Source organism: Sphingomonas sp. BK481 (genome assembly GCF_014194875.1).
GTDB lineage: Bacteria > Pseudomonadota > Alphaproteobacteria > Sphingomonadales > Sphingomonadaceae > Sphingomonas > Sphingomonas aerolata.
Genome location: NZ_JACIAP010000001.1, coordinates 171548 through 842500, shown reverse-complemented (window position 1 = coordinate 842500; position 670953 = coordinate 171548). Strand labels below are relative to the sequence as shown.

The following is a 670953-nucleotide window of genomic DNA, read 5'->3' as shown; positions in this document are numbered from 1 at the left end:
CGCTGTGCCGGCTGGGTCAGACGGGCCAGCTCCTGGTTTGCCGTGGTCTCGCGTGCCTGGATCGCCTGAGCCTGGCTCTGAAGCGACGCCGCATTCGGGGTCGGCGCGCGCTGCGCGGTCTGGAAGGCGGTCACGAGCGGCTGGAGTTCGCGTGCGATCGCCTGGCGGCGGGTCTCGGCCTGGTCGAGCTGTGCCTTGTAGGTCGTCTCGATCTGCCCACGCGCGGTGGTCCAGGCCTTGGAGCCTGCGATCGCGCCCTGCGGGTCGGCGACCGCGATACCAGAAACCTGGGCCTGCGCCGGTGCGACGATCGCCGCCGGTGCGAGCACGGCTGCGGCGAGAAGAAGCGTCTTGAACGTCGTCATCAGAACTGTGTCCCTACGTTGAAAGTAATAAGCTTGGGGTCATCACCCGGCTGCGTCAGGATCGCCTTGGCAAGATCGATACGCAGCGGGCCGAACGGCGAATTCCAGTTCACGCCGATACCCACCGACAGACGGGGCCGCGGCGAATTGCCAAGGAAGGTCTCCTTGAACGGCGCAATCGCGCTGGTCGCAATGACATTGGCCTCGGCACCCGCGCAGGCGCCGCCGAGCGTATCAGAATAGCCCGTCTGACACGTCGTCGCCCGCTGCGCCGTTTCGGTCGCGCCGGTCGGCGTGTAGGTGTTGAAATAGAGCTGGCGGCCTGCGCTGTCGAACAGCGGCGTGTTGATCGGCAACACGGTGACATTGCCGGCCGCGTCGACCGACGTTGGGAAAACCGCGGTTGGCAATGGCTTGGTGATGCCGAACAGGCTGCCGATCTGCGCGTAGATGGTCGGGCGAAGCCCCAGTTCGCGCGCGCCAGAGCCCAGCGGAATCTCGATTTCGGCACGAGCCAGATAATAAGCCCGGCCGCCGAGCGCGTCGTCGACGATCTGATTGCGATCGGTCACCACGGTCTGCGTACCATCGGCCGCAGTGACATATTGCTGGCGCAGGACCCGCGGACCGACGCCGCGAATGTCGAAACCACGGAATTGCGGCTCGCCGAGATAGAAGCGGTCGGTGATACGGACGCGATCGACGCCTTCGCCACGGCTCTTCTCAAGCGAGTGGATATAGCCGCCCTCGGCGATGATCGAGCCGATAAAGCCGCTGCCGAGGTTCCAGAACTTCGATCCTTCGGCGCGCGTACGGATATACTTCACGTCGCCGCCCAGACCGGCAAAGTCCTGGCTGAACGAGAAGCGCTGCCCGGCGGTCGGGCGCAAACGGCTGTTCAGCGTATCGTAGATCAGCGAATAGCCGATCGACGACGTCCAGCGATTGCCGAGTGCTTCACAGAGGTAGCGCCCGGCCTTGAGCGGGTCGCAGACGCCGTTGGTGAAATAGGAGGCCTGATCGAGGCCGACCTCGTCATAGGACAGGCCGTAGCGGCCCGACAGCGACCAGAACTCGGTCAGCGGCACACCGGCACGGATCTGGAAACCCGTCGAGACCTGTGAATAGGTCGTCTGGCGATCGTTGCCGACATAGTTGAACGAATTGTAATCACGCCGGAATATGTCGCCGCCGAGCGCGATGTTCTTGTCGAACAGATAGGGCTCGGTGAAGCCAAGCTCGATCGACTTGGAATAGCTCGAATAGTTCACGCCGGCGCGCAGTTCCTGGCCCTTGCCGCGGAAATTGCGCTGCGTGATGTTCGCCTGGATGATGAACCGCTCGAGGCTCGAATAGCCCGCCGACAGCTGCAATTCGCCCGTCGAGCGCTCTTCCAGATTGGTTTCAAGGATGACGCGGTCAGGCGCGGAGCCTGGCGTCTGCTTGATTTCCATCTTGTCCTGGAAATAGCCGAGCGAGTTGATGCGATCCTGCGAGCGCTTCACCTGGAAGCTGTTGAACGCGTCGCCCTCGGCAAGACGGATCTCGCGACGCACGACCTTGTCCTGCGTCTGCGAATTGCCGTTGATCTCGACCCGCTCGACATAGGTGCGCTTGGCTTCGGCGATGTTGAAGTTGATACCCATGGTCAGGGTATCGACGTCCTTCTGGAACTCCGGGTTCACCTCGGTGAACGCATAGCCGAAGAGGCCCGCGGTCTGGCTCAAATTGTCGACCGAATCCTCGACGAGCTTCGCGTTATACCACTCGCCCTTCTTGAGCGGCAGCGTCGAGGCGAGCTTCTTGTTGTCGAAATCGCGGATCTGGCTGTCGACGGTGACGTCACCGAATTTGTAGCGCTTGCCCTCCTCCACCACGTACGTGATGATGAAGTCCTTCTTGTCCGGCGTCAGCTCGGCGACCGCGGACGTTACGCGGAAATCGGCATAGCCCTCAGTCAGGTAGAACTGGCGCAGCTTCTGCTGGTCGTAGCTCAGACGATCCTGGTCATAGCTGGTCGCCGAGGACAGGAGGCGGAAAAGCCGTGCCTGCTTGGTCGCCATCTGGCCGCGGATCTTGTCGTCCGAGAACACCTCGTTGCCGAGGATGTTTATCTGGCGGACCTTGGACTTCGGCCCTTCGCTGATCTCGAACACGACATCGACGCGGTTCTGGTCGAGATTGACCATCTTCGGATCGACCACCGCGGCGAAGCGGCCCTGCCGGCGATAGAGCTCGATGATCCGCGCGATGTCCTGACGGACGGCGGTGCGCGTGAAGATCTGCCGCGGCGCGAGCTTGATCTCCTTGGTGATCTTGTCCGCCTTGAGCGCCTTGTTGCCCTCGAGGATCACGCGGTTGATGATCGGATTCTCGCGGATGCGCAGGACGATATTGCCGTCCTCAACCCCGGCGATCGAGTAATCCGCGAACAGGTCGCTCGCCTGCAGGTCCTTGAGCGCCTGGTCGAGCGTTTCCGCCGTGTACGGGATGCCGACACGGAGCTTGGTGTAGCTCAATACGGTCTCGGGCTCGATGCGCTGCGAGCCTTCGACACGCAAAGTCTTGATCAGAGTCTGGGATACAGGCGCCGCTACGGGCGTTGTAGGAGCAGATGCAGGGGCAGCCGCCTGTGCACGTGGCGGACCGGATCGTGCCTGCGCAGCGGGGGCTGAACCCGCAGGCGCAACCTGTGCCCAGACCGGCACGCCGGACAGCATCGTACCTGCCAGGAGCAGGGCGCCGTTACGCGCCAAAGTGTAACCGTTGATTGCTGTCACCAAACCCACCCCAAGAAACTTGCATACGCAAGGGCGCGCCCGCCCTGCCCTAACCGCGTCAGCCGATCAAGCCGGCCAGATTCTTCCACAACCCGAAATTGCCGAGATCGTTGAAGGTCACGAGAAGCATCAGTGCGAGGATCGCCGCAAGACCGCCGCGATACGCCCATTCCTGAACGTCGGGACCGACGGGCTTTCGTCGGACTGCCTCTATCGCATAAAATAGCAAATGTCCGCCATCAAGCATCGGCACTGGCAGCAGGTTGATGAACCCCAGATTGATGGACACCAACGCAATCAGAAAGACATAGGCATCGAGGCCGAGCGACATCTGCTCACCCGAGACCTTGGCGATACTGAGCGGTCCGCCTAGCTCCTTGACGGAGCGACGGCCCGAAATCACCTGGCCCAGCGTCTCGACCATCATCGAGACGATCTCGCCGGTCCGCTTCACCGCGACGGCCGGTGCTTCGAGCAAGCCGACGCGAACGACGATGGGTTTGCCACCGGCGATCCCGAGCCGGCCGATCCGATATTCATTCCCGAACCGGTCGCGCTGTAGCTCGGTACCGATCACGACATCGCGCGACACCAGTCGTCCATCACGCAGTACATCAATGCGGGTGCGCTCTCCCGCACGGATGCGGGCGTAGCGTGCCATGTCGTCGAAGGTTTCGACCGAACGCCCGCCCAGCGCGGTGACCCGGTCGCCCTGTTGCAGACCAGCGAGTGCCGCCGCGCTCCCGGGAACGGTCGCCCCGATCACCGGCGGCATCCGGACGTCGCCATAGGCGAGCGCGAATCCGGCGAGGATGACGATCGCGACGACGAAATTGACCACCGGGCCTGCAGCAACGACGATCGCGCGCTGCCAAACCGGTTTCGACTGGAATGTCCGCTGGCGTTCCTCGGCGGGCAAGGCGAGCCACTCGGCGGAGGGCTGGCTTGCGGGGGTCATGTCCCCGGCGAATTTCACATAACCACCAAGCGGCAGCCAGCCGAATTTCCAGCGGGTGCCGCGACGATCCGTAAAGCCGGCGATCTCGCGTCCGAACCCGATCGCAAAGGCGTCGGCCTTGATCCCGAATATCCGTCCAGCGAGATAATGGCCCATCTCGTGGACGAACACGAGCGGTCCGATGACGAGCATAAAGGACAGGATCGTCAGCGGGATACCGGGCGTTTCGATCAAACCACGCAGTCCTTCACACGCTCGTTCGCAAGACGCCGCGCCTCGGCGTCGATGGCCAGAACGGCATCGACGCTGTCCGGTGCGGCCGGATCGTAGCGTATCAGCGTATCCTCCACGATTGCGGCAATTTCGAGGAAGCCGATCCGGCGGTTGAGAAAGGCGTCGACCGCGACCTCGTTCGCCGCGTTGAGGATCGCCGGGCGCCCCCCGCCCGCGTCCAGTGCTTCGCGCGCCAGCCGCAATGCGGGAAACCGGACCGGATCGGGCGCCGCGAAATCGAGTCGGCCGATGCTGACGAGATCGAGCGGCGCCATCGGTGTCGCCATCCGGTCGGGCCAGGCCAGGGTATGCGCGATCGGCGTGCGCATGTCGGGCGGGCCGAGCTGCGCGAGAACCGAGCCATCGACATAGTCGACCAGGCTGTGGATCACCGACTGCGCATGGATGACGATCTCGATCCGGTCGGGTGCGATCGGGAACAGCCGGGCGGCCTCGATCAGTTCGAGGCCCTTGTTCATCATCGTCGCCGAATCGACCGAAATCTTGGCGCCCATCGACCAGTTGGGATGCTTGACAGCCTGTTCGAGCGTCACGCCGCGCATCTGATCGGTCGTCCAGTCGCGGAAGGGCCCGCCGCTGCACGTCAAGATGATCCGCCGTATGCCTTCGGGCCGCGCTGCATCAAAGCATTGGAAAATCGCGTTATGCTCGGAATCCGCCGGGAGCAGGGTCGCCCCGGACCGCGCAGCTGCGCGCAAGATGACGTCGCCCGCGGAGACCAGCGGTTCCTTGTTCGCGATGACGACCGTGCCGCCCTGCTCGATTGCCGACAGGACGGGCTTGAGGCCCGCACAGCCGACGATCGCGCCCATCGTCCAGTCGGCGCCCGATGCGGCGGCCTCGGCGATCGCGTCAGGGCCGCCGCCGGCGCGGACACCCGTTCCCGCCAGTGCCGCCTGCAACTCTGGCAGGCACTGCTCGTCGGCAACCACCGCGAATTCGGCGCGGGTCCGGATCGCGGCCGCGGCGAGCCGCGCGACGTCACAATTTGCGGTCAGCGCGACGACGCGAAAACGATCGGGCTCGCGTTCGACGAGATCGAGCGTCGACGTACCGACCGACCCGGTCGCACCGAGAATCGTGACGCTTTTCATGAGTATAAGCTCGGCAACATGATGAGTAACGCCGCGACGGGGGCGACCGGGACGAGCCCATCGAGACGGTCCATCACGCCGCCATGCCCGGGCAGCGTATTGCCGCTGTCCTTGACGCCTGCGACGCGCTTCAACCAGCTTTCGTACAGGTCCCCCATCTGCGCCAGCGCCGCGAGAAACGGCGTGGCGAGCGCGAGGTGGAACGGCAGCGCATATTCGACGTGAAGGATCGCCGCGACGATGCCCGCGAGCACCACGCCGCCAATCAGGCCCGACCAGGTCTTGTTCGGGCTGATCACGGGTGCAAGCTTGGGTCCGCCGAGTGAGCGTCCGGTGAAGAACGCGCCGATATCGCACGCCCATACCAGCGACAGCGCCCAAAGCGTCAGGAGGACGCCGTCCTCCTGACGCCGGATGATCATCAGCGCGAGCACGGGCAGCCCGCAATAGATAATTCCGAGCGCCAGCGGAGGCTTACGCGTGGTGATGACAACGAAGAACGCCGCCCCGGCAAGCAGGCCGAGCGTGAAGAAGTCGTGCACGACGAGGATCAGCGAGGCCGGCGCCATCAGCGCGAGCGGCACGGATAGCGCGAACTGCGTCATGCGCCTGGTTTTCGCGTCGGCGCCCTGCAGCATCGCCCATTCGGCCATCATGAACAGCGCCGCCACCACGCCAAGGAGCCAGAAGGCGATGCCGCCCAGCGTCAGCGCGATGCTCGCGACGACGATCATGCCGACGCTGGCGATCATCCGGAGCTTGAGGTTGGACGGTGTGCGAAGCGCCTGATCGGGGGCCCGTTCGGGATCGGTAAGCGTCACAGCCCACCGTAGCGGCGTTGCCGCACGCCAAAGGCCGCAACGGCCTCGGCCAGCGCGTCGCCGTCGAAATCGGGCCAGAGCGTGTCGACGAACAGCAGTTCGGCATAAGCCGCCTGCCACAACAAAAAATTCGACAGGCGCTGTTCGCCCGAGGTGCGGATCATCAGGTCCAGCGGGGGAAGATCACGCGTGTCGAGTTCGCCCTCGACCATCGCCGCGTCGATGCTCGCCGGATCGAGCACCCCGTCGCGCGCGCGTTCCGCCAGGCGGCGGGCGGCGAGCACGAGTTCGGCATGAGCGCCATAGTTGAGCGCGATCGCGAGCAGCGGACCGGTATTGGCCGCGGTCCGCGCGATCGCATCGTCGACCATCGCGACCAGATCGGGCGAAAAGGCACGATAGTCGCCGATAACGCGCAGACGGACATTCTCGCGCGTCAGCTCGTCGAGATCGCTGCGGATGAAATGCCGCAGCAAGCCCATGAGATCGCTGACCTCTTCCGCGGGGCGGCGCCAGTTCTCGGAGGAGAACGCATAGAGCGTCAGCGCCTCGATCCCCATCGCACGCGCCGCGCGGGTAACGTTTCGCACCGCATCGACGCCCGCCTTGTGGCCGGCAAAGCGGGGGAGGAAGCGCTTCTTCGCCCACCGCCCATTGCCGTCCATGATGATCGCGACATGACGCGGCACCGCGCCGCCCCCAGGAACGGCGACGAGCGACGCAGCCTGGGAGGCTCCGGCCGAAGCAGCGCCAAGCGGCCTCACTTGCCCAGGATTTCCTTTTCCTTGGCGCCCGCGGTCGCGTCGAGATCGGCGATCGTGCTGTCGGTGAGCTTCTGCACCTCGACTTCGTGACGCTTGCGCTCGTCCTCGCCGAATACGCCCTTCTTCTCGTCGACCTTCAGCGAATCCATCCCATCGCGGCGGACGTTACGGACTGCAATGCGGGCCTTTTCAGCATATTGGCCGGCGAGCTTGGCGAGTTCCTTGCGACGCTCTTCGGTCAGATCGGGAATCGGCAGACGCAGCGTCTGACCGTCGACGATCGGGTTGAGACCCAGCCCGGCGGAGCGGATCGCCTTGTCGGTCGGGCCGACATTCGACTTGTCCCAGACCTGCACCGACAGCATCCGCGGCTCAGGCGCCGACACGGTCGCGACCTGGTTGAGCGGCATCGACGAGCCGTAGACCGTGACCATCACCGGATCGAGCAGCGCGGTCGACGCGCGGCCGGTGCGAAGCCCGGCCAGATCATGCTTCAGCGCTTCGACGGCACCCGCCATGCGGCGTTCCAGGTCGCTCTTGTCATACGCTGCCATCTTAACTCTCCTGCTCGTTCTGGACGATCGTCGACACGCCATCACCCGCCAGGACCGCGGCAAGATTACCAGGTTCGCGGATGTTGAAGACGACGATCGGGATATCGTTGTCGCGGCACAGAGCGATCGCGCTCGCGTCCATGACCTTGAGGTCCTCGGACAGCACCGTGCTGTACGAGATCGTCTCGTAGCGCGTTGCGTCCGGGTCCTTTTTCGGATCAGCGCTGTAGACGCCGTCGACCGACGTGCCCTTGAACAGCGCGTCGCACTTCATCTCGGCAGCACGCAGCGCGGCGCCCGAATCGGTGGTGAAATAGGGGCTGCCGACACCGGCGGCGAAGATCACGACACGGCCCTTTTCAAGGTGCCGTTCGGCGCGACGCCGGATGAAGGGTTCGCAGACGCTCGCCATCGGGATCGCCGACTGGACTCGCGTGTCGATGCCGATCTGCTCGAGCGCGTTCTGCACCGCGAGCGCGTTCATCACGGTCGCGAGCATGCCCATATAATCGGCAGTCGCGCGCTCGAAGCCCTTGGCGGCGGCGGCAAGGCCACGGAAGATGTTGCCACCCCCGACGACGATGCAGATCTCATAGCCCTTGGCGCGGACGTCGGCGATCTCGCCGGCGACACGTGCGGTGACGGTGGGGTCGATCGAAAGACCGGCTGGTCCCATCAGGACTTCGCCCGACAGTTTGAGCAAAATGCGTTTGAAGCGCGGAGGCGTCATAAATCTCGAATTGTGATTGGCGGGGCGGCGCGGACCTTAGGCGGCGAGGCCGGGGATGTGAAGCGCTGCGACGTGCCTGTGTGGACTCTGAGCGGTCAGGAGACGGAAAATCGTCGACCGCAGGAGGGCGCGCGAGAGGAAAATGCCGTCATTTCCGCGGAGACGGAGGCCCGGAAGGGGGTGGCGTCGCGAGCGAACACCAACCGCGAAGGGTCTGGATCCCCGCCTGCGCGGGGATGACGGAGTAGTACGCGGTTACTCCGCGATCCTTCTCCCCTCGGGGAGACGGTGGACCGGCGGGGCCGGATGAGGGGCGTGAGGTTCGAGACCTCACAACTCCCCTCACCCTTCCCACGGCCGAGGGGCCGTGGGCCCCTTCCCTCTCCCCGGACGGGAGAGGGAGGGCGTTGTTACGCCTGCGGAACGCCCGAGGCGGCAGCGACTTCGGCGGCGAAGTCGGACTGTTCCTTCTCGATGCCTTCGCCGAGCTGGAAGCGGACATAGTCCACCAGCTTGATCTCGGCGCCCGCGTCCTTGCCGGCCTTGGCGACGACGTCGGAGATCTTGGTCTTGCCGTCCATCACGAACAGCTGGCTGACCAGAGCATGCTCCTTGCGGTACTTGGCGATGCCGCCTTCGACCATCTTGGCAATGATATCAGCAGGCTTGCCCGATTCGGCGGCCTTCTCGGTCGCGATCGCGCGCTCACGCTCGATCTCGGCTTCGTCGAGATCGGCCTCGTTCAGCGCCTTCGGGAACGCCGCTGCGATGTGCATCGCGAGCTGCTTGCCGAGCGTCTGGAGCACCTCGTCAGACGCCTCCGACTCGAGCGCGACGAGCACGCCGATCTTGCCGAGGCCCGGCGATGCCGCGTTGTGGATGTACGGAACGACCGCACCCTTGCTGACTTCGAGCGTGCGCGAACGGCGCAGCGACTGGTTCTCGCCGATCGTCGCGACGTTGTTCGTCAGGACTTCCTCGACGGTCTTGCCCGATGGCATCGGCTGCGTCTTGAGCGAGTCGATGTCGCCGCCGGTGGCGAGCGCGATCTGCGTCACGTCACGGACAAACGACTGGAACTGATCGTTCTTTGCGACGAAGTCGGTTTCCGAGTTGACCTCGACCGCAGCACCCTTGGTGCCCGAAACGGCGACGCCGACCAGGCCCTCGGCCGCGGTGCGGCTGGACTTCTTGGCGGCGGCGGCGAGACCCTTGGTCCGCAGCCAGTCCATCGCCTGCTCCATGTCGCCGGCGTTCTCGCTGAGCGCCTTCTTGCAGTCCATCATGCCCGCGCCGCTCTTTTCGCGCAGATCCTTGACCATTGCTGCCGTGATATCAGCCATGTCCGTAAATCCTCTTTAGTCTGAATGTAGTTGCGGGCGAGGTAAGGCCAGATGCCCTACCCCGCCCGCATGACGGTTCGGCGACGACGCTTATGCGTCGATCTGGCGCTCACCCTCGGCCGCGAACTCTGCGGCGGTCTCGGCATTCGCCGCAACCTGCGTCGTGTCGGCGGTCGGCTCGACGGTCGGCTCGGCGATCGCCTCTTCCTTCGGCGGCTCGACCATCGCACCGATGTCGGCACCGGTCCGGCGCTGCTGCTCCTGGCCACCACGAGTCGCTGCGATTGCAATGGCTTCGCAGTAGAGGCGGATGGCGCGCGCGGCGTCGTCGTTCGCGGGCACCGGGAAGGCGATGCCGTCCGGCGAGACGTTCGAATCGAGGATCGCGACGACGGGAATACCCAGCGTGTTGGCTTCCTTGATCGCCAGCTCTTCCTTGTTCGCGTCGATCACGAACATCACGTCGGGAATGCCGCCCATGTCGCGGATGCCGCCGAGCGAAAGCTCGAGCTTGTCCTTCTCGCGGGTGAGCTGGAGCACTTCCTTCTTGGTCAGGCCGACGGTGTCACCCGACAGCATTTCTTCGAGCGTCTTCAGACGCTTGATCGAACCCGAGATGGTCTTCCAGTTGGTGAGCATGCCGCCCAGCCAGCGATGGTTGACGAAATGCTGGCCTGCGCGACGGGCGGCGTCGGCGACGGGCTCCTGCGCCTGGCGCTTGGTGCCGACGAACAGGACCTTGCCACCGCCGGCGACGGCCGACGAGACGAATTCGAGCGCGCGCGCAAAGAGCGGCACGGTCTGCGAAAGGTCGAGGATGTGGACGCCGTTGCGGTCACCGAAGATGTAAGGCTTCATCTTGGGGTTCCAGCGATGCGTCTGGTGACCAAAATGTGCGCCCGTTTCAATGAGCTGCTGCATCGAGACGACTGGTGCCGCCATAGGATATGTCCTTCCGGTTGTGCCTCTGGGAAGCGGATGACGTGCCGGCCGAATGACCGAAACGCACCGGGCTATGATGCCTCCCATGCGGGGTTAGAGGCGCGGCCCTTAGCCGGGGACCGCGCCAAATGCAACGGCTTACCGCCGACTTGACAAAAGAACGCAATAAGAACATAACGGGGCCAGAACAGAACAGAGGTTCGACTCGGCGCAGAATCACCCCGGAACGGCGGTGATCCAAATGCGACGAAAGGAACGATGTTTTCGACCGGGTGTTGCGAACCTTAACACAATGTTCGCATTTGCAGGGAAGGCGAGCGGGAAGATGAGCGGGATGATGATAGTGAGCTTCATGGTGTTCTCGGGGTCGTTCGCAGTCGCGACCGCGGTGATCCTGACGTCGATCGCACCGCAATGGTCGCGCATCGTCAGCCTGGCATCGGGCAATGTCGAGCCGGCCTTCGCCCCGCTGCAGACGCTCGCGCGCGCCGAGCGCCGGATCGCGGTCCGCCGCTGGTCTTCGACCGGCATGCCGCAGCCGTCGCAGCGCTGGAATGCCGCCGCCTGAACTTTGGCGGTTTGACCTGGGCGCCTGATCGACAGGCGCCTTATTGATCCGCGGGCGTGGCCGGCTTTGTGGATTACACGGGGTCCGCCTGGCGATCGCCCGCCCCGGGCCAGCAGTCCCGGGGCTCGATCGGCCGGATCAGAGACCCGGTTTGTTGGATGTTTCGCCGCTACGGACGCCCGCGCGCTGACGGCGGACCCTGGCATAGCTGGCGATGCTAAACGGCATCGACACAATATACAGAAGGCAGATGAGACTGAGCGTGTGCCAGGGAGCGCTGACGAGCGCGGCACCGAGCAGTACGACGAGCGCGATCGCCTCGAACCGGACGTTGCGACGCAGCTTGAGCGAACTCCACGACCAGGTCGCGACGCTCGACACCATCAGCAGCGCGACGAACGCGATCCAGGGTGCAACGATATAGGGCGAGGCGAAGAACGGTTCGTCGGTCCAGAACCAGAAGAACATCGGCATGAGCGCGAGCCCTGCCCCGGCGGGCGCGGGCACACCGGTCAGGAAGCCCGCGGATTTGTGCGGCTGATGGCTCTCGTCGATCTTGGCGTTGAAGCGGGCGAGCCGGAGCGCGCAGAATACGGCGAAGATCAGCGCGCAGATCCAGCCCATTCGGGGCAGCGCGGCGAGCGACCAGAGATAGACGATCAGTGCAGGCGCGACGCCGAAGGAGATCGCATCGGACAGCGAATCGAGTTCCGCGCCAAACCGGCTCTCGCCGTGGAGCATGCGCGCGATCCGGCCGTCGAGCCCGTCGAGCACGCCCGCGACCATGATCATCGCGACCGCGCTTTCCCATTGGCCGCCGATCGCGAACCGGACGCCGCTGAGGCCCGAGCAGAGGGCAAGTGCGGTGACCGCGTTGGGTGCGACCGCGCGGAGCGGCAGACCGCGGCGCGGCCGGCGCGCCCGCATCGCGCGGCCCGCCGCCTGCGACTCGTCCGCGCGGTTCGCGGATCCGTAAGGCGTCCCGTCCCGATCGTTCACCGGACCATCATTCAAAGGACCATCATGCTCTGGTCGATCATTCGAAGGACCATCGATCGCAGGACCATCGATCACTGCGCAATGCCGCCGACGGGCACGCCGCCGACACGGCCGAGCACGGTCTCGCCGGCGATGCTGCGCTGGCCGAGACAGACCTGGGGGACGACATGATCGGGAAGATAGACGTCGACGCGGCTGCCGAATCGGATGAGCCCGATCCGCTGGCCGACCGCGACCATGTCACCCGCCTTGACGAAGCCCAGGATGCGGCGCGCGACGAGCCCGGCGATCTGGGTGAAGCCGATCCGCATGCCGTTGCGATCCTCGACCACGAAATGCTGGCGCTCATTTTCCTCGGACGCCTTGTCGAGATCGGCGTTGAGGAACTTGCCCGAGATATAGACGACCTGGCGGATCGTGCCCGCGATCGGCGTGCGGTTGATGTGCACGTCGAACACCGACATGAAGATCGACACGCGCACCAGCGGTGCGTCGCCAAGACCATTCTCCCCGGCGAGTTCGCGCGGGATGGGGACGCGCTGGATCATCGTGATCAGCCCGTCGGCGGGGGCGACGATCAGCCCCTCGCCCTGCGGCGTGGTGCGAACGGGGTCACGGAAAAAGGTCGCGACCCAGATCACGACGCCGACCATCGGCCAGAACAGCACATGGCTGAGCATCGTCAGCAGCAATGTTATGCCGGTCGCGATGGCGACGTATTTATAGCCTTCCGGATGGACTGCGGGAAATCGCCATTTGACCGTGGAGGTCGTGACGGGCGGCTTGTCGAGCGATGCCATAGCGTGCGGGTCTATCCGTGCCGGACGCGCGATACAACGATGAACAGCCTTTTCCCGACAGGACCGTGGGTTGCGCAAGGTTGCTCGAGGTTGCCTCGGGCGACATTCGGCAGTCGATCGGGGCGCGCCCGACGGTTGATCGGCGGGGCCGGCTCCCCTAGACGCTCCCCCAACCCCCTCCCCCGAAGGACGATATATGGCGAAGATCAAGGTTAAGAATCCGATCGTGGAGATCGACGGCGACGAGATGACCCGGATCATCTGGGAATGGATCCGCGAGCGCCTGATCAAGCCGTATCTCGACATCCAGCTCGATTATTACGATCTCGGCGTCGAGCATCGCGACGCGACCGACGACCAGGTGACGATCGACAGCGCGCTCGCCACGCAGAAGCACGGCGTCGCGGTCAAGTGCGCGACGATCACGCCCGACGAGCAGCGCGTGACCGAATTCGGCCTGAAGAAGATGTGGAAGTCGCCGAACGGCACGATCCGCAACATCCTGGGCGGGACGATCTTCCGCGAGCCGATCGTGATCAAGAACGTCCCCCGCCTGATCCCGGGCTGGACCCACCCGATCGTCGTCGGCCGCCATGCGTTCGGCGACCAGTATCGCGCGACCGATTTCCTCGTCCCCGGCCCCGGCAAGCTGCGACTGGTGTTCGAAGGCGATGACGGCGCGACGATCGACCGCGAAGTGTTCCAGTTCCCGTCGGCGGGCGTCGCGATGGCGATGTACAATCTCGACGACTCGATCCGCGATTTCGCGCGCGCGTCGATGCATTACGGGCTGAACCTGAAATGGCCGGTGTACCTGTCGACCAAGAACACGATCCTGAAGGCCTATGACGGCCGCTTCAAGGACCTCTTCGCCGAGGTTTTCGAAAGCGAATTCAAGGACAAGTTCAAGGAAGCGGGCATCGTCTACGAGCATCGCCTGATCGACGACATGGTCGCATCGGCGCTGAAGTGGAACGGCGAGTTCGTGTGGGCGTGCAAGAACTATGACGGCGACGTCCAGTCGGACCAGGTCGCACAGGGCTTCGGCTCGCTGGGTCTGATGACCTCGATCCTGCTGACTCCGGACGGCAAGACCGTCGAGGCCGAAGCCGCGCACGGCACGGTCACGCGTCACTTCCGCATGCACGAGCAGGGCAAGGCGACCTCGACCAACCCGATCGCGTCGATCTTCGCCTGGACCGGTGGTCTCAAGTATCGCGGCAAGTTCGACGACACGCCCGACGTGACGAAGTTCGCCGAGACGCTCGAGCGCGTCTGCGTCCAGACGGTCGAGAACGGCCACATGACCAAGGATCTCGCGATCCTGATCGGGCCGGACCAGCCTTGGATGACGACCGAGCAGTTCTTCGAGCAGGTCCGCTCGAACCTCGAAGCCGAAATGGCCAACTGGGCGTGACGCACGGCCCCTCCCGGAAACGGGAGGGGCCTTTTTTTTTGGGTACGGGTTGCGTGGTGGCGGCCTTCCGTGACGCCGCGCGCTCGCGGCTCTGCGAGGCTCGGCCGGCCCGGCGTCCACGGCCCGCCCGGCTCGCCGACTCCCCTGCTTTAGCTTTCCGGTCCTGCCCCTCTCCGCCGTCAGCCTGACGGAAGTCAGGACCCAGGGTTACGCGCGCCGCGCTGCTTGGCTCTGGATCCTGACTTTCGTCAGGATGACGGTTGGGGGGTGGGGCGTGGGAAGCTCCGGACGGGCGCTGCTTGGCTTGCACAGCTTCGGTCCGCGCTGGTCAATCGCTGCTTGCTCCCGCCCCGCCCCGCCCCGGCCCCGCCCTGCGCCCCGCCGCCGCCGTCATCCTGACGGAAGTCAGGATCCAGGGTTACGGGCGCTGCGCTGCTTGGCTCTGGGTCCTGACTTTCGTCAGGATGACGGATTGGGGTGGGGTTGATGTTCCGTGCCCGGCATTGCCCGGCTCGGCTCGGCTCGGCCCAGCGCAGCCCGGCTCGCCCCCCCCCCCCCCCCCCGCGCCGCCGCTCTCAGGAGGGCGAACCGCGCGGGGGGTGGGGCGGTATTATTCCCTGACGAATCGGGGAGGCGTCGCCTAAGGTCGGGGGATGGCATTACGGCTCGACAATCAGGGTTTCAGCGACACACTCGTCATTCTCGGGGCGGCGGGGCTGGTGATCCCGGCGTTTGCGCGGTTCAGGGTCAGTCCGGTGATCGGGTTCATCCTGGTCGGGCTGCTGGTCGGGCCGGCGGGGCTGGGTTCGCTCACCGGGGCGGTGCCGTGGCTCTATTACCTGACGATCTCCAACCCCGAGGCGATTGAGCCGTTCGCCGAGTTCGGGATCATCCTGCTGCTGTTCTCGATCGGGCTCGAATTGTCGTTCCGACGGCTCTGGTCGATGAAGCGGCTGGTGTTCGGAACGGGAGCGGCCGAGCTGATCGGGTCGGCGATGATCATCGCGGTCGCGCTGCATTTCATCGGGCAAGGCTGGGCGGGCGCGATCGGGCTGGGCTTCGCGCTGGCGCTGTCGTCGACCGCGCTGGTGCTGCCGCTGGTCGGGACGACCGGCGCGGTCGGGCGCGGGGCGTTTGCGATGCTGCTGTTCGAGGATCTGGCGCTGGTGCCGCTGATCTTCGTGCTGGGCGCGCTCGCCCCGACCGCGACCGCGGACGGGTGGAGCAACCTCGCAGGCGTCGCGCTGCGCGGCGCGGCCACGGTGGTGGCGATGTATGTCGGCGGGCGGCTGATCCTGCCGCGGCTGTTCGGGCAGGCGGCGCGGACCAAGAGCCCCGAACTGTTCCTGGCGGCGTCGCTGCTGGTGGTGATCGTGGCGAGCGTCGCGACGACCGCGGCGGGGCTGTCGCCGATCGTCGGCGCGCTGCTCGCCGGGCTGCTGATCGCGGAAACCGAATATCACAGCGAGGTCGAGGTGATCACCGCGCCGTTCAAGGGGCTGGCGCTGGGCGTGTTCCTGATCACGGTGGGGATGAGCCTCGACCTGCGGCTGATCGCGCAGAACTGGCCGTCGCTGCTGCTCGCGGTGACGGGGGTGGTGGCGACCAAGGCGGTGGTGACGTTCCTGTTCCTGCGCGTCGCCAATTCGCGGCGCGGGGTGGCGGCGGAGACCGGGCTGCTGATGGGGAGCCCGTCCGAGACGACGCTGATCGTGCTGGCGACCGCGGCGCAGGCGCAGCTGATCCTGCCGTCGACCGCGAGCTTCTGGCAGACGGTGACCGCGATCGGGCTGACGATCACGCCGCTGCTGGCGAAGCTCGGCCGCACCGTGTCGCGTCAGCTCGAGAGCCGGTCGACCGCGGATGCGGGCGATGTCGAGATCGACGAGGAGGGTCCGGGGACGGTGGTGATCGGCTTCGGCCGGGTCGGGCGGATGGTCGCGGACATGCTCGCAGTGCACGGCCAGCGCTATGTCGCGGTCGAGGCGGATATCGATTCGGTCGAGGCCGCGCGGGCGCAGGGGCATCCGGTGCTGTTCGGCGACGTCGCGCGGCCCGAGCTGGTCGACCGGCTGAAGCTGGATACCGCCAAGGCGCTGATCCTGACGATGGACGACCCGGTGCTGACGGTGCGGCTGGCGCGGCGGGTGCGGTTGCTGGCGCCCAATTTGCCGATCGTCGCGCGCGCCCGCGATACCGCGCATGCCGCCGAGCTGTACCGCGCAGGCGTGACCGATGCGGTGCCGGAGACGCTGGAGAGCTCGCTGCAGCTGGCGGAGGCGGTGCTGGTCGACCTGGGCGTCGCGATGGGGCCGGTGATCGCGTCGATCCACGAGAAGCGCGACGAACTGCGGCAGGAGATCAAGGCGGCGGCGGACATGCTGGTCGAGCCGCGGGTCCGCAAGGCGAAGCGGACGCCGCGGAAGGTCTAGCGCGGGGCGTCAGGCGGGCGTCAGCGTGAAGTCCTTGAAGCGTTCGCGCAGTGCGGTCTTCAGGAGTTTGCCCGTCGCGGTGTGGGGCAGTTCGTCGACGAAGACGATCGCGTCGGGGAGCCACCATTTGGCGACGTGCTGCGCCAGGTGATCGCGGATCGCGGTGTCGGTGACGGTGCTGCCGGGTTTGCGGACGACGATCAGCAGCGGGCGCTCGTCCCATTTGGGGTGGTGGATGCCGATCGCGGCGGCCTCCGCGACGCCGGGGCAGCCGATCGCGGCGTTTTCGAGATCGACCGAGCTGATCCATTCACCGCCCGACTTGATGACGTCCTTCGACCGGTCGGTAATTTGCATCGTGCCGTCGGTGTGGAGCATCGCGACGTCGCCGGTGTCGAACCAGCCCTCCGCATCGACCGCGTCGCTGTCCGCGCCGAAATAGCGCTGCACCACCCAGGGGCCGCGGACCTGGAGCGAGCCGGCGATCGAGCCGTCGCGCGGCAGCACCTGCCCCTGATCGTCGATGATGCGCAGTTCGATGCCGAAGGGGACGCTGCCCTGTTTGGTGACGAGATCGAGCTTCTCGTCATGCGTCATCATGTCCCAGTGCGGCGGCGCGAAGCCCGCGGTGCCGATCGGCGAGGTCTCGGTCATGCCCCAGAGATGCTTGACCGACGCGCCCATGGTCATGATCCGGTCGATCATCGCGCGCGGTGCCGCGGCGCCGCCGATCGTCACCAGCTTCAGATGCTCGGGCGCCTCGCCAGTCGCGTCGATATGCCCGAACAGCGCGAGCCAGACGGTCGGCACGCCCGCCGAATGCGTGACATGCTCCTGGTTCATCAGCCGGCACAGCACGCCGGGATCGTTGATCGCCGAATAGACGACCTTTGCCCCCGACAGCGCGCAGGCGAAGGGCAGCCCCCAGGCGGCGGCGTGGAACATCGGCACGACGGGCAGCACGACCGCGCTGGGGGACAGATCGAACACCCAGGGCGCGACCTCCGCCATCGCGTGGATCAGCGTCGAGCGGTGCGTGTAGAGCACGCCCTTAGGATTGCCGGTGGTGCCGCTGGTATAGCAGAGCATGCACGGATCACGCTCCGGCCCCTCGACCCAGGCATAGTCGCCATCCTGTTCGTCGAGCAGCGCGCGGAAGCCGTCGGGGCCGAGATCGTCGAAACAGACATAGTGGCGGATGCTGGACCATTGGCCGCGCAGCCGGTCGACGATGGGCTGGAACGCCTTGTCGTAGAGCATCACGCGGTCTTCGGCGTGGTTGGCGATATAGACGAGCTGTTCGTCGAACAGCCGCGGGTTGATTGTGTGGATCACCCCGCCCATCCCGATCGTGCCATACCAGGCGATCAGGTGGTGCGCGTGGTTCATCGCCAGCGTCGCGACCCGGTCGCCCGGACGGACGCCAAGCTTCTCAAGAGCTTGCGCGAGCTTCTTCGCGTCGCGTGCGATCCCGGACCAGTCGGTGCGGGTCTCGCGGCCGTCCGCCCAGTAGCTGACGATCTCGCGACGCCCATGCTCGCGCGCGGCATGGTCGATCAGCCGAGGGACGCGAAGCTCGAAGTCCTGCATTCCACCCAGCATTCCCGCTCTCCCAAGCTGTTATCCGACGAGAGCCAGCCGCGTTTCCGAGGTCTTGAGCTCCACCTTTGTCACACCGTGCAACGACTCGATGTGCTCTGCAAGCTCGCCGTCGAGCAGGAAATCGCGGCCGAGCAGGATGCTGACCTCGCCGTCGGGGAGCATCGCGCGGACGCGCACCTCACCGCGCGCGCCGCGGTGATCGGCGAGCAAGGACGCGAGCCCGGCGAAGGCGGCCATGTCCGAAATGGTCACGACGACCTGGAAGCGCGCGATGTTGGCGAGCCCCTCGAACGGCTGGATCCGCTTGATGCTGACGCGCGGCGTGTCCTCGCCGGGCTTGCGGTCGAGCTCGACGGTGATGAGGCCGCATCCGCCCGCCTTGGCGGCGTCTTCCAGATCCTTCGAGACCTGATCGTCGAAGCAGGTCGCCATGAACTGGCCGCTGGCGTCCGAGCATTGCGCCATCATAAAGCGCTTGCCGCGCGCGGAGGTGCGATAGCGCGCATCCTCGACCAGCACCGCCATCGTCGCGCCGGCGCGGCTGCCGTCGTCGGGAATGTTGAGCTCCGACAAGGCGGTATAGGCGCGCGCGCCGTGGCTGTTGGCGATGTGGCGGTGGCGGTCGACCGGGTGCGCGGAGAAGTAGAAGCCGAACGCCTCCTTCTCCTGGTCCATGCGCTGACTGAGCGTCCAGCGCACCGACGGCGGCAGCTTGATCGCGTCGCCCGCGGGTTCCGCGTCGCCGAACAGACCGCCCTGCCCGCTGGTCTTGGCGGCGTGGGTGCGTGCGGCGATCGCGAGGATCGTCTCGGCGGTGGCGTGGATCCCGGCGCGGTTGGGCTCGAACCCGTCAAACGCACCCGCGGCGGCGAGCGTCTCAAGCTGGCGCTTGTTGAGCAGGCGCGGGTCGACGCGCTTGGCGAGATCGTCGAGCCCGGCGAACGGGCCGTTCTGGACGCGCTCGACGATGAGCTTCTCCATCGCGCCTTCGCCCACGCTCTTCAGCGCGCCGAGCGCATAGCGGACCGCCAGATTGTTTCCCCGCGAAGGCGGGGACCCAGTCTGGGCACCCGCCTTCGCGGGTGAACAGTCTTCTTCCTCGGTGTCGGGCAGCACCTCGACGTCGAACTCGGCCTGGCTCGCATTGATGCAGGGCGGCAGCGTGGCGATGCCCAGACGGCGCATGTCGTCGGTGAAGATCGCGAGCTTGTCGGTCTGGTGCAGGTCGTAGCACATCGAGGCGGCGAAGAATTCGTGCGGGTGGTGCGCCTTCAACCACGCCGTCTGGTAGGCGAGCAGCGCATAGGCGGCGGCGTGGCTCTTGTTGAAGCCGTAGCCCGCAAACTTGTCGATCAAATCGAACAGCTCGTTCGCCTTGGCCTTCGGGATATTGTTCACCTTGGCGCAGCCTTCGACGAAGATCGCGCGCTGCGCGTCCATCTCGGCCTTGATCTTCTTGCCCATCGCGCGGCGCAGCAGATCGGCGCCGCCGAGCGAGAAGCCCGCGAGGATCTGCGCGGCCTGCATGACCTGTTCCTGGTAGACGAAGATCCCGTAGGTCTCCGACAGGATCGATTCGAGCGCAGGGTGCGGATATTCGATCGTCTCGGTGCCGTTCTTGCGGCGGCCGAACGACGGGATATTGTCCATCGGGCCCGGTCGGTAGAGCGAGACGAGCGCGATGATGTCGCCGAAGTTGGACGGGCGGACCGCGGACAGCGTGCGGCGCATGCCCTCCGATTCGAGCTGGAACACGCCGACCGTGTCGCCCTTCTGGAGCAGCGCGTAGACGCCGGCATCGTCCCATTCGAGCGCGTCGAGATCGACCTTGATCCCGCGTTTGGCGAGCAGCTGCACGCCCTTCTGGAGCACCGAGAGCGTCTTGAGGCCGAGAAAGTCGAACTTCACGAGGCCCGCACCCTCGACATATTTCATGTCGAACTGCGTGACGGGCATGTCCGAGCGCGGATCGCGGTAGAGGGGGACGAGCTGGGCGAGCGGCCGGTCGCCGATCACCACGCCGGCCGCGTGCGTCGACGAGTGGCGCGGCAGCCCCTCCAGCTTCATCGCCAGATCGAGCAGCTTTCGCACGCCATTGTCGTTGGCATATTCCTTGGCCAGCTCGCCGACGCCGTTCAGCGCGCGCTCGAGCGTCCAGGGATCGGTCGGGTGGTTGGGGACGAGCTTCGCCAGCCGGTCGATCTGGCCATAGCTCATCTGCAGCACGCGGCCGGTATCCTTCAGCACCGCGCGCGCCTTCAGCTTACCGAAGGTGATGATCTGCGCGACCTGATCGCGGCCGTATTTCTCCTGGACGTAGCGGATCACCTCGCCGCGGCGGGTTTCGCAGAAGTCGATGTCGAAATCGGGCATCGACACGCGTTCGGGGTTCAGGAAGCGCTCGAACAGCAGCCCCAGCTTGATCGGGTCGAGATCGGTGATGGTCAGCGCCCAGGCGACGACCGAGCCTGCGCCCGAGCCACGGCCCGGACCGACCGGAATGTCGTGATCCTTCGCCCATTTGATGAAGTCGGCGACGATCAGGAAATAGCCGGGAAAGCCCATCTGGACGATCACGTCGACCTCGAAGGCGAGCCGCGCGCGATAGACGTCGCGCCAGCCGTCCTCGGCCTCTCCGTGGAGCTCGGTGATACGCGCGAGACGCGCCTCGAGCCCGGCCTCGGCATCGTCGCGGAGCAGTTTCGCCTCGCCCTCGATATCGCCGGCGAGGCTGGGGAGGATCGGCTTGCGGTAGGGCGCCATCACCGCGCAGCGCTGCGCGACGACGAGCGTGTTGGCGATCGCCTCGGGCAGGTCGGCGAACATTTCGTGCATCACCGGCGCGGGCTTCATCCACGCTTCGGGGCAGCTGCGGATGCGGTCCTCGGTCTCGACATAGGTCGAATGCGCGATGCAGAGCATGGCGTCGTGCGCGTCGCCGAACGCGCTTTCGGTGAAGCAGCACGGGTTGGTCGCGACGAGCGGCAGGTTGCGCTCATAGGCGATGTCGATCAGCGCGTCCTCGGCGGCGATCTCGGTCGCGTCGCCGCGGCGCGACAGCTCGATATAGAGGCGGTCGCCGAACAGGTGCTGGAGGCGGTCGAGATAGGCGCGGGCGCGGTCGGGCTGGCCCTCCGCGAACAGCCGCGCGAGACCGCCCTCGCCGCCTGCGGTCAGCGCGATCAGCCCGTCGGCATGGCGTTCGAGCGCGGCGAAATCGACATGCGCGGGCATTTCGATCGGGCGGTCGAGATGCGCCATCGACACGAGCGCGCAGAGGTTGTCATAGCCCTTCGCGTTCTGGGCGTAGAGCGCGATCCAGTCGAACGGGGTGGCGATGCCGTCGGGCATGTCGGGGCGGCTGAGCCCGAGCATCACGCCGATGACCGGCTGGACGCCGTCCTTCTTGGCGGCGTCCGAATAGGCCATCGCCGCGTAGAGGCCGTTGCGGTCGGTCAGCGCGGCGGCGGGGAAGCCGAGCGCGCGCGCCTGCTTGGCGATCGCCTTGGGATCGATCGCGCCGTCGAGCATGGTGTAGCAGGAAAAGACGCGGAGCGGGACGTAACCGGAATGCATGGGTGAGAGGTAGGCGTTGCGGCGTGATTCGACCAGACGCGATGGCGTGGGGTGCGGGTTGGGACGCGATGAGTTGAGTCTGTGTGTGTGGGTTTTTGGTTCGAGGCTGTTCTCCCGCGAAGGCGGGAGTCCAGTCTGGGCCCCCGCCTTCGCGGGGGAACAGTCTTGGGGTGAGGGTGCTGCCTACAAATACCACCCCGGCGGAGGCCGGGGCCCAGGTGGGAAGGCCTGAGTAACCGAGCGCTGCGGTCGATCAGCGACGTCCCCCAACTGGGCCCCGGCCTTCGCCGGGGTGGTCCGGAAGGGGGCGGGAGTCCGGGCTGGGTCCCTGCCCTTGCGGGGGATCAGTCTTTTGGTGCGGGTGCTGCCCAAAACTACCACCCCGGCGGAGGCCGGGGCCCTGTTGGGGGACGTTGCTAACTGATGTCTGCGCTTCGTTACTGCGACCTTTCCAACTGGGCCCCGGCCTTCGCCGGGGTGGTCCGGAAGGGGAGCGGGACGCCGGGCTGGGCCCCCGCCTTCGCGGGGGAACATCCTTGTGATGCAGGTGCTGCCCAAAACTACCACCCCGGCGGAGGCCGGGGCCCAGTTGGGGGACGTTGCTGACTGAGGTCTGCGCTTCGTTACTGCGGCCTTTCCAACTGGGCCCCGGCCTTCGCCGGGGTGGTGCCAGTGGGGCCGGTGGTAGTGCGCGTTAGAGCAGCTTTTCGATGTCGGTGCGGATGTCGGCGGGTTTGGTGGTGGGGGCGTAGCGGTCGACGACCTTGCCCGCGCGGTCGATCAGGAATTTGGTGAAGTTCCATTTGATCGCCTTCGACCCCAGCACGCCGGGGGCGTCCGATTTGAGGCGGTCGAACAGCGGGTCCGCCTCGCCGCCGTTGACGTCGACTTTCGCAAAGACGGGGAAGGTCACGTCGTAGGTGAGCGTGCAGAAATTCGCGATCTCGGCGGCGTCGCCGGGTTCCTGCGCGCCGAACTGGTTGCAGGGGAAGGCCAGCACCTCGAACCCGCGATCGGCATAGTCGCGGTGGAGCGCCTCGAGCCCCTCATATTGCGGGGTGAAGCCGCATTTGGAGGCGGTGTTGACGATCAGCAGCACCTTGCCGGCATAGGCCGCGAGCGACGCGGGGGTGCCGTTGGCGGCCTTCACGGTGAAGTCGGTGATGGTCATGCGCGGTCCTCGTGTCGGGCGAGCAGATAGGTCAGGTTCTGACGGACGCCCGGCCATTCGTGCGCCAAAATGCTGTAGACGATGGTGTCGCGCAAGCGGCCGTCGGCCATCACCTGATGCCCGCGCAGCACGCCGTCGCGTTTCGCGCCGAGCCGCTCGATCGCGGCCTGTGAGCGCTTGTTGATGCTGTCGGTGCGGATCTGGACGCATTCGCAGCCGAGCGTGTCGAAGGCGTGGGCGAGCAGCATCCGCTTCGCCTCGGTGTTGACGCCGGTGCGCTGGACCGCGGTGGCGTAGAAGGTGCCGCCGATCTCGAGCCGCCGGTTCGCCGCGCTCATCCGCATGAAGCGGGTGCTGCCGCGGACGATGCCGTCCACCACCACCGCGAAGACCCGCGCGCGGCCAAAGTCCTGCTGCTCGAACGCCGCCGCGAGCCAGCGGTCGGGCGCCTTCATCAGCGCGACATTGGCGTAGAACAGGTCCCACAGGTCGTCCGCCGAAGCAGCGGCAACGAGCGCGTCCTTGTCCTGCGCGACCAGCGGGCGGAGCGTGACGTGACGCCCGACGAGCGTCGGTGTCGCGTCCCAGCTCAAGCCAGCCGGCCCTCGTGCAGCCGGAACACGCGGTCCATCCGCGCGGCGAGCCGTTCGTTGTGAGTCGCGACCAGCGCGGCGGTGCCCTGTTCCCGGACCAGCCGGACGAATTCGGCGAAGACGATGTCGGCGGTATGCTCGTCGAGATTGCCGGTCGGCTCGTCCGCCAGCACCAGCGCGGGCTTGTTGGCGAGCGCGCGGGCTACCGCGACACGCTGCTGCTCGCCCCCTGAGAGCTGACTGGGGCGGTGCGTGAGGCGGTGGCCGAGCCCGAGCTGGGTCAGGAGTTCGGCCGCACGCGCATCCGCCTGCGCGCGCGTCGCACCGTGGACGAGCTGCGGCAGGACGACATTCTCGGTCGCGTTGAAATCGGGGAGGAGGTGATGGAACTGATAGACGAAGCCGAGGCTGTCGCGGCGTACCACGGTGCGCTCGTGCGCGTTGAGCTTCGACGCCTCGGTGCCGGCGATCTTGATCGATCCCTGGAAGCCACCTTCGAGCAGCCCGACCGCCTGGAGCAGGGTCGACTTGCCCGAGCCCGAGGGGCCGAGCAGCGCGACGATCTCGCCCGGTGCGATTCCGAGGTCGATGCCGCGCAGCACGTCGATCGTCGCGCCGCCCTGTGTGAAGCTTTTGGTCAGACCGCTGGTCTGCAGGACATAGTCGTACGCCTGCGCGCTGCGCCGCTCGATCGGAAGGCCATTATTCATAACGCAGCACCTGCACGGGGTCGGTACTCGCCGCCTTCCAGGCCGGATAGAGCGTGGCGAGGAAGCTGAAGATCAGCGCCATCAGCGCGATCACGATGATCTCGACCGGATCGGTCTTCGACGGGAGTTCGGTCAGATAGCGGATCGAGGGATCCCAGAGATTCTGGCCCGTCACGAGCTGGACGAAGTTCACCACGCCCTGCCGGTAGAACAGGAAGACGAAGCCGAGCCCGAGCCCGGCGAGCGTGCCGAGTGCGCCGATCGTCGTACCGACGACGATGAAGATCCGCATCAGCCCGCCGCGCGTCGCGCCCATCGTCCGGAGGATCGCGATGTCGCGCGTCTTGGCGCGGACCAGCATGATCAGCGACGACAGGATGTTGAACACCGCGACAAGGATGATGATCGACAGCACGGTGAACATCGCGACGCGTTCGACCGCCAAGGCCTCGAACAGCTGGGCGTTCATCGTCCGCCAGTCCTGGATGACCGCGCGGCCGCCGATCTTCTCGGCGAGCGGCCGCAGGATCTCGCCGACCTTGTCCGCATCGACGGTCTTCAGTTCGACCATGCCCGCGGCGTCGCCCATCAGGAGGAGCGTCTGCGCATCCTCGATGGGCATGATGATATACGCCTTGTCATAGTCGTAGACGCCGATCTCGAAGATCGCGCCGACCTTGTAGCTGACGATGCGCGGCACGGTGCCGAACGGCGTGGTTTGCCCCTGTGGGCTGAACAGCGAGATGTCCGAGCCGACCTGCGCGCCGAGCGACTCGGCGAGCCGCGAGCCGATCGCGATCCGGCCGGACCCTTGCGTGATAGACTGGAGCGACCCCATCAGCACCTTGTCCTGGATCGTCGAGTTGCGGCGGATGTCGTCGACGCGCATGCCGCGGACCAGCACCGCCTCCGCGCGGCCGTTATAGGTGGCGGCGAGCGGCTGTTCGATCAGCGGTACCGCGCTGGTAACGCCGGGGGTGGCGCGCGCCTGTGCGACGATCTCGCGCCAGTCGGGCATCCGGCCGCCGAGCGGCTGGACCACCGCATGGCCGTTGAGCCCGACGATCTTGTCGAACAGCTCGGCGCGGAAACCGTTCATCACGCTCATCACGATGACGAGCGCGGCGACGCCGAGCATGACGGCGACCAGGCTGATCGAGGCGACGAGGAAGATGAACGCCTCGCCCTTGCCCGGCAGCAAATAGCGCCGGGCGATCATCCGTTCATAGCGTGACAGGATCATGGGTGCGGGGGTTCGATCGTTAGAAGAGATGTCCATCGGCTCTAGGACGCGGCCCCGCGCGAGGCAACCATGGCCGCGTCTGGATTGGTCTGTTGCGGATTCGACACAGCCCCCTGCCAATCGTGTGGCGCGCCCCGCAAACAGGGTGACAAACACCACGCAATTACTTAGCAAAAACCTCGCTGAGACACAGGCAACGGCCGTGGTTCGGGGAATGCTTTGACGCCGCACCGAAGGTGCAGAGCGGAAGCGACAAAATGGGGGCTGACGAGCGATCGTCACGCAGGCGCCCGGATCGGAAACGGTCCGGGCGTTTGCTTGTCCGGGCCATTTTCCTTACAACGAATACACTATTCGCCGTTCCCGGAACCCCCGAAGTGCAACAGGCACCGGACGAAGAGTGGGAGCTTCCAATTCTCACCCTTCGCCCGGATCTCTCTTTATAGCAGATAGAGTAGAGCAGCGTTTGTGAACCGTATCAGAACGAGCGCGAGATCGTGACGCCGTAGGTGCGCGGATCGCCCGGCTGGCCGACGACCAGCCCCGTGCTGCCCGATTGCAGCGCGAGCAATTCGTAATAATCCTTGGCGAAGACGTTGCGGACCCAGCCGAAGACGTTCAGCCGGTCCTCGCCGCGGAACCCCAGCCGGACATTGCCGAGCGCATAGCCCTTGATGTCCGTATAGGCCGAGGCGGACGGGTTGGACGAGAAGGTCGAGCGGTAGCTGCCGTCATAGCCCAGATACACCTGGCCATCGAGACCGCCGATCCGTGCGGGCAGGTCATATACCGCGCCGTAGGAAAAGGCCCATTTCGAGATGCCGGGCAGACGCTGGCCCGAGATGTCGCAGTTTGCGGGGCTGATCCCGCCCGGGGTCCCTGCGGGGCTTGGGCTCTGGCCCGCGGTCGCGGTGGTGCCGCCCGACAGCTCGGGCGGGCATGGCGCATCGACGAAGCGGACATATTTGGCGTCGGTATAGGCGCCGTTGACGTAGAGGTTGAAGCGCGCGGTCGGCCGGAACGCCGAGTCGAATTCGAACCCGCGCGTCCGCACCTTGCCCGCATTGGCAAGATAGCCGCGCAGCACGCCCAGCTGGCCGTTGGTGACGGTGGCCTGGTAGTCGTTGATCTCGGTCCAGAAGCCCGCGAGGTTGAGCGTCACGCGGCGGTCGAGAAACTGCGTCTTGAGGCCGAGTTCGTAATGGTTGACCGTCTCGGGCTTGACCGTCGCCGAGGCGAGAATCGGGTTGTTCGCGCCGTCGAGCGGGAGCCCGGACAGGTTGATGCCGCCCGATTTGTAGCTGCGCGCATAGGTCGCATAGGCGTGGATGTCGGGCGCGACGTCATAGGCGAGCGTGGCGTCGCCCGACACGTTCCAGTCGTCGAAGGCGGGGGTGTAGACCTGGGGCGCGAGCGTGCTGCACCGGTCGCGGGTCACCGAACTGGCCGCCTGCGCGGTGGTCGAACAGTTGAGCACCGCCCCTGCCCCCGCCCCCGTCCCTGTCGTCACGACCGAGACATAGGAGCCGGTCTTCTTGTCGTAATTGACGCGCAGGCCGGGGGCAAAGGACAGATTGTCGGCAATGTGCCACGTCACCTTGCCGAACCCGGCCGCCGACGTGTTCTTGAAGCCGATCGTGTTGGTCGCGGTCAGGCCGTCGAGCACCGCGGGGTTGGATGCGTTCGCGCTGGTCGGGTTGAGCAGATAGCGGCTGGCGGCGGCGCCCTGGACCTGAAGCCCCTGCGTGTCGATCGTCTGGTGGAAGTAGAATAGCCCGGCGACGTAATCGACCGTGTTGCGGCCGTTCGACGAGAGGCGGACCTCCTGGCTGACCTGTTCCTGCTGCGACGGGTTGGCGGAGACCGAGGTGATCGGCAGGCCGATGAAGTCGCGGTCGTTCGACGGCTTCCAGTCCCAGATGCGCCATGCCGAGACCGAGGTCAGCGACACGGGTCCGAGATCCCATTCGGCGAGCAGTGCGGCGCCGCCGAGTTCCTGCCGCGCACGCAGCGGGGTGTCGAGATCGGTCACGCGGTCGAACGCGTCGCGTGACGGCGGGGTGTAGTTGAGCGCGGCGGCGAGCGCGTCATATTGCCGCGACACGGGCCGCTGCGTGGTGCCGACGCGTGCGAAGATCTGCGCGCAACAATCGGGGTTCTGGTGATTATAGTCGCCCGACAGCGTGAGATCGAGATTGCCGGTCGCGTGCCAGAAGAGCTGGCCGCGCAGGCTCTGATTGTCCTGCGCGTTGACGTCCTTGCCGGTGCGGAGATTGCGGATCGTACCGTCGCGCCGGGTGATCGACGAGGACAGCCGGATCGCGAGCCGGTCGTCGACGAGCGGGCCCGACACCGACGCCTTGGCCTGGACGAAGCGGAGATTGCCGGTGGTGAGCTCGATCCGCGCCTCGGGGGTGAAGCTGGGCTTGCGCGTGTAGATGTTGATCGCGCCCGCGGTGGTGTTCTTGCCGTAGAGCGTACCCTGTGGCCCACGCAGGATCTCGATCCGTTCGGTGTCGGTGAAGTCGAACGTCGCCGACGCGATGCGGCTGTAATAGACCTGGTCGACATAGATGCCGACGCCCTGTTCGATGCCGTCATTGGTGAGCCCGAACGGCGCGCCGAGCCCGCGGATGTTCGCGGCGGAGTTGCGCGGGTTGGTCGAGTAGAATTGCAGCGTCGGCTGAAGCTGCGTGATGCGGTTGACGTTGTACGCGCCGGTGTCGGCGATCGCCTGGCCGCCGATCACCGACATCGCGATCGGCACGCTCTGGATCGTCTCGGCGCGGCGGCGTGCGTTGACGACGATGTCTCCCCCGCCCTGCTGTGCCGCGCCGAGTCGGCCGGTGTCGCGCTGTGTGTCCTGCGGCGCGGGCGCGGCCTGATCGGCGGGTGCCGGCAGCGGTGATGCGGCCGCCTGTGCGGCGACCAGCATCGCGAAAATATGGGCCATGATCGTCTCCCTTGAACCTTGGCGCTTAAAGTCCATTGATTTGGTGGGAGTTCAATCGGGAACGGCTTTGCGGGGGCAAAGCTGCGCTATCGGGGCCCCGGAAAAAATCTTGGCGGGGCGATCTTGAAGCGTCTGGCCGGCTTACCAGATCACTGCCGCACGGCGCCTGATGGGCCGTGCGCCCGGGCCGCGCACAGGCGGGCCAGGGCTGATGTTGGATTGCTCAAGACGAGGATTTGACCATGCGACTCGACCTTACCCCCTATCGCCGCTCGACCGTCGGGTTCGACCGGCTGTTCGACATGATCGAGACGAACGCGCGCGCCGCGACGTCCGACAATTACCCGCCGTTCAACCTTGAGCGGATCGCGCAGGACCGTTACCGCATCACGCTGGCGATCGCCGGCTTCTCGCGCGACGAGATCGCGATCACCGCGCAGCAGAACCTGCTGCTGGTCGCGGGCAAGAAGGAGGAGCGCGCGCCCGAGGGCCAGCTGCTCCATGTCGGCATCGCCAACCGCTCGTTCGAGCGGCGCTTCGAGCTGGCGGACTTCGTGCTGGTGGAGGATGCGCGGCTGAACGACGGGCTGCTGGTGATCGACCTGGTCCGCGAAGTGCCCGAGGCGATGAAGCCGAAGAGCATCGCGATCAAGACCGGCGCGCCGCTGGCTGCGGTCGATACGGTTGCTGTCGATCAGGCTGCCTGATTTTTGGTCAGCGCGGTGGGGCGTCCGGATCCTTGGGTCCGGGCGCCTTTTTTGTGTCCGGGGTTCGGAGGGTAGAAGAATTTGTTCGCGCGGAGGCGCGGAGGCGCGGAGGCGCGGAGATTTTCCTGGCCGCGTCGCGGCCCTCATGAATTCCTGCGCGAACCAGAGTGAGGCTGGCGGCGATAGGCCACGAATGCACTCCGCGTCTCCGCGTCTCCGCGTGAACCACTTCTTCTGTTCGGACTGTGCGGAGGGGGTTTTTGTTCGCGCGAAGGCGCGAAGGCGCTAAGATTTTAAGTCCCTTTGCGCCTTTGCGCCTTCGCGTGATCGATATTTCTCTTTGGCGGGCGCCCGTGAGGGCGCCCGGTCGGGTCAGACGAGGCGGCTCTGTTTGACCGCGGCTTCGATGAAGCTGGCGAACAGGGGGTGTGGGTCGAAGGGTTTGCTTTTCAGTTCGGGGTGGAACTGGACGCCGACGAACCAGGGATGGTCGGGACGCTCGACGATCTCAGGCAGGGTGCCGTCGGGCGACATGCCCGAAAAGACCAGACCGCCCTGTTCGAGCACGTCCTTGTAGCCCGTATTCACCTCGTAGCGGTGACGATGGCGTTCCGAGATGTCGGTGCCGCCATAGATCGCCGCGACGACGCTGTTGCCGTCGAGCTTGGCGTCATAGGCGCCGAGCCGCATCGTGCCGCCGAGATCGCCCTCGGCCGCGCGCGTCTCGAGACCCTCGCGGCCCATCCATTCGGTGATCATGCCGACCACCGGCTTGTCGGTCGGGCCGAATTCGGTCGACGAGGCGTCGGGCACGCCGCCGAGACCGCGCGCGCCCTCGACGCAGGCCATCTGCATCCCGAAGCAGATCCCGAAATAGGGGATCTTGCGTTCGCGTGCGAACTTGACCGAGGCGATCTTGCCCTCCGCGCCGCGTTCGCCAAACGCACCGGGGACGAGGATCGCGTCGCAGGGCTCGAGCTGGCCGGCGATGTCGCTTTCGGCATTCTCGAACAGCTCGGCGTCGATCCAGCGGACGTTGACCTTGACGCGGTTGGCGATGCCGCCATGGACCAGCGCCTCGTTGAGCGACTTGTAGGCGTCCTGCAGCCCGACATATTTGCCGACCACGCCGATCGTGACCTCGCCCTGCGGATTGGTCAGCCGGTCCATGATCTCGGTCCAGCGCGACAGGTCGGGCGCGGCGGCGGGTTCGATCCCGAACGCGCGTAGCACCTCGATATCGAGGCCCTCGCCGTGATACTGGAGCGGCACCGCATAGATGCTCTTCGCGTCGAGCGCGGGGATGACCGCGCTGGCGGGGACGTTGCAGAACAGCGCGATCTTCGCGCGCTCCGACGGCGGCAGCGGGTGTTCGCAGCGGCAGACGAGCACGTCGGGCTGGACGCCGAGTGCGGCGAGTTCGCGGACCGAATGCTGGGTCGGCTTGGTCTTCAGCTCGCCCGCGGCGGCGATATAGGGGACCAAGGTCACGTGGATGCTGATTGCCTTGCCGCGCCCTTCCTCGTTCTTCAGCTGGCGAATCGCCTCGATGAAGGGGAGCGATTCGATGTCGCCGACGGTGCCGCCGATCTCGCAGAGCACGAAGTCGACATCGTCGGTCTCGGCGCGCGCGAACGCCTTGATCGCGTCGGTGACGTGCGGGATGACCTGCACCGTCGCGCCGAGATAGTCGCCGCGGCGTTCGCGGGCGATGATCTGCTGATAGATGCGGCCGGAGGTGACGTTGTCCGACTGGCGCGAGGGCACGCCGGTGAAGCGTTCATAGTGACCGAGGTCAAGATCGGTCTCGGCGCCGTCGTCGGTCACATAGACCTCGCCGTGCTGATAGGGCGACATCGTGCCGGGATCGACGTTCAGATACGGATCGAACTTCCGGATCCTGACGCTGTAGCCGCGTGCCTGGAGGAGGGCGGCAAGCGATGCCGCCATGAGACCTTTACCGAGCGACGATACCACGCCCCCGGTGATGAAAATGTACCGAGCCATGGGAAGAGTCTCGTAGCGTGTGTTGGGGACGAACGACAAGCGCCCGCGGATCACGCAGGGCGCTTTTGTCGGCGAATGGAGTGTTTAGCGGGCGAGCGGGACCGCGCCATTGTCGGCAGGCGCCGGTGCGGCGGCGCCAGCATTCTCTGCACCACCGGCGAACGGTGCCGCATCGCCCTTGGGCTCCGCGGTCGGAACCGCGGTGGCGGCGGCCGCCGGAGTGCGGGCGAGCGACGTGTCGATGTCGGTGCTGCGGTGATTCGCCGCGAGGATCGCGAGCAGGATCGAGAACAGCACGAACATCGTCCCGAGCACGCCGGTTGCGCGCGTCAGGAAATCGGCGGCGCCGCGGGCCGACATCAGCCCCGAGGGACTGCCGCCCATGCCCAGACCGCCGCCTTCCGACCGCTGCATGAGGATCACGGTGACGAGGGCGGCCGCGATGATCGCGTGGATGACAAGCAGGAAGGCGAACATTGCGCGGAAAACCCCGGAACTTTTACGAAGCCGCGCACATAGGCGAGCCGGCGGCAACGATCAACCGCATCCCGGGCTCCGGATATCGCACACGACACCGAAACACACGGAAACAAGCCGTGCGGGCGGGCGTTGTGACAGCGTAATGACGTTCCTTAACGGGACGTAGACCCTGAAATTCAGATGGCGGATCAACGCTGTGGCATCAATGGCAGTCAATACTCTATCGACGTGGATGACGGCTCTGGTCGATTATGTCCGTTCGGGTGAACCGGATCTGACCAATCGCCAGATGGCGCTTTTGCTGCTCGTCTATCTCAAACCCGGCCCGCATACGGTGCGCGGTCTGGCGCGTGCACTGAACGTATCGAAGCCGGTCGTCACGCGCGCCTTGAACAGATTGGGTGCCCTCGGCTATCTGCGCCGGCAACGCGACGATAGCGACAAGCGCAACATCTTCGTCGCGCGGACGAGTGAAGGGGCAGATTTTCTTGAAGAATTCGGGCAGTTCATCGGCGATAACGACGCCGCGCCCCGCGCCGCGACAGCCTGACGGCGTCATTCAGCCGCGTGATTCTGCCGACTCGCGTCGCCAGAGTTTCGCGCTGACCGGGCGTTCGGTCGATCTCGACCTGCGCACGCACGCGGTCCGCCGCGACATTGCCGACATCCGCCTCGCCGAGCATGTCTTTGCGCCGCATTATGCGGTGCCGATGATCCGGCTGGTCGCGCGCACCGCGACGCTGCGCGCGGGCCGTGACACGGCGAGCGAGACGGTCACCGCGCTGGCGGTCGGCGACACGATCGAAGTGCTCGAGATTGCGGGATCGTCCGCCTGGGGCGTCGCGCAGCCGCATGGGCTGGTCGGCTATGTCGAGATCGACGCGCTCGACCTGCCGGACGGCAAGGCGGTGGCGGCATGACCGCGACGGTCTTCATCGACGGTGCGGCGGGCACCACCGGGCTCGAGATCCGCGACCGGCTCGCCGGGCGGTCCGACATACAGATCGCCTTGCTCGACGAGGCGAACCGCAAGGATCCCGCGGCGCGGCGCGCGGCGCTCAACGATGCCGATTTCGTCATCCTGTGCCTGCCCGACGATGCCGCACGCGAAGCGGTCGCGCTGATCGACAATGACCGGACGCGGGTGATCGACGCATCGAGCGCGCACCGCGTGGCGCCGGGCTGGACCTATGGGTTCGCCGAGCTGCCGGGTCAGGCGGCGCGGATCGCCACGGCGACGCGCGTGTCCAACCCCGGCTGCTATCCGACCGGTTTCCTCGCGCTCGTCGCGCCGCTGGTCGCGGCCGGGCTGCTGCCGGCGGGCCACCCGCTGAGCGTCAACGCGACATCGGGCTATTCGGGCGGCGGCAAGGCGATGATCGCCGAGTTCGAGGGGGCCGGCGCCACCCCGACCGCGTTCCGCGCCTATGCGCTGGGCCTCGCGCACAAGCATATCGCCGAGATGACGCAGCACGCCGCGCTGACGCATGCGCCGATCTTCGCGCCCGCGGTCGCCAACACCTATCGCGGGATGGTCGTCGAGGTGCCGTTGCACCTTCATGCCCTGCCCGGCCGGCCGACGCTGGCGGCGGTCGAGGACGTGCTGCGGCAGGCCTATGACGGCGCGGCGCTCGTGACCGTGGCGGCGGGCGATGCGGCGGCGATCGCGATCGAGGAAAATGCCGGAACCGACCGGTTGACGTTGCGCGTCTGCGGCAACGATGCGACCGGTCATGCGCGGCTGGTCGCGACACTCGACAATCTGGGCAAGGGCGCCGGCGGCGCCGCGGTCCAGAACCTCAACATCATGGCCGGGGTCGACCCGGTCGCCGGTCTGGTTTCGTAAGACCGACTGACCCAGGAGCTCTCATGCACCGTAATCCCGTAGCCAAGCTGCTCCTGTTCGGCGCGACCGGCGATCTCGCGCAGCGGATGCTGTTGCCCTCGCTCTATGGCCTGCACGCCGACGGGCTGCTGCCCGAGGGGCTGACGATCACCGGCGCGGCGCGTCACGATCATGACGACGCGGCGTATCGCACCTTCGCGAGAGCCGCGCTCGACGAGTATCTGAAAGACGATCGCAAGGATGCGGGGACGATCGACGCGTTCCTCGAGCGCGTGCATTACCAGCCGACCGACCTGTCCGATCCGGCGAGCTTCCAGCCGCTGGCGGACAAGATCGGCGACATTTCGGGCGGGCTCGCCATCTATCTGTCGACCGCGCCGTCGCTGTTCGAATCGGCGATCGAGGGGCTGCACAAGGTCGGGCTGGCGGGCGAGACGGTCCGGGTCGGGCTCGAGAAGCCGCTGGGCTATGACCTGCCGACGAGCCGCGAGATCAACGACGCGGTCGCCAAGGCGTTTCCCGAGAACCGGACCTACCGGATCGATCATTATCTGGGCAAGGAAACCGTCCAGAACATCCTGGCGCTGCGCTTCGGCAACTCGTTCTTCGAGCCGGTGTGGAATGCGCAAGGCATCGACAACGTCCAGATCACGATCTCCGAGACGGTCGGGCTGGAAGAACGCGCGGGCTATTACGAGAGCGCGGGCGCGCTGCGCGACATGGTCCAGAACCATATCCTGCAACTGCTCGCGCTGATCGCGATGGAGCCGCCGGCGCGGTTCGAGGGCACCGACGTCCGCGACGAGAAGTCGAAGGTGTTCCGCTCGCTCCGGCTGATCAAGCCCGAGGAGGCGCCGCACGTCACCGTGACCGGGCAATATGCCGAGGGCGCGGTCAACGGGAAGTTCGTGAAGAGCTATTCGGAGGAGCTCGGCCAAACGTCGACCACCGAGACGTTCGTCGCGATCAAGGCGCATGTCGACAACTGGCGCTGGCAGGGCGTGCCCTTCTACCTGCGCACCGGCAAGCGGATGGCGGCACGCGGCAGCGAGATCGCGATCCAGTTCAAGGCGGTGCCGCATTCGATGTTCGCAGGGCGCGGCGGGCTGCTCCAGCCCAACATGCTGATCATCCGCCTGCAGCCCGAAGAGCATGTCCAGCTGCTGGTGATGGCGAAGGAGCCGGGTCTCGACCGTGAGGGCGTGCGGCTGCGCGAGGTGCCGCTGAACCTCAGCCTCGACGCCGAGTTTGCGGGTACGCGCCGGCGCATCGCCTATGAGCGGCTGCTGCTCGACCTGATCGAGGGCGACCAGACATTGTTCGTGCGGCGCGACGAGGTCGAGGCGCAGTGGACCTGGATCGATGCGATCCGCGAGGGCTGGAAAGCGAACGGAATGAAGCCCAAAAGCTATCCGTCGGGCAGCTGGGGCCCGTCCGCCGCGATCGCGCTGACCGAGCGCGACGGCGTGACCTGGCAGGACGACTGAGCATGTTTTCCTCCGTTCGTCCCGAGTAGCCGTCGAGCTTGTCGAGATGGCGTATCGAGGGATCGGCCCGGTTGTGGCATTGTACCTCGATACGGGCTCTCGACTTCGCTCGATCCCTACTCGGCACGAACGGGACTGGTTGGTAGGAACGGGCCGCTGAGTAGGAACGGGACTGCTGGGTGCGAACGGGACTGGCGGACACGACCTGAACTGTTGGGCACGAACACTAATTTCTAAGTGAGTTTGAGCATATGACCGAAATCGAATGGTGGGATTACGAGGACACCGAGGAGCTCGCAGCCGCGGTTGCCGGCGACATCCAGTTCGTCATCGAGAGCGCGCTCGACGCGCGCGGCTCGGCGGTGATCGCGCTGGCGGGCGGCAAGACGCCGATGGCGGCGTATGAGAAGCTCGCCCAGGCCAAGCTCGACTGGAAGAAGGTTACGATCATCCCCGGCGACGAGCGGATCGTGAAACTGGGCGATCCGATGTCGAACGTCACCGCGCTCGCCAAGATCTTCCTGCCCAAGGGTGCGCGGGTAAAGCCGATCGTTCCCGATGCGATCTCCGACTACAAGGCCGCTGGTCGTTCGGCGGATGCGCTGATGCAGGACCTGCACTGGCCGCTCGACTTCTGTCTGCTCGGCATGGGTACCGACGGCCATACCGCGTCGATCTTCCCCGGCCCCGATTTCGACGAGGCGCTGAGCGGTCCCAAGGAACGCCGCGCGGTTGGCGTGATGCCCGAGCCGCTGCCGCCCGAGGCGCCGGTCGCGCGCGTCACCCTGTCCGCGGCGGCGATCGCTTCGTCCAAGGCGCTGATGATCATGATCACCGGCGAGGAGAAGAAGACGCTGCTCGAACAGGCGATCGAGCAGGGTCCGTCGTCCAAATATCCGATCGGGCGCGTGCTGGCCGAGGTCGAGCTGCCCGTCGACATCCACTGGGCCGCCTGAGATGCTGAACGCCGTCGTCTCCGCGGTCACCGACCGGATCATCGAACGGTCGCGCGACAGCCGCGCCGCCTATCTCGCGCTGATCGACCGCGAGGGCGAGGCGCAGGTGCGCCGGCCGTCGCTGGGCTGCGCGAACCTCGCGCATGCCTATGCGGGGACCGAGGAGGACCGCGATGCGATGAAGGCCGATGCCGGCATGAACATCGGCATCGTGACGGCGTATAACGACATGCTGTCGGCGCATGCGGTCTATTACCGCTATCCCGAACTGATGAAGGTCTGGGCGCGCGAGGCCGGCGCGACCGCGCAGGTCGCGGGCGGCGTGCCGGCGATGTGCGACGGCGTGACGCAGGGCTATCCGGGGATGGAGCTGTCGCTGTTCAGCCGCGACACGATCGCGCTGAGCACGGCGATCGCGCTGAGCCACGGCACGTTCGAGGGCGCGGCATTGCTCGGCATCTGCGACAAGATCGTGCCGGGGCTGCTGATGGGCGCGCTGCGCTTCGGGCATCTGCCGATGGTGCTGATACCGGGTGGGCCGATGCCGACCGGGCTGCCCAACAAGGCCAAGGCCGCGGTGCGCGAGAAGTTCGCCGAAGGGCTGGTCGGGCGCGAGGAGCTGCTCGAGGCGGAGATCGGCGCCTATCATTCGAAGGGCACCTGCACCTTCTACGGCACCGCCAATACCAACCAGATGATGATGGAGGTCATGGGCCTCCACATGCCGGGCGCGGCGTTCGTCAATCCAGGTACCAAGCTGCGCCAGGAACTGACGCGCGCGGCGGTCCATAGGCTCGCGAAGATCGGCGCGCGCGGCGACGATTACCGGCCGCTCGGCCGCTGCGTCGACGAGCGCGCGATCGTCAATGCGGCGGTCGGCCTGCTCGCGACGGGCGGCTCGACGAACCATCTGCTCCACGTTCCCGCGATCGCGCGTGCGGCGGGGATCGTGATCGACTGGGAGGATTTCGATCGCCTGTCGGCGGCGGTGCCGCTGATCGCGCGCGTCTATCCCAACGGCTCGGCCGATGTGAACGCGTTCGAGGCGGCGGGCGGCATGCCCTATGTGATCCGCGAACTACTGGGCGAAGGGCTGCTCCACGGCGACATCATGACGATCGGCGGGCAGGATCTGTCGGCCTATGCCAAGACCGCGGTCGTCGCGGACGGCGCGCTCGAATGGCGCGACACGCCCGACAGCGGTGACGAGACGATCCTGCGCCCCGCCACCGCGCCGTTCTCGGCGGATGGGGGGATGCGGATCCTCGCGGGCAATATCGGCCGCGCGTGCATCAAGGTGTCCGCGGTCGAGCGCGATCGCTGGATCGTCGAGGCGCCCGCAATGGTGTTCGACGACCAGCTCGACGTGATCGAGGCGTTCAAGCGCGGCGAGCTGGAAAAGGACGTCGTCGTCGTCGTCCGCTTCCAGGGGCCGCGCGCCAACGGCATGCCCGAGCTGCACAAGCTGACCCCGCCGCTGGGCGTGCTGCAGAATCGCGGATTCAAGGTGGCGCTCGTCACCGATGGGCGCATGTCGGGTGCGAGCGGCAAGGTGCCGTGCGCGATCCATTGCTCGCCGGAAGCACTGCTCGACGGCGCGATCGGGCTGATCCGCGACGGCGACATGATCCGCGTCGATGCGGTCAACGGCACGCTGGAAGCGCTGGTCGATGCGGACGTATGGGCGACGCGCGAGATGGTGACGCTGCCGCCCGCGGTCAGCGGCATGGGTCGCGAGCTGTTCGGCATGTTCCGCGGACTGGCCGACGAGGCCGAAAAGGGCGCGTCGGCGATGCTGGCGGGCGCGGGGCTGTAGAGCCCGCGCCTACCGTTCGTTCCGGGCGATGTCCTTCGACGTCGCCCAGGACGAACGGCGATAAGAGATCAAGGATCGGGAGAGACCAATGGAAATCGTAGCGGCAGATATCGGCGGGACGCATGCGCGCTTTGCGATTGCCGAGGTCGAGAATGGCCGCGTCGTCAAGCTGGGCGAGCCGGTGACGATGAAGACCGCCGACCACGCGTCGCTGCAGACCGCCTATCAGGCGTTCGAGGCGGGGCTGGGACGGCCCCTGCCCCGCGCGCTGGGCATCGCGGTCGCGTCGCCGGTCGCCAACGACGTGATCCGGCTGACCAACAATCCGTGGATCATCCGCAAGTCGTTGATCACCGAGCGGCTGAACGCGGACCAGTGGGTCGTCGTCAATGATTTCGGCGCGGTCGGCCATGCCGTCGCGCAGGTTCCCGACAGCGACTTCATCCATCTGTGCGGCCCCGACACGCCGCTGCCGTCCGAGGGGATCACGACGATCTGCGGGCCGGGCACCGGCCTGGGCGTCGCGCAGCTGCTGCGGCACCGCGACCGGTACCAGGTGCTGGAGACCGAGGGCGGTCACATGGACTTTGCGCCGCTCGACGGGATCGAGGATGCGCTGCTCAAGCGGCTGCGCAAGACCTTTACGCGGGTCTCCGCCGAGCGCGTCGTCGCCGGGCCGGGGATCGTCGCGATCTACGAGACGCTGGCCGAGATGGAGGGGCGTTCGGTACCCAGCCGCGACGACCGGACGATCTGGACCGAGGCGATCGACGGCACCGATTCGATCGCGCTCGCAGCGCTCGACCGCTTCTGCCTCGCGCTCGGCGCGGTGGCGGGCGATCTCGCGCTCGCGCAGGGTGCCAAGGCGGTGGTGATCGCGGGCGGGCTCGGCTTCCGGATCAAGGACCGCCTGGTCCGCTCGGGCTTCGACCAGCGCTTCGTCGCCAAGGGCCGGTTCCAGACGATGATGGCGGCGATGCCCGTCAAGCTGATCACCCATCCCCAGCCCGGCCTGTTCGGCGCCGCGGCTGCCTTCGCACAGGAACACACGCAATGACCGCAACCATCGCAGACATCATGCAGACCAGCGCCGTCATCCCGGTGCTGGTGATCGAGGACGCGGCGCTGGCCCGTCCGCTCGCCGAGGCACTGGTCGCGGGCGGGCTGCGGGTGCTCGAGGTGACGCTGCGCACCGGCGCCGCGCTCGAGGCGATCGCCGAGATGAAGAAGGTCGAGGGCGCGATCGTCGGTGCGGGCACCGTCGTCAACACGCGCCAGTTTGCCGAGGTGATGGACGCGGGCGCCGAGTTCATCGTCTCGCCGGGCCTGACCGAGCGGCTCGCGACGCCGATCATCGAGAGCGGTGTGCCGTTCCTGCCCGGCATCGCCAATGCGGCGGACATCATGACCGGGCTCGACCTCGGCCTCACGCATTTCAAGTTCTTCCCGGCGGAGGCGAGCGGTGGGCTGAAGGCGCTGAAGGCGCTGGCGGCGCCGTTCTACCAGGCGCGGTTCTGCCCGACCGGCGGGATCACCGAGGCCAGCGCGCCCGAGTGGCTCGCGTTCAAGCCGGTGCTGTGCGTCGGCGGGAGCTGGGTGACCGGCGGCACGATGGCCGAGATCGAGATGAAGGCGCGCGCGGCCAACGCGCTGCGGGGGTAAGGATCGGACGTGCGGCACTGGTGCCCACGTCCCCCCCTTCCCGTTCGTGCCGAGTAGAGACCGAGTAGCCCCGATGGGGCGTATCGAGGGCTCGTATCGAAGCACCGCTTATCCGAAGAGGGGGTATCGACGGAGGGGGCCCGTGCGCCAATTGTCCCTCGATACGCCGCTTCGACTTCGCTCAGCAGCTACTCGGGACGAACGGGGTGGCTGAGCGACCCGGCGCCATGCTGTCAGGCGCCGAAGGGGCGATTACATCTCGCCGCGGGCCTTGCGGATTGCGTACCATTTGCGGACGTTGGCGTTGTGCTGGTCGAGCGTGTCGGCGAACACATGGCCGCCGGTGCCGTCCGCGACGAAATACAGCGCCTTGGTCTGCGCCGGGTCGAGCACCGCGTCGATCGAGGCGCGGCTGGGATTGGCGATCGGGCCGAGCGGCAGGCCAGGGCTGGCATAAGTGTTGTAGCCGTTCTTCGCCTGCAGTTCGGAGCGCAGGATGCGACGGCCGAGCGGGCGGCCCTTGGTGATCGGGTAGATGACGGTCGGATCCGCCTGGAGCGGCATGCCGACGCGCAGACGGTTGCCGTAAACCGCGGCGACCATGCGACGCTCGGACGGCTTGCCGGTTTCCTTCTCGACGATCGAGGCGAGGATGATCGCCTGTTCGGGGGTCGCCACCGCGATGCCCGGCTTGCGCGCCGCCCAGGCCTTGGCAAGGTACGCCGTCATCGCCGACTGCATCTGCGCGACGACCGTGGCGCGCGTGTCGCCGCGTTCGAACGCATAGCTGTCGGGCAGGATCGAGCCTTCGGCGGGGACGGGCACGGTGCCGGTCAGGCCGTCGGCCTTCATCAGCGCGTCGTGGACGAGGACCGAGGGATAGCCTTCGGGGACCGCGACGAGCCGCTGGACGACCTTGCCGCCCTGCATCAGTTTCAGGATGTCGGACGGGCTGGCCTGCGCGGGGATGCGGTATTCGCCCGCCTTGATCGGATCGCCCGAGCCGAAGATGCGGGCGTAGAGGCGGAAGCGGCTGGCGGAGCGGATCGCGCCGGCCTTTTCGAGCTCGGTCGCGGCGGCGGCGAGGCTCGACCCTTGCGCGACCTGGACGGTGAGCGTGCGCGCGGCCGGGCCGGCGCCGCCCCAGCCCTGGACGACGAGGAACAGCGCGACGATCGCCACGAGGGCGAGGATCACTCCGAAACAGCCGACCTTGCGCATTAACGTTCCCCGGCGGAGGCCGGGGCCCAGTTGGGCGAACGGCTCGCTTCTATCGATAGACCATTCCAACTGGACCCCGGCCTTCGCCGGGGCACAGCGGTTACTTTACCAGCGTCATCACCAGCGAGGCGTTGGTGCCGCCGAAGCCGAACGAGTTGTTCAGCACCGCGCGGACTTCGCGCTTCTTGGCGACGTGCGGCACGAGGTCGACGCCGATGCAGCTGTCGCTCGGATTGTCGAGGTTGAGCGTCGGCGGCACGATCTGGTCGCGCAGCGCGAGGATGCAGAAGATGCTCTCGACCGCGCCCGCGCCGCCGAGCAGATGGCCGATCGCCGACTTGGTCGACGACATCGACAGGCCCGAGATCGCATCGCCGAACAGCCGGCGGACCGCGCCGAGTTCGAGCTCGTCGCCCATCGGCGTCGAGGTGCCGTGCGCGTTGATGTAGTCGATGTCCTCGAGCTTGAGGCCCGACTTCTTGATCGCCATCTGCATCGAACGGAACGCGCCGTCGCCTTCGGGATGCGGTGCGGTGACATGGTACGCGTCGCCCGACAGGCCATAGCCGATCACCTCGGCATAGATCTTCGCGCCGCGCGCCTTGGCGTGTTCATATTCCTCGAGCACGAGCACGCCCGCGCCCTCGCCCATCACGAAGCCGTCGCGGTCCTTGTCATAGGGACGCGAGGCCTTTTCGGGCGAATCGTTGAAGTTGGTCGACAGCGCGCGCGCCTGGGCGAAGCCGGCGATGCCGAGCGGGCAGACGGTGCCCTCCGCGCCGCCCGCGAGCATCACGTCGGCATCGTCCATCGCGATCATCCGCGCGGCGTCGCCGATCGCATGCGCGCCGGTCGAGCAGGCGGTGACGACCGCGTGGTTGGGTCCGCGCAGACCATATTTGATCGAGACCTGACCCGAGATCAGGTTGATCAGGCGGCCGTGGACGAAGTGCGGCGAGACGCGGCGCGGCCCCTTGGTGTGGAGGACGATCGATTCGCTCTCGATGCCCGGCAGGCCGCCGATGCCCGAGCCGATCGACACGCCCGCACGCCAGCTTTCCTCGACCGTCATCTCGGTCAGGCCGGCGTCTTCGAGCGCCTGGCCCGCGGCGTCGATGCCGTAGATGATGAAGGGATCGACCTGGCGCTGGACCTTGTGGTCGACGCGCTTGGCGGGATCGAAGCCATATTCATGGTCTGCGGGCTTCACCTCGCAGGCGATGCGACAGACCTGGTCCGACGCATCGAACCGGGTGATCGGGCCCGCCCCCGACTTGCCGGCGAGAATGTTCGCCCAAGCCGTTTCAACATCGGCCCCCAGGGGGGTGACCAGGCCTAGCCCGGTTACGACGACACGCCGCATGACCTCAAACTCCACATGCTTCCAAAACGAAACGGCTCCCCGCCCTCTTAGCCCAAGGACGGGGAGCCGCTCAGATCATAGCCACCAGGGCAAGCCCGACGGATCGGACCTCAAGCCCTGATCAGGCCTTGTGCTCGTCGATATAGGTGATCGCGTCCTTGACGGTCGCGATCTTCTCGGCCGCGTCGTCAGGGATCTCGACGCCGAATTCTTCTTCGAACGCCATGACCAGCTCGACGATGTCGAGGCTGTCGGCACCCAGATCGTCGATGAAGCTCGCATCTTCGGTCACCTTGTCGGCTTCGACGCCGAGATGCTCGACGACGATCTTCTTCACGCGGTCTGCGGTCTCGCTCATGTTCGTTCCCTCTATCTTTGGGGGTTTTTACCAGTTCCTGAACGCCCGTAGAACGGGGTCCGTTTCGTGGCAAGGGTCAGTTCATCGCCTTGCCGGGTCGCTTTGCGCGATTACGCGCGAAAACCGGGCGTTAGCCCGGCTCATGCCGCGGATCCGTGACGTCAGATCATCGCCATCCCGCCATTCACGTGCAGCGTCTGCCCGGTGACATAGCCCGCCTCGCGGCTGGCGAGATAGACGATCGCCGCGCCGATGTCCGCGCCCTCGCCCAGCCGGCCGGCCGGAATCTTCGTCGTCAGCGCGGTCTTCTGTGCGTCGGGAAGCGCGTCGGTCATCGGCGAGGTGATGAAGCCGGGGGCGACGCAGTTGACGGTGATGCCGCGGCTGGCGAGCTCCTGCGCCATCGATTTCGACATGCCGATCAGCCCCGCCTTCGACGCGGCGTAATTGGCCTGGCCGGGATTGCCGGTGACGCCGACGATCGAGGTGACCGAGATCATCCGGCCGAAGCGCGCCTTCATCATCGGCTTGGCGGCGGCGCGCATCAGGCGGAACGCAGCCTCGAGGTTGACGCGGATGACGCTGTCCCACTCGTCGTCCTTCATCCGCATCGCGAGATTGTCGCGGGTGACGCCGGCATTGTTGACGAGGATGTCGATCTTGCCGAGCTTTTCGACCGCCTGGGGGACGAGCGCGTCGACCGCGGCGGGGTCGGACAGGTCGCACGGCAGCGCGACATGATCGCCGCCGAGGGTGGCGAGGAAGGCGTCGAGCTTGGCGGCGTTGGAGCCGGATATGGCGAGGCGCGCGCCCTGTGCGGCGAGGGCCCGGGCGATCTCGGACCCGATCCCGCCCGATGCGCCGGTGACGAGGGCGGTCATGCCTGTGAGGTCGAACATTCTAACTCCGATTCTAGATTGGTTCGCGCAGAGACGCGGAGGACGCAGAGGGGCGGTGGTTGTTGACGAGGCGGCGGACGCCCTCTTTCAGGGTAGCGCCGCCGAAGTTGATGAGCAGCCCGACGGGCTGTCTGGTCAATCTGAGATAGGTCAGCAGTTGCTTTGCGTGCACGGGGAGAAGGCGCTCGACCGATTTGATCTCGACGACCAAGCGGTCGTCAACAAGAAGATCGATCCGAAATGCGGCCTCGAAGTGCAAGCCTTCGAACGCGATGTCGATCGGCCGCTGGCGAACCACAGGATAGCCCATCGTCGCCAGCCGACCGGCAAGCACCGCTTCGTAGACGCTTTCGAGCAGGCCCGGCCCAAGATCACGATGCAGTCGCAGAGCGACATCCAGGACATCGCCGCTGACCACATCGATATCTTTCATGGGCTCTGCGTCCTCTGCGCCTCTGCGCGAAATCTACAGTAGCTTAATCAACGCCTCGATGTCGTCCATCGTGATGACGCTGGTGGTTTCGGCGTCGGGGGCGGTGCGTTTTACCATGGGGGCGAGGACCTTGCCGCCGAATTCGACGAAGTGGCCGACGCCCGCCGCGTGCATCGCCAAGACCGATTCGCGCCAGCGGACCATGCCGGTGACCTGCTGGACGAGCAGGTGGCGGATCGCGCCGGGGTTGGCGACGGCGACCGCGTCGACATTGGCGAAGACGGGGACGAGCGGCGCGCGGAGGTCGGCGTCGAGGAGGGCGGCTTCCATCGCCTCGGCGGCGGGCTGCATCAGCGGGCAGTGGAACGGCGCGGAGACCGGGAGCAGGACCGCGCGCTTGGCACCGAGATCCTTGGCGAGGCCGATCGCCTTCTCGATCGCGAGGCGGTGGCCCGAGATCACGACCTGCGACGGGTCATTGTCGTTGGCGACGGTGCAGACCAGCTCGGCCCCGCCCTCGGCGAGGATCGAATCGACCGCGGCGCCCGCGATCAGCTGCGCCTTTTCGAGGTCGGTGCCGAGCAGTGCGGCCATCGCGCCCTCGCCCACCGGCACCGCCGCCTGCATCGCCCGGCCGCGCAGCTTCAGCAGCCGCGCGGTGGTCGACAGGTCGAGCGCGCCCGCGGCGCAGAGCGCGGTATATTCGCCGAGGCTGTGCCCTGCGACATAATCGGCCTTGTCGGCGAGGCGCAGACCGCCCTCCTTCTCGGCGACGCGCAGCGTGGCGATCGCGTTCGCCATGATCGCGGGCTGCGCATTCTCGGTGAGGAGGAGGTCGTCGGCCGGCCCCTCGCTCATCAGCCGGAACAGATTCTGGCCGAGCGCCTCGTCGACTTCGGCGAAGACCTCGCGCGCGGTGGCGCTGGCATCGGCGAGCGCCTTGCCCATGCCGACAGACTGGCTCCCCTGGCCGGGGAAGATGAACGCGCGCATGACCTCTCCTCTTTGAAGCGGGCGGACTAGAAAGGTGTGGCCCGAGTTGCAACCGCGCGAACCTGAACGAACCCGCCGGGCTTGCGACAAAATGCGACCAATTCGCGACCCCGGCGACAAGCGCCTGCGACAAGCGGCCCCCAGATTATGGAGGACGCCGCAGCATCGGCGCCGTGTTTCAACGGGAGAGTATCATGAAGAAGTTCATCCTCAGCGCGCTTGCCGCCACCCTCGTCGCCAGCCCGCTGCTGGCCGCCGCTCCGGCCGAGGCGCAGCAGCGCCGCGAAGTGACCACCGTGCGCCAGAACAACAATGGCCGCACCGTCGTCACCAAGCGGACCACCGTCCGCCCGAACCAGTATCGCAATTTCCGCACCGGCCAGCGGTTCGACCGCCGCTATGCGCAGAACTACCGGGTGATCACGACCTACCGCAACTATCGCCTCGCCGCCCCGCCGCGTGGCAGCCAGTGGGTCCGTTCGGGTCGTGACGCGCTGCTGGTCAACGGCCGTGGCAATGTGGTCCAGGTGCGGGGTGGCGCGTTCCGGTAAGGTCCGGGCCTCCATTACATCTTCATCCTGAGATGAGCGCCGTCCTCGATATACCCCGTCATCCTGACGAAAGTCAGGATCCAGGGTCAGACAGGGCGGCGCTCCGTTACTCTGGATCCTGACTTTCGTCAGGATGACGGAGGAGGGAGCGGATGACGGAAGGGGTTGGGAAGACGGACGGACACCTTGCCTTTCCCCGCCAATCGGGTAAGGGCCATCGCAACCGGGGTGAGGGATTCGCGTCTCTTGCCCCGGTTTGCATTCTAGACGACAGCCGGAGGGGTGCACGCATGGGGCGTGTATCAGCGATCGGCCAAGACGAAGGACAAGACATGGCTCTTTACGAGCACGTGTTCCTTGCGCGCCAGGATCTGGCACAGGCGCAGGTGGACGCTCTGGCGGAAATCGCCACCAAGATCGTGAACGACAACGAAGGTCGGGTCGTAAAGACCGAGAACTGGGGCCTGCGTTCGCTGGCGTACAAGATCGCCAAGAACCGCAAGGCGCACTATGTGATGCTCGAGATCGATGCCCCGGGCAACGTGATCGCAGAGCTGGAGCGCCAGACGCAGATCAACGAAGACATCATCCGTTACATGACGGTCAAGGTCGACACGCTCGAAGAGGGCCCGACCGTGATGATGCGCAAGTCGGACCGCGACCGTGAGCGTCGTGGCGACCGCGAAGGTGGCCGTGAAGGCCGTCCCGACCGCGGCGATCGTCCGGACCGTGGTCCCCGTCGTGACCGCGAAGAGGGAGCTGAATAATCATGGCACGTCCATTCTTCCGCCGCCGCAAGAGCTGCCCGTTCTCTGCCAAAGACGCTCCCCGGATTGACTATAAGGACGTCCGGTTGCTGCAGGGCTTCGTGTCCGAGCGTGGCAAGATCGTCCCGTCGCGTATCACTTCGGTGGCCGCAAAGAAGCAGCGCGAACTGGCCCAGGCCATCAAGCGTGCGCGTCATCTGGGCCTGCTGCCCTACATCGTTAAGTAAGGAGCGCCCCCATGGACGTCATTCTGCTTGAGCGCGTCGAAAAGCTCGGCGCCATCGGCGACGTGGTGAAGGTCAAGGACGGCTATGCCCGTAACTTCCTTCTCCCGAACAAGAAGGCGCTTCGTTCGAACGAAGCCAACCGCAAGGTTTTCGAAGCGAACCGTGCGCGGATCGAGTCGGACAACGCATCGCGCCGTGCCGATGCCGAGACCGAAGCGAAGACCTTCACCGACGCGAGCGTGACCCTGATCCGTCAGGCGTCGAACACCGGTCAGCTCTACGGCTCGGTCGCGGTTCGCGATCTGGTCGATGCGCTGGTGGCCGATGGTCACAAGGTCGGCAAGTCGGCGATCGTGCTCGACAAGCCGATCAAGGCGATCGGCGTGTACACCGTCAAGGTTGCACTCCACCCCGAGGTGTCGGTGTCCGTCAAGGTCAACGTCGCCCGGTCGCCGGAAGAAGCCGAGATGCAGGCTCAGGGCGTCGACGTCATGTCGTCGATGTTCGAGCGTGACGAGGCTGGCTTCGTCGAGGATTACGATCCGAACGCAGAGCCCGGCGCGACCGCCGAAGCCCCGCGCGACCAGGAGGAAGAGGCACAGGGCTAACCCCCTCGCCTTTCCTGGCCGACACGAAAAAGGCCCGTCCGGAGCGATCCGGGCGGGCCTTTTTCATGTCTGCGGCAGGAACGCCAGCGGTTCAGGGGCAGGTGACGCAAGCGCCGGCCATCGCGGCGAGGGGGACGAGCGCGAAGATGACGGGGAGGATCTGTTTCATGGCCGGCGAACTCTATGAAAAGGGACGCGGCGATAATGCCCAAGGCCAGCGAAAGGTTGCGGGCAGATGAACCGCGCGGCGCGGCGAACCGGCGGCATTCACCCCGCCCCCTGCTCCACCGCAGAAGACGCACATTCTGGCCAAAATCGATTGTCAGCGCGCGATTGTGATCGCTGAGTGCAGGTTCCAGTTTTTGGAAAGGTTAAGAAAATGCGTACGAGTCTCCAGAAATATCCGACGGTTGCCCTCCTGCTGATCGGGTCGATCGGGCTGGGCGGTTGCGCCACCAAGGGCTTTGTCCGCGAGCAGATCGCGACCGTCAACACGCGCATCGACGGCATGGACGGCCGCCTGCGGACCGTCGAGGGCACGTCGGGCGAGGCGCTGACCCAGGCCCAGGCCGCAGCCGGCCAGGCGCAGCAGAACGGCCAGAGGATCGACCAGATCAACGGTCGCGTCGACGGCATGGAGCAGAAGATGCAGCAGCAGATGCAGCAGCGCCAGCGCAAGCCGCGCGGCTGAGCCTGACCCTGCTCCATGCCAATACCCGGGACGGCTTTCGCCGCGCAGGATCGCCATCGTGAGAGGATCTTGCGCGTGAGAGGGCCGTTATCGGGACGGTACCGGGCGGCGGCGCTTGCCGGCCTGGCGCTGGCGCTCGTCGCCGCGCCGGTGCCGCTGGCGGCCGCTGCCGGCGCCAAGGTCGCCGCGAAGTCTGGTGGCAAGGCCGCTGGCAAGACGCGCGCGAAGCCGCGGCGCGGGGTAGCGGTGGCTGCCCCGGTCGTGCCGCTCGCGCTGCCGCTGCTGTCGCCGGCCGCGGACCAGATCGTCGCCTGGGTCTCGGCGGCGAAGGACAATGCCGGCCTGCCCTATGCGGTGATCGACAAGCAGGCGGCGTCGCTGCTGCTGTTCGATGCGAAGGGCGCATATGTCGGGCAGACGCCGGTGCTGCTCGGCGTCGGGATCGGGGACGATTCGTCACCGGGCGTCGGCGCGAAGGATCTGGCCGAGATCGGCCCCGCCGAGCGGACCACGCCCGCGGGCCGGTTCGTCACGAAGTTCGGGCGCGCGTTCGGACGCCAGTCTGTGCTGTGGGTCGACTATGCCAATTCGGTCGCGATCCATGCGGTGATCACGACCCACAAGAAGGAACGCCGGGTCGAGCGGCTGGTGTCGCCGAGCCCGGAGGACAACCGGATCAGCTTTGGCTGCATCAATGTCGGCAGCAAATTCTATACCGGCCAGCTGAGCCCGCTGTTCCGCCGCAAGGGCGGCGTGGTGTATATCCTGCCCGAGAGCCGCACGCTCGACGACGTGTTTCCGCGGGCGCGGCTGCTGCCCTATCTGAAGCCGACGCCGGTCGCGGCGACCCCTGGCGCGGAAAGCGAACCGACATGATCCTGCTCTGGCTCGCTGCGGTGGCCGCCGCCCCCGCCCCCACTCCTGCCCGCACCCCCGCTCGCGCCGACCGCCCCGTGGTGGTGAGCGCGCTGACCACCGAGGACCTGATCGCGCAGTGCCGCGGCAAGGATGCGGACCCCGCGCCGAGCTTCTGCACGGGCTATATCCTCGGCGCGTTCGACACGCTGTCGATGGCGCGCGAGATCTGCCCGTCGGCGACCAAGGGCTCGACGATCGACGCGGTGGCGACGACGCGCAAATATCTGCGCACCAAGGGCAAGAAGGCGAAGGCCGCGCCGATCTTCGTGGTCCGCGACGCGCTGCGCCGGTCCTTTGCGTGCGAGCGGAACGCCAAACGCTAGCCTGTCCGCCGTACCGGTAGTGGTACGGCCCTCGCACAATCCGCCGAAGTGCCACCCGCGACGATTCGTCGGCGGGCGGCCTGCCAATGTGCGGCGCCACGGTGAATGGCGATGGCTCTCGATAACCGAAATAGTGCCTATTCTGAACATGCTCGCAACATTCGTATGAAGAGGTCATATTTGGGTATTGTCATATAAGTCAGAATGGAGAATTCATGTCTCCGGAACCGGACCAAGCGCGATCGCGCAGCCGGACAAGGGGGCCTTCATGAACTTCAGACACACCACGTCCTATATTGCACTTGCCGGATCGCTGTTGCTGACGGCGATCCCCGCTGTGGCGCAGACCGCGACGGACAGCCCGGCGACGCCGGCCCAGGCCAAGGTCGAGGCCGATGCGCAGACCGCGTTCGCCGCGGGCGAGACGGCCAAGACCGTGTCCGACGACCTGATCGTCGTCACCGGATCGCGGATCCAGCGGCCCAACATGACATCGGCCGCGCCGATCACCTCGGTCACCGCGCAGGACATCCGCGCACAGGCGGCGATCACCGTCGAGGACGTGCTCAACCGCCTGCCGCAGGTGTCGCCCGACAGCCAGCAGACCTATCAGGATTCGGACGGCCGCCAGCGGATCAAGCTGCGCAGCCTCGGCTTCGAGCGGACGCTGGTGCTCGTCGACGGCAAGCGGCTGGGCACGCAGAACGGCCAGGACGTCGGCATCATCCCGCCCTCGCTGCTCGAACGCGTCGACGTGCTGACCGGCGGCGCGTCGTCGGTCTATGGATCGGACGCGGTCGCGGGCGTGGTGAACTTCATCCTGAAGAAGGATTTCGAGGGGATCCAGCTCGACGGCAATTACAGCTTCTACAATCACGAGAACAAGGACACGATCGTGTCGCCGCTGGCGCGCGCGAACGCGTTCGAGGCGCCGCGCGGGCTGACCAATGACGGCGGCCGGTCCGACGTCACGCTGACCGCGGGCACCAAGCTGTTCGACGGCGCGCTGCGCGTGTCGGGCTTCGTCAATTACCGCCAGGCCAATGACGTCCCCTATGACGCGCGGTCGAGCTCGGCTTGCCAGCTGGTCCAGACCGGCAAGGACGGCCCGCTGTCCTGCTCGCTGTCGACCTATTCGCCGAGCGGCTATATCTCGCCGCGCAGCGGGGCGAACAGCGGCGTCGGCTATGTCAACGATCCCGCCGGCACGCGGACGTTCGTGCCCTACGGCGCAGGCGCGGGCAACGCGGCCAACCCCTATGACGGCTATTCCTACCAGCGCGAATTCGAACGCTATACCGCCGGCGGCTTCGTCAGCGCGAAGATCGCGCCCGAGCTCGAGCTCTATGGTTCGGGGATCTGGTTCCGCGACAGGTCGGTGAACCCCTATCCGACGCGCGTCTACAGCTACACCGCCTATGGCGACACGCCGTACCAGGTGAACTGCAACAACCCGTTCCTGTCGACGTCGCAGGCCAGCACGATCTGCGGTGCGCAGGCGGGGACGTCGGCGCTCGCGCCGCTCGACGTGCGCTATCGCTTCAACGACCTGCCCTTCTCGCCCGACGTCTATCTGAACAAGGGGATCCGCGCGACCGCGGGGATCCGCGGCACCGTCGGCGAGGCGTGGACCTATGATCTGGGCGGCGTGTTCTCGCGCAACCAGCAGGACATCACCTTCGGCAATTTCGCCGATTTCGACCGGGTGAACCGCTCGCTCAACGTCGTCAGCGTCAACGGCACGCCGACCTGCGCGGCGACCGTGTCGGGGGTCGACCCGGCCTGTGTCCCGTTCAACGCGTTCAGCGCAGGGACGCTCGGCGGACCGCTCGCCGATTACCTCTTCACCGCGCGCAGCGGCACCTCGACCGGCGTCGCCAAATTGTGGGACATCGTGTCGTCGGTGACCGGCGACCTCGGCAAATACGGGATCACCTCGCCCTTTGCGAACCAGGGCGTCGCGATCGCGCTGGGCGGCGAATATCGCAAGGACAGCTATGCCTCGTCCGCCGATGCGATCTACCGCGAGCAGAATGGCGGCGAAGATTTCAACCTGAGCCAGGACGTGTGGGAATCGAACATCGAGGTCCAGGCGCCGCTGATCGAGGAGCGCCGCTTCGCGCATCTGCTGCAGGTCACGGGCGGCTATCGTGTGTCGAAATACAGCAGCAATCCCAAGACCTTCAACACATGGAAGCTCGAGGGCACCTATGCCCCGGTCAGCGACCTGACGTTCCGCGCATCGTTCAACAAGGCGCAGCGCGCGCCGACTGTTTTCGAGATCCGTCAGGCGACCGCGATCAACTATAGCCGGCAGGGCGGATCGCAGAACGACTTCTGCGCCCCCGTGCCGCGCCAGATCGCGGATCCCGCCAATCCCGGCCGCACGATCACCACGACCACGCCGATCGCCTCGCGCGAGGTGTGTGCGGCGACCGGGCTGTCCGACGCACTCTATGGCAGCGCGACCCTGCTGTGCCCGAACGACCAGTGCACGGTGCGATCGGGCGGGTTCACCGCGGATCCGGAAACCGCCTATACCCAGACCTATGGCCTGGTCGTGAAGCCGAGCTTCCTGCGCGGGCTGGTCTTCTCGGTCGATCGCTACCGGATCAAGATCAACAACTCGCTCGGCTATAACGACGACAGCTATTACACCGATGGCTGCCAGCGTTCGAACGGCGATCCGTTCTTCTGCTCGGGGATCGTCCGTCAGCCCGGCACCGGCATCCTCTACGCCGCCGCCGCGAACAACCCGACCAGCGGCTTCATCCGCGCGGGCACGACCAATTATTATTTCTCGATCGCGCGCGGCTGGGACTTCCAGAGCCAGTATACGCTGGGTCTGGGCGGGGTCGGCAAGATCGACTGGAACTTCAACGGGTCGCTGACCACCTTTGCCGGCGGGCAGGATTCGCCGCTCCAGCCCAAGCGCAATTGTGCGGGCTATTATGGCAATGGCTGCGGCCAGCTGCTGCCGAAATGGTCGCACGGGCTGCGGACGACCTATACGACGAGCGACGGCATCTTCAGCACCTCGTTCAACTGGCGCTATGTCGGGTCGCTGACGAGTGCGGACAATTCGGGCGATCCGGCGATCGGCGGCACGCCCGACCGCGCGCGGACGACCTTCTACAGGATCGCGCCGGTGAATTATTTCGACCTGGCGCTGACCTTCGCCGTGTCGCGCGATTTCTCGCTCCGGCTGATCGCGAACAACCTGCTCGACAAGACGCCGCCGATCCTGGCGAATTCCTATGACATCAGCCTGGCGCGCAGCAACACGATCCCCGCGCGCTACGACGCGCTGGGCCGCAACCTCGCGGTCGGGGCGACCGTGCGGTTCTGATCGAACCGGGGCGTATCGGGGGGGCTCGTCGTTCGCGACGGGCCCCCTTTTTTTGGTGCGGGAGCCAGCGACGTCCGTCCGTCGCGTCGCGCTCAAGACGCGTTAAGATCCGCGTGCGAGGCGCCGGCATTTTCGACGTCATGACGCAAACGGAACAAGACTGCGTCGAGAGTGTTCGAACCTGTTGTAAGTACAGGGAGAGTTAAATGTCAGATTATCGGGGCGGCGAGCCAATTCGTCAGAAGAGCGGCGCAGGCAAGACGATCGTCATCGTCCTTGTCGTCATTGCGGCCATCGTCGGTGTCCTCTTTGCGACCGGGTTCTGGAGCGCCAACGTGAAGGAAGGTTCGCTTCCGGAGGTCTCCGTCAAGGGCGGTGACATGCCGAATGTCGATCTCGACTCGAAGGCAGTCGTCGTCGGCACGAAAAAGACCGAAGTCGAGGTCCCCAAGGTCAAGACCGAGACCGAAACGGTCGACGTGCCCACCGTGGGCGTCAAGGACAATGGCGAGAAGTAAGACTTCGCCTGACGTCACGAGCCCTCACCTGACGGTGGGGGCTTTTTTTTTGTGACGCGACGCGGATGTAAGGGCGTTATCGCCGGGCACCGGGCACCGGGCACCGGGCAGCCGGTGTCAACGGCTCAACTTGGTGGAAACTCGACTTTCAGCCTACAAAGCGAGCATGAGAATCCTCATGCCGAGAAGGTGCAAAGCCGGCAGTGCGAGCGCAGTGACGAAGCGCCATTTCGTCAATCGGCGATAGCAGAGAAAGCCCGCCGTCACAGCAGCGACGAGCATGACAGGCTGAGCGAGCAAGAACAATACCAGCGCCCACGCGCCGACGGACTGTCCACCGTCCATCGCCATCGGCGAAACTAACGCGAGCATTGCCGCTCGACCCAATAGAGTGCCAGACAGCAGCGATGCCGCGAGCGGAAGCATACGCGTCACGGTAATTGCCAGATGTTTTGCCGGGCATGAACGCTCCTTTGCTTCCAACCCCGCTAAGCTTCGAATGTCTGCAATTGTGCGAAGGTGTAAGTGTCAGCTTAATCCACCTGCCAAGGTAACCTGTTGCGAACAACGTTGGCAATGGCCATGGACGACGCTCGCAGTAGATAGCACTCCTGCCACGAAAGTGTTGAAGTATCTCGTCGAATCAAAATATGCAGGAGCACAAAGAATTCGACCCTAAAACATAACCTATGTTATGCATTATGCGCTTTATCCATGTCGCATAAGCCTTGAAGTACACCTGAAAGGCGTATTTTCCATAAATCGTAGTATCAATAGTTAATTGTCGATCCTCGGATCAAACTTAATAATAGTCCTGAGCAGCCTGCTTTATTACATGCCGATGCGTTCGGCAGGCGGTTCTGCTGGGGGGGGGTACCGTGAGCAGTGCCTGTCGAACACCATCGTTGGTCAAAGCTCTTGTATTTACGATAATCACGAACGGGAGTGTGGGGGGCTGCGGGAGACGGCGCCCACCCCCACGCCGCACGGTTTACTTGCGGCCGAACAGTTTCTCGATGTCGCCGTGCGCGAGTTTTACCCAGGTGGGGCGGCCGTGGTTGCATTGGCCCGAATGGGGGGTGATCTCCATTTCGCGCAGCAGCGCGTTCATCTCGGGGACCGAGAGGATGCGGCCGGCGCGGACCGAGCCGTGGCAGGCCATGGTGCCCGCGACCGCGTCGAGCCGTTCCTTCAGCGACAGCGCCTCGTCGAACGCGGCGAGTTCGTCGGCGAGGTCGGTGACGAGGCCCCTGGGATCGCTCTGGCCGAGCAGCGCGGGTGTCGCGCGGACCAGCATCGCGCGCGCGCCGAAGCGTTCGAGGTCGAGCCCGAAGTCTGACAGTTCGGCGGCGCGCGCCTCGAGCCGGTCGCAGGCGGGTTCGTCGAGTTCGACGACCTCGGGGATCAGCAGCGCCTGGCTCGCGACCGTGCCGCCGGCGAGCGCGGCGCGCATCCGTTCGAGGACGAGGCGTTCATGCGCGGCATGCTGGTCGACGAGGACGAGACCGTCCTCTGCCTCGGCGACGATATAGGTCTTGGCGACCTGGCCGCGCGCGACGCCCATCGGGAAGGATGAGGTTTGCGGCGGGGGTGCCCAGGCGGGTTCGGCTCTTGCCTGTGGGGGCGCGGCGAAGAAGGTGGGGCGGGTGTCGTTGACGCTGGCGTAGCTGCGGGATTCCAGCGGTAGCCTTTGGGGCGTGCCCTCACCTTCCCACCCGCTTTGCGGGCGGGCCCCTTCCTCTCCCCCGGGGGGAGAGGAGTTTTCTGGCTGCCACATCGACAGGGCGGACTCGGATGCGCGCTGGCTGCGGTGGCCGGCGGCGTCGAGGGCGCGGCGCAGGCCCGAGACGATCAGGCCGCGGACCATTGCCGGGTCGCGGAAGCGGACCTCGGTCTTGGCGGGGTGGACGTTGACGTCGACCTGGTCGGTGGGGACGTCGAGGAACAGCGCGACGACCGCGTGCCGGTCGCGCGGGAGCATCTCGGCATAGGCGCCGCGGATCGCGCCCATCAGCAGCCGGTCCTTAACCGGCCGGCCGTTGACGAACAGATACTGGTGATCGGCAATGCCGCGATTGTAGGTCGGCAGGCTGGCGACCCCGCCGAGCACGAGCATGCCCGAGTCGACCGGCCGTTCGAGATCGATCGTGACCGCATTGTCGGCGAGCGCGCGATCGGTGAGCGTCGCGACCCGGCCCGGCCGGTCCTCGACCTGCGTCGCCGCCAGCGTGCGGCGGCCGTCATGCTCGATCGTGAAGCCGATATCGGGTCGCGCCATCGCCAGCCGGCGGACGACGTCGAGACAGGCGGCATATTCGGCGCGCGGCGAGCGGAGGAACTTGCGGCGGGCGGGGACGCGCGCGAACAGATCCTCGACCACGACGCGCGTGCCGGGGGGCAGCGCGGCGGGCCCCTCGCGCTCGACCCGGCCATTGTCGACGATCCGCGACCAGCCTTCGGCCCCCCTCACCCGGCTCTCGATCGTCAGCCGTGCGACGCTGGCGATCGAGGGCAGCGCCTCGCCGCGAAAGCCGAGCGTCACGACCGATTCGATGATCTCGTCGGGCATCTTCGAGGTCGCGTGCCGTTCGAGCGCGAGCATCATGTCGGCGGGCGTCATGCCGCATCCGTCGTCGGCGACTTCGATGCGCGATGTGCCGCCTTCGACGAGGAGAATCGCGATGCGTCCGGCGCCCGCGTCGATGGCGTTCTCGACTAACTCCTTCAACGCGCTGGCGGGTCTTTCCACCACTTCACCGGCGGCGATACGATTGACGAGATGCTCGGGGAGACGCCGTATTGACATGGGTTTGCGTCTAGACCAAGCGACGGCATCCCGCGACCCGCAAACGCCCGCTTATTAGGCACCCGGTGCTCGAAAACACCGGCGGGGCCCGCGAGATGATGTGCGAAATGCCGCCCGTCCGGCGGCCAGGATTACGGGACCCTGATTGAATGGCCTTCTACTCGCGTTTCTTCAAGTTCATGTCGCACGACATGGCGATCGACCTCGGCACCGCGAACACGGTTGTCTATGTCCGTGGCCGCGGCATCGTCCTGAACGAGCCGTCGGTGGTCGCGGTCGAGACGATCAACGGCATCAAGCGCGTAAAGGCGGTCGGTGACGACGCGAAGCTGATGATGGGCAAGACCCCGGGCAATATCGAGGCGATCCGCCCGCTGCGCGACGGCGTGATCGCGGACATCGACGTCGCCGAGCAGATGATCAAATATTTCATCCAGAAGGTGCACGGCCCGCGCCGCTTCGCCCGCTGGCCCGAAATCGTGATCTGCGTGCCGTCGGGGTCGACCAAGGTCGAGCGCCGCGCGATCCGCGACGCCGCGTCGAACGCGGGCGCGAGCACGGTGTGGCTGATCGAGGAGCCGATGGCGGCCGCGATCGGTGCTGACATGCCCGTGACCGAGCCGATCGGCAGCATGGTCGTCGACATCGGCGGCGGCACGACCGAGGTCGCGGTGCTGAGCTTGCGCGGTCTGGCCTATACGACGTCGGTCCGCGTCGGCGGCGACAAGATGGACGAGGCGATCGTCAGCTATGTCCGCCGCAACCACAATCTGCTGATCGGCGAAGCGACCGCCGAGCGGATCAAGCAGGAGGTCGGCATCGCCAAGCCGCCGGTCGACGGCATCGGCACGATCATCCACATCAAGGGTCGCGACCTGGTCAACGGCGTGCCCAAGGAAATCCAGATCAACCAGGGCCAGATCGCCGAGGCGCTGAGCGAGCCCGTCGCGACGATCGTCGAGGGCGTTCGCGTCGCGCTGGAGAACACCGCGCCCGAGCTGGCCGCGGACATCGTCGACCAGGGCATCGTCCTGACCGGCGGCGGCGCGCTGCTGCAGGGGCTGGACGAGGTGCTGCGCGACGAGACCGGGCTGCCGGTGACGGTCGCCGAGGACCCGCTGACCTGCGTCGCGCTGGGCACCGGTCGCGCGCTCGAGGACCCGCTGTTCCGCGGCGTGCTGATGAGCGGCTGAGAAGCGTGTAGGTGGGAAACGGGTCAGTGGAAATCGCATCGACCGAGTCGCGGGGATAGGGCCCCGGACCCGGCGATGCCCGAGAACGAGGGGACAGGCGCATGGCGCCAGCCCGCGACCGCCGGACGGGGTTTTCCCGACGGCGTCAATATGGGGTGTTCGTAGGCTATGTGCTCGCCATCGCCGGTGCGGTGGTGGGCGCAGCGTTGCTCGTCGTCTCGACCTTCAACCCGCCCGCCTTTGCCGGCGCACGCATGGGCGTGGCGGGCCTCACCGCACCGGTCTCGTCGGGTCTCGCCTGGGTCGTGGGCGGGGTCGCCGCGGTGCCCGAGGCGATCGGAACCTATTTCTTCGTCCGCCAGGAAAATGTCGCGCTGCGCCGCGAGCGCGACCAGACGCGCGCGCTGCTGATGCGTGCGCGGACGATCGCCTATGACAATCGCCGGCTGCGGTCGCTGCTGAAGGTCCGCGACCGGATCGCCGAACCGGTCGTCACCGCGCGACTGGTGAGTTCGAGCGCGTCGAGCGGGCGCCGCTTTGCGCTGCTCAACGCGGGCCGCTGGAGCGGGGTGCGGCCGGGCATGGCGGTGCGCGGCCCCGACGGGCTGGTCGGGCGCGTCGTCGAGACCGGCCCCAATGCGGCGCGGGTGATGCTGCTGACCGACGGCGACAGCATCGTGCCGATCCGCCGGACGCGCGACGGCCTGCCCGCGATCGCGGTCGGGCGCGGCGACGGCATGCTCGACGTCCGGTCGGTCAACGCGACCAACGTCAAGTTCAATGCGGGCGACCTGTTCGTCACGTCGGGCGTCGGCGGGCTGTATTCGCCCGGCATCCCGGTCGCGCGGGTGATGACCGCGGGGGCGGATTCGGTGATGGCGCGGACCTTCGCCAATCCCGACACCTTCGATTTCGCGGTGGTCGAGCCCGGCTTCATGCCGGTGCCGCCGCCGCGCGCCCTTGCGCCCTCCGACAATAGCGCCAAGTGACTGCCAAACCACCCTATCCCGTCTTCCCCCAAATGATCGACCAGCCGTGACCACCCGCAACAGCGTCGACTATAAGCCATTCGAACCGAAGGTCGCAGGCGGCCGGGCGCGGGCGATCCCGTGGCTGACCGTCATGGCGGGATCGCTGATGACGATCGTGCCGCTGATCGCGACGATCCCGATCCTGCCGCCGTTCGGGTTCGTCATGCTGCTCGCATGGCGGCTGCTCGCCCGTTACGCGCTGCGCCCCTGGGCGGCGGCGCCGCTCGGGCTGTTCGACGACCTGCTCAGCGGACAGCCGCTGGGCAGCGCGGTGCTGCTCTGGTCGCTCGCGTTCGTGGCGATCGACATGATCGAGCAGCGGCTGGTGTACCGCGATTTCTGGCAGGACTGGCTGATCGCGAGCGGCGGGATCGCGTGCTGCGTGATCGGCGGGCGATTTCTGGGCGTACGGGTCGGCACGCATGTCGACACCGTGCTATTGGCGCAGATCGTGATCACCATGATGCTCTTCCCGCTGGCGGCGCGGATCGTCGCGACGATCGAACGACGCAGGGTCCAGGAATGAGGCGGGTTTCCGAATGAGACGGCCGCCGCGTGTCGTGACCGAGATGTCGCAAGCCTATAGTTTCTCGCGTCGTGCCTGGATGCTGGGCGCGGTGCAGGGTGGCGTCGGGCTGATGCTGGCCGGGCGGATGGCATGGCTGTCGATCGCGCAGAACGAACGCTACACGATGCTGTCCGAGAGCAACCGCGTGAACATGACGCTGTTGCCGCCGCGGCGCGGCTGGATCGTCGACCGCCACGGCGTGCCGATCGCGAACAACCGCACCGATTTCCGCGTCGACATCATCCCCGACCGGCTGCGCGACAAGGAGCGCGTGCTGCCGCTGCTCGGCCGCATCCTCCAGCTGCCGCCCGAGGAGATCGAGCGGATCGCGATCGACCTCGACCATGCCGCCGGGTTCCAGCCCGTCCAGGTTGCGGAAAATCTCGACTGGGAGCGGTTCGCCGCGGTCAGCGTGCGGCTTCCCGAGCTGCCCGGCGTCGCGCCGACGCGCGGCTTTGCGCGCAACTATCCCGCGGGCGCCGCGGTCGCGCATCTGACCGGCTATGTCGGCGTGCCCAATGCCGAACAGTACAAGAAGACGCGCGATCCGCTGCTCGTCACCCCCGGCTTCAAGCTCGGCAAGGACGGGCTCGAGAAGATGCTCGAACCCGCGCTGCGCGGCGAGGCGGGCGCGAAGCGGGTCGAGGTCACCGCGCGCGGCAAGCTGGTCGCCGAGCTCGCGACCAAGCCCGACGTGCCGGGCAAGACCGCGCGGCTGACGATCGACGCGGGGCTGCAGGAATATGCCGCGCGCCGGCTGGGCACCAATTCGGGCTCGGTGGTCGTCATCGACTGTCGCACCGGCGAGATGCTCGCGATGGTGTCGATGCCCGCCTACGACCCCAACAGCTTTTCGGACGGGATCAGCCATCTCGAATGGCAGATGCTGAGCGACGACGATCACGTGCCGCTGATGAACAAGGTCACGCAGGGGCTGTATCCGCCGGGCTCGACGGTCAAGCCGATGAACGGGCTGGCGCTGCTCCATGCCGGCGTCCCGGCCGACGCGCGGGTCAATTGTTCGGGCGCGATGCGGCTGGGGACGAGCGTGTTCCATTGCCACAAGCGCGGCGGGCACGGGCCGCTCGACCTCAAGAACGCGATCATGCAGAGCTGCGACATCTATTTCTACGAGATGGCGCGACGGGTCGGCTATGCCGCGATCGCGCCGATCGCGCGGACGCTGGGCATGGGGCAGAAGTTCGACCTGCCCTTTTCGACGCAGCGGTTCGGGACGATGCCCGACCCCGACTGGAAGCTCACCAAGTACAAGCGGCCCTGGACGGTCGCGGATTCGCTCAACGCGTCGATCGGCCAGGGCTATGTGCTCGCCAACCCGCTCCAGCTGGCGGTAATGGCGGCGCGGATCGCGTCGGGCCGCGACCTGCAGCCGAGCATCCTCGCCAGCCAGGTCCACCGCGACGCGCCCGCGCTGGCGATCGATTCGGAAAATCTGGCGCGGGTGCGCGAGGCGATGTTCGGCGTGATCAACCAGGGCGGCACCGGCGGCGCGGCCAAGCTGCTGATCCCGGGCGTCGCGATCGCGGGCAAGACCGGCACCGCGCAGGTCCGCCGCATCACCATGGCGGAGCGGCGGTCGGGCGTGCTCAAGAACGGCCAGCTGCCGTTCAAGCTGCGCGACCATGCGCTGTTCATCGGCTTCGCGCCCGCGGACAACCCGCGCTACGCGCTCGCCGTGGTGCTCGAGCATAATGGGCATACGGTGCGCAACCTCGACACGCCGATGATCGGGCGCGACATCATGACCTACATGCTCGACCGCGAGCGGGCGCTGAAGTCGCTTGCCGAGGTCGAACCGACCTGGGGCGGCGACATTAAGACGCGGATGGCGGCGACCGCGGCGAGCTATCGCGCGGCGCAGAGCGCCCCGCCCGCCGCGATCGCGACCAAGACCGACGCGACCGTGCCGAGCGACGCCCCGGCGGTCGAGAACGCCACCGACGTCGCCAACCGGACCCAGGCGGATCTGGCGACCGCGGGCGGCGGGGTCGCGGAAGACGGAACCACGGAGCGCGGCCAATGACATCGCGGATCATCCCCGAACAGCTTGCCACCCTGCCCTGGCGGACCTTGCTGCTGGTCACGGCGATCGGGACCTTCGGGCTGGTCGTGCTCTATTCGGCAGCGGGCGGCTCGCTACGCCCCTGGACGCTGCCGCAGGGCATCCGCTTCTTCATCCTCCTGGCCGGCTCGGTCGTGCTCTCGCGCATCCCCGAGCGCGTCTGGAAGGCGGCGGCGTGGCCGACCTATGGTGCGCTCGTCCTCGCACTGGTGCTGGTCGAACTGCTGGGTGCGGTGCGCGGGGGCAGCCAGCGCTGGCTCGACCTCGGCTTCATCCGGCTGCAGCCGTCCGAACTGATGAAGCCGGCGATCGTGCTCGCCTGTGCGCGCTTCTACGACATGCTGCCGCCCAACGAGACGCGGCGGTTCGCGGCCGTCTGGCCCGCCGCGGTGCTGATCGGCATCCCCGCGGCGATCGTGATGAAACAGCCCGATCTGGGCACCGCGCTGATGATCTGCGCGGGTGGCGCGACGGTGATGTTCCTGGCGGGCATTCCGCTGAGGCTGTTCGTCGGCGGCGCAGTCGCCGCGTCGGTCGCGATCCCGCTCGCGATCAACTTCGCGCTGCACGATTATCAGCGCAACCGCATCCTGATCTTCCTCGATCCCGAAAGCGATCCGCTGGGCACCGGCTATCATATCAGCCAGTCGAAGATCGCGATCGGATCGGGCGGCCTGTGGGGCAAGGGGTTCCTCAACGGCACGCAGAGCCATCTCGACTATCTCCCCGAGGGGCATACCGACTTCGTCTTCGCGACGATGGCGGAGGAATGGGGGCTGGTCGGCGGCTGCCTGCTGATCCTCGCCTTCCTGCTGGTGATCCGCTGGGGGATCGAGGTCGGCCAGCGCGCGCAGTCGCGGTTCGCGCGGCTGGCCGCCGCCGGGCTCGCCACGACGATCTTCTTCTATGTCGCGATCAACCTGATGATGGTGATGGGCCTCGCCCCCGTGGTGGGCATCCCGCTGCCGCTGTTCAGCTATGGCGGGTCGTCGCAGATGACCGTGCTGCTGTGCCTGGGGATATTGATGTCGATCGACCGGGAAAATCGCAAGACGACCCGCTGGTAAGCAGAAAAAGACAGCAATTTGGACGAAAGGGGGTTGCGGCCCCCGATGAGTCTGCTAACAGCGCGCCTCCAGCAGCGGGGCGCCACACCAGGGCGCCACTCAAAACCGCCCCGGAATGGACGCATAGCTCAGTTGGTAGAGCAGCTGACTCTTAATCAGCGGGTCCTTGGTTCGAGCCCAAGTGCGTCCACCATTCTCCACCGCAGAAAACAAACGTTTTTCACTGCGGCGGAGTCATGTCTGTTCGACATGGTCTGATCTGTCTTCCGACAGCTTATCTCCCAATTGGATGATATGCGCCCGCCGCGCGGCCGCGATCTTTCGCGACTGTTCGCGATCGGCTCGCTGCAGGTTCGCATGACGTTGAGCATTGCGTGACCGGAGATCGGCCGTACGGTCGGGTTGGCCGTCTTGGACTGTATAAGGGGGCCTGCTCGCCTAGCTAAGCCCCTGCCCGCGCGATCGCGCGGCACCCGGCGCCTCTGGCATCCTTGGAGCCGAATACGTCCCAGACGCGCCGGCAGCGGTCGCTCGGACTAGGTCATTGGGCCGCAGTCCCTGCCCGTCCCAGCTGGGGCGGCATCATGACGAGCAGGGAACCCTTGCGGGGAGGCGAGGCCTCATCTGCCGGGTGAGGCTTTGTGGTTAAGAAATGGTTAACGCCGTGGATCGTGGCGTCGTTTGTTCGCACGGCGACACTGGTCGACGGCCGCGTCACCTCGGCACGGATCGACTTCGGTGATGTCCCGACCATGACGGGACAGATGATATGGAGCGATAGGCTCTTGCACATCGCTCATCGGCCCCGCCTCGCAGGTGGTCGCAAGCATGCGTTGTTATTCGGCAACCGCGATGGTTGAACCGCTTCTACGGCTCACCATCGCTGACCTTGCCGACCTCTCAGCTGTGCCCCTGACGCCTGTCGCCAGTGAATACCGAGCTCGACTTTGACTTAGATATAGGCCGGCGTCGTACCATGGCCCTGGTATTTTTCGCCTTTCACGCTGCTGCGATTGAACATGCCGAGATCTCGGTTGCCCGCCTTCACACTGCTCGGCATCCGCTGGCAGTAACCACGATCCTGGTTTGCTGATCCAGCACCATGTGGTGTCGAGGCCTTATCGCGCATCGTGAACTCCTATTAACCCTATTGTTTAACTCTTTTCACAATCGCGTTAATTGCGACGTAACTGAGTTCGTGAGAGTCCAAGAATTGAGCGGCGCATTGGTTCCGACCGAAAATTCCGGTAAATTTAGCGAGCAACCAAAGTACCATAGTGCCCTTGGTGCCGTGATACCCAGAGCCGAGGACGCGGCGAGCCCGACAAGGCCGAAAGGTCGCAACGACCGCCTGTTCGGGCAGGCCGAGCATGCAGCGATCGACCCGGGGACAAATTTTCGCGTGATCGTGCTGGTCGACGCGGCCGCGTTCCAGGCACGAAAGTCGCGGTGGATTCCGTCGGCCGAGGCGCTAGGCTGCGCGTGATCACAGGGAGACGTGCCGTGATACGGACCTTGGCCGCTATTGGTCTTGCGATGGCCGTTCCAGCGACAGCGCAGCACACGCGCTCACTGGGGAACGGCACTTCGCCACCCGCGTCAATCGATCAACTGGCCTGGCTGGCAGGCAGCTGGGTCGGCACGGGAATGGGCTCCGACGTGACGGAAACCTACTCCGCGCCGCTGGGAGGCCGGATCACGGGCCATTTCGCGATGGCAGACGGCAAGGGCGGCGTATCGTTTACCGAACTCGTGGATTACGTCCCGCTCCGGGGATCGCTGGCCTATCGGGTTCGTCACTTCAGCCCGGACATGACGGGCTGGGAAGATGGGACGGGCAAGCCCGTAATCTTCCCGCTGGTGGCGGTAGAGAAGGATCGATGGTTTTTCGACGGCATGACGATCGAACGCACGAGCCCGAGCGCGCTCACCATGTGGGTAAGGATCACCGAAAAGGGCACGACGAACGAGGTTCCCTTCAGACTGGTCCGGACGCGCTCGTTGGTTCGATAGGTTAGCGGGATTGGTGGCAAGGTGTCCACGATGTGAATTTGACCGATGTCTGCATTGGGGTCGGAAGCGAAATGGCCGGAGTTGGTGGTTAGCTGACGTAGGTGGAGCGCTAGGACAAGCCTCAGTTTCAGTATGAACGAACCTTTTAGCGGTAAGGACTGTTAACCGCGTCAACGGATGTAACTCCCCAACGCGACCAGCCGATCGACAAATTGGCGTCCCGCAAAGCGATATATACTACATAAATATAAATATCCGTGGTACGGCTGACTATCGTTACCGATCATGCCGCGAGCAGGATGACGACCGAGAGCCGGGATAGCTTTCGCTTGCAGTCCAGGGCGAGCGATGAAAGCAATCTCAGCGACATTTGTCGCGCCGACGCAGCAAATACTTTATGTCAGCTTCAGCACGGTCCCCGGCGACGGAGCCGACCTTGCCGGTATTCTAGAACAGTCTCGGCATAACAACGCGCTAGATGGCATCACAGGGCTTCTGTGGTCCGATGGGGTGCACTTCCTTCAAGTGATAGAAGGCCCCCCTGAAAGCGTGACAGCTGCCTTCGCTCGCATCCGCGCCGACAGTCGGCACCATCATCTTCGCCTGCTTAGGGATTGTGTGATACCGCTACGCGAGTTCGGTTCCTGGACTATGGTTCATCGGCGTGCTGGAGATTCTGCCGATCTGTACGACGCTAGGATGCGACGACTGATGTTGGAAACTTCGGAGCCGATTAGGCAGCATTTTCTGGTTTTGATTGCGGGAAAAACCGAACCGGCTCTTGAAGCAGCCCGATCACAACCAGAGGCTCGTCCCTTATTGCCGCGCGCGATCTGATTATCATTGCTGCTGCCAACTGGGCTTGGCGACGGACTTATGCTTCCGATATTGCCCACGTGAACGACCGCAAGTGGGCGGAAGCGGACAAGCAGGCCGGCATGATCCATCTCTGGATTCGGCTGACCCTATTACGGCCTGCCTGTGCATCGATGAGCCCCGTCGCGGCATAGGCTGCTTGCCGATCACGAGTTGCTGTGGACTGTGATCGGCCGCGGCGGCGGGGGGCTCTGCCGCCACGGAGGGCAACGGCGCGCAATCAGTCGCGACGGCGGCGTGTCAATTTTCTCAGCTGGGCTTGATTGAGTTCCCGGGTTCGCTTGCGATCGGCGATCAACGCCCGCCGAAGCGCTGCACCGTGCAAAGGCTGTGCAATCCACCTTGAAGCGCGCGCGCGAGCAGGCCGCACCTTACGTTTCGCGGCTGAAAGCCTCCGTGCCTTTTTGGGCATTGGCGGTCGAGCCTGGCTCGACGCGGCATTGGCCTTTTGCGCCACCGGAATGTTGCCACCTTCAGCTGGAACTGCGGTCGAGATAGCGGCTGGCTGCGGCGTAACAGGCGGTGCGATGGGGGCTTTTGGGGTTTGGGCGACGGGAGCCTTGACCAGGGCCGGGCGGGGATCTGCCTGGCGGGTGTAATAGGCTGCGCCAACCGTGCTCATGATCCCCAGAACGACCGCGGCGATCGCCGAATATCGTGCCGTACGGATGCTTCGTTGGTTACGGGCCGTGAGGACCGAGAAACGCTTGTCGATGTCCTGACGCTGGTTTGCGAGCGCCCAGAGCGCCGCGTTGCTCCCGATCCGTGCGCCGTAGTGCGAACCCGGAATCGTGCTCGCGGCGACCAGATATTCCCGATCGGCTGGCTCGATCACCGGCGGTTGCAGGGGAGGATCGTCGGGGAGTGTTTCCGCAGACCGGGTTGCCGTTGAGGGAGATTCGCTGCTTGCCATGGAAACGCTACGTATCAGATTGCATTAGGTTTTATGCAGCCAATCGGTCCCGACATAGCACACCGACGCCTATACTCCCCGGATGGCAGGCCGGGTCCTGCTTCAGGCCGCGATCGATCCTCGTGGCGCGGGGCCATTCGGTCGCGACGCCTGGGGCTTGGGCGCGGTGGCGGCCATATAGCCGACCAGCATCCACAAGGGGGCGGCGACCTTCATCGAGAAGATCGCGGTGCCGCCGATCATCATGTTGGCGAAGAGATAGACCGCCGTCGCCCAGGCGCAGCGCTTCGAGGCGGTGTCCGTCGCGCGCTGGCCAAGCGAGAAGAACAGCCAGATCGCGATCAGCCCGAAGATCGAACTCGACGCGGTGACATAGCCGAAGCCGGTGTCCATCAGATGTCGGGCCTTCATCGCATTCGCGCCGAATATGGTCGGAATGTCGAGCTTGCGCAGCGCCTCGGTCGTGATGCCCAGCCGGCCGATCAGATCGTCGGTATGCGTCACATTGTCGCCGACGGCGAGAAACGCCAGCAGGACCAGGACCGGTGCGATCAGGAGGGTGAACCACCGCGATAGATGGGGAAATATGAAATATCCCATCATCGTCACCACCGCCAGCGCCGACGAGGTCCGCGTGTTGTTCGAGAGCAGGATCAGCAGGATCGTCGCCACCATCGTCGTCCGGATGGCGACGCTCAACCGCCCCCATGTGGCGACAAGGAACACGCAGAGGATACCGGCGAAGTTCGCGTTCGAAACCTGTTCGAGGAAAACCGACGAGGTCCGCGCGCCCGAAAACACCCCGAAGGAAAAGCGCGATTCGAACCCCGCCGCGTTGTTGAACAGGCCGGTCTCGTTGAACTCGCTCACCTCCATGCCGCGCGTCGCCGCATAGTAGTTGCCCGGCTGGAACACCGACACATAGGCGGTCGGGAAGGCGATCTCGAAGATCAGCACCGTCAGGGTGATGATCGTCAGCACCGCAAAGGCGAGATGAACCTGGGGAAAGCTGCACCGACGACCGAGCAGGAAGAAGGACGCGATGATCGCGACGTTGCGAAAGGCATCGGGGAACACCGCATCGCTCGCGAGCGACGTGAACACCGCAAGGAGCGCAAAGAGGTAGAGCAAGGCGATCGCCGGAGCGTCTTCGCCGTCAGGACGGCGCTTGAGCAGCGCCAGCCCCATCGCGCCGCCGAGCAGCAGCCCCTCCATCGCGATCGGCGCCGCGGACGTGAGGCCCTTCACATGCGCGCTGATGATCGCGAGCATCGCATTGTACAGGCTGGCGGAGACGACGAGCGTGACCGCGAGGATCCCGAACCTTTGATCGCTGATCAGCGCCTTGCCGCCGGATGGCGCCGCCGTCTTGGGCCGCGCCCTGACCCCGGTGATAGGTTGTGAAGTCTTCATGGTGTCACCGTTTGCAGTTGGTGCGGATGATCGAGGCCGACGCGTTGTTGGAGGAACATTCTACGGCCGCGCGTCGATGGCCAGCCCTAAATCCCGGCTCAGGATGTGCCGAGTTCGGCGGCGGCGGGCGGCTTGCGGCCACCGCGCAGCAGTCTGTTCACGCCCTTGAGCAGCGGGAGTTCGATGATCCGGTGAACGACGATCCCGGCGACGCTGCTGACGACGAGCGCGAGGATGACGAAGACGGCACCGTTCGCCATGCCCAGATCGAGACCGACGACATGGGCCGCGACGCGGGTGCCCGCGATCACGAAGATATGGCTGAGATAGATGCTGTAGGACGCGTCGCCGAGCAGGGACAGTTTCGGCAGGTCGGGCAAATGGCCCGAGATCTCGATCTGCAGCGCCGCGCAGAGCAGAACGACCGCCGGTATGCCAAGGACAATGAATTGCGAGATGGATGGCCTTTCAAGATCCATCCAGAACAGCAGGACGAACGCGCCAAGCCCTGCCACCGCCCAGATGCCGGGCGACAGGCGCGGAAGACGGCGGATCGTACACGCCAGAACAATCCCCGCGAGAAATTCGGCGAGGCGGTCCGTACCATAGAAGGCCGCGGTCGTCCCGGAGAGCCACGTCTTGGCCGATACGTACACGAGCGCCAGCAGCACGGCGACGAACAGGGGCCTGAGCGTCTGCCTGACGGCCAGCGCGCACGCAAACACCGCGTAGAACATCATCTCGGTATTGAGCGTCCAGCCCGGAACGATGACCGGGGTCAGGACCTCCGCATTGGTCGCGGCAACGGCCGGGTTCCACCAGGGGAGAAACAGGAGCGAGAAGCCGAGATGCGGAAGGTCGAACTTGGTCGACCGCAACAGATCGCCGAAGAACAGCGCGACCATCGCGGCGAATATCGTCAGGACCCAGTAGAGCGGCGCGATCCGGATCAGGCGCTTGACCAGGAAGTCGCCAATGCCGACCTTGCGGTCCCTGGTCGTCCACCACATGACGAACCCGCTCAGGACGAAAAAGATATCGACGCCGAACGATCCAGACATGGGAAGTTCGCGAATATTCGCCACCTGCTCGACTTGTACGACCGCGTGGAAATAGACGACGGCCAGTGCAGCGATACCGCGCAGATATTGCAAGGACGACAGGTGCATCCCGGATTTTGGTACGGAGGTCACTGATTGTCCGCCTTACAGTTTAAACAGGTTTACGGGCCCTGCGGCACGCGACCGGTGCTGCAGGACAGGATATTCGACTATTATACGCGTCGATTTCGGCATCTGACGGGGTACAACCTCAGAGTCATAGGGTGCTCGTCGAACCACGTCGGCGGTTCAGCGTCATGTCGACGGGCTTAAAACCGCATTATCAGATAGATAGAGGGCATATCTGACCGCACGCTGGTCCCCATCCGGTATCGTGAGCGGGCTTCTGGCATAGAATGGCGCTGACTTCCACGGGATTCCCGGCGTCGGCGCGACCCGGAATGGCACTGACCGCGGCGGACAGGCATGTCGTCGCATCAAAGCATTTGGTTACCGGGCGATTCACTTTGCCGATGATCTCGGCCATGCTCATGCCGAACACGCGTCACCTGTGTCACACGACATGACGGCATCTGTCGAACTCTGCCAGTAAGTGTGACGCTCTCGATAATTATTCGGCGCCAACGTCTTGTTGCGGAAGAAAAATTTAACACAAATTGGCTATTTGAAGGATCACACTGTGCTTCACATCGAGAGCACGGCATTCCATCCAAACCTCGTAGGTGAAGTAAGATGATTCTTCCTCGTGTCATCGCCGCTGCCACGGCCCTGCTGTCCTTCGCCACGGCCGCCGAGGCAGCGCCGCGGTTCGGCGTCAATCTCGCGGGATGTTCGTTCGTCGCGAACGGCGCCCTGTGCCCGACCGTGGCCGACGTCGCCTGGTACGTCGACAAGGCCGGGTTTCGCAGCATCCGCCTGCCGTTCAACGGCAGCCAGATGAATGACCCCGTCGTCCTCCAGCGGGTGGTCGACGTCGTCAAGGCGGCCAGCGCGCGCAACGTGCCCGTGATCCTCGACCGCCATGACTATAAATGGCCGACGCCGGCGGAGCAGATCGCATTCTGGCTGCCGATCCTGCGCAAGCTCGACAATTCCGAAATGGTCATGATCGACCTGATGAACGAGCCGCGCTTCTTCACCGATCCCGTGGTGACGAACGACTGGATGCAATGGGTTCGCGATACCAACCAGATCGTCGCAGGCATTCGCAAGGCGGGGTTCAAGCACCGCATCCTCGTCGAGTGGCCACAATGGTCCGCGTCATTCCGGTTCGACAAGAACGAACCGGCCAGCCGGGACTGCGAGAGCGCGGCGTGCGCGATCGATCGCTCGGGCGGCCTCATCGATCCGCTGAACCGCATCATCCTGTCGCCGCATCGCTATTTCGACACCGGCTCCAGCGGTACTAATGCGGAGTGCGTCAGCGAACCGGCGGGCGACGGCGGACTGAAGATCTTCGCCGCCGCTGCGCGGAAGCGGGGCTATCGGGCGATCCTGGGCGAATATGCACTGGGAAGCTCGAAGGGGCTGCCCGCATCCTGCACCGCGATCGCGGCGAACGTCGTCAAGTCGATCAAGACCGACAGCGACGTCTGGCTCGATGCGATGGCCTGGGGTGGCGGTCGCGCGTGGACGGAATCCTATTTCTTCAAGATCGAACCGACCAAGGGCACGCGGGAATCGGTGCCAGTGGCGGCCTATACGAAGATGATCGCGGGACAGTAAGCCGCGGGGGCCCCTCCCTCACAGGCGCGACGTGAAGGGCCGTATTCCGGCTCTTCACGCCCCTACCGGCCGACCTGCATCAGGATGGCGTCGGAGGGGAGCAGCTTGTCGAGGAAGGGCAGCAGCGCGGCGCCGATGACCGGTGCGTCGGCGGCGAGCGCGCCGCGGATGATCGTGGTCATCGGGGGCTGTACGGTGACCGCCAACGCGCCGGCGAGGCGGGCGATCAGGCGGTCGAGCAGCGCGGTGTCGAGCCGGCCGCCGATGACGATGGCGTCGGGATCGATCAGACAGGTGATATTGATCAGCGGTGCAATCAGCGCCTTGGCGGCGAGATCGACCCAGCGTTCGAGCACGCGGTCGGTCTGCGGATCGGCGGGCCGGATGTCCTTCTGGCTTTCGACATCGAGGCCGGCGTCCTTCAGCATCTGCAGCAGCGCCGAGATCGAGACGATGTCCTGCACGACCGCGCCCGGCGCCGGGTTGGTCGCGTCGGGCAGCAATCCCAGTTCGGCGCTGCGCTTGTTCGCGCCCTCGACGAAATGGCGGTCGATCATCAACCCGCCGCCGAGCCCGGAATTGATCAGGATATAGAAGAAGCTCGCCAGCGGTGACCCCGCCCCCGCCTGCGCCTCGCCGATCGCCGCCGCGGCGGCGTCGTTCTCGATCACGGTCGGCCAGGGCATGACCGGGGCGAGCAGCGCGGGGATCGAGAGGCCCGCCCAGCGATCATAATCCGACGGCCGCCCGGGCAGCGTGATGACGCCCAGGTCATTGGGCACCGCGACCCCGACGCCGATCACGCGGTCGCGTCCGATCCCGGCCTCCGCGAGCAGCGATTCGAGGTTGTGCGCGACGAACGCAACGACGTCCTCGGGCATCGCAAAGGCGATATCCTGCGCGATCCGGCTGCGCACCTGACCCGCCAGATCGAGCACGACCAGCGTCAGGTGATCACGATCGATGTTGAGGCCGATCGCGACGCATCCCAGCGGCTCGATCGTCAGCTGGATCGCGGGCTGGCCGCGCGGGCCCTGAAGGCGGCCGACCTCCTTCACCAGACCCGCGTCGATCAGGCGGCGCGTGATGTTGGCGATCGTCGGCGCGGTGAGCCCGGTCGTCCGGCTCAGCTCGACACGGCTGGTCTCCGGGCTGAGCCGGATGGCCTGCAAAACCACGCGTTGATTATAGTCGCTCGCACGCGCCAGGTTCGTGCCCGACAACGACACTGCGAGGCGCGCACCGCGCGCTTCCCGTATCGGTTTGTCCATCGTGATATGCCCCTCCGACGTATTCTTACACGTCCGGCGAAAGAAAAGTCGATGGGCCCGGCCGGGCTCATCGATCCGCCCGGGCCCTATCACGCGCCACCCCGCTGCAACCGCATGGAAAACCGACCGCGTGAAAGAAAATTAAATTTCTTAATCTGCTTGCGCCCCGGTACGTCGCCCCCTAGCCTCGACCCCAGCACATCAGGTCGCGCCTCCGTTCAATGGTGCGACAGTATCTTGCCGGCAATCCCGACGAGGACGCCGGCCACGGACGTGTATTGGAGAGGCGCATTGGCAGCATCACGAGGCATCGCCTGCAAGGACACCGGGCGATTAGCGGAGCGTGTACGAAGGAATGTTCTTCCCGGACTTGCGTGTCCGGAGATGTCGGCCGCATGATAGGGGTGTCATCTACCGCACTACTTCGCCGCGACATGCTGAAGGCCGGCGCTGCGGCGCTGTGCACGGCAGCGGCGACGCCCGCGTTCGGGGGCGCGGCGGCGGCGCCCGTCGCTGGCGGCGCCCGGCCGCCGCGCGATCAGCGTCGCTTCGTCAGCCTGGCGGTCGAGCAGGAGATCGTGCGGGTGAAGGCGAGGATCGCGGATCCCGCGCTGCGCCATCTGTTCGAGACCTGTTATCCCAACACGCTCGACACGACGGTCCGGTTGGGGATCGTCGACGGCAAGCCGGACGGGTTCGTCATCACCGGCGATATCGAGGCGATGTGGCTGCGCGACAGCTCGGCGCAGATGCAGACCTATGTCCATCTCTGCCGCCGCGACCCGGCGTTGCGCCGCCTGTTCCACGGCGTCATCCAGCGCCAGGCGCGATGCATCCTGATCGACTCCTACGCCAATGCCTTCATGGCGGATCCGCAGGCCAAGTCGAACCTGGGCGCGATCGACGACCTGACCGAGATGCGCGCGGGCGTTGCCGAACGCAAATGGGAGCTCGATTCGCTCTGCTATCCGATGCGGCTCGCCTATGGATATTGGAGCGAGACGCGCGATACCGCGCCTTTCGACGCGCTCTGGGCCAAGGCGATGGCGCGGGCGGTGGCGACGATGCGCGAGCAGCAGCGCAAGACCGATGACGGCCCGTACCGGTTCGAGCGCGTCAATCGCCACGCGACCGAAACGCTGATGCTGAAAGGCGTCGGTGCGCCGACACGCAAGGTCGGGCTGATCCATTCGATGTTCCGCCCCTCGGACGATGCCTGCACGCTGCCCTTCCTGATCCCGTCGAATCTGTTCGCGGTGTCGGCGCTGCGGATGCTCGCCAAGGTTCATGTCGAGGCGCGGCACGACAGCGCGGCGGCGGCCGAGTGCGTCGCGCTCGCCGACGAGGTCGACGCGGCGCTGCGCACGCATGGCCGGATGGCGGATCGCGCAAGCGGCACGGGCGGCACGGGCACGGGCACGGGCACGGGCACGGGCACGGGCACGGGCGGAGACGTCTGGGCGTTCGAGGTGGACGGGTTCGGCAATGCGATCTTCATGGACGATGCGAACGTGCCGAGCCTGTCGGCGCTGCCGCTGCTCGGCGCCGCGTCGCGCACCGATCCGCTGTACCGTCGGACCCGGGCGGCCGCCTGGAGTGCGCGCAACCCGTATTTCTTCACCGGCAGCGCGGCGGACGGAATCGGCGGCCCGCACAAGGGGCTGGGCATGATCTGGCCGATGTCGATCATCGTCCGCGCGATGACCAGCGACGACGATGCGGAAATCCGGCAATGCCTGCGCTGGCTCAAGACCACCGACGCGGGCACCGGCTTCATCCACGAATCGTTCGACAAGGATGACCCCAAACGCTTCTCGCGGCCCTGGTTCGCCTGGGCGAACGGGCTGTTCGGCGACCTGATCCTCGATCTCGAGCGGCGCCGCCCCGCCCTGCTGCGCGAGACCTTCTGATTCCCCCGACCGTCCTACCTTTAGGAGACCACCGCGTGATCCGCGCCACCCGTCGCGAGCTGCTTGCCGGCTCGACCCTTGCCGCGTTCGGCACGGCCCTTCCCCTTGCCGCACGCGCGCAGTCGCCGGCAGTCACCAGGCCCGACCTGTTCATCGGCACGGGCGGTCATGGCCATACCTTCCCCGGCGCGACCCTGCCGTTCGGGATGGTCCAGCTTTCGCCGGATACCAACAATCATGGCTGGGATGCCTGGCCGAGCAAGTTCACGAAACACAGCATCGCGAGCATCCCCTACAAGAACGGCAAGGGCGATATCGTCGGCGAACTGGCCGCCGCATGCCGGCGGCAGGGGCTGAAGTTCGGGATCTACCTGTCGCCCTGGGATCGCAACCATCCGGACTATGGCCGCCCCGAATACATCACCTTCTTCCGCAACCAGCTGCGCGAGCTGCTGACGCAATACGGGCCGATCTACGAGGTGTTCTTCGACGGCGCGAACGGCGGCGATGGCTATTATGGCGGTGCGCGCGAAGTGCGGAAGATCGACGCGGTCCCCTATTATGACTGGCCGTCGATCATCGCCTTCGTCCACGCGCTGCAGCCGATGGCCTGCACCTTCGATCCAGTCGGCGCGGACCTGCGCTGGGTCGGCAACGAGGAGGGCGAAGCCGGCGACCCGTGCTGGGCGACGATGGACGACAAGGGGTTCACCGAGGAAAAGGGCAATGCCGGCGTTCGCGGCGGTGCAATCTGATGGCCGGCCGAGGCGGATGTCTCGACCCGCTATGGCTGGTTCTGGCACGCCTATGAGGACGGGCAGAGCCGCAGCCTCGCCAATCTGATGAAGATCTATTTCGAGACGGTCGGGCGCAGTGCCGGGCTGTTGCTCAACCTGGCCCCGGATACGCGCGGGCTGGTGACCGACGAGGATGTCGCGAACCTGACCGCGTTCGGCACGGCGATGCGCGCGATGTACGCCACCGACCTGAGCAAGGGTGCGATCGCCTCTGCGAGCAGCGTGCGCGCCGGGCATGACGCGGCGCTGGTGCTCGACGGCAATCCCGAAAGCTTCTGGGTCAGCGCCGATCGGGCGCCGGTCCCGACGCTGACGCTCGACCTTAAACAGCCAAGGCTGTTCGATGTCGTCAGGCTGGCGGAGCATCTGCCGCTCGGGTTGCGCGTCGACCGGTTCGCGATCGACGCGCAGGGCCCGACCGGCTGGACCGAAATCGCCAGCAAGCAGGGCATCGGATCGCAGCGGCTGATCCGGCTCGACGCGCCGATCACCGCGCGGCGGGTCAGGCTGCGGATCACCGCAGCCGCCGCGGCGCCGGCGATCACCGAATTCGGCGTGTATCTCGCGCCCGTGCTGCTCGATCCGCCGCACATCGTCCGCGACCGCGAGGGCGTGGTCACGCTGACCAGCGATTCCCCCGGGCTGGCGATCGCCTACACCACCGACGGCAGCGTGCCGACGATCGCATCGCCGCGCTACACGGCGCCGTTCGCGATGCGCGATGCGGGGATCGTCCAGGCGATCAGCATCCACGCGGCCAAGGGTGCGGTCAGCAGCGTGGGGCGTCGCAACTTCGACATCCGCAAGAGCGACTGGAAGATCCTGCGGGCGAGCGCGCCGCGGGCCGAGCTGCTGATCGACGAGAAGAACCGCACCGACTGGGTCGCGCCGCTGACCGGTGCGGACGGCAAGCCCTGTTCGGTGACGATCGATCTCGGGCGCAGCGTCGAGCTGCGCGGGTTCGTGCTGAAGCCCGGCTGGCACGCGCCGCAGGGGGCCGGCGACCCCGCCGCCTGGCGCGTACGCATCGGCGACGACCCGGGGCTGGCCGACGCGCCGCAGGAGCAGGGCGAGTTCTCGAACATCGCTGCCAACCAGGCGCCGCAGCGCCTCGCCTTCGCGCGGCCGCACCGTGGCCGCTACATCGAGATCGCCTTCACCCGGACCGCCAAGGGCGAGACGCGGCTGGCCATCGCGGAGCTCGGGGTATTGACGCAGTAGACCGGTCGCGGCGCGGCGTGTGATGGCGAGTAACCAAAAGCTAAGTCTTTGTTGTTTAACATAGCGCAATGTTCATATCGCTTACTGCGCGGATCGTCGCGATCGGCCTCATCGTGGTCCTGGCACTGGGGTCGCTGGCTGGGCTGCTCGCCGACGCCTCGTACCAGGCCAGCCAGAGCTTCCAATGGGCCGCCCATTCCGCGCAGGTCATCGAGACGACCGAGGCGGCGCTGAACGATCTGCGCGAGGCCGAGTCGGGCCAGCGCGGGTTCGTCATCACGCGGGATCCGGCCTATGCGCGGTCCTTCGCCAAACGCCTGGACAGCGCCGCCCGGACCATCGCGCGGGTTGCGGGCCAGACCCGCGACAACCCGCGCCAGCATGCCCGTGCGCGGGAAATGGCATTGCTGATGAAGGAGCGGTCCGCCTTTCTGCGCCAGCCACTCGACCTTGCCCGCCGGGGCAATTTTGCGGGAGCGGTCACGATCATCGCCAGCGGCCGTGGTCGCGACCTGATGGATGCGATCAGCGTGCGCGGGGAGGCCTTTCTCGAAGAGGAACGCGCGTTGCAGACCACGCGACAGGATGCGGCGGCGCAGCGCCTGCGTCGCGGCAAGCGGCTTGCCATCTTCGGCGCGATCGCCGTCGCGCTGATCGTCATCGGCGGCTTTACCTTGCTGGTGCAAGGTATCCGCCGCCCGCTGGAAACCATGTTGCGCGCGATGACCGCGCTGGGCAGCGGGGACGAGCAGACACGGATCGATACCGCGATGGGATCGCGCGAATTCAACCGCCTCGCGATCGGCTATAATGCGATGGCCGACCGGCTGGAGGGCGCGGTTTCCGATCGGGGCACGAGCGAGCGCCAGCTGCAGGTCGTCAACGCCGAGCTCGAGCGCAATACCAAGACGCTGCGCGAACGCGGCGACGTGATCGAGCTGCTCGGCGGCATGGCGCATCGCATGCAGGCCGCACGCACCGACGACGAGCTGGCCCAGATCATCCGGGTGTTCGTACCGCAGGTCCTGCCCGATATTCCCGGCGCGCTGTACGCGCACAACAACTCGCGCAACTGCCTGGTCCCGGTCGCCAGCTGGGGAGACATCGTCGTGCCGGACGACGGCTTCGCGCCGGAGCGGTGCTGGGCACTGCGCCGTGGCCAGAGCCATTCGGTCGTGGATCCGCGCCGCGACATCGTCTGCGCGCATGTCGCCGAGGGCGAGGTCTATCACTGCGAACCGCTGCTCGCGGGCGGCGAGGTCATCGGCGTGCTCTATCTGCGCGGCCGGATCGAGGCCGAGAACCGCTTTCGGATGAACGTGCTGACCGAGAACATTGCCTCGGCGCTGGTCAACCATCGCCTGCAGCGGTCGCTGCGCGAACAGACGATCCGCGATCCGCTGACCAGCCTGTTCAATCGCCGCTACATGGAGGAGGCGCTCAAGCTGGAGATCGCCCGCGCCTCGCGGTCGGGCAATCCGCTCAGCCTGGTCATGTGCGACGTCGATCACTTCAAGCGGTTCAACGACGAGTTCGGTCACGACGCGGGGGACGCGGTGCTCCAGCAGGTCGCGGCCGAGATGCGCAGCCGGTTCCGCGACGGCGATGTCGTCTGTCGCTTCGGCGGCGAGGAGTTCACCATCATCGCGCCGGGCACGACCGCCGAGGCGCTGGCCAAGCGTGTCGATATCGTCCGGCAGGCGATCTCCGAGATCGCCGTCCGCCACGGCAACCGCGCACTGGGATCGACCAGCATGTCGTTCGGCATCGCGACCTGGACGGACATCATGGACCGGGAGGGCGCGACGCTGATCCAGGCGGCGGACATGGCGCTGTATCAATCCAAGCGCGACGGCCGCAACCGCGCGACGATCAGCGCGCTCGCGGCCTGATCAGGGCGCTCCGGAGATCGATATCCTCCGCCGTACCGGGCGGTGTCAGAAGAGCTTGCGCAGGCCCAGCCTGACGGACCGGCCGACCGGATCGATATACGCCGCCTGGAACCGGTTCGGCGTCCGCCCGAGCCGATCGCGAACCGCGATACGGTCGTTGAGCAGGTTTTCGACCGTCAGCTGCAGCGTCATGTTGCTTGCCCAGGGACGTTTGATGATCTGGTCGACCTTGAGCGAGCTATAGGGCACCAGCCAGGTCCGACCTGAAAAGCGCAGATCCGACGCCGCCAGGTCGCTGCGGATCCGGGTCGGCCCCTGCAGACGGCCGAACACGCCGATGCTCGCAGCCCCGAGCGATCCGCTGAGGTTCAGCTCGGTTTCCCAGCGCGGTCGTCCGCCGGTGCCGGTCAGCGTATCGCCATCGAGGAGATCGAGTGCCGGCCCCCCGCTCCGCAACAACAGGCGATCGTCGAGCCGCCACGTCGTGGTCATCGACATGTTGAGGTGCGGCCGGGGCCGGGGTGGCGCCGGCGGTGGCACATCCTTCGCGGCAATGCCGACGGGCGGCGTCAGCGGCGCAGGCGCACGCCCGATCGGCGTCGACAGGCTGATCGTCGCCTGCACCTTCGTTTCGCGTTCGCGGGCGATGTTGACCGGCCGCAGATCGGCGCTGACGAGCTGTCCTGTTGCATCACGCTGGAACGCCCCGGCAAATGCGGTCTGGAAGGCCGGGGTGGCGCTGCCCAGCGTCGCGGTCTGATTGTCGATGCGCGTCTGGAGATAGTTGAGCGTGAGCCGCAGATCGCGGGCCTTGATCGGCGACACGGCGACACCCAGCGTGACGAGCCGCCGGCGTTCCGGGTCGAGCGCGGGATTGCCGCCGGCGATCGTCGTGACGAGCACGCTGGTGCCGGTGGTGAAATCGAAAAACGGCGTGTTCGGGGTGGTCACCGTCGGGTTGGTCAGCAGCGCGATCGCTGGTGGGGTCTGCGCGGCATTGACCGAGGCGATCAGCTGGACCGGCCGCACCGGCGACCATGTCAGGCCGTAGTTGGAACTGAGCAGCCGGCCGTAATCGGACACGTCCGAGACGCCGATCATGCCGTTGACCGACAGCTGTCCGAGAAACGCGAGAACGTCCTGATTGGCAGAGGCGATCGGCAGATCCGCGTTGACGCTGGCCCCACCCGTGGTGCGCGTCAGATCGAGCGTCGTGTCGCGCAAGCCCGGCAGGCTGCCCGAACTGCTCGACCGGGCATAATCCCCCGAGAGCGTGATCTGCGCGTCGCCGGCCGGCAACCGGACCAGCGGGCCGTTCGCGACCGCCTTTGTCAGCAATGTGCCGGTAACGGTCCGGCTGCGATCGGCCAGCCGAAGCGCCGCCGCCTCGGGACTTACGCGCGCCAACGGATCGCCCCCCGCATCGATCGCGGCCTGCAGATCGTCGATCGGCACGCCGCGTTCGGACCGCGCCACCCCCTGCACCCGGTCATAGCTGGTCGTGACGTTCCACCCCCAGCGCCGGATGCTGCCCTGGACCATGCCCGATCCATGCAGCGTCAGGCTGGTGCTCCGCTGCCGGAGCACCGCATCGGGCAGGTAGCGATAGAGCAGGACATCGTCCGCAAAGGGGAGCGCACCGCGTCCTCCCGGCACGCTCAGCAGCGCGGGCGCCAGACCATTCACGCCGATGTTACGCTGCGCCTCCATCGACAGGTTGAGCGATCCGCTCATCGTCCGCCCGATCGGCGCCGCGAGCGTTCCGTCGACCGAAATCCTGTCGCTGCGCTGCTGGAGCGAGCGATAACGCCCGATATCGGTGACCGCGGGCGCGCCGGCGCCGGCGGCATAGCCCGCCAGAGTGTCGCGCCCCGCCGGGTCGTCCGGTACGGCGGCGATCGTGACCGGGGCCCCGACGAGCGCATCGAGCGCGGGATCGATACTGGCCCCGCCTATTCCCGTGACGGTGCCGCCAAGCGCATAGAGCGTGTCCGGATCGGGCAGGATCGCGCGTTCGCTCTGCAGGATCGGGTTGAGCCGAAGATGCGACAGCGTCAGCGTCGTGCGGCGCGGCCCGTCGATCCGCGCGGCGGTCACCTCGGCATAGCTTGTCTCGCCCCCGCCTTCGGTCGTGACCCCCGTGGCCTGCTGGTAGGTGACCGCGCGAAACCGCTTCTTGGTGATGAAGTTCATCACCCGGACGGTGGCCGGAAACCCGAAGCGTGCGGCCTCGGACTCGGGCAGGACCTCGATCTTCTCCATCGCCTCCTGCGGCAGGCTGTAGAGTTCGTTCATGCTCGACATGCGTCGACCATTGAGCAGATAGACCGGATCGCCGCCGCTCGCCGACGTCGTCAGTGGTTTTAGGCGTTCGAGCAGCGTCTTGAGATCGGTCGCACCCAGCGACTGGATCCCGGCCTGATCGAGGGTTGCGGTCGGATCGATCGCCCCGACCGCGCTGCCCGCGCTCCGCTGGCCCGTGATGACGATGTCGTCGCCCGACGCCGATGCCGGCACGGGGATCGTCTGCGTCGATCCGGCCGCGGGAGAGACCACGCCGCCCCCGAGGCAGACGAGGATCGACGGGTACAGGCGGACCGGCGCGTGAACCCTCACGAACGGCGGATCGGGATGGCGGGGGGATCGATCATCGTCACACTCTCACGCAGGGGCGAGATCGAGTGGAGCGGTATTATATGTCGGGAATAGGGCGGCTTGTGAAAGCAGGCAGGGCAGAATGCCTGAAGGCAGCGCGGTCACGCCGCGGATCTTGGCGTCGGGACGCGATCCGGCGCATCGCCGGCATGGGATGACGCAAGACTATTGCCTATCGTCCGGGCCGGATTACGCTTCGTAATCGTAGCGCGAGACTGCGAGTCGGAGATCGATGGTCGCGCGCTGCCGCAGGTCTATCCGAGGTGATCCGCTATGGCCGTCAGGGACAAGGCTTCGATCGATACCCAGCATGCCGTGATCGTCGTGATCCGGGGCGATCCCGTCCCCGACACGGCGGTGCCGACGATCGAACTGGATCTCGCGAAATTTCAGAGCGGTCGCTGGGCGTTGCAGCTCGACGCGGCATTTGCCCGGCGCGAGGAGCCGGCGGTGATCCTGGCGCAGGGGGTCGCCTGTCTGGCCGTCGCTTGGTGGGCGCAATTGTCGCCGCGCAGCTATCTGCAGGCGATCGAGGGCGCGGTCCTGCTGTCGCCGCTGTCGGTCGGCTTCGGTCAGGAAGCGATCGCGGCGGCGGCGCGACCCGGGCCGACGACCCGCCTGCCCTTCCCGTCGGTCGTCGCCTGTGCCCCGGGTCCGTTCATCGACCGGGTGCTGGCGCTGGCCGATCGCTGGGGCAGTCATTTCGTCGAGCGCGGATCGATCGCCGCACCGGCGCCGACGACGCGCACCGCCACCCCGACCGAGGACGAGGCCCGGCTGATCGCGCTGCTCCCGCTGCTCGAGCACCGGGTGCCGGGCGATGCGTTCACGCCCGGCCCCAGCCCCGCACGGCGCCTCCGCCGGCCCGCCGCGATCGACTGAGCGCGCCTGCCGTCGGCGCTGCGCCGCGAGGCCCGCCCCTCCCCACCCCCCGGTCGGCATCGTCGCCACGCTGACGAGCGCGCCGCAAGCGTGCCTCGTCGAGATCGCGCAGGTCGATCCCGCGGATCCATTGAAGCGACGGTCGGCGCCGGCGCCGTTCGCTAAACCCAGGCTTGATCGGGCCAAAGCCGCTATCGATGGCGGTTGGCGCGTCGGCGTGGCAGAGGGCGCGCTTAATTCATCCGAGGCTTCATGACCGATCTCGCCGTCCTTTACGAACATCCCGCCTGGTTCGTGCCGCTGTTCGCGGCGCTCGATGCGCGCGGCGTCGAGTTCTCGCGCACCACGCCGGACGGGTTCTGGAACCCCGCGGACCAGACTGCGCCGGCGCGCGTCGTGTTCAACCGGATCGCGATGTCGAGCTTCCTGCGCAGCGACGAGCATCCGATCTTTGACACGATGGCGATGCTCGATCACTGGCGCCGCACCGGCGCGCGCGTGATCAACGGCGCCGACGTGCTCGCGATCGACGCCTCCAAGGCGCGGCAATTGTCGCTGATCGCGTCGCTCGGGCTCGCGATTCCCGAGACGCGCGTCGTCCACCGCGCCGCCGACGTCGTCGGCGCGGCCCAAACGCTGCGCTTCCCGCTGGTCGTGAAGGCCAATATCGGTGGATCGGGCGCGGGGATCATCCGCTTCGACAGCCTCGACGAACTCCGCGCCGCGGTCACCGACGATGGCCTGCCGAGCAGCGTCGACGGCGTGTTGCTGGTGCAGGAATATGTCCCCGTCCGGGGTGGCGCGATCACCCGGATCGAGACGCTCGACCGCAAGTTCCTCTACGCGATCGAGGTCGCGGGCGGCGGCGCGTTCGATCTCTGCCCCGCGGATGCATGCGTCGTGCCCGGCTCGGGCATCAAGATGGCCGCGGTCGAGCCGTCGCAGGTGCTGAAGGATGCCGCCGAGGCGATCGCGCGCGCGGTCGATCTCGATGTCGGCGGGGTCGAGGTGATGATCGACGACCGCGATGGCATCGCGCGCTTCTACGACATCAACGCGCTGTCCAATTTCGTCGCCAGGCCGCTCGACGTCCTCGGCTGGGATCCGCATGACCGGCTCGTCGATTACCTGATCGAACAGATTGGGAAGACTCGTTGATGCGCTATGGATACTGGACTCCGGTTTTCGGCGGCTGGCTTCGCAACGTCCCCGACGAGGGGATGGAGGCGAGCTGGGCCTATACCAAGGCGCTGACTCAGAATGCGGAGCGCTGGGGCTATGACCTGACGCTGATCGCCGAACTGAACCTCAACGACATCAAGGGAATCGAACAGCCCGCGCTCGATGCGTGGTCGACCGCGGCGGCGCTGGCGGCGGTGACCGACAGCATCGAGCTGATGGTCGCGGTGCGCCCGAACTTCCACCACCCGGCGCTGTTCGCCAAGGCGGCGGCCAATATTGACCGGATCTCGGGCGGGCGGCTCGCGCTCAACGTCGTGTCGTCCTGGTGGGCGGACGAGGCGAAGCAATATGGCCTCCAGTTCGACCAGCATGACGATCGCTATGCGCGGACCGACGAATGGCTCTCCGTCGTCGACGGGTTGTGGACGCAGGACCGGTTCGACTTTGCCGGGCAGTTCTACACCACCGAGCAGGCGATCTGTTCGCCCAAGCCCGCCAAGCGCCCGACGGTCTATGCCGGCGGCGAGAGCGAGAAGGCGAAGGCGATGATCGCGGCCAAGTGCGACGCCTATGTCATGCACGGCGACCCGGCCGACGCGATCGCGCCGAAGATCGCCGACATGGCGGCACGACGCGAAGCCGCGGGCGGTGCGCCGATGCAGTACGGCATGGCCGCCTATGCGATCGTCCGCGACAGCGAGGCGGAGGCGAAGCGCGAACTCGAGCGCATCACCAGCGTCACCGAACTGCCCGCGGGCTATGCCAATTTCGACCAGTGGCTGTCGGGCACACAGCTCGAACGCGAGCTGAAGATCCAGGAATATTCGGTCTCGAACCGCGGGCTGCGCCCCAATCTGGTCGGCACGCCCGAACAGCTGAAGGAGCGGATCGCGGAATATGAGGCCGCCGGGCTCGACCTGCTGCTGCTCCAGATGAGCCCGCAGGCCGAGGAAATGGAGCGGTTCGCGGTGCAGGTCATGGGGTCCGCATGATCCGCCTGCGCGACGTTTCCAAAACCTACCCGGCGAGCGATGCAGCCGCGCTCGACGGCGTGTCGCTGGAGATCCCGGCGCGCGGCGTGTTCGGGGTGATCGGTCAGTCGGGCGCGGGCAAGTCGACGCTGATCCGGCTGATCAACGCGCTCGAACGGCCGACGTCGGGGCGCGTCGAGGTCGACGGCATCGACGTCGCAAGCCTGTCGGCGGCGGAGCTGCGCGCGCTCCGGCGGCGGATCGGCATGATCTTCCAGAATTTCGGGTTGCTCTCCTCGCGGACGGTCGCGGCGAACGTCGCCTTCCCGCTGGTGCTCGCGGGCGTCGCAAAGGCAACGCGCGAGAGCAAGGTCGCCGCCTTGCTCGACCGGGTCGGCCTGTCCGATCACGCCGCCAAATACCCCGCCCAGCTGTCCGGCGGCCAGAAGCAGCGCGTCGGCATCGCCCGCGCGCTCGCCACCGATCCCGACATCCTGCTGTGCGACGAGGCGACGAGCGCGCTCGACCCTGAAACCACGCGCTCGGTGCTGACGCTGCTACGCGACCTCAACCGCGACCTCGGGCTGACGATCGTCCTGATCACGCACGAGATGGACGTCGTCCGCTACGTCTGCGACCGCGTCGCGGTGCTGGAACGCGGCCAGGTCGTCGAGACCGGCACCGTCACCGACATCTTTGCCAACGCCGAGCATCCGGCGACCCGGCGCATGCTCCAATCCCTCTCTCATCGGGAACGGGACGGCGCCGCGTCTTTTGCGGAATAAGAGCAGATGCGATGATCATAACCAGCCCCGCCCTGAAGGTCCTGAGATCCACCCCAAGGCCGTCATCCCCGCGCAGGCGGGGATCCAGACCCGCAACCTCGGCGATCCGATCGAAGCGTCTGCCAGTCTGGGTTCCCGCCTCCTCGGGAATGACGGCCAGGATGCGTCGTGTCGCGCGCCTGCCGCTTACTGGCTTGCCGATCTCCCCAACAGGTAACGGCTGATGACCTTCTTCGAAAATGTCGACTGGTCCGATATCGGCCAGGCGTGCCTCGACACGCTCATCATGCTCAGCGGGTCGCTGGTGCTGACGATACTGCTCGGCCTGCCCCTCGGCGTGCTGCTGTATCTGACCGGCAAGGGGCGGCTGATCGAGAACCGGCTTGCCAATGGCGCGCTCGGGATCGCCGTCAACATCCTGCGCTCGGTGCCGTTCATCATCCTGCTGATCGTGATGATCCCGCTGACCGTGCTGCTGGTCGGCACGTCGCTGGGCGTCGCGGGCGCGATCCCGCCGCTCGTCGTCGGGGCCGCGCCCTTCTACGCACGCCTCGTCGAGGGATCGCTGAAGGAGATCGATCGGACGACGATCGAGGCGGTGCAGGCAATGGGCGCGACGACCCGCCAGATCGTCACGCGCGCGCTGATCCCCGAGGCGATGCCGGGGCTGATCTCCGGCGCCACCGTCACCGCGGTCGCGCTCGTCTCGTTCACCGCGATGGCCGGCGTGGTCGGCGCGGGCGGGCTCGGCGATCTCGCGATCCGCTTCGGCTATCAGCGGTTCCAGACCGACGTGATGGTCGTCACCGTCGTCCTGCTGGTCGTCCTCGTCCAGATCATCCAATATGCCGGCGACGCGCTCGCCCGCCACTTTACCCGCCGCTAGGAAATGCCATGAACCGCCGCACTCTGCTCGCCTCGCTCTCGCTGCTCGCGCTCGCCGCATGCGGTGGCGCCAAGACGGATGACGGCACGGCGCTGACCATCGCCGCGACCGCGGTGCCGCATGCCGAGATCCTCGAATCGATCAAGCCGGCGCTCGCCAAGCAGGGTGTCGATCTGAAGATCCGCGTCTTCAACGATTATGTGCAGCCCAATCTGCAGGTCGAGCAGAAGCAGATCGACGTCAGCTATTTCGAGACCAAGCCCTATCTCGACGAGTTCAACGCCTCGCGCGGGACGCATCTGGTTCCCTATGCGGGCGTCCATGTCGAGCCGCTGGGCGCCTATTCGCGCAAGTGGAAGACGATCGCGCAGGTCCCGAACGGCGCGACCGTCGCGATCCCGAACGAGCCGAGCAATGGCGGCCGCGCGCTGCTGCTGCTGCAGAAGGCCGGGCTGATCACGCTGAAGAACCCGACCAACCCGCTGTCGAGCCTCAACGACATCGCGACCAACCCCAAGACCCTCAAGTTCAAGGAGCTGGAGGGCGCGACCCTGCCCCGCACGCTCGGCGAGGTCGATCTGGCGCTGATCAACACCAACTATGCGCTCGACGCGAAGCTCAACCCGGTGCGCGACGCGCTCGCGATCGAGGACAAGAACAGCCCCTATGTCAATTTCGTCGTCGGCCTGCCCGGTGGCGACAAGGATCCGCGCGTCGTCAAGCTGATCGCCGCGCTGCGAAGCCCCGAGACGCGGCGCTTCATCGCCGACCGTTATGCGGGCGCGGTGCTGCCGGCGTTCTGAGCCGCGGTGACGAACGGATCGCTGCACGTCATCCGCCCGGGCGCGTCGACCCGCCCCGAGACACGGCGGCGATAGGTCGGCGCGGTCGCCGCCGTGATCGTGACGTCGTACCAGCCATGGCTGTTGCGGAGCGGCCAGCGGTAGCGCGCGTCGACCAGCCTGGTCGTCAGCGCCGCTGCCCCAACGCGTTCGACGTGCGCGACCAGTCCGTGCGCGCGGTGTCCGGCGGGTAGCACTAACGCCAGCTCGGTCGGTGTCGTGCGCCAGACGAGCTGCGACATCAACGCCGGGTCATTGCGATGCCCCGTGAAATGCCGGTGGAAGCCGTTCGGGCCTAGCACCCAGAGATCATAGCGGCCCTCCGCGTCGAATCCCCATTGCCCGTCGAGCGTGCGCCCGGGCTCGACCGTGAAGCGGCGGGGCGGCTGGTCCAGGCCCCTGCGGTCATAGACGTGGAAGACCGCGGCCTGCGTGCCCTCGGTGGTGAAGTACAGCCGGATCGCGTCACCCGTGATCGTCTCGCCGACGCGCAGCGCATAGGGCAGCGGGCGGGACCGGCGGATGCCGGGCTCCTGCCACGGGAGTGACTCACCCAGTGGTGCCTGCGGGCTCGGCTGCCGGGGGATCGCCGCGGCGCGTGCGGCATCGGCGCGTGGATCGGGCATCGCCGCGAAGGGCGCGACGTCGGCGGCGGTGAAATCGAACGCCGAGGTCAGGTCGCCGCAGACCGCGCGGCGCCACGGCGCGATATTGGGCTCGTGGACATCGAAGCGCCGTTCGAGGAAGCGGATCACCGAACTGTGGTCGAACACCTGCGAATTGACCCACCCGCCGCGGCTCCACGGCGAGACGACGTACATCGGCACGTGCGGCCCCAGGCCATAGGCGCGGCCGCGATAGGCGGGGAGGTCGAGTGCCGCATCGCCCTTGCTCGGGTGGCGGTGATAGCTGCCGGTCAGGTCGACCGTCGATCCGCCGAGCAGCGTGCCGTCGGCAGCGCGCGACGGCGGCGCGGGCGGCGGGACATGATCGAAGAAGCCGTCATTCTCGTCGAACATGACGAACAAGGCGGTCCGCGCCCAGATTTTCGGGTCCGCGGTGAGCGCGTCGAGCAGCTCGGCGGTATAGGCCGCACCCTGTGCCGGGCTCGACGGACCGGGATGCTCGGATCCCTTCGCGGTGGCGATGACGTACGAAACCTGCGGCAGTCGCCCGGCCAGCACGTCGGTACGCAGCGCGTCGAGCCCGCGCGTCGCCAGCGCCCGATCGCGCAGCTCCGCGTCGCCAGCCGCATGATGCGCCGCGCGGAAGGCGGCGAACCCGACCAGCGGGTTGTCGGTGAAATTGTCCGCCATGTCCTGATAGATGCGCCAGTCGACCCCCTTGGCCTGCAACCGCTCGACGACCGTGGTCCAGCGATAGGGGTCGGGATCGCCGCCATCCTCCGGGAAACTGTCATGCGAATTGCCGATCGCCGGACCGCCCTGCGTGCCGCCGGGATCGTTGGTGCCGCTCCACAGGAGCAGCCGGTTGGTGTTGGTCCCCGTCTGCACCGAACAGTGATAGGCGTCGCACAGCGTGAACGCCTCGGCGAGCGCGAACTGGAACGGCAGGTCCTCGCGCCGGTAATGCCCCATCGCGCGCTGGCTCTTCGCCTCGGGCCAGTGCGCCATCCGCCCCTCGTCCCAGCCGCGCTGCGCGTCGGGCCAGCTGTGCGGCGTTCCCTCCATCCGCATCAGGTCGAAATTGGTGCGGGTGGCGAGATGGAAGGGCAGCACGGTCCGCGCGCCGCCCGGTGCCGTCCGGTCGCGCTGATACCAGACCGGCGCCGCCGCCCCGCCCGCAGACGGTGCGGGCACGGGGATCGGCAACCGGTCGGCAAAGCCGCGGACGCCGCGCAACGTGCCGAAATAATGATCGAACCCGCGATTTTCCTGCATCAGGATGACGACATGCTCGACATCCATGATCGAGCCCGTCTTCACATCGGGCGCAATCGCCGCCGCACGCGCGATCGCCGCAGGAAACGCGGACAGCGCGGCCCCGGTGACGCCTGCACCGAGCAGTGTACGACGGGAGACATCGGTCATCGGGGCAACCCACAGGAGGAGCGCATGGTCCGCAAACGCCCGCGGACCATGCCCGGTTCAGATCAGACGTCGAGCGACAGCGGCGACGGCGTGTTCATCCAGGATCGCTAAAGCCGACAGGTTGCACGAGCGTGACATGCGATCGTCGACGATGTCCGTAACAGGTCCTCTGCTGGTCAGCGGCCGAAGCCATCGCGGCCCTGTCCGCGCCGACGTCTGCGCGCGGCATGGACGGCGTCGACCGTGTGGCTGTGCCCGCGGCGTTCCGCCCGGACCATCTGCCCGACGCGTTTGCCGTGGATCATCAGCGGCAACCCGAGCAGCGCGAGCGGGAAGAAGAGGAGCATCAACGGTGATCCGTCGACCGCCATGCACAGCGCACAGGAGACGGCCATCAGCGCGAAGCCGCCCGCTTTCCATTGCAGGTCGCGCCGCGTCATGCCGCCTGCCTCCGCACGAGCGTTGCGACGGGATCGGCGATCACGAGCGTGCCGGCGGCCGCCAGCAGCCGCGCGATGCCGCCGTCCTGGTCGTGGCACAGCACGATGTCGGCGGGGAAATCGGCTTCGCGGGCGAGCACCTGCGCCAGACCGCCAACTTCGAAGTCGAGCCCGATCGCGGGATCGTGCAGCCGCGCTGCGGCGGCGCGGGCGCGACCGATCAGCGCCGGCGCATCGTCGACGCCCTGCCCCTCGATCGCGGTGAAGCCGAGCGCGCGGGCGTAACGCACGGTCTCGATCAGCAGCGTCCCGCATGCGCAGTCGGCATCGACGATCCGGATCGCGTGGCGATGCCGTTCGCGCAGATCGGCGAGCGCCGCCGCGATATGCGGCCAGCGCGGATCGCGCGTCGCGCGGCGTGCGCAGGCTCGGGTCATGGTGGCGGGCATGTCCGTCTTCGCTTCAGCCGTGGCGCCGCGTGCCGGGGTCACACGCCCGTGGCCCGCCTTGTTCTGGCCGAGAGGAATGACGCGCCCGCGTGCGCGGGGCTCCGGCGTGGGTTCAGACGACATGTTCGCGCTTTTGCCTGTGTGATCGGGCGTCCAGGCGCCCGCAAACCCGAATTACGAACCGCGGCATAGGGATTCGAGAGCGATTCCCCGAAACCCCATAGTGGCGCCATAGTGGGCGCAACGGCTCGTCGCATTTCAGTGCGTGGTCGCTGGCGTGGCGCGGACGCGGGGCCGCCAGCGCTCGCTGACCGCGATACCGTCGAACAGGTGATGCCCGAGTAGCACCATGACACTGCCCGCGCTCGCCCCCAGAAAGCCGATCGCGGCGAGCGCGAAGGCCAACGCACCCGCGGCGTAAGGGGAAAGCGCGAGGGCGGACAGCCGCCACACGGCGATGTACGCCATTGCGCAGAGGAGAAGTCCCACCGCGCGCAGACCAAGATCCGCGCGCCGCGAACGATGCCACGCTGCCATGCCACTCTCCTTGTCGTGGCCCTCCAGCTATCGGCCGCGGCATAGCAATTCGAGAGCGATCCCGGCCTTTTGCGTAGCGGGGGCATAGGGTTGGGCAGTTTTATCGCATGCGGCGGCCGCCGCGGGGGCCCCGGAAGGGGGTGTCTGCCCGCGCAGTTTGTGCGTACACCCCCGGCATGAACCGACCCGAAATCCTGATCCCCGCCCCCATGCTGCCGAGCGTCGTCGACGCGCTGGGCGAGCGGTTCGTCGTGCACCAGCTATGGGAGCAGGAAGACCCCGACGCGTTCCTTGCGACGGTGGCGCCGCGCATCCGCGGGCTTGCGGCGAGTTCGCTCGCGGGGCGGATCGACGCGTCCTGGTATGACCGGCTGCCCGCGCTCGAAATCGTCGCCAATTTCGGCGTGGGCTATGACGGGATCGACGCGGACGCCGCCGCGGCGCGCGGGATCGTCGTGACCAATACCCCCGGCGTGCTCGACGAGGAGGTCGCCGATCTGACCATCGGGCTGCTGCTGGCGACGCTGCGCGGAATCCCGCAGGCCGATCGCCATGTCCGCGACGGCGCCTGGGCGGAAAAGTCGTTTCCGCTGTCGCCGAGCCTGCGCGGACGGCGGATCGGGATCCTGGGGCTTGGCGCGATCGGCAAGGCGGTGGGGCGGCGGCTCGCGGCGTTCGACGTGCCGATCGCCTATCACGGCCGGTCGCGACAGGCGGATATCGGCTATGACTATTACGACACGCCGGTCGCGCTGGCGGCAGCGTGCGACGTGCTGATCGCGATCGTGCCCGGCGGTCAGGGGACGCAGCATCTGGTCGACGCCGCGGTCCTCGAGGCGCTGGGCGCGCAGGGCGTGTTCATCAACGTCGCTCGCGGCAGCGTCGTCGATCAGGACGCGCTGATCGCGGCGTTGCAGCAGGGCACGATCCTCGCCGCCGGGCTCGACGTCTATGAAGACGAGCCCAATGTCCCCGCCAGCCTGCGCGCGCTGCCGAACACGGTGCTGCTGCCGCATATCGGTTCGGCGTCGAAGCGGACGCGCGCGGCGATGGGCGGGCTGGTCGTCGACAATCTGCGCGCGTGGTTCGAGACCGGCCGCGCGCTCACCCCCGTCGCGGAAACGCCCAACCCCGGCTGAGCCCTGTCACCGCCGCACGTCGGCGGGTGCCCCGGTGAAGTCGGCCAGATCGGTCAGCGTCGTCCGGCTGTGATCGCCCGCGGTGCCGTGTTTGAGCGCGGCGAGCGCGAGGCCGCGGCGCGCGGCCGCTTCGCACCCGTCGTCGAGGCAGGAGAGCACGCCCGCGGCGAACGCGTCGCCGGTGCCGATCCGGTCGACGATCTGCGTGACGAGTATCGTCTCGGTCTCGAACGCGTCGTCGCGGCGATCGACGCGCGCAGACAGGGCGTGCGTATCGGCATCGATCACGCGGCGCGCGGTCGAGGCGATGCAGGCGAGCGTCGGAAACCGCGCGAACGCGGCCTCGCACGCGCGACGCCGCGCGTCCGGCGTGTCGCCGGCATGGTCCTCGCCGAGCAGCAGCGAGATGTCGCGGTGACTGCCGAACAGCAGGTCCGCACCGTCGACGTGATCGACCAGCACGCCTTGCGGATCGGCGCACCAGCGCGCCCACATGCTCGCGCGGAAATTGCCGTCGAACGAGACCCTGACCCCCGCCGCCCGCGCCGCCGCGATCGCATCGAGCGACAGCTGCGCGGCACCCGGACCGATTGCGGCAATGATCCCCGACAGATGCAGCCAGCCGACGCCGTCCAGCATCGCGGGCCAGTCATAGGCGCTCGACGGGGTCGCGGCGAAACTGCTGTGGAGGCGGTCGTAGACGATCTGCGCGCCGCGCGACCCGCTTGGCGGCGAGAGGAAATACAGGCCGAGCCGACCGTCCGCGCGCACCACCCGCGAGACGTCGACGCCCGCAGCGCGGACCGAGTCGAGCGCCGCATTGCCGATCAGGCCGTGCGGCAGCGTCGTGACGACCGCGGCGGGCACGTCGATCCGCGCGAGCGCGACCGCGACGTTCGCCTCCGCGCCGCCGAAATGCGCGTCGAGCCGAGCGTCCTGGAACAGATGCCCGCGGTCGGGCGCGGCGAGCCGCAACAGCATCTCGCCGAAACACAGTATCGTACCGGTCATGCGACGGGCTCTCCGATGGCGCCGCGCAGCGCGGCCTCTGGCCCCTGCGCCTGCCACGTTACCACCGCATCGCCCAGCGCCGCGTGGTCGAAATCGGCGGGGAATATGCCGAGCTCACCGACGAACCGCGCGACGACCTGCCGCGCGTCGCCCGCGGCGTCCGCCCAGATCGCGGCGTAGCGATCCCGCAGCGGATCATCGGCCATGGCGGGCGCGTGGGCGGTGTAGGCGATCCACGCGGCGAGGCTGAGGCGATGGCGCGGACTGTCGAGCCCATGCGCCTGCCGCTCGGCGACGGTCGCGATCCAGCGTTGCGGGAGCTTCTGCGATCCGTCCATCGCGATCTGATCGAGCCGGTGGTGAAGATCGGCATTGGCGAAGCGGTCGAGGATCGCGTCGATATACGCCGCGGGATCGAGCCCTGCCGCCGCGGTCAGGCTCGGCACCGCCTCCTCCTGCATCTGCGCGATCGCGAACGCGCGCAGCGCCGGGTCGGCGATCGCCTCATGGACGAAGGCGTGGCCAAGTTGCAGCCCGACATAGGCGAGCGTCGAATGGCTGGCGTTCAACAGCCGCAGCTTGGCGAGTTCGAACGGCGCGACGTCGTCGACGATCTGCGCCCCCGCCGCCTCCCAGCGCGGACGCGGGCCGGCGAAGCGGTCCTCGATCACCCATTGCCGAAACGGTTCGGTGACCAGCGCGGCGGCGTCGTCGACCCCGATCGCGGTCGCGACGCCCGCGCGGTCGGCCTCGGTCGAGGCGGGCACGATCCGGTCGACCATCGTATCGGGCGCGGTCACGTGCGCACGCACCCAGCCGGCCAGATCCGCATCGCGACGCTCGACGAACGCGAGCAGCAGGCGCATCAACAGCGCGCCATTGCCCGACAGATTGTCGCACGACACCAGCGTCAGCCCCCCTGCCCCCGCGCCGCGCCGCCGATCGAGCGCAGCCGCCAGAAAGCCGAAGATCGTCCGCGGCACGCCGCCGCCCAGGTCGTGCGCGATCGCCGGATCGTCGACGAGCAGCGCGCCGGTCGCCGGATGCCGGTAATAGCCCTTTTCGGTGACGGTCAGCGTCACGACCCGAGTCTCAGGATCGGCGAGCGCGGCGGTCACCGCGTCGGGATCCTCCGCGGCGACCAGCAGCGTGTCGATCACGTCGATCAGCCGGGTCGCGCTGGCGCCGTTCGACCGTTCGGTCACGGTGTAGAGCCCGTCCTGCGGGGCGAGCGTATCGCGCACCTGCGGTGAGCGCAGCGACACGCCGGTGATCCGCCAGCCCGCGTCCGGCGTCGACGCATCCTGCGTATAGACCGCCTGATGCGCGCGGTGGAACGCGCCGATCCCGAGATGGACGATCCGCCCGACCGTGACCGCCGAGGATGCCGGCTGCGTCACGTCAGAGGCGAGCGCGGATCGCGTGGCCCTGGACAGCCTCACAGCCGGTATGCCTTGCGGACCAGATCGCTCGTCAGTTCGCGCGCGAGCTCCGCTGCCTCCCAATCCTCCAGCCGGTGCTCGGCGACCAGCCGCGCGAGATAGCCGCAGTCGATGCGGCGCGCGACGTCGTGCCGCGCCGGGATCGACAGGAAGGCGCGCGTGTCGTCGTTGAAGCCGACGGTGTTGTAGAAGCCCGCGGTCTCGGTGGTCATCTCGCGGAACCGCCACATCCCCTCCGGACTGTCGTGGAACCACCAGGCTGGCCCCAGCTTCAGGCACGGATAATGCCCCGCCAGCGGTGCCAGCTCGCGCGCATAGACCGTCTCGTCGAGCGTGAAGAGGATGATCGACAGCGCGGTCGAGGTCCCGAACCGGTCGAGCAGCGGCTTGAGGGCGTGGACATAGTCGGTGCGCCCGGGAATGTCCGCGCCCTTGTCGCGGCCATGGCTGGCGAACAGCCCGGCATTGTGGTTGCGGACCGAGCCCGGATGGATCTGCATGACCATGCCGTCCTCGACGCTCATCGCGGCCATCTCCGTCAGCATCTGCGCGCGGAAGAGCTCGGCGTCGGCCGCGGTCCAGTCGTCACCGGTGATGCGCGCGAACAGCGCCTCGCATTCGGGGGTCGACAGGTTCGCGGTCGCTGCAGTCGGATGGCCGTGATCGGTCGCGGTGGCGCCCGCCGCGCGGAAATCGGCGCGGCGCTTGCGGTGTGCGGCCAGATAGCCCTGCCAGCCATAGACGTCCTCGCCGGTCAGTTCGCCGAACCGGCGAAGCGCGCCGGCGAATTGCTCGTGCTCGACATCGATCACGCCGTCGGGGCGATAGGTGGTGACGACGCGGCCGTTCCACCCGCTCTCGCGGATCCGGTGATGCGCGTCGAGGCTGTCATGCGCGCCTTCGGTGGTGGCGAGGAAATCGATCCGGAACCGGTCGAACAGTGCGCGCGGACAGAACGCCGCGGTCGCGAGCTTTTCGCCGATCGTGTCGAAATACAGGTCCGCGGTCGCCGGCTCGAACGCGAAGTCGAACCCGAACACCTCGGCGAAGACATGGTCGAGCCACATCCGCGACGGCGTGCCGCGGAACAGCGCATAATGATCGGCGAGCAGCCGCCACGCCGCGCGCGGATCGGCGCTCCGCGTACCGTCGCGGCGCGGGATCGTCAGCGCGTCCAGATCGACGCCCTGGCTGTAGAGCATGCGGAACAGATAATGGTCGGGCGCGAGCAGCAGCGACGTCGCGTCGGTCCAGTTGGCATTGTCGGCGAACCAGGTCGGATCGGTATGACCGTGCGGGCTGACGATCGGCAGGTCGGCGATCTCCGCATAGAGCGTGCGGGCGATCGCGCGGGTCGTCGGATCGGCGGGGAACAGCCGGTCGGGATGAAGCTCGAGAGGACGGGTCATGCAAGGGCTCCTGCCGCAAAGGCGATACCGCGTTCAAGTCCGCGCAGTTCGGCGAGCCCGCGCATCCGGCCGAGCAGCGAATAGCCGGGATTGGTCGTGCGCGTCAGGTCGTCGAGCATCTGATGACCGTGGTCGGGGCGCATCGGGATGCTGCGCCCTTCGCGGACCGACAGCCGGTGGACCGCCGCCATGACCGCCGCCATCCCGGCGTCGCCCTCCAGATGATCGGCCTCGTGGAATGCGCCATCGGCCTCGCGCTGGACCGAACGCAGGTGCAGGAAGCCGATCCGCGAGCCGAGCCGGTCGACCATGCCGGGCAGGTCGTTGTCAGCGCGCACGCCGAACGACCCGGTACACAGGCACAGCCCGTTCGAGACGTTGGGCACGCGGGTGAACAGATCGGTCACGTCGGCCTCGGTGCTGACGACGCGCGGCAGGCCGAAGATCGGAAACGGCGGATCGTCGGGGTGGACGACCAGCGCGATGCCGAGCTCGTCGGCGAGCGGGCACACCGCCTCGAGGAACGCGACATGGTTGTCGCGCAGCCGCGCGGCGTCGATGGCGTCGTAGCGGCCGATCGCCTCGAGGAACGCGGCCGAGGTGAAGCCCTCCTCGCTGCCCGGCAGCCCCGCGAGGATCGTCCGTTCGAGATCCGCGCGCGCCGCCGTGTCCATGCCGGCAAAGCGCGCCGCCGCCGCGTCGCGAACCGCGGGCGCATAGCTCTGCTCCGCGCCCGGCCGCTGCAGCATGAACAGGTCATAGGCGGCCACCACGATCGCCTCGAACCGCAGCGCGCGCGATCCGTCGGGCAGTTCCCAGGCGAGATCGGTCCGCGTCCAGTCGAGCAACGGCATGAAATTATAGGTGACGACGCGAATGCCGCACGCCGCGAGGTTGCGCAGGCTCTCGCGGTAAGCGTCGATCAACCGGTCCCATTCGCCCGAGCGGGTCTTGATGCCCTCATCGACCGGCAGGCTTTCGACCACCGTCCAGTCGAGCCCGGCGTCGCGCACCATCTGCTTGCGCGCGGCGATCGCCTCGCGCGTCCAGACCTCGCCGTTCGGGACCTCGTGCAGCGCGGTCACCACCTCGGTCGCGCCGGATTGCCGGATGCTGTCCAGCCGCACCGGATCGTTCGGCCCGAACCAGCGCATCGTCTGCGTCATCAACACACTCGTCATCCTCTTAAACCCTCAACCCCGTGCGCGGCGTAGCGCGCAGCAAACTCCACAAGACGACCGCCGCGAGCAGATCGAGCGCCGCCAACGCCGCGAACAGCGGGTCATATCCCCACGCATCCGCGCTCTGCCCGATCAGCAGCGTGAACAGCATCCCGCCGACCCAGGCCGACGTCCCCGCCATCCCGGTCGCGGTGCCGACCGTCCGGCTGTCGAACATGTCGGAACACAGCGTCACCAGCGCGCCGCTCAGCATCTGGTGCGCGAAGCCGCCGATGCAGAACAGGATGATCGCGACACCGGGCGAGTCCGCAAGACCGATGCACGCCGGCCCGATCATGCACAGCGCGCCGATCGTCATCGTGATCTTGCGCGACGCGACCAGCGGCACGCCGTGCTTCATCAGCCAGCTCGGCAACACGCCCGCGGCCAGGCTGCCGAAATCGGCGGCGAGGAACGGCATCCACGCCCATAAGGCGATACTCTTCAGATCGAGCTTCCACACCGACACCAGATAGAGCGGGATGAAGAAGTTGAACGTCTGCCACGCCGGTTCGGCCAGGAATTTCGGGACCGCGATTCCCCAGAAGCTGCGGCTGCGCAACAGGTCGCCGCGCGTCGCGGGCTTGGCGGTGACGTCCTCGCCGCGGGTCTCGATGATCGCGGCGCGCTCGTCCTCGCTCAGCGCGGGATGATCGGCGGGGCTGCGATAGCCCCAATACCACAGGAACGCCCAGACGAGGCTCAGCCCGCCGGTCACGATGAACGCCGCCTGCCAGTTCCAGGCGAGGATACAGAAGGCGACGAGCGGCGGGGCGATCATGTTGCCGACGCTGGTGCCCATCTGGAACACGCTGGTCGCCAGCGACCGCTCACGCGGGGGGAACCATTCGGACACCGTCTTGGCGCCCGCGGGGATCGCCGCCGCCTCGCTCGCGCCGAGCAGCGCGCGGAACAGCGCGAGGCTCGGCCAGCCGGTCGCCAGCGCATGCGCCATGTTGGCGAGCGCCCAGCCGACCGCGAACAGGAAGAAGCCGAGCCGCGTGCCGAGCAGGTCGAGAACGCTGCCCGCGACGGTCTGCATCACCGTGTAGCTGGCCTGGAACGCCAGAACGACCCAGCTGTAATCCTCGGTCGACATGCCGAATTCGGTCTTCAGCTGCGGTGCGGCCACCGACAGGGTCGAGCGCGCGAGATAGTTGAGGATCGTCCCCAGCGTCACCAGCGCGATCAGCCGCCAGCGCAGCGGCACGCTGCGCCAGCCGCGCCGCGGGTTGCCCGGCGCGCTCATCGCGTGATCTCGATGCCGGACACGATCGCGTCGCCCTTGATCGGCACGAATTTCAGGTCGAGCATGCCGTCGGTGACGCCCACGACGATCCGCCGCGTGACGCGCGTCAGCGGCGCGCCCGCGACCGCGGCGATATCCAGCGCGGCGACCGCGCGCTTGCCGTTGGCGACGACGTCGAACTGTCGTGCGCCGGCTGCGAGCGCGGGTTCGACGAAGCTCAGCTCGACCGTGTAGCGCCCGTTGGCGAGCGGTACGCGGTAGCCGAACCGGCCTTCGCGGTAGGTTTCGGCGACGGCGCCTTCTGGCGTCCCTGCAACGACCTTTTTCTCGGGGCGCGGACCATAGCCCGAATAGGCGTTGATATCGCCGAAACTGCCGCCGTCGAAGAACGCGTCCGAGCCATAACGCTTGCCCGCAATCTCCGGTGCGACCAGCGCGCCGCTGTCGATCCGGATCGAGCGCGCGGCCTCCGGCGCCACCCGCCATTCGATCGCGTCGTCGACCGCCCCGGTCGGGAAGAGGCCGCGCGCGACGACCCGGTTCGCCCCAGCCGCCAGCGCGACGTTCGACCAGGCGCAGATCATCTGCGGACAGGCGCTCAGCGTGCCGACGACGCGGTCGTTGACCAGCAGGTCGGTGCGCGGCGCGTTGCTGTACACCCGGACGTCGGCGACCGGATAGGCGCGGTCGACATAGCGTCGCCCGGCGACGTGCACGGTCGGCGTCGCGGTCCAGTTCGCCTTGTAGAAATAATAGGCGTCCTTGCGGATCTTCCGGTCGTAGGTGACCAGCCCCTTGGTGTTGATGTCGATCGCATCGCCCTCGCGCCGGACGGTCGTCGCGAAGTCGAACGAATTCCACAGCCATGTCCCCCAGAGATAGGGTTTGGCGGACAGCGTCGCCCAGGCAGTTTCGTGGATATAGCTCTCATACTCCTCGGGCTGGTTGCGCCCGCGCTGGTCGACCTTGCCGCCGAGCGGGTTGTCGGTGTGGATCGTCGTCGCGCCGCCCGCGCCATATTCGGTCACCGACACCGGCTGGTTCGGGCGCAGCGCGCGGAGCGAGTCGAGATGCTTGCCGAGATCGCCGGGCTGTCCGTAATACCAGCCGAAATAGCGGTTGGCCCCGCCGAGATCGGCGGCCTCCGCGGTGATCGGAATGTCCGCGGAGCCGAGCAGCCGGCCTTCGCAACAGGTCGCCAGCGCGGTCGCGCGGGACGGATCCTCGCTTTTCGCCAGCGCGTTCAGTTCGCGCAGCAGCGGCAGCGGATCGGGCGCGGGCGTATCCTTGCTGGTGGTGATGAACGCCGGCAGCGACTTGCCGAAATCGACCTCGTTCGCGATGCCCCAGTTGAACACCGACGCATGGTTGCCATTCTGCCGGATCAGCTCGCGCAGCTGCTGGCGCGCATCGTCGCGCAGCCCGGCAGTCGCGACCGCATCGTCACCCCAGGTCCAGCGCGACACGAGCGGGATCTCGTCCCACAGCACCATGCCGTAGCGGTCGGCGAGGTCGTGGATCACCTGGCCGTGCTGATAATGCGTCAGCCGGATGCTGTTCACCCCCATTTCGCGCATGATCGCGACATCCTGCTCGATATCCGCAGGCGCGGTCGCCCAGCCCTTGCCCTCGCGATCCTGGTGATAGCCGACGCCCTGGAGCCGCAGCGGCTTGCCGTTGAGCAGGAAGCCGCGGGCCGGGTCGGCGCGCATCTCGCGAATGCCGAACGCCTGCTCGACCCGGTCGAGCACCGCGCCGGACGGCGTCGCGATCTCGACCACCAGACGGTGCAGATACGGATCGGCGACCCCATTCCACAGATGCGGCGTCGCGACCGACAGCGTCTCCACGCTTTCGGAAGCGCTGTCGGCGCGCAGGGGGATGCGGCGGGTTCCGGTCGCGACCGTCTTGCCGCCCGCGTCGATCAGCCTGACCACCGCGTTGACCGCCTGCGCCTTCGTGCCGTCGTTCCGGATCCTCACGCGCACGGCGACCTTCGCCATCGCCGCGTCGATCGAGCTGGTCGTCGCGAAGATCCCGCTGCCACCGGCATCGAGCATGTCGACATGGACCGCGTTCGTGACGATCAAGCTGACCGGACGATACAGTCCGCCATGAACGAAGAAATCGCCCGCGAGCGGCAGGATGTCCGCGGTCGACGACCCCTGCGCCGGTTGCGTATTGTCGACCTTGACCAGCAGCGTGTTCGCCTGCCCGGCGCGGAGCGCGCGCGTGGCATCGAGCCGGAAGCGTGAAAACCCGCCCTTGTGCCCGCCGATCCGCTGGCCGTTGAGCCAGACCTCGGCAGTGCGGCTCGCCGCGTCGAACTGGAGCCAGGCGCGCTGACCTGCGTCCATGGCGGGCGGGGTGAAGGTCATGCGGTACCAGCCGACGCCCTGATATTTGTCGACCGACTCGGCACGGTTCAGATGGGTCTGGGGGTCGGGCATGTAATAGCCGACGCGGTTCCAGGTGTGCGGTACGCTGACCCGCTCCCAGGATCCGGGGGCCTGCGCCGCCTGCGCCGGATCGACGTCGCCGCCGCGCTGGAACTCCCAGCCCTGCGCCAGGGGGACGACCGATCGCTCGCTCTGTGCGGCAGCGGGCGCGGCCATGACGGCGATGACGGCCGCCGCGACATATCTGGTCTGCATAACCCTCTCCCTGATCTTTTTTTGGCAGCTTAATTCCTGACAATTGGCCTGACCAGTTAATTTTTGGGTTTGGCTTGGTTTTTGGACGGTTTTTGGAAGGTCGGGTTACAAGGTGGCGCGTCTCTGATGCCCCCGGCCATCTGCGTGTCAGGACAATAAGGCTGTCGCGGCTTGGCATGTGATCGGGTTTGCCGCCGTCCGGTAAGGCAGGTCGCGCGTCCAGCATCAGCCGGTGCACGAACCTATTTTTTGATTCAGATCAAGAACAGAGATCAACGTTAAGAGAAAGGTAACGGAATCGGGGTATATTTTAGTTGTATTCGAAGGACTAAGCCATCGCGGCCGTTCGTTTTATACAACGATCGACCTTCTTCTCATCAAGACCTTCGCCACCGACATTGCCGCATCAGCGGCTCTTCCGACGCCTTGCTACTACGACTCCCGCTGCTGCGGATGGGAGGCTCGTAGCGTCCATCCGCGGTGACTTTCGAGGTATATCCAATGACGTCGATCCTTCGGGCAGCCGCGTGTGCGGCGGTGAGTATGGCTGCGCTCATGGCAGGCGGCGGGGCCGCGCAGGCACAGGTGCCGGTCGGTGCCGGTGGCCAGCTGCAGCAGATCCCGCCCCTGCCGCTGACCGATACGCCCGATCCCGAGCTCGGCCTGACGCGCAAGACGCCGGTCGCGATCCCGGCCGCGGGCGGACCCTCGGCCCGCGTGGATGCGATCCGCGTCACCGGCGCCACGCTGTTCCCCGAAGCGACGCTGGTCGCCGCGACGGGGTTCGCGCCTGGTGCGACGCTCGATCTCGCAGGTCTGAAGACGCTCGCGGCGCGGATCACCGACTATTATACCAGCCGCGGCTATTTCGTCGCGCAGGCCTATCTGCCCGCGCAGGACGTGCAGAGCGGGACGGTGACGATCGCGGTCGTCGAGGGTCGCCTCGGCGCGATCGGGCTGCGCAACGAATCCCGCCTGGCCGACAGCGTCGCGAACGGCATGCTCGACGGGCTCGAGGTCGGTGATCCGGTCGCGGTCGCGCCGATCGAACGCCGGCTACTGATGCTGTCCGACCTGCCCGGCGTGCGCGTGCGCTCGACGCTGAGCCCCGGCACCGCGGTCGGCACGTCGGACCTGCTGGTCGACATCACCCCGGGCCGCAGCATCACGGGCAGCGTCGAGGCCGACAATGCGGGCAACCGCTATACCGGCGCCTACCGCGTCGGCGGGTCGGTCAACTGGAACAACCCGACCGGCTCGGGCGACGTGCTCGGCTTGCGCGCGCTGACGTCCTTCTCGGGGCTCGCTTATGGCCGCGCCTCTTATCAGGCACCGATCGGCAAGGTCACGCTCGGCGTCGCCTATGCGCATCTCGACTATGAACTCGGCAAGGAATTCGACAGCCTCGACGGCAGCGGCAATGCCGAGATCGCCAGCGTCTATGCCAGCTACCCGCTGATCCGGTCGCGCGACAGCAACCTGTACGTGACGGTGGCGGGCGATGCGAAATGGTTCGACGACCGGTTCGGGATCGTCGACACGGTCACCTATCGCCGTGCGCAGGTCGTCACCGGGGGCCTCAGCGGCGACTCGCACGACACGCTGCTCGGCGGCGGCTGGAACGCCTATTCGCTGAGCGTCTCGGTCGGCACGCTCGATATTCGCGGTGCCTATGAACGGTCGGTCGACGCGCTGACCGCGCGCACCGATGGGCGCTACGGCAAGATGCAGTTCAGCCTGGCGCGGCTGCAGACGATCAGCGGGCCGGTCTCGGTGTTCGGCTCGGTCCGCGGGCAGGTCGCGTTCAACAATCTCGACATCTCAGAGAAGATGGAGCTGGGCGGCGCCTATGCGGTGCGCGCCTATCCCGAGGGCGAGGCCTATGGCGACCAGGGCTATGTCGCGACCGCCGAGGCGCGGCTCGCGCTGCCGCGGGTCATCCCGGGCGCGCTGCAGCTGTTCGCCTTCGTCGATGTCGGCGAGGTCGATTATGTGAAGCGGCGCTATTTCGACGGGTCGAACCATGCGGTCCGCAGCGCCTATGGCGCGGGCGCGACCTGGACCGCGCCATACGACGTCGTGCTGCGCGCGACCTATGCACGCAAGCTGGGCAGCGCCGACGCGACCGCCGCCCCCGACCGGTCCGGCCGCGCCTGGTTCCAGATCGCCAAGAGCTTCTGACGCCCGCGCGCGTCAGCGACCAGCACCGACATTTCGCGGCCATCCGCCGCCACCCGAGGATACCGCCCATGACCCCGATCCCCGCATCGATCCGCCATCGCCCTACTGCCCCCTCCACCTCCCCGACGCGTCAGCGCCGCGGCGGGCTGTTCGGCACGACCGGACTCGCGCGGTTCGCGTGGCTGATCGGCATCAGCCTTGCCGGCACGGTCGCCGCGCGCCCCGCCACGGCGCAGACGCTGCCGACCGGGGGCGAGGTGGCCGCGGGCCAGGCGAGCATCGCGACGCGCGGGCCGGCGATGACGGTCACGCAGACCAGCGACCGCGCGGTGCTGAACTGGCAGTCCTTCTCGATCGGCAAGGGCGCGAGCGTGACCTTCGACCAGCCGGGCACGAGCTCGGTCGCGCTCAACCGCGTCGTCGGGTCGGACCCGTCGTCGATCCTTGGCAACCTCTCGTCCAACGGCAAGGTCTTCCTGGTCAACGGCAACGGCATCGTGTTCGGCAAGACCGCTAGCGTGAACGTCGGCGGGCTGGTCGCATCGACGCTGAACATCAGCGATGCGGATTTCATGGCCGGCCAGTCGCGCTTTGCCGGGACCAGCACCGCGGGCGTCCAGAATGACGGCACGATCACCGCCAAGGGCGGCTATGTCGCGCTGCTCGGCGCCCAGGTCGGCAACAGCGGCGTGATCCGCGCCAATTTCGGCACGGTCGTGCTGGCGGCAGGCGAGGCGATCACGCTCGACGTCGCGGGCGACGGACTGCTCAACGTCGCGGTCGACAAGGGCGCGGTGGGCGCGCTGGTCCGCAATGGCGGGCTGATCCGCGCGGATGGCGGCAAGGTCGTGATGACCGCGCAGGGCGCAGGCGACCTGCTCCACACCGCGGTCAACAACAGCGGCATCATCGAGGCGCGGACGCTGCAGAACCGCAGCGGCACCATCCTGCTGCTCGGCGACATGCAGACCGGCACCACCAATCTCAGCGGCACGCTCGATGCGAGCGCACCGGTCGGCGGCAATGGCGGCTTCATCGAAACGTCGGCGGCGACCGTCAACATCGCCGATGGGGCCAAGGTCTCGACGCTGGCGCGGACCGGCACGACCGGCACTTGGCTGATCGATCCGCAGGATTATGTGATCGGCGCAGGCGGCAACATCTCGGGCTCGACGCTGTCGGCGCAGCTCGTGACGACCAGCATCACGATCAGCACGCTGCCCGCGGCGGGCGACACGACGACGGGCAATGGCGACATCTTCGTCAACGACGCGGTCGCGTGGACCGCGTCGGGCGTGCCGACGACGCTGACGTTGAACGCGTTTCGCGACGTGGTCATCAACGCGCCGATCAGCGCGACCAACGGCAACATCGTCGCCTGCTGCGGCCGCGACGTGAACGTCAACGCCGACCTGACGACGGTCAATGGCAGCATCCTGCTCAACGCCGGGCGCAACGTGAACGTCTATCATGCGATCACGACGACCGACGGCAACATCGCGCTGTGCGCGGGGCATGACGTGATGATCGACGCCGCCGTCACGCTGACGCGCGGCACGACGATCCCGGCGCAGAGCCTGGGCCTGCCGGTCGGGCTGACGCTGATCGCAGGCGCGGACGGCACCGGACCGGGCGTCAACGGCGGCACGATCGTGTTCTCCGCGCTGTCGCCGCCGACCACGGTGACCGCAGCGCCGGTGTCGATCAACTACAACCCGGTTTCGTATACCACGCCGACCGACTTCTCGAGCGAGTTCGTGCTGACCGAGGGTGCGGTGATCGCGCAGCGGATGCTGGTCTTCCCGTCCGCGCAGAAGGTCGCGGACGGCACCAATGCGGCGGTACTGAGCGGGTTCAATGCGTCGGACACGTCGGGGCTGCCGAGCGGCGTCGCCCTGGTCGCGGGGACGGACGCAACGGCGACGTTCGACAGCGCGGACGCCGGGGCGGGCATCGGTGTCAGCTATAGCGGCTATACGCTGACCGGCGCGAATGCGGACCAATATGCGCTGGCGGGATCGTGCTGCACGGCGGGCTTCCGGACCACCGGGACGATCACGGCTGCTCCGGCGCCAGCGCCAGCGCCTGCGCCTGCTCCGGCGCCGTCGCCTGCCCCTTCGCCAGCCCCGTCGCCAGCACCCGCGCCCGCGCCGTCGCCAGCCCCCTCGCCTTCGCCGACGCCGGTACTGACGCCGACGCCGACGCCGACGCCGACACCGGTGATCGTGACCGTCCTGCCGACCGCGACGCGGCCGTTCCTCGAGGTGCCACCGGTCCAGGTCCGACGGCCGAACGTGCCGGTCGGGACGGTAGTCGATGGCGGCGTGAGCGTGCCGCCGGAAGGTCCGGGACCATTCCCGATCCCCCCGGCCCCCGTGACGCCGGCACCTGTGACGCCGCCGACGCAATCGTCGCTGGGGGAGCTGACGCAACCCGTGCCGCGGACGCCCGTCGTCCCGGTCTATCCGCGCAAGCAGGCGCGCCACTGATATGGCAGGCTTCGGGTCGCGAACAGCGCGGCGCGCGGTGCTGGTCGCGGTCGCCCTAGCGGCTGGGGTCGCGTCCGCCGCCGGCGCGCAGCCAGTCGCGGCCGGCACATCGGCGACCGCGCGTTTCGGGACGGCCGCCGCTTCCCGCGATGCCCGCGACACGGTCGACTGGGTGATGCAGTCGCGCGACAACCAGGCCCTGCCGTTCGTCGTGATCGACAAGGTGAACGCGGTGGTCTTCGCGTTCGATGGCGCGGGGGTGCTGCGCGGCACGGCGCCCGCGCTGCTTGGGCTCGCCCGCGGTGACGACAGCGTACCGGGGATCGGCCAGCGCAAGCTCGCGACGATCACGCCCGCCGAGCGGACCACGCCCGCCGGCCGGTTCCAGGCGTCGATCGGCGCCGATTTCGAGCAGGATATCCTGTGGATCGACTATGCCGCCGCGCTGTCGCTGCACCGCGTCATCGCCGGCCGCCGAGTCGACGACCGCGCCGGCCGGCTGGCCTCGGCGACGCCGCAGGACAACCGGATCTCCTATGGCTGCGTCAACGTTCCCGCGCGCTTCTATGACGGGGTGATCAAGCCGCTGTTCACGGGCACTGTCGGGATCGTCTATATCCTGCCCGAGACCCGGCCGCTGCGCAGCGTCTTTGCGATGACGGCGGCGTCGTCAGCGCCGGACGCCGTGCCTCACTGACCCCAGGGGCGCTCGCGATACCATTTGGTCAGCACATATTTGACCCCCTGCTCGACCGGCATGCCCTGATGCACCGACCCCGGGTTCGGCGCGCCATAGTCGTCCATGTTGTTCCAGATCACCAGATTGCCCGCCTTCGGCGCGATGATCACGTCCGCTGTCGGAAAATTGGTCCGGCCTCCCGCCTCCGGTTCGTTCAGGAACGTCATCGCCGACCAGGTCCGCTGCCCGCCGACCGCAATTTGGTCCTGCCAGTAGAGCTGGCTGGTATCGAAGAAGTCGTGATGCGGCTTGAACTCCTGCCCGACCGCATAACGCTGGCCCTGCAGCGCCTCGCCATAGCGCGGTTCCAGCCCGGTCAGCGCGTCCAGCCGTGTCTCGACCGCGGTGACCGCGTCGGGCCCGGCATAGAGGTAACAGGTCTCGCTGGTCCGGTAGGCGGGACGCGGATCGTCGGCGACGACCGGCGACGGCACGCGGTCGGCATCGATCAGCGCGATCAGCGTCGCGCACACGTCGAGCGGCAGGAAATTGCGGACGATATACAACTCGATACCGGATGCCGGAATGCGGACCGCGCCGGGATAGCACAGGATCTGCTCACGGACCTGTGCCGCGGACTCGGCGCGCGCGAGCGCCTCGACCGGGCCGTCGCGTCGGTCGGCGGCGGAAAGTGGCGATGCGGCGGACGGAACGGCGACCATGGGCACTCCAGACTGTCGGGCGCGTCGGTGGCGGACCGGCGGTCCGGCCCCGTGGCCAGACCATCACATAGATCAAGCCGTACAGGCGCAAAAGCCGTTTCACCGCCGAATTCGGCCGCAATGCTCGATACTTGTCCGCGGAGAAGGCGAAATCCGGGTGCGACTTAATCGCGTGACGATCGTTGAGCCGCCAATCCCAAAGGAGACGAATGATGAGCAACGACACCGATGTGTCCGTCCTGAACGGCCTGATCAAGACGACCCTCGACAGCATGAAGGGCTATGAGGACGCGGCCAAGGACGCCGAGAGCACGCAGTATGCGACGATGTTCGCCGACTTCGCGCGCGATCGTGCCCAGGTCGCGACGAACCTGCAGGCGCAGGTCCGCGCACTCGGCAGCGAGCCCGAGATGGATTCGAGCATGCTCGCCGCAGCGCATCGCACCTTCATGGACCTGAAGCAGGCGCTGACCGGCAAGGACGACAAGGCGATCATCCTCGAGGTCGAGCGTGGCGAGGACCACATCAAGGCCAAGTATGAGGACGCGATGAAGGACGGCCAGCTGTCGCCCGCATCGCTCGACGCGGTCACCAAGGGCTATGCCTCGGTCCGCGAAGGCCATGACAAGATGAGCGCGCTCAAGCACAGCCTCACCTGATCCGAAGGGGCGACCGGTTTCGACCGGTCGCCCCTTTTTTTGCGCGCTATCCTGCCGCCTTGCGCAGGATCCGCGACAGGTCCTCGACCGAATAGGGCTTGTGCAGCAGCTCGAACCCGTCGGTACCGTCTTGTGCCAGCACGTTGCTGTAGCCCGACGTCAGCACCACCGGCAGTCCAGGATGCGACGCCCGGATCGCCTTGGCCAGATCGATGCCGTTCATGCCCGGCATCACGACATCCGAAAACACGATGTCGAAGCGCGCCGCGTCCTCGCCCAGCACCGCCAGCGCCTCCTGCGCATCCGCCGCCCAGACCGTCACATAACCGAGCTCGGCAAGCGACTGGGTCGTGAACGTGCCGACGTCCTTGTTGTCCTCGACCACCAGCACGCAGGTGCCATGGCCGTCCGCCAGCCCCTCCGGGACCGCCCCCGGCAGGTTCGCGGTGCGCTCTTCCGCGCGTGGCAAATAGAGCGTGAAGACCGTGCCGCAGCCGACTTCGCTCTCGACGATGATGTCGCCATCGGACTGTTTGGCAAAGCCGAACACCTGGCTGAGCCCAAGGCCGGTGCCCTGCCCGACCCCCTTGGTCGTGAAGAACGGCTCGAAGATCCGCTCGAGCTTTTCGGGCGGGATGCCCGACCCCGTATCGCGCATCGAGATCGCGACGAACTGCCCCTCGACCGCCGGATGTGAGCGCACCGCCGGGATCATCGTGGCGGTCCGCAGCGCGATGTCGATCCGCCCCGCGCCGTCCATCGCGTCGCGCGCATTGACCGCCATGTTAACCAGGGCGGTGTCGAGCTGGCTCGGGTCGACATTGGTGAAGCAGGGCGTGTCGGGCACATCGATCGCGATCGTGATGCGCGATCCGGTCAGCGTGCCGAGCATGTCGGCGATGCTGCCGAGACTCTGGCCGACGTCGATCACCTCGGGCTGGAGCGCCTGCCGCCGCGCGAAGGCGAGCAACTGCCCGGTCAGCTTGGCGGCGCGATCGGCGGTGTCCGAGATCGCGTCGATGTAACGCTCGCGCCGTTCGGGCGGGAGGTCGGGGCGTTTGAGCAGGTCGGTCGCCGACCGGATCACGGTGAGCAGGTTGTTGAAGTCGTGCGCGACACCACCGGTCAGCTGGCCCACCGCCTCCATCTTCTGCGACTGGCGCAGCGCATCCTCGGCGGTCTGCAACTCGCTCGTTCGCGCGATGACCTGCTGTTCGAGCGACGCCGCGAGCGCGGCGAGCGCCTGCTCGGTGCGACGGCGTTCGGTGGCGATGCGGGTCCGATCCGCGACCTCGCGCGCGAACGCGACCTCGTCCGCGCGCCAGTGCCGCGCCCAGCCGCTGGCGAGATACAGCATCGCCACGATCCGGCCGTTTTCGGTGATCGGCATGTTGATGATCGCGCGGGCCTGCACCGCCTCGAGCGCGGCACTCGTCGCGTAGGTCCGCGGGTCGGCGCGCGCATCGGTCACACAGACCTCCTCGCCGCGCTTGAGGTCGTCGATATAGGTGCCGAAGTCGCGCAACCTGAACGTGCCCGAAAGCTGGTCGACCCCTGGCGCGGTCCAGTCGCTGTGCACCGTCACGGTCTCGGCGTCCGGATCGATCTCGCCATAGCCGGTCCGGCTGAGGTCGATCGTCCGGCCGATGATCTGGACGGCCTGGTAGGAGATGTCGTCGGGACAGTCGGTGTCGCGGAACATGTCGCCCAGCTCGACCAGCGCCGCGCGCATCATCTCGCCGCGGCGCTGGTCGGTGATGTCGGTCGACACGCCCGCGATCCGCAGCGCCTCGCCGGTGGCGGAATAAAAGGGCTGTCCGCGCGATCCGATCCACCGCAGTTCGCCGTCCTGGCGGTAGATGCGGTAGACGACCTCGTAATCCGTCCCCTCCTCGACGCAGCGCCGGACCTCGGCGACGCTCAGCGCGCGATCGTCGGGATGGATAGCGGCCAGCCGGTCGTCATAGGAAAACGGCGCGTCCGTAGGCCGGCCGAAAATCTCCTTGCAGGTATCCGATGCGGTCAGCCGCTTCGTTGCGATCTCGAGGCTCCAGGTCCCGAACCGCGCGGCCTTGAGCGTGAAGGCGAGCTCGCGCTCATGCTCCTGCTGCTGCCGCAACCGGTCGGTCAATTCCGCCATCAGCGAGGCGTTGCTGCTCTCAAGTCCCTTAAGCCGCTCACGCTCGAGCGTCACGTCGACCTGGCTGGCGAAGAAATAGGCGAGCACGCCGTGCGTGTCGAAGACCGGCGCCATCAGCAGCCGGTTCCAGAACGTCTCACCGTCCCTGCGGTGGTTCTGGATCTCGATCTCGATCGATTCGACCCGGCGAACCGCGTCGCGGATCCGGTCGATCGTCGCGGGATCGGTTTCCGGCCCCTGGAGGAACCGGCAGTTGCGCCCGAGTATGTCCTCGCGCGGATAGCCGGTGAGCCGGCAGAACGCGTCGTTGGCGAACACGATCGGATTGTCGGGCAGGCGCGGATCGGTGATGATCATCGGCATCCGCGTCGCCCGCACCGCGGCGACGAACGGGTCGGTGCCGAGGTCCTGCCCGATCAGCTCGGCGGCGATTCGCTCGGCGTCGGCCGTCAACGGACGAGCGCCGGGGTCGGCGCGGTCGGGTGTATCGTTCAAGACCGTCTACTCGCCCTTTGCACTAAGTCGCTGATATCTAGGCTACGCGCAAAGACACCGCAACGCCGGGCTGGCGTGACGAATAATCGAGATCAATATGCGACGAAGGGCGGCCGCGTGATGCGGCCGCCCCTCCCCTCATCAGCGCACCGAACCGCGGCGCACCATGTTGACGATCGCGAGCAGGATCACCGCACCGACCAGCGAGATCAGGATCGACTGGATGTTGAGCGCGCCGTCCATGATCGAGGCGCCACCGATGAGCGGCGTGATCAGGAAGCCTGCGAGCAACGCGCCGACAATGCCGACGACGATGTTGAGGAAAACGCCCTGCTGTGCGTCGGTCCGCATGATCATGCTGGCGACCCAGCCGATGAGTCCGCCGACGACGAGAAGGATGATGAGGTTCATGATGAGGCTCCTGTTGATACTGGTACAGGCTGCTCAACGGACCGGGTGCGGCGAACGTTCAGTTCCGCCGCGTATAGTGCTTTGCGACATTGGTGCAGGGATACTAGTCCGGTTGGTAGGTCGGGTCTGACCGTGACGGAACCGGTCGTGCGCTCCAGCGCTGAGGAGGCATGACCAGTACCCCCGGCAAGCCGCTGCATGCGCCCACCCTGCACCATCTCGAACAGCTCATGGCCGGATTGCTCGAAGGGGTGATCCTGATCGACCCGACCGGCGTGATCCTGAGCGCCAACCCCGCTGCGCTCAAGATGCACGGCGTCCGCGGCGTCGGCGAGCTGGGTGCGACCGCGGACGATTATGCCGCGCGGTTCGCCCTGCGCTACCGCGACGGGCGCAAGGTACCGCGGCGCGAATATCCGCTGCTCCGGCTGCTCGCGGGCGAGAGCTTTCCCGACCTGATCGTCGAGGTCACGCCGCGCGACGCGGACGAACCATGCTGGGTCCATCAGGTCCGCGACATCGTCATGGACGAGGATGGTGGCGAGCCCGACTGCCTCGCGCTGGTGATCAGCGACGTGTCCGAGCGGTTCGACGCGGAGGACCGGTTCGAGGCGATGTTCCATGCCAATCCCGCCCCCGCGCTGATCATCCGCATCGCCGACCAGCGGTTCGTCCTGGTCAATCAGGGGTTTCTCGACCTGTCGGGCTATGACCGCGACGCGATCATCGGCAAGACGCTGTTCGATTTCGACTTTCTTGCCGATGTCGAGCGCAAGGCGTTCGTCAAGGCGTGCGTCGCGCGCGGTGAGGTCGTGCCACAGCTCGAGGCGGAGCTGCCGCTCGCGGGCGGCGACACCACGCTGGTCATCCTGGCGGGGCAGCCGATCGAGGTCGGCAACCGCGACTGCCTGTTGTTCACCTTCGCCGACCTCGAACCGCGGCGGCGCGCGGAACATGCGCTGAAGGCGAGCGAGCGGCATTTCGCCGCGGTCTTCGAGATGGCGCCGGTGGCGATGGTCGTGACCCAGACCGACGACAATCGCATCCTGCAGGTGAACGCGGCGTTCAAGACGCTGACCGGCTATGACGATCGCGCGGTGATCGGCCGGGTCGCCGACGATTTGCAATTGTGGAACGATGCGGGCCAGCGCGAACAGCTGGAAACCGAGATCCGCGCGCAGGGCGGGTTCCGCGGACAGGACGTCCGCCTGCTCCACAAGAATGGCGAGGCGCTCGACTGTCTCGCCTCCGCCGAAAACATGCGGATCGACGGCGATGCCTGCGTGCTCTGGCTTTATCAGGATATTACCGCGCGGCGGCGCGGCGAGCTCGAGCTGGTCGAGGCGATCGAGGCGGTGATGAAGGACGCCAACTGGCTCGGCCGCTCGATCATGGACAAGCTGGCGACGCTGCGGAACCCGCGCCCCGGCGCCGCCTCGGACGCGCCGCTGCTCGATCTCAGCAAGCGCGAGCGCGAGGTGCTCGAGCTGATCTGCCAGGATCTCGACGATGCCGCGATCGCCAAGCGGCTCGAATTGTCACGCAACACCGTGCGCAACCATGTCGCGCGACTTTATGCCAAGATCGGCGTCAACCGGCGCAGCGCCGCGGTGGTCTGGGCGCATGAACGGGGGGTCGGCGCCTGAGACGGCGTGCGCCGCCCCGAAGGGCGGCGCACGCCGGTGGTCAGGCAGACTGCGGAATGATGCTGATCATCGCGTCCTCGCTCGGCTCCTTGGCGGGCTTGAGCTTGAGCGCCTGATCCGCGGTCACGTGCCGCGTGCGCGTCGCGGGCTCGAGCGTCACGGTCTCGCCCGTCTCGAGCGACCGCTCGACCGCTGCCAGCACGCGCATGTCGAACAGGCCCTCCTGCCCGTCGGCTTCGGGATGACGGTCGTTCAGGATGCAGTCGGAGAAATACTGCGTCTCGTTGCCGAACTGCTCGACCGGATCGAACGCATGCGTCTTCTCCTTGCCGTCCGCGGTGCGCTCGACATAGGTGATGCCGGTCGTCGGCCCGAACATGAAGGCGGGCGCGGCATGGATGCTCGCCTTGGTGCCGACCAGCTCGAACCCCTCGGACGAGGCGGTCGCATAGCTGACGGTGAATTGCGCGATACGATCGTCGGCAAATTTCAGCGTCACCGCGACGGTGTCGTGGAAGTTGAAGCCGCGACCCGGGGTCTTCGTCCCGACCGCATGCACCGCGATCGGCTCCTGCCCGAACAGGTTGCGCACCGCGTTCAGCGGATAGGTGCCCATGTCGGGGACGGGCCCGCCCCAATAGCCGTTATGCCCGCGCGAATTCTCCTCGCGGACATTCTGCATGAAGGTCGACGAGAAGGCGCGCAGGTCGCCGAATTCGCCCGCCCGCGCGCGCGTGATCATCTCGACCGTGCCGGGTTCGTGATGCAGCCGGTAGGCGATCATCAGCTTGGCGCCGCCCTTCTTCTCGGCGGCGATGATCTGCTCGGCCTCCGCGACGCTCGACGCCATCGGCTTTTCAAGCAGGACATGGATGCCCGCCTCGAGCGCGGGGACGGCATATTGCATGTGCAGGAAATTGGGCGTCGCGATATAGACCGCATCGATCTCGCCCGAGGCCAGCAGCTCGCCATATTGCGCATAGGAATAGGCCTTGAGCTTGTAGAGCTTGGCCAGCTTGTCCGCCTTGACCGGGTCGCCGGTGACCAGTGCGGTCATTTCCGAATTATTGGTCCGCGCGATCCCCGGCATGAACGCCTGCTGCGAAATCTGCCCGCCGCCGACGACGGCGTAGCGCACCTTCTTGGTAAGTCCGAACATGACAGTCTCCGTACGTCAGTGGTGATGGAATGAGGCTGGCAACTCCGCGCGACGCGGTTTTGTTGCACCGCACCCTGCGCGACGAAGTTGGCGAGCGAGGTCGTTACGCAGGCGCGCGGATTATCTGCCGACGGTCTTGGGCGAACCGCCAGCGCGCGCGTTATCCTGTCGGCCATTTGCGGTCAGAGGACTGATAGTGCTGAAGTTTCTAGTGGCCGAAAGCGAAACACCCGAACAGCGCGATGCCCGCCGCGAGCATGCGGGAAAGAGTTCGGGCGAGACCTATGCGGCGACGCTCGAACAGCTCCGGCCCGATGCGCAGATCACGATCGTCGCACCCGCGGACGACGACGCGCGCGTGCTTGCACCGGCCGAGATCGGCGATTTCGACGCGGTGTTCGTCACCGGCTCGCCGCTCCACGTCTATGACGACTCGCCCGAGGTGCAGCGCCAGCTCGCCTTCATGCGTGCGGTGTTCGCCTCGGGGACGCCGTCGTTCGGCTCGTGCGCGGGGCTGCAGCTCGCGGTTGCCGCAGCAGGGGGCACCGTCCGCAAGATGCCACGGACGATGGAGGCCGGGATCGCGCGCCGGATCACGCGGACGCAGGCGGGGCGCGATCACCCGCTGCTCGCCGGCCGCACGGAGAGCTGGGACGCACCCGCGATCCACGGCGACGAGGTCGAGCGGCTGCCCGACGACGCGACCTTGCTCGCGAGCAACGCGGTCACCACGATCCAGGCGGCCGAGATCCGCCATGACGGCGGGATTTTCTGGGGCGTGCAATATCACCCCGAACTGGCCCCGCGCGAGATCGCGATCGCGCTCCGCCGCCAGGCGAGCAGCCTGATCGAGGCGGGGCTCGCCGAGCGCGAGGCCGATGTCGAACAGCGCGCCGCGCAGCTCGATGCGCTGCACGACGATCCCGACCGCCGGTCGCTGCTCTGGCTGCTCGGCGTCGGCGAGGATTTCGCGCAGGAAGCGGGTCGGCGGCTCGAACTCACCAATTTCCTGACGCACCTGGTCGAACGGGGCGACTGACCCCTGCCCTTGCATTCTCACGCCGCGCCCACATCTGCCGTAGCGTAAGCAGCGCGATCTCCGGGGGGATCGCGCGCCGAACGGGGAATGGGGCGGATGTACGATCAACTGGCCGAGAGCGTCATGCTCGAGAGCGACAATGGCGACGTGCGGGCGATCCTCGAAAAGGTCGCGGCGCTGACCGGCATGGGGTTCGTCGCGGTCGCGCGAGTCACCGACACGCGCTGGATCGCCTGCCAGGTGCTCGACCAGATCGATTTCGGCATGTCGCCCGGCGACGAGCTGCGGATCTCGACGACGATCTGCGACGACATCCGGCAATCGGGCAAGGCCGTCGTCATCGACGACGTGTCGACCAACGACCGCTGGCTGACGCACCCCGCGCCGTCGCTCTATGGCTTCAAGAGCTATGTCTCCTTCCCGATCACGCTCGCCGACGGATCGTTCTACGGCACGCTGTGCGCGATCGATCCGCGCCCGCGCCAGCTGAGCGGGCGCGAGACCGCCGCGGCGCTGGCGGGGTTCGCCGCGGAAGTCGGCGCGGTGCTGTCGCGGAACGTGCCCGCGGGCTGAGCAGGCGGGATCACCGCAGACCGAGCCAGTGTCGCGCCGCCGTCCAGTCGCGCAGCACCAGCCGCTCGACGACCAGCACCAGCAGCATCGACACGCCGAGCAGCGGCAGTGCGAGACCCAGCAGGACCAGCAGCGCCACGAACCCCGCCGCCACGCGCGGTCGCGGCCGCGCGGGCGGTGCGCCCAGCGTGTCGGCGGGCCGACGCCGCCACCACAGCACGACGCTGCTGACCGACACCAGCGCCAGCCCGATCGCGGTCAGCAGACCGAGCAGCTGGTTCGCCCAGCCGAACAGCTGTCCCTCATGCGCGGCGACGCCGTAACCGACGATCCGGTCGATCAGCCGGCGCTGCGCGAAATCCTTGCGCGTCAGGATCGCGCCCGTAGCGCCGTCGAGCGTCAGGTCGGTGCGCAGCGGCCGGTTCGCGGTATCGGACTTGGCGGTCCAGGGCTGGCCCATGCCCGTCGGCGGCGCGATCAGGACCGGCGGCGCGAGCGCGAGCGGGCGCAGCGTCGCGATCAGCCGGTCGAGCGGCACGTCCGAGACCGCGGGATGCGCCATCGTCATCCCGCCATGTTCGGCATGCGCGCCCACCATCGCGCGGGTACCGGCATCGGCGGCACCGCGCGCGCGAAGTTCCGCGGCCTGCCCCGCCGACCAGTCCTGCCTGACCACCCGTCCCTCGGCGACCGTCCGGATCGCCTTCAGGTAACTCCCCCAGCTTGCGGCCCAGGGCAGCCCCGATATGAGCAATGCGAGCGCGAAGACCGATACCCAGAGCCCGGTGACGCCGTGCAGGTCGCGCCAGAACCGCCGCCCGCCGGCGCGCAGCCGCGGATAGACCACTCCCGCCAACCCGCTGCCGCGCGGCCACCACAGGACCAGCCCCGACAGGATCATGACGATCGCCCAGGAGGCGGCGAGCTCAACCAGATAAGAGCCGGGCGTACCGATCAGCAACTCACCGTGAAGCCGGAAGATGATCCGCATCAGCCGGCTGTCCTCGTCGACGCTGTGGAGGATCGCGAGCGTGTTCGGATGGACATAGACGCGCGTCTCGGTGGTGCCGGCGCCGACGATCACCTGCACCGCCTCGTCGGGACGCTCGGGCAGCTGATAGCGGTGGAGCACCGATCCGGGCACCGCGCGCACCGCCGCATCGGCCTGACGCGCCGCCGAGGCGCGCGCGCCGTCCAGCGGGAGATGCGTATAGGGCCGATCGATCAGCGCCTCGATCTGCGGGCGGAACAGGTAGATCGAGCCGGTGACCGACAGCCACAGCACGAACGGAAGACAGAACAGCCCGGCATAGAAATGCCAGCGCCAGATCGTCGGATAGCCCGGCCAGCCACGGCCGGGGCCGGGTCCGCCCGAACGTGCGGAAGCGGCGGAATGTGGAGCGGTCGCGCGCATCAGAACCGCGCCTTCACGCCGGCATACACGGTGCGCGGGACACCGGCATAGATCGACCCGGTCGCGGCGCTCAGCACGGCCGCCGGATTCTGCTGACCGGTCGCCGCGTTCAGACTGTTCGCGATCACCGAGGCCGAGCCGACATAGGTCGTGTCGAACAGGTTCTGCACCGACGCGAACAGCCGTAATCGCGACCACACCCCCTCCCCCCTTGGCGGATCATAATGGAGGTTGAGATTGGCGAGCGTATAGCCCGCCACGCTCAGCAAATTGCCGTTGTCGATCGCATAGCGATCACGGTGGGTCAGCTCGACGAACCCGCCCAGCCCCGCCACCGCGCCGCCCGGCTGGTCATAGCCGAGCCGGACGTTGACGAAGGTCGGGATGACGCCGGGGATGCGGTTGCCCGCGCGGTCGAACGTCGCCGACACCGCACCCGAGGTCAGCCGCTCGACGAACTCGGTATAGTGGTGGTCGTTATAGCTGTAGCTGGCATCGATCCGCGCGCCCGGCAGCAGCGCGGGCAGCGGCGTCCAGCTGAGGCCGAGCTCAACGCCGCGGTGCACCGAGCGCGGCGCGTTGGTCGTATAGGCGAGCAGGTTGACGCCCGCCGACTGGCTGACCTGTTCGTTGCGGAACCATTCGTAATAGCCCGTCACCTCCGCCTTCAGATTGGTCCCGAGCGCGACTTCGGCGCCAAGGTCGATCCCGGTGTTGCGCTGGGTCTTTAGCGTCACATTGTTGCCCGGCACCCCTGCCGCGGTCACGAACAGCGCGCCGGCCTGCGGGATGCCATAGCCGGTGCCGACGCGCGCGTGCAGCCGGACCGCGTCGATCGCCTGCCAGACGAGCGAGGCCTCGGGCGCGACGTTCCAGAAATGGCGCTCGGCGGGGATCACGCTCAGCACCGGGTTCGCGCCGAGCGGATAGGCATAGCCGGTCTGCGTCACGCCGATGATCGATCGCTCCGCGCCGATGCCCGCGATGAACTGGAGCCGCGACGTCAGGCCTAGCTCCGCGCGCGCGCGGGCGCCCAGGTTGCGGACGTCACCGAACACCGTCTGGGTCGGCGCGCCGATCCCGTCGCGGCCCGCGGGTGTCTTGTTGAAGCTGTAGCTCTGGTTATCGAGGTAATTGTAGAACACGCCGACAAAGCTGGTCGCCGCCATCCCGAACAGCGTGCCGCGATGCGTGACGTCGCTGGTGATGTTGTAGCTGTCGAGCGTCCCCTTGAACGGCGTCGCGCTCGTCGGCTGGTTGACGACGCGGCTGTCGAACGTCGCCTGGGTCCGCCACGTCGCGGTCGTGCTCAGGTCATGTTCGTAGCGGGTGCCGACGATCGTCCGGCGATCGTTGCGTGCGAGGTCGGCCTCGGCCGCGGTCTGTGCGATCCGCGCGCCGTTGACGCCGTTGGCGAGCACCGAGATCGTCCCGCAACCCGGCGCCGCGCCGACTCGCGTCGCGCAGCCGCGCTGATAGGGATTGGCGCGATACTGATCGAGCGAGAGCCGCGTCGACAGCGCGAATTCACCCTCGTTGTAGATGACCTTCGCGGTCAGCCGGTCGCGGTCCGAGATCGCATAGGTCGCCAGCGCGTTGATCGTGCCGGTCTCGTACCCCGTATGGCCTGTCGACCCGTTCGCGCGGACGAAGGAGCCGAACAGCGCATAGTCGAAATCCGCGCCGGCATCGCCGATCGTCGCATGGACATTGGCATAGCCGTCGCTGCCCGTGTCGATGCCGATCTCGGCGCCGTCGATGTCGCGGCCGCGCCGGGTGCGGAAATTGACCGCGCCACCGATCGCGTAATTGCCATAGCGTGCGGAGGACGGCCCGCGGACCACGTCGACCGCGCCGTAAGCATGCGGATCGGTCAGGTCGAACCGCGCCAGCCCGTCGGGCTGGGTGACGGGGAAGTCATCCTCGAACACCTGGATGTTGCGCGCGCCGAAGCTGTTGCGCGCGTTCGAGCCGCGGATCGACACGCCGACGTCGCGCGGGCCGTTGCCCTGGATGACGACGACGCCGGGCGACAGCTTGACGATGTCGGCGATCGTCGTCGCGGGGGTGTTGCGGAACGCGGCGTCGTCGATCGTCGTGACGGTCTGCCCGGTCACGCGCGTCGTCAGCGACAGCGCGTTGCCGGTGACGATGATATCGTCGCCGTCGATCGCCACGGCGGCGGTGCGCCGCGGCGCCTCCGCCGGGCTGCTCGGTTCGTCGAGGCGGCGCAGTTCGGCATCGATCGCGGCACGATCGCGGAGCAGCGCCGCGCGCCGGGCTGCGATATCGGCATTCTGGGCGGCAGGGAGAGGCGCAGCCGCGATCGGCGCGGCACAGGCGATCGCGGAGATCGCCGCCATGAGATGGCATCGGGACATGAAGAATTCCTGGTCGGACGCAGCCGGATCCCGTCGGGACCGGGTCGTATAGGGGTCGCGGGCAGCCGCCACCGGCCCGCGCTTCGGCGGACAGGGTCGGCATCGCATCGGGTCACCGCGCGGCCCGTTCGGGGCATCGCGCCGGCAACCGGTCAACCGCGGACCGGGGGACCTCGCAAGGGGGGACGCAGAAACTCGGGTGCGCGCGCGACGACCGGGGTCGCGACGCGGAAGACGGTGGCGATGACGAACGCGATTGCCAGCGCGAGCAGCACCGGATCGGCCGCGGCCAGCCCCGCCGTCGTCAGGCCGGAAAAGGCGCAGGGCATCTCGCGGCCCGCATGCTGAGTCTTCTCCGGGTCATGCGTCATACCCGGCATTGCCGCATGCGTCGTCTGCGACGTCGCCGTCGCAAGGGGGGAAGGCCCCGCTCCGGCACATAACTGGATAGTGAGTACGCCGTTCGCCACGACCGGCATGAACCCGCCGGGGACGAGGATCTTCATCGCCAGCGCGACCACGACCAGCCATGCGGCAAGCGCAGGATGATCGCGGAGCAGGCGGCGAAGCGGTGTCACGCGCCTGTCGTAGCGAGTCGGTGCGGATCTGTCGCCGGTCGGCGCGGCGGTCGGGCCATCCGCTTGTCCCGCCGCTGGACTCCCTGCTTCCCGCGGCTCGGCGATCCGCGCGCAGTCGCCGCCGCGCGGCGCATCGCCGGTCCAGCTGAGCCGGTAGCGGACGAGCAGCCCGTCATGATCGGACAGCTTCGGGCTGCCCGGCGCGCCATCGAACATCGCGCGGACCGCGACCGGCACGATCCGGACGCGCGTGCCCTGCGCGAAGAACTGGAGATCCTGCGTGTCGAGCCACGGCGCGTCGCCGTCCCAGGACAGCGACACCGCACAGGCCGCGCGCGCCTGGCAATATTCGTGCACCAGCCCGAACGGGTGATGCAGCCGGAAATCGTCGAACCGCGCGGGCGAGCGGCGCATGTTGAAGTCGCCGCCCAGGATCATCGGCCGCGACGGCGTGCGGCGCGCGGCGAGAAACGCCTCGAGCTCGCGGGTCTGCGCGCGGTGCGCGGCGCGGTGCCGCGCGGGCGCGACCTTCGACGCCTTGCGCGCATTCATGTGCGTGTTTGCGATGTCTATTCCTTCGGGAACGCCGGGCACCGCGAGTGTCGCCAGCACCACGCCCTTGTTCGACAGACAGTCGAACCCCGCACAGGCCCGGCGCGAATAGGGATCGCGCGCGACGCCGGTAATCGCGAAGCGGCTGGCGATGACCAGCCCCGAGCTCATCAGCCTCACGCCCAGCTCGCCCTTGGCCAGCCGGGCACGCCCGGGCAGCCGGTCGTCCTGCGAATAGACGCTGCGCCGCGTCCGCGACGGTCCGCTCGCGAGCGACGGATAGCCCGTGGCGACCACCCCGCGCACCGCCGCGCGCGAAAAGACTTCCTGGAACAGCACGACGTCGGGGGCGGTCCCGGCCGCGCGCAGATCGCGCAGGACCCGCCCGATCGCCGCGAGATCGCGCCCGCGCCCCGACCGCGCGGGCCATTGCAGCCCCTCGATATTATAGGTCAGCACGTCGATCGTCGTGCTGCGTTCGCCCGATGCCGCGATCTGGATCGCAGGCGGCCCGCCGCCCTCCCCGGCGTCGACGCCGCCACAGGGCAGCGTCCGGAACCGCGGCAAGCTGCCGCACCCTGCGAGGCCGAGCGTGAGCGCGACCCCCAGCAGGATGCGGCCTGGAATCACCTACCAGCTCAGCCCGGCGCGGGCGTAGAGATAGCGGCCGTTGAAGCCGAACGGCGAGTAATAGGGGAAGCCGATCACGCCGGTCGTGTTGTTCTGCGTGACGGTCGCATCGGGATAGACGTCGAACAGGTTGCTGACGCCCAGTCCGAGCTGCGCCCCCCTGGTCGCCTGGTAGCGCAACTCGACATCGGTGATGACGTGCTTGCCGCTGTGCACGTCCGCGGCGGGCGTCGTCCCCGGCTGGTTGACGTCGCCATAATAGGTGACGCGGGCAAGCGCGCCGAGCTGGTCGAGCGACCAGTCGATCGACCCGGTGACCTTCTCGCCCGGCGTGCCGTCCTCCAGCGTCAGGATCCGGCTGCGCGCGAACAGCGTCGGTGCAGGGTCGAGCGTCGAGGTCGAGGTCGGGACGCGGGTCACCTTGCCGTCGTTGATGTTGCCCGCCACCGTCAGGTCGAAATTGCCCGCCGCCACGGTCCGCACGCGGTAATGCGCGACCGCGTCGATGCCCTTGGTGGTCGAGGCGAGCCCGTTGATGAAGAACCGCGCCGCGGTCGCGCCCGATCCGGCAAGCAGCCCGGCGATCTGCGCATTGACCTCGGGGGACTGGCTCGTCGCGGTGGTGATGTTCTCCGACAGGCCGATCTGGTTGCGGATGTGGATGCGATAGGCGTCGACGGTCAGGTCGAACCCGCCGAACCGCAGCACCGTGCCGAGCGACAGGTTGGTCGATTTCTCGGGCTCGAGCGGCAGCCCGCCGAGCCGCGCCGCGACCGGGCTGACCGAGGGGAAAGTGCCGGTCTGGATCGGTGCGCCATTCTGGATCACGGTCGAGATCGAGGTGAAATATTGCTGCTGCAGCGCGGGCGCACGGAAGCCGGTCGAGGCCGTTCCGCGCACCGCAATCCAGGGTGCGACGTCATAACGTGCGGAGATCTTGCCCGTCCCGGTCGAGCCGAAATCGGAATAATCCTCGCCGCGCCCCGCCAGCCCGATCAGCAGCGCGTCGGTCACCTGCGCCTCGAGATCGAGATAGGCGCTGAAGTTGCGGCGGTTGCGGTCGACGACATTGTCGGTCGAGAAGCCGCCAAACCCCTGCGCCCCCACCGCCGCGCCCGCGACCGCGCCCGTCACGGGCGTGGTGTAGGAGGCGCGTTCGCCAGCCTGGATCTCGAAACTCTCGCGCCGCGCCTCGAGCCCGAAGGCAACGTTGAGCCCCTGCAGCACGTCGAGCTTGCGGTTGACGTCGAGCCCGGCGACCAGCTGGCCATAGATCAGCGCGCCGTCGGAAAAGTCCTGCGGCGTCGCGGCGCCATAGGCATAGTTGGCGGAATTGAGCGTGCGGAAACCGATCTTGTTGCGGCCATAGCTGACGTTCAGGTCGACGCTCCAGTCCGCGACCTCGCCCTTGATCCCGACCGCCGAATTGATGTCGCGCGACTTGGTATTGATCAGCGGCAGGAAGCCGTCGGGATAGCCGGCCAGCGCGGTCGTCGCGCTCGCCAGCCGCGGGAAGGCCGCGCTGCGCGTGTCGCGGTCCTGATAGCCGAACCAGCCATAGAGGCCCCAGCTGCCCGTCAGCGTCGTGCCGGCATTGGCAAAGACGCTATATTGCTCGACCTGCGGATCACCGAACCGTCCGGTGACGCGGGTCGGAGTGACGCGCGGATCGAAATCGGCGCGATTGGTCGCCTGGCGGTTCAGATATTCGCCCGACAGCGTCAGGAATCCGTCCTCGCCAAAGCCCAGCCCCTGCCAGCCCGAGACCGTCACGGCATGCTCGCCGGTCGTGCTGCGGCTGCCGCGCGCGGTATCGATGTCGGTGTTGTAGAAGCCGTAATTGACCGTCGCGCCGCCGCCCGAGCGGGCTTCGCGCAGCCGCAGGTTGACGACGCCCGCGATCGCATCGGACCCATATTGCGCCGATGCACCGTCGCGCAGCACCTCGATCCGGTCGAGCGCGACGGTCGGGATGGTGTTTAGATCGACCGCCGCCGAGCCGCGGCCGACCGAACCGCCGATGTTGAGCAGCGCCGCGGTATGCCCGCGCACGCCGTTGATCAGCACCAGCGTCTGGTCGGGCGACAGGCCGCGCAGCGTCGCCGGACGGATCGCATCGGTGCCGTCGACCGCGGAGGCGCGCGGGAAGTCGATCGACGGGGCGATCGCCGACAGCGCGGCGCCGAGCTCGGTCGTGCCCTGGCGCTGGAGCGACGCGCCGCTCAGCACGTCGACCGGCGACACGCTGTCGAGCCGCGACCGGCCGACCGCGCGCGTCCCCGTGACGATGATCTCGTCCTGCGCGACCGGCGCTGCGCCGTCAGGACCTGCGGCGGCAGGCGCATCCTGCGCGGCCTCGGCCGTTACTGGCGCGAGTTGCGCGTCGGCCTGCGCCGCGGCGAAGGCGAGGGTCGAGGCGGCCAGCGCCAGCGCGGTACGATAGGCAGTCATGTCGAAGTCCCTGTTGGCGATCGTTCTGGGACGATCTTTCGCGTGCACGAAGATGCACAACGCATTCACCCGGCCCGATAGGTCCCAAGCGACTGTGCGATAAGTGAAAAGAATGCGCGACCGGATGCGCGGGCTGCAACGGGGCATCACGGCCGCGACATCGAACCGTCACCGTAACGACGCGGCCACGTCACGGATCTGGTTAATGGATCCCCCGAGGCTGCGCCGTCGCGGCCAAGGGGACGCTTCATGAACCATCTCTCCACCTTGCTCACGGGCGTCGCCACGGTCACGCTCGGGATCGGCCTTGCGGTCACGGCACCCGCCGCCGCGCAGACCGCGGGCGATCCCGCGACGCTACCGGTCGCGACGCCCGCCGCCGACGCGCCGCCGGGTGACGAGATCGTGGTGCTCGGCTTTGGCGAGAGCCGCCAGGTGCAGAGCGTGACCGCCGCCGATCTCTCGCGGCTGACGCCGGGGTCGAGCCCCTTGAAGGCGATCGAGAAGCTGCCGGGCGTCAATTTCCAGGCCGCCGATCCGTTCGGCGCCTATGAATGGGCGGTCCGGATCTCGCTGCGCGGGTTCAACCAGAACCAGCTCGGCTTCACGCTCGACGGCGTCCCGCTCGGCGACATGAGCTATGGCAACGTCAACGGCCTGCACATCAGCCGCGCGATCATCTCGGAAAACGTCGCGCGCACCGACGTGGCGCAGGGCGCGGGCGCGCTCGGCACCGCCTCGACCAGCAATCTGGGCGGTACGATCGAGTTCTTCAGCGACAAACCGCGCGACACGCTGAACGTCACCGGCGGCGGCACCTATGGGTCGAACGACACCTATCGCGGCTTCGCGCGGATCGACAGCGGCGATCTCGGCGGCGGGCTGAAGGGCTATCTGAGCTACGGCTTTCTGACCACCGACAAGTGGAAGGGTGCGGGCGTCCAGCGCCAGCATCAGGCGAACGGCAAGATCGTCAAGGATCTGGGCAGCCTCGGCAGCCTGTCAGCGTTCGTCAACTTCTCCGACCGGAGGGAGCAGGATTACCAGGATCTGAGCTACGACATCATTCGCCGCCGCGGGCTGGGCAACGACAATATCGCCGACAATTATCCGCTCGCGCTGCAGATCGCAAAGGTCGCGCAGAACCAGGCGGCAGCAGCGGCGGGTGCGGCGCAGCCCTGGGCGGGCGTCGGCACCGCGTTTCCGGCCGGGATCGGCACGGTCGATGACGTCTATTTCGACGCCGCGGGCGTCCGTCGCGATTATCTGGGCGGGGTCACGTTCGACGCCAACCTCACCCCCGGGCTGACGCTCAGGACCACCGGCTATTATCACGACAACAAGGGCCAGGGATCGTGGATCACGCCCTATTCGCCGACGCCGGCCGGCGCCGCCAATGCCGATGGCACACCGATCGCCGCCGCCAGCCCGCTCGGCTTCCGTACCACCGAATATGCGATCAAGCGCGGCGGAGCGCTCAGCAACCTGGCCTATGAAACCGGCGCGAACACGCTCGAACTCGGCGGCTGGTATGAAAGCAATACCTTCACCCAGGCGCGCCGCTTCTACAGCATGACCGATACCGCGACGCCGAACCGCGACGTGCTGAAGTTCCAGGACAATCCCTATGCGACGCAGTGGGACGGCAAATACACCACCGACACGATCCAGTATCATGTCGGCGACACGCTCCGCCTCGCCGACGATCGGCTGACCCTCAACGCCGGGTGGAAGGGCTTCACCGTCACCAACCGTGCGATCATGCTGCCCGCGACGACCTCGCCGCTCGCGGTCGGGCGGATCTCCGCCAAGGACTGGTTCCAGCCCCAGGCCGGGCTGCTCTTCAAGCTCGCGCCAGGCACCGAGCTGTTCGCGGACTATAAGGAAAACGTCCGCGCCTATGTCTCGTCGGCGACGACCGGGCCGTTCTCGACCACGCAGGCCGGGTTCAACGCGATCCGCGACCGGCTGAAGCCCGAACGGTCGAAGACCGCGGAGGGCGGGCTGCGGTTCCGCCAGGGCCCAGTCCAGGCGTCGGCGGTCGGCTATTATATCGACTTCTCGAACCGGCTGCTCGGCTTTGCCAATGGCGCAGGGATCATCGGCAACCCGGCGACGCTCAACAATGTCGGCAGCGTCCGGACCTATGGCGCGGAGGTCGCGCTGACCTACCGCGTGTTCACGCCGCTGTCGCTGTTCGCGAGCTACTCGTACAACAACTCGCAATATGCCGACGACGTGCTCGACGCGCGCGGCGCCGTGCTGGTCGCGACCGACGGCGAGACCGCGGTCGACAGCCCCGAGCACATGGTCAAGGGCGAGATCGTGTTCGAACAGTCGGGCGTCACCGCGCGGGTCGGCGCGGACTATATGAGCAAGCGCTACTTCACCTATCTGAACGACCAGTCGGTGCCGGGCCGCGTGCTCGTCGACGCCAGCATCGGCTACCGCTTCGAGGGGGACGGCCCGCTCCACGGCGTCTCGATCGAGGGCAGCGTCACCAACCTGACCGACAAGGGCTATATCTCGACGATCGGCTCGAACGGCTTCACCGCGAGCGGCGACAACCAGACGCTGCTGGCCGGTGCCCCGCGCCAGGTGTTCGTGTCGCTGAAGAAGGGGTTCTGACGCACGGGCCGGATCGGGACTTGGGCGCCCCGATCCGGCCTTTGCTATTAGAACGTCGCGGACAGCCCCGCGAACGCGGTCACGCTGTCGCGGTCGTCGCGCAGCGCATAGCCCGCGACGCCCGCGCGCAGCGACAGCGCGCCGGCAACCTGTCCGTCGACCCCCATCGCATAGCTCATGTAATTGCGATCGGCGCGTTCGACGCTGCTGGTGAAGCGGATCGGCGCGCCGGTCGGGGTCATCGTCAGGGTGCGGGGATCGTCGTCGAACTCGCGCTCATAGCCTGCCCGCACGAACACGCGGACCGGCTCCCCCGGCAGCGACCGCACGACCGCGCCGAACCGGCCCGTCAGGCTCTCGATCTGCTGCCGGCCGAACGCCGCCGCGGTTGACAGCCCGCCCGCCTCGGCATAGCCCGCCAGCCGGACGCGGTCATATTGCACCGCCAGATCGGGTCCGAAGGCGAGGCCGCCGGTGCGGACCAGATCGAGCGCGCCGGTGATCCGGCCCGCGACGTAATTGCCGTCGGTTTCGCCGTCATGCGTGCGGATCGTCGGCCCGAGCTGCACGCTGCGCCGGATCTGGCGATAGTCGATCTCGCCATAGCTGCCGTCCGCCAGCAGCCGGACCGGCCCCAGTTCGCCGCGCGCATAGCCGCTCGCGGACCAGGCGCGCGGCTTGTAGCGTCCCGCGCCGTTCTGGAAATCGCCCGTCCCGTCCGAATAGGCGCCCGCGATCCCGACGCCCGAGGCCGCGCCGATCGCGAGGTCCGCACCCAGCGTCCCGCTGAAGCCCCGCTCGGTGATGCCGACGCGCTGCGCCGAGTTGCCACTCGCGTAATAATGATAGGCCGCCCCGCCGAACACCGACAGCGCGCGACCGTCACGCTGCGACCCGCCGCGTTCGGGCCCTTCGAGCAGATCACGTTGCGCGCGGAACATCGCCTGCGCGGCATAGCCGAGCCCCGCGATCTGCTCGGGCGCCTGGACGAGGCTGGCGATCGCCTGCCCCTGGATCCGCTGCGTGATGCCCGCGGGGTGGACGCTGTCGGCGAGGATATAGGTCTCGTTGGCATTCGGCGTGACGAGCGTCGCGCGCGTACAGGCGAGCGACGAGGGCACGGTGCACGCGACCCCGGTGATGTTGGTGTAGCCATAGGTCGCCGGGCTCGTCACCAGTTCGTTGAACAGCCGGTCGGTATCGAAATACAGCGCGTTGACGTTCGCCGCCGCGAGCGCTGCCGCATAGGTCCGGTTGAACAGCGCGAGCCCCGCCGCGCCGCCGGTCTGCACCGCGAGCGTCACGATCCGCTGCGCGCCTGCGCCCTGCAGCCGGCTGACCTGCGTGGCGAGCTCGGTCGCGGCGGTGGTCAGGATCGCGTTGTTAATGCTGCCGCCGGCCTGGAACGCGAAATAGTCGTTGCCGCCGCCCTGCACATAGACGAGGTCGCGCGGCCCGAACGTGCCGCCCGCGCCGAGGAAGTTGGTGATCTGAGTCGTGATCGGGATCGACAGCGCGTTCGCCGCGGTCACGCGCGCACCGCCGACCGCATAATTGGTCCCGCCCTGGCCATAGACCGGGGTCAGCGGCAGCCCGAGCCGCGCCGCGACAACTTCGGGGGCGACCGGATCGGGGTTGGTCGTGAAGCTGCCCGCGTCGCGCGGCAGCCGTGGGTCGAGCGTCAGATAATAGCCCCCATCGGCCAGGCTGTCGCCGAACACGACCATGCGGTTGACCGGCGCGGCGGCGGCGGTCGCGCCACTCGCGGTCTGGGCCTGCGCGGGGGATGCGATCGCCAGGGTCGTGCCCAGCAGCGCCGCAACGGCGGACGTCGTTTTCATAGATCCTCTCCTGTGCGGCAAGGGGTCGTTGCCCCCTGCTCTGGCACTGTCGTGGATCTGTCACATTGTGACGTCAAGCCGTCTCGCGCGGGGTGTCAGCCGTCGAGCTGTGCGCGCGTCGTCGCGCCGACGCGCATCCCGGTGACGCTGACGACCAGCGTCTCCATCTGCGCCTCGACGAACCCCGCCGCGAGGAAGGCGCGGATCTCGGTCATCGGCAGCGCGAAGCCGCGCCGCCACGCATAGACCGCCATCCGCCGCAGTGCCTCGAGCCGCGGATCGGCGAGCTGCGACCGGCTGCCCAGTCCGAACAGCCCGCCCATCGCGCGCGACACCGCACTCGGGCTCGCGAGACTGCGCAGCGTGTCGCGCTTGGCGAGCGCGATGACGCTCCATTCGAGCGCGGAAAACCCCGCCGTCTCGTCGGCGGCGTCACCTGCGAGATCGACCACCAGATCGGCGGCCAGATCCGCAGCGAGGTTCGCGGCCGGATTTACCGGCGCGGCGGCTGCAACCCGCGCGGTGTTGCGCGTGCCACAGGGTGCGGCGAAATGCGTGTCAAGGTCGAGATAGGCCATGAATATCCCCTTTCGGATCGGGCAGCACCGGACCTGCGTCGATGGAGGGTCCATCGGCACGGCATGGGGCAGCGCGGGTGCGGTCGTGGTGACAGTGTCGTTCCGACGTCGGAGCAACCTTCGATACCGAGCGGTATACAAACCGATCGACCCGAACGTCAACAGCCTTCTGTACCGGTCGGTAGTTTTTTATGCGTCGGGGTTCCCCGCCGCCCCGCCGAGAAAATCTACTGAGCGACATCAATTTCCCGGGTGGCTGACGACGAGCCGTCGCTGTGTTGCGACGAACCGCCCGGCGCCCGCCGGCTCCCCGCCAGACTGACGCGTTGGGACAGCATCTTTGGACAGGAGAACGGACATGTCGCAGTCCCCTACCGACCATACCGACGACGCGCCCCCGACGACCTGGAAGAAGGGCGACCCGATCGCCGCCGAGGGCCTGCCGACCACGACCGGGGACAGCATCGTCGGCCGCACGGTGACGATCAATCGCCCGGCGGCCGAGCTGTTCGCCTATTTCCGCGACTTCACCAACCTGCCGCGCTTCATGGAAAACGTCGTGTCGATCACCCCGATCGACGCCACGCGGTCGCACTGGGTGGTCAAGGCGCCCGCGGGCCGCACGGTCGAATGGGATGCGGTCGTGACCGACGAGACGCCCGACCGGGTGATCGCCTGGACCTCCGAACCCGGCGCCGATGTCGCCAACAGCGGCCGGGTCGAGTTTCGCGACGCGGGCGCGCGCGGCACCGTCGTCACCGCGACGATCGTCTATGATCCGCCCGCCGGCATCGTCGGCAAGATCGTCGCCAAGATGTTCCAGCGCGAACCCGCAATCCAGGCGCGCCGCGACCTGCGCCGGTTCAAGCAACTGATGGAGACCGGCGAGATCGCAACCGCCGCCTTCACCCGCAAACAGCATGACGAGGAGTTCGCCTGATGCGCGCATTGGCATGGCATGGCCGCCACGACGTCCGCGTCGACACGGTCGACGACCCCGAGATCCTCAACCCGCGCGACTGCATCATCAAGGTGACGTCGACCGCGATCTGCGGCTCGGACCTGCATCTCTATGACGGCTATATCCCGACGATGCAGGCGGGCGATATTCTCGGCCACGAATTCATGGGCGAGGTCGTCGAGACCGGTCCCAAGTCGACGCTGAAGAAGGGGCAGCGCGTCGTCGTGCCGTTCACGATCGCGTGCGGCAGCTGCTATCACTGCGGCAAGCATCAATATTCCGCGTGCGACAACGGCCTGCCCGCGGACAATCAGGACATCGCGCAGGAGCTGTACGGCCAGCCGATGAGCGGGCTGTTCGGCTATAGCCACATGACCGGCGGCTATGCGGGCGGCCAGGCGGAATATGTCCGCGTGCCGTTCAGCGACGTCGGCCCGATCGTCATCCCCGACGGGATCGAGGACGACAAGGTGCTGTTCCTCTCCGACATCCTGCCGACCGGCTGGCAGGCGGCGGAGAATGCGCAGATCGAGCCCGGCGACACCGTCGCGGTCTGGGGCTGCGGCCCGGTCGGGCTGTTCGCGGTTCAGTCGGCATTCCTGATGGGTGCCGAGCGCGTGATCGCGATCGACCATTTCCCCAAGCGTCTCGCGCTCGCCAAACGGTTCGGCGCGGAGACGATCAACTTCGAGGAAAGCGCGGTCTATGAGGCGCTGATGGCTATGACCGGCGGGATCGGTCCCGATGCGGTGATCGACAGCGTCGGGCTGGAGGCGCACGGCTTCTTCGTCGACAACGTCATCGACCAGATCAAGAAGTCGACCTTCCTCGGCACCGACCGCGCGCATGCGATCCGCCAGGCGATCATCGCGTGCCGCAAGGGCGGCCGCGTCTCGATGCCCGCGGTCTATGGCGGGCTCGTCGACAAGTTTCCGCTCGGCGCGTTCATGGAAAAGGGGCTGACGCTCAAGACCGGCCAGACGCACGTTCAGCATTACATGCCCGCGCTGCTCAACGCGATCCTCGAAGAGAAGATCGACACGACCTTCCTCATCTCGCACCGGATGGATCTCGAGGAGGCGCCGCAGGGCTACAAGATGTTCCACGACGATCAGAACGAAGTGACCAAGGTCGTGCTCAAGCCCGGCTTCAACTGAGAGGATATCGACCCATGGCTACAGCATCACCACACGGCAAATTCGCCGTCATCACCGGCGCCTCGACGGGCATCGGTTTCGAACTCGCGACGATCGCGGCGCAGGACGGCTATGACATCCTCGTCGTCGCGGACGAGGCGCTGATCGAGGCGGCGGCGGCCGACTTCCGCCAGTTCGGGACCACGGTAACGGCGCTCGAGGCTGACCTGTCGACCACCGACGGCGTCGACGCGCTGCTCGCCGCGACCAACGGGCGCCAGATCGACATAGTGTGCGCCAATGCCGGTCGCGGTCTGGGACACGGTTTCCTCGATCAGAGCGTCGCCGACTGGCGCGCGGTGATCGACACCAACATCATGGGCACGCTGTATCTGGTACAGAAGGTGCTGCCCGCGATGGTCGCGCGCAACGATGGCAAGCTGCTCGTGACCGGATCGGTCGCGGGCTATATCCCCGGCGCGTTCCAGGCAGTGTATAACGGGTCGAAGGCGTTCATCGACAGCTTCACCGAAGCGCTCCGCAACGAGATCAAGGATGCGGACGGCGTCACGCTGACCACGCTGATGCCGGGGCCCGTCGACACCGAATTCTTCGACCGCGCCGACATGAACGACACCGATGTCGGCACCGATCCCAACAAGCGCTCGCCTGCCGATGTCGCGCGCGATGGCTGGGACGCATTGATGGCAGGCAAGGGCTCGGTGTTCTCGGGCTGGATGACCAAGCTGCAGGGCGTGATCGCCAATGCAGTCCCCGGCTCGGTCCTCGCCGAGCAGCATCGCAAGATGGCCGAACCCGGCAGCGCGAAGGACTGATCGCCGCCTGACAGAACGCGGCGGGCTTCGGTCCGCCGCGTCGTTTGCCACGATAAAGATTGGCATGGTACGTCGGGGCCACAGTCAGGAGCCATCTTACCGTGCCCGATCAGCCACCGCCGTCCGACACCGTCCCCCCGCCGCTCCCGCTCGACGAGCAGCTCTGCTTTTCGCTCTACGCCGCGACGATCGCGATCAACCGCGCGTACAAGCCGATGCTCGACCAGCTCGGCATCACTTATCCGCAATTCCTCGTGCTCCAGACGCTGCACGAGGCGGAGGATGGCCGGACGATCGGTGCGATCGCCGAACGGCTCGCGCTCGAGCCCAGCACGATCACCCCGCTCGCCAAACGGCTGGAGGCGGCGGGGCTGGTCACGCGGCTGCGCAACCCGGCGGACGAGCGGCAGATGCATGTCCGACTCACCCCGGCGGGCCGGACCTGCTGGGCGGGTACGGGGTGCCTCGGGCCGATGATCGTCGACCGCAGCGGGATGACGCCCGACCGGCTGCGCGCACTCAACGCCGAAGTCACCGCGCTGCGCCGCGCGCTCGGCGATCCGGATAGCGCAGGACGCTAGCCCCCCGCCGCCAGACCCGCCGACGTGCAATGCCGACGATGCTTTCCCATATAGGTCAGGCACCTGACACGATCGGGGCACGAACGGAGACGAAGCATGGCAGGCGGCTGGACGCGCGATGGCGCGGTGCAGGATCAGATCGACGATACCGTGATGGATGCGGTGATGGCGGCGCGTGCGCGGATGCCGGTCGGCGAAAGCGAGGAACAGTGCATCGCCTGCGGCGACGACATTCCGGAAGGGCGGCGTCAGGCCGTGCCGGGCGTACGGACATGCATCGCCTGCCAGAGCGGTCGCGATCGCCCCGCGGCCTCGCTGTTCAACCGCCGCGGCAGCAAGGACAGCCAGCTTCGCTGATGCGGAGGGTGATGGGGGATCGCGTGCCGCCTGGGTCGGCGCTAGGGGTGACGCCATGCTGACGACGACCGCGCTGCAACCGCTGGCCCACGACCTCGACGAAACCACGCCCGATTTCGTCGTGATCGACGTCGAGACAGCCTGCGCGCGCGTCAGCAGCATCTGTCAGGTCGGGATCGTCGGCTTCCGGAACGGTGCCGAGGTCTTCGCCTATGAGACGCTGGTCGATCCGCGCGACGAGTTCCACGCGTTCAACACGCGGATCCACGGCATCGCCGCGCATCATGTCGTCGGCCAGCCGAGCTTTGCCGACATCCATGCGACGGTGACCGCGCATCTGTCGGGGCGAACGACGGTCGCGCATTCCTATTTCGACAAGGGCGCGCTCGCCGCCGCGTGCCGCGTGCACGATCGCCCGGCGATCGAGACGACCTGGCTCGACAGCGTGCGCGTCGCCAAGCGTGCCTGGCCCGATCTGGCGAACCACAAGCTCGGGCAGCTCGCGCGCTATCTGGGGATCGAGCATCGCCACCACGACGCGCTGAGCGATGCGCGCGCCGCAGGCTGGGTGATCGTCAAGGCGATCGACCATACCGGGCTGACGCTCGCCGACTGGCTCGCCCCGCCGCGCGTCGCCGGCCCCGCCCCCGCCGCGGCGCTCGACGGGCCGTTGCGCGGCGAACGGATCGCGCTGCTCGGCCAGCCCCGCGACGGGCCGCTCGCGCACCGTGTCGCCGCGCTCGGCGCGCGGGTGATGACGTCGGTCGGCGCGACGACGACGATCCTGCTCGTCGCCGGCCCCGATCCGCAGTCGCGCGCGCTGCGCACGCATCCCGCCCGGCTGAAGGCGGAGGCCTATCGTCGCGACGGTGGCGCGATCCGCATCCTGGGCGAGGCCGATCTCGACGCGCTGCTCCACCGCGTCTGACGTCGGGACGTGCCGGGGATCGGGTAAAGCTTCCGACATCGCATGCGGCTGTTTGGTCCGCTCGGCCGTTGGGGGCGCGAACATCAGGAGTTTGACGATGAAGGCCATGACGCTGCGATCGCCCGCGGGACTTGACACGCTGCAGAGCGAAGACCGTGCGGATCCGGGCGTGCCGGGCGCGGGAATGATCCGTGTCGCGCTGCACGGCAGTTCGCTCAACTACCATGATCTGGGCGTCGTCACCGGCCGGATGCCGACCGAGGACGGCCGCATCCCGCTGTCCGACGGCGCCGGCGTGGTTGAGAGCATCGGCGACGGCGTGACCGAATTCGCGGTCGGCGATCAGGTCGTGTCGTGCTTCTTCCCCGACTGGCAGACCGGCACGCCGACGATCGGCGATTTCTCGCGGACGCCCGGCGACGGCATCGACGGCTTTGCTCAGCACCATGTCGTCCTGCCCGCGACCGCGTTCACGCACACGCCGAAGGGCTATGACGCGGTCGAGGCGGCGACGATCACCACCGCCGGACTGACCGCGTGGCGCGCGCTCGTCGTCGACGGCAAGCTGAAGGCGGGCGACACCGTGCTGCTGCTCGGCACCGGCGGCGTCTCGATCTGGGCGTTGCAGATCGCCAAGGCGATGGGCGCACGGGTCGCGATCACCTCGTCATCGGATGAGAAGCTCGACCGCGCGCGCGCGCTCGGCGCCGATTTCACGCTCAACTACCGCGACGAGGCCGACTGGGGGCGCAAGGTCGCCGACTGGACCAGCGGGCGCGGCGTCGACCATGTCGTCGAGGTCGGCGGCCCGGGCACGCTGGCGCAGTCGATCACCGCGGTCCGTGTCGGCGGGCACATCTCGCTGATCGGCGTGCTGACCGGCAACAGCGGCGAGGTTCCGACCGCGGCTCTGATGGGCAAGCAGGCGCGGCTCCAGGGCCTGATCGTCGGCAGTCGTCAGGAACAGCAGGAGTTCGTCCGCGCGATCGACGCGACCGGGATCAAGCCGGTGGTCGACCGCCGCTTCCCGCTCGACCAGCTTGCCGAGGCGTTCGCGCTGCAGCAGAGCGGCGCGCATTTCGGCAAGATCGGCGTCGAATGGTAAGCGCAGCGATCGGGTAATTACCCCCGGCGCGGCGGGATCGCTGCCGCGCCGGTCAGCCGCGGCGGGCGGTAGTCGAGCGCGGCATAACCCGTGCTCGGATACCGGACCTTGGACGGCCGACCCTCCCCGCGCATCCGCCGGTCCGCCTCGTCCCAGCCGGGCAGATCGGCGGTCTCGGTGGTCCAGTGGGCGATGCTCGCTTCGTCACACCAGTGCATCAGCTTCGGCATCGCCTTCAGATGCGACCCGTCGATAATATAGCGCTTCATATCCGCGGCATCGCGCCAGACCGTCATCGTCCAGAAGGTCAGTGCACGGTCGCGCAGGATGGCCCCGGTAAGATACCCGTCGGCACGCCGCACCTGCGCAGTGGTCCTCAGCGCATCGAGCGCGAACAGCGGCACGAACCGCAGCGCGCGCAACCGAAGCCGGGTGATGCTGACAAAGGCCATGCGCGACACCTACGCCTGCCCGCAACGCCCAGCAACTTCGCGATCGGCCCTGCGCGGCGGAGCGATGCGCGTGTTGGTTCGTTCGACCCGCATATCCCCCCTAAACTACACCCAGGACACGAGATTATGAGCGATCCCCGCAGCAGCGCCCCCACGTCCTTTCCGAACGAACCGCAGCAGCCGAGCCCCGGTCTCGAGGTCGAGATGCGCACCAAGCCCGATCATGGCGAGGACAGCTATGTCGGCAAGGGGCTGCTGAAAGACCGCGTCGCTCTGATCACCGGCGGCGATTCGGGCATCGGTCGCGCGGTCGCGATCGCCTATGCGCGCGAAGGCGCCGACGTCGCGATCTCCTATCTCGCCGAGGAACAGGCCGATGCCGACGAGACCAAGGCCTGGGTCGAGAAGGCCGGCCGCCGCTGCATCCAGCTGCCCGGCGACATTCGCGACCGCGATCACTGCGCGGCGCTGGTCGAGCGCACCGTCGCGGATCTCGGCAAGCTTGACATCCTCGTCAACAACGCCGCCGCGCAGACGATGAACGAAACGCTCGACGATATCGACGACGACGAGATGCAGGATGCGTTCTCCGCCAATGTCTTCGCGATGATCCGCCTTGCCAAGGCAGCGGTGCCGCACATGAAGCCGGGCGCCGCGATCGTGAATTCGACCAGCGTACAGGCGAAGATCGCGACCGAGAACATGATCGTCTATTCGACCACCAAGGGCGCGATCGCGAGCCTGACGATCGGACTGTCCAACCTGCTCGCCCCCAAGGGCATCCGCGTCAACTGCGTCGCGCCCGGCCCTGTCTGGACGCCGATCCAGCCGATCGCCAAGGGCGGTGACGAGCTCGAGACGCTCGGCCAGAACACGCCGCTTGGCCGCGCGGGCCAGCCGGGCGAGCTCGCCCCGGCCTATGTCCTGCTCGCCTCGGACGAGGGCAGCTACATGTCGGGCGCGCTGCTGCCGGTGACGGGCGGCATGCCGATGCTGTGAGCGCCCGCCCCGCGCTGCACTTTGTCGGGTTTCGCGGCGACGAATACAGCGCCGCGCTGCGCATCTTCGGCCCGCCGGATTTCATCCATATCGGATGGGACCGGTGGGCCCGGCAGGAGGTGATGCCGGGCGACATCGCCGTCTTCGCACGCGGCACCGCCGACGACGAACCGTCATTCTACAGCGTCCCCGATCTCCGCGAGCGCTGACGCTGCTCCCCCGATTTCTCCAGAACAAAGATCCTTCCATGTCAGACCCCAGCGTCACGACCGACTATTCCGCGCGCGATTCGCGGATCGCGATCAACACCTTCACGACGGTGCTGCGCCGACCGCAGGTCCCGCACGAGGTCTTCGCGACCTATTGGCGCGACGTTCACGGACCGCTCTGCTCGCGCATTCCCGGGCTCGGCTGGTACGTCCAGATGCATCTCGATCGCGCGCAGGACGCGCATCTCTGGCCGGCGATCGACGGGATCGCGCCGTTCGACGACTATGTGCTCGATGGCGGGGTCGAGATCGGCTTTGCCAGCGCCGCGGATCAGGAGATTTTCAACGCCGCCTGCCCGATCCTGTTCGCCGACGAACAGAACATGTTCGCCGCGACCGTCGCCTATGCGCTGCCGCAGGGCTCGCGGACGCTGGTCGACCGGATCGCCAATCCGGTGCCCAATGGCGGGGAGAGCATCGACCGGCTGCACGTCCATTTCGGGATCGGCGACATCGATGCCGCCGGGTTTGCGGGCTTCATGACGCAGTTCGCCGAGACGCTCGCTGCCGACCCCGCGGTGCTGAAGCTGCGGCTGCATCTGCCCGAGCGCTACGACAATGCGGACCCCGCGCCGCCCGCGCCCGACGTCGCGCACAGCGTGCCGCCCGAGCGTGAACAGGTCGCGATCCTCGAATTCGCCTTCGAGACGCCGATGACCCGCCGCCGCTTCTTCGCCTCGGACCGCTTCACCGCCACGATCGACGGACAGAAGGCGCATATCGGCCATGTCGCGGCGTTCGCGGTCAGCGGGGTCTATACCTATGTCCGCGACGGCGAGCTGACCGTCGCGGGCCTGCGCGGCAGCCGCCCTGCGCAGCTGATCGAGCGGCTGGGCGCCGCCAACCAGGTGCAGGACGACGTCCGCAAGCTGCTGCTGACCGGGGCGCTCTGACCGCCAGCCCCCGACTATTGGGCGTCAGTGCGCGAGGAAGACGGGGATCGGGCTGCTGGTCAGCATGGTCCGCGTCACCCCGTCGAACAGCGCTTCGGTAAAGCGCAGATGCCCGAACCCGCCCATCACGACATAGCCGTACTGCCCGCTCGCGGCGGCGGCGAGCAGCTGTTTGGGCGCGCCGCCGGGCTGGACCTCGATCCGGCGGATGACGGGGTGGATGTCGTAGCGCGACAGATAGGTGGCGGCGTCCTCGATCGGCGACGCCATCGCCCCGTCGTCGACCGAGAACAGCGTGACCTGGTCGGCGAGCCTGAGCATCGGCACCGCCGCGCGCAGCGCCGCCGCAGCGCAGGGCGACCCGTCCCATGCAACCAGTGCGGTCGCCAGATCGATCCCCCGGGACTCGCCCGGCACCGCGAGCACCGGCTTGCCCGACTTGACGATCAGCTCGCTCGCGGTGCGGCGCATGTCGATCACCGACGAGTTTTCGAGCCGGCGGTTGAGGACGATGACGTCGGCGAGCGCCGCGGCGCGGACGATGCACGCCGCCGCCTCCCCGGTCGCATCGACCCAGTTCCACGCGACATCCTCGCGCGCGAACCGAGCCTCGAGCGTCACCTTGTTGGCGCGCTCGCGCGTCGTTTCGTCGGCCAGCACCGCCGCCATCGCATAGCCGGCCTCGCTATAGTCGTTGCCCAGGATCGGCGGGATATAGGTCACGTCGAGACAGGTGATATGCCCCGTCAGCGCACGCCCGAGATCGAGCGCGGCCTGGAGCCGGGCCTCCTGGCCCTCGTCGTCATGCGCCAGCACCAGAATGTTTTTCATCGGACGCCTTTCGGGTTGGATACAGCGCTATTGCTAGGCTGCCCGGCGGGCGCGTGTTATTGCGGTTTATACGGATCCGCCCCGGGTTGCGGGGTCGCGGGCCGCTCGGTGAACTCGCGCTCGACGATCGTGATGCGCGCGACCATCGCGACGAAGAAGGCGGTCGACCAGCCGAGCAGGATCACGCCATTGGCGCCTTCGATCGCGCCGACGATCCGCCACGATTCCCCGAGCAGCACGTCGCCATACCCGATCGTCGTATAGGTCGCGGTGGAGAAATACAGCGCGGTGCCGAAATCGGCGAGCGCGCCGGTCCCGCTGTACAGCAGCGCATAGGCCCAGATCTCGATCCCGTGGACCACGAACAGCGCGGTCGCGGCGCCGACGATCCCGATCACGTCATGCCAGCGCCGCCGCACCCCGGTCCTGCGCCCCTGCCGCCGGATCACCAGCAACAGCCCGGCCAGCCCGGCAAGATGGACCAGGATGGTGGCCAGCACCATGCCCGTCGCCACCGCGAGCTGGACGAAGAGGTTCATCGGCCCAGCGTAGGGCGGCCGCCTGCGGTTTCCCATGCGGGTATCTACCTAGACCGGCCCCGGTGCAGGCGGGATGAACACTGTACGCCGATGGCGGCGCGGCGTAGAACCGGACGACCGGGGAGACAGCAGATGACGGCACGACGCGATGGCGCACGGCGCTACAATTTGGGCGCGATCGCGTTCCACTGGATCATCGCAGCGCTGGTCTTCATCCAGCTCTATGTCGGCTGGACCTTTGCCGACATGCCGCGCGGCGACCTGCGCACCGGCTGGTTCGACTGGCACAAGACGCTCGGCTTCACGATCCTGCTGCTCAGCATCGCCCGGCTGATCTGGCGGATCGCCAATCCGCCGCCGCCCTTCCCCGCTGCACTCCAGACCTGGGAACGCGTGCTCGCCCGCGCCAACCACGCGGTGTTCTACATCATCCTGATCGGCCTGCCCGCGACCGGGTGGATGTATCTGTCGACGGGCAAGCCCGCGCTGACCAGCAGCACCACCTCGCTCATCGGCGGCTTGAGCTGGCCGTTCATCCCCGGCCTGCCGCGCGGCGCGCATGAGGGGTTCGAAGAGGCGCACGGCCTGCTCGTCTGGCTGACCTGCGCGCTGCTCGTCCTGCATGTCGGCGCCGCGCTGAAGCACCAGTTCGTCGACCGTATCGGCAACCGGATGCTGCCGTCGGGGGCGCGGGGCGACAGCTGACCGCCGCCCCGCCGCCTCAGCGGCGCGGCATCCGTGCCGCGGTCGCCTCGATCTCGACGAGGTAATTGGGGCCTGCGAGTGCTGCGACCTGCACCGTCGACCGCGCGACCGTATTGGGGTTGTCCGCGCTCCCGAAGAACTGCTTGAAGCCGTCGTTCATGCCGGCAAAGTCCATCTTGCCGTCGCCGCGCTTCGGATCCGCGGTAACGAACACCGTCAGCTTGTAGACATCGGCCATCGTATAGCCATGCTCGGCCAGGATCGCCTTGATCTTCGTGAAAATGCTGACCGTCTGCGTCCTGGTGTCGCCGAACGACTCGACGCCGGTGACCGGTTTCGACGGATCGATCGGCGCGGCGAGCTGCCCCGACAGCACCAGCGTTTCCGCACCGGCGGGGATCGTCACGCTCTGCAGGATCAGCGACGGCCCCGGCCCCGGATTGGCGTGGCGGACGATCTGCGCGGAGGCCGAAGTCGCAAGCATCGTCGCCGCGGCGATGCTCACCCCCAGACCGGCACGGGTCAGTCTGCGCGAGACGCGGTTCACGATCGGTCGCACTGGCATGGTCGTCTCTCCCAAAAATTCGGTGGTCCCGCGCGTCAGGACGCGTCGGGGGTGTGAAGCGCTTTGGTCATCGGCACGAACGGAACCGCGATCCCGTCCGCGTCGACGGTGATCCCGGGCTCCGCGACGAAGCCGTGGCTTTCGTAGAAGGGAACCCCCGACAACGTCGCCATCAGCGCAAGCTTGTCGAAGCCCGCCTTCCGCGCGGCAGCCTCGCTCGCCGCCATGATCGCCGATCCCACCCCGCGCCGCGCAAAGCCGGGGGCGGTGAACATCGCACGGATCCGCGCCGCATCCTGCCCCGGTACCAGCAGAGCGGCGGACCGGTCGGCATAGCGGTCGCCGCCGAACAGCGTGGCGAAGCGGCTCCACCCGCCGCACCCCGCCAGCGCGCCGTCGATCTCCGCGACCAGATAGCTGCCGTCGTCGACCAGATCGGTATCGACCCCGAAGATCGTCCGGATCGCACTCGCCAGCGCGTCGGGCGCGTAGAAGCCCTGCCCCAAAGTTGCCGCCGACGTCGCGATCAGCTGCTCCAGCGCGGGGACATCCTCCCGCCGTGCCGCCCGGATCGTCACCCCGCCCGTCGTCGTCCCGCTCATTATCACGCCGATCACGCCGCCACCCGGTCCGGCCGCGCACCCAGATCAGCCCGCTGCAGCCCCGCGATCGCGGCGATCGCGTGATGCGCGGACTGGACCGCGCCTTCCTGCCATCCCGGCGTCTGGCTCAGCGCGGCGCTGGCAAAGACGGTGCGGCCCGCGGGCTGGCACAACAGACGATAGCCTTCGGTATCGATATCACCCTCCTGATGTCCCGCCATCCCGACGAACCAGTTCGGCCACGGCCCCAGGCTGTACGGAATCTTGTTCCAGTTCACCGCGACGCCGTTGACCAGATCCTTGCCGTGCCCCGGGTGCAGCCGCTCGACCGCCGCGCGCGCCCGCTCGACCTGGTCGGCGATCGGCAGCTTCGCAAAGCCCTCCGCCCGCTCCCCCGAGGTGTAGCAGGCCAGCAGCATCCCGCGCGGACTGAACAGACCCGCGCTCGGATACCAGATCAGCGACGTCTCGCCGCCGACGAACGAGATGCCGCCATAGATCTGGTCCTGTTCCCAGAAGCGCGGCGAATCGAATGCGACTTTGTTCGAATGGTCGTACACCACGCCAGCAATCGCCTGCGCGACGGGCTTGGCGAAGTCGCAGTCGACCTTGGCGAGCACCGGAAAGGGAATCGTGCAGACCGAGAAATCGGCGCGCGCGATCCGGCCCGCGCCCGTCTTGGTATCGCGCCAGGCGATCTCGACGCCATCGGGGCGGTTGCGAATCCGCGTCACGTCCGCGCCGCGCACCACCTTGCGGGTCAGCGCGCGCTCGAACCCCGCGGGGATCCGGTCCATCCCGCCGACCGGCTGGAACATCGTCGCCTGCATATAGACATTGTCCTCGAACAGCATCGCCGGCAGCTGTTCGTTGGCGAGCAGCCGGTCGAGCGGCATCGGCGCGGGCGGTCGTGCGAAGACGCCGACGCCCGCATCGGGAAACGCCTGGAACCCCGATCGCAACGTCCCTGCGAAATGCCCCGTCGCGTCGAGATCGCCGTACGTCTTGAGGAACGGCAGCAGCGCCTGCTTGTCCGCCGCGCTCAGGCTCTGGTCGAGCGCGCCCTGGTTCACCGCCTTCATCAGCAGTTCGGCGACATGCCCGCGCGTGTCGTTGATCGCGGTGCGCATCCGCACCTTGTCGCCCTTCTGCCCCATCAGGAAGGCGCTGCGGCTCGAATTGATCTCGACCTCGAGCGGAACGCCGAGCTTGCCGCAATAGCCGAGGATGCGGTGGTGGAAGCTCGGCAGCCGCGCCGGCCCGGCATTGAAATAGGCGCCGTCGGAGAAGCGCGCGACCTGGTCCGCCTCACCGTCCATCACGATCCGGTCGCCGTCGCGCACCGTCCAGTTACGCCCGCCGACCCGGTCGCGCGCCTCGAGCACGGTGACGTCGAACCCCGCCTGCTGCAGTTCATAGGCGGCGACCAGCCCGGCGATGCCCGCCCCCAGCACGATCACCGACCGCCCCTTGCCAAAGCCGGCGGGCAGATCGGGCATCGGCGCCGCCGCCGCGACATTGCCCGCGATCCCCAGCGCCTCCATCGCGCCGAAGGTCGCGGCCGCGCCGCCCGCCATGCCGATATGCTGTAGGATCGATCGCCGCGTGATCATCTGTGAGTCCGCCCCGTTTGCGCGGCATGGCCGCGCGTCCCCTGGAAAGTCGCTCACCTTCGCGTCGTCCGTCCTGTTGGCTCGGATCCGCGGCACACTCCCCCGGCGACCGGCGCGTTGCCCGCACCAGCTCGTTATCGTTCGTCCCTGCGTTTTGTTATGACCCCATGACACCCCAATTGAATCGATCGCGCAAGCAGTTTTTGTCCTGTTTCGCGCGCATCCCGGTGCTATTGTTGCGCGCAAGGAGATTGCTGTATTCCAATCCATCGAACCGCCGCCGCGCGGTGCCGGTCCGTCCAACATGCACGGCGCAGGCCGGGGCAATCGGCAGAGCCCGCGGCAACCCGCACCCGCCATCCCGCGTTAAGCCCGCGCACATGATCAAGGTCGCCAGCTATAATATCCACAAGGGCATCGGTCTCGACCGCCGCCGGAACCCCGAACGCGTGGTCGAGGTGCTGCGTGAGATCGACGCCGACGTCATCGCGCTGCAGGAGGCGGATCGCCGGTTCGGCACACGCGCCTGCGTGCTGCCCTATCACCTGCTCGAGGAGCATAGCGACTGGAAGCCGATCCCCGTCAGCCTCAGTGCGCTCAGCATGGGGTGGCACGGCAATGTCGTGCTGGTGCGCAAGTCGGCGGTGATCGTCGACAGCGAGGCGATCCACCTGCCCTCGCTCGAGCCGCGCGGCGCGGTGATGGCCGACGTGCGGACCGCGGGCGGGATGATCCGCGTCGTCGGCATGCATCTCGACCTGTCGGGGCTGTGGCGACGGCGTCAGGCGGCGGCGGTGCTCGCGCATGTCGACGCCTGTGCGACCCGACACCCTACCGTGCTGATGGGCGATCTCAACGAATGGAGCGCGGGGTCGGGCTGCCTGCGCGACTTCGGCCGCGACTTCGCGTTTGCCGATACCGGCGCGAGCTTCCATTCGCGCCGCGCGATCGCCCGGCTCGACCGGATCATGGCGTCGCGCGACCTGCGCATCGCCACCTGCGGCGTGCACAGCAGCCCCGCCGCGCGCAAGGCGTCGGATCACTTGCCGATCTGGGCAACGCTGGAACCCGCATGACGCGGACCGGCGCCGTCAGCCCCCCTGTACGCAAACTTCGCTGCCCGGTCGGGGGCTGAGAAGGTGCGCGAGAAGGAACTTCGCCTCGCGCTGGTCTGCTATGGCGGGATCAGCCTGGCCGTCTACATGCACGGCATCACCAAGGAGATCTGGCATCTCGTCCGCGCGAGCCACGGCCATCATGCCGGTGGCGACCGCGGGACCGGCAGTCAGGCGGTGTACCGCGACCTGCTCGACGAGATCGAGGCGCAGGGTGCGCTCAAGGTCCGCGTGCTCGCCGACATCATTGCCGGTGCCAGCGCGGGCGGGATCAACGGCATCTTCCTCGCCCAGGCGATCGCGACCGGGCAGAGCCTCGATCCGCTCACCGATCTCTGGCTGAGCTCGGCCGATGTCGAGGCGCTGATCGATCCCCATGCCGCGCCGCATTCGCGCTTCTCGAAGGCCTGGGCCCTGCCGCTCGCCTGGATGGCGGCGGGGCGCAGCGCGGACAAGGTCCAGACGCTCGACGACACGACGCGCGAGGAGGTGAAGGCCAAGCTGTCGCATTTCGTCCGCTCGCGCTGGTTCGAGCCCCCGTTCGGCGGCGCGACCTTTACCGGGCTGCTGCTCGACGCGTTCGACGCGATGGCCGCCAGCGAGCGCGGGCCGCGACTGTTGCCGCCGGGCCAGCCGCTCGACCTGTTCGTGACGGTGACCGATTTCACCGGCCATCCCGAACGGCTCAAACTCAATTCGCCGCCCGAGGTGGTCGAGACCGAGCACCGCGTCGTCGTCGACTTTTCCGATCATGGCGCGCCGACCGACAGCCTGGCGAACATCCCCGAACTCGCCTTTGCCGCACGCGCGACCTCGAGCTTTCCGGGTGCCTTCCCACCGTTCATGGTCGCCGAGCTCGACGGCGTGCTCGCCGATCGCAAGACGTCCTGGGCGGCGCGCGATGCCTTCCTCAAGCGCATCCTGCCCCGCCAGTCGGCGACCAACGGCGCGGATCAGGTCGTGCTGATCGACGGGTCGGTGCTCGCCAACGCGCCGTTCCGCCCCGCGATCGACGCGCTGAAGGAACGCCCCGCGCGCCGCCAGATCGACCGCCGCTTCGTCTATATCGATCCGTCGCCGGGGATGAAGTTCCGCCTCCCGCCACAGAATGGCACGCCCGGCTTCTTCCAGACGATCATCGGCGCGATCAGCGAATTGCCGCGCCAGCAGCCGATCCGCGACAATCTCGACGCGATCGCCGCGCGCTCGGCGCAGATCGACCGGATGCGCGCGATCATCGATGCGATCCGCCCCGATGTCGAGGCGGAGGTCGAGCAGCTGTTCGGGCATACGCTGTTCCTCAACAGCCCGACCGCGGCGCGGCTCGCCAACTGGCGTGCGCGTGCGCAGAAGGCCGCGGCGGCCAGCGCGGGCTATGGCTATGCCGCCTATGGCCATCTGAAGGTCGCAGGCGTGGTCGAGACGCTGACCTCGCTGCTGTTCCATGCCGGCGGCGAACCCGGGCCGCAGCGCTGGGACCGGATCCGCGCGGCGATCGCGACCGCGGTGACGGCGAGCGGCGCCGAGGAGATCGGCGCGGCGCATGGCGGCGGCGCGAGCCCCGCGACGATCGCGTTCCTGCGACGCTTCGATCTCGGCTTCCGGATCCGCCGGCTGCGCCTGATGGCACGCCGCCTGACGGTGCTCGAGGCCGAGGTCGAGGAGGTCGCACTCGCGCCGATCCGCGACGCGATCTATGCGTCGCTGTCGGACTATCTCGAATGCCAGCGGACCGATGCGCATGCCGCGCTGCGCCGCGAGGTCCGCACGCTGCGCGACGACGCGAAGCCGCTGCTCGACGCATTGGCCGCCTCGCTCGACCTCAACCGCCGCGACGCCGAGACCGATGTACGGCTCGCGGAGGCGTTCGTCGCGCTCGACCGGCCGGTGCGCCGCTCGATGCTGCTCGCCTATCTCGGCTTCCCCTATTTCGACACCGCGACACTGCCGCTGCTGCAGGGTGAGGGGCTCGACGAATTCGATCCCATCAAGGTCGACCGGATCGCCCCCGACGACGCGGTCGCGATTCGCTCGGGCGGGGCGGAGGCGACGCTGAAAGGGATCCAGTTCAACAGCTTCGGTGCGTTCTTCAGCCGCGCCTACCGGGAGAACGACTATCTCTGGGGCCGGCTGCACGGTGCCGAACGGATGATCGACATCACCGTCTCGACGTTGCCCCCGTCGGTGCGGATGAAGCCGGGGCGCGTCGCCGCGATCAAGCGCGCCGCGTTCCTCGCCATCCTCGACGAGGAGGAGGAACGGCTGACCGCGGTGCCCGGCCTGTTCGCGGATCTGCGCCGCGAGATCGGCTGAAACGCACCGTTCGTGACCGCAGGCCCGGTCCGGAACGGGGTTAAGTTGGCGCAAGGCTGGCCAAAAGCGGACGGCGGCTTTACCCCCGGGCGGATGCAAGGGGATAAGTCATGCAGTTCCTGAAGATCCTGTTCTGGTGCCTGCTGGCGTTCATCGCCGCAGTCTTCACCATCGCCAACTGGGCGACCGTGCCGATCCGGCTCTGGGGCGGCCTGATCGCCGACGTGAATCTGCCGATGCTGTTGCTGGTCACGTTCCTGATCGGGTTCCTGCCGACCTTGCTCTACAATCTCGCGATGCGCTGGCGCCTGCGTCAGCGGCTCGCGACCGCGGAGCGGACGATCCTCGATCTGCGCGCCGCGCAGGCCGTGCCGCCGGTGGCCTATCCGACACCGTCCTACCCGACCCCGTCCTACACCGAGGAACCGGCCATCGCGCCGACCATCCCGCCCGCCGCCGCGCCGACCGCGGTTCCGCCAGGAGTCGCGTGATGAGCAGCCCGATCTATGTCGCGATCGACACCCCCGATCTGGCCCGCGCCAGGGCGATCGCCGGGCGCGTCCGCCACCATGTCGGCGGGATCAAGCTCGGTCTCGAATTCTTCTGCGCGCACGGCCAGCCCGGCGTGCATGCGATGGCCGAGTTCGAGCTGCCGATCTTCCTCGACCTCAAGCTGCACGACATTCCCAATACCGTCGCCAAGGCGGTGCAGGCACTCGGCGGGCTCGCCCCCGCGATCCTGACCGTCCATGCCAGCGGCGGCCGCGCGATGCTCGAGGATGCGAAGGCCGCCGCGCCGGTCGGGACCAAGGTCATCGCGGTGACGATGCTGACCAGCCTCGATGCCGCCGATCTCACCGCCACCGGGATCACCGGCAGCGCGCATGACCATGTCGCACGGCTGACCGAACTGGCGCGCGACTCCGGGGTCGACGGCATCGTCTGCTCGGGCGCCGAAGTCGCCGCGGCCAAGGCGATCTGGCCCAGGGGGTTCTTCGTCGTGCCCGGCGTCCGCCCGCCCGACGGCCATGTCGGCGACCAGAAGCGCGTCGTCACCCCGCGCGCGGCGCTCGACGCCGGCGCCTCGATCCTCGTGGTCGGTCGCCCGATCACCCAGGCCGAAGACCCCGACACCGCCGCCCGCGCGATCGCCGCGACGCTCTGACCCCCACCGTCCACCGTCGTTCTGACCCTCTACCCCCGTCATCCTGACGAAAGTCAGGATCCAGAGTAAAAAACGCTGGCGGCCGTGGCTCTGGATCCTGACGTTCGTCAGGATGACGGACGGTTTGCGGGACAGGTTCACGCCGCCTCCGCCGAAAGGCACCGAAGGAACACCATGACTACCGCCAAGATTTGCGGCCTCTCGACCCCCGCGACGCTCGACGCCGCGATCCGGCACGGGGCGAGCCATGTCGGCTTCGTCTCCTTCCCCGCCTCGCCGCGCCACGTGACCTTCGACAAGGCCGCCGAACTCGCCGCGCGCGTGCCCGGCCATGTCGCCAAAGTCGGCGTGTTCGTCGATCCCGAGGACGAGATGCTCGAACAGGCGATCGCATCCGCGGCCCTCGACGTGCTGCAGCTCCACAAGGTCACGCCCGCACGCGCCGCCGCGATCCGCGCGCGGTTCGGGATCGAGCTATGGGTCGCCGTCGGGGTGCGCACGCGCGGCGATCTCGACGGTGCGCACACGTTCGTCGGTGTCGCCGATCGCATCCTCTACGACGCGAAAACCCCCGATTCGGCCGCGCTGCCCGGCGGGATGGGGCTGCGCTTCGACTGGGACCTGCTCGACGGGTTCCGGCATCCGCTGCGCTGGGCGCTGTCGGGCGGGCTCGACCCGGCGAATGTCGCCGAGGCGATCCGCAGGACCGGCGCCGAACTGGTCGACGTGTCCTCGGGGGTGGAGAGCGAACCCGGCACGAAGGACGAAGCCAGGATCGCGGCATTTCTGAAGGCAGTCGCTGCGCTCTAGCACCACCCCGGCGAAGGCCGGGGCCCAGTTGGGGACGGTGCATTGCCGGGTCCTGCCCGTCACCACGACCTTCCCGACTGGACCCCGGCCTTCGCCGGGGTGGTGCGTATCAGAAACGCTAGGGGTGACAGCGTTTTCCGAAATGCTAAAGCGCTCCGCATGAACGCTCCCAATTCCTACCGCGCCCAGCCCGACGAACGCGGCCATTTCGGCGATTTCGGCGGCCGTTACGTCGCCGAGACGCTGATGCCGCTCGTCCTCGAACTCGACGAGGCGTACCGCGCCGCCAAGGCCGACCCTGCGTTCAAGGCGCAGTTCGACGACCTGCTCGAACATTATGTCGGCCGCCCGAGCCCGCTCTACTACGCCGAACGCCTCACCGAGGCCCTGCGCGAGTCCGCTCCCGAGGGCATGGGCGCGCAGATCTGGTTCAAGCGCGACGAGCTCAACCACACCGGCGCGCACAAGATCAACAACTGCATCGGCCAGATCCTGCTCGCGATCCGGATGGGCAAGACGCGGATCATCGCGGAGACCGGCGCGGGCCAGCACGGCGTTGCGACCGCGACCGTCTGCGCGCGCTTCGGCCTGCCTTGCGTGATCTACATGGGCGCCAAGGACGTCGAGCGTCAGGCGCCCAACGTGTTCCGCATGAAGCTGCTCGGCGCCGAGGTCCGCCCCGTCACCAGCGGCGCGCACACGCTGAAGGACGCGATGAACGAGGGGATGCGTGACTGGGTCGCCAACGTCCACGACACCTTCTACATCATCGGCACCGCGGCCGGCCCGCATCCCTATCCGGAGATGGTCCGCGATTTCCAGAGCGTGATCGGCACCGAGGCGCGCGCGCAGATGCTTGACCGCGTCGGCCGCCTGCCCGACCTGCTCGTCGCCGCGATCGGTGGCGGATCGAACGCGATCGGGCTGTTCCACCCGTTCCTCGACGATGCCGATGTCGCGATGCTCGGCGTCGAGGCGGCGGGCCACGGGCTCGACAAGCAGCATGCGGCGAGTCTTGCGGGCGGCTTCCCCGGCGTGCTCCACGGCAACAAGACCTATCTGCTGCAGGACGAGGACGGCCAGATCACCGAGGCGCATTCGATCTCGGCGGGGCTCGACTATCCGGGCATCGGCCCCGAGCATGCCTGGCTGCGCGACATCGGCCGCGTCGACTATGACAGCGCGACCGATCAGGAGGCGCTCGACGCGTTCCAGCTGCTCTGCCGGACCGAGGGCATCATCCCCGCGCTCGAACCATCGCATGCCATCGCCACAGTGACCAGGAAGGCGCGCACGATGCGGCAGGACCAGATCATCCTGGCGAACCTGTGCGGCCGCGGCGACAAGGACATCTTCACCGTCGCCGAAGCGCTCGGGGTGGCGATTTGAGCCGCCTCGCCGCCACCTTCGCGCGTACCGCGGCCGAGAACCGCGCCGCGCTCGTCGCGTTCGTCACCGCGGGCGATCCCTCGACCGCCGCGACGCCGGCGATCCTCGATGCGCTCGTCGCGGGCGGCGCCGATGCGATAGAGCTCGGCATGCCGTTCACCGATCCGATGGCCGATGGCCCCGCGATCCAGGCCGCCAATATCCGCAGCCTCGCGCAGGGGACGCGCACCGCGGACATTCTCGCGATCGCCACCGCCTTCCGCGCGCGCCATCCCGAGACGCCGCTGGTGCTGATGGGCTATGGCAACCCGATGCTGCGGCGCGGCGCGGACTGGTTCGCGCAGGCCGCGGCGGCGGCGGGGGTCGACGGCGTGATCTGCGTCGACGTACCGCCCGAGGAGGATGATGCGCTTGGGCCCCAGCTGCGCGCCGCCGGGATCGACCTGATCCGCCTCGCCACCCCGACCACCGACGCGGCGCGGCTGCCGACCGTGCTCGATGGTGCGAGCGGGTTCCTCTATTACGTCTCGGTCGCGGGCATCACCGGGCTGCAACAGGCGCAGCAATCCTCGATCGAGGACGCGGTCGCGCGGCTGAAATCGCAGACCGACATCCCGGTCGCGGTCGGCTTCGGCATCCGCACGCCCGAACAGGCGGCGAACGTCGCGCGCGTCGCCGACGGCGTCGTGGTCGGCTCGGCGATCGTCGAGCTGGTCGCCCAGCACGGCACCGCTGCCGCGGAACCCGTCCGCGCCTATATCACGTCTCTCGCCGATGCCGTCGCGTCGGCCCGAAAGGAAATTCGCATGGAGATCGGGGCATGAGCTGGCTCAACAGCGTCCGCAACGTCCTGCCGTTCGTCGCCAAGCGCGAGACGCCCGAAAATCTCTGGCACAAGTGCAAGGGCTGCGGGCAGATGGTCTTCACCAAGGAGCTGGAGGAAAATCTCCACGTCTGCCCGAAATGCGACCATCACGACCGCATCGGCCCGAAGATCCGCTTCGCGCAGCTATTCGACGAAGGCAGCTGCAGCGAGCTGCCCGCGCCGCCGGTGCCCGAGGATCCGCTCAAGTTCCGCGACCAGAAGCGCTACACCGATCGCCTGAAGGCCGCACGGACCGACAACAGCGAGCGTGACGCGCTCGTCAATGCCCGCGGTGCGATCGACGGCCACCGCGTCGTCGTCGGCGTGCAGGATTTCGGCTTCATGGGCGGATCGATGGGCCTCGCGGTCGGCGAAGCCTTCGTCCGCGGCGTTGAGGCGGCGATCGAGGACCGCGTGCCCTATGTGATCTTCACCGCCAGCGGCGGCGCACGCATGCAGGAGGGTATCCTCAGCCTGATGCAGATGCCGCGCAGCACCGTCGCGATCCAGATGCTCCACGACGCCGGCCTGCCCTATATCGTCGTGCTGACCGATCCGACCTCGGGCGGCGTGATGGCGGCCTATGCGATGCTCGGCGACGTCCAGATCGCCGAACCCAAGGCGACACTAGCGTTCACCGGCCGCCGCGTGATCGAGAGCACGATCCGCGAGAAGCTGCCCGAGGATTTCCAGACGTCGGAATATTATCTCGAACACGGGATGATCGACATGGTCGTCCACCGGAAAGACCTGCGCGAACAGCTCGGCACCGTCATCGGCTATCTGAGCGCCCGCGAAGCGGCGTAACCTACCCCCTCTCCCCTCGGGGGAGAGGGTCGGGGTGAGGGGCAGCCCAGCACTGCTGCGCCCGGAACCGCCCCTCACCCCAAGCCCTCTCCCCGAGGGGAGAGGGAGTTAGAAGAATGCCCGACCACGCCACCTCCTCCTCCCCCGCCGTCCAGGCGCAGCTCGACCGGCTGACCACGCTGTCGCCCGGCGCCGACATCCTCGGCCTCGAGCGCATCACCGCGTTGCTGGCGCGGCTCGGCGATCCGCATCGGTCGCTGCCGCCGGTGTTCCATGTCGCGGGCACCAACGGCAAGGGATCGACCTGCGCGTTCCTGCGCGCCGCGATCGAGGCGGCGGGGCTCGACGTCCACGTCTATTCGAGCCCGCACCTCGTCCGCTTCAACGAACGCATCCGCCTTGCCGGCCGGCTGATCGAGGACGACGCGCTCGCCGCGCTGCTGTCCGAGGTGCTCGACCACGCCGCGGACCTGCAGGCGAGCTTCTTCGAGGTCACCACCGCCGCCGCCTTCCTCGCCTTCGCGCGCACGCCCGCCGCGGCGACGATCGTCGAGGTCGGGCTGGGCGGCCGGCTCGACGCGACCAACGTCATCCCGAACCCCGTCGTCACCGGCATCGCCGCGCTCGGGATCGACCATCAGGCGTTTCTCGGCGACACGCTGCTCGCCATCGCGGGCGAGAAGGCGGGCATCGCCAAGCGCGGCGTGCCGCTGGTGACGATGGACTATGCCCGCCCGCTGCGCGCGCGGATCGCGGGAATCGCCGAGGCGGCGGGCGCCCCCGTCCTCGCGCGCGGCACCGCCTGGACGAGCGAGACGACGCGCACGGCGATGCGCTACACCGATGCGGACGGCACGCTCGTCACCAACCGCCCGCGGCTGGTCGGCCTGCACCAGTCGCGCAATCTCGCGCTCGCGATCGCGATGCTGCGGCATCAGTCGGCGCTCGCCATCCCAGAGGCGGCGATGCGCGCCGCCGCGGACGCCGCGCACTGGCCCGCGCGGATGCAGCGGCTGTCCCATGGCCCGCTCCACGCACGGTTGCCCGCGGGCAGCGACCTATGGCTCGACGGCGCGCACAATCCCAATGCCGCACAGCCGGTCGCGCGCGTGCTGCGGACGCTGGCGGCAGGCCGTCCCGCGACGCTCGTACTCGGCATGCTCGCGAACAAGGATGCCGAGGCGGTGCTCGACATTCTCGGCCCGCAGGTCGGCCACGTCGTCGCGCTTCCCGTCCCGGGTCATGCTCACCACGCCCCCGACGCGCTGGCGGCGATCGCCCGCCGCGCCGGGTGCAGCGCGGAGACCGCCGCGACCCCCGCCGAGGCGCTCGTCCGCATCGCCGCGCAGGGTGACGCGCCGCAGTTCGTGCTGATCGCGGGTTCGCTCTACCTCGCGGGCGAAGTGCTCGCAGGCAACGACGAGCTGCCGCACTGATCCCTTATTGCTATTGACTATCAATAACGAACAAGCGACCTTGGTCTTGTAACCACGGAGTCGCGTATATGACCGATGCCAACCGCTTTGCCGGCACGACGCTTGCCAGCATGACGACGGTGCTGCCGCATCCGCTGCCGTCGTGCGAGAATGCGCGGATCGCGCTGTTCGCGATGCGGCGGATGGGCGCGAACGGGCTTGGCGACGCGCGCGCCGCGCACACGCTGTTCACCGCGTTCGGACAGGGTTTCCGCCGGCCGCTGATCCTGATGCGCGCGCTGATGGCCGATCTGGCGGGCAGCGCGGCGGGGACGATCGCGATCGCGCCGTGCTGCTGCGCGCGGATGACGCCCGCGGAGGCGGCGCTGCTGTCGATCCTCGCGCGCGTCGAGACCGCGCCTGACACCGCGCGGCTGCTGATGACCGACCTGCTCGGCGTCCGCCGCGTCGACGGCGTCCTCACCAGCGCCGCCGCAGTCGCCGCCGCCTTCGCGGACGAGGGGCGCCCGGTTACGAGTTGAACCGGGTCACGCGCCGGGGTCAGTCCGCCCCGGCCGCGATCGCCGGGTCGCGCCGCACGCTTTCGACGACGAACCCCTGACGCCACAGGATCCACAGCAGCACGAGCCCTGGCACCGCGACGACCATCGTCAGCATCCAGAAGCCGGGCCAGCCCAGCGCGTTGGCGGCATAGCCCGCGGGTGCCGCCAGCCACGTCCGCCCGACCGCCGCGAACGACGACAGCAGCGCGAACTGAGTCGCGGTATAGGCAAGGTTGGATAGGCCCGAGAGATAGGTGACGAACACCGTCAGCCCGATCCCGCTCGTCACCTGCTCGGTCGCGACCGCGATCGTCAGCCAGGTGTTCGAATGCCCGTGCCAGGCGAGGATGACGAACATGAAGTTGCTGAGCATCATCAGCATGCCCGACACGAACAGCGCGCGGCCGAGGCCCAGCCACGCCATGAACGGCGCGCCCAGCGCGGTTCCGACGATCAGCCCCCAGAACCCGACCAGCTTGTTGATCGCGATGAATTCGGTGTCGCTGAACCCCAGCTCGACGATCATGGGGTTGAGCATGCCCTGCCCCATCGCATCGCCCAGCTTGTAGATCAGCACGAACAGCAGGATCAGCACCGCGCCGCGACGCTGGAAGAATTCGCGGAACGGCCCGATGATCGTATCCTCGAGCCAGCGCCCGCGCGACGCCTGATCTTGCGATGCCAGCACCCGGTCATGCAGTCCGCGCCCCGCCCAGAGCGCCGCGAGTGCGCCGGGAATGACGCAGAAGGCGGTCAGTCCATAGCCCATCGCCCAGCCGAGCCCGAGCCCTTCGGACGAGGCGATCGCGATCGTGCCGACCCCCGCCGCCAGATTGCCGAGCCGATAGCCGAACTGGTTGTTCGCGGTCCCGTGCGGCAATTCGTCTTCGGGCAGGATCTCGATCCGGTAGGCGTCGATCACGATATCCTGAGTCGCGCCGAGGAACGCGGTCACGATCGCCCAGAAGGCGAACACCCCGAGATGCTCCTGCGGCGCGCTGAACCCCAGCATCCAGACCGAACCGAACAGCAGCGCTTGGACGAAGAACAGCCACGCGCGACGCTGTCCGACCCAAGCCGTCAGCACCGGGATCTGGAACCGGTCGATGAACGGCGCCCAGAGAAATTTCAGCGTGTACGGGGTCGTCAGGCCGATCGCGAAGCCGATCGTCTTCTTGTCGATCCCGACCTTCGACAGCCAATAGCCCATCGTCCCCAGCAACAGCGCGAGCGGAAAGCCGCTCGATATCCCCAGCAGCAGCGCCGCGATCGGCCGGGGCCGCAGATAGGGGGCCATGGTGGCGAGCAGGGATCGGCGCGGAACGGCTGTACTGGACATGGCGCGACCATAGCGGGCTGTCGACGCGAGGGAAGGCGGAAGACGTCGCCGCTTCGCCTTGGTCGCGACGAAGCTAAACGCGCCCCGTCAGACGGGCGCGCTGAACAGCCGCAGGCCCGAGGGCAGCTTCTTCGGCTCGCTCCCCGCCATCCGCGCCTCGATCGCCGCGATCGCGGCGAGCAGGTCGCGCTGCGAATAGGGTTTGGAGAGACAGCCCGCGGCCAGCGTCGTCGCCTCGACCGGGCAGTTGCCCGTGACGAACAGCACCGGCACCCCGCGTTCCAGGGCCGCACGCGCCACGTCGAGCCCCGATCCGTCACTCAGGCTGACATCGGCCAGGATGAGGTCAATCGCGGACTCGCTTTCGATCACCGCCAGTGCATCGCTGACCCGGTCGACCGTCGCGACCACGGTGAATTTCGATTCGGTCAGGAAATATTCGGTGTCGAACGCGACCAGCGGTTCGTCCTCGACGACCAGCAAGCGGATGATCAGCCGCTTCTTCTTTCCGAACAGCATCGACATCACGCCCCTTCGCGCAACGAATGGTCGTTACGCCCATGCGACATAACGCACCGCACCACGAAGGGTCGCAAATATTTTCGCGCTGCACCCCGATCCATAGTATCAGCCGCGCCATGACGACTTCAAAAGACGATAACCCGACTGCCAGCCCGTCGAACGACGCGCCTGCAACAGCCCCCGCAGCCCCCATCAAGGGCGACCGCATCGCCAAACTACTCGCCCGCGCGGGCGTCGCGTCGCGCCGCGACATCGAACGGATGATCGCCGAGGGGCGCGTCGCGCTCAACGGCACCACGCTCGACACGCCGGCGACGATCCTGCGCAACCTTGCCGGCGTCACCGTCGACGGCGATCCGGTCGAGGCGCCCAGCGCGGCACGGCTGTTCCTCTATCACAAGCCGACCGGGCTGCTCGTCACCGAGCGCGATCCCGCGGGCCGGACGACGATCTACGACCGCCTGCCGCGCGAACTGCCGCGACTCGTTCCCGTCGGCCGGCTCGATCTCAACACCGAGGGGCTGTTGCTGATGACCACCGACGGTGGCCTCAAGCGCCAGCTCGAGCTCCCCGCGACCGGCGTCGAGCGCGCCTATCGCGCCCGCGCCTATGGCAACATCACCCAGCCGCAGCTCGAGGAGCTGATCGAGGGGATCGAGATCGAGGGCGTCCGCTACGGCTCGATCAACGCCAATATCGAACGCCGCACCGGCGCGAACGTCTGGATCGAGATGATCCTGACCGAGGGCAAGAACCGCGAAGTCCGCCGCGTGCTCGAACATCTGGGCCTCCAGGTCTCGCGCCTGATCCGCACCCGCTACGGTCCGTTCGTGCTCGGTGATCTCGCCCCCGGCCAGATCGGCGAAGTGCTCCAGCACGACGTCGTCGCCTTCCAGAAGGAGCTCGCGCGCGGCAAGCCCGAGGGTCCCGGCGCGCGTCCGAACATCGGCATCAGCGCCAGCGCCGGCGCGGGTGCGGGGATCGGTGCCAAGTCGCCCCAGCGTGGCGCCAACGCCCCCCGCCCCGCCCCCTCGGCCCGGCCAGCGCCCGCCACACGCCAGCCCGCGCGCAGCCCCTATGCGGCGCCCGCAAGCTCGGGCTTCTCAAGCGGGGCAGCGCCGGTCGACCGTGCCGCACGGCCCGCCCGCCCGGCCCGGCCCGAGCGCATCCGCCCGACCGCGGCGATGGTCCGCGGCGACGTCACCGATCCCTGGGCCAAGCCCGATGCGCGCGGCGGCAATCGCGCGGCTGCGACGCATCACGCCCAGCCGACCGGCGCCGGCACCGGTCGCCCGACCTATCGCCAGGAGCGCGCGGATCGCGGCGAGGAGCTGAGCACCAGCCCCAAGATCAAGCATTTCCGCGCCGCCAAGCCGCCCCGCGACCGCGCCGCCCCGACCCGCGTCGGCGGCGGCGGTAGCGGGGGCGGTAGCGGGGGCACGACAGCCCCGCGCCGCCCCGACTCGCCCCAGCGCCAGGACCAGCGCCAGGACCAGCAACGCGGCTTCCGCCCCCAGGCGGACGATTCCCGGATGCGGACCGGTCTCGACAAGCGCGCCGCGCGCAGTGCCGCCGGTCGCCCCGGTGCGGATCCCCGCCCGCCGCGCGACGCCGCACCGCGCCCCGAACGCGGCAGCCGTCCGCCCGCGCCCGGCAAGGGACCATCAGGGGGGCGCGGTCACCCGCCCCGCGCACCACGCGGAGGTAAACGCTGATGCGGATCATCGCAGGCCAGTATCGCGGTCGCCAGATCGTCGCGCCCAAGGGTGACGCGACCCGCCCGACCGCCGATCGCATGCGCGAGGCGCTGTTCTCGATGCTGACCAGCCGGGTCGGCAGTTTCGAAGGCCTCGCGGTCGCCGATCTCTTCGCGGGCTCGGGCGCGCTCGGGATCGAGGCCTTGTCGCGCGGCGCGGCTTCGTGCCTGTTCGTCGAACAGGACAAGCCCGCGCTCGATGCGCTGAAGGCCAATCTCGCCAAGCTCGGCATTCGCGGCGACGTCCGCGCGACCTCGGTGATGGCGATGGGCCCCGCGCCCGCGCCGCTCGACATCATCCTGATGGATCCGCCCTATGACACCGGGGCAGGGCTCGTCGCGCTCGACAAGCTTGCCCGGCTCGGATGGACCAGCCCGGCGACGTGGATCAGCCTGGAGACGGCCAAGGCGGAGGTCGTCGAACTGCCGGGCTTCGAGGTCGACGCCACGCGCGTCCATGGCAAGGCGCGGCTGACGCTGCTGCGGCCCGCCTGACGTAACGGTCTCCCGCGCAAGCGGGAGACCCCGTCCTATACGGTGGCGCGGCGCCCGACGATCAGCAGCCCGCCAAGGCTCAGCACCCCCGCGGCCATCAGATACACCCCGACCAGCCCAAGCCCGCGCGGCGCGAGCGCCTCCGCCACGATCGGCGCGAGCGCGCCGCCGAGCACGCCGCCAAGGTTGAACGTCATCGACACGCCCGTATAGCGCACCCCCGCCGGAAACAGGCTCGGCAGCCACCCGCCGAGCGGGCCATAGGCGAACCCCATCACGAACAGCGCGCCCGACAGCCAGAGCGACACCGTGACCAGCGATCCCGACCCCAGCATCGGCCCCATCAGCGCCCCGACGACGATACAGCCCGCAAACCCGATGCTGAGCATCCGCGCCGCCGAATAGCGATCGGCCAGCACGCTCGCGAGGATCACCCCCGCCGCCAGGAACCAGATCGCGACCAGCTCGACGCCAAGGAACGCCTCGCGCGAATAGCCGAGCGTCTTGGTGCCGTAGCCGAGCGCGAACGCGGTCGCGAGATAGAAGAGCGCAAAACACGCGATCACCCCGAACGTCCCCGCCAGCGTTGCGCGCAGATGCCGCGTCAGCAGCTCGGCGATCGGGACGCGCGGGATCGCCTCGGTCTTCTCCGCTTCCAGAAACGCGGGCGTCTCGGTCAGCTTCAGCCGCACCCACAGCCCCAGCCCGACCAGCACTGCGCTGACCAGGAACGGGATCCGCCATCCCCAGGCAAGGAACTGCGCCTCGTCGAGGACCAGCCCGATGATCAGGAACAGTCCGTTGGCGGCGAGAAATCCGACCGGCGCGCCGAGCGGCGGGAACATCCCGAACGTGTTGCGCCGGTGCGGCGGCGCATTCTCGACCGCGAGCAGTGCAGCCCCACCCCATTCGCCGCCCAGCCCCAGCCCCTGCCCCAGCCGCATCAGGCAGAGCAGCGCCGGCGCCCACCAGCCGACCTGCGCATAGGTTGGCAGGAACGCGATCGCGACGGTCGATCCGCCCATCAGCAGCAGCGACGCGACCAGGGTCGACTTGCGCCCGACCCGGTCGCCGAAATGCCCGAACAGCACCGCGCCCACCGGTCGCGCGACGAACGCCAGCCCGAATGTCGCATAGCTCAGCAACAGCTGCGCCGACGCCGACTGGCCCGCGAAGAACAGCGGCCCGAACACGAGCGCCGCGGCGGTCGCGTAGATGTAGAAGTCGTAGAATTCGACCGCGGTGCCCACCAGGCTGGCGGCGAGGATGCGGCGGCTGGACCTAAGCGTGCTCATGCCGCGTGCATCGCCGCCCGCCGCCGCCCCGTCAATCGCGCGCTCGGCTTTAGCGCCCCAAGGCGTGCGCCACCCCGAGCAGCATCCAGTACAGCCCGCCCGACAACAGCATCGCGACCGGCAGCGTCATGATCCACGCCAGCCCCATGTTCACCAGCGTCCGCCGCTGCAGCCCGCCGCCATTGGCGACGCTCGAACCGGCGATCCCCGACGACAGGATATGCGTCGTTGACACGGGCAGCCCGAACCGGTCCGCCATCAGGATCGTCGCCGCCGCGACCAGCTCCGCCGACGCGCCCATGCCATAGGTCAGATGCGACTTGCCGATCCGTTCGCCGACGGTGACGACGATCCGCTTCCACCCGACCATCGTGCCGAGCCCGAGCGCAAGCGCGACCGTGACCTTCACCCAGATCGGGATGTAGCGCGTGCCCTGCTCGAGCCCGCCGCCATAGGTTTTCAGCTCCGTGATCTCCTGCGCGGTAAAGCGCGCCTGCGCGGTCTTGTCCGCCGCGACCAGCTTGGTCGTGTCGAGGACGAGGTACATGTCGTTGCGCAGGTTGGACGTCGCCGCCGCGGGCACCTTGCCGAGCGAGCCATAGCCCTCGATCCGGCGGGTGACGTCGTTCGACAGCGTGGCGAGTGCGCCATAGACGACGGGCTCGGCGACCTGCTTGGATTTCAGCGCGGTGGTGACGCGCGCGCGCGCGGCCTCGACCGTCGAAGGCGTGCCGTCGGCATGTGCAGCAAAGGCCGACGACGCCGCGCGGGCGCTCTGGACGAACGCCGGCGTCGCGCTTTCGGGCATCGTCCGGTTCAGCGCATAGGCGGTCGGCGCGCAGCCGATCAGGATGAGCATGATCAGCCCCATCCCCTTCTGGCCGTCATTGCTGCCATGCGCGAAGCTGACCGCGGTGCAGGTGCCGATCAGCAGCGCACGGATCCCGCGCGGCGGCGGCGTATTGCTCTCGGGCGCCTCGAACAGCTTGCGATCGGTCGAGAACGCCTTCATCACCAGCAGCATCAGCAGCGCGCCGACAAAGCCGACCACCGGGCTGAACGCGAGCGCGGAGAGCACCTTGGTCACCTGCGCCATGTCGACGCCCGACGTGCCGTCCGCGCCGCCGTTGATCAGCTGGTTGGCGAGCCCGACGCCGAGGATCGAGCCGATCAGCGCATGGCTCGACGAATTGGGCAGCCCGACCGCCCAGGTCGCGAGGTTCCACAGGATCGCCGCGAGCAGCAGTGCGAAGATCATCGCGAACCCGCCGGCGCTGCCGACGTTGAGGATCAGGTCGACCGGCAGCAGCGTGATGATCGAATAGGCGACCGCACCCGACGACGTCATCACGCCGACGAAGTTGAAGAAGCCCGACCAGACCACCGCGAGCGGCGCGGGCATCGAATGCGTGTAGATGACCGTCGCGACCGCATTGGCGGTGTCGTGGAAGCCGTTGACGAATTCGAACCCGAGCGCGATCAGCAGCGCGAGCCCGAGGAACGCGAACGCACCGACGGCGAGCGTCTCGCCGACCTGCGCGGTATCGGTGGCGATGCTGAACCCCGCATAGGCGAGCCCCCCCAGCAATATTGCCAGAAAGATCCAGCGCCCGGCCGGATGCAGATCATGATCGAGCCGCGGTCCGCTGCGCGGTGCGCGGTCGATCGCGTCGACCGTTAATGGGGAAGTAGCCATGATCGCGCAGTCGGCCCTAACGATTACAACTTTATGACAACGCGATGCATCGCCGCGCGGCGATACCAGAATGACACAGTGACGAACCCCACACAGAGCGCAACCGCCCATGATCCTCCCCCGCCAGGGGGAGGTGGCAGGCACAGCCTGACGGAGGGGGAGGACCGCCGCACCTGATAAAGCGGTCCTCCTTCAATCGCGCATCGGATCGAGCGCGAAGACGCTACCCCGTCACCGCCCCGCGAGACTCGCGAGCTGCGTCCCGTTGCGCTCCAGCAACGCGGCTGTCTGCACCGTGGCGTCCTGCATCATTTCCGCGCGGCACCGGCGCGACTCGGCAAAGGCATTCAGCCCGCCGGTCCGCGGGGCGCAGGTCCGGTTGACCGCCGACTGCACGCGACGCGCGAGCACACGCCGCCCGGCGTCGCTGGCCAAGTCTAGCCCGGCATGCGAGACACGGATCGAGACGGGGTCGCGCACCGGATCGGCGGCAGCGCCGGTCGCAAAAAGGCACGCGGAAGCGATCGCCGCCGAAGCGACGCTGTGGAGGATCTTCATGATGACGTCCTTTGCTGGTCCTGCGGTCCGCAGGCACACCGCCTGCGCGCGACTAAGCCTGACCGTCGGGAGGACCGTCTCTGCGCGGCCTCTCCGACGAAGACCCTCGTCGCTGCGCACGCCCTACGCCCGGATCGTTACGCTCCCGCGACGGTTTGGCGACGGTTCGTCGGTCGCCCCGCGATTTCGATTCCCCCCTCCCGGATGGCGACCGAACGCGCGCTCACATCCCCGGATAGCGCGCGAATTCGGGCAGGCTCGCCAGGTCCGCCATCCACGCCAGCCGCTCCGCGACCTGGATTTGCGCGCCCGGTGCGACCGACTCGGGATCGTCGAGCGTGCACGACTGGATGTCGATGATCCCCGGCAGCGCGACCGGGTTGGTGTAGAACAGGCCCGTCCCGCACGTCCCGCAAAACTGCCGCCGCCCGTGCTCGGACGACGCATAGGTCACCGGATCGCCCGAAATCATCACCTGCTCGGTCCTGAACGCGATCCAGCCGACCATCGGCGCGCCTGCGCTGCGGCGGCAATCCTCACAGTGGCACAGCGCATGATGCGCCGCCTCGCCCGTCGCGACATAGTGGATCGCTCCGCAGTGGCATCGTCCCGACAACATGCACGCCTCCTGTTGATATTCTCGATTTGTTCCACACATCGCTGCGCCGTGCAAGCCTTAGCCGCTTGCCCGATCGCGCCCCGTTCCCTACCTGTTCACCGGTGAACCAGATCGCCCATCCGTCCGACGCAAACCGCCAGCCGCCCTATCTCCGCGGCCTCAACGATCCCCAGCGCGAGGCGGTGCTGACCACCGACGGCCCCGTCCTGATCATCGCCGGCGCGGGCACCGGCAAGACCGCGGCGCTGACCGCGCGACTCGCGCATCTGATCTTCACCAAGAAGGCGTGGCCGTCGGAGATCCTCAGCGTCACCTTCACCAACAAGGCCGCACGCGAGATGCGCGAGCGCGTCGGGCGCCTCGTCGGCGACGCGGTCGAGGGGATGCCGTGGCTCGGCACCTTCCACGCGATCGCCGCCAAGATGCTGCGCCGCCATGCCGAACTCGTCGGGCTCCAGTCGAACTTCACGATCCTCGATACCGACGACCAGTTGCGGTTGCTCAAGCAGCTCATCCTCGCCGCCGATATCGACGAAAAGCGCTTCCCGACGCGCAGCCTTGCCGGGCTGATCGACCAGTGGAAGAACAAGGGCCTCGTCCCCGCCGATATCGATGCGGGCGAGAGCGAGCGCTACGCCAACGGCCGCGGCGGCGAGCTGTACGAGCAATATCAGACCCGGCTGCGCGCGCTCAACGCCTGCGATTTCGGCGACCTGCTGCTCCACATGCTCGTCATCCTGAAGACGCACCGCGACGTGCTCGCCCAGTATCAGCAGCGCTTCGAATACATCATGGTCGACGAGTATCAGGACACCAACTCGTCGCAATATCTCTGGCTGCGGCTGCTCGCGCAGGAACGCAAGAACATCGCCTGTGTCGGCGACGACGACCAGTCCATCTATTCGTGGCGCGGCGCGCAGGTCGAGAACATCCTGAAGTTCGAACGCGACTTTCCCGGCGCGAAGGTCATCCGCCTCGAACAGAATTACCGCAGCACGCCGCACATCCTCGGCGCCGCCTCGGGCGTGATCGCCAACAATGGCGGCCGCCTAGGTAAGCAGCTCTGGACCGAGCTCGATGTCGGCGAGAAGGTCAAGGTCATCGGCGTCTGGGACGGCCCCGAGGAAGCGCGCCGCGTCGGCGAGGAAATCGAGAGCGTCCGTCGCACGGGCAAGAGCCTCGACGAGGTTGCGATCCTCGTCCGCGCGCAGCACCAGACGCGCGAGTTCGAGGACCGCTTCATCGCGATCGGCATGCCGTACAAGATCGTCGGCGGCTTCCGCTTCTACGAACGCGCCGAGATCCGCGACGCGCTCGCCTATCTCCGCGTCGTCAACCAGCCCGCGGACGACCTCGCCTTCGAACGCATCGTCAACGTCCCCAAGCGCGGCCTCGGCGACAAGGCGGTCGCGCGCATCCACCAGCTCGCGCGCGCCACCGGCACCCCGCTGACCACCGCCGCCGCGCGCATCCTCGACACCGACGAGCTGACCGGCGCTGCAAAGAAGTCGCTCGGCCGCCTCGTCGGCGACATCGCGCGCTGGCGCGACATGGCGACCAGCCTGCCCCACGCCGAACTCGCACGGCAGCTGCTCGACGAGAGCGGCTACACCGCGATGTACCAGGCCGAGAAATCGGTCGAGGCCACGGGCCGGCTCGAGAATCTGAGCGAACTCGTCCGCGCGATGGAGGAGTATGATTCGCTCGGCGCATTCCTCGAACATGTCTCGCTCGTCATGGACAATGAGGGCGGCGCGCAGGATCCGCAGGTCACGATCATGACGATCCACGCCGCCAAGGGCCTCGAATACGACACCGTCTTCTGCGTCGGCTGGGAGGAAGGGCTGTTCCCCTCGCAGCGCTCGCTCGACGAGGGCGGCGTCAAGAGTCTCGAGGAGGAACGTCGCCTCGCCTATGTCGCGATCACCCGCGCGCGTCGCCTCGCCGTCATTCTCCACGCCGCCAATCGCCGCATCTACGGCCAGTGGAATTCGTCGATCCCCTCGCGTTTCGTCGCCGAACTGCCCGACGAGCATACCGACACCGAGACGACGATGTCGGGCGGCGCGAGCCTGTGGCAGGCGAACTGGTCCGACCGCGCCGACCCGTTCGCCGACGTCGCACGCGGCACCGGCCGCGGCCCCGGCTGGCAGCGCGCGGCCACGCCCGGCGGCGGCTTCTCGACCAAACCCGCCCGCGTCGTCGAAAGCCGGTCCAGCGCGATCAGCCTCGGCAACAAGGGTCGCGACGATCTTTCCCCCGGCCAGCGCGTGTTCCACCAGAAGTTCGGCTATGGCGCGATCGCCGAGATCGAGGGCAACAAGCTCGAGATCGACTTCGAACAGGCCGGCCGCAAGCGCGTCATGGACAGCTTCGTCACGATCACGCCGTAGGACGACCGGTCGGCGCCAACCTGTACGGGAGCCGACAACCCCGTTCAGGAACGATGCCGAACCAGGATCGTATCGTCCTTCCAGCCCGATCTCGGGCAAGAGGACACCCCATGAAGTTTACGAATCTCATCGCCGCCGGGCTCGCTTTCGCCACGCTCGGCCTCGGCGTGGCCGCGCCCGCCGAAGCCCAGCGCGATCGGGGCCATAGCCAGCAGTATCGCGACAACGATCATCGAGGTGATCACCGTGCCGATCGTCGCGACTATCGCCGCAACGACCATCGCGGTCGCCACGACGGCCGCCGCTTCCGCGGCCGCGACAATGACCGCCGCAACTGGAACAACAATCGCCGCTGCCGCACCGAATGGCGCAACCATCGTCGCGTCCAGATCTGTCGTTGACGAAAGCCGGGTGGCGGCGCGATGTCGCCACCCGTTACCGGGACACCTCACCGGGACACCCCCCCGTGCCACCCAACCGTGAAAGGATTTCGATCATGAAGCGTTCTCTCGGCCTCGCGACGATGATCGCCGCGACCTGCCTGTCCGCCGCCGCACCCGCCGTCGCGCAGACCAGTGCCGACAACGCCCGTTTCGCCGCCGCCCAGGCGCGCCTCGACAGCGAATTGCAGATCTTCCGCGAGGAATTCGATCGCTACCAGTCGCTGCGCGGCAATCGTGGCGGCAGCTATGTTCCGCCGGCGCCGCAGGGCGGCTATCGCCAGGCGCCCGACCGGTATGAGGGCGGCTATCCCGACGAGCGCGACGAGGGCAATTACGACCCGGCTCGCGACTATCGCGTCGGCCCCAATTATCAGGAGCGCACCCTGTCCGCCAACGACCGCGTCTATGCGGGGCAGGACGGCCGCTATTACTGCAAGCGCAACGACGGCACGACCGGGCTGATCATCGGCGCGGCAGGTGGCGGCATCCTCGGCAACGTGATCGACGGCGGCCGCTCGCGGATCGTCGGTTCGCTGCTGGGCGCGGCCGCGGGCGGCCTCGCCGGCCGCGCGGTCGAGCAGAACAACAGCCAGATCCGCTGCCGCTGAGGCGGCCGCTCACCGCAGTCGTATGTTCCCCCGCGAAGGCGGGGGCCCAGGGTTACCCGCCACAGCGCCCGTAACCCTGGGCTCCCGCCTTCGCGGGAGAACAACAGGCGTAAGTCCTACTTCGCCGGCCCCATCAGCTTCTGCGCGAAATAGGTCATCTGCAGCGCCTGCATCCGCGCCCCCTGCTCGATGTCCGCATCGCCCGAATGCCCGCCCGCGGTATCCTCGTAGAACAGATACGGCAGGCCATATTCCTTCAGCCGCGCGGCGAACTTGCGCGCATGCTGCGGCCCGACCCGGTCGTCCTTGGTCGTCGTCCAGATATAGGGCTCGGGGTAAGCCCCGCCGCGCTTGATGTTCTGATAGGGCGAGATCGTCTCGAGAAACGCCTTCTCCGCAGGAATCTTCACCGACCCATATTCGTCGACCCAGGACGCACCCGCGGCGATCTGTTCGTAACGGATCATGTCGAGCAGCGGCACCTGGATCGTCACCGCCTTCCACAGATCGGGATGCTGGTTGAATTCGACCCCCATCAGCAGCCCGCCATTCGACCCGCCATAGATGCCGAGCGTCGCCGGGCTGGTCAGCTTGCGCGCGATCAGGTCCTGCCCGACCGCGGCGAAATCGTCATAGATGATCTGCCGCTTGGTCTTGCGCCCGGCATCATGCCATTTCGGTCCGAACTCACCGCCGCCGCGGATATTGGCAAGCACGAAGCTGCCCCCGCGCTCGAGCCACAGCTTGCCCATCACCCCCGAATAATAGGGCGTCATCGACGATTCGAACCCGCCATAGGCGGTCATGATCGTTGGCGTCGTCCCGTCGAGCGGCACGTCCTTCCGGTGGACGATGAAATAGGGGATCTTCGTCCCGTCGGTCGAGACCGCCTCGAACTGCTCGACGACGTCGCGCGACGCGTCGAACTTCGCAGGCAGCGCCTTGATCTGCTTGGGCACGCCGCCAGGCCCCGCATCGAGCGTCCACAAGGTCGTCGGCGCGAGGAAGCCCGTCACCTGCACGAACAGCGCGTTGCTGCGATCGGTCGTGCTCGCGACGTCGACCGAGGCATTGTCGGGCAGCGCGACCGCGCGCGACGTCCAGCCCCCCTTGCCGTGCGTGAACACCATCGCCCGGCCGCGGACATTGTCATAGACGCTGGCGACCACGTGATCGCGCGTCACCGACACGCCGTCGACCGACTGGCGATCGGTCGGCGCGAAGACCAGGGTCGGCGTGAACTTGCCCTTGCGCAGCTCGGCGAGCGGTGCCGAGGCGATCGCGCCGGCGGGGATCTGCCCCCAAGCCTCGCTGGTCGAGAAGATCACCTGCCCGTCGACCATGCCTGAGGGAAAGACGCGGTCGGGAACGTCGAGCTTCACCAGCCCGGCCGGCGTGACGACATGCTTCTCGCCGCCGAAAAAGGTCGGGCGTCGCTGGATCATCGTCACGCGGTTGCCCTGCCCGTCGGTCATCACGCTGGCATAGGTGCCGAGCTGGTCCGACGCCTCGCCGCGGAAGATCTCGCGCGCGGCGCTCAGCGGCTGGCCGCGCTTCACCTCCTTGACGACGAACGGATAGCCCGACGCGGTCATCGACCCCGCACCCCAGTCGCGCGCGACCAGCAGCGTGTCCTTGTCGACCCAGCTCGCGCCCTGCTTCGACGTCGACAGCGTAAAGCCGTTCGCAACGAACTGCCCGGTCTGCAGATCGAATTCGCGGTAGGACACCGCATCCTCGCCGCCCTCGGACAGCGAGACGAGGCACAGCCGCTCGTCGGGCTGGAGGCAGGTCGCGCCCTTCCACACCCATTTCTTGCCCTCGGCCTTACTCAGCGCATCGAGGTCGAGCGCGGTCGTCCAGGCAGGATCGGCCTGCGCGTAGCCCGCCTCGCTCGTCCAGCGCCAAATGCCCTGCGGATGCTCGGCATCGCGCCAGAAATTGTAGATCCGGCCAAAGCGCTGGTCGGGCATCGGTATCCGGTCCTTCGCCGCCGCGATTGCCAGCGCCTCGGCATAGAAGCTCTTGTAGCGCGGATCGTTCTGCAACCGGGGAAGCGTCTTGGCATTCTCCGCCTCGACCCAGGCGAGCGGCTTGGCGCCATCCTTGTCCTCGAGCCAGATATAGGGGTCGGCGGCGGTGTCCGCGGCCGGGGTTTGGGTCGGGGCAGGCTTTGTGTTCGTCATCGGTGCGACTTGGGCGAGCGCACTGCCCGCCGCAAGGCCGGCGCCGCCCGTCAATATCGTCGCCGCAAGCGCAGCCGTAAGAACCCGCATCGTCCATTTCCCCGAATAGCTTGGCGTCATTCATGACGGTGTCTATCGCGGTCTGCAATGCAGTCCGACCAGACAACGGCCTTGGATGGCCTTCCCAAGCCCCGCCGCTTCCTCGCGATCGCCGCCATCTCGGCGGGCACCGCGCTGACCATCATCGACGGCGGCGTCGCCAATGTCGCGCTGCCGACGATCGCACGCGACCTCGGCGTCGACAGCAGTGCGGTGGTGACCGTCGTCACCGTCTATCAGCTGATCCTGGCGATGGCGCTGCTCCCCTTTTCGGGGCTCGGCGACCGGATCGGGCTGAAGCGCATGTATCAATATGGCCAGCTCGTCTTCACCGTCGCGACCCTGCTCTGCTTCTTCGCCAAGAGCCTGCCCTTCCTGCTCGTCGTCCGCGCCGCCCAGGCGCTCGGCGCGGCAGCCGCGCTCAGCGTATCGTCCGCGCTGATCCGCTCGATCTACCCCTCGCAGCAGCTGGGCCGCGGCCTCGGCATCAATTCGGTGGTGGTATCGAGTTCGGCGGCGCTCGCGCCGACGCTGGGCGGGCTGGTCCTCGCGGTCGCGCCCTGGCCTTGGGTCTTTGCCAGCGCGGTGCCGTTCGCGATCCTCAGCCTGGTCCTCGGGCGTGCCCTGCCCGATCCAAGCCCGCGGAGCGAACCGTTCGACGTGCTCGGCGCGGTCATGTGCGCGGCGATGATCGGGCTCGTCATCGGCGGGTCGGAGACCGCGGTGCACGGCGACAGCCCGGTCGTCTCGGCGGCGATCGTGCTGACAGGGGTGGCGATCGGCTGGATCTTCGTCCGGCGCGAACGCGGCGAGACCAAGCCGATTCTGCCGATCGACCTGCTCGCGCGCCCCGTCCTCGCGCTGTCCGCGATCGGCGCCTACACCGCCTTCATCGCGCAGATGACGCTGCTGCTGTCGACGCCGTTCCGGCTGACCCAGGCCTACGGCTTTTCCGCGGCGGAGGTCGGTGCCGCGATCGCGCCCTGGCCGCTCGCCAACATGGTCGTGGCGCCGCTGTCCGGATGGCTGTCTGATCGCTATCCCGCCGGGCTGCTCGGCGGCATCGGCATGGCCGTCTCGATCGCCGCGCTGCTGCTGCTCGCGTTCATGCCCGCCGATCCGAGCTATTTCGCGATCGCCTGGCGGATGGCGCTCTGCGGCTCGGGGTTCGGGATGTTCATGGCGCCGAATGCGCGGCTGATCATCGGCTCGGCCCCGCGCGAGCGCGCCGCCGCCGCCGGGGGCCTGATCTCGACGGTCCGGCTGGTCGGCCAGACCACCGGCGCCACCGTGGTCGCAGCGCTGCTCGCCATCGGGGTCGGCGCGGGCACGACACCGCCGCTGGTCGCCGCCGGCATGGCGCTGGTCGCGGGCCTGTGCAGCGTGTCGCGCCTGCGACCCTCGATCCGCAACCCGCCGATCGACGAGACCCGCGACGTTCAGCCGGCCGCGCAGGCGCGCTAGCCGCCGCCTCCCGTTCAGAACGCCGCGATCGGCCTCGCCTCGCCCAGCATCGCCTGCCGGACCAGCGGGATCGGTGGCCCGCCATAGCGCAGCAGCCGGTCGTGGAACGCCTTCCACGCACGCCGCCCGCCCCGGCCCGCGGTCCAGTCCTCGCGCAGCCGGCGGATCATCAGCTTGCCCATCGTGTAGTTGAGATAGGCCGGATCATAGGTCCCGCGCAGCGCCTGTTGCCGCGCATTGCCCTCGTCCTGGTAACATTGATCGACGAACAGCGTGAACGCCTCGGCCTGGGTCATGCCGCGCGCATGCATCCCGATCGCGGCGAGGAACCGGCAGTCGCGCAGCAGCGCGTTCGACAGCTGGCCGATATGGATGTCCGCGCGGCCGCCGCCCAGCCCCGCCTCCCACATCATCTCCTCGGCATAATGCGCCCAGCCCTCGGCATAGCCATAGCCGACGAACACCCGCCCGATCAGCGACGGCACGCGATTGGCGTGGAGGAAATGGACGAAATGCCCGGGCATCGCCTCGTGGATCGAGGTGAAGAGCAGGTCTGCCTTGCCCGGCACGAACGCATCCCGCACCGCTGGCGTCCAGCGCGGATCGGGGGGCGAGATGTAATAGACCGACGGCACACCGCGATCGAACGGACCCGGCGGATCGATATAGGCGAGGTTCTGCCGGCTATAGGGCGGGCTCTCCTCGACCAGCGCCTGTTCGCTGCCGGCGAGCGTCAGCAAGTCGTGCCGGACGATGAACGCGCGCAGCATCGGGATCTGGCGGCGCGCCTCGGCGACCGGTCCGTCGACCGGCTTGTCCGCATTCACCTGCGCCAGACAGTCGCGGACCGTCAGGCCGAACGCGAACCGGGCACAGGCCGCGGCGAGCGCGCGCTGGTTGCGCGCCAGATCGGCCCGCCCCGCCGCCTCGAGCGTCGCGATCGGCGTGTCGACCCCTTCGGTCTCGCGCAGCATCTTCGCGAACAGCGCGGGCCCCAGCGCGAACGACCGTGTCGCGCCCGGCCGCTGCGTCTCGACCCAGAGCGCCAGGTCGCGCATCGCCTCCGACGCGGTCATCGCCGCATCGGCGAGCTCGCGCTGCAGCCCCTCGTCCGCGACCCCGGCGAACGCCTTGACCGAATCGTCCATGTAATAGGACGCAAAGCCGCGGAACGCATTGGCGGCATAGTCGACATGGCTGATCGGCATCGGCGTCGCGAGGTTCTGCTGGATCTGCAGCGTCGCCGCCGGGATCCGGCGCAGCAGCGCGATCAGCGCGCGCATCCGCCGGACCGGGTCGGCATAGGCGCGCACGACATAGACATTGGGGTCGAGCCCGCCCGCGACATACCAGGCCGGATTGCGATGCGGCGCGTCCGCCGCCTCGAGCCAGAACAGCTTGTCGCGCGCCACCATCACCAGATAGTCTCGCTCGAACCGCTGCTCGGGGCTGAGCGTCGCCGTCTCGAACCGCCCCGCCGCCGCGATCGACCGGTGCAGGAACGCCGCCTGCCGACCCAGCCCTTGCGCGCTCCAGTCGGGCAGCCCGCCATCATGCTCATGCCGCCCCTGATAGACCGCAAAGGCCGGGTCGAGGGCGAACCACGTCGCGACGAACCGGTCGCGAAACGCAGTCCACGCATCGGGCGCGATCGCAGCGACGGGGGGGGTGACGGGCGTGGCGGCGACGCGGTCCCGCGTCTGCGGATCGTCGGGCGTACAGCTGCCCAGCGCCAGCAGCAGCGCCGCCGTCCTCGCCGGGAACCTCGTCCGCATCAATCTCCCCCCTCACGCCGTAGCGTGCCCGCAATGCTGCCAGCGGAATCGCGCGGACGCCAGAGTTGGAACGGCCAATAGCCCGGACCGTTGACGTAAGGACTTTGGCGACAACCCCGGAGATTGACATGCCCTTCATTAAAACCCGAGACGGCACAGACATTTACGTCAAGGACTGGGGCAGCGGACGGCCCGTCATCCTCACGCATGGCTGGCCATTAAATGCCGACAGCTGGGATGCGCAGGCGATGGCGCTGGCCGAAGCGGGGTTCCGCGCGATTGCCTATGACCGCCGCGGCTTCGGCCGGTCGGGCCAGCCCTGGTCGGGCTATGACTATGATACGCTGACCGACGATCTCGCCGATGTCATGGCCGCGACCGGCGCGACCGAGGATGCGACGCTCGTCGGCTTCTCGATGGGCGGCGGCGAGGTCGCCCGCTACATGAGCCGCCACGACGGCAAGGGCGTGATCGCGGCCGGGCTGATCGCCTCGGTCGTGCCCTATATGCTCAAGACCGACGACAATCCGCACGGTGTCCCCGAGGCGACGCTCGCCAGCATCGGCGCCGGGATCAAGGAGGATCGCCCCGCCTTCTTCCGCACCTTCCTGCAGCAGTTCTTGGGCGTCGGGTTCATCACCTCGCCGGTCAGCGACGAGATGGTCGACTGGGTCTGGGGTCTGGCGATGCAGGCGGGGCTGCGCCCGACGCTCGCCTGTGCCGAGTCGTTCGGCCATACTGACTTCCGCGCCGATCTCGCCGCGTTCCGCGTGCCGACGCTGATTGTCCACGGCACCGCCGACAAGACCGTCCCGATCGACGCCACCGGCCGCGCCGCGGCCAAGGGCATCGCGGGTTCGCAGCTGGTCGAATATGACGGCGCCCCGCACGGGCTGACGCTCACCGAAAGCGACCGCTTCACGCAGGACCTGCTGCGCTTCCTCGGCCGGTAACCCCAACCGTCATCCTGACGAAAGTCAGGATCCAGAGCCGCTGGCGGATCCGTCCGTGGCTCTGGATCCTGGATCAGGTCCAGGATGACGGCCCGGTCAGTTCCCCAGCGGCACGATCACCTCGTCCGGGTGCGCGACGTTCAGCTCCTTGCGGACCATCTCGTCGACCATGTCCGGATTGGCATGGTCCGGGTTGAGCAGCGCCACCCGGTTCTTGAGCACCTCGCGCTTGCGGTCGAGCACGGCATAGTCCCGCTCCCGCTTCGCCAGCTGCCGCTTGTAGTCGCCGTACGCGAACATCCCGTTCGGCCCGAGCACGGCATAGGCGCCGAAGAACGCCATCAGCGTCAGCCCCAGCGCAGGCCAGGCGGCCTTGCGCATCGTCCGCCGCAATTTGGTGCTCTTCGTCGTGCTCGTCGTGCGCGCCATGCCGTCCTCCGGGTCTTAGCCTATCAGCCGCCGATCAGGATGTCGCGACCCGCATAGCGTGCCGCGTCGCCCAGCTCTTCCTCGATCCGGATCAGCTGGTTGTACTTGGCGAGCCGGTCCGACCGCGCAAGGCTGCCCGTCTTGATCTGCCCGCAATTGGTCGCGACGGCGAGGTCGGCGATCGTCGAATCCTCGGTCTCGCCCGAGCGATGCGACATCACCGCGGTGTACTTGGCGCGCTGTGCCATCGACACGGCTTCCAGCGTCTCGGTCAGCGTGCCGATCTGGTTGACCTTCACCAGCAACGAATTGGCATAGCCGCCCTCGATCCCGCGCTTCAGCCGCTTCGGGTTGGTCACGAACAGATCGTCGCCGACCAGCTGGACCTTGTCGCCGATCAGGTCGGTCAGCGTCTTCCAGCCCTCCCAGTCGTCCTCGCCCATGCCGTCCTCGATCGAGAAGATCGGATAGCGGCGCGTCAGGTCGGCCAGATACTCGGCCATCTCGGCGCTCTCGAGGATCTTCCCCTCGCCCGAAATGTCGTACTTGCCGTTCTTGTAGAACTCGGTCGCGGCGCAATCGAGCGCGAGCATCACGTCCTCGCCGGGCTTGTAGCCGGCCTTCTCGATGCTCGACATGATGAAGTCGAGCGCCTCGGTCGTGCTGCCGATGTTCGGCGCGAAACCGCCCTCGTCGCCGACGCTGGTCGACAGGCCCTTCGCGCTCAGGCCCTTCTTCAGCGTGTGGAAGATCTCCGAGCCGCAGCGCACCGCCTCGAGGATGTTCGACGCGCCGACCGGCACGATCATGAATTCCTGGAAATCGATCGGGTTGTCGGCATGCTCGCCGCCATTGATGATGTTCATCATCGGCACCGGCAGCAGGTGCGCCTGGACGCCGCCGACATAGCGGTACAGCGGCAGGCCGCGCGCTTCGGCGGCGGCCTTGGCCGCGGCCAGGCTGACGCCCAGGATCGCGTTCGCGCCCAGCCGTGCCTTGTTCTCGGTGCCGTCGAGCTCGATCATCGCGCGGTCGAGGTCCGACTGGTCCTCCGCGTCCATGCCCAGCACCGTGTCGGTGATCTCGTCATTGACCGCGTCGACCGCGCTGTCGACGCCCTTGCCGCCCCAGCGCGTGGCGTCGCCGTCGCGCTTCTCGACCGCCTCGTGCGCACCGGTCGAGGCGCCCGACGGCACCGCGGCGCGGCCGAAGCTGCCATCCTCGAGCAGGACGTCGACCTCGATCGTCGGATTGCCCCGGCTATCGAGGATCTGGCGGGCGTGAATGTCGATGATTGCGGTCACGTAACGATGCTCCTACAAATCCCCAAGCTGGTCGATCGCCCGGGACGTTCGCGCTGCCTCTACCGCCTCGCGTCATATCGGGCAATCGGGCCGACTAGGGGAACCGTGCCTGCGCACCGGTGTTGAGGGCGTAGCATTTCGAAAGGGACGACCATGGCCGATACCGACGCACAGCCGATGACCACAGGCGATGTCGCCGCCGCCGGCACTGCCACCACCGCAGAGCCGCTGAAGGGCGGCGTCACGCGGCTCGACGACGCCGCTGACACCACCGGCACCAAGGCGACCGAGGCCAAGCAGGTGATCAAGGACAATGCCAGCAAATATGGCCAGCAGGCCGCCGACAAGGCGCGTCTGTTCGCCGAGGACGGCAAGGCCCGCGCCGGAACCGCGCTCGAGCAGGTCGCACAGTTGCTGACCGACGCCGCGGCGCAGGTCGATGACAAGCTCGGCGCGCAATATGGCGGCTATGCCCGCAGCGCCGCCGACAGCGTCTCGGGCTTCGCCGAGCAGGTCCGCGCCAAGGATATCGACGCGCTGGTCGACGACGTCACTGCGCTCGTCCGCAAGTCGCCCGCCGTCGCGGTCGGTGCGGCCGCGGCCCTCGGCTTCGTCATAGCACGACTGGTCCAGTCGGGCATCGATGCAAACCCGAAGGACTGACGTCTTGGCGGATCCCATCCCCTTGGCGCTCGATGGTGAGGAAAGCCTGACCGCGGTCGTCGGCCGTCTGGCCGGCGAGACGCGCGCGCTCGCGACCGCGGAAATCGCAGTGTACAAGGCAAAGTTCGGCGAGACGGCAACGGCGTACAAATCGGCGGCGATGTTCTTCGCCATTGCCGGGGTGTTGGCGCTGGCCGCGTTGATCGCACTTCTGGTCGGTGCGATCTTGACGCTGGCGACGCTGGTGGGGCCAGGATGGGCGACGGCCATCGTCGTCCTTGTCGTGCTGGCGATTGCCGGCGCGCTCGCGATGGTCGGCAAGTCGAAGCTCAAGCCCGAAAGCGAGCCCGCCACATGACATCCGCCAAAGTCGCCGCCGCAGAGATCGAAGCGGCCCTCGCCCGCCAGCGCGTCATGATGACGATCGGGCAGTTGCAGGACCGCCTCAATCCGCGTCGGCTGGCGCTCAACGCGAGCCGCGACGTTGCCGATGTCGGCACCGCCGCGCTCAATGCCAGTGTCGAGACGGTACGCCGCAACCCCGGTCCCGCCGCGGGCGCTGCAGCTGTGGCGGGACTGTTTCTCGCCCGTCACCGCATCGTCGGACTGTTTCGCCGCGGGCGCTGATCGCGCCCCAACCATATTGTCCCGGCCGCGTCCCGATGGCGCCGCCGGAAATCAGAAGGACCGTCCCATGACCGACGCCCACACCAAGATCGAAAACGCCGAACATCGTCTGCGCGAGGGTCTCGATACCGTCCGTGACACCGCCGCAAAGGTCTATCACGACGCCGGCGATAAGGCCGCCGAGGCGCTCGACGCCTCGAAGGAAACCGCGCGTCGCACCGTCAACAGCCTCGAATCCAACCCGCTCGGCATTCTCGTCGGCGGTCTGGTCGTCGGTGCGCTCGCGGGTGTGCTGATCCCGCGCTCGGCGCGTGAGAAGTCGTTGCTCGCGCCGCTCGGCAAGCGTCTCGGTGAGACCGCGATCGCCGCCACCGCCGCCGCCAAGGCGGCCGGCCAGTCGGAGCTCGGCGAGCTCGGCCTTACCAAGGACAATGCCCGTGGCCAGGCCAAGGGTCTCGTCGAGGGAATCGTCAAGGCGCTGACCACCGCGGGTACCGCAGGTGCGAAGGCCGTTTCGCAAAAGACCCCCGGCTAAAGGACCGGTCCGCAAAGGGTTCAAAGCGCGGGTCGAACACGCTAGGGCGTCTGCAACCCCCATTCCAAGGACAGCAGCGCATGAGCAAGCTTCATCTCGTATTCGGCGGCCGCGTCAGCGACCCGCGCACCCTGGATTTCAACGACCTCAGCAAGATCGAATTCGTCGGCGTATTCCCCGACTATGCCAGCGCCGAAAAGGCCTGGCGTGCTGCAGCGCAGCGCACGGTCGACGATGCCGAGATGAAGTTCGTTGTCGTGCACCTCCATCGCATGCTCGAGCCGAACCTGACGGGCACGGTCGGCGGCTGAACGCTTCTCGTCGGAGGCGTTCTATACGCCTCCGATGGCATCGGCATCCGAACGCAACGCTGCCATCCTTTCCACCGTCATCCTGACGAAAGTCAGGATCCAGAGCCACAGGCAACACGGCCCGCAACCCTGGATCCTGACTTTCGTCAGGATGACGGGAATGTTTGAGGCGACTGCAACACGCGAACCGCCAGCACCAAGCCCCTCAGGCCGTCCGGTACCGCCACAACAGCAACGGCCGCGCGAGCACCAGCCCCGCTAGAAACCCGCCGATATGCGCGCCGACCGCGATCGAGCCATTGGCCCCGACCGACGCGCCGAACCCCGCGACCCCCATCATCAGCTGGATACCGATCCACGCCGCGGCCAGCCATAGCACGTGTACGACCCCCGCCGGCACCGGCCCGATCGCGCGCGCGCGTCGCTCACCATAGAGCAGCGCATAGGCGCCCACGACCGCCGAGATCGCGCCGCTGGCGCCGACCATCGGTGCGATCGATCGGGGATCGAGCACCCATTGCCCGGCTGCCGCGAAATACGCGCCGACGATGTAGAGGACGACGATCTGGGCGGTACCGATCGCGCGCTCGACGAACTGTCCGCAATAGACCAGCATGACGAGGTTGAGCGCGAGATGCGCCCAGCCGCCATGGAGCAGCGCCGCGGTCAGCGGCGTCGCCCAGGCGGGGATCGCGAAGTCGTGACCGCCCGCCATGCCGAACTCGGTCAGCCGGAGCGGGATGAAGCCCGCATTCACCACCCAATAGGGCAGCGCGCCGGTCACCAGCAAAAGCCCCGAGATCACGACCGTCACGATCGTGATGATCGCCGTCGCCCGCGTCTCGAAAAATGTCATGATGCCTAGATGAACTCGATCTTGGAGACGACGTAATAGCGCTCGCCGGCGGGCACCGTGACCTCGACCTCTTCGTCGAGCTTGCGCCCGATCAGCCCGCGGCCCAGCGGCGAGTTGTACGAGATGCGGCCGGTCTTGGCGTTCGCCTCGGTCTGGCCGACGATCTGGTACTTCACCGGCTTGTCATTCTCGTCGAGCAGCGTGACGGTCGCGCCGAACACGACCTTGTCGCCCGAAAGCTCCTTGGGGTCGATGATCTGCGCGCGGCTCAGCTTGTCCTCGATGTCCGAGATCGAGGCCTCGACCTGGCCCTGACGCTCCTTGGCGGCGTGATATTCGGCGTTTTCCGACAGGTCGCCATGCGCCCGCGCTTCCTCGATCGCATCGACGATCGTCGGGCGTTCGGCCTTGAGGCGCTTCAGATCCGCGGACAGCGTCTCATAGCCCTCTTGCAGCATTGGCATCTTTTCGACGGTCGCCATATCTCGTCCCCAATTCATTACCCAACGCAAGCCGTTACGCGGCCCGCTCACACATCACGCTCTCATGTCGGGATCAGTTGTGCGACTGCGAATAATAGGATTGCAAGGGCCGTACTTCAAGGCTGTGCGTCGAAAGCTTCGCGATCGCCTTGGCCGCCTCGAGCGACGCGGGGGCGGTCGTGAAGTAGGGAATCCGCTGGCCGAGCGCGGACGCGCGGATCGGCTGCGAGTCCTTCAGGCTCTGCCACCCCTCGGTCGTGTTGAAGATCAGCGCGATGTCGCCGTCCTTGATCCGGTCGACGATATGCGGCCGCCCCTGTGCGACCTTGTTGACCGTTTCCACCGGCAGGCCGGCGCGGGCGAGATGTTCCCCGGTGCCCCCGGTCGCGACGATCGAGAAGCCGGTGTCGACCAGCGCCTTGACCGCCTCGACGATCATCGCCTTGTCGCTGTCCTTCACGCTGACGAAGACGCTGCCCTTGGTCGGCAGGATCGTCCCCGCCCCCAGCTGCGCCTTGGCAAACGCGATCGTGAAATCGGGATCAATTCCCATGACTTCGCCGGTAGACTTCATCTCGGGTGACAGCACGGGATCGACGCCGGGGAACTTGTTGAAGGGGAACACCGCCTCCTTCACCGCATAATAATCGATGTGCCGGTCGATCTTTGGCAGGTCCTTCAGCTGCTCGCCCGCCATTACGCGCGCGGCGATCTTGGCGATCGGCGCGCCGATCGCCTTGGCGACGAACGGCACGGTCCGCGACGCGCGCGGGTTGACCTCGATGAGGTAGACCAGCCCGTCCTTCACCGCGAACTGGATGTTCATCAGCCCGACGACCGACAGCGCGTGCGCCAGCGCCACCGTCTGCCGCTCGATCTCGGCGACGATCTCCGCCGACAGCGAATAAGGCGGGATCGAGCAGGCGCTATCGCCCGAATGGACGCCCGCCTCCTCGATATGCTGCAAGACGCCCGCGACGACGACATCGGTCCCGTCGCAGATCGCGTCGACATCGACCTCGATCGCATCGCGCAGATACTGGTCGATCAGCACCGGCGAGTCGCCCGACACCTGCACCGCGGTCGCGATGTAATGCTCGAGCTGCCCCAGCGTGTCGACGATCTCCATCGCGCGGCCACCGAGCACATAGCTCGGCCGCATCAGCACCGGATAGCCGATCCGCTCGGCCGCCGCGACCGCCTCGTCGCGGCTGCGCGCAAGCCCGTTGGCAGGCTGGAGCAGACCCAGCTTGGTGATCAGCGCCGCGAACCGCTCGCGGTCCTCCGCCAGATCGATCGCATCGGGCGTCGTCCCCAGGATCGGGATCCCGGCCGCTTCGAGCGCACGCGCGAGGTTCAGCGGCGTCTGCCCGCCAAACTGCACGATCACGCCAACCAGCTCGCCCTTCGACGCCTCGACATGCAGGATCTCGAGCACGTCCTCGGCGGTCAGCGGCTCGAAATACAGCCGGTCGCTGGTGTCGTAATCGGTCGACACGGTCTCCGGGTTGCAGTTGACCATGATCGTCTCATAGCCCGCATCGGCGAGCGCGAAGCACGCATGGCAGCAGCAATAATCGAACTCGATCCCCTGCCCGATCCGGTTCGGCCCGCCGCCGAGAATGACGATCTTCTTCCGGTCGGTCGGCGCGGACTCGTTTTCGGGCTCGCCGAAGCTCGGCGCCTCATAGGTCGAGTACATATACGGCGTCTTGGCGTCGAATTCCGCCGCACAGGTATCGATCCGCTTGAACACCGGCCGCACGCCGAGCTTCAGGCGATGCTGACGCACCTCCTCCTCGGTCACGCCGCCGGTCATCGCCTTGACGACCTCGTGGATCAGCCCCGACCCGCGCGCGATCCCGCGGTTCATGCCGCGCAGATTGGCGGATTGCAGCGCGAGCCAGGCGAGCCGCTTGTCGCTGAACCCCATGCTCTTCAGACGCCGCATGCCCGTCGCGTCGATCGGCAGCCCGTCCTTCATCACCTCGGCCTCGGCCGCGATGATCTCGGCGATCCGCTCGAGGAACCACGGATCATACTTGGCGATCGCGTGCACCTCGGCGACGCTGAAGCCCTCGCGCAACGCCTGCGCGGCGACCAGCAGCCGGTCGGGGGTCGCGACGGCCAGCGCCGCCTCGATCTCTGCGCGCGGCGCGCCGACCAGATGGTCGACCTGGTTGAAGCCCGACAGCCCGGTCTCGAGCCCGCGCAGCGCCTTCTGCATCGATTCATGGATGTTGCGGCCGATCGCCATCACCTCGCCGACCGACTTCATCGCAGTGCCGAGCGTGCTCGACGCACCCTTGAACTTCTCGAACGCGAAGCGCGGGATCTTGGTGACGACATAGTCGATCGTCGGCTCGAAGCTCGCGGGCGTCGCGCCGGTGATGTCGTTCTCGATCTCGTCGAGCGTGTAGCCGACCGCGAGCTTGGCCGCGACCTTGGCGATCGGGAAGCCCGTCGCCTTCGACGCCAGCGCCGACGAGCGCGACACCCGCGGGTTCATCTCGATGACGACCAGCCGGCCATCCTTCGGATTCACTGCGAACTGGACGTTCGAACCGCCTGTTTCGACACCGATTTCCCGCAGCACCGCGATCGATGCATTGCGCATGATCTGGTATTCCTTGTCGGTCAGCGTCAGCGCCGGCGCGACCGTGATCGAGTCGCCGGTATGGACGCCCATCGGATCGACATTCTCGATCGAGCAGATGATGATCGCGTTGTCCTTGCGGTCGCGCACCACCTCCATCTCGTACTCTTTCCAGCCGAGCAGCGATTCCTCGATCAGCACCTCGGTGGTCGGCGACAGGTCGAGCCCGTTGCGGACGATCGCGATGAACTCCTCGCGATTATACGCGATGCCGCCGCCCGATCCGCCCATCGTGAAGCTCGGCCGGATGATCGACGGAAGCCCCGTCTTTTCAAGCCCTTCCAGCGCTTCCTCGACAGTATGTGCGATCGCCGAGCGCGCGCTTTCCAGCCCGATCCGGTCCATCGCGTCGCGGAACTTCAGCCGGTCCTCCGCCATGTCGATCGCATCGGCATCCGCGCCGATCATCGTCACGCCGAACTTCTCGAGCGTACCATCATGGAACAGCGCGAGCGCGGTGTTGAGCGCGGTCTGCCCGCCCATCGTCGGCAGGATCGCGTCAGGCCGCTCCTTCTCGATGATCTTGGCGACGATCGCGGGCGTGATCGGCTCGACATAGGTCGCGTCGGCCAGCTCGGGATCGGTCATGATCGTCGCGGGGTTCGAATTGACGAGGACGATGCGATAACCCTCCTCCTTCAACGCCTTGATCGCCTGCGTGCCCGAATAATCGAACTCGCACGCCTGGCCGATGACGATGGGTCCTGCGCCGATGACGAGGATCGAGGTGATGTCGGTGCGTTTTGGCATTATTTCTTTTCGCTCTCGGGGAGGGCTTCGTTTCCAATGAAACCGAGGTTCATCGGAAACCTAGATTTCCGTAGCTGTGCGAGAAGACAATCGACCTTCTCGTACTTTGCGTTTCGCGCGGGCTTGAAGCGAATTTCGTCGCCGCCGGCGTGCTTCAGCCACTTTTGTGGCGTGCGGCATTCAGTCGACATTGCATCAAGCTGGGCTTGATCCGGATGCGCTATTTCTGGCGTACCAGACGTCGCAACCTGCATCGCAATGACGAGCGCCAGCAGCATATCATTTATCACCCAGCGATGAGACAAACCGCTCAAACAGATACAGGCTGTCCTGCGGCCCCGGGCTCGCCTCGGGGTGATACTGCACCGAAAACGCCGGCTTGTCGGTCAGCTCGAGACCCGCATTCGACCCGTCGAACAGCGAGACATGCGTCTCGCGGACGTTCGCCGGCAGGCTGTCGCGCTCGACCGAGAAGCCGTGGTTCATGCTGGTGATCTCGACCGCGCCGTCGGACAGGCGCTTGACCGGATGGTTGGCGCCGCGGTGGCCCTGGAACATCTTGGTCGTGGTCGCGCCGACCGCGAGGCCGAGCAGCTGGTGGCCGAGACAAATGCCGAACAGCGGCTTGCCCGTCTCGAGCAGCTCGCGGATCACCGGCACGGCATATTCGGCGGTCGCGGCGGGATCGCCCGGGCCGTTCGACAGGAAGATGCCGTCGGGCGCGAGCGCCATCACCTCGTCATAGCTCGCGGTGGCGGGCACGACGGACACCTTCGCGCCGGCGGCGACGAGGTTGCGGAAGATGTTGCGCTTCGAGCCATAGTCGATCGCGACGACATGCGGGCGGGCCGCGCTCGCGACGGGGGCATCGCCTTCGCTCGACCCGGACGATTGGGGCGACGCATCCCCTTCCCCGTTCGTGCTGAGCGCAGTCGAAGCACCGCTCTCCCCATACCCAAACCCAAGCCGCCACGTGCCGCCCGGCGCCTGATCGCCCCAGCCATAATGCATCTCGGTCGACACGCCCTTGGCGAGGTCCATCCCCTCGAGCCCGGGCCAGCCCCGCGCCATCGCCAGCAGCGCGGCGACGTCGAACTCGCCGCTCGCCGAATGCGCGATCACGCCGTTGGGCGCGCCGCCGACGCGGATCCGCCGCGTCAGCGCGCGCGTGTCGATCCCCGACAGGCCGATCCGCGCATGCCGCTTCATCCAGCCATCGAGTCCCTCGACCGCGCGGAAGCTGGACGGCTGCGTCACGTCCTCGCGGACGATGATGCCCAGCGCGTGCGGGTCGTCCGCCTCGATATCGTCGGGGTTCGCGCCGACATTGCCGATATGCGGGAACGTGAAGCAGATCATCTGCCCGGCGAAGGACGGATCGGTCAGCACCTCCTGGTATCCGGTCATCGCGGTGTGGAAGCACACTTCGCCGACCGCCTCGCCCTCGGCGCCGAACCCGCGCCCCCAGATCACGTCGCCATTGGCAAGCACGAGCACGCCGGTCGCGCCGGCGGGCTTTGCCGAAGACATGGGTGTAGGCTGGGCGTCGGCCATCAGGCTGGGCACTCTCTTTACGTTGACGATGTCGCTAAGTGGTGTCCGCTAAGGCCGGCGTGCCGCAGCGTCAATCTGTTAAACCTTGGCTCGACGCGCTATCGCGTCCGGCTATCCCGAACCGCCTGAAAGACCCGTATATGATTCGCGACGACATCAAGGCCGCGCAGCTCACCGCGATGAAGGCCGGCGACAAGGAGAGCCGCAACGCCATCTCGTTGATCCAGGCCGCAATCAAGAACCGCGACATCGAGGCGCGGACCGGCAAGGCGCCCGAAAGCGACGACGCGCTGGTGATCGAAGTACTGCAGAAGATGGTCAAGCAGCGCCGCGAGTCGATCGAAATGTTTTCGAACGGCGGCCGCCAGGAACTCGCCGACGCCGAGGCCGCCGAGGTTGCGGTGATCGAACGATTCCTGCCCGCGCAGATGAACGAGGCGGAAACGACGGCCGCGATCCTCAAGATCAAGGACGAGCTCGGCGCGACCGGCATGAAGGACATGGGCCGCGTCATGGCCGAACTGAAAGCCCGCCATGCGAGCGAACTGGACATGAGCAAGGCGAGCGGGCTGGTTAAGGCGGCGCTGTCTTAAGAAGATTTGTTCGCGCGGAGGCGCGGAGGCGCGGAGGTGTTGCGCTCGCCGGGAGCGGGCGAACACCACTATCGCCGCGAAGCGGCAGGCTGGATCGACATTTGCGCTGACGCGCAGCATTAGCCCCGGACGCACCCCCTCCGCGCCTCCGCGCCTCCGCGCGAACAAACCCTGCTTCTTCTCCTCTTCGGATTGCAGGTATCACCCCAACAGTGATACCGAGCTATACTCGCGCGCATGGCCCTGACCCCGCAATTTCTGGACGAGCTGCGCGGCCGTACGTCGCTGTCGGCGCTGATCGGCAAGACCACCAAGCTCACCAAGGCCGGGCGTGAGCACAAGGGCTGCTGCCCGTTCCATAACGAGAAGACGCCCAGCTTCTACGTCAACGACGACAAGGGCTTCTACCACTGCTTCGGCTGTTCCGCGCATGGCGACGCGATCAAGTGGATGACCGACCAGCGCGGCCTGCCGTTCATGGACGCGGTCAAGGAACTCGCCCAGGCCGCCGGGCTCGACATGCCCGCGATGGACCGCCAGTCCGCCGCCAAGGCCGAACGCGCCAAGGGCCTGCACGAGGTCATGTCCGACGCCGCCGACTGGTTCGTCGAGCAGCTGAACGGCCTCGCGGGCAACGACGCCCGCGCCCTCCTCGACCGCCGCGGCATCACCCCCGAGACCGCACGCGCATTCGGCATGGGGTTCGCGCCCGACAGCCGCGGCAAGCTCAAGACCGCGCTGAAGACCTACGGCGACCCGATGCTCGTCGAATCGGGCATGCTGATCAACGTCGAGGGCAAGGACCCGTATGACCGGTTCCGCGGCCGGCTGATGATCCCGATCCGCGATCCGCGCGGCCGGACGATAGCGTTCGGCGGGCGCGTGCTCGACGGCGGTGAGCCCAAATATCTCAACTCCCCCGACACCCCGCTCTTCGACAAGGGCCGCACGCTCTACAATCTAGACCGCGCCGCCCCCGCGTCGCGCAAGTCGGGCCGCGTGCTGGTGGTCGAGGGCTATATGGACGTCATCGCGCTCGCCCAGGCCGGCTTTGGCGAAGCGGTCGCCCCGCTCGGCACCGCGCTGACCGAGGCACAGCTCGAACGGCTGTGGCGGATGGTCGACGTCCCCCTCCTCTGCTTCGACGGCGACTCTGCCGGCCAGAAGGCCGCGCTCAGGGCCGCACACCGCGCGCTCCCCCTGCTCGCCCCCGGCCGCAGCCTCGCCTTCGTGACGCTCCCGCAGGGCCAGGACCCCGACGATCTCGTCCGCGCGGGCGGCCCCGGCGCGTTCGAGGCGCTGCTGAAGGCCCCCGAACCGCTCGTCGACCGCCTCTGGGCGTCCGAAGTCGCCGCCGAGGCGCTCGACACCCCCGAACAGCGCGCCGGCCTCAAGCGCCGCCTCCACGAGCTTGCCGAGGGCATCGGCGATCCGTCGGTGAAGCAGGAATATCAGTCCGAGTTCAAGGACCGCTTCTACAAGCACTTCAAACCCGTCCGCGCGCCCTTCGTCCCCCGCGGCGAACGCCCCAAGGGCGGGTGGAAGCCCCCCTCCGCGCCGGTCACCGAAGACGCAAAGGCCTTCCTCGCCACGGGAATCGACCGCGTGCTCGCAAAAGCCGTGCTCGCCGGGCTGATCCGCCATCCGGTCGAGATCGCCCGCCACATGGAGGTGCTCGGCCCGCTCCAGCTCATCGACGGCGCGCTCGGCCGGCTGTTCGAGGCGGTCGTGGATGTTGCACTTGAGGACCAGAAGCTTGATAGCGGCCGCTTGCTCACCATATTGGCGAGGTCCGGTTTCAATTCAGTCGCGAGTGACCTGTTGCGAGCCGATACGATGCCCTACTCGTTCACGCAGACCACGGCCGATCCCGCCCGCGTCCGCGCCGACCTAGACGAGGCGATCGCGATCATGGTCGCGCGTCCCGAGGTCGATGCGGCGCTCAAACAGGCGACCGCGGCGATGCAGACGCACTTCACCGAAGATGCGTTCGAACGACAAGTGGCAATGGTAAGAGAGAAACAGGCGTTGGAAGTCCGACTTGCAAATCTTGTACAGTCGAACGAAGACGCCCGAGCGTTGGGTACCGAGGGCGATTGATGGCTAAGGCGAACATGGCGGAACCCGCCGAGACGAACGACACCGGCGATGCGCCACTGATCGACATGAACGATGCGTCGATCAAGAAGGTCATCGCGCGCGCCAAGAAGCGTGGCTACATCACCTATGATCAGCTCAACGAGGCCTTGCCGCAGGGCGAGATGTCGTCCGACCAGATCGAGGACATCAGCGCCGCGCTGAGCGAGATGGGCATCAACATCGTCGACAATGACGAAGCCGGCGAGGAAGGCGAGGCCGAGCCCGCCAAGGACGACGACGACGAGCCCGAGGCCGCCGACGCCGAAGCCGACACAGGCCCCGCGATCGAGAAGAAGAAGGAGACCGTCGATCGCACCGACGATCCGGTCCGCATGTATCTTCGCGAGATGGGCGCGGTCGAACTGCTCAGCCGCGAGGGCGAGATCGCGATCGCCAAGCGGATCGAGGCGGGTCGCGACACGATGATCCTGGGTCTGTGCGAATCGCCGATCACCTTCAACGCGATCATCGACTGGTCGACCGCGCTCAACGAGGGCACGATGCAGCTGCGCGAGATCATGGATCTCGACGCGATGCTCTCGAAGGACCCCGCCCCCGAGGCGATGACCGAGGACGGCGAGGCCGACGACGGCGAGATCAGCGAGAAGAACGCCGGTCCCTCGTTCAAGGAAGAGGCCGAGCCCGAAGAGCCGTCCGCCGACGAGGATGAGGACGGCGAGCGCCGCGCCCCGCGCGCGTCGGACGACGAGGAGGAGGACAACACCCTCAGCCTCGCGCAGATGGAGGAACAGCTCAAGCCGATCGCGCTCGAGCGCTTCGCCAACATCACCGCGCTCTACAAGAAGTTCAGCAAGATCCAGCAAGCCCGTGTCGACGCGATGGGCATCGGCGGCGATTTCTCCGCGGCCGACGAGCGCAAGTATCAGAAGCTGCGCGAGGAACTGACGGCCGAGGTCGAGAGCGTCCAGTTCCACAACGCCAAGATCGAATATCTCGTCGATCAGCTCTATGCCTATAACCGCCGCCTGACCGCGCTGGGCGGCCAGATGCTGCGCCTCGCCGAGCGCCACAAGGTGCCGCGCAAGGACTTCCTCGATCGCTATATCGGTCACGAGATCGACGAGAACTGGCTGGCGACGGTCAACAAGGTCGACAAGAAGTGGACCGCGTTCGTCGCCAACGAGAGCGAGGCGGTCGAACGCATCCGCGCCGAGATCGCCGACATCACGCAGCAGACCGGCATGGCGCTCACCGAGTTCCGCCGGATCGTCAACATGGTCCAGAAGGGCGAGCGCGAGGCGCGTATCGCCAAGAAGGAAATGGTCGAGGCGAACCTGCGTCTCGTGATCTCGATCGCCAAGAAGTACACGAACCGCGGTCTTCAGTTCCTGGATCTCATCCAGGAGGGCAATATTGGCCTGATGAAGGCGGTCGACAAGTTCGAGTATCGCCGCGGCTACAAGTTCAGCACCTATGCGACCTGGTGGATCCGCCAGGCGATCACCCGCTCGATCGCCGACCAGGCGCGCACGATCCGCATCCCGGTCCACATGATCGAGACGATCAACAAGCTGGTCCGCACCAGCCGCCAGTTCCTTCACGAGCAGGGCCGCGAGCCCACGCCCGAGGAAATGGCCGAGCGCCTCTCCATGCCGCTCGAGAAGGTCCGCAAGGTGATGAAGATCGCCAAGGAGCCGATCAGCCTCGAAACGCCGATCGGCGACGAGGAGGATTCGCACCTCGGCGACTTCATCGAGGACAAGAACGCGATCATCCCCGTCGATGCCGCGATCCAGGCCAACCTCAAGGAAACCGTCACGCGCGTGCTGGCGAGCCTCACCCCGCGTGAGGAACGCGTGCTGCGCATGCGCTTCGGCATCGGCATGAACACCGATCACACGCTCGAGGAAGTCGGTCAGCAGTTCAGCGTGACCCGCGAGCGCATCCGCCAGATCGAGGCGAAGGCGCTGCGCAAGCTGAAGCATCCGAGCCGCAGTCGGAAAATGCGGAGCTTCCTCGACCAGTAAGGGTTGCGGAATTTCTGAGCGAACGAAGGGGCCGCGGTGGAAACACCGCGGCCTTTTTCGTTCTACGACAACTTGCATGCAGCAATACGTGCCCGCCGCTGAGTGCTAATGTCGCTACGCCCAGCGTGCCAACATACGTCAGAAGCTCGTTAGGCTGTTCTGGACACCGCCAATGGCGGATCGCTTGGCAACTGTGACACGTCATGCAGGGATGGAGAACCACGCGCGATAATGCAGGTCGCGCTAGGCGTGTCATAATCGCCTGAGGCTGGGACCGGGCATACGGAGTAAAACCCGCTCACTCTTGTCAGAATTGCCCTCTCGCATATTTTTAGCGAAAATGGGTCGTAGGGGCTTGCATTCTTCGGAACGCCTAGAATGCGGGAAATCATGAGGCTAGCTTTATGCCTTATGTCCGCTGGAATGTTCGCAACGACCGTGCTCTAGGTCTAAAAAGCTAACTGTTAGCCTATCGTGTTGCTAATTGTGCGCAAGGTGCTAGAACCTATGTATGGACGCAGAGACAGTGATTCGCGCCGAGATTGCGCAGCTTGAGGCTTCGCCGATTGTCATTCGGCTGCATGCCTTGGCGGCTGCTCTTGACGCTCTGACGCAAGCGAGTGCCCCGGATAATCAGCCGACGAAACCAATCGCAGTAATCCGTAAGCGGTCGGGATTGCCGAAGTCCTGGACTAGGGCACTGAATCTTTTGCCAAGTGACGGTATTGCGTTTGCAGATTACCGTGAACGGTATGGCAAAGACCGAGGAACTCCCATCGCGGAAGGCTCGTTTGCAGCTCAGCTTAGTAAGATGAAGGGGGCAAATCTGATCCACAAACGTGGCGATCGTTGGTTTGCCGGGCCTCTAGCGAATGAAACGGGGGCCGACTTGCAGGCCGAAACCCCCGGATCATCTGAGCCCTCCGATAAGGAGACCGCAAATGCGGATATTATTAATTAGTTGAGCCTCAAGGCTTCCGGGGGAAACAGGTACCAGCCTGCCAACCTCGCAGCCCCGTTGGGGAGCAACCATAGCTATCATCACTCTAACGCCGGGCGTCCGCAAGACGCTCGGCTTCTTCGTATATGGCAGAGACATAATGATTAGGCAAACGCATATAACTTGCCCGAGCTAGTACAAAGGGCTAACACAACGGTCCCGGCGCCGAAATAAAAAGCCTTTCTTTATCAGTCGTTAGCGGGTTTGCCGGGGCTTCCCCTCGGCTCCACCGATACAGCCTTGCGAAGCGACAACTGCGGTCGAAACCAATTCGGAATACCGCTAAAGCCCCGCCATGCCCCGCCTGATCCTCTTCAACAAACCCTACGACGTCCTCAGCCAGTTCACCGACGCGAAGTCGCCGACGCCGCGCGCGACGCTGTCGCAGTTCGTCGAGGTACCCAGCGTATATCCGGCGGGGCGGCTCGATCGGGACAGCGAGGGGCTGTTGCTGCTGACCGACGACGGCCGCCTCCAGGCGCGGATCGCGGATCCGAAGTTCAAGCTGGCCAAGACCTATCTCGTGCAGGTCGAGGGCGAGGCGGGCGAGGCCGCGCTCGATGCCTTGCGCGACGGCGTCGTGCTGAAGGACGGCCCCACCCGCCCCGCCGCGGTCGAACAGATCGACGCACCCGACCTCTGGCCGCGCGTACCGCCAATCCGCGTGCGCGCGAGCATCCCCGATTGCTGGCTGAGGATCACGATCCGCGAAGGCCGCAACCGCCAGGTCCGCCGGATGACCGCGGCGATCGGCCACCCGACGCTCCGCCTCGTCCGCTGGAGCATCGGCGACTGGACCCTGGCGGATCTCGCCCCCGGCCGCTGGCGCGACGCCTGACCCGGCCCCGCGCCGCCCGCCTCAACACCACGGCCCACGATCCACACAGACCACCACCCCACCCACACCGTCATCCTGACGAACGTCAGGATCCAGGGCCACAAGCGCCGCCGCCCCTCCCACGCCGTCATCCTGACGAAAGTCAGGACCCAGGGCCAAAAGGGCTGCCACCCCACCCACACCGTCATCCTGACGAAAGTCAGGATCCAGGGTCACGAGGGCGGCCCTCCATGGCGCTCGTCACCGCCACGCCGCTGTAAGGAACGCTGCTGGCCTTATCGCGGCAAAAGGCGCAGCCTGCCCGCATGGCCTGGTCTGATCCAGCCTCGACTCGCACCCCCGCCGCCGCGGTCGCCGGGTCATGCCCGACAGGGGGTCGTCACCCCCGCGCGAAAAAACGCGCTATCGTCTCAACATTCGCAACATTCGCGGTCCCCGCCCCCGCCCCTGCTGTCCCCAGACGCCGGACGACAGGCACGAAAAAGGGCGCGGGGACCATCGCCCCCGCGCCCTCGATCGCGTCTCGCAGGATCCGATTACTCGGCGGCTGCGGTGCCCTTGGCGGGGCGCATGTCGCGACGCTCGGCGATACGCGCTGCCTTGCCGGTGCGGCCACGCAGGTAATACAGCTTGGCGCGACGCACGGCGCCCTTGCGAACGACTTCGATCGAATCGACGTTCGGCGAGTAGAGCGGGAAGACGCGCTCGACGCCCTCGCCGAAGCTCATCTTGCGCACGGTGAAGTTGCTGCCCATGCCCTTGTTCGAGCGCGCGATGCACACGCCCTCATAGTTCTGAATACGGGTGCGCTCGCCTTCGACGACCTTCACGCCGACCTTCAGCGTATCGCCGGGGCGGAAATCGGGGATCGTCTTGTTGGCCAGGAACTTCGCGATGTTCTCGGCTTCGATCGTCTGCAACAGGTTCATAGTCAGTCCTCGTGTCGCCGCGCGCCAGAGGGCGACTGGACCCGAGCGCCCTCATGGCGCTCCCAAAGGTCCGGTCGCCGTGACCGTGTATCGATCTCCGCGCGGCGTTTGCGCCATGCGTCGATCTTCGCATGATCCCCCGATCGCAGCACCTGCGGGATCGTGCGCCCTTCCCATATCTGAGGTCGGGTATAATGCGGATATTCGAGGAGCCCCGCTTCGAAGCTCTCGTCATCCCCACTAGAAGCCGCGCCCATTACGCCGGGCAGCAGCCGAATGCAAGCATCGAGCAGCACCAGCGCCCCCATCTCGCCGCCCGACAGGATATAGTCGCCGATCGACACCTCCTCGATCGCGCGCGCCTCGAACAGGCGCTCGTCGAACCCCTCGAACCGCCCGCACAGCACGGTGACGCCGGGGCCCTTGGCGAGTTCACGGACGCGCTCCTGCGTCAGCGGCCTGCCGCGCGGCGTCATCGCCAGCACCGGCCGCCCGTCCGCGACACTGTCGATCGCCGCGGCGACCACGTCCGCGCGGAGCACCATGCCCGCGCCGCCACCCGCCGGCGTGTCGTCGACCGAGCGATGCTTGTCGGTCGCAAAGTCGCGCAGCTGGACGGGCTCGCATGACCACCGCCCCTCCCCCAGCGCCCGCCCGGCCAGCGACGTCCCGAGCGGCCCGGGGAACATCTCGGGGTACAGCGTCACGATCGTCGCCGCCCAGGGCAGCTCGCCCGCCGCCAGCCGCGCCAGCCGCGCCTCCTCCTGCGCCGCGGCGAGGATTTGGGGCACGACATCGGCGGGAAATTCACACCCCCGCGCCTTCAGCCATTTCAGGCGTGCAAGAAAAGCGTCGGCGCTGTCCTCGACATATTCCGCCTCCACCCCGCACCGTTCGACCGCAGACTCGGCGACCTGCGCGACATACCGGTGCACCCCGTCCGCGGTGTGCGACGCATAGGCGTGGAGATCGCCTTCCGACCAACGACAATAGCTCATGCCGCACGCCGCTATCACTCCCGCGCCCGGCTTGCGATAGCGATCGAGCGTTTCGCCACCGGAACGGATTCGCCGCGCCGCGCTTATAGCGGGATGGACGATTGCATCATCATCGGCGCCGGCCCGGCAGGCCTCACCGCCGCGATCTATCTCGCGCGGTTCCACCTCTCGATCCGGCTGTTCGACTGCGGCAGCAGCCGCGCCGCGCTGATCCCCTGCACGCATAACCACGCCGGCTACCCCGAAGGCATCCGCGGCACCGACCTCCTCGCCCGGATGTTGGCCCAGGCCGAGACCTACGGGGCGGTACGCGAGGCCGCGCGCGTCGATGCGATCGAGGTGGACGACGACGGCTTCACCGTCCGCCTCGGCGACCGCGCCGCCCGAGCGCGCAGCGTCCTGCTGGCCACGGGCGTCGTCAACAACCGCCCCGCCATGCCCGACGCGCTCCATGATAAAGCCCTGGAGGCGGGGCTTCTCCGCTACTGCCCGATCTGCGACGGCTATGAGGTCACCGACAAGCGCGTCGGCGTGATCGGCACCGGCGACCACGGCATGCGCGAGGCGCTGTTCCTGCGCGGCTACACCGCCGACGTCACCCTGATCGCCCCGGACGGCGGCCATGATCTCGATCCCGCCTGCGAGGCAGCGCTCGACGACGCCGGCATCGTTCGCGTCGGCGGCCCTTGCGGCGACTACGCGATCGAAGACGGGCGGTTCGCGCTCGACACGGTCGATGGGCGATTGTCGTTCGACAGCGTCTATCCGGCGTTAGGCTCGGTGATCCGGTCGGAACTCGCGGTCGCCGCCGGCGCACGTGCGACGGACGAAGGCTGTCTCGAAGTCGACGACCACCAGCGCACCTCGATCCCGGGGCTGTTCGCGGCGGGCGATGTCGTGAAGGGGCTCGACCAGATCAGCCACGCGATGGGCGAAGCCGGGGTTGCCGCAACGACCATCCGCAACATGCTGTCGGAGCAGCGCCCGATCCGGCGCTGACTTCGGATGTATCCCAGCGAAGGCGGGGATCCCGCCTTCGTGAGCGAGCAATAAGTTCGAAGCAACTATTCGGTAGCGAAGGACGCCTCGACCACGAGTCGCTCGGCATCCCACTCTGGAACCGCCTCAACGCGCATCGGCACCATGAACCGCTTAGCAGTCGGCCGTTCGATCTCGATCACGTCGCCCGCACCGAAATTATCGATTGCGACAACGCGTCCGATCGACTCACCATCGGTAGAGACGACGGGGAGCCCGATCAGGTCGGTGTGGTAATATTCGCCATCCTCGAGCGGTGGCAACGACGATCGCGGCACCGTCAATTCGGTCCCGCGCATCGCTTCTGCAGCGTTCCGATCGGCGACCTCGGCAAAGCGAGCGATCGTGCCGTTGTTGCCAGGGCGCGCCGACTTGAGCGTCAGCGTACCGTCGTTGAAACTCTTATAGCCCGACATGGTCTCGGCAAAGACCTTCAGCCGCACCTCGCCGCCGATGCCGTGCGCGCCGATCACGACGGCGAGCGTGACCTTATCCCTGCGCGGAGCCGGTATCGGGTCCAGGGGTGTCGTCGGCGCCTTCTGCGGGGTCGTCGGCGGAGACGCCTTCATTGCTGGCATCTTCGATGTCCTCGGGTGCGGGGGCTGTTCTGGGATCTGGATCGGGGGTCATCATGCGCTCCTTGTGGGTGATGGACCGACAAAGAACGCATGAACCGCCATTCGGGTGCGGACATCGCCCACCCCAAGCCGTCATCCTAGGCTAGACCCAGGATCCAGACCCGAGGACGCTGCCGTCCCTGGCTCTGGATCCCAGCCTTCGCTGGGATGACGAGGAAGACGATCTTACGAAGCGGCTTCTTCGGTCTCAGCGGCAGGTGCCTCCGCGTCGGCAGCAGGTGCCGCCTTTGCAGCCGCTTCTGCCTCGGCAGCTTCGGCCGCCTTGGTCGCACGCTCTTCAGCGCGCTCGGTGGCCTTCTCGCCGGGCTTGCCCTTGTTGGGGTTGTTGCGTGCCGAACGCTCGAGAACGCCTGCTGCGTCGAGGAAGCGGGCAACGCGGTCGGTCGGCTGCGCGCCGACGCTCAGCCAATGCTTCGCGCGATCGGCGTCGAGCTGCACGCGCTGCTCGTTGTCCTTGGCGAGGAGCGGGTTGTAGTTGCCGATCTTCTCGATGAAGCGGCCATCACGCGGGCTGCGCGCGTCGGCGACGACGATCTTGTAATAAGGACGCTTCTTGGAGCCGCCACGTGCGAGACGAATGTTGATTGCCATGATATTTTCCTTCGTTTTCTAATATTTCGCCCGGCAAACGCCGGGGTAATGGGGTTAAGTAAGAGGTTATTTCTTCTTTAGAAAATCGTCGAAGCCCGCAGGCAGCTGCGGCATCTTCCCGCCCAGGCCCGGTAGGCCACCCCCGGAATTGCCCCCAGGGAGCCCACCTGCGCCGGCCTTATTGAGCATATCGCCCATCTGCGGCCCGCCGATCGCGTTACCGATTCCGCCGAGACCGCCGCCCATGCCGCCCTTGCCGAGCATCGCCATCATGCCCTTCATGCCGCCCATCTTCTTGATCTTCTTCATGGCGGTCGACATTTCGAGATGCATCTTGAGCAGCTTGTTGACCTCCTGCACCGTGGTGCCGGAGCCCTTGGCGATGCGGATCTTGCGCTTGGCGTTGATCAGCTCGGGCTTGGCGCGCTCCTTGATGGTCATGGAACCAATCATCGCATCCATGTGGACGAGAACTTTCTCACCGCCGACCGAAGCGACCGCGCCCTGTGCCTTCTTCATGCCGGGGATCATCCCCGCCAGCGCACCGAGCCCGCCCATCCGCTGCATCTGCGCCAGCTGAGCACGCAGGTCGTTCATGTCGAACTGACCCTTGGCCATCTTGGCCGCCATCCGCTCGGCGTCTTCGGCCTGGATCGACTCCGCGGCGCGCTCGACGAGGCTGACGACGTCGCCCATGCCGAGGATCCGCCCGGCGACCCGCTCGGGATGGAACGCCTCGAGCGCATCGAGCTTCTCGCCGGTACCCGCAAACTTGATCGGCTTGCCGGTGACCGCACGCATCGACAGCGCCGCACCGCCGCGCGCATCGCCGTCCATACGGGTCAGCACGATACCCGTCAGCGGCACCTGGTCGGAGAAGTTCTGCGCGACGTTGACCGCATCCTGACCCGTCAGCGAATCGACGACGAGAAGGATCTCGGCCGGGTTCGCGACGTCGGCAACCGCCTTCATCTCGTCCATCAGCGCCTGGTCGACATGGAGGCGACCCGCGGTGTCGAGCATCAGGACGTCGAAGCCCTGCAGCTTGGCCGCCTGCATCGCGCGCCGTGCGATATCGACCGGCTGCTGGCCGGTGACGATCGGCAAGGTCGCAACCGAAATCTGCGTGCCGAGCGTCGCGAGCTGTTCCTGCGCGTTCGGGCGGTTGACGTCGAGCGACGCCATCAGCACCTTCTTGCGATCACGCCCACCCGGCCCTGCCGACAGCCGCTTGGCGATCTTGGCGGTGGTGGTCGTCTTACCCGAGCCCTGAAGCCCAACCATCATGATGATCGCGGGCGGCGTGACGCCCAGATCGAGCTCGGACGCATCCGCGCCCAGCATCTCGACCAGAGCATCGCTGACGATCTTGACGACCTGCTGCCCCGGCGTGACCGAGCGCAGGACGTTCTGGCCGATCGCCTTCTCGGTCGCCTTCTCGACGAACTCGCGCGCGACGGGCAGCGCGACGTCGGCTTCGAGCAGCGCGACGCGTACCTCGCGCATTGCCGCGCGCACGTCCGCTTCGGTCAGCGCACCCCGGCCGCGCAGGCGGTCGAAGACGCCGCCAAGACGATCGCTCAGGCTTTCGAACATCGAGACACTCCCAATCACCATTACCGGACACATGACGACGTCCAACGCAAAAGCGCCGGCGGGCGAAACCTCGCCGGCCAGCGTGCATCCTTGGATGCTCGTCACATGTGCCCCGTAACGGAACGTGGCGTGCTGCTTACGCGACCCGGGCCGCCGACGCAAGCGGCCCGTCCGTCGATGCGCTGCGACGGCGTCCAACGTCAGAGCCCCTCCCCGCCATATTGGACGGATCGACGCTCTTAACCGGTCCTACACTTATGCTATGTCATATGTGTGTCCGCCCCGACCTCACAGGCGATCCAGCCCATGACCGCACCGCCGGCGGCGACCCGTTCGCCCCGCACCATCAACCGGGAATTCGTCACCGGCGCCGTGACCGGGGCTGCAGCGTTGATGCTCGTCGGTACCGGCGGCGCCGTTCTGGTCGGCATCTTTGCCCGTCTGACGGGACGCAGTTCCGGTATCGACCAAGGTCTGGTTGTCGCCGTGCTGCTCAATGTCGCGCTGTTGCTGTTTGGCTGCCTGCGCTATCGCGCGCTCACTGCCGAGCTCAACGAGGCGACCGATGCGGGTCATCGCGCCCGCGTTCTGGCACAGCGGGATTCGCTGACCGGATTCCTCAATCGCCGCAGTCTGTCCGAAGACGGCGCGACCCTGTTCGGCAGCGCGAGACGCCGGGGCAAGGTGGTGGCGATGCTCACGATCGACGTCGACTTCTTCAAGAGCGTCAACGACATGCACGGCTATGCCGTCGGCGACCAAGTGCTCGTCCATGTCGCGGAGACGATCGCGGCCATCGCCCCCACATCAAGCCTTCTGGCACGCCTGGGCGCGGACGAGTTTGCCTGCGCCTTCGTCTTCGATCCGGCGCATCAAGGGGTGGCAGATCGGATCGCGGAGCGTCTCGTCACCGGCTTCGCGCGGCCCTTCCGTGCGAACGGCGTCGACATTCACGCCACCGTGTCGATCGGCGTCGCCCGCTCGGACGCAGACTGTGCCTCGATCGACGCACTGTTGCGGAACGCGGACATCGCCCTCCATGCGGCCAAGACGGCGGGCCGCAATCGCCACGTCTGGTTCAACACCGCGATGGAGCAATCGCTGCAGGTGCGCGGTGAACTCGAATCCGGACTTCGCCTCGCGGTCGCCGCGCAGGACATCATCCCCTATTTCGAGCAGCAGGTGGACCTTGCCACGGGGCTTACCACCGGGTTCGAGGTTCTGGCGCGCTGGGACCATCCCACGCGCGGGATGATCCCCCCGGACGTCTTCATCCCCATCGCCGAGGAGATCGGTGTCATCGGTGATCTATCGCTGTCTCTCATGCGTCAGGCCTGCACCGCGGCACGCGACTGGGATTCGGCGCTGACGCTGTCGATCAACATTTCACCGGTCCAGCTGCGCGACGCGTGGCTGGCGCAAAAGATCATCAAGACGCTGGTCGAGACGGGCTTTCCCGCCAGCCGGCTCGAGATCGAGGTTACCGAAAGCGCGCTGTTCGACAATCTGGCGCTTGCCCAGTCGATCGTCGGCAGCTTGAAGAATCAGGGCATCCGACTGGCGCTCGACGATTTCGGCACCGGGTTTTCCAGCCTTGCGCATCTGCGCGCGCTGCCGTTCGACCGTATCAAGATCGACCACAGCTTCGTCGCGTCGATCCTCGACAATGCGGAGAGCATGGCGATCGTCAACACGATCGTCCGGCTTGGCGACAGCCTGAACCTGCCGGTCACCGCCGAGGGCATCGAGGATGCCGCGGTCGAGGAGCGGCTACGCGCGCTCGGCTGCGCCAAGGGACAAGGCTATCTCTACGGTCGCCCCATGAACGCCGCACAGTTGCGCCGGCTGCTCGCCGAACAGCGCCTGCTCGCACACCAGCCCGATGGCGACTTCCCCCCGGTCCGCGGCATAGCGCCACGACTCGCAGGCTGACCGCGGCCCCGCCGCAGCCTGACCACGGACGTGCCGACTGCCGAGCCTCCATCCTTACTCCAGCCCGGCGCTGCAAGCCGTGGACTTTGCCCCCCGCCCCTCCTAGATCGCGCATCATGCCGTCTGCCCCGCTGCCAGAGGTCGTCAGCCTCGGCTGCCGTCTCAACATCGCCGAAAGCGAGACCATCCGCGCGCTCGTCGCCGGGCGGGACATGGTCGTGGTCAACAGCTGCGCCGTCACGAACGCGGCGGTGAAGGCGACGCGGGTTGCGATCCGCCGGGCGCGGCGCGATCGCCCGGATGCGCAGATTGTCGTCACCGGATGCGCAGCGCAGATCGACCCGAGTGCCTTCGCGGCAATGCCCGAGGTCGATCGCGTGATCGGCAATGCCGACAAGCTCTCCCCAGCCGCATGGGCCACGCTCGCACCGGTGGTCGTCAGCGACATCATGCAGGTTCGCGAAACCGCGCCGCATCTGGCCGCGAGCTTTTCGGCGCATGCCCGCGCCTTTGTCGAGGTCCAGAATGGCTGCGATCATCGCTGCACCTTCTGCGCGATCCCGTTCGGACGCGGACCAAGCCGCTCGGTCCCCGCAGGCGCAGTCGTCGACCGGATTGCCGGGCTGGTCGATGCAGGACACCGCGAGATCGTGCTGACCGGCGTCGACCTGACCAGCTATGGCCCCGATCTTCCCGGCGCCCCCACGCTCGGCCAGCTTGTCGAGCGCATTCTGCATGCGGTGCCGCGGCTCGAACGGCTCCGTCTGTCGTCGCTCGACGGCATAGAGATCGACGACCGGCTCTTCGCGCTTCTGACGACCGAGCCCCGCATCATGCCGCACGTCCACCTCTCGCTCCAGGCGGGCGACGACATGGTGTTGAAACGGATGAAGCGGCGTCATTCGCGCGCCGAGAGCGTGGCGCTCGTCCAGCGGCTCAAGACCGCCCGTCCCGACATCGCGATCGGCGCGGACCTGATCGCCGGGTTTCCGACCGAGGACGAGGCGATGTTCCAGAACACGCATGCGCTGATCGCTGACTGCGACATCGTCCATTCGCACATCTTCCCCTATTCACCGCGGGCCGGCACACCCGCCGCCCGGATGCCGCAGGTCGAGCCCGAGATCCGCCGCCGACGCGCCGCGATCCTCCGCGAGACGGGCCAGGCCGTTCACGCGGCATGGTTGCAGACGCTGGTCGGAACGACCCAGGATCTGCTGGTCGAACGTCCGGGCGACCGCGGCCATGTCGGAAATTTCGCAGAAGTCCTGCTGGACGCGCCGGCGGCACCGGGCGACATCCTTCGAATCACGATCACCGGCGTTCTGGGCGAGCGCCTGAGCGCAACACGGGAATCCCTATGAGCACCACCCCAAGCTGGCACGACAAACTCATCGGCGGCTTCAAGCGTACCTCTGACCGGCTCGTCGGCAATCTCGCGGGCCTCAGCGGCGCGCGGCTCGACGATGCGACGCTCGACGAGATCGAGGAGGCGCTGATCGCATCGGACCTCGGTCCCGAAACCGCCGGCCGCATCCGCCATCGGCTCGCCGAGGGGAGTTTCGAGCGCAACATGGAAGAGCTCGGCATCCGCGTCATCGTCGCGGAAGAGGTCGAAAAGGTCCTCGCCAAGGTCGCCAAGCCGCTCGAGATCGACGCCTTCCCACGCCCGCAGGTTATCCTGGTGATTGGCGTCAACGGGTCGGGCAAGACGACCACCATCGCCAAGCTCGCGCATCTGCTGATGGAACAGGATTACGGCGTCATGCTGGCGGCAGGCGACACGTTCCGCGCCGCTGCGATCGGCCAGTTGCGGACCTGGGCCGAGCGCGTCGGCGTGCCGATCGTCACCGGACCGGAAGGCGGCGACGCAGCGGGCGTCGTCTGGGATGCGGTAAAGAAGGCGACCGAGACGGGGATCGACGTGCTGATCGTCGACACCGCGGGCCGCCTGCAGAACAAGCGCGAACTGATGGACGAGCTCGCCAAGATCCGTCGCGTGCTCGGCCGTATCAATCCCGAGAGCCCGCACGACATCGTCCTCGTCCTCGATGCAACGACGGGGCAGAATGCGCTCCAGCAGATCGAGGTCTTCAAGGAGGTGGCGGGCGTGACCGGCGTCGTGATGACCAAGCTCGACGGCACCGCACGCGGCGGCGTGCTGGTCGCAGCGGCGGAGAAATACGGCCTGCCGATCCACGCGATCGGTATCGGCGAAGGCATGACGGACCTGCGCCCGTTCGACGCAAACGAGGTCAGCCGGATCATCGCGGGCGTCGAAAGCGTCCGAAAATAACACGCCGCCCCGCTCTCCGGTCTTACCGCAATCCCTGGATACAATAGTGACCAAGCCCCCCCTGTCCCCCGGCCTGCGCATGGCGATCGATTATGGTCCGCTCGCGATCTTCTTCGCGGTGAACTTCCTCACCCCCGGCGCACCGATCGCGCGCGTGGTCACCGCGACGACCGCGTTCATCGTCGCGACGATCGTCGCGATGATCGTCTCGAAGGTAAAGGCGGGCCATATCTCGCCGATGCTGTGGATGTCGGGTGCGCTGATCGTCGTATTCGGTGGCCTGACGATCTATTTCCATGACCAGCGCTTTATCCAGATGAAGCCCACAATCATCTACGCGATGTTCGCCGCCATCCTGACCTTCGGGCTGGTGACCCGGCGCCCGCTGCTTCAGGCGCTGCTGGGCACCGCCTATCCAGGACTGACGGCCGAGGGCTGGCGCAAGCTCACGCGAAACTGGACCGTGTTCTTCGTGTTCATGGCGGTGTTGAACGAAATCGTCTGGCGCAACACCACGTGGGATTTCTGGGTCGGCTTCAAGCTCTGGGGCGCGATCCCGATGACGTTGATCTTCGCCTTTGCCAACATTCCAATGCTGCTCAAGCATGGATTGCAAACGGGCGACAAGGCCGTCACCGACCTGCCGCCCGAAGGGTAATCCTTTTCCGTCATCCCGGCCAACCCGGGATGACGGTAACGGGATCGGCTCAGCCAGCGACCTTCGCGTAGCGCTCGCCGACCACATCCCAGTTCACAATATCCCACCACGCCTTCAGATAGCCCGGACGATCATTCTTGTACGTCAGGTAATAGGCGTGCTCCCAGACGTCGTTGCCGAGCAGCGGCGTACCGGGCTCCTTGGCATCGTCCATCAACGGGTTGTCCTGATTCGGCGTGCTCGTGACTTTCAGCTTGCCGCTGTCATCGGCGATCAGCCATGCCCAGCCCGACCCGAACTGCCCTGCCCCCTTAGTGTTGAACTCTTCCTTGAGCTTGTCGAGGCTGCCGAAATCGCGATCGATCGCCTCGGCGAGCTTGCCCGACGGCGCCTGGCCGGTCTTGGCGGCCATCGTCTTCCAGAAGAAATCGTGGTTCCAGAAACCGCCGCCATTGTTGCGCACGAGCGGCGGCTGCGACGAGATCATGCCGAGAATGTCCTCGATCGACTTGCCCGCAAGCGCGGAGTCCTTCTCGACGCCCTCGTTCAGCTTGGCCGTGTACGCCGCGTGATGCTTGTCGTGATGAAACTTCATCGTTTCCTGATCGATCACGGGCTCGAGCGCGTCATAGGCGTAAGGCAGCGGGGGAAGTTCGAAAGCCATCAGGAGTCTCCTCAAAGACAATGGGTGAATGGGGTCGGACGTCAAACGCCCGCGGCCCCCAAATGGTCCCCGGACGGTCGTTACACAAGCGGACCGGACGTCGATCAGCCGCCGGCGTGCAACAGCTCGTGCCGCTTCAGGGCATGCCGCAGCTGATCATAGCTGAGCCCGAGCGCCTCGGCGGTAGCGCGCTGGTTGAAGCGATGCTCGGCCAGCGCACGCGACAGCAGGTCGCGCTCGAACCGGGACACGCGCGACTTGAAATCCGACGGCCCGTCCTCGCATGCGACGACTGGATCGTCGGCGTTATCCTCTGCAGCGTTACCAGTCGCGCCGGCAGACGGCGATGCTGCGGCTTGTGGCAGGACGGGCTTGCGGTCCGCAGCGCCCGGCCTGTGCGGCGACTGGAACGGATCGATCTCGATTGCATCGATCGGCCCCTCATGCTCCCAGCGATAGACCGCGCGTTCGACGACGTTGCGCAGTTCGCGGACATTGCCCGGCCAGTCATAGTCCGCCAGCGCAGCGCGTGCCGAGGGTCCGAACCCCTCCCACCGCTCGCGCCCGAGCTCGGACGCCATCCGGCGACCGAAGTGATCCGCCAGCACCATCACGTCACCGACGCGCGCGCGCAGCGGCGGCAGCGTGACGACCTCGAATGACAACCGATCGAGAAGATCGGCGCGAAATTCATGCCGCATCACCTTGTCGGGCAGATGCTCGTTCGTCGCAGCCACGATCCGGACGTCGACGCGCAGCGGCCGCGATGAGCCGATCCGGGTGATCTCGCCATATTCGACGGCGCGCAGCAATCGGTCCTGCGCCGCCATCGACAGCGTGCCCAGCTCGTCAAGGAACAGGGTGCCGCCATGTGCCTCCTCGAACCGCCCGACCCGTGCCTTGGTCGCACCGGTGAACGCGCCGGCCTCATGTCCGAACAATTCGGCCTCGATCAGCGTCTCGGGCAGCGCGGCGCAGTTCATGATCACGAGTGGCTGGTCCCAGCGCGGGCTCAGCCGGTGGAGTCGCTCGGCGACCAGTTCCTTGCCCGTACCGCGTTCCCCAATCACGAGCACCGGTCGGTCGAGCGCCGCCGCGCGCGACGCACGTTCAAGCGCTCCCATGAACGCGCCGGACTGGCCGATGACCTGCGTTATTCTCTCCATTGCCAAAGTGTGGCGGAAATTCCCAACGCATAGCAAGGAACAATCTGCGCGCTCGACGCCCTGCTGGCACAACCGCATGATTTCCGGGCTTTTCTAAAACTGGCACGACTGATGCAAAGCTTTGGACAACCCGCCCAAAGGCGGAACCAACCATCGCCTCAAAGGGGACACATCATGATCAAGACCGACATCGTCCGCACCGTCGCCACGCTCGCCTGCACCTTCGTCGTCAGCGCCACCTTCATTCTCGCGGCGGTGGCGCCCGCGCATCAGGCGCCCGCTACGCGACACACCGCAATCGTGGCATAAGGTTTGTCCGCCGCACGAAGACCCCTGGAGTAGAATTTACATGGGCATTTTTTCCCGCACCCGCGACATCGTCGCCGCCAACTTCGCCGACCTCATCGAGAAGGCGGAGGATCCGGCCAAGATGATCCGGATGATCATCCTGGAAATGGAAGAAACGCTGGTCGAGGTTCGCGCCTCCGCCGCGCGTACCATCGCGGACCAGAAGGAGATGCGCCGCCATATCGCCAAGCTGGAACAGCTCCAGGAAAACTGGACCGAGAAGGCCGAGCTCGCGCTGAGCAAGGACCGGGAGGATCTTGCCAAGGCTGCACTGGTCGAACGCCAGAAGGCGTCCGACATGGCCGAGCAGCTCAAGGCGGAAGTCGGCGTCCTCGACGACGCGCTCAGCGCCTCCGAGGCGGACATCGCCAAGCTGCAGACCAAGCTGCGCGAGGCGCGGACCAAGCAGAATGCGGTGCAGACGCGGCTGGAAAGCGCGAACAACCGCACCCGGCTTCGTGAAATGTATAACGGTCCGAAGACTCACGAGGCTTTCAGCCGCTTCGACATTCTCGACCGCCGCGTCGACGAGGCCGAGGGTCGCGCCGACGCGATGGGGCTCGGTGTCGTCAAGACGCTTGAGGAGGAGATTGCCGAGCTGCGCAGCAACGACAAGGTCGATGCCCAGCTCGCCGCGCTCAAGGCCCGCCTGAAGAAGGACGACTGAAATGGATTTCGAAGGACTCGTCGCCATTCTCGGCGCGCTCGTCGGGCTGCCCTGGCTGATCCTGCATTATGTCACCAAGTGGAAGACCGCACCCAAGATCACCGATGAGGACGAACGACTGCTCGACGAGATGCAGCTCCTCGCCCGCCGGCTCGAGGACCGGGTGCTGACGGTCGAGCGGATCATCGCCGCCGATAATCCCGACTGGAAGCCGGGGCTCGGCACCAGCCAGTCGTCCTATCTGTCCGATCGCCAGGCTGACCGCCCGATCGACTCCCGCTTTGAACGCAACATGGATCGGAGGAACTGAAATGTCCGCCAGCCGCACCCAGTTCTACCTCGACAAGCAGAACGCCAAATGGAAGGGCGTCTGCGCGGGGATCGCCGACTATACCGGGATCGATGTACTCATCGTCCGCGTCTCGGTCGTCCTGCTGACGCTGGCCGGGGGCTTTCCCTGGACGCTGATCGCCTATTGGCTGGTCGCGTGGATGGGACAGCCAAAGCCGTTCGGACTGTACGAAACGCCCGACGACGCGAAGTTCTGGCAGGGCGTCCGCTCGAACCCGAAGCGCTCGACCGCAGAGGTCCGCAGCAAGTTCCGCGACATCGACCGTCGTCTCGCCGACATCGAGACGCACTATACCAGCCGGAGCAGCAGCAGCCTCGCGGCAGAGATCGACAGCCTGCGCTGAGACGCGGCGTAGACGGGGAGAATGACGATGAATTGGGGTGGACCGGGTTTCGTCGTCGCGATCATCGCGATCACGACGATGGGATGGGTGATCAACAACTGGATCCGCGCAAAGCACGGCTATGCCCTGGAGGACGAATGGAGCGGGAAGACGCACCGGGTCGACCCGAACGACGCCCGCAAGTTGGAACTGCTTTCCGGCGAAAACGAGCGCCTGACCGGCCAGGTCTCCCGTCTCGAAGAGCGAATCGCTGTTCTTGAGCGCATCGCCACCGATCCCGCGGAGCGGACCGCCCGCGAGATCGAGGCTCTCCGCCTCCAGCCAAGATAGAGGACGCCGCCATGATCAGCCCCCTGCTCATTCCCATTCTCGGCATATCCTGCGGCCTGCTCGCGATCTTCGGCGGCGTCTTCGTCAAGCCCTGGTTCGCCTATCGGCAGCGCCGGATGGAAATCGATGCCCAGCTCGTCGCCGAAAAGTCGGCGCAATATGCGGCACAGAATGAACGTCTCGAACAGCGCGTGAGGGTGCTGGAACGGATCGTCACTGACCGCGGGATCGGCCTGGCGGACGAGATCGACCTGCTCCGCGACGAGCGCCCCCTAAACTAGACCCGTATTCAGGAGCTGACCGATGAATCCCTTCACGATGGTCGTCTGTATCGTTTTGATCGTGGCGGTCTCCCGCGTGCTCCGGGCGCGATACCAGGCGCAAGGATCGCTTTCCGCCCCGGCGGATACCGCCGACACGCTGCGACTGCGCGACGAGGTGCGCCAGATGAAGGAGCGCATCCAGGTGCTCGAACGCGTCATCACCGACAACCACAAGAGCGTCGATCTCGACCGAGAGATCGAGCGGCTCCGCGACCGCTAGGAGGAGGCGGACATGACCGAACCGAACGTCTATATCACGCTCGCGCTGACCGGCCTGGTGGCGCTCGCGATGATCGTCACCGCGGGACTCGCCGGCTGGCGCGGCTGGCTGTCGCTCAGGCGCCTGGAGCTCGACCAGGCGCACGACACCGGCCTGCCCGTGGCGGTGTCGACCGGTGCGCGCATCGAGATCGCAGACCTGAAGGAACGCATCAAGAAGCTGGAGGCGATCGCCGCCGGGGTTGACCTGTAGCGCGGCAATCGTGTCCCGCGACACGCGCAGCGGTTGCGGGCGAGATGACGCGGGAGTACCGCGACGCCATGCCCAAGCTAGCCGATATCCATGAGGAATATGACTTCCTCGAACCCGACGACCGCTACCGCCTGCTGATCGACCTCGGACGCGATCTCGAACCCATGCCCGATGTGCTGAAGACGGATTCGACACTGGTTCGCGGCTGCTCGGCATCAGTATGGGTCTATCCGATGAAGACCGACGACGGCCGGCTTCATTTCCTCGCGGATTCGAACGCCGCGATCACCAAGGGTATCATCGCGCTCGTCCTGCAAGCGGTGCAGGACCAACCGCCGGCGGCGATCGTCGCGACCGACATCGGTGCGGAACTGGCGCCGTTCGATCTCGGCAAGCAACTCAGTTCGAACCGGACGCAGGGAATCCCGAACATGATCGCGTTGATCCGCGAGACCGCCGAACGCTACGCCAGCTAGGCGGCCTTGAGGCCGTCTTCCACCCGGGGAGGGGACGGCGGAACGGCATCACCCCCGCGCAGCGTCGTTACGATCTCGCCAACGTCGGCGCCGGCGGGGACCAGCATCCATCGGTCGGACCTGGCCGCATCAATCATCACGACCGCATTCTTGGGGCATACCCCAAGACATTTGACTTCGACCACGCCGCGGTCAGCCTTGCGGCCTTTCTTAAACCCGAGCTCGGCGCGCAACAGCTTGGCGAGCGGCGTGCGGCGCTTGTCGCCGAACCCGCCCGCGAGCTTCTTCGAACATTTGCCGCAGACCAGCACGCTGCCCTGCCAGCGGCTCGCCAGCACGCGGATCACGCCGGCTTCCACGTCCGTGCATCCTCTGCTGCGCGCAAGACCTCGTAAGCGGCCTGGACACCCTGGAACCGCGTTGCTGCGTCCTTGTCGCCCGGACGCACATCGGGGTGATTGGCCTTGGCCATCCGCCGCCACGCGGCACGGACATCCTCGAACGTCGCATCGGGTTCGAGCTGCAATACCTCGAGCGCACGCATCTCGTCGCGCGACCGACTGCCGTCGCCCGATCCCGCCCAGGCATAATGCTTCGGATCCGCATAGCCGTCCGCAGTGCGCGACTCCGCCGCCTCGCGCTCGGCGGCTTCCTCGGCGCTTAGACCTTCGAAGTAATTCCAGCCGCGATTATACTCGCCCGCATGCGTCATGCAGAAATACCAGCGGTCCGGGCTGTTGGGCGATTTCGGCGCCGGGCAATTGCCGGGTTCGTTGCAGCCGTGCCGGTCGCACAATCGAACCGTCACCGCCTCGCTGCTAGAGCCATAGCCGCGCCACCGCGGAAATCCCCAATCGGGTGTTCGTGTCGTGCTTCGCGCCATAGCCGTTCGAGATAGGCGTCCCCACCGACAACGCAACCGCGTACCGCACCGCCAAACGATCAAGCCACGCGGCCGCACCTGCGGCCGGGACCGACATTGCGCCTTGAGTCAGGAGGCGTTCATCGCCTAATGAACATGAATAAATTGTCATCTGGCATAGGGTAAAGCGTCTGCTCCGGGCGCATCCCGGCCGACGTCGCGGCGACAGGAGCCCTGGTGCAAACTCTCATTCCGAAGCTAAGCACGTGGCGGGCCGATCTGCCCGCGTCGATCGTGGTCGCCCTTGTCGCCCTGCCCCTGTGTCTGGGTGTTGCGCTTGCGTCAGGTGCGCCGCTGTTCGCAGGCGTCATCGCCGGAATCGTCGGCGGCATCGCTGTTGGGCTATTCTCGAAATCGCCGCTGTCGGTCAGCGGACCGGCTGCGGGCCTGACGGTAATCGTCCTTGCGGCGATCGAAAGCATGCCGAGCTACCAGATGTTCCTGATGGCCGTCGTGCTGGCGGGCGTGCTTCAGATCGGGTTTTCGCTGACGCGCGCGGGTATCCTCAGCGAATTTGTCCCCTCCTCGGTGATCACCGGGATGCTGGCCGCGATCGGCCTGATCCTTATCCTCAAGCAGATTCCGCACGCGGTCGGCTTCGACCGTGAGGCCGAGGGGATCTTCGAATTCTCCACCGCCAACGGCGTCAACACCTTCTCGCGAATCATCGACAGCCTGAGCGCGAGCGTGACCCCCGGTGCGATCCTGATTGCCGGGATCAGCCTGGCATTCCTGTTCTGGTGGGACGGCGCGAAACCGAAGAATGGCCCGCTCCGGTTTGTCCCCGGCCCGCTCGTCGTCGTCCTGATCGGCGTGCTCGGCAACGCGCTGCTGGGCGCGGTCAAGCCTGATTGGCAGCTCCAGGCGACACATCTCGTCCAGGTACCCGTCACGCAGAAGCTTTCCGAATTTCCCACGCTGTTCACGCTCCCGGACTTTTCCGGCATCAGCATGGGCATCGTCTGGACAACTGCGGTCACGCTCGCAATCGTCGCGAGCTTGGAGTCGCTGCTCAGCGTGAAAGCGGTCGACGAGATCGATCCGCGCCGTCGCTCCACCGACAAGAACTGGGAGTTGCTCGCGCAGGGCGGGGGTAACATCCTGTCGGGCATGATCGGCGGGCTTCCCGTCACGTCGGTGATCGTCCGATCGTCGGCCAATGTCGACGCCAAGGCGGAGAGCAAGCTTTCGACCATGCTCCACGGCTTCTGGCTGCTGATCAGCGTTGCACTGATCCCGTCGCTGCTGAACCTGATCCCGCTCTCCGCGCTTGCCGCGGTGCTGATCGCGACCGGTTACAAGCTGACCAAGCCGAAGCTGTTTCTGGAACGCTACAAGCAGGGCTGGACGCAGTTCATCCCCTTCGTCGTCACAGTCGGCGCGATCCTGTTCACCGATTTGCTCGAGGGCATCGTGATTGGCATCGTAGTCGGCTTCGTGTTCGTCATTGCACGCAACTTCCGTACCGCGATCACCTTTGCCTGCGATGGCGACGACTGCCTCGTCCGCGCGCGCCGCAACCTGTATTTCATCCACAAATATGAATTGCAGAAGTCGCTGAACCGCGTGCCCGACAATACGCAGGTGCTGATCGACCTGTCGTCGACCAGTTATGTCGACCTCGACAATATCGACATCATCAACGCGTTCATCAAAGGCGCGGAATATCGCGGCATCACCGTCAGCCTGCGCGGCGATATCGCCGGCAAGCGTGCCGCGTTGATCAACGCGCCATCGAGCGAGGTTCTGTACACATGAGACGCTACAAACAATTGCTGCTCGCCAACAAGGCCTGGGTTGCAGAGCATACCGACGAAAATCCCGACTTCTTCAGCCGCCAGACGGTCGGTCAGAAGCCGGAATTCCTGTGGATCGGCTGCTCGGATAGCCGCGTCAGCCCCGAACAGATGACGATGACTCAGCCGGGCGGGATGTTCATCCACCGCAACATCGCCAACCTCGTCAACGATCACGACCTGAACCTGATGTCGGTGCTGCAATATGCGGTCGATGTGCTGAAGGTGAAGCATGTCATCGTCTGCGGCCATCACGGTTGCGGCGGCATCATGGGGACGCTGCAAGGTGGCCTGGACGGTCCCGTCGACGAGTGGCTCGACACTGCGCGCGAAGTGCTGCGCGATCACCGCGACGAGATCGATGCGCAGCCTACCGAAGAGGCCAAGGTCAATCGCTTCGTCGAGGTTAACGTCCGCGACCAGCTCGTTCGCCTCGCGCGTACCAAGACGGTGCAGGATGCATTCGCCAAGGGCCAAGAACTGGCGCTCCACGGCTGGGTGTACGACATGCGCGACGGCCACATCAAACCGCTGATGGAGATCGCCGCCGATACGGTTCTCGACGAGATCGGCCGGCCGGAGAAGGTGCTGGTGTGACGTCAGTCCCTCCCCCTACGGGGAGGGCAGAATCATCCCGGCATCTTGAACCGGACATTCTGGGAAAGCCCGCCGCAGCCGACACCGCCATCGGGGCGAAACGTCTTCGTATATCGGGCGCCCGCGACGGTCTGTGTGCCGGCCTTGGTGAAAACGAACGGCGGATAGCTGAGCACGGCGCGCTCGTTCAGCACCTTGCCGTCCGGCCCCACATCGAACTGTGTCCGGGTCCAGCCTTCAAATCCCCAGATGCGGGCCTCATCCGGGAACGTGCCGCCGGCCGAAAGGAATCGGGGCGGGGCATCGAGGATCGCGCACTGGCTGGCCGCCAGCCCCGACCGGTCGAACGTGGCACGTGCCGCCACCGGATCCCCCGCCTGCTGCTGTAGCGACGCCAGCCGGATCAGCGCACCGACACGCATCGGGTCGTTCGCTGCCAAACCCTTGTCGTCCGCGACCGCCTGTAACGGCGCCACACGCCGGCTTCGGCTTCTGGTCGAGTCCGCTATGAGCAGTTGCAGCGCCGATCGCGCTTGCGGATCCTGCGCATAACCGGGCTTCGACAGCAGCGGCGTGATAGCGCGGGCATAGGCACCCTGCTTCCAGCTATCAGCACTTTCAGTCTCACGCACACGGATGTCGAGCGGGAGCAGCGCGATCGGCGGGGCGCCGTTTGCCTGAGCAATAGCGAACGCCCGCTGCGCCAGCTCATGCGCCTCCTCACGACCCACGACCGCATTGCCGACGAGCTGGTACAAGGGTGGCAGCGTGGCGAGCGATGTCGGCCCCGACTTGCCCTCCGCCGCCGCGAGTGCGGCACGTTGCCCGACGATGGCGGCGGCATCCGCGCCACGTTCGCGTACCGGTATCGAAAACCCCTTGGACTCGAGCCAGGCCGCCATGTCCGCGTCGAGAAACTTGGTGATCGACGGCCGCTCGAACGCGGTCGAGCAGCGCATCTCGACGCGGATATTGTAGCGGAAGAACGCGGGAAAGGACTTGGTCTGCTCGGGCGTCCATGACCAGTCGCGGACGGCACGCGCAAATTCGAGCGCCACCGCGCCACCGCCTGCGGCATAGATGGGCGAGACGCCGCGTACCACGCCGTCATTGTCGATCGTGAATTCGACGACCGCCATGTCCGCAGGCCTCAGATCGGCCTCGCCACCGCAGGCGGGTACCTCCATCTGTACCGCCGGATCAAACTCCCCCTTGCTCAACCGGCCCGCGCCGGTCATCGCCATGTACCGGCGGGCCTCTTCGCTCTTGCCCGCCAACAGTGACGCGATCGCCGCATCTGACCGCGCGGAAACGTCGCGCGAATCGGTCTGCGACGTCATCCCGCCATAAAATTTGACCGCCTCAACCGCTTGCGTCCGCGCCTGTTCATACTGCCCCCGGTTCAGCGCCAGGATCGCGCGCCGCCGCGCGATCAGAGCCTTTACATCCGCATCGGCAGGCGCCGTCCGGACGAGCGCATCGACCTTCGCAAGGGCTGCATCCGCGGCGGCGGGATCAGTAAACGTCGTCGTGTCAGCTAGGGACAACAGCGCCGCGACCTTCAGCGACGCTCCGTCCGCCGCAGCGGCGGCGCTCGCAAACGAAACGCTCGCCCCCGCATAATCGAGCGCATTCTGCGCAATGAGGCCCAGATCAAAATAGGCCCGCCACCGATCCTCGGCGAGCGTCGCGTCGCTTGCAGGCAACAGGGCAAGGCCGTCGCGTGCCGCGGTCACCGCATCGTCTGAGCGATCGAGCTTGAACAGTGCCGCACTCTTGCGGATCAGCGCAATGCCCCGGCTCCGCGATCCCGGCTTAGTTCGTGCTTCAAGCGTCGTCCAGGCCGCAAGCGCAGCGGTACTGTCGCCCTTCGCATCCAGCGCCGCGGCCGCTTCGAAATCCTGCTGCACCGTGGTTGCGGGCCCCTGTGCCGCGACCTGCGCAGCGATCGCCGCCATCACGATGCCTGCACCCATCAGTCCTGCCCGGTCGATACGCATCACATCCCCCACGTCTTTCGGGCAGTCTGCATGCGATCAGGCGAGGATGCCAGAGGGTCTGTAAGCCGGGTTCTGTCCATTTCCGACCCTTCGGTCGAAAGTTGGGCGACCATTCCTCTAGGACGACGGTTGCCCGCCGCCTCAAGCAATCAACCCGGGTGACGAGCCGGAACGAAGCCCATGTGCCACCCCTATTCGATCTTGCTCCCGGTGGGGTTTGCCGTGCCGCCCCTGTTGCCAGGCGCGCGGTGCGCTCTTACCGCACCCTTTCACTCTGACCGCCCCGGCTTGCGCCGAGGGTTGGCCGTCTGCTCTCTGTGGCACTGTCCCTGGGGTCACCCCCGCCGGGCGTTACCCGGCACCGTCGTTCCGCGGAGCCCGGACTTTCCTCGCGGATGCCATTACAACACCCCCGCGGCCGCCCGACCCTCTGGCGCGCCGATCCCTAGTCGTCACCCATCGGTTTGGGAAGCAGCAAAGCGAGCAGGATGCACCGGCATTCCGCATCGATCTCGCCGTCCACCAGCTCGGGGCGGAACCGGCGCTGGAACGCCATGATCGCCGCCATCCGGTTCTCCACGTCATAGCCGAACCGTTCGAGCGCAAGGCAGAACCCGCCCTCCGTCCAGCCGGGATCCATCAGATTCTTGGTCGGCCGCGGCAGAGCGAGCCGGCGTCGCGCCAGTTCGTGCCACGGGAACAACTCGCCGGGATCGCGCTTGCGCGTCGGCGCGATGTCGGAATGACCGACAATGTTACCCCGCGTGATCTCGTGGCGGTCCTTGATCTGCGCCACCAACGGCAGCAGCGCGGCGATCTGTTCGGGCGGGAACGGGCGATAGCCGAACTCATGCCCCGGATTGACGATCTCGATCCCGACGCTTGCCGAATTGACGTCCTCGATCCCGCGCCAGTGCGATCGTCCGGCATGCCAGGCGCGTTTGTCCTCGGCGACCATCTGCAGGACGGTCCCGTCCTCCTCGATCAGATAATGCGCCGACACCTTCGCGTCCGGATCGCGCAGGCGGGCGATCGCGGACGGGCCATCCTGCATGCCAGTATAGTGCAATACGATCATGCTGACAGGCAGCGTTCGGTCGTCGAAATTCGGTGACGGCGTCTCGATGATCGTCAAGCCAGCTTCCCCTCCAGCCGGTCCGCACGTGCGGTCCGGATCGTGACGATCGCGACGCCGAGCATCGCAACGCCTCCGCCTGCAAGCATCAATAGCGTCAACGGGTTGCCGAAGTAATAGGCCGCGGCGAACACAGAGATAATTGGTGCGGCGAGCGTCATCGGCGTGACCACGCTGACTGAATGACGCTGCAACAGCCACGACATCGAGCCCTGGCCGATCACCGTCGATCCGATCGCGGAAAACGCCACCCAGCCGACCGTGCGAAGTGGCAGGTCGGGGATCGCGCGCATCGCTACGGGCTCGGTGATCATCGCGACGACCGCCATTACGAGGCTACCCATCAGCCCGACCCAGGCATAGATCGTCAGGACCGGCACGCCGACGAGCCGCCGCTGGATCAGCGACGTAATCGCCCAGATCAGGCTTGCCAACGCCGTCAGCGCAAGACCCGCGCCCTCGCGCGCCGCCGACGGATCGAAGACCAGCAGTACCACTCCCAGGATCGACAGGCCGATCCCCAGCATCCGGGGCCAGTGGATCCGTTCGCGAAAGACGACGATCGCGAGCAGCAGCGCGAACGGGACGCCAAGTTGGCCGGCGATCGCCAAAGCGCCGATATTCGTCGCGACCGACAGCGACAGATTAATCACGAGATAGAAGATGCCGCCCGACAACAGTCCGAGCAGCGCCAGCGTCGCGGTCCGTCCCGGCACCAGCCGGAACCAGCTCGCGCAGACCGCAAACACGATGACCTGGCGCAGGAACCCGGCCGTCATCGGCGCGATTTCCGTCACCGCCATCTTCACGGCAATGATGTTGAGCCCCCACAGAACGTTCATCACGACGACGATCGCAAAGTCCCGCAGGCCAAACCGATGCGTCGCGGGAGGTGCGGCTTGGATCGTCATCCCCCAACGCTTGCCGGGATCGTGCCGCGATGTAAACTGCCGCAGCACTCTATCGCGGGATCAGGACCCGGGCGCGGGAAACCGTGGATCACCAGTGGTTGACGACGGCGTTTCGTAGAAGCCGCGATAGCGCTGGCTGGGCTCGAACAAAGGGGTCTGCCCGCTCACCGTCTCCCCCGCGCCCATGACGAACAGGCCGCCGGGCCGCAGCGCCCGTGCGATCGTCGAGAACACCCGCAATTTCGTCTCCACCGTCAGGTACAACAGGACATTGCGGCACAGGACCAGGTCGAAACGTCCTGCGGGCGCCGCATCGGACACGAGATTCACGCGCCGGAACGTGACAAGCTTTACCAGCTCTGGCTTGGCGACCCAGTCCGCGCCGACACCGTCGAACCACCGCATCATCCGACGGATCGGCAACCCACGCTGAATTTCGAACTGCGTGAAACGCCCCGACCGTGCGCGGGCGATTGCGGCACTCGAAACGTCGGTCGCGATGATGTCCGGAACCGGCGCACCGGTCGTCTCGTGCCGCTCGGCGAACAACATGGCCAGCGACAGCGGCTCCTGCCCGGTCGAACATCCCGCGCACCAGATCCGGATGCGATGACCGGCGGTCTCGGCATCCGCGATCGCCGCGACGAGGTGCTCGAAGACCTGCGCGTCCCGGTAGAAGGACGTTTCCTGGTTTAGTAGCGCATCGACGATATGCTCGCCGATCTCCCGATCCTTTCCGGCCAGCAACTGCGTAACCAGCTCGTCAAGGCTGCCGAGCTGGCGTTCACGCAACAGCGGCTTGAGCGCTGTATCGAGGCGCCAGGAGCGATAGGCCGCGATCTGCTGCCCCGTCCGCGCTTCCAGCAGCGCGGTCAGCACGTCGATCGTCGCCTGGGAGGCCGCCGGGGCCGGTGAGGACGACGGAGCCGCGGTCGGCATGCTCCGCCCGCGCAACGCTGACGCGCCCATCATGGACGACGATGCGACGCGATGAGCCGCCCGATCGCCTCGGGGGGCAGTATCGCCGCAGCAACACCCGACGACACGACTGCGCCCGGCATGCCCCAGACGACCGACGTCGTCTGATCCTGAGCGACCACGCTGCCGCCGGCGTCGTGGACCTGTCGCGCCCCCTCCGCACCGTCGCGGCCCATGCCGCTCAGCATGATAGCCAGCGCGCGCGCGCCAAAGACTTGGGCGACCGATCCCAGCATCGGATCGACCGAGGGCAGGCAGCCGCTGCCGACGACGCCCTGCCTGAGGCGGATCGCTGCGCCGCCGTCGCTCAGCCGCACGCAGGTCATGTGGGCGTCGCCGGGGGCGATGAACAGGCGGCCGGGGCGGATCCGCAGGCGGTCGGTCGCGACGTCGCACGGCCGGCCGGACAGGACCGTGAGTTGTGCCGCGAAATACGGCATGAACGACGCGGGCAAATGTTGCGTGATCAGGATCGGCAGCTGGAACGTGGCGGGCAACTCACGCAGCAACTGGCTCAGCGCGTGGATCCCGCCGGTCGATGCACCGATCGCGACGATGTCATAGGCGTCGCCGGCCGCGAAGGAACGGCCCTGATCCGCAGCACCCCGGCCGCACAGCGGCTCAACCGCGGCCGTGACGTTGCGCGCGCTTCGCAGTCCCGACGCGCGGGTAGGCACGATCGAGGTCGGGGCTTCGCACAGGCGTTCGAGCTTTTCGACCAGTGCGGTTGCAAAGCGGCCAGACATGCCGCTGGCGCCCGGCTTCACCAGCGTTTCCGCCGCCCCAAGCGCGAGCGCCTGGACCGCGGCCGCACCGCCCTCATCGGCGGAGGAGGACACGATCAGGATCTTGGCACCCTGCCCCGCGGCGATGAGGTCCGGCAGCGCGGTCAGCCCATCGACCCCCGGCATTTCGATATCGAGCAGGACGAAATCGACCTCGGCGGAGCGCAGGAACTCAAGTGCGGCTCCCGCATTGGCGACCGCGCCGACGACGGTGAACTGCGCGCTCGCGTCGATCAGCCGCGCCATCACCGCGCGGGCGACCACCGAATCATCGACGATCAGGACACGCGCGACGGCGGACAATGGCGACCGCGGCAGCGGCGGAAGGGGCAGCGAGGCGGCCACGGCGTCGTAAGACCCGCTCAGGCCATGCCGACGATTTGCAACTTCGATGCGAGGGTTTCGCGATCGAACGGCTTCATGACATATTCGTCGGCGCCAGCCTCGATCGCCGCGCGGATATAGGCCATGCCGTTCTCGGTCGTGCAGAAGACGACCTTGGGACGCTGCGTGATATCGCTGTCGCGCAGCGCTCGCAGGAAATCCATGCCGCTCATGACGGGCATGTTCCAGTCGAGCAGGATGACGTCCGGAACCGACTCCAGACAGCACTGGAGCGCCTCCTGACCGTCACATGCCTCGCGAACGGTAAAATCAAGCGTTTCGAGGATGTGACGCGCGACCTTGCGGATCACCTTCGAATCATCAACGACAAGACAGGTCTTCATGGAAAGCCTTCCGGGGTGATCATGGCGCCCGCCTTAGCTGGCAAAGCGTAAGCACCGGGTTAAGCGCGCGCGAGTTGGCCGCTGTTCAGGCGACGAGCGCGGGCAAGGACGACGGAACCACCGCGGCTAGGTCCAGCACCAGCATCGGCTCGCCATCGCGATCGACCAGCCCCGACGCCGCCGCCGCCCAGCCGTGGTTGAGCGCCAGCCCCGACGACAGCGGCAACCGCTCGAACGGCGCGACATCCTCGAGCGAGTCGACCAGGATCGCATAGTCATGCCCGTCGACCTGCGTGATGACTGCCCGCCTGGCGGTTTCGGGCGTCGGCGCGAGCCCCAGTGCAGTGCCGGTATCGATCACCGTCACGACCCGGCTGCGAAGCGCGGTCAGCCCGCGGATCGCCGCCTCCGCCTGCGGCACAGCGACGACATCACCGATATCGACGACCGAACCGACCTGTTCTGCCGGAATCGCGACGCCGCGCCCGGCGATATGCGCGATCAGAAACAATTCCATCAGCGCGCTCCCCCACTCGTCACGGCGCGAATATACGGTGCTGAATCCCCTTGTAGCGCGCCGGCCTGCGCCGCAACCCGCCGCGCGAGTTCCTCGATCAGGGCCGGACGGTCATAGCGATAGATGCTGTGGTCCTGCGCACCTGTACCCTCCCGATTACGGCGCAGCGTGACGATCGGAGCGGCGACCGCCTCGACCGGTCCATCCTCCATCGCTAGCGCGACCGCAGGCGTCTCGCCCGCGGCGAGGCGTGTCACACACCGATAGCCCGACGCCTCGAGCGCGGGTTTGAGGAACGTCTCCATCCACCCGCTGCTGTCGCTCTGCAACAGGCAGACCGGGCGCGAGGCGCGCCGGACCGGCTCGCCCGCGAACAACGCGTGCGGATCGATCAGCTCGACCTGCTCACCGCCGATGATCACGACGCCCGCGATCGGCCCGCCGCCATTAGCCGGCGCCATTTCGGGCGGCAATTCGACGATCTCGATCGCCTCCGCGATCGCATAGGCCATCTCGCTATCGCCATCGGTCAGACGGAGGACGGCGACCTCTTCCCGGTCGCCGATCGTGCCGACCGAATGCAACGGCACGATCGCCCCGCCGATGGCGAGACGCAGCGCGCCCGCCGTAAAGCTGATCGCCGACGTCGCCACCGGTTCGACCCGGTCGATCACCGCCAGCGCGATCACGCGGCGCTTGCCGTCCAGATCGTCGAACAGCAGCGCCTGTACGCCGGCAACGCTGTCCGCCGCCACCTCGTCGTGCGCGACCGCGAGGGCGGAAAACCGCAGCCCCGCGACATGCGCGATCCCCGCTCCGTCGAGCAGCAGCATCGGCAGGCCGCTGTCGGGCAGCGTCTGGCCGGCGTAGACGCCGGTCGCCATCACGTGCGGCGAGGCGGGTTTGACGACCAGTTCCTCCGCGTCGAGCACATCGTCGACGCCGAGCGCATAATCGCCTTCGCGGGTCGACACGATCACGAGCGTGCCCGGGTCATGGTCGCCCAGCCCGAACAGCGCGGCCAGCGAGACCAGCGGCATCCGCCGTCCCCGGACCGCGACGGCAGATGCATCTCCGATCGTGTCGATCCGCACCTGCGTTCCACGGACCCTGACGATCTCCTCGATCGACTGCCGCGCCAGCGCGAAACGCTGCGTCCCGACGCTGACGATGATCGTCGACAGGATCGACAGCGTCAGCGGCACGTGAATGACGATCCGCAGACCCCGGCCGGGCATGTTGCACAGTGCGATGCGTCCGCCGATATGCTCGATATTGGCGCGCACGACATCCATGCCGACGCCGCGTCCCGAGACTGTCGTGACCGTGTCGCGGCTCGACAGTCCCGCTTCGAATACGAGATCGAGCTTTGCGTCCTCATCCATCGCGCCGATCTGCGCTTCCGTACGCACGGCCTGGTCCTTGGCCTTGTTGACGATCCGCGCGACGTCGATGCCACGTCCGTCGTCGCTGATCTCGATGAGGATCTGGTTGCCCGACTGGCGTGCGGACACGACAAGTCGCCCCGTCGCGGGCTTGCCCGCGGCCAGACGGTCGGCCGGCGACTCGATCCCGTGGTCGACGGCGTTGCGGATGATATGTGCCAGCGGATCGCGAATCAGCTCGATCAGCTCACGGTCAAGCTCGACGTCAGAACCCTCGATCACCAGGTTGACCGCCTTGCCCAGGTCCGCGCTGGTATCGCGGACCATGCGCGGCAGCGCCGAGAACAGCGCATCGATCTTCTGCATCCGGGTCCGCGTCACCGTGTCTCGCATATCGGCGACGGTCAGCGAAAGCCGTTCGAGCGCAGCTTCGACATGCGGATCGCTGACGTTATCTCGCAATCGCCGCGCCAGTTCGTTGCGCGCAAGCACCATGTCGGACATGCCGCTCATCATCCGGTCGAGCAGATCGACGTTCAGACGGACACTGCGGCTGCTGGCCCGCACGGTTGCGACATGTACGGGCACGGCCGCCGGCGCGGCGTCCTCCGCCAGCGCCGTGATCAGCAACTCCTCGCTTGCATCGTCCAGCGCTGCGCCGGCATCGATCGCCTCGACGATCTCGCCGATCCGGTCGACGATCGCGAGCACGGCATTCACCAGCGCGGTGTCGGGCACGCGCTTGTTGTCCCGAACCGCCGCAAGCACGTCTTCAGCGGCGTGGCTGAGCCGGGCCAGCCGGGGGATGTCCAGAAACCCACAGCTGCCCTTCACCGTGTGAACGAAGCGGAAGATTGCGTCGAGCCGCGCGCGATCCGTCGGCGCCGCCTCCCAGGCGACAATCTCGCCCGACAGTGCCTCCAGCGTCTCGCGCGTCTCGGCTATGAATTCCTGTAGAAGATCGTCCATGCGGGCCCCGGAACGCGTGCGTCGGGCCCGTCATGACGAACAGGGGTTAAGGCCGCGTTAGGATCGCTCCTCCCCCGCCGCACCACCGTATACAGCCGTGTTATCGCGCGTTGAACACGGCACCGAAGATCATGACGCCGTCGGACGGTTCGAAGATCTGCATGCTGCCCCCGTTCTCGGCGACGAGCGTGTGCACCATAAAGGCGGCGGCCGCGCGCGGCGTTACCGCCGTGTCGCCAGGACCGTCGACCAGCGTCCGACGAATCTCGGGGTCCAGGACGAGCCGCGGCCCCTCGACCTTCACGACCACCTCGAGATGGCCGGCATTGTCCTCGCCGCCAATCTCCATCCGGCCGCCACGCACCAGCGATTCGCCGCCGATCAGCACCAGGTTGAGCAGGACCTTGATCGCCGCCTTGGGCATCGTTTCCTCGTCCACGAGCCAGGCGAGCTCGATCCGCTTGTTCTCGGCGATCAGCCCTTCAATCGCGGACTTGGCCTCGCGGGTTGCGACCTCCTCGCCAAATCCTCCCGCAGCGCCGAAGGCCAAGCGAAAGAATTTGAGCTTGCTCGCCGATGCGCGTGCGCTGTCCGCCAACAGCTCCATGCACCGCGCACGCATTGCCGGATCGGTTTCGTCTGCCAGCAGTTCGAGCCCGTTGTTGAGCGCGCCGACCGGCGACAGCAGGTCGTGACACAAACGCGAACACAACAGGCTGGCAAAATCGACCGGGCTGACAGTCATGAATATCCTCTCGAAAACATGTGCCGTTCTGACCTCGCCACGATTGGCTGGCAAGCGGCAAGGCGCATCGTTGGCGCTTCGCGCTTTATGCTCCGCGGATCACGTCAAATCAGCACAATGGCAACCTCGGCAAATGCGCCGGGGGCATGAGAGCGCCAAGCGCGGGCTTGCCTGCCGCCGATGATCAGCCAGATCGCTCCGTCGCCCATCGCCTGCGCGGCGTCGCGCGGCGACGGCACGGGGTTGCCCGTGGGATGCGAGTGGTAATGACCGATGACCGCTGGGCCGCCGTGGCGCGCGCGACGATGCGCGGCCAGCAGCGCTGCAGGATCGATTTCGAAGCTGTGGGCGGGATGGTCCGCGACGTTCTCGCAAGGCTCTGCCGTCGCGATGGCACCCGGCGTACCGAAGAGCAGTCCGCAAACCTCCTCCGCCGGCGATGCCGCCGCCCGTGCAAGCATCCGATCGAGGACGCCGCTTGAAATCTCAACGCTCATCGCCACATCGCTATCGCATGGACCGGGGGGTTGCCACGATTGAAGCGAGAATCGCCGCGGCGGCCGATGGATGGCGTCTGGACCGCGCGCTCGCGGATGCCGTCCCGACGATGTCGCGCGAACGTCTGAAAACGTTGATCGCCGCTGGCGCGGTATCGCAGGCAGGTCAGCCCTGGCGTGATTCGTCAAAAAAGGCGTCTGCCGGTCAGACCTTCGCGATCGCCGTGCCGCCACCGACGCCGCTGCATAACGAGGCGCAGGACATCCCGCTCGTCATCGCCTATGAAGACGAGCATCTGATCGTCGTCGACAAGCAGGCGGGTCTGGTCGTGCATCCCGCAGCGGGCAATTTCGACGGCACGCTCGTCAACGCGCTGCTTCACCATTGCGCGGGCAATCTTTCGGGGATCGGCGGGGTCGCCCGTCCGGGCATCGTCCACCGGATCGACAAGGATACCTCTGGGTTGATGATCGCGGCGAAGAGCGACCGCGCGCATGAGGGACTTGCCAAGCAGTTCCACGATCACAGTATCGACCGTCGTTACCGCGCGATCGTCGGCGGGATCCCGCGCCCTTCCTCGGGGACCGTCGATGCCCCGCTGGCGCGCAGTCCGCAAAACCGGAAGAAGATCGCGATCGTCCAAGGCGGCAAACGCGCCGTCACGCATTTCACGACGCTGCAACCGCTTCGCGATGCCGCGCTGGTCGAGTGCCGGCTCGAAACGGGGCGCACGCATCAGGTGCGCGTCCACATGGCCTCGATCGGGCACGCCTTGCTCGGCGACCCGGTCTACGGTAGAAACCGGCCCGGTCAGAAGACGCTGCTCGAAACGCTTGGTTTCCGCCGTCAGGCCTTGCACGCCGCGTATCTCGGGTTCATCCATCCTATAAATAGTAACGCTTTGGCGTTCGAAAGCAGGATGCCTGCGGACATGCAGGAACTGTTCAGCGAGCTTCACGTATAGATATCGGACCCTGCCGCAGTGCGGTATGGTTTCGCAGAAAGGGAAGACTACCATGGCAGCCCGCTCCAACGTTCCAGCGACGATACCTGCGCTCGGCAGCGAGGCGGGTCTCAATCGCTATCTCGCCGAGATTAAGAAATTCCCCATCCTGCAACCCGAGCAGGAATATATGCTCGCCAAGCGGTTCCAGGAGCATGGCGACACCGATGCTGCGGCGCAGCTGGTGACGTCGCATCTCCGTCTCGTGGCGAAGATCGCCATGGGCTATCGTGGCTACGGCCTGCCCACCTCCGAGCTGATCTCTGAGGGCAATATCGGCCTGATGCAGGGCGTGAAGAAATTCGAACCGGAGCGCGGCTTCCGCCTCGCGACTTATGCGATGTGGTGGATCCGCGCGTCGATCCAGGAATATATCCTGCGCAGCTGGTCGCTCGTGAAGATGGGCACCACCGCAGCGCAGAAAAAGCTGTTCTTCAATCTGCGCCGGATGAAGAGCCGCCTCGACGCGTTCGAGGACGGTGATCTGCGCCCCGAGCACGTGACGAAGATCGCCACCGATCTCGGTGTGGCCGAGACCGACGTCGTCAGCATGAACCGACGCATGGCGATGGGTGGTGACACCTCGCTCAACGTGCCGATGCGCGAGGACGGCGAAGGCCAGTGGCAGGATTGGCTGCAGGACGACGCACCGCTCCAGGACAAGATCGTCGCCGACGCACAGGAGGCCGACGTCCGCCACTCGATGCTGGTTTCCGCGATGGACGACCTCAACGATCGTGAACAGCATATCCTGACCGAACGCCGCTTGACGGACGATCCCAAGACACTCGAGGAATTGTCTCAGGTCTATGGCGTCTCGCGCGAGCGAGTCCGCCAGATCGAAGTTCGCGCGTTCGAGAAGCTGCAAAAGGCTATGATGCGCATCGCTGGCGAAAAGCGCCTGCTCGCCGCCTGACGTGCGCACCGTCGTCATCGGCGGCGGTGCGGCCGGTATTGCGGCGGCGCGGACGCTCCATGACGCCGCGCATGATGTGTTGCTGGTCGAGGCGAGCGACCGCCTTGGTGGTCGGGCGCATAGTCTTTCGATAGACGCGTTATTGAGCCGCGAGGGCAGTGAGGCAGAGGCGAATCCTGTCCCTGCGGGTTCTAATGTGGATGCCGGTTGCGGGTGGCTCCACTCTGCGCAGCGCAACCCATGGACCGCGATTGCGGAGCTTTCGGGTTTCAGCGTCGACCGGTCGGACGCGAACTGGCGCACGCAATGGCGTAACCTCAGTTTTTCACCCGAAGAGCAGGCGTCTTCGTCTACCGCCTATCAGGAATGGAACGCCCGCGCATTGGCGGCAGTCAACGGTCCCGACCGCGCCCTGTCCGAGTTTGTCGGTGTGAACGATCCGTGGCGGCCGAGGATTGACGCGATCTCCGGCTATGCGAATGGCGCGAACCTGTCGCAGGTGTCCCTCCATGACTGGGCCGCGTATGAAAATGCGGCGTCGGACGATAATTGGACCGTGAAGCAAGGCTATGGCACGCTGGTCGCCAGCCACGCCGCTGGTCTTCCGATCCGCCTCACTACGCCGGTCACCCGTATCGACCATGGCGGTCGGCGGATCAGCCTCGATACGCCGTCCGGGACGATCGACGCGGATCATGTCATCGTCTGCGTGCCCACCACCGTGCTGGCCAGGTCGCAGATCAGGTTCGACCCGCCCTTGCCTGACAAGCATGCCGCCGCCGCCGACCTCCCACTCGGTCTGGCGGACAAGGTGTTCCTGCATGTCGATCGACCGGAATGGCCGGCGAATGCGCATCTCGTCGGCAACCCCTATGCCGCGTGCACCGCCAGCCACCGCCTGTCGCCGTTCGGCTGGCCGATCGTCGAAAGCTTCTTCGGCGGCGACTGCGCGGAGATGCTGGAGGATGGCGACGCCGCGGCGTTCGCGATCGATGAGCTGGTTGCCCTGCTCGGCAGCGACTGGCGCCGCCGCTTCACGCCGCTTGTCGCAACCCGCTGGCGCCACGTACCCTGGATCGGAGGCAGCTATAGCCATGCGCGGATCGGGTGCGCGGGCCAGCGTGCGGTGCTCGCCGAGCCGGTCGACGGCCGGATCTTCTTCGCCGGCGAGGCCTGCCACCCCGAGGATTTCTCTACGGCGCACGGCGCATATGAAACCGGCGTCGCGGCGGCGCGGGCGATCATTGGCGGGGACGCGGCGATCGCATAAGGAGCGGCGATGGGCCTTATCCGCATCCTCGCCAAATTCGCGTTCGTCTTCGTCGTCGTGACGGTCGCCTGGGTCGGCCTGTACCGGTTCGTCCCGCCGCCCTTCACCTTCACGATGATGGGCGACCTACTGTCCGGCCATACGGTGACGAAGGACTGGATGCCGTTGTCGGAGATGGATCCCGACATGGCGCGCGCCGCGATTGCGGGCGAGGATTCGGGGTTCTGTTCGCACAGCGGCTTCGACTTCAAGGCGATCGCCGGGGCTGCGGCGCGCAATGCGCAGGGCGGGCGGATCCGCGGCGGGTCGACGATCAGCCAGCAGACCGCGAAGAATGCGTTCCTGTTCCAGGGGGGCGGCTATATCCGCAAGGCGTTCGAGGCGTATTTCACCGTTCTGATCGAGACGCTGTGGCCGAAGCGGCGGATCATGGAGGTGTATCTCAACATCGCCGAGACGGGGATCGGCACCTATGGCGCCAATGCCGGGGCGATCCGGTATTTCAACCACGATGCGTCGCGGCTGTCGGCGACCGAGGCGGGGCGGATCGCGGCGGTGTTGCCGCTGCCGAAGAAGCGGGCGGCGATCGCGCCGCGCGGTTTCGTCCGCCGCCACGGCAACACGCTGTCGCGCCGCGTCTCGACGGTCCGCACCCAGGGGCTCGACGGCTGCCTCCGCTAGGAGCCGGCAGCCGCCGCACCCGGCCGATCAGAACGGCAGCTTGAAGCCTGGCGGGAGCTGCAGGCCGCTGGTCATCTTGGACATTTCGGTGCCCGACACCGCATCGGCCTTGGCGCGGGCATCGTTGAACGCCGCGGTCAGCAGATCCTCGAGCATCTGCTTCTCGCCGACCTGCATCAGCGAATCGTCGATCGCGATGCCGATGATCCGGCCCTTGGCGGACGCCTTGACCTTGACCAGCCCGCCGCCCGACGCGCCCTCGACCTCGATCGTGTCGAGATTGGCCTGTGCCTTTTCGAGCTCGGTCTGGACATTCTGCGCCATGGCGAGGATTTCGTCGATATTCTTCATGCGTTGCTCCTTTGACCTGGCCACGATTCAAGCTTGGCGTCGGGAAACGCTGCCACCGCGGCCTTCATGATGGGGGATTCGAGAATGGCCTGCTTCACCGCCTCGTCGGCGGCGTCCTGCGCCTCGCGCAGCGTCGGTTCGCCCGGCGCGTCGACGATCGACACCTTCCAGGCGGTCCGCGTGACCGACTTCAGCAGTGTGCCCAGTTCCGCCAGCGTGTCGGCCGAGACCGGCCGGCTGCCGGAGAGCGCGAATTCGGGCGGCGCATAGGAGACGATCCGCGCGCCGTGGCGGAGCCGCGCGGCGATCGCCAGCCCGCCCGAATCGTCGAGCAGATCGACCAGAGCCGCGAAGGTCGGCGGCAGGATCGGTCCGGTGTCGACGGGTGTCGGCGCAGCGGACGCCCCCGCCCCGGCCCAGGGCGGTGCCTCGCCGGAGGATGCGGGAGCGGGCGCCGGTGCCTGCGTCGACGCGGTGGCCGCAGCTGCGGGTGGCGGACCGCCGGCGAGCTGCCGCGCGAGTTCGCCGGGATCGGGCAGCGTCGATGCGTAAATCGTCCGCAGCAGCGCCATTTCCGCCGCCTCGATCGGCAACACAGCCTTGGCGACCTCGTCATGGCCCTTGAGGAACAGCTGCCAGAGGCGATGCAGCGCGGGGTAGGACAGGTTGGCCGCCCACTCCTCGCGCGCGGCGCGCTCCTCCGCGGGCTGCGCGGCGTCGGCCGGCGTCCCGACCTTGGTCAGCGTGATGCCGTGGACGGTTTCGAGCAGCGACCGGAGCACCGACAGCGGATCGACGCCATAGTCATATTGCCGCCGCAGCGAGGCGAGCGCCCCCGCCCCGTCACCCGCCAGGATCAGGGCAAGCAGGTCGCGCACTGCGCCGCGATCGGACAGGCCGAGCATCTGCCGCACCGCATCCGCGGTGACGCCGCCACCTTCGAGCCCGGCATGCGCGATCGCCTGGTCGAGGATCGACAGGCCGTCGCGCGCCGACCCTTCCGCGGCGCGCGCGATCAGCATCAGCGCCTCGGGCTCGGCGACGACGCCTTCCTCGGTCGACACCCAGGCAAAGTGCTTGGCGAGCTGTTCGGCGGAAATACGGCGCAGGTCGAAGCGCTGGCAGCGCGACAGGACCGTCACCGGCACCTTGTTCACTTCGGTCGTCGCGAACAGGAACTTCACATGCGCGGGCGGTTCCTCCAGCGTCTTCAGAAGCGCGTTGAACGCGTTCTTCGACAGCATGTGGACTTCGTCGATGATGTAGATCTTGAAGCGCGCGGTGACCGCCGAATAGCGCGACGCGTCGATGATCTCGCGGACGTCGTCGACGCCGGTATGGCTGGCGGCGTCCATCTCGATCACGTCGATATGGCGGCCCTCGGCGATCGCGCGGCAGGGTTCGCAGACGCCGCACGGGTCGATCGTCGGACCGCCCTGCCCGTCCGGACCGATGCAGTTGAGTGCCTTGGCGATCAGGCGCGCGGTCGACGTCTTGCCGACCCCGCGGACCCCGGTCATCAGAAAGGCGTGCGCCAGCCGGTCGCGCTTGATCGCGTTGCCGAGCGTCTGGACCATCGCGTCCTGCCCGATGAGCTCGGAAAAGGTCTGCGGGCGGTATTTGCGCGCGAGCACGCGGTACGCGACATCCGCCTTAGCAGCCGGCTGTGGCGGTTCGCCCAGGTCGAAGGAATCTGACATTGCGGTCGTCATAGCGGCTGTCGGGTCCGGTGTCGAAGGGCATGGCCGGGACCGCGAATGTTGCGAATGTTGAGACGATAGCGCGATTCAACATTGGGCGTCGGGTCGACATCGGGCGTCGTCGCGGTGCAGCCCGAGGTCGGGGTGCGGCCGTTCGGGACGGCGTATCGGGGGCCGGAACTGGGAACGATCTGGGCCATGGTGCGGCGTACCACAAACGCGGGCAGATTTACAGCGAAATGGAACGTTTCGGGAACGTCTTTGTGAAAGCTGTTCTTAATCAAGGGTTTGGTGTGAAGGTAGGGGCGCCACGGCGAAGCCGTGTCGTCAGACGGCGCTGTGCGCCGCTGGCCGCGCGAACATTTGCCTGCAAATGTTCGCGGTGGGAGCCGGGACGACCCGGGGCGAAATCGTTGTGGCTGCTTCCTTCCGGATCTGACCAAGTTGGCGACGACCCCGTCCGCCCGACTCCCGCTGCGCATATGGCGGGGTCGGACGGGATGATCAAGCCGCTTTACGGCCTGATCCTGGGGAAGGCCCGTTCTTAGCGGTTGACGCGAACCGTGCGGCAGACGCGCTGGCGATGATGGTTGCGGACCACGTTGCGGCAGACCTGGCGCGTGCGCGTACGATGACGGACGCCGGGGCGGTTGTCGTTGTGACGGACGACGGTCCGCTCATGGACGACGGTGCGCTGTGCGGATGCCTCGGCGGCGAAGCCGACGGGCGCGAGGCCGGTGAGCGCAACGAGACCGGCGGCGGCGAGGGTAAACAACTTCATGGAAAGTCTCCTGAGCGGTCTGGATTCGCGTGAATCCCATAACCTATGTTAGCAAACTCACGCCACCTCATTACGGTTCCGTATCAACGACGGAAACAGCGGCGAACCGGGCCGTAATAGCCGCGCTGGATCCGGCACACGACGCGCGAGCGGCCATAGCCACGCGGCCCGCCATAGCCGTAATGCGCGCGATAGCCGCCGTGGTGCCCGCGATAGCCGCCGCGATATCCATCCCGGTACCCGCCGCGGTACCCGCCCCGGTAGCCGCCATCCCGATAGCCGTCATAGCGATGGCGCGGGCCATGCCAGCCGCGGTCATGATGCCCGCCGCCGCGCGGCCCGTCCCAGCCGTAACGCTGTGCGTCCGCGGGGGCCGCGGCAACGAGGGTACCGGCGGCCAAGGCGCCGGCGGCGAAGAAAGCGATGATCCTCATGAGAGCTACTCCACTCGAGCCCCGGGCAGCGGGGCTGTATCAATGCCCCGTATACTGGGGCGGTGGAGGCTTGATCGCCGAACCGCCGTGGCTCGACGCTGAACCGGCCGTTGTCATTCTGTAAGGTTCGCCCGGTCGGTCATCCGGGGATGCGCACCGTCAGTCCGTCGAGCGCCTCGGTCAGGCGGATCTGGCAGGCGAGCCGGCTGGTCCGGGTCGCGTCGGGGGCGAGATCGAGCATGTCCTCCTCGTCCGCGCTCGCCGGCGGCAACCGGGCGACATCGGCGGCGTCGACGATGACATGGCAGGTCGCGCAGGCAAGCTGGCCCTCGCACGTGCCCTCGAGCGGCTGGCCGTCCGCCTGCGCGGCGTCGAGCAGCCGGTCGCCGGGGGTGGCGACGACGCTGCGGATGCTGCCGTCGCGGGCGATGAAGTGGACGATCATGGCCATTGCCCTTCCGCGGCGGCCGCGATCGCGTCGATCGCGGCGGCGAGGTCTGTTTCGGTGGCGTAGCGGCCGAAGCCGAGGCGGATGCTCGACCGGGCCTGGGTCTCGGTCAGGCCGATCGCTCGCAGGACGTGGCTCGACCGCCCCGACCCGCTCGCACAGGCGGACCCTGCGGAAAAGGCGATGTCGCGCAGGTCGGACATCAGCCGGTTCACGTCGAGCCCCTCGCGGCGGATGTTGAGATTGCCGTGATAGCGCGGGTCGGTGGCGCCGTTGATCGTCCAGCCGGGGCCGAGCCGGTCGCGCGCGAGCGACCAGAGGCGGTCGACATGCGCGGCGTCCTGATCCCTGCGGTCGGCCATCAGCTGCGCAGCGATACCGAAGCCGGCGCACAGGGCGGGCGACAGCGTGCCCGAACGGCCGGGCGCTTCCTGCCCGCCGCCGTGGAGCAGCGGGGCGAGCGTGACGCCGTCGCGGATCCACAGCGCGCCGATGCCCTTGGGGCCGTGGATCTTGTGCGCGGAGATGGCGATCAGGTCGACGGTGTCGGGGATCGCTACGCGGCCATAGCCTTGCACCGCGTCGCAGAGCAGCAGCGCGCCGGCGGCGTGCGCGGCATCGGCGAGCGCGGCGATCGGCTGGATCACGCCGATCTCGTTGTTGACGAGCATCGCCGCGACGAGGCCTGCGCGGGACGGGACGCTATCAACGATCCCGTCTGCGCCGACGGGGAGGATCGTGACGTCGCGGCCGCGCGCCGCTTCCGCCGCGGCGGTGTCGAGGACGGCGGCGTGTTCGGTGGCGAGCGTCGTGATCGGGCCGGTCGTGCCCTTGATCGCCCAGTTGAGCGCCTCGGTCGCGCCGCTGGTGAAGGCGACGCGGCCGCCGGGGGGGAGCAGTGCCGCGACTTGGTCGCGCGCGAATTCGACGGCGGCCTTCGCGCGGCGGCCTTCGCGGTGGGGCGAATGCGGGTTGGCGTGCTGCGATTCGAGCCAGGGGAGCATCGCGGCCAGCGCCTCGGGCGCGAGCGGGGTGGTCGCCTGGTAATCGAGATAGCTCATGCCGCCGCCCTGATGTCGCGGGCGATGCGAGTCCAGGCCTCGGCGAAGCGCGCGACGTCGTCGGCGGTCGTGGTCCAGCCGAAGCTGACGCGGACGACCTGCGCGGCGGCGGCGGCGGGATAGCCCATCGCGGCGAGGACATGGCTTGCCCGCATGCTGCCCGACGAACAGGCGCTGCCCGCCGAGACCGCGAACCCGGCCATGTCGAGGCGGATCAGCTGCGCCGCCGCGCCGACGCCGGGCATGCGGTAGGAGGCGATGGTCGGGATGCGGGGGCTGGCCTGCGCGACGATCTCGCCCCCATGTGCGAGGATCGCGGCGTCGAGTTCGGCGCGCAGCTCGGCGAGTGGCGCGAACCAGTCGCGCGGGGCTTCGAGTGCGGCGGCGAAGCCGAGCGCGCCGGGGAGATTCTCGGTTCCGCCGCGATAGCCGCGCTCCTGCCCGCCGGTCGGATCGAGCAGGCCGAGGTCGCGGACGAGCAGCGCGCCGATCCCGGGCGGGCCGCCGAGCTTGTGCGCGGAGACGATGATCATGTCGGCGTCGGGGAGCGGGAGCTTGCCGGCGGTCTGCGCGCAGTCGGCGATGCGCGGGCTGGCGGTTGCGGGCTGGAGCACGCCGGTCTCGCTGTTGGCGGACTGGAGCGCGGTCCAGTCCCGCCCCTCGGTCCTGACGATGCCGCCCGCATCGACGTCGAGCATGACCGGGCGGTCCGCCGCGCGCAGGACCGCGTCATGCTCGACCGCGGCCACGCCGATGCCCGGCCGGCCGCGTAGCGCGAGGCTTGCGGATTCGCTCGCGCCGCTGGTCAGGATCACGTGGTGCGGCCAGCCGAGCGCCTGCGCGATCCGCCGCCGCGCACCCTCCAGCGCCGCCCGCGCCGCCCGCCCCTCGGCATGCGGCGAGGACGGGTTCGCCCAGCGCGCCATGCCCTCCATCACCGCCGCGACCGCCTCCGGACGCATCGGCGTCGTGGCGGCGTGATCGAGGTAGATGCGGGGTTCGTTACGGGACAGGGTCGGTTCCAATTGCGAAAAGGGGTGCATTACCTATATAGCGCGCATCGTCCGGCACTCCACCCGAGTGCGTATCCCAGCTCGCGAGTGCCCATGCCAGAAGTCATTTTTCCCGGTCCCGAAGGCCGTCTCGAAGGTCGTTTTGCGCCGGGTCCGCGCCCGCGCGCGCCCGTTGCGATGATCCTCCACCCGCATCCGTCGGCGGGCGGCACGATGAACAACGCGATCGTGCAGCAGCTCTACAAGACCTTCCAGCGGCGCGGCTTTGCGACGCTGCGGTTCAACTTCCGCGGGGTCGGCAAGAGCCAGGGCGTGTTCGACAACGGCGTCGGCGAGCTCTCCGATGCGGCGAGCGCGCTCGACTGGGTGCAGAGCTTCCATCCCGAGGCGCAGACGACGTGGATCGCAGGCGTCAGCTTCGGCGCGTGGATCGGCATGCAGCTGCTGATGCGCCGACCCGAAATCCGCGGCTTCATCTCGATCGCGCCGCCGGCGAACCTGTACGACTTCACGTTTCTGGCCCCCTGCCCGTCGAGCGGGATCATCATCCAGGGCGAGGGTGACGAGGTCGCGACGCCGGGGGCTACGCAGAAGCTGGTCGACAAGCTGCGCACGCAGAAGCACATCACGATCCATCACGACACGATCCCGAAGGCGAACCACTTCTTCGAGCACGAGATGCCCGAGCTGATGGGGTCGGTGGACAAGTATCTCGACATGCGGCTGGATCCGAATTCGCCGATCCGGTGAGTCCCTTCCCTTCTCCCCTCGGGGGAGAAGGTGGCGCGCAAGCGCCGGATGAGGGCACGTTGGGGAGCCTTGCGCTTCACCACGTGCCCTCACCCTCCCACCGCTGCGCGGCGGGCCCCTCCCTCTCCCCCGAGGGGAGAGGGTTAGAGGGTCCAGATTGCTACGTTGGCTAGCAGTACCGCGGCCATCACGAGCATGAGTATGCCTTTGCGGCGGTCGTGGTTCTTCACGATCAGCGTGATGCCGCCGATCAGGCAGGCGAACATGCCGAGCATGGCGATGGCGGGCGCGGCGGCGGCGATGCCGGTCAATGCGGCGGTCATGCTGCCAGCACCGCGGCATAGGCGGCGCGGTCGACATTGCCGCCTGACAGGATGACGAGCAGCCCGGGCTCGGGATGCACCTTGCCCGCCAGCAGCGCCGCGAGCGCGACTGCGCCGCCGGGTTCGATCACCAGCCGCAGCCGCTCCGCCGCCCAGCGCTGCGCCGCCGCGGTCTCCGCTTCGCTGACCGCGACGCCGGTCGCATCGCGCCGCGACAGGACGTCGAAGGTCAGCGGCGACACGCGCTGCGTCTGAAGCGAATCGCACGCGGTCGGCGGCGGGTTCGGCCCGACCGGCTCGATCCACGACGCTTCGAGGGACCGCCGCATGTCGTCCCACCCCTCGGGCTCGACCACCGTGATCGCCGCGTCCTTGACCGCGAGCGCGACCCCCGCCGCAAGCCCGCCGCCACCGCACGGGACGACGATGCGCGACGGCGACCCCAGCCCCAGCGCCGCCATCTGCGCATGCGCCTCGATCCCCGCGCTGCCCTGCCCCTCGATGATCCACGGATCGTCGAAGCTCGGCACCAGAGTCGCGCCGCGCGCCTTGGCGAGCCGTGCGGCGATCGCCTCGCGGCTCTCGGTCGCGCGGTCATAGGCGACGACCTCCGCGCCGAGCGCCAGCGTCGCGTCGCGCTTCGTCCGCGGGGCGTCCGACGGCATGACGATCGTCGCGGCGATGCCGAGTCGCCGCGCCGCCCAAGCCACACCCTGGGCGTGATTGCCCGACGAGAAGGCGACGACGCCGCGCGCCCGCGTGGCCTCGGGAATCGCGGTCAGCCGATGCCAGGCGCCGCGAATCTTGAACGCGCCGACCGGCTGCAGCGATTCCGCCTTGAACGCGACCGCTATCCCCCGGATTTCGGCCACGAACAGCGGCGTCGGCGGCAGGATGCGCGCGATCTTCTCTGCCGCGTCACGGACACCGGCCCGTGTCGGCTGTCGCAAAATCGTCACACGTCGTCTCCTGTGGTGCAGATGCTATTTACATGGGGGGCGTGCGCCCCTAAATCGCGCTTCCGCTGCCCCATGGGACTTCCAACCGCAAGGCAGTGTTTTCGTAATTTGTCTCAGGACATTGGAGGTCCCTTGAATTGGTCAAGCATCATATCGCGCTGGGGTTAGCGAAAGCCCATTCGACCGCCGACACTCCCCTCATCGGGGGCGGCATCGACATCGCTAAGGGGCGCCCGGTCAATCCGGTCACGCTCGTTCGTCCGCACGCTGCTGCGCGCGCCGCTCGGTTCTTCGTCGAGAAATTCCCGGGCCGCTCGATGTATGCGGTGAAGGCGAATCCATCTCCCGAACTCCTGCAGATCCTGTGGGACAATGGCATCACGCATTACGACGTGGCGTCGATCGCCGAAGTGCGCCTGGTCGCGCGGACGCTGCCTGAGGCGACCCTGTGCTTCATGCACCCGGTCAAGGCCGAGGAAGCGATCGCCGAGGCGTATTTCACGCACGGTGTCCGCACCTTCAGCCTCGACAGCCTGGAAGAGCTGGACAAGGTCGTGCGCGCCACCCGCGAAGCTACCGACCTGACGCTGTGCGTCCGGCTGCGCGTGTCGTCCGAGCATTCGAAGCTGAGCCTCGCGTCGAAGTTCGGTGCCGCACCGCATGAAGCCAAGGAGCTGCTGTTCGCGGCCCGCCAGGCAGCAGACGCGCTCGGCATCTGCTTCCATGTCGGCAGCCAGGCGATGACGCCCGAGGCCTATTCGAACGCGATGGAGCGTGTCCGCGCGGCGATCGTCGAGGCGGCGGTCACGGTCGACGTGATCGACGTCGGCGGCGGCTTCCCGTCCTCCTATCCGGGGATGGAGCCTCCTCCGCTCGAGCGTTTCTTCGAGACGATCCACCGTGCGTTCGAATCGCTGCCCGTCAGCTATTCGTCCGAGCTGTGGTGCGAGCCCGGCCGGGCGCTGTGCGCGGAATATTCGTCGATCATCGTACGTGTCGAAAAGCGCCGCGGGACCGAGCTGTACATCAACGACGGCGCCTATGGCGCGCTGTTCGATGCGGCGCATATCGGCTGGCGCTTCCCGGTCGAGCTGCTCCGCGAGCCGGACAGCCGTGCCAAGGACATGGAGTTCAGCTTCTATGGTCCGACGTGCGACGACATGGATCACATGGCCGGGCCGTTCCTGCTGCCCGCCGACATCCAGGCCGGCGACTATATCGAGATCGGCATGCTCGGCGCATACGGCTCGGCGATGCGGACCGCGTTCAACGGGTTCGGATCGGACGAGACGGTGATCGTCACCGACGAACCTATGGTCTCGCTGTACGACGAACGGTACCAGGACCTCGCGTCCAACGTCGTCACGCTGTAACCACTACCTATTATTTCTACCGTCATTCCCGCGCAGGCGGGAATCCATAAACGCTATCGGCGCGGCTCCACCTGCCCCCGAGTTTATGGATCCCCGCCTGCGCGGGGATGACGACGTTTGAGGATGATGACCATGACCGAAGACACCCGCATCGACGCGCAGCGCAAGGCTGAGCTCCTGTCCACCACCGTCGAGCATATCGACATCACCAGCTTCGACGCGCGGCCGATCGTCGACGCGATGAAGAAGATGTCGTTCACCAGCCGCGACCTCGGCCGTGCGACCGACATCTACAACCAGATGCTCGCCGACAAGGACTGCACGATCTTCCTCGTGATCGCGGGCTCGACGAGCGCCGGTGGTTGCATGGATCTCTATGCCGAGCTGCTGCGCAACAACATGATCGACGGCATCGTCGCGACCGGCGCGACGATCGTCGACATGGATTTCTTCGAGGGCCTCGGCCACAAGCATTATCAGGCGCTCGAAGTGCCGCACGACGACGTGCTGCGCTCGCTGATGATCGACCGGATCTACGACACCTATATCGACGAGGAAGAGCTCCAGCACGTCGACCACACGATCTTCGAGATCGCCGAGACGCTGGAACCCCGCCCCTATTCGAGCCGCGAGTTCATCCGCGAGATGGGCAAGTATCTGGTCGAGCACGGCAAGAAGGACAACAGCCTCGTCAAGCTCGCCTATGAGCATGACGTGCCGATCTTCTGCCCGGCGTTCGTCGACAGCTCGGCAGGCTTCGGTCTGGTCAAGCACCAGGTCGATGCCGCGAAGGCGGGCAAGCCGTACATGGTCCTCGACGCGATCGCCGACTTCCGCGAGCTCACCGAGATCAAGATCAAGGCGGGCACCACCGGCCTGCTGATGATCGGCGGCGGCGTGCCGAAGAACTTCATCCAGGACACCGTCGTCTGCGCCGAGATTCTCGGCCACGACGACGTCCAGGTCCACAAGTACGCGGTGCAGATCACGGTCGCCGACGTGCGCGATGGTGCGTGCTCGTCGTCGACGCTGCAGGAGGCGGCGTCGTGGGGCAAGGTCAACACCGGCATCGAGCAGATGGTGTTCGCCGAAGCGGGTTCGGTCATGCCGCTGCTCGCATCGGACGCCTATCACCGCGGCCTGTGGAAGGACCGTCCGGTCCGCAAGTGGGGCGCGAGCTTCGACAAGGCCTGAGGCGGGCGCGCTGATCCTCCCCTGCAAGGGGGAGGATTCCGCGATTGCTCCCGATGCGTGATTGATGCAGCCTCCCCCGGGGAACCGGGGGAGGCTTTTTCATGCATGACGACCTGATCCACAGCGAAATCCTCCGGCCGATGGTCGCGCTGATCGCCTGGACGCTGGTGATGCTGCTCTGGATGCTGGCGACCCGGCTGCCCGCGATGAAGGCGGCGGGGGTCGACCTCAGCCAGCTCGTCGGCACCCGCGCCGCCGATGCGGACCGCTCGCTGCCCGCGAGTGCGCAGTGGAAGGCGCACAACTACAACCATCTGATGGAACAGCCGACACTGTTCTACGCGGTGTGTGCGGTGCTCGCGCTCAGCCATACCGGCGACGGGGTCAACGCGTGGATCGCCTGGGCCTATGTCGGCTTGCGGATCGCGCACAGCATCGCGCAGGCGACGACGAACCGGGTGCAGACGCGGTTCATCCTGTTCCTGCTGTCGAGCCTCGCGCTGATCGCGCTCACGCTGCACGCGGCGATGGCGGTATTCTGACGGGACCATTGCCGGCGATGCGTGTCGATCGCCCCTTCCCCTGCGCAATCGGGATCGGCTAGCTACCGCGCCATGACCTTCGACCGCCGAACCTTGCTCGCCCTGCCGCTCGCTGCCGGGATCGCCCCCGCCGCCCTGCTCTCCGACGCCGCCGGCCAGTCCGCGACGAACGGGAGCGCCAGTCGAGGCGCGCGGCTCGCCGGCGATCCGGTCTGGCCGCCCGCCGAGCGCTTTGCGCTGTGGCCCGGCATTCCGGCAGGCGCGCCGACCCCGCTGCCGCGCCCGCGCCCGATGATCACCGGACGCCCGGGCGGCTACCGCGACGTGCAGATGCGCGGCGTCGTCCAGCCCGAGGTCGGCGTGTTCCGCGCCGCCCGCCCCGATGGCCGTGCAGTGCTGGTCTGCCCCGGTGGCGGCTATTCGATCACCTCGCTGCGCAACGAGGGGATCGACGTCGCGCGGGTGCTGAACGGCTTCGGCATCACGGTGTTCGTGCTCAGCTACCGGATGCCGGGCGAAGGCTGGGCGGACCGCGCCAACGTGCCACTGTCCGACGTGCAGCGCGCGATGCGGCTGATCCGCGCCAATGCGCGGCGCTATGCGATCAACCCCGAGACGCTGGGCGTGCTCGGCTTCTCGGCGGGCGGGCATCTCGCCGGGTCGCTCGAGATCCATCATGGGCTCGAGGTCTATCGCCCGGTCGATGCCGCGGACCGGCTGTCGGCGCGGCCCGCCTTTGCCGGGCTGATGTACGCGGTGTCGAACATGGATCCGGGGCGCAGCCATGGCGGCTCGCGGGCGCAGCTGCTCGGCCCCAATCCCGATCCGGCAATGCAGGCGCGCTATGCGATCGACCGCAATCTGCGCAGCGGCGACGCGCCGTTGTTCCTGGTCCATGCCGAGGATGACGACACGGTGCCGGTCGCCAACAGCCTCGACATGCTTGCCGCCGCGCGGCGCGTCGACATTCCGGTCGAGGCGCATATCCTGCGGCGTGGGCGCCACGGGTTCGGCACCCGCCTGCCCGCGAGTTCGCCGGGTTCGCTCTGGCCGCAGCTGTTCGACCGCTGGATGCGCGAGGCGATCGGGCCCGAAGCGCCGCTCTGACGGCGGGTGTGTGTGCCCCCTCCGTTCGCCCTGAGCGAAGTCGAAGGGCAGGCCGCGAACGCTGGCGCCGGGCCTAGCCGAACACCCGCTTCAGCGACCGTTCGAGCATCATCAGCTGCCACAGCGTGCGGCCATGCTCGGCGCGCCCGCCGCGATGTGCCTCGGCGAGCGCGGTGATCGCGGCCATGTCGAACCAGCCCGTCTCGGCGAGCATCCGCGATGATCCCAGCGCGCTCGCCTCGCCCGCCAGCGCGCCGCGGAACCAGGCGCTGATCGGCGTCACGAAGCCCATTTTCGGGCGGTAGAGGATTTCTTTGGGCAGATAGGGCTCCATCGCCTTCTTCATCAGCCATTTGCCCTCGCCGTGGCGCAGCCGCATGCCGACGGGCAAGGTCGCGCAGAACTCGACCAGCCGGTGATCGAGCAGCGGTTCGCGCGCCTCGAGCCCGACCGCCATGCTGGTGCGGTCGACCTTCGTCAGGATGTCGCCGGGCAGCCAGTGCTTGAGATCGGCATATTGCGCGCGGTCGATCGCGTCGCGCGCGGGGGCGGCGGCCATCGTCGCGACATAGCGTTCCTCCGCGCGGTAGCCGCCCAGCGCGGCCTGCGCCGCGCCCGAGAACAGCCGCGCGCGGACCTCTGGCGTCGTGACGCCGACCGAGCGGGCATAGGCCTCGCCCCCGCCTGCCGCGAGCGCGAGCAGGGTCGACTTGGCGCGGAACGGTCGCGGTGCCCAGTCGGCCTTGGGGTAATGCCGGCCGAGCGCGCCGAATATCTGCGTCCTGAGATGCGCGGGGAGCATGCCGCGCACGCGCTCCTCCGCCGCCTGGAAGCGGTAGCGCCTGTAGCCTGCCAGCGCCTCGTCCGCGCCGTCGCCCGACAGCGCGACCGTCACCCGCTCGCGGGCCAGCGCGCAGACCTGATAGGTGGCGAGCGCGGATCCGTCGGCGAACGGCTCGTCGAACGCGGCGACCAAAGTGTCGATCAGCGCGAAATCGTCGGGATCGACCACGCGCTCGGCATGATCGGTCGCGAAGCGGCGTGCGATCGTCGTCGCATGGCCGCGCTCGTCATGCCCCGCCTCGTCGAAGCCGATCGTGCAGGTGCGGACCGCGCGCGGGCTCGCCTCTGCCATCAGCGCGACCACCGCCGAGCTGTCGACCCCGCCCGACAGGAACGCGCCGAGCGGCACGTCCGCGACCATCCGCGACCGCACGCCCGCGCGCATACGCTCGACCAGTTCCTCGCCCAGCGCCCTGGTCGAGCCGGTCGCGCGGTTGGAGAAATCGACGTCCCACCAGCGGCGCGGCGCGGGCATGCCGCGCCCGCGCTCGATCAGCAGGAAATGCCCGGCCGCGAGCTTCTTCACGCCTGCGACCAGGCAGGCGTCGTCGGGGACATAGCCGAGCGCCATGTAATCCTCGACCGCGGACAGATCGGGCGCGCGCCGCACCAGCGGGTTGGCGAGCAGGCCCTTCAGTTCGGAGGCAAACGCCACCGACCCGTCCGCCAGTTCGACATAATGAAGCGGCTTCACCCCCAGCCGGTCGCGCGCGAGGAACAGCGCGCGGGCGCCGGCGTCGTGGATCGCGAAGGCGAACATGCCGTTCAGCCGGTCGAGCATCGACGGCCCCCAGGCGCGCCAGCCGTGCAGCAGCACCTCGGTATCGCCTTTGGTCCGGAACCGCGCGCCGCCCGCGATCAGGTCGGCGCGAAGCTCGGCGAAATTGTAGATCTCGCCATTATAGCTGATCGTCAGCTCGCCGTCGGACATCGGCTGTGGCGAGCCTTCGAGGTCGATGATCGACAGCCGGCGATGCCCCAGCCCGACGCCCGGCGCGGTCCAGATGCCGTCGCCATCGGGACCGCGATGCGCGAGCGCGGCGATCATCGCCTGGATGCGGTTCGGATCGACCGGCTTTGGCGTGCCCGGGTGGAAGATCCCGGCAATCCCGCACATTCAGCGCAGGCCCGCGGCGTGATCGGCGATCGTGCCGACCGGTCCGAGCGCGGCGAGGAAGCGCGCCATCGGTCGCGGATCGCCGCCCTCGACCGACAGGTGCACCGCAACCGCGCGCTGCGGTCCGCCGAACAGCCGCGCCTTCATCGTCTCGATCTTCACGATCATCCCGTCATCGGTGGTAGCATCGCCGACCCGGTACCACGTCGCGACGATGCGCTCCACGGGTCCCGGCGCGGTAATCCGCATCGCCGAACCGCGTGCACCCGCTCCGTCCGCGACCGGGGGCAGGTCCGCGACGCGGACCCAGCGATCCTCCTCGCGCAGCACACCCGTGCCGAACGCAATCAGCTCGTGCCCGTCGCCCTGCCGCCCGAACACCGCGACCGCCATGTCGACGGTCGCGCCCGAGGCGTCGGCATAGCGGCCGAACAGATAATGGTCCGCACCCGGATACCAGGGCATCCACGGCGCGCGGACGCTGACATCGACGCGGTGCCAGCCCGGCACGTCGGGCAGCGTGATCTGCGCGGGCAGCGCCTGCCGCCGCCCGGCGACCGCCGCACTCCACGCGGGAAACGCCGATGCCACCGCCAGCACGAGCAGCGTGATGACGGCGAGATCGCCACGATAGCGCGGGACCGCCTGCAGCTGCGCAGGATCGAAGGCGGGATCGTCGGGCGCGCGGTCGAACCAGCGCCAGCCGATCGCCAGCACCGCCGCCATGACGAGCGCGAAGAACAGCCAGCCATAGACGATATGATCGATCCCCGTTGCCGCCTCGACCGAGGTCAGCTCGGCGGCCCAGATCGTCCCGAACGCACGAAACCCGTTGGCGACGACCGGCACGACGACCGACACGGCGAGGAACACCGCGCGCCGCCGCCACGACACGAAGCAGACATTGGCAACCAGCACCCCGAACGCGACCATCGCGATCACGAACTTGGCGCCCGAGCACGCCTCCGCCACCTCGAAATAATAGCGGCCGGCATGGATCAGCACGCCGTCGACGACCGCGGGCACGCCGACCAGATGCAGCAGCGGCATGACGATCGCGACTGTCACCGCCTGCAACGGCGGCTCGATCCCCTCGCCGAAGGGCACGAGGAACAGCGCATAGCCGAGCGGAAACAGCAGCCCGCGCACGACGTTGGGGCCGAGGATCGCGACGACCGCGCCCTGCAGCATCAGCACCAGCCCGAGGTGCCGCGCGAGATTGACCGAGGCCGCGTCGCCCATCAGCCACCCTGCCCCGCCGACCGCGACCAGCGCCAGCCCCGGCCACCAGCCGACCGGCGTCAGCTGCGCGAGCGCGCCACGCCGCTGCCACACCAGCCAAGCGATCACCGGGGCGATGAACAGACAATGCCCGAAGGTCGTGCTGGTCCACCAGATCGTCGTCAGATCGGCGACGTCGCGGCGGAACAGCGCGAGCAGCAGGATCGCCGCGATGCCGAGCGCAAGCAGATGCCGGGGCCAGGACGTCGCGGGGCGATCGGTCACGATGGGGTCCGGCCGCTGCCCTCGACTCCGAACAGCGCATCGAGCGGCGCGAGCCGCGCGTCCCAGCCATAGCGTCGCAGGACCTGCGCGCGCGCGGCCCGCCCGAGGTCTGCCGCGTCGGCGGGCGCTTCGAGCAGCGCGAGGACCTGCGCGGCGAATTCGCTCGCGTCCGCCGCGACGCGGATCGTGCCGGCGTGGTCGATGCCCTCCGCTGCCGCCGCCGAGGCGACGACCGGCCGCGCCATCGCCATCGCTTCCAGCACCTTGTTCTGAATGCCGCGGGCGAGTTTCAGCGGGGCGACGCAGACATCGGCTGCGGCAAGCCAGCCGCGTACGTCGTCGACCGCGCCGGTGACGATCACCGCGTCGCCTGCCAGCGCCTGCACTGCGGGGGTTGGGGCGCGGCCGACGATCGCGAACCGGGCTGTCGGGTGGCGCGTGCGGATCCGGGGGAGGATGTCGCGGGCGAACCAGGTCACGGCGTCGATATTGGGGCGGTAGTCCATCTGGCCGGTGAAGACGATCAGTGGGTCTGCGTGGGCCGCACTCTGTACCGCCTTACTCTTTACCGCCCCGGCGGAGGCCGGGGTCCAGTTGGGGGACGTTGATGGCGACGGACTGTCCGCCGTTACTGCGACCTTTCCAACTGGGCCCCGGCCTTCGCCGGGGTGGTGGGATGGGGGTGCGGCCTGCCCAGACTTGCCAGCCTGCCCAACCTTCCCCGCCGGGTCGAACGTCGTTGAATCGATGCCGTTCTCGACCGCGAGGATGCGTCCGGTCGCGCCGCCGGTGCGAAACAAGGCGACCTCGGCTTCGCTGACGAACAGGCTGGCGGAGACCCTCGCCGCAACCCCCCGCTCGAACGCCCCGAGCAGCCGTGCCTCGCGGCGCATCATCCAGCGCATCGGGCCGCGGGAGTCGTCCGCGAAGCCTGCGAACTTGGCGGAGTCCATGTCGACGAAATCCATGACCACGGGTGGCCCGTCAGCGGGGAGGTACTGCGCCATCTGACCCGAGAAACAGTAGATGCCGTCGACGGATGGCCGAATGCGTTCGACCGCGGCCTGCATGGCGGGAGCGGCGAACGCCGTCAGCGATACCGGCTTGCGGGTGGCCAGCGCCTCGAGTCCGGCGCGCGCCTGCGACTTGCCGCGTGGCAGGATCGTGCAGCTCGCCAGCATGTCCGTGAAGGCCGCAGGCGGATCGAGGTCCGCCGCGTCGTCGGCAAACGCGACGAGATGGACGCGCATGCGTGCGCTGAGATAACGGAGGACGTGGAAGCTGCGGATCTTGTCGCCGCGATCGGGCGGGAACGGCACGCGGTGCGCCAGGAACAGCAGATCGCTCACCCCAGACCCCGGGAGATCCACGGCCCGGCGAGATTGGCCGCCCAGAGCGGCATCTTCTTCCAGCTGCGCACCATCAGCGCATATCTGGGGTTGAGCGGATTGACCTCGCGCGCGGGCCCGTCGCTGCGCTTCGCATAAAGCCGCGGCACGGGCGTGAAGCCCCAGTTCTTCTTGAACGCGGCCGCGCCGGTGCCGGTCTTCGACCGTCCGAAATCAAACCGCGTGCAGCCGCGCGCGCGGGCATGCGCCATCAGCGCGAAATACATCCGGTCGTTCGCGCGAAGGCCGCGCGCTGCCTCGGTCCCGCCGCCCCAATAGGGATAGACCGTCCCGCGGTGATAGAGGCTGAGCACGCTCGCGACCGCGCGGCCGCGGTGGCGGACGGTCAGCACGTCGGCATCCATCGTCTCGACGACCGAGCGGAACAGCCGCGCGGGAAAGACCGGCGTCCCCAGATTGCGCACCGATTCGGCATAGACGCGATAATGCTCGGCGAGCATTGCGCGGTCGCGGCCGGTCGCGATGTCGAGATCGAGGCCGAGCGCGCGCCGCACCTCGGCGCGCTGCTTGCGCGGGATGGCGAGGAGCTCCGCATCGTCATCCGCCGCCAGATCGCGCGCGAACCCCAGATAGCTGTCCGCATCGCTGTCCCACCCCGCGGGCACCGCGCCACCGCGAAGCTCGACCGACGGGCAACCGAGCCGCTGCGCCAGATCCCAGGCCGCCGCCGCGAGCGGCTCGACCGCGGCGTCGCCGAGCACGCCGCCATCGACCGCGAACCCCGCCGAGACGAGCGCACGCCCGAACAGCGGCGATCGCATCTCGGTCAGCGGCAGCACGCCGGTGATCGTGCCGCCCCGCTCCGCGACCAGATAGCGTGCGCGCTGGCCGCAACCGCGCGCGACCGTGATGCTCCACGCGGGCAGGTGGAACGGCGTCGCCGCCGCCGTCGCATCGACGAACGCCGCGATCCGCGCGCGCTCGTCCGCGTCGGCGAGATCCGCCTCGCGCACGGTGGCCGTCGTCACCGCAGCCGACCCGCCTCGACCGCGACCGCGGCATCGACGCGGCCCCAGTCATGCCGGCCGAGCAGCCCGCGCAGCTTGCCCGCCATCGCGCCAAGCCGCGAATAATGCCGGATCTTCGAGCGCAAGGGCGCCGCCGCGACTCGCGGCTGGGCGGGGTCGATCTCCCAGGGGTGGAAATAGAACATCGCCGGGTGGTCGGCGGCATTCACCTGCCGGACCGCGAAATCCATCAGCGCGGCGGGCAGCAGCCGGAAGAACCCGCCCCCCGTGGCGACGCGGCGCGTGCCGAACTGCGCGACGGTGACGGGCACTTCGAGCAATACGCTGTCGGCCAGCGGGCGGAAGGCGAAGCGCGGTGCGTCGCGCCAGCCATAATGGTCGTGCGCGAGCGGTGCGACGCTCGACGAATAGGAATAGTCCTCTTCCGCCAGCACGGCGTGCGCCCAGGGCGTGCGCTGGTCGATCGAGAAGCTCGGCGCGCGGTAGCCCGTGACACGCTGTCCCGCCGCATCCTCGATCGCCGCGCGTGCACGCGCGAGGTCGGCGCGGAACATCGCTGCATCCATCGTGAAGACGCGCTGGTGATCCCAGCCATGGCTCGCGATCTCGTGCCCGGCATCGACGATCCGGCGGATCAATGCGGGATAGCGGTGCGCGACCCAGCCGAGCGTGAAGAAGGTCGCGTGCACACCGCTTTCGGCGAACAGCGCGAGCACCGCATCGGTATTCGCCTCGACGCGCGGCTGGAGGCCGTCCCAGTCGGCCTTGTCGATCACCGTCTCGAACGCGCCGACTTGAAACCAGTCCTCGACATCGACCGACATGCCGTTGCGGATCGGGCCGGCCGTTACCGCCGTCGTCACCGGATCACGCCGCGTCGTGCCAGTGCGACGCGCCGCGGATCGGCTTGTAATCGGGCCTGGGCTCGTCACCCTCGACCCACTCGACGAGCAAGGTCAGGACGCGGCGCAGTGCCTGGTCCTGCTGCTCGACACGCGCCTCGAGCATCGCAAGCCGGTCGAGGACCGCCGGGTCGGTGGCGGGGTCGGTGGCGGGGTCGGGCGTGGCGCGGGGCTTTGCCGTGGGTTCGGCGGCGGGTTCGGGGGCAGGCTCGGGCGCGGGCGTCGTCGCGAGTGTCGGCAGGTCCGCGGTCAGGTCGCTCTGCACGGCGCGGACGACGGCGCCGTCGATGACGCGCAGATCCTCGATCGCGGCATAGAGCATGACGCGGCCCGCCAGCATGTTCAGGCGGCGGGGGATGCCGTCCGACCCGTCGAACAGCGCGGCGACCGCGTCGTCGGTGAACGCCGGATTGCCCTCCCAGCCGACCACCGACAGGCGGTGCGCGATATAGTCGGCGACCTCGTGCGGCTCCATCGGGTCGAGATGGTGGATCGCGATCACCCGCTGGCGCAACTGTTCGAGCCCGTCGGAGCCGTGGAGCCGGTCACGGAATTCGGGCTGGCCGAGCAGCAGGATCTGCAGCAGCGCGTGCCCGGCGGTCTGGAAGTTGGACAGCATCCGCAGTTCCTCGAGCGCGGACACGGGCAGCGCCTGCGCCTCGTCGACGATCAGCAGCGTGCGCTTGCCGGTCCGCGCGACGGCGTGCAGCCCGCGTTCGATCGCGGTGAGCAGCTGCGCCTTTTCGAGCCCCGCCGGGTCGACACCGAGCGCGGTCGCGACGATCCGCAGCAGGTCGCTTGCCTCGATCGCGGTCGACACCAGCCGGATCGCGTTCAGGCTCTGATGGTCGATCGTGTCCATCAGATGCCCGACCAGCGTGGTCTTGCCCGCGCCGATATCGCCGGTCATGACGATGAAGCCCTCACCCTGCGCCAGGCCATAGCCGAGATACGCCATCGCCTTGCGGTGCGTCCCCGATTCGAACCAGAATCGGGGGTCCGGGGTGAGCTGGAACGGGCGTCCCGTCAGTCCGTAATGTTCGTCGTACATCTGCCAAATATCCTAGAACTGATACCGTGCACCGAGCAGCGCCTGTGCGGACCAGTCGCTGTCGAAGTCGCCGACCTTGAAGCTGTATAACCCGAGCGACGCGGTCGTGCCGAGCCGTCCGAAATTACGGTAATAGGTGCCGGTCGCGCCATAGGACCAGACCCCGCCATCGCCCGCGGTGACGAAACCGCCGCCGAGCTGGCTGTCGAAATAGTTCACGAACGCGGTCGCATTGATCCCCGATACCGAAGACAGCGACCGCGCGAAATAGAGCTGGCCGTAATAGCTCTCGTCCTCGAGGCCCGTGACGACGAGGCCGGGCGCGCCGCGCGGCGCGAAGAGCCGGCGATTGGCATAGCCGATCCCGCCGCCAAAGGTCGTCCGCCCGCGCGTCGCGACGAGCACCGCGTCGATCCCGCGCGCACGGTAGCTCGAGGTGGAGATCGACTGGAACACGTCGTCGAGGCACCCGCCCGGCGCCGCGCCGGTCGCGCCGAACACGCAGCCGTTGAACTGCTGCGCAAAGCCCTGGTTGGGCGCGAGGAAGCTCGTCGGCAGGTTGGCGAGGCCGGTGCGCAGCTGGCGGCCGAAGGTCTGCACGCCGTCATAGACGTTGACCGCGACGCCGACGTCCTTCGACGCCTGGTAGGTCGCGGTGCCGGTGAAGCTGAGCGAGCCATAGCGTTCGCCGATCCGTGCCTCGACCGAGGTCCGCCGGTTCGGCCGCCAGATCACGCCCGCGTCGTAATAGAGCCCGTCGGTGCGATAGGCGATGCGGCGCGGCGATCCCGGCGCGGTCCGGAACCGGCCGTCGCGGTCGAGCACGGGGACGCCCGCGGCATCGACCAGCGCATCCTTCTGGCTCGTCTCGATCCGTTCATAGCCGAGGCCCGCGGTCAGCGCGACATAGGGCGACACCGGCAGCACCGCGTCGCCGCGGCCGAAATAGCCCTGGTAGCGCTGGCTGAGCTGACCCGCGGTCTCGCGGTCGAACCCCGCGCTCGCGGTCAGCCCGACCGGCAGCAGCGTGCCCGGCCGGAAGCCCGCGCTGGCAGTCGCGGTGTGGCCGATCGAATCGTCATAATAATCGAGCCGCTGCCCGCCGGTCGCCGCGGTGCCGAAGGTCGGGGTCTCGACCTTGGTATAGCCCAGCCGGTAGTTCGCGTTGAGCGCGACGTCGCCCGCCTGCGCGGCGAAATTCGGGCCGCCATAGACGGCATAGACCTGCGCGATGTTCGACACGTTGCCGACCAGCACGCCGGGCGCGGCGCCGCGAATGTCCGAGCGCGATCGCGTGGCGATCCCGCCTGCTTCCAGCGAGACGTTGCGCGTCAGCTGCGCCTCGACCCGCGCGAGACCCGAATGGATGTCGGTGTCGCCGATATCGTCGTCATAGGCGAAGCGGCGTTCGTAGCGATAGCTGACCTGCCCGTTGATCCGCGCGGTCGACACCGCGGCGTCGACGCCGGCGGCGAGCGAGGTGTAGGTGAGCACGTCGCCGCCGCCGAGATCCGCGGTGAGGATCTGCGTCGCCTCGATATAGGGCCGGACGACGACGCGCCGGGCGCCCTGCCCGCTACCGGACGCGGAGTCGGACTGGGCAAGCGCGGGCCCTGCGACGAACAGCGCCGCCGCGCCGCCGAGGATCAGGCGGACGTCGTTCACCGCGCGCCGCCTTGCTCGTAATAGCTGCCGAACCGCGCGCCGCCGGGGACGAACGACACCGCGTTGAGCACCAGCTGGATATGCTCGCAGCTGTCGAGCCGGTTGACCGCGGCGCGGACCTCGCTTTCGGGCGTATGATCGGCGCGGACGACGAGCATGACCTGCCCGACCAGCATCGCGAGCACGCCCGCGGGCGACGCGGCGAGCGCGGGCGGCGAATCGAAGATCACGATGCGCCGCGGATCCGCCGCGAGCAGCCGCGCGAGCACCGCACGGGTCCGCGCGCTCGCGAGCAGCTCGGTATCCATCGTCGTCCGGTCGCCCGCGGGCAGGATCGAGAGATGCGGCACGTCGGTGCGGATCACCAGCGTCTCGACGTCGATGCTCGTATCGGCCAGCGCATCGAGCAGGCCGGGACCATCGTCGAGCCCGAGCTGCCGCAGCACGTCGGGCTTGGCGACATCGGCATCGACCAGCAGCACCTCGGTATCGCGCTCTGCCGCGATCGAGAGTGCGAGGTTGATCGCGCAGAAGGTCTTGCCGTCGTTCGGGCGTGCCGAGCAGACGAGAATCGTGCGCGCCTTGTCGGGCACCGCGCTGGCCTCGATCTGCGCGCGCGTGATCAGCAGTTGCCGCTTGATGAGGCGGAACTCCTCCGCCAGCGGACCGACCGGCGCGCCGGGCACCATCATGCCGTTCGCCGCCAGCATCCCGCGATCGATCATCGCCGTGTCGCTGGCGACAAACGGCATATGAAACTCGTCAGGCAATTCCTGCCCGATCGGCGCGCGAAGCTCGGGCGGGATCGCGAGGAAGGTCGCATCGTCGGAGTCCGACGCGTCGGCTTCGAACGCCGCAACGGGCCCGGCGGCAGGCTCAGGCGCGCGTGCCGGTTCGACCGGCGGCACCGGCGGCCGGGCCCGCACGTGCTGGTTGAAGTCATAGACCGTGGCGGCGCGTTCGAGCAGCGACGGCGCGCGTGGCGGCTCGCCGCTGGCTTCGTGCGATTCGGGGATCTTGCTACGCATGGTCACGTCCTCAGGCCGCCAGGCCACGCTGCAGAATCTCGACGCCCAGCAGCAGTACATAGGCGGCGCCGAGCGCTGCCGTGCCGCCGAGGAACATCCGGAACTGCTTGGCGCGCAGCTCGGACTGGGTGCGCGTCACGACTTCGCCGATCGACCCGATCACCGGCATTCCCGCGACGCGTTCGAGCCGGGCGCTGGTAGCGAACGTGCCGCGAAGCTGACCGAGCAGGAACGCGCCGCCGATCCCGGCACCGAGCCCGGCGATCAGTACGCCGGTCAGCAGCAGCATCCGGTTCGGTGCGCTCGGCTTTTGCGGCGTGGTCGGCGGGTCGATCACGCTGAACTTGACGCGATCGGTCTGCGACTGCGCCTGGCCGCGGAGCGCGATCTGTTCGCGCTGGGTCAGCAGCTGGTCATACTGGTCCTTCAGCACCTGATAATCGCGGTCGATCGCGCCCTGTTCGGCGGCGACGGTCGGATCCTCGGAGAGCTTGGCGTTGAGCTGGTCGAGATCGCCCTGCAGCTGCGCGCGCCGGATCCGGAGCGACGCGACCGCCGCCTGCTTGTCCGCCATCATCGCCTGCAGCGAGACATAGAGCGGATTGGGCGACGAGCCCGCGCCGCTGCCCCCCGACAGCGGTTCGCCCCGCGCTGCCGCGGTCGCCTGGGCGAGCTGCGCGCGCAGCGCGACAACGTCGGGATGGCTTTCGGTATAGCCCCGCGCACGGGCATCGGCGAGCTGCCCCTGGATCGCCGCCAGCCGGACGCGTGCGGGTCCGGCCGCACCGGCGACGCCGCCGCTGCCCGCGACCGTCAGCGCGACGCCGGCCATCTGGCCCTGCACCGCGGCCAGCCCCGATTGCGCCGCGGCGAGATCGCCATCGACCTGTGCCATCTGCGACCGCGCGGCGCCAATCCGGTCGGCGACCGACCCGGTGCCGGGCAGCGCGCCGAGATAGCGGTTCTGGAAGTCGGCGCGCTTGGCCTCCGCGTCCTGCAGCTGCTTCTGCCGCTGCGCCAGTTGCTTGTCGAGAAAGCTGAGGCTCTGGCTGGTGCTCGTCCGGTCGCCCGCCAGATTGCCCTCGACGAAGATGTCGATCAGCTTCTGCGTGATCGTCCGCGCGAGCTTGGGACTCGCCGCGGTCGTCGCGATCTCGAACAGATTGTCCTGCGCCGACGTCACCTTGATCGACTGGGCGAGGCTGGCGACGCGGTCGGCGACGTCGCGGTCGCTGGCGACCGTGTTGGCAAGGTCGGTGCCGCGCACGACCTTCTCCAGATTGACCGCGGAGGTCAGCGTCTGGCGGATCGTGTCGATGTCGGTGCGGCTCGAGGCCGACGGCTGGTCCATACTCGCGGGCAGCAGGTTCTGCATCTGGACGAAGACGCGCGCGCGCGATTCATAGCGGCTCGGAATCTGCGATACGAACAGCCAGCCGAGGACGCACACGCCCCACGCGATCGCGAGCGCGAGCCACCGCCGCGTCCAGATCGCGTGCAGCGCGACCCGCGCCTCGTCATAGATGCCGTTCATACCGCCACGCCTCAGAACATCGATTCGGGGATGATGATGACGTCACCGGGCTCAAGCCTGACATTGGCGGACGAATCGCCCTTTTTCAACAGGTTCGAGATTTGCAGCGAGAACTCGCTCTGCTTGCCGCTCGCCCGGTCGTAGCGCACCAGCCGCGCCTTGTTGCCCGCCGCATACTGGCTGAGCCCGCCGACCGCGATCATCGCGTCGAGCAGCGTCATATTGGCGCGATAGGGGATCGAGGCGGGCTTTTCGGTCGCGCCGACGATGCGGACCTGCTGGCTGTAGGTGCCGCTGAAATTCTCGACGATCACCGAGACGATCGGGTTTTTGACATATTCGCCGAGCGCCTTCTTCATGTCGTCGGCGAGCTGGGCGGGCGTCTTGCCCACCGCGGACATGTCGTTGACCAGCGGCGTCGTGATCCGGCCGTCGGGGCGGACCTGGACCTTCGACGACAGTTCGGGATTGCGCCAGACGAAGATGTTGAGCTGATCGAGCGGGCCGATCACATATTCCTCGCCCGGCAGCTCCTTGTTCGCGACATAGGCCGCGGGCGGCAGTTCGGGCGGACCGCCGGTGCTGCTGCAGGCGGCCAGCGACGACGCGGCGAGCCCCAGCGTGAACAGGGAACGGGAAACGGGTCCGGAACGCATGGGCACTGATCTCCTGGCGCCATCCCGGCAACGGGTGTCCGATGGCCGGTTAAACTCGCACGGGCTATGCAGGGAAACAGGTGAAGATAGCGTTTAGGAGCGCCCCGCAACCCCGCCCGCCGCCACGCTCATGGCTGGGGTTGGACTGAAGTAACGATCTCGAGCGCGGGTGGATGCCCGAGAAACGCCGCCGGGCTCGCGCTGGCGCCGTATGCGCCCGCCATGAAGATCGCGATCAGGTCCCCGGGCACGACCGGCGGCAGCGCGACGCGGTCGCCGAGCCGGTCGAGCGGGGTGCACAGCGGTCCCACGACCGACACTGCGTCCGCCGCCGCCGCCTCCCCCATCCGCGCGGCGACCGCGATCGGATAGTTGCGCCGGACGACGGTGCCGAAATTGCCGCTCGCCGCGAGCTGATGGTTGAGCCCGCCATCGACCACCACGAAGACTTCGCCCTGGCTCTGCTTCACGTCGATCACGCGGGTCAGGTACACGCCGGCTTCGGCGACCAGCCACCGCCCGAGCTCGATCGCGAACCGGGTGTCGCGCAGCACCGCCGCGCGTGTCTCGAGTGCCGCGTGCAGCGCCGCACCTACCCGCTCGACGTCGAGCGCGACGTCGTTGGCGAAATAGGGGACGCCGAACCCGCCGCCCAGATTGACCAGCGGCGGCGCGACGCCCGCCGCGTCGGCGAGCCGCGCGGCGAGGTCGAGCGTCGCGGCCTGCGTCTCGATGATCGCGCCCGCGTCGAGCGCCTGGCTGCCCGCATAGATGTGGAACCCGCGCCAGTCCGCGCCCGCCGCGACGATGGCGCGGACCAGCGCCGCGGCACGCTCCGCATCGACCCCGAAGGGCGAGGCGCGGCCGCCCATCCGCATCCCCGATCCGCGCAGTTCGATATCGGGGTTCACGCGCACCGCCATTTGCGGCGCGATGCCGAGCCGCGCGCCGATCGCGAAGCCGCGCGTGGCCTCGCCCTCCGATTCGACGTTCAACGTCGCGCCCGCGCGGATCGCCGCGGCGAGTTCGTCGTCGCGCTTGCCGGGGCCGGCAAAGCTGATCGCATGTGCCGGCTTGACCGCCAGCGCCATGCCGAGCTCGCCTGCCGACGCGACGTCGAGCCCGTCGACCAGCGGCGCGACCGCCGCGAGCAAGTCCGAATGCGGGTTCGCCTTGATCGCATAATGCAGGTCGATCGCGGGCATCGCTGTGCGGAACCGCGCGATCCGCGCCGCGACGATGGCGCTGTCATAGACGAACAGCGGCGTGTCGCCGGCCTGCGCGATCCAGTCTGCCGCGGACCGCCCGCCGATCGTCAGCGCGCCCGACTGGTGCGCATATTCGGGCGGCAACGCCCCCATCGGCTTCATCATGCCTGTCCCTGTTCCTGTGCCGACGACCATGCCCGGACCTCGGCTGCGATCGCGGACCGGTCGAGCTTGCCGTTGGCGTTGCGCGGCAGCGCGTCGCGCCACAGATAGCCGGCGGGCTGCATGAAGCTCGGCAGCGTGGTGCGCAACCGGGTCCTGAGCGCGGGCTCGTCCGCCGCGCCGCCTGCGAGCATCACGACGATCGCCTGCCCCAGCCGCGGATCGGCCACGCCGACCGCGACCGCCTCGCGGGCTTCGTTGCCGGCGAGTACCGCCTCCTCGACCTCGAGCGGGCTGATCCGGTTGCCCGCGCTCTTGATCATCTCGTCGTCGCGGCCGACGAAGCGGAGCAGCCCGTCCGCGCCCTCGACCACCGTGTCGCCCGACCAGACCGCCATGCCGTTGCCGTCGGGCGCGGGGCGGAAGCGCTGCGCCGTCCGCTCGGCATCGCGCCAATAACCCTGCGCGACCAGCGGGCCGGCATGGACCAGCTCGCCCGGTTCGCCCGGCGCGGCGCGGGTGCCGTCGGGCCGGATCACCGACACCTGCGCGAACGGGATCGCACGGCCCATCGCATCGGGATGCGCGTCGATCAGCGACGGGTCGAGATAGGTCGAGCGGAACGCCTCGGTCAGCCCGTACATCGCGTAGATATCCGCGCCGGCGAACCGCGCACGCAGCCCCGCGACGAGCCGCGGGGTCAGCGCGCCCCCCGAATTGGTCAGCCGCCGCAGCCGCGCCGCGGTCTCCGCCGGCCAGTCCGCCTCGAGCAGCTGCACCCAGAGCGGCGGCACGCCGGCGAGCGTCGTCGCGCCGACCCGCTCGACCGCCTTCACGACGTCGCGCGCGACCATATAGTCGATCGGCGCGACCGCGGCGCCCGCCGCCCAGGTCGAGAAGAGCTGGTTCTGGCCGTAATCGAACGACAGCGGCAGCACGCCCAGCACCCGGTCGTCGCGCGTGAGCCTCAGATAGTGCGCGACCGACACCGCGCCGAGCGCCAGATTGGCATGGCTCAGCATCACCCCCTTGGGGTGCCCGGTCGAGCCCGAGGTGTAGAGGATCGCGGCGAGCGTGGCCGGATCCGCATCGGACGGGCCCGGGCCGCCCTCGCGCTGCAGGTCGAGCGCCGCCTCGTCGACGACTGTGCAGTCCGCGGGCACGTCGCCCGGCTCGAGCGTCGCCGCGCGCGCGCCCTGCGTCACCAGCAGCGCAGCACCGCTGTCGGCGAGGATATGCGCAACCTGCGCGCGTCGCAGCAGCGGGTTGACCGGCACATGGACCAGCCCCGCACGCGCTGCCGCGAGCGGCATCACGCAGGCGACCCGCGTCTTGGGCAGCCAGGTCGCGACGCGCTCACCCTTCGCCAACCCCTGCCCCGCCAGCCAACCCGCGAGCGCGGCGACCGCGGTTTCGAGGTCGTGGAACGTCATCGTCCCTGCGCGGTCGATCAGCGCAACGTCGTCGGCTGCGCCGCGCGACGTCAGGTGATCGATCGGAAACGGGACGGGGTCGGGCGGGGTCATGGGTCCTCCATAGCGCCAAGCCGTTGCCGAATTCACCCCCACAGGCTAGCGGGGCCCGGTTCGCAACGGTTCAGGCGATGCTCGTGATCTTCGAAGGTACTTCCCAGGTTGAAACGACGGTCCGCGCCGTCCTTGCCGACATCCTTGGCCTTAGCGCCGAGCGAGTCGCGGCATTCACCGACGACACGCCGTTGTTCGGCGCGCTCCCCGAACTCGATTCGATGGCGGTGGCAAGCGTGCTGACCGAGCTCGAGGACCGGCTCGGCATCCTGATCGAGGATGACGAGATCGACGGCGAGATGCTCGAGACGTTCGGCGCGCTCGTCCAGTTTGCGGCGCGCAAGGCGCTGGTCTAGCCTCGGCCGGGATGACCGGCCCCCGCTTCGATCGCTATGACTGGGCCGGCGGGCGCGAGACGATGCTGCGCTTCGGCCCCGATGCCGGACCGCTGGTCGTCGCGGTGCTGCCGCTGTTCGAGGAGGCGAACCGCACGCGCGCGTTCCTCGTCGCGATGCTGCGCGCGCTGGCGGGGCGCGGGATCGGCAGCATCTTGCCCGACCTGCCCGGTACCGGCGAGAGTGTGGTCGAGACGCGCGACCTGCGGTTGGCCGACCTGCGCCAGGCGTTTGCCGCGCTTGTCGGGACGCTCGACGTGCCGGTTTACGCGGTCACGATTCGGAGTGGTGCGCTCGTCGATTGCAACGCCAGTCTTGCCGGGCGGTGGCGGCTCGCACCGCAGGCGGGTGATGACCTGCTGCGCGACCTGAAACGGATCCGCGCCGCGTCGACGATGCCCGACGAGGGTGCGTATGCAGGCAACAGCCTGACCGAGGCGCTGCTCGCCGATCTGCGCGACGCGGTGCCTTACGACGCGTCGCGAACGGTTCGACTCGAGAGCGACCCGCGCTCGGCGGATGCGCGCTATCCCGGCGCGCCGCTGTGGCGACGGTCGGAGCCGGGGACCGATGCGGCGCTCGCGCAGGCGCTCGCCGCCGATGTCGCCGGGTGGATCGCGACATGCGGCGGCTGATCGCGGTCCCCTGCGAGGGCGAGACGCTGGTCGCGACGCTCGACGAGGCGGCGGGCGCGACCGGGGTGCTGATCGTGTCGGGCGGCAACGAGATCCGCAGCGGCGCGCACCGCGGCATGGCGATGCTCGCGCGGCGGCTGGCGGCGGGGGGCACGCCGGTGTTCCGCTACGACCGCCGCGGCATCGGCGATTCGAGCGGCGAGAATGGCGGCTTTCTGTCGGCGCAGGCCGATCTGGTCGCCGCCGCCGCCGCGTTCCGCGCCGCTGCGCCGCACGTCACGCGGCTGGTGGGGTTCGGCAATTGCGACGCCGCGAGCGCGCTCGCGCTGTTCGGCGGGGCGGCGGGGATCGACCGGCTACTCCTCGCCAACCCCTGGGTGATCGCGCCGACCGACGACCTGCCCCCTGCCGCCGCGATCCGCGCGCGCTATGCGGCGCGGCTGCGTGATCCGGCCGCGTGGCTCAGCCTGCTCCGCGGCGGGATCAATCTGCGCAAGCTGGTCCGGGGTCTGGTGAGGCTGTGGCGCGGGTCGGGGGAGGTCGAGGGCGACCTTGCGAGCCGGGTCTGCGGCGCGATCGACGGCTGGGCGGATCGCGTCGTCATTCTGCTCGCGACAGGGGATGCGACCGCGCAGGTGTTTGCGGCACGCTACCGCGGCGCGGCGCGGATCGTGCGACTGGCTACCGGTTCGCACAGCTTCGCCGGGACCGCGAATGCCGGTGCGTTGGAGGCGGCGCTCAGGGACGTGATCGACGGCACTGAGGATGCACAGGTCCCCGCCTCTCCCACTTCGTCATCCTGACGAACGTCAGGACCCAGGGTTACGGGCGGTGCCGTTCCTGGCTCTGGATCCTGACTTTCGTCAGGATGACGGAAGGTGTGAGGGATAGCGGCTCGACCCCTCACGTCATCCTGACTAAAGTCAGGATCCAGGGTTACGGGCGACGCCGTCCTTGGCTCTGGGTCCTGACTTTCGTCAGGATGACGAGAGGGTGTGAGGGGGCGAGAGCACGCTCCCCCATCATGCGAACGAGGGGGCGTGAATCGGACGCACGCCCCCCGCGCTTACTCCGCGGCTTCGGCCAGTTCCGCGAATTCCGCCGCCGCCAGGAACCGCTCGGCGTCGAGGGCGGCCATGCAGCCCGTGCCTGCCGCGGTCACCGCCTGGCGGTAGACCTTGTCGGCAACGTCGCCGCACGCGAACACGCCCTCGACGCTGGTACGCGTCGAGCCGGTCTCGACCGAGATATAGCCGTCCGAATCGAGATCGATATGCCCGCGGAACAGCTCGGTCGCGGGGTGGTGGCCGATCGCGACGAAGCCGCCATCGACCGCGAGGCGCGAGCGTTCGCCCGTCACCGTATCCTCGAGTTCGAGCGCGACGAGCCCGGCATTGCCGCCGCCGTCGACGAATTCGCGGACTTCCTTGTTCCACAGCACGGTCACGCCCTTGTGCGCGAACAGCCGCTCCTGGAGGATCTTCTCCGAGCGCAGCGAATCGCGGCGGTGGATCAGCGTCACGTCGGGCGAATGGTTGGTGAGGTACAGCGCCTCCTCGACCGCGGTGTTGCCGCCGCCGATCACCGCGACCTTCTTGCCGCGGTAGAAGAAGCCGTCGCAGGTCGCACAGGCGCTGACGCCCTTGCCCTTCATCGGCTCCTCGCTGTCGATGCCGAGCCACTTCGCCTGCGCGCCGGTCGCGATGACGAGCGTCTCGCCCTCATACACGTCGCCGCTGTCGCCGGTCAGGCGGAACGGGCGGCTGCTGACATCGACCTTGACGATCGTGTCCCACATCATCCGCGTGCCGACATGCTCGGCCTGCGCCTGCATCTGCTCCATCAGCCACGGGCCCTGGATGACGTCCTTGAAGCCGGGATAATTCTCGACATCGGTGGTGGTGGTCAGCTGGCCGCCGGGCTGGATCCCCTGGACGACGATCGGCGCCATCCCGGCGCGCGCGCCATAGATCGCGGCCGACAGCCCGGCAGGCCCGGAACCGAGAATGAGCATGCGGGTCGTGTGCGTCGTCATCGTGATATCCTTGGAGTTTCGGATCCCATCTAGGCGATGGAGCATGCGATTTGAACCATCGCCACCGCAATCGGCGTGCATCGTTTGCCGCCCCGCTTCGTTGGAAGGCAAAAGCGGAGAGACGTATGAGCGACGACCGGACCATCGAGATCGAAGACTATACCGCACCCGCCGGCGGCTGGGGGTCGATGAAATCGCTCGTGGAGATATCCGCGCGCGAAAAGATCGGCCCCGAGGCGTTGCGCGAACTCACGCGGCAGAACAAGCCCGAGGGCTTTGCGTGCGTCAGCTGCGCCTGGGGCAAGCCCGCGCATCCGCATACCGCCGAATTCTGCGAGAATGGCGCGAAGGCGACTGCGTGGGAGCTGACCTCCTACCGCGTGACGCCGGCCTTCTTTCAGGAGCATACGGTCACCGAGCTGCTCGGCTGGAAGGATTTCGATCTCGAACAGGCCGGTCGCCTGACGCATCCGCTGAAATATGACGCCGCGACCGACAAATATGCCGCGTGCAGCTGGGACGAGGCGTTCGCCGGGATCGGCGCGAAGCTCAAGACCTATGACCCGACCAAGGTGATCTTCTACGCTTCGGGTCGCGCGAGCCTCGAGACCTCGTACATGTACAGCCTCATGGCGCGGATGTACGGCAGCCAGAACCTGCCCGACAGCTCGAACATGTGTCACGAGACGACCTCGGTAGGGCTGAAGTCGGCAATCGGCTCGGCGGTCGGGACGATCCACCTCTCGGATTACGAGAAGTGCGACGCGATCTTCTATTTCGGGCAGAATCCGGGCGTGAACAGCCCGCGCTTCCTTCACCCGCTGCGCGATTGCGCCAAGCGCGGCGTCGAGATCGTCGTGTTCAATCCGCTGAAGGAGCGCGGTCTGGAGAAATTCCAGGATCCGCAGAATCCGCTGGAGATGGTCACCGGCAAGTCGACGCCGATCGCCTCGCAATATCACCAGGTGAAGACCGGCGGCGACGTCGGCGCGCTGATGGGGATGTGCAAATATCTGATCGAGGCCGATGATCGCGCGCGCGAACTCAACACGCTGCGCATCCTCGACCACGCCTTCCTCGCCGAGCACACCACCGGGTTCGAGGCGTTCGCGGACGTCGCGCGCGGCACTGACTGGGCGACGATCGAACATGAGAGTGGGTTGTCGCGCGTCGAGATCGAATCGGCCGCGAAGGTCTATGCCAAGTCGAAGGCGGTCATCGCGGTATACGGCATGGGGCTGACCCAGCATGTCGGCGGGATCGACAACGTCCACATGCTCGTCAACCTGATGCTGCTGCGCGGGAATATCGGCAAGCCCGGCGCGGGCATGGGCCCGGTCCGCGGCCATTCGAACGTCCAGGGGCAGCGCACCGTCGGCATCACTGAAAAGCCCGAGCTCGCCCCGCTCGACAAGCTTGCCGAGCAATATGGCTTCGAGCCGCCGCGCGAGCTCGGCTGGGACACGGTCGCGTCGTGCGAGGCGGTCCTCGAGGGCGAGGCGCAGGCATTCATCGGGCTGGGCGGCAATTTCGTCCGCGCGATCCCCGACCATGCCCGGATGGAGCCGGCGTGGCGCGGGATCGATCTGACGGTGCACATCGCCACCAAGCTCAACCGTTCGCACCTGCTGCCCGGCAAGACCTGCTATCTGCTGCCCTGCCTCGGCCGGATCGAGACCGACATGCAGGGCACCGGGCCGCAGAGCGTGTCGGTCGAGGATTCGTTCAGCCAGATCTATGGCTCGAAGGGCAAGGCGACGCCGGCCGCGGAGACGTTGCTGTCCGAGCCGGCGATCCTCGCGGGTATCGCCAAGGCGACGCTGGCGCCCAATCCGAAGCTCGACTGGGATGCGTGGGTGCGCGACTATGCGCGGATCCGCGATGCGATCGCCGAGACCTATCCGGACATGTTCTCCGACTTCAACGCCAAGATGTTCACCCCCGGCGGCTTCTGGAAGGGCGTGCCGGCGGCGCACCGCGAATGGCTGACCGAGAGCGGCAAGGCGGAGATCAACGTCCCCCACTCGCTCAACGTCACCGGTTTCGAGGAGAGCGAGGGGCGGTTCCGGCTGATGACGCTGCGGTCGAACGATCAGTTCAACACCACAGTCTATGGCTATCACGACCGGTTCCGCGGCGTGAAGGGCACGCGCGACATCGTCTTCATGAACCGCAGCGACATGCTGCGCATGGGGCTGACCGATGGTGACGACGTCGATCTGGTCGGCGATGCGGGCGACAATGCCGACCGCCGCTTCAACAAGCTGCGCGTCGTCGAATATTCGATTCCGGAAGGGTGCGTCGGGGCCTATTACCCCGAGTGCAACCTGCTGATGCCGGTCGCGCACCATGCGCGCGAAAGCCATGTGCCTGCCGCCAAGTCGGTGCCGGTGCGGATCGAGAAGACGCGCTGAGCACGCCCAGGATCCTCGGCGTCGTCCTGGCGGGCGGGCGATCGTCGCGGTTCGGGTCGGACAAGGCGCAGGCGCTGCTCGCCGGCCGTCGGCTCGCCGACCACGCCTGTGCGCTGCTGCGGCCACATGTCGATGACGCGGTGGTCGCGGGCCGGGATGGCCTGATCCGCGACCTGCCGGGGCCCGATCTGGGGCCGCTGGGGGGCATAGCGGGGGCGCTGCACCATGCGGCGGGTCTGGGCTACACCTCCGTCCTCACGATCGCCTGCGACGTGCCCGTGCTGCCTGACGGGCTGCTGGCGGCGCTCGCCCGCCGCGCGCCCGCCTTCTGCCCCGACGCGCCCGTGCTGGGGCATTGGGAGACCGCGTCCGCCGCTGCGCTGATCGCGCATATCGAATCGTCGCCGCGCCGCTCGGTACGCGGCTGGGCCGAGGCGATCGGCGCCTTGCCGATCCCTGCGCATGGGGTCATCCCGAACATCAACACCCCCGAGGACATGGCCGCGCTGTGACGACTGCCCGTACCGAAGCGATCACCATCCTGCGCCCCGACGCCGTCGCGGCGGGCACGCGCGCGATCGCGATCGAGGTGCCCGTCGCGATCGAGATCGACGGCCTGGGCTATGCGGTGATGATGATGACGCCCGCCGACCTGCCCGCCTTCACCACCGGGTTCCTGCTGACCGAGCGGCTCGCCGACAGCGCCGACGACGTCCGCGACATCGACGTGTTCGAGGCGGAGGCGGGCTGGATCGTCCGGGTCGGCCTGTCGGAGCGGTGCAGGGGGCGGATCCACGACCGCGTCCGCCACCGGACCAGCGACACGAGCTGCGGGCTGTGCGGCATCTCAGGGCTCGAACAGCTGCGCAAGCCGGTGGCGGGCACCCCGCCCCGCCCCGACGTGCCCGTCACCGCGATCTTCGCCGCGCTGGCCGGGCTGCGCGCGCATCAGCCGCTCAACGCCGCGACGGGGGCGATCCATGCCGCCGCCGCCTGCGACCGGTCGGGAGCCGTGCTGGCCGCCTATGAGGATGTCGGGCGCCACAATGCGCTCGACAAGCTCGTCGGCGGGCTGGCGATCCGGTCGACCGAGCCGCCCGCCTTCATCCTCGTCACGTCGCGGATCAGCTTCGAGATGGTCGACAAGGCGCTGGTCGCGGGCGTGGCGATGCTGGTCGGGATTTCCGCGCCCACAAGTCTCGCGATCGATCACGCGCGCGCGCACGGCCTGACGCTGCTGGCGCTCGCCCGCAGCGACGCGATCCTGGTCGTCAACGACCCGTTCGGTGTGTTTGAAAATGGTAGCGAAGGAGGGACTTGAACCCCCGACCCCAGGATTATGATTCCCGTGCTCTAACCAACTGAGCTACTTCGCCGTACCGTCTGCGGGGAAGCATTCTTCCCTGCGAGGCGCGGCCTATAGGAAGCGGATTCGAGGCGGTCAAGCAAACATGTGGCGGGAAATCGCTTCCCAGGGCCCGCCGCGATACCACCAGGCGCCGAGCCCGGCGATTTCGACGTCCCGCGCCGCGAAGTCGCGCTGCAGATTGCCGAGCAGCAGCCTGGCGACCGACGGGTTGACCTTGTTCTGGATCGTGACGTGCGGACGCCAGCCGCCCGCGTCCTGCGGCGTCAGCATCCCCGTGAACGCATCCGCCAGCCGCGCGCGGATCCCGACCAGCTCGGGCGATTCGATCCGGTAGGCGACACCGCGCCCCAGCGACATCAGCCCGCCGATCCGCGCCCGCGGCGCCGGCAGCCCGCGCGTCTCCTGGTTCAGCCGGTGCTTGAGCTCGTCGAGGCCCGAGGGCGGCAAATGGTGGAACAGCGTCAGGTGCGAATCGAGCTGGTTGCGCTCGGGCGGGAAATGCTCGCGCCGCAGCGCGTCGAAGAACGCGGTGTCCTGGCGGCCGAACAGCGCGGTGACGATGATCGGGGCGACTTCGGTCGTGCTAGCCATCATGCAGATACCTCCCCGGCGCAGGCCGGGGTCCAGTTGGAAAGGTTGATGTAACTTCGTGTGACGTCCGCCATCGACGTTTCCCAACTGGGCCCCGGCCTCCGCCGGGGAGGTGCGGGGTGCCGACCGACTGAGATCAAATCTCGATCTGGCTGCCGAGCTCGACGACGCGGTTGGTTGGCAGGCGGAAGAATTCCATCGCGCTTTCGGCGTTACGGAGCATCCACGCGAACAGCTTTTCGCGCCAGAGCATCATCCCGGGCTTGTCCGAGGCGAGCAGCGTCTGGCGCGAGAGGAAGAAGCTGGTGTCCATCATCTTGAAGTCCGCGCCGCAGCTGTGCACCTGGCGCAGCGCGGCGGGGACGTCGGCATCCTCCATGAAGCCGTAGCGCAGGATCAGACGATGGAAGCCGTCGCCCAGCTCGTCGCGCACCGCACGATCGTGCGCGGGCCAATAGGGCTGGCCGACGATCTTGACGGTCAGCAGGATGACGCGCTCGTGCAGCACCTTGTTGTGCTTGAGGTTGTGGAGCAACGCATGCGGCACGCCGTCGGAGGTCGAGGTCATGAACACCGCGGTCCCCGGCACGCGCGACGCGGAGTTCGCCGCCGAGCCGATGAACACCTTGATCGGCATCGCCGCCTCGCGCATCCGGTCGATCATCAGCTGCCGCCCCTTCGACCAGGTCGTGAGGAAGGTGAAGATGATGAGGCCGATCAGCAGCGGGAACCAGCCGCCATCGGGCACCTTGGTCAGGTTCGCGGCCAGATAGGCGCCGTCGACCAGGAAGAAGATCGCCAGCAACGGGATCGCGGCGATCTTCGGCCAGTTCCACAGCCGGAACAGCACCACGCCGAGCAGGCAGGTGTCGATCAGCATCGCCCCCGTCACCGCGATGCCGTAAGCGCTGGTCAGGTTCGACGAAGTGCGGAAGAACAGCACCAGCAGGATCACCATCACCATCAGCGCGCCGTTGACCAGCGGGATGTAGATCTGGCCCGCGGTAGCGGCACTGGTGTGCTCGATCCGCAGCCGCGGGATGAAGCCGAGCTGGATCGCCTGCTGCGTGACCGAGAACGCGCCCGAGATCACCGCCTGCGACGCGATCACCGCGGCCATTGTCGCGAGCAGGACGAGCGGCAGCTGGAGGCTTTCGGGGGCGAGATTATAGAACGGGCTGACGAGCGCCGCCTGCCCGTCGCGGAACAGCAGCGCGCCCTGCCCCATGTAATTGAGGATCAGCGCGGGCAGGACGAAGAACAGCCAGGAGATGCCGATCGGCCTGCGGCCGAAATGCCCCATGTCCGCATAGAGCGCCTCCGCGCCGGTGACCGCGAGCACGACCGAGCCGAGCGCAAGGAAGGCGCGGGTCGGATCGATCAGGAAGAACTCGACCGCATAATGCGGGGAAAAGGCCCAGAGCACGCCCGGCGTCTGGATGATGCTGAGGATGCCGAGCACCGCGATGACGCTGAAATACACCAGCATGATCGGCCCGAACACCATGCCGATGCGCGCGGTGCCGCTCTTCTGAACCCAGAATAGCGCGATCAGGATCGCGATCACGATTGGCAGGACTAGCCCGGCAAAGCTCGGCGCGGCGACCGCGAGCCCCTCGACCGCGGACAGCACCGACACCGCGGGGGTGATCATGCTGTCGCCGTAGAAGAGCGCGGTCGCGAAGACGCCGAGCAGGATGATCCCCTTGCTCCAGCGCCGCGTCTTGGTCTTGCCCGAGACGAGCGCGAGCAGCGCGAGGCTGCCGCCCTCGCCCTTGTTGTCGGCACGCATGATGATGATGACGTATTTCACCGTCACGACGATCATCATCGACCAGAACATCAGACTGATGACGCCCATGATGTGCGCCGAATCGAGCGCGAGCTTGTGGTGCCCGGCGAACGTCTCGCGGAATGCGTAGAGCGGGCTCGTGCCGATATCGCCGAAGACGATGCCGATCGCGCCAAAGGCGAGTTTCAGCATGCCGTCCGCATGATGGTGGCCGGTATCCGGATCGAGACCGGCGGGGGGCACGGTCGAGGCCGCGGCTGTGGGATCGACGCTCACTGGACGGTGAATCGACCCGGAAGTGCAGCAATCATCATCGAAATTCCGATTTCACCCTGTGCCCCAAGCTGGCGCATTTAGCATGGGGGTTAGAGAGCGGCAACGCCGCCGCCGGCAACGTGGATTAACCGGGGCTGATCATGCCGCTTCGCCTGTTTGCGGCAGGAGGCTATCAGTAACGGGCGTTGCCGTGCGTGGTCCTGGGTTCCTGCATACGCAGGAAGACGTCAGCGCGTGACGACTTCGCGAATCACGAAATGCGAGGCCAGCCGCGTGACGCCCGGCAGTTGCGACAGCGTCTCGCGGTGGATGCGTTCGAACGTCTCGCCGCGCCGGAGCTCGACGTGGAGCATGTAATCCGCCTCGCCGCTCATCAGGAAGCATTGCACGACCTGCGGACAGCTCACGATCTCCGCCTCGAACGCCGCCATCGTCTCCTTGCGCTGGTCGCGCAGCGTGACGTTGACCAGGACGATGCTCGGATCGCCGCGCGCCGCGCGCGACAGGACCGCGCGATAGCCGGTGATCGCACCGCTCTCGCGCAGCTGCGCGACGCGGCGATGTGCGGCGCTCGGCGACAGGCCCACCGCCTCGCCCAGCTCGGCGCTCGTCAGGTCAGAATTGGCCGCCAGCAGGTCCAGGATCCTGCGCTCGATCGCGATACTCACAATTTTCCTGCTTCGTCGTCTCTGAGTGCAATATTCTCCCAGATTTGATAGGGCAGCGGGACGGCTTTGCGAACCCTTCCCGGTCGATGCGCGCTACACTGCGGTCAAAGATAATGGAGTGGAAATGATGCGCGTCGGTGTTCCCAAGGAAATCAAGAATCACGAATATCGTGTCGGCCTGACCCCGCCGTCGGTCGCCGAGCTGGTCGCCGCGGGCCATGAGGTCGTCGTCGAGACCCAGGCCGGGTCGGGCATCGACTTCGAGGACCAGGATTATGTCGACGCGGGCGCGACGATCCTGCCGACCGCCGCCGCGGTGTTCGCCGCCGCCGACATGATCGTGAAGGTCAAGGAGCCGCAGCCGGTCGAGATCGCGATGCTCGAACCGCGCCACCTGCTCTTCACCTATCTCCACCTCGCCGCGGACAAGCCGCAGGCCGAAGGCCTGATGAAGTCGGGCGCGACCTGCATCGCGTACGAGACCGTCACCGATCATCGCCGCGGCCTGCCGCTGCTGAAGCCGATGTCCGAGGTCGCGGGCCGCATGTCGGTGCAGGTCGGCGCGCATTATCTCGAAAAGGAACAGGGCGGTCGCGGCGTCCTGCTCGGCGGCGTGCCCGGCGTGGCACCGGCCAAGGTCGCGATCCTCGGCGGCGGCGTGTCGGGCGTCAACGCCGCGCAGATGGCGGTCGGCATGCGCGCCGACGTGACGATCTACGACATTTCGAACGATCGCCTCGCCGAGCTCGACATGTTCTTCTCGAGTCAGATCAAGACCGCCTATGCGTCGAAGGCGGCGATCGCGGCGGCGGTGAAGAACGCGCATCTCGTCATCGGCGCGGTGCTCGTCCCCGGCGCGGCAGCCCCCAAGCTCGTCACGCGCGAGATGCTCAAGACGATGAAGCGCGGCTCGGTGCTGGTCGACATCGCGATCGACCAGGGTGGCTGTTTCGAGACGAGCCATGCGACCACGCACGAGGACCCGGTGTTCGAGGTCGACGGCGTGATCCATTACTGCGTCGCCAACATGCCCGGCGCGGTCGCGCGCACCTCGGCGTTCGCGCTCAACAACGCGACGCTGCCGTTCGCGCTGAAGCTCGCCAATCTGGGCGCAGAGGCCGCGATGAAGGCCGACCCGCATCTCGCCAACGGGCTGAACGTCTACAAGGGCAAGATCGCGTACAAGGCGGTCGCGGATGATCTGGGTTTACCTTACGAAGCTTGGTCGAATTAAGCGGGAACGGATGCGGAACACGGGGGTTGGACAGGCGAAAGGAATTTCACAATGTCCGACACCCCGAACCCCAAGTCCGAGCCCTTTTCGAACGCCGAGAAGGATCCGCACGACTGGACGACCGGCGACGAGAAGATGACCGGCGCACAGGCCAGCTATCTGAAGACGCTGTCCGAAGAGGCGCATGAGGAATTCGACGAGTCGCTGTCGAAGGCCGATGCCTCGCTCAAGATCGACGAGCTCCAGGGCAAGACCGGCCGCGGCCAGTAAGCCCTTTTGCGGCACGGAACGGGACCCAGGATCCCCGGCACCACGCCGGACGATCCGGGTCCCGTTTTGCGTCGGTGTTCAGCTCGCCGGTGCGGCATCCTGTGCTGCCATGACCTGATCGAGCAGCGCGAGGCGGACCGCGATCTCGTCGTGATAGGACACGCTTTTCGGCGTCAGCGCGAGCGCCCGCGCCCAATAGGGTCGTCCCGCCGCGAAATTGCCCGACCGGACATAGGCGAGGCCAAGGAAGAAGGGCGGCGCCGGGTGGCGCGGTGCGATCCGCATCGCCTGCTGGAACGCGAACAGCGCCGGGGGCGAGACCTGATCGCCGTCGTGTGCGGCCAGCGCATTGGCAAGCCCGGTCCACAGGACGAGGCTTTTCGGCGCGACGCGGATCCCGCCGAGCAGGACCTTCACCGCGGCGCGACGCTCACCGATCCGCGTCATCGCATCCGCCGCGACCAGATAGGCGGCGGCACCGGTATAGCGTTCGAGCATCTTGTCGCGCAGCTCGATCATCGACCCGTCATCGGGCGTGATCGTCGTGCCCGTCACGACCGGATGCCCGGCACGCTCGGGCTCACCCTGCAACGCATAGCCCGCCGCGCCGAGCATCAGCGCGGCGGCGACCATCGACCAGAGCAGCCGGTCGACCCTCAGCACCGCCAGCAGCGCGAACGCCCCGACCGCGATGATTCCGAGCCAGAGCCAGCCCATCAGCGCGTCCTCCGGCGAAAACTCGACCGCGCGATCCATCCGCCGATCGCCAGCAGCGCGATCGGCGCCAGCCATAGCGGCCAGGTCAGCCCCGACAGCGGCGGGTCATAGGTGACATAATCGCCATAGCGCGACACCAGCCAGTCGCGGACCGAGGCGGGCGTCTCGCCGCGTGCGATCCGTTCGCGGACCAGCGCGCGCATGTCCGCGGCCATGTCGGCATCGCTGTCGGCGATCGACTGGCCCTGGCAGACGAGGCAGCGCAGCGTCTCCATCAGCGCCTTGGCGGAGGCTTCCTTGGCGGGGTCGGCGAGCTGGACATTGGCGTAATGCGCGGGCGGCGTGACGGGCTGCGCGACGGCGGGGGCGGGGGCGGTGCAGAACAGCAACGCGGCGACCGTCGCGCCTGCCGCTAGCGCGAGGCTTGACCGCCCGCTCATCGCGCTTCCCTGACGGCCTGGACGATCTCGCCGATATTGTCCTCGCGGATGTCGCCGATGATCTGTTTCACGACGATCCCGCGGCCGTCGACCACGAAGGTTTCGGGCACGCCCGACGAGCCGAGCGCGAGCTGGACCCGGCTCGCGGTGTCGCTGCCGATCCGCGCATAGGGATCGCCGTTGCGGCGCAGGAAGCCGGCGATCGCGGGCGTGGTGTCGCGGATCGCGATCGCGTCGATCGGGATGCCCATCGTCTTCAGCCGCATCAGATGCGGGGCCTCGGCGATGCAGGGCACGCACCAGCTCGCGAACACGTTGAGCAGCCGCGGCTGACCGCCCTTGAACGAAGCGCTGGTCAGCCCCGGCTTGCCCGGCACCATCGCGGGCAGCGCGAAATCGGGCAGTGGCTTGCCGACCATCGCCGACCGCACGACCTTGTCCGCCGGCCGGAACAGCCCGCTCGCGACCACCGCGAACAGCAAGGCGAAGATTGCCAGCGGCGCCCAGAGCACGAACCGCTTCATGCCCAGGCCGCCCGGACCGCGCTGCGCCGTTCGCGACGCAGCCGCCCGACCAGCGACAGCGCGCCGCCCAGCGCGATCAGCACGCCGCCGAACCAGATCAGCGTCACGAACGGCTTCCACCACAGCCGCAGCTGCCACCGCCCCTGCCCGTCGGGCTGGCCGAGTACGGTATAGAGCTGGCCGTCGAGCGCGGTCAGGATCGCCGATTCATTGGTGCTGGTCGGCGGATTGGCGAAGAAGCGAAGCTGCGGATGGAGCCGCGTGCTGTCATCGCCGCGCGTCGCGGTCAGCTGCGCCTCGAGCGCGGACCAGTTCTCGCCGATCACCGGCGAGATCCCGTCGAGCGTAACGCTGTAGGGCCCCACGCGCGCTGCTTCGCCTGCGCGCACCGCGACCAACGTTTCCTTGGTAAAGGCGCTGTCCGACGCCATGCCGGCCAGGCTGACCGCGATGCCGAGATGCGAGAGGACCATGCCATAGGTGAACATCGGCGTGCGCCGGAGATTGCGCTTCCACAAGGGGGCGACGCTGGCGACCGCGAGGCCTGCGGCAAGGCTGAGCCCTGCCCAGGGCAGCACGCCCGGCCAGACGAACAGCAGCGCGACCGCCGCCACTATGGTGGCCGCGATCGGCAGCGCGACCCGGCCGACGACCGCCCTCGCCTCGTCACGACGCCAGCGCAGCAGCGGCCCGACCGCCATCACCGCGACCAGCAATAGCGCGATCGGTCCTGCGGCCTTGTTGAAGAAGGGCGGGCCCACCGACAGCTGCACGCCGAAGCTCGCCGCGACGATCGGATAGAGCGTGCCGATCAGGACGATGCCGAGGATCACCGACAGCAGCAGGTTGTTCGCGACCAGCCCGCCCTCGCGGCTGACCGGATCGAAGGTCGTGCCTGCGCGCACGGTGCCGATCCGCGCGGCGAACAACGCGAGCGCGCCGCCGATATAGATGGCGAGCAACGCGAGGATGAACGCGCCGCGCTCCGGATCGACCGCAAAGGCGTGGACGCTGGTCAGGATGCCCGAGCGCACCAGGAACGTGCCGATCATCGACATCGAGAAGGCGACCACCGCAAGCATGATCGTCCAGGCGCGCAAACCGTCGCGCGTCGCCAGCACGGTCACCGAATGGAGCAGCGCGGTCGCCGCGAGCCACGGCATCAGCGACGCGTTCTCGACCGGATCCCAGAACCACCAGCCGCCCCAGCCGAGCTCGTAATAGGCCCAGTAGCTCCCCGCGGTGATGCCGAGCGTGAGGAAGATCCACGCGATCAGCACCCAGGGGCGCATCGCTTTGGCGAAGCCCGGCCCGACGTCCCGCGTGACCAGCGCACCGACCGCGAACGAGAAGGCGACCGAAAGCCCGACATAGCCGGTGTAGAGCGTCGGCGGGTGGAACGCCAAGCCGGGGTCCTGGAGCAGCGGGTTGAGCCCGAGCCCGTCGGGTGCCGCCGGGGTCAGCCGCGCGAACGGATTGGAGGAGAAGAGCAGGAACGCATAGAAACCGAGCGCGATCGTCGCCTGCGCACCGAGCGTCGCGACCAAAGTGCGTTCGGGCAGCGACCGTTCGAAGATCGCGACCGCGCCGCCTGCCAGCCCCAGGATCGTCACCCAGAGCAGCATCGACCCCTCGTGATTGCCCCAAGCGCCGGCGAACTTGTAGAGCCACGGCTTGGCCGAATGGCTGTTCTCGACGACCAGCTTCACCGACATGTCGGACTCGAGGAACAGCTTGATCAGCAGCGCCATCGCCAGCGCGGCGAGCACGCCCTGAACGATCGCCACCGGCCGCACTGCCGCGGCAACGTCGTCGCGGCCGCGCGCGATCCCGATCACCGCCATCGCGAGTTGCAGCGCCGCCAGCGCGCCGGCGAGCCAGAGCGCCGCGAGTCCGGCTTCGGCGATCATGAACCGCGGTCCGGTGCGAGCGTCTTGGTCTCGTGCATCTTGCCCGCCATTTCAGGCGGCATGTATTTCTCGTCATGCTTGGCGAGCAGGTTGGACGCGACGAAGCGGCCGTCGGGCTGGAACTGCCCCTCGGCGACGACCCCCGATTTCTCGCGGAACAGGTTCGGGACGATTCCGGCGAAGACGACGGGCGTGGTCGCGGCGCCGTCGGTGACGGTGAAGTGGACGGTGACGCCGTCCGCGGCGCGCTTGACCGATCCGTCCGCGACCATCCCGCCGAGCCGGACCGCGCGGCCGAGCGGCAGCCCGTCGCGCTTCACGTCGGAGGGCGCGTAGAAGAACGACGCCTGGTCCTTCAGCGCGGACAGAGCGAGCAACCCCGCGACGACGACCGCGCCGAGTGCCAACAGGGCGAGGGTGAGCCGCTGATGCTTGGCCTTCATCGCTCCGCCTTCCGCATCGCCAGATAGCTGAGCAGCGCGACGACGGCGCCGCCGCCCAGCGTCACGGCATAGGCGGCAATCACGAACGGCCAGGCGGTCATGCGCGCACCTTCACGCGCTGGCCATCCGACGCATCCGCGCCTCGGCCTTGGCGGTGGCGAGCAGGGTCCGCATCCGCATCAGCACGATGCCGGCGAAGACGAAGGTGAAGCCCGCGAGCATGATCGGCAGCGGCCAGAGGATCGCGCCATCGATCGTCGACTTGGTCAGCCCGATGCTCGGCCCCTGGTGCAGCGTGTTCCACCAGATCACCGAATAGCGGATGATCGGCAGCAGCACCGATCCGGCCACGCCGTAGAGCGCGGGCACGCGCCCGTCGCCGCCGCGGTCCGCATCCGCCTTCGCCAGCGCCATATAGCCAAGATAGACGAAGAACAGCAGCAGCATCGAGGTCAGCCGCCCGTCCCATTGCCACCACGTCCCCCAGGTCGGCCGTCCCCAGATCGAGCCGGTCATCAGGCACAAAGCCGCAAACACCGCGCCGGGCAGCGCGATCGCGCGCGCGGCGATACCGGCCAGCGGGTGACGCCAGACGAGCAGCATGATGCTGGAAATCGCGATCCCGCTCCAACCGCCCATGCCGAGCCAGGCGGCGGGAACATGGATATAGAGGATCCGCACCGTCTCGCCCTGCAGATAGTCGGGTGGGGTCTGCGTCAGTCCCGCCCAGCAGCCCAGCGCGATAAGAGCGACGCCCGCCCAGAACAGCGCAGGCGTCAGCGGCCTGGCGATCTTCAGGAAGCGCGCGGGATTGGCAAGGGCGTGCAGGGTGGCCACTGGGTGTTACCACTATGGCAAGTCGTGACGGACTTAAAGCCCCTCTCCCCACGTGGGGAGAGGGAGCGGGCCGCCGTGTCACCGTCCCCGCGAAAGGGAGAAGGATTTAGCGGCCGATCAGGCGCTTTGCGATCGAATCGGCGACGTCGGACGACGGTTCGCCGCTGCGGTCGCTCTCGTCCCAGACCTGGATCAGCCGCTCGGGGATGCGTGCGATCCGGGCCTTCACTTCGGCTTCGTCACCCTGGCCGAGATATTCGAGCCCGACGTTGATGATGCCGCCCGCATTGATCACGTAATCCGGCGCATAGAGGATGCCGCGTGCGTGCAGCCGCGCGCCGTCCTCGCGGACGCTGAGCTGGTTGTTCGCGCCGCCCGCGACGACCTTGGCCTTGAGCGCGGCGATCGACATTTCGGTCAGGATCGCACCCAGCGCGTTCGGGCTGAAGATGTCTGTGTCGGTCGTCAGGATCGCCTCGGCGGGGACTGCTGTCGCGCCGAGCTCGCCCGCCAGCGCCTGCGCACGGCCCTCATCGACGTCTGCGAGCGTCAGCACCGCGCCGTCCCTGGCGAGCAGCCGGGCGAGCCCGCCGCCGACCGAGCCGACGCCCTGGATCGCAACGCGCACGCCCTTCATGTCGGTCGCGCCGAGCCCGCGCTGCGCCGCCGCCTTGACGCCCAGATAGATGCCGAGCGCGGTGTACGGCCCCGGATCGCCGCCCGCCGCGCCACTCGCGACCGGCAGGCCCGAGACGTAGCGCGTCTGGGTCGCGATCACCTTCATGCGCTCTTCGGACATGCCGACGTCCTCGGCGGTCACGTAGCGGCCGCCAAGCGATTCGACTGCGCGGCCGAACGCCTCGAGCTGTTCGGTGGTGATCACGTCGCCGGGCTTGGCCGCGAGGACGACGCCCTTGCCGCCGCCCAGCTCGAGCCCGGCCATCGCGTTCTTGAAGCTCATGCCGCGCGACAGGCGCAGCGCGTCGGTCACCGCGCGGCCATTGTCCGCATAACGCCAGAAGCGCGTGCCGCCCGCTGCGGGGCCGAGCTTGGTCGAATGCAGCGCGATGACGGCGCGGAGACCCGAAACCGGATCGGTGAAGACGTGAACGCCCTCATGGTCGTCGAAATCGGGAAGGTCCCAAACCGCTGTCATCGCCGGCTCCATCAGGAAGAAGAAAATTGCTTAAACCTGAAATATTATTTTCCGGCCGGTTTTACCAGCACAAAGCGGCGCAAGGCCAAGCAGTTGGGAAAATAATGGGGCGACCGACGGGACTTGAACCCGCAACATCCGGCATCACAAGCCGACGCTCTAACCAATTGAACTACGATCGCCGCGAAGGCCCGTGCCCCTAAGCGGGCTGTTCGGGTCCGTCAAGCGCCGCGATCATGCGCGGCGTCGAATGTCGTCAAAAACTGCCTTCGATCGCCTGGCTATAGCCGCCTGCCCCGCGCACGAAGCCGATCGATTCGAGCCGCTGCTGGACGATCGGGTCGGTCGGTTGCAGCGTCAGCACCGCGCGGTAGCGGCCCGTGCCGTCGATCCGCAGCGTGATGCCCTCGGTCCCCGCCTGGCTGGCGAGCGGCACGATGAGCGCGTCGCCCTCGCATTTGGGCGTCCCGCTGACCGACTGGGGCAGCGTGATCCCCGCGACCTCGCCGCCCAGCGTCGCGCGCACCCGCCCCTCGGCACGCTCGCACTGGCCGTCGGCAAACCGCACGGTCACGCCGTCGAGATCGAGCGTGGTGACCGGTACCGGCGCGAACACCGCGCCGGTCGGGATCGTCGCGGTCAGATCATCGACGCCGAACCCGTGCCGGCTGACGCTCGCCGACCCGCGCAGCGGCCGCGGATCGGTCTCGGGGCCGGCCAGCACGATCCGCGCGCGCCCCGCGAGCAGCGGCAAGGGCGCGAGCCGGGCATGGAGGTCGCCGAGCGACAACTCGCCGAACCGCGCATCGGTCAGCGTCGCGCCCCAGATCGTGCCCGTCACCCGGCGCGCGACGAGGCCCGCATCCTCGATCCCGACCCAGCCAAGCGCAGCGCGCATCGGCAGGAATACGATTAGCGCGAGCAGCAGCATGCCGCCGAACATCGCGGTCGGGCCGGTCCGCAACCGGATCCGCGTGACGCGGCGTGCGCCGACGCCCACGAAGCGTGCGCTGTCGCTCATGCGGCGCGCGCCTTCAACGTCATCGTCACGCTCACGGTACGGTCACCCTTGTCGGTCATGGTCAGTGCGTCGACCAGGATGCCCGCGCGCTCGAGCCGCGCCAGCCACGCGGTCAGCGCGCCCGGCCGCGCCGACGGCATCACGATCCGCACCCGGTCCGCGCCCTCCTGGTCGAGGCTGGTGATCGCGAACCCCGCGAGGTCCGCCTGGGTCCGCACGATCGCATCGAGCGATCCGGTCAGCGGCGTGGGCCGCGATCGCTGCGCGTCGCGGAGCAGCGCGACCATCGCCTGCGTCTCGCCGAGCCGGGTCACCGCGCTCGCATGGCGTTCGCGCGCACTCGACAGACCGTCGCCGACCGGCCGGATCACCGCGCCCCAGAGCAGCGTCAGCACCGCGAGCGCCGCCATCACCAGCAACAGCCGCCTCTCGCGCAGCGATCGCCCCTCGAACCAGTGCCGCAACCCGGTCATGCGCCCTCGCTCCCGCCTGCACGGCCCGCCGTGATCGTGAATTCGCCCGACACGCGCCCCGCCGCCGCCTGGAAGACGCCCGCCTGAACCGCAAAGCCGGCACGCTCGAGCGCACTCCTGAGATCGGTCGCCAGCGCCTCGCGCTCGACGGCGACGCCCAGTCGGACGGTCCCGTTCGGCTGGAAGTCGAGCGCGGTGATCTCGCTGCCCGGCGTCGCCTGGACCACGGCGAAGATCGTGGCGGTGGTCGTGCTGAAGCCCAGACCCGGCCCGCGCACGCGCGACAGCCGTTCGCCAAGCTGGCGCCCGGCATCGTTCACCGTCTCGCCGCGTGGCAGGCCCGAGCGGGCGACCTGTTCGGTCTGCGCCTCGATCATGTCCGCACCGAAGCTGTATTTCGCGATCCGGACCAGCGTGATCGCCAGCGTCACCGCGAGGATCAGCCCCGACAGCACCGCTAGCCGCCGGATCAGCGCCCAGTCGAGCGCGAATCGCCGCCGCCGCGCGAACATCCCCTGCCGCAGGTCGAGCGGCCATGTCGCAACCGCCGCCGCCAGCGCCGCCTCGAGCGCGGCGGGCTCGACGGCCACGGGCGGCGTGTCGCCCGTCACCAGCGCGGTCAGCCCCGGTTCGTCGGCAAATCCGGTCGACGTCCCGCGCACGACGGGGTCGCCGGCAAGCTCGGCGCGGACATAGCCCTCGTCCGGGCGCGGCAGCAGCATCGGCGCAGGGAGCATCGCGACCGGATCGACGCCGGCCGCCGCGAGCATCCGCAGCCAGCCCTGCATCGCCTCGATCCCGACCACGCCGATCGGCCGGTCGCCCTGCCCCTCGTCCCCGACCGCGACATGGAGTTCACCGAGCGGCGCCGCGCTCGCCTCTGCCGCGAGCAGCCGGGCGGCGGCGGTCGCCTGCGCGGCGCTGCGCGACGGTAGTTCGGCCCAGTGCAAGGTCACCGCCTCCGCCGGCGCCACCGCGATGACGCCCGTGTCCGCGCCGAGGTCACTTCGCTCATCGGCGGTCGGGATCCCCTCGCCCTGCGCGACGATGCGCTGGTCGGCGATCCGCATCCAGCGAAAGCCGGTCACGCCGGAGGGAAGGAACAGGAGCGTGGTCATGATGGCTCGCCCCATTGCCGCGATACGAGCCGCGCGGGAAGCGTCGTCGCGTCCATCAGTGCCTGTTCCTGCAAAACCGTCGTCCCCACCGTCACGTCGATATCGAGCGTGAACCATTTCGACACCACTGCCGTCCCCCGTTCGCCATCCGCATTGGAATTGCCCTGCAACGCCGCGCTCTTGAAGAACACGTCGGTGGTCGCGACCCCTTGCGGCGGGCGTTGCAGGATCATCTGGCGCGCACCCGCGATCGACATCGTGTCGGGAAACAGCATCGCCAGGATCGGCGCCTGTTCGGGGAGCAGCGTGTTGACGTTGATCGGCGCGGCCTGCGCGACCGGCAGTGTACAGATCCACGGCCTGAGCGTCGCATAGATTTGCGGCGTCATGCCGACCACCGCGCGGAGTTCGCTCGGGTCGGTCATCAGCGTGCCGGCGGTGCGATAGGGCGTCTCACGGTTCAGATAGGCGCCGTCCTCCGCGCCCATCGCCTGCTGGTCCTGATCGCTGTCGATCCAGTCGGCGGCGCCCGCGGCGATCTGTTCGCCGACCTGCGCGGGGATGTCGAGCAGCCGCATCAACCGGACGAATTGCGGCCGCATCAGCGGGTCGGTGACATAGGCGCCGGCGCGGCCGCTCACCAGGCTGTTGAGATTGAAGCAGTTCCCCCCGTCGCGCACGCGCGCGGTCGCAAAGCCGCCGCCGGGCAGCGGCATCCCGAACGGCTTGCCGCTCCAGTCGCCCTGCAACGTCACGCGTTTGACATTGGGGCCCAGCATCGCGTCGATCCGCGTCAGCGCCAGCGTCTCGGCGGCCAGCGCATAGGCGCGGGCCTGCTCGCCCGCCGCGGCATTGCCCGCCAGCCGCGTCGACAGCCGCAGCTTCTCGAGCGCCGCCCCCGCCATCACCGCGACGATCGCGACGAGCATGAGGACGGTCAGCAGCGCGGCGCCTCTTTCCTGCTCAGGGGGCTTCATTCTGGACCTCCCGCGCGGGCGGGGCATAGCCCGATCCGACGAGGAACAGCTGGCGATAGACCAGGCCGTCGGTGCGCTGGACGCTCAGCTCCATCGCCTCGGGCAAGGGCACGCCCTGCACGCCGTCCCAGCGGTCGCTCCACGCGCCGCCGAGCCGGTAGCGCAGCCGGACCTGGCGGACATTGGGCAGCAGCACGGCAGGCGGCAGCGGCGGCGCGCCGTCGACCATTGGATAGGCGATCCGCTGCAGCGCGCCGTCCGCGACCCGGTAGGCGACCTTCTGCGTGTTCGACCGCGCTGCGCCGTCGATATTGGTCCAGCCACCGCGGACGAGGCGGAGCATCGGCGCGACGTCCGACCCGCTCTCGCCGACGAAGGCGGGCAAGGGTGCGCCGGATTCGTCGCGCGTGCCCCGCAGCGCCGCCTGGCCGAGATCGGCGGACAGGATCGACATCGTCCGCGTCAGCGCGCCGAGATCGTCGAGCTTCGTCCCCGTCGCACTCTGCGCCTTAACGCTGAACGACAGGATCGCCACCCCCGCCGCCGCGATCATGCCGAAGATCAGCAGCGAAACCATCACCTCGACCAGTGTGAAGCCGTGTTCGGCGGAACGCCTCACGGGGGTGAAGCCGTCTTCGGCGGAGCGCCTGCCCACTCCGTCATCCCGGGCTCGACCCGGGACCCAGAGCCCAGCAGCGCCGCGCCCGCAACCCTGGGTCCCGGCGTTCGCCGGGATGACGGCAAGAGAGATCACGCCCCCACCCACCCCGTCGTCTCCGACCCGATCCGGGACATCGAGCCCAGCAGCGCACCGCCCGGTCATGACGTCGTCACCGTCGTCGCGGACTGGCGCGGGGCGGGGCGGATCATCGTGAGGCGGCCGAGCACCGCGCCGCCGCGATCCGCGACCGCCACGTCGATCCGCAAGACGGACGAGCCGCCCATCGCGCGCACCGACCGCGTCCAGGCCCAGCGGCGCCCGCCATTCGTCTCGGCGCCGGTCACGGTCCCCGCGGTCGGCGGCTGCGCCTGCGTCACTGCGTCGATCGCGACGTTGCGCGCGACCATCTGCGCGACCAGCGTGTCGTCGAGGATCGACGCGCCGCGGATCGTCGCACTCTCCAGCCGGACGAGCGCCATCGCCGCCAGGCTGAACACGGCCAGTGCGACCATGATTTCGATCAGCGTGAACCCGCGATCGGTTTCGGTGCGCATCGGCGTGCAAATATGAGGATCAGCGCGCATCGGCGCGCACGGTGCCATCGGCGTCGATCGTCACGGTCGCGTTCGCCCCGCCACGGCTGAGCGTCACGACGGCGGGCCGGTCGACCAGCCCGGTCGGGTCGAAGGTCACGCGGACGCGGCCGCTCATGTCGCCGATCACCGCGCGCGTGCCGTCGTTCCAGCGTTCGACGCGCATCGGTTTCTCGCTGATCGGCGTCCAGCCGCCCGCGAGCCGCTGGTCGAAGCCATAGCCGCCGCCGGTGATCCAGACGCTGACCGGGCGTGCCTCGACGATCGCCGAATCATGCGCCGCACGCGTCCGCGCCGCGAACCGCGTCGCCTCGTCGAACACGCGGCCGCGCGGATCGGGCATCACAAAGACCGCCACCGCCGATGCGAGCCCTATGATCGTCACCACGACCATCAGCTCGACCAGCGTGAAGCCGTGTTCGGCGCTAAGCCGGGACCTACTGCCAGCTGCCAATATCGGCATCGATCCCCTCGCCGCCTTCCTTGCCATCGGCGCCGAAGGTCCAGACGTCGGCCTCGCCATGCGTGCCCGGCGAGGCATAGAGATACGGGCGACCCCAGGGATCGTTCGGCAGCTTCTTGAGATAGCCGCCACGCTGGTGGCGCGACGGATCGGTCAGCCCGGCGGGCGCGGTGACGAGTGCGTTCAGCCCCTGCGACGTGTTGGGGAAGGTCATGTTCTGGAGCTTGTAGAGCTCCAGCCCGCCCTCGATCTGCGCGATATCCGCCTTCGCCTTCTGGATCCGCGCGGTATCGCCCGAGGGCAGCACGTTGAGCGCAACGATCGTCGCCAGCAGGCCGATGATCACGATCACCACCATCAGCTCGACGAGCGTGAAGCCCGCTTCACGACGCTTCTTCTTCTCTTCCGGACGCATACAAAACCTCATTGGCCTGCCAGCGTGTTGAGCTGGAGGATCGGGAGCAGGATGGATAGCACGATCGTCGCGACGATGCCGCCCATCACGACGATGATCAGCGGTTCGAGCAGCGACAGGGCGGTGGCGGTGAAGCGGTCGAATTCGCGTTCGAGATAGTCGGCGGCGCGCTCGAGCATCTCGTCGAGCCGCCCCGCCGCCTCGCCCGACGCGGCGAGATAGGTCAGCAGCGGCGGGAACACGCCCGCGCGCCGCATCGCCGCGGACAGGCTGCCGCCGCCGCGGATCGCGTCGACGATCTGGTCCGACGCGAGCCGCAGCCGACGGTTGTGGATCGTGCTCGCGGTCAGGTTGAGCCCGTCGAGCAGCGGCAGGCGGCTCGCGACCATCGTCCCCAGCGTCCGCGCCATCCGCGCCGCATGAAGGTCACGCAGCAGTCGCCCGAGCATCGGGATCCTGAGCAGCCAGCTGTCGAAGGCGAGCCGGAAGCCCGGATCCTTCAGCGCGCGCCACAGGATCAGCCCCAACAGCAGCAGGACCAGCGCGATCACCCACCAATAGCCGACGAGGAACGCCGAGAACGCCATCACCATCCGCGTCAGCAGCGGCAGCTCCTGCCCGACCGTGTCGAACTGTTCGACCACCTGCGGCACGACGAACATCATCAGCGCGGTGACCACCCCCATCGCGACGAGCGCGAGGATCGACGGATAGGCGAGCGCGGTGATCAGCTTGCCGCGGATCTCCGCCTGGCGTTCGAGCAAAGCCGCGAGCCGGTCGAGGATCGTCGGCAGCGACCCCGAACTCTCGCCGGCCGCGACCATCGCACGGTAGAGCGGCGGGAAGCTCTTGGGCTCGCGCGCCATCGCATCCGCCAGCCGCCGGCCCTCGACGACGCCCGCATGAACGTGCTGGACGATCGCGCGGACGCTGTCCTGCTCGGTCTGGCGCGTGATCGTGCGCAGCGATTCCTCGAGCGGCGACACGCGGTTGAGCGTGGCGAGCTGGCGCGTGAACAAGGTCAGGTTCTTGCCCGACATCTTGGGCTTGCCGAGCTGCAACCCGAACAGCGGCCGTCCCTTGGTCGCCTGCGGCGGCGCGCCCGGGCTGATCTTGACGACGTAGAATTTGCGCGCGTCGAGCGTTGCGCGCGCGAGGTCGATGTCCGCCGCGGCGATATGGCCGCGGCGCTCGGCGCCCTTGGTGTCGATCGCGACATAGTCGAAATCAGCCATGCGGGTTGCCCGGGTGCCGCATTATCCCGTTCGTTTCGAGCGAAGTCGAGAAACCACTGTCCGCGCGTGTGGCGCCGATTTCTCGACTGCGCTCGAAACGAACGGAGGTTTGAAGCAGCATCATGCCGCCGCCACCTCGACGACTTCGGTCGTGTCGCGGCGCGAGACGCGGACCGCTTCCTCCGCCGTGGTCTGTCCCGACAGGACGAGCTCACGCGCCGACTGCGCCAGGTTCGGCGACTTGGCAAAGGCATGCGCGGTGATGTCGGATTCGGCGCCGTCGGTGTTGATCAGGCGACGAATCGTGTCGTCGATGCGGACCGCCTCGAAAACGCCGATCCGGCCCTTGTAGCCGGTCTGGTTGCAGTCGTCGCAGCCCTGCGCGACGTAGACCACCGCGTCCGGCGCGATGCCGAGCAGCGGTGCGACCGTGTCCGATGCGGGTACCGCCTTGCGACAGGTCGGGCACAGCCGCCGCACCAGCCGCTGCGCGATCACCGCGCGGAGCGTCGAGGCGAGCAGGAAGCTTTCGACCTTCATGTCGCGCATTCGCGTGATCGCGCCGATCGCGTCGTTGGTATGGACGGTCGACAGGACGAGATGCCCGGTCAGCGACGCCTGCACCGCGATCTCGGCGGTCTCGCGGTCGCGGATTTCGCCGACCATCACGACGTCGGGATCCTGGCGCAGGATCGCGCGCAGCCCCGCCGCAAACGTCAGCCCGACCTTGGGATTGACCTGGGTTTGTCCTACCCCGTCGACCGCGTACTCGACCGGATCCTCGACCGTCAGGATGTTGCGGCTGCCGTCGTTGAGCAGGCGCAGTGCGGCGTAGAGCGAGGTCGTCTTGCCCGAGCCGGTCGGCCCGGTGACGAGGATGATACCGTTCGGTTCGCTCAGCGCCTCGTTGAGCAGCGCGAACAGAGCGGGCGGGAGGCCCAGCGCCTCGAGGTCTATCCCCGCATTCTCCTTGTCGAGGATACGCAGCACGACGCGTTCGCCCGCCCGGCTCGGCAGCGTCGAGACGCGGACGTCGAGCAGCTTGCCGCCGAGCGTCAGGCCCATGCGGCCATCCTGCGGCACGCGCCGCTCGGCGATGTCGAGCCGCGCCATCACCTTGATACGGCTGACGACGACCGGCGCGACATTCGGCGGCATGCGCAACGTCTCGCGCAGCACGCCGTCGATGCGCATCCGGACGACGAGCCCGGTCTCGTACGGCTCGATATGGATGTCCGACACGCCGTTGCGCGCGGCGTCGGCGATGATCCCGTTGATCAGCCGGATCGCGGGCGCATCGTCGGCGGTGTCGAGCAGATCCTCCGCGGTCGGCATGTCGCCCGCGAGCAGATCGAGCTCGTCGCCCATCCCGACCGCGGCGAGCGCGTTGGCCTGACCGTCCATCGCATAGACGTTGGACAGCAGCCGGTCGAACGCGGGCGCCTCGACCGTGCCGATCGTGAACGGGCGGCCGAGATAGCGGCGCAGTTCGAGCAGCACCTTCGGGTCCGCGCCCGCGCGCATCGCGATCGTGAGCGGCGAATCGGGGTCGGTGTGGTCGACGACGACCCCGAACTTGCGTGCGAAGGCGTAGGGGATCGTGATCTGGGGGAGCGCGACCACAAGCCCCTCCCCTTCAGGGGAGGGGTTGGGGTGGGGCGATGCCACAAGCGCCGCGATTGCTGGGACAGGCCCCACCCCCAACCCCTCCCCTGAAGGGGAGGGGCTAAGGGCGCCCAGTTCATGCCCCTCGCGGATGATCATTTCTTCACCGGCCGGAAGACCGTGCTCGTGCTGCGCACCGGCACCGCGATCCGCGGATCCTCGATGCTGCCGGGGATCGGTCCCGACGGGATCGGCGGCGCCGCGCCCATGTAATCGCGCACCAGCTGATCGATCGACGGCTCGCGCTCGGGCTCGGCGAGCCCCTGCTGCAACCGCAGATAGCCATAACGCTGTTCGGTGATCCGCCGGCTGTCGCCCGCGGTGCGCAGGATCGTCGGGCGGATGAAGATCATCAGGTTGGTCTTCGACCGCTGCTTCGCCTTCGACGTGAACAGGTGCCCGAGCACCGGCAGGTCGCCAAGCAGCGGGATCTTCTCGATCGTGCGGCGTTCGTTGTCGTCGAGCAGGCCGCTGATCACCGCGATCTGGCCGTCGTCGACGGTCCGCACGGTCTCGACCTCGCGCTTGTTGAGGATCAGGTCGCTATTGTCGCTCGACACCGGCCCGGCGATCGAGCTGACCTCGAGCCGGAGGTTGAGCTTGACCGTCCCGCTCGAATTCACCTGCGGCCGCACGGTCAGCTCGATGCCGACATTCTGGCGTTGCGTGGTGCGGAACGCGTTGTCGAAATTGTTGCTGAGCGCCTGCCCCGTAGTGATCGGGATCTCCTGCCCGACCAGGCTGTGCGCCTCCTGGTTGTCGAGCGTGACGAGGTGCGGGACCTGGAGCAGGTTCGACGTCGTGTCGCTCTTCACCGCGTTGATGATCGCGCCAAAGAAGGTGCTGCCGATCTTGCCGCCGAAGCCTCCAAACCCGCCGGTCGCGGCGAGGATCGAGCTGATCGCCGATTGCTGAAGCGTGTCGGCGGCGCTGCTGGTGTTCTTCGTCACCGTCGTGCTGCCGTCGGTGTTCGTCGTCGTCGTGGTCGAGGTGTTGAGCTGTGTCGCGCCGATCGCACCTGCGATCTGCAGGATGTTCGGCGCGGAATTGGAGAAGGTCGACGCGCCGAACGCGCCGCCGCTTGGATCCCCGACGATGAACTGTGCACCCAGCGTCCGTGCGGTCGTGTCCGAGACCTCGGCGACGATCGCCTCGACCAGCACCTGTTCGCGGCGCGTGTCGAGCTGGCGGACCACCTCGGCGAGCTGACGCTGGATCTCGGCAGGCGCGGCGATGACGATCGCGTTCGCGCCGATGAAGCGCGTGACGACCGCGGCGGTGCGGCCGCCCGCGGCGGTGATCGCGGGCTGGCCCGATCCCGATCCCGCCGATCCGCCGCTCGCCTGGACCGGCTGGCTCACCTGCGCCTGCTGGGTGCCGCCAAAGCCCGATCCGCCGCCATTGCTGCCGCCGCTGCTGTTCGCGCCGAAATTGGAGCGCGACAGCGGCTGGCTGCTCGGCTGGGTCGGGGTCTGGCCGACCAGTTCCTGCAGCACCGGCAGCAATTGTTCGGCATCGGCGTTTTCGAGGAACACGACCTTGATCTCGGTGCCGTTGCGCGCCTTCTGGTCGAGGTCGGCGGCGACCTGTGCCAGTCGCGCGACCGTGGTCGGATCACCGCGCAGCGCGACCGCGTTCGATCCCTCGACCGCGACCACCGACGCGGTCGGTCCCGATCCCGCGCCGCCGCCCTGCGCGCCGCCCGGGGCCCCGCCGGTGCCGATCAGGCCCTGCAGCGCGGTCGCGATGTCGCGCGCGCTCGCATTCTTGAGCGCGACGACGCGCGTCGACAAGGTGTCGGTGTCGACCCGGCGAATGACCTCGCGGATGCGGCGGATATTGTCGGCGAAATCGACCACCACCAGGCTGTTGCCGCCGCGGTTCGCGGTGACCGACCCCTGCGCGCTGACCAGCGGCCGGACGGTGTCGACCGCACTCGCCGCGTCGGTCGCGCGCAGGCGGATGATCTCGGTGACATAGCTGTTGCGCGCCGCGCCCGCGACGCCGATCCGGCTCGGCTGCGACGCCGCATTGTCGAGCGGCTGGACGCGGAACGCCCCGTTCGAGGTCGGCACCGCGACCAGCCCGTTGGCGCGCAGCGTGGACAGGAACACCTCGAAATATTCGGACCGGCTGAGCGGCCGGTCGGTGACGACGGTCACCTTGCCCGACACCCGGTTGTCGATGATGAAGGTGCGCCCCGTGACCTTGGCGGCATCGGCGATGAACGCGCGGATATCTGCGTCGCGGACGTTGAGCGTCGTCTGCGCGCGCGCTTCCGCCGCCAGCGTCAGCGCCAGCACCGGAGCAAGGACCGAGGCGAAAACCAGATTCTTCATTGCAGCCTTGGTCTTGGAAAGGGGAAGGGAAGCGAGAGTCATGCCGGAGATCATTGCGGGGGTGCGATCGTGATGGCGAGCGGCAGCGTGTCCTTGCCGCGTTCGACGGTGATGGGCACGTTGCCGCCCTGCGCGAAGTCGGCGGCGATGCGGTCGAGATCACCCGGCCCGGTGACGGGACGCCCGCCGATCGAGGTGACGATGTCGCCGTCGCGCAGCCCCGCCTGGCGGAAGGCGTTGCCCGAGCCCTGCGACCGGACCGTCAGCCCGCTGACGCGGCCGCCGTCAATCCGCGGGATGAAGCCGATCTCGCTGCGCAACTGGCCGATCGGGATGCCCGCGCCGCCCGGCGGGGGCGCCGCGCCCGGCGCTGCGCCGGTCGGCGACACCGGCGCGACCGCGTCGGACTGGTCGAGGAACAGGTCCTCGTCGACGCCGCCGCGATCGATCGTGACATGGTCGAACGCGACCGCCTTCAGCCGAACGCCGGGCTGGATCTCCTCGCCGACGACGATGCTGGTCTGGACATTGTCCGCGCCCGCGATGATCGCCGAGCTCCGGCCCGTCGCATCGTCGATCCGCGTCCCGAACAGCGTCAGCTGCAGCGCGGTGACCGTCGCGGGCCCGGCACCGGCGGGCGCACCCAGCCGGAAGAACGGATCGAAGCTGCGCAGGATGTCGCCATTCGCCCCCGCGGGTGCGATCGCCGCCGGGCGCCACGCGCCGAGCGGCGTCACCGGCGCCACCGCGACCCAGATCAGCCGCGCACATTGCACCGCCAGCCCCGCCATCAGCGCGAGCTCGGCGGCGGAATATACCGTGATCACGGGCAGCCGCCGCAGGATACGGCGCGCACGTGCGTCGATCGTCAATCGCATGAGCGAACCCCCTCCCGACGCGGTGCCGCCGCCATTGGCGCCCCCAATGGCGCTAGGCATGCCATGTTACAGTTACGCGTCAATCTGGCGATAGATTTATGCCGCGCTGGCGCAAGCGCTGATTGCCCGGCAAAACAGCATCATGGTCACCCCCTCCACCGACACGCCGCCCGCCCCCTCTCCGGTCTCGCTCGGCAGCGGCCTGCCCGCCGAGCCGGTCGTCGCGCGGCTGACCGCGGCCCCGGGCGTCCAGCGCGTGCCGAGCCCCAAGCTGACGCTGTTCCTCAACCGCGGCTTCCTGTCGCCTGCGCTGTGCGCCGCGCTGCTCGAACGGATCGACGCCGTCCGCCGCCCGTCGACGATTTCCGATTCGAACGGTGATGCGAGCTATCGTACGAGCGAGACGGGCGACCTCGACCCCGCCGATCCGGTGGTGATCGATGTCGAGGCGCGGATCGCCGCGCTGACCGGGCTCGACGGCCTTTATGGCGAACCGCTCCAGGGGCAGCGTTATGCGATCGGGCAGGAGTTCAAGGGCCATACCGATTATTTCGAGCCGACCGGTGTCGACTATGACCGCTATTGCAGCGTCGCGGGCAATCGCACCTGGACCGTGATGGTCTATCTCAACCAGCCCGAGGCGGGCGGCGCGACGCGGTTCAAGGCGATCGACAAGATCGTCCAGCCCGAGACCGGCAAACTGCTCGCCTGGAACAACCGCCGGCCCGACGGAACGCCCAACCCCGCGACGCTCCACCACGGCATGAAGGTCCGTAGCGGCGTCAAATACGTCATCACGAAATGGTACCGCGAGCGCCCCTGGGGGTAACCGTCCCCTACCCCGATACCCAGGATGCAGAGCCACGCAGCGGTCCGCCCGTGACCCTGGGTCCCGGCCTTCGCCGGGATGACGAAGAGGGTGTACGCCACGCTGCCACCCCCCGGCTCAGCCCGCCGCCCGACCTCAGAACGTCGTGCTCAGCCCCAGCGTGAACACCCGGCCAAGATTGTAGCGGTTGATGAACACCTGCGCGCCATTGTCGAAGGTCTGGCCTTCCTGGAACCGCGTGCCGGTCAGGTTGCGCGCTTCGGCCTTCAGCTCCCATTTGCCGCCGACGAGTTCGAAGCCCTGCCGTGCGACCAGGTCGAGGCGGATGCCGGGCTTTTCGATGATGTCGGGCTGGAAGCCGACGCCGCTGAGGTTCGACGGGCCGCGGTTGGTCACGCGGTTGCTGGCATAGTTGAACAGCAGCGTGATCGCCGACAGCGACGCCGTATCCTCGAGACCGACCTGGACGTTGACCAGATGATCCGACTGGCCGGTCAGCGACGCGCCGTCGCGGAACTGGAGCGAGGCCGGACCGAAGCCCGCCTGGCACCCGCCGAGCGTCTGGTTGAGCACGTTCGGGACGCAGCTATTGTCCGCGGTGATCGACGACTTCGAATAGGTGTAGTTGGCGATGAACAGCGCACGCCGCGTCGCAAAGAAGTCCGAGTTGAGGAAATCGAGGTCGAAATATTTCTGGAGCTCGACCTCCGCGCCATACAGCGTGGCCTCGGGCAGGTTGGTGAAGCCGGTCTGCAGCCGGTCGTCCGCGCCGGTGTAGAAGCCGACCTGCTCGACCGGGTTCTTGATCTCCTTGTAGAAGCCGCCGAGCGTAAAGCGCTGGTCGCGCGCGAAGAACCACTCGTAGCGGCCCTCGAGATTGTAGAGTTCCGAGTCCTTCAGCAGTGGGTTGCCGAAGAACAGACGATCCGATTCGGGATCGCGGAACTGCTGCGGCGCGAGCTCGCGGAACTGCGGGCGCGAGATCGTCTTCGATGCGCTTGCGCGCAGCTGCATGTTGTTCGCGAAGTTGTAGGTGAGCGTCGCGGCGGGCAGGAAATAATCGTTCTTCAACCGCGTCGTCGTCGTACCGATCGGCGTCACCTGCTCCTCGGCGGTCTCGTAGCGGACGCCGATCGTCGCGCGGACGCCGTCGGTCGCCTCGGCCTCGGCCTGGACATAGCCCGCATGGATGCGCAGCGACGCATCATAGGCATAGGCGCCGAGCGGCGTGCTGAACTGCAGCTGGATCTGGTTCGCGTTGAGCGAATCGATCCCGAGCAGATAGTCGGGACGCAGCAGGTTGTACGGATAGCCCGGCGCGGTGCCGCCGCCCGCGGCGGTCTGATAGTTGAACTGGAGGCGCGTCGAATTGCGCTTCGTGTCCGAGTAGAAATAGCCGGTCGACAGCGTCATCGGCCGCTCGGTGTCGAGCTTGTACGACAGGTCGCCCTGCCCGGTGTAGAGATCCTCGTTCAGTTCGCTGAAGATGATCGATGCGAACGGCGTGAAGCGCTGGGTCACCTGGTACGCGCCGTTGCACTGCGCGCCGTCCGAGCCATTGGGCGCCTCGACGCTGATCGGCAGGCCGGTCGTGGTGGTCGCCGAGCACAGATAGTCGAACTGCCGCTCGTACGGCGCGTTGCGCTTCGAATTGGCATAGGCGCCGCGCGCGTCGAATTTCAGCGCGTCGGTCAGCTTGAACTCGCCGACCAGCTGGCTCTCGAACAGCTGGCGTTCGAACCAGTTGGTGTTCTGCTGGAAACGCAGCCCGCTCGAATTGTTGTAGACGGTCGCCGACGATCCGCGCGCCTGCTTCAGCGTGTCGTGGATATAGACGGTAGTCGAGCGGATCGTGTTCGGGCCGAACTCGTAACCGAGCCCGATCAGCGCGTTGGTGACGATCCGGTTGTCGGTCAGCAGCGTCTGGAAATCGTTGCGCAGCGTGCCGTCGGTCGACACCGAATCCTGCTGCGTCGACGAGCGCGTGCGGAAGGTGTTGCTCGCGCTCAGCGATGCGATGATGCCCAGCCGGTCCGAGCCGAAGTCGAACACCGATCCGCCGCTCAGCTCGCCCGACCAGTTGGCCGGCAGCTGGTTGTTGCGCTGGAGCAGCGTGGTGTTCGCATTGGTCAGCTGCGCGACCTGATCGGTCGGGATGATCCCGGTGCCGCCGGGCGCGTTCTTGATGAAGGCAGGCACCTTGCGCGCGCCGTCGTCGAAGCCGATCCAGTCCGCATCGCCGCCATAATAGGTATAGCCGAGCTCGCTGGTCGTCACGGTGTCGGCGGAGATCGACCCGCCGATGCTCAGGAAGTTCTTCTCGGGGATCGCCTTGGTCGTGAGGTTGATCACGCCGCCGCCGAATTCGCCGGGATAGTTCACCGAATAGGTCTTCTGGACCAGCGCCGAGCCGACGATCGCGGTCGGGAAGATGTCGAGCGGAACCGAGCGGCGGAGCGGCTCTGGACTCGGCAAGGGCGAACCGTTGAGCAGCGACGACGAATAGCGATCGCCGAGGCCGCGGACATAGACGAAGCCGCCGCCGACCACGCTGAGGCCGGTGACGCGCGTCAGTGCGCCGGCGATGTCGCCCTCGCCCGTCCGTGCAATGTCGGCGCTCGACAGCACCGAGACGATCTGTGCGGTCGCGCGCACGGTGTTCGGGATGTTGCGCCCGACGACGACGATGTCCTCGCCCGCCGCGGCGTCATAGCCGGGGCTCGACACCTCGACGCCGGCTTCGGGTGCGGCCTGCGGCGTGGCCTGCTGTGTGGTCTGCTCTTGGGCCGTCGTGCCCGGCGTCGCGGCATTGGTCTGGTCCGCCTCGGCCTGCGGCGTTGCGGCGGGCCGCGGCGGTGCGGCCGGCGCGGGCGCGGTCTGCGCAAGCGCAGCGGGCGCGACCAGCGTCGAGGTGAGGAGGAGCAGTGTTCCGTAGGCGCGGCGCTTGCACATGGCCTGTAATCCCGATTCGTAAAGTCATAGGCGAATGCCGGGACGGTCCCCCAAGGACCGCCCCGGCATCACGGCGCATTCAAATGGCGCCCGCCTCAGCGGCCCTGGCAGGCGAAGTAGACCGAGCTGAACGCGGGCGGTCCGACGTCCTGCAGCGCGGCATCCGCCGGCCGGACCGTGGTGCGGCCGCCCGTCGTCTGTTCGCCCGCGATCATGTTGACGCAGGCGACGTTGGCCGGGGTCTTCACCACGCCGTTGACGAAGGTCATGTCCGCACCACCACGCAGGCGGATCGCGGCCGGGGCCAGCGCGGTCTGGATGAAGGTGAAGTTGGCGTAGCGGCCGAACGTGCGCGGCAGCAGGTCCTCGGCATTGTTCGAATCGATCTCGGTCGAGAAGGAGTCGGCGGTCGCCCCGAGCGTGCGCTGGGCGGCGATCATGAACTGGATGAAGCCGCGATAGCCATTGTCGATATCGAAGCCGTCATCGTCCGCGCCGGTGATCGCGATATACTTCAGGTTGCTCGTGCCGCCGAAGATCTCGATGCCGTCATCCGCCGAATTGTGGCTCTGGATGTGGTTGAGCGTGGTGCCCGAGCCGGTACCGCCGAGCGTCAGGCCCTGCAGCTCGTTGCCGTCGCTGATCGCGATGCCGCTGTAGCGGATCTGGACGTACTGCATCGTGCCGCTGCTGTCGGCGGCCGTCGGGCCGCCATAGAAGCGCCCGGTGACACCCTCGATCGCCTGCTGGCAGGTCGTGCTGCTGCCGGCGGCATTGTTCGGGCCGGTGCCGGTGGCGCAGACCGCGACCGGTGCGCGGCCGAGCATGACGATCCCGCCCCACTGGCCCTGCGTCGCGTCGCTGACGCCGTTCGACGCCAGGTTCTGCTGCGAGGTGAAGACGATCGGCGCGGTGGCGGTGCCGACCGCGTTGATCTTCGACCCGCGGTTGACGATCAGCAGGTCGTTGGTCGTCTCGCTCGAATCCGCGGCGATCACGACGCCGGCCTCGATGTTGAGGATCGCGCCATTGTCCGCACCGGTCGTGCCGACATCGGTGCCGATCTCGGTCTGGCCGCGCAGGCGATAGAAGACGCCGGCGATCTTCGGCAACGTCAGCGTGCCGCTGATCACGGTCGGCAGGCGGCAGGCGCGGAACGTCGCGACCAGACCGTCATCGGTCGTGCCGGTCGGGCAGACGCTCGTCGCGGTGACCGCGCCGACCGAAGGCACCGCGGTGCAACGTGCGCCCGAGCCGCCGAATTCGGCCGAGGTCGAGTTGCAGGTCCAGCCCTGGAACGCGGTGTCGGTCGGGCCGTTGAGCGCGCCGACGAAGTTGGTGCTGGTGAAGAAGCTGTTGAGCGTCGACGGATCCATCGGCGTGGTGAGCGACGTCGCCGAGGTCGGATACAGGCCGTTCAGCCCGGTGCTGACGCCGCTGACATTGTTGTTCGTGCCGGCGTTGACGACCGCGAGCTGCTCGTCAGGCGTGATCGTGATGGTGTTGACCGTGGTCGGGGCGGCGAACTGCGCCGCAGTGATCGCGCTGGGCGTCGGCGTCGGCGTGGGGGTCGGCGTCGGCGTCGGCGTCGCGGGGGGGATCACGATGGTCCCCGCACCCGGCGACGCGACGCTGTCCGCGCCTCCGCATGCCGACAGCGCCGCGCAGGCGGTGCTGGTCAGCAGGATAAGGCCGATGCGCTTGAAGCTGGTCATTCACGGAACTCCCGGTCGATCATTGATTGCGTGGATCGACTCGGGTCCCCCTGCCGATCTCTCAACGGCGGTTAGGCGGCGTAGATGACAGCGAGATGCGGTTTCGATGACGGCTGAGTGACGGCGGTGTTTCAGCAATGTGACACCGGGGCCGCGAGGTACGCGCCGAGCCGGGGCGGGACGACGACGGACGGCATCGCGGGGACCCGGGGTGCATCACCCCGCTTTCGCTGCGCGGCACAATGATTTAAGGGGCACGGACGCTAGCAAGGCCCTTATCCGGGCAATCCCGCGGATTTCACCGCGATTACAGGAATTTTCGACGAGTATGGCCTCTTTCAAGGACCCCGGTTTTCAGGAACGTACCGCCTCTGCGAACGACGCGAAGCTGAAGGCGCTCGAGAAACTGCGCGCCAAGCCTGCGATCGATCCGGCGGTCGCCGCCGAGCGCGCCGCCGCCCGCGCCGCCAAGGAGGAGGCCGAGCGCGCCAAGCGCCAGGCCAAGCGCGACGCCGAAGATGAGGCCAAGGCCGCCAAGAAGGCCGCAGCTGCCGAAGCCGCAGCCCGTGCGCTCGAAGCCGAAGCCAAGTCGCAAATGTCCGACGCGGACAAGAAGGCGCTCCGCGACGCCAAATATGCGGCGCGCAAAGCCAAGAAGAAGTGAGGAAACGGCCGGGGGATTCCCCGGCCTTTTTCTTTTGTGCCGCCGGGATTTTCGGTCGGCGCTTCGCCACACCGTCATCCTGACGAACGTCAGGACCCAGAGCCACACGCACCACCGCCTGCAACTCTGGATCCTGGATCAAGTCCAGGATGACGAAGGCGGGTAACGCTTACCCCACACACATCGTCATCCTGACGGAAGTCACGATCCAGAGCCACGAACGCCAACGGGCGTGACCCTGGGTCCCGGATCAAGTCCGGGATGACGGACGGGGGAGAAGCCCCCCCCGCCCTCAGGCTGCGAGCGCGTCCTGCTCTTCGGGCGCGAGCCGGATCATGTAGTCGAACGCCGCCAGCGCCGCCTTCGAGCCTTCGCCCATCGCGATCACGATCTGCTTGAACGGCACGGTCGTCACGTCGCCGCCCGCAAACACGCCGGGGATCGACGTCTCGCCGCGGTGATCGACCTCGATCTCGCCGCGCATCGTCAGCGCGACCGTGTCGGTCAGCCATTCGGTGTTCGGCACCAGCCCGATCTGGACGAAGATCCCCTCGAGCTCGACCTGATGCAGCGTGTCGTGGTTGCGATCCTTGTAGCTGAGCCCCGTCACCTGCTTGCCGTCGCCGAGCACCTCGGTGGTCATCGCCGAGGTGACGACCTTGACGTTGGGCAGGCTGGCGAGCTTGCGCTGGAGCACCGCATCCGCGCGCAGGTCGCTGTCGAACTCGATCAGCGTGACGTGCGCGACGAGCCCCGCCAGGTCGATCGCCGCCTCGACACCGCTATTGCCGCCGCCGATCACCGCGACGCGCTTGCCCTTGAACAGCGGGCCGTCGCAATGCGGGCAATAGGTCACGCCCTTGTTGCGATACGCTTCCTCGCCCGGCACGTTCATCTGGCGCCAGCGCGCACCGGTCGACAGGATCACGGTCCGCGCCTTCAGCGACGCGCCGCTCGCAAGCTGCACCTCGTGCAGGCCGCCGACCTGCGCTGCCGGGATCAGCTTGCTCGCGGTCTGCAGGTTCATCACGTCGACGCCATATTCGGCGACATGCTGCTCCATGTGCGCGACGAGCTTGGGCCCCTCGGTATGCGCGACCGAGATGAAATTCTCGATCGACATAGTGTCGAGCACCTGACCGCCGAAGCGCTCGGCGGCGATGCCGGTGCGGATGCCCTTTCGCGCAGCGTAGATCGCCGCTGCCGCGCCGGCGGGGCCGCCACCGACGACGAGCACGTCGAACGGATCCTTGCCCGCGATCTTCTCCGCCGCGCGCGCGGTGCTGCCCGTGTCGAGCTTCGCGACGACCTGCTCGACGCTCATCCGGCCTTGCGCGAACGGCTCGCCGTTGAGGAAGATCGCCGGCACCGACAGGATGTTGCGGTTCGTGACCTCGTCCTGGAACACGCCGCCCTCGATCGCGACATGGCTGATCCGCGGGTTGATCACGCTCATCAGGTTCAGCGCCTGGACCACCTCGGGGCAGTTCTGGCAGCTGAGCGAGAAATAGGTCTCGAACGCGAAATCGCCGTCGAGCCCACGGACCTGCTCGATCACCTCCTGCGTCAGCTTGGACGGATGCCCGCCGACCTGGAGCAGCGCGAGGACGAGCGACGTGAACTCATGCCCCATCGGGATGCCGGCGAAGCGCACGCCGATATCGGTCCCGGCGCGGCGGATCATGAAGGACGGGCGGCGCTTGTCGTCGTCCTTGCGGACCATCGTCACCGAATCGGACAGCGCCGCGATCTCGGTCAGCAGGCCCTCAAGCTCTCGCGACTTGGCGCCGTCGTCGAGCGAGGCGACGAGTTCGATCGGCTGGACGATGTTCGCCAGATAGGTCTTGAGCTGCGCGGTAAGGTTCACATCGAGCACGGACGCTCTCCTGTCTGGTGAAAGGGACGCGCGGCGGGCTGCCGTCGCGAAATTCGTCACCCCGGACCGGGTCCGGGGTCCACCATGCCGCACGACATCGGGGCGTCATGCGGCAGGATGGCTGCCAGACCGAAGTCCGGCAGGCCGGGGAAGGAGCGAACCCCTCCCCCTTTGGTGACGAAGCCGGGCGACCGGCTCCGTCAGTGGCTCAGATCTTGCCGACGAGATCGAGCGACGGGGCGAGCGTGGTCTCACCCTCTTCCCACTTGGCGGGGCAGACCTCACCAGGGTGCGCTGCGATATACTGTGCGGCCTTGACCTTGCGCAGCAGCTCCATCGCGTTGCGGCCGACGCCTTCCGAGGTGATTTCCATGAGCTGGATCACGCCCTGCGGATCGACGACGAAGGTGCCACGATCGGCCAGGCCCTGGCCTTCGCGCATCACGTCGAAGTTGCGCGTGATGGTGCCCGACGGATCGCCCAGCATCGTGTAATCGATCTTGCCGATCGCCGGCGACGTGTCGTGCCAGGCCTTGTGCGAGAAGTGGGTGTCGGTCGACACGCTGTAGACCTCGACGCCCATCTTCTGGAACGCGGCATAATTGTCGGCCAGATCCTCGAGCTCGGTCGGGCAGACGAACGTGAAATCGGCCGGGTAGAAGAAGAAGACCGCCCACTTGCCCGTGACGTCGGCGTCCGACACCTCGATGAACTTGCCCTGGCGATAGGCCTGGGTGGTGAACGGCTTCAGCTGGGTGCCGATGATCGACATGGGGTAGCTCCTCAAATTTGTGCGACGCATCATATATGGGATGCTGCGGCGCAGCGTGAAATGCAGAATGCCGATCTAGTACATTCACGCAGTCGATCACAGAGCCGCCAAAGATCGACTAAGACACTGAAACTACCCCGAAAACAGAAACGCCGGCCCGCTCGCAATGGAGAGGACCGGCGTAAATCTGGTGGGCGCGACAGGGATTGAACCTGTGACCCCACCCGTGTGAAGGGTGTGCTCTACCGCTGAGCTACGCGCCCGAAACTGGTTCGGAAGCGGGCCTTTAAGCGCGGCGTGCCGCGCTGTCCAGCCCTGTCGGTCACGATCGGTCGATCAGTTGACCGAATCCTTCAGCCCCTTGCCCGCCTTGAACTTGGGCTGGGTCGACGCCTTGATCGTCATCGGCTCGCCAGTGCGCGGGTTGCGTCCCGTCGAGGCCTTGCGCTTCGAGACCGAGAAGGTGCCGAACCCGACCAGCCGGACTTCCTCGCCCTTTTTCAGCGCGGCCGAAATCGCGTCGAAAACGGCTTCGACGGCCTTGACCGCATCGCCCTTGACCAGCCCCGACGTGTCCGCGACCGTCGCGATCAGTTCCTGCTTGTTCATACAGTTAATCCCCCAAACAAATACCGAATCGGCAGCGATGGAATCGCGGCGCCAATTTCCAGGCAGTAACGCGGCGGTATCGTCTGCTGTCAAACGAAACCGCCGCGCGACGCTCTAACCGCGCGGTTCGGTAACGGCCATCGTGACGCGGCGAAATACCGCGCCGGATGCGCTCAGTGGTGAAGACCGCCCCCGACCGGCGGGATCGGCGCGGGCGGCAAGGCCGCCAGTTCGTCCGCATCGGTCCACTCGATCGCCTCGAGCGGCTCGGTCAGGGCAAGCCGCAACACCTCGTCGACATGGCTGACGGGGATGATCTTCAGCCCCTCCTTGATGTTCGCCGGGGTGTCCGCGAGGTCCTTTTCATTCTCCTGCGGGATGAGCACGGTGGTGATCCCGCCGCGCAGCGCCGCAAGCAGCTTTTCCTTCAGCCCGCCGATCGGCAGCACGCGGCCGCGCAGCGTCACCTCGCCGGTCATCGCCACCTCGCGCCGGACCGGCACGCCGGTCATCGTCGAGACGATCGACGTGACGATCCCGACACCCGCCGACGGCCCATCCTTGGGCGTCGCGCCTTCGGGCAGATGGATGTGGATGTCCTTGCGGTTGAACAGCGACGGCTTGATGCCATAGCTCGGCGCGCGCGCCTTGACGTAGCTGAACGCGGTCTCGATCGACTCCTTCATCACGTCGCCGAGCGTGCCCGTCAGCTTCGCTGCGCCCTTGCCCGACACGGTGACGCTTTCGATCGTCAGCAATTCGCCGCCGACCTCGGTCCAGGCGAGCCCGGTGACCGCGCCGATCTGGTTCTCCGTCTCGGACAGGCCGTGGCGATATTTCTGCACGCCCGCGAATTCTGCGATGTTCTCAGGCGTGATCGTCACGCTCGTCGCCTTGCCCTCGAGGATCCGACGCAGCGCCTTGCGCGCCAGCTTGGCGATCTCGCGCTCGAGCGTCCGCACGCCCGCCTCGCGGGTATATTGCTGGATCAGCGCGCGCAGGCCCTCCTGCGTCAGGATGAACTCGCCGTCCTTCAGGCCATGCGCCTCGATCTGCTTGGCGATCAGATGCCGCTCGGCGATCTCGACCTTCTCGTCCTCGGTATAGCCCTCGAGACGGATGATCTCCATCCGGTCGAGCAGCGCCTGCGGCAGGTTGAGCGTGTTCGCGGTCGTCACGAACATCACGTCCGACAGATCGAGGTCGATCTCGAGGTAATGATCCTGGAACTTGCCGTTCTGCTCGGGGTCGAGCACCTCGAGCAGCGCCGACGCCGGATCGCCACGGAAATCCTGGCCGAGCTTGTCGATCTCGTCGAGCAGGAACAGCGGGTTCGACGCCCCCGCCTTTTTCAGGTTGGTAACGATCTTGCCCGGTAGCGAGCCGATATAGGTGCGGCGATGCCCGCGGATCTCCGCTTCGTCGCGCACGCCGCCGAGCGACTGGCGGATGAACTCGCGGCCGGTCGCCTTGGCGATCGACTTGCCGAGCGAGGTCTTGCCGACACCCGGCGGGCCGACGAGGCACAGGATCGGCCCCTTCAGCTTGTTGGTGCGTGCTTGGACGGCAAGATATTCGATAATCCGGTCCTTGACCTTCTCGAGTGCATAATGATCCTCGTCGAGCACCGCCTGTGCCGCCGAGATGTCCTTCTTGATCTTCGACTTCTTGCCCCAAGGGAGCCCCAGCAGAACGTCGAGATAGTTGCGCACGACGGTCGCCTCGGCGCTCATCGGTGCCATCGTCTTCAGCTTCTTGAGCTCGGCGGTCGCCTTGGAGCGCGCTTCCTTGCTCATCTTGAGCGTCGCGATCTTCTGCGTCAGCTCGGCGATCTCGTCGCCTTCACCCTCGTCGCCCTCGTTGCCGAGTTCGCGCTGGATCGCCTTCAGCTGCTCGTTCAGATAATATTCGCGCTGCGTCTTCTCCATCTGGCGCTTAACGCGGCTCTTGATCTTCTTCTCGACCTGCAGGACGCCGAGTTCGCCCTCCATCGCCGCAAACGCCATTTCGAGGCGCTTGGCGGGGTCGGTCTGCATCAGCATCGCCTGCTTGTCGGCGACCTTGATCTGGATGTTGGCAACGACGGCATCGGACAGCCGGGCGGCCTCGGTGATCTCGGACAGCTGGGTCGCGGTCTCGGCGGGCAGCTTGCGATTGAGCTTGGCGTAATTCTCGAACTGGTCAACGACCGAGCGCATCAGCGCCGCGATCTCGGGACCCTCGACCTCGGCATCGGCCACCGTCGCGACTTCGGCGGTGAGGAAATCACCGCTCTCGTCGAGCGTCTCGAGCGTCGCGCGGACCTTGCCCTCGACCAGCACGCGTACCGTGCCGTCGGGCAGTTTCAGCAGCTGGAGCACGGTCGCGGTCACGCCCATCGTATAGAGATCGTCGCGCGCGGGATCATCCTCGGCCGGGTCGAGCTGCGCGACCAGGAATATCTCCTTTTCTGCCGCCATCGCCGCCTCGAGCGCCGCGACCGATTTCTCGCGGCCGACGAACAGCGGAACGATCATGTGCGGAAACACGACGATGTCGCGCAACGGAAGAACGGGATAGTGGGTCATGCAAGCTCCGGTACCGGACCGAACAAGGTCGGCGTCAGCTCATTATATGGTGAGGATGGCGGATCCATCAATCGCCGGGCTACGTAATCGCCGAACCGCCCCCACACGCGGTCCGGGACTCCGTCACACCGTGCCGCCCTATCACGGGTGCGCCTATCGCTCTTGTATCGATCCGACCGCCGCGCAACAACGCGCCGCATGATCCCGCGCCTCCTCCTCGCCGCCAGCTGCACCGCGCTGCTCGCCATCCCCCCCGTCTCAGCGCAGCTGCCGCGCAAGGGCGAGCCCGCGATCACCGCGCAGACGCAGCGTTCGGGGGGCGTGCTCACCCCCGAACAGACCGCGCTGCAGTTCGACCATGCCGACCTCGCCTTCGAGGTGCTGCCCGATGCGCAGCGGCTGAACGGCGTCGCGACGCTGCGCTTCACCGCGCGGGCGCCGGTCGCGCGGTTGCCGATCGATCTCGACCGCAACCTGCCGGTGACCGCCATCGCGATCGACGGCGTCGCGCTGCCCGCTTCCGCCTGGACCAATCCGGAAGGGCGGCTGACCATCACCCTGCCCCGGCCGGTGCCGGCGGGCGGCAAGGTGACTGCGACGATCACTTATGGGGGCACGCCGCATGTCGCGGTAAAGGCGCCGTGGGACGACGGCATGGTCTGGTCGAAGACGCCCGACGGGCGCACCTGGTTCGCGACCACGGCGGAGGGCTATGGCTGCGACCTGTTCTGGCCGTGCCTCGATTTTCCGACCGGCGAGCCTGCGCTGGTCGATCTTCACATCACCGTGCCCAAGGGGCTGAAGGCGCCGTCGAACGGCGTGCTGGTCGGCGTCGACACGTTCGCCGACGGCCGCACCACCTGGAACTGGCGCGCCAAGCACCCCAACACGTACGGCATCGCGCTGAATGTCGGGCCGTATGAGGAGGTCCGCGGCTCCTACAAGAGCCGCTTCGGCAACAGCATTCCAATGTTCTACTGGTATCTGCCGGGCGAGAAGCCGCAGGCGGAGAAGCTGTTCGCCGAATTCGCCCCGACGCTCGACTTTTTCGAGAGCGTGATCGGCCCCTACCCGTTCGGCGACGAGAAGCTGGGCGTCGTCGAGACCCCGCACAAGGGCATGGAGCACCAGACGATCAACGCGTACGGCAACGACTATGCCAAGGCGCCCGAGGGGTTCGACTGGCTGTTCCAGCACGAGTTCGCGCATGAATGGTTCGGCAACCAGCTGACCGCCGCCAACTGGGACGATTACTGGCTGCACGAGGGCTATGGTACCTATATGCAGCCGCTCTATGGCCAGTGGCGCGAGGGGCGCGCGCGCTATGCGACGATGCTGCAGGGTGAGCGTGCATCGATCATGAACCGCATGCCGATGACCCAGCAGCGGATCACCACCGAGGAGGAGGTGTATGAGCTCGACAAGGGCGGCGCCGGGCAGGACATCTACAACAAGGGGTCGTGGATGCTGCACACGCTGCGCAACCTGATCGGCGACACCGCCTTTTTCGACGTGACGCGCCGCGCGGTCTATGGCCGCCCCGATCCGAAGCCCGGCAACTTCACCCCCCGCTTCGGCTCGACAAAGGAGTATGAGGCGATCGTCCGCCGCGTCACCGGCAAGGATTATGGCTGGTTCTTCGACGTGTATCTCCGCCAGGCGGCACTGCCCGAGCTGATCGAGACACGCACCGGCACCACGCTGACGCTGGCGTGGAAGGTGCCGGGCAATGGCCGCTTCCCGCTGCCGGTCGAGGTGCAGATCGACGGCAAGACGCGGACGCTGCCGATGACGACGGGCACCGCGACGCTTGCCGTGCCGAAGGGCGCGCATGTCGTGATCGACCCCGATGCGCTGGTCCTGCGCCGGAGCATCGCCCTCGAGGCGGTGGCCGCATGGAAATCCGCACAGGCAGCGAAGGCGAAACCGCAATGACCGACGCACCCCCGGTCCCCCTCGAAGGCGGGGGCCCAGGAGCCACAAGCGTCGGCGCGCCTGACCCTGGGCTTCTGCGTGCGCAGGAGAACCTGTGGCCCGCCCGCGCCGCGGAAATGGCGGCGATCTTCATGGTCGGCGACGGGCTGCTCGGATTGCTCCAGCCTAGCCGCCACGTCGATCTGTGGAAGGACGACGCGCTCGGCACCGAGGCGCTGGTCCATCCGTTCGTCGACCGCCCGGGCCGCCGCCGCCTCTATGCCGTCGTCCAGATCGCCGCGGGCCTCGCGCTCGCGGCCCGGCAACGCGCGCGCTGACGCGGCCGGCGGCGCAGCCGGCGCGCGGTCTCAGGGGAGCGTGAAGCTGGTCGTCGTGATCCGGTGGAGCGTCGTCACCGGCCCGCGCGGCAGGCTGTGCTCGGTCATATCCTTGGCGGCGGCGGACAGGAGATAGCGGCCCCTCTCGACGAGCGGCGGCGTGATCGCACCCGCGGCGTCGGTGACCAGTTCGGTCGAGACGCGCGTCGGCGAGATCAGCGTGACCTTCGCGCCCGCGACCGGCTTCCCCTCGCGCGTCAGGACGAAGCGCGTCCCGTTCGCGGTCGCGGGTGCGATCTCGAACGGCAATTTGGTACGCGGATCGGCACGACCGGCGCGCGCATAATAGATGATGCCCTCGCGCTTGCCCGGATCACCCCAGGGCGCGAACACGTCGTCGTCCCAGACATGCACGTCGCCCGCGGGTAGCTGCGCCTCGAGGAACCCGGCCTTGCGGACAAGCGCCGCTGCGGCGGGCGCGACGATTCGCGGCGTCTTCAGATTGGCGAATTCGGGATCGCCGCCCGCGGGCATCGGTTCGGCGGGCTCGCCGAGATAGATCCGCGCGGGTCCTGCCCCGTCGCGCTCGACCCACACTTCATGCGCATCCGCCGCGCCTGCTGCCATCAGCGCGAGCATCGCTGCGCCCATCCATGCCGTCTTCACATCCGCTCTCCCGCTTATTGGGTCGAAACCCGCTGAAGTGATGCTAATGCAAGTCACTCGCGGATACCACCCCAGCCGTCATCCTGAAGAAAGTCAGGATGACGGAGTGGGTGATGGATAAGCGCCCCTAGGGCACGACCGTCGTGAACAGATAGGCGGCGAAGATCACGAGGTGGAGGACGCCCTGCAGCACGGTCGTGCGTCCGGTGCCGAGCGACAGCGTCGCCACGAAAAGCGACAGCGCGAGCAGCGTCATCCCCTTGGCGTCGATCCCCAGTGCAAGCGGCAGGTCGAGCACGAGCGAGACGATCGCGACGCTCGGGATCGTCAGCCCGATCGTCGCCAGCGCAGAGCCCAATGCAAGATTGAGGCTGGTCTGCAACCGGTTGCGCCGCGCCGCCTTGTACGCGGCGAGGCTCTCGGGTGCGAGCACCAGCGCGGCGATCACCACCCCGACGACGGCGAGCGGCAGGCCTGCGCCGAGCACGGCGGCCTCGATCGTCGGCGACAGCGTCTTGGCAAGCAGGACGACCGACACCAGTGCGGCGAGCAGCATGCCGAACGCGATCCCCGTCGCGCGCTGCGATGGCGGCGCGGCATGTGCGTGCGTCTCGAGGTCCTCGGCGGAGGGCAGGAAATAGTCGCGGTGACGGACCGTCTGGACCAGCACGAACGTACCGTAGAGCACCAGCGAGACGATCGCGACGAACACCAGCTGCGACGGCGCATAGGTCGGCCCGGTCGTCGACGAGGTGTAGTTGGGCAGGATGAGCGAGAGAACCGACATCGCCGCCAGCACGCCCAGCGCGGCGCTCATCCCCTTCAACGTGAAACGCTGTTCGTGATGCCGCACCGCGCCCGCGAGTAGGCAGAGCCCGATGATGAAGTTGAGGATGATCATGATCGCGGCGAACACCGTGTCGCGCGCGAGCGCCGCGGCGTCGCCGGCATCCGACAGCATCAGCGACACGATCAGCGACACCTCGATCACCGTCACCGCGATCGCGAGCACGAGCGTGCCGAACGGCTCGCCGACCTTATGCGCGATGACCTCGGCATGGTGAACCGCGGCGAGCACGCTGGCGATCAGCACCACGATCGCCGCCGCCGTCCCGATCGACCCCATCTTGGCGAGGCCGAAGAGCACCGCGACGAGCCCCAAGCCGGGTGCGATCAGCGTCCAGACCGGCAATGCCAGCCGGTCCGGCATCGTCTCCACCACCGTTACCTTCGGTTGTTCAGCCACTTCGATCGTCATGCGGTCTCCCTCGTTGCACTAAGACAACGAATGCCCGACGCCCCGATAAGGGTCCGTCCCGCTGACGATCCACCGCCCACGCGGCCGCGAACGCACGCCCCGTCATCCTCACGTTCGTCAGGATGACGGACAATGAAGCGCCTTCCCGGAACAAAAAAAAGGGCGCCGATCGCTCGACGCCCCTTCCTCACCGGTATCGCCGCGGATCAGGCCGCGTCGCCGGCCTTCTTCTTCTCGGCATAGACGCGGATCGGTTCCTTGCGGCCCTCGATCACGTCCTTGTCGATCATCACCTCGTCGACGCCGTCCATGCCGGGCAGGTCGAACATCGTGTCGAGCAGGATGCTCTCGAGGATCGAGCGTAGCCCGCGTGCACCGGTCTTGCGCTCGATGCCCTTCTTGGCGACCGAGACGAGCGCGTCGTCGGTAAAGCCGAGCGCGACGTCCTCCATCTCGAACAGCTTCTGGTACTGCTTGACCAGCGCGTTCTTCGGCTCCTTCAGGATCTTCACCAGCGCGTCGACGTCGAGATCCTCGAGCGTTGCGATCACCGGCAGACGACCGACGAACTCGGGGATGAGCCCAAACTTGAGCAGATCCTCTGGCTCGACCGACTTCAGCGTCTCGCCGGTCTTGCGCTCGTCAGGTCCAGCGACATAGGCGCCGAAGCCGATCGACTTGCCCTGAAGGCGATCGCCGATGATCTTTTCGAGACCCGAAAATGCACCGCCGCAGATGAACAGGATGTTGGTTGTGTCCACCTGCAGGAATTCCTGCTGCGGATGCTTGCGACCACCCTGCGGCGGAACGCTCGCGGTCGTGCCTTCCATCAGCTTGAGCAGTGCCTGCTGAACGCCCTCGCCCGACACGTCGCGCGTGATCGAGGGATTCTCTGCCTTGCGGCTGATCTTGTCGATCTCGTCGATATAGACGATCCCGCGCTGCGCCCGCTCGACGTTATAGTCCGACGCCTGGAGCAGCTTGAGGATGATGTTCTCGACATCCTCACCGACATAGCCGGCCTCGGTCAGCGTCGTCGCATCGGCCATCGTGAACGGCACGTCGAGGATGCGGGCGAGCGTCTGTGCGAGCAGCGTCTTGCCGCAACCCGTCGGCCCGACGAGCAGGATGTTCGACTTGGACAGCTCGACATCGGCACCCTTGGCGCCGTGGTTGAGCCGCTTGTAGTGATTGTGCACCGCCACCGACAGGACGCGCTTGGCGCGCTTCTGGCCGATCACATAATCGTCGAGGACGTCGCAGATCTCCTGCGGAGTCGGTACGCCGCCGTCCTTCTTGGACACCAGCGCCGACTTCGTTTCCTCACGGATGATGTCGTTGCATAGCTCGACGCACTCGTCGCAGATGAAGACCGTCGGCCCGGCGATCAGCTTGCGCACCTCGTGCTGCGACTTGCCGCAGAACGAGCAATAGAGGGTGCTCTTCGAGTCGCCACCGCTCAGCTTCGTCATTCAATCACCTCTCGCGCATGTCGGTGCGCGTGCCGTTTCCGGGGCGGTCATCGTAACGCACCCCGGATATCCTACAATCAAATAAACCCGCCAGGCTTACGATTCGCCTTATGCAGGTTTCGCCGCGTCGTCCGCGGGGGCGGGACGCTTGTCGAAAACCTCGTCGACCAGACCGAAATCCTTCGCCTCGTTCGCCTCAAGGAAGGTGTCGCGGTCCATCCGGCGTTCGATTTCCTCGATCGGCTGACCGGTATACTGCGAATAGAGCTCGTTCATCCGCTTGCGGATGCGCAGGATCTCGCGCGCCTGGATCTCAATGTCGCTCGCCATGCCCTGTGCACCGCCCGATGGCTGATGGATCATGATACGCGCGTTGGTCATCGCGACGCGCATGCCGGGTTCACCGCTCGCGAGCAGGAAGCTGCCCATCGAGGCGGCCTGGCCGATGCACACCGTGCCGACGCGGGGACGAATATACCGCATCGTGTCATGGATCGCCATGCCCGCCGTGACGACACCGCCCGGCGAGTTGATGTACATGAAAATGTCCTTCTTCGGGTTCTCGGACTCGAGGAAGAGGAGCTGGGCAGTGATCAGCGAGGCCATGCCGTCCTCGACGCCGCCCGTCACGAAGATGATGCGCTCGCGGAGCAGGCGCGAGAAGATGTCGAACGAGCGCTCACCGCGGTTCGACTGCTCGATAACGATGGGAACAAGGCCTGCTTGCGTCTGCTGCAGGCCGAGCCCGGCGCTGGCCAACGGGCTCGCGAAATCGCCGGTCTCGAACGGATTGTGCATGGAAATCTCTCTTATGCCCCAGTGAACCGCCAACATCGGCGCTCGCACGGGGGAGTTCAAGCCCTGCTACCCGTCAGGAGAACCACCTACCCCCCGCCCCTCCCGAGAGCGGGAGTCAGACGCCAGGCGCGGGGTAGGCCAGGTAGGCGAGCCGCCGAACCTCGCGGCGGCCGCGGACGACCGTGTCGAGGATCAGCCCCGTAAAGACGTTCAGCGCGGCAAAGATGCCGAGCCCGGTGATCAGGATCGCGGTCGGGAAGCGCGGCACCTGATGGATTTCGAGATAGGTCAGCACCAGCGGGATGCCGAGCAACAGCGCGAGCAGCGCGAACGCTCCGCCGATCGCGCCGAAGAACCACAAGGGCCGCTCGATCCGGTACAGCGTCATGATCGTCCGCAGGATCCGCCAGCCGTCGCCGTACGTGCTCAGCTTCGATTCGGACCCCTCGGGGCGCGCGAAATACGGCGTCTCGACCTCGCCGATCGGCATCTTGAGTTCGAGCGCGTGGACGCTGATCTCGGTCTCGATCTCGAACCCCGCCGACAGCGACGGAAAGCTCTTCACGAACCGCCGCGAGAAGACGCGGTAGCCCGACAGGATGTCGGTGAAGCTGCGCCCGAAGAGCCGTGCGAGCATGCCCGTGAGCAGCGCGTTGCCGAACCGGTGCCCGCGGCGATAGCTTTCCTGGACCTGGCTGATCCGCGAACCGACGACCATGTCGAGCTGCTCGTCGAGCACGCGCGCGACCAGCGCCGGCGCGGATGCCGCGTCATAGGTCGCGTCGCCGTCCGCCATCACATAGATATCGGCATCAATATCCGCGAACATCCGCCGGACGACCGCGCCCTTGCCCTGGATCCGTTCGGTCCGGACGACGGCACCGGCTGCACGGGCGACCGCGACCGTGCGGTCGGCGCTGTTGTTATCGTAGACGTAGATCGTCGCGCTCGGCAGCGCGGCACGGAACCCCGCCACGGTCTGCGCGATCGCGGCCTCTTCGTTGTAGCAGGGCAGCAGGACGGCGATTCTCGGTTCGGTCATGCCCTGCCCTGTACAGTCGAAGACGGCGTAACGATCAACGCGTCTTCCAATCAACGCAAATCCCCGGCGGCGGCAGGGGCCCAGTTGGGGAAGGTCCATAACGAAGCTTTGCGCGCCGTCACAGCAACCTTTCCAACTGGACCCCGGCCTCCGCCGGGGAAGTGGCCCGAAAACGGGGGGAGTGCCTCAGCGACGAGGCACTCCGATCGGCTTACGCCTCGGTCTTGGTCGCCGCCTTCTTGGCGCGCGGCTTCTTGGCCGGAGCGTCCGCAGCTTCGGTGCCCTCGGCATTTTTAGCCGCGACCGGCGACGATTCCGTCACCGCCGTCTCGGCCTCGACCGGAGCCGCCTTCTTCTTGGCGGGAGCCTTCTTGGCAGGCTTGGCCTCGTCCGCGGCGTCCGAAGCGGGCGCCTCGTCCGTCACCGCTGCGTCGTCGGCAGGCGCTGCCTTCTTCTTGGCGGCAGCCTTCTTCTTCGGCTTGTGGTTGTCGTGGTCATGCACGTGCGTGCCGCTGGCGAAACCATCCTCGCTCTCGATCGCAGCTTCCAGCTCCTCGCGGGTGGCTTCGCGGTCGGTGATCTCGGCCTTTTCGAACAGGAAGTCGACGACCTTGTCCTCGTACAGCGGGGCGCGCAGCTGGGCAGCGGCCATCGGCTCGGACTGGACATACTGCATGAACTGCTGACGCTGCTCGGCGGGATACTGCTGCGCAGCCTGTGCCAGCAGACGCTGCATTTCCTGGTTGGAAACCTCGACGCCATTCGCCTGGCCGATCTCGGACAGGAGCAGGCCTAGGCGCACGCGACGCTCGGCGATCTTGCGGTAATCGTCGCGCTCGCCTTCCATCTCGGCCATTGCGGCCTCGGGATCGGCTTCGTGCGTGGCTTCGTGCTGGAGCTGCGACCAGATCTGGTTGAACTCGGCTTCCACCATCGACGGCGGAACCTCAAAGTCATGACCCTCGGCAAGCTGGTCGAGCAGCTTGCGCTTCATGTGCGTGCGCGTGAGCCCGTTATGCTCTTGCTCGATCTGACCCTTGAGCAGGCCCGAAAGCTGCTCGAGGCTCTCGAGACCCAGCGACTTGGCGAGATCCTCGTCGATCTTGCTCTCGCCCGCGGTCTTCACCGACTTGACGGTGATGTCGAACGTCGCCGGCTGACCCGCGAGCGACTTCTCCTGATACTCCTCGGGGAAGGTCACGTTCAGGACCTTCTCCTCGCCGGTCTTCACGCCGACGAGCTGATCCTCGAAACCGGGGATCAGACGCCCGGCACCGAGCTCGACGCCCATGTCGGTGCCCGTGCCGCCGTCGAACGCGACGCCATCGGCGGTCTTGCCGACAAAATCGACGGTGACGAGATCGCCCATCGCCGCGACATAATCGTCAGCGGCGTCGTCCCACTTCTTCTGCTGGTCGGCGAACTTCTGGAGCTGCTCGGTGACCGCCTCGTCGGCGACGGGCACGGTCAGGCGCTCGAGCTTCAGGCCGTCGATCGCGGGTGAGGGGACCTGCGGCAGGACCTCCATCTCGACCTTGACGACTGCGTCCTTGCCGAGGTCATAGCCGTCTTCCAGCTCGACCGAAGGCTGCATCGCGGGACGCAGCTGCTTTTCGGCGACGAGGCTCTGCACGCCTTCCTGGATCGCGGCGTTCAGCGCGTCCTGCGTCAGCGCGGGGCCGTGCATCTTGCGGATGAGGTTTGCCGGCACCTTGCCCGGACGGAAGCCCGGCATCTTCATCTGCGGCGCGAGGCGCTTCAGCTCGACATCGACCTTCGAATCGATATCCTTCGCAGTGATGGTGAGGGTGTAGGCGCGCTTGAGGCCCTCGTTCAACGTCTCGACAGTCTGCATGTCCGGCCTTTGTCTAAAAGAGCATTCGGGAAAAATTCATCTGGCGGTCGCCCCGCCAGTGCGGCGGAGTGGTGCGGGCGAAGGGACTCGAACCCCCACATCTTGCGATGGCAGGACCTAAACCTGCTGCGTCTACCAGTTCCGCCACGCCCGCACAGGACATCGCCGTAGCGGGCGCGTCTATACCAACGTTGTATCCCGGGGCAAGCACGCAAGGTAAGTCGGTGGGCAACTCGATACGATCGTGCGCGTTGATGCAGAAGAAGGAGAGAGCATCATGGCTACCCAACCCCCAGCAGAATTCCCGACGCCCTCGTCGCCTGCCGAGCCGACGACGCCGCCGCCGGAGTTCAATCCGCCCGCGCCGGACATCGACGTTCCCGATCCGGGCGCGCCCTCGACCGATCCCGCCCCCATCCAGCCAGAGTTCTGATCATGGCCGATCCCCATGCGGGCACCAATCCCGAAACCCGCCCCGAGGACCGTGACGCGGATACGCGCAGCGACATCGAGCAGGCGGTGCAGTCGCGCTCCGACGCGGTCGAACGCGGCGAAGGCGGCGACGAGCCCGAGACGTTCACCAAGACGGGCATGCCCAACGGCGTCGGCGGCACCGGCGGCGTCATCAAGAACCAGGATTCGGACGCGCAATAAGCCGCACCGGTCAGCAACCATAAATGCGGGGGTGGATAGCACAGGCTGTCCACCCCCTTCTTGCAGGAACCGCCCATTTCCACGCCCGCCAGCACCCCGCTTTTCGGGCTGCTCCCCGACCTGGCCCAGCATCAGACGCTGTACGTGGCACTCGGGGTCGCGGTGCTGGTCTTCGTCCTTGCGCAGCGGATCCCGATCCTCCGGACGGTCGTCAATCTGGTGATGACGCTGGCGCTGGTCGGCCTGCTCTTCGTCGCGATCGGCCAGCGCAGCCAGTTCGATCCCTATCTCGGCAAGATCGCCAAGCTGCTGCGGATCGAGGACCAGACGGTCGTCGGTGGCGAGGTGCGGATCCGCATGTCCCCCGACGGCCATTTCTGGGCGCGGGCGCGGATCGACGGGGTCGAGCGCCGGTTGCTGATCGACAGCGGTGCGACGATCACCGCGATTTCGACGAAGACGGCCGACGCCGCGGGGATCGATGCGCGGACGAGCGTGGTGCCGATCGTGCTTCAGACCGCCAATGGTGCGATTCCCGCGCAGTCGGGCCGGATCGGCGAATTGAAGCTCGGCGCGATCGTCGCGCGCGACCTTCAGGTCGTGGTGTCGCCCGCGTTCGGCGATACCAACGTGCTGGGGATGAACTTCCTGTCGCGACTCGCATCGTGGCGGGTCGAGGAGAATGTGCTGATCCTGGTGCCGCACCATCCGCAGAAGGTGGCGGCGTAGCGCTTCCGATCTGGGCTCATGCTCTCGCCCCTAGCCTCCCAATTATTACCACCACCCCGGCGAAGGCCGGGGTCCAGTTGGGAGGTCGAGGTAACGGAACGCACCGCCTGATCAGCGACGTTTGCCAACTGGACCCCGGCCTTCGCCGGGGTGGTGCCGAGGGGGAAGTTACTCACTAGTTCCTCGTTCCCCCGCGGAGGCGGGGGCCCAAGAGTCCAGCAGCGTCGCGCGCGGGTACCCTAGACTCCCGCCTTCGCGGGAGAACAGAGGCCGGCAGAACAGGGCTTACGGCGCCACCGACTCCCCGAGCGCGGTCTTCAGCACCTCGTTCACCACCGCCGGGTTGGCCTTGCCCCCCATCGCCTTCATCGTCTGGCCGACGAAGAACCCGAACAGCTTGTCCTTGCCGCCGCGGTAATCCGCGACCTTGTCGGCATTCGCGGCCATCACCTCGGCGATGACCTTCTCGATCGCGCCGGTGTCGCTGGTCTGCTTCAGCCCGCGATCCTCGACGACCTTGGCCGCGCCGTCGCCGGTCTCGAGCATCACCTCGAACACCTGCTTGGCAAGGCTGCCCGACAGCGTGCCGTCGGCGATCAGCCCGAGCAGTTCGGCTGCCTGCGCCGGCGACACCGGCGAGTTGGCGATGTCCCTGCCCGTCCGGTTGAGCGCACCGAACAGCTCCGACGTCGTCCAGTTCGCCGCCGCCGCCGGCTTCACGCCCGCATCGAGCAGCGCATCGAACCAGCGCGCCGCCTCGACCTCGGCGGTCAGCACGGTCGCATGATAGGCGGTGATGCCGAGCGCCTCATAGCGCGCGCGCTTCGCGTCGGGCAGTTCGGGCAGCGACGCCCGGCATTCCTCGAGGAAGGCGTCGTCGAGCACCAGCGGCAACAGATCCGGATCGGGGAAGTAGCGGTAATCATGCGCGTCTTCCTTCGACCGCATCGACCGAGTCTCGTTGCGATCGGGATCGTAGAGCCGCGTCTCCTGGACGATCTTGCCACCGGCCTCGAGCACCTCCACCTGGCGCCTGGCCTCCTGCTCGACCACCGCCATCACGAAGCGCACCGAATTGACGTTCTTCGTCTCGGTCCGCGTGCCGAGTTCGTCGCCGGGCTTGCGCACGCTGACATTGACGTCGGCGCGCATCGAGCCCTCTTCCATGTTGCCGTCGCACGATCCGACATAGCGCAGGATCGACCGCAACTTGCGCAGATACGCCCCCGTTTCCGCGGGCGATGCGAGATCGGGCTTCGATACGATCTCCATCAGCGCGACGCCCGAGCGATTGAGATCGACATAGGACTGGGTCGGATGCTGATCGTGCATCAGCTTGCCCGCATCCTGCTCGACATGGATGCGCTCGACGCCGATCCGCTTGCCCGCGGCATCGGGGTTCTTCTCGTCGAGGCTGATGTCGATCGCGCCTTCGCCGACGATCGGATGATAAAGCTGGCTGATCTGATAGCCCTGCGGCAGATCGGCGTAGAAATAATTCTTCCGGTCGAACCGCGACCATTTGTTGATCTGCGCCTCGATCGCCATGCCGGTGCGCACCGCCTGGCGGATGCATTCGCGGTTTGGCACCGGCAGCATGCCGGGCATCGCCGCGTCGACGAGGCTGACCTGCGTGTTGGGCTCAGCCCCGAACGCAGTCGCCGCGCCCGAGAACAGCTTGGCGTTCGACGTCACCTGCGCATGGACTTCGAGGCCGATCACGACCTCCCACTCGCCCGTGTCGCCCTGAATGCGATAGTCGCTCATATCCGGTTCCGATGATGAATATAGTTGATCGCGGTCAGTGCCGCGTTGCTGCCGAGCAGGCCGACCACCCAGCACGCCGAAAGAATACGCAGGATCGCGCCCTCGAAACCGAGCACCAGCGCCTCGTGATGCGCAGCCGCGGCGGCACCGCCGGCCAGCACCAAGAACACCGCGCCCAGCCGGTAATCGCCGCGCAGGATCACGCTGTTGCCGACGCACAGGCACAGGATGAACACCGCGAGCCCGAGAAAGAAGCGCGCGAGCACGGCGTGATCGAACGGCCGGTTGTCGATCTCGGTCAACGACACGCCGACATAGGCGCTGAGGATCGCCCCGAACGCGACGTTGAGCGCGTTCTGCGCCTCGCGCAGCACGGCGACGTTGCGCGTGACGAAGGCGCGATCGGTTACCACCACGCCTCGGGCCGGGCGGTGAACCCCGCCCGCTGCTCGATCGCAAGCCCGGCGTTCAGCACGCCTTGCTCGTCGAGCGGCTTGCCGATGATCTGAAGCCCAAGCGGCAGGCCCTGCTTGTCGAGACCACCCGGCACCGACATTGCCGGCAGACCCGCGAGCGACGACGGCACGGTGAAGACGTCGTTCAGATACATCGCGATCGGATCGGCCGACTTCTCGCCAAGCGCGAACGCCGCCGAGGGTGCGGTCGGCGTGAGCAGGACGTCGCACGTCTCCCACGCCTTTTCGAAATCGCGCGCGATCAGCGTCCGGATCTTCTGCGCCTGCGTGTAATAGGCGTCGTAGTAGCCGGCCGAGAGCACATAGGTGCCGATCATGATGCGGCGCTTCACCTCGGGGCCAAAGCCGTCCGCGCGGGTTGCGGCGTACATGTCCTGCAATCCCGAGCCCGCGGGCAGGTCGCGGATGCCGTAGCGCACGCCGTCATAGCGCGCGAGGTTCGACGACGCCTCGGCCGGCGCGATGATGTAATAGGCGGGCAACGCGTATTTGGTGTGCGGGAGCGAGACCTCGACGATCGTCGCGCCGGCATCCTTCAGCCAGTCGATGCCCTTCTGCCAGAGCGCCTCGATCTCCTCGGGCATGTTCTCGACGCGGTATTCCTTGGGAATCCCGACGCGCAGGCCCGCGAGGCTGGCCGACAGGCCGGCTTCCCACTTGGGCACGGCGAGCTGGAGCGAGGTGCCGTCCTTCGAATCGAACCCGGCCATCGCCTCGAGCAGGATCGCGCAGTCGCGGACGTCACGCGCCATCGGCCCCGCCTGGTCAAGCGACGAGGCGAACGCGATCGTCCCCCAGCGCGAGCAGCGGCCATAGGTCGGCTTGATGCCGCTGATGCCGGTGAAGGCGGCGGGCTGGCGGATCGAGCCGCCGGTGTCGGTGCCGGTCGCGCCGGGGCACAGCCGCGCGGCGACCGCCGACGAGGAGCCACCCGACGACCCGCCGGGTGCGAGCGCGGCGTTGCCGCCGTCGTTGCGCTTCCAGGGGCTGATCACGTTGCCAAACGCGGAGGTCTCGTTCGACGATCCCATCGCGAACTGGTCCATGTTCAGCTTGCCGAGCATTCCCGCGCCCGCATCCCACAGATTCTGCGAGACGGTCGACTCATAGGTCGGCGTGAAGCCTTCGAGGATATGGCTCGCCGCGGTCGTCGTGACGCCCTTGGTGCAGAACAGGTCCTTCATGCCGATCGGCACGCCGGCCAGCGGCTTGAGCGTCTCGCCGGCGGCGCGTGCGGTATCCGCGGCGGTGGCGGCGGCGATCGCATGGTCGGGCGTCTCGACCAGGAACGCGTTGAGCGCCTTTGCCTGGCTCACCTTGACGATGAACGCGTCGGCGACGTCGCGCGCCGAAAAGCTGCCGTCGCGCACGCCGTCGCGGATGCCGGCGATGCCGAGATCGGTAAGGTCGGTCATTATTCGATCACCTTGGGCACGGCGAAGAAGCCGTGCTCTGCCACGGGGGCGTTGGCCAGGACCTGCTCGCGGATGTTGCCGCCGGTCAGCGGATCAGCGTTGACGACGTCGTCGCGCAGCCGCAGCGTGTTGGGGATGACGGCGGTCATCGGCTCGACGCCGGTCGTATCGACCTCGCCCAGCATCTCGATCCAGCCAAGGATGTTTCCGAGTTCCGGCGCCATGCGGGCGGCGTCCTCGTCGGTGATCGCGATGCGCGCAAGGCTCGCGATCCGCTTCACGGTTGCAGTATCTACGGACATGGCGCTCGGCTAGCACCGCGCGACGCGGCGGCGCAACACCCTTCGTGTTCCCCCGCGGAAACGCACCCGTTGCAACCGCGCCGCGCATGCGGCACGGGGACGCCACCGCCTGCACGGAAGGTCCCGCTTGGCCCGCAAGTTTCTCTATTTCGTCACCGCGATGATCGTCCTCGCGATCGCCGCGCTGCTCGCCTATCGCCTGTACGGGACCGAGCTGATGCGGATCGCGATGGTCCCGAGCGAGACGTTCCAGGCGCAACGCAAGGCGCCGGCGAACATCTATGCGCGCAAGATCCTGTGGCTCGCGCGTCCCGACCGTCCCGGCAACCCCGCGCTCTGGACACCCGAGGGCTACGCACCCGGCACCCCGGGAACGGGCGCGGCGATCTTCTTCATCCACCCGACCTCGTATATCAGCCGCGACCACTGGAACGCGCCGATCGACGATCCCGAGACCAATGCCCGTGCCGAACTGTTCCTGCGCGGTCAGGCGAGCGCGTTCAACGGCGCGGGCGACATCTGGGCACCGCGCTATCGCCAGGCGACGTTCGGCGCGTTCCTGACCAGCGAGGCTGACAGCGAACGCGCGCTCGCGCTTGCGTACGGCGACGTCACCGCCGCGTTCGACCGGGTCCTCAAGGAAGCCGGCCCGACCCGCCCGATCATCCTCGCCGGACACAGCCAGGGCGCGCTTCACCTCACCCGGCTGCTGCGCGACCGGATCGCGACCGACCCGAAACTGAAGGCGCGGATCGTCGCCGCCTATGTTGTCGGCTGGCCGGTTTCGCGCGTCACCGACCTGCCGCGGATGGGTCTGGCCGAATGCCGCAGCGACGATCAGACCGGCTGCATCCTGTCATGGGAAAGCTTCGCCGAGCCCGCCGATCCGTCGCTCGTCGTCGAAACCTATGACCGGACCACGGGGTTCGACGGGCAGCCGCGCAAGGGCACGCCGATGATCTGCACCAACCCGCTGACCGGCACCGCCGATGCCAGCGCGCCCGCGACCGCCAATCTCGGCACGCTCGTACCCTCCGCCGACCTGTCGAGCGCGACGCTGTCGGTCGGCAACGTGCCCGCGCGCTGCGGCGACCGGGGTATCCTGCTGATCGGTGAGGGCCCCGATCTCGGGCCTTACGTGCTCCCCGGGAACAACTACCACGTGTACGACTATCCGCTGTTCTGGGCGAATGTGCGCGCGGACGCCAACCGCCGTCTTGCGGCGTTCACGCGATGATCACGCTTTCCCCCGCGCAGTTTCGCGATGCGCTCCCGAATGGCGGGCGGCTGATCGGCCTCGACGTCGGCACCAAGACGATCGGCACCGCGCTGTGCGATGCCGGCTGGAGCTTCGCGAGCCCCGCGCTGCTGATCCGCCGCACCAAGTTCCAGAAGGACAAGGCCGCGCTCGCCGAGATGATCGCGGCGCAGAAGGTCGTCGGGCTCGTCATCGGCCTGCCGATCAACCTCGACGGCAGCGAAAGCCCACGCTCGCAATCGACGCGGGCGTTCGCGCAGAACCTGAAGGACATGGGGTTGCCGATCCTGCTGCAGGACGAACGCTGGTCGACCGTCGCGGTCACGCGCACGCTGATCGAACAGGACGCCAGCCGCGCCAAGCGCGCCGAGCTGGTCGACAAGATGGCAGCGGCCTATATCCTTCAGGGCGCGATCGACGCGCTGGTGACTGCGCAGATCTAGCGCGTTAACCGTGTCTTTGGAGGTTCCGTGGAAAAGCGGGCTGATGCCAAGGTCGACGATCACGCGACAGGACGCCCCGCCTCCCGGATCATGGTGGTCGACGCCGTGGTTCGCCGTGCTGATCAGCCTGACGCTCGCGGTGCCGCTGCTCCAGCCGGCGGTTGCGCCATTGATTGACATTTACGGGCATCTGGCGCGCTTCGCCATCGACGCCCGGATCGATAGCTCGCCCTATTTTCATCATTGGTTCGCAGTTCAGTGGCGCCTGTCGGGCAATCTCGGCATGGACCTGCTCGTCGCTGCGGCCGAACCCTTGCTTGACGTGGTCGAGACGACGAAGATCGCCTTGATCGCGGCGGCGGTGATGACCGCGGCGGGTATGCTTGCCGTCGCGAAGGAAGCGCATGGGAGGATTCCGCCCAGCGCGTTCTTCGCGATTCCGCTGACCTTTGGCATGCCGTTCCAATATGGCTTTCTCAACTACACGCTCTCGATCGCCTTCGCCTTTCCGCTGATCGTGCTGTGGATGCGGCTGGGTCGCGGCCGCCGCTATCGCCTGCGCACGGCGGTATTCCTGCCGCTTGGGCTGCTCCTGTGGGTGACGCACGTCGCCGGCTGGGGTGCATTCTGCGTCGCGGTGTTCGCGATCGAGCTGGTGACCGCGCGTCGCGACGGTCGAGGCTGGCCGCGCGCGATCTGGAGCGCCGGGCTTGCGTGCCTGCCGCTCGCCGTCCCGATCGTCATCATGCTGGCGCAGTCCGGCACGGCATCGGCAGGTGTCGCCCAGTGGTTTTCCTGGTTGCTCAAGCTGTTCTTTGTCGCCGCCATATTGCGCGACCAGCATCTCGGCTTCGACATCGCCAGCGTGATGCTGCTCTATGGCCTCGTGCTCTGCGGGTTGCGGGGCGCCGGGTTTCGGATGGAAGCGCGCCTGGCCTGCGCCTCGGGGCTGTTGTTCTGCGTGTTCCTGCTGATGCCGGGAATGGTCATGGGATCGTCGTTCACCGACATGCGGCTGCTGCCCTGTGCGCTAGCCCTCGCGATCCTGTCGCTGTCGCCGACCACGACGAACCACCGGCACCTGACCATGATCGCGATTGCAGCGCTCGCCTTTCTCGGCACCCGGCTGGCGGTTCAGACCGTCAGCTGGGCGCGCCTCGAGGATCGCCTCCAGGACCAGCTTGCCGCGATCGACCATATCCCGAGCGGCAGCCGGGTCGTCGCGCTGGCTGATCTGCCGTGCGAGGCGCAATGGACCAGTCGCCGCATGGATCATCTGGGGATGATGGCGATCGTCCGCCGCGATGCGTTCGTCAACGGGCTCTGGGACATCCCGTCCTCGCAGTTGCGCATCCATCGGCCCGAGGCCGGCGGCTTCGTCTATGCCGGCAGCCAGGCGCTCTTTGCCCCCGGCTGCCGTTATGACGAAGGCTATGATCTGCAACGCGCGCTGGCCACGATTGCGTACGCCGCATTCGACTTCGTCTGGCTGATCGATACGCCCCGCGTGAAATGGCCGACCGACGCCCGGCTGCGCCTGGTATGGTCGACCGATCGCGGCGCCTTGTACCGGATTGTCCACCGCGCATCCGAATAGCGTCGGATCGAGGGCATCCGCCACGCTGACCGCAAAGCCAAACCTTGCCCCCGCCGCCGCAGCCCACTACCCAGCGCGCTTGATGCAACGTTCAGACCACCGCCCCGCCACCCTCATCGAGGGCGGCGCCGTCTTCCCGCACCGGCACCTGACCGGGATCGACGGGCTTCAGCCGCACGAGATCGCGTTCCTGCTCGACGAGGCCGAAACCTGGGTCGAGGCGAACCGCACCCATGCGACGCCCGACAAGCGGCTCGCCGGGCTCACGCAGATCAACGCGTTCTTCGAGAACAGCACGCGAACCTTGTTGTCGTTCGAGATCGCGGGCAAGCGGCTCGGCGCCGACGTCGTTAACATGCACGCCGCGCAGTCGAGCGTGAAGAAGGGCGAGACGCTGATCGACACCGCAATGACGCTGAACGCAATGCGCGCCGACGTCATCGTCATCCGCCACATGGCGAGCGGTGCGGTGCGGCTGATCGCCGACAAGGTCGACTGCCCCGTCCTGAACGCAGGCGACGGCCGCCACGAACATCCGACCCAGGCGCTGCTCGACGCGCTGACGATCCGCCGCCGCCGCGGGTCGATCGCGGGGCAGCGCGTCGTGATCTGCGGCGACGTGCTGCACAGCCGCGTCGCACGCTCGAACATCCTCGCACTCACCGCGCTCGCCGCCGAGGTCCGGGTCTGCGCACCGTCGACGCTGATGCCCGCCGCCATCCACAAGATGGGGGTCACCCCGTTCACCGATTTCGATGCCGCGCTGGAGGGCGCCGACGTGGTCATGATGCTGCGCCTGCAGAACGAGCGGATGGACGGCGCGTACGTGCCCTCCACGCGTGAATACCGGATGCGCTACGGCCTGACGCTCGAACGGCTCGCGCGCGCGGCGTCCGATGCGCTGGTGATGCACCCCGGGCCGATGAACCGCGGCGTCGAGATCGATTCGGCGGTCGCCGACCATGCCCGCTCGGCGATCACCGAGCAGGTCGAAATGGGCGTCGCGGTCCGCATGGCGTGCCTCGACGTACTGACCCGCCGGGCGCGCGGCGTGGAGGGCTGGGCATGATCCTCGCGCTCACCAATGCGACGCTCGTCTGCCCGGTCGGCGGGATCACCAAGGGCAATCTCCTGATCCGCGACGGCGTCGTCGTCGCGACCGGGCTGGTCGAGATCCCCGCCGATGCGCAGACGATCGACTGCGCGGGCAAGACGCTCGCCCCCGGCATCGTCGATCTGGGCGTGGCGCGGATCGACCGCGCCGCGTTCCGCGCAGGCGGGATCGTCCGCGTCGGGCTGATGCCCGACCAGTCGCCGGTGCTGGACGATCCCGGCATCGTCCAGCGCGCCGCGCTGATCGGCAAGCCCGACCTGTGGATCCACCCGATTGCCGCCGCGACGCAGGCGCTGGCCGGGCATGACCTTGCCGAGATGGCGGTCTGCCTGTCGGCGGGCGCGCGCGCGGTCGGCACCGGCAAGGGCTGGATCGCCGACAGCGGGGTCATGCACCGCGTACTCGCCTATGCGCGCGACCTCGACATCGCGGTCGTCACGCATGCCGAGGATGGCGGATTGACCGCGGGCGCCGTCGCGACCGCGGGCGAGACCGCGACCCGGCTCGGCCTGCCCGCCGCCCCCGCGATAGCCGAGGCGCTCGCGATCGCGCGCGACCTGATGCTGGCCGAGGACACCGGTGCGCGGCTTCACATCCGCCAGGTGACGACCGCCGCGGGCTTCGACCTGATCCGTGCTGCGAAGCGCCGCGGTGTGGCGGTGACCTGCGGCATCACGCCCGCGCATCTCCATTTGTCCGATATCGCGGTCAGCGACTTCCGCAGCTTCGCGCATCTCTCGCCGCCGCTCAGGAGCGAATCGGATCGCCAGGCGGCGCTGGCGGCGGTCGCCGACGGCACGATCGACGTGATCTGCTCCGCGCATGATCCGCGCGGGCCCGAGGAAAAGCGCCTGCCCTTCGCCGATTCGAGCGCCGGAATGGCGGGCGCCGAGACGCTGCTGCCGCTCGCGCTGATGCTGGTGCGCGACGAACGGGTCACGCTGTCGGGGCTGTTCGCGCTGCTGAGCCGCAACCCGGCCGCGGTGCTCGGGCTCGACACCGGGACGCTCGAGGTCGGCAAGCCCGCCGATCTGCTGCTGTTCGACGCTCAGGCGCCGTGGCAGATCACCGGCGACGCGTTCGCCGCCAGCGCGAACAACACGCCGTTCGACGGCCTGCCGGTGCAGGGCAAGGTACTGCGCGTCTGGAAAGGCGGCCGCGAGATCTGACGGGCATCGTGCGTCGGAGCCCGCCTGTCATTCAGCGGGTCGCGACCTCGACGCCGCCGCCACGCAGCCAAAGCGCCATCTGGTCGCCGGCGCCCTGTCGCACGAAACAGGCGCCACCGGTCGCGCGGTAGCGCCGGCACACCTGATTGGCCTCGTCGCGGCCGAACCCGCCGACCGACAGGCGGTAATAGGCCTCGCCGTTCGTCCTGAACGCCATGCCGTTGGGCTGGCGGCCGGAGAAGCCGTCGAAGCGACGCGTGGCCTGGCTCCAGGCGGCCCTCGCGACGCCGGCATTGTCATAGGCGCCGATCTGGACATACCAGTCGCCCGTCCCCGCCGGGATCGCGCGCACGCCGCGTTGCGCTCGCGCGGCGAGCACGGCGCCCTCGCTGCGGCTGGCGAGCATCGTCGGCATGCCGCCGGGCAGGGCCTGAACGACCTCGCGCGGCGCGGCGAAGGTGATCCTCGCCGGGGCCAGAGCCGATCCCGCTTCGGCCAGCGCGACGGGACGCGCGCTGCGTTCGACCGCGGCCAGCGCCTCGATCGGCGAGACCGTCGGCATGAGCGGTGCGCGGTTGAGCGCGAGCGCGGCGGGCTGGCCGGGATCGGCGACCGCGCGCACGCCGAGCAGGCCGGCGACCTGATCATATGACGTCGTCGGCTGTGCGAAACGGGCCCATTGTTCGAGCCTTGCATCGACCTCGGTCGGCGCGAGATCGGCGGCCGCAACGACCCGCGCGGCCTGCCACTGGCCCGCCAGCGCGAGCGCGAGCGCCAGGTTCTGCCGGGCCTTGGCATTGCTTTCGGACGAGCGTGCGACCTCGGTCAGCAGCCCGATCGCGCCGCCTGCATCGCCCGCCAGCGCCAGCGCGAGGCCACGATCGCTCGGCGGTATGATCGATGCGTTGCGTTCGAGCGTCTGCCGCGCGCCCTGCGTGTCGCCACCGGCGATCTGCGTCAGCGCCAGGTTGAGCGCCGCCTTCCCGTCCGCCGGCGACAACGCCAGCACATCGGCAAACCCCTGCCGCGCCGAGGTGAACCGCCCCGCCTGGAGATAGCCCTGTGCGAGCAGCAGCCGATACGCCGCCGATTGCGGCATCATCGCCACCGCCGCCTCGGCAAAATAGACCGCGGCGCCGCCATCGTGCCGGGCCAGCGCAACCTCTGCCCGATGCGCGTTCACCGCGCCCGCCTTGGCCTCGAGATCAGCGTTGCGATCGCTCGCCGAGGCGAGACCGCGGCCCGTCTCGCCCGCACTGCACCCGACCATCGTGCCACCCAAAACAAGGGCCGACAGCCCCATCGAAAGAAGGATTCGCGTCGTCATCGGCTATGATCCCACCGGTTCATTTCGGGGCCCTGGTCACGGGAAGCTGCGCAACGAGCGCGTCGACCTCGGGCAGATTTTGAAGAAAGGCATCGAGCGCGAGCGTCACCAGGTGTTGCGACGAATGCCGCGTCATTGCACTCGCGAGTCGAAGCCGGACATGACGATCGCTGTCGAGGCGGAGCGTGAAGGCGGCCTTGCCGGTGCGCGTTCTGGTTGCGCTCTCGCGCGCGATCCGGCGTGCGGTCGCTAGCGTCACCGACGTCACAAGAGCGGCATCATCCTCAACTGGCACGACCGTGGCCGTACCGAGCGCGAGCGGTCGCATCGCCGGGCGGGCGTCGCCCTTGCGCGCCAGCAGCGACGCCGACAGCGAGCCCAGCGGCTTCGGCACGTCGGCCGATTCCGGATGCGGCTGAACGGGCGGGCGGGCGGGCATCGCGCTCATCCGACCACCCGCCGGCCGAAGCCCGGCGCGGGCCCGCGCTGCCCGAACCCCGCGCCTGCATTGGGCACGCTGAACACCGTGCGCCGGAAATTCTTTTCGAGCCGGTCGGTGACATAGGTCCAGAGCGCTTCGATCTCCGCCGCGGACTTGCCCTTGGGATCGACCTCCATGACCGTGCGGCCGTCGATCATCGAAGCGGCGAAATCGGTGCGCTGGTGGATCGTCATCGGCGCGACGGTGCCGTGCTGAGAGAGCGCGACGATCGCCTCGGCCGTGATCCGCGCCTTGGGGGTCGCTGCATTGACGACGAAGATCAGCGGCTTGCCCGCGCGATCGCACAGATCGACGGTTGCGCCGACCGCGCGCAGGTCATGCGGGCTCGGCCGGGTCGGGACGACGATCAGCTCGGCGATCTGGATCACCGTCTGGATCGCGACCGTGATCGACGGCGGCGTGTCGATCACCGCCAGTTTGAACCCCTGCTGGCGAAGAATTTCGAGATCGGCGGCGAGCCGCGCGACCGTGGTCTGCGCCAGCGCCGGCGCCTCCGCCTCGCGTTCGTTCCACCAGTCGGTCAGCGACGCTTGCGGATCGATATCGATCAGCACGACCGGCCCCTGCCCGGCGCGCTCCGCCTGGACCGCGAGATGCCCGGACAGAGTCGTCTTTCCCGACCCGCCTTTTTGCGATGCCATCGCCAGAACGCGCATAAGCCCCCTTACGTCTCGTCAACCAAGGCCCGCGATGCCATGCCAGCGGATAAGAAGCGGTTAACGCGTGGTTCCCACGCCGTTACGACAACGTGCCGCGCCCCCGCACCCGACCGGCGCACGGCTTAACCCGATCTTTGCCTTCGCCGGGCTATCGCGACATGACGATCATCATTTGGCTTTAACGAGGTACTCGATGCGCAACCTGATTCTGGGCGCGGCGGCGACGGTAGCGGCGCTGGGCGCGGTGCCGGCCGCGGCGGACGTGAAGGCCGGCGTCGATGCCTGGAGCCGCGGCGACTATGCGTCCGCGATCGACCAGTGGCGTCCGCTCGCGATCGCGGGTGACGCCGATGCGCAGTTCAATCTCGCCCAGGCCTATAAGCTCGGCCGCGGCGTCACGCTCGACCCCGCGCTCGCCGAAAGCTGGTTCCGCAAGGCGGCGCTGCAGGGTCATGTCCAGGCGCAGGACAATTACGGCCTCGCGCTGTTCCAGGCCAACAAGAAGGCGGACGCGCTGCCCTGGCTCGAAAAGTCGGTGGCGCGCGGCGAACCGCGGACGCAGCTCGTGCTCGGGACGATGTTGTTCAACGGCGACGCGGTCCCCCGCGACTATCCGCGCGCCTATGCGCTGATGTCGCGCGCGAGCACGTCGGGATTGCAGTCGGCCTCGCAGACGCTGGCGCAGATGGACCAGTATATCTCCCCCGAAGACCGCCAGCGCGGCACGGCGCTCGCCGAACGCTATGCCGCGCAGGAAAAGATCGCGCGGTCGGGCCTGTCGTCCGCGTCGCCACCGCCGATCTCGGCCACCGGCCCTGCCAGGCCCGCTCCCCAGCCCGCTCCCCGGCCGGTGACGCCGGTCGCGCGCACCACGGTCCCCGCCTCATCCGTGTCCCCCGCGCCGGTGCCCCCGCGCGCTGCGCCGGAGCGTGCTGCCTCGCAAGCCGCGACCAGACCCGCACCGGTCACCCCGCCCCGGCTCGCGTCCGCGCCCAAGCCGGCGCCGAAGCCCGTGCCGAAGCCAGCAGCGAAGCCGGTGGCCGGGTCGGGGAAATGGCGGATCCAGCTTGGCGCGTTCCGCGATCGCGGCAATGCCGAGACGCTGTGGGGCAAGGTCAGGGGCAGGCTGGGCGGCGCGCAGCCCAGCTATGTCGCGGCGGGACCGGTGACGCGGCTGCAGGCGGGCGGGTTCGCCAGCCGGGCGGACGCGACGCGCGCCTGCGCCGCGTCAGGCCAGCCCTGCGTCATCGTCGCCCCGTGACGCATCCTGACACGCCCGGCGTTCAGCCGCGCCGGCTCGGAATCCAGCTCGTGTCGCGTTCCGGACTTTGCGGCAACGCGGCGAGGACCGCCAGCGCGTCGCGGTCGTCGATCGTGATGACCCCGCGCCGCCACGTCGCGATCCCCGAGGTCCGCAGCTGGCGCAGCGTCCGGTTGACATAGACCGGGGTCAGCCCGGTCATGTCGCCGATATCCTCCTGCGTCAGCGGCACCGGCACGACATTCTCGATCGTCGGGTCGTTGCGCCGCAGCCGGGTGCGCAGTTCGAGGATCAGCGCGGCGATCCGACTCGCCGCGCTGGTCCGCCCGATCGACGCCAGCCGCTCCATCAACACGACGCGCTCCTGCTGCGAGACGAGGAACAGCAAGGCCGCGAGCCGCGGGTTGCTGCTGAACACCTGCCCGATCGCCGCGGTCTCGATCACGCCGAGCTTCGCCGCCGAGACCGCTTCGATCGTGTCGCACGCGGTCGGGGCGGCAAGGCTCGGCATCCCGACCAGATCGCCGGGCAGATGAACCTTGACGATCTGCCGCGCGCTCTCGCCGACGATGATGCTGCACGCGACCCAGCCGCTCAGCAGCATATAGACCTGCGGGTCGGGCGAGCCTTGCATCCGCAGGGTATCACCACGCTTCAAACCGATCGTCGGCCCGGCGAGCCGGCGGAAGGTATCAATGTCGTCGTCATCCGCACAGGTGAACGCCTTGAAGCGCTCATAATCCCAGCCAGCATCCATTCGTATCAGCCAATCAATCGCAAGTCTTTGGCATCGACCCCTAATTTTTGGATACAGCTTAGCAAGCCGGGATATGGCGCAGTGGCTTAACCTGGATTACCAAAGAGGGACTCGGTGGCTGGAAACGCGCTTGACGGCGCTCATTCGGTCACCCAGGCGGCGCGCGGCAGGCCCTGGGCGTAGAGCAGAGCGGTCAGATCGCCATGGTCGATCCGTGCCGCCGCCGCTGCCGCGACGATCGGTTTGGCATGATAGGCGACGCCCAGCCCCGCCGCCTCGATCATCGCCAAGTCGTTGGCGCCGTCGCCGACCGCGAGCGACTCTTCGACCGCGATCCCGTGCTCGGCCAGCGCGGCGTGCAGCGTCGCCAGCTTGGTGTGCGACCCGACGATCGGCCGCGCGACCCGCCCCGTCAGCGTGCCGTCGGCAATCTCCAGCACGTTGGCGATCGCGACGTCGAAGCCGATCGTCCGCGCCACCGGCTCGGCAAAGCGCGTGAAGCCGCCCGACACGAGCACCGCCTTCGCGCCGCGCGCGCGCATCGTCCGTACCAGCGCCTGCGCACCCGGCATGATCGTGACCCGTTCGGCGAGGCAGCGTTCGATGTCACTCTCCGCCAGCCCCGCGAGCAGCGCGACGCGCGCATCGAGTGCCGCCTCGAAATCGAGCTCACCGCGCATCGCGCGCTCGGTGATCTCGGCGATCTGCGGCTTTATTCCCGCATAGTCGGCGAGCTCGTCGATGCACTCGACGGTGATCATCGTCGAATCCATGTCCGCAATCAGCAGCGCCTTGGTCCGGGTCAGGCTCGGCTGCACGACCACATCGGTCTTGCCGAACGCCCCCTCGAGCGCGGTCCGCGCCGCGTCGGGCGCCATGCCGAAGATCAGGTCGGCGGCGTCGCCCTCATCGATCCAGCCGCTCGCACCCGGCGCGCAGCCCGCATCGCGGAGCCGGTCCATCGCGGTCGAAATATCGCCTGCGGTCAGCGTGCCCGAGGCTATAAGCGTTGCCGTGAACATCAATAATCTCCCGAAGGTCGCGCTCATCGCAGGGCCGACCGCGAGCGGCAAGTCCGCGCTCGCGCTCGCCATCGCCGACGCGCACAGCGGCGTCGTCATCAACGCCGATTCGGCGCAGGTCTATGCCGATCTCCGCATCCTCACCGCGCGTCCTTCGGCCGAAGAGGAAGCGAGCGCCCCGCACCGCCTGTTCGGCCATGTCGACGCCGCCGACGCGACCTATTCCGCCGCGCGCTGGGCCGCCGAGGCGACGCGCGCAATCGACGAGGTGGTCGCGGAGCGCAGACTGCCGATCCTGGTCGGCGGCACCGGGCTCTATATCCGCACGCTGCTCGACGGCATTGCCCCCGTCCCCGCGATCGACCCCGATCTGCGCGAGCAGGTCCGCGCGCTCCCCGTCGCCGAGGCGCATGCCGCGCTCGCTTTGCTCGACCCGCGCGCCGCCGCGCGGCTCAACGCCGCCGACACCACGCGCGTCGCGCGCGCGCTGGAGGTGGTCCGCGGCACAGGCCGCACGCTCGCCGACTGGCAGACCGAACGGGTGGGTGGGATCGGCGACCGTCTCGATGTCCGCGCGCTGATCCTGATCCCCGACCGCGACTGGCTGAACGCGCGCATCGACCAGCGCTTCGCCGAGATGACCAAGACCAGCCAAGCGGAAGTCACCGCACTCCTCGCCCGCACCGACATCCCGCAGGACGCGCCGATCCGCCGCGCGATCGGCGTTCCCGAGATCGCCGCGCTCGTGCGCGGAGAGATGTCGAAAACCGACGCGATCGCGGCCGGATCGCTCGCCACGCGGCGCTATGCCAAGCGGCAATATACCTGGCTTCGCCACCAACCGCCGGCCGCCTGGACGCGCACGGACGCGCTCGATTTTTCAACGCGCTTGCAGCAATTTGAAACTATATTGCTAAAATGATGTTTGACACGCATCTTTTATATCGGTAGCCGCCCCCTCCACGAGGCGCTAAAGGCGGCGCATTCGAAAGGATTTTGACGTGATGACCGAGAAGAGTGGAGCCGATATCCTGATCGAGGCGCTGTGCGATCTCGGCGTGGAGGTCGTGTTCGGCTATCCGGGTGGTGCCGTGCTGCCGATCTACGACGCGCTGTTTCGCAGCGGCCGGATCAAGCACATCCTGGTGCGCCACGAACAGGCGGCGACGCATGCGGCGGAGGGCTATGCCCGCTCGACCGGCAAGCCCGGCGTGGTGCTCGTCACCTCGGGGCCCGGCGCGACCAATGCGGTCACCGGGATCACCGATGCGCTGATGGATTCGATTCCGATGGTGGTGATCACCGGCCAGGTGCCGACCGCGCTGATCGGCACCGACGCGTTCCAGGAGGCCGATACCGTCGGCATCACGCGCCATTGTTCGAAGCATAATTATCTCGTGAAGGACCCGGCCAAGCTCGGCGGGGTGATCCACGAGGCATTCCACATCGCCACCTCGGGTCGTCCGGGGCCGGTGGTCGTCGACATCCCCAAGGACGTGCAGGTCGCGACCGCGCGCTATGCGAAGCCCGGCCCGATCCAGCACAAGACCTATCGCCCGCAGGTGAAGGCCGACCAGAGCCAGATCGAGCAGCTGGTGGACATGCTCGCTGCGGCCGAACGCCCGATCCTGTATACCGGCGGCGGCATCATCAACTCAGGGCCGGCCGCGAGCCAGTTGCTGTGCGAGCTCGTCCGCATCACCGGCGCACCGGTGACGTCGACGCTGATGGGTCTCGGCGCCTATCCCGCGAGCGGCGAGCAGTGGCTCGGCATGCTCGGGATGCATGGCACCTACGAGGCCAACATGGCGATGAACCAGGCCGACCTCGTCGTCGCGCTCGGCAGCCGGTTCGACGACCGCGTGACCGGACGGCTCGACGCGTTCAGCCCGAATTCGCGGAAAGTGCACATCGACATCGATCGCTCGTCGGTGAACAAGACGGTGCGCGTCGATCTCGGGATCATCGCGGACGTCGGCCATGCGCTCGAGGACATGGTGCGGATCTGGAAGAGCCGTCAGCATCCCAAGCCCGACACCACCGACTGGCAGCGGCGGATCGCCGGCTGGCGTGCGGTCAAGTGCCTCGACTTCCCCGAGAACGACCCGAACGAGATCATGCCGCAGCGCGCGATCCGGGCGCTGTTCGACGCGACCAAGGCACGCAACCCGATCATCACGACCGAGGTCGGCCAGCACCAGATGTGGGCCGCACAGCATTTCGGCTTCGAAAAGCCGAACAAATGGCTGACCAGCGGCGGTCTCGGCACGATGGGCTATGGCCTGCCTGCCGCGATCGGCGCGCAGCTCGGCAACCCGAACGCGCTGGTGATCGACATCGCCGGCGAGGCGTCGATCCAGATGAACATCCAGGAGCTGGCGACTGCCACCCAATACCGGTTGCCGGTGAAGATCTTCATCCTCAACAACCAGTATATGGGCATGGTCCGCCAGTGGCAGGAGCTCACCTATGAGAGCCGCTACGCCGAGAGCTATTCGGACTCGCTGCCCGATTTCATCCGGTTGGGCGAGGCTTATGGCTGGAAGGGCATCCTGATCGAGACGCGCGACCAGCTCGACAGCGGGATTGCGGAGATGCTGGCCCATGACGGCCCGGTGATCGTCGATTGCCGCGTGTCGCAGCTGACCAACTGCTTCCCGATGATCCCGAGCGGTGCTGCGCATACCGACATGATCCTGCAGGCGAACGAAGTGTCGGGCACGATGGACGACGAAGCGAAGGCACTGGTTTGATGCATATTTCCCAGGAAAAGGCCGAGCGGCACACGCTCGCCGTGATCGTCGACAATGAACCGGGCATCCTCGCCCGGATCGCCGGCCTGTTCACCGCGCGCGGCTATAATATCGAGAGCCTGACCGTGTCGGAGATCACCGCCGACAAGGCGGTCAGCCGGATCACGATCGTCACCAGCGCGTCGCCCGCGACGATGGAGCAGATCCTCGCACAGCTCGACCGGCTCGTCCCCGTCCACAAGGTCACCGACCTGACCGCGCAGGGTGCGCACGTCGAGCGCGAGCTGGCGCTGGTCAAGGTGCGCGGCACCGGCGACCACCGGATCGAGGCGCTGCGCCTGGCCGACGTCTACCGCGCGCGCGTGGTCGATGCGACGACGTCGAGCTTCGTGTTCGAGGTGACCGGCGGGATCGACAAGATCGACAAGTTCGTCGAACTCATGAGCGAAGTCGGCCTGATCGAAGTCGCCCGCACCGGCATCGTCGCGATCGCCCGCGGCAAAGAGCCGGCGTAAGTTTACCCCGTCATCCCGACGCAAGTCGGGACACAGAACCACGAACGGCGCCGCCTGGAACCCTGGGTTCCGGCGTTCGCCGGAATGACGAAAGAAGGAAGAATACCATGCGTGTCTATTACGATCGCGACGCCGACCTGAACCTGATCACCGACAAGAAGATCGCGATCGTCGGTTACGGCTCGCAGGGCCATGCGCACGCGCAGAACCTGCGCGATTCGGGCGTCAAGGACGTCGCGATCGCGCTGCGCGAGGGCTCGCCGACCGCCAAGAAGGCGATCGAGGCGGGTTTCGCGGTCAAGTCGAACGCCGAGGCGGCGGCCTGGGCCGACATCGTCATGATCCTCGCGCCCGACGAGCATCAGGCCGCGATCTATGCGACCGACCTGCACGACAATCTGAAGCAGGGTGCGACGATCGCGTTCGCACACGGCCTGAACGTCCATTTCGGCCTGATCGAGCCGCGCGCCGATCTCGACGTCATCATGATCGCGCCCAAGGGCCCCGGCCACACCGTGCGCAGCGAATATGTCCGCGGCGGCGGCGTCCCCTGCCTGATCGCGATCGATCAGGACAAGTCGGGCAACGCACACGACATCGCGCTCGCTTATGCGTCGGGCGTGGGCGGCGGTCGCTCGGGCATCATCGAGACCAATTTCCGCGAGGAATGCGAGACCGATCTGTTCGGCGAGCAGGCCGTGCTCTGCGGCGGCATCACCCACCTGATCCAGGCCGGGTTCGAGACGCTGACCGAAGCCGGCTACGCCCCCGAAATGGCCTATTTCGAGTGCCTGCACGAGACCAAGCTGATCGTCGACCTGCTCTATGAGGGCGGGATCGCCAACATGCGCTATTCGATCTCCAACACCGCCGAATATGGCGACATCACCACGGGTCCGCGGATCATCACCGACGAGACGAAGAAGGAAATGAAGCGCGTGCTGGCCGACATCCAGTCGGGGCGCTTCGTAAAGAACTTCATCCTCGACAACCGTGCGGGGCAGCCCGAGCTGAAGGCGGCGCGCAAGCAGGCGCTGGCGCATCCGATCGAGAAAATCGGCAGCGAGCTGCGCGGCATGATGCCGTGGATCGGGAAGAACGCGCTGGTGGATCGCGAGCGCAACTAAGCGCGAGCGCGGCCGGCACGACGGAGCCCGCCCATAGGGCGCGGCTTCGCCGGGGCCGACGTTCGGGCGTGGGGAGCGGGCTTCCGTTTGTCCCCTGCACGAAGCGACCTCACCCCGGCGAAGGCCGGGGCCTAGTTGGAAAGGCCGGAGTAACGAAGCGCCGTCTTGCGTTACCACCGTCCCCCAACTGGACCCCGGCCTTCGCCGGGGTGGTGGCACTTGAAGTAAGCGCGCCCCTCCCCCAGTCCCCGTTCCCCCGCGAAGGCGGGGGTCCAGGGTCTCGGGCAGTGTCCGTGGTTTAGCTGGGCCCCCGCGTCCGCGGGGGAACAGGCTCCCCCCCACCGACCCAAATCCGAAACACAGCGTTGGCATAACGTCATTTGACGCGCTCCCTCCGCTCGGCCAGCATCGCGCGTTCAACAGGAGACCCCGCATGCGCCTAGCCCTAGCCACCATCCTCGCCCTCACCGCCGCTCCCGTATTGGCGCAGACCGCCGCAGTCCCCGGCGCCCCCGTCAAGGCGCGCGTCGCCGCCGGCACCTATGCGGTCGATGCCAACCACACCCAGGTGACATGGCAGCTCAACCATATGGGCTTCTCGATGCTCGAGGGGCAGCTCGGCGCGTCGGGTGGCAGCATCACGATCGATCCGGCCAAGCCGAACGCGACCAAGGTCGAGGTCAATTTCGCGATCGACCAGCTGTCGGTGACGTCCGCACCATTCGCGGGCCATCTGAAGTCGAAGGACTTCTTCGACGCCGCAACCTACCCGACCGCCAAGTTCGTTTCGACCAAGGTCGTCGCGACCGGCGATAAGGCGACCATCACCGGTGATCTCACGCTCAAGGGCGTCACCAAGCCGGTCGTGCTGCAGGCGACGTTCGTCGGTGCGGGCGCGAACCCGATGAACAAGAAGCTGAACTTCGGCTTCCGCGCGACGACCTCGATCAAGCGCAGCGATTTCAACATCGGCGCCTATGCCCCCGTCGTGTCGGACAAGGTCGACCTGACGATCAACGCGGCATTCGCTGCGCAATAATAGGTACGCCGACCCTATCGCGCTGGACATTTACCGTGTCCGCGCGATAGGGAAGACGCAATGTCTCACGGTCGCCTCCTGCTGCTTCGACTTACGCGCCCTTAGGCGCGCCGATCGTTTGCGTGGTGGCCAGCCCCCGCGCCTCGCGCCTAAGGGCTGACCCGAACGCTCCCGATCACGAGAGACACGAGCCATGCTGCGCGACCCATCGACCAAATACCGACCCTTCCCGCAAATCGACCTGCCCGACCGCCAATGGCCGTCGAAGACGATCGTCAAGCCGCCACGCTGGCTGTCGACCGATCTTCGCGACGGCAATCAGGCGCTGATCGACCCGATGGATGCCGAGAAGAAGACTCGCTTCTTCGACTTGCTCTGCAAGGTCGGGCTGAAGGAGATCGAGGTCGGCTTCCCGAGCGCGGGCGCGACCGAATTCGATTTCATCTCAGGCCTGGTGAAAACCGGCCGCATCCCCGACGACGTGTCGATCCAGGTGCTGACGCAGTCTCGCCGCGACCTGATCGAGACGAGCTTTGCCAGCCTCGTCGGTGCGAAGACCGCGATCGTCCACCTCTACAATGCGGTCAGTCCCGCCTGGCGCAAGATCGTGTTCGGGATGGATCGCGCGCAGGTGAAGCAGATCGCGATCGACGGCGCCAAGGTGCTGCGTGACGAGGCCGCCAAGCAGCCGGGCGTCCGCTGGCAGTTCGAATATTCCCCTGAGACCTTCTCGACCGCCGAGCTCGAGTTCAGCCTTGAGGTCTGCGAGGCGGTGATGGACGTCCTGATGCCGACGCCCGATAATCCGATCATCTTCAACCTGCCCGCCACCGTCGAGTGCGCGACGCCGAACATCTATGCCGACCAGATCGAATGGTTCGGGCGCAATATTCGCAACCGCGATTCCGTCGCGATCAGCTTGCACACGCACAACGACCGCGGCACCGGCGTCGCAGCCGCCGAACTCGGCATGATGGCGGGCGCGGACCGGGTCGAGGGCTGCCTGCTCGGCAATGGCGAGCGCACCGGCAATTGCGATCTCGTGACCGTCGCGCTCAACATGTACACGCAAGGCGTCGATCCGAAGCTCGACCTGTCGGACATCGACGGCGTCGTGAACACGGTCAACTACTGCACCAACATCCCCGTCCATCCGCGCACACCCTACGCGGGCGACCTTGTCTTCACGGCGTTTTCTGGCAGCCATCAGGATGCGATCAAGAAGGGGTTCGCCGCGCAGGAGGCGAAGAACGACACATTGTGGGAGGTGCCGTACCTCCCGATCGACCCCGCCGATCTCGGCCGCAGCTACGAGGCGGTGATCCGCGTCAACTCGCAATCGGGCAAGGGCGGCGTCGCCTGGGTGATCGAGCAGGACAAGGGGCTGAAGCTGCCCAAGCGTCTCCAGGCCGATTTCAGCCGTCATGTGCAGGCCTATGCCGACGAGACGAGCCGCGAACTGAATGCGGCAGATATCTGGCAGTTGTTCGAGCGGACCTATTTGCCGCACGCCGACGACCGCGTGGAGTTGCGCGACTATGAGGAAAGCGGCACCGCGGGGCAGCGCGTCTTCATCGGCCGCGTCGCGATCGATGGCGAGGAACGGTCGATCTCGGGGCGCGGTAACGGGCTGATCTCGGGCGTGATCGCGGCGATCGCGGAGTCGACCGGGCCGACGCTCGATGTGGTGGATTATAACGAGCATGCGATCGGCCATGGTGCGGACGCGCAGGCGGCCGCCTATGTCGAATGCCGGACCGCGGCGGGCAAGACGGTGTTCGGTGTCGGCATGGACACCGACATCGCCACCGCCTCGGTTCGCGCCGTCCTCAGCGCCGCCAACCGCGCCTGACACCCAGAAGAACGGCCACCGGCAGGGCCGGTGGCCGTTCTTTCAGGCGAGCTTCGCCAGCAGCGCCTGTGCCGCCTTTTCCGACGATGCGGGGTTCTGCCCGGTGATCAGCAGGCCGTCCTCGACGACATGCACGCCCCAGTCGGCGGTCTTCGAATAATTTCCGCCCTGCTGCGCGAGCATGTCCTCGACAAGGAACGGCACGATATCGCTGAGCCCGACCGCCGCCTCTTCGCTATTGGTGAAGCCGGTGACCGTCTTCCCCTTCACCAGTGGCGAGCCATCGGCCGCCTTCACGTCGCGCAGCACGCCGGGCGCATGACAGACCAGCGCGACGGGCTTGCCCGCGCCGATGGTCGTCTCGATCAGCGCGATAGACGCCGGGTCGTTGGCGAGATCCCAGAGCGGACCGTGACCGCCTGGATAGAACACCGCGTCGAAGTCGGCGATCTTCATCTCGGACAGTTTCCGCGTGTCGGCGAGCGCAGCCGTCGCTTCCGCGTCGCCCTCGAACCGGCGCGTCGCATCGGTCTGCGCATCGGGCTTCGCGCTGCTCGGATCGAGCGGCGGCTGGCCACCGGCCGGCGAGGCGAGCGTGATGGACGCGCCGGCATCCTTGAACACATAATAGGGTGCGGCAAGCTCTTCGAGCCAGAACCCGGTCTTGCGGCCGGTATCGCCGAGATCGGCATGCGAGGTGAGGACGACGAGAATGTTCACCATAAGTCTCCGAATGAGGGGGTTATGGGCAGGGAACGAGCCGGCGCCGGGATCGGCGCCGCTCGCGGGCACCGAATGCGCCCGGTCGTGGGACTATCGCTTCGACTAGATCGCGCGTTCGCGCACGATCCGGCACCCGATCGCGGCGTCGGGGTAGATGTCGGTCTTCATCGTCTCGACCTCGACCCGCCGCACCCGCGCGTCACCCAGGCACAGCGCCGCGATCGCCTCGCACAGCGTCTCCTGCAACGCGAACGGACGCTCCGCCGCCATCGCCAGGATTCCGGCGCGGACGAAGTCGTAATCGAGCACCTCGCCGATCTCATCCTCGCCAAGCGGTCCCGGATACACGACCGTCATCTCGACCGAGACGACCACGCGCTGCGGTGCCACCTCGTGCGGATAAATGCCCAGCCGCATCATCACCTCGAGCCCGTCGAGGATCGTCGTGAACTCAGCCATTGCGCTCCCCATGATGCCGGTCGAACATCACGTCGCCGTCGCGCGCCAGAAACCGCTGCCCGCAATCGACGAACAGGTTCTGCCCGGTCACGCCCTTCGCACCCAGCAACCACGCGACCGCATCGGCGACCGCCCCCGCCCCGACCGGGCGCTGGAGCAGGTTGTCGCTCGCCACTGCCTCGAATTCCGCGTCGGTCTGGTCCCCGCTCTTCAGCGTCAGCCCCGGCGAGACCGCGTTGACGCTGATCCGGGGGCCCAGCGCCTGCGCCAGCATCACCGTCGCCCCCTCCAGCGCGATCTTGCCGCAGCTATAGGAGAAGAAGTCGGGATTGAGGTTCGCCACCTTTTGGTCGAGCAGATTGACGATCGCGCCGTCACGGACATCCTCCTGCGATGCCAGCGCCGAGGCGAGCAGCACCGGCGCGCCGCAGTTGATCGCGGCCAGCTCGGTGAACAGCACCGGGTCGACCGTGGGCGGCCGATCGAACGCGAACTTCGATGCGCAGTTGACCAGCCCGTCGATCGGACCGCCGATCGCGCCCCGCGCCGCCGCGAACAGATCGCCGACCCCGCCCAGATCGCTCAGATCGCCCTCGACCGCCGCCGCACGGCCACCGATAGCGACGATCTCGTCGACCAGCGCATCGGCTTCCTCGGGCGAATGCCCCTGATGCACGACCACCGCATGCCCGTCCGCCGCCAGCCGCCGGACGATCGCGGCGCCCAAGCGCTTCGCCCCGCCGGTGACCAGGACGTTTCGGATCATGCGCGCGCGCCCATCAGCGACAGCACCTCCTTGCGGCTGCGCTCATCCTCGCGGAACACGCCCATCATCCGGCTGGTGACCATCGTCACCCCCGGCGTCCGCACGCCGCGCGCGGCCATGCAGGCATGCGTCGCCTCGATCACGACCGCGACGCCCTGCGGCTTCAGCTGCTCCCAGATGCAGTCGGCCACTTCCGCGGTCAGCCGCTCCTGCACCTGCAACCGGCGGGCAAAGCCGTGCAGCACGCGCGCCAGCTTCGAGATGCCGACGACATGGTTGCGCGGCAGATAGGCGATGTGCGCCTTGCCGATGATCGGCGCCATGTGATGCTCGCAGTGCGACTGGAACGGGATATCCTTCAGCAGGACGATCTCGTCATAGCCGCCGACCTCCTCGAACACGCGTTCGAGATGTCGCGCCGGATCGTCGCCATAGCCCGCGCAATACTCCTTCCACGCGCGCGCGACCCGGCGCGGGGTGTCGACCAGCCCTTCGCGCGTCGGATCGTCGCCGGTCCAGCGGATCAGCGTCCGGATCGCCGCCTCGACCTCCTGCGGAACGATCAGCTTGCCATCCGGGCCCACGGCCGGCTCGGCATCGGCAAAAGGCGTTTCGGCGATCATCACAGCGCTCCATCATTCCGCCGCAGGCCGGCGTGCAAGGTCCTCGGTCCGAAAGCCCGACCGAGGTATCATAATATCGACAATATCGCAGCGGACTCCCGTCCGCCGCGCGCCATGCGGCCGTCCGCGACCCGAACACAAGGGCCGCATCATATCGCTTGCGGTACGGCGTGTCAGGCGCGCCGCAGCCGTTCCGCATGCCACGCGACATGATCCGGCATGAAGGTCGATATGAAATTATAGCTATGGTCGTATCCCGGCTGCATCCGCAACGTCAGGTCGATCCCCGCCGCCGCGCACGCCTCCGCCAGCAGCGCCGGCTTCAGCTGTTCGTCGAGGAAGCCGTCCGCCTCCCCCTGATCGACGAGGATGTCGGCGACCCGTGCGCCATCGGCGATCAGCGCACAGGCGTCGTACGCACGCCAGTCGGCACGGTCCGGCCCGAGATACCCCGTCAGCGCCTTCTCACCCCAGGGGCAGTGCAGCGGCGCGACGATCGGCGCGAAGGCCGACACGCTGCGGAACCGGTCGGGATTGCGCAGCGCGATCGTCAGCGCGCCGTGCCCGCCCATCGAGTGCCCGGTGATCCCCTGCCGCGTCATGTCCGCCATCGGAAACTCCGCCGCGATCAGCGCGGGGAGTTCGTCCTCGACATAGCGCTTCATGTTGAAGTTCGCCGCCCAGGGCTGCTCGGTCGCATCGACGTAGAAACCCGCGCCCTGGCCGAAATCATAGGCGTCGTCGTCGGGAACCCCCTCGCCGCGCGGGCTTGTGTCGGGGGCGATCAGAATCACGCCGTGCTCGGCGCAGGCGCGCCGATACTCGCCCTTGTCCATGACATTGGCATGCGTGCAGGTCAGCCCCGACAGGAACCACAGCACCGGCAAGCGCGCGTCCGGCGCGTGCGGCGGGACATAGACCGCAAAGGTCATGTCGGTGCCGGTTGCGGTCGACGCGTGGCGGTAGACGCCCTGCGTGCCGCCGAACGCCGTGCTGGTCGATAGCGTCTCCATCATGCGACCCGGTGAGTGGCGCAGAGCTTGTTGCCCGACGGGTCGCGCAGATACGCCAGATACAGGGTGCGACCCGCGGTGCCGTGCCGCACGCCGGGCGGATCCTCGCAGGCGGTGCCGCCATGCGCGAGCCCCGCGGCATGCCAGGCGTCCGCCGCCTCGGGCGAGGCCGCGACGAACCCCATCGTGCTGCCATTGCCGTGGGTGGCCGGCTGCCCGTCGATCGGCGGTGTGACGAGGAAGCGGCCGCCGGCGTGCGCGTACACGATCCGGCCCCATTCATCGATCACGCCTTCGGGCACGCCGAGCGCGCCCAGCGCGGCGTCGTAGAACGCCTTCGACGCCGCGATATCGTTGGCACCCAACATGATGTGGCTGAACATGTTTCCCTCCCTCAATAGATCACGACGGAGCGAATGCTCTCGCCGGCGTGCATCAGGTCGAACCCCTTGTTGATCTCGTCGAGGGACAGGCGGTGCGTGATCATCGGGTCGATCTCGATCTTGCCGTCCATATACCAGTCGACGATCTTGGGCGTGTCCGTACGTCCACGCGCACCGCCGAACGCGGTCCCGCGCCAGTTGCGCCCGGTGACGAGCTGGAACGGCCGCGTGCTGATCTCCTTGCCCGCCTCGGCCACGCCGATCACGATCGAGGTGCCCCAGCCGCGATGACAGGCCTCGAGCGCCTGGCGCATGACGGTCGTGTTGCCGGTCGCGTCGAACGTGTAATCCGCGCCGCCGTCGGTCAGGGCGACGATATGCTGGACGATGTCGCCCACATCCTTTGGGTTGGCGAAATGCGTCATGCCGAAGCGGCGACCCCATTCCTCGCGGTCGGGATTGATGTCGACGCCGACGATCATCCCTGCACCCGCCAGTCGCGCACCCTGGATCACGTTCAGCCCGATCCCGCCGAGCCCGAAGACCACGACCGTATCGCCGGGCTGGACCTTCGCGGTGTGGACGACCGCGCCGACGCCCGTCGTCACGCCGCAACCGACATAGCAGGACGTGTCGAACGGCGCGTCGGGGCGGATCTTGGCCAGTGCGATCTCGGGCAGCACGGTGAAGTTCGAAAAGGTCGAGCAGCCCATGTAATGGAAGATCGGCTGGCCCTTGTAGCTGAACCGCGTCGTGCCGTCGGGCATCAACCCCTTCCCTTGCGTCGCGCGGATCGCGGTGCACAGGTTGGTCTTCTGGCTCAGGCACGACTTACACTGGCGGCATTCGGGGGTGTAGAGCGGGATGACATGATCGCCGACCGCGACGCTGGTGACGCCCGCGCCGATCTCGCGGACGATGCCCGCCCCTTCATGCCCCAGCACGCTCGGGAAAAGGCCTTCCGAATCAAGTCCGTCGAGCGTGTAGGCATCGGTGTGACAGATGCCCGTGGCCATGATTTCGACCAGAACTTCGCCGGATTTGGGTCCCTCGAGGTCGAGCTCGACGATCTCGAGCGGTTTTTTCGCCTCGAAGGCTACGGCGGCGCGGGTCTTCATGCATGGGTCTCCTTGGTGGCGCATCAGATGAACCGCAGCCCCTGGGTCTGCAACCGCGGATCATGCAACAAAACCCGCACCTCTGCGCTTGATCGTTGAATATCAAGGAGATGGTGTGATGAAGGATCCGAAAAAGGGCGACGAGGTCACCTGGAAATCCCCCGGCGGCACCGCGCACGGCACGGTCGAAAAGAAGCAGACCAGCGACACGACGATCAAGGGCCATACCGTCCGCGCGTCCAAGGACGAGCCGCAATTCATCGTAAAGAGTGACAATGGCGGCAAGGCAGCGCACAAGGCGGGCGCGCTCAACAAGGCGTGACCACGCGTGCAGTGCCTAACGCACGCATGCGAACAGGAAGGAATGCTTATGGCTACAGCTCCCAAGACCGGCGGCATCCACGCCCCCGTCCAGCCCTCTCCCGAGCTCGGCGAGATCGTCGGTAACGACAAGCTCCCGCGCAGCGAAGTGATCAGCAAGGTCTGGGTCTATATCAAGGCCCACAATCTGCAGAACCCTGAGAACAAGCGCGAGATCCTCGCCGACGAGAAGCTGAAGAAGGTCTTCGGCCGTGACAAGTGCACCATGTTCGAGATGAACAAGTACATCTCGCAGCACGTCAAGGCCTAAGCCTGACCGGGACGCCAGGCGACGTTGCCACCTCCGCGGAGGGGTCAACGTCGCCTGATTGCTCCTGACCCCTCGCGACCCGGCCGCGCCAGACGACAACCCCTGTCGCCGGCCAATCTACATCCCTGACGAATGTCGCGATGCCCGCAGGCGGCGGATCGCTTGATAATGTCGGTGGTGGTGACCCCGAGTGGATTTGAACCACTGGCCCCCAGATTAGGAATCTGGTGCTCTATCCGGCTGAGCTACGGGGCCACGCACGCGACGTCCATACTAGCCCCATTCCCGTCGGTCCAGACTGCGCGCGTCCGCCGACGCAGGTGATTATGACAGCCAGACCCAAACCTGAGCAACGCGGCTGCAAGGCGGGCGAACGCTGAACCGCGGACCTGCGCCCTGCCAAAACGGGCTAGGCCGCCGAAAAGGCGCATCATCCAAACCACCTATGCAACTGTTAACAAACGCATTACAGTTTTGTGACGGAGGCAAATGGGGCCGTGATGAAAACGATGATCGCCACGGCTGCAAGACCCATGCTGATCGGCCTGGGAGTCATTTTGGCGATCGACCTTGTAGTACTCGGGATGTTCCTGCGCTGGGCCTATGTCGAGCACGCGAATGTGACGGAGAGCATGCTCTATGGTCAGCTGCTCTACTCGTCCGTCGATGGATCGCTGATGGAGATCTGGGGATATCTCAAGGAACTGACGATCATCGGCCTCGCGCTTTATGCGTTTCTCCACGCGAAGGAGCTTTTCTACGCTGCCTACGCGTTCCTGTTTCTGGTGGTACTCGCGGACGACTCGCTGCGGCTTCACGAGCATATCGGCGCGGTGCTTTCCCAGTACGCCGTGATTGGACCTCATGGCGAAGTTCTTGCAATAGCAATCTTGTGCGGCATCCCCTTTGCGCTGACCCTGTTGGGCATGGGCAGGCTTGCCCGCGATCGCATGGCCCCCGCGCTCATGCTGCTCACCGGCTTCTGCGTCACCGCGTTCTTCGCCGTGGTCGTCGACAAGCTTCATGAGATGCTGATCGGCCCCGGGCATTTTCAGACGATCAGCACGCTCGTCGAAGATGGCGGCGAACTGATAAGTCTGACGCTCATCCTGGCCATATGGGGGATTTTCGGCCGCATTATCGTACCGCACGTGACGGGTGGCATGATGCCGCACGATGCGCTTGAGGTTGCTTAGCGACAACTGAGCCGCTCCACGTCGCTGACGCCGGGACACCGCCGCCTGTCGCCAATCGCGCGATTTTTCGTGACGCAGCGTGGATTTGACCTGTCCCGTCTTGACCTTGGTTAGCTGCCTGCGGTGTCTTGCAATTCGAGCGGACGTCCGCTTAAGGCCCGTAAAGTACGCATTTGGCGGCTCAATCCAGGACTTCGAAGATGCCAAACAGCGTTTCGCCGACGAGCGCAGTTCAGATGAATATGCCCGAGATCTGCGTCGTGATCCCGGCTTATCGTGCGGCTCAGTTCATCGGCAAGGCGATCGACTCCGCCCTGTCCCAGACCGACGTCGCGCTCGAAGTGATCGTCGTCGACGATCATTGTCCGGATGACACGCACGCAGCCGTGACTGCGCGCTATGGTGATGTCCCAAACCTCTCGGTGATCCGGCTCGACCGGAACGGCGGCCCATCGGCGGCGCGCAATGCGGGATTTGCGGCGGCTCGGGCGCCCTGGATCGCCGTGCTCGATGCCGATGACGCATTCGAACCCGGCCGGTTGCGGCACCTCCTCGACGTAGCCGGTGCGTTTGCCGCCGATATGGTGGCGGACAATGTGCGTTTTCTGGACGAGGCCCAGGCGGCGTTGAGCCCGCCACAAATCCGCGCGATCCGGTCCGACACCGAGATTGACCGCCACGCCTTCGTTGCGGCGGCCCGGCCGTTCAACCAGGACATGGACTATGGTTTGCTCAAACCGATGTTCCGCCGTCAGTTTCTCGAAGACCATGCCATTCGCTATGATCCGGCCATCCGCCATGGTGAAGACTTCAAGATGTATTTCGATGCCATGCTGTGCGGGGCAAAGTTCGTCATCACCCCGCAGCCCGGCTATGTCTGGACGCTGCGCACATCGGGCAAAAGCCAGACGACCGTCGATTATTCGGCGCAGATCGCGATGAGCGCATCGCTGGCGAAACGCTCCGACGTTGCCGACGACGGCAAGCTGGTCGCGCTTTTGCTCGATCGCCAACAGGCGCTTGGCCGGCTCGAGACCTTGAACGGATTTCGCCACGCGGTGCAGTCGGGCAAGCGCGGCCAGGCAATCCGCCTGTTCCTGGGACATCCCTTCATCGCGCAGCAATATGCCGGCCGCGCGATCAGGAAGGTCGCGCGACTTATCCGCTAGCGCCGCCGCGCATCGCGTGCGCGCACGCCCCCCGCAGTATACTTCGCAACGACAGTGATAGAGTGAGCCCGAGACGATGCGTATGCGCAAGTCAATTGGATGGATGGCCGGTTCGCAGGCAATATATTTCATACTCCAGCTGGTCAGCTCGGTCGTATTGGCACGCATCCTCACCCCGTACGAGGTCGGCATCTTCGCCGTCGCCTTTGCGGCCAGTGGACTGATCTCCATCATTCAGTCGCTCGGATTGAACAATTATCTCATCCGCGAGAAGAATCTCACGGCAGAATTGTCGTCGACCGTCTTCAGCATCAATCTCGGCGTCGCAATCGTCCTGGCCTTCATCATTGCCGGGTTCGGCCTGGTCAGCGGTGCGGTCTTCAACGAGCCTGCCGTCCGGCCCGTGTTGTTCTGTCTGGCGATAATCCCGATCATCACGGCCGCCGGCTTCATGCCCCTGACGTTGCTCGAGCGTGACGGCGATTTCAAAGCCGTGTCGATCATCAAGATGCTGGCGACGGCGTCGGGCACGATCGCCACCGTGGCCTTCGCGGTCGCGGGCCAGAGCTATATGAGCTTTGCCTATGGCCAGATCATCGCCGCCTTGATCAGCACCGCGATGGCGATCGGCCTCGCGCCGCATCATGCCAGGGTCAGGGTCGGGTTCGACAACTGGCGCGACGTGCATCGGTTCAGCATCAACGTGCTCGCCACGCTGGGCATTTCCCGCGTCTTTTCGCGGTTGCAGGATATGGCGCTCGGCCGCTTGCTGGGGTTGGCCGCGCTTGGCTTATATTCCAGGTCCGGCAACATTTTCAGCATGTTGTGGGACAGCGTGTTCCTGGTGATCTGCCGCATCATGTTCGTCGATTTTGCCGCGGGGATCCGCGCCGGCTTGCCGATCGGGCCGCGCTATCAGAACGCGCTGGCCCTGTTCACCGCGCTGATGTGGCCGACTTTCCTGGGGCTTGGCGTGCTGTCGGGGCCGTTCGTGCTGCTCATCTATGGCGCGAAATGGGTTTCGATCGCGATGTGCCTGTCGATCCTGTGCGTCGTCGGCGTGTTCAACACCGCCATCGCGATGGCGTGGGATCTGTTCATCATCGCCGACGAAACCGGCCGTCAGGCACGCTTCGAGTTCGTGCGCAGCATCGTCGGCTTCGTCGTATTTTCGGCAGCCTGCTTCATCAGCATCGAGGCTGCAGCGCTGGCGAAGGTCATCGATGCGATTTTTGCCTGCGTGCTCTACATGCCGCATATCCGCCGGATCACGGACAGCCAGTACCGGGACATGTTCGCCATCTATCTGCGCAGCGGGATCGCAACCAGCGCCGCGATCGCGCCGGCGATCATCGTCATGGCCTGGCATGGCTGGGCCGCGACGACGCCGCTGGTCCCGATCGTCCTGGCCGTCGGCATCGGCATCGCCCTGTGGGGCATCGCGCTGCGGCTGCTGAAGCATCCGTTGTTCTTCGAGATCAAGTCGGCGCTGAAACCAGTGCTCGCGCGCGTTACGGGGTAAGGCCGGGCGACCCCATCTTCAGTTGATCGTATCGGGTGGCGTGACCGGGAGCGGCAGCGGCAGCACGGCGACACCGTCCTCGACCAGCACCCTGGCCTCGGCGAGGCTGGCCTGGCCGTGGATCGGTTCGGCAACCTCGTCGCCCAGGTGCATCGCGCGCGCGCGATCCGCAAAGGCGCCGCCGACCCACCGCGATGACGCGAGCAGTTCGGCCTGTTTCGATGCCAGCATCGTCATCATCGCCTTCATCCGCGCGGGCGTCGGGGCGTCGGGCACGCGGTTGCCCTTGCCCGAGACGGCCGGCGCCATCACCGCCTTCGCCACCTCTGCATCGCCGCAGAGCGGGCATTCGACCTGTCGCGCTGCGCGCTGTGCCTCATAGGCCGCGCTCGAGCCGAACCACGCCTCGAACACATGCCCGGTGCCGCATTTCAGGTCGAAGACGATCACCGGATCACGGTCACGGGAGGGATCGGCCGCCGATGATCGAGCGCCGGGATCCGCGCGCGGACGTCCGCCACGCTGTCGGGATTGATCTCGGCATAACCAAGACCCGCCGCCTCACCCATGTCGAGCACGACCGTGCCCCAGGGATCGATCACCAGCGAATGGCCATAGGTCGCGCGACCATCGGCGTGGACGCCGGTCTGCGCCGCAGCGACGACGTACGCCGCCGATTCGATCGCCCGGGCGCGGAGCAGGACATGCCAATGCGCGGCCCCCGTCGGCCTGGTGAACGCCGCCGGAACCGAAAGGACCGTCGCACCGGCATCGCTCAATGCGCGGTACAGATCGGAAAATCTCAGGTCATAACAGATCGATGCGCCCAGCATTCCGATCGGCGTCTGCGTGACGATCGCCGCGTCACCCGCCGCATAGGCGGCAGATTCACGCCAGCTTTCTCCCGTCGGCAGGTCGACATCGAAGAGATGGAGCTTGTCGTAGCGCGCGCGGATACTGCCCGCCGGATCGATCACGAACCCGCGATTGGCAAACCGCCCGTCTGCCCGGCGGACGGCGAGCGAGCCGAGATGCACCCAGATCCCCGCCTCGGCCGCAGCGGCGCAGACTCGCGCGAGCACAGGATCGTCGGCCTCGGCCACGATCAATGCGGTGGCCCGCGCGCGATCGCGGTCGATCAGACCCGACATTTCCGGGGTGAACAGCATCACCGCGCCCTGCCCTGCCGCCGACCGGATCGCAGCGACCAGCGTTGCAGCATTGACCGCGGGATCGATCCCGCTGGTCATCTGCAGAAGCGCGATGCGGGGCATCAGGCCAGGAGCGGGTCGAGCCCACCCCGGGCATCGAGCGCTGCAAGGTCGTCCGACCCGCCGATATGCTTCCCGTCGATGAACACCTGCGGCATGGTCATGCGACCACCCGAGCGCTCGACCATCTCCTTCTTCTTCGGCCCGCCCATTGTCACGTCGAACGTTTCCGGTTCGACGCCCTTGGCGGCAAGGAGCTTCATCGCCCGCGTGCAATAGGGGCAGAATTGCTTGATGTAGATTTCAACTTTAGCCATTGTTTTCAGGTGTGGTCTGACCGCGCGCTTGTCAATAATCGGTGTCGTCCAGAACACGTGCCCAGCACAGGATCGTCACCGATTCCGCCCCCGCCGCGAGCAGCGTGGCCGTGCACGCCGCGCTCGTCGCGCCGCTCGCATAGATGTCGTCGATCAGCACGACCGCCCTGCCGCGCAGCCGGGCGCGCCCGCCCGCCGCGACGGCGAAGGCGCCCGCCACGGCCTTGCCGCGCTGACGCCTGCCGAGCCCGCGCAGCACGGTCGTCTGCCGAGTCCGGACGAGGACATTCAGGTCGGCGGGCACGGTCGACAGGCTCGCGAGTGTCGTGGCGATGAGCGCCGCCTGGTTGAACCCGCGCGACCAGAGCCGCCAGCGGTGCAGCGGCACCGGCACGATCAGCGCTGCCTGCTCGGGCATGAGCCGGTGCATGGCGCGTGCCATCGTGGCGGCGAACGCGGTTCGGCCGCCATATTTCAGCCGCAGCGCCAGGCCGCGCGCAACCGGTCCATAGGCGACCGCGGCGCGGACGCCTGCGTGACGCGGCGGCTGGGTGAGGCACACGGCGCACAATGCGCCGTCGCCGCGATCATGCGCAAAGGGCCGGTTGCACGCGGCACACCAGGGCGGACCGAGAAAGTGCAGGCCGTTCCAGCAGCTTGCGCAGAACCGGTGGTCCGCCGCCACCGGACTGCCGCAGCCGGGGCAGCGCGGCGGCAGCGCCAGCCGGATCACCGCGCCAATCGGATCGAGCAACCGCATCCGCCCTTGTCGTCAAAGCATGCAGACGGCACAAGCGCGGCGTGCAGATCCCAGACCCCAGCCAAGGCAGCGCCCCGGAAATCTTCGACCGGGTCGCCCGCCGCCAGCGCCGCGACCGCGCGCGTGCCGCCTATGCCGACGCGGATTTCGTGCGCGCGACGATGCTCGACGGGATCGCCGAGCGGCTCGATGCGGTGACGCGGGACTTTGCCGACATTCTCGATCTCGGATGTTTCGACGGCGCGTTCGTCGCGCCCCCGGGAGCACGGGTCGTACGCTGCGATGCGGGCCATGGCTTTGCCGCGCACGCGGGCGGCGTTCAGGCCGACGAGGACCGGCTGCCCTTTGCCGACGCATCGTTCGACCTCGTCGTCAGCGCGGGCGTGCTCGACCAGGTCAACGATCTGCCCGGCGCGCTGTCGCTGATCCGCCGCGTGCTGCGCCCGGATGGACTGTTCCTCGGCGCGTTCGTCGGGGCGGGGAGCCTGCCGTCGCTCCGCCAGGCGTTGCGGGTGGCGGAGGCGGAGCGACCCGCCGCGCGGCTGCATCCGCAGATCGACGTCCGTTCGGCGGGCGATCTGCTGATGCGCGCGGGCTTCGCGCTGCCGGTGGCGGACATCGAGACTCTGAACGTCGGCTACCGCGATGTCGGGCGACTGCTCGGCGATCTTCGCGGGATGGCGGCGACGAACGTACTCGCGGGGCGCAGCGCGCTCGGTCGTCAGGCGCTGGCGGGGCTCGCACAGGCCTTTGCCGATCTCGCCGACGCGGACGGGCGGACCGCTGAGCGGTTCGAGATCATCTTCCTCACCGGCTGGTCGCCCGCCCCGTCACAGCCCAAGCCGGCGCGACGCGGCAGCGGTACCGCCTCGCTCAGCGATGCGCTGCGGACCCGGCCACGCGACCCGGCCTGAGCCTAACGGGCGGGGTCGGCCGCTCGGCGACCCAGACCGAACGGGATGCGCAGCGTGACCACCGCCCCGGATCCGGTTGCCCCCGGCAGCGTGCTCTGGACCGCATGGACCTTGCCCGTCCCGCCGCCCGGCAGCCGGAACGTCATCGGCGCGTCGGGCGCGTTGACCGGCGGCGTGGGGAGCCGTGCAAGACGCTGGTCGGTCGGCCGGCCACAGACGACGATCTCGCCACCGGGCGGCGTCACGGGACAGGGGGTCGCCGCCCGAGCGACCGGGGGGCGAAGTTCGAGCGGCAGCGGGGGGCCGGCGACGGCCTGCAGTCCGATCAGCACCGCGATCATCTAGAACCTCCGCGCCACCCCCGCATATAGCCGCGCGTCGGGGGTATCATGGGTCAAGCCCGCCGCCCCGAAAATGTCAAACTGAAGATCGTCGCGGACCATCCAGGCGAGCGACAGCGCAGCCAGTGCCTGGGTGCTGCGGCCGGCCGGGTCATCGTCGCGCAGCGCCTGCAGCTCGGCGTTCAGCGTCACCGCCTTGTCGAGCGTGAAGGCGAGGCCGACCGCGCTGCTATAGGCCAGGTGCCGGCCACGCCCGTCATCGTCGACCGCGGCATCGACTTCGGGTGTCAGGTCGAGCGACACCGTGTCGGACATTTCGAATGTCACCGGCAGCAGCAACCCGCTGCCCCAGTCGCCATCACCGACCGGCGAACGGCCGACGGGAAGCGTCACGAACGGCAGGACGGCGATCGACAGGCCCTTGCCGTCGGAATGGCTCAGGCTGGCCTTCATGCTCAGTGACACGTCGCCGATACGGTCCGCGACGTCGATCCCCGTTGCGTCGCGCGTCCGGTCATGGCCGAACGGCGTCCATCCCACCCGTGCCTCGACCGTGTCGCTGACCCCGACCCGGACCAGCGTATCGGCGATCAGGACACTGTCCTCGCGCGAGCCCGCCCCGTCGTCGCGCGTCCAGTCGGCAAGCGCAGTTTCGACCGAGACGCGGCCTTTTTCCATGGTGCAGGCGGGCGTGTCGATCCCTGGACGTTCAGGGCAATAGTCCCGCTCCTGCGCGCGAACCTGGGTCGAACAGGCCAATAGCAGCGTCGCCAGCACACCCGCGGCAAGCCGTGTCGCAGGCCGCCCCGCCGATGCGTTCATCGCAGGCGGACCCAGGTCGGGGCATGATCGCTCGCCTTCTCGCGGCCGCGATAGGCCTTGTCGACACCGGCATCGATCATCCGGTCGGCCGCCTGCGGGCTGAGCAGCAGGTGATCGATGCGGAAGCCCGCGTCGCGCTGCCACGCACCCGCCTGATAATCCCAGAAGGTCCACACGCCTCCCTTGGGGAACTGCGTCCGAAGGGCATCGGTCCAGCCCTGCCCTAGCAACGCGCGATAGGCGCTGCGGCTTTCGGGCTGCATCAACGCATCGTCCTGCATCCGCGACACCGAAAACGTGTCGTCGTCATTCGCGATCACGTTGTAATCGCCCGCGAGGATGGCGGGTACCTCCTCGGCCAGCAGCACGCGTGCTCGCGCCGCAAGCCGCGTCATCCAGCGCAGCTTATAGTCGAACTTCGGGCCGGGCTGCGGATTGCCATTGGGCAGATACAGCGCGGCGATCGTCAGTCCGTCGACCTCTGCCTCGATATAGCGGCTGTGCTCGTCCTCGGGCTCGCCTTCGAGGCCGCGCTGCCGGAGTCTGGGGGTCTGGCCCTTGGCGAGGATCGCCACGCCGTTCCAGGCCTTTTGCCCATGCCAGACAACACCGTACCCCGCCGCCTCGATCTCCGCGGCCGGGAACGTTTCGTCGCTGGTCTTGAGTTCCTGCAAACAGACGATCTCGGGCTGCTCTTCGGCAAGATATTCGAGCAGCCGCGGGAGACGGGCCTTGATCCCGTTGATATTGTACGTGACGATCTTCACCGGGCGTCAGACCGAAAAGCTCGAGCCGCAACCGCAGCCCGAGGCTGCATTGGGATTCTCCACGCGGAACGCCGCGCCGGCGAGCGACTCGACATAGTCGACCGCGCAACCGCGGACGAGATCGATGCTGACGCTGTCGACGACCAGCCGGACGCCGTCGCGTTCGGCGACCACGTCATCCGCCTCGGCCGCATCGGCGAAACCGAACTTGTACTGGAACCCCGAACAGCCACCGCCATCGACCGAAAGGCGCAGGATCGCGGGCTTGCCCTGTCGGGCAGCAATTGCGGCGACGCGCGCCGCGGCGGAGGGGGTCAGGATGATGTCGGGAGCCAGGGTTGCCATTGTCCCGAGATAGGCGGTCCCGCTATCCGCGGCAACCTCGCCCTGCCGCGGAGGACCGCGGACCGGGCTTGATAGAAAACCGTGCGATTCAGTCCTGCGCCGCCGGACCGTCGGTCGACACCGGGATCGCACCGACCGAGCGATCCTGCGCGGCGAGGAGGTAGTCGGCGGTCGTGAGGAACGGGATCGGGTTCACGGCATGACCGTCGATCCGAACTTCATAATGAAGATGCGGGCCGGTCGAGCGACCGGTCGAGCCCATCAGCGCGATCAGCTGGCCGCGCGTCACGCGGGCATTGTCGCCGACGAGGATCTTCGAGAGATGGCCGTACCGGGTCGCGATGCCCTTGCCGTGATTGAGCTCGACGAGATTGCCATAGCCGCCCTGACGACCGGCATGCGAGACGATGCCGTCAGCCGTGGCGTAGATCGGCGTTCCGACCGGACCCGGAATGTCGACGCCGGCATGCATCGCAGCGGTTCCGCGGAACGGATCCGAACGTATGCCGAAATTGCTGGTGAACGACAGCAGATGAACCGGCTGGACCGAAGGGATCGCGATCACCCCCTGCTGCAGCGTATCGAGCTTCTTCCAGGTCTGGAACAGCGTGCGGAACTGGGCGTCGGCGCGGACATCGGCCAGCGCCTCGGGGCTGTCGGCAGCGACCAGCGGTCCGCCCATGGCGGCCTGCTTGCTGGCTTGAGTGCGCTTGGCGGCAGCAGCAACGCGTTCGGGACGCAGGCCGAGCTTGCGTACGGTGTCGGTGGTGTCGGCATAGCGCTGATCGAGAACCGTCTGCGCCGCGTCGGCGAGAACGCGCTGGCGGCCCTCGACCTTGACCAGCGGCTTGACGACATCGGCGGCCAGCGCGTCGGGCGCAGGGTCGATCGCCAGCGTCGCCAGCGCCATCGCCTTCGTGTCGCCCTTGCCGGTCAGGGCGGCGGTGATCAGCTGCTGGCGCTGTTCGACGCGGGCGGCATGCGCTGCGGCGGTCTCGCGAATGGTCGCGACGCGCGCTTGCATCTGACCGATGCGGCGCTCCATCTGCGCGACCTGGAGTTCGGAATTGGGTGCGGCAACGACGCCGGTCGCGGCTGCGGCGCCATAGGCTGCCTGCGCGGCACCATAGCCGGAAAAGCCGAGCGTTACGGCGCTGAGTGCCGCCATCGCGGCCTGCTTGCGGCTGCCCAGGCGAACCCGGCGGACCGAGTGGCCGTCGTGAACCGTCAGGTCCCGCGCGGCGAAGAGCGTCTTGATACGAAAGGCTGCGCGGTTGGCTAAGGCTGCAGCGGAAACGGTGATATCGACCATTGGTCCCCGACAAAAAACAGGAGCCGGATCGCAAACGGGCCCGGCGCCAAGACTCTGTCCTGAACCGCAGCCCCTCCGCGTCCCAGACAAGTCAGGATGTGTGCCGATTTGACCCACTTCGGCAAGAGCTGCGCCGCTAACTTGGGGTGGACCGGGACGCGCGTGCGTTGAGCCGTTGAAACCAAATGGTACCGGTAAAAAGGAATCGCCTCGCCAGGGGACGCCGCGCCCTGCCCCGTGGAACGGTCTTTATTGCGGGGTCAGCGCCTTGGCGGCGGCAAGAACGGCTTCGGCATGGCCGGGGACACGGACCTTGCGCCACGATGTCGCCAGTCGGCCGTCCGCGTCGAACAGGAAGGTCGCGCGCTCGATTCCCATATATTTGCGGCCGTACATCGCCTTCTCGACCCAGACTCCGAAGCCCTCGCAGACCGTGCCATCGACGTCGGTCGCCAGCGAGACGGTCAATCCGTGCTTGGCGCTAAACTTGGCATGCGCGGCAGGTCCATCCTTCGACACGCCGAGCACACCGACCCCGATCTCCGCGAAGGCCGACTCGAGCGTGGAAAAATCCTGCGCCTCGCGCGTGCAGCCGGCGGTATCGTCCTTGGGATAGAAATAGACGACCAGCGGCCGCGCCAGCGTCGTCAGCGCAACGGCCGTGCCATCGGGCATCGTCACCGCGACGTCCGGGATCATCGCACCGTCATCCATCCTGCTCTCCTGTCAGTTCGTGCCAGAACGCGGTCACCTGTTGCCGGACCTCGGCAAGGCCCGCAAGAACCGCAGGCCAGTCGTGCAGCCCGAGCGCGCGCGCGATCAACGCCTGGGTCGGCGGGCCGGGCGGCGCCGCGTCGGGCGCGACGAGCCGCAGCGTCACGAGCAGCCGCGTCAGGATATCATGCGCGGCGAGCATCGTCGCGGGCATCCGCCCTTCGGCGACGAGCTGCGCGATCGCACGCCCCAGATTGGCATCGAAGCCGCTGCGCTCAACGAGTTGTACGACATGCGTCGCGAATTCGAGATCGACCAGACCACCCGGCAGAAGCTTCGCGTCGAGCGGCCCCTTGGCGGGCTTGTGCGCGGCCATGTCGGCGCGCATCCGCGTCGCATCGCCGACCACGTCGCGCTCGGCCCGCGCGCCGGTCAGGACATCGGCGATCACCGCGGACAGCGCCGCTCTGGCGGGTGCGGATCCGAAGACCGGCCGCGCCCTGGTCAGCGCCATATGCTCCCACGTCCAGGCTTCCTCATGCTGATAGCGTGCGAAGCTGTCGAGCGTCACGACCAACGGCCCCTGCGCGCCCGATGGCCGCAACCGCGTATCGATCTGATAGAGCGGCCCGGCCGCGGTCGCGACCGACAAGGCCGCGGTCACGCGTTGCGCCAGCCGGTTGTAGTAGAGCGTCGCGCCAAGCGGCTTGGCGCCATCCGATTCGGCGGTGAAATCGCCGGTGAAAAGGTAGACGAGGTCAAGATCGGACGCATGCGTCAGCATCGCGCCGCCCATCCGGCCGAGCGCGAGGATCACGAGCTCGCTGCCCGGTACCTGGCCATGGACCTCGGCAAAGCCGCGGATCGTCGCCTCCGCCAGTACCGCGATCGCCGCCTCCGCGACGCGCGCATAGCCCGCCGCGACGTCGAGCGGATCCGACGTCCCGGCGACAATCTGCGCACCCAGCGCAAAGCGCAGTTCGCCGACCACGCGCCGGACGTGATCGAGCCGCCCCTGATAATCGAGCCCCGCCTCGCCCGCGCGCATCCGGTCGATCAGCGCGTCGAGCGCCGCGACCGGGGCGAGCGCGGTCGCATCGATCAGCCCGTCGAGAAGCGCGGGGCGCCGCGCCAGATCCTCCGCCAGCGTCGGCGCGTGGCTCAGGATCGCCGCGAGCAGCGTGGCGAGTGCCGGCCGCGCTTCGAGCAGTCGGAATACGTTGATCGCGCTCGGCAGGCGCTCGAGCATCGAATCGAGTCTCAGCATCGCGGCCTGCGGCTCGGGCGCGGCGGCGAGCGCCGGGACGAGCGTCGGCAGGACCGCCTCGAGCGCCGCCTGCGCGGCACTGCTGCGCAGCGCGGGATAGGCCCCTGCCCGCCACGCGGCGATCCGCTGGCGCGCGGGTTCGGGTTCGGCAAACCCCGCCTCTGCCAGCTCGGCGTCGAGCCGCGTCGGATCATGCGAAAGCCCGGACGGCGCGCCATCGTCGAGCGCGTCGTAGATCCGCCCGGTCGCCGCCACATGCGGGGCGAGCAGCGCCAGCAACGCCGCGCTGCCGTCTAGCCCGTGTAGCCACGCCACCCGCTCGAGCGCATCGCCGGTCGGCAAGGCATGCGTCTGCCGGTCGTCGATCATCTGCACCCGGTGCTCGATCGTCCGCAGCAGCGTATAGCTGTCGATCAGCGCGCGCGCCTGGTCCGCGTCGATCCACCCCGCCTCCGCCAGCCGCGCAAGCGCGACGCGGGTGGCCGGCGCGCGGAGCGCGGGATCGCGACCGCCATGGATCAACTGATGGATCTGCGCGAAGAATTCGGCTTCGCGGATCCCGCCGCGGCCGCGCTTCAGATCATAGCCCGGCCCGAAGGCCTGACCTTGCGCATGATGATCGCGGATCCGTCGCGAGATGCCGCGAATCTCGCCGATCGCACCGAAATCGAGCGCGCGCCGCCAGACGAACGGGCGGACCGTGTCGAGGAACTGCCTGCCGAGCGCGATGTCGCCCGCCGCGGCGCGCGCCCTGATAAATGCGGCGCGCTCCCAGGGGAGCGCTTGCGCCTCGTAATAGCTGATCGCCGCATCGATCGGCAGCGCGATCGGCGTGATCTCGGGAGACGGCCGCAGGCGGAGGTCGACGCGCAGGACATAGCCGTCGCCGTCGCGTGCCTGAAGCAGTTCGACGACGCGCTTGCCGATCCGCACGGCGGCGGCTTCGGGTTCCTCGCGCGGGCGCAACGGCAGCGTTGCCGGATCGTAGATCAGGATCGGATCGATATCCGACGAGTAATTGAGTTCGCCGCTCCCCTGCTTACCGAGCGCGATCGCGGCGAACCCACACGCTTCGGCGCCGGGTGTGCGTTCTTCGATCGCGGTGCGGATCGCCGTGTCGAGCGCGTGGTCGGCAAACCGGGTGAGCTGCTGCGTCACGGCGCTGAGATCGAACACCCCCGCGAGGTCACCTATCGCGACCCTCAGCGCGAGCGCACGCCGTTCGAGGCGGAGGCGTCGTGCGACCGGCATGTCGAGATCGAGCGAAGCCGGGTCCGGATCCAGTCGCCCCTCCGCCAGCGCAGCGGCAAGGACAGGCTCGCGGTCGAGGAGCATGGCGAGGAAGGGGGACCAGCGTCGCGCGCGCTGCGTTGCGGCGATGATGTCCGACGCCCGATGCGCGTTATCCATGCCCCACCCCACAATTCTTTTATAAAGTCAAGCCAGGGTAGCAACAAAAGCTCTTGAGGCTCGTTGACCCTGCATGACCCATCTGCACCCGACCATCCGCCGTGACCAGACCGATCATCTGGTCGTTCGCGCGCCTCGCAAGACGGATGCGATCGGACAGTCGCTGCGCGGTGCGTTCGATCGTGATTCCGGAATGCCTGACGTGTTCATGTCGCTGCTGCGAGAACTCGACACCATGTCGCCGCGACCGCACTGATCAAAACGCCAGCCGCGGCGTGATTTCAACGCCCGCGGCTCAGTTCCTCGACATCGCCCATAATCGAATCGAGTGCCGTCTTCGTCGTATCGGTCTCATGATCGCGACGCGACGGCAGCGATCCATCCGTCAGAATGGTTTCAAGCGCGACACGGCCACGTGCGACGCGGCTCTTGATCGTCCCGACCGCCACGTTGCAGATTTCCGCTGCCTCTTCATAGGCAAACCCGCCCGCGCCGACGAGGATCAACGCCTCGCGCTGCGGCTGGGGCAAATGCATCAATGCGCGCTGCATATCTCCCAGCTCGACATGCCGGTCCTGGCTCGCGGGTGCTGCAAGGATACGATCAGCCACCAGATCGTCCCACTCGCCCTTGAAGCGGGCGCGGCGCATCTGTGACAGATAGAGGTTGCGCAGGATGATGAACGTCCAGGCGCGCATGTTCGTACCGGCCTGGAAGCGCAGCCGCGCGGCCCACGCCTTCAGCAGCGTCTCCTGCACCAGGTCGTCCGCAAGGTCGCGGCTGCCCGACAACGAACGCCCGAACGCACGGAGGTGCGGAATCACCTGGGCAAGCTGGACCTTGAACTCGGCATCGGAAAGCGAGACGTGCTCAACGGGCGCGACCTGAGGCTCGGCGCCGTCGACTTCGTCGTCACGCTGGGCGGGCTGTACCATGAAATTCCGATCGTTCCCGAATGACGACCGCCGCCCAGAGGACGGCGATCTTAAGCATACGGACCGGCATCAACCGGTCCGCCACGCCACGCATATGCTATCGAATGACAAGAAATGCAAAAATGGCGATAACCAGGACCAGTGATATCACAAGGATATAGCGGGTCATATGCGGTGTTGCGCCGGCGCGGGCGTCTTCGCCGGCGACGTGGATCTGCTCTTTTGGGTCAACCATGAGACTGAAACCCCCGAACGCCGTTTTGGGTCCGTAACTATCAAAAACTTGATGCCGGCGTTGCTGACGATATCGTCGACGGCAACCCCGGCCCAAGTCTAGCGGCGCATCAGGCGCCGGGAACGGTCGTCTGATCGAAGAACAGTGCCTGGCTGATTGCCGCCTTCACTGTCGAGCGCTGGAACGGCTTGGTGATCAGGAAGGTGGGCTCGGGACGTTCACCGGTCAGGAGACGTTCGGGGAACGCGGTGATGAAGATCACGGGAACCTCGAATTCGGCCAGGATGTCCTTGACCGCGTCGATACCCGAACTGTCGTCTGCCAGCTGAATATCGGCGAGCACGAGACCCGGACGCTCTTCCATCGCAAGGGCCACGGCCTCGTCGCGGGTCACCGCGACACCGGTCACGTCATGACCCAGGTCGCGCACGATCGTCTCGATATCCATCGCGATGATCGGCTCGTCCTCGATGATCAGGACGCGCGCGCGGGTCTGACCTTCGATTTCCGCCAGTGCTGCGGCGACGAGCTCTTCGACCTCGTTCGCATCGACGTCGATCAGATACGCCGCGTCCTCGGGCGTGAAACCCTCCATTGCGGTCAGCAGCAGCGCCTGACGCGAGAGCGGAGTCATCCGCGACATACGTGCGCGGGCAACTGCGGCATGGCCGTCGGTGTCGCCGACGCCCTCGTCGCCCATCTCGTCATAATTCGCCGACGACCAGATTGCCTGGAACATCCGATAGAGACCGAGACGCGGATCGACATCCTTCGGGAATTCATCTGGCGCCGCGACGATCGCCTCGAGCGTCGCGCGAACATATTTGTCGCCATGACTCTGGCTGCCGGTCAGGGCCCGGCCGTAGCGCCGCAGAAAGGGAAGATGCGGTGCGAGTTGCTGTCCAAGCGACATGGGTATTGGTAACTCCCTGATCGTTACGCCGGCCCGGTGAGGACGACGATACTAGAATATGACGCGACCGACCGATTGCCAGACCCTCGGAACCTTTTGGCCCGACGCCCACGACAATATCGATTTTTCGCTCGAACAGGGAACTAACGAGAGGCTATTTGGTTTCACGGACAATCACCGCGAGTGTATGACGCAGGTCTAGCTGTGTCATGTGCCGCCCGCGGCCTATGGTAAACATCATCTTACGTGCGTCGTGCAGGGGGAAATTTTGAGTTTGGGCCACGACACGCAGAACGAAACTCCCGCCGGCACTCCCGCCGGCAAGGGCACCGGCAAGCCGCGCGACACGGCCCGCGATCGGCAGATGGGAACGGCATTGCGGTCGGTCTATCAGCAGACCGTCGAGGAAGCCGTTCCTGACGAGTTTCTGGCGCTGCTCGGCAAGTTGGACTGAGGGCGGGCCGCATGGCCTCGCCAACCGGTTCCGTGAGCAAATCCGGCACCCCGTCACCTGCCGTCCCGGGCTCCACAGAGACTCCGACCGACACCAGCTCCGTTGACGCCGATGCGACAGCGGCTCGTCCACCGTCGCAGATCGCCACCGCGATCGGGCGTCTCCCCACCGGGGCCAAGCTTTTCCTGATCCTCAGCGCAGCGCTTCTGCCGCTCGCGCTGATCGCGATCTTCGCCACGTTGCAGACGACGCGTGTCGCCGATGCGGAAGCCCGTGCACGGTTGCGGGTCGCTGCGGCAGAAAGCGCACGATCGATCGCCATCGAACTGATCGGTGACATGACCGCGTTGCGCGTCGCGGTGAACGCGCTGGGCTTCGACCCGGCCGATGCGCCGAGCTGCGCCCGCGCACAGGGCGTGTTCGCGCAGCAGGCCTCCTCGGGTACGCGCTTCGTCATCACCGACCGCGCCGGCCGCGTGTTGTGCGGGCGCGCGCTGCCCGAAGCCGTCGCGCTGGATTCGACCAGCAATCCCGTTGCCGCCGCGATCGTCCCGAACCGCGGCCTGGTCCTCGCGATCACCGGCCCCGGCGGCGAGACGTCGGCACGCGCCTATTTCCCACAACCCTTCCTCGAACGGATCGGCCGGCCGTCCAACCAGACCCTGGAATTCAACAGTGCGCTGATGCTCGGACAGGACGCGCTGCTCCTCGAATCGATCGACGACGAGGCACCGCTCGACCGGCTGGAGACGATGCGTACGGACCTTGGCGTCGCGGGCCTTGCGCTGCGCACCAGCATCCGCAGCGCACCGATTACCTCGTCGCTGATAATCGCGCTGCTGTTGCCGCTGCTGATGTGGGCGGCGGCAGCGGGGATCGGCTGGTTCGTCGTCGACCGCCTGCTGATCCGTCCCTTGCGGCAATTGCGCGCCGCGGTCGCTGCGTTCACGCCGGGCGAGGTCATTGATACCGGCACCGTCCGCACCATACCCGCGCAGGAGATCCGCGAGCTCGGCGATACGTTCCAGGTCATCAGCCGGACCGTGGCGGCGCACGAAGCGGGCCTGGCGGCCGGGCTCGTGCGACAGACCAAGCTGACGCGCGAAGTGCATCACCGGGTGAAGAACAACCTGCAGGTGATCTCCAGCCTGATCAACTTCCACGCCCGCAGTGCACGCAGCGCCGACGCGACCGAGGCCTATTCGTCGATCCAGCGCCGGGTCGACGCGCTGGCGGTCGTGCACCGCAATCACTTCGCCGAGCTCGAGGAAAATCGCGGGCTCAACATGCGCACGATGCTCGGCGAGCTGTCCGCCAACATCCGCGCCACCGCCCCCGATCGCTTGCATGGTCTCGGCATCACGCTCGACGTCGCTCCGTTCCTCGTCAATCAGGACGTCGCCGTCGCGGTCGCGTTCCTTGCGACCGAAACGATCGAGCTGGCGATGACCTGCGATCCTTCGGCACAGATCCGCGTATCGATCCAGCCCGGCGCCACGCCCGACCGCGCAGTGCTCCGCGTCGTCTCGCGGGCGCTCATCGAGAGCGACGCGCTCCGCGAGGCAGCAACGCGCTATGGCCGTGTAATGGAAGGCCTTTCACGCCAGTTGCGCTCAGCGCTCCATCATGACCCGCTGGTCGGCGCGTATGAGATCGCCTTTGCCGTCATCGGGCGCGATTGAGCACGACGAAACACCTCGTCGAAAAAAACTTGAAAACGGCAGGAACCACCTTTCCCGAACGCCGTTCTATAGTTCGGATAGCGACTTTATGCCCCCCCGCTCTCGCTATCCAAGTGACAGGCCCGGAAGCATCACCCTCCCCCCCCCGGTGACGCTTCCGGGCCTTTATCATTCCAAATCAGATGCATGCCTGGTTGCACCAACGGAACGAAACCCGCGCCCGTACATTTCTCCCCTCGGTGGCATTCAAGCCCTTCTAGGAGGAAGTATTATGCGTAAGTTGGTTGGATTGGCCGTTGTGGCCAGCGCGCTCATCGTGTCGGCATGCAACACCGTCGAAGGCGCTGGCAAGGACGTGAGCTCGGCCGGCCGCACCGTGGCGAAGACCGCGAGCGACGCCAAGTAAGCCTTTGCGCTTGAGATACGAAAACGGGGCCCGGTGCAGCTGCACCGGGCCCCGTTTTTACATCTGGCGCCGATCGCTCAGTGCGTTTCGGCGATATCGGTAGAGTCCGACGTCTCATCCTGCGCCTTGGCCTTCGCCCGGCTGCGCTCGGTGAACCAGATGCCGATCAGCGCGAATTCGTAAAGGATCGTCAGCGGGATCGCGAGCAGCAGCTGCGACCCGATATCCGGGGGCGTCAGGACCGCAGCAATCGCGAACGCAGCGACGATGGCATAGCGGCGCGCGCCGACCAGCTGCTTGCGGGTAACGATCCCGGCGCGCTCGAGCAGCATCAGCAGCACGGGCAGCAGGAAGGCGATGCCGAAACCGAACAGGAACTGCATCGTGAACGACAGGTAGTTGCCGATCGCCGGCAGCGCCTCGCGCTTCACGCCGCCGACCACGCCGTCGAACCCCAGCAGGAAGTGGAGCGCCATCGGGATCGCGACATAATAGGCCATGGCCGCGCCCGTGAGGAACAGCACGGGGGTTGCGAGGATGAACGGCAGGAGCGCGTTCTTCTCCTTCTTGTACAGGCCGGGGGCGACGAACTGCCACAGCTGGTTCGCTATAACCGGGAAGGACAGCATCATCGCCGCGAAGAACGCGACCTTCACCTGAACGAAGAACGCCTCGAACACCTCGGTGTAGATCACCGTATCCTGCCCCGCCGCAAGGAGCGGGTGGACGAGGAAGCCGAAGATATCCTCGGCGAAATACATCGCCACGGCGAACGTCACGACCAGCGCGGCGATGCAATAGAGCAGCCGCCGCCGCAACTCGATCAGATGGTCGAGCAAGGGGGCCCGGCTTTCGTCGATCTCACTCATGACGCTATGCTCTCGGCAGTCTGGAAGTCGGTCACGACGACGCTACGTCGGACTTGCCCGTCCGCGCGTCGGACGGCGTGGCAGCCGGTACGGCGTGTTCGTGCCGATCCTGCCCGGGTGTCACGTCGACGCTGTCCCGGTGATCCGGGGCCGGCGCTTCGATATCGAGGCCAACCGACGCCGGCCTATCAGACGCCGGGAGCACGACGGGCTTCTCGACCATCACGGGTTCGGACGACGGCAGATCGTGATGGATGTCGGGTTCGGGCGAATGGACGATCTGCGCGGTGTCGGTCGGCGGGTGCTCACGCATGATCCGCTCGTTCTCCGACGCCCAGCGCTTTTCCATTTCCTCGAGCTCCGCCTCGCGGACCATCGAGTCGAAGCCCGACCGGAATTGCCGCGCGACGCCGCGCGCCTTGCCGACCCAATAGCCGACGACGCGCATCGCCTTGGGCAGGTCCTTCGGACCGATCACGACAAGCGCGACGAACGCCACGAGCAGGAATTCGGACGGAGCGATATCGAACATTCAGGCGCGCCTATCTGGACCCGTCGAGTCTGGGAACGTCAAGCGCGGCTCAGCGGTCTTCGCGGACGCGATTGCCATCGCGATCGAACGCCGGATCGGCGGTCTTCTGAGCTTCGATACGCGCGGATGGCTTGGCCGGCGTCTCGTCGTCAGGCTCGGCCATGCCCTTCTTGAAGTTCTTAACGCCCTTGGCAACGTCGCCCATCAGGCTGGAAAACCGACCGCCGCCCAGAAGGAGGATCGCGACGACCGCAAGAACGAGCAGATGGATCGGGCTGAATCCGCCCATGACAATTCTCCTGAAAACCTGCCTCTATCTAGGCGTCATCGTCACGCTTTGCCACAGTGCTTTCATGGCTGCCGCGATCTGTACGGTCCTCGACGTCGACATCGACCGGATCGAGCAGCCCCGCAGCACGCAGATCGTCGATCCCCGGCAGGTCGCGACGGGTCTTGAGCCCGAAATGCACCAGGAACGCGGCGGTCGTGGCATAGAGCAGCGGCCGCCCCGGAACCTCGCGCCGCCCCGCGGGCCGGACCCAGTCCGCCTCCATCAGCACGTCGAGCACCCCTTTGGAGATCTGGACGCCGCGGATCGCCTCGATCTCGGCGCGGGTGACGGGCTCGTGATAGGCGATGATCGCCAGCGTCTCGATCCCCGCCCTGCTCAGTCGCCGCGGCTCTTCGGATTCGCGACGCAGCACATGGGCAAGATCGGGCGCGGTCTGGAACTGCCAGCGATCGCCGCGCCGGACGATCCCGAAGCCGCGGCCGGCATAGTCCTCGACCAGCACCTCGATCGCGGCGCGGACGTCGCGCGCCGTCGCGATCGCCCCGACATGCGCGCGGATCGCATCGAGCGTCAGTGGCGCGTCGGCGGCGAACAGCACCGCCTCGACCGCGCGGACGAACGCATCGGGCCGCGTCATGCCGGCGTGGCGCGCAGATAGAGCGGGGCAAAGGGCGCCGCCTGCCGCAGCTCGACACGCCCCTGCCGCGCCAGTTCGAGCGCCGCGACGAAGCTCGATGCGAGAGCCGAGCGACGAAACCGCTCCGCGCCGGGCACGATCGCGGATGCAGGCAGGAACGCCTCGATCCTGCTCCAGTCGAGCCGCTCGCCGACCATCATCGACACGCGCTCGAGCGCCGCCTCCAGCGTCATGACCGCGCGGTCCACCACCACGTGCATCACCGGCCGGGTGCGCCCCGATACACGCCCATAGGCCGCGATCAGGTCGAAGATCTCCGCCGTCCAGACCGCCTTGCGGACCGTCCGCAGCCCCTCGGGCGCGCCGCGAACGAACACGTCGCGCCCCGTCCGGTCGCACGCCATCAACCGCGCCCCCGCCTCGCGCATCGCGTCGAGCCGCTCGAGACGGTGCTGGAGACGGCGCGCGAGGTCATCCGGATCGGGCTCGACCGACGGATCGCGGGGCAACAGCAATGCCGATTTCAGATAGGCCAGCCACGCTGCCATCACGAGATAATCCGCGGCGAGTTCGAGTTTGAGCGTGTGCGCATCATCGACATAGGCGAGATATTGCTCGACCAGCGACAGGATCGAGATCGTCCGCAGATCGACCCGCTGCGCCCGCGCGAGCGACAGCAGCAGGTCGAGCGGTCCCTCCCATCCATCCAGATCCAGCGTCAGCTGTGCATCGTCCATCCGCGCTGCGTACAGCATCCACGCATCCGTCGCAGCCCGCTCGTGAGCCGATTAGACTTCGGCAGGGTCCTGCATGGCCCGGTCGAGCAGCGCATCCCGGGTCGCAACCAGGTCGTCGAACCGTCCCTGTGCCGGCCCCACTGACGCCATCGCACGATCGAGACGAGCCCGCGCCACCGCGGAGATCGGACCCAGCCGGCCGGCAATCTCGACCATCTCGTCCATGCGCGCCCAGCAGTCGAGGACCAGATCACATCCTGCCGCAATCGCGCCGGCCGCCTTGTCGCCCGCAGTACCCGACAGCGCCTTCATATCGATGTCGTCGGTCATCAGCAGGCCGTCGAACCCGATGCGGTCGCGGATGATCCGGTCGATGACGATTGGCGACAGCGTCGCCGGGCGATCCGCGTCCCACGCGTCAAAGACGATATGCGACGTCATGCCCATCGGCGCCTGGTTGAGCGTGCGGAAGGGCTCAAGATCGACCTCGAGCTCGGCATCGGTGGCGGTGACGGTGGGCAGGTGATAGTGCGTGTCGACGCGCGCGCGGCCATGGCCGGGCATGTGCTTGACGACCCCGACGACACCACCCGCGGCCAGCCCCTCCAGCGTGGCACGCCCGAGCGCTGCGACGCGCATCGGATCGGACCCGAACGCGCGCGAGGCGACCGCCTCGGTCGTGTCGAGTTGCGCGACGTCGAGCAGCGGCAGGCAGTCGACCGTGATCCCGACCTCGCTCAGCATCACCCCGAGCGCCTGGGCGTTCGCGCGCGCTGCCTGGATCGCCGTCATCGGCGCGCGGTCATAGGCCGCGTCGAATACCGGTCCGGCGGGAAAACTTGGCCATTCAGGCGGCCCCATCCGGGCGACCCGCCCGCCCTCCTGATCGATCAGGATTGCCAGATCGTCGCGCCCCGCCAGCGCGCGCAGCGAATCCGTCAGCGCGCGCAGCTGGGCACGATCGACGACGTTGCGTTTGAACAGGATATATCCGGCCGGTACGCACTCGGCAAAGAATGCGCGTTCCTGCGGGGTGAGCACGGGGCCGGACAGGCCGAAGATGACGGGCTTCATGCGCCTCGCCTAGCGAACCGCCCCTGCGTCGTCACGTTCAACCTGTCGCAGCGCGACGATCAGCTGGCGACGAAGCAGGTTTCGCCAGCGACGCGCAACCGCCCGCAGATATCGGCGGCCTGGTTCGCGCTGCCCGCATCGACGCGCAACCGGTACAGCGTGTTGCCACCGCGTGCGACCGGCTCGACGAACTTGTTCAGCGGCGCGAGATAGCTGAAGCGCTTGGCGAAGTTGGTCCATGCCGAATTGGCCACCGCAGCACTTGGAAAGGCACCGAGCTGGACGAGCGATCCGCTCGCGACGGGGCCCGCCGCTGCCGGCCGCGCCTGCAGCGGCGGGGCCGCGACCAGCCGGCCGCCCGATGCGGGCACCTGCGCCACCGCGTTGCGGCCGGCAGGATCGTCCGCCCCCGTCGACGTCGCTACTGCACGGCGTCCGGCGACCGGCGCCTCGGGCACGCCCGTCAGGTCGATCGCACCATTGCCGGCACCCTTGCCCGCGCTGGTCGCGATCGCGCTGTCGCCTTCGCCATTGACCTTGAGGCCGCCGACCGCATCCGGCTTCACCTTGTACGGCGTCGCCGGCGCGGCGATCAGCTGGCCGTCGCCCGACGGCACGCGGTTCTGCAGCGTGTAAACCCCGAAGATGATCGCCGCGAGCAGACCCAGCCCCAGCACGACCAGCGCGACGACACGCGCGATCGGCGGGCCGTCACGATCGTCCGACTCGATCGTCTCCAGCCAGGGCAGTCGATCTTCCTCGCGCAGGTTCATCTCGTCGGCCATCAGTTCAACTCCGAAACCGCCTCGACGCCCATGATGGCAAGGCCGTTGCGGATGATCTGCCCGATTGCGTCCGCCAAGAAAAGCCGCGCCGCAGTCGCGCCGGGATCCTCGACCACCAGGAAGCGCCGCTCGGGCCGATCGTTGCCGACATTCCACAGCGCATGGAACGCTGCGGCCAAGTCGTAGAGATAGAACGCGATCCGGTGCGGCTCTCGCGCCGTAGCGGCGGTTTCGACGATCCGCGGGAACTGGCTGGCGAGCTTCATCAGCGCGAGCTCGTCCGTATCAAGCCGGGACAGGTCCGCCTCGATCGCGGCGATTCCCGCCTCGTCCGCGCGCCGGTGCAGCGAGGCGATCCGTGCATGCGCATATTGGACGTAGAAGACCGGATTGTCCTTTGACGCCTCGACCACCTTGGCGAAGTCGAAATCCATCTGCGCGTCCGACCGCCGGGTCAGCATCGTGAAGCGCACGACATCCTTGCCGACCTCGTTCACGACATCGGCCAGCGTGACGAAATTGCCCGACCGCTTCGACATCTTCACCGGCTCGCCATTGCGCAGCAGCCGGACCATCTGGACCAGCTTCACGTCGAACCGAGTCTTGCCGCCGGTCAGCGCGGCCACGCCCGCGACGATCCGCTTGACCGTGCCGCCATGATCCGCGCCCCAGATGTCGATCAACTGGTCGGCGGTCTGGCTCTTCTGGAAATGATAGGCGAGATCGGCACCGAAATAGGTCCATGACCCGTTCGACTTCTTGATCGGCCGATCCTGATCGTCGCCGAACTGCGTCGAGCGGAACAGCGGCAGCTCGACCGGTTCCCAGTCGTCCGCCATCTCGCCCTTCGGCGCCTCGAGCACGCCGTCATAGACCAGATCGCGCGACCGCAACTCGGCCTCCGCGGCCTCGGGCTTACCGAGCGCCTGCAGTTCCGCCTCCGACGAGAATACCTCATGCTCGATCCCGAGCAGCGCGAGATCGGCGCGGATCATCACCATCATCGCCGCGACCGCACGCGTCCGGAACGTCGCCAGCCAGTCGCTTTCGGGCGCGCCGACGAACCGGTCGCCATATTCGCTCGCCAGCGCCTGCCCGATCGGCACGAGGTAGTCGCCGGGATACAGGCCCTCGGGGATCGTCACCGTCTCGCCCAGCGCCTCGCGGTACCGCAGGTGTACCGACCGCGCGAGCACGTCGACCTGGCCGCCGGCGTCGTTGACATAATATTCGCGGATCACCCGGTGGCCGGCGAATTCTAGCAGGCTGGCCAGCGCGTCGCCGACCACTGCGCCCCGGCAATGCCCCATGTGCATCGGTCCGGTCGGGTTCGCCGACACATATTCGATGTTAACGGTGATCCCGTCGCCCAGCGTCGAGCGCCCGTAATCGGCGCCTGCAACCGGCACCGCGGCCAGCTCGCCGCGCCAGGCATCGTCGGTCAGCTTCATGTTGATGAAGCCCGGTCCCGCCACGCTCGCGCTGTCGACGGACTCGATCTTGCCGAGTTCGACGACCAGCGCATCCGCCAGCACGCGCGGGTTGGTCTTGGCGGGCTTGGCCAGCACCATCGCCGCGTTGGTCGCGAGATCACCGTGGCTTGCATCGCGCGGCGGCTCGACCGTCACGTTCTTGCGGTCGAGCCCGGCCGGCAACAACCCCGCCTCGGTCAGCGTATCGAGCGCCGCATCGATATGCGCGGCGAAGCGGGTATAGAGCGTCATGACAATTCCGGTATCGTAAGGAAGCGGGGGCTCTAGCCCAAAGCAGGGCCGGGCTCAATTCATCCCGCACCGGCCCGGTCAGACGCGGACCAGCCCCTCGATCGCCAGGGTCCGGGCGCTGGCCGGGAACAGCGTCGCCATCGCGCGGCCGAGCTCGACGCCGAAATGCGCCGCGACCGCACCGCCGATGAACGCGTCGAGCGCCATCGTCGGCTTGAGGTCGCGCCCGTCGTAGAGCGCCCCTGCCCCCAGCCCCGGCCAGTCGGCGATCACGCGCCCGCCCGCGACCCCGCCGCCCAGCACCATCGCCGACGCGCCCGTCCCGTGATCGGTGCCGCCGGTCCCGTTGACCGCGACGGTCCGCCCGAACTCGGTCGCGACAAGGACCATCGTCTCCGCCCAGAGCGGCCCGAGCCCCGTCTGCAACGCGCCGATCATCGCATCGAGGCCCTTCAGTTGAGCCGCGAGACGTCCGCGCTGGCCGGCATGCGTGTCCCAACCGCCGGTCTCGATCATCGCGATCCGGGCGCCGTTCTCGGGCACGATCAGGCGGGCGGCGAGCGTGCCCGTCGCCGCCGCGTTCTGGCCGTTCGCCGCGGCGAGGTCGCTGGTCAGGGTTCGCGTCGCCATCGCTTCGCTCCACAGGCCTTGGAGCTGCGCGTCGCCCTGATACAGCATCGCGACACGCTGGAGCAGGTCGTCGGACGCATCGGGCAGGTTCGACGGCGCATAGGAGGCGACCTCCCGCCGGCCGCGCAGCGCCATCGGCACGGTCGCGGCGACCGCGATGCCGCGCGCGGAGTCCGCGGGCAGCAGGTCGAGCAGGCGATTGAGCCACCCGTCCTTGACCTGATAGGCCGTGGCGCCGCCCGTCTCGAGGACGTTCTGGCCATCGAAATGCGATCGGTCGCGATAGGGGGACGCGATCGCATGCGCGAACACCGCCTCCTTGCGCGCATAGAGGCCCGCGGTCGTCGCAAGCGCGGGATGCAATGCGAACAACCCGTCGAGCCTGGCGCCCGACGCGAAGTCGGCGGCGAGATCGCCGCGAACGCCTGCAAAGGCCGGGTCGCCGACCGCACCGATCGTCCCCAGCCCGTCGGCCGCGCCACGCTGGATGATGAAAACGAACCGCTTGGCGGTGGCGGCGCGGGCAAAGGCCATGCGCGGCGCAAAGGCGCCGGCGAGGCCGCCGAGCATGGCGGAGGTGATGACGTGACGACGGTCGAGCATGGCTTATCTCCGCATCGATTCGGGTGCGACGAGCAGCAGGGCGAGCGCCTGCCCGGGGCTTTCGGCGCGCGCCAGCGCCGCGGTCGTGGCGGCGCTCACCGATCCGGGGAACAGCGTCGCCGCCAGTCTGCGGGCATCGATCGCCCCGCCCGCGCGCGACGCGAACCGCTCCGCCGCCTCGACCCGGCGCATCACCGCATCCGGCCCCGCCCAGCTCGCGGCGATATCGTCATAGCCGGCCGGCTGTCCGGGCTTCCACACCGGCTGGCCAAGCTGCGTCAGCAGGCCGGCGATCGCGCCCGGCTGAACACTGGTCATGCCCAGCGCGCGCATGGCCGCGATCGACCAATCCCAGGGCGTCTTGAATTTCACCGGCGTCTCGATCCAGGCCTCGGACGACGCGATCAGCACGCGGTACACGCTCGGCAGGTCGCCGCCCGTCTCGAGGAAGACGGCCCGCAAGCGCGCGACCATTGCGGGCGGCGGCACGTCACCGGCGAAATGCCGGGCGAGCTTGGTCGCGACATGCGTCGCGGTCGCCGGGTTCACCGCGAGGTCGCGAAGTACCGCTCGCGCCTGATCCTCGCCATCCTCCTCATAGCGTTTGCCGAGCACGATCCGCACGCCGGGTTCGTGGACCGCCGCCGCGAACCGGAACCGCCCCGCCGGGCCCTGATCCCGCCCGCCGCCACGTCCCAGGCCCGCCACCGTCCACCCCGTCATCGCTCGAGCGAGTTCGGTGACGTCGCCCTGGCCATAGCCGGTGCGCACCCCCAGTGTGTGCAGCTCGAGGATTTCGCGGGCGAGGTTTTCGTTCAGCCCGACCTTGCGCCCGCCCCGCGCCGCGACCCGCATGCCGAGTGCGCTGCTCGGGCCGACCGACACCGCCTGGTCGAGATAGAGCAGCATCGCCGGGTGCCGTTCGACCGCCGCCAGCATGTCGCCGAACCGGCCCAGCACGTGCGGCCGGATCGCCTCGAACTCAAGCGTCCCCGCCAGCCCGACCACCGTCACCCGGTCGGCCGACACCGCAAAGTGATTCGCCCAGAAATGCACGAGCCGCTCGACGAACGGAGTCTGCGTGGTGAGCGCAGCGATCGCGCGCGCGGCGACCGCAGCGCCGTAAGCGTCCCGCGCCTGCTTCCCCATCGCCTGTCGTGCGGCCCGCACCGCGTCGCTGCGCACCGGCGGTGTCGCCGGCGCGGTGCGCATGGCATCCGGCGGTGGTGCGGCCGCGCGAGCCGCACGTTGCGCTTGGTGATAGCTCGCGAGATCGGTTGCAACGCGCGCGCTGTCAGGGGCGGCGGCAATCGCCGGCGGGCGGATCACAAACGCCGGCATCTGCGCCGATAGCCAGTCCCTGCCGTTACCGACCACCTCGTCGGGTCGCGCACCAATTCCGAACCGGTTCAATGCGATGCTCGCCTGCGTCATCCGTCATCTCCTGCGGTCTGGCCCTAGCCCGGGAGTGTCGCAGGATTATGCCAATCGCGGCACCAAGGGTTGCCGTGCACGCCGTGCAAGTGCGACGGACTCCTTTGCAATTGCTGCTTATGCTGCACCGCAATATCTTCTGGGCATCAAAGCTGGGTGACCACCCGATTGCGCCCGGTACGATCTTTCCCTGCGGAGCACATATCATGCGCAAGACCGTATACGTCCTCGCCGCCGCGGCGGCCGCCCTCACCTCGACGATCGGCATGGCTAAGGAAGCCAAGCAGTCCTTCGAGTATGAAGGCAGCACCTATGTCTACACCAGCAGCGTCGAGAACGGCCGCCAGGTCATCAACGGCCGCCGCTTCCCGTCGGGCCAGGCATTTCACCTGATCGTGCGCGGCGACCGCGTGTCGGGTACGGCGGGCGGCGTGCCGGTCGCCTTCGCGACGACCGAAGCATCGGGCGCAGCCGGCGGTATCGCCGCCGTTGCACGCTAAGACACTGGCGGCTCAGCCGATTTCGCGCGGACATTGATCCCGCGAAATCGGCCGGGCTTCAGAACCCCTCGGGCAGATCGATCGGCCCGACCAGCTCGCGGTAGCGCGAGATGGCATAGCGATCGGTCATGCCGGCGATGAAGTCGGCGATGTGCCGGCTGCGATCCGGGTCCGCCTCGGGCAGGCGATCGCGCCAGTTCTCGGGGATCGTGCCGGGATCGTCGTGATAGATCGCGAACAGCCCGGTCACGATCCCGTGTGCGGCATCCGCCGCTGCGATCTGGCGCGGATGATGATAGAGGTTCGCGTACATGAACCGCTTCAGATCGCGCTCCTCCTCGCGCATCGCATCGGAAAACCCGACAAGGCATTCGCCCGCGTCGCGCACGTCCTCGACGCTGGTGACACCGCTCGCCGCGATCCGGCGACGCGTTTCGGCGATCAGGTCGTTTGCCATCGTGCCGATCTGCGAGCGCACCAGTTCCCCCATCAGCCGCTTCGGCTCGACATCGGGGAAGCGTGCGCAGGTATCGTCCCAGCCGCGCGCGATCAGCGGGACCGCCATCAGCTGGTCGAGCGTCAGCAATCCCGCGCGCAGCCCGTCGTCAATGTCGTGATTGTCATAGGCGATGTCGTCGGCGATCGCCGCGACCTGTGCCTCGAGCGACGAGAAGCTCGTGAGCGCAAGATCGAACGCCGAATCCGCCACGCGCAGCGCCCAGCCGGGGTGGCGGACCGGCCCGTTATGCTTGGCCAGCCCCTCGAGCGTTTCCCAGGTCAGGTTCAGCCCGTTCCAGCGCGGATAGGGGCGCTCGATCTCCGTGAGCGTCCGCAGCGTATGGCCATTATGGTCGAACCCGCCCTGCCCGGTCAGCGCGATCTTCAGCGCATCCTCGCCGGCATGACCGAAGGGCGGATGGCCGATGTCATGCGCGAGGCACAGCGCCTCCGTCAGATCCTCGTTGAGCGCGAGCGTGCGGGCGACCGCACGGCCGATCTGCGCGACCTCGAGACTATGGGTCAGCCTGACGCGAAAATGATCGCCGTCGGGCGCCATGAAGACCTGTGTCTTGTGGCGCAGCCGGCGGAAGCTGATCGAATGGATGATCCGGTCACGGTCACGCTGGAACGCGTCACGTGGGCCGCGGACGGTCCCGTTCTGTTCCTCGTGAAGCCGACCTTTGCTCCGCGCTGGGTCCGAGGCCCAAGGCGCACGCGCGCTCACTTGGCGGGCAATTTCGTGACGACCTGACCGGCATCGCTGGTGAAGGAGAAGGTCGAGACGCCCTCCTTGGCAAGCGCATTGACGAAGGTCCGCGCCTCCGCGGCGGTCTTGAACGGCCCTGCCAGCACGCGGTTCGTTGCGCCCCACGGCGCCGTCCAGCCGCCGCGCGTTCCGACGACGGTCGGCGCCTTCGCCTTCACGCCCTTCCACGCCTTGGGCAGGTCACCCTCGGTCGCGCCGGTCGACACCTGGACCCAGATGCGCTCGGGGTTGGCGCGCACGATCCGCTTCTCCTCTGCCGCTGCCTTGTCGGCGATCGCCTTCTTCTCGGCGGCGGCCTTCTTTTCGGCGGCGAGCTTCTTGTCGGCGATCGCCTTGCGGTCGGCGATCTTCTTGTCCGCCGCCAGCTTCGCGCGCGCCGCCTTCGCCTCGGCGAGCCGGGTCGCGGCAAGCGCCTCCGCCTCGGCGGCGGTATCGCGCTCCGCCTTGGCCTTCGCGTCGGCGAGAGCACGAGCGCCGGCGTCGTCGCCCGCGCCGACCCCGGAAGGACTCGCCGGCACCACGGGTGCAGCCCGAGCGATCGGCGCGACACCGAGTTCGGAAGCAGGGATCGACAGCCCGGCAATGATTCGTGCGAGGATCGAATCTTCGCTGACGGGGATGGTCCGCCCGGTCGGAGCAGGCGTGGCGGCGACCGCGACCTGCGTCGGGGTCGACCCGATGCCGGGCGCGACGGCGGCGGGCGTCGCCGGAAGCGTTGTAGCGGCGACACCCGCCGCCGCTGGCGTGGTTGGGACAGCCGACGACACCGTGACCGGGGCCGTCGTGGTCCGCGGCATCACCGGCGGCGTCGTTCCGGCGGTCGTTGCTGAAGCGGTCGGCAACGCCGCCATCTGCGCGACGATCGCAGAGGGCAGCGCACCGGGCGTATCGGGTACGCGGGCCGGCGAAGACGCCGCCACGCTCGCCTGCGAGACCCGGTTCGCGTCCGCCGCCGCGACCGACGTCGTCCGGGCCGGCAGGGGCTGGACGAAGGTCGATGTCGGCGCGGACGGTGCGAGCGTCGTGGCGGCTGCAGGACCGGCCGGCCGCTGGACCGGCTGCGTCGATGCCAGCACCGCCGGTGGCTTGGGCAGCGGCTGGACCATGACCATCGGTGCGGACGCCTGCACGGTTGCCGCCGGGCGGACGGGCGAAGGCTTTGGCGCCGGAGTCGGCGTCGGCGTCACAGCGGCGACTTCGACGCGACCCGACCGTGCGGTCTTGTCGCGGCGGGTAGCCGATCGATCGGCGGCTGCCTTGGCACGGCCCGTCGGCTGAGATGCGGGCTGCGGCTCGGCCGCCGCGAGCATCACCGGCGCGGTCGGATCTGCACCCAGTTGCGGCAGGACGGGCGTCATCCGCGCATCGGCGATCCGTTGCGGCGTCGCATGCACTTCGCCGAAATGTACTGCAAAGGCGCGATCTGCCGGGGCAAGCAACGGCAGACGCTGGAAGAAGGGCTGCAGACCGCGCGCCGCAGCCCCGGGCATCATCGTCGTGACGATCGTCTCTGCGCCGCGCACGTCATTGTTCATCGCCAGGATGAACGCACGCGCACGCCACGCCCCGCGGTCCTTCTTGAGGACCAGCGGGTCGAGCTGCTGCAGTGCCAGATCACGCTTGCCGGATATGCCAAGTGACAGGGCGTAACGCCGGACAGTCTCGTCATCGGGGGCATCGCGCAACGCGACACGATAGTCGCGCTGGGCCCGATCCTGTTCGCCGATCAGGTCATAGGCCAGCCCACGATCCGCGGCATAATAGCGCGGCTGGAGCCCGAACGCCTCGGCCTGCGCGAAATAGCGCAGCGCCTCGCCCGGTCGCTCGGAGCGGACCAGGATCGAGGCCATACCGGCCTTCACCCGGCCGTTGCGCGGATCGACCTTCTCGGCGCGCGCGAACAGTGCCGCGGCACCGCTCACATCACCGAGCCCGATCGACAGATCTCCCGCGCGTACCAGCGCATCGACGTTGCGGGGGTTTGACGCGAGCTGCCGCATCGTATCGCCGAGACGATCCGCGTCGGTCGTTCCGGGCAGGGGCTGGACGACTTCCTGCGCCCGCGCGCCGCTCGGGGCGGTGACCAGAACCAGCGCGAGCGCCGCGGTCAGGAGATGATGGGTCGGGAAGATCATGGGTGCCCGTAGCTAGACCCGAGCGCGCGGGAACGGGCAACATGTCGCAGCGCGCTACGCGCCAGGACGGGGCGCGCCGGCGACGAACCGGCGCGCCCCTTTGTGCAGGCCGTTACTGGTTGTTCTGGCGGTGCAGGAAGCGCGGAATGTCGAGCGGATCGGTCGGGGCCGCCTCGCCGTCTTCCTTGGCCGCGCCGCGCGCCGCATTTGACATGCGCTCGAACAGCGTACCACCGAGCTTGACGCGCGGCGTCGCCGGTGTGGCGGCTTCGGGCGCAGCTTCCGCACCCGGAGCGAGCCAGCGACGGCGTGCACCACCCTCGTCCGCAGCCGGCATCGGCGCGGGGGCCGCGGGCGTGGGAGCGGCATAACGATCGTCCGCGTAGGAGCGCGGCGGAGCCTGATAGGCAGGCGCCTGGGGCGTACGCGCGGTCGGCTGCGGCGCAGGCTGAGCCTGGACCGGCGGCTGCACCGGGGCGGGTGCAGGCGCAGCCTGTGTCGGCGCGGGGGCATAGGACTGCGGTGCGGCCGGTGCGGCGGGGACCATCTTGTCCTGGCCCAGGACGAGTTCCTCGTCGGTGGTGCCGGACTGTACCGCGTCCGCGCTCGACAGGTCGAGCGGCTCGTCGCCCGTGCCAGTCGTGCCGGTCGGTGCTGCGGGCTCGCTCGGACGGAACGACGTCGATTCGTCGTTCTTCCGTCCCATTCCGAAGCTGAACGAGCGCGTCGGCTCGGGCGCGACGGCGGGCTTGGCGTCCGCATCGATCCCGGTCGCGACGACCGAGACGCGGATCTTGCCTTCCAGCTCCTGGTTGAACGCCGAACCCCAGATGATGTTGGCATCGGGATCGACCAGGTCGCGAATGTGATTCGCGGCTTCGTCGACTTCGAGCAGGCGCATGTCGTCGCCGCCGGTGATCGAGATGATCACGCCCTTGGCACCCTGCATGCTGACGCCGTCGAGCAGCGGGTTCGAGATCGCCTTCTGCGCCGCCTCGAGCGCGCGGTTGTCGCCGCTCGCCTCGCCGGTGCCCATCATCGCCTTGCCCATTTCCTGCATCACCGAACGGACGTCGGCGAAATCGAGGTTGATGAGGCCGGGCATGACCATCAGGTCGGTAATGCTGCGGACGCCCTGCTGGAGGACCTCGTCCGCCATCGAGAACGCTTCCTTGAAGGTCGTGTTCGCATTGGCGATGAGGAACAGGTTCTGGTTCGGAATGACGATCAGCGTGTCGACGTACTTCTGCAGTTCCTCGATGCCGCCATCGGCCGACTTGGCGCGACGATTGCCCTCGAACGCAAACGGCTTGGTGACCACGCCGACGGTCAGGATGCCCATGTCGCGCGCCGCCTTGGCAATGACCGGGGCGGCACCCGTGCCGGTGCCGCCGCCCATGCCGGCGGTGATGAAGCACATGTGCGCGCCTTCGAGCATCTTGGCGAGCTGGTCGATCGTCTCCTCGGCGGCCGCGCGGCCGATCTCGGGACGGCTGCCGGCACCAAGGCCCTGCGTGATCTTGGTGCCCAGCTGGATCCGCTGCGGCGCGGTCGACTGCTTGAGCGCCTGCGCGTCGGTATTGGCGACGAGGAAGTCGACGCCCTGGACGTCGGCCCTCATCATGTTCGCGATCGCGTTACCGCCCGCGCCACCGACCCCGATCACCGCGATGCGGGGGGCCAGCTCGTCCACTTCGGGACTCAGAAATTCGATGCTCATCGCCTGCTTCTCCGCCCATCCCGGTGATACGCTACGGCCGGGCCCCTGATTAACCTGTGTGCACCAACGCTACCGGCTGTTCCAGCCGAAATAGCGTCAGCCGTTTCGAAACTCTCAATAATTCGCGCGTGCCGCCTGAATCAACTTGCGGACCATGCCGATTCCCTTCGGCCGGTGAACGATCGTCCGCTGCGGTGCAATACCGCGCAGGTCGATCGGATCGGTCGCCGCATAGAAGGCCAACCCCGCTAGCGTCGCAAAGGCCGGTCCGCCATGCGCCTCGGGCAGAGCGGTCAATCCGCGCGGTCGGCCGATCCGGACCGACCGCCCCAGCGCCTGTTGCGCATAATCGGCAATGCCCTTCAGCTCCGCGCCGCCGCCGGTCAGCACAACCTGGCGCCCCACCGGCCCCTCGAACTTGAGCGTGCTCAGCGCATTGCGCACCTCGCTCATCTGATGTTCGAGGCGCTGGCGGATGACGCTGATCAGCTGCGCCTTGGTGATCTGCGCGCCCTCGCCCGCGCCGTCCTCGGCCGAGATCGGCATGACCGGGATCATGTCGTGATTGTCGCGGGGGGAGGCATTGGCCGAACCGTGGAAACACTTCATCCGCTCGGCATTCTGCCGCCGCGTGCCGAACGCGCTGGCGATGTCGTCGGTGATGTCCTGGGCGCCGATCGGGATCGAGGTCAGTCCGACGAGCATGCCGCCCGCGAACAGCGAGACATTGGTGATCCCCGCCCCCATCTCGACCAGCGCGACGCCCAGCTCGCGCTCCTCGTCGCTCAGGCACGCGAGTCCGGTCGCGACCGGCGAGGCGATGATCGACTTCACCTCGAGATGCGCCGAACGCACGCACAGATCGAGATTGCGGACCGGCGATCCGTCTGCGGCCACGACATGGATATGCACGCCAAGCCGGTCGGCATGCAGCCCGAGCGGCGTCTTTACGCCCGTCAGCCCGTCGAGCGTATAGAGCGCGGGCTGCGCGTGCAGCACCATCCGCCCCTGCGGATCGATCGAGTTGCGCCCCGCCGCGAGCAACGCATCGATATCCTGCTGCTCGACGCGGTGGCCGCCCAGTTCGAACTCGACCTCGGCGACGTCGGACACGAGCCCGCCGGCCGAGAAGCCGACCCAGACATTCTCGATATTGATGCCCGCAATCCGCTCGGCCTGCTCGACCGCTTCGCGCACCGCCGCCTCGGTCGTCGCCATGTCGGCGATATAGCCGCGCTTGACGCCGCGGCTCTCGCGCTGGCCGGTGCCGAGCACGATCAGTTCGCCGCCATCCCCCTTTTGCACGATCATCGCCGAAACCTTCGACGACCCGATATCAAGCGCCGTGATCAGCCCTTCCGGTGCCACCTTCGCCATGTCATCCCTCCCCGCCCGTTACGTTCGCGTCCGCCGTCTGCGACGGTATAGTCGTCTGTGGCTCGCTGGATACCGGCGCGGGCACGTCGACGCTGTGCGCCAGGCTCGCACCCGGCTTGCGCGCGACCAGCTTGGTCGGGTCGCGCATGTCGAAGCGGATCCAGCCACGCCCGAGCAGCGGCCGTGCGCCATCGAGCTCGGCAAACTTCACCAGCGCACGCGGCGCCCCGTCCTCGGGCAATGCCAGCGTCTCGCCGCTCTCGAAGGTCAGGTCCCAGCGCCGGTTGCCGACCCAGGTCGCCGCCTTCACCCGCGGTTTGAGCGCGGGGGCGGCGGCGAGCAGCGCCTGGTAGGACGCCTCCTGCCGGTCCGCGCCGGGCCCGATCACCAGCGGCAGGTTCGGAATCGCATCGGGCTGCACCGGTTCCAGGAGTACGCCCGACGCATCGATCAGCGTCAGATTGCCATTGTCCTGCCACACCGCCGCGGGCGTGCGCTCGACGATGTCGACCAGCAAAGTATCGGGCAGCCGCCGCGAGACATGCGCGTCCGCGATCCAGCCATAGCGCAGCAATTTCTGGCGCACCGCCTCGAGATCGACGAGCGGCATCGCGCGGCTCTGCTGATCGAGCGCGACCGCATAGACCGACATGCGGTCCATCCGTTTCAGGCCGGTGACCTCGATCTGGTCGACCTTGAACCCTGCGCGCCCGGCGCCTTCGGCCATCGCGCCGCCGATCATGCCGGGGATGCCGATCCAGGTCGCCGCCGCGATCACGACCGCGCCGCCCGCGCCGAGGATCGACCAGGTCGCGATCTTCTTCAGCGTTTCCTCGCTGACCGGGAGCATCCCGACCAGCCGGTCAAGCACCGACACCTTCTTGACGGCGACCTTGCGCCGCGGGGCGGGCCGCTTGGGTGGCGGGCCGCGCTTGATCGTCCGGCTCATGGCGCCCCGCCCGGCGCGAGCGGATGATCCGACAGCGCCTCGTCGACGATCGCCTGGACGAGCTCGGCATAGCTCATGCCGATGTGCCGCGCCTGTTCAGGCACGAGGCTGAGCGGGGTCATGCCCGGCTGCGTGTTGACCTCGAGCAGGAACAGCCCGTCGACCCCGCGCTCGTCGTCCCAGCGGAAGTCGGAGCGCGATGCGCCGTTGCAGCCGAGCAACCGGTGCGCCTCGAGCGCGAGGCTCTTGCAGGCGTCGGCGATCTCGTCGGGAATGTCCGCCGGGCAGACATGCTCGGTCATCCCGTCGGTATATTTCGCGTCGTAATCATACCAGCCGCTCTTGGGCTTGAGTTCGGTGACGCCGAGCGCGCGACCGCCCAGCACCGCGGTCGTCAGCTCGCGCCCGCGGATATAGGGCTCGGCGAGCAGTTCGTCGAAGTCGATCCACGGCCCGACCGCGTCGCGGGCGATCGGATTGCCGTAATTGCCGCTGTCGGTGACGATCGCCACGCCGACCGACGACCCCTCGTTGACGGGCTTGAGCACATAGGGGCGTGCCATCGGATCCCCCTCGAACAGGTCGACCGACCGGACGATCCGCCCACCCGGCATCGGTACACCGGCCGGGACGAGCAGCAGCTTGGTTAGCACCTTGTCGATCGCGATCACCGAGGTCGCAAGCCCCGAATGCGTATAGCGCAACCCCATCAGGTCGAGCAGCCCCTGCACCGAGCCATCCTCGCCGGGCGTCCCGTGCAGCGCGTTGAACACGAGATCAGGCCTGGCTTCCGCGAGCCGGGCGGCGACGTCGCGCCCCATGTCGATCCGCGTGACGCGGTGACCGAGCGATTCGAGCGCATCGGCGCAGCCATTGCCCGACATCAGCGAGACCTCACGCTCCGCCGACCAGCCGCCCATCAGCACGGCGATGTGAAGAGCGCCGCTCATTTCGCCACCCCGACCCGCTGGATTTCCCATTCCAACGTCACTCCAGAATGCGCCTTCACCTTGGTCCGTACCTCTTCGCCCAGCGCCTCGATCTCCGCGCTCGACGCGGACCCGAGGTTCAGCAGGAAATTGCAATGCTTCTCGCTGACCTGCGCGTCGCCGCGAGTCAGCCCGCGGCACCCGGCGGCGTCGATCAGCGCCCAGGCCTTGTGCCCCTCGGGATTCTTGAACGTCGAGCCGCCGGTGCGCGACCGCAACGGCTGCGACGCCTCGCGCTCGGCGGCGATCCGGTCCATTTCGGCCCCGATAACGCTAGGCTCGCCGGGTGTGCCCGAAAACACCGCCTCGACCACCACCGCACCCGCGGGCAGGTCCGAATGCCGGTACACATAGCCGAACCGCGCCGCCGGCCAGGTCTCGACCGCCCCGTCGCGCGTGACGACGGTGGCCTCGATCAGGATATCGCTGACGTCGCGCCCATAGGCCCCCGCGTTCATCCGCACCGCACCGCCGACCGTCCCCGGGATCCCGCGCAGGAACTCCAGCCCGGCGATCCCCGCATCGCGCGCAGCGCTGGCGACGGTAATCCCCATCGCCCCCGCCCCTGCGCGAACGCGACCGTCCTGAACCGCCACCTTCGCCATTGCCTTGGGCAGCCGCACCACGACCCCAGGCACACCGCCGTCTCGCACGATCAGGTTGGAGCCGACGCCGACTGGCAGGACCGGCGTCGACGGATCGAGGGTCTTCAACAACCTGGCCAGATCCTCGACATCTGCCGGCCGCACAAGCCATTCGGCAGGCCCGCCGGTACGAAACCAGATGAAGTCCGCAAGCGACCCACCGGCCTCGACGCTCCCCCTGATGGTCTCCCGCGAAGGCGGGAACCCAGTCTGGGTCGCCGCATTCGCGGGGACGCAAGGTGTCGCAGCGTTCACGCCGGCACCTTCGAACGCTCGACCGCGATCGCATCGGCCAGCCCGGCCGCCCATTTCGTGATGTCGCCCGCGCCGAGGCAGACGACCATGTCATCCGCCTCGATCGTCGCCGCCAGCTCGGCCGCCAGTGCATTCGCATCCGCGACCACGCCCGCAAACCGGTGGCCGCGCCGCTTCAGCCCCTCGACCAGAGCCGCCGCATCGACGCCCTCGACCGGCGTCTCGCCCGCCGCATAGACCGGCGTCACCAGCACCCGGTCCGCGTCGTTGAACGCGGTCTGGAAATCCTCCATCAGATTGCCGAGCCGTGAATAGCGATGCGGCTGCACGACCGCGATCACGCGCCCCTTCGCGCCCTCGCGCGCGGCGGCCAGCACCGCGCGGATCTCGACCGGGTGATGCCCGTAATCGTCGATGATCGCGACACCGCCACCCTCGACCGGAACCTCGCCCACCTTGGTGAAGCGCCGCTTCACGCCGCCGAACTTGGCAAAGCCCTGCTGGATCGTCGCATCCTCGATCCCCAGTTCCAGCGCGACGCCGATCGCGGCCAGCGCGTTCTGGACATTGTGCCGCCCGGGCATCGGCATCTCGATCCCCGCAATCGTCCGCGTCGCACCGTCGCGAGTCCGCACCACGCAATCGAAGCGATTGCCGCCCGGGATCGGCGTCACCTCGACGCCGCGGACATCCGCCTGCGCCGAGAAGCCGTAGGTCACGATCCGCCGATCGCGCACGCGCGGCAGGATCCCCTGCACCTCGGGATGATCGAGGCACAACAAGGCCGCGCCATAGAAGGGCACGTTCTCGACAAACTCGACGAACGCATCCTTCACCGCGTCGAACGATCCGTAATGATCGAGATGCTCGGGATCGATGTTGGTGACGACCGCGATCGTCCCGTCGAGCCGCAGGAAGCTGCCGTCGCTCTCGTCCGCCTCGACCACCATCCAGTCGCTCGCACCCAGTCGCGCGTTCGATCCGTAGCTGTTGATGATGCCGCCATTGATCACGGTCGGATCGACCCCGCCCGCATCGAGCAGCGCGGCGACCATCGACGTCGTCGTGGTCTTGCCGTGCGTGCCGGCAACCGCGACGGTCGACTTCAGCCGCATCAGCTCGGCCAGCATCTCCGCACGCCGCACCACGGGCACGCGCGCGTTGAGCGCCGCCTCGACTTCGGGGTTAGACCGAACGATCGCGGTCGAGACGACCACCACCGCCGCGTCACCGATATTCTCCGCAGCATGGCCGATCGCGACCGGAATGCCCTTGTCGCGCAGGCCCTGCACGACATAGCCCTCGGCCACGTCGGACCCCTGCACGCGGTAGCCGAGATTCTTCATCACCTCGGCGATGCCCGACATGCCGATCCCGCCGATGCCGACGAAATGGATCGTGCCGATATCGGTCGCTACACCCTTCATGCAAATTGTACCTTTGGCTTGGATGGGCGCCCGACCGGCAGTCGCGACACCGGCGCATCGAGGCTTTCGACCAGATCGGCCAGATCGCTCGCGGCATTGGGCCGTCCGCAACTGCGCGCGCGTCCCGCGGCGTTCTGCAATGCGGCCGGGTCGAGCCCGAGCTTCTGCATCTGCTTGGCGAGTTCGACCGCGGTGAAGTCGCCCTGCCGGATCGTCCGCGCGCCGCCGGCGCGGGTGATCTCGCGCGCGTTGACGGTCTGGTGATCGTCAGTCGCGCCCGGCAACGGCACCAGGATCGCCGGCCGCCCCGCCGCGGTCAGCTCCGCGATCGTCGAGGCGCCCGCGCGCGCGATCACCAGATGCGCCCAGGCAAGCTGTTCGGGCATGTCGGGCAGATAGGTGGCGAGCTCGGCCGGGATGTGATGCTCGGCATATTGCGCGCGCACGGCGTCAATATCCTCGATCCGCGCCTGGTGCGTGACCTGCAGCCGCCGCCGGAACGTCACCGGCAGCATTGCCAGACCATCGGGGACGACCTGAGACAGGATGCTCGCGCCCTGGCTGCCACCGGTCACGAGCACGCGGAAGATGCCATCCTCCTCGAGCAGCGGATAGGGCCTGGCGCGTAGCGCGAGTACCGCCTCGCGCACCGGATTGCCGACGAGATGCGTCTTGGCGAGGAGCCCGGACGCGAGCCGTTCGGTCGGTTCGGACGAGGTCGCGATCGCGTCGACGCGGCGCGCTACGAGCCGGTTCACCCGCCCCAGCACCGCATTCTGCTCGTGCACCGCGGTCGGGATCCGATTCGCGAACGCCGCCAGCAGCGCGGGCAGCGCGGGATAGCCGCCAAAGCCAATCACCGCCGCCGGCTTGAACGTGCGATAGAGTTCGCGTGCCATCATCCGCCCGCGCCACATCGATCGGGTCGCCTTGGCCCAGCCCAGCGGTCCGCCGGTGAAGCGCCCGGCGGGAAGGACATGCGTCTGGATTCCCTCGAACAATCCGGGGAACCGCACGCCGCGCTCGTCGCTGACCAGCGCGACGCGATGACCGCGCCTCGTCAGCTCAGCGGCAAGCGCCGCCGCCGGCACCATGTGACCGCCGGTCCCGCCTGCCGCGAGCACGAAATGCCGGGGACGTTGATTCACAGTCATCCACCACTCCAGCGGACGACATAGGGGCTCCGCGTGAGAAACGGATTGCGCCGGGTAAACGCCAGCAGCAACCCCATGCCGACCGACAAGGCGATCATCGACGACCCGCCATAGCTGATGAACGGCAGCGTCATGCCCTTGGACGGTGCGAGCCCGGTGTTCACCGCCATGCTGACCAGCGCCTGTGCGCCGAACTGCGTCGCCAGCCCGGCCGAGGCCAGAAGCTTGAATTCGTCCTGTTCGTCCAGCAGCTTGACGAACACGCGCACGACGATCGCAAGGAAGATCACCGCAATCACCGAACAGGCGATCAGCCCGAATTCCTCGCCGATCACCGAGAAGATGTAATCGGTATGCGCCTCGGGCAGCCCAAACTTGGCGATGCCGCCGCCGGGGCCCGTACCGGTCCAGCCGCCCGCGGTCAGCGTGTTGTGCGCGGCATTGGTCTGGAAATGATCCGACGCGCCCTCGCCCTCGATTCCCGGGAACAAGAACGCGTCGATCCGCGACCGCGCCGTGCCGTAGAACATATAGGCGGCCACCAGCCCGACCGGCACGCAGCCGACGAGGCCCGCCATCACGCGCATCGGTGTCCCCGCGATCATCAGCAACGCCATCCACACGGTGCAATAGATGATCGTCTGGCCGAAATCGGGTTGCAGCATCAGCATGACTGCGATCGTGCCGGTCAGCCCACCGGTGATGAGAACGGTCGGCAGTTCGGGATCCTTCGCGCGCAACGACAGGAGCCAGGCGACGGTGACGATGAAGACCGGCTTCAAGAACTCGGACGGCTGGAACTGCGCAAAGCCATAGCCGATCCAGCGGCGTGCACCGTTGACCTCGGATCCGACGAACGGGGTCACCGCGAGGATCAGCAGCAGCACCGCCGCCGCGGTCAGCGCCATGCGCCGCGCCATTGCGACGGGCATCATCGACACCCCGAACAGCACCGGCATCGAGACGCCGACCCACATCAGCTGACGCCAGAAATAATAGAGCGGCGTCAGTTTGTGATGCTCGCCCGAATAGCGCACCGCGGTCGCTGGCGACGCCGCGGCCACCGCGATCAGCCCGATCGCGATCAGGAACAGCGTCAGCAGCAGCAGCATCCGGTCGATATCCCAGAACCACGTGCCGAGCGGCGACTGATCGCCACGCCCGCCGCGCCGCTTCATCTTCGCGACGATCCCGGTCTTGTGCCCTGCGCTCATCATCGGTGTCCGCATATCGCTCATGCCAACGACTCGACCGCCGCGCGGAAGGCCGCGCCGCGCGCTTCGTAATCGGCGAACTGGTCGAAGCTCGCACAGGCCGGGGACAACAGGATCGTGTCGCCGGGCCGGGCATTGGCCGCCGCGCTGCGGACGGCCGCGTCGAGCGTGCCGACATGATCGACCGGCATTGACCCGGCCAGGATCTCGGCGAACCGCGGCCCGGCCTCGCCGATCGTATAGGCGTGCACGACATGGCCGAAGCCGGGCCTGCACGCATCGAGGTCGTCCCCCTTCGCGCGCCCGCCGACGATCCAGTGGACCCGCTCGAACGCAGCCAGCGCGGGAGCCGCGCTCTCCGGATTGGTCGCCTTGCTGTCGTCGACATAGGCGACGCCGTCATAGGAGGCGATCTGCTGCATGCGGTGCGGCAGGCCGGTGAAGCTGACCAGCCCGCGATCGATATCGACCTCGCTCACACCGAGCGCGCGCGCGACCCCCACGGCGGCACGCGCGTTCAGCGCGTTGTGCGGCCCCTGGAGCGACGGCCAGCCGGCCTGGTCGCCGATGTCGATATGGTCGATGAACTCGACCGGAAGGTCAGCGGGCGCATCACCCAGAAGACGATGCTCCGCTTCTGCGCCGTGGTCGACGATCGCGAGATGCAGCGCCGTCTGCATCGCGAACAGCCGCGCCTTCGACGCCGCGTACCCGGCAAAGCCGTCATAGCGATCGAGATGGTCGGGGGTAATGTTGAGCAGCACCGCGACGTCGCAGTCGAGCGTCTGCGTCAGGTCGATCTGATAGCTCGACAGCTCGAGCACATAGACCCCGCCCTCGGGCAGTGGATCCTGCCCGAGGATCGGCAGCCCGATATTGCCCCCCATCAGCGTCGGCACGCCCGCGGTCCGCAGGATATGATGCACGAGCGCGGTGGTGGTCGACTTGCCGTTCGTGCCCGTGATCCCGACGACCTTGTGGCGCGGCAGGTCGGCGCGGGCCTGCGCAAAGAGTTCGATGTCGCCGATGACGGGAACGCCCGCCGCACGCGCGGCCGCGGCGAGCGGATGCGTGTTGAGCGGCACCCCCGGCGAAACGACGAGCGCGTCGAACGCCGCTAGGTCGTCCAACGGATCAAACTGGAGATTCACGTCATCGAGGGTGACCGACAGGTCTTGAATGCTCTCGGCGAGAGCCTCGCGCTTCGTTTCGTCGGAGTCCCACGCGACCACGCTCGCGCCGCCGGCCACCAGCGCCTGGACGGTCGCCGCACCCGACCGCGCCAGCCCCAGCACCGCAAAGCGTTTTCCGCGCCAGGCCTTGGCGACGGTCACCGCAGCTTCAACGTCGACAGGCCGACCAGCGCCAGGACCAGCGCGATGATCCAGAAGCGGATCACGACGGTCGGCTCGCTCCAGCCGAGCTGTTCGAAATGATGGTGGATCGGCGCCATCCGGAACACCCGCTTGCCGGTCCGCTTGTAGAAGAACACCTGGATGATCACGCTCATCGCCTCGGCGACGAACAGCCCGCCGATGATCCCGAGCACGATCTCGTGATGCGCGACGACGGCGATGGTGCCGAGCGCGCCACCGAGCGCGAGGCTGCCGGTGTCACCCATGAACACCGCGGCGGGCGGCGCATTGAACCACAGGAACGCCAGACCGCCCCCGACGACCGCACCGCAGAAAATGGCCAGCTCGCCCGCGCCGGGAACGTGCGGGATGCCGAGATAGTCGGCGAACTTCACATTGCCCGCGAGATAGACGATGACCATGAACGCCACGCTCGCGATGATCACCGGCATCGTCGCCAGTCCGTCGAGCCCGTCGGTCAGGTTCACGGCATTGCCGAACGACACGATCGTGAAGGCGGCGAAGACGGGGAAGAACCAGCCGAGATCGATATACATGCGCGACGTGAACGGCAGGTACAGATGCGGCCCGTTCTGCGACATGATGATCGTTGCGGCGATCCCGGCGATCGCGAATTCGAGCAACAGCCGCGTCCGTCCCGAAATGCCCGCGGTGCTCGCCTTCCGCACCTTGTCGTAATCATCCATGAACCCGATCGTGCCGAACCCCAGTGTCACGAACAGACACGACCAGACATAGGGGTTGCTCAGGTCCATCCAGAGCAGGATCGCCAGCGTCATGCTGGTCAGGATCATCAGCCCGCCCATCGTCGGCGTACCGCGCTTGGCGAGATGCGTCTGCGGGCCGTCGGCGCGGATCGGCTGGCCCTTGCCCTGACGCACGCGCAGCCAGCCGATGAAGCGTGGCCCGATGATCAGGCCGATGATCAGCGCAGTCGCGACCGCCCCGCCCGTCCGCGTCGATTGATAGCGGAGCAGGTTCAATATTCCCGGGAAACCCAGATGTGCGGCGATCCAGTACAGCATTTACGTCTTCCCGCCCCCGAGACTCGTCACGACCCGCGCGAGCCCTACACCGTTCGATCCCTTGATGAGAACCGCATCGCCCGGCGCCAGGATCGTCCGTAACGACGTCAGCGCGGCCGCAGCGTCGCCCACATGGACGGTTTCGACTTTACCCTCAAGCGCTTGCGCAAGCGGCGCCATCGCTTCACCGACCAGCAGCGCCATTTCGACGTTTGCCGCGACGATCGGCTCGGCAAGCCCGGCATGATAGTCCGCCGACGCCGCGCCCAGCTCGCGCATCTCTCCGAGCAGCGCGACATGCCGCCCCGGCTCCTTGGCCAGCACGGCCAGCGTCGCGCGCATCGACGCGGGGTTCGCATTATAGCTTTCGTCGATCACGAGCGCCTGCCCGTCCGCCAGCGTCGTCATGAACCGCGCACCGCGTCCCTGCAGCCCGCCGAGTTCGGCGAGCGCCAGTCCCGCCAGCCCGAGATCCGCGCCCGCCGCCTCGACGCACGCGACCACCGCCAGCGCGTTCGAAACCCAGTGCATCCCCGGCTGCGCCATCGTGAAGCTCAGCTCGCGGCCGTCCTGCTGGACCGTCACGAATGTCGCGCCGGTCGCCAGCCGGACCGTCTCGATCGCGCGGACATCGGCACCCTTCGCGATACCGAAGGTCACGATCCGCGCCGCATGCGGCGTCGCCGCCGCGGTCAGCCGGTCGCGATGCGGGCTGTCGAAGGGGATGATCGCAACGCCGTCCGGCTCGAGCCCGGCGAAGATCTCGCCCTTGGCGTCGGCGATCGCGCTTTCGTCGCGGAAGAATTCGGTATGCGCCGGCGCGATCGCGGTCACCACGGCGATATGCGGACGGACCATCTGCGTCAGCGCGGCCAGCTCACCCGCATGGTTCATCCCCATCTCGAACACGCCGAAACGCGCGTCGCGCGGCATCCGTGCAAGGCTCAGCGGGACGCCGGTATGGTTGTTGTAGCTCTTGACCGAACGATGCACCGCCCCCGGCGCGCCGCGATCGAGCGCCGCGAACAGTGCCTCCTTCGCGCTCGTCTTGCCGACCGATCCGGTTACGCCGATGATCGTCGCGCCGCTGCGCGCCCGGCTTGCGCGCCCGAGCATCTGCAAGGCCGTGAAGCTGTCGGCGACCAGCACATGCGGATGCGCGCAGGGTTCGGAGACGATCGCCCCCGCGGCGCCCTGCGCGAACGCCTGGTCGAGATACAGATGGCCGTCGCTCGCCTCGCCCTTCATCGCGACGAACAGGTCGCCCGGACCGACCTCGCGCGAATCGAACGCGACGCCCGTCACGGCAAATTCGGCCGAGGCGACCCCGCCGGTCGCCGCAGCGATCTCGGCGGACGTCCACAGGGGCACCGCAGTGCTCATGCCGCACACTCGCGCGCGACGCCGACGTCGTCGAACGGCAGCACCATGTCGCCGACGATCTGGCCCTGTTCATGCCCCTTGCCGGCGATCAGCACGATGTCGTCGCTGCCCGCCTCGTCGATCGCCGCCTGGATCGCCGCGCGCCGGTCGCCGATCTCGATCGCGCCGGGTGCGCCCTTCAGCACGTCGCGGCGGATCGCGGCGGGATCCTCGGTACGCGGATTGTCGTCGGTGACGATCACGCGGTCGGCGTAATGCATCGCGACCTGCCCCATCGTCTCGCGCTTGCCGGTATCGCGGTCGCCGCCCGCGCCGAACACGACGATCAGCCGGCCGCCCGCATGCGGCTTGAGCGCGGCGATCGCCGCCTCCAGCGCGTCGGGGGTATGCGCATAATCGACATAGACCGGCGCACCCGAGCGCGCGATGACCGCACGCTCGAGCCGCCCGCGCACGGGCTGCAACCGCGCCAGATTGGCGATGGTCGTCGCTATATCGCCCCCGGTCGCGATCACCAGTCCCGCCGACACCAGCGCGTTCGCTGCCTGATATCCGCCGATCAGCGGCAGCGTCACGCGGTAGGTCTGGCCCCCCGCCTCGATTGTCAGCCCCTGCCCCAGCAATGTCGGATCGCGATCGACCAGCCGCAGCGTATCGCCGCGCGTGCCGACGGTCACGAGCCGGTTGCCCCGCTCCCGCGCGAGGTCGATGACGCGCGCCGCCTGCGGATCATCCGCCCACACCACCGCCGCTCCATCCGGCCCCAGTACTTCCGAAAACAGCCGGATCTTGGCGGTGAAATAGGCCGCCATGTCGCCGTGATAATCGAGATGATCACGGCTGAGATTGGTGAAGGCGGCTGCTGTTACGGGCAGTCCCTCGGTCCGATACTGGGTCAGCCCGTGGCTCGACGCCTCGAAGGCGAGATGCGTCACGCCTTCGCGCTCGAGCCCGGCGACATTCGACAGGAAGGTGACGACGTCGGGCGTCGTGAGGCCGGTGGTGACGCGTTCGTCGGCGGTCGTGACGCCCAGCGTCCCGATTGACGCGGCATGATGGCCGGCCATCCGCCACAATTGGCGGGTCATCTCGACGCAGCTGGTCTTGCCGTTCGTGCCCGTGATCGCGACCGTCGTCGCGGGAAAGGGCGCAAAGAACGTCGCCGCGAGCTGTGCGAACCGTTCGCGCGGGGTCTCGTCGGCGATGTACGCCGCGCCCTCAACCGCGAGGCCCGGTCGCGCGACGATGCCGATTGCGCCCGAGCGGATCGCGTCGGCGATATAGTCCTCGCCATTGACGCGGGCGCCCTCGAACGCCCCGAAGATCGTCCCCGGTGCGACCTTGCGATGGTCGATCGCGAAGCCCGTGACATTGCCGTCATACGCGTCGCGCGGCGCAGATCCGTGCACTGATGCCCCGCCATCGCTGACGGGGCCCTTACCGATCAGCGTTGCCAGTTTCATGCACCGATCCTCATGTATCGCCCCTCATTCCGCACCGGACGTCGGCTTTGCGCCAAAGGCCGGCGTGCCCGGCGCGTGCCACAACAGCGGCAACAAGTCGCTTTCGTCAATGTCGCGGTTCGCGTCGGGAATGACGCCGAGCATCGATCCGGTCCGGCTGATCACGCGCGATACCACGGGTGCCGCGGTCCAGGCCGCAGTGGTGAAACCGTAAGATTCCTTGTTACCCTTGGCGGAATCAAGGGTAACCACAACGACGTAGCGCGGCGCGTCCATTGGAAACGCGGCGGCAAAGGTCGAGACGTTGGTGTGCTTGTTATAGCCACCCGCCTGCGCGATCTCGGCCGTACCGGTCTTGCCGCCGACGCGGTAGCCGGGCGCCTCGCCCTTGCGGCCCGTGCCATATTGTACGACCAGCCGGAGCAGCTGCCGCATCCGGGCGCTCGTCGTCGTGCTGATCACGCGTCGCCCGGCGGGGATATGCGCCGGATCGATCTTCAGCAGCGTCGTCGGGCGCCAGATGCCGCCGTTGACCAATGTCGCATAGGCGTTGGCGAGGTGCAGCGGCGTCACCGCGATCCCGTGCCCATAGGCCGACGTCATCAGGGTCGTGCGCGCCCAGAAGGTCGGCCAGATCGGCCGGCCCTTCTCGCGCAGTTCGATATCGGGCTTGGTGTCGAAGCCGAGCTTGCGGAACATGTTCTGCATCCCGGCGGCACCGATCTGGTCGGCGATCCGCGCGGTCGCGATGTTCGACGAATAGATCAGCGTCTCGGGGATGTTCAGCCAGCGCTTCTCCTCATCGCCCGGATCGTCGTGGATCGTGTAGCCGCCGACGCGCAGCGGGACGGTCGCGTCGAAGCGCCGCGCCATCGAGGTGACGGTGCCCGAATCGATCGCCGCCGCCATCGCGATCGGCTTGAACACCGACCCCAGCTCGTACACGCTCTGCGTACCCATGTTGCGCAGTTGCTCGGTGCCCGCCATGCCGACCCGGTTGGGGTTGAAGACCGGCATCGACGTCATCGCGATCACTTCGCCAGTGTCGACGTCGAGGACGATGCCTGCCGCGCTCTTGGCCTGGAACGACGCGACCGCACGCGCGAGTTCGCTTTCCATCGCCGCCTGGACGCGCGTGTCGATCGACAGCGCGACCGGCGCGCCGTTCAGCGCGGGGTTGGTCAGCCGCTCGTCGAGGACGCGCTCCATACCCGACATGCCGTGGCCGTCGGTCGACAGGAACCCCAGCGCATGCGCCGCCATGGTCGATTGCGGATACAGACGCTGCGTCTCGCGCGCGAACACGATCGCGGGTTCGCCGATCGCGTTGACCTGCTCGACCAGAGCGGGCGACGCGCGGCGTTGCAGGTAGCTGAAATTCACATCCTTGGTCAGCAGACCGTAGAAAAAGGCCTGATTGCCGCGATCGGGCATCAAGGCCGCCAGCCGCGCGGCGATCTCGGTCGGATCGCCGATCATCTTCTTGGGATGGACTGCGATCGTCCACGCATCGATCGTCCTGGCCAGCGGCGCGCCGTTACGGTCGACGATATCGCCGCGCGCCGCGATCGCCGCGGCGCGGGCACCGGGATCGCTTAGCGACGACTGAATCGCGAGCACGCCGAGCCGGCCGATCACGACCAGCACCGCAGCCCCGAACAGGAACATCAACATCATCAAGCGCGTGTGCGCGGTCGCCACCAGCGCGTGGCGCTGCGTTGCGGTACGCCGCTCGGAAACCGGCCGGGCGACGAGGGTGGTCAACGCAGACGCCCTGCCTCGGCCCGGGCGCCGCTCAGGATCGAACCCAGCGTGTTGTCGGACAGCAGCTTGCGGTCGAGCATCGCGACTGCCTGCGGACGGACCTTGGCAACCGCGGCGAGGCGCTCGGGGGCGGCCGCGCGGACGATCGCCGTGTCGGTGGCACGGGCGGTCTGGACGGTAGCCCGGACAGTGACGGGCTTGAGCGGCGCTGCGGCAGCGACGGCCTGCACGGCGACGTCGACCGCCTGCGGCGCCGCGGCGGCGGCAGCAACCGGCAGCGACGGCACGAGCAGCTGCGCGGTCTGAACGGTGGCGCCCGCGGGCCCGCCGATCTGGTTCACGTCGAGGCTGGCGAGGGCCGACTCGCTTGCAACGAACTGCCCGGCGGTCGGCGCGGACAGCGCCAGCGTATCGCCGTTCCAGCGCTCGAGCTGCGCGAGGTTCGCGCGCGTGTCGAATTCGGTCTCGAGCGCGCGGATATCGCGCTCGGCCGACCGGATCTGGCCGTTGACGGTCTCAAGCTTCTTGCGCTCGGCGGCCACCTGCAGCGAAACGAGGTAAAAGCCGAGTACGACGGCAACGCAGCCACCGAACCAGCCCACACCCTTCAACCGATACGCCGCCGTCATGTCGTCACCTCTTCCGTCCAAGGTTGCGCGGAGGTCCGCCGCGCCGTTCGTAAAGTCGCAGAGCGTGCGCGCGGATTACGCGCCAGCTCGTCCTCGCCGGCGCGCACGGGGCGGCCGACATCGGTAAAACTCGGTTCCACCACGGTTTTTGCCTGTGGAAGATGACGGGAACCTGAAGGCGCACTGCCCGACCGCGTGCGCAGGAACCGCTTCACCATGCGATCCTCCAGACTGTGGAAGGTCACGATGGCGAGCCGTCCGCCGGGCTTGAGCGCACGCTCCGCCGCCAGCAGGCCATCGGCGAGCTCGCCGAGTTCGCGGTTGATATGGATCCGGATCGCCTGGAACGCGCGCGTCGCGGGGTCCTTCTTGTCGTGCGCCTTGTACCCCAGCGCGCGACGGACGACATGCGCGAGCTCGCCGGTACGCGTCATCGGTCGTGCGGCAACGATCGCCCGCGCGACGCGACGCGACTTGGGCTCGTCGCCAAAATGATAGAGGACGTCGGCGATCTCGTCCTCGTCGGCCTCGTTGACGAAATCGGCGGCGGTCATGCCCGCCTGCGCCATCCGCATGTCGAGCGGTCCGTCCGACTGGAACGAAAAACCGCGCTCGGCCTGGTCGAGCTGCATCGACGAGACGCCGATGTCGAGCGTGATGCCGTCGACGGGCAACGCGTCGCGTGCCTCGAGTTCGGCGACCATCGCGGAGAAATCGGCAGCGACCAGCGTCAGCCGCTCCTCGCCATCGGCCCAGTCCTGACCCGCCGCGATCGCGTCGGGGTCACGGTCGAACGCGATGACGCAGGCGCCACGCGACAGCAGCGCCCGCGTATAGCCGCCCGCGCCGAACGTCCCGTCGACGATCGTCTCGCCGGGCGCGGGGGCCAGCGCGGCGATCACCTCGTCGAGCAGGACCGGAATGTGCGGGGCGGCGGGGATCGCGTCGCTCACAGCGCAATTCCCTTCTCGGCCATGTAGAAGCGCGCCATTTCCTTGACGACGGGGGGCATGTCGTCGGTCGCGACCAGCGCCGCAGGGTCCCAGATCTCGATATAGTCTAGGACGCCGTAGAAGAACGCGTGGCCCTTGATCCCAGCATAGAAGCGCGGGAAGGCAGGCATGATGAAGCGCCCCGAGCCATCGAACGGCACGGCCTCGCCCGACGCCGCGCGACGCTTGATGTTATAGTCATATTCGCCGTCTTCACGGGTATTCTCGGCCTCGCGGCGGTCGAGCTTTTCGGCGAGCAGCGCGACATAACCCGGATCATAGGCGACCAGGCAGCGGTTCTTCTGGTGTGCGCCGATGATGATGGTTCCGCCGTCCTTGCCGTTCGCCTTGGGGGCATTTGCCGACAAGATCGTCCGAAGGGCGGAAGGGATGGCTACCCGACCCTTGTCGTCGACAAGGCCGATGCCATCTCCTTGATATCGCCCTCGATCCGACACGCCAATATCCCGCGAATGGCGCGCACGTCTTCCCGCCTCGAACCGCAGCCTTCGCCGCGGCCCGGCCGCGCAATCGCGAACGGTGAACGTGCCCCTGTGTTAATCTCCGTCTATCACAGCGGAACGGGGACGCAACGGGATATTTGGGGATTTCCGGGAATCAAGCGCTGTATTGCCCTTGATCCGGGACCATGTGCCCTGCCGGGACGGCCCGGTGCGCACATTGATCTACGGCAAGATCGAGTCGACCCTGGCATGCGGACGCGCTGCGTGTCAGCGTGGTCCCGTGATTTCCCCGGCGCGGCAGCGACGGAAAGCTCGGATCAGTTCGGAGTAGCGGGTGCCTGTGCGTTGACGCTGGGTGCGAGGCCCATTTCCGCGAGTGGCTCGTCAGAGCCATCGGCGGCGGCGGTCGTATTCGACACGGCCATGTTCGCGACGACATCGGCCTGCGCCGAGCCGGCGGCGACCACGGGTCGTTCGCGCGTCGCCGACCCGATGATCGCGCTGGCGAGCCCGATGAAGATCACCACTGCGGCGAGCCCGATCATGCCGACCTTGATCCGCTGCATGGTTTGCGAAGGTGCGCGTTGCGTCTGCATCCTGTCGCGCGCATCTACCCGATCATCGCGCACTTGTCGAATTTCACCATCCCGCGGCGCGCCGCCGCCCTCGCTCACACCAGGCCCTTGGCCGCGCGCCATTCAGGATTGTACAGCGTCGAGAGGTAGCGGAACCCCGTATCGCACAGGATCGTCGCGATCCGCTTGCCCGGTCCGAGCTGCCGCGCCAGCGCGACCGCGCCCGCGACGTTGATCCCCGACGACAGGCCGAGGCAAAGCCCCTCCTCGTCGAGCAACTGCCGGGTCCACGCATAGCCTTCCGCATCCGAAATCCGGAACTGCGTGTCGATCGGCGCGCCATCGAGATTGGCGGTGATCCGCCCCTGCCCGATGCCTTCCGCAACCGACGACCCTTCGGACTTCAGCTCGCGATGCGCGTAATAGTTATACAGCGCAGCGCCGTGCGGATCGGTCAGCGCGATGCAGATCCCCTCGTCCTTGGCCTTCAGACCCAGGCCGACGCCGGCGATCGTCCCGCCCGTCCCCGCCGCGCAGGTGAAGCCGTCGATCCGCTCGTCCATCTGCCGCCAGAGCTCCTCGGCAGTGCCGATGATGTGCGCGTGGCGATTGGCGGTGTTGTCAAACTGGTTCGCCCAGATCGCGCCGGGCGTCTCCTCGGCGATGCGCCGCGACGTGTGCACGAAATGACACGGGTTGGAAAAGGCGGCGGCGGGCACGAGCACGAGTTCGGCACCCAGCGCGCGCAACGTGTCCATCTTCTCGCGGCTCTGCGTCTCGGGCATCACGATGATCGTCTTGTAGCCCTTGGCATTGGCGACCAGTGCCAGGCCGATCCCGGTATTGCCCGCGGTCCCCTCGACGATCGTCCCGCCCGGCTGGAGCAGGCCGCGCGCCTCGGCGTCCTCGACGATGAACAGCGCAGCGCGATCCTTGATCGACGCGCCCGGATTGGTGAATTCGCACTTGCCGAAGATATCGCACCCCGTCGCGTCGCTTGGCCCCTTCAGTCGCACCAGCGGCGTATTCCCGATCAGGGCAAGCGTATCGGGGGCGGTCAGCGTGTCGGATCTCATCTGCATTGCCTGTAGATGGCGCCACTCCCGGTCCGCCACAAGCGCGCTAAAACTATCCACCGGACAAGCCGGCGCACCAAGCCCCGTCAGGCCGCCCCTTTCACGCCGCGTCGCTCCTCACCGTTTCGATGCGGGCCTGAACGCAATCCAGCGCGTCGGACAATTTGGCGCCGAGCAGCAATTCGCCCCCCTCGTCGGCCAGGCAGAGCGCCTGGGTGATGAGCGTCGATATCGCCGACAGGCGCTCGGCGGCAGGAATTTGGCCCGGCATGCAACGTCCTCTTACAACGGTTCCGTGAAATATAGTGGCAGATGCGTGACATCGGACGACCCCGGTGCGTTTATTCCCGCGTCGCCACTGCCGGAATGTGCTGGCGCAACACTGCCGGGCGCCATCGCCAATGCGACGAACCGGCGCATCCCGGGGATGACCCGTCCCGCTGCGCGCGCATCGCGGCCGCTACGGCTTGACGCGATTTGCTGCATGCGCGAAGCCCCGACGATATGAAGAAGACGCTCCCCCTCACCGCCGTCGCCGCGCTGCTCGCGCTGGCTGCCTGCAACTCCAAACCGGCTGCACCCGAGGTGGTCGACAGCAATCCCGATCCGATGGCGAACCAGCTCGCCAATGCGGCGCCGGTCGAGCTGCCGCCGTCGATCAAGTCGGAGCAGACGATGCGCTGCAAGGACAACAGCCTGGCCTATGTGACCTTCTTTCAGGGGGGCAAGCAGGCCGTGGTTCGTCTCAAGGAAGGCGGTCCGGCCACGACGCTCAAGGCGGCTGCCGAGGGTGAGCCACTGGTCGCCGACGGCGGCTGGTCGATGACGGGCACCGAGAAGTCGATCGAACTGACCCAGCCGGGCAAACCCGGCCAGACCTGCCACACCTGATCCTTCAGCCGGCCACGGCCGGATGATCCCGCGCCCCGGACGACCGCCAGCGTCGCCCGGGGCGTAGTTTTGCCGCGATGCCTTGCCATCGGCGGCGCGCACCGGCACGCTGGCCGGCATGGCAACCATCGCGATATACAGCCTGAAGGGCGGCGTCGGTAAGACGACGCTGGCGGTCAATCTCGCCTGGTGTTCGGCAACCCGGTCGGCACGCCGCACGATTCTCTGGGACCTCGACCCGCAGGCCGCGAGCAGTTTCCTGCTGCACGGTACCGCAGGGCGGGATCAGGCCCAGGCGATGTTCTCCCGCGATATCAGCGTCGCCAAACGGGCCCAGCCGACGCCGGTCGCGAAGCTCGACCTGATTACCGCCGACGCCTCGCTCCGCGGTCTCGACCAGCTGTTTCACACGCTCGACAAGAAAAAGCGGCTCGGCAAGCTGATCGGCGCGCTGACCGATTATGATCGCGTCCTGCTCGACTGCCCGCCGGGTCTTACCGAAACCGCCGATCAGGTGATGCGCGCCGCCGATCTGATCGTCGTCCCCGTCATCCCCTCGCCGCTGTCGCAGCGCGCCTATGAGGAGGTGATCCGCCATCTCGGCGGCAAGGTGCCGGTGCTGCCCGTCCATGCGATGGTCGATCGCCGGCGACGGCTGCATGCCGACGCGCTGGCCGCCAACCCCGACTGGCCGGTCATTCCGATGAGCAGCGTGATCGAGGCGATGACCGTACAACGCGCGGCGGTCGGGGCCTTCGCACCGCGCTCGACCGCCGCGGCGGCGTTCGATCAGCTGTGGCGGACGATCGAACACCGGCTGGCGGCGGGGTCGGCAGCGCGCTAAGGCGCGACCGATGGATATTCTCGATCCGCGCCTCGTGCTTGGCGGCTATGCGGCCGGCGTCTTCCCGATGGCCGACAGCCGCGACGCGATCGACGTCTACTGGGTCGAGCCGCGCCAGCGCGCGGTCCTGCCGCTCGACGGGTTCCGGCTCTCACGCTCGCTGCGCAAGACCATCGTCGCAGACCGTTTCCGCGTCACCGTCGACACTGCGTTCGGCCAGATCCTCGCGCTCTGCGCCGAAAGCGTCGAGGGCCGGCCAGAGACGTGGATCAATGCGGGGATCGAGCGGGTCTTCCACACGCTGCATCTGATGGGCTTTGCGCATTCGGTCGAATGCTGGGACGGTGACCGGCTGGTCGGCGGGCTATACGGGCTGGCGCTCGCGCGGGCCTTTTTCGGCGAAAGCATGGTCAGCCGCGCGACCGACGCATCGAAGGTCGCGCTGGCGCATCTCGTCGCGCGGCTGAAGGCCGGCGGCTTCGACCTACTCGATTGCCAGTTCCAGACCTCGCATCTCGAATCGCTCGGCGCGATCGAGATCGAGCGTGCCGATTATATCGCGTTGCTCGCAGCGGCGCTCGATGGGGTGGTCGGCTCGACCGGCTCGTCCGGTGCGGCTGCATCATTGGCCGCCACCGGGGATTTCTTCGCACTCGACCGCGCCGCCGCAGGCGCGCCCGACGATGCCGTATCCGGCCCGGTCGCGGGGAAGGTCATCGCGCAGCTCTTGGTCCAGACGTCGTAGATCGGATGCTGCACCGCGTTCAGCGCGGGGCGCTCCTTGTACAGCCAGCCCGAAAAGGTCCGCCGCCATTTCTTGTCGACGCCGCGGACGATCACCTGGACAAAGGCCCCCGTCAGCTGTTCGGGCTCCCAGGGGGCGGTCTGTTCGCAGGCGCGCAGGCGGAGGACGACATCGCCCATCCGGGTTGCCTGTCCTGGCTTCAGCATGACGTCGCGCGTCACGCCGTTCCGCTTGTTGAGCAGGCCGATCACCGCGACGCGCTCTGCCATCGGCGTCCCGCCATTGGCGAGCGCCGCGCCGCCCGTGTCGATCGTCTCGACCGACCCGTCACCGGCCTGATCGCCGCCCGGCAGATCCTGCTGGACCACGACGGTCGTATCGGCCTTGCGGTTCGTCCAGGCGCGATAGCCGAACCAGCCACCGAGCGCGAGAACCACGACCAGGATCGCCGCAGCGATCCGGCGCTGCATCACTCAGGCACCCACGCTTCGTAATCGCCGGTCGCCGCGGCGCGCTGACCACCCTTTTCCATCGCGCCCGTCGGGCGATAGGCGAGTGCGGTACCCGTCAGATTCGGCAGGGCGGGCTTCTGCCAGGGGCGGACCGGCGGCAGGGCACGATCGGGCACGTCGGCGACCTGATGGTGCAGCCAGCTGAACCAGGCGGGCGGTACCCGGCTGGCGTCGGTCGCACCCTGATAGATCACCCAGCGACGCGGATTGCCCGCGGTGTCCTTGCCGCCTTCATAATAGACGTTGCCGAGCGCGTCCTCGCCCATCCGCGTCTTGCCGCGAAGCCCGAATTTGGTGCCGAGCGTGGCGCCGTTCCACCAGGTGAAGGTCGATGCGAGAAATCCCATAGCCGCCGCTTAGCTGGTGCACGCCGCGCCATCAACCTCGAACGCAGTGTCGGCGCCATGGCACAACGGCGCTGTGTCGTGGATATGGCGGTTCAGCCCGGCGCGCCCGGCCATTCGACGCGGTCGCCCTCGGCGATGCCGAGTTCCCCGGCACGCCCGCCCATGATCTCGAGCACCGCGCCGACGGGTTCGCCCGACGGGATCGGCGTTTCGGAGAAGGGGATCGTGTTCTCGGCGATCCGCGCGATCGTCCGGTCGGCGCGGATATAGATGATGTCGAGCGGGCTCGGCGTGTTCTTCATCCAGAAACTCGCCTCGCGCGGCCCGCTGCCGTCGGTCGGATAGGGCCAGAACAGCATGCCCCGATTCGGCTTGAGATCGGTCCGGTACATCAGCCCGCGGGCCTGCTCCGCCTCGGTCTTGGCGCTCTCGACGGTGAACACATGCGCGCCGTTCGCGCTGTGGATCGTCACGGCCAGCGTCGCGGCGGCCTGACCCGGTGCAGCACCGGTGCCCGTGCCGGTCGCGGTGTCCGCGACGGTGACGCCAGAGGCAGCGGTGTCGCCCGCCCGGGCATCGCCGTTCGAACACGCGCACAGGCCGAGCGCCAGAAGCGCGGCGAAGACGGTTTTACTCATTACATATATCCCCGGTTGCGGCGGGCCGGTTACCACGCCGGCGCGGATCGCTCCACCGTGACGGCCAGCGGCCCCTTGCGACCGGTCACGATTCGGGCCTGTAACGGCTGATCCGGCTCGACCACGTCGATCCCCGCCCGCCGCAGCGTTTCCATATGGATGAACACGTCACTGTCGTCGCTCGCCCGTACCAGAAAGCCATAGCCCTTGAGCCGGTTGAACCACTTGACGACGACGGGTTCGAACGGGCCTGCGGCATCGATCAGCGCGACCGGATCGATCCGGTCGACCGGCGCCGCCGTGCCCGGTCGTGCCGCCGTTTCCTCGACCGCGCCGCTCAGATCGATCGACAGGACTTCGCGCGCCTGGAACCCACGCCCGCGCTGCACCGCGACCACGTCGACCCGCGCGCCCTCTGGCAGGCTGCGCCGGCCATGCGGCTGGAGCACCGAGAAATGGATCAGGATATCGCCGATCGCCGTATCGTCAGCGACCGCGAAGCCGAAACCGCGCGTCACATCGAACCATTTGATCACCCCGCCGAGCACGGACGGCTCCGCGATAGCCTGTGCAGTCGCTTGTACAGCGGGCTGATCGACGCCTTGATCGATGTCCGGCACTGCGCGCGGTCCGGCAGCCGCTACCGCGTCCGGTACCGTGGCCGGCCTGTCCCCGTCATATTGCGCTTCACTACGCATCGTTACGCACCCCTGCACCTTGCTAGCACGCTTCGTCGCAGCCGCAACAACCTGCAATGCGTCCTCAGTCAAAATCTGTCGTATCGATCGTCTCAGACGGGGACGCGGCAAGAATTTTGCGTGCCAGATCGAAACCGTGGCCGGCGCGCACCATCGCGCTGAGCTGCTTTTGCCGCAGCGCACGATTCTCGGCCCCACCCCCGTCGCTATTCTCCGACCGGGCAAACGGGCCTAGCCGCTTGCGCTTCGCATAGGCCAGCGCCGCATCGACGTCGCGCGCCGCGATTTCAGGCGCGAGCGCATCGGCATCGGCCTCGTCGATCCCCGCCTCGCGAAACGCCCCCGCGACGCGCCGCGCACCCAGGCCGCGACGCTGCATCGCTGCCGCCCGCGCCTCTGCAAAGCCGCGATCGTCGATATAGCCGAGATCTGCCAGTTTCTGTGCCAACCCTTCGGGATCGGCGGGCGGCACCGCCGGGCCGGTTTCGGGCGCCTCGACCCAGCCGCGCTCGCGTACCTTGCGCCGCAGATAGTCGCTCAGGCGGCCGCGCGTGGTCGCGAATCGCTCGACATAGCGCAGCGCCAACCCCTCCAGTCCCGCGGCATCCAGCGGTTTTGGCGGGCGTTTCTCCTGTCTTTCTCGGCGGCGATCCTGGGTCACGCCATCATTGTGCCACACTGGGATAGGATTTTGAACGCCACGACCGTGCATGGCTGGCCTTTGCACGGTCTCAAGCGGCGAATGTCCCCGGACAGGCCGCGACGTGGAAGACAGGACGCACATGACGATCGACACCTTTCAGACGACGGCGACGAACGGGCTGGTAAAGCCTGCGGTCGCACCGTCGGCCGATCCGATGCCGGCGCAGCGCACGGCGACCCCCACCGCGGACACGCTGCCGCGCCGCTTTGCCGACTTTGCCACGCTCGGCGAGGCGCTCGACTATGCGGCGACGGGGCAGCGCGGCCTCAACTTCCATGACGCGCGCGGTACGCTCAGCCAGCCCTATCCCTATGCGACGCTGCGCCGTGACGCGCTGGCGATGGCGGATCGCCTGATCGCCGCCGGCGTCGCCCCTGCCGACCGCATCGCGCTGGTCGCGGAAACCGGACCCGAATTCGCCGCGCTGTTCTTCGGTGTCGTCTATGCGGGCGCCTGGCCGGTGCCGCTGCCCCTGCCGACGTCGTTCGGCGGCCGCGATTCCTATATCGAACAGCTCCGCGTCCAGCTTTCGAGCTGCGATCCCAAGATGCTGATCTTTCCGCCGGAGCTCGCGCAGATGGCGAGCGAGGCGGCGCGTCTGGCGGGCACGCACGGGATCGACTGGTCCGAATTCGCGACCCGCGAAGCCCCCGCCGCCACGCTGCCCGAGGCACGTCCCGACGACATCGCCTATCTGCAATATTCGAGCGGCTCGACGCGGTTCCCGCATGGCGTCGTCATCACGCACGAGGCTCTGCTCAACAATCTCGCCGCGCACAGCCACGGCATGGAAGTCTGCGACACCGACCGGTGCGTGTCCTGGCTGCCCTGGTATCACGACATGGGGCTGGTCGGCTGCTTCCTGTCGCCGATCGCCAATCAGGTCTCGACCGATTACCTCAAGACCGAGGATTTCGCGCGCCGTCCGCTCGCCTGGCTCGATCTCATCAGCCGCAACACCGGCACCACGCTCAGCTATTCGCCGACCTTCGGCTATGACATCTGCGCGCGCCGCATGTCGTCGCAGACCAAGGCGAGCGACCGGTTCGACCTGTCGCGGTGGCGCGTCGCGGGCAATGGCGCCGACATGATCCGTCCCGACGTGATGCAGTCGTTCGTCGACGCCTTTGCCGATGCCGGGTTCCAGGCCTCCGCCTTCCTGCCCAGCTACGGCCTTGCCGAGGCGACGCTGGCGGTATCGCTGATGCCGCCGGGCGAGGGAATCCGTGTCGAACTGGTAGAGGAAACCCAGTTGTCGGGCGGCGCGCGCGGCGAGGACCGCCCGCAGCGCTACCGGGCGATCGTCAATTGCGGCAAGCCGGTGCGCGACATGACGATCGAGATTCGCGAAGAGGACGGCACGCCCCTCCCCGAGCGCGCGATCGGCAAGGTCTGGTGCAAGGGCAAGTCGGTGATGGTCGGCTATTTCCGCGACGATGCCGCCACCGCGGCGTGCATGTCCGACGGCTGGCTCGATACCGGCGACATGGGCTATATGTCGGATGGCTATATCTACATCGTCGGTCGGGCCAAGGACATGATCATCGTCAACGGCAAGAACCACTGGCCGCAAGACATCGAATGGGCGGTCGAGCAGCTGCCCGGATTCAAGGCGGGCGACATCGCCGCATTCGCGATCACGACCCCGGGGGGCGAGGAAACCCCCGCCGTCCTCGTTCAGTGCCGCAGCTCCGACGAGGGCGAACGTCTGCGCCTGCGCGACGAGATCCGCGAACGCGTCCGCTCGGTGACGGGCATGAACTGCGTGATCGAGCTGATCCCTCCCCGCACGCTGCCGCGCACCTCGTCGGGCAAGCTCAGCCGCGCCAAGGCGCGCAACCTGTACCTGAGCGGCGACATCAAGCCCTATGACATCGCCGCCTGACGTTGCCTGCCCCGCCGCACCGTCCCGCCAGTGCGGCGGGACGGTCGCGGCCCCTGCCCCCGACCCGTTTATTTTTCACAACGCGGGGGATGGGAACGTTGCGATAACCAACGTGCATTAAGCCCGGCGGTGTGAACAGCCAGTCGCCTTCCGGATCCGATACGCCCCCGCCGACCATGCCGGCGCGTACACGAATGTCGACGCATCACATGCCCATCGACATGCGCGCGCTCCTCGCGCTGTCGGAAGGGTGCGATCCCAGGGAATGGGGCCGGCTTCGCGCGGCGCAGCTCGACGCCGGCCGGCAACTCGCCTGGTTCGCCCTCGCCGCCAACCTGCTCGCGACCGCCGTCTGTGCCGCATTGCTCTATCCCCGGATGCCGTTCTGGCAGGTCGCGTCATGGTCAACGCTCCTGATCGCCGGCACCGTGTGGGTGACCGTCCGCCGCCGCCTCGCTCCCTCGCGCGCTGCCGGGCATGGCGGCAGGACGGATATCCGGGCAACCTTGTGGGAGGGGGGCAGCCTCGCTTTGGCCTGGTCGGTCATCCCGGTTTTCTTCTGCCCGCAGGTCCCGGTCGCAACGAGCATCGGGCTCGGCCTCACGCTGATGATCGTGATGACGGGGGCAGCCTTCGCGATGGCGCCGCTGCCGCTCGCCACGCTCATGTTCATCGGCACGCTCGGTTTCGTATCGTTCGTCCAGCTCATGCTGATGCACGCGGTTGCGATCGCCGGAGGGGTGCTCGCCTTCACCCTGTTGCTGATGACCGCCTGCCTCAGCCGGACGCGCGCGCTGGTCACGATCCACAATGCGCAGGCGGTGCTCGACGAACGCGACGAGACGATCAGCGTGCTCCTGCTCGAATTCGAGGAGAGCGCTGCCGAATGGCTGTGGGAGACCGACGCGACACGACGCGTGATCCGGCCCAGCGCCCGCTTCGCGCGGGCGTGCGGTCGCGCGCCGGCGGATATCGACGGCATGCCGATCCTTCAGCTGCTGGCCGGACCATCCTGGGACAGCGGCACGTTCGCGGCAGGCCTGCGCGCGCTTGCCGAGAAGCTGCGCAACCGGGACAGCTTCGTCAACCTGAGACTGCCGATCCGCTTCACCGAACAGGAGCGCTGGTGGCAACTGGCCGCCGCGCCGCGTTACGACGACCGCGGGATATTCTGCGGCTTTCGCGGCGTCGGCGCGGATGTCACGGACCAGCGCGCGTCCGCGGACAAGATCAACCGCATGGCGCGCTTCGACACGTTGACCGGGCTGCCCAACCGCCGGCTGATCACCGAGACGCTGTCCGAAGCGATGATCGCGGCGGAGGCCTGTGGCGGACGCTGCGCGTTCATGATGCTTGATCTCGACCGGTTCAAGGCGGTCAACGACACGCTCGGCCACCCGGTCGGCGACCGGCTGCTGTGCCAGGTCGCGGAACGGCTCGGCCACATGATGAGCGCGAACGAATCCTGCGGGCGGCTTGGCGGCGACGAGTTCGCGCTCGTCGTCCGCGACGCCAGCGATACGGGCGCGGTCGAGGAGCTCGCCGGACGCATCATCACCGCATTGTCGCGGCCCTACGACGTCGATCACTATACGCTGCATATCGGCGCCAGCATCGGGCTTGCCTTCGGGCCGCGCGACGGGCGCACGTCGGAGATGCTGATCCGGTCCGCCGATCTGGCACTCTATCGCGCCAAGGATGCCGGTCGCGGCGTGTTTCGAGTCTACGAGCCCGCGCTTTACTTTCAGGCGGAGGAGCGGCGGGTGCTCGAGATCGCGCTGCGCGGCGCACTCGATCGGGGTGAGATGTCCCTCGCCTATCAGCCGATCATCGACACGCAGGGCGGCATGCTGCGCGGCTTCGAGGCGCTGCTGCGCTGGGAAAGCCCGGAGTTCGGCACGGTCCCGCCGTCCCGCTTCATCCCGCTCGCCGAAGACGCACGGATCATCGCGCAGATCGGCGCCTGGGTCCTGCGCACCGCCTGCGCCGAGGCCGCGAGCTGGCCGGAGGGTCTGCGCATCGCCGTCAACGTGTCGCCGGTCCAGCTGCAGAATGACGGTTTCGTCACGACCGTCGCGACCGTGCTTGCCGACAGCGGACTGCCCGCGGACCGGCTCGAGCTCGAGGTTACCGAGGGTGTCTTCCTCCGCGAGGATCGTGGCGCGACGACGACCCTCGCGCGTATCCTCGACCTTGGCGTCCGCCTGAGCCTCGACGATTTCGGCATTGGCCACTCGTCGCTGGGCTATCTCAGCCGCACCCGCTTTTCCTCGATCAAGATCGACGGCAGCTTCGTCCGCGCCGCAGCGCGCGGCGGCCGCGAGGCGCTGGCAATCATCCGCGCGGTGGTCGCGCTCGCGCAAAGCCTCGACATCGCGACCATCGCCGAAGGGGTGGAGACGCAGGACGAGCGTCAGCTTGTCGCGGCGCTTGGCTGCACGCACGCGCAAGGCGATCTGTTCGGCCGCGCCCTCCCCGTCACCGAAACCCGCACGTTGGCAGAGCGCGACTGGACCGATTCGGCCGCGGCCTGACGTTGCAATGACGCGTCAGTCGAGCATCCAGGCATAGCTTTGCAGCGGCGGCGGCAGGTTCACCCGGGCCAGACCACCCCCGACGACGACGACCATCGTGCACAGGCTGATCTGCATCGACCTGCGCCGGTCGTCCACCCGATCAGCGCCAGAAGGCTTTCCGGTCGAGCAGCGCCGAGTGCGCCGCGGCAGCGCGGTCGAGCCGCTTGGCGTGTTTGCGATCGTCGACCAGTGCCGCTTCGTTGTCCTCAATCCCCAGCCGGGCGAGAATCGCCGGCACCGTTGCCGCGTCGTTCAGCATGCCGAGCCGGTCCTGCAGCGTTTCGAGCGTCGAGACGAACTTGGCCTGCCGCTTTTGCTGGACCGCGTCGGCGAACAGGTCCGCGAAGAATTCCGTCGCATAGCGCAGCGTCTTGGCGTCCTTGCGGATCGCATGACGCTCGTCGTCCGTCAGCAGCGCGAGCGATGGCGCGTCGATCTTGAGCGCCTTGCGTCGCTTGCGCAGCGCCGCCGCTGCAAACGCGCGGGCGGGCGCCTCGCGCACCGCCCGCGTCGCGTCCGCCGTCGACCAGTCGCCAACCGCGAGCCACTGCGTCAGATCGAGCATTACCGTCCGCACGCGCGACGACTCCAGCGCCACATTGACCTCGTCATAGGCCAGACCGCGCGCTGCCTCGATCCGGTCATAGACGTCCCCCGCGCCGAGCTTTGCCGCCGCCATGTCCGCCAGCACGTCGAGATCGCGCGCCTGCCCCAGCGTCTGGGCCAGCCAGCGCAGCTCGGACCGGAAATGGGCCGCCTGCTCGCGTCCCAGCACGCGCTTGAAGAGCCCGAGCGCGGCGCGCGTCCGCCGCAACGCGACACGCGCCTGATGCAGCGCTTCCGGCGCGCGCGTCTCGAGCAGGATCGTCTCGTTCAGCCGATAGTGCCGCAGGCAGGCGCCAATAACCGTCCGGAGCGCCTCGATCGTCGTCGCGTCGCCATCGAGCGACACCGGCTCCGCCTTGAACGCGCGGCGCACTGGCCCGGTCAGGCCGTAACCGCGCTCGGACTTGGTCACGACGCCGAGGCGCAGCGGCACCATATCCGCGATCCGGCGGGCCAGCGTGAACAGCGCGGTCGGGTCGCCGCGCTTGAGTTCGATCTCGACTTCGCAGACCGGCGACTGCCGCTCGCCAACCCGGACCATCCCACGGTCCAGCACGAGCTCGATCTCCGCCCCGTTCTCGCTGATCTCCCAGCTGCGTCGTTCGACCGACACGGTGAAGGCCGGCGCGAGCCGTTCGGTGGTCCCGTCGAGCAGCGCGAAGACCGGCGTGGTGTCGTCGAGACGCGGACGATCGTCCGTGACCGGCCGTTCCCATTCGGGGCGCGAGAACAACCCCGCGCCCTTTGCCGGGTCGATCTTGATCGTCTGGATCCGCGTATCGCCCGCGCGCCGGATCCGCAGCGACGCGCCGTGCTCCCGCAACGTTTGCTCGGGCGTGTCGAAATAGATCGCCTCGAGCATCGTGGTACGGGTCGCGTCATCCGACGGCAGTTCGCGCGCAACCCGGTCCGCGGCGTCCGCCGTCAGGACGAGCTTCAATTCAACTTCCTGCATCACCCGCGTATCCGATCTGCGTCACACCTCGACATAACGCATATCGGCGATCGAAGGGCCAACCGGATGTGCCCGCTGCGGCTAGCTTGTCAGCTCGTCGCGGCGGCCACGGCCGTCATGGACGGTGCGGATGATGCTGCTGACACTGACCGGGGGCGTCGGGATGTGCAGCGCCTGGGTCGGCGTGCCAATGACCGCCGCGCGGGCGCGCAGGCTGGATTTCAGGAACAGCGTCTCCGATGCGAGGAAACGCCGCGGCGTCGTGCCGAGGAACGTCGTCGCGTCGCGCAGGAAATGGGACGCGTCGAAATAGCTGCTGTCGATCGCCGAATAATCGACATGGCCATCGGGTCGGATCAGCCGGATGAACGACCGCAGGAAGCGCGCGCGCCGCAGCAGCATCTTGGGCAGCATGCCGAAATGGCGGGTGGCGAGCCGCCTGAGCGCGTGCGTCTCGATCCCCAGCCGGTCGGCGACATCCTGCATCTCGATCACCCCGTCGGTCACCGTCAGCGCGGCGAATGCACGGATCAGTTCCTCCTGCGGGTGCCGGCGCTGAAACAGCGGTTCCAGCACGTCGTCGACGAACGGCTTGATCATCGCATCGTCGGACAGCGCGTCGAGCCCCGTCGTCAGCCGGCGCGACACCTCCGGGCCGAGCAGCGTCTCGAGCGGCACGATGCGGTTGCGGAAATCGCCCGCCAGCCGCGACGTCATTCGCGACCAGCCGATCGCGCTGATTCCGATCCCGACCGCGACGCCGCCATGTGTGACGGTGCGAAACGCGCGGCTGGTCGGGCCGTAGAGACTGGCGCGCTCGAGCGGCCCGAACCGGTGATTGCCGATCGCCACGGTGATCGGCCCCGCATCCGCCAGAATAGAAATCATAACCGGTGCAGGTAGATACCAGTTGACGAGCGGGTTGCGATCACTGGCCGAATAGATCGCATATCCGGTCAGGCATTCGGCAAGGCTTGCCTGGGGCAAGTCATACCGCATCCGCATTCCCGGTGGCATCGCAAATTTTTCCGGCGATACACCCGGAGAGTGTGTTCCACCAAAAACTTGATCTACGTTCATACCATCCACTCGTTTCTGTACGGAAGTATCCGCGCGCTTGCGGCCTATGGCTATACTGCTTTGCAGCGAAACGCTAGTTGTCCTATAATCTGGCTTAGTATTGATTGGCTTCAATACTTTACCCGTTCTTCGCCGGGTCTCGACATTGAAGACCGGCTATCGCCGCCGCCGTCCCGATGATGGACGTCGCGCCCACGCCGCCTCGCACGGCACAGCAGGGATGCGGGATTGTTGGGGTTGACACTGGTATCGGCATCGCTTCTCGGTGCCGCCGAACCCATCAGGAAAGAACAGCGATGACAGTGATCGTAACCGGCGCCGCCGGCTTCATCGGCATGCATGTCGCGGACGCGTTGCTGGCACGTGGCGAAACGGTGTTCGGCATCGACGAGTGCAACGCCTATTACGACCCCGCGCTCAAGGCGGCGCGGCTCGCCTATCTGCGCGACCGGCACGGCGCGGCCTTCACCTTCGCCAAGCTCGATTTCGCGGACACGCCTGCACTCGACGCGGCGGTGGCAGGCCTCGACATCGACCGGATCGTCCATCTCGGCGCGCAGGCCGGCGTCCGCTATTCGATCGAGAATCCGATGGCCTATGCCCGGGCCAATCTGGTCGGGCATCTCAACATCCTCGAACTCGCGCGCGCGCGGCAGGTCCGGCACCTGGTCTACGCCTCGTCCTCGTCGGTCTATGGCGGCAATGACAGCGTGCCCTTCCGCGTCGAGGATCGCACCGACCGCCCGCTGTCGCTCTATGCCGCGACGAAGAAGTCGAACGAGCTGATGAGCGAAAGCTACGCGCATCTCTATCGCCTGCCGCAGACGGGGTTGCGCTTCTTCACCGTGTACGGCCCCTGGGGGCGTCCCGACATGATGATGTGGATCTTTACCAAGGCGATCCTCGCCGGCGAGCCCATTCCGGTGTTCAATGCAGGCCGGATGGAGCGCGACTTCACCTATATCGACGACATCGTCGCCGGCATCGTCGCCGCGCTCGATGCCCCGCCCGCGGATGACGGCCAGGCGAAGCCCGGCGGCAGCATGGGGCCGCACCGCGTCTACAATATCGGCAACAGTCGCGCCGAACAGCTCGGCGAGGTCATCGACGTGCTCGAGCAGGCGATCGGTCGCAAGGCAATCCGCCAGGACCTGCCGATGCAGGCGGGCGATGTCGTGCGTACTTGCGCCGATGTCAGCGCGATCGGCAACGATCTCGGCTTTGCTCCCACCACCAGCATCACCGAGGGCGTGCCACGCTTCATCCGATGGTATCGCGACTATCACGGCGTCTAGGCGTTAGGGTCGTCGAGACCGAACCCGAGCCCACCCTTTCGATGCACGGAGCAGCCCGATGACCGACGCCCCGACCTATACCCCCCCGGCAATCTGGACCTGGAACCGCGACAATGGCGGCCGGTTCGCCGCGATCAACCGGCCGGTCGCCGGATCGACGCATGACAAGGATCTGCTGGTCGGGCGCCACCCGCTGCAGCTCTATTCGCTCGGCACGCCGAACGGGGTGAAGGTCACGATCATGCTCGAGGAGCTGCTCGCGCTCGGCCATGCCGGCGCCGAATATGACGCCTGGCTGATCCGGATCAACGAAGGCGACCAGTTCGGCAGCGGCTTTGTCGAGATCAATCCCAATTCCAAGATCCCGGCGCTCATGGATCGCAGCGGCACGACGCCGCTGCCGATCTTCGAATCCGGCGCGATCCTGATGCATCTCGCGGAGAAATTCGGCGCGTTCCTGCCGACCGAACCGGCAGCGCGCGCGACCTGCTTGTCCTGGCTGTTCTGGCAGGTCGGCAGCGGCCCGTTCGTCGGCGGCGGCTTCGGCCATTTCTACGCCTATGCGCCGGTCAAGATCGAGTATGCGATCGACCGGTTCGCGATGGAGGCCAAGCGCCAACTCGACGTGCTCGACCGGCGTCTTGCCGACAGCGCGTATCTGGCCGGTGCCGCCTATACGATCGCCGACATGGCCGCCTGGCCTTGGTACGGGGCGCTGGTCCAGGGCCAGCTCTACGACGCCGGTGAGTTCCTTCAGGTCCAGGACTATCCGAACGTGAAGCGCTGGGCGGATGCGATCGGCGCACGCCCCGCGGTCCAGCGTGGCCGCATGGTCAACCGCGTCATGGGCGATCCTGCAAGCCAGCTCCACGAACGCCATGACGCCACGGATTTTGCGACCCGTACACAGGACAAGTTAAGCCCGCCATCATGAATGGCGCTATAAATGCTGTGGTGCAGCATTACTGAAAACATTGCGCGCGATTAGTGTATTTGGAGAAGTTTGCCCAAGTAATCCATTTAGTTGCAACTTTATCTCCCAGCTCCCGTTCCTTGAACCGTTGTGCACACAGGATCGCCCGCCAGAGGCGATCGAGGCCGACCGTGTGCCGACGTGCCTGGTTCAGGGAGATGAAGCCAATGACCCAATCAACCCATCTGATCGATGCTCTCGATGCCCGTGTCGAACGGCGCAACGACCGGCGTGAGTTCTTCAAAAATGCACTTGGTGCGGCTGCGATGACGGCAGCCGGAGCGACCGCTCTGTCCCTCTCGAGCGCAGCCGCGGCACAGTCGGTAACCGACGCCGACGTCCTGAACTTCGCGCTCAACCTCGAATATCTCGAGGCGCAATTCTACTCCTATGCAGCCTATGGCACAGGACTCGACAATGCTCTGCTGACCGGCAGCGGTACGCAGGGTGCGGTTCGTGGCGGCCGCAAGGTCGCGTTCACCGATCCCATCGTCGAGCAATATGCACGCGAAATCGCACAGGACGAGATCGCGCATGTCAGGTTCCTTCGCACTGCGCTCGGCAGCTCGACGGTGTCGCAGCCGGTGATCGACGTCAGCGTTTCGCCGACCAGCGCCTTCTCGGTCGCCGCGCAGGCCGCCGGGCTCGTGCCGGCCGGCACCGCTTTCGATCCCTATGCCTCTGACGAGGCGTTCCTGCTCGGCGCGTTCATCTTCGAGGACGTCGGCGTCACCGCCTACAAGGGTGCCGCCCCCTTGCTCACGAACAAGACGTTTCTCGATGCCGCGGCCGGCCTGCTCGCGGTCGAGGCCTATCATGCCGCGATCGTCCGCACGACGCTGTACGGCAAGGGTATCGACGTGCCGTCGCTGCGGACCTCCGCCGATGCCATTTCGCGCGCGCGCGACAGCCTCGACGGCGGTGGCGCCAACACGACGATCTTCGGCGCGAACGATATCGACCAGGGCATCTCGTCCTACAGCGCGACGCCGATCAACCTGTCCGCCACCCAGGCGGCGGTGACCGTGTCGAACATCGTGCCGCTCGACGCCGACGGTGTCGCCTATAGCCGCTCGGTGAGCCAGGTGCTCAACATCGTGTACCTGAACAGTGGCGCAGTGGCCGCAGGCGGGTTCTTCCCGGCAGGCATGAACGGCAACATCAAGACGAGCACCGCAGCAGCCTGAACCGCTTCAGCTCTGCCGTAAGCTTTCTTTGCTATTCAGGGGATTAACCCAATGACCGACCTCAATACCAAGCTCGAAATATTCGACGCCATCGCTGCCCGGCGCAACGAACGCCGCGGTTTCCTGCGCTTTGCCGGTGGCAGCGCGCTTGCCGTCGGCGGTGCCTCGCTGCTCGCGGCATGCGGTAACGACGATGCCGATCTGGCGCCGTCGCCGACGCCCACGCCGACACCCGCAACGGGATCCGCCATCACCGATGCCGACGTGCTGAACTTCGCGCTCAACCTCGAATATCTCGAGGCGCAGTTCTACGCATTCGCGACGTTCGGCGTTGGCCTCAACGCCAGCCTGCTGACCGGTACCGGGACTCAGGGCGCCGTGACGGGTGGCCGACAGGTGCCGTTCCAGGACGCGATCGTCCGTGAATATGCGCGCGAAATCGCCATCGACGAAGTCGCGCACGTCGCCTTCCTGCGCAGGGCACTCGGCACTGCCGCAGTCGCACAGCCTGCATTGGACATCTCTGCCGGCACCGCGGCTGCGCCGGGCGCCTTCACCTTGGCCGCACGTGCGGCACGTGTCGTTCCGGATACGGGCGTGTTCGATCCGTATGCCGACGACAACAGCTTCCTGCTCGGCGCGTTCATCTTCGAGGATGTCGGCGTCTCGGCGTACAAGGGTGGTGCAACGCTGATCGGCAACAAGACCTATCTCGAGGCGGCCGCCGGCATCCTCGCGGCAGAGGCGTATCACGCCGGCCTGATCCGCACGATCCTGTATCGCAAGGGACTGCAGACGCCGTCGCTGCGTACCGCCGCAAACCAGATCAGCGACGCGCGCGACAGCCTGGACGGCACCGTCACCAACGCCACGACGGGCATCATCGGCGACATCGATCAGGGCATCACCGGCATGGATCCAACCGTGTCGAACATCGTCCCGACCGACGCCAACGGCCTGGCGTTCAGCCGGTCGGTCGCACAGGTGCACAACATCGCCTATCTGACCAACACCGCAAAGATCGGCGGGGGCTTCTTCCCCAACGGCACCAACAACCGCACCGATGCACTGCGCACCAGCGGCGCCAACGCGTGATCGTCGTCACGAACTGAAACAGGACAACCTGGGCCGCGGCGCACATTGGGCGCGTCGCGGCCCCTCGTTTGGGGAACGACCATGAAGCATTACATGAAATTGACCGCGCTCGCCGGCGTCGCCGTTGCGGGCCTTTTTGCCGTTCCGGCCGCCGCGCAGGAAACCACCGAAGATCGTCCGTTCTCGGGCGTCTATATCGGTGCGGCCGGTGGGTATGACGTGCAGGGCAATGACGTCGGCTCGTCGATCCTGTTCGACCGCAACGGCGACGGCGCTTTCAACGACAGCGTCAACACCATCACCGGCGCCAACGCCTTCTCGCCAGGCTTCTGCAACGGCTCGGCGCGTACCGGTGCCGCGGCTTCCGGCTGCCGTAACGACGACGATGGGTGGGCCTATTACGGTCGTGCAGGCCTCGACGTTCAGCGCGGCAACATCGTTGTCGGTGTCGTCGGCGAATTCGGTACGAGCGACATCACCGACAGCACCTCGGGCTTCTCGACCACGCCTGCGAGCTACACGATGGCGCGCAAGCTGAAGTGGGAAGCGTCCGCCCGCGGCCGCCTGGGCTATGCGGCCAACACCACGCTGTTCTACGGCACGTTCGGTGCGGGCTATGCCAAGATCGACAATCTGTTCTTCACGACGAACACGGCGAACGCGTTTTCGGCGACCGGTTCGAAGAACCAGTGGGGCATTCTCGGCGGCGGCGGCATCGAGCAGAAGCTGACCAAGAACATCTCGATCGGCATGGAATATATGTTCCACCAGTATCAGGATGACGATGCGCGCGTTCGCGTGACGGCGGGCACGGCGCTGGCCGGCAGCCCGGTTCTCCTGGCGAACAACCCGTTCCTGATCGCGCCAAACACCAGTGGCACCGATTTCCGCCGCAGCGACGACAAGTTCCGCTGGCACAGCCTGCGCGCCACGGCGGCGTTCCGGTTCTGAGCCTATGCGCTGCCAGCATCGCATGATGCTGGCAGCGTAGAGCGTCCGGCGAGCCTAGAGCCCCTCGCCGCCGACCCACTGTGCATTCGACAGGCGTCGTGCCAGATCCCAGCTCTGCTGCCGGATATCGGGGACCGCGACGACCTCCCACAGCCCCCCGCGGGTCATCGGCCCGATACAGTGAAGCCGCTGTTCGGCATGCCCGTCGCGGCCGATCGCCTGCGACTGCGCATCGACATCGACCCCCAGGCGAAGCGGATCGGGCCGGATCGCCCCGTCGGCGATCAAATGCCGGATCAGCGGCTCGCTCGATCGCATCAGGTCGCCCTGCGGCCCGGTACAGTTCACGATCCGCGCCGCCCGCGTGACGACCGCCTGGTCCGAACCGCGCGGCCGCCAGCTTAGATCCACAGCATCACCGGCTGCCGCGGCCGACACGATCTTCCCCGCTGCGAACCGGAGCCGCCCGGTCGAGACCAGCGCATCGACCCGGTCCGCGACCTCCGGCGCCAGCCGATGCCGGTGGACGTCCCAATAGGGTCGCGCGTGCCGCAGGAACCGTGCGCGCTGCGACGTCGGCGCGGCAGCCCAGAGCATCTGGGTCACGGGGCGAAGCTCGTCGACCGCCGCGCGCCAGCCATCCGCCTTGGCACGGTCGCGGACATGCCGGACGATCGCCGACAAATCCCCCTGCGGCTTGTCGAGGACCCGCGCGGGCGGCGCGCCATCGACATGCCGCCGCGGCGACAGCCCACGCCGCGACACCGCCAGGATCTGCCCCGAAAATCCGCCGGCATCGAGCAGCAGCGCAGCGTCGATCGCGGTCAACCCGGTCCCGACCAGCACGACCGTGTCGTCCGGCCCGAGCCCCTCGCCAATGTCCGAGGCCCAGGGATCCGCGCTATAGCGTCCGGGCGGAAGGTCGTCGGGGTTGAGCCCCGGCGGCGTGTGCGGCGGCAGGTTGCCGAGCGCCAGCACTGCGCTGTCCGCGGCAATCGCGCTGCCATCCGCCATCGTCACCGCAAGCCTGTCGGTGCTGGCGAGATCGATCGCGCACACCTCCCCTTGCGCAAGCACCAGCCGCCCCGCCGATTGCGCGATCGTCGCGTCGAGCATCTCACGCAGATACAGGCCGTAGGTCGTGCGCGGGACGAAAGTCTTGCGGTCGCCGTCACCGCGCGCTTCGAGCCAGCGGACGAAATGGTCGGGATCGTCGGGGAGCGCGCTCATGTTGCCCGCGCGCACGTTGAGCAGGTGGCTCGGATGCGCTGCACTATAGGCGACGCCGCGCGCGAGCTGGCGCTGGCGCCGCTCGACGAGCGTCGCGCGCGGCCCGCCGTGCCGCATCAGGTTGATCGCCAGCAACGTGCCCGAAAATCCGCCCCCGACGATGACGACATGATCATCAGGTCCCGCGATACGTGTCATCCTGCCCCCATTTGCTGCGAAATCATCGTGCCCGCTCGATAGGCGCAAAGCGGCCCGGCGCACAGCCGGCACGCGCAACGCACGGGGAACATAGAAGGATTGCACAAACGACAGCGCTGTTGCACTTTCTCGTCCATGGCCTGCCGGTCCCGGTCTGGCCCTCCCCCGGAGATCGCCCTGTGAAATCGAAGTTCGCCGTTCTTGTCTCGCTGATCGCCATCGCCGCCGCCACGCCCGCCACCGCGCAGGACCTTCACGCCTGTATCGACGAGGCGTGCACGCTCGAATCGATCCTGCCGCAGGACGCGGCATCGGGCACGCCCGCAACCGATGCGGCGACCGCGACGCGCTATGGCCGCTGGGGCTTCGACCTTGCCGGCATGGACAAGAGCGTGAAGCCCGGCAACGACTGGTTCGACTATGTGAACGGCAGCTGGGTCAAGACGACACAGATCCCCGCGGACCGCTCGTCCTATGGCGCCTTCGCGGTGCTGCGCGACCTGTCCGAGGCACGCATGCGCACGCTGGTCGAGGGCTACAAGCCCGGCGACGCCGCCAACCCCGATCGCGCCAAGGTCGCGACGCTCTACAAGGGCTTCATGGACGAAGCCGCGATCGAACGCGCTGACGCTGCACCGCTGTTGCAGCGGCTCGCCCCGGTCAAGGCCGCGACGACGAAGGACGATGTCGCGGTGCTGATGGGCAAGTCGATGGGCGGGTTCGGCGCCAGCTTCTTCGGTCCCGGCGTCAACGACGACGCGAAGCAGCCCGACGTCTATGCGCTGTATCTGCGCCAGTCGGGCCTCGGGCTCGGCGACCGCGACCTCTATCTCGATCCGAAATTCGCTCCGCAGGTCGTGCGCTACCAGGCCTATGTCGCGCAGATGCTCGGCATGGCGAACTGGCCGAATGCGCAGGCCGCCGCGGCAAAGATTGTCGCGATGGAGACGCGGATCGCGCAGGCACACTGGACCCGCGCGCAGAGTCGCGACCGCGACAAGACCTACAATCCGATGACGCTCGCGCAGTTGCAGGCGCAGGCGCCGGGCTTCCCCTGGGCCAAGTTCTGGACCGCCGCGGGCATCGACAAGGCCAATCGCGCGATCGTCGCGCAGAACACCGCCTTTCCGAAGATCGCCGAGGTCTTCGCCAGCACCGACCTCGACACGCTGAAGGCCTGGCAGGCGTTCCGCACCGCTGACGACATCGCGCCCCTGCTGTCGAAGCGGTTCGTCGACGCCAATTTCGACTTCCGCTCGAAATTCCTCAACGGCCAGCCGCAGCAGCGCGATCGCTGGAAGCGCGGGATCGGCGTTACCGAACGCGCGCTGGGCGAGGCGATCGGCCGCGATTACGTCGCGCTCTATTTCCCGCCGGCATCGAAGACCAAGATGGACGAGCTCGTCGGAAACCTGCGGATCGCGCTGCGCGGGCGGATCGATGGCCTTCCCTGGATGGGTGCCGCGACCAAGCAGGAAGCGCAGGCCAAGCTCGCCAATTTCAGCGTGAAGGTCGGCTATCCCGACAAATGGCGTGACTATAGCGCGCTACAGATCACCCCGGGCGACCTGATCGGCAATGTCGAGCGCGCCGGGCGGTTCGAATGGGACTATCGCCGCAACCGCATGGGCGGTCCGGTCGACAAGGCCGAATGGGGCATGACCCCGCAGACCGTGAACGCCTATTACAACTCGGTGAAGAACGAGATCGTCTTCCCCGCCGCGATCCTCCAGCCGCCGTTCTTCGATCCCGATGCCGATCCAGCGGTCAATTATGGCGGCATCGGCGGCGTGATCGGACACGAGATCAGCCACGGCTTCGACGATCAGGGTCGCAAGTCCGACGGCAAGGGCGTGCTGCGCGACTGGTGGACCGCGCAGGATGCCGCCAAGTTCGAGGCGCAGGCGGTCAAGCTCGGCGCGCAGTACGAGGCCTATACGTTCGAGGGCCTGCCCGGCGTGAAGATCAACGGCCGCGCCTCGATGGGCGAGAATATCGGCGATCTCGGGGGCGTGCTGATCTCGCTCGACGCCTATCACACGTCACTCGGCGGCAAGCCTGCGCCGGTGCTCGACGGCTATAGTGGCGACCAGCGCTTCTTCCTCGGCTGGGGTCAGGTCTGGCGCACGCTGTTCCGCACCGAGGCGCTGCGCCAGCAGCTCGTCAGCGATCCCCATTCGCCGGGGCAGATCCGTGCGATCAACCCGCTGCGCAACGTCGACGCCTGGTACAAGGCGTTCGACGTGAAGCCCGGGGACGCGCAATATCTCGCGCCCGCGGACCGCGTCCGGATCTGGTAAGGCCGCAAGCCCGCCGCCGGACACAAAAAATCCGGCGGCGGGCCAAGGTCGGGGCGGCGGGGCTCCGTCCTGTCAACGAGGGTGGCGGTGTTCCTGCTCGTCCGTCGTCATCCTCGCCCCCCGTAGCTCGGACAATCGGATGCGGTCAGCGCATCGTCCGGTTCAGGAATGCCACGCTGTCCGCCAGCACTGGCGCCTTGCCGCGGAACGGCTTGGACAGCGCCATCGCCACATCCTCGTGGCTGAGCCCCGGATAGTCGACATGCCGCACCGGTGCACCGAGCGCGGTCAGCTTGGCCGTCAGGTTATCGGCATTGTGCGCCTTCACCTGCGTGTCGTCGCCCGCCGACACGAGCAGCATCGGCGGCGCATCGCGTCGCGCGAAGTGGATCGGCTGGGTCATCACGGGATCCGCCGCCCCCTGCATCGCGTCGATCGCGCGCCTGGCGGTGAACGGGTAGAAGTCATAGGGCCCGCACAACCCGACCGCGGCCTTGATGATCCGCGGGTCGACACCTTCGGCACGCAACCAGCGCGGGTCGAGCGTCAGCATCGCGACCGTATACGCCCCCGCGGAGTGACCGGCGACCGCGATCCGGTTCGGGTCGCCGCCCGCCGCCTCGATGTGATCGCGCGTCCACTTCACCGCCTCGGCGCCATCCTGCAGGAAGGCGGGGAAGCGGACGTCGGGCACCTTGCGGTAATCGGGCATGACGACGACGTAGCCCGCCTTCGCATAGGCGCGCGCGGCAAACGCATAGGCGCTGCGCGACCCGTGCACCCAGCCGCCGCCATACCAGAAGATCAGCACCGGCAGCCCCGTCTTCGCGCCCCCCGATGGCCGCCACACGTCGAGTTTCTGGCCATGCGTGCCGAACGGAACGCCCTCCCGCACCCGCGCAGTGCCGCGGCCGCCGCCCATTATGCCGTCGAGCACGCTGAGCGTCCCCGGCCCCGCGGTGAATGCCGTACCCGCGATCAGGATCACGACCAGCGCGATGACAATGGCAATGCGGCGCATTAGCGGCGGAAATCTGCGGTAATCGATCCGCTCGCTGCCAGTTCGGCCTCATGCCCTGCCTCGCGCCACGTCTCGCCGAGCGCGGCGTCTTCCCATTCGCGCATCGCCGGATGCGCGAGGATCCGCTCGGCCCAGGCAAGGCCCTGCGGACCGACGTCGATCCCGTAGGTGCGGACGCGAAACGCGACAGGCGCAAAGAAGGCGTCGACGGCGGTAAAGTCGGCGCCTGCGAGCCAGGGCCCGCCGAACCGGTCGAGACCTTCCGTCCAGAGTTCGGTGACGCGCGCGACGTTGCGGTCGAGCGCGTCACTGCCGCGGACCGGATCGACGCGGACGCCGACGTTCATCGTCCGCTCGTTGCGCAACGCCGCGAACCCGCCATGCATCTCTGCCGCCGCGCAGACCGCCCAGGCGCGCGCATAGCCATCGGACGGCCAGACGCCGTCGTGCCGCTCGGCAAGGTAGAGCGCGATCCCCAGCGAATCCCATATCGTCCGCTCGCCATCGATCAGCACCGGCACCTGCCCGGTCGGCGAGAACATCCGGAACGCATCGTAATTTTCGGGCGCGAGAAAGGGTTCGATCCGATCCTCGAACGCGATCCCCAGCGCCCGCATCAACACCCACGGACGGAGCGACCAGCTGGAATAATTCCGGTTCGCGGTGACGAGCGTATAGCCCATCAGGTGGTGTAGCGCGCGGTGGTCTTGGCCGCGACCTCGTCCGCGGTCACGCCGGGGGCGAGTTCGACCAGCCTGAACGGTGACTCATGGTCTACGCGCTGAAACACCGCCAAGTCGGTGACGATCATGTCCACCACGTTCTTGCCGGTCAGCGGCAGCGAGCAGGACGGGATGAACTTTGGCGTCCCGTCCTTGGCGGTGTGATCCATGACGACGATGATCTGCTTGACGCCCGCGACTAGATCCATCGCGCCGCCCATGCCCTTGATCATCTTGCCCGGAATCATCCAGTTGGCGATGTCGCCGTCTTCGCTGACCTCCATCGCGCCGAGCACGGTCAGGTCGATATGCCCGCCGCGGATCATCGCGAAGCTGTCGGACGAGCTGAAATAGACCGACGAGGGCAGTTCGCTGATCGTCTGCTTGCCCGCGTTGATCAGGTCGGCATCCTCTTCGCCCGCATAGGGGAACGGCCCGATCCCGAGCATGCCGTTCTCCGACTGGAGCGTGACGGTCATGCCGTCGGGAATGTTGTTCGCGACGAGCGTCGGGATGCCGATGCCGAGATTGACGTAATAGCCGTCCTTCAGTTCCTGTGCGGCCCGCGCCGCCATCTGGTTGCGATCCCACGGCATCAGTTGAGCGTTCCTTCCTGGATGGTGGTGATGGTCGTGACCTGGTCGCGCAGTTCGGCGCTGACGCCGTCGACGATCGCCTGCAGCGCGGCATCCTCGGCGATGCCCCAGGTGCCTGCATAGGCGCGGGCGGCATGACGGATCGTGTCGGCTAGGAGGTAGCCGAACACCGTCGGATCCTCGAGGATGCCCGCGTCGATCAGCACGTTGCTGCCTGCATTGTTGGTGATCCAGATCCGCGCGACCTCGACCGATTCGTCCGTCAGCGCGGCGCCGGGATCGAGCTTGATCGCGTTGGGGTGGTCGGTCATCAGTGGATTCCCTGTGTCGGCGCCCAGTGGATCGCGGGCGGAAAGACCTCGTCACGGCTACCTTTCAGCGCGGTGCCGTAGACGGGGTTGGGCAGCACGAACCACCCCGCCCCCCATTTCGCGGTGATCGCGGGCGACTGCACCACCGCACGCCGCGCGGCGGGGGTCTGGCCTGCGTTGAATAGGTCGCTGAAATCGCCGAGCTGGTCGCCGCCCATCGCGACGACGCAATAGCGCGCGGCAATCGTCGGGCGGCGGCCATCCTTCTTCGATCCCGTCGCGTCGTCGCCGGCGAGGAACAGGGTCTCGCCGTGGCGGGCAGGGCCAAGCCCCGCGGCTTCGATCGCCGCCTGCGTCTGTGCGGCATTGGCGGCAGCGCGGTTGGAGTTGAAGACCACCGTCAGGCCCATCGCGCGCAACTGCGTCAGTGCGGCTAGCGCGCCGGGAACGGGCGCGACCTGCTTGATACCGGTGCGCTCCCACTCCTGCCAGCGCGGTTCGGACCAGGGCCGCCCCGTCGACGCATCATATTCGAAGCCGAGGTTGAGCAGCACGGTTTCGTCGACGTCGAACACCGCGGCCTTCGCCTTGCTGCCGCATGCGGTCCAGCGCGGCGCGGCGAGCGTCGCGCCGGGCGCTAGGACGACCGATGTCGGCGTGCGCTGCGCCCGGACATAGCCGACGAGCGCGTTCCATGCCTGGATGCTGGCAGCGGCGGCCTCGCCCGAGGCGTAGAGATACTGCATGCCCGCCGGGACGCCGTCGACGGTCACCGGTGCGGAGACGATCGCGGTCGGCGAGGTCACGCTGACGCACCCTTGCAGAACGAGTGCTCCTGCGAGCGCAGCGGTCCAAGGAATATGGCCGCGTTTGCGGCACATTATCGGGCTTGGTTTCACGCGGAGACCCGCTCGCGAACGGTGCGGAATTCGATCTTCTTGTCGTAGGGTGCGCCGACGATCATCCGCTTCAGATAAATCCCCGGCAGGTGGATCGTATCGGGATCGAGGCTGCCGACGGGAACGATCTCCTCGACCTCGGCGACACAGATCTTGCCCGCGGTCGCCATCGGCTGGTTGAAGTTGCGCGCGGTCTTGCGGAAGATGAGATTCCCGCTCTCGTCCGCCTTCCAGCCCTTGATGATGCTCAGGTCCGCACGGATGCCGCGTTCGAGGATATAATCCTGCCCGTCGAAGCTCTTCACCTCCTTGCCCTCCGCCACCAGAGTGCCGACGCCGGTCTTGGTGTAGAAGCCGGGAATACCCGCGCCGCCCGCGCGGCAGCGCTCGGCAAGCGTCCCCTGCGGGCAGAATTCGACCTCGAGCTCGCCGCTCAGATATTGCCGCTCGAATTCCTTGTTCTCGCCGACATAGGACGAGATCATCTTCTTCACCTGACGCGAGCGCAGCAGCTTGCCGAGACCCTGCCCGTCGATCCCGGCATTGTTGCTCGCGATCGTCAGGTCCTTGACGCCCGACGCTTCGATCGCGTCGATCAGCCGCTCGGGGATGCCGCACAGCCCGAACCCGCCCGCGCAGATCGTCATCCCGTCGAACAGCACACCCTCGAGTGCCGCCGCCGCGTCGGTGTAGCGCTTGTTCGCCATGCATCCTCCTATCGTCTTTACCGCGGCATAATGCGCCGGGCAGTGGACGGCAATGTCGGGCGGGCGTTCTCGACTTGGTGACGATTGCCGGGCTACGGTGCCGACAGGAGATTGTCATGACCCAGCGTACCGGCGGCCAAATTCTCGTCGACCAACTCGTCGCACAAGGCTGCGACCGTATTTTCACCGTACCCGGCGAAAGCTTCCTCGCGGTGCTCGACGCGCTGCACGACACGCCCGCAATCGAGACGGTGGTATGCCGGCAGGAAGGCGGCGTGGCGTTCATGGCCTGCGCGGACGGCACGCTGACGCACCGCCCCGGCATCGCCTTCGTCACGCGCGGGCCCGGTGCGACCAACGCATCGATCGGCGTGCATGTCGCGATGCAGGATTCGCAGCCGATGATCCTGTTCGTCGGCGATATCGACCGCGGCACGCGTGACCGCGAGGCGTTCCAGGAGATTGATTTTCAGGCGATGTTCGCGCCCATCGCCAAATGGGCGGCGCGGATCGACGATGCCCGGCGGATCCCGGAGTATGTCGCGCGCGCCTATGCGACCGCGATGTCGGGACGACCGGGGCCGGTGGTGCTCGCACTACCCGAAGACATGCTGCTGGACGTGGTCGAGGCGGTCGACCGGCCGCGAGTCGAGCGCGTCGCGCAGGCGTGCGACGCGGACATGATGGACCTGCTCGCGGATCTGCTGACGACCGCCGAACGGCCGGTGGCGATCGTCGGCGGCGCGGGCTGGGATGCGGCTGCGTCGGGGGCGTTCTCCACTTGGGCGGATCGCAACGGCATTCCCGTCGCCGCGGCGTTCCGGCGGCAGGATGCGATCCCGAACGCCTGCCCGGTCTGGGCGGGGAATCTGGGTTATGGCCCCAATCCTAAGCTGGTCGCGCGGGTGAAGGAAGCCGACCTGCTGCTCGTCGTCGGCCCCCGGCTCGGCGAGGCGACGACCGATGGCTATGCGCTGGTGACGCCCGATCATCCGGGGCAGCGCATCGTCCATGTCCACCCCAATCCCAATGAGTTGAACCGCACCTATCACGCCGACGTCGCGGTGTGCGCGGGGATGGCCGAATTCGCCGAGGCACTGCTTGCGGTCGACCTGCCGCCGCGGACCGCGGGTCAGGAGGCGCATGCCGAATGGCGCGCCTGGTCGACGCCGGCGCCGCGCGATCTGGTCATGGACCTGGGGCCGTGCGTCGCGGCGATGCGCGAGCGGCTGCCCACGGATGCGATCCTCTGCAACGGCGCGGGGAATTATTCGGGCTGGTGGCATCGCTACTGGGCCTATGCCGGGCCGGGCACGCAGCTTGCGCCTACCGCCGGAGCGATGGGTTACGGCGTGCCCGCCGCGGTCGCCGCGTCCCTGAGGCATCCCGAGCGGACCGTGGTCGCGCTGGCGGGTGACGGCTGCTTCTTGATGAACGGGCAGGAGCTGGCGACCGCGGTCGCGCAGCGGGCGGACATGCTGGTGCTGGTCGTCGACAATGGCGGCTACGGCACGATCCGGATGCATCAGGAACGCGAATATCCGGGGCGGGTGTCGGGGACGGCACTGCGCAATCCGGACTTCGCCGCGCTGGGCCGGGCCTATGGGTGCTGGGCGGAAACGGTCACCAAGACCGAGGATTTCGCCGCGGCGCTTGACCGGGCGATGGCGCGGGGTGGGGTGCGGTTGCTGCACCTGGTCACGGATATCGAGGCGATTACCGCTGGGACGACGCTGGCGGCGATGCGCGGGGCGGCGTGATCCTTATTGGGTGATGAGGCCACCGGCACACCTCATGCCCCACCCCGGCGGAGGCCGGGGCCCAGTTGGGGGACGGCAATAACGGCGGACGGTCCTTTGTTACCTCGGCCTTCCCACCTGGGCCCCGGCCTTCGCCGGGGTGGTGGTTACCGGGGCCGACTCTTCTCATAGTTCCCCCGCGAAGGCGGGGGCCCAGGGTACCGGGCGCTACCGGTATTTAGCTGGGCCCCCGCGTCCGCGGGGGAACGGCCCAAAACAATAGCCTCTCAGCCCGCCAGCTTCGCCCGCACCGCAGCTACAGCCTCCGCCGCCTTGTCCCCATCAGGCCCACCGCCCTGAGCCATATCAGGACGGCCACCGCCACCCTGCCCGCCAAGCGCGGCGACCGCGATCTTCAGCAGGTCGACCGCATTGTGGCTCGCGACCAGATCCGCGGTCACGCCGACCGCGACCGAGGCGCGGCCGTCGTTGATCGCGACGAGCATCGCGATCCCCGACCCCAGCCGCTGCTTGGCCTCGTCGACCGCGCCGCGCAGGCCCTTCGCCTCGAAGTCGTTCAGCACCTGCCCGATAAAGGCCACGCCGCCAACCTGCTCGGGTCCCGCCGCCTCACCGGCACCGCCGCCGCCAAGCGCCAGCGCCTTCTTCGCATCGGCCAGTTCGCGCTCGAGACGCCGGCGATCCTCGATCAGCGCAGCAACGCGCGCGGGCACTTCGTCGGGAGTCGATTTAAGCGCCGCCGCCGCCTCGCGCAGGCGATCGTCACGGCCGGTCAGATAGGCGCGCGCCGCCTCGCCGGTCAGCGCCTCGACGCGCCGCACGCCGCTCGACACCGCGCCTTCGCCGACGACCTTGAACAACCCGATATCGCCGAGCGCGGTTACGTGCGTGCCGCCACACAGTTCGATCGAATAGGTGCCCTCGTCGGTCGAGCCCATCGACACGACGCGGACCTCGTCGCCATATTTCTCGCCGAACAGCGCCATTGCGCCCATCGCGATCGCGTCGTCGGGGGTCATCAGCAGCGTCGTCACCGCGCCATTGCCGCGGACCTGTGCGTTCACATCGGCCTCGACCTGCGCAATGTCGGCGGGCGTCATCGCGACCGGCTGCGAGAAGTCGAAGCGCAGGCGATCGGGCGCGACCAGGCTCCCCTTCTGCGCGACATGCTTGCCGAGCCGTTCCCGCAAGGCCTCGTGCAGCAGATGCGTTGCGGAGTGGTTGGCACGGATCTGCGCGCGGCGCGCGACGTCGATCTGCAGCTTGACCGTATCGCCGACCTTGATCCCGCCCGACTCGACCATCGCATGGTGGACGAACACGCGGCCGAGCTGCTTCGACGTCTCGGTGACGGTCGCGCGCAGCCCGGTGTCGGTCGAGATGTGCCCGGCATCGCCGACCTGCCCGCCGCTCTCGCCGTAGAAGGGCGTCTGGTTGACGACGATCGACACCGTATCACCCGTCGTCGCATGGTCGACGCGCGCACCGTCCTTGACCAAAGCGACGACCTCGCCCTCGCCGGTGTCCGAAGCATAGCCGAGGAATTCGGTGCCGCCGCTCTGCTCGACGATATCGAACCAGATATCGTCCGAGGCCTTCGCGCCCGACCCCTTCCACGCAGCACGCGCGGCGCGCTTCTGCTCGGCCATCGCGGTGTCGAAGCCTTCGCGGTCGACCGCGAGCCCGCGTTCGCGCAGCGCGTCCTCGGTCAGGTCGTAGGGGAAGCCATAGGTGTCGTAGAGCTTGAACGCGACGTCACCCGCGAGCGTCCCCTCGGTCATGTCCGCGGTCGCCTCGTCGAGCAGCTTCAGCCCCTTGTCGAGCGTCTGGCGGAACCGCGTCTCCTCCTGCTGCAGCGTCGCCTCGATCAGCGGCTGCGCACGGAACAGCTCGGGATAGGCTGCGCCCATTTCGGTGACGAGCGACGGCACCAGCCGGTGCATCAACGGCTCCTTCGCGCCGAGGATATGCGCGTGACGCATCGCGCGGCGCATGATCCGGCGCAGCACATAGCCGCGACCCTCGTTCGCGGGCAGCACGCCGTCCGCGACCAGGAAGCCCGCGGTGCGCAGGTGATCGGCGATCACGCGGTGGCTAGCGGTGTTCGCGCCATCGGTCGCGGTATGCGTCAGCGCGCCCGACGCCGCGATCAGCGCCTTGAACGTGTCGGTGTCGTAATTGTCGGTGACGCCCTGCATGACCGCGGCGATCCGCTCGAGCCCCATGCCGGTGTCGATCGAGGGCTTGGGCAGATTGCCGACGATCTCGGCATTTTCCTGCTCATATTGCATGAACACGAGGTTCCAGATCTCGACGAAGCGATCGCCGTCCTCGTCGGGGCTGCCGGGAGGGCCACCGGGGATGTGGTCGCCGTGGTCGTAGAAGATCTCCGAGCACGGCCCGCACGGCCCGTTGTCGCCCATCGACCAGAAATTGTCCTTGGTCGGGATACGGATAATGCGGTGCTCAGGGAGGCCCGCGATCTTCTTCCAGAGGTCGAACGCCTCGTCGTCGGTGTGATAGACGGTCGCGGTCAGCTTGTCCGGCGACAGCCCCCAGTCCTTCGTCAGCAGCGTCCACGCGTGCGTGATCGCCTGTTCCTTGAAATAATCGCCGAACGAGAAATTGCCGAGCATTTCGAAGAAGGTGTGATGCCGCGCGGTGTAGCCGACATTGTCGAGATCATTGTGCTTGCCGCCCGCGCGGACGCACTTCTGCGACGAGGTGGCGGTCGTATAGGGGCGCGATTCGAGGCCGGTGAAGACGTTCTTGAACGGCACCATCCCCGCATTGACGAACATCAGCGTCGGGTCGTTTTGCGGGACGAGCGGCGCAGAGGGCACGATCTGGTGCCCCTGCGAACCGAAATAGTCGAGGAAGCCGCGGCGGATGTCGTTCGTCGATGTCATGCCGCCGACTTAGGCGAGCAACCGGGTTCGCTCAAGTGACCGCGTCACGCGGATTGTGGCAGGGCCGCCGCCAGCCAGTCATCGGCGTGAAGCCCGTAGATCAGGCTGTCGCGCAGCCCCATATGCGTCTCCCATTCGCCGCGCAGCAGCCGTTCGCGCCGGAACCCCAGCCGTTCGAGCAGCAGGATCGACGCGCGGTTCTCGCTGTCGGCATCGGCGAACACGCGGTGCTGCCCCTCGGCAAACAGCTGGTCGAGTACCGCCGATACCGCCTCGCTCGCCAGGCCGCGGCCCCAGTGCGCGCGTGCGAGGATGAAGCCGATCTCGGTTACCCCCTGCCCGCGCATCCGCCCGCCCGACACCCAGCCGATCGCCCGGTCGTCGCCGTGCCGCGTGATCGCCCAGGCGCGCCAGTTCACGTCGGCGGCATCCTCGACCAGATAGAGCCGCGTCGCCTCGATCGACGTCAGCGGACCATCCGCGGAATAGGTCATCAGGTCCGCGTCCGCGAGCGTCGGATGCAACGCGACCGCGTCCGCCTGGACGAGCCGACGCAGCCGGAGCCGCGGCGTCACCAGCACCGGATGGGGCAGCGCGCGACGCCTCAAGCGATCAGGGCGTCGACGAGCGCACGCACTTTCTTCTGACGCCACTGCGGCAGCGGCGCGACGAGCCAATAGCCGCCGCGCGACGGCTGCGCGTCGCCGATGATCCGGACCAGCCCCGCATCGAGCACGCGTCGCGCCAGCAGTTCGGGCACGGTCGCCCGCCCGAGCCCCGCCGCCGCCGCATCGATCGCCAATCCTGCATCACCGACGCGAACCAGTGCCGTGGCATCTCCCGCCGCCGGGTCAAGCGCGGGCGCGCCGGGCCAGGCGATGATCGCTTCGGACGCGCTGCCGGTCGCCGCGATCGTGACGAGCCCTTCGGATTCGAGCGCCTCGCCCTCATTCTCGCCCGGGCCATCGCCCCAGCGGATCGCCAGGTCGAGATTGGCCTCGGTAAAATCCACCGTCTCGTCCGCGGTGATCAGGACGAAGCGCAAATCGGGATCGGCCGCGGCGATCTCGGCGAGCCGCGGCATCAGCCATTTCTCGGTCAGATCGCGCGGCGCGGCGATCGTCAGCGACTTGGACGTCTGCCCCGCCTGCATCGCGCGGACCGCCTCCTCGAACTGGAGGAAACCGTTGCGCAACGGACCGAGCCCCGCCTCGGCCTCGGGCGTCAGCTCGAGCCCTCGCGTAGTACGCCGGAACAGCACGACGCCCAGCGTGTCCTCGAGCGCGCGGATCTGCTGCCCGACCGCCGCGGGGGTGACCGCGAGCTCGTCGGCGGCGCGCGTGAACGACAGGTGGCGCGCCGCCGCGTCGAGTACGCGCAGCCCGTTCAGCGGCAGGTGCGTGCGCTTCATGAAATCACCGCCGGCGCACTCAGCGAGAAATGCGGGATCGCCACCTCGAACACCGCACCGGTATCGTCGACCATCCGGTAGGATCCGCGCATCGCCCCCGTCGGCGTCGCGAGCGGGCAGCCCGAGACATAGTCGAAGCTCGCACCCTGCTCGATCAGCGGCTGTTCGCCGACGACGCCCTCGCCCTCGACGGTGTGGCGCGCGCCATGCCCGTCGGTGATGATCCAGTGTCGCGTCAGCAGCTGGACCGCGCCGGGCCCGTCATTTTCCAGCCGGATATGATAGGCCCAGAACCAGCGCCCGCGCTGCGGTTCGGACTGTTCGGGCAGATAGCTGACCGAGACGCGCACCGTCACCCCGCGCGTCGTCGCCGCACTGGGGAACAGCGCCTTCACAGCCCGACCTTGCCCAATGCCCGGTCGAGATCGTCGATCACGTCGCGCACGTCCTCGAGCCCGACATTGAGCCGCAACAGCCCCTCGGTCACGCCCATCTCCGCCTGCTTGTCGGGCGAGACGCTGGCGTGCGTGGTCGAGGCCGGATGCGTCATCAGCGACCGCGAGTCGCCGATATTGTTCGAAATATCGACCAGCTCCAGCGCGTCGAGCAGGCCATGCGCCTGTTCGCGCCCTTCGACCTCGAACGCGAAGATCGGGCCGCACGCGTCCATCTGACGCATCGCCAGCTCGTGCTGCGGATGGCTGGCGAGGCCCGGATGCAGGATCCGCGGCACGCGCGCTTCCAGAAACGCGCCGACCTTCTGCGCATTCTCCGACTGGCGGCGGATACGCAGGTCGAGCGTCTCGAGCCCCTTGAGCACCACCCACGCGTTGAACGGCGACAGCGTCGGTCCGGTGTTGCGCGTAAAGGGCAGCAGCGTGTTGGTGATGAAATCCTCTGTCCCGCACACCGCGCCCGCGAGTACGCGGCCCTGCCCGTCCATCATCTTGGTCGCGCTATAGGCGACGACGTCGGCGCCGAAGTCCATCGGCCGCTGCAACGCCGGCGTCGCGAACGCATTGTCGACGACGGTCGTGATGCCGCGCTCGCGCGCGATGCCGCACACCGCCTTCAGGTCGACGATGTCCATCGTCGGGTTGGCGGGCGTCTCGAAGAAGAACACCTTGGTCTCGGGCCGGACCGCGTCGAGAAACGCCTGCGGGTCGCGCGCGTCGACGATCGTCGTGGCGATCCCGAACTTGGGCAGCAGCGTATCGGTCAGCCAGCGGCACGATCCGAACGCCGCGCGGCCGCCGACCAGGTGGTCGCCGCTCTGCAACTGGCTCAACAGCGCCGCGGTCATCGCCGCCATGCCCGTCGCCATCGACCGGCACGCCTCAGCCCCCTCGAGCAGCGCGATCCGCTCCTCGAGCATCTGCACCGTCGGGTTCTGGAGCCGGGAATAGGTCATCCCGTCCTGCTCGCCGGCAAAGCGCGCCGCGGCGTCACCAGCCTTGTCGTAGCAATAGCCCGAGGTGAGGAAGAGGGCCTCCGACGTTTCGCCATATTCGCTGCGGGCGGTGCCGCCGCGGATGGCCTGCGTCTGCGGACGCCAGTTCTGGGTGATCGAACGATCTTGGCCGGTCTTGCGCTTCATGGCGACGCTTTGCCGGGGGCGGGCGGTGATGACAACCCCCGCGGAGGGTCGCGTGCGCTAGTAGCGCCCCCAGGTAAACCTGGATGACAGCGCATAATTCCACACGGCGCCGACCAGCACGCCGATCATCGCCGACACCGCCCAGGCGTCGTTGCGCACGTCGTGCATGAACGCCGCGATCCCGACATTGGCGATCGCGCCGACCGAACAGATCAGCGCGAACGATACCCAGCCATCGGCGAGCTGCCGCCACCCCTTCAGCCGCCGGTCGCGATAGGTCAGCGCATTGTTGAGGAAGAAGTTCATCGTCAACGCGGCGAGCGTCGCGCCGATCTGCCCGATCAGGAACGACGTCCCGATCCCGAGGAACAGAGCGCTGAGCACCGCCATGTGCACGCCGATGCCGAGCACGCCGATCGCCGAGAACATCGCGAACCGCACGGGCACGAACCGCCCGAACATCCGGTCGTACAGCGCGATCAGATATTCCAGCGCGACGACGTGATCGAGCTTGCTCTCCCCCTCGGTCCGGCAGCGGAAGGTATAGGGCAGCTCGGCGAACCGCAGCGGCTCGGGCGCGGCGGTCAGCAGGTCGAGCAGGATCTTGAACCCGATCGCCGAGAGTCTGGGCGCGAGCGCGCGCGCGACGTCGGTACGGATCGCGAAGAAGCCGCTCATCGGATCGCTCAGATCCGCCTTGAGCACGCGCCGCGACAACCGTGTGGCGAACGCGGACTTGGCGACGCGGTCGCGGTCCCAGTCGCCGGTCCCGCCGCCGCTGACGAAGCGCGACCCGATCACCACGTCGTGATCGCCCGCCTGCAACAGGTCGAGCATCGCCGGCAACAGCGTCTCGTCATGCTGCAGATCGCCGTCGATCACCGCGACGACGGGCGCGGCGGTCGCGCACAGCCCCTCGATACAGGCAGAGGACAGCCCCCGCCGGCCGATCCGCTGGATCACGCGGACGCGCATGTCACTGCGCCCGAGCACGCGCGCCGCCTCGGCGGTGCCGTCCGGGCTGTCGTCGTCGACGAAGATCGCTTCCCAGCGCCGTCCCGCCAGTGCCTGGTCGATCTTGGCGATCAACGCGGCGACGTTCGCCTTTTCGTTGAACGTCGGGATGACGACCGCGATCTCGAGCGTGTCCTGCCCCGCGCCCTGCACTGGGTCCAGCTCGACCGGACTCACCCGAGCGATGCGATCACCGCGTCGCCCATCGCGCGCGTCGTCAGCGTGCCGCCGAGGTCAGGGGTCCGCGCGCCGCCCAGGATCGCCGCAGCCACCGCCGCCTCGATCCGGTCGGCCGCCTCGGCCTTGTCGAGCGAATGCCGCAGCATCATCGCCGCGGACAGGATCGCGGCACAGGGGTTCGCCTTGCCCTGCCCGGCAATATCGGGCGCGCTGCCATGGATCGGTTCGTAAAGACCGTGACCCTGGCCATCGAGCGCGGCGGACGGCAGCATGCCGATCGATCCCGCACACATCGATGCCTGATCGGACAGGATGTCGCCGAACAGATTGCCGGTGACGACCACGTCGAACTGGCCGGGATCGCGCACCAGCTGCATCGCCGCGTTGTCGACATACATATGGCTGAGCGCGACGTCGGGATAGTCCGCCGACACCTCGATCACAACGTCGCGCCACAGCTGTGACGTTTCGAGGACATTGGCCTTGTCGACCGACAGCAGCTTGCTCTTGCGGGTACGAGCGGTCTCGAACCCGACGCGCGCGATCCGGGCGATCTCCGCCTCGTCATAGCGCATCTCGTCATGGCCTTCGCGCAGGCCCTCGGCGGTCGTCCGGATGCCCTTGGCGCCGAAATACACGTCGCCGGTCAGCTCGCGGACGATCACCATATCGATCGTGCGTGCGATTTCCGGGCGCAGCGACGACGCATCCTCCAGCCCCGCGAACAGCTTGGCCGGACGCAAATTGGCGAACAGCCCCAGTTCCTTGCGCAGGCCCAGGATCGCCTGTTCGGGGCGCAGATGCCGTTCGAGCCGATCGCAATCGGGGTCGCCGACCGCACCGAACAGCACGGCGTCCGCGCGCCGCGCGAGCGCCAGCGTCTCGGGCGGCAGCGGATGCCCCGCCGCCTTGTACGCCGCACCACCGACCAGCGCCTCGTCAAAGCTCAGATCGAGGTCGAGCCGGTCGAGCACGCGGCGCGCCTCGGCAGTCACTTCGGGTCCGATGCCGTCGCCGGCCAGTATCGCGATCAAGGGCATGTGCGTTCCTCCGCCGCCGCCCTTGCCGGGCAAGCCGCGCTCACGCAACCGCCCTTTTGAGCCGATCGACGAGGCGAGCCCGCGCTGCGAGCGGTTCGGCACGGCGTTCGACCAGAACATCGCGAGTCAGGAAATGCTCGGTCAGCCGCAGTCCGTCGAAGATGTCCGGCCACCCCGCCTCGCCCCCGGCAGTAAGAAAAGCGGGCAGCGGCAACAGCTTGGCTTCATAGCCCTGCGCCGCACCGCGCGACACCGCCGCCCCGCTCCGCGGGCTGACGAATGCGAGGTCGTCGACCGCGCCGCTCGCGACGCACTGGTCAAGATCGAGACCAAAACCGAGCTCTGCAAGCAGCAGTAGTTCGTACCGTACCAGCGCCGCCGCCCAGCCGCGCGCCGACGGCGCCGCCTCGATCGCGCCGAGGACGCCGTCGAGCGCATCATGAATATGCGGATAGGGCTGCGCCTCCGGCAGCGCGACCGCGGCGAGCGCCGTCGCCCATTCGAGCGCGCCTGCCGCGAGTGGCTCGCCGTGCAGCGTCGCGCGGCTGTGGATCAGCTCGGCGGTCAGCGCGGCGAGCTGGTCGCCGGTCCGCGCGCGCCATTCGCCCTGGATCACGTTCGCCGCCAGCAAAACCGGCCGCATCGCGCGCGACCGCCCGCCGCGCACATAGCCCGGCTGCACGCCGTCCTCACGCGTCAACGCCCGCACGATCGCGCCATGCTCGCCATGCTGGCGAACGGCGACGACGATGGCGGACGCGCGAAGGTGCATCGCCCGTTCTTACGCGTGCGTCGTGACGAACGGGAGCCTCGAAAACTCCGCTTGTTCCAGATCCGCCGGTCAGGCGCGCCTAGCGCCGGATCCCGCGCATCACGCGCGCGAGTCGCGGATGCGACAGCGTACGCTTTGCCCAGCCCGCAGCATCATCGAACGCCCCCAGCGCGGCCACCGTCGCGCGGTTTGCCAGCGTCGGCCGCAACAGCAGCAGATCGACGCACGCCGTCCCCGCAGTGGCGAACTGGCGCTTGTGCTGTCCCTCCCCCTCGGTGAAGTCGAACCAGACGAAGCGGTCGTCGAACAGCTGCCGCATCGCCTCGACCTGCAACACCGCACCTGGCGACAGCGCGTTATCGGCGGGGTCATGCCCGACATGGTCATAGCGCAGCGTCCCGCCCTGCGCGGTACAGCAGAGATAGGCGATCGGCCGGCCCTCGACGAACAGCAGCCAGGCCCGCACCCGGTCCGCCGCGGCGAGCGCCTCGAAACCCTGCAGCGGCGCCTCGCCATCGGGCAGCCCCGATCCCAGCAGCCGCTCCTGATAGGTCGTCGCCGACACCGTCCGCGCCAGCGGGTGAAACACCGCGATCTCAGCAGGGGTCCGATAGGCGCGGATGTCGGGCGTGCCGCCCGACAACGCTGCCAGCCGCTTCGTCTTGCGCTTCAGCCCCGACCGCGCGCTGCCCGACAGCGTCGCAAGCCATGCCGCCTCGCCGATCCGCAGGTCGGCGTGATACCGGACATAACGCTGGCGGACGACGGTCAGCAGGCCATGCGTGTTCAGCGCGTCCACCCGGTCCGCGGGCAACGAGGTGATTAGATAACCATCGGCCTGAGTCGGCAGCGCGGGCAGGATCGGCACGTCGCCCGCCAGCACTTCGTCGAGCGACAGCGCGACGCGAACCAGCCGGCGCGGGATCGTCGCCAGCGTGCGCGCGCCGAGCTGGAACTTCAGGCGGACACCGACCGCAGTCATCAGGCGCGTTCTTCGACCCAATTCGACCAGAGCTGCTCGGCCTGGCGCAGGCCCCGCCGGATCGGATCGCGTGCCAGCGGCCGGTCGTACCGGCCAAGGACCAGTGGCGGGCGATCGCGGAAATGCCGGGTCGGCAAGTCGGTGCGCAGCTCCGCCAGCGTCGCGCACAGCGCCTCGAACCGGCGGACATGGACCGCATTCGCGCGCGTGCCCTGCCGATTCGCGAGCTCGAAACCGTGGCTGACGATCGTCGCGGCGACATGCCCCCGGGCCGCGGCGTGTTCGAGCGCATCGCGGCTCTCGTTCGCGGACAGGGCGCAGAGCTGCAACGTGCGCAACTGACCTGGCCGATCCTCGATGACGGTAACGGGGATCTCGATCAGGCCCTGCGCGGCAACCGGCGCGATCTGACGCGGCGACAGCGAGATCCTGCTCGCATCGCATGCCGCCGCACCGTTATGGCTGCTGTCATAGGCGAAACCCAGCGCGGCGAGCGCGGCCAGCGTATCGTCGTTCGCGGCATAGCTGCCCGCGCGAAACGCGATCGGATCGGGCGCACCCGCGTCGATCAGCAGTTCGGTGGCTTGCAGGATCAGCGCGTATTGTTCGGCCAGCGGATAGTCGGACAGGTCGAACTTCGCGTGATTCGCGCCGCGGTCCCGGGCAATTGCGGCGGTCCAGGCGGGATGGAGATGCAGCTGAACCTCCTGCCCCGCGTCGAGGATCGTAGCGACCATCCGCCGTACCGGCTCGATCCCGAAGGTCAGCGCGGGCATCGGGTCGACGAAGAAACACGCCTTCAGCCCGTACCGCCCCAGCTTGGCGAGCTGATAGCTGACACCGACGCCCGCAGGCTCGACCGACCGGTGGTAGATCGCATCGCTGCCAAGACCCGCGCGGTGGTGCCGCCAGGCGAATTCGGTGTCGATCGTCAGGAAAACTGCCGTGGTCACGTCACTGGCCTAGTGTCCCGTGGTGAAGATAAGGTTTCCGCCTACGAGACAGGCGTGACCCGACCTCCGCAATCTATCGGCCTCACCTCAAGATTGATCAACATTATTAAACTGAATTACCTTGAATGGTAAAAGTCGTACACCTGCTGTGCGACCGCTGCGGACACGCCCGGCGCCTGCTGCAGATCCTGCAGGCTGGCGTTGCGGACGGCGCGACCGGTGCCGAAATGCATCAGCAGCGCCTTCTTGCGCGCCGGGCCGATGCCCGGAACCTCGTCGAGCGGACTCGCGCCGATCGCCTTGCTGCGCTTGTCGCGGTGGACGCCGATCGCGAAGCGGTGGACCTCGTCGCGCAGCCGCTGAAGGTAGAACAGCACCGGCGCGTTGACGGGCAGCTGGAATTCGCGCCCGTCGAGCATGTGGAATACCTCGCGCCCGTCACGACCATGCTGCGGCCCTTTGGCGATCCCGACCAGGCACACGTCCTCGACGCCGAGCTCCTCGAGCGCGGCCTTCACCGTATTGAGCTGCCCCTTGCCGCCGTCGATCAGCACCAGATCCGGCCATTCGCCCGAATTGCGATCGGGATCCTCGGCCTGCGCGCGCGCGAACCGCCGGGTGAAGACCTCACGCATCATCCCGAAATCGTCGCCCGGGATGGTCTCCTTGTTCTTGATGTTGAACTTGCGATACTGGCCCTTGCGGAAGCCCTCTGGGCCGGCGACCACCATCGCGCCGGTCGCGGCAGTGCCCTGGATATGGCTGTTGTCGTAGATCTCGATCCGCTGCGGCGGCTCGGCCAGGTCGAACAGGTCGGCGACCTCGCGCAGCAGCTTGGCCTGCGTCGTCGATTCGGCCTGACGCCGCTCGATCGCCTCGATCGCGTTGCGCTTGGCCTGATCCATCAGGCGACGGCGATCGCCGCGCTGCGGCACCTGCACCGCAACCTTGTAACCCGCGCGCTCGCCCAGCGCCTCGACCAGCAGCGCGCCTTCGGGAAGCTCGCGGTCGAGCAGGATCTGCCGTGCGGGCGGCACGTCCTCGTAGAACTGGCCGAGGAAACTGGTCAGCACCTCGTCCTCGGGCACGTCGTTGGTGTGCTGCGGGAAGAAGCTGCGATGCCCCCAGTTCTGGCCGCCGCGGATGAAGAAGGCCTGGATGCCGATCAGCCCGTCCTTGCACGCCATCGCGAAGATGTCGGCGTCGCCCACGCCTTCCGCGTTGATCGCCTGCGTGCCCTGGATGAACGTCAGCGCCTTCAACCGGTCGCGCAGCAGCGCGGCGAGTTCGAAGTCCATGTTTTCGGCCGCAGCCTGCATCTGTGCCCCGAGCTTGGCCTGCACGCCGGTCGACTTGCCCGCGAGGAAGCTCTTCGCATCCTCGACCAGCTCCTTGTACGCACCCTCGTCGATCCGGCCGACGCACGGCGCGGAGCAGCGCTTGATCTGGTAGAGCAGGCACGGCCGGTCGCGCGTCTTGAAGAAGCTGTCGGTGCAGCTGCGCAACAGGAACAGCTTCTGGAGCGCGTTGAGCGTGTTGTTGACCGATCCGGCGCTTGCGAACGGGCCGTAATAATTGCCCTTCGCACGCCGGGCGCCGCGGTGCTTCTGGACGCGCGGGAAGTCGTGATCGTCGCGCAGCAGGATGAAGGGGAAGCTCTTATCGTCGCGCAACAGCACGTTGTAGGCGGGGCGATAGCGCTTGATGAGCTGCGATTCGAGCAGCAGCGCCTCGGCCTCGTTGTTGGTCGTGACGATCGTCATCGACCGGGTCTGCGACACCATCCGCTGCAGCCGCTTGGTCAGGCGTTCGACCTGAACATAGTTGGCGACACGGTTCCTGAGCGCGCGCGCTTTGCCGACATAGAGCACGTCGCCGCGCGCATCCTGCATCCGGTAGACGCCGGGGCGGATCGGCAGCGTGTCGAGCACGTTGCGGATCGCCGCGACGCCCGCCGCAAGATCGGGCGCCTCGCCACCGCCGCGGACGGCGAAGGTGGATTTGTCTTCGTTGAAACGGTCGGGGGAATTGGGGGAGGACATCGCTGGGGAATCTAGGGAGTCGGAGGGGGTTATGCCAGCCGAGGACATTGATGTTCACGCGAAGGCGCGACGGCGCGAAGAGAAGGATGGTTCACGCGGAGACGCGGAGGCGCGGAGAGAAGATTGGGGCAGAGCGGCGCCCGTTCTCAAATCGCCGAAGGCTTAAACTCACTCGGCACTGGCCAAGACGCCAGCCCGGCATGCAGCACCTCCGCGTCTCCGCGCCTCCGCGTGAACCATCCTTCTCTTCGCGCCATAGCGCCTTCGCGTGAACGAATCTTCTGAACGCTCTGCGGGCAGAGGCAGAAGCTCAGGCCTGTGCGAACACCTTGGTGCCGACGATACCGACTACGGTCAGTGCCATGAAACAGGCCTGGACCCCGCTGACCTTGTCGCCGAAAAGAATCACGCCACCGATGATCACGCCGATCGCCCCAGCGCCGGTCCAGATCGCATACGCCGTACCCGCCGGCAGCCCACGCATCGCGAGCGCGAGCAGGCCCATGTTGACGAAGCTCAGCACGATCGGAACCGAAGACGCCTGCCACGTGGCAACGGTCGCCGCCCATTTGAGGCTGAGCGCCCAGGTGATTTCGGTGATCACGGCGACGCCGAGGATGAGCCAGGACATAAGGGTATCTCCAACGGGCTCAGATTGGAGACGCAGCCGCCGGAAACCCGGGAAGAGACGGCCGCCTGTGACAAACGAAAAAGGTGCCGAGCGAACGACCGTTCCCCCGTCGAAGCGGGGGTCCAGAGTTGCGGGCGCGGTGTCGTGAGAACCTGTCCCCCACTTTCGCGGGGGAACAGACGATTAGTTCAGGCGGCTAAGCCCCGAGATCGACCGATCGACCATCGCGCGGTCGGCGGCGGCATCGTGATGCTCGGCGATCAGGATACCGGCTGCCTTGGCAGCGGCGTCGGCGGCCCGCGCACGGACCTCGGCAATGGCGGCGCGCTCGGCGGCGGCGATCTTGTCCTCGGCCATCTTGGCGCGACGCGTCATCAGGTCCTCGGCACCCGCCTTGGCCTTGGCGATGATCGCCGCAGCTTCGGTGTGCGCATGCGCCTTCATCGCTTCGGCTTCGAGATGCGCGGTCTTGGCCTTGGCCTCATACTCCGCGCGGATCGCCTCGGCCTCGGCGCGCAGCGCCTTGGCCTCGTCGAGCTGCGTGCGGATCCCGGCGATCTTGGCGTCGAGCGACCGCCCGATCATGCCGGGGACCTTCTTCCACACCATCAGCGCCAGCACGATGATCATTGCGATCGCGACCCAGCCGGTCGAGTTGACGCCGAGCGCGGTCGGGTCGACGACATGCTCGACGGTCCCAGGCGCGACGGTGTGACCCTGCAACCCCTGATTGTCGATCGAGCCTTCGGGCGCCATGCCCTCGGCCGAGATCACCTTGGCCGGTGCGTCCGGGTTGGCGGCGGGGGTATTAGCCATGAGCCATCGTCCTGCGTACCGCATCGCTCGCCGAGTCCAGGCTCACCTGAAGTCCGGCAACCTTGTCGGCCAGTTGCTGTGCCGCTTCGGCTGCGACATTCTGAAGATTGGCGAGGGCCTGCGCCTTCGCATTCGCCACGGCGAGATCGTGATGACCCAGACGCTCGGCGATTTCGGCATCGGCCGCATGGACCTGCTGCTCGAAAGCCGTTGCCGCCCGCTTGGCCGCGGCCGCGGTCTCGGCCTGTGCCGCGACGCGCGCCGCATCCATTTCGGCCTGCCAGGTCGCCTGGACCGTATCGGCCTGCGCCCGTGCAGCGACTGCCGCTGCCAGATCGCCCGCGATTCGGCCTTCACGCGCGTCCACGGTCGACACGATCTTAGGCACCATCCCCTTGCCGATCCCGAAATACAGGATCCCGAAGGTGAGGAGCAGCCAGAAGATCTGTGAAGCGTAGGTGGCGGCTATCTGGGCAATCTGGGGCATGGCAGTCCTTCGTGATACGGCCGGACGGGATATCGCCCGGCCAGATCAGCGCATGTTAGGCGACGAACACCAGGATGATCATCGTGACGAATGCGAGCAGACCGAGAAGCTCGGCAGCTGCGAAGCCGATGAACAGACGGCCCTGCTGGCTGTCTGCAGCGCCCGGGTTGCGCAGCGCGCCGGCGAGGAACTGGGCGAAGACGTTACCCACGCCGAGTGCGGCGAGGCCCATGCCGATCGCTGCGAGGCCGGCACCGATCATCTTTGCTGCGTTGACGTCCATGTTAAAACTCCCTTGGAAAATCAGTAGTGGTTCGAAAGAAAACTTAGTGAAGGTTCACGGCGTCGTTCAGATAGACCGACGTCAGCAGCGCGAACACATAGGCCTGGATCGCGGCGACCAGCAGCTCGAGCAGCGTGATGCCGATCATCAGCAGCATGCTCGGCGCGGTCACCAGACCGATATAGACGCCGCCCAAATTGATGCCGTTGATCACGAACGCCGCGAGCACCTTGAGCAGGATATGCCCCGCGGTCATCGCCACGAACAGTCGCAGGCCCAGCGAGAATGGGCGCACCAGGAACGACATCAGCTCGACGACGAAGATCAGCGGGATCATCAGCGCAGGCGTGCCGCTCGGCACGAACAGCGAGAAGAAGTGGAAGCCGTGCTTGCCGAAGCCGACGATCAGGACGATCGCAAAGCTGATCAGCGCCAGCACGCCGGTGACGGTCATGTGGCTGGTCACGGTGAACGGGTGAACGCCCGGCACGATACCGAACGGCATCAGGCCGATGATGTTCGCGAACAGGATGAACATGAACAGCGAGAAGACGTAGGGAATGAAGCGCTTGCCGCCGGGACCGACATTCTGCTCGAGCATGCCCGAGATGAAGCCCGTAAAGCCCTCGACCGCGGCCTGCCAGCGACCGGGGACGAGCTCGCGCTTCATCCCGCCGATCATGAAGGCCCAAAGTGCGACCAGCGTCACCACCATCCACATCGCGGAATTGGTGAAGGACAGGTCGTAACCACCTACGATCCAGTGCGAGCCGAACGCCGGCTCGATCAGGAACTGGTGCATCGGATCGATCTTGCCGCCCTGTTCTGCCGCCACGTGGAATCCCTGCCGTCTTGAAACGACAAACGCCCGGCTACTCCGGGCGTTCGCCTGAAATTCGAATGATTTGCCTGAACGCGACCGCGATTCCGAGGAACAGCAACACGATCAGACCCCAAGGTCCAGTGCCGACCCAATGGTCTATCAACCATCCGATCAGCGCACTGCCGACGAGACTCCCGATCAGGGCGGAGATGACCCGATTGCCCTGCGAGTATCCCCGCTCGGCATCCGGCCCTCCCTGCCCCTTTTTCAGCGTCTCCCGAGCCTTGACCTCCCTCAATCGCTCATCGAGCGCGGAAAGTCGCGGATCTTCAACACCGTAGGGGTCCTGTCCGGGTTCGATCTCCGCCACGACATGCTCTCCACCTGATACGACACCGGGGAGATATACGCAGCGACGAGCGATCCCGCCAAGGCGCGGTCCGTTTAGAAAAGGGGGGGGGCCAAGTCAACCGGTGTGACAGTATCGTCATCAATGTGGTGACTGCCGGGCGCGTTACGCCGTCTATCATCCGTCATCCTGACGAAAGCCAGGATCCAGAGCCGCAGGCGGACCATGTGTGGTTCTGGATCCTGGGCCGAGCCCAGGATGACGGAGGGCATCAGGACAGCATGCTCAGACGCAGCGCGAATCACGCTCCGGTGCGGCGGCGGTGCGCGTCTTCCAGACACCACCCGGCGTCTTGTACTTCTCGCCCGGATTGGTCCCCGCGATCAGGTTGCAACCGCTGGTGAACGCCAGCTGCTCGACCGTCGCGCCGCTCGCCTGCGCTTTTGCGGTATAGGCCGACTTGCGCTGGATGTTGATGCTGTTGACCAGCGCGCGCAAATCGCCGCTCGCCGCGCCGACCAGCCCGAGATAGCCGTCGGGCTGCTCGCCGACCTCGCCGCCCGCGCGCGCTGCGGCATAGGCGGGGTCACGCTGCGCCGACGCGGCGACCGACAGGCCGCCAAGCACAGCCACCGCCGCGATCATCGTCAAAGCCTTGATCTTCATCTCAGAATATCCCCGGATTCTGCTGGATCAGCGATTTCGCCTCGCCATCGAGACGATAGACCACTTCCTGCGTCACATTGATGTTGAGGTTGATCTCGATCGGCTTGTCCGGCGCCGACACGTTGATGCAGCCCGGCAGGGCGGCGGCGGTCGTGACCAGAAAGACGATCGTCCTCATCCTGTGCAAGATCGGTCTTTGCTCCAGCTTGTTCAATCCTGTTTCGGTCATGGCACGATCCTGCTTTCGGCGGGCTGAATGGATGGGACTGCGGGAACGGCAGGCCCGGGGGATGGCGGCGCGGACTGCTGCTGGATCAGCGCGGGCAGGTTGCGTTCGATCAGCCGCTTCGGATCATAGAAGCTCTGCGCCGAATCGAGCAGCCCGCGAAACGGCGCCTTGATCCGGATGTTGAACACGAAGGGCAGCTTCTGCAGCCGGCGGACGATGAAGTTCGATTTCGCCCCCTCGCCCTGGCTGATGCCGGCGAAGCGCACGTCGGTCACCATCTCGCCCGCCAGCGGCCCGTTCATGCCGACGCGGAGCGACTGATAGCGCAACGACTTGAGCGCCTGGAATGCGATGTTCGCCCAGATGCCGAGATCCTTCTGGCTGAGATCGCCGACATAGGCGAGCGTCCCGCCGCCCGGCCGGACGCGCAGGTCGCCGCCCTCGATCCGGCCGCCCGTCTCGTCGAAGATCATCGGCAGCACGCCGTCGAAGATCCCTGTCGCGTCGAGATTCTTGAAATCGAACTGCTGAAGGAACTGGTCGGCGGCCATGTTGGCGATGTGGAACGTCATCCGCCGCTCGCTCTGCGCGGAGAAGTCGAGCAGCGTCGGGTCGAGCGTCAGCGATCCGCCCGCAAACGGCCACGCCCCGCCCTCGACCTGGACGCGCGCACCCGGCAGGGTCTGATAGCGGATCGTCCCATCTCTGACCGGAATGCCGGGGTTGAGCGTCCGGATCGTCGCGACCTGCCCCGGTGCGCTTTGCAGATTGAGCAGATCGGTGAAGCGGATCTCGGTCGCGATCCCGGTCACCGGGCCGAACGCGGCGGCAAGGTCGGTGCCCGCGGTCCGGAACACCCCGGTGCTCGTCACGCCGTCGGGCGTCCACGCGATGTGCCCGTCGCCGCTGACCGATCCATTGACGTCGGCGATCACGCCGAACGTCAGCGGCGTCAGCGCTTCGGGTTGCAGCGCGTCCTTGGCGAACACGATCCCCGGCACCAGCAGGTCGGCGCGGCCGATGCCCGTGCCGAGGGCATGGACCAGCGTGACGTCGGCGACCTTGGTGCTGCTGACCGGTTCGAACAGCGTCCCCGCCGCGGTGATCGTGCCGCCGACCAGCGACAGCGTCACGCCCCGCGCCGCGACCGGCTTGAACCGCGCGGTGGCGGCGGCGTCGCTGACGGCCATCGTGCCGTCGAGCGCCAGCGCACCGCCGATCAGTGTCCAGTCGCCCGCCGCCTCGTTCAGCAGCAGCGGCACATTGCCGATCTGCCCTGCCCCGCCGGTAAATGCGCCGGCGATTCCCTGCGTCGTCATCCGCCCGGTGATCGTCGCGAAGTCGAGCCGCGTGACCCGCTCAGGCGCGCCGATCCGGGTCTGCACGCCGTTGATCGCAAAGCCCCGGTCGGCCAGCCGCAGCGTCGCTCCGCTCGCGTTCAGCGTCAGCGGAGTCCGCCCCAGCCGGCCCGACAGCACCGCCGCCGCGATCCGCGCACCACCGCGCAGGCGTCCGCGCTCAAGCTGCACCAGCGCGCCGTCGATCGGGCACAGCGACAGCCGCGCAGGGTCGAGCACCAGCCCCGACACCGCCAGCCGCTGGACCGCGAGCGGCGTGCAGCCAGTGTTGACGACGAGCCGCGTCTTCCCGTCCCAGCGGGCATCGATCGGCATCGACAGGCCTTCGACCCGGTCCTTGCCGCCGCTGCCGATCGGACCGTCGAGTGTCACCCGCGTCGTGATCGCGGTCGCCCCGCCGGGCGTCGCGCTGAACCGCACCGGGGTCACCGCCAGCCGCGCGCCGTTCACGACATAAGGCGCGACCGTCGCGACGCCGCGGACGGGCGCACCCGGCCGGGCCTGGGCGAGCGCGATGCGCGCCTCGGGCAAGCCGCCACCCCGCGTCGCAAGAGTCGTATCGAGCGTGACGCCTCCGCCAGACGCACCGCGTCCAGGCCATGCGAACCGGAGCCCCCCCCCGCCGTCGAGCGAGATCCTCGCGCCGCTCGCCGATGCGAGCGCGAGGCGTGACAGCACGGCCTCGCCGCGCCCGCCGCGCTGCCGGACCGCGATTACCGCATCCGCCGCGAAGCCCTTTGCGGCCCGCGTCACGGCCTGCACCGCTGCGTCCATGAGGGGCGCGACCGGCGACCCGGCTTCCGATCCCTGCAACGCGTCCACCGAGGCAAGCCGGCGTGGGGCGATCGCGGCACCCGCCGCGCGAACGCGGCCCTCGAACGCGATCGTTTGGCCGAGCCGGTAGGATCCTGCGATCGCCACGCGGCGTGCACGGCCTTCGGCCGTCCGCACGGTATCCGCTGCGATATCCGCCTTGCCCGAGGTTCCCGCAGCAGTGCCCGCGAAGTCGACGTCGCCCTTGGCCGAGGCGAACGTCACTCCGGGCAGGACGGCCGGTCCGGTCGCCAGCGCGGCCCGCCCTTGCCAGCGATCGAGCGCCGCACCGAGAGTCAGGTCGAGCGTCGCGACGACGCTGTCCGCGCGCGAATCGCCGCACGCCAGCCGCCCCAGCCGCACCGGGCCCTTCAGGATCGGTTTCGCCGCATCGATCCGCACGCGGACAGTCGCGGCAAGGCGGTCGCCCGTACAGCCGCCGACGCTCAGCCGGTCGCTGACCGCAGCAAGCGAGCCCCTGAAACCGTTATCGAGCTTCCCCGTCCCGGAAAGTTTCAACCCGACCAGCCCGTAAGGCGTCTCCAGCCGCATCCGCGCATCGTCGACGGTCGCGTCGAGCGCGGGCAGCGCGAACGGCTTGCCCGAGGGTGCGGGCAGAAGGCGGTCGATCGCCCCCAGCGACAACCGTCCGTCGACCAGCCGCCCACGCAGCCGCACCCGCCCTGCGCGCACCGCCTCCAGATAGGGACCCGACAGCCCGACCCCGGTCCGCGTCTCGACCCAGTCCGCGACCAGATCGGGATCGGCCGGATCACCAAGCACGACATTGGTCAGCCTTTGCCCGCCAAGCGCCAGATCGGCGATCTCGTAGCGCGCAGGCACCTCGGCCCGCGCGAGTTCGCGATCGATGAAGCCCGTAGCGATCTGCTTGCGCAGTACCCAGACCCCGATGAGCAGGGCGAGCAGGAGGAGCGCTACGACCAGCACGATTCGCTGAATCCGCGCAAGTCCGCCGCGACGGCGGGCCGGCGCGTGACGGCGAGGGTCGGGCCCTGTCTCGCTCGTCTCGGTCAACCGCTTACTCCGTCACGCTTTCCCGGCCTGCATAGGCGGTAGCGGGGGCGTCATGCAATTGCGGCTGGATGTGCTAGCATCCGGCCATGGCGGGGGCAGACGATATAGTCGACGAGCGCAAGGGGCACCGGGCGCGGCTGCGCAAGCGGCTGTTCGAGGGCGGTGGAGAGGCGCTGCTCGATCACGAGCTGATCGAATATCTCCTCGCCGTCGCGATTCCCCGTGCCGACACCAAGGCGCTCGCCAAGGCGCTGATGCGCGAATTCGGGGGCATTGGTGGGGTGCTGACCGCCGATCCGGCGGCGCTCGCGCGTGTCGATGGCATGGGCGAGATTTCGACCGCCGCGGTCAAGATCGCGCACGCCGCCGCGCTTCGCCTGTTGCAGGCGCGCGTCGGCGAGCGGCCGGTGCTCGCCAACTGGCAGGCGCTGCTCGACTATCTACGTGCGGACATGGCCCACCACGCCATCGAGCGGTTCCGCGTCCTGCATCTCAACACGCGTAACATGCTGATCCGCGACGAGGTGATGAGCGAGGGCTCGATCGACCAGGCCGCGGTCTATGTCCGCGAGGTGATCCGCCGCGCGATCGATCTCGGCTCGGCCTCGATCATCCTTGTCCACAATCATCCCAGCGGCGACCCCTCCCCCAGTCGCGCGGACATCGAGATTACCCGCACGATCGCGGAGGCGGGCAAGCGGCTGGGAGTCGCCGTACACGACCACATCGTCATCGGCACCGCCGGGCATGTGAGCCTCCGCGCGCAGGGACTGATCTGACAGACGCATGACACGAAAAGGCCGCCGGGGTCAGCCAGCGGCCTTGAGGTCGCGAGGATCCGCCCGCGCGTGGTTCAGCCGGCCTGGGTCAGGAACCTGGTCAGCTCGGTCTTGGTCAGCATCTTGTTCTTGTCGGCATCCGCCTGCGCGAACGCACCATCGACCCATTTGCGCGTCTCGAGCGCGGCCGCGACCGTGGTCGGGTCCGACTGCGTCTTCAGCGCGACCATCCAGGTACCGAATTCGGACGTGCTCAGCAGATTGTCGCCATTCTTGTCATATCCCGGAAATTCCGCATCGACGACCTGTGCCACCTGCGCCCCCGTCACGGGCTGCTGCGCAGTCGCTCCCGCAGGATTGCCCTGCATCGTCGAAGATGACGGCAACTGCGGCGAAGGTTCCGTCTGTGCCATGGGCTGCGCCTGTGAGTTGGGCGTGCCGCCGGGCATGGTCTGCGCGGATGTCGGCGTCGCAAGCGCGATCGCACCGATAAGTAGAGTGAATTTCAGCATGTCTTCTCTCCTGCTGCGACCTTCATGGCAACTTCCCAGTCGCGAAGGTCGTTCGTTCGGATAGTAGGCGCAACCAATGCATGACTGCTGTTGATGGTTCCGCCGGCATCGCCCGATCCCCCGGGGTTGGGTTTGAACCTTGCCGTCCGGCCTGCTACCGCGCGACCGATCGCCGCCGTGGGTCCCGCCGGGGCGCGCGTCGCGCTTCCTCTCCCCAGCCACAGGAAATCCCGATGGTCCCCCGCTATTCCCGCCCCGACATGGTCGCGATCTGGACGCCCGAAGCGCGCTTCAAGATCTGGTTCGAAATCGAGGCGCACGCCACCGACGCGCTCGCCGAACTCGGCGTCGTGCCGAAAGAGGCCGCAGCCGCGATCTGGGAAAAGGGCGCGTTCGAAGTCGACCGGATTGACGAGATCGAGCGCGAGACCAAGCATGACGTCATCGCCTTCCTGACCAACGTCGCCGAGCATGTCGGCCCCGAGGCGCGCTTCATGCACCAGGGCATGACCTCGTCCGACGTGCTCGACACCTGCCTCGCGGTCCAGCTGGCCAAGGCGAGCGACATCCTGATCGCCGACCTCGACGCGCTGCTGGTCGTGCTCGAACGCCGCGCGCGCGAGCACAAGATGACGCCGACGATCGGCCGCAGCCACGGCATCCATGCCGAGCCCGTCACCTTCGGCCTCAAGATGGCGCAGGCGCATGCCGAGTTCGCGCGCAACCGCGCTCGGCTGGTGGCGGCGCGCGCCGACGTCGCGACCTGCGCGATCTCGGGCGCGGTGGGCACGTTTGCCAACATCGACCCGTTCGTCGAGGACTATGTCGCGGGCAAGCTCGGCCTGTCGGTCGAGCCCGTCTCGACCCAGGTCATCCCGCGCGATCGCCATGCGATGTTCTTCGCGACATTGGGCGTGATCGCCAGCTCGATCGAACGGCTCGCGACCGAGATCCGCCATCTCCAGCGCACCGAAGTGCTCGAGGCGGAAGAATATTTCTCGCCCGGCCAGAAGGGCTCGTCGGCGATGCCGCACAAGCGCAACCCGGTGCTGACCGAGAACCTGACCGGCCTCGCGCGCATGGTCCGCGGCTATGTCACCCCCGCGCTCGAGAATGTCGCGCTATGGCATGAGCGCGACATCTCGCACTCGTCGGTCGAGCGCTATATCGGCCCCGACGCGACGATCACGCTCGACTTCGCGCTCGCGCGGCTCACCGGGGTGATGGACAAGCTCGTCGTCTATCCGGCACGGATGGAGAAGAATCTCAACAAGATGGGCGGGCTCGTCCATTCGCAGCGCGTCCTCCTCGCGCTGACGCAGGCGGGGGTGAGCCGCGAGGACGCCTATCGCCTCGTCCAGCGCAACGCGATGAAGGTGTGGGATTCGGACGGCGCACTCTCGCTGCTCGACCTGCTCAAGGCCGATCCGGAAGTGACGCTGAGCGATGCCGAGCTCGAGGACAAGTTCGACCTCGGCTATCACCTGAAGCACGTCGACACGATCTTCGCCCGGGTGTTCGGCGCGGCTTAACGGCACGGCATTAGCCCCCACCCGTCATCCTGACGAACGTCAGGACCCAGGGCCACGCACAGTAGCGTCTGGTACTCTGGGTCCCGACGTTCGTCAGGATGACGGTGGGTGGATGAGGGGACGCTGCGAAACCCACCAAAGTGCACGCAACGCAATTACGATTTCATGTTACAAAATTGCGACAACTCGCAACTATCGCCATATCGCCGATGCCGGATATTACTCCGGCATCGGAGACCTACCCATGCGCATGTTCGAAACCGTGACCAGCTCGATGCTGGCGATCGCGGCTCAAGCGCTGGTGGTCGGGGTGGTCATTTCCACCCTCTGATCCATCGGCCCGCCCGCCCCTCCAAGGAGGGGCGCGGCTAGGGTCGCAGGCTCCCGCCTTCAGGCTGCTAGCGCTAAACCCCGTCGATGATCGTCATCGTTGGCGCCACTAGGCGCGTCGGGTTTGCGCACGCGTATCGCACGGCGGTTTGCACCCACCGGCCGCCCACGTCGTAGAACCGCCGCCAGCCGAGCCGGCAAACCCCGGATCCGCAGGCTCGACACCGCGCCGATCAACCCAATCGCCACGTCCAGATACGCCGACACTTCGAACGATGTCAGCCAGATCGCGATGTCGGGCGCGCCCATCATGGCAACCCGGACCCTGTCGCCGTCGTCGGCGAACATCATGACGCACGCTGCCGCAATCAGCACCAGACCGACCGCGACGTCGCCGCGCGTAAGCCGCGCTACCCGCCTGACCGGCGCCTCGACCAGAAGCGCGCGGAGGGACCGCGACAGGGGGATCATGGGCGCGGCTATCATCAGCAGCCAGCAAGCGAGAAAAGTCAGACCGATCGCCGCCACACCATCCCCCTGTCACCCCGCCAAGCAGCGCGGCCTATTCCGCAGCAAAGACGCCCTTCAGCTTGGCGAAGAACCCCTGACTGTCGGGGCATTCGTCGCCGGTCTCGGTCTCGCGGAACATTTCGAGCAGTTCCTTCTGCCGGTTCGACAGGCGGGTCGGGGTCTCGACGTCGATCTGCACGACCAGATCGCCATGACCGCGCCCCTGCAACACCGGCATGCCGGCACCGCGCTGACGGAGCTGCTTGCCCGACTGGATACCCGCCGGGATCTTCACCTCATGCGTGCGCCCGTCGAGGCCGGGGATCGACAGCGATCCGCCGAGCGCCGCGACCGTGAAGCTGATCGGTGCGCGTGCGAACAGCGTCGTACCCTCGCGCTCGAACAGATTATGCTTGGTGACGTGGAGGAAGATATAGAGATCGCCCGCCGGTGCACCGCGCGCGCCGGCCTCGCCCTCGCCCGTCATCCGGATCCGCGTGCCTTCATCGACACCGGGCGGCACGTTGATGCTGAGCGTCTTGGTCTTCTCGACCCGGCCCTCGCCGCGGCAATCGGGGCATGGATCGGCGATCACCTGACCCGCGCCGTTGCAGACCGGGCAGGCGCGCTCAACCACAAAGAAGCCCTGCTGCGCGCGGACCTTGCCGTGACCGCCGCAATGCTGGCAGGTCTTGGCCCGCGTACCGGCCTTCGCGCCCGACCCGTCGCAGGTGTCGCACACGGCCGAGACATCGACGGTGATCTCGGTTGCCTTGCCATGGAACGCCTCTTCCAGGCTGACTTCCATGTCGTAGCGCAGGTCGGCGCCGCGCCGTGCCGATGACCGGCCACCACCGCCGCGCTGCGCGCCACCCATGAATTCGCCGAAGACGCTTTCGAAAATGTCGCTGAAGCCGCCGAAATCCTGCGCGCCGCCGCCATGACCGCCGCCGCCGCCATTCTGGAACGCGGCATGGCCGAAGCGATCATAGGCCGCACGCTTCTGGGGATCCTTGAGGCAGTCATACGCCTCGCTGACCGCCTTGAACTGGGCCTCGGAATCCTTGCAACCGGCATTCTTGTCCGGGTGATATTTCATCGCGAGCTTGCGGTAGGACGACTTGATCGTCCCCGCATCCGCGGTCCGCTCGATCTCGAGCAGTTCGTAATAGTCTGTCTGGGTACTCATAGCGGCCCTCTTAGCCCTCTCCCCTCCGGGGAGAGGGTTGGGTGAGGAGTTATTCCGGACAACAGCACGCGGAACTGCCCCTCACCCCGGCCCTCTCCCCGACCGGGCACCCATGAAAATATTACTTTCATGAGACCCTGGGGAGAGGGAGTTTCAGTTACGCCTTCGGGTTGTCGTCGACTTCCGAGAATTCGGCGTCGACGACGTCGTCGTCCTTCTTCGCCGCATCACCGTCAGCCGAAGGCGAAGCGTCCGCCTGAGCCTGCTTCTCGTAGATCGCCTGGCCGAGCTTCATCGCGACCTGGGCGAGCGCGGTGCTCTTCTCGGTCATCGCATCCGCATCGCCGCCCTCGACCGCTGCCTTGGTCGCGTCGATCGCGGCCTGGATCTCGGTCTTGAGCGCGTCGTCGACCTTGTCGCCATTATCGGCAAGCTGACGCTCGGTCGTGTGGATCAGGCTCTCGGCGTTGTTCTTCGCCTCGGCGCCCGCACGACGCTTCTTGTCCTCCTCGGCGAAGGTCTCGGCATCGCGGACCATCTGGTCGATGTCGCTGTCCGAAAGACCACCCGAGGCCTGGATGCGGATTTGCTGCTCCTTGCCGGTGCCCTTGTCCTTGGCCGAGACGCTGACGAGGCCGTTGGCGTCGATGTCGAACGTGACCTCGATCTGCGGCACGCCGCGCGGTGCTGGCGGGATCCCGACGAGATCGAAATTGCCGAGCATCTTGTTGTCGGCCGCCATCTCGCGCTCGCCCTGGAACACGCGGATCGTCACCGCGCCCTGGTTGTCGTCCGCGGTCGAATAGGTCTGCGACTTCTTGGTCGGGATCGTCGTGTTGCGATCGATCATCCGGGTGAACACGCCACCCAGCGTCTCGATGCCGAGCGACAGCGGCGTCACGTCGAGCAGAAGCACGTCCTTGACGTCGCCCTGCAGCACGCCGGCCTGGATCGCGGCGCCCATGGCCACGACCTCGTCCGGGTTGACGCCGGTGTGCGGCTCCTTGCCGAAGAACTGCTTCACGACTTCACGGACGCGCGGCATGCGCGTCATGCCGCCGACCAGCACGACCTCGGAGATGTCGTCGGCCTTCAGACCGGCGTCAGCGAGTGCCTTCTTGCAGGGGTCGAGCGTCCGCTTGACCAGGTCCTCGACCATCCGCTCCAGATCGGCGCGGGTGATCGACTTCACCAGATGCTTCGGGCCGTTCTGGTCCGCGGTGATGAAGGGCAGGTTGACCTCGGTCGACTGCGCCGAGCTGAGCTCGATCTTCGCCTTCTCGGCCGCTTCCTTCAGACGCTGCAGCGCCAGCTTGTCCTTGGCGAGGTCGATGCCCTCTGCCTTCTTGAACTCGTCGGCGAGAAACTGGACGATCTTGTTGTCGAAATCCTCACCGCCGAGGAAGGTGTCGCCGTTGGTCGCCTTCACCTCGAACACGCCGTCGCCGATCTCGAGGATCGAGATGTCGAACGTGCCGCCGCCGAGATCGTAGACCGCGATCGTCTTGCCGTCCTGCTTGTCGAGGCCGTAAGCCAGCGCCGCCGCGGTCGGCTCGTTGATGATGCGCAACACTTCGAGGCCGGCGATCTGGCCGGCGTCCTTGGTCGCCTGGCGCTGCGCGTCGTTGAAGTAGGCGGGAACGGTGATGACCGCCTGCGTGACCGTCTCGCCGAGATACGACTCCGCGGTTTCCTTCATCTTCTGCAGCGTGAACGCCGAGATCTGCGAGGGCGAGTAATCCTTGCCGCCGGCCGAGACCCATGCGTCGCCGTTCGGCCCGCGCGAGATCTTGTACGGGACCAGCTCGGTGTCCTTCTTGGTGATCGGATCGTCGAAACGACGGCCGATCAGGCGCTTCACCGCAAAGATGGTGTTGTCGCCGTTGGTCACTGCCTGGCGCTTGGCCGGCTGGCCGACCAGTCGCTCGCCGTCCTTGGCGAATGCGACGATCGACGGCGTGGTGCGCGCGCCTTCGGAATTCTCGATGACCTTGGGCTTGCCGCCTTCCATGACGGAAACGCAGCTGTTGGTCGTGCCGAGATCGATACCGATTACTTTAGCCATGAGTTTAAATAGCCCCTCACACATCGTAAAAAAGTCTCGGGCTCCACCCCGTTACGGCAGTGGAACCTTTCGATTGATGGGCGCGATATAGGTTGGCTCGCGCTTGCCGCAAGATTGTACGGCTCGTAGAGATCGCAAGAGGGGTATGAAGTGGCGATGATGACGATGCGTGGTATTTTTGCCGTGACGGCCCTGGTCGGGGTGGCGGCCTGTGCACAGCCGCAACAGCTGTCCGTCGAGAAGGCGTGGGTCCGGCTAGCTGCGGTCAAGGGTGGACCGGCAGCAGGCTATTTCACGATCCATGGCGGGCCGAGCGATGCGACGCTGATCAACGTCACCACCGATGTCGCGATCCGGAGCGAGATGCACGAGAGCATGTCGGCCGGCGGCGTGTCGTCAATGAAACCGATCGCGCGCGTCGAGATCCCGGCCAAGACCGATGTCGTGTTCGCGCCGGGCGGCCGTCACGTGATGCTGTTCGACGTAAATCCCGGGATCAAGCCCGGTGAACGCACCATCACCTTCACCCTCACCTTCGCCGACGGCACCAGAATCCTGCAGAACGCAGCCGTCGTCGCCGCCGGCGACACCGGAACCAAGTGAGCGTTCGCGATCGGTCGACGCGAGCGCTGACCCCGGCCGAGACGCGGCTCGCGGCGTCGGTCTTCGGCGATGCGATCGACTATGCGCCGGTGCGTCTGGCACGCCGCAAATGGGCCTTCTTCCAGCCGCGCGACACGGTGATGGCGCCGCGCGGATGTATCCATTTCCACCCCAAGGGCGATCTGTGGTGCGACGATTTCGCGCATGCCCATCTGACGTTGCAAGGGCTGTTCATCCACGAGATGACGCATATCTGGCAGCACCAGCGCGGCATCTTCCTCCCGCTCGTACGGCATCCCTGGTGCCGCTACGACTATGCGCTGCGCCCCGGCGTCGCTCTGCACCGCTACGGTATCGAGCAGCAGGGCGAAATCGTCCGCCACGCCTTCCTGCTGCGTGCCGGCGCGACGGTCGCAGGCGCCCCGCCGCTCGCGCAGTACGAGACGCTGCTTCCGTTCAAGCCGCGGGTGTCGGCCTAGTCCGCCCCTCCCCAAACCGTCACCCCAGCGAACGCTGGGATGACGTGGGCTAGGGCGATATCAGAGCCAGCTGCGCCCATCCGGTCCCGCACAGCCATAAGGCGGCAACTGCCCGAGGAACCGTTCCTGCATCTTGTGACAGCCCCAAGCGCGCAGCGGCGCGGGCGCATAGCCGTTCAGCGCAATGCCGACCTCGTCATACGGGGTCTTGCCGCGCGCGACATACATGTACCATCGCCCGCCGAACATGACCGCCGCCGCGACCAGCACGACACACACGACCTGAAGAATCTTCTGCATTTCCGCCCTTTTCGTGATGAAGGGCGCCCCGTTGCAGATAACATGGATTAATATCAACCACCGGAAGGACAGTCGCGCCGGTGGCGATTCCCATCCTACAATGCGTCGAAATCGATAGCTTGTGTTCTATCAAGCGCTTGCGGCGCTTCGGGCATCGGATATTTCAGCCCGGTCGCACAATTAAAAAGTACGACGCGGTCGTCTTCGTCGACCAGACCGGTGTTCAGCGCATGGGTGTAGGCCGCAAGCGTCGCGCCGCCTTCCGGGCACAGCAGCAGGCCGTCCTGCTTCGCGGCAGCCTCGACCGCCTTGAGGATCGCGGGATCGCCGACCGCCATCGCCTGCCCGCCGCTCTCGCGGACCGCGCGCAGGATCAGGAAGTCGCCGACCGCCTTGGGCACACGAATGCCCGCCGCGACGGTGCTCGCATCCTCCCAGCGCTCGGCATGCTCCTCGCCCGCTTCGAACGCGCGGACGATCGGCGCACAGCCGCTCGCCTGCACCGCAAACATCTTGGGTCGCTCGGAGCCAATCCAGCCGAGCTGCTCGAGCTCGTCGAACGCCTTCCACATGCCAATCAGGCCGGTGCCGCCACCGGTCGGGTAGAAGATCGCATCGGGCAATTTCCAGCCGAACTGCGCGGCCAGTTCCAGCCCCATCGTCTTCTTGCCCTCGATTCGATAGGGCTCCTTCAGCGTCGAGAAATCGAACCAGCGCCCCTCGGCGGCGCCCTTGCCGACGATCGCGCCGCAATCGTCGATCAGCCCGTTGACGCGCCAGACGCGCGCGCCCTGCATCGCGATCTCGCGGACGTTGATCTCGGGCGTGTCGTCGGGACAGAGCACGATCGTCTCGATGCCGCAACGCGTGGCGTAGGCGGCCAGCGCGGCGCCCGCATTGCCGTTGGTCGGCATCGCGATCCTGGTGACGCCGAGCTCCTTCGCCATTGCCACCGCCATGACCAACCCGCGCGCCTTGAAGCTGCCGGTCGGCAGACGCCCTTCGTCCTTCACGAGGACGTTGGGGCCACCGGACTTGAGGATCGGCACCAGCGGCGTCTCGATCTCGCCGAGGCTGACGATATTGGACGTCTGCCGCACGGGCAGCAGCTCGCGCCACCGCCACAGATCGGTTGGCCGCGCCTCGATCGTGTCGCGCGAAATCGCCGAACGCACCGCGTCGAGGTCGTAGCGCACGAGCAACGGCCTGCCCGCACGCGAAAGGCCATGAAGCTGGTCCGCCTCATAGCGTTCGCCGGTGATCGAACATTCGAGATGCGTGACGAACGTCTCGCGATCGGTGGTCAGATTCTCGTTCATGTTGTCACCCCGGCGAGGCAGAAAGTTGGGCGCCGTCGCGAGCCGTTCCCCCGCGAAGGCGGGGGCCCAGGCTTACAGGCGACAGCGTTTGAAACCCTGGGCTCCCGCCTTCGCGGGAGAACACCAGGCCGACAGGCTCACCCCGCCTTGGCGACGCCCACCATCGCAGGCCGCAGCAGGCGATCCTTGATCATGTAGCCCGCCTGCATTTCCTGGACGATCGTGCCGGCCGGCTGATCGCTTGGAATCTCCAGCATCGCCTGATGCTTGTTCGGGTCGAGCATCTGGCCCTCGGCAGCGATCTTGGTGATGCCGTGGCGCTGGAACACGCTCTCCAGCTCGCGACCGGTGGCTTCGAGCCCGGTGACGAGGCCCTTCATCTTGTCGTCCGCACGCAGGTCCGCCGGGATCGCCGACAGGCCGCGGGCGAGGTTGTCAGCAACCGACAGCACGTCGCGCGCGAACGCGGTGGCGGCATAGGCGCGCGCGTCCTGCGCTTCCTTCTCGGCGCGGCGGCGGACGTTCTGCACCTCGGCCTGCGCATAGAGGACATTCTGCTTGGCCTCGGCAAGCTGGTTCTCCAGCTCGGCGACGCGATCGTTCGAGGCCACTTCGGGTGCGGCTTCGGCGGTCTCTTCGCGCAGGTCGGCAGGCGTGTTCTGATCGATATCGGACATTGTTTTCCCTATAAGTTGGGCCGGCTCAACCCATCAACCGGGCGAGCGTTGCAGCCGTGAAATCCACCATGGGCACGACGCGCGCATAGTTCAACCGCGTGGGGCCGATCACGCCCACCACGCCGACCACCCGTCCGTCCAATCCGCGGAACGGTCGCGCGATCACCGACGAGCCCGACAGGGCGAATAATTTGGTCTCCGCACCGATGAAGATCCGCGTCGAATCGCCCGCCCGCGCGCTGTCGAGCAGCGATGCGACCTCCTGTTTTCCCTCGAGATCGTCGAGCAGGTCGCGGACCCGGTCGAGATCGGCGGCGGCGGCCGCATCGATCAACCGCCCCTGCCCGCGCACGATCAGCACCGGGCGGCGATCCGCATCCTCGCTCCACACCGCGATCCCGCCCTCGACCAGCATCCGCGCCGCACCGTCGAGCGCCGCCTGCCCGTCCGCTAGCTCGCGCTCGATCCGCAGCCGCGCCTCGGCCAGCGTCAGCCCGCCGAGCGTCGCCGACATGTAATTGCCCGCCTCGACCAGGGTCGACGGCGACATGCCCTTGGGCAGCGCGATCACCCGGTTCTCGACCGAGCCATCCTCGCTGACCAGCACCGCGAGCGCCTGATCGGGCGACAGCGCGACGAACGCGATCTGGCGCAGCGTCATCTCGCGCTTCGGCACCATCACCAGCCCCGCGCACGCCGAAAGCCCCGACAGCGCAAGCGTCGTGGCGGCGAGCGCATCCTCGACCGGGCCGCCGACGCCGGCGCGCGCCTCGATTGTCTGACGTTCCTCGAATGACGGCTCCATCGCTTGCATCATCCCGTCGACGAACAGCCGCAGGCCGCGATCGGTCGGCATCCGCCCCGCGCTCGTATGTGGGCTGGCGAGCAGTCCCAGCCCCTCCAGCTCCCCCATCACCCCGCGAATCGAGGCGGGCGACAGGCTGAGCCCGGCCAGCTGCGCGATCGTCTTCGACCCCACCGGCGTGCCGCTGGCGAGATAGCTGTCGACGACCGCACGAAAAATATCGCGCGCGCGGTCGGTCAGTTCGGTGACGGGGGGCGTGGCCATGCGGCTGATCTAGGCTGGCGAGCCCGAATGCGAAAGGCTAGGCAGCGCTTATTGCCCACCACCCGTTCGTCCTGAGTAGGGACTGAGCGAAGTCGAAGGCCCGTATCGAAGGATGTGCCCTAAGCGGGCCGATCCTTCGATACGCCGCTTCGACGAGCTCAGCAGCTACTCAGAACGAACGGAAGAAGTTTAGGAATACATCATGCGCCCATCCGGCCGTGCCCCAGACCAGATGCGCAGCATCACGATCGAACCCCGCTTCACCAAGCACGCCGAAGGCTCCGTCCTGATCGGTTTCGGCGACACCAAGGTGCTCGTCACCGCCAGCATCGAGGAGAAGGTCCCGCCGTTCCTGCGCGGCAAGGGCGAAGGCTGGGTGACCGCCGAATACGGCATGCTCCCGCGCTCGACCAACACGCGCAACAATCGTGAGGCGGCCAAGGGCAAGCAGTCGGGCCGCACGCAGGAAATCCAGCGTCTGATCGGCCGTTCACTTCGCGCCGTCACCGACCTGAAGCTGCTCGGCGAGCGCCAGATCGTGCTCGACTGCGACGTGCTTCAGGCGGACGGCGGCACGCGCACAGCGTCGATCTCGGGCGCCTGGGTCGCGCTGCGGCTCGCGATCGACGGGCTGCTGGCCAGCGGCAAACTGACCGCCGATCCGCTGACGCAGAAGGTCGCCGCGATCAGCTGCGGCATCTATCAGGGCAACCCCGTGCTCGACCTCGACTATATCGAGGATTCGGGTGCGGACGCGGATGCGAATTTCGTCCTGCTCGAAAACGGCAACATCGCCGAAGCGCAGGCGACCGCCGAGGGCGCGACCTATGACGAGGAGGCGCTGCTCCGCCTGTTGCGGCTCGCCCGGATCGGCTGCGCGGACATCTTCGCGGCACAGGCCAAGGCGGTCGCCAAGTGAGCGGCGAAGGCGGCACCCCCCAGGCCATCCGCAAGCTCCAGCCCGGCAAGCTCGTCATCGCCAGCCACAACAAGGGCAAGGTCCGCGAGATCGCCGACCTGCTCGCAGGGCGCGGGTTCGACGTCGTGTCGGCGGCGGATCTCGACCTGCCCGAGCCGGTCGAGACGGGGACGACCTTCTTTGCCAATGCCGAGCTGAAGGCACGCTCCGCCGCCGACCTGTCGGGCTATCCCGCGCTCGCCGACGACAGCGGGCTGTGCGTCGATGCGCTGGGTGGCGATCCGGGCGTGTACACCGCCGACTGGGCGGAGACCCCGAACGGTCGCGACTGGTCGATGGCGATGCAGAAGGTCGAGGACGCGCTCGCCGCCAAGGGTCCCGACGCGACCCGCGGCGCGCATTTCGTCAGCGTGCTCGCGCTCGCCTGGCCCGACGGCCATGTCGAATGGTTCGAAGGCCGCGCCGAGGGCACGCTGGTCTGGCCGCCACGCGGCAAGGTCGGCTTCGGCTATGACCCGATGTTCGTGCCGCTGGGCCATGACCAGACCTATGCAGAGCTGCCGCACGAGACGAAGAACGCGATCAGCCACCGGAACGTCGCGTTCGAACTGTTGAAGGCCGCCGTGTTCTGAACGCCGCCGGACCGTCACCCCCGGTGACGGTCCGGCACTCTCGCGTGCCTAGTAGCTACGCTCGCCCACCACATTGCCCGGCGGCGAATAGCGGCACACCAGATAATCGTCGCGTTCGTTGCTCGCCATCGCGCATCCCACCGCGGTCGAATTGCGCCAGACGATCTGCGTGTAGTGCGCGACATCCTCATATTTGCCGGTCCGACTGAACGCGGGCGTCACGCCGTTGATGAAATCCTTTCGTTCGGCGACCCAGTGGCCGATCATCTCGGGATAGGCATAGGCATAGCGCGTGCCGGTCCACAGATTCTCGCCCTCGCGGCCCGGCCCCTGAACCTGATGCGCATGCGCAAATTTGCGCGTGTTGGCCATTTCCTCGGCATAGGCGCGCGCGGTGGTCGCCAGCGTATCGCTCCATACCAGCGGCGGAACACCCACCGCCGCCCGCGCGGCGTTATGCCCGTCCATCATCGCCGCCTTGAGAAGCGCGGGCCCGCGGGGCGCCGGCGCCTGCGTCTCGCGCCGCTCCACGACGCGTTCCGGCCCCTGCGCGCAAGCGCCGGCGAACAACGCCGCCGCAACTGCCAGACCCAACCGAACCGTCATTGCGCTTCCTTCTGTCGCTCCGTGCGACCATATGCGCGAGATAATGCCCCCGATCGAAACGCCAAGCCCCGCCCCGCCGCCTTCGGGGGACCTCGCGCTCTACGTCCATTGGCCGTTCTGCGTGTCGAAATGCCCCTATTGCGACTTCAACAGCCATGTCCGTGAGGGCGTCGACCAGGCGGCATGGCGCGCGGCGCTGCTCACCGACGTTTCACACGAGGCGTCGGTGCTGCCGGGACGCAAGCTCCAGTCGATCTTCTTCGGCGGCGGCACCCCCTCGCTGATGCCACCCGCAACGGTGGCCGCGATCCTCGACGCCGCCGAACGCGCCTGGGGCTTTGCCGAGGGGATCGAGATCACGCTCGAGGCCAATCCCTCCTCGGTCGAGGCCGCGCGCTTCGCCGACCTCGCGAGCGCAGGCGTCAACCGCGTGTCGCTGGGATTGCAGTCGCTCGACGATCAGGCGCTGAAATTCCTCGGCCGCGCGCATGACGTGAACGAGGGACAGGCGGCGCTGGCGACCGCGCAGAGCGTCTTTCCGCGCGTGAGTTTCGACCTGATCTATGCGCTCCCCGGCCAGCGGCTTGCCGACTGGCGCGCCGAACTCGCGCGCGCACTGAGCTTCGGGACGGAGCATCTGTCGCTCTATCAGCTTACCATCGAGCCCGGCACGCGGTTCGCGACCGAGGCGCTCGCGGGGCGCATCGTCATCCCCGACGGGGACAGTGCAGCCGACCTGTTCGAGGCGACGCGCGCCGACACCGCAGCCGCCGGGCTCCCCGCCTATGAAACCTCGAACCACGCGCGGCCGGGGTCGGAGAGCCGCCACAATCTCGCCTATTGGCGCTATCAGGATTACGCCGGGATCGGCCCTGGCGCGCATGGCCGCCGCGGTGGCCTGGCGACAGTGCGCCGCAAGAAGCCCGAAAACTGGCTCGCGGCGATCGAGCGCAACGGCCACGGGATGGAGGTCGAGGACCCGCTCACCCCCTCGACGCGCGCGACCGAGGCGCTGCTGATGGGGCTGCGCCTGGCCGAGGGAGTTGATCTCGACCGGATCACGCGGCTCAACGACGGCGTGGTGCCGGTCGATCTCGCCGCGGTGGCGCGGCTCGAAGCGCTCGGGCTGATCGCCCACACGCCGGGCCGGCTGCGCGTGACCGATGCGGGTGCGCTCCTGCTGGACGCGATCCTGCCGGAGATCGTGACGGCGTAACGCCCCACCCATGTCATTCCCGCGGAGGCGGGAACCCAGACTGGCTAGCCGCGCGACTCGAATCGCAACCGATCATCCGTATGGATCCCCGCCTCCGCGGGGATGACGAACGGAGTCGGCGTCAGCCGCCGAAGCCGCTCGGCGCGGGCGAGACAACAGTGGTGGTCCCCCCGCGGATTTCCTTCACCTCCAGCGCACGCTCGGCGACATTGTCGCGGCCGAAGCGGAACGCACCGTCGATGCCCGAAAAGCCGTCGCCATCGCGCAGCCGCGACACGGGGAACGCGGTCCCCGGCTTCCAGTCGCGTGCGATCCGCACCGTCAGCAGCACCGAATCATAGCCGAGGCTCGACAGGCGGTACGGCCCGCTGCCGAAGCGTGCACGGTATTTGGCGGCATATTGCCGGTACAGCGTATCCGACACGCTCGCATACCAGGCGCCGTTCAACGCCGGCTTGGCGGCGACGCTCGATTCGGAATTCCACAGCTCGGTGCCAAGGATCCGGGTCGATGCGCCCGCGCCGCGCTTCACCAGCGCCGCCGCCGACGCCGCGGTCGAACCGCTGTCGGCGATCAGCACGGCATCATAAGGTGCCTTCGCGGCGAGCCGCGTGACCGCGCCCGACACGCCACCGGCGGTCCGGCCATAGGTCTGGAGCGACACGACCTGGCCGCCCGCTCCCTCGACCGCACGGAGGAATGCGGTCGAGGCGCGCTCGCCATACAGTCCGTTCGGGACCAGCCCGGCAAAGTTCGACACGCCGCGCTCGCGCGCGAAATCGACGACGCGCGAAATTGACTGGGTCGGCACATAGCCCATCAGATAGGCGCCGTTGCCGGCCACCCCGAGATCGTTCGAGAAGCTCAGCACCGGCACGCCCGCCGCGCGCGCGATCGGCGCGACCGTCCGCACGTCGTCGGACAGCAGCGGCCCGAGGATCAGCTGCGCACCTTCCGCGATCGCGCGCTGGGCCGCGGCCGCGGCACCCGTCGCGGTATCGTAATTGGTGATCCGCACGCGCTGGTTCTGCGTGTCGAGCAGCGCCATCATCGTCGCATTGGCGATCGACGTGCCGACCCCCGCATTGCTTCCCGACAGCGGCACGAGCAGCGCGACGCGGTTGCGCTCGGCATCGCGTGGGATGCCGGTCTCGACCCCGATCGCCGGCGTGTCGGTAGGACGGGTGGTCGGGCGCTGCTGCGACGGCTCGACGGGACCGCGCGGGACGATCGTCTGGCACGCGCCCAGCAGGCAGGCCAGCGTGAGTGCGGCTGAGCGCCCAAACGCGCGCATCCGGTGCCGGGCCGATTGCCCTATCGTCGCTGCGTCTGCCATGACAATCCCCATGAACCCTGAAACTTCACTGAACCCCGGCCTTTACATCGTCGCGACGCCGATCGGCAATCTCGGTGATCTGTCGCCGCGTGCCGCCGACATCCTCGCGCGTGCCGACGTCGTCGCGGTCGAGGACAGCCGTGTCACCGCCGGTCTGCTCCGCCATGTCGGTACCAAGACGCCGATGGTCCCCTATCATGATCACAGCGCCGAGGGCGTCCGCCCCGCGCTGATCGCGCGGATGGCGACCGAGGCGGTGGCGCTGGTGTCGGACGCGGGCACGCCGCTGATTTCCGATCCCGGATTCAAGCTAGTGCGCGACGCGCGCGCGGCGGGGCATCTCGTGGTGACGATCCCCGGCCCCTGCGCCGCGGTCGCCGCGCTCACGCTGGCGGGACTGCCGACCGATCGCTTCCTGTTCGTCGGCTTCCTGCCGTCCAAGGCGCATGCCCGGTCGGAGGCGATCGCCGAGATCGCCACGATCCGCGCGACGCTGGTGCTCTACGAATCGGGTCCGCGTCTCGGTGCCAGCCTTGCCGCGCTCGCCGAAGGACTCGGCGACCGTGAGGCGGCGGTCACACGTGAAATCACCAAGCGGTTCGAGGAGGCGGTGACGGGCACGCTGACGACCCTCGCCACCCGCTACGCCGACGCGCCGCCGCGCGGCGAGATCGTCATCGTCATCGCGCCCCCCGGCGACGCCCCCCCGGCCAGCGCGGAGGATGCCGACACGGCGCTGGCCGATGCCCTCACCCGCCTCTCCACCGGCCAGGCCGCGAGCGAGGTTGCCAAAGCGCTCGGGCTCGACCGCAAGACGCTCTACGCCCGCGCGCTCGAACTGAAGGCGAAGGGGTGACCCTCCCCGCCCCGCGCCCCTCCCGCAGACGGACGGCGAGCACCGCCGATCGACAGGTCGCGGAAGCTGCGGGGCGGCGCGGGGAGCGGCTGGCCGGCTGGTGGCTGCGACTGAAGGGCTGGAGCATCCTCGACCGTCGCGTGCGGACGCCTGCGGGCGAGGTCGACATCGTCGCGCGCAAGGGGACGCTCATCGCGTTCGTCGAGGTGAAGACGCGCGCGACCGCCGCCGAACTCGACTTCGCGATCGACGAGCGGCGGCTCGCGCGGGTCGCCGCGGCGGCAGAGTTTTTGATGCCGCGCTATGCCGGGGCGGGCGACGATATCCGCGTCGACGTCATCCTGCTCGCGCCGGGTACGCGCCCCCGCCATATCGAGAATGCATGGATCGGCTGAGCGGGTCGGGTGACTTGCGGCCCGCGCGCACCTACATGCGCTCGACCGCATAGAAGGAAGACGCATGAGCCTCACCGTCGCCGTCCAGATGGACCCGCTCGACAGCATCAATATCGCGGGCGATTCGACCTTCGCGCTGATGCTCTCCGCACAGGAGCGCGGGCATAGCCTGTTCCATTATGCCGCGGAGGATCTCAACTACCGCGACGGCCGGGTCTGGGCGAAGGCGCACCCCGTCACCGTTCAGCGCGTGACCGGCGATCACTTCAGCGTCGGCGAGCCGGTGAACCTCGATCTCGGCGACGAGGCCGACGTCGTGCTCATGCGGCAGGACCCGCCCTTCGATCTCGGTTACATCACCGCGACGCATCTGCTCGAGCGGATCGCCGGCAAGACGCTGGTCGTCAACGACCCCGCACAGGTCCGCAACGCACCCGAAAAGGTGTTCGTGCTCGACTATCCGCAGTTCATGCCGCCGACGCTCGTCACGCGCAGCCTCGACGAGGCGCGCGCCTTCCTGGCCGAACACGGCGCGATCGTGATCAAGCCGCTCCACGGCAATGGCGGCAAGGCGATCTTCAAGGTCGAATCGGACGGTGCCAACCTGTCCGCGCTGATCGAGGTGTTCAACATGACGTGGCGCGAGCCGCACATGGTCCAGGCGTTCCTTCCCGACGTGGCCAAGGGCGACAAGCGCATCGTGCTCGTCGACGGCGAAGTCGCCGGCGCGATCAACCGCCTGCCGGGTGAGGGCGAGATCCGCTCCAACCTCGCGGTCGGCGGCTCGGCGGAAAAGACCGAGCTGACCCCGACCGAGCGCGAGATCTGCGCGGTCCTCGGGCCTGAACTCAGGAAGCGCGGGCTGCTGTTCGTCGGCATCGACGTGATCGGCGGCAAGTGGCTGACCGAGATCAACGTGACCTCGCCCACCGGTATCGTCGCGATCGAACGGTTCGACGGCACCGACGTCTCCGCGATGATCTGGGACGCGATTGAGGCGAAGGTCGCGGCGCGGTAGGAAAACCACCATCCCGGTTCACGCCGGGATGGTGCGACCGCGCTGTCGAGGGAACACATGCGGCCTCCCGGAAGTATCGGTTAGCCATGACCGAATTCATCATCAACCTGATCGCCTGGGGCGGCTATTTCGGCATCTTTTTGCTGATGGCGCTCGAGAATATCGTGCCCCCCGTACCGTCCGAGGTGATCATGGGGCTCGGCGGCATTGCGGTCGCGCGCGGCCATATGACAGTCGTGCCGCTGATCGTTGCGGGCACGGTCGGATCGGTCGCGGGCAATTACTTTTGGTATTATATCGGCCGGAACATCGGCTACGAGCGCTTCCGCCCGTTTGTCGAGCGGCATGGCCGCTGGCTGACAATCGAATGGTCGGACATCGAGAAGGTCCACCGATTCTTCGTGAAGCGCGGCGGCTGGGTGATCTTCGTCTTCCGCTTCATGCCGACCTTCCGGACGATCATCTCGCTCCCGGCGGGAATGACGTACATGCCGTTGTGGAAGTTCGTGATCTGGACTGCTGCGGGCAGCGCGATCTGGAACACCGTGCTCGCCTATGCGGGCATCCTGCTCGGCTCGCGGTTCCAGCAGCTCGACCGCTATGTCGGCCCGGTGTCGGTCGCGACGTTCGTCATCATCGCACTGGCCTATGGCTGGCGCGTGCTGACATGGAAGCCGAAAGGCTGACCCTGCGCTACGCCCGCGGATGCGCGTTGCGGTACACGTCCATCAGATGCGCGGCGTCGACCTGCGTATAGATCTGCGTCGAGCTGAGGCTCGCATGGCCGAGCAGCTCCTGCAACGCGCGCAGGTCCGCCCCGCGTCCCAGCAGATGCGTCGCAAAACTGTGGCGCAGTGCGTGCGGCGTCGTCCGCTCGCCAAGCCCGAGCCGCCCGCGGGCCCCGCGGACCGCGCGGCGCACGATCGCAGGTGCGAGCGGGCCACCCTTTGCCCCCCGGAACAGTGGCTCCGACGGTGCCAGCGCCCAGGGGCATAGCGCGACATAGGCCTCGATTGCGTCACGGACCTGTGGCAACAGCGGCACGATCCGCGTCTTGGCGCGCTTGCCGGTCACCGACAGCGTCTCGCCGAGCGGCAGGATCGCCGGCGTCAGCAGCAGCGCCTCACCGATTCGCAGCCCCGCGCCGTACAGCAGCATCAGCACCGCCCAGTCGCGCGCGCCGATCCACGGCTCGGCCGCGTCGTCGGCGACCTCCCCGGCCAGCGCCACCGCTTCGGCCGGCGAGATCGGGCGCGGCACGCCGCGCTGGACCCGCGGCCCCTTCAGTCGCGGCGGTTCGGCATCCGCATTCGCCCATGCGAGGAAACCGCGCACCGCGGACAGCTCGCGCGCCGCCGATGCATTCCCCAGCCCCTGCCCTCGCCGATAGGCCAGATAGGCGCGAAGATCCGCCGTGCTCGTCCGGCCCAGCGCCGCGCGATCGACCGCCCCCGCCCAGTGCCCGACGAGGAACGCCGTCAACCGCTCGGCGACCGCGCGATAGGCGCGCACCGTGTGCACCGACCGCATCCGGTCCCGCGCCAGATGCGTCGCCCAGAGCATCGACGGGGGAAGCGTGTCGGGTGAGGTCATTCCGGCATGCTAGAGCGTTTGAACGACAAAGAAAATTAACTAACGCAGGCCTATTCGAAGACATGTCGCTCCCCGAGTCCGCCCCTCGCGAAATGCCCGGATCACCATCGCGTTTTGCCTCGGCCGACGAGGAGCGCCGGGTGGCGACGCTCAACGCGCTCGCGCTGCTCGATACCGAACCGGAGCGCGAATTCGACGCGCTCGTCGCGCTGGCGGCCGAAATGCTCGACTGCCCCAGCGCGATGATGACGCTGATCGATCGCGACCGCTTGTGGATCAAGGCCGCCAATGACGGTGAACGCGGCGAGATCGCGCGCGACGTGACCATGTGCAACGTCACCATTCAGGGATCGGCGCCGCTGGTCGTGGAGGATTTGTCGGGTGATTCGCGGTTCACCGCCAATCCGCTGGTTGCCGCCTCCGACGGGGTGCGATTCTATGCCGGTGCCCCGATCCACGCGATCGCCGACGACGGTCGACGTCACCCGATCGGCGCGCTGTGCGTGCTCGACACCCATCCGCGCAGCCTGAATGCGGCAGGGCGGAAAGCGCTTGTGCATCTCGCCACGCTTGCCGAGGCTGCGATCGCCGCGCGGACCGCGGCAATGCAGGCGCTGGCGATCGCGGTGACCGCGGATCGCCAGTCGTCCGTTCTCGCTCGCCAGGACCGCATCTTCCGCCAGGCCGAGCGGATGGCGGCGATCGGATCGTGGCGCGTGCTGTGGCCCGACGGTCCGCTCGAATGGTCCGACGGCGTCTTCCGGATCCACGAGCTGCCGCTGGGCGCGCAACCCGACCCGTCCAAGGCGATCGATCACTATCCCCCCCATGCCCGCGAACAGATCGCGCAGGCGCTCACCGACGTCATCCGCACCGGCGTCCCGATCGATCTCGAACTCGACTTCACCACTGCGCTGGGCAATCCACGACGGGTGCGCGTGCAGGGCGAGCTGGAACATGAGGCCCAGCGGAACGTGGACGGTCCCGTCGCGATCGTCGGCATCTTCCAGGACGTGACCGATCGTCACGCGCTCGAACTCACGCTGAGACGCACGGCCGAAACCGATGCGCTCACCGGCCTCGCCAACCGGGCCGCCTTCGACCGGGCACTCGACGCGGCCATCACGCGCGCGCGTACAGCGGCATCGCCGTTGCTGCTCGCGCTGGTCGATCTCGACGGGTTCAAGGCGATCAACGACACGCTTGGCCATAACGCAGGCGACGACGTGCTGCGCGGCGTCGGCCAGATCCTGCAGGCGCCATGGCTTCGCGGCAGCGTTGCCGCGCGGCTCGGCGGTGACGAGTTCGCGGTGATCGTCGACGACCCGGCGCTGGTCGGTGCACCTGAGGAGATCATCAGCCGGCTGCAGGAGGCGTTGCAGGTGCCGGTTTCGGTCGACGGCCTGGCGATGATCAGCGCGGGCACCGTCGGCATCGCCGCGCTCGAACCCGATTGCCAGACGGTCCGCGATTTCGTGCACCGCGTCGACATCGTCCTCTACCGCGCCAAGCGCGAACGGATCGGCGAACGGCGCCGCGCCGCCTGATCGGGTTCACCCTGATGGCCGCCGCGACGACGACCACACGCCGCTAAAAGGTTTCCGTCGAGTCGATCTGCCCCCATATGCGTCGGCCATGTCGTCGCGCGCCCGTGTCCTGATCCTCAACGCCGCCCTCGGGCCGCTCGACTACCGCGTGCCCGCGGGCATGGACGTCGCGCCCGGCTCGATCGTGGTCGCGCCGCTGGGTCCGCGCCAGCTGCTCGGCGTGGTATGGGAGGCGGAGCGGATGCCGTCGGATGCGGAGGTCGGCGACAACCGCCTGCGCAATCTGCTCGCGGCCGCGGACGTGCCGCCGCTCGGCGCGCCACTGCGCCGGCTGATCGAATGGACCGCCGATTATTATCTGGCGCCCCCCGCCTCGGTGCTGCGGATGTCGCTCGCCTCGACTTCCGCGCTCGAGGGCGCGCGCACCGCGACCGAATATCGCGCGACCGGCACGATCCCCCCGCGCCTGACGCCGCAACGCGAGCAGGCGCTCGAGCGGATCGGTGATCGCCAGGGTCTGATCCGTGAACTGGCGCAGCTCGCCGAGGTGAGCGACGCGGTCATTCGCGGTCTCGTCAAGGTCGGCGGGATCGAGGCGGTCGAGGTGGATATCGACAGCCCCTATCCTGTCCCCGACCCGCTGCATCACGTCCCCGTGCTGTCGCCCGATCAGCGCGCGGCGGCGGACTCGCTCGTAAAAGGCGTCGCCGACCACATCTTCACGCCGACATTGCTCGACGGCGTGACCGGCTCGGGCAAGACCGAGGTCTATTTCGAGGCGGTCGCGCAGGCGATCCGCGACGGCCGCCAGACTCTGGTGCTGCTGCCCGAGATCGCATTGACCGAGCCCTTCCTCAAGCGCTTCCACAACAGGTTCGGCTGCGAGCCGATCGCGTGGCATTCGGGGCTGCGGTCCACCCAGCGCCGCCGGGCCTGGCGTGCGATCGCGAGCGGCGAGGCGCTGGTGACGGTCGGCGCACGCTCCGCGCTGTTCCTGCCCTATCGCGATCTTGGCCTGATCGTCGTCGACGAAGCGCACGAAACCAGCTTCAAACAGGAAGAGGGCGTGCATTATCACGCTCGCGACGTCGCGGTGATGCGCGGCAAGTTCGAGGGGTGCCCGGTCATCCTCGCTTCCGCCACCCCCGCGATCGAGACCCGCCAGCAGGTCGCGACCGGCCGTTATGCCGAACTGAGGCTGCCCGGTCGGTTCGGCGTGGCGGAAATGCCGACGATCGAACCGATCGACCTGATCAAGGAGCCGCCCGAGCGCGGTCGCTGGCTCGCCCCGCGACTGGTCCAGGCGATGCAGGCGACGCTGGAGAAGCGCGAACAGGTACTGCTGTTCCTCAACCGCCGGGGCTATGCACCGCTGACGCTGTGCCGCACCTGCGGGCACCGGTTCCAGTGTCCCAACTGCACCGCATGGATGGTCGAGCACCGGCTGACGCGGCGTCTTGCCTGTCATCATTGCGGCCATGCCGAGCCGACCCCGCGCGTCTGTCCCGAATGCCAGGGCGAGGATACGCTCGTCGCCTGCGGTCCCGGTGTCGAGCGGATCGCGGACGAGGTCGCAGCACTATTTCCCGAGGCGAAGACCGCGGTCGTCACGTCGGACACGATCTGGTCGCCTGCCAAGGCAGCGGAATTCGTCGACCGGATGGAGGCGGGCGATATCGACATCGTCGTCGGCACGCAGCTGGTGACCAAGGGCTATCACTTCCCCAATCTGACGCTGGTCGGCGTGGTCGATGCGGATCTGGGGCTCGACGGCGGCGACCTGCGCGCGGCTGAGCGCACCTTCCAGCAGATCCGCCAGGTGTCGGGGCGTGCCGGGCGCGGCGAGAAGCCCGGCCATGTCTTCATCCAGACGCACAGCCCCGCCGCGCAGGTGATGCAGGCGCTGATCACCGGCGACGCCGACGCCTTTTATGCGGCCGAGACCGAGGCGCGCAAGGATGCGGGCGCGCCGCCCTTTGGCCGTTATGCCGCGATCGTCGTGTCGTCGGAGGATCAGCGGTGCGCGCACGACACCGCCAATCTCGTCGGGCGAAGCGCACCGCAGGTCGAGGGGATGCATGTCTATGGCCCCGCGCCCGCACCGCTTGCGATGCTGCGCGGCCGGCACCGCTACCGCCTGCTCGTCCATGCGAAGCGCGCGCTCGACGTGCAGGACGTGATCCGTGCATGGCTCGGCACGCTCGACTGGCCGTCCAAGGTGCGCGTCACCGTCGACGTCGATCCCTATAATTTTCTCTGATACGACAGCAACCGACGCTTAACCGCTAGCACGCTATCCAGGGTGGATGTCGGCGCAGCGTGTCACCCCGATTCAATGGCTGCGCGCGCTCGCCGCGACGATGGTCGTTGCCGCGCATGCAGCGAACCTGGTCGATGCGGGTCCGGTGCGGATCACCGGCGCGTTCATCCCGTCGGTGCCCAATCTCTCCGTGGTCGGCATCAGCGGCGTCGATCTCTTCTTCGTCATCAGCGGCTTCGTCATGGCGCAGTCGCTCGCGACCGCACCACGCGATCCCTGGGGTTTTCTCGTCCAGCGCTGGCGCCGCATCGTCCCGCTCTTCGCGCTCGCCAGCATCGCCTATATCCTCGTCGCGACCGAGCCGCAGCCGGTCGAGGCGATGCTGATGTCGATCACCGTCCTCCCGCTGCTCGACGGCGCCGACTATCATCAGCCTTCGCTCTATGTCGGCTGGACGCTGGGCTTCGAATTTGCCTTCTACGCGCTTGTCGCACTCGCGATGACCGCCCGCCACCACAGGACCCGGTGGCTGCTGGTCGCGACGCTCACCGTTGCGCTGCTCGGCTGCATCGTCCAGCCCGGCTGGGCGCCGGCGCGGCTCCTCTTCAATCCGATGCAGCTGGAATTCGCCTTTGGCCTGCTCGTCTGGATCGCCTGGCGACGGGGCATCACCGCACCCGTCGCGGCGATGGCCACGGTTCTGGGAACCGCGCTGCTCGCTATCGGTATCGCCGTCGGGCTAGGTCCCGCGGTCTCGGGCGATGTCCAGGCGGCAGTCGCCGGCACCTCCGGTCTTGCACGCAGCTGGACCTGGGGGCTGCCCTGGGCGCTCGTCCTGCTCGGGGTGATCGACACGCCAGGTGGCGGCCGGTTCGACCGGATCGTCGCGCGGATCGGCGACGCCTCCTATTCGACCTATCTCGTCCACCCTTGCCTGATCGCGCTGCTGTGGCGCATCGGCGGGATGTTGCCGGAATGCCCGGCGCTGGTCTTCGTCGCGCTAGTCGTGACGCTGTCGACGGTCGCGGGGCTCATCGTCCACCGCTGGATCGAACGGCCGCTGCTGCAGGTGCTAGCCCGGCAGCGCAAGGCGGCGGCGCCCGTCGCTACCGACGCGGCGCTCGCCTGAGGCTGTTTACTCGCCCGCCTGCTCGGCGAGGATGGTCAGGCCCGTGGCGTTGACCTCGGCGAAACCACCGCGGATCGCGATCGTATCGGGCGTGCCGTTCTGCGTCCGATGCACCTGCACGCTCCCGTCACGGACGGTCGACATGAACGGCGCATGGCCTTCCAGCACGCCGAAATCGCCTTCGGTGCCGGGGACGACGACCATATAGACCTCCTCCGACCGGACGAGCTTTTCTGGCGTGACGAGTTCGAAATGCAGCATGTCTATCTTCTCACTCCCCTCCCGCATGCGGGAGGGGCCGGGGGTGGGCTCGCGCTATCGGCCTCGCGCGACGTGGAGAGCGGGTGCCCACCCCCCAGCCCCCTCCCGCTTGCGGGAGGGGGAGTCAGGTTGGCTTACGCCTCCGCAGCCATCTTCTCGGCCTTGGCGACCGCTTCGTCGATGCCGCCGACCATGTAGAAGGCGCTCTCGGGCAGGTGATCATACTCACCCTCGACCACCGCCTTGAACGAACGGACAGTGTCCTCGAGCTGGACGAACTTGCCGCTGATGCCGGTGAAGACCTCGGCGACGTGGAACGGCTGGCTCAGGAACTTCTGGATCTTGCGCGCACGCTGCACGGTGAGCTTATCCTCCTCGGACAGCTCGTCCATGCCGAGAATCGCGATGATGTCCTGCAGCGACTTGTACTTCTGCAGCGTCGACTGGACCGCACGGGCGGTGTCGTAATGCTCCTGGCCGACGACGCGTGGCTCGAGCAGACGCGAGGTCGAATCGAGCGGATCCACCGCCGGGTAGATGCCCAGCTCCGAAATCGCACGGTTGAGATTGGTCGTCGCATCGAGATGCGCGAACGACGTTGCCGGTGCCGGATCGGTAAGATCGTCCGCGGGAACGTACACGGCCTGCACCGAGGTGATCGACCCCTTGTTGGTCGAGGTGATGCGCTCCTGCAGCGCGCCCATGTCGGTCGACAGCGTCGGCTGATAGCCCACGGCCGACGGAATGCGGCCGAGCAGTGCCGAAACCTCTGCGCCCGCCTGCGTGAAGCGGAAGATGTTGTCGACGAAGAACAGCACGTCCTGGCCTTCGACGTCGCGGAAATATTCGGCGATCGTCAGACCCGAGAGAGCGACGCGTGCGCGTGCGCCCGGCGGCTCGTTCATCTGGCCGAATACCAGCGCGACCTTCGAGCCTTCCGACTGCGGATTGCCGTCGGCATCCTTGGCGATGACGCCTGCGTCGAGGAACTCGTGGTACAGATCGTTACCCTCGCGGGTACGCTCGCCGACGCCGGCGAACACCGAGGTGCCGCCGTGGCCCTTGGCGATGTTGTTGATCAGCTCCTGGATCAGCACGGTCTTGCCGACGCCGGCGCCGCCGAACAGGCCGATCTTGCCGCCCTTTGCATAAGGTGCGAGCAGATCGATGACCTTGATGCCGGTGACCAGGATCGCGCTCTCGGTCGACTGGTCGACGAACAACGGTGCCGATGCGTGGATCGGGGCGGTCTGCTCTGCGCCGACGGGGCCGCGCTCGTCGATCGGCTCGCCGATGACATTGAGGATGCGGCCAAGCGTCTTCGGGCCGACGGGCACGCGGATCTGCGAGCCGGTGTCGGTGACGGTCTGGCCGCGGGTCAGACCCTCGGTCGCGTCCATCGCGATCGTGCGAACGGTGTTCTCGCCGAGATGCTGCGCGACTTCGAGGACGAGCCGGTTGCCGTTGTTATCGGTTTCGAGCGCCGACAGAATCGCGGGCAGGTTGTCCGGGAAATGCACGTCGACGACCGCGCCGATCACCTGCGAGATGCGACCTGTGTTGTTCGTTGCCGCCACTGGGGCGATGGTCTCTGGGGCGGTTGCCATTATCTGCTTCCTTGGGCTTACTTGAGCGCTTCGGCGCCCGAGATGATTTCGACCAGCTCGGTCGTGATCGCGGCTTGGCGTGTACGGTTATACTGGATCGAGAGGCGCGTGATCATGTCGCCCGCGTTGCGCGTGGCGTTGTCCATCGCGTTCATGCGGCTGCCCTGCTCCGACGCTGCGTTTTCGAGCAGCGCGCGGAAGATCTGGATCGCGACGTTGCGCGGCAGCAGATCGGCGAGGATCGCTTCCTCGTCGGGCTCGTACTCGACCACGGCTTCCGCCGGTGCGTTGGGTTTTGCCTCTGCGCCGGGGATGGTCGAGAGCGGCACGGGAACGATCTGGATGCCGGTCGGCACCTGCACCAGCGCCGAGACGAACTTGGCATAGAACAGATGCGCGACGTCGAACTGACCCTCGCCGAAGCGCTTGATCAGGTCTTCGGAGATCGCCTGCGCGTCGCTGAACGCGAGCTTCTTGATCCCGCCCATCTCGTGATCGGCGAGAATGTCGTTCGGGAAGAAACGCTTGATCACGCGGCCCTTCTTGCCGGCGACATAGAATTTCACGGTCTTGCCGGCCGCGATCAGCTCCTCGGCCTTGCGACGTGCCGCGCGGACGATGTTGGTGTTGAACGCACCGGCCAGACCACGCTCCGACGTCGCGATGACGATCAGATGGACCTGGTCCTTGCCGGTCCCGGCCAGCAGGGGCGATGCGCCCGGCGCGATGCCGACGCGCCCGGCAAGGCTCGCCATCACCGCTTCGAGCCGCTCGGCATAGGGCCGGCCGGCGACCGCCGCGTCCTGCGCACGGCGCAGTTTCGCAGCGGCGACCATCTTCATCGCCTTGGTGATCTTCTGCGTCGACTTCACCGAGCCGATACGGATCTTGAGTGCCTTGAGGCTCGCCATCTACGTCCCTTTGTTCCCCCGCGACGGCGGAGGCCCAGTCTGCCCCCGCATCAGCGGGGGCATGTTCTACTTATGCAAACGTCTTGGCGAATGCCTCGAGCGCTGCCTTCAGCTTGTCCTTCGCCTCGTTACCCAGATCGCGGGTATCGCGGATCAGCTTGAGCACATCGGCATGGTTCGCGCGCATGTCGGCCAGCAGTGCCTGCTCGTAACGGGTCACGTCGGCGACGGGCACCTTGTCGAGGAAACCGCTGGTGCCGGCGAAGATCGACACGGTCTGCTCCTCGAACGGCAGCGGCGAGAACTGCGCCTGCTTGAGCAGCTCGGTCAGACGCGCACCCCGGTTCAGCAGCTTCTGCGTCGACGCATCGAGATCCGACCCGAACTGCGCGAACGCCGCCATCTCGCGATACTGCGCCAGCTCGAGCTTGATCGAGCCCGACACCTTCTTCATCGCCTTGGTCTGCGCGGCCGAGCCGACGCGGCTGACCGAGAGACCGACGTTGATCGCCGGGCGCACGCCCGAGAAGAACAGGTCGGTTTCGAGGAAGATCTGGCCGTCGGTGATCGAGATCACGTTGGTCGGGATGTACGCCGAAACGTCGCCCGCCTGCGTCTCGATGATCGGCAGCGCGGTCAGCGAGCCGCCGCCATTCGCGTCCGACATCTTGGCCGCACGCTCGAGCAGACGGCTGTGGAGATAGAACACGTCGCCGGGATAGGCTTCGCGGCCCGGCGGACGACGCAGCAGCAGCGACATCTGGCGGTAGGCGACCGCCTGCTTCGACAGATCGTCGTAGCAGATCAGCGCGTGCATGCCGCGATCGCGGAAATACTCGCCCATCGCGACGCCGGTATAGGGCGCGAGATACTGGAGCGGTGCGGGGTCCGACGCGGTGGCTGCAACCACGATGGAATATTCCATCGCGCCATTCTCTTCGAGCGTCTTGACGAGCTGCGCGACGGTCGAGCGCTTCTGGCCGATCGCGACATAGACGCAATACAGCTTCTTCGACTCGTCGTCGCCCGCGTTCGCGGTCTTCTGGTTGATGAACGCGTCGATCGCGACGGCCGACTTGCCGGTCTGGCGATCGCCGATGATCAGCTCGCGCTGGCCACGGCCGACGGGAACGAGTGCGTCGATCGCCTTGAGACCGGTCTGGACCGGCTCGCTAACCGACTGGCGCGGAATGATGCCCGGTGCCTTGACCTCGACGCGGCTGCGCTCGGTCGTGTGGATCGGGCCCTTGCCGTCGATCGGGTTGCCGAGGCCATCGACCACGCGGCCGAGCAGCTCCTTGCCGATCGGCACGTCGACGATCGTGCCGGTGCGCTTGACGATGTCGCCTTCCTTGATCTCCGAGTCAGACCCGAAGATCACGACGCCGACATTGTCGGCCTCGAGGTTAAGCGCCATGCCCTGCACGCCGTTCGAGAATTCGACCATCTCGCCGGCCTGGACGTTGTCGAGGCCGAAGATGCGCGCGATGCCGTCGCCGACGCTCAGCACCTGGCCGGTCTCGCTGACCTGGGCCTCGGTGCCGAAATTGGCGATCTGATCCTTGATGATCTTCGAGATTTCTGCGGCGCGGATATCCATGGTCAGCCTTTCATCGCCTGCGCGAGCGTGTTCAAACGGGTGCGGATCGACGAATCGATCATCTGGCTGCCGACGCGGACAACAAGTCCGCCCAGCAGCGATGGGTCGACGTTGAGGTCGACGGAAACTTCACGGCCGACCCGCTGGCGGAGCTGATGCTTCAGCTCGATCACCTGCTCTTCGGACAGCGGATGCGCGGAGGTCACTTCGGCTGCGATCTCGCCGCGATGCTGCGCAGCAAGCGTGCGATACGCCTTGATGATCTTGGCCAGCGCGCCGAGCCGGTGGTTCTCGGCCAGCACGCCCAGGAAATTCTTCGTGGTCGCATCGACGCCGAGTTCGTCGGCGACGGCGGAGATCGCCTTCACCGCCGCGCCGCGCGATACCATCGGGCTCGTCGTGAGGTCGCGGAGCGTGTCGGACTGCGCAAGCGCGTCGCGCACGGTCGACAGGCTCTGCTCGACCGCGTCGATCGTCTTGGCGTCACGCGCCAGTTCGAACAGGGCGAGCGCATAACGCCCACCTAAGCTCGCCTGGATAGCGCCGCCGCCGTTACCGGGAAGTGTCTCCACGGACCTGTCAATCCTCGTCTGAAACCGAATGTCGCCGTCCCACAAGGGAAGAGGGCGCGAAAGCACCTCTACCGGGACGCGGCGCGGGTAGCATCGGGTTCCAGCATTGGCAAGCCGGGCGGGCGGAGGAGACGACTGGTTTGTGACTGTTTTGTCATCGGTAGATGGTTGGAAGGCCCACCTCACCCTCTTCGTCATCCCCGCGCAGGCGGGGATCCATATCCTCCGGACCCAGCGCATTCATCGCAGGGCCTGCCACTATGGGTTCCCGCGTCCGCGGGAATGACGATAATGGTCGGAACAGGATCACACGACAAGGAATCGGAATGACCGGCACGATGGAAAGCATGACCATGTCCGACGGCGCGACGATCGCGGTCTATCATGCGCAGCCGACAGAAGACCGTCGCGGCGGGCTCGTCCTCGTGCAGGAGATCTTCGGCGTCACCGACCATATCCGCGATCTGTGCGACGACTATGCCGCCGATGGCTATGAAGTGCTGGCCCCCGCCTTGTTCGACCGGGAGCATCCAGGCTTCGAGGCGGACTATTCGGGTGACGGCCTTGCCCGCGGGATCGAACTTGCGCGGCAGCTCCATCCCTTCGAACTGTCGCTGACCGACGTCCAGACCTGCATCGACTCGCTCGCCCCCGCCGGGCCGGTGTTCGTCGTCGGCTATTGCTATGGGGGGTCGGTCGCGTGGTTCGCGGCCACCCGCCTCACCGGCGTGGCCGCCGCGAGCGGCTATTATGGCAGCATGATCCCGGCGGCGGCGGACGAGGAGCCCAAGGTTCCCGTCATCCTCCATTTCGGCCGCCACGATCACGGCATCCCGATGGAGGGCGTCGAGCAGGTGATCGCCAGGGACTGGCCGAACGCCACGGTCCATGTCTACGAGGCGGGCCACGGCTTCAACTCGGATCGCCGCAAGGATTATCACGAGCCGAGCGCCGATCTGGCAAAGGCGCGCACGCTTGCGCTGTTCCACGCGAATGGCGGCTGAGCGGCGCGGGCGCCTCCCCGGTTTGACCGCAAGCCGCGGGATGCAGCGCCCCAGTCGACGCGCTACACCCTGCCCATGACGCACACCGCCCCAGATCCGGACACCGCCTGGACCGCCTTTGCCACCCGGGACCGGGCGTGGGACGGTCGGTTCATCGTCGCGGTGAGGACCACCGGCATCTATTGCAAGCCAAGCTGTCCGGCCCGTCATCCCAGACGCGAGAATGTCGTCTTCCTTGATGACCCGGCCAGCGCCCGGGCGGCCGGGTTCCGGGCCTGCCTTCGCTGCACCCCGGACTCCGTGGGCCGCGACCGGATAGCGGTCGCCGCCGCCGTCGCCCTGCTCGAAGCCACGGACGACCGCCTCTCGCTCGACCAGCTCGCAGCACAAGCGGGCTATGCGCCGCATCATTTCCACCGGCTGTTCAAGCGCGCGACCGGGGTCACGCCGGCCGCCTATGCCCGCGGCCTGCGCAGCGCACGCGCCGCCGACGCGCTGACCCGTGAGGCCCACGTCGCCGCCGCGATCTACGATGCGGGCTATGCCGCGCCGAGTCGCTTCTACGCCGGCGCCGCGTCGCGCATGGGGATGCCGCCGAGCGTCTGGGCGCGCGGCGGCGACGGGGTCCGGATCCGCTGGACGGTCGTCGCGACCAGCCTCAGGCCGCTACTGATCGCCGCGACCGATACGGGGCTGTGCCGCGTGGCGTTCGACGAGGACGCGGCCGACCTCGTCGCGCGCTTCCCCCGGGCGATCGTCACGCCCGGCGACGCGGCACTCGCCGATCTCGCGGCGCGCGTCGTCGCCAGCGTCGAATCACCCGACCGCCAGCACGACCTCCCGCTCGACGTCCGCGGCACCGCGTTCCAGGAGGCGGTCTGGCAGGCGCTCGCCCGCATCCCCGCGGGCGAGACGCGCACCTATACGCAACTCGCCGCTGCCGCCGGCACCCCGGCCGCGGTCCGCGCAGTCGGCAGCGCGTGCGGCGCCAATCCGATCGCCATCCTCATCCCCTGCCACCGCGCGCTTCGCACCGACGGGACACTTGGCGGCTATGCCTATGGCCTCGATCGCAAACGTGCGCTGCTGGCGAAAGAGGCGCCGCGCGAACCCGCCATGTCGCCAGCACATTCAGGCGATCCTCAAACGTCGACATCGTGACGACGGTGGGGTTGGCGCCCTCCCGCTAATTCGCCGGTGTCGGCCCAGACGGCGTTGCCGCCACCGTCTCCCCCCGTGCCTTCGCAAGCGCGAGCATCGCCGCGGGCCCCGTCACGCCGGTATCGAGGATCGCGATCAGCCGCGCCGCCGGGTTGTCTGCCGACTGGTGCGGATCATAGGCGAGCGGGCGCAGCGCGCGTCGGGCGGCATCGGTCTGACCATCGAGGATCGCCTGCGCCGCAACCTTGAAGCGCAGCGCCGGGTCCTGCGGCACCAGCTCGAGCGCGCGACCGATCCCCAGGATCGCGGCCGCGCTGGGGGCCTCGCCCGCCGCGGCGAAGCTGTCATAATAGAGCGACAGCGCCTCGGCATCGTCGGGCGCCTGGCGATTGGCCGTGACGATCCAGCGCCGTGCCGCACTCCATGCCGCCCCCCATGCTGCTGCGTCGCGCGGGGTCGCGGCGGCCGTGCGCCGCATCAGCACCTGCGCCTTGTACAGCATCGCCTGGCGCGACGTCGGATCGGCAGCGAGCGCGCGGTCAGCAGCAGCCAGTGCCGCATCGTCCTGCCCCGCATCATACGCCATCTCGGCAAGCCAGCCCTGCGCCAGCGCATCGTCGGGATAGGCCGCCGCGATCCGGGCGGCGCGCGCAAAGATCGGTGCGGCGGTGGCACGGTTGACGCCGCGCTCCGACTGCATCCGCAGCTCGACCATTGCGGCGGCGCCCGGCGACAACGGCGTCACGGCCACAGGCGCGACGGGCAGCTTATCATATGCGATCCGCAGCCCCGGGATGCGCGACTGGCGAAGATACGCATCGAGCGCCTTGTCGAGCGCGCGCAGGTCGCCGAACGCGGCAGTGGCCGCCGCAACGCTCGGCGTCCCCGCGTTCAGCGCGGTCAGATATTGCTGGAGCTGCCGGCCGCGCGCCGCATCGAACATCAGGTAATGCGTCAGCAACCAGCCACGCCCGTACATCACCCCGCGCTGCTCGTCGGTCAGCTTCTGCCCGGTCGCGAACAGGGTCGCCGCAGGCACCGGCTTGGCCGCGAGCAGGCTGTACGCCCGGTGCTGCGCCGCGCCGCCGAGCTGGACATAATCCTTCTCGAACGCGGCGGTCGAGACGAACTCGGCATAGCCCTCGGAGAACCATGCCGGATAGGCGGCGGCGTAATTGCCCAACAGGAAGTGATGCGCATATTCGTGGAACAGGACGATCTGCGGAATCCCGCCGCCGCGCGTCGAACGACTACCGTCCCCGGCCTCGTCGATCCGCGGGGTGAAGGCGACCGACCCGCTCGCGCGCGGCAGGTAGAATCCGGCGATGCCGCGATCGCCCGACAATCGGCGGATCGCCGCGACGTCGTTCGCGACATAGACGGTGACGCGGTTCGCGCCCTTCGCGCCGGTGCCCTCCGGCGTACGATGGAGATGCCGGATCGCCCCGTCGAACTGCTCGAGCCGGGTCGCCGTCGTCGTGAGCGCGGCGGGCGGCATGTCGGCATAGATCTCAAAATGATCGGAGGTCGCGCGCGCCCATTTCGCCGCTGCCGGCGTCCAGGCGCCGACCAGTCCCGCCATGATCGTGACGCTCCACGCCACCCCATGCCTAACTCTGTGCATTACCCGCATCGCCATCCCCCTCAACACCGCCATCCTGCCATGCGGATCGACGCGTGCCGAGGGAGTAAGCGAGATTCAATCAGTCTGCCGACGTGCAGGAATAGACGAGCTTCTCATTGGGCAGCGGCGGCAGCGTGGCCCGGACCGCGGACTGCTGGCCGACCAGCCGCGTGATCGCCGCCGGATCGGTCGTGCACTGCCCCGGCGTCTCACCACGCGCCGCCCGCGCCGCGGTCATCCCCGCCGCCGACATCAGATAGCGCGTATTGGCATAGGTCCGCGTCGCCGGGTCGAACGACAGCAGCGACACCGTCTGTTCGGCCTCGGGCACCAGCACGCGCTCCCACCGGCCATTGCCCGCGACATATTGGGTCTTGCCGTTGACGCAGCCGCCCGCACCCCAGCCGAGCGGCACGTCTTCGCTCGACGAGATCGTGATCCGGCTCCGCTCGGGGATCAGCCGGCACATGAGCCGGCCGAGCGCCTTGTCCTCGACCACCGGCCCCGATCGCGCGACCGCCGCCGTGGGAAGGTCGACCGCGCCCGACGGCCTGGCCACGAACACGACGACCGCCGCGACCACCGCGACGCCGCCGCCCGCGACCGTCCAGACCGCCGCACGCCGCCGGCCGCGCGATTCGAGCAGCCCCGCCGCACCGATCCCGAGCGCGCCTGCGACCAGCAGCAGCCCCGCGATCGCCATGACGTTCTCGCGCCGGCGCTCCGCTTCGATACGCGCCTGTTCCAGCGCGCGTTCACGCGACAGCGCCGCCTGCGTCGCCACATCGCGCCGCGCCGCCGCCGCATCGGCCGCCGCGCGCACGTCGGCGTCGCTGTCCTGCCGCAACCGCTCCTCGATCGAAGTGCACGGCGTTCCGACCGCGCTATAGGGCTGCTTCGCCTCGCGCAGGAATGCGGCGAGCTCGGTGTCCGCGATTGCGAAGCCGAACGTCGAATCGCCCTCCTCGCCGCGGGTGATCGCGGAATTGACGCCGATCACCCGCCCGCACCGGTCGAGCAGCGGGCCACCCGAATTGCCGCGCGCGATATTGGCGGTGTGCAACAGCACCTCGACATCGCTCAGACTGCGCCGGCCCGAGAACACGCCCTCCGACCGCACCGGGCTGGTCGGCCGGATATAGTCCGCGGCCGAGCGCGCGGTGGCGAGGTCGACATTGCCGGGAAAGCCCAGCGACACCACCGCCCCGCCCTCATCGATCGGTCCCGTATACAGCGCGGTCTGCGGCAGGCGCGCGCCGGTGAACTCGATCAGCGCTAGATCGCGCTGCACGTCATAGGCAATCACCTTGCCCTGATAGGATTTGTCCCCCTCAGTCGGCACAACGCCGACGACGACATTGTCGGGATAGCGTTCCGCCAGCTCGACGACATGCGCGTTGGTGACGATCCGGTTGGGCGCGACTGCGAAGCCGCTGCCATGACCGAAGCCGACGACCTGATCGTCGACCACCGCGATCGTCACGACACGCACGACCCCTCGCCCGGTCGCGCTGATGTCGTCGGCGCTGGCGGGGGCGGCGATGCCGATGAGCGCGGCGAGCGGAAGGACGAGCAGGGATAGCAGGCGGATCAGCATGCGCCCCCCTTATCCGCCCGCGCGCCGCGGCAGAACCCGTTTCAGGACCGAACCGGGTCGCCGATCGATTGGTTAGCGAATTGGCAAGGCTTCGCCGGTAACCCCGGCATTAACGATCGAGGGACTGGTGCATGAGCGCGTTCGGACGACGCAGTGGGATGAGTGGCGGAACGGCAGCGCGGCCCGCGTTCGGAGTCGCGCGACCGATGCAGGGCGGCGGCCCCGCCCCGCGACCCGATCCCGAAGGCGGCGCGCAATTCCCTGCGCTCGACACTCTCCTGCCGATGCCCGGCGAGACCGAGGGCGGCGTGCCGATCGGTCAGGTCGACGCGATGCAGCGACTCGCCGATCGCCAGGCCGCGTCGGGCGATGCGGGCGCGAGCAAGGTCGAGGGCTTCGAACAGTCGATCCACAAGATCAAGGAACAGGTGCTTCCCCGCCTGCTCGAACGCGTCGATCCCGAGGCTGCGGCAACGCTCGGCAAGGACGAGCTGGCGGAGGAATTCCGCCCGATCATCGGCGAGGTGCTCGCCGAGCTGAAGCTGACGCTCAACCGCCGCGAACAGTTCGCGCTCGAAAAGGTGCTGGTCGACGAGCTGCTCGGACTCGGGCCGCTCGAGGAATTGCTCGCGGATCCGAACATCACCGACATCATGGTGAACGGCCCCGAACAGACCTATGTCGAGCGCAAGGGCAAGCTCGAGCTCGCCCCCATCCAATTCCGCGACGAGGAGCATCTGTTCCAGATCGCGCAGCGGATCGTGAACTCGGTCGGCCGCCGCGTCGATCAGACCACCCCGCTCGCCGACGCCCGCCTCAAGGACGGCAGCCGTGTCAACGTGATCGTGCCGCCGCTCTCCTTGCGCGGCACCGCAATCTCGATTCGTAAGTTTTCGGCCAAGCCGATCACGCTCGACATGATGGCCGGGTTCGGCAGCATGAGCCCCAAGATGGCGACCGCGCTCAAGATTGCCGGCGCGTCGCGGTTCAACGTCGTCATTTCGGGCGGTACCGGTTCAGGTAAAACGACGATGCTCAACGCGCTGTCGAAGATGATCGACCCGGGCGAGCGCGTGCTGACGATCGAGGATGCGGCGGAGCTACGCCTGCAGCAGCCGCACTGGCTGCCGCTCGAGACGCGCCCCGCCAATCTGGAGGGCCAGGGCGAGATCAGCATCCGCGATCTCGTCAAGAACGCGCTGCGTATGCGCCCCGACCGGATCATCCTGGGCGAAATCCGTGGCTCCGAGTGCTTCGACATGCTCGCGGCGATGAACACCGGTCACGACGGCTCGATGTGCACGCTCCACGCCAACTCCCCGCGCGAGGCGCTCGCGCGCATGGAGAACATGGTGATGATGTCGGACATCAAGGTGCCCAAGGAGGCGATCTCGCGTCAGATCGCCGATTCGGTCGAGCTGATCATCCAGGTAAAGCGCCTGCGCGACGGCTCGCGCCGCGTGACCAACATCACCGAGGTGATCGGCATGGAAGGCCCCGTGATCGTCACGCAGGAGCTGTTCAAGTTCGAATATCTCGACGAAAGCGCGGACGGCAAGATCCTCGGCGAATACCGCTCGATGGGTCTGCGCCCCTACACGCTCGACAAGGCCAAGCAGTTCGGCTTCGATCAGGCTTATCTGGAGGCGTGCCTCTGACTTCCGCTGGCTGCATCAAGGGCAGGTGGTCGAAACCGTGCTAAAACTGGCCGGCCCGCTTACGCCCAGTTTCGACCATCCCGGAACTTGATCCACGTTCCTGATTGCGGCCATTCATTCAGCTGCTAAAGACGAAGGAGAAGCCTGAAACATGGGTGTGCGGTGCCATAAAGGCGTCAGTTTGGTGGAGTTAAGCCCTGCCCTTCGATTTCACATACCTAAAGTCGATCGCGCACGCTCGATCTCAGCGGTTCCGCTTTTTCGCCGACCCTAGAGGTTGGCCGTATCGAATTTTTGATCTGGATTAGCGACAGTGATAACGCTGCAGAAGCTGCCTATCGTTCACGATGTGGAGGAACTCTGATGAAGTACAGCGTCCTGTTGGTTGCCGTTGCGTTGACGAGTTGGCCAGCGTCGTCACAAGTTCAGCGGCCCATGCCATATCCGACAACTGCGCAGCTTAACGCGGCCGGCGATAATTATCAGTCGCGAACGCTTCGGGATGGTCGTTCGCTAACTGATTTTTCCAAAGATCGACGTGAATGCCTAACCCGCCGCAAGACGGGGCGCGTCGAATGTAGGACGCGCGAGCAATGGCAGCGGCTTGCGGCCCATATGGGCACTAAAGATCGTTGAACGCGACTCTCTCATAGGCGGCCTATCAACGCGTGCGTCTCGATCGCCATTCTCGACTGACATTAAGGTCGATCCCGACCGTTCGCTGATCTAAACAACCGATGTTCTTGGTAGAATATGCAGTGCCAGCTTTCTTAGAAGAGACGTTGAAAGGAAAAGGTCCGCTATCCACCATCAATGGTCCATCTAGGGCAGGCGAGCACCGCACCAAGGGCAAAAGGCAATTTCAATAGCGCTGCTACCGCCATCGTGAACCATCAAGCCGTAGCCGCCGTTCATTTCTGTAACGAAGGCATCGGGACAGTCCGAACGATCCGCATGGACGACGCAAACCCGGTTCAAATCGTCGGCCATCCGAGCGCAGCATGGAATCGAAGTCATGGCGAAATGTGGCGCTAACGCGACCGTGAAAGCAATGTCCGCTATCCTCCCCATATCAGACATTCCGCTTACGCCCAATTGCGGACATTGGCGGTAGTGCTATCGTGAGCAGATGAAATGGAAAATCGCACTCACCGTTTGCTTCGGGCTGGCACTTGCGGCGGAAGGCCACGCACAATCACGCCTTAGCGAGTCATCTTTCGACACGTTCGTCACGGATGGGAAAGACTTTCGGGATCGGATAACGCTCGTCGGGGTACCAAGTCGCCGACAGTTGGATGCGCTTCTTCCGGCGAACGCCACAAAGATGTTTCGCGTGGTTTTGAGTTGTACGGTTGATAAAACGCGAATGCCGACACGTTGCCGCAGGGATCGATCTTTTCCAGATCAATTCGGAGATGTATCTGTCGCCCTTGAAGCCTTGAAAGGGTCGAGCGTCTCGGAACCAGACGCAGCAATGATCAGAGATAAGGGTCTTCGGCTACAAGTCGTTTTGTATATTGATGATCCTGCAAAGTCGTTGGATCGCTCTAATCCGTGGAGCATTCCGACCCCTGCTCCTCCACCTGATCCGTCATCCCTGTGAGCCGCGAAGTCGAACCGTAACGGAGGGCAGCTTTCCACCACAAGCCGCCTGCTCGACCCTGCGCACGCGCAGCTTGTAAGGCCCCGCCAACGCGCTAGGGACGATTCACATGCGTTTGCTTATTCTCGCCATCGTCCCGCTGTTGGCGGCCCTAAGCATCGCGACGCGGCAGCCGGCATCGCAGGCCGCGGCCGCGCCCATCCAGGCGAGCTCTACCCCAAGCACCTCGCCCGCCGATCGCGACCAGGGCGTTGCCCGGCTCGCCGCCGATACCGAGACGCGCTGGGTGTCCTTCGACCTGACGCCGGGCAACCAGATCCGGTTCGCGATGCAGATCGACGGGCGCAGCATCACCGCGATCCTCGATACGGGGGTCAGTTATACGTTGCTCGCAGACACCTCCCCCGCGGTCGTCCGGCGCGCGCTGAAGCCCGGCGGGCGGGCGAGCGCGATCGGCGGGCCGGTTGCGCTGCGCTGGATGCCGACGCGGTCGATCGTGCTCGGCGGCCTGACGCGCAGCGGCGGCGGTGTCAGTGTCGCCGCCCTCCCCGCGCTCGCGACCGGCAGCGCGACGGCGGTCGACCTGCTGGTCGGACGCGACCTGCTCGCCGCGCACGCGCTCGACATCGATTATGCCGCGCGCCGCTTCCGGCTGATCCCGACCGGGCGGCTGCCGTTCGCGGGCGAGACCGCGCCGCTGACGATCTCGTCCGATCGGCGCGTCTATGAAAGCGCGATCCGCATCGGCACGCACGCGCTGGCGCCGATCGTCGTCGATACCGGCGACGGATCGGCGATCACCGTGACCGCGGCGGGCTGGCGCCGTGCCGCGCCGCCGGGGCTGCCGACCACCACCGCGATCGCCTATGGGCTCGGCGGCTCGGTCGTCAGCGGCCTCGCGATCGCCCCCGAGATCCGGGTCGGTACGCTCGTCGCGCGAGACACCGAGGTGCGGATCGAGCCCGAGGCGGGCTTTTCACAGTCGATCGGCGCCGCCGGGCGGCTCGGCTCGGGGTTTCTCCAGCATTATCGCGTGCTGCTCGACCCGAGCGCGGCGCGGATGGTCCTGCGCCGCGGCGACGTCGCCGATCCCCGCCCCATCCGATCGACCAGCGGTCTGCTGATGGGGGTCGAAAGCAACCGGCTGAAGGTCCTGCACGTGATGCGCGGCGGCCCGGCCGAGGCGACCGGGTGGCAGGTCGGCGACCTGATCTGTTCGATCGACGGCCAGCCCATTCCCCGCGACTATCCGACCAGCCCGCTGGCGGACTGGACCATCCGCCCGCCCGGCAGCGTCGTCCGACTCGGGCTGTGCGACGGGACGACGCGCACGCTAACGCTCAGGACTTTCTACTGATGACATCGTCCACGACTGCATCGTCCGGATCCCGCTGGACGCCCGCGCTGATCCTGCTGCTGATCGCGCTGGCGATCCGCGCCTGGGATTTCGGCAATCCGGTGATTGCCGTCGACGAGCAATATTATCTGCTGGTCGGCGACCGGATGCTGCACGGCGCGATTCCCTTTGTCGACATCTGGGATCGCAAGCCGATCGGGCTGTTCCTGCTGTTCGCGGCGATCCGCCTGCTCCCCGGCGACGGGATCCTCGCCTATCAGCTCGTCGCGACCGGCTGCGCCTGGCTGACTGCGGTCCTCGTTCATCACGGCGCGATGCGGACCGGCGCGACGCGGCGTGGTGCGCTGGCGGCGGGGGCGACCTATCTGGCCGGGCTGTCGCTGCTCAGCGGCGGCGGCGGGCAGGCGCCGGTCTTCTACAATCTGCCGATCGCGATCGCCGCGCTGCTGACCTTCCGCCTGCCCGCACTCGCGGCGGCGAACGACCGCCGCGCGATCGTGCGTGGCGGCGCACTGGCCTGCCTGCTCGCAGGAATCGCGATCCAGATGAAATACACGCCCGCCTTCGAGGGCGCGTTCTTCGGGCTGGCGCATCTCTGGTTCCACCGCCGCACCGGCGCGCCGGTCTCAGCGACGCTGGGTGCGGCGCTGCTGTGGATCGCCGTCGGGCTCGTGCCGTCGCTCGCCGCGCTCGGCTGGTACACCGCGCATGGCCTGTTCGCGACCTTCTGGTTCGCCAACGTCACCTCGATCTTCCTTCGCCCCGGCTATCCGCTCGAGCAGGTGGTGATGCGACTGCTCGGCATCCTCGTCCAGCTGCTGCCGCTGATCGCCGCCGCGGCGATCACCTGGCATCGCCGCGCGCATCTCGGGACCGACCGTGCGGTCGCGCGGCTCGCCTTTGGCTGGCTGATCGCAGCGTCGCTCGGCTTCCTCGCGATCGGTACCTTCTTCGATCATTACGGCCTGCCGCTGGTCGCCCCGCTGGCGATCGCCGCCGCGCCCGCGCTGTCACGCCATGCCAAGCTGCTCGCGATCGCGCTGATCGTCCCCTTCACGATCCTCGCTGTCGAACGCATCGTCCGCCGCGACGACGCCCCCGGCGCCTATGCGCTGGCCCGCATCGTCCAGGCGAACAGCGGCGACGAATGCCCCTATGTGTTCCGCGGCGACACCGTCACCTATCTGCTCGCGCGGACCTGTGTGCCGACGCCCTATGCCTTTCCCAACCTGCTCAGCCTGTCGACCGAGCAGGGCGCGACCGGGATCGACGAGGCGGCCGAGGTGCGCCGCATCCTAGCTAACCGTCCGCCGGTGATCGTCACCTCGACGCGCCGCCTGTCGATCTGGAACGTCGGCAGCCTGCGCGCGCTGAAGGCGACGCTCGCGAGCGACTATCGCCTCGTCTTCACCACGCGCCGGCTGAAGGATCGCAGCGCCATCTATCTGCGCAACGACCGCGTGTTCGTCGCCCCCGATCAGCGGGCCCCGTCGAGTCCGGTGCCCACCGCCGCCGACGGCAGGTAACGCGGCGCGGTCCGCGCGTTGGCCCGCTGTTCATAGGCATAGCCCGCGTTCAGCACCGTGCCGTCGCCGTAGCGCGTCGCGATGAACGACAGCCCGACCGGCAGCCCGCGGACCAGCCCCATCGGCACGGTCAGGTTGGGATAGCCGGCGACCGCGGGCAGTTCGCTCGCGCTCGGCCCGCCATATTGGTCGCCGTACACTGGCTCGCTGAGCCAGGCGGGACCATAGGTCGGCTCGACCAGCACCGTCGCCCGTGCGGTCTTCAGCATCGCGTCGATCCCCTCCGCGCCCGCCAGCCGCAGCGATTTCGTACGTGCCGCCTTATAGGCCGGGTCGTCGAGCCCGCGGGTCTTGGCCGCCGCCTCGAACGTCTCCTGCGCGAAGAACGGCATCTCCGTTGCTGCATTGGCGCGGTTGAACGCGATCACCTGATCGAGCGTCCGGGTCCGCACCGCCGCCGGGGTGGTCGCGAGATAGGTGTCGAGATCGGCCTTCAGCTCGGTCTGGAGCACCAGCAGCTCCGCCTCGCCGATCCCGTCGAGCTTGGGCTGCTTGACCTCGACGAGCACCGCGCCCGCGGCCTTGAGAACGCCCAGCGCGACCTCGTACCGCGCCGCGACGTCCGCGGTCATCTCGGGCCGGACGACCCCGATCCGCAACCCCGAGAGTGCGCTGGTCGACAGGGCGGCGGCATAGTCGCGCTTGTACGCGCCTGCCCCCGCGGTCGCGGCATCCGCCGGATCCGCCGCGATCATCGCCGAGAACATCGTCGCCACGTCGCGCACGCTGCGCGCCATCGGCCCGGGCGTGTCCTGGCTATGGCTGATCGGCACGACATGCGTCCGGCTGACCAGCCCGATCGTCGGCTTCAGCCCGACCAGCCCGTTGATCGATGACGGGCACACGACCGAGCCATCGGTTTCGGTGCCGATCGCGGCCGCAGCAAAGCTCGCCGCGATCGCCGCGCCCGACCCGCTCGACGATCCGCACGCGGTCCGGTCGAGCGCATAGGGATTGCGGACCAGCCCGCCGACCGCGCTCCACCCGCTCATCGACCGGGTCGAGCGGATGTTCGCCCATTCGCTGAGGTTGGTCTTGCCGAGGATCACCGCCCCCGCCGCGCGCAGCTGCGCGACCACGGGCGCGTCGCGGCGCGTCATATTGTCCTTGAGCGCCAGGCTGCCCGCGGTGGTCGGCATCGCGTCGGCGGTCTCGACATTGTCCTTGATCAGCACCGGCACGCCGTGCAGCGGTCCGCGCACCCGCCCTGCCCGACGCTCCGCGTCGAGCGCCTTGGCCTGGGCCAGCGCGTCGGGATTGAGCGCGATCACGCTGCGCAGCGTCGGCCCCTTGCGGTCCATCGCCGCGATCCGCGCGAGATACGCCCGGACCAGATCGACGCTGCTTGCCATCCCCGCCGTCATGCTCGCCTGAAGCTGATCGATCGAGCGTTCCTCGACCGCGACGGTCTTTGCCACCGCCGCCATTGGCATGGCGGCGGTGGCAAGCAGGATCCCCGTGATAATCTGGCGCATTTTCAGTCCCCCTTTGGCCTGACGCTATCGGGGATCGGGCGGCGCGCCAAGCGCCCTGCCGGGTCAGCCGACGAAGGCGCGCTCGATCACGAACGTACCGGGCTTGGAATTCGCGCCCTCCTCGAAGCCCTGCGCCTCGAGCATCACCGCGAACTCCTTGATCATCTCGGTCGATCCGCACAGCATCGCGCGGTCGGTCTCGGGGTTCAGCTTCTGGTCGCCGCGCACCGGATGGCCGAACAGCGACGCGTCCTCGATCAGCGCACCGATCCGCCGCGTGGTGCGGAACGGCTCGCGCGTGACGGTCGGGATGTAGTGGAACTGCGTGGCCGCCTCCTCGGCGATCAGCGGGTCCTCGGCGAGCAAGGCGACCATCTCGTCATGATAGGCAAGGTCGCTGACGCGGCGCACGCTGTGCACGACGATGACCTGCTCATAGGCCGAATAGACATCAGGATCGCGCATCAGGCTGAGGAAGGGGGCAAGGCCGGTGCCCGTCGAGAACATGAACAACCGCTTGCCCGGGAGCAGCGCGTCGAGCACCAAAGTGCCGGTCGGCTTCTTGCCCAGATACACCTCGTCGCCGGGCTGGATCAGCTGGAGCTTCGACGTCAGCGGACCGTCCTCGACCTTGATCGAGAGGAATTCGAGCTCTTCCGAATAATGCGGGCTCGCGATCGAATAGGCGCGCATGATCGGCTTGCCGCCCTCTTGCGGAAGGCCGATCATCACGAATTCGCCCGAGCGGAAGCGGAAGGTCGACGGGCGCTCGATCGCGAAACTAAACAGATGCTCGTTCCAGTGGCGCACCCACAGAACCTTGGCGTTAAGGAACGCGGGGGTCTCCGGGATGAGCACGGGCGCGCGGGTTTCGAGGGTTTCGGCGGTCATGCGTCTATTCCTTGGCCGCGCGGAGTCGCGCCGGCGGGTCGATGGCTTGCGAAACGGTCGCATTATGGATGCGCGTGCAGTGGGTCAACATTAGCAAAGCTTGGGGCCGCACAATGCTCGCCGCAATAGAACGTCCGTCATTCCCGCGCAGGCGGGAATCCATACTGGCAGCGCTCTTCCTTAAAATGCTGGCGGCGTAAGCTATGGATCCCCGGCTTCGCGGGGATCACGGGCGGTTTGCGGATTGACGAATGCCGGCAATGGCGGCGTTGTCGTCGTGCCACCTGTTCCCCATATTCCCCCTCGATGGCCATACAGATCCGCACCAGCCTCGCCGAGCCCGAAACCGGCGACACCTTCGTCCCGCACCGCCCGACCGCGCGCCCCGCAAAGGTCGAGGGTGGCAAGCGGTTCAAGCTCGTAAGCGACTATGCGCCTGCGGGCGACCAGCCGACCGCGATCGCCGAACTCGTCTCGGCGATCGGCGAGGGCGAGAAGGATCAGGTGCTGCTGGGCGTCACCGGCTCGGGAAAGACCTTCACGATGGCGAGCGTGATCGAGCGCGTGCAGCGCCCCGCGCTGATCCTCGCGCCGAACAAGATCCTTGCGGCGCAGCTCTACGGCGAGATGAAGTCGTTCTTCCCCGACAACGCGGTCGAATATTTCGTCAGCTATTACGATTATTACCAGCCCGAGGCGTATGTCGCGCGGTCGGACACCTATATCGAGAAGGAATCCTCGACCAACGAGTCGATCGACCGGATGCGGCATTCGGCGACGCGCGCGCTGCTCGAACGCGACGACGTGATCATCGTCGCGTCGGTATCGTGCCTGTACGGCATCGGCTCGGTCGAGACCTATTCGGCGATGATCTTCGACCTGAAAAAGGGCACGACGGTCGACCAGCGCGAGATCGTGCGCAAGCTCGTCGCGCTGCAGTACAAGCGCAACGACGCGGCGTTCCAGCGCGGCAATTTCCGCGTGAAGGGCGACACGCTCGAGATCTTCCCGTCGCATTACGAGGACAGCGCGTGGCGCATCTCGTTCTTCGGCGACGATATCGAGGAGATCACCGAGTTCGACCCGCTGACCGGCAAGAAGGTCGCGTCGCTCAACTCGGTGCGCGTCTATGCGAACTCGCACTACGTGACCCCCGGCCCGACGCTGAAACAGGCGGGCGAGGCGATCAAGCACGAGCTGGCCGAGCGGCTGAAGGAACTGGTGCTCGAGGGCAAGCTGCTCGAGGCGCAGCGGCTGGAGCAGCGGACGAACTTCGATTTGGAGATGATCGCGGCAACCGGCAGCTGCGCGGGAATCGAGAATTACAGCCGCTTCCTCACCGGTCGGATGCCGGGCGAGCCGCCGCCCACGCTGTTCGAATATCTGCCCGACAACGCGCTGCTGTTCGTCGATGAGAGCCACGTCACGATCGGCCAGATCAACGGCATGTCGCGCGGCGATCACCGCCGCAAGCTGACGCTGGCCGAATATGGCTTCCGCCTTCCCTCGGCAATCGACAACCGGCCGCTCAGGTTCAACGAATGGGACGCGATGCGCCCGCCAACGACCTATGTCTCGGCGACTCCCGGCAGCTGGGAGATGGAGCAGACCGGCGGCGTGTTCGCCGAACAGGTCATCCGCCCGACCGGGCTGATCGATCCGCCCGTCGAGATCAAGCCGGTCGAGGAGCAGGTGCAGGACCTGATCGTCGAGGTCGGGAAGACCACCGCGCTTGGATACCGTACGCTCGTCACCACGCTGACCAAGCGGATGGCGGAGGATCTGACCGAATATATGCACGAGGCGGGGATCAAGGTCCGCTACATGCACAGCGACGTCGAGACGCTGGAGCGTATCGAGCTGATCCGCGACCTGAGGCTTGGCGTGTACGACGTGCTGATCGGCATCAACCTGTTGCGCGAGGGGTTGGACATTCCCGAATGCGGGCTGGTCGCGATCCTCGATGCGGACAAGGAGGGCTTCCTGCGGTCCGAGACCTCGCTGATCCAGACGATCGGTCGCGCGGCGCGTAACGTCGACGGGCGCGTAATCCTGTACGCCGATCGTGTCACCGGTTCGATGGAGCGCGCGATGAACGAGACGGCGCGGCGCCGCGAGAAGCAGGTCGCGTACAACACCGAACACGGCATCACGCCGACGACGATCCGCCGCAACATCGGCGACATCATTGCGCACGTCGCCAGCCAGGATCAGGTCACCGTTCCGATCGACGAGGACCGCCCGCACATGGTCGGGCATAACCTGCGCGCCTATATCGAGGATCTTGAGAAGCAGATGCGCAAGGCGGCCTCCGATCTCGAATTCGAGACCGCCGGGCGGCTGCGAGACGAGATCCGGCAGCTGGAGAACGAGGAGCTCGGCCTGCCGGTTGACCAGCAGAAGGCGCCGGTCATGGGCCGTTCGAACGAGGGCAAGCCAGGCACGCGGAAAACGCGCTACGGGAAGAGCCAGAAAATGCGGATGGGTGGCTCTCGGTCTCGCTGAGCCCGCTCATGGCTTTGGTCGTGAGGGTTGGGGCCGATAACCCTGGATCCTGACTTTCGTCAGGATGACAGGGGAGAGGGACGGCGGATTTAAAGCACTCCGTCATCCTGACGAAAGTCAGGATCCAGAGCCACACAAACCGCCCCTTCCCCGCATCAGCGTTACCCGACGACGAGATCCTCGCTGCTCGACCCGTAATAGCTCGCTACCCGGTCGGCATAGGCCTGGTCGAAGACCGGCGCGTTGTTCGACCAGCTCGGGCCGCCCTCAAGCACGCGCTTGTCGATCGTCACCACATACAGGTCACGCACCGCGTCGAACTGAAGCAGCGCGAACGGCAGTGGGTAGAAGCTCTTGCCCATGCCCAGGAATCCGCCGAGGCTCAGCACGGCATGCGTCGCGCGCCCGGTACCCTTGTGCACCATGAAAGCATAGACCGTCCCGACCGCGTCGCCGTCGCGGCTCTCGACCTTCATCGTCCCCGAAATATTAGCCTGCACGAGCAGCTGGGTTGGGGTCTGGGCAACGGTATCGGACATGGATCGTCTCCTGATTTACAGTGTTCCGTCGCTGAACCGGTAGCAGCGTGCGCCGGTTCCCACGCGATCGCCGTCCTCGCGCCTTGAGCGGCCGCCGGGCGTGCCGCATAGCGGGTCATGCGCGCCCACACCCCTATCGCCGCCGGCTGGCCCATCGCCGCCGGCCTCGCCACGCTGACGCTGATCGCCGGTTGCGTCGCGCCGCCGCGCGCCGAACCGCCGCCGCCGCCACCGCGCGTGGAGGCGCCCGCCCCCGCACCACGCCCCGCCCCGCTCGCGGCGGATTGGCGCGACTGGCCCTATACGCCGGGAAGCTGGACCTATCGCCGCGATCCGCGCGGATCGGTGGCGAGTTTCGGAGCGCAGGCGGCGCTGCCCGCGCTGACACTCCAGTGCGATACCGGCACGCGGCAAATCCATCTGTCGCGTACTGCGGCGGCGGCCACGCCGATGACGATCCGCACGTCGAGCGTCACGCGCGCCCTGTCGGTTCAGCCCGGCAATACGCCCGGCACCGTGACGGCGACGCTGCCGGCCAGCGATCCGCTGCTCGAGGCGATGGGGTTCAGCCGCGGTCGGTTCGTGATCGACCAGCAGGGCCAGCCTGCCCTCGTCATCCCCTCATGGGCGGAGATCGAACGCGTGACCGAGGATTGTCGCGGGTAAGGGCGGGCATCTTCCCAGCGTGCCGCACAGCCTTTGAGGATTGCGCGAAATCTTCTGCAAAACAAGACTTGTATCAACAGGGCACCCGGCACACATTGCGGTTGCGGTCAGGCTTGGCCGCGTTTTTTCAACAAGCGAAAGGAGGTGATCCGATGTCTCATGGTTCAGCAGTGAGTTCGGTTCGGTTCGTTCGGGGGACGCGCTACTGATATCCGACGGCATGTGCGGGAGGTATCGCCCTCCAATCAACGCGCATGGCACAGGATGAGGTGGTACGCATGGTCCTCCGGGCTGGAGCTCTCCGGCCGCTGACCATGTCAGGAGGTTGTCGGGTCGTCGTGAGACGCCCCGACAACCTCTTTTCATTTCCGGGTGTTTTTGTTTGGAGGATGTGGACGTGGCCCCGCATCTTTAAGAGAACGGTCCTCCCCCAACCCACACCGTCATCCTGACGAAAGTCAGGATCCAGATCCACGCAGGTTGCCCCTAATTACCCTGGATCCTGACTTTCGTCAGGATGACGGGACGGGCGACGGCTAGCCGCCCTAGCGCACGCGCCGGTTACAGAAACGCCTTGGCCCGGTTGAGCACGAGGCTGCACATCTTCGTCTTCACCTGTCCGCCGAGATTGTCGAGCGACAGCCCCTGACCGTTCGGCGCCTGAAGCTCCCCCGCCTGTCCCGCTGCAAAGCCAGGCGACGTCCGCACGCCCTGCCGCCCGGTCAACCGCTGCAGGATCGACTGCGCGCCCGCTGCCTGGCCCGTCGCAGGAGCCTGGGGCGCCGTTTGCCGCCCGGTCAACGCGCCAAGTGCCCCGCCCTGACCGAGCAGGTTGTTCTTGAGGCAATAGCCGAGCAGACCTGCCGCATTGCCCGCACCGATCGAACCGATGCCCGACGCGCCACCGCCAAGCAGGCCGCCCAATCCGCCACCCAGTCCGCCGCCGAGCCCGCCAAGACTGTCACCCAGGCTACCGAGGCCCCCGCTGGACGTACGGGGCGCGGGCGCGGGTGCCCCGCTCTGGGCAACGGCGCTCGTCGTCATCAATGTTGCGACCGCGATCGCGACGACGGGGTTGGCGGGCTTGAACATACGAAACTCCTCTGGTTCGCAAGCTCAACGGAAGGGCCGCCCTCCCCGTTCCACGTCATCAGGACGAGCGGTCACGCCGGCGCGAGCAACCGCTCCCGCGCGATCTTCTCGCGCCAGACGAGTGGCGCCAGCTGGTGGACGTTCTCTCCCGCCGAATCGACCGCGACGGTCACCGGGAAATCGGCGACCTCGAATTCGTAGATCGCTTCCATGCCAAGATCCTCGAAGCCGACGACCTTCGATCCCTTGATCGCGCGCGCGACGAGATAGGCCGCACCGCCGACCGCCATCAGATAGGCCGACTTCGCCTCGGCGATCGCCTTGGTCGCATCGCCGCCGCGCTCGGCCTTCCCGACCATCGCGAGCAGGCCCTGGTCGAGCATCATGCGCGTGAACTTGTCCATCCGCGTCGCGGTGGTGGGACCGGCTGGCCCGACCACCTCGTCGCCGACCGGATCGACCGGCCCGACATAATAGATCACGCGACCACGGAAATCGACGGGCAGCTCCTCGCCCCTGGCCAGCATGTCGGCGATCCGCTTGTGCGCGGCGTCGCGCCCGGTCAGCATCTTGCCGTTCAGCAGCAGCCGGTCGCCATGCTTCCACGTCTGCACGACCTCGGGAGTCAGCGTGTCGAGGTCGACCCGGATCGCGGCCTTGTCGGGCGTCCAGTTGACGTCAGGCCATTCCTCGAGCTTCGGTGCCTCCAGATACACCGGCCCCAACCCGTCGAGCACGAAATGCGCATGGCGCGTGGCGGCGCAGTTCGGGATCATCGCGACCGGCTTCGACGCGGCATGCGTCGGCCAGTCGAAGATCTTGACGTCGAGGATGGTGGAGAGCCCGCCCAGCCCTTGCGCGCCGATGCCGAGCGCGTTGACCTTGTCGTAGATCTCGATCCGCAGCGCCTCGATGTCGTTCTTCGGACCGCGTTCCTTCAGCTGCGCCATGTCGATCGCGCCCATCAGCGACTGCTTGGCGAGGATCATCGACTTTTCCGCGGTGCCGCCGATGCCGATGCCGAGCATCCCCGGCGGGCACCAGCCCGCACCCATCTGCGGGATCATCTCGAGCACCCAGTCGACGATCGAATCGCTCGGGTTCATCATCTTAAACTTCGACTTGTTCTCACTGCCGCCGCCCTTGGCAGCGACGTCGATCGAGACGGTGTTGCCGGGCACCATCTCGACATGCATCACGCTGGGCGTGTTGTCCTTGGTGTTGCGGCGCGTGAAGGCGGGATCGGCGAGGATCGAGGCGCGCAGCTTGTTCTCGGGGTTGAGATACGCCTTGCGGACGCCTTCATCGATCACCTCCTGCAAGGAGCGGGTCGAATCGAGACGGCAGTCCTGGCCCCATTTCACGAAGATCGTGACGATGCCGGTATCCTGGCAGATCGGGCGGTGGCCTTCTGCGCACATCCGGCTGTTCGTCAGGATCTGCGCGATCGCATCCTTGGCGGCGGGGCTCTGCTCGGCTTCGTACGCGACGCCCAGCGCACGGATGTAGTCCATCGGATGGTAGTAGCTGATGAACTGGAGCGCGTCGGCGACGCTTTCGATCAGGTCGGCTTCGGTGATGACGGTCATGCAGCGCCTTTACGGATACGGGTTTGCAGGCGTCTTAGCGGCGATCGGGTGATTTATGAAGATAGGGTCGGTCGGTCGATCGCCGCGCGACCCGCCACGACGTCCGCGCCTGCACGAGATCCGACGTGTAAGGTTCTCCAAACAAAAGGGGCTGGAGTGGACACATCACCACTCCAGCCCCTCAGGCTGTGATTACGGGCGGCAGCCTTACATCGGCGGCGTCAGGCCATCCTTGCCGACCGCGACGGACCTCGCCCCCGACGCGCCGGCCAAGGTGATCGCGAACAGCTTCTGGCCCTTTGCGAGGATCGAACGCTCGGCTGGCTCGAACCGGACGATCGGCGTGCCGACGGGCACGACGACTTGTGCCTTGCCGCCCTTGTACGAGATGCTGAGCTTGGTTTCGCCGGGCTTGCCCGCGCCGCCGGTTACCGTTCCGTTGGTCATCCCGCTCTGCTGATCGACGGTGCCGTTGGTCATCGCGCTCTGCCCGTCGACGGTGCCGTTGGTCATCGCACTCTGCCCATCGGCCGCGCCGCCGCCAGCGGCCGCGACCACGCCGGGAACGTCCCAGGGATAATGGCCCTCGCCGGTCCCGCGCATCGCCTCGGGGAAGATGACGAGCTCGACCGCGCGCAGTGCGTCGTCGGGGCCGGTCGTGGCGGTGCCGATGAAGTCGCCGTCCTTCAGAGTCGACAGATCGGACTTCACCACCCAGGCAACCTTGGTCTTGGCGTCGAGCGGAACGCTGACCGACTTGCCGTCATAGGTCTGGACGGTCAGCGCGTCGGCGCCGACCGCGGTGATCACGCCGCGAACGCGGGTAACGTCGGAGGCTGCGCTTGCCGCCGTGCTGGTATTGACGGTGGCAGTGTTGGCGCCGGTCGATGTCGTGTCGCCACAGCCGACAAGGACCGCGATCACGCCGCTCAACAGCATCAGTTTTTTGGTCACCATCGCATTGGATCCTTCGAATATCATGGCGCGCGGTGCCATGACGGCATCGGCGATCGTTTAGCGCGCGGCCATGAAGACATGGTCGGTTCGGTTCAACGCCGGAACCGAGCAACCGGACGCATCGCGTCGACACGGCGCGTCGATGGCGCGATATCAGCACGACTTTGGCTATCGCGGCGACAGCGCCGCCCATAGACTATGCCCATGAAGCATCTACGAAACATCGTCATTCTGACGGGCGCGGGCATCTCCGCCGAAAGCGGCATCGCGACGTTCCGCGGGCCGGGCGGCCTATGGGAAGGTCACCGGGTCGAGGATGTCTGCACCCCCGAGGCACTCGCCGCGGACCCGGAGCTGGTACACCGCTTCTACGATCTCCGTCGGGCGGCGCTGGCGACGGTCGAGCCCAATGCCGCGCACCGTGCGCTGGCGCGGCTGGACGAAGCATGGGACGGCGGATTGCTGATCGTCACGCAGAACGTCGACGACCTGCATGAGCGGGCGGGCGCGACGCGGATGCTGCATATGCACGGCGAATTGCGGTCGGCGCTGTGTGCCGTCTGCGGCGCGCGCGAGCCCTGGGCCGGCAGCTTGCCAGAGGGGTCGATATGCGGCGCGTGTGGGTCGGCGGCGCTGCGGCCCGACATCGTGTTCTTCGGCGAGATGCCGTACCAGATGGAGCGGATCGAGGCGGCACTTGCACAGGCCGATCTGTTCGTGTCGATCGGGACGTCGGGGGCGGTCTATCCGGCAGCCGGCTTCGTGCAGACCGCGGCCTATCACGGAGCCGCTACCTTGGAGCTGAACCTCGACCCCTCGATGGGGAGCGTGTTCTTCGAGGAGACGCGGATCGGCGCGGCCGGAATGCTGGTGCCAGCGTGGGTCGATGAGGTCCTGGGGCGATAGTCACGGGGCGACGCGCGCGCACTTGAACGACCGGACGTAGAACCAGATGCCGGCGCCGATCATCGGCACGCTCAGCGTCTGCCCCATCGTCAGCCCCCACCACAGATGGTCGAGCCCGGCATCGGGCTGGCGGACGAATTCGAGCAGGAAGCGCGCGGTGCCGTACAGGATCAGCCCCGCCCCGAGCAGATGGCCGGGTCGAAGCCGCGCGTCGGTGCGCCAGAACAGATAGGCCAGCACGATCATGCTGAGACCGCCCTCGAGTGCGGCTTCGTAGAGCTGGCTCGGGTGTCTGGGAATGCCGTCATGCGTGCCCGGAAAGATCACCGCCCAGGGAAGCGAGCTTGGCCGACCCCACAACTCCCCGTTCACGAAATTGGCGATCCGCACCAGCATGAGGCCGAACGGGGTTGCACACGCCACGTAATCGCACACCCGGAGCAGCGACAAACGGTGGCGCCGCGTGAACAGGACCAGGCTGACGATCACCCCCAGGAACCCGCCATGCAGCGACATGCCGCCCTGCCAGAGCTTCAGCACGTCCAGCGGCGCGCGCCAGATATCGGGCCGGTAGAACACGCAATAGCCGAGCCGACCACCGATGATGATGCCCAGCGTCAGGTAGAAGACGAGATCGTCGACATGCCCCGCCGTCATCGGCGCACCGGACCGACGGAGCATCCTCCGCAGATACCACCAGCCCATCGCGATCATCGCGATATAGCTGAGCGCGTACCATCGGATCTGGAACAGGCCGAAATCGAGCGCCACCGGCGACAGATGCAACTGGTCGTAGCGGATCGCGGACGTCGCATCGATCAGGGTCGGCATCGCGTGGTCTTCGTCCGGGTCAGCCGGTGAGGTTTACGGTAGCATCAATAGATTTCACGAGGTCGCGGGTTTGGTACAATGGGCATGAGCATGACGGAGTGCCGAGCCGAACTCTGTTCTCCCGCGAAGGCGGGAGTCCAGTCTGGGCCCCCGCCTTCGCGGGGGAACATCCTTTTGCATCGAACACTACCACCCCGGCGAAGGCCGGGGTCCAGTCGGGAAGGCCCGAGTAACGGCGCGCTGTCCGTCGTGACGCCCGTCCCCCAACTGGGCCCCGGCCTTTGCCGGGGTGGAGTGTGGTCGTCGTGGTCGCGGGTCAGTCGACCCAGTCTAGCCCGATATCACGGTACACTTCGCGGTCCTCATCCCAGCCCGGCTTAACCTTGACGTGCAGGTACAAATGCACCGGCTTGCCGGTGATCGAGGCGAGCTCGATCCGTGAGCGGGCGCCGATTTCCTTGATCCGCACGCCGCCCTTGCCGAGCACGATCGCGCGCTGCGTCGGGCGTTCGACGAGGATCTGCTGGTGGATCTCCAACGACCCGTCCTGGCGCTCGATATACTGCTCGGTCTCGATCGTGCTCGCATAGGGCAGTTCAGCGTGGAGCTGGAGATAGAGCTGCTCGCGCGTGACCTCGGACGCGAGCGCGCGCTCGGTCGAATCGGAGACCTGGTCTTCGGGATAATGCCACGGACCTTCGGGCATCGCCTTGGCGAGCTGCGTCTTGAAGTGCGCGAGGCCGTCGCCGGTGCCCGCGCTGATGAAGAACGTCTCGGCGAAGGGAAGCAGCGCGTTCAGCTTTTCTGCGTGGATCAGCAGCTTGGTCTTGTCGGCGAGATCGACCTTGTTGAGGATCAGCCAGATCGGCTCAGGTCGACCGACCAGCGACTCGACGATGGTCGTGACCTTGCCGCCGATCCCGCCCTTGGCGTCGACGACCAGCGCGATGATGTCCGACCCTTCCGCGCCGCCCCAGGCGGCGGCGACCATCGCGCGGTCGAACCGGCGCTTGGGCTCGAAGATGCCGGGGGTATCGACGAGCAGGATCTGCGTGTCGCCTTCGATCGCGACACCCATCAGCTTGGCGCGCGTGGTCTGCGCCTTGGGGCTGACGATCGCGACCTTCTGGCCAACGAGCGCGTTGACGAGCGTCGACTTGCCTGCGTTCGGAGCGCCGACGATGGCGACGAGGCCGCAATGCTTGGTATTGGGCGTGGTATTCGTTTCAGTCACATATGCTCTTTTCGAACTGGTGTTGTGCGCACCTGTACAGGGAAAACGGCTGTCCGTCATCGCGTCGCGACAAGGCAGTTTGGTTCACGCGGAGGCGCGGAGGCGCAGAGATGGTGTGGATGGGGCTCGCGCCCGCTACGATCATACGCCGCCGATTATCTCGGAGTCGTTCGGAGCGAGATCGGAGTTCCATTCGCTGCCCCCCTCCGCGACTCCGCGCAAACACAAGCCTTCTTAGCCCAGCTTCTCCAGCAACGCCTTGGCCGCCGCGGTTTCGGCCTCCTGCTTGCTCGAGCCGGTCGCCGTCGCCTCGGCGAGTTTGCCGATCGAGACCAGCATCGTGAATTTGGGCGCATGGCCGGGGCCGGTGCGCTCGACGATCGTATATTCGGGCGGCTTGCGGTTATGCGCGGCCGCCCATTCCTGAAGCGCGGACTTGGGGTGCTGCGGCGCCTTGGCACCGGCCTGGACGCGGTCACCCCATGCGCCGCGGACGAACGCACGTGCGGCGTCGAGCCCGGCCTCCTGGTACCAGGCGCCGATCAGTGCCTCCATCACGTCGCCCAGCACATTGTCGCTGTCGCTGGCGCCATCGTCGCGCGCCTGCTTGCCGAGCTTCAGATGCGCGCGCACTCCGAGCTCACGCGCCACCTCGGCGCAGACCGGGCCCGTGACGAGCGCGTTCAGCCGTTTCGACAGCGACCCCTCGGGATCGGTCGCGAACAGTTCGTACAACCATTCCGCGACGATCAGCCCCAGGACGCGGTCGCCGAGAAATTCCAGCCGCTCGTAATTCGCCTTCGCCTGGCTGCCATGCGTCAGTGCGCGTTCATAGGGTGCCAGATCGCGCGGCCGGCGACCGAATACGCCCGCCAGCCAGTCGCCGAGGTCGCTCAAAAGCCTTCCCCGATCCGCTCCCAGCGCGCGGCGCTGACCCAGGTCCAGGGTTTCAGCCATTCGGCATTGCCGTCGGTCGAGAAGAAGCTGACGACCGCCTTGCCCTCGACATTCTCGAGCGGGACATAGCCCATCCCGCTTGGTGCGGGGAACCGGCTGTCACCGCTGTCGTCGCGGTTGTCGCCCATCACGAAGATATGGCCGGCGGGCACCGTATAGACACCCGTGTCGTCGCGATCGGGCAGCTGCGCCTGGTCGAGCACGGAATAGCTGCGGCCGCCGGGCAGCGTCTCGCGGTAGCGCGGATAGCGACAGATCTGGACGCCGTCGGCGACGTCGACGAACGGCGCGCCGCATTTCTCCGCATCGAAATTGGCGGTCAGCGGGATCGTGAAGTCGGCGATCCGCGCCTTGGGGATCGCGGTGCCGTTCAGGTACAGCGTCCCCTGCCGCATCTGCACCGTCTCGCCGGGCAGGCCGATCACGCGCTTGATGACGTCGTGATCGAGCACTTCGGGGGCGCGGAAGACAACGACGTCACCGCGCGTCGGCGTGCTGCCAAAGATGCGGCCGGGGATCAGCGGCACGCCACCCGGCAGCGACCAGCGCGAATAGCCGTAGCTCCACTTCGACACGAACAGATAATCGCCGATCAACAGCCGGGGCAGCATCGATTCGGACGGAATGCTGAACGGCGCGAAGATGAAGCTGCGCAGGATCAATACGACCACCGCCAGCTTGAGCAGGAAGCGGAACGTCTCTGCGGTTTCGGATCGGGCCGGTTTGGTCTTCGCGTCTTTTGCCATGGCCGCGGGTTTGCTCAACCGGCGCGCGCCGTCAAGCATATGCAGCATCCGCCATGTCCGGAGACGATCCGGACACCCCCGGAGACCCAATCGCCTCCCGGGACGTTATGGTGTTCTTGCTCGCGTCGCCGTATCGGTGCGCACGAATTCCAAATCGGAGACTTTGCATGACCGCCGACTGGTCCAAACTCGAAGCCCTGCCCGCCGCCAAACTCACCGACCTGTTCGCCGCCGACTCTGAGCGGTTGTCCAAGCTGAGCCTCGACGTCGCAGGCATCCACTTCGACTGGTCGAAGACGCACCTGACCACGGACATGGTCAGCGCGTTCGAGGAGATGGCCAAGGCGCAGGACCTGTCGGGCAAGCGCCAGGCGATGTTCGCGGGCGAGATCGTCAACGTCACCGAAGGCCGCGCGGTCGAGCACACCGCCGAGCGCGGTGAGGGCAAGCCCGAGAGCGTCGCGATCGCACAGGCGAGCCATTCGCGGATGCGCACGCTGATCGACGCGATCGAGGCGGATGCGCTCGGCCCCGTGCGGCATATCCTGCACGTCGGCATCGGCGGGTCCGCGCTGGGGCCGCAATTGCTGGTCGACTCGCTCGGGCGCGACGACAAGCGTTATGATGTCGGGATCGTCGCCAATGTCGACGGCGTCGCGCTGGAGGACGTGTTCGAACGCTTCGATCCGGCCGCGACGTTGCTGGTGGTCGCGTCAAAGACGTTTACCACGACCGAGACGCTGATGAACGCCGAAGCGGTGCTTCAGTGGATGAACGAGCATAATGTCGAGGATCCGTACGGCCGCGTGATCGCGCTGACCGCCGCGCCCGAAAAGGCGATGGAATGGGGCGTCGACGAGACGCGGATCCTGCCGTTCGCCGAGAGCGTCGGCGGGCGCTATTCGCTGTGGTCGACGATCGGGTTCCCGGCCGCGATCGCGCTCGGCTGGGACCGTTTCGAGGAGCTGCTCGAGGGGGCGGCCGAGATGGACCGCCATTTCCGCCTCGCCGCGCTGCACGAGAATGCGCCCGCGCTCGCCGCGTTCGCCGACCTCTATTACACGCAGATCCGCCATGCCGAGACGCGCGCGACCTTCGCCTATGACGAGCGGTTGCGGCTGCTGCCGAGCTATCTCCAGCAGCTCGAGATGGAGTCGAACGGCAAGTCGGTGACGGACGACGGCCAGCCGCTCGGGCGGCCGTCGGCGGCGATCACCTGGGGTGGTGTCGGCACCGAGGCGCAGCATGCGGTGTTCCAGCTGCTCCACCAGGGCACGCATCTGGTGCCGGTCGAGTTCGTCGCGTCGATCGAGGCGGGCGATACGCTGCCCGAGGAGCATCACAAGGCGCTGTTGCTCAACGCGTTCGCACAGGGTGCCGCGCTGATGGCGGGCAAGCAGGTCGAGGATCCGGCGCGCAGCTATTCGGGTGATCGGCCGTCGTCGACGCTGCTGCTCGACGATCTGGATGCGCGCACGCTGGGCGCGCTGATCGCGTTCTACGAGCACCGCGTGTTCGTGAACGGCGTGCTGCTGGGGATCAACTCGTTCGACCAGTTCGGGGTCGAGCTGGGCAAGGAAATGGCGAAGGCCGCGGAGAAGGGCGGGCAGACGTTCGATCCTTCGACCGACGATTTGATCAAGCGCGCGTTCGGGTAAGCTGGGGGGGCGCCCTCCGTTTCCCCAACACCTGCACTTCCCCGGCGGAGGCCGGGGCCCAGTTGGGAAGGCCGTGTTTTAGCCACCGCGGTTCACCCAACTGGGCCCCGGCCTTCGCCGGGGTGATAGAACAGGGAGCGCGAGCGAACCTCCCGCGTTACATCTTTATGCCCATCCTCCTTGCCGCCGCCCTAGCTGCCTCCCCTACCCTCGCGCAGATGCGCTGGGAGCGTCGCGTGTTGATCGTCGCGGCCCCCTCCCCGCAGGACCCGGAACTCGCCGAGCAGCGCCGCATCCTTGGCAACTGGAGCGCGAAGGGCGACGAGCGCGACCTCACCATCGTCGAGGTCGTCGGCGACCAAGTCCGCGGCGCCGGCGACACCGCCCCCGCGCTGCGCCGCAGATTCCGCCTGCCCGCCACCTTCACCGCGATCCTGATCGGCAAGGACGGCGGCGTGAAACTGCGCACCGCACACCCCTTCCCAACCGCCATGCTGGAAAAGACGATCGACGCGATGCCGATGCGCAGGGCGGGTCGGCGATAGAGCCAGCCGATTACCCTGATCGCCGCACCGGTCTTGTCCGCGCATCCCCCCTGCCCCAGATGGCATCCAAAGCCGCAGCGCGACGTACAAGGATAGCCCGTGACCGATACCCAATTCGACTATGACCTCTTCGTCATCGGCGCCGGCTCGGGCGGCACGCGTGCATCGCGCGTTGCCGCTGCGCACGGTGCGCGCGTCGCGGTCGCCGAGGAATATCGCGTCGGCGGCACCTGCGTCATCCGTGGCTGCGTGCCGAAGAAGCTGCTGATCTACGGCGCGCATTTCGCCGAGGATCTGAAGGACGCCAAGCGCTTCGGCTGGCAGGTGCCCGACGACTGCGCGTTCAGCTGGCCGACGCTGCGCGACAACGTCATGGAGGAGGTCGATCGGATCAACGGCGCCTACACCCAGACGCTCGAGAACAACCATGTCGACATCATCCACCAGCGCGCGGTCGTCTCTGCCCCCAACGAAGTCACGCTCGCCGACGGCAGCAAGAAGACCGCGGCGAAGATCCTGATCGCGGTCGGCGCGCACCCGCTGGTGCCGGACTGCCCCGGTGCCGAGCACGGCATCACCTCGAACGAGGTGTTCCATCTCGACGACGTGCCGAAGCGCGTGCTGATCGCTGGCGCAGGCTATATCGCCAATGAATTCGCCGGCATCTTCCATCAGTTCGGCGCGCACGTCACGCTGATCAACCGCACCGACGTGATCCTGCGCGGCTATGACGAATCGATCCGCGACCGGCTGCTCCAGATCTCGATGAGCAAGGGCATCGACTTCCGCTTCAACGCGGCGTTCCAGGGAATCGACAAGGGCGAGGACGGTTGCCTGACCGTGCACACCAGCGGGCACGAGCCGATCGTCGTCGATCTCGTCCTGTTCGCGACCGGCCGCCTGCCGAACACCAAGGGCCTTGGGCTCGAGACGGCCGGGGTCGAACTCGACGCGGCGGGCGCGGTGGTCGTCGACGAGGACAACCGGTCGAGCTGCGACAGCATCTTCGCGGTCGGTGACGTCACCAACCGCATCCAGCTGACCCCGGTCGCGATCCGCGAGGGACAGGCGTTCGCCGACACGTTCTTCGGCAACAAGCCGACCCGCGTCGACTACGCGAACGTCCCCGCCGCGGTGTTCAGCCACCCGCCAATGGCCGGCGTCGGCATGACCGAATCGCAGGCCAAGCAGGCACTGGGCTCGGTGAAGGTCTACACCTCGGACTTCCGGCCGATGAAGAACGTACTGGCGGGGCGCAACGAGCGCTCGCTCTACAAGATGATCTGCGACGGCGAGACCGACCGCGTCGTCGGCATTCACATGATCGGCCCCGACTGCCCCGAGATCCTGCAATCCGCCGCGGTGGCGGTGAAGGCGGGGCTCAGCAAGGCCGATTTCGACGCGACTGTCGCGCTGCACCCGACGATGGCGGAAGAGCTCGTCCTGATGAAGTAGCGCCTAGTCGACGAACACCGCCGCGCGCTTTTCGAGATTGGCGCGGACCTGTTCGATCTGATTGGGCTTGCGCATCACCTGCCCCTGCGCGTCGCTTTCGGCACGCAGGATCGCCGCCGAGTCCGCATCGGCGGCGAGCGTGTAGAGCGCCTTCGACCCCCGGATCGCCTGCGGATTCTTCGCGGCGATCGCACGGGCCATCGTCATCGCGGCGGCATGGGGATCGTCGTCGAGCCGCGTAACAAAGCCGTGATGCAGCGCCTCCGCCCCGTCGAACTCGCGCGCGGTGTAAGTCAATTCGCGCAGCACGTCGTCGCGCGCCAGAGTCCGCCACAGCGCGATCCCCGCCATGTCGGGTACCAGCCCCCAATGCGTCTCGCGGATCGCGAACCGCGCCTGCGGGTGGGCGATGCGGATATCCGCGCCCGACATGATCTGGAACCCGCCGCCGAACGCGACGCCGTGGACCGCGGCGATCACCGGCATCGGCAGGGTGCGCCAGCCCCAGGCGACCTGCTGCACCAAATTGGCATCGCCATACGCCCGATCGTCGAGCGAAAGCCCCGACCCGCCGCCCGCCATCGACGCCATGTCGAGCCCCGCGCAGAACGCCCGGCCCTCGCCCGACAGCACGACGACGCGCACCTCGGCCATCCCCGCCAACCGCTCGATCGCAGCGGCGATCCCCTCGAACATCGCCGGATCGATCGCGTTCATCTTGTCCGCGCGGTTGAGGCGGACATCGGCGATCCCGTCCGCGACGGCGATGGTGACCCGGTCGTTCATGGCGATCCTCTCTCATGATCTCGTTGCGCCCGATGCTAGCCCCGCCCCGCATGTGCGGCAATGTTGCGTGGCGGTCGCTGGCGTGTAGAGGTCGGGGCATGGATGGCTTCGACGCAGAGCGGTTTACACGACATGGGTTCGGCGGGCACGGCGCCGCGCTCGGGATGCGCTATCATGCGCATGGCGCGGACTGGGCGGAGCTCGCGCTGCCCTATGACGAAAAGCTGATCGGCGATCCGGCCAGCGGCGTGATCGCGTCGGGGCCGATCATCACGATGATGGACATGGCCGCCAGCATCGCGATCTGGATCCGCCGCGCGGCGTTCGTGCCGCATGCGACACTCGACCTGCGCGTCGATTATCTGCGCCCGGCGACGCCCGGCAAGACGGTGATCGGGCGCGGCGAATGCTACCGGATCACCCGGTCGATCGCGTTCGTCCGCGGCCAGGCGCATGACGGCGATCCCGCCGATCCGCTTGCGCATGTCGCGGGCACGTTCATGGTGCTCGGGTCATGGTGAGCACGCTGCCACCCTATGCCGCAACGCTGGGCGTCGAGATCGAACGCGACGCGGAGGGTCGGCCGGTGCTGCTGATGCCGTTCGGCGACGACGTGATCGGCCGCCCCGGATTCCTCCACGGCGGCGCGATATCGGGGCTGCTCGAGGTCGCGGCAATCGCCGCGCTCTACCATGCGATCGAGACCGAGGGGCCCGAGGACGCCAGCGTGCGGATCAAGCCGGTGACCGTCACCGTCGATTTCATGCGGGGCGGCCGCGACAAGCCGACGCGCGCGGCGGGCGTGGTCACCCGGCTCGGCACGCGCGTTGCCAATGTCGAGGCGACCGCGTGGCAGGACGACCGCGACAAGCCGATCGCGGCCGCGAGGATGAATTACCTGATCGTTCGCGACTGACCCCGCCCGCCCCCCGCCCGCGGGCGGGAGGCGGCACAGCCTTACCGCGCCGTCAGCTTGATCAGCCGTCCCTGCGATTCGCCGCCGTCTTCCAGCACCCAGATCGCGCCGTCGGGGCCCTGTTCCACTTCGCGAATACGCGCGCTCATGTCCCACTGGTCGCCCTTGGCGGCCTTGGTGCCGTTCAGGTCGACGCGGACGAGTGATTTCGACGACAGCCCGCCGATGAACGCATCGCCCTTCCACTGCGGGAACATGCTGCCCGAATAGATCATCAGCCCGCCGGGTGAGATCACCGGATTCCACGACACCTTGGGCGCCGCATAGCCGTCGCCGGGCTTGTGGTCGGGAATGTCGCGCCCGTCATAATGGCTGCCGTTCGACGCGTTGGGCCAGCCGTAATTCTGGCCGGGCGTGATCAGATTGACCTCGTCGCCGCCCTTCGGCCCCATCTCCTGTTCCCAGAGATTGCCCTGCGCGTCGAATGCGATGCCGAGCAGGTTGCGGTGGCCGTAGCTCCAGATCTCGGGTGCAAAGCCCTTGCCCGCGAGCGGATTGCCAGGCGCGGGCTTGCCGTCGAGCGTCAGGCGAAGGACCTTGCCAAGCGTGACCTTGGGATCCTGCGCCGGGGTGAATTTCTGGCGGTCGCCATTGGTGAAGAACAGATATTTGCCGTCGGGCGAAAACGCGATGCGACCCGAATAATGGCCGTTGCCTTCGACGAATGGCCGCGCGCTGAAGACCACCTCGATCTCGCCGAGCCGCTCGCCCCCACCACCGTCAGGCCGCAACCGACCTCGCGCGAGGACTACCCCCTTGCCGCCCGCACCCGCCGATGAATAGCTGAAATACACGCGCTGGCTCGTCGCGAAGTCGGGTGCGAGGACGACGTCCATCAACCCGCCCTGCCCTGCCGAATCGACCGTGATCGTCGCGACCGTCTGACGCTGTTTTCCATCGGCCGAGACGAGCAGCATGCCGCCAGCCTTCTCCGTCACCAGCATCCGCCCGTCGGGCAGCACCGTCATCGCCCAGGGTGACTCGAAATCGGCGACGACCGTTCCGCTGAACGGCTTTTCCCCCGCTGCGGGCTGTGCGGAACAGGCGGCCGCGGCGAGCAAAGTGGCGGATATCAGGCCGGTGGCGGCCAATGTGCGACGGATCATGATCTTCTCCCGGAAATCCTTGCGCCAACGCGGCGTGACGAACGAAGGTTGCTCCCGCTTGCGAAGCGTTGTCATCGCGGGTATGGAGATCCTACTTTCTCTACATCGCCAGATGAAGAGGCTGCGGGGTTCGCTCCGCGGCGCTGATCACCTGTGCTTTGGCCCTGTTTGGAATTGCGATGGCGAATATCGCCCTGTTGACCGAATTGATCGAACCCGAAGCCAAGGCGCTCGGGCTCAGCCTCGTGCGCGTGCGCATGCAGGGCGGCAAGTCCGATCCCACGCTGCAGGTGATGGCCGAGCGGCCCGACACCCGCCAGCTCGTGATCGAGGATTGCGCCGAGCTGTCGCGCCGCATCTCGGACAAGTTCGATGCGCTCGAAGCGGAGGGCAAGGACCCGGTCGGCGAGGACGCCTATCGTCTCGAGGTGTCGAGCCCCGGTATCGATCGCCCGCTGACCCGGCTCCAGGACTTTGCCGACTGGGAGGGCCAGGAGGCGCGTATCCGCCTCGTCGAGCCGTTCGAGGATCGCAAGCAGATCTCGGGCAACCTGATGGGCGTCGAGGGAACCAAGATCACCGTCGACGTGAACAAGCACAAGATCATGACGATCGACTTCGCCCAGGTGGCCGACGCCAAGCTCGTCATGACCGACCGACTCATCGCCGCGACCGCGCCGCTTTCGACCGAAGGCGCGGACGAGGTTTTCTATCAAGATACGTCCGATGAGCCTGATGCTCGCGGCGTCGAGACCGAAGAAGGACAGCATTGATGGCCACGGCAGTCACCGCAAACCGCGCGGAACTGATCGCGATCGCGAATTCGGTCGCGTCGGAGAAGATGATCGACAAGGCGATCGTGATCGAGGCGATGGAGGACGCGATCCAGCGCGCCGCCCGCTCGCGCTACGGCGCCGAGAACGACATCCGCGCCAAACTCGACCCGAACACCGGCGATCTGCGCTTGTGGCGCGTCGTCGAAGTGGTCGAGGCGGTCGACGACTATTTCAAGCAGGTCGACGTCAAGGGCGCGCAGAAGCTCCAGAAGGACGCGGCACTCGGTGACTTCATCGTCGACCCGCTGCCCCCGATCGAGTTCGGCCGCATCGCCGCACAGGCCGCCAAGCAGGTCATCTTCCAGAAGGTCCGCGACGCCGAGCGCGAGCGCCAGTTCGAAGAGTATAAGGACCGCGCGGGCGAGATCATCACCGGCGTCGTCAAGCGCGTCGAGTTCGGCCATGTAGTCGTCGACCTCGGCCGCGCCGAGGGCGTCATCCGCCGCGACGCGCAGATCCCGCGCGAAGTGGTGCGCGTCAACGACCGCATCCGCTCGCTGATCCTGAACGTCCGCCGCGAGAACCGCGGGCCCCAGATCTTCCTCAGCCGCGCGCACCCCGACTTCATGAAGAAGCTGTTCGCGCAGGAAGTCCCCGAAATCTACGACGGCATCATCGAGATCAAGGCCGCGGCCCGCGATCCCGGTTCGCGCGCGAAGATCGGCGTCATCAGCCATGATTCGTCGATCGATCCGGTCGGCGCGTGCGTCGGCATGAAGGGGTCGCGAGTTCAGGCCGTCGTGCAGGAAATGCAGGGCGAGAAGATCGACATCATCCCCTGGTCGCCCGACATTGCGACCTTCGTCGTCAACGCACTGCAGCCGGCTTCGGTCAGCCGCGTCGTGATCGACGAAGAGGAAGAGCGCATCGAGGTGGTCGTTCCCGATGACCAGCTTTCGCTGGCGATCGGCCGTCGTGGCCAGAACGTCCGCCTCGCGTCGCAGTTGACCGGCAAGGCGATCGACATCCTGACCGAGGCCGATGCCTCCGAGAAGCGCCAGAAGGACTTTGTCGAGCGCTCGGCAATGTTCGAGAAGGAGCTCGACGTCGACGAGACGCTCGCGCAGTTGCTGGTCGCCGAAGGGTTCACCAGCCTCGAGGAGGTCGCCTATGTCGAGGTCGAGGAGATCGCCGGCATCGAGGGCTTCGACGAGGATCTGGCGGGCGAGTTGCAGAACCGCGCGACCGAGGCGCTCGAGCGTCGCGACGCGGCCAGCCGCGAAGAGCGCACCGCGCTCGGCGTGGAGGACGCGCTGATCGACATGCCGTATCTGAACGAGGCGATGCTCGTCACGCTCGGCAAGGCGGGCATCAAGACGCTCGACGATCTTGCGGATCTCGCGACCGACGAGCTGGTCGAGAAGAAGCGCGCCGAACCGCGCCGCCGCAACGACGATGCCCCCAAGCGTCCCGAGCCCAAGGGCGGGATTCTCGCCGAATATGGTCTCAGCGACGAACAGGGCAACGAGATCATCATGGCCGCGCGCGCGCACTGGTTCGAGGACGAAGCCCCCGAGGCGGACGCGGACGAGACTCCGGTGGAAGCGGCTTCGGCTGAGGACATTGCGGCCGAGGACACTGCAGCGGACACTGCGGCGGATGACGTCGTGGCGGATGACGCTGCGGACACGACCGACGCGAAGAGCGAGGACGACAAGGCCTGATGCCGTTCGTCAGCATCCGCATTTCGGGGTCCGCCACCAAGGACCAGAAGGCCGGCATCGTCGCCGACGTCACCCAGTCGCTCGTCGAGCGGCTGGGCAAGAACCCGGCTGCGGTACAGATCGTGATCGAAGAGGTTTCGACCGAGAATTACGGCGCGGGCGGCCAGCTGCTGGTCGACCGCGACGCCCCGAAGACGACTCCGGCGCAGGAGGACGCACATGCGGAACCCTCCCGATGAGGCGCTAGGCGCTACCGACGACCTTCCTTCCTCCCCTCCCGCAAGCGGGAGAGGACCGAAGGGTGGGCGCCCGGCCTCGGCTAAGAACAAGGGTGCAGGTGGGCGCGAGCCCAACCCATCCCGCATGCGCGAGGGGGATGAAGACGCCCCCATCCGCAAGTGCATCCTGTCGGGCGAGCGCGATGTTCGGCCACATCTGGTGCGCCTCGCGCTGGCCCCCGATGGCCAGATTCATCCCGACGTGCGCGCCAAGGCTCCTGGCCGTGGCGCGTGGATCGGGGTGACGCGAATCGAACTCGAAGCGGCGATCAAGAAGGGCAAGCTCAAGGGCGCGCTCGCTCGGGCGTTCAAGACTGGCGAATTTACCATCGCACCCGAGCTTCCCGCGGTGATCGAATCCGCGCTGGAGCGCAACGCGCTCGACCGGCTCGGGCTCGAATCGCGCTCGGGCACCGTGCTGATCGGTTCGGACCGGATCGAGCAGAATGCGCGCCAGGGCAAGCTGAAGGCGCTGTATCATGCGTCCGACGCGGCCGAGGACGGCAACCGCAAGCTCGACCAGGCGTGGCGCATCGGCAACGATGTCGAAGGCTCGGGTCTGCGGGGGTTGGCACTGCCTGCGTCACGTACCATATTGGCATTGGCGCTGGGGCGGGAGAATGTGGTACACATTGGCCTGACTGACCGCGCTGCAGCAAAGCGGGTGAGCGAAGCGCTCGACCGTTGGCTGCATTTTATCGGCCCCGAACCTTCTCCCGTGTCTTGCGAAACGGCCTCGCAGGGCGCATCGGCGTCTCAACAAAACGGGACGTCACCCATAACAGGGGCGTCCGGATCGACCGGACACAGCCCGGCCGTGGACATGACTGAGGAATTTGAGTGAGCGACACGGACAACGAGAAGCCGAAACTTGGCATGCGCGCACCTTTGGGTGTGAAGCGCACGGTCGAGACCGGCCAGGTGAAGCAGAGCTTCAGCCACGGCCGATCGAATACGGTGATCGTGGAAACCAAGCGTGCGCGCGTCCTGCGCCGTCCGGGCGAGCCCGACGGTCCGGTCGCCGATGCGCCGGTTGCCGCGCCCGCGCCGGTTGCGGCCCCCGCACCGGCTCCGCAGGCGCGTGCGCCGCAGCCCGCCCCCGCACCGGTACGCCAGCAGGCACCGAGCAACCTGTCGCCGCAGGAGCGGCAGGCCAAGCTTCTCCGCGAGGCGGAAGAGCAGCGGATGAACACGCTCGAAGAGGGGCGTCGTCGCCAGGAAGCCGAGCGCGCCAAGGCCGCCGAGGACGAGCGCAACCGCATCGCCGAACGCGCGCGTGCCGAGGCGGAAGCCAAGGCTGCACCTGCGCCGAAGCCCGTCGAGGCGCCTGCGCCCGCACCTGCACCGGCACCCGTCGTCGAAGCAGCGCCGGTCGTAGCGCCGACGCCTGCTGCCGCGCCGGTTGAAGCCCCCGTTGCGGCGGCCCCTGCCCCCGCTGCGGCCCCGGCACCCGCACTGACTCCGACGCCAGCTCCGGTAGCGGCGCCAGCACCGGCCCCCAAGCCGGCGCCCGCGCCCGTCGCACCGCCGGCCCCGCCGCCGATTCTCGAATTGTCGCGCGATCCGTCGATGCCGGCACCCCGCCGGTTCTCGCCAGTCGCCCGTCCCGAGCGTCCTCCGCCGCCGCCGAAGCCCGTTCCGGCACCTGCGCCTGCAGCGCCGGCGGCGACCGCCAATGCCGGCACGACCGCAGCGCGCCCCGGCGCAACCGGTGCCAACGCGCCGGCTGGTGGCGTCCGTCGCGACGCGCCCCCGGCACGGCCGCAGCAGCGTGACCGCAAGGGCGATGATCGTCGCACCTCGGGCAAGCTGACCGTCAACCGTGCCCTCGGTGATGGCGATGGCGCCCGCGCCCGTTCGCTCGCCGCGCTCAAGCGTGCGCGTGAGAAGGAGCGTCGTGGCACCGGTGGTCCGCGCGAGCCGCAGGCCAAGCAGGTCCGCGACGTGGTCGTCCCCGAGGCGATCACCGTGCAGGAACTGGCCATCCGTATGGCCGAGAAGGGTGCCGACCTCGTCAAGGCGCTGTTCAAGATGGGCATGCCCGTCACGATGACGCAGACGATCGATCAGGATACGGCCGAGCTGCTCGTTACCGAATTCGGTCACAACCTGACGCGCGTCAGCGATGTCGACCAGGATCTGGCGAACGACACGATCGACGATGCCGAGGAGACTCTGCGTCCGCGTGCCCCGGTCGTCACGATCATGGGTCACGTCGATCACGGCAAGACGTCGCTGCTCGATGCCCTGCGCGGCACTGACGTGGTGCGCGGCGAAGCGGGTGGCATCACCCAGCATATCGGCGCGTATCAAGTTACGCTGAAGGACAAGTCGAAGATCACCTTCCTCGACACGCCGGGCCATGAGGCGTTCACGCAGATGCGTGCGCGCGGTGCGGATGTCACCGATATCGTCATCCTGGTGGTGGCGGCGGACGACGGCCTGATGCCGCAGACGGTGGAGGCGATCGCCCACACCAAGGCAGCAGGCGTGCCGATGATCGTCGCGATCAACAAGATCGACAAGGAAGGCGCCAATGCCCAGAAGGTGCGCGAGCGCCTGCTGAGCGAGGAGATCGTGGTCGAGGACATGGGCGGCGACGTCCAGGACGTCGAAGTCTCCGCGACCAAGAAGATCGGTCTCGACACGTTGATCGAGAAGATCCAGCTCCAGGCCGAACTGCTCGAACTGCGCGCCAATCCGGATCGCGCGGCCGAGGGTACGGTGATCGAGGCCAAGCTCGACAAGGGTCGTGGCCCGGTCGCGACGATCCTCGTCAATCGTGGTACGCTCAAGGTTGGCGACATCTTCGTGGTCGGCGGCGAGAGCGGCAAGGTCCGTGCGCTGGTCGACGACAAGGGCAAGCAGATCAAGGAAGCGGGTCCGGCAATGCCGGTCGAGGTCCTCGGTCTGTCGGGCGTGCCGTCGGCGGGTGATCCGTTCCAGGTCGTCGAGAACGAGGCGCGGGCCCGCGAAGTCGCGGAATATCGTCGCAGCGTGAAGACCGACAAGCGGACGGCATCGGTTCCGGCCAGCCTCGAGAGCATGTTCTCGGCGCTGAAGGAAAAGCAGGCGATCGAATATCCGCTGGTCGTGAAGGCCGATACGCAGGGTACCGTCGAGGCGATCGTCGGGGCGATCAACAAGATCTCCACCGACCTGATCAAGGCGCGCGTGCTGAGCTCGGGCGTCGGTGGTATCACCGAGTCGGACGTCACGTTGGCGGCGGCATCGGGTGCACCGATCATCGGCTTCAACGTTCGTCCGAACGCCAAGGCACGCGAGATCGCCGAGCGCCAGAAGGTCGCGTTCAAATATTATGACGTGATCTACGACCTGATCGACGAGATCCGGGCGGGCATGGCCGGCGAGCTTGGGCCTGAAGCGTTCGAGACGGTCGTCGGTCGTGCCGATATCCGCGAGGTCTTCTCGGCGGGCAAGCATGGCAAGGCGGCGGGTCTGCTCGTTACCGAGGGCAATATCCGCAAGGCGCTCAAGGCACGTATCACGCGCAACGACGTCATCATCTACCAGGGCGAAATCGCATCGCTGCGTCGCTTCAAGGATGATGTCGCCGAAGTCCGCGCCGGGCTGGAGTGTGGCGTGACGTTCACGTCGAACTTCGTCGACATCAAGGCCGGCGACGTCCTCGAGACGTTCGAAGTCGAGATGCGCGACCGCACGCTGTAATACTGAAGCCCTCTCCCCCTCGGGGAGAGGGTTGGGTGAGGGGCAGTACCGGGCGGTAACGCTTGCGGCCGCCCCTCACCCCCACCCTCTCCCCGGAGGGGCGAGGGAGTTAGAAGAATGAAGACCGATACCCCAGAGATTAAAACCGTCCGCGCGCTGCGCGTGGGCGAACAGGCGCGTCACGCGCTCAGCGACATCCTCGCGCGCGGCGACGTGCATGATCCGGTGCTCGAGAAGCATCTCGTGACGATCACCGAGGTGCGCATGTCCCCGGACCTTCGCCACGCCACCGTCTTCGTGAAGCCATTGCTCGGCAAGGACGAGGAAAAGGTGTTGAAGGCGCTGCGGACGAACACCGCCTATCTTCAGCGCGAAGTCGCGACGCGTGTGCAGACGCGCTATGCCGCGAAGCTGAAATTCGTCGCCGACGAGAGCTTCGACGAGGGCACGCACATCGATACGTTGCTACGCGATCCGCATATCGCGCGTGACCTGTCCGAGGATTGACGCCGCCGCGCGACGCGTCTTTGGGTTGAGCCGATGGCCAAGCTGTATTTCTACTATGCGTCGATGAACGCAGGCAAGTCGACCAACCTGCTTCAGGCGGACTTCAACTACCGCGAGCGCGGGATGCGGACGATGCTGTTCACCGCCGCGATCGACGACCGATTTGCGGCGGGCACGATCACGTCGCGGATCGGGCTCGAGGCACCGGCGATCGCGTTCGACGCGGAAACCGATATCGGCGCATGCATCGCCCGGCAGCACGCCGAGGATGCTATCTCCTGCGTGCTCGTCGACGAAGCACAGTTCCTAACCGCATCCCAGGTCGACCAGTTGGCAGAGATCTGCGACGTGGTCGGCATCCCGGTGCTCGCCTACGGCTTGCGGACCGATTTCCAGGGTGCGCTGTTCCCCGGCTCCGCGCGGCTGCTGGCGCTGGCGGACTCGCTGGTCGAGATAAAGTCGGTGTGCATGTGCGGGCGCAAGGCGACGATGAACCTGCGCGTCGACGCGAACGGCCGCGCTATCGCCGAGGGGCAGCAGACCGAGATCGGCGGCAACGATCGCTATGTCGCACTGTGCCGCCGGCATTTTACCGAGGCTTTGGGCTAGTACCCCTCCCCCTGCCCGTTCGTGCTGAGCGAAGTCGAAGCACTTGCGCCCAATGTCCTTCGACTTCGCTCAGGACGAACGGACGGGACGGACGAGCCCCGCCCCCCCATATTCAAGGATCCTACGACATGCATGGCTGGATCATTCTCGACAAGCCGCTGGGCTTGGGCTCGACGCAGGGCGTATCCGCGGTGAAGCGCGCGCTGCGCAACGGCGGCTATGGCAAGTTCAAGGTCGGCCACGGCGGCACGCTCGATCCGCTGGCGACCGGCGTGCTGCCGATCGCGGTCGGCGAGGCGACCAAGCTTGCCGGCCGGATGCTCGACAGCGACAAGATCTATGATTTCACCATCATGTTCGGGGTCCAGACCGACACGCTCGACGCCGAGGGCGTGAGCATCGCCACCTCCGACGTGCGCCCGACGATGGCAGCGGTCGAGGCGGTTCTCGCGCAGTTCACCGGCCCCATCGCGCAGGTGCCGCCCGCCTATTCCGCGCTCAAGGTCGACGGCGAGCGCGCCTACGACCTCGCCCGCGCCGGGCAGGAGGTCGTGCTCGCAAGCCGCAACGTGACGATCCACGCGCTCACCCCCCACCCCACCCGTCTTTTGCATGACGAGGTCGGGGAGGAACTGGAGGCAGTCACCCTCACCGCGCATGTCTCCAAGGGCACCTATATCCGCTCCCTCGCACGCGACATCGCCTTGGCGCTCGGAACCGTCGGCCACGTCACCATGCTACGCCGCGTAAAGGCCGGTCCGTTCGACCTCTTATCGGCGATATCGCTGGACAAACTGGACGAACTCGCTAAGGCGTCCGCGCTTGAAGATGTACTACTGCCCTTGAGGGTGGCGCTGGACGACATCCCGGCTCTCTCCCTCACCCCCGACCAGGCAGGGGCGCTCCGACAGGGGCGTATCTTGGCCGGGATCGCCGCAGACGATGGCCAATACTTCGCCGAGCAGGACGCTGTCCCGGTCGCGCTGGTCGAGGTCGAGGACGGAGACGTCCGGGTCGTTCGCGGTTTCAATCTGTGATGTCGAAGGACTGAGAATTTCATGACGATTACCGCTGAACGCAAGACCGAGCTGGTCAAGATCCACGCACGCCAGGACGGCGACACGGGTTCGCCCGAAGTCCAGGTCGCGATCCTGACCGAGCGGATCAAGAACCTGACCGAGCACTTCAAGGGCCACAAGAAGGACAACCACTCGCGTCGTGGTCTCCTGATGATGGTCAATAAGCGCCGGTCGCTGCTGGATTATCTCCGTCACAAGGACGGCCAGCGCTATCTGGATCTGATCGCGAAGCTCGGTCTCCGCAAGTAAAACGAACGGCTCCCTTCGGGGGGCCGTTTTTGTATATACGACTTTGATTCCGCGCCATCGCGCGCGGAGGCAAACGCCAGGACGCAATTCGGTGGACTGGCAAGGAGCGACAATTCGCTCCACACCGCCGCGAGCCGGCTTAGCTCGCACATAGGCCCCGGTCGGCATCTGGCCGCCGGAGTGAAGGAAACGAAATGTTCGATACCAAAACCGTAAGCGCCCAGTGGGGCGGCAAGACGCTGACGCTCGAGACCGGCCGCGTGGCCCGTCAGGCAAACGGCGCCGTGCTCGCCACCCTCGGCGAGACCGTCGTTCTGTGCGCCGTCACGGCTGCACGGACCGTCAAGGAAGGGCAGGATTTCTTCCCGCTCACCGTCCATTACCAGGAGAAGTTCTCCGCAAGCGGCCGCATCCCCGGTGGCTTCTTCAAGCGTGAGCGCGGCGCGACCGAAAAGGAGACGCTGACCAGCCGTCTCATCGATCGCCCGATCCGTCCCCTGTTCCCAGAGGGTTTCTACAACGAAATCAACGTGATCTGCCAGGTTCTGTCGTATGACGGCGAGAACGAGCCGGACATCCTCGCGATGGTCGCGGCATCGGCTGCGCTGACCATCTCGGGCGTGCCGTTCATGGGCCCGATCGGCGCAGCGCGCGTCGGTTATGTCGATGGCGCGTACATCCTCAACCCGACGCTCGACGAAGCCAAGGCGGGTGATCTCGACCTCGTTGTCGCCGCCACCGGCCAGGCCGTGATGATGGTCGAGTCGGAAGCCAAGGAGCTCTCGGAAGAGATCATGCTCGGCGCGGTCCAGTTCGCGCACAAGGCATGCCGCGAAGCCGCCAACCTGATCATCGATCTGGCCGAGCAGGCTGCCAAGGATCCTTGGGAAATGGCCGAGCAGGCCGACCTGTCGACCGCCAAGGACAAGCTGAAGAAGCTGATCGGCAAGGACATTGCGGCCGCCTACAAGGTGACCGACAAGTCCAAGCGTTCGGACCTGCTGAACGCCGCACGCGCCAAGGGCAAGACCGCCTTTGCCGATGCGACCCCGCAGGACCAGATGGCAGCCGGCAAGCTGATGAAGAAGCTGGAGGCTGAGATCGTCCGCGGCGCCATCCTCAAGGACGGCACCCGCATCGACGGCCGCACCACCACGCAGATCCGTCCGATCGAAGCGATGGTCCACTTCCTCCCGCGGACGCACGGCTCGGCGCTGTTCACGCGTGGTGAGACCCAGTCGATCTGCACCACCACGCTCGGCACGCGCGACGCAGAGCAGATGATCGACGGCCTGAACGGTCTGTCGTACGAAAACTTCATGCTCCACTACAACTTCCCGCCCTACTCGGTCGGTGAAGTCGGTCGCTTCGGTGCGCCGGGTCGTCGCGAAGTCGGCCACGGCAAGCTTGCCTGGCGCGCGCTGCACCCGGTGCTGCCGTCGAAGGAAGAGTTCCCGTACACGATCCGCGTTCTGTCGGACATCACGGAGAGCAACGGCTCGTCGTCGATGGCGACGGTCTGCGGCGGTTCGCTGTCGATGATGGATGCAGGCGTTCCGCTGAAGCGTCCGGTGTCGGGCATCGCAATGGGGCTGATCCTCGAGGGCAAGAACTTCGCGGTTCTGTCGGACATCCTTGGCGACGAGGATCACCTCGGCGACATGGACTTCAAGGTCGCCGGCACGTCCGAGGGCATCACCACGATGCAGATGGACATCAAGATCGCCGGCATCACCGAGGAGATCATGGGCAAGGCGCTGGCACAGGCCAAGGAAGGCCGTGCGCACATCCTGGGCGAAATGGCCAAGGCGCTCGACCACACGCGTGAGGAGTTGTCGGCACACGCACCGCGTATCGAGACCTTCACGATCGAGAAGTCGAAGATCCGTGAAGTCATCGGCACCGGCGGCAAGGTGATCCGCGAGATCGTCGCGCAGACCGGCGCCAAGGTCGACATCGACGACGAGGGCGTGATCAAGGTGTCGTCGTCCGACCCCGCGCAGATCGAAGCCGCGATCAAGTGGATCAAGGGCCTCGTCGAGGAAGCCGAAGTCGGCAAGGTCTATGACGGCAAGGTCGTCAACCTCGTGGACTTCGGTGCGTTCGTGAACTTCATGGGTGGCAAGGACGGTCTCGTCCACGTGTCCGAAATCAAGAACGAGCGCGTCGAGAAGGTCTCCGATGCGCTGAGCGAAGGTCAGGAAGTCAAGGTCAAGGTCCTCGAGATCGATCCGCGCGGCAAGGTTCGCCTGTCGATGCGCGTCGTCGACCAGACGACCGGCGAAGAGCTGGAGGACACGCGTCCTGCCCGTGAGCCGCGCGAAGGCGGTGACCGTGGTCCGCGCGGTCCGCGTCGCGATGGCGATGGTGGTCGTGATGCCGGTAACGGCGGTGGCGGTCGTGGCCCGCGCGGCGAAGGCGGCGGCGGTGATCGTGGTCCCCGCGGCCCGCGTCGTGACGGCGATGGTGGTCGTGATGGCGGCAACGGCGGTGGCCGTGGCCCGCGTCGCGACGGCGGTGGTCAGGGCGGCGAGCGCGCTCCCCGCGCCGAGCGTTCGGACGGCGACAAGGCCCCCGAGTTCGCTCCGGCGTTCCTGACGGGCGATCGCGACTAAGCGATCTTGCCGACTGGCAACTAGCGAAAGGGGATCCGGGCAACCGGGTCCCCTTTTCGTGGCGATCACGATTGCGGAAGCCGGCGGCGCGATGCCGCGGGATCCGCGCTCGGCAATTTGTACGAGAATGACGGCCGGACACGCTGCTATCGGCTTGCAGCGTCCAGCGTGCATGCGCATTCTCGGCCAAGGCAGCAAAGATGCGGGGGCATCATGGCAACCTTGGCAACCAGCGTGTCGGCGATCACCGCCGAGCGGCGTTTCTATCTCATGCTGGCTGCGATCATCGCGGTCACCGTCTTCGCAGGGTTCGGGCTGGACCTGCAGCGGACGGACTGGAACATCGTCGGGCTTCCCGCCCAGGTCCATCTGCACGCTGCCGTCTTCTTCGGCTGGATCATCCTCTACGTTGCGCAGAACTGGCTGGTCGACCGGGGGTCGATCGCGATGCACCGGCGACTGGGCGTCGCAACCGCGTGTCTGGTCCCGGTCATGGTCGTGGTGGGCGTCGCGACGACGGTCATGGCCGTCCGGCTCAACCGCGTCCCGCCCTTCTTCACGCCGGGCCTTTTCCTCGCGCTCGACCTTCAGATCATCGGCTTTGCGATCCTGGCGGGCTGGGCGATCCAGCTGAGACACCGGTCCGACTGGCACAAGCGCCTGATGCTGTCCGCGACGATCCTGATCATGTCGCCGGCGCTGGGGCGCATCTTGCCGATGCCGCTCATGGGTCCGTCCGGGACCTGGGCGATATTCATCGCGACCATGGCCTATCTGGGCGCTGCGATGCTGTTCGATGCGCAACTGCGCGGGCGGGTGCACCTGGCCTATTGGTGGGGCGCGGGAATGCTGACCCTCGTCCAGCTGCTGATCGGGATCGTCGGGTTCAGCCCGCGGCTCGACAAGCTGGTCGCGCAACTTGCCGCCTGAGGGCGGGCGCGCGCTTGAGTATGATTTGAGTGGGGAGCTTCTGTTGCTCGGTGCCCCCCGTACCGCCGGTTTCCACTTCTGTTGCCCGGTGTGGCCCGAACCGCGCTTTCGTCGGTATAACTTAGGTCGTTAGACCGTCAGTTATGCGGCAATTGCGAGTGCTTCGTTATCGTTGGCACTTGTGTATGGGCCGTTGCGGTGGTCCCATTCCGAGCGAAACATAGCGTCGTTGAACACACGTCGATCCTAGTTCGACCCCGTCATCGTCCCCCTCTTGCGAAGAGGGCGGTGGTGGAGTCGCCGGGTACTGCCCCCGGGTCCGCTGTGTCTATGACACGCCACGGTTTATCGCCATAGTCACCAGGAGAGAATTCCCCCGATGACGCTTGTGATATAGAGCGGCGGTCGGCCGATTAAAAGCCCGTGATTTTGCCCTTTGCGGCCTTTCGCTCGCCACAAACCGCGTGCATAGAAATCTGTATTATGTTGACGCAGCGCTCTCGCTACGCGCTTCGCGCGATGATCTTCCTTGGCGGTGCCCCGGTCGGTGGTCCACCGATCCCGATGACCCGCATCGCGGCCGAGGCCAATGTCCCGCGCAAGTTTCTCGAGCTGATCCTTGCGGACCTGCGCGAGTCCGGCTTGCTGCACAGCCATCGCGGCAAGATGGGCGGCTATCGCCTGTCGCGCCCGAGCCACCTGATCTCGCTCGGCGAGATCATCCGGATCATCGAGGGCCCGCTCGCGCTGGTGCCCTGCGTCAGCCGCACGGCCTATCGGCCCTGCCTCGACTGCAAGAGCGAGGCGGACTGCGCGATCCGCTTTGCGATGATGCGCGTCCGCGACGAGACTGCGCGGATCCTCGACGGCACGAGCCTGGCGGATGCCAATGCCGAGGATCTGGCCGCAGCCTGATCTCCCCCTCCCAGCGCGGGAAGAGGGACAGGACGTTCAACCGCGCGCCTTGAGTTCGTCGCGGATCTCCCGCAGCAGCGCGATCTCGACCGGCTCGGGCGCCGGCGCGACCGGAGTCGCTTCTTCCTCACGCTTGAGCCGCGCGGTTTCACGCTCGATCAGCGCCGCCGCGCGGTTCACGACGCGCAGGATCATGAAGATGATGAAGGCGACGATCACGAAGTTGACGAGCTGCGTCGCGAACGCGCCATAGCCGAGCAACGGCACCCCCGCCTTCTTCAGCGCCGCATAGTCGCTGAGCGAACCGGCATAATTTGCGGGGACAGGCCCCATTCGCCAGAAATAGCTCGAAAAGTCGAGCCCGCCGAAAATTTTGCCGATCACCGGCATCAGCACGTCGTCGGTCAGCGAGGTGACGATCTTGCTGAACGCCGCCCCGATGATCACCGCAATAGCCAGATCGAGCACGTTGCCGCGCATGATGAACGCTTTGAATTCCTTGAGCATTTGCGCCCCCTTTTCCAGTCCCCCGCACGCTAGCCATCGATTTCGGTTTCGCCAAGCCGGTCCGCTGTCCTATGGGGGTGATACAGACCAGCAGGAGAGCCCCGATGTCGTCCTATGCCCAGATTCTTCGCGGATCCGCCGTCGTTGCGCTCGCGGCGACGCTTGGCGGCTGCGGGATCAACAGCATCCCGACCGCCGAGGAAAATGTGAAGGCGCGCTGGGCCGATGTCCAAAACGACTATCAGCGCCGCGCCGACCTGATCCCCAACCTCGTCGCGACGGTCAAGGCGGCCGGCGCGCAGGAAAAGAGCATTCTGGTCGAGGTGACCCAGGCGCGCGCCGCCGCGAGCACGGTGCAGGTCTCGGGCGACGACCTGACCGACCCTGCGAAGATCGAGCAGTTCTCGCGCGTGCAGGGTGCCGTCGGGCTGTCGCTGCAGCGACTGCAGGAGGCTTATCCCGAGCTCAAGAGCCAGGCCAATTACACCACGCTGATGAGCCAGCTCGAAGGCACCGAGAACCGCATCACGATCGCACGGCGCGACTATAACGGCGCGGTCCAGGCCTATAACACCAAGATCCGCACCTTTCCCGACGCGGTCGGCGCGAAGATCTTCTATGGTGCAAAGCCGATGGTGCCATTTGCCGCGACCACGCCGGGGGCCGAGACGGCACCGACGGTGAACTTCGGCAACGCGAGCTGATCGCGGGGCCGGCGGCATGATCCGCGTCCTCGCGGCGCTCCTCTTCGCGGTGCTGCTCGGCAGCGGCACCGCAGGCGCCCAGACCTTCCCGAAATTCACCGGCTTCGTCGTCGACGCGGCGAACGTGATCCCGCCCGAGCAGGAAGCGGCGCTCACCAAACGACTCGACGATCTGCAAAAGGCGACGGGCAACCAGCTGGTCGTCGCGACCGTCGCCGATCTGCAGGGCTATCCGATCGAGGATTATGGCTATCGCCTGCTGCGGAACTGGGGGGTCGGGCTGAAGGACGCCAATAACGGCGCGATCCTGCTCGTCGCGCCGAACGACCGCAAGGTACGGATCGAGGTCGGCTATGGGCTTGAGCCGGTCCTGACCGACGCGTTTTCGAGCGTCGTGATCAACCAGCAGATCCTGCCGCGCTTCAAGGCCGGCGACATGACCGGCGGGATCGTCGCGGGCACGAATGCGGTCGCGGACCAGCTCGCTTTGCCCGACGCCGAGGCCCGCGCGAAGGTCGGCGCGGCGGCGGCGGAATATGACAAGACGCATCGCCGCGCGCCGTCCGGCAACGGTGGCGGCGTGCCGATCGAGCTGATCATTTTCGGCATCGTGGCAGCCGCGATCGTCATTCCGATGATCTCGCGGCGTGCCGGTGGTACCCGCTATTCAAGCGGTGGCGGCGGCAACGGGACACTGCCGATCGTGTTGTGGAGCATCGCCAACGAGATGTCACGGCGCGGCGGCGGCGATGGCAGCAGCTGGGGCGGCGGTGGCGGCGACAGCGGCGGCGGTGGCTGGATGGGCGGCGGTTTTGGCGGCGGCGGCGGCGGTTCTGCCGGCGGCGGCGGCGCATCGGGGAGTTGGTGACATGCGGTTGAGCGAAGCCGATCACGGCCGCGTCACCGCCGCGGTGACGCAGGCCGAAACCACGACGACGGGCGAGATCGTCACGATCGTCGCGCGCCAGTCCGACGCCTATCACGACGTCTCGCTGCAATGGTCCGTGCTTGCCATGCTGCTGAGCCTTGCGGTGCTCGCGCTGCACCCGGTGGCGGCCGACCAGATCTATGCGCGGCTCGTCGATCCGTGGGCGCAGTCGGCACCACAGGGCGCGTTGTTCGCGATCGCGCTCGTCCTGACGACGCTGGTGTTCCTGGGCATGCGCCTGCTGCTCACTATCCCCGCGTTGCGACTCGCGCTGACGCCGGGCGCGACGAAATCGCGGCGGGTGCGCAGGCGTGCAGTGATGCTGTTCCGGGCGGGCGCGGAAAAGCGCACGCGCGGCGCGACCGGCGTGTTGCTGTACCTGTCGCTTGCCGAACACTGCGCGGAGATCGTCGCGGACTCGGGCATCCATTCGCGCGTGCCGAACGAGATCTGGGGCGCGGCGATGGCGGCCGTGCTCACCGCGGTGCGCGACGACCGGCCGGCAGACGGCATGGCCGATGCCGTCGCGCAGATCGGCACGGTACTCGCCGAGCATTTCCCGCGAACCGGTGCGGCGATCAACGAACTTCCCGACAGGCTGATCGAATTATGAGCACGACCGTATGGGCGGGCAAGTTCCTGACCGTGGAGACTGAAGGCACCTGGGAATATGCGGAACGTCGCGGGCAGATCGCCGCGGCCGTGATCGTCGCGATCGACGCGGGCGACGTCATTCTGGTCGAACAGTTTCGCGTACCGCTGGGCCGCGCCTGCCTCGAACTGCCCGCCGGGTTGGTGGGTGACGAGACCGCGGGCGAGAGCGTCGCGGTCGCGGCCGGGCGCGAGCTCGAGGAGGAAACCGGCTACCGCGCGGCCGCGATCGAGGATCTGGGGCTTTTCTATTCGTCGCCGGGGATGACGTCCGAATGCTTCACCCTGGTTAGTGCGACCGGCCTGACCAAGGTCGGCGACGGCGGCGGCGATGGTGACGAGAACATCACCGTGCACCGCGTACCGCTCACCGACATTCCCGCCTTCGTCGCGGCAAAGCGCGAGGCGGGCGTTGCGATCGACGCGAAGATGCTGTTGATCCTCGCGGGATCCATCCTCTAGCGACGCGCGCGCTGAGCCGTTTTCAACCCCGTCGCCGGAACGGCGTCGGGTAGTCGCTTATTTGAAGTTGTCCGCGTAGCTCTGCAGCTTCAGCGTCTTCTGCGGCGCCGGTACGACCGTGTAGCCGAACCCTTCACGCTCGCAATGCGCGATCGCGGCCTCGGCGGTCGGGAAGAACAGGCGGAGCTGGTCGCGCGTGTCGCCGCTGCCGGCCCAGCCGGTCAGCGGGTCGGGGCGCTTGGGCTCCGAGGGTTCGAATTCGAGCTGCCAGCTGTCGGTCCGGTGCTTACCGGACTGCATGGCGTTCTTGGGGCGCTGGAAGATACGGGCGGTTGGCATGGGCCCCCCTTATCGCGAAGTTGCGCCCCTTGCATCCGCCTTTTTCGTGCGCAGCGTCGCCGATGCCGCGGCGGGATCGTCGGGCCAGGGATGCTTGGGGTAGCGACCGCGCATTTCCTTGGCGACCGCGACCCAGCTCCCCGCCCAGAACCCGGGCAGATCGCGCGTCGTCTGGATCGGGCGTCCCGCCGGTGACGTGAGGCTCAGCACCAGCGGGACGCGCGCTTCGCCGATGGTCGGGTGCACGCCGAGCCCGAACAGCGCCTGGACGCGCAGCTCGACACGGGGCCCTCCCTCGGCGGCATAGTCGATCGCGTGCGTGCTGCCCGCCGGACTCGTGAAATCGGGCGGCGCGAGGCGGTTGATCGTCTGCATCGCGTCCCAGCCGAGCAGGTTGCGCAACGCCTCGACGAGTGCCCCCGGGGCGATCGCATCGAGTCGGCGCTTTCCGACGAGCAGCGGCGCGAGCCATTCGTCCAGACGGTCGAGCAACGCCGCATCGTCGAGCGGCACGCCTGCATAGGCGGCGCGGTCGCGCAACGCCTGCCCGCCGTCGCTCCACGGCAGCAGCGAAAGACCGTGCTCGCGAACCGCCTCCAGCAGCGCAGCGAGGATCGCGTCGGGATCCGCGCCGCTGTCCGGACCACTCGACAGCCGGATCGCGCCGAGCCGCCGGTCGCGCAGCGCTTGGATGCCGCCGGTCGCCGGGTCGAAGCTGACCATGCGGCGCGATTCGATCCGATCGGCGAACAGCGCCTCGACCGTCGGCTGGTCGATCACCGCCGCGGACAGGATCCGCGCGCCCGCCGCGGACCCTTGCGTATCGGCGACCGCGAGCCATTCCGCGCGGGCGAGCGGCGAGGTCGGATCGAGCCTGAACCCCCGCCCCCCGACCGACGCCCAAGTCTCGCCCGACGCATCGCGACGACGCGCAACGCGGTCCGGAAACCCCAGCGCCACGCAAACATCTACCCCCCCTCCCGCAAGCGGGAGGGGGTTGGGGGGTGGGCTCGCGCCATCCGCGGTGCGCGACGTCGAAACCGGGCGCCCACCCCCCGGCCCCCTCCCGCTCGCCGGAGGGGGAGCGAGTTTGGCCCATCTATCCGCCATCCCGCGCGCGGCCTGCGCCTTTGCGCCACGTTCGGTCTTCCAGCGGCGCAGGCGGGTTTCGACATCGACGTCTTGGCCGCCGATCCCGCGCTCGCCGAGCAGCACCGCGACCTGCGCGGCGACCTCGGCCAGCCCCCGCTCTCCGGCGCGCAACAGCATATGGGCGAGGCGCGGCCGCATCGGCAGCTTCGCGATCGCACGGCCATGCGCCGTCGGACGACCGTCCGCGTCGATCGCCTCGAGCGTCGCCAGCCGGCGCAGCGCCTCGTCGATTGCCGCGGCGGGCGGCGCATCGATCCAGCGCAGGTCGCGGGGATCGGCGACACCCCACAAGGCACAGGCGAGCACCAGCGCGGACAGATCAGCCTCGAGGATCTCGGGCGAATCATAGCGCGGCAGCCCCGCGGTCGCGGCCTCTTCCCACAACCGGTAGGCGGTGCCGGGGCCCAGACGCGCGGCCCGGCCGGCGCGCTGCGTGACCGCGGCCTGGCTCGCGCGTTCGGTGACGAGGCGGGTCATGCCCGCCGCGCGGTCGTACCGCGGGCGCCGCGCGAGACCCGAATCGACGACGATCCGGATCCCGTCGAGCGTCAGGCTGGTCTCGGCGATGCTGGTCGCCAGCACGACCTTGCGCCGGCCATCGGGTTCGGGAAGGATCGCCGCACGCTGCGCCGCCGGATCGAGGCTGCCATGGAGTTCGTGCACGACAATCCCGTCGGGCAGGTTCGCGAGCCGGTCCGCGGTTCGTTCGATCTCCGCGACGCCGGGCAGAAAGGCGAGCACGCCACCCTGTTCCTCGCCGAGAGCCCGGCGGATCGCCGCCGCCATGCCATCCTCGATCCGCGCCTCTGCCGCGCGACCGATATGCCGCAGCGTCAACGGATAGCTGCGCCCCTCGCTCTCGATCACCGGCGCGTCGTCCATCACCGCCGCGAACCGCGCGCCGTCGAGCGTGGCCGACATCGCGACGAGTCGCAGGTCGGGGCGGAAGCCCGCCTGCACGTCGAGTGCGAGCGCGAGCGCGAAATCGCCGTCGAGGCTGCGTTCGTGCACCTCGTCGAACAGCACCGCGGACACCCCCGCCAGTTCCGGGTCGGACTGGATCCGCGCGACAAAGATGCCCTCGGTGACGACCGTGACGCGCGTCGCCGCGGATCGCTTGCTGTCCATCCGCGTCGCATAGCCATAGGTCCGGCCGACCGGCTCGCCCGCCGTCGCCGCCATGCGCTCCGCCGCGGCGCGCGCGGCGAGGCGCCGGGGTGAGAGCAGCAGGATCTCGCCGGTGCACCAGGCTTGCTCGAGCAGCGCAGGCGCGACCGCCGTCGTCTTGCCCGCGCCCGGCGGCGCGACGAGCACGGCGGAGGACCGCGCACGCAGCGCAGCGAGCAGGTCGGGCAGGACGGCAAGGATCGGAAGCGGCGGCGGGGTCATCGCCGCCTGCTGCCACAGATCGATCGTGGCGCAACCGCTTTTCAGGGGTCCGCGCACCACCGCGACCGTCGTGTCCAGCCCCCACCCCGCCGAACGCGGCTGGCAAGGACGCGCGAACCTGCTAGACGCGGGGCACGAATATGGCGTCCGATCCTTCCCCAAACTCTTCGACGGCGACCCGCCGGACCACCGACAGGCTGCGCGGCAGTGTCGCGCGCGTCTGGGCGAGCCGCTGGACCAAGGCGGCGCTCGCGTTGTTCGGCCTCGGGCTGATCGCGCTGTTCGGCTTCTGGCTGATCGTCGTCCGCGACCTTCCTTCGGTCGATACGCTGCGCACCTACGAACCGCCCTTGCCGACCAATGTGCGCGGGATCGATGGAGCCCCGATCCACAGCTATGCGCGCGAACGTCGCGTCGAGCTCAGCTTCGCCGAATATCCGCCGATGCTGATCAATGCGTTCCTGGCGGCGGAGGACAAGTCGTTCTTCGAGCATCACGGCGTCGACTTTCCGGGGCTTGCCGGCGCGGTCTTCGACTATGTCTCGAAGATCGGCAGCGGCCGACGCGCCCGCGGCGGATCGACGATCACGCAGCAGGTCGCCAAGAACCTTCTGATCGGCAACGAATATTCGCCGACGCGCAAGCTTCGCGAAGCGGTGCTGGCGTATAAGATCGAGGATACGCTGACCAAGCCGCAGATCCTCGAACTCTATCTGAACCAGATCGCGCTTGGCCGGAACGCGTTCGGCGTCGAAGCCGCCAGCCACGCCTATTTCGACAAGGACCTCGACCAGCTCGATCTCGCACAGATCGCCTATCTCGCGATCCTGCCCAAGGGTCCGTCGAATTACGATCCGGTGCGCTATCACGACCGCGCAATGACGCGGCGTAACTATGTGCTCGACCGGATGCTCGAGAACGGCTTCATCACCCGCGCGCAATTCGACGCGGCGAACGCCGAACCGCTGGGCGTCGTGCTGCGACGCACGCCGCGGTTTGAAAGCGTCGGCGGCTATTTCGTCGAGGAAGTCCGCCGCCAGCTGATGGCCAAGTTCGGCGAAAGCGCGAAGGACGGCCCTTACAGCGTTTACTCGGGCGGCCTCTGGGTGCGGACCTCGTTCGACACGCGGTTGCAGGATCTGGCGCAGCAGGCCTTGCGTGATGGCTTGGTCCGCTTCGACAGCGGGCGCGGCTGGAACGGGCCGATCCGCCATGTCGAGATCGAGGACGACAACTGGCTCCAGCCGTTGCTCAACAGCAACATCGCGCTCGATTACCGCAATTGGGTGGCGGCGATCGTGACCGGCAAGGACGGCAATAGCTGGAGCCTGGGCTTCCGCACCGGCAAGACCGGCACGCTGCCGCGCTATGCCGCGCAGATGGCGGTGCGCGGCAAGGGCGGCAATGCGTTCGGGGCGATCAAGACGGGCGACATCATCGCGGTCGCGCCCGAAGGCGGCGAGTTCGCGCTCCGGGCAATCCCCAAGGTTTCGGGTGCGTTCGTCGTCGAGGAGCCTGCCAGCGGCCGCGTGCTGGCGATGCAGGGCGGCTTCGACGACCGGCTCCAGGCGTTCAACCGCGCGACCCAGGCGATGCGCCAGCCCGGATCGACGATCAAACCGATTGTCTATTCCGCCGCGCTCGACAACGGCATGACGCCCGCCTCGATCATCGTCGACGGGCCGTTCTGCGTCTATCAGGGTGCGCGGCTGGGGCAGAAATGCTTCCGCAACTTCGGCAATTCGCGCGGCGCCGGGCCGCACACGATGCGCTGGGGCATCGAACAGTCGCGCAACCTGATGACGGTCCGCGCCGCCGCGCAGACCGGCATGCCCAAGGTCGTTGCCACCATCAAGAAGATGGGGGTGGGCGATTACGCGCCCTATCTCTCGTTCGCGCTGGGCGCCGGCGAGACCACCGTGGGGCGGATGGTCAACGCCTATTCGATCCTCGCCAACAACGGCAAGGGCGGGCCGCCGTCGCTGATCGACTTCGTCCAGGATCGGCACGGGAAGGTGATCTGGCCCGAGAACTGGCGCGCCTGCGACCGATGCAACGCACCCGATTGGGACGGCAAGCCGATGCCGCGTCCGGTCGCGCGCCAGCGCCAGGTGCTCGACGCGATGACCGCCTATCAGATGGTCCACATCACCGAAGGCGTGGTGCAGCGCGGTACCGCGGTGACACTGCGTGATCTCGATCGGCCGATGTTCGGCAAGACGGGCACGAACAATGGCCCGACCGACGTCTGGTTCATCGGCGGAACCCCGCAATATGTCGGCGGGCTGTATATCGGCTTCGATACGCCGCGGAACCTTGGCAGCGCGGCGCAGGGCGGCACGCTGGCCGCACCGATCTTCAAGCAGTTCGCGGTCAAGGCCTATGCCGATCTGCCCAAGCTGCCATTCCGCGCACCCGCGGGCATCCGGATGGTCCGGATCGACCGGGGGAGCGGCCGCCCGGTCTATGGGACATGGCCGAACACCGATGATCCCAAGCCGGGCGTCATCTGGGAAGCGTTCAAGCCCGAAAGCGAACCGCGGCGTGCCGCGCGCCGTGCGGGCCCCGCCCCCACCACCACCACCGCGCCGACCGCCGCCCCCAAGGCAGAGGCTCCGCGCGACAGCGATTTCTTGCAAAGACAGGGCGGAATCTACTAGCCGTCCCCATATTCCGGGGCTGGCCGATCATGCCGGTCCCAACACTGGAGAATACCCATGCGCGCCGAAGCGCAGGCTCACGTTGACACCATCAAGGACGCGCTGGCGCTATTGCGCCGTTTTCTCGACTGGGACCGCGCACTGCGTCGTCTCGACGAGCTGAACGCGCGCGTCGAGGATCAGGCGCTCTGGTCGGACCCCAAGGCTGCGCAGGAGGTGATGCGCGAGCGTCGTCGTCTCGACGAGGCGATCAGCGCGACGCGCGCGATCGAGAGCGAGCTCAGCGACACATCCGAGCTGATCGAGATGGCCGAGGCCGAGGGCGACACCGCGATGGAAGCGGACGGCGTCGCCGCGCTCGCCGAACTTGCCGCCCGCGCGGACAAGGACAAGATCAAGGCGCTGCTCGCGGGTGAGGCCGATGCCAACGACACCTATATCGAGGTCAATGCTGGCGCCGGCGGGACCGAGAGCCAGGACTGGGCGGGCATGCTCAGCCGGATGTATTCGCGCTGGGGCGAACGCCACGGGCTGAAGGTCGAATTGGTCGACCAGCATTCGGGCGAGCAGGCGGGGATCAAGTCCGCGACGCTGCTGCTGAAGGGCGAGAACGCCTATGGCTATGCCAAGACCGAGAGCGGCGTTCACCGGCTGGTGCGGATCAGCCCGTATGATTCCGCGGCGCGTCGTCACACGTCATTCGCCAGCGTCTGGGTCTATCCGGTCGTCGATGACAATATCGAGGTCGAGTATAACGAGAGCGACCTGCGCATCGATACGTATCGCGCATCGGGCGCAGGCGGCCAGCACATCAACACGACCGATTCGGCCGTGCGCATCACGCACGTCCCGACCGGCATCGTCGTCCAGTGCCAGAACCAGCGATCGCAGCACAAGAACAAGGCCGAGGCCTATAACCAGCTCCGCGCGCGCCTTTACGAGCGCGAGCTCGCGATCCGCGAGCAGGCGGCCAATGCCGAGAATGCGTCGAAGACCGATATCGGCTGGGGCCACCAGATCCGGTCCTATGTGCTGCAGCCGTACCAGATGGTGAAGGACCTGCGGACCGGCGTGGTCTCGACTAGTCCGTCGGACGTGCTCGACGGCGATCTCGAGGCCTTCATGGCCGCCGCGCTGTCGCAGCGTGTGACCGGCGAGGCGGTCGAGGTGGAGGACGTCGATTGAAGATGACGCGCGTCCTGGCCCTGCTGCTGTCTCCGTTCTGGCTGCTGGCGGCATGCGATGGCAGCAAACCGCTGATCCAGCGTGAACCCAAGGATGCGGGCCCCTTCCCCGCCGCCGACCGGCCGGTCGCGTCGATCGTTTCCGCGCGCTGGTCGAACGAGGAGGCGCGCGACCGGCTGAACGAGGCGGGCGAGGTCATGACCAAGGCGGATATCCGCAAGGGCATGACGGTCGCCGATATTGGCGCAGGCGAGGGCTATTACACCATCCGCGCCGCCGCCCGCGTCGGCAAGGATGGTCGCGTTCTCGCAGAGGACATCGTCGCGAGCGTGCGCGACCAGCTGGCGGAGCGCGTCGCGCGTGAGGACCTCGCCAATGTCAGCGTGCGACTCGGCGAAGCCAATGATCCAAAGCTCCCCCCGGCGAGTTTCGACCGCGTGCTGATGGTGCACATGTATCACGAGATCGAGCAGCCCTATGAGTTCCTGTGGCGGCTTCGCCCTTCGCTGAAACCCGACGGACTGGTCGTCGTCGTCGATGCCGAACGCGAGACGCGCAACCACGGCACGCCGCCCGCACTGCTCAAATGCGAGTTCGCGGCGGTCGGCTATACGCAGGTCGACAGGGACGAGATGCCGTCGGCGGGCGGCTATATGGCCATGTTCCGCGCGACCGGCCCGCGCCCCGCGCCCGAGGCGATCCGCGCCTGCCGGACGAAATAGCGCCACCGGGCGGAGCAAGTATTGCTCCGGACCGTCAGACCACCCCCATCGCGCGCAGGCTCGCCACCCGGTCGCCAGCGATCACCACGTGATCGAACAGCACGACCTCCACGGTCCGCAACCCGGCCGCCAGCGCACGGGTAAACGCCACGTCGCGCGTACTCGGGGTCACGTCCCCGCTCGGATGATTGTGCGCGATCACCACCCCCTGCGCCGCGAACGCCAGCGCATCGGCAGCGATACTGCGCACCGCGATCGGCACCTGGTCGCGCCCGCCCGCCACATGCCGCATGCCCAAAAGCCTCCGATTCGGATCGAGATAGGCGACAGCCACCGCCTCAGTCGGTGCATGCCCGAGCCTTGCGAACAGCGCGCATGCCGCTGCAAGGTCGGCAATGATCGGAGCGGAGGCGGGCGACGCGGGCACCACCTCGACTGCCGCATCGCCGCCCCTGTCGCATCCACAACTGCATCCGCTTGAGCGATCCGTCCCGCACCGCTAGGCCGTCGCGATGCGCCAATATCTAGACCTCATGGACCGCGTGCTCTCGACCGGAGTCGAGACGATGGACCGCACCGGCACGGGCACGCTCAGCGTTTTCGGCGCCCAGATGCGTTTCGACCTCGCACAGGGCTTCCCCGTGCTGACGACGAAGAAGCTCCACCTTCGCTCGATCATCGTCGAACTCCTGTGGTTCCTGCGCGGCGACACCAATGTCCGCTGGCTGCAGGATCGCAAGGTCGCGATCTGGGACGAATGGGCGGACGAGAGCGGCGATCTCGGCCCCGTCTATGGCAAGCAATGGCGTGACTGGGTGGCCGGCGACGGTCGCCATATCGACCAGATCGCCGAGCTGGTCGACCAGATCAAGACCAACCCTGCCTCGCGCCGCCAGATCGTCTGCGCGTGGAACCCGGGCGATCTGCACGCGATGGCGCTGGCCCCCTGCCACTGCCTGTTCCAGACGCATGTCGCGAACGGCAAGCTCTCGCTCCAGCTCTACCAGCGCTCGGGCGACATCTTCCTTGGCGTGCCCTTCAACATCGCCAGCTACGCGCTGCTGACGCATATGCTCGCGCAGCAATGCGGGCTTCAGGTCGGCGAGTTCATCTGGACCGGCGGCGACTGCCACCTCTATTCGAATCATCTCGAGCAGGCGCGACTGCAACTCGGCCGCACCCCCGGCCCGCTCCCGCGGCTCGAGATCGTGCGCACGCCCGACTCGATCGACGCGTATGAGTATGAGGATTTCGTACTCCACGATTACGTCGCGCAGCCGCACATCAAGGCACCCGTCGCGGTGTGAACCCGCCGCCCGAACAGAGAGCGAATCGCAATAGGAACCCGTGACGGCGCGCGCGGTTGACCGTCCGAACCCATTCGGAAGGCCATCATGGACATCACCCAGCTCATCCTCGACGAACACGCCCAGCAGCGCGCGCTGTTCGCACAGATCGACAGCATCGACGCCAAGGACACCGAGGCGCTTTCGGCACTGTGGACCCGCCTCAAGAACCTGCTCGACGCGCATGCCGAGGCGGAGGAGCGCTTCTTCTACCCGCGGCTGATGAAGATAGGCACCGGCGGCAACGACGCCGACTCGGCCGCCGAGGAGACCGAGGACGCGATCGAGGATCACAACGACATCCGCGAAACCGGCGAAGCGGTCGACAAACACCCGGTCGGCTCGGACGCGTGGTTCGAGGCGGTCGGCGAATGCAACAAGGCGAACAGCGATCACCTCGCCGAGGAAGAGCGCCAGGGCCTGACCGACTTCCGCAAGCATGCGACGCTGGAAGAGCGGCACGAGCTGGGCGTCCGGTTCGCGGCGTTCGAGGCGAACCACCTGAACGGCGTGAAGGTCGTCGAGAAGGATCCCGAGGCGTACGTCAAGGAACACGCCCCGAACTGATCCGCCCGCTTCTTACCACCCCGGCGAAGGCCGGGGTCCAGGTGGAAAGGTGGTCGTAACGGAGCGCGGTCTTTCACCACCGACGTCCCCCAACTGGGTCCCGGCCTTCGCCGGGGTGGTGATACAAGCATAGCCCCCCGCCCCCATATCCGGCATGATGCGCCGATGATCACCTTCTACCTCGCCCGCGCCAGCAACGGCGTCATCGGCCGCGACGGCCAGCTCCCCTGGCGCCTCCCTGCCGATCTCAAGCGCTTCAAGGCGCTGACGATGGGCAAGCCGATGGTGATGGGCCGGAAAACGTTCGAGAGCTTCCCGAGCCCCCTCCCCGGCCGCCGCCACATCGTCCTCACCCGCGGCCACTGGCACGCCGACGGCGCGGAAGTGGCGCATTCGATCGACGAGGCGCTCGCGATGGCCGGCGACGACGTCGCGGTGATCGGCGGCGCGCAAATCTATGCGCAGCTGCTCCCCCATGCAGACCGGATCGAGCTCACCGAAGTCCATGACGAGCCCGAAGGCGACGCCATCGTCCCCGCGTTTGACGGCTGGCACGAGATCGCCCGCGAAGACCACCCGGGCGAAAAGCAGCGTCCACCCTACAGCTTCGTCACCCTCACCCGTCGGTAAAGACTGTTCCGCCGCGAAGGGGGCAGCTCGGACTGGACTCCCGCGCTCGCGGAAGAACAAGGAGGCGCGGGAGACAACGACACGGAAGGACTATCGTCATCCGCGGCGTCTGGGTACTGACCCGTGCATGCAACGGCTCGACGGTGGCGCATCCATCCCTTCGCATCTGGCGGACGGGATCGTGGCGCTGGGTAATTTCGACGGATTCCATCTCGGTCACCAGGCGGTGGTCGCGCGCGCGATCGCGTGGGCCAAGGCGGAGGGGCGCCCCGCGCTGGTGGCGACGTTCGATCCGCATCCGGTCCGCCATTTCCGCCCCGATACGCCCGCCTTCCGCCTCACCACGCTCGACCAGCGCGAGCGGCTGTTCGCAGACGCTGGCGCCGATGCGATGGTGGTGTTCCATTTCGACGGCGATCTCGCCGCGCTGACCGCCGAGCAGTTCGTCGCCGACCAGCTCGAACGCAATCTAGGGATCGGCGGCGTGGTGACGGGCGAGGACTTCACCTTCGGCCATGCCAAGAGCGGCACGGTCCACACGCTCGCCGCGCGCGGCCCGGTCCACGGCTTCCGCGCGGAAACCGTCGGCGCGGTTGCGCTGGATGGCGAGACGGTGTCCTCGACCCGGATCCGCGAGGCGTTGCGTGCCGGCGACATGGCGACCGCGACGCGGCTGCTGACGCGTCCGTTTGCGATCGAGGGCGTGGTGCAGCATGGCGACAAGCTCGGTCGCACGATCGGCTATCCGACCGCCAATCTCGACATGGGCAACTATCTGCGCCCCGCCTACGGGATCTACGCGGTGACCGGCCGGCTGGACGACGGCCGCGTGCTGAAGGGCGCGGCGAATCTCGGCATCCGCCCGAGCTTCGATCCGCCGAAGGAACTGCTCGAACCGCATTTCTTCAATTTCACCGAGAACCTGTACGGGCAGACGATCGAGGTCGCACTGATCGACTATCTGCGCCCCGAGGCGAAGTTCGACAGCCTCGACGCGCTGATCGCGCAGATGGACATCGACTGCGACCGCGCGCGCACCATTCTGGGCTGACTGCGCCACTGCTGGTGCGTGCGGGAGGGGGGATGGCAACGGGCCCCCGGCTCGGCTACAGCCCGCCCCACCTATGACCGACGCACCCGCCCCCGCCGCGCGCGATTATCGCGACACCGTCTTCCTGCCGAAGACCGACTTCCCGATGAAGGCCGGTCTCGCCGCCAAGGAGCCGGCGATCCTCGAGCGCTGGGCCAAGCTCGGCATCTACGACCGGCTGCGCGAACAGCGGCTCGGGCGCGAGCGGTTCATCCTGCACGACGGCCCCCCGTACGCGAACGGCGACATCCACATGGGCCATGCGATGAACAAGGTCCTGAAGGATATCATCGTCCGCTCGCAATCGCTGATGGGCAAGGACGCGCCCTACGTCCCCGGCTGGGACTGTCACGGCCTGCCGATCGAGTGGAAGGTCGAGGAAGCGTATCGCGCGAAGAAGCTGAACAAGGACGACGTCCCCGTCGACCAGTTCCGCGCCGAATGCCGCGCCTATGCCGAAAAATGGGTCGCCGTGCAGAAGGGCGAGTTCGAGCGGCTCGGCGTGATGGGCGACTGGGCCGATCCGTACCTCACGATGAAGTACGACGCCGAGGCGACGATCGTCGGCGAACTGCTCAAATTCGCCGAGAGTGGCCAGCTGTACCGCGGTGCGAAGCCCGTGATGTGGTCGCCGGTCGAAAAGACCGCGCTCGCCGAGGCCGAGGTCGAATATGAGGACATCGTCTCGACGCAGATCGACGTTGCCTTCGAGATCGTCGACGCGCCGAACGCGCCCGAACTGGTCGGCGCGCATGCGGTGATCTGGACGACGACGCCGTGGACGATCCCGGTGAACCAGGCGCTGAGCTATGGAGCCGAGATCGAGTATGTCTGCGTGCTTGCGGACGATCGCTATGTCGTGATCGCCGAGCATCTGCTTGATAGCGTTCGCACGCGCATTGGCTTCGATCTTTGGTCGGAGAACATCAAGTGGCGCGGTAAGGGTTCGCAACTGGAAGGCGCGACCGCACGCCACCCGATGCACGCGCTCGGCGGCTTCTTCGCAAAGCCCCGCCCGTTCCTCCCCGGCGGCTTCGTCACCACCGACGCGGGCACCGGGCTCGTCCACATGTCGCCGGATCACGGCGAGGACGATTTCGAGCTCTGCAAGCAGTACGGCATCGACCCCGTCTTCGCGGTCGACGGCGCAGGCATGTACCGCGCCGACTGGGCCTGGCTCGGCGGGCAAGGGTCGGTCATCAACAAGAAGTTCGTGGCCGCGGACGGCCCGATCTGCACCGACCTGCGCGCGACCGGCGCGCTGCTCGCGGCGAGCGACGACTTCAAGCACAGCTACCCGCATTCGTGGCGCTCGAAAGCGAAGGTGATCTTCCGCGCGACGCCGCAATGGTTCATCCCGATGGATGCGGCCACGTCGGTCGGGACCCAAGGTGCTTCGACTTCGCTCAGCACGAACGGGGTTGGGGATGCTGACTCACCCACGGTAGGGGTTGAGGCCGGGGGCATCGACGCATCCACCCCGTTCGCCCTGAGCGAAGTCGAAGGGCCTGGGTCGAGCAACGGCGCAACCCTCCGCGAGATCGCGCTCGACGCGATCGCCGCGACCACCTGGATCCCCGCACGCTCTGAAAACCGGATCACGTCGATGGTGCAGGGCCGCCCCGACTGGGTCATCTCGCGCCAGCGCGCCTGGGGCGTGCCGATCGCGCTGTTCGTCAACCGCGTCACCGGCCAGTACCTCAACGACCCCGCGGTCAACGCGCGCATCGTCGAAGCCTTCCGCCAGAACGGCGCGGATGCGTGGTACGCCGACGGCCACCAGGCGCTGCTCGGCCCTGACTATGCGCTCGCCGACTATGAGGTCGTGAAGGACATCCTCGACGTCTGGTTCGATTCGGGCTGCACGCACGTCTTCACCGTCGAGGCGCGCTACGGCGAAGGCACACGCGCCAACCTGTACCTCGAAGGGTCGGACCAGCATCGCGGCTGGTTCCAGTCGAGCTTGCTCGAAAGCTGCGGCACGCGCGGTCGCGCGCCCTATGACGCGGTCCTCACCCACGGCTTCGCGCTCGACGGCCAGGGCCGCAAGATGTCGAAGAGCCTCGGCAACGTCGTCGATCCTCTCAAGATCATCGGCGAGAGCGGCGCGGACATCCTGCGCATGTGGGTCGCCTCGACCGACTATTTCGACGACGTGAAGATCGGCAAGGAGGTGCTCGCCACCGCGTCGGATTCCTACCGCAAGTTGCGCAACACGTTCCGCTACATGCTCGGCGCGCTCGAGGGCTTCGACGAGTCCGAGCGTGTCGCGGTGTCCGACATGCCCGAGCTCGAGCGCTATGTGCTCCACCGTCTCGGCATGATCGACACCGAACTGCGCCAGGCGGCCGAAGGCTATGAGTTCAACCGCTACACGCGGCTGCTGACCGACTTCGCGAACGAGGACCTGTCGGCGTTCTTCTTCGATATCCGCAAGGACTCGCTTTACTGCGACGCGCCCGGCGACGTGAAGCGCCGCGCGTACCGCACCGTCCTCGACGTGCTGTTCCACGCGCTGGTCCGCTACGCCGCGCCGGTGCTGTGCTTCACCGCGGAGGAAGTCTGGCAGTCGCGCTTCCCGAGCGAGGACAGCTCGGTCCACTATCTCGAATGGCCGTCGCTCCCGTCGCTCGACGCGGACGATGTTGTCGGCGCCAAGTGGCAGGAAATCCGCGCCTTGCGCGTCGCCGTCACCGAGGCGATCGAGCCGTTGCGTCGCGAGAAGACCGTGCGGTCCAGCCTCGAGGCCGAGATCACCGTCCCGGCGATGCTGCTCGACGCCAACGCGCTGGCCGAGGCATTCATCGTCGCCAAGGTCACGCCGGGCGATGCGGTCACCGTGACGCGCACCGACTTCCACAAATGCGGCCGATGCTGGCGCCACCTCCCCGAGGTGACGACCGACGGCGAGCTCTGCGACCGGTGCGAAGAGGTGGTGGCGCATGCGTAACCTGCCAAAGGCCGGCTTCGGGGCGGCGATCGCGCTGTTCCTCGCCGACCAGCTCAGCAAATGGGCCGTAACGCGCCCGCTCGGGATCGATTCGCTCGGCGATGCGCAGACGATCACGTCGTTCTTCGACCTGCGCTTCGTGCCAAATATCGGCATTTCGCTCGGGTTGCTGCCCGCCGATGGCCATCTGACGCGCTGGGCGCTGGTGCTGCTGACGGGGGCGATCTCGGTCGGGGTCGCAATCTGGATGACGCGCGAAAAGAACCGGGCAGATCAGATCGCGCTGGGCTTCGTGCTCGGCGGTGCGGTCGGCAATATCCTCGACCGGATCCGGCTCGGTTATGTCGTCGATTTTGCCGACCTGCATATCGGCGAGTGGCGCCCGTTTTTGGTCTTCAATGTCGCGGATGCAGCGATTACTGTCGGCGTGCTCGTCCTGCTTGTCCGGGCGCTGCTCGTGCGCGAGAAGCCCCCTGTGGAGAATTCCCATGCGTAAGTTTGTGCCCCTGGCTGCCGGTCTGGCGAGCGTCGCGTTGCTGTCCGGCTGTGGCGCCGGCAAGAGCCTCGATCGTGCGCGACCGGACGAGTTCGCCGTCGCCCGCCAGGCTCCGCTGGTGATCCCCCCCGATTTCGCGCTGGTCCCGCCGCAGCCGGGTGCCGCACGGCCACAGGATACCGCCGCGAACGCCCAGACGCTCGACGCGCTGTTCGGCGGCACCGCTGCGCGCAGCCCTGCCGAAGCCGGTGTGCTGAGCGAAGCGGGCCCCAGCGCCGCCGATCCCGGCATCCGGTCGAGCGCGGGCGATCCCGGCACGACCGTGATCGACAAGGGTTCGACCACGCGCGACATCGTTGCCGCCCCCGAAGGCGACGGCCAGGATGCGCGCGCAACCGCCAACTGATCGGTTGCTGCAAGACGCGAAAAAGGGCGGCTCCCGCAGGGGGGCCGCCCTTTTTCGTGTTCGGTCGATGGCCACCCCGCCCGCCAGCCCCTGCTCCGTAGGATACCCCAGCTTCCGCTGGGGTGACGAGAGGGAGGCAGGAAGCGGCCGTGCAAAATGCCGCAACCGCGCGCTCCCGCCGTCCCAGCCGAACGCCAGGACGACGACAGCACCCGCGCTACGTCAGAACGCGGCGGTCAGCGACGCCAGCACCTTCCCGTTGGCGATCGAACCGACGCCGTCCTGCCCACGGCTGAAGCTCGGCTGGAGATACGCCGACTCCGCCTTGCTGATGTCGGTATCGACATAGGCAACGCCCAGGGTCAGCGGCGTGCCCGGAATCACGTAATCGGCACCCACCAGCCAGTCGAAATATTCGCCGGTCGGCGACACGCTGGTGGCGAATGGCCCGAGCCCCTTGTTGCCGTTCGAATAGCCGACATGCGCCTTCACGGTCAGGCCGGTATCGGGAATGCCGCTGCTGACATCGCCCCACAGGTACAGGTTCGAATCCTTGGCGTTGACGCGGTCATAGACCCCGTTGGCGGCCGAGGTGCCGTTCGAATACCAGGGGCCCAGCGCCTGCTGCTTGGGCGCATAGGCGACGCCCGCGGTTAGCGCGACCGGGCCGGCGGTGCCCGAGAGCTTGGCATAGGGCTCGATGAAGTCGGTATTGTCGAAGCCCGACGGGTACATGTACCAGGTCGCGCCGACGTCGAGCGTGCCGCCACCGACGGGAAGCTTGTACCCGGCGATGAGGTCGAGCTCCATGTTGGCGCCGCCGAACGTGCCCCAGCCGGCGAGGTTCGATCCCCAGGTGCCGATATAGACGCCGCTCTTGTGCGCGATCGTGATGCCGCCCTGGACCGCGAGATTTTCGTCCGACTGCGACACGCCGCGAAAGCGATAGTCGCTGACAAGTCCGACCGATCCGCTGACCGTGACGTCCTTGGGTGGCGCCGTATCCTGCGCGAACGCAGGGGGTGCGGCAACCAGCGCGAGGCCGCCGAAGAGGATAGTGGAGAAGCGCATCGTTTCCCTTTCGAAACTGGAAATTCGATGTCCCCGCCTGCACCCGCGGACGCCGCATCTATCGAGGCATGGCCTCCGAGCACGGTCTTTCCTGCGGTGACAAATGAATGACAGTCGTTGATGCACTGCACAAGCGATTATTGCGCCAGGCGCGGTGTTGACGCCATGGATGTTGCGCACCGGCCACACCGTCTCGGTCACAACGCTCGGGTGCGCGCCGGCCTATCGACGCAGGATCGGCGTGCGACGCGGCGCTTCCCACCCCTCGCGCGCCAATTCGGGCATGTCCGCGTTGCTTTCGGGATAACCGAGGCAGAGATAGCCGACGAACCGCCATCGCTCCGGCACGCCCGCAATGTGCGCGATCCGCGCGGGGTCGAGGATCGAGACCCAGCCGAGCCCGATCCCCTGTGCGCGCGCCGCCAGCCACAATGTGTGTATCGCGATCACGGCGGAATAGGCGACGCTTTCCGGCATGGTCTGACGCCCCAGACCATGACCCTGGCTCGGATCGGGTTCGACGAACACCGCGATGTGAACGGGCGCCTGCTCAAGCCCGGCAAGCTTCAACCGGGCGTAGAGCGCGGCACGCGTCTCATCCTGGCCGGCCAGCGCGGCGGCGTTGCAGGCGGCAAAGTCCGCGCGGATCGCGTCGCGTCGCGCGGGGTCGTCGATCGTGACGAACCGCCAGGGCTGGCTGAGCCCGACCGACGGCGCGGCGTCGGCGATCGCGAGCAGCGCGTCGACTGCGCCCGCGGGCAGCGGATCGCGCCGGAACCGGCGGACGTCACGGCGCCAGCGGAACAGCAGATCGAGCCTAGCCTGAAACGCCGTATCAAAGACCGGGCCTTCAGCGTCGGGCGGTTCTGTCTGCATGACACGCTGTACCCGCTCACGTCCGGCGAGCAAGGCCGCTAGCCGCGCACCGCCCGAAAGGCGGCGAGCCCCGCGTCGAGATCGGCGATCAGGTCCGCCGGGTCCTCGAGCCCGATCTGAAGGCGGATCATCGGCCCGGCGACCTCGCGGCGGGTGACGCTGCGATAGCGGTGCGGATCGACCGGCAGCGCCAGGCTTTCGAACCCGCCCCAGCTATAGCCGATCCCGAACAGCTCGAGCGTGTCGATCAGCGCGGCCCGCGACGCCTCGTCACCGCCGTCCAGCACGAACGAGAACAGCCCGCTCGATCCCTTGAAATCGCGCACGAACAGGTCGTGCCCCGGGCAGCCAGGCAGGGCCGGATGCAGCACCTGCGCCACCTCCGGACGCGCCTCCAGCCACTGCGCGATCGCCAGCGCGCTCGATTGATGCTGGGCCAGCCGGACCGCCATCGTTCGCAGCCCGCGACTGCCGAGCCAGCAGTCGTCGGGACTGGCGATCTGCCCCAGCTGAAAGCTCGTCTCGCGCAGCGCCTTGAAATGGCCGGGCCCTGCCGTCACCGATCCGAGCATCGCGTCCGAATGGCCGACGACATATTTGGTGCACGCCAGGATCGTCAGATCGACGCCGTGGCCGATCGCCGGAAAGAACAGCGGCGTGGCCCAGGTATTGTCGAGCAGGGTCGTCACGCCGCGCGCGCGCGCGGCCGCGACAATGGCGGGGATGTCCTGCACCTCGAAACTGAGCGAGCCGGGACTTTCCATGAAGATCGCGCGGGTCTTCTCGCCGATCAGGTCGGCGATGCCCGCACCGATCAGCGGGTCGTAGAAGCGGGTCGTGATGCCGAACCGCTTGAGCAGGCCGTTCGCCATCCCGCGCGTCGGGTCATAGGCGCTGTCGACCAGCAGCAGTTCGTCGCCCGGCGACAACACCGAGAGCAAAGCCGCCGCGATCGCCGCGACCCCCGATCCATAGAGGAACGTGCCTTCCGCCCCGGGTTCGAGCGTGGTCAGCGCATCCGCAAGGCTCCACTGCGTCGGCGTCCCCTTGCGGCCGTAGAACAGCCGGTGATGCGTATCGCGGGTCGCGCTGTCGCGGAGATGGCTGACGGAGTCATACAGGATCGTCGACGCCCGCCAGACCGGCGGACTGACGATCGCCCCCTCCCCGACACCACGAGTCCATTCCGCGCGACGTCCGGCGAGCACCACCTTGGTGGCGTCGCCGACCGGCCTTGTCGTTTCGGTCATTGCGTTCCTGTCGCCTTCGCGCCCATTGCCTTCGGCGTCGACGGATCGCCGCCCCATTCCGACCAGCTGCCGTCGTACAGCGCGGCTTCGTTGCCAAGGAGGTGCGCGCCGAACGCCAGCACCGCCGCGGTGATTCCCGATCCACAGGTCGTCACGATCGGCCTGGCGAGATCGATGCCCGCGCCTTCGAATGCCGATCGCAGCGCGTCGCCGGTCTTCCACGTGCCGTCCGCGTTGAACAGCGTGGCATAGGGCAGCGATTTGGATCCGGGGATATGCCCCGATGCGGTGCCAGGTCGCGGGTCCGCCTCGGCACCGGTGAACCGGGGGGCGGAGCGTGCATCGACGACCTGCTCGGCGCCGCTCGACAGGTTCGCGGTTATCTGGTCCTTCGTGCGAACAGCCTTGTCGTCGGCCCAGATGGTGAAGTGGCGATGCCGCACCGCCTGCTTGCCCGACTCCGTCTCGCGCCCTTCGGCCTGCCATTTGGCCAGACCGCCGTCGAGGATCGCGACATTGTGCGCACCAAAGGTCCGCAGCATCCACCAGGCGCGCGCCGCCGTGCGCCAGGGCGAGCTGTCGTACAGCACGATGCGGCTGCCATCGCCGAGCCCGAGCGACTGCATCCGGCTGGCGAACTTGGCAGGCGACGGCAGCATGTTGGGCAGGTCGCTGTCGGTGTCGCGAAGCTCGGCGAGGTTCATGAACACCGCGCCCGGAATATGCGCCGCCGCATAGTCCGCCGCAGCGTCGCGACCCTCGGCATAGGTTGCGTCGACGACCCTGAGATCGCCAGCGCCCGGGACGCTGGTCTCAAGCGCGTTCGCCAACCATTCGGTGCTCACCAGCGTGTCCATGCCCTGCCCTCCTGACGGTTGGCGCGGATAGTAACCGGCGCACGGCCGAACGTCGAGGCCGCGGCTCGGCGCCGCCCCGCCAGCTAGGTCTTGAACGCCAGCCCGATGGTGACCGCCAGTCCCATCAGCGACAGCATCTGCACGGTCGGCCAGTCGACCCAGCCGACCGCGTCGGGATCGCGCCGCCGATGGCGACGGCGGGCGCCCAGACCCGATGCGATCGCGAGCGCCGCAAAGCCGCCGCTCGCCGTCCACAGCAACGGTGCCATGTCAGCTCCCGAGCTTTTCCACCTTGTCCTGAAGACTGGCGAGTTCGGTGCGCAGGGCAGCGATCTCCTCGTCCTTCGTCGCCACCGGCCTGGCTGCTGGTGCGGGGGATGCTGCACCCGCAGCATTGCCGGGGGCAAAGGCCTGCGCTGCAACGTCGAACATCGCCAGATTACGCTTGGCAATGTCGGCGAAGGGCGAATGGGCAAACGCCCCCTCGACCGCGGTCTTGAACTGTTCCTGATTGCGGCGGAAACTGTCCATCGAGGCCTCGAGATAGCCGGGCACCATCTTCTGCATCGAATCGCCGTACATCGAGATCAGCTGGCGCAGGAAATTGACCGGCAGCATCGTCTCGCCGCGGCTTTCCTCCTCCATGATGATCTGGGTGAGGACGTTGTGCGTGATATCCTCTTCGGTCTTCGCATCGACGACCTTGAAGTCACGGCCCTCGCGAGTCATCGTCGCGAGATGATCGAGCGTGATGTAGGATGATGTTTCGGTATTATAAAGCCGCCTGTTGGCGTACTTCTTGATGATGACAAGCCCGTCGACCGTGCTTTGCTTCTTCATATGCAGCCCCTCCACGTGACCGGGGCAAACGCTACGCGCTTTGACATTGCGCCGCAACATGGTCCACGGCCGTTGCCGCTGTTCCTCGCCATGTTGCGCAACGAAACCGCAGCATCGCCCGACCGCCGCGCGCGGGCGCTGGCCGGGCTCGACCGCTATCAGGCCGCGCCCCGGGATCTGCCCCTGCCACCCCGCCCGATCCGCGCGTCGGCCGGCCGGGCGGTCCTGCGCGACTATGGCGGTGGCACTACGGGCAAGCCGGCGGTCATCGTCATACCCTCGCTGATCAACCCCGCGGCGATCCTCGATCTTTCCGCGGACACGTCGCTGATGCGGTGGCTGGCCGCGCGGGGCTATCATGCGCACCTGCTCGACTGGGGAACGCCCGGACCCGAGGACCGGGACCTCGACCTCGACGCGCACGTCGCGCGCATCATCTTGCCCCTGCTGCACGGATTTGCCGAACCGCCGATCCTGGTGGGCTATTGCCTCGGCGGCACGCTCGCCGTCGCCGCTGCCGCCTTGACGCGGGTGGCGGGGCTGGCGACGATCGCCGCACCCTGGCATTTCGCCGGCTATGGCGAGACCGCGCGTGCCGAGATGGCGCGACTTTGGCGCGCCGCCGCGCCGTTCGCGCGCCAGACGGGGCTGTTACCGATGGAAGTGCTGCAAAGCGGGTTCTGGCAGCTCGCGCCCGCGCAGACGATCGCGAAATACGAGGGGTTCGCCGACCGCGATCCGACCAGCCCCGCCGCGCGCGCGTTCGTCAGGCTGGAGGACTGGGCAAATGCGGGTGCGCCGCTCCCCGCTGCCGCCGCCGCCGGACTGTTCGGGGACATGATCGCCCGGGACCTCGCCGGACGCGGTCTGTGGCAGATTGCCGGTCGCCCGATCGCCCCGCGGGCGTTGTCCTGCCCCGCGGTCGAGTTCGTCGCCCGCAACGACCGGATCGTGCCCGCCGCCACTGCGATCGGGCTCGCGGACCGGCGCGACGTCGATGCCGGCCATGTCGGCATGATCGTCGGCAGCCGCGCCCGCGCGCAGCTGTGGGAGCCGCTCGCGAACTGGATAGATTCGCTCGGCTAGCGTATTGGATCCGCAAAACGAGAGGACCCGTCATGACCGCCACCCATCCCAGCGACATCGTCATCACCGCCGCCAAGCGCACGCCGGTCGGCAGCTTCCTCGGCGCCTTCGCCACCGTCCCCGCGCATGAACTCGGCCGGACCGCGATCGAGGCGGCGCTCGCGCAGGCGGGTGTCGACGGTGCCGATGTTTCCGAAGTGATCCTCGGCCAGGTCCTGACCGCAGCGCAGGGGCAGAACCCCGCGCGTCAGGCGTCGATGGCGGCGGGTGTTCCCAAGGAAGTCCCCGCCTGGGGCGTCAACCAGGTCTGCGGCTCGGGGCTGCGCGCGGTCGCGCTTGCCTGTCAGGCGATCCAGACCGGTGACGCGACGATCGTCGTCGCCGGCGGGCAGGAATCCATGTCGCTGTCCGCGCACGCCCAGTCGATCCGCGGCGGGCAGAAGATGGGCACTCTCAGCCTTGTCGACACGATGGTCAGCGACGGTCTGACCGACGTGTTCAACGGCTATCACATGGGCATCACCGCCGAAAATCTCGCCGAGCAATATCAGGTTACGCGCAGCGAACAGGACGCCTTCTCGGTCGGCTCGCAGAACAAGGCGGAGGCGGCCCGCGGATCGGGCCGATTCAAGGACGAGATCGCCGCGGTAACGATCAAGGGCCGCAAGGGCGACACGATCGTCAGCGATGACGAATATATCCGCGCGGGCGCGACGATCGAGAGCGTGTCGGGCGTCCGGCCGGCGTTCAAGAAGGACGGCACCGTCACCGCGGCGAATGCGAGCGGGCTCAACGACGGCGCCGCCGCGCTGGTGTTGATGCGCCGCGACGAGGCCGAGCGCCGCGGCAGTCCGGTGCTCGCAACCATCCGCAGCTGGGCCTCCGCCGGCGTCGATCCGTCGATCATGGGCATCGGCCCCGTCCCCGCCACGCGCCGCGCGCTGGAGAAGGCCGGCTGGACGATCGCCGATCTCGACCTGATCGAGGCGAACGAGGCGTTTGCCGCCCAGGCGTTGTCGGTCGGCAAGGAGCTCGGCTGGGATGCCGACAAGGTCAATGTCAATGGCGGCGCGATCGCGATCGGCCACCCCATCGGCGCCAGCGGCGCGCGTGTGCTGACGACGCTGATCTACGAGATGCAGAAGCGCGACGCCCGCAAGGGTCTCGCGACGCTCTGCATCGGCGGCGGCATGGGAATCGCTATGTGCCTAGAAAGGCAACGTTTCGTACCAGTTGTTGCATGAATGTGACAGCCAATGTACAAAAGTGACATCGAGCCCTCTGGATTGTAACAAACTTATTGATTGGCTCCGTCCGCACCGTCAGCTTGCCCCAATAACAAGGCGAATGCGCCGAACATTGGGGGTTTTTAATGAAGCTATCGGGACTTTTGGGTGCGACGGCGCTAGCGAGTGCGTTTGCGATGATCCCGGGCGTTGTGGCCGCGCAGACTGCCGCCACGCCGCCTGCCGCCCCTTCGGACGAGACCGTGCAGACCGATACTCCGGCCCCGGTCGCCCAGGGGGAAGAGATCACGATCACCGGCTCGCGCATCCGGTCGCCGAATGCCACGTCGGTCGTTCCGGTCACGACCATTTCGGCCGCGGACCTGACCCAGACCGCGCGCACCTCGATCGGTGACGTCCTTAACGACCTGCCGCAGCTGGTCAGCACGTTCAGCCAGTCGAACTCGACCCGCTTTCTCGGCACCGCCGGCCTCAATCTGCTCGATCTGCGCGGTCTCGGAGCGCAGCGGACGCTCGTGCTGGTCAATGGACGCCGCCATGTCGGTTCGGACATCCTGAGCAACGCCGTCTCGGTCGACGTGAACACGATTCCGACCGACCTGATCGAAGCCGTCGACATCGTGACGGGCGGCAATTCCGCCGTTTACGGCTCGGACGCACTCGCAGGCGTCGTGAACTTTCGCCTGAAGTCGAACTTCGACGGCCTGCAGATCCGCGGCCAGGGCGGCGTCAGCGACGAGAAGGACGCCGGTTCGTATTTCGTCAGCGTGACGGGCGGCAAGAATTTCGCAGATGATCGCGGCAACATCGCGGTCAACCTCGAATATGTCCGGACCGAGGCGTTCTTCGCATCGCAGCGCAAGGAATATCGCCAGAACGATGCATTCATCACGACCAACATCGATGCCGCCGGCGCCGGTTTGAACGGCAATCTGAACTTCGACGGCGTCCCGGACGCTAGCTTCTTCCGCGACGTCCGCGTCGGGACCTTCTCGGATGGCGGCCTGTTCGCCTTTGCCGGCGCTGGCGCAGGCGCCACCGCTGGTGCCGGTTGCGGCCGCGACCCGCTCGGCCGCGCCTATACCTGCAACTATCTGGTCCAGCCCGGCGGCGGTCTTGCCCTGCAGACCGGCACGCGCGTCGGCATCGCAGGGGGTACCGCCGCGAACCCGTCGACGACCCCGGCCGGCGCGTTCCTCGGCGGCAACGGCAACACGCGCCGCGAGGGCGTCCTGTTGCAGCTGCTGCCGCAGCTCGACCGCTATTCGGCCAACCTCATCGCGCATTTCGAGGTGTCGCCGGCGTTCGTGCCGTTCGTCGAGGCGAAATATGTCCGCGTCGACTCGGTCGGCCTCGGTGGGTCGGGTCCGGCATTTTACACGGGCTCGACGATCGACGGCTTGTATGAGCGCCCGCGTCTGGACAATCCGTACCTCAACGCTGGTACGCGGGCCGCGCTGACCACCCAGGCACTGGCGTCAGCGAACAACTTCATCAACCCGACATCGGGCGCGGTGATCGGGCAGACGCTGAACGCGGACGGTTCGGTCCTTCGTACGCGCGAGCAGAACCGTGACATCCTGATCAACCAGATCAATGCCGGTACGACACGCCTCATCATGCGTAAGAACCTGACCGATCTCGGATCGCGTCGTGAGGATGCCCGGCGCGAGACCTATCGCTTTGTCGCCGGTGTTCGCGGGGACTTCAACGACACCTGGAACTACGAGGTCTCGGCGAATTACGGCGAATTCACGGAGCGGACCCGGGTCCTCGGCAACGTCGATACACAGCGTCTGGCGCTGGCGCTCGATGCCGTGCGGAACCCGGCCGGCCAGATCGTCTGCGGAGCGCAGCTCGATGCGAACCGTGCAAATGCCGGCCCATTGATTGCCACCCCGGGCCAGGACCTGAACGGTAATGCTGCCAACCTCGCTGCCGATATCGCCGCATGCCAGCCAATCAACCCGTTCGGCACCGGCAGCATCTCGGACGCCGCACGCAGTTATGTGCTGCGGAACACCGAGTCGGCGGGCAAGATCACCCAGCTCGACCTGATTGCGACGATGTCCGGCGACACGTCGAAGTTCTTCAACCTTCCCGGCGGGCCGATCGGCTTCTCGGTGGGCGGCGAATATCGCCGGGAAACCAACTTCTTCGAGGCCGATCCGTTCGTGTCGGGCGGCTATACCTTCTACAATGCGCTGGCGACATTCGACCCGCCCTCGTTCGAGGTGAAGGAAGCTTTCGGCGAAGTCCGCGTGCCGCTGCTCAAGGATCTTCCGCTGATCCAGAACCTGACGCTCGGCGCCGCCGGTCGCGTATCGGACTATAAGGGGTCCGCAGGAACGGTGTACACGTACAACCTGAACGCCGAATATTCGCCCGTTCAGGATATCCGCTTCCGTGCCAATTACGGCCGCGCCGTGCGCGCACCGAACCTGTCCGAGCTCTACTCGGCAGCGGGGCAGAACTTTGCGTCCGTGACAGATCCCTGCTCGTCGGACAATCTGGGTCGCGGCACGCAGTTCCGTGCGGCGAACTGCGCAGCCGCGGGCATTCCGACCAGCTACAACTTCATCTACGGCCAGACGCTCGAAATCATGACGGGCGGCAACCAGAACCTGAACGTCGAGAAGTCGGATTCCTACACCTATGGTGGTGTCATCACGCCGCGGTTCATCCCCGGCCTGACGCTGTCGGTCGATTACTATAACATCAAGGTCAACGATGTTATCACGGCCGTCAGCGCACAGGGCATCATCAACAACTGCTACGACTCGCCCTCGATCACCGACAACCAGTTCTGCGCGCAGTTCCAGCGCGTTGCCGCCGGTGGTACGGGACCGAACAATGAGCAGGCCTATCGCATCATCGAAGGCAGCCTGCTCCAGTCCTCGCTCAACTTTGCGAGCCTGAAGCGTCGTGGTATCGATGCCGATGTCAGCTACCTGCGGACGGTCGGTAACACCCGCCTGTCGGCCCAGGTGATCTATACGCACATCCTCGAGAGCAGCAGCTTCCTGAACCCGCTTCAGCCGAGCTTTGCAGACACGACGGTTGGCGAGCTGGGCTATCCGAAGGATCAGGTCTCGGTGAACCTGGGCGCCGACTTCGGTCAGGTGACCTTCAACACGCAGTTCCGTTATTTGTCGAAGCAGTCCGTCGGGGCGATCGAGAACCGGATCGCCTTCCAGGATCGCGCACCGCAGAATCTCGACGACTTCAGCATCCCCTACTATCCCGATGTGCTCTACATCGGTGCCAAGCTGGGCGTGGACATCGGCGAACGTTCGAACTTCTACGTCGGCATCGACAATCTGACCGACCGCCTGCCGCCTCTCGGCGCGACGGGCACCGGCTTCGGCAGCGGCATCTTCGACAATGTCGGCCGCCGCTTCTATGCCGGCATGACCGCCAAGTTCTGATCGGACCTGGTATGACTAGCGAGGGCCGGTGTTTCACCGGCCCTCTTTTTTTGCCTCTGGCAGCAGCGGCGCCGGCGACCGCGCGCGAAACCCGACGCTAGGACCAGCAGCGGCTGAAACGCGTACCCAGGCTGGTCAGAAGCTCATATTGCGACATGCCGGACCGTGCCGCCGCGCCGCGCAGGTCGGTATCGAACGACAGCCAGTCCGCTTCGGCCAAAGTCGTCCCCTCGGGCAACGCCACCGCAACGAGATCCATCGAAACGCGGCCGATGACCGGAAGCGAAAGCGCGTTGGACGAAGCGATACCACGGTCGGAGAAGCCCCGGAAATAACCGTCTGCATAACCGAGATTGACGATCGCGATCTCGGTGTCGGCCTTCGCCGTCCAGGTCGCGTTATAACCCACGCTTTCCCCAGCCCGAACGAGGCGACGCTGAAGGACCTGCGCTTCCATCGTCACGACGGGCACGACCGCATCGCCCAATTCCCCTCGCGGCACCCCGCCATACACCGCCAATCCCGGCCGTGTCAGATCGAACGCATAGTCGTGCCCCAGCGCGATGCCGGCGGAATTGGCGAGACTCATCCGCCGCGCGCCCGTCATGCCCTGCAACGCCGCGAACCGATCGCGCTGTACCGCGTTCATCGCCGCGTCCTCATCGGCGCAGGCGAGATGGCTCATCAGCGTCTCGATTTCGAGGCCGTCGAGCAGCCCGTCGGCGATATCCTGCCCGGACACGCCGAGGCGGTTCATCCCTGTGTCGACCATGACGTCGCACGCGCCCCCGCCCCCGGCCTTCCAGCGCGCGACCTGTGCCGGCGTGTTCAGCACCGGACGCGCGACCCCGGCGCGGGCCGCCACCATGTCCTCGTCGCGGACCCCGTGCAGGACGGACACCGCGAGGCCGAGCGGCGCAAGCTCGACGGCCTCGCGCCAGTTGGAGACGAAGAAGTCGCGACACCCCGCCCCCGCCAGACGCCGCGCGACCTCGACCGCGCCGAGGCCATAGCCGTTCGCCTTGACCGCCGCGCCGCACGCGGCGCGGCCACTCATGCGGTCGAGCGTCTGCCAGTTGCGGACGAGAGCGTCGCCGTCGAGGCGCAGGCGGAGCGGGGCGGGAATATCGATCACCCGCGCGGGATAGAGCGCTCGCGCGGCATCGTCGATGACCTTCCCGCCTGCCCGCCCTCGCCCGGCCCCGATCCGTCCGTTACCGCATGGCGTAGCGCAGCCCGATCCAGAGCGTGCGCGGCGTCGCACGTTCGACGATCGTGCCGCTGCTGATTCCCGCCTCGACAGTTTCATCGAACAGGTTTTCCGCGCGCGCCTCGACGACCAGCGCGCGGGTAAGCGGATAGGCCGCATAGGCGTCGAGCGTGGTTGCGGGATCGAGGCTGCGGCTGTTCTGATCGTCGTCGAACTGGCGCGCGACATGGCGCACCGTCAGCGATGCGGCGGCGGCATCGCGGCGCCAGTCGACCGTCGCCGATACCTGGTCGCGCGGCGTCTGGGCCGGACGCAGCCCGTCGAGCGCGATCGCGGCGGCCGAGGCGTCCACGGTCGAATTGACGTGCGACCACGAGGCCTGGACGCCGATCGGGCCGGGGCGATACGCAGCATCGATCTCGAACCCATGCGCGCGGATCGCGTCGAGGTTGCGGCGGACGCGCGACGCGCTCGTCGCGGTCGACGAGAGCGTGACGTTGGCGATCGCGTCCTTCAGCCTGTTGTAGAAATAGGTCGCGGCGATGCTGACCCCAGGCGCGGGCGCCAGCGTGACCCCACCCTCGACCCCGGTCAGCCGCTCTGGCGACAGCAGCGCATTGGCCGCGGTCGTGTCGTTGCCGACGCGGAACGGGCGATAGAGTTCGTTGAGCGTCGGCAGCCGCCAGCCGCGATAGCCTGCGACACGGAGCGTAACCGCGTCGACGGGACGATAGGCGATCCCCGCGCGGCCCGTCGTTTCGGTGCCCTCGCGATCGGCATAGCGCAGGTCGGTGACCGGCAGCCCCCCGGCGAGCGGTCGTTCCGACAGATAACCCTGGTCGATCGTCCAGCGGTCGATCCGCCCGCCAAGGCTGAACGTCACATCGCCCGCGACGAGGCTGCCGTCCGCGAACAGCCCCGACGTGGTCGAACTGCCCCCCGCCTCGCGTCGCCGCGTCGGATTGCCGCCGGCAAAAAAGAACAGCTCCTGCGTCTTGCCGCTGACGTCGCGAATGTCCGCGCCGAGCCGCAGGGTGATCGCCTCACCTAGCGGCGGGAGAAGCTCGAACCGCGCACCGAGCCCGGTCGCGGGCGTATTATACTGGTCGAGCGACTGGGTCGTCGCGCTGCGTGCCGCATTAATGCTGCCAAAGCTCGAGGCAAAGGCGCGAGTCTGAAGATAACCGAGCAGCGAATAGCCCCAGCGCCCCCGGCCGACTAGCCGCAGGCTGGCATCCGCGCCCTCGCTGCGATTGTCCGTGAAATCGGAACCGCGGTCGCGCGTATCGGTGAAGGCGCTCGCGTTCAGCTGCAGTTCGGTGGTCGCGTCGACGGCGATCACCGTGCGCACGGCGCCCGACGCCTGTTCATACGGCGCCGGGCGATCGACCGCGCCGCGCGACCCCGCGACCGTCGGCGTGAAGCCGTCGCCGCGCGTATAAGCGCCCGACACGACCGCGAAACCGCCGTCGCGGACCAGCGCCGCGGAGGCCTGCGCGTCGACCGAGTCGCGGCTGCCATAGGCGATGCCCGCCTGGAACGGGGCCAGCTGGTCGGGACTGGCGCTTTCGAGCTCGACGGTGCCGGCAAGTGCGCCCGGCCCCTGATAGCCGCTGCCGCCGCCACGCGTGACGCGGATCCGGCCGAGCCGGCCCGTCGCATAGGCGGGAAACGCGACCCAGCCGCCGAACGGGTCAGCCTGCGGGACGCCGTCGAACAGCAGCAGCGCGCGGCTCGACGCATTGCCACCGATGCCGCGCAGCGAAATGCCCTGGCTGGTCGGGTTGGCGCTGCGTGAATCCGAGCGGCGGAACTGCTGCAGCCCCGCGACATCGGCGAGCACGGTTTCCAGCCGGTTGCTCGCGCTCGACTGGATGCGGTCGCGCTCGATCGTGACAATATCATAGGCCCGGTCACCTGGTGCATCCGCCAAGCCGCGGCCGGTGACGACGATCACCGGCGGCGTCTCGGCGACGGGCGATGGGGCGACGCTCTGCGCGATGCCTGGCGTCGGGAGCGCGAGCGGAAGGAGAAGGACGGCGGACAGGCGACGCGATCGCGCGATAATGGTCATCGCGGGCTCATGCCAGCATTGCACCGCCGGCGAAAAGCCTCTTTCGCCAAAGACCTGACGCCAGGGCAAAGGCGGGCTGCGTCAGACGAGTTCGACCGCGACCGCCGTTGCCTCGCCGCCACCAATGCACAACGCCGCCACGCCCTTGCGCAGACCGCGCGCCTTGAGTGCGGCAACCAGCGTGGCGATGATCCGCGCGCCGCTTGCACCGATCGGATGGCCGAGCGCGGTTGCGCCGCCATTGACGTTCAGCCGGTCACGCGGGATTGCGAGGTCGCGCATCGCGATCATCGCCACCGTCGCGAACGCCTCGTTCACCTCGAACAGGTCGACGTCCCCGACCGACCAGCCCGCGCGGTCAAGCACCTTGCGGATCGCCGAGACGGGTGCGGTCGTGAACTGCGCGGGGGCGTGCGCATGCGCGGCGGTCGCGACGATCCGCGCCTCCTGCGCCAGCCCCAGCCGCGCGGCGACGCTCGCCCGCGTCAGGACCAGCGCCGCGGCCCCATCCGAGATCGAGGCCGAGGTCGCCGCGGTGATCGTCCCGTCCTTGGCAAAGGCGGGGCGCAGGCCCGGGATCTTCTCGGGCTTTGCCTTGCCCGGCTGCTCGTCCTCGACGACCGCGACGTCACCGCCGCGCGTCTTGACCGTCACCGGCACGACCTCGTCGCGAAAATGGCCCCCGGTGACCGCCGCACTCGCCCGCGCCAGGCTTTCGAGCGCGAACGCGTCCTGGTCTGCCCGTGTGAATTGATAGGTACCCGCCGTGTCCTCGGCGAAGGCGCCCATCGGCTTGCCCTTTTCATAGGCATCCTCGAGACCGTCCAGCATCATCGAATCGGAGACGACGTCATGGCCGATCCGCGCGCCGCCGCGATGCTTGGCGAGCAGGAAGGGCGCATTTGTCATGCTTTCCATCCCGCCCGCGACGACCACGTCGACGGTCCCGGCGGCAAGCGCCTCGAACCCCATGATCGCGGCCTGCATTCCGGATCCGCACATCTTGTTGATCGTGGTAGCCTCGACCGAATCGGGAAGCCCCGCACCGAGTGCCGCCTGCCGCGCGGGCGCTTGTCCTAGCCCGGCGGGCAGGACGCAGCCCATATAGATGCGGTCGATCACAGCCGGGTCGACCCGTGCGCGCTCGACCGCCGCCTTGACCGCCGTCGCGCCGAGTTCGGTCGCGGTAACCCCTGACAGCGCCCCCTGGAATCCACCCATCGGCGTGCGGGCATAGCTGGCGATGATGATCGGATCGTCGGTCATGGAGATCGTTCCTGTAAACGGCATGCGGCGTGCGCCAGTGGACCGGGGCCGGCGTCGCCGCGCACGGGCGCGGACCATACCGGATCATCCAAAGTCGCTGCAACCGACGCTCTGAGCGCCCTGCCATACCCGCGGTAAATGGCGTGTCAACACCACCACGCCGCCGTGACGCGCTGCCCCGAATTGCCGGACGCAGCACGTCGCACCCCCGGTCCGACGCGGTACCCGCGCAACGAACCGCCAGACGCGCGCGTTCACAGGCCATGGTCAATCGACCGTGCCCAGACTTGGAAGCGTCACCGGCCAGCATAAGCCGGGACCCGAAAGGAGACGAACATGACCCATATGTTGCTCGCCGGCCTCGCGCTCGCGACCGCCGCCACCATGGCCGCACCGACCATCGAACACACGTCGCGGGTCGATCATCACAGCGGCCCCGTGGAGGTCCGTTATCGCGGCGCGGTCGTCGTCGAACACCGCCAGATCGGCGCGGTCGCACCCGCGGGGCAATCCTCGACGCTGCGTTGTGCCTGGACCGCCAACATGATCGTCGACCGGCACGCCAAGGCGTCTTCTGGCACGCTGATAACGCGTAACTTTGCGCGCGATGGCGTTGCGGCGGGCCACCAGCCGGGATGGTGCAGCAGCAGCCGCGCCGCGATCGCACGCGAGGTCGCCGCGAAGACGCGCGACCTGCATCACGACGTGACCGCCATGGCGCAGGAAGACCATGACGTACTCCGCGCCGAACTTGATCAGATCCACGGAGCGTTGGCCGCAGGATGACGCGCCCCTTCACGCACACACTCGCGCTGACCCTGTGCAGCACGGCAGCCTTTCTCCCAACGTCCGTGCGGGCACAGGTCGCGCCCTCCGGCGGGATCGAGGTCGCCACCGACGAGGCACGCCGCGGGCTCAGTTGGAGCGAGGGCCGCGCGGTGTTGTCCGCGGATGCGGCGGCCTCGCTCGGCAGGATCGACGCGACAGCGCGCGTGACGACGCTCCGCAACGCCGACCGCCACGCGGGCGCCGACGCGGTCGTCGACGTCATGCTGGCGACGGGGTGGGATCTGGGCGCGGTCACGCTCCGGACGTCCGCGACCGGGCATCTGTTCGCCGGCGCGCGCACCGGGATGGACTATGCCGAGATCGGCGCGTCCGCGCGGTACAGCTATGGTCCGGCCCGTCTGGTCGGCGGGATCGAGTTCGCCCCGTCGCAGGATGCGCTGGGGGGCAGCAACGTCTATCTTTATGCGAATGCCGATGCTGGGATCCCCGGGACGCCCTACACGCTGCTCGCAGGTATCGGGCACTCCTCGGGCACCACGACGGATCCGCTGCGCATACAGCGGCTGCGTCCCGGTGGCAGCTATACCGATTGGCGATTGGGCGTGGAACGCCAGCAGGGGCCGCTGACGCTCGGGGTCGATTATATCGGCACCGACATCGCACGCGCCGATGCGACCGGCCCGTTTGCGGATGCGCGACACAGCGGCGACCGTATCGTCGCCCGCGCGCGGCTGGGCTTCTGATCCCGCAAGAGCGCAGTGATCCGCGCTCCCGAGTCCGGCCCCCTTGAAGGGCCGTGCTCACGAAGATCCAGAAATGACATGATGGGGTTTGGGAAGCCCGGAAGTCCCTGAGGACATCCTCTGCTTCGAATTATCCCTACCCGGCTTTCTGTCTGCAAAGACGAGAAAGACCGGGTAGGGTCAATTCCACGGTGGGCGTGGCAAGGATTGAACTTGCGACCCCTGCGATGTCAACACAGTGCTCTACCACTGAGCTACACGCCCGCCGGAGCGCTCCACTAGCCGCGCTTATCGCGGGGCGCAAGCGCTCAATTGAAGCTTGTTGCATTATCCATCTCGAACAGCCGATCGACCTCGGTCACCAGGTCGCGGAGATGGAAGGGTTTGGACAGCACGCGCGCCTGCGGCATCGTCTTGCCCGCCTTCAGCGTGACCGCTGCAAAGCCGGTGATGAACATGACGCGAAGATTCTTGCAGAGCTCGCCGGCACGCTGTGCCAGCTCGATGCCGTCCATCTCGGGCATCACGATATCGGTCAGCAACAGGTCGAACGTCTCGGTCTCGAGCAGCGGAATCGCCGCGGTGCCACGGTCGACCGCGGTCACCGCATACCCCGATCGCTGCAGGGCGCGGGTAAGATATTCGCGCATGACCTGATCATCCTCGGCCAGCAGGATTCGCAACATCGATATATTCCCGTGATTTAGCGGTCCGTTACTCCATAAGCAGTTAAGATTTCCAGATCGTTTGCCCGTTCATGCAATGCGCCCTACGCTTTTCCGCATGCAGTCTCCTTCGTTCACGCGCTTCGGCGACCTGCCGCCTGCCAGCCCGGTGGTGATGTCGGTACCGCATGCCGGTCGCGACTATCCGCCCGCCTTGCGCGAGGCGTTACGCGTCCCGTTCGACACCGTGGTGGCGCTCGAGGACCGTCATATCGACATCGTCGCCACCCGGGCACGGACGGTCGAGACGATGATCGTGCAGACCCGGGCACGCGCCTGGATCGACCTGAACCGCAGCGAGGCCGAACGCGATCCCCGCGTGGACGAGGGGGCGAACCCGATGGCGCAGCCTCAACCCTCCGCCAAGCTGCGAAGCGGCCTCGGCCTGGTGCCGCGTCGGGCAGCCGCCGCGCCCGATCTCTGGCGGCGCCGGTTTACAGACGCGGACATCTTCAGCCGGATCGCCAACGACCACCGCCCCTATCATGACGCGGTGCGCGACGCGTTGGCCGCAGCGCAGGCGCGGTTCGGGATCGCGATCCTCCTCGACGTCCATTCGATGCCGCCGCTCTCGGCGGCGGGCGTACCGGGCGGCAGCCCGCCCCGGATCGTGCTGGGGGACCGTTTCGGCCGCAGCGCCGATCCGCGCTTCCTCGCCCGCCTCGAGACCGAGATCGCGGATACAGGCCTGCCCTTTGCCCGCAACGCGCCCTATGCCGGGGGGCATATCCTCGAACGGCACGCACGTCCCACCGCGGGGATCCACGCGATCCAGCTCGAATTCGATCGATCGCTCTATCTGGATCGCCAGTTCGACGGGCTGGGCACCGGCGTGGATGCGACGGTGCGGCTGCTCAAGGCGCTTCTCACGGCCTTGACGAACGAGGCGCTGGCCATGGGCGCATCGGCCACCACCCGGGCCGCAGCGGCCGAATAAGGGCCAGCGCCAGCGACACCAGTTCCCCGCAGCGGGATCCCAGCTTGGCACATAAAAAAACCACCCCGTGCGCGAAGCACGAGGTGGCCAAGGTTCAGGGAGGAGGCACGCTAGAAGCGTGCCGTACGACGCCGCGAAAGGGGGGGACACGGTGCCGTACAGGTCTAAAATGGGCGAGCGGGATTTTGGTTCAACCCCGACGCGAAAAATTCTGCGCCGCAACGATCGCAGCCCGGGATCCCAGCGCGAGCGACCGGCATCCGGTGCGCCGACCGACCGCGCTGCGATCGGTCGGCGCGGACGGATCAGCCGCCGAGCTGCGGCAGCGGCGTCTTGCCGAGCTGGACCTGGCGGGCAAAGATGTCGCGCATCAGCGCGAGCGAGAACAGGTGTGCGTAGAGCAGCGGCAGCATCCCCGACTTGCTGATCTTGCGCAGCGCATCGCCGCGCAGGTCGATCAGCTTCTCCTCGTTGACCATCTGGAACCCGCGATAGACGAAGGGCTGCTCGGCACCGTCGGGCTGGATCGAGACTTCGCCGTCCATCAGCAGGCCGAGTTCGCGCAGCTCCTTCATGAAGTTCTGGGTGCGCGCACCGGCCTGTTCGAACGATTCGTTGAACGCCAGGATCGACTTGGTGACCTCGGTCGGCGCGCCATCCGCGAACAGCGCGTCGCCCTCGTCGAACGCACCGAGCGCATCGGAGGTCGGATCGAAGCAGAGCGACAGCTCCTGCGCATCGGGATGCAGCCGCGCGAGCATGTACGGATAGCGGCGGATATAGGCGGGAACGTAGAAGGTGTTCTCTGTCAGCTTGCCGTCGTCATTGATGAAGACGTTGACGCCCTCGTTGAGGCCCATCAGCGCCAGCGGGATCGCATCGTCGCCGACCGAGAAGACGATCGGCATGTGACGCTGCACCAGCGGGAATTCGTCGACGGTGATCGGGATCGCATGCTGGCCGACGAGGAACGGCGCGCTCTCCTGCGGGCGAACCTTGTAATCGGCGTGGGTGTCGCTCGAAAGCGGCTCTAGGCCATTGTAGAAGAGCGGAAGCTGCGGTGCGCTGGCCATCATATATCTCCAGTGTTTCGTCAGAGGATCTGGGCGGCAGGACGCCGGCGATTGGCGCGAGGCTCTATGGCGTGACGCCTGCCCGTGCAAGCGTGACGAGCTTGCCGGGGTTCAGCAGCCCGTGCGGATCGAATGCGGTCTTCACCGCGCGCAGGATCGTCAGCCGTGCCGGCGACGACAACCGCTCCAGCTCGCCAATCTTCATCTGGCCGATCCCGTGCTCTGCGGAGATCGATCCTCCGGCCGCGACGACCAGATCGTCGACGAAGCGCGTCACGACCGGCGCATCCTCGGCATACCAGCGCGCGGGATCGGTGCCCTGCGGGGCGCGGACGTGAAAATGGACATTGCCGTCGCCCAGATGGCCGAACCCGCTGGCATGCGTGCCAGGAAACCGCGCCTCGCAGGCCCGAGCGGCATCGATCATGAAGCGCGGCATCGCCTCGACCGGGACCGAGATGTCGTGCTGCGTGGCGGGGCCGAGCGCACGTTCGGCCGCGGACAGGGAATCACGGATCCGCCAGAATGCCGCGGCCTGCGCCTCGCTGGCGGCGATCACGGCATCCTCGGCCTGCCCTGCCTCCAGCGCGGCGCCCAGCAGCCGTTCGAGCAGCGCCGCGGGGGTCTCGCCGTCCATGGACGGTGCGGTTGCCTCGATCAGGACATGCCAGGCATGGTCGCCGTCGAGCGGCGCACGCGTTCCCGGGAGATGCGCGACCGCTGCCGCTAGCGTTTCGCGGGGCAGGATCTCGAAGCTTTCGACACGGTCGGTCGCCGCCTGCAAGCGGCGGAGCAGCCGGAGCGCGCTGTCGGGTCCGGAGACCCCGACCCAGGCGACCGCGCGTGCGGCCACGGCTGGCACCAGCCGCAATGTGGCTGCGGTGACGATCGCCAGCGTTCCCTCGGATCCGACCAGCAGCTGATCGATGTCGTAGCCGCGATTGTCCTTCTTCAGCGCAGACAGGCCGTCATGGACGCTGCCGTCGAGCAGCACCGCCTCGACCCCTGCGACCAGTCCGCGCATCGTCCCGAACCGCAGCACCTGCGTGCCACCGGCATTGGTCGAGACCAGGCCGCCGATCGTCGCGCTGCCGCGGGCACCGAGCGTCAGCGGGAAGCGCTGGCCGGCCGCCTGTGCGGCGTCGTCGAGATCGGCGAGAATAGCGCCTGCCTCCACCACCGCGAGGCCTGCCTCGGCATCGATCGACCGGATGCGGTTGAGACGGCGCAGCGACAGCAGGGCGGCACGGCCATCGGCGGGCGGCGTCGCCCCGCCGACCATCGACGTGTTGCCGCCCTGCGGTACCAACGGGACGCGGAACGCCAGCGCGGCCTGGGCGATCGCCGATACCTCGGCAACCGACGACGGAGCGAACATCAGCGGGGCTGCACCGTGGAACCGGCCGCGCCAGTCCTCGAGCCAGGGGGCGATATCGGCGGCATCGGTGACGATGGACTTGCGCTCGAGTTGCGGGGCAAGCGCATCGAGCATCTGTGTCTGTTCGGGCGTCATGACAGCGCCGCTAAGCGCAATTCACCTCCCGTTCAACGATCGCGGTTAACGCTGCTTAGCGACATCATGATTCACCCTGCGCTTCCCGCCTCCCTCCTCGCCCTCACCGCCCCCCTCGCGGCCGTGGCGAACCCCGCCGTGCCGGCGCGCGCGCGCGTCGAGATCACGCAAGTCTCGATCCACGAGCGGATCATCATCCGCGTCCCCCGCATGTTCAGGCGATCGGCCCAACCCGTCGGTAGCGCGCCCTTGTCGAAGCCGCGCGAGTGGAAGGAGCGCAAGGGGCCCAAATGCGTCGCCGTCGCGGAGATAGCGGGCGCCTTTCTCGGCCAGCCGGGCTCGGTCGATCTCGTCATGCAGGACGGCACGCGGTTGCGCGCGAAGCTTGATGGCGACTGCAAACCACTCGACTATTATCCGGGCTTCTACCTGCGGCCGAGCGGTGACGGTCTGATATGTCGCGATCGCGACGCGATTCGCATGCGGTCTGGGGCACGCTGCGAAATCGATGACTTCAAGACGCTGAAGCTCAAGCAATAGACAAGACCGTACGGGTGATGTGCGACTTTCGTCGTGCCGCCACCCGCTTTCCTTGACATTTTGCTGGAAATCCGCGAGCGGCGGGGCGCTTGAGGGAATAATGCGCGCCCTCCTTTTCCCGGACATATAAATGAGCTTTGCCGATCTCGGCCTTTCCGAAGAACTCCTGAAGGCGGTCACTGACGCCGGCTATACCGAGCCGACGCCGATCCAGGCCGGCGCGATCCCTTCGGTTCTCATGATGCGTGACATCATCGGCATCGCCCAGACGGGCACCGGCAAGACCGCGTCGTTCGTGCTGCCGATGATCGACATTCTTGCCCACGGCCGCAGCCGCGCCAGGATGCCGCGCTCGCTGATCCTCGAGCCGACCCGCGAACTGGCCGCGCAGGTTGCCGAAAACTTCGAGAAATACGGCGTCAATTCGCATCTCTCGATGGCGCTGCTCATTGGTGGCGTGTCGATGGGCGACCAGCTCGCCGCGCTCGAAAAGGGCGTCGACGTCCTGATCGCGACGCCGGGCCGGCTGATGGACCTGTTCGGCCGCGGCAAGATCATGCTCAACGGCTGTTCGCTGCTGGTCATCGACGAGGCGGACCGGATGCTCGACATGGGGTTCATCCCCGACATCGAAGAAATCTGCACCAAGCTGCCCAAGTCGCGCCAGACGCTTCTGTTCTCGGCAACGATGCCGCCGCCGATCAAGAAGTTGGCGGACAAGTTTCTCTCGAACCCTAAAACGATCGAGGTCTCGCGCCCTGCATCGACCAACCTCAACATCAAGCAGTATCTGGTCCCGGTCGCCAGCCAGACCGCGAAGCGCGAGACACTGCGCCGGATCCTGGCGCAGGACGAGGTCACCAACGCGATCATCTTCTGCAATCGCAAGACGACCGTGCGCGACCTCAACAAGGTGTTGAAGCAGGCGGGTTACAAATCAGGTGAAATCCATGGCGACATGGAGCAGCCCCAGCGGCTCGCCGAACTGGACCTGTTCAAGAACGGTGCGGTGACGATCCTCGTCGCCTCGGACGTCGCCGCACGTGGTCTGGACATCAAAGGCGTGTCGACGGTCTTCAACTATGACGCGCCATGGCATCCCGACGATTATGTCCACCGGATCGGCCGCACGGGCCGTGCGGGCGCGACGGGCACAGCCTATACCTTCGTCGCACCCGACGATTCCGAGAATATCCAGAATATCGAAAAGCTGACGGGCCAGACGATCGAGCGGCTCAAGCTGTCCGAGCCGAGAGCGCTGGCTCCGGCGGCTACCGCGCCGTCCGATAGCAATGAAGAACTGCCACCGCGGCGCGAACGGTCGCGGACCCGGCGGGTGCCGCGTGCCGATGTGGTTGCCCATGCCGTCGAGGACGCAGTGATGGCGGCCGCAGAGATCGCAGCGCCCTTGCCCGCCGCGACGCCGAAACCGTCGCGCTGGGCTCGGACGCCGATTGACGAACCGGTCCCTGCCGCACAGCCTGCGCTTCCTCGTGTTGCTCCGGCAATGCCCATCGCGCCCGTCGCGGAACGTCCTGCCGCGGCCCCGGTGCCGACAGTGCCGCCAGCACCGTCGACCGCCATGCCCGAGCAGGCACGCGAGCCAAAGGTCAATCCCGTGCGGGCCACCCGCCGCAGTACCGTGCCCGACGCGCCGGTTGACGGGTGGAACGGCCCCTTCCCCAGCTTCCTGAATGCCGTGATTGGCGGATACGAGTGATGCCGAGAGACTAGCTTCAGGCTTCCCCACTATGGGAGCGATAGCGACACAAGCGCGCGCTCGCCGTTTTGATCGTCGATCCACGCGGCGATCGCCTTGGGAGTGCGGGGGCACGTGGCCGAGTTGACGAATGCCCGCGCGATGGGGCCAAAGGCGCTGGCGGGTTAGCTCGCGTCCTAGGCCACCTGATCGGGCATTCGACCTCCTAGCGCAACCTCATGACGCCATCTTGGCCATAGCGTCATCATCCAGCGTTGCTGCCCGCCGATAGGCCGCGCGTTCGGTCAGGCGGGCGGCATAGGCCTCGAATGCTGCAAGCGTCGGCATCGTGCCGAACTGTAATCCCCATATGACCTGGGCACCCACATAGACATCGGCTGCCGTGAAGCGTTCGCCCGCGATATAGGTATGCGCCGCAACGGCATGCTCAAGTCCCGCGATCGCGGCCTCGAAACTTCCATAACCGACCATCCGCTGCTGCGTCTCGGTCGGGACCACGCCGAGCGATCGGTTGGTAATCGCGGCCTCCAGAGGCCCGGCCGCGTAAAATAGCCATCGATAATAGTCGGCCCGCTCGTCGGCCGTCGGCGCCAATTGTGCCTCGGGCACGGCGTCGGCCAGATAGGCGCAGATCGCGCCGCATTCGGTAACGACGTGGCCGTCATGGACGATAGCCGGCACCTTGCCCATCGGATTGACCGAAAGATACGGCGCCGCCTTCATCGTTGTCGCATAATCGAGCATTACCGTATCGTAAGCGGCCCCGGTCTCCTCGAGCATCCAGCGAGCAATACGCCCCCGCGACATCGGATTCGAATACAGCGTCAACGTCATGGCCCGCCCCTCAAGAACATAGAGTGAACGATGGTCTCATGGCGATGCCGTCCCGTCAAGATGCGATCGCGGATCGCACCCAGCGGGTTGTGCCGTCGAACGAAGCGGCGATGTGTCCTACGCCAGCGCCGTGGCGAACAGCGCGAGCATACGGCCCCACGCACGGTCCGCCTGCACCGGATTATAGACCTTGCTGTCGGGCGGGCACCATCCGTGCATCGTTTCCGGATAGACCTCGATTTCCGCCGGACGCTTTGCTGCCGCGAAGGCTGCCCGCAGGACATCCTTCTCGGTCGGCGCGCGCGCATCGTCGTTCGCCGCTATTGCGATCAGATAGCCGCCTTTTAATGCGGGGATCAGGCGGTGCGGGCTATCGGGTGTGTCGGTCACGAAACCCCCGCCGTGAAACGTCGCCCCCGCACGGATGCGTCCCGATACCGCAGCAGCGGTGCGGATCACCATCGGCCCGCCCATGCAATAGCCGGTGGTCGCCAACCCGCGCTTGCGATCCACCTGCGGTTGCGCATCTAGGAACGCGGTGAAGGATTTGGCGTCACGGACCGTACCCTCGGGCGTAAGCGCATCACGAAAGGGTGCAATTCGAGCGCGGACGGCCGGCTGGTCGTAGGATTCACCGGGGCTAAGGAACGGTGCCTTGGTCGACCGATAGAATTGATTCACGACCAGAACGGCATAACCCGACTGCGCGAGCCGATCGGCCATCTGACGGAACGCCGAACGCAGGCCCATGATGTCTGGCCAGACAAGCACGCCCGGATAAGTCCCGGTAGCCGGCGCGACGAAATAGGCGTCAGCCTGGCCATCGGGCGTCTTGATCGACACGTCGCGTCCGGTGATCGGCTTCGCATCGGCCGGCACGGGCAACAGCATCGCAAGGCCTGCGGCCCCGGTCATCACGCCGAACTGGCGCCGCGACATGGCGGCGAGATAGTGTTCGTTATCGTCTGCGGTATGCTCGTCGCACATGGGGCCTCTCCTGCCGGCTTTGATCCGATGCTAGCTCACGTTGCGCGCCACCACCACACGCCATCGACACTGTCCCGAACGGCGCGACCCTCGACCTCGAGCCGACGCAGATGCGCGAGCGCTTCACCCGTCGCCATGCCGAGCAGATCGGGGCCGATCGCGCGCCGGAATAGCCGTCCGAAACACTCGACCGCACGACGCGGCTCGGCGAGAAAGGCAGCGAGTTGTTCGAGCAGTTCGCGGTGCTCACGATCCATCGCGTCAAGCCTGGTATGAAGACCAGTAAACGGATCGCCATGCCCCGGCAGGACCAGCAAATCTGCGGGCAATGTCTTCAGCCGGGCGATCGCGGCAAACCATTCGCCCAGCGGATCCGCATGCGGCTCGGTGATGCCCAAAGAGATATTGGGACTGATACTGGGCAGAACCTGATCCCCGGCGATCAGGATGCCCGATGCTTCGTTAAGAAGGCATGCATGCTCTGGGCTGTGGCCCGACCCAATCACGACCCGCCAGTCATCGCGGCCTACTGTCAACACGTCACCGTCGGTGATCCGCGTGTAACCCAAGGGAAGCGGCGTGATGATCTTGCGGAATCCCGCCCACCCCTTCGCACTGGCATGCGCGATCTGCGTACTGTCCCAGCCCGCACCGCGCCAGAATGCCAGCATTTCAGCAGGAACGGCATCCCTGGCATCAGCCGCCAGCATTCGTGCGGTCAGCCATTCACCTCGGGTCATGACGAGCGCCGCGTCGTGCGTTTCGCATAGCCAACCAGCAAGGCCGATATGATCGGGATGAAAATGCGTGCCGATCACGCGGGTGATGCGGACGCCCGACTTCGGCCCTGCAAGGATTGCGGTCCAGGCGTCGCGCGCTTCCGGCGTATTCATGCCCATATCGACGAGCGCGTCGCCGTCGCCATCGGCGAGCATCCAGCAGTTCACGTGGCGCAGCGGACCGGGCATTTTGAGGCGTACCCAGTCAACGCCGGGAGCGATGCGAATTACGTTACCGGGTTCGGGCTCGCGGTGGCCCAAAGGGTAGACCAGCCCCTTGTGTGTTAGCGGTTCATCTTGTGGAGCCGGCAGCGACGTCATGTGCTGCAGGTAGCAACCGCCAGGCGCCAGAGATAGTCCCCGGGCCGACACGCGCATCAGCCATGCCGCGTGCCCTCAATGCCCTGTGCCGCCGGCCATCCCCGCGCCGTCAGGACCGCAAACCTATTCGATAGCCTGTACCGGCCCCGCACCGTGCCATGCGGGGACCGGGAACGTTCAGCGCTTGAAGGGGTCGTCAAACAGCGGCTTGACCGGCAGGACACCGCCCTCTGCGACGAACTGCGCGTCCGCCGCTGCCTGCGTACGCTCGTTACGAAGCTGCTCGAGCAGCGCCTCACGATCACCTTCGAGACGCGTGTCGGTCGGTGCTTCCATACCCGCCGCCTTGGCGGCCTTGGCAACCGCGGCGTCGAGTTCGCGCTGCGACGTCAGGCCAAGCGTGACCGGGTCCTTTGGCGTGATGTTGGCGATGTTCCAGTGGCTACGGTCACGGATCGCAGCGATCGTCGTGCGCGTCGTGCCGATCAGCAGCGAGATTGCGCCATCGGTGATTTCGGGATGATTGCGGATAATCCAGGCAATGCCATCGGGCTTGTCCTGACGCTTAGACACCGGCGTGTAACGCGGGCCCTTGGTCCGGCGGACCTGCTCGGGACCCTTGATCATCTTGAGCTGATAATCGGGGTCGGCCGCGCCCTTGTCGATCTCGTCCTGCGTGACCTCATGCGCGCGGACGGGATCGCGCCCCGTCAGCTTGGTCGACGTGGTGTCGTCGGCGATCGCCTGGATCTCGAGAATGTGCAGACCGCAAAAATCTGCGATCTGTTCGAAACTGAGCGCAGTGTTGTCGACCATCCAAGCGGCGGTCGCATGGGGCATGAGCGGCTGGGCCACGGCGGAAACTCCGTAAAAATAGAAAGGGCCGCCCCTTTCGGAGCGGCCTGACATGACACACGACTTAGTGCGCCCATGGCTAACAGGCAAGCGCGCGATCGTCGCGTCGCATCATGCCGCCATGCGCGGTTGATCGAGTGGACGGGCAAGCGGAACAAGGGCACGCAGAAACTGGCGCGCACTTGCGGGCCAGCTGTACCGGGCAGCATAGGCGGCGCAGGCGACAGGATCGCGGGTCAGTGCCGCCGCGATCGCTTCGTCGAGATCCTCATGCATCACGCCAACGCGCGGGTCGAGTACGTCGATCGGGCCTGCGACGGGATAGGCTGCAACGGGAGTCCCGCACGCCAGCGCCTCGATCATGACCAGCCCGAACGTATCGGTGCGGCTCGGAAAGACGAGAACGTCCGCAGTCCGATAGGCCGCAGCCAGCCCTTGTCCGTCGCGCTGACCGAGAAACACGGCATCGGGGAAGCGACGTGCAAGCGCGGCGCGCGCGGGCCCGTCGCCGACCACCACCTTCGTTCCCCGATGCGCGGACGACAGAAAGGCCTCGACATTCTTCTCGACAGCGACGCGCCCAACATAGAGCAGGATCGGCCCGGGGAGCGCCGCCATCTCCGGATCACGGGCGCCGTCCAGCCCGAATTGTGCAAAATCGACGCCTCGCCCCCATTCGCGAACCTGATGCAGCCCCTGTGCGGTAAGTGTTGCCGCGACAGAGGGCGTGGAGACCAGGATCGACTCGGCGGGACGATGGAACCAGCGAATATAGCGCCATATCCAGGCGGGGTTCGCGCCCGTCCGTGCCGCGATATAATCGGGAAACTGGGTATGATAGGCGGTCGTGAACGGCAGATCTCGGGCCAGGCACCAGGTTCGTGCAGCGAGGCAGACTGGACCTTCCGTCGCGAGGTGTATCGCATCGGCACCAAAGCTTTCGAGCAATCGTCCGACTGCGCCCGACCGTGCAAAGGCCAGCCGAATCTCGGGATAGGTCGGACACGGCATCGAGGCGAACTGCGCGGGGGATATGATCAGCACTTGATGACCCACCGCTTCGAGTTCCCGCCGGACGGACTGCAAGGTGCGAACCACGCCGTTGACTTGCGGGCTCCAGGCATCGGTGACGATCGCGATACGCATCGGGGTCTCCTTGTGTAACCGCGGCATGAGCCGAATTGACGTGGGTCAGGCGGCCAGCGTGACGACGTTGTCGATTTCGCGTGCGGCGATCTCGTCTGCCCAGTGAAGCAGTTCCATTCGCCCGTCGAAATGCTCGACAAGCGCCGTGCAGCCTTCGACCCAGTCGCCGTCGTTATAATAGGCAACGCCGGCGATATCGCGCATTTCCGCCGTATGGATGTGTCCGCACACGACGCCGTCGACCCCCCGCACGCCGGCCGCGTGCGCAACGACTTCTTCGAAATGCGAGATGAAGGCGACCGCGTTCTTGACCTTCGCCTTGGCATGCTTCGAGAGCGACCAATAGGGCATGCCGAGACGTCGCCGCGCGCCGTTCACCCACCGGTTGAGCCCCATGAGCAATGTGTACGCCGCATCCCCGATATGCGCGATCCAGCGATGCGCCAGCGTGATGGCGTCGAACTCGTCGCCATGCAGAACCAGTAGGCGGCGGCCGTCGGCGGTCTCGTGGATCGCCTTGCGCCGGATCGAGATCCCACCGAAGTCGAGCCCCGAATATTGCCGGAACACCTCGTCATGGTTGCCCGGAATATAGACGACCCGCGTACCGCGCTTCGCGCGCTTGAGCAGCCGCCACAGCACGTCGTTATGCGCCGCCGGCCAGTAGAATTTCTTCTTCAATCGCCAGCCATCGATCATGTCGCCGACCAGGAACATCGTCTCGCTGTCGACATGGTCGAGAAAGTCGTTGAGCATCGCCGCGTTGCAGCCACGCGTGCCGAGATGGACGTCGGAAATCCAGATCGTGCGATATTGCCGCCGGTCGACGACGCGTTCAGGCACAACGGGTCGCGAATGGATGAAGTCCGCGATGTCCGCCACATCGGCTATCGGCAACGCGTCGGTTGGAAACGTGACGGTGTCCATCGGCCTGCCCCGCAAATCTGTTCGTTGCAGTCCTGTCTAGCGGCGCAATATGACATGGCAGTCGCAGTCCGGTGACTGTTCTAAGTCATCGGACTGCGCACAGCCTCCGTCACGAACTACAGAGGCGGCTCGGGGACAGTCTGGTCAGGCATGTCGCGTCACGTCATGGACAGCACGATCTTCCCGACGTGATCGCCCGCTTCCATCCGCGCATGCGCCGCCGGGGCGTCGGCAAAGGCAAAGACGCGATCGATCACTGGCTTGAGCTTGCCGGCCTCGACATGCGGCCAGACCGTCCGCGCCAGTTCGTCGGCCACGAGTGACTTGAATGCGGTATCACGCGGGCGCAGCGTCGATCCCGTCAACGTCAGACGACGGCGCATGATCTCGAACAGCGGCACTGTCGCATTCGCCCCCCCCTGAACCGCGATCGACACGTGCCGCCCGTCTTCGGCCAGACATTGCAGATTACGCGCGACATAGTCGCCACCCACCATATCGAGTACTGCCGCAACACCCTTGCCGCCGGTGATCTGCTTGACCCGTTCGACGAAGTCCTCGGTCTTGTAGTCGATCGCGTGCGTCGCGCCGAGGCTGAGCGCGGCTTCGCATTTCGCCTTCGAGCCCGCGGTGACGATGATGTCGATCCCGAAGATGGCACACAAGCCGATCGCCATCGTGCCGATCCCGCTCGTGCCGCCATGGACGAGTACCGTATCGCCTTCGGTCGCATAGGCACGCTCAAACAGGTTGGTCCACACCGTGAACAAAGTCTCGGGCATCGCCGCGGCTTCGACCATCGTCAGCGCTTCGGGCACGGGGAGGCACTGGCCGAACGGCGCAACCGTATATTCGGCATAGGCACCGCCCGTGATCAACGCACAGACCCGCTGCCCGATCTGTTCCTCGCCGACCCCGTCGCCGACCGCGACGATTGTCCCGGCAATCTCCATGCCCAAGATCGACGGGGCACCGGGCGGCGGCGGATATTTACCCTGCCGTTGCATCACCTCGGGACGATTGACGCCCGCCGCCGCGACCTTGACGAGGACCTCGCCGGCTCCGGGATGCGGCACGGCGCGCTCCACAAGGACGAGCACTTCAGGGCCTCCCGGAGCGTCGGGATCGATTGCCTTCATGATGTCAGGGACGATGTAACGCGGAGTCACGGTTTTTGCGGTCATGTGATCGGGACGCCCCATTGGATTTCCGTGCCTTATTGACATCACTCCGGTGCGGGTCAACGTTACAGGCGCAATGGATCCGGATGACGCCCCCTCTCGTCCCGACGATTTCCTCGATGCGCTCGTGCGTCAGGACATCGACTCGCTCTCGGTCGCCGAGCTCGATGCGCGGATCACCGTGCTGCAAGGCGAGATTGCGCGCTGCCAGTTGAAAAAAGATCGAGCGATTAGCCACCGCGCCAGCGCCGACGACCTATTTAGACGGTGATGTCCTCGACCTCGTCTCGGCGGTCCGCATTTGGACGGTGCAGGAACGCAGGCCGGCGGGGTCAAGTGCTTGATGCGATCGATTACCGTTCCGACATAGTGGCAAAGGGCCTGCGTCTGCGTGGCCCGACAGGAGTAATGTAAATGCCGTCATTTGCACCCGCCCTCGAGACCACCCTGCACAAGGCACTCGAGGCTGCATCGTCCCGACGCCACGAATATGCGACGCTCGAGCATCTCTTGCTGGCGTTGATCGACGACGAGCACGGATCGAAGGTCATGGGCGCCTGCAACGTCGATCTGGGCGAACTGAAAACCACGGTCGCGCATTATCTCGACACCGAGCTCGATGCGCTCAAGGTCGATGCCGCGACCGATCCTTCGCCGACGAGCGGCTTCCAGCGCGTCGTCCAGCGCGCCATCCTTCATGTCCAGTCTTCGGGCCGCGACGAAGTGACGGGTGCCAATGTGCTCGTTGCCTTGTTTAGCGAGCGGGAAAGCTATGCCGTCTATTTCCTGCAACAGCAGGACATGAGCCGCCTCGATGCGGTCAGCTTCATCAGCCACGGCGTCGGCAAGGGCGGACAGCAGCCGACTGAAGCTTCGACGCCCAAGGGTGCCGACGACGAGAAGCCGACCAAGGGACAGGAGAAGGGCAAGACGGAAAGCGCGCTCAAGCAATTCACGGTCGACCTGAACGAGAAAGCCAAGAACGGGAAGGTTGATCCCCTGATCGGGCGCGGGCCGGAGGTGGATCGCACGATTCAGATCCTATGCCGTCGCTCGAAGAACAATCCACTTTATGTCGGCGATCCCGGCGTCGGAAAAACCGCGATTGCGGAGGGCCTCGCGCGGAAGATTGTCGAGGGCGAGGTCCCCGACGTGCTCAAGCCGGCGGTGATCTACTCGCTCGACATGGGCGCATTGCTGGCAGGCACCCGGTATCGTGGTGATTTCGAGGAGCGCCTGAAGGCGGTCGTCAACGAGTTGGAGAAGATGCCGGACGCGGTATTGTTCATCGACGAGATCCACACAGTCATCGGTGCCGGCGCGACGAGCGGCGGTGCGATGGATGCGTCAAACCTGCTCAAGCCGGCGCTCTCAGGCGGGACAATCCGCTGCATCGGCTCGACGACGTACAAGGAATTCCGCAATCATTTCGAGAAGGATCGCGCCCTACTGCGGCGCTTCCAGAAGATCGATGTGAACGAGCCGACGATCGAGGATACAATCAAGATCCTGGCTGGCCTGCGCTCGGCGTTCGAGGATCACCACAACGTCAAATACACCCCCGACGCGATCAAGTCGGCGGTGGAGCTTAGCGCGCGCTACATCAACGACCGCAAGCTGCCCGACAAGGCGATCGATGTGATCGACGAGGTCGGTGCGATGCAGATGCTGGTGCCGCCGAACAAGCGCAAGAAGACGATCACCCCCAAGGAGATCGAACAGGTCATCGCGACCATGGCGCGCATCCCGCCGAAATCGGTTTCGACCGACGACAAGCTCGCACTTGCCACGCTCGAAACAGATCTGAAGCGCGTGGTGTTCGGGCAGAATGCGGCGATCGAGAAGCTCAGTTCGGCGATTAAGCTGGCGCGAGCGGGTCTACGCGAGCCAGAGAAGCCGATCGGCAACTATCTGTTCACCGGCCCCACCGGCGTCGGCAAGACGGAGGTGGCCAAGCAGCTGTCTTCGATCTTGGGCATCCCGCTCCAGCGGTTCGACATGTCCGAATATATGGAGCGGCACTCGGTCAGCCGTCTGATCGGTGCGCCCCCGGGCTATGTCGGGTTCGATCAGGGTGGTCTGCTGACCGATGCGGTCGACCAGAATCCGCATTGCGTGCTGCTGCTTGACGAGATCGAGAAGGCGCATCCAGACCTGTTCAACATCCTGTTGCAGGTAATGGACAACGGGCGCCTTACCGACCAGCACGGCAAGTCGGTCGATTTCCGCAACGTCATCCTGATCATGACGACGAATGCGGGGGCCAGCGACATGGCGCGCGAGACGGTGGGCTTCGGTAACCTTACGCGTGAAGGCGAGGACGAACAGGCGGTGCAGAAGATGTTCACGCCGGAGTTCCGCAATCGCCTCGATGCGATCGTGCCGTTCGGCTATCTGCCGACGACCGTGGTCGCCCGGGTCGTGGACAAGTTCATTCTTCAGCTCGAGCTTCAGCTGGCGGATCGCGGCGTCCATATCCAGCTCGATGACGAGTCGAAGGCGTGGCTCACCGAGAAGGGCTATGACAAGCTCTACGGAGCGCGTCCGATGGGCCGTTTGATCCAAGAAAAGATCAAGCAGCCACTCGCCGAGGAACTGCTGTTCGGGAAACTGGTCCATGGCGGCGAGGTGACGGTGAAGATGAAGGATGGTGCGCTTTCGTTCGCGATTGAAAGTGCGGCGCCGAAAAAGCCCAAGAAGAAGGGGAAGGCTGAACCCGTCTCTGCCAAGTAGCAGCGAGACGGCGTCAAGCCGCGTTTACGAGACCCGGCGGCAGCGCTTGCCGCCGGGTTTTTTTATGCCATAGCCAGCCGCGTTTACCGTTCTTTGCCGAACGCGCTTTACGAGGCATGTCATGGGGATACGGGCATATATGCGGTGGGTCATGGTCTTGCTGCTGTGGACGCTCGGCTTGGTGACTGCACAGCCCGCTGCCGCGACCGCCTTCCCCCTGGCGACTTGTCTCGTCCGCGCAGCACCCGGCATGACGGCGCCGGCCCTGTTCAAGACGCCGGAACGATTCGACTGCACCACCCCACAGCGCCGATTCGGCCCCGGTGATTTCTGGGTCCTGTCACAGCCGCTTCCCGCGGCTCAGCTACGCGGCACCAGCGCGCGTATCGGCAGCATCTGGATGACGCGCATCACGCTCTACGTCCGCTATGCCGATGGTGCGATTCGCCATGTCGGCGTCACGCCAAAAACCGCCCATGAGATCCTGAACCTCGGCGCCGTCCTCTCGCAACCGCTGCCGCGCCATGACGCGCCACCGGTGCGCCTCCTGTGGCATGTCGAAGGCGCCACGAATCTTCGCGGCGTCATCCTGCAGCCGGTACTGGCGGATCATGGCGAGGCGGCGACGACGGAGATCGTGCGCGGCGCACTTTACGGCGCCTTTGCCGGCATGGCGATCGCGCTGATCGTCTACAATCTAGCGCTATGGGGTGCGCTTCGCCAGGCTTTCCAGCCGGTCTACTGCCTCCTCGTCCTGTGCTTGCTGGCCTATGTATCGACGTCGTCAGGTGCTGCGGGCCAAGTCTTTACGGGCCTCGACAATAACGACCGCCAGCGGCTCAACATACTGTTCCTGGCCGCATCAGCCAGCACAGCACTCCTTTTCGCCCGCAGCTTTTTCGAACGCGCCGTGTTCTCGGGTTGGGTACGGCCGCTCAGCAGTGCTGTGATGGTCGGGCTGGTCGGCATGGCGGGGCTCTGGGTTATGCTCGCCCCCCGCGCGATCCATGTCCTCGATACCGGCATGTCGATCGCATATCTGGGGTTCATCGGGGTTGTGGCGATCATCCTGTGGCGCGCGTGGCGCGTCCGCAGCAATTATCTGTGGTTGTTTGCGCTTGCGTGGGGTGCACCGATCGTCATGTCCGGGCTTCGCATCGCCAGCAGCTTCGGGATGGTCGAGCCGAGCCTGCTGGTCGACAATTCGACGGTCATCGCGATGGCGATCGAGGCGCTTCTGTCGAGCACGGCGATCGCCTATCGCATCCTGTTGCTGAGCCGCGAACGCGACGCTGCGCGGGAACAGGAGATCGCGGCGCACCTGCTCGCCGATACTGACCCGCTGACCGGTCTGCTCAATCGTCGCGCCTTCCTGGCACGCGCGATTGGCCGCCCCGGCGAGCAGACGCTGCTGATCGCCGACATCGACCATTTCAAGCGGGTCAACGAAACGATCGGCCATGATGGCGGCGACGAGGTGTTACGGGCCTTCGCCCGTGCGCTCCGCAGCGCACTGCCAACCGATACGCTCATCGCCCGAATTGGTGGCGAAGAGTTTGCTATCCTCGTCGATGCCTCGACATCGGTTTCGCCCTGCGCAATCCGCGACCGTGTCCGCGGCCAGTCGATGCCGTATGATATCACCGTCACCGCCAGCATCGGTACGTGCACCGGCCCCCTGTTACACGACGCCGACTGGAAGACGCTCTACCGCGACGCCGACCGCGCCTTGTTCGAGGCCAAGGCGGCGGGCCGCGATCGATCGCGAAGCGCGGTCAGCCTCGTCTCGGCCGCCTGAGTGCGGTGCCTCTTGCCGCGGCTTGTCAAAGCGGATTAACGACGTAAGGATGCAGCTTCCCCCGGGAGAATGACGATGCGTAATCGTAAGGCTACCCTCGCTGTCGCTGCGCTGGTGTTGACGCTCGCAGTAATGCCGCGACCGACGGCGGATATCCGCCTCATCACGCATGACCCGTCCGACCCCGCGCCGCACAGGATGCAGGCTGCCGTCGACTTGGGGCTGATCGGCATATCGGTGCTTTACACCTGGACCGTCGACCGCTTGCGCTAGAATCCGCGGCAGACTCGGCGCGTGCCGGTCACGGCATAGCCTCCGCCGTCGACGCGTCCTTGACCCCCGTCGCGCGCCTGCTCCATAGCAGCACCCATGGAAACGCCGACCGAAGACCTCTCATTCGAAGAGGCATTGAAAGAGCTGGAGACGATCGTGGGGCAGCTCGAGCGTGGCGATACGCCGCTGCAGCAGGCCATCGAGCTTTACGAACGCGGCAACAAGCTGCGCCAGCGTTGTGCCGATCGGCTCGATGCTGCGCAGGCGCGGATCGAAGCGATCCGGCTCGATGCCGAAGGTAAGCCGGCTGGGGTTCGCCCCTTTGCGGCAGGTTGAGCCGCGCATGACGACCTTGCCGCAATCGCTGGCGGAAGCGCTCGCTGAGGTTTCCGCAGAGATCGACGCGCAGTTCGACGTCCTTCTGGCGATTCCCGAAGATCCGCGTGCGGACCTGTATCGCGCCATGCGTCATGCCGCGATCGGCGGCGGCAAGCGGCTACGCCCGTTGCTCGTTTTCGCGACCGCCAGCCTGTTTGGGGTCGACCGTGCTTGTGCGGCGCGGGTGGCCACGGCCATCGAGGCGATCCATGTCTATTCGCTGATCCATGACGATCTCCCGGCCATGGACGACGACGACATGCGTCGTGGCAAGCCGACCGTGCACAAGATGTTCAGCGAAGCATGCGCGATCCTCGCAGGTGACTGCCTTCACGCGCTGGCGTTCGAGATCCTCGCCGACCCGGCAACGCACCCCGATCCGTTCGTGCGCGCGGATCTGGTGCTCGACCTTGCCAAAGCGTCCGGCCCGACTGGGATGGCCGGCGGCCAGATGATGGATCTCGAGGCGGAGAATGCCCGGTTTGATCTGAACACTGTCACCCGGCTTCAGCAGATGAAGACCGGTGCGCTGATTTTGGCGTCCGTCGAAGCAGGCGCCATTCTTGGCAGGATTGCGCCCGAGGGCCGGGTTGGCCTGCGCGGCTATGCGCACGACCTGGGACTTGCCTTTCAAATTGCTGACGATCTGCTCGACGCCGAAGGCGATGAGGCGGCGGCCGGCAAACGCCTCCGCAAGGATGCCGGTGCGGGCAAGGAGACGTTCCTGTCGCTGCTCGGCGCGGATCGCGCGCGCGAACAGGCCCGCATGCTTGTCGACCAGGCGATCGCACATCTGCACAGCTATGGCCGTGAGGCCGATCTGCTCCGCGAGATCGCACGCTTCGTGCTTGATCGCGACCGCTGACCTCTTCCGGAGACACCGACCATGACGGCAAGCCACGAGACCGTAAGGGTCGGTGTTTACCCGGGTACATTCGACCCGATCACGCTGGGCCATATGGACATCATCCGACGTGGCGCGAAGCTGGTCGACCGGCTGGTCGTCGGCGTTACGACGAACGCCTCAAAATCCCCGATGTTCACGATCGAGGAACGCATGGCGATGGTGAGGCGTGAGGTGGAAGGCGTGGCCGGCGAGATCCATGTGGTCGCGTTCGATTCACTATTGATGGATTTTGCCGAGCGCGAAGGGGCAAAGGTCATCGTCCGCGGTCTGCGCGCCGTCGCCGACTTTGAATATGAATATCAGATGGCGGGGATGAACCAGCAGATCAATCCGCGGGTCGAGACGGTGTTCCTGATGGCGGATGTCGCGCTGCAGCCGATTGCGAGCAAGCTGGTCAAGGAAATCGCGCTCTTCGGCGGGGACATAGCCAAATTCGTGCCGCCTGCCGTCAGTGAAGAGGTCATTGCCCGCGTCAATCAGATCGGCCGCAAGGGAAGTTGACGCGCGCGGGACGCCAGTCGGCGGGCGATGTTCAGTTTGGCGCAAGCACGGATTTGTTCTAAGCGGCGGGCTTCAAGGTCGGCCCCGGCCTCATGGCCAATGCGAGTAGGGATTTGATGCGCTTTTTCGCCGGTATGTTTGCGATCCTCGGGTGCCTCGTCGCGGCGCCTGCGTCCGCCCAGATCATCGATCCCGCCGTTGCCGGACGCGCGACCCCGCCGTTGACGACGGACACGCAGAACCTGCTGCTGCTTGACCTGTCGACGGGGGGGCGGGTCACGATCTGGCTTCGTCCCGATGTCGCCCCTTTGATGGTCGAGCGCATCAAAACCCTGACCCGGCAGCATTTCTACGACGGCCTGGCGTTTCACCGGGTGATCGACGGTTTCATGGCACAGGGCGGCGATCCAAAGGGTGACGGTACCGGTGGCTCACCCCTGCCCGACGTGAAGGCCGAGTTCAATTATCTGCCGCACGTTCGCGGCGCGGTGTCCGCGGCGCGTTCGGAAAAGGAAGACAGCGCGAACAGTCAGTTCTTCATCGTATTTCAGCCGCGCCTCAGCCTCGACAAGAAATATACCGTGTTCGGCCGGGTGATCGACGGCATGCAATATGTCGACGCCATTGAGCGCGGCGAGCCGCCGGCTAACCCCTCGCGGATTCTGCACGCCTATATCGCTGCGGACAGCCCGCCGGCCTACGTCGCCGCGCCCGTTACCCCGCCACCGGCACTGGGCGCGCCTGTAACCCTGCCGGGGACCGGCAGCAGCAAGTCGAGGCCAGCACCGGCGGTCGTTGCAAAGCCCAAGCTCGCCAAGAAGGCCCCCGCGAAGAAGTGAGAGTCCGTTGAACGTCGACCTTTTCGACTTCGACCTGCCGACCGATCGTATCGCACTCCGGCCCGAAACGCCGCGCGATGCCGCACGGCTGTTGGTCTTGGACGGGGATGCAACACGCGACCTGCGCGTCACCGATCTGGCTGGACAGCTGCGTCGCGGCGACCTGCTGGTGTTCAACGACACGCGGGTCATCCCGGCGCAGCTCGAAGGACGTCGTGCTGGGATCGAGCAGGACGGGCAGCTATCGTCCGGGGCGAAGATCGGGGCGACGCTGCACAAGCGCGAAGGGCCGCGGCGTTGGCGCGCCTTCATTCGAAATGCGCGCCGTCTGCGCGATGGCGATCCGATTGATTTCGGCAACGGCGTCGTTGCCCGGGCGGTCGACCGGGCAGACGACGGCAGCTACGCGCTCGAATTCGCAGGGGACGAACCGATCGAACTGCTGCTCGATCGTGCGGGGCGAATGCCCTTGCCTCCCTATATCGCCGCGAAGCGCCCGACGGACGCGCGCGACGCCGAGGATTACCAGACGATGTTCGCCGCCGAGGCCGGCGCGGTCGCGGCCCCGACCGCGGCGCTGCACTTCACCCCATCGGTCATGGCGGCGCTCGAGGCTGCGGGTATCGGGAAGGCAACGCTGACGCTGCACGTCGGTGCGGGCACGTTCCTGCCGATGAAGGTGGACGATACCGACGATCACCAGATGCATGCCGAATGGGGCCGGATCGATGCGACCACGGCGGACCGGCTGAACGCGGTCCGCGCCGTCGGCGGCCGGGTGATCGCGGTCGGCACGACATCGCTGCGACTGATCGAGAGCGCGACCGGTGACGACGGCGTCATCCGCCCGTTTGAGGGCGACACGGCGATCTTCATCACGCCGGGCTACCGCTTCAAGGGGATCGATGGCCTGATGACCAATTTCCACCTTCCGCGGTCAACGCTGTTCATGCTGGTATCGGCGCTGATGGGACGCGAACGGATGCAGGCCGGCTATGCGCATGCAATTGCGGCCAAGTATCGCTTCTACAGCTATGGCGATGCCAGCCTGCTGCTGCCATGACCGGCCCATGTTGATCCCGTTGATTCTGGCTTTGCAGGTCGTGCCTTCCGCTGGGATCGCGCAACCGCCCGCAACGATTTTTGCCGAACCGGCCGCAATGCTGATCGCCGCCTGCGATGGGGATCGCGACGCGCGCGTGACCAGGCCCGAACTCGATACTTGTCTCGCACAAAGCTTTGCGGGCGCCGAGGGCAGCACGACGGGTAAGATCGGCTATATCGCCTATGCCGATTGGTCGCTGAAGTGGCTCGGTGATCGCAATGCCCTGCCCAGCCCCTTCGAAGTCGATCGCGATGGCGACAACGCGATCACCCTTGGCGAGCTTCAGGCCCGATTTGCGCAGTTCTTTCTCCGCTTCGACCGCAACCGGGACGGTGTGCTCGTGCGCGAGGAGCTGCTGACGATCAGGAGCTTCGCCCCCAACGCCCCACCGCGCGGCAAGCGCCGTTAATGGATCATCCCGTGTCCCCTCGTTTCGACTTCACCATTTCTGCCACCGATGGCGCAGCACGCACGGGCCAGATCGCGATGCAGCGCGGCGTGATCCGCACCCCCGCCTTCATGCCGGTCGGCACCGCCGCGACGGTCAAGGCGATGAAGCCCGACGACGTGGCGGCCGCCGGGGCCGACATCATCCTCGGCAACACCTATCATCTCATGCTGCGTCCCGGCGCGGAACGTGTCGCGCGACTGGGCGGGCTTCACGGCTTCATGGGCTGGTCGAAGCCGATCCTGACCGACTCGGGCGGGTATCAGGTGATGAGCCTCGCGGATCTTACAAAGCGGTCCGAGGAAGGGGTGTCGTTCAAATCGCATCTCGACGGCACCCGGCACCTGCTTAGCCCAGAACGGTCGATCGAGATCCAGCGATTATTGGGGTCGAACATCGTCATGGCATTCGACGAGCTTGTCCCGACGACCTCCACGCGGGAGGTTCAGGCCGCCGCCATGGAACGATCGATGCGTTGGGCGAAGCGGTCGCGCGACGCCTTCAATGCAGGCGGTGCGCATGCGGAGAACAACGCGATCTTCGGAATCCAGCAAGGCGCGCTGAACGAGTCGTTCCGCAAATCCTCGGCAGACGCGCTGATCGATATCGGCTTTGATGGCTATGCGGTCGGCGGATTGGCGGTCGGCGAGGGACAGGAGGCGATGTTCGGATGCCTGGATTTCGCCCCCGGACAATTGCCCGCCGACAAACCCCGCTACCTGATGGGCGTCGGCAAGCCTGACGATATCGTGGGCGCTGTCGAGCGCGGAATCGACATGTTCGATTGCGTCATGCCGACGCGATCCGGGCGGACCGGACAGGCGTTCACGCGCAAAGGCCCGATCAACATCCGCAACGCCCGGTTTGCCGAGGACCAGTCGCCGCTGGCGGCCGACTGTGCCTGCCCGGTCTGCGCCACCTGGAGCCGGGCCTATCTGCATCATCTCGTCCGCGCGGGCGAGATGCTTGGCGCGATGTTGATGACCGAGCACAATATCTGGTTCTACGAAACGCTGATGGCAGATCTGCGCGCTGCGATCGCCGCCGGCACATTGACGAAGTTCGCAAATGATTTCCGAGCGGAGTATGGTCGGAAATCGAGTTAGGAGAGTGACGTGACCGACCCCATCACAACGGCTGCCGACGACGATACACCCAACGAAATCCTCGCCGCAGCCAAGGAAGCAAAGCTTCACGCCGAAGCCGCAGCAAAGGCGACCGTCGAGAAGGCGAAGACCTGGCCGCTTGCAAAGATCGGGCTTGGCGTCGGCATAGGATCTGCCGCCATCGCCGGCGCGGTGCTTTTTAACCGCTCGCGTACCCAGAAGTAAGGACACAGATGCGCCTCCTCCGCTCCGCCTTGCTGCTTGGTGCAGCCTGTTGTCCTGCAGCGGTGGTGGCGCAGTCCGCCCCCCCAAAATCTACGTCGAACGTCTCGGTAAAGCCGCTCGCCTTCACTGAGCGCGTGCTGGCCAACGGTTTGCGTGTCTACGCCATCCGGGGCACGGCGACACCCAACGTGTCGGTCCAGGTCTGGTATGACGTCGGGTCGAAGGACGATCCCAAGGGCCGGTCCGGCTTTGCCCATATGTTCGAACATCTGATGTTCAAATCGACCCGCAACCTGGTGTCAGAACAGATGGACCGGCTGACCGAGGACGTCGGCGGCTATAACAACGCATCGACCAACGACGACTATACGAATTATTACGAGGTGGTTCCGGCCAATCACCTGCAGCGTCTGCTGTTTGCAGAGGCCGACCGGATGGCGAGCCTCGTGGTCGAGCCCAAGAGCTTCGCCTCCGAACGCGACGTCGTGAAGGAGGAGCTTCGCCAGAGCACGCTGGCTCGGCCCTATGGCAAGCTGTTCTCGCTCTATTATCCCGCGCTCGCCTATGCGCGACATCCCTATGCACGTGGTACGATCGGCAGCCTGGAAAATCTCGAAGCCGCCGGCATCGACGACGTCCGCGCCTTTCATGCAACCTATTACCGACCCGACAATGCGGTCCTAGTCGTCTCGGGCAATTTCGAGCCTGCACAGCTCGACCGCTGGATCGACACCTACTTCGCCCCCATCAAGAAGCCGAGCGGGGAAATTCCTCGGGTAACGGTCGCCGAGCCGGCCCGTACCCAAGCCGTGACGCGTACCGTCTACGAGCCCAACACGCCGCTCCCCGCGGTGCTGATCAGCTATCATATCCCGGCGGACCGCGCTGCCGACATCCCTGCGCTCAGTCTCCTGAAAGCGATATTGTCGGAGGGCGAAAGCTCGCGGCTCTACGAAAGCGTCGTCTACCGCGATCAACTCGCACAGTCCGCGGACGCCATGATCGACAGCAAGCAGTCGACCGGCAATCTGGTCGTCTATGCCATCATGGCCGGGGGCAAGAGCGTCGACGCTGGCGAGGCCGCGCTCAAGCGAGAGATCGCACGGCTGCGCGACGCCCCCGTCACCCCTGCCGAACTGGCCGAGGCGAAGAACGAGATCCTGACTGCATCGATTATTGCCCGGGAAACTGCCGAAGGAAAGGCGAGCACGCTTGCATCGTCGGTGATCGTGGATGGCGATCCGCGGGCCGCGGACCGGCAGCTCGCTGCCATTGCGCAGGTCACGGCCTCAGACATCCAGCGCGTCGCACGGACCTATCTGGCTGACGCGCAATCCGCGACGATCCGGTATCTTCCGCTCGATGCCAAGCCGGCCGCGACGCGGGTCGCGACGATCGATGTCGCTCCCACCGTCCGCGTCGCCGATCTGACGGCGCCTGCCAGCGTCGAGATTGTCACCCCCGCCGCCGAAGGACAGCGCGTCCTTCCCCCCGCCCCCGGTACACCGATTTCGCCGACCCTGCCCCAGCCGATCTCGACGCAGCTCGCCAATGGCATGCGGCTTATCACCGTGGAACGGCACGATCTGCCGATCGTCACCGCCTATCTCGTTACCGGTGGCGGCGCGGCAACCGATCCTGCCAATCGAGCAGGCGTCAGCAGCTTGGCGGCCGAGTTGCTGACCAAAGGCACGCGCACGCGGACAGCCACGCAGATAGCACGGCAGATCGAAGGCCTCGGCGGATCGATCGGCAGCGATGCAGGCAGCGACGGTGCCTCCGTCGACGTCACGGTGAAGGCTGATCAGCTTGCCCCCGCGCTGTCGATCCTCGCCGACGTGGCGATGCACCCCGCATTCGCGCCCGACGAAATCGAACGGGCACGGACGCAGCAGGTCGACGCAGTATCACTCGCGCTCAAGAATCCGGCGCAGCTGGCCGCACTGGTCGCCGACCGGGCGGTTCTCGGCGCGTCCGCCTATGGCGCGCCGATCGGCGGCACCCCGATCTCGTTGAAGGCAATAACCCGGGCCGACATCACCGCGGCCTATGCGCGCAGCTTCAGCCCCGATCAGGCTACGCTCATCATGGTCGGCGACGTCACCGCAGCGCAGGCGAAGACGCTGGCCGACGCCCAATTCGGCCCCTGGAAGAAGACCGGCGCGGCGACGACACCCGCCATGGCGATCGATTACCCGGCGCCTCGCGTGATCGTCGTCGACATGCCCGATGCGGGCCAGGCTGGCGTCGTCGTCGCCCGGCCGGCGATCGCACGTACCGACCCCCGCTATTATTCGCTGGCGGTAGCGAACACCGTGCTTGGCGGAGGCTTCTCTTCACGATTGAACCAGGAAATCCGGATCAAGCGCGGTCTGGCCTATGGCGCAGGCAGCACGCTGGACGCGGGGAAGACACAGGGAACGGTTGCCGCGCGGACACAGACCAAGAACCCTACCGCAACGGAAGTCGTCTCGCTGATCGCAGCGGAGCTGGCGGGCATGGGCAAGGCGCCCGTATCCCCGGGCGAACTGGAGACACGCAAGGCGGTACTTGTCGGGAATTTCGGGCGCGGGATCGAGACGACGTCCGGCGTGGCGGGAATTCTGGGATCCTATGTCCAGAACGGCGTCAGCGTCGATGAACTGCAGCAGTTTACGGCAAAGGTTGGCGCAGTTGATTCCGCGTCGGTCCAAACCGCAGCCGCGACGCTGCTCGATCCCAAAAAGGCCAGTATTGTGGTTGTCGGCGATGCCAGGCAGTTCGCCCCCTCGCTCCGTCAAGCCTACCCGCAGACCGAGCTGATCCCCGAGGCTGCGTTAAAGCTCGATACCGCCGCACTTAAATGACTCTCGTCGGGAGGACCGCGGGCATTCGGTAGCGGAACGGTAGGGTTTCCTGCGATATGGCTGGCCGTCTTTGATGACGGTGGCGCAAGGATAGCGGGATTTTGAACACGACGCGCTGGGCCTCCCGGTCATCGAGACGACGATGGTTGCCGGTGGCCATATCCGGCGTGATCGCGTCGACCGCGCTGTTTGCGCACGCGGCGTTCCGCTACGCGCCAAGGGATGCCGGGACACCTCTGCGCGGCGGTGATGGCGAGGGGCCCCATAGCAATGCCCTCAAGAGCATTCCCGGGGACTTTGGGGCTCCCGTCCCCGGGGTGACGGGAACGACCGCCCTCCCCAAGGTGCCCAGTTCCGTTGATATTCGTACAGGGGATCCCGGCGTCGTGGCAGCGCGTCCCTTTTCAATGACGGGGACCAGCGCGGCGGACCGGGCCCGGGCGTTGTTCTGCCTGACGACTGCGATCTATTACGAGGCCGCATCCGAACCCGATGCCGGGCAACGCGCGGTTGCTCAGGTCATTCTCAATCGTGTCCGCCATCCCGCCTTCCCGGCAAGCGTCTGCGGCGTGGTCTATCAGGGGCCCCATTCGGGCGGGGCACCGACTGCATGTCAATTCAGCTTTGCCTGTGACGGCGCGACCGCGCACGCGCCGGCCAGCCTTGCGTGGGTCCGGGCCGAGCGGAATGCGGCGATGGTTTTGGCAGGCTATGTGTATTCGCCGGTCGGGCTGGCAACGCATTATCATACCTATGCCGTCACGCCGCCTTGGAGCCGCAGTCTGGTGATGACGGCGGTGGTCGGCGCACATTTCTTCCACCGGTGGAAAGGCTATTGGGGCACCGCTGCGGCCTTTAACCAGCACTATCTCGGCCACGAGCCGGTGCCCGGCGGGGCCACCGGGACGGCATTTGTAGCACTCTCGACCACAGTGCTGCCTGATAGCGCGGGTGGCGCTAGAGGCGATTCCGGTCTGGCTGGAACCATGTCGGCTACGGTTCCGAAAAGTGCAAACAATGGTGCTTAGACACCAGTCGAAGCGGATCGATTACCGCCAGCACCGGAAATTCTCGACAGGTGGAAGGATACAGGCGGGCTGCGCTGACTGTGCAGCATGTTGCCATGGCCGAACGCTGAATATGGAAACGGCCGCCGATCGCGGCGGCCGTTCTAAGCCGATCTTATTCGGCGGGGATCATCGTGGTATTTGCCATGCGCTCGCCACCGGGGGGGGCGGCTTCGCGGGCGGCGCGCAACGTCTGCGTGCGCTCGGCGCGGCTGGCCATGTCGTCCCAAGCCTTTTCGGCGCGGCGGCAGCGGTCGCGGACATTGTCGAGCGAGGCGGCATCGCCGTTGCGACGCTCTTCTTCAGCGCGGGCCCGGTAGAATTCTGGATTATCGGCCATGCTGCTGCGCTCCTGAGGAACTAGAGGAAGTAGGCGCGGCGGCCATAAGGGCCGCCGCGCCGCAACCGAAATCAGTTATCGGCGGATAAATCCGCCGACAGCCTCAGTCGGCCGGCTGGAGGTTCACAGCTGACTGCTTGCCGCGCTTGTCAGGCTCGAGCTCGTAGGTGACGCGCTGGTTCTGGTTCAGCGTCGGCATACCGGCGCGCTCAACCGCGGTGATGTGCACAAATGCGTCGTTGCCACCGCCATCGGGAGCGATGAAGCCATAGCCCTTGTCGGCGTTGAAGAACTTTACGGTGCCAGTGATAGCCATGCGATGGCTCCTTCTTTGTTATGGGGCAATCCGAGGTTCGGACCGCCCGATGCCGCGGAGCAGGGAAAGAAGGAGAAAGGTGCCGCAAAGCGCCAAGAACCGTCGATATGCGACTGTAGCAAATCTCCATATGGGCCAGACGACCCGAAATTGCAAATCTGGCGGTGTTTTTAGACGACCATTACGATAAGAAAGATCCCCCGCAGCGCCAAGGCCGGCGGCGTAACAGAACGCCGCCAGCCCCGGTCGTTAGCGGCAGCGTGCCGGGGTGTTGCCGCGATCGACCGCGCGTCCGGCGAGCGCGCCGCCGGCGGCGCCGAGCACGGTGCCGAGAAGACCCGAACCGCCGGGTGCGATCACGTTGCCGAGCACGCCGCCGGCCACGCCGCCGACGATCAGACCGGTCGTCCCATCGTTGCGGCGGCAATAATAGCGGCCGTCATTTCCGCGGTAGATGCGGTCGTTGTTCGACAGGCGGCGTTCGCGGTAGCGGCGGTCGTCGCGGTAGTAGCGGCCGGCGTCATAGCTGCCATAGGCAGGGTCGGGCCGGTTATAGTCGTAGGACCGATAGCGCGGGTCGACGCCGTAGCGGTCGCCGCCACCGCCGACGCAGCCGGCGATCAGGGTGGAGGCGGCCATAAGGCCCAGCGTCAGAGCGCGCATTTCGTGTCCTTTCAGAGGGTTGTCGGTATCACCTCAATGCTCGGCGCCGGCCTTGGTTGCCGGCGCCGATGCACTCAGTCCTGCAAACCTGCGGGGACGGTGCCGCCATTCTTGGCCAGTTCGCGCATCACGGCCTTGTGCAGCCAGATGTTCATCTCCGCGCTGCCGTCCTTCGCGCCGGTATAGCCGAGCTCGGTGGCGAGTTCCTTGCGGTTGTCGAGGCTGGAGTCGAGGTCGAGCAGCTTCATCAGGTCGACGATCGAGCTGCGCCAGTTGAGGTCCGAATTCTTGCGCGACGCCATGCCCGAGAGCACCGCCTCGACATCGACCGGCTGGGTGGCGGCGGGGGCGGTCTGTGGGGCGGGGGCCGCTGGGGCAGCGGGGGCGGGCTTCGGGGCGATGGCGGCGGGGGCCGGCGCGGGTGCCGGGGCGGCGGGCTTGGGGGTGCCGAAATGGCCGCTGCCGAGCGGGCCCTTTTCGCCGAAGATGGCGGATTTGATCTTGCTGAAAATGCTCATGAAACTCTCCGTGGAAAAACTTGGATCAGGTGACTGGCAGCGTCGCGGGACGCAGCGAGTCATATTCCGCCTTGGTCGGGACCGCGGTGGGATCGGGGCGGAAGGCCTCGGGCGCGCGGTCGGCGGGGCCGGGATGCGGGCGGGCGGGGGCGAGATCGGGAGCGGCATGCTCGGCCGGATTGGCGGGCGCGCGGCGCAGCCAGGCCGCGAGCAGCGCGCCGCCCAGGCCGAGCGCGGCGACCCCCGCGGCGATCGCGGTGCGACCGAAGGTCTTGGGCTTGCGGTGCGGGTGACGCACGGGGGTTGGCATGACGAATGTCCTGGTTGTTGCGCAGCCTCAACGGCTTGCGTGCAACCCTGTTCCCGGATCGAGGCCGGGTTCGACACCGGAACCGTCGCCGGGATCCGCCGACGCGGCGAGCTGAACCGTCAGGGCGGCGATCCGCGTCGTGACGCGCGCGAACCAGCGGTCGCGATCCTGCCGCTCCGACGCCGCGAGCGACGCGCGCGACAGGTCCTGCGCCGCGTCCATCAGCTCCGCCTCGGCCGGCGTGAGCGCACGGGCATAGTCGTCGTCGCCATAATCGCCAACCACCGCGCCGGCGAACCCCGCAGGCGGCGGGAAGCGGGTGCGCCACGCGCCGGTCGCCGCGCAGCGCCAGACCGGCGGGTCGAAACCGGGCAGCGCGCCCCCGACGTCCCCCGCCTCCGCATAGTCGTCGTCGTCGTCGTCATAGTCGTAGTCGTAGTCGTAGTCGTCGTCGTCCTCCTCCTCCGCGGCCGAATGTTGCGAATGTTGAGACGATAAGGCGGTTCCGTCGTCCACGGCGGGAGGGGGCGCGGGGGGGGGCGGGGCGAGCGCGACCATCCCGGCGGCCTCGGCGCGCGCCCATTGCTCGCCGCTCCAGCCGGCGCGCGCGGCGGGATCGAGATCGGCGATATCGACCTCGGCCGCGGTCGCGACGCCGGTGCGGACGAGCCGGTCGGCGGCGGCGAGCGCGTAGATCGGCCCGAGATCATGCGCATCGGCCCCCGCGGCATCATCGGCGCCCCCTGCCCCGGCCCATGCCCCGGCCCCTGCCCCGCCGGTCCGCCGCGCGAGGAACAGCCCCGCGCGCGCCGCGCCCTGATCGCGGCCGACGAGATCGAGATAGGCGTCGAACTCCTGCGCGACGAGCCGCGCGGCCTTGGCATCGGCATCGGGCGCGCTCTCAGCCTGGCGATCGAGCCGGGCGAGCAGCGCAAGGCCGAGCCGGTTGTCATATTTGTGGCGGGTGATGACCGTCTCGCCGCGGACGATCGTGTCGACCGTCCCCTCGAGCGCGCGGACGAGCAATGTCTCGGCGATCGAATCGCGCGCGACGAGCGCGGCGGCGCGCCAGCCGAGCGCGAACACCGCGCCCTTGGCGGTGCGGCGGAACGCATAGGCCGACGTGGCGGACAGGCCGACGCGGCGCGCGGCGACATCGACCCCGTGCCCCTCGGCGAGCGCCTCGAGAAAGCGGCGTTGATTGGCGGCGGACCAGCCGTCCTGGCGGCGCGAGCCGCAGGCGGCGCCCGGTGGCATGAGGTCGAGACCATCGAGCGCGGGCTGGTGCGGGTCGGGGTGGTCGCCGGGCGTGTCCGGGTCGCCGGGCGCGCGGGGCGGCGCCGCGGCGGCGGGTGCGTCGAGGGGGTCGTCGTCGTCGTCCTCCGCGCCGCCGGTGACGAAGGTGGTGGGCGGCGAGGCCATCACGGCCGTGTAGCGATCGTCCGTGCGGGGATAGCTCGCGGGGGCGCCGGCTCCGGAGACGATCGCGCGGGGGACCGCCAGACCGGCGCCCGAGACGGCGGGGCCGGGCTGCACGCGCAGCCGCGCCGGGGTGCCGCCCCATCTGGGGGTGTCGGCGGTCGAGGTGATGCGCGGCTTTACGGGCTCGGGCGCGTAGAGCGCGGCATAGTCGGTGCCGGGGACCGTCGCGAAGGCCGGTGCGCGGGGCGGCGTGTCGGAACGTTTGTTCACGGTTTGATCCTATCCCGAGGGGAGAGGACCGATCAGATATGCTGAAACGGGGGTAGTAGGACAGCCCCCGGGGCGGTCATTCCGTACCATTGGGCGAGATGTTTCGTGCAATTCGGCGGTCGGGCGGCGGTGGGGGGCCGGATCGGGCGGCAAAGACGGCGCGACTCGGCCGAGGGGTTGCGGGGTCAGGCAGCAAGGAACGGTGCGGCTCGACCGGTCCGTGCCGGCGAGGATCGGGATGCTCGAAGAGCGCGTGGTCGTGATATTATGGGTCGATGCCGAGGACGGTCGGCGCGTCATCTCGATGAGGAAGGCCAATGCCAGAGAACGCAAACGGTTCGCCCGCTACCTTACTTGATTCGAACGACGACGCGCCGGAACTGACCGACGAGATGTTCGAGATCGCCGAGTTTTCGATCGGCGGCCCGGTGATCCGGCCGGCGACGGGCTATCTGGGGCCGAACGGCGTCGTGAAGGGCCGCCCTCCCTTTCGCGACCGCGCCAAGCAGCAGGTGACGTTGCGGCTCGATCCCGACGTGCTGGCAGAGTTTCGCGAGGGCCGGCCGGCTGGCAGGGGTAGATTAACGTAACGCTTAAAGGCGGTGGGGTTCGATTAGTCTATTTTCATCAGTCGTATATTTTAGTGAACTGCACCATGCTTACCATATAGTTCTGACGCCAATTCCGGCTGCAAGATGAACTCTCTTTTTCCACTAACCTCACTACCGGCCCCCTTAGCGGTACCGCTGATATAAACATTTATGATATTCAACGTAACTGCAAAGTTTTCCTTTGCTGAACCCATTTCAGCCCCAGCGCTTGGGCTAACATGCCGGGCCAAGTCTTCAATCAACCTGGAGTATGCGTCAGGATGCACCTGCCCTAGAAGCGCTTCTTTAGTTGCTTTGTAAATAATAGAATGGGATAACTTGACCCCATCATCAGATGCCGGATTTACTATCGGGGCTTCAACGTTCTCCGTTGAGGAAGCACTAACTCCCTCTTTAAGCGCTACGCTTGAATTAACTGCTTCGAGGCGAGCCGCTATCAAAGGAGCCAAAACCGCCAAAGTCGCAGCCCCCAATACAAACCAGATCGAAAAAGATGGAAACCGCGACGCCAGAAGCGAAATTATTACTAAACCTACTAAAGACAGATTGAAGAATACCGCTCCGCGATTCTCTTTTATATATGCAAACATAGCCTAGACTTTCCCAGTAAGCCTGCTCCATGCCATTCCAGCCGCGAGTGCCTGCGGCGCAGTTGCTGGAGAAGCTAACGTTTTAGCTACAAGACCGCCAATCAATACAAAAACAAAAAACTGCGCCAAGTATGCAATGTTTTTCGATTTAAATACTTTATCAAATACATCGGCATAACTAAACGATTGCCTGTCCTTTAAGGCCAATCTACCCCACACAACGAACGATCCAAGCGTGCTATATATGTACATCAGCCAACCGTCGGACAAGGTCAGAATCATTTCCAACCACCTATAGCCGAGCACGCGGAACGCATGTCATCCCTGGCCTTATTTAACTTGCTTATGAGGTCATCCAGGTCAGCCTCAGAGGTTTGAAACCAAACCTGGTCTTCCGAGTCTGTAGCGAGATAGAAAACTGCCAAGGGCACTTTGCGCACGATGCTACCGTCAGCAGCAAAGTTCAACCTAACATCAATAGCATGTTCTATAAATCGGTACGATGGAAGAACAGCATTAGCAGATTTCGCTTGCTCGAAATCCTGATTTAGCGATTCTTTACGCTCCAACGCCGCGTCTATTATTTCACCTACAACAGGCTTAACCTCATCGAGTATTAAGCCTTTAGGAGCATAATTAAAGAAGTCCTCCTTTGAGACGTCTATATCAAAGACTGATCCGACCGTAAGAGCGACGGCAGAAAGCAAGTCTCCAACGATATTTTTATCAACGCCAGAAAGTTTGGCTGCCATGTCGGGATCATATCGAGACCTTTTCGAGAAATTCGAAGCGACATATTCGACAACCGCAGTTAGCTTGTCTTGATCTAGTTTTTTAAGGAGAACATAGCCCATTTTAATATGAGAAAAGGCAGATTCTGGTAGATCCGCGAGCCGGTGTTCCAGTGTCCTCTGAGCTACGGTCGGTTCCACGACGTTCACAAAATCCTCCTAAGGGCGCTCAAATTAGAGCGGTTAGGCCACATATGCCAATGATGCGCAATACGAAGCGACAAATTCAAATGGCTCAATAATGAACTGAAGTTACGACGTGCTATCCGCCGCCGCCACCCGCTTCTCCAGCAACGGCGCCAGATACTTGCCCGTGAAGCTGCCCTTGGCCTTGGCGACCTTTTCCGGCGTGCCTTCGGCGACGATCTCGCCGCCCTTGACGCCGCCCTCCGGCCCCAGGTCGAGGACCCAGTCGGCGGTCTTGATGACGTCGAGATTATGCTCGATCACGACGACGGTGTTGCCCTGCTCGACGAGCGCGTGGAGGACTTCGAGGAGTTTGCGGACGTCCTCGAAATGCAGGCCGGTGGTGGGCTCGTCGAGGATATACAGCGTGTTGCCGGTCGCGCGGCGCGAGAGCTCCTTGGCGAGCTTGACGCGCTGCGCCTCGCCGCCCGAGAGCGTCGTCGCCTGCTGGCCGACCTTGACGTAGCCGAGGCCGACCTCGACCAGCATCGCCATCTTGTCGCGGATCGGGGGGACCGCCTTGAAGAACTCGGCGGCGTCCTCGACGGTCATGTCGAGCACGTCGGCGATGCTGTGGCCCTTGAACTTCACCTCGAGCGTCTCGCGATTGTAGCGCGCGCCGTGGCAGACGTCGCACTGCACATAGACGTCGGGGAGGAAGTGCATCTCGATCTTGAGCACGCCGTCGCCCTGGCACGCCTCGCAGCGGCCGCCCTTGACGTTGAAGCTGAACCGGCCGGGCTTGTAGCCGCGCGCCTGGGCTTCGGGGAGGCCCGCGAACCAGTCGCGGATCTGCGTGAAGCTGCCGGTATAGGTGGCGGGGTTGCTGCGCGGGGTGCGGCCGATCGGCGACTGGTCGATGTCGATGACTTTGTCGAGATATTGCAGGCCGGTGATCTTGTCGTGCTTGCCCTGGACGATGCGCGCGCCGTTGAGCTCGCGCGCGGCGGCGGCGTAGAGCGTGTCGATCGTGAAGCTCGACTTGCCCGACCCCGAGACGCCGGTGACGCAGGTGAAGGTGCCGAGCGGGATGCTCGCGGTGACGCCCGTCAGGTTGTTCGCGGTGGCGTTGTGGACGGTGAGCTTCTTGCCGTTGCCCTTGCGCCGCGTGGCGGGGACCGGCACTTCGCGCGTGCCGTTGAGATAGTCGGCGGTGATGCTGGTCTTCGACTTCAGGATCTGTTTCAGCGTGCCCTGCGCGACGACCTGGCCGCCGCGGACGCCTGCGCCCGGGCCCATGTCGATGATGTAATCGGCGGTGCGGATCGCATCCTCGTCATGCTCGACGACGAGCACGGTGTTGCCGAGATCGCGCAGGCGGCGCAGCGTCTTGAGGAGCATGTCGTTGTCGCGCTGGTGCAGGCCGATGCTGGGCTCGTCGAGGACGTAGAGCACGCCCGACAGGCCGCTGCCGATCTGCGACGCGAGGCGGATGCGCTGGCTCTCGCCGCCGCTTAGGGTTCCCGAGGTGCGGTCGAGGTTGAGATAGTCGAGCCCGACATTGTTGAGGAAGCCGAGGCGTTCGACGATTTCCTTCAGGATGCGTTCGGCGATCGCGTTCTGCTGGTCGCCGAGATGCTGCGGCATGTCGGTGAAGAACTGGAGCGCGTCGACGACCGAGAGGTGGGTCGCGTAGCTGATGTCCTTCATCGCGATCTTGACCGCGAGTGCCTCGGGTTTCAGGCGCGCGCCGGCGCAGACCTCGCACGGGGCGGCGGACTGGTATTTGTTCAGCTCCTCGCGCATCCACGCGCTCTCGGTCTGGAGCAGGCGGCGGTTGAGGTTGCCGATGACGCCCTCGAACGGCTTGGAGACGTCGTATTTCTTCTTGCCGTCGATGAAGGTGAGCGTGACGGGCTTGCCCTTCGAGCCGTGCAGGATGACGCGCTGGACCTCCTCGGGGAGCTCGCCCCAGGGGGTCTCGATGTCGAACTTGTATTCGCGCGCGAGGCTGCCGAGTACCTGCATGTAATAGGGCGAGGGCGGGTTGGATTTCGCCCAGGGGACGACCGCGCCCTTCTTGATGCTGAGCATGTGGTTGGGGACGACGAGGTCTTCGTCGAACAGCAGCTTCTCGCCGAGGCCGTCACAGGCCGGGCACGCACCCTGGGGGGCGTTGAACGAGAAGAGGCGCGGCTCGATCTCGGAGATGGTGAAGCCGCTGACCGGGCAGGCGAACTTCTCGCTGAACACGATGCGGCCGTCGGGGGCGTTGCTGCCGAGGATTTCGGACTTCGGCGTGTGCGGCTCGACCGGGTCGGCGGGGTCGACATAGGCGAGGCCTTCCGCGAGCTTCAGCGCGGTCTCGAATGATTCCGCGAGGCGAGTGGCGATCTCGCCGCCGACGACGAGGCGGTCGACGACGACCTCGATGTCGTGCTTGTACTTCTTGTCGAGCGCGGGCGCCTCGTCGATGTCATGGATCGTGCCGTCGATGCGGACGCGGGTGAAGCCCGCCTTCTGCCACTCGGCGAGCTCCTTGCGATACTCGCCCTTGCGGCCGCGGACGACGGGGGCGAGCAAATAGAGGCGCGTGCCCTCGGGGAGCGCCATGACGCGGTCGACCATCTGGCTGACGGTCTGCGCGGCGATCGGCTCGCCGGTCGCGGGCGAATACGGGATGCCGACGCGCGCCCAGAGCAGGCGCATGTAATCATAGATCTCGGTGACGGTCGCGACGGTCGAGCGCGGGTTGCGCGAGGTCGTCTTCTGCTCGATCGAGATGGCGGGCGAAAGGCCTTCGATATGGTCGACATCGGGCTTCTGCATCAGTTCGAGGAACTGGCGCGCATAGGCGCTGAGGCTCTCGACGTAGCGGCGCTGACCCTCGGCGTAGATGGTGTCGAAGGCGAGGCTCGACTTGCCCGAGCCCGACAGCCCGGTGATCACCGTCAGCGTGTCGCGAGGGATGTCGATGTCGACGTCCTTGAGGTTGTGTTCACGCGCGCCGCGTACGGAAATCTTGGTCAGCATAGGAGAGTCTGTTCCACATTTGTTCGGACGCGACAAGCCCGGGAGGGCGCCGGGCGGGTGCTCGCAAAGATGGGTAACGCCGAACCATTGTCCAAGGTGCCGACGATAGTTACATAGTGTATTGTTAGTACAATACAGTGCTGGAGACCGAGATGGGCAAGAAGAAGGAGCGTCGCGAACGCGAGGCGCGGGAGCGCGAGGCCGAGACGGGCGCGACGAAAGGCGAGGGTTTCGAGGCGCGCTGGTCCGCCAAGGCGGGCAAGCATGGCGGCGCGGTGCCGTTCGCGGGGATCGCGGCGGCGCTGACGCGGCAGTTGGGCACACCCGCGGGACGCCAGGTGATCGCGGCCGGGCTGATGATGGCGGCGACCGCGATCACGGCGAAGGATATGCGTGGGCCGACGCCGCCACCTGCACCGCCCGAGCCGCCTAAGCCGCCCAAGCCGCCAGAACCCTCGGCCGAGGCTTCGCCGGAGGCTCCGGGCGCGGCGGCGGCGGGCAGCGGGCCGTTCGCGGGCGAGACGCCGGAACCGCCCAGGAGCGACGCTGCTGCGCTGCCGCCCGAATTCGCCAAGGTGATCGACTCGTTCGCATCGGGCCTGGAGCGCTTCGCGGCGAACTTCGCCAAGCCGCCAAAGGGCTGATGCTTCCGATCCTCCCCCGCAAGGGGGAGGATTCTGAGCTCAGCGCGGCGTCGCGGGCGTCGCAGGCGGCACCGGGACCAGTTCGTAGAGATCGAGGATCGCGCCCTGCCCTGCGCGGGTCATCACGAGGCGCCAGCGCAGCGGGCCGACACGTTCGACGACGCCCGCGACGTCGCGCGCCGGGTTGGTGCCATAGGGCGGCGCGATCTGCGCGGGCGTGGTACGCATCGTGCCGAGGAACACCTGCCGCCGGTCGCCGTCGGGGTGCAGCCAGCCACCGGGCAGCGTCGTGCCGGTCTGCTTGGTGAAGGACAGCCCGGCGCCGTTGCCGTCGACATAGCAGAAATCGGGCGCGAAGCTCGCATAGCCCGCCCGGCCGCCGAGCCGGACCAGCCGGCAGCGATAGGAGCCGGGCGACAGCGCGGGCAGATCGAGCGCAGCGGCGGGGTCGAGCAGCGCGCCCTCGGCCGCGATCCTGCCCGCCAGGCGTCTGGGCACCGCGGCGCGCGCGCGCGTCCAGCTGTCGCCGAGTGCGGCGAGCCGGGCGCGGTCGCCGGGCGTCGCGATCGTCGTCCAGTGTGGGGCGGCCGGTACGGGCTCCGCCGCCACGGCCGGGGCCTTGCCCGCGCTGCCGCCCCGGGGCTGCGTCGCGCAGCCGGCGAGACAGGCCGTTCCTACCGCCAGGATCATCAACGCACGCACGGGCAGGCTCCTTGCACGGCCGGTCGCGACGATGGCGTCGCCGCGGCGTGGAGACGAGTGGCTATGCCGGGCTGGTAAACGGATTGCTAACAACTGCACTAATCTGGCTCAGTTTCGACCCGAGATGAGGGATGGATGCGGTGAGGTGCGGATGAGCGGTTGGTGGAGGTCGGCAGGGGGCGAGGCAACCCCCTGCCTGTCGTCATTTCGGCCCGAACCGGGACTCAGGGCCGCGGGCGGGTGCGCTTGGGGCTCTGGGTCCCGGCTTTCGCCGGGATGACGGGGGGGCGGGGTGTTGCGGGTGCGAGAGCGATTTTGTGGCGCCTCCCCTTCCCGTCATCCCGGCGGACGCCGGGATGACGGATGGGGTGCGGGTCGTTGCGGGTCCGGATGGTTGTGGGGGCGGGCTGCTCCGGACTGGATCACTGCGAGTCCGGGGGCTGCGGATGCGGGCTGCCGCGGGGCGAACGCCGCGGCTCCGGCTCTGCGGGTGTGACTTTATCGCGCTCCCGCCCCATCCCCCGTCATCCCGGCGGACGCCGGGACCCATGGTCGCGGACCGGGGTATGGCAGCACGGGATCGCCGGGTCCGCCGTAACCATGGGTCCCGGCGTTCGCCGGGATGACGGAAGGGGTTGAAGGTCGTTGTCGCTCGGGGCGCACGGGGGGCGGGCTGTACCGGCGTGGAACACTGCGGGTTCGGGGGCTGCGGGTGCGTGGTGCCGCGGGGCGAACGCCGCGGGGCGAACGGGGCGGCTCCGGGGATTGCGGGTGGGATTTTATCGCGCGCGCCCCCGCCCCCGCTCCCGCCCCCCGTCATCCCGGCGGACGCCGGGACCCATGGTCGCGGACCGGGTTATGACGGCACGGGATCGCGGGGTCCGCCGTGACCGTGGGTTCCGGCTTTCGCCGGGATGACGGATGGGGGGTGCGGGTCGCTCATGGGGTTTGGGCTTGAGAGCGTGGACGTTTCGCGCGCGATCGGGAGACGTGGAGAGGGCGCCGGTGGGATTGCCACCGACGCCCTTCCGAAACTCAACTTTGCCGGGGCTTGGCCGGACAGGGGCTAAGCCCCTGTCGTCGGACGGCGCTGGAGCGCCGCCGGCCGGTCTGACCGCGGGGTGCTCGGCCGTAGCTTCGCTACGGCCGTCGCGCGGTCGGACTCAGATGTGGATCGGCTTGCCCTGTACGGCCATCGCCGCTTCCTTCAGCGCCTCGGCATGCGTCGGATGCGCGTGGCAGGTGTAGGCGATGTCTTCGCTGGTCGCGCCGAATTCCATCGCGATGGCGGCTTCGGCGATCAGCGTGCCGGCGAGGCTCGAGACGATCCAGACGCCCAGCACGCGGTCGGTCTTGGCATCCGCGATGACCTTGACGAAGCCGTCGGTGTCGCGGTTGGTCTTGGCGCGGCTGTTGGCGGCGAAGGGGAACTTGCCGACCTTGATCTCGGTCATGTCCTTCGCGGCTTCCTCGGTGAGGCCGACGCCGGCGATCTCGGGCATCGTGTAGACGACGGACGGGATGACGTCCTCGTTGACGATGCCGGTCTGGCCGGCGATGTTCTCGGCCACTGCGACGCCCTCGTCCTCCGCCTTGTGCGCGAGCATCAGGCCGGGGACGCAGTCGCCGATCGCCCACACGCCGTCGACCTTGGTCTTGAAGCTGTGGTCGGTCTCGATCTGGCCGCGCTTGTTGAGCTCGAGGCCGATGGCTTCGAGGTTGAGGCCGTCGACATTGGCCTTGCGGCCGATCGAGACGAGCACCGCGTCGGCGGTCATCGTCTCGGACGCGCCGCCGGCGGCGGGCTCGACGGTGACGGTCGCGACGCCGTTTTCGACGCTCACGCCGGTGACCTTGGTCGAGAGCTTCAGCTCCATGCCCTGCTTCTTGAACAGCTTGGCGCTCTCACGGCGGACTTCGCCGTCGAAGCCGGGGAGGATCTGGTCGACGAATTCGACGACGGTCACCTTCGCGCCGAGGCGACGCCAGACGCTGCCGAGCTCGAGACCGATCACGCCGCCGCCGATGACGACCATATGCTCGGGCACCTTGGGGAGCGCGAGCGCGCCGGTCGAGTCGACGACCGTGGTCTGGTCGACCGCGACGCCGGGGAGCGGCATGACGCTCGAGCCGGTGGCGATGACGATGTTCTTCGCGGTGACCGTCTGGCCCGCGACGTCGACCGTGTGCGCGTTCTGGAACGCGGCCTTGCCCTTGAGCCAGGTCACCTTGTTCTTCTTGAACAGGAATTCGACGCCGCCGGTCAGTTCCTTGACGGCCTTGGCCTTTTCGGCGTGCATCTGGTCGAGGTTGAGCGAGACGCCCTGGAAATCGATGCCGAACTTGGTGAGGTGGCCGCTCTTGGCTTCCTCGTAGATCTCGGACGCGTGGAGCAGCGCCTTGGACGGGATGCAGCCGACGTTGAGGCAGGTGCCGCCAAGCGTGTCGCGGCTCTCGGCGCAGGCGGTGCGCAGCCCGAGCTGTGCGGCGCGGATCGCGGCGACGTAGCCGCCGGGGCCTGCACCGATTACGAGGACGTCATAGTCATAGTCAGCCATTGTCGCTTCTCTCTTACTTCCCCGGCGCAGGCCGGGGCCCAGTTGGGAGATATATGGGGAGGGCGAGGCGCTTCGTCACCGCGGCCTTCCCCACTGGGCCCCGGCCTGCGCCGGGGTGGTTAGATATTTACAGGTCGATCAGGATGCGCGTCGGGTCTTCGATCGCGTTCTTGAGCGCGACGAGGAATGTCACAGCTTCGCGGCCGTCGATCAGGCGGTGATCGTAGCTGAGCGCGAGGTACATCATCGGGCGGATGACGATCTGGCCGTTGACGACGACCGGGCGCTCCTCGATGCGGTGGAGGCCGAGGACCGCGGACTGGGGCGGGTTGATGATCGGGGTCGACATCAGCGAGCCGAACACGCCGCCGTTCGAGATGGTAAAGGTGCCGCCCTTCATCTCGTCCATCTTGAGCGCGCCGTCCTTGGCGCGCTTGCCGAAGTCGCCGATCGTCTTCTCGATCGTCGCGACCGACATCTGGTCGGCATCGCGGATCACGGGGACGACGAGGCCGCCCGGCGAGGAAACCGCGACCGAGATGTCGGCGTAGTCGTGATAGACGATGTCGTCGCCGTCGATCGATGCGTTGACGCTGGGGATGTCGCGCAGCGCCATCGTCGCGGCCTTCACGAAGAAGCCCATGAAGCCCAGGCGGACGCCGTGCTTCTTCTCGAACAGGTCCTTGTACTTGGCGCGCGCCTCGATCACCGCGGTCATGTCGACGTCGTTGAACGTCGTCAGCATCGCGGCGGTGTTCTGCGCTTCCTTGAGGCGCTTGGCGATCGTCTGGCGCAGGCGAGTCATGCGGACGCGCTCTTCACCGCGGCCCGAGGCTGCGGGCGCTGCGGCCGGTGCGGGCGCAGGTGCTGCGGCCGGAGCGGGCTTGCTCGAGGCGGCGGCGGTCACGTCTTCCTTGGTGATGCGGCCGTCGCGGCCGGTGCCCTTGACGGTGCCGGGGTCGACGCCGTGCTCGAGCACCGCGCGGCGGACCGACGGCGAGAGCGCGGCGGGCGAGTCGCTGGTGCCGGCGCCAGGCTGGTCGCCGTAACCTGCGCCGGACTCGTCCTTGGCGGGCGCCGCGGGCGTTGCGGTCGCGGCGGGCTCGGCGGTCTTTGCAGGCGCAGCAGCGGCGCCGTCGCCCGAGTCGATCGTGGCGAGCATCGCGCCGACCTGGACGGTGTCGCCGACTGCAACCGCGTGCTGGCCCATGACGCCGGCGACCGGCGAGGGCACCTCGACCGAGACCTTGTCGGTCTCGAGGCTGGCGATGGGCTCGTCGACGGCGACGGGATCGCCGGGCTGCTTCAGCCACTCGCCGAGGGTGGCTTCGGTGATCGATTCACCCAGGACGGGGACGGTGACTTCGGTTGCCATTTTCTCGGTTCCTCCACCCCGGCGTAGGCCGGGGTCCAGTTACGAAACGCTGATTGGCCGGCGTTTCGCTCAATTATATCTACCATCCCAACTGGGCCCCGGCTTGGGTCCCATCAAAGTATTACTTCGATGGGTGCCCCTTCGCCGGGGTGGTAGAAGACAGTTTAGTTCGCGCGGGTGCGGCGGATTTCGTCGCGGACGCTGTGGCCGAGCGCGTCGGCGACGAGCGCGCCCTGCTCGGCCTGGTGACGCTTCATCAGGCCGGTCGCGGGCGAGGCCGAGGCGCTGCGCCCGGCGTAGCGCGCACGCTTGACCGGCGAATTCACGCTGGCCAGCGCCTCCTCGATCAGCGGCTCGACGAAGAACCAGTAGCCGTTGTTCTTCGGCTCTTCCTGCGCCCAGACGATCTCTTCCAGGTTCGGCATCTTGGCGACGCGCTCGGCGATCGGGTTGCCGGGGAAGGGATAGAGCTGTTCGACGCGGACGATCTGCGTGTCGGTGTCGCCAGCCGCATCGCGCGCCTCGATCAGGTCGTACGCGACCTTCCCGGTGCACAGGACGAGACGCTTGGTGTCGACGTCCGCCGCACCGTTGGTGTCGGACAGGAGGCGACGGAAGTGGCTGTCGCCCTGGAAGTCCTCGGCGTTCGACACCGCGAGTTTGTGACGGAGCAACGACTTGGGCGTCATCACGATCAGGGGCTTGCGGAAGTTGCGGTGCATCTGCCGGCGGAGCAGGTGGAAATAATTTGCCGGGCTGGTGCAGTTCGCGACCTGGATATTGTCGTCCGCGCAGGACTGGAGGAAGCGCTCGGGACGCGCCGAGCTGTGCTCTGGCCCCTGCCCTTCATAGCCGTGCGGGAGCAGCATCACGAGGCCGTTGGCGCGGAGCCACTTCGACTCGCCCGACGTGATGAACTGATCGATCATGATCTGCGCGCCGTTGACGAAATCGCCGAACTGCGCCTCCCACAGGACGAGCGTCTTCGGGTCGGCGAGCGCATAGCCGTACTCGAAACCGAGCACGCCGTACTCGGACAGCGGGCTGTCGAGCACCTCGAAATTGCCGTGCTCGATTTCCTGCAGCGGCACGTACTTGTGCTCGTCGGTCTGGTCGACCCACACCGCGTGACGCTGCGAGAAGGTGCCGCGGCCCGAATCCTGGCCGGACAGACGGACGCCGTATCCTTCGGACAGCAGGCCACCAAAGGCGAGTGCCTCGCCGGTCGCCCAGTCGAAGCCCTTGCCCGACTTGAACATCTCGCGCTTGGCATCGAGCACGCGCGCAAGCGTCTTGTGGATCTTCACGCTCTCGGGAACGGTCGTCAGCGTGCGGCCGAGCGAGTCGAACAGCTTCTGGCTGAGGCCGGTCTCGACGTTGCGGCGCGCGGACGCACCGTCGGTCGGCGCGCTGAGGCCGGTCCAGCGACCGCCGAACCAGTCCGCCTTGTTCGGCTTGTACGACGCACCCGCCTCGAACTCGCCCTCGAGACGAAGCGTGAGCTGCTTCACATTCTCGTCGATCCAGGGCTGGTCGATAACGCCTTCCTTGATCAGGCGGTTGCCATAGACCGAGCTGACGCCGGGATGCTTGCGGATGATGTCGTACATCAGCGGCTGGGTGAAGGAGGGCTCGTCGCCCTCGTTGTGACCGAAGCGGCGATAGCACCACATGTCGATGACGATGTCGCGGTGGAACTTCTGACGGAATTCCATGGCCATCTTGGTGGCGAAGGTCACCGCCTCGGGATCGTCGCCATTGACGTGGAAGACCGGCGCCTGGACGCCCTTGGCGACGTCCGACGGGTAAGGCGACGAGCGCGCGAACTGCGGCGAGGTCGTGAAGCCGACCTGGTTGTTGATGATGAAGTGGACGCAGCCGCCGGTGTTGTAGCCGCGAATCCCCGAGAAGCCGAGGCACTCCCAGACGATCCCCTGCCCCGCGAACGCCGCGTCGCCGTGGATCAGCACGGGCAGCGAGGCGACATGGTCCTTCAGATCGTTGTTGAGCGTCTGGATCGCGCGCGTCTTGCCGAGCACGACGGGATCGGCCGCCTCGAGATGCGAGGGGTTGGCGACGAGGCTCATGTGAACCTTGTGGCCGTCGAACTCGCGGTCGGTGCTGGTGCCGAGGTGATATTTCACGTCGCCCGACCCGCCGATGTCATCGGGGTTGGCCGAGCCGCCGGCGAATTCGTGAAAGATGACGCGCAAGGGCTTGGCCATCACGTTGGCGAGCACGTTCAGACGACCGCGATGCGCCATGCCGATGACGATCTCGCGCACGCCCATCTGGCCGCCATATTTGATGACCGATTCGAGCGCGGGGATCATTGATTCGCCGCCGTCGAGCCCGAAGCGCTTCGTGCCGACATACTTCTTGCCGAGGAACTTCTCCCACTGCTCGGCTTCGATGACCTTGTTGAGGATCGCCTTCTTGCCGTCGACGGAGAATTCGATCGCCTTGTCCTGGCCCTCCATGCGCTCTTGGAGAAAGCGGCGCTCCTCGACATCGGCGATGTGCATGTATTCGAGGCCGACATTGCCGCAGTAATTCTTGCGCAGCGTGTCGACGAGCTCGCGGATGGTCGCCCATTCGAAGCCCATCGTGCCGCCGAGATAGACCTTGCGGTCGATATCGGCGTCGGAGAAGCCGTGATATTCGGTCTTCAGATCCTCGGGCATCTCGCGCTTCGACAGGCCGAGCGGATCGAGATTGGCGGCGAGGTGGCCGCGGACGCGGTAGGTGCGGATCAGCAGCTGCGCGCGGATCGCGTCGGCGGCGGCCTTGGCGATCTCGTCCTTCGAGACGGGCGCGGGCGCGGCGGCGGCGGGCGCGGGCTTGCCGCCACCCTTTGCGGGCTTGGGCGCGGGCTCCATCTGGGTCGGGTCGAGCGCCGCGGTCAGATCGTCCGTGGTGGTCAGCGGCCAGCGCGCGCTTTCCCAGCTCGGGCCCTGCGCGGAGCCTTCGAGCCCCTCGAAGAACGTCCGCCAGCCGGATTCGACCGAGGCCGGATCGGCGGTGAACTTGGCGTAGAGCGTCTCTACGAACGCCGGGCTGACGCCGGCTGCGATATCGCTGAAATCCTGGCCTTCGTAGCCCATCGTTCTAGTCCTCAGTGCCCTCTCCCCGCGGGGGAGAGGGAGGGGCCCGCCCGCACTTGCGGGTGGGAGGGTGAGGGCACGGGCGGTCACGTGCCCTCACCCTTCCGCCGCCAAATGGCGGCTCCTTCCCTCTCCCCGGGGGGAGAGGGGTAGTAAGATCAACCCTTCAGCACGCTCAGCAGCGTCTCGCCGAGCAGGCTGGGGCTTTCCGAGACCTTGATCCCGGCAGCTTCCATCGCCGCGATCTTGCTCTCGGCATCGCCCTTGCCGCCCGAGACGATCGCACCGGCATGCCCCATGCGGCGACCCGGAGGTGCGGTGCGGCCCGCGATGAAGCCGGCCATCGGCTTCTTGCGGCCACGCTTGGCCTCGTCGATCAGGAACTGCGCGGCCTGCTCCTCGGCGTCGCCGCCGATCTCGCCGATCATGATGATCGACTTGGTCTCGTCGTCGGCAAGGAACAGCTCGAGCACGTCGATGAAGTTCGTGCCGTTGACCGGATCGCCACCGATGCCGACCGCGGTCGTCTGACCAAGGCCTGCGTTCGAGGTCTGGAAGACCGCCTCATAGGTGAGCGTGCCTGAACGGCTGACAACGCCGACCGAGCCCTTCTTGAAGATCGAACCGGGCATGATGCCGATCTTGCACTCGCCGGGGGTCAGGACGCCGGGGCAGTTCGGGCCGATCAGGCGCGACTTGGAACCCGCGAGCGCGCGCTTGACCTTGACCATGTCGAGCACCGGAATGCCCTCGGTGATCGCGACGATCAGCTCGATCTGTGCGTCGATCGCCTCGAGGATCGAGTCGGCGGCGAAGGGGGGCGGCACGTAGATCACGGACGCGGTCGCGCCGGTGACCGACTTCGCCTCGGCGACGGTGTTGTAGACGGGGAGGTCGAGGTGAGTCGTGCCGCCCTTGCCGGGGGTGACGCCACCGACCATCTGCGTGCCGTATTCCAGCGCCATCTTGGTGTGGAAGCTGCCGGTTTCGCCGGTCATGCCCTGCGTGATGACCTTGGTGTTCTTGTCGACGAGGATGCTCATCTTGTCTCGTTCCTTACCACCCCGGCGAAGGCCGGGGCCCAATTGGGAAAGCGGTCATGGTTGTGCGATGCGATCGTAAAGGTCGTCCCAGCCGGGATTGAAACCATTGATCTCTCGCAATTTCCAGTCCCGCTTCCACTCCTTCATGTGCAGCTCGCGCTGCCGGGCGGCTTCCCAACTGCCGAGCAATTCGTACCAGACGAGTAGCTTGCAGTCGCACTTCTTCGTGAACCCTGCGACGACGCCGTTGCGGTGTTCCCACACGCGTTTCGGCAAGTTCACCGTCGAGCCGAGATAGATCGTACCGTTATACCCGCTGGCCATGATGTAGACGAACGCCTGGTCTTCCATCACGGGGGCCTTCCCAATTGGGCCCCGGCCTTCGCCGGGGTGGTATTCCCTACCTCAGCTCAAATCAGTTCAGGCTACCGTCGATACCCTTGCAGGCCACGATCAGTTCCTTGACCGCGTCGACCGAGACCTGGAGGTTGCCCTTGGCTTCGTCGTCGAGCTTGATCTCGACGATCTTCTCGACGCCGCCGGCACCGATGACCACGGGCACGCCGACATACAGATCGTCGAGGCCGTATTCACCCGAGACATAGGCCGCGGCGGGCAGGACGCGCTTCTGGTCGTAGAGATAGGCTTCGGCCATCGCGATGCCGCTGGTGGCGGGCGCGTAATAGGCCGAGCCGGTTTTCAGCAGTGCGACGATCTCGCCGCCGCCGCCGCGCGTGCGCTTGACGATCGCGTCGATCTTTTCCTGCGTGGACATGCCCATCGCGATCAGATCGGGAACCGGGATGCCCGAGACGGTCGAATACTGGATCACCGGGACCATCGTGTCGCCATGGCCGCCGAGCACGAAGCTGGTGACGTCCTTGACCGAGACCTTGAACTCGTCGGCGAGGAAATGGCTGAAGCGCGACGAGTCGAGCACGCCGGCCATGCCGACGACCATGTGATGCGGGAGCCCCGAGAATTCGCGCAGCGCCCACACCATCGCGTCGAGCGGGTTGGTGATGCAGATGACGAATGCGCCGGGTGCGTTGGCCTTGATGCCCTCGCCCACGGCCTTCATGACCTTGAGGTTGATGCCGAGCAGGTCGTCGCGGCTCATGCCGGGCTTGCGCGCGACACCGGCGGTGACGATGATGACGTCCGCGCCGGCGATGTCGGCATAGTCGTTCGAGCCGGTGATCGTCGAGTCGAAGCCTTCGACCGGGCCGCACTGCGACAGGTCGAGCGCCTTGCCCTGGGGGATGCCCTCGGCCACGTCGAACAGGACGATGTCGCCCAGACCCTTGAGTGCTGCGAGGTGCGCGAGCGTGCCGCCGATGTTACCGGCGCCAATCAGCGCGATCTTCTTGCGAGCCATTCCAATCCGTCTCCGTCTGATGTGCGGGGTGATTGGTGACGCCGGTTACGCGCATTATGGCGCTACGGCAACCGTTAAAGCGGAAAAGTGGTCTCGTTATTGCAACTCGTTCGCAGGAGCAATAAGCCTGCGGACGTGCGCTGAACCACCCCGGCGGAGGCCGGGGCCCAGTTGGGGGACGGTGCAAACTATGCGCAGGTCTTCGTTACGACGGCCTTTCCAACTGGGCCCCGGCCTTCGCCGGGGTGGTGTTTGGGGTGCGTCAGATATGCCCTTCCGCCAGATACTCCTCGGAGCGCATCTCTTCCAGCCGGCTGATCGTGCGGTCGAATTCGAACCGGCCGTCGCCGCTCGCGTAGAGATCGCCCGGTTGCGCGTCGGCGGCGGCGAGCAGCTTGACCTTGTGCTCGTAGAGCGCGTCGATCAGCCCGACGAAGCGCGCGGCCTCGTTGCGGTTTTCGGGCCCGAGCTTGGGGATGCCGACGAGGATGATCGTGTGGAATTTGCGGGCGATGGCGAGATAGTCGGCCACCCCCCTCGCCTCGCCGCACAGCTTTTTGAAGCTGAACACCGCGACGCCTTTCAGCGACTTGGGGACGCGCAGGGCCCGGCCCTGGACGATCAGCTCCTCGGACGGGACATGCTCGCTGTCGTCGGGCGAGAAGTCGGTGAGGCGGAAGAACGCGGCGGAGAGCTGCGCGGTGGCCTCCGGCCCGTTGGGGACGAGCCAGGTGTCCTGGCTGCCGAGCCGGTCGCGGCGGTAATCGACGGGGCCGTTGAGCGGGAGGACGTCGAGCCGCTGTTCGATCGTCGCGATGAAGGGGAGGAAATGCTCGCGGTTGAGGCCGTTCTTGTAGAGATCGGCGGGCGGGCGGTTCGAGGTGGTGACGATCGTCACGCCGGAATCAAGCAGCGAGGTGACGAGCCGCGACAGGATCATCGCGTCGGGGCTGTTGGTGACCATCATCTCGTCGAACGCGAGCAGCCGGGTTTCCTCGGCGATCGCGGTGGCGACGGGGACGATCGGGTCGCCGACCTCCTTGCGGCGCTCGGCGGCGATGCGGGCATGGACCTCGAGCATGAACTCGCCGAAATGGACGCGGCGCTTCCGGTCGACCGCGACCTCGGCGAAGAACAGGTCCATCAGCATCGACTTGCCGCGGCCGACCCCGCCCCAGAGATAGACGCCGCGCGGGGCTGATTTTTTCGCAAAGCGCGCGAAGAAGCCGGTCGCGACGGGTGCGGCGAGTTCGGTGGCGAGCGTGTTCAGGCGCGCGGCGGCGGCGGCCTGTTCGGGGTCGGGGCGGAGTTCACCGGAGGCGACGAGCGCTTCGTAGGCGGCGAGGACGGTCATTGGTCTTCACCACCCCGGCGGAGGCCGGGGCCCAGGGGGAAAGGTCGCCGTGATAGAACGCTACGCTTGAACAATGATCGTGTCCCAACTGGGCCCCGGCCTTCGCCGGGGTGGTGATAGCGGTCGGGGTCAGCCCTTCGGCGGCTTAGGCGACGGCTTGCGGATCGTCGCGGAGAAGGCCGCGATCTTCGCTTCGTCGTCGCCTTGCACCACGAGGCCCCGCAGGAACAAGAGGCGGCCGGTTTCCTTGAGCACCTCAACCTGCGCCTCGATCGGGGCGCCGATCCGGCCGCCACCGATGAACTGGGTGTTGAGGTCGAGCGTCACCGCGGTGCCGGCGGTGATCAGCCCGAAGCCGCGGGCGGCGGCGAACAGCGCCACGTCGATGAAGCCAAGCAGCGCGCCACCATGCACATTGTCCTGCAGGTTCGAATGGCGACGCTCGGGCGTGATGCGGACGCGGACGCGGTGGCCGTCGACGCGGTAGAGCATGGGGCCGAGCAGCGTGTTGAACCGGGTCGGGTCGGACAGGGTCCAGCTGCGCCAGCCGGGGTTTGCGGGGTCTTCGGCGTCGAGGAAATGGGGGGTGGTCAACGGCATGTCCTTCGAAGCTTGCGAACGGCGCCCCTTTTTGGCCCCGCCTCCGGGCCCTCTCCATTCGTCCTGAGCGAAGTCGAAGGACTTGGCAAACGTCGTCCCTGGCCCCGGGCCTGTGCTTCGACTTCGCTCAGCACGAACGGGGTTGGGGGAGCGCCACCACCTGCCCCGGGCTTGTGCTTCGACTTCGCTCAGCACGAACGGGGGTGGGGGAGCGCCGCGCCCTGCCCCGGGCCTGTGCTTCGACTTCGCTCAGCACGAACGGAGGGTAGAGCGAGGCGGGGCGAGAGCGAGGTGGAGGGGACCGCCCTCCCCCTGCCCGATCAGACGATCCGTTCGGCTTCCATCTTCTTGATCTCGGCGATCGCCTTGGCGGGGTTAAGACCCTTGGGGCAGGCGTTGGCGCAGTTCATGATCGTGTGGCAGCGATAGAGGCGGAACGGATCCTCGAGCTCGTCGAGCCGCTCGCCGGTCATCTCGTCGCGGCTGTCGGCGAGCCAGCGATAGGCCTGGAGCAGGATCGCGGGGCCGAGGAACTTGTCGGCGTTCCACCAGTAGCTCGGGCAGGAGGTCGAGCAGCAGGCGCACAGGATGCACTCGTACAGGCCGTCGAGCTTCGAGCGGTCTTCGGGAGACTGGAGACGCTCCTTGCCCGAGGGCGGCGGGGTGACGGTCTGGAGCCAGGGCTTGATCGACGAATATTGCGCGTAGAAATGCGTGAAGTCGGGGACGAGATCCTTGATCACGTCCATGTGCGGCAGCGGCGTGATCTGGACCTCACCCTTGCAATCCTCGATCGCGGTGGTGCAGGCGAGACCGTTCTTGCCGTCGATGTTCATCGAGCAGGAACCGCAGATCCCCTCGCGGCACGAACGGCGGAAGGTCAGCGAGCTGTCCTGCTCGCCCTTCATCTTGATCAGCGCGTCGAGCACCATCGGGCCGGTCTCGTCGAGGTCGAGCTCGAACGTGTCGTAGCGGGGATTTTCGCCGCTATCGGGATCGTAGCGATACACCTTGAACGATTTCAGCCGCTTGCCCCCGCTGGTCGAGGCGTGCTTGACGCCCTTCTTAACGACGCTGTTTTTCGGGAGCGAGAATTCGGCCATTGCGAGCGGTCCGTCCGTGGTGTGATGACAAGGTTGTCAGAGCCGATACATGACAGGGGCCCTGCCCGCAAATCCTTAGCTTCGCGGGTGCAACATGAGTCATATGTGGGGCGGGGCACGGACCGCCGCAACCGTCAGATGATGTCGAGGATCAGCCCGAGATCGCGCGCTTCCTCCGCCTCGATATACCAGTTGGACGGCGCCTTGGCCTTCAGCTCCTCGATATCGACCTTGGTGCCGCGGACGAGATCGCGAAAGCCTTCTTCCTGGATGTTGATCGAATCCTCGATCTCGTGGAGCTTGGCCTTCAGCGTATAAGACAGCGCGTTGAGCGGGCCGTTGAGCTGGATCGTGCTCGTCATCTGGCGCTCATGGATCATGAGGCGGCTGTTGCGCGTGAGGAAGCGGCTGTCGGCGGGGAAGGCCGACATGAAGGTCGCGCCGGCCGAATAGACCGCGACCTTGCCGAGGAACAGCGTCTCGCGATCGGTATATTCGCGCAGCAGGCGGATATGGTCGCCCATCGCGCGCGCCATTTCGGGATCGCCGCCGAGCGTGGTGATCGAGACGACGAGCGGCCCCTCGGTCGGCGCGGCCGCGACCTGCGCCTTGAAGCTGTCGTACATCGCGTCGTCGACGGGGCCGTGCAGCTGGACATGGGGGACGGCGAGCAACGGATAGTTGCGCGCGTTCGAAGCGGGGGAGGTGTCGGTCATGCGCGGGCAAACTTACCGCGGTATCGAGCGGTTCCGATGTCGTCCGCAAAAGACCGGGAGTATAGATTCTATACCGAAATTGCGGTAGAGTTGGGCATGTTCGAATTCGACCCGGACAAGAGCGCGGCCAACGCGGTCAAGCACGGTATTGATTTCGTCGAAGCTCAGGCGCTGTGGGGCGATGACGAGCGGATCGTCGTCGGATCGGCCCAGCGCCATGTGGGCGAGGACCGGCAACTGGTGATCGGCCGGATCGGCGATCGCCTGTGGACGGCGATCGTCACCGATCGCGGTACGGCGACCCGGATCATCTCGGTTCGCCGCGCGAGAGATTATGAGGAACTGGCTTATGAACGCGCCCGCACCGGCTAACTCCGTGCTGCACAAGGCTATCTCAGCCGACGAGCTCGACCGGCGGTTTGACGAGGGCGAGGATGTCAGCGCGTATTTCGACTGGTCCAGCCCGCGCAAGCCTGCGCTGGAGGCCAAGCGCGTGAACGTCGATTTCCCCACGTGGATGGTAGAGAGTCTCGACGTGCAAGCCCGCAAGCGTGGCGTCACGCGTCAGGCGCTCATCAAGATGTGGCTGGCGGATCGTCTGGAAGCGACGGCGAAAGGCCCCGCCAGCCCTTGAGGTCAGATGTCCCGGTCGAGTGCCGGATTGGCCTGTCGCCTGTGCTGGAGGATCCAGCCGACCAGGCCGCCGGGGACGCCGCCGGCGAGCGAGAAGAGCGCGAAGAAGGTGATCGCGATCTTCTGCGGGTCTTCGCCGGGCGCGCGCGTCTCGATGCCGTAGATATAGATCGCGGTGCCGATCGCGACGATCGCCGGCCAGAGAAAGCCGGCGATCATCGGCGGGAACCGCGTCAGCAGCCCCACCGCGACGGGCACGAGGAACCCGATCGCGATGATGGCCCAAATCATCAATAGACCCGCTTCTTGGGCTTGATGTAGTCGACGTCGTCGGTGAGCGTGTAGTCGTGCACCGGGCGGAAATCGATCTTGGTCTGACCGCCCTTGCCACCCCAGCCGTCGAAGGTCGTGATGGTGTGCTTCATCCAGTTGGCATCGTCACGCTCGGGGAAATCCTCGTGCATGTGCGCGCCGCGCGACTCGGTGCGGTTGGCGGCCGAGTTCATCGTGACGACGGCCTGGCCGATCAGATTGTCGAGCTCCATCGTCTCGACCAGATCGGTGTTCCAGATCATGCTGCGATCCTTCACGGCGACGTCGGTCATCCGGTTGTAGATGCCCGCCATCTTCTCGACGCCCTGGTTGAGCAGTTCGGTGTCGCGGAACACGGCGCAATGCTTCTGCATCGTCTGCTGCATGTCGAGACGGATCTGCGCGGTCGGCGACCCGCCGCTCGCGTTGCGGAACGTGTCGAGACGCGTCAGCGCGAGGTCTTCCGAGCCCTTGGGCAGCGGCGCGTGCGCGGTGCCGGGCTTGAGCGTGTCGCGGATCCGCAGGCCGGTCGCACGGCCGAACACCACGAGATCGATCAGGCTGTTCGAGCCGAGACGGTTGGCGCCGTGAACCGAGACGCAGGCGGCCTCACCGACCGCGAACAGGCCGGGGACGACCGCGTCGGGGTTGCCGCCGACGAGGTTGACGACCTCGCCGTGGAAGTTGGTCGGGATGCCGCCCATGTTGTAATGCACGGTCGGCGTGACGGGCAGCGGTTGGCGCGTGAGATCGACGCCCGCAAAGACCTTGCCGGTCTCGGTGATGCCCGGAAGGCGCTCGGCGAGCACCTTCGGATCGATGTGATCGAGGTGCAGGAAGATGTGGTCGCCATTCTTGCCGACGCCGCGGCCTTCGCGCATTTCGAGCGCCATCGAGCGGCTGACGACGTCGCGCGAGGCGAGGTCCTTCGCCGACGGGGCATAGCGCTCCATGAAGCGCTCGCCCTCGGAGTTGGTCAGGTAGCCGCCCTCACCGCGCGCGCCCTCGGTGATGAGAACGCCCGCGCCGTAGATGCCGGTCGGGTGGAACTGGACGAACTCCATGTCCTGGAGCGGCAGCCCGGCGCGGAGCACCATCGCATTGCCGTCACCGGTGCAGGTGTGCGCCGAGGTCGCCGAGAAATAGACGCGGCCGTAACCGCCGGTGGCGAGCACGGTCTGGTGGCTCCGGAAGCGGTGGATCGAACCGTCTTCCATGCACAAAGCGATCACGCCGCGGCAGACGCCGTTCTCCATGATCAGGTCGAGCGCGAAATACTCGACGAAGAAGTCCGTATTGTACTTCAGGCTCTGCTGGTAGAGCGCATGGAGCATCGCGTGGCCGGTGCGATCGGCGGCAGCGGCGGTGCGCTGGACCGGGGGGCCCTCGCCCATGTTCTGCATGTGGCCGCCGAACGGACGCTGATAGATCGTCCCGTTCTCGTTACGGCTGAACGGCATGCCGGCATGTTCGAGCTCGTACACCGCCTGCGGCGCCTCGCGGCACAGATATTCGATCGCGTCCTGGTCGCCGAGCCAGTCGGAACCCTTGACGGTATCGAACATGTGCCAGGTCCAGTGATCCGGCGAGTTGTTGCCGAGCGACGCGGCGATGCCGCCCTGGGCGGCGACGGTGTGCGACCGGGTCGGGAAGACCTTGGTGATGCACGCGGTCTTCAGGCCGCTCTCGGCGATGCCCATCGTGGCGCGCAGGCCCGAGCCGCCGGCCCCGACGACGACCGCATCATAGGTATGATCGATGATCTTGTAGGCAGCTGACATTACGCAGGAGCTCCGGAGAAGGCGACCTTCAGGATCGCGAACAGGGCGATGCCGCCCAGCGTGAAGGTGAACAGGTTGAGCAGGATCATCGTCACGACGCGGCTTTCGCCGTGCATGTAATCCTCGATCACGACCTGAAGGCCGAGACGGAAATGGTAGAAGACCGAAAGGATCAGCAGCGCCATCGGGATCGCCGCCCAGGACGACTGGAGCCACAGATGCACCGAGGCATAGTCATAGGCGGGCATCCGCGCGACCGCGACCATCAGCCAGGCCATCAGGAAGATGTTGGCGCCGGCGGTCAGCCGCTGCTGCCACCAATGCTGCGTGCCGTGCTTGGCGCTGCCCAGACCGCGGACGCGGCCGACTGGCGTACCCGAACCCATTACTTCATCCCCATGTAGAGCCAGAAGGCGACCGTCAGCAGCGTGCTGGCCAGGATCGTCGCGCGCGCACCCATGCGGTTGCGCTTGAGTTCGAATCCGGCGCCGGTGTCCATCACCAGATGGCGGATGCCCGTCATCATGTGCTGGAGCAGCGACCAGGTCAGGCCGATGCCGATGACGTAGCCCAGAATGTTGAGCCCGCCCGTATCGGTCGTGAACACGTCGACAAAGGTCGCATAGGCCTGATCCCCCGAGGCGATCGCGGCGAGCCACCAGACGAGCAGCAGGCTGCCGACGGTCGCCATGCCGCTGCCGGTCGCGCGGTGCAGGATCGAGACCAGCATGTGCGGGCCCCATTTATAGACCTGCAGATGGGGAGAAAGCGGGCGTGCCGGGTTGCGCGATGCCAAGGGCTGTGTCCTCGAGTACGAAGGGCGAGTAACGAACGGTTTGCCGGTCTATTAGACGCCATGTGCTGCGATGCAACCCATCGCCGCCCGGCTTGATAACCCAGGGCAATGCGCAGGCGGTGCCGGACGCCCCCTGCCCCGCGGCATCGATCCCTAACCTGGCCTTAAGGAATCACCGTTAGCGCTGGCCGGGCAACGCGATCCGGAGTTTACCCTTTGACCTCACTCGACATGCCGGCCCCCGGGTCGATCGCCACCCAGATCGACCTGGCCGCACGGCTGCGCGCGTTCGACTTCGACGGCTCGCTCGCGGCGGCCAGCCGCGAGCTCTGGGCGCTGATCGAACCGCATGTCGTCACCATCTCCCAGGCCTATTGGGAACAGTGGCAGCGCTGTTTCAGCAACGAGCGGATCTGGTCGCCGCACGAGGCCGACGCGATGATCGAGGTCGGCTGCAATTTCCTGCGCGATCGCTTCCTGAACACCAATGCGCGCGGCTGGGTCGAATCGGTCGAGCGGTCGGTCGCCGCGGCCTATGCCGCCGACGTGTCGCCGATGGCGCTGCTGTCGATGATCAGCGCGAGCGACCGTGCCGCGCTCGGCGTGCTGATGCAGAGCGTGGCGCGCGACAATGACCGACTTTCCTTGTATATCGACACGCTGATGAGGCTGTCGGCGCTGGAAGGTGAGATCACCGTGGCGATCTATACCAAATATCGCAACTTCTCGGCGCAGGGCGCGCGCGACACGCTGGCGGTCGAATTCCGCGACGGAATCGCGACAATGGTCGAGACCGCGACCGACGAAGGTCATGTCCTGCGCGAACAGGCGGTCCGCAGCTCGGCCTCGACCCGCGCGGTGCTGGGCAAGGCGAGCGAGGTGGCCGCCGCCGCCGAACAGTCCGCGGTCGCGATGCGCGAGGCTGCGCAGACCGCCGCGGGGCTGATCCGCGCGATCGAGGATGCGCGCAGCGAGGTCGAGGCCGCGGCCGAGATCGCCAATCGCGCATCCGCACAGGCGACCGACGCGGTCGGCATGTCCGAGGCGCTGAGCGATCACGCCAAGTCGATCGAGTCGATCCTGGGGCTGATCCGAGACATTGCCGGCCAGACCAACCTGCTCGCGCTCAACGCGACGATCGAGGCGGCGCGCGCGGGCGATGCGGGACGCGGCTTCGCGGTGGTGGCGCAGGAGGTGAAGAGCCTCGCCAGCCAGACCGCGCGCGCGACCGACGACATCGCCGCGAAGATCGCCGCGATCCAGTCGGCGACGCGCGGCACGGTGGCGACCAATGCGAGCATCAAGGCGACCGTCGCGGAGGTGCAGGACAGCGCCGACCGGATCCGTCACGCGATGGAAGCGCAGGCACAGACCGTCACCGCGATCACCGCCGCGGTCGACGAGACCGCGCTCGCCGCTGATTCGATGTCGACGACGATCGCGGCGATCAGGGCGGATACTGAAATGGTGGCGACCGAGATCGACGGCGTCGGCCGGGGCTTCGACATGCTCGACAGCCGGCTGAGCAATCTGAAGACCAGCGCGGGCGTATTCATCGCGAAGGTGGCTGCATAACGGAGGGCACAAGGGGGGAGCATGACCGCGCCAATCGACCGCATGAGCAATGGCGTGCCGCACGGCACGCTGGACTGGGGCAATGATGGCCGGCCGCTGTACGAACGCGTGCGCGACTATGACTGGGACGGCGCGATCGGGCCGAGCTGCGCGACGCTGACCGCGATGCTGCATGCCGCCGACCACCGGCTGATCGCGGAGACGTTCTGGCGGCATTACCTCTCGCTCGAGAGCGCGCTTCATGTCCGGCCCGCCTTCACCCCCGAGCGACTCGAACGCAGCATCGTCGCGAGCGCGGACTATGTCCGGCTGAAATATCTCTCTCCCTATGACCTGGCGTGGCGGGACATCGCGATCGACCATGCGGTCCAGTCGCGCAAGGCGAACATCCCGCTGCCCGCCTTGCTCGCCGCGCTGGCGTTCGCGCACAGCGTCACGCTCGGGCTGATCGCCGAACGGGTCGGCACCGACACCGCGTCGATGCGGATGCTGGGCGACGTGATCCAGCGGCTCGCGCTGATCGAGGCGGACATCATGGCGTCGCATCTGAGCGCGTCCGATGCCGAGGCGGCGCGGATCGCCCGCAGCGCGCGGGCGGCGGCGTTCCGTGAGAGCATCGCGACGTCGATCGAGGACACCGCCGAGCTGGGCGCGCGGATCCGCGTCCAGGCGATGGGCGCGTCGACCTCGACCCGCAGCGTGCTCGGCAAGACGAGCGAGGTCGCCGCCGCCGCCGAACAGTCGGCGCTGGCGATGCGCGAGGCCGCGCACACCGCCTCGGGACTGATCTGCGCGATCGAGGGCGCGCGGATCGAGGTCGAGGCGGCCGCCGAGATCGCCAACCGCGCGTCGGCACAGGCGACCGACGCGGTCGGCATGTCCGAGACGCTGAGCGCGCATGCCCAGTCGATCGAGTCGATCCTGGGGCTGATCCGGACGATCGCGGGGCAGACCAATCTGCTCGCGCTCAACGCGACGATCGAGGCGGCGCGCGCAGGCGATGCCGGGCGCGGCTTTGCGGTGGTGGCGCAGGAGGTGAAGAGCCTCGCCAGCCAGACCGCACGCGCGACCGACGACATCGCGACCAAGATCGCCGCGATCCAAGCCGCGACGCACAGCTCGGTGACGACCAGCGTCGGCATCCGCACGACCGTCGGCGAGGTCCAGGACAGCGCGCTGCGGATCCGCCAGGCGATGGACGCGCAGGCGCGGACCGTCGCGTCGATCACCGCCGCGGTCGACGAAACCGCGCTGGCCGCCGACACGATGTCCGCGACGATCGACATGATCCGCGGCGATGCGGAGGCGGTCGCCAACGAGATCACGTTGCTCGGCCAGGATTTCGGGCTGATCGACGACAAGCTGAGCGTGCTGCGCGGCGCCGCCGACGGGTTTTCGTCCAGCGTCGCGTGAACGACCTCACCGCCGTGCAATCGGGCAGGTGACGGACCCTTACCGGGCGCGCTAAGGCCCTGGGCATGACCATCCTACTCACAGGGTCGAGCCGGGGCATCGGCGCGGCCATTCACCAGGCGCTGACCGACGCGGGCGCCACCGTCATCGGGCACAAGAGCAGCAACGGGGGCAGCGCGAGCGGGCTCCCCGCCGACTTCGCCGACCCCGCCGGGCCGACCGCGCTGTGGACCGCCGCGCTCGAACAGGCCGGCGGCACGATCGACGTGCTGATCAACAATGCCGGAGTTTTCGAGGCGAGCCCGCTGGGTGACGGCGACTGGACCGCTCAGTGGGAGCGGACGATGCGGATCAACCTGACCGCGTCCGCCGAACTGTGCCGGCTCGCGGTGCTGCACTGGCAGGCGCGCGGGTTTGCGGGCCGGATCGTCAACATGGCCAGCCGCGCCGCCTATCGCGGCGATTCGCCCGCGCACTGGCATTATGCCGCGTCGAAGGCGGGAATGGTGGCGATGACCAAGACGATCGCGCGCGGCTATGCCCGCGAGGGGATCCTGGCGTTCGCGATCTGCCCCGGCTTCACGATGACCGGGATGGCGGAAGATTATCTGTCGAGCCGCGGCGGCGATGCGCTGCTCGCCGACATTCCGCTCGGCAAGGTCGCGGACCCCGCCGAAGTCGCCTCGGTCGCGCGCTATTGCGCGCTCGAGGCGCCGGCGTCGATGACCGGCGCGGTGATCGACGTGAACGGCGCCAGCCATGTCCGCTGAGAGCTGGAAACTCACCCTCCCCTGCACGCGTGCGGAGGCGGAGGCGATCGATGCGAGCGGCGATCTGGGTGATGCGATTCCCGGCGACGCAGTGCTGATGACCACCGAGGAGATCGAGGACGACGTCGAATCCTGGCGGCTCGACGCGTATTTCGAGCATGAGCCGGGCGCCGACACGGTCGCGGCGGTGCGCGCGCTGGTGCCGAGCGCGGCGGGGGCCAAAATCGCGGTCGAGCGGCTGGCCGCGGCGGACTGGGTGACGATGAGCCAGGCGGGGCTCGAGCCGTTGTCGGTCGGGCGGTTCTTCGTCCACACCCGCGCGCATGCCGATGCGGTGCCCGCGGGCAAGCGCGCCTTCCTGATCGAGGCGAGCCGCGCGTTCGGGACGGGACATCACGAGACGACCAGCGGGTGCCTGGCGATGCTCGACGGGCTGGCGGATGCGGCGCCGGGCGAGCGGTTCGGCAACGTCATCGACATCGGCACGGGGACCGGGCTGCTCGCCTTTGCCGCGGCGCATCTGTGGCCCGATGCGGCGGTGATGGGGACAGATATCGATCCAGTTTCGATCGAGGTAACGCAGGAGAATGCGGACCTGAACGGCGTCGCGGGGATCGACCTGGTGGTGGCCGACGGGACGCTCGACGACGCGATCGTCGCGCGCGCGCCCTATGACCTGGTGATTGCCAACATTCTGGCGGGGCCGCTCGTGTCGATGGCGCCCGAGATCGCGTCGATCGCCGATGCGGGGGCGACGATCGTGCTGGCGGGGCTGCTCGAGACGCAGCGCGCGGGCGTGGTCGCGGCCTATGCTGCGTGCGGGTGCTCGCTGGAGGCGGTCGACCGACGCGGGGACTGGAGCGTGCTGCGGCTGCGCGCGGGGGCGACGCGGTTCGTGGCGGACGGGCCGTTCGATCCCAAGGGGCGCGATGGGTGGGCGCTGGATATTTGACCGGCCTGCGTCTCGCCGCACACCCGACGCCACCCCGGCGGAGGCCGGGGCCCAGTTGGGTGAACCTTCGAGGTAGAGTCGCACAGCCTTCCCAACTGGGCCCCGGCCTTCGCCGGGGTGGTGCGTAGGCGGGGCGGCGTTCGGTTTTACGAGGTGATACGGCCGCGCGCGAGATTTCTGAGAGCCCCTCCTCAGGACGCCTGTTCCCCCGCGAAGGCGGGGGTCCAGTCTGGGCCCCCGCCTTCGCGGGGGAACATGGGGGTGCGGCCTGCGCCTCGCCTCCTACCCGACACCACCCCGGCGGAGGCCGGGGCCCAGTTGGGTGAACCTTCGCGCATGAATCGCACAGCCTTCCCAACTGGGCCCCGGCCTTCGCCGGGGTGGGTTTGGGGTTAGCGGCTGGGTTCAGGCTGCAGCCTTGGCTTTCGCATAGGCCTGCGTGCCGTGCGTGAGCACGACGTCGCCGGGTTCGATCCGGGCGACGGGGATGTCGGGCTGGGCCTTCAGATCCTCGTACAGCGGTGCGAAATCGGTCTCGACCGTCAGGCGCAGCAGTTCATCGAAGCTCGGGATGACGAAGTAGTTCTGCTGGAAATCGTCGATCCGGTACTCCGTCCGCATGACCCGGGCGAGGTCGAGGGCGATGCGGTTGGGGCTGGGGTCGTCGAGCGCGAAGCGGGTTTCGGCGAAGCTGGAGACGATGCCCGAGCCGTAGATGCGGAGCCCCTCGGGCTCGGCGATCAGGCCGAATTCGACCGTGTACCAGTAGAGCCGGCCGAGATATTTGAGCGCGTCGAGCCCGAGCGCGCGCTGGCCGCCGCGGCCATAGGCGGCGAGGTAGTCGGCGAAGACCGGGTCGGCGAGCATGGGCACGTGGCCGAACACGTCGTGGAAGACGTCCGGCTCCTGGAGATAGTCGAGCTGGTCGGGACGGCGGATGAAATTGCCCGCGACGAAGCGGCGATTGGCCATGTGATCGAAGAACACGTCGTCGGGGACGAGGCCGGGCACCGCGACGACCGACCAGCCGGTGAGCTTCATCAGGCGTTCGGACAGTTCCTCGAAATCGGGAATGCCGGGCTTCGAGAGTTTGAGCACGTCGAGCCCGCGCAGCCAAGCGTTCGACGCGCGGCCGGGGAGCAGTTTCGACTGGCGCGCGAACAGCGTGTCCCAGGTCGCATGATCCTCGGCGGTATAGCTCGACCAGTTTTGCGGGATCGTCCAGTCGGGTGCCCCTTCGGGCGGCGTGCTGAGCACGTGCGTTTCTTCTAGCATGGCCATCGTCTAGCATGACCGAATGACAACGGAAACGCGCTGGATTCATTGGTCGTTAAGGATCCTTGCGGTCGTCTTCGGGCTCGTTGCAGCCTATGCGGTGGCGGGGCTGGTCGGCGGGGCGATCCCGACCAACCGGAACTGGCGCCCTCCCCCGCGCGGCATCCGCATCTTCGTTGAGAGCAACGGGGTGCATACCGGGATCATCGTGCCGAAGGTCGCGGCCGGGGTGGACTGGCGCGGGTTTGCCCGGCCCGGCGACCTGCGCGATCCGCGTTATGCCGCGTCCGATCACCTGGCGATCGGCTGGGGGGAGAAGGCGTTCTTCCTCGAGACGCCGACCTGGGCGGAGGTGAAGCTGCGGACCGTGCTGGCGTCGGCGACCGGCAGCGACGCGGTGCTGCTGCACGTCGAGCATCTCGCCGCGCCGGTGCCGGGTGGCGATGTGCGCGCGGTGATGCTGAGCGAGCGCGAGTATCGGCGGCTGGCGGGGTATATCGCGGCGACGATCCGGCCGGGGGGGCGGTCCTATCCGGGCTATGCCGGTTATGACGCGTTCTACGATGCGCGGGGGCATTATAGCGGGGTGGCGACGTGCAACGCGTGGACGGGGGATGCGCTGCGGTTCGCGGGCGTGCGGGTCGGGTGGTGGACGCCGTTTCCGGCTACGGTGATGTGGTGGTTTTGAGCTGAGATTGCAGCGATTTTCTGCTTACCCACCCCGGCGGAGGCCGGGGCCCAGTTGGGGGACGGCGGTAACAGCGCGGTGCCCCTTGCCAGCAGCGGCCCCCAACTGGGCCCCGGCCTTCGCCGGGGTGGTGTTTTTTTTGGGCTATCACTCCCCCGCGCGGTACCCCTGATATTGCCCGCATTCGCCACGCCGCGGATCCTTCCTGCAGCGTTTGGCGAGTTCCTTGCGCTGCTTGCCCTCCTCGGCCTCCTGCTTGCGCATCTTGCGGCCGTAATTGCGGTCCGATTCCTCCTGGCTGGTGGTGGTCCAGTCGACCGCCTTGCCGGCGACCTGGAACGGCGCCTTCACGATCGACGTCGCGGTGCTGATGCAGCCCGCGGTCATCAGGGGCAGGATCGCCAGAACGGGAAGAACCTTACGCATCTACTTCACTCCCGCGCGCAGCCGATCGCGCGCCTGCGCCCCGTATAGCGGAAAATCGGTGAAGAATCCGTCGATACCTTGCGCGAGCCCGGCGTCGATCTCCGCAGCGATATCGCCCTGCGCGGCGGGGTCGGTGCCGCGGCGGAAGCGGTCGGGGACGAACATGTTCTCCGCGCGGTAGGTCCAGGGATGGACGCGCAGCCCCGCTTCATGCGCGTCCGCGACGAGCGGCGACGGCGTCGTGCCCGCCCACAGCATGCCCTTGTTCGGGCCGATGCCATACGCATAGCCCGCCACCGCCTTCAGCCCCGCGGGCGTGATCATCGCCGCATAGCTAGGCTGCGCACCGTCGGCGGGGCCGCCCTCGCCGTCGATCAGCTGGATCAGCCGCACCCGCGTCACCGCCTGGAGGCGCTGGAGGTTCTTCACCTCGAACGACTGGATGAACACCGGTGCCGTCGCCGAATCCCAGCCCGCCGCCTTGAGCTGCGCGACGAGCAGCAGGTCGGTCGGATGGCCGATGCCGGCGAAATAGGTCGGGTGCTTGGTTTCGGGATAGATGCCGATCGTGCGGCCCGTCTCACCTGAGCGCCGCTTGGCGAGCGCGATGATCTCGGCGAGCGTCGGAATCTCGAACCGGCCGTCATAGGCGGTGTTGGCGGGGCGGAGCTTCGGCAGCCGCTCCTTCGCGCGCAGCGTCTTCAATTCGGCGAGCGTGAAATCCTCGACGAACCAGCCGGTGAGGCTGTGCCCGTCGATCGTCTTCGTCGTGCGGCGGCTGGCGAATTCGGGATGGTCGGCGACGTCGGTCGTGTCGGCGATCGCATTTTCGTGCCGTGCGACGAGCACGTCGTCTTTCGTCGGGACGAGGTCGGGCTCGATGAAGTCCGCGCCCTGATCGATCGCGAGGTCGTAGGCGGCGAGCGTATGTTCGGGCCGGAGCCCGCTCGCACCGCGGTGCGCGATCACGATCGGGGACGTCGAGGGAGAATTTTTCGGTGTCATCGCAACAGATTGCCCGCCGGCGACGCCAAGCACCAGTGCGGCGATTCGTGAGAGCCAATCGCAATAGGAAACCATTCGGCGCATCGGCGTTCAGTCCTCATATTTCCCGGATCCAGAAGGGGCGACCCCATGCATTTCACGATCAATGGTCAATCATATGACGCCGAGCCCGATATCCGCACCTCGGTGCTCGACCTGTGCCGCGAGCATCTCGGCCTCACCGGCTCGAAAAAGGGCTGCGACCACGGTCAGTGCGGGGCGTGCACCGTCCTGATCAACGGCCGCCGGGTCAATTCCTGCCTGACGCTCGCGGTCATGCACCAGGATGACGAGATCACGACGATCGAGGGTCTCGGCCAGCCGGGCAACCTTCACGCGCTGCAGGATGCGTTCGTGCGGCATGACGGTTACCAGTGCGGCTATTGCACGCCGGGGCAGATCTGCTCGGCGGTCGGCATGCTCGACGAGGTCAAGAAGGGCTGGGCCAGCCACGCATCGGGCGACCTTACCGATCCCAAGTTCGACGATGCCGAGATTTCGGAGCGGATGAGCGGCAATCTGTGCCGTTGCGCCGCCTATCCGAACATCGTCGATGCGATCCGCGAAGTCGGCGACACCGCGCCCAAGGGCCGGTCCGCAGACGAGAAGGATGCGGCGATGGACGCCGATGCGCGCGGGGAGATGGTGGCATGAAGACCTTCACCTACGAGAAACCCGCGACCCCCGAGGCCGCGGTCCGGGACGCCGGGACGACCGGCGCGCGGTTCATCGCGGGCGGGACCAACCTGCTCGACCTGATGAAGCTGCAGGTCGAGACGCCCGATACGCTCGTCGACATCAGCCGCCTCGATCTCGCGAAGATCGAGGAGCGCGAGGATGGCGGGCTGACGATCGGTGCGCTGGTGCCGAACAGCGATCTCGCCGCCGACCGCCGCGTCGTCGCGAAGTACGAGGTGTTGAGCCGCGCCTTGCTCGCAGGTGCATCGGGCCAGCTGCGCAACAAGGCGTCGACCGGGGGCAACATGCTCCAGCGGACACGCTGCTATTATTTCTACGACACCGCCGCCGCGTGCAACAAGCGCGAGCCCGGCAGCGGCTGTTCGGCGATCGGCGGCTTCAACCGCATCCTCGCGGTGCTCGGCACCAGCGAGCATTGCATCGCGACGCATCCGAGCGACATGGCGGTCGCGATGCGCGCGCTCGACGCGACGATCGTGACCTTGAAGGCGGACGGCGATCGCCGGCGCATCTCGGTGCACGAGTTCTACCGCCTGCCGGGGTCGACGCCCGAGATCGAGACCGTGCTCGAGACGGGTGAGCTGATCACGCATATCGAGCTGCCCGCACCGCCCAAGGGCAAGCAGGCCTATCGCAAGGTGCGTGACCGTGCGTCCTACGCCTTCGCGCTCGTCTCGGTCGCGGCCGTGGTCGACGTGCAGGACGGCGTGATTGCATCCGCCTCGCTCGCGTTCGGCGGGCTAGGGCCGATGCCGTGGCGCAACCCGGCGGTCGAGGCCGCGCTGGTCGGCAAGGCGCCGTCGGACGAGGCTTTCGAGGCCGCGGCGACCGCGCTCCTCGCCGATGCCAAGGGCTATGGCTCGAACGACTTCAAGATCCCCCTCGCGCGTCGCACGCTTATCGCGACGCTGCGCACCGTAACGGGAGCATAAACATGTTCGGTTTTGGAACCACCAACAGCCTGACGATGGACAAGCCGCATGCGGACAGTCTTCTGGACAGCGGCGTCCAGGGCGTCATCGGCAAGCCGCTCGACCGGATCGACGGTCCGCTGAAGGTCAGCGGCACCGCGACCTATGCGGCGGAATATCAGTTCGACGACATGGCGTACGGCGTGCTCGTCGGCACGAAGATCTCCGCGGGCAAGGTCGTGTCGATCGACGTCGACGCGGTGAAGAGCATCCCCGGCGTGCTCGACGTCGTCACCGACTTCGACCAGTTCATCCGCGTGTCCGCACAGGGCGGCGCGACCGATGCGCCAACGCAGGGCGTCAAGGATATCGCGTTCTTCGGCCAGATCGTCGCGATCGTGCTTGCCGAGAGCTTCGAGGTCGCGCGCGACGCGGCCGCCCGCCTGCCGATCGTCTATGACGAGGCGGAAGGCCAGTATGACTTCGCCGCGCACCGCGACGAGACGCGGACACCCCCCGACGATGCCGCGCCTGCGCATTTCAAGCAGGGCGATGTCGACACGGCGATGGCCAACGCGGCGGTGACGGTCGATTCGACCTATGTCACGCCGAGCCAGAATTCGGCGGCGATGGAGCCGCACGCCTCGACCGCGGTGTGGGAAGAGGACGGCTCGCTGACGCTGTACGGTGCCTATCAGATGCCGACGTCGGACGCGCAGCAGCTGGCGAAGTCGCTCGGGCTGTCGGAGAAGAAGGTCCGGATCATCGCGCGCTATATCGGCGGCGGGTTCGGGTCGAAGCTCGGCATCGCGCCCGAGAGCGTCGCGGCGGCGATCGCCGCCAAGCAGCTCGGCCGTCCGGTCAAGGCAGTCATGTCGCGCCCGCAGGTCTTCGAGGCGACCGTGCGTCGCTCGAACACCGAGCAGCGCGTCCGGCTCGCGGCCAATGCCGAGGGCAAGCTGACCGCGATCGGGCACGAGACGCTCGCGTCGAACCAGTCGACCGAGGATTATTTCGAGCCCGCGGGCATCGGCACGCACCTGCTCTACGGCGGCGAGAACCGGCTGATCACGCATGAGCTGGTCGACGTGAACCTCGTCCTGTCGGGATCGATGCGCGCGCCGGGCGAAGCGGTCGGGATGCTCGCGCTCGAGGGTGCGATGGACGAGCTGGCCGAAAAGCTCGACATGGATCCGATCGAACTGCGCAAGCGCAACGATCCGCGGATCGATCCGGAGAAGGACGTCCCCTATTCATCGCGCAACCTGACGCGCGCGCTGGACGAGGGTGCGGCCCGGTTCGGCTGGGACAAGCGCCAGAAGGCCGGCACGCGCCGCGAGGGCGAGTGGCTGATCGGCATGGGCGTCGCGTCCGCCGTGCGCGGCAACATGATGATGGAATCGTCCGCCAAGGTCGAGATCCATCCCGACGGCACCGCGACCGTATCGTCGGCGATGACCGATATCGGCACGGGCAGCTACACGATCCTCGCGCAGATCGCGTCGGAGATCCTGGGCATCCCGGTCGAGAACATCACCATGTCGCTCGGCGATACCAATGATCCCCCCGCCGCGGGTTCGGGCGGGTCCTGGGGCGCGGCCTCGTCGGGGACCGCGGTCTATCTCGCCTGCGAGATGCTGCGCGGCAAGATCGCCAAGGCGATGGACGTCGACGAGGACGGCCTGACGCTGAAGGACGGCAAGGCGATCGGTGACAACCGTTCGACGCCGATCGGCGAGCTGGTCGGCAAGGGCCTCGAGGCGACCGGGCATATCAAGCCGGGCAAGCAGGAGAAGGAAACCTCGCAGGCAGGCTTCGGTGCGCACTTCGCCGAGGTCGCGGTCAACGTCATCACCGGCGAGACGCGCGTGCGGCGGATGCTCGGGTCGTTCGCGGCAGGGCGCGTGCTCAACGCGAAGACCGCGCGGTCGCAGTGCCTGGGCGGCATGACCTTCGGCATCGGCACCGCGCTGACCGAGGACCTGATCCACGACACGCGCACCGGCAAGCTGGTGAACCACGATCTCGGCGAATATCACGTGCCGGCCAATGCGGACGTGCCGCAGATGGACGTCCACTTCGTCGACGAGCGCGACATCCATGCGAACCCGATCCATGCGAAGGGGATCGGCGAGCTCGGGATTTCGGGCGCGGGCGCCGCGGTTGCGAACGCTGTGTATAATGCGACCGGGATCCGGGTGCGGGAGTTCCCGATTACGCTGGACAAGCTGCTGGATCAGCTGCCGGCGGTCTGATCTGTTCCCCCGCGGAGGCGGGGGTCCAGGAGCCACAAACGGCACCCTTGGTAAACTGGATCTCCGCCTTCGCGGGGAAACAGGTGGGGGTCGCCCTCTACCTTCTTACTACCACCCCGGCGAAGGCCTGGGCCCAGTTGGGGGACTTTCCTGGCAGCGGATCGTCCTTCGTTATGACGACCTTCCCAACTGGGCCCCGGCCTTCGCCGGGGTGGTGGTGAGGGGGTGGCTGCGGCCTGCGCTAGGGCGGTGTTGAGACCACGCCCACACCCTCGTCAAACACCCCCGCCCCTCCTATCTCAGACCCTCCACACCCGAGGACGAGCCTATGACCGACCATGTAATGGATGCCGCGTTTCGACCGGCGGGGCTCAACCGGGCGACGCAGGGGGTTCTCGGGCGCGGGATCGATCGGGTCGAGGGGCCGGCGAAGGTCACCGGCGTCGCCGATTACGCCTATGAGGGCACGCCCGAGCGGGTCGCCTATGCCGCGATCGTCGGTACGCCGGTCGGCAGCGGCCGGATTCTGCGCATCGACGCGCGTGCGGCCGAGGCGATGCCCGGCGTGATCGCGGTGCTCCACGGCGATCCGCGCATGCCCGCGGGCGAATCCAATTCGAGCGCGCTGCCGCTGTTCGATACCGACACCATTCTTCATCTCGGCCAGCCCGTCGCGGTCGTCGTCGCCGAGGACCAGGCGATCGCGCGCGACGCCGCAGCCCTGGTCCGCGTCGAGACCGAGGCGGGCGAAAACCGGTTCGACGTCGAGGCGCAGCCGGTCGATATCGATCCCGCGATCGGCTTCGTGCCGCCGGTCGACATGGGCGACCTCGATGCGGCGATGCGCGACGCGGCCGTGACGCTCGATGCGACCTATACGACGCCGGTGCATTTCCCCGCCGCGCTCGAACCGCACGCGACCACTGCCTGGTGGGACGGCGACCGGCTGACGGTGCGATCGAGCAACCAGGTGATCGGCGCCGCGCGCAAGACGATCGCCAAGGTGCTCAAGATCGACGCCGACAAGGTCCGCGTGCTCGCGCCCTATGTCGGCGGCGGCTTTGGCGGCAAGACCGGCGTCGGCCCCGAGGCGATCCTCGCCGCGATCGCCGCGGAGGCGGTCGGCCGCCCGGTCAAGATCGCGCTGCCGCGGCGCCAGACCGCCTATGTCGTCCACCACCGCTCGCACACGACGCAGCGCATCCGCATCGCCGCGGACGAACGCGGCGTGATCCAGGGCATGGGGCATGAGAGCGTCGCCGCGCAGAATGACGACGCGCCGTTCCTCGAACCCGTGCCGTTCGGGACGATCCCGCTCTATCGCGGGGAGTCGCGGCGGTTCAGGACCGACCTCGTCCGCGTCGACCTGCCCGCGAGCGGTGCGGTCCGCGCGCCGGGCGAGGCGGTCGGCACGTTCGGCGTCGAATGCGCGATGGACGAGCTCGCGGTCCAGCTCGGGATCGACCCGATCGAGCTGCGCCGCCGCAACGAGCCCGACTGCGATCCGGGCAGCGGCAAGCCCTTCTCCACGCGGCGCATGCTCGACTGCTACACGCAAGGCGCCGAGCGGTTCGGCTGGCCCGCAGCCGTCCCCGCGCCCGCATCGGTGCGCGAGGGCGAATGGCTGATTGGGATCGGCATGGCGGCCAGCCTGCGCGGCAATTTCACCGTGCAGGCGCAGGCGCGCGTGCGGCTCGAGGCGGACGGTCGCGCCGCGGTCGAATGCGACATGACCGATATCGGCACCGGCACCTACACGATCCTGGCGCAGGCCGCGGGCGAGATGCTCGGGCTGCCGGTCGCGGATGTCGACGTCCGGCTGGGCGACACCGACTTCCCGCCGACCGCAGGGTCGGGCGGGTCGTTCGGTGCAGGGAGCGCGGTGTCCGCGGTGGTGCTGGCGTGCGAGGACATCCTAGCCGAGCTCGCGCTCCGGATGAACGCGGCGCCCGAGGAGCTGAGCCTTCGCGACGGGTGCGTCAGCGCGGGCGGGCGGCAGGTGAAGCTTGCCGACCTGCTGCGCGGGGCGCCGATCGTCGCGATGGGGAAAACCGGCCCCGGCAAGGAGAGCAAGCGGACCAGCCAGGCGAGCCACGGCGCGCATTTCGTCGAGGTCGCGGTCAACGCGGTCAGCGGCGAGGTACGGGTGCGGCGGATGCTCGGCGTGTTCGACGTCGGCCGCGTGCTCAACCGCAAGACCGCGACCAGCCAGATCATCGGCGGCATGGCCTGGGGCATCGCCTATGCGCTGACCGAGGAGGGCGTCGTCGACACGCGCACCGGCGCGTTCGTGAACCCCGATTTCGGCGAATATCACGTCGCGGTAAACGCCGACATTCCGCAACTCGAAGCCTATTTCATCGAGGAGATCGACGATTCGGCGAACCCTGCGGGCGCCAAGGGGGTCGGCGAGCTCGGCATTTCGGGCGCGGGCGCGGCGGTCGCCAACGCGATCTACAATGCGACCGGTGTGCGGGTGCGCGATTTCCCGGTGACGCTCGACAAGCTGCTGGCGGGGTTGCCAGCCGTATAAGAACTGCTCCCCCGCGCAGGCGGGGGTCCAGGGTTTCAGGCGGAGCGTGTGTGGCTCCTGGGTTCCCGCGTTCGCGGGAAAACGAACGAGGTAGAAGATGGCCGAAAACGATAGCGTGATTGCCGCGGCGAAGACCTGGAAGGGCGAGAGGATGGCGATCGCCACGGTCGTCTCGACCTGGGGCTCCGCGCCGCGCCCCAAGGGGAGCCACATGCTCGTCCACGAGGATGGCCGGTTCGAAGGCTCCGTGTCGGGAGGCTGTGTCGAGAGCGACATCCTCGCCACCGCCGCCGACGTGATCGCGGGTGCGCCGTTCCAGCTGCGCAACTACGGCGTCGCGGATGCCGCAGCGTGGGAAGTCGGGCTGCCCTGCGGCGGTGAGATCGCGGTGATGGTGCAGCCGGTGTCCGCCGAGGGCTTCGACCCCGAATTGTTCGACCGGATCGCCGACGCGCGCGACCAGGGCGATGCGCTGACCGTCACCACCGACCTCGCCACCGGGCACAGCGATGCGCGGCCGGCGGAGACGGGCGAAGTGTTCGTCAACCGCTATGATCCGCCGCGCCGCCTGCTGATCGTCGGCGCGGTGCAGATCGCGCAGGCGCTGGCGGGTCTCGCACGCGAACTGGGGATCGCGACGGTCGTGATCGACCCGCGCGCGCGCTTCCTGACCGACGAGCGCTTTCCCGGCGTCACGCTCGACGATCGCTGGCCCGACGAGGCGATCGCCGCGCTGCGCCCGGGTCCGTCGACCGCAGTCGTGACGCTGAGCCACGACATCAAGATCGACGACCCCGCGCTGATCGCTGCGCTGGCGACCGACGTCGCCTATGTCGGTGCGCTCGGCAGCCGCAAGAGCCATGCGGCGCGGCGCGAACGGCTCGCCGCAGCGGGGGTCAGCCCTGAGAATATCGACCGGATCGACGCACCCGTCGGCATCGACATCGGCGCGATCGGGCCGTCCGAGATTGCGCTGTCGGTCGCCGCCGCCATGATCGGAGCCTTCCATGATCGCCGCTGAAGACGTCGTCCTCATCCTGCTCGCCGCGGGCCGATCGCAGCGGTTCGGCATCCCGAACAAGCTCGAGGTGCCGTTCCTCAACAAGCCGGTCGGGCTGCACGTCGTCACCGCGTTCGAGGCGATCCCGTTCCGCGACCGGCTGGTCGTCACCGATGGCTGCACGCTCGATTTCGCGAGCCATGGCTATGCGGTGGTGCATAACGACGATCCCGCGGCGGGGATGGCGCAGTCGGTCAAGCTGGGCGTGCAGCGCGCCAAGGACGACGGCGCGCAGGCGGTGCTGATCGCGCTGGCCGACATGCCGCGCGTGACCGCGGCGCATGTCTACCGGATGCTCGACGCAGCCGACAGCGCGGATGCGGTGGTCGCGTCGAGCGACGGGGTGAAGCCGTCGCCCCCTGCCCTGTTCGGGCGCGACCGGTTCGACTTCCTGCTCTCGCTCGACGGCGATGCGGGCGCGCGCGACCTGGTGCGCGCGGGGCGGCACGTGGTGACCGCGCCGGCCGAGCTGATCGACATCGACACGCCCGAGGATCTGGAGCGGCTACAGGCGCTGGTCCATGACCCGCGCGCCGCGATCACTCGTGCCTTAATGCGTCGATAGGGTTCATCGCGGCGGCGCGGCGTGCGGGGAAATAGCCGAAGACGACGCCGATCACCGCCGAGATGCCGAACGCGAACAGGTTGATCTCGGGCACGAACAGCCACTGGACCTTGATCAGCGGCGCGATGATCGCGATCGCCAGCTGCGCGATCACCAGCCCGATCAGCCCGCCCAGGCACGACAGCACGATCGCCTCGACGAGGAACTGCAACAGCACCTCGCGCGCGACCGCGCCGATCGCGAGCCGGATGCCGATCTCGCGCGTGCGTTCGGTCACTGACACCAGCATGATGTTCATGATGCCGATCCCGCCGACGACCAGGCTGATTCCCGCGACCGCCGCGACGATGCCCGTCAGCAGCGTCGTCGTGCCGGTCAGCGTGTCGGAGATCTGTTTGGTGTCGAAGATGTTGAAGTCATCCTCCTTGCCCGCGGTGATCGTCCGGCGTTCGCGCAGCAGATCGGTGATCGACGCCTGAACGGTCGCGGTCGAGAATTTCTGGTCGACGCCCACCAGCATCAGGCGGATGTCGCGATTGCCCGTGAAGCGGCGCTGCACCGCCTTGATCGGCATGATGACCACGTCGTCCTGATCGCCGCCGAACCCCGCCTGCCCGCGCGTCGACAGCACGCCGATCACGTCGCAGCTGATCGCGCCGATCCGCATCCGCAGGCCGACCGCATCGCCGCCGCGGAACAGGTTGGTGCGCACGGTATTGCCGATGATGCACACCGCCTTGCCCGAGGCCTCCTCGACCGGCGTGAAGATCCGCCCGGTCGCCAGCGGCCAGGGCTGGACCTGGAAATAGGCGCTGGTGGTGCCGTTGATCGTCGTCGACCAGTTCGCGCCCTCATAGATCGCGGTGGCGGTCGCCTGCGCCTGCGGGGCGACCGCGGTGACGCCGGCGATCTGGTTGGCGACCGCGGTGACGTCCTCGGGCTTGAAATCGGGCGGCCGCGGTCCGCCGCCGCCGCGGCCAAAGCCTTGGCCCGGCCGGATCTGGAGGATGTTGGTGCCGAGCGCGGAGATCGACTGCTGTACCGCCGCGGTCGTCGCCTTGCCGAGCGTGACCATCGTCACGACCGCCCCGACGCCGATGACGATGCCGAGAATGGTCAGGAACGACCGCAGGATGTGGCGGCGGATCGAGCGCAGCGCGAGCGAGAGGGTGGTGCCGAACATTACCGGGTCATCCCGCCAGCGTGGTCTTGTGGAACCTGGCCAAAAGACCGACAGAAGAGACCCGTCATCCCCGCGCAGGCGGGGATCCAGATGCTCGAGGGCTGGCGGGCCTGCCGCGACGGTTGCCGGTCTGGATTCTCGCCTGCGCGGGAATGACGGTGTCGGGTGGGGACGTGAGTGTATGGTGTCCGGGCCATCACGACTCGACCCTTTCGCCTTGCTCGTGGCGGCTTTCGATGCGTTCCACCAGGCCGTCCTTGAAGTGGACGACGGTGCGCGCGAAGGCGGCCATGTCGGGTTCGTGGGTGACCATCAGCACGGTGATGTTCTGTTCCGCGTTGAGCCGGGTCAGCAGCTGCATGATCTCGACCGAGCGTTCGCTGTCGAGGTTGCCGGTCGGTTCGTCGGCGAGCAGCACGTCGGGGTTCGTCACCAGCGCGCGCGCGATCGCGACGCGCTGTTGCTGGCCGCCCGACAGTTCGGCGGGGGTGTGGTCCCACCAGTCCGCAAGCCCGACCGTGTCGAGGCTGGCCATCGCCGCCGCGCGCCGCGCGCGCTTCTCGTCGCCGCGGTACAGGAGCGGCAGCTCGACATTCTCGAGCGCGGAGGTGCGCGAGAGGAGGTTGAACCCCTGGAACACGAAGCCGAGATATTTGCGGCGGAGCAGCGCGCGCTGGTCGCGGTCGAGCGTCTCGACATGATGACCGCGGAACAGGAACGTCCCCGCGCTCGGCACGTCGAGACAGCCGAGGATGTTCATCGTCGTCGACTTGCCCGATCCCGACGGGCCCATCACCGCGACGAAATCGCCGCCGGCAATGTCGAGGTCGACACCTTTCAGCGCCTGGAACATCGTCGCGCCTGCGCCGTACGTCTTGGTGACGCCGCGCAGCGAGATCAGGGGCGGATTACTGGCCACCGCCCCCGCCCTTGCTCGCGCCACCGCCGCGACGGCCACCGCCACCGCGCTTCGTCTCGTCCGAGCCGCTCGCGAGCTGGCCGGTGATGACCTGCGCGCCGGGCTGGAGATTGCCCGACAGCACCTCGGTCATCGTCCCGTTGGTGTCGCCGGTGGTGATCTGCACCGGCTGCGGCGTGCCGTCGGCGCCCTTCACATAGATGGTCTGCTGCGCGCCGCGGCCGAGCGTCGCGGTGCGCTCCGCCCCGCCGCCGCGCCGCGGCCTGAAGGTCAGTGACCCGGCAATGCCGCCGCCCGCATCGCCCGACGCGGCGGTCGGCTTGAACCGCAATGCGGCGTTGGGGACGAGCAGCACGCGCTGCTTGTCCGAGGTGACGATATCGGCGGTCGCGGTCATCCCCGGGCGCAGCGTGAGCGACGGATTGGCCACGGTCAGGTCTGCGGCATAGGACACGACCTGGCCGGTGGTGGTCGTCGTGCTGGTGCTCGAACTCGACGACGTCGCCGAACTGACCGTCAGGTTCGAGCCGAGATCGACACGCGTGATCGTCGCGGGGAAGGTCTTGCCGGGAAAGGCGTCGACGGTGAAGTTGGCGCGCTGGCCGATCTTGACCTCGCCGACGTCCGCCTCGTCGATCGCGACCTCGAGCTTCATCTTGGTCAGGTCCTCGGCGATCACGAACAGCGTCGGCGTGTTGAACGACGACGCGACGGTCTGGCCGGGATCGATCTGCCGCGCGAGCACGACGCCGGTCACCGGCGAGCGGATGATCGCACGCGCGCGCTGCGTCTGGCTCTGCGCGAGTGCGGCGCGGCTGGCGACGACATTGGCCTCGGCGACCTTCTGCGCGGCGAGCGCACGCTGATAATCGGCGCGGCCGGCCTGAAGCTCGGTCTTGGACGGCACGCGCCCGCCCGACAGCCGCGCGACTTCCTCGAGCCGGTTGAGCTGTGCGCGCGATTCGGCGACGGTCGCCTGCGCCTGGTTCACCTGCGCCTGGTTGGCGGCGAGCTGTGCATTGCCCTGGCGGATCTGGTCGTCGAGCTGTTCGGGATCGATCAGCGCGAGCGGCTGGCCCGCGACGACACGGTCGTTGACGTCGGCGACCACCTTGGTGACCAGCCCCGACAGCTGCGACCCGACCGTCACCTGGTTGGTCGGCGCGAGCTTGCCCGTCGCGGACACCGTCACGGTCAGGTTGCCGCGCTCGGCCGCCTGGGTCGAATATTGCGTCTGCTCCTTTGCGCCGAAACAGCGCGCGAGCAGCAGGCAGAGCAGCACGACGCCGACCGCGATCGCGACCCATTTGATGTAGCGTTTCCAGGGGGCCTGCGGCCTCACGCCCAGAAAGTCGTCGATCGATGCGTCGGCCATCAGCGTGCCTCTGGATTGGAGATGGGCGCTTGCGGGATCACGGTCGCGTCCCAGCCGCCGCCAAGCGCGGCATAGAGCGCGACCAGCGCGGTCGCGGCGTCGGCGCGCGCCTGGGTCGCGCCGTTGCGCGCGGACAGCAGTGCGACCTCCTGCTGGTTGAGCGTGGTGAAGTCGGTCAGCCCGGTGCGATACTGGCTGCGGCTGAGGATCGCGGAGTTGTTCGCGGCATCGAGCGCGATGGCGAACTGGCGCTCGCGTTCCTGCGCGGTCTGGAGCGCGACGACCGCATTCTCGACATCCTCGAGCGCGGTCAGCACGGTCGACTTGTAGAAGGCGAGTGCGCCGTCGGCGGCGGCCTCGCTGGTCCGCACCTGGCTGCGGAGCCGGCCGCCGTTGAAGATCGCCTGGGTCAGCCCCGCGAACAGTCCGCCCGTGATCGCATCGCCGATATTGCCGATCGAGGTGGCGTTGGTGTTGATGTTGCCGGTGATCGCGAGCGCGGGATAGAGCTGTGCCTTGGCCACCCCGATCCGCGCGGTGGCGGCGGCGAGCGCGCGCTCCGCCGAGCGGATGTCGGGACGCTGGCGCAAAGTGTCGCCGGGAATGCCGACGCCGACCGCCTTCGGCCCGGCCGGGATCGGCTTGACCGGCGCGAGCAGCGGCCGGAGCGCGCCCGGCGCCTGCCCGGTCAGCACGCCGATCCGCGCGACGGCTGCGGCATATTGCTGGTCGAGGCTCGGGATCGTCGCCGCGGTCTGTGCCCGCTGCGCACGCGCCTGTTCCTGGTCGAGGCTTGAGACGAGCCCCGCCTGGACGCGGAACCCGGCGATCTCGAGATTGTCGTCCTGGATCGTCAGCGAGGCGCGCGCATTGGCGAGCTGCTGCTGATACAGCCGGGCGAGCACGTAATTGCGCGCGACCTCGCTCTCGATCGAGATGAGGACGGTCGCATAGTCATAGCCCGAGGCTGCGTACTCCGCGCGGCTCGCCTCGATCGTGCGGCGGATCTCGCCGAACACGCCGACCTGGTAGCTGGCGCTTGCCCCCAGCGTGAAGCTGTTGGTGCCGCCGCCGCCGGTGTCGACGACGGTGCCGTCGGGCAAGGTGAACGACCGCCCGCCGCCGCGCAGATTCTCGTTGCGCTGATAGCCGCCCGAGCCGCTGAGCGTCGGGAGCAGCGACGCGCGGTTCTGGACCAGGCTCTCGCGCGCCTGGCGGAGGCGGGCGACGCTCTGCGCGATGTCGAGATTGGTCGCCGCCGCCTGTTCGACGAGCTGGCCGAGCACGGGGTCGTCGAACCGCTTCCACCAGCGCGTCAGATCCTCGGGGCTGGTCGCGGGGGTGACGGAATAGGCGTCGGGCACCCCCAGCTCGGCCGCCGCTTTCGGACGATAGTCCGGCCCGACTGAGCAGCCGGCGAGCAGGACGGGCATGAGGAGGAAAGCTCGGACGCGGGACATGGGCGGCAGGCATGACGCAATGCCCCTTCCCTCGTCCAGTGGTTTCGTGTCGCAACCTGTCGCAACCGGGGCGAGCTGTGGGTGGGGGTCGTCTCTCCCGTCATCCTGACGTAAGTCAGGACCCAGGGTAATGACGCGTTACGCTCGTGGCTCTGGGCCCTGACGTTCGTCAGGATGACGGGAGGGGGTGGGGTGGCGGTTGTGGCTCTGGGTCCTGACGTTCGTCAGGATGACGAAGGAGGGCGTGACGGCCCGAAGCATCGCCCCGAACCCCAACCCCTGCTATGACGGCAATCGAACCGCACCCGTTCCAATTTTGCAGTGCAGCGGAACGGAGCGTCACAGCCGGGGGTTAGACGACCATGCTTGCCGAACGCCAGCCTGCGACTGAAGTCCTCGCACCCCCGCCGCACGTCCGCGACGACGCCAGCCTGTTCTTCGATTTTGACGGCACCCTGGTCGATCTGGCCCCGACCCCCGATGCGGTGGTCGTCGATGCCGGCCTGCTCGACCAGCTCGACCGGCTTGCCGTGCGCTTCCCCGCGCGCGTCGCGATCATCAGCGGGCGGTCGATCGCGCAGCTTGACGCGATGCTCGGCCAGCATGCGCGCCGGTTCGCGGTTGCGGGCAGCCATGGCGCCGAACGCCGCACGCCCGAGGACGGCCATGTCGCCGCCGAGCGTCCCGCCTCGCTCGAGACCGCCGCGGAGGCGTTGCGCGCCTATGCCGAGGCGAACGCGCTGGTTTATGAGGCCAAGTCGCTCGGCGCCGGGCTGCATTACCGGATGGCGCCGGCGTTCGAGGCGGATGCGGTCAGCCTTGCCGAGGATCTCGCGCGCACGCACGGCCTGACGCTCCAGCGCGGCAAGATGATGGTCGAGCTGCGCACCCCCGGCGACAAGGGCGCGGCGCTGCGCGACCTGATTGCCGCACCCGCGCTGGTCGGCAGCCGCCCGTTCTTCTTCGGCGACGACGTCACCGACGAGGATGGTTTCGTCGCCGCACATGCGCTGGGCGGTGCGGGGATCCTGATCGGCCCCGAACGCCCTACCGCCGCCACCTACCGCCTCGACGATGTCGCGGCCCTTCGCGGCTGGATTGCCGCCATATTGGAATCATGATGACCGCTACCCCGCTCGCCCCCCGCCCGTCCGACACTGGCCCGTTTGACAGCAACCCGACGCCGGACATGAACCTGTGGCCGATCGGCAATTGCCAGGTGTCCGCGCTGATCGACCGCACCGGCACGTTCGTCTGGGGCTGCGTGCCGCGCGTCGACGGCGACCCTGCCTTTTGCGCGCTGCTCGGTGGTGACGCCCCCGAGACGGGGCTGTGGGCGATCGAGCTCGAGGGCAGCGCGAAGACGACGCAGGCCTATATCCGCAACACCCCGATCCTGGTCACCCGGCACGAGGACGAGGCGGGCAACGCGGTCGAGGTCACCGATTTCTGCCCGCGCTTCGTGCGCGAGGGGCGGACCTATCGCCCGACCAGTTTCGTGCGGATGGTGAAGCCGGTCGCGGGCAGCCCGCGGATCCGCATCCGCCTGCGCGTCGCGACCAACTGGGGCCAGCCGACCACGCATACGCAGGGGTCGAACCACATCCGGTTCCTGATGGACGACCAGACGCTGCGGCTCACCACCGATGCGCCGGTCGGGCATATCGTCGGCGAGCGCTGGTTCCGGCTCGAACGGCCGATGCACCTGTTCCTGGGTCCCGACGAGAGTTTTGCCGGCGTGCTGCACGAGGCGGCCGAGGCGATGCTGACGCGGACCAAGGACGAATGGCGCCACTGGGTGCGTGGGCTCGCGACCCCGGTCGAATGGCAGGACGTCGTCATCCGCGCGGCGATCACGCTGAAGCTGTGCCAGCACGAGGAGACCGGCGCGATCGTCGCCGCGCTCACCACCTCGATCCCCGAACATGCGGGGTCGGAGCGCAACTGGGATTACCGCTATTGCTGGATCCGCGACGCCTATTACACGGTGCAGGCGCTCAACCGGCTCGGCGCGCTCGACGTGCTCGAGGGGTATCTCGAATATCTGCGCAACATCGTCGACGCGTCGAAGGGCGGGCATGTCCAGCCGCTCTACGGCGTCGGCGGCGAGGCGACGCTGGTCGAACGCGTCGCGCCCGCGCTGCCGGGGTATCGCGGCATGGGCCCGGTCCGCGTTGGCAACCAGGCGTATGAGCAGATCCAGCACGATGCGTACGGCCAGATCATCCTGTCCGACGTCCAGGCGTTTTTCGACCAGCGGCTGTTCCGCATGTCGAGCCACGAGGATTTCAAGAGCCTTGAGCTCGTCGGCGATCGCGCCTGGGAGACCTATGACAAGCCCGACGCGGGGCTATGGGAGCTGCGCACCAAGGCGCATGTCCACACCTATTCGGCGGCGATGTGCTGGGCGGCGTGCGACCGGCTCGCCAATGCGGCGGGCGTGCTCGGGCTCGAGGATCGGCGGACGTTCTGGAACGCGCGCGCGGACACGATCCGCAAGACGATCGAGACCTCGGCGTGGCGCGAGGAGACGCAGCGCATCTCCGCGACGTTCGGCGGCGACGATCTCGACGCGAGCCTGATCCAGCTGCTCGACCTGCGCTTCTTCGCGCCCGACGATCCGCGTTTCCAGTCGACGCTGAAGGCGGTCGAAGAGGGTCTGCGGCGCGGAAGCCACATGCTGCGCTATGCGACCGAGGATGATTTCGGCCTGCCGCATACCGCGTTCAACGTCTGCACCTTCTGGCTGATCGAGGCGCTGCATGCGACCGGCCGGACCGCGGATGCGTGCGCGCTGTTCGCCGAGATGGTCGCGCGGCGCACGCCCGCGGGGCTGTTGTCCGAGGATATCGACCCCAATACCGGCGAGCTGTGGGGCAATTATCCGCAAACCTATTCGCTGGTGGGGCTGATCAACTGCGCCGTCCTCCTCAGCAAACCCTGGAGCGCCGTACGATGAGTCGCCTGGTCGTCATTTCGAATCGCGTGCAATCGGTCGACGCGCCGTCGGGCAACCAGGGCGGCCTCGCGGTCGCGCTGCTCGCGGCGCTGCGCGAAAAGGGCGGGGTCTGGTTCGGCTGGTCGGGCGCGACCACCGAGACCTTTACCGGCCATATCAACTTCCAGCAGGGCAAGGGCGTCACCACCGCGACGATCGACCTCGAGGAACAGGATTTCGACGAATATTATAACGGCTATGCGAACCGGACCTTGTGGCCGCTGTTCCATTACCGGATCGACCTGACCGAGTTCGAACGCGATTTCTCCAGCGGCTATGCGCGCGTGAACAAGCGCTTTGCCGAGACGGTGCTGCCGCTGATCGAACCCGACGATCTCGTCTGGGTGCATGATTATCATCACGTCCCGCTGGGGCGCGAGCTGCGCAAGCTAGGGGTCGAGAACAAGATCGGCTTCTTCCTCCATATCCCCTGGCCGCCGATGGCGATGCTGCTGTCGCTGCCGAGCCACCGCGCGCTCGTCGAATCGATGTTCGCCTATGACGTGGTCGGGTTCCAGACGCAGGACTGGCTCGACAGCTTCCTGCATTACGTCACCAGCCAGCTCGACGGCGTGGTCGGCGAGGATGGCTGGGTGACGGTCGGCGACCGGACGATCAAGGCGATCACCACGCCGATCGGGATCGAGACCGCGGATTTCGAAAAGTCCGCGAGCAGCGACACCGCGCGCCATGCGAAGGAGCGGATGTACATGTCGGCGACCGGGCGCAGCCTGATCGTCGGGGTCGACCGGCTCGATTATTCGAAGGGCCTGGCCGAGCGCTTCTCGGGCTATGAGCGGTTCCTGGCGTCGCACCCCGATCACCGCGGGCTGGTCTACATGCTCCAGATCGCGCCGCCCTCGCGCGAGAAGGTCGACACCTATCAGGAGATCCGCGCGAACCTCGATTCGATGTCGGGGCGGATCAACGGCGAGTTTTCGGACATCGACTGGACGCCGATCCGCTACGTCAACCAGGGCTTTCCGCGCGACGTGCTGGCGGGGATCTACCGCGCGGCGCGGGTCGGGCTGGTGACGCCGCTTCGCGACGGGATGAACCTGGTCGCAAAGGAATATGTCGCGGCGCAGGATCCCGAGGATCCCGGCGTGCTGATCCTGTCGCAGTTCGCGGGTGCGGCGGCGCAGCTGTCGGATGCGGTGCTGGTCAACCCGTACAGTCCGGAGGAAATGTCCGACGCGATCGCCCGCGCGCTGAAGATGCCGCTCGCGGAGCGCAAGGCGCGCTGGGAGAAGCTGATCGACAACGTCCGCAAGGAGGACGTGATGTGGTGGTGCGAACTGTTCATCACCGCGCTTGAGGATGCGCCGGAGCATGTCGAGGCGTAACTAACGTCGTCATCCCCGCGCAAGCGGGGATCCAGACTGGCTACCGCCGCGTGTCCCCTCCACGGTCAGCCAATATGGATCCCCGCCTCCGCGGGGATGACGGCTTGAGCGGGGATGGCGGCTTGAGCTGGGATGGTGCTGAGCGGTGACGGGTTCTCCTCATAACCCGTCATCCTGACGAAACAGGTGGCGTGCGCCGCGCCCGTGTTACGATGCGGTGCCGCGGACCGGGTCCGGGGCCATCAGCAGGCGGCCGCGGGGCATCGCCTCGGGCATTTCCGCCGTGATATACGCCAGCATCGCCTCGCGGACGTCGCAGCGCAGGTCGAACGCGACCGAGGCGTTCTTGGCGGTCATCAGCGCGCGGAGTTCGACCGCGTCCGCCTTCATGTCGGTGACCTGCAGGTTGAAGAACCGGCCGTCCCAGCGCGGATTGGCCTTCACCACCTCGGCGAGCTTCTCGCGCAGGCGGGGCACGTCGGTCGACGGATCGACATACCAGAAGACCGAGCCCATCAGCTGGCTGGTCTCGCGCGTCCAGTTCTGGAAGCTCTGTTCGAGGAACTTCGACACGGGCACGACGAGGCGGCGTTCGTCCCAGATCTTGATGACGACGAAGGTCAGGTTGATCTGTTCGACCCGCCCCCATTCGCCGTCGACGATCAGCACGTCGTCGAGCCGGATCGGTTCGGTGAACGCCATCTGCACGCCGGCGATCAGATTCTTGAGCGCAGGCTGGGCGGCCGCACCGACGACGAGGCCGGCGATGCCCGCCGAGGCCATCAGCGTGACGCCGATCGAGCGGATGCCGGGGACGCTCAGCAGCATCAGGCAGACGCTGATGAAGATGATGAAGAAGGTACCGATCCGGCCGAGGATCGCCGCACGGGTGCGCTTGCGCCGCGCGCGCAGATTGTCCTCGACGGTGATGTCCGAGCGGATCTCGATCACGTCCTGGAATGCGCGCAGGGCCGCGACCGCGAGCCAGCCGAGCAAGGCGGGGACGAGGAAGCCGAGCAGCTGCTTCCACAATTCCTCGATATCGTCGTCCATCGGCAGGATCCGCGCGACGAACGCGACGCTGACCGCGACGAACACCGCGCGCAGCGGCCGGCGGACGCGCGCGAGGACGAGCCCGTCGGTCTTGGCGGTCGACCGCCGCTGCGCATGGCCGGCGATCCGCATCGTCAGCCAGTGCGCGACCAGCGCGAAGAGCACCGCCGCGGAGACCACGGCGACGCTTTCCAGCCAGACCCATTCGGGTGGTATGTGGAGCGATCTGAATATGCGCATGACAGCGCAACGGTGCGGGTGCGGGGATGTTCCGCTGCGGTGCAGCATGGGGGGGGGCGTTATCACCATCGCTCCCACCCCGGCGGAGGCCGGGGCCCAGTTGGAGAGGTCGCAGTAATGGAGGGCGGCCCGCTGTTACCGCCGTCCCCCAACTGGGCCCCGGCCTTCGCCGGGGTGGTGTGCTTTTCTGACGCGGGTCGCTCGCCGCGAACCCTGTTCCCGGATGACGCGCCTCCGTGATCATGCCACAAGACAGCGACTATGATCGCCCGGAGAATCAGACGCTTCCTGAGCGAGGAAGACTGGACGTTCGCACCGCACGAACTGCCCGTCCTTCCCGGCTCACCGGGCTCGCCCGCGCATCCGCGGCATCGCCAGATCGCCTATGCGCTGATCGGCATCCTCCTCGGGCTGACGGTCGGGTTCGGCAATGCGCTGATCAGTGCGAACACCTATACGCTGCAGGGCGCGCTCGGGCTCGATCCCGCCGAGATCGCGTGGCTGCCGACGGTCTATGTGATGACCAACGTCAGCATCAACCTGCTGATGATCAAGTTCCGCGCGCAGTTCGGGCTTAGGCCCTTCGCGCTGATCTTCCTCACGCTCTACGTGCTGGTGACGCTGGCGCATCTGTTCGTGCACGGGTTCGCCACCGCGATCGCGGTGCGGGCGATCAGCGGGATGGCGGGCGCCGCGCTCAGCAGCCTGTGCCTCTATTATGTGATGCAGTCGCTGCCCGCGAAATGGCGGCTGAAGGCGGTGGTGCTCGGCATCGGCATCCCGCAATGCGCGACGCCGCTCGCGCGGCTGTTCTCGCCCGACCTGCTCGCCATGTCGCAGTGGCGGACCTTGTATCTGTTCGAACTCGGCCTCGCTTTGCTGTCGCTCGCCGCGGTCGCGGCGCTACGCCTGCCGCCGACGACGCGGAGCAAGGCGTTCGAGCCGCTCGACTTCCTCACCTTCGTGCTGTTTGCCGGGTCGACCGCGCTGTTTGCCGCGGTGCTCGGGCTCGGGCGGATCCTGTGGTGGACCAATGCGCCGTGGATCGGCTGGGCGCTGATCGTCGCGATCCCGATGTTCGCCGCCGCGATCGTCGTCGAGCATCACCGCGTCAACCCGCTGCTCAACACCCGCTGGCTCGGCAGCGCGGACATATTGCGCTTCACGGTCGTCATCGTGATGGCGCGGATCGTGCTGTCCGAACAGACCTATGCCGCGGTCGGCCTGCTGACCGTGCTCGGGCAGAACAACGACCAGCTCATCCCGTTCTTCCTGATCATCTTCGTCGCCTCGGTCGCGGGCGTGATCGCGAGCGCGGTGACGCTCGACGTCGAGCGGCTCGGCCACCCGATCATGCTCGCGATCGGGCTGGTCGCGGTGGCGGCGTGGTTCGATTCCTATGCCACCAGCCTGACGCGCGCGCCGCAGATGTACGTGACGCAGGCGATCATCGGCTTCTCCGCGACCTTCTTCCTCGGCCCCGCGTTGCTGTTCGGGATGACGCGCGCGCTGAAGGAGGGTGCGGGGCACATCATCAGCTTCATCGCGCTGTTCGGGATCATCAACTCGCTCGGCGGGCTTGGCGGCACCGCATTGCTCGGGAGCTATCAGGTGATTCGCGAGAAGGCGAACAGCGCGGCCCTCGTCCAGCAGATCTCGCCGACCGACCCGATCGTCGCGCAGCGCATCGCCGCGGGTGGCGCGGCGGTCGGCCGGGTGATCGTCGACCCGACGCTGCGCAGCGCGGAAGGTGCGGCGATTCTGTCGCAGACCACGACGCGCGAAGCAAACGTGCTTGCCTATGCCGACGTCTTCCGCTTGGTCGCGATTCTCGCCGGAGGGACGTTCGGGTATCTCGTCTTCCTGATGGTGCGACGCCAACGACGCGAACGCCGTGCGCGACTTGAGAGGACGACATGACCGACGCCCGCAGCCCGGTGGCAGAAGGACCCGCGACGGAGGAGAAACAGGCGGAGACGGCTGCCGCGCCGACCGCCGCGCCTGCGCCCGCCGCGACGCCCGCCACCCCGGTCGGCTCGGGCTGGCGACCGCAGCCGCCGAGCCCGCGCGTCATCGGCGTCATCGTCCTGCTCGTGATCGCGGGCGTCTGCGCGGTGCTCGCGGCGTGGCGGCTGCCGCCGTTCGCGACCAGCTACCAGTCGACCGACAATGCCTATGTCCGCGGCCGCACCACGGTGATCAGCCCGCAGGTCAGCGGCTATGTGACGCAGGTGCTCGTCCGCGACTTCGCCGATGTGAAGGCGGGCGATCCGCTGGTGAAGATCGACGACCGCATCTATCGCCAGCGGATCGACCAGGCGCAGGCGCAGGTCGACGCGCAGGCGGCGACGCTGTCGAACAGCCTCCAGACCGCGCGCAGCCGCCAGGCGAGCCTCGCCGCGCAGGACGCCGCGGTCGCCAATGCCGCCGCGCAGCTGATGCGCGCGCAGGCGGACATGGCGCGCGTCAACGACCTCGTCACCGACGGCTCGGTCAGTCTGCGCGAACGCGACCAGACGCTCGCCGCGCTCCGCCAGGCGGAGGCGCAGGTCCAGCAGGCCAAGGCCGCGCGCGAGATCGCCCGGCAGGACATCCGCACCGTCGAGGTCGGGCGCGGCGGCCAGGAGGCAGGCGTCTCGGGCGCGGAGGCCGCGCGCCAGCTCGCGCGGATCGACCTTGCCAACACGGTGATCCGCGCGCCCGAGACCGGGCGGCTGAGCGAGGTCGGCGTCCGGCTCGGCCAGTATGTGACCGCGGGGTCGCAGCTGATGTTCCTCGTGCCGCCCGAAACCTGGGTGATCGCGAACTTCAAGGAGGCGCAGACCGCGCGGATGGCGGTCGGCCAGCCCGCGTCGTTCACCGTCGACGGGCTCGCGAACGAGCGGCTGACCGGGCGCGTCGAACGGATCTCGCCCGCGGCGGGGTCCGAATTCGCGGTGCTGAAGGCGGACAATGCGACCGGCAACTTCACCAAGGTGCCGCAGCGGATCGCGGTCCGCATCCGCGTCGATCCGGGCCAGCCGCTGAGTGCGCGGTTGCGACCGGGGATGTCGGTGCAGGCGCGGGTCGATACCGCCGGCGGGCCGGGGCCGCGGTGATGTTGCGCCGGTTCGACGCGTCCTGTTCTCCCGCGGAGGCGGGAGCCCAGCTTGGGTCCCCGCCTTCGCCGGGCAGCATTTTGGTAGGGGCGGTAAGCCAAACCAGGATCCCCACCCCGGCGGAGGCCGGGGCCCAGTTGGGGGACGGCGATAACGAAGCGCTGTCCGCCGTTACTGCGACCTTCCCAACTGGGCCCCGGCCTTCGCCGGGGTGGTGGTTAACAGTGCGGGTGCGGCGCGGCGTGCCGGGGTGGTGGCTAGCAGTGCGGACGTTGGGCGGCGTGCGGACGTGGCGCCGCAAACACGCATGGCGGACAGCCGCCGCCCTCCCCCTCGCGCTGCTCGCCACCGCGTGTATCGGCCCCCGCCCCGAGGCGCCCGCCGCGACCGCGGTTGCCCCACCCCCCGCGTGGCGGACCGCGCTGGGGCCGGGTACGCCGATCCGGGCGGACTGGTGGAGCGCGTTTGGTGATCCTGCGCTGACGAGCCTCGTCGCGCGGGCGCTTGCCAACAGCCCCGATCTCGGTGCTGCCGCGGCGCGGATCGACGAGGCGCGGGCCGCCGCGCGGCTGGCACGGGCGCAGCAGACGCCGCTGGTCAACGGATCCGCGCCCGGCACCACCGGGCAGACGGTCGGCGCGCTCGGCACGCCGATCGATGCGATCGGCGCGCAGCCTGCGGTCAGCATCAGCTATGATCTCGACCTGTTCGGCCGGCTCCGCCAGGCGAGCCGCGCGGCACAGGCGCAACTGCTCGCGAGCGAAGCGTCGCGCGACACCGTCCGCCTCGCGATCGCGAGCAGCGTCGCGACCGGCTACATCACGCTGCGTGCGCTCGACCAGCGGCTCGCGGTCGCGCGCCAGACGCTCGACGCGCGCGCCGAGGGGCTGCGCATCGCCCGCCGTCGCGCCGAGACCGGCTACACCTCGAACCTCGAACTGCGTCAGGCCGAGGCGGAATATCACGCCACCGAACAGCTCGTCCCCGCCGCCGAACTGTCGATCAGCCGCCAGGAAAACGCGCTCAGCCTGCTGCTCGGCGATGTCCCCGGGCCGATTCCGCGAGGCCTGCCGCTCGACCGGCTCGCCGCGCCCGCGATCCCCGACGGGCTGCCCGCCGACCTGCTCCGCCGCCGGCCAGACCTGTATCAGGCGGAGCAGACGCTGGTCGCGACCGACCGCTCGCTCGACAGCGCGCGCGCGGCGATGCTGCCCAATCTCGCGCTCACCGGCTCGGCGGGCGTCGTGCTGTCGAGTGCGCTCGCCGATCCGATCGCGGTGTTCTCGATCGGCGCGAGCGTGCTCAGCCCGATCTTCGACGGCGGGCGGCTGGGCGCACAGGCCGATGCCGCGGTCGCGCGCCGTGACCAGGCTGCGTTCGCCTATCGCCGGACCGCGCTCCAGGCGTTCCGCGAGGTCGACGACAGCCTAGCGGGCGTCCGCCGCTCGGGCGAACAGGCCAATGCGTTCGCCGCGCAGCGCGATGCGCTCGCGGGCGCGCTGCGCAACGCGTCGAACCGCTACCGCGCGGGCTATTCGGCCTATATCGACCAGCTCGATGCGCAGCGCGGGCTGCTGACCGCGGAGCTGTCGCTGGTCCAGGCGCGCGCGGACCGGCTGACGGCCTATGTGACGCTCTACCAGGCGATGGGCGGCGGCTGGTCGCGCGACGATGCGGCGATCGTGCAGCGCTGAAGGGCGTGCCCCCAGGGTTACGCAGGACACCGCCTGCGACCCTGCCCCCCGCATTCGCACGCGAGGATCTGCATTTTCCTGCCACAGTTGATGCATAAGCGGGTGCCATGAAGGCCATCATCCTTGCCGCGGGCCACGGATCGCGGCTCCTGCCGCTGACGCTCAGCACGCCGAAATGCCTGGTGCAGGTCGGCGGGCGGGCGATCCTCGATTCGCAGCTCGACGCGGTCGCGGCGGCGGGGTTCGATGGTGCGGTGATCGTCGGCGGGTATCGCATCGACCAGATCGCCGCGCATCTGGCCGGGCGGCGCGGCGACCCGCCGACGACGTTGCTCTTCAACCCCTTCTGGTCGGTCGCCAACAGCATCGGCAGCGTCTGGGCGGCGCGCGCGCATCTGGGCGCCGCGTTCGCACTGATGAACGGCGACACGCTGTTCGACGCCGCGATCCTGCAGGCGGCGCGCGCCGAGCCCGCGCCCGGCGTGACCCTGGTGGTCGAGCCGCTCCACGAACCCGGCCTCGACGACATGCTGGTCGAGGCGGAGGGCGAGCGGGTGATCGCGGTCGGCAAGCATCTGGTCGGGCATCAGGCGACCGACCGCTCGCTCGGGCTGATCCTGTCGGGCGGCGGCACTGCCTATGCCGACGCGCTGCGCGCGGTGATCGGCGAGGACGAGGGGATCCACGCCTATCACCACGCGGTCGTGCGCCGCGTCGCCGAGGGCGCCGGCGTCCGCGCGCTGCGGATTCCTGCGGGTGCGCGCTGGCAGGAGATCGACCGGCCCGAGGACATTGCGCAGTGGCAGGCGTCATGACCCGCAAGGTCGCGTTCCTGTTCCTCGGCGAGACGTTGCTGATCCCGCATCTCTATCCGATCGTCGAGGCGCTCGCCGCCGCCGAGCCGACGCTGCCGATCGAATTGTGGGTCAGCACCTCGGTGCACGAGGCGCTGCTTGCACGCTGGAGCGCGGGGCTTGGGCAGGTGACGATCCGGCGCGCGCCGGGGTTTCGCGCGCTGCCCGGCCATGTAGAGGGCGACAATCCGCCGCTGCCGCCCAAGCTGCCGACGCTGTTCCGCCTCCTGCCGCATCTGCTGCGCACGCCGGTGGTGGTGTGCGCCGAACAGACCAGCCTGTGGCTGCCCGCGACGCTGCCGCTGCGGACGCGGTTCATCGACACGTTCCACGGTGCGGGGTCGATGATGGCGCGCGGGCACTGGCGGCGGCGCGCAGGGTGGCGCACCTTGGTCGCGGCCGAGCGCGACCGGCAGGCGCTGATCGACGGCGGCGATGCGCCCGAGCGGATCGTCACCACCGGCTATGTGAAGGCCGCGTTCCGCCAGCGCACCCCCGCCGCGCGGCTGTTTGCCGATCCGCGGCCGGTGATCCTCTACACCCCGCACTGGCAGGCGCACCGCTCGTCCTGGTGGCGCTGGGGGCCCGAGGTGGTCGACCGGATCCTCGCCGATGGCCGCTACAACCTGATCTTCGCGCCGCACCAGCGGCTGGTCGAGCGCGCGCCCGAGCTGCGCGGCTTCGTCGCCGGGCTCGCCGGCCGCGCGGGCGTGCATGCCGATCTCGACAGCTTCGCGATGGTCGATGGTAGCTATACCGCCGCCGCCGACCTATATCTGGGCGACACGTCGAGCCAGGTGGTCGAATATATGATGCGTCCGCGGCCGTGCGTGTTCCTGAACGCGCTGGGCGCCGACTGGGTGGACGATCCCTCTTATGCGATGTGGGGCGCAGGCGCGGTGGTCGACAGCCTCGACGCGCTGATCCCCGCGATCGACGCAGCGCCCGTGCTGCACCCCGGATATCGGGATTTCCAGACGCGGTTCGTCGAGACCGCGCTCGGCGACGTGTCGGGCGGCGCACCCGCGCGCGCGGCGCAGGCGGTGCTCGCCGCGCTGCGCTGAACCAACCCGGGCTCGCAATCCGCGCGCAATCGGCTATCGGGCAGCGGATGCAAGACATGCCAGCACTCGTGCCCCTGGGCGACAATCCGACCCTGCTCTGGGGGATGCGCAACGACGAGCGGTTGCGGCGGATCGGCGTGGCGCAGGGCTTTGCCGGCAGCGACGCGGCGGACGGCCCGGCGATCCTCGCCAACATGGCGTTCGCGTTCGACCCGGTCTGGACCGCGCATCTGAAGACGCGCCCCGGCACCGTGATGACGCGCGCGGGCGTTCCCGTGCTGGCGCATGTCCGGACCACCGAGGAGCGCGCGCGGGTCGCCGCGGCGATGCAGGCGGACGCAACCCTCGACGCCGCCAGCGGGCTGACGCTCATCGGCGCCGAGTCGGACGAGGGGATCCTCAACGAGGCGCTGCGCAAGCGCGAAAAGCCCTTTGCCGAGCGGCTCGTCCCCGCCGCGGTCCCCGCGATCGAGCGGGCGAGCTATGTCGGCGCGTACAAGGGCGTCACCGACCTGCTGACCAAATATCTCTGGCCCGAATGGGCGCTGGCGATCACCCGGGTCTGCGCGCGCGCGGGGATCACGCCGAACCAGGTCACCGCGATGGGATCGGTACTGTGCATCGTCGCGACGATCGCCTTCTGGTATGGCTGGTTCTGGACGGGGCTCGCCACCGGCCTCGTCTTCATGGTGCTCGACACCGTCGACGGAAAGCTCGCGCGATGCACGATCACCGCGTCGAAGCTCGGCAATGCATGGGATCACGGCGTCGACCTGGTCCATCCGCCCTTCTGGTGGTGGGCCTGGGCCGCGGGCTGCGCGCCCTATGGCCGGCCGCTCGACGATGCGACCTTCTGGGCGGTGATCGGCACGATGCTGTTCGGCTATGTCGCGCAGCGGCTGATCGAGGGCGCGTTCATCGTCCGGTTCGGGATGCACATCCATGTCTGGGAACGGTTCGACAGCTGGTTCCGGCTGATCACCGCGCGGCGCAACCCGAACATGGTGATCCTGTTCGCGGGGCTGGTCGTGACGCGGCCCGACTGGGGGATCATCGGCGTGGCGGCGTGGACCGCGATCTCGCTGGTCGTCCATCTCGTCCGGCTGTTCCAGGCGATGGCACGGCGCGCGAAGGGCGGCGCGATCACCAGCTGGCTCGCCTGACCGCGCCACACGCCCCGACCCGCCAGCCGCGACTTGCCGCACCGCACCGCGCGCTTTAGGGGCCGCAGGGCGCATGACCCAGGCCCCCGCCCCTTCCCCCACGACCAAGGATTTCGGTGGCGTGCTGCGTTCGGCGGCGCGCAACCTGGGCTGGCTGCTCGCGAGCCGCAGCGTACTGGCGATCCTGTCGCTCTTCTATCTCGGCTTTGCGACGCGGACATTGGGGGTCGTCGATTTCGGCCGGTTCGCGCTGATCACCGGCGCGGTCCAGGCGCTGACGACGTTCGTCGGCTTCCAGACGTGGCAGATCATCGTCCAGTACGGCGTCCAGCCGCTCCATGACGGCGACAGCCCGCGGCTCGCGCGGCTGTTCCGGCTGGCGGCGCGGCTCGACCTGTCGAGCGCGATCCTCGGCGCGCTGCTGACGATCGGCATCCTGCAGGTCTGGGCGAACGCGTTCGGCATCCCGCGCGACCTGATGCACTACACGCTCGTCTTCGCGGTGATCCAGCTGCTGACGATCCGCTCGACCCCGCTCGGCATCCTGCGGCTGCGCGACAAATTCTCGCTCTCCGCACTCGCCGACAGCATGACGCCGGTGATCCGCTTCGTCGGCGCAGGCGCGGCGATGCTGTTCGACCCGACGATCCGCGGCTTCATGATCGCCTGGGCCGCGGCCGAGCTGGTCACCGCGGCGACCTACTGGATCATGGTGTGGCGGAGCGGCGACTTCGCACTGATGCTGGGCGGGCGCAGCGGCTGGCGCGCGCTGGTCGCGGAGAATCCCGGCGTGGTGAAGTTCGCGCTGAGCACCAATGCCAGCGCGACGCTCGGCCTGTCGAGCAAGCAGATCCCGCTGCTGCTGGTCGGTGCGTCGATCGGCCCGGCCGCGGCGGGCGCGTTCCGGCTGGCGGCGCAGGTCGCGCAGGCGCTCGCCAAATTGTCGCAGCTCCTGTCGCGCGCCGCCTTCCCCGAGATCGTCCGCGCGGTGCGGACCGCGGCGCCCGAGCGGCTCCGCTACATCCTGGTGCGGACGATGCTGGCGAGCAGCGCGGCGGCGCTCGCGATCCTCGCGGTCGTCGCGCTGATCGGCGAGCCGATGCTCAAACTGGTCGGCGGTAAGTCGTTCGGCAGCGCCTATCCGGTGCTGCTCTGGCTCGCCGCGGCGGGGTGCTTCGACCTCGCGACCGTCAGCCTCGACACCGTGCTGACCGCGGTCAACCGCGCGGGCACGGTGTTCGCGATCCGCGTCGTCGGCGTCGTCCTGCTGTTCATCGGCGCGTTCGCGCTGATGCCGCTCTATGGTTCGTCCGGAGTGGCGATGGGCGTCGCGATCGGCTCGGTCGCGGTCGCGATCCTGCTCGGCTTTGCTGCGGCGAATCTGACGCGCAGCCGTCCCTGAGGGCGGCACGCCCCGCCGCGGTCGATAAAGCGCGGGTTCACAGAGCCGACGTCATTGGCCTCCAAATTGCCGTTATGCGATTGCAAGGGTCCCCCATGACGAATCTGCCTCTCCTGCTCGCGCTCGCCGCGGGTGCAACGCTCGCCTCGACGTCCGCGGCTGCTGCGGAGACGTGTGTCGGCACGCCCGGCAACGGCGCGGCCAAGCTCGTGCTCGAGGCGACCACGCTGCACAATGCGGTCGGCGAGGTCGCGTTCACCGTCTATCCCGACGACAAGGGACGGTTCCTGTCCAAGGGCGGCAAGCTGGCGCGCGCGCGCGTGCCCGCCGCGCAGCCGCATGCCTGTTTCTGGCTGAAGCCCGGCTATTACGCGATCGCGCAATATCATGACGAGAACAGCGACCATGATTTCAACCGCACGCTGTTCCTCCCCAAGGAGGGGTTTGGATTTTCGAACGACGCCCCCACATCGGTCGGCCTGCCCTCCTTCGCGTCGGCGCGGGTGGCGTTGCCGGCCGGGGGGACGGTCGTGCGGATGAAGATGCGGTATCGGCGCTAGCGTCGATCAAGGGCAGACGTGCCATAAAAATGTAGCGATACTAGCCTGCGACAGGTAGCCAAGAGTGTGAGCGACGCCGTTTCCAATTTCCAGGCCTTTGATGGCGTGCCGTTTCCAGCGGCCAGACGCGGCGCGGCACCGGACGTGACCGCGCGCAGTGCTGCGTCGCAGATCCGCACCGGGATCATCTGCAACCCCAAGAGCCACCGCAATCGCAGCAGCGTCGAGGCGACGCGGCCGTTCGTGTCGGGCACGGTGCTCGCGGTCACGCCGCGGACCCAGGCCGAGCTGGCCGAGGTGCTGACCGATTTCGCGCAGCACGGGATCGAGCTGCTGGTGATCGACGGCGGCGACGGCACGATCCGCGACGTGCTGACCGCGGCGGCGACGGTGTGGACGGGCGCGATGCCGCGCGTCGCGATCGTGCCCTCAGGCAAGACCAATGCGCTCGCACTCGATCTCGGCATTCCCGATCACTGGACGCTCGACCAGGCGCTCGCCGCGGCGCGCGACGGCGCGAGCATCGTCCGTCGCCCGGTCGAGGTCGAACGCGCCGGTACCGGCCAGAAACTCCGCGGCTTCCTGTTCGGCGCGGGCGCGTTCGTCGAGGCGACCGGGCTGGCCCAGCGCGCGCACCGCGCGGGCGCGTTCAAGGGCTTCGCGGTCGGCGTCGCGCTGAGCTGGGCGATCGTCCAGACCTTGTTCGGTCGCGCATCGGGCATGTGGCGCGCCGGCAACCGGATGCACGTCCGCTACGATGCCGCCGCCGATGCCGGCCGGGTCGCGGATACCGACACGCATCGCTACATCCTGCTCGCCTCGACGCTGACGCGGATGCCGCTGGGCGTCCAGCCGTTCGGCGCGGCGCGCGACGGGCTGAAGACGCTGCTCGTCGATGCGCCGCCGCGCTGGCTCGCCGCCGCCGCACCGCTGATCGTCGCGGGGTCGCCCGCCAAATGGCTCGACCGGGCGGGCTATCACCGGATCGACACGCCCGCGCTCGACGTGACGATGGAGGCGGGCTTCATCCTCGACGGCGAAGTCTATCCGGGCGGCGCGCTGACGATCCGCCAGGCGGCGCCGATCAGCTTCGTCGTTCCGTGAGCGCGACGCTCGGCGCGCTCGTCCGCGACCAGCTCGCCACCCCGGTGATCCCCGCGGTGCGGCACGTCGCCGAGGCGCTCGCGGCGACACCCGGCGCGGTCGGCATCCTGTTCTACGGCTCGAACCTGCGGACCGGCGCGACCGAGGGGGTGCTCGACTTCTACGTACTGACCGCGGGCGCGCCCGAACGCGGCATCTGGCCGACCGTCAGCTACCGCGAGTTCGACGAGGCGGGCGAGACGCTGCGCGCGAAGATCGCGACGATGCGGCTGTCGACCTTCGCCAAAGCGGCGGACGCGGGGACGCTCGACACGACGATCTGGACGCGCTTCGTCCAGCCTTGTGCGCTGGTCTGGTCGCGCGACGAGGCGACGACCGCGCGGATCGCCGAGGCGATCGCCGCCGCCGCACGCTCCGCCGCGCGGTTCGCCGCCGCGCTCGGCCCCGAGACGGGCACCTCGCGCGACTATTGGCGGGCGCTGTTCCGCCAGACCTATGCCGCCGAATTCCGCGTCGAAAAGGGCGGGCGCGAGGATCAGATCATCGGCTTCGACCCCGACCGCTATGACCGGCTGCTCCCGCTCGCCTGGGCGGCGGACGGGATCGCGGTGACCGCCGAGGGCGCGGCGTTGCGCCCTGCCCTGCCGCCGGCACGCCGCGCCGCGGTGCTGCGCGCGTGGCGGCTGCGACGGCGCGCGGGCAAGCCGATCAACATCGCCCGGCTGATGCGCGCCGCCTTCACCTTCGACGGCGCCGCGCGTTACGGCGCGTGGAAGATCGAGCGGCATACCGGGATCGCCGTGCCGCTGTCGCCCTGGGCCGAGCGGCATCCGATCCTTGCCGCGCCCGGCGTCCTGTGGCGCGTCTGGCGCGCGCGGCAGGCGGCATGACGGACGCCGTGCCTACCCCGTTCAACGCGCTGATCCTCGCCGGGTCGCGCGGCGGCGTCGATCCGCTCGCGGCCTATGCGGGCGTCGCGCACAAGGCGCTGATCCTGCTCGAGGGACGGACCTTGCTCGCGCGGGTCGCGGACGCACTGCGACAGGCGGGCGCGGGCGTGATCGCGGTATCGGTATCGGACGCCGCGGTGCGCGATCATGCGGTCGCGCTGGGGCTGCGGGTGCTCGACGCCGCGAGTGGCCCCAGTCTCAGTGTCGGCGACGGGATCGCCGCCCTCGGCACCCCGCTGCTCGTCACCACCGCGGATCATGCGCTGCTCCGCCCCGAATGGATCACGCGGTTCCAGGCCGACATTCCTGCCGACGCCGATGTCGCGGTGCTGCTCGCGCGCCGCGACGTGGTCGAGGCGGCGGCGCCGGGGACGCGACGCACCTATCTCCGCTTCGCCGATGGCGGATGGTCGGGGTGCAACCTGTTCCGCTTCGCTACCCCCAGGTCGATCGCCGCGATCGATCTGTGGCGGCAGGTCGAGGCGGATCGCAAGCGGCCGTGGCGGATCGTCCGCCGGCTCGGCCCGGGGCTGTTGCTGCGCTATGCGCTGGGCCGGCTGACGCTCAGCGATGCGATCGCGCATCTCGGGCGCAAGGCGGGGCTGGTCGCGGCAGCGGTCGCGACGCCGTACGGGCTGGCCGCGGTCGATGTCGACAAGCCCGCCGATCTCGACCTCGTCCGGTCGCTCCCGTCCGTCCCGCGATAACGCTATCGCGCGGATTTGGGGTCTATTCGCGACCCCCCGCTTCGTGCGAAAGCGCGCGCATGATTGCACCGACCTCGCCTCCGTCCGCCCCCCGGGCCCGCATGACCGCGATCGGCATTTATGGCAGCGCCGGCCGGATGGGCCGCGCGATCACCGACGCGATCGAGAGCGCGGGCGCGACGCTCGCGGGCGGCGTCGATGCCGGCGACGACCCCAGCCCGCTCGCGGCGGCCGCCGACGTGCTGGTCGACTTCTCGACCCCCTCGGCAATCGAGGCGCATCTCGCCGCCGCGCGCGCCGCGGGCACCGCGCTCGTCATCGGCACGACCGGCCTGACCCCGCAGCACCAGTCGCTGATCGACGCGGCGGCTGCCGATATCGCGATCCTCCAGACCGGCAACACCTCGCTCGGCGTCACGCTGCTCGGCATCCTGGTACGCGAGGCCGCGGCCCGGCTCGGCCCCGACTGGGACGTCGAGATCGTCGAGATGCATCACCGCCACAAGGTCGACGCGCCGTCGGGCACAGCGCTGCTGCTTGGCGAGGCCGCTGCACGCGGGCGCGATTCGACGCTCGCCGAACTGCGCGTCGACAGTCGCGCCGGGCTGGTCGGCGCGCGCAGCGAGGGGACGATCGGTTTCGCGTCGCTGCGCGGCGGATCGGTGATCGGCGACCACAGCGTGATCTTCGCCGGCGAAGGCGAGCGGATCGAGCTCAACCACCGTGGCGACGATCGCAGCATCTTCGCCCGCGGTGCGGTGCGTGCGGCGCTCTGGCTCGCCGACCAGCCCGCCGGCCGCTACCGGATGGGCGACGTGCTGGGGCTGTGAGCCAGTGAAGAAGGCCGACGTCGTCGACTTCTATGCGCGGCTCGCCGAGGCCGATCCGCATCCCGAGACCGAGCTCGAATTCGTCAATCCCTACACGCTCGTCGTCGCGGTCGCGCTGTCCGCGCAGGCGACCGACATCGGCGTCAACAAGGCGACGCGCGCACTCTTCCGCATCGCCGACACGCCGCAGGCGATGCTCGCGCTCGGGCTGGACGCGCTGAAGGAGCACATCAAGACGATCGGCCTGTACAACACCAAGGCCAAGAACGTCATCGCGCTGTCGCAGATGCTCGTCGACGAATATGACGGCGTCGTCCCGAACGACCGCGCCGCGCTCGAACGGCTGCCCGGCGTCGGCCGCAAGACCGCCAATGTCGTGCTCAACGTCGCGTTCGGCGCGGAGACCTTCGCGGTCGACACGCACATCTTCCGCGTCGGCAACCGCACCGGCCTCGCGCGTGGCAAGACCCCGCTCGCGGTCGAGCTGAAGCTCGACGCGGCGACGCCGCAGCCCTTCCGCCTCCACGCGCATCACTGGCTGATCCTGCACGGCCGCTATGTCTGCAAGGCGCGCACCCCCGAATGCTGGCGCTGCCTCGTCGCGGACCTGTGCGCGTTCAAGCCCAAGACCCCGCCGCCCAAGGTCGCCGCCAAGATCGGCACGACCAAGAAAATGGCTGGCGCACCCGACTAGGCTTTGCTACGCGCACGCCTCAGGCACCCGTAGCTCAGCTGGATAGAGCGCTGCCCTCCGAAGGCAGAGGCCACTGGTTCGAATCCAGTCGGGTGCACCAATTCCGTTCCGCTATGTACGCCGACTGCGCTTAGCCGACCGCCTCCACCCGGTACCGCAAATTGACCGCCCCGGCGGCCAGGTGTTCGCATCCGAGCAGTGACAGCGTCACCTTGCCCTTCAGGCCGTCGCCCGCCGCGACGATCCGCTCCGCATCGGTGCCGCCGTCGAGTGCGGGTGCGATGACGAGGTTGAGTTCGTCGACCAGACCGGCGGCGAGGAACGAGCCGTTGATGCCGGCGCCGCCTTCGAGCAGCAATGTTTCGATGCCGAGTTCGCGCCGCAACGTTGTTAGCGCACCGGCGAGGTCGATCTCGTCGCTATCCGACACGAGGTAGGACACGCCATTGGCGGCGAGCTCCGCGAGATGGGCGTCGGTCACCCCGCGTCCGAGCAGCACGACGGCAGGGTCGCCGCCGATGTCGGGCCCGGCGAAGCGGATCTTGCCGGCGCGATCGAGCGTGATCGCGAAGGACGCGGCATCGTGCGCCTGGAACAGCGACGGTCGCGCGGGCGCGTCCGCCGTCGTCGACGCACGCGGCTCTCCCTTCGCCATCTCCGCCATGGTGACGCGTCCGACGATCCAGCCATCGGCATCGAGGCGCTCGTGCAGCGACTCATAGGCGCGCGTCCACGCCTTGGCGGTGCCATCCGGGCTGTCGGTGTAGCGGCTGGGATGCAGGCCACCATCGACCGACGCGGTCATGAGGCAGATGATGCGGGGACGGTCGGTCATGGCAGAATACTCGCGGGTGCAGATCGGGGATGAACGCCGCTCGGCATCCGCGGTTTCCGCGGTGTCGGACCGGATGACCGCGCCGATGGAACGGTCCGCGCGCCGGTTCGTCGAGCAGGGACCAGCCCGCCGGCGACCCCGACCACCGACAAGGATCCGATCATGAGCAAGGGTGAAACCTCCCGCCGCAGCATCCTGAGCAGCGCTGCCATCGGCCTTGCAGCGGCGGCCGCGCCGGGCATGGCGCGGGCCCAGTCGACCGAGCCCTCCGCCACCGGGCCCGCCCCCAGCCTGCGCGACCCGCGCAATGCGTACACCCGCACCCCCTTCCCCGAGCAGCGTCAGGCCTGGCCCGCGCTCGCCAGCAAGATGACCCCCCGCCCCGATCATGGCGAGCAGAGCTATCGCGGCAGCGGCAAGCTGGTCGGTCGCAAGGCGCTGCTCACCGGTGGCGACAGCGGGATCGGGCGCGCCGCCGCAATCGCCTTTGCGCGCGAGGGCTCGGACGTCGCGATCAACTATTATCCCAGCGAGGAGCCGGACGCGCGCGAGGTCGCCGAGCTGATCCGGCAGGCGGGGCGCAAGGCGGTGCTGCTGCCCGCCGACATCCGCACGCAAAAGGCCTGCGAGGACACGGTCAAAAAAGCGATCGCGCAGCTCGGCGGTCTCGATATCCTGGTCAACAATGCCGCCTATCAGCAGTCCAAGGCGGACATCATGGAGATCAGCGACGAACAGTTCGTCCGTACCTACGAAACCAACGTGTTCCACGTCTTCCGCTTTTCGAAGGCCGCGATCCCAGCGATGCCGCCGGGTTCGGTGATCATCAACACGATCTCGCAGAACGCCTATGATCCGAATGACGACCTGATCGACTATGCCTCGACCAAGGCGGCGATCCAGAACCTGACGCGCGGCATGGCCAAGCAGCTCGCCAAGAAGGGCATCCGCGTCAACGCCGTGTCGCCCGGCCCGATCTGGACACCGCTCCAGGTCGCCGGCGGGCAGCTGCCGGGCAAGATGCACGAATTCGGCCAGGACACGCCGCTCGGCCGCGCGGGACAGCCGTCCGAACTCGCGATATTGTTCGTCGCGCTGGCGTCCGGCGAGGCGAGCTATTCGACCGGGACCGCGGTCGGCGCGCATGGCGGTGCGGGCTTCCCCTGATCCCCGGCCGCGCCCGCGTCGCCAAGCGCCATGGACATCGACCGCAGCGCGTCCTGCCGCGCTAACCAACTGTAAACACAATGCGGCTAGGGTTCTGTTGATCCTCCGGGACGGATGTCCGTGGACGAGGAAAAGAGGACTGCCGTGGGCATCAGAGCAACCGTCCGCGCAGGGGCACTCGCGATCGCGCTGGCGTCCGCGCTGACCGCTACCGCTGCCGCCGCGCAGGTCCGCGTAGCGATCGGTGGGCAGATCCAGGATGTCCCGGCGAACACCGTGCGCACCGTCACCACGATCAATGGTCGTACCCGCATCGTCGACACCGCCTGGCGCGGCGGCACGGCGACGCCGGGCATGGCGGTGATCACCACGACCGAGACGACCGACGAGGACGACGAGGGGCACATATTGTCGCGCACCGTCGTCACTTGCATCGAGCCGCAGCGGACGTTGGTCGCCGCGGTGAGCTATGCACCGCCACCCGCCCCCCGCATCGAGATCGACCCCGCCGACCTCGACGAGCCCGTGACCTTCGGGCAGCCGCATGTCCTGCGGATCAATCGCGATCCCTGGGGCGGGCATTTCGTCGCGGCGATGATGGTCAACGGCGTCCGCATCCGTGCGATCGTCGACACCGGCGCGGCCTACACCATCCTGTCGGCGGCCGATGCGCGTGCGACCGGTGCCGACCGTGCCGTGCAGCGCGAGGAAACCGCGATCGGCATCGGCGGCTATACCCGGCTCGGCGTCGCGCGTGTCGCCTCTGTCGAGATCGGCGGGCAGAGTCTGGGCCGGATGGCGATGCGCATCGGCCAGCGCGGCATGCCCTATACGCTGCTCGGCCAGCCCGAGATCGCACGGCTGGGACGCGTCACGATCGAGGACGGGGTGATGACGATCACGCCGCGCGCGCTGACGACGCAGCTCGCGATGCGCTGAGTCCGGGTACGCGCTGGCGCCGGCAGTTACGAAGCGTCGACCGTCCGGCTCCCGGTCACACGGTGCAGGTCCGGACCGCCTGGGCGAGCGCCGTCAGGGGATCGCCGACCGGCACGAATTCATGCGCGAAATAACCCTGGAATTTGAGATCGGCGACGCTGCGCGCCACCGCCTGCCAATCGACCTCCTGCGTGCCGTCGAGATTATGCCGCCCGGGAACCCCGCCGGTATGGAAATGACCGATCCACTGGATGTTCTTGCGGATCGTGTCGATCAGGTCGCCTTCCATGATCTGCATATGATAGATGTCGTAGAGCAGCTTCACGCGGGGCGACGCGACTTCCTTGGCGACCTGCACGCCCCAGGCGGTGTGGTCGGCCATGTAATCGGGGTGGTCGACCTTGCTGTTGAGCAATTCGACGCAGATCGTCACATCATGATCCTCGGCGATCCGCTTGAGACGGTTCAGCCCGGCGATGGCGTTGTCGGCGCCCTCCGCGTCGGACAGGCCCCGGCGATTGCCCGAAAAGGCGATCACATTGGGGACACCCGCCTTTGCGGCCTGCGGGATACCGATGCGGAACGCCCGTTCGATCGCCGCGTGGTTTTCCCGCCGGTTCAGACCATTGGGGATCGTCATGATGTCGGCAGCATAGCCCATCGTGCAACGCAGTCCGTGCCGGCGCGGCACCGCATATTCGGCGGGCTGCAGCAGATCGATGCCGTCGAGCCCTATGCGCGCTGCGGCGGCGCACAGCGCGTCGAGCGGCATGTCCTGATAGCACCAGCGGCTGACGGACTGCTTCAGCCGGCCACGCCGCGCGGGCGCCGCGGCGATCGCCGAGGTCGCGCACAGGGCAAGAGAAGAAGCGATGACAGTGCGCCGAGTAATCATGCCCGCACACTAGGCCAGACGGCCCTGCCGGCAAGCTGTATTGCACCCCGACGCCACGCGCCGCGATTGGCGTGCGACCAAGCCCTTGATCACGGGGAGATTTCGTGGTGGTCGGGGTACAAAGCGAACCTCGCTTGTCAGGGACCGGGGGCGCATGATGGAGATGCCAGCGATGTCCGACGATTATGCACGCGGACGGCGGGACGGGCTTCGTCTCGCACTCTCGATCCTGGCCGCTGAAGAGGCCAAATGGGAGGCGCTGCTCGGTGAGAGTTCCTCCTGGCGGACGAACGCAACGCGCGCGATCCGGCACAAGGCGTATCAGGTCGCGACCAAACGCGTGCAGACCGCGCTCAACCGCCTGTTGCCCAAGGCGGAAACCGCGTTGCCGGCCGAGATCGCATCGATGATCGATCAGGCCGGCTTATAAAGGAATCGTGTCAGCGGCGGTTGCCGTTGAACGCAGCCTTTTCGGCCTCGGTGGCGCGGCGCGGGGCGGATTCGAGCTGGGGCAGCCGCAAGGGCGGGCGTGACGGGTCGCGACGGGTGGTCGTGGCGTCGGTGCCTGCCGCGCGGCGCGGGGTCGGCGTCGCAGCGGCGGCGGGCGTCGCGGCCGGCGGTGCGTCCTGCAGCGCATAGGCCTTGGCTTCGACGGCCGAGAGACGGCCCTTGAGCAGGTCGATCTCGACCGTCTCGGGCGTGGTCTGCATCTCCGCGAGCGATTTTTCGAGCGCCTCGATGCGCTTTTCGGCAATCGAGAGGCGGACGGACTCTTCGGTCCGGGCAATATCCTGCGCGACGCGTTGCGTCTCGGTGCGCCTGAAATCGGCATCACGCCGCGCCATCGGGTCGCGGCTATCCGTATCGGCGCCACCGCGCGCCCAGCGTGGCGGATCGCAGGCCGACAATGCCAGGGGCAGTGCGAGCGACGGGACGATCAGGGCGCAGCATCGGACGATACGGGTCATGTCCCAGCCCTACACGTCGCGGCCTTGAAACGTCTATCGCCCGATACCGGGCGACAGAGGTTGCGGGGGCGACGCGACCGCCGCCCCCGCGCTTAACTCAGTTGCTGTCCGAGTTGTCGTCGTCATTTTCCTTGTCGATGACGAGATATGCGACGCCGGCGATCACGCCTGCGCCGATGACCAGCGGTGCGATGCTGTCCGCTGCAACCTTGCTCGAGCGCTTGGTGGCGGTGCCGGCGCGAGCCGACGACGCGACCGACAGCGACTGTGCGGCGTTGCCGGTGACAGGTGCTGCGCTCGCCGCGACGGGGAGGGCAGTCATGGCAAGCGCGGCTGCGCCAAGGAGCAATGTCTTCATAAAATTCGCTTTCTCGAAAATGAGCCCGGTTGGGAACCACCGCCCTAACGATTGCGCCAGTAAAGTGTTCCTAATTCAGATCAACGATGCAGGCGGGTCTTCACGGCCCCGCATGTCCGTCGCGACGGCGACGCGCAATCGGTCGCGGCCCGACCGGGTGGTTGATTCCGGTCGTCCCATCACCATTTTTCAGCCTGAATTCTTCTGTATCGACGACGATACGTCACCCGAAAATGGTATGATCATGGCAACCGCATTCGTCACGCCCGACCCCCTCGCTGCGACCCTGTCGCGGGCCTCGGCCGCGCTGGCGCGCCCGAAGGCGGCGCAGGCGGGACGCGAGGATATCGCGATGATCAAGGCCGCGGCGTCGCTGACGCGCGACCTGCATGCGGCGCGCCCGATCGTCTACTGGACCGATCTGATCGCGTCGGCGGGCCTCGGCTATGCGGGCATGGCGGTGGCGATCGTCGCGACGCCGGTCTGGGCCAAGCTGCTCGGCGCGGTCGTCGCAGTGCTCGCCCTGTACCGCGCGCTCAGCTTCATCCACGAACTGTCGCACATGAAGCCGAACGCCGTGCGGGGCTTTACCGCGGGGTGGAACGTTCTGTTCGGCGTACCGGTGATGATGCCGTCGCTGATGTATGAGGGCGTCCATACGCTGCATCACGCCAAGACTCGTTACGGCACGAACCGCGATCCGGAATATATGCCGCTCGCCCGCGGGCCGGCGGCGACGCTCGCGATCTTCGTGCTGGTGTCCGCGCTGCTGCCGATCGGCCTGATCCTGCGCTACGGCGTGCTCGCGCCGCTGTCGCTGCTGTCGCCCAAGCTGCGCGAGATCGTCGTCACGCGCTATTCCGCGCTCGCGATCAACCCGCAGTTCCGCCGCAAGCCGCCCGAGGGCGCCGCGCTGCGGAGCTGGAGGATCTGGGAGACCGCGGCGAGCATCTGGGCGATCAGCTTCGTCGTGCTGACCGCGACCGGCGTGTTCCCGCTTGCCGCCTCGCTCACCTTCCTCGCCATCGTCTCGGCGATCGCGGTGCTCAACCAGGTCCGCACGCTGGTCGCGCATCTGTGGGAGAATGAGGGCGATGCGATGAGCATCACCGACCAGTATCTCGACAGCGTCAACGTGCCGCCGCCGGGCCTGCTTGCCGAGATCTGGGCACCGGTGGGCCTGCGCTATCACGCGCTGCACCATCTGCTGCCGGGGCTGCCCTATCATGCGCTGCCCGAGGCGCATCGCCGCCTGACAGGCGAACTTGGTGACGGGTCGTCCTATCACCATGCCAATTATTCGACGCTGTCGGGGCTGATCGTCAATCTGGTCAAGGCCTGCCGCAAGGCGGTGCGCGGCTGATCACGCCGGTATCGTTTCGCCGATCATCACGGTAAGCCCCCGCCCGGGCAGCACCCTGCCCGCGGCGGAGGCTCTACGTGTTACCCAAACTCTACCATCAGTGGATCGACTGGGTCGGCGACGGCACCGGCCTTCCCGACACCATCCTGCATATCCATGCGGGCATGGCGCTTCTGATGATCGCACGGCTGATCACGCGGCGCTCGTTCGGCACCTTCATCCCCTGGACCGTGGTCGCGGCGGGCGAGGCGTTCAACGAGATCATGGACCGGCTGAACTACGGGTCGTGGCGCTGGGACGACACGCTGATCGATATCGCGAACACGATGTTCTGGCCGACGGTGATCTGCCTCGGTGTCCGCTTGCGGCCGATCATCGCGCGGCGCGGCTAACGCCGGACGCCCTGCCGTCGCTCCCTCTGCCCGTTCGTCCCGAGTAGCTGCTGAGCGAAGCCGAAGCGGCGTATCGAAGGACAGGTTGGCGGATGAAACCTGTGCTTCGATACGAGCCCTCGATACGCCCCTTCGGGGCTACTCGTTCTCTACTCAGCACGAACGGATGGGTGGTTCTCAGGCGGCCCTGGCGAGGTTGATATAGCGCTGGAGGTGATGATCCTCGTCGCCGAGCTGGTGGTCGATCATCACCAGCCGCTTGGCATAATGCGACACCGCATATTCCCAGGTCATGCCGATCCCGCCGTGGAGCTGGATCGATTCCTCCGCGACCAGCGCGCCCGTCCGGCCGATCGTGTATTTCGCCGCCGCCAGTGCGCGGGCGCGCGCGGTCGCATCGTCGCCGTCGAACGCCGCCGCCGCGTTGATCACCGCGGACTGCGCCTGTTCGATCTCGAGCAGCACGGTCGCCATGCGGTGCTGGAGCGCCTGGAACTTGCCGATCGGCACGCCGAACTGCTTGCGGTCGCGCAGATAGCCGAGCGTCGCGTCCTTGACGAACGCCATCGCGCCGAGCGCCTCGGCGGACAGCGCGAGCAGCCCCGCCTCGATCGCCGCGTCGACCACCGCACGCCCCTGCCCGTCCGTGCCGATCCGGGCGTCAGGGCCGAGCGCGACGCCGTCGAACGTCACCTCGCCCGCGCCGCCGCCCTCGACGACGCTGTAGCGCCGGACCGACACCCCGGCGGCATCGGCGGGGACGAGCAGGACGAGCGGATCGCCCGGCTGTTCGACGCTGACGACGAAGACCGACGCGGCGCCTGCCTGGTGCACCACCGCCTTCGTGCCGCTGATCGTCCAGCCGTCGCCGTCGGGCGTCGCGGTCACGGGCGCTTGCGCATCCTCGTGCGCGAAGGCGGCGATCGTCTCGCCCGAGACGATTCTTGCCAGCACCGCGTCGTGCCCGCCCGCCGCGGCGAGCGCGCGGCCGGCCATTAGCGCGCCGAGGAACGGCTCGACCACCAGCGCCCGGCCGAGCGCCTCGAACACCACCATGATGTCGAACCCGCTGCCACCGAATCCGCCCGCGGCCTCGTCGAACAGCGCCGAGACGATGCCGAGTTCGGTCAGTTGCTGCCAGACCGCGGGGTCATAGCCCGCGTCGCCATAGGCACCCGCGTTGCGCGTCTCGATCGGATAGCCGTCGCGGAGTGCCCGGACGAGCGTGTCGGCCAGCATCCGGCGGTCATCGCTATGCTCGAAGTTCATATGCTCAGAGACCCAATATGGCTTTGGAGATGATGTTCTTCTGGATCTCGTTGGATCCGCCGAAGATCGACAGCTTGCGGTTGTTGAAATAGCTCGGCGACGCGGTCGCCGCATCGTCGGGCCCGACCGGCTCGCCATTCCACCCCGCCTCGAGCGCCTCGGGGATATAGGGCGCGGCATAGGCGCCATAGGCGCGCCGCGTCAGCGCGGTGATCTCCTGGCGGATCTCGGTCCCCTTGATCTTGAGCATCGAGCTTTCCGCGCCCGGCGCACCGCCGCCCGCCACCGCCGCGACGACGCGCAGGTTGGTGGTCTGCATGTTGGCGAGGTCGATCTCGACCCGCGCCATCCGCGCCGCGAACAGCGGATCCTCGGCGAGCGGCCGGCCATTCTTCGTCTGCGTCCGCGCGACCGTCTTCAGCTGCTCGAACGACGCGATCGAGAAGCCGACCCCGGCGATGTTGGTCCGCTCATAGGTCAGCAGATATTTGGCGTAGGTCCAGCCGTCATTCTCGGTACCGACGAGATTCTCGACCGGCACCTCGACATCGGTGAAGAACACCTCGTTCACCTCCTGCTCGCCGTCGATCAGCGTGATCGGGCGGACCTCGATGCCGGGCGTCTTCATGTCGATCAGCAGGAAGCTGATCCCCTCCTGCTTCTTGGCGGCGGGATCGGTGCGGACGAGGCAGAAGATCATGTCGGCATGCTGGCCGAGCGTCGTCCAGGTCTTCTGCCCGTTGACGACATAGACCTCGCGGCCATCCCGCGTCTCGCGCACCGCGGTGGTCTTGAGCCCCGCGAGATCGGAGCCGGCGCCGGGCTCCGAATAGCCCTGGCACCACCAGTCGGAGCCGTCGAGGATGCGCGGCAGCCAGTGGCGCTTCTGCTCTTCCGACCCGTATTTGATCAGCACCGGCCCCAGCATGTTGACGCCGAACGGCACGACGCGCGGCGCGTGCGCGAGCGCGGATTCATTGTCGAAGATGAAGCGCTGGATCACGCTCCAGCCCGGCCCGCCCCATTCGCGCGGCCAGTGATTGGCAAGCCAGCCCCGCGCGTTGAGGATCGCGTGCCATTCCTCCATGTCGGCCTTGCGCAGCCGGCGGCCCTCGCGGACCAGCGTCGAGAGACGCGCGGGGAGTTTTTCGCGGAAGAAGTCGCGCACCTCCTCGCGAAAGGCCTCTTCGTCGGGTGTGAAGCTCAGATCCATGACCATGTGACTCCTGATGATGGAGTCCATGTGCCACAGTCGATCACGAAATTGAAGGACCGGTATGGTCGGGAGGACGGAAAATACGGGTGGGTGCGACGCAGGTTAATCCTGACGGTATCGCGTGCCGTCACGATCCTCCCCCGCCCGGGGGGAGGATCGAGGTCATCAGAAGCGGTAGCTGAGCCAGCCGGCGAGGAAGTCCGAGTTCTTGTACCCGGCGCGGGTCAGGGACGACCCGGCGATCAGATGCTCGTAACGGCCGGTGAAGGACAGCCGCGACGAGATCGGATAGACCGCCTGGAAGCGGATCGTGTCGGCGATCTTGCTGCCCGACACGTTCTGCGTGCCGGCAAAGGCGCTGCCATTGGCGCGGTACACCGCGTCATTCTGCGAATCGCGCCACGACAGCTGATATTCCGCGGTCAGACGCAGCTTGTCGAGCACGGTGAAGCTGACGTTCGGCGCGACCGCGATCAGGTTGGTCGGCGTCGCGAACAACTGATAGCTGTAATAGATGTTGTTGCCGAACGGTGCGAGCGCGGTGCGCAGCGTGCCGTTCCCGTAGGCACCACCGCCGCTGGCATAGTCTGCATGGAAGCCGACGCGCGGTGCGTTGCGCCCCTTGCCCAGCTTGTAGGTCTGCGCGAGCAGGATCAGCCACGCCTTGATCGAGCGGTTGTCATAGCTGCCACCCTGATAATTGACGGTCCAGTCGAGATTGACCGGTCCGGCATCGCCCCAGAAATGCAGGCCGTAGAAATTGCGGACCTCGCGCGCATTGTCTGTGCCCCAGACCGCGTTGCGGTTGCGCAGCCGCCAGAGGAACGGATCGAGATAGAGCTTCGACCCGCCGAACAGCGTGTCGGGCAGGACGACGCCGGTCGAGATGCCCGAGAAGCGCCGCGCGCTTTCCGCATCGTCGTCGCGCGTGCCCTGCGTGCCGTAGGCGGTCGGCTTGAAGTCGAACACGTCGGCGCGCACGCCCGCGGTCCGCGCCCAGGCGCGAAAGCCGTTGAACCCGAAGTACAGCGTGTTGTTGTCGCGCGGCACGACCATCAGGTTCGGGCCGTCGGCAAAGGTCTGGCGACCATAGCGGACCCCGACATCGACATCGGCGACCGTCCCGGTCAGGTCGACGAACGCCTGCTGCACCGCGAGCTTGTTGCGCAGGTTCGGCAGCACGTTGCCGAGATTTTCACCCTCGAGCGTCCCGTGCGCGACTTCGCCGTAGAAGCGCAGATGCTCGCCGACATGCAGGTCCGCGCCGCCGAACAGGCGAAGGATGTCCTGCCGCTGCGCTTCGCTGTCACGCAGATTGGGGTTGGTGGTGTGGTTGACGCGCAACCGCGCCTCGCCCGACAGCGTCAGGTAGACGTCGCCGTCGCCCGCGATCGAGATGAATTTCAGCTGGTCGATGATGTCCTTGCGCTTGGCCGGGTCGCGCAGTTTCGACCAGTCCTCCGCCCAGCGTGACTAGTTGTAGCCGCCCGCGGTGACGCCGTCGCCGACCGCGGCATTGGGATAGCTCTCGGCGATCGGCGAGGCCGCGCTGGTGCCGGCCGCGTCCTTGGACACGGGACCGAGCCGTTCGCGCGCCTTGGGCGGTGCGCTCTCGGGAGCGGCCTGTTGCGGCGCGGCCTGGGCGAGCGCCATTGCGGGAAGGGTCGCGACGGCAAAGCCGGCCGCATGGCGCACGCGGCGCATCATCATCGAGGTCATAAAAGCTATCCGGTACTGGTCGCGGGGCCGGCCAACGCCGGCCCCGTCGGGATCATGCGGCAGGAGCGGCGGCGGTCGTGATCGGCGCCGGTGCGAGTTCGGGCAGCTGGCCCGACAGCGCCGCGTTCAGCTTGTCGCGGTCGAGCGCACCTTCCCAGCGGGCGACGACGATCGTCGCGACCGCGTTGCCGATGAAGTTGGTCAGGCTGCGGCACTCGCTCATGAAGCGGTCGACGCCAAGGATCAGCGCCATGCCCGCGATCGGCACGGTCGGCACGATCGACAGCGTGGCCGCCAGCGTGATGAAGCCCGCACCGGTGACGCCCGCGGCGCCCTTGGACGAGATCATCGCGACGACGAGCAGCAGCAGTTCCTGGCCCAGCGTCAGGTCGGTGTTCGTCGCCTGTGCGATGAACAGCGCGGCCAGCGTCATGTAGATGTTGGTGCCGTCGAGGTTGAACGAATAGCCGGTCGGCACGACCAGCCCGACGACCGACTTCTCGCAGCCCGCAGCCTCCATCTTCTGGATCAGGTTCGGAAGCGCGGCTTCCGACGACGAGGTGCCGAGCACCAGCAGCAATTCGGCCTTCAGATACTTGATCAGCTTGAAGATCGAGAAGCCCGTGAGGCGTGCGACGGTGCCGAGGATGACGACGACGAACAGCGCCGCGGTCAGGTAGAAGGTCGCGACCAGCGCGCCGAGATTGGCGAGGCTGCCGATCCCGTATTTGCCGATCGTGAACGCGATCGCGCCGAACGCACCGAGCGGGGCGGCGCGCATCAGGATGCCGACCAGCTTGAAGACGATCAGGCTGAGACGCTCGAGGAAGTTGAGCACGGGCTTGGCAGGCTCGCCGACCAGGCTCAGCGAGATGCCGAACAGGATCGCGATCAGCAGGATCTGCAGGATGTTGCCGTCGGTGAACGCGCTGACCATCGTGTCCGGGATGATGCTCATCAGGAACCCGGTGATCGTCGTCTCATGCGCCTTGACCGTATAGTCGGCGATGCCCTTGGTATCGAGCGAGGCGGCGTCGATGTTCATCCCCGCGCCCGGCTGGACGACATTGGCGACGATCAGACCGACGATCAGTGCGAGCGTCGAGAAGAACAGGAAATAGGCGAACGCCTTGCCCGCGACGCGACCGACCGCGCCCAGTTCCTTCATCCCGGCGATACCGGTGACGAGCGTCAGGAAGATCACCGGGGCGATGATCATCTTCACCAGCTTGATGAACGCGTCGCCGAGCGGCTTCAGCGCCGCGCCGTACGTCGGATAGAAATGCCCGAGCGCTGCACCCAGCGCGATCGCGATCAGCACCTGGATATAGAGCTGGCTGGTCCAGCCTTTGCGTGCCGGCGTTTCCGCGACCGCATATGTCTGGGATGGTAGGGTCAACATCGCCTCCTGAAAGTCTCGTCCACTCACGCGGGACGTTAGTGAGGGCGGTAATGCCGGGCCGGACCCCGGACTACAAGTGATCACGTCAAGTGCGTCAAACCCTTGGATTCGCGTGAGTTTGCTCCGTACCGATGTTTCGAATGTGCGGATAATGCACATTTTTGCCGATGGCGTCACACGAATGTGTGTGATAATCCGCACAGATGAGACGGACTCGATCCTCGCTGGTGACCACCGCGTTGGCGGTGCTGATGGCGTTCGCCGCGCTCGGCGTGATCGTCTCGGTGGTCGCCTCCGTCTATGGCCGGCGGACGGTGGCGGATGCGACTGCCGCGGTCCGGCTGCGGGCGATGCAACAGACGCGCAGCAACCTGCGGCTGCTCGAGGCGGAACTGCAGACCTACCGCCTGCTCCCCGTCATGCTCGGCGAATATACCGATGTCCGCGCGGCCCTCGCGTCGGGCACGGTCGATCCGGCGCTCAACGCCAAGCTCGCACTGCTCGCCGCGCGCACCGGTGCACCGGTCATCTATGCGCTCGATACGCAGGGGATGACGATCGCCGCGTCGAATGCGGACCGCCCCGACAGCTTTCTCGGGCATGATTATCGCTACCGCGACTATTTCACCAAGGCGATGGCCTCGGGCGCGACCGAGTTCTTCGCGCTGGGCAGTGTCAGCGGACGCCCCGGCCTCTATCTCTCGCGTCGGATCGACCGCGCGGGACGGCCGCTTGGCGTCGTCGTCGTCAAGGTCGAGTTCGACCGCATCGCGCAGGCCTGGATCCAGGATCACATGGCGACCTTCGTCGTCGATGCGGACGGCGTGATCCTGATCTCCAGCGATCCGCGACTCGAATTCCACACGACACGCGCGCTGTCTCCTGCACGGCGTCGGACACTCGCGCAGACGCGGCAGTTCGGCACGCTGCCGCTGCTCCGCGCACCGCTGACGCTGGCGGACGACCGGTCGCGCCTCGGCGACGGGACGCCTGCGGTGACGGTGTCGCTGCCCGTGCCGATCGCGGGCTGGCATCTGGTCCATATGGAGCCGCTCGACGCCGCGCTGCGGAGTGCGGCGGTGCGGACGCGCTCGGCGACGACGATCGCCGCGCTGGCGACGATCGCGGCGATGCTCGGCGCGTGGTGGCTTCACCAGCGCCGCAAGCGCAACGCGGGCGCGCGCGCCGAACTCGAGGCCGAGGTCGCACGCCGCACCGCCGAGCTCAGCGCCACCGCCGACCGGCTGCAGATCGAGGTCGAACAGCGCGAGGCCGCCGACCAGCGCTTCCGCCAGGCGCGCGAGGAGCTCGCCCATGCCAACCGCGTCGGCTCGATCGGCACGATCACCGCGAGCGTCGCGCATGAGATCAACCAGCCTGTTGCCGCGATCCGCACCTTTGCCGACAATGCCGCCGCATTCCTCGCGCGCGACGAACCCGCGCGCGCCGCGACCAATCTGCAGGCGATCGTCGATCTGACCAGCCGGATCGGCACGATCACCGCGGGGCTGCGCCGCTATGCCAGGCGTGGCGCGGGCTCGATCGGCCCGGTCGCGCTCGACGCGGCGATCGACGGCGTCCGCCTGCTGATCGGCGACCGCTTCCGCGCCAAGGGCGTGACGCTCGACCTGCCGAGCGGGCCCGAGGCGCGGCTGACCGTCATCGCCGGCCGCGTCCGCCTCGAACAGGTGCTCGTCAACCTGCTCCAGAACGCGCTCGACGCGGTCGCCGAACGGCCCGATGCGCGCGTCGACGTCACCGTCGGGCGCAAGGGCCGCGACGTCGTGCTGACCGTCGCCGACAACGGCCCCGGCATCGATCCCGGCATCGCCGACGACCTGTTCACACCGTTCGCGACCAGCAAGACCGACGGCCTTGGCCTCGGGCTTGGCATCGCGCGCGACATAATGACCGAGTTCGGCGGCACGCTCGACCTCGTCCCTGCTCCACGAGGCGCCGTCTTCCGCATGATCCTGGTAAAAGCATGAGCGAGCAGAGCGTCCTGCTCGTCGACGACGACGACGTGCTGCGCGGTGCGCTCGAACAGTCGTTCGAACTCGCCGGCATCGCGGTGATCGCCGAGCGCGACCCGACTGTCGCACTCGCGCGGATCGATGCGGGGTTCGACGGCGCCGTGGTGTCCGACATCCGCATGCCCAAGATGGACGGGCTGGAGCTGTTCCGCCGCATCGCCGCGATCGACCACGAGATCCCGGTGTTGCTGATGACCGGCCATGGCGACGTCGCGATGGCGGTCGCCGCCCTCAAGAACGGCGCGTTCGATTTCATCCCCAAGCCGTTTGCGACCGATCACCTGATCGCGGGCGCCCGGCGTGCGCTCGAGATGCGCCGCCTCGTCCTCGACAATCGCCGGCTGCGCGCCGCCGCCGAGGAGACGATCGGCGCCGAACCGCTGATCGGCGAGACCCCGGTGATGGTCCGGCTGCGCGAGACGATGCGCCAGATCGCGCAGGCCGATATCGACGTGCTGGTCGAGGGCGAGACCGGGACCGGCAAGGAACTCGTCGCGGTGCTGCTCCACCGCTGGAGCAACCGCCGGTCGCGGCCGTTCGTCGCGGTCAACTGCGCCGCACTGCCCGAGGCGGTCGCGGAGATCGAGCTGTTCGGCCATGACGGCGATTCGCGCTTGCCCCGCACCGGCCGGATCGAGGCGTCGAACCGCGGCACGCTGTTCCTCGACGAGATCGAGAGCACCTTGCCCGCGGTCCAGGCCAAATTGCTGCGCGTGCTCGAGGAGCGCGAGGTCATGCCGGTCGGCGGCGACCTGCCGCGTGCGCTCGACCTGCGCGTGATCGCCGCGGCGAAACCCGGGCTCGACCAGGCGGTCGAGGATGGCCGGTTCCGCGCCGAACTGCTGTTCCGGCTCGACGCGGTGCGGCTGCGCATCCCGCCGCTGCGCGAACGGCGCGACGACGTGCCCTTGCTGTTCGGGCATCTGCTGCACCAGGCCGCCGAGCGGTTCGGGCGCGAGGTGCCGACGATCGACACCGCGACGCTCGCCTATCTCGGCCAGCATGACTGGCCGGGCAATGTCCGCGAGCTCGACAATCTGGCGAAGCGGCTGGTGCTGCGCGTCGAGGCGGATGCCCCCGCGGACGAGGATGGCGACCTGCCGCTCCCCGCGCGTGTCGACAAGTTCGAGGAAGCTACGATCCGCGCGACGTTGCACCAGGTCAGCGGCGACGTCCGCTCCGCGCTCGCCGCGCTCGGCATCCCGCGCAAGACCTTCTACGACAAGCTGAAACGCCACGAGATCGACGTCGAGGCCTATCGCCCGACCAAGGGGTGACGCCCCCAACCCCGTTCGCCCTGAGCGAAGTCGAAGGGCAGGCCGCGCGCGCAGGTGCTTCGACTTCGCTCAGCACGAACGGACGGGGGTTCGGTACGCGGGTACGGCGCGTCAGGTCGGAATGACCGGCACCACCCCGCCCTGCCGCGTCGCCACGAACCGCGCGAGCGGCGGTCCGATCAGCAAGACGCCCAGGAACCGCATCACCTGCAACGCCATCACGAACGGCACGTCGACCGGGCTCGACGCGGCGATGATCGCGACCGAATCCATCCCGCCGGGGCTCGACGCGAGATAGGCGGTGACCGGGTCGATCCCCGCCCAGCGTGTCAGCGCCGCCGCGATCCCGCCGCAGAACAGGATGAGCAGCCCGACCGACAGCAGGATCCGCGGCATCGCCTTGCCCGCCACGCGGAGCGTATCGCGCGTGAACGACAGCCCGATCTTCCACCCGACCACCGCATAGCTGATCGCGAGCAGCCATTGCGGCAGCACCGGCTGCGCGATCCCGGTGACGTTGAGCACCCCGCCCAGCACGAGCGGTCCGAGCAGCGCGCCCGCGGGCAGCCGCAGCTTGACGCCAAGAATCGCGCCGACACCGGCAATCGCCACCGTCCGCAGCACCGCGACCGGATCGACGCCCGCGAACCACGCCGCGGCCGGATGATGCCCGCTGCCCCCGCCGACCATCACCGCCGCCAGCACCGAGGCGACGACTGCGACGCACACGACGCGCGTATAGGTCATCACCGCGACCAGCCGCGAATCCGCGCCATACGCCTGCGCCATCAGCACCATCGCGCTCGCGGCCCCCGGCGTCGAACCCCACACCGCGACCGTCCCCGGCAGCACCTGCCACCGGCTGAGCAGATAGCCGAGCACGCTGCTGGCAGCGAGCGTCGCGACATTGACCGCGAGGAACACCGGCCAGTGCTGCGCGACGGTCGCGACGATCCCGGTGGTGATCGATCCCGCGATCAGCGTCCCCACCGCCGCCTGTGCGCCGCGAAAGGCGAGGATCGGCACCCCCAGCGACCCGCCGCGCACCGCGAGCACGACCGCCGCGATCATCGGTCCGAGCAGCAGTCCGGCGGGGAGTCCGATCCATTCCAGCGCCCCCGCCACCAGCGCCGACAGCGCGACCAGCAGAGCCCAGCGCCAGATCATGCCTTGGTCGCGAACCAGATAACGTGACGCGCCCCGCCCTTGCGCGTCGCGCGTGCGACGACCTCGTCGACCGCGAACCCCGCCTCGTCGAGCCGGCGGGCGAACGGCTTGCTCGGCGCCGACGACCACACCGCGAGCACGCCGCCGGACCGCAGCGCCGCGCGCGCCCGCGCCAGCCCCGCCGCGCCGTAAAGCCGGTCATTGCCCGGCCGCGAAATCCCGTCGGGCCCATTGTCGACGTCGAGCAGGATTGCGTCCCACTCCCCGTCCGCGATCGCCGCGGCGACATCGCCCTCGAAGATCCGCGTCCGCGGGTCGGTCAGGCTGTCGCCGTGCAGCGCCGCCATCGGCCCGCGCGCCCATTCGACCACCTCGGGCACGATCTCGGCGACCGCCACCTCGGCATCGGGCCCGAGCCGCGCGAGTGCTGCGCGCAGCGTGAAACCCATGCCGAGCCCGCCGATCAGCATCCGCACACCCGGCCGCGCGCCGATCCGTTCGCACGCCTGCTCGGCCAGCGCCTCTTCCGACCCGCTCAGCCGGCTGTTCATCAGCTCGTTCGCGCCGAGCATGATCGAGAATTCCGCGCCGCGCTGGAGCAGCCGCAACTCGCCGCCCCCCGGCACCTGCGCCGTCCCGAGAAGAACCCGAGGGATCACGCAGACCACGCCGCGATGTCGTCCTGCTCGCCGATCAGCGCCAGCCCATGCGCGATCGAGGTCAGCTCGCCACCGCTCATGATCGCCGCCTCGCCGAACCGCTCGACGAAGATCTGCCGCACCCGCGGGATCAGCGACGACCCGCCGGTCAGGAACACGCGGTCGATATCGCCGCCGCCGACCTTGGCCGCCGCCAGCGCCTGGTCGACCGTCGCCTCGATCCGTGCGACGTCGTCGGCGATCCAGCCCTCGAACTGTGCGCGCGTCACCTCCGCCTCGATTTCCAGCCCCGCGCCCGCAAAGTGGAAATGCGCGTCCTCGCCCTGCGACAAGGCCCGCTTCAGCGTGCCGACCGCGTCGTACAGCGGATAGCCGAGCTCGTTCTCGATCACCGCGATCATCCGCCCGATCGCATCCGGGTCGATCGCGGTCTTCTGCAACCGCTCGAGCTCGGTCATCGTCTTGCGGTTGCGCATCAGCGCGAGCCTGGACCAGTCCGCGAAATCGGCGAAATAGGCGCGCGGGATTTCGAGCTCCTTGCCGAACGACTTGTACGCGCCGCCCTTGCCGAGCATCGGCAGCACCAGCCGGTCGAGGATGCGGTAGTCGAACCGGTCGCCCGCAATGCCGATGCCCGCATGGCCGAGCGGCGTACAGCGTCGCGCCGCCCCCGGCTCGGCGACGCGCACGACCGAGAAGTCGCTCGTGCCGCCACCGAAATCGGCGACCAGGATCGTCGCAGGCTCGGTCAGCCGCGTCGCATAGCTGTACGCAGCACCAAGCGGTTCGTAGACATAATGGATCTCCGCGCCGAAGCCCTTGAACATCGCGTCGTAGCGCGTCCGCGCGAGCGCCTCGTCGGGCCGCGCGCCGGCATATTCGACCGGCCGCCCGACGACGATCCGCTGCGGCCGCGTGTCGAGCCTGCCGCCCGCATGCGCGATCAGCTTGTCGAGGAACAGCTTGCCCATCTCCTCGAAGCGATAGCGCTTGTCGAAGACCGAGGCCTGCTCGAACGTCTTCATTGCCGCGACCGACTTGAACGACTGGATGAACCGGCTGTCGAGGGGATATTCCATATATTCCGCGATCGCCCACGGCCCCGCATCGACCGCGAGCCCCTTGCCGCTGTCGTCCTGCCAGAAGCAGAGCGCGGAGCGGAACACCGGGCTGGTCTCGGCGGGGGCGGCGAAGGTCACGAGCTCGGGCGTGCCCCCGGGCGTCCCGAGCGCCACGACGCTGTTGGTCGTGCCGAAGTCGAGCCCCAGTGCGGGACTCGCGGCTGGCGTTTGCATGAAGGTCTCCGGGAGCGGGTGGCGCCTGCCTATGCCGACCGTGGCCCCGGGATGGCAACCGGTAAAGTCACGGGCGGCGCGTCTTCGCGCTCGCCCGGGGTCAGCGCGCGACCATCTCGCGGATCCGTTCGGCGAGCATGTCGAGCGCGAACGGCTTGGTGATCATCTCCATCCCCGCACCCAGAAACGCGCCGCGCACCGCCGCCTTTTCGGCATAGCCGGTGACGAACAGGATCCGCAGATCGGGCCGATGCCGCCGCGCGACCTCGGCGAGCTGGCGCCCGTCCATCCCGGGCAGGCCGACATCGCTGACCAGCAGGTCGATCCGCCGCCCGCTTTCGAGGATCGGGATCGCCGCGCGCGCGTCGCCCGCCTCCATCACGCCGTAACCCAGGCTGCCGAGGATATCGACGATCAGCATCCGCACCGCGACATCGTCCTCGACCACCAGCACGCATTCGCCGTCCGCGCGCGGCAGGTCGCGGTCCGCGGTCGGCACGCTGGCCGCCGCGGTGCCGTGGAAGCGCGGCAGGTACAGCTTGACCGTCGTGCCCTCGCCCTCCTCCGAATAGATCCGGACATGCCCGCCCGATTGGCGCGCAAAGCCATAGATCATCGACAGGCCGAGCCCGGTGCCCTGCCCGATCGGCTTGGTGGTGAAGAACGGGTCGAACGCCTTCTCGATCACCGCCTTCGACATGCCCGTGCCGGTGTCGCTGACGCCGATCGCGACATAATCGCCGGGCGCGAGATCGCCGATCGCCTCGGCATAGTGCGCGTCGAGATGCGTGTTCTTGGTCTCGATCGTCAGCCGCCCGCCGTCGGGCATCGCGTCGCGCGCGTTGATCGCGAGGTTGAGCAGCGCGCTTTCGAGCTGGTTGGCATCCGTCGTCACCGGCCAGGTCGCGTCCTGCCGCCGGATCTCGAGCCGCGCATTCTCGCCCAGCGTCCGTGCGAGCAGATCCTCCATGTCGGCGATCAGCCGGTCGACATCGGTCGCCTTCACGTCGAGCGACTGGCGCCGCGAAAAGGCGAGCAGTCGCTGCGTCAGCCCGGCCGCGCGCTGCGCGGAGACCGTCGCCGCCTCCAGATAGCGGTCGACCTTGTCCGGGCGCGGTTCGGGCACGTTGCGCCGGACCATGTCGAGCCCGCCCAGGATGCCGGTGAGCATGTTGTTGAAATCATGCGCGATGCCGCCGGTCAGCTGGCCGACCGCCTCCATCTTCTGCGCCTGGCGCAGCGCATCCTCGGCGCGCGCGAGCTGTGCCTCGCGCTCCTTGTCCGCGGTGACGTCGCGCCCGACCGCGTTGATCAGCCCGTCGCCCGGCCGCGCCGCCCAGCTGATCCAGCGATAGCTGCCATCCTTGTGGGCATAGCGATTGTCGATCCGCGCGACCGCCTCGCCGCGGGCGATCCCCGCCGCGGCCAGGCCGGTATGCGCGACGTCGTCGGGGTGGAGCAGCGAGAAGAGCTGGCGTCCGACGATCTCGTCCATCGACCAGCCGAGCATGTCGGTCCAGGCGGGATTGGCGGCGACGATCGTGCCGTCGAACTCGGCGCGCAGCATGATGTCCGACGACAATTCCCACAACCGGTCGCGGTCCGCGGTCGACACCTCGACGGCTTCGGCCAGTCCCTCGTTGATCGCGCGCAGCTGGCGCTCCGCCGCCTTGCGCGTCGACTGGTCGAGGATCGCGCCGATCATCCGCGTCGGCGCGCCGTCCTCGTCGCGGATGACGTAGCCGCGGTCGAGCACATCGGCATAGCGGCCGTCGGCGCAGGCGAACCGGTATTCGTCGGTCCAGTCGCTGTCCTGCCCGTAAATCACCGCATCGATGCTCGCATGGATCCGCGCGCGGTCCTCCGGATGGACCTGGTCCAGCCACCAGTCGCCGGTCGACTTCGCATCGGGCAGGACATGGCCATAGGCGCGCGTCAGCGCCTCGTTCCACAGCACCGAGTTGCTCCGCAGGTCCCAGTCCCAGATCGCGTCGTTGGTCGCACGGCTGGCGAGCCGCAGCCGCTCGCTCGTCTCACGCAGCGCCGCCTGTGCGCGGCGATCGTCGCTCATGTCGACGACCGTTCCGACCAGCCGGATCGGGATATCGCCATCGAAGAACGCGATGCCGTGCGCGACGATGTGGCGCTCGACGCCGTCGCTCTGGCCGATCGTGCGATATTCCGAATCGAACATCCGCGTGCCGCGCGGATCGAGCGCGGCGGCGACTTGCGCATCGGCCGCTGCGCGGTCGTCGGGGTGGAGATTGGCGAGGAAGGCGGACTCGTACTCGACCGGCGCGCCTGCCGGGATCCCGAACAGCGCGCGGCACCGGTCGTCCCAGCGCAGCATGCCGTCCGCTGGCCGATAGTCGAACCGCCCCAGCCGCGCGACCCGCGTCGCCAGTTCCAGCTCCTCGCGGCTTTCGGACAGCGCCACCTCGTTGCGGCGGCGCTCGCTGATGTCGTTGAACAGCACCGCGACATGGTTCAGCTCGGGCGCATCGACGCGGTAGGCATAGACCTCGAACCAGCGATCCTGCAGCGCGGAGGCGGGATCCTCGAACCGCAGCGGCTCGCCGGTCGTCGCGACATGGCCGTACAGGTCGAACCAGCGCTGTTCCATGTTTGGCACGACGTCGCGGATCGTCCGCCCGATCATGTCGTCGAGCCCGGTGTTGCGCGCGAACGCCCGGTTCACCTCGAGGAAGCGATAGTCGTACGGCGCGCCGTCGGCGAACAGCAACTCGATCACGCAGAACCCCGCATCGATCGATTCGAACAGCGAGCGATAGCGCGCCTCGCTCGCCTTCACCGCGATCTCACCGCGCACCCGGTCGACCGCGTCCGAGGTGCGCAGCGCGACGTCCTCGACCAGCGCGATATCCGCCCTGGTCCAGTCGCGCGGCGTGGCCTCGTGCAGGTACAGGACCGCCGCGAGCCGCCCGTCGCGGAGCAGCGGCGCGGCGATCAGCGCGCCGACGCCGGCCTGCGCCCAGCACCGCGCGGTCGCCGGATCACGCGCGCGTGCGTCGGTCGCGCAATCGTCGACGATCACCGTGAGCCCGCGCCGCAGATCGGCGATCACGCCCGCGCCCAGTGCCGCGTCCCCGGTTTCGTCTGGCGTCGCGGCGAGGCCGGGCAGCGTCCCGTTCGACCAGTCGCCGACGCCCCGGGTCATCGCGCCGTCCGCCGACACCTCGTCATAGCCGCAGCGCGCGACGTCGAGATGCGAGCCCAGCGCCGCTGCGGCCGCCGCCATGATGTCGTCGGGTCGCGCCATCGTACGGAACAGGTCGACCAGCGCGAGCTGGAACGCCTGTCGCGCGAGCAGTTCATCACGATCGAGCAGAGGGGGACGCATAACCTATGTGTGCCCGGAGAGACCGGGGAAGTCGAGCCATGCGTGGCTCAGCCGCGCTTCAGCCGGACCAGCGCAGCGTCGAGCGCGGACAGGAAACGCGACCGGTCCGCCTTGGCAAAGGGTGCAGGGCCACCGATCACGTCGCCGCCCGCGCGCAGATCGGCCATGATCGCGCGCGTGGCGATCGCACCGCCGATCGAGCTGGTGGTGAACGGCTTGCCGGTGTTGGCGAGCACGGTCGCCCCCGCTTTCACGCAGCGATCGGCGAGCAGGATGTCGGCGGTGATCACCACCGCCCTCGCATCGGCCTGCTCGGCGATCCAGTCGTCGGCGGCGTCGAACCCGTCGCTGACGACGACGCGGTTGACCAGCGGGTGGACGGGTATCCGGAAATGGCTGTTCGCGACGATGGTGACGGGCACCTCGTGCCGCCACGCGACCTTGTAGATCTCGTCTTTGACGGGACACGCATCGGCGTCGACGAGGATGCGGAGCGAGGGTGGCGTGTCGGTCATGGTTTTCTCCCGCCCCTCGTCATCCTGACGAAAGTCAGGACCCAGGGTCATACAGGACGGCGTTCGTTACTCTGGGTCCTGACTTTCGTCAGGATGACGGGGCTATGGGGCTCCCGGCGTCGTCAGTATGACGGTGCCGGAGGCCGCCCGCGCCCTTCCCCCGTTCGCCCTGAGCGAAGTCGAAGGGCATGCCCCAAGCCGGGGTGCTTCGACGTCGCTCAGCACGAACGGAAGGCGGCAGGTTCAGCTCCGCTCGCGATTGCCGCGATACGGCGCCTTGCGCGCCGGTGCCGGACCGCCACGCGGGGCCGCGCGGTGCAGCGTCGAGCGCGGGGCGCCCGCGTTGCTGCGACCACCGCCGCCGGCATGGCGTGCGGTGCTCTCGGGCGCGCCTTGCATTGCCTCGATCGCGACGCCGCTCTCCTCTTCGCCCGCCTGCGCGGTACGCTGGATCGCCGCCGAGAAGCGCGACGCGACGGCGCGCGGGATCTCGAACGCGGTCTCGTTCGGGCCGATGCGGATCGCACCGATCTCGGACTTGGTGATGTGCCCGCGACGGCAGATCAGCGGCAGGATCCAGCGCGGATCGGCGTTCTGGCGACGGCCGATGTCCATGCGGAACCAGACCGTGTCCTCGAACCCGGCGCGCGGCCCCTGCGAACGATCGTCGCTGACCGACTGCTTGCTCTGGTCGATCAGATCCTCGGCCTGCGGCATCGTCGCGCGGTGCATGTGCACCAGCGCCGCAGCGATATCCTCCGGGGTCTTCTCGGCCATCAGGCGGGTCGCGAGCTCGCGATCCTCGTCCTCGACCTCGACCGGCTGCATCAGCATCGTGATCAGACGCTCATGGTCGTTCTTGCGGATGTCCTCGGCGGTCGGGGCGTTGACCCACTCCGCGTTGATCTTCGCACCTTTCAGCATCATGTCGACGCGACGGCGACGCGGGAACGGCACGATCAGCACGGCGGTGCCCTTCTTGCCCGCACGACCGGTACGACCCGAGCGATGCTGCAGCGTCTCGGCATCGCGTGGCAGTTCGACGTGCACGACGAGGCTGAGCGTCGGCAGATCGATGCCGCGCGCGGCGACGTCGGTCGCGACGCAGACGCGCGCACGGCGGTCACGCAGTGCCTGGAGCGCGGCGTTACGCTCATTCTGCGAATGCTCACCCGACAGCGCGACCGCGGCGAAACCGCGCTCGACCAGGCTCGCATGCAGATGGCGCACGTTATCGCGCGTCGCGCAGAACAGCATCGCCGTCTCCGCTTCGTGGAAGCGCAGCAGGTTGATCACCGCATGCTCGATCTCGGACGGCGAGACCGTGACGGCCTGGTACGAGATGTCGCCATGACCACGATCCTCACCGACGGTCGAGATGCGCACCGCGTCGCGCTGGTAGCGCTTGGCGAGCGCGACGATCGGCCGTGGCATCGTCGCCGAGAACAACAGCGTCCGGCGCTGCTCGGGCGACGCGTCGAGGATCTGCTCGAGATCCTCGCGGAAACCCATGTCGAGCATCTCGTCGGCCTCGTCGAGCACCGCGACCTTCAGGGCCGACAGGTCGAGCGCGCCACGCTCGAGATGGTCGCGCAGACGGCCGGGCGTGCCGACGACGATATGCGCGCCGTGTGCGAGGCTGCGACGCTCCTTCGACGCGTCCATGCCGCCGACGCAGGTCGAGATGCGCGCGCCAGCCTTGGCATAGAGCCACATCAGCTCGCGGCTGACCTGGAGCGCGAGTTCGCGCGTCGGTGCGATGCAGAGCACGAGCGGCTTGTGCGGCGCCGGCAGGCGCTGGACGCCGTCCTCGCCCGCTTCACCGAGCAGTTCGCCGGCCATGGCAAGGCCGAACGCGACGGTCTTGCCCGAGCCGGTCTGCGCCGACACGACGAGATCGCGACCGACCGCGTTTTCCTCGATCACATGCGCCTGGACGGGGGTGAGCGCGGTATAGCCACGCGCGGCGAGCGCTTCGGAAAGAAGCGACGGAATATTTGAAAAAGGCATGTACGTCCTAATTGGTGGCCGGCTTGACGCTACGGCAAAGCACTGGCGTGGTGGTCCCTACAGGACTTGGCCCGCGGCCCACCCGCTCGCCCATGCCCATTGGAAGTTGTAGCCGCCGAGCCACCCTGTGACATCGACCGCTTCGCCGACCGCATACAGGTTTTTTACGCGTTTGGCTTCCATTGTTTGTGAAGAAAGCTCAGCAGTGCTGATTCCGCCCGCCGTCACCTCCGCCTTGGCATAGCCTTCGCTGCCATTTGGCGTGAATTGCCAGTGGCTTAGCGCACGCTCCGCGTCCTGCAGCCGGCGATCGGTGAGCGTGGAAATCTCCCCCGTCATCCCCAGCCGCTCGCTCAGCGTCTCCGCGAGTCGGTCGGGCAGCGTCCCCCCGAGCAGCTTGCGCAAGGTCGCGCGCGGCGTGGTGCGCTTGGCCGCGGGGAGCCAGCCGGAGTCGCGGTCGGGGACGAAATCGATGCCCACCGGCTGGCCATGCCGCCAATAGGACGAGGCCTGCAGGATCGCCGGGCCCGACAGTCCGCGATGCGTGAACAGCGCCGCCTCGCGGAACGCGGTCTTGCCGGCCGTCGCAACGACATCGGCGGCGACGCCCGACAATTCGCGAAACAGGATCTCGTCGCCGCCGAGCGTCAGCGGGACGAGCGCGGGCCGCGGCTCGACCACCTTCAACCCGAATTGCCGCGCCAGATCATAGGCAAAGCCGGTCGCGCCCATTTTCGGGATCGACGGCCCGCCGGTCGCGATCACCAGCGCGGGCGCGGTGACCACGCGGCCGTCGAGCGACACGCGGTAGCCGCTGTCACCCTGCTCGACCGCAGTGACGCCGCGTCCCAGCGACAGGTCGACCCGCCCCTTGTCGCATTCGTCGAGCAGCATCTCGACGATCTGTTTCGCCGAGCCATCGCAGAACAGCTGCCCCAGCGTCTTTTCGTGCCACGCGATCCCGTAACTCTCGACGAGCGCGAGGAAATCCTGCGCGGTGTAGCGGCCGAGCGCGGACTTGGCGAAATGCGGATTGGCGGAGATATAGCGGTCGGCGGCGGTGTGCATGTTGGTGAAATTGCACCGCCCGCCGCCCGAGATCAGGATCTTCTTCCCCGCCTGCTCGGCATGATCGACGAGCAGGATCCGCCGCCCGCGCTGCCCCGCGACCGCGGCGCACATGAGCCCGGCGGCGCCTGCCCCGAGGATGATCGCGTCATAATCGGACAAGGTTCGCTCCGTGCGGCGCGGGGTGCGGGCCGCTGGTCAAAGGTGTTTCCCCGCGAAGGCGGGACCCAGGCTGGGCTCCCGCCTTCGCGGGAGAACAAGGCCGGATGTAGCGCGTTCGGGATCGCCCATATAGGTGCCACCGGCTCTTAACAAAAGCACCACCCCGGCGAAGGCCGGGGCCCAGTTGGGGGACGGCAATGACGCACGTCGCGCGCCGTTACCCCCACCTCTCCAACTGGACCCCGGCCTCCGCCGGGGTGGTGAATTCTTAAATCGTCATCCTGACGAAAATCAGGACAACGGAAAAGTCAGCGCAGCTTCGCGATATTCAGCGAATCTTCCTTCGCGCGCGTCTTCACCGATTCCTCGCTCCGCGTCAGCGCCTTGGCGATCGCTTTCAGCGCCATGCCCTTCTTGGCGAGCGTGTGCAGCTTCTGGATCTCGTCCTGGGTCCAGGGCTGGCGGTGCCGTTCGAATTTCGCCTCGGCCATTATGCGATCTCCACTATCTCGATCGCATCCGCCTTGCCGGCAAACGCGACCGTCTCGCCCACCGCGGCGCCCATCAGCGCGCGCGCGAGCGGGGCGGAGAAAGCGAGGCGATCCTCACCCGGCTCCGCCTCGTCACCGCCGACGATCGCGATCGTCCGCTCCGCGCCGTTCATCCGCACGCGCACCGACGATCCGATCCCGACCTCACCCTCTTCGGGCTCCGGCGCGAGCTCTGCCGTCGTCTGGCGCGTATGCCAGTAACGCAGGTCGCGCAGCAGCACCTTGCGTGCTTCCTCGTCCGTCTCGGCCGCCACCGCCGCCTCGATCGTCTCGACGCGCTCGCCGATCAGCGCAAGGCCGCGCGCCGTGACCAGATTGGGCCCCGGCGCGATTGGCTGTTCGAACTTCGGCTCGAGATGTTCCTCGTCGCTTTCACGGCGAAACGCGACGCTCATGCGCTTACTTCAGGCATGCGACGATCCCGGCGATCGCCGCCAGCGTGCCGTCGACATTCTTCACCTTCACGACGTCGAGCCCGAGCTGCTCGGCCGGATAGTCGTTGCCGCCCGGGAAGATCGCGTCGCCGATGAACATCATCTTGTCGAGCGCGATGCCGCTCGCCTCGTTGAGCTTCTTCAGGCCGTACGCCTTGTCGACACCCTCGCGCGTGATGTCGATCGAGGTCGCGCCGCCCATGTTGATCGACAGACCCGGCAGACGCTGGCGCAGATCGGCCTGGATCACCTTGCGCTTGGCGAAGTCCGGATCCCAGCTGTGCTTGGCGTCGATCGGCGCTTCCTGGCCGAGCGCGGAGAAGGTGATCTGGCTGCCGCGATCCTCGATCCGCTCGCCCCAGGTCTGCTCGGGGACGAACCCGGTCGCCTCGAGCGACTCGTCGAATGCCTTGAGGATCTTCTGCTTCTCGTCTTCCTCGAACAGCTCGGCATAGACCGCACGCCAGGCGTCGTCGAACCGGTACAGCTTGGTGCCGGTCGTCGGCATCAGCCACAGCTTGGTGCGATCGGCGCGCTCGGGCAGACGGCTCGCGACCTGCTTTTCGAACTGCGGCCAGTCGCCGCCCGAGATCACCGCGACATGCGCGACGTCGAGCAGGTCGGCGAGCGCCTCGCCCATCGGCTCCTGCAAGGGCTGCTTGCTTTCGGCCAGCGTTCCGTCGAGGTCAAAGGCAACCAACTCTTTCATGCGGAAACTCCAGTCAGGATAAATGTGTCGATCGCGTGCGCGACGCCATCGGCATCGTTCGCGGTGGTAATCTCGTGCGCGACGTCGCGGACGGACTGCGGCGCATTGCCCATCGCGATCGCCAGCCTGGCCCGCTTGAGCATCGCGATGTCGTTCGCCTGGTCGCCGATCGCCGCGGTCTGCGTCAGGCTGATGCCGAACGCGTCCGCGAGTTCCTCGATCCCGCTGCCCTTGTTGCCCGCCACGGGCGTGATGTCGAGATAATAGGTCTGGCTCTGGACGATCGTCGCCTGCGCGTCGAACTTCGCCGCGACCTTGGCGTGCAGGTCGCGCAACAGATCCTCGTCGTCGCTGACGAACGTCACCTTGTCGGCCTTGCCGAGCAGCTCGGTGAAGTCGGCGACGATCACCGGATCCTGCGCCGAGGCCTTGCGCTCGCTGTCGACATGGCTGCCCTGGTCGGTGCTGGCGTACCAGACGTCGTCGGCGAAGATCCACGTGTCGACCGCCGCGTCACCGATGATCTCCATCGCGCCGCGCACGACGTCGATATCGACCATGTGATGCTCGATGACCGTGCCGTCGCGCTTGAACACGATGCCGCCGTTGAACGCGCCCATCGGCTCGTCGATGCCGAGCAGTTCGGCGATCGGCATCATGCCCGATCGCGGCCGCGCGCTGATGATCGTGAAGCCGAGCCCCGCCGCCTTCAGCCGCCTGACCGCATCGACGGTCGCGGGTGCGACCGTCTTGTCCTTGTCGACGAGCGTGCCGTCGACGTCGGACACGAGCAGCTTGATGGTTACTTGCCCGTTCACTGGGGCATCTCGACGTGCCCGCCGAAGCCGAAACGCATCGCCGACAACAGCTTGTCGCCGAACGTGTGGTCGACCCGGCTGCGATAGCGTGCGTAGAGCGCGGCGCTCAGCACGTTGGCAGGCACCTTCTCTTCCATCGCCGCATCGATCGTCCACTGGCCCTCGCCCGAATCCGCGACGCTGCCGCTGAACCCTTCGAGCGTGCCATCCTTGGCCAGCGCGATCGCCGACAGGTCGAGCAGCCACGACGAGATCACGCTGCCGCGACGCCACACTTCGGCGACATCGGTCAGGTTGATGTCGAACCGCTGGTCCTCCGCGACATGCTCGCCCGACTTGCCCTTGAGGATGTCGAAGCCCTCGGCATAGGCCTGCATCAGGCCGTATTCGATGCCGTTATGGACCATCTTGACGAAATGCCCGGCGCCCGGAGGGCCCGCATGGATATAGCCCTTTTCCGCACGCGGATCGGCCTGCCCCTCGATGCGGCCCGGCGTGCGGACGATCCCGCCCATGCCCGGTGCCAGCGTGTCGAAGATCGGATCGAGATAATCGACCGTCTCCGTCTCGCCGCCGATCATCATGCAATAGCCGCGCTCAAGTCCCCAGACGCCACCCGACGTGCCGACGTCGACATAGCGGATGCCCTTTTCGGCGAGGTCCTTCGCGCGGCGGACGTCGTCCTTGTAAAAGCTGTTGCCGCCATCGATGATGATGTCGCCCTCGGCGGCCTTTTCGGCGATCGCCTGCACGGTCTGCTCGGTCGGCTCGCCTGCGGGCACCATCACCCACCAGATCGCCGGCGTGTCGAGCTTGCCACGCATGTCGTCGAGCGAGTCCGCACCGATCGCACCATCCGCCGCGAGCTTCTTCACCGCCTCCGCATCGCGATCGAACGCGACGACCTCATGGCCGTTTTTCATCAACCGGCGCGCGATATTGCCGCCCATCCGGCCGAGGCCGATCAGTCCGATCTTCATGATTCACTCCGCGCTTTCGCTGGAAAATACCTGCCGTTCGTCCCGAGTAGACGTCGAGCGTGTCGAGACGACGTATCGAGGGACATGTACCTCGATACGGTCTCTCGGCTTCGCTCGATCCCTACTCGGCACGAGCGGGAACGTGTCTTACGCCGTCGCCGGCTGCTTCTTAGCGATCGACCCGAGAAGGTCGTCGAACGCCTTCACGAACGAGGCGACGCCCTCTTCGACCAGCGTGCCGGTCACGCCGGTGAGGTCGAGCCCGAGCCGCTCGGCTTCCGCCAGCACATGCTTCGCGCCATCGACATCCGCGGTGATCGTCTCCGCCGCGGTGCCATGGTCGCGAAACGCGTCCATCGTCTTGGGCGGCATCGTGTTGACCGTGTCACGGCCGATCAGCGTGTCGATGTAGAGCGTGTCGGGATAGCTCGGATCCTTGACCCCGGTCGACGCCCACAACAGCCGCTGCGGCTGCGCGCCCTTGGCGGCGAGCGCCTGCCAGCGGTCCGACTTCAGGAAGTCGAGATACCATTGATACGCCATCTTCGCATTGGCGATCGCGACCTTGCCGCGCACTGCCTTCAGCGCATCCGCCTCGGCATCACCCTTTTCGAGCCGTGCATCGATCTGCTTGTCAATCATCGTATCGATCCGGCTGACGAAGAAGCTCGCGACGCTGGCGATCCGGTCGATCGGCTTGCCCTCGGCGACGCGCTTCTCGAGTCCTGCCGCATAAGCCTCGGCGACGCGCACATAGGCGTCGATCGAGAACAGCAAGGTCACGTTGACGTTGATCCCTTCCGAGATCGCGGTCGAGATCGCCGGGCCGCCCGCAAGCGTCCCCGGGATCTTGATCATCAGGTTCGGCCGGTCGACCGCCGCCCACAGCTTGCGCGCCTCGGCGATCGTCGCGTCGGTATCGTCCGAGATATAGGGCGACACTTCGAGGCTGACATAGCCGTCCTTCGCGTCGAGCCGGTCATACACCGGCTTCAGCGTCTCCGCCGCCGCCTTGATGTCCTGGATCGCGAGATGCTCGTAGCGGTCGATCGTCGCCGCGCCGGGGCTCTCCTTGTCGAACTTCGCGAGCGTCGAGTCATAGGCCTCGCCGTGGCCCATCGCCTTTTCGAAGATCGACGGGTTGGACGTGACACCGGTCAGCCCGTCTTCGTCGACCAGCTTCTGGAGACCACCGGCCTCCAGGAACTTCCGGTCGACGAAATCGAGCCAAACCGCCTGGCCGAAGCCTTCGAGATCGTTGAGCGCACCCATCACTTCGTCTCCATTACCTGGCGGGCCACCTTGACGACATTGTCGACGGTGAACCCGAACTTGTCCTGCAACTTCGCGAGCGGTGCCGAGGCACCGAAGGTCGACATCGTCACGGTCGCGCCGTCGAGCCCGACATAGCGGTCCCAGCCGATCGACCCGGCCATCTCGATCGCGACGCGGGCGCGCACGCCACGCGGCAACACGCTTTCCTTGTAGGCGGCGTCCTGCAGTTCGTAGCGATACCAGCTCGGCATCGACACGACCCGGCTCTTCACGCCGTCCGCGACCAGCTTCTCATGCGCGTCGATCGCCAGCGACACTTCGCTGCCCGTCGCGATCAGGATCACGTCGGGCGTGCCGTCACAATCGGCGAGCACATAACCGCCCTGCGCAACGCCGTCGGCGCTCGCATATTTGGTCCGGTCGAGCGTCGGCAGCGCCTGGCGCGACAGGATCAGCGCGGCGGGCGTGCTGGCGTCCTTCAGGACCGCCTTCCATGCCGCGACGACCTCGTTCGCGTCGCTCGGGCGGATCGTGTCGAGACCCGGGATCGCACGCAGCGTGGCGAGATGCTCGATCGGCTGGTGCGTCGGGCCGTCCTCGCCGACGCCGATCGAATCGTGCGTGAACACCCAGACCGCGCCGACCTCCATGATCGCCGACAGGCGCACCGGTGCGCGCATGTAATCGACGAAAACGAGGAAGGTGGAGCCGTAGGAGCGCAGATGCGACAGCGCCATGCCGTTGACGATCGCGCCCATGCCATGTTCGCGAATGCCGAAATGGAAGTTGCGGCCGGCATAGTTGTTCGCCTCGAACGAGGGCTGGCCCTTGATGTCGGTCTTGGTCGACGGCGCGAGATCCGCCGAACCGCCGATCAGCCACGGCACCTTGGCGGCAATCGCGTTGAGCACCTTGCCACCCGAGTCACGGCTGGCGACGCCCTTGGGATCGGCCTCGAACACCGGAATGTCCGCATCCCAGCCCTCGGGCAGCTCGTCCTTGAGCAGCAGGTCGAGTTCGGCCGACAGCTCGGGATATGCACCCCGATACTTGCCGGTCAGCGCGACCCATTCGTCACGCAGCTTCGCGCCACGCTCTGCGATCGCACCGTTGAAATGCTCGATCACGCCGTCGGGCACGTAGAAGGACTTGTCCTCGGGCCAACCGTAAGCCTGCTTGGTGAGGCGGATATTCTCGTCGCCGAGCGGCTCGCCATGGGCCTTCTCGCTGCCCGCCTTCGGGCTGCCGTAACCGATCACCGAATGCACGACGATGAAGGTCGGCTTGTCGGTGGTCGCCTTGAACGTCTCGATCGCACGGCTCAGCGCAGCGGTGTCGTTCGCGTCGTCGACATGGATGACGTTCCAGCCGTAAGCGTCGAAGCGCAGGCCGACATCCTCGTCGAACGCGAGATCGGTCGCGCCCTCGATCGAGATGTGGTTGCTGTCGTAGATCCAGCACAGATTGCTGAGCTTCAGATGCCCGGCCATGCTCGCCGCCTCGGCGGAGACGCCCTCCATCATGTCGCCGTCACCACAGATGGTGTAGACGTCATGGTCGAACAGCGTGAAGCCGTCCTTGTTGTAGCGCGCCGCGAGCCAGCGCTCGGCGATCGCCATTCCGACCGAATTGCCGCAACCCTGGCCGAGCGGCCCGGTCGTGGTCTCGACACCCGTGGTGTGGCGATATTCGGGGTGACCCGGCGTCTTGGACGAAAGCTGGCGGAACTGCCGGATGTCCTCGAGGCTGACCGCCTCCTTGCCGCTCTTCTCGCCGTCCGCGCTGATCTCTTCGATCTTGGCGAGGTGGATCAGCGCATAGAGCAGCATCGACGCATGGCCGACCGACAGGACGAACCGGTCGCGATTGGGCCAGTCGGCGTGCTTGGGATCGTAGCGCAGGAATTTCGACCAGAGCGTGTAGCCGACCGGCGCGAGCGCCATCGGCGTGCCGGGATGGCCCGAATTGGCCTTCTGCACCGCGTCCATCGACAGCGTGCGGATCGTATCGATCGTCAGACGCTCGGGCGAACCGTCCTCGTGCAGGTTCGGATCCGCCTTCATCGTGGGGGCGGTTGCGGTATCGGTCATGAAAGAAAGCCTCGCTCTAGACGGTGACCGAACGCCGCGCATCCGATCTGGTTGCCAACATAGGATGCCTTTAGGCGGATGCACCCGAGCGTTCCAGTCGCGTAACGACGCCTTTCGATGCAATATACGCGGCATCGACCTCGTCGACGAACAATCCGTGGCCCAGCACGCCGGGAATCGCGGCCAGCACCGCCGCCAGCGCATACGGGTCGTCGAGCGTAGGAAACCGGCAATCCGCGACAAGATTGTCCTGATCCGTCCGATAGTTGGGGCGAATCACCGGCGTTCCGCCAAGGTCGCTCAGCACGCGCATCACATAGGCCCGCGCGAAGGGCAGCAGCTCGACCGGCAGCTTCGCCGCGCCGATCCGTTCGACCCGCTTCGATCCGTCCGCAATCACGACCATCCGTGCCGAGCTTGCGGCGACGATCTTCTCGCGCAGCATCGCCCCGCCCGCGCCCTTGATCGCGAAACAGCGCGCATCGATCTCGTCCGCGCCGTCGATCGTCAGGTCGACCTGCGCGATATCGGCAAAGTCGAGCACCGCGATACCCACCTGCCGCGCCAGCGCGCCGCTCGCCTCGGACGTGACGACGGCGCGGACGTCGAGCCCCGCCGCGACCCGCTCGCCCAGCGCACGGATCGCGAACGCCGCGGTCGACCCGGTACCCAGCCCGACCAGCATCCCGTCCCGAACCTCCGCCACCGCCGCCACCGCCGCCGCCTGCTTGTCGTCATCGATCATGTGTTGCGCCTTTCAAACCAACTGCGCCCGATCCAACCCACCCGCGCCCTTCCCCCCTCCCCGTTCGCCCTGAGCGAAGTCGAAGGGCATGCCCCAAGAGACGGTGCTTCGACTTCGCTCAGCACGAACGGGGGGGGGGAACGAACGGATAAACGAAACGAACGGATTGGGGCGACACGAATGGGTTGGGGAACACGAACGGATCAGGAATACGAACCGATCAGCGGAATCATCGCAACAGCCCCCCCCCCAAACCCCCCCGTCATCCTGACGAAAGTCAGGATCCAGAGCCACCAACGATCCCCTCGCGACCCCGGATCCCCACCTTCGTCGGCATGACGGAAACACCAGAAAACACCCCCACCAACAAACCAGGTTACTCTTTCTTCCCTATTTTTCGCGTCCGCTTTTCAACTGACATACTTCTGGTACATCCGCATGGTTTAGCCGGCCCTCATCTGATCGCGGATACCCCACTTGATAGCCAAACGACTTACCCCTTGGCGCTACGCCGTGATGGCACCCGCGCTGATCGGCCTCGCGGCCTGTTCCGGTGGCGGCGGCGATGCCGCAAAAGGCAAGGGCAAGGGCGGTCAGCCGGGTCAGGGCACCCCGACCGTCGGCTATGTCGTGATCCAGCCGTCGAGCGTCGCGATGACCACCGAACTCAGCGGCCGCACGACCGCGTTCGAAAGCTCGGACGTCCGCCCCCAGGTCACCGGGATCATCCGCCGCCGCTTCTTCACCGAGGGCACGCTCGTGAAGAAGGGCCAGCCGCTCTACGAGATCGACCCGCGCCTCTATCGCGCCGCCGCCAACGAGGCGCAGGCGAACCTGCAGAGCGCGCGCGCCAATGCCGAGGCGCAGGGGATCCTTGCGCAGCGCTACAAGCCGCTCGCCGAGATGGAGGCGATCAGCAAGCAGGACTATACCAACGCGATCGCGACCTCGCGCCAGGCGACCGCCTCGGTCGCGCAGACCCGCGCCGCGCTCGAGACCGCGCAGATCAACCTGAAGTTCACGACCGTCCCCGCGCCGATCACCGGGCGGATCGGCCGCTCGCTGTTCACCGTCGGCGCGCTCGTCTCCGCGACTCAGACCGATCCGCTGTCGCAGATCCAGCGGCTCGACCCGATCTTCGTCGACATCCAGCAGGCCTCGGGCGACCTGCTCGCGCTGCGCCGCTCGCTCGGCCAGAACGGCATCGTCCCGACCCGCGCCGAGGTGCGCCTGAAGCTCGAGGACGGCAGCGATTACGGCGCGACCGGCTCGGTCGAATTCGCCGAGGCGCTGGTCAACACCGAGACCGGCACCGTGACGCTGCGCGCGCGCTTCCCCAATCCCCAGGGGCTGTTGCTGCCCGGCATGTTCGTCCAGGCGAAGTTCGCGCAGGCGATCAACCAGCGCGCCTTCCTGGTGCCGCAGGCGGGCGTCGCGCGCGACGCGAAGGGCAATGCGACCGTCTATGTCGTCAGCGCCGACAACAAGGCGGTGCAGAAGACGATCAAGGCCGACCGGACGCAGGGCCCCTATTGGGTCGTCACCAGCGGGCTCAACCCCGGCGACCGGATCATCACGCAGGGGCTGTCGAAGATCGCCCCCAATCAGAGCGTGAAGCCGGTCCCCGAAAACACCGCGCAAAAGATCGAAGCGCCCAAGGGCGAGTCCTTGGGTGGCGATAAGGCCAGCCAGAAAAAGGCCGGCTAGACCCTTATGTTATCCCGTGTCTTCATCGATCGCCCGATCTTCGCATGGGTGCTCGCGATCATCGTGATGCTCGGCGGCATCGGCGCGATCATGAGCCTGCCGATCGCGCAATATCCCGACGTCGCGCCGCCACAGGTGACGATCCGCGCGACCTTCCCGGGCGCCAACGCACAGACGATCCAGAACAGCGTGACGCAGGTCGTCGAACAGTCGCTGACCGGGATCGACGGGCTGATCTATTTCAGCTCGTCCTCGTCGTCGCGCGGCTCGGTGACGGTCACGGTCACGTTCGAAAAGGGTACCGATCCCGACATCGCGCAGGTCCAGGTCCAGAACCAGGTCCAGCAGACGCTCTCCCGCCTGCCCACCCAGGTGCAGCAGCAGGGCCTCGTCGTCCGCAAGTCCAACCCGGACAACCTCCTGATCGTCGGCGTCTATGACGAGACCGACAAGCTGACCAACCAGGACGTCTCGGACTATCTCGTCTCGAACCTCCAGGATCCGCTCGGCCGTATTCCCGGCATCGGCGACAGCAACGTGTTCGGCGCGCAGTATGCGATGCGCATCTGGCTCGACCCGAACAAGCTGGCGAGCTTCCAGCTGATCCCGAGCGACGTCACGACTGCGATCCAGGCGCAGAATACCGAGGTCGCGGCCGGCGAGCTCGGCGGCCAGCCCCAGCCCGACACGCAGATGCTCAACGCGACCGTCACCGCGCAGTCGCGTCTCCAGACGCCCGAGCAGTTCGCCAACATCATCCTGAAGACCACCAACACGAGCGCCACGGTCAAGCTGCGCGACGTCGCGCGGATCGAGCTGGGCGCCGAAAACTACAACGCACGCAGCCGCGTCAACGCGCATCCTGGTGCGGGCATCGCGGTGCTGCTGGCCCCCGGCGCCGACGCGCTCAAGACCGCCGAGCTGGTCAAGGCCTATGTCGAGAAGTCCGCCAAGAGCTTCCCGCCCGGCCTCAAATTCGCTTACGCCAACGACACGACCAACTTCATCAAGCTGTCGATCGAGGAGGTCATCAAGACGCTGATCGAGGCGGTCATCCTCGTCGTCATCGTCATGTTCGTGTTCCTGCAGAGCTGGCGCGCGACGCTGATCCCGACGATCGCGGTGCCGGTCGTGCTGCTCGGCACGTTCGGCGTCTTCTATCTCGCGGGCTTCTCGATCAACACGCTGACGCTGTTCGGGCTCGTGCTCGCGATCGGCCTGCTCGTCGACGACGCGATCGTCGTCGTCGAGAATGTCGAGCGCCTGATGGAGGAAAATCCCGACATGTCGCCGCGCGAGGCGACGATCGAGTCGATGAACGAGATCACCGTCGCGCTGGTCGCGATCGCGCTCGTCCTGTCGGCGGTGTTCCTGCCGATGGCGTTCTTCGGCGGGTCGACCGGCGTGATCTACCGCCAGTTCTCGCTGACGATGGTGTCGGCGATGGTGCTGTCGGTGCTCGTCGCGCTGATCCTGTCGCCGGCGCTGACCGCGACGTTGCTCAAGCAGAAGAAGAAGGATGCCGACGGCAATCCCGAACAGAGCTGGGGCGAGCGCAAATTCCCGAAGGTCGCGCATTTTTTCACGCGCGCGGGCGACAAGTTCAACGACACGTTCGAAAAGGGTACCAGGAAATACGTCGGCGCCGTCCAGTCGGTGGTCAATCGCAAATGGCTGTTCCTGCTGATCTATGCCGCGGTCGTCGCGCTGCTCGCGGTGATGTTCCTCCGCCTGCCCACGGGCTTCCTGCCGACCGAGGACCAGGGCACCGGCATCGTCCAGTTCCAGCTGCCCGCGGGCGCGACGCAAGGGCGCACCTTCGCGCTGCAGAAGCAGATCGAGAAATATTACTTCACGAACGAGAAGGCCAATGTGAGCACGATGTTCACCGTCAGCGGCGGCGGTGGCGGTGGTGCGAGCGGGCAGAATACCGGCCAGGGCTTCGTTTCGTTCGCGCCGTGGGAAAACCGTGAGGGCAAGGAGAATACAGCCGAGGCGATCACCGGGCGCGCGGCCCAGGCGTTTGCGGGTTTCCGCGATGCGCAGGTCTATTCGCTCGTCCCGCCGGCGATCCGCGGTCTCGGCTCGTCGAACGGCTTCACGATGCAGCTGCAGAACAGCGGCAGTCTGAGCCAGACCGAATTCAATGCCGCGCGTGACAAGCTGCTCGCGCTCGCCCGCGCCGATTCCTCGCTGACCGCGATCCGCCTGACCGAATTGCCCGACGTCGCCACGCTGCGCGTCGATGCCGACCAGCAGAAGCTATCGACGCTCGGGCTGACCCAGGCGAACGTGAACTCGACGCTGTCGACCGCCTGGGGTGGCCAATATGTCAACGACTTCATCGACCGCGGCCGCGTGAAGCGCGTCTATGTCCAGGGCGACGCACAGTTCCGCGCCGCGCCTTCGGACCTGAGCCAGTGGTTCGTCCGCGGATCGAACGGCCAGATGGCGCCCTTCTCCTCGTTCGCGCGGACCAGCTGGTCGCAGGCGCCGACGACGCTGTCGCGGTTCAACGGCATCTCGTCCTACGAGATCCAGGGGTCGGGCGCGGCGGGCGTCAGCTCGGGCGACGCGATGACCCGGATCGCCGAGCTTGCCGGGAAGATCCCCGGCACCTCGGTCGCCTGGT

Annotated in this window: 633 protein-coding genes, 8 tRNA genes, 3 other RNA genes and 1 pseudogene (2 of these 645 only partly in view); 280 read left to right on the top strand and 365 right to left on the bottom strand. The window is 67.3% G+C overall.

Annotation, left to right across the window (positions count from 1 at the left end; translation table 11 throughout):
• From FHY04_RS03965 to rpsB, 10 genes are all read right to left on the bottom strand, one after another.
• Positions 1–365, bottom strand: the 5' portion of a protein-coding gene (locus FHY04_RS03965) for an OmpH family outer membrane protein (protein WP_183935413.1). Its footprint begins 301 nt before the window's first position; 365 of the gene's 666 nt are visible here — the first part of the coding sequence; its start codon is at positions 363–365; its stop codon lies off the left edge, out of view.
• Entirely contained in the window at positions 365–3085 is a 2721-nt protein-coding gene (gene bamA, locus FHY04_RS03960) for an outer membrane protein assembly factor BamA (protein ID WP_081874098.1), read from the bottom strand. Before bamA ends, FHY04_RS03965 begins: the two co-directional genes overlap by 1 nt.
• A gap of 118 nt (positions 3086–3203) precedes the next feature.
• Positions 3204–4337 (bottom strand): RIP metalloprotease RseP, encoded by a 1134-nt coding sequence (gene rseP / locus FHY04_RS03955; RefSeq protein ID WP_166747766.1) that lies wholly within the window; start codon positions 4335–4337, stop codon positions 3204–3206.
• Positions 4334–5491: a 1-deoxy-D-xylulose-5-phosphate reductoisomerase gene (locus FHY04_RS03950; protein ID WP_183935412.1), complete on the bottom strand. Its 1158-nt coding sequence runs from the start codon at positions 5489–5491 to the stop codon at positions 4334–4336. The genes rseP and FHY04_RS03950 overlap by 4 nt, the downstream gene beginning before the upstream one ends.
• Entirely contained in the window at positions 5488–6243 is a 756-nt protein-coding gene (locus FHY04_RS03945) for a phosphatidate cytidylyltransferase (RefSeq protein WP_031394215.1), read from the bottom strand. The genes FHY04_RS03950 and FHY04_RS03945 overlap by 4 nt, the downstream gene beginning before the upstream one ends.
• 65 nt (positions 6244–6308) lie before the next feature.
• Complete coding sequence (locus FHY04_RS03940) at positions 6309–7076, bottom strand: isoprenyl transferase (protein WP_107932662.1); 768 nt, start codon at positions 7074–7076, stop codon at positions 6309–6311.
• A complete protein-coding gene (gene frr, locus FHY04_RS03935) occupies positions 7073–7630 on the bottom strand; it encodes a ribosome recycling factor (protein WP_031394213.1) in 558 nt (185 codons plus the stop codon). Before frr ends, FHY04_RS03940 begins: the two co-directional genes overlap by 4 nt.
• 1 nt (position 7631) lies before the next feature.
• Positions 7632–8360, bottom strand: a complete 729-nt coding sequence (pyrH, locus tag FHY04_RS03930; protein ID WP_031394212.1) for a UMP kinase — start codon at positions 8358–8360, stop codon at positions 7632–7634.
• Positions 8361–8770: 410 nt separating this feature from the next.
• Positions 8771–9703: a translation elongation factor Ts gene (tsf, locus tag FHY04_RS03925; protein ID WP_056405630.1), complete on the bottom strand. Its 933-nt coding sequence runs from the start codon at positions 9701–9703 to the stop codon at positions 8771–8773.
• A gap of 90 nt (positions 9704–9793) precedes the next feature.
• Positions 9794–10645: a 30S ribosomal protein S2 gene (rpsB, locus tag FHY04_RS03920; protein WP_031394210.1), complete on the bottom strand. Its 852-nt coding sequence runs from the start codon at positions 10643–10645 to the stop codon at positions 9794–9796.
• Positions 10646–10970: 325 nt separating this feature from the next.
• On the opposite strand from rpsB, the gene FHY04_RS03915 reads away from it, so the two are divergent.
• Entirely contained in the window at positions 10971–11213 is a 243-nt protein-coding gene (locus FHY04_RS03915) for a hypothetical protein (protein ID WP_235188269.1), read from the top strand.
• A 138-nt stretch (positions 11214–11351) separates the two neighbouring features.
• On the opposite strand, the gene FHY04_RS03910 is transcribed toward FHY04_RS03915, so the two are convergent.
• Together FHY04_RS03910 and FHY04_RS03905 are read right to left on the bottom strand one after the other, a co-directional pair.
• Positions 11352–12140: a phosphatidylcholine/phosphatidylserine synthase gene (locus FHY04_RS03910; protein ID WP_183935487.1), complete on the bottom strand. Its 789-nt coding sequence runs from the start codon at positions 12138–12140 to the stop codon at positions 11352–11354.
• A 143-nt stretch (positions 12141–12283) separates the two neighbouring features.
• Positions 12284–13012, bottom strand: coding sequence for a phosphatidylserine decarboxylase (locus FHY04_RS03905; RefSeq protein ID WP_031440639.1), 729 nt, complete (start codon positions 13010–13012; stop codon positions 12284–12286).
• A 196-nt stretch (positions 13013–13208) separates the two neighbouring features.
• Here FHY04_RS03905 and FHY04_RS03900 point away from each other — a divergent pair, with 196 nt between their 5' ends.
• Both FHY04_RS03900 and FHY04_RS03895 read left to right on the top strand, forming a co-directional pair.
• Positions 13209–14429 (top strand): NADP-dependent isocitrate dehydrogenase, encoded by a 1221-nt coding sequence (locus tag FHY04_RS03900; protein ID WP_031394019.1) that lies wholly within the window; start codon positions 13209–13211, stop codon positions 14427–14429.
• A 653-nt stretch (positions 14430–15082) separates the two neighbouring features.
• The gene (locus FHY04_RS03895; protein WP_183935411.1) at positions 15083–16861 is read left to right on the top strand and encodes a cation:proton antiporter; all 1779 of its coding nucleotides are present in this window, start codon (positions 15083–15085) and stop codon (positions 16859–16861) included.
• Between the two features lie 9 nt (positions 16862–16870).
• Here FHY04_RS03895 and FHY04_RS03890 read toward each other — a convergent pair whose 3' ends face one another.
• From FHY04_RS03890 to FHY04_RS03860, 7 genes are all read right to left on the bottom strand, one after another.
• Entirely contained in the window at positions 16871–18463 is a 1593-nt protein-coding gene (locus tag FHY04_RS03890; protein ID WP_037528647.1) for a long-chain fatty acid--CoA ligase, read from the bottom strand.
• Positions 18464–18481: 18 nt separating this feature from the next.
• Entirely contained in the window at positions 18482–22039 is a 3558-nt protein-coding gene (dnaE, locus tag FHY04_RS03885) for a DNA polymerase III subunit alpha (RefSeq protein WP_183935410.1), read from the bottom strand.
• Between the two features lie 694 nt (positions 22040–22733).
• Positions 22734–23210 (bottom strand): glutathione peroxidase, encoded by a 477-nt coding sequence (locus FHY04_RS03880; protein WP_183935409.1) that lies wholly within the window; start codon positions 23208–23210, stop codon positions 22734–22736.
• Entirely contained in the window at positions 23207–23803 is a 597-nt protein-coding gene (locus FHY04_RS03875) for a GNAT family N-acetyltransferase (protein ID WP_183935408.1), read from the bottom strand. The genes FHY04_RS03880 and FHY04_RS03875 overlap by 4 nt, the downstream gene beginning before the upstream one ends.
• Positions 23800–24513 (bottom strand): ABC transporter ATP-binding protein, encoded by a 714-nt coding sequence (locus FHY04_RS03870; RefSeq protein WP_042467156.1) that lies wholly within the window; start codon positions 24511–24513, stop codon positions 23800–23802. The genes FHY04_RS03875 and FHY04_RS03870 overlap by 4 nt, the downstream gene beginning before the upstream one ends.
• The gene (locus FHY04_RS03865; protein WP_031396032.1) at positions 24506–25756 is read right to left on the bottom strand and encodes a lipoprotein-releasing ABC transporter permease subunit; all 1251 of its coding nucleotides are present in this window, start codon (positions 25754–25756) and stop codon (positions 24506–24508) included. The genes FHY04_RS03870 and FHY04_RS03865 overlap by 8 nt, the downstream gene beginning before the upstream one ends.
• A gap of 478 nt (positions 25757–26234) precedes the next feature.
• Positions 26235–28709, bottom strand: a complete 2475-nt coding sequence (locus tag FHY04_RS03860) for a TonB-dependent receptor (protein ID WP_183935407.1) — start codon at positions 28707–28709, stop codon at positions 26235–26237.
• Between the two features lie 242 nt (positions 28710–28951).
• Here FHY04_RS03860 and FHY04_RS03855 point away from each other — a divergent pair, with 242 nt between their 5' ends.
• Positions 28952–29416, top strand: coding sequence for an Hsp20 family protein (locus tag FHY04_RS03855; protein ID WP_031440813.1), 465 nt, complete (start codon positions 28952–28954; stop codon positions 29414–29416).
• Positions 29417–29788: 372 nt separating this feature from the next.
• On the opposite strand, the gene FHY04_RS03850 is transcribed toward FHY04_RS03855, so the two are convergent.
• Together FHY04_RS03850 and secG are read right to left on the bottom strand one after the other, a co-directional pair.
• Entirely contained in the window at positions 29789–31423 is a 1635-nt protein-coding gene (locus FHY04_RS03850; protein ID WP_031395051.1) for a CTP synthase, read from the bottom strand.
• Between the two features lie 84 nt (positions 31424–31507).
• Positions 31508–31900, bottom strand: a complete 393-nt coding sequence (gene secG, locus FHY04_RS03845; RefSeq protein WP_031395050.1) for a preprotein translocase subunit SecG — start codon at positions 31898–31900, stop codon at positions 31508–31510.
• A gap of 235 nt (positions 31901–32135) precedes the next feature.
• Between secG and FHY04_RS03840 the strand changes: the two genes are divergently transcribed.
• The 8 genes from FHY04_RS03840 (at position 32136) to eda (ending at position 39670) form a co-directional block, all read left to right on the top strand.
• Positions 32136–32453, top strand: coding sequence for a MarR family transcriptional regulator (locus tag FHY04_RS03840; RefSeq protein ID WP_031395049.1), 318 nt, complete (start codon positions 32136–32138; stop codon positions 32451–32453).
• A complete protein-coding gene (locus tag FHY04_RS03835) occupies positions 32374–32823 on the top strand; it encodes a hypothetical protein (protein WP_260171285.1) in 450 nt (149 codons plus the stop codon). Before FHY04_RS03840 ends, FHY04_RS03835 begins: the two co-directional genes overlap by 80 nt.
• Entirely contained in the window at positions 32820–33749 is a 930-nt protein-coding gene (gene argC, locus FHY04_RS03830; RefSeq protein ID WP_183935406.1) for an N-acetyl-gamma-glutamyl-phosphate reductase, read from the top strand. The genes FHY04_RS03835 and argC overlap by 4 nt, the downstream gene beginning before the upstream one ends.
• Positions 33750–33772: 23 nt before the next feature.
• The gene (zwf, locus tag FHY04_RS03825) at positions 33773–35236 is read left to right on the top strand and encodes a glucose-6-phosphate dehydrogenase (RefSeq protein WP_037528659.1); all 1464 of its coding nucleotides are present in this window, start codon (positions 33773–33775) and stop codon (positions 35234–35236) included.
• Positions 35237–35487: 251 nt separating this feature from the next.
• Complete coding sequence (pgl, locus tag FHY04_RS03820; protein ID WP_031396120.1) at positions 35488–36192, top strand: 6-phosphogluconolactonase; 705 nt, start codon at positions 35488–35490, stop codon at positions 36190–36192.
• A 1-nt stretch (position 36193) separates the two neighbouring features.
• On the top strand, positions 36194–38008 hold the full coding sequence (edd, locus tag FHY04_RS03815; protein WP_031440817.1) for a phosphogluconate dehydratase: 1815 nt from the start codon (positions 36194–36196) through the stop codon (positions 38006–38008).
• An 88-nt stretch (positions 38009–38096) separates the two neighbouring features.
• Positions 38097–39065 (top strand): glucokinase, encoded by a 969-nt coding sequence (glk, locus tag FHY04_RS03810; protein WP_031396123.1) that lies wholly within the window; start codon positions 38097–38099, stop codon positions 39063–39065.
• The gene (eda, locus tag FHY04_RS03805) at positions 39062–39670 is read left to right on the top strand and encodes a bifunctional 4-hydroxy-2-oxoglutarate aldolase/2-dehydro-3-deoxy-phosphogluconate aldolase (RefSeq protein ID WP_031440818.1); all 609 of its coding nucleotides are present in this window, start codon (positions 39062–39064) and stop codon (positions 39668–39670) included. Before glk ends, eda begins: the two co-directional genes overlap by 4 nt.
• Before the next feature lie 252 nt (positions 39671–39922).
• On the opposite strand, the gene mltG is transcribed toward eda, so the two are convergent.
• From mltG to fabD, 6 genes are all read right to left on the bottom strand, one after another.
• The gene (mltG, locus tag FHY04_RS03800; RefSeq protein WP_183935405.1) at positions 39923–40891 is read right to left on the bottom strand and encodes an endolytic transglycosylase MltG; all 969 of its coding nucleotides are present in this window, start codon (positions 40889–40891) and stop codon (positions 39923–39925) included.
• Between the two features lie 100 nt (positions 40892–40991).
• Entirely contained in the window at positions 40992–42254 is a 1263-nt protein-coding gene (gene fabF / locus FHY04_RS03795; protein WP_031440820.1) for a beta-ketoacyl-ACP synthase II, read from the bottom strand.
• Positions 42255–42375: 121 nt separating this feature from the next.
• A complete protein-coding gene (locus FHY04_RS03790) occupies positions 42376–42612 on the bottom strand; it encodes an acyl carrier protein (RefSeq protein ID WP_031393971.1) in 237 nt (78 codons plus the stop codon).
• A gap of 161 nt (positions 42613–42773) precedes the next feature.
• Entirely contained in the window at positions 42774–43511 is a 738-nt protein-coding gene (gene fabG, locus FHY04_RS03785; protein ID WP_031440821.1) for a 3-oxoacyl-[acyl-carrier-protein] reductase, read from the bottom strand.
• Positions 43512–43524: 13 nt separating this feature from the next.
• A complete protein-coding gene (locus FHY04_RS03780; RefSeq protein WP_183935404.1) occupies positions 43525–43944 on the bottom strand; it encodes a GxxExxY protein in 420 nt (139 codons plus the stop codon).
• 33 nt (positions 43945–43977) lie between these two features.
• A complete protein-coding gene (gene fabD, locus FHY04_RS03775) occupies positions 43978–44937 on the bottom strand; it encodes an ACP S-malonyltransferase (RefSeq protein ID WP_183935403.1) in 960 nt (319 codons plus the stop codon).
• 194 nt (positions 44938–45131) lie between these two features.
• On the opposite strand from fabD, the gene FHY04_RS03770 reads away from it, so the two are divergent.
• The 9 genes from FHY04_RS03770 (at position 45132) to FHY04_RS03730 (ending at position 52889) form a co-directional block, all read left to right on the top strand.
• Positions 45132–45488: an RcnB family protein gene (locus FHY04_RS03770; protein WP_031393976.1), complete on the top strand. Its 357-nt coding sequence runs from the start codon at positions 45132–45134 to the stop codon at positions 45486–45488.
• A gap of 332 nt (positions 45489–45820) precedes the next feature.
• Positions 45821–46255: a 30S ribosomal protein S6 gene (gene rpsF, locus FHY04_RS03765; RefSeq protein ID WP_031393977.1), complete on the top strand. Its 435-nt coding sequence runs from the start codon at positions 45821–45823 to the stop codon at positions 46253–46255.
• Between the two features lie 2 nt (positions 46256–46257).
• Positions 46258–46482, top strand: coding sequence for a 30S ribosomal protein S18 (rpsR, locus tag FHY04_RS03760; protein WP_031393978.1), 225 nt, complete (start codon positions 46258–46260; stop codon positions 46480–46482).
• A gap of 11 nt (positions 46483–46493) precedes the next feature.
• On the top strand, positions 46494–47090 hold the full coding sequence (gene rplI, locus FHY04_RS03755) for a 50S ribosomal protein L9 (protein WP_031440825.1): 597 nt from the start codon (positions 46494–46496) through the stop codon (positions 47088–47090).
• Between the two features lie 379 nt (positions 47091–47469).
• Positions 47470–47781, top strand: coding sequence for a hypothetical protein (locus FHY04_RS03750; RefSeq protein ID WP_031393980.1), 312 nt, complete (start codon positions 47470–47472; stop codon positions 47779–47781).
• Between the two features lie 75 nt (positions 47782–47856).
• Positions 47857–48657: a hypothetical protein gene (locus FHY04_RS03745; RefSeq protein WP_183935402.1), complete on the top strand. Its 801-nt coding sequence runs from the start codon at positions 47857–47859 to the stop codon at positions 48655–48657.
• Positions 48654–49022 (top strand): Rap1a/Tai family immunity protein, encoded by a 369-nt coding sequence (locus tag FHY04_RS03740; RefSeq protein ID WP_183935401.1) that lies wholly within the window; start codon positions 48654–48656, stop codon positions 49020–49022. Before FHY04_RS03745 ends, FHY04_RS03740 begins: the two co-directional genes overlap by 4 nt.
• A 268-nt stretch (positions 49023–49290) precedes the next feature.
• On the top strand, positions 49291–52371 hold the full coding sequence (locus FHY04_RS03735) for a TonB-dependent receptor domain-containing protein (protein ID WP_183935400.1): 3081 nt from the start codon (positions 49291–49293) through the stop codon (positions 52369–52371).
• Positions 52372–52577: 206 nt separating this feature from the next.
• The gene (locus tag FHY04_RS03730) at positions 52578–52889 is read left to right on the top strand and encodes a hypothetical protein (RefSeq protein ID WP_031440198.1); all 312 of its coding nucleotides are present in this window, start codon (positions 52578–52580) and stop codon (positions 52887–52889) included.
• 153 nt (positions 52890–53042) lie between these two features.
• Here FHY04_RS03730 and FHY04_RS03725 read toward each other — a convergent pair whose 3' ends face one another.
• Both FHY04_RS03725 and mutL read right to left on the bottom strand, forming a co-directional pair.
• Positions 53043–53324, bottom strand: a complete 282-nt coding sequence (locus tag FHY04_RS03725) for a hypothetical protein (RefSeq protein ID WP_183935399.1) — start codon at positions 53322–53324, stop codon at positions 53043–53045.
• A gap of 556 nt (positions 53325–53880) precedes the next feature.
• Entirely contained in the window at positions 53881–55695 is a 1815-nt protein-coding gene (gene mutL, locus FHY04_RS03720; protein ID WP_183935398.1) for a DNA mismatch repair endonuclease MutL, read from the bottom strand.
• 149 nt (positions 55696–55844) lie between these two features.
• On the opposite strand from mutL, the gene FHY04_RS03715 reads away from it, so the two are divergent.
• The 6 genes from FHY04_RS03715 (at position 55845) to FHY04_RS03690 (ending at position 61830) form a co-directional block, all read left to right on the top strand.
• On the top strand, positions 55845–56888 hold the full coding sequence (locus FHY04_RS03715) for a rod shape-determining protein (RefSeq protein WP_031439534.1): 1044 nt from the start codon (positions 55845–55847) through the stop codon (positions 56886–56888).
• Between the two features lie 101 nt (positions 56889–56989).
• The gene (mreC, locus tag FHY04_RS03710; RefSeq protein WP_159512646.1) at positions 56990–57877 is read left to right on the top strand and encodes a rod shape-determining protein MreC; all 888 of its coding nucleotides are present in this window, start codon (positions 56990–56992) and stop codon (positions 57875–57877) included.
• A gap of 46 nt (positions 57878–57923) precedes the next feature.
• Positions 57924–58445 (top strand): rod shape-determining protein MreD, encoded by a 522-nt coding sequence (gene mreD / locus FHY04_RS03705; RefSeq protein ID WP_031440173.1) that lies wholly within the window; start codon positions 57924–57926, stop codon positions 58443–58445.
• Between the two features lie 13 nt (positions 58446–58458).
• Positions 58459–60531 carry a penicillin-binding protein 2 gene (mrdA, locus tag FHY04_RS03700; RefSeq protein ID WP_183935397.1) on the top strand — a complete coding sequence of 691 codons (2073 nt, stop codon included), beginning with the start codon at positions 58459–58461 and terminating at the stop codon, positions 60529–60531.
• Positions 60528–61637, top strand: coding sequence for a rod shape-determining protein RodA (gene rodA, locus FHY04_RS03695; RefSeq protein ID WP_031392826.1), 1110 nt, complete (start codon positions 60528–60530; stop codon positions 61635–61637). Before mrdA ends, rodA begins: the two co-directional genes overlap by 4 nt.
• A 117-nt stretch (positions 61638–61754) precedes the next feature.
• Positions 61755–61830, top strand: a tRNA-Lys gene (locus tag FHY04_RS03690).
• 759 nt (positions 61831–62589) lie between these two features.
• Here the strand turns inward: FHY04_RS03690 and FHY04_RS03685 are convergent.
• Positions 62590–62766 carry a hypothetical protein gene (locus tag FHY04_RS03685; protein WP_156363390.1) on the bottom strand — a complete coding sequence of 59 codons (177 nt, stop codon included), beginning with the start codon at positions 62764–62766 and terminating at the stop codon, positions 62590–62592.
• Between the two features lie 84 nt (positions 62767–62850).
• Between FHY04_RS03685 and FHY04_RS03680 the strand changes: the two genes are divergently transcribed.
• From FHY04_RS03680 to FHY04_RS03670, 3 genes are all read left to right on the top strand, one after another.
• Positions 62851–63123 carry a hypothetical protein gene (locus FHY04_RS03680; protein WP_221211601.1) on the top strand — a complete coding sequence of 91 codons (273 nt, stop codon included), beginning with the start codon at positions 62851–62853 and terminating at the stop codon, positions 63121–63123.
• A 50-nt stretch (positions 63124–63173) separates the two neighbouring features.
• Positions 63174–63650 carry a DUF6265 family protein gene (locus FHY04_RS03675; protein WP_183935395.1) on the top strand — a complete coding sequence of 159 codons (477 nt, stop codon included), beginning with the start codon at positions 63174–63176 and terminating at the stop codon, positions 63648–63650.
• 348 nt (positions 63651–63998) lie between these two features.
• A complete protein-coding gene (locus tag FHY04_RS03670) occupies positions 63999–64487 on the top strand; it encodes a BLUF domain-containing protein (protein WP_183935394.1) in 489 nt (162 codons plus the stop codon).
• A 259-nt stretch (positions 64488–64746) separates the two neighbouring features.
• Here FHY04_RS03670 and FHY04_RS03665 read toward each other — a convergent pair whose 3' ends face one another.
• The 3 genes from FHY04_RS03665 to FHY04_RS03655 all read right to left on the bottom strand — a co-directional run bounded on the left by FHY04_RS03665 (position 64747) and on the right by FHY04_RS03655 (position 68045).
• Positions 64747–65439, bottom strand: a complete 693-nt coding sequence (locus FHY04_RS03665; protein WP_183935393.1) for a hypothetical protein — start codon at positions 65437–65439, stop codon at positions 64747–64749.
• Between the two features lie 102 nt (positions 65440–65541).
• A complete protein-coding gene (locus tag FHY04_RS03660; protein WP_183935392.1) occupies positions 65542–66852 on the bottom strand; it encodes a hypothetical protein in 1311 nt (436 codons plus the stop codon).
• Between the two features lie 98 nt (positions 66853–66950).
• Positions 66951–68045 carry an acyltransferase gene (locus tag FHY04_RS03655; RefSeq protein WP_183935391.1) on the bottom strand — a complete coding sequence of 365 codons (1095 nt, stop codon included), beginning with the start codon at positions 68043–68045 and terminating at the stop codon, positions 66951–66953.
• Positions 68046–68645: 600 nt separating this feature from the next.
• Between FHY04_RS03655 and FHY04_RS03650 the strand changes: the two genes are divergently transcribed.
• Entirely contained in the window at positions 68646–69638 is a 993-nt protein-coding gene (locus tag FHY04_RS03650) for a cellulase family glycosylhydrolase (RefSeq protein WP_031440167.1), read from the top strand.
• A gap of 62 nt (positions 69639–69700) precedes the next feature.
• On the opposite strand, the gene FHY04_RS03645 is transcribed toward FHY04_RS03650, so the two are convergent.
• The gene (locus tag FHY04_RS03645) at positions 69701–70909 is read right to left on the bottom strand and encodes an ROK family transcriptional regulator (RefSeq protein ID WP_183935390.1); all 1209 of its coding nucleotides are present in this window, start codon (positions 70907–70909) and stop codon (positions 69701–69703) included.
• A gap of 434 nt (positions 70910–71343) precedes the next feature.
• Here FHY04_RS03645 and FHY04_RS03640 point away from each other — a divergent pair, with 434 nt between their 5' ends.
• From FHY04_RS03640 to FHY04_RS03630, 4 genes are all read left to right on the top strand, one after another.
• The gene (locus FHY04_RS03640; RefSeq protein ID WP_260171284.1) at positions 71344–72819 is read left to right on the top strand and encodes a glycoside hydrolase family 125 protein; all 1476 of its coding nucleotides are present in this window, start codon (positions 71344–71346) and stop codon (positions 72817–72819) included.
• 35 nt (positions 72820–72854) lie between these two features.
• The gene (locus tag FHY04_RS22240; RefSeq protein WP_221211600.1) at positions 72855–73574 is read left to right on the top strand and encodes an alpha-L-fucosidase; all 720 of its coding nucleotides are present in this window, start codon (positions 72855–72857) and stop codon (positions 73572–73574) included.
• A gap of 87 nt (positions 73575–73661) precedes the next feature.
• Positions 73662–74837 (top strand): discoidin domain-containing protein, encoded by a 1176-nt coding sequence (locus FHY04_RS22235; protein WP_221211599.1) that lies wholly within the window; start codon positions 73662–73664, stop codon positions 74835–74837.
• Positions 74838–74905: 68 nt separating this feature from the next.
• Positions 74906–76729, top strand: coding sequence for a diguanylate cyclase (locus FHY04_RS03630; protein WP_031396208.1), 1824 nt, complete (start codon positions 74906–74908; stop codon positions 76727–76729).
• Positions 76730–76774: 45 nt separating this feature from the next.
• On the opposite strand, the gene FHY04_RS03625 is transcribed toward FHY04_RS03630, so the two are convergent.
• Positions 76775–79345, bottom strand: coding sequence for a TonB-dependent receptor domain-containing protein (locus FHY04_RS03625; RefSeq protein ID WP_221211598.1), 2571 nt, complete (start codon positions 79343–79345; stop codon positions 76775–76777).
• A 312-nt stretch (positions 79346–79657) separates the two neighbouring features.
• Here FHY04_RS03625 and FHY04_RS03620 point away from each other — a divergent pair, with 312 nt between their 5' ends.
• From FHY04_RS03620 to FHY04_RS03595, 6 genes are all read left to right on the top strand, one after another.
• The gene (locus FHY04_RS03620) at positions 79658–80266 is read left to right on the top strand and encodes an alpha/beta hydrolase (RefSeq protein WP_183935388.1); all 609 of its coding nucleotides are present in this window, start codon (positions 79658–79660) and stop codon (positions 80264–80266) included.
• Between the two features lie 252 nt (positions 80267–80518).
• Positions 80519–81424 (top strand): RimK family alpha-L-glutamate ligase, encoded by a 906-nt coding sequence (locus tag FHY04_RS03615; RefSeq protein ID WP_183935387.1) that lies wholly within the window; start codon positions 80519–80521, stop codon positions 81422–81424.
• Positions 81424–82440 (top strand): LLM class flavin-dependent oxidoreductase, encoded by a 1017-nt coding sequence (locus FHY04_RS03610; protein WP_183935386.1) that lies wholly within the window; start codon positions 81424–81426, stop codon positions 82438–82440. The genes FHY04_RS03615 and FHY04_RS03610 overlap by 1 nt, the downstream gene beginning before the upstream one ends.
• Complete coding sequence (locus tag FHY04_RS03605; RefSeq protein WP_183935385.1) at positions 82437–83204, top strand: methionine ABC transporter ATP-binding protein; 768 nt, start codon at positions 82437–82439, stop codon at positions 83202–83204. The genes FHY04_RS03610 and FHY04_RS03605 overlap by 4 nt, the downstream gene beginning before the upstream one ends.
• A 223-nt stretch (positions 83205–83427) precedes the next feature.
• Positions 83428–84090 (top strand): methionine ABC transporter permease, encoded by a 663-nt coding sequence (locus FHY04_RS03600; RefSeq protein ID WP_183935384.1) that lies wholly within the window; start codon positions 83428–83430, stop codon positions 84088–84090.
• 8 nt (positions 84091–84098) lie between these two features.
• Positions 84099–84893 carry a MetQ/NlpA family ABC transporter substrate-binding protein gene (locus FHY04_RS03595; RefSeq protein ID WP_183935383.1) on the top strand — a complete coding sequence of 265 codons (795 nt, stop codon included), beginning with the start codon at positions 84099–84101 and terminating at the stop codon, positions 84891–84893.
• On the opposite strand, the gene FHY04_RS03590 is transcribed toward FHY04_RS03595, so the two are convergent.
• The 4 genes from FHY04_RS03590 to FHY04_RS03575 all read right to left on the bottom strand — a co-directional run bounded on the left by FHY04_RS03590 (position 84863) and on the right by FHY04_RS03575 (position 88409).
• A complete protein-coding gene (locus tag FHY04_RS03590; RefSeq protein ID WP_183935382.1) occupies positions 84863–86983 on the bottom strand; it encodes a phosphocholine-specific phospholipase C in 2121 nt (706 codons plus the stop codon). The genes FHY04_RS03595 and FHY04_RS03590 overlap by 31 nt on opposite strands.
• Positions 86984–87159: 176 nt before the next feature.
• Positions 87160–87423, bottom strand: a complete 264-nt coding sequence (locus tag FHY04_RS03585) for a hypothetical protein (protein ID WP_031394926.1) — start codon at positions 87421–87423, stop codon at positions 87160–87162.
• A complete protein-coding gene (locus tag FHY04_RS03580) occupies positions 87420–87995 on the bottom strand; it encodes an SAM-dependent methyltransferase (protein WP_260171283.1) in 576 nt (191 codons plus the stop codon). Before FHY04_RS03580 ends, FHY04_RS03585 begins: the two co-directional genes overlap by 4 nt.
• 135 nt (positions 87996–88130) lie before the next feature.
• Complete coding sequence (locus tag FHY04_RS03575) at positions 88131–88409, bottom strand: hypothetical protein (protein ID WP_183935381.1); 279 nt, start codon at positions 88407–88409, stop codon at positions 88131–88133.
• 176 nt (positions 88410–88585) lie between these two features.
• Here FHY04_RS03575 and FHY04_RS03570 point away from each other — a divergent pair, with 176 nt between their 5' ends.
• Entirely contained in the window at positions 88586–89548 is a 963-nt protein-coding gene (locus tag FHY04_RS03570) for a 2-hydroxyacid dehydrogenase (RefSeq protein ID WP_183935380.1), read from the top strand.
• A gap of 6 nt (positions 89549–89554) precedes the next feature.
• Here the strand turns inward: FHY04_RS03570 and FHY04_RS03565 are convergent, their stop codons facing one another.
• From FHY04_RS03565 to FHY04_RS03540, 6 genes are read right to left on the bottom strand one after another with little or no spacing between them, the layout of a single operon-like run.
• Positions 89555–90559 carry a sugar kinase gene (locus FHY04_RS03565; protein ID WP_183935379.1) on the bottom strand — a complete coding sequence of 335 codons (1005 nt, stop codon included), beginning with the start codon at positions 90557–90559 and terminating at the stop codon, positions 89555–89557.
• Positions 90556–91959 carry a mannitol dehydrogenase family protein gene (locus FHY04_RS03560; protein WP_311723509.1) on the bottom strand — a complete coding sequence of 468 codons (1404 nt, stop codon included), beginning with the start codon at positions 91957–91959 and terminating at the stop codon, positions 90556–90558. Before FHY04_RS03560 ends, FHY04_RS03565 begins: the two co-directional genes overlap by 4 nt.
• A gap of 38 nt (positions 91960–91997) precedes the next feature.
• Positions 91998–93410, bottom strand: coding sequence for a glucuronate isomerase (gene uxaC, locus FHY04_RS03555; RefSeq protein WP_183935378.1), 1413 nt, complete (start codon positions 93408–93410; stop codon positions 91998–92000).
• Positions 93407–94591 carry a mannonate dehydratase gene (uxuA, locus tag FHY04_RS03550; RefSeq protein ID WP_183935377.1) on the bottom strand — a complete coding sequence of 395 codons (1185 nt, stop codon included), beginning with the start codon at positions 94589–94591 and terminating at the stop codon, positions 93407–93409. The genes uxaC and uxuA overlap by 4 nt, the downstream gene beginning before the upstream one ends.
• Before the next feature lie 4 nt (positions 94592–94595).
• On the bottom strand, positions 94596–95879 hold the full coding sequence (locus FHY04_RS03545) for an MFS transporter (RefSeq protein ID WP_183935376.1): 1284 nt from the start codon (positions 95877–95879) through the stop codon (positions 94596–94598).
• Complete coding sequence (locus tag FHY04_RS03540) at positions 95876–98533, bottom strand: glycoside hydrolase family 2 TIM barrel-domain containing protein (protein WP_183935375.1); 2658 nt, start codon at positions 98531–98533, stop codon at positions 95876–95878. The genes FHY04_RS03545 and FHY04_RS03540 overlap by 4 nt, the downstream gene beginning before the upstream one ends.
• A 543-nt stretch (positions 98534–99076) precedes the next feature.
• Here FHY04_RS03540 and FHY04_RS03535 point away from each other — a divergent pair.
• From FHY04_RS03535 to FHY04_RS03525, 3 genes are all read left to right on the top strand, one after another.
• Positions 99077–100714, top strand: coding sequence for a ShlB/FhaC/HecB family hemolysin secretion/activation protein (locus FHY04_RS03535; RefSeq protein WP_260171281.1), 1638 nt, complete (start codon positions 99077–99079; stop codon positions 100712–100714).
• Between the two features lie 68 nt (positions 100715–100782).
• On the top strand, positions 100783–103203 hold the full coding sequence (locus tag FHY04_RS03530; RefSeq protein WP_183935373.1) for a filamentous hemagglutinin N-terminal domain-containing protein: 2421 nt from the start codon (positions 100783–100785) through the stop codon (positions 103201–103203).
• A 1-nt stretch (position 103204) separates the two neighbouring features.
• Entirely contained in the window at positions 103205–103900 is a 696-nt protein-coding gene (locus tag FHY04_RS03525; protein WP_183935372.1) for a L,D-transpeptidase, read from the top strand.
• On the opposite strand, the gene FHY04_RS03520 is transcribed toward FHY04_RS03525, so the two are convergent.
• The gene (locus FHY04_RS03520; RefSeq protein WP_183935371.1) at positions 103894–104604 is read right to left on the bottom strand and encodes a 2OG-Fe(II) oxygenase; all 711 of its coding nucleotides are present in this window, start codon (positions 104602–104604) and stop codon (positions 103894–103896) included. The genes FHY04_RS03525 and FHY04_RS03520 overlap by 7 nt on opposite strands.
• 212 nt (positions 104605–104816) lie before the next feature.
• Between FHY04_RS03520 and FHY04_RS03515 the strand changes: the two genes are divergently transcribed.
• Complete coding sequence (locus FHY04_RS03515) at positions 104817–105263, top strand: PA2169 family four-helix-bundle protein (RefSeq protein ID WP_234387285.1); 447 nt, start codon at positions 104817–104819, stop codon at positions 105261–105263.
• Positions 105264–105309: 46 nt separating this feature from the next.
• Here FHY04_RS03515 and FHY04_RS03510 read toward each other — a convergent pair whose 3' ends face one another.
• Both FHY04_RS03510 and FHY04_RS03505 read right to left on the bottom strand, forming a co-directional pair.
• A complete protein-coding gene (locus tag FHY04_RS03510; RefSeq protein ID WP_260171280.1) occupies positions 105310–107898 on the bottom strand; it encodes a PAS domain-containing protein in 2589 nt (862 codons plus the stop codon).
• 141 nt (positions 107899–108039) lie between these two features.
• Complete coding sequence (locus FHY04_RS03505) at positions 108040–108309, bottom strand: GlsB/YeaQ/YmgE family stress response membrane protein (protein ID WP_031393553.1); 270 nt, start codon at positions 108307–108309, stop codon at positions 108040–108042.
• Positions 108310–108479: 170 nt separating this feature from the next.
• On the opposite strand from FHY04_RS03505, the gene FHY04_RS03500 reads away from it, so the two are divergent.
• Positions 108480–109955 carry a helix-turn-helix transcriptional regulator gene (locus FHY04_RS03500; RefSeq protein WP_183935370.1) on the top strand — a complete coding sequence of 492 codons (1476 nt, stop codon included), beginning with the start codon at positions 108480–108482 and terminating at the stop codon, positions 109953–109955.
• A 40-nt stretch (positions 109956–109995) separates the two neighbouring features.
• Here FHY04_RS03500 and FHY04_RS03495 read toward each other — a convergent pair whose 3' ends face one another.
• Positions 109996–111114 carry a Gfo/Idh/MocA family protein gene (locus FHY04_RS03495; protein WP_031438843.1) on the bottom strand — a complete coding sequence of 373 codons (1119 nt, stop codon included), beginning with the start codon at positions 111112–111114 and terminating at the stop codon, positions 109996–109998.
• Between the two features lie 196 nt (positions 111115–111310).
• Between FHY04_RS03495 and FHY04_RS03490 the strand changes: the two genes are divergently transcribed.
• A complete protein-coding gene (locus tag FHY04_RS03490) occupies positions 111311–112153 on the top strand; it encodes a type 1 glutamine amidotransferase (protein ID WP_183935369.1) in 843 nt (280 codons plus the stop codon).
• Between the two features lie 96 nt (positions 112154–112249).
• Entirely contained in the window at positions 112250–112726 is a 477-nt protein-coding gene (locus FHY04_RS03485; protein ID WP_107045184.1) for a GAF domain-containing protein, read from the top strand.
• 10 nt (positions 112727–112736) lie between these two features.
• Here FHY04_RS03485 and FHY04_RS03480 read toward each other — a convergent pair whose 3' ends face one another.
• The 4 genes from FHY04_RS03480 to FHY04_RS03460 form a co-directional block, all read right to left on the bottom strand.
• Complete coding sequence (locus FHY04_RS03480) at positions 112737–114140, bottom strand: PepSY domain-containing protein (protein WP_183935368.1); 1404 nt, start codon at positions 114138–114140, stop codon at positions 112737–112739.
• Complete coding sequence (locus FHY04_RS03475; RefSeq protein ID WP_183935367.1) at positions 114140–116521, bottom strand: TonB-dependent receptor domain-containing protein; 2382 nt, start codon at positions 116519–116521, stop codon at positions 114140–114142. Before FHY04_RS03475 ends, FHY04_RS03480 begins: the two co-directional genes overlap by 1 nt.
• 152 nt (positions 116522–116673) lie before the next feature.
• Positions 116674–118281, bottom strand: coding sequence for an endonuclease/exonuclease/phosphatase family protein (locus FHY04_RS22415; RefSeq protein WP_311723495.1), 1608 nt, complete (start codon positions 118279–118281; stop codon positions 116674–116676).
• Entirely contained in the window at positions 118282–120732 is a 2451-nt protein-coding gene (locus tag FHY04_RS03460) for a TonB-dependent siderophore receptor (RefSeq protein ID WP_183935366.1), read from the bottom strand.
• Between the two features lie 249 nt (positions 120733–120981).
• Here FHY04_RS03460 and FHY04_RS03455 point away from each other — a divergent pair, with 249 nt between their 5' ends.
• Positions 120982–123360, top strand: coding sequence for a TonB-dependent receptor (locus FHY04_RS03455; RefSeq protein WP_183935365.1), 2379 nt, complete (start codon positions 120982–120984; stop codon positions 123358–123360).
• A gap of 47 nt (positions 123361–123407) precedes the next feature.
• On the opposite strand, the gene FHY04_RS03450 is transcribed toward FHY04_RS03455, so the two are convergent.
• Both FHY04_RS03450 and FHY04_RS03445 read right to left on the bottom strand, forming a co-directional pair.
• Positions 123408–125201 carry an autotransporter domain-containing protein gene (locus FHY04_RS03450; protein WP_183935364.1) on the bottom strand — a complete coding sequence of 598 codons (1794 nt, stop codon included), beginning with the start codon at positions 125199–125201 and terminating at the stop codon, positions 123408–123410.
• Positions 125202–125296: 95 nt separating this feature from the next.
• On the bottom strand, positions 125297–125779 hold the full coding sequence (locus FHY04_RS03445; RefSeq protein ID WP_183935363.1) for a hypothetical protein: 483 nt from the start codon (positions 125777–125779) through the stop codon (positions 125297–125299).
• Positions 125780–126137: 358 nt separating this feature from the next.
• Here FHY04_RS03445 and FHY04_RS03440 point away from each other — a divergent pair, with 358 nt between their 5' ends.
• The 7 genes from FHY04_RS03440 (at position 126138) to FHY04_RS03410 (ending at position 131683) form a co-directional block, all read left to right on the top strand.
• Entirely contained in the window at positions 126138–126719 is a 582-nt protein-coding gene (locus FHY04_RS03440) for an SRPBCC family protein (RefSeq protein ID WP_031439712.1), read from the top strand.
• Positions 126719–127897 (top strand): zinc-dependent alcohol dehydrogenase, encoded by a 1179-nt coding sequence (locus FHY04_RS03435; protein WP_037530290.1) that lies wholly within the window; start codon positions 126719–126721, stop codon positions 127895–127897. Before FHY04_RS03440 ends, FHY04_RS03435 begins: the two co-directional genes overlap by 1 nt.
• Positions 127898–127911: 14 nt before the next feature.
• Positions 127912–128712 carry an SDR family oxidoreductase gene (locus tag FHY04_RS03430; RefSeq protein ID WP_183935362.1) on the top strand — a complete coding sequence of 267 codons (801 nt, stop codon included), beginning with the start codon at positions 127912–127914 and terminating at the stop codon, positions 128710–128712.
• 101 nt (positions 128713–128813) lie between these two features.
• Positions 128814–129293, top strand: coding sequence for a MarR family transcriptional regulator (locus FHY04_RS03425; RefSeq protein ID WP_311723489.1), 480 nt, complete (start codon positions 128814–128816; stop codon positions 129291–129293).
• 96 nt (positions 129294–129389) lie between these two features.
• Positions 129390–129650 carry a DksA/TraR family C4-type zinc finger protein gene (locus FHY04_RS03420; protein WP_031439716.1) on the top strand — a complete coding sequence of 87 codons (261 nt, stop codon included), beginning with the start codon at positions 129390–129392 and terminating at the stop codon, positions 129648–129650.
• A gap of 55 nt (positions 129651–129705) precedes the next feature.
• Entirely contained in the window at positions 129706–130578 is an 873-nt protein-coding gene (locus tag FHY04_RS03415; protein ID WP_183935361.1) for an exonuclease domain-containing protein, read from the top strand.
• Positions 130579–130675: 97 nt separating this feature from the next.
• Complete coding sequence (locus FHY04_RS03410) at positions 130676–131683, top strand: NAD(P)-dependent alcohol dehydrogenase (RefSeq protein ID WP_183935360.1); 1008 nt, start codon at positions 130676–130678, stop codon at positions 131681–131683.
• A 17-nt stretch (positions 131684–131700) separates the two neighbouring features.
• Here the strand turns inward: FHY04_RS03410 and FHY04_RS03405 are convergent, their stop codons facing one another.
• On the bottom strand, positions 131701–132135 hold the full coding sequence (locus FHY04_RS03405; protein ID WP_183935359.1) for a DUF3291 domain-containing protein: 435 nt from the start codon (positions 132133–132135) through the stop codon (positions 131701–131703).
• 126 nt (positions 132136–132261) lie between these two features.
• On the opposite strand from FHY04_RS03405, the gene FHY04_RS03400 reads away from it, so the two are divergent.
• From FHY04_RS03400 to FHY04_RS03390, 3 genes are read left to right on the top strand one after another with little or no spacing between them, the layout of a single operon-like run.
• Positions 132262–133134, top strand: a complete 873-nt coding sequence (locus FHY04_RS03400; protein WP_221211597.1) for an SDR family oxidoreductase — start codon at positions 132262–132264, stop codon at positions 133132–133134.
• Positions 133131–133343 (top strand): hypothetical protein, encoded by a 213-nt coding sequence (locus FHY04_RS03395; RefSeq protein ID WP_183935358.1) that lies wholly within the window; start codon positions 133131–133133, stop codon positions 133341–133343. Before FHY04_RS03400 ends, FHY04_RS03395 begins: the two co-directional genes overlap by 4 nt.
• Before the next feature lie 38 nt (positions 133344–133381).
• Complete coding sequence (locus FHY04_RS03390) at positions 133382–134296, top strand: hypothetical protein (protein WP_183935357.1); 915 nt, start codon at positions 133382–133384, stop codon at positions 134294–134296.
• A gap of 24 nt (positions 134297–134320) precedes the next feature.
• Here FHY04_RS03390 and FHY04_RS03385 read toward each other — a convergent pair whose 3' ends face one another.
• Complete coding sequence (locus FHY04_RS03385; protein ID WP_183935356.1) at positions 134321–135127, bottom strand: universal stress protein; 807 nt, start codon at positions 135125–135127, stop codon at positions 134321–134323.
• Between the two features lie 56 nt (positions 135128–135183).
• Positions 135184–135666: a potassium channel family protein gene (locus FHY04_RS03380; protein WP_183935355.1), complete on the bottom strand. Its 483-nt coding sequence runs from the start codon at positions 135664–135666 to the stop codon at positions 135184–135186.
• Between the two features lie 132 nt (positions 135667–135798).
• Between FHY04_RS03380 and FHY04_RS03375 the strand changes: the two genes are divergently transcribed.
• Positions 135799–136371, top strand: coding sequence for a cytochrome b (locus FHY04_RS03375; RefSeq protein WP_183935354.1), 573 nt, complete (start codon positions 135799–135801; stop codon positions 136369–136371).
• A 16-nt stretch (positions 136372–136387) separates the two neighbouring features.
• Here the strand turns inward: FHY04_RS03375 and FHY04_RS03370 are convergent, their stop codons facing one another.
• Genes FHY04_RS03370 through FHY04_RS03360 form a run of 3 tightly spaced genes read right to left on the bottom strand, consistent with a single transcriptional unit; the run spans position 136388 to position 139151 of the window.
• Complete coding sequence (locus tag FHY04_RS03370) at positions 136388–136936, bottom strand: RidA family protein (protein WP_183935353.1); 549 nt, start codon at positions 136934–136936, stop codon at positions 136388–136390.
• A gap of 35 nt (positions 136937–136971) precedes the next feature.
• On the bottom strand, positions 136972–137553 hold the full coding sequence (locus FHY04_RS03365) for a GNAT family N-acetyltransferase (RefSeq protein ID WP_236701859.1): 582 nt from the start codon (positions 137551–137553) through the stop codon (positions 136972–136974).
• Positions 137550–139151: a flavin monoamine oxidase family protein gene (locus FHY04_RS03360; RefSeq protein ID WP_311723482.1), complete on the bottom strand. Its 1602-nt coding sequence runs from the start codon at positions 139149–139151 to the stop codon at positions 137550–137552. The genes FHY04_RS03365 and FHY04_RS03360 overlap by 4 nt, the downstream gene beginning before the upstream one ends.
• A 380-nt stretch (positions 139152–139531) precedes the next feature.
• Here FHY04_RS03360 and FHY04_RS03355 point away from each other — a divergent pair, with 380 nt between their 5' ends.
• From FHY04_RS03355 to FHY04_RS03310, 10 genes are all read left to right on the top strand, one after another.
• Entirely contained in the window at positions 139532–140227 is a 696-nt protein-coding gene (locus FHY04_RS03355) for an endonuclease/exonuclease/phosphatase family protein (protein WP_183935352.1), read from the top strand.
• Positions 140228–140290: 63 nt separating this feature from the next.
• Positions 140291–142579, top strand: a complete 2289-nt coding sequence (locus tag FHY04_RS03350; RefSeq protein ID WP_183935351.1) for a patatin-like protein — start codon at positions 140291–140293, stop codon at positions 142577–142579.
• Positions 142580–142689: 110 nt separating this feature from the next.
• A complete protein-coding gene (locus FHY04_RS03345; RefSeq protein ID WP_183935350.1) occupies positions 142690–143070 on the top strand; it encodes a LapA family protein in 381 nt (126 codons plus the stop codon).
• The gene (gene pyrF / locus FHY04_RS03340; protein ID WP_183935349.1) at positions 143070–143744 is read left to right on the top strand and encodes an orotidine-5'-phosphate decarboxylase; all 675 of its coding nucleotides are present in this window, start codon (positions 143070–143072) and stop codon (positions 143742–143744) included. Before FHY04_RS03345 ends, pyrF begins: the two co-directional genes overlap by 1 nt.
• 174 nt (positions 143745–143918) lie before the next feature.
• Entirely contained in the window at positions 143919–144554 is a 636-nt protein-coding gene (locus FHY04_RS03335) for a phosphoribosylanthranilate isomerase (RefSeq protein WP_183935348.1), read from the top strand.
• A gap of 159 nt (positions 144555–144713) precedes the next feature.
• Complete coding sequence (gene trpB / locus FHY04_RS03330) at positions 144714–145943, top strand: tryptophan synthase subunit beta (protein ID WP_183935347.1); 1230 nt, start codon at positions 144714–144716, stop codon at positions 145941–145943.
• A complete protein-coding gene (trpA, locus tag FHY04_RS03325; protein ID WP_031441223.1) occupies positions 145940–146767 on the top strand; it encodes a tryptophan synthase subunit alpha in 828 nt (275 codons plus the stop codon). The genes trpB and trpA overlap by 4 nt, the downstream gene beginning before the upstream one ends.
• Entirely contained in the window at positions 146764–147615 is an 852-nt protein-coding gene (gene accD / locus FHY04_RS03320; RefSeq protein WP_031395022.1) for an acetyl-CoA carboxylase, carboxyltransferase subunit beta, read from the top strand. Before trpA ends, accD begins: the two co-directional genes overlap by 4 nt.
• Before the next feature lie 116 nt (positions 147616–147731).
• Positions 147732–149051: a folylpolyglutamate synthase/dihydrofolate synthase family protein gene (locus tag FHY04_RS03315; protein WP_183935346.1), complete on the top strand. Its 1320-nt coding sequence runs from the start codon at positions 147732–147734 to the stop codon at positions 149049–149051.
• Positions 149052–149119: 68 nt separating this feature from the next.
• A complete protein-coding gene (locus FHY04_RS03310) occupies positions 149120–149572 on the top strand; it encodes a DUF6628 family protein (RefSeq protein WP_183935345.1) in 453 nt (150 codons plus the stop codon).
• A gap of 19 nt (positions 149573–149591) precedes the next feature.
• On the opposite strand, the gene FHY04_RS03305 is transcribed toward FHY04_RS03310, so the two are convergent.
• A complete protein-coding gene (locus tag FHY04_RS03305; protein ID WP_107932501.1) occupies positions 149592–150932 on the bottom strand; it encodes an AmpG family muropeptide MFS transporter in 1341 nt (446 codons plus the stop codon).
• 87 nt (positions 150933–151019) lie between these two features.
• Entirely contained in the window at positions 151020–151451 is a 432-nt protein-coding gene (locus FHY04_RS03300) for a response regulator (protein WP_107932863.1), read from the bottom strand.
• Positions 151452–151570: 119 nt separating this feature from the next.
• On the opposite strand from FHY04_RS03300, the gene FHY04_RS22410 reads away from it, so the two are divergent.
• Entirely contained in the window at positions 151571–153169 is a 1599-nt protein-coding gene (locus tag FHY04_RS22410; RefSeq protein WP_260171279.1) for a pseudouridine synthase, read from the top strand.
• Positions 153169–153705 (top strand): 16S rRNA (guanine(966)-N(2))-methyltransferase RsmD, encoded by a 537-nt coding sequence (gene rsmD, locus FHY04_RS03290; RefSeq protein ID WP_183935344.1) that lies wholly within the window; start codon positions 153169–153171, stop codon positions 153703–153705. The genes FHY04_RS22410 and rsmD overlap by 1 nt, the downstream gene beginning before the upstream one ends.
• Before the next feature lie 35 nt (positions 153706–153740).
• On the opposite strand, the gene FHY04_RS03285 is transcribed toward rsmD, so the two are convergent.
• From FHY04_RS03285 to FHY04_RS03270, 4 genes are all read right to left on the bottom strand, one after another.
• Positions 153741–155000 carry an MFS transporter gene (locus FHY04_RS03285; protein WP_183935343.1) on the bottom strand — a complete coding sequence of 420 codons (1260 nt, stop codon included), beginning with the start codon at positions 154998–155000 and terminating at the stop codon, positions 153741–153743.
• 49 nt (positions 155001–155049) lie between these two features.
• On the bottom strand, positions 155050–156696 hold the full coding sequence (locus FHY04_RS03280; protein ID WP_183935342.1) for an inorganic phosphate transporter: 1647 nt from the start codon (positions 156694–156696) through the stop codon (positions 155050–155052).
• A 231-nt stretch (positions 156697–156927) separates the two neighbouring features.
• The gene (locus FHY04_RS03275) at positions 156928–157254 is read right to left on the bottom strand and encodes a UrcA family protein (protein WP_183935341.1); all 327 of its coding nucleotides are present in this window, start codon (positions 157252–157254) and stop codon (positions 156928–156930) included.
• 223 nt (positions 157255–157477) lie between these two features.
• Positions 157478–157873 (bottom strand): GFA family protein, encoded by a 396-nt coding sequence (locus FHY04_RS03270; RefSeq protein WP_166747682.1) that lies wholly within the window; start codon positions 157871–157873, stop codon positions 157478–157480.
• 101 nt (positions 157874–157974) lie between these two features.
• Here FHY04_RS03270 and FHY04_RS03265 point away from each other — a divergent pair, with 101 nt between their 5' ends.
• The 3 genes from FHY04_RS03265 to FHY04_RS03255 all read left to right on the top strand — a co-directional run bounded on the left by FHY04_RS03265 (position 157975) and on the right by FHY04_RS03255 (position 161317).
• Positions 157975–160266, top strand: a complete 2292-nt coding sequence (locus FHY04_RS03265; protein ID WP_409349140.1) for an ATP-dependent helicase — start codon at positions 157975–157977, stop codon at positions 160264–160266.
• Between the two features lie 110 nt (positions 160267–160376).
• Positions 160377–160667 (top strand): hypothetical protein, encoded by a 291-nt coding sequence (locus FHY04_RS03260; RefSeq protein WP_107045143.1) that lies wholly within the window; start codon positions 160377–160379, stop codon positions 160665–160667.
• A 95-nt stretch (positions 160668–160762) separates the two neighbouring features.
• Positions 160763–161317 carry a glycine zipper 2TM domain-containing protein gene (locus FHY04_RS03255; protein ID WP_031440853.1) on the top strand — a complete coding sequence of 185 codons (555 nt, stop codon included), beginning with the start codon at positions 160763–160765 and terminating at the stop codon, positions 161315–161317.
• Between the two features lie 116 nt (positions 161318–161433).
• Here FHY04_RS03255 and FHY04_RS03250 read toward each other — a convergent pair whose 3' ends face one another.
• A complete protein-coding gene (locus FHY04_RS03250; protein ID WP_409349143.1) occupies positions 161434–163503 on the bottom strand; it encodes a prolyl oligopeptidase family serine peptidase in 2070 nt (689 codons plus the stop codon).
• Between the two features lie 171 nt (positions 163504–163674).
• On the opposite strand from FHY04_RS03250, the gene FHY04_RS03245 reads away from it, so the two are divergent.
• On the top strand, positions 163675–165066 hold the full coding sequence (locus tag FHY04_RS03245) for an MFS transporter (protein WP_409349139.1): 1392 nt from the start codon (positions 163675–163677) through the stop codon (positions 165064–165066).
• Between the two features lie 14 nt (positions 165067–165080).
• On the opposite strand, the gene FHY04_RS03240 is transcribed toward FHY04_RS03245, so the two are convergent.
• Positions 165081–166841 (bottom strand): DUF885 domain-containing protein, encoded by a 1761-nt coding sequence (locus tag FHY04_RS03240; RefSeq protein ID WP_183935339.1) that lies wholly within the window; start codon positions 166839–166841, stop codon positions 165081–165083.
• Positions 166842–166969: 128 nt separating this feature from the next.
• On the opposite strand from FHY04_RS03240, the gene FHY04_RS03235 reads away from it, so the two are divergent.
• Positions 166970–167794 carry an alpha/beta fold hydrolase gene (locus tag FHY04_RS03235; protein WP_056405548.1) on the top strand — a complete coding sequence of 275 codons (825 nt, stop codon included), beginning with the start codon at positions 166970–166972 and terminating at the stop codon, positions 167792–167794.
• 96 nt (positions 167795–167890) lie between these two features.
• Here FHY04_RS03235 and FHY04_RS03230 read toward each other — a convergent pair whose 3' ends face one another.
• Positions 167891–168223, bottom strand: a complete 333-nt coding sequence (locus FHY04_RS03230) for a septum formation initiator family protein (protein WP_042466854.1) — start codon at positions 168221–168223, stop codon at positions 167891–167893.
• 23 nt (positions 168224–168246) lie between these two features.
• Entirely contained in the window at positions 168247–169527 is a 1281-nt protein-coding gene (gene eno / locus FHY04_RS03225) for a phosphopyruvate hydratase (RefSeq protein ID WP_031393148.1), read from the bottom strand.
• A gap of 153 nt (positions 169528–169680) precedes the next feature.
• On the opposite strand from eno, the gene FHY04_RS03220 reads away from it, so the two are divergent.
• The 5 genes from FHY04_RS03220 (at position 169681) to FHY04_RS03200 (ending at position 171663) form a co-directional block, all read left to right on the top strand.
• Positions 169681–170190: a hypothetical protein gene (locus FHY04_RS03220; protein ID WP_183935338.1), complete on the top strand. Its 510-nt coding sequence runs from the start codon at positions 169681–169683 to the stop codon at positions 170188–170190.
• 4 nt (positions 170191–170194) lie between these two features.
• Positions 170195–170548 carry a phage holin family protein gene (locus FHY04_RS03215; RefSeq protein WP_244650131.1) on the top strand — a complete coding sequence of 118 codons (354 nt, stop codon included), beginning with the start codon at positions 170195–170197 and terminating at the stop codon, positions 170546–170548.
• The gene (locus FHY04_RS03210; RefSeq protein ID WP_052149343.1) at positions 170545–170817 is read left to right on the top strand and encodes a hypothetical protein; all 273 of its coding nucleotides are present in this window, start codon (positions 170545–170547) and stop codon (positions 170815–170817) included. Before FHY04_RS03215 ends, FHY04_RS03210 begins: the two co-directional genes overlap by 4 nt.
• Positions 170818–170884: 67 nt before the next feature.
• A complete protein-coding gene (locus FHY04_RS03205; protein WP_042466851.1) occupies positions 170885–171352 on the top strand; it encodes a hypothetical protein in 468 nt (155 codons plus the stop codon).
• 80 nt (positions 171353–171432) lie between these two features.
• Positions 171433–171663: a DUF4170 domain-containing protein gene (locus tag FHY04_RS03200; protein WP_183935336.1), complete on the top strand. Its 231-nt coding sequence runs from the start codon at positions 171433–171435 to the stop codon at positions 171661–171663.
• 205 nt (positions 171664–171868) lie between these two features.
• On the opposite strand, the gene FHY04_RS03195 is transcribed toward FHY04_RS03200, so the two are convergent.
• The 5 genes from FHY04_RS03195 to carA form a co-directional block, all read right to left on the bottom strand.
• Positions 171869–172519 (bottom strand): rhomboid family intramembrane serine protease, encoded by a 651-nt coding sequence (locus tag FHY04_RS03195; protein WP_183935335.1) that lies wholly within the window; start codon positions 172517–172519, stop codon positions 171869–171871.
• A gap of 5 nt (positions 172520–172524) precedes the next feature.
• Positions 172525–173001, bottom strand: coding sequence for a transcription elongation factor GreA (gene greA, locus FHY04_RS03190; RefSeq protein ID WP_031394601.1), 477 nt, complete (start codon positions 172999–173001; stop codon positions 172525–172527).
• Positions 173002–173074: 73 nt separating this feature from the next.
• Entirely contained in the window at positions 173075–176407 is a 3333-nt protein-coding gene (gene carB / locus FHY04_RS03185) for a carbamoyl-phosphate synthase large subunit (RefSeq protein ID WP_183935334.1), read from the bottom strand.
• Positions 176407–176685, bottom strand: coding sequence for a hypothetical protein (locus FHY04_RS03180; protein ID WP_183935333.1), 279 nt, complete (start codon positions 176683–176685; stop codon positions 176407–176409). Before FHY04_RS03180 ends, carB begins: the two co-directional genes overlap by 1 nt.
• Before the next feature lies 1 nt (position 176686).
• Positions 176687–177961, bottom strand: a complete 1275-nt coding sequence (gene carA / locus FHY04_RS03175) for a glutamine-hydrolyzing carbamoyl-phosphate synthase small subunit (RefSeq protein ID WP_183935332.1) — start codon at positions 177959–177961, stop codon at positions 176687–176689.
• Between the two features lie 140 nt (positions 177962–178101).
• Between carA and FHY04_RS03170 the strand changes: the two genes are divergently transcribed.
• The 5 genes from FHY04_RS03170 to FHY04_RS03150 all read left to right on the top strand — a co-directional run bounded on the left by FHY04_RS03170 (position 178102) and on the right by FHY04_RS03150 (position 184519).
• Positions 178102–178554 (top strand): GatB/YqeY domain-containing protein, encoded by a 453-nt coding sequence (locus FHY04_RS03170; RefSeq protein ID WP_031440182.1) that lies wholly within the window; start codon positions 178102–178104, stop codon positions 178552–178554.
• Between the two features lie 237 nt (positions 178555–178791).
• Positions 178792–180654, top strand: coding sequence for a DNA primase (gene dnaG, locus FHY04_RS03165; protein WP_183935331.1), 1863 nt, complete (start codon positions 178792–178794; stop codon positions 180652–180654).
• Positions 180654–182681, top strand: coding sequence for an RNA polymerase sigma factor RpoD (gene rpoD, locus FHY04_RS03160; RefSeq protein WP_183935330.1), 2028 nt, complete (start codon positions 180654–180656; stop codon positions 182679–182681). Before dnaG ends, rpoD begins: the two co-directional genes overlap by 1 nt.
• A gap of 511 nt (positions 182682–183192) precedes the next feature.
• Positions 183193–183642 carry a hypothetical protein gene (locus tag FHY04_RS03155; protein ID WP_183935329.1) on the top strand — a complete coding sequence of 150 codons (450 nt, stop codon included), beginning with the start codon at positions 183193–183195 and terminating at the stop codon, positions 183640–183642.
• Positions 183643–183976: 334 nt separating this feature from the next.
• Positions 183977–184519 (top strand): pseudouridine synthase, encoded by a 543-nt coding sequence (locus tag FHY04_RS03150; RefSeq protein ID WP_183935328.1) that lies wholly within the window; start codon positions 183977–183979, stop codon positions 184517–184519.
• Between the two features lie 536 nt (positions 184520–185055).
• Here FHY04_RS03150 and rplS read toward each other — a convergent pair.
• Entirely contained in the window at positions 185056–185448 is a 393-nt protein-coding gene (gene rplS / locus FHY04_RS03145; RefSeq protein WP_031395442.1) for a 50S ribosomal protein L19, read from the bottom strand.
• Positions 185449–185450: 2 nt separating this feature from the next.
• A complete protein-coding gene (trmD, locus tag FHY04_RS03140) occupies positions 185451–186176 on the bottom strand; it encodes a tRNA (guanosine(37)-N1)-methyltransferase TrmD (RefSeq protein ID WP_183935476.1) in 726 nt (241 codons plus the stop codon).
• A 363-nt stretch (positions 186177–186539) separates the two neighbouring features.
• On the opposite strand from trmD, the gene FHY04_RS03135 reads away from it, so the two are divergent.
• Positions 186540–187445, top strand: a complete 906-nt coding sequence (locus FHY04_RS03135) for an NAD(P)/FAD-dependent oxidoreductase (protein ID WP_183935327.1) — start codon at positions 186540–186542, stop codon at positions 187443–187445.
• 65 nt (positions 187446–187510) lie between these two features.
• Here the strand turns inward: FHY04_RS03135 and rimM are convergent, their stop codons facing one another.
• From rimM to ffh, 3 genes are all read right to left on the bottom strand, one after another.
• Positions 187511–188053, bottom strand: coding sequence for a ribosome maturation factor RimM (rimM, locus tag FHY04_RS03130; RefSeq protein ID WP_183935475.1), 543 nt, complete (start codon positions 188051–188053; stop codon positions 187511–187513).
• A gap of 234 nt (positions 188054–188287) precedes the next feature.
• Positions 188288–188713, bottom strand: coding sequence for a 30S ribosomal protein S16 (rpsP, locus tag FHY04_RS03125; protein ID WP_031396325.1), 426 nt, complete (start codon positions 188711–188713; stop codon positions 188288–188290).
• A gap of 66 nt (positions 188714–188779) precedes the next feature.
• The gene (gene ffh, locus FHY04_RS03120) at positions 188780–190309 is read right to left on the bottom strand and encodes a signal recognition particle protein (RefSeq protein ID WP_183935326.1); all 1530 of its coding nucleotides are present in this window, start codon (positions 190307–190309) and stop codon (positions 188780–188782) included.
• Between the two features lie 306 nt (positions 190310–190615).
• On the opposite strand from ffh, the gene FHY04_RS03115 reads away from it, so the two are divergent.
• From FHY04_RS03115 to FHY04_RS03100, 4 genes are all read left to right on the top strand, one after another.
• Positions 190616–192241 carry a bifunctional diguanylate cyclase/phosphodiesterase gene (locus tag FHY04_RS03115; protein ID WP_183935325.1) on the top strand — a complete coding sequence of 542 codons (1626 nt, stop codon included), beginning with the start codon at positions 190616–190618 and terminating at the stop codon, positions 192239–192241.
• A 116-nt stretch (positions 192242–192357) separates the two neighbouring features.
• Complete coding sequence (gene mtaB / locus FHY04_RS03110) at positions 192358–193605, top strand: tRNA (N(6)-L-threonylcarbamoyladenosine(37)-C(2))-methylthiotransferase MtaB (protein WP_183935324.1); 1248 nt, start codon at positions 192358–192360, stop codon at positions 193603–193605.
• Entirely contained in the window at positions 193602–194537 is a 936-nt protein-coding gene (ftsY, locus tag FHY04_RS03105; RefSeq protein ID WP_031396330.1) for a signal recognition particle-docking protein FtsY, read from the top strand. The genes mtaB and ftsY overlap by 4 nt, the downstream gene beginning before the upstream one ends.
• A 46-nt stretch (positions 194538–194583) precedes the next feature.
• A complete protein-coding gene (locus tag FHY04_RS03100) occupies positions 194584–195195 on the top strand; it encodes a septation protein A (RefSeq protein ID WP_268893535.1) in 612 nt (203 codons plus the stop codon).
• 49 nt (positions 195196–195244) lie between these two features.
• On the opposite strand, the gene FHY04_RS03095 is transcribed toward FHY04_RS03100, so the two are convergent.
• Both FHY04_RS03095 and pspF read right to left on the bottom strand, forming a co-directional pair.
• Positions 195245–195859: a superoxide dismutase gene (locus FHY04_RS03095; RefSeq protein ID WP_159511112.1), complete on the bottom strand. Its 615-nt coding sequence runs from the start codon at positions 195857–195859 to the stop codon at positions 195245–195247.
• A 104-nt stretch (positions 195860–195963) separates the two neighbouring features.
• On the bottom strand, positions 195964–197025 hold the full coding sequence (gene pspF, locus FHY04_RS03090) for a phage shock protein operon transcriptional activator (protein ID WP_183935323.1): 1062 nt from the start codon (positions 197023–197025) through the stop codon (positions 195964–195966).
• A gap of 174 nt (positions 197026–197199) precedes the next feature.
• Between pspF and FHY04_RS22405 the strand changes: the two genes are divergently transcribed.
• The 9 genes from FHY04_RS22405 (at position 197200) to FHY04_RS03050 (ending at position 200336) form a co-directional block, all read left to right on the top strand.
• Positions 197200–197334 (top strand): hypothetical protein, encoded by a 135-nt coding sequence (locus FHY04_RS22405; protein ID WP_260171278.1) that lies wholly within the window; start codon positions 197200–197202, stop codon positions 197332–197334.
• Between the two features lie 40 nt (positions 197335–197374).
• Positions 197375–198040 carry a phage shock protein PspA gene (pspA, locus tag FHY04_RS03085; protein ID WP_031396334.1) on the top strand — a complete coding sequence of 222 codons (666 nt, stop codon included), beginning with the start codon at positions 197375–197377 and terminating at the stop codon, positions 198038–198040.
• Between the two features lies 1 nt (position 198041).
• Positions 198042–198350, top strand: a complete 309-nt coding sequence (gene pspB / locus FHY04_RS03080; protein ID WP_159511114.1) for an envelope stress response membrane protein PspB — start codon at positions 198042–198044, stop codon at positions 198348–198350.
• A 1-nt stretch (position 198351) separates the two neighbouring features.
• Positions 198352–198735, top strand: a complete 384-nt coding sequence (pspC, locus tag FHY04_RS03075; protein WP_031396336.1) for an envelope stress response membrane protein PspC — start codon at positions 198352–198354, stop codon at positions 198733–198735.
• Positions 198736–198762: 27 nt separating this feature from the next.
• Entirely contained in the window at positions 198763–199065 is a 303-nt protein-coding gene (locus FHY04_RS03070; protein WP_056680443.1) for a hypothetical protein, read from the top strand.
• 11 nt (positions 199066–199076) lie between these two features.
• Complete coding sequence (locus FHY04_RS03065; RefSeq protein WP_031396338.1) at positions 199077–199346, top strand: hypothetical protein; 270 nt, start codon at positions 199077–199079, stop codon at positions 199344–199346.
• Positions 199347–199368: 22 nt separating this feature from the next.
• Complete coding sequence (locus tag FHY04_RS03060; protein ID WP_031439668.1) at positions 199369–199608, top strand: hypothetical protein; 240 nt, start codon at positions 199369–199371, stop codon at positions 199606–199608.
• A 12-nt stretch (positions 199609–199620) separates the two neighbouring features.
• Positions 199621–199860 carry a hypothetical protein gene (locus tag FHY04_RS03055; protein WP_056680440.1) on the top strand — a complete coding sequence of 80 codons (240 nt, stop codon included), beginning with the start codon at positions 199621–199623 and terminating at the stop codon, positions 199858–199860.
• Between the two features lie 68 nt (positions 199861–199928).
• On the top strand, positions 199929–200336 hold the full coding sequence (locus FHY04_RS03050) for a SufE family protein (RefSeq protein WP_183935322.1): 408 nt from the start codon (positions 199929–199931) through the stop codon (positions 200334–200336).
• On the opposite strand, the gene FHY04_RS03045 is transcribed toward FHY04_RS03050, so the two are convergent.
• Positions 200333–200695, bottom strand: a complete 363-nt coding sequence (locus FHY04_RS03045; protein WP_311723436.1) for a (2Fe-2S) ferredoxin domain-containing protein — start codon at positions 200693–200695, stop codon at positions 200333–200335. The genes FHY04_RS03050 and FHY04_RS03045 overlap by 4 nt on opposite strands.
• Positions 200680–201219, bottom strand: coding sequence for a J domain-containing protein (locus FHY04_RS03040; RefSeq protein WP_183935321.1), 540 nt, complete (start codon positions 201217–201219; stop codon positions 200680–200682). Before FHY04_RS03040 ends, FHY04_RS03045 begins: the two co-directional genes overlap by 16 nt.
• Before the next feature lie 216 nt (positions 201220–201435).
• Between FHY04_RS03040 and FHY04_RS03035 the strand changes: the two genes are divergently transcribed.
• On the top strand, positions 201436–203016 hold the full coding sequence (locus FHY04_RS03035; RefSeq protein ID WP_051916675.1) for a SulP family inorganic anion transporter: 1581 nt from the start codon (positions 201436–201438) through the stop codon (positions 203014–203016).
• Positions 203013–203651 (top strand): carbonic anhydrase, encoded by a 639-nt coding sequence (locus FHY04_RS03030; protein ID WP_159511118.1) that lies wholly within the window; start codon positions 203013–203015, stop codon positions 203649–203651. The genes FHY04_RS03035 and FHY04_RS03030 overlap by 4 nt, the downstream gene beginning before the upstream one ends.
• A gap of 32 nt (positions 203652–203683) precedes the next feature.
• On the opposite strand, the gene FHY04_RS03025 is transcribed toward FHY04_RS03030, so the two are convergent.
• The 11 genes from FHY04_RS03025 to FHY04_RS02975 form a co-directional block, all read right to left on the bottom strand.
• Positions 203684–205651 carry a hypothetical protein gene (locus tag FHY04_RS03025; protein WP_183935320.1) on the bottom strand — a complete coding sequence of 656 codons (1968 nt, stop codon included), beginning with the start codon at positions 205649–205651 and terminating at the stop codon, positions 203684–203686.
• Between the two features lie 45 nt (positions 205652–205696).
• Positions 205697–206085, bottom strand: an RNA gene (rnpB, locus tag FHY04_RS03020) — RNase P RNA component class A.
• 11 nt (positions 206086–206096) lie between these two features.
• A complete protein-coding gene (locus FHY04_RS03015; protein WP_183935319.1) occupies positions 206097–206786 on the bottom strand; it encodes an N-acetylmuramoyl-L-alanine amidase in 690 nt (229 codons plus the stop codon).
• Positions 206783–207697 (bottom strand): DMT family transporter, encoded by a 915-nt coding sequence (locus FHY04_RS03010; RefSeq protein ID WP_031439674.1) that lies wholly within the window; start codon positions 207695–207697, stop codon positions 206783–206785. The genes FHY04_RS03015 and FHY04_RS03010 overlap by 4 nt, the downstream gene beginning before the upstream one ends.
• Positions 207698–207757: 60 nt before the next feature.
• Positions 207758–208636, bottom strand: a complete 879-nt coding sequence (locus FHY04_RS03005; RefSeq protein WP_260171277.1) for a protein-glutamate O-methyltransferase CheR — start codon at positions 208634–208636, stop codon at positions 207758–207760.
• A 29-nt stretch (positions 208637–208665) separates the two neighbouring features.
• A complete protein-coding gene (gene cheB, locus FHY04_RS03000) occupies positions 208666–209805 on the bottom strand; it encodes a chemotaxis-specific protein-glutamate methyltransferase CheB (RefSeq protein ID WP_311723429.1) in 1140 nt (379 codons plus the stop codon).
• A 17-nt stretch (positions 209806–209822) separates the two neighbouring features.
• Positions 209823–210188 (bottom strand): response regulator, encoded by a 366-nt coding sequence (locus tag FHY04_RS02995; protein ID WP_031396352.1) that lies wholly within the window; start codon positions 210186–210188, stop codon positions 209823–209825.
• A gap of 85 nt (positions 210189–210273) precedes the next feature.
• Positions 210274–210705, bottom strand: a complete 432-nt coding sequence (locus FHY04_RS02990) for a chemotaxis protein CheW (RefSeq protein WP_031396353.1) — start codon at positions 210703–210705, stop codon at positions 210274–210276.
• On the bottom strand, positions 210705–213059 hold the full coding sequence (locus FHY04_RS02985; RefSeq protein WP_183935317.1) for a chemotaxis protein CheA: 2355 nt from the start codon (positions 213057–213059) through the stop codon (positions 210705–210707). The genes FHY04_RS02990 and FHY04_RS02985 overlap by 1 nt, the downstream gene beginning before the upstream one ends.
• Positions 213060–213159: 100 nt before the next feature.
• Positions 213160–213804, bottom strand: a complete 645-nt coding sequence (locus tag FHY04_RS02980) for a histidine phosphotransferase family protein (protein WP_159511122.1) — start codon at positions 213802–213804, stop codon at positions 213160–213162.
• Positions 213805–213908: 104 nt separating this feature from the next.
• Positions 213909–214301: a Mov34/MPN/PAD-1 family protein gene (locus FHY04_RS02975; RefSeq protein WP_183935316.1), complete on the bottom strand. Its 393-nt coding sequence runs from the start codon at positions 214299–214301 to the stop codon at positions 213909–213911.
• Between the two features lie 17 nt (positions 214302–214318).
• On the opposite strand from FHY04_RS02975, the gene FHY04_RS02970 reads away from it, so the two are divergent.
• From FHY04_RS02970 to mtgA, 4 genes are read left to right on the top strand one after another with little or no spacing between them, the layout of a single operon-like run.
• Entirely contained in the window at positions 214319–215266 is a 948-nt protein-coding gene (locus FHY04_RS02970; protein ID WP_031396357.1) for an RluA family pseudouridine synthase, read from the top strand.
• A gap of 52 nt (positions 215267–215318) precedes the next feature.
• Complete coding sequence (rpoH, locus tag FHY04_RS02965) at positions 215319–216221, top strand: RNA polymerase sigma factor RpoH (RefSeq protein ID WP_031396358.1); 903 nt, start codon at positions 215319–215321, stop codon at positions 216219–216221.
• A 1-nt stretch (position 216222) separates the two neighbouring features.
• Positions 216223–217491 (top strand): NAD(P)/FAD-dependent oxidoreductase, encoded by a 1269-nt coding sequence (locus FHY04_RS02960; RefSeq protein ID WP_183935315.1) that lies wholly within the window; start codon positions 216223–216225, stop codon positions 217489–217491.
• A 9-nt stretch (positions 217492–217500) separates the two neighbouring features.
• On the top strand, positions 217501–218172 hold the full coding sequence (gene mtgA / locus FHY04_RS02955; protein WP_183935314.1) for a monofunctional biosynthetic peptidoglycan transglycosylase: 672 nt from the start codon (positions 217501–217503) through the stop codon (positions 218170–218172).
• A 27-nt stretch (positions 218173–218199) separates the two neighbouring features.
• Here the strand turns inward: mtgA and FHY04_RS02950 are convergent, their stop codons facing one another.
• The 8 genes from FHY04_RS02950 to FHY04_RS02915 all read right to left on the bottom strand — a co-directional run bounded on the left by FHY04_RS02950 (position 218200) and on the right by FHY04_RS02915 (position 223972).
• Positions 218200–218523 (bottom strand): YbaB/EbfC family nucleoid-associated protein, encoded by a 324-nt coding sequence (locus tag FHY04_RS02950; RefSeq protein ID WP_031395321.1) that lies wholly within the window; start codon positions 218521–218523, stop codon positions 218200–218202.
• Positions 218520–220223, bottom strand: coding sequence for a DNA polymerase III subunit gamma/tau (locus tag FHY04_RS02945; RefSeq protein WP_183935313.1), 1704 nt, complete (start codon positions 220221–220223; stop codon positions 218520–218522). Before FHY04_RS02945 ends, FHY04_RS02950 begins: the two co-directional genes overlap by 4 nt.
• Positions 220224–220602: 379 nt before the next feature.
• Positions 220603–220698, bottom strand: an RNA gene (ffs, locus tag FHY04_RS02940) — signal recognition particle sRNA small type.
• A 69-nt stretch (positions 220699–220767) separates the two neighbouring features.
• Positions 220768–221004, bottom strand: coding sequence for a hypothetical protein (locus FHY04_RS02935; protein WP_031441523.1), 237 nt, complete (start codon positions 221002–221004; stop codon positions 220768–220770).
• Between the two features lie 83 nt (positions 221005–221087).
• Positions 221088–221438, bottom strand: coding sequence for a hypothetical protein (locus FHY04_RS02930; protein ID WP_052380984.1), 351 nt, complete (start codon positions 221436–221438; stop codon positions 221088–221090).
• 139 nt (positions 221439–221577) lie between these two features.
• The gene (locus tag FHY04_RS02925; RefSeq protein ID WP_183935312.1) at positions 221578–221889 is read right to left on the bottom strand and encodes a 2Fe-2S iron-sulfur cluster-binding protein; all 312 of its coding nucleotides are present in this window, start codon (positions 221887–221889) and stop codon (positions 221578–221580) included.
• Complete coding sequence (locus FHY04_RS02920) at positions 221880–222947, bottom strand: cysteine desulfurase family protein (protein WP_183935311.1); 1068 nt, start codon at positions 222945–222947, stop codon at positions 221880–221882. Before FHY04_RS02920 ends, FHY04_RS02925 begins: the two co-directional genes overlap by 10 nt.
• On the bottom strand, positions 222944–223972 hold the full coding sequence (locus FHY04_RS02915) for a cysteine desulfurase family protein (RefSeq protein WP_260171276.1): 1029 nt from the start codon (positions 223970–223972) through the stop codon (positions 222944–222946). Before FHY04_RS02915 ends, FHY04_RS02920 begins: the two co-directional genes overlap by 4 nt.
• 81 nt (positions 223973–224053) lie before the next feature.
• Here FHY04_RS02915 and FHY04_RS02910 point away from each other — a divergent pair, with 81 nt between their 5' ends.
• The gene (locus FHY04_RS02910; protein ID WP_031395613.1) at positions 224054–224710 is read left to right on the top strand and encodes an alpha/beta hydrolase; all 657 of its coding nucleotides are present in this window, start codon (positions 224054–224056) and stop codon (positions 224708–224710) included.
• A gap of 143 nt (positions 224711–224853) precedes the next feature.
• Here FHY04_RS02910 and FHY04_RS02905 read toward each other — a convergent pair whose 3' ends face one another.
• Together FHY04_RS02905 and FHY04_RS02900 are read right to left on the bottom strand one after the other, a co-directional pair.
• On the bottom strand, positions 224854–225033 hold the full coding sequence (locus FHY04_RS02905; RefSeq protein WP_183935309.1) for a hypothetical protein: 180 nt from the start codon (positions 225031–225033) through the stop codon (positions 224854–224856).
• Entirely contained in the window at positions 225030–225992 is a 963-nt protein-coding gene (locus FHY04_RS02900) for a threonine/serine dehydratase (RefSeq protein ID WP_183935308.1), read from the bottom strand. Before FHY04_RS02900 ends, FHY04_RS02905 begins: the two co-directional genes overlap by 4 nt.
• Positions 225993–226129: 137 nt before the next feature.
• Between FHY04_RS02900 and FHY04_RS02895 the strand changes: the two genes are divergently transcribed.
• The 4 genes from FHY04_RS02895 (at position 226130) to FHY04_RS02880 (ending at position 230208) form a co-directional block, all read left to right on the top strand.
• Complete coding sequence (locus tag FHY04_RS02895) at positions 226130–227365, top strand: type III PLP-dependent enzyme (RefSeq protein WP_031440749.1); 1236 nt, start codon at positions 226130–226132, stop codon at positions 227363–227365.
• 132 nt (positions 227366–227497) lie between these two features.
• Positions 227498–228559 (top strand): 1,9-bis(guanidino)-5-aza-nonane synthase, encoded by a 1062-nt coding sequence (locus FHY04_RS02890; RefSeq protein ID WP_056015723.1) that lies wholly within the window; start codon positions 227498–227500, stop codon positions 228557–228559.
• Between the two features lie 116 nt (positions 228560–228675).
• On the top strand, positions 228676–229101 hold the full coding sequence (locus FHY04_RS02885; RefSeq protein ID WP_031440748.1) for an MAPEG family protein: 426 nt from the start codon (positions 228676–228678) through the stop codon (positions 229099–229101).
• Positions 229102–229173: 72 nt separating this feature from the next.
• Positions 229174–230208, top strand: a complete 1035-nt coding sequence (locus FHY04_RS02880; protein ID WP_183935307.1) for an alpha/beta hydrolase — start codon at positions 229174–229176, stop codon at positions 230206–230208.
• A 73-nt stretch (positions 230209–230281) separates the two neighbouring features.
• On the opposite strand, the gene FHY04_RS02875 is transcribed toward FHY04_RS02880, so the two are convergent.
• From FHY04_RS02875 to FHY04_RS02820, 12 genes are all read right to left on the bottom strand, one after another.
• Positions 230282–232168, bottom strand: a complete 1887-nt coding sequence (locus FHY04_RS02875; protein ID WP_183935306.1) for an XrtA/PEP-CTERM system amidotransferase — start codon at positions 232166–232168, stop codon at positions 230282–230284.
• Entirely contained in the window at positions 232169–233674 is a 1506-nt protein-coding gene (gene xrtA / locus FHY04_RS02870) for an exosortase A (protein ID WP_311723406.1), read from the bottom strand. It abuts the gene before it with no gap.
• Positions 233671–235023 (bottom strand): glycosyltransferase, encoded by a 1353-nt coding sequence (locus FHY04_RS02865; protein WP_311723405.1) that lies wholly within the window; start codon positions 235021–235023, stop codon positions 233671–233673. The genes xrtA and FHY04_RS02865 overlap by 4 nt, the downstream gene beginning before the upstream one ends.
• Positions 235020–236051: a FemAB family XrtA/PEP-CTERM system-associated protein gene (locus FHY04_RS02860; protein ID WP_183935305.1), complete on the bottom strand. Its 1032-nt coding sequence runs from the start codon at positions 236049–236051 to the stop codon at positions 235020–235022. The genes FHY04_RS02865 and FHY04_RS02860 overlap by 4 nt, the downstream gene beginning before the upstream one ends.
• Positions 236048–236875, bottom strand: a complete 828-nt coding sequence (locus FHY04_RS02855) for an XrtA system polysaccharide deacetylase (protein ID WP_183935470.1) — start codon at positions 236873–236875, stop codon at positions 236048–236050. Before FHY04_RS02855 ends, FHY04_RS02860 begins: the two co-directional genes overlap by 4 nt.
• Positions 236876–236918: 43 nt before the next feature.
• On the bottom strand, positions 236919–238004 hold the full coding sequence (locus FHY04_RS02850) for an ExeA family protein (protein ID WP_183935304.1): 1086 nt from the start codon (positions 238002–238004) through the stop codon (positions 236919–236921).
• 12 nt (positions 238005–238016) lie between these two features.
• Positions 238017–239669, bottom strand: a complete 1653-nt coding sequence (locus FHY04_RS02845) for a hypothetical protein (protein ID WP_183935303.1) — start codon at positions 239667–239669, stop codon at positions 238017–238019.
• The gene (locus FHY04_RS02840) at positions 239666–240697 is read right to left on the bottom strand and encodes an AAA family ATPase (RefSeq protein ID WP_183935302.1); all 1032 of its coding nucleotides are present in this window, start codon (positions 240695–240697) and stop codon (positions 239666–239668) included. Before FHY04_RS02840 ends, FHY04_RS02845 begins: the two co-directional genes overlap by 4 nt.
• A 10-nt stretch (positions 240698–240707) precedes the next feature.
• The gene (locus FHY04_RS02835) at positions 240708–242231 is read right to left on the bottom strand and encodes an XrtA system polysaccharide chain length determinant (RefSeq protein WP_183935301.1); all 1524 of its coding nucleotides are present in this window, start codon (positions 242229–242231) and stop codon (positions 240708–240710) included.
• Positions 242232–242242: 11 nt separating this feature from the next.
• Complete coding sequence (locus FHY04_RS02830) at positions 242243–242887, bottom strand: XrtA/PEP-CTERM system exopolysaccharide export protein (RefSeq protein ID WP_031393819.1); 645 nt, start codon at positions 242885–242887, stop codon at positions 242243–242245.
• Positions 242888–243015: 128 nt separating this feature from the next.
• Entirely contained in the window at positions 243016–244257 is a 1242-nt protein-coding gene (locus FHY04_RS02825; protein WP_183935469.1) for a pyridoxal-dependent decarboxylase, exosortase A system-associated, read from the bottom strand.
• A complete protein-coding gene (locus FHY04_RS02820; RefSeq protein ID WP_183935300.1) occupies positions 244257–245783 on the bottom strand; it encodes an acyl-CoA ligase (AMP-forming), exosortase A system-associated in 1527 nt (508 codons plus the stop codon). Before FHY04_RS02820 ends, FHY04_RS02825 begins: the two co-directional genes overlap by 1 nt.
• Before the next feature lie 77 nt (positions 245784–245860).
• Between FHY04_RS02820 and FHY04_RS02815 the strand changes: the two genes are divergently transcribed.
• The 3 genes from FHY04_RS02815 to FHY04_RS02805 are packed head-to-tail and all read left to right on the top strand — an operon-like array spanning position 245861 to position 247616.
• Entirely contained in the window at positions 245861–246139 is a 279-nt protein-coding gene (locus FHY04_RS02815; protein WP_031441379.1) for an acyl carrier protein, read from the top strand.
• A gap of 11 nt (positions 246140–246150) precedes the next feature.
• Positions 246151–246813, top strand: coding sequence for a hypothetical protein (locus FHY04_RS02810; RefSeq protein WP_260171275.1), 663 nt, complete (start codon positions 246151–246153; stop codon positions 246811–246813).
• Entirely contained in the window at positions 246801–247616 is an 816-nt protein-coding gene (locus FHY04_RS02805; protein WP_183935299.1) for a hydrolase 1, exosortase A system-associated, read from the top strand. The genes FHY04_RS02810 and FHY04_RS02805 overlap by 13 nt, the downstream gene beginning before the upstream one ends.
• A gap of 263 nt (positions 247617–247879) precedes the next feature.
• Here the strand turns inward: FHY04_RS02805 and trxB are convergent, their stop codons facing one another.
• The gene (gene trxB, locus FHY04_RS02800; RefSeq protein WP_031395129.1) at positions 247880–248848 is read right to left on the bottom strand and encodes a thioredoxin-disulfide reductase; all 969 of its coding nucleotides are present in this window, start codon (positions 248846–248848) and stop codon (positions 247880–247882) included.
• A gap of 125 nt (positions 248849–248973) precedes the next feature.
• On the opposite strand from trxB, the gene FHY04_RS02795 reads away from it, so the two are divergent.
• From FHY04_RS02795 to fdhD, 3 genes are read left to right on the top strand one after another with little or no spacing between them, the layout of a single operon-like run.
• Positions 248974–251262: an FdhF/YdeP family oxidoreductase gene (locus FHY04_RS02795; protein ID WP_183935298.1), complete on the top strand. Its 2289-nt coding sequence runs from the start codon at positions 248974–248976 to the stop codon at positions 251260–251262.
• The gene (locus FHY04_RS02790) at positions 251169–251774 is read left to right on the top strand and encodes a molybdenum cofactor guanylyltransferase (RefSeq protein ID WP_311723396.1); all 606 of its coding nucleotides are present in this window, start codon (positions 251169–251171) and stop codon (positions 251772–251774) included. Before FHY04_RS02795 ends, FHY04_RS02790 begins: the two co-directional genes overlap by 94 nt.
• Entirely contained in the window at positions 251771–252583 is an 813-nt protein-coding gene (fdhD, locus tag FHY04_RS02785) for a formate dehydrogenase accessory sulfurtransferase FdhD (RefSeq protein ID WP_183935297.1), read from the top strand. The genes FHY04_RS02790 and fdhD overlap by 4 nt, the downstream gene beginning before the upstream one ends.
• On the opposite strand, the gene FHY04_RS02780 is transcribed toward fdhD, so the two are convergent.
• The 4 genes from FHY04_RS02780 to FHY04_RS02765 all read right to left on the bottom strand — a co-directional run bounded on the left by FHY04_RS02780 (position 252562) and on the right by FHY04_RS02765 (position 255958).
• Positions 252562–252638 (bottom strand) — tRNA-Met (locus FHY04_RS02780). The two genes, fdhD and FHY04_RS02780, sit on opposite strands and share 22 nt — an antisense overlap.
• A 65-nt stretch (positions 252639–252703) precedes the next feature.
• Entirely contained in the window at positions 252704–253222 is a 519-nt protein-coding gene (locus tag FHY04_RS02775) for a 2'-5' RNA ligase family protein (RefSeq protein WP_183935466.1), read from the bottom strand.
• A gap of 136 nt (positions 253223–253358) precedes the next feature.
• The gene (locus FHY04_RS02770; RefSeq protein ID WP_107932838.1) at positions 253359–255206 is read right to left on the bottom strand and encodes a potassium transporter Kup; all 1848 of its coding nucleotides are present in this window, start codon (positions 255204–255206) and stop codon (positions 253359–253361) included.
• A 311-nt stretch (positions 255207–255517) separates the two neighbouring features.
• The gene (locus FHY04_RS02765; RefSeq protein WP_183935296.1) at positions 255518–255958 is read right to left on the bottom strand and encodes an Lrp/AsnC family transcriptional regulator; all 441 of its coding nucleotides are present in this window, start codon (positions 255956–255958) and stop codon (positions 255518–255520) included.
• A gap of 127 nt (positions 255959–256085) precedes the next feature.
• Here FHY04_RS02765 and ald point away from each other — a divergent pair, with 127 nt between their 5' ends.
• Together ald and FHY04_RS02755 are read left to right on the top strand one after the other, a co-directional pair.
• Complete coding sequence (ald, locus tag FHY04_RS02760; RefSeq protein WP_037532307.1) at positions 256086–257192, top strand: alanine dehydrogenase; 1107 nt, start codon at positions 256086–256088, stop codon at positions 257190–257192.
• Positions 257193–257243: 51 nt separating this feature from the next.
• Positions 257244–257462 carry a DUF3072 domain-containing protein gene (locus FHY04_RS02755; RefSeq protein ID WP_031440730.1) on the top strand — a complete coding sequence of 73 codons (219 nt, stop codon included), beginning with the start codon at positions 257244–257246 and terminating at the stop codon, positions 257460–257462.
• 78 nt (positions 257463–257540) lie between these two features.
• On the opposite strand, the gene FHY04_RS02750 is transcribed toward FHY04_RS02755, so the two are convergent.
• From FHY04_RS02750 to FHY04_RS02655, 20 genes are all read right to left on the bottom strand, one after another.
• Complete coding sequence (locus FHY04_RS02750; RefSeq protein ID WP_260171273.1) at positions 257541–258218, bottom strand: hypothetical protein; 678 nt, start codon at positions 258216–258218, stop codon at positions 257541–257543.
• Positions 258179–258619, bottom strand: a complete 441-nt coding sequence (locus tag FHY04_RS02745; protein ID WP_183935295.1) for a cytochrome c-type biogenesis protein — start codon at positions 258617–258619, stop codon at positions 258179–258181. Before FHY04_RS02745 ends, FHY04_RS02750 begins: the two co-directional genes overlap by 40 nt.
• On the bottom strand, positions 258616–259143 hold the full coding sequence (locus tag FHY04_RS02740) for a redoxin family protein (RefSeq protein WP_183935294.1): 528 nt from the start codon (positions 259141–259143) through the stop codon (positions 258616–258618). Before FHY04_RS02740 ends, FHY04_RS02745 begins: the two co-directional genes overlap by 4 nt.
• Positions 259140–261053, bottom strand: a complete 1914-nt coding sequence (locus FHY04_RS02735) for a heme lyase CcmF/NrfE family subunit (RefSeq protein WP_183935293.1) — start codon at positions 261051–261053, stop codon at positions 259140–259142. Before FHY04_RS02735 ends, FHY04_RS02740 begins: the two co-directional genes overlap by 4 nt.
• Positions 261050–261496 carry a cytochrome c maturation protein CcmE gene (gene ccmE, locus FHY04_RS02730; RefSeq protein ID WP_031395338.1) on the bottom strand — a complete coding sequence of 149 codons (447 nt, stop codon included), beginning with the start codon at positions 261494–261496 and terminating at the stop codon, positions 261050–261052. Before ccmE ends, FHY04_RS02735 begins: the two co-directional genes overlap by 4 nt.
• Before the next feature lie 111 nt (positions 261497–261607).
• Positions 261608–262333, bottom strand: coding sequence for a heme ABC transporter permease CcmC (ccmC, locus tag FHY04_RS02725; protein WP_183935292.1), 726 nt, complete (start codon positions 262331–262333; stop codon positions 261608–261610).
• 106 nt (positions 262334–262439) lie between these two features.
• Positions 262440–263489: a Glu/Leu/Phe/Val dehydrogenase gene (locus FHY04_RS02720; protein WP_183935291.1), complete on the bottom strand. Its 1050-nt coding sequence runs from the start codon at positions 263487–263489 to the stop codon at positions 262440–262442.
• 105 nt (positions 263490–263594) lie between these two features.
• A tRNA-His gene (locus tag FHY04_RS02715) sits at positions 263595–263671 on the bottom strand.
• Between the two features lie 74 nt (positions 263672–263745).
• Complete coding sequence (gene gspN / locus FHY04_RS02710) at positions 263746–264510, bottom strand: type II secretion system protein N (protein ID WP_056680337.1); 765 nt, start codon at positions 264508–264510, stop codon at positions 263746–263748.
• Positions 264507–264983, bottom strand: coding sequence for a type II secretion system protein GspM (gspM, locus tag FHY04_RS02705; RefSeq protein ID WP_183935290.1), 477 nt, complete (start codon positions 264981–264983; stop codon positions 264507–264509). The genes gspN and gspM overlap by 4 nt, the downstream gene beginning before the upstream one ends.
• Positions 264980–266101, bottom strand: coding sequence for a type II secretion system protein GspL (gene gspL, locus FHY04_RS02700; protein WP_183935289.1), 1122 nt, complete (start codon positions 266099–266101; stop codon positions 264980–264982). The genes gspM and gspL overlap by 4 nt, the downstream gene beginning before the upstream one ends.
• Entirely contained in the window at positions 266098–267078 is a 981-nt protein-coding gene (gene gspK, locus FHY04_RS02695; protein WP_159511153.1) for a type II secretion system minor pseudopilin GspK, read from the bottom strand. Before gspK ends, gspL begins: the two co-directional genes overlap by 4 nt.
• On the bottom strand, positions 267065–267733 hold the full coding sequence (gene gspJ, locus FHY04_RS02690) for a type II secretion system minor pseudopilin GspJ (RefSeq protein WP_311723386.1): 669 nt from the start codon (positions 267731–267733) through the stop codon (positions 267065–267067). Before gspJ ends, gspK begins: the two co-directional genes overlap by 14 nt.
• A 164-nt stretch (positions 267734–267897) precedes the next feature.
• The gene (gene gspI, locus FHY04_RS02685) at positions 267898–268293 is read right to left on the bottom strand and encodes a type II secretion system minor pseudopilin GspI (RefSeq protein ID WP_183935287.1); all 396 of its coding nucleotides are present in this window, start codon (positions 268291–268293) and stop codon (positions 267898–267900) included.
• Between the two features lie 19 nt (positions 268294–268312).
• Positions 268313–268795, bottom strand: a complete 483-nt coding sequence (locus FHY04_RS02680) for a GspH/FimT family pseudopilin (RefSeq protein WP_183935286.1) — start codon at positions 268793–268795, stop codon at positions 268313–268315.
• Positions 268770–269210, bottom strand: coding sequence for a type II secretion system major pseudopilin GspG (gene gspG / locus FHY04_RS02675; RefSeq protein WP_183935285.1), 441 nt, complete (start codon positions 269208–269210; stop codon positions 268770–268772). The genes FHY04_RS02680 and gspG overlap by 26 nt, the downstream gene beginning before the upstream one ends.
• A gap of 8 nt (positions 269211–269218) precedes the next feature.
• Positions 269219–270445, bottom strand: a complete 1227-nt coding sequence (gene gspF, locus FHY04_RS02670) for a type II secretion system inner membrane protein GspF (protein ID WP_183935284.1) — start codon at positions 270443–270445, stop codon at positions 269219–269221.
• 120 nt (positions 270446–270565) lie between these two features.
• On the bottom strand, positions 270566–272209 hold the full coding sequence (locus FHY04_RS02665; protein WP_409349138.1) for a GspE/PulE family protein: 1644 nt from the start codon (positions 272207–272209) through the stop codon (positions 270566–270568).
• Positions 272206–274449: a type II secretion system secretin GspD gene (gene gspD, locus FHY04_RS02660; RefSeq protein ID WP_183935282.1), complete on the bottom strand. Its 2244-nt coding sequence runs from the start codon at positions 274447–274449 to the stop codon at positions 272206–272208. The genes FHY04_RS02665 and gspD overlap by 4 nt, the downstream gene beginning before the upstream one ends.
• Positions 274450–274499: 50 nt before the next feature.
• Positions 274500–275387 carry a type II secretion system protein N gene (locus tag FHY04_RS02655; RefSeq protein WP_409349137.1) on the bottom strand — a complete coding sequence of 296 codons (888 nt, stop codon included), beginning with the start codon at positions 275385–275387 and terminating at the stop codon, positions 274500–274502.
• 82 nt (positions 275388–275469) lie between these two features.
• Here FHY04_RS02655 and FHY04_RS02650 point away from each other — a divergent pair, with 82 nt between their 5' ends.
• On the top strand, positions 275470–276156 hold the full coding sequence (locus FHY04_RS02650) for a 2OG-Fe(II) oxygenase (RefSeq protein WP_183935281.1): 687 nt from the start codon (positions 275470–275472) through the stop codon (positions 276154–276156).
• 135 nt (positions 276157–276291) lie between these two features.
• Here the strand turns inward: FHY04_RS02650 and FHY04_RS02645 are convergent, their stop codons facing one another.
• Both FHY04_RS02645 and FHY04_RS02640 read right to left on the bottom strand, forming a co-directional pair.
• On the bottom strand, positions 276292–279108 hold the full coding sequence (locus FHY04_RS02645) for a TonB-dependent receptor domain-containing protein (RefSeq protein ID WP_183935280.1): 2817 nt from the start codon (positions 279106–279108) through the stop codon (positions 276292–276294).
• Between the two features lie 95 nt (positions 279109–279203).
• Entirely contained in the window at positions 279204–280823 is a 1620-nt protein-coding gene (locus tag FHY04_RS02640) for a hypothetical protein (RefSeq protein ID WP_031438961.1), read from the bottom strand.
• A gap of 328 nt (positions 280824–281151) precedes the next feature.
• Between FHY04_RS02640 and FHY04_RS02635 the strand changes: the two genes are divergently transcribed.
• Entirely contained in the window at positions 281152–281487 is a 336-nt protein-coding gene (locus FHY04_RS02635) for a DUF6481 family protein (RefSeq protein ID WP_183935279.1), read from the top strand.
• A 292-nt stretch (positions 281488–281779) separates the two neighbouring features.
• Here the strand turns inward: FHY04_RS02635 and ahpF are convergent, their stop codons facing one another.
• From ahpF to lon, 5 genes are all read right to left on the bottom strand, one after another.
• Positions 281780–283363, bottom strand: coding sequence for an alkyl hydroperoxide reductase subunit F (gene ahpF, locus FHY04_RS02630; protein WP_159511162.1), 1584 nt, complete (start codon positions 283361–283363; stop codon positions 281780–281782).
• A 208-nt stretch (positions 283364–283571) separates the two neighbouring features.
• Entirely contained in the window at positions 283572–284135 is a 564-nt protein-coding gene (gene ahpC, locus FHY04_RS02625; RefSeq protein ID WP_031396422.1) for an alkyl hydroperoxide reductase subunit C, read from the bottom strand.
• Positions 284136–284323: 188 nt separating this feature from the next.
• A tRNA-Val gene (locus FHY04_RS02620) sits at positions 284324–284398 on the bottom strand.
• A 73-nt stretch (positions 284399–284471) separates the two neighbouring features.
• On the bottom strand, positions 284472–284744 hold the full coding sequence (locus tag FHY04_RS02615) for an HU family DNA-binding protein (RefSeq protein ID WP_031438963.1): 273 nt from the start codon (positions 284742–284744) through the stop codon (positions 284472–284474).
• A 173-nt stretch (positions 284745–284917) separates the two neighbouring features.
• A complete protein-coding gene (lon, locus tag FHY04_RS02610) occupies positions 284918–287311 on the bottom strand; it encodes an endopeptidase La (RefSeq protein ID WP_183935278.1) in 2394 nt (797 codons plus the stop codon).
• Between the two features lie 198 nt (positions 287312–287509).
• On the opposite strand from lon, the gene FHY04_RS02605 reads away from it, so the two are divergent.
• Positions 287510–289246, top strand: coding sequence for a M1 family metallopeptidase (locus FHY04_RS02605; RefSeq protein ID WP_183935277.1), 1737 nt, complete (start codon positions 287510–287512; stop codon positions 289244–289246).
• Positions 289243–289563 (top strand): hypothetical protein, encoded by a 321-nt coding sequence (locus FHY04_RS22400; protein WP_260171272.1) that lies wholly within the window; start codon positions 289243–289245, stop codon positions 289561–289563. The genes FHY04_RS02605 and FHY04_RS22400 overlap by 4 nt, the downstream gene beginning before the upstream one ends.
• Positions 289564–289593: 30 nt before the next feature.
• Here FHY04_RS22400 and FHY04_RS02595 read toward each other — a convergent pair whose 3' ends face one another.
• The 7 genes from FHY04_RS02595 to FHY04_RS02565 all read right to left on the bottom strand — a co-directional run bounded on the left by FHY04_RS02595 (position 289594) and on the right by FHY04_RS02565 (position 296808).
• A complete protein-coding gene (locus FHY04_RS02595) occupies positions 289594–290229 on the bottom strand; it encodes a DUF4198 domain-containing protein (protein ID WP_311723374.1) in 636 nt (211 codons plus the stop codon).
• Positions 290230–290356: 127 nt separating this feature from the next.
• Positions 290357–291487, bottom strand: coding sequence for a calcium:proton antiporter (locus FHY04_RS02590; RefSeq protein WP_197975092.1), 1131 nt, complete (start codon positions 291485–291487; stop codon positions 290357–290359).
• Positions 291488–291693: 206 nt separating this feature from the next.
• Positions 291694–292959, bottom strand: coding sequence for an ATP-dependent Clp protease ATP-binding subunit ClpX (gene clpX / locus FHY04_RS02585; RefSeq protein ID WP_031396414.1), 1266 nt, complete (start codon positions 292957–292959; stop codon positions 291694–291696).
• A gap of 108 nt (positions 292960–293067) precedes the next feature.
• On the bottom strand, positions 293068–293757 hold the full coding sequence (locus FHY04_RS02580) for an ATP-dependent Clp protease proteolytic subunit (protein ID WP_031396413.1): 690 nt from the start codon (positions 293755–293757) through the stop codon (positions 293068–293070).
• Between the two features lie 115 nt (positions 293758–293872).
• Positions 293873–294799 (bottom strand): glycosyltransferase family 2 protein, encoded by a 927-nt coding sequence (locus FHY04_RS02575; protein WP_183935276.1) that lies wholly within the window; start codon positions 294797–294799, stop codon positions 293873–293875.
• A gap of 211 nt (positions 294800–295010) precedes the next feature.
• Positions 295011–296654, bottom strand: coding sequence for a trigger factor (tig, locus tag FHY04_RS02570; protein WP_183935275.1), 1644 nt, complete (start codon positions 296652–296654; stop codon positions 295011–295013).
• A gap of 69 nt (positions 296655–296723) precedes the next feature.
• Positions 296724–296808: transfer RNA gene (locus FHY04_RS02565), tRNA-Leu, on the bottom strand.
• 123 nt (positions 296809–296931) lie between these two features.
• On the opposite strand from FHY04_RS02565, the gene FHY04_RS02560 reads away from it, so the two are divergent.
• From FHY04_RS02560 to FHY04_RS02550, 3 genes are read left to right on the top strand one after another with little or no spacing between them, the layout of a single operon-like run.
• The gene (locus tag FHY04_RS02560; RefSeq protein ID WP_166747620.1) at positions 296932–297087 is read left to right on the top strand and encodes a hypothetical protein; all 156 of its coding nucleotides are present in this window, start codon (positions 296932–296934) and stop codon (positions 297085–297087) included.
• 2 nt (positions 297088–297089) lie between these two features.
• A complete protein-coding gene (locus tag FHY04_RS02555) occupies positions 297090–297308 on the top strand; it encodes a hypothetical protein (RefSeq protein ID WP_183935274.1) in 219 nt (72 codons plus the stop codon).
• A gap of 60 nt (positions 297309–297368) precedes the next feature.
• On the top strand, positions 297369–298037 hold the full coding sequence (locus FHY04_RS02550) for a TIGR02281 family clan AA aspartic protease (RefSeq protein ID WP_234387754.1): 669 nt from the start codon (positions 297369–297371) through the stop codon (positions 298035–298037).
• Between the two features lie 285 nt (positions 298038–298322).
• On the opposite strand, the gene gatB is transcribed toward FHY04_RS02550, so the two are convergent.
• Genes gatB through gatC form a run of 4 tightly spaced genes read right to left on the bottom strand, consistent with a single transcriptional unit; the run spans position 298323 to position 301997 of the window.
• Complete coding sequence (gatB, locus tag FHY04_RS02545; protein ID WP_183935273.1) at positions 298323–299804, bottom strand: Asp-tRNA(Asn)/Glu-tRNA(Gln) amidotransferase subunit GatB; 1482 nt, start codon at positions 299802–299804, stop codon at positions 298323–298325.
• On the bottom strand, positions 299801–300220 hold the full coding sequence (locus FHY04_RS02540) for a hypothetical protein (RefSeq protein WP_031438974.1): 420 nt from the start codon (positions 300218–300220) through the stop codon (positions 299801–299803). Before FHY04_RS02540 ends, gatB begins: the two co-directional genes overlap by 4 nt.
• Positions 300211–301695: an Asp-tRNA(Asn)/Glu-tRNA(Gln) amidotransferase subunit GatA gene (gatA, locus tag FHY04_RS02535; protein ID WP_183935272.1), complete on the bottom strand. Its 1485-nt coding sequence runs from the start codon at positions 301693–301695 to the stop codon at positions 300211–300213. Before gatA ends, FHY04_RS02540 begins: the two co-directional genes overlap by 10 nt.
• Positions 301695–301997, bottom strand: coding sequence for an Asp-tRNA(Asn)/Glu-tRNA(Gln) amidotransferase subunit GatC (gene gatC / locus FHY04_RS02530; protein WP_031396405.1), 303 nt, complete (start codon positions 301995–301997; stop codon positions 301695–301697). Before gatC ends, gatA begins: the two co-directional genes overlap by 1 nt.
• A gap of 127 nt (positions 301998–302124) precedes the next feature.
• On the opposite strand from gatC, the gene FHY04_RS02525 reads away from it, so the two are divergent.
• The 5 genes from FHY04_RS02525 to FHY04_RS02505 all read left to right on the top strand — a co-directional run bounded on the left by FHY04_RS02525 (position 302125) and on the right by FHY04_RS02505 (position 307578).
• Positions 302125–303234, top strand: a complete 1110-nt coding sequence (locus FHY04_RS02525) for a DUF3089 domain-containing protein (protein ID WP_183935271.1) — start codon at positions 302125–302127, stop codon at positions 303232–303234.
• On the top strand, positions 303231–303698 hold the full coding sequence (gene ruvX / locus FHY04_RS02520) for a Holliday junction resolvase RuvX (RefSeq protein ID WP_031396403.1): 468 nt from the start codon (positions 303231–303233) through the stop codon (positions 303696–303698). Before FHY04_RS02525 ends, ruvX begins: the two co-directional genes overlap by 4 nt.
• A 43-nt stretch (positions 303699–303741) precedes the next feature.
• A complete protein-coding gene (locus FHY04_RS02515) occupies positions 303742–305295 on the top strand; it encodes a hypothetical protein (RefSeq protein WP_183935270.1) in 1554 nt (517 codons plus the stop codon).
• Between the two features lie 82 nt (positions 305296–305377).
• Complete coding sequence (locus FHY04_RS02510) at positions 305378–306364, top strand: aspartate carbamoyltransferase catalytic subunit (RefSeq protein WP_183935269.1); 987 nt, start codon at positions 305378–305380, stop codon at positions 306362–306364.
• On the top strand, positions 306361–307578 hold the full coding sequence (locus tag FHY04_RS02505; RefSeq protein ID WP_183935268.1) for a dihydroorotase family protein: 1218 nt from the start codon (positions 306361–306363) through the stop codon (positions 307576–307578). The genes FHY04_RS02510 and FHY04_RS02505 overlap by 4 nt, the downstream gene beginning before the upstream one ends.
• A 31-nt stretch (positions 307579–307609) precedes the next feature.
• On the opposite strand, the gene FHY04_RS02500 is transcribed toward FHY04_RS02505, so the two are convergent.
• The 3 genes from FHY04_RS02500 to FHY04_RS02490 are packed head-to-tail and all read right to left on the bottom strand — an operon-like array spanning position 307610 to position 310063.
• On the bottom strand, positions 307610–308905 hold the full coding sequence (locus tag FHY04_RS02500; RefSeq protein WP_183935267.1) for an SPOR domain-containing protein: 1296 nt from the start codon (positions 308903–308905) through the stop codon (positions 307610–307612).
• A 19-nt stretch (positions 308906–308924) separates the two neighbouring features.
• A complete protein-coding gene (locus tag FHY04_RS02495) occupies positions 308925–309353 on the bottom strand; it encodes a hypothetical protein (RefSeq protein WP_409349136.1) in 429 nt (142 codons plus the stop codon).
• Positions 309350–310063, bottom strand: a complete 714-nt coding sequence (locus FHY04_RS02490) for a ParA family protein (protein WP_031441008.1) — start codon at positions 310061–310063, stop codon at positions 309350–309352. Before FHY04_RS02490 ends, FHY04_RS02495 begins: the two co-directional genes overlap by 4 nt.
• A 196-nt stretch (positions 310064–310259) precedes the next feature.
• Between FHY04_RS02490 and FHY04_RS02485 the strand changes: the two genes are divergently transcribed.
• Positions 310260–311327, top strand: a complete 1068-nt coding sequence (locus FHY04_RS02485) for an SPOR domain-containing protein (RefSeq protein ID WP_183935266.1) — start codon at positions 310260–310262, stop codon at positions 311325–311327.
• Between the two features lie 22 nt (positions 311328–311349).
• Here FHY04_RS02485 and FHY04_RS02480 read toward each other — a convergent pair whose 3' ends face one another.
• The gene (locus tag FHY04_RS02480; RefSeq protein ID WP_056405459.1) at positions 311350–312084 is read right to left on the bottom strand and encodes a Crp/Fnr family transcriptional regulator; all 735 of its coding nucleotides are present in this window, start codon (positions 312082–312084) and stop codon (positions 311350–311352) included.
• 140 nt (positions 312085–312224) lie between these two features.
• The gene (serB, locus tag FHY04_RS02475; protein WP_183935265.1) at positions 312225–313106 is read right to left on the bottom strand and encodes a phosphoserine phosphatase SerB; all 882 of its coding nucleotides are present in this window, start codon (positions 313104–313106) and stop codon (positions 312225–312227) included.
• On the opposite strand from serB, the gene miaA reads away from it, so the two are divergent.
• The 6 genes from miaA (at position 313099) to leuA (ending at position 320392) form a co-directional block, all read left to right on the top strand.
• The gene (gene miaA / locus FHY04_RS02470) at positions 313099–314028 is read left to right on the top strand and encodes a tRNA (adenosine(37)-N6)-dimethylallyltransferase MiaA (RefSeq protein WP_183935264.1); all 930 of its coding nucleotides are present in this window, start codon (positions 313099–313101) and stop codon (positions 314026–314028) included. The two genes, serB and miaA, sit on opposite strands and share 8 nt — an antisense overlap.
• 82 nt (positions 314029–314110) lie before the next feature.
• Positions 314111–315859: an acetolactate synthase 3 large subunit gene (locus tag FHY04_RS02465; protein ID WP_183935263.1), complete on the top strand. Its 1749-nt coding sequence runs from the start codon at positions 314111–314113 to the stop codon at positions 315857–315859.
• Positions 315859–316374: an acetolactate synthase small subunit gene (ilvN, locus tag FHY04_RS02460; RefSeq protein WP_183935262.1), complete on the top strand. Its 516-nt coding sequence runs from the start codon at positions 315859–315861 to the stop codon at positions 316372–316374. The genes FHY04_RS02465 and ilvN overlap by 1 nt, the downstream gene beginning before the upstream one ends.
• 107 nt (positions 316375–316481) lie before the next feature.
• Complete coding sequence (ilvC, locus tag FHY04_RS02455; RefSeq protein WP_107932328.1) at positions 316482–317501, top strand: ketol-acid reductoisomerase; 1020 nt, start codon at positions 316482–316484, stop codon at positions 317499–317501.
• 433 nt (positions 317502–317934) lie between these two features.
• A complete protein-coding gene (locus FHY04_RS02450; protein ID WP_056405452.1) occupies positions 317935–318540 on the top strand; it encodes a YceI family protein in 606 nt (201 codons plus the stop codon).
• Between the two features lie 193 nt (positions 318541–318733).
• Entirely contained in the window at positions 318734–320392 is a 1659-nt protein-coding gene (gene leuA / locus FHY04_RS02445; protein ID WP_183935261.1) for a 2-isopropylmalate synthase, read from the top strand.
• Between the two features lie 42 nt (positions 320393–320434).
• On the opposite strand, the gene FHY04_RS02440 is transcribed toward leuA, so the two are convergent.
• The 7 genes from FHY04_RS02440 to FHY04_RS02410 form a co-directional block, all read right to left on the bottom strand.
• Complete coding sequence (locus FHY04_RS02440) at positions 320435–321112, bottom strand: type 1 glutamine amidotransferase domain-containing protein (protein ID WP_183935260.1); 678 nt, start codon at positions 321110–321112, stop codon at positions 320435–320437.
• 105 nt (positions 321113–321217) lie between these two features.
• Entirely contained in the window at positions 321218–321574 is a 357-nt protein-coding gene (locus tag FHY04_RS02435; protein ID WP_183935259.1) for a dihydroneopterin aldolase, read from the bottom strand.
• On the bottom strand, positions 321567–322340 hold the full coding sequence (locus tag FHY04_RS02430) for an SDR family NAD(P)-dependent oxidoreductase (RefSeq protein WP_183935258.1): 774 nt from the start codon (positions 322338–322340) through the stop codon (positions 321567–321569). Before FHY04_RS02430 ends, FHY04_RS02435 begins: the two co-directional genes overlap by 8 nt.
• On the bottom strand, positions 322337–322963 hold the full coding sequence (gene folE, locus FHY04_RS02425) for a GTP cyclohydrolase I FolE (protein ID WP_081874053.1): 627 nt from the start codon (positions 322961–322963) through the stop codon (positions 322337–322339). The genes FHY04_RS02430 and folE overlap by 4 nt, the downstream gene beginning before the upstream one ends.
• 173 nt (positions 322964–323136) lie before the next feature.
• Positions 323137–323976 carry an S-formylglutathione hydrolase gene (gene fghA / locus FHY04_RS02420; protein ID WP_183935459.1) on the bottom strand — a complete coding sequence of 280 codons (840 nt, stop codon included), beginning with the start codon at positions 323974–323976 and terminating at the stop codon, positions 323137–323139.
• Entirely contained in the window at positions 323976–324359 is a 384-nt protein-coding gene (locus FHY04_RS02415; RefSeq protein WP_183935257.1) for a VOC family protein, read from the bottom strand. Before FHY04_RS02415 ends, fghA begins: the two co-directional genes overlap by 1 nt.
• Positions 324360–324370: 11 nt before the next feature.
• Entirely contained in the window at positions 324371–325477 is a 1107-nt protein-coding gene (locus FHY04_RS02410; protein WP_183935256.1) for an S-(hydroxymethyl)glutathione dehydrogenase/class III alcohol dehydrogenase, read from the bottom strand.
• A gap of 118 nt (positions 325478–325595) precedes the next feature.
• On the opposite strand from FHY04_RS02410, the gene FHY04_RS02405 reads away from it, so the two are divergent.
• Positions 325596–325799 carry a DUF2945 domain-containing protein gene (locus tag FHY04_RS02405; RefSeq protein WP_031394798.1) on the top strand — a complete coding sequence of 68 codons (204 nt, stop codon included), beginning with the start codon at positions 325596–325598 and terminating at the stop codon, positions 325797–325799.
• Positions 325800–325847: 48 nt separating this feature from the next.
• On the top strand, positions 325848–326108 hold the full coding sequence (locus FHY04_RS02400; RefSeq protein ID WP_031394799.1) for an SWIB/MDM2 domain-containing protein: 261 nt from the start codon (positions 325848–325850) through the stop codon (positions 326106–326108).
• A 178-nt stretch (positions 326109–326286) separates the two neighbouring features.
• Here FHY04_RS02400 and FHY04_RS02395 read toward each other — a convergent pair.
• Positions 326287–326363, bottom strand: a tRNA-Arg gene (locus FHY04_RS02395).
• 245 nt (positions 326364–326608) lie between these two features.
• Here FHY04_RS02395 and FHY04_RS02390 point away from each other — a divergent pair.
• From FHY04_RS02390 to FHY04_RS02380, 3 genes are all read left to right on the top strand, one after another.
• The gene (locus FHY04_RS02390; protein WP_183935255.1) at positions 326609–327304 is read left to right on the top strand and encodes a hypothetical protein; all 696 of its coding nucleotides are present in this window, start codon (positions 326609–326611) and stop codon (positions 327302–327304) included.
• A gap of 236 nt (positions 327305–327540) precedes the next feature.
• The gene (locus FHY04_RS02385; protein WP_183935254.1) at positions 327541–328473 is read left to right on the top strand and encodes a glycosyltransferase family 2 protein; all 933 of its coding nucleotides are present in this window, start codon (positions 327541–327543) and stop codon (positions 328471–328473) included.
• Positions 328474–328549: 76 nt separating this feature from the next.
• Complete coding sequence (locus FHY04_RS02380; protein ID WP_311723350.1) at positions 328550–329995, top strand: oligosaccharide flippase family protein; 1446 nt, start codon at positions 328550–328552, stop codon at positions 329993–329995.
• A gap of 18 nt (positions 329996–330013) precedes the next feature.
• Here FHY04_RS02380 and FHY04_RS02375 read toward each other — a convergent pair whose 3' ends face one another.
• From FHY04_RS02375 to FHY04_RS02360, 4 genes are read right to left on the bottom strand one after another with little or no spacing between them, the layout of a single operon-like run.
• Complete coding sequence (locus FHY04_RS02375) at positions 330014–330445, bottom strand: DUF1178 family protein (RefSeq protein ID WP_183935252.1); 432 nt, start codon at positions 330443–330445, stop codon at positions 330014–330016.
• The gene (locus FHY04_RS02370) at positions 330442–331269 is read right to left on the bottom strand and encodes a carbon-nitrogen hydrolase family protein (RefSeq protein WP_183935251.1); all 828 of its coding nucleotides are present in this window, start codon (positions 331267–331269) and stop codon (positions 330442–330444) included. The genes FHY04_RS02375 and FHY04_RS02370 overlap by 4 nt, the downstream gene beginning before the upstream one ends.
• The gene (gene grxC, locus FHY04_RS02365) at positions 331269–331523 is read right to left on the bottom strand and encodes a glutaredoxin 3 (protein WP_031396302.1); all 255 of its coding nucleotides are present in this window, start codon (positions 331521–331523) and stop codon (positions 331269–331271) included. Before grxC ends, FHY04_RS02370 begins: the two co-directional genes overlap by 1 nt.
• Positions 331524–331554: 31 nt before the next feature.
• A complete protein-coding gene (locus FHY04_RS02360) occupies positions 331555–332283 on the bottom strand; it encodes a ComF family protein (protein ID WP_260171270.1) in 729 nt (242 codons plus the stop codon).
• A 41-nt stretch (positions 332284–332324) separates the two neighbouring features.
• Here FHY04_RS02360 and FHY04_RS02355 point away from each other — a divergent pair, with 41 nt between their 5' ends.
• Positions 332325–333197, top strand: coding sequence for a class I SAM-dependent methyltransferase (locus tag FHY04_RS02355; protein WP_236559125.1), 873 nt, complete (start codon positions 332325–332327; stop codon positions 333195–333197).
• Between the two features lie 2 nt (positions 333198–333199).
• On the opposite strand, the gene FHY04_RS02350 is transcribed toward FHY04_RS02355, so the two are convergent.
• The 7 genes from FHY04_RS02350 to FHY04_RS02320 form a co-directional block, all read right to left on the bottom strand.
• The gene (locus tag FHY04_RS02350; RefSeq protein ID WP_183935248.1) at positions 333200–333538 is read right to left on the bottom strand and encodes a hypothetical protein; all 339 of its coding nucleotides are present in this window, start codon (positions 333536–333538) and stop codon (positions 333200–333202) included.
• Positions 333539–334360: a transporter gene (locus tag FHY04_RS02345; protein ID WP_183935247.1), complete on the bottom strand. Its 822-nt coding sequence runs from the start codon at positions 334358–334360 to the stop codon at positions 333539–333541.
• Positions 334357–335127, bottom strand: coding sequence for an exodeoxyribonuclease III (gene xth, locus FHY04_RS02340; RefSeq protein WP_166747595.1), 771 nt, complete (start codon positions 335125–335127; stop codon positions 334357–334359). Before xth ends, FHY04_RS02345 begins: the two co-directional genes overlap by 4 nt.
• A 6-nt stretch (positions 335128–335133) precedes the next feature.
• Positions 335134–335472: an iron-sulfur cluster insertion protein ErpA gene (gene erpA, locus FHY04_RS02335; RefSeq protein ID WP_031394554.1), complete on the bottom strand. Its 339-nt coding sequence runs from the start codon at positions 335470–335472 to the stop codon at positions 335134–335136.
• Positions 335473–335560: 88 nt separating this feature from the next.
• The gene (locus FHY04_RS02330; RefSeq protein ID WP_183935246.1) at positions 335561–336784 is read right to left on the bottom strand and encodes a M23 family metallopeptidase; all 1224 of its coding nucleotides are present in this window, start codon (positions 336782–336784) and stop codon (positions 335561–335563) included.
• Positions 336785–337033: 249 nt separating this feature from the next.
• Positions 337034–337498, bottom strand: coding sequence for a peroxiredoxin (locus FHY04_RS02325; protein WP_183935245.1), 465 nt, complete (start codon positions 337496–337498; stop codon positions 337034–337036).
• Positions 337491–340175: a bifunctional [glutamine synthetase] adenylyltransferase/[glutamine synthetase]-adenylyl-L-tyrosine phosphorylase gene (locus FHY04_RS02320; protein WP_183935244.1), complete on the bottom strand. Its 2685-nt coding sequence runs from the start codon at positions 340173–340175 to the stop codon at positions 337491–337493. Before FHY04_RS02320 ends, FHY04_RS02325 begins: the two co-directional genes overlap by 8 nt.
• A gap of 73 nt (positions 340176–340248) precedes the next feature.
• On the opposite strand from FHY04_RS02320, the gene FHY04_RS02315 reads away from it, so the two are divergent.
• Positions 340249–340431: a hypothetical protein gene (locus tag FHY04_RS02315; protein WP_183935243.1), complete on the top strand. Its 183-nt coding sequence runs from the start codon at positions 340249–340251 to the stop codon at positions 340429–340431.
• A gap of 25 nt (positions 340432–340456) precedes the next feature.
• On the opposite strand, the gene FHY04_RS02310 is transcribed toward FHY04_RS02315, so the two are convergent.
• Together FHY04_RS02310 and FHY04_RS02305 are read right to left on the bottom strand one after the other, a co-directional pair.
• Complete coding sequence (locus tag FHY04_RS02310) at positions 340457–341110, bottom strand: sigma-70 family RNA polymerase sigma factor (RefSeq protein ID WP_031439350.1); 654 nt, start codon at positions 341108–341110, stop codon at positions 340457–340459.
• A gap of 344 nt (positions 341111–341454) precedes the next feature.
• Positions 341455–342258, bottom strand: a complete 804-nt coding sequence (locus FHY04_RS02305; RefSeq protein WP_031394883.1) for a response regulator — start codon at positions 342256–342258, stop codon at positions 341455–341457.
• Positions 342259–342526: 268 nt separating this feature from the next.
• Here FHY04_RS02305 and FHY04_RS22395 point away from each other — a divergent pair, with 268 nt between their 5' ends.
• From FHY04_RS22395 to FHY04_RS02290, 3 genes are all read left to right on the top strand, one after another.
• Complete coding sequence (locus tag FHY04_RS22395) at positions 342527–342712, top strand: NepR family anti-sigma factor (RefSeq protein ID WP_146163677.1); 186 nt, start codon at positions 342527–342529, stop codon at positions 342710–342712.
• Positions 342713–342852: 140 nt separating this feature from the next.
• Entirely contained in the window at positions 342853–344394 is a 1542-nt protein-coding gene (locus tag FHY04_RS02295; RefSeq protein ID WP_311723588.1) for a histidine kinase dimerization/phosphoacceptor domain -containing protein, read from the top strand.
• 271 nt (positions 344395–344665) lie between these two features.
• Entirely contained in the window at positions 344666–344800 is a 135-nt protein-coding gene (locus FHY04_RS02290; protein ID WP_031394885.1) for an entericidin A/B family lipoprotein, read from the top strand.
• A gap of 77 nt (positions 344801–344877) precedes the next feature.
• Here FHY04_RS02290 and tatC read toward each other — a convergent pair whose 3' ends face one another.
• From tatC to FHY04_RS02240, 10 genes are all read right to left on the bottom strand, one after another.
• Positions 344878–345669, bottom strand: a complete 792-nt coding sequence (tatC, locus tag FHY04_RS02285) for a twin-arginine translocase subunit TatC (RefSeq protein ID WP_031394886.1) — start codon at positions 345667–345669, stop codon at positions 344878–344880.
• A gap of 31 nt (positions 345670–345700) precedes the next feature.
• Entirely contained in the window at positions 345701–346201 is a 501-nt protein-coding gene (tatB, locus tag FHY04_RS02280) for a Sec-independent protein translocase protein TatB (protein ID WP_183935241.1), read from the bottom strand.
• A 49-nt stretch (positions 346202–346250) separates the two neighbouring features.
• Complete coding sequence (locus FHY04_RS02275) at positions 346251–346490, bottom strand: twin-arginine translocase TatA/TatE family subunit (RefSeq protein WP_031394888.1); 240 nt, start codon at positions 346488–346490, stop codon at positions 346251–346253.
• 28 nt (positions 346491–346518) lie between these two features.
• Positions 346519–347130 carry an SMC-Scp complex subunit ScpB gene (gene scpB / locus FHY04_RS02270; protein ID WP_183935240.1) on the bottom strand — a complete coding sequence of 204 codons (612 nt, stop codon included), beginning with the start codon at positions 347128–347130 and terminating at the stop codon, positions 346519–346521.
• The gene (locus FHY04_RS02265; protein ID WP_260171269.1) at positions 347127–347885 is read right to left on the bottom strand and encodes a ScpA family protein; all 759 of its coding nucleotides are present in this window, start codon (positions 347883–347885) and stop codon (positions 347127–347129) included. Before FHY04_RS02265 ends, scpB begins: the two co-directional genes overlap by 4 nt.
• Before the next feature lie 33 nt (positions 347886–347918).
• The gene (locus FHY04_RS02260) at positions 347919–348941 is read right to left on the bottom strand and encodes a glycoside hydrolase family 3 protein (RefSeq protein ID WP_183935239.1); all 1023 of its coding nucleotides are present in this window, start codon (positions 348939–348941) and stop codon (positions 347919–347921) included.
• Positions 348942–349000: 59 nt separating this feature from the next.
• Positions 349001–349726 carry an SPOR domain-containing protein gene (locus tag FHY04_RS02255; protein ID WP_107045989.1) on the bottom strand — a complete coding sequence of 242 codons (726 nt, stop codon included), beginning with the start codon at positions 349724–349726 and terminating at the stop codon, positions 349001–349003.
• Entirely contained in the window at positions 349726–351450 is a 1725-nt protein-coding gene (argS, locus tag FHY04_RS02250; RefSeq protein ID WP_056680197.1) for an arginine--tRNA ligase, read from the bottom strand. The genes FHY04_RS02255 and argS overlap by 1 nt, the downstream gene beginning before the upstream one ends.
• A 78-nt stretch (positions 351451–351528) precedes the next feature.
• Complete coding sequence (locus FHY04_RS02245) at positions 351529–352683, bottom strand: DUF1501 domain-containing protein (protein ID WP_183935238.1); 1155 nt, start codon at positions 352681–352683, stop codon at positions 351529–351531.
• A gap of 3 nt (positions 352684–352686) precedes the next feature.
• Positions 352687–354117 (bottom strand): DUF1800 family protein, encoded by a 1431-nt coding sequence (locus FHY04_RS02240; RefSeq protein WP_183935237.1) that lies wholly within the window; start codon positions 354115–354117, stop codon positions 352687–352689.
• A gap of 206 nt (positions 354118–354323) precedes the next feature.
• On the opposite strand from FHY04_RS02240, the gene FHY04_RS02235 reads away from it, so the two are divergent.
• Entirely contained in the window at positions 354324–354617 is a 294-nt protein-coding gene (locus FHY04_RS02235) for a hypothetical protein (RefSeq protein WP_037531548.1), read from the top strand.
• A 58-nt stretch (positions 354618–354675) separates the two neighbouring features.
• Here FHY04_RS02235 and FHY04_RS02230 read toward each other — a convergent pair whose 3' ends face one another.
• The 21 genes from FHY04_RS02230 to FHY04_RS02130 form a co-directional block, all read right to left on the bottom strand.
• Entirely contained in the window at positions 354676–355842 is a 1167-nt protein-coding gene (locus FHY04_RS02230; protein ID WP_311723326.1) for a deoxyguanosinetriphosphate triphosphohydrolase, read from the bottom strand.
• A complete protein-coding gene (locus FHY04_RS22390; protein ID WP_183935236.1) occupies positions 355839–358019 on the bottom strand; it encodes a tetratricopeptide repeat protein in 2181 nt (726 codons plus the stop codon). Before FHY04_RS22390 ends, FHY04_RS02230 begins: the two co-directional genes overlap by 4 nt.
• A gap of 112 nt (positions 358020–358131) precedes the next feature.
• Positions 358132–359739, bottom strand: a complete 1608-nt coding sequence (gene ftsZ / locus FHY04_RS02220; protein ID WP_107932278.1) for a cell division protein FtsZ — start codon at positions 359737–359739, stop codon at positions 358132–358134.
• A 114-nt stretch (positions 359740–359853) separates the two neighbouring features.
• Positions 359854–361116, bottom strand: a complete 1263-nt coding sequence (ftsA, locus tag FHY04_RS02215) for a cell division protein FtsA (RefSeq protein WP_183935235.1) — start codon at positions 361114–361116, stop codon at positions 359854–359856.
• A 1-nt stretch (position 361117) separates the two neighbouring features.
• On the bottom strand, positions 361118–362065 hold the full coding sequence (locus tag FHY04_RS02210; protein ID WP_056405396.1) for a cell division protein FtsQ/DivIB: 948 nt from the start codon (positions 362063–362065) through the stop codon (positions 361118–361120).
• The gene (locus FHY04_RS02205; RefSeq protein ID WP_056405395.1) at positions 362062–363015 is read right to left on the bottom strand and encodes a D-alanine--D-alanine ligase; all 954 of its coding nucleotides are present in this window, start codon (positions 363013–363015) and stop codon (positions 362062–362064) included. The genes FHY04_RS02210 and FHY04_RS02205 overlap by 4 nt, the downstream gene beginning before the upstream one ends.
• Positions 363012–364007, bottom strand: coding sequence for a UDP-N-acetylmuramate dehydrogenase (murB, locus tag FHY04_RS02200; protein ID WP_183935234.1), 996 nt, complete (start codon positions 364005–364007; stop codon positions 363012–363014). Before murB ends, FHY04_RS02205 begins: the two co-directional genes overlap by 4 nt.
• On the bottom strand, positions 363950–365380 hold the full coding sequence (murC, locus tag FHY04_RS02195) for a UDP-N-acetylmuramate--L-alanine ligase (RefSeq protein WP_037528407.1): 1431 nt from the start codon (positions 365378–365380) through the stop codon (positions 363950–363952). The genes murB and murC overlap by 58 nt, the downstream gene beginning before the upstream one ends.
• On the bottom strand, positions 365377–366534 hold the full coding sequence (gene murG / locus FHY04_RS02190; RefSeq protein WP_031395403.1) for an undecaprenyldiphospho-muramoylpentapeptide beta-N-acetylglucosaminyltransferase: 1158 nt from the start codon (positions 366532–366534) through the stop codon (positions 365377–365379). The genes murC and murG overlap by 4 nt, the downstream gene beginning before the upstream one ends.
• The gene (locus FHY04_RS02185; protein WP_409349142.1) at positions 366531–367763 is read right to left on the bottom strand and encodes an FtsW/RodA/SpoVE family cell cycle protein; all 1233 of its coding nucleotides are present in this window, start codon (positions 367761–367763) and stop codon (positions 366531–366533) included. Before FHY04_RS02185 ends, murG begins: the two co-directional genes overlap by 4 nt.
• A 5-nt stretch (positions 367764–367768) precedes the next feature.
• The gene (gene murD, locus FHY04_RS02180; RefSeq protein WP_183935233.1) at positions 367769–369082 is read right to left on the bottom strand and encodes a UDP-N-acetylmuramoyl-L-alanine--D-glutamate ligase; all 1314 of its coding nucleotides are present in this window, start codon (positions 369080–369082) and stop codon (positions 367769–367771) included.
• Entirely contained in the window at positions 369079–370149 is a 1071-nt protein-coding gene (gene mraY, locus FHY04_RS02175) for a phospho-N-acetylmuramoyl-pentapeptide-transferase (RefSeq protein WP_031395401.1), read from the bottom strand. The genes murD and mraY overlap by 4 nt, the downstream gene beginning before the upstream one ends.
• Entirely contained in the window at positions 370150–371532 is a 1383-nt protein-coding gene (gene murF / locus FHY04_RS02170) for a UDP-N-acetylmuramoyl-tripeptide--D-alanyl-D-alanine ligase (RefSeq protein WP_183935232.1), read from the bottom strand. It abuts the gene before it with no gap.
• Positions 371529–372995 (bottom strand): UDP-N-acetylmuramoyl-L-alanyl-D-glutamate--2,6-diaminopimelate ligase, encoded by a 1467-nt coding sequence (locus FHY04_RS02165; RefSeq protein ID WP_183935231.1) that lies wholly within the window; start codon positions 372993–372995, stop codon positions 371529–371531. Before FHY04_RS02165 ends, murF begins: the two co-directional genes overlap by 4 nt.
• A gap of 24 nt (positions 372996–373019) precedes the next feature.
• Positions 373020–374759 carry a penicillin-binding protein 2 gene (locus FHY04_RS02160; protein ID WP_037528403.1) on the bottom strand — a complete coding sequence of 580 codons (1740 nt, stop codon included), beginning with the start codon at positions 374757–374759 and terminating at the stop codon, positions 373020–373022.
• The gene (locus tag FHY04_RS02155) at positions 374756–375388 is read right to left on the bottom strand and encodes a hypothetical protein (protein WP_031440797.1); all 633 of its coding nucleotides are present in this window, start codon (positions 375386–375388) and stop codon (positions 374756–374758) included. Before FHY04_RS02155 ends, FHY04_RS02160 begins: the two co-directional genes overlap by 4 nt.
• Positions 375385–376341 carry a 16S rRNA (cytosine(1402)-N(4))-methyltransferase RsmH gene (gene rsmH, locus FHY04_RS02150; protein ID WP_183935230.1) on the bottom strand — a complete coding sequence of 319 codons (957 nt, stop codon included), beginning with the start codon at positions 376339–376341 and terminating at the stop codon, positions 375385–375387. Before rsmH ends, FHY04_RS02155 begins: the two co-directional genes overlap by 4 nt.
• Positions 376338–376748 carry a division/cell wall cluster transcriptional repressor MraZ gene (locus FHY04_RS02145; RefSeq protein WP_311723314.1) on the bottom strand — a complete coding sequence of 137 codons (411 nt, stop codon included), beginning with the start codon at positions 376746–376748 and terminating at the stop codon, positions 376338–376340. Before FHY04_RS02145 ends, rsmH begins: the two co-directional genes overlap by 4 nt.
• Positions 376749–377161: 413 nt before the next feature.
• Positions 377162–377410 (bottom strand): hypothetical protein, encoded by a 249-nt coding sequence (locus FHY04_RS02140; protein WP_031395592.1) that lies wholly within the window; start codon positions 377408–377410, stop codon positions 377162–377164.
• A 104-nt stretch (positions 377411–377514) separates the two neighbouring features.
• Positions 377515–378495: a cysteine synthase A gene (locus FHY04_RS02135; protein ID WP_183935455.1), complete on the bottom strand. Its 981-nt coding sequence runs from the start codon at positions 378493–378495 to the stop codon at positions 377515–377517.
• Positions 378496–378595: 100 nt separating this feature from the next.
• Positions 378596–378766, bottom strand: a complete 171-nt coding sequence (locus FHY04_RS02130) for a hypothetical protein (protein WP_156363533.1) — start codon at positions 378764–378766, stop codon at positions 378596–378598.
• 233 nt (positions 378767–378999) lie between these two features.
• Between FHY04_RS02130 and FHY04_RS02125 the strand changes: the two genes are divergently transcribed.
• The 3 genes from FHY04_RS02125 (at position 379000) to aat (ending at position 380975) form a co-directional block, all read left to right on the top strand.
• A complete protein-coding gene (locus tag FHY04_RS02125) occupies positions 379000–379386 on the top strand; it encodes a hypothetical protein (protein ID WP_183935229.1) in 387 nt (128 codons plus the stop codon).
• 118 nt (positions 379387–379504) lie between these two features.
• Complete coding sequence (locus tag FHY04_RS02120) at positions 379505–380230, top strand: ParA family protein (RefSeq protein WP_183935228.1); 726 nt, start codon at positions 379505–379507, stop codon at positions 380228–380230.
• 10 nt (positions 380231–380240) lie between these two features.
• Positions 380241–380975 carry a leucyl/phenylalanyl-tRNA--protein transferase gene (gene aat, locus FHY04_RS02115; protein WP_183935227.1) on the top strand — a complete coding sequence of 245 codons (735 nt, stop codon included), beginning with the start codon at positions 380241–380243 and terminating at the stop codon, positions 380973–380975.
• A 35-nt stretch (positions 380976–381010) separates the two neighbouring features.
• Here the strand turns inward: aat and FHY04_RS22385 are convergent.
• The 5 genes and pseudogenes from FHY04_RS22385 to FHY04_RS02090 form a co-directional block, all read right to left on the bottom strand.
• Positions 381011–381181: pseudogene (locus FHY04_RS22385) on the bottom strand (DUF2155 domain-containing protein); the annotation flags it as partial.
• A 263-nt stretch (positions 381182–381444) separates the two neighbouring features.
• The gene (locus tag FHY04_RS02105) at positions 381445–381834 is read right to left on the bottom strand and encodes an NADH:ubiquinone oxidoreductase subunit NDUFA12 (protein WP_031395586.1); all 390 of its coding nucleotides are present in this window, start codon (positions 381832–381834) and stop codon (positions 381445–381447) included.
• Between the two features lie 92 nt (positions 381835–381926).
• Positions 381927–382472: a DUF192 domain-containing protein gene (locus FHY04_RS02100; protein ID WP_159511663.1), complete on the bottom strand. Its 546-nt coding sequence runs from the start codon at positions 382470–382472 to the stop codon at positions 381927–381929.
• A 29-nt stretch (positions 382473–382501) separates the two neighbouring features.
• Positions 382502–383170 (bottom strand): cold shock domain-containing protein, encoded by a 669-nt coding sequence (locus FHY04_RS02095; protein ID WP_107932806.1) that lies wholly within the window; start codon positions 383168–383170, stop codon positions 382502–382504.
• Positions 383171–383234: 64 nt separating this feature from the next.
• Complete coding sequence (locus tag FHY04_RS02090; protein WP_260171267.1) at positions 383235–383756, bottom strand: regulatory protein RecX; 522 nt, start codon at positions 383754–383756, stop codon at positions 383235–383237.
• 271 nt (positions 383757–384027) lie between these two features.
• On the opposite strand from FHY04_RS02090, the gene FHY04_RS02085 reads away from it, so the two are divergent.
• Together FHY04_RS02085 and FHY04_RS02080 are read left to right on the top strand one after the other, a co-directional pair.
• Positions 384028–385758: a fatty acyl-AMP ligase gene (locus FHY04_RS02085; protein WP_037528158.1), complete on the top strand. Its 1731-nt coding sequence runs from the start codon at positions 384028–384030 to the stop codon at positions 385756–385758.
• 221 nt (positions 385759–385979) lie between these two features.
• Positions 385980–388292 (top strand): bifunctional diguanylate cyclase/phosphodiesterase, encoded by a 2313-nt coding sequence (locus tag FHY04_RS02080; protein WP_260171266.1) that lies wholly within the window; start codon positions 385980–385982, stop codon positions 388290–388292.
• Positions 388293–388434: 142 nt separating this feature from the next.
• Here the strand turns inward: FHY04_RS02080 and FHY04_RS02075 are convergent, their stop codons facing one another.
• Both FHY04_RS02075 and FHY04_RS02070 read right to left on the bottom strand, forming a co-directional pair.
• Entirely contained in the window at positions 388435–389895 is a 1461-nt protein-coding gene (locus FHY04_RS02075; protein ID WP_221211620.1) for a CHAD domain-containing protein, read from the bottom strand.
• Between the two features lie 81 nt (positions 389896–389976).
• The gene (locus FHY04_RS02070) at positions 389977–390894 is read right to left on the bottom strand and encodes an AraC family transcriptional regulator (RefSeq protein ID WP_221211592.1); all 918 of its coding nucleotides are present in this window, start codon (positions 390892–390894) and stop codon (positions 389977–389979) included.
• 377 nt (positions 390895–391271) lie between these two features.
• Between FHY04_RS02070 and FHY04_RS02065 the strand changes: the two genes are divergently transcribed.
• The 5 genes from FHY04_RS02065 (at position 391272) to FHY04_RS02045 (ending at position 396476) form a co-directional block, all read left to right on the top strand.
• A complete protein-coding gene (locus FHY04_RS02065) occupies positions 391272–392270 on the top strand; it encodes an NAD-dependent epimerase/dehydratase family protein (RefSeq protein ID WP_037528139.1) in 999 nt (332 codons plus the stop codon).
• A 58-nt stretch (positions 392271–392328) separates the two neighbouring features.
• Entirely contained in the window at positions 392329–393204 is an 876-nt protein-coding gene (gene yghU, locus FHY04_RS02060; RefSeq protein WP_183935223.1) for a glutathione-dependent disulfide-bond oxidoreductase, read from the top strand.
• A gap of 206 nt (positions 393205–393410) precedes the next feature.
• On the top strand, positions 393411–394430 hold the full coding sequence (locus FHY04_RS02055; protein ID WP_031440782.1) for a ferritin-like domain-containing protein: 1020 nt from the start codon (positions 393411–393413) through the stop codon (positions 394428–394430).
• A 51-nt stretch (positions 394431–394481) separates the two neighbouring features.
• A complete protein-coding gene (locus FHY04_RS02050; RefSeq protein WP_031395471.1) occupies positions 394482–395525 on the top strand; it encodes a ferritin-like domain-containing protein in 1044 nt (347 codons plus the stop codon).
• Positions 395526–395618: 93 nt separating this feature from the next.
• Positions 395619–396476 (top strand): outer membrane protein, encoded by an 858-nt coding sequence (locus tag FHY04_RS02045; protein WP_409349141.1) that lies wholly within the window; start codon positions 395619–395621, stop codon positions 396474–396476.
• A gap of 54 nt (positions 396477–396530) precedes the next feature.
• Here FHY04_RS02045 and FHY04_RS02040 read toward each other — a convergent pair whose 3' ends face one another.
• The gene (locus FHY04_RS02040) at positions 396531–397904 is read right to left on the bottom strand and encodes an FAD/NAD(P)-binding protein (RefSeq protein WP_183935221.1); all 1374 of its coding nucleotides are present in this window, start codon (positions 397902–397904) and stop codon (positions 396531–396533) included.
• A 179-nt stretch (positions 397905–398083) separates the two neighbouring features.
• Between FHY04_RS02040 and FHY04_RS02035 the strand changes: the two genes are divergently transcribed.
• Positions 398084–400204: a M13-type metalloendopeptidase gene (locus FHY04_RS02035; protein WP_183935220.1), complete on the top strand. Its 2121-nt coding sequence runs from the start codon at positions 398084–398086 to the stop codon at positions 400202–400204.
• 145 nt (positions 400205–400349) lie between these two features.
• Here the strand turns inward: FHY04_RS02035 and FHY04_RS02030 are convergent, their stop codons facing one another.
• From FHY04_RS02030 to FHY04_RS02005, 6 genes are read right to left on the bottom strand one after another with little or no spacing between them, the layout of a single operon-like run.
• Positions 400350–401225, bottom strand: a complete 876-nt coding sequence (locus tag FHY04_RS02030; protein ID WP_183935219.1) for an alpha/beta hydrolase — start codon at positions 401223–401225, stop codon at positions 400350–400352.
• The gene (locus tag FHY04_RS02025) at positions 401225–401908 is read right to left on the bottom strand and encodes a glutathione S-transferase family protein (protein WP_183935218.1); all 684 of its coding nucleotides are present in this window, start codon (positions 401906–401908) and stop codon (positions 401225–401227) included. Before FHY04_RS02025 ends, FHY04_RS02030 begins: the two co-directional genes overlap by 1 nt.
• On the bottom strand, positions 401908–402543 hold the full coding sequence (locus FHY04_RS02020; protein ID WP_107932236.1) for a 3-oxoacid CoA-transferase subunit B: 636 nt from the start codon (positions 402541–402543) through the stop codon (positions 401908–401910). Before FHY04_RS02020 ends, FHY04_RS02025 begins: the two co-directional genes overlap by 1 nt.
• The gene (locus tag FHY04_RS02015; RefSeq protein ID WP_042467134.1) at positions 402543–402854 is read right to left on the bottom strand and encodes a DUF5076 domain-containing protein; all 312 of its coding nucleotides are present in this window, start codon (positions 402852–402854) and stop codon (positions 402543–402545) included. Before FHY04_RS02015 ends, FHY04_RS02020 begins: the two co-directional genes overlap by 1 nt.
• Positions 402854–403735, bottom strand: coding sequence for an HAD family acid phosphatase (locus tag FHY04_RS02010; protein ID WP_183935217.1), 882 nt, complete (start codon positions 403733–403735; stop codon positions 402854–402856). Before FHY04_RS02010 ends, FHY04_RS02015 begins: the two co-directional genes overlap by 1 nt.
• A gap of 14 nt (positions 403736–403749) precedes the next feature.
• The gene (locus tag FHY04_RS02005) at positions 403750–404460 is read right to left on the bottom strand and encodes a CoA transferase subunit A (RefSeq protein WP_183935216.1); all 711 of its coding nucleotides are present in this window, start codon (positions 404458–404460) and stop codon (positions 403750–403752) included.
• A gap of 116 nt (positions 404461–404576) precedes the next feature.
• Between FHY04_RS02005 and FHY04_RS02000 the strand changes: the two genes are divergently transcribed.
• Positions 404577–406220 (top strand): thiamine pyrophosphate-binding protein, encoded by a 1644-nt coding sequence (locus FHY04_RS02000; RefSeq protein WP_183935215.1) that lies wholly within the window; start codon positions 404577–404579, stop codon positions 406218–406220.
• 266 nt (positions 406221–406486) lie between these two features.
• Here the strand turns inward: FHY04_RS02000 and alaS are convergent, their stop codons facing one another.
• The 20 genes from alaS to FHY04_RS01900 all read right to left on the bottom strand — a co-directional run bounded on the left by alaS (position 406487) and on the right by FHY04_RS01900 (position 426523).
• Positions 406487–409129, bottom strand: a complete 2643-nt coding sequence (gene alaS / locus FHY04_RS01995) for an alanine--tRNA ligase (RefSeq protein ID WP_183935214.1) — start codon at positions 409127–409129, stop codon at positions 406487–406489.
• A 44-nt stretch (positions 409130–409173) separates the two neighbouring features.
• Complete coding sequence (locus FHY04_RS01990) at positions 409174–409737, bottom strand: GNAT family N-acetyltransferase (protein WP_183935213.1); 564 nt, start codon at positions 409735–409737, stop codon at positions 409174–409176.
• The gene (locus tag FHY04_RS01985; RefSeq protein WP_056405355.1) at positions 409734–410540 is read right to left on the bottom strand and encodes a LysR family transcriptional regulator; all 807 of its coding nucleotides are present in this window, start codon (positions 410538–410540) and stop codon (positions 409734–409736) included. Before FHY04_RS01985 ends, FHY04_RS01990 begins: the two co-directional genes overlap by 4 nt.
• Positions 410537–410935 carry a Co2+/Mg2+ efflux protein ApaG gene (gene apaG, locus FHY04_RS01980; RefSeq protein ID WP_031393907.1) on the bottom strand — a complete coding sequence of 133 codons (399 nt, stop codon included), beginning with the start codon at positions 410933–410935 and terminating at the stop codon, positions 410537–410539. The genes FHY04_RS01985 and apaG overlap by 4 nt, the downstream gene beginning before the upstream one ends.
• Positions 410932–412137, bottom strand: coding sequence for a PLP-dependent aspartate aminotransferase family protein (locus tag FHY04_RS01975; protein WP_183935212.1), 1206 nt, complete (start codon positions 412135–412137; stop codon positions 410932–410934). The genes apaG and FHY04_RS01975 overlap by 4 nt, the downstream gene beginning before the upstream one ends.
• A 57-nt stretch (positions 412138–412194) precedes the next feature.
• Positions 412195–413328, bottom strand: a complete 1134-nt coding sequence (locus FHY04_RS01970) for a glycosyltransferase family 2 protein (protein WP_311723293.1) — start codon at positions 413326–413328, stop codon at positions 412195–412197.
• Positions 413325–414371, bottom strand: a complete 1047-nt coding sequence (gene leuB, locus FHY04_RS01965) for a 3-isopropylmalate dehydrogenase (RefSeq protein WP_183935452.1) — start codon at positions 414369–414371, stop codon at positions 413325–413327. Before leuB ends, FHY04_RS01970 begins: the two co-directional genes overlap by 4 nt.
• 40 nt (positions 414372–414411) lie before the next feature.
• A complete protein-coding gene (gene recO / locus FHY04_RS01960) occupies positions 414412–415143 on the bottom strand; it encodes a DNA repair protein RecO (protein WP_107932224.1) in 732 nt (243 codons plus the stop codon).
• Positions 415144–415222: 79 nt separating this feature from the next.
• Entirely contained in the window at positions 415223–416125 is a 903-nt protein-coding gene (locus FHY04_RS01955) for a GNAT family N-acetyltransferase (RefSeq protein ID WP_183935211.1), read from the bottom strand.
• A complete protein-coding gene (locus tag FHY04_RS01950) occupies positions 416125–417078 on the bottom strand; it encodes a polysaccharide deacetylase (RefSeq protein WP_183935210.1) in 954 nt (317 codons plus the stop codon). The genes FHY04_RS01955 and FHY04_RS01950 overlap by 1 nt, the downstream gene beginning before the upstream one ends.
• 116 nt (positions 417079–417194) lie before the next feature.
• Positions 417195–419120: an excinuclease ABC subunit UvrC gene (gene uvrC, locus FHY04_RS01945; RefSeq protein ID WP_183935209.1), complete on the bottom strand. Its 1926-nt coding sequence runs from the start codon at positions 419118–419120 to the stop codon at positions 417195–417197.
• A 310-nt stretch (positions 419121–419430) separates the two neighbouring features.
• Entirely contained in the window at positions 419431–419751 is a 321-nt protein-coding gene (locus FHY04_RS01940; protein ID WP_056405346.1) for a multidrug efflux SMR transporter, read from the bottom strand.
• 183 nt (positions 419752–419934) lie between these two features.
• Entirely contained in the window at positions 419935–420567 is a 633-nt protein-coding gene (locus FHY04_RS01935; RefSeq protein WP_183935208.1) for a hypothetical protein, read from the bottom strand.
• Positions 420560–421054 (bottom strand): ATPase, encoded by a 495-nt coding sequence (locus FHY04_RS01930; protein WP_031394301.1) that lies wholly within the window; start codon positions 421052–421054, stop codon positions 420560–420562. Before FHY04_RS01930 ends, FHY04_RS01935 begins: the two co-directional genes overlap by 8 nt.
• 55 nt (positions 421055–421109) lie before the next feature.
• A complete protein-coding gene (locus FHY04_RS01925) occupies positions 421110–421337 on the bottom strand; it encodes a F0F1 ATP synthase subunit C (RefSeq protein WP_031394300.1) in 228 nt (75 codons plus the stop codon).
• 43 nt (positions 421338–421380) lie between these two features.
• Positions 421381–422139, bottom strand: a complete 759-nt coding sequence (locus FHY04_RS01920; RefSeq protein WP_031394299.1) for a F0F1 ATP synthase subunit A — start codon at positions 422137–422139, stop codon at positions 421381–421383.
• A 70-nt stretch (positions 422140–422209) separates the two neighbouring features.
• Entirely contained in the window at positions 422210–422530 is a 321-nt protein-coding gene (locus FHY04_RS01915; RefSeq protein ID WP_031394298.1) for an AtpZ/AtpI family protein, read from the bottom strand.
• A 264-nt stretch (positions 422531–422794) separates the two neighbouring features.
• Positions 422795–423175 carry a YdbL family protein gene (locus tag FHY04_RS01910; RefSeq protein ID WP_031439562.1) on the bottom strand — a complete coding sequence of 127 codons (381 nt, stop codon included), beginning with the start codon at positions 423173–423175 and terminating at the stop codon, positions 422795–422797.
• Between the two features lies 1 nt (position 423176).
• On the bottom strand, positions 423177–423353 hold the full coding sequence (locus tag FHY04_RS01905) for a YnbE family lipoprotein (protein WP_081874129.1): 177 nt from the start codon (positions 423351–423353) through the stop codon (positions 423177–423179).
• A gap of 47 nt (positions 423354–423400) precedes the next feature.
• Complete coding sequence (locus FHY04_RS01900; protein ID WP_311723282.1) at positions 423401–426523, bottom strand: YdbH domain-containing protein; 3123 nt, start codon at positions 426521–426523, stop codon at positions 423401–423403.
• 173 nt (positions 426524–426696) lie between these two features.
• On the opposite strand from FHY04_RS01900, the gene radC reads away from it, so the two are divergent.
• Positions 426697–427389, top strand: a complete 693-nt coding sequence (gene radC, locus FHY04_RS01895; RefSeq protein ID WP_031394655.1) for a RadC family protein — start codon at positions 426697–426699, stop codon at positions 427387–427389.
• Positions 427390–427463: 74 nt separating this feature from the next.
• Here radC and FHY04_RS01890 read toward each other — a convergent pair whose 3' ends face one another.
• The gene (locus FHY04_RS01890; protein WP_183935206.1) at positions 427464–427901 is read right to left on the bottom strand and encodes an EF-hand domain-containing protein; all 438 of its coding nucleotides are present in this window, start codon (positions 427899–427901) and stop codon (positions 427464–427466) included.
• 233 nt (positions 427902–428134) lie between these two features.
• Here FHY04_RS01890 and purB point away from each other — a divergent pair, with 233 nt between their 5' ends.
• Both purB and FHY04_RS01880 read left to right on the top strand, forming a co-directional pair.
• Entirely contained in the window at positions 428135–429433 is a 1299-nt protein-coding gene (gene purB, locus FHY04_RS01885) for an adenylosuccinate lyase (protein WP_031441496.1), read from the top strand.
• Positions 429434–429545: 112 nt separating this feature from the next.
• The gene (locus FHY04_RS01880; RefSeq protein ID WP_183935205.1) at positions 429546–429764 is read left to right on the top strand and encodes a hypothetical protein; all 219 of its coding nucleotides are present in this window, start codon (positions 429546–429548) and stop codon (positions 429762–429764) included.
• Between the two features lie 59 nt (positions 429765–429823).
• On the opposite strand, the gene FHY04_RS01875 is transcribed toward FHY04_RS01880, so the two are convergent.
• From FHY04_RS01875 to dnaK, 3 genes are all read right to left on the bottom strand, one after another.
• Positions 429824–430234 (bottom strand): hypothetical protein, encoded by a 411-nt coding sequence (locus tag FHY04_RS01875; RefSeq protein WP_221211591.1) that lies wholly within the window; start codon positions 430232–430234, stop codon positions 429824–429826.
• A 91-nt stretch (positions 430235–430325) separates the two neighbouring features.
• Complete coding sequence (dnaJ, locus tag FHY04_RS01870; protein ID WP_031394651.1) at positions 430326–431462, bottom strand: molecular chaperone DnaJ; 1137 nt, start codon at positions 431460–431462, stop codon at positions 430326–430328.
• A gap of 157 nt (positions 431463–431619) precedes the next feature.
• Positions 431620–433527, bottom strand: coding sequence for a molecular chaperone DnaK (gene dnaK, locus FHY04_RS01865; RefSeq protein ID WP_166747549.1), 1908 nt, complete (start codon positions 433525–433527; stop codon positions 431620–431622).
• A 156-nt stretch (positions 433528–433683) separates the two neighbouring features.
• Between dnaK and FHY04_RS01860 the strand changes: the two genes are divergently transcribed.
• On the top strand, positions 433684–434130 hold the full coding sequence (locus tag FHY04_RS01860) for a copper chaperone PCu(A)C (protein ID WP_311723580.1): 447 nt from the start codon (positions 433684–433686) through the stop codon (positions 434128–434130).
• Positions 434127–434609 carry a vgr related protein gene (locus FHY04_RS01855; protein ID WP_159511693.1) on the top strand — a complete coding sequence of 161 codons (483 nt, stop codon included), beginning with the start codon at positions 434127–434129 and terminating at the stop codon, positions 434607–434609. Before FHY04_RS01860 ends, FHY04_RS01855 begins: the two co-directional genes overlap by 4 nt.
• Before the next feature lie 60 nt (positions 434610–434669).
• Here the strand turns inward: FHY04_RS01855 and FHY04_RS01850 are convergent, their stop codons facing one another.
• The 4 genes from FHY04_RS01850 to hrcA all read right to left on the bottom strand — a co-directional run bounded on the left by FHY04_RS01850 (position 434670) and on the right by hrcA (position 437974).
• A complete protein-coding gene (locus tag FHY04_RS01850; protein ID WP_183935203.1) occupies positions 434670–434909 on the bottom strand; it encodes a hypothetical protein in 240 nt (79 codons plus the stop codon).
• A 95-nt stretch (positions 434910–435004) separates the two neighbouring features.
• Entirely contained in the window at positions 435005–436228 is a 1224-nt protein-coding gene (locus FHY04_RS01845) for a threonine synthase (protein WP_183935202.1), read from the bottom strand.
• Between the two features lie 137 nt (positions 436229–436365).
• Positions 436366–436905 (bottom strand): nucleotide exchange factor GrpE, encoded by a 540-nt coding sequence (grpE, locus tag FHY04_RS01840; RefSeq protein ID WP_031394645.1) that lies wholly within the window; start codon positions 436903–436905, stop codon positions 436366–436368.
• Between the two features lie 25 nt (positions 436906–436930).
• Entirely contained in the window at positions 436931–437974 is a 1044-nt protein-coding gene (gene hrcA / locus FHY04_RS01835; protein WP_183935201.1) for a heat-inducible transcriptional repressor HrcA, read from the bottom strand.
• 202 nt (positions 437975–438176) lie between these two features.
• Between hrcA and rph the strand changes: the two genes are divergently transcribed.
• Both rph and rdgB read left to right on the top strand, forming a co-directional pair.
• Positions 438177–438893, top strand: coding sequence for a ribonuclease PH (gene rph / locus FHY04_RS01830; RefSeq protein WP_056680061.1), 717 nt, complete (start codon positions 438177–438179; stop codon positions 438891–438893).
• On the top strand, positions 438890–439525 hold the full coding sequence (gene rdgB, locus FHY04_RS01825) for an RdgB/HAM1 family non-canonical purine NTP pyrophosphatase (RefSeq protein ID WP_031441506.1): 636 nt from the start codon (positions 438890–438892) through the stop codon (positions 439523–439525). The genes rph and rdgB overlap by 4 nt, the downstream gene beginning before the upstream one ends.
• 48 nt (positions 439526–439573) lie before the next feature.
• Here rdgB and FHY04_RS01820 read toward each other — a convergent pair whose 3' ends face one another.
• Positions 439574–440131 carry a CAP domain-containing protein gene (locus FHY04_RS01820; RefSeq protein WP_183935200.1) on the bottom strand — a complete coding sequence of 186 codons (558 nt, stop codon included), beginning with the start codon at positions 440129–440131 and terminating at the stop codon, positions 439574–439576.
• Positions 440132–440174: 43 nt separating this feature from the next.
• Between FHY04_RS01820 and hemW the strand changes: the two genes are divergently transcribed.
• The gene (gene hemW / locus FHY04_RS01815; protein ID WP_183935199.1) at positions 440175–441347 is read left to right on the top strand and encodes a radical SAM family heme chaperone HemW; all 1173 of its coding nucleotides are present in this window, start codon (positions 440175–440177) and stop codon (positions 441345–441347) included.
• 121 nt (positions 441348–441468) lie between these two features.
• On the opposite strand, the gene FHY04_RS01810 is transcribed toward hemW, so the two are convergent.
• Positions 441469–442683, bottom strand: coding sequence for a penicillin-binding protein activator (locus FHY04_RS01810; protein WP_183935198.1), 1215 nt, complete (start codon positions 442681–442683; stop codon positions 441469–441471).
• 10 nt (positions 442684–442693) lie between these two features.
• On the opposite strand from FHY04_RS01810, the gene rsmI reads away from it, so the two are divergent.
• From rsmI to FHY04_RS01790, 4 genes are all read left to right on the top strand, one after another.
• Positions 442694–443539: a 16S rRNA (cytidine(1402)-2'-O)-methyltransferase gene (rsmI, locus tag FHY04_RS01805; protein ID WP_183935197.1), complete on the top strand. Its 846-nt coding sequence runs from the start codon at positions 442694–442696 to the stop codon at positions 443537–443539.
• Positions 443536–443934 (top strand): YraN family protein, encoded by a 399-nt coding sequence (locus FHY04_RS01800; protein ID WP_183935196.1) that lies wholly within the window; start codon positions 443536–443538, stop codon positions 443932–443934. Before rsmI ends, FHY04_RS01800 begins: the two co-directional genes overlap by 4 nt.
• Before the next feature lie 64 nt (positions 443935–443998).
• Positions 443999–444952, top strand: coding sequence for a glutathione synthase (gene gshB, locus FHY04_RS01795; protein ID WP_183935195.1), 954 nt, complete (start codon positions 443999–444001; stop codon positions 444950–444952).
• Between the two features lie 86 nt (positions 444953–445038).
• Positions 445039–445638, top strand: coding sequence for a DedA family protein (locus FHY04_RS01790; RefSeq protein WP_183935194.1), 600 nt, complete (start codon positions 445039–445041; stop codon positions 445636–445638).
• 7 nt (positions 445639–445645) lie between these two features.
• Here FHY04_RS01790 and FHY04_RS01785 read toward each other — a convergent pair whose 3' ends face one another.
• Positions 445646–446545 carry a tyrosine recombinase XerC gene (locus tag FHY04_RS01785; protein WP_183935193.1) on the bottom strand — a complete coding sequence of 300 codons (900 nt, stop codon included), beginning with the start codon at positions 446543–446545 and terminating at the stop codon, positions 445646–445648.
• A 92-nt stretch (positions 446546–446637) separates the two neighbouring features.
• Here FHY04_RS01785 and FHY04_RS01780 point away from each other — a divergent pair, with 92 nt between their 5' ends.
• The 3 genes from FHY04_RS01780 to FHY04_RS01770 all read left to right on the top strand — a co-directional run bounded on the left by FHY04_RS01780 (position 446638) and on the right by FHY04_RS01770 (position 451481).
• Entirely contained in the window at positions 446638–448092 is a 1455-nt protein-coding gene (locus tag FHY04_RS01780) for a sensor domain-containing diguanylate cyclase (protein WP_183935192.1), read from the top strand.
• 88 nt (positions 448093–448180) lie between these two features.
• The gene (locus tag FHY04_RS01775) at positions 448181–450352 is read left to right on the top strand and encodes a primosomal protein N' (protein ID WP_183935191.1); all 2172 of its coding nucleotides are present in this window, start codon (positions 448181–448183) and stop codon (positions 450350–450352) included.
• Between the two features lie 46 nt (positions 450353–450398).
• Positions 450399–451481, top strand: a complete 1083-nt coding sequence (locus tag FHY04_RS01770) for an acyltransferase (protein WP_183935190.1) — start codon at positions 450399–450401, stop codon at positions 451479–451481.
• Between the two features lie 6 nt (positions 451482–451487).
• On the opposite strand, the gene FHY04_RS01765 is transcribed toward FHY04_RS01770, so the two are convergent.
• The 5 genes from FHY04_RS01765 to FHY04_RS01745 form a co-directional block, all read right to left on the bottom strand.
• Positions 451488–451742, bottom strand: a complete 255-nt coding sequence (locus FHY04_RS01765) for an ATP synthase F1 subunit epsilon (RefSeq protein ID WP_183935189.1) — start codon at positions 451740–451742, stop codon at positions 451488–451490.
• 134 nt (positions 451743–451876) lie between these two features.
• A complete protein-coding gene (atpD, locus tag FHY04_RS01760) occupies positions 451877–453349 on the bottom strand; it encodes a F0F1 ATP synthase subunit beta (RefSeq protein WP_037530472.1) in 1473 nt (490 codons plus the stop codon).
• 17 nt (positions 453350–453366) lie between these two features.
• Positions 453367–454260 (bottom strand): F0F1 ATP synthase subunit gamma, encoded by an 894-nt coding sequence (locus FHY04_RS01755; protein WP_056405313.1) that lies wholly within the window; start codon positions 454258–454260, stop codon positions 453367–453369.
• A gap of 70 nt (positions 454261–454330) precedes the next feature.
• Positions 454331–455860 carry a F0F1 ATP synthase subunit alpha gene (atpA, locus tag FHY04_RS01750; RefSeq protein WP_031394432.1) on the bottom strand — a complete coding sequence of 510 codons (1530 nt, stop codon included), beginning with the start codon at positions 455858–455860 and terminating at the stop codon, positions 454331–454333.
• A 2-nt stretch (positions 455861–455862) separates the two neighbouring features.
• The gene (locus FHY04_RS01745) at positions 455863–456432 is read right to left on the bottom strand and encodes a F0F1 ATP synthase subunit delta (RefSeq protein ID WP_031394433.1); all 570 of its coding nucleotides are present in this window, start codon (positions 456430–456432) and stop codon (positions 455863–455865) included.
• Between the two features lie 326 nt (positions 456433–456758).
• Between FHY04_RS01745 and FHY04_RS01740 the strand changes: the two genes are divergently transcribed.
• Positions 456759–457436, top strand: coding sequence for a dienelactone hydrolase family protein (locus tag FHY04_RS01740; protein WP_183935188.1), 678 nt, complete (start codon positions 456759–456761; stop codon positions 457434–457436).
• A gap of 75 nt (positions 457437–457511) precedes the next feature.
• Positions 457512–458597, top strand: coding sequence for a bifunctional transcriptional activator/DNA repair enzyme AdaA (locus tag FHY04_RS01735; protein ID WP_183935187.1), 1086 nt, complete (start codon positions 457512–457514; stop codon positions 458595–458597).
• 25 nt (positions 458598–458622) lie between these two features.
• Here FHY04_RS01735 and FHY04_RS01730 read toward each other — a convergent pair whose 3' ends face one another.
• Positions 458623–460200 (bottom strand): hypothetical protein, encoded by a 1578-nt coding sequence (locus tag FHY04_RS01730; protein ID WP_311723261.1) that lies wholly within the window; start codon positions 460198–460200, stop codon positions 458623–458625.
• A 100-nt stretch (positions 460201–460300) separates the two neighbouring features.
• Positions 460301–461818, bottom strand: coding sequence for a S1C family serine protease (locus tag FHY04_RS01725; protein WP_183935186.1), 1518 nt, complete (start codon positions 461816–461818; stop codon positions 460301–460303).
• A 131-nt stretch (positions 461819–461949) separates the two neighbouring features.
• Here FHY04_RS01725 and FHY04_RS01720 point away from each other — a divergent pair, with 131 nt between their 5' ends.
• Positions 461950–463476, top strand: coding sequence for a CpaF family protein (locus tag FHY04_RS01720; protein WP_166746812.1), 1527 nt, complete (start codon positions 461950–461952; stop codon positions 463474–463476).
• Positions 463477–464298: 822 nt separating this feature from the next.
• Here the strand turns inward: FHY04_RS01720 and FHY04_RS01715 are convergent.
• Complete coding sequence (locus FHY04_RS01715; RefSeq protein WP_221211590.1) at positions 464299–464466, bottom strand: DUF6980 family protein; 168 nt, start codon at positions 464464–464466, stop codon at positions 464299–464301.
• A 722-nt stretch (positions 464467–465188) separates the two neighbouring features.
• On the opposite strand from FHY04_RS01715, the gene FHY04_RS01710 reads away from it, so the two are divergent.
• Positions 465189–466436 (top strand): PDZ domain-containing protein, encoded by a 1248-nt coding sequence (locus FHY04_RS01710; protein ID WP_183935185.1) that lies wholly within the window; start codon positions 465189–465191, stop codon positions 466434–466436.
• Positions 466436–467962 carry a hypothetical protein gene (locus FHY04_RS01705; RefSeq protein ID WP_183935184.1) on the top strand — a complete coding sequence of 509 codons (1527 nt, stop codon included), beginning with the start codon at positions 466436–466438 and terminating at the stop codon, positions 467960–467962. The genes FHY04_RS01710 and FHY04_RS01705 overlap by 1 nt, the downstream gene beginning before the upstream one ends.
• Here FHY04_RS01705 and FHY04_RS01700 read toward each other — a convergent pair.
• The gene (locus FHY04_RS01700; protein WP_183935183.1) at positions 467914–469497 is read right to left on the bottom strand and encodes an amidase; all 1584 of its coding nucleotides are present in this window, start codon (positions 469495–469497) and stop codon (positions 467914–467916) included. The genes FHY04_RS01705 and FHY04_RS01700 overlap by 49 nt on opposite strands.
• Positions 469498–469560: 63 nt before the next feature.
• A complete protein-coding gene (locus tag FHY04_RS01695) occupies positions 469561–470388 on the bottom strand; it encodes a ferredoxin--NADP reductase (protein WP_037530558.1) in 828 nt (275 codons plus the stop codon).
• Positions 470389–470694: 306 nt separating this feature from the next.
• Between FHY04_RS01695 and uvrB the strand changes: the two genes are divergently transcribed.
• Positions 470695–472893, top strand: coding sequence for an excinuclease ABC subunit UvrB (gene uvrB / locus FHY04_RS01690; protein WP_031395810.1), 2199 nt, complete (start codon positions 470695–470697; stop codon positions 472891–472893).
• A 161-nt stretch (positions 472894–473054) separates the two neighbouring features.
• Here uvrB and FHY04_RS01685 read toward each other — a convergent pair whose 3' ends face one another.
• Positions 473055–473432 (bottom strand): PRC-barrel domain-containing protein, encoded by a 378-nt coding sequence (locus FHY04_RS01685; RefSeq protein WP_031395809.1) that lies wholly within the window; start codon positions 473430–473432, stop codon positions 473055–473057.
• Positions 473433–473549: 117 nt separating this feature from the next.
• Here FHY04_RS01685 and FHY04_RS01680 point away from each other — a divergent pair, with 117 nt between their 5' ends.
• A complete protein-coding gene (locus tag FHY04_RS01680; protein WP_183935182.1) occupies positions 473550–474098 on the top strand; it encodes a hypothetical protein in 549 nt (182 codons plus the stop codon).
• Positions 474099–474659: 561 nt separating this feature from the next.
• Here FHY04_RS01680 and FHY04_RS01675 read toward each other — a convergent pair.
• The 3 genes from FHY04_RS01675 to FHY04_RS01665 all read right to left on the bottom strand — a co-directional run bounded on the left by FHY04_RS01675 (position 474660) and on the right by FHY04_RS01665 (position 477736).
• On the bottom strand, positions 474660–475190 hold the full coding sequence (locus FHY04_RS01675) for a DUF2501 domain-containing protein (protein WP_183935181.1): 531 nt from the start codon (positions 475188–475190) through the stop codon (positions 474660–474662).
• Positions 475191–475261: 71 nt separating this feature from the next.
• Positions 475262–476779 (bottom strand): fumarate hydratase, encoded by a 1518-nt coding sequence (locus FHY04_RS01670; protein WP_183935180.1) that lies wholly within the window; start codon positions 476777–476779, stop codon positions 475262–475264.
• Positions 476780–476986: 207 nt separating this feature from the next.
• On the bottom strand, positions 476987–477736 hold the full coding sequence (locus FHY04_RS01665; protein ID WP_183935179.1) for a hypothetical protein: 750 nt from the start codon (positions 477734–477736) through the stop codon (positions 476987–476989).
• 204 nt (positions 477737–477940) lie between these two features.
• Here FHY04_RS01665 and FHY04_RS01660 point away from each other — a divergent pair, with 204 nt between their 5' ends.
• Positions 477941–478642: an NAD-dependent deacylase gene (locus tag FHY04_RS01660; RefSeq protein WP_183935178.1), complete on the top strand. Its 702-nt coding sequence runs from the start codon at positions 477941–477943 to the stop codon at positions 478640–478642.
• On the opposite strand, the gene lgt is transcribed toward FHY04_RS01660, so the two are convergent.
• The 4 genes from lgt to lepB all read right to left on the bottom strand — a co-directional run bounded on the left by lgt (position 478643) and on the right by lepB (position 482410).
• On the bottom strand, positions 478643–479473 hold the full coding sequence (gene lgt / locus FHY04_RS01655) for a prolipoprotein diacylglyceryl transferase (RefSeq protein WP_183935177.1): 831 nt from the start codon (positions 479471–479473) through the stop codon (positions 478643–478645).
• A 316-nt stretch (positions 479474–479789) separates the two neighbouring features.
• Positions 479790–480707, bottom strand: coding sequence for a GTPase Era (gene era, locus FHY04_RS01650; protein WP_311723250.1), 918 nt, complete (start codon positions 480705–480707; stop codon positions 479790–479792).
• Between the two features lie 234 nt (positions 480708–480941).
• Positions 480942–481604 (bottom strand): ribonuclease III, encoded by a 663-nt coding sequence (gene rnc, locus FHY04_RS01645; protein ID WP_031440039.1) that lies wholly within the window; start codon positions 481602–481604, stop codon positions 480942–480944.
• The gene (lepB, locus tag FHY04_RS01640; protein ID WP_031395171.1) at positions 481601–482410 is read right to left on the bottom strand and encodes a signal peptidase I; all 810 of its coding nucleotides are present in this window, start codon (positions 482408–482410) and stop codon (positions 481601–481603) included. The genes rnc and lepB overlap by 4 nt, the downstream gene beginning before the upstream one ends.
• Positions 482411–482577: 167 nt before the next feature.
• Between lepB and pgi the strand changes: the two genes are divergently transcribed.
• From pgi to gorA, 3 genes are all read left to right on the top strand, one after another.
• The gene (gene pgi / locus FHY04_RS01635; RefSeq protein WP_183935176.1) at positions 482578–484068 is read left to right on the top strand and encodes a glucose-6-phosphate isomerase; all 1491 of its coding nucleotides are present in this window, start codon (positions 482578–482580) and stop codon (positions 484066–484068) included.
• 167 nt (positions 484069–484235) lie between these two features.
• Positions 484236–484613, top strand: coding sequence for a DUF4174 domain-containing protein (locus FHY04_RS01630; RefSeq protein ID WP_183935175.1), 378 nt, complete (start codon positions 484236–484238; stop codon positions 484611–484613).
• 99 nt (positions 484614–484712) lie between these two features.
• Positions 484713–486068 carry a glutathione-disulfide reductase gene (gene gorA / locus FHY04_RS01625; protein ID WP_183935174.1) on the top strand — a complete coding sequence of 452 codons (1356 nt, stop codon included), beginning with the start codon at positions 484713–484715 and terminating at the stop codon, positions 486066–486068.
• A 3-nt stretch (positions 486069–486071) separates the two neighbouring features.
• On the opposite strand, the gene FHY04_RS01620 is transcribed toward gorA, so the two are convergent.
• Entirely contained in the window at positions 486072–486854 is a 783-nt protein-coding gene (locus FHY04_RS01620) for a crotonase/enoyl-CoA hydratase family protein (protein WP_183935173.1), read from the bottom strand.
• Between the two features lie 98 nt (positions 486855–486952).
• On the opposite strand from FHY04_RS01620, the gene FHY04_RS01615 reads away from it, so the two are divergent.
• Both FHY04_RS01615 and FHY04_RS01610 read left to right on the top strand, forming a co-directional pair.
• Positions 486953–487375 (top strand): PaaI family thioesterase, encoded by a 423-nt coding sequence (locus tag FHY04_RS01615; protein WP_031440034.1) that lies wholly within the window; start codon positions 486953–486955, stop codon positions 487373–487375.
• Positions 487369–487770 (top strand): PaaI family thioesterase, encoded by a 402-nt coding sequence (locus FHY04_RS01610; RefSeq protein WP_031440033.1) that lies wholly within the window; start codon positions 487369–487371, stop codon positions 487768–487770. Before FHY04_RS01615 ends, FHY04_RS01610 begins: the two co-directional genes overlap by 7 nt.
• A gap of 41 nt (positions 487771–487811) precedes the next feature.
• On the opposite strand, the gene FHY04_RS01605 is transcribed toward FHY04_RS01610, so the two are convergent.
• The gene (locus FHY04_RS01605; protein ID WP_183935448.1) at positions 487812–488936 is read right to left on the bottom strand and encodes a PQQ-dependent sugar dehydrogenase; all 1125 of its coding nucleotides are present in this window, start codon (positions 488934–488936) and stop codon (positions 487812–487814) included.
• Positions 488937–489115: 179 nt separating this feature from the next.
• Between FHY04_RS01605 and rimP the strand changes: the two genes are divergently transcribed.
• The 11 genes from rimP (at position 489116) to FHY04_RS01550 (ending at position 501393) form a co-directional block, all read left to right on the top strand.
• Positions 489116–489709 carry a ribosome maturation protein RimP gene (gene rimP / locus FHY04_RS01600; RefSeq protein ID WP_037529486.1) on the top strand — a complete coding sequence of 198 codons (594 nt, stop codon included), beginning with the start codon at positions 489116–489118 and terminating at the stop codon, positions 489707–489709.
• A complete protein-coding gene (gene nusA, locus FHY04_RS01595; RefSeq protein ID WP_183935172.1) occupies positions 489709–491436 on the top strand; it encodes a transcription termination factor NusA in 1728 nt (575 codons plus the stop codon). The genes rimP and nusA overlap by 1 nt, the downstream gene beginning before the upstream one ends.
• On the top strand, positions 491436–491675 hold the full coding sequence (locus FHY04_RS01590) for a 4-oxalocrotonate tautomerase family protein (protein WP_031392998.1): 240 nt from the start codon (positions 491436–491438) through the stop codon (positions 491673–491675). The genes nusA and FHY04_RS01590 overlap by 1 nt, the downstream gene beginning before the upstream one ends.
• Positions 491676–491799: 124 nt before the next feature.
• Complete coding sequence (locus tag FHY04_RS01585; protein ID WP_183935171.1) at positions 491800–492558, top strand: DUF448 domain-containing protein; 759 nt, start codon at positions 491800–491802, stop codon at positions 492556–492558.
• Positions 492555–495404: a translation initiation factor IF-2 gene (gene infB, locus FHY04_RS01580; protein WP_183935170.1), complete on the top strand. Its 2850-nt coding sequence runs from the start codon at positions 492555–492557 to the stop codon at positions 495402–495404. Before FHY04_RS01585 ends, infB begins: the two co-directional genes overlap by 4 nt.
• 117 nt (positions 495405–495521) lie before the next feature.
• The gene (rbfA, locus tag FHY04_RS01575; RefSeq protein WP_031396110.1) at positions 495522–495911 is read left to right on the top strand and encodes a 30S ribosome-binding factor RbfA; all 390 of its coding nucleotides are present in this window, start codon (positions 495522–495524) and stop codon (positions 495909–495911) included.
• 33 nt (positions 495912–495944) lie between these two features.
• The gene (locus tag FHY04_RS01570) at positions 495945–496520 is read left to right on the top strand and encodes a thymidine kinase (RefSeq protein ID WP_183935169.1); all 576 of its coding nucleotides are present in this window, start codon (positions 495945–495947) and stop codon (positions 496518–496520) included.
• Between the two features lie 128 nt (positions 496521–496648).
• Positions 496649–497557 carry a tRNA pseudouridine(55) synthase TruB gene (gene truB / locus FHY04_RS01565; RefSeq protein ID WP_183935168.1) on the top strand — a complete coding sequence of 303 codons (909 nt, stop codon included), beginning with the start codon at positions 496649–496651 and terminating at the stop codon, positions 497555–497557.
• Positions 497558–497578: 21 nt separating this feature from the next.
• Positions 497579–497848 (top strand): 30S ribosomal protein S15, encoded by a 270-nt coding sequence (rpsO, locus tag FHY04_RS01560; protein ID WP_031394369.1) that lies wholly within the window; start codon positions 497579–497581, stop codon positions 497846–497848.
• A 194-nt stretch (positions 497849–498042) separates the two neighbouring features.
• The gene (gene pnp / locus FHY04_RS01555; protein WP_056405276.1) at positions 498043–500463 is read left to right on the top strand and encodes a polyribonucleotide nucleotidyltransferase; all 2421 of its coding nucleotides are present in this window, start codon (positions 498043–498045) and stop codon (positions 500461–500463) included.
• Between the two features lie 213 nt (positions 500464–500676).
• A complete protein-coding gene (locus FHY04_RS01550; protein ID WP_183935167.1) occupies positions 500677–501393 on the top strand; it encodes a hypothetical protein in 717 nt (238 codons plus the stop codon).
• Positions 501394–501460: 67 nt separating this feature from the next.
• Here FHY04_RS01550 and ssrA read toward each other — a convergent pair.
• Positions 501461–501816: a transfer-messenger RNA gene (gene ssrA / locus FHY04_RS01545) on the bottom strand.
• Between the two features lie 60 nt (positions 501817–501876).
• On the opposite strand from ssrA, the gene FHY04_RS01540 reads away from it, so the two are divergent.
• Complete coding sequence (locus FHY04_RS01540) at positions 501877–502308, top strand: Rrf2 family transcriptional regulator (RefSeq protein WP_031394858.1); 432 nt, start codon at positions 501877–501879, stop codon at positions 502306–502308.
• Between the two features lie 36 nt (positions 502309–502344).
• Here FHY04_RS01540 and mscL read toward each other — a convergent pair whose 3' ends face one another.
• Positions 502345–502815, bottom strand: a complete 471-nt coding sequence (mscL, locus tag FHY04_RS01535) for a large conductance mechanosensitive channel protein MscL (protein ID WP_031394859.1) — start codon at positions 502813–502815, stop codon at positions 502345–502347.
• A 104-nt stretch (positions 502816–502919) separates the two neighbouring features.
• On the opposite strand from mscL, the gene FHY04_RS01530 reads away from it, so the two are divergent.
• The 4 genes from FHY04_RS01530 to FHY04_RS01515 are packed head-to-tail and all read left to right on the top strand — an operon-like array spanning position 502920 to position 505560.
• Entirely contained in the window at positions 502920–503519 is a 600-nt protein-coding gene (locus FHY04_RS01530; protein ID WP_031394860.1) for a LemA family protein, read from the top strand.
• Between the two features lie 16 nt (positions 503520–503535).
• On the top strand, positions 503536–504387 hold the full coding sequence (locus tag FHY04_RS01525) for a YgcG family protein (RefSeq protein ID WP_183935166.1): 852 nt from the start codon (positions 503536–503538) through the stop codon (positions 504385–504387).
• Position 504388: 1 nt separating this feature from the next.
• Positions 504389–505060: a TPM domain-containing protein gene (locus FHY04_RS01520; RefSeq protein ID WP_183935165.1), complete on the top strand. Its 672-nt coding sequence runs from the start codon at positions 504389–504391 to the stop codon at positions 505058–505060.
• Positions 505057–505560 (top strand): NUDIX hydrolase, encoded by a 504-nt coding sequence (locus tag FHY04_RS01515; protein WP_221211589.1) that lies wholly within the window; start codon positions 505057–505059, stop codon positions 505558–505560. Before FHY04_RS01520 ends, FHY04_RS01515 begins: the two co-directional genes overlap by 4 nt.
• Positions 505561–505617: 57 nt before the next feature.
• On the opposite strand, the gene FHY04_RS01510 is transcribed toward FHY04_RS01515, so the two are convergent.
• Both FHY04_RS01510 and hrpB read right to left on the bottom strand, forming a co-directional pair.
• Entirely contained in the window at positions 505618–505899 is a 282-nt protein-coding gene (locus FHY04_RS01510; RefSeq protein ID WP_031440756.1) for an ETC complex I subunit, read from the bottom strand.
• A 9-nt stretch (positions 505900–505908) separates the two neighbouring features.
• The gene (hrpB, locus tag FHY04_RS01505) at positions 505909–508440 is read right to left on the bottom strand and encodes an ATP-dependent helicase HrpB (RefSeq protein WP_183935446.1); all 2532 of its coding nucleotides are present in this window, start codon (positions 508438–508440) and stop codon (positions 505909–505911) included.
• Positions 508441–508580: 140 nt separating this feature from the next.
• On the opposite strand from hrpB, the gene FHY04_RS01500 reads away from it, so the two are divergent.
• Genes FHY04_RS01500 through FHY04_RS01490 form a run of 3 tightly spaced genes read left to right on the top strand, consistent with a single transcriptional unit; the run spans position 508581 to position 513007 of the window.
• Positions 508581–511100 carry a penicillin-binding protein 1A gene (locus FHY04_RS01500; protein WP_183935164.1) on the top strand — a complete coding sequence of 840 codons (2520 nt, stop codon included), beginning with the start codon at positions 508581–508583 and terminating at the stop codon, positions 511098–511100.
• A 57-nt stretch (positions 511101–511157) separates the two neighbouring features.
• Positions 511158–512285: a peptide chain release factor 2 gene (prfB, locus tag FHY04_RS01495; RefSeq protein ID WP_031394840.1), complete on the top strand. Its 1128-nt coding sequence runs from the start codon at positions 511158–511160 to the stop codon at positions 512283–512285.
• A gap of 2 nt (positions 512286–512287) precedes the next feature.
• Entirely contained in the window at positions 512288–513007 is a 720-nt protein-coding gene (locus FHY04_RS01490) for a class I SAM-dependent methyltransferase (protein WP_183935163.1), read from the top strand.
• A gap of 34 nt (positions 513008–513041) precedes the next feature.
• On the opposite strand, the gene FHY04_RS01485 is transcribed toward FHY04_RS01490, so the two are convergent.
• Positions 513042–513434: a JAB domain-containing protein gene (locus tag FHY04_RS01485; protein WP_183935162.1), complete on the bottom strand. Its 393-nt coding sequence runs from the start codon at positions 513432–513434 to the stop codon at positions 513042–513044.
• A gap of 85 nt (positions 513435–513519) precedes the next feature.
• Between FHY04_RS01485 and FHY04_RS01480 the strand changes: the two genes are divergently transcribed.
• The 7 genes from FHY04_RS01480 (at position 513520) to FHY04_RS01450 (ending at position 520492) form a co-directional block, all read left to right on the top strand.
• Positions 513520–514314, top strand: coding sequence for a thymidylate synthase (locus FHY04_RS01480; protein ID WP_183935161.1), 795 nt, complete (start codon positions 513520–513522; stop codon positions 514312–514314).
• An 87-nt stretch (positions 514315–514401) separates the two neighbouring features.
• Entirely contained in the window at positions 514402–514920 is a 519-nt protein-coding gene (locus tag FHY04_RS01475; protein ID WP_031395906.1) for a hemerythrin domain-containing protein, read from the top strand.
• A gap of 165 nt (positions 514921–515085) precedes the next feature.
• Positions 515086–515550: a dihydrofolate reductase gene (locus FHY04_RS01470; protein ID WP_031440006.1), complete on the top strand. Its 465-nt coding sequence runs from the start codon at positions 515086–515088 to the stop codon at positions 515548–515550.
• 127 nt (positions 515551–515677) lie between these two features.
• The gene (locus FHY04_RS01465; protein ID WP_183935160.1) at positions 515678–516601 is read left to right on the top strand and encodes a bifunctional riboflavin kinase/FAD synthetase; all 924 of its coding nucleotides are present in this window, start codon (positions 515678–515680) and stop codon (positions 516599–516601) included.
• A 73-nt stretch (positions 516602–516674) separates the two neighbouring features.
• The gene (gene ileS, locus FHY04_RS01460; protein ID WP_183935159.1) at positions 516675–519590 is read left to right on the top strand and encodes an isoleucine--tRNA ligase; all 2916 of its coding nucleotides are present in this window, start codon (positions 516675–516677) and stop codon (positions 519588–519590) included.
• Positions 519583–520086: a signal peptidase II gene (gene lspA / locus FHY04_RS01455; protein WP_031395901.1), complete on the top strand. Its 504-nt coding sequence runs from the start codon at positions 519583–519585 to the stop codon at positions 520084–520086. The genes ileS and lspA overlap by 8 nt, the downstream gene beginning before the upstream one ends.
• The gene (locus tag FHY04_RS01450) at positions 520079–520492 is read left to right on the top strand and encodes a DUF3035 domain-containing protein (RefSeq protein WP_031440002.1); all 414 of its coding nucleotides are present in this window, start codon (positions 520079–520081) and stop codon (positions 520490–520492) included. Before lspA ends, FHY04_RS01450 begins: the two co-directional genes overlap by 8 nt.
• Positions 520493–520714: 222 nt before the next feature.
• Here the strand turns inward: FHY04_RS01450 and FHY04_RS01445 are convergent, their stop codons facing one another.
• The 6 genes from FHY04_RS01445 to phaR form a co-directional block, all read right to left on the bottom strand.
• Positions 520715–521563 (bottom strand): TorF family putative porin, encoded by an 849-nt coding sequence (locus tag FHY04_RS01445; RefSeq protein WP_183935158.1) that lies wholly within the window; start codon positions 521561–521563, stop codon positions 520715–520717.
• A gap of 222 nt (positions 521564–521785) precedes the next feature.
• On the bottom strand, positions 521786–522439 hold the full coding sequence (bluB, locus tag FHY04_RS01440; RefSeq protein WP_183935157.1) for a 5,6-dimethylbenzimidazole synthase: 654 nt from the start codon (positions 522437–522439) through the stop codon (positions 521786–521788).
• A gap of 38 nt (positions 522440–522477) precedes the next feature.
• Positions 522478–523689 (bottom strand): cystathionine beta-lyase, encoded by a 1212-nt coding sequence (gene metC, locus FHY04_RS01435; RefSeq protein WP_183935156.1) that lies wholly within the window; start codon positions 523687–523689, stop codon positions 522478–522480.
• On the bottom strand, positions 523686–524546 hold the full coding sequence (locus FHY04_RS01430; protein ID WP_183935155.1) for a sulfurtransferase: 861 nt from the start codon (positions 524544–524546) through the stop codon (positions 523686–523688). The genes metC and FHY04_RS01430 overlap by 4 nt, the downstream gene beginning before the upstream one ends.
• Before the next feature lie 83 nt (positions 524547–524629).
• Positions 524630–524815, bottom strand: coding sequence for a hypothetical protein (locus FHY04_RS01425; protein ID WP_183935154.1), 186 nt, complete (start codon positions 524813–524815; stop codon positions 524630–524632).
• A gap of 1 nt (position 524816) precedes the next feature.
• Entirely contained in the window at positions 524817–525386 is a 570-nt protein-coding gene (phaR, locus tag FHY04_RS01420) for a polyhydroxyalkanoate synthesis repressor PhaR (RefSeq protein ID WP_166746851.1), read from the bottom strand.
• Here phaR and FHY04_RS01415 point away from each other — a divergent pair, their 5' ends adjacent.
• From FHY04_RS01415 to FHY04_RS01405, 3 genes are all read left to right on the top strand, one after another.
• Positions 525387–526472: an alpha/beta fold hydrolase gene (locus FHY04_RS01415; RefSeq protein WP_260171264.1), complete on the top strand. Its 1086-nt coding sequence runs from the start codon at positions 525387–525389 to the stop codon at positions 526470–526472.
• Between the two features lie 32 nt (positions 526473–526504).
• A complete protein-coding gene (locus tag FHY04_RS01410; RefSeq protein WP_183935153.1) occupies positions 526505–527716 on the top strand; it encodes an acetyl-CoA C-acetyltransferase in 1212 nt (403 codons plus the stop codon).
• Between the two features lie 179 nt (positions 527717–527895).
• Positions 527896–531147 (top strand): TonB-dependent receptor domain-containing protein, encoded by a 3252-nt coding sequence (locus FHY04_RS01405; RefSeq protein WP_260171263.1) that lies wholly within the window; start codon positions 527896–527898, stop codon positions 531145–531147.
• Positions 531148–531244: 97 nt separating this feature from the next.
• Here FHY04_RS01405 and alr read toward each other — a convergent pair whose 3' ends face one another.
• From alr to FHY04_RS01390, 3 genes are all read right to left on the bottom strand, one after another.
• Positions 531245–532273, bottom strand: a complete 1029-nt coding sequence (gene alr / locus FHY04_RS01400; protein ID WP_311723577.1) for an alanine racemase — start codon at positions 532271–532273, stop codon at positions 531245–531247.
• An 88-nt stretch (positions 532274–532361) separates the two neighbouring features.
• Complete coding sequence (locus FHY04_RS01395) at positions 532362–534431, bottom strand: TonB-dependent receptor (RefSeq protein WP_183935150.1); 2070 nt, start codon at positions 534429–534431, stop codon at positions 532362–532364.
• Positions 534432–534512: 81 nt separating this feature from the next.
• A complete protein-coding gene (locus FHY04_RS01390) occupies positions 534513–535697 on the bottom strand; it encodes an acetyl-CoA C-acyltransferase (protein ID WP_183935149.1) in 1185 nt (394 codons plus the stop codon).
• Positions 535698–536033: 336 nt separating this feature from the next.
• Between FHY04_RS01390 and FHY04_RS01385 the strand changes: the two genes are divergently transcribed.
• Together FHY04_RS01385 and FHY04_RS01380 are read left to right on the top strand one after the other, a co-directional pair.
• Entirely contained in the window at positions 536034–536483 is a 450-nt protein-coding gene (locus FHY04_RS01385) for a hypothetical protein (RefSeq protein WP_260171262.1), read from the top strand.
• Positions 536480–537229: a TorF family putative porin gene (locus FHY04_RS01380; protein WP_166746859.1), complete on the top strand. Its 750-nt coding sequence runs from the start codon at positions 536480–536482 to the stop codon at positions 537227–537229. The genes FHY04_RS01385 and FHY04_RS01380 overlap by 4 nt, the downstream gene beginning before the upstream one ends.
• A gap of 192 nt (positions 537230–537421) precedes the next feature.
• Here the strand turns inward: FHY04_RS01380 and FHY04_RS01375 are convergent.
• Both FHY04_RS01375 and cpdR read right to left on the bottom strand, forming a co-directional pair.
• Positions 537422–537493, bottom strand: a tRNA-Val gene (locus FHY04_RS01375).
• Between the two features lie 44 nt (positions 537494–537537).
• Positions 537538–537915 carry a cell cycle two-component system response regulator CpdR gene (gene cpdR, locus FHY04_RS01370; protein WP_183935148.1) on the bottom strand — a complete coding sequence of 126 codons (378 nt, stop codon included), beginning with the start codon at positions 537913–537915 and terminating at the stop codon, positions 537538–537540.
• 97 nt (positions 537916–538012) lie between these two features.
• Between cpdR and FHY04_RS01365 the strand changes: the two genes are divergently transcribed.
• Positions 538013–538891 (top strand): N-formylglutamate amidohydrolase, encoded by an 879-nt coding sequence (locus FHY04_RS01365; RefSeq protein WP_183935147.1) that lies wholly within the window; start codon positions 538013–538015, stop codon positions 538889–538891.
• 305 nt (positions 538892–539196) lie between these two features.
• On the opposite strand, the gene FHY04_RS01360 is transcribed toward FHY04_RS01365, so the two are convergent.
• Positions 539197–539964 (bottom strand): SapC family protein, encoded by a 768-nt coding sequence (locus FHY04_RS01360; RefSeq protein ID WP_183935146.1) that lies wholly within the window; start codon positions 539962–539964, stop codon positions 539197–539199.
• Between the two features lie 64 nt (positions 539965–540028).
• On the bottom strand, positions 540029–541477 hold the full coding sequence (locus FHY04_RS01355) for an FAD-binding oxidoreductase (RefSeq protein ID WP_183935145.1): 1449 nt from the start codon (positions 541475–541477) through the stop codon (positions 540029–540031).
• A 66-nt stretch (positions 541478–541543) separates the two neighbouring features.
• On the opposite strand from FHY04_RS01355, the gene FHY04_RS01350 reads away from it, so the two are divergent.
• Both FHY04_RS01350 and FHY04_RS01345 read left to right on the top strand, forming a co-directional pair.
• Entirely contained in the window at positions 541544–542017 is a 474-nt protein-coding gene (locus tag FHY04_RS01350; protein ID WP_221211588.1) for a hypothetical protein, read from the top strand.
• 130 nt (positions 542018–542147) lie between these two features.
• A complete protein-coding gene (locus FHY04_RS01345) occupies positions 542148–543737 on the top strand; it encodes a DEAD/DEAH box helicase (protein WP_183935144.1) in 1590 nt (529 codons plus the stop codon).
• Between the two features lie 216 nt (positions 543738–543953).
• Here FHY04_RS01345 and FHY04_RS01340 read toward each other — a convergent pair whose 3' ends face one another.
• From FHY04_RS01340 to FHY04_RS01310, 7 genes are all read right to left on the bottom strand, one after another.
• Positions 543954–544571, bottom strand: a complete 618-nt coding sequence (locus tag FHY04_RS01340) for a glutathione S-transferase family protein (RefSeq protein WP_183935143.1) — start codon at positions 544569–544571, stop codon at positions 543954–543956.
• A gap of 117 nt (positions 544572–544688) precedes the next feature.
• Positions 544689–545558, bottom strand: a complete 870-nt coding sequence (locus tag FHY04_RS01335) for a dienelactone hydrolase family protein (RefSeq protein ID WP_183935142.1) — start codon at positions 545556–545558, stop codon at positions 544689–544691.
• Positions 545559–545593: 35 nt separating this feature from the next.
• Entirely contained in the window at positions 545594–546658 is a 1065-nt protein-coding gene (locus FHY04_RS01330) for an MBL fold metallo-hydrolase (RefSeq protein ID WP_183935141.1), read from the bottom strand.
• A gap of 177 nt (positions 546659–546835) precedes the next feature.
• Complete coding sequence (locus FHY04_RS01325; protein ID WP_081874195.1) at positions 546836–547513, bottom strand: DUF1013 domain-containing protein; 678 nt, start codon at positions 547511–547513, stop codon at positions 546836–546838.
• Between the two features lie 111 nt (positions 547514–547624).
• Positions 547625–548659, bottom strand: a complete 1035-nt coding sequence (locus FHY04_RS01320) for a glycosyltransferase family 1 protein (RefSeq protein WP_183935140.1) — start codon at positions 548657–548659, stop codon at positions 547625–547627.
• A gap of 45 nt (positions 548660–548704) precedes the next feature.
• A complete protein-coding gene (locus FHY04_RS01315; RefSeq protein ID WP_183935139.1) occupies positions 548705–549586 on the bottom strand; it encodes a UDP-2,3-diacylglucosamine diphosphatase in 882 nt (293 codons plus the stop codon).
• A 158-nt stretch (positions 549587–549744) separates the two neighbouring features.
• Positions 549745–550770 (bottom strand): NAD(P)H-quinone oxidoreductase, encoded by a 1026-nt coding sequence (locus FHY04_RS01310; RefSeq protein WP_260171261.1) that lies wholly within the window; start codon positions 550768–550770, stop codon positions 549745–549747.
• Positions 550771–550843: 73 nt separating this feature from the next.
• Here FHY04_RS01310 and FHY04_RS01305 point away from each other — a divergent pair, with 73 nt between their 5' ends.
• The 14 genes from FHY04_RS01305 to FHY04_RS01240 all read left to right on the top strand — a co-directional run bounded on the left by FHY04_RS01305 (position 550844) and on the right by FHY04_RS01240 (position 564954).
• Positions 550844–551038, top strand: coding sequence for a DUF1192 domain-containing protein (locus FHY04_RS01305; RefSeq protein ID WP_031394982.1), 195 nt, complete (start codon positions 550844–550846; stop codon positions 551036–551038).
• A gap of 143 nt (positions 551039–551181) precedes the next feature.
• On the top strand, positions 551182–553500 hold the full coding sequence (gene clpA, locus FHY04_RS01300; protein ID WP_031394983.1) for an ATP-dependent Clp protease ATP-binding subunit ClpA: 2319 nt from the start codon (positions 551182–551184) through the stop codon (positions 553498–553500).
• A gap of 151 nt (positions 553501–553651) precedes the next feature.
• Entirely contained in the window at positions 553652–555298 is a 1647-nt protein-coding gene (locus tag FHY04_RS01295; RefSeq protein WP_260171260.1) for a diguanylate cyclase, read from the top strand.
• A gap of 75 nt (positions 555299–555373) precedes the next feature.
• Positions 555374–555571, top strand: coding sequence for a hypothetical protein (locus tag FHY04_RS01290; RefSeq protein ID WP_183935138.1), 198 nt, complete (start codon positions 555374–555376; stop codon positions 555569–555571).
• A gap of 96 nt (positions 555572–555667) precedes the next feature.
• Positions 555668–555907, top strand: a complete 240-nt coding sequence (locus tag FHY04_RS01285; protein ID WP_031394986.1) for an exodeoxyribonuclease VII small subunit — start codon at positions 555668–555670, stop codon at positions 555905–555907.
• A gap of 7 nt (positions 555908–555914) precedes the next feature.
• The gene (locus FHY04_RS01280) at positions 555915–556814 is read left to right on the top strand and encodes a polyprenyl synthetase family protein (protein WP_183935137.1); all 900 of its coding nucleotides are present in this window, start codon (positions 555915–555917) and stop codon (positions 556812–556814) included.
• 21 nt (positions 556815–556835) lie between these two features.
• Positions 556836–557357 carry a pantetheine-phosphate adenylyltransferase gene (gene coaD / locus FHY04_RS01275; RefSeq protein ID WP_056405224.1) on the top strand — a complete coding sequence of 174 codons (522 nt, stop codon included), beginning with the start codon at positions 556836–556838 and terminating at the stop codon, positions 557355–557357.
• A 116-nt stretch (positions 557358–557473) separates the two neighbouring features.
• Positions 557474–558196 carry a peptidylprolyl isomerase gene (locus FHY04_RS01270; protein WP_056679856.1) on the top strand — a complete coding sequence of 241 codons (723 nt, stop codon included), beginning with the start codon at positions 557474–557476 and terminating at the stop codon, positions 558194–558196.
• Between the two features lie 7 nt (positions 558197–558203).
• Positions 558204–559259 (top strand): tRNA preQ1(34) S-adenosylmethionine ribosyltransferase-isomerase QueA, encoded by a 1056-nt coding sequence (gene queA, locus FHY04_RS01265; protein WP_183935136.1) that lies wholly within the window; start codon positions 558204–558206, stop codon positions 559257–559259.
• Positions 559231–559710 (top strand): EF-hand domain-containing protein, encoded by a 480-nt coding sequence (locus FHY04_RS01260; protein WP_311723204.1) that lies wholly within the window; start codon positions 559231–559233, stop codon positions 559708–559710. The genes queA and FHY04_RS01260 overlap by 29 nt, the downstream gene beginning before the upstream one ends.
• Positions 559710–560855 (top strand): tRNA guanosine(34) transglycosylase Tgt, encoded by a 1146-nt coding sequence (tgt, locus tag FHY04_RS01255; protein ID WP_183935135.1) that lies wholly within the window; start codon positions 559710–559712, stop codon positions 560853–560855. The genes FHY04_RS01260 and tgt overlap by 1 nt, the downstream gene beginning before the upstream one ends.
• Positions 560856–560864: 9 nt before the next feature.
• A complete protein-coding gene (locus tag FHY04_RS01250) occupies positions 560865–561080 on the top strand; it encodes a hypothetical protein (protein WP_197975095.1) in 216 nt (71 codons plus the stop codon).
• Between the two features lie 8 nt (positions 561081–561088).
• Positions 561089–563926: a pitrilysin family protein gene (locus FHY04_RS01245; RefSeq protein ID WP_183935134.1), complete on the top strand. Its 2838-nt coding sequence runs from the start codon at positions 561089–561091 to the stop codon at positions 563924–563926.
• Positions 563927–564093: 167 nt separating this feature from the next.
• Complete coding sequence (locus tag FHY04_RS01240) at positions 564094–564954, top strand: cell wall hydrolase (RefSeq protein WP_311723197.1); 861 nt, start codon at positions 564094–564096, stop codon at positions 564952–564954.
• 154 nt (positions 564955–565108) lie between these two features.
• On the opposite strand, the gene FHY04_RS01235 is transcribed toward FHY04_RS01240, so the two are convergent.
• The 6 genes from FHY04_RS01235 to FHY04_RS01210 all read right to left on the bottom strand — a co-directional run bounded on the left by FHY04_RS01235 (position 565109) and on the right by FHY04_RS01210 (position 568832).
• Positions 565109–565333 carry a hypothetical protein gene (locus FHY04_RS01235; protein WP_107932064.1) on the bottom strand — a complete coding sequence of 75 codons (225 nt, stop codon included), beginning with the start codon at positions 565331–565333 and terminating at the stop codon, positions 565109–565111.
• Positions 565334–565436: 103 nt separating this feature from the next.
• Positions 565437–565649 carry a cold-shock protein gene (locus FHY04_RS01230; RefSeq protein WP_031394996.1) on the bottom strand — a complete coding sequence of 71 codons (213 nt, stop codon included), beginning with the start codon at positions 565647–565649 and terminating at the stop codon, positions 565437–565439.
• Positions 565650–565898: 249 nt separating this feature from the next.
• A complete protein-coding gene (locus FHY04_RS01225; protein WP_183935133.1) occupies positions 565899–566312 on the bottom strand; it encodes a glycine zipper 2TM domain-containing protein in 414 nt (137 codons plus the stop codon).
• A gap of 74 nt (positions 566313–566386) precedes the next feature.
• On the bottom strand, positions 566387–566830 hold the full coding sequence (locus FHY04_RS01220; protein WP_107045542.1) for a DUF3597 domain-containing protein: 444 nt from the start codon (positions 566828–566830) through the stop codon (positions 566387–566389).
• A gap of 25 nt (positions 566831–566855) precedes the next feature.
• Positions 566856–567140 (bottom strand): hypothetical protein, encoded by a 285-nt coding sequence (locus FHY04_RS01215; protein WP_156360224.1) that lies wholly within the window; start codon positions 567138–567140, stop codon positions 566856–566858.
• 27 nt (positions 567141–567167) lie between these two features.
• Positions 567168–568832 carry a hypothetical protein gene (locus FHY04_RS01210; RefSeq protein WP_183935132.1) on the bottom strand — a complete coding sequence of 555 codons (1665 nt, stop codon included), beginning with the start codon at positions 568830–568832 and terminating at the stop codon, positions 567168–567170.
• A gap of 317 nt (positions 568833–569149) precedes the next feature.
• On the opposite strand from FHY04_RS01210, the gene FHY04_RS01205 reads away from it, so the two are divergent.
• Positions 569150–569422 carry a BrnA antitoxin family protein gene (locus tag FHY04_RS01205; RefSeq protein ID WP_183935131.1) on the top strand — a complete coding sequence of 91 codons (273 nt, stop codon included), beginning with the start codon at positions 569150–569152 and terminating at the stop codon, positions 569420–569422.
• A gap of 50 nt (positions 569423–569472) precedes the next feature.
• Here FHY04_RS01205 and FHY04_RS01200 read toward each other — a convergent pair whose 3' ends face one another.
• From FHY04_RS01200 to uvrA, 4 genes are all read right to left on the bottom strand, one after another.
• On the bottom strand, positions 569473–570033 hold the full coding sequence (locus FHY04_RS01200; protein WP_183935130.1) for a hypothetical protein: 561 nt from the start codon (positions 570031–570033) through the stop codon (positions 569473–569475).
• A 3-nt stretch (positions 570034–570036) separates the two neighbouring features.
• Positions 570037–570315 (bottom strand): hypothetical protein, encoded by a 279-nt coding sequence (locus FHY04_RS01195; RefSeq protein WP_183935129.1) that lies wholly within the window; start codon positions 570313–570315, stop codon positions 570037–570039.
• Positions 570312–570887 (bottom strand): hypothetical protein, encoded by a 576-nt coding sequence (locus FHY04_RS01190; RefSeq protein WP_221211587.1) that lies wholly within the window; start codon positions 570885–570887, stop codon positions 570312–570314. The genes FHY04_RS01195 and FHY04_RS01190 overlap by 4 nt, the downstream gene beginning before the upstream one ends.
• A 189-nt stretch (positions 570888–571076) precedes the next feature.
• Positions 571077–573983: an excinuclease ABC subunit UvrA gene (gene uvrA / locus FHY04_RS01185; protein ID WP_183935127.1), complete on the bottom strand. Its 2907-nt coding sequence runs from the start codon at positions 573981–573983 to the stop codon at positions 571077–571079.
• A 137-nt stretch (positions 573984–574120) separates the two neighbouring features.
• Between uvrA and FHY04_RS01180 the strand changes: the two genes are divergently transcribed.
• Positions 574121–574627 (top strand): hypothetical protein, encoded by a 507-nt coding sequence (locus FHY04_RS01180; protein WP_221211586.1) that lies wholly within the window; start codon positions 574121–574123, stop codon positions 574625–574627.
• Positions 574628–574666: 39 nt separating this feature from the next.
• Here FHY04_RS01180 and FHY04_RS01175 read toward each other — a convergent pair whose 3' ends face one another.
• From FHY04_RS01175 to FHY04_RS01125, 11 genes are all read right to left on the bottom strand, one after another.
• Positions 574667–575329: a DUF4893 domain-containing protein gene (locus FHY04_RS01175; RefSeq protein ID WP_311723185.1), complete on the bottom strand. Its 663-nt coding sequence runs from the start codon at positions 575327–575329 to the stop codon at positions 574667–574669.
• A 1163-nt stretch (positions 575330–576492) separates the two neighbouring features.
• A complete protein-coding gene (gene lpdA / locus FHY04_RS01170; protein ID WP_183935125.1) occupies positions 576493–577887 on the bottom strand; it encodes a dihydrolipoyl dehydrogenase in 1395 nt (464 codons plus the stop codon).
• A 127-nt stretch (positions 577888–578014) separates the two neighbouring features.
• Positions 578015–579262: a 2-oxoglutarate dehydrogenase complex dihydrolipoyllysine-residue succinyltransferase gene (odhB, locus tag FHY04_RS01165; protein WP_183935124.1), complete on the bottom strand. Its 1248-nt coding sequence runs from the start codon at positions 579260–579262 to the stop codon at positions 578015–578017.
• Positions 579263–579426: 164 nt separating this feature from the next.
• Positions 579427–582366 (bottom strand): 2-oxoglutarate dehydrogenase E1 component, encoded by a 2940-nt coding sequence (locus tag FHY04_RS01160; RefSeq protein ID WP_031440110.1) that lies wholly within the window; start codon positions 582364–582366, stop codon positions 579427–579429.
• A gap of 158 nt (positions 582367–582524) precedes the next feature.
• The gene (gene sucD, locus FHY04_RS01155; RefSeq protein ID WP_031395407.1) at positions 582525–583409 is read right to left on the bottom strand and encodes a succinate--CoA ligase subunit alpha; all 885 of its coding nucleotides are present in this window, start codon (positions 583407–583409) and stop codon (positions 582525–582527) included.
• A 54-nt stretch (positions 583410–583463) separates the two neighbouring features.
• Entirely contained in the window at positions 583464–583760 is a 297-nt protein-coding gene (locus tag FHY04_RS01150; RefSeq protein ID WP_183935438.1) for a GIY-YIG nuclease family protein, read from the bottom strand.
• Positions 583761–583824: 64 nt separating this feature from the next.
• Positions 583825–584787, bottom strand: a complete 963-nt coding sequence (gene mdh / locus FHY04_RS01145; protein WP_183935123.1) for a malate dehydrogenase — start codon at positions 584785–584787, stop codon at positions 583825–583827.
• A gap of 262 nt (positions 584788–585049) precedes the next feature.
• Complete coding sequence (gene zapE / locus FHY04_RS01140; protein ID WP_183935122.1) at positions 585050–586141, bottom strand: cell division protein ZapE; 1092 nt, start codon at positions 586139–586141, stop codon at positions 585050–585052.
• Positions 586142–586270: 129 nt separating this feature from the next.
• Entirely contained in the window at positions 586271–586741 is a 471-nt protein-coding gene (locus FHY04_RS01135; protein ID WP_183935121.1) for a PaaI family thioesterase, read from the bottom strand.
• A 320-nt stretch (positions 586742–587061) separates the two neighbouring features.
• Entirely contained in the window at positions 587062–587844 is a 783-nt protein-coding gene (locus FHY04_RS01130; protein WP_031393667.1) for a succinate dehydrogenase iron-sulfur subunit, read from the bottom strand.
• A gap of 134 nt (positions 587845–587978) precedes the next feature.
• Positions 587979–588560, bottom strand: a complete 582-nt coding sequence (locus FHY04_RS01125) for a ClpP family protease (protein ID WP_031393666.1) — start codon at positions 588558–588560, stop codon at positions 587979–587981.
• A 96-nt stretch (positions 588561–588656) separates the two neighbouring features.
• Here FHY04_RS01125 and FHY04_RS01120 point away from each other — a divergent pair, with 96 nt between their 5' ends.
• A complete protein-coding gene (locus FHY04_RS01120; RefSeq protein ID WP_031393665.1) occupies positions 588657–588932 on the top strand; it encodes a BrnT family toxin in 276 nt (91 codons plus the stop codon).
• Positions 588910–589194 carry a type II toxin-antitoxin system BrnA family antitoxin gene (brnA, locus tag FHY04_RS01115; RefSeq protein ID WP_221211585.1) on the top strand — a complete coding sequence of 95 codons (285 nt, stop codon included), beginning with the start codon at positions 588910–588912 and terminating at the stop codon, positions 589192–589194. Before FHY04_RS01120 ends, brnA begins: the two co-directional genes overlap by 23 nt.
• A gap of 2 nt (positions 589195–589196) precedes the next feature.
• Here the strand turns inward: brnA and FHY04_RS01110 are convergent, their stop codons facing one another.
• From FHY04_RS01110 to sdhC, 4 genes are read right to left on the bottom strand one after another with little or no spacing between them, the layout of a single operon-like run.
• A complete protein-coding gene (locus FHY04_RS01110; RefSeq protein WP_107932027.1) occupies positions 589197–589484 on the bottom strand; it encodes a hypothetical protein in 288 nt (95 codons plus the stop codon).
• Positions 589484–591286: a succinate dehydrogenase flavoprotein subunit gene (gene sdhA / locus FHY04_RS01105; RefSeq protein ID WP_031440116.1), complete on the bottom strand. Its 1803-nt coding sequence runs from the start codon at positions 591284–591286 to the stop codon at positions 589484–589486. Before sdhA ends, FHY04_RS01110 begins: the two co-directional genes overlap by 1 nt.
• The gene (gene sdhD, locus FHY04_RS01100; RefSeq protein WP_031440117.1) at positions 591286–591672 is read right to left on the bottom strand and encodes a succinate dehydrogenase, hydrophobic membrane anchor protein; all 387 of its coding nucleotides are present in this window, start codon (positions 591670–591672) and stop codon (positions 591286–591288) included. The genes sdhA and sdhD overlap by 1 nt, the downstream gene beginning before the upstream one ends.
• Entirely contained in the window at positions 591672–592016 is a 345-nt protein-coding gene (gene sdhC / locus FHY04_RS01095) for a succinate dehydrogenase, cytochrome b556 subunit (RefSeq protein WP_031393660.1), read from the bottom strand. The genes sdhD and sdhC overlap by 1 nt, the downstream gene beginning before the upstream one ends.
• Before the next feature lie 297 nt (positions 592017–592313).
• On the opposite strand from sdhC, the gene FHY04_RS22860 reads away from it, so the two are divergent.
• The 4 genes from FHY04_RS22860 (at position 592314) to FHY04_RS01075 (ending at position 596792) form a co-directional block, all read left to right on the top strand.
• Positions 592314–593657: a methyl-accepting chemotaxis protein gene (locus FHY04_RS22860; RefSeq protein ID WP_031393659.1), complete on the top strand. Its 1344-nt coding sequence runs from the start codon at positions 592314–592316 to the stop codon at positions 593655–593657.
• A gap of 21 nt (positions 593658–593678) precedes the next feature.
• Positions 593679–595070 (top strand): methyl-accepting chemotaxis protein, encoded by a 1392-nt coding sequence (locus tag FHY04_RS01085; protein WP_260171258.1) that lies wholly within the window; start codon positions 593679–593681, stop codon positions 595068–595070.
• A 65-nt stretch (positions 595071–595135) separates the two neighbouring features.
• Positions 595136–595840 carry an SDR family NAD(P)-dependent oxidoreductase gene (locus FHY04_RS01080; RefSeq protein WP_183935120.1) on the top strand — a complete coding sequence of 235 codons (705 nt, stop codon included), beginning with the start codon at positions 595136–595138 and terminating at the stop codon, positions 595838–595840.
• Complete coding sequence (locus FHY04_RS01075) at positions 595830–596792, top strand: 50S ribosomal protein L11 methyltransferase (RefSeq protein ID WP_183935119.1); 963 nt, start codon at positions 595830–595832, stop codon at positions 596790–596792. Before FHY04_RS01080 ends, FHY04_RS01075 begins: the two co-directional genes overlap by 11 nt.
• A gap of 405 nt (positions 596793–597197) precedes the next feature.
• Here FHY04_RS01075 and phhA read toward each other — a convergent pair whose 3' ends face one another.
• Positions 597198–598067, bottom strand: a complete 870-nt coding sequence (gene phhA, locus FHY04_RS01070; protein WP_183935436.1) for a phenylalanine 4-monooxygenase — start codon at positions 598065–598067, stop codon at positions 597198–597200.
• A 22-nt stretch (positions 598068–598089) separates the two neighbouring features.
• Between phhA and FHY04_RS01065 the strand changes: the two genes are divergently transcribed.
• On the top strand, positions 598090–598755 hold the full coding sequence (locus tag FHY04_RS01065; protein ID WP_183935118.1) for a TIGR02117 family protein: 666 nt from the start codon (positions 598090–598092) through the stop codon (positions 598753–598755).
• A 147-nt stretch (positions 598756–598902) separates the two neighbouring features.
• On the opposite strand, the gene FHY04_RS01060 is transcribed toward FHY04_RS01065, so the two are convergent.
• Both FHY04_RS01060 and FHY04_RS01055 read right to left on the bottom strand, forming a co-directional pair.
• Positions 598903–599181 carry a hypothetical protein gene (locus FHY04_RS01060; protein WP_031396071.1) on the bottom strand — a complete coding sequence of 93 codons (279 nt, stop codon included), beginning with the start codon at positions 599179–599181 and terminating at the stop codon, positions 598903–598905.
• The gene (locus tag FHY04_RS01055) at positions 599182–600186 is read right to left on the bottom strand and encodes a glycerophosphodiester phosphodiesterase (protein ID WP_183935435.1); all 1005 of its coding nucleotides are present in this window, start codon (positions 600184–600186) and stop codon (positions 599182–599184) included.
• Between the two features lie 129 nt (positions 600187–600315).
• Here FHY04_RS01055 and FHY04_RS01050 point away from each other — a divergent pair, with 129 nt between their 5' ends.
• The 6 genes from FHY04_RS01050 (at position 600316) to FHY04_RS01025 (ending at position 608248) form a co-directional block, all read left to right on the top strand.
• Positions 600316–600879 carry a 2Fe-2S iron-sulfur cluster-binding protein gene (locus FHY04_RS01050; RefSeq protein ID WP_081874216.1) on the top strand — a complete coding sequence of 188 codons (564 nt, stop codon included), beginning with the start codon at positions 600316–600318 and terminating at the stop codon, positions 600877–600879.
• Positions 600876–601856: a xanthine dehydrogenase family protein subunit M gene (locus tag FHY04_RS01045; protein ID WP_183935117.1), complete on the top strand. Its 981-nt coding sequence runs from the start codon at positions 600876–600878 to the stop codon at positions 601854–601856. Before FHY04_RS01050 ends, FHY04_RS01045 begins: the two co-directional genes overlap by 4 nt.
• A gap of 2 nt (positions 601857–601858) precedes the next feature.
• Positions 601859–604090 carry a xanthine dehydrogenase family protein molybdopterin-binding subunit gene (locus FHY04_RS01040; protein WP_183935116.1) on the top strand — a complete coding sequence of 744 codons (2232 nt, stop codon included), beginning with the start codon at positions 601859–601861 and terminating at the stop codon, positions 604088–604090.
• 328 nt (positions 604091–604418) lie between these two features.
• Positions 604419–606623 (top strand): xanthine dehydrogenase family protein molybdopterin-binding subunit, encoded by a 2205-nt coding sequence (locus FHY04_RS01035; RefSeq protein WP_183935115.1) that lies wholly within the window; start codon positions 604419–604421, stop codon positions 606621–606623.
• A 97-nt stretch (positions 606624–606720) separates the two neighbouring features.
• Positions 606721–607644 carry an XdhC family protein gene (locus tag FHY04_RS01030; RefSeq protein WP_183935114.1) on the top strand — a complete coding sequence of 308 codons (924 nt, stop codon included), beginning with the start codon at positions 606721–606723 and terminating at the stop codon, positions 607642–607644.
• Entirely contained in the window at positions 607631–608248 is a 618-nt protein-coding gene (locus FHY04_RS01025; RefSeq protein WP_183935113.1) for a nucleotidyltransferase family protein, read from the top strand. Before FHY04_RS01030 ends, FHY04_RS01025 begins: the two co-directional genes overlap by 14 nt.
• On the opposite strand, the gene FHY04_RS01020 is transcribed toward FHY04_RS01025, so the two are convergent.
• The 4 genes from FHY04_RS01020 to FHY04_RS01005 all read right to left on the bottom strand — a co-directional run bounded on the left by FHY04_RS01020 (position 608223) and on the right by FHY04_RS01005 (position 613185).
• A complete protein-coding gene (locus tag FHY04_RS01020; protein WP_031440131.1) occupies positions 608223–609431 on the bottom strand; it encodes an ABC transporter permease in 1209 nt (402 codons plus the stop codon). The genes FHY04_RS01025 and FHY04_RS01020 overlap by 26 nt on opposite strands.
• A gap of 196 nt (positions 609432–609627) precedes the next feature.
• The gene (locus FHY04_RS01015) at positions 609628–610284 is read right to left on the bottom strand and encodes an ABC transporter ATP-binding protein (protein WP_081874217.1); all 657 of its coding nucleotides are present in this window, start codon (positions 610282–610284) and stop codon (positions 609628–609630) included.
• 55 nt (positions 610285–610339) lie between these two features.
• Entirely contained in the window at positions 610340–611725 is a 1386-nt protein-coding gene (locus FHY04_RS01010; protein WP_056405173.1) for an efflux RND transporter periplasmic adaptor subunit, read from the bottom strand.
• A complete protein-coding gene (locus FHY04_RS01005) occupies positions 611725–613185 on the bottom strand; it encodes an efflux transporter outer membrane subunit (RefSeq protein ID WP_183935112.1) in 1461 nt (486 codons plus the stop codon). The genes FHY04_RS01010 and FHY04_RS01005 overlap by 1 nt, the downstream gene beginning before the upstream one ends.
• Before the next feature lie 362 nt (positions 613186–613547).
• Here FHY04_RS01005 and otsB point away from each other — a divergent pair, with 362 nt between their 5' ends.
• The 3 genes from otsB to FHY04_RS00990 all read left to right on the top strand — a co-directional run bounded on the left by otsB (position 613548) and on the right by FHY04_RS00990 (position 617529).
• Positions 613548–614306 (top strand): trehalose-phosphatase, encoded by a 759-nt coding sequence (otsB, locus tag FHY04_RS01000; protein ID WP_056405169.1) that lies wholly within the window; start codon positions 613548–613550, stop codon positions 614304–614306.
• 68 nt (positions 614307–614374) lie between these two features.
• A complete protein-coding gene (locus FHY04_RS00995) occupies positions 614375–616144 on the top strand; it encodes a glycoside hydrolase family 15 protein (protein ID WP_056680793.1) in 1770 nt (589 codons plus the stop codon).
• Positions 616141–617529: a trehalose-6-phosphate synthase gene (locus FHY04_RS00990; RefSeq protein WP_031394052.1), complete on the top strand. Its 1389-nt coding sequence runs from the start codon at positions 616141–616143 to the stop codon at positions 617527–617529. Before FHY04_RS00995 ends, FHY04_RS00990 begins: the two co-directional genes overlap by 4 nt.
• A 207-nt stretch (positions 617530–617736) precedes the next feature.
• Here the strand turns inward: FHY04_RS00990 and FHY04_RS00985 are convergent, their stop codons facing one another.
• On the bottom strand, positions 617737–618822 hold the full coding sequence (locus FHY04_RS00985) for a mechanosensitive ion channel family protein (RefSeq protein ID WP_031394051.1): 1086 nt from the start codon (positions 618820–618822) through the stop codon (positions 617737–617739).
• A 261-nt stretch (positions 618823–619083) separates the two neighbouring features.
• On the opposite strand from FHY04_RS00985, the gene FHY04_RS00980 reads away from it, so the two are divergent.
• The 14 genes from FHY04_RS00980 (at position 619084) to FHY04_RS00915 (ending at position 633042) form a co-directional block, all read left to right on the top strand.
• Positions 619084–620742, top strand: a complete 1659-nt coding sequence (locus tag FHY04_RS00980; RefSeq protein ID WP_056679760.1) for an MFS transporter — start codon at positions 619084–619086, stop codon at positions 620740–620742.
• Positions 620739–621920, top strand: a complete 1182-nt coding sequence (locus tag FHY04_RS00975; protein WP_107045290.1) for an HlyD family secretion protein — start codon at positions 620739–620741, stop codon at positions 621918–621920. The genes FHY04_RS00980 and FHY04_RS00975 overlap by 4 nt, the downstream gene beginning before the upstream one ends.
• Before the next feature lie 338 nt (positions 621921–622258).
• Positions 622259–623614 (top strand): efflux transporter outer membrane subunit, encoded by a 1356-nt coding sequence (locus tag FHY04_RS00970; protein ID WP_183935434.1) that lies wholly within the window; start codon positions 622259–622261, stop codon positions 623612–623614.
• 107 nt (positions 623615–623721) lie between these two features.
• The gene (locus FHY04_RS00965) at positions 623722–624429 is read left to right on the top strand and encodes an NTP transferase domain-containing protein (RefSeq protein ID WP_183935111.1); all 708 of its coding nucleotides are present in this window, start codon (positions 623722–623724) and stop codon (positions 624427–624429) included.
• Complete coding sequence (locus FHY04_RS00960) at positions 624426–625532, top strand: hypothetical protein (protein ID WP_183935110.1); 1107 nt, start codon at positions 624426–624428, stop codon at positions 625530–625532. Before FHY04_RS00965 ends, FHY04_RS00960 begins: the two co-directional genes overlap by 4 nt.
• Positions 625533–625579: 47 nt before the next feature.
• Positions 625580–626695, top strand: a complete 1116-nt coding sequence (locus tag FHY04_RS00955; protein ID WP_183935109.1) for a CDP-alcohol phosphatidyltransferase family protein — start codon at positions 625580–625582, stop codon at positions 626693–626695.
• Between the two features lie 73 nt (positions 626696–626768).
• Entirely contained in the window at positions 626769–628097 is a 1329-nt protein-coding gene (locus FHY04_RS00950; RefSeq protein ID WP_183935108.1) for a lipopolysaccharide biosynthesis protein, read from the top strand.
• 95 nt (positions 628098–628192) lie between these two features.
• Positions 628193–628657: a DUF2141 domain-containing protein gene (locus tag FHY04_RS00945; protein WP_042467124.1), complete on the top strand. Its 465-nt coding sequence runs from the start codon at positions 628193–628195 to the stop codon at positions 628655–628657.
• A 66-nt stretch (positions 628658–628723) separates the two neighbouring features.
• Entirely contained in the window at positions 628724–629761 is a 1038-nt protein-coding gene (locus FHY04_RS00940; protein WP_056405148.1) for a diacylglycerol kinase family protein, read from the top strand.
• Positions 629758–630651 (top strand): hypothetical protein, encoded by an 894-nt coding sequence (locus tag FHY04_RS00935; protein WP_183935107.1) that lies wholly within the window; start codon positions 629758–629760, stop codon positions 630649–630651. The genes FHY04_RS00940 and FHY04_RS00935 overlap by 4 nt, the downstream gene beginning before the upstream one ends.
• The gene (locus FHY04_RS00930) at positions 630648–631418 is read left to right on the top strand and encodes a nucleotidyltransferase family protein (RefSeq protein ID WP_183935106.1); all 771 of its coding nucleotides are present in this window, start codon (positions 630648–630650) and stop codon (positions 631416–631418) included. The genes FHY04_RS00935 and FHY04_RS00930 overlap by 4 nt, the downstream gene beginning before the upstream one ends.
• Positions 631419–631519: 101 nt before the next feature.
• A complete protein-coding gene (dapB, locus tag FHY04_RS00925) occupies positions 631520–632248 on the top strand; it encodes a 4-hydroxy-tetrahydrodipicolinate reductase (protein ID WP_166747166.1) in 729 nt (242 codons plus the stop codon).
• Between the two features lie 4 nt (positions 632249–632252).
• On the top strand, positions 632253–632942 hold the full coding sequence (gene nth, locus FHY04_RS00920; RefSeq protein WP_183935105.1) for an endonuclease III: 690 nt from the start codon (positions 632253–632255) through the stop codon (positions 632940–632942).
• A gap of 23 nt (positions 632943–632965) precedes the next feature.
• Positions 632966–633042, top strand: a tRNA-Arg gene (locus FHY04_RS00915).
• 30 nt (positions 633043–633072) lie between these two features.
• Here the strand turns inward: FHY04_RS00915 and FHY04_RS00910 are convergent.
• Positions 633073–633777 carry a dihydrofolate reductase family protein gene (locus FHY04_RS00910; RefSeq protein ID WP_183935104.1) on the bottom strand — a complete coding sequence of 235 codons (705 nt, stop codon included), beginning with the start codon at positions 633775–633777 and terminating at the stop codon, positions 633073–633075.
• 162 nt (positions 633778–633939) lie between these two features.
• On the opposite strand from FHY04_RS00910, the gene FHY04_RS00905 reads away from it, so the two are divergent.
• A complete protein-coding gene (locus FHY04_RS00905; RefSeq protein WP_183935103.1) occupies positions 633940–634944 on the top strand; it encodes an SDR family oxidoreductase in 1005 nt (334 codons plus the stop codon).
• 144 nt (positions 634945–635088) lie between these two features.
• Positions 635089–635883: a TIGR02281 family clan AA aspartic protease gene (locus FHY04_RS22855; protein WP_183935102.1), complete on the top strand. Its 795-nt coding sequence runs from the start codon at positions 635089–635091 to the stop codon at positions 635881–635883.
• Positions 635884–635938: 55 nt separating this feature from the next.
• Here the strand turns inward: FHY04_RS22855 and FHY04_RS00895 are convergent, their stop codons facing one another.
• Positions 635939–636778 carry a hydroxypyruvate isomerase family protein gene (locus FHY04_RS00895; RefSeq protein WP_183935101.1) on the bottom strand — a complete coding sequence of 280 codons (840 nt, stop codon included), beginning with the start codon at positions 636776–636778 and terminating at the stop codon, positions 635939–635941.
• Positions 636779–636932: 154 nt separating this feature from the next.
• Between FHY04_RS00895 and FHY04_RS00890 the strand changes: the two genes are divergently transcribed.
• Positions 636933–637208, top strand: coding sequence for a hypothetical protein (locus FHY04_RS00890; protein ID WP_243845694.1), 276 nt, complete (start codon positions 636933–636935; stop codon positions 637206–637208).
• A gap of 10 nt (positions 637209–637218) precedes the next feature.
• Here the strand turns inward: FHY04_RS00890 and FHY04_RS00885 are convergent, their stop codons facing one another.
• Both FHY04_RS00885 and FHY04_RS00880 read right to left on the bottom strand, forming a co-directional pair.
• The gene (locus FHY04_RS00885) at positions 637219–637746 is read right to left on the bottom strand and encodes a hypothetical protein (RefSeq protein WP_183935100.1); all 528 of its coding nucleotides are present in this window, start codon (positions 637744–637746) and stop codon (positions 637219–637221) included.
• 97 nt (positions 637747–637843) lie between these two features.
• The gene (locus FHY04_RS00880; RefSeq protein WP_183935099.1) at positions 637844–638104 is read right to left on the bottom strand and encodes a hypothetical protein; all 261 of its coding nucleotides are present in this window, start codon (positions 638102–638104) and stop codon (positions 637844–637846) included.
• A 244-nt stretch (positions 638105–638348) separates the two neighbouring features.
• Here FHY04_RS00880 and FHY04_RS00875 point away from each other — a divergent pair, with 244 nt between their 5' ends.
• Entirely contained in the window at positions 638349–639467 is a 1119-nt protein-coding gene (locus FHY04_RS00875; protein ID WP_183935098.1) for a fatty acid desaturase, read from the top strand.
• Positions 639468–639544: 77 nt separating this feature from the next.
• Positions 639545–639859 carry a hypothetical protein gene (locus FHY04_RS00870; RefSeq protein WP_183935097.1) on the top strand — a complete coding sequence of 105 codons (315 nt, stop codon included), beginning with the start codon at positions 639545–639547 and terminating at the stop codon, positions 639857–639859.
• 177 nt (positions 639860–640036) lie between these two features.
• Here the strand turns inward: FHY04_RS00870 and FHY04_RS00865 are convergent, their stop codons facing one another.
• The 5 genes from FHY04_RS00865 to FHY04_RS00850 form a co-directional block, all read right to left on the bottom strand.
• Complete coding sequence (locus FHY04_RS00865; protein ID WP_183935096.1) at positions 640037–641128, bottom strand: acyl-CoA dehydrogenase family protein; 1092 nt, start codon at positions 641126–641128, stop codon at positions 640037–640039.
• Between the two features lie 4 nt (positions 641129–641132).
• The gene (locus FHY04_RS00860; RefSeq protein WP_183935433.1) at positions 641133–642341 is read right to left on the bottom strand and encodes an acyl-CoA dehydrogenase family protein; all 1209 of its coding nucleotides are present in this window, start codon (positions 642339–642341) and stop codon (positions 641133–641135) included.
• A 168-nt stretch (positions 642342–642509) separates the two neighbouring features.
• Entirely contained in the window at positions 642510–643706 is a 1197-nt protein-coding gene (locus tag FHY04_RS00855) for an alginate export family protein (RefSeq protein WP_260171292.1), read from the bottom strand.
• Positions 643707–643817: 111 nt separating this feature from the next.
• A complete protein-coding gene (locus tag FHY04_RS22370; RefSeq protein WP_260171257.1) occupies positions 643818–644063 on the bottom strand; it encodes a hypothetical protein in 246 nt (81 codons plus the stop codon).
• 52 nt (positions 644064–644115) lie between these two features.
• Positions 644116–645462, bottom strand: coding sequence for a dicarboxylate/amino acid:cation symporter (locus FHY04_RS00850; RefSeq protein ID WP_260171256.1), 1347 nt, complete (start codon positions 645460–645462; stop codon positions 644116–644118).
• A gap of 206 nt (positions 645463–645668) precedes the next feature.
• On the opposite strand from FHY04_RS00850, the gene FHY04_RS00845 reads away from it, so the two are divergent.
• Both FHY04_RS00845 and FHY04_RS00840 read left to right on the top strand, forming a co-directional pair.
• Positions 645669–647453, top strand: a complete 1785-nt coding sequence (locus FHY04_RS00845; protein WP_221211584.1) for an ATP-binding protein — start codon at positions 645669–645671, stop codon at positions 647451–647453.
• Complete coding sequence (locus FHY04_RS00840) at positions 647450–648775, top strand: sigma-54 dependent transcriptional regulator (RefSeq protein ID WP_056409201.1); 1326 nt, start codon at positions 647450–647452, stop codon at positions 648773–648775. Before FHY04_RS00845 ends, FHY04_RS00840 begins: the two co-directional genes overlap by 4 nt.
• Positions 648776–648886: 111 nt before the next feature.
• On the opposite strand, the gene FHY04_RS00835 is transcribed toward FHY04_RS00840, so the two are convergent.
• The 15 genes from FHY04_RS00835 to rpiA all read right to left on the bottom strand — a co-directional run bounded on the left by FHY04_RS00835 (position 648887) and on the right by rpiA (position 666614).
• Entirely contained in the window at positions 648887–649942 is a 1056-nt protein-coding gene (locus FHY04_RS00835) for an AbrB family transcriptional regulator (protein ID WP_183935095.1), read from the bottom strand.
• Complete coding sequence (locus FHY04_RS00830) at positions 649939–650601, bottom strand: hypothetical protein (RefSeq protein WP_183935094.1); 663 nt, start codon at positions 650599–650601, stop codon at positions 649939–649941. The genes FHY04_RS00835 and FHY04_RS00830 overlap by 4 nt, the downstream gene beginning before the upstream one ends.
• Complete coding sequence (locus FHY04_RS00825) at positions 650598–651896, bottom strand: Hsp70 family protein (protein WP_166746921.1); 1299 nt, start codon at positions 651894–651896, stop codon at positions 650598–650600. The genes FHY04_RS00830 and FHY04_RS00825 overlap by 4 nt, the downstream gene beginning before the upstream one ends.
• 100 nt (positions 651897–651996) lie before the next feature.
• A complete protein-coding gene (locus tag FHY04_RS00820; RefSeq protein ID WP_183935093.1) occupies positions 651997–655257 on the bottom strand; it encodes a PAS domain-containing protein in 3261 nt (1086 codons plus the stop codon).
• 47 nt (positions 655258–655304) lie between these two features.
• Positions 655305–655772 (bottom strand): YaiI/YqxD family protein, encoded by a 468-nt coding sequence (locus FHY04_RS00815; protein ID WP_183935092.1) that lies wholly within the window; start codon positions 655770–655772, stop codon positions 655305–655307.
• A gap of 243 nt (positions 655773–656015) precedes the next feature.
• Positions 656016–657782 carry a DEAD/DEAH box helicase gene (locus tag FHY04_RS00810; protein ID WP_056409192.1) on the bottom strand — a complete coding sequence of 589 codons (1767 nt, stop codon included), beginning with the start codon at positions 657780–657782 and terminating at the stop codon, positions 656016–656018.
• A gap of 57 nt (positions 657783–657839) precedes the next feature.
• Entirely contained in the window at positions 657840–659012 is a 1173-nt protein-coding gene (locus FHY04_RS00805; RefSeq protein WP_260171255.1) for an NAD(P)/FAD-dependent oxidoreductase, read from the bottom strand.
• A 308-nt stretch (positions 659013–659320) separates the two neighbouring features.
• Entirely contained in the window at positions 659321–659503 is a 183-nt protein-coding gene (locus FHY04_RS00800) for a hypothetical protein (RefSeq protein ID WP_031396458.1), read from the bottom strand.
• Complete coding sequence (locus FHY04_RS00795; RefSeq protein ID WP_031441771.1) at positions 659503–659958, bottom strand: GreA/GreB family elongation factor; 456 nt, start codon at positions 659956–659958, stop codon at positions 659503–659505. The genes FHY04_RS00800 and FHY04_RS00795 overlap by 1 nt, the downstream gene beginning before the upstream one ends.
• A 4-nt stretch (positions 659959–659962) precedes the next feature.
• Positions 659963–660706 (bottom strand): HAD-IIB family hydrolase, encoded by a 744-nt coding sequence (locus FHY04_RS00790; protein ID WP_031396456.1) that lies wholly within the window; start codon positions 660704–660706, stop codon positions 659963–659965.
• Entirely contained in the window at positions 660703–661524 is an 822-nt protein-coding gene (locus FHY04_RS00785; RefSeq protein WP_183935091.1) for a Cof-type HAD-IIB family hydrolase, read from the bottom strand. Before FHY04_RS00785 ends, FHY04_RS00790 begins: the two co-directional genes overlap by 4 nt.
• Complete coding sequence (gene gnd, locus FHY04_RS00780; RefSeq protein ID WP_183935090.1) at positions 661521–662504, bottom strand: phosphogluconate dehydrogenase (NAD(+)-dependent, decarboxylating); 984 nt, start codon at positions 662502–662504, stop codon at positions 661521–661523. Before gnd ends, FHY04_RS00785 begins: the two co-directional genes overlap by 4 nt.
• A 147-nt stretch (positions 662505–662651) precedes the next feature.
• The gene (gene tal / locus FHY04_RS00775; protein WP_183935089.1) at positions 662652–663776 is read right to left on the bottom strand and encodes a transaldolase; all 1125 of its coding nucleotides are present in this window, start codon (positions 663774–663776) and stop codon (positions 662652–662654) included.
• Positions 663776–665869: a transketolase gene (tkt, locus tag FHY04_RS00770; protein ID WP_183935088.1), complete on the bottom strand. Its 2094-nt coding sequence runs from the start codon at positions 665867–665869 to the stop codon at positions 663776–663778. Before tkt ends, tal begins: the two co-directional genes overlap by 1 nt.
• Positions 665870–665939: 70 nt before the next feature.
• Positions 665940–666614, bottom strand: a complete 675-nt coding sequence (gene rpiA / locus FHY04_RS00765; RefSeq protein WP_183935087.1) for a ribose-5-phosphate isomerase RpiA — start codon at positions 666612–666614, stop codon at positions 665940–665942.
• Between the two features lie 516 nt (positions 666615–667130).
• Here rpiA and FHY04_RS00760 point away from each other — a divergent pair.
• Both FHY04_RS00760 and FHY04_RS00755 read left to right on the top strand, forming a co-directional pair.
• Positions 667131–668321 (top strand): efflux RND transporter periplasmic adaptor subunit, encoded by a 1191-nt coding sequence (locus tag FHY04_RS00760; RefSeq protein ID WP_183935086.1) that lies wholly within the window; start codon positions 667131–667133, stop codon positions 668319–668321.
• Positions 668322–668327: 6 nt separating this feature from the next.
• Positions 668328–670953, top strand: partial view of a multidrug efflux RND transporter permease subunit gene (locus FHY04_RS00755; RefSeq protein WP_042467751.1) — the 5' portion only. It continues 650 nt past the right edge of the window; 2626 of the gene's 3276 nt are visible here — the first part of the coding sequence; it begins with the start codon at positions 668328–668330; the stop codon falls past the right edge of the window.

Excerpts from the sequence above, each read along its gene's own strand:
- bamA (WP_081874098.1), bottom strand. The coding sequence starts at position 3,085 with ATGCTGTCCGGCGTGCCGGTCTGGGCACAGGTTGCGCCTGCGGGTTCA.
- FHY04_RS03950 (WP_183935412.1), bottom strand. The coding sequence starts at position 5,491 with ATGAAAAGCGTCACGATTCTCGGTGCGACCGGGTCGGTCGGTACGTCG.
- FHY04_RS03945 (WP_031394215.1), bottom strand. The coding sequence starts at position 6,243 with ATGATCGCCAGCGTCGGCATGATCGTCGTCGCGAGCATCGCGCTGACG.
- frr (WP_031394213.1), bottom strand. The coding sequence starts at position 7,630 with ATGGCAGCGTATGACAAGAGCGACCTGGAACGCCGCATGGCGGGTGCC.
- pyrH (WP_031394212.1), bottom strand. The coding sequence starts at position 8,360 with ATGACGCCTCCGCGCTTCAAACGCATTTTGCTCAAACTGTCGGGCGAA.
- tsf (WP_056405630.1), bottom strand. The coding sequence starts at position 9,703 with ATGGCTGATATCACGGCAGCAATGGTCAAGGATCTGCGCGAAAAGAGC.
- rpsB (WP_031394210.1), bottom strand. The coding sequence starts at position 10,645 with ATGGCGGCACCAGTCGTCTCGATGCAGCAGCTCATTGAAACGGGCGCA.
- FHY04_RS03915 (WP_235188269.1), top strand. The coding sequence starts at position 10,971 with ATGAGCGGGATGATGATAGTGAGCTTCATGGTGTTCTCGGGGTCGTTC.
- FHY04_RS03910 (WP_183935487.1), bottom strand. The coding sequence starts at position 12,140 with ATGCGGGCGCGCCGGCCGCGCCGCGGTCTGCCGCTCCGCGCGGTCGCA.
- FHY04_RS03905 (WP_031440639.1), bottom strand. The coding sequence starts at position 13,012 with ATGGCATCGCTCGACAAGCCGCCCGTCACGACCTCCACGGTCAAATGG.
- FHY04_RS03900 (WP_031394019.1), top strand. The coding sequence starts at position 13,209 with ATGGCGAAGATCAAGGTTAAGAATCCGATCGTGGAGATCGACGGCGAC.
- FHY04_RS03895 (WP_183935411.1), top strand. The coding sequence starts at position 15,083 with ATGGCATTACGGCTCGACAATCAGGGTTTCAGCGACACACTCGTCATT.
- FHY04_RS03890 (WP_037528647.1), bottom strand. The coding sequence starts at position 18,463 with ATGCTGGGTGGAATGCAGGACTTCGAGCTTCGCGTCCCTCGGCTGATC.
- dnaE (WP_183935410.1), bottom strand. The coding sequence starts at position 22,039 with ATGCATTCCGGTTACGTCCCGCTCCGCGTCTTTTCCTGCTACACCATG.
- FHY04_RS03880 (WP_183935409.1), bottom strand. The coding sequence starts at position 23,210 with ATGACCATCACCGACTTCACCGTGAAGGCCGCCAACGGCACCCCCGCG.
- FHY04_RS03870 (WP_042467156.1), bottom strand. The coding sequence starts at position 24,513 with ATGAATAATGGCCTTCCGATCGAGCGGCGCAGCGCGCAGGCGTACGAC.
- FHY04_RS03865 (WP_031396032.1), bottom strand. The coding sequence starts at position 25,756 with ATGATCCTGTCACGCTATGAACGGATGATCGCCCGGCGCTATTTGCTG.
- FHY04_RS03860 (WP_183935407.1), bottom strand. The coding sequence starts at position 28,709 with ATGGCCCATATTTTCGCGATGCTGGTCGCCGCACAGGCGGCCGCATCA.
- FHY04_RS03855 (WP_031440813.1), top strand. The coding sequence starts at position 28,952 with ATGCGACTCGACCTTACCCCCTATCGCCGCTCGACCGTCGGGTTCGAC.
- FHY04_RS03850 (WP_031395051.1), bottom strand. The coding sequence starts at position 31,423 with ATGGCTCGGTACATTTTCATCACCGGGGGCGTGGTATCGTCGCTCGGT.
- secG (WP_031395050.1), bottom strand. The coding sequence starts at position 31,900 with ATGTTCGCCTTCCTGCTTGTCATCCACGCGATCATCGCGGCCGCCCTC.
- FHY04_RS03840 (WP_031395049.1), top strand. The coding sequence starts at position 32,136 with ATGACGGCTCTGGTCGATTATGTCCGTTCGGGTGAACCGGATCTGACC.
- argC (WP_183935406.1), top strand. The coding sequence starts at position 32,820 with ATGACCGCGACGGTCTTCATCGACGGTGCGGCGGGCACCACCGGGCTC.
- zwf (WP_037528659.1), top strand. The coding sequence starts at position 33,773 with ATGCACCGTAATCCCGTAGCCAAGCTGCTCCTGTTCGGCGCGACCGGC.
- pgl (WP_031396120.1), top strand. The coding sequence starts at position 35,488 with ATGACCGAAATCGAATGGTGGGATTACGAGGACACCGAGGAGCTCGCA.
- edd (WP_031440817.1), top strand. The coding sequence starts at position 36,194 with ATGCTGAACGCCGTCGTCTCCGCGGTCACCGACCGGATCATCGAACGG.
- glk (WP_031396123.1), top strand. The coding sequence starts at position 38,097 with ATGGAAATCGTAGCGGCAGATATCGGCGGGACGCATGCGCGCTTTGCG.
- eda (WP_031440818.1), top strand. The coding sequence starts at position 39,062 with ATGACCGCAACCATCGCAGACATCATGCAGACCAGCGCCGTCATCCCG.
- mltG (WP_183935405.1), bottom strand. The coding sequence starts at position 40,891 with ATGCGCAAGGTCGGCTGTTTCGGAGTGATCCTCGCCCTCGTGGCGATC.
- fabF (WP_031440820.1), bottom strand. The coding sequence starts at position 42,254 with ATGCGGCGTGTCGTCGTAACCGGGCTAGGCCTGGTCACCCCCCTGGGG.
- FHY04_RS03790 (WP_031393971.1), bottom strand. The coding sequence starts at position 42,612 with ATGAGCGAGACCGCAGACCGCGTGAAGAAGATCGTCGTCGAGCATCTC.
- fabG (WP_031440821.1), bottom strand. The coding sequence starts at position 43,511 with ATGTTCGACCTCACAGGCATGACCGCCCTCGTCACCGGCGCATCGGGC.
- FHY04_RS03780 (WP_183935404.1), bottom strand. The coding sequence starts at position 43,944 with ATGAAAGATATCGATGTGGTCAGCGGCGATGTCCTGGATGTCGCTCTG.
- fabD (WP_183935403.1), bottom strand. The coding sequence starts at position 44,937 with ATGCGCGCGTTCATCTTCCCCGGCCAGGGGAGCCAGTCTGTCGGCATG.
- FHY04_RS03770 (WP_031393976.1), top strand. The coding sequence starts at position 45,132 with ATGAAGAAGTTCATCCTCAGCGCGCTTGCCGCCACCCTCGTCGCCAGC.
- rpsF (WP_031393977.1), top strand. The coding sequence starts at position 45,821 with ATGGCTCTTTACGAGCACGTGTTCCTTGCGCGCCAGGATCTGGCACAG.
- rpsR (WP_031393978.1), top strand. The coding sequence starts at position 46,258 with ATGGCACGTCCATTCTTCCGCCGCCGCAAGAGCTGCCCGTTCTCTGCC.
- rplI (WP_031440825.1), top strand. The coding sequence starts at position 46,494 with ATGGACGTCATTCTGCTTGAGCGCGTCGAAAAGCTCGGCGCCATCGGC.
- FHY04_RS03750 (WP_031393980.1), top strand. The coding sequence starts at position 47,470 with ATGCGTACGAGTCTCCAGAAATATCCGACGGTTGCCCTCCTGCTGATC.
- FHY04_RS03740 (WP_183935401.1), top strand. The coding sequence starts at position 48,654 with ATGATCCTGCTCTGGCTCGCTGCGGTGGCCGCCGCCCCCGCCCCCACT.
- FHY04_RS03735 (WP_183935400.1), top strand. The coding sequence starts at position 49,291 with ATGAACTTCAGACACACCACGTCCTATATTGCACTTGCCGGATCGCTG.
- FHY04_RS03730 (WP_031440198.1), top strand. The coding sequence starts at position 52,578 with ATGTCAGATTATCGGGGCGGCGAGCCAATTCGTCAGAAGAGCGGCGCA.
- mutL (WP_183935398.1), bottom strand. The coding sequence starts at position 55,695 with ATGTCAATACGGCGTCTCCCCGAGCATCTCGTCAATCGTATCGCCGCC.
- FHY04_RS03715 (WP_031439534.1), top strand. The coding sequence starts at position 55,845 with ATGGCCTTCTACTCGCGTTTCTTCAAGTTCATGTCGCACGACATGGCG.
- mreC (WP_159512646.1), top strand. The coding sequence starts at position 56,990 with ATGGCGCCAGCCCGCGACCGCCGGACGGGGTTTTCCCGACGGCGTCAA.
- mrdA (WP_183935397.1), top strand. The coding sequence starts at position 58,459 with ATGAGACGGCCGCCGCGTGTCGTGACCGAGATGTCGCAAGCCTATAGT.
- rodA (WP_031392826.1), top strand. The coding sequence starts at position 60,528 with ATGACATCGCGGATCATCCCCGAACAGCTTGCCACCCTGCCCTGGCGG.
- FHY04_RS03685 (WP_156363390.1), bottom strand. The coding sequence starts at position 62,766 with ATGCGCGATAAGGCCTCGACACCACATGGTGCTGGATCAGCAAACCAG.
- FHY04_RS03675 (WP_183935395.1), top strand. The coding sequence starts at position 63,174 with ATGGCCGTTCCAGCGACAGCGCAGCACACGCGCTCACTGGGGAACGGC.
- FHY04_RS03670 (WP_183935394.1), top strand. The coding sequence starts at position 63,999 with ATGAAAGCAATCTCAGCGACATTTGTCGCGCCGACGCAGCAAATACTT.
- FHY04_RS03665 (WP_183935393.1), bottom strand. The coding sequence starts at position 65,439 with ATGGCAAGCAGCGAATCTCCCTCAACGGCAACCCGGTCTGCGGAAACA.
- FHY04_RS03660 (WP_183935392.1), bottom strand. The coding sequence starts at position 66,852 with ATGAAGACTTCACAACCTATCACCGGGGTCAGGGCGCGGCCCAAGACG.
- FHY04_RS03650 (WP_031440167.1), top strand. The coding sequence starts at position 68,646 with ATGATTCTTCCTCGTGTCATCGCCGCTGCCACGGCCCTGCTGTCCTTC.
- FHY04_RS03645 (WP_183935390.1), bottom strand. The coding sequence starts at position 70,909 with ATGGACAAACCGATACGGGAAGCGCGCGGTGCGCGCCTCGCAGTGTCG.
- FHY04_RS03640 (WP_260171284.1), top strand. The coding sequence starts at position 71,344 with ATGCTGAAGGCCGGCGCTGCGGCGCTGTGCACGGCAGCGGCGACGCCC.
- FHY04_RS22235 (WP_221211599.1), top strand. The coding sequence starts at position 73,662 with ATGAAGATCTATTTCGAGACGGTCGGGCGCAGTGCCGGGCTGTTGCTC.
- FHY04_RS03630 (WP_031396208.1), top strand. The coding sequence starts at position 74,906 with ATGTTCATATCGCTTACTGCGCGGATCGTCGCGATCGGCCTCATCGTG.
- FHY04_RS03620 (WP_183935388.1), top strand. The coding sequence starts at position 79,658 with ATGGCCGTCAGGGACAAGGCTTCGATCGATACCCAGCATGCCGTGATC.
- FHY04_RS03615 (WP_183935387.1), top strand. The coding sequence starts at position 80,519 with ATGACCGATCTCGCCGTCCTTTACGAACATCCCGCCTGGTTCGTGCCG.
- FHY04_RS03610 (WP_183935386.1), top strand. The coding sequence starts at position 81,424 with ATGCGCTATGGATACTGGACTCCGGTTTTCGGCGGCTGGCTTCGCAAC.
- FHY04_RS03605 (WP_183935385.1), top strand. The coding sequence starts at position 82,437 with ATGATCCGCCTGCGCGACGTTTCCAAAACCTACCCGGCGAGCGATGCA.
- FHY04_RS03600 (WP_183935384.1), top strand. The coding sequence starts at position 83,428 with ATGACCTTCTTCGAAAATGTCGACTGGTCCGATATCGGCCAGGCGTGC.
- FHY04_RS03595 (WP_183935383.1), top strand. The coding sequence starts at position 84,099 with ATGAACCGCCGCACTCTGCTCGCCTCGCTCTCGCTGCTCGCGCTCGCC.
- FHY04_RS03590 (WP_183935382.1), bottom strand. The coding sequence starts at position 86,983 with ATGACCGATGTCTCCCGTCGTACACTGCTCGGTGCAGGCGTCACCGGG.
- FHY04_RS03585 (WP_031394926.1), bottom strand. The coding sequence starts at position 87,423 with ATGACGCGGCGCGACCTGCAATGGAAAGCGGGCGGCTTCGCGCTGATG.
- FHY04_RS03580 (WP_260171283.1), bottom strand. The coding sequence starts at position 87,995 with ATGTCGTCTGAACCCACGCCGGAGCCCCGCGCACGCGGGCGCGTCATT.
- FHY04_RS03575 (WP_183935381.1), bottom strand. The coding sequence starts at position 88,409 with ATGGCAGCGTGGCATCGTTCGCGGCGCGCGGATCTTGGTCTGCGCGCG.
- FHY04_RS03570 (WP_183935380.1), top strand. The coding sequence starts at position 88,586 with ATGAACCGACCCGAAATCCTGATCCCCGCCCCCATGCTGCCGAGCGTC.
- FHY04_RS03565 (WP_183935379.1), bottom strand. The coding sequence starts at position 90,559 with ATGACCGGTACGATACTGTGTTTCGGCGAGATGCTGTTGCGGCTCGCC.
- uxaC (WP_183935378.1), bottom strand. The coding sequence starts at position 93,410 with ATGACCCGTCCTCTCGAGCTTCATCCCGACCGGCTGTTCCCCGCCGAT.
- uxuA (WP_183935377.1), bottom strand. The coding sequence starts at position 94,591 with ATGACGAGTGTGTTGATGACGCAGACGATGCGCTGGTTCGGGCCGAAC.
- FHY04_RS03545 (WP_183935376.1), bottom strand. The coding sequence starts at position 95,879 with ATGAGCGCGCCGGGCAACCCGCGGCGCGGCTGGCGCAGCGTGCCGCTG.
- FHY04_RS03540 (WP_183935375.1), bottom strand. The coding sequence starts at position 98,533 with ATGCAGACCAGATATGTCGCGGCGGCCGTCATCGCCGTCATGGCCGCG.
- FHY04_RS03535 (WP_260171281.1), top strand. The coding sequence starts at position 99,077 with ATGGCTGCGCTCATGGCAGGCGGCGGGGCCGCGCAGGCACAGGTGCCG.
- FHY04_RS03530 (WP_183935373.1), top strand. The coding sequence starts at position 100,783 with ATGACCCCGATCCCCGCATCGATCCGCCATCGCCCTACTGCCCCCTCC.
- FHY04_RS03525 (WP_183935372.1), top strand. The coding sequence starts at position 103,205 with ATGGCAGGCTTCGGGTCGCGAACAGCGCGGCGCGCGGTGCTGGTCGCG.
- FHY04_RS03520 (WP_183935371.1), bottom strand. The coding sequence starts at position 104,604 with ATGGTCGCCGTTCCGTCCGCCGCATCGCCACTTTCCGCCGCCGACCGA.
- FHY04_RS03515 (WP_234387285.1), top strand. The coding sequence starts at position 104,817 with ATGAGCAACGACACCGATGTGTCCGTCCTGAACGGCCTGATCAAGACG.
- FHY04_RS03505 (WP_031393553.1), bottom strand. The coding sequence starts at position 108,309 with ATGAACCTCATCATCCTTCTCGTCGTCGGCGGACTCATCGGCTGGGTC.
- FHY04_RS03500 (WP_183935370.1), top strand. The coding sequence starts at position 108,480 with ATGACCAGTACCCCCGGCAAGCCGCTGCATGCGCCCACCCTGCACCAT.
- FHY04_RS03495 (WP_031438843.1), bottom strand. The coding sequence starts at position 111,114 with ATGTTCGGACTTACCAAGAAGGTGCGCTACGCCGTCGTCGGCGGCGGG.
- FHY04_RS03485 (WP_107045184.1), top strand. The coding sequence starts at position 112,250 with ATGTACGATCAACTGGCCGAGAGCGTCATGCTCGAGAGCGACAATGGC.
- FHY04_RS03480 (WP_183935368.1), bottom strand. The coding sequence starts at position 114,140 with ATGCGCGCGACCGCTCCACATTCCGCCGCTTCCGCACGTTCGGGCGGA.
- FHY04_RS03475 (WP_183935367.1), bottom strand. The coding sequence starts at position 116,521 with ATGTCCCGATGCCATCTCATGGCGGCGATCTCCGCGATCGCCTGTGCC.
- FHY04_RS03460 (WP_183935366.1), bottom strand. The coding sequence starts at position 120,732 with ATGACTGCCTATCGTACCGCGCTGGCGCTGGCCGCCTCGACCCTCGCC.
- FHY04_RS03455 (WP_183935365.1), top strand. The coding sequence starts at position 120,982 with ATGAACCATCTCTCCACCTTGCTCACGGGCGTCGCCACGGTCACGCTC.
- FHY04_RS03450 (WP_183935364.1), bottom strand. The coding sequence starts at position 125,201 with ATGAAAACGACGTCCGCCGTTGCGGCGCTGCTGGGCACGACCCTGGCG.
- FHY04_RS03445 (WP_183935363.1), bottom strand. The coding sequence starts at position 125,779 with ATGGCCTATCTCGACCTTGACACGCATTTCGCCGCACCCTGTGGCACG.
- FHY04_RS03440 (WP_031439712.1), top strand. The coding sequence starts at position 126,138 with ATGTCGCAGTCCCCTACCGACCATACCGACGACGCGCCCCCGACGACC.
- FHY04_RS03435 (WP_037530290.1), top strand. The coding sequence starts at position 126,719 with ATGCGCGCATTGGCATGGCATGGCCGCCACGACGTCCGCGTCGACACG.
- FHY04_RS03430 (WP_183935362.1), top strand. The coding sequence starts at position 127,912 with ATGGCTACAGCATCACCACACGGCAAATTCGCCGTCATCACCGGCGCC.
- FHY04_RS03420 (WP_031439716.1), top strand. The coding sequence starts at position 129,390 with ATGGCAGGCGGCTGGACGCGCGATGGCGCGGTGCAGGATCAGATCGAC.
- FHY04_RS03415 (WP_183935361.1), top strand. The coding sequence starts at position 129,706 with ATGCTGACGACGACCGCGCTGCAACCGCTGGCCCACGACCTCGACGAA.
- FHY04_RS03410 (WP_183935360.1), top strand. The coding sequence starts at position 130,676 with ATGAAGGCCATGACGCTGCGATCGCCCGCGGGACTTGACACGCTGCAG.
- FHY04_RS03405 (WP_183935359.1), bottom strand. The coding sequence starts at position 132,135 with ATGGCCTTTGTCAGCATCACCCGGCTTCGGTTGCGCGCGCTGCGGTTC.
- FHY04_RS03400 (WP_221211597.1), top strand. The coding sequence starts at position 132,262 with ATGAGCGATCCCCGCAGCAGCGCCCCCACGTCCTTTCCGAACGAACCG.
- FHY04_RS03390 (WP_183935357.1), top strand. The coding sequence starts at position 133,382 with ATGTCAGACCCCAGCGTCACGACCGACTATTCCGCGCGCGATTCGCGG.
- FHY04_RS03385 (WP_183935356.1), bottom strand. The coding sequence starts at position 135,127 with ATGAAAAACATTCTGGTGCTGGCGCATGACGACGAGGGCCAGGAGGCC.
- FHY04_RS03380 (WP_183935355.1), bottom strand. The coding sequence starts at position 135,666 with ATGAACCTCTTCGTCCAGCTCGCGGTGGCGACGGGCATGGTGCTGGCC.
- FHY04_RS03375 (WP_183935354.1), top strand. The coding sequence starts at position 135,799 with ATGACGGCACGACGCGATGGCGCACGGCGCTACAATTTGGGCGCGATC.
- FHY04_RS03370 (WP_183935353.1), bottom strand. The coding sequence starts at position 136,936 with ATGCCAGTGCGACCGATCGTGAACCGCGTCTCGCGCAGACTGACCCGT.
- FHY04_RS03360 (WP_311723482.1), bottom strand. The coding sequence starts at position 139,151 with ATGATCACGCGGCGATCGATCCTACAGCATATCGGCATGGCGGGCGGC.
- FHY04_RS03355 (WP_183935352.1), top strand. The coding sequence starts at position 139,532 with ATGATCAAGGTCGCCAGCTATAATATCCACAAGGGCATCGGTCTCGAC.
- FHY04_RS03345 (WP_183935350.1), top strand. The coding sequence starts at position 142,690 with ATGCAGTTCCTGAAGATCCTGTTCTGGTGCCTGCTGGCGTTCATCGCC.
- pyrF (WP_183935349.1), top strand. The coding sequence starts at position 143,070 with ATGAGCAGCCCGATCTATGTCGCGATCGACACCCCCGATCTGGCCCGC.
- FHY04_RS03335 (WP_183935348.1), top strand. The coding sequence starts at position 143,919 with ATGACTACCGCCAAGATTTGCGGCCTCTCGACCCCCGCGACGCTCGAC.
- trpB (WP_183935347.1), top strand. The coding sequence starts at position 144,714 with ATGAACGCTCCCAATTCCTACCGCGCCCAGCCCGACGAACGCGGCCAT.
- accD (WP_031395022.1), top strand. The coding sequence starts at position 146,764 with ATGAGCTGGCTCAACAGCGTCCGCAACGTCCTGCCGTTCGTCGCCAAG.
- FHY04_RS03315 (WP_183935346.1), top strand. The coding sequence starts at position 147,732 with ATGCCCGACCACGCCACCTCCTCCTCCCCCGCCGTCCAGGCGCAGCTC.
- FHY04_RS03310 (WP_183935345.1), top strand. The coding sequence starts at position 149,120 with ATGACCGATGCCAACCGCTTTGCCGGCACGACGCTTGCCAGCATGACG.
- FHY04_RS03305 (WP_107932501.1), bottom strand. The coding sequence starts at position 150,932 with ATGTCCAGTACAGCCGTTCCGCGCCGATCCCTGCTCGCCACCATGGCC.
- FHY04_RS03300 (WP_107932863.1), bottom strand. The coding sequence starts at position 151,451 with ATGCTGTTCGGAAAGAAGAAGCGGCTGATCATCCGCTTGCTGGTCGTC.
- FHY04_RS22410 (WP_260171279.1), top strand. The coding sequence starts at position 151,571 with ATGACGACTTCAAAAGACGATAACCCGACTGCCAGCCCGTCGAACGAC.
- rsmD (WP_183935344.1), top strand. The coding sequence starts at position 153,169 with ATGCGGATCATCGCAGGCCAGTATCGCGGTCGCCAGATCGTCGCGCCC.
- FHY04_RS03285 (WP_183935343.1), bottom strand. The coding sequence starts at position 155,000 with ATGAGCACGCTTAGGTCCAGCCGCCGCATCCTCGCCGCCAGCCTGGTG.
- FHY04_RS03280 (WP_183935342.1), bottom strand. The coding sequence starts at position 156,696 with ATGGCTACTTCCCCATTAACGGTCGACGCGATCGACCGCGCACCGCGC.
- FHY04_RS03275 (WP_183935341.1), bottom strand. The coding sequence starts at position 157,254 with ATGAAGATCCTCCACAGCGTCGCTTCGGCGGCGATCGCTTCCGCGTGC.
- FHY04_RS03270 (WP_166747682.1), bottom strand. The coding sequence starts at position 157,873 with ATGTTGTCGGGACGATGCCACTGCGGAGCGATCCACTATGTCGCGACG.
- FHY04_RS03260 (WP_107045143.1), top strand. The coding sequence starts at position 160,377 with ATGAAGTTTACGAATCTCATCGCCGCCGGGCTCGCTTTCGCCACGCTC.
- FHY04_RS03255 (WP_031440853.1), top strand. The coding sequence starts at position 160,763 with ATGAAGCGTTCTCTCGGCCTCGCGACGATGATCGCCGCGACCTGCCTG.
- FHY04_RS03250 (WP_409349143.1), bottom strand. The coding sequence starts at position 163,503 with ATGACGAACACAAAGCCTGCCCCGACCCAAACCCCGGCCGCGGACACC.
- FHY04_RS03240 (WP_183935339.1), bottom strand. The coding sequence starts at position 166,841 with ATGCGGACGAGGTTCCCGGCGAGGACGGCGGCGCTGCTGCTGGCGCTG.
- FHY04_RS03235 (WP_056405548.1), top strand. The coding sequence starts at position 166,970 with ATGCCCTTCATTAAAACCCGAGACGGCACAGACATTTACGTCAAGGAC.
- FHY04_RS03230 (WP_042466854.1), bottom strand. The coding sequence starts at position 168,223 with ATGGCGCGCACGACGAGCACGACGAAGAGCACCAAATTGCGGCGGACG.
- FHY04_RS03220 (WP_183935338.1), top strand. The coding sequence starts at position 169,681 with ATGGCCGATACCGACGCACAGCCGATGACCACAGGCGATGTCGCCGCC.
- FHY04_RS03210 (WP_052149343.1), top strand. The coding sequence starts at position 170,545 with ATGACATCCGCCAAAGTCGCCGCCGCAGAGATCGAAGCGGCCCTCGCC.
- FHY04_RS03205 (WP_042466851.1), top strand. The coding sequence starts at position 170,885 with ATGACCGACGCCCACACCAAGATCGAAAACGCCGAACATCGTCTGCGC.
- FHY04_RS03200 (WP_183935336.1), top strand. The coding sequence starts at position 171,433 with ATGAGCAAGCTTCATCTCGTATTCGGCGGCCGCGTCAGCGACCCGCGC.
- FHY04_RS03195 (WP_183935335.1), bottom strand. The coding sequence starts at position 172,519 with ATGACATTTTTCGAGACGCGGGCGACGGCGATCATCACGATCGTGACG.
- greA (WP_031394601.1), bottom strand. The coding sequence starts at position 173,001 with ATGGCGACCGTCGAAAAGATGCCAATGCTGCAAGAGGGCTATGAGACG.
- carB (WP_183935334.1), bottom strand. The coding sequence starts at position 176,407 with ATGCCAAAACGCACCGACATCACCTCGATCCTCGTCATCGGCGCAGGA.
- FHY04_RS03180 (WP_183935333.1), bottom strand. The coding sequence starts at position 176,685 with ATGCTGCTGGCGCTCGTCATTGCGATGCAGGTTGCGACGTCTGGTACG.
- carA (WP_183935332.1), bottom strand. The coding sequence starts at position 177,961 with ATGGCCGACGCCCAGCCTACACCCATGTCTTCGGCAAAGCCCGCCGGC.
- FHY04_RS03170 (WP_031440182.1), top strand. The coding sequence starts at position 178,102 with ATGATTCGCGACGACATCAAGGCCGCGCAGCTCACCGCGATGAAGGCC.
- dnaG (WP_183935331.1), top strand. The coding sequence starts at position 178,792 with ATGGCCCTGACCCCGCAATTTCTGGACGAGCTGCGCGGCCGTACGTCG.
- rpoD (WP_183935330.1), top strand. The coding sequence starts at position 180,654 with ATGGCTAAGGCGAACATGGCGGAACCCGCCGAGACGAACGACACCGGC.
- FHY04_RS03155 (WP_183935329.1), top strand. The coding sequence starts at position 183,193 with ATGGACGCAGAGACAGTGATTCGCGCCGAGATTGCGCAGCTTGAGGCT.
- FHY04_RS03150 (WP_183935328.1), top strand. The coding sequence starts at position 183,977 with ATGCCCCGCCTGATCCTCTTCAACAAACCCTACGACGTCCTCAGCCAG.
- rplS (WP_031395442.1), bottom strand. The coding sequence starts at position 185,448 with ATGAACCTGTTGCAGACGATCGAAGCCGAGAACATCGCGAAGTTCCTG.
- FHY04_RS03135 (WP_183935327.1), top strand. The coding sequence starts at position 186,540 with ATGGACGATTGCATCATCATCGGCGCCGGCCCGGCAGGCCTCACCGCC.
- rimM (WP_183935475.1), bottom strand. The coding sequence starts at position 188,053 with ATGAAGGCGTCTCCGCCGACGACCCCGCAGAAGGCGCCGACGACACCC.
- rpsP (WP_031396325.1), bottom strand. The coding sequence starts at position 188,713 with ATGGCAATCAACATTCGTCTCGCACGTGGCGGCTCCAAGAAGCGTCCT.
- ffh (WP_183935326.1), bottom strand. The coding sequence starts at position 190,309 with ATGTTCGAAAGCCTGAGCGATCGTCTTGGCGGCGTCTTCGACCGCCTG.
- FHY04_RS03115 (WP_183935325.1), top strand. The coding sequence starts at position 190,616 with ATGACCGCACCGCCGGCGGCGACCCGTTCGCCCCGCACCATCAACCGG.
- mtaB (WP_183935324.1), top strand. The coding sequence starts at position 192,358 with ATGCCGTCTGCCCCGCTGCCAGAGGTCGTCAGCCTCGGCTGCCGTCTC.
- ftsY (WP_031396330.1), top strand. The coding sequence starts at position 193,602 with ATGAGCACCACCCCAAGCTGGCACGACAAACTCATCGGCGGCTTCAAG.
- FHY04_RS03095 (WP_159511112.1), bottom strand. The coding sequence starts at position 195,859 with ATGGCTTTCGAACTTCCCCCGCTGCCTTACGCCTATGACGCGCTCGAG.
- pspF (WP_183935323.1), bottom strand. The coding sequence starts at position 197,025 with ATGGAGAGAATAACGCAGGTCATCGGCCAGTCCGGCGCGTTCATGGGA.
- FHY04_RS22405 (WP_260171278.1), top strand. The coding sequence starts at position 197,200 with ATGATCAAGACCGACATCGTCCGCACCGTCGCCACGCTCGCCTGCACC.
- pspA (WP_031396334.1), top strand. The coding sequence starts at position 197,375 with ATGGGCATTTTTTCCCGCACCCGCGACATCGTCGCCGCCAACTTCGCC.
- pspB (WP_159511114.1), top strand. The coding sequence starts at position 198,042 with ATGGATTTCGAAGGACTCGTCGCCATTCTCGGCGCGCTCGTCGGGCTG.
- pspC (WP_031396336.1), top strand. The coding sequence starts at position 198,352 with ATGTCCGCCAGCCGCACCCAGTTCTACCTCGACAAGCAGAACGCCAAA.
- FHY04_RS03070 (WP_056680443.1), top strand. The coding sequence starts at position 198,763 with ATGAATTGGGGTGGACCGGGTTTCGTCGTCGCGATCATCGCGATCACG.
- FHY04_RS03065 (WP_031396338.1), top strand. The coding sequence starts at position 199,077 with ATGATCAGCCCCCTGCTCATTCCCATTCTCGGCATATCCTGCGGCCTG.
- FHY04_RS03060 (WP_031439668.1), top strand. The coding sequence starts at position 199,369 with ATGAATCCCTTCACGATGGTCGTCTGTATCGTTTTGATCGTGGCGGTC.
- FHY04_RS03055 (WP_056680440.1), top strand. The coding sequence starts at position 199,621 with ATGACCGAACCGAACGTCTATATCACGCTCGCGCTGACCGGCCTGGTG.
- FHY04_RS03050 (WP_183935322.1), top strand. The coding sequence starts at position 199,929 with ATGCCCAAGCTAGCCGATATCCATGAGGAATATGACTTCCTCGAACCC.
- FHY04_RS03040 (WP_183935321.1), bottom strand. The coding sequence starts at position 201,219 with ATGGCGCGAAGCACGACACGAACACCCGATTGGGGATTTCCGCGGTGG.
- FHY04_RS03030 (WP_159511118.1), top strand. The coding sequence starts at position 203,013 with ATGAGACGCTACAAACAATTGCTGCTCGCCAACAAGGCCTGGGTTGCA.
- FHY04_RS03025 (WP_183935320.1), bottom strand. The coding sequence starts at position 205,651 with ATGCGTATCGACCGGGCAGGACTGATGGGTGCAGGCATCGTGATGGCG.
- FHY04_RS03010 (WP_031439674.1), bottom strand. The coding sequence starts at position 207,697 with ATGACGATCCAAGCCGCACCTCCCGCGACGCATCGGTTTGGCCTGCGG.
- FHY04_RS03005 (WP_260171277.1), bottom strand. The coding sequence starts at position 208,636 with ATGCCGACCGCGGCTCCGTCGTCCTCACCGGCCCCGGCGGCCTCCCAG.
- FHY04_RS02995 (WP_031396352.1), bottom strand. The coding sequence starts at position 210,188 with ATGAAGACCTGTCTTGTCGTTGATGATTCGAAGGTGATCCGCAAGGTC.
- FHY04_RS02990 (WP_031396353.1), bottom strand. The coding sequence starts at position 210,705 with ATGGAATTGTTTCTGATCGCGCATATCGCCGGGCGCGGCGTCGCGATT.
- FHY04_RS02985 (WP_183935317.1), bottom strand. The coding sequence starts at position 213,059 with ATGGACGATCTTCTACAGGAATTCATAGCCGAGACGCGCGAGACGCTG.
- FHY04_RS02980 (WP_159511122.1), bottom strand. The coding sequence starts at position 213,804 with ATGACTGTCAGCCCGGTCGATTTTGCCAGCCTGTTGTGTTCGCGTTTG.
- FHY04_RS02975 (WP_183935316.1), bottom strand. The coding sequence starts at position 214,301 with ATGAGCGTTGAGATTTCAAGCGGCGTCCTCGATCGGATGCTTGCACGG.
- FHY04_RS02970 (WP_031396357.1), top strand. The coding sequence starts at position 214,319 with ATGGACCGGGGGGTTGCCACGATTGAAGCGAGAATCGCCGCGGCGGCC.
- rpoH (WP_031396358.1), top strand. The coding sequence starts at position 215,319 with ATGGCAGCCCGCTCCAACGTTCCAGCGACGATACCTGCGCTCGGCAGC.
- mtgA (WP_183935314.1), top strand. The coding sequence starts at position 217,501 with ATGGGCCTTATCCGCATCCTCGCCAAATTCGCGTTCGTCTTCGTCGTC.
- FHY04_RS02950 (WP_031395321.1), bottom strand. The coding sequence starts at position 218,523 with ATGAAGAATATCGACGAAATCCTCGCCATGGCGCAGAATGTCCAGACC.
- FHY04_RS02945 (WP_183935313.1), bottom strand. The coding sequence starts at position 220,223 with ATGTCAGATTCCTTCGACCTGGGCGAACCGCCACAGCCGGCTGCTAAG.
- FHY04_RS02935 (WP_031441523.1), bottom strand. The coding sequence starts at position 221,004 with ATGAAGTTGTTTACCCTCGCCGCCGCCGGTCTCGTTGCGCTCACCGGC.
- FHY04_RS02930 (WP_052380984.1), bottom strand. The coding sequence starts at position 221,438 with ATGAGGATCATCGCTTTCTTCGCCGCCGGCGCCTTGGCCGCCGGTACC.
- FHY04_RS02925 (WP_183935312.1), bottom strand. The coding sequence starts at position 221,889 with ATGGCCATGATCGTCCACTTCATCGCCCGCGACGGCAGCATCCGCAGC.
- FHY04_RS02920 (WP_183935311.1), bottom strand. The coding sequence starts at position 222,947 with ATGAGCTATCTCGATTACCAGGCGACCACCCCGCTCGCGCCCGAGGCG.
- FHY04_RS02910 (WP_031395613.1), top strand. The coding sequence starts at position 224,054 with ATGCCAGAAGTCATTTTTCCCGGTCCCGAAGGCCGTCTCGAAGGTCGT.
- FHY04_RS02905 (WP_183935309.1), bottom strand. The coding sequence starts at position 225,033 with ATGACCGCCGCATTGACCGGCATCGCCGCCGCCGCGCCCGCCATCGCC.
- FHY04_RS02890 (WP_056015723.1), top strand. The coding sequence starts at position 227,498 with ATGACCGAAGACACCCGCATCGACGCGCAGCGCAAGGCTGAGCTCCTG.
- FHY04_RS02880 (WP_183935307.1), top strand. The coding sequence starts at position 229,174 with ATGACCTTCGACCGCCGAACCTTGCTCGCCCTGCCGCTCGCTGCCGGG.
- FHY04_RS02875 (WP_183935306.1), bottom strand. The coding sequence starts at position 232,168 with ATGTGCGGGATTGCCGGGATCTTCCACCCGGGCACGCCAAAGCCGGTC.
- FHY04_RS02855 (WP_183935470.1), bottom strand. The coding sequence starts at position 236,875 with ATGTCGGTCGATGTCGAGGACTGGTTTCAAGTCGGCGCGTTCGAGACG.
- FHY04_RS02850 (WP_183935304.1), bottom strand. The coding sequence starts at position 238,004 with ATGTACGACGAACATTACGGACTGACGGGACGCCCGTTCCAGCTCACC.
- FHY04_RS02840 (WP_183935302.1), bottom strand. The coding sequence starts at position 240,697 with ATGCGTAGCAAGATCCCCGAATCGCACGAAGCCAGCGGCGAGCCGCCA.
- FHY04_RS02835 (WP_183935301.1), bottom strand. The coding sequence starts at position 242,231 with ATGAACGGCATCTATGACGAGGCGCGGGTCGCGCTGCACGCGATCTGG.
- FHY04_RS02830 (WP_031393819.1), bottom strand. The coding sequence starts at position 242,887 with ATGCGTTCCGGACCCGTTTCCCGTTCCCTGTTCACGCTGGGGCTCGCC.
- FHY04_RS02825 (WP_183935469.1), bottom strand. The coding sequence starts at position 244,257 with ATGAAGCCGATGGGGGCGTTGCCGCCCGAATATGCGCACCAGTCGGGC.
- FHY04_RS02820 (WP_183935300.1), bottom strand. The coding sequence starts at position 245,783 with ATGACCCCGCCCGACCCCGTCCCGTTTCCGATCGATCACCTGACGTCG.
- FHY04_RS02815 (WP_031441379.1), top strand. The coding sequence starts at position 245,861 with ATGCTCGTGATCTTCGAAGGTACTTCCCAGGTTGAAACGACGGTCCGC.
- FHY04_RS02810 (WP_260171275.1), top strand. The coding sequence starts at position 246,151 with ATGACCGGCCCCCGCTTCGATCGCTATGACTGGGCCGGCGGGCGCGAG.
- FHY04_RS02805 (WP_183935299.1), top strand. The coding sequence starts at position 246,801 with ATGCGGCGGCTGATCGCGGTCCCCTGCGAGGGCGAGACGCTGGTCGCG.
- trxB (WP_031395129.1), bottom strand. The coding sequence starts at position 248,848 with ATGACGACGCACACGACCCGCATGCTCATTCTCGGTTCCGGGCCTGCC.
- FHY04_RS02795 (WP_183935298.1), top strand. The coding sequence starts at position 248,974 with ATGAGCGACGACCGGACCATCGAGATCGAAGACTATACCGCACCCGCC.
- FHY04_RS02775 (WP_183935466.1), bottom strand. The coding sequence starts at position 253,222 with ATGGCTAGCACGACCGAAGTCGCCCCGATCATCGTCACCGCGCTGTTC.
- FHY04_RS02770 (WP_107932838.1), bottom strand. The coding sequence starts at position 255,206 with ATGCTGAAACTCGCCTTTGGCGCGATCGGCATCGTCTTCGGCGATATC.
- ald (WP_037532307.1), top strand. The coding sequence starts at position 256,086 with ATGCGCGTCGGTGTTCCCAAGGAAATCAAGAATCACGAATATCGTGTC.
- FHY04_RS02755 (WP_031440730.1), top strand. The coding sequence starts at position 257,244 with ATGTCCGACACCCCGAACCCCAAGTCCGAGCCCTTTTCGAACGCCGAG.
- FHY04_RS02750 (WP_260171273.1), bottom strand. The coding sequence starts at position 258,218 with ATGGATCGCGCGGTCGAGTTTTCGCCGGAGGACGCGCTGATGGGCTGG.
- FHY04_RS02745 (WP_183935295.1), bottom strand. The coding sequence starts at position 258,619 with ATGAGCGGGCGGTCAAGCCTCGCGCTAGCGGCAGGCGCGACGGTCGCC.
- FHY04_RS02740 (WP_183935294.1), bottom strand. The coding sequence starts at position 259,143 with ATGAAGCGGTTCGTGCTCTGGGCGCCGCTGGCAATCTTCGCCTTGCTG.
- FHY04_RS02735 (WP_183935293.1), bottom strand. The coding sequence starts at position 261,053 with ATGATCGCCGAAGCCGGACTCGCGGCGCTCTGGCTCGCCGGCGCGCTG.
- ccmE (WP_031395338.1), bottom strand. The coding sequence starts at position 261,496 with ATGAAGGCCAAGCATCAGCGGCTCACCCTCGCCCTGTTGGCACTCGGC.
- FHY04_RS02720 (WP_183935291.1), bottom strand. The coding sequence starts at position 263,489 with ATGACAGCGGTTTGGGACCTTCCCGATTTCGACGACCATGAGGGCGTT.
- gspN (WP_056680337.1), bottom strand. The coding sequence starts at position 264,510 with ATGAGCGACAGCGCACGCTTCGTGGGCGTCGGCGCACGCCGCGTCACG.
- gspM (WP_183935290.1), bottom strand. The coding sequence starts at position 264,983 with ATGACCGGGTTGCGGCACTGGTTCGAGGGGCGATCGCTGCGCGAGAGG.
- gspL (WP_183935289.1), bottom strand. The coding sequence starts at position 266,101 with ATGACCACGCTCCTGTTCCTTCCCTCCGGCGTGACCGGCTTTCGCTGG.
- gspK (WP_159511153.1), bottom strand. The coding sequence starts at position 267,078 with ATGAAGCCCCCTGAGCAGGAAAGAGGCGCCGCGCTGCTGACCGTCCTC.
- gspI (WP_183935287.1), bottom strand. The coding sequence starts at position 268,293 with ATGCGCACCGAAACCGATCGCGGGTTCACGCTGATCGAAATCATGGTC.
- FHY04_RS02680 (WP_183935286.1), bottom strand. The coding sequence starts at position 268,795 with ATGCCGATATTGGCAGCTGGCAGTAGGTCCCGGCTTAGCGCCGAACAC.
- gspG (WP_183935285.1), bottom strand. The coding sequence starts at position 269,210 with ATGCGTCCGGAAGAGAAGAAGAAGCGTCGTGAAGCGGGCTTCACGCTC.
- gspF (WP_183935284.1), bottom strand. The coding sequence starts at position 270,445 with ATGGCTGATTTCGACTATGTCGCGATCGACACCAAGGGCGCCGAGCGC.
- FHY04_RS02665 (WP_409349138.1), bottom strand. The coding sequence starts at position 272,209 with ATGATCATCCGCGAGGGGCATGAACTGGGCGCCCTTAGCCCCTCCCCT.
- gspD (WP_183935282.1), bottom strand. The coding sequence starts at position 274,449 with ATGAAGAATCTGGTTTTCGCCTCGGTCCTTGCTCCGGTGCTGGCGCTG.
- FHY04_RS02655 (WP_409349137.1), bottom strand. The coding sequence starts at position 275,387 with ATGCCTAGCGCCATTGGGGGCGCCAATGGCGGCGGCACCGCGTCGGGA.
- FHY04_RS02650 (WP_183935281.1), top strand. The coding sequence starts at position 275,470 with ATGGTCACCCCCTCCACCGACACGCCGCCCGCCCCCTCTCCGGTCTCG.
- FHY04_RS02645 (WP_183935280.1), bottom strand. The coding sequence starts at position 279,108 with ATGTGCAAGCGCCGCGCCTACGGAACACTGCTCCTCCTCACCTCGACG.
- FHY04_RS02640 (WP_031438961.1), bottom strand. The coding sequence starts at position 280,823 with ATGACCAGCTTCAAGCGCATCGGCCTTATCCTGCTGACCAGCACCGCC.
- FHY04_RS02635 (WP_183935279.1), top strand. The coding sequence starts at position 281,152 with ATGGCCTCTTTCAAGGACCCCGGTTTTCAGGAACGTACCGCCTCTGCG.
- ahpC (WP_031396422.1), bottom strand. The coding sequence starts at position 284,135 with ATGTCGATCATCGGCACCCAGCTGAAGCCGTTCACCACCCAGGCCTAT.
- FHY04_RS02615 (WP_031438963.1), bottom strand. The coding sequence starts at position 284,744 with ATGAACAAGCAGGAACTGATCGCGACGGTCGCGGACACGTCGGGGCTG.
- lon (WP_183935278.1), bottom strand. The coding sequence starts at position 287,311 with ATGACCCACTATCCCGTTCTTCCGTTGCGCGACATCGTCGTGTTTCCG.
- FHY04_RS02605 (WP_183935277.1), top strand. The coding sequence starts at position 287,510 with ATGATCCCGCGCCTCCTCCTCGCCGCCAGCTGCACCGCGCTGCTCGCC.
- FHY04_RS22400 (WP_260171272.1), top strand. The coding sequence starts at position 289,243 with ATGACCGACGCACCCCCGGTCCCCCTCGAAGGCGGGGGCCCAGGAGCC.
- FHY04_RS02590 (WP_197975092.1), bottom strand. The coding sequence starts at position 291,487 with ATGACGATCGAAGTGGCTGAACAACCGAAGGTAACGGTGGTGGAGACG.
- clpX (WP_031396414.1), bottom strand. The coding sequence starts at position 292,959 with ATGACGAAGCTGAGCGGTGGCGACTCGAAGAGCACCCTCTATTGCTCG.
- FHY04_RS02580 (WP_031396413.1), bottom strand. The coding sequence starts at position 293,757 with ATGCACAATCCGTTCGAGACCGGCGATTTCGCGAGCCCGTTGGCCAGC.
- FHY04_RS02575 (WP_183935276.1), bottom strand. The coding sequence starts at position 294,799 with ATGACCGAACCGAGAATCGCCGTCCTGCTGCCCTGCTACAACGAAGAG.
- tig (WP_183935275.1), bottom strand. The coding sequence starts at position 296,654 with ATGCAGACTGTCGAGACGTTGAACGAGGGCCTCAAGCGCGCCTACACC.
- FHY04_RS02560 (WP_166747620.1), top strand. The coding sequence starts at position 296,932 with ATGGCTACCCAACCCCCAGCAGAATTCCCGACGCCCTCGTCGCCTGCC.
- FHY04_RS02555 (WP_183935274.1), top strand. The coding sequence starts at position 297,090 with ATGGCCGATCCCCATGCGGGCACCAATCCCGAAACCCGCCCCGAGGAC.
- gatB (WP_183935273.1), bottom strand. The coding sequence starts at position 299,804 with ATGAGCGACTATCGCATTCAGGGCGACACGGGCGAGTGGGAGGTCGTG.
- gatA (WP_183935272.1), bottom strand. The coding sequence starts at position 301,695 with ATGACCGACCTTACCGATCTCGGCATCGCCGGCATCCGCGACGGCGTG.
- gatC (WP_031396405.1), bottom strand. The coding sequence starts at position 301,997 with ATGTCCGTAGATACTGCAACCGTGAAGCGGATCGCGAGCCTTGCGCGC.
- ruvX (WP_031396403.1), top strand. The coding sequence starts at position 303,231 with ATGATCACGCTTTCCCCCGCGCAGTTTCGCGATGCGCTCCCGAATGGC.
- FHY04_RS02515 (WP_183935270.1), top strand. The coding sequence starts at position 303,742 with ATGCCAAGGTCGACGATCACGCGACAGGACGCCCCGCCTCCCGGATCA.
- FHY04_RS02510 (WP_183935269.1), top strand. The coding sequence starts at position 305,378 with ATGCAACGTTCAGACCACCGCCCCGCCACCCTCATCGAGGGCGGCGCC.
- FHY04_RS02505 (WP_183935268.1), top strand. The coding sequence starts at position 306,361 with ATGATCCTCGCGCTCACCAATGCGACGCTCGTCTGCCCGGTCGGCGGG.
- FHY04_RS02500 (WP_183935267.1), bottom strand. The coding sequence starts at position 308,905 with ATGACGACGCGAATCCTTCTTTCGATGGGGCTGTCGGCCCTTGTTTTG.
- FHY04_RS02495 (WP_409349136.1), bottom strand. The coding sequence starts at position 309,353 with ATGAGCGCGATGCCCGCCCGCCCGCCCGTTCAGCCGCATCCGGAATCG.
- FHY04_RS02490 (WP_031441008.1), bottom strand. The coding sequence starts at position 310,063 with ATGCGCGTTCTGGCGATGGCATCGCAAAAAGGCGGGTCGGGAAAGACG.
- FHY04_RS02485 (WP_183935266.1), top strand. The coding sequence starts at position 310,260 with ATGCGCAACCTGATTCTGGGCGCGGCGGCGACGGTAGCGGCGCTGGGC.
- FHY04_RS02480 (WP_056405459.1), bottom strand. The coding sequence starts at position 312,084 with ATGGATGCTGGCTGGGATTATGAGCGCTTCAAGGCGTTCACCTGTGCG.
- serB (WP_183935265.1), bottom strand. The coding sequence starts at position 313,106 with ATGTTCACGGCAACGCTTATAGCCTCGGGCACGCTGACCGCAGGCGAT.
- FHY04_RS02465 (WP_183935263.1), top strand. The coding sequence starts at position 314,111 with ATGACCGAGAAGAGTGGAGCCGATATCCTGATCGAGGCGCTGTGCGAT.
- ilvN (WP_183935262.1), top strand. The coding sequence starts at position 315,859 with ATGCATATTTCCCAGGAAAAGGCCGAGCGGCACACGCTCGCCGTGATC.
- ilvC (WP_107932328.1), top strand. The coding sequence starts at position 316,482 with ATGCGTGTCTATTACGATCGCGACGCCGACCTGAACCTGATCACCGAC.
- FHY04_RS02450 (WP_056405452.1), top strand. The coding sequence starts at position 317,935 with ATGCGCCTAGCCCTAGCCACCATCCTCGCCCTCACCGCCGCTCCCGTA.
- leuA (WP_183935261.1), top strand. The coding sequence starts at position 318,734 with ATGCTGCGCGACCCATCGACCAAATACCGACCCTTCCCGCAAATCGAC.
- FHY04_RS02435 (WP_183935259.1), bottom strand. The coding sequence starts at position 321,574 with ATGGCTGAGTTCACGACGATCCTCGACGGGCTCGAGGTGATGATGCGG.
- FHY04_RS02430 (WP_183935258.1), bottom strand. The coding sequence starts at position 322,340 with ATGATCCGAAACGTCCTGGTCACCGGCGGGGCGAAGCGCTTGGGCGCC.
- folE (WP_081874053.1), bottom strand. The coding sequence starts at position 322,963 with ATGATCGCCGAAACGCCTTTTGCCGATGCCGAGCCGGCCGTGGGCCCG.
- fghA (WP_183935459.1), bottom strand. The coding sequence starts at position 323,976 with ATGGAGACGCTATCGACCAGCACGGCGTTCGGCGGCACGCAGGGCGTC.
- FHY04_RS02415 (WP_183935257.1), bottom strand. The coding sequence starts at position 324,359 with ATGTTCAGCCACATCATGTTGGGTGCCAACGATATCGCGGCGTCGAAG.
- FHY04_RS02410 (WP_183935256.1), bottom strand. The coding sequence starts at position 325,477 with ATGAAGACCCGCGCCGCCGTAGCCTTCGAGGCGAAAAAACCGCTCGAG.
- FHY04_RS02405 (WP_031394798.1), top strand. The coding sequence starts at position 325,596 with ATGAAGGATCCGAAAAAGGGCGACGAGGTCACCTGGAAATCCCCCGGC.
- FHY04_RS02400 (WP_031394799.1), top strand. The coding sequence starts at position 325,848 with ATGGCTACAGCTCCCAAGACCGGCGGCATCCACGCCCCCGTCCAGCCC.
- FHY04_RS02390 (WP_183935255.1), top strand. The coding sequence starts at position 326,609 with ATGAAAACGATGATCGCCACGGCTGCAAGACCCATGCTGATCGGCCTG.
- FHY04_RS02385 (WP_183935254.1), top strand. The coding sequence starts at position 327,541 with ATGAATATGCCCGAGATCTGCGTCGTGATCCCGGCTTATCGTGCGGCT.
- FHY04_RS02380 (WP_311723350.1), top strand. The coding sequence starts at position 328,550 with ATGCGTATGCGCAAGTCAATTGGATGGATGGCCGGTTCGCAGGCAATA.
- FHY04_RS02370 (WP_183935251.1), bottom strand. The coding sequence starts at position 331,269 with ATGCCCCGCATCGCGCTTCTGCAGATGACCAGCGGGATCGATCCCGCG.
- grxC (WP_031396302.1), bottom strand. The coding sequence starts at position 331,523 with ATGGCTAAAGTTGAAATCTACATCAAGCAATTCTGCCCCTATTGCACG.
- FHY04_RS02360 (WP_260171270.1), bottom strand. The coding sequence starts at position 332,283 with ATGCGGTTGCTCGATCCGATTGGCGCGGTGATCCGGCTGGCGCTGCCG.
- FHY04_RS02350 (WP_183935248.1), bottom strand. The coding sequence starts at position 333,538 with ATGATCGCGGTGCTGATCGGACTGCAGGCCGTCGCCGGCCCCCCGCTG.
- FHY04_RS02345 (WP_183935247.1), bottom strand. The coding sequence starts at position 334,360 with ATGAACGCATCGGCGGGGCGGCCTGCGACACGGCTTGCCGCGGGTGTG.
- erpA (WP_031394554.1), bottom strand. The coding sequence starts at position 335,472 with ATGGCAACCCTGGCTCCCGACATCATCCTGACCCCCTCCGCCGCGGCG.
- FHY04_RS02330 (WP_183935246.1), bottom strand. The coding sequence starts at position 336,784 with ATGGTCGATATCACCGTTTCCGCTGCAGCCTTAGCCAACCGCGCAGCC.
- FHY04_RS02325 (WP_183935245.1), bottom strand. The coding sequence starts at position 337,498 with ATGGATGACGGTGCGATGATCCCGGACGTCGCGGTGACGATGCCCGAT.
- FHY04_RS02320 (WP_183935244.1), bottom strand. The coding sequence starts at position 340,175 with ATGGATAACGCGCATCGGGCGTCGGACATCATCGCCGCAACGCAGCGC.
- FHY04_RS02315 (WP_183935243.1), top strand. The coding sequence starts at position 340,249 with ATGACCCATCTGCACCCGACCATCCGCCGTGACCAGACCGATCATCTG.
- FHY04_RS02310 (WP_031439350.1), bottom strand. The coding sequence starts at position 341,110 with ATGGTACAGCCCGCCCAGCGTGACGACGAAGTCGACGGCGCCGAGCCT.
- FHY04_RS02305 (WP_031394883.1), bottom strand. The coding sequence starts at position 342,258 with ATGTCGCTTGGACAGCAACTCGCACCGCATCTTCCCTTTCTGCGGCGC.
- FHY04_RS02290 (WP_031394885.1), top strand. The coding sequence starts at position 344,666 with ATGCGTAAGTTGGTTGGATTGGCCGTTGTGGCCAGCGCGCTCATCGTG.
- tatC (WP_031394886.1), bottom strand. The coding sequence starts at position 345,669 with ATGAGTGAGATCGACGAAAGCCGGGCCCCCTTGCTCGACCATCTGATC.
- tatB (WP_183935241.1), bottom strand. The coding sequence starts at position 346,201 with ATGTTCGATATCGCTCCGTCCGAATTCCTGCTCGTGGCGTTCGTCGCG.
- FHY04_RS02275 (WP_031394888.1), bottom strand. The coding sequence starts at position 346,490 with ATGGGCGGATTCAGCCCGATCCATCTGCTCGTTCTTGCGGTCGTCGCG.
- scpB (WP_183935240.1), bottom strand. The coding sequence starts at position 347,130 with ATGACGCGGCCCGATGCGTTCGTCCGCGCGGTCGAGGCGGTGCTGTTC.
- FHY04_RS02265 (WP_260171269.1), bottom strand. The coding sequence starts at position 347,885 with ATGCTGTACGCAGCGCGGATGGACGATGCACAGCTGACGCTGGATCTG.
- FHY04_RS02260 (WP_183935239.1), bottom strand. The coding sequence starts at position 348,941 with ATGAAGCCCGTCATCTTCGGCCTGTCCGGCCCCGTGCTCACCCCGCAG.
- FHY04_RS02255 (WP_107045989.1), bottom strand. The coding sequence starts at position 349,726 with ATGGCCGACGAGATGAACCTGCGCGAGGAAGATCGACTGCCCTGGCTG.
- argS (WP_056680197.1), bottom strand. The coding sequence starts at position 351,450 with ATGACGCTCTATACCCGCTTCGCCGCGCATATCGATGCGGCGCTCGAT.
- FHY04_RS02245 (WP_183935238.1), bottom strand. The coding sequence starts at position 352,683 with ATGCTCGACCGTCGTCACGTCATCACCTCCGCCATGCTCGGCGGCCTC.
- FHY04_RS02240 (WP_183935237.1), bottom strand. The coding sequence starts at position 354,117 with ATGACGCAGGCGAGCATCGCATTGAACCGGTTCGGAATTGGTGCGCGA.
- FHY04_RS02235 (WP_037531548.1), top strand. The coding sequence starts at position 354,324 with ATGCGCAAGACCGTATACGTCCTCGCCGCCGCGGCGGCCGCCCTCACC.
- FHY04_RS22390 (WP_183935236.1), bottom strand. The coding sequence starts at position 358,019 with ATGATCTTCCCGACCCATCATCTCCTGACCGCGGCGCTCGCGCTGGTT.
- ftsZ (WP_107932278.1), bottom strand. The coding sequence starts at position 359,739 with ATGAGCATCGAATTTCTGAGTCCCGAAGTGGACGAGCTGGCCCCCCGC.
- ftsA (WP_183935235.1), bottom strand. The coding sequence starts at position 361,116 with ATGGCGAAGGTGGCACCGGAAGGGCTGATCACGGCGCTTGATATCGGG.
- FHY04_RS02210 (WP_056405396.1), bottom strand. The coding sequence starts at position 362,065 with ATGAGCCGGACGATCAAGCGCGGCCCGCCACCCAAGCGGCCCGCCCCG.
- FHY04_RS02205 (WP_056405395.1), bottom strand. The coding sequence starts at position 363,015 with ATGAGCGGCGCTCTTCACATCGCCGTGCTGATGGGCGGCTGGTCGGCG.
- murB (WP_183935234.1), bottom strand. The coding sequence starts at position 364,007 with ATGGGCGGCCGGGCTGGCCGATGCGATCGCGGTCGAGCGTTCGAAGGT.
- murC (WP_037528407.1), bottom strand. The coding sequence starts at position 365,380 with ATGAAGGGTGTAGCGACCGATATCGGCACGATCCATTTCGTCGGCATC.
- murG (WP_031395403.1), bottom strand. The coding sequence starts at position 366,534 with ATGACTGTGAATCAACGTCCCCGGCATTTCGTGCTCGCGGCAGGCGGG.
- FHY04_RS02185 (WP_409349142.1), bottom strand. The coding sequence starts at position 367,763 with ATGCGGACACCGATGATGAGCGCAGGGCACAAGACCGGGATCGTCGCG.
- mraY (WP_031395401.1), bottom strand. The coding sequence starts at position 370,149 with ATGCTGTACTGGATCGCCGCACATCTGGGTTTCCCGGGAATATTGAAC.
- murF (WP_183935232.1), bottom strand. The coding sequence starts at position 371,532 with ATGAGCACTGCGGTGCCCCTGTGGACGTCCGCCGAGATCGCTGCGGCG.
- FHY04_RS02165 (WP_183935231.1), bottom strand. The coding sequence starts at position 372,995 with ATGAAACTGGCAACGCTGATCGGTAAGGGCCCCGTCAGCGATGGCGGG.
- FHY04_RS02155 (WP_031440797.1), bottom strand. The coding sequence starts at position 375,388 with ATGACGGCGGCGTATCGGTTGAAGGGTGTGGGCTGGTTCGGTGGCTGC.
- FHY04_RS02140 (WP_031395592.1), bottom strand. The coding sequence starts at position 377,410 with ATGCAGCGGATCAAGGTCGGCATGATCGGGCTCGCCGCAGTGGTGATC.
- FHY04_RS02135 (WP_183935455.1), bottom strand. The coding sequence starts at position 378,495 with ATGAGATCCGACACGCTGACCGCCCCCGATACGCTTGCCCTGATCGGG.
- FHY04_RS02130 (WP_156363533.1), bottom strand. The coding sequence starts at position 378,766 with ATGCCGGGCCAAATTCCTGCCGCCGAGCGCCTGTCGGCGATATCGACG.
- FHY04_RS02125 (WP_183935229.1), top strand. The coding sequence starts at position 379,000 with ATGAAGAAGACGCTCCCCCTCACCGCCGTCGCCGCGCTGCTCGCGCTG.
- FHY04_RS02120 (WP_183935228.1), top strand. The coding sequence starts at position 379,505 with ATGGCAACCATCGCGATATACAGCCTGAAGGGCGGCGTCGGTAAGACG.
- aat (WP_183935227.1), top strand. The coding sequence starts at position 380,241 with ATGGATATTCTCGATCCGCGCCTCGTGCTTGGCGGCTATGCGGCCGGC.
- FHY04_RS02105 (WP_031395586.1), bottom strand. The coding sequence starts at position 381,834 with ATGGGATTTCTCGCATCGACCTTCACCTGGTGGAACGGCGCCACGCTC.
- FHY04_RS02100 (WP_159511663.1), bottom strand. The coding sequence starts at position 382,472 with ATGAGTAAAACCGTCTTCGCCGCGCTTCTGGCGCTCGGCCTGTGCGCG.
- FHY04_RS02095 (WP_107932806.1), bottom strand. The coding sequence starts at position 383,170 with ATGCGTAGTGAAGCGCAATATGACGGGGACAGGCCGGCCACGGTACCG.
- FHY04_RS02085 (WP_037528158.1), top strand. The coding sequence starts at position 384,028 with ATGCCGGCGCAGCGCACGGCGACCCCCACCGCGGACACGCTGCCGCGC.
- FHY04_RS02080 (WP_260171266.1), top strand. The coding sequence starts at position 385,980 with ATGCGCGCGCTCCTCGCGCTGTCGGAAGGGTGCGATCCCAGGGAATGG.
- FHY04_RS02075 (WP_221211620.1), bottom strand. The coding sequence starts at position 389,895 with ATGCAGGAAGTTGAATTGAAGCTCGTCCTGACGGCGGACGCCGCGGAC.
- FHY04_RS02070 (WP_221211592.1), bottom strand. The coding sequence starts at position 390,894 with ATGCGGTATGACTTGCCCCAGGCAAGCCTTGCCGAATGCCTGACCGGA.
- FHY04_RS02065 (WP_037528139.1), top strand. The coding sequence starts at position 391,272 with ATGACAGTGATCGTAACCGGCGCCGCCGGCTTCATCGGCATGCATGTC.
- yghU (WP_183935223.1), top strand. The coding sequence starts at position 392,329 with ATGACCGACGCCCCGACCTATACCCCCCCGGCAATCTGGACCTGGAAC.
- FHY04_RS02055 (WP_031440782.1), top strand. The coding sequence starts at position 393,411 with ATGACCCAATCAACCCATCTGATCGATGCTCTCGATGCCCGTGTCGAA.
- FHY04_RS02050 (WP_031395471.1), top strand. The coding sequence starts at position 394,482 with ATGACCGACCTCAATACCAAGCTCGAAATATTCGACGCCATCGCTGCC.
- FHY04_RS02045 (WP_409349141.1), top strand. The coding sequence starts at position 395,619 with ATGAAATTGACCGCGCTCGCCGGCGTCGCCGTTGCGGGCCTTTTTGCC.
- FHY04_RS02040 (WP_183935221.1), bottom strand. The coding sequence starts at position 397,904 with ATGACACGTATCGCGGGACCTGATGATCATGTCGTCATCGTCGGGGGC.
- FHY04_RS02030 (WP_183935219.1), bottom strand. The coding sequence starts at position 401,225 with ATGCGCCGCATTGCCATTGTCATCGCGCTGGTCGTGATCCTGATCGCG.
- FHY04_RS02025 (WP_183935218.1), bottom strand. The coding sequence starts at position 401,908 with ATGGGCTATACGCTCGTCACCGCGAACCGGAATTATTCCAGCTGGTCG.
- FHY04_RS02020 (WP_107932236.1), bottom strand. The coding sequence starts at position 402,543 with ATGCCGTGGGATCGCAACCAGATGGCGGCGCGGGCCGCACAGGAACTG.
- FHY04_RS02015 (WP_042467134.1), bottom strand. The coding sequence starts at position 402,854 with ATGACCGACCACCCCAACGCGATCAAGCTCGATCCCGGCGCCGCGCTG.
- FHY04_RS02010 (WP_183935217.1), bottom strand. The coding sequence starts at position 403,735 with ATGTGCCGCAAACGCGGCCATATTCCTTGGACCGCTGCGCTCGCAGGA.
- FHY04_RS02005 (WP_183935216.1), bottom strand. The coding sequence starts at position 404,460 with ATGGCGAACAAGCGCTACACCGACGCGGCGGCGGCACTCGAGGGTGTG.
- FHY04_RS02000 (WP_183935215.1), top strand. The coding sequence starts at position 404,577 with ATGACCCAGCGTACCGGCGGCCAAATTCTCGTCGACCAACTCGTCGCA.
- alaS (WP_183935214.1), bottom strand. The coding sequence starts at position 409,129 with ATGACATCGACGAACGACATCCGCCGCGGCTTCCTCGACTATTTCGGT.
- FHY04_RS01985 (WP_056405355.1), bottom strand. The coding sequence starts at position 410,540 with ATGAAGCGCACGCACCTGCCGCTGAACGGGCTGCGCGTACTCGACGCG.
- FHY04_RS01975 (WP_183935212.1), bottom strand. The coding sequence starts at position 412,137 with ATGAAGCGCAAGACCGGCCAAGATCGTTCGATCACCCAGAACTGGCGT.
- leuB (WP_183935452.1), bottom strand. The coding sequence starts at position 414,371 with ATGCCCTTGATCGCGATACTGGCCGGCGACGGCATCGGACCCGAAGTG.
- recO (WP_107932224.1), bottom strand. The coding sequence starts at position 415,143 with ATGCACCTTCGCGCGTCCGCCATCGTCGTCGCCGTTCGCCAGCATGGC.
- FHY04_RS01955 (WP_183935211.1), bottom strand. The coding sequence starts at position 416,125 with ATGACTGCGGTCGGTGTCCGCCTGAAGTTCCAGCTCGGCGCGCGCACG.
- uvrC (WP_183935209.1), bottom strand. The coding sequence starts at position 419,120 with ATGTCCTCCCCCAATTCCCCCGACCGTTTCAACGAAGACAAATCCACC.
- FHY04_RS01940 (WP_056405346.1), bottom strand. The coding sequence starts at position 419,751 with ATGTCCTGGCTCATCCTCGGCGTCGCCGTGATCACCGAAATCACCTGG.
- FHY04_RS01935 (WP_183935208.1), bottom strand. The coding sequence starts at position 420,567 with ATGGCTAATACCCCCGCCGCCAACCCGGACGCACCGGCCAAGGTGATC.
- FHY04_RS01930 (WP_031394301.1), bottom strand. The coding sequence starts at position 421,054 with ATGCCCCAGATTGCCCAGATAGCCGCCACCTACGCTTCACAGATCTTC.
- FHY04_RS01925 (WP_031394300.1), bottom strand. The coding sequence starts at position 421,337 with ATGGACGTCAACGCAGCAAAGATGATCGGTGCCGGCCTCGCAGCGATC.
- FHY04_RS01920 (WP_031394299.1), bottom strand. The coding sequence starts at position 422,139 with ATGCACCAGTTCCTGATCGAGCCGGCGTTCGGCTCGCACTGGATCGTA.
- FHY04_RS01910 (WP_031439562.1), bottom strand. The coding sequence starts at position 423,175 with ATGAAGATCAAGGCTTTGACGATGATCGCGGCGGTGGCTGTGCTTGGC.
- FHY04_RS01905 (WP_081874129.1), bottom strand. The coding sequence starts at position 423,353 with ATGAGGACGATCGTCTTTCTGGTCACGACCGCCGCCGCCCTGCCGGGC.
- radC (WP_031394655.1), top strand. The coding sequence starts at position 426,697 with ATGGCGGGGGCAGACGATATAGTCGACGAGCGCAAGGGGCACCGGGCG.
- FHY04_RS01890 (WP_183935206.1), bottom strand. The coding sequence starts at position 427,901 with ATGCTGAAATTCACTCTACTTATCGGTGCGATCGCGCTTGCGACGCCG.
- purB (WP_031441496.1), top strand. The coding sequence starts at position 428,135 with ATGGTCCCCCGCTATTCCCGCCCCGACATGGTCGCGATCTGGACGCCC.
- FHY04_RS01880 (WP_183935205.1), top strand. The coding sequence starts at position 429,546 with ATGAGGGGACGCTGCGAAACCCACCAAAGTGCACGCAACGCAATTACG.
- FHY04_RS01875 (WP_221211591.1), bottom strand. The coding sequence starts at position 430,234 with ATGATCCCCCTGTCGCGGTCCCTCCGCGCGCTTCTGGTCGAGGCGCCG.
- dnaJ (WP_031394651.1), bottom strand. The coding sequence starts at position 431,462 with ATGAGTACCCAGACAGACTATTACGAACTGCTCGAGATCGAGCGGACC.
- dnaK (WP_166747549.1), bottom strand. The coding sequence starts at position 433,527 with ATGGCTAAAGTAATCGGTATCGATCTCGGCACGACCAACAGCTGCGTT.
- FHY04_RS01860 (WP_311723580.1), top strand. The coding sequence starts at position 433,684 with ATGATGACGATGCGTGGTATTTTTGCCGTGACGGCCCTGGTCGGGGTG.
- FHY04_RS01850 (WP_183935203.1), bottom strand. The coding sequence starts at position 434,909 with ATGCAGAAGATTCTTCAGGTCGTGTGTGTCGTGCTGGTCGCGGCGGCG.
- FHY04_RS01845 (WP_183935202.1), bottom strand. The coding sequence starts at position 436,228 with ATGAACGAGAATCTGACCACCGATCGCGAGACGTTCGTCACGCATCTC.
- grpE (WP_031394645.1), bottom strand. The coding sequence starts at position 436,905 with ATGTCCGATATCGATCAGAACACGCCTGCCGACCTGCGCGAAGAGACC.
- hrcA (WP_183935201.1), bottom strand. The coding sequence starts at position 437,974 with ATGGCCACGCCCCCCGTCACCGAACTGACCGACCGCGCGCGCGATATT.
- rph (WP_056680061.1), top strand. The coding sequence starts at position 438,177 with ATGCGCCCATCCGGCCGTGCCCCAGACCAGATGCGCAGCATCACGATC.
- FHY04_RS01820 (WP_183935200.1), bottom strand. The coding sequence starts at position 440,131 with ATGACGGTTCGGTTGGGTCTGGCAGTTGCGGCGGCGTTGTTCGCCGGC.
- hemW (WP_183935199.1), top strand. The coding sequence starts at position 440,175 with ATGCCCCCGATCGAAACGCCAAGCCCCGCCCCGCCGCCTTCGGGGGAC.
- FHY04_RS01810 (WP_183935198.1), bottom strand. The coding sequence starts at position 442,683 with ATGGCAGACGCAGCGACGATAGGGCAATCGGCCCGGCACCGGATGCGC.
- rsmI (WP_183935197.1), top strand. The coding sequence starts at position 442,694 with ATGAACCCTGAAACTTCACTGAACCCCGGCCTTTACATCGTCGCGACG.
- gshB (WP_183935195.1), top strand. The coding sequence starts at position 443,999 with ATGAGCCTCACCGTCGCCGTCCAGATGGACCCGCTCGACAGCATCAAT.
- FHY04_RS01790 (WP_183935194.1), top strand. The coding sequence starts at position 445,039 with ATGACCGAATTCATCATCAACCTGATCGCCTGGGGCGGCTATTTCGGC.
- FHY04_RS01785 (WP_183935193.1), bottom strand. The coding sequence starts at position 446,545 with ATGACCTCACCCGACACGCTTCCCCCGTCGATGCTCTGGGCGACGCAT.
- FHY04_RS01780 (WP_183935192.1), top strand. The coding sequence starts at position 446,638 with ATGCCCGGATCACCATCGCGTTTTGCCTCGGCCGACGAGGAGCGCCGG.
- FHY04_RS01775 (WP_183935191.1), top strand. The coding sequence starts at position 448,181 with ATGTCGTCGCGCGCCCGTGTCCTGATCCTCAACGCCGCCCTCGGGCCG.
- FHY04_RS01770 (WP_183935190.1), top strand. The coding sequence starts at position 450,399 with ATGTCGGCGCAGCGTGTCACCCCGATTCAATGGCTGCGCGCGCTCGCC.
- FHY04_RS01765 (WP_183935189.1), bottom strand. The coding sequence starts at position 451,742 with ATGCTGCATTTCGAACTCGTCACGCCAGAAAAGCTCGTCCGGTCGGAG.
- atpD (WP_037530472.1), bottom strand. The coding sequence starts at position 453,349 with ATGGCAACCGCCCCAGAGACCATCGCCCCAGTGGCGGCAACGAACAAC.
- FHY04_RS01755 (WP_056405313.1), bottom strand. The coding sequence starts at position 454,260 with ATGGCGAGCCTCAAGGCACTCAAGATCCGTATCGGCTCGGTGAAGTCG.
- atpA (WP_031394432.1), bottom strand. The coding sequence starts at position 455,860 with ATGGATATCCGCGCCGCAGAAATCTCGAAGATCATCAAGGATCAGATC.
- FHY04_RS01740 (WP_183935188.1), top strand. The coding sequence starts at position 456,759 with ATGACCGGCACGATGGAAAGCATGACCATGTCCGACGGCGCGACGATC.
- FHY04_RS01735 (WP_183935187.1), top strand. The coding sequence starts at position 457,512 with ATGACGCACACCGCCCCAGATCCGGACACCGCCTGGACCGCCTTTGCC.
- FHY04_RS01725 (WP_183935186.1), bottom strand. The coding sequence starts at position 461,818 with ATGCTGATCCGCCTGCTATCCCTGCTCGTCCTTCCGCTCGCCGCGCTC.
- FHY04_RS01720 (WP_166746812.1), top strand. The coding sequence starts at position 461,950 with ATGAGCGCGTTCGGACGACGCAGTGGGATGAGTGGCGGAACGGCAGCG.
- FHY04_RS01715 (WP_221211590.1), bottom strand. The coding sequence starts at position 464,466 with ATGGCCGACGATTTGAACCGGGTTTGCGTCGTCCATGCGGATCGTTCG.
- FHY04_RS01710 (WP_183935185.1), top strand. The coding sequence starts at position 465,189 with ATGCGTTTGCTTATTCTCGCCATCGTCCCGCTGTTGGCGGCCCTAAGC.
- FHY04_RS01705 (WP_183935184.1), top strand. The coding sequence starts at position 466,436 with ATGACATCGTCCACGACTGCATCGTCCGGATCCCGCTGGACGCCCGCG.
- FHY04_RS01700 (WP_183935183.1), bottom strand. The coding sequence starts at position 469,497 with ATGCGCCAGATTATCACGGGGATCCTGCTTGCCACCGCCGCCATGCCA.
- FHY04_RS01695 (WP_037530558.1), bottom strand. The coding sequence starts at position 470,388 with ATGACCGCCGAAACCCTCGAAACCCGCGCGCCCGTGCTCATCCCGGAG.
- uvrB (WP_031395810.1), top strand. The coding sequence starts at position 470,695 with ATGGCCATACAGATCCGCACCAGCCTCGCCGAGCCCGAAACCGGCGAC.
- FHY04_RS01685 (WP_031395809.1), bottom strand. The coding sequence starts at position 473,432 with ATGTCCGATACCGTTGCCCAGACCCCAACCCAGCTGCTCGTGCAGGCT.
- FHY04_RS01680 (WP_183935182.1), top strand. The coding sequence starts at position 473,550 with ATGCGCGCCCACACCCCTATCGCCGCCGGCTGGCCCATCGCCGCCGGC.
- FHY04_RS01675 (WP_183935181.1), bottom strand. The coding sequence starts at position 475,190 with ATGTTCAAGCCCGCCAACCCCGTCGTCGCGATCGCGGTCGCAACATTG.
- FHY04_RS01670 (WP_183935180.1), bottom strand. The coding sequence starts at position 476,779 with ATGACCGTCATCACCGAAGCCGACCTGATCGAAAGCGTCGCCGACGCG.
- FHY04_RS01665 (WP_183935179.1), bottom strand. The coding sequence starts at position 477,736 with ATGGTGACCAAAAAACTGATGCTGTTGAGCGGCGTGATCGCGGTCCTT.
- FHY04_RS01660 (WP_183935178.1), top strand. The coding sequence starts at position 477,941 with ATGAAGCATCTACGAAACATCGTCATTCTGACGGGCGCGGGCATCTCC.
- lgt (WP_183935177.1), bottom strand. The coding sequence starts at position 479,473 with ATGCCGACCCTGATCGATGCGACGTCCGCGATCCGCTACGACCAGTTG.
- lepB (WP_031395171.1), bottom strand. The coding sequence starts at position 482,410 with ATGGCAAAAGACGCGAAGACCAAACCGGCCCGATCCGAAACCGCAGAG.
- pgi (WP_183935176.1), top strand. The coding sequence starts at position 482,578 with ATGACCGCCGACTGGTCCAAACTCGAAGCCCTGCCCGCCGCCAAACTC.
- FHY04_RS01630 (WP_183935175.1), top strand. The coding sequence starts at position 484,236 with ATGCCCATCCTCCTTGCCGCCGCCCTAGCTGCCTCCCCTACCCTCGCG.
- FHY04_RS01620 (WP_183935173.1), bottom strand. The coding sequence starts at position 486,854 with ATGAACGACCGGGTCACCATCGCCGTCGCGGACGGGATCGCCGATGTC.
- FHY04_RS01615 (WP_031440034.1), top strand. The coding sequence starts at position 486,953 with ATGGATGGCTTCGACGCAGAGCGGTTTACACGACATGGGTTCGGCGGG.
- FHY04_RS01610 (WP_031440033.1), top strand. The coding sequence starts at position 487,369 with ATGGTGAGCACGCTGCCACCCTATGCCGCAACGCTGGGCGTCGAGATC.
- FHY04_RS01605 (WP_183935448.1), bottom strand. The coding sequence starts at position 488,936 with ATGATCCGTCGCACATTGGCCGCCACCGGCCTGATATCCGCCACTTTG.
- rimP (WP_037529486.1), top strand. The coding sequence starts at position 489,116 with ATGGCGAATATCGCCCTGTTGACCGAATTGATCGAACCCGAAGCCAAG.
- nusA (WP_183935172.1), top strand. The coding sequence starts at position 489,709 with ATGGCCACGGCAGTCACCGCAAACCGCGCGGAACTGATCGCGATCGCG.
- FHY04_RS01590 (WP_031392998.1), top strand. The coding sequence starts at position 491,436 with ATGCCGTTCGTCAGCATCCGCATTTCGGGGTCCGCCACCAAGGACCAG.
- FHY04_RS01585 (WP_183935171.1), top strand. The coding sequence starts at position 491,800 with ATGCGCGAGGGGGATGAAGACGCCCCCATCCGCAAGTGCATCCTGTCG.
- rbfA (WP_031396110.1), top strand. The coding sequence starts at position 495,522 with ATGAAGACCGATACCCCAGAGATTAAAACCGTCCGCGCGCTGCGCGTG.
- FHY04_RS01570 (WP_183935169.1), top strand. The coding sequence starts at position 495,945 with ATGGCCAAGCTGTATTTCTACTATGCGTCGATGAACGCAGGCAAGTCG.
- truB (WP_183935168.1), top strand. The coding sequence starts at position 496,649 with ATGCATGGCTGGATCATTCTCGACAAGCCGCTGGGCTTGGGCTCGACG.
- rpsO (WP_031394369.1), top strand. The coding sequence starts at position 497,579 with ATGACGATTACCGCTGAACGCAAGACCGAGCTGGTCAAGATCCACGCA.
- pnp (WP_056405276.1), top strand. The coding sequence starts at position 498,043 with ATGTTCGATACCAAAACCGTAAGCGCCCAGTGGGGCGGCAAGACGCTG.
- FHY04_RS01550 (WP_183935167.1), top strand. The coding sequence starts at position 500,677 with ATGGCAACCTTGGCAACCAGCGTGTCGGCGATCACCGCCGAGCGGCGT.
- FHY04_RS01540 (WP_031394858.1), top strand. The coding sequence starts at position 501,877 with ATGTTGACGCAGCGCTCTCGCTACGCGCTTCGCGCGATGATCTTCCTT.
- mscL (WP_031394859.1), bottom strand. The coding sequence starts at position 502,815 with ATGCTCAAGGAATTCAAAGCGTTCATCATGCGCGGCAACGTGCTCGAT.
- FHY04_RS01530 (WP_031394860.1), top strand. The coding sequence starts at position 502,920 with ATGTCGTCCTATGCCCAGATTCTTCGCGGATCCGCCGTCGTTGCGCTC.
- FHY04_RS01525 (WP_183935166.1), top strand. The coding sequence starts at position 503,536 with ATGATCCGCGTCCTCGCGGCGCTCCTCTTCGCGGTGCTGCTCGGCAGC.
- FHY04_RS01520 (WP_183935165.1), top strand. The coding sequence starts at position 504,389 with ATGCGGTTGAGCGAAGCCGATCACGGCCGCGTCACCGCCGCGGTGACG.
- FHY04_RS01515 (WP_221211589.1), top strand. The coding sequence starts at position 505,057 with ATGAGCACGACCGTATGGGCGGGCAAGTTCCTGACCGTGGAGACTGAA.
- FHY04_RS01510 (WP_031440756.1), bottom strand. The coding sequence starts at position 505,899 with ATGCCAACCGCCCGTATCTTCCAGCGCCCCAAGAACGCCATGCAGTCC.
- hrpB (WP_183935446.1), bottom strand. The coding sequence starts at position 508,440 with ATGACCCCGCCGCCGCTTCCGATCCTTGCCGTCCTGCCCGACCTGCTC.
- FHY04_RS01500 (WP_183935164.1), top strand. The coding sequence starts at position 508,581 with ATGGCGTCCGATCCTTCCCCAAACTCTTCGACGGCGACCCGCCGGACC.
- prfB (WP_031394840.1), top strand. The coding sequence starts at position 511,158 with ATGCGCGCCGAAGCGCAGGCTCACGTTGACACCATCAAGGACGCGCTG.
- FHY04_RS01490 (WP_183935163.1), top strand. The coding sequence starts at position 512,288 with ATGACGCGCGTCCTGGCCCTGCTGCTGTCTCCGTTCTGGCTGCTGGCG.
- FHY04_RS01480 (WP_183935161.1), top strand. The coding sequence starts at position 513,520 with ATGCGCCAATATCTAGACCTCATGGACCGCGTGCTCTCGACCGGAGTC.
- FHY04_RS01475 (WP_031395906.1), top strand. The coding sequence starts at position 514,402 with ATGGACATCACCCAGCTCATCCTCGACGAACACGCCCAGCAGCGCGCG.
- FHY04_RS01470 (WP_031440006.1), top strand. The coding sequence starts at position 515,086 with ATGATCACCTTCTACCTCGCCCGCGCCAGCAACGGCGTCATCGGCCGC.
- FHY04_RS01465 (WP_183935160.1), top strand. The coding sequence starts at position 515,678 with ATGCAACGGCTCGACGGTGGCGCATCCATCCCTTCGCATCTGGCGGAC.
- ileS (WP_183935159.1), top strand. The coding sequence starts at position 516,675 with ATGACCGACGCACCCGCCCCCGCCGCGCGCGATTATCGCGACACCGTC.
- lspA (WP_031395901.1), top strand. The coding sequence starts at position 519,583 with ATGCGTAACCTGCCAAAGGCCGGCTTCGGGGCGGCGATCGCGCTGTTC.
- FHY04_RS01450 (WP_031440002.1), top strand. The coding sequence starts at position 520,079 with ATGCGTAAGTTTGTGCCCCTGGCTGCCGGTCTGGCGAGCGTCGCGTTG.
- FHY04_RS01445 (WP_183935158.1), bottom strand. The coding sequence starts at position 521,563 with ATGCGCTTCTCCACTATCCTCTTCGGCGGCCTCGCGCTGGTTGCCGCA.
- bluB (WP_183935157.1), bottom strand. The coding sequence starts at position 522,439 with ATGCAGACAGAACCGCCCGACGCTGAAGGCCCGGTCTTTGATACGGCG.
- metC (WP_183935156.1), bottom strand. The coding sequence starts at position 523,689 with ATGACCGAAACGACAAGGCCGGTCGGCGACGCCACCAAGGTGGTGCTC.
- FHY04_RS01430 (WP_183935155.1), bottom strand. The coding sequence starts at position 524,546 with ATGGACACGCTGGTGAGCACCGAATGGTTGGCGAACGCGCTTGAGACC.
- FHY04_RS01425 (WP_183935154.1), bottom strand. The coding sequence starts at position 524,815 with ATGGCACCGTTGCTGTGGACGGCGAGCGGCGGCTTTGCGGCGCTCGCG.
- phaR (WP_166746851.1), bottom strand. The coding sequence starts at position 525,386 with ATGAAGAAGCAAAGCACGGTCGACGGGCTTGTCATCATCAAGAAGTAC.
- FHY04_RS01415 (WP_260171264.1), top strand. The coding sequence starts at position 525,387 with ATGCAGCCCCTCCACGTGACCGGGGCAAACGCTACGCGCTTTGACATT.
- FHY04_RS01410 (WP_183935153.1), top strand. The coding sequence starts at position 526,505 with ATGACCGCCACCCATCCCAGCGACATCGTCATCACCGCCGCCAAGCGC.
- FHY04_RS01405 (WP_260171263.1), top strand. The coding sequence starts at position 527,896 with ATGATCCCGGGCGTTGTGGCCGCGCAGACTGCCGCCACGCCGCCTGCC.
- FHY04_RS01395 (WP_183935150.1), bottom strand. The coding sequence starts at position 534,431 with ATGACCATTATCGCGCGATCGCGTCGCCTGTCCGCCGTCCTTCTCCTT.
- FHY04_RS01390 (WP_183935149.1), bottom strand. The coding sequence starts at position 535,697 with ATGACCGACGATCCGATCATCATCGCCAGCTATGCCCGCACGCCGATG.
- FHY04_RS01385 (WP_260171262.1), top strand. The coding sequence starts at position 536,034 with ATGACCCATATGTTGCTCGCCGGCCTCGCGCTCGCGACCGCCGCCACC.
- FHY04_RS01380 (WP_166746859.1), top strand. The coding sequence starts at position 536,480 with ATGACGCGCCCCTTCACGCACACACTCGCGCTGACCCTGTGCAGCACG.
- cpdR (WP_183935148.1), bottom strand. The coding sequence starts at position 537,915 with ATGTTGCGAATCCTGCTGGCCGAGGATGATCAGGTCATGCGCGAATAT.
- FHY04_RS01365 (WP_183935147.1), top strand. The coding sequence starts at position 538,013 with ATGCAGTCTCCTTCGTTCACGCGCTTCGGCGACCTGCCGCCTGCCAGC.
- FHY04_RS01360 (WP_183935146.1), bottom strand. The coding sequence starts at position 539,964 with ATGGCCAGCGCACCGCAGCTTCCGCTCTTCTACAATGGCCTAGAGCCG.
- FHY04_RS01355 (WP_183935145.1), bottom strand. The coding sequence starts at position 541,477 with ATGACGCCCGAACAGACACAGATGCTCGATGCGCTTGCCCCGCAACTC.
- FHY04_RS01350 (WP_221211588.1), top strand. The coding sequence starts at position 541,544 with ATGATTCACCCTGCGCTTCCCGCCTCCCTCCTCGCCCTCACCGCCCCC.
- FHY04_RS01345 (WP_183935144.1), top strand. The coding sequence starts at position 542,148 with ATGAGCTTTGCCGATCTCGGCCTTTCCGAAGAACTCCTGAAGGCGGTC.
- FHY04_RS01340 (WP_183935143.1), bottom strand. The coding sequence starts at position 544,571 with ATGACGTTGACGCTGTATTCGAATCCGATGTCGCGGGGGCGTATTGCT.
- FHY04_RS01335 (WP_183935142.1), bottom strand. The coding sequence starts at position 545,558 with ATGTGCGACGAGCATACCGCAGACGATAACGAACACTATCTCGCCGCC.
- FHY04_RS01330 (WP_183935141.1), bottom strand. The coding sequence starts at position 546,658 with ATGACGTCGCTGCCGGCTCCACAAGATGAACCGCTAACACACAAGGGG.
- FHY04_RS01320 (WP_183935140.1), bottom strand. The coding sequence starts at position 548,659 with ATGCGTATCGCGATCGTCACCGATGCCTGGAGCCCGCAAGTCAACGGC.
- FHY04_RS01315 (WP_183935139.1), bottom strand. The coding sequence starts at position 549,586 with ATGGACACCGTCACGTTTCCAACCGACGCGTTGCCGATAGCCGATGTG.
- FHY04_RS01310 (WP_260171261.1), bottom strand. The coding sequence starts at position 550,770 with ATGACCGCAAAAACCGTGACTCCGCGTTACATCGTCCCTGACATCATG.
- FHY04_RS01305 (WP_031394982.1), top strand. The coding sequence starts at position 550,844 with ATGGATCCGGATGACGCCCCCTCTCGTCCCGACGATTTCCTCGATGCG.
- clpA (WP_031394983.1), top strand. The coding sequence starts at position 551,182 with ATGCCGTCATTTGCACCCGCCCTCGAGACCACCCTGCACAAGGCACTC.
- FHY04_RS01295 (WP_260171260.1), top strand. The coding sequence starts at position 553,652 with ATGGTCTTGCTGCTGTGGACGCTCGGCTTGGTGACTGCACAGCCCGCT.
- FHY04_RS01290 (WP_183935138.1), top strand. The coding sequence starts at position 555,374 with ATGCGTAATCGTAAGGCTACCCTCGCTGTCGCTGCGCTGGTGTTGACG.
- FHY04_RS01285 (WP_031394986.1), top strand. The coding sequence starts at position 555,668 with ATGGAAACGCCGACCGAAGACCTCTCATTCGAAGAGGCATTGAAAGAG.
- FHY04_RS01280 (WP_183935137.1), top strand. The coding sequence starts at position 555,915 with ATGACGACCTTGCCGCAATCGCTGGCGGAAGCGCTCGCTGAGGTTTCC.
- coaD (WP_056405224.1), top strand. The coding sequence starts at position 556,836 with ATGACGGCAAGCCACGAGACCGTAAGGGTCGGTGTTTACCCGGGTACA.
- FHY04_RS01270 (WP_056679856.1), top strand. The coding sequence starts at position 557,474 with ATGCGCTTTTTCGCCGGTATGTTTGCGATCCTCGGGTGCCTCGTCGCG.
- FHY04_RS01260 (WP_311723204.1), top strand. The coding sequence starts at position 559,231 with ATGGCGATGCCAGCCTGCTGCTGCCATGACCGGCCCATGTTGATCCCG.
- tgt (WP_183935135.1), top strand. The coding sequence starts at position 559,710 with ATGGATCATCCCGTGTCCCCTCGTTTCGACTTCACCATTTCTGCCACC.
- FHY04_RS01245 (WP_183935134.1), top strand. The coding sequence starts at position 561,089 with ATGCGCCTCCTCCGCTCCGCCTTGCTGCTTGGTGCAGCCTGTTGTCCT.
- FHY04_RS01235 (WP_107932064.1), bottom strand. The coding sequence starts at position 565,333 with ATGGCCGATAATCCAGAATTCTACCGGGCCCGCGCTGAAGAAGAGCGT.
- FHY04_RS01230 (WP_031394996.1), bottom strand. The coding sequence starts at position 565,649 with ATGGCTATCACTGGCACCGTAAAGTTCTTCAACGCCGACAAGGGCTAT.
- FHY04_RS01225 (WP_183935133.1), bottom strand. The coding sequence starts at position 566,312 with ATGCGCGCTCTGACGCTGGGCCTTATGGCCGCCTCCACCCTGATCGCC.
- FHY04_RS01220 (WP_107045542.1), bottom strand. The coding sequence starts at position 566,830 with ATGAGCATTTTCAGCAAGATCAAATCCGCCATCTTCGGCGAAAAGGGC.
- FHY04_RS01215 (WP_156360224.1), bottom strand. The coding sequence starts at position 567,140 with ATGCCAACCCCCGTGCGTCACCCGCACCGCAAGCCCAAGACCTTCGGT.
- FHY04_RS01205 (WP_183935131.1), top strand. The coding sequence starts at position 569,150 with ATGCCAGAGAACGCAAACGGTTCGCCCGCTACCTTACTTGATTCGAAC.
- FHY04_RS01200 (WP_183935130.1), bottom strand. The coding sequence starts at position 570,033 with ATGTTTGCATATATAAAAGAGAATCGCGGAGCGGTATTCTTCAATCTG.
- FHY04_RS01195 (WP_183935129.1), bottom strand. The coding sequence starts at position 570,315 with ATGATTCTGACCTTGTCCGACGGTTGGCTGATGTACATATATAGCACG.
- FHY04_RS01190 (WP_221211587.1), bottom strand. The coding sequence starts at position 570,887 with ATGGGCTATGTTCTCCTTAAAAAACTAGATCAAGACAAGCTAACTGCG.
- uvrA (WP_183935127.1), bottom strand. The coding sequence starts at position 573,983 with ATGCTGACCAAGATTTCCGTACGCGGCGCGCGTGAACACAACCTCAAG.
- lpdA (WP_183935125.1), bottom strand. The coding sequence starts at position 577,887 with ATGGCTGACTATGACTATGACGTCCTCGTAATCGGTGCAGGCCCCGGC.
- odhB (WP_183935124.1), bottom strand. The coding sequence starts at position 579,262 with ATGGCAACCGAAGTCACCGTCCCCGTCCTGGGTGAATCGATCACCGAA.
- FHY04_RS01160 (WP_031440110.1), bottom strand. The coding sequence starts at position 582,366 with ATGGGCTACGAAGGCCAGGATTTCAGCGATATCGCAGCCGGCGTCAGC.
- sucD (WP_031395407.1), bottom strand. The coding sequence starts at position 583,409 with ATGAGCATCCTCGTCGACAAGAACACCAAGGTCATCACGCAGGGCATG.
- FHY04_RS01150 (WP_183935438.1), bottom strand. The coding sequence starts at position 583,760 with ATGGAAGACCAGGCGTTCGTCTACATCATGGCCAGCGGGTATAACGGT.
- mdh (WP_183935123.1), bottom strand. The coding sequence starts at position 584,787 with ATGGCTCGCAAGAAGATCGCGCTGATTGGCGCCGGTAACATCGGCGGC.
- zapE (WP_183935122.1), bottom strand. The coding sequence starts at position 586,141 with ATGACCGTCCTCGCCGCCTACGAAGCGCTCGTCGCCTCCGGTGAACTC.
- FHY04_RS01135 (WP_183935121.1), bottom strand. The coding sequence starts at position 586,741 with ATGCCGTTGACCACCCCCCATTTCCTCGACGCCGAAGACCCCGCAAAC.
- FHY04_RS01130 (WP_031393667.1), bottom strand. The coding sequence starts at position 587,844 with ATGGCCGAATTCTCGCTCCCGAAAAACAGCGTCGTTAAGAAGGGCGTC.
- FHY04_RS01125 (WP_031393666.1), bottom strand. The coding sequence starts at position 588,560 with ATGACCGACACCTCCCCCGCTTCGAACGCGCGCAACTATCCGTTGCTC.
- FHY04_RS01120 (WP_031393665.1), top strand. The coding sequence starts at position 588,657 with ATGTTCGAATTCGACCCGGACAAGAGCGCGGCCAACGCGGTCAAGCAC.
- brnA (WP_221211585.1), top strand. The coding sequence starts at position 588,910 with ATGAACGCGCCCGCACCGGCTAACTCCGTGCTGCACAAGGCTATCTCA.
- FHY04_RS01110 (WP_107932027.1), bottom strand. The coding sequence starts at position 589,484 with ATGATTTGGGCCATCATCGCGATCGGGTTCCTCGTGCCCGTCGCGGTG.
- sdhA (WP_031440116.1), bottom strand. The coding sequence starts at position 591,286 with ATGTCAGCTGCCTACAAGATCATCGATCATACCTATGATGCGGTCGTC.
- sdhD (WP_031440117.1), bottom strand. The coding sequence starts at position 591,672 with ATGGGTTCGGGTACGCCAGTCGGCCGCGTCCGCGGTCTGGGCAGCGCC.
- sdhC (WP_031393660.1), bottom strand. The coding sequence starts at position 592,016 with ATGCTGGTCTCGATCCTGCACCGCGCGACCGGCAGCGGCATGGCGACC.
- FHY04_RS22860 (WP_031393659.1), top strand. The coding sequence starts at position 592,314 with ATGCCGGCCCCCGGGTCGATCGCCACCCAGATCGACCTGGCCGCACGG.
- FHY04_RS01085 (WP_260171258.1), top strand. The coding sequence starts at position 593,679 with ATGACCGCGCCAATCGACCGCATGAGCAATGGCGTGCCGCACGGCACG.
- FHY04_RS01080 (WP_183935120.1), top strand. The coding sequence starts at position 595,136 with ATGACCATCCTACTCACAGGGTCGAGCCGGGGCATCGGCGCGGCCATT.
- FHY04_RS01075 (WP_183935119.1), top strand. The coding sequence starts at position 595,830 with ATGTCCGCTGAGAGCTGGAAACTCACCCTCCCCTGCACGCGTGCGGAG.
- phhA (WP_183935436.1), bottom strand. The coding sequence starts at position 598,067 with ATGCTAGAAGAAACGCACGTGCTCAGCACGCCGCCCGAAGGGGCACCC.
- FHY04_RS01065 (WP_183935118.1), top strand. The coding sequence starts at position 598,090 with ATGACAACGGAAACGCGCTGGATTCATTGGTCGTTAAGGATCCTTGCG.
- FHY04_RS01060 (WP_031396071.1), bottom strand. The coding sequence starts at position 599,181 with ATGCGTAAGGTTCTTCCCGTTCTGGCGATCCTGCCCCTGATGACCGCG.
- FHY04_RS01055 (WP_183935435.1), bottom strand. The coding sequence starts at position 600,186 with ATGACACCGAAAAATTCTCCCTCGACGTCCCCGATCGTGATCGCGCAC.
- FHY04_RS01050 (WP_081874216.1), top strand. The coding sequence starts at position 600,316 with ATGCATTTCACGATCAATGGTCAATCATATGACGCCGAGCCCGATATC.
- FHY04_RS01045 (WP_183935117.1), top strand. The coding sequence starts at position 600,876 with ATGAAGACCTTCACCTACGAGAAACCCGCGACCCCCGAGGCCGCGGTC.
- FHY04_RS01040 (WP_183935116.1), top strand. The coding sequence starts at position 601,859 with ATGTTCGGTTTTGGAACCACCAACAGCCTGACGATGGACAAGCCGCAT.
- FHY04_RS01035 (WP_183935115.1), top strand. The coding sequence starts at position 604,419 with ATGACCGACCATGTAATGGATGCCGCGTTTCGACCGGCGGGGCTCAAC.
- FHY04_RS01030 (WP_183935114.1), top strand. The coding sequence starts at position 606,721 with ATGGCCGAAAACGATAGCGTGATTGCCGCGGCGAAGACCTGGAAGGGC.
- FHY04_RS01025 (WP_183935113.1), top strand. The coding sequence starts at position 607,631 with ATGATCGCCGCTGAAGACGTCGTCCTCATCCTGCTCGCCGCGGGCCGA.
- FHY04_RS01020 (WP_031440131.1), bottom strand. The coding sequence starts at position 609,431 with ATGTTCGGCACCACCCTCTCGCTCGCGCTGCGCTCGATCCGCCGCCAC.
- FHY04_RS01015 (WP_081874217.1), bottom strand. The coding sequence starts at position 610,284 with ATGTTCCAGGCGCTGAAAGGTGTCGACCTCGACATTGCCGGCGGCGAT.
- FHY04_RS01010 (WP_056405173.1), bottom strand. The coding sequence starts at position 611,725 with ATGGCCGACGCATCGATCGACGACTTTCTGGGCGTGAGGCCGCAGGCC.
- FHY04_RS01005 (WP_183935112.1), bottom strand. The coding sequence starts at position 613,185 with ATGTCCCGCGTCCGAGCTTTCCTCCTCATGCCCGTCCTGCTCGCCGGC.
- otsB (WP_056405169.1), top strand. The coding sequence starts at position 613,548 with ATGCTTGCCGAACGCCAGCCTGCGACTGAAGTCCTCGCACCCCCGCCG.
- FHY04_RS00995 (WP_056680793.1), top strand. The coding sequence starts at position 614,375 with ATGAACCTGTGGCCGATCGGCAATTGCCAGGTGTCCGCGCTGATCGAC.
- FHY04_RS00990 (WP_031394052.1), top strand. The coding sequence starts at position 616,141 with ATGAGTCGCCTGGTCGTCATTTCGAATCGCGTGCAATCGGTCGACGCG.
- FHY04_RS00985 (WP_031394051.1), bottom strand. The coding sequence starts at position 618,822 with ATGCGCATATTCAGATCGCTCCACATACCACCCGAATGGGTCTGGCTG.
- FHY04_RS00980 (WP_056679760.1), top strand. The coding sequence starts at position 619,084 with ATGATCGCCCGGAGAATCAGACGCTTCCTGAGCGAGGAAGACTGGACG.
- FHY04_RS00975 (WP_107045290.1), top strand. The coding sequence starts at position 620,739 with ATGACCGACGCCCGCAGCCCGGTGGCAGAAGGACCCGCGACGGAGGAG.
- FHY04_RS00965 (WP_183935111.1), top strand. The coding sequence starts at position 623,722 with ATGAAGGCCATCATCCTTGCCGCGGGCCACGGATCGCGGCTCCTGCCG.
- FHY04_RS00960 (WP_183935110.1), top strand. The coding sequence starts at position 624,426 with ATGACCCGCAAGGTCGCGTTCCTGTTCCTCGGCGAGACGTTGCTGATC.
- FHY04_RS00955 (WP_183935109.1), top strand. The coding sequence starts at position 625,580 with ATGCAAGACATGCCAGCACTCGTGCCCCTGGGCGACAATCCGACCCTG.
- FHY04_RS00950 (WP_183935108.1), top strand. The coding sequence starts at position 626,769 with ATGACCCAGGCCCCCGCCCCTTCCCCCACGACCAAGGATTTCGGTGGC.
- FHY04_RS00945 (WP_042467124.1), top strand. The coding sequence starts at position 628,193 with ATGACGAATCTGCCTCTCCTGCTCGCGCTCGCCGCGGGTGCAACGCTC.
- FHY04_RS00930 (WP_183935106.1), top strand. The coding sequence starts at position 630,648 with ATGACGGACGCCGTGCCTACCCCGTTCAACGCGCTGATCCTCGCCGGG.
- dapB (WP_166747166.1), top strand. The coding sequence starts at position 631,520 with ATGACCGCGATCGGCATTTATGGCAGCGCCGGCCGGATGGGCCGCGCG.
- FHY04_RS00910 (WP_183935104.1), bottom strand. The coding sequence starts at position 633,777 with ATGACCGACCGTCCCCGCATCATCTGCCTCATGACCGCGTCGGTCGAT.
- FHY04_RS00905 (WP_183935103.1), top strand. The coding sequence starts at position 633,940 with ATGAGCAAGGGTGAAACCTCCCGCCGCAGCATCCTGAGCAGCGCTGCC.
- FHY04_RS00895 (WP_183935101.1), bottom strand. The coding sequence starts at position 636,778 with ATGATTACTCGGCGCACTGTCATCGCTTCTTCTCTTGCCCTGTGCGCG.
- FHY04_RS00890 (WP_243845694.1), top strand. The coding sequence starts at position 636,933 with ATGATGGAGATGCCAGCGATGTCCGACGATTATGCACGCGGACGGCGG.
- FHY04_RS00885 (WP_183935100.1), bottom strand. The coding sequence starts at position 637,746 with ATGACCCGTATCGTCCGATGCTGCGCCCTGATCGTCCCGTCGCTCGCA.
- FHY04_RS00880 (WP_183935099.1), bottom strand. The coding sequence starts at position 638,104 with ATGAAGACATTGCTCCTTGGCGCAGCCGCGCTTGCCATGACTGCCCTC.
- FHY04_RS00875 (WP_183935098.1), top strand. The coding sequence starts at position 638,349 with ATGGCAACCGCATTCGTCACGCCCGACCCCCTCGCTGCGACCCTGTCG.
- FHY04_RS00865 (WP_183935096.1), bottom strand. The coding sequence starts at position 641,128 with ATGAACTTCGAGCATAGCGATGACCGCCGGATGCTGGCCGACACGCTC.
- FHY04_RS00860 (WP_183935433.1), bottom strand. The coding sequence starts at position 642,341 with ATGGATCTGAGCTTCACACCCGACGAAGAGGCCTTTCGCGAGGAGGTG.
- FHY04_RS22370 (WP_260171257.1), bottom strand. The coding sequence starts at position 644,063 with ATGACCTCGATGATGATGCGCCGCGTGCGCCATGCGGCCGGCTTTGCC.
- FHY04_RS00845 (WP_221211584.1), top strand. The coding sequence starts at position 645,669 with ATGAGACGGACTCGATCCTCGCTGGTGACCACCGCGTTGGCGGTGCTG.
- FHY04_RS00840 (WP_056409201.1), top strand. The coding sequence starts at position 647,450 with ATGAGCGAGCAGAGCGTCCTGCTCGTCGACGACGACGACGTGCTGCGC.
- FHY04_RS00835 (WP_183935095.1), bottom strand. The coding sequence starts at position 649,942 with ATGATCTGGCGCTGGGCTCTGCTGGTCGCGCTGTCGGCGCTGGTGGCG.
- FHY04_RS00825 (WP_166746921.1), bottom strand. The coding sequence starts at position 651,896 with ATGCAAACGCCAGCCGCGAGTCCCGCACTGGGGCTCGACTTCGGCACG.
- FHY04_RS00820 (WP_183935093.1), bottom strand. The coding sequence starts at position 655,257 with ATGCGTCCCCCTCTGCTCGATCGTGATGAACTGCTCGCGCGACAGGCG.
- FHY04_RS00815 (WP_183935092.1), bottom strand. The coding sequence starts at position 655,772 with ATGACCGACACGCCACCCTCGCTCCGCATCCTCGTCGACGCCGATGCG.
- FHY04_RS00810 (WP_056409192.1), bottom strand. The coding sequence starts at position 657,782 with ATGCCTTTTTCAAATATTCCGTCGCTTCTTTCCGAAGCGCTCGCCGCG.
- FHY04_RS00800 (WP_031396458.1), bottom strand. The coding sequence starts at position 659,503 with ATGGCCGAGGCGAAATTCGAACGGCACCGCCAGCCCTGGACCCAGGAC.
- FHY04_RS00795 (WP_031441771.1), bottom strand. The coding sequence starts at position 659,958 with ATGAGCGTCGCGTTTCGCCGTGAAAGCGACGAGGAACATCTCGAGCCG.
- FHY04_RS00790 (WP_031396456.1), bottom strand. The coding sequence starts at position 660,706 with ATGAAAGAGTTGGTTGCCTTTGACCTCGACGGAACGCTGGCCGAAAGC.
- gnd (WP_183935090.1), bottom strand. The coding sequence starts at position 662,504 with ATGAAGATCGGACTGATCGGCCTCGGCCGGATGGGCGGCAATATCGCG.
- tal (WP_183935089.1), bottom strand. The coding sequence starts at position 663,776 with ATGGGTGCGCTCAACGATCTCGAAGGCTTCGGCCAGGCGGTTTGGCTC.
- tkt (WP_183935088.1), bottom strand. The coding sequence starts at position 665,869 with ATGACCGATACCGCAACCGCCCCCACGATGAAGGCGGATCCGAACCTG.
- rpiA (WP_183935087.1), bottom strand. The coding sequence starts at position 666,614 with ATGATCGATGACGACAAGCAGGCGGCGGCGGTGGCGGCGGTGGCGGAG.
- FHY04_RS00760 (WP_183935086.1), top strand. The coding sequence starts at position 667,131 with ATGGCACCCGCGCTGATCGGCCTCGCGGCCTGTTCCGGTGGCGGCGGC.